This window comes from Blautia sp. AM28-27 (assembly GCF_003480905.1).
Lineage (GTDB): Bacteria > Bacillota > Clostridia > Lachnospirales > Lachnospiraceae > Fusicatenibacter > Fusicatenibacter saccharivorans.
The window spans coordinates 112651-875372 of record NZ_QUJK01000001.1; the positions used below are offsets into that span (position 1 = coordinate 112651).

At 48.5% G+C, this 762722-nt stretch carries 703 protein-coding genes, 15 tRNA genes, 1 rRNA gene, 2 other RNA genes, 16 pseudogenes, 4 riboswitches and 4 other annotated features; of the genes and pseudogenes, 648 read left to right on the forward strand and 89 right to left on the reverse strand.

What is annotated here, in order from left to right:
* The first annotated feature begins 453 nt into the window (after positions 1-453).
* From DW743_RS00495 to DW743_RS00550, 12 genes are all read left to right on the forward strand, one after another.
* Positions 454-3342: ribosomal RNA gene (locus DW743_RS00495) — 23S ribosomal RNA — on the forward strand.
* Between the two features lie 100 nt (positions 3343-3442).
* Positions 3443-3513, forward strand: a tRNA-Trp gene (locus DW743_RS00500).
* A 203-nt stretch (positions 3514-3716) separates the two neighbouring features.
* The gene (locus tag DW743_RS00505) at positions 3717-5414 is read left to right on the forward strand and encodes a sensor histidine kinase (RefSeq protein ID WP_158565041.1); all 1698 of its coding nucleotides are present in this window, start codon (positions 3717-3719) and stop codon (positions 5412-5414) included.
* Positions 5411-6697, forward strand: a complete 1287-nt coding sequence (locus DW743_RS00510) for a response regulator transcription factor (protein ID WP_117760577.1) — start codon at positions 5411-5413, stop codon at positions 6695-6697. The genes DW743_RS00505 and DW743_RS00510 overlap by 4 nt, the downstream gene beginning before the upstream one ends.
* Before the next feature lie 156 nt (positions 6698-6853).
* Positions 6854-8386 carry an ABC transporter substrate-binding protein gene (locus DW743_RS00515; RefSeq protein WP_117760576.1) on the forward strand — a complete coding sequence of 511 codons (1533 nt, stop codon included), beginning with the start codon at positions 6854-6856 and terminating at the stop codon, positions 8384-8386.
* A 79-nt stretch (positions 8387-8465) separates the two neighbouring features.
* On the forward strand, positions 8466-9386 hold the full coding sequence (locus DW743_RS00520; protein ID WP_117760575.1) for an ABC transporter permease: 921 nt from the start codon (positions 8466-8468) through the stop codon (positions 9384-9386).
* A gap of 12 nt (positions 9387-9398) precedes the next feature.
* Entirely contained in the window at positions 9399-10283 is an 885-nt protein-coding gene (locus DW743_RS00525) for a carbohydrate ABC transporter permease (RefSeq protein ID WP_117760574.1), read from the forward strand.
* Positions 10284-10313: 30 nt separating this feature from the next.
* Positions 10314-11111, forward strand: coding sequence for an MBL fold metallo-hydrolase (locus tag DW743_RS00530; protein WP_117760573.1), 798 nt, complete (start codon positions 10314-10316; stop codon positions 11109-11111).
* Between the two features lie 311 nt (positions 11112-11422).
* Entirely contained in the window at positions 11423-12022 is a 600-nt protein-coding gene (locus DW743_RS00535; protein WP_117760572.1) for a DUF4230 domain-containing protein, read from the forward strand.
* Between the two features lie 509 nt (positions 12023-12531).
* Positions 12532-13293 (forward strand): threonine/serine exporter family protein, encoded by a 762-nt coding sequence (locus DW743_RS00540; RefSeq protein WP_117760571.1) that lies wholly within the window; start codon positions 12532-12534, stop codon positions 13291-13293.
* A 37-nt stretch (positions 13294-13330) separates the two neighbouring features.
* On the forward strand, positions 13331-13777 hold the full coding sequence (locus tag DW743_RS00545; RefSeq protein WP_117760570.1) for a threonine/serine exporter family protein: 447 nt from the start codon (positions 13331-13333) through the stop codon (positions 13775-13777).
* A 358-nt stretch (positions 13778-14135) separates the two neighbouring features.
* The gene (locus tag DW743_RS00550) at positions 14136-16640 is read left to right on the forward strand and encodes a L,D-transpeptidase family protein (RefSeq protein ID WP_117760569.1); all 2505 of its coding nucleotides are present in this window, start codon (positions 14136-14138) and stop codon (positions 16638-16640) included.
* A gap of 86 nt (positions 16641-16726) precedes the next feature.
* Here DW743_RS00550 and DW743_RS00555 read toward each other — a convergent pair whose 3' ends face one another.
* Entirely contained in the window at positions 16727-17359 is a 633-nt protein-coding gene (locus tag DW743_RS00555) for an HAD family hydrolase (protein WP_226906388.1), read from the reverse strand.
* Positions 17360-17507: 148 nt separating this feature from the next.
* Here DW743_RS00555 and mutY point away from each other — a divergent pair, with 148 nt between their 5' ends.
* The 15 genes from mutY (at position 17508) to DW743_RS00640 (ending at position 31976) form a co-directional block, all read left to right on the forward strand.
* On the forward strand, positions 17508-18575 hold the full coding sequence (gene mutY, locus DW743_RS00560) for an A/G-specific adenine glycosylase (RefSeq protein WP_055267466.1): 1068 nt from the start codon (positions 17508-17510) through the stop codon (positions 18573-18575).
* A 37-nt stretch (positions 18576-18612) separates the two neighbouring features.
* A complete protein-coding gene (locus DW743_RS00565; RefSeq protein WP_117760568.1) occupies positions 18613-19629 on the forward strand; it encodes a glycosyltransferase family 2 protein in 1017 nt (338 codons plus the stop codon).
* Positions 19630-19655: 26 nt separating this feature from the next.
* Positions 19656-20204, forward strand: a complete 549-nt coding sequence (gene ispF, locus DW743_RS00570) for a 2-C-methyl-D-erythritol 2,4-cyclodiphosphate synthase (protein WP_022463066.1) — start codon at positions 19656-19658, stop codon at positions 20202-20204.
* 262 nt (positions 20205-20466) lie between these two features.
* Complete coding sequence (locus tag DW743_RS00575) at positions 20467-23094, forward strand: cation-translocating P-type ATPase (protein ID WP_117760604.1); 2628 nt, start codon at positions 20467-20469, stop codon at positions 23092-23094.
* 42 nt (positions 23095-23136) lie between these two features.
* Positions 23137-23371, forward strand: a binding site (T-box leader).
* A 102-nt stretch (positions 23372-23473) separates the two neighbouring features.
* Positions 23474-24157: a serine O-acetyltransferase EpsC gene (epsC, locus tag DW743_RS00585; RefSeq protein WP_055227154.1), complete on the forward strand. Its 684-nt coding sequence runs from the start codon at positions 23474-23476 to the stop codon at positions 24155-24157.
* 107 nt (positions 24158-24264) lie between these two features.
* Positions 24265-24624, forward strand: a complete 360-nt coding sequence (locus tag DW743_RS00590; RefSeq protein ID WP_055221333.1) for a Mini-ribonuclease 3 — start codon at positions 24265-24267, stop codon at positions 24622-24624.
* 243 nt (positions 24625-24867) lie between these two features.
* The gene (gene rlmB, locus DW743_RS00595) at positions 24868-25590 is read left to right on the forward strand and encodes a 23S rRNA (guanosine(2251)-2'-O)-methyltransferase RlmB (protein ID WP_055221331.1); all 723 of its coding nucleotides are present in this window, start codon (positions 24868-24870) and stop codon (positions 25588-25590) included.
* Between the two features lie 39 nt (positions 25591-25629).
* Positions 25630-26235 carry an RNA polymerase sporulation sigma factor SigH gene (sigH, locus tag DW743_RS00600; protein WP_226906387.1) on the forward strand — a complete coding sequence of 202 codons (606 nt, stop codon included), beginning with the start codon at positions 25630-25632 and terminating at the stop codon, positions 26233-26235.
* 171 nt (positions 26236-26406) lie between these two features.
* A tRNA-Thr gene (locus tag DW743_RS00605) sits at positions 26407-26479 on the forward strand.
* Between the two features lie 133 nt (positions 26480-26612).
* Complete coding sequence (locus DW743_RS00610) at positions 26613-27251, forward strand: hypothetical protein (RefSeq protein ID WP_117760567.1); 639 nt, start codon at positions 26613-26615, stop codon at positions 27249-27251.
* A 36-nt stretch (positions 27252-27287) separates the two neighbouring features.
* The gene (locus DW743_RS00615; RefSeq protein WP_022463073.1) at positions 27288-27854 is read left to right on the forward strand and encodes a chromate transporter; all 567 of its coding nucleotides are present in this window, start codon (positions 27288-27290) and stop codon (positions 27852-27854) included.
* Positions 27851-28447 carry a chromate transporter gene (locus DW743_RS00620; RefSeq protein WP_117760566.1) on the forward strand — a complete coding sequence of 199 codons (597 nt, stop codon included), beginning with the start codon at positions 27851-27853 and terminating at the stop codon, positions 28445-28447. Before DW743_RS00615 ends, DW743_RS00620 begins: the two co-directional genes overlap by 4 nt.
* Positions 28426-28719 (forward strand): AAA family ATPase, encoded by a 294-nt coding sequence (locus DW743_RS00625; protein WP_117760565.1) that lies wholly within the window; start codon positions 28426-28428, stop codon positions 28717-28719. Before DW743_RS00620 ends, DW743_RS00625 begins: the two co-directional genes overlap by 22 nt.
* A gap of 347 nt (positions 28720-29066) precedes the next feature.
* A complete protein-coding gene (locus DW743_RS00635; RefSeq protein WP_117760563.1) occupies positions 29067-30455 on the forward strand; it encodes an MATE family efflux transporter in 1389 nt (462 codons plus the stop codon).
* Between the two features lie 348 nt (positions 30456-30803).
* Positions 30804-31976, forward strand: a complete 1173-nt coding sequence (locus DW743_RS00640; protein ID WP_117760562.1) for an NAD(P)-dependent malic enzyme — start codon at positions 30804-30806, stop codon at positions 31974-31976.
* A gap of 113 nt (positions 31977-32089) precedes the next feature.
* Here DW743_RS00640 and DW743_RS00645 read toward each other — a convergent pair whose 3' ends face one another.
* Positions 32090-33502 carry an aspartate ammonia-lyase gene (locus DW743_RS00645; protein WP_117760561.1) on the reverse strand — a complete coding sequence of 471 codons (1413 nt, stop codon included), beginning with the start codon at positions 33500-33502 and terminating at the stop codon, positions 32090-32092.
* A gap of 289 nt (positions 33503-33791) precedes the next feature.
* Between DW743_RS00645 and DW743_RS00650 the strand changes: the two genes are divergently transcribed.
* From DW743_RS00650 to pdxR, 3 genes are all read left to right on the forward strand, one after another.
* Positions 33792-34280 carry an Lrp/AsnC family transcriptional regulator gene (locus tag DW743_RS00650; RefSeq protein ID WP_243004535.1) on the forward strand — a complete coding sequence of 163 codons (489 nt, stop codon included), beginning with the start codon at positions 33792-33794 and terminating at the stop codon, positions 34278-34280.
* Between the two features lie 151 nt (positions 34281-34431).
* On the forward strand, positions 34432-36105 hold the full coding sequence (locus tag DW743_RS00655; protein WP_022463080.1) for a glutamine--tRNA ligase/YqeY domain fusion protein: 1674 nt from the start codon (positions 34432-34434) through the stop codon (positions 36103-36105).
* An 87-nt stretch (positions 36106-36192) separates the two neighbouring features.
* Complete coding sequence (gene pdxR / locus DW743_RS00660) at positions 36193-37599, forward strand: MocR-like pyridoxine biosynthesis transcription factor PdxR (RefSeq protein ID WP_117760560.1); 1407 nt, start codon at positions 36193-36195, stop codon at positions 37597-37599.
* 97 nt (positions 37600-37696) lie between these two features.
* Here pdxR and pepF read toward each other — a convergent pair whose 3' ends face one another.
* The 3 genes from pepF to DW743_RS00675 form a co-directional block, all read right to left on the reverse strand.
* Positions 37697-39499, reverse strand: coding sequence for an oligoendopeptidase F (pepF, locus tag DW743_RS00665; protein ID WP_191892599.1), 1803 nt, complete (start codon positions 39497-39499; stop codon positions 37697-37699).
* Between the two features lie 82 nt (positions 39500-39581).
* Positions 39582-39953 (reverse strand): hypothetical protein, encoded by a 372-nt coding sequence (locus DW743_RS00670; RefSeq protein ID WP_055267483.1) that lies wholly within the window; start codon positions 39951-39953, stop codon positions 39582-39584.
* 143 nt (positions 39954-40096) lie between these two features.
* A complete protein-coding gene (locus DW743_RS00675) occupies positions 40097-40918 on the reverse strand; it encodes a Cof-type HAD-IIB family hydrolase (RefSeq protein ID WP_117760558.1) in 822 nt (273 codons plus the stop codon).
* A 174-nt stretch (positions 40919-41092) separates the two neighbouring features.
* Between DW743_RS00675 and DW743_RS00680 the strand changes: the two genes are divergently transcribed.
* From DW743_RS00680 to DW743_RS00690, 3 genes are read left to right on the forward strand one after another with little or no spacing between them, the layout of a single operon-like run.
* Complete coding sequence (locus DW743_RS00680; RefSeq protein WP_055221324.1) at positions 41093-41761, forward strand: HAD family hydrolase; 669 nt, start codon at positions 41093-41095, stop codon at positions 41759-41761.
* 23 nt (positions 41762-41784) lie between these two features.
* Complete coding sequence (locus tag DW743_RS00685) at positions 41785-42048, forward strand: hypothetical protein (protein ID WP_055221292.1); 264 nt, start codon at positions 41785-41787, stop codon at positions 42046-42048.
* 24 nt (positions 42049-42072) lie between these two features.
* A complete protein-coding gene (locus DW743_RS00690) occupies positions 42073-43467 on the forward strand; it encodes an NAD(P)/FAD-dependent oxidoreductase (RefSeq protein ID WP_022463087.1) in 1395 nt (464 codons plus the stop codon).
* A 79-nt stretch (positions 43468-43546) separates the two neighbouring features.
* Here the strand turns inward: DW743_RS00690 and DW743_RS00695 are convergent, their stop codons facing one another.
* Entirely contained in the window at positions 43547-44368 is an 822-nt protein-coding gene (locus DW743_RS00695) for a helix-turn-helix transcriptional regulator (RefSeq protein WP_117760557.1), read from the reverse strand.
* Positions 44369-44529: 161 nt separating this feature from the next.
* Between DW743_RS00695 and DW743_RS00700 the strand changes: the two genes are divergently transcribed.
* Positions 44530-46545 carry a beta-galactosidase gene (locus tag DW743_RS00700; RefSeq protein WP_117760556.1) on the forward strand — a complete coding sequence of 672 codons (2016 nt, stop codon included), beginning with the start codon at positions 44530-44532 and terminating at the stop codon, positions 46543-46545.
* A 104-nt stretch (positions 46546-46649) separates the two neighbouring features.
* On the opposite strand, the gene DW743_RS00705 is transcribed toward DW743_RS00700, so the two are convergent.
* Complete coding sequence (locus DW743_RS00705) at positions 46650-47771, reverse strand: phosphotransferase enzyme family protein (protein ID WP_117509740.1); 1122 nt, start codon at positions 47769-47771, stop codon at positions 46650-46652.
* A 144-nt stretch (positions 47772-47915) separates the two neighbouring features.
* Positions 47916-48191 (forward strand) — a binding site (T-box leader).
* A 71-nt stretch (positions 48192-48262) separates the two neighbouring features.
* Between DW743_RS00705 and ilvB the strand changes: the two genes are divergently transcribed.
* The 3 genes from ilvB to DW743_RS18035 are packed head-to-tail and all read left to right on the forward strand — an operon-like array spanning position 48263 to position 50725.
* Complete coding sequence (gene ilvB / locus DW743_RS00710) at positions 48263-49981, forward strand: biosynthetic-type acetolactate synthase large subunit (RefSeq protein WP_117760555.1); 1719 nt, start codon at positions 48263-48265, stop codon at positions 49979-49981.
* Positions 49982-49993: 12 nt separating this feature from the next.
* Positions 49994-50503 (forward strand): acetolactate synthase small subunit, encoded by a 510-nt coding sequence (gene ilvN, locus DW743_RS00715; protein ID WP_117509738.1) that lies wholly within the window; start codon positions 49994-49996, stop codon positions 50501-50503.
* Between the two features lie 18 nt (positions 50504-50521).
* Positions 50522-50725 (forward strand): hypothetical protein, encoded by a 204-nt coding sequence (locus tag DW743_RS18035; protein WP_055227113.1) that lies wholly within the window; start codon positions 50522-50524, stop codon positions 50723-50725.
* Between the two features lie 125 nt (positions 50726-50850).
* On the opposite strand, the gene DW743_RS00725 is transcribed toward DW743_RS18035, so the two are convergent.
* The 4 genes from DW743_RS00725 to htpG form a co-directional block, all read right to left on the reverse strand.
* The gene (locus DW743_RS00725; RefSeq protein WP_117760554.1) at positions 50851-51543 is read right to left on the reverse strand and encodes an LrgB family protein; all 693 of its coding nucleotides are present in this window, start codon (positions 51541-51543) and stop codon (positions 50851-50853) included.
* Complete coding sequence (locus DW743_RS00730; protein ID WP_055221279.1) at positions 51540-51911, reverse strand: CidA/LrgA family protein; 372 nt, start codon at positions 51909-51911, stop codon at positions 51540-51542. The genes DW743_RS00725 and DW743_RS00730 overlap by 4 nt, the downstream gene beginning before the upstream one ends.
* Positions 51912-52134: 223 nt before the next feature.
* The gene (locus DW743_RS00735) at positions 52135-53460 is read right to left on the reverse strand and encodes a Na+/H+ antiporter NhaC family protein (RefSeq protein ID WP_117760553.1); all 1326 of its coding nucleotides are present in this window, start codon (positions 53458-53460) and stop codon (positions 52135-52137) included.
* A 184-nt stretch (positions 53461-53644) separates the two neighbouring features.
* Positions 53645-55720, reverse strand: a complete 2076-nt coding sequence (gene htpG, locus DW743_RS00740) for a molecular chaperone HtpG (protein WP_117509737.1) — start codon at positions 55718-55720, stop codon at positions 53645-53647.
* A gap of 343 nt (positions 55721-56063) precedes the next feature.
* On the opposite strand from htpG, the gene DW743_RS00745 reads away from it, so the two are divergent.
* Both DW743_RS00745 and DW743_RS00750 read left to right on the forward strand, forming a co-directional pair.
* On the forward strand, positions 56064-56630 hold the full coding sequence (locus tag DW743_RS00745) for a TetR-like C-terminal domain-containing protein (protein ID WP_022461989.1): 567 nt from the start codon (positions 56064-56066) through the stop codon (positions 56628-56630).
* A 219-nt stretch (positions 56631-56849) separates the two neighbouring features.
* Positions 56850-58829, forward strand: coding sequence for an oleate hydratase (locus tag DW743_RS00750; RefSeq protein WP_117760552.1), 1980 nt, complete (start codon positions 56850-56852; stop codon positions 58827-58829).
* Positions 58830-58917: 88 nt separating this feature from the next.
* On the opposite strand, the gene DW743_RS00755 is transcribed toward DW743_RS00750, so the two are convergent.
* From DW743_RS00755 to DW743_RS00765, 3 genes are read right to left on the reverse strand one after another with little or no spacing between them, the layout of a single operon-like run.
* Complete coding sequence (locus DW743_RS00755) at positions 58918-59985, reverse strand: ethanolamine utilization protein EutH (protein WP_117509735.1); 1068 nt, start codon at positions 59983-59985, stop codon at positions 58918-58920.
* 34 nt (positions 59986-60019) lie between these two features.
* Entirely contained in the window at positions 60020-60526 is a 507-nt protein-coding gene (locus DW743_RS00760; RefSeq protein WP_117760551.1) for a DUF5721 family protein, read from the reverse strand.
* Between the two features lie 6 nt (positions 60527-60532).
* Entirely contained in the window at positions 60533-61414 is an 882-nt protein-coding gene (locus DW743_RS00765) for a magnesium transporter CorA family protein (RefSeq protein ID WP_117760550.1), read from the reverse strand.
* A gap of 326 nt (positions 61415-61740) precedes the next feature.
* Between DW743_RS00765 and DW743_RS00770 the strand changes: the two genes are divergently transcribed.
* The gene (locus tag DW743_RS00770) at positions 61741-62580 is read left to right on the forward strand and encodes a DegV family protein (protein WP_117760602.1); all 840 of its coding nucleotides are present in this window, start codon (positions 61741-61743) and stop codon (positions 62578-62580) included.
* 97 nt (positions 62581-62677) lie between these two features.
* The gene (locus tag DW743_RS00775; RefSeq protein WP_117509733.1) at positions 62678-63049 is read left to right on the forward strand and encodes a hypothetical protein; all 372 of its coding nucleotides are present in this window, start codon (positions 62678-62680) and stop codon (positions 63047-63049) included.
* 388 nt (positions 63050-63437) lie between these two features.
* On the opposite strand, the gene DW743_RS00780 is transcribed toward DW743_RS00775, so the two are convergent.
* Positions 63438-63638 carry a cold-shock protein gene (locus DW743_RS00780; protein WP_022461996.1) on the reverse strand — a complete coding sequence of 67 codons (201 nt, stop codon included), beginning with the start codon at positions 63636-63638 and terminating at the stop codon, positions 63438-63440.
* A gap of 314 nt (positions 63639-63952) precedes the next feature.
* Here DW743_RS00780 and DW743_RS00785 point away from each other — a divergent pair, with 314 nt between their 5' ends.
* From DW743_RS00785 to DW743_RS00895, 25 genes are all read left to right on the forward strand, one after another.
* On the forward strand, positions 63953-65233 hold the full coding sequence (locus tag DW743_RS00785; RefSeq protein ID WP_117760549.1) for a dihydroorotase: 1281 nt from the start codon (positions 63953-63955) through the stop codon (positions 65231-65233).
* A gap of 37 nt (positions 65234-65270) precedes the next feature.
* A complete protein-coding gene (gene pyrF / locus DW743_RS00790; RefSeq protein WP_022461998.1) occupies positions 65271-66200 on the forward strand; it encodes an orotidine-5'-phosphate decarboxylase in 930 nt (309 codons plus the stop codon).
* 107 nt (positions 66201-66307) lie between these two features.
* Positions 66308-67078: a dihydroorotate dehydrogenase electron transfer subunit gene (locus DW743_RS00795; RefSeq protein ID WP_022461999.1), complete on the forward strand. Its 771-nt coding sequence runs from the start codon at positions 66308-66310 to the stop codon at positions 67076-67078.
* Positions 67079-67102: 24 nt separating this feature from the next.
* A complete protein-coding gene (locus tag DW743_RS00800) occupies positions 67103-68005 on the forward strand; it encodes a dihydroorotate dehydrogenase (protein WP_022462000.1) in 903 nt (300 codons plus the stop codon).
* 247 nt (positions 68006-68252) lie between these two features.
* A complete protein-coding gene (locus tag DW743_RS00805; RefSeq protein WP_117760548.1) occupies positions 68253-69149 on the forward strand; it encodes a C40 family peptidase in 897 nt (298 codons plus the stop codon).
* 35 nt (positions 69150-69184) lie between these two features.
* Positions 69185-69319, forward strand: coding sequence for a hypothetical protein (locus DW743_RS18600; protein ID WP_278309100.1), 135 nt, complete (start codon positions 69185-69187; stop codon positions 69317-69319).
* A gap of 197 nt (positions 69320-69516) precedes the next feature.
* A complete protein-coding gene (locus tag DW743_RS00810) occupies positions 69517-70734 on the forward strand; it encodes an iron-containing alcohol dehydrogenase (protein WP_117760547.1) in 1218 nt (405 codons plus the stop codon).
* A gap of 217 nt (positions 70735-70951) precedes the next feature.
* Positions 70952-71629 (forward strand): orotate phosphoribosyltransferase, encoded by a 678-nt coding sequence (gene pyrE / locus DW743_RS00815; RefSeq protein ID WP_117760546.1) that lies wholly within the window; start codon positions 70952-70954, stop codon positions 71627-71629.
* Positions 71630-71662: 33 nt separating this feature from the next.
* Positions 71663-71815, forward strand: coding sequence for a hypothetical protein (locus DW743_RS18040; protein ID WP_055221261.1), 153 nt, complete (start codon positions 71663-71665; stop codon positions 71813-71815).
* 114 nt (positions 71816-71929) lie between these two features.
* Positions 71930-72406 (forward strand): VanZ family protein, encoded by a 477-nt coding sequence (locus DW743_RS00820; RefSeq protein ID WP_055221318.1) that lies wholly within the window; start codon positions 71930-71932, stop codon positions 72404-72406.
* Positions 72387-72704: a hypothetical protein gene (locus DW743_RS00825; protein ID WP_022462010.1), complete on the forward strand. Its 318-nt coding sequence runs from the start codon at positions 72387-72389 to the stop codon at positions 72702-72704. Before DW743_RS00820 ends, DW743_RS00825 begins: the two co-directional genes overlap by 20 nt.
* A 66-nt stretch (positions 72705-72770) precedes the next feature.
* Positions 72771-73382 (forward strand): HD domain-containing protein, encoded by a 612-nt coding sequence (locus tag DW743_RS00830; protein ID WP_117760545.1) that lies wholly within the window; start codon positions 72771-72773, stop codon positions 73380-73382.
* Positions 73383-73448: 66 nt separating this feature from the next.
* Positions 73449-75470, forward strand: coding sequence for an aminopeptidase (locus tag DW743_RS00835; RefSeq protein ID WP_117760544.1), 2022 nt, complete (start codon positions 73449-73451; stop codon positions 75468-75470).
* 122 nt (positions 75471-75592) lie between these two features.
* Positions 75593-76099: a 5-(carboxyamino)imidazole ribonucleotide mutase gene (purE, locus tag DW743_RS00840; RefSeq protein WP_022462013.1), complete on the forward strand. Its 507-nt coding sequence runs from the start codon at positions 75593-75595 to the stop codon at positions 76097-76099.
* 25 nt (positions 76100-76124) lie between these two features.
* On the forward strand, positions 76125-77150 hold the full coding sequence (purM, locus tag DW743_RS00845; protein ID WP_055221253.1) for a phosphoribosylformylglycinamidine cyclo-ligase: 1026 nt from the start codon (positions 76125-76127) through the stop codon (positions 77148-77150).
* Entirely contained in the window at positions 77144-77770 is a 627-nt protein-coding gene (gene purN / locus DW743_RS00850; RefSeq protein ID WP_055221251.1) for a phosphoribosylglycinamide formyltransferase, read from the forward strand. Before purM ends, purN begins: the two co-directional genes overlap by 7 nt.
* Positions 77771-77775: 5 nt before the next feature.
* Complete coding sequence (gene purD / locus DW743_RS00855; protein WP_055227099.1) at positions 77776-79047, forward strand: phosphoribosylamine--glycine ligase; 1272 nt, start codon at positions 77776-77778, stop codon at positions 79045-79047.
* Between the two features lie 179 nt (positions 79048-79226).
* Entirely contained in the window at positions 79227-79388 is a 162-nt protein-coding gene (locus DW743_RS17910; RefSeq protein ID WP_022462017.1) for a hypothetical protein, read from the forward strand.
* Between the two features lie 91 nt (positions 79389-79479).
* Positions 79480-79552, forward strand: a tRNA-Val gene (locus DW743_RS00865).
* Positions 79553-79585: 33 nt separating this feature from the next.
* Positions 79586-79659 (forward strand) — tRNA-Met (locus DW743_RS00870).
* 189 nt (positions 79660-79848) lie between these two features.
* Complete coding sequence (gene rffA / locus DW743_RS00875; protein ID WP_117760542.1) at positions 79849-80982, forward strand: dTDP-4-amino-4,6-dideoxygalactose transaminase; 1134 nt, start codon at positions 79849-79851, stop codon at positions 80980-80982.
* Positions 80983-80988: 6 nt separating this feature from the next.
* Positions 80989-81597: a YdcF family protein gene (locus DW743_RS00880; protein WP_055221246.1), complete on the forward strand. Its 609-nt coding sequence runs from the start codon at positions 80989-80991 to the stop codon at positions 81595-81597.
* A gap of 280 nt (positions 81598-81877) precedes the next feature.
* Positions 81878-82108 carry a hypothetical protein gene (locus DW743_RS00885; RefSeq protein WP_055227097.1) on the forward strand — a complete coding sequence of 77 codons (231 nt, stop codon included), beginning with the start codon at positions 81878-81880 and terminating at the stop codon, positions 82106-82108.
* An 84-nt stretch (positions 82109-82192) separates the two neighbouring features.
* Positions 82193-83863 (forward strand): 23S rRNA (uracil(1939)-C(5))-methyltransferase RlmD, encoded by a 1671-nt coding sequence (rlmD, locus tag DW743_RS00890; protein WP_117760541.1) that lies wholly within the window; start codon positions 82193-82195, stop codon positions 83861-83863.
* Positions 83864-83887: 24 nt separating this feature from the next.
* The gene (locus DW743_RS00895) at positions 83888-84133 is read left to right on the forward strand and encodes a DUF6061 family protein (protein WP_117598365.1); all 246 of its coding nucleotides are present in this window, start codon (positions 83888-83890) and stop codon (positions 84131-84133) included.
* A 51-nt stretch (positions 84134-84184) separates the two neighbouring features.
* Here DW743_RS00895 and DW743_RS00900 read toward each other — a convergent pair whose 3' ends face one another.
* From DW743_RS00900 to DW743_RS00930, 7 genes are all read right to left on the reverse strand, one after another.
* Complete coding sequence (locus tag DW743_RS00900; protein WP_117760540.1) at positions 84185-86830, reverse strand: ABC transporter permease; 2646 nt, start codon at positions 86828-86830, stop codon at positions 84185-84187.
* Positions 86831-86845: 15 nt separating this feature from the next.
* On the reverse strand, positions 86846-87517 hold the full coding sequence (locus DW743_RS00905) for an ABC transporter ATP-binding protein (protein ID WP_117760539.1): 672 nt from the start codon (positions 87515-87517) through the stop codon (positions 86846-86848).
* Positions 87518-87652: 135 nt separating this feature from the next.
* Complete coding sequence (locus tag DW743_RS00910; RefSeq protein WP_117760538.1) at positions 87653-88552, reverse strand: sensor histidine kinase; 900 nt, start codon at positions 88550-88552, stop codon at positions 87653-87655.
* The gene (locus DW743_RS00915; protein WP_117760537.1) at positions 88545-89222 is read right to left on the reverse strand and encodes a response regulator transcription factor; all 678 of its coding nucleotides are present in this window, start codon (positions 89220-89222) and stop codon (positions 88545-88547) included. Before DW743_RS00915 ends, DW743_RS00910 begins: the two co-directional genes overlap by 8 nt.
* A gap of 16 nt (positions 89223-89238) precedes the next feature.
* Complete coding sequence (locus DW743_RS00920) at positions 89239-90411, reverse strand: hypothetical protein (protein WP_117760536.1); 1173 nt, start codon at positions 90409-90411, stop codon at positions 89239-89241.
* A 33-nt stretch (positions 90412-90444) separates the two neighbouring features.
* Positions 90445-90888, reverse strand: coding sequence for a GNAT family N-acetyltransferase (locus DW743_RS00925; RefSeq protein WP_117526580.1), 444 nt, complete (start codon positions 90886-90888; stop codon positions 90445-90447).
* Positions 90885-92003, reverse strand: coding sequence for a DUF6076 domain-containing protein (locus DW743_RS00930; protein WP_117760535.1), 1119 nt, complete (start codon positions 92001-92003; stop codon positions 90885-90887). The genes DW743_RS00925 and DW743_RS00930 overlap by 4 nt, the downstream gene beginning before the upstream one ends.
* Before the next feature lie 222 nt (positions 92004-92225).
* Between DW743_RS00930 and DW743_RS00935 the strand changes: the two genes are divergently transcribed.
* From DW743_RS00935 to DW743_RS01110, 34 genes and pseudogenes are all read left to right on the forward strand, one after another.
* Positions 92226-92846 (forward strand): CHC2 zinc finger domain-containing protein, encoded by a 621-nt coding sequence (locus DW743_RS00935; RefSeq protein WP_117760534.1) that lies wholly within the window; start codon positions 92226-92228, stop codon positions 92844-92846.
* Entirely contained in the window at positions 92821-94212 is a 1392-nt protein-coding gene (locus tag DW743_RS00940) for a DNA primase family protein (RefSeq protein ID WP_117760533.1), read from the forward strand. Before DW743_RS00935 ends, DW743_RS00940 begins: the two co-directional genes overlap by 26 nt.
* Before the next feature lie 372 nt (positions 94213-94584).
* Complete coding sequence (locus DW743_RS00945; protein ID WP_117760532.1) at positions 94585-95874, forward strand: plasmid recombination protein; 1290 nt, start codon at positions 94585-94587, stop codon at positions 95872-95874.
* A 15-nt stretch (positions 95875-95889) separates the two neighbouring features.
* The gene (locus DW743_RS00950; protein WP_117760531.1) at positions 95890-96075 is read left to right on the forward strand and encodes a hypothetical protein; all 186 of its coding nucleotides are present in this window, start codon (positions 95890-95892) and stop codon (positions 96073-96075) included.
* A gap of 88 nt (positions 96076-96163) precedes the next feature.
* Positions 96164-96394: a helix-turn-helix domain-containing protein gene (locus tag DW743_RS00955; RefSeq protein ID WP_015540908.1), complete on the forward strand. Its 231-nt coding sequence runs from the start codon at positions 96164-96166 to the stop codon at positions 96392-96394.
* Complete coding sequence (locus tag DW743_RS00960; protein WP_278309101.1) at positions 96375-98051, forward strand: recombinase family protein; 1677 nt, start codon at positions 96375-96377, stop codon at positions 98049-98051. The genes DW743_RS00955 and DW743_RS00960 overlap by 20 nt, the downstream gene beginning before the upstream one ends.
* A gap of 182 nt (positions 98052-98233) precedes the next feature.
* Positions 98234-98776, forward strand: a complete 543-nt coding sequence (locus tag DW743_RS00965; protein ID WP_117760529.1) for a hypothetical protein — start codon at positions 98234-98236, stop codon at positions 98774-98776.
* 2 nt (positions 98777-98778) lie between these two features.
* Positions 98779-100218, forward strand: coding sequence for an RNA-binding domain-containing protein (locus tag DW743_RS00970; protein ID WP_117760528.1), 1440 nt, complete (start codon positions 98779-98781; stop codon positions 100216-100218).
* 25 nt (positions 100219-100243) lie between these two features.
* Positions 100244-100648: a Fic family protein gene (locus DW743_RS00975; RefSeq protein ID WP_158568535.1), complete on the forward strand. Its 405-nt coding sequence runs from the start codon at positions 100244-100246 to the stop codon at positions 100646-100648.
* Positions 100649-100690: 42 nt separating this feature from the next.
* On the forward strand, positions 100691-105277 hold the full coding sequence (locus tag DW743_RS00980) for a sacsin N-terminal ATP-binding-like domain-containing protein (RefSeq protein ID WP_117760526.1): 4587 nt from the start codon (positions 100691-100693) through the stop codon (positions 105275-105277).
* A gap of 611 nt (positions 105278-105888) precedes the next feature.
* Positions 105889-106299: an IS66 family insertion sequence element accessory protein TnpA gene (gene tnpA / locus DW743_RS00985; protein ID WP_243004534.1), complete on the forward strand. Its 411-nt coding sequence runs from the start codon at positions 105889-105891 to the stop codon at positions 106297-106299.
* Positions 106293-106634 (forward strand): IS66 family insertion sequence element accessory protein TnpB, encoded by a 342-nt coding sequence (gene tnpB / locus DW743_RS00990; protein ID WP_055228707.1) that lies wholly within the window; start codon positions 106293-106295, stop codon positions 106632-106634. The genes tnpA (DW743_RS00985) and tnpB (DW743_RS00990) overlap by 7 nt, the downstream gene beginning before the upstream one ends.
* A gap of 142 nt (positions 106635-106776) precedes the next feature.
* Positions 106777-108393, forward strand: a complete 1617-nt coding sequence (gene tnpC / locus DW743_RS00995; protein WP_117760525.1) for an IS66 family transposase — start codon at positions 106777-106779, stop codon at positions 108391-108393.
* Between the two features lie 64 nt (positions 108394-108457).
* Positions 108458-109354, forward strand: coding sequence for a DUF3991 domain-containing protein (locus tag DW743_RS01000; protein ID WP_243004533.1), 897 nt, complete (start codon positions 108458-108460; stop codon positions 109352-109354).
* Between the two features lie 13 nt (positions 109355-109367).
* Positions 109368-109661, forward strand: a pseudogene (locus DW743_RS18855) (DUF6075 family protein); the annotation flags it as partial.
* A 204-nt stretch (positions 109662-109865) separates the two neighbouring features.
* Positions 109866-110036, forward strand: coding sequence for a hypothetical protein (locus DW743_RS18240; RefSeq protein WP_243004532.1), 171 nt, complete (start codon positions 109866-109868; stop codon positions 110034-110036).
* A 4-nt stretch (positions 110037-110040) separates the two neighbouring features.
* Positions 110041-110517: a hypothetical protein gene (locus DW743_RS18245; protein WP_243004531.1), complete on the forward strand. Its 477-nt coding sequence runs from the start codon at positions 110041-110043 to the stop codon at positions 110515-110517.
* Between the two features lie 134 nt (positions 110518-110651).
* Positions 110652-112301 (forward strand): SMEK domain-containing protein, encoded by a 1650-nt coding sequence (locus tag DW743_RS01020; RefSeq protein WP_117760524.1) that lies wholly within the window; start codon positions 110652-110654, stop codon positions 112299-112301.
* A gap of 285 nt (positions 112302-112586) precedes the next feature.
* The gene (locus DW743_RS01030; RefSeq protein WP_117760523.1) at positions 112587-113633 is read left to right on the forward strand and encodes a virulence RhuM family protein; all 1047 of its coding nucleotides are present in this window, start codon (positions 112587-112589) and stop codon (positions 113631-113633) included.
* 323 nt (positions 113634-113956) lie between these two features.
* Positions 113957-114406, forward strand: a pseudogene (locus tag DW743_RS01035) (hypothetical protein); the annotation flags it as partial.
* A 20-nt stretch (positions 114407-114426) separates the two neighbouring features.
* A complete protein-coding gene (locus DW743_RS01040) occupies positions 114427-115116 on the forward strand; it encodes a response regulator transcription factor (RefSeq protein WP_055181289.1) in 690 nt (229 codons plus the stop codon).
* Positions 115092-116357, forward strand: a complete 1266-nt coding sequence (locus DW743_RS01045) for a sensor histidine kinase (RefSeq protein WP_117760522.1) — start codon at positions 115092-115094, stop codon at positions 116355-116357. The genes DW743_RS01040 and DW743_RS01045 overlap by 25 nt, the downstream gene beginning before the upstream one ends.
* 177 nt (positions 116358-116534) lie before the next feature.
* Complete coding sequence (locus DW743_RS01050) at positions 116535-117209, forward strand: ABC transporter ATP-binding protein (RefSeq protein ID WP_006426335.1); 675 nt, start codon at positions 116535-116537, stop codon at positions 117207-117209.
* Positions 117206-119650 (forward strand): ABC transporter permease, encoded by a 2445-nt coding sequence (locus tag DW743_RS01055; RefSeq protein ID WP_117760521.1) that lies wholly within the window; start codon positions 117206-117208, stop codon positions 119648-119650. The genes DW743_RS01050 and DW743_RS01055 overlap by 4 nt, the downstream gene beginning before the upstream one ends.
* Positions 119651-119998: 348 nt before the next feature.
* Positions 119999-120097: pseudogene (locus tag DW743_RS18690) on the forward strand (TnpV protein); the annotation flags it as partial.
* A 129-nt stretch (positions 120098-120226) separates the two neighbouring features.
* Positions 120227-121348, forward strand: coding sequence for an ROK family transcriptional regulator (locus tag DW743_RS01065; protein ID WP_330423520.1), 1122 nt, complete (start codon positions 120227-120229; stop codon positions 121346-121348).
* Positions 121349-121745: 397 nt separating this feature from the next.
* Positions 121746-122774 carry a zinc-dependent alcohol dehydrogenase gene (locus tag DW743_RS01070; RefSeq protein WP_055268459.1) on the forward strand — a complete coding sequence of 343 codons (1029 nt, stop codon included), beginning with the start codon at positions 121746-121748 and terminating at the stop codon, positions 122772-122774.
* A 9-nt stretch (positions 122775-122783) separates the two neighbouring features.
* Complete coding sequence (locus tag DW743_RS01075; RefSeq protein WP_117760520.1) at positions 122784-123176, forward strand: VOC family protein; 393 nt, start codon at positions 122784-122786, stop codon at positions 123174-123176.
* Positions 123177-123194: 18 nt separating this feature from the next.
* Positions 123195-124559: an MFS transporter gene (locus DW743_RS01080; RefSeq protein ID WP_117760519.1), complete on the forward strand. Its 1365-nt coding sequence runs from the start codon at positions 123195-123197 to the stop codon at positions 124557-124559.
* Between the two features lie 568 nt (positions 124560-125127).
* Positions 125128-125982 carry a YitT family protein gene (locus DW743_RS01090; RefSeq protein ID WP_022461234.1) on the forward strand — a complete coding sequence of 285 codons (855 nt, stop codon included), beginning with the start codon at positions 125128-125130 and terminating at the stop codon, positions 125980-125982.
* Between the two features lie 256 nt (positions 125983-126238).
* Positions 126239-127639 carry a rhamnulokinase gene (gene rhaB / locus DW743_RS01095; RefSeq protein WP_117760518.1) on the forward strand — a complete coding sequence of 467 codons (1401 nt, stop codon included), beginning with the start codon at positions 126239-126241 and terminating at the stop codon, positions 127637-127639.
* Positions 127640-127673: 34 nt separating this feature from the next.
* On the forward strand, positions 127674-129095 hold the full coding sequence (locus DW743_RS01100) for an arabinose isomerase (RefSeq protein ID WP_117760517.1): 1422 nt from the start codon (positions 127674-127676) through the stop codon (positions 129093-129095).
* Positions 129096-129141: 46 nt separating this feature from the next.
* Complete coding sequence (gene rhaD, locus DW743_RS01105; RefSeq protein WP_117760516.1) at positions 129142-129963, forward strand: rhamnulose-1-phosphate aldolase; 822 nt, start codon at positions 129142-129144, stop codon at positions 129961-129963.
* 210 nt (positions 129964-130173) lie between these two features.
* Positions 130174-131856 carry an AAA family ATPase gene (locus tag DW743_RS01110; RefSeq protein WP_117760515.1) on the forward strand — a complete coding sequence of 561 codons (1683 nt, stop codon included), beginning with the start codon at positions 130174-130176 and terminating at the stop codon, positions 131854-131856.
* Positions 131857-131920: 64 nt separating this feature from the next.
* Here the strand turns inward: DW743_RS01110 and DW743_RS01115 are convergent, their stop codons facing one another.
* Entirely contained in the window at positions 131921-132853 is a 933-nt protein-coding gene (locus tag DW743_RS01115; RefSeq protein ID WP_117760514.1) for an AEC family transporter, read from the reverse strand.
* A gap of 586 nt (positions 132854-133439) precedes the next feature.
* Between DW743_RS01115 and DW743_RS01120 the strand changes: the two genes are divergently transcribed.
* On the forward strand, positions 133440-134084 hold the full coding sequence (locus tag DW743_RS01120) for an L-2-amino-thiazoline-4-carboxylic acid hydrolase (RefSeq protein WP_117760513.1): 645 nt from the start codon (positions 133440-133442) through the stop codon (positions 134082-134084).
* 68 nt (positions 134085-134152) lie between these two features.
* A complete protein-coding gene (locus DW743_RS01125; RefSeq protein WP_117760512.1) occupies positions 134153-134959 on the forward strand; it encodes a class I SAM-dependent methyltransferase in 807 nt (268 codons plus the stop codon).
* A 106-nt stretch (positions 134960-135065) separates the two neighbouring features.
* Here DW743_RS01125 and DW743_RS01130 read toward each other — a convergent pair whose 3' ends face one another.
* Positions 135066-135722: an SDR family NAD(P)-dependent oxidoreductase gene (locus DW743_RS01130; protein WP_117760511.1), complete on the reverse strand. Its 657-nt coding sequence runs from the start codon at positions 135720-135722 to the stop codon at positions 135066-135068.
* Positions 135723-135952: 230 nt separating this feature from the next.
* Between DW743_RS01130 and DW743_RS01135 the strand changes: the two genes are divergently transcribed.
* From DW743_RS01135 to DW743_RS01160, 8 genes are all read left to right on the forward strand, one after another.
* Entirely contained in the window at positions 135953-136684 is a 732-nt protein-coding gene (locus DW743_RS01135) for an ABC transporter ATP-binding protein (protein WP_055227049.1), read from the forward strand.
* Positions 136684-137607 carry a SufB/SufD family protein gene (locus DW743_RS01140; RefSeq protein WP_117760600.1) on the forward strand — a complete coding sequence of 308 codons (924 nt, stop codon included), beginning with the start codon at positions 136684-136686 and terminating at the stop codon, positions 137605-137607. The genes DW743_RS01135 and DW743_RS01140 overlap by 1 nt, the downstream gene beginning before the upstream one ends.
* 186 nt (positions 137608-137793) lie before the next feature.
* The gene (locus DW743_RS18605; RefSeq protein WP_256372640.1) at positions 137794-137925 is read left to right on the forward strand and encodes a hypothetical protein; all 132 of its coding nucleotides are present in this window, start codon (positions 137794-137796) and stop codon (positions 137923-137925) included.
* A gap of 1 nt (position 137926) precedes the next feature.
* Positions 137927-138055: a hypothetical protein gene (locus tag DW743_RS18610; RefSeq protein WP_256372840.1), complete on the forward strand. Its 129-nt coding sequence runs from the start codon at positions 137927-137929 to the stop codon at positions 138053-138055.
* Positions 138056-138057: 2 nt separating this feature from the next.
* Positions 138058-138468, forward strand: a complete 411-nt coding sequence (locus DW743_RS01145) for a hypothetical protein (RefSeq protein ID WP_117760510.1) — start codon at positions 138058-138060, stop codon at positions 138466-138468.
* Positions 138469-138655: 187 nt separating this feature from the next.
* Positions 138656-139492 (forward strand): pyridoxamine kinase, encoded by an 837-nt coding sequence (locus tag DW743_RS01150; protein WP_117760509.1) that lies wholly within the window; start codon positions 138656-138658, stop codon positions 139490-139492.
* Positions 139492-140151 carry a TatD family nuclease-associated radical SAM protein gene (locus DW743_RS01155; RefSeq protein ID WP_117760508.1) on the forward strand — a complete coding sequence of 220 codons (660 nt, stop codon included), beginning with the start codon at positions 139492-139494 and terminating at the stop codon, positions 140149-140151. Before DW743_RS01150 ends, DW743_RS01155 begins: the two co-directional genes overlap by 1 nt.
* Positions 140152-140236: 85 nt before the next feature.
* Positions 140237-141619 carry a uracil-xanthine permease family protein gene (locus tag DW743_RS01160; protein ID WP_117760507.1) on the forward strand — a complete coding sequence of 461 codons (1383 nt, stop codon included), beginning with the start codon at positions 140237-140239 and terminating at the stop codon, positions 141617-141619.
* Between the two features lie 282 nt (positions 141620-141901).
* On the opposite strand, the gene DW743_RS01165 is transcribed toward DW743_RS01160, so the two are convergent.
* Positions 141902-142384 (reverse strand): hypothetical protein, encoded by a 483-nt coding sequence (locus DW743_RS01165; RefSeq protein WP_022462640.1) that lies wholly within the window; start codon positions 142382-142384, stop codon positions 141902-141904.
* A 216-nt stretch (positions 142385-142600) separates the two neighbouring features.
* Between DW743_RS01165 and DW743_RS01170 the strand changes: the two genes are divergently transcribed.
* Positions 142601-143842, forward strand: coding sequence for an Nramp family divalent metal transporter (locus tag DW743_RS01170; RefSeq protein WP_117760506.1), 1242 nt, complete (start codon positions 142601-142603; stop codon positions 143840-143842).
* Between the two features lie 76 nt (positions 143843-143918).
* Here the strand turns inward: DW743_RS01170 and DW743_RS01175 are convergent, their stop codons facing one another.
* On the reverse strand, positions 143919-144776 hold the full coding sequence (locus DW743_RS01175; protein WP_055219702.1) for a LysR family transcriptional regulator: 858 nt from the start codon (positions 144774-144776) through the stop codon (positions 143919-143921).
* Positions 144777-144913: 137 nt separating this feature from the next.
* On the opposite strand from DW743_RS01175, the gene DW743_RS01180 reads away from it, so the two are divergent.
* The 39 genes from DW743_RS01180 (at position 144914) to DW743_RS01375 (ending at position 180770) form a co-directional block, all read left to right on the forward strand.
* Positions 144914-146674: an ABC transporter ATP-binding protein gene (locus tag DW743_RS01180; RefSeq protein ID WP_055219704.1), complete on the forward strand. Its 1761-nt coding sequence runs from the start codon at positions 144914-144916 to the stop codon at positions 146672-146674.
* Between the two features lie 41 nt (positions 146675-146715).
* On the forward strand, positions 146716-148425 hold the full coding sequence (locus DW743_RS01185) for an ABC transporter ATP-binding protein (RefSeq protein ID WP_117760599.1): 1710 nt from the start codon (positions 146716-146718) through the stop codon (positions 148423-148425).
* Between the two features lie 311 nt (positions 148426-148736).
* A riboswitch (glycine riboswitch) is annotated at positions 148737-148827 on the forward strand.
* 208 nt (positions 148828-149035) lie between these two features.
* Complete coding sequence (locus tag DW743_RS01190) at positions 149036-150400, forward strand: alanine/glycine:cation symporter family protein (protein WP_117760598.1); 1365 nt, start codon at positions 149036-149038, stop codon at positions 150398-150400.
* 549 nt (positions 150401-150949) lie between these two features.
* Positions 150950-151135 carry a hypothetical protein gene (locus tag DW743_RS01200; protein ID WP_022462634.1) on the forward strand — a complete coding sequence of 62 codons (186 nt, stop codon included), beginning with the start codon at positions 150950-150952 and terminating at the stop codon, positions 151133-151135.
* A 119-nt stretch (positions 151136-151254) separates the two neighbouring features.
* On the forward strand, positions 151255-151572 hold the full coding sequence (locus tag DW743_RS01205) for a rhodanese-like domain-containing protein (protein ID WP_243001874.1): 318 nt from the start codon (positions 151255-151257) through the stop codon (positions 151570-151572).
* Positions 151573-151678: 106 nt separating this feature from the next.
* Entirely contained in the window at positions 151679-152221 is a 543-nt protein-coding gene (gene yfcE, locus DW743_RS01210) for a phosphodiesterase (RefSeq protein ID WP_022462632.1), read from the forward strand.
* Between the two features lie 16 nt (positions 152222-152237).
* Positions 152238-153395: a THUMP domain-containing class I SAM-dependent RNA methyltransferase gene (locus DW743_RS01215; RefSeq protein WP_022462631.1), complete on the forward strand. Its 1158-nt coding sequence runs from the start codon at positions 152238-152240 to the stop codon at positions 153393-153395.
* 161 nt (positions 153396-153556) lie between these two features.
* Positions 153557-154081: a hypothetical protein gene (locus tag DW743_RS01220; protein ID WP_055219714.1), complete on the forward strand. Its 525-nt coding sequence runs from the start codon at positions 153557-153559 to the stop codon at positions 154079-154081.
* Positions 154082-154125: 44 nt separating this feature from the next.
* Positions 154126-155856, forward strand: a complete 1731-nt coding sequence (locus tag DW743_RS01225; RefSeq protein WP_117760505.1) for a carbon starvation CstA family protein — start codon at positions 154126-154128, stop codon at positions 155854-155856.
* Between the two features lie 128 nt (positions 155857-155984).
* Positions 155985-156587, forward strand: coding sequence for an XTP/dITP diphosphatase (locus DW743_RS01230; protein WP_117760504.1), 603 nt, complete (start codon positions 155985-155987; stop codon positions 156585-156587).
* Between the two features lie 14 nt (positions 156588-156601).
* Positions 156602-157087: a metallophosphoesterase family protein gene (locus DW743_RS01235; RefSeq protein ID WP_022462627.1), complete on the forward strand. Its 486-nt coding sequence runs from the start codon at positions 156602-156604 to the stop codon at positions 157085-157087.
* A gap of 320 nt (positions 157088-157407) precedes the next feature.
* Positions 157408-157482 (forward strand) — tRNA-Pro (locus DW743_RS01240).
* Between the two features lie 6 nt (positions 157483-157488).
* Positions 157489-157559, forward strand: a tRNA-Gly gene (locus DW743_RS01245).
* A 26-nt stretch (positions 157560-157585) separates the two neighbouring features.
* Positions 157586-157659: transfer RNA gene (locus DW743_RS01250), tRNA-Arg, on the forward strand.
* A 46-nt stretch (positions 157660-157705) separates the two neighbouring features.
* A tRNA-His gene (locus DW743_RS01255) sits at positions 157706-157779 on the forward strand.
* Between the two features lie 20 nt (positions 157780-157799).
* A tRNA-Gln gene (locus tag DW743_RS01260) sits at positions 157800-157871 on the forward strand.
* A gap of 18 nt (positions 157872-157889) precedes the next feature.
* Positions 157890-157962, forward strand: a tRNA-Lys gene (locus tag DW743_RS01265).
* Between the two features lie 69 nt (positions 157963-158031).
* Positions 158032-158113 (forward strand) — tRNA-Leu (locus DW743_RS01270).
* Between the two features lie 133 nt (positions 158114-158246).
* Positions 158247-159911 (forward strand): transcription termination factor Rho, encoded by a 1665-nt coding sequence (rho, locus tag DW743_RS01275; RefSeq protein ID WP_117760503.1) that lies wholly within the window; start codon positions 158247-158249, stop codon positions 159909-159911.
* 131 nt (positions 159912-160042) lie between these two features.
* Positions 160043-160243, forward strand: coding sequence for a 50S ribosomal protein L31 (rpmE, locus tag DW743_RS01280; RefSeq protein WP_022462139.1), 201 nt, complete (start codon positions 160043-160045; stop codon positions 160241-160243).
* A 104-nt stretch (positions 160244-160347) separates the two neighbouring features.
* Positions 160348-161328 (forward strand): DUF1385 domain-containing protein, encoded by a 981-nt coding sequence (locus DW743_RS01285; protein WP_117760502.1) that lies wholly within the window; start codon positions 160348-160350, stop codon positions 161326-161328.
* Between the two features lie 3 nt (positions 161329-161331).
* Positions 161332-162189, forward strand: coding sequence for a peptide chain release factor N(5)-glutamine methyltransferase (gene prmC / locus DW743_RS01290; RefSeq protein ID WP_117760501.1), 858 nt, complete (start codon positions 161332-161334; stop codon positions 162187-162189).
* Positions 162190-162264: 75 nt separating this feature from the next.
* Positions 162265-163341: a peptide chain release factor 1 gene (prfA, locus tag DW743_RS01295; protein WP_022462136.1), complete on the forward strand. Its 1077-nt coding sequence runs from the start codon at positions 162265-162267 to the stop codon at positions 163339-163341.
* A 92-nt stretch (positions 163342-163433) separates the two neighbouring features.
* Positions 163434-164354, forward strand: a complete 921-nt coding sequence (locus DW743_RS01300) for a nucleotidyltransferase family protein (protein ID WP_117760500.1) — start codon at positions 163434-163436, stop codon at positions 164352-164354.
* A gap of 104 nt (positions 164355-164458) precedes the next feature.
* On the forward strand, positions 164459-165805 hold the full coding sequence (glmM, locus tag DW743_RS01305) for a phosphoglucosamine mutase (RefSeq protein ID WP_022462134.1): 1347 nt from the start codon (positions 164459-164461) through the stop codon (positions 165803-165805).
* On the forward strand, positions 165802-166836 hold the full coding sequence (locus tag DW743_RS01310; protein ID WP_055219726.1) for a tetratricopeptide repeat protein: 1035 nt from the start codon (positions 165802-165804) through the stop codon (positions 166834-166836). The genes glmM and DW743_RS01310 overlap by 4 nt, the downstream gene beginning before the upstream one ends.
* An 18-nt stretch (positions 166837-166854) precedes the next feature.
* Positions 166855-168090 carry a GTPase HflX gene (gene hflX / locus DW743_RS01315; protein WP_055227015.1) on the forward strand — a complete coding sequence of 412 codons (1236 nt, stop codon included), beginning with the start codon at positions 166855-166857 and terminating at the stop codon, positions 168088-168090.
* Between the two features lie 247 nt (positions 168091-168337).
* A complete protein-coding gene (locus tag DW743_RS01320; RefSeq protein ID WP_055227013.1) occupies positions 168338-170749 on the forward strand; it encodes a ribonucleoside triphosphate reductase in 2412 nt (803 codons plus the stop codon).
* Between the two features lie 158 nt (positions 170750-170907).
* Positions 170908-172185, forward strand: coding sequence for an O-acetylhomoserine aminocarboxypropyltransferase/cysteine synthase family protein (locus DW743_RS01325; RefSeq protein ID WP_022463108.1), 1278 nt, complete (start codon positions 170908-170910; stop codon positions 172183-172185).
* Between the two features lie 41 nt (positions 172186-172226).
* On the forward strand, positions 172227-172709 hold the full coding sequence (locus DW743_RS01330) for an acyl-CoA thioesterase (RefSeq protein ID WP_022463109.1): 483 nt from the start codon (positions 172227-172229) through the stop codon (positions 172707-172709).
* 121 nt (positions 172710-172830) lie between these two features.
* A riboswitch (ZMP/ZTP riboswitch) is annotated at positions 172831-172911 on the forward strand.
* 78 nt (positions 172912-172989) lie between these two features.
* Positions 172990-173703: an IMP cyclohydrolase gene (locus DW743_RS01335; protein ID WP_022463110.1), complete on the forward strand. Its 714-nt coding sequence runs from the start codon at positions 172990-172992 to the stop codon at positions 173701-173703.
* Between the two features lie 31 nt (positions 173704-173734).
* Entirely contained in the window at positions 173735-174913 is a 1179-nt protein-coding gene (locus tag DW743_RS01340) for a phosphoribosylaminoimidazolecarboxamide formyltransferase (RefSeq protein WP_117760499.1), read from the forward strand.
* A 243-nt stretch (positions 174914-175156) separates the two neighbouring features.
* Positions 175157-175399: a hypothetical protein gene (locus tag DW743_RS01345; RefSeq protein WP_022463113.1), complete on the forward strand. Its 243-nt coding sequence runs from the start codon at positions 175157-175159 to the stop codon at positions 175397-175399.
* Positions 175386-175913 carry a DNA-deoxyinosine glycosylase gene (locus tag DW743_RS01350; protein ID WP_022463114.1) on the forward strand — a complete coding sequence of 176 codons (528 nt, stop codon included), beginning with the start codon at positions 175386-175388 and terminating at the stop codon, positions 175911-175913. Before DW743_RS01345 ends, DW743_RS01350 begins: the two co-directional genes overlap by 14 nt.
* Positions 175914-175917: 4 nt before the next feature.
* Complete coding sequence (locus DW743_RS01355) at positions 175918-176148, forward strand: hypothetical protein (protein ID WP_022463115.1); 231 nt, start codon at positions 175918-175920, stop codon at positions 176146-176148.
* Positions 176149-176186: 38 nt separating this feature from the next.
* Positions 176187-176531 carry a metal-sensing transcriptional repressor gene (locus DW743_RS01360; protein WP_055219739.1) on the forward strand — a complete coding sequence of 115 codons (345 nt, stop codon included), beginning with the start codon at positions 176187-176189 and terminating at the stop codon, positions 176529-176531.
* Positions 176532-176561: 30 nt separating this feature from the next.
* Positions 176562-177386 (forward strand): Mrp/NBP35 family ATP-binding protein, encoded by an 825-nt coding sequence (locus DW743_RS01365; protein WP_055219741.1) that lies wholly within the window; start codon positions 176562-176564, stop codon positions 177384-177386.
* A gap of 335 nt (positions 177387-177721) precedes the next feature.
* Positions 177722-177949, forward strand: coding sequence for an HPr family phosphocarrier protein (locus DW743_RS01370; protein WP_022463118.1), 228 nt, complete (start codon positions 177722-177724; stop codon positions 177947-177949).
* A 328-nt stretch (positions 177950-178277) separates the two neighbouring features.
* Positions 178278-180770 carry an ATP-dependent DNA helicase gene (locus DW743_RS01375; RefSeq protein ID WP_117760498.1) on the forward strand — a complete coding sequence of 831 codons (2493 nt, stop codon included), beginning with the start codon at positions 178278-178280 and terminating at the stop codon, positions 180768-180770.
* Here DW743_RS01375 and DW743_RS01380 read toward each other — a convergent pair.
* Positions 180761-181654: an AraC family transcriptional regulator gene (locus tag DW743_RS01380; RefSeq protein ID WP_055219743.1), complete on the reverse strand. Its 894-nt coding sequence runs from the start codon at positions 181652-181654 to the stop codon at positions 180761-180763. The genes DW743_RS01375 and DW743_RS01380 overlap by 10 nt on opposite strands.
* Positions 181655-181908: 254 nt before the next feature.
* On the opposite strand from DW743_RS01380, the gene DW743_RS01385 reads away from it, so the two are divergent.
* From DW743_RS01385 to DW743_RS01415, 7 genes are all read left to right on the forward strand, one after another.
* Positions 181909-183078, forward strand: coding sequence for a galactokinase (locus DW743_RS01385; protein WP_022463121.1), 1170 nt, complete (start codon positions 181909-181911; stop codon positions 183076-183078).
* A gap of 40 nt (positions 183079-183118) precedes the next feature.
* Positions 183119-184612 (forward strand): UDP-glucose--hexose-1-phosphate uridylyltransferase, encoded by a 1494-nt coding sequence (gene galT / locus DW743_RS01390; RefSeq protein ID WP_055219747.1) that lies wholly within the window; start codon positions 183119-183121, stop codon positions 184610-184612.
* Between the two features lie 73 nt (positions 184613-184685).
* Positions 184686-185702 carry a UDP-glucose 4-epimerase GalE gene (gene galE / locus DW743_RS01395; protein WP_022463123.1) on the forward strand — a complete coding sequence of 339 codons (1017 nt, stop codon included), beginning with the start codon at positions 184686-184688 and terminating at the stop codon, positions 185700-185702.
* A gap of 187 nt (positions 185703-185889) precedes the next feature.
* Complete coding sequence (gene ftsH, locus DW743_RS01400; protein WP_055219748.1) at positions 185890-187791, forward strand: ATP-dependent zinc metalloprotease FtsH; 1902 nt, start codon at positions 185890-185892, stop codon at positions 187789-187791.
* A gap of 92 nt (positions 187792-187883) precedes the next feature.
* A complete protein-coding gene (gene uvrC / locus DW743_RS01405) occupies positions 187884-189743 on the forward strand; it encodes an excinuclease ABC subunit UvrC (RefSeq protein ID WP_117509664.1) in 1860 nt (619 codons plus the stop codon).
* A 94-nt stretch (positions 189744-189837) separates the two neighbouring features.
* Complete coding sequence (gene hprK, locus DW743_RS01410; RefSeq protein ID WP_022463126.1) at positions 189838-190773, forward strand: HPr(Ser) kinase/phosphatase; 936 nt, start codon at positions 189838-189840, stop codon at positions 190771-190773.
* Between the two features lie 4 nt (positions 190774-190777).
* Positions 190778-191722, forward strand: coding sequence for an ROK family glucokinase (locus tag DW743_RS01415; protein WP_117760497.1), 945 nt, complete (start codon positions 190778-190780; stop codon positions 191720-191722).
* A gap of 91 nt (positions 191723-191813) precedes the next feature.
* Here the strand turns inward: DW743_RS01415 and DW743_RS01420 are convergent, their stop codons facing one another.
* Positions 191814-194411, reverse strand: a complete 2598-nt coding sequence (locus tag DW743_RS01420) for a transglycosylase domain-containing protein (protein ID WP_117760496.1) — start codon at positions 194409-194411, stop codon at positions 191814-191816.
* Positions 194412-194616: 205 nt separating this feature from the next.
* Between DW743_RS01420 and DW743_RS01425 the strand changes: the two genes are divergently transcribed.
* On the forward strand, positions 194617-195312 hold the full coding sequence (locus DW743_RS01425; protein ID WP_117760495.1) for a YigZ family protein: 696 nt from the start codon (positions 194617-194619) through the stop codon (positions 195310-195312).
* Positions 195313-195325: 13 nt separating this feature from the next.
* A complete protein-coding gene (locus DW743_RS01430; protein ID WP_117509660.1) occupies positions 195326-196354 on the forward strand; it encodes a S66 family peptidase in 1029 nt (342 codons plus the stop codon).
* A gap of 72 nt (positions 196355-196426) precedes the next feature.
* Here the strand turns inward: DW743_RS01430 and DW743_RS01435 are convergent, their stop codons facing one another.
* The 5 genes from DW743_RS01435 to DW743_RS01455 form a co-directional block, all read right to left on the reverse strand.
* Positions 196427-197110 (reverse strand): Crp/Fnr family transcriptional regulator, encoded by a 684-nt coding sequence (locus DW743_RS01435; protein ID WP_117509659.1) that lies wholly within the window; start codon positions 197108-197110, stop codon positions 196427-196429.
* A gap of 153 nt (positions 197111-197263) precedes the next feature.
* Positions 197264-197581: a thioredoxin gene (gene trxA, locus DW743_RS01440; RefSeq protein WP_117509658.1), complete on the reverse strand. Its 318-nt coding sequence runs from the start codon at positions 197579-197581 to the stop codon at positions 197264-197266.
* A gap of 127 nt (positions 197582-197708) precedes the next feature.
* On the reverse strand, positions 197709-198557 hold the full coding sequence (gene nudC / locus DW743_RS01445; protein WP_117509657.1) for an NAD(+) diphosphatase: 849 nt from the start codon (positions 198555-198557) through the stop codon (positions 197709-197711).
* Positions 198558-198638: 81 nt separating this feature from the next.
* A tRNA-Gly gene (locus DW743_RS01450) sits at positions 198639-198710 on the reverse strand.
* Positions 198711-198730: 20 nt separating this feature from the next.
* Positions 198731-198801: transfer RNA gene (locus DW743_RS01455), tRNA-Gly, on the reverse strand.
* A gap of 252 nt (positions 198802-199053) precedes the next feature.
* Here DW743_RS01455 and DW743_RS01460 point away from each other — a divergent pair.
* From DW743_RS01460 to DW743_RS01505, 10 genes are all read left to right on the forward strand, one after another.
* Positions 199054-199320 carry a 4Fe-4S dicluster domain-containing protein gene (locus tag DW743_RS01460; protein WP_158554987.1) on the forward strand — a complete coding sequence of 89 codons (267 nt, stop codon included), beginning with the start codon at positions 199054-199056 and terminating at the stop codon, positions 199318-199320.
* Positions 199321-199494: 174 nt separating this feature from the next.
* The gene (locus DW743_RS01465; RefSeq protein ID WP_022463135.1) at positions 199495-199950 is read left to right on the forward strand and encodes an Lrp/AsnC family transcriptional regulator; all 456 of its coding nucleotides are present in this window, start codon (positions 199495-199497) and stop codon (positions 199948-199950) included.
* A gap of 111 nt (positions 199951-200061) precedes the next feature.
* Positions 200062-201186 (forward strand): alanine racemase, encoded by a 1125-nt coding sequence (gene alr / locus DW743_RS01470; RefSeq protein WP_117509656.1) that lies wholly within the window; start codon positions 200062-200064, stop codon positions 201184-201186.
* Positions 201187-201392: 206 nt separating this feature from the next.
* Positions 201393-202247 (forward strand): amino acid ABC transporter substrate-binding protein, encoded by an 855-nt coding sequence (locus tag DW743_RS01475; RefSeq protein WP_117509655.1) that lies wholly within the window; start codon positions 201393-201395, stop codon positions 202245-202247.
* Positions 202248-202253: 6 nt separating this feature from the next.
* Positions 202254-202901 (forward strand): amino acid ABC transporter permease, encoded by a 648-nt coding sequence (locus DW743_RS01480; RefSeq protein WP_022463138.1) that lies wholly within the window; start codon positions 202254-202256, stop codon positions 202899-202901.
* Positions 202902-202925: 24 nt separating this feature from the next.
* Complete coding sequence (locus tag DW743_RS01485) at positions 202926-203684, forward strand: amino acid ABC transporter ATP-binding protein (RefSeq protein WP_117760494.1); 759 nt, start codon at positions 202926-202928, stop codon at positions 203682-203684.
* 167 nt (positions 203685-203851) lie between these two features.
* Entirely contained in the window at positions 203852-205288 is a 1437-nt protein-coding gene (gene purB, locus DW743_RS01490) for an adenylosuccinate lyase (protein ID WP_117760493.1), read from the forward strand.
* A gap of 141 nt (positions 205289-205429) precedes the next feature.
* Complete coding sequence (locus DW743_RS01495) at positions 205430-206710, forward strand: adenylosuccinate synthase (protein ID WP_055265795.1); 1281 nt, start codon at positions 205430-205432, stop codon at positions 206708-206710.
* Between the two features lie 25 nt (positions 206711-206735).
* Positions 206736-207428: a hypothetical protein gene (locus tag DW743_RS01500; RefSeq protein WP_117509654.1), complete on the forward strand. Its 693-nt coding sequence runs from the start codon at positions 206736-206738 to the stop codon at positions 207426-207428.
* A 27-nt stretch (positions 207429-207455) separates the two neighbouring features.
* Positions 207456-208853, forward strand: a complete 1398-nt coding sequence (locus DW743_RS01505) for a glycine--tRNA ligase (protein WP_055265793.1) — start codon at positions 207456-207458, stop codon at positions 208851-208853.
* A gap of 76 nt (positions 208854-208929) precedes the next feature.
* Here DW743_RS01505 and arcC read toward each other — a convergent pair whose 3' ends face one another.
* Complete coding sequence (gene arcC, locus DW743_RS01510; protein WP_022463144.1) at positions 208930-209859, reverse strand: carbamate kinase; 930 nt, start codon at positions 209857-209859, stop codon at positions 208930-208932.
* 197 nt (positions 209860-210056) lie between these two features.
* On the opposite strand from arcC, the gene DW743_RS01515 reads away from it, so the two are divergent.
* From DW743_RS01515 to DW743_RS01655, 29 genes are all read left to right on the forward strand, one after another.
* Positions 210057-211532, forward strand: coding sequence for a UDP-N-acetylmuramoyl-L-alanyl-D-glutamate--2,6-diaminopimelate ligase (locus tag DW743_RS01515; protein WP_117760492.1), 1476 nt, complete (start codon positions 210057-210059; stop codon positions 211530-211532).
* On the forward strand, positions 211529-213757 hold the full coding sequence (gene priA, locus DW743_RS01520; protein WP_117760491.1) for a replication restart helicase PriA: 2229 nt from the start codon (positions 211529-211531) through the stop codon (positions 213755-213757). Before DW743_RS01515 ends, priA begins: the two co-directional genes overlap by 4 nt.
* A 63-nt stretch (positions 213758-213820) precedes the next feature.
* Positions 213821-214312, forward strand: coding sequence for a peptide deformylase (gene def, locus DW743_RS01525; protein ID WP_055219778.1), 492 nt, complete (start codon positions 213821-213823; stop codon positions 214310-214312).
* A 27-nt stretch (positions 214313-214339) separates the two neighbouring features.
* Positions 214340-215311 (forward strand): methionyl-tRNA formyltransferase, encoded by a 972-nt coding sequence (gene fmt / locus DW743_RS01530; RefSeq protein WP_055219781.1) that lies wholly within the window; start codon positions 214340-214342, stop codon positions 215309-215311.
* Positions 215312-215397: 86 nt separating this feature from the next.
* Complete coding sequence (locus tag DW743_RS01535; protein ID WP_117760490.1) at positions 215398-216093, forward strand: zinc metallopeptidase; 696 nt, start codon at positions 215398-215400, stop codon at positions 216091-216093.
* Positions 216086-217450, forward strand: a complete 1365-nt coding sequence (rsmB, locus tag DW743_RS01540; RefSeq protein ID WP_117760489.1) for a 16S rRNA (cytosine(967)-C(5))-methyltransferase RsmB — start codon at positions 216086-216088, stop codon at positions 217448-217450. Before DW743_RS01535 ends, rsmB begins: the two co-directional genes overlap by 8 nt.
* 3 nt (positions 217451-217453) lie before the next feature.
* Positions 217454-218494 (forward strand): 23S rRNA (adenine(2503)-C(2))-methyltransferase RlmN, encoded by a 1041-nt coding sequence (gene rlmN, locus DW743_RS01545; protein ID WP_055226967.1) that lies wholly within the window; start codon positions 217454-217456, stop codon positions 218492-218494.
* 30 nt (positions 218495-218524) lie between these two features.
* The gene (locus DW743_RS01550) at positions 218525-219268 is read left to right on the forward strand and encodes a Stp1/IreP family PP2C-type Ser/Thr phosphatase (RefSeq protein WP_022463152.1); all 744 of its coding nucleotides are present in this window, start codon (positions 218525-218527) and stop codon (positions 219266-219268) included.
* Positions 219262-221529: a Stk1 family PASTA domain-containing Ser/Thr kinase gene (gene pknB / locus DW743_RS01555; RefSeq protein ID WP_117760488.1), complete on the forward strand. Its 2268-nt coding sequence runs from the start codon at positions 219262-219264 to the stop codon at positions 221527-221529. Before DW743_RS01550 ends, pknB begins: the two co-directional genes overlap by 7 nt.
* Before the next feature lie 2 nt (positions 221530-221531).
* Positions 221532-222416, forward strand: coding sequence for a ribosome small subunit-dependent GTPase A (gene rsgA / locus DW743_RS01560; RefSeq protein WP_055219788.1), 885 nt, complete (start codon positions 221532-221534; stop codon positions 222414-222416).
* A 1-nt stretch (position 222417) separates the two neighbouring features.
* Positions 222418-223101 carry a ribulose-phosphate 3-epimerase gene (rpe, locus tag DW743_RS01565; RefSeq protein WP_022463156.1) on the forward strand — a complete coding sequence of 228 codons (684 nt, stop codon included), beginning with the start codon at positions 222418-222420 and terminating at the stop codon, positions 223099-223101.
* A gap of 34 nt (positions 223102-223135) precedes the next feature.
* Positions 223136-223789 (forward strand): thiamine diphosphokinase, encoded by a 654-nt coding sequence (locus DW743_RS01570; protein WP_147345090.1) that lies wholly within the window; start codon positions 223136-223138, stop codon positions 223787-223789.
* Positions 223790-223913: 124 nt separating this feature from the next.
* Complete coding sequence (gene ychF / locus DW743_RS01575; RefSeq protein ID WP_022461456.1) at positions 223914-225011, forward strand: redox-regulated ATPase YchF; 1098 nt, start codon at positions 223914-223916, stop codon at positions 225009-225011.
* Between the two features lie 28 nt (positions 225012-225039).
* A complete protein-coding gene (gene lgt / locus DW743_RS01580; RefSeq protein WP_022461071.1) occupies positions 225040-225915 on the forward strand; it encodes a prolipoprotein diacylglyceryl transferase in 876 nt (291 codons plus the stop codon).
* A 323-nt stretch (positions 225916-226238) separates the two neighbouring features.
* Entirely contained in the window at positions 226239-226670 is a 432-nt protein-coding gene (mraZ, locus tag DW743_RS01585; protein ID WP_022461070.1) for a division/cell wall cluster transcriptional repressor MraZ, read from the forward strand.
* 29 nt (positions 226671-226699) lie between these two features.
* Positions 226700-227638 (forward strand): 16S rRNA (cytosine(1402)-N(4))-methyltransferase RsmH, encoded by a 939-nt coding sequence (gene rsmH, locus DW743_RS01590; RefSeq protein ID WP_117760487.1) that lies wholly within the window; start codon positions 226700-226702, stop codon positions 227636-227638.
* Between the two features lie 29 nt (positions 227639-227667).
* Positions 227668-228177, forward strand: coding sequence for a hypothetical protein (locus tag DW743_RS01595; RefSeq protein ID WP_022461068.1), 510 nt, complete (start codon positions 227668-227670; stop codon positions 228175-228177).
* A 74-nt stretch (positions 228178-228251) separates the two neighbouring features.
* Positions 228252-230306 carry a peptidoglycan D,D-transpeptidase FtsI family protein gene (locus DW743_RS01600; protein ID WP_117760486.1) on the forward strand — a complete coding sequence of 685 codons (2055 nt, stop codon included), beginning with the start codon at positions 228252-228254 and terminating at the stop codon, positions 230304-230306.
* Between the two features lie 82 nt (positions 230307-230388).
* Positions 230389-232113 (forward strand): peptidoglycan D,D-transpeptidase FtsI family protein, encoded by a 1725-nt coding sequence (locus DW743_RS01605; protein ID WP_117760485.1) that lies wholly within the window; start codon positions 230389-230391, stop codon positions 232111-232113.
* Between the two features lie 249 nt (positions 232114-232362).
* Positions 232363-233319 carry a phospho-N-acetylmuramoyl-pentapeptide-transferase gene (gene mraY, locus DW743_RS01610; RefSeq protein WP_055226954.1) on the forward strand — a complete coding sequence of 319 codons (957 nt, stop codon included), beginning with the start codon at positions 232363-232365 and terminating at the stop codon, positions 233317-233319.
* Positions 233320-233338: 19 nt separating this feature from the next.
* Positions 233339-234706 carry a UDP-N-acetylmuramoyl-L-alanine--D-glutamate ligase gene (gene murD, locus DW743_RS01615; protein WP_055226952.1) on the forward strand — a complete coding sequence of 456 codons (1368 nt, stop codon included), beginning with the start codon at positions 233339-233341 and terminating at the stop codon, positions 234704-234706.
* A 63-nt stretch (positions 234707-234769) separates the two neighbouring features.
* Positions 234770-235852: an FtsW/RodA/SpoVE family cell cycle protein gene (locus DW743_RS01620; protein ID WP_117509641.1), complete on the forward strand. Its 1083-nt coding sequence runs from the start codon at positions 234770-234772 to the stop codon at positions 235850-235852.
* A gap of 84 nt (positions 235853-235936) precedes the next feature.
* Positions 235937-237202, forward strand: coding sequence for a UDP-N-acetylglucosamine 1-carboxyvinyltransferase (gene murA / locus DW743_RS01625; RefSeq protein WP_117760484.1), 1266 nt, complete (start codon positions 235937-235939; stop codon positions 237200-237202).
* Positions 237199-238146 carry a cell division protein FtsQ/DivIB gene (locus DW743_RS01630; protein ID WP_117760483.1) on the forward strand — a complete coding sequence of 316 codons (948 nt, stop codon included), beginning with the start codon at positions 237199-237201 and terminating at the stop codon, positions 238144-238146. The genes murA and DW743_RS01630 overlap by 4 nt, the downstream gene beginning before the upstream one ends.
* Before the next feature lie 185 nt (positions 238147-238331).
* On the forward strand, positions 238332-239513 hold the full coding sequence (ftsZ, locus tag DW743_RS01635; protein WP_055219889.1) for a cell division protein FtsZ: 1182 nt from the start codon (positions 238332-238334) through the stop codon (positions 239511-239513).
* A gap of 189 nt (positions 239514-239702) precedes the next feature.
* Entirely contained in the window at positions 239703-240566 is an 864-nt protein-coding gene (locus tag DW743_RS01640; RefSeq protein ID WP_158554986.1) for a sigma-E processing peptidase SpoIIGA, read from the forward strand.
* Between the two features lie 42 nt (positions 240567-240608).
* Positions 240609-241307 (forward strand): RNA polymerase sporulation sigma factor SigE, encoded by a 699-nt coding sequence (sigE, locus tag DW743_RS01645; protein ID WP_330377007.1) that lies wholly within the window; start codon positions 240609-240611, stop codon positions 241305-241307.
* Between the two features lie 202 nt (positions 241308-241509).
* Positions 241510-242868 (forward strand): sodium-dependent transporter, encoded by a 1359-nt coding sequence (locus tag DW743_RS01650; RefSeq protein WP_055265757.1) that lies wholly within the window; start codon positions 241510-241512, stop codon positions 242866-242868.
* A 182-nt stretch (positions 242869-243050) separates the two neighbouring features.
* On the forward strand, positions 243051-245852 hold the full coding sequence (locus DW743_RS01655) for a glycoside hydrolase family 3 protein (RefSeq protein WP_117760482.1): 2802 nt from the start codon (positions 243051-243053) through the stop codon (positions 245850-245852).
* A 110-nt stretch (positions 245853-245962) separates the two neighbouring features.
* Here DW743_RS01655 and DW743_RS01660 read toward each other — a convergent pair whose 3' ends face one another.
* Entirely contained in the window at positions 245963-246592 is a 630-nt protein-coding gene (locus DW743_RS01660) for an HdeD family acid-resistance protein (protein WP_022462612.1), read from the reverse strand.
* Between the two features lie 140 nt (positions 246593-246732).
* On the opposite strand from DW743_RS01660, the gene DW743_RS01665 reads away from it, so the two are divergent.
* On the forward strand, positions 246733-247479 hold the full coding sequence (locus DW743_RS01665; protein WP_147342020.1) for an RNA polymerase sigma factor region1.1 domain-containing protein: 747 nt from the start codon (positions 246733-246735) through the stop codon (positions 247477-247479).
* Positions 247480-247548: 69 nt separating this feature from the next.
* A complete protein-coding gene (locus DW743_RS01670; protein ID WP_022462610.1) occupies positions 247549-247851 on the forward strand; it encodes a Dabb family protein in 303 nt (100 codons plus the stop codon).
* Between the two features lie 123 nt (positions 247852-247974).
* Here DW743_RS01670 and DW743_RS01675 read toward each other — a convergent pair whose 3' ends face one another.
* On the reverse strand, positions 247975-249615 hold the full coding sequence (locus DW743_RS01675) for an InlB B-repeat-containing protein (protein WP_117760480.1): 1641 nt from the start codon (positions 249613-249615) through the stop codon (positions 247975-247977).
* Between the two features lie 241 nt (positions 249616-249856).
* On the opposite strand from DW743_RS01675, the gene DW743_RS01680 reads away from it, so the two are divergent.
* The 4 genes from DW743_RS01680 (at position 249857) to glpK (ending at position 256813) form a co-directional block, all read left to right on the forward strand.
* Positions 249857-250873 carry a LacI family DNA-binding transcriptional regulator gene (locus DW743_RS01680; protein ID WP_022462608.1) on the forward strand — a complete coding sequence of 339 codons (1017 nt, stop codon included), beginning with the start codon at positions 249857-249859 and terminating at the stop codon, positions 250871-250873.
* A gap of 154 nt (positions 250874-251027) precedes the next feature.
* Positions 251028-252698 (forward strand): glycoside hydrolase family 13 protein, encoded by a 1671-nt coding sequence (locus DW743_RS01685; RefSeq protein ID WP_117760479.1) that lies wholly within the window; start codon positions 251028-251030, stop codon positions 252696-252698.
* A 99-nt stretch (positions 252699-252797) separates the two neighbouring features.
* The gene (locus DW743_RS01690; protein ID WP_117760478.1) at positions 252798-255185 is read left to right on the forward strand and encodes a glycoside hydrolase family 31 protein; all 2388 of its coding nucleotides are present in this window, start codon (positions 252798-252800) and stop codon (positions 255183-255185) included.
* A 137-nt stretch (positions 255186-255322) separates the two neighbouring features.
* On the forward strand, positions 255323-256813 hold the full coding sequence (glpK, locus tag DW743_RS01695; RefSeq protein WP_055219824.1) for a glycerol kinase GlpK: 1491 nt from the start codon (positions 255323-255325) through the stop codon (positions 256811-256813).
* An 86-nt stretch (positions 256814-256899) separates the two neighbouring features.
* Here glpK and thiC read toward each other — a convergent pair whose 3' ends face one another.
* From thiC to thiM, 4 genes are all read right to left on the reverse strand, one after another.
* Complete coding sequence (gene thiC / locus DW743_RS01700) at positions 256900-258207, reverse strand: phosphomethylpyrimidine synthase ThiC (RefSeq protein ID WP_117760477.1); 1308 nt, start codon at positions 258205-258207, stop codon at positions 256900-256902.
* Positions 258208-258232: 25 nt separating this feature from the next.
* The gene (thiD, locus tag DW743_RS01705; RefSeq protein ID WP_117760596.1) at positions 258233-259012 is read right to left on the reverse strand and encodes a bifunctional hydroxymethylpyrimidine kinase/phosphomethylpyrimidine kinase; all 780 of its coding nucleotides are present in this window, start codon (positions 259010-259012) and stop codon (positions 258233-258235) included.
* Between the two features lie 115 nt (positions 259013-259127).
* Positions 259128-259772 (reverse strand): thiamine phosphate synthase, encoded by a 645-nt coding sequence (gene thiE, locus DW743_RS01710; protein WP_055226936.1) that lies wholly within the window; start codon positions 259770-259772, stop codon positions 259128-259130.
* On the reverse strand, positions 259759-260580 hold the full coding sequence (gene thiM / locus DW743_RS01715; protein WP_117760476.1) for a hydroxyethylthiazole kinase: 822 nt from the start codon (positions 260578-260580) through the stop codon (positions 259759-259761). The genes thiE and thiM overlap by 14 nt, the downstream gene beginning before the upstream one ends.
* A gap of 126 nt (positions 260581-260706) precedes the next feature.
* A riboswitch (TPP riboswitch) is annotated at positions 260707-260818 on the reverse strand.
* Positions 260819-260974: 156 nt separating this feature from the next.
* Between thiM and DW743_RS01720 the strand changes: the two genes are divergently transcribed.
* On the forward strand, positions 260975-261148 hold the full coding sequence (locus DW743_RS01720; protein WP_117760475.1) for a response regulator: 174 nt from the start codon (positions 260975-260977) through the stop codon (positions 261146-261148).
* Positions 261149-261209: 61 nt separating this feature from the next.
* On the opposite strand, the gene DW743_RS01725 is transcribed toward DW743_RS01720, so the two are convergent.
* Complete coding sequence (locus DW743_RS01725) at positions 261210-262187, reverse strand: Gfo/Idh/MocA family protein (RefSeq protein WP_055219831.1); 978 nt, start codon at positions 262185-262187, stop codon at positions 261210-261212.
* A gap of 21 nt (positions 262188-262208) precedes the next feature.
* On the reverse strand, positions 262209-263165 hold the full coding sequence (locus DW743_RS01730; RefSeq protein WP_117760474.1) for a ketopantoate reductase family protein: 957 nt from the start codon (positions 263163-263165) through the stop codon (positions 262209-262211).
* A 152-nt stretch (positions 263166-263317) separates the two neighbouring features.
* Here DW743_RS01730 and DW743_RS18195 point away from each other — a divergent pair, with 152 nt between their 5' ends.
* From DW743_RS18195 to proC, 3 genes are all read left to right on the forward strand, one after another.
* Positions 263318-263467 (forward strand): hypothetical protein, encoded by a 150-nt coding sequence (locus DW743_RS18195; protein WP_158568534.1) that lies wholly within the window; start codon positions 263318-263320, stop codon positions 263465-263467.
* A 108-nt stretch (positions 263468-263575) separates the two neighbouring features.
* Positions 263576-264583 carry an ABC transporter substrate-binding protein gene (locus DW743_RS01735; RefSeq protein ID WP_117760473.1) on the forward strand — a complete coding sequence of 336 codons (1008 nt, stop codon included), beginning with the start codon at positions 263576-263578 and terminating at the stop codon, positions 264581-264583.
* A gap of 211 nt (positions 264584-264794) precedes the next feature.
* A complete protein-coding gene (gene proC / locus DW743_RS01740; protein ID WP_117760472.1) occupies positions 264795-265592 on the forward strand; it encodes a pyrroline-5-carboxylate reductase in 798 nt (265 codons plus the stop codon).
* A 180-nt stretch (positions 265593-265772) separates the two neighbouring features.
* On the opposite strand, the gene DW743_RS01745 is transcribed toward proC, so the two are convergent.
* Entirely contained in the window at positions 265773-266228 is a 456-nt protein-coding gene (locus DW743_RS01745) for a CYTH domain-containing protein (RefSeq protein ID WP_022461346.1), read from the reverse strand.
* A gap of 236 nt (positions 266229-266464) precedes the next feature.
* On the opposite strand from DW743_RS01745, the gene DW743_RS01750 reads away from it, so the two are divergent.
* The 12 genes from DW743_RS01750 (at position 266465) to rpsI (ending at position 277794) form a co-directional block, all read left to right on the forward strand.
* A complete protein-coding gene (locus DW743_RS01750) occupies positions 266465-267016 on the forward strand; it encodes a DJ-1 family glyoxalase III (protein WP_117760595.1) in 552 nt (183 codons plus the stop codon).
* Positions 267017-267160: 144 nt separating this feature from the next.
* Positions 267161-268447 carry a trigger factor gene (tig, locus tag DW743_RS01755; protein ID WP_022461348.1) on the forward strand — a complete coding sequence of 429 codons (1287 nt, stop codon included), beginning with the start codon at positions 267161-267163 and terminating at the stop codon, positions 268445-268447.
* Positions 268448-268471: 24 nt separating this feature from the next.
* Positions 268472-269053: an ATP-dependent Clp endopeptidase proteolytic subunit ClpP gene (clpP, locus tag DW743_RS01760; protein WP_022461349.1), complete on the forward strand. Its 582-nt coding sequence runs from the start codon at positions 268472-268474 to the stop codon at positions 269051-269053.
* A 108-nt stretch (positions 269054-269161) separates the two neighbouring features.
* Positions 269162-270457 (forward strand): ATP-dependent Clp protease ATP-binding subunit ClpX, encoded by a 1296-nt coding sequence (clpX, locus tag DW743_RS01765; protein ID WP_117509624.1) that lies wholly within the window; start codon positions 269162-269164, stop codon positions 270455-270457.
* 21 nt (positions 270458-270478) lie between these two features.
* Positions 270479-272806 (forward strand): endopeptidase La, encoded by a 2328-nt coding sequence (gene lon / locus DW743_RS01770; protein WP_117760471.1) that lies wholly within the window; start codon positions 270479-270481, stop codon positions 272804-272806.
* 34 nt (positions 272807-272840) lie between these two features.
* On the forward strand, positions 272841-273446 hold the full coding sequence (gene yihA, locus DW743_RS01775; RefSeq protein WP_055219842.1) for a ribosome biogenesis GTP-binding protein YihA/YsxC: 606 nt from the start codon (positions 272841-272843) through the stop codon (positions 273444-273446).
* 4 nt (positions 273447-273450) lie between these two features.
* On the forward strand, positions 273451-274296 hold the full coding sequence (locus DW743_RS01780; RefSeq protein ID WP_117760594.1) for an energy-coupling factor transporter ATPase: 846 nt from the start codon (positions 273451-273453) through the stop codon (positions 274294-274296).
* Positions 274287-275171 (forward strand): energy-coupling factor transporter ATPase, encoded by an 885-nt coding sequence (locus DW743_RS01785; protein WP_117760470.1) that lies wholly within the window; start codon positions 274287-274289, stop codon positions 275169-275171. The genes DW743_RS01780 and DW743_RS01785 overlap by 10 nt, the downstream gene beginning before the upstream one ends.
* Positions 275165-275965, forward strand: coding sequence for an energy-coupling factor transporter transmembrane component T family protein (locus DW743_RS01790; RefSeq protein ID WP_117760469.1), 801 nt, complete (start codon positions 275165-275167; stop codon positions 275963-275965). Before DW743_RS01785 ends, DW743_RS01790 begins: the two co-directional genes overlap by 7 nt.
* 24 nt (positions 275966-275989) lie before the next feature.
* Positions 275990-276742 carry a tRNA pseudouridine(38-40) synthase TruA gene (truA, locus tag DW743_RS01795; RefSeq protein ID WP_117760468.1) on the forward strand — a complete coding sequence of 251 codons (753 nt, stop codon included), beginning with the start codon at positions 275990-275992 and terminating at the stop codon, positions 276740-276742.
* Between the two features lie 213 nt (positions 276743-276955).
* Positions 276956-277384, forward strand: a complete 429-nt coding sequence (rplM, locus tag DW743_RS01800; RefSeq protein ID WP_055219851.1) for a 50S ribosomal protein L13 — start codon at positions 276956-276958, stop codon at positions 277382-277384.
* Positions 277385-277401: 17 nt separating this feature from the next.
* Positions 277402-277794: a 30S ribosomal protein S9 gene (gene rpsI / locus DW743_RS01805; RefSeq protein ID WP_055219853.1), complete on the forward strand. Its 393-nt coding sequence runs from the start codon at positions 277402-277404 to the stop codon at positions 277792-277794.
* A 103-nt stretch (positions 277795-277897) separates the two neighbouring features.
* Here rpsI and DW743_RS01810 read toward each other — a convergent pair whose 3' ends face one another.
* The 7 genes from DW743_RS01810 to DW743_RS01845 all read right to left on the reverse strand — a co-directional run bounded on the left by DW743_RS01810 (position 277898) and on the right by DW743_RS01845 (position 284145).
* Complete coding sequence (locus DW743_RS01810; RefSeq protein ID WP_202976589.1) at positions 277898-279544, reverse strand: recombinase family protein; 1647 nt, start codon at positions 279542-279544, stop codon at positions 277898-277900.
* 80 nt (positions 279545-279624) lie between these two features.
* Complete coding sequence (locus DW743_RS01815; protein WP_117504225.1) at positions 279625-279927, reverse strand: hypothetical protein; 303 nt, start codon at positions 279925-279927, stop codon at positions 279625-279627.
* An 18-nt stretch (positions 279928-279945) separates the two neighbouring features.
* Positions 279946-281235, reverse strand: coding sequence for a plasmid recombination protein (locus DW743_RS01820; RefSeq protein WP_117760466.1), 1290 nt, complete (start codon positions 281233-281235; stop codon positions 279946-279948).
* Positions 281236-281312: 77 nt separating this feature from the next.
* Positions 281313-281498 (reverse strand): hypothetical protein, encoded by a 186-nt coding sequence (locus DW743_RS01825; protein ID WP_109258816.1) that lies wholly within the window; start codon positions 281496-281498, stop codon positions 281313-281315.
* Between the two features lie 63 nt (positions 281499-281561).
* Complete coding sequence (locus tag DW743_RS01830) at positions 281562-281777, reverse strand: phosphoribosylglycinamide formyltransferase (RefSeq protein ID WP_109258817.1); 216 nt, start codon at positions 281775-281777, stop codon at positions 281562-281564.
* A gap of 399 nt (positions 281778-282176) precedes the next feature.
* Positions 282177-283523 carry a DNA primase family protein gene (locus DW743_RS01840; RefSeq protein ID WP_117760465.1) on the reverse strand — a complete coding sequence of 449 codons (1347 nt, stop codon included), beginning with the start codon at positions 283521-283523 and terminating at the stop codon, positions 282177-282179.
* A 1-nt stretch (position 283524) separates the two neighbouring features.
* On the reverse strand, positions 283525-284145 hold the full coding sequence (locus DW743_RS01845; protein WP_117504233.1) for a CHC2 zinc finger domain-containing protein: 621 nt from the start codon (positions 284143-284145) through the stop codon (positions 283525-283527).
* A 221-nt stretch (positions 284146-284366) separates the two neighbouring features.
* On the opposite strand from DW743_RS01845, the gene DW743_RS01850 reads away from it, so the two are divergent.
* From DW743_RS01850 to DW743_RS01880, 7 genes are all read left to right on the forward strand, one after another.
* On the forward strand, positions 284367-285470 hold the full coding sequence (locus DW743_RS01850) for a DUF6076 domain-containing protein (RefSeq protein ID WP_117760464.1): 1104 nt from the start codon (positions 284367-284369) through the stop codon (positions 285468-285470).
* A gap of 25 nt (positions 285471-285495) precedes the next feature.
* Entirely contained in the window at positions 285496-286440 is a 945-nt protein-coding gene (locus DW743_RS01855; protein ID WP_117760463.1) for a DUF3658 domain-containing protein, read from the forward strand.
* Between the two features lie 64 nt (positions 286441-286504).
* Positions 286505-287692, forward strand: coding sequence for a hypothetical protein (locus DW743_RS01860; protein WP_117760462.1), 1188 nt, complete (start codon positions 286505-286507; stop codon positions 287690-287692).
* A gap of 77 nt (positions 287693-287769) precedes the next feature.
* Entirely contained in the window at positions 287770-288537 is a 768-nt protein-coding gene (locus DW743_RS01865) for an ABC transporter ATP-binding protein (protein ID WP_110442442.1), read from the forward strand.
* Positions 288527-290599, forward strand: a complete 2073-nt coding sequence (locus tag DW743_RS01870; RefSeq protein ID WP_110442441.1) for an FtsX-like permease family protein — start codon at positions 288527-288529, stop codon at positions 290597-290599. The genes DW743_RS01865 and DW743_RS01870 overlap by 11 nt, the downstream gene beginning before the upstream one ends.
* A gap of 19 nt (positions 290600-290618) precedes the next feature.
* On the forward strand, positions 290619-291296 hold the full coding sequence (locus DW743_RS01875) for a response regulator transcription factor (protein ID WP_033121503.1): 678 nt from the start codon (positions 290619-290621) through the stop codon (positions 291294-291296).
* A complete protein-coding gene (locus DW743_RS01880; protein WP_033121502.1) occupies positions 291293-292318 on the forward strand; it encodes a sensor histidine kinase in 1026 nt (341 codons plus the stop codon). Before DW743_RS01875 ends, DW743_RS01880 begins: the two co-directional genes overlap by 4 nt.
* Positions 292319-292367: 49 nt before the next feature.
* Here the strand turns inward: DW743_RS01880 and DW743_RS01885 are convergent, their stop codons facing one another.
* Entirely contained in the window at positions 292368-292616 is a 249-nt protein-coding gene (locus DW743_RS01885) for a DUF6061 family protein (protein WP_110442440.1), read from the reverse strand.
* Positions 292617-293178: 562 nt separating this feature from the next.
* Here DW743_RS01885 and DW743_RS01890 point away from each other — a divergent pair.
* The 48 genes and pseudogenes from DW743_RS01890 to DW743_RS18275 all read left to right on the forward strand — a co-directional run bounded on the left by DW743_RS01890 (position 293179) and on the right by DW743_RS18275 (position 329648).
* On the forward strand, positions 293179-294000 hold the full coding sequence (locus tag DW743_RS01890) for a ParA family protein (protein WP_055228680.1): 822 nt from the start codon (positions 293179-293181) through the stop codon (positions 293998-294000).
* Positions 293957-294883: a ParB/RepB/Spo0J family partition protein gene (locus DW743_RS01895; protein WP_055290218.1), complete on the forward strand. Its 927-nt coding sequence runs from the start codon at positions 293957-293959 to the stop codon at positions 294881-294883. The genes DW743_RS01890 and DW743_RS01895 overlap by 44 nt, the downstream gene beginning before the upstream one ends.
* A 12-nt stretch (positions 294884-294895) precedes the next feature.
* Positions 294896-295171 carry a DUF5720 family protein gene (locus tag DW743_RS01900; RefSeq protein WP_005335947.1) on the forward strand — a complete coding sequence of 92 codons (276 nt, stop codon included), beginning with the start codon at positions 294896-294898 and terminating at the stop codon, positions 295169-295171.
* A 23-nt stretch (positions 295172-295194) separates the two neighbouring features.
* Positions 295195-295386 carry a hypothetical protein gene (locus DW743_RS01905; protein ID WP_007886609.1) on the forward strand — a complete coding sequence of 64 codons (192 nt, stop codon included), beginning with the start codon at positions 295195-295197 and terminating at the stop codon, positions 295384-295386.
* 67 nt (positions 295387-295453) lie between these two features.
* A complete protein-coding gene (locus DW743_RS01910) occupies positions 295454-296314 on the forward strand; it encodes a DUF6017 domain-containing protein (RefSeq protein ID WP_007886611.1) in 861 nt (286 codons plus the stop codon).
* A 50-nt stretch (positions 296315-296364) separates the two neighbouring features.
* On the forward strand, positions 296365-296676 hold the full coding sequence (locus DW743_RS01915) for a DUF5720 family protein (RefSeq protein WP_044024580.1): 312 nt from the start codon (positions 296365-296367) through the stop codon (positions 296674-296676).
* Between the two features lie 98 nt (positions 296677-296774).
* The gene (locus tag DW743_RS01920) at positions 296775-297275 is read left to right on the forward strand and encodes a PcfB family protein (RefSeq protein WP_117760461.1); all 501 of its coding nucleotides are present in this window, start codon (positions 296775-296777) and stop codon (positions 297273-297275) included.
* Positions 297272-297574: pseudogene (locus DW743_RS01925) on the forward strand (recombinase); the annotation flags it as partial. The gene DW743_RS01920 and the pseudogene DW743_RS01925, both read left to right, overlap by 4 nt.
* Before the next feature lie 56 nt (positions 297575-297630).
* Positions 297631-299481: pseudogene (locus DW743_RS01930) on the forward strand (recombinase family protein).
* Positions 299482-299560: 79 nt separating this feature from the next.
* The gene (locus tag DW743_RS01935) at positions 299561-299752 is read left to right on the forward strand and encodes a transposon-encoded TnpW family protein (protein WP_006060444.1); all 192 of its coding nucleotides are present in this window, start codon (positions 299561-299563) and stop codon (positions 299750-299752) included.
* 133 nt (positions 299753-299885) lie between these two features.
* A complete protein-coding gene (locus tag DW743_RS01940) occupies positions 299886-300182 on the forward strand; it encodes a hypothetical protein (protein ID WP_055228716.1) in 297 nt (98 codons plus the stop codon).
* Between the two features lie 105 nt (positions 300183-300287).
* On the forward strand, positions 300288-301118 hold the full coding sequence (locus tag DW743_RS18255; protein WP_070103256.1) for a hypothetical protein: 831 nt from the start codon (positions 300288-300290) through the stop codon (positions 301116-301118).
* An 82-nt stretch (positions 301119-301200) separates the two neighbouring features.
* Positions 301201-301494 (forward strand): DUF3847 domain-containing protein, encoded by a 294-nt coding sequence (locus tag DW743_RS01950; protein WP_055228717.1) that lies wholly within the window; start codon positions 301201-301203, stop codon positions 301492-301494.
* Positions 301495-301727: 233 nt separating this feature from the next.
* Positions 301728-303239, forward strand: a complete 1512-nt coding sequence (gene mobQ, locus DW743_RS01955; protein WP_117760459.1) for a MobQ family relaxase — start codon at positions 301728-301730, stop codon at positions 303237-303239.
* Between the two features lie 16 nt (positions 303240-303255).
* Positions 303256-305157 (forward strand): annotated as a pseudogene (locus tag DW743_RS01960) (AAA family ATPase).
* Between the two features lie 85 nt (positions 305158-305242).
* Positions 305243-305482 (forward strand): annotated as a pseudogene (locus DW743_RS01965) (type IV secretory system conjugative DNA transfer family protein); the annotation flags it as partial.
* 104 nt (positions 305483-305586) lie between these two features.
* Positions 305587-307389 carry a recombinase family protein gene (locus tag DW743_RS01970; RefSeq protein ID WP_117760458.1) on the forward strand — a complete coding sequence of 601 codons (1803 nt, stop codon included), beginning with the start codon at positions 305587-305589 and terminating at the stop codon, positions 307387-307389.
* 33 nt (positions 307390-307422) lie between these two features.
* Positions 307423-307770, forward strand: a complete 348-nt coding sequence (locus tag DW743_RS01975; RefSeq protein ID WP_117515787.1) for a TnpV protein — start codon at positions 307423-307425, stop codon at positions 307768-307770.
* Between the two features lie 17 nt (positions 307771-307787).
* Positions 307788-308069, forward strand: coding sequence for a DUF6809 family protein (locus DW743_RS01980; protein ID WP_117515786.1), 282 nt, complete (start codon positions 307788-307790; stop codon positions 308067-308069).
* A 125-nt stretch (positions 308070-308194) separates the two neighbouring features.
* Positions 308195-308473: a ferredoxin gene (locus DW743_RS01985; RefSeq protein WP_243004528.1), complete on the forward strand. Its 279-nt coding sequence runs from the start codon at positions 308195-308197 to the stop codon at positions 308471-308473.
* The gene (locus DW743_RS01990) at positions 308466-308756 is read left to right on the forward strand and encodes a molecular chaperone (protein ID WP_117515785.1); all 291 of its coding nucleotides are present in this window, start codon (positions 308466-308468) and stop codon (positions 308754-308756) included. Before DW743_RS01985 ends, DW743_RS01990 begins: the two co-directional genes overlap by 8 nt.
* 226 nt (positions 308757-308982) lie before the next feature.
* Positions 308983-309342: a PadR family transcriptional regulator gene (locus tag DW743_RS01995; RefSeq protein WP_069989223.1), complete on the forward strand. Its 360-nt coding sequence runs from the start codon at positions 308983-308985 to the stop codon at positions 309340-309342.
* The gene (locus DW743_RS02000; protein WP_069989222.1) at positions 309339-309797 is read left to right on the forward strand and encodes a DUF1700 domain-containing protein; all 459 of its coding nucleotides are present in this window, start codon (positions 309339-309341) and stop codon (positions 309795-309797) included. The genes DW743_RS01995 and DW743_RS02000 overlap by 4 nt, the downstream gene beginning before the upstream one ends.
* A gap of 2 nt (positions 309798-309799) precedes the next feature.
* Complete coding sequence (locus DW743_RS02005) at positions 309800-310237, forward strand: DUF6591 domain-containing protein (RefSeq protein ID WP_069989221.1); 438 nt, start codon at positions 309800-309802, stop codon at positions 310235-310237.
* A gap of 77 nt (positions 310238-310314) precedes the next feature.
* A complete protein-coding gene (locus DW743_RS02010) occupies positions 310315-310620 on the forward strand; it encodes a DUF3847 domain-containing protein (RefSeq protein WP_069989220.1) in 306 nt (101 codons plus the stop codon).
* A 298-nt stretch (positions 310621-310918) separates the two neighbouring features.
* Positions 310919-312514 (forward strand): MobQ family relaxase, encoded by a 1596-nt coding sequence (mobQ, locus tag DW743_RS02015; RefSeq protein ID WP_117515784.1) that lies wholly within the window; start codon positions 310919-310921, stop codon positions 312512-312514.
* A gap of 66 nt (positions 312515-312580) precedes the next feature.
* A complete protein-coding gene (locus DW743_RS02020; RefSeq protein WP_117515783.1) occupies positions 312581-313207 on the forward strand; it encodes a CHC2 zinc finger domain-containing protein in 627 nt (208 codons plus the stop codon).
* The gene (locus tag DW743_RS02025; protein WP_117760457.1) at positions 313164-314495 is read left to right on the forward strand and encodes a virulence-associated E family protein; all 1332 of its coding nucleotides are present in this window, start codon (positions 313164-313166) and stop codon (positions 314493-314495) included. Before DW743_RS02020 ends, DW743_RS02025 begins: the two co-directional genes overlap by 44 nt.
* 252 nt (positions 314496-314747) lie before the next feature.
* A complete protein-coding gene (locus DW743_RS02030) occupies positions 314748-314933 on the forward strand; it encodes a transposon-encoded TnpW family protein (protein ID WP_069989216.1) in 186 nt (61 codons plus the stop codon).
* Between the two features lie 73 nt (positions 314934-315006).
* Positions 315007-315204: pseudogene (locus tag DW743_RS02035) on the forward strand (VirD4-like conjugal transfer protein, CD1115 family); the annotation flags it as partial.
* Positions 315205-315888: 684 nt separating this feature from the next.
* Positions 315889-316723, forward strand: a pseudogene (locus tag DW743_RS18695) (reverse transcriptase domain-containing protein); the annotation flags it as partial.
* 126 nt (positions 316724-316849) lie between these two features.
* Positions 316850-317461, forward strand: coding sequence for a group II intron maturase-specific domain-containing protein (locus DW743_RS18700; RefSeq protein ID WP_243034500.1), 612 nt, complete (start codon positions 316850-316852; stop codon positions 317459-317461).
* A 113-nt stretch (positions 317462-317574) separates the two neighbouring features.
* A pseudogene (locus tag DW743_RS02045) lies at positions 317575-317919 on the forward strand (type IV secretory system conjugative DNA transfer family protein); the annotation flags it as partial.
* 417 nt (positions 317920-318336) lie between these two features.
* Positions 318337-320220, forward strand: a complete 1884-nt coding sequence (locus DW743_RS02050; protein WP_117682912.1) for a recombinase family protein — start codon at positions 318337-318339, stop codon at positions 320218-320220.
* On the forward strand, positions 320217-320600 hold the full coding sequence (locus tag DW743_RS02055; protein WP_117682911.1) for a TnpV protein: 384 nt from the start codon (positions 320217-320219) through the stop codon (positions 320598-320600). The genes DW743_RS02050 and DW743_RS02055 overlap by 4 nt, the downstream gene beginning before the upstream one ends.
* Positions 320601-320609: 9 nt before the next feature.
* A complete protein-coding gene (locus DW743_RS02060) occupies positions 320610-320789 on the forward strand; it encodes a hypothetical protein (protein ID WP_055261479.1) in 180 nt (59 codons plus the stop codon).
* A 161-nt stretch (positions 320790-320950) separates the two neighbouring features.
* Positions 320951-321106 carry a hypothetical protein gene (locus DW743_RS17915; RefSeq protein WP_158568533.1) on the forward strand — a complete coding sequence of 52 codons (156 nt, stop codon included), beginning with the start codon at positions 320951-320953 and terminating at the stop codon, positions 321104-321106.
* Between the two features lie 269 nt (positions 321107-321375).
* Entirely contained in the window at positions 321376-322641 is a 1266-nt protein-coding gene (locus DW743_RS02070) for a serine/arginine repetitive matrix protein 2 (protein ID WP_147345089.1), read from the forward strand.
* Positions 322642-322747: 106 nt separating this feature from the next.
* Positions 322748-323401 carry a CHC2 zinc finger domain-containing protein gene (locus DW743_RS02075; protein ID WP_158568532.1) on the forward strand — a complete coding sequence of 218 codons (654 nt, stop codon included), beginning with the start codon at positions 322748-322750 and terminating at the stop codon, positions 323399-323401.
* Positions 323316-324752: a virulence-associated E family protein gene (locus DW743_RS02080; RefSeq protein ID WP_242995464.1), complete on the forward strand. Its 1437-nt coding sequence runs from the start codon at positions 323316-323318 to the stop codon at positions 324750-324752. Before DW743_RS02075 ends, DW743_RS02080 begins: the two co-directional genes overlap by 86 nt.
* A 284-nt stretch (positions 324753-325036) precedes the next feature.
* The gene (locus DW743_RS02085; protein WP_080786840.1) at positions 325037-325204 is read left to right on the forward strand and encodes a transposon-encoded TnpW family protein; all 168 of its coding nucleotides are present in this window, start codon (positions 325037-325039) and stop codon (positions 325202-325204) included.
* 81 nt (positions 325205-325285) lie between these two features.
* Entirely contained in the window at positions 325286-325771 is a 486-nt protein-coding gene (locus DW743_RS02090; RefSeq protein WP_117682908.1) for a hypothetical protein, read from the forward strand.
* 80 nt (positions 325772-325851) lie between these two features.
* Complete coding sequence (locus tag DW743_RS02095) at positions 325852-326532, forward strand: hypothetical protein (protein WP_004612634.1); 681 nt, start codon at positions 325852-325854, stop codon at positions 326530-326532.
* 343 nt (positions 326533-326875) lie between these two features.
* Positions 326876-327943, forward strand: a complete 1068-nt coding sequence (locus DW743_RS02100) for a M28 family metallopeptidase (protein WP_117760455.1) — start codon at positions 326876-326878, stop codon at positions 327941-327943.
* A 139-nt stretch (positions 327944-328082) separates the two neighbouring features.
* Positions 328083-328661 (forward strand): annotated as a pseudogene (locus tag DW743_RS02105) (VirD4-like conjugal transfer protein, CD1115 family); the annotation flags it as partial.
* A gap of 97 nt (positions 328662-328758) precedes the next feature.
* The gene (locus tag DW743_RS02110) at positions 328759-329136 is read left to right on the forward strand and encodes a TnpV protein (protein WP_055219871.1); all 378 of its coding nucleotides are present in this window, start codon (positions 328759-328761) and stop codon (positions 329134-329136) included.
* Between the two features lie 14 nt (positions 329137-329150).
* Entirely contained in the window at positions 329151-329333 is a 183-nt protein-coding gene (locus tag DW743_RS02115) for a hypothetical protein (protein ID WP_055219873.1), read from the forward strand.
* Between the two features lie 12 nt (positions 329334-329345).
* Positions 329346-329648 (forward strand): hypothetical protein, encoded by a 303-nt coding sequence (locus tag DW743_RS18275; protein WP_055219875.1) that lies wholly within the window; start codon positions 329346-329348, stop codon positions 329646-329648.
* Positions 329649-329728: 80 nt separating this feature from the next.
* Here the strand turns inward: DW743_RS18275 and DW743_RS02125 are convergent, their stop codons facing one another.
* Complete coding sequence (locus tag DW743_RS02125; RefSeq protein ID WP_055266762.1) at positions 329729-330577, reverse strand: helix-turn-helix domain-containing protein; 849 nt, start codon at positions 330575-330577, stop codon at positions 329729-329731.
* A gap of 175 nt (positions 330578-330752) precedes the next feature.
* Here DW743_RS02125 and DW743_RS18280 point away from each other — a divergent pair, with 175 nt between their 5' ends.
* From DW743_RS18280 to DW743_RS02160, 7 genes are all read left to right on the forward strand, one after another.
* The gene (locus tag DW743_RS18280; protein WP_226906287.1) at positions 330753-331232 is read left to right on the forward strand and encodes a hypothetical protein; all 480 of its coding nucleotides are present in this window, start codon (positions 330753-330755) and stop codon (positions 331230-331232) included.
* Entirely contained in the window at positions 331216-331521 is a 306-nt protein-coding gene (locus DW743_RS02135) for a hypothetical protein (RefSeq protein ID WP_055222220.1), read from the forward strand. The genes DW743_RS18280 and DW743_RS02135 overlap by 17 nt, the downstream gene beginning before the upstream one ends.
* A 474-nt stretch (positions 331522-331995) precedes the next feature.
* A complete protein-coding gene (locus tag DW743_RS02140; protein ID WP_117760454.1) occupies positions 331996-333240 on the forward strand; it encodes a serine/arginine repetitive matrix protein 2 in 1245 nt (414 codons plus the stop codon).
* A complete protein-coding gene (locus DW743_RS02145; RefSeq protein ID WP_055266766.1) occupies positions 333237-333941 on the forward strand; it encodes a CHC2 zinc finger domain-containing protein in 705 nt (234 codons plus the stop codon). Before DW743_RS02140 ends, DW743_RS02145 begins: the two co-directional genes overlap by 4 nt.
* Entirely contained in the window at positions 333901-335259 is a 1359-nt protein-coding gene (locus DW743_RS02150; protein ID WP_055221981.1) for a virulence-associated E family protein, read from the forward strand. Before DW743_RS02145 ends, DW743_RS02150 begins: the two co-directional genes overlap by 41 nt.
* 267 nt (positions 335260-335526) lie before the next feature.
* Positions 335527-335694: a hypothetical protein gene (locus DW743_RS18055; protein WP_171027916.1), complete on the forward strand. Its 168-nt coding sequence runs from the start codon at positions 335527-335529 to the stop codon at positions 335692-335694.
* 72 nt (positions 335695-335766) lie between these two features.
* A complete protein-coding gene (locus tag DW743_RS02160) occupies positions 335767-337407 on the forward strand; it encodes a recombinase family protein (protein WP_055221983.1) in 1641 nt (546 codons plus the stop codon).
* Positions 337408-337605: 198 nt separating this feature from the next.
* Here the strand turns inward: DW743_RS02160 and DW743_RS02165 are convergent, their stop codons facing one another.
* Both DW743_RS02165 and DW743_RS18860 read right to left on the reverse strand, forming a co-directional pair.
* Entirely contained in the window at positions 337606-338628 is a 1023-nt protein-coding gene (locus tag DW743_RS02165) for a hypothetical protein (RefSeq protein WP_055221986.1), read from the reverse strand.
* A gap of 17 nt (positions 338629-338645) precedes the next feature.
* Entirely contained in the window at positions 338646-338852 is a 207-nt protein-coding gene (locus tag DW743_RS18860; RefSeq protein ID WP_334291862.1) for a DUF6199 family natural product biosynthesis protein, read from the reverse strand.
* A gap of 735 nt (positions 338853-339587) precedes the next feature.
* Here DW743_RS18860 and DW743_RS02175 point away from each other — a divergent pair.
* From DW743_RS02175 to DW743_RS02355, 34 genes and pseudogenes are all read left to right on the forward strand, one after another.
* Positions 339588-339833: pseudogene (locus DW743_RS02175) on the forward strand (VirD4-like conjugal transfer protein, CD1115 family); the annotation flags it as partial.
* Between the two features lie 216 nt (positions 339834-340049).
* Complete coding sequence (locus DW743_RS02180; protein WP_007037419.1) at positions 340050-340190, forward strand: Maff2 family mobile element protein; 141 nt, start codon at positions 340050-340052, stop codon at positions 340188-340190.
* Between the two features lie 113 nt (positions 340191-340303).
* Complete coding sequence (locus DW743_RS02185) at positions 340304-340972, forward strand: response regulator transcription factor (RefSeq protein WP_117760452.1); 669 nt, start codon at positions 340304-340306, stop codon at positions 340970-340972.
* Positions 340969-341982 carry a sensor histidine kinase gene (locus tag DW743_RS02190; protein WP_117760451.1) on the forward strand — a complete coding sequence of 338 codons (1014 nt, stop codon included), beginning with the start codon at positions 340969-340971 and terminating at the stop codon, positions 341980-341982. Before DW743_RS02185 ends, DW743_RS02190 begins: the two co-directional genes overlap by 4 nt.
* Positions 341983-342093: 111 nt before the next feature.
* Positions 342094-342861, forward strand: a complete 768-nt coding sequence (locus DW743_RS02195) for an ABC transporter ATP-binding protein (protein ID WP_117760450.1) — start codon at positions 342094-342096, stop codon at positions 342859-342861.
* Positions 342851-345058 carry an FtsX-like permease family protein gene (locus DW743_RS02200; protein WP_117760449.1) on the forward strand — a complete coding sequence of 736 codons (2208 nt, stop codon included), beginning with the start codon at positions 342851-342853 and terminating at the stop codon, positions 345056-345058. Before DW743_RS02195 ends, DW743_RS02200 begins: the two co-directional genes overlap by 11 nt.
* Positions 345059-345304: 246 nt before the next feature.
* Positions 345305-345553: pseudogene (locus tag DW743_RS02210) on the forward strand (CHAP domain-containing protein); the annotation flags it as partial.
* Positions 345554-345690: 137 nt separating this feature from the next.
* A complete protein-coding gene (locus DW743_RS02215; RefSeq protein ID WP_173815393.1) occupies positions 345691-345885 on the forward strand; it encodes a helix-turn-helix domain-containing protein in 195 nt (64 codons plus the stop codon).
* Positions 345878-346777 carry a LysR family transcriptional regulator gene (locus tag DW743_RS02220; RefSeq protein ID WP_022462153.1) on the forward strand — a complete coding sequence of 300 codons (900 nt, stop codon included), beginning with the start codon at positions 345878-345880 and terminating at the stop codon, positions 346775-346777. Before DW743_RS02215 ends, DW743_RS02220 begins: the two co-directional genes overlap by 8 nt.
* Before the next feature lie 348 nt (positions 346778-347125).
* Positions 347126-347446 (forward strand): alpha/beta hydrolase, encoded by a 321-nt coding sequence (locus tag DW743_RS02230; protein ID WP_330418064.1) that lies wholly within the window; start codon positions 347126-347128, stop codon positions 347444-347446.
* 38 nt (positions 347447-347484) lie between these two features.
* Positions 347485-348651, forward strand: a complete 1167-nt coding sequence (locus DW743_RS02235; RefSeq protein ID WP_055267970.1) for an iron-containing alcohol dehydrogenase — start codon at positions 347485-347487, stop codon at positions 348649-348651.
* Between the two features lie 34 nt (positions 348652-348685).
* Positions 348686-349369, forward strand: coding sequence for a flavodoxin (locus DW743_RS02240; protein WP_022462156.1), 684 nt, complete (start codon positions 348686-348688; stop codon positions 349367-349369).
* Positions 349370-349390: 21 nt separating this feature from the next.
* On the forward strand, positions 349391-349639 hold the full coding sequence (locus tag DW743_RS02245) for a hypothetical protein (RefSeq protein ID WP_117760445.1): 249 nt from the start codon (positions 349391-349393) through the stop codon (positions 349637-349639).
* A gap of 198 nt (positions 349640-349837) precedes the next feature.
* Positions 349838-350836, forward strand: coding sequence for an aldo/keto reductase (locus DW743_RS02255; RefSeq protein ID WP_330418063.1), 999 nt, complete (start codon positions 349838-349840; stop codon positions 350834-350836).
* A 17-nt stretch (positions 350837-350853) separates the two neighbouring features.
* Positions 350854-351216, forward strand: a complete 363-nt coding sequence (locus tag DW743_RS02260; RefSeq protein ID WP_055267979.1) for a nuclear transport factor 2 family protein — start codon at positions 350854-350856, stop codon at positions 351214-351216.
* Between the two features lie 76 nt (positions 351217-351292).
* The gene (locus DW743_RS02265) at positions 351293-352138 is read left to right on the forward strand and encodes an aldo/keto reductase (protein ID WP_117760442.1); all 846 of its coding nucleotides are present in this window, start codon (positions 351293-351295) and stop codon (positions 352136-352138) included.
* Between the two features lie 13 nt (positions 352139-352151).
* Positions 352152-352709 carry a flavin reductase family protein gene (locus DW743_RS02270; protein WP_117760441.1) on the forward strand — a complete coding sequence of 186 codons (558 nt, stop codon included), beginning with the start codon at positions 352152-352154 and terminating at the stop codon, positions 352707-352709.
* A 13-nt stretch (positions 352710-352722) separates the two neighbouring features.
* Entirely contained in the window at positions 352723-353118 is a 396-nt protein-coding gene (locus DW743_RS02275; RefSeq protein ID WP_117760440.1) for a cupin domain-containing protein, read from the forward strand.
* Between the two features lie 25 nt (positions 353119-353143).
* Positions 353144-353467, forward strand: a complete 324-nt coding sequence (locus DW743_RS02280; protein WP_008397039.1) for a carboxymuconolactone decarboxylase family protein — start codon at positions 353144-353146, stop codon at positions 353465-353467.
* 1 nt (position 353468) lies between these two features.
* Positions 353469-354182: a RibD family protein gene (locus DW743_RS02285; RefSeq protein WP_243004527.1), complete on the forward strand. Its 714-nt coding sequence runs from the start codon at positions 353469-353471 to the stop codon at positions 354180-354182.
* 223 nt (positions 354183-354405) lie between these two features.
* Positions 354406-355260: an aldo/keto reductase gene (locus DW743_RS02290; RefSeq protein WP_055267130.1), complete on the forward strand. Its 855-nt coding sequence runs from the start codon at positions 354406-354408 to the stop codon at positions 355258-355260.
* 14 nt (positions 355261-355274) lie between these two features.
* On the forward strand, positions 355275-355379 hold the full coding sequence (locus DW743_RS18060) for a flavodoxin family protein (protein WP_117760438.1): 105 nt from the start codon (positions 355275-355277) through the stop codon (positions 355377-355379).
* 134 nt (positions 355380-355513) lie between these two features.
* Entirely contained in the window at positions 355514-356242 is a 729-nt protein-coding gene (locus DW743_RS02300; RefSeq protein ID WP_117760437.1) for a prolyl oligopeptidase family serine peptidase, read from the forward strand.
* The gene (locus DW743_RS02305) at positions 356239-356868 is read left to right on the forward strand and encodes a flavodoxin family protein (protein ID WP_117760436.1); all 630 of its coding nucleotides are present in this window, start codon (positions 356239-356241) and stop codon (positions 356866-356868) included. Before DW743_RS02300 ends, DW743_RS02305 begins: the two co-directional genes overlap by 4 nt.
* Before the next feature lie 361 nt (positions 356869-357229).
* Positions 357230-357844 (forward strand): class I SAM-dependent methyltransferase, encoded by a 615-nt coding sequence (locus DW743_RS02310; RefSeq protein WP_117760435.1) that lies wholly within the window; start codon positions 357230-357232, stop codon positions 357842-357844.
* 1 nt (position 357845) lies between these two features.
* Positions 357846-358454: a class I SAM-dependent methyltransferase gene (locus DW743_RS02315; RefSeq protein ID WP_117760434.1), complete on the forward strand. Its 609-nt coding sequence runs from the start codon at positions 357846-357848 to the stop codon at positions 358452-358454.
* Between the two features lie 9 nt (positions 358455-358463).
* On the forward strand, positions 358464-359327 hold the full coding sequence (locus DW743_RS02320) for an MBL fold metallo-hydrolase (protein WP_117760433.1): 864 nt from the start codon (positions 358464-358466) through the stop codon (positions 359325-359327).
* Entirely contained in the window at positions 359324-360025 is a 702-nt protein-coding gene (locus tag DW743_RS02325) for an L-2-amino-thiazoline-4-carboxylic acid hydrolase (protein WP_055267104.1), read from the forward strand. Before DW743_RS02320 ends, DW743_RS02325 begins: the two co-directional genes overlap by 4 nt.
* Entirely contained in the window at positions 360025-360519 is a 495-nt protein-coding gene (locus DW743_RS02330) for a hypothetical protein (RefSeq protein WP_117760432.1), read from the forward strand. Before DW743_RS02325 ends, DW743_RS02330 begins: the two co-directional genes overlap by 1 nt.
* A gap of 10 nt (positions 360520-360529) precedes the next feature.
* Positions 360530-361303, forward strand: coding sequence for an alpha/beta fold hydrolase (locus DW743_RS02335; protein ID WP_055267099.1), 774 nt, complete (start codon positions 360530-360532; stop codon positions 361301-361303).
* An 11-nt stretch (positions 361304-361314) separates the two neighbouring features.
* Positions 361315-362157: a class I SAM-dependent methyltransferase gene (locus DW743_RS02340; RefSeq protein ID WP_117760431.1), complete on the forward strand. Its 843-nt coding sequence runs from the start codon at positions 361315-361317 to the stop codon at positions 362155-362157.
* Entirely contained in the window at positions 362154-363080 is a 927-nt protein-coding gene (locus DW743_RS02345; RefSeq protein ID WP_117760430.1) for a ketopantoate reductase family protein, read from the forward strand. The genes DW743_RS02340 and DW743_RS02345 overlap by 4 nt, the downstream gene beginning before the upstream one ends.
* A gap of 174 nt (positions 363081-363254) precedes the next feature.
* A pseudogene (locus tag DW743_RS19000) lies at positions 363255-363458 on the forward strand (TIGR04076 family protein); the annotation flags it as partial.
* A gap of 3 nt (positions 363459-363461) precedes the next feature.
* Positions 363462-364025 (forward strand): DNA-3-methyladenine glycosylase I, encoded by a 564-nt coding sequence (locus tag DW743_RS02355; protein WP_055218321.1) that lies wholly within the window; start codon positions 363462-363464, stop codon positions 364023-364025.
* Between the two features lie 82 nt (positions 364026-364107).
* Here DW743_RS02355 and DW743_RS02360 read toward each other — a convergent pair whose 3' ends face one another.
* Complete coding sequence (locus tag DW743_RS02360) at positions 364108-364461, reverse strand: winged helix-turn-helix transcriptional regulator (RefSeq protein WP_055218319.1); 354 nt, start codon at positions 364459-364461, stop codon at positions 364108-364110.
* Between the two features lie 154 nt (positions 364462-364615).
* Here DW743_RS02360 and DW743_RS02365 point away from each other — a divergent pair, with 154 nt between their 5' ends.
* The 10 genes from DW743_RS02365 (at position 364616) to DW743_RS18200 (ending at position 373156) form a co-directional block, all read left to right on the forward strand.
* Positions 364616-365119 (forward strand): flavin reductase family protein, encoded by a 504-nt coding sequence (locus tag DW743_RS02365; RefSeq protein WP_055218318.1) that lies wholly within the window; start codon positions 364616-364618, stop codon positions 365117-365119.
* A 254-nt stretch (positions 365120-365373) separates the two neighbouring features.
* Positions 365374-366291, forward strand: coding sequence for a radical SAM mobile pair protein B (locus DW743_RS02375; protein WP_117760429.1), 918 nt, complete (start codon positions 365374-365376; stop codon positions 366289-366291).
* A 302-nt stretch (positions 366292-366593) separates the two neighbouring features.
* Positions 366594-367484: a LysR family transcriptional regulator gene (locus tag DW743_RS02380; protein ID WP_022462480.1), complete on the forward strand. Its 891-nt coding sequence runs from the start codon at positions 366594-366596 to the stop codon at positions 367482-367484.
* 113 nt (positions 367485-367597) lie between these two features.
* Positions 367598-367792, forward strand: a complete 195-nt coding sequence (locus DW743_RS02385) for a DUF4224 domain-containing protein (protein ID WP_022462481.1) — start codon at positions 367598-367600, stop codon at positions 367790-367792.
* A gap of 20 nt (positions 367793-367812) precedes the next feature.
* On the forward strand, positions 367813-369156 hold the full coding sequence (locus tag DW743_RS02390) for an MATE family efflux transporter (protein ID WP_117760428.1): 1344 nt from the start codon (positions 367813-367815) through the stop codon (positions 369154-369156).
* Positions 369157-369294: 138 nt separating this feature from the next.
* On the forward strand, positions 369295-369459 hold the full coding sequence (locus tag DW743_RS18705) for an oxidoreductase Fe-dependent alcohol dehydrogenase family (RefSeq protein WP_022462483.1): 165 nt from the start codon (positions 369295-369297) through the stop codon (positions 369457-369459).
* 467 nt (positions 369460-369926) lie between these two features.
* On the forward strand, positions 369927-370943 hold the full coding sequence (locus tag DW743_RS02400) for an O-acetyl-ADP-ribose deacetylase (protein WP_117760427.1): 1017 nt from the start codon (positions 369927-369929) through the stop codon (positions 370941-370943).
* Between the two features lie 189 nt (positions 370944-371132).
* Positions 371133-371783, forward strand: a complete 651-nt coding sequence (locus tag DW743_RS02405; protein WP_117760426.1) for a vWA domain-containing protein — start codon at positions 371133-371135, stop codon at positions 371781-371783.
* 4 nt (positions 371784-371787) lie between these two features.
* Positions 371788-372822 (forward strand): alcohol dehydrogenase, encoded by a 1035-nt coding sequence (locus DW743_RS02410; protein WP_117760425.1) that lies wholly within the window; start codon positions 371788-371790, stop codon positions 372820-372822.
* A 172-nt stretch (positions 372823-372994) separates the two neighbouring features.
* Complete coding sequence (locus tag DW743_RS18200) at positions 372995-373156, forward strand: hypothetical protein (RefSeq protein WP_158568531.1); 162 nt, start codon at positions 372995-372997, stop codon at positions 373154-373156.
* Positions 373157-373205: 49 nt separating this feature from the next.
* Here the strand turns inward: DW743_RS18200 and DW743_RS02415 are convergent, their stop codons facing one another.
* The gene (locus DW743_RS02415; protein ID WP_416388102.1) at positions 373206-374042 is read right to left on the reverse strand and encodes a 4Fe-4S binding protein; all 837 of its coding nucleotides are present in this window, start codon (positions 374040-374042) and stop codon (positions 373206-373208) included.
* Between the two features lie 630 nt (positions 374043-374672).
* Between DW743_RS02415 and DW743_RS02420 the strand changes: the two genes are divergently transcribed.
* The 15 genes from DW743_RS02420 to DW743_RS02500 all read left to right on the forward strand — a co-directional run bounded on the left by DW743_RS02420 (position 374673) and on the right by DW743_RS02500 (position 390178).
* Positions 374673-375974 carry an MFS transporter gene (locus DW743_RS02420; RefSeq protein WP_117760423.1) on the forward strand — a complete coding sequence of 434 codons (1302 nt, stop codon included), beginning with the start codon at positions 374673-374675 and terminating at the stop codon, positions 375972-375974.
* 133 nt (positions 375975-376107) lie between these two features.
* The gene (locus DW743_RS18295; RefSeq protein ID WP_226906283.1) at positions 376108-376476 is read left to right on the forward strand and encodes a hypothetical protein; all 369 of its coding nucleotides are present in this window, start codon (positions 376108-376110) and stop codon (positions 376474-376476) included.
* Between the two features lie 270 nt (positions 376477-376746).
* On the forward strand, positions 376747-376962 hold the full coding sequence (locus tag DW743_RS02435) for a hypothetical protein (protein WP_022462490.1): 216 nt from the start codon (positions 376747-376749) through the stop codon (positions 376960-376962).
* 416 nt (positions 376963-377378) lie between these two features.
* Positions 377379-378374 carry an asparaginase gene (locus DW743_RS02445; protein WP_117509129.1) on the forward strand — a complete coding sequence of 332 codons (996 nt, stop codon included), beginning with the start codon at positions 377379-377381 and terminating at the stop codon, positions 378372-378374.
* A 333-nt stretch (positions 378375-378707) separates the two neighbouring features.
* Entirely contained in the window at positions 378708-378980 is a 273-nt protein-coding gene (locus DW743_RS02450) for a hypothetical protein (RefSeq protein WP_191892600.1), read from the forward strand.
* A 48-nt stretch (positions 378981-379028) separates the two neighbouring features.
* Positions 379029-379673 carry a pyroglutamyl-peptidase I gene (pcp, locus tag DW743_RS02455; RefSeq protein ID WP_117509128.1) on the forward strand — a complete coding sequence of 215 codons (645 nt, stop codon included), beginning with the start codon at positions 379029-379031 and terminating at the stop codon, positions 379671-379673.
* A gap of 139 nt (positions 379674-379812) precedes the next feature.
* Complete coding sequence (locus tag DW743_RS02460; protein WP_055218301.1) at positions 379813-380295, forward strand: LeuD/DmdB family oxidoreductase small subunit; 483 nt, start codon at positions 379813-379815, stop codon at positions 380293-380295.
* 5 nt (positions 380296-380300) lie between these two features.
* Entirely contained in the window at positions 380301-381551 is a 1251-nt protein-coding gene (locus tag DW743_RS02465) for a 3-isopropylmalate dehydratase large subunit (RefSeq protein ID WP_117509127.1), read from the forward strand.
* Between the two features lie 45 nt (positions 381552-381596).
* Positions 381597-382088, forward strand: a complete 492-nt coding sequence (locus tag DW743_RS02470) for a LeuD/DmdB family oxidoreductase small subunit (RefSeq protein WP_022462500.1) — start codon at positions 381597-381599, stop codon at positions 382086-382088.
* A gap of 18 nt (positions 382089-382106) precedes the next feature.
* Positions 382107-383354, forward strand: a complete 1248-nt coding sequence (locus tag DW743_RS02475) for a 3-isopropylmalate dehydratase large subunit (protein ID WP_117509126.1) — start codon at positions 382107-382109, stop codon at positions 383352-383354.
* Between the two features lie 34 nt (positions 383355-383388).
* Positions 383389-384915: a Na+/H+ antiporter NhaC family protein gene (locus DW743_RS02480; protein WP_055267079.1), complete on the forward strand. Its 1527-nt coding sequence runs from the start codon at positions 383389-383391 to the stop codon at positions 384913-384915.
* 330 nt (positions 384916-385245) lie between these two features.
* Positions 385246-387018 (forward strand): ABC transporter ATP-binding protein, encoded by a 1773-nt coding sequence (locus DW743_RS02485; protein WP_158568301.1) that lies wholly within the window; start codon positions 385246-385248, stop codon positions 387016-387018.
* A gap of 2 nt (positions 387019-387020) precedes the next feature.
* Positions 387021-388919 (forward strand): ABC transporter ATP-binding protein, encoded by a 1899-nt coding sequence (locus DW743_RS02490; RefSeq protein ID WP_022462504.1) that lies wholly within the window; start codon positions 387021-387023, stop codon positions 388917-388919.
* 249 nt (positions 388920-389168) lie between these two features.
* Positions 389169-389861, forward strand: coding sequence for a YoaK family protein (locus tag DW743_RS02495; protein WP_242991102.1), 693 nt, complete (start codon positions 389169-389171; stop codon positions 389859-389861).
* Between the two features lie 35 nt (positions 389862-389896).
* On the forward strand, positions 389897-390178 hold the full coding sequence (locus DW743_RS02500) for a hypothetical protein (RefSeq protein WP_117760421.1): 282 nt from the start codon (positions 389897-389899) through the stop codon (positions 390176-390178).
* 100 nt (positions 390179-390278) lie between these two features.
* Here the strand turns inward: DW743_RS02500 and DW743_RS02505 are convergent, their stop codons facing one another.
* A complete protein-coding gene (locus tag DW743_RS02505; protein ID WP_117760420.1) occupies positions 390279-391166 on the reverse strand; it encodes a LysR family transcriptional regulator in 888 nt (295 codons plus the stop codon).
* 253 nt (positions 391167-391419) lie between these two features.
* Between DW743_RS02505 and DW743_RS02510 the strand changes: the two genes are divergently transcribed.
* From DW743_RS02510 to DW743_RS02520, 3 genes are all read left to right on the forward strand, one after another.
* Entirely contained in the window at positions 391420-393960 is a 2541-nt protein-coding gene (locus tag DW743_RS02510; protein WP_117760419.1) for a heavy metal translocating P-type ATPase, read from the forward strand.
* A 194-nt stretch (positions 393961-394154) separates the two neighbouring features.
* On the forward strand, positions 394155-395321 hold the full coding sequence (locus tag DW743_RS02515) for a GNAT family N-acetyltransferase (protein ID WP_117760418.1): 1167 nt from the start codon (positions 394155-394157) through the stop codon (positions 395319-395321).
* Positions 395322-395348: 27 nt separating this feature from the next.
* On the forward strand, positions 395349-395654 hold the full coding sequence (locus tag DW743_RS02520; RefSeq protein WP_055218278.1) for an acylphosphatase: 306 nt from the start codon (positions 395349-395351) through the stop codon (positions 395652-395654).
* Here the strand turns inward: DW743_RS02520 and DW743_RS02525 are convergent, their stop codons facing one another.
* Entirely contained in the window at positions 395655-395906 is a 252-nt protein-coding gene (locus DW743_RS02525; protein ID WP_117760417.1) for a YlmC/YmxH family sporulation protein, read from the reverse strand. It lies immediately after the preceding gene.
* Between the two features lie 142 nt (positions 395907-396048).
* Between DW743_RS02525 and nrdR the strand changes: the two genes are divergently transcribed.
* The 12 genes from nrdR (at position 396049) to metA (ending at position 407089) form a co-directional block, all read left to right on the forward strand.
* Positions 396049-396501: a transcriptional regulator NrdR gene (gene nrdR / locus DW743_RS02530; protein ID WP_022462512.1), complete on the forward strand. Its 453-nt coding sequence runs from the start codon at positions 396049-396051 to the stop codon at positions 396499-396501.
* Positions 396502-396515: 14 nt separating this feature from the next.
* The gene (locus DW743_RS02535) at positions 396516-397151 is read left to right on the forward strand and encodes a DUF3786 domain-containing protein (protein ID WP_117760416.1); all 636 of its coding nucleotides are present in this window, start codon (positions 396516-396518) and stop codon (positions 397149-397151) included.
* A gap of 130 nt (positions 397152-397281) precedes the next feature.
* Positions 397282-398640, forward strand: a complete 1359-nt coding sequence (locus DW743_RS02540) for a citrate/2-methylcitrate synthase (protein ID WP_055218390.1) — start codon at positions 397282-397284, stop codon at positions 398638-398640.
* A 104-nt stretch (positions 398641-398744) separates the two neighbouring features.
* A complete protein-coding gene (locus DW743_RS02545) occupies positions 398745-399632 on the forward strand; it encodes a patatin-like phospholipase family protein (protein ID WP_117760415.1) in 888 nt (295 codons plus the stop codon).
* Positions 399633-399706: 74 nt separating this feature from the next.
* Positions 399707-400231: a YqeG family HAD IIIA-type phosphatase gene (locus tag DW743_RS02550; protein ID WP_117509173.1), complete on the forward strand. Its 525-nt coding sequence runs from the start codon at positions 399707-399709 to the stop codon at positions 400229-400231.
* Positions 400232-400315: 84 nt separating this feature from the next.
* Positions 400316-400873: an elongation factor P gene (gene efp / locus DW743_RS02555; protein WP_022462517.1), complete on the forward strand. Its 558-nt coding sequence runs from the start codon at positions 400316-400318 to the stop codon at positions 400871-400873.
* Positions 400874-401141: 268 nt separating this feature from the next.
* Complete coding sequence (locus DW743_RS02560) at positions 401142-402053, forward strand: DUF5688 family protein (RefSeq protein WP_147345088.1); 912 nt, start codon at positions 401142-401144, stop codon at positions 402051-402053.
* Between the two features lie 127 nt (positions 402054-402180).
* Positions 402181-402253 (forward strand) — tRNA-Arg (locus DW743_RS02565).
* 144 nt (positions 402254-402397) lie between these two features.
* Entirely contained in the window at positions 402398-403276 is an 879-nt protein-coding gene (locus tag DW743_RS02570) for a hypothetical protein (protein ID WP_117760413.1), read from the forward strand.
* 75 nt (positions 403277-403351) lie between these two features.
* The gene (locus DW743_RS02575; RefSeq protein WP_117760412.1) at positions 403352-404053 is read left to right on the forward strand and encodes a pseudouridine synthase; all 702 of its coding nucleotides are present in this window, start codon (positions 403352-403354) and stop codon (positions 404051-404053) included.
* A complete protein-coding gene (gene ligA / locus DW743_RS02580; protein ID WP_117760411.1) occupies positions 404050-406005 on the forward strand; it encodes an NAD-dependent DNA ligase LigA in 1956 nt (651 codons plus the stop codon). Before DW743_RS02575 ends, ligA begins: the two co-directional genes overlap by 4 nt.
* 151 nt (positions 406006-406156) lie before the next feature.
* Positions 406157-407089, forward strand: a complete 933-nt coding sequence (gene metA, locus DW743_RS02585; protein WP_055228462.1) for a homoserine O-acetyltransferase MetA — start codon at positions 406157-406159, stop codon at positions 407087-407089.
* An 89-nt stretch (positions 407090-407178) separates the two neighbouring features.
* Here the strand turns inward: metA and DW743_RS02590 are convergent, their stop codons facing one another.
* Positions 407179-407412 carry a helix-turn-helix domain-containing protein gene (locus tag DW743_RS02590; RefSeq protein WP_022462523.1) on the reverse strand — a complete coding sequence of 78 codons (234 nt, stop codon included), beginning with the start codon at positions 407410-407412 and terminating at the stop codon, positions 407179-407181.
* 237 nt (positions 407413-407649) lie between these two features.
* On the opposite strand from DW743_RS02590, the gene DW743_RS02595 reads away from it, so the two are divergent.
* From DW743_RS02595 to rny, 27 genes are all read left to right on the forward strand, one after another.
* Positions 407650-408423, forward strand: coding sequence for a DUF6062 family protein (locus DW743_RS02595; RefSeq protein WP_117760410.1), 774 nt, complete (start codon positions 407650-407652; stop codon positions 408421-408423).
* A 31-nt stretch (positions 408424-408454) separates the two neighbouring features.
* A complete protein-coding gene (locus tag DW743_RS02600) occupies positions 408455-410524 on the forward strand; it encodes an LTA synthase family protein (RefSeq protein WP_117760409.1) in 2070 nt (689 codons plus the stop codon).
* A 121-nt stretch (positions 410525-410645) separates the two neighbouring features.
* Positions 410646-412277 (forward strand): ABC-F family ATP-binding cassette domain-containing protein, encoded by a 1632-nt coding sequence (locus DW743_RS02605; RefSeq protein ID WP_117760408.1) that lies wholly within the window; start codon positions 410646-410648, stop codon positions 412275-412277.
* A 2-nt stretch (positions 412278-412279) separates the two neighbouring features.
* Positions 412280-414643 (forward strand): DUF2298 domain-containing protein, encoded by a 2364-nt coding sequence (locus DW743_RS02610; protein WP_117760407.1) that lies wholly within the window; start codon positions 412280-412282, stop codon positions 414641-414643.
* Between the two features lie 98 nt (positions 414644-414741).
* Entirely contained in the window at positions 414742-415434 is a 693-nt protein-coding gene (locus DW743_RS02615) for a polysaccharide deacetylase family protein (RefSeq protein ID WP_117760406.1), read from the forward strand.
* Between the two features lie 113 nt (positions 415435-415547).
* Positions 415548-416870 carry a replication-associated recombination protein A gene (locus DW743_RS02620; protein WP_022462529.1) on the forward strand — a complete coding sequence of 441 codons (1323 nt, stop codon included), beginning with the start codon at positions 415548-415550 and terminating at the stop codon, positions 416868-416870.
* A 14-nt stretch (positions 416871-416884) separates the two neighbouring features.
* On the forward strand, positions 416885-417832 hold the full coding sequence (locus tag DW743_RS02625; RefSeq protein ID WP_022462530.1) for a TIGR01212 family radical SAM protein: 948 nt from the start codon (positions 416885-416887) through the stop codon (positions 417830-417832).
* Positions 417829-418347, forward strand: coding sequence for a DUF4364 family protein (locus DW743_RS02630; protein ID WP_022462531.1), 519 nt, complete (start codon positions 417829-417831; stop codon positions 418345-418347). Before DW743_RS02625 ends, DW743_RS02630 begins: the two co-directional genes overlap by 4 nt.
* A gap of 107 nt (positions 418348-418454) precedes the next feature.
* Entirely contained in the window at positions 418455-420047 is a 1593-nt protein-coding gene (locus tag DW743_RS02635; protein ID WP_022462532.1) for a peptide chain release factor 3, read from the forward strand.
* Between the two features lie 38 nt (positions 420048-420085).
* Positions 420086-420769, forward strand: a complete 684-nt coding sequence (gene sdaAB / locus DW743_RS02640) for an L-serine ammonia-lyase, iron-sulfur-dependent subunit beta (RefSeq protein ID WP_117760405.1) — start codon at positions 420086-420088, stop codon at positions 420767-420769.
* Positions 420759-421631 (forward strand): L-serine ammonia-lyase, iron-sulfur-dependent, subunit alpha, encoded by an 873-nt coding sequence (gene sdaAA / locus DW743_RS02645; protein ID WP_117760404.1) that lies wholly within the window; start codon positions 420759-420761, stop codon positions 421629-421631. The genes sdaAB and sdaAA overlap by 11 nt, the downstream gene beginning before the upstream one ends.
* Before the next feature lie 70 nt (positions 421632-421701).
* Positions 421702-422094 (forward strand): Asp23/Gls24 family envelope stress response protein, encoded by a 393-nt coding sequence (locus DW743_RS02650; RefSeq protein WP_022463352.1) that lies wholly within the window; start codon positions 421702-421704, stop codon positions 422092-422094.
* Between the two features lie 127 nt (positions 422095-422221).
* Positions 422222-422659 carry a transcription antitermination factor NusB gene (gene nusB, locus DW743_RS02655; protein WP_022463351.1) on the forward strand — a complete coding sequence of 146 codons (438 nt, stop codon included), beginning with the start codon at positions 422222-422224 and terminating at the stop codon, positions 422657-422659.
* Positions 422649-423875 carry an exodeoxyribonuclease VII large subunit gene (xseA, locus tag DW743_RS02660; protein WP_022463350.1) on the forward strand — a complete coding sequence of 409 codons (1227 nt, stop codon included), beginning with the start codon at positions 422649-422651 and terminating at the stop codon, positions 423873-423875. The genes nusB and xseA overlap by 11 nt, the downstream gene beginning before the upstream one ends.
* Before the next feature lie 22 nt (positions 423876-423897).
* A complete protein-coding gene (xseB, locus tag DW743_RS02665; RefSeq protein ID WP_226906307.1) occupies positions 423898-424143 on the forward strand; it encodes an exodeoxyribonuclease VII small subunit in 246 nt (81 codons plus the stop codon).
* Positions 424121-425035 (forward strand): polyprenyl synthetase family protein, encoded by a 915-nt coding sequence (locus DW743_RS02670; protein ID WP_330415388.1) that lies wholly within the window; start codon positions 424121-424123, stop codon positions 425033-425035. The genes xseB and DW743_RS02670 overlap by 23 nt, the downstream gene beginning before the upstream one ends.
* An 11-nt stretch (positions 425036-425046) precedes the next feature.
* Positions 425047-426924 (forward strand): 1-deoxy-D-xylulose-5-phosphate synthase, encoded by a 1878-nt coding sequence (dxs, locus tag DW743_RS02675; protein ID WP_117760402.1) that lies wholly within the window; start codon positions 425047-425049, stop codon positions 426922-426924.
* Entirely contained in the window at positions 426921-427730 is an 810-nt protein-coding gene (locus DW743_RS02680; RefSeq protein ID WP_022463346.1) for a TlyA family RNA methyltransferase, read from the forward strand. Before dxs ends, DW743_RS02680 begins: the two co-directional genes overlap by 4 nt.
* A gap of 19 nt (positions 427731-427749) precedes the next feature.
* Entirely contained in the window at positions 427750-428607 is an 858-nt protein-coding gene (locus tag DW743_RS02685) for an NAD(+)/NADH kinase (protein ID WP_022463345.1), read from the forward strand.
* A gap of 29 nt (positions 428608-428636) precedes the next feature.
* Positions 428637-429113, forward strand: coding sequence for an arginine repressor (gene argR, locus DW743_RS02690; RefSeq protein ID WP_055267041.1), 477 nt, complete (start codon positions 428637-428639; stop codon positions 429111-429113).
* A 63-nt stretch (positions 429114-429176) separates the two neighbouring features.
* The gene (gene recN, locus DW743_RS02695; RefSeq protein WP_117509106.1) at positions 429177-430868 is read left to right on the forward strand and encodes a DNA repair protein RecN; all 1692 of its coding nucleotides are present in this window, start codon (positions 429177-429179) and stop codon (positions 430866-430868) included.
* Between the two features lie 165 nt (positions 430869-431033).
* Positions 431034-432254, forward strand: a complete 1221-nt coding sequence (gene spoIVB, locus DW743_RS02700; protein ID WP_158568530.1) for a SpoIVB peptidase — start codon at positions 431034-431036, stop codon at positions 432252-432254.
* Positions 432255-432460: 206 nt separating this feature from the next.
* Positions 432461-433261 (forward strand): sporulation transcription factor Spo0A, encoded by an 801-nt coding sequence (gene spo0A, locus DW743_RS02705; protein ID WP_055218233.1) that lies wholly within the window; start codon positions 432461-432463, stop codon positions 433259-433261.
* Between the two features lie 192 nt (positions 433262-433453).
* On the forward strand, positions 433454-434896 hold the full coding sequence (gene glgA / locus DW743_RS02710; protein WP_117760400.1) for a glycogen synthase GlgA: 1443 nt from the start codon (positions 433454-433456) through the stop codon (positions 434894-434896).
* A 273-nt stretch (positions 434897-435169) separates the two neighbouring features.
* Positions 435170-436237: a recombinase RecA gene (gene recA / locus DW743_RS02715; RefSeq protein ID WP_022463338.1), complete on the forward strand. Its 1068-nt coding sequence runs from the start codon at positions 435170-435172 to the stop codon at positions 436235-436237.
* Positions 436238-436864 carry a regulatory protein RecX gene (locus DW743_RS02720; RefSeq protein ID WP_117760399.1) on the forward strand — a complete coding sequence of 209 codons (627 nt, stop codon included), beginning with the start codon at positions 436238-436240 and terminating at the stop codon, positions 436862-436864. It abuts the gene before it with no gap.
* Positions 436865-437012: 148 nt separating this feature from the next.
* Positions 437013-438578: a ribonuclease Y gene (gene rny / locus DW743_RS02725; protein ID WP_022463336.1), complete on the forward strand. Its 1566-nt coding sequence runs from the start codon at positions 437013-437015 to the stop codon at positions 438576-438578.
* 112 nt (positions 438579-438690) lie between these two features.
* Here the strand turns inward: rny and DW743_RS02730 are convergent, their stop codons facing one another.
* Positions 438691-439521: a helix-turn-helix transcriptional regulator gene (locus DW743_RS02730; RefSeq protein ID WP_117760398.1), complete on the reverse strand. Its 831-nt coding sequence runs from the start codon at positions 439519-439521 to the stop codon at positions 438691-438693.
* 187 nt (positions 439522-439708) lie between these two features.
* Here DW743_RS02730 and DW743_RS02735 point away from each other — a divergent pair, with 187 nt between their 5' ends.
* From DW743_RS02735 to DW743_RS02780, 10 genes are all read left to right on the forward strand, one after another.
* On the forward strand, positions 439709-442291 hold the full coding sequence (locus DW743_RS02735) for a glycoside hydrolase family 3 protein (protein ID WP_055218222.1): 2583 nt from the start codon (positions 439709-439711) through the stop codon (positions 442289-442291).
* Positions 442292-442505: 214 nt separating this feature from the next.
* Positions 442506-443081, forward strand: a complete 576-nt coding sequence (locus DW743_RS02740) for a stage II sporulation protein M (protein WP_055267028.1) — start codon at positions 442506-442508, stop codon at positions 443079-443081.
* A 111-nt stretch (positions 443082-443192) separates the two neighbouring features.
* Positions 443193-444074 (forward strand): site-specific tyrosine recombinase XerD, encoded by an 882-nt coding sequence (xerD, locus tag DW743_RS02745; protein ID WP_117509101.1) that lies wholly within the window; start codon positions 443193-443195, stop codon positions 444072-444074.
* Between the two features lie 206 nt (positions 444075-444280).
* On the forward strand, positions 444281-445798 hold the full coding sequence (locus tag DW743_RS02750; RefSeq protein WP_117509100.1) for a response regulator transcription factor: 1518 nt from the start codon (positions 444281-444283) through the stop codon (positions 445796-445798).
* Positions 445795-447597: a sensor histidine kinase gene (locus tag DW743_RS02755; RefSeq protein WP_117760396.1), complete on the forward strand. Its 1803-nt coding sequence runs from the start codon at positions 445795-445797 to the stop codon at positions 447595-447597. Before DW743_RS02750 ends, DW743_RS02755 begins: the two co-directional genes overlap by 4 nt.
* Positions 447598-447922: 325 nt before the next feature.
* On the forward strand, positions 447923-448855 hold the full coding sequence (locus DW743_RS02760) for an ABC transporter permease (RefSeq protein WP_117509098.1): 933 nt from the start codon (positions 447923-447925) through the stop codon (positions 448853-448855).
* Positions 448856-448879: 24 nt separating this feature from the next.
* Positions 448880-449788 carry a carbohydrate ABC transporter permease gene (locus tag DW743_RS02765; RefSeq protein ID WP_117509097.1) on the forward strand — a complete coding sequence of 303 codons (909 nt, stop codon included), beginning with the start codon at positions 448880-448882 and terminating at the stop codon, positions 449786-449788.
* 42 nt (positions 449789-449830) lie between these two features.
* Positions 449831-451366 (forward strand): ABC transporter substrate-binding protein, encoded by a 1536-nt coding sequence (locus DW743_RS02770; protein ID WP_117509096.1) that lies wholly within the window; start codon positions 449831-449833, stop codon positions 451364-451366.
* Between the two features lie 160 nt (positions 451367-451526).
* On the forward strand, positions 451527-452348 hold the full coding sequence (locus DW743_RS02775; RefSeq protein ID WP_158554955.1) for an MBL fold metallo-hydrolase: 822 nt from the start codon (positions 451527-451529) through the stop codon (positions 452346-452348).
* A 39-nt stretch (positions 452349-452387) separates the two neighbouring features.
* Complete coding sequence (locus DW743_RS02780) at positions 452388-453734, forward strand: glycoside hydrolase family 30 protein (protein WP_117509094.1); 1347 nt, start codon at positions 452388-452390, stop codon at positions 453732-453734.
* A gap of 98 nt (positions 453735-453832) precedes the next feature.
* Here DW743_RS02780 and DW743_RS02785 read toward each other — a convergent pair whose 3' ends face one another.
* Together DW743_RS02785 and DW743_RS02790 are read right to left on the reverse strand one after the other, a co-directional pair.
* Positions 453833-454867, reverse strand: coding sequence for a 3-deoxy-7-phosphoheptulonate synthase (locus tag DW743_RS02785; RefSeq protein ID WP_117509093.1), 1035 nt, complete (start codon positions 454865-454867; stop codon positions 453833-453835).
* A 167-nt stretch (positions 454868-455034) separates the two neighbouring features.
* Positions 455035-456396 carry a polysaccharide biosynthesis protein gene (locus DW743_RS02790; protein ID WP_055218215.1) on the reverse strand — a complete coding sequence of 454 codons (1362 nt, stop codon included), beginning with the start codon at positions 456394-456396 and terminating at the stop codon, positions 455035-455037.
* Positions 456397-456554: 158 nt separating this feature from the next.
* Here DW743_RS02790 and DW743_RS02795 point away from each other — a divergent pair, with 158 nt between their 5' ends.
* The 35 genes and pseudogenes from DW743_RS02795 (at position 456555) to DW743_RS02970 (ending at position 491738) form a co-directional block, all read left to right on the forward strand.
* Positions 456555-457010, forward strand: a complete 456-nt coding sequence (locus tag DW743_RS02795) for an RrF2 family transcriptional regulator (protein WP_022463329.1) — start codon at positions 456555-456557, stop codon at positions 457008-457010.
* Positions 457011-457016: 6 nt separating this feature from the next.
* Entirely contained in the window at positions 457017-458198 is a 1182-nt protein-coding gene (nifS, locus tag DW743_RS02800) for a cysteine desulfurase NifS (protein ID WP_022463328.1), read from the forward strand.
* A gap of 107 nt (positions 458199-458305) precedes the next feature.
* Positions 458306-458743 (forward strand): Fe-S cluster assembly scaffold protein NifU, encoded by a 438-nt coding sequence (gene nifU, locus DW743_RS02805; RefSeq protein WP_022463327.1) that lies wholly within the window; start codon positions 458306-458308, stop codon positions 458741-458743.
* A gap of 2 nt (positions 458744-458745) precedes the next feature.
* Positions 458746-459840, forward strand: coding sequence for a tRNA 2-thiouridine(34) synthase MnmA (gene mnmA, locus DW743_RS02810; protein WP_055218213.1), 1095 nt, complete (start codon positions 458746-458748; stop codon positions 459838-459840).
* A complete protein-coding gene (locus tag DW743_RS02815) occupies positions 459837-460637 on the forward strand; it encodes a histidinol-phosphatase HisJ family protein (RefSeq protein ID WP_117760395.1) in 801 nt (266 codons plus the stop codon). The genes mnmA and DW743_RS02815 overlap by 4 nt, the downstream gene beginning before the upstream one ends.
* 264 nt (positions 460638-460901) lie before the next feature.
* On the forward strand, positions 460902-461915 hold the full coding sequence (gene gap, locus DW743_RS02820; protein WP_022463324.1) for a type I glyceraldehyde-3-phosphate dehydrogenase: 1014 nt from the start codon (positions 460902-460904) through the stop codon (positions 461913-461915).
* A gap of 214 nt (positions 461916-462129) precedes the next feature.
* A complete protein-coding gene (locus tag DW743_RS02825) occupies positions 462130-463323 on the forward strand; it encodes a phosphoglycerate kinase (protein WP_022463323.1) in 1194 nt (397 codons plus the stop codon).
* Positions 463324-463415: 92 nt separating this feature from the next.
* On the forward strand, positions 463416-464168 hold the full coding sequence (tpiA, locus tag DW743_RS02830; RefSeq protein WP_022463322.1) for a triose-phosphate isomerase: 753 nt from the start codon (positions 463416-463418) through the stop codon (positions 464166-464168).
* 298 nt (positions 464169-464466) lie between these two features.
* A complete protein-coding gene (locus DW743_RS02835) occupies positions 464467-464850 on the forward strand; it encodes a RidA family protein (RefSeq protein WP_022463321.1) in 384 nt (127 codons plus the stop codon).
* Positions 464851-464865: 15 nt separating this feature from the next.
* Positions 464866-466155 carry a homoserine dehydrogenase gene (locus DW743_RS02840; protein ID WP_055267016.1) on the forward strand — a complete coding sequence of 430 codons (1290 nt, stop codon included), beginning with the start codon at positions 464866-464868 and terminating at the stop codon, positions 466153-466155.
* A 180-nt stretch (positions 466156-466335) separates the two neighbouring features.
* Entirely contained in the window at positions 466336-467877 is a 1542-nt protein-coding gene (gpmI, locus tag DW743_RS02845; protein ID WP_117760394.1) for a 2,3-bisphosphoglycerate-independent phosphoglycerate mutase, read from the forward strand.
* 561 nt (positions 467878-468438) lie between these two features.
* The gene (gene eno / locus DW743_RS02850; RefSeq protein WP_117760393.1) at positions 468439-469782 is read left to right on the forward strand and encodes a phosphopyruvate hydratase; all 1344 of its coding nucleotides are present in this window, start codon (positions 468439-468441) and stop codon (positions 469780-469782) included.
* Between the two features lie 86 nt (positions 469783-469868).
* Complete coding sequence (gene secG, locus DW743_RS02855; RefSeq protein WP_117760392.1) at positions 469869-470105, forward strand: preprotein translocase subunit SecG; 237 nt, start codon at positions 469869-469871, stop codon at positions 470103-470105.
* A 70-nt stretch (positions 470106-470175) separates the two neighbouring features.
* Positions 470176-472158, forward strand: coding sequence for a ribonuclease R (gene rnr / locus DW743_RS02860; protein WP_226906308.1), 1983 nt, complete (start codon positions 470176-470178; stop codon positions 472156-472158).
* Between the two features lie 19 nt (positions 472159-472177).
* Positions 472178-472648 carry an SsrA-binding protein SmpB gene (smpB, locus tag DW743_RS02865; protein WP_022463315.1) on the forward strand — a complete coding sequence of 157 codons (471 nt, stop codon included), beginning with the start codon at positions 472178-472180 and terminating at the stop codon, positions 472646-472648.
* A 128-nt stretch (positions 472649-472776) separates the two neighbouring features.
* Positions 472777-473134, forward strand: a transfer-messenger RNA (tmRNA) gene (gene ssrA, locus DW743_RS02870).
* 745 nt (positions 473135-473879) lie between these two features.
* Positions 473880-475340, forward strand: a complete 1461-nt coding sequence (locus DW743_RS02875; protein WP_117760391.1) for an RNA-binding domain-containing protein — start codon at positions 473880-473882, stop codon at positions 475338-475340.
* Between the two features lie 13 nt (positions 475341-475353).
* Positions 475354-475791, forward strand: a pseudogene (locus tag DW743_RS18865) (DUF188 domain-containing protein).
* Positions 475792-476011: 220 nt separating this feature from the next.
* Positions 476012-477364, forward strand: a complete 1353-nt coding sequence (locus DW743_RS02885; RefSeq protein WP_117760390.1) for an ABC transporter substrate-binding protein — start codon at positions 476012-476014, stop codon at positions 477362-477364.
* Between the two features lie 35 nt (positions 477365-477399).
* On the forward strand, positions 477400-478248 hold the full coding sequence (locus tag DW743_RS02890) for a carbohydrate ABC transporter permease (RefSeq protein WP_055266562.1): 849 nt from the start codon (positions 477400-477402) through the stop codon (positions 478246-478248).
* A gap of 21 nt (positions 478249-478269) precedes the next feature.
* The gene (locus DW743_RS02895) at positions 478270-479034 is read left to right on the forward strand and encodes a carbohydrate ABC transporter permease (protein WP_147345087.1); all 765 of its coding nucleotides are present in this window, start codon (positions 478270-478272) and stop codon (positions 479032-479034) included.
* 16 nt (positions 479035-479050) lie between these two features.
* Positions 479051-479671 (forward strand): hypothetical protein, encoded by a 621-nt coding sequence (locus DW743_RS02900; protein ID WP_117509085.1) that lies wholly within the window; start codon positions 479051-479053, stop codon positions 479669-479671.
* Positions 479672-480278: 607 nt separating this feature from the next.
* Entirely contained in the window at positions 480279-480872 is a 594-nt protein-coding gene (locus DW743_RS02905; RefSeq protein WP_022463308.1) for a type IV toxin-antitoxin system AbiEi family antitoxin domain-containing protein, read from the forward strand.
* Between the two features lie 116 nt (positions 480873-480988).
* On the forward strand, positions 480989-481465 hold the full coding sequence (locus DW743_RS02910; protein ID WP_117509084.1) for an LURP-one-related/scramblase family protein: 477 nt from the start codon (positions 480989-480991) through the stop codon (positions 481463-481465).
* A 38-nt stretch (positions 481466-481503) separates the two neighbouring features.
* Complete coding sequence (locus DW743_RS02915) at positions 481504-481680, forward strand: YccF domain-containing protein (protein ID WP_082424435.1); 177 nt, start codon at positions 481504-481506, stop codon at positions 481678-481680.
* Positions 481681-481881: 201 nt separating this feature from the next.
* The gene (locus DW743_RS02920; RefSeq protein WP_117509083.1) at positions 481882-482427 is read left to right on the forward strand and encodes a hypothetical protein; all 546 of its coding nucleotides are present in this window, start codon (positions 481882-481884) and stop codon (positions 482425-482427) included.
* A gap of 153 nt (positions 482428-482580) precedes the next feature.
* Positions 482581-482847 carry a hypothetical protein gene (locus DW743_RS02925; RefSeq protein ID WP_117760388.1) on the forward strand — a complete coding sequence of 89 codons (267 nt, stop codon included), beginning with the start codon at positions 482581-482583 and terminating at the stop codon, positions 482845-482847.
* A gap of 42 nt (positions 482848-482889) precedes the next feature.
* Positions 482890-483501, forward strand: coding sequence for a phosphotransferase (locus tag DW743_RS02930; protein WP_158568529.1), 612 nt, complete (start codon positions 482890-482892; stop codon positions 483499-483501).
* A 313-nt stretch (positions 483502-483814) separates the two neighbouring features.
* The gene (locus DW743_RS02935; protein WP_117760386.1) at positions 483815-485365 is read left to right on the forward strand and encodes an ATP-binding cassette domain-containing protein; all 1551 of its coding nucleotides are present in this window, start codon (positions 483815-483817) and stop codon (positions 485363-485365) included.
* A gap of 223 nt (positions 485366-485588) precedes the next feature.
* Entirely contained in the window at positions 485589-486878 is a 1290-nt protein-coding gene (locus DW743_RS02940) for an ATP-binding protein (protein WP_117760385.1), read from the forward strand.
* Positions 486879-487002: 124 nt separating this feature from the next.
* Positions 487003-487395, forward strand: a complete 393-nt coding sequence (locus tag DW743_RS02950; RefSeq protein ID WP_117760384.1) for a hypothetical protein — start codon at positions 487003-487005, stop codon at positions 487393-487395.
* A 32-nt stretch (positions 487396-487427) separates the two neighbouring features.
* Complete coding sequence (locus DW743_RS02955; protein ID WP_117760383.1) at positions 487428-488531, forward strand: glycerol dehydrogenase; 1104 nt, start codon at positions 487428-487430, stop codon at positions 488529-488531.
* A 259-nt stretch (positions 488532-488790) separates the two neighbouring features.
* Complete coding sequence (locus tag DW743_RS02960) at positions 488791-489474, forward strand: response regulator transcription factor (RefSeq protein WP_055218183.1); 684 nt, start codon at positions 488791-488793, stop codon at positions 489472-489474.
* Complete coding sequence (locus tag DW743_RS02965; RefSeq protein ID WP_242856672.1) at positions 489471-491069, forward strand: sensor histidine kinase; 1599 nt, start codon at positions 489471-489473, stop codon at positions 491067-491069. The genes DW743_RS02960 and DW743_RS02965 overlap by 4 nt, the downstream gene beginning before the upstream one ends.
* A gap of 120 nt (positions 491070-491189) precedes the next feature.
* A complete protein-coding gene (locus tag DW743_RS02970; protein ID WP_055226495.1) occupies positions 491190-491738 on the forward strand; it encodes a TetR/AcrR family transcriptional regulator C-terminal domain-containing protein in 549 nt (182 codons plus the stop codon).
* 21 nt (positions 491739-491759) lie between these two features.
* Here the strand turns inward: DW743_RS02970 and DW743_RS02975 are convergent, their stop codons facing one another.
* Positions 491760-492782 carry a hypothetical protein gene (locus DW743_RS02975; RefSeq protein WP_117760382.1) on the reverse strand — a complete coding sequence of 341 codons (1023 nt, stop codon included), beginning with the start codon at positions 492780-492782 and terminating at the stop codon, positions 491760-491762.
* A gap of 296 nt (positions 492783-493078) precedes the next feature.
* Here DW743_RS02975 and DW743_RS02980 point away from each other — a divergent pair, with 296 nt between their 5' ends.
* The 11 genes from DW743_RS02980 to DW743_RS03030 all read left to right on the forward strand — a co-directional run bounded on the left by DW743_RS02980 (position 493079) and on the right by DW743_RS03030 (position 508236).
* Complete coding sequence (locus DW743_RS02980; RefSeq protein WP_055218178.1) at positions 493079-493879, forward strand: PHP-associated domain-containing protein; 801 nt, start codon at positions 493079-493081, stop codon at positions 493877-493879.
* Between the two features lie 92 nt (positions 493880-493971).
* Positions 493972-495144 (forward strand): metallophosphoesterase, encoded by a 1173-nt coding sequence (locus tag DW743_RS02985; RefSeq protein ID WP_117760381.1) that lies wholly within the window; start codon positions 493972-493974, stop codon positions 495142-495144.
* 387 nt (positions 495145-495531) lie between these two features.
* Positions 495532-496866, forward strand: coding sequence for an aspartate--tRNA(Asn) ligase (gene aspS, locus DW743_RS02990; RefSeq protein WP_330418062.1), 1335 nt, complete (start codon positions 495532-495534; stop codon positions 496864-496866).
* A 323-nt stretch (positions 496867-497189) separates the two neighbouring features.
* Positions 497190-497648 (forward strand): cyclase, encoded by a 459-nt coding sequence (locus DW743_RS02995; RefSeq protein WP_022463293.1) that lies wholly within the window; start codon positions 497190-497192, stop codon positions 497646-497648.
* A 230-nt stretch (positions 497649-497878) separates the two neighbouring features.
* Positions 497879-499336 (forward strand): radical SAM protein, encoded by a 1458-nt coding sequence (locus DW743_RS03000; protein WP_055226489.1) that lies wholly within the window; start codon positions 497879-497881, stop codon positions 499334-499336.
* Between the two features lie 269 nt (positions 499337-499605).
* Positions 499606-500517 carry an AAA family ATPase gene (locus tag DW743_RS03005; protein ID WP_117760380.1) on the forward strand — a complete coding sequence of 304 codons (912 nt, stop codon included), beginning with the start codon at positions 499606-499608 and terminating at the stop codon, positions 500515-500517.
* A gap of 11 nt (positions 500518-500528) precedes the next feature.
* Positions 500529-502316 (forward strand): cobaltochelatase CobT-related protein, encoded by a 1788-nt coding sequence (locus DW743_RS03010; RefSeq protein WP_117760379.1) that lies wholly within the window; start codon positions 500529-500531, stop codon positions 502314-502316.
* Positions 502317-502552: 236 nt separating this feature from the next.
* Entirely contained in the window at positions 502553-503014 is a 462-nt protein-coding gene (locus DW743_RS03015) for a MarR family winged helix-turn-helix transcriptional regulator (RefSeq protein ID WP_226906310.1), read from the forward strand.
* Positions 503008-504756, forward strand: a complete 1749-nt coding sequence (locus DW743_RS03020) for an ABC transporter ATP-binding protein (protein WP_117760378.1) — start codon at positions 503008-503010, stop codon at positions 504754-504756. Before DW743_RS03015 ends, DW743_RS03020 begins: the two co-directional genes overlap by 7 nt.
* 3 nt (positions 504757-504759) lie before the next feature.
* The gene (locus DW743_RS03025) at positions 504760-506685 is read left to right on the forward strand and encodes an ABC transporter ATP-binding protein (RefSeq protein ID WP_117760377.1); all 1926 of its coding nucleotides are present in this window, start codon (positions 504760-504762) and stop codon (positions 506683-506685) included.
* A gap of 240 nt (positions 506686-506925) precedes the next feature.
* A complete protein-coding gene (locus DW743_RS03030; protein WP_117760376.1) occupies positions 506926-508236 on the forward strand; it encodes a M18 family aminopeptidase in 1311 nt (436 codons plus the stop codon).
* A gap of 94 nt (positions 508237-508330) precedes the next feature.
* Here the strand turns inward: DW743_RS03030 and DW743_RS03035 are convergent, their stop codons facing one another.
* The 3 genes from DW743_RS03035 to DW743_RS03045 form a co-directional block, all read right to left on the reverse strand.
* Positions 508331-511924 carry an ABC transporter ATP-binding protein/permease gene (locus DW743_RS03035; RefSeq protein WP_117760375.1) on the reverse strand — a complete coding sequence of 1198 codons (3594 nt, stop codon included), beginning with the start codon at positions 511922-511924 and terminating at the stop codon, positions 508331-508333.
* 189 nt (positions 511925-512113) lie between these two features.
* Complete coding sequence (locus tag DW743_RS03040) at positions 512114-512437, reverse strand: helix-turn-helix domain-containing protein (RefSeq protein WP_055218165.1); 324 nt, start codon at positions 512435-512437, stop codon at positions 512114-512116.
* 218 nt (positions 512438-512655) lie between these two features.
* The gene (locus DW743_RS03045; RefSeq protein ID WP_117509071.1) at positions 512656-513024 is read right to left on the reverse strand and encodes a DUF1292 domain-containing protein; all 369 of its coding nucleotides are present in this window, start codon (positions 513022-513024) and stop codon (positions 512656-512658) included.
* A 278-nt stretch (positions 513025-513302) separates the two neighbouring features.
* Between DW743_RS03045 and DW743_RS03050 the strand changes: the two genes are divergently transcribed.
* The 8 genes from DW743_RS03050 to DW743_RS03085 all read left to right on the forward strand — a co-directional run bounded on the left by DW743_RS03050 (position 513303) and on the right by DW743_RS03085 (position 522963).
* On the forward strand, positions 513303-514367 hold the full coding sequence (locus DW743_RS03050) for a branched-chain amino acid aminotransferase (protein ID WP_117509070.1): 1065 nt from the start codon (positions 513303-513305) through the stop codon (positions 514365-514367).
* Positions 514368-514481: 114 nt separating this feature from the next.
* Positions 514482-515942 (forward strand): aminotransferase class I/II-fold pyridoxal phosphate-dependent enzyme, encoded by a 1461-nt coding sequence (locus DW743_RS03055; protein WP_158568528.1) that lies wholly within the window; start codon positions 514482-514484, stop codon positions 515940-515942.
* An 81-nt stretch (positions 515943-516023) separates the two neighbouring features.
* Entirely contained in the window at positions 516024-516779 is a 756-nt protein-coding gene (locus DW743_RS03060; RefSeq protein WP_117760373.1) for an exodeoxyribonuclease III, read from the forward strand.
* 96 nt (positions 516780-516875) lie between these two features.
* Complete coding sequence (locus DW743_RS03065; RefSeq protein ID WP_055218161.1) at positions 516876-518771, forward strand: alpha-amylase family glycosyl hydrolase; 1896 nt, start codon at positions 516876-516878, stop codon at positions 518769-518771.
* Positions 518749-519366: a DUF5662 family protein gene (locus DW743_RS03070; RefSeq protein ID WP_226906316.1), complete on the forward strand. Its 618-nt coding sequence runs from the start codon at positions 518749-518751 to the stop codon at positions 519364-519366. The genes DW743_RS03065 and DW743_RS03070 overlap by 23 nt, the downstream gene beginning before the upstream one ends.
* A gap of 123 nt (positions 519367-519489) precedes the next feature.
* Positions 519490-520608: a GntR family transcriptional regulator gene (locus DW743_RS03075; RefSeq protein WP_117760372.1), complete on the forward strand. Its 1119-nt coding sequence runs from the start codon at positions 519490-519492 to the stop codon at positions 520606-520608.
* Positions 520609-520640: 32 nt separating this feature from the next.
* Entirely contained in the window at positions 520641-522233 is a 1593-nt protein-coding gene (locus DW743_RS03080) for a xylulokinase (protein ID WP_334291837.1), read from the forward strand.
* Positions 522234-522267: 34 nt separating this feature from the next.
* Positions 522268-522963, forward strand: coding sequence for an L-ribulose-5-phosphate 4-epimerase (locus tag DW743_RS03085; RefSeq protein WP_022461490.1), 696 nt, complete (start codon positions 522268-522270; stop codon positions 522961-522963).
* Between the two features lie 114 nt (positions 522964-523077).
* On the opposite strand, the gene DW743_RS03090 is transcribed toward DW743_RS03085, so the two are convergent.
* Positions 523078-524106 (reverse strand): LacI family DNA-binding transcriptional regulator, encoded by a 1029-nt coding sequence (locus DW743_RS03090; protein ID WP_055266684.1) that lies wholly within the window; start codon positions 524104-524106, stop codon positions 523078-523080.
* 312 nt (positions 524107-524418) lie between these two features.
* Between DW743_RS03090 and DW743_RS03095 the strand changes: the two genes are divergently transcribed.
* The 25 genes from DW743_RS03095 (at position 524419) to pgeF (ending at position 546057) form a co-directional block, all read left to right on the forward strand.
* The gene (locus DW743_RS03095) at positions 524419-525792 is read left to right on the forward strand and encodes an ABC transporter substrate-binding protein (protein WP_117760371.1); all 1374 of its coding nucleotides are present in this window, start codon (positions 524419-524421) and stop codon (positions 525790-525792) included.
* A 27-nt stretch (positions 525793-525819) separates the two neighbouring features.
* Positions 525820-526692 (forward strand): carbohydrate ABC transporter permease, encoded by an 873-nt coding sequence (locus DW743_RS03100; protein WP_022461493.1) that lies wholly within the window; start codon positions 525820-525822, stop codon positions 526690-526692.
* Positions 526692-527552 carry a carbohydrate ABC transporter permease gene (locus DW743_RS03105; protein WP_022461494.1) on the forward strand — a complete coding sequence of 287 codons (861 nt, stop codon included), beginning with the start codon at positions 526692-526694 and terminating at the stop codon, positions 527550-527552. Before DW743_RS03100 ends, DW743_RS03105 begins: the two co-directional genes overlap by 1 nt.
* Positions 527553-527669: 117 nt before the next feature.
* On the forward strand, positions 527670-528989 hold the full coding sequence (locus tag DW743_RS03110) for a glycoside hydrolase family 32 protein (RefSeq protein WP_117760588.1): 1320 nt from the start codon (positions 527670-527672) through the stop codon (positions 528987-528989).
* A 134-nt stretch (positions 528990-529123) separates the two neighbouring features.
* Complete coding sequence (locus tag DW743_RS03115) at positions 529124-530443, forward strand: aspartate kinase (protein WP_117509063.1); 1320 nt, start codon at positions 529124-529126, stop codon at positions 530441-530443.
* A 209-nt stretch (positions 530444-530652) separates the two neighbouring features.
* Positions 530653-530889, forward strand: coding sequence for a helix-turn-helix domain-containing protein (locus DW743_RS03120; RefSeq protein WP_117760370.1), 237 nt, complete (start codon positions 530653-530655; stop codon positions 530887-530889).
* Between the two features lie 58 nt (positions 530890-530947).
* Positions 530948-531646, forward strand: a complete 699-nt coding sequence (pyrH, locus tag DW743_RS03125; protein ID WP_022461497.1) for a UMP kinase — start codon at positions 530948-530950, stop codon at positions 531644-531646.
* Positions 531647-531856: 210 nt separating this feature from the next.
* Positions 531857-532375, forward strand: coding sequence for a ribosome recycling factor (frr, locus tag DW743_RS03130; protein ID WP_373141022.1), 519 nt, complete (start codon positions 531857-531859; stop codon positions 532373-532375).
* Positions 532376-532442: 67 nt separating this feature from the next.
* Positions 532443-533180: a polyprenyl diphosphate synthase gene (uppS, locus tag DW743_RS03135; protein ID WP_022461499.1), complete on the forward strand. Its 738-nt coding sequence runs from the start codon at positions 532443-532445 to the stop codon at positions 533178-533180.
* A gap of 5 nt (positions 533181-533185) precedes the next feature.
* Positions 533186-533977, forward strand: coding sequence for a phosphatidate cytidylyltransferase (locus DW743_RS03140; protein WP_022461500.1), 792 nt, complete (start codon positions 533186-533188; stop codon positions 533975-533977).
* Between the two features lie 50 nt (positions 533978-534027).
* The gene (locus tag DW743_RS03145; protein ID WP_117760369.1) at positions 534028-535182 is read left to right on the forward strand and encodes a 1-deoxy-D-xylulose-5-phosphate reductoisomerase; all 1155 of its coding nucleotides are present in this window, start codon (positions 534028-534030) and stop codon (positions 535180-535182) included.
* 6 nt (positions 535183-535188) lie between these two features.
* Entirely contained in the window at positions 535189-536481 is a 1293-nt protein-coding gene (rseP, locus tag DW743_RS03150; protein ID WP_022461502.1) for an RIP metalloprotease RseP, read from the forward strand.
* Positions 536482-536554: 73 nt separating this feature from the next.
* Positions 536555-537808, forward strand: a complete 1254-nt coding sequence (locus DW743_RS03155; RefSeq protein WP_117509058.1) for a peptidoglycan-binding protein — start codon at positions 536555-536557, stop codon at positions 537806-537808.
* A gap of 160 nt (positions 537809-537968) precedes the next feature.
* A complete protein-coding gene (gene ylxM, locus DW743_RS03160; RefSeq protein WP_330377042.1) occupies positions 537969-538313 on the forward strand; it encodes a YlxM family DNA-binding protein in 345 nt (114 codons plus the stop codon).
* Positions 538314-538315: 2 nt separating this feature from the next.
* Positions 538316-539665: a signal recognition particle protein gene (gene ffh, locus DW743_RS03165; protein ID WP_117509057.1), complete on the forward strand. Its 1350-nt coding sequence runs from the start codon at positions 538316-538318 to the stop codon at positions 539663-539665.
* Positions 539666-539719: 54 nt separating this feature from the next.
* Entirely contained in the window at positions 539720-539965 is a 246-nt protein-coding gene (rpsP, locus tag DW743_RS03170) for a 30S ribosomal protein S16 (RefSeq protein WP_022461506.1), read from the forward strand.
* A gap of 21 nt (positions 539966-539986) precedes the next feature.
* Complete coding sequence (locus tag DW743_RS03175; protein WP_022461507.1) at positions 539987-540217, forward strand: KH domain-containing protein; 231 nt, start codon at positions 539987-539989, stop codon at positions 540215-540217.
* Between the two features lie 176 nt (positions 540218-540393).
* Positions 540394-540900, forward strand: a complete 507-nt coding sequence (gene rimM / locus DW743_RS03180) for a ribosome maturation factor RimM (RefSeq protein WP_022461508.1) — start codon at positions 540394-540396, stop codon at positions 540898-540900.
* An 18-nt stretch (positions 540901-540918) separates the two neighbouring features.
* The gene (gene trmD, locus DW743_RS03185) at positions 540919-542043 is read left to right on the forward strand and encodes a tRNA (guanosine(37)-N1)-methyltransferase TrmD (RefSeq protein WP_117760368.1); all 1125 of its coding nucleotides are present in this window, start codon (positions 540919-540921) and stop codon (positions 542041-542043) included.
* Between the two features lie 88 nt (positions 542044-542131).
* On the forward strand, positions 542132-542479 hold the full coding sequence (gene rplS, locus DW743_RS03190; RefSeq protein ID WP_022461510.1) for a 50S ribosomal protein L19: 348 nt from the start codon (positions 542132-542134) through the stop codon (positions 542477-542479).
* A gap of 75 nt (positions 542480-542554) precedes the next feature.
* Complete coding sequence (gene lepB / locus DW743_RS03195; protein WP_117760367.1) at positions 542555-543121, forward strand: signal peptidase I; 567 nt, start codon at positions 542555-542557, stop codon at positions 543119-543121.
* Positions 543122-543145: 24 nt separating this feature from the next.
* Positions 543146-543988 carry a ribosome biogenesis GTPase YlqF gene (gene ylqF, locus DW743_RS03200; RefSeq protein ID WP_055226467.1) on the forward strand — a complete coding sequence of 281 codons (843 nt, stop codon included), beginning with the start codon at positions 543146-543148 and terminating at the stop codon, positions 543986-543988.
* A gap of 36 nt (positions 543989-544024) precedes the next feature.
* A complete protein-coding gene (locus tag DW743_RS03205) occupies positions 544025-544792 on the forward strand; it encodes a ribonuclease HII (protein WP_055266587.1) in 768 nt (255 codons plus the stop codon).
* Between the two features lie 34 nt (positions 544793-544826).
* Positions 544827-545189, forward strand: coding sequence for a YraN family protein (locus DW743_RS03210; protein ID WP_022461514.1), 363 nt, complete (start codon positions 544827-544829; stop codon positions 545187-545189).
* A gap of 13 nt (positions 545190-545202) precedes the next feature.
* Complete coding sequence (gene pgeF, locus DW743_RS03215; protein WP_226906311.1) at positions 545203-546057, forward strand: peptidoglycan editing factor PgeF; 855 nt, start codon at positions 545203-545205, stop codon at positions 546055-546057.
* 97 nt (positions 546058-546154) lie between these two features.
* Here the strand turns inward: pgeF and DW743_RS03220 are convergent, their stop codons facing one another.
* Entirely contained in the window at positions 546155-547318 is a 1164-nt protein-coding gene (locus tag DW743_RS03220; protein ID WP_022461516.1) for a ribose-phosphate pyrophosphokinase, read from the reverse strand.
* A gap of 211 nt (positions 547319-547529) precedes the next feature.
* On the opposite strand from DW743_RS03220, the gene DW743_RS03225 reads away from it, so the two are divergent.
* The 8 genes from DW743_RS03225 to DW743_RS03260 all read left to right on the forward strand — a co-directional run bounded on the left by DW743_RS03225 (position 547530) and on the right by DW743_RS03260 (position 556111).
* Positions 547530-548924, forward strand: coding sequence for a DUF512 domain-containing protein (locus tag DW743_RS03225; protein ID WP_117760366.1), 1395 nt, complete (start codon positions 547530-547532; stop codon positions 548922-548924).
* Positions 548878-550206: a ribosome biogenesis GTPase Der gene (gene der / locus DW743_RS03230; RefSeq protein WP_117760365.1), complete on the forward strand. Its 1329-nt coding sequence runs from the start codon at positions 548878-548880 to the stop codon at positions 550204-550206. Before DW743_RS03225 ends, der begins: the two co-directional genes overlap by 47 nt.
* A 6-nt stretch (positions 550207-550212) precedes the next feature.
* Positions 550213-550860, forward strand: a complete 648-nt coding sequence (gene plsY, locus DW743_RS03235) for a glycerol-3-phosphate 1-O-acyltransferase PlsY (protein ID WP_117760364.1) — start codon at positions 550213-550215, stop codon at positions 550858-550860.
* Positions 550861-550863: 3 nt separating this feature from the next.
* On the forward strand, positions 550864-551877 hold the full coding sequence (locus tag DW743_RS03240) for an NAD(P)H-dependent glycerol-3-phosphate dehydrogenase (RefSeq protein WP_117760363.1): 1014 nt from the start codon (positions 550864-550866) through the stop codon (positions 551875-551877).
* Between the two features lie 189 nt (positions 551878-552066).
* Complete coding sequence (locus DW743_RS03245) at positions 552067-553590, forward strand: 4Fe-4S dicluster domain-containing protein (RefSeq protein WP_022461521.1); 1524 nt, start codon at positions 552067-552069, stop codon at positions 553588-553590.
* Between the two features lie 25 nt (positions 553591-553615).
* Positions 553616-554698 (forward strand): ABC transporter substrate-binding protein, encoded by a 1083-nt coding sequence (locus tag DW743_RS03250; RefSeq protein WP_226906312.1) that lies wholly within the window; start codon positions 553616-553618, stop codon positions 554696-554698.
* Positions 554676-555458: an ABC transporter permease gene (locus DW743_RS03255; RefSeq protein ID WP_117760362.1), complete on the forward strand. Its 783-nt coding sequence runs from the start codon at positions 554676-554678 to the stop codon at positions 555456-555458. The genes DW743_RS03250 and DW743_RS03255 overlap by 23 nt, the downstream gene beginning before the upstream one ends.
* On the forward strand, positions 555455-556111 hold the full coding sequence (locus DW743_RS03260) for an ATP-binding cassette domain-containing protein (protein WP_117760361.1): 657 nt from the start codon (positions 555455-555457) through the stop codon (positions 556109-556111). The genes DW743_RS03255 and DW743_RS03260 overlap by 4 nt, the downstream gene beginning before the upstream one ends.
* A gap of 48 nt (positions 556112-556159) precedes the next feature.
* Here DW743_RS03260 and DW743_RS03265 read toward each other — a convergent pair whose 3' ends face one another.
* Positions 556160-556981, reverse strand: a complete 822-nt coding sequence (locus DW743_RS03265; protein WP_055218124.1) for an aldo/keto reductase — start codon at positions 556979-556981, stop codon at positions 556160-556162.
* Between the two features lie 362 nt (positions 556982-557343).
* On the opposite strand from DW743_RS03265, the gene DW743_RS03270 reads away from it, so the two are divergent.
* The 29 genes from DW743_RS03270 to ilvC all read left to right on the forward strand — a co-directional run bounded on the left by DW743_RS03270 (position 557344) and on the right by ilvC (position 592878).
* On the forward strand, positions 557344-557694 hold the full coding sequence (locus DW743_RS03270; protein ID WP_055218122.1) for a hypothetical protein: 351 nt from the start codon (positions 557344-557346) through the stop codon (positions 557692-557694).
* Positions 557695-557708: 14 nt separating this feature from the next.
* Entirely contained in the window at positions 557709-557891 is a 183-nt protein-coding gene (locus DW743_RS03275) for a CooT family nickel-binding protein (protein ID WP_117509049.1), read from the forward strand.
* A 135-nt stretch (positions 557892-558026) separates the two neighbouring features.
* Positions 558027-558959: a methylenetetrahydrofolate reductase gene (locus tag DW743_RS03280; protein WP_022462431.1), complete on the forward strand. Its 933-nt coding sequence runs from the start codon at positions 558027-558029 to the stop codon at positions 558957-558959.
* Between the two features lie 38 nt (positions 558960-558997).
* Positions 558998-559768, forward strand: a complete 771-nt coding sequence (locus DW743_RS03285) for an ATP-binding protein (protein WP_022462430.1) — start codon at positions 558998-559000, stop codon at positions 559766-559768.
* 126 nt (positions 559769-559894) lie between these two features.
* Positions 559895-561787 (forward strand): anaerobic carbon-monoxide dehydrogenase catalytic subunit, encoded by a 1893-nt coding sequence (gene cooS, locus DW743_RS03290; RefSeq protein WP_117760360.1) that lies wholly within the window; start codon positions 559895-559897, stop codon positions 561785-561787.
* Between the two features lie 62 nt (positions 561788-561849).
* A complete protein-coding gene (locus DW743_RS03295) occupies positions 561850-562638 on the forward strand; it encodes an ATP-binding protein (RefSeq protein ID WP_022462428.1) in 789 nt (262 codons plus the stop codon).
* Positions 562639-562653: 15 nt separating this feature from the next.
* Positions 562654-564783, forward strand: coding sequence for an acetyl-CoA decarbonylase/synthase complex subunit alpha/beta (gene acsB, locus DW743_RS03300; RefSeq protein WP_117509046.1), 2130 nt, complete (start codon positions 562654-562656; stop codon positions 564781-564783).
* A 297-nt stretch (positions 564784-565080) separates the two neighbouring features.
* Positions 565081-566022 (forward strand): acetyl-CoA decarbonylase/synthase complex subunit delta, encoded by a 942-nt coding sequence (gene acsD, locus DW743_RS03305; RefSeq protein ID WP_022462426.1) that lies wholly within the window; start codon positions 565081-565083, stop codon positions 566020-566022.
* A gap of 37 nt (positions 566023-566059) precedes the next feature.
* A complete protein-coding gene (gene acsC / locus DW743_RS03310; protein WP_022462425.1) occupies positions 566060-567415 on the forward strand; it encodes an acetyl-CoA decarbonylase/synthase complex subunit gamma in 1356 nt (451 codons plus the stop codon).
* 93 nt (positions 567416-567508) lie between these two features.
* Positions 567509-568294: a carbon monoxide dehydrogenase/acetyl-CoA synthase methytransferase subunit gene (gene acsE, locus DW743_RS03315; RefSeq protein ID WP_022462424.1), complete on the forward strand. Its 786-nt coding sequence runs from the start codon at positions 567509-567511 to the stop codon at positions 568292-568294.
* Positions 568295-568428: 134 nt separating this feature from the next.
* Positions 568429-570354 (forward strand): corrinoid activation/regeneration protein AcsV, encoded by a 1926-nt coding sequence (gene acsV, locus DW743_RS03320; protein WP_117760359.1) that lies wholly within the window; start codon positions 568429-568431, stop codon positions 570352-570354.
* A gap of 42 nt (positions 570355-570396) precedes the next feature.
* Positions 570397-571068, forward strand: a complete 672-nt coding sequence (locus DW743_RS03325) for a DUF3786 domain-containing protein (protein WP_117760358.1) — start codon at positions 570397-570399, stop codon at positions 571066-571068.
* Positions 571069-571129: 61 nt separating this feature from the next.
* The gene (locus DW743_RS03330) at positions 571130-571762 is read left to right on the forward strand and encodes a cyclodeaminase/cyclohydrolase family protein (protein ID WP_117509042.1); all 633 of its coding nucleotides are present in this window, start codon (positions 571130-571132) and stop codon (positions 571760-571762) included.
* An 87-nt stretch (positions 571763-571849) separates the two neighbouring features.
* Positions 571850-572701 (forward strand): bifunctional 5,10-methylenetetrahydrofolate dehydrogenase/5,10-methenyltetrahydrofolate cyclohydrolase, encoded by an 852-nt coding sequence (locus DW743_RS03335; protein WP_022461835.1) that lies wholly within the window; start codon positions 571850-571852, stop codon positions 572699-572701.
* A 171-nt stretch (positions 572702-572872) separates the two neighbouring features.
* Positions 572873-574342, forward strand: a complete 1470-nt coding sequence (gene spoIVA, locus DW743_RS03340; RefSeq protein ID WP_022461834.1) for a stage IV sporulation protein A — start codon at positions 572873-572875, stop codon at positions 574340-574342.
* A gap of 104 nt (positions 574343-574446) precedes the next feature.
* A non-coding RNA gene (gene ssrS, locus DW743_RS03345) (6S RNA) lies at positions 574447-574641 on the forward strand.
* A 70-nt stretch (positions 574642-574711) separates the two neighbouring features.
* Positions 574712-575755 (forward strand): aldose epimerase family protein, encoded by a 1044-nt coding sequence (locus DW743_RS03350; protein WP_117760357.1) that lies wholly within the window; start codon positions 574712-574714, stop codon positions 575753-575755.
* 575 nt (positions 575756-576330) lie between these two features.
* Positions 576331-576531, reverse strand: a riboswitch (cobalamin riboswitch).
* A gap of 101 nt (positions 576532-576632) precedes the next feature.
* Positions 576633-578072 carry a SpoIID/LytB domain-containing protein gene (locus tag DW743_RS03355; RefSeq protein ID WP_117760356.1) on the forward strand — a complete coding sequence of 480 codons (1440 nt, stop codon included), beginning with the start codon at positions 576633-576635 and terminating at the stop codon, positions 578070-578072.
* A gap of 78 nt (positions 578073-578150) precedes the next feature.
* Positions 578151-579128: a LacI family DNA-binding transcriptional regulator gene (locus DW743_RS03360; protein ID WP_117760355.1), complete on the forward strand. Its 978-nt coding sequence runs from the start codon at positions 578151-578153 to the stop codon at positions 579126-579128.
* Positions 579129-579384: 256 nt separating this feature from the next.
* Positions 579385-581229, forward strand: coding sequence for an alpha-amylase family protein (locus tag DW743_RS03365; protein WP_117760354.1), 1845 nt, complete (start codon positions 579385-579387; stop codon positions 581227-581229).
* A gap of 113 nt (positions 581230-581342) precedes the next feature.
* Entirely contained in the window at positions 581343-582212 is an 870-nt protein-coding gene (locus DW743_RS03370) for a YihY/virulence factor BrkB family protein (protein ID WP_055218106.1), read from the forward strand.
* Between the two features lie 72 nt (positions 582213-582284).
* Positions 582285-582537, forward strand: a binding site (T-box leader).
* 165 nt (positions 582538-582702) lie between these two features.
* The gene (gene pheS / locus DW743_RS03375) at positions 582703-583749 is read left to right on the forward strand and encodes a phenylalanine--tRNA ligase subunit alpha (RefSeq protein WP_022461828.1); all 1047 of its coding nucleotides are present in this window, start codon (positions 582703-582705) and stop codon (positions 583747-583749) included.
* Positions 583750-583780: 31 nt separating this feature from the next.
* Positions 583781-586225: a phenylalanine--tRNA ligase subunit beta gene (gene pheT, locus DW743_RS03380; protein ID WP_117760353.1), complete on the forward strand. Its 2445-nt coding sequence runs from the start codon at positions 583781-583783 to the stop codon at positions 586223-586225.
* Between the two features lie 5 nt (positions 586226-586230).
* Positions 586231-586878, forward strand: coding sequence for a histidine phosphatase family protein (locus DW743_RS03385; protein WP_117509036.1), 648 nt, complete (start codon positions 586231-586233; stop codon positions 586876-586878).
* A 318-nt stretch (positions 586879-587196) separates the two neighbouring features.
* Entirely contained in the window at positions 587197-588222 is a 1026-nt protein-coding gene (locus tag DW743_RS03390; protein WP_117760352.1) for an aldo/keto reductase, read from the forward strand.
* The gene (locus DW743_RS03395) at positions 588219-589163 is read left to right on the forward strand and encodes an AEC family transporter (protein WP_117760351.1); all 945 of its coding nucleotides are present in this window, start codon (positions 588219-588221) and stop codon (positions 589161-589163) included. Before DW743_RS03390 ends, DW743_RS03395 begins: the two co-directional genes overlap by 4 nt.
* 107 nt (positions 589164-589270) lie before the next feature.
* The gene (locus tag DW743_RS03400; protein WP_117760350.1) at positions 589271-591073 is read left to right on the forward strand and encodes a glycoside hydrolase family 2 protein; all 1803 of its coding nucleotides are present in this window, start codon (positions 589271-589273) and stop codon (positions 591071-591073) included.
* A gap of 121 nt (positions 591074-591194) precedes the next feature.
* Positions 591195-591701, forward strand: a complete 507-nt coding sequence (ilvN, locus tag DW743_RS03405; protein ID WP_055226439.1) for an acetolactate synthase small subunit — start codon at positions 591195-591197, stop codon at positions 591699-591701.
* A gap of 157 nt (positions 591702-591858) precedes the next feature.
* Entirely contained in the window at positions 591859-592878 is a 1020-nt protein-coding gene (ilvC, locus tag DW743_RS03410; RefSeq protein WP_055266617.1) for a ketol-acid reductoisomerase, read from the forward strand.
* A gap of 147 nt (positions 592879-593025) precedes the next feature.
* Here the strand turns inward: ilvC and DW743_RS03415 are convergent, their stop codons facing one another.
* The gene (locus DW743_RS03415; RefSeq protein ID WP_055266619.1) at positions 593026-593382 is read right to left on the reverse strand and encodes a sporulation initiation factor Spo0A C-terminal domain-containing protein; all 357 of its coding nucleotides are present in this window, start codon (positions 593380-593382) and stop codon (positions 593026-593028) included.
* Between the two features lie 265 nt (positions 593383-593647).
* On the opposite strand from DW743_RS03415, the gene DW743_RS03420 reads away from it, so the two are divergent.
* The 43 genes from DW743_RS03420 (at position 593648) to DW743_RS03630 (ending at position 642065) form a co-directional block, all read left to right on the forward strand.
* Positions 593648-593721: transfer RNA gene (locus DW743_RS03420), tRNA-Pro, on the forward strand.
* 95 nt (positions 593722-593816) lie between these two features.
* Positions 593817-594845 (forward strand): LacI family DNA-binding transcriptional regulator, encoded by a 1029-nt coding sequence (locus DW743_RS03425; protein WP_117760349.1) that lies wholly within the window; start codon positions 593817-593819, stop codon positions 594843-594845.
* Between the two features lie 398 nt (positions 594846-595243).
* Positions 595244-596197: an ABC transporter permease gene (locus DW743_RS03430; protein WP_070100779.1), complete on the forward strand. Its 954-nt coding sequence runs from the start codon at positions 595244-595246 to the stop codon at positions 596195-596197.
* Positions 596198-596218: 21 nt separating this feature from the next.
* On the forward strand, positions 596219-597124 hold the full coding sequence (locus tag DW743_RS03435) for a carbohydrate ABC transporter permease (protein WP_055218098.1): 906 nt from the start codon (positions 596219-596221) through the stop codon (positions 597122-597124).
* Positions 597125-597154: 30 nt separating this feature from the next.
* On the forward strand, positions 597155-598759 hold the full coding sequence (locus tag DW743_RS03440) for an extracellular solute-binding protein (protein ID WP_055218096.1): 1605 nt from the start codon (positions 597155-597157) through the stop codon (positions 598757-598759).
* Between the two features lie 125 nt (positions 598760-598884).
* Positions 598885-599148 (forward strand) — a binding site (T-box leader).
* Positions 599149-599248: 100 nt separating this feature from the next.
* Positions 599249-600910: a 2-isopropylmalate synthase gene (locus DW743_RS03445; protein WP_191892601.1), complete on the forward strand. Its 1662-nt coding sequence runs from the start codon at positions 599249-599251 to the stop codon at positions 600908-600910.
* Positions 600911-600925: 15 nt separating this feature from the next.
* Positions 600926-601531 (forward strand): hypothetical protein, encoded by a 606-nt coding sequence (locus DW743_RS03450; protein WP_055218094.1) that lies wholly within the window; start codon positions 600926-600928, stop codon positions 601529-601531.
* Positions 601532-601740: 209 nt separating this feature from the next.
* Positions 601741-603225 (forward strand): threonine synthase, encoded by a 1485-nt coding sequence (gene thrC / locus DW743_RS03455; protein WP_117760348.1) that lies wholly within the window; start codon positions 601741-601743, stop codon positions 603223-603225.
* A gap of 81 nt (positions 603226-603306) precedes the next feature.
* Positions 603307-605538, forward strand: a complete 2232-nt coding sequence (locus DW743_RS03460) for a cell wall hydrolase (RefSeq protein WP_117760347.1) — start codon at positions 603307-603309, stop codon at positions 605536-605538.
* Positions 605539-605573: 35 nt separating this feature from the next.
* Entirely contained in the window at positions 605574-606623 is a 1050-nt protein-coding gene (gene cobT, locus DW743_RS03465) for a nicotinate-nucleotide--dimethylbenzimidazole phosphoribosyltransferase (protein WP_117760346.1), read from the forward strand.
* 17 nt (positions 606624-606640) lie between these two features.
* Entirely contained in the window at positions 606641-607162 is a 522-nt protein-coding gene (locus tag DW743_RS03470; protein ID WP_117509027.1) for a bifunctional adenosylcobinamide kinase/adenosylcobinamide-phosphate guanylyltransferase, read from the forward strand.
* Between the two features lies 1 nt (position 607163).
* Complete coding sequence (locus tag DW743_RS03475; RefSeq protein WP_055226435.1) at positions 607164-607940, forward strand: adenosylcobinamide-GDP ribazoletransferase; 777 nt, start codon at positions 607164-607166, stop codon at positions 607938-607940.
* On the forward strand, positions 607937-608344 hold the full coding sequence (locus DW743_RS03480) for a bifunctional adenosylcobinamide kinase/adenosylcobinamide-phosphate guanylyltransferase (RefSeq protein ID WP_022462293.1): 408 nt from the start codon (positions 607937-607939) through the stop codon (positions 608342-608344). Before DW743_RS03475 ends, DW743_RS03480 begins: the two co-directional genes overlap by 4 nt.
* Entirely contained in the window at positions 608337-608933 is a 597-nt protein-coding gene (locus tag DW743_RS03485) for a histidine phosphatase family protein (RefSeq protein ID WP_022462294.1), read from the forward strand. The genes DW743_RS03480 and DW743_RS03485 overlap by 8 nt, the downstream gene beginning before the upstream one ends.
* A 6-nt stretch (positions 608934-608939) precedes the next feature.
* Positions 608940-609809, forward strand: coding sequence for an amidohydrolase family protein (locus DW743_RS03490; RefSeq protein ID WP_207741833.1), 870 nt, complete (start codon positions 608940-608942; stop codon positions 609807-609809).
* Between the two features lie 116 nt (positions 609810-609925).
* Entirely contained in the window at positions 609926-610495 is a 570-nt protein-coding gene (locus tag DW743_RS03495) for a signal peptidase I (RefSeq protein WP_117760345.1), read from the forward strand.
* A gap of 44 nt (positions 610496-610539) precedes the next feature.
* A complete protein-coding gene (locus DW743_RS03500; RefSeq protein ID WP_117760344.1) occupies positions 610540-611244 on the forward strand; it encodes a SipW-dependent-type signal peptide-containing protein in 705 nt (234 codons plus the stop codon).
* 22 nt (positions 611245-611266) lie between these two features.
* Positions 611267-611800, forward strand: a complete 534-nt coding sequence (locus tag DW743_RS03505) for a hypothetical protein (RefSeq protein ID WP_022462298.1) — start codon at positions 611267-611269, stop codon at positions 611798-611800.
* Complete coding sequence (locus DW743_RS03510) at positions 611797-612969, forward strand: hypothetical protein (protein WP_117760343.1); 1173 nt, start codon at positions 611797-611799, stop codon at positions 612967-612969. The genes DW743_RS03505 and DW743_RS03510 overlap by 4 nt, the downstream gene beginning before the upstream one ends.
* Complete coding sequence (locus DW743_RS03515) at positions 612966-615608, forward strand: SpaA isopeptide-forming pilin-related protein (RefSeq protein ID WP_117760342.1); 2643 nt, start codon at positions 612966-612968, stop codon at positions 615606-615608. The genes DW743_RS03510 and DW743_RS03515 overlap by 4 nt, the downstream gene beginning before the upstream one ends.
* A gap of 51 nt (positions 615609-615659) precedes the next feature.
* Positions 615660-616493 carry a class B sortase gene (locus DW743_RS03520; protein ID WP_117760341.1) on the forward strand — a complete coding sequence of 278 codons (834 nt, stop codon included), beginning with the start codon at positions 615660-615662 and terminating at the stop codon, positions 616491-616493.
* A gap of 53 nt (positions 616494-616546) precedes the next feature.
* Positions 616547-618247, forward strand: coding sequence for a MutS-related protein (locus tag DW743_RS03525; RefSeq protein WP_117760340.1), 1701 nt, complete (start codon positions 616547-616549; stop codon positions 618245-618247).
* Positions 618248-618381: 134 nt separating this feature from the next.
* Positions 618382-619554: a cobalt-precorrin-5B (C(1))-methyltransferase CbiD gene (gene cbiD, locus DW743_RS03530; RefSeq protein WP_191892602.1), complete on the forward strand. Its 1173-nt coding sequence runs from the start codon at positions 618382-618384 to the stop codon at positions 619552-619554.
* 7 nt (positions 619555-619561) lie between these two features.
* Positions 619562-620254, forward strand: coding sequence for a precorrin-2 C(20)-methyltransferase (gene cobI / locus DW743_RS03535; protein WP_117760339.1), 693 nt, complete (start codon positions 619562-619564; stop codon positions 620252-620254).
* Positions 620255-621013: a precorrin-4 C(11)-methyltransferase gene (gene cobM / locus DW743_RS03540; RefSeq protein ID WP_117760338.1), complete on the forward strand. Its 759-nt coding sequence runs from the start codon at positions 620255-620257 to the stop codon at positions 621011-621013.
* A gap of 1 nt (position 621014) precedes the next feature.
* Positions 621015-622046, forward strand: a complete 1032-nt coding sequence (locus DW743_RS03545) for a cobalt-precorrin 5A hydrolase (protein ID WP_117760337.1) — start codon at positions 621015-621017, stop codon at positions 622044-622046.
* Complete coding sequence (gene cobJ, locus DW743_RS03550) at positions 622043-622774, forward strand: precorrin-3B C(17)-methyltransferase (protein WP_022462307.1); 732 nt, start codon at positions 622043-622045, stop codon at positions 622772-622774. The genes DW743_RS03545 and cobJ overlap by 4 nt, the downstream gene beginning before the upstream one ends.
* On the forward strand, positions 622767-624746 hold the full coding sequence (gene cobK / locus DW743_RS03555; RefSeq protein WP_117760336.1) for a precorrin-6A reductase: 1980 nt from the start codon (positions 622767-622769) through the stop codon (positions 624744-624746). Before cobJ ends, cobK begins: the two co-directional genes overlap by 8 nt.
* A complete protein-coding gene (locus DW743_RS03560; RefSeq protein ID WP_117760335.1) occupies positions 624743-626152 on the forward strand; it encodes a cobyrinate a,c-diamide synthase in 1410 nt (469 codons plus the stop codon). The genes cobK and DW743_RS03560 overlap by 4 nt, the downstream gene beginning before the upstream one ends.
* A complete protein-coding gene (gene cbiB, locus DW743_RS03565; RefSeq protein WP_117760334.1) occupies positions 626149-627114 on the forward strand; it encodes an adenosylcobinamide-phosphate synthase CbiB in 966 nt (321 codons plus the stop codon). The genes DW743_RS03560 and cbiB overlap by 4 nt, the downstream gene beginning before the upstream one ends.
* A gap of 48 nt (positions 627115-627162) precedes the next feature.
* Positions 627163-628209, forward strand: coding sequence for a threonine-phosphate decarboxylase CobD (gene cobD / locus DW743_RS03570; protein ID WP_117760333.1), 1047 nt, complete (start codon positions 627163-627165; stop codon positions 628207-628209).
* Between the two features lie 11 nt (positions 628210-628220).
* Complete coding sequence (locus DW743_RS03575) at positions 628221-629732, forward strand: cobyric acid synthase (protein WP_117760332.1); 1512 nt, start codon at positions 628221-628223, stop codon at positions 629730-629732.
* 2 nt (positions 629733-629734) lie between these two features.
* On the forward strand, positions 629735-630379 hold the full coding sequence (locus tag DW743_RS03580) for a precorrin-8X methylmutase (protein WP_055218068.1): 645 nt from the start codon (positions 629735-629737) through the stop codon (positions 630377-630379).
* 453 nt (positions 630380-630832) lie between these two features.
* A complete protein-coding gene (tyrS, locus tag DW743_RS03585) occupies positions 630833-632056 on the forward strand; it encodes a tyrosine--tRNA ligase (RefSeq protein ID WP_055218066.1) in 1224 nt (407 codons plus the stop codon).
* Between the two features lie 78 nt (positions 632057-632134).
* Complete coding sequence (gene alaS, locus DW743_RS03590; RefSeq protein ID WP_117760331.1) at positions 632135-634774, forward strand: alanine--tRNA ligase; 2640 nt, start codon at positions 632135-632137, stop codon at positions 634772-634774.
* 205 nt (positions 634775-634979) lie between these two features.
* Complete coding sequence (rpsU, locus tag DW743_RS03595; protein ID WP_004222305.1) at positions 634980-635156, forward strand: 30S ribosomal protein S21; 177 nt, start codon at positions 634980-634982, stop codon at positions 635154-635156.
* 94 nt (positions 635157-635250) lie between these two features.
* Entirely contained in the window at positions 635251-636831 is a 1581-nt protein-coding gene (gene cls, locus DW743_RS03600; protein ID WP_117760330.1) for a cardiolipin synthase, read from the forward strand.
* 74 nt (positions 636832-636905) lie between these two features.
* Positions 636906-638183 (forward strand): D-alanyl-D-alanine carboxypeptidase family protein, encoded by a 1278-nt coding sequence (locus tag DW743_RS03605; RefSeq protein WP_243004526.1) that lies wholly within the window; start codon positions 636906-636908, stop codon positions 638181-638183.
* A gap of 33 nt (positions 638184-638216) precedes the next feature.
* Entirely contained in the window at positions 638217-638951 is a 735-nt protein-coding gene (locus tag DW743_RS03610; protein ID WP_022462318.1) for a ribonuclease H1 domain-containing protein, read from the forward strand.
* 53 nt (positions 638952-639004) lie between these two features.
* Positions 639005-639805: a metallophosphoesterase gene (locus DW743_RS03615; protein ID WP_070103705.1), complete on the forward strand. Its 801-nt coding sequence runs from the start codon at positions 639005-639007 to the stop codon at positions 639803-639805.
* A 15-nt stretch (positions 639806-639820) separates the two neighbouring features.
* Entirely contained in the window at positions 639821-640642 is an 822-nt protein-coding gene (locus DW743_RS03620) for a segregation and condensation protein A (protein ID WP_022462320.1), read from the forward strand.
* The gene (scpB, locus tag DW743_RS03625; RefSeq protein WP_055226398.1) at positions 640620-641243 is read left to right on the forward strand and encodes an SMC-Scp complex subunit ScpB; all 624 of its coding nucleotides are present in this window, start codon (positions 640620-640622) and stop codon (positions 641241-641243) included. Before DW743_RS03620 ends, scpB begins: the two co-directional genes overlap by 23 nt.
* A gap of 33 nt (positions 641244-641276) precedes the next feature.
* Positions 641277-642065: a zinc dependent phospholipase C family protein gene (locus DW743_RS03630; RefSeq protein WP_117760329.1), complete on the forward strand. Its 789-nt coding sequence runs from the start codon at positions 641277-641279 to the stop codon at positions 642063-642065.
* 99 nt (positions 642066-642164) lie between these two features.
* Here the strand turns inward: DW743_RS03630 and DW743_RS03635 are convergent, their stop codons facing one another.
* From DW743_RS03635 to DW743_RS03650, 4 genes are all read right to left on the reverse strand, one after another.
* Positions 642165-644039, reverse strand: a complete 1875-nt coding sequence (locus tag DW743_RS03635) for an extracellular solute-binding protein (protein WP_416388103.1) — start codon at positions 644037-644039, stop codon at positions 642165-642167.
* A gap of 23 nt (positions 644040-644062) precedes the next feature.
* On the reverse strand, positions 644063-644905 hold the full coding sequence (locus DW743_RS03640; protein ID WP_055218051.1) for an ABC transporter permease: 843 nt from the start codon (positions 644903-644905) through the stop codon (positions 644063-644065).
* Positions 644877-645950, reverse strand: a complete 1074-nt coding sequence (locus DW743_RS03645) for an ABC transporter ATP-binding protein (RefSeq protein WP_117509007.1) — start codon at positions 645948-645950, stop codon at positions 644877-644879. The genes DW743_RS03640 and DW743_RS03645 overlap by 29 nt, the downstream gene beginning before the upstream one ends.
* 72 nt (positions 645951-646022) lie before the next feature.
* A complete protein-coding gene (locus DW743_RS03650; protein ID WP_055226534.1) occupies positions 646023-646562 on the reverse strand; it encodes a cupin domain-containing protein in 540 nt (179 codons plus the stop codon).
* Between the two features lie 278 nt (positions 646563-646840).
* Between DW743_RS03650 and DW743_RS03655 the strand changes: the two genes are divergently transcribed.
* Positions 646841-648076 (forward strand): D-alanyl-D-alanine carboxypeptidase family protein, encoded by a 1236-nt coding sequence (locus tag DW743_RS03655; RefSeq protein ID WP_226906314.1) that lies wholly within the window; start codon positions 646841-646843, stop codon positions 648074-648076.
* On the opposite strand, the gene DW743_RS03660 is transcribed toward DW743_RS03655, so the two are convergent.
* Positions 648061-649443, reverse strand: a complete 1383-nt coding sequence (locus tag DW743_RS03660; protein WP_055226390.1) for an MATE family efflux transporter — start codon at positions 649441-649443, stop codon at positions 648061-648063. The two genes, DW743_RS03655 and DW743_RS03660, sit on opposite strands and share 16 nt — an antisense overlap.
* A 268-nt stretch (positions 649444-649711) precedes the next feature.
* On the opposite strand from DW743_RS03660, the gene DW743_RS03665 reads away from it, so the two are divergent.
* From DW743_RS03665 to DW743_RS03715, 11 genes are all read left to right on the forward strand, one after another.
* A complete protein-coding gene (locus tag DW743_RS03665) occupies positions 649712-650935 on the forward strand; it encodes a 6-phosphofructokinase (RefSeq protein ID WP_055226388.1) in 1224 nt (407 codons plus the stop codon).
* A 270-nt stretch (positions 650936-651205) separates the two neighbouring features.
* A complete protein-coding gene (locus DW743_RS03670) occupies positions 651206-652639 on the forward strand; it encodes an acyl-CoA carboxylase subunit beta (RefSeq protein WP_022462330.1) in 1434 nt (477 codons plus the stop codon).
* A 15-nt stretch (positions 652640-652654) separates the two neighbouring features.
* Positions 652655-653428 carry an OadG family protein gene (locus tag DW743_RS03675; protein WP_117509005.1) on the forward strand — a complete coding sequence of 258 codons (774 nt, stop codon included), beginning with the start codon at positions 652655-652657 and terminating at the stop codon, positions 653426-653428.
* A gap of 14 nt (positions 653429-653442) precedes the next feature.
* Positions 653443-653820, forward strand: coding sequence for a biotin/lipoyl-containing protein (locus DW743_RS03680; RefSeq protein WP_117760327.1), 378 nt, complete (start codon positions 653443-653445; stop codon positions 653818-653820).
* Between the two features lie 33 nt (positions 653821-653853).
* Positions 653854-655005: a sodium ion-translocating decarboxylase subunit beta gene (locus DW743_RS03685; RefSeq protein WP_055226382.1), complete on the forward strand. Its 1152-nt coding sequence runs from the start codon at positions 653854-653856 to the stop codon at positions 655003-655005.
* A gap of 49 nt (positions 655006-655054) precedes the next feature.
* Entirely contained in the window at positions 655055-656464 is a 1410-nt protein-coding gene (locus tag DW743_RS03690; protein WP_022462334.1) for an oxaloacetate decarboxylase subunit alpha, read from the forward strand.
* Between the two features lie 231 nt (positions 656465-656695).
* The gene (locus DW743_RS03695; RefSeq protein ID WP_022462335.1) at positions 656696-657670 is read left to right on the forward strand and encodes a MurR/RpiR family transcriptional regulator; all 975 of its coding nucleotides are present in this window, start codon (positions 656696-656698) and stop codon (positions 657668-657670) included.
* Positions 657667-658914 (forward strand): NAD(P)/FAD-dependent oxidoreductase, encoded by a 1248-nt coding sequence (locus tag DW743_RS03700; protein WP_022462336.1) that lies wholly within the window; start codon positions 657667-657669, stop codon positions 658912-658914. The genes DW743_RS03695 and DW743_RS03700 overlap by 4 nt, the downstream gene beginning before the upstream one ends.
* A gap of 44 nt (positions 658915-658958) precedes the next feature.
* A complete protein-coding gene (cmk, locus tag DW743_RS03705; RefSeq protein WP_022462337.1) occupies positions 658959-659624 on the forward strand; it encodes a (d)CMP kinase in 666 nt (221 codons plus the stop codon).
* Positions 659625-659656: 32 nt separating this feature from the next.
* Entirely contained in the window at positions 659657-661558 is a 1902-nt protein-coding gene (locus DW743_RS03710; protein ID WP_055226380.1) for a bifunctional 4-hydroxy-3-methylbut-2-enyl diphosphate reductase/30S ribosomal protein S1, read from the forward strand.
* A gap of 147 nt (positions 661559-661705) precedes the next feature.
* Positions 661706-662782, forward strand: a complete 1077-nt coding sequence (locus DW743_RS03715) for a putative ABC transporter permease (RefSeq protein WP_055226378.1) — start codon at positions 661706-661708, stop codon at positions 662780-662782.
* Positions 662783-662846: 64 nt separating this feature from the next.
* Here the strand turns inward: DW743_RS03715 and DW743_RS03720 are convergent, their stop codons facing one another.
* Positions 662847-663935, reverse strand: a complete 1089-nt coding sequence (locus tag DW743_RS03720) for a ribonuclease H-like domain-containing protein (RefSeq protein WP_117760326.1) — start codon at positions 663933-663935, stop codon at positions 662847-662849.
* Positions 663936-664107: 172 nt separating this feature from the next.
* Between DW743_RS03720 and ruvA the strand changes: the two genes are divergently transcribed.
* The 11 genes from ruvA to DW743_RS18070 all read left to right on the forward strand — a co-directional run bounded on the left by ruvA (position 664108) and on the right by DW743_RS18070 (position 674096).
* Positions 664108-664722: a Holliday junction branch migration protein RuvA gene (gene ruvA, locus DW743_RS03725; RefSeq protein WP_022461906.1), complete on the forward strand. Its 615-nt coding sequence runs from the start codon at positions 664108-664110 to the stop codon at positions 664720-664722.
* A gap of 40 nt (positions 664723-664762) precedes the next feature.
* Positions 664763-665773, forward strand: coding sequence for a Holliday junction branch migration DNA helicase RuvB (gene ruvB, locus DW743_RS03730; protein WP_117760325.1), 1011 nt, complete (start codon positions 664763-664765; stop codon positions 665771-665773).
* Between the two features lie 130 nt (positions 665774-665903).
* The gene (locus DW743_RS03735; protein WP_022461904.1) at positions 665904-666335 is read left to right on the forward strand and encodes a cell division protein ZapA; all 432 of its coding nucleotides are present in this window, start codon (positions 665904-665906) and stop codon (positions 666333-666335) included.
* A gap of 57 nt (positions 666336-666392) precedes the next feature.
* Entirely contained in the window at positions 666393-668606 is a 2214-nt protein-coding gene (locus DW743_RS03740; RefSeq protein ID WP_117760324.1) for a U32 family peptidase, read from the forward strand.
* Positions 668607-668633: 27 nt separating this feature from the next.
* Positions 668634-670148: an FtsW/RodA/SpoVE family cell cycle protein gene (locus DW743_RS03745; RefSeq protein ID WP_117760323.1), complete on the forward strand. Its 1515-nt coding sequence runs from the start codon at positions 668634-668636 to the stop codon at positions 670146-670148.
* 55 nt (positions 670149-670203) lie between these two features.
* Positions 670204-671562, forward strand: a complete 1359-nt coding sequence (locus tag DW743_RS03750; RefSeq protein ID WP_243034501.1) for a peptidoglycan D,D-transpeptidase FtsI family protein — start codon at positions 670204-670206, stop codon at positions 671560-671562.
* 203 nt (positions 671563-671765) lie between these two features.
* A complete protein-coding gene (locus DW743_RS03755; protein ID WP_117508996.1) occupies positions 671766-672242 on the forward strand; it encodes an NUDIX hydrolase in 477 nt (158 codons plus the stop codon).
* Positions 672226-672555 (forward strand): hypothetical protein, encoded by a 330-nt coding sequence (locus DW743_RS03760; protein ID WP_022461899.1) that lies wholly within the window; start codon positions 672226-672228, stop codon positions 672553-672555. The genes DW743_RS03755 and DW743_RS03760 overlap by 17 nt, the downstream gene beginning before the upstream one ends.
* Positions 672552-673535: a DUF2953 domain-containing protein gene (locus tag DW743_RS03765; protein ID WP_117760322.1), complete on the forward strand. Its 984-nt coding sequence runs from the start codon at positions 672552-672554 to the stop codon at positions 673533-673535. The genes DW743_RS03760 and DW743_RS03765 overlap by 4 nt, the downstream gene beginning before the upstream one ends.
* Positions 673536-673538: 3 nt before the next feature.
* On the forward strand, positions 673539-673943 hold the full coding sequence (locus DW743_RS03770; protein ID WP_117760321.1) for a GerW family sporulation protein: 405 nt from the start codon (positions 673539-673541) through the stop codon (positions 673941-673943).
* A gap of 6 nt (positions 673944-673949) precedes the next feature.
* Positions 673950-674096, forward strand: a complete 147-nt coding sequence (locus DW743_RS18070) for a hypothetical protein (protein WP_167622772.1) — start codon at positions 673950-673952, stop codon at positions 674094-674096.
* A gap of 393 nt (positions 674097-674489) precedes the next feature.
* Here DW743_RS18070 and rpmB read toward each other — a convergent pair whose 3' ends face one another.
* Positions 674490-674675 carry a 50S ribosomal protein L28 gene (gene rpmB / locus DW743_RS03775; protein ID WP_022461896.1) on the reverse strand — a complete coding sequence of 62 codons (186 nt, stop codon included), beginning with the start codon at positions 674673-674675 and terminating at the stop codon, positions 674490-674492.
* 244 nt (positions 674676-674919) lie between these two features.
* Here rpmB and DW743_RS03780 point away from each other — a divergent pair, with 244 nt between their 5' ends.
* The 4 genes from DW743_RS03780 to DW743_RS03795 all read left to right on the forward strand — a co-directional run bounded on the left by DW743_RS03780 (position 674920) and on the right by DW743_RS03795 (position 679836).
* Positions 674920-675276, forward strand: coding sequence for an Asp23/Gls24 family envelope stress response protein (locus DW743_RS03780; protein ID WP_022461895.1), 357 nt, complete (start codon positions 674920-674922; stop codon positions 675274-675276).
* A 24-nt stretch (positions 675277-675300) separates the two neighbouring features.
* On the forward strand, positions 675301-676980 hold the full coding sequence (locus tag DW743_RS03785; protein WP_022461894.1) for a DAK2 domain-containing protein: 1680 nt from the start codon (positions 675301-675303) through the stop codon (positions 676978-676980).
* An 18-nt stretch (positions 676981-676998) separates the two neighbouring features.
* Positions 676999-679053 (forward strand): ATP-dependent DNA helicase RecG, encoded by a 2055-nt coding sequence (gene recG / locus DW743_RS03790; RefSeq protein WP_117760320.1) that lies wholly within the window; start codon positions 676999-677001, stop codon positions 679051-679053.
* A 264-nt stretch (positions 679054-679317) separates the two neighbouring features.
* Complete coding sequence (locus DW743_RS03795; protein WP_055265199.1) at positions 679318-679836, forward strand: DUF6465 family protein; 519 nt, start codon at positions 679318-679320, stop codon at positions 679834-679836.
* 112 nt (positions 679837-679948) lie between these two features.
* Here DW743_RS03795 and DW743_RS03800 read toward each other — a convergent pair whose 3' ends face one another.
* Positions 679949-680170: an alpha/beta-type small acid-soluble spore protein gene (locus DW743_RS03800; protein WP_022461891.1), complete on the reverse strand. Its 222-nt coding sequence runs from the start codon at positions 680168-680170 to the stop codon at positions 679949-679951.
* A 296-nt stretch (positions 680171-680466) separates the two neighbouring features.
* On the opposite strand from DW743_RS03800, the gene DW743_RS03810 reads away from it, so the two are divergent.
* Genes DW743_RS03810 through DW743_RS03825 form a run of 4 tightly spaced genes read left to right on the forward strand, consistent with a single transcriptional unit; the run spans position 680467 to position 682631 of the window.
* Positions 680467-680868 carry a methylglyoxal synthase gene (locus DW743_RS03810; RefSeq protein WP_022461890.1) on the forward strand — a complete coding sequence of 134 codons (402 nt, stop codon included), beginning with the start codon at positions 680467-680469 and terminating at the stop codon, positions 680866-680868.
* A 40-nt stretch (positions 680869-680908) separates the two neighbouring features.
* Positions 680909-681487, forward strand: coding sequence for a 16S rRNA (guanine(966)-N(2))-methyltransferase RsmD (gene rsmD, locus DW743_RS03815; protein ID WP_022461889.1), 579 nt, complete (start codon positions 680909-680911; stop codon positions 681485-681487).
* The gene (coaD, locus tag DW743_RS03820) at positions 681484-681996 is read left to right on the forward strand and encodes a pantetheine-phosphate adenylyltransferase (protein ID WP_055265195.1); all 513 of its coding nucleotides are present in this window, start codon (positions 681484-681486) and stop codon (positions 681994-681996) included. Before rsmD ends, coaD begins: the two co-directional genes overlap by 4 nt.
* Before the next feature lie 11 nt (positions 681997-682007).
* Positions 682008-682631: a hypothetical protein gene (locus tag DW743_RS03825; RefSeq protein WP_055265193.1), complete on the forward strand. Its 624-nt coding sequence runs from the start codon at positions 682008-682010 to the stop codon at positions 682629-682631.
* Here the strand turns inward: DW743_RS03825 and DW743_RS03830 are convergent.
* Entirely contained in the window at positions 682605-683555 is a 951-nt protein-coding gene (locus DW743_RS03830; protein WP_055265191.1) for a nucleoside recognition domain-containing protein, read from the reverse strand. The genes DW743_RS03825 and DW743_RS03830 overlap by 27 nt on opposite strands.
* 76 nt (positions 683556-683631) lie before the next feature.
* On the opposite strand from DW743_RS03830, the gene DW743_RS03835 reads away from it, so the two are divergent.
* The 14 genes and pseudogenes from DW743_RS03835 to hisI form a co-directional block, all read left to right on the forward strand.
* On the forward strand, positions 683632-685092 hold the full coding sequence (locus tag DW743_RS03835; protein WP_117760318.1) for an aminoacyl-histidine dipeptidase: 1461 nt from the start codon (positions 683632-683634) through the stop codon (positions 685090-685092).
* Positions 685093-685250: 158 nt separating this feature from the next.
* The gene (locus DW743_RS03840; protein ID WP_055218019.1) at positions 685251-686063 is read left to right on the forward strand and encodes a GTP pyrophosphokinase; all 813 of its coding nucleotides are present in this window, start codon (positions 685251-685253) and stop codon (positions 686061-686063) included.
* A gap of 24 nt (positions 686064-686087) precedes the next feature.
* A complete protein-coding gene (locus tag DW743_RS03845; RefSeq protein ID WP_117760580.1) occupies positions 686088-687461 on the forward strand; it encodes an RsmB/NOP family class I SAM-dependent RNA methyltransferase in 1374 nt (457 codons plus the stop codon).
* Positions 687458-688216, forward strand: coding sequence for a pseudouridine synthase (locus tag DW743_RS03850; RefSeq protein WP_117760317.1), 759 nt, complete (start codon positions 687458-687460; stop codon positions 688214-688216). Before DW743_RS03845 ends, DW743_RS03850 begins: the two co-directional genes overlap by 4 nt.
* Positions 688217-688219: 3 nt before the next feature.
* Positions 688220-690163 carry a YgiQ family radical SAM protein gene (locus tag DW743_RS03855; protein ID WP_055226360.1) on the forward strand — a complete coding sequence of 648 codons (1944 nt, stop codon included), beginning with the start codon at positions 688220-688222 and terminating at the stop codon, positions 690161-690163.
* A 51-nt stretch (positions 690164-690214) separates the two neighbouring features.
* Positions 690215-690832: a DUF4191 family protein gene (locus DW743_RS03860; RefSeq protein ID WP_022461880.1), complete on the forward strand. Its 618-nt coding sequence runs from the start codon at positions 690215-690217 to the stop codon at positions 690830-690832.
* Positions 690833-690844: 12 nt separating this feature from the next.
* Positions 690845-691831: an RluA family pseudouridine synthase gene (locus DW743_RS03865; protein WP_055226359.1), complete on the forward strand. Its 987-nt coding sequence runs from the start codon at positions 690845-690847 to the stop codon at positions 691829-691831.
* On the forward strand, positions 691828-692406 hold the full coding sequence (lepB, locus tag DW743_RS03870) for a signal peptidase I (protein WP_055265187.1): 579 nt from the start codon (positions 691828-691830) through the stop codon (positions 692404-692406). The genes DW743_RS03865 and lepB (DW743_RS03870) overlap by 4 nt, the downstream gene beginning before the upstream one ends.
* Positions 692407-692431: 25 nt before the next feature.
* Positions 692432-692980, forward strand: a complete 549-nt coding sequence (locus tag DW743_RS03875) for a Holliday junction resolvase RecU (RefSeq protein WP_117509155.1) — start codon at positions 692432-692434, stop codon at positions 692978-692980.
* Between the two features lie 107 nt (positions 692981-693087).
* Positions 693088-694329, forward strand: coding sequence for an ATP phosphoribosyltransferase regulatory subunit (gene hisZ, locus DW743_RS03880; protein ID WP_117508989.1), 1242 nt, complete (start codon positions 693088-693090; stop codon positions 694327-694329).
* Positions 694330-694350: 21 nt separating this feature from the next.
* On the forward strand, positions 694351-694989 hold the full coding sequence (gene hisG, locus DW743_RS03885; protein WP_022461875.1) for an ATP phosphoribosyltransferase: 639 nt from the start codon (positions 694351-694353) through the stop codon (positions 694987-694989).
* The gene (gene hisD / locus DW743_RS03890) at positions 694986-696284 is read left to right on the forward strand and encodes a histidinol dehydrogenase (protein WP_055226357.1); all 1299 of its coding nucleotides are present in this window, start codon (positions 694986-694988) and stop codon (positions 696282-696284) included. Before hisG ends, hisD begins: the two co-directional genes overlap by 4 nt.
* Positions 696285-696338: 54 nt before the next feature.
* Positions 696339-696875 carry an imidazoleglycerol-phosphate dehydratase HisB gene (gene hisB, locus DW743_RS03895; protein ID WP_242991106.1) on the forward strand — a complete coding sequence of 179 codons (537 nt, stop codon included), beginning with the start codon at positions 696339-696341 and terminating at the stop codon, positions 696873-696875.
* Positions 696876-696930: 55 nt separating this feature from the next.
* Positions 696931-697242: pseudogene (gene hisI / locus DW743_RS03900) on the forward strand (phosphoribosyl-AMP cyclohydrolase); the annotation flags it as partial.
* Between the two features lie 101 nt (positions 697243-697343).
* Here hisI and DW743_RS03905 read toward each other — a convergent pair.
* The gene (locus tag DW743_RS03905) at positions 697344-698759 is read right to left on the reverse strand and encodes an NCS2 family permease (protein ID WP_117509154.1); all 1416 of its coding nucleotides are present in this window, start codon (positions 698757-698759) and stop codon (positions 697344-697346) included.
* A gap of 312 nt (positions 698760-699071) precedes the next feature.
* On the opposite strand from DW743_RS03905, the gene DW743_RS03910 reads away from it, so the two are divergent.
* Positions 699072-700733 carry a Na/Pi cotransporter family protein gene (locus DW743_RS03910; protein ID WP_117508987.1) on the forward strand — a complete coding sequence of 554 codons (1662 nt, stop codon included), beginning with the start codon at positions 699072-699074 and terminating at the stop codon, positions 700731-700733.
* Between the two features lie 118 nt (positions 700734-700851).
* Here DW743_RS03910 and DW743_RS03915 read toward each other — a convergent pair whose 3' ends face one another.
* The gene (locus DW743_RS03915; RefSeq protein ID WP_117508986.1) at positions 700852-702330 is read right to left on the reverse strand and encodes a S1C family serine protease; all 1479 of its coding nucleotides are present in this window, start codon (positions 702328-702330) and stop codon (positions 700852-700854) included.
* A gap of 213 nt (positions 702331-702543) precedes the next feature.
* Here DW743_RS03915 and DW743_RS03920 point away from each other — a divergent pair, with 213 nt between their 5' ends.
* Positions 702544-704073 (forward strand): ASKHA domain-containing protein, encoded by a 1530-nt coding sequence (locus DW743_RS03920; RefSeq protein ID WP_117508985.1) that lies wholly within the window; start codon positions 702544-702546, stop codon positions 704071-704073.
* Positions 704074-704149: 76 nt separating this feature from the next.
* On the forward strand, positions 704150-706495 hold the full coding sequence (gene feoB / locus DW743_RS03925; RefSeq protein WP_055265179.1) for a ferrous iron transport protein B: 2346 nt from the start codon (positions 704150-704152) through the stop codon (positions 706493-706495).
* Between the two features lie 96 nt (positions 706496-706591).
* Here the strand turns inward: feoB and DW743_RS03930 are convergent, their stop codons facing one another.
* The gene (locus DW743_RS03930) at positions 706592-707383 is read right to left on the reverse strand and encodes a hypothetical protein (protein ID WP_117508984.1); all 792 of its coding nucleotides are present in this window, start codon (positions 707381-707383) and stop codon (positions 706592-706594) included.
* A 354-nt stretch (positions 707384-707737) separates the two neighbouring features.
* Between DW743_RS03930 and pfkB the strand changes: the two genes are divergently transcribed.
* The 5 genes from pfkB (at position 707738) to DW743_RS03955 (ending at position 713563) form a co-directional block, all read left to right on the forward strand.
* Complete coding sequence (gene pfkB, locus DW743_RS03935) at positions 707738-708646, forward strand: 1-phosphofructokinase (RefSeq protein ID WP_055265175.1); 909 nt, start codon at positions 707738-707740, stop codon at positions 708644-708646.
* A 15-nt stretch (positions 708647-708661) separates the two neighbouring features.
* A complete protein-coding gene (locus tag DW743_RS03940) occupies positions 708662-710575 on the forward strand; it encodes a PTS fructose transporter subunit IIABC (protein WP_055265173.1) in 1914 nt (637 codons plus the stop codon).
* Between the two features lie 68 nt (positions 710576-710643).
* Complete coding sequence (locus tag DW743_RS03945; protein WP_022463097.1) at positions 710644-710901, forward strand: HPr family phosphocarrier protein; 258 nt, start codon at positions 710644-710646, stop codon at positions 710899-710901.
* 263 nt (positions 710902-711164) lie between these two features.
* Positions 711165-712814, forward strand: a complete 1650-nt coding sequence (ptsP, locus tag DW743_RS03950; RefSeq protein ID WP_055265171.1) for a phosphoenolpyruvate--protein phosphotransferase — start codon at positions 711165-711167, stop codon at positions 712812-712814.
* On the forward strand, positions 712808-713563 hold the full coding sequence (locus DW743_RS03955) for a DeoR/GlpR family DNA-binding transcription regulator (RefSeq protein ID WP_055265168.1): 756 nt from the start codon (positions 712808-712810) through the stop codon (positions 713561-713563). Before ptsP ends, DW743_RS03955 begins: the two co-directional genes overlap by 7 nt.
* 88 nt (positions 713564-713651) lie before the next feature.
* On the opposite strand, the gene DW743_RS03960 is transcribed toward DW743_RS03955, so the two are convergent.
* Both DW743_RS03960 and DW743_RS18620 read right to left on the reverse strand, forming a co-directional pair.
* Positions 713652-714098 carry a hypothetical protein gene (locus DW743_RS03960; protein ID WP_117760316.1) on the reverse strand — a complete coding sequence of 149 codons (447 nt, stop codon included), beginning with the start codon at positions 714096-714098 and terminating at the stop codon, positions 713652-713654.
* 59 nt (positions 714099-714157) lie between these two features.
* Positions 714158-714283 (reverse strand): hypothetical protein, encoded by a 126-nt coding sequence (locus tag DW743_RS18620; protein WP_256359687.1) that lies wholly within the window; start codon positions 714281-714283, stop codon positions 714158-714160.
* Positions 714284-714486: 203 nt separating this feature from the next.
* Between DW743_RS18620 and DW743_RS03965 the strand changes: the two genes are divergently transcribed.
* From DW743_RS03965 to DW743_RS18315, 11 genes are all read left to right on the forward strand, one after another.
* The gene (locus tag DW743_RS03965) at positions 714487-715776 is read left to right on the forward strand and encodes a transposase (protein ID WP_243004525.1); all 1290 of its coding nucleotides are present in this window, start codon (positions 714487-714489) and stop codon (positions 715774-715776) included.
* Between the two features lie 463 nt (positions 715777-716239).
* The gene (locus DW743_RS03970) at positions 716240-716515 is read left to right on the forward strand and encodes a DUF6017 domain-containing protein (protein ID WP_055265164.1); all 276 of its coding nucleotides are present in this window, start codon (positions 716240-716242) and stop codon (positions 716513-716515) included.
* Between the two features lie 113 nt (positions 716516-716628).
* Entirely contained in the window at positions 716629-717795 is a 1167-nt protein-coding gene (locus DW743_RS03975; protein WP_158568527.1) for a leucine-rich repeat protein, read from the forward strand.
* Positions 717796-717995: 200 nt separating this feature from the next.
* Complete coding sequence (locus DW743_RS03980; protein ID WP_117760314.1) at positions 717996-718325, forward strand: hypothetical protein; 330 nt, start codon at positions 717996-717998, stop codon at positions 718323-718325.
* Positions 718326-718424: 99 nt separating this feature from the next.
* Entirely contained in the window at positions 718425-720620 is a 2196-nt protein-coding gene (locus tag DW743_RS03985; RefSeq protein ID WP_158568526.1) for an Ig-like domain-containing protein, read from the forward strand.
* 339 nt (positions 720621-720959) lie between these two features.
* Positions 720960-721382: an IS200/IS605 family transposase gene (gene tnpA, locus DW743_RS03990; RefSeq protein WP_055266992.1), complete on the forward strand. Its 423-nt coding sequence runs from the start codon at positions 720960-720962 to the stop codon at positions 721380-721382.
* Positions 721382-722479, forward strand: a complete 1098-nt coding sequence (gene tnpB, locus DW743_RS03995; protein ID WP_117760312.1) for an IS200/IS605 family element RNA-guided endonuclease TnpB — start codon at positions 721382-721384, stop codon at positions 722477-722479. Before tnpA (DW743_RS03990) ends, tnpB (DW743_RS03995) begins: the two co-directional genes overlap by 1 nt.
* Positions 722480-723467: 988 nt before the next feature.
* Positions 723468-724139 carry a DUF1638 domain-containing protein gene (locus DW743_RS04005; protein ID WP_055227877.1) on the forward strand — a complete coding sequence of 224 codons (672 nt, stop codon included), beginning with the start codon at positions 723468-723470 and terminating at the stop codon, positions 724137-724139.
* A gap of 475 nt (positions 724140-724614) precedes the next feature.
* Positions 724615-726195: an ATP-binding cassette domain-containing protein gene (locus DW743_RS04010; RefSeq protein WP_055227878.1), complete on the forward strand. Its 1581-nt coding sequence runs from the start codon at positions 724615-724617 to the stop codon at positions 726193-726195.
* Positions 726196-726300: 105 nt separating this feature from the next.
* Complete coding sequence (locus DW743_RS18310; RefSeq protein WP_227093459.1) at positions 726301-726834, forward strand: hypothetical protein; 534 nt, start codon at positions 726301-726303, stop codon at positions 726832-726834.
* A 155-nt stretch (positions 726835-726989) separates the two neighbouring features.
* Positions 726990-727253: a hypothetical protein gene (locus tag DW743_RS18315; RefSeq protein ID WP_227093461.1), complete on the forward strand. Its 264-nt coding sequence runs from the start codon at positions 726990-726992 to the stop codon at positions 727251-727253.
* 38 nt (positions 727254-727291) lie between these two features.
* Here DW743_RS18315 and DW743_RS19005 read toward each other — a convergent pair whose 3' ends face one another.
* Positions 727292-727366, reverse strand: coding sequence for a DUF6783 domain-containing protein (locus DW743_RS19005; protein WP_373141018.1), 75 nt, complete (start codon positions 727364-727366; stop codon positions 727292-727294).
* Between the two features lie 51 nt (positions 727367-727417).
* On the opposite strand from DW743_RS19005, the gene DW743_RS04020 reads away from it, so the two are divergent.
* The 3 genes from DW743_RS04020 (at position 727418) to DW743_RS04030 (ending at position 730966) form a co-directional block, all read left to right on the forward strand.
* Positions 727418-729025 carry a spermidine synthase gene (locus tag DW743_RS04020; RefSeq protein ID WP_055227879.1) on the forward strand — a complete coding sequence of 536 codons (1608 nt, stop codon included), beginning with the start codon at positions 727418-727420 and terminating at the stop codon, positions 729023-729025.
* 144 nt (positions 729026-729169) lie between these two features.
* Positions 729170-730393 (forward strand): M28 family metallopeptidase, encoded by a 1224-nt coding sequence (locus DW743_RS04025; RefSeq protein WP_055227880.1) that lies wholly within the window; start codon positions 729170-729172, stop codon positions 730391-730393.
* Positions 730394-730471: 78 nt separating this feature from the next.
* Positions 730472-730966, forward strand: a complete 495-nt coding sequence (locus tag DW743_RS04030; RefSeq protein ID WP_055227881.1) for a GNAT family N-acetyltransferase — start codon at positions 730472-730474, stop codon at positions 730964-730966.
* Here DW743_RS04030 and DW743_RS04035 read toward each other — a convergent pair.
* The gene (locus tag DW743_RS04035; protein ID WP_055227882.1) at positions 730935-731822 is read right to left on the reverse strand and encodes a LysR family transcriptional regulator; all 888 of its coding nucleotides are present in this window, start codon (positions 731820-731822) and stop codon (positions 730935-730937) included. The two genes, DW743_RS04030 and DW743_RS04035, sit on opposite strands and share 32 nt — an antisense overlap.
* 123 nt (positions 731823-731945) lie before the next feature.
* Here DW743_RS04035 and DW743_RS04040 point away from each other — a divergent pair, with 123 nt between their 5' ends.
* The 4 genes from DW743_RS04040 to DW743_RS04055 all read left to right on the forward strand — a co-directional run bounded on the left by DW743_RS04040 (position 731946) and on the right by DW743_RS04055 (position 736014).
* On the forward strand, positions 731946-733313 hold the full coding sequence (locus DW743_RS04040) for an MATE family efflux transporter (protein WP_055227883.1): 1368 nt from the start codon (positions 731946-731948) through the stop codon (positions 733311-733313).
* A gap of 114 nt (positions 733314-733427) precedes the next feature.
* Complete coding sequence (locus tag DW743_RS04045) at positions 733428-733712, forward strand: hypothetical protein (RefSeq protein WP_117508977.1); 285 nt, start codon at positions 733428-733430, stop codon at positions 733710-733712.
* Between the two features lie 88 nt (positions 733713-733800).
* Complete coding sequence (locus DW743_RS04050; RefSeq protein ID WP_055227885.1) at positions 733801-734646, forward strand: S8 family peptidase; 846 nt, start codon at positions 733801-733803, stop codon at positions 734644-734646.
* Between the two features lie 165 nt (positions 734647-734811).
* Positions 734812-736014 carry an NADP-dependent isocitrate dehydrogenase gene (locus DW743_RS04055; protein ID WP_055217983.1) on the forward strand — a complete coding sequence of 401 codons (1203 nt, stop codon included), beginning with the start codon at positions 734812-734814 and terminating at the stop codon, positions 736012-736014.
* A gap of 98 nt (positions 736015-736112) precedes the next feature.
* On the opposite strand, the gene abc-f is transcribed toward DW743_RS04055, so the two are convergent.
* A complete protein-coding gene (abc-f, locus tag DW743_RS04060) occupies positions 736113-738038 on the reverse strand; it encodes a ribosomal protection-like ABC-F family protein (RefSeq protein ID WP_055227886.1) in 1926 nt (641 codons plus the stop codon).
* Between the two features lie 154 nt (positions 738039-738192).
* Between abc-f and DW743_RS04065 the strand changes: the two genes are divergently transcribed.
* The 12 genes from DW743_RS04065 (at position 738193) to DW743_RS04120 (ending at position 750662) form a co-directional block, all read left to right on the forward strand.
* Entirely contained in the window at positions 738193-738849 is a 657-nt protein-coding gene (locus DW743_RS04065; protein ID WP_022462574.1) for a redox-sensing transcriptional repressor Rex, read from the forward strand.
* Positions 738850-738938: 89 nt separating this feature from the next.
* A complete protein-coding gene (locus tag DW743_RS04070) occupies positions 738939-740447 on the forward strand; it encodes an NAD(P)H-hydrate dehydratase (RefSeq protein WP_117760311.1) in 1509 nt (502 codons plus the stop codon).
* A gap of 192 nt (positions 740448-740639) precedes the next feature.
* Positions 740640-740987, forward strand: coding sequence for a type II toxin-antitoxin system PemK/MazF family toxin (locus tag DW743_RS04075; RefSeq protein ID WP_022462572.1), 348 nt, complete (start codon positions 740640-740642; stop codon positions 740985-740987).
* Between the two features lie 137 nt (positions 740988-741124).
* A complete protein-coding gene (locus DW743_RS04080) occupies positions 741125-741853 on the forward strand; it encodes a YebC/PmpR family DNA-binding transcriptional regulator (protein WP_022462571.1) in 729 nt (242 codons plus the stop codon).
* 83 nt (positions 741854-741936) lie between these two features.
* The gene (locus DW743_RS04085; protein ID WP_022462570.1) at positions 741937-742596 is read left to right on the forward strand and encodes a ClpP family protease; all 660 of its coding nucleotides are present in this window, start codon (positions 741937-741939) and stop codon (positions 742594-742596) included.
* A 121-nt stretch (positions 742597-742717) separates the two neighbouring features.
* Positions 742718-743584: an undecaprenyl-diphosphate phosphatase gene (locus tag DW743_RS04090; protein WP_022462569.1), complete on the forward strand. Its 867-nt coding sequence runs from the start codon at positions 742718-742720 to the stop codon at positions 743582-743584.
* Between the two features lie 24 nt (positions 743585-743608).
* Positions 743609-746149, forward strand: coding sequence for an FtsK/SpoIIIE family DNA translocase (locus DW743_RS04095; protein WP_022462568.1), 2541 nt, complete (start codon positions 743609-743611; stop codon positions 746147-746149).
* A 123-nt stretch (positions 746150-746272) separates the two neighbouring features.
* The gene (locus tag DW743_RS04100; protein WP_055217977.1) at positions 746273-747160 is read left to right on the forward strand and encodes a sulfide/dihydroorotate dehydrogenase-like FAD/NAD-binding protein; all 888 of its coding nucleotides are present in this window, start codon (positions 746273-746275) and stop codon (positions 747158-747160) included.
* On the forward strand, positions 747160-748554 hold the full coding sequence (gene gltA, locus DW743_RS04105; RefSeq protein WP_117760310.1) for an NADPH-dependent glutamate synthase: 1395 nt from the start codon (positions 747160-747162) through the stop codon (positions 748552-748554). The genes DW743_RS04100 and gltA overlap by 1 nt, the downstream gene beginning before the upstream one ends.
* Positions 748555-748659: 105 nt before the next feature.
* Positions 748660-749139 (forward strand): 23S rRNA (pseudouridine(1915)-N(3))-methyltransferase RlmH, encoded by a 480-nt coding sequence (gene rlmH, locus DW743_RS04110; RefSeq protein WP_117760309.1) that lies wholly within the window; start codon positions 748660-748662, stop codon positions 749137-749139.
* A gap of 26 nt (positions 749140-749165) precedes the next feature.
* The gene (locus DW743_RS04115) at positions 749166-749663 is read left to right on the forward strand and encodes a pyridoxamine 5'-phosphate oxidase family protein (RefSeq protein ID WP_117760308.1); all 498 of its coding nucleotides are present in this window, start codon (positions 749166-749168) and stop codon (positions 749661-749663) included.
* A gap of 57 nt (positions 749664-749720) precedes the next feature.
* Positions 749721-750662 carry a GTP-binding protein gene (locus DW743_RS04120; protein ID WP_117760307.1) on the forward strand — a complete coding sequence of 314 codons (942 nt, stop codon included), beginning with the start codon at positions 749721-749723 and terminating at the stop codon, positions 750660-750662.
* Positions 750663-750726: 64 nt separating this feature from the next.
* Here the strand turns inward: DW743_RS04120 and DW743_RS04125 are convergent, their stop codons facing one another.
* Positions 750727-751188: a hypothetical protein gene (locus DW743_RS04125; protein ID WP_117760306.1), complete on the reverse strand. Its 462-nt coding sequence runs from the start codon at positions 751186-751188 to the stop codon at positions 750727-750729.
* 160 nt (positions 751189-751348) lie between these two features.
* On the opposite strand from DW743_RS04125, the gene DW743_RS04130 reads away from it, so the two are divergent.
* Positions 751349-752044, forward strand: a complete 696-nt coding sequence (locus DW743_RS04130; RefSeq protein ID WP_117760305.1) for a DNA alkylation repair protein — start codon at positions 751349-751351, stop codon at positions 752042-752044.
* 65 nt (positions 752045-752109) lie between these two features.
* Here DW743_RS04130 and DW743_RS04135 read toward each other — a convergent pair whose 3' ends face one another.
* The gene (locus DW743_RS04135; RefSeq protein WP_055228190.1) at positions 752110-752388 is read right to left on the reverse strand and encodes a type II toxin-antitoxin system HicB family antitoxin; all 279 of its coding nucleotides are present in this window, start codon (positions 752386-752388) and stop codon (positions 752110-752112) included.
* Positions 752389-752556: 168 nt separating this feature from the next.
* On the opposite strand from DW743_RS04135, the gene DW743_RS04140 reads away from it, so the two are divergent.
* The 12 genes from DW743_RS04140 (at position 752557) to DW743_RS04190 (ending at position 762410) form a co-directional block, all read left to right on the forward strand.
* Entirely contained in the window at positions 752557-753252 is a 696-nt protein-coding gene (locus DW743_RS04140; protein WP_158568525.1) for a YjjG family noncanonical pyrimidine nucleotidase, read from the forward strand.
* Positions 753253-753259: 7 nt separating this feature from the next.
* A complete protein-coding gene (locus DW743_RS04145; protein WP_022462559.1) occupies positions 753260-754240 on the forward strand; it encodes an alpha/beta fold hydrolase in 981 nt (326 codons plus the stop codon).
* 21 nt (positions 754241-754261) lie between these two features.
* A complete protein-coding gene (locus DW743_RS04150; protein WP_055217961.1) occupies positions 754262-754801 on the forward strand; it encodes a DUF2284 domain-containing protein in 540 nt (179 codons plus the stop codon).
* Between the two features lie 93 nt (positions 754802-754894).
* The gene (locus tag DW743_RS18720; protein WP_055217959.1) at positions 754895-755611 is read left to right on the forward strand and encodes a hypothetical protein; all 717 of its coding nucleotides are present in this window, start codon (positions 754895-754897) and stop codon (positions 755609-755611) included.
* A 130-nt stretch (positions 755612-755741) separates the two neighbouring features.
* Positions 755742-756035 (forward strand): YabP/YqfC family sporulation protein, encoded by a 294-nt coding sequence (locus DW743_RS04160; protein ID WP_055267857.1) that lies wholly within the window; start codon positions 755742-755744, stop codon positions 756033-756035.
* A 45-nt stretch (positions 756036-756080) separates the two neighbouring features.
* Complete coding sequence (locus DW743_RS04165; protein WP_055267859.1) at positions 756081-757379, forward strand: sporulation protein YqfD; 1299 nt, start codon at positions 756081-756083, stop codon at positions 757377-757379.
* A complete protein-coding gene (locus tag DW743_RS04170) occupies positions 757366-758397 on the forward strand; it encodes a PhoH family protein (RefSeq protein ID WP_055267861.1) in 1032 nt (343 codons plus the stop codon). The genes DW743_RS04165 and DW743_RS04170 overlap by 14 nt, the downstream gene beginning before the upstream one ends.
* The gene (ybeY, locus tag DW743_RS04175) at positions 758394-758897 is read left to right on the forward strand and encodes an rRNA maturation RNase YbeY (RefSeq protein WP_055228185.1); all 504 of its coding nucleotides are present in this window, start codon (positions 758394-758396) and stop codon (positions 758895-758897) included. The genes DW743_RS04170 and ybeY overlap by 4 nt, the downstream gene beginning before the upstream one ends.
* A gap of 50 nt (positions 758898-758947) precedes the next feature.
* Positions 758948-760102, forward strand: a complete 1155-nt coding sequence (locus DW743_RS04180; RefSeq protein WP_117760303.1) for a DUF3048 domain-containing protein — start codon at positions 758948-758950, stop codon at positions 760100-760102.
* A 278-nt stretch (positions 760103-760380) separates the two neighbouring features.
* On the forward strand, positions 760381-760599 hold the full coding sequence (locus tag DW743_RS18080; protein ID WP_055267865.1) for a DUF896 domain-containing protein: 219 nt from the start codon (positions 760381-760383) through the stop codon (positions 760597-760599).
* Positions 760577-761125: a 5-formyltetrahydrofolate cyclo-ligase gene (locus DW743_RS04185; RefSeq protein WP_055228183.1), complete on the forward strand. Its 549-nt coding sequence runs from the start codon at positions 760577-760579 to the stop codon at positions 761123-761125. The genes DW743_RS18080 and DW743_RS04185 overlap by 23 nt, the downstream gene beginning before the upstream one ends.
* A 40-nt stretch (positions 761126-761165) precedes the next feature.
* Positions 761166-762410: a glutamate-5-semialdehyde dehydrogenase gene (locus DW743_RS04190; protein ID WP_117760579.1), complete on the forward strand. Its 1245-nt coding sequence runs from the start codon at positions 761166-761168 to the stop codon at positions 762408-762410.
* Positions 762411-762722 lie beyond the last annotated feature (312 nt).

A 762722-nucleotide genomic window follows, 5' to 3' on the forward strand; every position in this document is an offset into this window, starting at 1 on the left:
CGGCCGATGGTACTGCACTGGAGACGGTGTGGGAGAGCAGGTGGCTGCCAGCTCCCTAATAAAAAGACAGGGGAAAATGTCTATGAAATAAAACGGCTGCCCACAGAAGCGCAGTAACCCATAACAGCAGGGAAGTGCTGATGAGAGCTGGTTTTACCAGTGATTAGAGTTTAAAAGAATTGTGTTTCACAGAAAGCATCAAAAAGATCTTTTAAGTTCTAATGACTGATGAAACAAATCAGTCAGCAAGATGTACCTTGAAAACCGCATATACAATCTATATTGAAAACGTTAAAACGTTAGAGATAGGAAAAGACATCCGAGGCATCATGTGTGAGAGCATGTGATGTTATCAAACCAGAGATAATCGAAAGATTATTGAATCAATTGCTTTTAAAGCAGAGAACACAAAAGCCTGTCATCAACGCTATGATGGCAGCGGACCAAGAATACAGGTCAAGCATTAAGAGCGCAGGGTGGATGCCTTGGCACTGAGAGCCGATGAAGGACGTGATAAGCTGCGAAAAGCTTCGGGGAGGAGCAAATATCCATTGATCCGGAGATATCCGAATGGGGAAACCCACTTGAGCAAACCTCAAGTATCCATACGCCAATCCATAACGTATGGAAGGGAACCGGGGGAACTGAAACATCTAAGTACCCCGAGGAGAAGAAAGAAACCTCGATTTCCAAAGTAGCGGCGAGCGAAATGGAAAGAGCCCAAACCGTGGTGCGTGCACCGCGGGGTTGTGGACTGCATAAGGTACTCGAATCAATAGCCGAACAGTTTTGGGAAATCTGATCAGAGAGGGTGAAAATCCCGTAGGCGAAATTGATGAGAGGCTGGCAGGATCCAGAGTACCACGAGACACGGGAAACCTTGTGGGAAGCAGGAGGGACCACCCTCCAAGGCTAAATACTCCTCAGTGACCGATAGCGCATAGTACTGTGAAGGAAAGGTGAAAAGGACCCCGGGAGGGGAGTGAAAGAGAACCTGAAACCCTGTGTTTACAAGCTGTGGAAGTGCCTTATGTGCACAACCGCGTACTTTTTGTAGAACGGTCCGGCGAGTTACGTTTACTGGCAAGGTTAAGTACTATAGGTACGGAGCCGAAGGGAAACCAAGTCTTAAGAGGGCGTGAAGTCAGTAAGAGTAGACCCGAAACCGGGTGATCTACCCATGTCCAGGCTGAAGCTGCCGTAAGAGGTAGTGGAGGGCCGAACGCACATCCGTTGAAAAGGGTGGCGATGAGGTGTGGGTAGGGGAGAAATTCCAATCGAACCCGGAGATAGCTGGTTCTCCTCGAAATAGCTTTAGGGCTAGCCTCGATGGAGTCTTACGGAGGTAGAGCACTGAATTTCTAAGGGGGCGTCAAAGCTTACCAAGGGATATCAAACTCCGAATGCCGTAAAGATGCTCATCGGGAGTCAGACTGCACGAGATAAGTTGGGCAGTCAAAAGGGAAAGAGCCCAGACCTGCTGCTAAGGTCCCAAAGTACGTGTTAAGTGGAAAAGGATGTGGGATTTCGAAGACAACTAGGATGTTGGCTCAGAAGCAGCCACACATTCAAAGAGTGCGTAATAGCTCACTAGTCGAGAGGTCCTGCGCCGAAAATGTCCGGGGCTGAAACACGACACCGAAGCACAGGATACCGCAAGGTATGGTAGAGGAGCATTGCTGGCGCGATGAAGCAGTACCGGAAGGAGCTGTGGAGTGCCAGGAAGAGAGAATGCCGGAATGAGTAGCGAGAGAGAGGTGGGAATCCTCTCGGCCGAATATCCAAGGTTTCCAGGGTAAAGCTGATCTGCCCTGGGTAAGTCGGGGCCTAAGGAGAGGCAGAAATGCGTATCCGATGGACAGCAGGTTGAGATTCCTGCACTATCTTAAAACAGAACTGTGGGGACATTTGTGGAAAGCACAGGCGCGGAACGGAAAGCCGCGTGCAAGCGAAGGAGGAGTCACATAGGAAAAACCGTGTGGCAATCCAAAGGCGTGATGCGGACCGAATTAAAGTAGGGAAGTGTGTGAGCCATGAATCAAGAAAAGCCGCTATTGTTTTTAAGATACCCGTACCGTAAACCGACACAGGTGGATGAGGAGAGAATCCTAAGGCCGGCGGAAGAAGCATTGTTAAGGAACTCGGCAAAATGACCCCGTAACTTCGGGAGAAGGGGTGCCAACGAGAGTTGGCCGCAGAGAATAGGCTCAAGCAACTGTTTAGCAAAAACACAGGTCTATGCAAAACCGTAAGGTGAGGTATATGGGCTGACGCCTGCCCGGTGCTGGAAGGTTAAGAGGAGAGGTTAGCGGTAACGCGAAGCTTTGAATTTAAGCCCCAGTAAACGGCGGCCGTAACTATAACGGTCCTAAGGTAGCGAAATTCCTTGTCGGGTAAGTTCCGACCCGCACGAAAGGCGTAATGATTTGAGCGCTGTCTCGACAATGCATCCGGTGAAATTGAAGTACCAGTGAAGATGCTGGTTACCCGCGCCAGGACGGAAAGACCCCATGGAGCTTTACTCCAGTTTGGTACTGGGGTCCGGCAGTGCATGTACAGGATAGGTGGGAGGCTGTGAACCTGGAACGCCAGTTTCAGGGGAGCCATTGTTGGGATACCACCCTTGTGCTGCTGGGCTTCTAACCAGCGGCCTTTATCAGGCCGGGGGACAATGCCAGACGGGGAGTTTGACTGGGGCGGTCGCCTCCGAAAGGGTATCGGAGGCGCTCAAAGGTTCCCTCAGAATGGTCGGAAACCATTCGAAGAGTGCAAAGGCAGAAGGGAGCTTGACTGCGACACCGACGGGTGGAGCAGGTACGAAAGTAGGACTTAGTGATCCGGTGGTATTAAGTGGGAATGCCATCGCTCAACGGATAAAAGCTACCCTGGGGATAACAGGCTTATCACTCCCAAGAGTTCACATCGACGGAGTGGTTTGGCACCTCGATGTCGGCTCATCGCATCCTGGGGCTGTAGTAGGTCCCAAGGGTTGGGCTGTTCGCCCATTAAAGCGGTACGCGAGCTGGGTTCAGAACGTCGTGAGACAGTTCGGTCCCTATCCGGCGTGGGCGTAGGATATTTGAGAGGAGCTGTCCTTAGTACGAGAGGACCGGGATGGACTGACCTCTGGTGTACCGGTTGAACCGCCAGGTTCACGGCCGGGTAGCCAAGTCGGGAAGGGATAAACGCTGAAGGCATCTAAGCGTGAAGCCCCCCTCAAGATGAGATATCCCATTCGAAAGAAGTAAGACCCCTTGAAGACGACGAGGTAGATAGGGCAGAGGTGGAAGTGCCGTAAGGCATGGAGCTGACTGTTACTAATCGGTCGAGGGCTTGACCTGAAATACTGAGAAAGTCAGTAAAAAATGGTTGTGTTCGGAAAGAAAGTATGGTATGATGTATAGGTGTTAAGTGTATGCGGTTTTGAAGGTATATCTAGCGTAGGGGATTGGTCAAATGGTATGATAGGGGTCTCCAAAACCTTTGGTGGGAGTTCGATTCTCTCATCCCCTGTTTTTAAAGCCCGGAAAGCCTTTAAAATGTAAAGTTACGCGGGCGTGTTTTTGCCAATTAAACAAGGTAATCAAAAAGGTAATCAACAATGTGTTGATTGCCTTTTTAACATATAGAAAGACATAAGTTATGATTCATTGAACCTGTAAAACGATCTTTTTTCTGGAGGGAAAATGAGAAGACAAAAGAAAAGAGCAAAATATATGAATCGGAAGATGCTGGTTCTTTCTTTGGTCGGATATGTGGCAATGCTGGTTTTACTGTTGGTAATGGATATCGTAATTATCAACCGCGACAGGGAAGAACAGATACGATCTGTGGAATTGACATTAACGAGTTCAACAGAAAAGCTTGTCGCCGATATAGACACGATGACCAAGTACTTGTTTAATATTTATGAAAGTGATCCGCAGTTTCAGATATTGGCCGAGAATCCAGAATCAGAAAAAGGAGATTATAGTTCTGCCTATGATTTGAACAGCAGAATGAAAATGAATCGAGAGATGAGTACGTGGCTGGACGGATATTATCTTGCATATGGAGATGGAAATAATCTTCAGTGGCTCTTCAATGTAAATAAGAATCGTATCCCATTTGAAGAAGGGCAGCGCATTCGAAATATTTTATTGTCGTATGTAGAGGGAAGCGATACACACAATGGATTTTTCTTGCAGACAGAGGGGGGAAATGGTTACTGGCTTGTATTTTATAAAAGAGGCAATGCAGTAGTAGCCGGAGTAAACCAGATCAATCATTATTTTTCAAATACGATCAGAAATGTTTCGATAGAAGAGAACCTTTTGTGGGATTCTAAAATCAGCGACAAAAATTTTGACCTATATCGGAAAAGTTTTTCGTTGCAGGATATGGAATGGGAACAGAAAGAAATTTTATGGAAACATGCCGGAAAAGAGTATCTTTTTGGACAGAAAATAGATGCTTGTGATATCTGGTATTTTTGCCAGATCAGTGAATCTTATTTGCATCAAATGTCTGTAACTGAAATGGTTCTTCTGATATTTACTGCGGTGTCGATTGTTGTTATGTTTTTTATTTATCGAAATATGGTAAAAAGTTATCTGCATCCCATGTATCAGCTTGTAACGGTTATGGAAGAAATTCGAAACGGAAAGATTCAGGAAATTCCGGATCTGCACCTGCAATATTATGAGCAGCAGCTGATTAACTGGGTATTGCAGAAAATGGTACAGGAAATAAAAGAACAGAAGATGCAGGTATACGAAGAAAAACTGAACCGGCGTGACGCGGAGTTGCAGCTGATGCGGACGCAACTAAATCCTCATTTTTATTTAAATGGATTGAAAACATTAAATGCTATGGCAGCAGACGCAGGTATGACGTCGATGCAGGAGTTAATTCTTCGTATTTCAGATTTCCTTCGCACGATGCTTTATATGAAAGAAAGTGTTGTGGATGCAGAACAGGAGATTAAGATTACAGAAAATTATTTGGAATTACAGAAGATCCTTTCTGACCGGGAAATTACATATAAAATTGAAATGGCTGATGATGTGCAAAGGTGGTTGGTTCCGGTGCTGGCTGTTCAGACTTTTGTAGAGAACAGTATCAAGTATGCAAAGATGGAAATGGGAAAGACCCGACTGAAGATTACCATTACATTGCATAAATTGCAGATGGAAGAGGGAGAAAAACTCGACATTATGGTATCGGACAGTGGACAGGGATATCCAGAGGAACTTCTGGAGGAACTGAATACGAGAGGTTCTTATCGTGCGGAAGGAGTTGGAGTTAATAATCTGAAAAAACGTTGCGATATTTTGTATGGGGAAAAAGCGGAATATAGTTTTTACAATATGGGCGGAGCAGTCAGTGAACTGATTTTGCCCTTCGGACGCAAGGATACAGGAGATACGGTATGAAAATTTTATTGGTGGACGATCAGCGGGCAATTGTAGAAAGTATCCAGAAAGGAATCAATTGGGAGAAAGTTGGAATTGATGAAACATATATTGCCTGCAGTGCTGCAGAAGCAAAACTGATTTTGGTGAATTTTCCGGTTGATATTATGCTGTGTGATATTGAAATGCCAGGGGAAGATGGTCTTTCACTGCTGCAGTGGGCGAAGGAGCAGCAGATTGATGTCTGCTGCATTTTTCTGACGGCACATGCAGAATTTGCATATGCCAAAAAAGCGATTCAGCTTGGTGGATTTGACTATGTTTTGCAGCCGGCGAAATATGCAGAGATAGAAAAAGTAGTAAAAAAAGCCTGTGAACATGTAAAAAAAGAAAAGAATGTACAGTGGATGCAAAAAACGCAAACAGAATTGCGGCAGAATCGGGATATTTTTCTGTCGGCACTTTTGTACCGGATCGGGCAGAAAGAGTATGAAGAAGCGGATAAGGCATTTGGACAACTGCTGCAATTACAGAAATTCAACGGAAATCAGACAGTTTTGTATGTGATAAGATGTTATTATCGAAAACAAAATTCAAAAATTGACAAGTGGAATACAGAATTGAAACTTTTTGTTACGAGAAATGTTCTGGAGGAGCTGCTGGATAATAAAGTACAGGTCTTTATTGCAGAAGAAAGTCAAAAAAGTTTTTTTGCAATGGCAGTAGATGATCAACAGATACTTGATAATGAAAAGTGGAAACAGGTGATCGAACGGTTTTACCATTTTATGCAGAAGCAGATGGCAACAGAAGCAGCGATTTATACAGGCTGTGGAAAAGGTGTACGGGATGGAAGACTGCCAAAAGAATTAATGAAAGGCCTGCAGGAATTGCCGGATAACATAGAAGGAAAACTGGATGGGATTCACTGGGAAGAAGAAAGTGCGGCAGAAGATACAGGAAAAAAAGATGAGCGAATTGAAACGGTGATGCAGTATGTGAAATCGCATGTATATGAGAATATTTCACGCGCGGATGCAGCTGGGATGGTATTTCTGAATGAAGAGTACTTTTCCAAATTATTTAAAGCAGAAACAGGAATGACATTCAAGGATTATGTGTTGATTGAAAAAATGAAAATGGCAGGTACACTTTTGAAAAATACAAATTTTTCTGTCGGCGTCATTGCATCTAAGGTTGGATTTGACAACTTTTCCCATTTTTCACGGACTTTCAAAAAAGTGACTGATTATACTCCACAGGAATATCGTTTACACTGTAAAAATAAAAAAGAAAAGTCATGAAAAGAACAATAAATCATAAAAAGAATAAGAAAATGAAAAAAAGTGCGGTGCCATGTCACGAAAGTGACAAAGGACGGCACTTTTTTGGTGGAGAGAAAAAGAGAGAAAAGATACAATAAGAACATCAAAACGAGAGAAACAAAGGAGGTTTCCAAAATGAAAAAGGGTTCCAAAAGATTTTTGAGCGGTATGGCAGCTGCCATGATGGTGATGTCCTTGCTGGCAGGCTGCGGAAGCAGTAATGCGGCACAGGATACATCTTCAAAGAGCGGAAGTAGCGAGACAGCAGCATCTTCAGACAAAGGAACAACCGATGTACCGGTTGTCAACATGTGTGTGCCAAACATCTATGATACGACAGATCTTCAGATGGTAGAAGATGCGATTAATGAAATCACGGCAGAAAAGTATGGTGTAAAAATTAAACTTACTTTTGTAGAGTTCGGAAACTGGACAAACCAGTCCAACATGCTTCTGACAGGCGATGAGGCAGATCTGATTATGATTTACGGAACACCGCTTCTGACCTATGTAAAGAACGGACAGCTTGCCAATATGGATGACTATTATAATAATGCAAGTGAAGAATTCAAAACGGCAGCAGCAGAAGTATTTACAGATAAAGACTTAAAATGTACCAGCGTAAATGGTCATATCTATGCACTTCCGAATTACCGAAATCATGGAGATGTTATTGTACTCGATATTGACCGTGCAATTGCCGATGAAATGGGAGTAAAAGGCGGCGAGCAGATGTCCCTGGATCAGGTAGATGAACTGCTTGGAAAAATCCATGAAGCATATCCGGACCGGTACGCGATTGTTCCACAGGGAAACACAACCATGTCAAATGGTGGATGGACCTGGGATGGTCTTGGCGACATCAAGATGATCGGTGTTATGGAGGCTGGTGGTGATACTACCATTAAGAATCTGTTAGAAACTGAGGACTTTATTGATCTTACAAAACATACCCACAGCTGGTATACCAATGGCTATATGATGCCGGATTGCCTGAGCAACACAGAGACAGGCGACAGCATGATTTTAAATAAAAAAGCAGTGACATGCTTTAATAACGGTGCTTATTTTGATGAAACTGACTATATTAAAGAAGATCTTGTAAGAGTTCCGCTCACCCCTGCAAAAGCAGACACGACGACCATTTCCGGTATGTGCTGGGGCATCAGTGCAAACAGTAAAAATAAGGACGCATCCTGGAAAATGCTGGAAGTTCTTTACTCCGATGCAGACGTTGTAACGTTACTGACAGATGGTATTAAAGATCGTAACTACGTAGTAGATGCAGATGGCAATGCCGTATATCCGGATGGAAAAGATTATACGAACAATGGCTATGGTGCAATGCAGCAGTGGTGGCTGTATCCAAACTCTTCTCTTACTCCGGAACAGCCGACAAACGGATTAACAGAGAGCTTGAAGAAATTTAACGAGTCCGTACAGCAGACCCCGGCTTATGGTTTCTGCTTCGATACGACAGAAGTAACCGATGAGTACAGTGCATGCTGCAATGTTATGGATAAATATTATTCCGCATTGATGCTCGGTGCCGTAGATCCGGATGAGTATCTGGCAAAAGCAACCGAAGAGCTGAAGGCAGCAGGAATGGACAAAGTTATCGAGGCAAAACAGAAACAGTTTGATGCATGGCATGCAGAAAACAAATAGGACTAAAAAATCTTATCACACCAAATAAAAGGGCAAAAGAGAGGCACAGGATGTCTCTCTTTTCCAAAGGGAGGATCTTATGCCTGCGCGTAAACGGAAAAAAGTATCGAGAAAAATTATAGCATTGTATATCATGCTTCTGCCGGGACTCATTTATCTGCTGATCAACAATTACATGCCGATGGCAGGTCTTGTGATTGCATTTAAACGATATGATTTCAGCAAAGGAATTCTGGCTAGTGACTGGTGCGGATTCAGCAACTTTACGTATCTGTTTAAAACGAAAGATGCATTTAACATGATACGAAATACAATTTTGTACAATCTTGTATTTATTTTCCTTGGAACGGTAGTTGCTGTTGCCGTTGCGATTATGCTGAATTTCCTTCGTGGAAAGCTGAGCAAAAAAATTTATCAGACCGTGATCCTGGTACCATATCTGGTATCCATGGTTATTGTTTCCTATATTGTGTATGGATTCTTAAGTACAGAATCCGGTTTTCTTAATAATCTTCTGGTGCATTTGGGCGGTCATACCATTAACTGGTATACGGAATCAAAGTACTGGCCCTATATTTTGACAATTGTAAACCTGTGGAAAGGCTTTGGATATACCAGTATTCTTTACTATGCAACCGTTATTGGAATTGATTCCTCTCTGTATGAGGCAGCATCCACCGATGGAGCAGGAAGATGGAGTCAGATCTGGAACGTAACATTACCGGGTCTGAAGACTACCATTATTACGATGGTTCTGTTACAGATCGGAAGAATGTTCTTCTCCGATTTTGGTCTGTTCTATCAGGTGCCGATGCATTCCGGACTGATTTCCGAAGTAACGGATACAATTGATGTTTATGTTTATAAAGGACTGACACAGCTGAATGATATCGGACGATCTTCGGCAGCAGGATTTTTACAGTCGGTACTTGGCTTTATCCTGATTATGACAGTAAACCAGATTGTACGAAAAATAGACAAGGACAGCGCACTGTTCTAAGGAGGCAAAAATATGGTATCGAATAATAAAGTAGAGCAGGTAGTTTTACATACTATTTTTATCCTGCTTTGTATCATTGCAGCAGCGCCGTTTCTTCTGCTGATTTCTTCTTCCATTACCGAAGAGTCAACTCTTTTGCAGTATGGATATAGTTTCTTCCCGAAAAAAGTCAGTTTCTATGCATATGAATATCTGTTCCAGAGCGGCGGAAAAATTATCCGTGGTCTTGGTCTTTCTGTTCTTGTTACGATCGTCGGAACGGCCTGCTCTATTCTGATGACGGTTATGTTTGCATACCCGATTTCAAGAAAAGAACTTCCACACCGGAATCTGTTTTCTTTCCTGGTATTCTTTACCATGCTGTTTAATGGTGGACTGGTACCAACGTATATGATGTATACACAGATTTTTCATATTAAAAATACGATCTGGGCATTGATTATACCGAGCCTGCTGATGAATGCATTTTACATCATCATGATGCGATCATTCTTTGTAAGTAATATTCCGGATTCCCTGATTGAGGCGGCAAGAATTGATGGAGCCGGTGAGTTCCGCATTCTGTTCCGCATTGTACTTCCACTTTCGAAACCGATGCTGGCAACATTAGCCCTGATGGTTGGTCTTGGATACTGGAATGACTGGATGAATAGTTTATACTATATTACAGATGACAGTCTGTATACCTTACAGGCAATTTTGAACAACATCATTACCAGTATCACATTCCTGCAGAGTTCTACCATGGGTAGTGTAGCATCCGCGGTTGCAGCCATGCCAAGCACAGGTATCCGTATGGCAATTGCCGTTGTTGGTGTTATTCCGGTTCTGGTTATTTATCCGTTTTTCCAGAAATATTTCGTAAAAGGAATTGTCGTAGGCGGCGTAAAGGGTTAAACTGTAGAAAACGAAAAGGGGGTTTTTACAATGAAATTTAAAACAGAAAGAATATCGGAGCATATCACCAGAATCTATGGCTTCTGTACAGAGATGATGTACCTGGTAGAGGGGGAAAAAGATGCAGTGCTGATTGACACCGGAAGCGGTTATTTTAGTCTGAAACAGTGCGTCGATCAGTTGACGGACAAACCGGTGAAAGTGCTCATGACGCATGGCCATGTAGATCATGCAATGGGAGCCGGAGAGTTTGAAGAAATCTACCTGAATCATAAGGATGAAGCTGTTTATCGTGAACACGCAAAGAAAGAGTTTCGTCTGGAAGGACTTGCAGGTATGAATGCAGAAGGTAATGCAATTACGGAAAAGGATATGATTCCGGCAGCACCGTTTGAGCGTTTTCGAGATTTGAAAGAAGGAGACCGTTTTGAACTGGGAGACGTTCAGATTGTAATTTATGAGCTTCCTGGACATACACAGGGCAGTGTGGTCATGCTGATTCCGGAAGAGCGTACGCTTCTTCTGGGAGATGCATGCAATCCTTTCCTTTTCCTGTTTGAAGAATTTTCTACGGGACTTGCCACCTATGAAAAGAACTTAAGAGAATTTCAGAAAAAGATCGAGGGAACTTATGACAAGATTTTGATGTCCCACGGAGATGGAACAGGAAAGATCAGCACCATTGAGGATGTGCTGAAAACCTGTGAGGATATCCGAAAAGGAAATATTAAGGACGGTTACTTTGATTTTATGGGCGAAAAACACTATTTTGCTGACAATGGAACCGATACCCATATTTGTTATAATAAGCAAAGAATCGAAGAATAATAGCATACGGATCTGCAAAAGACACCTTTTTTCGCAAATGTTGTAAGGACTTGTTTCATTACATTCAGAATGCAGCACAAACGAAAGCGAGGTGTCTTTCTTTTGGGGATTTTTACAAATATATACATCTATGAAAAGAAGACAACTCTGTTTTACAGATTTTTAAGAATTATCTGTAAAACAAAGCTGTTTTTTGCGTGAATGATACGGTATAATAAGCGCGGGAGAGTGTTTGAAAACTATTTTCCAATACAAAATAGAAGTTATTTTTCGTCAAAGGGAACAGAAGAAAAAGGAAGGAGACTTTCCAAATGAGTAAAGGAAAAAAAGAAGGTCGTGGGACCATAAAGGCAGTGGTATATCTTTTGATTGTGATAATTCTTGCCGGAATGGTGGTTTATCTGACGCAGTCCCTGCGGCGTGAGAGGCAGCCGGAGATTACGGGAACGTTTATTGACAGCAAACTGGAGGCGGCAGGGGAGCTGACGTCGGCAAAGATGATTTACAATGGGCTGATTCATTATTCCGATGGAACAATTCCGCTTCTGACACAGAAGGCATTTAATATGACGTACCGCGCAGAAGTCCATGCGGGAGTAGATCTTTCCCAAGCGAAGACAGAGGTTACGGATACGGAGGTGATTGTGACACTTCCGGCAGTGGAAATCCTGGATATCTCGATTGATGATGATTCGATCCAGTATTACGATGAGAAGGCAGCACTTCTGAACTGGGAGCGGAAAGAAGATGCTCTGGATGCCATTGCGAGTGCAAAAGAGGATGTGGAGCAGCAGACGCAGGAGATGGAAGATCTGGAAACGATGGCCAGGGAGCAGGCGAAAACGCTGATTACCGGAATGCTGTCTGAGACGATCGGGGACAAAACCCTGGTTATAAAATTTGAAAAATAGTACATAAAGAGGATACCGGCACTTCTAAAAATGTGCGTTCGGAAAGTTCATAAGAGCTCCGGGCGCGTATTCTGTAAAAAAGGAGGGCCGGTATTTCTTATGGCAGAAATACCGGCATTATGAAAAAGAAAATCTATCTGAATTGGAAAAATTTTTAAGTTGGGACAACGAAGGAAAGATAGAGGAAGATGATTTGTTGTCCCTTTGTTTTGATACATTCAGTATAGTTGTCATATGTGAGAAAAGTGTGAATAGATTTTGAAGAAAAATTGAAAAATTATGTGAATGAGCAGCGGAAAGCATTTTATCCTCTTTTGGCAAGAATACTCCGGCATCTAAAGTGGAGATGAATTTTGTCCGTTATTTTGTGAAGAAAACAGGGAACATGAGATCAGCAGGGAACTGCTGAAATTTGCATAGAATTTGCTTGAAAGACCATACTTTTTTATGCTACAATCGTTTCATATGTTTGAAATAGAAGTTACGTTACTTTTGTGAGGATAGAAATTATGGACTATAAACTGCTGCTGGATACTGCAGTCATGGCAGGAGAAATCCTGCTGGAGAGCGGGGCAGAGACGTGGCGCGTGGAGGATACTATGCTGCGTATGCTGCGTATGTCCGGCCTGAAAACGGCGGATGTGCTGGCACTGACGACCGGTTTTATGGTAACATTGGATGACCCGTCGATGGATTCCATGACCGTCATGCGCAGTGTGGAAAGTCGTGCAACCGATCTCAACCGGATTCATGCGGTAAACCAGCTCTCACGTGATTTCTGTGAAGGTACGATCGATCTGGATACGCTGTTCCACCGGGTGCGTGATATCTACCGTGCCAAACCGGAAATTAAAAAAAATTTACTTGCGATGATAGCGACGACTGCGGGCTTTGCCATCATGTTCGGAGCCGGTTTTTATGAAATTCTGGCATCTGCGATTGCCGGATTCATGTCCGGTGTCGGTGTGTATGGAGGAAAAAGAGCAGGGGTGCAGTCATTTTTGGTGAATTGCATTGGAGCATTTTTCCTTGCAGTTACTGCAATCCTTTGTATTCATTATTTCCCGGGAACTTTGAATCTAAACGTTGTTATTATCGCATCCGTCATGCCCCTTGTCCCTGGCGTTGCAATTACAAATGCGGTATATGACACGCTGCATGGAGACTATATTTCCGGTGCGGCGCGGATGCTCGAGGCATTTGTAACGGCTGCTGCAATTGCGATCGGAGTAGGACTCGGCATGTTGCTGCTTCGGCCGCTGGTACGGTGAGAGGACACATACAGAAAAAAAAGAGGTCTAAGACAAGATGAGTATAGCAGGTGAAATTATACTGAAATCTCTGGGAGCCTGGGTCGCAATCTGGGGTTTTTCAAGACTGTTGAATGCACCGAAAAAGCTTGAATGTTACACTGCCGGTGTCGGTATGATCGGCTGGGCGGTCTATCTGATTGTGGAAGTGCTGAACGATGGCATTTTAATGAAAAATTTTCTTGCCGCCGTTGCCGTCGCCCTGGTTTCCCAGGCAATGGCGCGTCATTTCAAAGCGCCGGTGATCCTTTTCGTGATCCCGGGCATTCTCCCGATGGTGCCGGGAGCCGGTATGTACCGCATCGTCTACTCGATCGTTATGGGGCCGGAAAACATGGTTGGAACGTATCTTTTAGAGACAGCGACCGCGGCAGGCGCAATTGCCCTTGGAATTTTCCTCGGAGAAGCGCTGCAGAAGGTATTTTTTTACGAATTCCATAGGTGATTTACGAAAAAAGTGAGAAATTTGCCAAAACCAAATTTTTTGCTTTTTTTTGTCGAATTTTATGATATACTTAACAGTGTATGTGCCCTTGGACAAAAGAAGAAATCTATAGGGGCATTTTTAACATCAGTAGACAAGAAGTCCCCCGCTTCTAAAGCGGTGGGATGAATTGTTAAAAGAAACATAACGGTAGTGGCGGGCGGAGAGAAATCGGTATCCTCCACTGACATGAGGTAAGTCACAGTCGAACTATTTTCGATATGTCAGACTCCGTGAAAATACCGACTGTGAGTTGAAACAAGGAAAAAAGAAGAGAAGTAAGTAAAGTGCAGACACAGAACTATGAGGAGCAAAAAATATGAAGTTTGAAGATGATGATTTAAAGGACGGTAAACTTTGGGCTGCCCTGCAAAAAGAGATTGACCGTGACCTGGCGGAAAAGGAGAGCGGTGAAACATTCCAGGAAGAACTGGCAGACATCGAAGACTCCATTGAATTTGAAAGCAAAGAAACAAAAAGCGAAGATCACATCCCGGATGAGACTGCAAATTTAAGTAATCTGCGAAGTGTCCTTGAGGCAACTGAGCGTGCAAAAGACGAAGAAGCGAAGCAGAAAATGAAGCAGACCAAAGTGGAGCCTGTGACGCAGGACATCGAGATTCCGGAATTTACAGAAGAGGAAGAAGAAATCGAAGAGACGCCGGCTGAGACACCGAAGAAAGTCTCACGTGTAAGCCAGACAACCGAAAAACTGGAAGGTCTCGTTGATTTTGATGATGATCCGGCGGAGACAAAAACAGAATCGGAACCGGAAGAAGTGATGGTGGATGATGATCTGATCATCAACGATCCATTCGCAGATGAGGATGATCTGCTGGGAGAAGAGAAGACAGAGACCAAGGGTTCGGAGAAAGAAGTGCTTGGTGATCAGGTGGAAGCCGCAATGGAGCGCCTCGTCAGCGACACGGTAGGCCATATCCCAATGCCGGAAATAGACGATGAGGATGATGACTACGACGATTATGAGGATGACGACGAAGAGTACATTCCGCATGGCGCAAAACCGCAGAAGAAAAAGGGAAAAGGCGGTGCGGTTATCGCCGTTGCAGCCGTTGCTGTTATTGCTGTGGGAGGCTTTTTCTATGGAAGCAAAATGTTCCATTACCAGAATTATTTTTTCAACGGAACAACCATCAACGGAGTAGACTGCTCGGATATGACGGCCAAAGAGGCAGAAACGAAAATCAAAGAGCAGGCTGCAAACTATACCTTAAATGTAAAATTCAAAGACAATGATACGAAGAGTGTCAGCGGAAAAGACATCGACTACACCTACGCCGGAGACGGCAGCGTGGAGAGCGTGTTAAAGAAACAGAACAGTTTCCTCTGGTTCCTGGGAAATGGCGGAAAAGAGAAAGATTCCCAGGTCACCATGCAGTACAGTCAGGAAAAACTGGATGCGGTGATTGATGGATTTGACGAATTCCAGTCCGCAGACGGTGAGAATGCACCGGCCAGCGCCTACATCACCTTCCAGAACAATGAGTTTGAGATTGTGGATGCTGTTATGGGTGAGGGAATGGATCTTACCCTTGCAAAACAGTGCATCGAAAACGCGCTGATCAATGCGGATACCGAAGTGGATCTTGAAAAAGCAGGCGTTTACGACGGAACCTTGGTAACAGCAGATGACGAAACACTGAATGCACAGAAGGATCAGTTAAATGAACTGGTACGCGCAAGCATCACATACAGTATGCCGGATGGAACAACACAGATTCTTGACGGAAATACCATGAAAGACTGGCTGGCAGTCGATGCGGATGGAAATTATTCCAAAGATGAAAACCAGTGGAATGAAAGAGTAAAAGAATATGTGGCAAATCTTGCGGCAGCGATTGATACCGATGGCAAGGATCACACCTTCCCGGCAACCGGTATCGAAGGCGGCGTGACCATCAGCCAGGAAGGCTACGGATGGAAAGTGGATCAGGAGCAGGAGATAGCAAAGATCGCAGAAGAAGTAGATGCTCACGCAGCAGACGCAAGAGAGCCGCAGTATGCGCAGAGAGAGTTTGCTGCTTCCACAGAGAACAACGGATTCGGCAAGACGTATGTTGAGGTTGATGCCAGCCGTCAGCATATCTGGCTCTACAAAGATGGAAATCTGGTTGTCGACGGTGACTGTGTAACCGGTCTGATGGAGCAGAGCAGCTACACGAAGCCGGGTATCTACACAACCGCAGCAAAAGAAAGCCAGAAAAAACTGCACGGAGAGCTTCAGGCAGACGGCAGCTATTCCTGGGAAAGAGATGTGGATTCCTGGATTCCGTTCAACGGAGAGATTGGTTTCTACGATGCTTCCTGGAGAAGTAGTTTCGGCGGAAACCTGTATCTGACTGCAGGATCGACGACAGGATCTGTTGCACTTCCGACTGCAGTGGCACAGGCATTATATGACAATGTCGATGACGGAACACCGGTTATCATTTATTATTCCGAAGCTTATGAGGTAAGTGAAGACACGCTTACTGTGACACAGGCACCGGAAGCAGATGACGAAAATGTCGATGATACGACGAATACCACGACAGTAACGCCGACGAGAACGCCATCCTACACGTACGATGATTACACGCCGTCAACTCCGTCAACCCCATCAACTCCATCAACCCCATCAACTCCATCGACCCCGTCTACGCCGGAACCGACCACAGCACCGACCGAGATCCCGTCTACGCCGGAGCCGACCGTAGCACCGACGGAGACCCCGTCCACACCGGAACCGACCCAGGAGCCGAGCGCACCGGATCAGGGAGACCATACGGGTGACGATGATTACCCAGGTAAGGGCGAGAGCTGAGAAAAGAAGAAATAGAACATAAAAAATACGCATTCCGTTATCAAAACAGGAATGCGTATTTTTTATGAGAAAGAAACTGTTAAAAATTAATTTTCCGGTACGAACAGTGTGACAAGATCCATCGGGGAAGTGATGGTGTAGTCCGGGTTTTCGGTCTGACCAAAACCGTATGCGGCATGGACAAACGGGATTCCGGCCTCGCGTGTCGCCTTGTAGTCGCCGTCGGTATCGCCGACATAGACCGCGTGCTGCAGATGGTTCTGTTCGATGATTGTACGGATGTTGTCTGCCTTTGCCTTTCCGGTATCGCCAGGACAGAGATGGCCTTTGAAATAGTGACCGAGGCCTGTGGCTTCCAGAAAAACTTCGATATAGCCCGCCTGGCAGTTGCTTACGATATAAAGCGGGTAATGTCTGGAAAGAATAGAAAGTGCATCGACAAGTCCCGGATAAACAGGAGCCGGTGTCGCAAGAAGTGCCTCATGCTCTTTGGCACAGCATGCCTCGATCAGTTCTAACTGGCGCTCCTTTGGATATTCGTGGAAAATGACGGCGGCGATATCCGGGAGCAGGCGGCCGAACAGGCCTTTTAACACGGTTCCGGTGAGGTTTGGTGTCATATCAGTTTCTTTTTCCATAATCTGATTCCATGCGTCGGCAACAACGTCTGTGGAGTCCCACAGGGTGCCGTCCACATCAAAAATAATACTGTCGATCAAGAGTTTTTCCTCCATATCTTAAGGGTTTTGGTTATTCTTTTAAAGTATTTATTAATTTTAATCAAAAACACGTGAGAGCGCAATGTTTATTTTGCATTTTGGAGGAAAATGTGGCAAAATAAGAATGATATATTAACAGGAGATTACTATGCAGGACACAATCACAAAGCCATTATTGAAATGGTATGGCGAAAATAAAAGAGTGCTGCCGTGGAGAGAAAAAAAGAACCCGTATGAAATCTGGGTTTCCGAGATTATGCTCCAGCAGACGAGGGTGGAGGCGGTCAAGCCGTTTTATGAGCGGTTTATGCGTGAACTGCCCAATGTCGCAGCACTTGCGGTCTGTCCCGAGGAAAAGCTTTTGAAGCTCTGGGAAGGCCTTGGTTACTATAACCGTGTGCGGAATATGCAGAAGGCCGCACAGAAAATTATGGAAGTGTATGACGGTGTATTTCCGGCAGATTACGAAGCCTTAAAAGGACTTCCGGGAATTGGAAATTACACAGCGGGAGCCGTTGCATCGATCGCGTTTTGCATTCCGGTGCCGGCGGTGGACGGAAATGTGCTTCGTGTGATGGCACGCCTCCGGGAGGACGGTGAGGACATTTTAAAGCAGTCCGTGAAAAACCGCGTGGAAGCGGAATTGACCGAAATCATGCCGGCAGAAGATCCGGGAGCCTTCAACCAGGCGATGATGGATCTCGGCGCAATGGTCTGTCTGCCGAACGGCGCACCAAAATGTGAAGTCTGTCCGCTTTTTGACCAGTGTCTGGCGGGACAGCATCAGACCTGGACGGAATATCCGTTTAAAAAGAGCGCAAAGCCGCGCAGAATCGAAGACAGAACCGTTCTGTTATTTCTGGACGGTACGCACACAGCAGTGCGGAAACGGCCGAAAAAAGGACTTCTGGCGGGACTTTACGAGTTCCCGAACTTCGATGGCGTGCTCTCCGAACAGGAAGCACTTGAAGAGGCAGAAAAATTCGGCGTGACGCCGCTTCATATTCAGGCATTGCCGCCGTACAAGCACATTTTTTCCCATGTCGAGTGGCATATCACAGGATACGCTATTAAAATTGCAGGAAACGATGTGGAGCAGGAAGGGGAAGAAAAAGCCGGATTGATTTTTGCGGATGCGAAAACCGCGGCTGAAAGATATGCCATTCCGTCTGCGTTTGCGGAATACGCAAAATATACAGATCTGGAACGTGCCTGAAACGGCAGAAGAGCAAAAAAGAGCAGGGAGAAAAAAGATGAAGATTTTATCAATTGCAGTACCATGCTATAATTCAGAAGCATATATGGAGAAATGTATCGATTCGCTGCTGGTCGGCGGAGAAGAAGTAGAAATTCTGATCGTGGACGATGGTTCCAAGGACGGAACCACAGAGATTGCAGACCGCTATCAGGAAAAATATCCGACGATTGTAAAAGCGATTCATCAGGAAAACAAGGGCCACGGCGGAGCAGTCAACACGGGTGTGGAAAATGCGACGGGTCTGTACTTTAAGGTTGTGGACAGTGATGACTGGGTAAACCCAGAGGCATACCAGAAGATTTTAAATGTTCTGGCAGAAGTCGTACGCGGACCGAAAACACTCGACCTTCTGATCAGTAACTATGTGTATGAAAAAGAGGGCACCAAGAGAAAACGTGTGATGCGCTATGCGAAATCGCTGCCGGAAGGCCGCTTTTTCGGATGGGATGAGGCGAAAGCTCTCGGCAAAACACATTATCTGCTGATGCATTCGCTGATTTACCGGACTTCTCTTTTAAGAGAGTGCGGCATGAAGCTGCCGGAGCACACCTTCTATGTGGATAATCTGGTTGCGTTTATTCCGCTTCCGTACGTCAAAACGATGTATTATCTCGATGTCAATTTCTACCGCTACTTTATCGGGAGAGCCGACCAGTCGGTTAACGAGAAAGTCATGATCGGCAGAATTGACCAGCAGATCCGTGTCAACAAGCTGATGATCGATTACCTTGGTGAACAGAAAGGGCTGTCGAAGCACCTGCGGAAATATATGATCAGCTATCTGACCATTATTATGACGGTTTCTTCCGTGATGATGATGCGCTCTGGAACGGAAGAAAATCTCGAGAAAAAGAACGATCTTTGGAGATACCTGAAACAGGAGGATGCAGCCGATTACTTCCGCATCCGCCACGGCATTTTCGGAACTGTTATGAGCAGCAAATCAAAACCGGGACAGAAAATTGCAGTCTATGCCTACAAGGTAGCGCAGAAGCTGTATGGATTTAACTAGAAAGTAACGAAGCGGAGGAACGAACAATGCGAGTAGGAATGGGTTACGATGTGCATAAACTGGTGGAAAACCGGAAACTGATTCTGGGCGGTGTGGAAATCCCGTATGAATATGGCCTTCTGGGACATTCCGATGCAGATGTGCTGGTCCATGCCATTATGGATGCGCTTCTCGGCGCTGCAGCACTGCGGGACATCGGACGCCATTTTCCGGACAATGATCCGGCGTATGAGGGCGCAGACAGCATCGAACTGCTGAAAAAAGTGGGTGAGATGCTCGAGGAGCGGATGTATCTGATTGAAAATATCGATGCAACCGTTATTGCACAAAAGCCGAAGCTCCTGCCATACATCGACACGATGGTGAAAAATGTGGCGGAGGCGCTTCATCTCGAAGAGGATCAGGTCAATATCAAGGCAACGACCGAGGAAGGACTTGGCTTTACCGGAAAGAAAGAGGGAATTTCCGCACAGGCGATCTGCTGCATTTCCAAGGCACTCGACCTGATGCCGGACGACCGGATCGCAGGCGGATGCAGCGGCTGCCCAGGATGCGCAAAGAACGCAGAAGAATAAAAGAGAAATGCGATTGCACAAGGCCGGAAGATGTGGTAGACTGGAAGAAGAATAAGGGAGTAGTCGGCGGCATACGTGACGCTATAAGGCCAACAACCGAAGAAAAAGCATTTCTTCTGGCTTTGTATGAAATGACAAGACTTATCTGTATCAACAAATATGGTGCGGATAGGTCTTTTTCTATATAGAAAGAGACCAGTGTACCAGTGGGAACTTATCACAGGAACGCAAAAAGCGTTTTCAGAAGAAAGGACGGATGGAAATGAAAGAGTATCTGGAAAAAAGTTCGAAGATTCTTGATGAGTTACAGACAACGGAGCAGGGACTTTCCGAGGCGGAAGCTGCGCGGCGGCTTTCCGAACACGGACCTAACCGGCTGGCGGCGGGAAAAAAGAAGAGCAATCTGCAGCGGTTTTTCGAAGAGCTGAAAGACCCGATGATCCTGATCCTGCTCGCCGCAGCGCTGATTTCCGGCATCACATCGGCGTATGAAGGCGAATCGTACGCTGATGTGGTCATTATTCTCGCCGTTGTCATCATTAATGCGGTGCTCGGTGTTCTGCAGGAGAGCAAGGCAGAGAAAGCGATTGAAGCTCTGCAGGAGATCGCGGCAGCCACGTCGAAGGTGATGCGCGGCGGGAAAATGGAAGTGAAAAAGAGCGAGGAGCTCGTACCCGGTGATATTGTAATTCTCGAAGCGGGCGATGCTGTTCCGGCGGATGGCCGTATTTTAGAGAGCGCCAGCATGAAAATCGAGGAAGCAGCGCTGACCGGAGAATCTGTCCCGGTCAATAAAACAGCGGATGTTCTGAACGCCGGCGCAGCCAGCGAGGTTCCGCTCGGGGACCGGAAAAACATGGTCTATATGGGAAGCACCGTTGTCTATGGCCGCGGCCGCGCTGTTATCACCGGAACGGGTATGAAAACCGAGATGGGAAAAATCGCCCATGTTCTGACGCAGTCGGCGGATGAGAGCACACCGCTGCAGAAGCGGCTGAACCAGCTCAGCAAAATCTTAAGCGTGATGGTGCTCGCCATCTGTGCCGTGATTTTCGTTGTCGGCATTTTAAAAGAGGGCGTGACGCCGCAGAACATCTTAAATACCTTTATGGTAGCCGTCAGCCTTGCCGTAGCGGCAATTCCGGAAGGACTTGCAGCAGTTGTCACAATCGTGCTTTCCATCGGTGTGACCAAAATGTCAAAGCGGAATGCGGTGATCCGGAAACTGACGGCTGTCGAGACGCTCGGCTGTACGCAGGTGATCTGCTCGGATAAGACAGGAACGCTGACCCAGAATAAGATGACCGTGGTAAAACATGAGGGAAGTGATATAAAACGTCTCGTATCCGTCATGGCACTCTGCTCCGATGCGGAGCCGGACGAAAACGGCGAGGCAGTCGGAGAACCGACGGAATGTGCGTTGGTCAACGATGCGCAGAAAGAGGGATGCCCGAAGAAGAGCCTGTCCGTCCAGTATCCGCGTGTCGGGGAAGCGCCGTTTGATTCGATGCGGAAACGCATGACAACGATCCACCGCGCAAACGACGGAACGTATTTTTCCTGCACAAAAGGCGCACCGGATGAGATTCTGAAGCGGTGTACCTCCGTTTGGCGTGACGGCAGAAAACAGCCGATGACAGAAGCATTCCGGCAGGAAATCCTGTCGCAGAACAAGGCGATGGCAGACCAGGCACTCCGCGTGCTGGCGGCAGCAGGAAGAGCGTGGAACCAGATGCCGTCCTCCCAGGAGCCGGACTTTCTGGAGCAGGATCTCTGCTTTTTAGGACTTTGCGGTATGATTGATCCGGTGCGGCCGGAAGTAGTCGATGCGATCCGGGAATGCCGCGGGGCAGGCATCCGTCCGGTGATGATTACGGGTGACCACAAAGACACAGCGGTTGCTATTGCAAAAGAGCTGGGTATTCTGGAGGCGGGCTGGAAAGCGGTAACGGGAGCCGAGATTGACCAGTTAAGCGATGAGGAGCTTGACCGGAGAATCGAGGAATATGCTGTTTACGCACGCGTTCAGCCGGAGCATAAAGTGCGGATTGTCGATGCGTGGAAGCGGAAAGGCAGAATCACCGCGATGACAGGAGACGGAGTCAACGATGCGCCGTCGATCAAGCGTGCGGATATCGGCATCGGAATGGGCATCACGGGAACGGATGTGACGAAAAACGTGGCAGATATGGTGCTCGCGGACGACAACTTTGCGACGATCATCGTAGCGGTTGAGGAAGGAAGACGAATCTACGATAATATCCGTAAGGCAATTCAGTTCCTTCTGGCATCGAACCTTGCCGAGGTGCTGTCGATTTTCTGCGCGACGCTGATGGGCTTTACGATTTTAAATCCGGTGCATCTGCTCTGGATCAACCTGATTACGGACTGCTTCCCGGCGCTGGCGCTCGGTATGGAGGACGGTGAGGCAGACATCATGAAACGCCCGCCGAGAAATGCGGATGACGGTATTTTTGCGGACGGCCTCGGCTTTGATGTTGCGTTTCAGGGCATCGTGATTACGGTGCTGACGCTGGCGTCCTACTTCATCGGCCACTATCTGGAAGCCGGCCGCTGGGAAATCGTCAACAGCCCGGACGGCATGTCGATGGCGTTTCTGACACTCTCTATGGTGGAAATTTTCCATTCCTTCAATATGAGATCACGGAAAGGTTCTATTTTCCATATGAAGCATCAGAACAAGTATCTGTGGGGCGCGATGGCACTCTCATTTGTCCTCACATCCGCCGTCATTTACATCCCGGCACTGTCGAGTGCGTTCGGTTTTGAGCGGATCAGCGCGTTGGAATATGATGTGGCGATCGGCCTTGGACTGCTTGTCATTCCGGCGGTCGAAATCAGCAAGTGGATCCGGCGGAAATTTGCTTGACAAACGAGAAAAATTTGCATAAACTAGAACAAACGGAAACAGAAAAAGGCTTGGAACGGAAAAAGTAGAAAATCAGAATTGTTTCACAGAGAATGGCAGACAAATGGGGCTGGAAGCTGCCTGAAACGAGGGTTTTTGAAGTGCGTCCGGAAGCTGGCCGGGTGAAGCGGAAAAAGTGGGTAGTCCGGCACGGGTCCTGCACGTTATGCAGAAGAAAAGAAGAGGGCATGCATGCCCTTAAAGTAAAGTGGAACCACGGAGCTATTTCGTCTTTATCGGAGATGAAACAGCTCCGTTTTTGAATATTGCCCTTCGGGCAAAAAAGGTGGTAAGAAATAAAAATCTGAAAAAGTCCTGGCAGGAGGCAAGGAGAGGAAAGATGAGTTTTTTCGCGTATTTTAAAGAGGAATTTCAGGTGATTCAGGAGCGGGATCCGGCGATACATTCTCCCATGGAAGTCTTGCTGTATCCTTCATTTCGTGTTATGCTGAAGTACAGACGGGCGCACAAGCTATATCTGAAAGGCCATTACTTTCTGGCCAGGTGGATTTCACAGCGGGCAGCGAGAAAAACCGGTATCGAAATCCATCCGGGTGCGACGATCGGAAAGGGATTGTTTATTGATCATGGTTCTGGTGTGATTATCGGAGAAACAGCCATTATCGGAGACAACGTGACGCTGTATCAGGGCGTGACGCTTGGCGGTAATGGTAAGGAGACCGGGAAACGTCATCCGACGCTGAAGGACAATGTTATGGTCAGCGCCGGTGCGAAGATCATCGGATCGTTTACGATCGGGGAAAACTCCAAAATCGGAGCCGGATCGGTTGTGATCGAGGAGGTTCCGCCGAACTGTACCGTCGTCGGCGTGCCGGGGCACATTGTGAAGCAGAATGATGTGCGGATTCCGAGAAAAAGCATGGATCACATTCATCTGCCGGACCCGATTTTCGAGGATATCAAAGTACTGCAGCAGGAGAATACGGAGCTTACGAACCGTGTGCTCGAGCTGGAGGGCGAGCTGCGTCAGATGAGGAAAAAAGAAAGGACAGAACAGAAGTGACGGAAGTGGGCAAAGAGACAGAAAACGAGGAGCTTTTTCCAGAGGCGGTTTTCGGGGAGAAGGATTATCTTTCGGAGGTATTCGGACTGGAACAGCATGACATCCGCATGTATTCGCCGCTTACGCTGGCCTACATCGGGGATGCTGCGTATGAGATCGTCATCCGCACGATTCTGGTGCGGAAAGCAAATATGCAGGTCAACAAGCTGCACCGCCATGCGGCAGGGCTTGTAAAGGCGGAGAAACAGTCGGCGATGATTGAAATTCTGGAGCCGCTGTTTACCGAAGAGGAAAAACAGATTTATAAAAGAGGCAGAAATGCGAAATCCTATACCAAGGCAAAAAATGCGTCCACGATCGACTACCGCCGGGCAACCGGGTTTGAGGCCGTGATGGGGTATCTGTACCTGAAAGGGGATTACAAGCGGATGATCGACCTGATCCGGGCAGGACTTGGCGAAGTGTGAGAGCAGATAAGATTCAGAAAATAAAAAAGAAGCGGCAGGGCAGTGGGGCTTTTGAAAAAGCAAAAGTTCCCACTGCTTTTGGGACCGCGGAACAGGAATGATATGAGAGAAAACAACAGAAACGACAAGAGAAACTTTGAGAGAAGAGACGGAAAAAAACGTGACTTTAAGGGGAAACGAGATTACCGTGACAGAGACAGAAAACAGGAAGTACAGCAGGCGGATGAGGAGTTTACAGGCGGCATGGTAGAGGGAAGAAACGCTGTCATCGAGGCGTTCCGCTCCGGCAAGACCGTGGACAAGCTGTTCGTCCTTGCAAGCAGCCAGGACGGCCCGATCCGCACGATCATCCGTGAGGCGAAAAAACACGATACCATCATCAATTATGTAGAAAAAGAACGTCTTGACGAGCTGTCCACCACCGGAAAGCATCAGGGTGTCATTGCACAGGTGGCTTCCTACAGTTATGCAACCGTTGAGGACATCCTCGCGCGCGCAGAGGAGAAAGGGGAGCCGCCATTTATCCTTCTGTTGGACGGCATTGAGGATCCGCATAATCTCGGTGCGATCATCCGTACCGCAAACCTGGCAGGTGCACATGGTGTCATCGTGCCGAAGCACCGCGCAGTCGGCCTGACAGCAACCGTTGCCAAAACGTCGGCAGGTGCATTAAATTACACACCGGTGGCAAAGGTGACGAATCTGGTGCAGACCATGGAAATGCTGAAGGAAAAGGGCATCTGGTTTGTCTGCGCGGACATGAACGGACAGAGAATGTATGATCTCGACCTCAAAGGACCGATCGGCCTTGTAATCGGAAATGAGGGAGAGGGTGTCAGCCGTCTGGTGAGAGAAAACTGCGACTTCACAGCCACAATTCCGATGAAAGGCGATATCGACTCTCTGAACGCTTCCGTGGCAGCCGGCGTGCTCGCTTATGAGATTGTAAGACAGAGAAGCTGCTAGAAATTGCGGAAAATCACATTACGCTCCGGCGGAAGAAAGATGAAGGATACAAGAGATATGATGGTGAAAGATTACGATACCTGTACGGATGAGGAGCTGATTGCGCGTCTGCGGGCAGGAGAACGCGAGATTACCGATTATCTGATCGACAAATACAAATCGCTGGTGCGGACCAGGGCGAGGGCGCTGTACCTGGTGGGCGGAGATCACGAGGATCTGATCCAGGAGGGCATGCTCGGACTTTTTAAGGCAGTGCGTGACTACAAACCGGGGAAGGAGGCATCGTTTGCCACCTTCGCCGGCCTGTGCATCGACCGTCAGATGTATTCTGCAGTGGCATCGTCCCAGCGCCAGAAGCATCAGCCGCTGAACAGCTTCGTCTCGTTAAGCGAACCGGTTTCCGAGCAAGAGCTGCGCCTGGTGGACGAGGAGACACCGGAGGAGATTATGATCAGCCGGGAAAACGTAATCGGCATGCATGAGCGGATCAAAGAACGGCTCAGCAAATTTGAGTACCAGGTGCTGGAATTGTATCTGAAAGGGTACGATTATACGCAGATTGCAGAAAAACTTGGAAAGCAGCCGAAGGCAATCGACAATGCACTGCAGAGAATCCGCAGTAAAGTGCGGGAGGTCTGTTCGTGAGATGGGAAAACGACCGAAAAAATTACGGCGAATTGTCAAAAGTGCAGAAAAATCTGTGAACAAATAAAAATTTTCAAATTTGTAGAAAAAACTGTTGACAATTCACTATAGTTTTGATAGAATACCAAATGTAGCAAGGAGCTAACAAAAAAAACAAAACAACTTGCGAGTGCTGATGTGGCTCAGTCGGTAGAGCGTCGCCTTGGTAAGGCGGAGGTCACGGGTTCGATTCCCGTCATCAGCTTACTAAGAAAGATCCCGGGAAACCGGGATCTTTTCGTTATATAAAAAACAGCAGGAGATGGGCAGGAAGAAAAAGACACTATTACAAAAGGTACAGTTATGATTGTGAGGGAAAAAGAAGATGCGTCATTCGCTTGGGGGAAAGAAAGCTCGAATATAAGGATTCCAAAGGACAGGACTGTTATTTCTATTATTCGAACATTGCCGGAACAGATCTGGATATGCTGGGCTATGTGCCCGTTGCAGATATTGAGTCTGAGGTAACGGACTGGAGCATTGTTCTGCTGGTCAGCGGCATGAAAAAGAGAGAATCCAAATCGGAGACATTCAGCGCAAATCCGTTTGAATACGAATTCTTATACGCACCGCTCGGGGACAAGGGCGCTTACGCGTACCAGCAGCCGTGGTATGGATTTTCGGTCAACAAAGACAGCGAAGAGAAAGAGATCGCGGTTGAGTTTCTGCGCTTTATGATGCAGGAAAAAGAGATCGACGAGATGGCCAGTATTAAAGGCCTGCCGTCGGTGGCAGAAAATGGAACCGGCGAGTGGTATGCGGGGTTTCGGGATGCAAAAAGTATTGAGGCAAGTTTCATCAACGACGGCAGCGTGCCGGATTCCATCCGCGCGGCATTGGAGCAGGCGTGTACGGCAATGCAAACGAGGCAGTGCAGGTGTTTGTGGAGCTGTGTGCAGAGAAATAAGATAGGAAAACGAGAAGAGCGACTTATTTGTGAAAACAAGTGGGTCGCTTTTTGGTGCCAAAGATGGTAGAATAGGTACAACAGAAAAAATGAGGTGAAGAAAACAATGGAGTCAAAAAGTAAGGTACTGCAAAAACTGTTCCTTTCCACGCTGTATCTGAGTGCATTTACGTTCGGCGGCGGTTATGTGATTGTGACGCTGATGAAGAAGAAATTTGTGGATGAGTACCACTGGATAGAGGAGAATGAGATGCTCGATCTGGTGGCGATTGCGCAGTCATCGCCGGGGCCGATTGCGGTGAATGGGGCGATTGTTGTCGGGTATAAACTGGCGGGGATGATTGGTGTGCTGGTTTCGATTATTGGAACGATTATTCCGCCGTTTCTGATTATCTCTGTGATTTCGGTCTGCTATCAGGCGTTCCGGGATAATTTTTTCGTGAGCCAGATGCTCGAAGGAATGCAGGCAGGCGTCGGAGCCGTGATTGCATCCGTGACGTATGAGATGGGAGCCGGGGTTGTGAAAGAAAAAGATCCGCTGTCGCTGGTGATTCTTGTCTGTGCGTTTGCAGCAGCCTGTTTTTTCAAGGTCAACGTGATTTATATTGTACTGGTCTGCGGTGCCATCGGTGCGGTGCGGACGATTCTGGCGAAACGGAGGGGTGCGAAATGATTTATTTTCAGCTATTTTTAAGCTTTTTCCAGATCGGCCTGCTCAGCTTCGGCGGAGGCTATGCGGCCATGCCGCTGATTCAGGGACAGGTGGTGCAGGGACACGGCTGGCTTTCGATGTCGGAGTTTACGGATCTTATCACCATCTCTCAGATGACACCGGGGCCGATCGCAGTCAATTCGGCAACCTTCGTCGGAATTAAAATCGCAGGCATCCCAGGAGCGCTCGTGGCAACGTTTGGATGTATTCTGCCGTCGTGTATTCTCGTCACACTGCTTGCGAAGCTATATTTAAAATACCGCGAAATGGCAATGCTCCAGGGAATCCTCCGCTCCCTCCGCCCGGCGGTTGTGGCGATGATCGGTTCCGCAGGGATTTCAATTCTGGTCACGGCGTTTTGGAGCAGTGAAGGAGATACCGTGATCCGGCTGGCGCAGACGAACTGGAGTCTTGTCGTGATCTTTATCATCAGCCTCATCCTGCTGCAGAAAGGCAAAAAGAACCCAATCTTTGTGATGGTACTGGCCGGGGTGATGAAGGTGGCAGTGGCGCTGGTGGAAAAATTTGCGGCATGCTGTGGGACGATTTTTTAAATTCAAAGGTGAATGCTTTTCAGGACGTATTAAACTCAAAAATATATATCGATAAAACAGGATTGCTGGAATACACCAACAGTGTGATTGACACAACATCGAAGTTTATCTGCAACAGCCGCCCCAGAAGATTTGGAAAATCGATCACAGCGGATATGATGACTGCGTACTACAGCAGAAGTCTGGATACAGAAGAAATGTTTGAAAAGCTTAATATTGGTCAGGCGGCAAATCAGAAAATACAGGATGAATATCAAACAGCAGATTCTTAATAGGGAAGGTAAACATAGTGTTATACATTATTTTTGATTTTATAATGGCAGTAATTATGTTTATGTCACTTCCTTTTATTATTGGAATAATGGTAGATATCCGCCATCAGGGAATTGGGTGCTTTGCGGCATGGGTAATATGGGGAGTTATGTTTATCTTATCGTTGAGGCTGTTTAATACTCTGAAATTAAAATGTCAAAAAAAGCCAGAAAAAAGATAAAAAGGATCTTTCTTTCTAAACATGAATCGTGTATAATAAGCATTACTGTTCGGGGCCTGCCTGGAGAAATCCAGAAAGGCTCCGATTTATGTCATTTATTTTACACAGCAAGAAAAGGGGGAAACCATGCAGAAACACAGAAAATTTATTGGGGACAAACGGTTTTACCTGATGGTGCTTGGCGTTGCGATGCCGATTATGATTCAGAACGGTATCACCAACTTTGTCAGCCTTCTCGACAACATCATGGTAGGACAGGTCGGCACCGAGCAGATGTCCGGTGTTGCGATCGTCAATCAGCTTCTTTTTATCTATAACCTCTGTATCTTTGGAGGCGTGTCTGGCGCAGGAATCTTCACTGCGCAGTATTTCGGACAGGGCAACGACGAGGGTGTGCGAAACACCTTCCGCTTCAAGCTCTGGATCGGCGTGATCCTGACGGCAGCGGCAATCACTATTTTCCTTGGTGCGCACGAGCCTCTGATTCGTCTCTACCTGACAGGAGATCAGGGAAGCCAGGACATGAATGCGACATTAGCCTATGGCATTTCTTATATGAAGGTCATGCTGGTAGGACTTCCGCCGTTCCTGTTTGTGCAGCTTTATGCCAGCACGCTGCGCGAATGCGGCGAGACGATGCTTCCGATGAAGGCCGGTATCACAGCCGTATTTGTCAATCTGATTTTTAATTATATTTTAATCTACGGAAAATTCGGCGCACCGCAGCTCGGAGTTGTCGGCGCGGCAGTTGCAACGGTGCTGTCCCGTTACGTGGAGATGGCGATCGTGCTGATCCGCACGCACGGAAACAAAGAAAAATATCGTTTTACGAAGCATCTGTACCGCACGATCCGTGTTCCGGCGGCTTTGACGAAACAGATCCTTATCAAAGGAACACCGCTGATGCTGAACGAAACGTTCTGGGCAGGCGGCGTTGCGATCCTGATGCAGTGTTACTCCGTGCGTGGACTGAATGTCGTAGCCGCGATGAATATCTCCAACACGATCTCGAACCTGTTCAACGTCGTTTTCATCGCACTCGGCGATTCCGTTGCCATCATCGTCGGACAGCTCCTCGGAGCCGGAAGGATGGAAGAGGCAAAGGATACCGATACGAAGCTGATCACGTTTTCCGTATTACTCTGCATTGTGATCGGCGCGCTGATGGCGCTCGTGGCTCCAATCTTCCCACGCCTCTACAACACGACGGACGAAGTACGCCACATGGCGGCAATCTTCATCGTGGAAGTGGCCATGTTCATGCCGGTCAATGCATTCCTGCATGCAAGCTACTTTACCCTGCGCTCCGGTGGAAAAACGATCATCACGTTCCTGTTCGACAGCGTCTTCATCTGGGTTGTCAGTGTGCCGGTGGCTTTCTGCCTGAGCCGTTTTACCGGACTTTCGATCTACGCAATCTACTTTATGGTTATGTCGGTTGACCTGATCAAGTGCGTGATTGGATTTGTCCTTGTCAAGAAAGGAGTCTGGCTGCAGAATATTGTGGCGGAGTAAAGAAAAAAAATCTGTCTGTTTTCCAGTCTGAAAAGGATGGGAGGCGGGCAGATTTTTTGCTTTATAAAAAACTTTGTTGAATTTTACTGTAAAGCAAAAAAAGCCCTCCGGGCAGGATCGGACTGCGGCTGAGAGAAAGAAAAAGAGTATTTTTGATAAAATTTCGCAAATGAAGCAGCTGTTTTTGGTGGAAAAGTGGAAATTTTTTCATTAATCAAAACACCGGTTGAAATTTAGAGAACGCTTGTTATAATAGGGGTGCAGCGAACAGACATCCCGTGTGACGCGTGAATCTCTCTTCCTATTATTAATGAGACGCAGTCACACATGAAATGGAGGAAAAAAGCGATGGATTACGCAAAAGAATCATTAAAGATGCACTATGAATTACGCGGAAAGCTTGAGGTCACTTCCCGGGCGGCCGTAGATACAAAAGATGCCTTGAGTCTTGCCTATACACCGGGTGTGGCGGCGCCGTGCCTGGAAATTCAGAAAGATGTCAACAAGAGCTACGAGCTGACCAGAAGATGGAACACGGTAGCTGTTGTTACAGATGGAACCGCAGTTCTCGGACTTGGAGATATCGGCCCGGAGGCCGGCATGCCGGTCATGGAAGGAAAATGCGTGCTGTTTAAAGAATTCGGTGGTGTCGATGCAATCCCGCTCTGCGTGCGCAGCAAGGATGTGGATGATATTGTCAATACCGTGCGTCTTTTCGCAGGAAGCTTCGGCGGTGTCAACCTGGAGGACATCTCCGCACCGAGATGTTTTGAGATCGAGAAGAAATTAAAGGAATGCTGTGATATTCCGATTTTCCACGATGATCAGCATGGAACAGCCGTGATCACACTGGCCGGTGTCATCAATGCGCTGAAACTGGTTGGAAAGAAACTGGATGAAGTCAAAATTGTTACCTCAGGAGCCGGTGCAGCCGGAATCGCCATTATCCGCCTGCTGATTTCGATGGGTCTCAAAAACGTCATCATGACAGACCGCAAAGGTGCGATTTACGAGGGACGCGACGGCCTCAACCCGATCAAAGAGGAGATGGCGAAGATCACAAACTACAACCATGAGAAGGGCACGCTTGCAGAGGTAATCAAAGGAGCCGATATTTTTATTGGCGTTTCTGCGCCGGGTACGCTCACTCCCGATATGGTACGTACGATGGCAAAAGATCCGATCATCTTTGCCTGCGCAAATCCGACGCCGGAGATTTTCCCGGACGAGGCGAAAGCAGCAGGAGCAGCCGTTGTCAGCACCGGAAGAAGCGATTATCCGAACCAGGTGAACAACGTACTGTGCTTCCCTGGTATCTTCCGCGGAGCGCTCGACGTGCGCGCATCCGACATCAACGATGAGATGAAGGTCGCAGCAGCTTACGCAATCGCAGGCCTGGTAAGCGATGAAGAGCTGAACGCAGACTACATCCTCCCGGCAGCCTTTGATCCGCGTGTCAAAGATGCGGTGGCAGCAGCCGTTGCAGAGGCAGCAAGAAAGAGCGGCGTAGCGAGAATTTAAACAGAGTTTGATACAAAAGAAAACGACAGAAAAAGGCTTCCCGGACAGCAAGGAAATCCGGGAAGCCTTTTTGCGTATCGTTAAGAAATTATGAAGGAAAGCAGCAGTTACATTCAGCCAGCCAGATCGTCTTCAGCCGGCAGTTCCGGTCCGGTCAGAGCGTACGGATCGAGAATGTCGTCGAGCTGTTTCTGTGTCAGCAGTTCGTCTTTCAGAACCAGAGAAGTAACACTCTCGCCCGTCTTCAGCGATTTCTTTGCAATCGAGGCCGCTTTCTGGTATCCGATATACGGGCAGAGCGCCGTTGTGATGCCGACACTCTTCGAAACGAGATCCTCGCACCGTTTCTCATTTGCGGTAATGCCGAGAATACAGTTCTTCACAAGCGTATTCACAGCGCCTGTCATCGAGGTGATGGAAGAGAACAGGGAGTAGAAGACAACCGGCTCAAACGCGTTCAACTCCATCTGGCCAGCCTCAGCCGCCATCGTGATTGTGGTGTCGTTTCCGATGACATGGAAGGCAACCTGTGTCACAACCTCCGGGATCACCGGGTTGATCTTGCCCGGCATAATCGAGGATCCGTTCTGCATCGGCGGCAGGTTGATCTCGCCGAATCCGGTTCGCGGTCCGCTGGACAGCAGGCGCAGGTCGTTGCACATCTTGGAGAGGTTGACGGCGCAGGTCTTTAACGTGTTGGAGATCGTCACAAATCCGTCGAGGTTCTCCGTCGCGTCAAACAGATCGTCCGCCTGCATCAGCGGATAGCCTGTCACAGCAGCGAGGGTCGGCACGATGTGGTGGAGATAGTAATCGGAAGCATTGATCGTCGTACCGATGGCTGTTCCGCCGAGGTTCAGGGTGAACAGCTCTTTTCTGGCGCGTTCGATCCGGCGGATATCACGCTCGATCATCGTTGCGTAAGCGTGGAAGCTCTGGCCGAGACGCATCGGAACAGCGTCCTCAAGCTGGGTTCTTCCCATCTTTAAAATGTGGTCAAATTCCTGGGACTTATCGAGCAGTGCTGCGTGGAGTGACTCGAGCGCATGCAGAAGATCCGGGAGCAGATCGAGCACGGTCAGTTTTCCTGCACTTGGGATAACGTCGTTTGTGGACTGTGCCATGTTGACGTGGTCATTCGGGTGGACAATGGTATAATCACCCTTGGCGCCGCCCAGGATTTCGATGGCGCGGTTTGCGATGACTTCGTTTGCGTTCATATTAGCACTCGTTCCGGCGCCGCCCTGGATGCCGTCAACGATGAACTGGTCTTTTAATTTGCCGGCAATGATTTCATCACAGGCATAGATAATGGCAGCCGCTTTTTCCTCCGGCAGTCTCTGTGCTTCGCGGTTGGAGATGGCAGCTGCCTTTTTAATTTTCGCCAGATTCTGGATCATGACCGGGTGGATCGGCGTTCCCGTGATGGGGAAATTCCGTTTTGCCCGCAGGGACTGTACCCCGTAGTAGGCGTCGGAGGGGACTTCAAGGGAACCAATGGAATCTGCTTCAATTCTTGTTTTCATAATAATCTCCTTCTTTCTGCACGCATTGAGTTGTGTATATTGTCTGAAACAATTCTTGCTTTGCCTTTCGATACCGGAAGAATAACACCAGGGCAGAAATTTGTAAATACCGCCGCCGAAGAACTGTGGAATTTTATTTATTTTTGCATTTGATTTTAAATACCAAGGGAAAGAGGCACTTTTACTTATTTTTCGAAAGCAGTTTCCGCGAGGACACGTTTTCGTAGACAAAAAACGGCGAACGTGATATGCTGAACAGTATAAAAGTGAAAAAACAGGAGAGCAGCGTATGAAACATGAAAAAAGCAAGAACGATGCGATGCGCCATGAGCTCGATCACATCGATGCAAAAATCCTGAATCTTCTTCGGGAAAACGCCAGGATGCCGCTGAAAGAAATCGCGGAACACGTATTTTTATCCTCCCCGGCAGTTTCCGCCAGAATTGAGCGGCTGGAGAAGGAAGGCTACATTACAGGATATCAGGTCAAATTAAATCCGGCGCTTTTGGGATATCCGATCAAAGCGTTCATCAACCTCGAGGTTGAGCCGGTTCAGAAAAAAGAATTTTATCCCTATATTGAAAAGGTCCACAATGTCGTGGAATGTAATTGCGTTACCGGTGATTACTCCATGCTCATTGAGGGCCTTTTTGTTAGTACCATTGAGCTCGACCAGTTTATCGGCGAGCTGCAGCATTTTGGACGGACGCGGACGCAGATCGTGTTCTCGACCTCCGTGGAGCACCGCCAGGTGACCGCACACGAGGCAAAAGAATAGGCACCGGTCCGCTCCGGCGGCTTTGTGTACCGAAAAAAATGCTTTGCAGGAGAATGCTTTTGTGTTATAGTGATAGAATACACAGAGCATTTTGCGCCCTTTTCGGGGCAGTGCTCCAAACGAAAAGATTCGAGGGAGGCCTGACCTTATTATGGAAGAAAAAGAAGTTGTTTCCAAAAATTTTATCGAGCTTGCGATTGACAAAGATCTGGCAGAGGGCGTTTACGACCATGTCTGCACACGATTCCCGCCGGAGCCAAACGGCTATCTTCATATCGGACATGCAAAATCCATCCTGTTAAACTACGGTTTATCACAGGAGTACAACGGAGAGTTCCACATGCGTTTCGATGATACAAACCCGACGAAAGAGAAAACCGAGTTTGTTGATTCCATCAAAGCCGATATCCAGTGGCTTGGTGCAGACTGGAAAGATCATCTGTACTACGCATCCGATTATTTCCCACAGATGTATGAGGCAGCCGTAAAACTGATCAAAAAAGGAAAAGCATTCGTCTGCGATCTGTCCGCAGAGGAGATCCGTGAGTACCGCGGAACCTTAACCGAGCCTGGAAAAGAGAGCCCGTACCGCAATCGTTCCGTAGAGGAAAACCTGGACCTGTTCGAGCGCATGAAAAACGGCGAATTCGAGGACGGAAGCAAAGTACTCCGTGCGAAAATCGATATGGCATCACCGAACATCAACATGAGAGACCCGGTTATCTACCGTGTAGCCCATATGCATCACCACAGAACCGGCGATACTTGGTGCATCTACCCGATGTACGACTTCGCGCATCCGATCGAGGACGCCATCGAAGGCATTACCCATTCTATCTGTACGCTGGAGTTTGAGGACCACCGTCCGCTGTACGACTGGGTTGTACGCGAGCTGGAATATCCGATGCCGCCGCGCCAGATTGAGTTTGCAAAGCTGTATCTGACTAACGTGGTTACCGGAAAACGTTACATCAAAAAGCTGGTAGAGGACGGCGTGGTAGACGGCTGGGATGACCCGCGTCTCGTATCCATCGCAGCACTCCGCCGCAGAGGCTTTACACCGGAGTCCATCAAGAAATTCGTAGATCTGTGCGGTGTATCAAAAGCAAACAGCTCCGTTGACTATGCGATGCTGGAGTACTGCATCCGCGAGGATCTGAAGCTGAAAAAAGCCCGTACCATGGCAGTCTTAAATCCGGTGAAACTTGTCATCGACAACTATCCGGAAGACCAGATTGAGATGCTGGAAGTACAGAATAACCTCGAGAATCCGGAGCTTGGCAGCCGTCAGGTACCGTTCGGAAGAGAACTGTACATCGAGCGCGAAGACTTCATGGAGGAGCCGGTCCGCAAATACTTCCGTATGTTCCCGGGCAATGAAGTCCGCCTGATGAACGCATACTTCGTCACCTGCACCGGATGCGAGAAAGACGAGAACGGAAATATTACCGTAATCCATGGAACGTACGATCCGGAGTCCAAGGGAGGAAATTCCCCGGACGGAAGAAAAGTAAAAGGAACAATCCACTGGGTAGCAGCAAAGACCGCCGTCAAAGCAGAGTGCCGTCTGTACGAAAACCTGATCGACGAGGAGAAGGGCGTTTACAACGAGGATGGTTCCATGAACCTGAATCCGAATTCCCTGACCGTATTAAAAGAGTGCTATCTGGAGCCGTCTTTAAAAGATGCGAAAGCATATGACAGCTTCCAGTTTGTCAGAAACGGATTCTTCTGTGTAGACGCAAAAGATTCCAAAGAGGATGCGCTGGTGTTCAACCGTATCGTATCCCTGAAGAGCTCTTTCAAGCTACCGGCAGCGAAATAAATAAGAATTTTGAAATGGAACAGAGCAGCCGCCTGGATGAAACCGACATCCCAAGCGGCTGTTCTTTTTGTCAGGGGAGATGGGAAGATGAATGAATTGACGATTTCGCTGGATCCGCATCGGAAGACACCGCTCTATGAGCAGATCTACGGTTTTATCCGCGAGGAAATCCGCGGCGGACGGATCCGTGCAGGGGAGCGGCTGCCGTCGGCGCGGGCGCTTTCGGGCTATCTGTCGGTGAGCCGGAGTACCGTGGATCTGGCGTATGAGCAGCTGGTATCCGAAGGGTATCTGGAGAGTGTGCCGTGCAAAGGCTACTTTGTCTGTGAGATTGAGGGGCTGTACCGCCTCGATGAAAAGAAAGAGGAGACAAAAGAGGATGATACCGCGGAACAGATGCCGTTCCGCTACGATTTTGCCGTGACCGGTACGGCGCCGGGCGGATTTCCGCAGAACAGCTGGAAGAAGATCTCGAAAGAAGTCCTGCTGGACGCAGATGACAGCCTGTTCCAGCTCGGGGATGCGAAGGGCGAGCACGGTCTTCGGGAGGCAATCCGCGACTATCTGCACCACGCACGCGGCGTGAACTGCCGCACGGAGCAGATCATCGTCGGAGCGGGAAATGATTATCTGCTGATGCTGCTTTCGGTGATCTTAGGGCGTGGCCATAAAGTGGCGATGGAAAATCCGACCTACATCAGTGCCTACCGCTGTTTTGCGAAGCTCGGCTATGCGATGTGTACGATTTCGATGGACGAAGCGGGCATGCGGCCGGCGGAGCTGGAAAAAAGCGGGGCGGATCTGGCGTACATCATGCCGTCGCACCAGTTCCCGATGGGCATGGTCATGCCGATGAAGCGGCGGATGCAGCTCCTTGTGTGGGCATCGAGGGAAAATGGGCGGTATCTGATTGAGGATGATTACGACAGTGAATTCCGCTACAAGGGCCGCCCGATCCCGGCACTGCAGGGCAATGACACAGAGGGAAAAGTGATCTATCTTGGAACGTTTTCGCGGGCGATTGCGCCGTCCATCCGCATCAGCTACATGGTGCTGCCGGAGACGCTGCTGCCTGCCTACGAGGAGAACGGAAGATGCTTTTCCGCGACAGTTTCGAAGACGGACCAGAAGATTCTGGAAGGGTTTATGCGGAGCGGCGCGTTCGAGCGCCATCTGAACCGGATGCGTGCACAGTATAAAGGGAAACACGACCTGCTGATCCGGCTTCTGAAGGAGTTTGGGCGGGAGTACACGGTGTCCGGCGAGAATGCGGGCGTCCATGTGCTGGTCCACCTGCCGAGAGGACTCTCCGAAGCGGAGGCGGTGCAGCGGGCAAAAGAGGATGGCGTGCGCGTGTACGGGCTGGAACGGTACTGCATCGGCGCTGCCGCAGATCCCGCACAGGGCGGCACAGTGCTGCTTGGGTACGCCGGGCTTTCTGAGGAGGAGATTGCAGAGGCAGCTGCGATTCTGAAAAAGTGCTGGAATGCGTGAAAAAAGATATGAAAAAAACGGATTGCTTCGTCAGTAACAAAAACTGACGGAACAATCCGTTTTTACTGTTTGATAGAGAGTTACAATGCGGACAGGATCAGCAGCCCAGCTCTTCGGTCAGCTCGCAGATCTCATCGATGATCGATCCAATCGTCTCGATCGTATCGAGAAGCGGTGCATCCGTCGAGATATCAACGCCGGCCATTTTTGCCAGCTCTTCCGGTGTCTTCGTGCTTCCGGCGGTCAGTACCTTTTTCCAGTCATCGACAGCGGTCTGGCCTTCGGTTTCGATGCGCCTGCAGACCTGTGTGGCAACGGTCAGTCCGGCGCTGTAGGTGTAGGAGTAAAGTCCCATATAGTAATGCGGCTGGCGCATCCAGGTGAGCGCTGCGTCATCGGAAATTTCCACATCATCGCCCCAGAACTTCTGCAGGGTCTCTTTCATAATGCTGCTTAACGTCTCAGCCTGTACGCTGTCGCCGGCATCGATGGGCTTGTAAACCTCGCGCTGGTAAGCAGCCTCCATCAGATGGGTGACGAAGTTATGATAATATGTGTTGCTGATCATACAGCTTAAAACCCAGCGGCGGAACCGTTTGTCCGGGGTCGTTTTCAGCAGATAATGAGCCATAAGAAGCTCGTTCATGGTAGACGGCGCCTCGACAAAATAAGAGGAAACCTCGGTATCGAGAATCGCCTGTGCGCCGTTGCAGAGACGGAAATGGCCGGCGTGGCCGAGTTCATGCGCCAGCGTGAAAACATCTGCCATGCGGTTATTCCAGCTTAAGAGAATAAAGGAACCTTTTCCGTACGGGCTGGCACAGAAGCCGCCGGTGGATTTTCCCTGGTTCTGTGCAAAGTCAACCCAGCGTTTTTTGTAGGCCTCCTGAATCATGGAAACGTAATCATCACCGAGAATGGCAAGACCTTTTTCGATGTACTGTTTTGATTCCTCGATCGTGACAGACGGATCGTACTCCGGGTCGACGGCGATTTTCAGATCGGCGAAGGTCATGCGGTCAAGGTTGTGGACCTTTTTCAGCAGGCGGGCATATTTGCGCATATGCGGAGCCAGGCGGGTGGTGATGAGATCGATCTGGCGGTTGTACAGCTCACGGCTGACCTGCTGCGGGAACAGCAGAGAATCGATGACGGAATCGAAGCCGCGCAGCGTGGCCATGGTCTTTTCTGTCTGCAGCTGGGCATTGTAAGCAGCTGCCGTTACATTTTCGTACTGTCTGATTTTTGCAGAAAAGGCGGAGAATGCACTGCGGCGGATATCGGTGTCTTTTTCGTACTCGTAATTATCCTCAAACAGGGAGTAGCCGAGCGGATATTCTTTTCCGTTTACGGTGAAAGAATCAAATTTCATATCGGCAAGCTTTGCCATGTTGTAGATCTGGTACGGAGCCGAGAAGGTCTGGGACAGAGCGGAAATGGCACGCTCGGTTTCCGGGCTCAGGCGGTGTGCCTTGTTGCGGAGAATCTCGGCGAGATAGCAGCGGTTCGTATCTGACTGCTGCATGGCCTCGTTCAAAACATCCTCGGACTGTTCGGAAAGCTCGCTATCGATAAAGGTGAGACGGCTGAAAATCTCAGAGATCAGGCTGTTGATGCGGTCGTTGCGCGTCTGGTTTGCACTGTTGTAATAGTCGACAGAGACGGCGAGATCGCAGTAGTTGGCGGTCAGTGTGATCAGACGGTAGACCTCCTGGTAATCGTCGAGGCAGTGGTTGATCGTGGCTGCATCGGTGAGGTTTCCTTTGTAGGATGCTTCCATAGAAAGACTTAATTCTTTCATTTTCTGCGCATCAGCCAGCATGGCCTCCTCGGTTGGATAAATTAAAGACAGGTCCCAGGTAAGTTCTACAGGAACGTCATCGCGTTTTGCAAGTTCCATAACAATCTCCTTTCCATAAAAAAGGGGAGGTTTCCCTCCCCAGGAATTACTTCCTTATGTTTCTATATTCTGTTTTTGGGTTTTATTCTGTGGTTACTTCGCTTTCTTCCTGTGGAGAAACTTCACGATCCGCACAGCTTTCTTTTTCAGCGTCTTCTTCTTCGGACTCTGCGGTTTCGCTTTCAGCTTCTGTATCAGCTGTTTCGGAACCTTTATTGCAAGCTGCAGATTCCGGATCCGGTGCAGCATCCTCCGCACCTTTCGTTTTCGGAAGGGTCGTATAAGTACGTTCAGCAGGAGCAGGCTCTTCCTCTTCAAATTCGTCTTTAAAATCGTCAAAATCTGTTTCAAGATCTGCTTTTCCTTTCCGGATAAAATAGACTGCCGCACCGCAGGCTGCGCCGACAGCGGCAGAAGCCAGAGTAAGCAGAATACGTTTTGATTTTCGTGACATCTCGATTCAAGTCTCCTTTCAAATGCCGTCCTTTGAAACTATTGTAATACAGTTTCAACAAAAAAGAAAGTAAAATCTTACAGAATTCGGAAAAAGTGCCAAAGAAAACAAGAAAAAGAAGGTTTCCTGACACAGAAACAGAATCAGGCAAGGATAAACTTACGAAGAATCTCCGCCACGCCGCTGTGATTGCAGTCGTTTTCCGTGATATAATCGGCACTCGCCTTTACGGCATCGGTCGCATTTTTCATGGCGGCACCGACGGCAGCGGCCTCGATCATCGAAATATCATTTTCCTGATCTCCGGCAGCCACGGTGTTGGCAAGCGGAATCTGAAGAAGCTCGCAGAGTTTTTTCACGGCATGGCCCTTGGAAACGTGTTCCGGGACATGCTCGAGGTAATGCGGGCTGGAGTAGAACATCGAAATTTTTCCTTTTGACCACGGCTCCATGGCAGCGCGGTAAGCGTCCATTTTTGCACGGTCGTGGAGATCAATCACGATCATCTTGCATGGTTCCTCGGCGAGGTGCTCCGGCAGAAGCGGATCTTCCACGACGGGAATGTGGATTGCCTGTGTGTAAACGCGCGTTTCCTCGCCTGCATGGCGGCAGAGAAGGGAGGTGTCGGAGTAGGTGTGGCAGTAGAGGCCTGCCTCCTGCGTTTTTTCAAAGATCACGCGTGCATATTCGAGCGGAATCGTGCGGCGGTACAGCGTTTTCTTTGCCGCGCAGTCGTAAATCAGTCCGCCGTTGAATGCGATGGCATAGCAGCCTTCGCGGTCGAGTCCGAGCTCTTTTAAGATCGGCAGAAAGCCGGAGAGCGGGCGGCCGGTGTTGAACACAATTTTGTGGCCGGCAGCAAGTGCCTCTGAAATGGCATCCATGTTTTCTTTTGTCACCTGCTTTTCGGAATTCAGCAGGGTATCATCCATATCGGTAAAAAATATTTTCACAGTCTGATTCATATTCTCTTTTTTTCCTTTCCAAGAATCTGAAAAACAGTTTCATTTTAGCATAAAGTGCCGGAAAAGAAAATATGGTTGCGCAGGGAAAAAATACAGGATATAATGATTGCGGACAAGAAGAGAGAGAAGAAAGAAAATCGAAGAACAAAAGAGACAAAGAAGGGAAGTCAGAATATGATAAAAGCTTGTATCTTTGACCTGGACGGCACCATCGCAGACACTGTAGAGTCGATTGCGCACGCAGTCAACCGCGTTCTGGAACATTTTGGACTTGTGCCGCGCCCGGTAGAAGCCTTCAACTTTTACGCCGGAGACGGTTTCGATCTGGCAGTGGAGCGCGCTTTAAAAGACGCCGGAGATGCAGAGCTCAACTATCTGCAGGAGGGCATCCGCCTTGGCCGCGCGTGGTTCAACGAGGACCCGCTGTATCACGTAAAACCGTATCCTAATATGCGGGAAACCCTGACCGCGCTGCGGGAAGAAGTTCCGATTGCCGTATGTTCCAACAAGCCGCACGAGGCGGCCATCCACGTCGTGGAGAGCGTGTACGGACCGGGCTTTTTCAACCGGATTCAGGGGCAGACCGCAGAAATCCCGAGAAAGCCGTCTCCGATCGGTGCGCTCGCGATTGCAGACGCACTCGGCGCCAGACCGGAAGAGTGCCTGTACTTTGGCGATACCAATACGGATATGCAGACCGGAAACGCCGCAGGCATGTTTACCGTTGGTGTGACGTGGGGATTCCGCCCGCGCCAGGAGCTGATCGACAACCATGCGATGGAGCTGCTCGACCGGCCGGAGGAAATCTTAACGCTTTTTCACAGAAAGAATCAGGAAAAATAAAACGAACAGAGGAGAAAACCAGAATGGGAGAATATACTGAAGAATGCATCAACACATTTTTAATGAATCAGGGCCAGTTATTCGACGAGCCGGTGGCTGAAAATTACGATGAGGCAGAGGCCTTTCTGGAGGACTGCCTTGCAGTCGTTGCCGACAATCTGGACGACGTGCGCGCCTACATGGAAGAAGAGGGCATGGACGTGGAAGAAATGTCGGATGCAGAATTAGAAGAGCAGAGCGAAGTCTTTGCCCTGCCGGACGGCCAGTATCTGATCGTGATGGGATAAAAAACGAGAGGAAATTAAAAAAGAATGAAATATGATGTCATTATTATCGGCGCAGGCCCGTCAGGTATTTTCTGTGCCTATGAACTGCTGAAAGAAAAACCGGATCTGAAGGTGCTGATGATCGAAAAAGGACGTTCGATCGAGAGCCGTCAGTGTCCAAAGAGAAAAACGAAAAAATGCGTGAACTGCAAACCGTGCTCGATCACAACGGGATTTGCCGGAGCAGGCGCATTCTCCGACGGAAAGCTTTCTCTTTCCCCGGATGTCGGTGGAAATCTGCCGGAGATTTTAGGATATGAAAAGACGGTTGAGCTGATCCATGAGTCCGACCAGATCTATCTGGATTTCGGCGCAGACAAGAATGTTTACGGTGTCGATAAAGAAAAAGAGATCCGTGAGATCCGCCGCAGAGCGATCAACGCCAACCTGAAGCTGATCGAATGTCCAATCCGCCATCTCGGAACCGAGGAGGGATACAAGATTTACAGCCGCCTCGAGGATCACTTAAAAGAGATCGGCGTGGAGATGAAATTCAACACGATGGTCAATGATATTACGATCGAGGACGGCCGTGCGACAGCTGTAACACTTGAGGACGGAACGGTTTACGAGGCAGATGAGATTGTCTCCGCAGTAGGCCGCGAGGGAGCCGACTGGTTCTCACATATCTGCAACGGCCACGGCATCGAGACCGAGGTCGGAACCGTCGATATCGGTGTCCGCGTGGAAGTCCGCGACGAGGTCATGGAGTTCCTGAACAAGAACCTGTACGAGGCAAAACTCGTTTACTATACCCCGACTTTTGACGACAAAGTGCGTACCTTCTGTACGAACCCGTCCGGTGAGGTGGCAACTGAGTATTATGAAAACGGTCTGGCAGTTGTAAACGGTCACGCCTACAAATCCCAGGAGTTCAAGACAAACAACACGAACTTTGCCCTCCTGGTATCCAAGAACTTTACGAAACCATTTAAAACCCCGATCGAGTACGGCAAACAGATCGCACAGCTTTCCAACATGCTCTGCGACGGCAAGATCCTCGTTCAGACGTACGGCGATTTCAAACGCGGAAGAAGAACGACAGAAGAGCGTCTCTGCCGCAATAACCTGATCCCGACCTTAAAAGATGCCGTTCCGGGCGACCTTTCCCTGGTCTTCCCGCACCGTATCATGGTCGACATTGCCGAGATGATCGAAGCCCTCGACAAAGTAACACCGGGTATCGCCAGCGATGAGACACTGCTGTACGGCGTAGAAGTCAAATTCTATTCCAACAAAGTTGTCGTAGACAAAGACTTCTGCACCAGCGTCAAAGGTCTCCGCGCCATCGGCGACGGCGCATCCGTAACCCGCGGCCTCCAGCAGGCAAGCGCAAACGGACTGTCGGTTGCGAGAAGCATTCTGAAAAGCATGAAATAAGAGAGAACGAAAAAAGATCCTTCGTCTGTGAAATGAGACGGAGGATCTTTTTTGGCGCCGGAAAGAGGGGTGTTTCAGATTATATGCCGTACAGCTTCCGGAACTGCTTCGGCGTTGTCCCGGTCTGCTGGCGGAAAACCGAGATAAAGTAGCTGACATCGCGGTAGCCGCAGAGGGCGGCGATGCCGTCGAGCGTAGTGTAGGGACGGCTGATGAGAAGCTCCTTGGCGCGGCTGATGCGCAGAACGCTGATGTACGAGCGGACAGAGCTGCCGACAAAACGCTGGAACAGGCGTGTCAGATACTGCGGCGTGATATGGAGCTGTTCCGCGAGATCATCCACATTGATCGGGTCGGAAAGATGACTTTCGATTTCCTGCATTGCCGGGCGGACATACTGGAGATACAGCGGATGCTCCGTCCGGGAAAGGCCGGTGCGGAGCTGGGAAAGGCGTGTCAGGAACTCAAAGCATCCGACGGAGAGCGCAGCATCGTCGATGTCATTTTTCAGAAAGTGTGAGTCGATTATGCGGTCAATCCATTCCTGAAACCACGCGCCCTCTGAGGCCGGAACGAAAAGATACGGCGAGACGGCACAGATTTTATAGAGATCATCGGAGAGCTTTCCGTCAAAGGTCAGAAAGGATGTAAACCACATCTCCCTGCCGTCGTTTTCGCGGTATTCATGCGGCACATGCGGAGCAATCAGAACACCGTCACCTGGTTTCAGCAAAAGTTCCTGACCTTCGAGGGTCAGCAGCCCTTCGCCGCGTTCCGTCTGAATCCAGTGATATAAGGGGAATCCGTTCGGGCGCACAACGGGCTCCTGCAGCCAGCGGTTGCCGATGCTGTCAGCGGAGAGGGAAAAATCAGAGGCGGATGGTTTAAAGAAAATAGGCATAACAGTCAGTTCCTTTCTGAAAGAAAAGTCTAAAATAAGATTCCGGAATGAGTTTCGAAAATTCATACTTTTTAGACAAGCATATCATACTTTTCTCACAAAGACCAGTATATAATAGAGCCATCAAAACGAGATATCCAAACACAGGAGGAATCAAAAAAATGCAGCCAAAATTCAAAAAAATGTTATACGGAGGAGACTACAACCCAAACCAGTGGCCAAAAGAGATCTGGGATGAGGATATGAAACTTTTCCATCAGGCCGGCATCAACAGCACCACGATCAACGTATTTTCCTGGGCAAAAATCCAGCCGTCCGAGAATGAGTACGACTTTACAGAGCTCGATGAGATCGTAGACACCCTGACAAAAGAGGACGTCCAGATCGTCATGGCAACATCCACCGGCGCACTCCCGGCATGGATGGTACACCGTTATCCGGAAGTGGCAAGAACCGATTTCGAAGGACGCCATCACAAATTCGGTCATCGCCACAATGCCTGCCCGAACAGCCCGGTTTTCCAGAAATATGCAAAGCGCCTGGCAGAAAAACTGGCAGAGCGTTACGGCGACAACAAAAACATCGTCTGCTGGCACATCAGCAATGAGTACGGCGGCGAGTGCTACTGCGAGAACTGTGCAAAAGCGTTCCGCGTATGGCTGAAAGACAAATACAAAACACTCGATGAAGTCAACAAGGCATGGAACATGGAGTTCTGGGGCCACACCATCTACGACTGGGACGAGATTGTACCGCCGAACGATCTGGGAGACGGAATGCCATGGGGAAGCGGCACTGCATTTGCAGGAATGTCCCTCGACTACATGCGTTTCAACTCCGACGGCATGCTGAACAACTACAAAATGGAGCGTGACGCGATCCGCAAATACGACAAAGAAACACCGATCACCACAAACCTGATGGGAACGTACAAAGGTCTCGACTACTTCAAGTGGGCAAAAGAAATGGATATCGTATCCTGGGACAACTACCCGAGCTACAATACACCATGGAGCCACGTAGCTATGACCCACGACCTGATGCGCGGCCTCAAAGACGCACCGTTCATGCTGATGGAGCAGACTCCGAGCCAGCAGAACTGGCAGCCGTACAACTCCTTAAAGAAACCGGGCCAGATGCGCGCACAGAGCTATCAGACCGTTGCACACGGCGCAGACACGATTCAGTTCTTCCAGCTGAGAAGAAGCGTCGGCGGATGCGAGAAATTCCATGGTGCTGTTATCGCACACGCAGGAACCGCAGATACCCGTGTCTTCCGTGAGGTAACCCAGCTCGGAAAAGAACTGGAGAAAATCGGAAGCCGTGTGATGGGCTCCGAGAACCACGCAAAAGTCGGCATCATCTTCGACTGGGAAAACTACTGGGCACTGGAGTACACCAGCGGACCGAACCGCGATTTACGTTACGTAGACCAGATCGAGCAGATGTACAATTACTTCTATAACAAGAACATCGCTGTCGATATGATCCCGATCGACGCGGACTTCTCCAAATATGACCTCGTTGCAGCACCGGTTCTCTACATGGTAAAAGACGGTGTGGCAGAGAGCCTGGAGGCTTATGTACAGGCAGGCGGAACCCTCATCACCACCTACATGAGCGGTATTGTCGGACAGTCGGACAACGTTCATCTCGGCGGATACCCGGGACCGCTCAGAAAAATGGCAGGCGTATGGGTAGAAGAGATCGACGCTCTTGCACCGGAGCAGAGAAACAAGATCCGTTTCGCAGACGGAACCGAGGAAGAGTGCCGTCTCGTATGCGACCTGATGCACCTCGAAGGAGCTGAAGAAATCGCACAGTATGAGAGCGATTTCTATGCAGGCATGACTGCTGTTGCAAAAAATCAGTTCGGAAAAGGAACCGTATATTATGTCGGAACCGAACTTTCTGAGAGCGGCCTTGCAAAAGTTCTTGCTATGGCAGCAGACGGCGCAGCCATCCAGCCGGTGATTGGAGAAGCAACAGCACTTGAGATCACAAAACGCCAGGCAGACGGCGAGGATCTGTACTTTATCATCAACTTCAAAGATGAGGAGATTCCGCTTCCGGCAGTCTTCGACGGAAAAGAAGATATCCTGACCGGCGAGAAAGTACAGGGCGGCGAGATGCTGAAGAAATACGATCTGCAGATTGTCAGCGTTCCGAGAGCATAATATAAAACATATTATATAGCAGAAAGATAACAAAAAAGACACAGCAGAAGGCAGAAAGATACTTCCAGCTGTGTCTTTTTGATGCTGTGAATTTATGCGGGTGCTTAGTGGGAAAACGAAGCCCGTGCGACGATGTTCTCCATCTCGCCCCATTTCTCCTCCATATCCGCTACAAGCGCGATCTGTGTCCGCGCCCGTACGAGGTTGTGCTCCGGGTAAGCGGTTTTGAAGTAGGTATCGCCCATCAGGTAATCGGCGAGAAAACGGATGCCGCATTCGAGGGTCATTAATTTTGCACCCATCGGCAGCATTTCGACTTCCGCGCGGGTCAAAGAGCCTGCGCAGCCTGCGAGAAAGCCTTTTGTATAGCTCTCAAAGAGAGGAAGGGAAAGAGACACCTTCGAGACATCCTGTTCGTCCTCAGCAGCCGTATTCGCGCCGAAGCGGATGGAATCGCCGAAGTCAAAGATCGACAGTCCCGGCATAATGGTGTCCAGGTCGATGACGCAGATGCCCTCGCCGGTTTTGTCATCAATCATAATGTTGTTCAGCTTCGTATCGTTGTGCGTTACGCGGAGCGGCAGCTCGCCCGAGGCCTTCATGCGCTCGGCTACGCCGTAATCGTCTGCGTGGTCGAGGAAAAACGCCATCTCATCCGAAACGTTTTTCAGCCGTCCTTTCGGATCCGCCTGCGCCGCCTGTAAAAGCGCCTGGTAGCGGAGCGGTGTGTTGTGGAAATCCGGGATCGTCTCGAAAAGAGAGGCGGACGGAAAATCGGAGAGCATCTGCTGGAAGCGGCCGAAAGCATTACCGGTCTCGTAAAACAGCTTTGGATCTGTCACGGCATCATAGCAGGACGCATCGGAAATAAAGAGAAATGCGCGCCAGAATTCTCCGCGCTCATCGACGAAAAAACAGGCATCGTCTGTCGTCGGAATCAGGTTCAGCGTCTCGCGGAATGGATCTCCTCCTGCGGCTGTGATTTTTTTCCGCAGAAATGATGTTACCTGTGCAATATTCTGCATCAGCTCCGTTGGATTGTGGAAAACGGTGCGGTTCATGCGCTGCAGAATCGATTTGCGGAGGACGCCGTTTTCGGTGGAGCGCACCAGAAACGTATCGTTGATATGGCCGTTCCCGTGCGGCGTCCAGTCTGTAATCGTTCCCGGGAAAGCAAATGCGTGGACAATGGAAGAGAGTTCTTCCTGTGTGTATGTAATCATCATGGGTATAAACTCCTTATTTTAATTAGACAAACCTGATTAAGTAAAGCACACGCAGGGCGAAAAGTCAAGAAAAGGGCGCGAAACGATTGACAACGAGCGGCATTTCTGACTATAATAGACAGTAATTTAAGAAAAAACAAAACCTAAAATGCAGTGACAGGGAGGAGTACCTGGCGGCGCAAAGCAAAGAGAGGAGATGGCTGGTGAGAATCTCCGTGAGCGTGCCTGCGGAAGTAGCCCTCGAGCAGTGGACTGAACAGAAAAAGCGGACAGCAATGTTTTCCAAGTAGGCTCCAACGTAGTTCCCACGTTACCGGGATGCCGTATCGGATGAAAAAAGTTAAATCCTGTACGGAATGAGCAGAAGTGTATTCTTCTGGAATTCAGGTGGTACCGTGGATGGAAACATTCTCCCTGAACGTAAGGCACAGAAAAGGTGTTTTATGTTCGGGGATTTTTTATGCAGCAAATTTAGAACAGGAGGTTTTCATATGAAACAGATTACAGGAAACAAACTTCTGGTAAAGGCTCTGAAGGAGGAGGGTGTTGAGTATCTCTTCGGTTATCCGGGAGCCTGCACCATTGATATCAGCGATGAGCTTTACAAACAGGATGAAATCAAAATCGTTCTGCCGCGCCACGAGCAGGCGCTGGTGCATGAGGCGGATGCCTATGCGAGAACGACAGGAAAAGTCGGCGTATGCCTCGTTACCAGCGGCCCTGGCGCAACCAACCTGGTCACCGGTCTTGCAACGGCAAACTACGACAGCGTTCCGCTTGTCTGCTTCACCGGACAGGTAGCCCGCCACCTCATCGGAAACGATGCATTCCAGGAGGTTGATATCGTCGGCATCACCCGCAGCATCACGAAATACGGCGTGACGGTAAGAAACCGTGAAGATCTCGGACGCATCATCAAAGAGGCATTCTACATCGCACGCACCGGAAAACCGGGCCCGGTTCTCATTGACCTTCCAAAAGATGTCATGGCAGAGTTCGGCAGCGCAGAGTATCCGAAAAACGTCAACATCCGCGGCTACAAACCGAACACCAGCGTTCACATCGGTCAGTTAAAACGTGCGTTAAAGATGCTTTCGAAAGCAAAACGCCCGCTGTTCCTTGCCGGCGGCGGCGTCAACATCGCACATGCGCAGGAAGTGTTCCGCGAAGTGGTCGAGAAAACACAGGTGCCGGTTGTCACAACCGTTATGGGACGCGGCGCGATCTCCACGAAACACCCGCTGTTCATCGGAAATCTTGGCATGCACGGCGCGTATGCGGCGAATATGGCAGTCAGCGAGTGCGATCTGCTGTTCTCGATCGGAACACGTTTCAATGACCGTATCACCGGAAAGCTGCATGAATTTGCCCCGCACGCGCAGATCGTCCACATCGACATAGACACCGCTTCGATCTCTCGAAACATCCATGTCGATATCCCGATCGTAGCCGATGCAAAAGAGGCGATCACGAAGATGGCAGAGTACGTAGAGCCATGCTCCACATCGAAATGGCTTGCCCAGATTGATGCCTGGAAGAACGAGCATCCGTTGACGATGCGCCCGAACGGCGTGATGGGACCGCTCGATATTTTCAACGCGATCAACGAGCAGTTTGACGATGCGATTATCGTCACCGACGTCGGACAGCACCAGATGCTGACAAGTCAGTACGTCGACATTACCGAAAACCGCCAGATCATCATGTCCGGCGGCCTTGGAACGATGGGATACGGCCTTCCGGGCGCGATCGGAGCAAAAATCGGCAACCCGGACAAACCGGTCATCGCGATTTCCGGTGACGGCGGTATGCAGATGAATATTCAGGAGCTGGCAACTGCCGTTCTCGAGGAGCTGCCGGTCATCCTGTGTATCTTCAATAATGAATACCTCGGCATGGTACGCCAGTGGCAGAAGCTGTTTTACGGCAAACGGTACAGCATGACAAACCTGCGCGCCGGTGCACTTTCCCGCAGAACAGACGGAGAAGAGTACCCGGAATACACGCCGAATTTTATCAAATTGGCTGAGAGTTACGGCGCAAAAGGCATCCGCGTCATGAAGAAAGAGGATATCGCCGCAGCGTTTGAAGAGGCGAAGAAAAACACCAAGACTCCGACGATCATCGAATTTATCATCGATCCGGAGGAGATGGTTTACCCGATGATCAAGCCGGGCGGAACGCTCGAAGATATGATTATGGACTGTTAGGAGGAGAGCGCGATGAATAAGGGAATGAAAAAAAGATGGATTTCACTGTACGTAGAAAACCAGGTTGGTGTCCTTTCCAAGATTTCCGGGCTTTTTTCCGCAAAAAGCTATAACCTGGACAGCCTGACCGTCGGAACGACCGAGGACCCGACCGTATCGCGTATGACGATCGCCACGGTCAGTGACGATGAGACGTTTGAGCAGATCAAAAAACAGCTGAACCGCATGGTCGAGGTCATCAAAGTCATCGACTTCACCGACGTGTTTGTGCGCATGAAAGAGATTCTGTATATCAAGGTATTCAACTGCAGCGCAGCTGACAAAGTCGAGCTGTTCCAGATCGCTGAGACGTTCAAGGCGAAGGTCATCGACTACGGAAAAGACAGCCTGCTGCTCGAGTTTGTCCAGACGGCGACGAAAAACGATGCAGTTGTGAAGCTGATGAAAGAGGAATTCAGCAAGATCGAAGTCGTGCGCGGCGGAAGCGTCGGTATCGAGTCGATCAATGTGATGGAGCGGTAAAAGAGAGGACGTTTTTGCGTGAACGAAAAGAGTATTACCACAATTACGTTAAAAAAGATTAATAAGAAAAGTGTGTATCAGTACATCTATGAGCACCGCCAGACGGCGAAGCAGCAGATTGTGCAGGATCTGACGATGGGGCTTTCGATGCACAGCGGAACGCTCGAGCATATCTGCATCGACCCGGAAGGGCCGGAGTGCTACTGCGCTTCTTTTTATTGAAGAGTTTCTGCAGTCGGAATTTTAATTTTTAGTTATAGAATTTCAGGGATAGAAAATCCGGGAACGGAAAGTTTTACATTGCTTTCCATTCCCGGATTTTTTCTGCTTTTTATCAGTGTTCGTTTTTAGATAAACATCGCATAAATCGACGCTCCGACCACAGTCAGAATACCTGCAACTGCAATCGAAAGGCTGCTCATCGCGCCCTCGACATCGCCCATCTCCATGGCCTTCGCCGTACCGATCGCATGGGAGGCCGATCCGATACTGATGCCCTTTGCAATCGGCTCCTCAATGTGAAACAGCTTGCAGAGCGTCTCCGCCAGCATATTTCCCAGCACACCCGTGATGATGATAACGGCAACCGTGATCGTCACCGCACCGCCGAGCTCTTCCGAAACACCCATGCCGATGGCCGTTGTGATGGATTTCGGCAGCAGTGTTACATACATTTTATGATTCAGATTGAAGATCAGCGCCAGCGCGAGAACCACGGTAAGGCTCGTCAGCACGCCGGAGAGAATACCGGCGAGGATGGCTTTGATATTCTTTTTCAATGCCTCCATCTGCTCATACAGCGGAATCGCAAGGCAGACCGTTGCAGGAGTCAGCAGATAGCTCAAGTATTTTGCACCGTCATTATAATTCTGATAATCGATATCGAAAACAGCAAGGAATACAATGACGACTGCAATGGAAATCAGCAGCGGATTGAAAATCGGAAGCCCAAATTTTTTCTTTAACAGCATGCCGAGCTCATACGCCAGAAGGCTGATGACAACGCCGAAAAATGCAGATTCACAGAACATATTTGTCATTTTGCGTCCCCTCCTTTGTGTTTCTTTTCCAGCCGGATGACCGCCTGTGTCACGCGTCCGGACACAACCATAACGACGATGGTGCTGACGAGCGTAATCACGAGAACCGGAACGAGAACGGCTTTTAATTCACCCCAGGATTCCATCAGGCCGACGCCCGCCGGAATGAACATGACCGGCATGATCTCAATCATAAACTTGCCTGCGTCCTCGACGGCATCAAGTTTTAATGCCCCCGTCATCAGAAGCGCCAGCATCAGCACAAGACCGTAGATACTTGCCGGAATCGGAAGCGGCAGCACGGCGTGCAGGATTTCTCCGACGAACGAAACCGCCATAATTACAAGGAACTGTCTTAATAATTTCACTTTTTCTGTTGTCCTTTCTCCCCATAACCCACATAACATCACTCCTTCTCAATGTCACGACCCCGATTATACTACCCGCATAAAAGAATTTCAACCGTAAATGTTACTGCAATTTTGGCGATTTTTGCCAAAAAAAGCAAAAAAATGCCCGCCGATCAAACGAAAAAGTGAAATCGGTGGGCATTTTAACATAATTTTTTGAGTTGATCCGATACGGAACTTTTTAAGCATTGCTTTCGGCATTTTTCCGATCCGGCAGAACGAAGATAAAGATCAGCGAACTGACAAGCAGCATGCCCGGATAGAAGAGGTTTGCCATGATTTCAAAGGCGGAGAGCTCATATCCCAGTTCATGCACCGCGGAAATCGCCACGAGCATCTGTGCGCCGTACGGCAGGATGCCCTGTGAGATGCAGGAGAAGGTATCGAGGAGCGATGCCGTTTTCCGTGGGGTGATGCCGTAGTCCTCGGACATCTGCTTTGCGATCGGGTTTGCCATGACGATCGCGACGGTGTTGTTTGCGGTCGCAATGTCGAGCAGCACGACGAGAATGCCGACACCGAGCTGGCCGCCCTTTTTTCCGCGGAAGATTTTGTGAATGGCACGAAGCAGGACAGTAAAGCCGCCGTTTTCCCGAATCAGCGCGCACATCGCAGCGACAAGAATCGCAACCATACATGTCTCAAACATACCCGAAGTGCCGCTTCCCATGCTGGAGAGCATATCCCAGAGCGTCGTCTGTCCCGTACCGAGCATGATAACGGCACCGGAAGCAATACCGATAAGGAGTACGACAAACACCTGAATGCCCGCGATGCCGCCGATCAGCACGAGCAGGTACGGAACCATCTGCAGCAGATGGTATTCGTGGACGATCGGTGTGCCCGGCGCCTGTCGGAAGGAGATTACAAGGATCAGCGCCAGCGCGGCAAGAGCAGCCGGGAGAGCGATCCAGAAGTTTTCGCGGAACTTGTCTTTCATCTCGCAGCCCTGTCCGTTGCAGGCGGCGATTGTCGTGTCGGAGATGAAGGAGAGGTTGTCGCCGAACATGGATCCGCCCATGACGGAGGCGACGCAGAGCGCCAGCGAAAAGCCGGAGGTCTCGGCAACAGCAGCGGCGATCGGCACGAGAAGCGTGATCGTTCCGACGGAGGTTCCCATGGCCGTGGAGACGAAGCAGGCAACGACAAAGAGCACAGCGACGGCATACTTTGCCGGAATCCAGGAGAGCATGAAATAGGCAACGCTCTCTGCACTGCTCCTTCCGACAACGCCGACAAACGTGCCTGCGGCGAGGAAGATCAGCAGCATTGTGATGATGTTTTTGTCCCCGATGCCCTGTCCCATGAGGGCGAGCTTTTCTTCAAACGGGACACTGCGGTTCTGCAGACAGGCGACGAGGATCGCTGCCAGAAACGCGACGACGATGGGGATGTTGTAGAAGCCCATCGGAATTTTTAAAATATACTCGGAATAAATGCCGAGCCCCAGATAAAACACCAGAAAAACGGCGATCGGGAGCAGGGCGGATGGCTTTCCTTTTTTCATAGAAATAAATACCAGACCTTTCGTGTGATTTTCCTTATTTTTCAATAGGGCGAATAGAATTATTCTATCATCTGGATCAGAAATCGTAAAGTAAAAAAGCAGGAAAAAACACGCCGGACATCTGGTAAATTCCAGAAATCCGGCGTGTTTTATAAGAGGTGCGTTTTGCTGTGCCTGTGCTTTATCATTTTGCAAGGAGCATCATAATCTGATTGCTTCTGCTTACGAACTTTGTCATCTCGTCCGGAGAGAGCGGTTTGTGGCTGATCATTGCCAGATCATACAGCTGCTCGCAGAACAGGGATGTGTTGTCGTTCTCGCCATTCTTCAGAATGTACTGAACGAGCGGATGTTTTGCATTCAGGATCAGGGTTTCCTGTCCGCCGAACATGGACGGATCCATGCCGGTCATGCCGTACATCTTCATCATATCCTGCATCCGGCGGCTCTCCTCGGAAAGCGTTACCATGGAGGATACATTTTCGTCTTTCAGGTTCTCAACTTTGACGGTCAGATCTTTCTTGTCGAGGACTTTGCGGAAGAGATCGGTCAGAGTATTTGTAGCGTCGGTCAGATCCTCACCGGACTCGTCTTTCATATCGTTGGTCAGATCTGCATCGATGCGCTGGAAAGTTACATGCTCGTTGCAACGCTCTGCATGGGTGATGAAAGCGGAGTCGATGTTGTGTTTCAGGATGACAGCATCCATGCCCTGACTGCGGAACATGTTGATGTACTGGCTCTGCTGAACTTCGTCGGTGACGTAGTAAACAGTCGTTTTTTCCGGCTCTTTCTTCTCGTCAGCGTTTTCCGTATTTTCGGTATTCTCCGTAGTTTCAGCCTTCTCTTCGGTGTTCTCTGCAGGAGCTTCTTCTTTCTTATTCTCGTTGATGCAGTCCTCAAGAGTCAGATATTTTCCGTCGATGTTCTTGAACAGAATATAGTCCATCATCTTCTTGGAGAATTTCTCGTCCTTGATGCATCCGTATTTGATGAATGGGTTGATATCATCCCAGTATTTCTCGTAATTCTCACGGTCGGTTTTGCACATGCCGGAGAGCTTGTCAGCGAATTTCTTGGAGATGTACTCGGAGATCTTCTTGACAAATCCGTCGTTCTGCAGTGCGCTTCGGGATACGTTCAGCGGCAGATCCGGGCAGTCGATGACGCCTTTTAAGAGCATCAGGTATTCCGGAATGACTTCTTTGATGTTGTCGGCAATAAATACCTGGTTGTTGTACAGCTTGATGGTTCCCTCGATGGAATCGTACTCGGTGTTGATACGCGGGAAGTAGAGGATACCTTTGAGGTTGAACGGATAGTCCATGTTCAGGTGGATCCAGAACAGCGGCTCGCGGTAGTCGTTGAAGACTTTGCGGTAGAATTCTTTATAATCCTCATCGCTGCACTCGTTTGGATGTTTGGTCCACAGCGGGTGGATATCACTGATGGAAACCGGGCGTTTGTTGATTTTTACTTTCTCTTTGGCCGGGGAAACTTCAACCTGCTCTTTCGTTCCGTCTTCTTTTTCTTTCTCTTCGTATTTTGCGTCCTCGTGGATGTGCTCTACGACAACGTCGTCATCTTTTAATTCGCTTTCATCGATGGTCTCGTATTCCTGCGGCGCATTTGCTTTGGACAGGAAAATTTCAACCGGCATGAAGGAGCAGTATTTTTCCAGAACTTCGCGGACACGGTATTCGTTTGCGAATTCCAGGCAGTCCTCGTTCAGGAACAGAGTGATTTCGGTACCAACAGTTGTCTTGCTGCCCTCGGACATATCGTACTCGGTGCTTCCGTCACAGGTCCAGTGTACCGGGGTGGATCCTTCTTTATAGGAAAGAGAATCGATGTGAACTTCATCTGCTACCATGAAAGCAGAGTAGAAACCAAGACCGAAGTGGCCGATCATCTGATCTGAATTCGTTTTGTCTTTGTATTTCTCCAGGAATTCGGTAGCGCCGGAGAAGGCGATCTGGGTAATATATTCTTCGACTTCGTCTGCGGTCATACCGATACCGTTATCGATGAATTTTAAGGTTTTCTCATCCGGGTTTACAATCACCTGAATGGCTGCTTTGTAGTCATCCGGCAGAGTATATTCGCCCATGCCGTCGAGTTTTTTCAGTTTGGTGATGGCATCGCAGCCGTTGGAAACGAGCTCGCGGACGAAGATATCGTGGTCGGAATACATCCATTTTTTGATAATCGGGAAAATATTGTCGCTGTTGATTGAAAGATTTCCATGTTTCGCACTCATGAGAAACACACTCCTTTTCTTATAAAAATATTTTGATCCAGCAAAGCGGGGATATCATGCTTTTTTAGATGTCTGCAGCTTTTTTACTGCTCTGATAGTTATAGTAATACTGGCACAGGGAAAAGTCAAGGGAAAATTAGCACTCGAGAAAAAAGAGTGCTAACAGAACGACGGAAAGTATTGAATTTACTGGTATTACGGTACTTTCTAAACTTTTTGTAAAGTCTGATCAGAAGGGCTGCGCAGTTGTTTCTGGAGAATGGATATGCTACAATGAAAAAGCATAGAAGCGTTTCGAACAGAAAGATTCCGAGGGTACATAAAAGAAAAATGGAGGAAATACATGACAAATGCGACAAAGGCGGCGCTGGAAGCGTCATTAAAAAAGCTGCTTTTGAAAAAGCCGCTGGACAAAATTACGATCAACGATCTGACGACAGACTGCGGCATCAGCCGGATGGCGTTTTATTATCATTTTAAGGATATCTATGATCTTGTCGAATGGTCGTGCCTGGAGGATGCGACGCAGGCGCTGCAGGGGAAGAAAACGTATGAGACATGGCAGGAAGGCCTGCAGCAGATTTTTGAGGCAGTGCTCGAGAATAAACCATTTATTATGAATGTCTATCACTCTGTAAGCCGGGAGCAGATCGAAACATATCTCTTTCATCTGACGCACGATCTGCTGTACGGTGTCGTACAGGAAAAAGCAAAGGGAACCGGCATCTCCGAGGCGGATCAGAGTTTTATCGCAGATTTCTATAAGTATAGCTTTACCGGTGTCATGCTCGACTGGATCAAAGACGGAATGAAAGTGGATTACCATATGATTGCGGAAAAAATGCACCGCACGATGGAAGGAAATGTCGTCAATTCCATCCGAAATTTTGAAAAAAGAAATAAAATATAGTTACACTTTACAAAACAGGGCGGATGATAAAAATTTAATCATCCGCCCTGTTTTGTAAATGGAAAAGCGGGGAAAAATGAAGTAAGATTCAAATTGTCAACAGACAATGGCAACACAAATAGAAACTTGTAAAACAAAGAAAGCAGCATAACCTATACGAACCGGAAATTCGAAAAAACATTCCGGCAGTCGTATTTAGAAAAGAAAGGATGAACGTCTATGTCAAAAAAAGGATTAAAATTCGGAATCGCATCAGCAGCAGTCATCGGAGCTGGAGCAGCAGTGCTGCAGGCAAAAAACAAGAGTGAAGCAAAAAAAGCAGCGGAGAAAACCACTGTAACATCAGAACCAAAGAATGATTACCGCAACACCGAGCGCGGAAAAGATAAGAAAAACAGCAAAGGCATTTATTACACCAACGGAAACTACGAAGCCTTCGCAAGACCGGAAAAACCGGAAGGCGTCGATGAGAAGAGCGCATACCTCGTAGGAAGCGGCCTCGCAGCCCTCGCAGCAGCGTGCTTCCTTGTAAGAGACGGCCAGATGAAAGGCGATCACATCCACATTCTGGAAGCCATGGACATCGCCGGCGGTGCCTGCGACGGTATCTACGATCCGACCCGCGGCTACATCATGAGAGGCGGCCGTGAGATGGAAAACCACTTCGAGTGCCTGTGGGATCTGTTCCACAGCATCCCGTCAATTGAGACACCTGGTGTATCCGTTCTTGATGAGTATTACTGGCTGAACAAAAAAGACCCGAACTACTCCCTGTGCCGTGCAACGAAGAACCGCGGCGAGGATGCCCATACCGACGGCAAGTTCAACCTGAGCCAGAAAGGCTGCATGGAGATCATGAAACTCTTCATGACAAGAGACGAGGATCTGTACGACAAGACGATCGAGGATGTTTTCGATGATGAAGTCTTCAATTCCACCTTCTGGCTGTACTGGAGAACGATGTTCGCATTCGAAAACTGGCACAGTGCACTGGAGATGAAGCTGTACTTCCAGCGGTTTATTCACCACATCGGCGGACTGCCGGACTTCTCCGCACTGAAATTCACGAAGTACAACCAGTATGAATCCCTGATTCTTCCGATGAAGAAATACCTCGAGGATGCCGGCGTAGACTTCCAGTTCAATACCGAAGTAACCAACGTTATCTTTGAAATCAACGATGGAAAGAAAGTAGCAAAAGCCATCGAGTGCAAAGTAAACGGCGTCGAGAAAGGCATCGTTCTCACCGAGAATGACCTCGTCTTCGTTACCAACGGAAGCTGCACCGAAGGCACGATCTACGGCGATCAGAACCATGCACCGAACGGTGATGCAGAGGTCCGCACGAGCGGCTGCTGGAGCCTGTGGAAAAACATTGCAAAACAGGATCCGTCCTTTGGACATCCGGAGAAATTCTGTTCCGATATTGCAAAGACAAACTGGGAATCCGCAACAATTACCACTCTCGACAATAAGATCATTCCGTATATCACCAATATCTGCAAACGTGATCCGAGAACCGGAAAGGTTGTTACCGGCGGTATCGTAAGCTGCCAGGATTCCAAGTGGCTTTTAAGCTGGACCATCAACCGTCAGGGACAGTTCAAAGAGCAGGATAAAGATAAGGTATGCGTATGGGTTTACAGCCTGTTCACCGATGTACCTGGCGACTATGTGAAGAAACCGATGAAAGAGTGCACTGGTAAAGAGATCACCGAAGAGTGGCTGTACCACCTCGGCGTGCCGGTTGACCAGATTCCGGAGCTGGCAGAGAACAGCGCTGTCTGCGTACCGACCATGATGCCGTACATCACCGCATTCTTTATGCCAAGAAGAAAGGGCGACCGCCCGGATGTCATCCCGGATGGCTGCGTCAACTTCGCATTCCTCGGACAGTTCGCTGAGACACCAAGAGATACCATCTTCACGACAGAGTATTCCGTTCGTACCGCAATGGAAGCTGTTTACGGACTCCTCGGCGTAGACCGCGGCGTGCCGGAAGTATGGGGCAGCGTTTACGATATCCGCGACCTGCTGGACAGCTCCGTGAAACTGATGGATGGAAAATCCCCGCTGGAAATCGAGCTTCCTGGACCGCTCAACCTGCTGAAAAAACCTCTGCTGAAACTGGTAGATGGAAATGTAGTTGGAGATCTCTTAAAAGAGCATGGAATTATCAAAGAGGATATGGTGAAATAAGAAATAGAAAATAAGTAAGAAATGCAATAAGACCTGCGCTTTCAAACGGCGCAGGTCTTATTGCGTTGCTATGTATGTTCTCAAACAATTAAGCAGATTTCTTCGTGAAAAACAGCGCGGCACAGACGGCGGCGATGCCTCCAGCGAGCTTTGCAACGAGAAGCGGCACGACAAAATCAGGATCGGTGCCGAACGTAAATCCCATATGTGCGGCGATGGTCGATGCGGCGGAGACGAGGAAAGCTGCGTTTACAATCTTTCCGCGCTCGTCCATTTTTTCCATCATTGTGATCGCCGGAACAGGGCTGACAATGCCCATCAGAAGACCGGCGGCACTGCTGTCGTTCATGCCGGTTTTTCTTCCAATAAAAGAGAGCGGCTTTTTGAGCACCCGCTGTAAAAGCTCCGCCGTCGGAAGGCTGCCGAGCAGTACAATGCCGATGGACGAGACGACCGCCATCGCGTCCTCCAGCGGCGCAAGGTCCGGGAGCAGCGAAAAGCCGGTCATATAGCAGAACGCGCCCGCGATGAGGCCGATCGTCGTCAGAAGCCGGATCACATCTGCAAATACCGTGAACGCGCGCACGGTCTGCTCCGGAAAACGCCAGATGCCGAACATCAGCAGAAAGCAGAAGAGGAGCACCGGGAGCGACTGAAGTACGATCTGCAGAAAAGAGAGTCCTGAGAGCAGTCCGCCGACGATCATCGTGACGGGAAGTGTGCCCGTGCCGATCAGCATGCCGCGGGAGAAAAGGAGGCGGTCGCCGCTTTTCAGCATTCCCATGCCGACCGGAATCGTAAAGGTGATGGTACAGCCAAGCGTCGCCGCAATCACAAGTCCTGCGTAGCGCACCATCTCCTGCGATGCCGAAAGCTCTCCGGCGAGCTGGTAGCCGCCCATGTCAATGGCGAGAATGCCGGCGAGAAGTCCCGCATCCAGACCAAAAAAGTTCCAGATGGGAACGAGGGCGAAACGGAGAAAGCGGGAGAGCAGCGGGGTGAGGCAGATGATGCCCGACATGGAAAGTGCCGTCGGTCCAAGCAGCATAAAGCCCTCCTCAAACCGTTTTCCAAATCCGAAGCGATTGCCAGCGATCCGGTCGACACCGCCGAGTACCGCGCCGACTGCCATGATCCACATAATAATCTGATTCATAAAAAGAGAACCTTTCTAAATAAGTATTTTGTCTTTATATCTGTTCTTCAAATGCAATTTCATTTTTCAGCAGAAACTGGCGGACTTCCTCATCGAAGACGCGGTCGAGCGACTTGTCCATCGTAAAGATTTTGAGGGAAGTTCCGGTGGTAAGTAAGAGTTTTCCGTCCTTATACTGAAAATTTAGAAAGCATCCAAACACGTTCTCTATTTCCAGCGGCAGCGCATGGTCCGCGATCATTTTTTCGCACGCCGCCTGCGGAAGCTGAAACACAAATTTGAACTGCAGAGGTGTCCGTTTTCCTTTGATGACGGAATAGCAGAACGATTTCACATCTTTCCAGAGAAGCCGCGTCCGCCCTTTTTCTTTTAAGAGCTGCGCGTCATCGGGATCGAAAAAGTCCGTGTGAAGACTGCCGTCGAGGGAGAACGTCGTAAACGTTGTGATCGACGCCTCGGAGACGGGAAAGCGGTCAAATGTCTCGAGACGGAGCAGGGTGTTCATAAAATTCTTTAACTGTGTAATCTGCAGGATAATCATCCGTAGTTAAAACCAGCCTTTCTTTTTAAAATACCAAATTTCAACAGCAACAATGAGAATACAGACGCCGATCAGGATGAAGTACGCATACGGGGCAGAAAGCTCAGGCATATGCGTAAAATTCATGCCGTACCAGCCGGCGATCAGGGAAAGCGGGAAAAAGATCGTCGAGACGACCGTCAGAATCCGCATCGTATCGTTCTGACGCAGGTCGATCTGCGCCTGCTGCATCTCGCGGATCTGCAGGGCGTACTCCCGCAGCATCTGGGTGTGGTCGTACAAACGGTCCACGCGGTTTCCAAGGCGCGAAAACTGACGGGCGCATTCCTGGGGAAGAAAGTGATTTTCGTCCTCGGAGAGTATTTCGCACATGTCGAGAAGCTGCTGGTAATAGGCATGGAACACGAGCAGCTCCCGACGGATCGTGATCAGGGTCCGCTGCAGCTCTTTTGGCAGAGTGTCGAGAAGAGACTCCTCGATTGTCGCAAGGCGCTTCTCAAAATTCTGCAGATAGAGCATATCCTCCTGGATCAGCGATTCCAGAAACGAGAAAAACAGGTGGAAGACATCGGAAGTATCGAGCGGTTCTTCCGGGAAGAGGAGGCTCTGCAAAGCCGGAAGTGTCTGTTCGTCGGCTGCCAGAATAAGCTGCCCCCGGTCGAGATAAAACGCAAGCGAGAATGCAAGGTGAAGCGGATGCGTCTTGTCCGGGACGGCAAGCGATCCGACCAGGCAGTCAGGCAGCAGCTCTGCGCGGCAGTATTCGATGCGCTCCGGCTGCAGACTGCGCCGGAAAAGAGAAAATCCGGGCAGCGCCGCGCAGGCTTTGGAAGCTTCCGAAAACGAAAGCAGGGAAAGCCGGACCGAATCCGAAAAAGTCCATTCCATACGTACCACCTCCTGAAAATAAGCAATGGAAAAATATCCATAAACAAAAAAGCCGTATGACCGTAGTATACCGCAAAAAGGGGAGTGCGACAAGAAAAGGAAAAAACTTTTAACGGAAAAACTTTTATTGGGAAAAAACTTTTTGCAATGGAGCACTAAGTGTGTTATGATAAAATGTAGTTATCAAAACTACATGACAAAATATCAAAAAATTCACTGTGTCGAATTCGTCCCTAGTTTAGGAAGGTTTGAAAAAGAGCGGTGATTGGAAATACGAAACGTCCGCAGTGAGAAAAAGCGGAATCAAGTTTGGAGGGACAAAATATATGAGTTTTCACATTGTTGCAGACAGCTGCTGTGAACTGACAGCAGATATGAAAAAAAGAGGAAATATTGAAATTGCACCGCTGACCCTGGAAGTCGGCGGAGAATCCATTCTGGATGACGAGACATTTGACCAGAAATATTTTTTAAAGAGAGTAGCGGAATGCCCGGAGTGCCCGAAATCCGCCTGCCCGTCGCCGGATTATTTCCGGAAATCTTTTCTGAACGGAGCAGAACGGTGCTACGCGGTCACACTTTCCGCACAGCTCAGCGGTTCCTATAACAGCGCAGTGCTCGGTGCAAACCTGGCGCAGGAGGAGAACGAGGATCTGAAGATTCACGTATTCAATTCCAGAAGCGCATCGATAGGAGAGACCCTGATCGTGAAAAAAATCGTGGAGTGCGAGGAAGCCGGCATGAGCTTTGAGCGCGTCGTAGAGACAGTAGAACTCTATATCAGCACACAGCACACCTATTTCGTGCTGGAAAATCTCGAAACTCTGCGGAAAAACGGCCGCCTTTCCAAAACAAAAGCACTTGTTGCATCCGCGCTTAAGATCAAACCGGTTATGGGAGCCACACCGGAGGGCGATATCGTACAGCTCGATCAGGCGCGCGGCATCAACAAAGCACTGATGAAAATGGTCGATGCCATTGTAAATGACGCACAGCATGTAGAAAACAAAACGCTTGCCATCTCTCATTGCAACTGCCCGGAGCGCGCCGAGATGGTAAAAGAAGCCCTTCTGGAGCGCCTTGCGGTACAGGATGTCTTCGTACTCGATACCCAGGGCGTCAGCAGTATGTATGCAAATGACGGCGGAATTATCATTGCATTATAACTTTTCTCTTCCCTTTTTGTTGAAAATGTAGTATAATTTTCAACATGTTTGAAAGTGCCGCCGAGCACTTTTTAGAAATCAAAGGAGAAGTAGAACCATGAGTCAGGAAAAAGTTGACCGCTATAAAAAGGAAAAAGCGAACCGTGAGAAAATCATGAGACGTGAAAGATGGATCACGAGACTGGAAGTTACCGCTTTCGTCGTTGTTCTGGCTACCCTGATCGGCTGGTTCTCCGTTGCTGTTTACCAGAACTCGGTAGCAGAGAAAAAGGCGAACCGCACGACAGAAACCACAACGATGAACGTGACGGATATTCAGAATTATCTGAGCGAGACCAACACATCCAGCGACAGCAGTGCAGATGACACCAGCGACAGCTCTGATGCTTCCGATACATCTTCGGACAGCACAGCAGATACGGCAAGTGACAGCACAGCAGATTCCATCAGCGAAAGTACAGCGGAATAAGCAGAATTGTTAAAGAAAGTAAAAGCGCTTACCACAGACGGGAAAATCCCGGAGTGATAAGCGCTTTTGTTATAGAGATTTATAGCAATCCCGGAAAATAATGCAAAAAATTCAGCACCGCAGAGCGTGAATTACTGCGTCACAGATTTTCGTCGTACCCCGGTACGCTTTCAAATCTGTTCCTGGCAATTCGCGCTCTGCAGCCCTGCCTTTTTTGCATTATTTTCGGGTCTTGCTATAGAAAAAACTATGAGAAACACGCTCCGCGAGTTTCTCAAGTTATCGCGGCAGTCGCCAAGGTCTCGTGCAGGCACGGACTTTGGCTCGTTGCCCGCGTAAATTAAAAAACCGGAGGACATACATCCCCCGGCCTTTCGCTTATGGTTAATTAGCATTTAACAACGTTGGAAGCCTGCATTCCGCGAGCACCCTCGGTAAGATCGTAAGTAACCGCCTGACCTTCGTCAAGAGTTTTGAATCCTTCACCCTGGATAGCGGAGAAATGTACGAATACATCGTTTCCGTCTTCGCCTGTGATGAAGCCATAGCCCTTCTCTGCGTTAAACCATTTCACTGTTCCCTTGTTCATTGTGAGTTACCTCCATAAAATTAAAAAATAAGCATGATGTGGGAATGCATATGTTCCCCCATAAGCGAGTGAACTTTTGGTAAAAAAATTCACTAGCTATTACAGATTATATTGAAGGTGAATGCTAATATAATCTCTAATAGCTAGTGACCACGTATTACATCTCAACATCTTCTCGATTGAGACTATTATAATCTTGCAAATCAAAAAAGTCAAGAAAAAACTCTTTATTTCAGGAAAGATTTCGTGTATTATAAAAAGGAATAAATGGTCGGACGACGGCCAGAAGAAAAGAAAGGATCAGAGAACGTAAGATGAGTATCTTAATCAAAAATGGACAGGTCATCGATCCGGCCACCCAAAAAGACGAAATCAGTGATGTTCTGATCGAAAACGGCGTTATTACACGGGTTGAAAAAGGAATCCGCGTAAAAGATGCGCAGGTAATAGATGCAAAAGGCTGCTATGTAATGCCTGGCATCATCGATATGCATGTACATCTCCGCGACCCGGGGCAGACATATAAAGAAGATATTGAAAGCGGTTCGAAAGCAGCAGCAAAAGGAGGCGTGACAACGCTGGTAGCGATGCCGAATACAAAACCGGTCATCGACAGCCCGGACCGCGTCAACTATGTAACGATCAAAGCAGACCGTTTTTCTCCGATTAATGTACTGCAGGCAGGCGCCATCACAGTAGGACAGAAGGGTGAAGAGCTCGCCGATATCGAGGGCATGGTAAAAGCCGGCATCCCGGCGATCAGCGAGGACGGAAAATCCGTTATGAACGCGCTGCTCTACAAAGAGGCCATGGAGATTGCCGCAGAGAAAAACATTCCGGTGCTGGCTCACTGCGAGGACAAGAACCTCGTAAACGGCGGCTGCATGAATGAGGATGCAAACTCGAGAGAGTGGCATCTGCCGGGCATCACAAACTCCGTAGAGAACACGATTGTTGCAAGAGATATCGTACTTGCCGCAGAGACAGGTGCACACCTGCATCTGTGCCACTGCTCGACCAAAGAGAGCGTGGATATGGTGCGTGAGGCGAGAAAGGCCGGCGTTTCGATTTCCGCCGAGGTCTGCCCGCATCACTTTACCCTCTGCAGCGACGACATCGTAAAGGGCGACACCAACTACAAGATGAATCCGCCGCTCCGTACGAAAGAGGATCTCGAGGCACTGCGCCAGGGTCTGAAAGACGATGTCTTCGATGTCATCAGCACCGATCATGCACCGCATGCGCTGACCGAGAAACAGGAGTCCTTCAAGAAAGCTCCGTTCGGCATCGTCGGACTGGAGACGAGCGTGGCTCTTACCATCACCGAACTTGTGGATACCGAGGTCATCACCCCGATGCAGATGGCGGAGAAGATGAGCTACAATCCGGCAAAAATCCTGCACCTGGACAAGAAAGGTTCTCTTGCACCTGGCATGGACGCCGATGTGGTTGTCATCGATCCGGAAGCAGAGTATGTGATCGATCCGAAGGAGTTTGTTTCCAAGGGCAAAAACACTCCGTTCGGCGGCAAGAAAGTCAAAGGAAAAGTTATGGCTACCGTATGCGGCGGCAAGATTGTATACGAAGCTGAGTAATTTCTATAAGAAAAGACAGAAGAGGGAGAGTAAGCAGATGATTAACAAACTGATTGCAAACATTAAAAAAACAAATGCACCGATCGTCGTAGGTCTGGACCCGATGCTGAACTATGTGCCGGAGCACGTACAGAAAAAGGCATTTGCCGAGTACGGAGAGACACTCGAAGGAGCTGCAGAGGCCGTTTGGCAGTTCAATAAAGCGATTGTCGACGCAACATACGATCTGATTCCGGCTGTAAAACCGCAGGTTGCCATGTATGAGCAGTTCGGCGTTCCGGGAATGGCAGCGTATGAGAAGACCGTTTCCTACTGCCAGGAAAAGGGTCTCGTTGTCATCGGCGATATCAAACGAGGCGATATCGGTTCTACTTCTGAGGCGTATGCAGTCGGCCACCTCGGCCACGTGCAGGTGGGAAGCAAATCCTACGCCGGATTCCATGAGGATTTTGCAACTGTCAATCCGTATCTTGGATCTGACGGCGTAAAACCGTTCATCAAGGTCTGCAAAGAGGAGAAAAAAGGTATCTTTGTTCTGGTAAAAACCTCGAACCCGTCCAGCGGCGAGTTCCAGGACCGCATCATCGACGGACGTCCGCTGTATGAGTGGGTCGGCGAGCAGGTTGCCGCGTGGGGCGAGGAGCACATGGGCGATGATTACAGCTATGTGGGAGCTGTTGTCGGCGCTACGTACCCGGAGATGGGCAAGGTGCTGCGTAAGGTAATGCCGAAATCCTACATCCTGGTACCGGGCTACGGTGCACAGGGTGGAAAAGGAAAAGACCTCGTTCACTTCTTCAATGAGGACGGACTGGGTGCAATCGTAAACTCTTCGAGAGGTATTATCGCTGCTTACAAACAGGAAAAATATGCCGAGTTTGGCACTGAGAACTTTGCGGATGCTTCGAGAGCAGCTGTAAAGGATATGGTTGAGGATATCAGCGGGGCGCTTGCTGCTGCAAAATAAGAATACAGGGTGAAAAGCTCAGAAGGTCTGCCGGGTAGATGTTATGTCCGCCGGAGGATATTTTGGGCTTTTCGCCGATTCAAGAAAATAAAAGGAGTGTTCAGCTTATGAAAATCAAGGAATGCTGTACTGTGGAAAGTCAGGAGTGCATTGCAAAAGGAATTTACAGCATGTGGATTTCCACGAAAGTGATTGCGAAAGAGGCGAAGGCCGGCCAGTTTATTTCTCTGTTTTCGAAGGACGGCAGCCGTCTTCTGCCGCGTCCGATTTCTCTTTGTGAGATCGACCGAGAGGGAGGAAGACTTCGGATTGTCTACCGTGTGGCAGGTGCAGGAACGGAGGAGTTTTCGCATCTGAAAGCGGGGGATGAGGTTGATATTTTAGGGCCGCTTGGAAATGGATTCCCGATCGAGGAAGGTAAGGGAAAACGTGTGATGCTGATGGGCGGCGGTATCGGTGTTCCGCCGATGCTGCAGACGGCGAAGGATCTTGGAACGGACACGATCATCTGCTGTGGTTACCGCGATGAGTTGTTCTTAAATGAGGAGTTTGCTGCGGCAGGCGATCTTCATATTGCAACGGAGGACGGAAGTGCCGGTGTGAAGGGCAATGTGATGGATGCGGTGCGCGAGGATCATCTGGAAGCAGATGTAATTTTTGCCTGCGGTCCGGCTCCGATGCTGCGTGCGATTAAGGCGTACGGTCTGGAAAAGGGAATTCCATGCTGGATTTCGATGGAAGAGAAGATGGCGTGCGGCGTTGGCGCATGTCTTGCGTGTGTCTGCCAGTCGACTGAGGTGGATGGTCATTCACATGTGCACAACAAGCGGATCTGCAAGGACGGACCTGTCTTTTTAAGTACGGAAATTGAGCTGTAAGTGACGCGAGGAGGAGAAAAAGCGATGAAGACAAGTGTGAATCTGGCGGGTGTGGAACTGAAGAATCCGGTTATGACGGCATCTGGTACGTTTGGCTCCGGCGCGGAGTACAGTGAGTTTGTGGATTTGAAGGAGCTTGGCGCGGTTGTGACGAAGGGTGTTGCGAATGTGCCGTGGCCGGGGAATCCGACGCCGCGTATTGCGGAGGTTTACGGCGGAATGCTGAATGCGATCGGGCTGCAGAATCCTGGTATTGATGTGTTCTGTGAGAGGGATATTCCGTTTTTGAAACAGTTTGACACGAAGATTGTGGTGAATGTGTGTGGACGGACGACGGAGGATTACTGTGAGGTTGTGGAGCGATTGACTTCGGAGCCGGTGGATCTGCTGGAGATTAATATTTCGTGCCCGAATGTGAAGGAGGGCGGTATTGCGTTTGGACAGGATCCGAAGGCGGTGGAGGCGATCACCAGAGAAGTTAAAAAATATGCGAAGCAGCCGATTATTATGAAATTGAGCCCGAATGTGACGGATATTACGGAGATGGCGCGGGCTGCGGAAGCCGGCGGGGCGGATGTGCTGTCGCTGATCAATACGCTTACTGGGATGAAGATTGATATTGAACGGCAGAAGTTTGCGATTGCGAATAAGACTGGCGGTATGTCGGGGCCGGCGGTGAAGCCGATTGCGGTGCGGATGGTGTATCAGGTGGCGCAGGCAGTGAAAGTGCCGATTATTGGTATGGGCGGTATTGCGTCGGCGGAGGATGCGCTGGAGTTTATTCTGGCGGGGGCTACGGCGGTTTCGATTGGGACGGCGAATTTCTTTAATCCGTATGCGACTGTTGAAACGGTTCGCGGTATCGAAGAGTATATGAGAAGGCATAAGGTTGACGATATTAATTCGCTGATCGGGGCGGTGAGATAAGACGGACGGCCTCGAGCGGCTTCGCATCTGCGGTGCGGCGGGCGAGAAAAAGAGGGCGGAACTGTGGCTCAGAATGGGCACAGTTCCGCCCTCTTTTTCTATGCCCGCCACACCGCAGGCGCAAATTCCAGTGAGATCTGGTTGTGTGGAGCTGAAACGAAGTAGGTCTGGATCCGCCGGGGGCGGATCGGCGTGAGAGTGTTGTGGTGGGTGCATAGTATATAGAAAATGGAAGGTGGTATGTGAGATGAAGTATGGGATCATTAAAGTGAAGCGGGCGTTTTTGTATGAGGAGAATGGGGTGGATGTGGTGGATGAGGTGTTTTTTGGATGGAGCGTGATGTGGGAAGATGAGGGGGAGTGGATTGAGGTTTGGACGCATTATGGGTATCGGGGGTGGATGGAGAGGAATTTGATTGAAGAGAAAAGCCGGGAGTGGATGGAGGAGAGGGAAAAGGCAGGGAATACGTATGTGGTGACACGCGGGTTTGCGGATGTGATGAGGGGAGCGCGGGTGCAGTCGCGGATGTTGGAGACGCTGGGACGGGGGTGTTTTGTGGAGAAAATGGAGGAGACGGAGAATGGGTATTGCAGGGTGAAACTGGCGAATGGGATCAGTGGGTTTGTGCCGGAGGTGGCATTAAGAAAAAGACTGGATTCGGATCGGTTTTTGTGGGGAAAATCGGAAGAGAGGTTTTTTGTGGAGCAGGGGATTCCGGAGGGGTGGTCGGAAGAGAAGTTTCGGAGGAAGGTTGTGGAGTGTGCGAAGGGGTATCTTGGATGCCAGTACCGGTGGGGCGGGAAGGCGGCGGATGGGATTGACTGTTCGGGTGTGGTGTTTATGGTGTATTTGATGAATGGGGTTTTGATTTGGCGGGATGCGGATATCAGGGAAGGGTATCCGATGAAAGCGATCTGGAGAGAAGGGGAGGAGATGTGTCTGGTGGAGGAACGGGCGAAGGCCGGGGATCTGCTGTTCTGGAGGGGGCATGTGGGGATGTATCTGGGGGACGGCAGGTATCTGCACTGTACGGGGCATGAGAGGGTGTTTGGGTGCAGGGTGAATAGTCTGCGGAGAGGGGATGAGGATTTTCGGGAGGATCTGGCGGAGGCGCTGAAAGTGGTTGGGAGTGTTTTTTCGTGAAATGTAAAATTAAATGTGATTGTGTGCGGTGAAATTTGACAGATTTTTCTGAGTGGGAGTATAAAGATAAACTGACGGGGCTTTACAACTGGAATTATCTGGAAGTGGAAAGCTGGAGGAAAAGAGCGATGTACCGTGAAAAACAGGCATCGCGGGCGGCACGGGAGTAAATAAGACATATATAATTGACATCAGGAAATATCATTTTTGTATTGGAAATCCCTGAAAAAGTTTGTTATAATAATAACAAAGTCGAAAACAAAAGACAAAAGGCGGCCCAAACAGAGAGCAGGAAAAACAGAAATTCTGCTGATCTGATCTGCCGGAGCTGTCCATCAGAAGCAAAACAAGAAAGGGGTTCTGAACAATGGCAAGATTTACATTACCAAGAGATTTATACCACGGAAAAGGTGCTTTAGAGGCACTGAAAACATTTGAAGGAAAACGTGCAATCGTCTGTGTAGGCGGCGGCTCCATGAAACGTTTCGGTTTCCTGGATCGCGCAGTAGACTACCTGAAAGAAGCCGGCATGGAAGTACAGCTTTTTGAGGGAATCGAGTCTGACCCGTCAGTCGAGACTGTTATGCGCGGAGCAAAAGCGATGGAAGAGTTCCAGCCGGACTGGATCGTAGCAATGGGCGGCGGATCTCCGATCGACGCAGCAAAAGCAATGTGGATCAAATACGAGTATCCAGACATCACCTTCGAAGAAATGTGCAAGGTATTCGGAATGCCGAAACTCCGCAGAAAAGCTCATTTCTGTGCAATTTCTTCTACATCCGGAACAGCAACCGAGGTAACCGCGTTCGCAGTTATCACAGACTATGAAAAAGGTATCAAATACCCGCTGGCAGACTTCGAAATCACGCCGGACGTTGCAATCGTAGATCCGGATCTGGCAGAGACGATGCCGCAAAAGTTAGTTGCTCACACCGGTATGGACGCTATGACCCATGCAATCGAGGCATACGTTTCCACAGCGAACTGTGACTTCACCGATCCGCTGGCACTGTATGCAATCAAGATGATTCAGGCAGACTTGGTAGATTCCTACAACGGAGATATGGCAAAACGTGACAGCATGCACAACGCACAGTGCCTCGCTGGTATGGCATTCTCCAATGCACTTCTTGGTATTGTTCACTCCATGGCACATAAAACAGGCGCAGCATTCGCTGATTACGGCGCTCACCTGATCCACGGCGCAGCAAACGCTATGTACCTGCCGAAGGTTATCGCGTTCAACGCAAAAGACGAGACTGCAGCAAAACGTTATGCAGTGATCGCTGACGAGATGAAACTTGGCGGCGAGACAACGGAAGAGAAAGTAAAACTCCTCATTGACTATCTGCGCGGCATGAACGACAAACTGAACATTCCGCACTGCATCAAGAACTACGGAAAAGACAGCTATCCGACCGAGCAGGGCTTCGTTCCGGAAGACGTATTCCTGGATAGACTGCACGACATCGCTGTAAATGCCATCGCCGATGCCTGCACCGGATCCAACCCGAGACAGCCATCTGTTGAAGAGATGGAAAAACTGCTGAAATGCTGCTACTATGATACAGAAGTAGATTTCTAAAAAGAAAACATATCAAAATCCCTCCGTTCTCTGGGCGGAGGGATTTTTTGCGTCAGAGAATGAAATTTATTTGTGTGGATTTTATGTTTTTTATGCGAAATCCTGTGTCTGGACTGGAAAAACAGAGGCGTTTATGGTAGTATAGAACAGAATAGAAGTAAAAACGGGTGGCATGCGAGAACCGATGCCTTCCCCTGAAAATATGGAGGAAAATAAGATGGAACAGTATAAGAAAGAGTTCATTGAATTCATGGTCGAGAGCCAGGTATTAAAATTTGGAGAGTTCACCCTGAAAAGCGGAAGAAAATCCCCGTTCTTTATGAATGCAGGCGCTTACGTAACCGGCAGCCAGTTAAAACGTCTCGGCGAGTATTACGCAAAAGCAATCCATGACAACTACGGGCTGGATTTTGACGTTCTGTTCGGACCGGCATACAAAGGAATTCCGCTCAGTGTTGTAACAGCAATTGCGATTCATGATCTCTACGGTGTAGAAGTACGCTACTGCTCCAACCGGAAGGAAGCCAAAGACCACGGTGGAGATGCAGGACTGCTGCTTGGAAGCAAGCTCAAAGACGGTGACCGCGTTGTCATTATTGAGGATGTAACCACTTCCGGAAAATCCATCGAGGAGACCTTCCCGATCATCCAGGCACAGGGCAATGTGGAGATCAAAGGACTGATGGTATCCTTAAATCGCATGGAGCGCGGAAAAGGCGATAAGAGCGCACTCGAGGAAATCCAGGAAACCTATGGCTTCCCGGCAAATGCCATTGTAACCATGGAGGACGTTATCACGTATCTGTACAACCGTCCATGCCAGGGCAAAATTCAGATCGATGACAAGATGAAGGCTGCCATTGATGCATATTATGAGGAGTACGGCGTGAAATAAGATGCGGTACACCGGGAAAGGGAGTTTTGCGCTATGAATGAAAAGATTTATAAAACCATGGGACGTGTCGGCGGCGGAAATATCGCTATGGGCGCCGTACTGGTTGTTGTTGGCGTGGCAACCGGTGTTCTGATGATCGTAAGCGGGGCAGGCCTGCTGAAACGACGCGGGGAAATCATGTTCTAAAAGCGCCTTTCAAAAAGAAAAAATGCCGGGATATTTCGGAAGCGCGTGCGCCGATGAGGTATGCCGGCGTTTCTGATAGCAGAGGGGAGAACAACGCAGAAAGGGGAAACGAAGATGAAGCAGGAGACGAAAGCCAGAATCCGCGTTGTGGGACGGATTTTATTTCTGGTGTATCTTCTTGCGCTCGTTTATTTTCTGTTTTTTGCAGAAGAATACGGGAGAAGAAACTTTTTTGAACTGGATTACCGTTACAATCTGGTGCCGTTTCAGGAAATCAGACGGTTCTGGATTTACCGCGAAAAGGTGGGATTCCTTGCCGCATTTTTAAATCTGGCGGGCAATGTGATCGGTTTTCTGCCGTTCGGCTTTATCGTTCCGGTGATGCACAAAAAAATGGAGAGTTTCTGGAAAGTATCGCTTCTTGGTTTTATGTTCAGCCTCTGCGTGGAGACGATTCAGCTCATCACGAAGGTGGGCTGCTTTGATGTAGATGATCTGATGCTGAATACGCTTGGAGCCATGATCGGCTGCGGCGCATTCCTGATCTGCAATAAATTCAGGAGATGGAAATATGGCGAGGAAGAAGTATAATTACAATTTTGTCCGGAAGCCGTCGGAAGGCGGAAAGGAAGCTCTCTATATGGCAGGTGCTTCGGTCTTTCTGTTTCTGCTGGCTTCGGTCGTATCGTTTGCATTCCGCGGAAACGGAGGCATTTTTCTCGGAGCAGCGGGACTGTTCTCATTCCTTCTGTCGGGATACGGCTTCTATGTGGGAATGAAGAGCTTTAAAGAAGAACAGGTCAGCCACAGAATGTCGGTTCTCGGCTCGATTACGAGCGGCGGCATGCTGGTCGCATGGCTGGCACTGTTTCTGATCGGTGTGAGATAAATGTACTCTCGTAAAATCAAGCACAGAAAGACTCCGGGAGTACATATAAAAGAAAAGGGGAAAAAGATGGATCGCGAACGTTTTGAAAAACAGCTGAATTTTATTCTGGAGATTGATAAAGAAAAACAGATCCTGCGCCAGACGCACATCCGCGGCTATTCGCGCCAGGAGGACGACGCGGAGCACGCATGGCACATGGCGGTGATGGCATTTCTGCTGCAGGAATATTCGAATGAGAAAATCGACATCGGCAGAACGATGCTCATGCTGCTGATCCACGACCTCGTGGAGATTGATGCAGGCGACACGTATGCGTACGACGCGGAGGCAAACAAAACAAAAGACGAGAGAGAACACAAAGCGGCCGAGCGCATCTACGGCCTGCTGCCGGAGGATCAGGGAAAAATGCTGATGGATCTCTGGCTCGAGTTCGAAGCGTATGAGACACCGGAAGCGCGCTTTGCTCATGTGATGGACAATTTCCAGCCGCTGCTTTTAAATCATGAGAACGATGGAAAAGACTGGACCAGCCACAATGTGCGGATTTCCCAGCCGTTAAAACGAAACGAGAAGACGGCGACCGGCTCCGAGGAGATCTGGAGTTATATGGAAGAGATTCTCGAACAGAGTATCCGGGATGGAAAAATTATTGACGACCGGGAAGAAAAACAGGAATAAGTTAAGAAGAATGAGGGGCAGATCTGCCCCTCGTAACAGTTAAAGAGAAACAGAAAGGGATTTTTTATGACGGATGAATTATTAAACGAGCGGTATGCGCTTGCAATTGAGCGGATCCGCCAGATTCCGGCGGAAAAAAGCGTTCCGCAGCCGTACCGCGATTTTTTTGCACAGATGGCACAGTACCTCTGCAAAATGGACCAGATCCGGAGCAGAATCGCAGAAGGATATCTAAAAACAGCATCCGAGGAAGAGCTGGCTGTTTTTAACCGCGAGCCGTATGAAGATGTGATCGGGGAGCGGTATGAGACCTCCTACGGAAACCCGGCGTTTGCCGTGCGGGCACTTGGTGAAACGCATGGAAGGAGCCTCTGCTGCCTGTACCGGGAGCTGGGAAATGCTGTTGTCTGGGTCTATGAGGACCGCCTGCTGGAGCTGACTGCGGCGATGGAGCTGTATCTCGAGTTGTATGCGATGTTCGAGGAGGAGACGCTGCCGTCCGCGCAGTATGTAAAAGAGAGCATTTACTGGTATGTGAGCGATTACGCCGAGGAGCGCCAGGAATACCAGGTGCGCGAAATCGTCGACCCGTCGCTGCACTTTGTGAAGGATATTGTGATGGAATCTGATCTGACGGATCTGCGGTATCTGTACCAGTACGGCGAATATATCACCGAAAATGAGAAGGGTACAGCCCGCTTTTTAAATACGTTCAGCCAGGAAGAAATCGACGCGATGGCACGCACCTACACAGAAGGCTTCCGCAAGTGCTTTCTCGTGGCGCGAAAAGATCTGTCGAAAAAGAAGACAGTCAGCATCCGCTTCCACATCGGTTTTGAGCGCATGATCCGTGCGGCAATATTACAGTTCCGCGAGATGGGACTCGAGCCGGTGATTTCCCGCGGCGCGCGGAGAACGTGGGTTGCCGGTGCGTCTGCGAATAAGCAGTATGACTACGATCACCGGAACGATGAGGCGCTGTATCTCAACGAGGATCTCGTGAAGAGACGGCTCCGCGCGATGCAGGTGAAATACGACGAGTACAAAGAACTGGCGGACGGCTATGCCGGCCCTGCCGTGGTGGAAACCTTCGGCGAAGTTCCGTTTGAGCCAGTAAATAAAAAACAGGCACTGCACTTAAACGAGCGCCAGCAAAAGCTCCGTGTCGGTTTCCAGAACGAGGCGGGCCAGATTGTAAACCGCTATATCAAGGATGACGAGTACGGCTACACGATCATCGCCTACCCGATGCCGGAGATCGATCCGCGCTACGAAAAAATTTTTTGTGAGATCGTAAAGATCAACACGCTCGATTACGAAAAATACCAGCGCATCCAGCAGTACCTGATCGATGCGCTCGACGAGGGTGTTTCCGTGCATGTGCTTGGAAAAGGAGAGAACAGAACGGATCTGCGCGTGATGCTGCATCATCTGAACGATCCTGCGAAAGAGACGAATTTCGAGAACTGTGTTGCCGACTGCAATATTCCGGTCGGAGAGGTCTTTACTTCCCCGAGCCTTACCGGCACGACAGGCGTGCTCCATGTGACGGGAGTCTACCTGAACGAGCTGTATTACCGCGATCTCTGCCTGACGCTGACCGACGGCATGATCACCGCGTATGACTGCGCAAACTTCGAAAAAGAAGAGGACAATCGTACTTATATAGAAGAAAACCTGCTGTATCACCACAGGACGCTGCCGATCGGTGAGTTTGCCATCGGAACGAACACGATGGCGTACGTGATGGCAGAGCAGTACGGCATCGCCGGAAAACTGCCGATCCTGATCGCAGAGAAGATGGGCCCGCATTTTGCGATGGGCGACACCTGCTACGCCTGGGCGGAGGACAGCCCGATGTACAACCCGGACGGAAAAGAAGTAATCGCGCGCGAGAACGAGGTTTCGGCAAAACGGAAAGAAGATCCGTCGAAAGCATACTTCGGATGCCACACGGACATCACGATTCCGTACCGCGAACTGCAGTCGGTTGCGGTCGAAAAAGCAGACGGAACGACGATCCCTCTCATTGAGGACGGACGCTTCGTCCTGCCGGGAACGGAAGAATTAAATGAACCTTTTGGCTGATTATGGGTTGACATTTCTGCGCCTGCTTAGTATATTATAAGCAGAACTGAATGATTAAAACATAAATATAAGCATAACTAATGAATAACGCTTAGAACAGTTAATCAGAAAAGGAGAACAACATGGCTAAAGTAGGAATTGTGATGGGCAGCGACTCTGATATGCCGGTAATGAGCAAAGCAGCCGACATGCTGGAAAAATTTGGAATTGAGTACGAGATGAAAATCATCTCCGCACACCGCGAGCCGGATGTATTTTTCGAATATGCAAAAACCGCAGAGGAGAAAGGCTTCAAGGTTATCATTGCAGGCGCAGGTATGGCAGCTCATCTGCCGGGTATGTGCGCAGCTATTTTCCCAATGCCGGTCATCGGAATTCCGATGCATACCACATCGCTTGGAGGTCGTGATTCCCTGTACTCCATCGTACAGATGCCGAGCGGCATTCCGGTAGCAACCGTTGCCATCAATGGCGGTGCCAATGCCGGAATCCTGGCAGCAAAGATTCTTGCAACTTCCGATCCGGAACTGCTTGCAAAACTGAAAGCATATACACAGGAAATGAAAGAGCAGGTTGAGGCAAAAGACGCAAAACTGCAGGAAACAGGATACCGTAACTACAGTAAATAAAAACAAAGGACAAGGGAGGTTCACCATGGATTACAAGAACGCAGGAGTAGATATTGAAGCTGGATACAAATCAGTAGAATTAATGAAAGAGCATGTAAAGAAAACCATGCGCCCGGAGGTATTAGGCGGCCTTGGCGGTTTTTCCGGCGCTTTTTCCCTGGCAAAAATCAAAGAAATGGAAGAGCCGGTGCTGCTTTCCGGTACAGACGGATGCGGAACCAAGGTGAAGCTCGCCATGATTCTTGATAAACACGACACCATCGGCATTGATGCCGTTGCCATGTGTGTGAACGATATCGCATGCGCCGGCGGAGAACCGCTGTTCTTCCTCGACTACATCGCATGCGGAAAGAACTATCCGGAGAAGATCGCTTCGATCGTAAAAGGCGTTGCAGAAGGCTGTCTGCAGTCCGATGCAGCACTGATCGGTGGTGAGACCGCAGAGCATCCGGGCCTGATGCCGGAGGATGAGTACGATCTGGCAGGTTTTGCTGTCGGCGTATGTGACAAGAAAGACATGATTACCGGTGAAAATCTGGCAGCCGGAGACGTACTGATCGGCATGGCTTCCACCGGCGTTCACAGCAACGGATTTTCTCTTGTCCGTAAAGTTTTCGATATGACAAAAGATTCTTTAAATACATACTATGATGAGCTCGGCGCAACCCTCGGCGAGACCCTGCTTGCACCGACCCGTATCTACGTAAAAGCACTCCGTGCCATCAAAGATGCCGGTGTAACCGTAAAAGCATGCAGCCACATCACCGGAGGCGGCTTCTACGAGAACATTCCGCGTATGCTCAAAGACAACACCGTAGCCGTTGTACAGAAAGACAGCTACACCGTACCGCCGATCTTTGATCTGATGGCAAAGAAAGGCAATATCGACGAGCAGATGATGTACAACACCTTCAACATGGGTATCGGTATGGTACTGGCTGTTGATCCGGAAGATGTAGACGCAGCGATGAAAGCCATCCGTTCCACAGGAGATACGCCATATGTGATCGGCCACATTGAAAACGGAGAAAAAGGAGTACAGTTATGCTAAGATTAGCAGTTCTCGTCTCCGGCGGCGGCACGAACCTGCAGGCGATTCTGGATGCGATTGACGAGGGAATCATCACAAACGCGGAGGTTTCTGTTGTCATCAGCAACAATGCAGGAGCGTATGCGCTGGAGCGTGCGAAAAAGAAGGAGATTGATGCGGTATGCCTTTCCCCGAAGACCTTTGCATCGAGAGAAGCATTCAACGAGGCACTGCTGGCGAAACTGCAGTCGTACAACGTCGATCTCGTTGTGCTCGCAGGATGCCTGGTTGTGATCCCGCAGAGCATTGTGGATGCTTATCCGAATAAGATCATCAACATTCATCCGTCCCTCATTCCGTCGTTCTGCGGAACGGGCTATTACGGACTGAAAGTGCACGAGGGCGTATTATCCCGCGGCGTCAAAGTGACGGGAGCGACGGTTCATTTTGTGGACGGCGGAACAGACACCGGCCCGATTATTCTGCAGAAGGCAGTCGAAGTGCACGAGGGCGATACACCGAAGGCACTGCAGCAGCGCGTCATGGAAGAGGCCGAGTGGGTCATCATGCCGCGTGCGATTGATCTGATTGCAAACGGAAAAGTAACGGTAGAAGACGGACACGTAAAGATAAAGGAGTAAGAGCGATGAAAGTACTGATTGTAGGAAGCGGCGGAAGAGAGCATGCGATTGCCTGGAAGGTGGCGCAGAGCCCGAAGGTAGACAAGATTTACTGCGCTCCTGGAAACGCAGGAATTGCGGAGTACGCAGAGTGTGTCGATATTGCAGCGATGGAGTTTGACAAGCTTGTTGCTTTTGCGAAAGAAAAAGAGATTGACCTGACCGTCATCGGCATGGATGATCCGCTGGTCGGCGGTGTTGTCGATGCGTTTGAGGCAGAGGGACTGCGCGTATTCGGACCAAGAAAGAATGCGGCAATCCTGGAAGGATCGAAAGCGTTCTCCAAAGACCTGATGAAAAAATACCATATCCCGACGGCGGCATACGAGACATTCTCCGATCCAGAAGCGGCAGAGAAATATCTCGAGACTGCAAAATTCCCGATCGTGCTGAAAGCCGACGGTCTGGCTCTTGGAAAAGGCGTTCTGATCTGCAATACCTTAGAGGAAGCAAAAGAGGGCGTCAAGACGATCATGCTCGACAAGAAATTCGGCAGTGCCGGAAACGAGATGGTCATCGAGGAGTTTATGACGGGGCGTGAGGTTTCCGTTCTCTCCTTTGTGGATGGAAAGACGATCAAGACGATGAGTTCTGCACAGGATCACAAGAGAGCAGGAGACGGCGACACCGGCCTGAACACCGGCGGTATGGGCAACTTCTCCCCGAGTCCGTTTTATACCGAAGAAGTGGATAAGTTCTGTAAGAAATATATCTATCAGCCGACCGTAGATGCGATGGCAGCCGAGGGAAGACCGTTTAAGGGAGTTATCTTCTTCGGACTGATGCTGACACCGGACGGACCGAAGGTGCTCGAGTACAATGCCCGCTTCGGCGATCCGGAGGCACAGGTTGTGCTTCCTCGTATGAAGACAGACATCATTGATGTATTTGAAGCCTGCATCGACGGAACTCTCGACCAGATCGACCTGCAGTTTGCAGATAATGCGTGTGTCTGCATCGTACTGGCTTCGAACGGTTATCCGGTTTCCTACGAAAAAGGATTCCCGATCCGCGGACTCGAGACGTTCAAAGAGCATGAGGGCTATTACTGCTTCCATGCAGGAACGAAGTTCAAAGATGGCGAGATCGTGACAAACGGAGGCCGTGTCCTCGGCGTGACAGCACTTGGCGATACCCTGAAAGAGGCACGTGCGAATGCATATAAGGCTGTTGACTGGGTTGACTTTGACAATAAATATTACCGCCATGATATTGGAAAAGCGATTGACGAAGCGTAACGTGAATGTGAATTTTAATTTTGAGTAAAATGGAGCCGCCAGAATCCCGGTGAAAGGGAAATCTGGCGGCTTTGTCTTTTTATTCTGAAAAGGGAATAAAGCGCCGCCGTTCCGGATACAATAGTAAGGAGATCCTTTGGTTTTTAGCAGAATCAGAACAGGAAAGGCGGTCGGAAAAGATGGGAATCGTTTGTCTGGCGGGGATTTTTGCCGTATTTCTTCTGCTTGCATGGACGCTCTGCCGGGCGGCAGGATGGGAGAAAGAACGGGAAGATCTGGAACAGGAGCAGTACCTGAAAGAGTGGCGGGAGAAAAAGTTGAAAAAAATCGAAAAAATTTGAAAATTAGTGTTGACATTTGGCGGGTGGGATGCTATACTAACAAAGTCGGTTGGTGATACAGATAAAAAGTCGACAGACAAAACACTGATGTGGGGTCTTAGCTCAGCTGGGAGAGCATCTGCCTTACAAGCAGAGGGTCATAGGTTCGAGCCCTATAGGCCCCATGTTTTATGAAAAACGGTGTTGAAAATGAATATGGCGAGATAGCTCAGTTGGCTAGAGCACGCGGTTCATACCCGCGGTGTCGAGGGTTCGAATCCCCCTCTCGCTACTTATGGAACCCTTGAGAAATCAAGGGTTCTTTTGGCTTTATGGACAGTATGATGATATGGCTGTCATGTCAAAATCGTGTCTTGAAATCCACAGGGATTTGTGAGAAAATAAGACTACCTAAGAGCTTGTTTTGGGCTCTGAAAGTAAATAAAACAGTAATGGATAGAAGAAAGATAAGGAAAAAACAATGATAGAGTTTAATAAACCACCTTTTATTGGAACAGAACTGGAATACATCCGCCAGGCGGCAGAGGAAAACAACAAGCTGTGCGGCGACGGTCCTTTTACGAAGAAATGTTCTGCCTGGATGCAGGACAATTTCAACGTAAAACATGCGATGCTTACGACATCCTGCACCCATGCACTGGAAATGGCAGCTTACCTGTCTGAGATTCGGCCGGGCGACGAAGTGATCATGCCGTCCTACACGTTTGTTTCCACTGCAGATGCCTTTGTTCTGCGCGGAGCAAAAATCGTCTACGTGGATATCCGTCCGGATACGATGAACATCGACGAGACCAAGATTGAGGATGCCATCACCGAAAAAACAAAAGCGATTGTTCCGGTTCACTATGCGGGCGTTGCCTGTGAAATGGATACCATCATGGATATTGCAAAACGCCATAACCTGAAGGTTGTAGAGGATGCGGCACAGGGTGTGAGCGCGTACTACAAGGGAAAAGCCCTTGGAACGATCGGCGATTTTGGCTGCTACAGCTTCCATGAGACGAAAAACTATACGATGGGAGAGGGCGGCGCGCTGCTGTTCCAGGATGAGAATTATCTGGAAAAAGCAGAGATCCTTCGTGAAAAGGGAACGAACCGCAGCAAGTTTTTCCGCGGACAGATCGACAAATATACCTGGATCGACTACGGTTCCTCCTATCTGCCGAGCGATATGAATGCGGCTTACCTGCTTGCAGAACTCGAGGAACATGAGAAAATCGATAGAAAGCGGATGGCCATCTACAACTATTACCATGAGCAGCTCCGTCCGCTGGCTGAGGCCGGAAAGATCGAGCAGCCGGTTGTGCCGGAAGGCTGTGTACATAATGCGCATATGTACTTCATCAAGGCAAGAAATCTGGAAGTGCGTACAAAACTGATCAACTATATGAAAGAGCGCGGTGTGATGTGTGTCTTCCATTACGTTCCGCTCCATACCTCCCCGGCCGGACAGAAGTTCGGTGTTTTCCACGGAGAGGACAAATACACAACAAAAGAGAGCGAGCGCCTGATGCGTCTGCCAATGTTCTACAGCCTGTCTGAACAGGATATGGCATATGTCGTAGAGTGCCTCATGGACTTTAAAGAGTGGTAACATTTCATGTATGAGAAGTTTTTAAACTACTTTACGGACTATATTTTCGTGAAGGATGAGCCGCAGAAAGCCGATGTGATTTTTGTGCCGGGAAACGGATATCCGCAGATGGCGGCGCACGCGGCAGAACTCTGGAAAGAAGGATTTGCGCCGTATGTGCTTCCGTCGGGAAGATACAGTACTGTGCTCGGGCATTTCGCCGGTGTACAGGATCTTGCGGAGCAGTACGGCGGGAACTATGAAACCGAGTGGGAGTTTCTGCGGACGGTACTGCAGAAAAACAGCGTGCCGGAGAAAGCGATTCTGCGCGAAGACCAGGCGACGTATACGTATGAAAATGCACTGCGGTCACGGGAAGTGACAGATGCGGCGGGCATCGAGGTAAAAAAAGCGATCCTCTGCTGCCGGAATCTCCATGCGAGACGGTGTATTCTGTATTACCAGCTTGTCTACCCGGAGACAGAGTTTTTTGTCTGTCCTTCGGATATTGAGTTCACCAGAGAAAACTGGCATACAAAGGGTGAATGGATCGACCAGGTGTTAGGAGAAATGGAGCGCTGCGGCGGTCAGTTCCACAAGATTCTGCGGGAACTGCCGGCGGATTCTGAATTTTAACACCAGTAGACAAGAAGTCCCCCGCTTTTAAAGCGGTGAGATGAATTGTTAAAAGAAACATAACGGCAGTGGTAGGCGGAGAGAAATCGGTATCCTCCACTGACATGAGGAAAGTCACAGTCGAACTATTCTCGACATGTCAGACTCCGTGAAAATACCGACTGTAAGTTGAAACGAAAAGATTTATAAAAAAGAGCGGAAATTGTGGTAAAATTGCGGCTCGTATGGTATACTATCGTTAAGTTAAGTTTCTAATCTAAAGCAAAGGTTGGTGGACAGTATGAATAAGATTGATGAAGTATTAGAGCTTTTAAAACAGAGAGAACGTGAGAGCGAAAAACCGAAAAACGTGATTTTATGGGTCCTTGCCATTGTCGGAGCGGTAGCGGCAGTTGCAGGAATCGCATACGCAGTATACCGGTTTGTAACTCCGGATTATCTGGAAGACTTCGAAGATGATTTCGATGACGATTTCGACGATTACTTCGAGGATGAAGACGAAGATAAGTAGGATGGAAAAAAGAAACTCCGGTGCCGGAACGTGGTACCGGAGTTTTTCTGTCCGGAAATCAGTTTGACATAGAAGGAGAAGAGAATGAAAAAAGGAGAAATTTACGAGGGAGTCGTGGAAAGAATTGATTTCCCGAATAAAGGACGTGTACATGTGGAGGGCGAGACGGTTACCGTGAAAAATGCAATTCCGGGACAGAAGATCCGCTTTCAGATCAACAAAAAAAGAAAGAACCGCATGGAGGGCCGCCTGCTCGAAGTAACAGAAAAATCCCCGATGGAAAAGCGCGATCCGGTCTGCAGTATTTTCCCGTCCTGCGGCGGATGCATGTACCAGACGATGAGTTATGAGGATCAGCTTGCAATGAAGGTCGGTCAGGTGAAAAAACTGCTCGACGATGCCCTCGTGGAGGCCGGCCAGGTCAATGAGGCGGGGGAGGCCGATTATCCGTTCCTTGGAATCAAGGGAAGTCCGAAGGAGTTTGCATACCGGAATAAAATGGAGTTTTCCTTCGGCGATGAATACAAGGACGGCCCGTTGTCTCTCGGACTTCATAAAAAGGGAAGCACCTACGATGTCCTGACCGCGTGCGACTGCAAAATCGTGCATGATGATTTCACAAAGATTCTGACCTGCGTGCTGGCGTATTTTAAAGAGCGGAACGCAAGTTACTACCACAAGATAAGCCACGAGGGTTACCTGCGCCACCTGCTGGTGCGAAGAGCCGAGAATACCGGAGAAATCCTGGTAAATCTCGTCACCACAAGTCAGGAGGAGTGGGATCTGATGCCGCTCGTGCAGGAAGTGCTTGGTCTGCCGCTGGAAGGAAAGGTTGTCGGATTCCTCCATATCATAAATGATTCCCTGGCAGATGTTGTAAAGAGCGATGAGACAAAAGTGCTCTACGGACAGGACTACTTCTATGAAGAACTCCTCGGACTGAAATTCAAGATCACCCCGTTCTCCTTCTTCCAGACCAATTCCCTTGGCGCGGAAGTTCTCTACAGCACCGCCCGCGAGTTCGTCGGCGAGACGAAAGACCGCACGATCTTCGACCTCTACAGCGGAACCGGAACCATCGCCCAGATCCTTGCACCGGTCGCAAAAGAAGTGATCGGCGTGGAAATCGTGGAAGAAGCTGTTACAGCTGCAAAAGAGAACGCAGAGGCAAACGGCCTTACCAACTGCAGTTTCCTCGCCGGAGACGTGCTGAAGGTGATCGATGAAATCGAAGAAAAACCGGACTTCATCGTTCTTGATCCACCGCGCGAAGGAATCCATCCGAAGGCTCTGCCGAAGATAGTTGATTTATATAGGTGTGAAAAAATGCTTTATATCTCCTGCAAGCCGACTTCTCTTGCGCGGGATCTGGTAGAGTTTGCAAAATATGGATACCGTGTAGAAAAAGTCTGCTGTGTTGATATGTTTCCGGGAACGGTGCATGTGGAAACGGTTGTCTTGCTTTCCAAGGGCGAGGTCGACTCGAAAAAGATTCGGGTTGAGTTCTCTTTGGAAGATATGGATATGTCCGAATTTCAGGATGGGGCAACCTACACCCAGATCAAAGACTATGTGCTGGAGCATAGCGGGTTAAAGGTATCCAATCTTTATATCTCACAGATTAAGAGGAAATGTGGGATTGAAGTTGGCAAGAATTACAATTTGCCGAAGTCCGAGGATTCCAGACAGCCCATGTGTCCGCCGGAAAAAGAGAAAGCAATCCGAGAAGCATTCAAATATTTTGGGATGATCTAACATCCCGCAAAATGGAGGTTTCTTATGGATAGATTGATTTCTTGTGAGTTTAACATGGATACCGCTTGTGTAGAACTGAAATTCTTAGATGGCAGCATGATTGCCATTGATACCATCGCCGTGGAGAATGAGGTTGCCGATAATATGTATCAGCGGTCAGAACTGGATTATCTGATTTACAATGACCCGGTTGGATATGCAGACTTGATATTGAACGGAAACCCCGAAATTTATCTAAAAACTGTAACTGAATGTAAACCCTTAGATTAAAACTCAGCCCTCTGCCTTTTCATTGGCAGAGGGCCGTTTTTTGCTTAACAGTTATTGAGCATCCCTTAATTGCTCTACAACGCTGCATTTCGCTGCGTTGTCATACATCATGCAAGGAATCAGCCACCCCAGCAGAAGAAATACCGGAATTGTCAGCAGGACAGGCAGAATGGTGAATCGATACTCAAAGAACCAGAACATACTGCCCAGCATTTTTCCCGCAAGAGGTCCCATCACCAGCGACAGCATAAAGGCCGCCGCTACGGAAGACATTGCGTAAAACAACCCCTCATAGATCAGCATGGTTTTGAGCTGCCGGTTCGTCATTCCTACAGCCTGAAGCACAGCAAATTCACGGCGGCGGGAAAGAATACCGGTCATCATGGCGTTGAAGAAATTCAAGAGTCCCACCAGCCCGATGATAGCACAGAGGATACCACCGATCAGAAGGAACATCTGCCGGAACTGAGCAAACTCGGAGCGAGCCGTGGCCTTGCTTTCATACATCAAGGGCGAAAACTCACCGGCAGTGAGCTTCGATAGATATTGCTCTGCTTCGGTCTCGTCAGCTTCGTCTGCTGTGTCGAACAGGTAGAGCATCGGAATGGCCGCACCACCGCTGTCCCTCTGTGCGGTATCCACAGACAAAACTGTCTCATATCCAATACCACCATAACGATAACTCATGGAATACGGAAGCTCTACCAAGGCGCAGACCGTGTACGCTACATCTCTGGCTCCATACAGTTTTTCCTGAAAGTACTCCTCCGGTGTATCTTCGGTGCGGAGTTCCCCGGTGCGGCTGTCGATATATTTCACATCGTCCGCATAGGTGGCGGTGATCGTGTCTCCCACCTTGGGGTAGTATTCAGGATTGGGCAGATTACCGTAGTCATCTAAGGAAACCGCAATGGCAATGGCGTTATTGTCCGGCTCCAGCATAGGAGAAATATCTCCGTCGAACACTTGCAGCTTGTCAAACAGGCTGTTATCCAGAGCCTCGATTCTGGTATCTCCCATCACCATATTGCCCCGGTGCTCCAGACGGCTCATATGGCTGTCCAACTGCTCGGCGCTTTCGTACCTTGCATAGTCCTGCCGCAGAGCATCCTCCGTCATCCACAGATATGCGGGTTTTCGCACAGCATATCCCGTGCCGGAAAGACTGGCCTTTGTGTTTGCTGCGATCTCTTCGATCTGTTCCGGCGTGATGAATTCATCTGCCGGGTTGTAACGGAAATAGTCGGGCGTGCTGACGATAAAATCGGCGCAGGTCATGAAGGATACATACTTCTCCATGCTGAAGCCGCCCACAAAGGCACACAGCGCATTGAACAGTGTCACCGACAGTGCCAGAGACAACACCACCAGTACCGTCTTTTTCTTGTTTCGTCCCAGATTGGCAAAGGCCATCTGATGGAGCTTTGCTCCCCGGGTGCTGCGCCGTTTTTTCTTGGTCTGCATTGCATCCGTATATTTGGTAGCCTCCACCGGAGAAACCTTGGCTGCCATTTTTCCGGGCTTGGAGCAGGACAAGAGCACTGTCAGCAGAGCAAACAGCACGGAGCCAACAAAGATCACAGGCGAGGTGCTGATGGTAGTGATGCCCACCTCCAACTGGGTGGAGCGCAAGACAACAGGTACCAGAACAGCGCCGATGCCGTAGCCCAGCAGCAGCCCCGCCGGAATGCCGATCAGACAAAGCAGAAGTGCCTGCTGGCGAATGATGCGTTTGAGCTGCCGGGGCGTTGTGCCAATGGTTTTCAGAAGCCCGTAAAACCGGATATCCCCCGCAACAGAGATCTGGAAAATGTTATAGATGATAAGATACCCGGTGAAAATCACCAGCAGCAAAAAAGCTGCTATGGCGATCACAAGTTCCGGATCGAGCTGCGACTCCAGCTGGGATGAGGTATATCCCCAGTTGACGCCGATCCGGACGCTGTTGGGATCGGTATAGCTGTCCCATGTGTAACCAAGATCGGTATCCACCTGCTCCATCTGCCCTTGAATGTTTGTGCCGGAGGCCAGCATGATATTCAAATCGGTGCGGAAAGGCTGTAAACCTGTTTTCACTGCCTGCGCTTCGATGTCATCTGCGTAATCACGGCTGATGTTGATGTAATGAACAGGCATTAGTTCATCATAGTCCCAATAGCCCACCAGCGTAAAGGTATCTGTTACAGTAAAGGCGGTTTGGTCCTTGTCCGTAATGGAATAGGAAACCGTGACCTCGGCGCCCAGCTCCGGCGTTACGCCAAGCAGCTGCAACGCTGCCGTATCCATGGCTACCTCTTTGCCGCTTTCGGGCATCCGTCCGGTAGTAGGGGTTGCATAGCTCCATTTAGTGCAGTTGGCATCCATGTAGCTGATCTCTGCCGGTATTTTGGCAAAGACCCCCTCCGCAGTGATACCGATTACCTTCCGTGCCCCCGCAGCCTTCACCTTTGGGTGGGCAGCGATGCGTTCCGCCTGCTCGGGGGAAACATCCTTAAAGGTGCCATGCGCATAGCCGCCTACCTGCCGAAACTGGTAGGTTTCATAGCTGGCGTTCAACGACAAGACAATGGTGAACATGGACGTAAATAGCAGCGTTGTCAGCGCAATGGCAAAAATGGCGATCAGATTGCGACGACGGTTCGCATAAAGAGATTTTAAGCTGAGTTTCCGAATACATTTTCTGTTTTTGACATTCATCGTAACCACCTCCCGTTAGTTTTGGGAGACGATCCGACCATCTTCGATACGGATAATGCGGTCTGCCATCTGTGCAATTTCTTCGTTGTGAGTGATCATTACGATTGTCTGGGCGAACTTTTGACTGGTGACTTTCAAAAGGCTCAATACATCCTGACTGGTTTTGGAATCCAGATTACCTGTCGGTTCATCTGCCAGAATGATAGCGGGTGCTGCCGCCAGCGCACGGGCGATTGCCACACGCTGCTGCTGACCGCCGGAGAGCTGATTGGGCAGGGCATCCAGACGCTCATCCAGCCCAAGGGTCTGCACGATCTGCTGTACGAAATCCTTGTTGACCTTGCCACCGTCCAGCTCAATGGGTAGAACGATATTTTCATACACATTCAGCACCGGAACAAGATTATATGCTTGGAACACAAAGCCGATTTTCCTGCGGCGGAAGATGGTCAGCGCTTCCTCCTTCAGGGAGAAAATATCCTGTCCGTCCACCATGACCGTGCCACTTGTAGGGCGATCCAGCCCGCCCAGCATGTGCAGCAGCGTGGATTTGCCGGAGCCGGATGTGCCGACAATTGCAACAAATTCGCCCTTCTTTACACTTAAATCAACTCCATCCAACGCATGAACTGCGTTATTGCCGGAGCCATAAATCTTTTTCAGGTCTTTTGCCTGTAAAACATCCATAAATGAGTACCTCCATGAAAAAATCTGTATGTATGAAAGGAAATCATCCTTTGATACATACAGATTATCGCATAGGAATCTTTCCACATTCTTTCCGGCGGAAAATGAAATCTAACAGTTTTGATAGAATTGTTGTTATTTCGGCAGAAATATGGAAAACGTACTTCCTTTTTCCGGAACGGAAGCAATCTTGATATAACCTCCCTCGCCGGATATGATCTGTCGGGCAAGGTATAAGCCGATGCCGACCCCTTCCTGCTCCTGAACCGCCTTTGAGCGGTAAAAGCGAGCAAATATCTTCGCTTGCTCAGTTTCCGGTATGCCTGAACCGGTATCCGATATATCGATCCTTGCAAACATTTCGTAACTTACGGCAGAAATCCTGATTGTGCCATGCTCTGTATATTTGATGGCATTGTCTACGATATTCGCCAGCGCTTCCGCTGTCCATTTGAAGTCGAATACAGCAAAAGCATCTGTATCCTGCATTTGCAAAGACAATCCTTTTTCAGAAGCCTTGGCAGTATATTGTTCTACCACACTTTCAAGTAGCGGCTGCAGCGTTGCTTGCTGAGGGGAGAGTGAAATGATCCCGTTTTCCAGTCTGGAAAGCTTTACGAGAGAATCGATCAGAAATCGCAGCTTTTCCGATTGTTTGTACAGCGCCTCCACATTTGCCTTCGCCGATGCAGGCAGAGTTTCCTCCATCAACAGCTCGCTGTATAACAGCAGATTTGCAATCGGCGTTTTCGTCTGGTGTGAAATGTCCGCAATCAAGGTTTTGATTTTGTCTTTTTCCTGCGCTACATTTCGAGAAGATGCTTCTGCGGCAGAAAGATAGTGTGCAAACTTTGTTTCCAATGCAGACAGCTGGCTTTCATCAAAATTGGTTTCAGAAAAGGAGCCGGTCATGGCAGCGTCCAGCATCCTTTCGATTTCTTCCATCGTTTTTCTGGTCTTTCTCCGCTCCCATAACACAACAGCTGCCGCCGCCAGAAAACACAGCAGTATGATCACAATACCGGTTTTATTCATCTTTTGTCACCCAGCTATAACCGATTCCATAGACAGTTTTAATGTATTTCTGTGCACCAAGCTTATCCCTCAGACGCTTGATCGTAACAGACAAAGCGTTTTCATCCACATATTCTGCGCCATCTGTCCAGATCCGGTCGACAAGGTCTCCACGGGTCATGGTTCGACCACGATTTTCAACAAGCAGACGCAGTAATTTTTGTTCTGTTTTGCTCAATTCCACTTTTGAATCTCCCACATAAAAGGTCATAGTCTCAAAGTCAAAGTGAAATAGATCCATATGGAACGGCGCATTTTTATGGTTTGACGCTTGCTTTCGCAGTTGGGTATTCACCCTTGCCCGCAAAACCGAAAGAGAAAAGGGTTTGGTAATATAATCATCAGCGCCCCTCTCCAGTCCGTCTACGATGTCCAGATCGGTGTCGTTGGCAGTCAGCAGAATAACAGGAACTCCGGGCAGGTTTTCCTTGACCTCCCGAAGCAGCTCAAGCCCACTGCCATCCGGCAGATTGATATCCAACAGGATCAGGGATACACCGCTGCAAAGCAGCTGTTCCTTCGCCGTTTTTAGGTCTTGGCAGGATATAATCTGACGGTCATCTGCTTTCAGTGCTTTACTTAAACCCTGATTCAACCCTATATCATCTTCAATAATCAATAATTGTTCCATGTATCTCACTCCCTCGTTATTCAAAGGCCACCATTATTTCCTTGGGCAATTTTTCGTTCTCACAGTTCAGAAGATAGGCGATTGCTCTGCTTGCAAATTTGTTTGTTTTCACTGTATCCCAATCGGCAAGCAAAATAACCTCTGCTGTACCGTTCTCGAAATCCAATGATATTTCGCCCCATTCTCCGTCGCAGTCTACCTGATATTCGTAGATTGCGGCGGCGATTTTCTTTTTGCGTTTGGTTTTGGATTTTTGTTTCAGCCGGACAGCATGGATTGCGCCCTCGGCAACCAAAAACTCGGTCAGCCTGTCCACTGCTCTGCGGTAGGCTCGTTCTGCACCACTGGCTGTGCTTCCCTCAAACATAACCGCCAGTTCTTCAAAGGTGGGGCGGTCTTTCCATGAGCTGACACGCCCACAGGTCATGCAAATTGCTAACCGTTTTTCGAGCAAGGTCTGTTCCCGGTAATTCAGTTTCTCAAATGCCCGCTGCACCTTTTCTGCCTGTATGCTGTTCCAGAGGATGTCGGTATAGTTCCAAGTATCATCCAAGGCAACATCTTCGCCGGTTTCCTCGCCGTCTTCGTCTGTCACATAGAAAGGCTGCTGATTGCGGATGCCACGGACAACTTTCAGATATTCTTCCGCAAGGGCAAGATCACAGTTGTATTTCTTGGAAAACTCGCTGACCGCATCCTTGGTGTTATGGTACAGCCATGCCATTGACCGCACCATTTTATAATTGGTCAGAGAAGATACCGACCATTTTTCTTCGCCCATGCGAAAACGGAGCATAGCATCCCGGATGAACGGATAGATGTATGTAGCATACTCTGCGCCCTTGGCAAGGTCATAGTCCATCAGTTTTTGGAGCATTTGTTCCCGGCAGGAGAGCTTTATATCTATAAATCGGTCTGTGTCGTACAAATCGCCGCCATCCACACCGAGAAAGTCTTTGATGCGCTTGTTAAGCTGCGGCTCGTAGTGGTGTAGGAAGAATGAGAAATATATCAAATTCTTTTCCTGCAAGGCAGACAGGATATATTCGTTCAGATTGCCCACCGCTGGAGGCTCCGGTGCCAGTTGGAAGATGCGCTCTGCCACATAGGGGATGATGCCGTTAACAGACGGATTGACAGGGTGTTTCAGTATGTATCCGGTCATATTCCATGTAAAATCATTCAGCATAGCGCACCTCCTTCCGGTTTACCATATCAGTATTTAGAACTTTCTTTGCAAATACACCATATCCACCAACTGTACACCACCTTCATATATTGGGTGGTCATAATTGTCTGTAAAGAAATTTGGTATTATGTGAGAACGGACAAAACCACATTTTTCATAGAATGGTATTGTCAGTGGACTATCGCCCGTTCCAACTTGCAGAACAGCATATTGTCCGCTGTATTTCTCGATGATAAAGTCAATCAAAGCTTTTGCATAGCCTTTGCCTTGATGTTCTGGAACTGTTGCAATGTTCTTAATTTCAAGCACACCATTTCTTTCGCCGGTTATGACACATTCGCTTTTAACTCCATTATCATCGAGGATATACATCCTGCCATTATCAAGATAGCAATCTACCATGTTTTCCTGCTCATCAGCCAATAACAGCAAATCCAGATATTCCTTTTTGTTTTCTGTAACCTCAATAATTTTCATTGTTTATACCTATAAGTTACTTTCAATGCTTCTTTTTTCAAAGCAGCCTGTCCCATTTCCTTTTCGTAATCGCCCTTGGCATAGGCTACATTGCTCAATGCCCGGAGCATCTTATCTTTTGCCAGCTTCTTCATAACCTCCGCAAGATCAGCGTCCAGAGTACCACGCTTCACATAGCGGTTTATGGTATTCAGCCGTTTCTCATAAATCTGCTTCAGCGGATGATCGTCCGCAAGTTCTCGCTGTTCTCTACCTTTCAAGTTGCCGATCTGTCGGCAAGTGCGGTGCAGCTTGTCCCCCGGTGCATAGCCGCCGCAGTATTTGGTGTGCCTTGCGTTGGTGGTGAGGAACCATTTGCCGCAGATTTTGCATTTCTTCGGGGCATGGCCGACACATAAACCCTCAAAGAGATCAGAACGGAACATCCCCACAAAGGAGACATAGTGCATCCGCTTGACGAGCTTTGCAACTTTTTCGCCGGGAAGGATGACCGATACATACTGAACGGAATTGTTCAGGGTAGACATCCAAGCATTGCACTCTGTGATAGAAAACTCCGGCGGGAAATAGCTGCCGAACATTTTTGCAAAGCCCTCTGCGGTGCGGTCTGCTTCGTTGCCGTCTGATTTTTCTGCAAAATCAAGCATGGCCGTTTGGTATTCCCCAAGGGAGTATGCCAGATGCCCGAAAACTGCGGTATAGCGTTGGAGCATCATCGCATCGGTAAAGTTCTGAATTTCTTCAAACTGCAAGGAATTTGTTGCGGCTTTTGTGGCAAACTCCACATATTTCAGCGCATTGTCTACAGTAAAGACTTTTTCAATCCGTTCTCTGTGCTTTGGTATATCCATATAGGAGAACGGCGGCGTTTTGCTGAGAATCTCTAACATTGTCAATGCAGCTTCCTTTGCCATAGGAAAGAGTGCAGAAGTATCCTGTCCGGCGTTTAATATTCCAAGCAGCAGATTGATTTTCTCGCATTGCTCGTTTATTTTTGCAATGGTATTCACAGGAACATTCAGTGCATCACAGGCAAGCGTACCGACAGGAAATGTTTTGCTCTCATATATGACCGTATCCTGCCAGAAATCCAATGTCATCAATTCTTGATTCATGCTTGCCCTCCTGTCCTGTTTTTTCATTTTTTTAATTATATCATGTAAATGTGAAGAAATCTACGTCCTCAGATAAGTTGTCCTGTTTTTTGAAACAGGATTGTCCTGTCATTAGCCTGTTTTTTGAAAAATCCGTCATAACCATAATAGAAGGAGCGAAGCACCTGCCAATCACGGCGGGTGCTTCGTGCTTTCCAGAATATTATGAACGGAGGGTTTTTTATGACGATCTATGGAACCATCAAAGCGGCAATCAGTGTCAAGCAAGCCGCCGAACACTACGGGCTGAAAGTCAACCGAAACGGTATGGCTTGCTGCCCGTTCCACAATGACAGGCATCCGAGCTTGAAGCTGAATGAGGACTATTTCTTCTGCTTCGGCTGTGGAGCAAAGGGAGATGTGATCGACCTTGTGGCAAGGCTGTTCAATATGAGCAGCTATGAAGCAACGCAAAAGCTGGCTTCGGACTTCGGACTTGACCCGAAACCGCCCACTGCCGCAGCTATGGCCAAGCCAAAGCGTCCTTATATCCGTCAGTTCCGGGAGGATGAAATGCTGTGTTTCCGGGTGCTGACGGATTATCTGCATCTGCTGGAAGATTGGAAAGTGCGGTATGCACCCAAAACACCGGAGGAGGCTCTGGATGATCGTTTTGTGGAAGCCTGCCAGATGCACTGTCCTATCGAATATATGGCAGATGTGCTGACCGTGGGTGATCTGGAAGAGCGGGTGGCATTGGTGGACGAGCTGATGAAGGAGGGAAAAATTACTTTTCTGCAAGAGTACATCACACGAAAGAAAAAGGAGGTGGCGCACCATGGCGAAGAACCGGAAAACGCCTGATATGAATTTGCCTGTCTGGTTTGACGGGCAGAACATCAACGAAGCTCTGTTTTGTGAAGAATTTCTGCAGGAGCGCAGAATCATCTTCGCAAACGGAGCTTTTTTCACGCCCAATGGTCGAGTGACGGACGATCTCCCTCTGCGTGGGGAGATTTACGACAAGCTGAAATTCTGTGCCGTAAACAATATCCCCCGGAAGATCACCAACATTCTGGAAGTGCTGAAACTGGAAGCGCAAGTGCCGGACTTTCCACCGGAGCAGGATCGGATTCATTTGTCCAACGGTACGCTGCTATTGAACGGCACATTTACCGAGGGCAGACCGGCTATCGTGCGGAGCCGTTTGCCGGTTGCTTACAATCCCGATGCTACTGCGCCGGTGATCTGGCTGAACTTTCTGGATGGGTTGCTTTACGCCGAGGACATTCCAACTTTGCAGGAGTTTATCGGCTATTGCCTGATTCCCTCCAACAAGGGGCAGCGCATGATGGTGATTAAAGGCAACGGCGGCGAGGGTAAATCTCAAATCGGTGCGGTACTGTCTACCATCTTCGGCACGAATATGAAAGACGGCAGCATCGGCAAGATTTCTGAAAACCGCTTCGCCCGTGCCGATTTGGAACACATTCTCCTGTGCGTGGATGATGATATGCGGATGGAAGCTCTGCGCCAGACCAACTATGTAAAATCCATTGTCACCGCACAGGGCAAGATGGATTTGGAACGCAAAGGCAAGCAGAGTTATCAGGGTTGGATGTTCGCCCGATTGCTGGCATTCAGCAACGGTGATCTGCAAGCCTTGTATGACCGCAGTGACGGATTTTATCGCAGACAGCTTGTGCTGACCACCAAGGAAAAGCCAGTGGACAGAGCTGACGATCCCGACCTTGCGGAGAAGATGAAAGCTGAAGCCGAGGGTATCTTCCTGTGGGCATTTGAAGGCTTACAGCGGCTTGTTGCCAACAACTTTAAGTTTACGGAGAGTGAGCGTATCCGGGAAAACCGGGAAGCGGTCAAGCGTGACAACAACAATGTCTTTGATTTCATGGATTCCGAGGGATACATCCAGCGTAAAGCGGATGCGTCCATCAGTTCCAAGGATTTCTATGAAATCTACCGGATGTGGTGCGAAGAAAATTCCCTTGCACCGCTGAAAGCCCGCAGCTTCAGCGACGCCATGATTGCCAATGCCAAGAAATTTAATCTGGAACATTGCAACAATATCACCAACTCTGCCGGACGGCGGGTTTGGGGATTCATGGGAGTGGAAGCCATTGCACGACCTCATATAAATGGGTTTTACGGAGATTCGCCGTGTACGTACGTACCGGAGGACATTCCGGAGGAATGGCGGCAGGTCGAGTAAATCCCATTGGCTGGTACGTATGTACGCAGCAAAAGAGCGTGAAACGCTTGTGATAGAAACAGCTCATTCCCTTTATTTGGGCTGTTTCTATTGCAGTGAAAGATTTGATTTTCACTGCCGCCGGGATGGGTGGTGTTTCGCAAAACAGCAGCTATCCGGGCTGAACAACAGAAAACGATGCAGACAGTTTTCGGGCAGTTCAGCAGAGGTCACCGCAGTGACCGCATTCCCCCTCGGGAGAGCCCTCGGAGAGCCCACGGCACTTTGCAGCCAGTATGGATGAAAGTGTCATAGTGGGTTATTACACTTTGAAAAAGTGCCTCTCCGTAGTTCTCCGCTGTCTGCAAATCTCAAAGAAAGGACAAAAATTCTATGGCAAGAAATGATGGAATAGACCGTACCGTAGCCAGAAATCAGGACTTGGAAACCCCGGCAGATGTGGCTAAGGTACAGGAACACAATGAGCGTGAAAAGGACAGCTACAGCAATCAGGACATCGTGCCGGAACGCACTTCTCTGAACGTTCATTTCAAAGCACCCACGGACGATTATGTAAAAACGTTTGAGCAGATGGAACAGGACGGCGTAATTTCCACCAGAGGTCTGAAACCGGATGCCGTCAAATACGGCGAGTTAGTATTTGATGTGAACTCTGCTTATTTCTACAATCATGGCGGCTATGAATTTGCAAAACAGTTTTATGCTGATGCTTACAAAGCCGCCGTGGAGATTGTAGGCGGTGAGCAGTATATCCTCTCCGCTGTGATGCACGCCGATGAGCGCAACCGGGCAATGTCCGAAGCTCTGGGCGAGGAGGTGTACCACTACCACCTTCATGTGGTTTATATCCCGGTGGTGGAAAAGCAGATCCTTTGGTCGAAGCGATGCAAGGATGAAGCCCTCCGGGGAACCGTTAAGGAGGTCATCACACAGGTCAGCCGCAGTAAGAAATGGGAGTCCAAGCCGGTGCTTGACGAGGACGGTAATCCAATGTTGAACGCAAAAGGAAAAAAGATTTTGAGGTCATCCTACAGTATGTTGCAGGATGACTTTTTTCATTTCATGCGAGTTGCCGGATATACCGATCTGGAGCGTGGAGAACGTGGAAGCACCGAGGAACATCTGACTGTGACCCAGTTCAAGGTGCAGGCAGAACAGCAGCGGCTGGAAGCTGTGACCGGGCAGGTGGCACAGGCAGAACAGAATTTGGAGGATGCCAAAGCTGCCACAGCAAAACAGAAAAAGAAACTGGAATCTTTGCAAAAGGAAACCAAGGCGGCAAAGACCATTGCGCTGACAGTGCAGGACATTGAAGCAATGGGCAAAAAAGCCACATTCGGAAACAATATTACGCTGACACCGGATGAATGCGACACACTCAAACGCTATGCGGTCAATGGCATTATCGCCAATGCTGACAACAAGCGTCTGAAAGAAAAACTGGCTTCCGCAGAAAAGACGGTTTCCATCTGGAAGCAGCGGTATGAAGCGGTAAACGAAAAATATATGGAACTCAAACAGAAAGCCCAACCCTTTCTGGATGCACTGGAAATCGCATCCGAAAAGGTTTGGGCTTTTATCAATTCTATCCTCATCAGAGGAAAGGAAACACAGGAACACGAACACCCTGCCCGGAAGCGTGGACAGGATATGGAACTTTGATGGAGGAATCGCCTATTGAAGAAATATTATGAGGAAGCGAAATATAATGCGGCATTTGACCGCTGTGTGGATGTTATGAGCCAGATGCTCCAGAAATATGGACATCAGGTTTTGGATAAATTGGAGCAGGACGCACCGCAGGAAGTGGAGCATTCCGAGGAAAGTAATCAAGCGCAGCTTTTGACGGATAAGGCTGCGTAAAATTTGCAATTTACACGTTGCGTATTCACTATGGCTATGCTATAATGATTACGCAACGTGTATTTTTGCTTTTGTGGAGAAAAGACGGATGGATTGTAAAAACAGAATTATAAAGTTACGTGAAAGCACAGGACTGAATCGGAAAGATTTTTGCAAGCTCGTCCATATTCCTTACCGGACTATGACTGAATGGGAATTGGACAACCGCCATGCACCGGATTATGTGCTGTGGCTTTTGGAGTATTATATCCGCAACGAGGGACTTATGGTAAAAGGAAGGAATGAGGGAGGTGGAGATTCTGAAAAAGAAACAACTTAAATGCTATCTTTATACAAGAGTGTCCACCTCGATGCAGGTTGACGGATACAGTTTGGATGCCCAGCGTGACAAGCTGCGGAAGTATGCGGCATACGAGGATATGATCGTTGCCGGGGAGTATTCTGACGAGGGCTTTTCCGGAAAGAACATTCAAGGGCGGCAGGAGTTTCAACGGATGCTGAATGACATCCAGGACGGCAAAGATGATGTTTCTTATGTGTTGGTCTTTAAGCTGTCCCGATTTGGCAGAAATGCAGCGGACGTTCTGAACTCTTTGCAACTCATGCAGGATTTCGGTGTCAATCTGATCTGCGTGGAGGATGGCATTGACAGCTCCAAGGATGCAGGAAAGCTGATGATCTCTGTGCTGTCTGCGGTGGCAGAGATTGAGCGAGAAAATATCCGCACACAGACAATGGCAGGACGGGAGCAAAAGGCTCGTGAAGGCAAATGGAACGGCGGTTTCGCTCCATATGGATACAAACTGGAAAATGGAAACCTTGTCATTGCAGAGGATGAAGTGGAAGTAATTCGGGTCATTTATGACCGTTACATTCACACTAATGAGGGTGTTGCAGGAGTTGCAAAATATCTGAACCGCAATGGTTATACTAAGAAACTAAGACAGAATAATACCATTCCGGGATTTTCAAGGGATTTTGTGAAAAATGTATTGTACAATCCTGTTTATATGGGAAAGATTGCTTACGGCAGACGAAGAACAGAAAAGAAACAGGGTACAAGAAACGAGATGCACGTGGTTGAGCAGTCGGAGTTCCCGGTTTATGAAGGGCAGCACGAAGCTATCATTTCCGAAGAAGATTGGTATCTGGCACAGGAAAAGCGCAAGATCAATTCCTTTAAGCGGGAAAAGGTCAATAATCCAGACCATGCACACATCCTGTCCGGTATCTTGAAATGCCCATGCTGCGGCAAGAGTATGTACGGCAATATCGCCAAGGCGCACAGCAAGGACAAGAAAACACGGTATTATTACTACTGCAAAAATACGGTTACACCGACAGGGCATGAGTGCAGTTTCCGTCTGAATATCGAGCAGATGGAAATCAACAAATTTGTGGCGAAGGTTATCTCCGCTATGGTCAACAATCCACGATTTGTAGAAGCAATTCAGGCGAAAATCGGAACAGCAGTTGATACAGAAGATATGGAAAAGCAGATTGCTGTCCTACAAGGGCGGCTAAAGCAAGCCTTTGGAACGAAAAGCCGCTTGGAGCGTCAGATGGATACCTTGGACATCAATGATGTCCACTATGACAGAAAGATTTTGGACTTGCAGCGCCGCTATGATGAGCAGTATGATACGATAGAGGAAATCGAAGCTCAGATTGGCGAATTGCAAAGTCAGATCCGCAGCATCCAGCAGGAGAAGATTTCCGGTGACAATATCTATCGCTTGTTGCTGGCATTTGATGAAGTCTACCATTCCGCAACAGAAGCGGAGCAGAAAGAGTTTATGAAAGCCTTTATTGAGCGAATTGAGATGTTCCCGGAAAAGAGAAAAGACGGTAGTTGGATAAAGAAGATCGTATTCAATTTTCCTGTGCCTGTTGATGGTGAGGAAGTGAAAGAACTTCCCTTGGAAACTGAAACAACTGTTGAGACGGTTGTTTTGATGTCTAAAAAAGATAAATAAGTGCCATAAAATGGTGAATTTCCGGGCTTTTCGGAAGTTGGGACAAGAAGACTGACTACTGAAAAGCCTTGGTTATTTTGTGGGGAAATGTATCAATGATATAGGATGTGATAGGTTGTGGCTTTGGATTAGATAACAGAAATTGAGTTAGTGAATTAGTTGTTATAGAAAGGATGAATGCAATGGGGATAAAAGCTATTGAAACAAAGTACAATGGTTTCAACTTCAGAAGTCGCTTAGAAGCAAGATGGGCCATTTTCTTTGATATGATTGGACTTAAGTATGAATATGAAGTTGAAGGTTATGAGATGAATGGGGTACGATATTTGCCGGACTTTTATATTCCGAGTCTTGATAGATGGTTTGAAATTAAAGCAAAGCCACTAAGCGAATATGAAATGAAAAAATGTGAAGAATTTTGTTTTAATAAAGATAATGAGAATATAAAGTTTTCAGTGCTAATTGGTTCCCCAGAAGCTGTAAAAATTGATAATTTTGCTGGTGTATTTGAATATGTATGGGAGTGGCCATCTGAGAAGTACCCATCAAATTATAGATTTCTTGCACCTGCTGAATTGTCAGAAAAAGAATTCTATTCTCGTTTTATGCAAGGGCTTTGGGTTGTTCCAGGTGTAACAGAAGAAGAACTTACGCTAGCAGCTTCTGCAGCTAGAGAAGTAAGGTTTGAGTTTGGAGAAGTACCGAAATATAGAAAGGAAGATTAAAGATGGCTGATGATTTATTGAAGAAGGATTTGATTACACATAAAATATATTCGTCATGGCAGTTTGTAGAGTATACTGAAAAAAATATAGCCACAGTACACTACTGTGCCGATACGATAAATAATATTATTAGCAAGATGACAATGAAAACTGTACGATGGCAACAGGATATAGCCTCTGATTTTATTGACGATGTAACTGAGAATGGAAAGAAAGTAAAACGTTTATCGGTAACAACAGAAAATGCACCTACTTACGAAGTAAGGGTTGCAGGAGAAAAAGTAGACCCTTGGTTCCTGTTTGATAAATTGTTGCGTGATTTCTTTCAGTATACGATGAATGCGTTTGATTCTATTAGTCAGATAATAAATGCAGGCTTATTAGAAATTAAATTGATATATTGTCGAAAATGTTTTATGTGTATAGAGGAAAGGAGGCAGCAGATGAAACTTACAGATATGACAATTGAAGAAATGTGTACGACTACAGAAAAGCAGTCATTTGACCGTAAGAGTGCAAAGATAGAAGCGACAGCAATTGCTACTCCGATGATTGCATTTGCAAATGCAGATGGCGGACTCTTAGCTGTAGGTATTGAAGATAATGGAGAGATTACCGGAATTGATGATTACACTAAGAATATCAATGAAATACTTCGTGCCGGATATGATTTTTGTCAGCCATTTATTTTCATTGAAAAAGAAACTATAGATTGCATTGATAAAAATGGTAATGCAAATCATATTTTACTTATTAAGGTTCCGCAAAGTGCAGACATGCATGTAAATCATAGAGATGAAGCGTTCTTGCGCGTTGGCGACAGGTCAAAGAAACTAACCTTTGATGAGCGTATGGAACTTATGTATTCAAAGGGAATGCGTTTCTATGAGGACGAGCCTGTATATCGTAGTACTTTGGATGATATTGATATGGAGTTTGTTGCAAAGTACTGTGAGAAAATTGGCTACGGAAAGACTCCGGAAGAGTATATTAGGCAAAATAAGGATTATATCGTAAGTGTAGCTGGTCGACAGGAAATGAGCGGTGCCGCTATTATGATGTTTGGAAAAGATCCACAGAGATTTTTCCCAAGGTCACGAGTTCGTTTTATACGATATGAAGGAACTGAGGCAAAAGTCGGCGCAGAGATGAATGTTATCAAGGATAAGATGTTCCAAGGCCGTATTCTTGATTTGGTAGAACAGACTATTGAGTATGTGAGAACACAGATTAAGGAGCATACCTATCTTGGACCAGATGCTCGTTTTGTGACAGAACCAGAATATCCGGAATTTGCATGGAAAGAGATTATTGTAAATGCAATTGCACACCGTGATTACAGCATAAAGGGTACGGACATTCAAATTAAGATGTTTGATGACCATATTACAGTGGAGAGTCCGGGAACACTACCGGGAACGGTGCGCCTCAAATATGCGTGAGATACATTTTTCAAGAAATCCGAAGATGGCACAGCTTCTTCATGAGTATGAATATGTGCGTGAGTTTGGTGAAGGCGTAGACCGTATGTATCGTGAGATGGAAGAAGCAGGTCTTCCGGAACCAGAATATAAGACAGTTGCATTTATGGTGCATGCTACGATTAAGAATAAGAAGTATCTTGTGGGTTCTGAATCGACAACTCCACAAGTTAACCCACAAGATAAAACACAAGCTACTCCACAAGATAAAATATTGGAATTTTGTAAAATTCCACGAAGTAAGAATGAAATCGTTGCTTATATGGGCTATAAAGATCCAAGATATTTTACGAAAGAGTATATGAAGCCGTTACTTAAAAATGGGGAATTGGTAATGACGATACCAGATAAACCTAATAGCAAAAATCAAAAGTATGTGACTAAGAAGTAGCATTGTATCTAAGAAACATTTGCAAAAAGGTGTGATTAAAAGATGAAACTTGATGAAGAAATACTTAAAGGAAAGCAATATATCGATAAATTGAGACTAGAATATATTGAGAATCATACTCGCTTTCAGGAACGTGATGAACTTATTGCTGAAAACAATATAGAAAAAAGAGATATAAAGGGATATCATGGACGCGAAATACTTGAATTATTACAAAATGCAGATGATGCTTACCAAAAGAGTATTGATAAAGGGGAGAAGCCTCAATGTGAGCTTAAAGTAACTATTTGCTATAAGGGGAATGTTTTAACTGTTACAAATACAGGAACTTGCTTTGATGAAGCAGGAATTAAGGCAATTGTACAAGGAAATAATAGTCCTAAATCAGGAAAATACATTGGAAACAAGGGGACAGGATTTAGATCTGTCTTAAATTGGGCAGAAAAGGTTAGAATATTTTCGGGGAACTATAATGTTGAATTTTCTAAAGAAATAGCCGAGAAAATTCTTGAAGAACACAAGGAGAATCCTCAGATAAAAAAGCAAATACAGAAGAACAAGAACCTCTATATTCCCATGTTGGCAGTTCCGGTTTATATTGAGAATGGTAGATATAATGACACCACAACTATAGAGGTTGTTATTGATTCGATGAAATTAAATGATGATTTTTCTGTGTCTAGGCAAATTGAGAATATAGACCTTAGGATACTGTTGTTTCTCCCTAATATTAGCCAGATTGAAATTATTACGGATGATAATTGTATAGTTTATAGAAGAAATAATAATCAAGGTGTTGCAGAGAGTATTACCTTGGAAAAAATTGTTGATGAAAACGTGGAAATGCAAGAGGAGTTTTACCTTTATAGAAAAGTAATTACTAATGCAATTGAGGAAGATGAAGTCTTGAAAGATATTCAGCTTTCTATTGCAGTACCTCTTGACATGGATACATTTATGAGCAGATATATTTATTCGTATTTTCCTTTGTTGGATACGGAATCACCTTTTAATTGCGTTTTGCATGCATCATATGCACTTGGAGATCACAGGAACACGGTTAATGTTAGCAAAGAGAATAAAAAAATAATAGAAGAGCAGTTATTGTTTTTAGTTGAGGTTGCTAATCAATTTGTAGATAAAGAACAGTATGATATTGCATATAATCTTTTAATTCCTACTAATTTTTCAAGTAACAAGTGGAGATTTACTTCTCCATTTGCAAAGTTTGAACTAGAGGATTACTATTTGGAAATATTATCAGAACAGAAAATTTTCCGAACTGTAAATGATGAAAATATTTCAGTTAAAGATAAACCTAAGATGATAAGTGGAAATTATCCAGAGTTTTTCAGAGATAAAGGATTTGAAGGTTTATTGAACTCCTTGTTAGACAATAGGATGATATCGTTGATTGAAATACTAGCAAAGAGAAAAGAAATTGATTTATATTTTGAAGAGAGAGAATTGTTACAGATTATTAATTCGCTTTCCAATGATTGGGATATAAAAAAACAAGTTGAAACATTTGTGTGGTGGAATACGAGATATAGAAAGTCAATTCCGAATTTGTTAAAAACACAAGAGGATAAATGGCTAAAATATCAAGAAGAATGTTATTTTCTAATCGGTGATTTTGATGAAAAAGGGTTGCCGTCTTGGGTTAAAATACCGGCACTACATAAAGAGTATCAACAAGAATTATTCAACATGGCTGAGGGAGTACAAGAAGTAATAAATGTAAGAGAGCGAGATAAGGAACCACAAATCTCACGTATTATTTGTCAAAATAATATATTTCCTACAATTAATTTTAAATACAGAGATCGTAGCAATATCATATCAACAGTAAATTCATCTGTGGACACATACAATAAGGCGATTGATTTTGTCAAATGGTTATGGGGGAATTATAGAAAAGAAATTGATTGGAATCCGCCGGGGCGTACAGAAGGAACAAGATTTAAATATAATTTTCCTAATGCGAGAGATAAGAGTACCCAAGATGGTGAAAAATTATTTTGGGGATTACAATACAACAATTTTTTAGCGGAAAAATTGTTTGATAATAGCTTTGGTCAGTTTCCACAAATAGAGGTTTTCAATATTAGTGTAGAGGAGAGTGCTGCGTTTCAAGAATTTATAAGTAAGTTTGGTGTTAGGAAGTATCCTGTAATAGAAGTACAAAATGTATACCCGTTGGATTCGTATTCAAATGAATATGAAAATGAAATAAAATTACATGGGGATATAGGTTGTTCAACAACTGTTACTTGTAGGTATCGATTACCATACATTAAGAATCTTGTAGATTTATTAAGGAAATTATCAACTCGAGAAATTGTTGAATGGATAATTAAAGATTCAGAACTTTATGTTTGTTTGAGTAGTCCATTCTATTTTCAAAATGCAAAAATATCTTATTATGGTAGCCGACAACAAGTAGAACGTTATTATTGGGATAAAATAAAAAATTACATTTTGGAAGTGTTTAATGAGGTAAGATGGATTGAAATCGATGGCAAAAGGTATTCGCCAAGACAAATTTTGCAGAATTTTAGGTCTAGAAACAATCAAAGATTTGTTGGCATTGTTCCTGTTATTGGCATAGAGATGCTGGAAAAGATAGCAGAAGAATTGCATGTAGACATAGGTGTAGTGCAAGAGATTTTTAATAAATTTAGTTTTGGAGATAAGATTACAGATTTGAGTTCGGAAGACTTTTATGGTTTAATGCTGCGACTTCCGGAGTTAGATTTTTCACGTAGTGCCGAATTATCAAAAGCTATATATAGAATTATTGAGCAACCAGCGTTTTCGAGAAAATTTGAAAACTCTGATAGCAAAAACAGGTTTTTTGTTGAAGGCAAGATATTAGTCAAATATAAAGGGCAGTTGCAGTATGTTTTAGCAAAAAATGCTTACCTTCCAAGTTCAAAAATAATAAGTAAAAAGAATGTTCCAATAGTTGAAAAGGGACAAAGAACCAATAACAGAAATTTTGTCACATTATTTGGATGTCAGGAGTATACTAAGGAGTATACTGTTGACCCTGGTAGTGTTTCTATTAGTGATGCAAACAGTAGTTTTCAACAATATTATCAAGATTTTAAGAAGTATGCTCGTGCTTATGCAGAGAATAATGATAATATAGAAAAGTATGGTAAGAATCTGAATATTAATCTAGTGAATCGAATTACAATATTAGAAGTTGGGAATCGAATCACAATTGATGAAGAATATATGTGCATTCGTGATACTATGACTAATTGGTACATAACTGTGTTTGATAAAGAATTTGATGTCAATACTGTTTCTGAAATAATAGAAAATATTTATACAAACATAGCGAATACACCCGGCTTTGAGGCGAGTAAGCTAGGTGAATTATTTAGAACAAAAGATAATAGTAACAGGGAGTTTTTGATAAGAAAAGATTTTGGTTCATTAAGTGTTATAGAAGATGCATTCTATCAGAATGAAATTAGAAATAACTTCATAAAAGTACTTAAAATTATTGCACCAACATATGAGATTGATAAAATCTTGATTGATTTTGAAAATTTTTTTAGTATTAAAAATGGAGCTTGTATTATTAGTTTGTTCAGAGAAATAGGGACAGATGTTGAAGAGTTTAGAAATAAGGGGTTTGTGTACAATTTGGATTTGCTTCCTTATTATTGCGAAGTGCTTAAGAATTTTCTGCAAACTGAAAAAAGAAGGTTTAAGGATTATTTGTTTACACGAGCAAAGTCGGATGACAAGTTACAAAAGGACTTTGTTAGTACAGTTTATAGATTTGAGCAATTTTCAATTACTAAGTATATAAATTCTGTTATGTTTAGTGTTGAAGATAAAGTTGTTGAGACTTTTGGTGAATGGAAAACTTCGGAAGATGTATTTTCTGCGGATGATGAGTATGTAAAGAATTATGAAAAAATGAATCCTCAAAAGCTGTATGAAGATGAAATCTCTAATGATGTGAACGCACAACAAATGATTTACTTTGGGAAAGAAAAAGCGTTCAATGAATGGCTAGATTTACATAAAAGATTAGAGGAAAGAAATAATATGCCGGAGAATCCTTATTCAAGATATATAGGGGTGATACCTAAGGTTAATGAGGTTTCATATCACCAAGGTGCAAGTACTACAGGAGGGGCTAATACTGGTAACAGGAATAATAAATCAACAGGAACTTATACTCAAAGTCATGATGAAAAACGTAATAGAAACAAAAAAATACTTGGTAATAAAGGCGAGTTGTTAGTTTATAATTTGCTTTGTAAACGGGTTGGAAAAGAAAAGGTGTTTCCTAGATCAGAAGCTTTTATTGAATTAGGAATCATAAAACCAGGTCAAGCTGTATCTGGAGGATATGATATTTCATATTATGGTGAAGATGGAATAGAGTATTTTGTAGAAGTAAAAACTGGCGACGGGAAAAGTTTTATTATTTCACCTGGAGAACTTCAATATGCGAAAGATAATGCAGAAAAGTATAAGCTGATTATTGTTTATGATGTAGATGCGGAGGAACCTAAGTGTATGGAGTTACCAATGAGGTTTTGGGAAGATTCAAAATTTAGAAAGAGAGAAATTGTAGAAAGAATTGAATTTGAATTTTAGGTTTCTCAAAAGCGTAATGATTCTAAGAAATAGAGTGATGTTGAGGCGTATGTTCCCGACATTGATATCGGGAACATACCTTGAGTGCATGGCTCACCCATCTCGAGTGTATGGGAGAAATCAAGGAAATACGGAACATACATAACTATAGAAAGAACTACTTTCTTCGATATGTTCCCTTTAACAGTAAAACCCCTTGATTTATTCCCGTATACTTCGGTACAATAAATCAAGGCAGACATCAAATCGGAACAATCGAGCCATGTAGAAACAATCTGTAAACTTTGCCGTAAATAAGCGGTTTACGACATGATGTTCACGCAAATTTGGCGGCAATGCCGCCATAATTAAAAAAACATACTAAAAAAGAATAAGAGCACTGAACATCCGTGAATTATGTTCACAGGTTCAGTGCTCTTATTGCAAATTCCGGCTCATCTGACCACGCATTCCGCTAAGAGCTGATCAGTCTTTCCGGATGTAACTGAACGCGTTTCCGCTTCAGCTGTAAGCGCCAAGTATTCCTGCGGATTTTCAAATCCTTAGATTTCCCCTATAATTGCAGCTGATAGATACTTAGATTATTTCACTACAATTATGGAGGATAGGTTATGGCAGGTACTCGCAAGACCCGCGTTCCGATGGTGGAACAGATCAGACTTATCAATGAATGCCGTCAGAGCGGCATGACAGATGCTGACTGGTGTCGTGAAAACGACATTGCAGTAAGCACCTTTTACAACTGGGTCAGCCGTTGTCGGAAAACAGCAGCGGATCAGATCCAAGCGGCGAATTATGGTCATCTTGAGGTTCCACGCCCCAAACAGGACGTGGTTCCCATTGACATTGTTCCGGATCACATTCCGGAACAGCATACCGCATCGCAGATGCTAAATTCGAACCTTGACAATCCACATACGATTGAAGTTTCTATGAAGGATATCACAGTCCGCATCAGCAATGATGCGGATCCTGTTCTGCTCACCAGGACTTTTCGCATGCTTCAGGAATTTTCATGTTAGGTGATGTTTCCGGACTTGAGAAGATCTACATTGTCTGTGGCTACACGGATATGAGGAAATCTATTGACGGACTCTGCACCGTTATCGAAGACCAGCTTAAGATGGATCCGTCGTCCAGTGCTCTCTTCCTTTTCTGTGGAAGAAGACGGGACAGGATCAAAGCCTTGTTCCGCGAACCGGATGGCTTCGTTCTGATCTATAAGCGATTGTCTGTCCGCGGCGGTTATCAATGGCCCAGAAAGCAGTCAGAGGTCCGGAATCTTTCCTGGCGGGAGTTTGACTGGCTGATGTCCGGGATTGATATTGACCAGCCAAAAGCCCTCAAAGCAGAATAAAAAGCGCGTGGATCCTGGCAGAAATCCTGCATAGAAAAATCCGGAAATCCCTTGTAAATCCGGCATTTTTCAGGCGTTGTTTTCCTTTAGTAAAAGCCCCCTTTCTGGTATAATAAAGGAATCAAATCCGAGGAGAGAAACGATGGCTTCCAGTGCAAAAGATATCCAGCTTCGAGAGCTGAAAGATACCGTATCACAACGGAAAACAATGATAGCGGAGCAGACGGAACTGATCAAAGCTCTCCGTCTTATTATTGACGAAAAAACCAGTCATGAGAAAGCTCTTCAGGAACAGGTAGATTATCTGACAAAAAAACTCTTTGGTCCCTCCAGCGAGAGAAGATCTGATGATATTCCGGGACAGCAGAATCTCTTCGATGAAGCAGAAGTGGAACAGGATCCATCCCTGTTGGAAGGCGAAACGGTAATCCGGGAGCATACCCGTAAAAAGAAGGCAGCACATGAGGAACTCTTCAAAGGCCTGAAAGTTGAAAAAGTAGTGGTCCCACTTCCGGAAGAGGATCAGATCTGTCCGGTATGTGGTACGCAGATGGTCCTGATCGGCGAGGAATATGTCCGCCGGGAACTGGAATTCATTCCTGCCACCTGTAAAGTGATCGAATACTACAGCCAGAGCTATGGATGCCCCTCCTGCAAGGAAGGACTCGGCGATACAGAAAAGCCTGTGATCGTAAAGTCTCAGGTTCCGCCAGCTCTGCTTGGAAAAGGACCTGCATCAGCATCTGCAGCTGCATGGACTATGTACCAGAAGTATGCCAACGGGCTTCCACTTTACCGGCAGGAAAAGGACTGGAAGCAGTATGGGGTGCAGATCAGCCGGACGACCCTTGCAAACTGGATCATCTACTGTTCAAAGAACTATTTTCAGCCAATGTACGATTACTTTCATCGGGAGCTGCTGAAACGTAGTTTTGCGATGGCAGATGAGACGCGGGTCCAGGTATTGAAAGAGGAAGGACGCAGGGCACAGACCCAGTCATTCATGTGGCTGTTCCGAAGCGGTGAGGACGGACTTGCGGAGATCATCCTGTATGGCTATTCCCCGACCAGGAGCGGCAGCCATGCAAAGGAGTTTCTGGAAGGCTACAGCGGATATCTGGAAACGGACGGCTATCAGGGTTATAACAGTCTGCCTGGGATCAGGCGCTGCTCCTGTTGGGCACATATCCGCCGATACTTTATCGACGCTGTTCCCAAAGGGAAGCAGTATGACTACAGCCAGCCTGCAGTACAGGGAGTCCAGTACTGCAATCGGTTGTTTGCCATGGAAGACTCCATTAACAAAAAGTATCCCGGTAATTATGAAAAGCGGAAACAACTGCGTCTCGAGAAGGAAAAACCTGTTCTGGAGGCTTTCTGGTCGTGGCTTGACCAGCAAAAGCCCGTCCGGAATACCCGGCTGGATAAAGCCGTGAATTATGTTCTCAACCGGCGTGATATAGCGGAAACCTATCTGGAAGACGGGCGGTGCAGCTTTACCAATAATCTCAGTGAGAATGCGATCCGTCCGTTCGCAGTGGGGCGAAAAAACTGGCTGTTCAGCAGTTCCGTGGACGGAGCGAATGCCAGCGCAGTAGTCTACACAATGGTTGAGATGGCCAAAGCACATGGGCTGAACATCTACGGATATCTTAAATTTCTGCTGGAGAACCGACCGAGTAAAAATATGACCGATGAACAGCTGGCGGAACTGGCACCTTGGAGTGAAAAACTCCAATCTATCAAAAATCGCATGTGAATTATAGTGAATTACTCCAACTCGTAAAGGGCTGGAGTAATCTTGTATCTAACCGCATTATTATTTGGCGCTTACTAAGCAACCCTATGTGCAGATTGACCTGTTATCCTATCTGCGGGAGTTTGAGCCGAGCAATCTTGTTAAGGTCAAAGGCACAAGCAATGTGTACTGTACCGCAGAACACGACAGCTTAAAGATTTCCAACGGTAAATGGTATTGGTGGTCGAGAGGTTTCGGCGGCTATTCTGCCCTCGATTATCTTATCAAAGTCAAGGAATATGACTTTGTGGAAGCCGTGGAAATTCTCACGGGACAGACGATGGCGGACTGGAAGCCACCCCCTGCTCCCAAGAAAGATAAACCGAAAGTTCTGCTCCTGCCGCCAAAAAATAAGGATTGTAACAGAGTGATACAGTATCTTTTCGGGCGTGGTATTGACTATCAGCTCATACAGGAGTGTATCTCAGACGGTACGCTTTATGAGAGTGCCGATTATCACAATGCTGTTTTTATCGGCAAAGATGAAAGTGGAACACCGAAATATGCTGCCCTGCGAAGCACTCTCGGTAGCACTTTTAAGCAGGACGCATCGGGCAGCGATAAGCGGTATTCGTTCCGACTTCTGGCGAGAGAGCCGACGGATACCGTGCATTTATTTGAAGCCGCCATTGATTTACTGTCCTATGCCACTTATGAAGGAATTATCAGCGAGGAATTGTGGCAAAAGGTTCACGCAAAGCGTATGGCAACAGGAATTAAACAGCCATCCAAAATCGGTAAGGATAGGTCACACCTTTTGACGGGGATATTAAAGTGTCCCCTTTGTGGAAGTTCAATGTATACGAACAAACACGCTTGGACAAATAAAGACGGCACATACAAAGAGGTTTACTTCAAAAGAGTGTCCCTATTTTTTATATTAGGGCATTCCATTAGGAGTGCCTTTTTCAATTCAATTTAAAAGGGGGTTCACTATGAACAACACAGCGTTAGGAGCAGAAAACAAAAAGGAACAGACAATCAATTTTATCAGCGAAGCACATGAAAAATTCTACTATGAAAAATTAAAAGAGGTACGCTATCAGGATGTGTACCACAAGGCACTTTGCTATTGCCTTGGTATCAGCGATGATACGAGAAGAAATGTTGATAGCATCTATGATTTTAAGACGTGATGTGTAAAAACTGAGTGTCTGCATGAAGGCTGGCAGACCAGTGGCAGTATGAAGGTGGTGCGAATGGCATTAAACCTGTATTGCAACGGCACATGCCATTATAGGCGGAGTCGTTGGTGTGGTTGTCCTTGCCATAAAAATAGCTGCGATCATCAAAGAAATAATAAATATTATACTGGAATATGCAAGGAGATAGTTCATTTGCTGAAATGCAGGGCAGATATGAGATTGTGGATTTTGTATCTGCCCTCTTTATAACTTCTGGTCACAACGTCCAGAAGTGGAAAGGAAAAAAAGATGGAATCAATGCGTGATACGAAACGGATTATGGAGCGGGAAATTAAGAAAGGCAGTACACCGCTTCAATTTGAACGGATTGAACTGGATGCAGACTGTTATCAGGAGATCGCATCAAAAGAGAAATTGACAGAGGTATTGCAGTATCTCCATAGAGTGGGGGGGATATAAGGCATTGGCGGGCAAGACCGTAATCAATAATGTCTATACGTTTATGAGAGGGAAAACATCGGATTTTACAAGGGCAAGAAGTGTTTTTGACAGGGAGAAAATCTATCAGCAGATGCTGTGGCAGGAGAAAAAGTTACAGCCGACTTATCAAGGGGATTGCTATGTCGAGACGGCAAGATGTTACTTTTCTTTGCCAGAGGATGAATGGGATAAACATAAAATGACGTATCAGAAGAATGAAGCGTTTGGATTTATCATGTCAAACAAGTATATTTTGGGATTATATAAGTATTGCAGGGAAGCTAGGCGGGATTTTGCTGTATGTTCAGCCAAAGCACCGAACAAAGGGGATGAGGTGGTTAATCGGCTTATAGATATGGAGAATGTAAAGGTATTGGCACATTGTCTGTTGCTGGATGATGTATGGGTAGAAAATGAACAGGTTGAGGTAAAATTATACACAATATATGTATTGCGATAATTTTTAAGCCTTGAGAATTCAAAAAATCAAAAATATATTAAAAATATCTTTTTATTTTGGTATAATTGTTTTGGTGTTTAATGGCACTTTCTACTATACTATTGAAAATAGATTCGCATTGGAGGGATGGATAAATGATTAAAAAAAAGGATATTTATGATAAAATCGTTCATGCATTGTCAATTTTTATTGATGAAATAGAAACAAAGGCAAAGAATAATTTATTAGATGATAATGTATTTTCAGAAGACTTTATTAAAGATTTATTGAATGTGTGTATGGGGTGGAATTTAGTAAACCTAAATGAAGATGTAAATGGTTTTCCTGGAATTGATTTGGGAGATAAAAAAAGACATATTGGTGTTCAGATAACATCTACTAAAACGAGTAAGAAAATAATAGATTCATTAGATACAATAGTTGACAATAAAGTCGATAATGAGTTTAACGAAATATATTTTTTGATTTTAGGAAGAAAGCAAAAAAGTTATGCCGTTGATTTTTCAAAATATAGCACATTAGATTGCTCAGAGAATAATATTTGGGATATTTTAGACATAGGTGAGTGGTGTGCTCATTATGATGCAGTTCATATGGAGCAGGTTTGGAATGTAATCCAAAGAGAAATTGCTGTGGGAGATTCAAAACCAATAATTTCGCTTGAAGTTAAAAAGAATATTTTTGAACTAAAAACTGTTGTACACATGATTTTAGAAATGGCTAGTCAATTAAAGCAAACTCATTATACAGTAGATAATCATGTGGATGAAATAGAAAATATATTAGGCAAATTAGATGAAGTGTTTTCTTATTTGGATGAAAATACATATTTAGTATGTAAAGAAATTCTTGAAGAAGGTTTAGAACTAGGGAATATAGTAAAGAGATACCAAAAATGGGAATGGAAAATTGAAGCAAGATGTATTCGAATATTAGATAGAAGCTTAATAGAAAAAAATTTACAGGAAGTTTCAGAACTGGTTTCTAATAATATTTTAGGAATGAAAAATGGAGTAGATATTATAATTGATGGAGATAGTTTGTTTGATAGACTTATTGCCTTACAGATTGATCAGGATATCTTGTATAAACAATTTTCTGTTACTAAATTTCAGAAAATTGTTGAGCGTAGCATTATGAGGAATAGTAAAAAATGCATAATTGCGTTTTCGAAAGACATAGGTCAGTATAATGATGAATTGATAAGTAGATTAGAGTCTGAAGGTACGAAGGTAAGAAGTTTTGAAAATAGAACCCAGACGATAGAATTTTTGAGCGAACAATTAAGGGGAAAAATTGAACTTACGTTAATAAGCTCAAGGGGAGATATACTGAGAAAGGTATCTTCTGATAGGGATCAGTGTTATTTATATACGGTTTCGTTTAAAAATGACTTACCATCACATTTTATGCCTGTTTTTTTCTCAAAAGGAGATATATCAGAAATAGAATTGAATAATTGTTTTAATTATAAGGAATGTAAAATAGTAAATATTAAGGATATCACAGAATCAATATATAAAGATATGATTGCTAATGCAAATGATTGTATATCACATCAATTAAGAGTTGGCTGGTCTGGAGATGTATATATTTCAACAATAACAGGAGCAGAAGAGATTGAGGATGTAAAATTTAGATGGGAAAGTTGGGACGCAGGAAATGGATACACTGGACCTCGTGCAGCTTCTGATCATGAATATATTAAACAGTCAGTAAAATCATTAAAACAATGTTGGGAAGATGGAGTTCGTGGGTATTGCGATTATTATGCGATAATTTAATCATACAAGTGGTTTATAGGGAAGTAACAGCGTTAAGGCAGGTATGAGTTGTATGTTCAAAGAAGGGAATTATTAAAACAGATAGGCATAGTAGTATCTTTTGAACAATTAGTGAGTTATTATTGAATGATAAGACATTAAAATGAAATTTTATTTTGAGAAAAACTTGATGAAAAATCTTTTTTGAGCATTTTAATGTATTAAAGATTATGATTCAATCGATATAACTGTTATAGTAAAGACGTTTTAATATGGATGAGAAATAACCAGAAGGAGGCCTCTTATTTGAAAAAGAAAAAAGATGAAATATCCATTCGTTCCAGCGCAGCGGAATATCTGACTTATGTTGCATCTATCGGTGATCAGCAAGACAGTATTGAAATGCGCTATGAGGATGAGAATATATGGCTGGCACAGAGGATGATGGCCACACTGTATGATGTGGATGTTCGTACAATCAATGAGCATATTAAGAAGATTTATTCCGACTCAGAACTTGAGGAAGAAGCAACTATCCGGAAATTCCGGATAGTTCAAACCGAAGGTTCACGCCAGGTCACTCGTGATACGAAACATTATAATCTTCAAATGATTATTGCTGTTGGATTCAAGGTAAACAATGAGCGAGCGGTGCAATTTCGTAAGTGGGCAAATGGCATCGTAAAGGACTACACCATCAAAGGCTGGGTTATTGATGACGAGCGTCTGAAAAATGGTGGTTCAGTTCTCACAACAGAATATTTTGACCGCCTGCTTGAGCAGATTCGTGAGATTCGTTTGTCTGAGCGTAGATTCTATCAAAAGATAACGGACATTTATGCAACAGCTCTTGATTATGACCGCACAGCAAAAACGACAAAGCAGTTCTTTGCAAAAGTGCAGAACAAGATGCATTATGCAGTTCACGGTCATACGGCAGCAGAGTTGATTTACGAGCGAGCAGATGCTGATAAGCCACATATGGGGCTGACCACGTGGGCAGCAACGCTGGAAGGTAAGATAGTAAAAAGTGATGTGAGCGTTGCGAAGAATTATTTGAGTGAGCAGGAAATGCGTTCACTGGAGCGTATTGTATCTGCTTATCTGGATTTAGCAGAGGACCGTGCAGAACGTCATATTCCAATGACGATGGAGGATTGGTCAAAGCGACTGGATCTATTCCTGATGGCTGATGACAGAGAGGTTCTTCAGGATGCAGGAAAAATTACGGAAGAGATCGCCAAGGCTAAAGCCGAGACTGAATTTGAAAAATATCGTGTTATTCAGGACAGATTATTTATATCTGATTTTGATAAGTACATGCTGGAATTGGAAGAGAATGCGAAGAAGTAGCAGCATCGCCATTAAAATTTCAACTTGCCAAGATCGAGTGCATGGGAGTTGGGGTATTAGTCGTGGCGAAAAATAGCTGTTGACCTGTTCTTTGTAGGAAGAACGGACAAGGTTGAGGCGATGGCGGTTTCACGCAAAATTTGACTTTTATGTTGGAATCACTATAATAGTAGAAACGAATAAAAAAGTTGAACTTTTTCCGTGAACAGGCGAGGTTCAGACTGTGATATGGATAGCGAGTTGTATTAATACTTTTTTTCTACAGAATTTGTTGATATGTTTCCGCAAACAAACGGAGATATTTTGTAACACTCTATATTAGTCTGGATCGGTTCCCGAAAACTGACATCAATCTGGACGTATCGTGCCATGTCGAGACGGTTGTTCTTTTGTCCCAACTGAAACAAAAGCCGGATGATTACATTAATGTCACGATTGAACTTGATAATGTGGATATAACATCTGCAGAGACTAAGGCTACATATGATGAGATAAAGAAGTATGTGGCTGAACATAATGCCGGCATGAAGGTTTCCAATCTGTATATCTCACAGGTAAAGAGAAAATGCGGAATTGAGGTTGGAAAGAATTTGCGCGTTGCAACGAGGAGAATGGACTGCTTGCAGGGCAATTCGACGACTGCCGCGACAGACTTGGAACTTGTTCCAAGTCCTAATTTACCTAAAAATGAAGATAGCAGGCAACCGCAGTGTCCAGAAGATAAAGAGAGTGCAATTGTGGAGGCATTGAAGCATTTTAAGATGAATAGTTAATAAAGAGAGGTGCAGATGCTATGCCAGGTATACTCGTGGTTGAAGATGATGAAAATTTAAATCGTGGAATTACATTTTCACTGAAAAAATCCGGATATGAGGTTTTTTCAGCAGAATCAGTGAAAAAAGCGAAAAGAATTGCAAGTGATCATAATGTGGATGTTACCATTTGTGATGTGAATCTTCCGGATGGGAATGGACTGGAATTTGTAAGGTGGATGAGATGCAATTATAATACATACATTATTTGTCTTACAGCACTAGATCAGGAGATGGATCAGGTCATGGGATATGAAGCAGGGGCAGATGATTATATTACAAAGCCGTTTAGTCTTTCGGTACTTCTTTTGAAAATAGAAGCACATTTCCGCCGCAGACAGGAGAAAACGGAAGCCGGAAAGATGATTTCGGGAGATATCGTATTTATCGCAGGAGAAATGAAAGTCCTGATAAAGAGTCGTGAAATCAGTCTGACAAAAACGGAGTTGAAAATGCTGACTTTTTTTCTTCAGAATCCGAAACAGATTCTTTCAAAAACACAAATATTGGAAAATGTGTTTGATCTGGAAGGGGATTTTGTGGATGAAAATACAATCGCTGTCAATATCAGAAGACTCCGTGAGAAAATCGAAGACAATCCGGCTGCACCGGTCTATATCAAGAATATCAGAGGTCTTGGGTATATATGGAATCAGGAGGTAAGGCAGTGACAAAGAGATATCGCAAGAAGATTACAGTAGTGCTCTCCTTGGTATTACCTGTCATAGTATTGTTTGCAATATTAAATTGCTTTACCACGTATGTGTTTTATGAAGATTACAAATATAAAATGAATCTTATGACAGAGATTGCTGCAAAGGAAGAATTTTCCGGGCTGGATGCTGTTTCGGAATTGCTTAAGGATAAGGATATTGAAACTAACGAACAGGGAAGGCGATTATTGGAGCAATATGGATACTGGGGAAATAAAGGGAATGTGTTTTATTCGCAATTCCGGCATCAGGTTATGGTGACCGGTGCTGTAAGCACTGTGATATGCGTGCTTCTTTTGATTATTTTATTTTATTGGAAGAAGACAGAAGATGCGTGTCATCAGAAAATTTTAGACCAGTTAGAAGAAATTCTGATCAGATTCCGTGAAAATAAATTTAATGATTTACTGAAAACGGAAAATCACGCTGAACTGGAAAAATTGAATGACCAGCTTGAAGCAATCGGACATCATATTCAGTTGCTAAAGGAAGAAGCACGGGAAGAAAAAGAGAGCACGAAAGAAATGGTTTCTGATATCTCTCACCAGTTAAAGACACCGGTTGCAGCTTTGGATATATGTTTTAGTGTGCTGATGCAGAATGACTTAAGTGTCACAGAACAGGAGGAGTTTCGTATTCGTTGTCGGAGTGCTCTGGATGGACTGGAGACATTATTGCAGTCGCTTCTTGAAATATCCAAGATGGAAACTGGACTGATTCAGATGAATAAGAAAAAACTTCCACTTATAGATACTGTCATATCTGCTGTGAATCGTACATATCCAAAAGCGGATGAGAAAGAAATTGAATTCGTTTTTGACTATGAAAAAGAGCTGGAAACATGCACGATTATGCAGGATAAAAGGTGGCTTGGCGAAGCTGTGATCAACGTTCTGGATAATGCGGTCAAGTACAGTCCGGGTGGTTCAAAAATATTTATCCGGTTACAAAAAAGAAACGATCTTGTAAGAATGGAAATTGAGGATCAGGGAATTGGTATTCCGCAGAATGAGTATCACAAAATTTTTCAACGATTTTACAGAGGAAGTTCCAGGGAGGTCATGGAAAAGAGTGGTACAGGAATCGGACTTTTTCTATCGAGAGAAATTATCGAAAAGCACGCAGGTATGATTACGGTAACCTCCGGTAAAAAGAAAAAAGGAAGCACGTTTGTGATTCAATTACCATATGTTAGTTAAATTTTAAATGAGCAGAAATCTTACAATTCTGTAAGACTTCTGCTCGTTTTTGAAAGTGAAATGAAAGATTATCCTGATACAATTTGGATGTAGGTTGAAAAATGACCAAATATATAAACAGGCAAAGAAAGCGTGTTGAAAAGGTACGTTTTACAGAATTGAAAAGGAGGTAGCACATTGAGTGTGATATTAGAAACCAAGCAGCTTTGTAAGTTTTATGGCGCAGGTGAGAATCAGGTCAAAGCGGTCAATCAGGTGGACATTCAGATTGAGCAGGGAGAATTTGTCGCAATTGTTGGAAAGTCAGGTTCCGGTAAAAGTACATTACTTCATATGCTTGGAGGGCTAGACACCCCTACAAAAGGCAGTGTTACTTTAGCAGGGAAAGATTTATACAGGATGAAGGAAGATGCCCTTGCTGTTTTCCGCAGAAGAAAAATCGGATTTGTTTTTCAGGCATTTAATCTGGTTTCATCTGTTAATGTCTGGGAAAATATTGTACTGCCACTGGGGCTGGATGGAAGAAAAGTGGATGAAGCGTATGTAAATGATATTATTGCAACTCTGGGGATTGAAAACCGGATTTATAATCTGCCAAATCAGTTATCCGGAGGACAGCAGCAGAGAGTAGCAATTGCAAGAGCACTGGTGAATCGTCCGGAAATTATATTTGCAGATGAGCCGACAGGAAATCTTGATTCTAAGACCAGTGATGAGGTAATCGCTCTGCTTAAGATGACAGCAAAAAAATATGGACAGACAATTGTAATGATTACCCATGATGACGAAATTGCACAGGTCGCTGACCGTATTCTGGTGATTGAGGACGGACAGGTGGTGGATTTCAGATGAAGACAATAAGCAGGATTGCATATAGCAATGACAAAAAGAACAAGACAAGAAGTATACTGATTATGATGTCCATATGTCTGACTACGATGCTGCTTGTGATTATCAGTACTGTGGGAAATGGAATGATACGTTTGCAGAAAAGTCAGGCGGCAGGCTCATATGGAAGCAATTATGGTCTGTTTGTCGCAGCAGATGGTACGCAATTAAAAGAAGTGGAACGCAGAGCTGAGATATCTGATATCGGCATCATGTGTACGGAGGGCATCCTGAAAGGAAATGAAAATGGCGGGTTTGTCTGCATGGATGAGACTGCAAGAAAAATGCTTCCCTATAATAAGGAATATGAGTTAAAGGAAGGAAAGTATCCGGAAAAAATGCAGGAAATTGCCGCCGGAAGAGCTTTTTTTCGTGCAATGGGATATGATGATGTAAAGGTCGGAGATACGGTTACACTGGATTACCGTGTAGGGATGCGGTCAGAATATAAGCCGGAAGAGTTTGTTGTCAGCGGAATCCTATATGATCGGGATGAGTATACCATCGAGGCATCTTATGTTGCTTTCGGGTCACAGGAGTTTTATGATGAGCACGTCGCAGAGAATGACAGACAGTATAATATCTATTTTACGTTAAACGATTCTGCAAATGTATCTATGAATAATATTGAACCGGTTATAAAGCAGATTGCAGCAACTTGTGGAATCGAAGAAAAAAACGTTATAGTCAATGATCTCTATTTGCAATGGGTCTTGCAGCCGAGTTATGAAACGATTGCGGTATGTGGAATTCTGATTCTTGCAATTGTACTTTTCTCTGTTGTGGTCATTTATAATATTTTTCAGGTCGGTATTGTCAACAAGATACAGGAGTATGGAAAAATCAAGGCTCTGGGAGCGACAAAAAAGCAGATGAAACAACTGATCTTCAGAGAGGGCATTTTTTTGACCATTTTTTCCATACCAGTTGGATTGATTCTTGGTTTTCTGATTGCAAAATGCGGTTTTAACTGGCTGGTAGAACAGGGAAACCTTGTATCAACCGGAACTGGCTCTATGGGAGTTCAAAATCAGCAGGTGCCTCTGTTTTCCCTGCCTGTTATGCTTCTCTGTATTTTCGTATCATTTCTTACCGTTGCTTTGGCACTGCGTAAACCAATGAAAATTGTTTCACGGATTTCACCTATCGAAGCAACACGGTATTTAGAAAATGCAGAAACACACAAAAAAGGAAAACGAAATGGCAGAAAAAATGTCACCGTGTTTTCTATGGCAATGGCAAATGTAACGGGTAATCCCAAAAGAACTATTGGTACTATCCTCACAATGGGTTTTTCTTGCGTATTGTTTGTGATTATCTCTAATTATGTGGGAAATATTGACACGGAGCATGAAGCACGTCTTTCCGTTAATCATGGACAATTTGAACTGCAGCTTGACTATTCTGCTGAGTATGATGAAAGATATCCGGAGAATAACCTGGATACGATTCTGACGGATGATCCATTGAATGATTCGCTGATTGAAGAAATCAAAAGCATTCCGGGAGTAACAGATGTCATGACGAGAGAGATTGTCTCTGTAAATCTGAACGGAACAAGATTTCCGGCTGATATTGTGAGTAAAAATGATTTTGATTTTATGCGCCAAGACGGGGACATTGGCTCTATGGACTATGATCAGGCGGTAAAGAATGGTGAAATTTTCTTTGGCTGGTCAACGTGGATGGAACAAGATGGATATGCTCCGGGTGAATCCATTGCATTTGACTTTGAGAATGGAAGTGAAACCTATACCTATCAGGGAAAGATTGCAGGATCCTTTGTAAGCGCGGACACTTATCTTGTCATTCCGGAAGGTGTATACCGTTCCATGAATCCGAGAGGAACAGCCTATGGCTATCTGTGGGTGGACTGTGATAAAAAAGATGTGGCATCTGTAGAACAAAGTCTGAATACTTTGATTTCTAATACTTCGCATATAAAAATGGATACTTATCATGCGCAGTTACAATCTGCCGAATTTGCAAGCAGCATGATGAAGCTTGGCTGTTATCTGTTTATGGCTATTGTAGGACTCATCGGGTTTATGAATATGGCGAATACCATGATCATGAATATTACGACAAAAAAGCAGGAATATGGTATATTACAGGCTGTGGGTATGACAAATAAACAATTAAATTTATGCCTGCAGTTACAGGGACTGATGTTTACGGTTGGGACCATATGCGTAGCTTTGATCATTGGTCTGCCGCTCGGCTATGCACTTTTTTTCTATGCAAAACATAATGGAATATTTGGAATGAATATCTATCATGTTCCAATCGTACCAATTTTTATTATGATTTTTTTGGTCGGTCTGTTGCAGATTGTACTTTCCTGCGTTTTAAGCAGTAATCTGAAAAAGGAAACGCTGGTAGAAAGAATAAGGTATCAGGGATAGCAAGTAATATGTAATGAACTAGGTCTTAACGAAGAGGAGAAATAGATAACTTCCATTTTGTATGTATGATAAATCTAAACAGTATTTTAGCAACATTTCCTGAGTGGGGGCAGAAAGTGCCCCCACTTTCACTATTTGGGGGCGAAAAGCGCCACCATATATCATAAATGATGGGTTCAAGGGGAAAATCCCTTATAAGTTTTTTTGAAAACTGTCGTTTGGTAAAATCTATTCCATTTTTAAAAGCCTTGCGATAAAATATGTTCTGTGAGACGGTAGTTCTTTTGTCCCAACAAAAGCCAGATGACACGATAGAGATCGACTTAGATTTAGAAGTTGGATGCAACCAGTGCTGAGTTGAAAGCTCGTGATCAGATGGAATGGGTCAGATTGGTAAATGGTATTCGTAATATGGCAGAAGAACTTGTGCTAAAAGAATTGGTGTAGATCTAAAGCGTGGAAAACTCCTTCGGGAGCTTTTGGCTGTTTATAAGATAAATTCTGTCGGAGATTTATTATAAAACATTACTTTACAAGAAGAATAAAAAAGCATATAATTCTTTTATAATATATTTAATAAAAGAGGGTAAGAAAACGGAAAATAAAGATAAAAAAAATACAACAAGAAAAAAAATAATTAATTATGTGCTAAACAAGCATGTTACATCCAAGGCGGAAATCGCAAAAGAGTTAAACTTGAGTATGCCGACTGTGTTAGCAAATGTGAATGACTTATTAGAAAAAATGGTGTTGGAAGAAACTGGGGAATATGCTTCGACCGGTGGACGAAAGGCAAAAAGTATAGGGATTAATAAGTCATACTGTCATGCAATGGGAATTTTGATTACAGCGAATCATATAGAAATGGTATTAGTAAATCTTGGAGATGAGATTATAAAAAAAGATCGCATCCGTTTAAAATTTACGGCAGAATTATTCTATTGTACAGAGGTGGCACAAAAGGTCAAAAATTTTCTTGAAGGCGAATTAGCGAAGGACACGCTACTTGGGATTGGAGTGGCGATTCCAGGAATTATTGATCAGAAAGAACGGATCGTTTTAAAATCCCATGCTTTAGGTATAGAGAATTATAGTCTGCGCTTTTTAGAGCAGGCGTTGGAAATTCCAGTATATTTTGAAAACGATGCTAATGCTGCAATGCTTGCAGAAAAAAAGCAAAAGTATCCAAATGCGATATATCTGTCTTTGAACCACACCTTAGGAGGTGCATTCTGCATAGATGGAAAGCTGTTTCGAGGGCAGAACCAGAAAGCAGGGGAGTTTGGTCACATGATACTCGTTCCCGGTGGAAGAAAGTGTTATTGTGGTAAATCAGGATGTGCAGATGCATATTGTGCAGCAAGTGTACTGACACAAGATAACAGGCAGTCACTGGATGCATTTATGGAAAAAATTGAAAGTGGTGATGAAAAAAATTTGCAGACATGGAATGAGTATTTGGATCATCTTGCTGTTTTGATATCAAATCTGCGGATGGCATATGATATGGACATCATACTAGGAGGTGATGTGGGAGGCGTATTGTCAGATTATATGATACCACTGGGAGAAAAAGTGATGGCATATAATGGCTTTGAGCATGATGTTTCATACTTGAAAAATTGTTCGTATAAGAAAGAAGCGTCGGCTGTTGGAGCCGCGAAATACTTTTTTACAAAACATATGGTAGAATTGTAATTTTTTTGAATGCAGATAAGCAGTCCACCGCATCTGGTGCGTAGGGAATTAAGCGTTGGGTAAGGGGATGTTTAGTCTGTTGGAGTTAAAAACTCCCACTGACAAGTTGCAAAGCGAATGCGATGTCCGATTTATATGTGTGAAAAACGAGAAGTTGTGTAAAATTAGAAAAAGATATTATAGTAAAAAAACGGAAAGAAAACAGTAACTACGGTTTCCTTTCCGTTTTTTTGCATATTAATTGTGAAAAATATACAAAAAATATATTTTGAAATTATGAAATATATAAAAATATGAAAAAACATATTGACAAATTGTGTTTATAGGACAATAATATAATTACTTTAATAAAACGTTTTATAAAACGCATAACAATATAAAAAAGGAGGAAACAACTATGTTACAGCAGGTAATGACAAATCCAGGAGAAATTATTTTCAGAGAGATTCCGGTTCCGGAGGTAAAGGAAAATCAGGTGTTGGTAAAGATTATGAATATTGGTGTTTGTGGATCAGATATTCATGTTTATCATGGAAAACATCCGTTTACAAAATATCCGGTAACACAGGGACATGAGGTTTCTGGTGAGATTACAGAACTTGGAAAAAATATCACCGAGTTTCATGTGGGACAGAAGGTGACGATAGAGCCGCAGGTATATTGTGGACATTGCTATCCATGTCGTCATGGAAAGTATAATCTCTGTGAGGAATTAAAAGTAATGGGATTTCAGACGACAGGAACAGCATCTGAGTATTTTGCAGTGGATGCATCTAAAGTAACACCTATTCCGGAAGATATGTCCTATGAAGAAGGAGCTATGATCGAACCTCTTGCTGTGGCAGTTCATGGTGTAAAACAGATGGGCGATGTGGCTGGCATGAATATTGCAGTCCTTGGAGCAGGACCGATCGGAAATCTCGTGGCACAGACAGCAAAAGGAATGGGAGCAGCGAAAGTGATGATCACAGATATCAGTGATCTTAGACTTGCGAAGGCAAAAGAATGTGGAATTGATGTGTGTGTGAATACCAAAAATAAAGACTTCGGTGAGGCGATGATCGAAGCATTTGGACCGGACAAGGCGGATGTGATCTACGACTGTGCCGGAAACAATATCACAATGGGACAGGCAATTAAATATGCAAGAAAAGGAAGCACGATCGTACTGGTGGCTGTTTTTGCAGGAATGGCAGAAGTAGATCTTGCAGTGGCAAATGACCACGAACTTGACATTAAGAGCACGATGATGTACCGCCATGATGATTACATAGATGGAATCAGACTGGTAAATGAGGGCAAAGTTCATTTGAAACCGCTCATCTCAAAGACATTTGCTTTTAAAGATTATCTGAAGGCATACCAGTATATTGATGATAACCGCGAGACAACGATGAAAGTAATTATCAACGTCAGTGAAAAGTAAGGAGTTCGTATGGAAAATAAATATGGAATTGTCGGAGTTGCCCATGTCGGGCTTCCGACAAACGATTTACAGAAAACAGTTGAGTTTTATAAGAGTCTTGGATTTGAAGTGATTATGCAGTCTTATAATGAAAAAGCAGGGGAAAAAGTGGCATTTTTACAGATAAAAAATTATTGTATAGAGACTTTTGAAAATGGGCAGGCGGCAATGTCAGACGGTGCATACCAACATGTTGCACTTGATGTGGAAGACATTGAAAGTATGTATCAGAAAATCTGCAATGAAAAATACACAATTATTACAGACGGAATCGAAGAACTACCATTTTGGGAAAATGGTGTGAAGTATTTTATGATTAAGGGACCAAATGAGGAAAGAATAGAGTTCTGTCAGAAACTCTGATAAAAATAGGAGAGACATATGGGAAGCGAAAACAAAAATGGAAAAGTACCGCTGATCAGTAAGATTGCATATGGGTTTGGTGATGTTGGATGTAATTTCAGCTGGATGTTCGTCAGTAATTTTCTGATGATATTTTATACAGACGTGTTCGGAATCAGTATGGCGGCTGTGTCAGCACTTATGCTTTTTTCAAGATTCTGGGATGCAATCAATGATCCAATCGTCGGGGGATTTACAGATAAAACAAAATCGAGATGGGGACGGTACCGTCCATGGCTGTTAGTAGCGGCACCAATCACAGCGATTCTTCTTGTTATGACATTCTGGGCAAGACCCGACTGGCCGCAGAATGGAAAGATCATTTATATGGTAATTACATATTGTCTGCTGGTTTTGGGGTATACCTGTGTGAATATTCCATATGGAACCTTGTGTGGTGCTATGACACAGGATATTGATGAACGTGCAAAAATAAATACATCCCGTTCGGTTGCAGCGATGATTGCAATTGGTGTGTTAAATATTATCACAGTTCCACTGCTCAGCAAATTCGGCAGTCACAGTGCAAAGACAGGATATCTGACGGTTGCGGTCATATATGGATGTATTTTTACAGCCTGTCATTTCTTCTGCTTTGCGAAGACGAAAGAGGCAGTGATTACTCCGGAAAAAGAAAAAATTTCTGTAAAGATACAGTTGAAAGCAGTTATGCAGAACAGACCATATCTTCTTGCATTGGCAGGACAGATATTATTTGGATTTACATTGTATGGTAGAAACGCAGATATTCTGTACTACTTTACATATGTGGAAGGAAATGCCTCCTACTACACAACTTATTCGATGTGCATCATTATTCCTTCTATCATCGGGGCAGCCTGTTTTCAACCATTATTCCGCAAGCTGAATAATAAAGGAAGAACAGCATCTCTCTTTGCTTTGTTTACAGGAATTTCCATGTTGTCTATGTTTTTCTTCAATGCCAAAGAATCATCAGCTATTTTTTATGCATTATCTGGTCTCACACAGTTTTTTTTCTCTGGATTTAATACCGCAATCTATGCAATTATTCCAGACTGTGTGGAATATGGTGAGTGGAAAACCGGACTTAGAAATGATGGTTTTCAGTATGCATTTATTTCACTTGGAAATAAAATCGGAATGGCAGTTGGAACAGCACTTTTAGCAGGATTACTTGGAAAATATGGTTATATTGCAAATCAGACACAAAATGCAATTGTACTTTCAATTATGAAACATGCATTTACGACGATTCCAGGTGTACTGTGGATTGTGACTGCGGTTGTATTATTTTTCTACCGGTTAAATAAAAAACGTTATAACGAGATTGTGGAAGAACTGAAAAATGGAAGAAAAAGTTGACATCGTGGCATTGGAAGAATTGCTGATTGATTTTACGGAAGCAGGACACAGCCAGGATGGGAGGAAATTAAAATACCGATACCAATAGAAATTTTAAAATCGGATACAATCTGAATGGCGTTTGCTTTTCTTCCGCCGGTGGATGCAAAAAGCCGTTTTTTTTTCTATCAGACCTTCCTGCTCCAGAAGGTTGAGGTTCTGGCTGACTGTGGATAAACCCATCTGCAGTTCCTGAACGATCTGCTGCTTGGAGGTCTTTTTCTTTCTGTAAATATATTGGTAAACCTTTGAGTTATTTATTTTTTGAGACTAATGTTGGTCAGTCCCTTTTCATTCATGATGTTCTCCTGATTGTGTTACAAGATAATATTAAGTATCAAAATTATTGTAGCATAGAACGAAAAAAAGCAATAAAAAGGATATGCATTACAGAAAGCTGACGGAAAAGCAACAACGATACACAAATATGTTGGAATGATTTCTGGAAAGGGTTTACATATCTTCAAAATGCCATTAATATAAAGAAGGGATCTTCCCATCCATAAAAAATAAGATACGGAGAATTAACATGAAAAAACAATTGAAGGATACTCAGATTCTGTTGGAAATCCTGATCCTGACAGCAGCTGTTGCTATTATTGCAGCGGCAGTCTATTTTTTTCTGGTACCAAGCCATACTTCTGTCAGCAGTATTTCGGGTCTTGGTATCGTACTTTCCAACTTTGTACCGTTGCCCCTTTCCGCCATCACCATGATTCTGAACGTAGTACTTCTGATCATCGGCTTTTTTACCTGCGGAAGAGAATTTGGTGTAAAAACCGTCTACACCAGTATCATGCTTCCTGTTTTTCTTGGACTTTTTGAAAAAATCTTCCCGGATTTTGGTTCGATGACAAACAGTCAGGAGCTGGATGTTCTGTGCTATACACTTGTAGTCAGTGTGGGACTCAGTATTCTTTTTAACAGAAATGCTTCTTCCGGCGGACTTGATATTGTAGCAAAGATCATGAATAAATATCTTCATATGGAGCTTGGAAAAGCCATGTCTCTGTCTGGTATGTGTGTTGCTCTGTCTGCAGCACTCGTTTACGACAAGAAAACGGTAGTTTTGAGTATTCTTGGAACGTATTTTAACGGAATTGTTCTGGATCATTTTATTTTTGACCATAATATCAAACGCCGGGTATGTATCATCACTCCAAAGGAAGAAGAACTTCGGGAATTTATTCTTCATGAGCTGCACAGCGGTGCTACGATCTATGAAGCCTATGGTGCCTATAACATGCAGAAGCGCAAAGAAATCATCACGATCGTAGACAAGACCGAATACCAGAAGCTGATGAATTTTATCAACAAACTTGATCCGAAAGCGTTTATCACAGTTTATAATGTATCCAACATGAGATATCAGCCTAAAATGTAAAAAAGTTCCGCAGCACCTCAATCACAGAAGTGCTGCGGAATTTTTTTACCGTAATTTCCTGTGAAAACGTTTCTTGAATTACCCCATGGAGCAAAAACTCCGGCGCGGCTGAAGGAGAAGAAGAGCGAACGGATGCAGATGGATACGATCAATGACATCGTTATAGTGCAAATAAGGACACTTTTTTAGACAAAGCGTGTTCTTTTTTTACCACATAAAGTTATCTATAATTAGAGACAGAAAATGGAGGAAGGGTATGAAAAGATATTATTTAGCAATTGATATAGGAGCATCCAGCGGAAGGCATATTCTCGGGCATATGGAAGATGGGAAAATGGTTCTCGAGGAAGTTTACCGTTTCCCGAATGGAATGCAGAAACGGGACGGTGAGAAGGTGTGGGATATCGAGGCACTCTTCGAAGCTGTGTTGGCCGGAATGAAAAAATGCAGAGAACTTGGAAAGATCCCGGTGAGTGTCGGAATTGATACATGGGCAGTTGATTTTGTCCTTCTGGACAAGGATGATCAGCGGATCGGAAATGCCGTTGCTTATCGCGATGACCGCACGAAAGGAATGGATGATGAGGTTTATCGCACAGTGCCGGAGGAAGAACTCTATGCATCGACCGGTATTCAGAAACAAATTTTTAACAGTATTTATCAGCTCATGGCGTGGAAGAAGAAAAAGCCGGAACAGCTGGAAAAAGCAGAGACGTTGCTGATGATTCCGGATTACCTGAATTTCCTGCTTTCCGGCGTGAAAGCGCAGGAATACACAAATGCAACAACGACCCAGCTCGTCAATCCGGAAACCGGGGACTGGAACAGGGAGATGATTCAAAAACTGGGATACCCGGAGAAAATCTTCCTGCCGATCCGTGAACCGGGGACTGTGATTGGTCGTCTGAAAAAAGAAATTCAGGAGCAGGTCGGCTTCGACTGTGAGATTGTTCTTCCCGCAACACACGACACAGGCTCCGCAGTAGTCGCTGTGCCAAGCAATGAGGAACATGTACTCTACATCAGCTCCGGAACCTGGTCTCTGATGGGAACAGAATTAAAAGAGGCCGATTGCGGAACAGAAGCTATGCAGCACAATTTTACCAATGAGGGCGGCTACAACAGAAAATACCGTTTCCTGAAAAATATCATGGGTCTGTGGATGGTCCAGTCTGTGAAAAAAGAAATCGCAGAAGATTTAAGCTTTGGAACGATCTGCGAAATGGCATCGAAATGCACCATCCCATCTATCGTGGATGCAAACGACGATCGTTTCCTTGCACCGGAACATATGACAGCCGAGGTACAGAAGGCATGTGAAGAAAGTGGCCAGCAGATACCGCAGGGAATTGCAGAGGTTGCAGCAGTGATCTATAACAGCCTGGCAGTATGCTATGCAAAGACATTAAAAGAACTGGAAGAAAAAACAGGCTGCCGGTACCGAACTATTCATGTCGTAGGCGGCGGCGCCAATGCCGGTTATCTGAACCGGCTGACAGCAGAAAAGACCGGAAGAACCGTGCTGGCGGGACCGACCGAGGCAACTGCCATCGGAAATCTGGCGGTACAGATGATCACCGGAAAAGAATGCAGCAATTTGAAAGATGCGAGAAACTGTATTTTCCATTCCTTCGAAATCAAACAATATGAGCCATAAAAAATGAGACGAAAGGTTAAAAGAGGCAAAGAACATGTTAGTTGAAACAAAAGCAAAAGTAGGTGTATTTGCAATCGCACTGGGTGCATATCTGCCGCAGTTCCCGACGCTGGTTCCGGAATTTGAGACACAGTATGATGCGTTCAAAAAGACGATTCCGGATACCGTTGAAATGATCGATGGTGGAATCGTTACAACGAAAGAATTATCGATGGAAGCAGGAGATAAGTTTCGTGCAGCGGATGTAGATCTTGTTATTTTACAGCTTCTGACCTACGCGACCAGCTACAATATGCTCCCGGCAGTCCGTGACCTGAATGTGCCGGTTGTGCTTGTGAATGTGCAGAAACGGAAAGCACCGGATTATGCCAATACCGATACACCAAAATGGCTCGGTGAGCTGTATGCCTGTGGTGCAGTCGGCGAGATGGTAGCCGATCTGGAGCGTGCGGGCAAACGTCATGCCGTCATCACCGGTGTTGTAGAAGGCGGAGATGCTTACGTGGCAAAGGAAATCGATGAGTGGTGCCGGGCAGCCCAGGTACGCAGAAGATTCCGCTACACCAATATTGCCCAGATCGGAAGACCATATCCGGGAATGATGGATCTGTATATCGATGAAACCAATCTTTACAACCGGATGGGACTTTACACGAAACAGTTCGACTGGGAGAAAATGTGGGCGATCGCGGATCCTGTCACAGATGAGGCCGCAATCCGCGCCAAGGCAGAGGAGATTCTGGATACCTTTGACATCGAGGGCGGTGCAACGGTAGAGACCGTATGGGATATGGCAAAATATGTCGTTGCTTTTGAAGAATGGGTAAAAAAAGAAGATCTTGGCATGGTGGCATCCCATTATGACGGCTTTGCCAAAGGGGTTGCCGGAAAACTGGACAGCATGCTGATTCCGGCATTTTCCATGCTGATCAAACAGGGTACAGCCTGTGCCGTAGAGGGTGATATGAAAGTTGCAATGGCAATGAGCATTCTGAAAACAATCGCCGGAACCGGTCAGCTTTCTGAGATGTATTCGATCGATTTCAATGAGGATATCTGTATTATCGGCCACTCTGGATCGGGAGATGCTGATATTTCGCAGGCGAAAAAACCGTCCATGAAAATCGTTGATGTTTTTCATGGCAAGACGGGCGGCGGATATCTGACGCAGTTTTATCCGCCGGTTGGAGATGTTACATATCTTGGAATTACGCAGGATAAAGACGGTCATTTTAAATTTGTTGCTGCAGAGGGTGTCAATGAGGATGGTCCGATCTTTACCTTTGGCGATACAAACATGAGAACACGTTTCTCCATTGGGGCAAGAGAGTTCTGCAACAGATGGAGTGAGGCGGGACCAACACATCATATGGCAGCTGCTGTCGGACATCATATTGATACGATTCTGAAAGTTGCAAAAATCCTGGATGTGCCGGTAGAGGTTGTGTGCCGGTAAATATCGATAAAAGAAGAGGAAAAGAGAGAAAGAAGAGGGAAAAAACATGAAATTTTTAGATGCAGAATTTGTAAAAGGCTTTATCCGTATGGCAAATGATGGCTGGGAGCAGGGATGGCATGAGAGAAACGGCGGAAACCTTTCTTACCGTGTGAAACCGGAAGAGGTTGAAGAGGTAAAAGAAAATTTTGAGGCCAGAGAGTGGAATTCGATCGGAACCGCCGTTCCAAATCTTGCGGGAGAGTATTTCCTGGTAACCGGAAGCGGAAAATATTTCCGAAATGTCACAATCAAACCGGAAGACAGCATCTGTATGATTGAGCTGGATGAAAAAGGTGAAAATTACCGCATCGTCTGGGGTCTCGTCAACGGAGGACGTCCGACCTCAGAGCTTCCGAGCCATCTGATGAACCTGGAGGTAAAAAAACTTCAGGACGAAAGATACCGCGTTGTGTACCATGCACATACCACCAACGTGATCGCGCTTACCTTTGTTCTGCCGCTGGAAGATAAAGTATTTACCCGCGAACTCTGGGAGATGGCAACCGAGTGTCCTGTTGTATTCCCGTCCGGAATAGGTGTCGTTCCGTGGATGGTTCCGGGAGGCAGAGAGATCGCCGTTGCCACGAGCGAGCTGATGAAGAAATATGATCTTGCTATCTGGGCACACCACGGCATGTTCGCCGCCGGCTTTGATTTTGACCTGACCTTCGGTCTGATGCATACCGCAGAAAAATCTGCAGAAATCCTGGTAAAAACACTTTCTATGCAGCCAACGAAACGCCAGACGATCACACCGGATGAATTCCGCCATCTGGCAAAGGATTTCGGTGTAACACTGCCAGAAGAGTTTTTGTATGAGAAATAAAACTGGAAACTGATAGTGAAAAATGGCCGTCTGATCCTTGCACTGAGGAATGGGACGGCCATTTTTTTGCTGTGCAGAAGAAAAAGTCTATTAATTTCTTTCGGAATTTGATAAACTATAAGATAAGATTATCGATTAGAAAACAGTGGAACATTTCATTATCAGACAGAAAATGCTGGTGTGTCTGCGCTCAGAAAGGAAAGATGAAATATGACTTCAGCGATTAGTATAGGAAAGCAGGATTTTGCTTCCCTTCGAGAAAATCATTATTTTTATGTTGATAAAACCGATTTTATCAGACAATGGTGGGAAAGTGGAGATGACATTACGCTGATCACACGTCCGAGAAGATTTGGCAAAACATTGAATATGAGCATGCTGAATTGTTTCTTTTCCAGACAGTATGCAGAAAAAGGTACCATCTTTGAAGGGCTTTCTATCTGGAAACAGGAAAAATACCGCAGACTGCAGGGAACTTATCCGGTGATTTTTCTGAGCTTTGCGGACGTAAAACAGAATAACTATCAAGATGCAGTGCAGAAGATAAAAAATATTATTGTAGATGCTTATCGCCGACATCGGTATTTGGAGCAGGAAGAATGCTTTACGCAAAATGAGAAACAGCAGATGCTGGAAATTACAGAAAAAATGAGTGATGTGACAGCACAGGATGCATTAAAAAATCTTTCCAGTTATTTGAATCTTTTATATGGAAAAAAAGTTTTGATCTTTCTGGATGAATATGACACGCCCATGCAGGAAGCCTATATTCATGGATACTGGGATGAATTTGTAGGATTTATGAGAAGCCTTTTCAATGCGACATTCAAAACAAATCCATATCTGGAACGCGCTGTGATGACTGGAATTACCCGTATTTCCAAAGAATCTGTTTTTTCGGACCTTAATAATCTGACGGTTATTACAACAACATCGGATGCCTATGCAGACTGTTTTGGTTTTACAGAAGAAGAGGTATTTCAATCATTAGATCAATTTGGAATGCCGGAAAAGAAAGATCTGGTAAAGCAATGGTATGACGGATTTTGCTTTGGCACGCATCGTGATATTTACAATCCGTGGTCTATTACAAATTATCTGAAAGAGAAAAAACTGCGGCCCTACTGGGCAGCTACAAGTTCCAATGGATTGATCAGCAAACTCCTGCAGTCAGCATCGGTAAATATGAAGGAAGAACTGGAAAAACTGATCAACAGACAACAAATTGTAGTTAATTTTGATGAGCAGATTATATTTGGACAATTAGAACAGGATGAAAGTGCGGTATGGAGTCTGTTGGTGGCAAGCGGTTATCTGAAAGTGGAGGAGATTGAATACAGAGGACTGACGCTGGAGCCGTGGTATTCTCTTTCCATCACAAATCTGGAGACTGTGAGCATGTTTTCGAATATGTTCAAAAGCTGGTTTGCAGCGGCATCTGCCAATTATAATGAATTTATCAAAGCATTGCTGAATGGGGATGTAAAAGCGATGAACCTCTATATGAATGATATTGCACTTGCTACATTTAGTAATTTTGATGCTGGAAAACATGCGTCCGAGCGGAGCCAGCCAGAGCGGTTTTATCATGGATTTGTACTTGGGCTGCTGGTGGAAGTGCGAGATCTTTATGAGGTGCGTTCCAATCGGGAAAGTGGGTATGGAAGATACGATGTGATTCTAATTCCCAGAAATTTGGATCGAGATGCTATGATTCTGGAATTTAAAGTAAAAGAAACGGAAGAAAAAACGCTGCAGGAAACGGTACAAAAAGCACTGGCGCAGATTGAAATAAAGAAATACGACGCGGAACTGAAAGAACGGGGAATCCCAAAAGAAAGAATCCGGCATTATGGATTTGCGTTTGAAGGGAAAAAGGTACTAATTGGGTAATAGAAAACGCTGTCAATGCTTCTCTGGAAGGGGAAGCGGGACAGCGTTTTTCTGTTAATTGTGATTAGAGTACCATCTGAAGCAGCATTACCATAAGCGGCATCGTCACAATAGAAGCCAGCGTAGTAACAACATTGATGGCACTGGCATAGCGCGAATCGTTGCCGTATACCTGGCACATCTGGGTAACCGTGGAAGCAGATGGCGTGATGATGGCGAGAAAAACGATCAGAATCAGTGTCGGTCCGTCAGCGGAAAGGTCGGCGAGATGGCTGAGTTTTAAGAGAACAAGCGCCATCAGCGGAACGGCGATCAGGCGGAGAAAGGTCACGAAGTAAATCCGTTTATTCGCAAAAATCTGACGGAAGTCCATGCCGGCAAAAAGCATACCCGTAACAATCATACTGGCAGGGCCAACCATGCTTCCGACAGAATGAAGCGTATTGTTGACCAGCGCAGGAAGCCGGATGCCCGTGAAAAAAAGAAGAATTTCGACGAAAATAGAAATAATATTGAGGTTCAGAACAATCTTCTTCCAGTCATAGGAAGCCTCACGGCTGATCACCTTTTTGCAGTGCGTCCAGAAAAAGACAAGCTGTACGCTCATATAAACACAGCTGTAAAGCACCCATTCCGCTCCTAAAACAGCCGTCACAAGCGGCACAATCAGATTGCCGGAATTGGAGTAGTAAACAGAAGTTATCTCAACCGCATCCAAATGAAACACCCGTCCAAGAGCTGAAACCGCAAAAAGAAGCACAACCTGCATCAGAAGCGAAGCCGCAAACGCAACCAGCAGCCCCCGCACCGTTTCCGGCGTGTAATCGACCTGAAACGCATTCAGAATCACGCAGGGAATGATCAGGTACAGCACAATTTTCGACAGAACTTTGCTGTCCTCATCCTTTAAAAGTCCGGCTTTTACGATTAAAAAGCCCATAAAAATCATAAGAAAAAGCTGCGCGATCTGCTGCGCAAGAAGAATACTGATCGTCATAAAAATCTCCCCATATGTGTGCCTTATAGAAAATATTATAAGGTGGAGAAGAGGGGATTTCAATTTCTTTTTGAGAGATTTGGGTCGAAATAATGGTGAAAATATAAGAAAAATGGCTGTTGACCAAAAGAAAATGCTGTCATATAATATATTCGACAAGAGAGCCGTTGGTCAGTGTACACCTGACCGCCGGATAAAGCTTCTAACTAAAAATAGCGCCTAACTTTACCAGAGCAGGGGCGCTATTTTGATTTGACAAAATTACACGATTGCAATATAATATACTTAACAAGACAGCCGGAAGGTGAGCGCAATCACCCGATCTGGCGAAAATATTAAATAGCTATAAGAAGTGGCCATCCATGCTTACCAGAGAGCAGGATGGCCATTTCTTAATTTCTATAATAAAGGAAGGCTGAATTATAGTCAAGAAATTTTTGCGATTTTAAAACAAAGTAATAAAAAGTGTGATATAATAACCTCATAATGAAAAGTAAAATTCCGCCTATTTTTCAACATTGTAGGCGGCAATTTTACACCTGCCAGTTAGTGAATCCTAATAAAAGTAAGATGGAGGTACCCGCCCATGATGGAATACACCAGCAAATATTGGAACATGCTGACTCCTTTAATAAAGAAAAGTCTGCTAAAACGCTACGGAAAAGAGGAGACCGCAGAGCTTCTCCGCAAGACCAACCAGATCTACCGCGACATGCTTCGCCGCGCCGATGATATCGGAAAGGACAACCCGATGGTGTCGAATCTCTATGAAGGCCTCATTTTTCTTGCGCTCTGGGATGCGTCGGACAGACAGATTTCTGTGGATGAACTGCGTACAATCTCAGAGGAGATGATGTCCTTCCCGCTTCTGAAAGCCATGGGCCTGATGATTAATGCGAATAAGAAGAGCGGCATGGCGCGGATTGCGAAGATGATGCATAAGGATGCCGCCTGGCTGGAAGCACATCCGCAGTATAAGGCGTATTCGTGGGATTTTCATTTTGATGAGACGAAGCATCAGGACGGTTTTTATTACCACTTCACCCAATGTCCCCTGAATACCTTCGCCCGAAAAGAGGGCTATCTGGAAGTGCTGCCGATTATGTGCGACATTGATTACAAGACAGCAGCCCTGATGCACGCGAAGCTCTACCGTGACCATACGCTGGCAGGCAGCGGTGAGGTCTGTGATTACTGGTTCGTGGGGGACAAGGTGGAAAATCCGAAATAAAATAAGACCGGGACGGAACCGGTGAAATGGATCGAAGAATATAAAACACAGAAGGGAGATCACCCAGAATGAGCAATGAAAAAATAAAACCAAAACTGAACGGAACTGCCGAGACGATGCTGCAGTGCTTCTACGCCCGCGCCATGCACAGCAGAAATCCGAAAAACAAGTTCCGCGACACCAAAGCAGAAGAGCTGATTGACCGCATCGACTATGATTTCAGCAATGCGAAAAAGGACACAGCAATGAGCGGCGGAATCGTAGCGCGGAGTGTTGTGTTTGATGAGCTGATCAGCGACTTTATCCGAAAGAACCCGGATTGTACCGTCGTCAACATCGCCTGTGGTCTGGACACTCGTTTTTACCGCATGGATAATGGAAAAATTACCTGGTACAATCTCGATCTGCCGGAGACGATTGAGGTACGCGATTCGATCTATCAGGAATCCGGCCGCGTTTCCACGATTGCGTGTTCCGTGCTCGATCCGGCATGGGCCGATCAGGTAAAAGTGCGGGGCAAAATACTTTTCATCATCGAAGGTCTGACCATGTACATGAAAGCGGATGAGGTCAGAACGATGCTCGCCATCATCCGCGATCACTTCGACAATGCCTACGTCTGCATGGAAACGCTGTGCCCGCACTTTGTAAAGAAAGAAAACATCGAAAAATCCATCCAGGCGACAGGCGCGACATTTACCTGGGGTGCGAACAGCTTTGCCGACCTGGGCAACATTGCCGCCGGTTTCCGAAAAGTAAAAGACGACAACATCGCCCGCGGTATGGAAACACTGAATCCCATCTACAAGCTGGTGATGTGGATGCCGATCGTCCACAAATTCGCAGAGAAAATTCTGGTGTTTGAGAAAGCGTAAGAAAAAACGAAAAAAATAAAAAGAAACAGGCAGCCCGGCAGCGGAAAAGCTTAAAAAACTTCCGTGCAGGGAACCTGTTTTTTTGTTTGTGCAGGCAATCAACAAATCATTCATCCGGCCACACAAAATGTGCATTCCCCGCTTCAAGGCCGTCAATCAGAATATTCTGTCCCGTGCAGAACCGGTTCGTCACGGTCATAAAATACGCCCAGTCCGCTGCTTCCTCGACGGTCATCCACCGTTTCAGCGGCGTCAGCTCCATGATCTGATCCCAGAGCTTTTGGTCTTCTGTGACAGGCAGATTCAACTCGGTCAGTACGCCGCCGAAATCAAGGCTGTTGCACGTTCCGCCATACGGTGCAATGCGGAGTGCCACATTTTTTGTGTAGGCGAGAACGCCGCCCTTGCTTGCGGTGTATTCCGGAAATTCAGCTCCGGTATGGCCGCTGGCCGAGCCGATCATGAGGATGGCGCGGATGTTGTCATGAATTCCGTACGCCTCCGTGATTGCGATGGTTCCCTTTAAATTGATATCAATATCATCCTCGTTCTGCACACCGGCGTTGTTGATGACAATATCAAAAGGCGCAAGTGCCGGATACTGTTCTCTGGCGCGGATATCAAGGCAGAAATGAGTATACGACTCCTGTCTGATCGAAGCTTCCTTCCGGTCAAATCCGGTAACGTCAAAGCCTTCTTTTAAAAATTTCTCCGCAATCGCCTTCCCGATTCCAGAACTGGTTCCTGTAATAAGTACACGCATACGATAACCTCCCGATGAAATATTACCCTCATTATACCGCAAACACAGCATGCGATCCAGAAGAAACGAAAAAGAATGCAGGAAAAGAAAATGTTACGGGAAAAATCACTGCATAAAACAAAAGAGTCTCTCAAAACCACAACAAATAATTGACAGATTTTAGGAGAAGGAGTAGAGTTTTTGAAAGGGGGATTATCCCTGCAAAGAGTGAAAACAAAAGAGGTGCAAATATGCTGAAAGTAGACAATCTTACCTTTGAAGTAAACGAAGAGGGAAGAAAACGCTGCCTCGTCAACCACATCAGTTTTGAGGTAAAGGACGGGGAAATGCTGGTGATTACCGGACCGAACGGTGGCGGAAAATCAACGCTGGCCAAAGTGCTTGCAGGAATTGAGGACGCCAATGGCGGAGAAATCTTCCTGGATGAGGAAAATATTACCGGTTATGATATTGACCACCGTGCAAACGCCGGCATCGGCTATGCATTCCAGCAGCCGCCGCGTTTTAAAGGAATGACGGTGAAAAAAATGCTGTCGCTGGCAGCCGGAAAAGAACTGACGGAAGCCGAGAGCTGTAAACTCCTCTCCGCCGTCGGACTCTGCTCTGCAGATTACCTGAACCGCCAGATGGACGGTACGCTCTCGGGAGGAGAGATGAAGCGTCTGGAGATCGCAACGGTTCTTGCAAAACCGCATAAGGTCAGCATTTTCGATGAGCCGGAGGCTGGCATTGACCTGTGGAGCTTTTCCATGCTGATCAAACGGTTTGAAGAAATCCACAAAGAGAAGAAAGAATGTCTGATCCTCATTTCCCATCAGGAACGCATTATCCAGATGGCAGACAAGATCATGGTGATCGAGGACGGACAGGTGAAAGAATACGGTACAAAAGAAGATGTACTGCCGACTCTGTTCCAGCAGAAAACAGGCCGGATGTGCGGTCAGGAAGGAGGCACATGCTGATGGTACAGGTAGATGAGACAACCCAGGGCGTATTAAATCAGATCAGCGAAGGATTTGCGCAGAAAGGGGCGTATAATCTCCGTCAGAACGGCATTCCGCTCTGCCACGGTGACAGTGAACATATCAAAATCCGCAAAAAAGAGGATAAGCCGGGCATTGATATTTTGATCGACGGCGAGACGAAGGGCGAAAAAGTATTTATCCCGGTTGTCGTCAGCGTTTCCGGTATGACGGATCTTGTTTACAATGATTTCTACGTTGCGGACGGCGCCGATGTTACGATTGTAGCGGGCTGCGGTATTCACAACGGCGGCTGCAACGACAGCCGGCACGACGGTATCCATACGTTCCATGTAGGAAAAAATGCCAACGTGCGCTACGAGGAAAAGCATTATGGCGAGGGAAATGGAACGGGACAGCGGATTCTGAACCCGGTGACAAATATTGAAATCGGAGAAAATTCCGTTTTTACGCTGGATACCGTACAGATTAAGGGCGTTGACTCAACAATTCGTACGACGAATGTTGTGATGGATGCAAACTCCAAACTGTTCGTGCTCGAACGTCTGATGACAGACGGTGACCAGAAGGCAGAGTCGGATATTGAAGTATGTATGAACGGAAGCGGTTCTTCCGCACAGATTATTTCACGTTCTGTCGGAAAGGGCAATTCCTCACAGGTCTTCCATCCGAAGGCAGTCGGCAAAAACAAATGCCACGCCCATATCCAGTGCGATTCTATCATCATGGATCACGCCCAGGTCGGATCTATTCCGGAGATCCAGGCAAAGCATGTGGATGCGGCAATCATCCACGAGGCGGCGATCGGACGGATCAATGATGAGCAGCTATTGAAACTCAGAACGCTCGGCATGACGGAAGCGGAGGCGGAAAACGTCATTATTGAAAACTTCCTGAGCTGAAGAAAAAAAGGAAACAAGAGAACAAAAAAGAGGCATTTCCAGTCTGCATAGATGGAGATTCCTCTTTTTGTGCATTTTTCACAAAAACAGGTAGTAAATTTTACTAAAATAAAAAGTAAAATATTTTGACTTTTAACATATGATAAATTTGTACTGTTGAAAAAAGGAAAGATACAAGATAGAGAAATGGGGAAAGCGAAAATGGGTATTGTGATCAATCATTCCGAAAATATTTTCCTGCTGCAGACCAGATCCAACAGCTATGCGTTCGGCATTGACGATCAGGGACTGGTAAGACATACAGAGTTTCTTCCGTGATATGAAAAAATACGAAGAGGCGATGGAGGCTCCGGTGAAGAACGAGGTGGCGATCGTGTACGATTACGATTCCCTGGCATCGTTCCGTATCCAGCGCCAGAGCATTCTGCTCGATCCGGCGGAACCGTAATCGTGACGTACCGCCACGCCGTGAAAGATGCGGACAACAACGTTCCGTTCGGCGAGACACTGCCGGTGCACTACAATGCGCTTGCGGGGCTGACCGTAGAAGAGACGGAGAGACTGCAGGACTATGATGCATTCCCGGTTGTGGGAAGCGGCGTGTTCGAGGGCGTGGAAGGCACAGGCGGAATTTTCTGTGATATAGGCCTTGTGGAGCTCGAGCTCATCCCGGGAACGCGGAACAAAAAGAGGATTCTGCTGACGGATGCCGGACGGGAACTGGAGAAAAATACGACGGACCGGCTGCGTGGGGCGGAGATCCGTGCATATGGAAAACTCTCGGCAGAAGAGCTGAACAGCTATCTTGAGATGACAAGAAAGCTGACGGCAGCGCTGCGCGAGGAGACGGAAAAACTTTAAAGAGAGAGCAGAAATGAATCAGAAAAAAGACAAAATTCAGTTATCCGATCATTTTACATACGGGGCGGTCTATTTCCCGACAGTCCCTTTTCTTTTTGTCTGGAAAAAACTTGTAAATAAGACGCGAGTGTGCAAAAATAGACATAAAACAGATGCGGAGGCATCCTGAAAAAAAGAGGAGAACAACATGGAAAAACAGAAAAAGATAGCACTGATTAACGATCTGACAGGCTTTGGCCGGTGCTCGACGGCTGTGATGGCGCCAATCGTGTCGGCGATGAAGATTCAGGCGGTGGCAGTTCCGACCGCAATTCTCTCAGCACACACGCAGTTTCCGACGTATTACTTTGATGATTATACTGACCGGATGAAGGATTACATTCAGACCTATAAGGAGCTGAAGCTCGATTTCGATGCGATCTCGACCGGCTTCTTAGGATCGGAACAGCAGGTGGATATCGTGCTTGATTTTATCCGCCATTTTAAGACGGACCGCAACTTTGTCATCGTCGATCCGGTCATGGGAGACTATGGGAAGCTGTATCGGACGTACACGAAAGAGATGTGCGAAAAGATGAAAGAACTGGTTCACTACGCGGATATCATCACGCCGAACCTGACAGAACTCTGTACACTGCTCGATGCGCCGTATCCGAAGAACGGGGCTTCGATTGAGGAGCTGAAAGAGATGTGCGGAAAACTGGCGGAGCGGGGACCGAAACATATTGTTGTGACGGGCATCCACTTTAACCAGACGCAGATTGCCAACTTTATCTATAACAAAGGCGAAGACTTCCAGATTGTCATGGTAGACCGCATCGGCGGCGACCGGAGCGGTACGGGAGATGTCATTGCGGCAATTATCGCAGGCATGTATCTGAACGGCCACAGCCTGTACGAGTCGGTGAAAAAGGCGGCGGATTACGTATCGAAATGCATCCGCTACTGCGAAGAAAACGAAGTGCCAAGCTACTGGGGACTCTGCTTTGAAATGTTTATGAAGGACTTAACGGAGGAAGCGTAATGTATTTATATACTGTAACCGGAGCCGTCGGCGAGGAAGGGTATCTCGACCTTGCAAAGAGCGGCGATCTTACCGGAAAAAATGTCTATGTCAACATGACAAATAAATGCCCGTGCAGCTGTGTGTTCTGTCTGCGCCAGACGAAACAGCAGCAGGAGGGAAATACACTGTGGTTAAAAGAGGGCGAGCCATCCGTTGAGACGATGCTGGAGCTGTTCGCACAGTACGATCTGAACGTGATCAATGAACTGGTCTTCTGCGGCTTCGGAGAACCGCTTGAGCGGCTTGAGGATGTCTGTCGGGTGATCGATTCCTTAAAAGAAACGTATCCGAACCTGAAAGTGCGTCTGAATACGATCGGTCTTGCCAACCTGATCTATGGAAGAGATGTCACCCCGGAATTAAAGGGAAGATTCGATACCGTCTCGATTTCCTTAAACGCGCCGGATGAAAAGGAATTTCTGGAGCTCACGCGGTCGAAATTCGGCATCCAGTCGTACGAGGCGATCAAGGAGTTTGCAGTACTTGCAAAACAGTATGTGCCGAATGTTGTGATGACCGTTGTCGAGAAAGTTATGCCGGAAGAAAAGATTCAGAAATGCCGGGAAATCTGCGATGAATTAGGTGTTACCCTTCGTGTCCGCCCGTTTGAAAATTAAAGTGTGCGGAACGGAATCTTTCGCTTGTGTTTCCAGAATATAACGCCTATAATGGGAAGGAAAAACAAAAGAGAGGGAGAGACGTATGAACGAGTCTAATGGAGTCATCCGCGATGCGAGAAAGCTCGGTATTCCTAAAATGCTGATTCTCGGATTGCAGCACATGTTTGCCATGTTCGGTGCAACCATTCTGGTGCCGATTCTGGTAAACAGCTACTTTGTAGACGCATGCGGCGAGGGGCCGTCCCGCGGTCTTACCGTATCCGTCACACTGTTCTGCGCCGGCTTTGGAACCATGCTGTTTCATCTGTGCGCGAAATTTAAAGTACCGGCATTTCTTGGTTCTTCGTTTGCATTCTTAAGCGGTTTCGCCGCTGTTGCAAACCTGAATACCGGAAAATATGCCAGCATGAGTGTCAACGACAAGGCAGCCTATGCCTGCGGAGGTATTGTGGTAGCAGGTCTTCTGTACCTGATTTTTGCCTTGATCATCCGCATGGTCGGCGTCAAACGCGTGATGCGCTACCTGCCGCCGGTTGTCACAGGTCCGGTTATCATCTGCATTGGCCTCAGCCTTGCTGGTTCCGCCATTAATAATGCTTCGACGAACTGGTTCCTGGCACTGGTTGCGCTGGCAGTCATCATCATTTTCAACATCTGGGGAAAAGGAATGCTCAAAATCATTCCGATTCTGATGGGCGTTGTGATTGCCTACGCTGTGGCAGTTGTCCTGAATGCACTCGGCATCAAAAATCCGGACGGATCCGTGATCATCAACTTTGCGCCGGTTGCACAGGCAGGCATCGTCGGACTTCCGCCGCTGCAGCTCTGCAAATTCGATCTGACCAGCATTATGATTATGGCACCGATCGCGATCGCGACTATGATGGAGCATGTCGGCGATATGTCGGCGATCTCTGCAACCGTAGGAGAGAACTTCCTTTCTGATCCGGGCCTGCATAGAACCCTGCTCGGTGATGGTCTTGCAACCGCAATGGCAGGTTTCATCGGCGGACCGGCCAACACGACGTACGGCGAGAACACCGGCGTTCTGGAATTGAGCCGCGTACATGACCCGAGAGTCATCCGTATTGCCGCAGTCTTTGCGATTATCGTCAGCTTCATTCCGAAGGTATCGGCACTCATCAGCACCATGCCGTCCTCCATCATCGGAGGCGTCAGCTTCATGCTGTACGGTATGATTTCTGCCATCGGTGTGCGCAACGTGGTTGAGAACAAGGTAGACCTGACGAAATCAAGAAACCTGATTATTGCGGGCGTCATCTTTGTCTGTGGACTGGGCTTCAGCAACGGTCTCTCCTTTACGATCGGCGGAACGACCGTCACCCTGACTGCACTTGCCATTGCAGCCATCGCAGGAATCCTGCTGAACATGATTCTGCCGGGCAACGATTACGAATTCGGCGTAAACGAGACCGGAGACGAGAACAGAGGAATCCACGCATAAAGAAAAATGCAAAAGAAAATCCGTTTTTTCTGCATCTGTATTCTGCACAAAGGAATGTGCAGAAACAGAGGGGAAAAAGCGGATTTTCTTTGCATTTCGGTACGGGCAAGTGTATATTGGATGGTAAGAAGATATAAGGTTGGTAAAAAAATGACACACGAAAGATCGAAAAAGGGGATGATGGGACAGGTCGTCGGATCCTTATATTACCTGGATCCAACGGTGATTCCGCGGCTGAAAAGTCTGCGAAGCGGTGACGATCCGGTGTTTTCGTTTGGTGTTTTATTTTACGCGCTCAAATGCAATCCGCGGAGAGTGGTTCAGTACGTAGATGATGCCGCGCCGTTCAAATCCGTTTTTCTGGATCAGATGCTGCATGATTTGATTGTCCGTATGCGTATCGACGCGCAGGTGCGGGATCTGTGTCCAGCAGTAATCGACGATCTGGGAGAAAAATCCGTGGATTGTTCCGTCTGAGGCAACCTGGTGGATCGTGCCATACGGCGCATCGGAGAGCCAGGAGCCGTCGTCGATCTGCAGATACGTCGGATCCTCACCGATGATGAAGGCAAACGCGCCGTGCAGCGTGCCGTTTTCTTCCAGGACAAAAAGCTGTTTGTCACGGATTCTGTTGTGAATCAGCTCCTCCGGCGGAAAATGGTTTCCCCACTGATTCGGATTTCCGGTTTCCTGCATAAAAGAGCGGGCGTACGCATAGATTGACATGAGCGAAGTAAAATCCTCCGGGACGGCAAGTCGTATCATGATAAAAATTCTCCTTTTAGTTCAAAATAAGCAGTTTTATTGTAGCACAGCGGACGATGAAGCACAAGAAAGAGAAAACAGGATTTGACTTTTTGAAAAATCCCATGTACAATGCAGTTAGTTACAACTAACTAAAGCAACCAAAACCACAACAAAATGATTTCTGCCGATCCTGGATGGGCCGGTTCCGTATCAAATTGTCAGAAAGGAAAGAATATGAAACAAAATCGAAAACGAAAAGAGACGGCGGGCATGAATTTTCTCCGCTATCTCGGTCCGGGACTTTTTGTCACGGTCGGTTTTATCGACCCGGGAAACTGGGCATCCAACATTGCCGCCGGATCGGGTTACGGCTACGAGCTTCTGTGGATGGTTACCCTGTCCACGATCATGCTGATTTTTCTGCAGCACAATGCGGCGCATCTCGGCATTGCCACGGGAAAGTGCCTCTCGGAGGCGGCGAGCCTCTATCTGCCTGCGTGGCTGAAAAACACGATTCTTGCGACGGCGATGATGGCAGCGGTGGCGACCGCAATGGCGGAGATCCTCGGCGGTGCGATTGCGCTCCAGATGCTGTTCGGCATTCCGATTAAGCTCGGCAGCATGATGATTCTCGTGCTGGTTCTGATCTGTGAGTTTACAAGTGCTTACAAACGGATTGAAAAACTGATCATTGTGTTTGTCTCGCTGATCGGCTTTTCGTTCCTCTTTGAAGTCTGGATCGCCGATATCGACTGGGCGCAGGCGGCTGTCGGCTGGGTAAAACCGTCGTTTCCAGAGCACTCAATGCCGGTCATCTTAAGCGTCCTCGGTGCGGTCGTCATGCCGCACAACCTGTTTCTCCACTCGGAAATTATTCAGAGCCGCCAGTGGAATCTTGAGGATGATGAGGTGATTGTGCGCCAGTTAAAGTATGAGTTCAAAGACACCCTGTTTTCCATGATCATCGGATGGGCCATCAACAGTGCAATGATCCTGATGGCGGCCGCAACGTTTTTCCAGCCACAGAATGCAAAGCAGGTGGATGATCTCGCAACGGCGGGAAAGATGCTGACACCGCTCCTTGGAAATGCCGCATCGGTGATTTTTGCAGCAGCGCTTCTGCTCGCCGGAATTTCATCGAGCATCACCGCGGGAATGGCGGGCGGAACGATTTTTTCGGGGATTTTTAACAAGCCGTATGAGATCAAGAGTAAGGAGACACGCTGGGGAATCCTTCTTACCATGATCCCGGCCGCAGCGGTCATTCTTCTGATTGATTCCCCGTTCCAGGGCCTTCTCTATTCACAGATGTTTCTTGGAATGCAGCTCCCGATTACGGTATTTACGCAGATTTATCTGACGTCCTCGAAAAAAGTCATGGGAAAATACGCGAACAGTCTGCGGCTGAAAATTGCCCTGTTTGCGATTGCGGTGATTGTGACACTGCTGAATATCGCGCTGCTGTTTGTGCAGTAAAAAGAATGAGAAATAAAAAAAGGAAGTCCGCTGCGCTGATCCCTGAAAAAGAGACTGGCGCAGCGGACTTCTTCTATTATAATATGCTCTCCATGCAGGCATCGACAAAGTCCTGCAGAAGCGGAGAGAGTTTCCGCCCCTTTTTCCAGATCACGGCGATCTGCGTTTCCAGGTCGCTTTCTGCGAGCGGCTGGATGCGGAGTCCCTGGCAGAGAGAGCTCATGGACTGCGGGAAAATGGCAGTGGCAAGGCCTTCCTTTGCCCAGAGCATCGCGCCGCGGGGATCGTCGCAGACGCAGAAAAGATCGGGCTCCATGCCGCGCGAGTGGAACGCATCCATGATGAGCGCCTCATACCGGCGGTAGATGATGAGCGGAATATTCAAAAGATCCGAGAGCTTTAGCGATCCGTTCTTCTCGGGAAGCATATCTTTTGAAGAAACGGCAATCATAGGTTCAGAGCTTAAAATTTTATAGTCGACATCGTCGAGCCGCAGCGGCGTGCGGGCGATGGAAATGTCGATGATGCCGTCCATCAGATAGCGGTACAGCGTGTAGGTGATGCCGTCGTGCACCTCGAAGTTGACATCGGGATTGCGGCGGGAAAAAAGCGAGACGCACGGCATGATCGTCGCAACGGTGGTCGGTGTGATGCCGAGGCGCAGAACCCGCTTTTTGCCGACCTTTGCGACCTCAAGCTCCGTCGATTTCACGTACTCGAGCAGGTTGGCGGAGCGGTCGTACAGCAGTTTTCCGGCTTCGGTCAGGCGGACGCCTTGGCGGGTGCGTTCAAATAAAGTGACATTCAGTTCGGCTTCCAGCTGCTTTAACTGATAACTGAGCGGCGGCTGGGACATATTGAGGCGGCGGGCGGCCTCGTGAATGCTTTCGGTTTCGGCGATGACGCGGAAATATTCAAGCTGGCGCAGTTCCATAAGAGACTTCCTTTCGTGAAATTATCTATGATATTAAAATTGTATCACTAAGCCATAAAAACAATACTATTCGTATTAATCATATGAGATTATACTGTCAATGTCAAGAAACAAAGAAATGGAGAGTGAAAAAGAAGATGAAAAGTCTTGGAGTCTACTTGAAGCACTACAAAAAAGAGAGCATCATCGCTCCTTTGTTCAAGCTTCTGGAAGTCGTATTCGACCTTCTTGTGCCGATGGTTGTTGCCCAGATCATCGATGTGGGTATCGCAGGCAATAACCGTCCGTACATCGTCAGCCGTTTTGGAATCCTCGTTCTGATGGCGGCAGTCGGACTTTGCTGCAGCTTCACCGCGCAGTATTTCGCGGCAAAAGCGAGCGTCGGCTGTGCAACCGAGCTTCGCCAGGCGGTCTTTGACCACATTCAGGCTCTGTCCTTTACGGAGCTGGATACCATTGGAACCGATACGCTGATCACCCGTCTGATCAACGATATCAATCAGGTGCAGAACGGAATCAACATGGGTCTGCGTCTGCTGCTGCGGAGTCCGTTTATCGTATTCGGTTCCGTTGTGATGGCATTTACCGTCAACGTAAAATGTGCCATCGTATTCCTGGTTACTATTCCGATCCTATTCGTTGCCGTATTCGGCATTATGCTGGTCAGCATCCCGCTGTTCAAAAAGGTACAGGCGGCACTCGACCGCGTCACCGGAATGACAAGAGAAAATCTGAACGGTGTCCGTGTCATCCGTGCGTTCTGCCGTGAGGAGCAGTCTGTTGCCGATTTCGAAAAGAGCAACGATGAGCTGACTTGTCTGAACGAGTTTGTCGGAAAAATTTCCGCACTGTTAAATCCGCTGACCTATGTCCTCATCAACATCGCAGCCGTTGTCCTGATCTGGCAGGCAGGCCTTCAGGTTAACATCGGCAGTATGCAGCAGGGACAGGTTGTCGCACTTTACAACTACATGCTGCAGATCATCGTGGAGCTGATCAAACTGGCATCGCTCATCATCACCTTAAACAAATCCGTTGCCTGTGCAGAGCGTGTCTCCGGCGTACTGGCGGTTCCGACAACCATGAACTACCCGGCAAAAGGCGGCGCTGCAAAGAAAGTAACTGGCGATGCAGCTGTTACATTTAAAAATGTCAGCTTCACCTATGCAGGAGCCGGCGCAGAGAGCTTATCGGATATCAGCTTTACCGCAAAACGCGGACAGACCATCGGAATCATCGGCGGTACCGGAAGCGGAAAATCGACGCTGGTCAGCCTGATTTCCCGTTTCTACGATGCGACCAGCGGTGACGTCATGGTAGACGGCGAGAATGTAAAGAATTACACGAAAGAAGAGCTCTGCAATAAAGTCGGTGTTGTTCAGCAGAGAGCAGTGCTCTTTAAAGGCAGCATCCGCGACAATATGAAGTGGGGCAAAGAGGACGCCACCGATGCAGAAATCTGGGAGGCGCTCACCACAGCCCAGGCGAAAGAAGTCGTAGAAGGCAAACAGGATCAGCTCGATTTTATGCTGGAGCAGAACGGAAAGAACCTCTCCGGCGGACAGAAACAGCGTCTTTCTATTGCGCGTGCGCTGGTAAAAAAACCGGAAATCCTGATTCTGGACGACAGCTCGAGTGCGCTTGACTTTGCAACGGATGCAAAACTCCGCAAAGCCGTCCACAATCTCGAAGGAAACACGACAACCTTCCTCGTATCCCAGCGAATCGCCGGCATCCGTCAGGCAGACCAGATCCTCGTTCTTGGAAATGGTACGCTCGAAGGAAACGGCACACACGACGAGCTGATGAAAACCTGCGAGGTTTACCGCGAGATTTACTTCTCCCAGTTCCCGGAAGAGCGTGCAGCTTATAACAACGAAAGCGGGGTGATCGCATGAAAAAGACAGAAAACAAGTCCGGAAAAAGCGGCATGCAGGTCATGAAAAAGCTGATGGCGTTTATCGGAAATTATAAAATTTTCTTAGGCCTTAGTATTGTCCTGGCTGCGGTTACCGTTATTTTACAGCTTTATATTCCGATCCTGTTCGGCGATGCGATCGATGAGGTCGTTGCAGCCCACCAGGTCAATTTCCCGGAGATGTGGTTCTATCTGAAACGAATCGTATTCTTTACCCTCGTTTCCGCACTTTCCGCATGGATCATGAACCTGATCAACAACCGTATGACGTACCGCATCGTGCGCGACCTTCGTTCCCAGGCGATCCGTCATATCCAGGTGCTGCCGCTGTCCTATCTGGATCAGCACAGCTCCGGAGACATCGTAAGCCGTGTTATCGCAGATACCGATATCTTATCGGACGGTCTTCTGCTTGGCTTTACACAGCTGTTCTCCGGCATCGTAACCATTATTGTGACACTGTTTTTCATGTTCTCGAAGAACGTATGGATCACCCTTCTTGTGATCTGCCTGACACCTCTCAGCTTCTTCGTGGCAAAATTTATTTCCGGCCGCTCGTTCAAAATGTTCCAGAAACAGAGTGAGACGAGAGGAAAACAGACCGCACTCATCGATGAGATGATCGGAAACCAGAAAGTAGTCAAAGCGTTCGGCTATGAGGAAAAAGCTTCCGAGCGTTTTGCAGAGATCAACAAAGATCTGCAGAAATACAGCCAGCAGGCCGTGTTCTACAGTTCCTTAACGAACCCGTCCACCCGTTTTGTCAACAACGTGATCTATGCCGGTGTTGCCCTTGTGGGAGCTTTCATGATCCCGGGCGGCGCGCTGACCGTCGGCGGACTTTCCGTTCTGCTGTCGTACGCAAACCAGTATATGAAACCGTTCAATGATATCAGTTCCGTTATCACTGAGATGCAGAACGCGCTTGCCTGCGCAGGCCGTATCTTTGCTCTTCTGGAAGAGAAAGAGGAGAGTGCAGACCCGGCCGGAACGATCGATACCGTGACGGGAAATGTGACGATCGATGATGTAGCATTTAGTTATGACAAAGAGAAAAAACTGATCGAGAACTTTAATCTTGACGTACAGCCGGGCATGCGTGTTGCCATTGTCGGCCCGACCGGATGCGGAAAGACGACGTTTATCAACCTGCTGATGCGCTTCTATGATGTCGATGCCGGAAAGGTCTGCATCGACGGAAAGCCGATCGACGAACTGTCCCGCCATGCGCTCCGCAGCTGCTTTGGTATGGTGCTGCAGGATACCTGGATCAAACAGGGAACCGTGCGCGACAACATCAGCTTCGGAAAGCCGGATGCGACGGAAGAGGAGATCATCAATGCGGCCAAAGAGGCACACAGCTGGGAGTTTATCAAGCGTCTGCCGAAGGGACTTGACACGGTTCTCAGCGAAGACAGCATCAGCCAGGGGCAGAAACAGCTTCTCTGTATCACCCGTGTCATGCTCTGCCTGCCGCCGATGCTGATCCTCGACGAGGCGACCTCCAGCATCGATACCCGTACCGAACTGCAGGTTCAGGAGGCGTTTGACAAGCTGATGCAGGGCAGAACGAGTTTCGTCGTTGCCCACCGTCTGTCCACGATCCGCAATGCTTCGCTGATCCTCGTCATGAAAGACGGAAAGATTATCGAGCAGGGACGCCATGAGGAGCTTCTTGAGAAGAAAGGCTTCTACTACAATCTGTACAACAGCCAGTTCCAGGCGTCATAAAAGATATTTGGAAAAGAGAACAGCAGATCTGTGCCGCGCATGCGATTTTGAGGCGTGCGCGCTCAGATCTGCTGATTTTTTATATGTTTTTGCAATATTCTGAAAAAAATACGGCATGGGGTATTGACGAATCCTATCACAGGTGCTATAGTTTTACAAAAATAAAAAAAGACGTAGAAGTTTTTAGAAAATGTGCGGAGAGCTTTTGGAAATTTAATTTTCGAAAGGTGCACGACCGAAGAAGTAAAACTTTCAGGTGCTGGTTCTCTTCTTAAAACAAGAACGGACGGGAGACGGCGAGGACTAAAAACGGAGTGGTCTCTGGAGAAGCTCTTGAAAAGAGTGCCGAAGGTGCAATGCAGCGATGCAGAATCTCTCAGGCAAAAGGACAGAGTCAAAAAAGATACAGAAGAAAAACAGCCGCGGAACAAAAAAGCGGTGCGCAGAAACGAAAAAATTCCGGAAGCGTGGTTTTTTGCTGTATTTTTCAATCAGAGCCATGTTCTGCAGGAAAAATTCCGCAGGAGATGGTATTTTTTTTCTCAAAACGGTGCGGATGTGTGATCCACATCGTTCAGACCATACGTCGAATGGAAAGGGAGAAAAGAAAATGGATGCATTGAATCAGGCAATTGCGCAGATCAGTGATGTGCTCTGGAACAGCGTACTGCTGTTTCTGCTGGTAGGTACGGGAGTTTATTTCTCTGTTCGGACCCGCTTTGTACAGGTAAGAAAGTTTAAGACCGCGTGGAACCGCGTCTTCGGCGGTTTCTCGTTAAAGGGTAAGAAGGCCGGAAAAGACGGCATGACTTCCTTCCAGGCGCTTGCAACAGCGATCGCCGCACAGGTCGGAACCGGAAACATCGCAGGATGTGCGACCGCACTCGTATCCGGCGGCCCGGGAGCCATCTTCTGGATGTGGCTTGCTGCGTTCTTCGGCATGGCAACGATCTACGGCGAGGCGTATCTCGCGCAGATCTCCAAACGCCGCGATGAGAGCGGAGAAATCATCGGAGGACCGGTTTACTACATTACCCACGCATTCAAGGGAACGTTTGGAAAAGCACTGGCAGGCTTCTTTGCCGTAGCCGTTATTCTGGCGCTTGGCTTTATGGGAAATATGGTACAGTCGAACTCCATCAGTGATGCGTTCTACACCGCATTTTCCGTACCGAAATGGGTGATGGGTGTGATTGTAGCCGTTCTCGCCGCATTCATTTTCATCGGAGGTATCTCCCGTATCGCATCCTTCACCGAAAAAGTTGTTCCGGTGATGGCAGCACTGTATCTCGTCGGAGCCCTTGTTGTTATTCTGATCAACATCCAGCATGTGCCGTCAGCGATTGCTTCGATCTTTATCTGTGCATTCCGTCCGGACGCCGTATTTGGTGCAGCAGCCGGTATTACCGTGCGGAAAGCCATGCGTTACGGTGTTGCCCGAGGCCTCTTCTCTAATGAAGCCGGTATGGGTTCCACCCCGCATGCCCATGCGATTGCCGATGTCGAGAACCCGGAGGATCAGGGTGAAGTAGCGATGATCGGTGTCTTTATTGATACCTTCGTTGTCCTGACCATGACCGCTCTCGTTATTCTTTCTTCCGGCGTTCTGGAAGAGATGATGAGTACCGGTGTTGTAGGAACCCCGGTCGCACAGGCGGCATTCCGAACCGGCCTCAAAGGCTTCGGACCGGCGTTCGTAGCGATCTGTCTTCTGTTCTTTGCATTCTCGACCATCGTCGGATGGTACTTCTTCGCAAGACAGAACGTACAGTATCTGTTCGGAAAGAAAGCAGTCGTTCCGTTCTCGCTGATCGTCGTTGTGTTCGTTTTCCTCGGCTCTCTGCTGAAAGTAGATCTCGTATGGAACCTGTCAGACCTCTTTAACGGCCTGATGGTAATTCCAAACCTCATGGCGTTGATCGTCCTCGCAGGAACCGTAGCAAAAGCGGCAAAAGGTGAAAAAGTAGAATTCTAATCATATATACAGAACGGGAAAAAGGAGGAAAGTCTGCTGATGCAGACTTTCCTTTTGCAATTATTCAGAGCCACATCTCGATTCCGCTGCGCTGCATCTCGATGTGGCTTCTCGCCATATAAAATTTCAAGAAGAACTGTTCGTTCATGCGAGCATGACTCACAGTTCTTCTTGAAATTTTGCATGGCTCTGAATAATTGCAAAAAGAAAGACCGGCAGGGGAGCTACCGGTCTTTCAAGGGGAGTATAAATAATTAATAAGGGGTTATTAATTGTAAAAAAATTTATGAAGGGTAAATTCTTTTACAAAATTGATTATAATACAGATAACGGGAAAAAGCAACATCGAAATTCAAAAGTTGGAAAAAATTACCACAATTTGGAAAGCAGTGGTCCGAAAGCAGGAAAAACACTGTATTTTTGGGCTTGCATTCCCCACTTTGGAACAGATACCGTGGAAAAACAGGGTTCTGGATGCATAATCTGCGCGGAAAAAGCGATACTAAAGGATGTCGCAGGACAAAAAAACATTCAGGAGGAAACAAGATTATGACCAGAAACAGCAAAAATGAATACAGCAAAAACGAGTACAGCAAAAACGGATACGAGAAAAGCGAATACAGCAAAAACCAGAAGAACAGCAGAGACTGCAATCATGTGAAAGACCGTGAGATGTCATCCTACGGTCAGCAGAACCGGGAGCAGGACGAGAAGGATGAGTATGAAAAATACTAAGTAAACCTTGGGATTCCGGCAGAAAAAGCCGGCGGAGGGTCCCATACGGACTCTGCCGCCGGTTTCTGCATACATATAAAACAGGAGAGAAAGTCAGATCCGGAGAGGGGGACCAGGATATGGCAGGCATGACACTGCTGGCGGCAGACCAGCTGGACTGGTACGTGGGAAAACCGTGGGCGATGATCATCGATGTGCGGAGCCGGCGGGAATACGAAAAAGGGCATGTGAAAGGAGCGGTGAATCTTCCCTATGACCATCTGCTCGAACGGGTCTGTCTGCCGCGGGACAAAATTCTTGTGATCTGCTGTGAGCGGGGTGCCGCGAGCATGGCGGAGGGAAAGCGGCTGGCGGAGAACGGATACGAGGTCAAAACGGTCATCGGCGGAATGCATGCATACCGCGGACGATATCTGGTGGCGGGAGAAGAGCTGTAATGGGGCGGCAATCCAACATTTCTTCTTGTCAAGCGGGAAAAGATACGGTAAGATGAAACAGAAAACAATACAAAACCAAACCACAAAACGAAAGAGAGATCACGATATGAAATACATGTTTGCATCTGATATTCACGGTTCTGCCTATTACTGCAGAAAAATGCTGGAAGCCTTCGAGGCAGAGGGCGCAAGCCGCCTGTTTCTGTTAGGCGACCTTCTCTATCACGGCCCGAGAAACGATCTTCCAAAAGAATACGCACCGAAACAGGTCATCGCCATGCTGAATGAGAAAAAACAGTACCTCACCAACGTGCGCGGAAACTGCGACGCAGAAGTAGATCAGATGGTACTGGAGTTCCCGGTGCTGGCAGATTACGGCATCCTGATCGAGGGAGGCCATACCTTCTATATGAGCCATGGCCACATCTACAATGAGCAGAATCTGCCGCCGCTGATGGATGGAGATATCTTCCTGTACGGCCATACCCACGTCCTGCGTGCCGAGAAAAAAGGCGCACACACCTTCCTGAACCCGGGTTCTGTATCTCTGCCGAAAGAGGGCAATATCCCGACCTATGCAATCCTCGAGGACGGCGTATTTACGATCAAAGGCTTTGACGGCACCGTCGTAAAACAGCTCACATTATAAGAGGGGACGGGAGAGTATGGAATTATATGAACTGATCGCCCCGTGCCACTTCGGCCTGGAGGCGGTGATGAAACGTGAAATCCTCGACCTCGGCTACGAAATCGAGCGCGTGGAGGATGGAAAAGTAACGTTTCTTGCAGATGCAGAGGGAATCGCCTACGCCAACCTGTTCCTTCGCACGACCGAGCGTATCCTGCTCAAAGTAGGACAGGTCCACGCCGAAACGTACGATGAACTCTTTGAAGCGACAAAAGCGCTCCCGTGGGAGAAATTTATCCCGAAAAACGGAAAGTTCTGGGTAACGAAGGCAAACTCCATCAAGAGTAAGCTCTTCAGCCCGTCCGATATCCAGTCGATTATGAAAAAAGCGATTGTCGAGCGATTGAAACAGGTCTACCACATGGAGTGGTTCCCGGAGGACGGTGCACAGTACCCGATCCGTGTTTCGATTTTAAAAGACGAGGTTACGATCGGACTCGATACCTCCGGCGTTTCCCTTCATAAGAGAGGCTACCGCAAGCTGACCGCGAAAGCGCCGATCACCGAGACCCTTGCCGCAGCACTTATCATGCTGACTCCGTGGAAGGGTGACCGGATTCTTGTCGATCCGTTCTGCGGAAGCGGTACGTTCCCGATCGAGGCGGCCATGATGGCGGCCGATATTGCACCGGGTCTCAACCGTTCTTTCCTTGCGGAGCAGTGGACGCACCTCGTGCCGAAAAAATGCTGGATGGATGCGGCGGAGGATGCACGCTACCGGATCCGGAACGATATTGAGACAGATATTCAGGGCTTTGATATCGACGGAGATGTCATCAAGAGTGCCAGAGAGAACGCAAAGCTGGCCGGTGTGGATCACCTGATCCATTTCCAGCAGCGTCCGGTTGCCGAGCTGTCGCACCCGAAAAAATACGGTTTTCTGATTACCAACCCGCCGTACGGTGAGCGCCTGGAGGACAAAAAAGATCTTCCGGCCCTGTATCAGACATTAGGAGAGCGGTACCGCGCTCTCGATTCCTGGTCGATGTATCTGATCACGAGCTACGAGGATGCCGAGCGGTATCTCGGCAAAAAGGCGGATAAAAACCGTAAAATTTACAATGGAATGCTGAAAACCTACTTTTACCAGTACGCGGGACCGAAGCCGCCGCGCCGGGAAAAAGAACAGAAATAATACAAATGGAGGAGCAATGCCGAATGATTTTTGGCGTTGCTCCTTTTTGATAACAAAAATTAAAAGAAAAATTTTAGAAAGGTTTAATATTTCCTTGAAATCACTGCACTACTGTGCTAAACTGTCCTTATGCGAAATTTTTTCATCAAGCGGAGGAAACCATGAACGGACAGGAGATCAGAGACAGGCTGCTGCATTCCTACGAGAGGAGCTACGATATCGTAAAGCCGTCCGAAGTAAACGGCCATACATACGATGCCTGTGCAAGCTACCACGAGAGCGGCGCAAAATACGTGCTCTCAAAGAAAGCAGAGCTGTGGAGGATCAGCTGTCATGAGCATGCGTATTTTAAAGCGGTGGAAGAACTGAACGACCAGGACGTCGAAACATTTCTGACGGACCTGACAGAATGGATAGAGCCAAAGGTGGTTCGCGAGGGGAAGGAAGTACCGGATACCGACCACATGTACACGCTGGTCACCGGTATTTTTTTTGCGGACAAACCGGTTGCGGACAGCGTAAAGAAGAAAATCCGAAAATATAAGTATTATAAAAATTACCGGTTTTCTTTGAGAGGCTACTGTCAGGTGCGGCTGCTCGTCTTTGATACGGCAGAACAGAAAGTGTTTGGAAACCGGGCGGCTTGGGAATTGGTAAAGGGATATGCTAAGATGTTCCGGTCTTAGTTATCTATAAATTTATTCTATCAAAAAGAGGGAGGAAAAAACAAATGAATAGTATTCTTGTACTGGTTGTCGGAATCGGCATTCTGATCGCCGGATACGTATTCTACGGAAAATGGCTTGCCGAGCAGTGGGGCGTTGATCCGAAACGGAAAACCCCTGCATTCACCGAGGAGGACGGTGTGGACTACGTTCCTGCCAAAGCTCCTGTCTTAATGGGACATCACTTCTCATCCATCGCAGGCGCAGGCCCGATCAACGGACCGATTCAGGCCGCTGTCTTTGGATGGGTTCCGGTTCTTTTATGGGTACTCATCGGCGGTATCTTCTTTGGAGGCGTTCATGATTACGGCGCACTGTTTGCATCCCTGCGCCACAAAGGACAGTCCATCGGCGAGGTTATCGCAGACACCATGGGAAGTAAAGCGAAAAAACTCTTTATCGTCTTCGCTTACCTGACCCTGATTCTTGTTGTTGCAGCCTTCGGTTCCATCGTTGCCAATACCTTCAAGGCAGCCTATACCGAGAGCGGCGCTGTCGATGTGGCAGCAAGTTCTGCAAATGCAACAACCGCTATGATTTCCATTCTGTTCATCGTACTCGCCGTTGTGTTCGGTTTCATGGTATACAGAAGAAATGTATCTCTTGGCGTTTCCACCATCGCAGGCGTTGCAGCCATTGTTGTCTGCGTTGTTGTTGGATTAAACTTCCATCCGATCTATCTCTCCGAGACAGTATGGATGGTAATCGTTGGTATCTATATCACCGTAGCTTCTGTTGCACCGGTCTGGATTCTGCTTCAGCCGCGTGACTACTTAAGCTCCTTCCTTCTGTACTTCATGATGATCGTAGCCGCTGTCGGTGTCATCGGAAGTGCTCTGATGGGCCATGCATCCCTGGATATCCCGGCATTCACCGGATTCAAAGATACGCTGGCTCCGACCGGAAGTTCTCTTGGATTTATGTTCCCGGCCCTGTTCGTAACCATCGCCTGCGGAGCAATTTCCGGATTCCATTCACTCGTTGGTTCAGGAACTACATCGAAACAGCTTGACAATGAGAAAAATGCCCGCCCGATCGCATACGGCGGTATGCTGATTGAGTGTGCACTTGCAATCGTATCTCTGTGTGCAGTCGGCTACATCTGGTCCAGATACGCAGACGGAACCACCGTTGTTCCGACCGCTGTATTTGCAACCGGTATCTCCGAGATGGTAGCAACCATTCCGGGACTTGGCGGATCGACCCATGTACTGTACTCTCTGCTGGTTCTGACTGTATCGGTATTCTGCCTGACTTCTCTGGATACCGCAACCCGTCTGGCAAGATACATGTTCCAGGAGTTCTGGCTTGAGCCGGGACAGACTTACAAAGAGGCAACCGGCTACAAAGCCGTTCTGACCAATCCGGTTGTATCAACCGTTATCACCGTAGTACTCGGCATCGGCCTTGGCCTGACCGGTTATTCCAAAATCTGGCCGCTGTTCGGTGCATCCAACCAGCTGCTGGCAGCCATCGGACTTCTTGCTGTTGCCACCTGGCTTGGAAAAGTCGGCAAAAACAACAAAATGTTCCTGTTCCCGATGGTATTCATGCTGATCGTAACCATCACATCCCTTGTACAGACGCTGCTCGCAAACTTCAAGGGCCTTGGCGCAGGCGTTGGCATCGGCTGGTGCGTAGCACGTATCGTGCTGGCAGGCCTGCTTGTCATCCTGGCGCTGATCCTGGCTGTCGATGGATTCAAGACTCTGGCAAATCAGAAAAAAGCAAAATAATGTGTGATTACAAAAAAGGCTCCCGGATAAAAACGGGGGTCTTTTTTTGTGACAGGGTTCTTGTGTTTGCGTCACACATACGGTATAATGATCGCAAGTTATTTCAGCGTGAAAGAAGGAAAACGGTTATGAAAAAAATTGTATTTGCAACAGGAAACGCCGGCAAAATGAAAGAAATCCGTGAAATCCTTGCGGATCTGCCGGTGGAAATTTATTCGATGAAAGAAGCCGGCATTTCGGTCGAGATCGATGAGAACGGCAAAACCTTTGAGGAGAATGCAAAAATCAAAGCACAGACCGTTGCCGGATGCACAGACGGCGACATGATCGTGCTGGCGGATGACTCCGGTCTGGAAGTGGATGCCTTAAACGGCGAGCCTGGTGTCTATTCGGCAAGATATATGGGAGAGGATACGTCCTACCGCATCAAAAATCAGAGCCTCGTTGACCGCCTGGAGGGCGTGCCGGTGGAAAAAAGAACGGCACGATTCGTCTGTGTGATTGCAGCCGCCTTCCCGGATGGAACAGTCTGTACCACCAAAGGAACGATCGAGGGAAAAATCGGTTACGAGGAACGCGGGGAGAACGGTTTTGGCTATGACCCGATTTTCTATCTGCCGGATATGAGCCGCACGACCGCAGAACTTTCTCCGGAAGAGAAAAACGCAGTCAGCCACAGAGGAAAAGCACTGGCGGCGATGAAAGAACAGATTGCATCATATTTGAAATAAGAAGAGGGAAGAGAATGAGTATGAAATTTCTGATAGTGAGCGATACCCATGGACGGATGTATAACCTTGAGGAGGCCATGGAACGTGAGGAGTTCGACGGCATGATCCACTGCGGTGACGTGGAAGGGATGGATGACCTGATCAAATCCAAGGTAAACGGCCCGTGCTATATGGTCATGGGAAATAATGACTGGTTTTCAAACCTCCCGGCGGAGATTCAGGTGAACATTGATGATTACCGTGCCTTTATCACACACGGTCATAACTACGGCGTATCGCTCGGCCTGGAGGGAATCTATGCGGAGGCGCTTTCCAGGGGTGTGGATATCGTACTGTTCGGCCATACGCACCGGCCGGTCGCAGAAAAGCGTGGAAATCTCTGGATTGTCAATCCGGGCAGCCTCACGTATCCGCGTCAGATGGGAAGAAAACCAAGCTATGCCATGCTGACGATCAATGAAGAGCATGAGCTTTCGGTGGAAATCAAGTATTTGGATTAAAAAACGGGTCGAAAAAGGGCGGAAAACAGCCCAAAATCGAATGAATTATCGCAACTAACATGACTATTCCAAAGAAAACAGGGTAGTACCGGAGCAGGTTCTGACTAATCCTTAAAAAGTTTGTCAAAAAAATACAATTTAGGTGTTGACAGATGAGAAAAGATATGATAAGATCTCTTTGTTGTCCGGTGAGAGCAAAACAACACAAAAAACATTTTGAAAAAAATGAAAAAAAGTGTTGACAAACCGAAAACAATGTAATATAATAAATCTTGCGTCGAGCGCGAAAGGGTTAAACGCAAATCGGGAAACCTTGTTTACGGGGTGTGGCTCAGCTTGGCTAGAGCGCCTGGTTTGGGACCAGGAGGTCGCAGGTTCGAATCCTGTCACCCCGATGTCGTGCGGGTGTAGTTCAATGGTAGAACACCAGCCTTCCAAGCTGGATACGTGGGTTCGATTCCCATCACCCGCTTGCTGCTACAATTTTGTAGAAGCTGTGTGCTTGTAGCTCAGTTGGATAGAGCAACGGCCTTCTAAGCCGTGGGTCGGGGGTTCGAATCCCTCCAAGCACGCTTCACTAAAATTAAATAGTGAAAAAGACTGTAAGTCGTAATTATGGTGGGTATAGCGCAGTTGGTTAGCGCGCCAGATTGTGGCTCTGGAGGCCAAGGGTTCGAATCCCTTTATCCACCCTGCCAGCAAGGCGAAACATTGGGCTATCGCCAAGCGGTAAGGCACAGCACTTTGACTGCTGCATTCGCTGGTTCGAATCCAGCTAGCCCAGTTGGATGCAAAAGTATACGGAGCATTAGCTCAGTCGGTAGAGCACTTGACTTTTAATCAAGTTGTCCGGGGTTCGAATCCCCGATGCTTCACTAAATAACCCATAGAAAACGCCCATGGAGGTTTTCTATGGGGTTTTTCTTTTCTTGAAAAAATAATATGCGGTTATGACGGAATTGGCAGACGTGCAGGATTTAGGTTCCTGTGCCTTTCGGCGTGTGGGTTCGAGTCCCACTAACCGCAGAAAAATCCACAGCAGTAAAATGACAAAAATCAGATTCTAAATAATTGCAGCAAAAATATTCGCGCATCAAATATCTTAAAAACTCCAAACAGAACCGAAAATCAAATAGAGAATAGATAGAGGAAAAATGGTATGACAAGAGAAAAGTATGAGTCATTGCCTTTGAGCACGCTGAAAGCGCTGGCAAAATCCAGAAACATGAAGGGGATTTCCACCCTGCGGAAAGAAGCGCTGATTGAGCGGATGCTGGAAGAAGATCAGAAAGAAAACCAGAAAAACATGGAAGAGCCGACGGTTCTAAAAGAGGAAAAAAAGACGGAAACTGTACAGGATCAGAATCAGGAACCGCAGGAAAAGCGGGAGGACGGTATGGAGCGCCAGAATCGGGAAACCTCGGAAAACGGCACCGCACGCCCGTACCAGAGACCGCGGTATGTCCGCCGGGAAGAGCACAGTGAAAACGGAGAGCGCCAGGAGTACCGTCCAAGAGCGCCGCGTTTCAATGAGCGTAGATTTCAGGAACCACGGAATTATAATCAGAATAACCGTGAGGAAGAGCAAAGACAGGAGCCGCATCAGGAAGCAGGGCAGGAAATGAGACAGGAGCCGCTGCGTCAGGAAGCAAGACCAGAGACGAGACAGGAACCGCGTCAGGAAACCAGCACGCTCGACAGCGGCCAGGAGGCCTGCGGCATCCTCGAGGTCATGCCGGACGGATTTGGATTTATCCGCTCCGACAACTATATGCCGGGCGACAGCGATGTCTACGTTTCCCCGTCCCAAATCCGCCGTTTCGGACTGAAAACGGGAGATATCATCCGCGGAAACACGAGAGTAAAGTCCGCAACCGAAAAATTCAGCGCCCTTTTATACTTAAAGAGCGTCAACAATCTGCCGCTCGACCAGATCATGCGCCGCGGCAATTTCGAAGATATGACACCGGTCTTCCCGGATGAGCGGCTGCGCCTTGAGCGCCCGGGCGGAAGCATGGCGATGCGGATCGTGGATCTTGTAAGTCCGATCGGAAAAGGTCAGCGAGGCATGATCGTTTCCCCGCCGAAAGCCGGAAAAACGACGCTTTTGAAGGATGCGGCAAAATCCATCCTGCGGAACAACCCGGAGATGTATCTGATCATCCTTCTGATCGACGAGCGGCCGGAGGAGGTCACCGACATCAAAGAAGCGATCCAGGGCTCCAATGTGGAGGTTATTTATTCCACGTTTGATGAGCAGCCGGAGCACCACAAACGCGTGTCCGAGATGGTCATTGAGCGCGCGAAACGTCTTGTGGAGAGTAAAAAAGACGTTACGATCTTCATCGACAGCATCACACGTCTCGCCAGAGCTTACAACCTGACCGTTCCGCCGAGCGGCCGTACCCTTTCCGGCGGTCTCGATCCGGCAGCACTCTACATGCCGAAACGGTTCTTCGGCGCGGCCAGAAACATGCGTGAGGGCGGAAGTCTGACGATTCTTGCAACGGCGCTTGTGGACACCGGAAGCAAGATGGACGATGTCGTTTACGAGGAATTCAAAGGCACCGGAAACATGGAACTCGTGCTCGACCGGAAACTGCAGGAACGCCGCGTCTTCCCGGCCATCGACATAGCCAAATCGGGAACAAGAAGAGAAGATCTGCTTCTGACACCGGATGAGCAGGAGGCCGTTTACAATATGCGGAAGGCATTAAACGGCATGAAATCCGAGGAAGCCGTGGAAAATATTCTGAATATGTTTGCCCGCACCAGAAACAACGGCGAACTGATTCAAATTTTAAAGAAACAAAAAATAGTATAAGGCTTGCAATTTTCAAAATTGTGTGATACAATGAGAAAGCTGTGCAAGGTTGATGAGATTTTGTCAGCCTGAAATACGAAATCATCAGAGTAAATCTGAGAAGATAACAATATTAAGAAGAGGTGAATAAAATGAGAGAAGGAATCCATCCAGAATACCATCAGGCAACTGTTACCTGCAACTGCGGAAATACTTTCGTAACAGGTTCTACCAAGAAAGAGATCCACGTTGAGATCTGTTCTAAATGCCATCCGTTCTACACTGGCCAGCAGAAAGCTGCTGCAGCTCGTGGACGTATCGAGAAGTTCAACAAGAAATACGGCATGAAATAAGAATTGAATCAAGCAAGATGAAAAACGGGCTGAGGTTGGAAGATCTCAGCCCGTTCTTGCGTTACGGATGCAGAAAATCCCCTTTGAGGAGGTAAACGTAAATTATGAAATCATCCAATATTGGCGGCCAGGCCGTGATGGAAGGCGTCATGATGATGAACAAGGACCGCTATTCCGTCGCAGTACGCCGGCCGGACGGGGAGATTGAGGTTAAAGTAGAGCAGCACAAGCCGCTGACGAAGCACAAGGAGCTCTTAAAAGTTCCGATTCTGCGCGGTGTCTTCAGCTTTGCCGATTCGATGATCGTCGGCATGAGTTCCCTTATGTACTCCGCTTCGTTCTATGAGGACGAGGAGGAAAAGAAAAAGCCGGCGACGAAAGAGGAAGAGGAGCAGCAGAAAGCGAAAAAAGAAAAGACAGACAGGCTGATGATGTACGGAACCGTCACATTTTCCGTTGTCATCGCCGTCGTTCTCTTTCTGATGGTGCCGTACTTCCTGTCCGAACTGCTGCACAAAGCGGGAGCCGGAACGACACTGACCGCGGTGGCAGAGGCCTTTGTGCGTGTGGCACTGTTCCTCGGCTATCTGGCAGCCATTTCCCGTATGGAAGACATTCAGCGCGTGTTCATGTACCACGGCGCCGAGCATAAATGCATCAACTGCGTTGAGCACGGTCTGGAACTGAACGTGGAAAACGTCTTAAAGAGTTCCCGGGAGCACAAGCGCTGCGGAACGAGCTTTCTGATGTACGTCATCGTCATCAGCATCATCTTTTTCATGTTCATCCGGGTCGATTCCCCGCTGCTGAAAATTGTGATCCGCCTGCTTCTCATTCCGGTGATCGCGGGCGTTTCGTATGAAATTATCCGCCTGGCGGGAAAAAGTGACAATAAACTGGTCAACCTGATCAGTAAACCGGGCCTGATGCTGCAGCGCCTGACGACGCGCGAGCCGGATGCCGAGATGGCAGAGGTTGCGATCGCCGCTGTGGAGGCTGTGTTTGACTGGAGAGCGTATCTGAACGAAAACTTTGGTTATACGTACCCGGCCAAAACCGAAAAGAAAGAACATGAGGAGCCGTGACCGATGAGTGTGCACGATAGAAAAAACTTGAAATCTGCACTGGAATCCGCTATTCTGTACTTACAAAAGCAGGGGGTGGAGGAAGCCCGGCAGGACGCATGGCTTTTACTGGAGTATGTCTGCGGGATCAGCCACAGCACCTACTTTGTACACAGTGAAGATGAAATGCCAAAAGAACAGCAGGAGCAGTACGAAGCGCTGGTCAGAAAGCGCGGCGAACACATTCCGCTGCAGCAGCTGACCGGAGAGGCGTGGTTCTACGGAATTCCGTTTTTTGTGAATGAGCATGTACTGATTCCGCGGCAGGACACCGAGATTCTTGTGGAGGAAGCGCTCCGCGGCCTTCCAAAAGATGCACGGATTCTCGATCTCTGCACCGGTTCGGGATGCATTCTCATATCGCTTCTTGTAACGAGAGAGGACTGCACGGGAATCGGCGCGGATCTCTCCGAGAAAGCCTTACAGGTTGCGGAAAAGAACGGCGCACAGGTGGGCGGACGGGCATCGTTCGTAAAGAGCAACTTATTTGAAAACATCGAGGGAACCTTCGATGTGATCGCAAGCAATCCGCCGTATATCCGCACGGATGTGATTGAAACGCTGATGCCGGAGGTGCGCGACCATGAGCCGCGGATGGCACTCGACGGCAGTGCGGACGGTCTTGTCTTTTACCGGAAGATTACAGAGCAGGCAGGAAGCTATTTAAAAGAGGGCGGAAAGCTCTGTTTTGAAATTGGATATGATCAGGGAGATGAAGTGCGGGAGCTGATGGAAACCCACGGCTTTGCCGATGTACAGGTTCTGAAAGATCTGGCAGGCCTGGACCGCGTGGTGACCGGTATCTGGCACAAAAAACCCTGACAGAAATGAATTTTAATTTTGACACCATAATGACATCATAAACAGACGAAAACAGCAAAAAGGAGCAGTCATTTTATGTTTGATAAACTTGATGATATCCTCATGCGTCTCGAGGAGGTACTGAATCAGTTAAGCGAGCCGGACGTCGCTGCCGATGCGGCGAAGTTCCAGAAGCTGATGAAGGAGCAGGCAGAACTCCAGCCGATCGCAGACGCATATAAGGACTATAAAACACAGAAACAGACCATTGAAGAGAGCCTGATGCTTCTCGAGGAGGAATCCGACGAAGAGATGCGCGAAATGCTGAAAGAAGAGCTCTCCGATGCGAAAAAACGCGTAGAGGAGCTGGAGCAGGAACTCAAAGTCCTGCTTCTGCCGAAAGACCCGAACGATGACAAGAACGTTATCGTAGAGTTCCGCGCAGGTGCCGGCGGAGACGAGGCGGCACTCTTTACCGCAGAAATCTGCCGTATGTACATCAAATACGCAGAGAGCCGCGGCTGGAAAACAGAGCTGACCAGCGCCGATGAAAACGGAATCGGCGGCTTTAAAGACGCAACACTTCTGATCAACGGAGCAGGCGCGTACTCCCGGATGAAGTACGAGAGCGGCACACACCGCGTACAGCGTGTGCCGGAAACCGAGTCCGGCGGAAGAATCCATACCTCAACCATGACCGTAGCGATCATGCCGGAGGTGGACGACGTCGAAGTACAGATCGACCCGAAAGATTACAAATTCGATGTATTCCGTGCTTCCGGAAACGGCGGCCAGTGTGTCAATACGACCGACTCAGCAGTCCGTCTGACCCACTTCCCGAGCGGCATCGTCATTTCCTGCCAGGATGAGAAATCACAGTTAAAGAATAAGGACAAGGCACTGAAGATTCTGCGTGCCCGTCTGTACGACTTAGAGCAGCAGAAACAGCACGATGAGATGGCCGAGCTTCGAAAGAGCCAGGTCGGAACGGGAGACCGCTCCGAGAAGATCCGTACGTACAACTTCCCGCAGGGACGTGTGACGGATCACAGAATCAAACTGACCTTATACAAACTGGACGCCATCATGAACGGCGATCTGGATGAAATCATCGACAGTCTGATTGCAGCCGATCAGGCCGCAAAGCTGAGCAGCATGCAGGAAGAAGCATAATAATAAACGCTGCGAATCACGATTGGTCTACAGGATCGATTGTTGATAGAATAAACAGGAGAAAAAAGGGGAAAAGAGAAAGGGAAAACGCTATGAAGAAAACAGCACTTGTGATCATGGCAGCCGGAATCGGCAGCAGATTTGGAAAGGGAATCAAACAGCTTGAGCCAGTAGGACCAAACGGGGAGATCATCATGGATTATTCCATCCACGATGCACTGGAAGCCGGCTTCAACAAAGTAGTCTTCATCATCCGCAAGGATCTGGAGAAAGATTTCAAGGAAGTCATCGGCAACCGCATCAGCAAAATCACAGAGGTGGAATATGCATTCCAGGAGCTCGATGATCTGCCGGCAGGCTTTGCAAAACCGGAAGGCCGTACCAAACCGTGGGGAACCGGCCAGGCCGTTCTTGCCTGCAAAGGTCTTGTAAAAGAGCCGTTTGCTGTTATCAATGCTGATGACTATTACGGAAAAGATCCGTTCGTAAAACTGCACGACTACCTCGTACAGGAGCATGATGTGGATGAAGTTATGCCGATCTCCATGGCAGGATTCGTGCTTGGAAACACCTTAAGTGACAACGGCGGTGTTACAAGAGGTGTCTGCGTCGTTGATGAAAACGGAAACCTGACCGGTGTCAACGAGACGAAAAACATCGTAAAGACCGCAGAGGGCGCAGGCGTTGAAAAAGAAGACGGAATGGTTGATCCGATCGACAAAAACTCCCTTGTTTCCATGAACATGTGGGGACTGCAGCCGGAGTTCATTGATCTTCTGGAGAAAGGCTTTGTTGAATTCCTTTCTGCACAGAAAGAGGGAGATGTAAAAGGCGAGTACCTCCTTCCGATCTACATCGACGAGCTGCTGCACGCAGGAAAAGCAGAAGTAAAAGTTCTTCCGACCGACGCAGAGTGGTTCGGCGTAACGTATCAGGAAGACAAAGCTTCCGTAACAGAAGCATTCCGCAAACTGATTGCGGACGGCGTATACAGCGAGAAGCTGTACGACTAATTACGATATTTTGTTATTTGAGTGAATAACCAGAAAAAGCGTGTTTGAATGATTGCAAAAAATTTCAGACACGCTTTCTGCCCGAAAGGGGAAAGGAGCATACCATGGGTAAATATTTTGGAACAGATGGATTTCGCGGAGAAGCAAACATTGATCTGACGGTTGAGCATGCATATAAAGTGGGAAGATTCCTCGGATGGTATTTCGGAAAAGACCACAAAGCACAGATCGTCATTGGAAAAGACACCAGACGCTCCAGCTACATGTTCGAATATTCGCTGGTAGCAGGACTGACCGCATCGGGAGCAGACGCTTATCTGCTGCACGTAACGACCACACCGAGCGTTTCCTATGTTGTCCGTACCGAAAACTTTGACTGCGGAATTATGATCTCCGCCAGCCACAACCCGTTCTATGACAATGGAATCAAAGTCATCAACGGCCTGGGACAGAAACTGGAAGCCGACATCGAAGCGCAGATCGAAGCCTACATCGACGACGGAACACCGAAGATCCCGTTCGCAACGAGAGAAGACATCGGACGCACCGTGGATTTTGCAGCCGGAAGAAACCGCTACATCGGACACCTGATCTCGATTCCGACAAAATCCTTTAAAAACATGAGAGTCGGACTCGACTGCTCCAACGGAAGTGCCTCTTCCGTAGCCAAGAGCGTGTTTGATGCCATCGGCGCCAAGACATATGTGATCCACAACGAGCCGGACGGAACAAACATCAACTGCGGCTGTGGTTCCACCCACATCGAAGAGCTTCAGAAATATGTAAGAGAGAAACACCTCGATGTCGGATTTGCCTACGACGGAGACGCAGACCGCTGCATCGCTGTCGATGAGCTGGGAAATGTGGTAGACGGAGACCTGATCATGTATGTCTGCGGTAAATACTTAAAAGAAAAAGGCCAGTTAAACGGAGATACGATTGTGACCACGATCATGTCAAACCTCGGTCTTTACAAAGCGTGTGACCGCGCCGGTATCCGGTATGAGAAGACGGCAGTCGGCGACAAATACGTGTGCGAGAACATGATGGCAAACGGCTATTCTCTCGGCGGAGAGCAGTCCGGCCACATTATTTTCAGCAAGCACGCGACGACCGGTGACGGAATCCTGACCTCCCTGATGGTGATGGAAGTGCTGATAGATAAGAAACTCCCGCTCAGCACCCTGACAGCCGAGGTAGTGATTTACCCGCAGCTCTTAAAGAATGTCCGCGTGGCAAACAAAGCAGCTGCAAAGGCCAACCCGGCAGTACAGAAAGCAGTAGAAGACGTAGCAGAGGCCCTGGGCGATGACGGACGCATCCTCGTAAGAGAGAGCGGCACCGAGCCGGTGATCCGTGTCATGGTGGAAGCACCGGACGACGCAACGTGTGCAAAATACGTAGACCAGGTTGTTTCTGTGATGCATAAAGAAGGACTTGTGACAGAATGAAAAAAAGACTGGTAATCTTTTTTCTGGCGGCGGCAATGGTGCTTGGCGGCTGTGAAAATAAAAATTCAAAGCTTTATAAAAAGGGCATCGAGGCGCTCGAACAGAAGGACTACGTAACGTCGATTGCGATGCTGGAGGGAGCCGTAAAGGCAGGCGACCGACTGGCGGAGAGCTACCGGTCGCTCGGCATCGCTTATCTGAAAAGCCAGGAGTATGACAAGGCAAAAGAGGCTTTCAAGAGCAGTCTTTCGAGCATGAAGCACAAAGACGCGGAGTTTTCGCGCGATGTCATGTATTACGAGGCGGAAACCTGCGTACAGGCCGGAGATCTGGATGGAGCCATTGAGATCTGCACCAATATTCAGGAAGAAAAGGCCGATGCCGATGCGCTGTTCCTTAGGGGACGCGCGTACTTCCTGCAGAAGAATTACGAGCAGGCGAAGGTGGATTTTGATGCGGCAGTGGAGACGAAGGAGAGCTATCAGCTCTGCCTTGACATTTACGAGCTGTATCAGGAGAGCAGCATGAAGGCGGACGGAGACCGTTACCTCGAAGCGGCAGTGAAGATTGAGCCGAAAACGACCGAGGATTATTATAACATCGGCTGCGCATACTACTATCTGGAGGAGCAGGACGAGGCGGTCAAAGCGTTCTCGAAGGCAATGAAGGACGGCAGCAGCGCGGCGATGGAAATGCTCGGCGAGGTTTACCTTTCCAATGGTCAGAACGACGAGGCGAAAGCACTGTTTTCTTCGTATCTTTCGACAGATGGCTTTGCGGCGGCAGCAAACAACGGGCTGGCGCTCTGCGCACTTGCGGAAAACGACACGGACAGTGCACTCTCGTATATCGAGGAAGGACTCAAAACGGCAGAGGATTCCGACCGGGAAAATCTGCTGTTCAACCAGATTGTATCCTATGAAAAACGGGCGGATTTTGATACCGCGAAGTCGCTGATGGCGGATTTTCTGGCAGCATACCCGGAAAACACCGCGGCGCAGCGGGAAAATACGTTTCTCCAGAACCGATAACAGACGGAGGAAGTTGGATTGTTTGATTTAAGAGAAGAACAGGAGCGCGTGATTCTGGTCGGCGTACAGGAAAACGGCGGCGCAAACGCAGAAGAATCGCTCGACGAGCTGGCGGAACTGGCCAGCACCGCCGGTGCGAAGGTGGAGGGCCGCCTGGTGCAGGTGCGAGAGGCCATTCATCCGGGAACGTACATCGGAAAAGGAAAATTAGAGGAATTGAAAATTCTGGTGCGCGCCTGCGATGCGACGGGCATCATCTGCGACGATGAGCTCTCCTCGATCCAGTTAAAAGGGCTGGAGGAAGCACTGGAATGCAAGATCATGGACCGTACGCTTTTGATCCTGGATATCTTTGCGGCGCGCGCCGTGAGCAGCGAGGGTAAAATCCAGGTTGAGCTGGCCCAGTTAAAGTACCGTGCGTCCCGACTTTCCGGCCTTGGCACATCGCTTTCCCGTCTCGGCGGCGGAATCGGTACGAGAGGACCGGGAGAGAAAAAGCTGGAAACCGACCGGCGCCTGATCCGCACGCGTATTACGCAGTTAAAACGTGAGCTTGAGGAAGTACGCCAGCACAGAGAGCTCCTTCGTGAAGGCAGAAAACGTTCCAAAATCCCGGTAGCGGCGCTCGTAGGCTATACGTCAGCGGGAAAGAGCAGTCTTTTAAATGCACTGACAGGATCGGAAATTCTGGCAGATGCAATGCTGTTTTCCACGCTGGATACGACGACGCGGTCACTGACCCTTCCGGATGGACAGGAAATCCTGCTGACCGATACGGTTGGATTTATCAATAAGCTGCCACATCATCTGATCGATGCATTCCGCAGTACGCTGGAGGAAGCACGGTATGCCGACTATATTCTCCACGTTGTGGATACGTCAAATCCGCAGATGGAGCTGCAGATGCAGGTCGTGTACGATACGCTGCGGGAACTGAAAGTTGAGGACAAAAAGATCGTCACCCTGCTGAACAAGCAGGATAAGCTTCTCGCCCCGATGGTTGTAAAAGATTTCCGGGCAGACGCGAGCCTTGCGGTCTCTGCCAAAACAGGACAGGGACTCGAAGACCTCAAAAATTTACTCTCCTCGTGGATGATGGAGGGAAAAATCTATATCGAGCGCCTCTATCCGTACGATAAGGCGGGAACGATTTCACTGATCCGCGGATACGGAATTCTGCTCGAAGAAGAATATCTGCCGGAAGGCATCCGCGTAAAAGCCTATGTACCGAAGGATATCTATCCGAGGGTATAGAGGTATGGCAAGCGGGCTTAAAAACGGCAGTACATCCCTTTAAGCGCCGTACAGCGCCGAAAAATGGAAGGGACAGAATACAAGTAAAAGTACCATATCTAGTGATGTTAGAAAATTTCACACTAGATATGGTACTTTTTACTATTGACGGGAGGAACATGCTCTGCTATCATATGGTTCAGACACTGCAAAGAGTGGAACCTTAAAAAGGCCTTGCAGAAACGGTTGAATTAACAGGAGGGATTCCATGTTTCAGGTAGAAAAGAGAGACGGAACGATTGCAGAGTTCCAGATGAAAAAGATTACCGATGCGATTGGAAAAGCATTCGGCGCAAAAGATATGCAGTTCAGCGATGACATGCTTCAGATGCTGGCACTGCGCGTAACAGCGGACTTTCAGTCCAAGATCAAAGACGGAAAAATTTCAGTGGAGGCAATTCAGGACAGCGTGGAGAACGTGCTGATCCAGTGCGGCTACGCAGAAGTGGCAAAAGCTTACATTCTGTACCGCAAGCAGAGGGAAAAAATCCGCAACATGAAATCGACGATCGTAGACTACAAAGAGATCGTGGACAGCTACGTAAAAGTAGAGGACTGGCGTGTCAAAGAGAATTCGACCGTAACGTATTCTGTCGGCGGTCTGATCTTAAGCAATTCCGGCGCGATCACAGCCAACTACTGGTTATCAGAGATTTATGATGACGAGATCGCCGAGGCACACCGCAACGCGGATATTCACATCCACGACCTGTCGATGCTGACCGGCTACTGTGCAGGATGGTCGTTAAAACAGCTCATCAAAGAAGGACTTGGCGGCATCAACGGAAAGATTACTTCTTCTCCGGCAAGACATCTTTCGGTTCTGTGCAACCAGATGGTCAACTTCCTCGGCATTATGCAGAACGAGTGGGCAGGTGCGCAGGCATTTTCTTCATTTGATACGTATCTGGCGCCGTTCGTCAAAGTGGACAACTTAAGCTACGGCGAAGTGAAGAAGTGCATCGAGGCGTTTATCTACGGCGTCAACACACCGAGCCGCTGGGGAAGCCAGGCACCGTTCTCCAACATCACACTCGACTGGACCGTACCGGATGACCTCGCGGAGCTTCCGGCGATCGTCGGCGGCAAGGAGATGGACTTCAAGTACAAAGACTGTAAAAAAGAGATGGATATGGTCAACAAAGCGTTCATCGAGACGATGATCGAGGGAGATGCCAACGGAAGAGGCTTCCAGTACCCGATCCCGACCTACTCCATCACATCCGATTTTGACTGGTCCGATACGGAGAATAACCGTCTGCTGTTCGAAATGACTGCAAAATACGGTACCCCGTACTTCTCCAACTACATCAACAGCGATATGAAACCAAGCGACGTGCGCTCCATGTGCTGCCGTCTCCGCCTGGATCTGCGTGAGCTTCGAAAGAAAACCGGCGGATTCTTCGGTTCCGGCGAGAGCACCGGATCGGTCGGCGTTGTCACTATCAATATGCCGCGTATCGCATATCAGTCCAAAGATGAGAAAGAGTTCTACCGCCGTCTCGATCATATGATGGATATTGCCGCACGTTCGTTAAAGACGAAACGTGAGGTCATTACCCGCCTCCTGGACGAGGGACTGTATCCATATACGAAACGGTACCTTGGAACGTTTGAGAACCACTTCTCAACCATCGGTCTGATCGGTATGAACGAGGCCGGCTTAAATGCCGCATGGCTCGGAAAGGGTCTGGAGGATCCGAAGACACAGCAGTTTACGAAAGAAGTTCTGAACCATATGAGAGAGCGTCTTTCTGATTACCAGGAGGAGTACGGCGATCTGTACAACCTTGAGGCAACTCCGGCGGAGTCGACCGCATACCGTCTGGCAAAACACGACCGTGCAAAATGGCCGGATATCAAGACCGCAGGCCATGAGGGAGATACCCCGTACTACACCAACAGCTCCCATCTGCCGGTGGACTATACCGAGGATATTTTCTCTGCGCTTGATATTCAGGATGATCTGCAGACGCTGTACACCTCGGGAACTGTCTTCCATGCGTTCCTTGGCGAAAAACTGCCGGATTGGAAAGCAGCAGCTTCCCTTGTGCGGAAGATTGCAGAGAACTACAAACTGCCGTACTACACGCTGTCCCCGACGTATTCTGTTTGTGCGAACGACGGCTATCTCGCCGGCGAGCACTTTACATGTCCGATCTGCGGAAAAGAGGCAGAGGTTTACAGCCGTATCACGGGATATTACCGTCCGGTCAAGAACTGGAACGACGGAAAACGCCAGGAGTACAAGAACAGAACTGTATATGATATCATCCACTCCAAATCGCCGGAGCAGAAAATGAAATCGTACGGTGCAGCAGAGAAACTGGCAGAGCAGGCCGCTGGAAAAGAAGAGCCGAAAGCCGCTGCAGCAGCAGATAAAATCGAGGAAGACGGCATGTACCTGTTCACGACAAGCACCTGCCCGAACTGCAAAATGGCAAAAGAAATGCTCGCCGAGGAGCAGTATGAGGTGATCGACGCAGAGCGTCACCCGGATCTTGCCGCACAGTACGGCATCATGCAGGCACCGACTCTTCTCGTTGTGGAGGACGGCCAGGCGCAGAAGATTGTGAATGCTTCCAATATCCAGAAATATGTGGATGAATATCTCTCCTAAATCTGTGCGCATATAGTTGCAGGAAAGAACAAACAGAGTTATAATAGGAAAAAGCGATACCCTCGCCCGGGCATCCCGGGTGGGGGTATTATTATGGCGCTGAGCACAGCAGAAATCGGCCCGGTGGACCGGTTTCACTTACAGAAGGGAGAAAAATTATGGGATACAGCCAGGACACAATCTGTGTACAGGGAGGATGGCAGCCGAAAAACGGTGAGCCGCGTGTACTTCCGATTTACCAGAGCACAACATTCAAATATGCAACCAGCGAGGAAATGGGAAAACTGTTCGATCTGGAGGAGGAGGGATATTTCTATTCCCGTCTGCAGAACCCGACGAACGACGTCGTAGCACAGAAAATCTGCGATCTGGAGGGCGGCGTGGCAGCCATGCTCACATCTTCCGGCCAGGCGGCAACGATGCTTGCTGTTACCAACATCTGTGAGGCAGGCGACCACGTTGTCTGCGCGGCAAAGGTTTACGGAGGAACCTCCAACCTGCTCGCCGTTACCTTAAAACGATTCGGCATCGAGACTACCCTCGTGGACCAGGATGCGCCGGCAGAGGAGCTGGAAAAAGCATTCCAGCCGAACACCAAAGCTGTCTTTGCCGAGACGATTTCCAACCCGGCAGGTGTTGTACTTGACATTGACAAGTTTGTTAAACTTGCACATGAGCACGGCGTTCCGATGATCTGCGACAACACCTTTGCAACCCCGATCAACTGCCGTCCGTTCGAGTTCGGTGTAGATATTGTCACCCATTCCACCACAAAATACATGGACGGCCATGCAATGGCGCTCGGCGGAGCGATTGTCGATTCCGGAAACTTCGACTGGGATGCGCATGCAGACAAATTCCCGGGCCTTACCACACCGGACGAATCGTACCACGGCGTGATTTATACGCAGAAATTCGGTAAAAAAGCGTATATCACAAAAGCAACCGCACAGCTGATGCGTGATATGGGAGCGTGCCAGTCCCCGCAGAATGCATTCCTGACGAATGTCGGTCTGGAGACCCTGCACCTGCGCGTGGAGCGTCACTGCAGAAATGCCGAGAAAGTGGCAGAGTTCCTGAAAAACCACCCGAAGGTAGCATGGGTTGAGTACGCAGGCCTTGCAGACAGCAAATACCATGCGCTGGCAGAAAAATACATGCCGAACGGAACCTGCGGCGTTCTCTGCTTCGGACCAAAGGGCGGAAGAGACGGCGCGATGCGCTTCACGAACGGCCTGAAAATGGTAGCAATTGTAACACACGTTGCCGATGCAAGAAGCTGCGTTCTGCACCCGGCAAGCCATACCCATCGCCAGCTGAACGATCAGCAGCTCATCGAAGCCGGTGTTCTGCCGGATCTGATCCGTCTGTCAGTCGGCATCGAGGATGTGAACGATATCATTGCAGACCTTGATCAGGCGCTTGCGAACGTATAAAGATACAAAAAACAGGATGTGAAAAGGAGCGTATTGGTAAAATGGAAGAAATGGCAAAGAAACGCGTAAAAGATTCTGAGACAGAGCAGTCGTATCTTCTGATGCACCGCCATATCAACGGCTATGGCCGTCTGTTCGGCGGCCAGCTGGTCGCGTGGATCGATGAGCTTGCCGGTCTGGTGGGACGCCGCCACTGCGGCCACGAAATCACCACCGCGTGCATCGACAATCTGAACTTCAAGCATCCTGCTTTTCTGAACGACACCGTCGTACTGGTCGGAAGAGTGACGTATGTCGGACGCACCTCAATGGAGGTGCGCGTCGACACGTACGTGGAAGAGCTTGCGACCGGCATTCGGAAAATGATCAACCGTGCCTACGTGGTGATGGTGGCCATCGACGAGAACGGCCGCGCACTTCCCGTCCCGGGCCTGATTCTGGAATCCCCGGAGCAGGAGGCCGAGTGGGAGGGCGGAAAACGCCGCTATGAACTGCGAAAAGAGCGTCACAGAGAGGGGTTCTAAGTTGACGTTCACCCGCACATTTGCAGAATCCACCGGAGCTGTCTTCGTGCATTCTGAAAATTTTATTTTAAGAAAATCCCGCCGTGTCCCTTGACAGGCGGGATTTTCCATGTTAAGGTAAAGGCAGTTATACGACTGACGGAAGTGGAAATGACCACAGGGAGTATAGCGTGAGAAGAGGCCGACCGTCTGGGCAGAAGAATGCTTGGGGGAGTGGGTCTGTTTTTTTATCCAAAAACAGAAAATCCCATTCCAGCCACCTTGAAAAGGAGATCAGAAGATGAAAAAAGTATCACTGGAACAGGAATTAAAAGGAAATGCATATCCAGGAAGAGGAATTGTGATCGGCAGATCCAAAGACGGCACAAAAGCCGTTGCCGGATACTTTATTATGGGCAGAAGCCAGAACAGCCGCAACCGTGTCTTTGTTGAGGAGGGTGAGGGAATCCGCACACAGGCGTTTGATCCGTCGAAGCTGGAAGATCCGAGCCTGATCATCTACGCACCAGTACGCGTTCTGGGAAATGATACGATCGTAACAAACGGAGACCAGACCGATACCGTATACGAAGGACTGGAGCAGGGAAAAACGTTTGAGGTATCCCTTCGAAGCAGAGAGTTTGAGCCGGATGCACCGAACTACACTCCTCGTATTTCCGGTGTGATGCACGTAGAGAACGGAACGTACGGCTACCAGATGTCGATCTTAAAGAGCAATAACGGCGATCCGTCCCAGTGCAACCGCTACACCTTCTCCTATGATAACTGTGTAGCAGGGGAAGGCCATTTCATCCACACCTACATGCACGACGGCAATCCGCTGCCAAGCTTTGAGGGTGAGCCAAAACTGGTCGAGATTCCGGATGACATCGATGCCTTCACCGAACTGCTCTGGAGCAGCTTAAACGAGGACAACAAGGTGTCCCTCTTCACACGCTATATCGACATTGCAACCGGCAAGTATGAGACAAGAATCGTGAATAAAAATAAATAAGAAATCGAGTGTTTTGCGAAAGGAGAAAATCATGAAAGAATTAGCGTTAAAATACGGATGCAACCCGAACCAGAAACCTTCCAGAATTTACATGGATGATGACAGGGATCTTCCGATCGAAGTATTAAGCGGCCGTCCGGGCTATATCAATTTTCTGGATGCCTTCAATGGCTGGCAGCTGGTACGTGAGCTGAAAGCAGCCACCGGTCTTCCGGCAGCAACTTCCTTCAAGCACGTTTCCCCGGCAGGTGCAGCCGTAGGTCTTCCGCTGGACGAGACCCTGCGTAAAATTTACTGGGTAGACGATATGGGAGAGCTTTCTCCGTTAGCATGCGCTTATGCAAGAGCCAGAGGCGCAGACCGTATGTCTTCTTTCGGCGACTTTATCGCACTTTCTGATGTCTGCGACAAAGACACCGCATCTCTGATCAAACGTGAGGTTTCTGACGGTGTCATCGCTCCGGGATTTACCGATGAAGCACTGGAAATCTTGAAAGCAAAGAAAAAAGGTAACTACTGCGTCATCAAAATCGACGAGAATTACCGTCCGGCTCCGCTCGAGCACAAACAGGTCTTCGGCATTACCTTTGAGCAGGGCCGCCAGGAGCTGCCGATCGACGATGAGCTGCTCTCCAACGTGGTAACCGAGAACAAAGAGATTCCGGAAGCAGCAAAACGCGATCTGAAGATTGCACTGATTACCTTAAAATATACCCAGTCCAACTCCGTATGCTTCGTCAAAGACGGTCAGGCCATCGGTGTCGGCGCAGGCCAGCAGTCCCGTGTGCACTGCACCCGTCTTGCCGGACAGAAAGCCGACAACTGGTTCCTGCGTCAGTGCCCGAAGGTGCTGGATCTGCAGTTCGTAGACGGCATCCGCCGCGCAGACCGTGACAATGCGATCGACGTTTACATCGGCGAGGAGTACATGGATGTTCTCGCAGACGGCGCATGGGAGAAGATCTTCAAAGTAAAACCGGAAGTCTTCACAAGAGAAGAGAAACGTGCATGGCTCGACCAGATGAAGGGCGTAACCTTAGGTTCCGATGCCTTCTTCCCGTTCAGCGACAACATCGAGCGCGCACACAAGAGCGGCGTCCAGTACATCGCAGAGCCGGGCGGATCGGTTCGTGATGACGCTGTCATCGAGTGCTGCAACAAGTACAACATGGCGATGGCATTTACAGGAATCCGTCTGTTCCATCACTAAAAAGAAATGCGTTTTATATTTATATAAGAAGAAAGAATCCGGTCTCTGGGCGGCCGGATTCTTTCTTTTTTTCGCACATGTATCATCAAAGAGAGAGTAGCACTTTCTGAAGAATAAAAAATAAGCAGGAAGAGGGCGGTACCGCCCTTTTTCTGTCGAAAACCCCTGTTCTTTTTCGGAAAAGTGTGATAAAATACCCCATGGGCGTATCTTTTGCCCGCTGCAAAAAGGAGGATGAGAAATATGCGGCAGATGGAATTTAAAATGGAGCGACAGGGACTTCTCGAGGAAGGCCAGGAAGTCAACGTGACAGAAAGCGCACTGCCTACCTCCTATTATTATACGATTACCCCGGCAGTGGCCATGAGCAGGAATTATCAGGCGTATGAGAGGCTGCAGTCCCGGAAGGGAATCGTAAAAGAAGTAAAAGAGACACCGAGAGGATTCTATACGGTAGTGGAGTTTGATGAAGATGAGCCGACCTGACGAGAACAAAAATGAGCACCCGGTGGTGCATCCGATTCCGCCGGTTTACCGCGCCGATTCCCGGATTCTGATTCTCGGCAGTTTTCCGTCCGTAAAATCCAGGGAGACCGGATTTTTTTACGGCCATCCGCAGAACCGTTTCTGGAAAGTGACGGCAGCCGTGTGCGGGGAAGAGGTGCCGCAGACCGTGGAAGAGAAGAAGGCGTTTCTGCTCCGGAATCATATCGCTGTCTGGGATGTGATCGCGTCCTGCGTCATCACAGGCTCGAGCGATGCGAGCATCCGCGATGTTGTGCCGAATCCGCTGCAGGACATTCTGGAATGCGCCGATATTCGGCAGATTTACTGCAACGGGGCGACCGCGTGGAAGTATTACCGGAAGTACCAGGAGAAGCAGCTGGGACGGGAAGCGGTTCGCCTTCCGTCGACGAGTCCCGCGAACGCCGCATGGTCTGTGGAGCGGCTGCTTGGCGAGTGGAGCCAGTGCGGAGAAGTCTTACGAAACGGAGAGTGACAGGATGAAAAAAGAGTACGAGACCGTCTGGGAGATTTTTAATGAGTGTGCCAATAATCAGATGCGGGACGTCTTTTTCGACGAGATCGAGACGGATGACCCGGAGGCGTATATCCGTCAGAAATTTCCGGACAAAAACTTAAAATATGAAAAAACGGTGGAAGCGGACGGATCTCTGGTCTTTGACATTGAGACCTCCGGCATCCGCCAGCGGTTTACGTTTACAGAAATCTGAATCGCGCAGAAAATACCAGAAAAGCGGAGAAAAAAACGATGAGTGAAGAAAAACACACGCATGTGCATGTGCTGGAAGACGGCACCGTGATCGAGCATTCCCACGATCACGCCCACGGGCACCATCATACAAATACAAAAGCAGTCTTAAACCGCCTCTCCCGCGCGATCGGACACATGGAGTCGATCAAGCGGATGGTAGAGGAAGGCCGGGACTGCACTGAGGTTCTGATCCAGCTGTCTGCCGTGAAGGCGGCCATTAACAATACAGGAAAAATTATCCTGGAGGATCACATTGAACATTGCATCGTCGATGCAGTCGAGCATGGGGACACAAAAGCGATTCAGGAGCTGAATAAGGCGATCGACCGCTTTGTCAAATAAGCAAGAAAAACAAGAAAAGAGGAAAGAAACATGGCAAAAGAATGCAGCAATTCGAGCTGTTCCAAAGAAAGCTGCGAAGGATGTCCAAGCAAAGCAGGACAGGGCAAACCGGATTTTCATATTGATCTGAATGCCGATTCTTCGATCAAACATGTCATTGGCGTTGTCAGCGGCAAGGGCGGTGTTGGTAAATCCATGGTAACCGCATCTCTGGCAAACCAGAAAGCAAAAGAGGGCTACAAGGTTGGTATCCTCGATGCCGATATCACAGGACCGTCCATCCCGAAAATGTATGGCCTGAAAGGACCTGCAAACGTAGATGACAAGGGCGTTTACCCGGCAGTTGCAGCAAACGGCGTAAAGGTAATGTCCATCAACCTCCTGCTTCCGGGCGAGGAAGAGCCGGTCATCTGGAGAGGACCTGTCATCGCAGGAACCGTAAAACAGTTCTGGACCGACGTCATCTGGGGCGACCTGGACTATCTCTTCGTCGATATGCCGCCAGGAACCGGTGATGTTCCGCTGACCGTTTTCCAGTCTCTTCCGGTAGACGGCGTAGTGATCGTATCTTCCCCGCAGGATCTGGTGCGCATGATCGTCATGAAAGCCTACAAGATGGCACAGATGATGAGCGTTCCGGTGCTCGGTATCGTAGAGAACTACAGCTACCTCGTATGTCCGGACTGCGGCAAAAAGCTGTCCATTTTCGGCGAAAGCCACATCGATGAGATCGCAGCCGAGATCGGCGTGCCGGTTCTCGGCAAAATGCCGATTCATCCGGAGTTTGCCGAGCTGGTGGACGAAGGAAGATTTGCAGAAGTGGATAACACCGATATTGCAAAGATCAACATCTAATCATTAAATATAGAAGCAAGTAATGGCATGAAAAACTCGTTTTTCCTTGATTTTACAAGGAAAAGCGGGTTTTTTTGACAAGATTTTTACGTTTCTTTTGGCAAAAACTATTTTATTTTAAACGGATTTTGTGTAACCGGTTACACACGACTGCGCAAATGAGACAAAAAGCGACAAATATGAAGGGTTAATGAGAAAAACTTGCATAAAAAACATGCATAATATGGCAAAAACAAGGAAATAAATTCAATATTGACATTTAAAGAGAAAAAGTGCATAATCTACCTCAACGATAGGAAAACAAACAGCTATTGATTAAGAAAGAGGTGAATCGTATGTCACACTGCGTAGTAAGACTCAATGGAACTGAGGAAGTAGAGGAGTTTGTAAAAGCAGCTTCCAAATGTGATTTTGATATTGACATTTTTTACAACCGCGTTATTATTGATGCAAAATCCATTCTTGGCATCCTCAGCATGGATCTGAACCGTGATCTCACCGTACACTGCTATGGTGACAGTCCGGCATTCAATAAAACCCTGCAGAAATTTGCTGTAGCATAAATTTTATTAAGGGAAACGAAAAAAATTCAGCCTGCGCCGCCAGCGAGAGTAGAGACAGAATTTGCGCAGGGGACTTTCTGAAGAAAAACTAATCACACGAGACACATAACTTCAGAGAGAAAAAAGGAGACTGTTGCGGCAGTCTCCTTTTTTCTGTATAATGATAACTATTCAGAGCCATGCGAAATTCCAGAAAAGGACACGAATCATGCTTGCATGAATGAGCGTTCTTTTCTGGAATTTCATATGGCGAGAAGCCACATCGAGATGCAGCGCAGCGGAATCGAGATGGGGCTCTGAATAGTCTGGTTAGAAAAGGAGCGGGCTAGTGGAAGAGAAGAAGAAAGAGATCCGGATTTCCGTGCGGAATCTGGTGGAGTTTATTCTGCGCAGCGGGGATCTGGACAACTCGTCGGGAGGTTTTGGCGAGCGCGATGCCATGCAGGCGGGAACGCGGGTGCATCAGCAGATTCAGAAAAAACGGGGCGCCGATTACCGTGCGGAGGTTCCGCTGGTTCACGAAAAAGAATATGAGCATTTCATTCTGCGCGTCGAGGGAAGAGCAGACGGCATGTACGAGGACGGAACCACGACCGTGATCGAGGAGATCAAGGGAACGTACCGTGACCTCGAAACGATGGAAGAGCCGGTTCCGGTACATCTGGCACAGGCGAAGTGCTACGCTTACATCTACGGCCTTCAGAACCGCAAAGAGGAGATGGGCGTGCTGATGACGTACACCCTGCTCTCCTCCGAGGAGGAAGGCCTTCTGCGCCCGCTCACCAAAGAAGAGGTAAAGCCGGAGCACTCCAACTGGCGCATCCGCCATTTTCTGCAGACGTACAAGCTCCCGGAACTGGAGCAGTGGTTCGATGAGCTACTCGACGCCTGGTTTATCTGGGCGGAATTCCAGTACCAGTGGCAGAAAGCGCGAGATGCCTCAATGCAGCACCTCGAATTCCCCTTCCCGTACCGGAAAGGCCAGCGGGAACTGGTGAGCGGCGTCTACCGTACCATTCTGCGGAAAAAAGAACTCTTCGTCCAGGCGCCGACCGGCATCGGAAAAACAATGTCCACGGTCTTTCCGGCCATCCGCGCAATCGGAGAGGGCTGCGGCGACCGTCTTTTTTATCTGACTGCGAAAACCATCACCCGTACCGTGGCAGAGGAGGCGGTCTCCATTCTAAAAGAGAAGGGACTGCAGTTCAAAGCAATCACGCTGACCGCAAAAGAAAAAATGTGCATCCTCGATGAGCCCGAATGCGATCCGATCCACTGCCCGCGCGCGAAAGGTCATTTTGACCGGATCAACGCGGCGGTGTACGAGATGCTGACGGAATGTGATTCCTACACAAGAGAGGAAGTCCTGCGCCAGGCGGAAAAATGGAACGTCTGCCCGCACGAGTTCCAGTTTGATGTGGCTTCGTGGGTGGACGGCGTGATCTGCGATTACAACTATGCGTTTGATCCGACCTCGAAATTAAAACGCTTTTTCGCAGAAGGAACGAAGGGTGACTACATCTTTCTGATCGACGAGGCGCACAACCTGGTCGAGCGGGGCCGCGATATGTTCAGTGCCACGCTCGTCAAAGAGGAGATTTTAAAGGTCCGCCAGCTCCTCCGCCCGTATGCACCGGGCAAAAAGCTCGAGAAGGCGCTGAATCGCTGCAATCACCAGATGCTCGTCTACAAAAGAGAGTGCGATTCCTGCACGGAGCTGGAAAGCGTATCGACGTTTCTTATGATGGTCAATCAGCTGCTGGAAGAACTGGCGGGCTGGCTGGAAGCGCATAAGACAAGCGAAATCCGGAAGCAGGTTCTGGAATTTTACTTTAACTTGCGAAATTTTTCCGAGATTTACAATCTAGTGGATGAAAATTATCTGATCTACACGAGTTATCTCGATAACGGCGATTTTGCACTGCGCCTGTTCTGCGTCAACCCGGCGGAGAATCTGCAGCAGTGTATCAACCAGGGGCGGTCGGCCGTCTTCTTTTCCGCGACGCTGCTGCCGGTGCAGTATTATAAGAAGATGTTCAGCACGAATACGGACGATTACGCGATTTACGTGGAGTCCCCGTTTGATCCCGCGAAGCGGTGTCTGGCGATCGGAAGCGAGGTCAGCACGAAGTATCAGCGGAGAAACCGCGCAGAGTTTGAGAAGATCGCTGCCTATCTGAACGAGATGATCCAGAGCCGGAAGGGCAACTATATGGCGTTCTTCCCGTCATACCGCCTGATGCAGGATGTCTATGCGGTCTATGAGGAACTGTATGCAGATGAAAACGTGACCTGCCTGATCCAGGAGTCGGCGATGCGGGAGCAGGAGAGAGAAGCGTTTCTGGAAGCGTTTGCGAAAGACAACGAGAAAACGCTGGTGGGATTCTGTATCATGGGAGGCATTTTCTCGGAGGGAATTGATCTGGACGGGGAAAAGCTGATCGGCGCGGCCGTTGTGGGAGCCGGAATCCCGCAGGTGGGGCCGGAGAGAGAACTTTTAAAGCAATATTTTGACCGCAGCGGAGAGAACGGTTTCGACTACGCGTACCGCTATCCCGGCATGAATAAAGTATTGCAGGCGGCAGGGCGCGTGATCCGTACGACGGAGGACACGGGTGTGATTCTGTTGCTCGACGAGCGGTTCCGAAACCGGGAGTACCGCGAGCTGTTCCCAAGAGAATGGGAGGACTGCCGGATTGTGCAGCGCAGCAGCCTCCCGGAGGTAATCCATTCGTTTTGGGAGAGGGTGGATTGTGAGAGCGGATCAAAAGCCGGGCAGCAGGAAATGAAATCTCGGTGCAGCGCTGAACGTTACGTGTGATCCGCGCGGTTCCGGTATTCGCTCGGCGAGCAGCCCATCTGCTGCCGGAAAATTTTAGAAAAATAGGCAGGACTGGAAAATCCTGTCTGTTCCGCTACGGAAGTGATACTGGCCTGGCGCTCGAGAAGGAGCGGCAGGCTTTTTTCAATACGGTAATCGAGAAGATAGTCAAACAGGGATTCGTTCATGCATTTCTTGAAAAAACGGCAGCATTCACTGCGGCAGATGTGGATCTGTGCGGCGAGATCCTCGAGCGTCAGATGCTCCATATAATGGCGGTGGATGTAGTCGAGCAGAATGCGGAGCCGCTCAACATCACGCGCTGCCGCCGTGTTCTGGGATTCACCGGAAAACGATGCGTGGCGGTAAATCTCAATCCAGATCGACAGCAGAAGCTCCTGGATTTCCATCTCAAACGCGGACGGCTGTGAAAGCGAGAGGTCGTAGATGCGGTGCATACAGGCAAGTACCTGGTTCTGCCAGTCGATCTCCGGCGAAAAGACGATGGAGGCGAGCTGCATATCCGTCAGCACCGGTTCGACGTAGCGCGTCTGGATCACACTGTTTGAAAAACCATAGAGAAAGCGCGGGGCGAACGTGGTTGAAATATAGACGCAGTCCATCCCGTCGATCATGTGGCCGCTGTGAAGCGCATTCGTGTTGCAGAAAATGCCGTCCCCTTCTTTTAAGACATACGATTTGCCGTTGACCTGATATCCGATCTGCCCCGAGAGGACAAACGTCAGCTCAATTTCCGGGTGCCAGTGCCAGGAAAAGGAGCCGCGCTCGTAGCGGGAGAGCTGTTCGTAACTGATGTTGACAGGAAATTCATAGCTGCCGTGGGCCTTCAGTTCACGGTTTTCTTTATCCATGCGGATCTGCATGAAACGTACCTCCAATCCATAAAATCCGTTAAAAATCATACGATAAGTAAAGTATGCGGCAAAAAGGGAAAAAAAACAAGAAAAAATCGAAGATCATCTCAATATAATTATCGTTTGCCCAAATATTGTTGTTGCAGATGGGCGTATGGCTCACTATAATGATACTTAAGAAGATAAGAAAAAACACACAACACACACAACACACAAAACGAAACCACGAAAACAACACACCAAAAAGAAAAGGAGACAACAAAATGAAACAGCAGGTACTGGATTGTTTTGCAAAACTGTTCGGGGGAGAGGGCGACATCCGCACCTACTTCGCACCTGGACGTGTGAACCTGATCGGTGAGCACACGGATTACAACGGAGGCCACGTGTTTCCATGCGCACTGACCATCGGAACCTACATGGCAGCAAGAAAACGTGACGACAGAAAGCTTCGTTTTTACTCTATGAACTTTGAAAAACTCGGCGTGGTAGAATCTTCTCTCGATGAATTCCTGATGGGAAAAGAAGGCAACTGGACCGCATATCCGAAGGGAATGATGTGGGCATTTTGCCAGAAGGGCTTCCCGGTAGAGCAGGGCTTCGATATCGTGCTCTACGGAAACATTCCGAACGGCTCCGGCCTTTCCTCTTCCGCATCCGTTGAGACCGTAACCGGCGTAATGCTGCGTGACATGTTCGGCTACGACACCATCTCCATGATCGACATCGCTCTGTACGGCCAGTTCTCCGAGAACAACTACAACGGCGTCAACTGCGGTATCATGGATCAGTTCGCCATCGCCATGGGCAAAAAGGACTGTGCGATCTTCCTTGACACCAGCGATCTGAAATATGAGTACGCACCGGTTAAACTGGAAGGCGCAAGAATTGTCATCTCCTGCAGCAACAAGAAACGCGGCCTTGGCGACTCCAAATACAACGAGCGCCGCAGCGAGTGCGAGACTGCTCTGGCTGAGATTCAGAAAGTCAAAGACATCAAGAGCCTTGGCGAGCTGACCGAGGAAGAGTTTGAGGCAGTGAAAGATGCCATCAAAGATCCGGTCCGCCAGAAACGTGCAAAACATGCTGTTTACGAGAACCAGAGAACCGTTCAGGCCGTTGCAGCTTTAAAGGCAAACGACATCGCAAAATTCGGCGAGCTGATGAACGCATCCCACGTTTCCCTGCGTGATGACTATGAGGTAACCGGCATCGAGCTGGATACTCTTGTGGAAGAAGCATGGAACTGCCCGGGTGTCATCGGATCCCGTATGACAGGCGCAGGCTTCGGCGGATGCACCGTCAGCATCGTAAAAACAGAAGATATTGACAACTTCATCGCAAAAGTAGGCGCAGCTTACAAAGAAAAAATCGGCTATGCCGCAGACTTCTATGTCGTAGACATCGGAGACGGCGCAGGCGTATTAAAATAAGAAATAAAAAAGCTGGATCGGCAGCAGGGAGGAAGCTACAGTGATTAACGAGAGTATTGCAAAACTGGTAAAATATGGAGAAAATGCCGGTCTTGTTTCGGGACTGGATAAAATCTATGCGACAAACCGGATTCTGGAAGTCATGCAGATTTCCGATTACGAAGAGCCGGAGCAGATTCCGGAGACCCCGGATCTGGAAGAGACTTTAAATGAACTGCTTGATGATGCAGCTAAGCGCGGTCTTCTCGAACACAACAGCGTCGTTTACCGCGATCTGTTCGATACGAAACTGATGGACTGCCTGATGCCGCGCCCGGGAGAGGTGGTAAAGAAGTTTGAGGAACTCTATGCGAAGAGCCCGCAGGAGGCAACCGATTACTTCTACAAACTGAGCCAGGATTCCAACTACATCCGCAGATACCGCATCGCAAAGGATATCCGCTGGAGCGTACCGAGTGCCTACGGCGATATCGATATCTCGATCAACCTCTCCAAACCGGAGAAGGACCCGAAGGCGATCGCGGCTGCAAAACTGGCAAAACAGAGCGGTTATCCGAAATGCCTGCTCTGCAAGGAGAATGTGGGCTATGCGGGACGCGTCAACCACCCGGCGCGCCAGAACCACCGCATCATTCCGCTGACGATCAATCAGACGGAGTGGGGATTCCAGTACTCGCCATATGTGTATTACAATGAGCACTGCATCGTGTTCAATTTCCAGCATAACCCGATGAAGATCGAGCGCGCGACCTTTGTGAAGCTGTTTGACTTTATCAAGCTGTTTCCGCACTACTTCATCGGTTCCAATGCGGATCTGCCGATCGTGGGAGGCTCCATTTTAAGCCACGATCATTATCAGGGCGGTCACTATACCTTCGCAATGGCGAAAGCGCCGATCGAGCGCCATTTTACCATCAAAGGATACGAGGATGTGGAAACCGGCATCGTCAAATGGCCGCTGTCCGTCATCCGGATCCGCCACAAAGATGAGAAACGGCTGATCGATCTGGCAGAGCATATCCTGAACTGCTGGAGAGGTTACACGGATGAGGATGCGTTTGTATTCGCCGAGACTGACGGAGAGCCGCACAACACGATCACGCCGATCGCAAGAAAAGTGGGCGATACGTTCGAACTCGATCTGGCACTGCGCAACAACATCACGACGGACGAATGCCCGCTCGGTGTTTACCATCCGCATGCACAGTATCATCACATCAAAAAAGAGAACATCGGCCTTATTGAGGTTATGGGACTTGCGATTCTGCCGGCGCGCTTAAAAGATGAGCTGGAAGAGCTTTCCAAATGCCTTGTAGAGGGAAAAGATGTCCGCGCTGTCGCAGAGCTGGAGAAACATGCCGACTGGGTAGACGAATTCCTGCCGCGCCATCCGGAGCTGAACAGCGAAAATGTGATGGATATCCTGAAAGAGGAAGTCGGAAAAGTCTTTGTCGGCGTACTCGAGGATGCCGGCGTTTACAAGTGCACCGAGGAAGGCAGAAGTGCATTTGCAAAATTCATGGAAACGTTGTAGAATAAACTAAATGCTTCAATTAACCCGCTGCGGCAAAAAAGCAGCAGCGAAGGAAAACATGGAGGATACCAAAATGAAAATCTTAGTTACTGGCGGTGCAGGCTATATTGGAAGCCACACCTGTGTGGAACTGCTGAACGCAGGCTATGACGTTGTTGTCATGGACAACCTTTACAATGCAAGCGAGAAAGCCATCGAGCGTGTAGAACAGATTACCGGAAAGAAAGTAACCTTCTACAAAACCGATATGCTGGACCGCGAAGGCGTAAAGAAAATTTTCGACAACGAGAAAATTGACGCTGTCATCCATTTCGCAGGCTTAAAAGCAGTCGGCGAGTCCGTACATAAACCGATTGAATATTATCACAACAACATGACCGGAACCCTGATTCTCTGCGATGAGATGAGAAACCATGGCGTAAAGAACATCATCTTCAGTTCTTCTGCAACCGTATACGGCAATCCGGCACAGATTCCGATCACCGAGGAGTGCCCGAAGGGAACCCCGACCAACCCATACGGCTGGACAAAAAGCATGCTCGAGCAGGTTCTGACCGACATCCACACCGCAGATCCGGAATGGAATGTTATCCTGCTTCGTTACTTCAACCCGATCGGAGCGCATAAGAGCGGCCTTATCGGAGAGGATCCGAAGGGCATCCCGAACAACCTGCTTCCGTATGTCGCACAGGTTGCCATCGGAAAACTCGAGTGCATCGGCGTTTTCGGTGATGACTACGATACTCCGGACGGAACTGGTGTCCGCGATTACATCCATGTTGTTGACCTGGCACGCGGCCATGTAAAAGCCATCCAGAAACTGGCTGACAACGAGGGCGTTTCCATTTACAACCTCGGAACCGGCAAAGGCTACAGCGTACTCGATGTGATCCACGCATTCGAGAAAGCATGCGGCCATCCGCTGAAATACGAAATCAAACCGCGCCGTGATGGTGATATCGCAACCTGCTACTCCAAATGCGACAAAGCAAAAGAGGAGCTTGGCTGGGAGGCTGAGTACGGCATCGAGGAGATGTGTGCCGATTCCTGGAACTGGCAGCAGAAGAATCCGAACGGATATAACGACTAATGTAATGTGAGCGTTATCTGGCGGTCCGCCGATACTTGAAAGAGTGTCGGCGGGCCGTTTTTGTATAGATAAATTCAGTCTTTTTTCACAAAGTCCGGCTTGCTAATTAAGAGGGAATCCGATATAATGTAAGAGTTAAAGTGTCCGTAAAAAAAGAGGGGCGGTTTGACATACAAGGAGGAAAAGCATGGACGATAGAAAAAATCAGAACCGGGAACCAGAAAAAGGCTCCGGGGGAGGACCGAAAAACAGACAGACGATACTCATTATCCTGATCTGCCTCCTCGTCAGCCTGATGGTGATGGGACTTCTGAACAATGCCCTTGGGGGAATTACTTCCGAGGATCTTGACTATAGCAAATTCCTGGACATGGTAAACAACGATGAAGTGCAGGAAGTTGTCTTGAAATCGGGAACACTGACCGTAACGCCGAAAGACCAGAAATCGGAGGGAATCACCTATCAGGTAACGATGATGGGAGATGAGCAGGAGCTGGTCGATCTGTTACAGGAGAAAGGCATTACGTACCACAAAGATCCGCCGGATTCTACCGGAACGATCATTTACACATTGCTGACCGTCATTCTGCCGGTTGTGATGCTTGTCGCTGTCATGGTATGGGTGATGCGCAGCATGAACAAAGGCGGCGGAGTCATGGGCGTAGGAAAGAGCAGAGCAAAGGCCTACGTACAGAAAGAAACCGGCGTGACATTCCGCGATGTTGCGGGACAGGACGAGGCAAAAGAATCGCTCCAGGAGGTTGTGGATTTCCTGCATAACCCTGGAAAATACACGACAATCGGTGCAAAACTTCCGAAAGGAGCGCTTCTTGTAGGCCCTCCTGGAACCGGAAAAACACTGCTTGCCAAAGCCGTAGCCGGTGAGGCGCACGTACCGTTTTTCTCGATGTCCGCTTCGGAATTTGTCGAGATGTTCGTCGGTGTCGGTGCATCGCGTGTGCGTGACCTGTTTGAGGAAGCAAAGAAAAACGCACCGTGCATCATCTTTATCGATGAGATCGATGCGATCGGAAAGAGCCGTGACAACAGCTACAACAGCAACGACGAGCGGGAGCAGACGTTAAACCAGCTCCTCGCCGAGATGGACGGATTCGACAGCTCCAAGGGTATTCTGATCCTTGCGGCCACAAACCGCCCGGAGGTTCTTGACCCGGCGCTGCTGCGTCCAGGCCGTTTTGACCGCCGGATTATCGTAGAAAGACCGGACCTGAAAGGCCGTGTGGAAATCCTGAAAGTACACGCCAAGAACGTATCGCTCGATGAGACGGTTGATCTCGACGGCATCGCACTTGCGACATCGGGAGCCGTTGGTTCTGATCTTGCAAATATGATCAACGAGGCAGCGATTCTTGCGGTCAAGAACGGAAGAAAAGCCGTTTCCCAGAAGGATCTTCTCGAGGCAGTCGAGGTTGTCCTCGTCGGAAAAGAGAAGAAGGACCGCATCTTAAGCCAGGAAGAGCGAAAGATCGTTTCCTACCACGAGGTAGGCCACGCACTTGTTACTGCACTGCAGAAGGATTCCGAGCCGGTACAGAAAATCACGATTGTGCCGCGTACGATGGGTGCGCTCGGCTACGTCATGCAGGTGCCGGAGGAGGAGAAATACCTCAACACGAAGAGCGAACTCGAGGCGATGATCGTCGAATGCCTCGGTGGAAGAGCGGCAGAGGAGATCGTATTCGGCAACGTGACAACGGGAGCTTCGAATGATATCGAGAAAGCGACGAAGATTGTCCGCGCGATGATCACGCAGTACGGTATGTCGGAGAAATTCGGTTTGATCGGTCTTGCGACCCAGCAGAATCAGTACCTCGACGGAAGAATGGTCTTAAACTGCGGCGATGCCACAGCAACCGAAATCGACCACGAGGTCATGAAGATCCTGAAAGAGTCGTATGAGCAGGCAAAAGAACTTCTGGCAGCTAACCGCGATGCGATGGATGAAATCGCAGCTTACCTGATCCAGAAAGAGACGATCACCGGAAAAGAATTTATGGAGATTTTTCATCAGGTGATTGCAAAACGGAATGGAAACGCGGAAGAAGCGGTTGAAAATCCAGAAGTATAAAAAGAAAGCGAAAAGGCCCGGCGGGAGCAGAGAAAACGATCTCTGCACGCTGGGCATTTTCAACATTACAGTCCCAAAAAGAGGAGGGTCATATGGCGTTTGATATCCAGGAAGAACTGAAAAAACTGCCGGGGAAACCCGGCGTCTATCTGATGCACGACGCGGACGATACAATTATCTACGTAGGAAAGGCGATTTCGCTGAAAAACCGTGTCCGCCAGTATTTCCAGACGAGCCGCAACAAAGGGCCGAAGATTGAGCGGATGGTCACGCATATCGCCCGTTTTGAGTATATTGTGACGGATTCCGAACTGGAGGCGCTCGTGCTGGAGTGCAACCTTATCAAAGAGCACCGTCCGAAATACAATACGATGCTGAAAGATGACAAGGCGTACCCGTACATTAAGGTGACCGTGAACGAGGATTTTCCACGCATTCTGTTTTCCCATCAGATGAAGAAGGACAAGGCGAAATATTTCGGCCCGTACACGAGCGCCGGAGCTGTGAAAGATACGATCGAACTGTTGCGGAAGCTGTACGATATCCGTTCCTGCAATAAGAGCCTGCCAAAGGAGATCGGCAAGGACCGCCCGTGTCTTTACTATCACATCCACCAGTGTAAGGCGCCGTGCCAGGGATACATTTCCAAAGAAGAGTACGGCGAGCAGATCAAAAAGGCGATCAGTTTTCTGAATGGAAATTACAATGACATGATCAAAGAGCTGACTGGAAAAATGACGGAGGCGGCTGAGGAGATGCGGTTCGAGCAGGCGGCGGAGTACCGTGATCTGATCGACAGCGTGCGCAGGATCGGCGAGCGGCAGAAGATTACGAACAGTGACGGCGAGGACAAGGATGTCATTGCGCTTGCGATGGACAAAGAGGATGCGGTGGCGCAGGTCTTCTTTATCCGGAACGGAAAGCTGATCGGGCGGGAGCATTATTATCTGCGGATTGGCGAGGAGGAGCAGAAAAGCGAGGTGCTGCTCACGTTTATGAAACAGTTCTATTCCGGCACGCCGTTCATCCCGCGGGAAATCATGATTTCCGAGGAGATTGCCGAGCAGGAGCTGATGGAAGAGTATTTAAGCAGCAAACGGGGCCAGAAGGTCCGCATCCGCGTGCCGAAAAAGGGCAGCAAGGAAAAAATGGTGGAACTGGCAGAGCGGAACGCACAGATCGTTCTCGACCAGGACCGCGAGCGGATCAAGCGGGAAGAGGGTCGGACGGTCGGTGCCGTAAAAGAGATCGCCAGATGGCTGAACCTACCGTCGATCGACCGCATCGAGGCGTACGATATCTCCAATATCAGCGGTTTCCAGTCGGTCGGCTCAATGATCGTCTACGAGAAAGGAAAGCCAAAGCGCGCCGATTACCGAAAATTCAAGATCAAATCCGTCGAGGGACCGAACGATTACGCCAGTATGAAAGAGGTCTTAAGCCGCCGTTTTCTGCGCGGCATCCAGGAGGACAGCGGTTTCGAGCGGCTGCCGGACCTGATCATGATGGACGGCGGACGCGGCCAGGTTAACATTGCGCTTGAGGTGCTTGAAGAAATGGATCTTGCGATTCCGGTCTGCGGTATGGTAAAGGACGACAAGCACCGCACGAGGGGGCTGTATTTCCGAAACGTGGAAATCCCGATCGACCGGAACAGCGAGGGCTTCAAACTGATCACACGCGTGCAGGACGAGGCGCACCGCTTTGCAATCGAATACCACCGCCTGCTGCGGAGCAAGGGTCAGGTCCACTCGATTCTCGACGACATCCCGGGCATCGGGCCGACAAGAAGGAAAGAACTGATGCGCCACTTTCAGGGAATTGATGATATCAAGGCGGCAACCGTGGAAGAACTTTCCGGACTTCCGGGCATGAATAAAAAGGCGGCGGAGCAGGTCTACACATTCTTTCACGCACCTGCACAGGAGGAAAATGAGGATTCGTCAAAATAGTTAAATTTCTAGGTTGCCCGTGATGCTTTATTGTGCTAAAATCATAGAAGAGACGGATTTAAAAAGACGTCGAATGAAGTCGGAGGACAGGAAAATGAAAGAAATTGAAATGACCAAAATGGTGGAGGAAATGGATCTCCGCAACCTGACACCAGAGGTTGATATGACAGATCTTGTCATTGCCACACCGGATATCAACCGTCCTGCACTGCAGCTGACCGGTTACTATGAGCATTTTGCCAATGAGCGTGTGCAGATCATAGGTTATGTAGAGTTCACGTATCTGCAGCATCTTGAAGAGAGCGAGCGCGTCCGCGCGTTTGAAGAGTTTGTAAGCCGCAAGATCCCATGTGTCATTTTCACCACGAAGATGATTCCGGGACCGGAAATTCTGGAGCTGTGCAATCGTTATCAGGTACCGGCCTTTGCGGTAGACAAATCGACTTCCGTTTTCATGGCTGAAATCATCCGCTGGCTGAATGTCCAGCTTGCCCCGATGATCTCCATCCACGGCGTGCTGGTCGATGTATTCGGCGAGGGCGTTCTGATCATGGGCGAGAGCGGAATCGGAAAGAGCGAGGCTGCACTGGAGCTGATCAAACGAGGCCATCGTCTCGTCAGCGATGATGTGGTTGAAATCAGCCGTGTCAGCGACATTACGCTGGTCGGAACGGCACCGGATATCACGCGTCACTTTATCGAGCTGCGCGGTATCGGTATCATCGACGTCAAGACGCTGTTTGGTGTCGAGAGCGTAAAGGATACCCAGTCTATCGACCTTGTTATCAAGCTTGAAGAGTGGGACAAAGAGAAAGAATACGACCGTCTGGGCCTGGAAGAAGAGTATATTGAGTTCCTTGGAAACAAGGTTGTCTGCCATTCCCTTCCGATCCGTCCGGGCCGTAACCTGGCGATCATCGTAGAAACCGCTGCTGTCAACCACAGACAGAAGAAGATGGGCTACAATGCCGCACAGGAGCTGTACCGCCGTGTACAGGCTAACTTAGTGAAAAAAAGAGAGGAGAAGTAAGAAAATGGCAAACTATGTATTTGGAATCGATGTTGGGGGTACTTCAGTGAAATGCGGAATGTTCCAGACAGACGGAACTCTGTTGGAAAAATGGGAAATCCCGACCCGCACCGAAAACGGCGGAAGCGAAATTCTGCCGGATATCGCAAAAAGCGTAAAAGCAAAAATGGCTGAGAAGGGTATCGCAGCAGATGATGTTGCCGGTGTCGGCATTGACGTACCTGGCCCGGTTAATGACAAAGGTGAGCTTTCCATCGCAGTCAACCTGAACTGGGGATATAAAAATATCGTAAAAGAGCTTTCCGACGAACTCGGCGGAATGGCAGTAAAAGCAGCAAACGACGCAAACGCAGCAGCTCTCGGTGAGATGTGGGCAGGCGGCGGAAAGGGAAGCAAGAACCTGGTTATGGTTACCCTTGGAACCGGTGTCGGCGGCGGAATCATCGTGGACGGCAAGATCGTAGCAGGTGCTCACGGCGCAGGCGGCGAGGTTGGTCATGCATGTGTTGAGCCGGAAGAAGAAGCGGTCTGCAACTGCGGAAACCACGGATGCCTCGAGCAGATGACATCTGCAACCGGTATCGTTCGTCTGGCAAAGAAATATCTGGCATCCCATGATACTCCGTCTTCTTTAAGAGAAAGAGGAGAGTCCATCAGTGCAAAAGCTGTCTTTGATGCATTAAAAGAAGGCGATGCAGCAGCAGAAGCAATCGTTCAGGAGTTCTCCGAGTACCTCGGAAGAGCACTTGCAGTATTCGCATGCGTTGTTGACCCGGAAGTTATCGTAGTCGGCGGCGGTGTATCCAAAGCAGGCCAGATCCTGATCGACGGCGTAGCTAAATACTACCGTGAAGCAGCATTCATCGCATGCAAAGATACCCCGATCGTACTCGCTTCCCTTGGAAACGATGCTGGTATCTACGGCGCAGCAAAAATGCTGATTGACTAATTGATTCAGATGGAAAAAGAAGTATAGAAAAACCGGTCCTGCTGGCATATGCCAGAGGGCCGGTTTTTTGTGTATAGACTGACTGAAAAAGTTATTCGGAAGAGCCGCTCTCTTCGGACTGCGGCTGTACTTCCGATATCTCCGCCGGGGTATCCGGTTCTGACGGTGCATCAGGGGTCTCCGGTGTGTCAGGAGTCTCCGGTGTGTCAGGAGTCTCCGGTGTATTAGAAGGCGGATCGGCAGGTGTTTCGGGCGGAGCCGGAGTTTCCTGCGGTGCCTCCGTCGGTGTCGGGGTTGCCTGCGGAGTTGATGCTGCAGAAGGGGTTCTGGTCGGCGTCGGTGTTGAGGCCGGCGCGGTGTAGTGGCCCTTGCAACGCTCGGTCGGCAGATCGGATACCGCAAAGTATTCGGTGATGGACGGGCAGCTTGAGCGGGCGAGCAGGCCGGTCTTCGTACAGATCGTTGCCTCCTGTACTGTTGCGGAAGTTTCGAAATCCATATCGGCAAGGCCTTCGTGGATTTCATTCATGACCTTTGCCCAGAGACGTTTGTGGAATTCACGGTCGCTCTCCGGAAACTCCGCGTGTGTATCATACGTTGCCCAGATGGCAGCGGTATAATATGGTGTAAAGCCTGCAAAGACGAGATCCTTGGCCTCATTCGTCGTACCGGTTTTTCCGGCTGCGTGCATATTGTCGAGGCGGGCGGCAACACCGGTACCTTTTTCCAGAACATCCTCCATGACATTGGTGAGGAGGGAGGCAGTGCTTGCCTTGAAGACCTGCGTTGCCTTGTTTTCTGTGTTGTCAATTAAAACATTTCCCTTGCTGTCGGTAACCTTTGTGTAGAACACCGGCTTGCGGTACTGGCCGCCGTCTGCGATTGCCGCGTAGGCTGCCGTCAGTTCGAGATCACTGACACCGTAGGTGATACCGCCGAGAGCCAGCGGCTGGATCACATCGTATTCCTCGGAGAGTTTGGAAAAACCAAGCTTCTTCAGATAATCAAAGCCGACCTTCGGCGTAAGCTCGGTCAGTACCTTGACGGCCGGGATATTGATGGAATTGATGATCGCCTGGCGGACGGTAACATCACCATGGTAAGTAAGATCCGAGTTCTGCAGCGGTGTGCCGTCACTGTAGTTGAACGGCTCATCCTTAATTACCGTAGCGAGTGTAATCTTTCCAAGGTCGAGCGCCGGTCCGTACGCGGAAAGAATCTTGAACGTGGAACCCGGCTGGGAATAATTATCGGTTGCGCGGTTGAAGGTAAGACTTGCTGTTTTTTCGCCGCGTCCGCCGACGATGGCTTTCACGTAACCGGTGCGCTGGTCCATAACGGTCATGCACGCCTGCGGCTGCGGGGTGAAGCTGCTGCGCTCGGCAACAATCGTATCGCCCTCCTGCATGATAGCGGCTTTGTACTGGTCGATATAGCTCTGTGCCTCCTCCTGGGAGTCAAAGAGCAGATCGAAATTCGGATCGCTGTTGCGGAAGTAGAGCTGCAGCATCTCTTTGCTGTAGTTCTGTACCTCGCCGTCTGCCTGCTCTACGGTGAGCGCCCAGTCGAGACCGATCTGCGTGTTCGCCGGGAAGTTCTCCGGATTCTGGAATTCCGTATCGAGAATCGACTGCATGTAGGAATCCTGTGTGGTATAGATTTTGAGGCCGCCGCTGTAGACAACGTTCTTTGCCTGCACTTCGGTGTAGCCTTTCTGTACCATCAGATCGTTGATCAGGTTGGTGATGACTTCATCGATAAAGTAGGAGTACGGCGCGCTCTCCGCCTGGGACTGCGTGTGCATGGCGATGCGGTCGTAAACATTGTCGTTCATGGCAATGGTGTATTCTTCTTCGGTGATGTAGCCCTGCTCTTTCATGTTGTTCAGGATCTTGTCGCGGCGCTGCTGGTTTTTCTCCGGGTGGTTTTTCGGATTATATGCCGTCGGCGCCTTTGGAATTGCGGCAAGAACGGCGCATTCAGAGAGCGTCAGATCTTTTGCATCCTTTCCGAAATACGTCTGCGCTGCCGTCTGGACACCGTAGCAGCCGGAACCTAAGTTGATCGTATTCAGATAATTTTCCAGAATAACGTCTTTGGCGTTTTCACCCTCTGCGGTCAGTGTTTTTTCCAGCTTCAGCGCCAGGTACTGTTCCTGGATCTTCCGCTTGAAGCTCTGCATCCGCGTCTCTTCCATCCAGTCAGTGAAAACATTGTTTTTTAAGAGCTGCTGTGTGATCGTGCTGGCGCCCTCGGTAAAATGAAAGCCGTGGCTGACGCCGACAACGAAAGCACGGATGATACCGCTCGGATCGATGCCGTTGTGCTCATAAAAACGGGCATCCTCAACCGCGACGATCGCGTGCTGCATATCGAGCGGAATCTCCTCAATCGAAATCGAGACACGGTTTCCCTGAGCCCCGGTCAGCTTCTGTACCTGGTTGCCGTCAGCATCGTAGATAAACGACGCGTTGCCGAGCGGCATGATATTTGCCTCCGAGATATCAGGGGCACTGTCAATCACGCCGCGGACAGCGCCGATCACAAGCCCGGCACCGCAGACGAGAACGACAAGAAGAAGACAGAACGCGATGCGCAGCGCCGTCACGCCGGCCGTCTTTTCAATCTTTCCGTAATGGGACCGCAGATCTTCACGTTTGTCTTCCAGATGACTTTTTCCAAAGTGCATATAGAAAATCCTCCTTATGTCATGTTCCTGCAAAACTGATTCAGTTCAGTAATCAATGGTGTTCCTGCCCTGCAAAAAGCAGGGTATACTTATTTTTATTATACCAAACAAAGGGCTGGAATAAAAGTATTTCTGAAAAGAATGCTGATTTTTCAGAAATGATATGGTAAGATAGGTACATATTTGGGTGAAGGAGTAAGGACATATGATCGATCAGTTTCGGACGGTTTACCGGGGTGGAACCGGGGAAATCGTGGAGAAGAAATCACGTTTTATTGCGACGGTGCGTCTGGTGGAATCTGAGGAGGAGGCACTTTCCTGCCTGGAAGCTCTGCGGAAAAAATACTGGGATGCGCGGCATAACTGTTTTGTGTATATTATTGGAGAAAATCAGGAGACGGTGCGCTGCAGCGACGACGGGGAGCCTTCCGGCACGGCAGGGCGGCCGATGCTCGATGTGGTACAGGGAGCAGGCCTCCGCAATGTGCTTGTTGTGGTGACGCGGTATTTCGGCGGTACGCTGCTGGGAACGGGCGGCCTGGTGCGCGCGTACTCGCAGGCGGTGCAGGAGGGGCTGGCAAACAGTGTTCTGATTGACGAGATCTGCGGCGTGCGGCTGTTGATTGAGACGGATTACAACGGCATCGGTAAAATCCAGTATCTGCTCGGCCAGCGGGGGATTCCGATTCTGGAATCCGAGTACACCGATCAGGTGAAAATCCGCGTTCTCGTTCCGAAAACGGAGGTGGACCGTCTCTGCGCGGAGATTACCGAGGGGACGAACGGAAAGGCAAAACTGGAAAAAGAAGAGGAGCTGTACTTTGCGCAGAACGACGGAGAGCTGATCTTCGGGGATGAGCTGACGCAGTATAAGAATCTGGAGGCAGAAGAATTAGGATAAAGGAGGATGCGACATGAGGTTTCCGGAAAATCTGAAAAAGGGCGGAACGATCGGCTTTGTGGCACCATCGTTTGGATGCACAACAGAGCCATACAAGTCCGCGTTTGCAAATGCACAGAAAAAATGGAAAGAGATGGGATATCAGCTGGATCTTGGGCCAAACTGCTATGCAGAGCACGGCATCGGAATCAGCGCGGCACCGGAGGAGTGCGGAAAAGAGCTGACGGAATATTATGTCAGTGAGAAGAATGACTGTCTGATTTCCTGCGGCGGCGGAGAGCTGATGTGCGAGGATCTCGATTACGTGGATTTTGAAAAGATCAGAAAGGCACCGGCGAAATGGTATCTCGGCTATTCTGACAATACGCATTTTACGTATCTTCTGCCGACCATCTGCGATACGGCGGCTGTTTACGGTCCGTGTGCGAGTGATTTCGGCATGGAGCCGTGGCATAAATCCGTAGCGGATGCGTTTGGCGTACTGACGGGAGAAGTGCGTACCGTCCGCGGCTATGAGGGATGGGAAAGAGACGATGCGAAGGGCAGAAGCGAGGAAAATCCGTATCTGCCGTACCAGATTACAGAACCGCGCGTTCTGCGCCGCTTCCCGGATGCGGACAGTGCATTTGAGGGACGGCTCATCGGCGGCTGTCTCGACTGTCTCGTCAATATTCTTGGAACGAAGTACGACGGAACGGTTGATTTTGTGGAAAAATATAAAGAGGACGGTTTTGTCTGGTTTCTGGAAGCGTGCGATCTGAACGTCTTTGCGATCCGCCGCGCAATCTGGCAGATGGAGCACGCCGGCTGGTTCCAATATGTGAAAGGCTTTTTGATTGGCCGCCCGCTGCAGTTCGGACAGAAATTCGGGGAACTCGACCAGTACCGCGCCGTGACGGATCTGCTTGGAAAATACAACGTGCCGATCGTGATGGATCTCGACATCGGACACCTTCATCCGGCGATGCCGCTGATCGTCGGAAGTTATGCGAAGGTGGCCGTGGAAGGAAATGAGATTGAAATTAAGATGGAGTGCCGTTAGAACGCTTTTGAAAAATATTTTCTCGAGCGGCAGGGCAGAGCCTGTGGGAAAATGTCTGCGCGCGTAGAAGAACTATCGGCGCATCCGGCAGATGCCGCGGAGCTTTTTGACATCGAGAATCGTGACCGTGCCGCGGGAGAGTGCGACGATGCCGTCTTTCTCGAACGACTTTAAGGTGCGGGAAACGACCTCTCTGGCACTGCCGAGGTTCCGCGCGATCTGTTCGTGCGTGGTGGAGAGCACCGGGGAACCGGTGCGGATGCGTTCATCCTCGAGATATCCGGCAAGGCGCTGGTCAAGCCGCGTAAAGAGGAGCTGGCCCATCGCCCACATGACTTCGGAAAAATGCTCCGTTGTTTCCCGGTAAATGTAGTTTTCAACGTAAATATTCTGATTCAACAGTCTGCGGAACGTGCTGGCCGGAGTGATGAGAACTTTCGTCTCCTCCTCGGCCTCAATCAGAATATCAAAGCTGATTTCCTGCATCGCACAGGAGGCAGACAGCGTGCAGACTTCGCCGGGACCGGTGGTAAACAGGGTAATTTCCCGCTGCTCGCCGGACTGGATAAAGATGCGGAGCTTGCCGGAGAGGACAAGCAGAACGCCGAGACAGTCATCGTCACAGCTGTAGAGAAAATCGCCGCGCTGATACGTCGTCAGGACGGAAGAGAGCACGAGTGTCTGCTGTTCATCGGCGGTAAGCTTTGAATAAAATGGATAATGCTCCTGAAAACAGGATTCCAGAAAAGATGACATAAATAAAACTCCTTTCGGAAGAAGAACGTTCTTTTGTAAACTACGGCAGCAGCCGTTTCTTCCATGATAGAAAAGAACGGAAAGAAATGCAAGAAAAAACGTATCGGTTTTTGTGCCGATACGTTTTTTCTTGCATTTCCAATATTACGCTGTTTATTTTACAGAGTTAATCAGTTCTTCCAGCTCCTCATAGGAAACGGCGCCGACGTTTTTCTTTACGAGTTCGCCGTTTTTGAAGAAAGCGAGGGTCGGAACGCTCATGACTTTAAAGGATCTTGCCAGCTCCGGTGCTTCGTCAACGTCTACTTTGTAGAACTGGATCTCCGGCATATCCTCAGCTGCCTCTTCGATGACCGGGGCGAGCATTTTGCACGGTCCGCACCAGGTAGCAAAGAAATCAACAACGGCAACGCCAGGTGCTGCCTGCAGAGCTTTTTCAAAGTTTTCGGATGTAACATGAATTAATGACATAATAGAAGTCCTCCTTTTTTAAAACGGGATTTTTTATTTCCCGGTAAGTGTTTTTCTGTTGTGACTGTAGAATACCACAGCAGAACGGGAAGTTCTGTGACTAAGTCACAAAATGATTTCTTATTTTTTATTTCGGTTCTTTTCCCTGGCGGAAGCATTCGATCATTTCACCGGTCAGACTGATGAGGTTCGGCGTCTCCGGAAGAGAATCGCGGTCAAACCATTCGGCAACGGAGAGTTCCTCGCGGTCGAGGGTAATGGACGGATCGCCGTCCACATCGCAGTAAAATCCGGCGAGCAGCGAGCCGCTGAAGGACCACGGCTGACTCTTATAGTATCTCAGATTTTTGACCTTTAATCCGACTTCTTCCATGACTTCACGGTGCACCGTCTGTTCCAGCGTCTCACCGACCTCGGTATAGCCGGCCACGAGGGCGTACTGGCGGTGGCTGCTGTGGGAAGGTGCGTACTTCGTGAGCAGCAGGCGGTCACCGTCGGTGATGGCAACGATGACGCTCGGGCAGATGACCGGATAGGAGAGCGCGCCGCAGGAAGGGCACTGCATCGCGCGTTCATTTCCAGGCGCATGCATCTTCGTTCCGCAGCGGCCGCAGTAGGTGTGGTCGGTGTACCAGGTGTGGATCTGGTAACCGGTGATACCGGCAAACCCGAGCCATCCCGGAACGGCGCTGCGAAGAATTAGTGTATTTTCGTATTTCCAGATGCCAAATTCCGGAAGCTGCGGACTGCGCAGTTCATAATAGTCCGTCTCATCAATGCGGAACAGAAATTTTGCCTTTTCTTTAATCTCCGGAAAAACAGCTGCAATTTCCGCAATGGAAGGGTAGCAGATCTCGGGATCTTCGAAATTGCACAGAATTGTATGATGACCGTAAATTAAAACAAGATCCGTATCGTTCGGAACAGAAGGCTGGTAATCTACATAATATTTATGCGGAGCAATGTCCTGAATCATAAGAATTCCTTTCTTTGGTAAAAAAGTTTTTGGAAAAACAAAAAACCGAAATTCCTGTGAAGAAATTTCGGTAATAAAAAGAGCGCGAGACGGGATTCGAACCCGCGACCCCAACCTTGGCAAGGTTGTACTCCACCCCTGAGCCACTCGCGCATATACATCCTTTTGGATGAAGCGGGTGATGGGAATCGAACCCACGTATCCAGCTTGGAAGGCTGGTGTTCTACCATTGAACTACACCCGCAGATGATGGGCACTGATTTTTTTTCTCTGTCTTGTTGACTGCCGTGCCTCACTGACAAAACGTATTCTACAGGAAAGCTGAGAAAAAGTCAACCCCTTTTTTGAAAAAAATTAAAAAATTTTCAAAACACTGAAAAAGGAGAAAATTCAGGGTGAAAGGGGCGTGAAAATGTCCGCAAAGATCAGCCTTGTTCCAGAACGGGAAATGTACTATAATAGAAAAACGGAAAAGCAAAAAAGGGGGAATTTCCCTATGCAGGAAAATGGAACAGAACTTCTGGTTTGCTGCACCGGTTGTCAGAGCTGTATGCCGTGCATGGTAAAAATCAACATCCCGGGTTTGTTTGCGCTTTACAACCGGACAGCGACGGAAGGCGTCGAAGCGGTTCGTGCAGAGTATGAGCGTCAGGACAAACGTGCCGATGACTGCATCAACTGTTATCGCTGTGAAAAGCAGTGCCCGCAGCACCTCGGGATCGGCATTCTGATGCAGGATATTGCGGAAACCTTCGGAGAATAGGAAAAAAGGAGCATCTGTGCAATTTAAAGAAGCATTCTAATCTTTCTATAAAATATTTTGGGAAAAACTGGACTTATCTGAAAAATTTGATATAATAGAAAGGTAGTGACAGGGAAATTTTATGCTAAAATCTGGAAAGAAGAGCCCTGTCAATTCTTATGGGAGGAAAAATACATGGATGCCATTGATTATAAGATTCTGAAGATATTGCAGAAAAATGCCCGCGAGACGGCTTCCAATATCAGCAAAGAGATTCATTTATCGGTTTCTGCAGTCATCGAGAGAATCCGTAAAATGGAAGAAACCGGAGTGATTAAAGAATACACCATTATTGTAGACGAAAAGAAAACGGGAAATGAGATGACCGCGCTGATGGAAGTCAGCCTGGAGCATCCGAAGTTCTTTGACAGTTTTGCAGATGCGATCCAGAAACTGGAGTACATCGTATCCTGCTATTATCAGACCGGAGATTTTGATTTGATTATCCGCATTTCCTGTCACTCATCCGACGAACTCGAAGAAATCCACCGCCAGGTGATGAGCCTTCCGGGCGTCGATGCGACAAGAACGCATGTAGTGCTGAAAAATGTAAAAAATATCTATTCCGCCATCCGCAGACCGGACAAATAAAAACCGGCACAGCCGGAATCTGATACGAGAGCGTGTCTGAAAATAATCCGAAAGAGTTTTCAGGCACGTTTTGGCGTCTCAGAAAAAGTACGGAAAGAAAGAAGGAAAAAAGTGAACAGATACTTACGCTGTTATGCAGAGATTTCACTCGAAGCGATCGGGCATAACATCAGAGAAGTGAAAAAAAGACTACCGGAGGGCGTGAAACTCCTTGGCGTTGTAAAAGCGAACGCCTACGGCCACGGTGCCGTTCCGGTAGCATCCTATCTGGAAAACCAGGTTGATTATTTTGCAACCGCAACCATCGAGGAGGCTGTCGAGCTCAGAGAAAACGGCATTTCCGCGCCGATCCTGATTCTCGGCTACGTGTCCCCGTCCCAGTACGGCGACCTTGTGGAATACGACATCACTCAGACGATCGACAGCTACGCACAGGCACTTGCCCTCGAAAAAGAGGCAGCACGCCAGAACCGGAAAGCAAAAGCACACCTCGCGGTCGATACCGGCATGACGCGGATCGGCTTCCAGGTGACAGAGCACGATGCGGATGAGGCGGCAAAAATCGCGGATCTTCCGCACATCGAGCTGGAAGGTATGTTTACGCATTTCTCCTGCGCCGATCAGGAAGACAAGACGTACTGTTCGATGCAGATGGAAAAATATGATAAGATGACGGCACTTTTAGCAGAGCGCGGCGTGACGATTCCGCTTCGCCATATCTGCAACTCCGCCGGAATCATGGAATTTGACGATCACCGCTTTGAGATGGTGCGTTCCGGTATCATCACCTACGGCATTTACCCATCCGAGAAGGTAAAAAAAGAGCGTCTCGATCTGATCCCGGCGCTTTCCTGGAAGAGCCATGTCATCCATGTGAAGGAAGTCGGCCCGGGCATCGGCGTCAGCTACGGTGCCACGTATGTGACCGAGAAACCGATGACACGGATCGCAACTGTTTCAGCCGGCTATGCAGACGGCTATCCGAGAGCTCTCTCGAACCAGGGCTGTGTGCTGATCCACGGGAAAAAAGCACCGATCATCGGAAGAATCTGTATGGATCAGATGATGGTGGACGTGACCGACATCCCGGATGTGCAGGTGGAGGACGTTGTAACGCTTGTCGGAACCGACGGGGATGAGACCATCACGATCGAAGAGATCGCCAACCCGGCGGCACGTTTCGATTACGAGATGCTCTGCGATATCAGCAGCCGTGTAACAAGGGTTTATAAATAGTTATCCAAAATAGAAAAATCAAAGTCTCCGAAGACGGAAAAAAGCAGAATCTGCTGACCGTTTCGGAGACTTTTTTGTGTTGGAACAGGTTTTCTGGATTATTTAACCGGTGCGGGTTGACAGGCGGTGCCGGAGTATGGTAGGATACCAATTAGTTTAGCGTAGTACAGTGATAACATGATCACGTAAAAAAGGAGAAGATTATTATGAAAAAGAAAATGGTTAGCATTTTGACAGCAGCCTTTTGTGTATCTGCCCTGCTGGCTGGCTGCGGCTTTGCAGACACAGCAAAAACATCTGCCTCATCAGCAGGAGCAGCATCCTCTTCCGCAGACGGAACGACAACCTTTACCGTGGGCTTCGATGCAGAATACCCGCCGTACGGCTACATGGACGATGAGACCGGCGATTACACCGGATTTGACCTGGAGCTCGCCGAGGCAGTCTGCGAGATTTACGGCTGGAAGCTGGTAAAAACCCCGATCAACTGGGATGCGAAAGATACCGAGCTGAATTCTGGTGCGATTGACTGCATCTGGAACGGCTTTACCATGAACGGCAGAGAGGACGATTACACCTGGTCCGATCCGTACGTGGACAACAGCCAGGTGATGGTCGTATCTGAGAATTCCGGCATCAACAGCCTGTCCGATCTGGCAGGAAAGACGGTTGGTGTGCAGGCAGCATCCGCAGCACTCGATCTTTTACAGAGTGAGGAAGAAGGCGGTCAGAAAGAACTCGCCGATACTTTCGCCGCTCTGCAGCAGTTCCCGGATTATAACAATGCGTTTGTAGAGCTTCAGGCAGGTTCCATCGATGCGGTTGCCATGGATATCGGCGTTGCCAAATATCAGCTGGAAAGCCGCGGAGAAGGATACAAAATCCTCGACGAGCACCTGAACTCTGAGAAATATGCGATCGGATTCAAAAAAGGAAATACCGAGCTCTGCGATAAAGTAAACGAAGGCCTGCAGCAGGTTCTGGCCGACGGAACATTCGACAAGCTCGCAGAAAAATACGGAATCGCAGACATGGTGTGTCTGGAGAAAAAAGGAGAGTAAAGCAGCATGAAGTTGTCCATGATTCTATCACAGCTTAGTACCGGAATGGCGGGAACGATCTCGATATTTGTCCTGACGCTCGTATTTTCCCTGCCGCTCGGTCTGCTGATCGCCTTCGGGCGTATGTCGAAAAACCGGATTGTGAGCGGAATTTTCCGGCTCTATATCTCCCTGATGCGCGGCACGCCTCTGATGCTGCAGCTCATGGTGGTTTACTTCGGACCGTTCTATCTGTTCGGTATGAACATCGGAAAATGGCGCTTTCCGGCGATTATCACCGGATTTGCCTTAAACTACGGCGCCTATTTTGCAGAAATCTACCGCTCCGGCATCGTTTCGATGGATCGTGGACAGTACGAGGCAGCAAAGCTTCTTGGTTATTCGAAGGGACAGACGTTTGTCCGCATTATTCTGCCGCAGGTTGTGAAACGGATTCTGCCGGCGATCACCAATGAGGTGATTACGCTGGTCAAGGATACGTCGCTGGCCTTTTCCATTTCCTATGTGGAAATGTTCACGATCGCAAAACAGATCGCGGCGGCCAAGACCACGATGGTTCCGTTCGTCGCCGCCGGTATTTTCTACTACATCTTCAACTTTGTCGTGGCGTGGGTGATGGAACTTTTGGAAAAGAAATTTTCTTATTATCATTAACTATAGAAGAGAGCGGAAAACGATATGATTTATCTGGAAATGAACCATGTAAGAAAGAGCTTTGGGGATCTCGAAGTGTTAAAAGATATTTCCCTCAAAGTAGAAGAGGGCGAGGTGCTCTCGATCATCGGCCCGTCGGGATCGGGAAAATCGACGCTGCTGCGGTGTGCGGCGATGCTGGAGACGATGGATGGCGGTGACCTGACGTATCTTGGCGAGCAGGCAGTCACCATGCAAAATGGAAAATCCGTTTATGCAAAGCCGGCCGTGCTGCGGAAAATTCAGGAAAACTTTGGAATGGTATTCCAGAGCTTCCACCTGTTTCCACATTATGATGTGATGAAAAACCTCTGCGATGCGCCGATTCATGTGCAGAAACGCAACCGTGCGGAGGTGGAAGCACAGGCAGAAGAGCTGCTGCAGAAAATGGGGCTCACAGGAAAAGAAAAGGCGTATCCGTGTCAGCTTTCCGGCGGTCAGTGTCAGAGGGTTGCGATTGCGCGCGCGCTGATGCTGAATCCGAAGGTGCTCTTTTTTGATGAGCCGACTTCGGCGCTCGACCCGGAGCTGACAGGCGAGGTGCTGAAGGTCATCAAATCTCTTGCGGAGATGAATATGACCATGGTGATCGTTACCCACGAGATGAATTTTGCCCGGGAGATTTCCAACCGCGTCATCTTTATGGAACAGGGCGTGATCGCCGTGGAAGGAACGCCGGACGAAGTCTTCGATTCCGAAAATGCCAGAATGCAGGGCTTTTTGGGAAAATTTCGTGAGAAGTAACGACGTTGCACTTGCCTAAAAAAACAACATGCGTTATACTAGAGCGTGGTTGAAACGTATTTCAAACACGCTCTTTATACGTCCCATTCTGTTTTTGGGAATGAAAAAGAGCGGGGATAAAAGAGAAACCGAATACACATTTTGACAAGAAAAGGAGAATCGTGTCTATGAGCGGAACTGACAGATATGTAAGCCCTCTTTCCGAACGTTATGCAAGCAAGGAGATGCAGTACATCTTCTCCCCGGATATGAAATTCCGTACCTGGAGAAAGTTATGGATTGCGCTGGCTGAGACAGAAAAAGAACTGGGACTTTCTATTACAGATGAGCAGATCGAAGAACTGAAAGCAAATGCCGAGAACATCAACTACGATGTGGCAAAAGAAAGAGAGAAAGTCTGCCGTCATGACGTAATGTCCCATGTGTATGCCTACGGCGTACAGTGTCCGAAAGCAAAAGGAATCATCCATCTGGGAGCAACCAGCTGCTACGTAGGCGACAATACCGATATCATTGTCATGAACGAAGCCTTAAAGCTGGTGAAGAAAAAACTGGTGAACGTTATCGCTGAGCTGGCAAAATTTGCGGATACCTACAAAGACCAGCCGACCCTTGCCTTCACCCACTTCCAGCCGGCACAGCCGACCACCGTCGGAAAACGTGCAACCCTGTGGATGCAGGAGTTCTTAATGGACCTTGAAGATCTCGAGTATGTACAGAGCACCTTAAAGCTGCTCGGCTCCAAAGGAACAACAGGCACACAGGCAAGCTTTTTAGAGCTGTTCGAAGGAGATCAGGAGACCATCGACAAGATCGATCCGATGATCGCTGAGAAAATGGGCTTCAAGAACTGCTATCCTGTTTCCGGACAGACGTATTCCAGAAAAGTCGATACGAGAGTATTAAACGTTCTGGCAGGCATTGCGGCAAGCGCAACGAAATTCTCCAACGATATCCGTCTTCTGCAGCACTTAAAAGAAGTCGAGGAACCGTTCGAGAAAGGACAGATCGGATCTTCCGCCATGGCATATAAGAGAAATCCGATGAGAAGCGAGCGTATCGCATCCCTGTCCCGTTATGTGATCACCGATGCATTAAATCCGGCCATCACCTCTTCTGTACAGTGGTTTGAGAGAACCCTCGATGACTCTGCAAACAAGAGACTTTCCATTCCGGAAGGCTTCCTTGCCATCGACGGTATCCTGGATCTGTGCATGAACGTCGTAGACGGACTTGTGGTTTATCCAAAGGTTATCTTAAAACACATGATGGCAGAGCTTCCGTTTATGGCAACTGAGAATATCATGATGGATGCGGTAAAAGCAGGCGGCGACCGTCAGGAGCTGCATGAGAGAATCCGCGAGCTGTCCATGATCGCCGGAAAACATGTCAAAGAGGAAGGCCGCGATAATGATCTTCTGGATCTGATCGCAGCGGATGAGATGTTCCATCTGACCAAAGAAGAGCTGGAAAAGACGATGGATCCGTCCAAATACACAGGCCGCGCATCCGTACAGGTTGACGCATTCCTGAAGAACGTAGTTAATCCGGTGCTTGAGGCAAACAAAGAGGCACTTGGCATGACTGCGGAAATCAACGTCTGATGCGTTTGATAAACAGAAATAATAAAAAAACAAATTTTATAAGTAATAATAAGTTTTACTTATGAAGAAAACATGGTATACTATGCATGAACGGCCGAAACAAAGAGGCCGCAAGTATACGTTGAATTAGGAGGATGTCACATGATTAAGGCAGTAGTAGGAGCAAACTGGGGAGACGAGGGAAAAGGTAAGATTACCGATATGCTCGCAAAAGAGGCAGACATTATTGTCCGTTTCCAGGGTGGTGCGAATGCAGGCCATACCATTGTAAACAACTATGGAAAGTTTGCACTTCATACCCTTCCATCCGGCGTATTTTACAGCCACACAACAAGCGTAATCGGAAACGGTGTTGCACTCAATATTCCGGTTCTGATCAAAGAGTTAAATGAGATCGTTTCGAAGGGAGTGCCGGCACCGAAGATCAAAATTTCCGACCGTGCACAGATGGTAATGCCGTACCACATCCTGTTCGATCAGTATGAGGAAGAGCGTCTGGGCGGAAAATCCTTTGGTTCCACCAAATCCGGTATCGCTCCGTTCTACTCAGATAAATATGCAAAAATCGGTTTCCAGGTAAACGAGTTGTTCGACGATGAGCACCTGAAAGAGAAACTGAAATCCGTATGCGAAACCAAGAACATTCTGCTCGAGCATCTGTATCACAAACCGCAGTTAAATCCGGATGAGATCTATGCAGAGCTGATGGAATACAAAAAAATGGTTGAGCCATACGTATGCGATACTTCCGCATTCCTGTGGAACGCGATTCAGGAAGGCAAGGAGATCCTGCTTGAGGGTCAGCTTGGTTCCTTAAAAGACCCGGATCACGGAATTTACCCGATGGTAACTTCTTCTTCCACACTGGCCGGCTACGGCGCAGTAGGAGCAGGTGTTCCGCCATATGAAATCAAGAAAATCGTAACCGTATGCAAAGCTTACTCCAGCGCAGTAGGAGCAGGTGCTTTCGTTTCCGAGATCTTCGGCGATGAGGCAGATGAGCTCAGAAGACGCGGCGGAGACGGCGGAGAGTTCGGTGCAACCACAGGCCGCCCGAGACGTATGGGATGGTTCGACTGTGTTGCTTCCCGTTACGGCTGCAGAATGCAGGGTACCACCGATGTAGCGTTCACCGTACTTGACGTACTTGGCTATCTGGATGAGATTCCGGTCTGCACAGCATACGAAGTAGACGGAAAAGAAATCCACGATTTCCCGAACACCAGCATTCTTGAGAAAGCAAAACCGGTGCTGAAAACGCTTCCGGGCTGGAAATGCGATATCCGCGGCATCAAGAAATATGAGGATCTGCCGGAAAACTGCAGAAACTACATCGAGTTTGTAGAGAAAGAAATCGGATTCCCGATCACCATGATCTCCAACGGGCCGGGAAGAGACGATATCATTTACCGCAACAAATAATTCAGGCGGTTTTTAGAGGATTTTTATGAAAAAAGCAGGACAGCTTCTCGCAGTTCTGACAGCGGCTTCCGTGCTGCTGTCGGGCTGTGAGAAGTTAAAAGATGTGACAACGACATCTGTCTATGTGAGCAAAAATGGTGTTGTGACAGAAGCTATTGTGGAAGATTACAGCAAAGACGATGATTACACGGAAGACGAACTGAAGGTCTTTGTGGAGGATGACATCAAAAAATTCACAGAGGAGCGCGGCGATGCGGATTCCGTGAAGCTGGAAAAATGCCAGATCAAAGAGGACAAGGTGGAGATCCGGATGGAATACGGAGATTACCAGTCTTACGCGGATTATCACGGAGCAGAATTTTTCGCAGGCACGCTGGATGAGGCAGAAGAAGCGGGATATGATTTTTCCGCTTCCTTTGTCGATTCTAAAGGCAATGAGGTTTCAGTCGAAGATGCGGTCAAAGGCGTTAAGCATGTACGCGTGATTGTCTGCGAGGAGCCGCTGGAAATCGTAACGGAAGATCCGGTGCTCTGCGTTTCCGGTACAGCCGTGATCAAAGGAAAAAACACGGTGGATACGGCCGGCGAGTGGACCACAAAGTCCACAGAGAGTGATTCTGCGTCATCATCAGAGCAGACTAAGACAGAAGAAACAGAGCAGGAATATGAGCAGGACGTTCTTCTTGCCAGTCCTGTTATTGTTGTTTATGGTAAGTAAACAAATAAAATAGAGGAGTAACTAACTATGGAAAAGACAATGGACAAAATTGTGGCAGTAGCAAAATCCAGAGGTTTTGTATATCCGGGTTCCGAAATTTACGGCGGCCTGGCAAATACCTGGGATTACGGCCCGCTCGGTGTTGAGCTGAAAAACAACGTGAAAAAAGCATGGTGGCAGAAATTCGTGATGGAGAGCCCGCACAACGTAGGTGTTGACTGCGCGATCCTGATGAACCCGCAGACATGGGTAGCTTCCGGTCATCTCGGCGGATTTTCCGATCCTCTGATGGACTGTAAAGAGTGCCACGAGCGTTTCCGTGCAGACAAGCTGATCGAAGACTTCTGCGAGGAAAAAGGCATTGAAATCGAAGGCGGCAGTGTAGACGCATGGTCCCAGGAAGAGATGAAGAACTTCATCGAGGAGCATCAGATTCCGTGTCCGTCCTGCGGAAAACATAATTTTACCGATATCCGTCAGTTCAACCTGATGTTCAAAACCTTCCAGGGTGTTACAGAGGATGCGAAGAACACCGTATATCTTCGTCCGGAGACTGCACAGGGTATCTTCGTAAACTTCAAAAACGTACAGCGTACTTCCAGAAAGAAAATTCCGTTCGGAATCGGTCAGATCGGTAAATCTTTCCGTAACGAGATTACACCGGGTAACTTCACCTTCCGTACCCGTGAGTTCGAGCAGATGGAGCTGGAGTTCTTCTGCGAGCCTGGCACCGATCTTGACTGGTTCCAGTACTGGAGAGGCTTCTGCATCAACTGGCTGAAGAGCCTCGGCATGAAAGACGAAGAGATGCGTGCAAGAGACCATTCTCCGGAAGAGCTGTGCTTCTACAGCAAGGGAACAACCGATATCGAGTTCCTGTTCCCGTTCGGATGGGGCGAGCTGTGGGGAATCGCAGACCGTACCGATTACGACCTGACTCAGCATCAGAATGTATCCGGACAGGATATGACCTATTTCGATCCAGAGAAGAACGAGAAATACATCCCGTATGTTATCGAGCCGTCTCTTGGTGCTGACCGTGTCGTTCTGGCATTCCTGTGCAGCGCTTATGACGAGGAAGTTCTCGACGCAGAGAAGAATGATGTTCGTACCGTGATGCATTTCCATCCGGCACTGGCACCGGTAAAAATCGGTGTGCTTCCGCTTTCCAAGAAGCTGAACGAGGGCGCTGAGAAAGTCTTTGCAGAGCTGTCCAAGAAATACAACTGCGAGTTTGATGACCGTGGAAATATCGGAAAACGGTATCGCCGTCAGGATGAGATCGGTACTCCGTACTGCATCACCTACGACTTCGATTCCGAGACCGATGGTGCTGTTACCGTCCGTGACCGTGACACCATGGAGCAGGAGAGAATTAAAATTGAGGATCTCGATGCTTACTTTGCAGATAAATTTACTTTCTAATCTGGCTTTTTAGTCCGGAAAAAGAGTAGAAAAAAAGGATTCCCACTCGAGGGAATCCTTTTTTGTATACTTTGTATTACTCAATAATCGTACCTGTTTTTCCCTGGAATCCGGCGAGTGCGGAATCAATGGAAGTGATGACTGCGGTACGGCCGATGCCTTTCTCGAGGAAAGAAACAGCTGCTTCCATCTTCGGCAGCATGGAGTTTTCTCCGAACTGGCCTTCTGCGATGTATTTCTTCGCGTCAGCAACGGTGATGTGCTCCAGCGGTTTTTCGTCCGGGGTACCGTAGTTGATGGAAACGTTTTCCACGCTGGTCAGGATCATCAGCATGTCTGCGTTCAGCATTTCTGCCATCAGGCCGCTGGTGAGGTCTTTTTCGATGACTGCGGATGCACCCTTTAACTCTTCATTCTGTGGGAGAACCGGGATTCCGCCGCCGCCTGCTGCGATGACAACCTGTCCGGCATCGAGAAGAAGACGGATGGAGTCGATCTCTACGATATCCTGCGGCTTCGGAGCAGCAACGATTCGGCGGTAGCCGTCCTCGGTTTTCGTTACGTAGTTTCCTTTTTCTTCCTCTGCGTCAGCCTCCTCTTTGGTAAGCGTACGGCCGATCAGTTTGACCGGATTGTTGAAGGCATCGTCGTACGGATCTACTTCAACCTGTGTAAGAATCGTGGATGTGGTTTTGAAGATTCCCCTGCGGAGAAGCTCAGCACGGATGGCGTTCTGCAGGTCGTAGCCGATGTAGCCTTCGCTCATAGCGGAGCAGACAGACATCGGGGCTGCGCTGTAGTCGGTGTGCATTTTGCCGAATTCATTCATCGCCATGTGGATCATGCCGACCTGCGGCGCATTGCTGTGGGTGATGACAACATCAGCGCCGGCAGCAACGAGATCTGCGATTACTTTTGCGGAACGTTTTACGGCTGCTTTCTGTTCCGGCAGCGTCGTTCCAAGAGCTTTGTGTCCCAGTGCAACAACTATTTTTTTTCTTTTCATTGGAAGATACCTCTCTTTGCAGTTCATAGATTTTGATACGAAAAAACCAGGCATCAATATAGAACTATTATAAAGTTTATGGAGGCAAAAATCAAGAAGAAACCGACATTGCGCACATTGAAATGTTTTTCGGACTATGGTATTCTATAAAAGTATCTGAGTCGTAGGGATTTGAAACGTGAAAGGGAGGTCCCGGCATGAAAAACATGCGCACGTTACAAAAACGGATCGCATATCAGCTCCAGCAGGGCAGTCTGGATGCGGAAGTTACAGGAATCACATGCGACAGCAGAAAAGTACAGCCGCAGAACGTGTTTGTCTGCATCCGCGGAAACAGGATGGACGGGCACGTATATGCAGAAGAAGCAGTCGAGAGGGGCGCTGCTGTTCTGGTTGCGGAGCGGGAACTGGAAGGGATTCCGGAAAAGGTAACCGTACTCGTAGTAAAGGACAGCAGAGAAGCACTCGCACAGCTTTCCTGTGCCTGGGAGGACGATCCGGCGCAGCACCTTGTGACAATCGGAGTGACCGGCACGAAGGGAAAGACGACGACTGCATATATGATTTACGAAATCCTGCGAAAAGCAGGGATACGCGCAGGACTCATCGGAACGATCGAGACGAGGATCGGGGAAAAAAGCATTCCGTCAGAAAATACAACGCCGGAGCCTGTTGTGCTGCAGAAGCTGTTTTCTGAAATGATGCGGGAGGGCTGCACCCATGTTGTGATGGAGGTTTCCTCGCAGGCGGAAAAACAGCACCGGTGTGATGGAATTACGTTTGATTACGGTGTGTTCACCAACATTGGAAACGACCACATCGGCGCCGGGGAGCATGCATCGTTTGCAGAATATCTGTCCTGCAAAAAGAAGCTGCTTCGCACCTGCAGAACCGGAATTGTAAACCGGGATGACAAAAGGTTTCCGGAGATCATAAGGCAGAGCACCTGCCGTCTGGTGACATTCGGATGCAGGGAAAAAGCTGATTTTATGGCAGCAGATGCAGCACTCGATCAGGCGCCCGGCGTGCTCGGTGTCTCATACCGGGTGCAGGGCGCAGCGGATTTTCCGGTACGGGTAGATCTGCCGGGTCTGTTTTCCGTTTCCAACTCGCTTGCCGCCATTGCGGTCTGCGCGCAGATGGGAATCCCGGAAAAGGCGATGCAGGAGGCACTTTCCGCAGTCCGCGTCCGTGGGCGGTGTGAGGCAGTTCCGGTGTATCCGGAAATGACGCTTCTCATTGACTACGCACACAATGCGATGAGCCTCGAAAGCCTGTTAAAGACACTGCGGAAGTACCATCCGAAGCGCCTGATCTGTCTCTTCGGCTGCGGCGGAAACCGCGCGCGGGACCGGAGATTCCAGATGGGAGAGGTGTCGGGGCGTCTGGCGGATCTGACCGTCATCACCTCGGACAATCCGCGGGATGAGGAACCACAGGCGATTCTGGACGATATCCGGACGGGAATCGGGAAAACAGAAGGCGCTTTCGTTGAGATTGCAGACCGTAAGGAGGCGATCCGGTATGTGATCGAAAACCGGCAGCCGGGCGATCTCGTGGTGCTCGCGGGAAAAGGCCACGAAACGTATCAGATCCGGAAGGGGAAACGGTACGAGATGGATGAGCGCGTGCTGATCCGGGAAATACTGGAAGAAAGTAAGGGGAATGTATGAGCAGCGTTTACGCTGATGTAATCGTAGACATCACAAATGAAAAACTGGACCGGACCTTTCAGTACAAGGTTCCGCCGGAACTGACAGGGGAGATCAGTCCGGGAACGGCGGTACAGATTCCGTTTGGAAACGGAAACCGCACGATCACCGGCTATGTGCTTTCCGTCGGAAACGAGCCGAAATATCCGCAGGACCGGATGAAGGCCATCCTCGCGGTACAAAAGGATGCGGCGACCGTAGAGACGAAGCTCATCGCGCTCGCCGCGTGGATGCGTCATACGTACGGATCGACGATGATCCAGGCGTTAAAGACGGTGCTTCCAGTCAAAGTAAAGGCGCGCGGGAAAGAAACCCGCGAAATTGCGCTTCTTGCAGATCCTGCGAGATGTGAGGAGCTGCTGGAAAACTACAGAAAGAAAAATTATAAAGCGAGAATCCGTCTCTTAAACGCGCTGCTGGCCCAGCCGGTTCTTCCAGGGCCGGTTGTGAGCAAGAAACTGAAAATCACGGCAGATACGCTGCACGTGATGGAAGAGCAGGGCGTGTTGGAAATCCGCCGTACGAGCACCTGGAGAAATCCGGTATCTGATGCGGCAGGAAGAACAACTGCGGGAAAACCAAACGAACAGCAGCAGGCCGTGGTGGACGGCATTCGAAAGGAATGGGAAGGACAGAACCGCCCCTGCCTGATCCGCGGTGTGACGGGAAGCGGCAAAACGCTCGTCTATATGGAGCTGATGGAGCGAGTGCTCTCAGAAGGAAAACAGGTGATCGTGTTGATCCCGGAGATTGCGCTGACGTATCAGAACGTGGAGCGGTTCTGCGCACGGTTTGGAACAAGGGTCACGGTGGTCAACTCGCGGATGACACCGTCCGAGCGCGCCGACCAGATGGAGCGCGCGCGGCGCGGGGAGGTCAGTATTATGATCGGTCCGCGTTCCGCACTCTTTGCACCGTTTCCGGATCTGGGGCTGATCGTAATCGATGAGGAGCATGAAACCTCCTATAAAAGTGAAGTGACGCCGCGCTACCATGCAAGGGAGACCGCCGTGCGCCGCGCCGGGCTGGAGCATGCCCATGTGGTGATGGGTTCGGCAACGCCGTCGGTGGATGCTTCTTACGCCTGCGAGACGGGAGCGTACGCGCTGTTCCGGATGGATGCGCGGTACGGAAATGCAGCACTTCCGTCCGTATGGATCGCGGATATGCGGGAAGAATTACAGATGGGAAACCGTTCGATTCTGTCCGGAAAACTGCGGGAAGAGATCGAAAAACGGCTTGAAAAAAAGGAACAGGTTGTACTGTTTCTGAACCGCAGAGGCTATGCGGGCTTCGTCTCGTGCCGTGCATGCGGCCATGTGATGAAATGCCCGCACTGCGATGTATCACTGACAGCACACAATAACGGAAAGCTCGTCTGCCATTACTGCGGTTATGAAACACCGCAGGTACATGCGTGCCCGTCGTGCGGTTCCCCGTACATCGGCGGCTTCCGTGCCGGCACACAGCAGATCGAGCAAAACGTGAAAAAGCTGTTTCCAAAGGCACGCGTTCTTAGGATGGACGGCGACACGACAAAAACGAAAAACAGTTATGAAGAAATCCTGTCCTCATTTGCGGCGGGGAAGGCCGATATCCTGATTGGAACCCAGATGATCGTAAAAGGCCACGATTTCCCGAATGTCACGCTGGTGGGAGCGCTGGCGGCGGATCTCTCCCTGAATGCAGTCGATTACCGTGCCGGGGAGCGTACGTTCCAGCTGCTGACGCAGGCAGTCGGCCGCGCCGGAAGAGGCGAAAAGCCGGGAATGGCAGTCATTCAGACGTACCATCCCGAACATTACAGCATTCAGACGGCGGCAGAGCAGGATTACGGGACATTTTACGAGAAAGAAATGGACTACCGCCGTCTGATGGGATATCCCCCGGCGGCGGAGCTTCTGGCGATCCACGGAGCCGGGGAGGATGAAGCGCATCTGACGCAGGCGATGGAATACATTCGCAGATATCTCATCCGCATCCGGGGAAACCGCGAAGTCCAGATCATCGGCCCGGCAAGTGAGGCAGTGTCGAAAATCAATGACCTGTACCGCATGGCCGTGTATGTACGCGCGCCGCAGGAAGAGGTGCTGGCAGGGCTGCGGGAAAAACTGGAGCGGTATATCGAGATTAACAAAGGCTTCCGTACCGTTTATTTACAGTTTGACTTCAGCAGAAAGTATTAGTTTTTTCATACTGTTTACACATAGATTATTTATAATAGAAGAGCAAAAGAAAGGAAAAGAATTATGGCAATCAGAGAAATCAGAGTCGTAGGCGACCGCGTATTAACGAAAAAATGCAGACCGGTGGAGAAGATGACACCAAGAATCAGCGAGCTGATCGACGACATGTTTGACACCATGTATGAGGCAAACGGTGTCGGCCTTGCCGCACCGCAGGTCGGCATCTTAAAGAGAATCGTAGTCATGGATGTGGATGGAACCCCACATCTTCTGATCAATCCGGAAATCCTGGAGACTTCTGGAAGCCAGACAGGAGCAGAAGGATGCTTAAGCCTTCCGGGAAAATCCGGTACAGTAACCCGTCCGAATTACGTAAAGGTAAGAGCACTGGACCGCGACATGCAGCCGTTTGAACTGGAGGGAACAGAACTTCTTGCCCGCTGCATCTGCCACGAGTGTGATCACCTCGACGGACATATGTATACAGAAAAAGTAGAAGGCGAACTCTGGGACAACACGTACGATGAGTATGAGGAGTACGAGGACGAAGAGTAAGTCTTAAAATAAAGGAGATGACTTCAGATGAAAGTGGTATTTATGGGAACCCCGGATTTCTCCGTGGGAACACTTGAGGCACTCGTGGAGGCCGGTTATGAGATCACAGGCGTTGTGACCCAGCCGGACAAACCGAAGGGCCGCGGAAAACAGATGATGCCGACACCGGTGAAAGAGGCAGCCGAAAAACACGGCCTTCCGGTCTATCAGCCGCGCCGCGTGCGGGATGCAGAGGCGATCGAGGAGATCCGGAAAATGGAGCCGGATGTGATCGTTGTCGTTGCATTCGGCCAGATTATTCCAAAAGAGATTTTGGACATGCCGAAATACGGATGCATCAACGTTCATGCCTCCCTGCTTCCGGCTTACCGCGGAGCAGCGCCGATCCAGTGGGCTGTCATGAACGGCGATGAAGTGAGCGGCGTAACCATTATGAAGATGGATGAAGGCCTCGACACAGGCGATATGCTGACGAAAGTGGAAGTTCCGCTTGCAGCAGATGAGACCGGCGGCAGTCTCTTTGACAAGCTCGCCGCAGCCGGAGCAAAACTTCTGGTGGAGACACTTCCAAAACTTGAAAAAGGCGAAGTGACACCGGAAAAACAGCCGGAGATAAGCACTACAGAGTATGCGCGGATGATCAAAAAAGAAGACGGAAAGATCGACTGGACGAAGAGTGCCGTTGAGATCGAACGTCAGATCCGTGCGATGAGCCCGTGGCCGAGTGCTTTTACAAAAGTAAACGGAAAGAACCTGAAAATCTGGGATGCCAAAGTCATTGCCATGTTCGGCGGCGATCTGTTTTCGAAAATTCCGGGACAGAATCCGACGAAGAGTGCCGGAAAAGTCTGGGTGGCAGATGAGACAGGTCTCCATGTAAAGACGGGAGACGGCATTCTGGTGATCGAGGAGCTGCAGCTCGAAGGAAAGAAACGGATGAAAACCGCCGATTTCCTGCGCGGCTATGCGATCGAGCCGGGTACCAGACTTGGCGAATAAAAGAGAAAAAGCAACCTGAAGTTAAGGCGGGGAACTGCACAGCGGTGTGATGGCTGCTGTGCCTGAGAAAAAAGGAGAAAAACGATATGGGACTTTTTTATGACAGTACGTATCTGCTGGTGATTCTTGCCGCACTGATTTCCATGGCGGTATCCGCCCGCATGAACACGATTTTCAGCAAATATCAGACCGTCCGCTCGTACAGCGGCATGACGGGACGCGAGGCGGCGATGCGCATTCTGCATCAGGCCGGCATCTACGATGTGACCGTCCGCCACGTATCCGGTAAACTGACCGACCACTATGATCCGCGGACAAAAACCGTGAATTTATCGGATGCGGTTTACGATTCAACCTCGGTCGCAGCGATCGGCGTCGCAGCGCATGAGTGCGGCCATGCCGTACAGCACAATACGGATTACGTGCCGCTGAAAGTAAGAAGCGCCATTGTTCCGGCAGCGAACCTTGGATCCCAGCTTTTCTGGCCGCTGTTCCTGATCGGACTGATTTTCAGCCTTCCGATGCTGGTGAAAGCCGGTATCTGGCTGTTTGTGCTGGCACTGGCATTCCAGGTGGTAACACTTCCGGTCGAGTTCGATGCGTCGAGAAGAGCATTAAAAATGCTCAGTGAGGGCGGTATGGTGACAGAGACGGAACACGACGGGGTCAAGAAAGTACTCTGGGCTGCAGCCATGACATACGTGGCAGCCGTAATCGGTTCCTTGCTGCAGCTGCTCCGGCTGCTGGTTTTATCCGGAGCATTTAGGAGAAACGATGACTGATACAATCAATACAAGAGAGCTGATTATGAACATTCTGCTTGAGATGGACAGGGAGAAAACGCCCTGCCATCTTGCTGTAAGGGACGCCCTCGATAAATACCAGTTCCTGCCGCGGCAGGACCGTGCGTTTATCAAGCGGGTCTGCGAGGGAACCGTGGAATACGGTATCCAGAATGACTACATCATCAATCAGTATTCCAAAATCAAGATCAACAAATGCAAGCCGGTGATTCGTGCGATCTTACGGATGTCGGTGTACCAGATCCGTTTTCTTGACGCAGTACCGGATTCGGCAGTCGTCAATGAGGCGGTGAAACTGGCGGAAAAGAAGCATTTTTACAACTTAAAGGGCTTTGTCAACGGTGTTCTGCGCACGATTGTGCGGGAGAAGGATCATCTGCCGATACCGAAGGAGAACAATACTACGCAGTATCTTTCCGTGAAATACTCCATGCCGGAATTTCTGGTTGAGGAGTTCGTATCCCAGTACGGAAAAGAAACGGCAGAAACGATGATGGCGGATTTCCTGAAAGAAAAACAGGTGACGATCCGTATCAACCGCTGGAACAATACGATCGAGGAGACGAAGAAAAGCCTGGAAAGCCAGGGGGCAGAGCTGGAAAAAGCGCCGTATCTTGGCGAGGCGTTCTATTTGAAAAACTTTGAGACGATCGCATCACTGAATGCCTTCCAGGAAGGCCGGTTCCAGATTCAGGATGTGAGCTCCATGATGGCGGCGCATCTGGCGGATCCAAAGCCGGGTGACCAGGTGCTGGATCTCTGCGCGGCACCGGGCGGAAAGAGCCTCCATGCAGCAGATAAAATGAGAAATCAGGGATGCGTGGAAGCGCGTGATCTCACCGAATACAAGGTCGATCTGATCCGGGAAAATGTGCAGAGAGCAGGTGTTTCCTGCGTCGTGCCGAAGGTAAAAGATGCGGAACAGCTCGATGCGGAATGGATCGGAAAAGCGGACGTTGTGATTGCAGACCTGCCGTGCACCGGATACGGCGTCATCGGCAGAAAGCCGGATATCAAATATTACGCTTCAAAAGAAAAAGAAGAGGAGCTGGTACGGATTCAGCGGGCAATCCTTGCAAATGCCGCATCGTACGTAAAGCCGGGCGGCACACTGCTGTACAGCACATGTACCGTCAACAGAAAAGAAAACAGCGAGAATGCCGCATGGTTTCTGGAACAGTTCCCGTTTGAAGCAGTCAGTCTGGATGAACTGCTGCCGGATGAGCTGAAAAGCGGAGAAACGGCCAAAGGACAGCTGCAGCTGATCCCGGGGGTACACAAGACAGACGGATTTTTCCTTGCAAAATTCCGGAAAACAGAGGAAGGACGGGCGTAACAGATGGATATTAAATCAATGACCTTAGACGAATTAAAGGACGCCTGCCAGCAGATGGGAGAAAAGCCGTTCCGTGCCAAACAGTTATACGACTGGATGCATCATCGTCTGGCGGGCAGCTACGATGAGATGACGAATCTCTCGCTTGCCTTCCGGGAAAAATTAAAGGAACAGTATCCGCTTACCTGTCTCGAAAAAGTGCAGGTGCAGGAGTCCAAAATCGACGGAACGAGAAAATACCTGTTCCGCCTTAGCGACGGCAACGTGATCGAGAGTGTCTGGATGAAGTACCACCACGGAAATTCCGTCTGCATCTCATCCCAGGTCGGCTGCCGGATGGGCTGCCGCTTCTGCGCGTCCACAATCGGCGGACTCGTGCGGTGCCTGACTCCGTCGGAGATGCTCGACCAGATTTACCGGATTTGGGAGGACACCGGGGAGCGGGTCTCCAATCTGGTTGTCATGGGAACGGGTGAGCCGATGGACAACTACGACAATCTGGTGCGCTTCGTGCGGCTGCTTTCGAGCCAGGAAGGACTCAACATCAGCCAGAGAAACATCACCGTTTCCACCTGCGGAATCGTGCCGAATATGTACAAATTGGCAGATGAGGGACTCCAGATCACCCTGGCACTTTCCCTTCATGCGCCGAACGATGAAAAGCGCCGCGAGCTGATGCCGATTGCCAATAAATATTCCATTGATGAAATTCTCGATGCATGCCGCAATTACTTTGCAAAAACAGGCCGTCGGATTACATTTGAGTACTCTCTCGTTGGCGGGAAAAATGACAGCGAAGCCGATGCAAAAGAGCTTTCCGCGCGGATTTCGGATATCAACTGTCATGTAAATCTGATCCCGGTCAACCCGATCAAAGAGCGCGATTACGTGAAATCAACGAAAAAAGTCGTAGAGAATTTCAAAAATAAACTTGAAAAATACGGAATTAATGTTACTATTAGAAGGGAAATGGGCGCCGATATTGACGGAGCCTGTGGACAGTTAAGAAAAAGTTTTATCGATAAATCAAACGAACAGCCGTAAAAAGCGGCTGTCAATACAGGAGAAAAAAGCATGAAGGTATTTTCTGCAACCGATATCGGACAGAAACGGACGATGAACCAGGATTTTGTGTTTGCCTCCGCCTCTCCGGTCGGAAACCTTCCGAACCTCTTTGTCGTTGCAGACGGCATGGGAGGCCATAACGCGGGCGATTTTGCTTCGCGTTACGGTGTTTCTGTACTGGTGGAATCTGTAAAAAGAGATACGAATTTCAACCCGGTGCGGATCATTCGGCATGGAATTGAAGCAGCAAACAGCCAGATTTTTGAGCAGGCAAAACGAGATATATCCATGGAAGGCATGGGTACGACGATGGTAGTAGCTACGGTTGTCGGCAACTATGCCTACGTTGCAAACGTAGGAGACAGCAGGCTGTATCTGGCAGCAGATGGCACGTTTGACCAGGTGACGCAGGACCATTCCCTGATCGCAGAGATGGTGCGCCTTGGAGAACTCACTCCCGAGCAGGCGCGGAATCACCCGGACAAAAACATTATTACCAGAGCAGTAGGCACACAGGATACCGTAAAGATTGATTTCTTTGACATTCAGCTTGAAGAGGGCAATCAATTGGTGATGTGCTCGGACGGCCTTTCCAACATGGTAACGGATGAGGAGATTTTCGAACTCATCTGCCGAGAAGACGGTGAGGACAAGGCGAAACGTTTAATTGATAAAGCAAATGCAAATGGCGGCAGAGACAATATCGCAGTCATTGTCGTTGAACCATTTACAAACGAGGTGAAAGAATGTTAAAAGAGGGCGTTATTTTAGGAGAACGATATGAGATCATAAGCCGGATCGGTTCCGGCGGTATGGCTGATGTCTACAAAGCAAAAGACCACAAGCTGAACCGCATGGTGGCCGTCAAGGTTTTAAAACCGGAATTCCGGGAGGATAAAACCTTTATCCGCAAGTTCCGCACGGAGGCACAGGCCGCAGCAGGACTGTCCCATCCGAATATTGTAAACGTGTACGATGTCGGGGAGGACCGCGGCGTTTACTATATCGTCATGGAGCTTGTCGAGGGAATTACTCTGAAGGATTACATTGACCGCAAAGGAAAACTGAGCGTAAAAGAGGCAACCAGCATCGCCATTCAGGTTTCCCTTGGTCTTGAAGCAGCACACAACCGCAATATTGTACACCGCGATGTCAAACCGCAGAATATCATCATTTCCACAGACGGAAAAGTAAAACTTTCCGACTTTGGTATTGCAAAGGCAACTTCTTCCAATACGATCAGTTCGAACGTTATGGGAAGCGTACATTACAGCTCTCCGGAGCAGGTGCGCGGCGGATATTCGGACTATAAGAGTGATATCTATTCCCTTGGTATCACCATGTACGAGATGGTAACCGGAAGAGTGCCGTTTGACGGCGACACCACCGTTGCCATCGCAATCAAGCATCTGCAGGAGGAGATTGAATCTCCATCCAAATATACCCCGAACCTTCCGTTCGCACTGGAGCAGATTATCTTAAAATGTACCCAGAAGAGCCCGGACCGCCGTTACAATAACATGGCGGAGCTGATCGACGACTTGAAGCATTCGCTGATGGAGCCGCAGGGCAATTTCGTAAAAGTAACTCCGTTAAGTTCTCACGCCGAGACTGTTATGGTATCCGCAGAGGAGTTAAGCCAGATCCGTTCCGGCGCAGCAGCAAAGGCAAATGCGCAGACGGCAGAGGAGCCGGCCCGCAAGCGCTACAGCAAGATCGAGGATGAGGAAGAGGACGAAGATTACAGCTACGAGGACGAAGAAGACGAGGATGAGGACGAAGAAGAGGATGACCGCGATTCCTACGATGAGGATGACGACGATTCCTACTACGACGATGACGACGACGATGACAAAGCCGGAAACAAACTCGAAAAGATCATCACAATCGGCGGTTTTGCGATTGCAGCCATCATCATCTGCATGCTGATCTACTTTATTGCACAGGCAGCCGGCATTGTCGGCGGAAAAGGACCGACCGCAGCTTCTTCCAGTTCCGCATCATCTTCGAGCAGCACGGAAGTTGTTTCTTCCAGCAGCAAAGAAGAGGAAAAAGTAACCGTTCCGGATCTGACCAACAAAACCGAGGCAGATGCCGTCGATCTGGCAAACAGCCTGAACCTTGGTGTAGTCAACGGCGGAACCGAGGCATCGGATGTCATTGAGGCAGGAAAGATCTGCCGCCAGGATCTGAAACCGGGAACGAAAGTCGATAAAAATGCAACGATTACGTATTATGTAAGCTCCGGAAAAGAAACCGTAACCATTCCGACCGGCATTGTTGGAACACAGAAAGACGCTGCAAGTGCTGCACTGACTCAGCTGGGACTGCAGGTTTCCACAACAGAGGATTTCAGCGATACCGTTGCAGAAGGCTTGGTTATTTCCGTTGACCCGTCAGAGGGAAGTCAGGTTGCGCCGGAATCTACCGTTACGCTGGTGATCAGCAAGGGATCCAAGGACGCGGAAGAAATTGCAATCCGTGATGTAATCGGCCTGGATGAGGAGACAGCAAAATCAATCCTGAGCGATTTCAATATTATTGTAAAAACAGGAACCAGCAGCAAGGTGGCCGAGGGCGAAGTCATGGAGGTTGACCCGGCAATCGGAACCAAAGTAAAGAAAGGTTCTGACGTTACGATTTATGTCAATAGCCCGAGTGCACAGCCAACGACGCCGGATGAGAATACACCGACCCCGACACCGGCAGAGCCGGGCGCAAATACCGCTACGGATGTTACCTGGTCCTGCAGCCAGACCTTAAGTGCGCCGGATCAGTATCAGGGTGGTATTGCAAAAATTGAGCTGATCCAGGATGATGGGAACGGAAACGAGACCTCCATCACCATCATGGACGGACAGGCCATTACGAGCTGGCCGTATTCTGTCAACACCAACTGGAGTGCTTCATCGTCTGCTTCTTCTACCGGAAGAATCGTCTTCTATGAGATGGATTCGAGCGGAAGTTATCAGGCAATTGCACAGTACCAATCGGTTCCGTTGAGTGAAGGGTGAGTATGACAGGAAAGATTATGAAAGGAATTGCCGGATTCTACTACGTAGACGTAGAAGAATCCGGCATTTATGAGTGCAAAGCAAAAGGAATTTTCCGAAAGGAAGGCCAGAAACCGCTCGTCGGAGATCTTGTGGAAATCGAGATTCTGGATGAAGCGGAAAAAACAGGAAATATGACCCGGATTCTGCCGCGAAAAAATGAACTGATCCGTCCGGCAGTGGCCAATATCGATCAGGCGCTTGTGATTTTTGCGCTGGAAAATCCGACCCCGAACCTGACGCTTCTGGACCGTTTTCTTGTGATGATGGAACAGCAGAACGTTCCGACGGCAATCTGTTTCAATAAAAGAGATCTTGCGGGGGAAGATTACACAGACCATCTGCGAAGCGTCTATGAGAACTGCGGTTACCGTGTCTTTACGGTGAGTGCAGCGAAAGAGCAGGGCATGCAGGAAGTGGAAGCATACCTGAAAGGGAAAACAACGGTGGTAGCCGGTCCGTCCGGCGTCGGAAAATCTTCGATCACAAACCGGATGCAGAAAGAAATCCAGATGGAGACCGGAGAGATCAGCAAAAAGCTGAAAAAAGGAAAACACACGACGCGCCATTCCCAGATGATCCCGATCGACCATGAGACGTATCTGTGCGATACGCCGGGGTTCAGCTCGCTTTATACAACCGATATGGAAAAAGAGGAGCTGAAAAACTTTTTCCCGGAATTTCATCCGTACGAAGGAAAATGCCGTTTCCTCGGCTGTATCCACGGAAAAGAGCCGGGCTGTGCCGTCAAAGAGGCACTGGAACAGGGAAATATCAGCAAAGAAAGATTTGAAAACTATACCATGTTCTATGAAGAACTGAAAGAACAGGAAAAGAGGAGATACTAGCATGAGCCGAGTATATCAGTTGGCACCTTCTATTTTATCCGCAGACTTCAACCGTCTCGGAGAACAGATCCAAAGGGTAGAGAAAGCAGAGTGCCGGTGGCTTCATATCGATATTATGGATGGAATGTTTGTACCATCCATTTCGTTTGGAATGCCGGTGGTAAAGTCGATCCGAAAAGAAAGCAGTCTGTATTTTGATGTTCATATGATGGTAAAGGACCCGGAGCGGTACGTAGAAGAATTTCAAAGCTGCGGGGCGGATATGATCACGGTTCACGCGGAGGCATGCCGCGATCTGGCAGAAACCGTGAAAAAGATTCATGAAACAGGCGCAGATGCCGGAGTTGCCGTAAATCCGGATACGCCGCTTTCTGCGGTTACGGACGTGATGGATCAGGTAGAAATGATTCTGATTATGAGCGTTTATCCTGGCTTCGGCGGCCAGAAGTATATCCCGGAGTCGACGGAGAGGATCCGTACGCTCCGCAGAATGCTGGATGAAAAGGGACTGGAGCATGTGCACATTCAGGTCGATGGCGGCATCAACCGCGCGACCATCGATGAAGTCCTTGCGGCAGGTGCCAACATCATCGTGGCAGGCTCTGCTGTATTTGGCAGCAACATCGAGCAGAACGTGCGCGAGCTGCAGGAAAAAATTTCTTCATACAGCAAAAAGGCAGAATAAGATACAAAAAGACAGAAAAAAGAGGCAGGGAAACGTGAGAACATGTATTATTTCGGGAGGGATGATCGAACCGGATTTTGCCTTCCCATATCTTCAGAAACAGCAGTTTGATATTATCCTGGCAGCAGACCGGGGACTGGAGTTCTGCTACCATTACCAGATTATGCCGACGTATATTCTGGGAGATTTTGACAGTTTATCTCCGAAGATTTTAAATTATTACAAGGAGAACCATGTCGCACCGATCCGGGAATTTAATCCCATGAAGGACAATACGGACACGGACATCGCATTTCAGCAGGCGATTGTTCTGGGAAGCAGTGAAATCACGATCCTCGGAGCAACAGGAGGAAGACTTGACCATTTCTTAAGTATTGTGCAGAACCTGAAAACGGCATGGGAGAAGAAAATTCCGGCTTACATCGTGGACAGCCGCAATCTGATTACGATTCCGGTGGAAACTTCGTTTGAAATCCGGAAAGAAGAGCAGTTCGGAAAGTACGTTTCGTTCTTCCCGCTGGAAAAGGAAGTCGCATCCATCACCCTGGAGGGCTTCGCCTACCCGCTCGACCATCACTATCTGCCGAATACTTCGGGTGGTCTGTGCGTGAGCAATGAGATCGTCGAGGAGACCGCGCATGTATCGTACGAGGGCGGCATTCTTCTGATGGTACAGTCAAGAGATTAAAATCCATTGAAATCAAAGAGCCCGTGTGCTATAATTTATAGTTGCATTGGGCTCTTTTTGTGCATAAAAAAAACCCGAACAGAAAAAGAAGCGAAAAATAAAAACAAAGGAGATATAGATTACTATGAAATTAGGTATCGTGGGCCTTCCGAACGTCGGAAAAAGTACACTTTTCAATTCCCTGACCAAAGCAGGAGCAGAGAGCGCAAACTATCCGTTCTGTACCATTGACCCGAATGTCGGCATCGTGCCGGTTCCGGACAAGCGTCTGCAGCAGCTCGGAGATTTCTATCAGTCCAAGAAAGTAACACCGGCTGTCATCGAGTTCGTTGACATCGCAGGTCTTGTAAAAGGTGCATCCAAAGGAGAGGGACTTGGAAACCAGTTCCTTGCCAATATCCGTGAGGTAGACGCTATCGTTCACGTTGTCAGATGTTTCGAGGATCCGAACGTTATCCACGTAGACGGCAGCATTGATCCGCTCCGTGATATCGAGACCATCGACCTTGAGCTGATCTTCGCCGACCTTGAGGTACTCGAGCGCCGTATTTCCAAAACTGCAAAATCTGCAAGAATGGACAAAGAGGCAGCAAAAGAGCTCGAATTCCAGGAGCGTCTGAAAAAACTGCTCGAGGACGGAAAAGATGCCATCCTGATGGAGCTGCAGAACGAGGACGAGGAGAAATGGATCGCAGAGTACAACCTGCTGACCAGTAAACCGGTCATCTACGCAGCAAACGTAGCAGAGGATGATCTCGCTGACGACGGTGCAAACAACTCCTATGTACAGTCCGTCCGCGAATATGCAAAAGAGCACAACAGCGAAGTATTCGTCATCTGCGCCGAGATCGAGGCAGAAATCTCCGAACTCGAAGAGGATGAGAAAAAAATGTTCCTCGAGGATCTTGGTCTTACCGAGTCCGGTCTGGAAAAACTGATCGCAGCAAGCTACCGTCTGCTCGGCCTCATGAGCTTCCTTACAGCAGGAGAGGATGAGACCCGTGCATGGACCATCAAAGTCGGAACAAAAGCACCGCAGGCAGCCGGAAAAATCCACACCGATTTCGAGCGCGGATTCATCAAAGCCGAGGTTGTCAATTATCAGGATCTGCTCGACTGCGGTTCCTACGCAGGAGCAAGAGAGAAAGGCCTTGTGCGTATGGAAGGAAAAGATTACATTGTCCGCGACGGCGATGTCATCCTGTTCCGTTTCAACGTTTGATAAGTAATAATAAGAGAGAATATAAGTTATGGATATGGAAATTAATTTTCCCAATCTCGGGATCTATCTCGACCATGTGGGAAAAAACATCAGTATTTTCGGATTTTCCATTGCCTATTACGGCATCGTGATCGTAACCGGTATGATGATTGCGATCTGGATTGCCCAAAGAGAGGCAAAGCGGACAGGGCAGAACCCGGAGCAGTACCTCGATCTTGCGATGATCGGCATCGCAGCCGGTATTCTCGGGGCACGGATTTACTACGTTATATTTGCCTGGGACTATTATAAGGATGATCTTTTGAGTATTTTCAACATCCGCCAGGGCGGACTTGCCATCTACGGCGGCATCATCGGTGCCTGCATTGCGGTGGTGATTTACAGCAGAAAGAAGAAACAGAACTTCAGCCTTCTGATGGATACCGCGAGCATGAGCATCGTGTTCGGTCAGATTATGGGACGGTGGGGAAACTTCTTTAACCGTGAGGCATTCGGTGACTACACTAACAACCTGTTTGCGATGCAGCTTCCGGTTTCCGCGGTCCGTGCCAATGAAATCACACAGAAAATGTGGGATCATGTGGTGACGGTAAACGGCGTCGAGTATATTCAGGTGCATCCCACCTTTTTATATGAAAGTTTATGGAATGTGGGTGTCCTGCTTTTTCTTTTCTGGTTTCGGAAAAGAAAAAAATTTAACGGCGAAGTGTTCCTGATGTATCTGATAGGATATGGCCTTGGAAGAATCTGGATCGAGGGACTCCGCACCGACCAGCTTCTGCTTCCGGTGGTGGGACTTCCGGTTTCCCAGCTCCTTTCGGGGTGCCTTGTGGTGGGATGTACCATCCTGGTGGTATGGAAACGAAAAAAATTATCATCCGGTGGGGAGACAGCCCATTCTTAAGGATAAAACCAGTGAAAAAAACAGAATAAAAATACAGAAAAGGGGAAAACCGGCAAAAAAGGTTTTCTCTTTTTTGATACAAAATTGGTATAAAAAAGGCGGAAAATGCGCATAAAAATGTTGCATTTTGGGAAAAATCTTAAAAATGAAATAGAAAAAAGACCTTGCTATTTTCCCTGAGTTGATATAGAATAAAAATATAAGTGGTAGAAAGTGGTGAAAAGTGGTGCGTTGTGGAGCGGATGTGGCAGTCTGGCTGCGGCGCGATACATGAAGTGGTGCGTGGGGAGACCGCCATTTCAGGTGATAAGAGGGTTTTCATTATGTTCATGGGAGAGTACAGTCATACGATTGACGCGAAGGGAAGATTGATCATACCGTCCAAGTTCAGAGAACAGCTGGGAGAAGAGTTTGTACTGACGAAGGGATTGGACGGATGCCTTTCCATTTACCCAAACGACGAATGGGCTGCCTTTGAAGAGAAGCTGAGAGCCTTACCACTTACAAACAAAAACGCCAGAACTTTTTCCCGTTTCTTTGTAGCAGGTGCTACGTCATGTGAACTGGACAAGCAGGGGAGGATTCTCGTACCGGCAACGCTGCGGGAATTTGCTGGTCTGGAAAAAGATGTAGTCCTTACCGGAAATATCAACCGGATTGAAATCTGGAGCAAGGAAAAATGGAACGAAAACAGCAATTATGATGATATGGATGCCATCGCCGAATCAATGGAAGAGATGGGCATTGTGATCTGATCTGTTTCGTTGGGATACAGGAGATGACCATGGAATTTTCGCATACATCAGTATTACTGAAGGAAACCATTGAAAACCTTAAGATAAAACCGGACGGAATCTACGTGGACGGGACGTTGGGAGGCGCTGGACATTCCAGTCATATATGTGAGCGCTTATCTGCCACGGGGAGATTAATAGGCATAGATCAGGACGAAGCTGCGATAGCTGTTGCGGGTAAACGCCTGGAACCATATCAGAACCAGGTCACGATTATCCGCAGCAATTATTGCGATATGGTTCCGCGTCTTGCCGAAATCGGAGTCACCGGGGTAGACGGAATCCTGCTGGATCTTGGAGTTTCATCCTATCAGCTGGATAATGCAGAGCGTGGATTCACATACCGTGAGGATGTTCCGCTGGATATGCGGATGGATCAGAGAAATGCTCTTTCCGCGTACGAAGTCGTGAACGATTACAGTGAAGAGAATCTTTCGCGTATTCTCCATGAATATGGAGAAGAGCGTTTTGCAAGAAAAATTGCACACAATATATGCGTAAGCCGGCAGCAGGCGCCGATTCGAACAACTGGGGAGTTAATCGAAATCATCAAGCGCTCGATTCCGGCAAAAATAAGGGCGACGGGCGGCCATCCGGCCAAGAGAACCTTTCAGGCAATCCGTATCGAAGTGAACCAGGAACTTACCGTTCTGTCGGAGTCACTGGACGGCATGATTGATCTCTTAAATGACGGTGGAAGACTTTGTGTCATCACCTTTCATTCTCTGGAAGACCGTATCGTAAAAAACATTTTCAGAAAAAACGAGCATCCATGTACGTGTCCGCCGGAATTTCCGGTCTGTGTATGCGGAAAGAAGTCCAAGGGAACCGTAGTAACTCGGAAACCGATCTTGCCGGGAGAAGAGGAAATGGAAACAAATCCCCGTTCCAAGAGCGCAAAACTGCGCGTCTTTGAACGAAAAGTGTGACGGCTCGGCACGAAGGAGACAGAGAAGTTATGGCCAGACGGGCAGATGGAAGGGTAAATTCGACAGATAGAACGAAACGTTATACGCCAGATACGTTTGAGGACGGAAGTGCGGTACGGCGTCTTGCAGCACAGCCGCAGGAAGCACCAAAAGAAGCACGGCCTCTGAAATCGGGTGTGAGCAGCCAGACAAGAAGAAACCGGGCACGGGCGACACAGATCAGCGCGGGCTACGCTGTTTTTCTTGCCATTGTCTGCACACTGTGTATCGCGGCGTGTGTTGCGTATGTCAAGTTGCAGACCGTGGTTACCACGCAGGCGGAAGACATTACCAGCAAAGAAAAAGAATTGAGCGATCTGAAGGCGGACAATGACGCCTATTACAATACAACGGTTGCCTCCGAAGATCTTGAGGCAGTCAAAGAAGCAGCACAGAACCGGCTCGGCATGAAATATGCAGATGAGTCCCAGGTAATTTATTTCGATGATTCAGAAAACAGCTATGTGAGACAGTATCAGGATGTTCCGGATGCGAAATAGGTGAAAACGTGAGTAAACAGAAAAAAAATAAAAAACGAAGCGGGGCATTCCGGAGACGGAAGACAAGTGGGCGTATGAGCAGAAAACTGGTAGCACTCTTTTTGGGAGTGATGCTGGTTTTTGTTGCTTTAGCGATTGACATTACGTATGTGAATGCCACAAAGGGAGAAAAATACGAAAGACAGGTTTTAAGCCAGACGCAGCAGTCCTACGACAGCAGGACAATTCCATTCCAGCGGGGAAGTATCACCGACCGGAACGGAACGATTCTGGCAACGAGTGAGAAGGTTTACAACGTTATTCTCGACTGTAAACTTGCCAATACGACGGTAAAAGATGAAGAAAAGAACGATACCCATCCGTACGTCGATCCGACCGTAGCAGCACTGGTTGAATACTTCGGACTCGACGAGACGGATATCCGGGATCGTCTGACCGGCGAAACGACAAAAGAAAGCCAGTACCAGGTTCTCGCCAGAGAGGTCTCGATGGACGCGAAAAAAGCGTTTGAGGCCTATGTGGACGAGTACGCGGACAAAAAGAACAAGGAGCTCGATGAGAACGAGCAGGCGGAAAAAGCATACCGTGCCAACATCCGCGGCGTCTGGTTCGAGGAATCCTACCACAGAACGTATCCGTTAAATTCACTTGCCTGCGATCTGATCGGCTTTACGTATTCAGGAGACACGGCAGACTGGGGAATCGAAGGGTATTATTCCAGTATCTTAAATGGCGTGAATGGCCGCCAGTTCGGCTATTACAACGAAGATGCGGATATGGAACAGACGATCATCGAGGCGCAGCCGGGCAAAAACGTGGTTACGACGATTGATGTAAATATTCAGAAGATCATCCGCACGGCGATCGAGAATTACAATGAGCGGATTCATGTCCAGAACGGCGCGGACGAATCGGACACTGAGACGAACCGTCAGACAAAAGCGGCAAAGAATATCGGCGTTGTCGTGATGGATCCGAACAATGGAGAGATTCTTGGTATGGATTCTTCCGACTGGTATGACCTGAACAATCCAAGAGATCTGACACCGTTCTATTCGAAGGAAGAAATTGATGCGATGAACGATAACGAGACAATGGAGGCTTTGAGTGCCATCTGGAAAAACTACTGTATTTCCGATGCATATGAGCCAGGTTCCACGGCAAAACCGATGAACGTGGCGGCGGCATATTCCCTCGATGTAATCGATGATGATACCCTGTTTGACTGTGAGGGGTTTGAGACGATTGCAGGGCAGATGATCCGCTGCGGAGCTTATCCGGGAACACATGGCGTACAGACACCGGCCGATGTACTGAAAAACTCCTGCAACGCTGGTATGATGCAGATCGGACAGAAGATGGGAGCAGCGGAATTTCTCCGCTATCAGGATATTTTCGGTTTCGGCAGTCTGACAGGAATTGACCTGCCGGGTGAGGCGTACGGCCTGGTTCACACGGAGGATACCATGGGACCGACCGAGCTTGCAACGAGTACATTCGGACAGGGCTATACCGTGACGATGGTACAGCAGGCAGCTGCGTTTTCCTCTCTGATCAACGGAGGCAATTATTACCAGCCGCATGTGATGAAGACGATCACGGACAGCACAGGAGCTGTTGTTGAGAGCAATGAGCCGAATCTGGTGCGTCAGACGGTTTCCGCGGAAATCAGCGATAAAATGAGAAGTTTCCTCCAGGGAGTCGTGACCGATGGAAGCGGCCAGAGTGCAAAGGTTGCCGGTTACACGATGGGAGGAAAAACAGGTACTGCACAGAAGTATCCGCGAGGCAATGGAAAATATCTCGTTTCCTTTATCGGATTTGCACCGGTAGAAAACCCGAAAGCTGTTGTTTACGCGATTGTGGACGAGCCGGATGTAGAAAATCAGGCGAACAGTGTGCTGGCACAGGAGATCGTAAAAGAGATCTACACAGAACTGCTGCCGTATTTGAACGTATTCCCGGATGATACGGACGGTGTGACGGGCGAAGGCTCCGAGACCGGAACGGATGATCCAAACGTAGCGGCACCGGTACAGGAAGACGATACGGAAAACAGTGCTGAAAACAGCAATATCGAGAACGGCGGTCTGACAAACGCCGAGCTGGATCTCATCAATGAAGAGTAAAAAAACATAAAAAACAAAAGACATAACCCCATAGCAGTTTCCATATAGTGTTATCATAATGGATTCGGCTATGGGGTATTCTATGCGTAAAAACAAAACGTATCACCGGAAAAAGACGGTTCTTCTGTGGGTACTCTGCATGGGAATGATGGTCGGACTTGCCGGGCGGCTGGTGTATCTGTGTGTGTTCCGGTCCGTCTATTATTCCGAGAAGGCGGATGATCTGCACGAGCGGGAGCGCGGGATCAAGGCGGCGCGCGGCCGGATTCTTGATGCAAACGGGGAAGTTCTCGCGGCAAACCGCACGGTCTGTACGATTTCCGTGATCCACAGCCAGATTGAGGAGCCGGAGGCGGTGATTGCGATGCTGGTAAAAGAGCTTGGAATTTCGGAGGAGACGGCGCGGAAACGCGTGGAGAAGCGGTCTTCAATCGAGCGTGTCAAGACGAATGTGGACAAGGAGACGGGTGATACCATCCGGTCGTACGGATACGCGGGGGTAAAAGTGGATGAGGATTTCAAGCGGTATTACCCCAAAGGGAAGCTGGCGTCGCGCGTTATCGGCTTCACCGGAGGCGATAATCAGGGCATCATCGGACTGGAGGTGGAATATGAGGAAATTTTAAAAGGAATCAACGGAAAAATCCTGACGACAACGGATGCGCGCGGGATTGAGCAGAACGGCATCGGGGAGAGCCGCCAGGAGCCGGTGGCGGGAAGGGACTTAAAGGTCAGCCTGGATGTCAATATCCAGGCGTACTGCCAGCAGGCAGCGGAAAAGGCGATGGCAGAAAAACAGGCGGACAGCGTCTCGATTCTTCTTATGAATCCGCAGAACGGAGAAATCTATGCCTGTGTCAATGTGCCGGAGTTCGACCTCAACGATCCGTTCACGCTGCAGCAGGATACAACGGGACTTTCGGAAAAAGAAATTCAGGATCTGCTGAACCAGATGTGGCGGAATGCCTGCATCAACGATACGTACGAGCCGGGATCTACCTTTAAGATCATCACGATGTCGGCGGGACTTTCGGAGGGCGTTGTGTCGCCGAACGATTCGTTTTTCTGTCCCGGCTACAAAATCGTGGAGGACCGCCGGATCCACTGCCACAAGCGGACGGGACACGGAGCCGAAAACTTCGTGCAGGGCGCGCAGAACTCGTGCAACCCGGTGTTCATTGAAGTGGGGCTGCGGCTCGGTGTGGAAAAGTTCTGTGATTACTTCCGGAATTTCGGTCTGATGGAAAAGACGGGGATCGATCTGCCGGGCGAGGCATCGACGATTATGCACAAGGAGGAAAACATCGGAGAGGTTGAGCTTGCGACGATGGCATTCGGCCAGTCCTTCCAGATCACGCCGATCCGCCTGGCGGCGACGGTCTCTGCGCTCGTCAACGGTGGAAAAATGGTGACGCCGCATGTCGCAACGGATGTGCTTGATGAAGAAGGAAATGTCGTAAAGCATCTGAAATTTCCGGAAAAAGAAGGGGTTCTTTCGGAAGAAACTTCCAGGACGGTGCGCGAAATTCTGGAAAGCGTCGTTTCAGAAGGGTCTGGAAAGAATGCGTACCTCGAGGGATATTCCATCGGCGGAAAGACGGCAACCTCGCAGACACTTCCGCGGAGCGCCAACCGCTATATTTCCTCATTCCTCGGCTTCACCCCGGCGGAGCATCCGACGGTGCTGGGGCTTTGCATTATCCGCAATCCGCAGGGCGTCTACTACGGCGGAACGATCTGCGCGCCGGTGATCCGCGATATCTTTTCCAATGTACTTCCGTATCTCGGTATTGGACACAATTCTTAGGAAACCTGAGAATTGTGTCCTTCGCAGCCCTCATTTAAAGTTTTGCTTCGCAAAAGGAGGGCTGCTCACACCTGAATCACTTTCTTACGCAGCGAAACAGCAAGTGTTTCACTGCTGAGCGAACCGTAACTTGGATTATAAAAGAAGGTTGCGAAACAGAACAAAAAGCTATATACTGAATAGGCTGGAGAAAATATTTTGACATGCCTGTTCCGTACACAATCCGTACAAAAAGGAAGAGGTGCGTCTATGAAAAGAGAAATGATCCTGCCGGTTCTTCTTTCCTTTGGCATCAGCCTGGCGCTGGGGCCGGTTCTGATCCCGTTTCTGCGAAAAGTCAAAGCGGGGCAGAAGGAGCGGGAAGAGGGTGTGCCGAGCCACCAGAAAAAAGCGGGAACCCCGACGATGGGCGGCGTGATGTTTCTGGCGGCGTTTACCGCAGTTTCCCTCCTTTTCCGGAAAGAGGGAGCGGAAGTGGTTCCGGTGCTGTTTCTGACGCTTGGTTTTGGCCTGATCGGCTTTCTCGATGACTATCTGAAAGTCGTGCTGCACCGCAGCGACGGGCTGTACCCGAAGCAGAAAATGGCACTGCAGGCAGTGATTACAGCAGTCTTTCTGTGGTATTTGGCGCGTTTTTCCGGAATTTCCCTCCGGATGCGCATTCCGTTCCTTCCAGGCAAAGAGCTGGACGCAGGGATTTTTACGATTCCGTTTCTCGCCTTTGTGATTCTTGGAACGGTCAACGGTGTCAACTTTACCGACGGCCTTGACGGACTGGCGGCGAGTGTGACGATTTTAAATGCTGTTTTCTTTTCCGTGGCATCGATCGGCCTCGGAAACGGTGTTTCCCCGTCTCCGCTTGCGGTTATCGGGAGTCTGCTGGGGTTTCTGGTATTCAATGTATTTCCTGCCCGCGTCTTTATGGGCGATACAGGAAGTCTGGCACTCGGCGGTTTCGTCTCGGGAATGGCGTGTTTCTTACGTCTCCCCTTATTTCTGCCGCTTGTGGGATTCATTTATATGATGGAGATTCTCTCTGTGATCCTGCAGGTGTCATTCTTCAAACTGACGAAGGGAAAACGGATCTTCAAGATGACGCCGATCCATCACCATTTCGAGCTGATGGGCTGGTCGGAGACACAGATTGTGACGGTGTTTGCTACAATCACAGCGATACTATGCCTGATCGCATTGATGGGGCTTTAAAATATGGAGGTAATCAAACATGATTTTCGCAGGAAAAAAAGTACTGGTTTTCGGAACCGGAAAGAGTGGAATTGCAGCGGAGGAGCTGCTGCACAAGAAAGGTGCTTCTGTCGTTCTTTACGATGGAAATGACAAACTCGAAAAAGAAGAAATCTTAAAAAAATTAGAGAGCCGTGACAGCGTGGAAGTTGTCTTAGGCGAGCTCCCGGAGGAGATGCTCGACAGCCTTGATCTTGTCGTTTTAAGCCCGGGCGTTCCGACGGATCTGCCGGTTGTCCTTAAAATGAAAGAAAAAGAGATTCCGGTCATCGGTGAAGTGGAGCTGGCGTATCAGGTAAGCCGCGGAAAAGTGCTTGCGATTACCGGTACTAACGGAAAGACCACCACAACATCGCTGCTCGGCGAGATCATGAAAGCATATCAGCCGGAAGTAAAAGTGGTCGGAAACATCGGAACCCCGTACACATCCGCGGCACTCGACACGACAGATGATACCGTAACGGTTGCCGAGATCAGCAGCTTCCAGCTGGAAACCATCAAAGAGTTCCATCCGGCGGCAAGTGCGATCACAAACATTACCGAGGATCATCTGAACCGCCATCACACGATGGAAGAGTATATCCGCGTGAAAGAGTGTATCACCGAAAATCAGACGATGGATGATCTCTGTGTGCTGAATTATGAGGACGAAATCCTGCGCCCGTTCGGCGAGAAACTGATGGCAGAGAAGAAAGTACAGGTGATGTACTTCTCGAGTCTGCGTGCGTTAAAGGACGGCATCTATTATCAGGACGGCGAAATCCGCATTGCAAAGAACGGCGAGACGGAGCTTCTGACCAGAACCGACGACTTAAAACTGCTCGGCCTACATAATTTTGAAAACGTCATGGTTGCTTCTGCGATGGCACTTCATGCAGGCGTGCCGATGGAAACTGTCCGCAAAGTCATTCAGGAGTTTGCAGGGGTAGAGCACCGCATCGAGTATGTCTGCGAGAAGGACGGCGTGGCATATTACAACGATTCCAAGGGAACGAATCCGGATGCGGCCATCAAAGGCATCCAGGCGATGAACCGCCCGACTCTGCTGATCGGCGGCGGCTACGACAAGCAGTCCACCTACGAAGAGTGGATTCAGGCATTCGATGGAAAGGTACGTTTCCTGGTTTTGATCGGAGATACGAAAGAGAAGATCGCAAAAGCGGCAAGAAACGTCGGATTCAACGACATTATCATGGCAGACAACTTAAAAGAAGCCGTACAGATCTGCCACGACAAGGCAAATGCAGGGGATGCGGTTCTTCTTTCCCCGGCCTGCGCAAGCTGGGATCAGTTTAAGAGCTATGAGCAGCGCGGTGAGCTGTTTAAGGAGTACGTAAGAGCACTGTAAAAAGTCATATCAGGAAACTATCCCGCATAAGCTGAAAAAGAGCGAACGGCGGGTGTGGCGCGGATGCGGAAGGAAAAAGAGAAAAAAATAGATGGGACGCTGCTGGTGACGGTATGGATTCTGCTTGGCCTTGGCCTTGTGATTCTGTACAGCGCCAGCGCGTATAACGGCCGGGTCAGATTCCATGACCCGGCTTATTATTTCAAGAAGCAGCTCTTTGCAAGTGCGCTCGGTGTAATCGGTATGTATGCGGTTGCAAAAATAGATTACCGGCGGCTGTTTGCACTGGCACCGTGGTTTTATGCGGCTTCCCTTGCGCTCTCGACGGCGGTGCTCTTTTTCGGAAGTGAGTACAACGGCTCGAAGCGGTGGTTAAAGCTTGGCCCCTTATCGTTCCAGCCCTCGGAATTTGCCAAGATGGCGGTGATTCTCTTCCTGCCCTGGGTGATGGAGCACACGAAAGGCCGGTCCGACAGTCTCTGGTTTATGACAAAGGCGGTGCTGTGCACCCTGCCGATTGCAGCGCTTGTCGGAAGCAATAACTTAAGTACGGCGATTATTTTGCTCGGAATCTGTGCATTTCTGATCTTTATTTCACATCCGGGCTACCTGCCGTTTCTCGGAATCGGAGGCGCCGGCATCGGGTTTATTGCCGTTTTTCTGATGATGGAGAGCTACCGCCTCGAACGCCTTGCCATCTGGCGCAACCCGGAGGCGTACGAGAAGGGGTTCCAGACCATTCAGGGACTCTATGCGATCGGCAGCGGGAGAATCTTTGGCTGCGGGCTTGGAAAAGGCCTGCAGAAGCTTGGCTTTGTGCCGGAAGCGCAGAATGATATGATCTTTTCGATTATCTGTGAGGAGGGCGGACTGTTCGGCGCCTGCCTGGTGATCGCCGTGTTTGCGGTGCTGATCTGGCGCTTGATGGTTATTTCGATCCATGCGCGGGATCTTGGCGGAGCACTGATTGCGGGCGGAATTATGGGGCATATTGCGCTTCAGGTGATTCTGAACATCGCGGTTGTGACAAATACGATTCCGAATACCGGCATTACGCTGCCTTTTATCAGTTACGGCGGCACCTCCGTGTTGTTTCTGCTCGGCGAGATGGGGCTTGCCCTGTCGGTCTCGAGGGACACCGATTAAAAAGGCGGAAAAGCGCTGCAGAACGGGAACAAAACGGGAGTGTAATGCATACCGTAAAAAGAGAGGCCGGATGGGAGAGAACAGGTGGGAGTATATCAGATTCTCGGCGGAAGGCGGCTTTGCGGAACGGTAACAGTCCAGGGTTCCAAAAATGCCGTTCTTCCCATGATCGCGGCGGCGGTTCTGACAAAAGAGGAGGTCGTGCTGGAAGGCTGCCCGAAGATTTCCGATGTGGAGGATATGGCGGAGATTGTAAGAAGCCTTGGCGGAACAGTCTGGTGGGAGAGGAATGCGCTCCACCTGAACTGTGAAAAGATCGAAAAAAGCCGTGTGGAGGGAGCGCTTTCGAAGAGACTGCGCGCCTCTCTTTTGTTTCTGGGAAGTCTTCTTGCAAGGACAGGGGAGGCATACCTTGCAGGGGCCGGCGGCTGCCGGATCGGAAAGCGGCCGACGGACCTGCATCAGAGGGCAATGGAGCTTCTGGGAGCCGAGGTCTTCGAGGAGGACGGCACCATTCGGGCAAAGGCAGATCATCCGAAAGGAGCCGTGCTCTGCTTTCCGAAAAAGAGTGTCGGGGCGACGGAAAATGCGGTTCTTTTTGCTGTCGGAGCGGAAGGTGCAACAAGGCTGGAGCATTGTGCGCGGGAGCCGGAAGTGGTTCATCTCTGCCGGTTTCTTAAGGCCATGGGAGCGGAGATTACCGGCGAGGGGACGGAGCAGATTACCGTTTACGGAAGGCGGGGAAAGAGACTGCTGTCCGGCTGCCGGTATCGTGTTCCGGGTGACCGGATCGCGGCAGGGACGTATCTTCTGATGGGCGCGGCGACGCGGGGGCACCTGACGCTTTCCGGCGCGCCGCTGGACGAAATGGGGGCGGTTCTGTCCCTCTATCAGAAAATAGGTGGACAATATACAAGGAAGAGTGGTACACTGGTAGCAGACAGCAAAAACGTGCAGCATGCTGTTCCGTACGTGGAGACAGAGGAATATCCCGGTTTTCCGACGGATCTGCAGTCGCTGTATCTGGCGGCAGCGATGACGCTGGAAGGAAAGAGCTGTATCTGTGAAAATGTATTTGAGGACCGCCTCCGGACGGCAGAGGAGCTGCAGAAAATGGGCGGTACGCTGCAGATCTGCGGAAAATGGCTGACGGCCGAAAAAAGCCGTCTGCACGGTGCAGAAGTTGTTTCCCAGGATCTTCGGGGCGGCGCGGCACTCGTATCGGCGGCGCTTGCCGCAGAAGGATTTTCCACAATCCGGCAGACAGAACTGATTGAGCGGGGGTATGAACGGTTTCCAGAAACGCTCCGGGAACTCGGAGCCAAGATTATCGTAGAAAAAGAAATATGAGACAGAAAAAAAACAGAAAAAAGAAGAAAAACAGAAAAATACGGATTCTGACCGGGGTGGTGCTTGGCGTCGGCCTTGCAGGTGCCTTGTTTTTTAATGTGTTCAAAATCCGCAATATCCAGGTGGCGGGGAACACCCGGTATACAAAAGATGAAATCAAAGAGATGGTCGCGGACGACAAGTGGATGAAAAACACGGTGCTTCTTACGACGTTTCATTCGAAGGTTGATATGAGCGATATTCCTTTTATGAACTCCGTGGAGTTTACGTTTGTAAGCTATGACACCATCTGCATCCAGGTAAATGAGAAAAAAGTGGTCGGTTATGTCGAGTACGAAGGCCAGAAGGTCTATTTTGACAAGAACGGCATCGTGCTGGAGTGCGTGGACGAGGAGCAGGAAACACCTGCGGAGGGTGAGCCTTCCGACGGAACCGCCTCCGATGGAACGAGTGCGGATGGATCTCTTACGAGTGAGTCGCTTGCATCCGAAAGCGTATCATCCGATGGCACAGCATCCGAAAGCAGTACGTCCGACGGTGCGCTCTCGGCGGATACGATTAAAAGTGCACGTGTGACAACGACAGACTTTCAGCCGACCCTTTCCGATGTTCCGCTTGTAACAGGACTTACGTTTGACTATGTGACCGTGAACAAGCAGCTCCCGGTTGAAAAACCGGCAGTTTTCCGCACCATGCTCGCACTTACGAGAATGACGGAGAAATACAATATCACGCCGGACAGTGTGGAATTTAATGAGAACAGCGAAATTATTCTGCATTACTATGATACCGTGCGGATTCTGCTTGGAACCGATACGGCGTTAGAAGAAAAGATGACGCGCGTAGCAGCAATCCTGCCGAGCCTTTCCGGTCTTTCCGGAGAACTCCATATGGAGGATTACAAGGACGGCGACAGCAGCTTTGTCTTCTCGAAAGATGTATAAGAGGAAAGGAAAGCCGTCAAAAAAACGCAATAATCCTGAATTTTTTATGAAATACGAAAAAAACAGTTGATTATTTTCCGAAGAAATTATATTATATCTTTATGTATGACCATCAGAATATCAGACTATTTTGAGATAGACAGCAGTTCATAATCAAAAGGAGGAAGTTGAAATTGTTAGAGATCATGACAAATGAGGCAGAATCATCTGCAAAGATTATCGTAATCGGTGTAGGTGGTGCAGGAAATAATGCTGTAAATAGAATGGTGGAGGAATCCATCGGCGGCGTTGAATTCGTTGGAATCAACACCGATAAACAGGCGCTGACCCTCTGTAAGGCACCTACCATTCTCCAGATCGGCGAGAAGCTGACCAAGGGACTGGGCGCAGGAGCAAAACCTGAGGTTGGAGAGAAAGCAGCCGAGGAGAGCATCGAAGAGCTCAAACAGATCATGGAAGGCGCTGATATGGTATTCGTCACCTGCGGTATGGGCGGCGGAACCGGAACAGGTGCAGCACCGGTTGTAGCAGGCGTTGCAAAAGAAATGGGCATTCTGACTGTCGGCGTTGTAACAAAACCGTTCAAATTCGAGGCAAGAACCCGTATGAGCAATGCGCTGATGGGAATCGAAAAACTCGAGGAAAACGTAGATACCCTGATCGTGATCCCGAACGACAAACTTCTTGAAATCGTAGACCGCCGGACAACCATGCCGGAGGCATTAAAGAAAGCAGACGAGGTTCTGCAGCAGGCCGTACAGGGCATCACAGACCTGATCAACCTGCCGGCACTCATCAACCTCGACTTCGCAGATGTTCAGACCGTTATGACCGACAAGGGTATCGCCCACATCGGTATCGGCGAGGCAAAGGGCGACGACAAAGCGCTCGAGGCTGTACAGCAGGCTGTTTCCAGTCCGCTGCTTGAGACCACCATCGAGGGTGCAAGCCACGTTATCATCAACATTTCCGGAGATATCTCCCTTATGGATGCAAACGATGCTGCAAGTTACGTACAGAATCTGGCTGGAGAGGATGCAAACATCATCTTCGGTGCTATGTATGATGATTCTGTTACCGATACAGCGAAGATCACCGTTATCGCAACAGGTCTCAACGATGCAACGGCGAAACAGGCAAGCGTATCCCGCAAAGAGCCGGCAGATGCAAGAAAGAGCGCATTTTCCAGCAGCAGCTTCTCTGCACAGGCAGCCGCTCCGGTACACACTGCTCCGAAAGCTTCCGCTCCGGTACAGCCGCAGCCACAGGTTCAGGTGCAGCCGCAGGTACAGGCTCAGCAGACCATGACAAGCAATGTTCCGAAAAAGGACATCCAGATCCCGGATTTCTTAAGAAACCGCAGATAAGCAAAGAATAATAAGCAAATAACGAATTTACCTCGACACGCCGCAGACCGAAAATGTTGCGGCGTGTCGAAGTTTGTTGATCAAAAAAGAAGGTCATTCTTCCGAAAACGACAAAAAATTCACCCCCTTCCGTCTATAATAGGGTCTGTTAGAAATTCAGACCATGCAAAAGGCGCAGGGGGTGTTTTTTTGCACTATGAGATCTTTCTGGATCTTCTCTTTGCAGAGAATCTTCTGCTGAATTATACTATTCTGCGCCTTTCCTCCTTTCTTCTGAAACGATCTGCCACGCGAAGAAGGAGTTTTGCGGCAGCCGCGCTCGGCGCCGGTTATGCGGTGCTGTATGCCGTGTTTGCACGGTATCTGCCGGGTGCGCTGCTCGCCCTGGTCGGAATCGGAATTACAACAGGGATGGTGAAATCTGGCTGCAGAATCACGACAGTACGGGATCTTGTGGTGGGAATGGCAGGCTATATACTGTCCGGTTTTCTGATCGGCAGTGCATACCGCCTGTTCCGGGAGCTGATGCCGGGAAGGGGAATTTTTCTTTTTCTTCTTTCCGGGAGTGCCGCATATGCGGGAACACTCCTCCTGCTGAAGATCCGAAAGGAGATGCTCCTGGAACACGCCAGGCAGGTTACGGTACAGCTTGTGCAGAATGGGAAATGGAAAAAAGTAAAAGGACTGTACGACACGGGCAATACTTTGCGGGATGCCACAACCAAAAAGCCGGTCTCGGTCGTACCGTACACTGTGATACTCGAATTGTTCCCGGACGAAATGCGGACAGGGATTGCGGCGCTTGCAAGGCACGAGACGGTGCCGGAGCCGGAACGGCTTCTTGCGCTGCAGCCCCGTTACATACCGTTTCGCGGACTGGAAGGCCGGGGCTTTCTGCCGGTGATCCGGATCTCGGAAATGATTCTTGTGACAGAACATACAGCCAGGCACATAAGCGGACCGCTGATTGCGCTTGGCGGAGAAAATAGTTCATCTCCCAGGGGCTATGAAATAATTTTGCATCCAGATCTCATGGAAGGACAGGAGGAATGAAGTATGCTGCAGGCTGCACTGCCAAACGGATTCCGGCTTCGTATGCTGCCGCGGTCCGTGCCGGCTGTATTTCGTCAGACAGGAGAAATTTTTTATATCGGGGGCACAGATGTTCTCCCGGCGCCTTTGGAAGGACAGGAGGAGGCCGATGCGATTGCGGGGCTTTCCGATCCGGAAAACGAGACGGCAAGGAGCGAGCTGATCGAACACAACCTGCGTCTCGTCGTCTACATTGCACAGAAATTTGATAATACAGGAGTTGGTGTGGAGGATCTGATTTCGATTGGAACCATCGGCCTCATCAAGGCAATTAACACGTTCAATCCGGAAAAAAAGATCAAGCTTGCCACGTACGCGTCCCGGTGCATTGAGAACGAGATTCTGATGTATCTGCGGAGAAATAACAAGACACGGATGGAGGTCTCGATCGATGAGCCGCTCAATGTAGACTGGGATGGAAATGAGCTTCTTTTGTCGGATATCCTCGGAACGGAGGAGGATGTGATCTATCAGGGGCTCGAGCAGGAGGCGGAACATCGCGTGCTGGGAAGCGCAATCAGCAAGCTCTCTGAGCGGGAGCAGGTGATCGTGAAACTCCGGTTTGGCATCAATATGCCAGAGGGGCGGGAGAAAACGCAGAAAGAAGTCGCGGATCTTCTTGGAATTTCACAGTCGTATATTTCGCGGCTGGAAAAACGGATTATGAAACGGCTGCGGAAAGAGATTGCGCGGTATGAATAAAGAATAGAAAAATTTCCTTTCTCAGGGCGTGTTTAAAAAAATTTTTCAAACACGCCCTAAGCAATTGCTTGTCTTTTTCTGATAAGAAAAGTATAATAGAAAGCATAGTGCAAAACAGGAAGACAAACCGGACAGAACGGCAGAACGGTGCCGTTCTGAAATCTGAGTTTTGTACGAAGAAAAAAGGGAGGAAATAAAAGAAATGGAACGAGAGACATTCCAATCGCGCCTTGGCTTTCTTCTGCTTTCGGCAGGCTGTGCCATCGGCATCGGAAATGTATGGAAATTCCCGTACATGGTAGGAAACAACGGAGGCGGCATTTTCGTGCTGTTTTATCTGTTGTTCCTTGCCATTATGGGAGTTCCGATTCTGTCGATGGAGCTTGCCATCGGAAGAGGAAGCAAAAAGAGTACCGTGCGCGCGTATGGGGAACTGGAGAAGAAAGGGCAGAAGTGGCATATCCATGGATACGTTGCCCTCATCGGAAACTATCTGCTGATGATGTTCTATACGGTTGTTGCAGGCTGGATGCTGTATTATTTTTACAGCTTTTTAACCGGAAAATTCAGTGGCCTTAAGGGGGACGCTGTAACTGGAAAATTCAATGAGATGCTTTCATCTCCGTCTATTCTTGTCATCACGATGCTGCTGATCACGATTGCAGGCTTTCTGATCTGCTCTGTTGGTCTGCAGAATGGTGTGGAGCGTGTCACAAAAGTGATGATGATTGTACTGATGGTCGTTATGATTTTCCTTGCGGTTTACAGCTTTACAATGCCAGGCGCAAAAGAGGGTCTGAAATTTTATCTGGTGCCGGACAAGCAGCAGATTGAACAGGTGGGACTGTTCCACATTATCACAAGCGCGATGAGCCAGGCATTCTTTACGTTAAGTCTTGGTATCGGCGCAATGCTGATTTTCGGAAGCTACTTAAACGGAGGAAAATCGCTGCTCGGAGAGGCGATCAATATTGCGGTGCTCGATACGTTTGTAGCCATCACCGCAGGTCTTATTATTTTCCCGGCGTGCTTTTCCTATCACGTACAGCCGGACAGCGGCCCGAAGCTGATCTTTATGACACTGCCGCACATCTTCACCTCGATGAAGGGCGGACGGATTTTCGGAAGCTTTTTCTTCCTGTTTCTGTTCTTTGCGGCACTGTCCACTATCATCGCTGTATTCGAGAACATCATGTGCTGCTTTTCCGAGATTTTCGGTGTTTCCAGAAAACAGTCAGCAGTCATCAACTGCATTCTGATCATTTTAGGATCCCTGCCGTGTGCACTCGGCTACAATGTGTGGTCCGGATTCCAGCCGCTCGGCGCAGGAAGCACAGTTCTCGATCTTGAGGACTTTATCGTCAGCAACCTTCTGCTGCCGGTCGGTTCACTGATCTATCTTTTATTCTGTACATCAAAGTGGGGATGGGGATTTAAAAATTACCAGGCAGAGGCAAGTAAGGGCGATGGTCTGAAAGTGCCGGACTGGATGCGATTATACCTTACGTATATCCTTCCGCTGCTGCTTCTTGTATTAATTGTCCAGGGACTGATTGGATAAGCAAAAAGAGAAGAAAAAAGGTCAATATCAGATAGAAAAAAGATAAGAAAAGAACTGGAAAAAAAGCAGAAAATACGAGATAATAAAAGACAAGAAGCCAGTCATGTGCCGGAACCCGGGATTTCCTTTGGGTGTTCCGGCACATGTTGGATAGAAAAGTATGCAGGAGAAAGGGGAACAATATGGGAAAATTTACACCATTGGATTTCGAAGAATACGTAGCGCTTGCCCGTCAGGCAGCAGCAGAGGGATGTGTCCTTCTGAAAAATGACAACGAGGCGCTTCCGCTTCGCAAGGGGGATAAAGTAGCCGTTTTCGGAAGAATTGCATTCCATTATTATAAGAGCGGACTGGGCTCCGGCGGACTCGTCAACACCAAATATGTGGTTGGCATTCTGGATGCCTTAAAAGAAGAAAAAGACATCACGCTCGATGAGAATCTTCTTGGAACATATGAGAAATGGATCGAGGAAAATCCATACGACGAAGGCCAGGGCTGGGGAAAAGTGCCGTGGTCCCAGAAAGAGATGGAGCTCACCGACGAGATTGTGGAGAGCGCAAAAGGCGCCGATGCAGCTATTGTTGTTGTAGGCCGTACCGCAGGTGAGGACCAGGACAACAAAAACGAGGCGGGCAGTTATCTCTTGACAGATACCGAGCGTGAGATGGTAGAGAAAGTCAGCAAAGCGTTTGCAAGAACGATCGTTGTGCTGAATGTCGGAAATATCATCGACATGAAATGGGTGAAAGAGTGCAATCCTGCAGCTGTTCTCTACGTATGGCAGGGCGGTCAGGAAGGTGGAAACGGCGTTGCCGATGTGCTGATGGGAAGAGTCAGCCCGTGCGGTAAACTGACGGATACCATCGCAGAAAATATTGAGGATTATCCGTCGACCAGCTGCTTTGGCGATCTAGTAAGAAACGAATACAAAGAGGATATCTATGTAGGATACCGCTACTTTGAGACTTTTGCAAAAGACAAAGTATTATATCCGTTCGGATTTGGTCTTTCCTACACAACCTTTGCAGTAACCGCAGAGGCGAAAGAGAAAGACGTCGATCAGGTAACCGTAACGGCAACCGTAGAGAATACAGGAAAAACGGCCGGTAAAGAAGTTGTTCAGGTATACGTAAAAGCTCCACAGGGCGTTCTTGGAAAACCAGCCCGCGCACTCGTCGGCTTTGCAAAGACCGGTATTTTAGCTCCTGGAGCAAAAGAGACCGTGACCATCAATGTGGCAAAAGAAAGCTTCGCATCCTATGATGACAGCGGTGCAACGGGACACAAATCCTGCTACGTACTCGAAGAGGGCAGCTATGAGTTTTATGTCGGAAGCGATGTCAGAAGTGCAGCTTTCGCAGGCGCTTACGAGCAGCCGTTTAAAGTGGTTGAGACGCTGACCGAGGCAATGGCGCCGGTCGAAGCGTTTGAGCGTATGAAAGCCGTTGCAGGTGAGGACGGCACATTAAAACCGGGATACGAGGCAGCCCCGCTGCGCACCGTAGATCCGGCAAAACGCATGAAAGAGAACCGTATGGAGCCGATTCCGTACACCGGAGACAAAGGCTATAAGCTGGGCGATGTGCTGGATAAGAAAGTAACCATGGAAGAATTCGTGGCACAGCTTTCCGATGATGATCTGATCTGCATGTTCCGCGGCGAGGGTATGTGCAGCCCGAAAGTAACGCCTGGAACCGCAGCTGCTTTTGGCGGTCTGACACCGGAATTACAGGAGTTTGGCATTCCGGCATCCTGCTGTACCGACGGTCCTTCCGGACTTCGTTTTGACTGCGGAACAAAAGCCTTCTCCATGCCAAACGGTACGCTGCTTGGCTGTACGTTCGATCTTCCGCTGGTAGAAGACCTGTACGAGATGGCAGGACGCGAAATGAGACAGAACCGTGTCGATGCGCTTCTTGGACCTGGTATGAATATTCACAGAAATCCGTTAAACGGACGTAACTTTGAGTATATTTCCGAGGATCCGTACCTGACCGGATGGATCAGTGCTGTACAGATTCTTGGTATGGAAAAATCCGATGTAACCGGAACCATCAAACACTTCTGCGGTAATAACCAGGAGTCGAAGCGCCACACCGTAAATGCGGTTGTTTCCGAGCGTGCACTGCGCGAGATCTATCTGAAAGGATATGAAATTGCAGTCAAAGAAGGCGGCGCAAGATCCATTATGAGTACATATGGACCGGTCAACGGTATCTGGACCGCAGGAAACTACGATCTGTTAACCACCATTCTCCGTGGTGAGTGGAACTACGATGGATTTGTTATGACCGACTGGTGGGCAATGTCGAACCGTGAAGGATACGAGGCAACAAGAACGACACATGCACCGATGGTATCCGCCGGAAATGATGTCTTCATGGTATGCAATGACTGCACCGATATGAGCCAGGATGATGTGAAAGAAGCACTGGAAAAAGGTGAAATCACAAGAGGTGATCTGCAGAGAAATGCCATGAATGTCCTTCACTTCATTCTTGGAACACCATGTATTTTACGTTTCCTTGACCGCATCAGCGAGGAAGAAAAAGAAGCACAGGAGCAGCAGGGAGATAACGATTTTGTTGCAGCAGACCTGGTAACGTATGAGGCAGATCCGGAAACAGGTGATGTTGTCATTGACGCTTCCGCATGGGAAAATAAAAAAGGAACAAGCGAAGTCTGCGGTGTTTCCATTCTGGCAGATAAAATGGGAACTTATGATATCGAGATGGAAATGAAAGCAGACCTCGAAGACCTGGCACAGCTTTCCGTTACAGTATATATCGACAATATTGTAAAAACCGTTATCAGCATCCGTGGAACAAAAGGCGAGTGGATCAAAGAGACCAGAGATCTTGGCTTCTTCTTTGGATCTAATCACTATCTGAAACTGTATTTCGGTGCAAACGGCATGCAGCTTGGCAAGATTCGTCTGAAATTAAGAGAAGGCATGGAAGCGCTGAGCAAACACGAGGAATAAATAAAAAAAGAAATACAGAGAAAAACCGGAACCCGGGAGCCGCTGCTTAGAAGCGGTGCCGGGTTCCGGTTTTTCGTATGAAAGAAGATTTTTATGGAAGAAGCTGTTTTTTAGTGAAGCTCGTCCTCATCCACATCAATCACATTGTCATCGTGCAGGATTTTCTGCTGGTTGATCTCGGTCTGGATGACGTTTTTGATCCGGCGTTTTGCGCGGCCCATGTAGTAGGTGGTGACAAGATCGGAAATGCCGCTGTAGACAAGGCAGATACCGATGAAAATGTTTGTGGTTGCAACGGCATCAAACGGATTGGTACAGATGATGATGCCGAGAACGCTGGTTAAAAGAGCCAGCAGGAACTCAAGCCACCATTTTTCCAGCCCTGTTTTTTTGAGGTTGAACGCCTTCTGAATGCTGAGCAGTCCGTTTGCCAGAAGGATGATACCGATGACAACCGGGATGAATGCGATTACAAGGTCACTTTCAAAGATAACGAAGCAGCCGAACAGAATCAGTACCAGGGCAACGAACAGATCGTAGCGGAAGAAAAACGGCTCGCCGCGGCTTGCAATGTAGCGGATCAACGCAACAACGCCGCCAAACAGGAGCAGTGCTCCGGCGATATAACAGATCAGCAAACTCGTTTTTACGGGGTAGACGATCAGCACGATACCTAGTATAATAGAGACAGCGGCTGAAAGCAGGAAACTGTTTTTCACATCCTGAAAAAATTGTTTCATAAGGATTCTCCTTTCCACTTGAATGTGGTTTTTCGTTTGCTTTTATAGTAGCTTTTCAAAGCAGAAAAAGCAATGGACAAATTGAAAAAAATGTACGAAGAAATGGAATCGTGAAACGGAAGAAAGAGAGGGTAAAAAAGATGCAGGACGAACAGAAAAAGTTCCAGGAGAAGCTCTCCGAATTGCTGTCATACGCCAGAGACCATGAAAATAAAGTAACGATGAAAGAAGTCAGAGACTTTTTTGAAGACTTTGCACTGGATGAGCAGAAAGTCACCTTTGTCTGCGAATATCTGACGATGGAGCAGGTCGATGTGGCAGATTATGAGCCGGGCGTCGTGCCGGAGGAGACCGAAAAAGAAAAGAAAAAACCGGAGTTTTCCGAGGAGGAGCTGCGTGCCTTACAGCAGTATCTTGACGAACTGCCGGAGACAGAAACACCGTCGGAGGAAGAAACGGCAGAGCTTTACCGGAAAGCGGCAGAGGGCGATTCCCTTGCAAAGAGCATGCTCGTGCAGCTCTGGCTTCCGAAAGTTATTGAGACCGCAAAAGAAATGCACACCCGCGATTTCTTCCTGATGGATCTGGTGCAGGAGGGAAATGTCGGACTTTTAGTAGCGCTGGAGTCCGTTGTAAAAGCTGAGACGGCGGAGCAGGCGATTGATGCGGCTGTGCGTGAGACGATCAGCGATTTCATGGAAGAACACAGAGTTCAGAAACACAAGGACAATACTGTAGTCAATAAAGTAAACCGCTTAAAAGACGCCATCGAGGAACTCTCCGACGGCGATGACATGGATTTCAGTGTGGCAGAGCTTTCCGCGTATCTTGACATGTCCGTGGAAGAGATTGAGGATATTCTGCGGATTGCAGGCGAAGAGCCGTAACAAAAGGCTGGTATTTGCACAGAAACTGTGTGAATTGGCAATAAAACAAAAGCAAAGGAGAAAAATACAATGGTACATCATATTGTTATGTGGAAATTCAAACCGGAAGTAGAGGATGCAAAGAAACCGGAGCTGAAAAAAGCGATGGCAGAGAACCTGAAAAGCCTGGTCGGCAAAGTGCCGGGACTGTTGACGGTTGACTTTGTAGAAGCACCGCTTGCATCTTCCACCCATGATATGGCACTTGTCACAACACTGGAAAAAGCAGAGGATGTAGCTGTATATGCAAAACATCCGGAGCACGTAAAAGTAGCAGACACCTATGTACGTCCGTACACAACGGAGCGTGCAGCACTCGATTACGAAGAGTAAAAACAAGCACGGACTTTAGCTCGTTGCCCGTTTAAATAAAAAAGTATCCCGCTTCCCCAAAAGGAACGGGATACTTTTTTTGTGCCGAGAAGATCAATTCCTGATCTGGTGAATACGTTTCATTTAAGTGTTTTTCTGTTCTTCCTTCTGCAGTTCGTCAATTGTAAGCAGCAGCTCATCGATGGAAACCTTTTCGTCCTTCGGATTTTCCGTAAATTCTCTGACCAGTTCTTCGTACGTTCTTCTTCTGTGTTCCAGCGCTTTCCGCGACCGCTCCCGCCGGATGCGGCGGACATACCGCAGGCGGAGGACAAAGAGCAGAATCAGAACGAGAAGGACAAACGGCATCGCCAGAAAAACAGGATCTGCCTTCCGGATACGGGCAAAAAGGGATGCACCGGCCGAGGCAAGATGGCGGAACCAGGAAGCGGCATGCACAGTGCCTTTCCAGAACGCTGCGAAATGGGAAGCCACAGATGAGAAGGAAACCGTGGATGATGCCGGTGCTTTGGAAATGGCCGGTTCCGGTGTCTGGGTTATGGCCGGTGTTTCGGTCGGCGTCGCAGTGGCAGTCGGCGTCGGTGTCGCCGTCGGAACCGGTTCAAACGTTACGGCAAGGGTATGATCCTTCTGGATATCGGAAAATGTGTAGCTGTCCGGATATTCCGTCACCGGCAGATACAAGCCGTCCACCGAGAGCTTCGCGAGCCGGAAGCCTTCGTCTGCCGTGTAGGAAACGGTTTTTTCCTCTCCGCTGGAAACTTCCCCGCCCTCGGACACCGAGCCATGCTCCGCCGCGGAAGTGGAAACCGTGAACAGATACGGCACCCGGGTGCGGTAGAACTGCACGTACCGTCCACCATCTGCCTTTGTTACGTTTACAATCGCAATAAATTCCCCAGGATTTGTCTCACAGAGGCCCTCTGGTTCATTGATGGTGATATCGTCGGAAAAGCCAAAATCAACCGTGTCGTCCGCAAGCAGTGTTTTCTGCGAGAGCGAGTATGTCTGGATAAAGTTTCCGATTCCGAGATGCATCGTCAGCGGAAAAAGAAAAAAGAGATCGCCGGAAACACAGAGATCCTGAAAGTTTTCCATGTAAAAATCGAAGGGATACGTGCCCCAGTCATCCATCACCTGAAGTGAGGCATCGAGGAGTTTAAAGCCGTAGCCGCCGTCCGCATCGGTCTGGATCAGATAGCCGCCGGTGGAGGGAAGATAATCAATACCGAGAATATTGTAGCTTGTCGAGAGCTGGATCCGCTCTTTCTGCTCGAGAGTATCCGGGTCGAGGCGGAAGATACATCCGTAATTGGAAGCATCCGGGCTGCTGTAGCCGCTCACGAGGATTTCATGTGTGACGGGATTGTATGCCATACCGTTTGCGTGAGCAAAGTCTGCGTCCCTTACCTGATGCGCGAGGGAATACTGCGTAACGGGATTTCCGTCTGCGTCTGTATCATTTTTATAGTAGGCAGAGACTACGTCCGGCTCTGTCGTCAGATCATTAAAATTTTCGATGCAGATGATATAATCTTCCGTCGCACAGACGGACTGCACCGCGCCGTTGCTGCCGAGAATCGGATATTCCCCGACCAGTTCCCAGGAGGCACCGGTAAACGGCGTACTGGAGGCAAAACCAGCCTGACAGAGTATGGGATGAGCGAGGAAGAGAAAAATACCCAGAAAAAGGGCAAGAAAAAAACGGCCGGATTTCTTGCCAGTGGGAGATTTTATCGAAAAATTTGTAAATGCAAGCCGCATATGATGTGTAGGTCCTTTCTTACAGAAAAAAGGTGAACTTTTTCTGTCATCCTATCTTACCACGGAACCGGCGGAAAGTAAATGAAGGAGGGATGGAGATTTTCTTACATATCGTTTAAGAAAATGTAATAATTTTGTAGTGTTTGCCGATGCAAAGTAGTTGTAAACATTTTGCCGTCTTGGTAAAATAAACATAACAGAATTCAGAAAATTGTGAAGAAAAAGGAAAGGCAGAGAACCGATGATTAGAATCAAAGATATTGCAGACCGCGCAGGGGTCAGCCCGACGACGGTTTCGAATGTAATACACGGAAAGACAGGGCGCGTCTCAAAGGCGACGGTCGAGAAAATCAACCGGATTTTAAAGGAGATGGAGTACGTGCCGAGTATCAGCGCGCGCATGCTGGCGAACAACAGCTCCGGTCTCATTGGTGTGGCGCTTGGTTTCATGAAGAAAGGAAATGCATCTTCCTTTGAGGATCCCTTTGTGTCGGCAATGCTCGGAAATCTGGAGTATCAGATCCGGGAACACGGCTACTATATGATGCTGGTTGCGCGCCATGAGCAGGACGATATTATGCAGCAGGCGCTCGGCTGGAATTTTGACGGCATGATTGCGATGGCTCTGAAGGAAAAGGAGATTGCAGAGCTCTCGGAACGTCTCGGAAAACCGCTGGTAACCATTGATCAGTATCTCCCGCCGGAACTTGGAGTCCGCTCCATTACGATGGATGACCGCGGCGGTGCGTACCAGATGAGTCAGTACCTGATTGGAAAGGGACATAAAAAATTTCTCTTTTTATCCGACTGCGATCTCGGGGTTGACCACTATCGGTGGCTCGGTGTGCGTCAGGCAATGGAGGAGGCGGGAATTGAGGACTTTGAAAGTCGCCATATTGTGATCCCGTGGAATCCAGAGCAGAGGGAGAAGGCATATGAGGAGATGCTTCCGTTCTTCAAAAAACAGACAGCGCTCTTTTTTTCATCGGATTACTATGCACTTGAAGCATCCAACTTTCTGCAGAACAGGGGAATAAAGGTTCCGGAGGAAATTTCAATTGCGGGCTTTGATGATGTTACCTATGCGACACTTGCGCGGCCGAAGCTGACTACCGTGCATCAGATGGTGGATGGAAAAGCACGCCGTGCCGTAGAAGTCCTGATGCACTTGATCCAGGATGAGCCGGTACAAAAAGATATTCCGCCATTGCCGACAACGCTGGTGGAGAGGGAGTCGGTAAGAGATCTGACGAAGTAAATAGTTACCAAATTTACAGAAAAACTCTTGTAGAAACTGCTGGTTTTGCGCAAAACTATTGAAAAATCACCGTGAGGTATGGTAAAATGTGCTTGCAAACGACAGAATTAAAGAACCAGACACGTTCTGGGGATGAAATAAAGGAGGTAAAAAAATGGACAAAAAATGGTGGAAAGAAGCCGTAGTGTATCAGATTTATCCGCGCAGCTTCATGGACAGCAACGGAGACGGTATCGGAGATTTAAATGGTATCACATCCCGTCTGGATTATCTGAAGGATCTTGGCGTGGATGTTATCTGGCTGTCTCCGGTGTACCAGTCACCAAACGATGACAATGGATATGATATCAGCGATTACCGGGCAATCATGCAGGAGTTCGGAACAATGGAGGATTTTGACCGCATGCTTTCGGAGATGCATAAAAGAGGCATCAGGCTGGTCATGGACCTTGTTGTCAATCATACTTCAGATGAACACAAATGGTTCGTGGAGAGCCGCAAATCGAAAGACAATCCATACCGCGATTATTATATCTGGCGTGATGCAAAAGAGGGAAAAGAGCCAAACAACTGGGGAAGCTGCTTCTCCGGTTCCGCATGGAAATACGATCCGCAGACAGAGATGTATTACCTGCATCTGTTCTCAACAAAACAGCCTGATCTGAACTGGGAGAACCCGGCGGTTCGAAAAGAAGTTTTCGATATGATGAACTGGTGGTGTGAAAAAGGCATTGACGGTTTCCGGATGGACGTTATCAGCATGATCTCCAAACCGGAAGGGCTGCCGGACGGAAAAATTCCGGAGGGCGGACTCTACGGTGATTCCGGCTGCGTAAACGGACCGCACGTTCATGAGTATCTGCAGGAGATGAACAGGGAAGTCCTCTCCAAATACGATCTGATGACGGTTGGTGAGTGTGCCGGTGTCACGATCGAGGAGGCAGAAAAATATGCATCCGCAGACGGCAAAGAGCTCAGTATGGTATTCCAGTTCGAGCTGGTAGATCTGGCAAGCGGAACATACGGCAAATGGACGGACAAACGCGTACCGCTCAAAGATTTCAAACGCGTCATGACAGCATGGCAGACGGAGCTTGAGGGCAAGGCATGGAACAGCCTCTTCCTTGGAAACCACGACCAGCCGCGCTGCCTGTCCCGTTTCGGCGATGATTCACCGGAATACCGTGTGGTAAGTGCCAAAATGCTGGCAACCTGCCTTCATATGATGCAGGGTACCCCGTATGTATACCAGGGCGATGAGCTTGGCATGAAGAATGTTCCGTTCCACGATCTGTCCGAGTTCCGCGATATTGAGAGCATCAACGCGTTCCACGAGCTGACCGGTGCCGGAAAAGTAGCGCCGGACGACATGATGCGCTACCTGAACCTGCGCGGAAGAGACAATGCAAGAACTCCGATGCAGTGGGATGATACCGCTTCGGCAGGATTTACCACAGGAACACCGTGGATCAAGGTCGGACCGGATTACGAGACCGTCAATGCCAAGAATGAGATGGCGGATCCGGATTCTGTATACAATTATTACAAGAAACTGATTCATCTCCGGAAAGAGAAGGATATCATGGTTTACGGAACGTACGAGCTGCTCGATCCGGAGGACGAGGCACTGTATGTATATACCAGAACCTTAGGCGACCAGAAACTCCTCGTGATGTGCAATTTTACAAAAGAGGAGCAGGAATACACGGTTCCGGAAACCTTTGCGGGAGCAGAGGTACTGATCAGCAACTATCCGCAGGACGGCGCGGCAGCGGGGGTACGAAAACTGCGCGCGTATGAGGCGGTTGTTCTGGAGACAAAATAAAAAATGCAGAGGAATCTGAGGCAGAACGGACTTTTGTCACAGATTCCCGTTCTCAAAATAGGGCAAGAACTGGTAAGATAAGAAAGGGAAAAACAAAATATGAAACCATATCTGAAATTGGAGACACATCCACTTGCAAATCCCGAGAATGTGATAAAAGGCGATAAATACCGTATCACAGTACTGACAGAGCATCTTCTTCGGCTGGAATACAGTGAGGACGGTGAATTTATCGATGCAGCATCCCAGACGGTTGTAAACCGTGATTTTCCAGCAGTGGAATTTTCCGTCAAAGACACAGGCGATGAGCTGGAGCTGCGCACAAAGTATCTGCAGCTGAATTACAACAAAAAGGCATTCTCTGCAAACGGACTTTCCTGCAAAACAACGGCAGTCGGCATCAGTTCTGTACCGGCATGGCATTACGGAGATCCGACACAGGATCTTGGAGGAACGGCCCGTACGCTTGATCAGGTCAACGGAGCATGCGAACTGGAACCTGGTATCATGTCCTGGTTTGGTTCCGCTGTTCTGGATGATTCGAAGTCGCTTCTGATGACAGAGGACGGTTGGGTGACCCCGAGAAAGAAAGGAGTGCAGGATCTGTACTTCTTCGGCTATGGCTGGAATTTCCGCCTGGCATTAAAGGATTTTTATCACCTTTGCGGCAAAACTCCGATGCTTCCGAGATTTGCACTCGGAAACTGGTGGAGCCGTTACTGGCGTTACAGTGAAGCATCTTATATGAAACTGATGGAAGACTTCGACAAAGAGAACGTTCCATTCTCGGTTGCTGTTATCGATATGGACTGGCACCGTGTAGACGATGTGGATCCGAAATACGGCAGCGGCTGGACCGGCTATAGCTGGAATAAAAAACTCTTCCCGGATCCGGAGCGTTTTCTTGGAAAACTCCATGCACGCGGCATGAAGACAACACTGAATGTCCATCCGGCAGACGGAATTCGTGCGTATGAGGACTGCTATCCGGAAGTAGCAGAAGCTATGGGAGTGGATGCAAAAAAAGAAGAGCCGGTCAATTTTGACATTGCCGATCCGAAATTTGTCGATGTATATTTCGAAAAAGTCCATCATCCGATGGAAAAAGAGGGCGTCGATTTCTGGTGGATTGACTGGCAGCAGGGACAGAGTACCAAGATCGAGGGTCTTGATCCGCTGTGGATGCTGAATCACTATCATTTTCTTGACAGTGGAAGAGACGGAAAACGTCCGATGACCTTCTCCCGCTATGCAGGACCGGGCTCCCACCGCTATCCGGTCGGATTTTCCGGAGACACCCACATCACCTGGGAATCCCTGGATTTCCAGCCATACTTTACCAGCACAGCCTCCAACATCGGCTACGGATGGTGGAGTCATGATATCGGCGGCCATATGCTTGGCTACCGTGACGATGAGCTTGAAGCAAGATGGTATCAGTACGGAGTCTTTTCTCCGATCAACCGTCTGCACAGCTCTAACAGTGCCTTCAGTGGAAAAGAGCCTTGGAACTTCAGTATGGAAGTGCGCAGCACAATGGATGATTTCCTTCGTCTGCGTCATAAACTCGTACCGTATCTGTACACGATGAACTACCGTGCATGGAAAGAAGATACACCGATCGTTGTTCCGATGTATTATGATTACCCGGAGACGGTTTTCTGGGGCAAAAATCAGGCACCGAATCAGTACTTCTTCGGAAGTGAGCTGATGGTAACACCGGTGACAACGAAATGCATTCCGGAGCTGAAGCGTGCCAAGACGAAGGTATGGCTGCCGGAGGGAACCTGGTTTGATTTCTTCAACGGAATGATTTATGAGGGCGGCAGAAGTATGGATCTGTACCGTACGCTGGAGGAAATCCCGGTTCTTGCGAAAGCAGGTGCGATCATCCCGATGACAGAGAAGATCAGTGCGCTGGATGTAGAATCTAACCCGGATGAGCTGACGGTACGCGTTTATGCGGGTGCAGATAATACATTTATTCTGTACGAGGATGACAATACTTCCATGGCGTATGAGAAGAATGACTGTGCAAAAACGCCGATGACGCTCGAATGGGGTGCACGAAAATTTACAATTGCACCGGTTGAGGGCAATCAGAGCCTTGTTCCGGAAAGCAGAACATATTGCGTAGAATTCGGTGGAAGTAGTGCAAAAGAGGCAAAGGTCTTTGTAAACGGCGTGGAAGCGGATGCAGAAGTCAAAGAGAAAGACGGACTTCTTGCTATCGCAGTGGCAGATGTAAAACCACAGGATACCGTGACAATCTGTCTGCCGGAAGATACGGAGATTGCAAAGAACGATGTCATGACACGTGCGATGGATCTGCTGCTGCACGCCGAAATCAGCTACATCACCAAAGAGCAGATCGCAAATCTTCTTCACAAAGCGGACGGAAAGGTAGCAATTCTGGCTGCAGAGTTGCAGAGCATGGAACTTTCAAACGATCTGCGCGGTGCGCTGCTGGAGATCATTACGGCATAAATTGCTGCAGAAAAACACGATTTGATTTACAGAAAAAGAATTCTGTGATACGATACATACAAAGAAAAGGAAGAGAGCGTGGCAGTGGATTCTGTCAGGCTCTCTTCTTGAAATGTGAGACAGGAGGATTTTTAAACGTGGGAAAATACATCATGGCACTTGATGCCGGCACAACGAGCAACCGCTGTATTCTGTTTGATCAGAAAGGACAGATCGTAAGCCTTGCGCAGAAGGAGTTTACCCAGCGTTTCCCGAAACCGGGCTGGGTGGAGCACGATGCCAATGAAATCTGGTCCACGATGCTCGGTGTAGCCGTGGAGGCAATGCAGAAAGCGGGCGCGTCCTACGAGGATATCGCGGCAATCGGCATCACAAACCAGAGAGAGACGACGATCGTCTGGGACAAAAAGACGGGAGAGCCGGTCTACAATGCAATTGTATGGCAGTGCCGCAGAACATCGGAATACTGCGATTCCCTGATGGAGCGCGGACTGGTTGACCGTTTCCGGGAGAAAACAGGTCTTGTGATTGATGCGTATTTTTCAGCCACGAAGCTGAAATGGATTCTAGATGAAGTTCCGGGCGTGCGCGAGCGGGCGGAGCGAGGCGATCTCTATTTCGGAACAGTGGAGACGTGGCTGATCTGGAAGATGACAAAGGGAAAGGTACATGTCACCGATTACACCAACGCGTCCCGTACAATGCTGTTCAATATCCATACACTGAAATGGGATGAGGATATCTTAAAAGAGCTGAACATTCCGCTCTGTATGCTGCCGGAAGTCCGCCCGTCGAGCTGTGTCTACGGGGAGACGGCATCCACATATTTCGGCGGCCCGATTCCGATTGCGGGAGCAGCGGGAGACCAGCAGGCGGCGCTGTTCGGCCAGACCTGCTATGCGCCGGGCGAAGCGAAAAATACATACGGAACAGGCTGCTTCCTGCTGATGAACACGGGAGAAAAGCCGGTTTCTTCGACACACGGTCTTGTTACCACGATTGCATGGGGCATCGGGGACAAGATTACGTATGCGCTCGAGGGATCCATTTTCGTCGGCGGAGCCGCAATCCAGTGGCTGCGCGATGAGATGAAGCTGATCGAGTCCTCGGCGGATTCCGAGTACATGGCGCAGAAGGTGAACGACACGAACGGCTGCTACGTCGTGCCGGCGTTTACCGGCCTTGGCGCACCGTACTGGGATCAGTATGCGAGAGGAACCATTCTCGGCCTGACCCGCGGCGTCAACAAATACCATGTGATCCGCGCAACGCTGGAGTCGATCACGTATCAGGTGGATGATGTCTTAAAAGCGATGGAGGCAGATTCCGGCATGAAGCTCTCTGCGCTGCGTGTGGACGGCGGAGCAAGCGCCAACAACTTCCTGATGCAGTGCCAGGCGGACATCAGCCAGGCGCCGGTGGAGCGGCCGTGCTGCATCGAGACGACCGCAATGGGAGCAGCTTATCTTGCGGGACTCGCCGTCGGCTACTGGCCGGATCAGGAGACGGTAAAACAGAACGGAGCCATTGACCGTACGTTTGAGCCGGAGCTCTCGAAAGAGGAGCGCGATGAGAAGATGAACGGATGGCACAAAGCAGTCCGTTACGCCGAAGGATGGGCAAAATAGAAAAAGATTTTGGAAATGCAGAAAAGGAACGGTTTCGTAATGAAAACCGTTCCTTTTCGCGTACTGTGACTTCTTGTCTACTGACGTTAAAGAATGTCGATATGTTCGCCGTTTAAAGCTTTGTTCATGCTTCGCACGGCACAGAATTTACCGCACATCGAGCAGGTATCTTCCTGTTCCGGCGAGCGGTCGGCGCGGATGGCTTTTGCGGTCTCCGGGTCCAGTGCACAGTCCCACTGTGCTTCCCAGTCGAGCACGCGGCGGGCATCGCCCATCTTGTCGTCAATATCACGCGCATGCGGAACACCTTTGGCGATGTCGGCAGCGTGTGCGGCGATTTTGCTTGCGATGATGCCCTGTTTTACATCATCCAGGTTCGGAAGAGCCAGATGCTCTGCCGGCGTTACGTAGCACAGGAAAGCAGCGCCGTTCATGGCCGCAATCGCGCCTCCGATGGCAGCGGTGATGTGGTCATAGCCCGGTGCAATATCGGTCACAAGAGGGCCGAGGACATAGAACGGAGCGCCCATGCAGATGGTCTGCTGTACTTTCATGTTGGCCGCAATCTGATCCATCGGAACGTGGCCCGGTCCCTCAACCATAACCTGAACGTCTTTTTCCCAGGCACGTTTGGTGAGTTCGCCGAGGCGCACCAGCTCCTCAATTTGGCAGACATCCGTTGCGTCGGCAAGGCAGCCAGGACGGCAGGCGTCGCCGAGAGAAATGGTCACATCGTATTCACGGCAGATATCGAGAATCTCATCGTAATACTCGTAGAACGGATTCTCCTCGCCGGTCATGCACATCCAGGCGAACACGAGGGAGCCGCCGCGGGAAACGATATTCATTTTCCGTTTGTGTTTGCGGATCTGATCGATGGTTTTTCTGGTGATGCCGCAGTGCAGGGTGACGAAATCGACACCGTCCTCGGCATGGAGGCGGATGACGTCAATAAAATCTTTGGCGGTCAGCGTATCCAGGTCTCTCTGGTAATGGATCACACTGTCATATACCGGCACGGTGCCGATCATGGCCGGACATTCGGAGGTCAGTTTCCGCCGGAACGGCTGCGTATTGCCGTGGCTCGACAGGTCCATGATGGCTTCTGCGCCCATATTGACCGCGGAGAGTACCTTCTGCATCTCCACATCGTAATCTTTACAGTCTTTCGAAACACCGAGATTTACATTGATTTTCGTGCGCAGCATCGAGCCGATGCCCTCCGGGTCGATGCAGGTGTGCAGCTTATTGGCCGGAATGGCAACCTTTCCGCTGGCAACGAGCGGCATCAGGTCTTTCACGGCCATATACTCTTTTTCTGCGACTTTTTTCAGCTCCGGTGTTACAATGCCGCGGCGTGCGGCGTCCATCTGTGTTGCGTAATTGCGTTCCATCTGTTGTTCTCCTTTATTTTCAAAATCAGATCCGGTAAGCGTGGTTCAGCGGTCCCGAGCCGTGGCCGAGATCCATCATGCTCGCGAGTGCGCCCGAAATATACTCTTTTGCGGCGGAAATGGCATCCGGAAGGGAAAGCCCCTTTGCGAGCCCCGATGCGATGGCGCTGGAGAGTGTACAGCCGGTGCCGTGTGTGTTCGGATTGTCGATGCGTTTTCCGGTGAACCAGGTAAATGTGCCGTCGTGATATAAAAGATCGTTGGCATCATTGATACTGTGGCCGCCCTTTAACAGAACGGCACAGCCGCAGGAATCCCCGATCTCTTTTGCGGCGCGTTCCATATCGCTTTCCGACTGGATTTTGATGCCGGAGAGAACTTCTCCCTCTGGGATATTCGGTGTGATGACTTCGGCCAGAGGAAAGAGCAGTTTTTTCATCAGGTCAGGCACGCCGCCCGAAGCGAGCGCGGAGCCGCTTGTAGCGACGAGGACCGGGTCCACAACGATGTGTTTGGCCTGGTAGAAGCGAAGCCGTTCGGAGATGACTTCGATCAGTGCCGGGGAGGATACCATACCGATTTTGACGGCGTCCGGGAAGATGTCCGTAAAGACGGCGTCAAGCTGTGCGGCCAGAAACTCCGGTGTTACATCGAAAATACCGGAAACGCCGGTGGTGTTCTGGGCGGTGAGTGCGGTAATTGCCGACATGGCGTAAACTCCGTTTGTGATCATGGTTTTGATGTCTGCCTGAATGCCGGCGCCTCCGCTGGAATCACTTCCCGCGATTGTTAATGCTGTTTTCATGTTTTTCGCGTCCATGAGAATTACTCCTTTGCATTACTTTTCTTTTTGGACAGGCGACAAAGAAAGTGGTGCCCCCAGTCTGCCGCCTGGTGTGAGGATGAATGGTTACGTAAAATTATTTGTTTTCCAGCATGCGCAGAGTCTGTTCTTTCAGATCCTTCGTTGCGGAAACAATGTCTTTCTGTGCAAAAATGGCACTGATGACGGCAATGCCGCAGATGCCGCTGCCGGAAAGCTCCGTCACGTTATCGCGTGTGATGCCGCCGATGGCGATGACAGGGATTTTAACGGCATTGCAGATAGCAGTCAGCGTTTCGTGGCTGACATCCTCCGCATCCGCCTTGGAACCGGTGTGGAAGACTGCGCCGACGCCGAGGTAATCTGCCCCGCGCTGCTCGGCGAGAATGGCCTGTTCCACGGTCTGTGCCGAAACGCCGATGATCTTGTCCGGGCCAAGCTTTGCACGGACATCGCCGGCCTCCATATCGCTCTGGCCGACATGAACGCCGTCCGCATCCATCTTAGCTGCGATTTCCACGTTATCGTTGATGACGAAAGGAACATGGTATGCGGCACAGAGTTTTTTCAGTTCCAGTGCCTCTTCCATAAAGTGATCCTGGTCAAGATTTTTTTCGCGGAGCTGGATAAACGTTGCGCCGCCCTGCAGAGCCTTTTCCACCTGGCTGTACAGTGTCTCGCCGTTCAGCCAGCTGCGGTCTGTCACAGCATATAAAAGCAGGCCTTTTTTATCGCACTTCATACTTTGCACCTTTCTCTAGCATCTCGCCGTCCATGTGGTAGATGGCGTCGATGATGCGGTTCCGGTAGGTGGAGTTGCCGTCTTCCGGTTTCATATGGCTCCAGCCGATCTCGCCGGCAAGTCCCATTGCGCAGACAGCGGCAGCAGCGGCTTTTAACGGCTCGTCCGGGTTGGCAACGAGGTAAGCGGTCATCATGCCGGAGAGCTGGCAGCCTGTTCCGGTGATGCTTCCCATCTCGGCGCGTCCGTTGCGGATCACGTAGCAGGTGTCAGCATCGGCAACGAGGTCGATCGCTCCTGTGATGGCGACAACACAGTTGTGGTCTTTCGCAAAGTTTTTTGCAAAAGCAACGGCGCTGTCGAGGTTTTCGTCTGTTACTTTATCGGCAACGTCTGCGTCAACACCCTTTGTCGTTCCGCTTCCGAGTGCCAGTGTTTTGATTTCGGAAATATTTCCGCGGATGACGGTGAACGGGATTTTTTCCATCAGTCCGACTGCGGTCGAAGTACGTAAGTGGCTTGCGCCTGCGCCGACTGGATCGAGCAGGATTTTGTGGCCGAGCGAAGCTGCTTTTGCACCGGCACGGTACATGCCGTCGATGCTCGTTCTGTGCAGCGTTCCGATGTTGATGTTCAGACCGCCGCAGATGGAGGTGATATCCTCGACATCCTCCGGTTCATCGGACATGATCGGGCTTGCGCCGCATGCCAGCAGAATATTGGCGACATCGTTTACTGTAACGTAATTTGTGATGTTGTGTACGAGAGGGGTTGTTTTTCTGACATTGTCAAGACAAGTGCCTAACATAATTTTTTGTTCCTCCTGTGTGAGTATTTTTGCAGAAGCAAATTCCCTTGTGGTACTGGAAGAACCTGTTGATGATGTGTTCATAGAGATTAAAAAAGCAGATATACGTGGAGGTATATCTGCAGAAAATGTGCATATCGTATCTCCCTACGTTGGCATTACCCAAATCAGGTTCAGGGTCTAGGAGATGCATCCTACTCTCAGCCCGCTTCGCACGCGAGCTCCCCTTTGCTTTCTGCAGACAATTATATACGCATAAAAACAATTGTGCAAGAGAAAAACGGAAGATTTAAAAAAATTTCAGAAAAATAAAAAAGACATGCAAAATATTGGAAATGTAATGTTATTTGGGTTGACAGAGAAAATAATATCAGCGTAAAATGAAGTATAAAATATGCGTGGAAGTCATGGACGTGATGATGCCGCCTCCATTCCGATTTTCGCCATGAGCGCCAACGCCTTTGTTGAAGACCGGCAGGCCGCAAAAGAGGCCGGCATGGACGTGCATATCGCAAAGCCGATTGATGCGGAATTACTGAAAAAGAAAATTGCAGAGTATTGCAGGTGAAAAGAAGTGCCCCTGCCCGGCATCTGATGTGTGCCGGGCAGGGGCTTTTGATGTGCGAATCTTATTTTTCTTCCTCAGGGTACGTATAGCCCCAGGTTCTGCGGAAGGAGGTCATCAGATCCATGACGTCCTTCGTGTAGTCGAGGTGCATGGCAGATGCATCTCCATTGATGGCGCGTTCCATGTCGGCGAGCTCATAGGCGAGTGCATCGGCGTTGTCACCGGCTTTGATGATTTCGGATTCGCCGGTGGAAGCGTCTGTGATTTTTGCTTCCCAGGCACGCGGGTACTCCATGATCTCGATAAATCCGTTCTCACAGGAAACCATGCCGCGTTTCGGCTGTTTGGAGTGGAGAGAGAGCATCACACTTGCCATCTGTCCTTCCTGATTGGTGAGAAGGAGGCCGGCCTGCTCGTCCACACCGGTCGGAGCGGGCTTTACCTGGGAAAGGAGCTGATCCGGCTTAGAGTCGAAGAACCAGCGGAGGAAGGAGAGTGCGTATACGCCGATATCAAGCATCGCGCCGCCTGCGAGATTCCGGTTGAAGAAGCGGTTCTTCATGTTGTACTCTTTGAAACTGCCGAAGTTCATCGTGATCAGATTGACTCTGCCGAGACGGCCGGAGTCGAGAATTTTTTTCAGCTCTTTGTAGATCGGCATATGGTAAATCGTCATTGCCTCTCCGATGATGACACCTTTTTCTTTTGCAAGCGCTATGGCCTCGTCGAGCTCGTCGCTGTTCAGCGTAATCGATTTCTCAACGAGAATGTGTTTTCCATTGGCAATCGCCTCTTTCATAAAGCCAAGATGCGTGTTGTGCGGCGTCGTGATATAAATGACATCGACCTCCGGATCGGTAAACATCTCATGGAAATCATCGTAAACTTTTCCAATTCCATATTTCTCCGCAAAAGCAGCCGCCTTCTCATGGGTCCGGTTGCCGACCGCGTAAATATTCTTTCCGTTTTTCTGCAGTGCGACCGCCATTTCATTTGCAATCACACCGCATCCGAGTACAGCCCATTTGATTTCTTTCATCGTGAGATTCTCCTATCGTATCTATTTTGCCCAGAGCGGTTCTTCGCTTCCGCTGTAGTCAAACCGTCTGTCGTTTTTCTCTTCCAGTGCTTTGATCATATGGTACGTAAATTCATTGTAAGGCGTTGGAATTCCAAGCTCTTTTCCCATGCGGATCAGCGCACCCGAGAACATATCAATTTCCGTATGGCGTCCCGCATCGAGATCCTGGAGCGTCGAGTAGCGCGCCGTCGGCGGAACCGCACTTCCGCGTCCCGAGGAGACATCCGCCTTGCTGATATCAATTCCCTTTGCCTCCGCAATCGCCATCAGTTCTGCGCGGAGTCCGTCGCTGATCGCCTTCATATGCACACTGTCGCGGTAGCAGCCGACCCCGGCACCGAGAATAGCCTGCGGCAGGTTATTGCAGACATTCAGCCGGAATTTGCTCCATATTTCCTCTAAAATACAATCGGTTGCCCGGTAATGCAGCCCTGTGCCGGAGAACAGATCCAGAACAGCCTGCACACGCTCACTGTCGTACGGCGCCGAAACTTCGCCGAAAATGATGCCGAGCGTCGCCTCAGGGTTGAAAACGTAGCCGTCATTCTCTTTATGAGAAGCTACTTTGATAACAGCATGAAGCAGATGCTCCGCACCGACTTTTTCCGCGATGATCTCCTCACTGTCCACGCCGTTCATCAGACTCATGATCACAGTATTCTCGCCGGTAACGGCAGTAATATTGTCAAGAGCCCCCGGCAGTGCGCCGTATTTGAGCGAGACGATCAGAAAATCCACGCCGTGTGCCTCTTCCGGTGTCCATACCTCCGGGTGATAAACCGTATCGTTAATTTTGCATCCTTTGTTTTTCAGACGCTTCGCCCGTTCCCCGGACGCGATAACGCCAAGCCGGATGTCCTTTTTCTCCGAAAGCCCCCAGATTACATAAGACCCAACCGCTCCGGCGCCCAGAACAGCAACTGATTTTATTATCATAATAGCCTCCTTTGTAACTGTTTGAATTACCCTTACTATAACAAATTTTGCGGAGATCCTCAATTTGTTGTTCAAAATAGAAAATTTCGGAAAAGGAAGCCTAAATGTGTTAAGGTACATTGTAGAATGAAAAATATAAAAGAAACGCGCAGATGCGGCAAGAGGAGATGACAGAAACACATTACCACATTTCCAAACCGACGGCCTGCTTCATGCTGGATCTGAATGATCTGAAAATGTACGAAGACAAAATCCGGACGAAAGAAGAACAGAAGGCAAAAGAAAAACAAGAGAAGAAATAAGAAACGAAGGAGAAACGAAATTCGAACATTTCTCCTTCGTTTTTTGCACGCATTTTTACCGGGAAATCATATTCTAAGGTTAGAATGAAAAAACAGGAGAATCTGTTGATGAAAGGAAAATGGCTGACAGGTGCGCTTGTACTGGCAATGGCGGCAGTGACGCTGGCGGGATGCGGGGCAAAAGATGAGACAAAAGAAAAAGTGGAGCAGGTGACATTAAATGAGGTTGCCCACTCCATTTTTTACGCCCCGCAGTACGTGGCAATTGAGGAGGGGTATTTTGCGGACGAGGGCATTGATCTGACGCTGATAACAGGATTTGGTGCAGATAAAGTGCTGACGGCGATGATTTCCGGCGAAGCGGATATCGGGTTTATGGGGGCGGAGGCAACCGTCTACGCGTACCTCGAGGGAACCGCAGACCCAGTTGTGAACTTCGCGCAGCTGACGCAGCGGGCGGGAAACTTTGTTGTGGGAAGAGAGAAAGACAATTCGTTTACCTGGGAGAAATTGAAAAACAAAGAGGTATTAGGGGGAAGAAAAGGCGGTATGCCGGAAATGGTCTTTGAGTATGTTCTGGCGCAGAAAGGGATTGATAAAAAAGACGTAAACATCAACCAGAGCATCGATTTTGGTTCCACAGCTGCCGCGTTCTCCGGCGGGCAGGGGGATTATACGATTGAATTTGAACCGTCCGCGACACTGCTCGAGCAGAAGGGCGACGGCTATGTCGTGGCATCGGTCGGAACGGAATCCGGGTATGTGCCGTATACGTCGTACAGCGTCAAACAGAGTTATCTGAAAACGCACGGCGCAACCGTAGAAAAATTCACGAAGGCACTGCAGAAGGGAATGGACTTCGTGCAGACGCACACACCGGAGGAGATTGCAGAAGTGATTGCGCCGCAGTTTGCAGAAACCGAGCTGGAAACCATCACCGCGATCGTGCGCCGCTACTATGAGCAGGATACGTGGAAAGAAAATCTGATCTTTGAGGAAGAAAGTTTTGATCTTCTGCAGGAGATTCTGGAGCAGGCGGGAGAGCTGGAGAAAAAGGCACCGTACAAGACACTCGTGACAACAAAATACGCCGAAGAGGCCGCCGCCAAAGGCTGATTCCGGCGGAATAGAAAAGCGAAAAAAGACAGAAAAAGACACTTTTCGACATTCGTCGACAAACAGCGACATTTCATTCGAAAAAAATAAAGAAAATTGCAAAAGAAAAGAAGAAAAATAGAGAAAAAGTATTGCAAAAAAGTAAATTTTGTTGCATACTATGGATGTCGCATATATTTTTTACAACACAGGCATACGGAGGCGAACAGACATGAAAGTAGGTTTTATCGGCGGCGGCAACATGGCGAGTGCCATGATTGGCGGAATGATCCAAAAAGGAGTTGTATCTGCAGATGACATTCTGGTATCGGTCCGCACGGAGAAAAGTGTGGAACGCTTGACCAACCAGTTTGGAGTCCAGGCGACTACGGAGAACGAAGCGGTCGTAGCCGGATCCGATCTTGTATTCCTGGCAGTAAAGCCAAACCAAATAAAAAATATAATAAACCTCGTCAAAAACTTCATCTCACCCGAGAAGATTATCGTATCGATTCTTCCCGGTAAGTCTTTACAATGGCTGGGTACAGAAATCGGAAAACCAACAAAGTTAATTCGCACCATGCCAAACACACCAGCACTCGTCGGAGAAGGAATGACCGGCGTCTGTGCCAATGATCTCGTGACGGAGGAAGAGCTGCAGCTCGTTTTAACCCTCCTGAAAAGCTTTGGCCGCGCAGAAGTTGTTCCGGAGTATCTGATGGATACCGTCACAGGTGTCAGCGGAAGCTCGCCGGCGTACGTATTTCTTTTCCTGGAGGCTCTTGCAGATGCGGCAGTAGCCGAAGGAATGCCGAGAAAACAGGCATATGAATTTGCTGCACAGTCTGTCCTTGGAAGCGCCAAAATGCTTCTCGAGACAGGAATGCACCCGGGAGAATTAAAAGACATGGTCTGCTCGCCAGGCGGAACCACCATCGAAGCGGTTGCCGTACTGGAGCGGGAGAAGCTGAGAAGTGCTGTTATTGATGCAACACGAGCCTGCATCCGGAAATCAAAGGGAGTGGATTAGAAGGAGCAGCACCGCCGCTTTGACAGAATGACGCTAATGTGAAAGCAGCAAAAATAAAGAATGTATGCACAAAAAACAAACCAAAACAAGCAAAAAGCAAGCACAAAAAAGAGTAAAAAAACAAACGAGCGGAAAAATCCCGGCAGCCGTGGAAAAGGCACCGGGATTTTTTCTGGTAATTTATAGTTTTTTTCCTTTACTGAGCGTACTGTTGTGATAATCGGAAGAATAGGTTACATCCTTTCCAAACCATACCGGAGGAACAAAGGCGTTTGCGGATGCTTCGTCCGGAAACTCCACCTCTGCGAGGTAAAGGCCTTCATACGGCGCATCAAAGACATCGAGCTCGATCGTCAGATCCGTTCCGGTAAGCGGCAGCAGATAGCGTGTTTTTGAGATAAGAACGCCGTCTGCCTTTTCCCGCAGATGCAGGTAGGATTCCTTTGTGAGCGGAAGATTATACTCTTCACGCACCATCAGCCCTTTTGACTTGTAGGTCAGATAATATTCGTCGTCAGAGCGGCGGATGCGGACAACCGGTTCGGTGGAAAGATAGCCCTGCTCGATTTTTTTACATGGATAGCTTGTAAGATTTTCCGGAAGCTGATCCAGAAGGTATTTGCGTTCGATTTCCATAAAAGAGACTCCTTCTCGTGATTGCATCACTGCTTTTTTCAAGAGTTTACCATGCTTTTCCCGTGATGTTAAGCGAAATCCGGCTTTTTGCGAAAAAAAGTCCTGAAATTTTTATGAAATGCAAGCATTCTGCGGAAAAATGTGGTATAATAGCGGCGGTTTGTTACAAAGAAAAGCAGAGAATATCACGTGACAAAACACACGAGACTGATCATACAACACAGGAGGACAAAACCATGGCAAAGATTTATGTATTTCTGGCAGACGGATGTGAAGAGATTGAGGCACTGACCCCGGTGGATCTGCTGCGCAGAGCCGGAGAAGACGTATGCACCGTTTCTATTATGGGAAGAAAAGAAGTAACAGGATCCCACAAAATCACCATTCTTGCAGATGAAACCATCGAAGAGGGAGAGTTTGATGACGGAGACATGCTGGTACTTCCGGGCGGAATGCCGGGTACATTAAATCTGGCCGGAAACGAGACGCTCGCAGCGCTGATCCGTTCCTATGACGATCAGGAAAAGAAACTGGCAGCCATCTGCGCAGCGCCGAGCATCCTTGGTGTGATGGGCATCTTAAAAGATAAAAACGCTGTCTGCTTCCCGGGATTTGAAGAAAAGCTGGCAGGCGCAAACGTACTCGATGTACCGGCAGTCACCGACAAAAATGTGACCACCGGCCGCGGCATGGGAGCAGCCACTGACTTCGCACTGGAGCTGATCCGTGTTCTGCAGGGAGAGGACAAAGCAAAAGAAATGGCGGAAAAAATCGTATTTCATTGCTAAAAAAAAGCCTAAAAACCACAGAAATATAAAAAAATCACTGGCGTTTTTGAAAAGAGTATGCTATACTCGATAAATGACTGTAGAATGGAGAGGTGTGCAGGTTTTCTGCCGCTTTTCAGATAAATCAAGGAGGAAATTGATAAAATGAGTGTACAGGTCGAAAATTTAGAAAAGAATATGGCCAAACTTACCATTGAGGTTCCGGCTGAAGAATTAGAGAAAGCACTGGAGAAAGCTTACCAGAAACAGAAAAAGAACATCAGCGTTCCGGGCTTCCGTAAAGGAAAAGTTCCGAGAGCTATGGTAGAAAAAATGTATGGCCCGGCAGTATTCTATGAGGATGCTGTAAACAGCCTTGTTCCGGAAGAGTATTCCAAAGCAGCAGAAGAGAGCAAACTGGACATCGTATCCCGTCCGGAGATCAACGTAGAGCAGATCGAAAAAGGCAAAGCTTTCATCTTTACCGCAACTGTAGCAGTAAAACCGGAAGTTACCCTTGGCGAGTACAAAGGTCTGGAAGTAGCAAAAGCTGACACAACCGTTACAGATGAAGAAGTAGAAGCTGAGCTGAAAAAAGAGCAGGAGAAAAATGCAAGAACCATCAATGTAGAGGATCGTCCGGCAGCAGACGGAGATACCGTTACACTTGACTTCGAAGGTTCTGTAGACGGCGTTCCGTTCGACGGCGGCGCTGGAAAAGATTATCCGCTGACCCTTGGCTCCCATTCCTTCATTCCGGGATTCGAAGAGCAGCTCGTTGGCGCAGCTCTGGAAGAGGAGAAGGAAGTAAACGTTACTTTCCCAGAGGATTATCAGGCAGAAGAGCTTGCTGGAAAAGCAGCAGTATTCAAATGCACCATCCACAAAATCGAAGCAAAAGAGCTTCCGGCACTTGATGACGACTTCGCAAAAGACGTTTCCGAGTTCGATACTCTGGATGAGTACAAAAAAGAAATCAAAGACAACCTGACCAAGAAAAAAGAAGAGCAGGCTAAGACAGAAAAAGAGAACGCTGTCGTAGATAAAGCAGTAGAGAACGCAACAATGGAGATTCCGGAAGCTATGATCGATACGCAGGTAGAGAACATGGTTGACGATTTCGCAAGAAGAATCCAGTCCCAGGGTCTGTCCATGGAGCAGTACATGCAGTTTACAGGCGCTACCGTTGATTCCTTAAAAGAGCAGATGAAACCGCAGGCTGTTAAGAGAATCGAGAGCAGACTGGTACTTGAGAAAGTTGCAGAAGCAGAGAACATCCAGATCAGCGATGAGAAGCTGGACGAAGAGCTGGCTAAAATGGCTGAAATGTACAAAATGGAGCTGGATAAATTCAAAGAGCTCGTTGGCGAATATGAGAAAGAGCAGATGAAGAAAGATCTCGCTGTTCAGGAAGCAGTAACTCTCATGGCCGACAGCGCAAAAGAGGCGTAAGACCTCGGAAAGAGAGGCAATTGAATGAGTTTTGTACCTTATGTCATCGAGCAGACAAGCAGGGGAGAGAGAAGTTACGATATTTATTCAAGACTGCTGAACGACCGTATTATTTTTCTGGGAGAGGAAGTCACTGACGTATCGGCAAACCTGATCGTTGCACAGCTTCTGTTCCTGGAGTCTGAAGATCCGGGAAAAGATATCCACATGTATATCAACAGCCCGGGAGGTTCTGTAAGCGCAGGACTTGCTATCTATGATACGATGCAGTACATCAAATGTGATGTATCCACGATCTGTATCGGTATGGCTGCCAGCATGGGAGCATTCCTTCTTGCCGGCGGTACCAAAGGAAAGAGAATGGCTCTGCCAAACTCTGAAATCATGATTCATCAGCCATCCGGTGGTGCACAGGGTCAGGCAACCGAGATCAAAATCGTTGCAGAACAGATTCTGAAAACCAAACGGAAATTAAATGAAATTCTGGCGGCAAATACAGGAAAACCGCTGGAACAGATTGAGATCGATACCGAGCGTGACAACTACATGTCCGCAGAGGAAGCAAAAGCATACGGTCTGATTGATAATGTAATTACGAACCGATAAGAGAGGAAAGGTGTCCAAAAGCGTAGTTCCGGCAATGAGGCTTTTGTGGCACCTTTTGCCTTATCCGGCGATAAGGTTTAGTTGTAATATGTTGAAAGGAAGAAAACGATGGCTATAAAAGGGAATGATACCAAGATCCGCTGCTCTTTCTGCGGAAAGACAGAAGACCAGGTACGCAAGCTGATCGCAGGCCCGGACGGGGCATACATCTGTGATGACTGCGTGGCAATCTGCTCGGAGATCATTCAGGAAGAATTTGAGGATCTGTACGGCGAGCAGGATACCGACGAGATCAACCTGATCAAACCAAAGGAAATCAAAGCATTTCTGGATGACTACGTAATCGGACAGGATGAGGCGAAAAAAGTGCTCTCCGTTGCTGTTTACAACCATTACAAACGAGTGCTTTCCGGTGCATCCTCCGACATCGAACTGCAGAAGAGCAACATTCTGATGCTCGGACCGACCGGTTCCGGAAAAACGTATCTGGCACAGACACTGGCCAAACTGATCAACGTTCCGTTTGCAATTGCAGACGCAACGGCGCTCACCGAGGCAGGTTATGTCGGCGAGGACGTAGAAAACATTCTGCTCCGCCTCATTCAGGCAGCAGACTATGATATCGAGCGCGCTGAGCACGGCATCATCTACATCGATGAGATCGATAAAATCACAAGAAAATCCGAAAACGCTTCGATCACACGAGATGTTTCCGGCGAGGGTGTACAGCAGGCACTGCTGAAAATCCTGGAGGGAACTGTAGCTTCCGTTCCGCCGCAGGGCGGAAGAAAGCATCCGCATCAGGAGTTTATTCAGATTGATACGACGAATATCCTCTTTATCTGCGGCGGTGCATTCGAAGGACTCGAGAAGATCATCGAGACGAGACAGGATACGAAATCCATCGGATTCAACAATCCGATCGGCCATGCAAAAGATGAGAATGTCGGAGATCTGCTCCGTCAGGTCATGCCGCAGGATCTGACCAAGTTCGGCCTGATTCCGGAGTTTGTCGGACGTGTGCCGATTGTCGTTACGTTAAATTCTCTGGATGAGACGGCCCTGATGAAGATTCTGGTTGAGCCGAAGAATTCTCTGGTCAAACAGTACAAGAAGCTGTTTGAGCTGGACGGCGTACAGCTTGACTTCAAAGAAGATGCACTCGAAGCGATTGCAAAGAAATCCCTGGAGCGGAAAACAGGCGCCAGAGGTCTCCGCGCAATCATGGAAGATACGATGATGGATCTGATGTATGAGATCCCGTCGGACAATACGACAAAAGAATGCGTCATCACCAAGGACGCTGTAGAAAAGAAGGCGGAGCCGGAGATTATTCACGGCGAACCGGCCCCTGTTCCACGGCGGAATATGGGAAGAAGATCCGGAAGACCGGAAACCGCCTGAAAAACGCAGGAGGAAACTTAAATGGAAGAAGTGACAAAAGTATTACCGGCGATTGCGCTGCGTGGAACAACGATTTTGCCGGATATGATTGTACATTTTGATATCAGCAGACCTAAATCGGTTCGTGCGGTCGAGGAGGCGATGCTGGGAGACCAGAAAATTTTCCTGATTACACAGAAAGACCCGGATACGGAAGTACCGGGTCTGCTTGATGTGTATAAAATTGGAACAATTGCGGTCATCAAACAGGTTGTGAGAATGCCAAAGGATGTTCTTCGGATTCTCGTAGAAGCAGAAAGACGCGCAGAACTGCTGAACTTCGAGGAAGAGGAGAGCGAGTATCTCCGCGCCGAGGTGGCGCTGTTTACCGGCTCGGACGAAATGCAGTTTTCCGATATCGAGCAGGAGGCAATGCTGCGCAACTTAAAAGAGCTGTTTGCCGTCTACTGCGAGCAGACGCAGAAAGTCAGCAAGGAACTGGCAGGCCAGATCCTCGGAACCGAAGAAGTTGGAAAGCTGGTGGACCAGATCTGCATGAATCTGCCCCTCGACTACGTAAACCGCCAGAAACTGCTGGAGGCTGTGGAGCTTTCCGAGCGGTATGATACGCTCTGCGTCATGATCGCCAACGAGATTCAGATTCAGGAGATCCGTTCGGAGATTCAGGGAAAAATCAAAGAGCGGATCGATAAGAACCAGCGTGATTATATTCTGCGCGAGCAGCTTAAAGTCATCCGCGAGGAACTCGGCGAGGACAATTCCCGGACCGAGATTGAAAATTATAAGAAGCAGCTTGAGAAGCTCAAAGCCTCCAAAGAGGTAAAAGAGCGGATTTCCGAGGAGATTCACCGTCTGGAAAATTCGGCCAACAATCCGTCCGAGGCAGGCGTGATCCGCGGCTATATCGAGACACTGCTGGGGCTTCCGTGGGATAAGGCATCCCGTGACAATCAAGATCTGGCAAGAGCACGCGAGATTCTGGAGGAAGATCACTACGGTCTTTCGAAAGTAAAAGAGAGAATCCTCGAATTCCTGGCCGTACGCACCCTGACGAAGAAAGGCGAGAGCCCGATTCTCTGCCTGGCAGGCCCTCCGGGAACCGGTAAGACCTCGATTGCGAGAAGCGTGGCGCGAGCCCTGAATAAAAAATACGTCCGCATCTGTCTCGGCGGTGTGCGGGATGAGGCGGAGATCCGCGGCCACAGAAGAACCTACATCGGCGCGATGCCGGGACGCATTGCGGCGGGACTCCATCAGGCGAAGGTGAAAAATCCGTTGATGCTGCTCGACGAGATCGACAAAGTAAGTGCAGATTACAAGGGAGATACCTCTTCCGCGCTTCTTGAGGTCCTCGATTCCGAGCAGAATAATAAATTTGCCGATCATTACGTAGAGCTTCCGATCGACCTTTCGGAGGTGCTCTTTATTGCAACCGCAAATGATATTCAGAACATTCCGCGTCCGTTGCTGGACCGTATGGAAGTGATTGAAATTTCAAGCTATACGGAAAACGAGAAGTTCCATATCGCAAAAGAACATCTCGTTCCGAAGCAGAAGAAGGCGAACGGTCTGAAAGAAGCACAGCTTGTGATCGAGGATGAGGCGCTGATGGAAGTGATCAGCGGCTACACCAGAGAGGCCGGTGTCCGCTCCCTGGAGCGCCAGATCGGCAGAATCTGCAGAAAGAGCGCGAGAAAGATTCTCGAGGAACAGGTAAAAGAGGTTGTTGTGACGAAAAAAAACCTGGAAGAGTTCCTCGGAAAAGAGAGGTATGAGTTCCAGCCGGCCAACGAAAAACCGGAGATTGGTATTGTGCGCGGTCTTGCCTGGACGGCAGTCGGCGGCGATACGCTGCAGATCGAGGTCAATGTGATGCCGGGAAAAGGAGAGTTTCTGCTGACCGGCCAGCTCGGCGATGTGATGAAGGAGTCTGCGCAGGCGGGCATCAGCTTTATTCGTTCCGTGGCAGAGCAGTATGAGATTCCGAAAGAATTTTTCGAGAAACACGACATCCACATTCACATTCCGGAGGGAGCCGTTCCAAAAGATGGCCCGTCTGCCGGTATTACGATGGCGACGGCGATGGTTTCCGCGATCACAAAGGTTCCGGTAAAAGCAGACGTTGCGATGACCGGAGAGATTACGCTCCGCGGCCGTGTGCTTCCGATCGGTGGCTTAAAAGAGAAGCTGCTGGCGGCAAAGAAAGCCGGTATCCATATGGTTCTCGTTCCGGAGAAAAATGAGCCGGATGTAAGAGAACTGGATGCGGAGATCACAGACGGACTGCAGATCGAATTTGTCGGCAGCATGGAACAGGTATTAAAACTGGCACTTGTGGAAAAGAAGTAAGGCCAGAAGATGCAAAAAACAGGAGAAGAAAAGTATGGTAATTAAACAGGTAGAGCTGCAGCATGTCTGCGGAATCACCAGTAAACTGCCGGATACCGGTCAGGTGGAAGTGGCATTTGCGGGAAAATCCAATGTTGGAAAATCTTCTCTCATCAATGCCCTGATGAATCGGAAATCACTGGCGCGTACCAGTGCGCAGCCGGGAAAAACACAGACGATCAACTACTACCACATCAATGAGGAAATGTATCTGGTGGATTTGCCGGGATACGGTTTTGCGAGAGCCTCCGAGGAGGTTAAAGCAAAATGGGGCAAGCTGATCGAGGATTATCTGCATCAGTCAAAAATGCTGCACGCAGTATTTCTTCTGATTGATATCCGTCATGCACCGTCCAACAACGATCGCATCATGTACAACTGGATTCTTCGAAACGGCTATCAGCCGATCATCATTGCGACGAAGCTGGACAAGATCAAGCGCAGCCAGCTTCAGAAACAGATCAAGCTGATCCGCGAGACGCTGGAGGTTGAGAAAGATACGATTGTGATTCCGTTTTCTGCAGAGACAAAACAGGGACGCGAGGAGATCTGGAATCTGATTGATGAAATCCGCTCGGATGCAGAAGAAAGCGGGGAATAATGTCATGGGTATGATACGTGCTGCAGGCCTTGGGTATGAATACCTCCGTTACGAGGAGGAAGGACAGGAGCCGGAAGTAACAAAAGCGATCGAGGACGTCAGTCTGGAAATCCAGAAAGGTCAGTTTATCGCGGTGCTCGGGCATAACGGAAGCGGAAAATCAACGCTTGCGAAACATATCAACGCTCTGCTGGTGCCTACAGAAGGCACCATGTGGGTGGATGATATGAAGACGACAGATGAGGAGGATGTCTGGAAGATCCGCCAGAAAGCCGGTATGGTATTCCAGAACCCGGATAACCAGATCATCGGAAATGTGGTGGAAGAGGATGTCGGCTTTGGACCGGAAAATCTGGGTGTCCCGACCGATGAAATCTGGAAACGGGTGGAGGAGAGCCTTACGGCGACCGGGATGATTTCATACCGGGCCCACTCTCCGAATAAGCTCTCGGGAGGTCAGAAACAGAGGGTTGCAATTGCAGGAGTGATGGCTATGCAGCCGGAATGTATTGTTCTTGATGAACCAACCGCGATGCTGGATCCGAACGGACGAAAAGAGGTTCTTCGCGCTGTGCGTAAGCTGAATGAAGAAAAGGGCGTTACGGTTATTCTGATTACGCATTACATGGAAGAGGTTGTTTTTGCGGACCGTGTGTTCGTTATGGACAGCGGCAGACTGGTAATGCAGGGGACACCACGGGAGATTTTCTCCGAGGTGGAAAAATTAAAAGAGCTCCGTCTCGATGTACCCCAAGTGACACTGTTGGCTTATGAATTGAGAAAAAGTGGTGTAGATCTCCCGGAGGGAATTCTGACCATTGAAGAACTGGTGAATGCATTATGTCATTGAAACTTGAAGATGTAACGTACACATACAGCCCGGGAACGGCATATGAAATGCACGCCCTGGAGCATATCAATCTTGAAATTCCGAATGGCCAGTTTGTTGGGATTATCGGCCATACGGGAAGCGGAAAATCGACGCTTGTGCAGCATTTGAACGGTCTGATCCGACCGACTGCCGGACGGGTGCTGTATAACGGAGAGGATATCTGGAAAGAAGGATATTCGCTAAGAGAGCTTCGAAGCCATGTGGGACTGGTTTTTCAGTACCCGGAGCATCAGCTTTTTGAGACGGATGTGATCACAGATGTCTGCTTCGGACCGAAAAATCAGGGACTTTCACCGGAGGAATGCAGAAAACGGGCGGAAGAGGCGCTGGATCATGTCGGATTTCCAAAGGAAATGTATGAAAAATCGCCGTTTGAACTCTCCGGAGGTCAGAAACGTCGTGTTGCGATTGCCGGTGTGCTTGCCATGAACCCGGATTTTCTGGTGCTTGACGAGCCGACTGCAGGCCTTGATCCGAAGGGACGCGATGAAATCCTCGATCAGCTTGCATTGCTGCATAAGACGCGCGGCATTTCGGTCGTGCTCGTATCGCACAGCATGGAGGATATTGCAAAATATGTAGAGCGGATTATTGTCATGAACCACGGTCATGTGGCGTTTGACGATACACCGAAGAAAGTCTTCGCTCACTATAAAGAGCTCGAGAAAATCGGTCTTGCGGCGCCGCAGATGACGTATATTATGCATGCGCTAAAGGAACACGGCATGGACGTGGACGTAACGGCGACGACGGTTGAGGAGGCACGCGATACGATTCTTGCGGCACTGGAAAGTCAGAAGAAAAACGGGAAAAAAGGAGCAGAAGTATGTTAAGAGATATTACTCTGGGACAGTATTACCCGGCAGATTCTATTCTGCACCGGCTTGACCCGCGTGTGAAATTTGTAGGAACGATCGTTTATGTCGTTTCCCTCTTTTTGTTCCACAATTGGGGCTATCTGCTTGGAACCGTATTCCTTGCGGTGATGATTAAACTGTCGAAGGTACCGTTCAAATTTATCACGAAGGGTCTGAAATCAATTTTTGTGCTGCTTGCGATTACGATGGTGTTTAACATCTTATTTACGCCGGGTGAGGTGCTCGTCCGTATCTGGAAAATTACGATCACCCACGAGGGTGTGGCCATGGCATGCCGTATGTCGGTGCGTCTGATTTTCCTGATGATCGGCTCTTCGCTGATGACGCTGACGACAACACCGAACCAGCTGACGGATGCACTCGAAAGCCTGCTCGGACCATTGAAAAAAATCCATGTGCCGGTGCATGAGATTTCCATGATGATGTCAATCGCACTCCGTTTTATCCCGATTCTCCTGGAAGAGACAGACAAGATTATGAAAGCGCAGATGGCGCGCGGCGCGGATTTTGAGAGCGGAAATATTATCCAGAGAGTAAAGAACATGGTGCCGCTTCTGGTGCCGCTGTTTATTTCAGCCTTCCGCCGTGCAAATGATCTGGCGCTGGCGATGGAAGCACGCTGCTACCATGGAGGAGAGGGAAGAACACAGATGAAACCGCTTCGGTATCAGACGCGCGATTATGCAGCGTATGGCGTTCTTATGGCATACCTTGTGTGCAGTATCGGCCTTCGCGTGTGCGGACTCTGACTTTGACGAAAACGGAGGAGAAGAATGCGCAGAATTAAGCTGATTGTAGCGTATGACGGCACAAATTACTGTGGATGGCAGGTACAGCCAAACGGCATTACAGTACAGGAAGTATTAAACCAGGTTCTTTCCGATCTTTTTGCGAAGAAAACGGCCTGCATCGGCGCAAGCCGGACCGACGCAGGGGTACATGCCCTTGGCAATGTGGCGGTGTTTGACACGGATGCGAGAATGCCGGCAGACCGCATCGCATTTGCGCTGAACACACGGCTTCCGGCGGATATCCGTATTCAGGGATCATCCGAAGTGCCGCCGGACTTTCACCCGCGTTTTACCGCAACAGTTAAAACGTATGAATATCGGATTTTGAACCGCACCTTTGCAGATCCGACGCGGAGACTGAATTCCTATTTCTGGTACGGCCCGCTGGATGTGGATGCGATGCGGCAGGCAGCATCGTATCTGGTTGGCATGCATGATTTTAAAAGCTTTGCAACAGCAAAACCGGAGGTGACCGACACGGTCCGTACCATCTATGAAACGAGTTTGGAAAAAGAAGACGATCTGATCCGCTTCCGGATTACCGGAAACGGTTTTCTCTACAATATGGTGCGGATTATCACCGGAACACTGCTTGAGGTTGGAAAGGGCGATTATCCGCCGGAGAAAGTAAAAGAAATCCTTGCGGCGAAGGATCGAAAAATGGCGGGAGCAACGGCAAGGCCGGAGGGGCTGACCCTGGTGCAGATCCGGTATCCCGAATGGGATTTCGAGTAAAGACATAAGTGGTCTGTATTTCCCGAAAAACAGACTCGCAGTTTACGAAAAAATGCAAAATATGGGTAAAAAACAGTTGACATTCCAAAATCCGTATAATATAATTACTAAATGTGTGACGTAGTTTGAAAACGCCGATGCCATAAGCCCCGGTAAGGCGGTTTCCTATATACATGAAACAGTAAATTGAATTTTTCACAGGAGGTTATATCCATGAACACCTTTATGGCAAATCCAGATAAGATTGAAAGAAAATGGTATGTTGTTGATGCAGAAGGATGTACATTAGGACGTCTGGCATCTGAAGTAGCAAAAGTATTACGTGGAAAAAACAAACCGGAGTACACTCCGCACGTAGATACTGGTGATTACGTAATCGTAATCAACGCTGATAAAGTAGCAGTAACCGGTAAAAAACTGGATCAGAAGATCTATTACAGCCACTCCGATTATGTTGGTGGAATGAAAGAAGCTACTCTTCGTGAGATGATGGCTAAGAAACCGGAGAAGGTTGTTGAACTTGCAGTGAAAGGCATGCTTCCAAAAGGACCTCTTGGAAGACAGATGTTCACAAAACTTCACGTATACGCTGGTGCAGAGCACGCTCATGCAGCTCAGAAACCAGAAGTATTAACATTTTAATAGGGAGGTAAAGAACATTGGCTAGCGCAAAATATTACGGAACCGGAAGAAGAAAAAAATCTATCGCAAGAGTATATCTTGTACCGGGAACTGGTAAAGTTACCATCAATAAAAGAGACATCGATGAGTATTTTGGTCTGGAGACCCTGAAAGTTATCGTTCGTCAGCCTCTGGCAGCTACAGAGACCGCTGATAAATTTGACGTGATCGTAAACGTTCACGGCGGCGGATACACAGGACAGGCAGGAGCAATCCGTCACGGTGTTGCACGTGCCCTTCTGACTGTAGATAACGACTACAGACCAGTTCTGAAAAAAGCAGGATTCCTGACTCGTGATCCTAGAATGAAAGAGCGTAAGAAATACGGTCTCAAAGCAGCTCGTCGCGCTCCGCAGTTCAGCAAGCGATAATCGACTGCTCAGGCTATATCAAAATGGTTCAAAAAGCCCGGAAAATCAAGGCTTAATAGTGACAAGTAACTATTTTGTCGCAGAGAACGGTGTGACCCGAAGGTCACGCCGTTTTTCTGTGTTCATAGGTTGTTTGCGTGATGATAGGCTCGGAAATAACGGGAATATCTACATCGTCCACGAAGTTGAAGAAAATCTTCACTTTCTGCTTGCGCTTGCCGCTGGATTTGTCCGGGGCATAGACGATGATTTTCTTGATATACTCGTTCACGATGGTCTGTGTCAGCTCCTCCACATCCACATATTTCTGTGTCAGGGCGATAAAGGCATCCAGACCGTCGTTCATTTCTTCCCGCTGTTCCACCCATTCTTCGATAACTTCAATTTCGAGCTTTAACCGTTCCTGCTCCGCTTCATAGTCCGCAGACATCTTTCTGTATCTGTCCTGATTGAGATTTCCAAGAACATAGTCCTCGTACAGCCGGGCGATGATGACATCCAGATCGGCAAGGCGTTTCTTTGCCTGTTCCAGCTTCTTTTTGTCATCCCGGATGCTGCGCTCCTGGTCAGTCCTGCGGCATTGCAGCCATTCCTCCTGAAAACCGTCCACATCGCTTCGGATATACTCATTGACTGCCCGGATGCGTTCCAGAACGATTTCACGAAGCACATCTTCCCGGATATAGTGGGCAGTACAAGTACCACGGTTGCTCTTGTAGTTGTTGCAGACGTAGTGATCCTGCTTGCCCTCAAAGTTTTTGCTTGTGGCAAAGTGGAGCTTGCCGCCGCAATCGGCACAAAACAGAAGCCCGGAGAACAATCCCTGCCGTTCCGCTTTTGCAGGGCGGCGTTTGTTTTTCCTCAGTTCCTGCACCCTGTCAAACTGTGCCTGAGATACAATCGCTTCCTGTGTGTCCGGCAGATAAAACATATTCTCCGGCTCATTGGGAATCCGCTTTTTCAGCTTGTAGGACTTGGAATAAGTCTTGAAGTTGCAGGTACAGCCTGTGTACTCCTGCCGTTCCAAAATCCCTACAATGGACTGGTTGCCCCAGTGGTACGGTCTTTCCGGCATCGGCTTTTTCTTTCGCTTGGCATAGAGTGCCTTTGCAGTCAGAATCTGCTTTTCTTCCAGAATCCTTGCAATCTGCTCCGGGCCTTTGCCGTCAATGCAAAGGTCGAAGATGAGCTTGACTACCGGAGCCGCTTCTTCATCCAGAATCCAGTGATCCTTGTCCTCCGGGTCACAGCGGTATCCGTAGGGCGGTTTGCCCATGTGCTTCCCACTGGTTCCTCTCTGCCGCAAACTGACACGGACTTTCTTGCTGGTATCACGGGGATACCACTCGTTGAACAGATTACGGATTGCGGCGAAGCCCTCGCTGTCTCCCCGGTTGCTGTCTACGCCATCATTTATAGCGATAAAGCGGACATCATAACTCGGAAAGATAATATCCGTATATTGTCCAACAGTCAGATAGTCACGACCAAAGCGGCTGAGGTCTTTGACCAGCCAGCAGCCCACAAGCCCCTGCTTGACAAGCTCAAAGCCTTCCTGCACACCGGGACGATTGAAGTTCGTCCCCGTATAACCGTCATCCACCAGAATTTTCAGGTTTGTATACCCGTGGTCACGGGCATATCGGGTTAAATACTCTCTCTGATTTGCGATACTGTTACTCTCGCCTTCCTGGGCATCCTCGTTGCTCAGACGGCAATAGAGAATGGTAATTTTCTGCTGATCCAACATAATATCCTCCTTCGGTGGTTGGTCAGCCGACAGTACCGTTGTGCATATTGGAATTATATCATGTTTTTGTGTCGCAGTCATTAACAAATCACCCCCTTGTCAGAAAAAATGAGCCGTTTTACCTTGTCGGTAAGTGGCTCATTTCCGTCACACTCCGTTTCAATCACATACCATGTGTTTCCGATCTTGCACTCAATGGTTTTGCAGAAAGAGGACTGTGCCGCTTCCCAACGCTTGCGGCATTCTTCCAGAAAATCAATAGGCGGCTCAAAAATCGGATCGAAGCAGGAGCAAATATCAATATAGCCGATGGCATCGTTGATTTCTTCCATCGGGGCATCTTCCATAATCATCTTGTTAATTTCCTCTACGGTTTTCTTCATAGGCAAATAGTTCCTTTCTTAAATTTCCATGTCCTGTCCACGATTGCGGGCAGGGTGTTTGTGTTCATACAGTTCCTTTCCCCTGGCGAGGATGGCATTGATAAAAGCCCAGACCTTTTCAGATGCAATCTCAATCGCATCCAGGAAAGGCTGGGCTTTCTGTTTCAGCTCCTCATAGTCTTTGTTCAGTTTTTCAAAACGGTCTTTCCATATCTTTGCGTTTTTATCTGCCTGCTCGAATTTCTGCTTGTATTTCAGCTTCTCAGACTTTTCCGCAAAGCTGCTGACCGCATAATCCTTTAGCGTGCGGCACTCATCCGCCGTCATGGTAACATTTCCCGTAATGGGTTTTTTCTTGCCCATCGACTCAATCTCATGTGCAGTCATAGCAACAGACTTAGCAGCCTGAGTTTCCTTTTTCAGAGCTTCCAGTTTCTTTTTCTGCTTCTCCGTGGCAGCTTTGGCATCCTCCAAACTCTGTTCTGCCTGTGTCACCTGTCCGGTCACAGCTTCCAAACGCTGCTGTTCGGCCTGTACCTTGAACTGTGTCACCGTCAGATGTTCCTCGGTACTGCCACGCTCTCCACGCTCCACATCGGTATATCCGGCGGCTCGCATGAAATTAAAAAAGTCATCCTGCAGCACACTGTAGGACGACTTCAAAATCTTTTTCCCTTTTGCGTTCAACATCGGATTTCCGTTTTCATCAAGAACGGGTTTGGATTCCCACTTCTTACTGCGGCTGACCTGTGTGATCGTTTCCTTTACCGTTCCCCGGAGGGATTCATCCTTGCATCGCTTCGACCACAGGATTTGTTTCTCCACCACCGGGATATAAACCACATGAAGGTGATAGTGGTACACATCCTCACCCAGAGCTTCCGACATTGCCCGGTTGCGCTCGTCGGCATGCATTACAGCGGAGAGGATATACTGCTCACCGCCCACAATCTCCACGGCGGCTTTGTAGGCATCGGCATAGAACTGTTTGGCATATTCATAGCCGCCGTGGTTGTGGAAGTAGGCAGAGTTTACATCAAACAGCAGCTCCCCATATTTCACCGCATCGGCTTTCAGACCACGGGTGGAGATAACACCATCTGCAATCATCTGATCGAACATGGCGGCATAGCTGTCGGTAGGTTTCTTGAAGTGGACATTGCGGTGGGTCTGGGTGGTATCAATATCTTGATTGGAGTAGCTGTCTTTTTCTCGCTCGTTATGCTCCTGAACTTTCGCCACATCGTCGAGGGTGGGCAAGTCCTGGTTACGGGCAAAGGTACGGTCAATTCCATCGTTTCTTGCCATAGGTTTTTTCCTTTCTTTCGAGAGTAGCAGACGGGCGGGGCTGCGGGGATGCACTTCTGCGGAAGTGTAATAACCCACTATAACACTTTCATCCATTCTGGCTGCAAAGTGCCGTGGGCTCTCCCGAGGGGGTGTGCGGTCACTGCGGTGACCTCTGCTGACCAAGGCAAAATGTCTGCAACTTTTCCCATGGTCAGCCCGTCTGCATGAAGCTGTTCTGCGGAACGTTTCTTGCAGACGTTGGCAGCGTCTTTCACTGCCATCCATAGGCAGCACTGCGGTGTGCCTATGGGGACGGGAGATGCGAGGGGCTGTTGCCGGGGGCATCACTTCTCCCGTCTTTGCTGCCATACAATGTCGCATCCCAGCACATCGGCAAGCTCCAATACTTCCTTGTATCGGATGCTTTCCCGCTGTAATTTTGCGGACAGGTTGGAAACGCTGTCGCTCCATCCGTACTCGTCCGAGAGCAGGTCAACAACTTCCTGCATGGTCATCCCAGCACGGATGATCTGTGCCTTGATTTCATTGCGTACATTCATATTGAAAAATCCTCCATAATTCTGTTTGTGGTTCGGTACAATCTCTGCACCCCAAAACGGAGCAGATACACCGAACAGTGAAAAATCTGCAATCTCTGAAATCCGTTCAGAATTTTGCTTGTGATGTCCTGTCCATATATGACCATATCCCGCTTTACTGTTTCGTGTGATTTGGTCTGGAAAAATGAAAACATCTATTGTTCCGTGAACAGGGTACACGGTTCAGAGAAGCACGATTTCGTGAAATAGCTTCGTCCTGCGGTCAAAAACTTTGCTGTTTCCATTGCCATTGATTTTCAATACCCGAAAACAGGTTGTCTCTGAAAGTCGTTGTTTCCTATAATGGGAGAAAACAGGGGTAAATGCTGCGTACATACGTACAGAGCATGACTGGCAAAATCAATCCCGCCATTCCTCCGGTACGTACGTACATGACGAAACATCGTAAAACCCATTTATATGAGGCCTTGCCACAGCTTCCACACCCATAAATCCCCACACCCGCCGTCCGGCAGAGTTGGTGATGTTGTTGCAATGTTCCAGATTGAATCTCCCGGCATTGGCAATCATGGCGTCGCTGAAGCTGCGGGCTTTCAGCGGTGCAAGGGAATTTTCTTCGCACCACATCCGGTAGATTTCATAGAAATCCTTGGAGCTGATGGACGCATCCGCTTTGCACCGGATGTATCCCTCCGATTCCATGAAATCAAAGATATTATTATTGTCACGCTTGACCGCTTCCCGATTTTCACGGATGCGGTCACTCTCCGAAAACTTAAAGTTGTTGGCAACGAGCCGCTGCAATCCTTCGAACGCCCACAGGAAGATGCCCTCAGCTTCGGCTTTCATCTTCTCAGCAAGGTCGGGATCATCGGCTCTGCCCACGGGCTTTTCCTTGGTAGTCAGTACAAGCTGTCTGCGGTAAAAGCCGTCGCTGCGGTCATACAGGGCTTGCAGATCACCATTGCTGAATGCCAGCAACCGGGCAAACATCCAGCCCTGATAACTCTGCTTGCCCTTGCGTTCCAAGTCCATTTTGCCCTGTGCAGTCACGATGGATTTTACATAGTTGGTCTGACGCAGAGCTTCCATCCGCATATCATCATCCACGCACAGCAGGATGTGTTCCAGATCGGCACGGGCAAAACGGTTTTCAGAAATCTTCCCGATGCTGCCGTCTTTCATATTCGTGCCGAAGATGGTGGACAGCACCGCACCGATTTGGGATTTGCCCTCACCGCCGTTGCCCTTAATCACCATCATGCGCTGACCTTTGTTGGATGGAATCAGGCAGTAGCCAATGAACTCCTGCAAGGTGGGGATGTCCTCTGCATAGAGTAGTCCATCCAGAAAGTTCAGCCAGATCACCGGTGCAGGAGCATCGGGATTATAGCCGACAGGCAGACGGCTTCGCACGATAGCCGGTCTGCCTTCGGTGAAAGTGCCGTTCAAGAGCAGCGTACCGTTGGCAACATGGATGCGATCCTGCTCCGGAGGGAAGTCAGACACCTGCGCTTCCAGTTTCAGCACTTCCAGAATGTTGGTGATCTTCCGTGGGATGTTGTTCACGGCACAAAATTTCAGCTTGTCGTAAATCTCCCCACGCAGAGGAAGGTCATCCGTCACTCGACCATCGGGCGTGAAAAAAGCTCCGTTTGCGAAGATGATTCTGCGCTCATGCAGAAATTCTTCACAAAACAGAGCTTCGTTGATGTTCTGCCCGTCAAACCAGACAGGCAAATTCATATTAGGCGTTTTCCGGTTCTTCGCCACGGTGCGCCACCTCCTTTTTCTTTCGTGCGGTATACTCTTGCAGAAAAGCAATTTTGTCGTCCTGCATCAGCTTGTCCACCAATGCCACCCGTTCTTCCAGATCACCCACCGTCAGCACATCTGCCATATATTCGATATAGCAGTGCATCTGGCAGGCTTCCACAAAACGGTCATCCAGAGCATCTTCCGGTGTCTTGGGTGCGTATCGTACTTTCCAATCTTCCAGCAGATGCAGATAATCCGTCAGCACCCGGAAACACAGCATTTCATCCTCCCGGAACTGACGGATATAAGGACGCTTTGGCTTGGCCATAGCTGCGGCAGTGGGCGGTTTCGGGTCAAGTCCGAAGTCCGAAGCCAGCTTTTGCGCTGCTTCATAGCTGCTCAGATCGAACGACCTTGCCACGAAGTCGATCACATCCCCCTTGACTCCGCAGCCAAAGCAGAAGAAATAATCCTCATTCAGCTTCATGCTCGGATGCCTGTCATTGTGGAACGGGCAGCAAGCCATGCCGTTTCGGTTGACTTTCAGCCCGTAGTGTTCGGCGGCTTGCTTTACGCTGATTGCCACCTTGATGGTTTCATAGATTGTCATAGAAAACCTCCGTTCATAGTATTCAGAAAGCACGAAACACCCGCCGTGATTGGCAGGTGCTTCGCTCCGTCTACTATTGTTATGCCGGATTTTTCAAAAAACAGGCTAATCGGAGGACAACCCCGTTTCAAAAAACAGGACAACTTATGGATAGATGTAGATTTCTTTACATTAGCATGATAGAATTAAGAAAATGAAAAAACAGGACAGGAGGGGCAAGCATGAACCAAGAACTGATGACATTGGATTTTTGGCAGGATACGGTCATATATGAGGGAAAAACACTTCCTGTCGGCGCTCTTGCCTGTGATGCGCTGAATGTCCCTGCGGATACCATCGCAAAGATGAACGAGCAATGCGAGAAAATCAATCTGCTGCTTGGAATATTAAACGCCGGACAGGATGCTTCTGCACTCTGTCCTATTGCAACGGAAGCTGCTCTGACGATGCTTGATATTCTCAGTCAAACACCGCCGTTCTCCTATATGAATATCTCAAAGCACAGAGAACGGATTGAAAAAGTCTTTACTGTGGACAATGCGCTGAAATATGTGGAGTTTGCCATAAAGGCCGCAACCAATTCTTTGCAATTTGAAGAAATCCAGAACTTTGCCGATGCGATGATGCTCCAACGCTATACCGCAGTTTTCGGGCATCTGGCATACTCCCTTGGGGAATACCAAACGACCATGCTTGATTTTGCAGAAAAATCAGACGGCAACGAAGCTGACCGCACCGCAGAGGGCTTTGCCAGAATGTTCGGCAATTATTTCCCGCCGGAGTTTTCCATCACGGAGGGCAATGCCTGGATGTCTACCCTGAACAATTCCGTTCAGTATGTATCCGTCATCCGTCCCGGCGAAAAAGTTGCGAAGCTGGTCAAGCGGATGCACTATGTATCCTTTGTGGGGATGTTCCGGTCTGATCTCTTTGAGGGCCTGTGTGTTGGCCATGCACCGAAAAAATGCAAAATCTGCGGCAAATGGTTTCTGACCACCAATGCAAGGCACACCAAATACTGCGGCGGCTACGCTCCGGGGGACAAGCTGCACCGCACCTGCCGGCAGATCGGTAACCTGAAAGGCAGAGAACAGCGGGAACTTGCGGACGATCATCCGCTGAAACAGATTTATGAGAAGCGACTGAATACCATAAACCGCTATGTGAAGCGTGGCGCTCTGGACGCTGATCTTGCAGAGGTTATGAAAAAACTGGCGAAAGATAAGATGCTTCGGGCGCTGAGCAATGTCGCTTACGCCAAGGGTGATTATGAAAAAGAAATGGGACAGGCTGCGTTGAAGAAAGAAGCAATAAAAAGAATTTGAATTTAGCTAAGAGGTGAGCAACGTTATGTTAGAAGTAGTATTTAGCGACAGTGCCGCAGGGACTATGGCGGTTGCGATTGGACATAAGGGTTTTTTAGGCAGAGCAACCAGTGTAATTATCTCTGATGGGACAGTTTCAAAAGAAGAAATAGAAAAGTTCCAGCATCAAGCAGAAGAACGGGAGCGTTCTGGTTGGGAGAATGCTATACCGTTGGAAGGAAATCGTAAGGACATAGTTAATCTTCCGCTGGCATTGTCTGTGGGCAACATCTCCGAAGCAGGAATTTGTTTGGAGCGTGAGTCGGCATTATCTTTGCTACTAAGCATACTGCCCGATATGGCATCTGAAATCGTAACTGAACTTCTCAATACATCCCGAAAGAACTATGCTACACTACTGGAAAAAGCACAAAACGGAGAGCCGATTCGTGTTTGGGTCGGACGAGACCCAGATGATGTGTGCGGATTGTATTGGCTTCTGGAACAACTACGACCAATCGGCTTTGAAAAATTGGATATTACCATTGTGGAGCTTCCAATGTGGGAAACAAGACCAGATGGATGCATTGTCCAGTATAACGGTTGGGGAGAAGTTGAACCTTATCACTTGGGACGGATGGCATCTCTTGGGAAGAAGTTGCCAACAAATTACCTTCGTAGTTTGGCTAACCGCTGGAGAGAACTCCAACAGGAAAATTCTCCTCTTCGTGCTGTTATAAACGGCAAACTGGTCAGCGTATCAGAAACTCTGTATGATACATTAATTCTTCGAGAATTGGATACACTGGACGACGAGTTTAGGGAAAGCGTGCTTGTTGGACAGGTTCTTGGAAAGAATCAATTAGGGATCGGTGATGGGTGGATTGCTTTGCGTGTGGAACAATTTATCAAAGAGGGACTTCTGCTCCCAATCACAACTCCTGCACCAAATGCACCTATTTATCACCGTATGTTAAAGAAAATAAAGTAATAAATAACCCATTAGTTGATCACGGGATATTTATGAGTATTACTAAACTGGAAGGAGGTGCGCTATGCTGAATGATTTTTCATGGAATATGACCGGATACATACCGAAACACGCTGTCAATCCATCCGATGATGGCATCCCACCCTATGTTGCAGAGCGCATCTTCCAGCTGGAACCGGAACCGCCTACAGTAGACAATCCGAACGAATATATCCTGTCTGCCCTACGGGAAAAAGACTTGAAATATTTCTCATTCTTTCTCCACCACTACGAGCTGCAACTTAACAAGCGCATCAAAACCTTTCTCGGTGTGGATGGCGGCAATCGATACGACACAGACCGTTTTCTGGATATAAAACTGTCCTGCCGGGAGCAAATGCTCCAAAAGCTGATGGACTATGCTCCTGCCAAAGGTGCGGAGTATGCAACATACATTTTTCCGTTCATTCGGGATGCTATGCTCCGTTTCCGCATGGGCGAAGAAAAATGGTCGGTATCCTCTCTGACCAATTACAAAATGGTGCGGTCAATGGCGTGGCTGTACCATAACACCAAGGATGCGGTCAGTGAATTTGCAAAGAAATACAACTGCGACCTTGCCCTTGCGGAAGGATACCTGAAAGTAGTCCGTGGCATCCGCAATCAGCAGCCATTCTATGTAACGGACGAGGATGGCGAGGAAACAGGTGAAGATGTTGCCCTTGATGATACATGGAACTATACCGACATCCTCTGGAACGGCATACAGGCTGAAAAGGTGCAGCGGGCATTTGAGAAACTGAATTACCGGGAGCAAACCTTGCTTGAAAAGCGGCTGGCGATTTGTATGACCTGTGGGCGTGTCGGCTCATGGAAGAACCGCCCCACCTTTGAAGAACTGGCGGTTATGTTTGAGGGCAGCACAGCCAGCGGTGCAGAGCGAGCCTACCGGAAAGCAGTGGACAAGCTGACGGAGTTTTTGGTTGCCGAGGGTGCTATCCATGCAGTCCGGCTGAAACAGAAATCCAAAACCAAGCGCAAAAAGAAAATCACCGCCGCAATCTACGAATACCAGGCAGACTGCGACGGCGAATGGGGCGAAATATCAGTTGATTTTGAGAACGGCACAGCAGAAATCATTCGGCTTGCTGATTGGGATACAATTAAAACGAACTGGTTTGCCAATGAGGCGATCCGGTATATTTTATCATTGTCGCCTGATGCTCTTAAAAAATATATGCTCGTCCCCCTTGAGCCGCCACTTATATCCTGAATCCTTACAACAACTGTAAGTGGTATTTGCTGTGTTCCCATGCTATCATTTTATTACAAATGATAGGAGGTATTCACATGAAACCCATTTTGAATATTGAAAATTTAACAAAAATCTATGGCAATGTGCCAAGTCAAACAAATGCACTGAATGGGATCACCCTCCAGGTGATGCCGGGAGAGTTTCTCGGCATTATGGGAAGCAGTGGTTCCGGTAAATCCACGCTTCTCAACTGTATTGCAACTGTGATTCAGCCCACCGGTGGAAGCATTCAGGTGGAGGGCGATACTCTGCAATCCCTCAGGGGAAAGGCTCTTGCAGAGTACCGTGGCAAAAAAGTTGGTTATCTATTCCAGAACTTTGAATTGCTGGACAACCTGACTGGCAGGGAAAACATCCTGCTCCCGACTTCCTTGCATGGGGTATCCGAAGCAGAAAGCAGCCAGCGGCTGAAGCAGTTGGCTGACTATCTGGAAATCACTGATGTTCTGGATAAGTTTCCGTCCAAGATGTCCGGCGGCCAGCGTCAGCGTGTTGCGGCAGCAAGGGCTCTGATCTTACATCCCCAAATGATCCTTGCCGATGAACCGACGGGTGCGCTGGATTCTAAGAACGCAAGAAGTCTTATGGAGAAGCTGTCCGGCCTGAATCGTGACGAACAAGCTACGATCCTGATGGTAACCCATGATTCCAATGCCGCCAGCTTCTGTAAGCGCATCCTGTTCATCCAGGACGGCGTGATCTTTCATGAGCTTCGGCGTGGAGACGAAAGCCAGCAGGAGTTCTACGGGCGCATCCTGAAGGTGATGGCGCAACTGGGAGGGGGCAGCGCAAATGTTCTCTAATCTCATTCTTCGGAACAGCCGCCGCAGCCGAAAGGAAAACGGTCTGTTTTTCAGCTCCCTGGTGATTTCTATTGTTGCCTTTTACATGATTCTTTCCATCTCCACTCAAGATGTGATGCTCTTTTTGCAGAAAATGGAGAGTGACGCAGTTGACAAACTCCTGCTTCTGATTCCTGCGTTTTATGGAATGACCCTCGGTATTCTGTTCTTTTTGATCTATTTTGCCTGCAAGTATCAGTTCGAGCGCAGACGGCATGAGCTTGGTGTTTATCTAATGTTGGGGATGCGTAGAAGTAAACTGTTTGGTATGCTTCTGGCGGAAGATTGCCTGACCAGTATTCTTGCCATGCTCATAGGCTTACCTGTGGCTGTGGTGCTTTCAGAAATTGTCAGTCTTGTCACCGCCAAGCTGGTAGGCATGGGGATCATCGGTCATCAGTTTTCTTTATCCTGGTCTGCGATTGAATGGACGCTGGCAGGATTTCTGGCAATTAAGCTGACGGCACTTCTGATTTTGAGTGGACGAATCAGCCGCCAGGAGATCGGTACTTTGCTATCCCAGCCAACGAACCGCCCCAAAAAGCAAATGCCATCTGTTATCTATGGACTGGCTGCTATATGCGGAAGTGTGATGTTGGCAGTGGCTTACTACATGGCGATTCAGGGAATTGCATGGACAAAGGTAAGTATGATGGGACTGACTTTGCTGTTGGGCATAGTTGGTACGATGCTGCTTTTCTATGGGATGCGTGCGCTGATTGCTTTGATTGTTAAGAAAGGAAAAGGAAATAAGCAGCTTCATGTATTTACCTTCCGGCAGATTCAGGAGAATGTCATTCATCAGTCAAACTCCATGGCCATCAGCTCCCTGCTGATTCTGGCGGCGCTGTGTTGTTTTGGTGCGGGCGTAGGAATTGCAGGAACGAATAGCCTGTCTTCTGGCCATGTAATCGACTATACTTTTGAAGATCATACTGCAGAAGATTCATCGCAGGTTCTTCCGAATATAAAGGCAGTCCTGAAAGAAAACAGTTTGGAAAATCAATTTTCAGAGCTTTTTGAAATGAGGGTTGGGCGTATTCGCACCACAGAAGATTATGATAATGCCTACAGCATGGACGCTGTTATGGACTCTCTTCGGAGCCTGCCCCAGTCGGAAGACCGGGATGTCCTTCTGAACAATCTTGGTTATGCCACATACCCATATTTGATTTGTTTATCGGACTATAATCGTTTGTTGGAATTGTCCGGCAATCCGGCTCTCCAATTAGGCGAAAAGGAGGCCACTGTCTATATTGATACAGAGTTTACTACGGCAAGCCGTACCGCAATGCTGAACCAAGTATTGGCCGGGCAGCCCAAGGTGGAACTGGATGGTAGTCCGATTCATCTTACAGGAGAGGTTCAGTCTGTGAATTTGGTCACGGACCGTTCTATAACCTTGTCCTTTGCATTGATTCTTCCGGATGAAGCATTCCTATATTATAGTCAGGGAATGTATGATACCTATGTCAATGCGGTGCTCAGTGAGCAAGCTCTGAATGGAAATAGCCTTATGACTGCCTATTCCGATCTGAACGAGAAGCTGGACAAAATAGGTATCGAATATGAAAGCTATCTTCAGAATATGGGCCGCCAGCTTTTCTACACCGTAGCATCCATCTATATTACCCTCTATCTGGCGATTGTGTTCTTGGTGGTTGCCAACACCATTGTGGGTGTTCAGTTCCTGATGAGCCAGCAGAAAACCGGGCGTAGATACCAGACCCTGATCCGCCTGGGAGCCACTTACGAAAGCCTTTGCCAGTCTGCCGGAAAGCAGATTGCGTGGTTTATGGGACTTCCTGTATTGGTTGCAGCTGTCAGCAGTCTGTTTGGAGTCAGAGCGTTGTTTACAGGGATACTCTCGTCCCGAACCCGTGGGACAGTGCCTGAAATGCTGCTTGTATCTGCTACTATGATTTTGCTGCTTTGCGTGATAGAATATATTTATATGAGAGTGGTCAAGCACTCCAGTGATCGGTATTTGCTGACACTGATGCAGCCGCAGAGAGAAGAATAATTTGGAAGGAGGTGCTGTCGTGAAAAGAATTGCTGTTGTGGAAGATGAAGTCTATATGCGGGAAGAACTCTGCAATATGCTCCAAAAGGACGGGTATCTTGCGGAGGCAATCACCGAGTTTGAAGATGCCGCTCGGCTCCTGGCAGCCCTCCGTCCTGACCTTGTGATCTTAGACCTGAATTTGCCGGAGATCAGTGGCTTTCAAATCTGCCAGGAACTAAAGAATAAAACCGCTATCCCCGTCCTGGTACTAACTTCCAGAGATCAGGTAAAGGATGAACTGCAAGCGTTCCACTTGGGTGCCGATGAATATTTGACGAAGCCGTGCAGAAAAGACCGGCTTCTTGCCAGGGTATCCAATATTCTCAAAAGGTATGAAGGCCGTACCAATCTCATAGAGGGACCAGATTTCCTGTTAGACCAGCAGACCTACACGCTTTATATTCATAATACCTCTGTCGTGCTTCCAAAAAATCAGGGAAAACTGTTGGTTGCTCTTTTGTCCGGCGGCGATGCTCTGGTCACGACGGAGCAACTTTGCATAGCACTATGGGGAACCACGGAATACATAGACGAAAATGCCTTGCAGGTTAATCTGACCAGGCTGAAAAAGACGATGTCCGGTCTTGAGATGAAGCAGCGAATCGTTGCGGTTCGTGGGATGGGCTATCGTCTGGAAACGGGGGTGGCTCCATGAAGCAGCTTTGGCGCATAACAGAGCGATACTACCCCTGGCTATTGTTGCTGTTGGGCGTGGATTGCTTTTGTGCTATCATTCTTTGGATTTCTGACATTCAGGCATTTCAACCCTTGATTGGGTTAGTAGTTCTGACAAGCCTCCTTTTGTTTTCAGCGATTCTGTTTGTACTAAACAAGCGGGAGACTACCCGCCGAGAACTGTTCCGGGATTTCCTCAGTGATCCTACCATCTGCAACGAGGAACGGCTGCTCAGTGCCATCAGCCGGGAAGAAGGAGAATCTATCCGGCTTCTGGCATCAGTTTTACAGGAACACAAAACTGAGAGTAACAGTATGGCAGATGCCCTACAGGACTATGAAGAATATGTGGAGGGCTGGGCACATGAAGCGAAAACGCCCCTATCGTTGCTGACCATGCTCTTGGATAACCGGAACGATGAAATCTCTCCTTCCCTGCAAGCAAAGCTGGATTATGTCCGCAGTCAGCTTCAGGAGGATGTCACGCAGATGCTGTACTATGCCCGGTTGAAGAGCAGTACAAAGGATTACCGATTTGAGGATGTCAATTTGAATGACTGCTTGGGTGAAGTTCTGGAGGACTATGCCCCACTTCTTGAAGAGAAGCAGTTTGTCATTCTCAACAAACTGCAATCTGAAACAGTCTATACAGACCGTAGAGGACTTCAGTTTATGTTGGGACAAATCGTTAGCAATGCCATCAAATATAGCAGCGATAGTCCCATGCTTACAATTTCCGTGATACATTCGGAGACCGCAGATATCCTTTCTGTTGAAGATAACGGCATTGGCGTAAAAAAATATAATCTGCCGTACATTTTTCAAAAGGGCTTTACCGGGGATTCTACTGACAGCAGAAAGAAGGCTACCGGTATGGGACTTTACCTGGTTAAGAAGATGGCCGACGATCTAAATCTTCATCTGGAAGCAGCTTCCCAGTGGGGAAAGGGCTTCAAGATTGTCATCTTCTTTCCTAAATTGAGATCCAACGGAGGGAAATAATATAAACAGAAAAACGCCCGCAGGATTTTCTCCTGCGGGCAGCGTGTTGTCAGCTATCCCAAGGCTTGTATTCTGTTACAGTTTTCAAATAGGTTTCGGGATCGCCGTTCAAGATAAGGTCTGCATACTCCAAAGGAGCGTTGTAGATCAAATAATCCAGCTCTGACCGCTGATACATATTGTCAGCAATCTCGTTCTCAACGGCGATAGTGTCAATCGCAATCATACTGCCGTCGCTGAATTTCACTTCCACACAGCAATTATCCATATTGTAGGCACAAGATATTAAGGTTTTCATGGTATGTCCTCCATAATTCGTAATATAAAGCGAAAATCCCGTCTGACTTCCTGTTGGAAATCAGACGGGATTTGTCCGTATGCACCCCGGAAACCGTCAGCTAACAGTTGATAAGTAAATTAGTTCCTTATCACTGTTAAGCCAAGGTTTTCCGGGCTTTTGCTATATCTAAACGGGCTGATATGGTTTGACCAAATTTGGCAAAACGAGAGCGGATTTCACCCAATTTTTAGTGGTTAAATATAGGACAACCGGCAAAAATGGGGTCAAAAAACGGCCTTAGTGGTTAAAAAATAGGACAACCAGAGAGCAATTTCGGGGGTATTTTTGAGGGTGATTTGGCACTCTCAGACACCGGATTTTTCGCTGGAGGGTTTGGCATAATCTGACCAAATCTGAACAATTAAATACGATTCTAATGCAGGCACTCAGTAACAAATAACTGGGTGCTTTTTTGTTTCAGAGATTCCGGCATTAGAAAGGGCCGTCACTTTATGATTTTGAAGTGGCGGCTTTTTCTATTTCCAGAAACAACAGCAACAATTAGAAATGAGGTGAAGTCATGAACACACAAATCATCGCCATCGCCAACCAGAAAGGCGGCGTTGGCAAAACAACAACCTGTGCGAACTTGGGAATAGGTCTGGCACAGGCCGGAAAGAAAGTGCTTCTAATCGACGGGGACCCACAAGGAAGTCTGACAATCAGCTTGGGAAATCCGCAACCGGACAAGCTGCCATTTACACTGTCGGATGCAATGGGCAAAATTCTGATGGATCAGCCTATACGCCCCGGAGAAGGTATTCTGCATCATGCAGAAGGCGTTGACCTGATGCCTGCGGATATTCAGCTTTCCGGTATGGAGGTTTCTCTGGTAAACGCCATGAGCCGTGAAACGGTTTTACGGCAATATCTGGACACACTGAAGGGACAATATTCCCATATCCTGATTGACTGTCAGCCCTCGTTGGGGATGCTTACAGTCAATGCGCTGGCTGCTGCGAACAGGATCATAATTCCCGTTCAGGCAGAGTATCTGCCCGCCAAAGGACTGGAACAGCTTTTATCTACGGTCAGCAAGGTAAAACGGCAGATCAATCCAAAGCTCCAGATTGACGGTATCCTGCTGACGATGGTGGATAACCGCACCAACTTTGCCAAAGAGATTGCTGCTTTGCTGCGGGACACCTATGGAAGTAAAATCAAAGTCTTTGGAACGGAGATTCCACACTCTGTCCGTGCAAAGGAAATTAGCGCAGAGGGAAAAAGCATTTTCGTCCATGACCCTGGCGGTAAGGTGGCAGAGGGGTATCGAAATCTGACGAAGGAGGTGTTGAAACTTGAAAAGCAGCGCGAAAAAAGTAGAACTGGCATCGGTAGATGATCTGTTTTCTACGGAGGAGAGCCGTGCCGATGCTCAGAGAGAAAAAGTAGTAGAAATCCCGCTGTCGGAACTGCACCCGTTCAAAGGGCATCCATTCAAAGTCAAGGATGACGAAGCCATGATGGAGACCGCAGACAGTATCAAGCAGTATGGCGTTCTGGTTCCGGCGATTGCTCGACCGGACCCGGAGGGCGGTTATGAGCTGGTAGCCGGACACAGGCGGCACAGAGCCAGTGAGCTGGCAGAAAAGGAGACCATGCCGGTCATTGTTCGGGATTTGGATGATGATGCCGCCACGATCATTATGGTTGACAGCAACCTGCAACGAGAAAGTCTGCTCCCCAGTGAAAGAGCATTTGCCTACAAGATGAAGCTGGATGCCATGAAACATCAGGGAGAGCGAGTTGATTTAACTTCGTCCCAAGTTGGGACGAAGTTGAGAGCCGATGAAATATTGGCTCAGCAGGCTGGTTCAAGCAGAAATCAAGTTCAGCGCTATATCCGTCTGACAGAGCTGATTCCTGAATTGATGGATATGGTGGATGAAAAGAAGATTGCCCTGAACCCTGCCTATGAGCTGTCCTTTCTCAAAAAGGAGGAACAGGTAGACCTGTTGGACGCGATGGACAGCGAACAGGCTACCCCTTCTCTTTCTCAAGCCCAGCGGCTCAAGAAATACAGTCAGGAGGGGCATCTGACCCTCGATATGATGCGTGTCATCATGGGTGAGGAAAAGAAAAGCGATCTGGACCGAGTGACATTTACCTCTGACACCTTGCGGAAGTATTTCCCTAAAAGCTATACGCCCCAGCGGATGCAGGAAACCATCATCAAGTTGCTGGAGGCATGGCAGAAAAAGCGTCAGAGAGACCAGGAACGATGAAAGGAGCCGCCTATGATGGATATTTCAGCCCGTGAGCTGAAAGGACATAACATTCTCGCCGTAGAGAGGTTTTGGGATAACACCCGCTGGATGATTGAGTTTTCCGTCCTGCGTCCCAGCACAGCTTACGGCAGCCCCGGAGAGGAAATGCGGCTGTTTTTGACCGAGGACGGGTATCAGGCTGCTCTGCAAAGCCAGCAGCGTCGGGAGATTAAGATCAAGCGTTACGCTCGTGTGATTGAGGGACATATCCTCGATTTCAAACCGGGAAAACGCCGCCGCTCATAAACCCATACAACGAAAGGAAAGGAATGACTATGTGTACGGTAAAGGAAATTCAAGAAGCAATCCGGGAAGATTGCAAATCTCAGCATGACATGGAATCAACGGATATTGACCGAGTGATGCAAACACTTCCTTTCGCCCAGGAGGAGCCATTTACAGAGGCGCGTCCTCGAAAGCCGCTGTTTTGGTTCTATGCAAGAAAATTTGAAAAGTGTTGAACACCGCAATTCTTTGGAATGAGGATTGCGGTTTTTTTGTACCCAAAATTCGGAAGGAGTGAGGTCGATGGCCGTTTTTCGCATTGAACGGACCCGTGATTATACCGTGATGAGCAATCATCATTTACGAAATGCAAACCTGTCGTTAAAAGCCAAGGGACTGCTTTCCATGATGTTATCTTTGCCAGAGGACTGGAATTACACCACCCGTGGTCTTGCAAAGATCTGTAAGGAGGGCGTGGATGCCATAGGCGCTGCGTTGCGGGAATTGGAGGCTGCCGGTTACATTGTGCGGCACAAGCTGCGTGACCGGCAGGGACGCATCAGCGATACAGAGTATGTTATATACGAGCAGCCACAGCTTAGAAAACCGGATACGGATTCACCAGATACGGAAAACCCGTATATGGATAAACCGGATACGGAAAAGCCCGCAGAATTAAATATAGAGAAATCAAATACTCAAAAACAAAATATTTATGGATCAAGTACCGATTCCATTCCCTTCCGGGATTGCGCGGCAGATTGTCTGCCGGAACGGAAAGGAAGGGATGCGATGTCACTCACAGAGATAGAGAGTTATCGGGAATTGATTCAGGAGAATATCGGGTATGAATACCTGTGTCAGCAGTATGAAACTTATCGGGAGGATTTGGATGAGATTGTGGAGCTAATCGTGGAAACGGTCTGTGCAAAGCGAAAGACCACCCGTATTGCAGGAAGTGATTTTCCGCATGAAATCGTTCGTTCCAGATTCTTGAAGCTGGATAACTCGCACATTGAGTTTGTCATGGACTGTTTACAGAAGAACACCACGGAAATTCGTAACATGAAGCAGTATCTTCTGACCGTTCTGTTCAATGCACCGACCACGATAAGCAATCATTACACCTCACAAGTAAATCACGATCTGTATGGCGGCTGGTAAATGGTCGCTTTTTTATTGCCCGGAACTGCCGGGAGAAAGGAGCAAGCATGATGTCTGAGGGAAAGACCATAGGGCAGCTGATGGAAGAAATGCGGGCAAAGGCAGGAGCGCAGAATTATCATGGTCATGGATATATGGACCTCCAGCGTTTTGCGGAGGACACCCGGCACATGATTATTTTTGATGTGCTGACGAACGATTCTCCTGTTGGCTGGAAAGGCGAACGAACCCGCCTGTTCCTGTCGGATACCGGTTATGAAAAAGCACTGGATAGTCAGGAAAAGGGGCAGATTAAGATTTTGAGCCACGCAAAGGTACGCCAGGGCAATCTGCACTATGACCATTCTGACCAGTTACGCTAAGGAGGGCGGTATGAAGCGTTATCTTCTGCGGCGGCTGGTGGTTCCGCCTTAGCAAAAAAAGAGATTCCCTGCAAACTTCGTGGAAAGGAGGCGAGAAAATGCAGGAAGAAGTGGAAAACAGAACTTTGACGCTGGTTGTCAGTGGAACAAAGTTTACCGGCAGAATGTTTAAGGCTGCCATAAGCAAGTACATGGCACATCGAAAGGAAAAGAAGCTGGAAAAACAGAGAAGCCGTGATGCGCCGGTTGTTCCGCATGGAAAACAGACTGTGAAGCAGCTTGTCGGGCAGAATCAGGGAATATCCAACATTGAGATCACAGACCCCTCTATCAAGGAGTTTGAGAAAATCGCCCGGAAATATGGTGTGGATTATGCGGTGAAAAAGGACCGCAGCAGTTCTCCGCCAAAGTACCTAATTTTTTTCAAAGGCCGTGATGCAGATACTCTGACAGCAGCTTTTACAGAGTACACCAACAAAAAGGTCAAAAAGGCAACGAAAACAGAGCGCTCGTCCGTACTGGCAAAACTTAACCAGTTCAAAGAGATGGTTAAAAATGCTGTGGTGGATCGCACCAAGCGAAAGGAGCTGGAACGATGAAAAAGACATTGGACATCAAAAAGCTCATTTTGCTGAATATGCCGTATATCCTGATGGGACTGTTTGCTACCAATTTTGGAGAGGCATGGCGAATGGCAAAAGGGGCGGATGCTTCAGAAAAGTTTCTTTCGCTGATTGCGGTTCTGCCTGGGGCGCTGGAAAGTTTCTGGCCAAGCCTGCATCCATTGGACTTGTTGGTAGGGCTGTGTTGTGGAGGCAGTCTGAGGCTGGCGGTGTATCTTAAAAGCAAGAACGCCAAGAAATATCGACATGGTTTGGAATATGGTTCGGCCCGCTGGAGTGCATAATTTTAAGTGTAAATGACACATACATGGACGCACAGGAGGTTATGCACATGACTGATTATAGCAAAATTACAGCCCTTTACTCCCGCCTTTCCGTGGGCGACGAGGACAGGGACGGCGGCGAGAGCAACAGCATACAGAATTAGAAGAAATTTCTGGAAAGCTACGCCAGACAGTTAAAGCTGACGAATATCCGGCACTACATCGACGATGACGAAAGCGGCAGGTTTTTTGACCGTTCCGCATACTCCCGCATGATGGACGATGTGGAAAACGGGAAAATCGGTGTCTGCATTATGAAAGACCTTACCCGCTGGGGGCGTGACTATCTCCAAGTCGGAAACGCTATGGAGATATTCAGACGGAACAATGTGCGCTTTATCGCGGTCAACAACGGCATTGACAGCGAGAAGCCCGACACATTGGAGTTTGCGCCCTTTATCAATATCATGTCGGAGTGGTACGCAAAGGACATCAGCAAGAAAGTGAAAACGGGCATTAAGACCAAAGGCATGAGTGGAAAGCCGATTGTCACCGAAGCCCCTTACGGCTATGTCAAAGACCCGGACGACAAGGATTTTTGGATAATCGACGAAGAAGCCGCCGAGGTTGTCCGTTTGATTTTCCGTCTGTTTATCGGTGGGAAGAACCGCAATCAAATCGCCATATATCTGACACAGGAGCAAATCCCAACCCCCACTTTCTACATGAAAGACCGCGGGTGGGGAACCTGTAAAAATAAGACGCTCAACGAGGATAACCGCTGCAAGTGGAACAAAGTCACCTTGACCAATATCCTCACACGGCAGGAGTATTGCGGCGATGTGGTCAACTTCAAGACCACAAAGCATTTCCGAGATAAACATAACCACTATGTAGACCAGAGTCAGTGGCACATCACAGAAAATGTGCATGAGCCGATTATCAGCCGCAGCGATTTTGAAACCGTACAGCGGATTTTGGAAAACGCACCCGTCAAACGCCCCAACGGGGACGGGGAAATCCACCCTCTGTCCGGCTTGCTTTTCTGTAAGGACTGCGGCGCAAAAATGCACATTCGTATAGATTACCGAAACGGCGGCAAGCGGCATGTTGCCTATTGCAGCGAGTACCACAAGGGGAAAGCCAGAAATCCGAAATGCAATTCCCCGCACATCATGGACGCGGACTTGCTCATGCAGACCATCGCAGAAGTGCTGAAGAAAATCGAGGACTATTCTATCAGCAATCGGGCGGAGTTTGAAGCCTTAGTGAAAAAGAACCTTGCCATGCAGCAGACCGACCAGACCAAAAAGCAGCAGAAGCGTATTCCGCAAATCACGACGCGCCTTGAACAGATTGACAAGGTGCTGAATAAGCTCTATGAGGACAACGCCCTCGGCACTATCCCGCAAGACCGTTATGAGCAAATGTCGCAGAAGTATTCGGAAGAATACTATGCGCTGAAAGCGGAGCTTGCCACGCTCCAAGAGCAGCTATCCGCTTATGAGAACGCGGGAGGACGGGCGCAGAAGTTTTTGAAGCTGACAGAACGCCATGCCGCCTTTACCGACCTGACCCCCGCCATTCTCAACGAGTTTATCAGCCGGATTGAAGTGCATGAGCGCGACCAGAAAAGGGCGAGATACGCAATCCAGCACATCAGCATATATTTCAATTATATCGGCAAGTTTGAGAATGAAGTGACACAGCTTGCAGAGCCGACCGAGCAGGAAATCCGGCAAATGCGGGAGGAAATCGAAGAAGCCAAAAAGGAAAAGAGCCGCGCATACCACCGGCAGTATTCAAGGGAGTACCGGGCGCGAAACCTTGAAAAGCAGCGGGAGTATGACCGCATGAAAGCGCGGGAATACCGGGCAAGGCGAAAGGCACAGGCTGCCGCCGCACAGCCCACACAGTAAAACAGAATAACCGTCAACCAAGAGGGATTTTCCGAACTACGGGAAATCCCTCTTTTGCGCCCAAAGAAAGGAGCCGCCTATGGCAGAACAGACCCCCGACAGTATCATCACAACCCAGAGGAACGGGCAGACCATTGTTGCGGAGTTGTTTTTCAATCACAGCAGCACAGAAACGTTCCGCGACAAGCTGCTCAAACTGGTACTTGCCGACAGTTCGCGTTTATCTGCGTCTGACGGTCAAGAGCCGGAAAAAACGGAAATCTTGCGATAACAGCCGCCCCGACGAACCATTCCCTGTCTGGACGGTTTCTATTTGAAAATCCTCATTTCCCCCAAGTCAAGAGCCGGAAAAAACACCCGAAAAATGCCCCTATTGCGTAACAGGGGCGCAGAAAGGAGCTTACATGAGAACAGGGCTTACGAAGCAGGAAAAGACCACCGATATTTGGTTTGACGAGAAAGACCCCCTTATCCATATCCGCACCCACAACACCGACTTAAAGAAGCGGCTTGCCGCCTACACCAGACAGCACCCCGACCAGTGCCGCCAGACCGACGCAGACCCCGAAACGGGCTGCATGGAGTTTGAGATTGCAAAGGGGCGCTTCTCTTTCCGTCTGACCGCCCCATACAACGAGGAACGGCGGGAAGCTGCGCGGCGGTCTGCCAGAGAAAACAAGGCCACTGACAGGCTGAAATGAGGTGGATTTATTCATAACCATGTGCTATGATATTTATAGATAGTGAAACTTCCTTTCAATTTTTTCATCTATACAAGTAACAGAGAAGAACAGGAGGCTTGTTCCATGAGAAAAAAGAGATTGATGATTGCAATAGCTTGTATCATTTTAGTAGGTATCGCGGTAATCGTATTTTTTTCACAACAGGGGAAAAAACCGTATAAGGATTTGGACGCAGCGCAGATTGTTTCCGCTAAAGTGTTATTAACACCGCCAGACAAAACGATTGAGATTGAAAATATCCAAGAATTAGTTGAATATTTGAATGATGTTGTTGTCTATAATGAGGATAATTCTTACACAGAGTATGCTGGACAAGGCGTTGTTTTTACCTTGACTATGGTAGACGGTACACAAACAGATATTATGGCGTATAACCCATTTATTGTCATTGACGGTATCGGTTATAAGACAAAATATGAGCCATGTGAAGCACTCAACAACTATGCAAATGAATTACTAAACTCTGGGACTGCCAATATAATTTTGGAAGAACCGCCCACATTAAGCGTTGTGAGTGACGAAACCGCTATCGGTGCAGTATTAGGAACTTATTCGTGGCAAAAAACAAATATTGACGGAACTGCTGAAAGCACAATAGCTGATAGCCCACACCCGTTAGAGTGCAAGGATCTGTTGTCCCCGCCATTTGAAACAACAGAAACAACAGCTACATTAAGATTTACAGAAGACCCAGATACAATTTTAAGTGTGCAGTGCTGGAGTGACGAACATTGGGGAGAGCCTGCTGCAAACAGCGAAGATGTAACTATTGTTGGAAACGTACTCACTCTTAAACTGGGCGGATATATTTATGAAGTAACAGCTGAATGGAATACTGAAAATGGCTATGGCGGAACAGCAAGCTATTTTATATATTTGAAAACAGCAGACTAAAATTGAATAGCCACCCACAAGGGCAGCCGAGAAAATCGACTGTCCTTTTTCTATGCTTATGAGCAGAAAGGAGCGACCAACCATGACAAAGCCAAGAGAGAAAACCCGCGAGGAGCTGCAAGCCGAGATTGAGGACGGAAAGAAGAAAATCCGGCAGCTTGAGAACCGGGAGAAAATCATCAAGCAGAAGCTATCCGTCGAGGAACGCAAGGCGAGAAACCACAGGCTTTGCAAGCGCGGCGGCTTCATGGAAAGCCTTGTGCCGGAGCTTATTGCCATGCCGGACGAGGATGCGCAGACCTTTTTCCGGCTTGCCCTGACGAGCGAGCCAGCACAGGAGTTTTTGAAAAAACGAGCCGAGGAAACGACAAGCTGAAAATCCCTTAGGAACTAAGGGCGCACTTATACACCCTTACGGGCGTGTGCGCTCTGCCGAGGGCTTATCTCCGCACAGGGAGATTTCCCCGCGCTCCGATATGGCGGCTTTGCCGCAACAAGGGGCTGCACCCCTTGCGCCGCTTCGCGGCTATCCCTGCACACCCACAAAAACAGTACACCCGCCTTTGGCGTCTGTACCATTTTTGAGGGTTTTATCATCCTATCCGGGAGGTGATACCCATAGCCATTTACCATTGGAACATCGGCATTGTGAGCCGAGGAAAAGGCAAATCAGCCGTTGCCGCCGCCTACCGAAGCGGCGAAAAGCTGACAAACGAATGGGACGGAATGACCCATGACTACACTCGCAAAGGCGGCGTTGTCCATACAGAAATCATGCTGCCGCCCCTCGCGCCGCCCTCATTCTCTGACCGTTCAACCTTGTGGAACAGCGTGGAGCTTTACGAGAAAGCCGGGAACGCCCAGCTTGCGCGTGAGATTGACGCAGCACTCCCCATAGAATTATCCAGAGAGGAACAGATCCGGCTTGTCCGGAAATACTGTTCCTCTCAATTTGTTTCCAGAGGAATGTGTGTGGATTTTGCCATTCACGACACCGACAGCGGCAATCCCCATTGTCATATCATGCTGACTATGCGCCCCCTTGACGAGCGCGGCGCGTGGGCGGCAAAGTCCAAAAAGGAATATGACCTTGATGAAAACGGTGAGCGTATCCGCTTGCCAAGCGGCAGATATAAGACGCACAAGGTTGACCTCACGGGCTGGAACAGCCAAGAGAATGCGCTTGTTTGGCGCAAGGCATGGGCTGATATTTCAAACGACTATCTTGAGCGTGCCGGAAGCCCGGAGCGTATCGACCACCGCAGTAACGCCGAGCGCGGCATTGACGAAATACCGACCGTCCATATGGGCGTAGCCGCCTGTCAAATGGAGAAGAAAGGTGTAGCCACCGAGAAAGGCGAACTGAACCGAAATATCCAAAAAGCAAACCGCCTTATACGGGAAATCCGGGCGCAGGTTAGCAAGCTCAAAGAATGGATTGCCGACCTGTTCAAAGTGTGGGAAACCGCCCCGAAGCAGCCGCCGCAATCTCCCAACCTTGCAAATCTGTTGATGAAGTATTTGAGCGTTCAGAGAGAAAAGAGCCGGAAGTATTCGCAGCGTTGGCAACAACAGCACACAGCCGATGAACTGAAAACCATAGCGGCAGCGGTCAACTATCTCTCCGAGCATGGCATCTCTAATCTTGACGAGCTGGACGCTTCTCTTTCCTCTGTCAGTGATAGAGCCTATTCAATCCGGGCAGGAATGAAAACCGCCGAGGAACGCATGAAGAAGCTACAAAAGCTAATTGAATACGGGAAGAACTACACAGAGTACAAGCCCATTCACGATGAACTGAAAAAGCTGCAAAACGGCTGGACAAACAAGCGCGACAAGTACGAGGAAGCCCACCGCGCCGAGCTGACCCTATGGAACGCAGCAAGTCGCTATCTCCATGCAAATCTGCCGAAAGGAACAAAGACCTTGCCTATTGCGGAATGGGAACAGGAATATGCTGACCTCAAAACACAGAGGGACAGCGATTATACTAAACTGAAAGATACCCGCACAAATGTTTCAGAGCTTCAAAAAATCCGCAAATGCGTGGATATTGCACTCCGCGCCGACCAGCCGGAGCAGACGCAGAGCCGCACCAAACGGCATGATATAGACCGCTGAAAGGAGTTGAACTTTTATGTACTACACCCAAGAACAGATAGACCGCGCCAACCAAGCCGACCTTGTTTCTTTCCTGCAATCACAGGGCGAGCAGCTTACCCGTGCCGGAAATGAATACCGCTGGAAGCGGCACGACAGCCTGACCGTCCGGGGAAACAAATGGTACAGGCACAGCCAGAGCAAAGGCGGCGGCCCCGTTGATTTTGTCATGGAGTTTTTCAGCAAGAGCTTTACCGAAGCTGTTGAACTTCTCACAGGCGAGAAAGGAGCCGCCCTACCGCCGGACAGACCAAGCCCCGCGCCCCTCTCCAACTTCCGGCTACCACCCCGGAACACCGACAACCGAACAGCGAGGAATTACCTCACAGCAGCCCGCCGCATTGATGAAGATGTGACGGGCTTTTTCTTTGCCCGCGGCGATATTTACGAGGACACAGCCCACCACAACGCCGTATTTGTGGGGCGGGACGAGGACGGAATACCGCGCTACGCCCACAGCAAGGGAACGGCGGGAAAACTTCCGGCTTGATGTAAAAGGCAGCGACAAAGCCTTTAATTTCTGCTACCGGGGCGAGGGCGACAGGCTTTTTGTCTTTGAAGCCCCGGTTGACCTGTTATCTTTTCTCTGCCTGTTCAAAAAGGCATGGCAGAAACAGAGCTATTTGTCATTGGGCGGCGTGGGAGAAAAAGCCCTGTTGCGTTTCCTCTCTGACCGTTCGAACATCAAGACCGTTTACCTCTGCCTTGACAGCGACCAAGCCGGAAGCGACGCTTGCAGCCGCCTTGCGGAGTTTGTGCCGGAGGGCTTGACCGTTCACCGCCTTGTGCCGCTTTACAAGGACTGGAACGAGGTATTGCAGCACCGGGCAGAAATCGCGGACGGGAAGTATATCCGGGAAGCGATTTACGGCTTGAAAGAGCCGCCGCAGGAAGAAACCGTTGAGATTATCCGCATGAGCGAGGTTGACACACAGACCGTTGAATGGCTATGGGAGCCGTATATCCCCTTTGGGAAAGTAACCATTGTGCAAGGCAATCCCGGCGAGGGCAAGACCACTTTTGCCCTACGCCTTGCCGCCGCCTGCACCACCGGCGGGAGCTTCCGAACATGAAGCCCCTGCCGCCGTTCCAAGTGATTTACCAGACTGCCGAGGACGGTTTGGGAGATACCGTCAAGCCCCGCTTGATAGAAGCCGCCGCAGACCTTGACCGGGTGCTTGTGATTGATGAAGCAAAACGGGAGCTTACCCTATCTGACGAGCGCATAGAGAAAGCAATCGTACAGAACGGGGCGCGTCTGATTATCCTTGACCCCATACAAGCGTATATGGGCGAAAAAACCGACATGAACCGGGCGAACGAAGTGCGCCCCATGTTCCGCCGCCTTGCCGATGTTGCCGAGCGTACCGGGTGTGCCGTTATCCTTATCGGGCATTTGAACAAAGCAGCCGGAGGACAGAGCGCGTACCGGGGATTAGGTTCTATCGACTTCCGAGCCGCCGCCCGGAGCGTGCTTTTAATCGGGCGCGTGAAGCGTGAGCCGAATGTGCGCGTTATCGTCCATGACAAATCTTCCCTTGCGCCGGAGGGCAAGCCCGTTGCCTTTTGCCTTGACCCGGAAACGGGCTTTTCGTGGGTAGGCGAATACGACATCACCGCCGACGAGCTGCTGTCCGGCGCGGGCGGCAACAACGCCACCAAAACCGAACAGGCTGAAAGGCTGATACTTGACCTACTTGCAGACGGGAAAGAGCTTGCCAGCGAGGACATTGTAAAAGCCGCAGCCGAAGCCGGAATATCCGAAAGGACGGTACAGAACGCCAAGCGCAACATGGGCGGCATTTTAGGCGCAAGGCGTGTCGGCGGTCAATGGTACAACTTCATCAAGAAGAAGCAGCCGCCCGAACCCGCAAGCTGAAAGCGCAAAACGCAGACCCTTTGCACTTTGCACTTTCGCACTTTCACGATAATTTGCGTCAATAACTCAAAAAAGCACTTGACAAAACGCTTCATGGGGAACCCGTGAGGATATTGCACCTTACGTTGATCCTGTATTTCAGAACAATGTGATTCTGACGAAAACGGAGAGCCTGACCATGAACAGCCGCCCCAAGGACCCCAAGACTGCCAGAAACAAAAATGTACTGGTGATTGGCGGCTCCGGTTCCGGTAAGACCCGCTTCTGGCTCAAACCGAATCTGATGCAGATGCACAGCAGCTACGTCGTGACTGACCCGAAGGGTTACAATAATATAGGACAGAGAAAAAGTCACACGGTAAGACGAAAATCTTCTGCCATGTGGCTTTTTCTGTACCCTATATGAATTTTCCAGAAAGGAGGAAGCCAATGGAAACCAAGAAAACTAAGTACACAGCCCTCTATGAGCGATTGAGCCGTGACGATGAAATGCAGGGCGAATCCAACAGTATCACCAACCAGAAGAAATATCTGGAGGAGTATGCCAAGGCACAGGGATTTAAGAATATCCGCCATTTCACGGACGATGGTTATAGTGGCGTTGACTTCAACCGCCCCGGATTTCAGTCTCTGATTGCCGCAGTCGAAGCAGGAGAAGTCGATATTGTCTGCGTAAAGGATATGTCGAGGTTTGGGCGTAACTATCTAAAAGTCGGCTTTTATACGGAAATCATGTTTCCCGAAAAAGGTGTCCGATTTATCGCAATCAACAACGGCGTGGATAGTGCCAATCCAAGCGAAAATGACTTCACTCCGTTTTTGAACATTATGAACGAGTGGTACGCAAAGGACACAAGCAACAAAATCCGTGCTATCTTCCGTTCAAGGATGCAGGACGGAAAACGATGCAGCGGTGCTATCCCTTATGGTTATAAGCGTGACCCGGAGGACAAGAACCATCTGCTGATTGACGAGGAAGCCGCAAAGGTAGTCCGCAGAATATTCCAGATGATTATTGACGGTATGGGGACAAAGGCGATTGCAAATAAGCTGTCCGAGGAAAAGGTGCTGATACCGTCTGCATATCTGGAACAGTCCGAGCATGGAGAGAGCCGAAACCACAGCTACCATGACCCATATCGTTGGAACTGTACCGCAGTTGCCTATATTCTTGAAAAGCAGGAATACATGGGGCATACCGTGTTGGGAAAGACCATCTGCGAGAACTTCAAGACCAAGAAGCGAAGAAAAGCCAGACCCGATGAACTTATCATCTTTGAGAATACCCATGAAGCCATTGTCGATGAAGAAACATGGCATCTGGCACAGAAGCTCCGCAGGAAAACAAAGCGTACTCTGGCTAACGGGACTTACTCCCACCGCTTGTCTGGACTGCTTTACTGTTCGGATTGTGGAAAACGCCTGTCTTATGCAAGCCCACATTCACAGCACAGAGCAGACGGAAAAACCTACGATGCAGACAGCAACTTCCGCTGTCCAACCTACAAATCCATGTACGGCGAGTGTACGATGCACTTTATCAAGGCATCCACTCTGGACAGTCTGGTGGATGAAGCTATCCGCAAGGTTGCCGCCTATGTGCTGAAAGATGAACAGGCATTTTTACAGCAAGTCAAAGAGCTTACAAGTGCCAGTCAAGCAGTTGTGCAGACCGACAGCAAAAAGGAGCTTGTAACCGCAAAAAAGCGTATTGCAGAACTGGATAATTTCATCAAAAAACTCTATGAGGGCAACGCATCCGGCAAGATACCCGACAGACAGTTTGAAAAGCTCATGGCTCAGTATGACACCGAGCAACAGGAGCTTGAAGCAAGGGTCGCTGAAATCGAAGCGAAGATCAGCGAACTCCGGCAAGAGGAAGAAAGCGGAGAAATGTTTGTCCGACTGGTAAAGCGATACCGTGACTTTACGGAAATCACACAGACCATGCTCAATGAGTTTATTGACAAAATCGTTGTCTATGAAGCGACTGGCGGCAGAACCGCCAACCGCACCCAGCGCATTGACCTCTACTTCAATTTCATCGGTCAGTTTGTGGTGGAAGATACCGAAGATGAAGTCCTGTCAAGGCAAGAGGAAGAAAAGCGACTGGCAGAACTCAAAGAGCAGGAACGCAAAGACCGCAGAAATGAAACTGTCCGCAGATACAGACAGCGTAAAAAGGAAAAAGAAGCTGCCGAAGCAGAAGCCGAAAAATCCCGATGTGCGTAATAAACAAAATATATTTTCAAGGAGGAAAACACTATGGAACTCAATTTTATCAAGTGCGGAGACTACTATGTACCCGACATCAAACTGGCAAAGCCGAATATCCGTCTCGGAAAATGGGGGCGAATGAGAAAGGAGTATCTGCGACTGGCACACCCCATCCTCTTTTCCGACATGGTACTGTCCGAAACGCTCTATGAGCATTGTGCGGAGATTGAGGAAGCCGCCAAGAAGCGACTGGAAATCATCATTCCGCAGCTTGCAAAAGCATACGGCGTGACGGAGCAGTTGAAAGCAGAAAACCAAATCGAATGGGTTCGCCAGATGAACGCTTGCGTTGCACAGGCAGAGGAAACCATCAAGGGCGAACTGATTTACTGCTGAGAAAGGAGTTAAATTTTATGATTTTAGAAGCGTTGTTCAATGGCGAGATTTACGCAAGCGAGAATGTCGTACCAAAGTCCGACAAGTTCCGTGAAGCCACCGGGGAGATTGCAAGGATTATGTCTTTCTTCGAGGACAAGCTAAGCAAAGAGGACTACGCCTTGCTTGAAAAGCTCTGCGACAGTCACGCAGACGAGGGCAACATAACCAATGAAGTCCAATTCAAGTATGGCTTTACAATGGGCGTTCTGATGATGTGCGAAATCTTCCACAGCCCATTCTTCCCACCTACTAAGTAGAGGTAAAAGACTGGACAATTCAGCAAGTTCAGACCCCACAATTTCATACCGTAAGCAAAGCGACAGGTATTTCCTTGTGAAGTCTCTGTCGCTTTTAATTTCACAATTTCAAGGAGGATTTATCTATGAGAATGTCTATGAACGAAAAGAAAGCCCTTTATGCCTTTGGCTGTCCGAACCGTGAAGCCACCGTTGAACGCTTGCGTTTTGCGGCTGCACTTGCTCCCGATCCTGCGGCAAAGAAGCTGTTCTTCACTCTGGCAGTCAAGCTGAGTGACGAGAGCTGCGACAGATGGTATCGCTGTTTCTTCTACAACATGAGACTGGAAGTAGAACACTTCGCCCACCACAAGTACCATTCCGATAATCAGCCGATTTCCATTAGGGAGAGATTATATGAGTAAGCTGACGAAGTACGAAAAGGAAACTATCGTCCTGTTCAACGAGGGCGAGGACACAGCACACATCCAGACCTACAATGCCGGACTGAGGAACAGACTGGCGGCGTTCTCCAAGAAGTACCCCGACCTTTGCCGACTGGAAAAGACCTACGAGCAAGGCGGCGTGTCCTATGTTCTGGACAAGTCCCGACTGTCCATCCGTCTGCAGCCGCCGTACAGCGAGGAACGCAGACGAAAAGCAAGCGAGAACGCCAAGCAAAACGGTTTCGTCAGTCAGACGGAATAATGTAGCGTTTAGGGTTGATATGCGGTCAAAATGTCGGGTCTGTATCCGATGTTTTGACCGCAAGTACATAGGGATGTATAAGGTATCGAATATGACGAAAATGTAAAATTTACCGCTATAGATGTGAATTTCTTTCAAACTATATTGACTGAACTTGCAGACCGTAGTATAATTAGTTTTGCTATTTAGGTATGCTAAGTAGCAAAACTAAAGTGAGGTAGAGAGTATGGATAATAAGTATGTGCAACAATTCAAAAAAGGCTCTCTTGAAATGATACTCTTATCCTTAATCGGACGCAAAGAAACCTATGGCTATGAAATTATCACAGAGTTAAATAACAGTGCGTCTGTTTTGGGATATGCGAAAGAGGGGACGATTTACCCTATTCTGTATCGCTTGCAGGAGGCAGAGCTAATTCAATGTCGTTTAGCACCAGCGGCAGCTAATGGTGGCTCTAAGAAATATTACTCCCTTACTCCCAAAGGAAAGGAAGTTTTACAGGAATTGATTATGTTTTGGGCAAGCTACACAGATTGCGTAAATGGCTTTATCGCCAGCTATCAACAAACGGAGGTGTCAGAATGAAAGAACAATATATTAAGCAGGTTGAAAAGGAATTGAATTTATCACGCAAAGCCAAAACTGAGGTTGTGCGTGATCTGAATGAAATCTTTGCTTCTGCTGCAGAGCATGGAGAAACTGAACAACAGGTAATCGAAAGGTTGGGGACACCAAAAGAATTTGCTGACAATACAGCAGAACAGTTTGGAATTGATAATTCTGCTCCCCAGAAACGAAAAGGGATTATTTCAAGCGTTACTTCCCTTGTGGTAGCTGTTGTTGCTTTTGTAATTTATGCTACTGCAAAATCTGATAAAGTGCCAGATGGAGCTATCGGGCAAGCAGACGCAATGACAAACATTCAAGTTGAGGGGACTTTCGGTTTTGATGCATCACAAGTCATTTTAGTGGTCGGCATAATCGCTGTTACATTTGCTGTCATTCAGATTATCCGAACAGTCCGCAACAACAGGAGGTAACTATGAAAAAATATATTTCAATACTTGCGGTTTTACTTATGCTGTCATTGACAGCGTGTTCCAACCTGGGAACAACACCAACTGGCACAGGAAACACAAGCAATACACAATCTGAAAGTATTACGATGCTTGATGAGGGTGTATGGCCTGTGAATGAATACACAGAGGGACTTCCTGTTCCGTCCGGTACAGTTGCGTGGGCTATGCTCGATACAGAACACGAGAATTGCAGTATCAGCATTGTAGATATAGACGAAAGTGCTTATAACGAATATATGGAGCTGTTGAAACAAGAAGGCTTCTCCGTGATTGAGGATGTATCAGAAGAAATCAAGGGACAGGACTATGTTTCTATTGGTACGCTTCTATCTAATGACGAAAAAGGATTGAGTATCAGCTACATACCCGATAATTTAACTATTTACATTTCATTTGAATAATGACTAAGCCAAAGGCGATCAACCGTAAAAAGTTGGTCGCTTTTGTTTTATCCATTATTGCGAAAGGAGTTGACCCGATGTCCAATGAGAAGTTGGAAAAGCTGAAACGAGAACAGTATGTTGCGGAGAAAAAGCTGACCGCAGCCAAGCACAAGGAAAAGCGACTGGAAAGCGAAATCAAGCGACTGACCCGAAGCGAGAGAACCCACCGCCTTTGTACTCGTGCCGGAATGTTGGAAACCTTTTTGAGAGAACCGACCATTCTGACGGACGATGATGTGATGGAGCTTCTGACTTTCATCTTCCACAGCGAAGCGGTTCAAAAGAAGCTGAATATGCTGATTGCGAACCGAAAGGAAAATGAGCAACCGAACGGGAGCTAAAAACCCTGTTGAGAAACAGGGCGCAATTATACACCACCTAAAGATGGTGATTGCGTTCTGCCGAAAGCCCCTTGCAGGGAGCTTGATGATTTCCGCAAAAGTCTTTTGCTCCAATCATCCAGAGGAAGCTACACTTCCCCTGCGCTGTCTTGTGACAGCTACCCCTTTGTGGACTTGCCGCCGATGAATGATTGCAAGCAATCATTCACCGTCAGCAAGTTTTATACTTTCCCCATCTGACCGCTGCTGAAAAGTATCGGTCATTTTTTATTGCACCGAGAAAGGAGGTTCAAACAAAATGCCAGTACCCCATCTGAACATACGAATTGTTCAGAGAAGCAAAGGCAACTCTGCCGTTGCCGGAGCCGCCTACCAAGCCGGAGAAAAATTGTTTTCCGAGTATGACCAGAAGCACAAAGACCACCGCAGAAAACAGCATGAGGTTGTTTACACGGAAATCATGCTCCCAACCAATGCACCACCCGAATACGCAGACCGAGCTACACTCTGGAACTCTGCCGAGGAAGTGGAGAAGCAATGGAACTCACAGCTTGCAAGGCGTTTCGTTGTTGCCCTGCCGAGAGAAATGCCACTTGAAATGTGTCCGCAGATGATGCAGGAATACTGCAATGAGCATTTCGTGTCCAAAGGAATGTGTTGTGATTTTGCAATCCATGACCCAGATCCTCCGGGACACAATCCCCATTGCCACATCATGCTGACCATGCGAGCCATTGATGAAAACGGAAAGTGGATGCCCAAGAGCCGAAAGGTTTATGACCTTGACGAGAACGGCGAGCGTATCAAGCTCCCGTCCGGCAGATGGAAAAGCCATAAGGAAGATACCGTTGACTGGAACGAACAGTATCACGCCGAGGAATGGCGACACGGATGGGAAGTCATTCAGAATAAATATCTGGAGCTTGCCGGAAGTGCCGAGCGTGTGGATATGCGTTCCTATGAAAGACAAGGGCTTGACATTATCCCGACTGTCCACATGGGAGCCGCCGTTTCTGCTCTGGAGCGCAAGGGCATTGAAACCAATATCGGCAATCTGAACCGAGATATTAAAGCCGCCAACCGCATGATGAACGCTATCCGCAGTACCATCAAAAATCTGCGAGACTGGATTGCGGATATTGTGTCTGCCACAAAAGAAGCGTTTGCAGAAATGGAAGCCGAAAAGAAAAATGCTTCGCCCGACCTCTCCACTCTGCTCCGTGACTATATGAATCTGCGAAAGGCAGAACGCAGCGACTGGTCGAGATACGGACAGCAGAAAGGCACAGCCGATGATTTGAAAGCTGTCTCCAAAGCTCTGATCTATTTAAAAGAACATGAGCTTTTCACTCTGGAAGATTTGGACACCGCCCTGCAAGGCGTGAATGAGAAAGCCCAGACAATCAATGCCGAAATGAAAAAAGCATCTGCCCGAATGAAAGTCATTACCGGCATACAGAACGCCGTGGCAGACTGCAAGACCCACAAGGCAGTCCATGACAAGTATCTGAAAATTGGTTGGAAAGCAAGGCAAGCCGCTTTTGCAGAAAGCCATAAGGACGAACTGGACAGCTTCAATAAGGCGTTCCGTTATTTGAAAAAACAGGGCGTTGATTTGAATGTAAATCTGGATGCTCTGCAAACCGAGTATGACAAGCTGAAAGCAACCCACAGCCAACTTGCCGGACAGCTTGCAACCGTCAAAGAGGAATTACAGCCGATGAAAGATATTCGCTACTGGGTCGGCAAAGTCCTCACGCCGGAACAGGCAGTCGAGAAGAAGCCCGAACCGAAGCACTCCGTAACGGAGAAAGTGAAGTTCCTGCAGGAGCAGGGCAAGAAACAGCCGGAGCAGAAAGCTCCGCAGCACAAAAAACAGAATATGGAACTCTAACAGGCACTTGCCGTTTTCTTTGCGAAAATGTCGAGTGCCTTTTTTGTTTCCCGAAAGGATGATGCAATGAATGTATTTGAAGCAATAAAAGACAATGTTACCACCCGACAGGCGGCAGAGATGTACGGCATCCGTGTCAATCGTCACGGCATGGCAGTCTGCCCATTTCACAATGACAGAAATCCGAGCATGAAAGTGGATATGCGTTTCCATTGTTTCGCTTGCCAAGCAGACGGAGATGCAGTTGATTTTGTTTCTCGACTGTTCGGACTGCCAAGCAAAGAAGCCGCCATGAAGTTAGCTGATGATTTTGGTATCTGCTATGACAGCAGACAGAAGCCATCCGTCAGACCAAAGATTAGAGAACCTACCCCCGAACAGAGATACCAACAGGAAGAAAACCGATGCTACAAGGTGCTGACCGATTACTTCCACTCTCTCCGAGCATGGAAACAGCAGTACGCACCGATACAGCCGGAGGATGAATGGCATCCCCTGTTCGTGGAAGCCCTGCAAAGAGAAAGCTATATCGAATATCTGCTTGATATTCTCTTGTACGGCACTCCCGAAGAAAAGAAAGCTCTGGTTGCCGAGCAAAGAAAAGAGGTGATGAAACTTGAACAGCGATTTGCAGAACCCACAGCCGAGCATGACCGTGGAAGAAGTCAGAGGAAGTCTGGACTTGACCGATAGCGGAGCTATCAAGAACAGCATAAGGAACTGTCTGACAGTATTTCAGAATGACCCATATCTGCAAGGTGCTGTCAGGTACAACATTCTCACGGAGCGTATCGACATTGTAAAGCCCCTTTGGTGGAGCAAGCAGACAGCGACACTCAACGATACGGACTTGAATTATCTGATGCTCTATCTGGAAGATAAATACGCATTGACGAGCGAGAAGAAAATCCAGAAAGCTATCTCCATTGTCGCTGACTGCAATAAGTACCACCCCATCCGTGACTATCTGAACAGTCTGGAATGGGATGGCACAGAACGCATCCGCTACGCTCTGACCCGTTTCCTCGGTGCAGAGGACAGCGAGTACACCTATCAATGCTTGCGACTGTTCATGTTGGGAGCTATCAGCAGAGTATTCAAGCCCGGATGCAAATTTGAAGTCATGCTCTGCCTTGTTGGTGGGCAAGGTGCAGGAAAGTCCACTTTCTTCCGACTGTTGGCAGTCAAGGACGAATGGTTTTCCGATGACCTAAAGAAGATTGACGATGACAATGTTTACCGCAAGATGCAGGGGCATTGGATAATCGAAATGTCGGAAATGATTGCCACAGCCAACGCCAAGAGCATTGAGGATATTAAGTCCTTTATCAGCAGGGCGAAAGAAACCTATAAAGTGCCGTATGAAACCCATCCGGCAGACCGACTTAGGCAATGCGTGTTCGGCGGTTCTTCCAATACAATGGACTTTCTGCCCCTTGACCGAAGCGGCAACCGTAGGTTCTTGCCCATCATGGTACACCCCGAAAATGCCGTGGTTCACATTCTGGAAGATGAAGCTGCATCCAGAGCGTTCATTGACCTTATGTGGGCAGAAGCCATGTTCATCTATCATAATTTCCCTGTAAGGCTGACCTTATCCAAGGATATGGACAAGGAACTGAAAGAACTGCAAAAGCAATTCATGCCGGAGGACACCAAGGCAGGACTGATACAGTCTTTCCTTGATAATTACAACGGCACACAGGTCTGCTCCAAGCTGATCTATGCAGAAGCTCTGAACCATCCCTTTGACGAGCCGAAGCAATGGGAAATCCGAGAAATCAACGAGATTATGAACAACAGCATCGAGGGATGGACACCATTTTCAAATCCCCGTATCTTTGCTAAGTACGGCAGACAGCGAGGATGGGAACGCACCCCACCGTCCGGCAACGAGCTATCGGCAACAGGCTCAAATTTGCTTGACGGTTTTCGGGAACTGACCGAGGAAGAAGCCCGACAGATGGAACTTCCATTCTGAAAAACTGACCGTGTTGCCGAGCCAGTTGCTATCCCGTTGCCGACCCCGTTGCAGGGCTAATCCCTTAAAACCCCTTTATTTACAAGGAGTTTTCTTCTCCGGCAACGAAAGCAACGGAGAAATCAAAGAAAAAAGTAAAAATAGTAAAAGAGCCAGATAGGACTATGTTTGAGGTTTTTTGAAGCCCGTTGCCGGACTTCGTTGCCGCCCCTCACACCCTGTCTGGCTTTTTCCATTTCAAGGAGGTATTCAATGGCAAAAACAAAGAACACAGCACCCACAACCACCGAGCAGACCGCACCCGTCCTTGTCAGAAAGATTGGAAAGACCACCTACATGGTGGGCATCCATTTCAGTCAGACGAGCAAGGAAACAATGGACGATAAGGTGCTACGCCTTATCAAAAACGACATTCGCAACGCCGCCATGTGCGGATAAAACCATCGTCAAGGCAGGATGTGAGTTGTTCATAAAATGTTTGCAAATAAAATGCACATTCTGTCTTGACGAAACGCTTCCGAAGGGAACCATTTTGGTGGAGTGCGGAAAAATGCTCCAAAGGGGTGCGCCCAAGCTGGGGAAGGACGGAAAGCCCATGAAGGATAAGCATGGCAAGGTCATTTATGAGCCTTACCGCATCAAGGTTCTAAATACCATCAACTTCAAGAAGTCCATGCACTATAACCCCTTTGCATACGCGCGACACGAGGTCGCGTAATTAAACTGTTCGGCGCTGACCGAACCTGTTATTCCATTAGCAGTAGCCTATCGTCACCGAAGCGGCTGGCAACGGCCGTGAGGCAGCATGACGAGAAAAGGTAGCCCTCCCGAAAGGGTTAAGCCGAAACCTCGAGGCAGAGGCGAAAAGCTGGAAGCAACGTCCGGCTGGGGAGCTTGGCTTGTGTAGTATGGTGAATGTAAGTAAATCGCTGTTAAACGTCGTTAGCGGGAACCAGGCTAAAGTTGCTGATAGGCCTGAACCAAAAGGTGTGCAGTCGGATGTTCTCCTGTAAGCTGGGAACACATGGACAAACATGACTGCCGGCGGATAGGCGGCACCTAACCTACACGGTTGATTACGTGAAACGTGTTAAGCCCGCGCTCTCTCCGTATATTCGGAAAGCTGACCGCAAGGAAAGCCGATAGAAACGCGGGTAAGGAACGCTGGAAAAAGCGAACGCCGACCTTGTAATGAGGACGGATAGGGATTGAAACAGCATCCCACGCGAAAGCGGGCTGACTTCCAGCAGGTCTATCTTTACGAGAGAATTTACAGAACTTTTGAGAGGAGGAATTGCAAATGAACAGGAAACTGTGTGCGCCTGCTGACAGGGCACGAAGCTGGGAATCCATTGATTGGAAGAAAGCGGAGGCCTATGTTAAAAAGCTGCAAATGCGTATCGTAAAGGCTCAAAAAGACGGTCATTACAGCAAAGTGAAAACTCTGCAATGGCTGTTGACGCACTCTTTCTATGCCAAGGCATTGGCAGTGAAACGTGTGACAAGTAATAAAGGCAAAAATACCGCTGGTGTAGACCATGAATTATGGAAAACGCCAAAAGGCAAATTCGAGGCGATTGACAAACTCAAACGCCGGGGCTATAAGCCCCAACCTCTCAGACGGGTGTATATCCCGAAGAAAAACGGAAAATTACGCCCGCTGAGTATTCCAACGATGACAGACCGCGCCATGCAGACATTATATAAGTTTGCACTGGAACCATTGGCAGAAACTCTGGCAGACCCGAACTCCTACGGCTTTAGAATTGGAAGAAGCACACACGATGCCATCGGGCAATGCTTTAACGATTTGTGCAGAGCCGATTCGCCTCAATGGATTTTGGAGGGAGATATTAAATGGTGCTTTGACCATATCAGTCATAGCTGGTTAATGAAAAAATATCCCAATGGACAAGGAAATGCTCGAAAAATGGCTGAAATGTGGCTTTGTGGAAACCAGAAAAATCTTTCCGACAGAGGAAGGGACCCCACAGGGCGGCACAATATCGCCAGTTTTGATGAACATGACCTTGGACGGTCTGGAGCGGATTCTAAAAGAAAGATTCCCGATGAGACGGACGGTGGCAGGTAAAACCATCTACGACCAGATTAATTTCGTGCGATATGCCGACGACTTTATCGTCACCGGGAAAAGCCCGGAAACTTTGCGTAACGAGGTTATGCCGCTTATCAAGGACTTTCTGGCGGAACGCGGCCTGCAACTTTCAGAGGAAAAAACGGTGATTACACATATCAGCGACGGCTTTGATTTTCTTGGGCAGAACATTCGGAAATACAACGGAAAATTGCTTATAAAGCCGTCAAAGAATGCAGTAAAAGCTTTCCTCAAAAAAGTGCGGACTATTGTTAAGGAGAACAAAACCGCCACGCAGGACTTGCTCATTCGCAAACTAAATCCTGTGATTCGCGGTTGGGTCAACTACCACCGCTATGTAGTTTCTGCGGATATTTTTGGATTAGTTGACCACAGGATTTTCGAGTGCCTATGGAAGTGGGCTTGCCGCAGACACAAACGAAAAGGTAGGAAATGGATTGCCAACAAATATTGGCACCATATTGATAACCGGACGTGGACGTTTGCAGCAGAGCCTGCTTTCCGCGGTAAAGATTTCGATGAAAAATACCTCAAGCTGGAATACGCGGCAAATACTAAAATCATCCGATTCAAGAAAATCACCGCCGAAGCCAACCCATTCGATAAAAAATGGACGGGATATTATGAGGAACGTGACGGGGAAAGAATGCTGAACAGCACCAAAGGACGAGAAAAACTCGTTAAAATTTGGAACAACCAAAAACGGTGCTGCCCTGTATGCGGAGAAAGAATTACATCTGAAACAGGATTTAAGACGCATTTTATCACCGAAAACAACAGGAAGTGGCCTGCTATTATGGTACATCCCTGGTGTCATCGAAATCTGCATGAGCCGGACTACTTGATTTGAGCCGGGTTTCGTTTTACACGAGGCCTTACGATAGGCTTGAGCCGTATGACGGGAAACTGTCACGTACGGTTCTTAGGGGAGGGGCTGGCAGCAATGCCAGTCTCTTACCCGACATCCACTCGGAAAAGGATATTCTGAAGCTGGTGACAACGCTAATCGCTAATACCAAAGGCGAGGGCAAGGCCGGAGACGATTTCTGGGTCAAGGCGGAAACATTGCTGTATTGCGCATTGATCGGATATATCCACTATGAAGCTCCGGTGGAGGAGCAAAACTTCTCCACCCTCATCGAGTTCATCAACGCCATGGAAGTCCGGGAGGATGACGAGGAGTTCAAAAATCCCGTAGACCTGATGTTTGATGCACTGGAATCGGAAAAGCCAAACCACTTCGCAGTGCGGCAGTATAAGAAATATAAGCTGGCAGCCGGTGTAGTAAGTTTGAAGAGACTTCTTAATCAATCAATTTTAAAGAGTTGGAGCTCCAAAATGATTAAAAAGTCTCTTGAGGCTTATTTTTTTACCTTAAAGAACAAAATTGTATTTTGTAAAAAACAATTTTAAAACATGTCCGTATTTTGTTTCGTCAGTACAGAGATTGTGTAAGGAACTTTAAAAAGATGACACGAAATCAAAAAAATGTAGTAAGGGGGCTGTAAAAAGACCTCTGAGCATTTCGTTTAGTGTAAAGAACTTTTTTACTTCTTACACGAACTTTGAAAACGAAACAGCCTGCCCATAGTGATACCAGAACTGAATAGGCATTCAGCGTGTCTTTTCTGGTTAATACGTCCCGGAAACATCAGCACCCGGTACAGGAACGGATATGGGATGAGAACAGGAATTTAATAAACAAAGGAAGGAGGGCATCTGACTATGACAGAGAAACAAGGATTCATGACAGCGTTGTATGAACGTCTTAGTCGTGATGATGAATTAAACGGAGAATCCAACAGTATTTCGAATCAGAAGAAACTGCTGGAACAATATGCAAAAGAACATGGATTTACCAATCTTGTTCATTTTACTGATGATGGTATCTCCGGTACAAGATTTGATCGTCCAGGCTTTCTTGCCATGATGAAAGAAGTTGAGTCAGGGAAAGTCGGAACGATCCTGATTAAAGATATGAGCCGAATGGGAAGAGATTATCTGAAAGTCGGACAATATATGGAGTTGCTGCGACAGAAAAATGTCCGCCTGATTGCAGTCAACGAGAATGTAGACAGCTTCCGGGAGGACGATGATTTTACTCCATTCCGAAATATCATGAATGAATGGTATGCAAGGGATACCAGTAAAAAGATAAAATCCACTTTCAAGGCGAAAGGGAAATCCGGCAAGCATGTGGCAAGTACAACACCGTATGGGTATCTGAAAGACAAGGATGATCCGAATGTATGGATCGTTGATGAAGAAGCAGCTGTAGTTGTACGGAGAATCTTTCACATGACAATGGATGGATACGGACCATATCAGATTGCCAGGGCACTGAAAGAGGATAAGGTTGAGATACCAGCGGTTCATATGGCAAAGAAAGATGCCGGATTATGGAAAGGCAGAGTAGAAGAAATCAAAGATCCTTATGGCTGGGGCTCTTCTACTGTTGCCGGTATTCTAAAGAAAAGAGAGTATCTTGGTCATACAGTGAACTTCAAGACCAGAAAGCATTTCAAGGATAAGAAAAGCCATTATGTATCTGAGGATAACTGGACGGTGTTTGAGAACACGCAGGAAGCAATCATAGATCAGGAAACTTTTGACAATGTGCAGAGAATCCGAAGCAATGTGAGAAGGTATCCAGATGGATGGGGAGAAGCCCACCCACTGACAGGTCTGATGTATTGTGCAGACTGTGGTTCCAAAATGTATGTTCATCGGGTAAATAATGGCAAGCGAGTTCCACAATATACCTGTTCTGCATATTCTAAAGTTCCGGTTGGAACACTCTGCCAGACACAGCACAGAATTAATGCCGATGTGGTTATGGAGCTGATTAAGGAACTTTTAAAGGCTGTTGCGGAGTATTCACAGTTGAATCGTGAAGAATTTTTGGAGACAGTAAAAAAAGCACAGACTTCACAGCAGTCCAGTGAGATCATAAGATTGAAAAGCAGATTAGCAGAAGCAAAAAAGCGTGTGCAGGAACTGGAAAAACTGATCTGCAGAATCTATGAGGACAATATTCTTGGCAAGCTGCCAGATGAACGTTATGCGATTCTTGACGGACAATATTCTAAAGAACAGAAAGATTTGTCGGCAGAAATTGCAGATATGGAAGCTGAATTATCAGGTTATGAAGAAGGTCGCAGATCAGCGGAGAAGTTTATTGCTCTGGTTGATAAATACCAAAACTTTGATGAATTGACCACTTACATGCTGAACGAATTTGTTGAAAAGATTGTGGTTCATGAGCGTGACCGAAAAGGAAGCATTGAGACAACTCAGGAAGTGGAAATCTATTTTAATTTCATTGGAAAATATTTACCGCCACATTTCGGTGAGGTGGAAATGACGTCAGAGGAAATTGAAGAAATGAAGAAGCGGGAAGCCAGAAAAGACAGGCTTCATCAGAATTACCTGAAAAGAAAAGCAAGTGGCAAGCAGCAAGAATACTATGAACGGACAAAAGCAAAAAAGAAAGCTGAAATGGATGCAAAAAAAGAGAAAATCCGTCAGGAAGATATTGCAAAGGGTGTGTTCGTTCCGGTATCACTGCTTCCACCTGCAGAACCGAAGAAAGGAGTTGCATCAGCATGAGTAAATTAGAAAGAATCGTTCACGATGACAGCAATGGTCTGGATTATATCCTTGTCGGGGAAATCTATCTGCCACTGATCGCTGTGTCGGAAGAAAAGTGTGATATTGGCTTTTATGGAAGCCTTCACAGAAACTATCTGAAAGACTACAAAGGTGGCTTATATTCCTATCTGACATTGACTGGGGAACTCTGGACTTACCTTGCAGACTTAAATGAGCAGTGCGTAGAATACAGAGATTTTCTCATGAATCAGATCATGGAACAGGAAGGTATTACAGAGGAATTGAAAAGCAGAGATCAAATGGAATGGGTTCGCCGGGCAAACAATGTGAGAAGCCGGGTAGATGAAATCATTTTAAATGAATTGGTGTATGTGTAGGAGGGGCTTATGAGATACCGGATTGAATATGCAGACGGAAGATGCTGTAATTTTGTAAACAGCAGAAAAGATTTGTTGGATTGGCTGAAAGCACTGAAAGATGAAAAAATTGTTGATATCCGAAAAGTGTACAAAAACGGTGTTACAGATTCTGTGATAGACAGCTATCGCAGTTATCTGAAACAGTGAAAGGAATGGGACTCTCAAATACACAGGAAGCATTTGAAAATGTGAATGAGTAAAGGAAATGGCATTAACCGTAAAAAGTTAGTGCCTTTTATTTTGTCTATTATTATATTTCCACAAAATCCGATGCAGAGGATTTTTGAAAAACAGACGGAACGGAGATCATGCCGAAGGGACAGCGGCAGGAATTACGTTTTGTCTGCCGGGAGTACAGAGGACTGGAAGTCCTTTGTGCCTGGATTGCAAAGGGAGGCAGCACCTTGCTGGGGTTAAGGGGCGAAGCCCTTAGCAGGTTAAGGGCGGCAGCCATTGCCCAGTGATATGGCGTTTCGCCATATGGTACTGGGTACTATCTGTAACGGCGACAGAGCCTTTAAGCAGCTTCGCTGCAATCCCTTCGGGGAAACAACTTGAAAGAAAGGAGAAATGTGAAATGAAAGGAACAAGGCATAATGGCAGATCTGGGAAAAATGGAGTTTACAATCCGCTTCATAATGATCGGAGATTTAATCCGGAACACAGTGAGCATATCGACAATGAAAGAGTCCGGCAAAATATTTACTGGGATTGCTATCAGGGATATACCACAATGGAAGATCAGGGAAAAGAGAATAATTTTTCTTTTGAACAAATTGAGCTGGCATTCTATGAAGAGCATTATGGAAATTACGTTATGAAGCAAAATGAGAGACATGTGAAAGCCAGACACCCAGACAGATGCAAAGAAGTGGAAGATGTTTGGAAAAACAAAAAGACCTGTCCGGAAGAAAGTATCTATCAGCTTGGAACAATAGATGAACATGCTTCTGTGGAAACCCTGATTTTAGTATTTGACGAGTTTAAGAAAGAGTTCGATAAGCGGTTTGGCTCTAACGTGCATATTATTGATTGGTCGCTACACATGGACGAAGCAACACCTCATATTCATGAGCGTCATGTTTTCGATGCTACAAACCGATATGGAGAAATTGAGCCGAAACAGGAAACAGCATTGGAAGAACTTGGATTTGAACTTCCAGATCCAGAAAAGAAGAGATCAAAGACAAATAACCGCAAGGTTGTTTTTGATTCTGCCTGCCGGACAATGTTTTTAGATATCTGTAAACGTCACGGACTGGAACTTGATGAAGAACCATCGTATGGTGGAAGAAAGTATTTGGAAAAACAAGATTATATCCGTATGAAGCAGAAAGAAGAAATTGCGAATCAACAGGAAACAATTCTTATGCAGATTGATAAGGTGAACGAGAATCGTCTGGAGCTTGCAAAACAGTCAAGGTATGTGCGTGCAAATGAAGAAATTATTCAGTCACAGGAAGAAAAAATAAAACAGCAGGATACAGAATTTGCAAATAATTCAGACCGTATATTCAAGCAGGGTGATCTAATTGAAGAACAGAGAGAGGAACTGAAACAGCTTACCATCCGTATTGAAGATGTGGAAACCTTGCTTGATGAAGTATCCAGTGAAGCTTATGACAAGGCAGTGGAGAAAGTAGCAAAAGAAGCAATGCTGGCTACCAGAAGAGATGATATCCGTTTGGCAGAAGATTCTAAAAAGTGGATTCAGGATCCGAAACACAAGGCTTCCAAAAGAGAAAAGGATTATGCAATAAAAAGACTGGACGGGCTGATAAGAAAAATAGAAACTGCAATGGAAAAAGTGGTCATACGGATTACTAAACAGTTAAAACAGCCAGAGAAGAAAAAAGCTGTTGTAGAAGAAATCAAAAAAGAAGTGAAGCCATCTATCAGGGAAAGACTTGCACAGAATGTAGCAAAGATTCAAAGAGAAGAGGCAGAGAGAAAACAACTGAATAAAGGAAAATCATGTTCTAGTGATCTGGAACTATAAGGGCATTTTGTTGATTCCGTAAGGACAGGACAAAGTGCCTTTTTGTTTTTGAGTAAAAAGTGATTCCCGGATTTGGGAAGCAGTTATAAGAAAGCGAGGAAATGAATTGGGATTATTTGATGAAGTAAAACAGAACGTGACTGTCCGGCAGGCTGTTGAATTGTATGGATTGAAGCCCAACAGGAGCGGACTGATCCGTTGTATTTTTCATAATGACAAATCACCCAGTATGAAAGTTGACCGGAGGTATTACTGCTTCGGGTGTGGCTGTACGGGAGATGCGATTGATTTTACAGCACAACTGTTTGGCATTGGACTGAAAGATGCTGCTATGAAGCTGGCAGATGATTTTAGGATTCTTTATTCCGGCAAGGACAGGGAATCACTGCAGAACAAGAGACGTGTTCCAATAAAAAAGCCGAAGCCGACACCGGAAGAACTCTGGCAGAAAAAATATCTAAGATGCCTGAGAGCATATCTGAATTACCGTAGCCTACTTCTGGAATGGAAAGAGCAGTATGCACCAAAAACATGGACAGAAGAATGGAATGAAAAGTTTATGATTTCTCTCAGTGAACTGACGGTTGTTGAGTATTATCTGGATATTTTGCTCTTCGGGGATAGGGCAGATAAGGAAGTCCTTGTCAAAGAAAAATGGAAGGAGATGGAGAAGATTGAGCAATGCGAAAGAGAAGATAAAGGAGATTGCTACAAAAGAACAGAAAGATGCCATGAAAGAAATGCTCCGGATGGCAGATAAAAGTAAAGTCGATGAAGTGAAACAGATGCTGGAATATACACAAAAGGGAACTGCGAAAGCAACGGTAGGAAATTATATGGTCGTGCTGAGAAATGATCCGCTTGTGCGTGAGAGCATGAAGTACAACAAGCTGACAGGCAGGATTGATATTGTGAAAAAACTCTGGTGGAATGAGGAAATCTGCAAACTGGACGATGATGGCAGGACTTATTTTTATTATTTCTTTGAACGGTATTACAAGCTCACAAGTGAAAAATGTATGGATAAGGCACTCCGCATAGAAGCCAACAGCCGGGCATACCACCCAATCTGTGAGTATCTGGAACAACTGGAATGGGACGGACAGGAGAGAATCCGTTATGTACTGCAACGGTATATGGGAGCTGATGCTTCGGATTTTGTCTATGAGGTTGTGAAACATTTCCTGATGGAAGCGTTGAGCAGAATCTACCGTCCGGGTTGTAAGGCAGATGAAATGCTCTGTTTGGTAGGTCAGCAGGGAGCCGGGAAATCCACATTCTTCCGTTTCCTTGCACTGAATGATGACTGGTTTTCTGATGACCTGAAACAGTTGAACGACAGTAAGATATATGAGCATCTCCGGGGACACTGGATCATGGAAATGTCAGAGATGATTGCAGCAATCAGTGCGAAAAGCAATGAAGAGATCAAATCATTCCTGACCAGGCAGAAAGACACTTACCGGAATCCCTATGATAAATATGAGGAAGATCGGAAGCGTCAGTGTATCTTTGCCGGGTCAACGAACACAAGGCAGTTTATTCCCTTTGACCGTACCGGGGCAAGACGGTTCCTGCCGATTGCCATAGACAGCAGCAAGGCAGAGAAGCATATCCTTGATGATGAAAAAGAAGCCAGAGCCTATTTTGACCAGCTATGGGCAGAAGCAATGGAAATCTACTGGTCAACGGAGAATAAGAGCAGTCTGTTGAAATTCTCAAAAGAAATGGAACAGAAGATCAGTGAATACCGGAAACAGTTCACACAGGAAGATACGATGGCAGGAATGATTCAGGGCTGGCTAGATGCCTACAAGGGAACTCATGTATGCTCCGTCCAGATTTGGAAAGAAGCCTTTGACCATTTTGAACGGGAGCCGAAAAAATTCGAGACAAATGAGATCTGTTCCATTATGGATACACAGATCACCGGCTGGAAGAGGGATGGAATCCACAGATTTTCAAAGGAAGGATATGGCAGACAGAGAAGCTGGGTCAGGGAAGGAACAGAAGAGGGTGGCAACGAACCGGACGAAGACGGATTTACGAAGCTGACGAAGGCAGAACAGTTGGAGCTGCCATTTGACCTGCCCGACAGAGAGAAAGGCTGATTTTGATATCGGAAGGCTACAAATCTTCTGTAAATTTATCGCTTGTTGACAGATTTGTTGACACCTAAAACCCTTATATTTACTGGCGTTTCAGCTTTTTTTACAGGTGTCAACAAGAACATTCAAAAAACTTTCCAGTAGTATTTTGGAAAATAAAAAAACAACCAGTAAAAAGTTTCAAACCCCATGTTGACACTTATGTTGTCAGTGTACAGATAAACTTCCGGCAGGGACAAAGACAATCCTCTCTCTGTCGGGCACAGGAAAGAAAGGAAAAAATGATTATGGAAAAAATGATGAATACAAAAACAGAGGGGAACACATTTACAAAGAAAATCGGGCAGACAGTCTATGTTGTCCGTTATCATTTCAATGAAGATGCAAAGGAAACAATGCAGGAGAAGATTAACCGGATGCTGGTTACAGAAGCAAGCCGAATGGCAGTTTATTAAAATTAGGTGGATGTAAATGAAGAAAAAATATGATATCATGTGAGTAATAAATCTGAAATTATAAAGGAGGTTTAATCGAATATGCTGAATGTTTCTATGGCTGTTTTTGTTCTCTATATAGTTCTAGGGTTGGTTATTTGTTTACAACCCAAAATTTTCTTAAAGTCCATGCTCGGATATGGGGAAATAATATTAGAAAATAGCGTTCTTAATTTTTACCAAATTGGAGAATTTATTGTAATCGGAATTGTATTTATCTTATTGTGGTTTCTTTCAAAGAAGAAGATATTTGAACATTCAAGCAAGTCTACTATTTTAGGTGTCTTGAATACGATTATGGCAGTTTCAGTATGTGTTGTAATACCATTTATTATTACACTTTTATCACATTCATATGGTTATGCTGTCATTTTCCCACAGTCTGAAACAGAATATGCGTTTTTTACGGGCATATCAGAGCTTGTAAATTATGTTGAACCGTTATCTTTTATTCCAGTTGCAATATTTTTATGTGCTTATGTAGTATATTGGATAGAAGTGACTTGTAACAAAAAAACAGGAGAATAATATTGCTTTACAATTTATCAAAAAGTATGAAGCAATATGTCACTAAGCAATTATCAAAATAAGTAAAGAAGGTTTGGCAAATGGTAAATAGTAAAAATTTAACAATCGTAACCATATCAACCATTTTATTTGGACTGCTTTCAAAGTGGTTGGTAGGTGTGCCTTATATGGCGTGGGGGTATTTTGATAAATTATTTATAGCATCTTTTATTTTGTGGATGCTTTATAGCACTATGTTGTATTTAGCTATTAAAATAGAAAATGAAAATTATTTAAAACTTGGATTTACTGGAGTTGTGTTCGGTTTAATTTCAGCATGTTTAAAAATGGGGCTGGACGCTATTATAGAACACTTTACGAAATTTTCAGGAAATTTGATTGTTACAGCATTTATGATGGAAATGGGAATCCTTATTTTTGGAAGTGCTATTATTTTTGTTTTATATGTCTGTGTTGCGAAGAAAAAAATTTTGTGGAATAAATCTATGAAAAATTGTACTTTGGGATTAGGAGGAATTGCGGGTATATATTTTGCTGTAATCATTTATTACCTATGGCAGTTAAGACATTGGATGGAGAAGTTTGCAGATTTTGATATTATAAAAGAGATTGGAGAAGAACAAGGACTGCTAAATTTGTCAACAAAATATGCTCAGGAATCAACTGTGGTGGGAATGATTGTATATGTCCTCTTTTTTATAGTTTTATGGATCGCTTTAAAAAAGAATACAGAAAACAAAGAGTTTGATGATAACTTTTAAAAGTTGTAAATTCTATATCATATAATAAAATGCTATTTTGTTAGTATATGAGTAGGCGTTCTTTGATTTGGGATGATGAAGTATAATGTTAGCAAAAAATTCCAGTTTGACAACTTCATATCCATTATACAAAGCAGTTGGTCTTAGGATTGACTGCTTTTTTAAAAGACACCATTTAGGTATAATGATGTCTTTTGAGTGTTATTTTATAGGTCATATCAAGGCTTATTCAATCGTGGTAAATTCGTGGTAAAATGAATGTTTTCCTATACGTCAAAATGCTTGAAAGTATTGTATTTATGCGGATAATCAAAAATCAGATATAAAATTTAATCGAAATACTATGAAGAAAAAAATATGCATTATTATTTTATCTATCGTTATTGTATGTTCTTTGTTATCAGGATGTGGTGATAAGCATACAGCAATAATAATGAAAAATGCAAAAGATTTTACTCTTACACAAGAAATATCAGAGAGTTTCAAGCTAGAAAACTATGGAATACAATCATACGCATTTTTAAAATATATTCAAGAGAACTTGCCAGGACGAATTGCGGGTACAGAAAAGGAAAAGGAAATGGCTTCGTTTATATCTGCTATTTTGTTAAATGGTGGATATTCAGAAAAGGATATAAAATTAAATTCTTTTGATATTGAGGAAGGTGTTCCTATGATGGACACATCTGGAGAAAATATTTTTGATGGTGGTGAAGATAGCCAATCAAGTCAAAATATTGAAGTAATCAAAGAAGGGCAATCGAAAAAAACTATTATTGTTGGAGCTCATTATGATAGTGCAGGAACACATGGCGTAGATGATAACGGCTCAGGTGTAGCTGTTGCATTAGAAAGTGCATTGCGAATGATAGATGTCGAAACACCATATACGATTAAATATGTATTTTTTGGTGCAGAAGAGACAGGAATGCATGGTTCAAAAGAATATGTTAATTCTCTTACAAAGAAAGAAAAAGACAATATTGTGCTAATGATAAACATAGATAGTATTCTTGCAGGAGATAATCTTTATTTGTATGGAGGACGCATAAATGATAAAGGTGTTGTTAAAGATGTAGAAGCTGTAAATAAGGCATTTGAAATTGCAAAAAAGGCAAATTTACCAATGCAATTAACACCAAAAGGAAATGTTGATTATCCATATCCAACAGGGCAAAAGAGAAGTGACCATGCTCCATTTAGTGATATAGGAATTCCTTATATTTATTTTGAAGCAAATAATTGGCTCAATGGTTTACCAGTAGAAACAGAAAATCATGGATTGATTATGCATTCCGATAAGGATGATTTGTCTTTTATAGAAAACGAATATGGAAACCGTGCAAAAGATACAATGGCTAATTATTCTCACTTACTTCATTTAGTATTACAAGAAAACAATTGGGAATAAGAAAGGAAGAGAATTACAGCTTGTAGCATTCAAAATTTAATATGAAATGTGAGATAGAGCGTATGGAAATAATCTATACGTTCTATTTTTTTTGCCTTTTTGAAAAAAGTGATTAAAAAACTATTGACATTTTGTTACTGGCAAGACCTTAAAATCCATCCTCATTTCCTGCGGTGCCCGGCTTGCTCCCTTCGATATCAAGGAGCTGCGGGACCTGATGGAGTATGACGAACTGGAACTGGATACCCTGGGCGACCAAAAGACGGCGCTGTTTGTGATCCTGTCAGATACAGACAGCACTTTCAATTTCGTGGCCGCCCTCATGTATAGTCAGCTTTTCAATCTGCTCTGCGACAAGGCGGATGACTTCTACGGCGGACGGCTGCCTGTCCATGTCCGTCTGATCCTGGACGAGTTTGCCAACATCGGCCAGATACCGAACTTCGATAAGCTGATTGCCACCATCCGAAGCCGTGAAATATCGGCTTCTATTATTTTGCAGTCGCAGAGTCAGCTAAAGACCATCTACAAGGACGCGGCAGATACCATCGTCGGTAACTGTGACAGCACCTTGTTTTTGGGAGGCAAAGAGAAATCCACGCTCAAGGAAATTTCGGAGCTGCTGGGGAAAGAGACCATTGATCTCTATAACCAGTCCGAAAACCGGGGCAGCCAGGTTTCCCACGGCCTCAGTTATCAGAAATTAGGAAAGGATATGCCATACTTGTTCGTGAAGAGTTCAGTTGCCTTGAATTTATCATGAACAGGGACACGATCAACTGGATTCTGAAATAACTGAATACAGGAGGTCGAACATGGAGCATTTACCAAAGAAAATCCATCAAAACGGAATCAGCTACACGCTGGTGGGAGACTACTACATCCCCGATCTGGAGCTACCGGAGGAAAGCCGCCCCATTGGGCGGTGGGGCCGGATGCACAAAGCGTTTCTGCAAGAACACCGGCCCGGCCAGTACAATGCCCTGCTTCTGTCGGGAAAACTCTGGACATATCTTGCTGACCTGAACGAACAGGCCGCTGACCGGCTGGCGTGTATCGTCTCGCAGATGCAGGAGGCGGAGGGTGTCACCGAGGAACTGAAAGCCCGTGACCAGCTTGCGTGGGTCGGGGGCATGAACAGCATTCGCAGCCGAGCAGAGGAAATCATCCTCTCTGAGATGATTTTTGTTTAAGGAGGTGCCTGTCTATGAGATACCGTATCGAATACGCCGATGGGCGTTATTGTAACTTTGCCAACGGCAGGGCTGAGCTGCTGAAATGGCTGAAACTGCTGAAGCAAGAGGAAATCTCCGACATCCGCAAAGTATATAAAAGCGGTGTGTCAGATTCCGTCCTGGAAACATACCGGAATTATATCCGCCCAGCATAAGGAGGGGCGCTTATGGGTACAGATATAGAAAAATTGGTTGATTTGATGATTCAGGAGCGGATGCAGAGCCAGTTTGCTAAGTGGCGGGAGGCAGAAACCGGCACGGAGAAAAAAGAGGACTGCCTTCGCTTGGAAAACGAGTATGAAAAAGCAATCAGCGCATTGTCTGAGGAACAGAAGGACGCTGTAAGACACTACTGTGATTCTATTTTCGATTCTGGTGCAGAAAGCGAGTGCTTCTTTTACCGGCTGGGCCTCAAAGATGGCATCCGTCTCTGGAAGTTTATGAAAAAGCTGATGAAAACGGTCAGCTAACGGATGTATAACCACATATTTTATTCCGCCCACAAACGGGTCGAAAGCCGTCCAACGGTACAGATTGGGCGGCTTTCCTGTTATCTGCGTTTCTTCCGCTTGGGCGCATAGTACGGCTGCGGCTTGGCCTTTCCTCTCATGTTGTTGGGATTTTTGAGCATTTTGGACAGGCTCAGTATCCGCAAAAATGCAGAGAAGTCCTCTGAGGAAATCTTCTCGAAGGGTATCTGCATTCTGTCGCAAAATTCGTGGATTACCACTTCCTCTTGGCTGCCCTGTTCGAGCGCCTGTTCAAACTTTTCCTTGACGTCATCCAGCGTGGGCTGCGGGTCGGCGGTGGTCTTGTCCTTGCGGTGTGCTTCCCGGATGTCCCGGACGATGCTGTCCAGATCATCGTGCATGACATGGCTGTAAAAATCGCTTTCCTGCACCTGCCCCAGTTCCAGCGTCCGCATATAGAGGTCATCTTCTCCGGGCGCATACTTGCTCATGACGGTCTGCCGGGTGGCCTCCAACACCAGATTCATCTGCTCCACCCGCATATTGGCGATCTGGTCGATGCAGATTTCCATATCTATCATCAGCCGCCGGAAATTCGGGTGGGCAGCCAGTTCGCAGAGAAGCCGGTTGTTGATTTTGCCGCTGCTCAAAAGTTCCACCATATCATCACTCAGATGCAGAGATTGAAGTTCTGTGTTTGGGTGATTTTTATTTTCCGTCAGCCCCATCAGATAGTCGGTGGACACGCCGTAAAAGTCCGCCAGCGTTGCAATCGCAAACGGGCTGATGTCCTTGTAGTCATCGGTTTCGTATTTTCCCAGCGCGGATTTAGACAGGCCGGTCTGCTCCGCCAGTTGTTCCAGCGTCAGGTGCTTGTCCACCACCCGCAGGTCTTTGAGCCGCTCCGGGATTGTCAGCTTTGCGTACATCCAAAGCCCCCTCTCTCGTTATCTTTTTCAGTGATTACACCCATTATAGCACGATTCCATAAGCGTGGAAATATGCGGATTTCGAGCGTTTTTCCGACGTTTTGGATATACGGGAAAGGGCCTCTTTTTTCGGTAAACTGGTTCTTGCAGACAGGCACAGAACCTTGAAAATCGAATGACCGGCTGCAAGGGGTATGGCCTCCGGGGAAGTGACGCCAGGACAGAAATCGAGCACACCAAAGAGGCCGATACGCCGGGAGAAATTCCGGGCAGGAGCGGCTTGCAGGCAGACCGGCGGACAGGAAACAAGTTTATCATGCGGGGCGCATGGCTCCGCAGCAAAGAAATGGAGGAAATCATTATGACACTGAGTATGAAAGAAAAGAAGATTCTCTACGCTTACGGCTGTCTCAGCCACCACAATACGGTGACACGGCTGAAATGGCTGACGGCTCTGACGGTTGACCCGGAGGCCAAACGCCGGATGCTGGGGCTGGCCCGGAAGGTGGAGACGGAGATGAACGAAAGCTGGTACGAGGATTTTTATCACCATCTGCGCATGGAGATGGACGAGTACCGCCGTCTCAAGCGCAACCTGCGTGTGCTGAAATCTTACACCGATTATGAGGAGGATCTGTATGAAGAAGCTGTCTAAGTATGAGAAAGAAACCATCATCAACTGGAACGAGGCGGAGAACCTTGCCAGCGTCTACACCTTCAACGCCAGCTTGAAGCGCAGGCTGGCTGATTTCAGCCGGAAGTACCCACTGTTGTGCCGGTTGGAGCGCAGCACGCCGGAGGGCAGCGTGACCTATGTGCTGGACAAGTCCCGGCTGTCGATCCGGCTGGTGCCTCCGTACAGCGAAGAACGGAAAGCCGCCGCAAGGGAGTACGCAAAGGAGCATGGCTTTCAGGTGGTGGTAACGGAAGAAAAAATCGCCTAAAATCGGGGTGTTTACGGGAAAAATGACGGGTCTGCACCCGATGTTTTGACCGGCAATCCCCGCAGGCGTATTCCGTATCCACTCCCCGCCTATGGGCGCAAATGTGTGGATACGGAGCCGGTGAAACTGGCAAACACCGTTCCTGCGGTGGAAGCCAGCTTCGCCGGTGCGGAAGTACAGAGGGCGGCCAGCCCTTTGTGGCGGGGTGCAGGGGCGGCAGCGCACTGCTGGGGTCAAGGGGCAACGCCCATTGGCAGGTTAAGGGCGGCAGCCATTATCGGGTCAAGGACGAAGTGCCTTGGCAGGTTGAGGGCAGCCGCCCCATCGGGTCAAGGGTGAAACGCCTTGCCCAGGGAAAGTTGATGCCTGCGTCAACTTGTATTGGGTATTACCTGACGCAAAATTCGCAGGATTTGCGGCTTCGCCGCCCCTTCCCCGGCCCCAGAACATCTTCGCAGGAAGGAGGAAATCTGTTTGAAACTGACACGACACAATGGACGCTCCGGCAAGCATGGCACCTATAATCCCCGCCACAATGACCGCCGGTTCGATGTGGAGAACAGCGAACACATTGACGCAGAACGGGCAAGGCAAAATGTCTACTGGGACTGCTACCGGGGCTTTACCACCCATGAGTTCCGGGAGAACCCGGAGCAGCCGGATTTCAGCTTTGAGGAAATCGAGCGGATGTATTACTACGAGCATTACGGCGGCTATGTGGAAGCTCAGAACGCCCGGAATGAGAAAACCCGGCACACCGAGCGCAACCGCACTGTGGAGGACTTGCTGAAAAACAACAAGACCTGCCCGGAGGAAAGTATCTACCAGATCGGCACGATGGGAGAATCCGTCTCGCCGGATACGCTCTTTTCCATCGTCAATGAGTTTTATCAGGAATTTGAGCGCCGCTTCGGTTCCCATATCCACATCCTGGACTGGGCGCTCCATCTGGACGAGGGGACGCCCCACATCCATGAGCGGCACGTCTTTGACTGTGAGAACCGCTATGGGGAACTGTGCCCCCAGCAGGAAAAGGCGCTGGAAGAACTTGGCATCCCTCTCCCCAACCCGGAGAAGCCCAAAGGCCGGAACAACAACCGCAAGCAGACCTTTGATGCGGTCTGCCGGACGATCCTGTTTGACATCGCCAGACGGCATGGGCTGCATCTGGATCAGGAGCCGTCCTACGGCGGGCGGGACTATCTGGAAAAACAGGATTATATCCTGATGAAGCAGAAGGAGCAGCTTGCGGCGCAGGAGCAGAAGCTGGAAGAACTGACGCTCAAAATCGAGGACGTGGAGACGCTGTTAGATGATGTTTCCGATGCGGCCTATGACAAGGCGGTGGAGGTGGTGACCGATACCGTCCGGCAGGAGACACACAAGGAAGATATTCGTCTGGTGGAAGAATCGAAAAAATGGGTGCTTTCGCCGGAGCGCAAGGCCCCGAAGAAGGAGCGTGACTACGCTGCCGCCCGTCTGGATGGAGTGATTACCAAAATCAAACGGGTCATGCAGAACGCCCTGGCAAAAATCCAGAAAACTCTCATGCAGCCGGAGGTCAAGAAGGCCGGTAAGGAGCAGATTAAGGAGAAGGCCAGAGAATCCATCCGGGAGAAGCTGGCGAAAGGCAGGCTGAACGCTGACCGAGATAACCGGGAACGCTGGGAACGTGAGGGGCGGATTGCTCCGAAAAAGAAACACGATATGGAGTTATGAGGCACCTGATTTTCTGCGGAAACGGGTGCTTTTTTCTCTGCCTGGAGGTGAGAAAATCGAATATATTTGAAGCGGTGAAGGAGTCTGTCACCACAAGGCAGGCTGCGGAATATTACGGGGTGCAGGTTGGCAGGAATGGCATGGCCTGCTGTCCCTTCCATGATGACAAACATCCCAGTATGAAGATTGACCATCGGTTCCACTGCTTTGGCTGTCAGGCAGATGGGGATGTGATTGATTTTACCGCCCGTCTGTTTAGTCTGAGCAGTAAGGAGGCGGCGCTGAAGCTGGCGGAGGATTTCTCTGTCCACTATGACGCCAAAGGCCATGACCCGCCCCGCAGGAGGCCGGTCAAGCGAAAAATCAGCGAGGAACTGCGTTACCGGCAGGCGGAGCAGAAATGTTTCCGGGTGCTGTGCAATTACCTGCATCTGCTGGAACGCTGGGAGAAGGAATACGCCCCGCAGACGCCGGATGAAGCGTGGAATCCGCTGTTCGTGGAGGCCCTGCAAAAGAAACCGTACACGGAATATCTGCTGGATATTCTCTTGTCCGGCAGCATGGAGGAACGTGCTTCCGTGGTCGCTGAGTATGGAAAAGAGGTGAGGAAGATTGAGCAGCGAATATCAGAGTTTACCGCTAGCCACCCGGCAGGCCGCCATGAGCGCAGCCGAAGCCTTAGCGCCGGAGCGGAGCGTTGATGAGGTGCGGGAAAGCCTGTCCGTCACCGAGAAGGGCCAGCCCGCCAACACCATCGGCAACTGCCGGACGGTGTTCTGCCATGACCCTCTCCTGCGTGGGGCGATCCGCCTGAACCTTTTGACTGACCGGGTGGACATTGTACAGGATTTAGGCTGGCGCAGGAATACCAGTGCCCTGACGGATACGGACGTGAAATATCTGCTTCTCTATTTTGAGCAGACCTATGGCCTGACCAGTGAGAAAAAGATGACGGCGGCGCTCTCCATCGTGGCGAATGAGAACTGCTACCATCCCATACAGGACGTGCTAAACGGCCTTGTCTGGGACGGGACGCCCCGCATCCGCTCCTGTCTCCATCATTTCTTAGGTGCGGACGAGAGCGACTATGTGGAGGAAATGCTGAAACACTTTTTGCTGGGGGCTATCCGGCGGGTATTCCGCCCCGGCTCCAAATATGAGGAAATGCTCTGTCTGGTGGGCGGTCAGGGGGCTGGCAAGTCCAGCTTCTTCCGCTTGCTGGCGATCCGGGACGAGTGGTTCAGTGACGACCTGAAAAAACTGGACGATGACAGGGTGTATCTGAAGCTGCAAGGACACTGGATTATCGAAATGTCGGAGATGCTGGCTACCAGCAGCGCCAAAAGCATTGAAGAAATCCGCTCCTTTATCAGCCGCCAGAAGGAAACCTACCGGACGCCCTACGAGGCCCAGCCCAAAGACCGGCTGCGGCAGTGTGTGTTCGGCGGTTCGTCCAACACACTGGACTTCCTGCCCCTTGACCGGGCCGGAAATCGGCGCTTTTTGCCGATCATGATTTACCCGGAGAATGCAGAGGTTCACATTTTGGAGGACGAGGACGCCTCCAGAGCCTATCTTTTACAGGTCTGGGCGGAGGCCATGACGATTTACCGCAGCGGCCACTACTCTATGAAGTTCAGCAAGTCCATCCAGCGCCAGCTGGTGGAGGTGCAGAAGGATTTCATGCCGGAGGACACCGAGGCCGGACAGATACAGGGCTTTCTGGAACACTACACCGGCAGCATGGTCTGCTCCAAACAGCTGTTCAAGGAGGCGCTGGGCCACACCTACGATGAGCCGAAGCGGTGGCAGCTGCACAATATCAACGAGATCATGAACACGGTGGTGACGGGCTGGAAACCATTCTCCAATCCCCGGATGTTCACCGGATATGGCAGGCAGAGGGGCTGGGAACGGGACGTTTCCGGCAACGAACTGCCCGGCAACGAAGATGGATTTGTGGAGCTGACCGAGGAAGAATGCTGCCAGCTGGAACTGCCGAAGGAGTGGATCGCATAAAATTAGCGGTCTGTTGCCGGGATGGTTGCCACTTGGTTGCCGGGTTTGTTGCCGGGGATTCTCCGGTCTGGATACGGAAAAAGCCTGTAAATAAGGTATTTTCTAATATCTATCTCTATCTCCGGCAACGAAAACAACGAGATTTTTCAAGAAAATTGATAAAGTAAGATTTGCAGGTCAGACGGTAGTTTACAGGTTTTCAGAGGTTCGTTGCCGGACTTCGTTGCCAGTGCTGCCGTCTGGCCTGCTACTCTATGGAGGTAGCCTATGGAAAAAAGCAAACAGCAGAAAAATAAAGTCCGTTTTGTGGTGGTGCGGGAGTTCTCCGGGGAGAAGTCCATGCGGGAAGCCTTTGAGCAGCTGATTGAGCGTCAGACCTGCGAACACTTCGAGGAATGGCGTCAGCAGCGGGAAATGGCCGAAAACGCTGCGTAAAAACGGTTGATTCAGGGGCAGGGACATGGTACTATAATGGTATCGTGTCCCTGTTCATAGAAGGAGAACGCTATGAGCAGGAAAAAACAAGTCTATGAGAAAATCACCGCTCTCTACTGCCGCATCTCTCTGGATGACGGCGGCGACAACGAGAGTATGAGCATCAGCAACCAGAAAATCATGCTTCGGGACTTTGCTGAAAAGCATGGAATGTTCCAGTATGAATATTATGTGGATGACGGCTATACGGGCCGCAATTTCAACCGCCCTGCCTTCCAGCGCATGATCGCTGACATTGAGGCGGGGAAGATCGGCTGCGTCATCACCAAAGACCTATCCAGGCTTGGTAGGAACTATATTGAAGCTGGCAGCTATATCGAAATCTTTTTCCCCAAACACAATGTACGCTATATCGCCATCACGGACGGCGTGGACAGCCTGACCCGTCAGGAGATGGACATTACGCCCTTTAAGAATATCCTGAACGATATGTACAGCCGGGATATTTCTAAAAAGGTGCTGGCAGGCATCACCACCCGCTCCCGGCAGGGGAAGTTCTGCGGAGGGACGCCGCCCTTCGGCCTGATGCGTGACCCGGAGGACAAGGGGCATCTCATCATTGACCCTGAGACAGCGCCAATCATCCGCAAAATCTATGACTATGCCCTTGACGGGCTGGGCTGCATGAGGATTTCCAAACGTCTGATGGAAGAAAAAATCCCAATCACCCATGTCAAAGCCAACACGGAGTTTGACGCCAACTATTATTTCTGGGGCGGAGCCAGAATCAGTCACATCCTGAGAAATCCATTCTATAAGGGCGCACATTTGGTCTTTCGGACGCATCAGAAAGGCATCCGCTCCAACACCTATGACATTATTCCCCGTGACCAGTGGGAAGTGATCGAGGGCTGCCATGAGGCCATTGTGACGCCGGAGGAATGGGAACAGGTGCAGGAACTCATTGACCGCAGGCCGACCATTCAGGGGAATTCCTGCCCCTTTTATAATCTGTTCCACGGTCTGGTCTACTGCGCCACCTGCGGGAAGTCCATGCAGGTGCGGTATGAGAAAGTGGGCCGAACCGGGAAGAACCGCTTCACCGGCGAAATGCGGGAGCCGATTGACAAGGCGTACTATATCTGCCAGACCTACAACCGCATGGGCTGCAAGGTCTGTTCCAGCCACAAGATCGAGGCCAGGGATTTATACAATCTGGTGCTGAAAGACATTCAGGAACTGGCGGCGCAGGCTATGAAGGATGCCGATGCGTTCTACCAGCGGCTCAGCCGCCGGATGGAGCACCGGTATCTGGTGGACGCCTCCCAGACAGAAAAGGAACGCCTGCGGCTGGAAGCCCGAAATCAGGAAATTGACGGGATGTTCCTGAGCCTGTACACCGATAAGGCCAAAGGCATCCTGACCGAGCAGCGGTTTGTGAAGCTGACGGCGGCGCTGGAACAGGAGCAGGAATCCAACCAGAAACGCCTGCATGACCTGGCAATGATGCAAGGTCGTGCCGATGCGCAAGAAAGCGAAGTCCGCACTTTTATCAAGGAAATCCGGCGCTATGCCGCCATCGAGGAACTGGACGAGGCGGTGCTGAACCGGCTCATTAGCCGGATTCTGATTGGAGAAATCAAGAAGATTGATGGTCAGAGGACACAGGAGGTTAAGATTATTTACAATTTTGTTGGGGAAATGTCAAGGTAGAATTTAGACGCTAAATACTTTTAATTTATATCAAAAGTGATACAACAATTTTCTTTTAATGCTATCAGGCAATAAAGTTATTCCTTTGGCCAGAGTAAAAGGGATAACTTTATTTTGCTAAAGCATACTAAAAAGGGCGCGTTGCAGAAAATTATCCGCAACACGCCCTCTTCTATAAGTCCTTATGTCAAAATCAAATTATTGGTAATCTTGAATATTGGGATAAGCGGCACCGTTATTATGCGCGTAAGCTGCTTCAAAGTAGTCGAGGCTTTCAAAAGTAATGCCCTGATAGTTTCCGACATTCAACACATCAAAAGTTAGATTCAGAACATCACCAGCGGAATATTGGTCAAGAAGATTTCCTGCAAATTTCCATCCTATGTTTTCCTCATAAGTATCCTCGGTAAAATAAAATGTAGTCGCATCCTCAGTCGCATCATAACTAATGTCAATAATTATATCAGAGAAATGAACTTGATCTCCAGCATTAAAGTCTTTGAGATAATCTACAGTTTTTCCATCAGCAGGATTAATAAATTGAGCATTAAGTTGTGTCATATCAACAACCTCTGGAGGAAGAGAATTAAGTCTGTAAGATTCTGCAACAGAGAATTGATAAACTCTGTTATTATCCCCAAAGTAAAATCCATCTTCCGTCATAGGAACACTTGAACGAGCATTGGCATTGTAATAATGGGCATAATACAACTGCCATTTGTATGTCTCAGTTGAAACAAACTGTGCTTTCCATGTACCAGAACTGTCTCCTGCTTTCTTTGTATAAAACATATACTGATTTGTACCAGTAGTTGCTTGACTTACCGTATCACCAGAGGCATCTGACAAGATGAGTGCAATCTGTGTAAAAATATCGACAAAGATAATCCTATGTCCATGCATACGGATAGAACCAACGCTGTTATCTACTTCTGGACGAAAATAAACCTCAGGCCCCATATCACCCGTGTTATATTCTATGCTAGGTGAAACAAGATAGGCCCAACTACTATCCTTTTCACTCTGTCCATCGAGATCGATAAGCTTTTCCACATAATCTGAAAGGATAATCCAGCCAATCTTCCACCAATTCACTTTGCTTGCTTCAGCAGAAGAACTGATATTCTCGTTGTCGGCATAAGCAAAAGTAGTGTTAGAAAAACTTATGCACATAACCAAGGAAAGAGTAAGTGCAACAATCTTACGTGTTAGCTTTTTCATTAAAAGCCCCCCTTCTCTTATAAAACCAAAACAATAATGCAAATGATGGATGCAATAAAAAAGAATACTCCAGCAACCCGCATCAAACCAAGATATAAATCTGTAGGTTCACCGCCTTTTACAGAAAAGAAGTGTTCAATTTTCCATAAAAGTTCCGGCTTAAAAATCATAAAAAAACTTAATAGAAGCAAAAGGATAAGCCATATGTTATCTATGTATAACACTTCCTTTCTGCTAATACTGAAAATTCAAATAAAAAAGCGCATAAGTAGACAAATAATCATGCCTAACTTATGCGCAAATAGAAACAATTTTAATTCTAAGCCTCCAAAGCTGGCAGCGTCGGTAAAAATGCTCCATTATTAAGTTAGGCAACTTAACCTTAAAACAAATCATCGGTCTTACCTCCCAACAATATAAATTTCGACTTTTCACTTTTATTTTATCACCTAAAGCAGAACTTGTCAATGAATTTGTCTAAAATAAGTCGATTTTCTTTTTTGATTATGTGCATTTTTAACTAATAGAAAGAAAGTTGTATTGAGGGCGATTGGTGTTCCTTATTCCATATGTCGGAACTGTATGAAGTGAAAATAGTTTATCCGTTGAAGAGTCACTCCACAGGTTATGCTTGATTCTTTCAAAGTTATGTTTCTATAATATGCATCCGTACTGTCATATTATAATTCACATTATTGGATAATATAAATTGACAAGTATAAGATAAACAGACAAGGAGTCGCTGCCACCCGTAAAACGGGTGGCTCGGGACGCAGGCTTTAAGCCCACTCTACTTGGCCGCGCCTCAAGGCGCTAGCTTTCTCTTTTAGGCTATACTAAAGTTTTTATTTCCCTGGTACAACCGGGGATTTTTTTGCTTCAAGCCGCCAATTAGAACGGCAGCCACAAAGATTTTTCTTTGCGGCTGCCGTTTTCTTGAATTCATCACTTGACAATGTGGCAAAGAGCTGATGAGCCAGGACGAGCTGGCAGTTATGGATGGCGGCAAGTGCATCTTGCAGTTGCGCGGTGTGCGTCCGTTTCTTTCAGACAAGTATGACATTACCAGACACCCTAATTTCAAATACACAGCTGATGCAGACAAGCGAAATACCTTTGATATTGAAGCATTTTTGTCTGCCAGACTAAAACTCAAGCCTGATGAGGTCTGCGATGTATATGAAGTAGACACGGAGGGCGTGTAATACGGTTCCGCTGAGAAAGGAGTGATCGTATCTATTTGCCGCAACTGCCTCTGTTGAGGCCATTGGCGTACAAAGCGGGCAATCATCAACAAAATAATGAAAAAGGAGGACAGCCGGGATCAGGCTCTCATATATCGAGGGCAGATTGTTCCGGCTTTTGTGCGCTTATGAAACAAACCTAACTAATCATTCAAATGATTCCGGCTAATATTATTTATGGCATTTTTTGAACAGGCAATTACCGTTCTTCAGACTCTCGTTATCGCTCTGGGTGCTGGGCTTGGTATCTGGGGTGTCATCAACCTGTTGGAAGGTTATGGAAATGACAACCCTGGCGCCAATGCTCATGTGCGATAAAGTAACACACAAAAATTTGATAGACAACCGCCCATTATTCCGTTACTATTCTTCAATATGGATTGAGAAAACCGCTCTGATACAGTATAATAAAGTGTCAGGGAGGTATCTTTATGAAGGAAAAAATACTAATCATTGAAGATGATTTTACGATACAAACACAGCTTAAAACTCTTTTGTCTGGGAATGGATATGAAGTATTTGCAGTTACGGATTTTTCCCAAACAATAGAGCAGTTAAAAGAAGCTGCGCCACATCTGGTTATTCTGGATATAAAACTTCCGGGGAATAACGGTTTTGAAATATGCTCTCAAATTCGCACCTTTTCAGATATTCCGATTGTATTTGTAACAAGCAGCAATACAGATATGGACGAACTGAACAGCATTATGCTGGGTGGAGATGCGTTTATCACAAAGCCTTATAATCCCGCTATTCTTCTTGCTAAAATTGCTGCATTGTTAAAGAAAGCCTACCGTTCCCCTCAAACAGAAATTTATATGTGGAGAGAAGCTACCCTGCATTTGGAGAGTAGCATGATAGAGTACAAAGGACAGAAAGCAGAATTGACAAAGAATGAATTGAAAATCCTCTACTACCTTTTTAAGAACTCTGGAAAAATCTGTTCCAGAAATGATATTGTGGATTTTCTTTGGGACAATCAGCTTTATGTTGATGATAACGCCCTAAGTGTCAATATTACCCGTATTCGCGACAAACTGGCAGCAATCGGACTTGTAGATTTCATTAAAACAAAACACAGGCAAGGATATACATTATGAGTGGAAAACAATATTTGAAAAATCAACTCCCCGTTATTTTAGTCAATTTGCTGGGTATGCTTGCCCTTGCTTTGTTCCTGATTGCAAGCGATAATCCTATCCAAACAGTCCTGTTTATTCTTGCAGTCTGGTCGATTGTCCTTGTTTTATCTTTGCTGGCATTTTATTTCTCACGAAAAAAATATCTGAATAAATTGCTCAATATGACGGAGCAATTAGAAGAACGATATTTATTGCCGGAAATCATGCAAGTGCCGGAAAGGGCTGATGAACAGGTTTTTTACCAGATTATGAAAATGGCTGAAAAATCTATGTTGGAACGGATTGGCGAAGTACAGAGGGAACGCAGGGAATATAAAGAATACATTGAACAATGGATACACGAAGTAAAAACACCAATTACAGCCATGAAGCTGCTGTGTGAGAATAACCGTTCTCCCTTTTCCAGAGAGGTATTGGCAGAGTTAGAGAATATCAATCAATATACAGAACAGGCGCTTTACTACGCCAGAAGTGAACACACTGAAAAAGACTATTCTGTCCGTGAAGTCAATTTATGCGATGTTGTGCATAGTGCAATCGCAGATAATAAGTATCTTTTGCGTCAAAGCAATATGTCAATTCAGATAGACGATATAGAAACAAAAGTTTACACCGATGAAAAATGGGTGCGGTTCATCTTAAATCAGATTATCGGTAATGCAATCAAATACCATGCAGAGCAGCCTATTTTGCACTTTGGGGCGACAAAAACGAATGACAAGATTGTGCTATCTATCAGCGATAATGGGATAGGTATTCCTAAAAGTGATTTACCCCGTATTTTTGAAAAAGGATTTACAGGTCAGAATGGGCGAACCGGGAAAAATTCTACTGGAATTGGCTTATATCTTTGCAAGCGTCTATGTGATAAACTGGGAATAGGACTTACTGCTTATTCCGAAAACAGAGGAACAACGATTTCACTTATCTTTCAAATGAATGATTTTATTATCGGAGTGCAGGGCTGATAGGTTCTGCACTTCTTACATTTTTGTAAGAACTGTGTAAGAAAACTTGATACAAAAAATGATATACTCCATTTACAATATAGGTATGGAACAGTTAAGGAGGTTTATCCGATGAATACAATTTTGAAGCTGGAGCATATCCAGAAATATTATGGCAATGAGGGGAATATTACCAAAGCCATTAAAGACATTAGTTTTTCTGTGGAAGCCGGAGAATTTCTCGGAATTATGGGTGCGTCCGGTTCTGGAAAGACAACGCTGCTAAACTGTATTTCTACGATTGATACCGTAAGTGCAGGGCATATTTTTTTAGAGGGAACAGATATAACGGAAATCAACCCAAAATCCCTTGCCCGCTTTCGCAGAGAGAATTTAGGTTTTGTATTTCAAGACTTCAATCTGCTGGATACATTGACAATTTCAGAAAACATTGCACTGGCATTAGCAATCAATAAAGTCCCTGCCGGGAGTGTAGAACCCAGCATTTTGGATATAGCCGGAAAGCTGAATATCAGCGATATGCTAAACAAATATCCTTATCAGGTATCGGGCGGTCAAAAACAGCGTTGTGCCTGTGCAAGAGCAATTATCAACAATCCGAAACTCTTATTGGCAGATGAGCCAACAGGAGCATTAGACAGCCATTCCTCACAAATGCTGCTGTCTACCATTCAAAGTATCAATGAACAGCTTAGGGCGACAATTCTTATGGTAACCCATGACGCTTTTACCGCCAGCTATGCCAGCCGTATTCTTTTTTTGAAAGACGGAGAAATCTTTATGGAACTGCGCAAGGGCAACGACAGCAGAAGTGATTTTTTTGATAAAATTCTGAATGTCCTTACCATGATCGGAGGGGGACAGAGCCATGTATGCTAAACTTGTTTTCAGAAATGCAAAACGGTCTGTAAAAGACTATCTGGTCTACATTGTAACAATGACAATCTGTGTTACCGTGTTTTATGCGTTCTTGTCTATTTCCAGTAGTTATTATAGCCCGGATATAGGCAGCGAGTATGATTTTACGCTGTTAAGTGACGGAATGAAAATTGCAATCTGCATGATAACATTGCTGTTGTTATTTTTGATACGGTTCGTCAATCATTATATGCTAAGACGGAAGCAAAAAGAGTTTGCTGTCCAGTCCATTATGGGAATGGAACAAAAAACCATTGGCAGGATTTTCTTTGCAGAAACACTGATTATGGGTATGTTTTCCATTTTGATTGGTATTTTTTGCGGTGTATTTTGCTCTCAATTCATTACCGCAATGCTCCTTACTGCTTATGGAAAGCCTTATGAAATCTCATGGACATTATTCCCGGATACCGTTTTGTTGACAGTGGTATTTTTTGTGGCAAGTTTTTTTGTGGTAGGAATTTTCAATACCCGTACCATTCAGAAAACAAAAATTATTGATATGCTTTCCGCAGAGAAAGAGAACGAACCAGAGCTAAAAAAGAGCCGCTTCATTTCTGTTGTAGTAGTCCTCTTTGAAGTATTTACCGTATGGGGATTGATTACAGGAATACAAAAGGTCTGGTTTTATTATGACACCCGCTTTGCGTTTCCGGTGCAGCTTATGTTTTGGGGAAATATTCTTTTTCCGCTGCTTACTTTGCTGTGGTCGATATTTTGCATAATTAGAAAGAAAAAAAGAGAATGTTTCATTGCCGGTTTGCTGATATGTTCTGTATTGAATGCTTTTACAGCAGCCAGCGTTGCAGCATTAACAAATAAATATTATCTGACTTTAGGTGGTGGAACGCTCAAACAATATCTGCTTTTTGTTGTGATTGACTTACTTTTCTTCATTTGTGCCTTCATTTATCTTACCAGTGGTTTGATTGTAGCATGGAAAGTAAAATCGCCGGAACATAGATACAAGGGAGAAAACCTGTTCTTTTTCGGGCAAATTATATCAAAACTAAATACAACCAGCAAAACAATGACGCTGATTTGTATAACCCTTGTCCTTGCAATCTTCATGTTTATTGCCGCCCCTATTTTGACGGGCTGGGCTTCAGGTTATTTGGATATGCGCTCTATGTATGATGTGCAGGTATATTCAAGATATAATGACGTATATGAAGAAGAAAATCTGCCGCAAGACAGTTATGAAATTATTACTGAGTTTCTGACAGAACACAAAATAGATACAGTTTATGATTGCACGTTCAATCTATATCTGCCAGAGAAAGATGATTTTCACAACAGACAGAAATATGATTTTCCGATTGTAGCAATTTCTTTGAGTGATTATAACACTATACGGGAAATGCTGGGTTACGAACAGATTTCTCTGGAGGAAGATGAATTTACAACACAATGGAAAGCAATCGCCACCGAGGAAGAGCGGGATAGCTTTTTGAAAGAACACACCAGCATTATGACAGACGCAGGAGAATTGACTCTTTCCGGGCAGTCCTATTATGAGGATCCGATTGGAGAAACAGCGTACAATTCCTATACAAATGTATTGTATGTACTTCCAGACAATATTTGTGAAAAGCTGTTGCCAGTGATAAAAAACCGATATATTACAACAACGGAAAATATCTCCTATGAAAATGCAAGGAAACTGGAAAAACTTTTTACAGAGAAGTATCCCGAGCAGGCAGAAACCGGGGCTATTTATGGCGTGCGTTTTAGCACACTGCAAATCAATAGTTCCATAGCAAATAACTTTATTTTACAGACTGCAATGATTTATGGTGCTGTCGTACTGATGGTTATATGTCTTACGGTACTTTCCCTGCAACAGCTTTTAGACGCAGGACAATATAAGTATCGTTTCTCTGTACTCCGAAAATTGGGGGTGGAAGAAAAGCATATCGGAAAACTTATCTTGCAACAATTAAGTGTTTGGTTTGGGCTTCCAATTATCACAGCAATCATTGTAGCTGCTGTTGTAATAGCTTACTTTATCCAAACCATATCAGCAGAAATTTCAGCCTATATTGGGTTTAGTACATTGATGTTACAAATAGGGGCAACAATGGGGATTTTGGCAATTTTATTGATTTGTTACTTCATAAGTACATGGATTATTTTTAGGCGTTCTGTTAATCCATAGTGAGTGCAATTTATAGCCTGCTGGTCATTACCGACACCATTCTCAACCGCGTTACCCTCAACTGGAAACGAGGCAAGCGCACCCATGTGTTCCTTGACGAGTTCCATGTGGTGTTTGAGAACGAGCAAAGCGGTGTGTTCTTCAACTCCGCATGGCGTCAGTTCCGTAAGCGCGGCGCATATCCCACCGCCATCACTCAGAACGTGGAGTACCTGTTGGACTCCGTGCAGGCCAACACCATCTCAGGGTGTGCCGTGGTTCCAGGAGCGCGGACTGTGGCAGGACAACAGCTATGAGCCGCGCCCTGGCGACATTATCTTTTTCGATTGGGATGATGGCGGCCAGGATGGTTCTTCCGACCATGTTGGTATCGTGGAGAAGGTGGAGAATGGCCGCATCTACACTATCGAGGGTAACTCCGGCGATAGCTGCCGTCAAAACAGTTACCCGGTTGGTTACTATGAAATCTATGGGTACGGAACCCCGGCGCATTAACTGACCAAAAGAAAAACCCAGCCGTTTCTGGCTGGGTACATAAAAGGTTCACAAAAAACAAGTTGAAAGACTTCGTTTATCCGGATATAATAATATCATAGATGTTTCAACGGAATAAGAAAACCGTGGAGGAAACAATGGATATTATGTCGGTAAAAGAAGCGTCTGAGCGGTGGAATATATCAGAACGCTGGATTCAGAAGCTCTGTGAAGAAGGGCGGATCGAAGGCGTGCAGAGATTTGGCCGGTTCTGGATGATTCCCAAGGAGGCGCAAAAGCCTGCTGATTTAAGAAAAAACAGAAAAGGAAGGAGTGATATTTCCCATGTATAACCCTCAATTGGAAACCTTCCTGTGTGTAGCGGAATGCGGTAGCTTCAACAAAGCTGCGGAGAAATTGTTTATTTCCCCCCCGGCAGTCATCAAACAGATCAATCTGCTGGAGGAAAATCTGGATCTGCAGCTTTTTGTGCGCACCCATCGTGGCCTTCAGCTGACGGAGGCTGGTAAATCTTTGGCACAGGACGCAAAATACATCATCCAATATTGCAAAGATTCGGTGACCAGGGCAAAAAATGTCATGAAAAAGAGCGAAGACATCATCCGTATCGGTACATCATCCATGACACCAGCTCAGGTTTTGGTGGATCTGTGGCCAAAACTGCAGGAGGAGTGTCCAGGAGTTAAATTCCAACTGGTGCCATTCGACAATACACCTGAGAACGCCCGGGAGATTCTGGCCAATTTGGGACAGAACATTGATGTAATAGCGGGTATCTTTGATGAAACAATGTTGAACCTGCGCCGCTGTGCCGGGTTGGAAATTTCAAAGGAACCTATCTGCGCGGCGGTGTCCATTCATCACCGGCTGGCGGGAAAAGACAGGCTCACCGTTCAGGATCTGTATGGCGAAAAATTCATGATGATGCGTCGGGAATGGAGCCACTATGTAGATTTGCTACGAGATGATCTTTGGAAAAACCATCCGAAGATCCAAATTGTGGATTTTGACTTTTACGATGTGAATGCCTTTAACCAGTGCGAAAACAACGATTGTGTGCTGATGGCGGTGCCCAAGTGGCAGTACGTCCATCCGCTTTTGAAAATCTTACCCGTGGATTGGAGTTACACAATTCCCTATGGCCTGCTCCATTCACCAGATCCTTCCCCTGTAGTCAAGCAGTTTCTAAGGGCGGTGCAAAAAGAAACTGGACGGGACAAGTGATAACCAAAAGGTAAATACTACATAACGAAACGAGACTTCTGTGGAAGTCTCGTTTTTTTTATAATGAAATCAGAAAAGGAAGAGAGGCAGGTGACAAAATGAAGGTGCAAGGAATTCTGGTAGCTACGGTTTGTCTGTTGCTGTGCTTCACAGGATGTGCGGTTCCTGGACAAACAGAGACAACTTCTTCCGGTGAATCTCACTCGGCAGAGAGCACCGCATCTTTGGATGATGCAGATTTTCAGCAGGAATCAGCCGGCTTTGCGCCTAAGGATCAAATGACAGAGCCATTTACTGGAAGTTGATACGAAAGGATACTCTCTCTGGGGCGGTTCAGCCGGAGCCCGTATGGCAGCGTGGCTTGGGTCCTATGGCCCGGCGGCATTTGGAGGGGATGATCTTCCACAGCCGAGTGCAGTAATTATGCAGTACACGGGCCACAGTGATTATACGGAAAACGATCCACCAACTTTCGCCTGTGTGGGAGAAGGCGATGGCATTGCAAACTGGCGAATCATGGAACGTCGCCTAACCGCCATGAGTACCCTTGGTATTCCAACGGAGTTTCATCATTATCCAGGACTGCCCCACGGATTCGGATTGGGAACCGGTACTGTGGCGGAAGGATGGCTTGATGAGGCTGTTGCTTTTTGGAAAGCTCAAATGTAACCGATGATTCATGAAATTTTAAGAAAGGAAGTATGGATATGAACAACTTTATTTTTCAAAACAGCACGAAGGTCTATTTCGGCAAGGGCTGTGTGAAGGAATATCTGACCTGTCTGACAAAAAATGCGCAGACCATCCTGCTGGCCTATGGCGGCGGCAGCATCAAGCGCAATGGTGTCTACGATGAAATCACAGGCATTCTGAAAGGCGCTGGAAAGACCATCGTGGAGTTCTCCGGCATTATGTCCAACCCCACCTACGACAAAGTGCAGGAGGGTGCGAGGCTGGCACGGGACAATCAAGCGGATATGATTCTGGCCGTAGGCGGAGGCAGCACCATGGACTGCTGCAAAGCTGTCTCTCTGGCTGCCCGGTATGACGGGGACATCTGGGAGGATTTCTGGGCTCACCCCGGCGTCATCGACTTTGATCCGTTGCCTCTGGGTGTAGTAGTTACTGTGGCTGGTACTGGCAGCGAGTGCAACGGCGGCGCGGTAATCACCAATGAAGAGAGAAAGATAAAAACAGGGCGGGATTATCCAGCTCTCAATCCCCGATTTGCTCTGATGGACCCCACCTATACCTTTTCTGTACCCAAAAAACAGATGGCATCTGGTAGCTTTGACATCCTCAGCCACATCATGGAGACCTATTTCAGCCAGCCCAATGAGGACAATGTTTCCGATGACATCATGGAGGCACTGATGCGTAGTGTGATCCGAAATCTGCGTGTTGCCATGGACAGCCCGGAGGATTACACGGCTCGGTCCAATCTGATGTGGGATTCCACCATGGCGGAAAACCGACTCATCAAGATGGGAAAAAAGTGCGACTTTGAATGTCACAACATGGAGCACCAGCTGGGCGCTTATACCAACTGCAACCACGGCTGTGGTCTGGCGGTGATCCATCCGGTGTATTACCGTCATGTGTATAAGGAAGGCTTAAGCAAGTTTGTCCGTTTTGCCGAAAATGTATGGGGAATTGAGCGGGATGGAAAATCCGATGAAGCGTTGGCTCTGGCCGGTATCGATGCCCTTTCCAGCTTCATTCAAGAGATTGGCTTGCCAACTACCCTCAAGGAGCTGGGCGCACAAAAGGAGCAACTAAAAGAAATCGCTGATTCCTGTGGTATTTCTCAGGGCAGCTATAAGCCTATGACCCATGAAGAGATTCTGGAAATTTTCCATGAATGCTATGAATAAGAGCCCCGATTAATACAGGAAAGGAAGGATCCTTATGAAAAAACTGACTGCAATTTTCTTGTGCTTTGCAATGGCGTTGAGCCTCGCTGCCTGTGGAAACACCACATCTTCCACAAATGAATCCAGTACGCCGGAATCTTCCGTTCCCCCTGCATCCAGTGAAGCAAGCGACACATCGTCCACCGCCGCCAGTCAGGAACCGGCTTCCCAGGAGGAAACCGAAGTGGAGGCTGGTAACACATTGGTAGTCTACTTCTCTGCTACTGGCAATACCGAACAGGCAGCTACTTACATTGCAGATATTACCGGCGGCGACCTGTTTGAACTGGAACCTGCTGATCCTTATACGGACGAAGATTTGAACTACAACAATGAGGACAGCCGGGTTTCTCAGGAATATGCGGATGAGTCTTTGCGGGATGTGGAACTGGTGAGCGACACGGTGGAGAACTGGGACAGCTATGATACTGTGTTTATCGGTTATCCCATCTGGTGGGGAATTGCTGCATGGCCGGTAGATACGTTTGTGGAAGCGAATGACTTTACCGGCAAAACAGTGATTCCATTTGCCACTTCGGCAAGCTCCGGTTTGGGTGAAAGCGGACAACTGCTGGCAGAACTGGCCGGAACCGGAGACTGGCAGGAAGGAATGCGTTTCCGTTCCAGCGTTAGTGAGGGCGATGTGCAGGAATGGCTGGATAGCCTGAGCCTGTCATAACAATCAGAAAGGAGGACCCCCATGAAGCGTATTTTTTCCTTTTTTCTTGCAGGAATACTTCTTTTAAGCTTTTCCGCTTGCAGCAGCGAGACTTCGGGGTCCGACCAGGTTTCAAGTACAGAATCTTCCACAGTCCAGCCCACGGAAACAGATTCGGATGCAACACAGTCCTCTTCCAATACCATGGAGCAGGAAACGGTCAGTCCCAACTCAGATAGCAATATTCTGATCGCCTATTTCACTATGCCGGAAGATGTAGATGATAACTAACAACACGGGTTGCCTCATGACTATCCGTATAGCAGCGGGTTCTTCCGCTTTCGGGGAGAGCCTGCTCTTTTCTGAAAATCTCAAGGAAATATACCGGAATCCGAAGAAGTTAAAACCTTTGACTTATCACTCCATAACCAATGGAGACTTCTGTTTTTTTTCGCAATGGATTACAATAGAATCACAAAGGAGAGAAAGATGATGCAGATGAGAACACTTGGCACTGATTTGAACGTATCTGCTGTAGGCCTGGGGTGCATGGGCTTTTCTCATGCCTACGGTGCGCCTACGGAGGAAGCAGAGGCTGTCCGTCTAATCCGTCGCGCCTTTGACTTGGGCTATACTTTTTTTGATACCGCTGAGGTGTACGGTACCGCCGACGACCCCCATGTAAATGAAACGCTGGTGGGCAAGGCACTGGCAGATGTAAAGAATCATACGGTAATCGCCACGAAATTTGGCCTGCGGTTTGACCAGGAGAGCGGAAAGGTTCCATTGCCTCTGGTGGCGGATTCCCGCCCGGAGACCATCCGCAAATCTGTGGAAGGATCTTTGAAACGGCTCGGAACCGATCACATTGACCTGTATTTCCAGCACAGAATCGACCCCAACGTAGAACCGGAAACTGTGGCGGAGGTGATGGCTGATCTGATCCAGGAAGGCAAAATTACTCACTGGGGCATCTCGGAGGCAAATGAAGACTACCTGCGGAGGACTCATGCCGTGTGCCCGGTGACGGCGGTACAGAACCGATACTCTATGATGGCACGGCATTATGAACCGTTATTCCCCATTTTGGAAGAATTGGACGTGGGCCTGGTGGCTTTTTCCCCTATGGCCAATGGTTTCCTCACCGGGCAATATGACAAGGGGCAGCGCTTTGATGCCGCCACCGACTACCGTGCTGCTATGCCCCAGTTCACTGACAAAGCTGTGGACCAAAATGCCGCACTTTTGAAACTGCTCGCAGATATGGCTGCGGAAAAAGGAGCAACCTCGGCCCAGATCTCCATGGCCTGGATGTTGTGTAAGCACCCGTGGATTGTACCCATCCCTGGCACTCGCAAGGAAGATCGCATAAAAGAAAATGCTGGGGCCGCATCTGTTTTTCTGACGCCCAGTGAGGTGCGCGCTCTGGACGACGCACTGGATCATATGGATATGTCTGCGGTATTCGGTGGAACGCCTTTAAAATAAACGGAAGGAGTATGCTCATGAACGAAACGCTACTTGATATATCTCGGCAGTTTTGGGAAGCTATGGAACACGCCGACGAAGTGGGGATGCGAGCCTGTGCTCATCCTGACTGCAACTTTGTCCATATTGGCATCACCTGCAAACTGGACAAGGAAATCGAATTTTACACCAGTGGGGCCTTTCAACCTACGAATATTACCTTCCACAGTCAGAAGGCTGAGTTGTTTGGAGATACCGGAGTGGTGCTTACTGACTGCGATTACAGCCTACTGCTGGACGGGAAGGAAACCACTCACCACTTTATGGTGACGGAAGTGTACACCCAGGATGAAAAACGGTGGAAGTTGGTCACTTTTTCCTTTACGGCATTGGTGTATTGAACCGCCAGCCACAAATTTTGGTAAACACGGTTTGTATCGGTACAAATAAGCAATCACTTTTTAGGAGGATTTATTTATGGAATACGCAACTTTGAACAACGGAATCAAAATGCCCATGGCAGGCATTGGCACCTTTTTGCTTACCCCGGATGAAGCGGAGACATCCGTCCTCTCCGCTCTTCAGTGCGGATACCGCCTGATTGACACGGCCAATGCCTATGTGAACGAAAAAGCCGTTGGCCGGGCTATGAGGAAATCTGGGATTCCGAGAGATGAGATTTTTCTGGAAACCAAACTGTGGCCCAGTTTTTATGAGCAGGAAGATGCGGTAGAAAAAACGCTCCAGCGCCTGGGAACCGACTACATTGACCTGCTGCTGATCCACCAGCCCGCAGGCAACTATGTCGCAGGTTACCGGCTTATGGAGAAAGCCTACAAAGAGGGCAAGGTGCGCGCCATTGGCCTTTCCAACTTTACCCCGGAGCAGGTGCAGGAGATTCTGGACATCTGCGAGGTAAAGCCTGCCGTGCTCCAAACAGAGGTGCACCCCTACTCGCAGGAGAAAGAACTGAAGGCATTTCTGGATAAAGAAGGCATCGTCATCCAGGCATGGTATCCTCTGGGTCATGGAGACAAGGCGCTGATCCAGGAACCGTTGTTCACGGAATTTGGCAAAAAGTATGGCAAGAGCAATGCCCAGATCATCCTGCGCTGGCACATTCAGGCCGGCAATATCGTGATCCCTGGCTCCAAGAACCCGGCCCATATCAAAGACAATTTCAACCTGTTTGACTTTGCGTTGACAGATGATGAAATGGCTAAAATCACTGCTTTGGACAAGCAGAAGCGATATTACACCAGTACACCGGAAATGCTGAAGAAGTATGCGGAAATGGTTCCGCCTGTAGACGAGCAGAAATAAGGAGGGATTCGCAATGCGTAAGAATTTTGGAACAAAATCCTGGTTTTATCCGCTGCCGGTGCTTGTGATCGGCACCTATGATGAAAACGGCAATCCTGATGCCATGAATGCCGCATGGGGCGGCCTGTACGATGCAGACAAGGTAGTACTGTGTCTGAGCGCTGATCATAAGACCACCAAGAATATCCAGGCAAAGGGAGCGTTTACCGTCAGTTTTGCTGACGCTGCCCATGCGGTTTCTGCGGACTATGTTGGCATGGTGTCCGCAAATAATGAGCCGAAAAAGATGGAGAAGTCTGGCTTCCATTGCACCAAGAGCGAATCGGTGGATGCGCCCCTCATCGATGAGCTGCCGGTAGCTCTGGAGTGCAAACTCCTGAAAGTGAGCGAGGACGGCAACATCATCGGTCAGATTGTGAATGTGAGCATTGACGAAAGCGTACTGGACAGCGATGGGAAGCTGGATATGAGCAAATTCCAGCCCATCTCTTTTGAGCCAGCCAACAATGGGTACCATGTGCTGGGTGAGCGTGTGGGCAATGCGTTCAGCGATGGCGGCAAGTTGAAATAAGGGGGCGAATGATATGAATAAGGAATTTCACAATCTGTTCCCGCAGGGCAGTCCCAACACGGTGGCCGGGCAGTATTTCAGCGGGGCCAGTTATCTGTGCCCCCTGAGTGATATGGGCGTGTCTGTTTCCAACGTGACCTTTGAGCCCAGTTGCCGGAACAACTGGCACATCCACCATAACGGCGGTCAGAGCCTTCTTTGTACGGCGGGTCGGGGTTATTATCAGGAGTGGGGCAAATCCGCTCAGGAATTGAACCCTGGAGATGTGGTTAACATTCCGCCCGAGGTAAAGCACTGGCATGGGGCGGCTCCTGACAGTTGGTTTGCCCATATAGCGATTTCCGTTCCAGGTTCCAAAGCCGAGTGGCTGGAGCCGGTAGATGAAGCAGAATATACTAAATTAAAATAAATCCGATAGAAAGGATGGGATTATCATGGATAAAGTAACAGCAGGCAGAGATGCCATGAGCAAATTTGCCCCTAAATTTGCGGAATTAAACGATGATGTCCTCTTTGGAGAGGTTTGGTCGCGAGAGGATAAGCTCTCGCCCCGTGACCGTAGCCTGATTACCGTCTCCGCCTTGATGGCCAGCGGAATTCTGGATACATCCCTTCTTCATCATATTGAGCGGGCCAAGGCCAACGGTGTAACCGCCACCGAGATGAGCGAGGCATTGACCCAGCTTGCTTTCTATGCTGGCTGGCCAAAGGCGTGGGCGGCTCTGCGGATGGCAAAAGATGTCTATGGAGAGGAATAAGATGGAACGCCCTTTTGTTGTGTGCCATATGCTCACTTCTCTGGACGGAAAGATTGACGGTACGTTTTTCGGTGTGCCTGAAACAGTTCCGGCGATAAAAGCCTATGGGGAACTGCGAAGTTTTTACGGATGTCAGGCCACCTTATACGGCACAACTACCATGCTGGGGGGATATGCCGAGGGAAAGGTGGGGCAGCTACCCACTGTGATGTCCACTCCGCCCCGAGCGGATTGGGTAAACCCGACAGGCAAGGCCATGGGCAATTTCATTGTTGCAGTGGACCCACAGGGTCAGCTGGCCTATTCCGGATTGTCCATCGAAAAAAAGGGCCGCCCCGCCGCCCATGTGATCGAGGCGCTGACGGAGCAGGTGGCTCCAGAATACCTGTCTTATTTACAGAATCAAGGGGTTTCCTATCTGTTTGCCGGCGAGAAACGACTGAACTGCACTCTGCTTTTGGAGAAACTGCATCGACTGTTTGGCATCAACAAACTGATGCTGGCGGGCGGCGGGATCGTCAATGGATCGTTTTTGGCTGAAAATTTGGTGGACGAGTTGAGTCTAGTCATTGCCCCGGTAGCCGACGGCGGCAACGGTGTCAGTTCCTTTACCCAAGTTGATTTTCTGCCATCCTGGCCACCGACTGCATTTCATCTTAAAGAGGTGCAGACAGTTGTACCGAATGTGTTATGGGTGCGCTACACCCGGCCATAAACGGGCATATTCGTCTAATCAATAGAATGATTTTACAAGGCAAGGTATCTGTTTCAACAGGTACCTTGTTTTCGTATTAGTGGAAAGCTAAAGGTTAATACTTTATAACGAATCGAGACTTCTGTAACCTTACAGAAACCTTTACAATAAAATCAGAAACAAAAGATTATCCAGGCAATGCCTGGAGAGGTGTTGTGAAACCACAGAAAGGAAGTTATCCATGATGGAATATGTATTATTGAATAACAACGTTAAAATGCCAAAACTGGGATACGGCGTTTTCCAAGTCTCGAACGAAGAATGCGAGCGCTGTGTACTGGATGCAATCTCAGTGGGGTATCGCGCGATTGATACCGCTCAGTCCTACGGAAACGAGGAAGCGGTAGGCAATGCTATCCAGAAATGTGGCGTACCCAGAGAGGAATTGTTCCTCACCAGCAAGATCTGGATGTCCAATGCCAGTTATGAAAAGGCAAAGGCATCCATCGACAAATCCCTGCACAAGCTGAAAACCGACTACCTTGACCTGATGCTGATCCATCAGCCCTTTGGAGATTATTACGGCGCATACCGAGCCATGGAGGAAGCATACAAAGAGGGAAAGCTGCGGGCTATTGGCGTGTCCAACTTCTACCCGGACCGACTGATCGATCTGTGTCAGTTCGCAGAAATTGCACCCATGGTCAATCAGGTGGAAACCCATGTGTTTCAGCAACAGCGAACTGCGCACGAATACATGAAAAAGTACGGTGTGCAGCACGAGGCATGGGGCCCCTTTGCCGAAGGGAAGAAAAACTGTTTTACCAACCCTGTACTAGTTGAAATTGGCGAAAAGTACGGAAAAACGGCTGCACAGACTGCCCTGCGGTTTCTGATCCAGTCCGATGTAGTCGTGATCCCAAAATCCACTCACAAAGAGCGGATGGAACAGAACCTGGATGTATTTGACTTCTCCCTGAGTGAAGCAGATATGGAGGCCATCCGCACTCTGGATGAAGGAAAGAGTCTGTTCTTTGACCATTACGATCCTTCCACAGTGGAAATGCTCACCAATATGGGCAAAACGCGAATCGTATAAAGGGGGAAAGCCCAATGAGCAGGATACTGGTTGTTTACTACTCTGTCTCCAATGGGAATACCAGAGAAATCGCACACCAGATGGCGGAGTACATAAAGGCAGATTTGGCTGAAATTTAGACAGTACCGGATGTACGGCTTTCCCTTCAGCTGAAGTGCATCTGGAAGAAACAGTATCCTCTGAGCTATCGGAAACAATAAAACCGGAGACTGATGCAGCCAGTGCCATCTCCTCTGGCGAGGAAAAATCGTCCATGAAAACAGGGATTATTGCAGAACAGATTCTGGAGGGCGAAACGGGGACGATCCATTATAGCTATTATCTTCCGGAGGATTACGATACGCAAAAGAAATACCCGCTGATGATGGTCATGCCGGGCTATGACATGATGTGGTTTGGAGGAGAATCTTCCGGTTCGAACCTGGACTGGGATGGGTTCCTATGCTGGACGCAGCTTCAGGAGGATATGATCGTTGTGTCTGCTCAGCTGACGGATTGGCATGATACGTCGGCTCGGCAGGCCATTGAGCTGACGGAATATTTCCTTGCTAACTTTTCTGTGGATGTGTCTCGGGTGTATGCTGCGGGCTATTCCGCTGGCGGGGAAACCATGTCTCAGGCAGTATCTATGTGCCCGGACCTCTATGCAGCCTATCTCCACGGAGCATCTCAGTGGGATGGGGACTATGCGCCCATTGCGGAAAATGGCACGGCTGTCTATATTTTTATGGCAGAACATGATGAGTATTATGGTTCCCAGCGGGCATGGAGTGCTTACAACAGTCTCCATGATGCCTATGAGGAAGCTGGATGGAGCGAGGAGCAGATCAGCAATGTTCTTCAGATCCAGACACCAAATGACGAATGGTTCGCTCAGCGGGGCGTTACCAGCAATTATCATGGCGGCGGCAATGTGGTTTTTGGGGAAGATAATGTTTTAAACTGGGTCTTGTCTCACACCAAGGAGGAGAATGAATCATGAAGGTATTGCTTGTAAATGGCAGCCCTCACCGGGAAGGCTGCACCTATACAGCACTGTGTGCGGTGTCGGAGGCGCTCAATCAGAACGGGATTGATACCGATACGTTCTGGATTGGCAATAAGCCGATTTCCGGCTGTATCGCCTGTCACAAGTGCAATGACCGCAATCGCTGCGTGTTTGAGGATACGATAAACGATTTTTTGTCATTGGCAGAGGATTATGATGGCTTTGTGTTCGGAACGCCGGTCCACTGGGCAGGAGCTGCCGGTGCAATCACTTCTTTTCTGGACCGTGCTTTTTATGCTGATTTGAACGGAGGCGGCAGACGATTCTATTTGAAACCTGCAGCGGCGATTATGTCGGCTAGACGAGCCGGAACGACGGCTACATGGGATCAGCTGAACAAGTATTTTGGTCTGATGCAGATGCCTATTATTACGTCTCGTTATTGGAACATGGTGCATGGAACAACACCGCAGGAAGTAATGCAGGACCATGAGGGCCTTGCGACTCTTCGAACACTGGGCCATAATATGGCTTATTTTCTCAAGTGCAAAGAGGTAGGCAGCAAGCTGGTGCCTCTGCCCCCGGAAGAACCGTGGGAAATGACAAATTTCATTCGATAAGGAACCAATAAAGGATAGGAGGTCAACCCCAATGCAAAGCAAAACGATTGGAAAAATCATCGTGGATCTTGGCATGACCGTCCTTGCAAAAAAGAAGTGAGCATGATATAATATGGATAAGAAGGCAAAAGTCACCGCAATGGTGTGAAAATAGATTTTGGCTGTTTCCATAAGGAGTAGATCGAGAGGCGTTATCCTCAGTGGCTGAAAATACAGATGTGTGATGCTTGCAGCAAGCTATTTGTATAAGCCGAAAGGCCGCAGAAATGCGGCTTTTCCTAAATACATGAGTTAGCAGAACCTAACTTGTCAATGTGCACGTACTGGTTAGATAAATCTAACCATAAAAGGAGAGACAGCAATGCGAGAACACAAGAATTTCTGGGACAGAAATGCAGGTCTGTATGACTGCTTTATGCGAAAAGACAGGGCAGTATACGAGAAAATGTATGAGCTGATCCGTCCGGTCGTGAAAGACAAAACAGTGCTGGAGGTGGCTACCGGAACGGGACTGATCGCCAAGCACATCGTAAAAGCAGCGGCACACATCGAGGCGACGGATGCCTCTCCGGAAATGATTACAGAGGCCAAACGGGGGAATTACTCTGCGAAGCTGCGTTTTTCCGTGCAGGATATGTTTTCTCTGCCATACGCGAGCAAATCATTCGATGTGGTAATCGTATCAAACGCACTGCACATTGTGCCTCAGCCAGAAAAATCACTGCGAGAGATCAAACGGGTGCTGAAGGATGACGGTGTGCTGATCGCGCCTACCTTTACGCACGCAGAAAACTCATTTCCCGGCAAGGTCAAAGCCTTTTTCATGAATCTGGCAGGCTTTCCTCTCCACAGCAAGTGGACGAGTGAAGAATACCTAAAATTTCTGCAACAGAATGATTGGACAGTGCGAAAAAGTGTTGTTCTAAAGGCCTCTTTTCCGCTGACCTATACGGAATGTGTGAAATCGGAGGTGTGATATGTCCTTCTTTGAAAACACCCGCAAGCCCGTAGGCTTTAGCGGAAAGATCATGGTTGCTATGATGAACTTTGGGCACAGCGCAATGGCAGCGTGGGGATTGCATTTTTTGCAGCCTGCCCCGGATGCCATGGTGCTGGACTGCGGCTGCGGCGGTGGAGCGAACATCAAAACGCTGCTGAAGCTGTGTCCCAAGGGCAAGGTGCAGGGCATCGACTATTCAGCAGTCAGTGTAGAAAAAGCGCGAAAGGTCAATGCAGGTGCCATTGCAGCAGGGCAGTGTACTGTGCAGCAGGCAAGTGTAGCAGAGTTGCCGTTTGAAGCGGAGCAGTTTGATGTAGTGACCGCATTTGAAACGGTCTATTTCTGGCCGGAACTTGCGCAGAATTTCAGAGAGGTCTATCGGGTGCTGAAGCCCGGCGGGACTTTTTTCATCTGTAACGAAGCAAACGGTGAAACAGCAAAAGACGACAAATGGACGCAAATCATTAACGGTATGACCATCTATACGGATGCTGATCTGAAAGTGTATCTGGAGCAAGCAGGCTTTGGCAGGGTTCAGAGTCACAAAAATAAAAAGGGCTGGCTGTGTGTCACAGCACAGAAATGAGGTGCGATCATGTCGAAAAAGGCAACGGAATTTCAAAGAAAAGCAATGAGCTGGATGTACCGGGGCAAGGAAATCTTCAAGCCTTTGAACACCGGCTGGATCGACGAGAATGTTGCCTGCGTGCGCGAATGGGTGGCGAACATCTTCTTCTACCACAAAGGCGATACGACCATTATGGTCGATGCGGGATATAACTACGACCGCCTTGCCGAAAAAATGAGCTGGCTTGGGATTGATCCGAAGTCGATACACCATATCCTTATCACCCATCAGGACACCGACCATGTGGGTGCGGTGGAAGCAGACAGTCCGGGGCTGTTCCGGAATGCGAATCTGTACATCGGCGAGATCGAGAACCGGTATCTGATCGGAGAAACACGCCGCAAGGTTATTTATCATCTCTATAAGCTGCCGCAAGTGACCATCTACAACGAAAAGCAGCTGCTTCACGATGGAGAGGTCTTTGATATTGACGGCGTCAGGATCGAGTGTTTTCTGGTTCCTGGTCATACATGGGGACATATGGTCTGCCTCATTGACGATAAGTACCTTTTTACCGGCGACACGCTGTGGTTTGGCGCGGACGGCGGCTACAGCTTCATTTCCTCGCTGGCGGAGGACAATAAGCTGGCTGTGCAGTCACTGGCGGAGCTGGAGCGGAAACTGCGCGCACGTGGGCTGCATCCATATTTCATCACCGGTCACACGGGATGGACGGACAATTTTGCCTTTGCGTTTGCCCACAAAGACAAGCACTGTTCACCATTCAAAAAACGAGTACATGACCCATCGGCACCCTATGATGCCTACGACGAATCGGACGACACCGAAGAAAATGCAAAGAGCGGTTTTCTGAAAGGCGTGGGAAGATGAGGGACAGCGAATTACAAATTGACCGTAGCTGCCATGTGCTATATTCCAAACCCTGCAAAAAGGAAATTCTGGCGAAAATCACTCTGCACTATCCGGAGGTGGAGCGCGAGGCGGTCTGGGAGCAGGTGCAGCTGAGATACGCAGAGCTTCTTTCCAAGTGGCGCACCGACCTCGGCGGTAAAAAGAATTTTCACAACGGCGTAGGCGGCACCTACGACTGCATCGCCATCATGAGCTATTATGTGGTCTGCAAAGCAATTACTTCGTTCCGTGAAATTGAAGAGATGGAGGAAAATCTGATCCTGCCGACCTTCCGCAAGCTGAAATTCGTGGACTGCAACAAGCCGTTCTGGAGGAAGCTGATGTACAGGGCGTTTGTTCGTGCGAAAAGCGGCTGCGACAAATGGCACGATTACGAGATGTCGGTTGCGCCTTACGAAAACGGCAAGCCTATTTATTATGAGTTTACGTCGTGTCCGGCGGCGGAGTTCGCCATCCGGCACGGTCTTACGGACATCATGCCCGCCCTGTGCAATGTGGACTATGCGTCCATGGAACTGCTCCATGCCAAGCTGGTGCGAACGACCACCTGCGTGGACGGCTGCCGATGCGACTACACCATCTGCGGCGATAAAGACCCGTACTTGAAGGGACATCCCGAATACCGGGATGAGGCGGGATTCAGGAGGAATCGGTAATGCTTTTACAGGTGATTTTGGAAGGCATCGGGCTGGGCGTTCTGCTCATTTTGGTTTGCGCCATCGGTATCTGCAAGGGCGCGGTGGGCATGGTGCATCTTTACAGCCAGGAGGTGCAGGAGCGGTGCGTAACGCTGGGACTTACAACACACGCGAAAATCAAGCGAAATGCTTTGGTTTTCAAAGCTGTCTGCGTCCCCGGATACATCGCCTATGTGCTGGTCTGCGTCTATGCGCTCAACGGCGCAAAGGGCTTCGTTCAGGGCTTCTGGCAGCTGCTGGTCATACTGTCCGTTATGAATCTCATAGACCGATTTTGGGTTGACGGCTATTGGGTAGGACATACGAACGCATGGGAAATTCCGGGAACGGAAGACCTGAAACCCTACATTACAGCCAAGGATAAGGGCAAAAAGTGGCTGTTCGGCACAATTGGTATGGCGGTCATTTCGGCAGCACTGGCGGCGATTATGATGCTTTTTATGAAAATATGAGGTGATAGAAATGCTGCTTCAAACATATGGCGACAGGAGGAATCCTGCCGTGCTGTTCTTTCATGCAATGGGTGTGACAGGAGCGAGCAGCGAACCGATTGCGAGGTATTTGCAGGATCGATATTTCTGCATCTTGCCCACCTCCACCGTTTACTGCGAGGGGCAGAAATATGTCAGCAAGCAGGACGAAATACGGCAGGTGGAGGACTTTCTGCATCGACAGGGCGTGGAGCGGCTGGCGATGGTGGTCGCTTCTTCCATCGGTGCAGACCTTGCCATGGCGTTTCTGACGCAGACGAAGCTGCCTGTGGAGCACGCTTTCTTTGACGGCGGGCAGTTCGCCCAAATCGGAAAGGGCACGCGCCGTATCATGACGCCGTTTCTGTATTTTGCCATCAAGAGCCTATATTGGTCGAAGGGCGGTACGCTGAAAAAGATACTGTGGTGTGACGACGATTCCATAAAGTCGTATTTTATAGACGCTGGGAAAAATCTGACCTACACAAATTTGCGGCGACAGATTCTGGACAGCCTGGAGGATAAACCCTTTCCAGCACTTTCCGAAGAACTGCAAAAGCATCTCTATTTCGAGTTTGGCAGCATAGAAGATCATTTCAAATACCGTCAAGCGGTGATAGAAGCCTATCCCTGCGGCAATTATCCCGTATTTGAGGGATACGATCACATGCAATATCAGATTCGTGATCCGAAGGGCTTTGCTGAGATGCTGGCATTTATCGCTGAACAGGACGGTATGCCGAAGCTGCCGTTTATCAGAAAGTGAGAGGACCCGATATGAAATACAAAATCGAGAAAAACACCGTGCAGGAGACGTTGATCCTCCCGCTGTATTCACGGAAGCTGTGTACGGAGTTGTATCCGAACCTTTACCGGGACGAAACGGCGGTGCGTCTGATCGACCAGATCGACTACGACTTTTCAGAGGCAGAGAAAAATTCCCGCAGCCTGATGCAGCGTTTCGGTGCGCTGGAGGTCGCCATGCGGCAGAATGACCTTGCCTTTGAAGTGCAGGCGTACCTGAAAAATCACCCCTGCGCGGCAGTGGTCAATCTGGGCTGCGGGCTGGATAACACCGGTAGAGCCTGCGACAATGGCAGATACAAGATCTACAATCTGGATTTCCCGGATGTGATTGCCCTGCGGCAGCAGCTGCTGCCCGCTGGGGAGCGGGAGCAAAACATCCCCTGTGACCTGAAAGATCCCGCATGGTTTGACAAGATCGATGTCTCCGGCGGGGCGATGTTCTTTGCCTCCGGGGTGTTCTATTACTTCCTGACGGAGCAGGTTCGGGAACTGGTGCAGGGGATGGCGGACGCTTTCCCCGGCGGAGTGCTGGTCTTTGATGCTGCCAACCGTACGGCGGTGAAGATGATCGCAAAAACATGGCTCAGAACGGCAAAAATCAAGGATGTAGGGGCATATTTCGCGGTTTCGGATGCTCCCAAGGAGATTGGCGAGTGGGACAGCCGGTTACGGGTATCCAGCAGGGGCTATATGATGGGCTACAACGACCTGAAAGACTCTTCCGTCAGCGGCTTTTTCCGATTTCTCGCCAAGGTCGGGGACAACGGGATGAAAATGCAGATCGTGAAGATCGGATTTGGAGGCAAGCTATGAAAATTCTGGTATATGGTGCAGGCGTTCTGGGGTGCAATCTGGCAAGAAATCTGCTGCGCACCGGAAAGGATGTCACTCTGTTTGCGCGGGGAAACTGGGCTGCGGAGATCAAGCAGAACGGCCTGCGGATCAAGGACAAATTTTCGCTCCGCACCTCGGTCAGCCGCATTCCGGTGGTGACTGAACTTGCACCGGATGCAATGTACGATGTGATCTTTGTGGTCCTGCGCTATACACAGCTGGATTCCGCTCTGGACACGCTGCGGGCGAATCGGACGAAGAACATCGTTTTTGTGGGGAACAATGTGCAGGCGAGGGCGCTGGCGGCGGCACTGCCGGAAAAGAACGTCCTGTTTGCCTTTGCGCTTTCTGCCGGGCATCGGGAGGCTGACCGAGTGGTCTCCATCGACCTGAAGAAGATCACCATCGGGCAGCTGACGGGTGCAACCTCCAATAAACAGTTGATCGGGCGCATCTTCCACGGCACAAAATATAAGGTTGTTTACGAGCCGAACATGGAGGACTATCTGCTCTGCCATGCCGCGTTTGTGATGCCTGCGGCCTTCGCCTGCTATAAGACAGACGGCGACCTGAAAAAGCTCAGGGGAGATACCGCGTACCTGAACCGTGTGCTGGATGCCAACATCGAGGGATACCGCGCCATCCGAGATGCCGGGCACACCATTCTGCCCAAGGAGGATGCAGACTTTGAAGGGGAGAAATACCGCAAGACCTGCCTGCGCTTTTTCAAGCTGATGTGTGTCACCTCGCTGGGCAAGCTCTGCGCCTCCGACCACGCAATGAACGCCATCGATGAAATGAGTGCGCTGAACCGGGATCTCAAGAAATTTTTCGATGCGAACGGCGCAGCCTACCCAGTATGGCAGGCACTGGAAGCGGAAGCCGGGAGGTATCTGCAATGAAATACGCTGGAATGCCCTTTGGAATGTGGGCGTTGTTTGCCGGTTCCTTTCAAAAGCAGCTGATCGCGGTGCTGTGCTATGATGCAGACACTGCAAAAGCCATACAAAGATTTAAAACTGCGTGTGGGATGTCCGGCGATTTATCTTGCTCACTAACGTCCTTTTCATCAGAAAGGTCAAGTGCTGTACAGCGATGGCATCAATCCGCCGGATGGGATGTGTGGCGTTGCTTGGCAGGTGATTGCTCCCATGGTGCGTCAGTTATCCTTGGGGGAACTGGTTCAGCCGTCTGGCACTTGGCTCAATGATGATACGATTGGTGTGTTTGCATGTCCAGACGGCATCCGACCTGTTATTTTTCTCTTGGAGGCGGAGTAAGAAATGCAATGGGCAGACGGAAAGATTCGATGCCATTGGGTGAGCCCAACTAATACCACTTATCTGCGATACCATGACGAGGAATGGGGCAGACCGGTCCACGATGACCATATGCTGTTTGAAATGTTGATTTTGGAGAATTTTCAGGCAGGTCTCACCTGGGAATGTGTCTTAAATAAACGGGAAGCGTTTCGCCGTGCTTTTGACGGGTTTGATTTACGGAAAGTGGCATCTTATAGCGAAGAAAAATTGACGGCTCTGCAAGCTGACTCTGGAATCATCCGTAACCGGCTGAAAATACGAGCTGCAGTGGTCAACGCACAAGTGTTTCAAAAGATACAGCAAGAGTGGGGCAGTTTTGACCGATACTTATGGCATTGGACAGAGAAAAAAATCATCCAAGAAGTAGACAAGGTTAGCTCACCATTATCTGATGCCGTCTCAAAAGATTTGAAAAAGCGGGGCATGAAGTTTGTTGGGACCATAATCATCTATGCCTATTTGCAGGCGGTGGGAGTTATCAACTCTCATGAATCAGGTTGCTTCCTGAATCCTTTGCAGCAGTAGAGAATGCATAAAAAGCCGGGAAGTTGACTCAAATTGTCAATGCCTCCCGGCTATTATCATACAGATATTAATATAGTTAGAATCATGGTATATATTTCATTCCCCATTGGGAAATGGCGTAAAAGACCGGCAGCAGGTCACGACCTTTCTCAGTAAGGAAATATTCCACCCGCAAGGGCATCTCGTTGTATTGGATTCGCTGTATCAAATCATCGGCTTCCAACTCTTTGAGGGCATTTGTCAGCGCCGTATTTGTAATTGGCTTTAGCATCTTTTTCAGTTCCCCAAACCGCATAGGACACTTGATGCACAGTTCATAGAGAATTTGGAGTTTCCATTTGCCCTGCAGCATTTGAACCACCGGCGTGACCGGGCAGTTTCCCTCGCCGGTTAGAATGACACTGCCAACCTTTTCTTTGAATTCTTCATAAGTCATAATTGGATCGTTCCTCGTCTTTTGCAGTATATTTTTTGATACCAGGTATAAATAATTTGCGTACTTGAACAAAAATTACTATCAGATATAATAAATATATCACTGGTTGGCCATACAGTCAACGACTGAAATCTCTTAGAAAGGTCTGAATTTTATGAAAGAACTGAACATTATGGAGGCTACTGTTCTGACCTCCCCCAATCCGCTGACACTGATCTGCTCTAAAAAGGAGGATGGTTCTACGAACCTGGCTCCCATTTGCTTTGTGTCTTACCTCTCCTTCAATCCGCCTATGGTGGGCTTCGCCACTGGCAAACAGTCCCACACCGGCAAGCGTGTGCGTGAGACCGGCAAAGTCATTGTCACTGTTCCCGGTGAGAGTCTGGCAGGCGCAGTAATGGCCTGCGGAGCATCTACCGGTGCCGAGACCGACAAGGTGGCCGCCAACAACATCGAGATGATGGCTGTGGAGGGTAGCGATATCCAGATTCCGGCGGACACCCGGCTGGCGATGGTGGCTATCTTGCAGCAGTCGGTGGAGGTGGGCGACCATATCCTGCACATCTGTCAGGTGGACAAGTTCCTGGGCGATGAGGACAAGAAGGGCCTGTATGCCTGGAACGGCTTCGGGAAAGTTGCACCTGCGGCAGAAGGCTAAATCTTAAAACGGTAAGGAGGCATCAGCGGTGGCTGTTTGTATTAAATTGAGTGGATCGTCATTGGGACTGAGACCGGACATAGGAAGGGCAAAGCCGTATCGAAACCGGAATGGGTGTGGAACATGACACATCAGGCCCATTCGCTTGGCATCCCTGTATTTATGAAGGAAGATCTGCTTCCTATCATGGGCGAGGCACAGATGGTACAAGAATTTCCCCTGGCTTTTTACCGGGTATTGGAGGAACAGAAGACATGACAGAAGTAAAAGAGAGCAGCATTCTGATTCAGGATGTAGAAACCAAAAATATTATGACAAAATCCGCCCTGCCGGTGGGAGGCTATTCCGTCAATCCTTATGTGGGCTGTACCCATGGCTGCAAATACTGCTACGCCTCGTTTATGAAGCGATTTACCGGGCACACCGAACCGTGGGGGACATTCCTGGATGTGAAACATTGGCCAGCAATCAAAAATCCGCAAAAATACAAAGGGCAGCGCGTAGTCATCGGTTCAGTGACCGATGGATATCTGCCCCAGGAGGCTCAGTTTCAGAACACCCGAAAGCTTCTTGAACAGCTCCGGGGCAGTGAGGCAGAAATTCTCATCTGTACCAAGTCGGATTTGGTAATCCGTGACATCGACCTTCTGAAAAAATTGGGAAAGGTCACGGTCTCTTGGTCGATCAATACATTGGACGAAGGCTTTAAAAATGATATGGACAATGCCGTCAGCATCAAGCGACGGCTGGATGCCATGAAGCAGATCTATGATGCGGGCATTCGCACCGTCTGCTTTATTGCCCCTGTCTTTCCGGGTATCACGGATTTTGAGGCTATCTTCCATCAGGTCAGAAATCAATGCGACCTGATATGGTTAGAAAATCTAAACCTGCGAGGCGGATTCAAAAAAGACATCCTTGACTATATACGTAAAAAACATCCTGACTTGGTTCCGCTGTACGACGCTATCTACAACAAGAGAGACAGAAGCTACTTCCGTGGTTTGGAGGATCAAGCGGAACGGCTGGCGAAAGAAAACAGCTGTCCCTTCGTGGACAACGAGCTGCCCTACGGCCGGGCAGAGCCTGGGCACCCGGTCATTGTGGATTACTTTTACCATGAGGAAGTGCGTGGCTCGGAAAACAGCGGACGACGCAACCCCAAAAAATAATTTGTGAAATAAATGGGTTCTGACATGGAGCTGTGCTTCAATGTCAGAACCTTTTTTAGCACTGTTTACCCATTCAGAAGTTTTCTTATCCCTCTTGGAAGGACTTGTACTCCGTCCATTGTTTTTCGATTTTCCCCGCTCTACAATGTAGACAGAACGATTAAATGATAGGTGTTTATCAAGTTTTACATAAAATTATATTACCGGTAAGCATACGATGAGCAGATGTTTTTTATTGCCTTTCGAGTATAGATACGTTAAAATATACTTATTAAGCATGATGAATTTGGGAGGTATTTTTCGTGGAAATTAGAGTTCTTCGATATTTTCTGACTGTAGTAAGGGAAGAAAGTATCACAAAAGCCTCAGAAGTTTTACATATCACGCAGCCGACACTTTCACGTCAGCTTGCACAGATGGAGGAAGATATTGGTGTAAAGCTGTTTGATAGAGGGACACGGAAAATCAAATTGACAAATGAAGGAATACTTCTTCGCCGTCGTGCGGAAGAAATTTTGCAGCTTGTAGATAAGACAGAAAAAGAATTAGTGGAGCAAGAGGAACAGGTGGAAGGTAAAATTTCCATTGGGTGTGGAGAAATTGCTGCTGTACAACTTCTTCCTAAAATAATTGAGTCCTTTCGTCGGAAATATCCCCGTGTTACTTTTGACATTTTTACAGCCACAGCAGATTTGGTAAAGGAACAAATGGAGAAGGGACTACTGGATATTGGTTTGCTTCTTGAGCCGGTTGATATGGAAAAATATGAATTTATTCGCTTGAATATAAGGGAAAAATGGGTGGTTCTGATGAAATCGGATGATCCACTCTCCAAGAAAGAAACGGTAAGCGCAAAAGATTTGTCTGTACTGCCTTTGATTCTTCCTAGGCGTATGAATGTGCAGAGTGAGTTGGCAAGTTGGTTTGGCAACTACTATGAGAAACTGGATATTGTTTTTACCAGCAATTTAAGTACGAACAGCGCAATTATGGTGAATGGAGGCTTGGCATATTCATTGGTGATTGAAGGGGCTGTACCGTTCTGGAATCAATCAAAGGTTACATTCAGACCGCTTGATCCGCCACTTACAGCAACAAGTGTATTAGCATGGAAACGTGGTCAGCCGTTTAGCTTAGCAACCACAAAATTCATCAAACATATTCAATGCTTTTTAGGCATGGACAAACCATAAAAACTAAGTATTTGATATAATTCAATTAGAAAATTATAATATAGGTGTAGAGATAAAGCAAACAGCTTTAATTTCTGTACCTATATTTTTTATTGAGGAGGGAGTGCCATTTCATGAAACCGGATTATGATTCCCGTATAAACGCCGGATTAAGCAAAGAAGAAATCGCAAAAATTTCAGGATGCGAAGATCAAGAAATGCAGATAAGGATGTTGCGAAAATATCGGTACAAATTGCTTGATGAGGTACATGAAAAGCAGCAGTCACTTGATGCAATCGATTATATGATCTGTAAAACAAAAAAATAACAATAAGAGGAGGAAAAGGCGTGAATCAGCAAACAACTCTGTTTTCAAACGAGAAGTTGATGGCTATGATTATTCCCCTGTTTTTAGAGCAGCTGCTGATAATGCTTGTAGGGATGGCGGACACACTGGTGGTCAGCTACGCAGGAGAAGCGGCAGTATCCGGTGTTTCACTGGTAAATCAGTTCAATACTATTTTTATTTATCTGTTTACAGCATTGGCATCTGGAGGGGCGGTTGTGATCAGCCAGTATATTGGTAGAAAGAAAAATGATGACGCTGGAGAATCCGCCAGTCAGCTTCTTTCATTTTCTGCGATTTTTTCCATACTGATCGTAGTGATGGTTCTAATTGGAAATGAAGGGATGCTTCGTCTGATGTTCGGTAAAGTGGAAGATTCTGTGATGCACTCTTGTATTACATACCTTAGGATTTCTGCATATTCCTATCCGGCATTGGCGGTTTACAATGCTGGCGCTGCCCTTTTTCGCAGTATTGGAAAAACCAGTGTGACCATGTATTTGTCGGTAATTTCCAATATCATCAATGTTATTGGAAATTTCATTGGTGTACTTGTTTTGCGTGCAGGTGTTGCAGGTGTTGCATACCCTTCACTGATCGCTCGGACATTTTCAGCCGTGATGATTACAGTACTTTGTTTTCAGAGAAAAAATGAAGTGTTCTATCGCTGCAAGTGGATTTTCCGGTGGAATGTGGATTTCATGAAACAAATTCTAAAAATCGCTATTCCAAATGGGATGGAAAACGGTATATTCCAGTTAGTCAAAGTAGCATTAAGCGGTATCGTTGCACTTTTTGGAACATATCAGATTGCTGCAAATGGTGTTGCACAAAGTATCTGGTCATTGGCTGCGCTGGCGGGAGTCGCTATGGGTCCCGTATTTATAACGGTCATTGGACAGTGTATGGGAAATGGGGATGCAGATGCTGCGGAGCATTATTTTAAGAGATTGACAAGAATCACATTGCTGATTTCATCGGCATGGAATCTTTTGATTTTTCTTCTGACTCCATTCTTTATGAAATTTTATGCTTTGCAGCCGGAGACCAAACGGCTTGTAATCTGGCTGGTTTTAATCCATAACGTGTTTAATGCAGCAGCATATCCCTTTTCCGGTGCGCTTAGTAATGGGCTGCGGGCAGCGGGTGATGTGAAATTTACCATGTATGTTTCGGTTATCTCCACGATAGCGGTGCGTCTGCTTTTATCATGGCTCTTGGGAATTGTTTTGAAAATGGGCGTGATCGGGATTGCTATTGCAATGGTTTGTGACTGGAGCATTCGGGCGGTCATTTTCTTCTGGAGGCAGAAGTCCGGAAAATGGAAAACATTTCAGGTGATATAGATTCATTTATAATAAGTTCAATATCGGTATATTATGCCTTATGGTCTTAGCAAGTTTTGCCGTTTTGCTGTGAATGTGTGGGAGGTCAATCCTGCTGGAAAAGCTGATGAACAGGTTGCCAGAGAAGGGCTTTCCTGTATGGAAGTTTGGATGAAAGAACTGGGACTTACAATGAATCTCCATGAGTTGGGGGCAACAGAAGAAATGTTGCATGGTATTGCAAATGGAACCATCATCATGGAAGGTGGATATAAGGTGTTGAATCATGATGAGGTATTGGAGATTTTGAAGAACAGTTTGTAAGCATTCAAGTAGGAGCTTTTATAACGATAATATAATAGAAAAAGGCAAGTGCTGTGAAAGAAATTTTTCTTTGATGTTGCTTGTCTTTTTTTAATTCATCACTTGACATTGTGGCAAAGAAATCCTGAAAGGGGACGAGTAGAAAAAAGAGCAGCTGCATGAGCAGGAAGAAGAAAATAGACAGAGCAGTTGATGATGTGGAATGTCCGGTGCAGTGTGGGTGTAATGCTCATGCTACATCGGACTTTTTTCGAAAATGATTTTTAATAATGTTGATTTTCAACTACTTTTAACTCAAATATTGCATCTTAACTTAAAAAGAGTTAAGATTGCAAGTAATGACATGGAATATCTCGATAAAGTTCCTGGAGTCAAGAATCAAAGTGTTTTTAAAGAAGCTTATGTTATGGGATATTCTATTTACTAATGTTGATTTTCAACTGCTGGACGAATGGGAGGTATGCTTCATGCCGTTGCAGCTTATCAGAAACGATATTACAAAAATGAGTGTTGATGCGATTGTCAATGCGGCCAACACGTCCCTTTTGGGTGGCGGCGGTGTGGACGGCTGCATTCATCGTGCGGCCGGACCGGAACTGCTTGCAGAATGCCGTACGCTGCATGGCTGCGAAACCGGCAGTGCAAAAATTACAAAGGGATACCGTCTGCCCTGCAAATATGTGATCCATGCAGTCGGTCCGCGCTGGAGGGATGGCAGGCATCGGGAGCAGGAGCTTCTGGAATCCTGTTATCGGACATCTTTGAATCTGGCGAAAGAAAATGGCTGTCAGTCTGTAGCCTTTCCGCTGATTTCCTCCGGTGTTTACGGCTATCCAAAAGACCAGGCTCTGAAGGTTGCAGTCGATACCATCAGCGAATTTCTGCTGGAAAACGAGATGATGGTCTATATCGTTATTTTTGACCGAAAGACATATCAGATTAGCGGAAAGCTGTTTGATGACATCGCAGTGTACATAGATGACCGGTATGTGGAAGAACATACCGACAGGCGGGCAGAACAGAGTCGGTGTTCCGAAGCATGGCAAGAGGAATCCTGCTTTGAAGCTGCATCTGTCCCGCTGCCGCCCGAAGCAATCTGTAAATCCTGCAGCAGTCAGTCTCTGGAAGAGGCGCTGGGACAGATGGATGAGAGCTTTTCAGAAATGCTGCTTCGAAAGATTGAGGAAAGCGGTATGACGGATGCACAGTGCTACAAGAAAGCAAATATTGACAGAAAGCTCTTCTCAAAAATCCGTTCGGATAGATTCTATAAGCCATCCAAACCTACGGTGCTGGCATTTGCCCTCGCTTTGGAGCTGCCGCTTGCCCAGATGCAGGAGATGCTCGGCAAGGCAGGATTCACATTGTCCCATTCAAGTAAATTTGACATCATTGTAGAATATTTTGTCGAACGGGGAAACTATAATGTGTATGAAATTAACGAGGCACTGTTTGCCTTTGACCAGAGTCTGATCGGAGCATAAGAACAAAGAAATGTCGCTTTCCATGCGACCACTCCACAAAAGAAAATCGCTATACTATGACTGTAAGGTACAAAACCGAGCAGCCATATGCGCGTGTAATGAGCCAAAGTTCGAGCTTGCTCGAAACCTTGGCGAATACCGCGACAGCGAGCCCGCAAGGGCGAGATCTTTTTGGAGGAGGACAAGCATATGAGAAAGAATTTAACAGAGATCGTTTTTATCTTAGACCGCAGCGGTTCTATGAACGGACTGGAACGGGATACCATCGGCGGATTCAATTCTATGATTGAGCAGCAGAAAAAAACAGAGGGCGAAGCACTGATTTCAACGGTACTGTTTGACAATGTGAGTGAAGTCCTGCACGACCGTGTAGATGTAAAGAAAATCCGACCGATGACCGACCGGGATTATACAGTTCGCGGATGCACAGCGCTCTTAGATGCCATCGGCGGTGCGATTCATCACATTGGAAATGTTCATAAGTATGCAAGACCGGAGGATATACCGGAACACACCATGTTCGTAATCACTACGGACGGAATGGAAAATGCCAGCCGCAGGTACAACAGCGAAAAAGTGAGGCAGATGATCGAGCGGCAGAAAGCGAAATACGGTTGGGAGTTTTTGTTCCTCGGTGCTAATATTGACGCGGTAGAGACCGCAAGCCAGTTCGGAATCGGTGCAGACCGTGCAGTCAACTATCAGTGCGACAGCGAAGGAACTGCGTTGAATTATGAGGTGGTCAGCGAAGCAATCAGCTCTGTCCGGTGCAGTGCCCCGTTGAACGCAGACTGGAAAAAACGTATAGATGAGGATTATAAAAAACGTGGAGGAAAATAGAAATATGCAGGCGTATACCTACGTTTCAAAAGGAAAATTCGAATTAAGAGAGAAGCCAAAACCGACCCTGATGCAGGAGCGGGATGCTATTGTCAAAGTGACACTCGCCAGCATTTGCTCCAGCGATCTGCATATCAAGCATGGCAGCGTTCCGCGGGCAGTACCCGGGATCACGGTTGGCCATGAGATGGTGGGGATTGTGGAAGAGGTTGGAAAGGCAGTTACCAAGGTAAAACCAGGAGACCGGGTGACAGTAAACGTGGAGACCTTCTGCGGTGAATGCTTTTTCTGCAAGAAAGGGTATGTGAATAACTGTACAGATGAAAATGGCGGTTGGGCGCTGGGCTGCCGGATCGATGGCGGCCAGGCGGAATATGTGCGTGTACCCTTTGCAGATCAGGGACTGAATAAGATTCCGGATGGCGTTACGGATCGACAGGCATTGCTGGTGGGCGATGTTCTGGCTACCGGTTACTGGGCAGCGCGTATTTCAGAGATCTCAGAGCAGGACACGGTGCTGATCATCGGAGCCGGCCCCACCGGTATCTGTACCCTGCTTTCGGTAATGCTGAAAAAACCAAGACGGATTATTGTGTGTGAAAAGGATAAAAATCGTCTGCAGTTTATCCGACAGCATTATCCGGAGATTTTGTTGGTTTCTCCGGAGAAGTGTGAAGCGTTTGTACGGGCAAACAGCGATCATGGGGGAGCTGACGTTGTGCTGGAGGTTGCGGGGGCGGAAGCTACCTTCCGTCTGGCCTGGGAATGCGCGAGACCCAATGGTCTGGTGACGGTGGTTGCTCTTTATGATCAGGCACAGATCCTGCCGCTTCCGGATATGTATGGAAAAAATCTTACCTTTAAAACCGGAGGAGTGGATGGCTGTGACTGTGAAGAAACATTACGGTTGATTGCAGAGGGAAAACTGAACACAGAGCCGCTTATCACCCATACCTATTCCTTAGAAAGGATAGAGGAAGCCTATGAACTCTTTGAAGGTAAGCGGGACGGTGTAATTAAGGTAGCAGTAGAATGCTAAAAGAAGATATAGATAATTCCAATCATTAATGTACTATATATGGTATGATAATGATTGGAATTTTGTTATAACAGGGGGATTTCCAACCATTAGTATATACGATTCATGAAAAATCAGGTAAAATTATGTATAGGTAATTAAGGGATCGGTTTTATGAATCCGCTGGGTCCGGATGTGGCGACAATCCGTACTTCTGGCTGTATCGTCTTTTCGCATGGAGGCAATGGCTGCCGGAGGATTTGCCGGAGAATATGAACGATGGATGGATATGGCAGATCTGCCGACCGAAGAGGAAGAGAAGGAATTAATTGCCACGCTGTTTTCTCTGAACTAAATGATCTGACGGCTGAAGCGAGGAATAAATTTACGGAAGAGGAAAACGGTTAATGCAGTGCTTTTGAGGGACAAACTTTCGTGCATTCATAGCAGAGAATACACTCTGTTCCGTTTTTCCGCTTACGGGTTTCCTTATTAACCTCCACGTTCATGGGGCAGACCTGCAGACACTTCCCGCAATGGACGCACTTATCCTCATCGCAGTGGACGCGCAGAAGAGAGAAATAGCTCATAGGTTTGAGAAAAACCGTAATGGGACACAGGTACTTGCAGAATGCCCGGTTATCTTGAAACAGGAAGGCGAACACAATACCGACAAGGTAATAAAGCGCATTTCCGGCCAGGAAAAGCCAGAACATGATTTGCTCCAGATGTGCCACCTGCATCAGAAACAGCCCGGACACCAACGCCAGAGACAGAAGAAACATCACATAGCGAAGGAAGCCCAGCTTTTCTTTTCGTGGCTTCTGCGGCTGATTGTAGGGCAGAAAGTCCAGCACCATAGCTGTCCAGCAGGCGTAACCGCACCAGCCACGCCCAAAAAGCAACGGTCCGAAAATTTTTGCAACCGCGTAGTGGATAGTTGCTGCTTCGAAAACGCCGAGAAACAGGTAGTACCAGAACCCTTCAATCTGCATATTTTCACGGGAAATCACGCCAAGGTACAGCAACATATAGCTGCCCACCGCCAACTGGACGAAATGCCGAGCATACCGTTTTCCGGCGGTAAATAGTGCTGTTCCAAGCCCAAGGCAGGCTCCGATGTAGCTGAAATTCAGCAGATAGAAAAAATTGTCCTTTGTGAGCCACAGCGTAACTGCCACTGCTTCAAACAGCAGAAACAGCAGCATAGATGGCACGTATTTGTGAAGTCTGTTTGGAATTTTCGTCATCTCTTTGATCCTCTGCTTTCTTATTTTTTCTCAATGCACGGACTGCCAGGCAGGTGCAAGAGCGTGTCTGGTATCTTAGCATAAGTATAGCAGAGAAATAAAAAAATAGGAATCAGATTCTTATAAAACATCTGCAAAAAAAAGTGAAACGATTACAGGCGCAGACGGTTATGACCGCCTGCGCCTGTAATCGTTTGGAGTCATGCCAGACTGTTTTTAAAAGCTGTCTGGAAATGGCCTGGACTGGAAAAGTTTGATGTATTCCTATGCATAGGGTATAATGTCTTTAGGAAAAAAGATATGATTACGAAAACAAAATATTCCGCAAACATGATAGAGAAAGCAGGTATGCTATGAAAAGAAAAATTATGATTGCTGCAGTGGCAGCTGCTGTGATTTTTGCGGTGATTGCGATTCTTTCCGTTTTGGCGCAGACACCGGCATTAATCTGAGAAATCGAAATGATCTGCTGTGAAATTTCCGGCGGATCATGGAAGGATTGGAAAACTGGCGTTTCGCAAATGATTTTGCCTACTTTCATACAAAAAATACTTTGAATATCAAGAAATCTATGCTACACTGATACTGCATGACAAAATAAAAGAAAGTGGGGATTGTAGTATGAGTGGTCTGTTTCGGGCTCTTCATCGGACAAAAGTGTTTCGAAATCTGACGGAGCAGGAGTTTGCATGGGTTTTATATGATGTGGGAAATTCGGCATTTATTATGCTTGCCTGTTCGCTGATTCCGATCTGGTTTAAGAGTCTGGCAATCGGTACAGGGCCGGGAAAAATCAGTTCGGATCAGGCGACGGCGTATTATTCGATTGCCATTTCAATTGTTACGGTGGTGGTGGCACTGATCGGTCCTGTCTGCGGTGTGCTGGCGGATCGTAAGGATAAGAAAAAGATCTTTTTTACCACAACGGCAGGTCTTGGCATCACAGGATGTGTGCTGAATGGCGTTGCGACGAGCTGGGTGCTGTTTCTGGTCATTTATATTGTGACAAGAGTCTGCTATAATGCATCGCTGACGATTTACGATTCCATGCTGAATGACGTGACGACGGAGGAACGTATGGATGAGGTATCCTCCTATGGCTATGCGTGGGGATACCTGGGATCCTGCATTCCGTTTCTTGTAGCACTGATTGCTTACGTGTTGGGGCCGGATATGGTCGGGGTGCTGCCGGATTTTGTCTCTAAGATGATTGGCTTTTGCGTGACGGCTCTCTGGTGGCTGGTGGTGACGCTGCCGTTGCTGAAGGAGTATCGGCAGAAGAATTACGTGGAAATGAGAACGGTTACCGTCGGTCAGACATTTGGAAAAATATTCAGAACCCTGAAAAAAATCGCAGTTTCGGACCGGAAAGTATTTTTCTTTCTGATTGGATTCTTTCTCTATATTGATGGGGTTGGAACTATCATTGACAACTGCATCAACATCGGAACCGATCTGAATCTGAATACGGTCGGACAGGTTGTTTTCCTGCTTGCCACGCAGGTTGTCGCTTTTGGAGGATCTCTGTTTTTTGCAAAATTGTCGCGGAAAAAAGACACGGTATCCCTGATTCTGATCTGTATCGCAGGCTATTTTGTCATCTGCCTCTATGCGCTGACACTGCGGACGCTGGTGCACTTTGCGATTCTGGCATTTGGAGTGGGATGCTTTCAGGGATCAATTCAGTCGTTGTCGCGGTCGTATTATTCCAAAATTATTCCGGCGGAGAATTCGGGAGAATATTTTGGCATCTACGATATTTTTGCCAAGGGCGCTTCCTTCCTTGGATCTGTAGTCATTGCAGTTGTAAAGCTGGCGGGAGGAACGATCAACGTAGCGGTTGCATGTCTGGCGGTTTTCTTTGCGCTTGGATTTGTTTTTCTGAAAATTGCAGACCATCAGCCGATGGCGGGTGAAAAATAAAAGATACACAGCATAAAAAATCTCAAAACCAGGAGAACAAGAGCAACTGGTTTTGAGATTTTTTGTTTTTGACTCCGGGGTTTCACAAAGAGAGGTTACGTGTTACGATAATCAGTGAGTCGGGCTGCCGGGAATGTGGCTGCCTGAAAAAAGCACAGACAGGCCAGATCCGGAAAGCCGGAAGAGTCGATCACAAGGATGCGTTTCTGGACACCGAGGAGCTGCACATTGGTACCAGACCCCATTACACTTCTATCTGCAGACCCCGATTGCACAGATTCATGATTACAGCATGGCGCAGTTTGAGCATTGGACGAAAGAAACATTCTCTGCCAATTTTCGCAAAATGCTGACGCTGGAACAATACCGCGATTCAAAACTTGCGCAGCTTCATCATGATTATCTGGCGGGCGGACCATTGAAATATATGGCGGTGATTTTTCGTAAGCTGGCGGATTCTGATGAAACGGCCATGCAGCTGGCGTTGGAGTTTTATCTGTGACAAGAACCCGGAAGCTTTTGAAAAATTTGAAGCCGCATTCCCCAAAAAGGAAAAGCTGAAACTGCTGGGGCAGCTGTTCTGATTCGAGCGATAAAGTTTGGCAGCAGAACGATGCTGAGGGGTAAGCAGGTGTGTGATAAAAGGAGAACAGGACAATGGGGGAATCCCGTGTCCTGTTTTTTTGCCCCTGAAAAGTGGAAATTTCCTATCCCCTCTGCATACAATACAGGTAGAGTATCTTTTCAAACCCGTTCAGAAAGGATGATCATTATGACGAAAGGCATTGTAAAAATAAAGAAAAACCGTGCATTTGTAGAGCAGCAGAACGGCGAGGTGGAAGTGGCTTCCGGGCAGTATGTGTATCTGAAAGTGGAAAATTGCTGGATTCCGGTGGTGGTGCGGTATTCGGCGCGGAGGAAGAAGTGGTATTTTAAGTATCTCGAGGAAATCCCGGTCTGCGGGCAGAAGGTGTTGCTGAAGGCGTAGCCGGTAAAGGGCGTTTCACGTATGTTTAACATGTGTTTAATCTTTCTGAGTCAGAAATTCATTATGCAGCTCCTGGATTCTGCGCTGTTCGGCAGCTTCCTGTTTTTCACGCTCCGATCAATACGAAGATCCCGCAAGCAGAGCGCAGATCAGCGTCAGACCGAAAACAAGAAGAAAAGAATAAAGATATGGATGACCGGGATGATTTTCATGATTCATAGGAAGCCTGGCTTTCTGAATGTAAAATTCGTAGATAAGGATTTTCTGTGTCTAAAATTCAGTATAGCAAACGGAATTTTTCGCGTCAATGGAAAGGATTGGTTTCTCGATTTCCAAATTCATCATTTACGCCGTCCCCAAAGTCTGCTAAGATAAAGAAAACTTGTTACCAAACGAGAAAACAGGAGTGATTTACATTGAAAAAGATTTTATTTATCGCAACCGGCGGCACAATCGCTTCGAAGAAGACGGAAAATGGTCTGACTCCGCAGATTACGCCGGAGGAGTTATTGTCTTATATTCCGGAGGTGGAAGGCCTCTGTGAGATTACGGCGGTGAATCCGTTTAATCTGGACAGCTCGAATGTGGTTCCGGAGAACTGGAGCACGCTGGTGAAAGTGGCGAAGGAGCATTACGAGGATTACGACGGTTTCGTCATCGCGCACGGAACTGATACGATGGCGTACACCGCGGCGGCGCTTTCCTATATGATTCAGAATTCGGAAAAGCCGATCGTCATCACCGGAGCACAGCGGCCGATCAATTTGGATATCACGGATGCAAAGACAAACCTGTCCGATAGCTTTTATTACGCCTGTGATGATGCATCCCAGGGTGTACAGATTGTGTTCGACGGAAAAGTCATCGCGGGAACGCGCGCGAAGAAGGTGCGGACGAAGAGCTACAATGCCTTTTCCAGCATCGATTTCCCGTACCTTGCGGTAATACAGGACCGCAGGATTCTGCGGTATCTGCCGATGCTGCCGTATGAAAAGCCGGTTCGTTTTTATGAAAACTTAAGCGATAACGTTTTTCTCTTGAAACTGATCCCGGGAATCAGCCCGGTATTGCTTCCGGCGATTTTTGAGCACTACGATGCGATCATTGTGGAGAGCTTCGGTGTCGGCGGTATTCCGGCGAGCATCAAGGAGCCGTTTTACGAGCTCTGCCAGAAGTACCCGGAAAAACTCATCATCATGTGTACCCAGGTTTCTCACGAGGGAAGCGATATGACCGTCTATGAAGTCGGCCATGAGATGAAAACCCTGTGCAACATTCTCGAGTCATACGATATGACCCCGGAGGCAGTCGCAACTAAAACCATGTGGCTTCTCGGCAACCGTCCGGATGATCATGAGAGCCGGGAAAAAGCATTCTATAAACCGATCAACTACGATACGGTCTGGAAATAAGAAAAAGAAAGACGGCAAAAAGGCTGTCACGGTCCGCAGGAAAGAAATGTTTCTGCTGGCTGTGAACGCCTCTTTTTCTTTTTGAGGAAAAAGAAATTTTCTGCAAAATTTTCAGACAGTACGGACGCAAAATTGATTTTTATTGGAAGAATTGTGCAAATTTCATAGAAAAATCAGAAACAGGTTGATATCTTTTGAACATTTTAGTAGAATTGAATTCATGATGCAGTGCGGAAAACGGCGGATTTTGGATGACGAATCCAACCGCTGGTTACAGTTACAACATATGTCGATATCGAGGAGACACCGACCGGCATCCGCTTAAAGAAGTATATGGAGAAATATTTCGATCCACGGATTTATATCGCAGGAGAGCTTGGCATCGGACTGAATTCGTGCTCGAACTGCCTCGGCAACTGCTACATTGAGGATGAATCCGCGTATGGAACTTTCCACGTAGGGCTTGGACGCAATATCGCGCTCGGCGGCGTGCAGAATGCGAAAGGCCACTTCGACCTGGTCTGCCGGGAACCCGATATTTTTACCGATAACCGTCAGATTATGGACCGGGGAAAGATTATTGCACCCGAGCCTGTGTTATACTAAAGGACAGAACCAGGAGACAAAAATTAAGAGACAAAAGGAGAAAAGACGATGAAAGTTTTATTAACAGGATTTGACCCATTTGGAGGAGAGAGCGTGAACCCGGCATTCGAGGCCATCAAACTTCTGCCGGATACCATCGCCGGAGCAGAGATCGTAAAAGTTGAGATCCCGACCGAGTTTACCAGAAGTATTTCCTGCGTGGAAGCAGCCATCAAAGAGCACAATCCGGACGTTGTCATCGATGTCGGACAGGCAGGCGGACGCGCATGCGTAACCGTAGAGAAAGTCGGCATCAACCTTGCAGACGCAAGAATCCCGGACAACGCCGGAGAGCAGCCGTCCGATGAACCGCTGCAGGCAGACGGCCCGACCGCATACTTTGCAACGATTCCGGTCAAAGCAATGGTTCAGAACGTCCGCGAACACGGCCTTCCGTGCCACGTATCCTTCACCGCAGGCACCTACGTATGCAACTGCGTCATGTACAATGTGCTTCACCTGTGCGCAACGAAATATCCGAACATCCGCGCAGGCTTCATCCACGTACCGTTCGCATGCGAGCAGGTAGTCGGAAAAGCAAGCACCATGGCAAGCATGCCGCTGGAAACGATTGCAAAATCTCTGGAATACTGCATCGAGGCAGTCGTAACCAACAAAGAAGAAGTAGAAGAAGCAATGGGAACTACCCACTAAAACAGACTTTCAGACCGTCGTACCGGAATTTTGGTGCGGCGGTCTGCTTTTTTTGCTATTTTCTCTTTTGCAAACTATATCTTTTGTGATACAATAAGATTCGTCAGAATTTTTATGCGAAAGGAACGAAAGAAAGAAAATGGAACAGGGTAAAATTTTTAAATTTCATAATGACCTTGATACAGACCAGATCATCGCATCCCAGTATCTGCTTCTGCCGAATCTGGATGAGATGAAAGGTCATGCGTTTGAATCGTTAGATCCGGACTTTGCAAAAAAAGTAAAACCGGGAGATTTTGTCGTAGGAGGAGAAAACTTTGGCTGTGGTTCCTCAAGAGAGCAGGCACCGGGCGTTTTAAAGGCACTTGGTGTACAGGCTGTTATCGCAAAATCCTTTGCCAGAATCTTTTTCCGCAACGCCATCAACATCGGTCTGCCGGCGATTGTCTGTAAAGACCTGCCGGATGCCGTAGAAGACGGGGACACCATGGTCCTCCATATGTCCGAGGGAACCGCAGAGGTGAACGGCAAAACGTACACCTGCACCAAACTGCCGGAATATATGCAGAACATACTGAATCAGGGAGGCTTGATTGCCTCTTTGAACCGCGAGGAGGAGTAAGAACCATGGGAATGACAATTGCAGAGAAAATTATCGCCGCTGCAGCCGGCGTTCCGGAAGTAAAACCGGGAGATATCCACACCGTAACACTGGATCGTCTGATGAGCAACGACGGAACAACTCATCTGACGGTTGATATGTACCGCAACAAATTAAACCACCCGCACATTGCGGATCCGAAAAAGCTCGTTTTCATCGTCGACCACAACGTGCCGTCCGACAGCCCGAAAACAGCAGCATCCCAGAAAAAGATGCGTGATTTTGCAAGAGAGAACAACATTGACTTCTGGGAAGGAAAAGGCGTATGCCATCAGGTGATGATCGAGAACTATGTCCGCCCGGGCGAGCTGATCTTCGGCGCTGACAGCCATACCTGCTCTTACGGAGCACTCGGCGCATTCGGCACCGGTGTCGGCTGTACCGATTTCCTGTACGGCATGGTAACGGGAACTTCCTGGGTACTCGTACCGGAAAGCGTAAAATTCAATCTTGTAGGAAAACTGCCGGAGGGCGTTTATGCGAGAGACCTGATCCTCACCATCATCGGCGAGGTCGGCGCAAACGGATGCAACTACCAGGTGATGGAGTTTACCGGTGAGGGTGCAAAAACGCTGAGCATCAGTGACCGTATGGCACTTTGTAATATGGCAGTCGAAGCCGGCGCCAAGACCGGTATCTTTGAGGCAGATGAGAAAGCCATGGAATACCTGAAAGAGCACGGAAGAGAGCCAAAAGAAGTCTTCCACAGCGACCCGGATGCAAAATACGTCCGAGAGTATACCTTTGACCTCTCCAAAGTCCGCCCGGTTGTTGCAAAGCCAGACTTTGTGGACCGCGTTGTTCCGGCAGAGGAAACGTGCGGAACGCCAATCAATGAGGCATTCCTTGGTTCCTGCAACAACGGAAGAATCGAAGACCTCCGTGTCGGCGCAGAGATCATCCGCGGAAAGAAGGTCGCAGAGGGTGTCCGTTTCCTCGTTGTTCCGGCAAGCCAGACGATCTACCGTCAGGCATTAAAAGAAGGCATCATCGACACCTTCATGGAGGCCGGAGCCATCGTCATGAACCCGAACTGCAGCGTCTGCTGGGGAAGCTGCCAGGGTGTCATCGGCGAGAACGAAGTGCTGATCAGCACCGGAACCCGTAACTTCAAGGGCCGTGCCGGTCATCCAAGCTCCAAAGTATACCTGGGATCCGCTGCTACGGTAACCGCATCCGCGATTGCCGGAAAGATTGCGACGGCAGATCAGATCTGACCATTTTCTTTGAGGGATACATAATATTTTTGGGAGAATAAACATATGGAAGCATTTACAGGAAAAGTATGGGTGCTTGGAGACGATATTGATACCGATATCATTATCCCGACCGAGTATCTTGCTTTAAAGACAATTGACGATATGAAACAGTACGGCTTTTCCCCGCTCCGCCCGGAACTGGCCGGACAGATCGAAAAGGGCGACATCATCGTGGCAGGAAAGAACTTCGGCTGCGGCTCCTCGAGAGAGCAGGCACCGGAGATCATCAAGGCGCTCGGCATTTCCTGCGTTATCGCGAAATCCTTTGCTCGGATCTTTTTCCGCAACTCCATCAATAACGGCCTTCTTCTGATCGAGCAGCCGGATCTGCACGATGATATCAAAGAGGGCGACACCATCACCGTCAAGATGAATGAGCATGTTGATTACAACGGAAAAACATACCCGATCGCAGCTCTGCCGGAGAACCTGATGGATATCATTCAGGCAGGCGGCCTGGTAAAGGCAATGCGCAAGCGCAACGGATTGGATTAAGAGCGGGAGGAAGAAACGATGGGCAATACAGTAATTGAAAAAATCATCCGCCACAACACCGGAAAAGACGTAAAACCGGGCGACATTGTGACGGTCAACGTGGACAGAGTCATGATTCATGATATCTTCATCCCGTTTGTCGGCGATAAATTCGAGGAGATGGGCTTTACCAAACTGTGGGACCCGGATAAAGTCGTTCTGATCTACGACCACCTCGTTCCGACAAGCCAGGTGGACGATACGAGACATTTCCACAAAGGCGATGAATTTGCAAAGAAATATGGCATGAAAAACGTACACAGAAGCGACGGAATCTGCCATCAGTTAATGACAGAGGCAGGTTACGTAAAACCGGGCGACGTTGTTTTCGGAACCGACAGCCACACGACGACATACGGCTGTGTCGGTGCATTCTCTTCCGGAATCGGCTACACAGAGATGGCGAGCATCCTTGGAACGGGTACGATGTGGATCAAAGTGCCGGAGACGATCAAAGTTGTCATCGAAGGCGAGCTGCCGAAAAATGTGATGTCAAAAGACATTATCCTGCGTCTGATCGGTGACCTCGGTGCAGACGGCGCAACGTACCGCGCACTGGAGTTCTCAGGAAGCACCGTAGAAAATATGACCGTGGCAAGCCGTATGACGATTGCCAACATGGCGATCGAGGCAGGTGCCAAATGTGCACTTTTTACCCCGGATGAGAAGACCGCAGAATACTGCGAGATCGAACTCAATGACTATCAGAAGAGCTTAAAAGGCGATGAGGATGCAAAATATCTGTGCACCATCACCTACCGCGCCGAGGATTTTGTGCCGGTTATGGCATGCCCGTCCCAGGTAGACAAGATCCGTGATACCAGCGTTCTCGAGGGAACCCCGATCGATCAGGTCTTCATCGGTTCCTGTACGAACGGCCGTCTCGAGGATCTGCAGGCGGCAGCCGAGGTTTTAAAAGGCAAAAAAGTAGCCGACTACGTAAAACTGATCGTAACACCGGCAAGCCGCAAGATTTATCTGCAGGCAAGCAAAATGGGCATTCTCGATACACTGGCAGAGGCAGGCGCCATGATTACACATCCGGGATGCGGCCTGTGCTGCGGAAGAGCGGGCGGAATCCTCTCTGACGGCGAGCGTGTTGTAGCAACGAACAACCGAAACTTTCTTGGAAGAATGGGTACTTCTAAAGTTGAAATTTATCTGGCATCTCCAAAGACAGCGGCAGCATGTGCAGTAGCTGGAAAAATTGTGACGCCGGAAGTGTAAACGAACTTAACAGCAGAAAGGGAAAACAGACGACATGAATGGTTCAATGTTTATCGGAACCTGGTGGGCACTCGTCCCGCCGCTGCTTGCAATTCTGCTTGCATTTGTCACAAAAGAAGTTTACAGTTCCCTGTTCATCGGATCGGCAGTCGGTGTCCTTTTGTACACCGGCTTCCATCCGTGGGATGCGTTCACAAGCTTCTTTGAAATTTTACGGAACAGCATGAACATCAACATTCTGATCTTCGATATCCTGCTTGGCATGGTTGTCGTGCTGATGGCGAAATCCGGCGGCTCAGCGGCGTATGGAAAATGGGCGGGGACGAAGATCAAAACGAAGCGGAGTGCGCTTCTGGCAACGATGGGGCTTGGTGTTCTGATTTTTGTGGATGACTATTTCAACTGTCTGACAGTCGGCTCTGTCATGCGCCCGGTCACGGACAGCCACAAGGTTTCCCGCGCGAAACTCGCATACATCATCGACTCCACCGCAGCGCCGATCTGTATTATCGCGCCGATCTCAAGCTGGGCGGCAGCCGTCAACTCGTATGTGCCGGCGGATGCGGGAATCAGTGGATTCCAGCTGTTTCTGCGGACAATTCCGTATAACCTGTATGCGATCCTTACAATTGCGATGGTCTTTTACATCTGCTACACCGGCTTTGATTTTGGTCAGATGAAGCTCCACGAGGATAATGCCGCCAAAGGTGATCTTTTCACGACCGGAGGCGAGGAGTTTGAGCAGGTTTCCGAGCAGGAGGTCAATCCGAATGGAAAAGTCATCGACCTCGTGCTCCCGGTTGCCGTACTGATTGTATCAGCGATTGGAGCGATGGTTTACACTGGCTTCCTCGGCGGCGCGGACAATGTGATTTCCGCGTTCGCAGGATGTGATGCAGAGACGAGTCTGATTTTTGCCTCCGTCGTGACGATCCTGTTTATGATGGCGCTGTATCTGCCGCGGAAGGTCATCACCTTCAAGAGCTTTATGGACAGCCTGTCCGAGGGCTTCAAGCTGATGGTTCCGGCGGTTACGATTCTCGTCTTTGCGTGGACCTTAAAAGGCGTCGGTGATGCGATGGGCCTGGCCCAGTTTGTCGGAAGCGTCGTGGGAGACCATGCATCCGCAAGTATTTTTATCCCGGTGGTGCTGTTCGCCGTGGCGGTGTTCCTTTCCTTTTCGACGGGAACCTCTTGGGGAACGTTCGCGATTCTTGTGCCGATTGCAACGGGCATGTTCGCCGCCGGAACAAATCTGGAGATGATGATTATCTCGGTATCCGCCGTCCTGGCAGGGGCGGTCTGCGGTGACCATATTTCGCCGATCTCGGATACGACGGTTATGTCAAGTGCGGGTGCGCAGAGCAACCATCTGAACCACGTATCGACGCAGATGCAGTATGCGGCCGTTACGGCGTGTGTCTGCCTGGTGGGATATCTGATTGCAGCCGTGACCAGAACGTGGTGGATCACACTTGGCGTCAGCCTTCTTCTTCTTTTGGCTGTTTTAACCGGAATGCGCAGATTTTGCGCAAAAAAAGCGGAAAACGGCAAAAAATAAAAAAGAAAACAGAAAAACGCGTGAAATGCTTGACGGGAGAGAAAAAGAACCGTATACTAAAAAATAGAACAAATATTCACAGGACAACGGTGTCCTGCAAAGAAGAAGCGGAACGCTTTTGGAGCAGGAATGTGAATTGGAACAGAAGGAATTGGATTTTTCAAAGTCCAGTTCCTTCTGTTTATCTCTGTTAAAATTGCATCGGAGCTGTGAAATGCAGGAGAAGAAAGGAGGCATTCCGGGGCGAAAACGCTTTGGAAAAGGGAAGGACTGTTAGGGTCAGAAAGATCATAGCAGACAATGGCAAAAACAAAAAGAGGGAGAAAATATATGATATTTGGAAAGTACATTAACAAATACTACCTGAAGAATGCGCCCATTCTGATTCTCGGTCTTGCAGCGCTGATTCTCGTAGATTATTTCCAGCTTTTCATACCGGAGCTGTACCGCATGGTCATCAACGGCATGAACGGCGACCCTGTTCTGGTCAACGGCCAGGCGGCGGTGTTTGATATGGAATTTCTGCTGGATCAGGTCTGCCGGCCCATGATTATTACCATTATCGTCATGGTAGTCGGCCGTTTCCTGTGGCGAGTCTGCTTTTTCGGCTCCGCGATCCGCGTGGTGACCGATCTTCGTACCTGCATGTTCGCGCACAGCAAGGAGCTGTCCCAGGAGTATTATCAGGTCAACAAAGTCGGAAACCTGATGAGTCTTTACACGAACGATCTCGATACCGTGCAGGAGTGCTTCGGCGACGGTATTCTGATGTTCTGCGATGCGCTGTTTTTAGGCCTGCTTGCCGTGATCAAAATGTGGCGCATGAACCACTTCCTGACCGGCCTTTCCATGATCCCGATGGCATTTCTGATGGCCGCCGGCACAACGCTCGGCAAATACCTGATGAAAAAGTGGGAAGAGCGCCAGGCGGCCTTTTCCGAGCTGTCCGATTTCGCGCAGGAAAACTATTCCGGTCTTGCTGTCATCAAAGCATTCGTCAAAGAGACGAAAGAGCTGATGATGTTCCGTAGACTGAACCGCGAGAACGAGGACATCAACGTAGAATATACCAAAATTTCCACACTGCTGAACATTATGGTAACGCTGTTCGTCGAGTCCGTCATCTGTGTAATCTTAGGCTACGGCGGCTATCTCGTTTACTGCGGAAGCTTCGACGCCGGCCAGCTTGTCGAGTATATCGGCTATTTCTCGGCCGTTGTATGGCCGATCATGGCGGTCTCCATGCTGATCGAGAAAACATCCCGTGGAAAAGCGTCCTTAAACCGTATTACGGAACTGCTTGACGCAAAAGTCGATGTGAAGGACCGCGGCGGTGTGCAGGATCTGCCGTCCATCCATGGAAAAATCGAGTTCCGCAATCTGACCTTCCGCTATCCGGACGGGGAGTACGATGTGCTGAAAAACGTATCGTTTACCATTGAGCCGGGCGAGAGTGTCGGCATCGTCGGAAAGACCGGTTCCGGAAAAACGACCATCGTCGATCTGCTGCTCCGCACCTACAACGTGCCGGACGGAACGCTGTTCATTGATGACCACGATGTCAACACCGTTTCCATCCACACCGTGCGTGAGGGCTGTGCCTACGTGCCGCAGGACAACTTCCTGTTCTCCGACACGATTTCCGGCAATATTTCCTTCGCCTTTGATGACGAAAACCAGGAGGCCATTGAGGATGCGGCGATGATGTCCGATGTCCATGACAATATCGCAGAGTTCAAAGAGGGCTACCGCACCGTTCTTGGCGAGCGCGGTGTGACGGTTTCCGGCGGACAGAAGCAGCGAATCTCGATTGCGCGTGCGCTGATGAAACACGCACCGATTCTGATTCTCGACGATTCCGTCTCTGCGGTCGATACCAAGACAGAGCGCACGATTCTCGACAATCTCAAAAAACGTGAGGGACTGACGACAATTCTGATCGCACACCGGATTTCAACGGTGGAGCAGATGGACAAGATCGTGTTCGTCGAGGACGGAGAAGTCCATGCAGTCGGAAAACACGAGGATCTGTACCGGACCTGCACGGCGTACCGCAAGATGGTCGATCTGCAGAAACTTGAAGAGGAAGCGGGGGAGGAGTAGAAATGCACAATTATTATCCGATTCTCTGGGTCGGCGCGATCATCGGCGTGATTTCCACCCTGCTGATTGTGGCCGCGTTTGTAGTGAAAGATGGAGAAAAAGAAACCGGCTTTGAGCGGAACATGAAAGACAGTGAAATCATGCAGCGTCTGATGGATTACGCAAAGCCGTTTTACCGCCAGTTTATCGTTGTTGGTTTTCTGATGCTGTTTTCGATCGCGTACGATATCATTTCGCCGCTGATCGTCGGCAAAATTGAGGAGCTCGTCGTTGGAAAATTCGCGCTGAATACCCTGTTTCTGTGGGTAGCGGGCTATGCGGCAATCCTTCTTGTCTCGATGGCGTGCACGTATTTCCAGGCCGTGATTCTGCAGAAGACGGGTCAGAAAATCATTTCCAATATGAGGGAGGATCTGTTCGTCCACATCGAGCGCCTTTCCCACGAGCAGTTAAATGAGATTCCGGTCGGAAAGCTTGTCACGAGAACGACAAACGATACGAACGCGATTTCGCTGATGTTCACCAACCTTCTGGTCAATCTTCTGAAGAACTTCTTCGTGATCATCGGTATTCTGATTGCGATGCTGTTTCTGAACTATGAGCTGACGCTGATGGTGCTCTGCTTCGTGCCGTTTATCGTGCTGTTCTCGATTATTTTCCGCAAATTCTCGCGAAGAGCACACCGGAAAGTAAAAGACTGTACTACGGACATCAACACGTATCTGTCGGAGAACCTTTCCGGTATGAAAATCACACAGATCTTCAACCGCGAGGATGCCAAGATGCGCGAGTTTACCGACAAGAGCAACGCACTCGGCCGCGCACAGCAGGAGCAGATTTTCGTGTTTGGTATTTTCCGTCCGCTCGTCTACATGCTGTATATCAGCTCCGTGCTCTGCCTTTTGTATTTAGGCGGCAAGGGCTATCTGGAGGGAACGTCGTTCCTCGGCCAGACGCTTACCAGCGGTATGATCGTCAGCTTTTACATGTATATTTCAAAATTCTTCAACCCGATCCAGAACCTGGCGGAGCAGTTCAACTGGCTGCAGTCTGCATTTGCATCCGCCGAGAAAGTATTCTCGATTCTGGATCTTGAGCCAAAAATGCAGGATGCGCCGGATGCGATCGAGCTTACCGGCATCAGGGGTGAAATTGAGTTCCGCGACGTATGGTTTTCCTATATCCCGGGCGAGTGGGTGTTAAAAGGCGTTTCGTTCCACGTCAATCCGAAAGAGACAATCGCATTTGTGGGTTCCACCGGTTCCGGAAAATCGACGATTCTTTCCCTGATCTGCCGGAACTACGAGTTCCAGAAGGGTGAGATTCTGATCGACGGCATCGACATCCGAAAGATCAAGATCGATTCCCTGCGGAAAAAATTCGGCCAGATGCTGCAGGATGTCTTTCTGTTCTCGGGAACGATCCGTAGCAACATTATTCTCCGCGAGGAGGGGATTTCCGATGAAGAGATCATGGACGTCTGCCATTACGTGAATGCTGACCAGTTTATCAACAAGCTGGATCACGGCCTCGACGAGCCGGTGCGGGAGAGAGGAAACAACTTCTCCGCCGGACAGCGCCAGCTTCTCTCGTTTGCGCGTACCATCATCCATAAGCCTTCGGTCATGATCCTTGACGAGGCGACGGCGAACATCGACACCGAAACCGAGCTTCTGATCCAGGATTCCATGGAAAAGATGAAGAACATCGGAACGATGCTGATCGTAGCGCACCGTCTTTCGACGATCCAGCATGCGGATGAGATTATCGTACTGTCCCACGGAAAAATCGTGGAGCATGGAACGCATCAGGAGCTTTTAGCAGCGCAGGGAAGATATTACCAGCTCTACACGCTGCAGTACCACCGCGAGCAGAGTGAGAAACAGAGAGGAAGAAAGTAAGAAAATTTTAGAACAATAAAGACAATTTACAAAAAGGGAGAAATTTTGTTTGTGCAAAGTGACAAAATTTCTCCTTTTTTTACGGTGTATCATATTAAAATGATTTTAAATCAATATAGTCATATGAAAAATATATGAGCATAATACGATATCCGTTTTTCCATCTCAAAAAGCGGGCGGTTATAATAAGGGAAGCAAAACGGCAGGCACCAAAAAGCCGGGCCGTCTGTTGAAAGAAAGGGAAAATTTATGGAAAAGAAAGCAAGCCTTGTAGGACGCCTGCTCTCGGAAAATCAGATGTCGGAAGCATTTATCAACAGTATGTTTCTGGCGCTGTCCGGCGGTTTTCAGGATGCCTACACGTACAATTGCAGAGATGAAGTATTCTCAAATGCCCAGACGGGAAACGTTGTGCTGATGAGCCAGAACTTTCTGGAAGGAAACTTTACGGCAGGTCTTCGGTATCTCTTCCCGATCCTCTTTTTTGCGATGGGTGTATTTCTGGCAGAAAATTTCCAGGAGCATTACCGGTATGCAAAGAGGCTGCACTGGCGGCAGGTACTTCTCGCGGCGGAAATTGTGATCCTTGCGATCGTCGGATTTATTCCGTCTTCTTATAATATGCTCGCGGCGATGCTTGTATCGTTTGCGTGCGCGATTCAGGTACAGACCTTCCGCAAGGTCGGCGGTTATTCGTATGCAAGCACCATGTGCATCGGAAACCTGCGAAGCGGAACCGCAGCGCTGTCTATGTATATGCGGGATAAGAAAAAAGAACAGCTCCGTCAGGCCGGATACTATTTCGGCGTGATTCTGGCTTTCGCCATCGGCGCCGGAATCGGAGGCGTGTTCTCCATGCTGTATGGAATCCATGTAATCTGGATTTCCTGCGGACTTCTTCTGGTGAGCTTCCTTCTGATGTCACTGGAAAAGTACCGCTGAGAAATAAGAGAGAGTGAAGAAAGAAGGCTGAAAAAATGGAAGTATTTCTGGAGTGCTGTATGACACTATTCTTTTCAGCGGCCATGCTGCTGATGATCGTCCGCCTGGCAAAGGGTGAGGAGAAAAACATGATGTTTGCGCGTGTGTTCTCCCTGGCGTCCAACGTCGGTTTCTGGATTGGAATCGTCCGCATCGCTGTGCTGAACCGGAGCGGATTTCTGATGTTCTTCTACATCACAGGCGCAATGCTTTCCTATACGGCGATGGTCTTTGCCATGCCGCATAAAAAAGAGCAGATTGCCGGACAGCAGGCATAAACGAAAAAGAAGACCCTGTGTACGGGAAGGATGGGGCAGCGATGTTCCGTCCGCCGGTACGCAGGGTCTTTTTCTGTTTCAAACAAAAGTCCATAAAATCTTATACGCGTTCCAGAAGCTCTCCGATCAGCTCTTTTGCCGCCGCGTTCTGGTGCTGCCGCGGGTTGATGATAAGACAGATTTCACGTTTGAGGGCCTCCTCGATGAGCGGAATCCGACAGACGGTACGGCTCTTTAAGGCATCGCGTGCCAGCTCCTTCGGATAAAATCCGATGCCGAGGTTATACTCGACCATAGGAAGAATCTGATCCGTCGTCGCCGCCTCCATATCGGGGTGGAAGGCGAGGTTGTGATTCAGAAAGTACTCGGCGTACAGCTCCCGCGTGCCGGTGTCTTTGGCAAGCGAGATAAAAGGATATTCTGACAATTCGCCGAGATGATGCGGCTCTGCGGAAAGGGATGCATATTTCGATCCGCCGATCAGAATTTCCTGGAATGGGAAAATCGGGATTTTGTGCAGCGGTTTGCGGATTTCCACCGGGCTTGTGACGACTGCGAAGTCGACCAGACCGTTTTCGAGCGCCTGGATGGCCTGCGGTGTCGAGTGGTTGGAGATGCGCAGGCGGACGTGCGGATAGCGGGTGTGGAAGTGCTCCAGGCGGGAGAGCAGCATCAGACGAAGTGCCGTCTCGCTCGCACCGATTGTGATAAGGCCGCTCTCAAGAGACCGCTCAAGAGCCAGCTCCTCCTCAACCGTGCGGAGCTGTTCGTAGGCAACGGCCACACGCTCATACACCTTTTCGCCCTCCGCTGTCAGTGTGACACCCTGGTGGGAACGGATAAAAAGTTTGCAGCCAAGCTCACTTTCCAGATTGTTCATGCACCGTGTGATGTTGGGCTGGTTGTTTTTCAGAATTTCCGCGGCTTTTGTAAAGCTGTGATATTGTGCTACGAAGTAAAAAATGCGATAATAATCATATGTAATCATAAAAACCTCCGAAGGATGAAGAAGAAAAAATCATCCATGATTGCTTCAATATAAAATACATGCGCCGGGTTGTCAAGGGATTTCTGAGGATGGTCCGGCCGGATTGTGCGGGGGATGGCAGAAGAGAAGTGGAAATTTTTTGAAAAAACACTTGCAAAATACCCGGACAGGGTATATAGTGTAGAAGAAAATAAGATACCCCATTAGGGTATATGAAATAGAAAATCCAGAACTACAGAAAGGAAGACATACGATGGAACAGTACAATGTAACCGGCATGAGCTGCGCCGCCTGCCAGAGCCGTGTCGAAAAAGCCGTGTCAAAGGTACCCGGTGTCACATCCTGCGCAGTCAGCCTTCTGACAAATTCCATGGGCGTGGAGGGAACGGCCTCCCCGGCAGAGATTATTGCCGCCGTGGAAAATGCAGGCTACGGTGCGTCGAAAAAAGGCGAGAAGGGAAGCACATCACAGTCGGCTTCCACAGCAGAATACGAAGAGATGCTGAAAGACAAGGAAACACCGGTCATGAAACGCCGTCTGTTGAGCTCCGTTCTTCTTTTGATTCCGCTCATGTATTTCTCCATGGGCCATATGATGTGGGGATGGCCGCTGCCGAAATTCTTTGAAGGAAACCACATCGCAATGGGACTGGTACAGCTCCTGCTTACCATTGCGGTCATGGTCATCAACCAGAAATTCTTTATCAGCGGTTTCAAGAGTCTCTGGCATAAAGCACCGAACATGGACACGCTGGTAGCGCTTGGTTCTACCGCATCGTTTGTATACAGCGTCTACGCCCTGTTTGCCATGACGGGAGCGCAGGTACAGGGGGACATGGATGCAGTCATGAGCTATATGCATGAATTTTACTTCGAGTCCGCAGCCATGATTCTGACCCTGATTACCGTCGGAAAAATGCTGGAGTCGATTTCCAAAGGAAAAACGACCGATGCGTTAAAGAGTCTGATGAAGCTGGCTCCGAAGACTGCCGTTCTCTTAAGAGACGGAAAAGAAGTGGAAGTCGGCATTGATCAGGTGAAAAAGGGCGATCATTTCATCGTCCGCCCGGGCGAAAATATTCCGGTGGACGGCGTTGTCCTGGAGGGAACGAGTGCCGTCAACGAATCCGCGCTGACTGGCGAGAGTATTCCGGTGGATAAAGAGGCCGGCGACCGCGTATCGGCGGCGACCTTAAACCAGTCCGGTTTCCTGACCTGTGAGGCGACGAGAGTCGGAGAAGACACAACACTCTCCCAGATCATTCAGATGGTCAGCGATGCGGCAGCGACAAAAGCGCCGATCGCCAAAGTGGCCGATAAAGTTTCCGGTATTTTTGTGCCGGCCGTTATCTGCATTGCACTTGCTACGATTGTGATCTGGCTGTTTGCAGGAGAGAGCGTCGGCTTTGCTCTTGCAAGAGGTATTTCCGTTCTCGTTATCAGCTGCCCGTGTGCGCTCGGCCTTGCAACACCGGTTGCGATCATGGTCGGAAACGGAATGGGAGCAAAACACGGAACGATGTTCAAAACCGCAGTTTCTCTCGAGGAGACAGGAAAAACACAGATCGTTGCACTCGATAAGACTGGAACCATCACAAGCGGAGAGCCGCAGGTAACCGATCTTGTCCCGGCGGACGGTGTAAGTGAGGAGGAGCTTTTAAAAGGTGCCTTTGCACTGGAGCAGAAAAGTGAGCATCCGCTGGCCCGTGCGATTCTTGCACTTGCAGAGGAAAAAGGCCTGGCCCGCGAAGAAGTCAGTGATTTCTCTGCGCTTCCTGGAAACGGCCTTGTGGCAAAACGGAACGGAAAAGAGCTCTGCGGAGGCAACCGCGCACTGATTACGAAAAAAGCGGTTCTCGCGAAACAGATGGAAGAGCAGGCAGCAAAACTTTCCGAAGAAGGAAAGACACCGCTGTTCTTCAGTGAAGATGGAAAGATGCTCGGTATGATCGCGGTTGCGGATGTCATCAAAGAGGACAGCCCGCGTGCGGTGAAAGAGCTGCAGAATATGGGAATCCGTGTCGTGATGCTGACCGGAGACAATGAGCGCACCGCGCGTGCCATCGGCGCACAGGCAGGTGTGGACGAAGTCATCGCAGGCGTTCTGCCGGATGGAAAAGAAGCGGTCATCAGCCGCCTGAAAGAAAAAGGAAAAGTAGCGATGGTAGGAGACGGCATCAACGATGCACCGGCTCTGACCAGTGCGGATATCGGTATTGCCATCGGAGCAGGAACCGATATCGCGATCGATGCGGCAGACGTTGTCCTGATGAAGAGCCGCCTTTCCGATGTACCGGCAGCGATCCGCTTAAGCCGTGCGACCCTCAGGAACATTCACGAGAATTTGTTCTGGGCCTTCATTTACAATATCATCGGTATTCCGCTGGCTGCGGGCGTATGGATCCCGCTGTTCGGCTGGAAGCTGAACCCGATGTTCGGTGCGGCGGCGATGAGCCTTTCGAGCTTTTGCGTTGTGACAAACGCCCTGCGTCTGAATCTGTTTCGGATGCACGACGCGTCAAAAGATAAAAGAATCAAAAACGAAATTCCAAAGGAGGATCTGAACATGACAACAGAACAGGGAATGGTAAAAACCATGACAATCGAGGGCATGATGTGCGGCCACTGCGAGGCAAGAGTGAAGAAAACACTTGAGGCAATCGAGGGTGTTGCATCCGCAGAAGTAAGCCATGAAAAAGGAACAGCCGTTGTAACACTGACAGCCCCGGTATCAGACGATGTGCTGAAAACAGCCGTAGAGGCACAGGATTACACCGTAAAAGGAATCCAGTAAAACAGGAAACATTGAGAAAAGGGAAACGCGCCTGGAATGAAAATTTCCGGGCGCGTTTCCTTTTTTTTACCAGATATAGCAAAAATATTGCAATTTGTTCGGAATTTTCGTGACAAAAGGACAAAAATCCGTTAGGATAGAGAAAAAGAAGAGCAAAAACAAAAGGGTCTTTAGGATCAGGAGGTTTTTACATTATGACAGAGTACAGACTTGCAAAGCCGGAAGAGTGGGAGGACTGCATCGAACTTGCAAACTACGTGTTCAGCACGGCACACCGTCCGCACGACTTTGAGCAGTTAATTCCAAAGGTTTATCAGGCAGGACCGGAAATGGCACGGATCCACCGCGTCGCTGTTGCGGAAAACGGCAGACTCCGGGCCGAGATTGCGGTGCTTCCGCAGCAAATGGCAGCAGGGGGTAAGCTGCTCCGCGCAGGATATGTGGGAAGCGTTTCCGTGCATCCAAAGGCAAGGGGCGAAGGCCACATGAAGCGTCTTCTTGGCGACTGGATTACGGATCTGGAAGGAACGTGTGATCTTCTGGTACTGGACGGCCAGAGACAGCGGTATGCCTACTTTGGCTTTACGCCGGGAAGTGAAAAATACACGTTTTACCTGGATGTGGCAAATGTGCGCCATACCTGGAAAAACGGGGAACTCTCCGCTTACACCTTTGCGCCGCTGTTTCCGGAAAACGGCGAAGCGGACGAAGAGGCGGCAGCCTTTGCAAAGAAGCTGAATGAGGAAAAACCGCTTTACGTGGTAAGAGAGGATGTGAAAGCCTGCCTGAAAACATTCGGCGAGCAGGCAATTGCAATCTGGAAAAACGGTGAGCGGATCGGATATCTGGCACTTTGCGGCGGAAACCAGGTTGTGGAAGCAGAAGTGTTGGAGGAACAGGATTTCGTTCCTGCACTTGCCGCTTATTTAAAAGAAAATGCGCTTGACTCTCTTTTCATTTCCATTCCGGTGTATGAGACCGGAAAAGCAGCAGCGTTATCGGAAGTCTGCGAGAGTTTCACAAAAGAGCGCTGCGGTTCCGCGATGTACCGCATTTTTGAGTTTGCGGACGTTATCGAGGCAATGCTGACCATGAAAGCAGAGACGATGGGCATCAGCGATGGAACGTGGTCTGCTGTACTGGAGGGGCAGCCGGTGACCGTGACGGTAAAAGATGGAACTGTGACCGTGACAGGGGAAGCCCATCCGGGGGCAGATGTACTCAACCGGGAGCAGGCGCAGGAACTGCTTCTTTCACCGCTGGCAAGTAAGGGAAGCAAGGTTCCATCTGAAATCTGGAAGAACATTCCATCCGACTGGTTCCCGCTTCCGCTGTACTGTGCGACGGCAGACGAATTTTAGGCAATGACTGTTGGGAGGCAGAGAAATATGAACGAGACAGAGAAACGAGACAGAAGAGACGAAAAAGAAGAAATCCGGTACCATGTGATTTTCTACGGCCAGGTGCAGGGCGTGGGGTTCCGTTACCGGGCGTATTATGCTGCCTACCAGCTCGGACTGACCGGCTGGGTGAGAAACTGCTGGGATGAGACGGTGGAGATGGAGGTGCAGGGTGATGAGGAGACGATCACGGAGATGATCAAAAGGATCCGCACCTCCAGCTACATCGAAATCACGGATGCAAAATGGACGAAGATTCCGCTGGAATCGGAATTCGGTTTTCATATCCGTTGATCAGGGCTGCCTTTTCTCTTTTTCCGGAATTTCGACGAGAATGATATCGTTGCCGATCTGGCAGATGCGGTCCCATGGGATCACAAAATCCTCGCCGTGGCAGAAAAAGCCGCAGAATTTCACAGGACCCGGAAGAACGAGTCCGGTAAGATGTCCCGTTTTTGGATTGAATTCCACATCAATCGGACAGCCGAGCGTTTTGCAGGTGCAGATATTGATAACTTCTTTCTGGCGGAGATCTACAACGCGCATGCGGTGCTCCTTTTTACAGATTCCTATGGAAAAACATATGCGAAAATGTTGCTGCAGTTGACTTGAATTTCACGGAAAAATGCGTATACTGTAAAAGTAGAAAACTTTCCGAAATACTTATTTAGAAACGAGGACGAAAGATATGAGATGTCCATTTTGTAATCAGGATAATACCCGGGTTGTGGATTCACGCCCGATTGAAGACAGCAATGCGATCCGCCGCCGCCGGATGTGCGATGTCTGCGGCAGACGCTTTACGACATACGAAAAAGTGGAGACGATCCCTTTGATCGTCATCAAAAAAGATATGAACCGCGAGCAGTATGACCGCTCGAAAATCGAGACCGGTATCCTGCGCGCCTGCCACAAACGGCCGGTGTCCGCCGAGAAGATCAACGAGATGGTCAACAAGGTGGAGACGGAGCTTTTCAACGGCGAGGAACGCGAGATTCCAAGCTCTGTGATCGGAGAGAAGGTCATGCATTACTTAAAAGACCTGGATCAGGTGGCGTACGTCCGCTTTGCGTCGATTTACCGTGAGTTCAAGGACGTCAACACGTTCATGGACGAGCTGAAAAAGATGCTCGACAAATAGCGGGAGGCAAAAAAATGGAAGTGTCGAACTATATTAAAATGCGTGATCAGATGCAGGAACGTTTTCTGACATACGATCAGAAGGAGATCGAAGGAAAGTATGGCTTTGCGTTTGATGACGATTATTTCTATGTGCCGTATCTTTTTGAAGAATGGAGAGTGAACCGCCATACCGGCGTTGTAGAGGGATCAAAAGACCATTTTCTTCATGTACATCAGGGCAGTTTCAATGAGACGCTGACGATTTTCGACCTGCTCTGCTGCGGAAAGAAGGAGATTGTGCTCGCCGGCACGTATGCGCGTACCAATTCCTTAAAGGGAACGATCAAAGGCCGCACGATTGCGTCCGGCGTTCACGACAGCCGCGCCGCACGGTATGACGGGCATGTGGAACAGCTGAAAAAAGCATGCGTTTCCCTTGGCGGAAAACCATATTTCCCGGGAGACGCTGCTTTTGTTTTTCATGTCTTTCCGTTTCTGCCGCTCGTCTTCCAGTTCTGGGAGTCCGATGAGGAATTCCCGCCGGTGCTGAAGTTTATGTGGGATGAAAACGTCCTCGATTATCTGCGGTTTGAGACGCTGTATTACGTGATGGGAGATTTCCTGGACGCACTGGATCAAGCCTTCGATGCATGTAAAACAGAAGCCTGATACCTTTTGTGAGACAAAATCTTACGAAAATTTTTCGAATGTTTATAAAAATTTCAGTATACGAATCCCCTGGTTTAATGCTATAATGAGCGAAAGTGAGTAAAAAAAGAGAAGAGAAAGGGGAATGCATATGGCTTTTAGCATGAAAGTAACACCGGAAATAGAGGAACTGACAAACATCTGTCTGGATAACTCCAAAATGGATGTTTCGCTGTATGGGCAATACGATGTAAAACGCGGACTGCGCGATATCAACGGCGTTGGCGTCCTTGCGGGACTGACACAGATTTCAAACGTTGTGTCTTCGGATATCATTGACGGCGTCAAAACGCCGTGTGACGGACGTCTGTACTACCGCGGCATCAACGTGGAAAAACTGACCCAGGGCTTTTTAAGTGAAAACCGTATGGGATTCGAAGAAGTTGCGTATCTGCTCTTATTTGGAAATCTGCCGAATGAAGAGCAGCTCAATCATTTTAAGACAATCTTAAAACAGCAGCAGTCCCTGCCGAAGAACTTTGTGCGTGACGTTGTTATGAAAGCGCCGACCAAGGACATGATGAACACTCTGTCCCGAAGCGTTCTGACCCTGTACGCGTACGACAACCACGCAGATGATACCTCCCTTCCGAATGTGCTTCGCCAGTGCATTAACCTGATTTCTGTTTTCCCGATGCTGTCCGTCTATGGCTATCAGGCGTACAACCATTATATCAAGGGAAAAAGTTTATATATCCACAACCCGTCGAAGAAGCTTTCGACTGCAGAAAATATTCTTCTGATGCTCCGACCGGATCAGAAGTACACTCCGCTGGAGGCGAAGATCCTCGATCTTGCCCTCGTTCTCCACATGGAGCACGGCGGCGGTAACAACTCGACCTTTACAACACATGTTGTTTCTTCTTCCGGAACCGATACGTACTCCGCAATTGCAGCGGCGCTCGGCTCCTTAAAGGGACCGAAGCACGGCGGTGCAAACATCAAGGTTGTGCGGATGTTCGACGATATGAAGTCACACGTCAAAGACTGGACGGATGAGGAAGAAGTATCGAATTACTTAAGAAAGCTGCTGCACAAAGAGGCGTTCGACCAGAAAGGTCTGATTTACGGTATGGGCCATGCGGTTTACTCCATTTCCGACCCGCGTGCGCGCATCTTTAAGAGCTTCGTTGAGCAGCTGGCAAAAGAAAAACACAGAGAGAAAGATTACCGGCTGTACGCTATGGTCGAGGAACTGGCTCCGAAGATCATCGGCGAGGAGCGCCATATTTACAAAGGTGTATCCGCAAACGTCGACTTCTACAGCGGCTTCGTTTACAGCATGCTGGATCTTCCGCTGGAGCTCTACACCCCGATGTTCGCCTGCGCGCGTATCGTCGGCTGGAGTGCACACCGGATGGAGGAACTGATCAACACCGACAAGATCATCCGCCCGGCGTACAAGAGTGTCAAAGATGAAGTGGACTATGTTCCGCTGGAAAACAGATAAAACAGGCAGAAGGGCCGGAGCGTGTCGGGATTTTCCGATCTGCTCCGGCATTGCTCTGTGCAGGAAGTAATGTGTCATTGTGAAAAATAGGAGAGTGCAGGAGAATGAATGAGACAAAAAATTACAGCATAACAAAATCCGGAGCAGTCATACTGGAAGGAGGGGCCAATCGCGGCGTCTTTACAGCAGGAGCGCTGGACTTTCTGATGGAGCAGGAGTATTATATCCCTCATGTGATTGGCGTTTCCGCCGGAGCCTGCAATGCGCTGGACTATGTATCGCGCCAGATTGGCAGAACGAGGGACTGTATGATTGTCACGGATGAGAAAAACCGCTACGTCAATAAGAATATCAAGACAATCGTTGAGAAAAAAGCACTGCTCGACATGGATATGGTGTTCGAACGGTATCCGTATGAGGTTTTTCCATTTGATTTTGATACGTATTTTGCATCGACGCAGACGTGTGAGCTGGTTGTGACAAACTGTGAGACGGGACGCGCGGAATATCTGGATGACCGTGAAAATAAAGAACGTCTGCTTGCAATTGGCCGTGCATCATCGAGCATGCCGATCGCCTGCCCGATGGTGGAGATCGACGGAAACGAGTACGTCGACGGCGGTGTTGCCGATTCGATCCCGATTATCCGTTCCTTAAAGACGGGACACCGAAAAAATGTCATTATTCTGACACGGAATTTCGGTTACCGCAAAAAAGAGGGAACGAGAGGCTGGGAGCTGTATGTGGCGGCATTCCGCAAATACCCGAATCTCGTGCGTGCGCTTGTAAACCGCGCGAAACATTATAACCAGGTGCTCGAATGCATCGAAAAATGGGAAGAAGAAGGCTCCGTCTTTGTGATCCGCCCGGAGATACCGGCGGTATCGCGTCTCGAAAAGGACGAGGAGAAGCTGCGGGAATTTTACCAGCACGGCTATGACCAGATGAAAGCAAATTTTGAGGCTCTGCAGGAGTTTCTGAAAGAAGAATAAAGTTACTGTATAAACGAAAAGAGGATTGGAGAAAGAAGATGAGTGGAAAAAACCAGAAGAACCGGGGAACTATACTGATGCGGATGTTTTACCCGGACCGGAGAGAAAAAAGTGCCTATACGATCGATTACGCGGATCTGTACCGGAAAGGATACCGGGGCGTGATTTTTGATATCGATAATACGCTTGTTCCGCACGGTGCGCCGGCGACGAAGGAGGCGGCTGCGTTCTTTGCGTCTCTTCGGGAGACTGGTTTTTCCACCTGTCTGCTTTCCAACAATCAGAAACCGCGTGTGGCTCCGTTTGCCGATGCGGTCGGTTCTATCTATATCGAAAATGCGCACAAGCCATCGGTGAAAAACTACCAGGAGGCATGCCGGAGAATGGGGATTAAAGAGGAGCAGGCGGTCTTTGTCGGGGATCAGCTTTTCACCGATGTGTACGGTGCAAAACGGACCGGACTTTACAATATTCTGACCGAGCCGATCAATCCGAAAGAGGAAATTCAGATCGTTCTGAAACGGTATCTGGAGCACATTGTACTGTTCTTTTATGAGCGTGATCTGGCCCGCGGCAGGATTACGAAAAAAAACAGTTGAAAAATCGGGAAAAATATTATATTATAAGATAAGCCTATGGTGCGCATTTGGCGCATCGTACTATGTTAAGGAGGAAAAATCAGAATGATTTCAGCAGGAGATTTTAGAAACGGCGTTACCCTCGAGATCGATGGTCAGGTCGTTCAGATTCTTGAATTTCAGCATGTAAAACCTGGTAAAGGAGCTGCATTCGTAAGAACAAAATTAAAAAATGTCATCAACGGTGGTGTGGTAGAGCGTACCTTCCGTCCGACTGAGAAATTCCCGCAGGCTCGTATCGAGCGTGTAGACATGCAGTATCTGTACAGCGATGGTGATTTATTCTACTTCATGAACGTAGAAAACTATGAGCAGATCGCTCTGAACGAAGAGACCATCGGAGATGCTCTGAAATTTGTAAAAGAAAACGAAATGGTTAAAGTATGTTCCTACAACGGAAATGTATTCGCAATCGAACCGCCTCTGTTTGTAGAGCTTGAGATCACCGAGACTGAGCCAGGCTTCAAGGGAGATACCGCACAGGGTGCTTCCAAACCGGCTACCGTTGAGACTGGTGCTACCGTAAGCGTTCCGCTGTTCGTAAACCAGGGAGACAAAATCAAAATTGATACCAGAACAGGTGAATATCTGTCCCGTGTATAAGTAAGACTGTTCCCGCCGTTGTCCGTCACAACTTTCTTTGTGGCGGACACGGTTTTCTAAATAAATAGAATATTCGTCTGAAAAATGGCTGATAAAGGCTGTCGGAAGCAGCCCGGGCCCGTTTTTCTCATCGTTCGAAGTTCCGCGAACCAACGAATCTCTGGCATATACAGATCTGTACAGAGGTTTTTAAGTTGTGTTTTCCGGAGCTTTTTTGTTCCGTAAAGCAAAAATACAAAAGGCAATCAAACAGGAAAGGTGGGAAAAAATGGACTATCAGATGTTCAAAGAGCAGCTTGCCGCGCTGCTGAAAAGAAAAGCCGGCGATGATTTTGAGGTGAAGGTAGAATCGGTGCAGAAGCTGAACGGTATCGAAAAAGAGGCGTTTGTCATCAGCAGAAAGAAGGACTGGATTGCACCGACGATCTACGTGGAGCTTCTGTATGAATGCTGTCTGCAGGGCGTGCCGCTTTCTCAGATTGCAGAAAAGGTACTGGAGCAGTACCGGAAAGTGGAAGCGGAGGCGAGAAGACCGGAGAAAGCTGCCTTTTTTACCAACTGGAAAAATGCTGCGCCGCAGATCTACTGCGAGCTCATTCATGCGGAGAAAAACCGTACGCTGCTCTCCGAAGTTCCACACAGAAAATTTCTCGATCTCGCGGTCGTGTACTATTACCAGATGCGGGGAAACCGCGTGCCGGATGCGACAATTCTGATCCACGAGACGCACCGGGAGCTGTGGGGAATTTCGGCGGAGGAGCTGGATGCCCGTGCCTGGGAGAACACCCTGCGGGATCTGCCGGTGCGCACAGACAGCCTTATGATGTATTTGAAAGAGGAGTACGGAGTAACGTTTCCCATGTTCGAGCTTGGTCCGCTGGCGGAACAGTTTTACCTGGTCAGCAACCGCAGAGGAAAGCTGGGTGCAATCTGCATGTGCTATCCCGGCGTGCTGGAGAGTCTTTCGCAGCGCTTTGAGGCAAGTCTTTATGTGATTCCGAGCAGTATCCACGAGTGCATGGTGATTCCGGATTATGATGTGTTCCCGGAGGAGTGTCTTTCCGACATGGTACGGGACGTGAATGAAAAGACGGTCAAGCCGCAGGAGATTCTGTCGGATCACGTTTATTATTACCACCGGGAAAGCGGGGAACTGACGCTGTGTGAGGAAGAAACGTAAGCTGTGTGGCAGAATAGTCTGCGAATAATTTAAGAAAAAAATGGGCGGCTGGGTGGGAAAAATACTTTACAATTGCAGGAGTCTGTGGTAAACTATCATAGTGTGGTTGAGAAAACAGATCACATCAGCGTCTGTAGCTCAGGGGATAGAGCAACGGTTTCCGGTACCGTGTGTCGGGGGTTCGAATCCCTCCAGACGCGTTTTTGCTACATGGCATGCTGCGGCGGGCAGGACCGGCGCAGGAAAAGGAAAGCCCCTGCTTCGGTGTGAAGTAGAGGTTTTTTTGCTTACTGAGCATATCAATAACTGATCCGGCGGATCAGTTTTGATGAAGGAGGAAAAATATGGCAAAACCAATGACAACAAAAGATAAAATCCGGGAATGGATTTCCGATAATCTGCGCTACATGCTTCTGATCGGAGCAATTCTCCTGATTGTGGCAGCGGTTCTTCTCATCGTTCATCTGGTATCACCAAAAAACGATGGAAAATCGAGCGGCGGAACCGTAACAAGCAGCAGCACCGGAAACAATGTGCCGGATAAAAAGACACAGGTAAAAGCAGACAGCAAAGCAGATTCTGAGGACAGCACAGGCATTTCATCGGACGTTTCGGATTCCGCGAATGATTCCAGTGCAGATGCTTCCAGTACCGATACCGCCAGCGCGCCGGATGCAGAGGCTGAGCCGACAAGTGAGCCGGAAGCGGCAGACGATACCGGTAATACAGAGAATACCGATAATACGGCTGTCTCCTTTGCCGCGGACAATGTCCCGGAAGTAAGCACCGTGCTGGAGCAGTATTACACCGCGCTCGGTGCAAGGGATATCAACGGTCTTTTTGCAGTAACAGATAATCTGACCGCGGAGGAGCAGGCGCAGATTGAGGCAGAAAGCGACGTGGAGTCATACGGAGATGTAAAGGCTTACACGATCAGCGGTCCAAGCGACGGAACGTACATCACGTTTGTCAGCAGCAGATGCAAATATCTGGGAATCAACCAGACCCTGCCGATGCTTTCGGAGTATTATCTCTACACGAAAGAAGACGGCAGCCTGAAAATCATGGATGATACCGACAGCGATGCGGCCGTAACCGAGGCTATGAAAGCGGCGCTCGAAAACGAAGAAGTCAAAAATCTGATCGAACAGGTTCAGAACGATTATCAGAATGCACTCGATGCAGATGCTTCCCTGAGAGCATATGTAGAGAGCATTCAGTAGGAACAATAGAATAATACAAAACAAAAAAAGCAGTTTCTGGTTTTTATGAAACTGCTTTTTTGGAAGGATAAAACCATGCGCTTAAACAAATACTTAAGTGATGCGGGCGTCTGCTCGCGGCGGGAGGCGGACCGTCTGACAGAAGCGGGCGAGATTACGGTAAACGGAAAACGCGCGGAAACCGGCATGCAGGTGGAGTCTGGCGACGTTGTTGTCGTGAAAGGCAAAACCGTTGTTCCGGAGGAGAAAAAAGTCTATCTCGCCTTCAACAAACCGCGCGGCATCGTCTGTACTGCGGAAAAACGGGAGAAAAACAACGTCATCGATTATCTGTCCTACCCGGTGCGGATTTACCCGGTGGGAAGACTCGATAAAGATTCCGAAGGCCTCCTTCTGATGACGAACGACGGTGCGATCGTAAATGGTATCATGCGTGCCAGAAACCGCCATGAAAAAGAATACCAGGTCGAGGTAAACAAAGAGATTACACCGGAATTTCTGAAAAAAATGGCATCCGGCGTGCCGATTCTCGATACCGTGACGCGCCCGTGCCGGATCCGGAAAACGGGAGAGCGCAGCTTTACGATTATTCTGACGCAAGGGCTGAACCGTCAGATCCGGCGGATGTGCGAAGCATTAGGATATCGTGTCACAAAGCTGAAACGTGTGCGGATCATGAATGTTCACTTGAAAGACCTGAAAACAGGGGAGTACCGCCCTTTAACGGAAAAAGAATTAGCAGAACTGAAAAAGCAGATCGGGGAGGAAAAGCGATGAACGAGACAGAACGGATGAAGGAACTGGTCAAAAAGCTGAACGAAGCGGCAAAAGCCTATTACCAGGAAGACCGGGAGATCATGAGCAACCTGGAGTACGACACGCTGTATGACGAACTGCAGGTATTAGAGGAAAAAACAGGCGTAACACTCGCCGGAAGCCCGACCACAAAAGTCGGCTACGAGGCGATGAACGAACTGCCGAAAGAAGCGCACGAGTCGCCGATGCTTTCCCTTGATAAAACGAAAGATGTGGAAGTGCTCCGCAGCTTCATCGGGGATCACAAAACGCTGCTGTCCTGGAAGATGGACGGTCTGACCGTCGTTCTGACGTACCGCGGCGGTACCCTCGCAAAGGCCGTCACCCGTGGAAACGGCGTGATCGGAGAGGTTGTCACGAACAATGCAAAAGTGTTTGAAAATATTCCCTTAAAAATCCCGTACCAGGGAGAGCTGGTTCTGCGTGGCGAGGCGATCATCCGCTATTCCGATTTTGAGAAGATCAACGAGGAGATTGAGGATGTCGATGCGAAATACAAGAATCCGAGGAACCTCTGCAGCGGTTCTGTGCGCCAGCTGAACAATGAGATTACGGCAAAACGCCACGTTCATTTTATGGCATTTGCGCTTGTGAGCGCTCCGGAACAGGATTTCGAAAATTCCAGAATCCGTCAGATGGAGTGGCTGAAAGAGCAGGGCTTCGAGGTGGTGGAATACAAGGTTGTCACCAAAGATAACCTCGACGAGGCGATGCAATATTTCTCCACGAAAATCGAGACAAACGATTTTCCGTCCGATGGCCTTGTCGCGTTGTATGACGATATCGCCTACGGAGAATCACTTGGCACAACCGCGAAATTCCCGCGGAACGCTTTCGCCTTCAAATGGGCGGATGAACAGAAGGAGACCACTCTGCTTGAAATTGAGTGGAGCCCGTCGAGAACCGGTCTCATCAATCCGGTTGCGGTTTTTGAGCCGGTCGAGCTGGAAGGAACTTCGGTTTCCCGCGCAAGCGTCCACAACATTAGTATCATGCGTTCGCTGGATCTCGGTGTGGGTGATAAAATCCTTGTCTACAAAGCAAATATGATCATTCCACAGATCTCAGAGAATCTGACGAGAAGCGGTGTGCGCGATATTCCGGAAACGTGTCCTGCCTGCGGCGGTGCCACCCGGATTCAGATGATGAACAATGTCGAGACCCTCTACTGTACGAATCCGGAGTGCCCGGCAAAATTCATGAAGGCATTCACCCTGTTTGTAAGCCGCGACGCGATGAACATCGACGGCATGTCGGAGGCAACGCTCGAAAAATTCGTGGGCCACGGCTTCATCCGTGAGTTTGCCGATATTTTCCGTCTCGACCGCTACCGCGACGAGATTGTGGAGATGGACGGTTTCGGTGAAAAATCATACCAGAATCTGATCGACAGCATCGAGCGCGCGAAAAACACAACGCTGCCCCGTCTGATTTTCGGACTTGGCATCTTAAATATCGGTCTTGCAAACGCGAGAATGATCTGCAAAGCCTTCGATTTCGATCTCGACCGGATCCGGAATGCATCGGCGGAGGATTTCGCGCAGATCGACGGTGTCGGAGAAGTGATTGCAAAAAGCATCGTGGATTACTTTGCGGATGAGGAAAATAAAGAACGCCTTGAGCGCCTTCTGCCGTATCTGACGATTGAGAAGCCGCAGGCAAGCCAGGAAGAACAGAAATTAGCCGGTCTTACCTTCGTTATCACCGGAAGTGTGGAACATTTCCCGAACCGGAATGCATTAAAGGCAAGAATCGAGGAGCTCGGCGGAAAAGCCACCGGAAGTGTAACGGGAAAGACGAGCTATTTGATCAACAACGACACGACATCCAGTTCCTCCAAAAACCGGAAAGCGCGCGAACTCGGCGTGCCGGTGATCTCAGAAGAGGAATTTCTGAAGATGACAGAAGAATAACGAAATATCTGCAAAGGCGGTTTGCATCCCGCGCGGGAATCTGCTATAATCGGAAGCAGACGGCAGAAATTCCTGCCGGAAAAAGCAAACCGCCTGTCTGCGCAGAGAAAAGCGCGGCAGATCAAGAAGAATAGAAACGAGGAAAAAGAATATGCCGGTTAAAGTTCAGGCAGATTTACCTGTAAAAGAAATACTCGAAAGCGAAAATATATTCGTCATGGACGAGACAAGAGCGGTTCATCAGGACATCCGTCCGCTGAAGATTATGATCCTGAATCTGATGCCGCTCAAAGAAGATACCGAGCTGCAGCTTCTGCGCTCCCTTTCCAACACCTCCCTGCAGGTTGATGTCACCTTTCTGATGGTGGCAAGCCACGAGGCGAAAAATACATCGACCAGCCATCTGAACACGTTCTATGTGAAATTTGAGGATGTGCGGAAAAATTATTACGACGGTATGATCATCACCGGTGCGCCGGTCGAGCAGATGGAATTTGAAGAAGTTGACTACTGGGATGAACTGACAAAGATCATGGACTGGACGAACACACACGTTACCTCCACGATGTTCCTCTGCTGGGGAGCCCAGGCGAGTCTGTATCATTTCTACGGGCTGAAGAAACGGATGCTTCCGGAGAAGAAATTCGGGCTGTTCTGGCACAAAGTCAACAACCGCAAGATCCCGCTTGTGCGAGGCTTCGATGACGAATTTCTGGCACCGCATTCCCGCCACACAGAAGTACCGATCGACGATATCCGTGCCTGCAAAGATGTCACGATTCTCGCAGAGTCCGACGAAGCCGGATTCTATCTTGGCATGGCGGAAGAGGGAAGAAAGATTTTCGTGATGGGTCATCCGGAGTACGACCGTATGACGCTCGACGGCGAGTACCACCGCGATAAAGACAAAGGACTTCCGATTGAGATTCCGAAGAACTATTATAAAAACGACGATCCAAATACAAAACCAGTGCTTTTATGGCGGTCACATGCGAACAATCTGTACACGAACTGGCTGAACTACTATGTATACCAGGTGACCCCGTATAATCTTGACGGAACTCCGGATTTTTCGGGAAAATAAGAGAGAAAAAGCCCCCCTGCACCGGGCGCACACCGGCTGCGGGGGGTTGCTGTAAAAATCTGCTATAAAAAACGGAAAGCTTTCCGGGCTTACCGTTTGAAATCAAATAATGTTTTCAGCGGAATTTCGAGTGCTTCCGCAATATCCATCAGCTTGTTTAGAGACAGAGAGGTATGACTGTTTGGCGCTTCGATGTTGCTCATATGTGTACGGCTGATCTGGACAGCTTCGGCAAGCTCACTTTGCGTTAATCCGCGTGCTCTGCGATAAAAAGCGATGGTAAGACCGAGGAGGCGCATCTCCTCCGTATGACGTTCTCCCATTGCTGCGGCTCCTTTCTGAACAGAGTGATACAAAGACTTATATAATATTTATCTTAAACGATTAAATACCAAAAAGAAACAACTTTAAATTTTTATAATGCACATGTAAATTGTGCAAAATATAGAAATTATCCATCAGAATAATAGGAAAACAGGAAAAAGAGTTCTTTTGACAAATGAGAGGTTTTTGTGTATGCTGTAGAAAGCACCAACAAATAAAATCGGAGGTTTTTGCATATGAAAGAGTCGATCCATACCATTCCGCTGATGGATGCATTCAAGGCGGAAGATGAGTGCCCGTTCTGCTATCTGGAGCGGGAAGCAGAGCAGCATGCGATTTCGTTTGCGCTCGGTTCCGGCGCATCCTATATGGAGGATGATGTGCGTGCGGAAACAGACGCGATGGGATTCTGCCGCCACCACTATAAAATGATGTACGATTACGGAAACCGTCTCGGAAGCGGTCTGATTTTATCCACCCATCTGAAAAAACTGAACCAGGAGCTTGCCGCACAGATGAATCTGTTTGCACCGGGAAAATCCTCGGTGTTCAAGCGGATGCAGAAGACATCCCTCGACAAACAGGGCCGTGAGACTGCGATCGGCCAGTGGATTGATGAGAAGACGCATTCGTGCTACGTCTGCGATCACTTCAAGGCAAACTATAACCGCTATCTTGATACGTTCTTTGATCTCTACAAAAAAGATGAGGAGTTTGCAAGACTGTTCCGCGAGGGAAAAGGCTTCTGTCTGCCGCATTTTGCGGATCTGGTAGAAACGGCGGAGAAAAAGCTGAATGATAAACAGAAAGCGGAATTTTACCCGACTCTGTTCAAAATCATGAAAGAAAATTACCAGCGGCTGCAGGAAGAGGTAACATGGTTTACTGATAAATTCGATTACCGCAACAAGGATAAGGACTGGGGAAATTCAAAAGATTCCATCCAGCGCTGTATGCAAAAATTAGGCGGCGGCTATCCGGCGGACGAGCCGTTTATGGAAGGATTATAATTCTTGTTTATAAAAGGAGCATAAAGTTTCGATGCAGAAGTTTTATCAGAGATTAAAAGAGAATCAAAAGGAGCGCGCCCGGTGCGCGTTTCTTGTTTTGTATTTCGGCGTGCTGGCGGTGCTGCTGTTTCTGGCGCGCCCGCTGCTGGATACGACGGCGGCAGACCGGGAGTGGAGTATTCACTTTCTGTTCCCGTGCCTGCTGGCGTGTATCATACTGACGACAGTCGTCAGTTTCTGCTGGTTTGCTGCAAAGCCGGACCAGAAACCAAAACCGCGCTATGTAGGATGGAAACAGCCGATTCTGATGCTGGCAAACGCAGCCTATCTGTTTGCCACACTGGAATTTGTCACAAACAGCCAGTTCCGGGAGATGAAATGGTATTATGCGTTGTTGAATATCGGTGTCATTTTCGTACTTTCCATTCTCGTTTCCCTCTTTCTGAACTCCATCCGCCGCGCGATGATTTTCATGAACATCTTTTATTTCTGCATGAGTCTGGTATTCTACTATGTTTATCTGTTCCGCGGAGAAGCGTTCCAGCTCATCGACCTGTACAGCATTGCGACGGCGGCGGACGTAGTCGGCGGCTACAAATTCGAGATCACAGGTGAAATCGTGACTTCGTTTATCACGATGATGCTCGTTGTGCGCCTCTGGCTGCAGAGCCGGGAATACCGTTTTGCACGGAAAACGAGGAATAAAATTCTGCTCCGCGTGGCTGCTGCTGCGCTGACGCTCGGAACATACCTGGCGTACATGAATCTGAACTGGAACGCCGAGTTCGGTGTCATCAGTGACCTCTGGAATCCGGCGAAGACATACCGCCAGTACGGAACGACGGTCGGTTTTACCGCGGTCGCCAAATACATGCGCCTGACACCGCCGGACGGCTATTCGAAAGACGAAGTGACAGCGATTGCCGATACGAGCGAGAAAGAGACGAAAACAGAAGATCTTCGAAAAGATAATGCGGATAGCGTGACACCCGTCAACATCATCGCGATCATGAACGAGTCGTGGTTTGACTACCGCTCCGTCGGCGATCCGCAGACGAGCGAGAGCTACATGCCGTTCCTCGACTCGCTGACCGAAAATATCATCAAAGGGCACACGCTGACGTGTACCAAGGGCGGCGGAACAGCAAAAACGGAGTATGAGTTCCTGACCGGAAACTCCTGCAAGCGGTTCCCGGGTATGGTGCCGTACGTCAGCTACTTTACGCACAGCCAGTATTCCCTTGTCACGACGTTAAAAGACCAGGGTTATCAGGCAATCGCGATGCATCCGAACAAGGCGACAAACTGGAAGCGGAGCACGGCGTACCGTTTCCTTGATTTTGATGATTTCATCTCGATTGATCAGTTCTCCGATACGGCCAAGCGGTACCGCGGTATGATCAGCGATCAGGCGAACTATGAGAAGATCGTGGAAACCTACGAGAACAAGGAGCCGGGCAGCCCGTTCTTCCTCTTTGATGTGACGATGCAGAACCACAGCGGCTACACGAACCGTTATTTCCAGGCGGATATCAACTGCAACGGCTACGACAGTGATGAGGCCGATCAGTATTTCTCCCTGTTAAAGCTTTCCGATGAGGCAATTTCCTATCTGATCCGGTATTTCCAGCAGGTGGACGAGCCGACGATGATCATTATGTTCGGAGATCATTCCCCGAAACTGCCGGATGCGTTTGAAACATGGATTGCCGGAGACGCCTATCAGAATCTTTCGGTCGAGGATCAGGAGAAGTTCTATGGAACCCCGTTCTTCATCTGGACCAACTACAGCATGAAATCCGAGAGCAATGTCTGGATCAGCACAAACTATCTCTCAAGCTATGCGTTAAGCCTTACCGGCCTGGAACTGACGCCGTACAACGAGTATCTGCTTGACCTGCGCGAGAAGATGCCGGCGCTCAATCACCTCGGCTTTTTAGCAAGTGACGGAACCTGGTACCGCTGGAACGACAGCGATGCGCCGGAGGAGGATCTCGAGTACGAACGGCAGTATGAATGCCTGCAGTACAATGAACTGATCGACAAAAAAGACCGGGATGACAGCTTTTTTACAATTTCCGGTGAAAAAGACGAAGAATAAGGGCTTTCCCTACTTGCCAGAAAACGGAAATCTATGGTAGACTATACTCCGTATGACCGGGAAACCCCGGCGGTAACTTCACGTTTACAATTAAGAATAAGAAAATGAGGTTTTAAAAAGTATGATTGCAGCAAATAATGTGACACTTCGTGTCGGAAAAAAAGCGTTGTTTGAAGATGTCAATATCAAATTCACCGAGGGAAACTGCTACGGCATGATCGGTGCCAACGGAGCGGGAAAATCAACCTTCCTGAAAATCCTGTCCGGCCAGCTTGAACCGACAAACGGAGACGTAACCATCACACCGGGCCAGCGTCTTTCCTTCCTCGAGCAGGACCACTTCAAATACGACAGCTATCCGGTACTCGACACTGTTATCATGGGAAATGCCCGTCTCTATGAGATCATGAAAGAGAAAGAGGCGCTGTACGCAAAAGAAGACTTCACCGATGAGGACGGTATCAAAGCGAGCGAGCTCGAGGGTGAGTTTGCAGAGATGAACGGCTGGGAGGCAGAGACCGATGCAGAGCAGCTCTTAAACGGCCTTGGCATTGAGCCGGAACTGCACTACGCACAGATGGCAGACCTGACCGGCAGCCAGAAGGTCAAGGTTCTTCTTGCAAGAGCCCTGTTCGGAAACCCGGACATCCTTCTTCTCGACGAGCCGACCAACCACTTGGACCTCGATGCGATCGAGTGGCTTGAGGAGTTCCTGATCAACTTCGAGAATACCGTTATCGTTGTATCCCACGACCGTTACTTCCTGAATAAAGTCTGCACCCAGATCGCAGATATAGATTACGGAAAAATCCAGCTCTATGCCGGAAACTACGACTTCTGGTTTGAGTCCAGTCAGCTGCTGGTAAAACAGATGAAAGAGGCGAACAAGAAGAAAGAGGAGAAGATCAAAGAGTTACAGGACTTCATCTCTAGATTCAGCGCCAACGCATCGAAGAGTAAACAGGCTACTTCCCGTAAGAAAGCCCTGGAGAAAATCCAGCTCGACGATATCAAACCGTCCAGCCGGAAATATCCTTACATCGATTTCCGTCCGAACCGTGGGATCGGAAACGACGTTCTGCAGGTAGAGGGACTGACCAAAACCGTAGACGGCGTGAAAATCCTGGATAATTTAAGCTTCACCCTCGGAAGAGAAGATAAAGTTGCTTTCGTCGGAAGCAACGAGCAGGCGATCACCATGCTGTTCAAGATTCTGACCGGAGAAGAAGAGCCGGATTCCGGTTACTACAAATGGGGCGTAACGACGACACAGGCGTACTTCCCGAAAGACAATACCGCAGAGTTCGACTGCGACCTGACTATCGCAGACTGGCTGACCCAGTATTCAGAGATCAAGGACGTGACGTATGTCCGCGGATTCCTCGGAAGAATGCTTTTTGCCGGTGAGGACGGCGTGAAACGTGTCAGAGTCCTTTCCGGAGGAGAGAAAGTGCGCTGCCTGCTCTCCAAGATGATGATTTCCGGTGCAAACGTTCTTGTTCTCGACGAGCCGACCAACCATCTGGATATGGAGTCCATCACTGCACTGAACAACGGTCTGATCAAATTCCCGGGCGTGCTCTTGTTCACCTGCCACGACCATCAGTTTGTACAGACTACAGCAAACCGTATCATGGAGATCCTTCCGAACGGCGCGCTGATCGATAAGATGACCACCTACGACGAGTATCTTGCAAGCGATGAGATGGCAAGAAAACGTCATGTCTACACAATGACAGAGGAAGATAATTAAAGATGAGCAAAAAGACGACAGTTTCCGGCATTCTGCTGGTGTTGCTTGTGCTGGCAACAACGCCGCTTCTTGGAACGGACAACGTTCCGTTCCTGAAGTGGTGGCTTATGACCCTGGTGCTCGGTATTGGATTTTATCCGGCTGCCGCAGCGCTGTTTCCGCGGTTTCATGACCGGGGATGGATGTTTTCTAAAGTGCTTGGCATCGTTGTTTCCGGTTTTGCTGTATTTGCTCTTGGAAGCTTCGGACTGGTTCCGTTTACCGCACCGGTCTGCCTGATCACAGTCGGTGTACTGATCCTGGCTTCTTGGATTTTCGGATGCTTTAAGGTACGCGTCCATGCGCCGGAAATCGACTTCCTGATGATGGAAGAAGTGTTGTTTTTCGCCTTTTTCCTTCTCTGGACCTACTTTGCGGGCTTTCACCCGGAGGCACACGGAACCGAAAAATTCATGGATTATGGTTTTATGAAGGCCATGATGCGCAGCACCGCCGTTCCGGCAGAGGATCTCTGGTACAGCGGAAGCGGTATTAACTACTATTACGGCGGCCAGTTCTATGCCGTATTTCTGACGAAGATTACCTTCACGGATGTAAAGCAGACGTACCATCTGATGCGTACGATGGTGGCATCGTTCGCGTTTGTTCTGCCGTTTTCGATCACCTACCATCTGGCAGAGTCGCGTGCGTGCCACCGCATCCGGAAAGAGGGCGGCAATAAAAGCCAGATTGCACCGGTGATTGGCGGTCTTCTTTCGGGAGGCGCCGTTTCCCTTGCCGGAAATATGCACTATGTGATTTACGGCTGCATCCGCCAGTGGCTGGGACTGAACGAATCGGCTTACTGGTTCCCGAGTTCGACCCGCTATATCGGGTATGACCCGCTTGTGGAAAATGACCGCACGATTCATGAGTTTCCATCGTATTCCTTTGTGCTCGGCGACCTGCATGCCCATGTGGTGAATGTCATGTTCGTCCTGCTGGTGCTGGGCCTTTTATATTCCTACGTGAAAAATACCTGCCGTGATCCGGAAAAAGAGTGGAAATGGTCGTTAAAAGACGTTCTGCTTCAGCCGCAGATCATCGCGGCGGGCTTTCTGATCGGTGTGTTCCACTGGTCCAACTACTGGGATTTTGTTATCTATTTCGTCGTGATTGCAGGCTTCTCTCTGTACGGTGCGCTGTACCGGTATCATGCGCGGGCGAAAGAGACGATCGGAACGGTTCTCCTGCAGGCTGCAGAAGTTTTTGCAATTGGAACGATTGTCGCCCTTCCGTTTACAATGAAGTTTGAGACGATGGTTTCCGGTGTCGGCATTGCCAAGCACCATTCGATGCTGTATCAGCTGGCGATTCTCTGGGGCCTTCCGACGGTGCTCGTTGTGTTGTTTATCGCAGCCGTTCTGCTAGCATGGCGGAAAAACCGTCATCTTCCGGGCATGGAGCGGCAGGGACAGATTGTACTTGCCGATGGAAAGACGCAGGAAGAGGTGGAAGAGCAGGCCGTTGCCCTGATTCTGGGAGAGAAAAAACCGGAGCCGGGCGAAAAAGAAACGGCAGAAAAGCCAAAAAAAGTTTCTGCCTTCTGTAATTTCTGGAGAGAGATTGCGGTGAGCGATATGGTGATCGGTATTTTAGGCCTCTGTGCCATCGGCCTTATCATCATTCCGGAGCTCGTCTATGTGCGCGATATCTACGAAGAATCGTATGCGCGCTCCAACACGATGTTCAAGCTGACCTATCAGGCATTTATCCTGTTCGGTATCTGCATGAGCTACATCATCACGCGGTTCCTGCTCTGGAAAAAAGAGCGGATTCTGCAGGTGTTCGGCGGAATCGGGCTGGTACTGCTTTTATGGACGTTCGGCTATTTTGGAACGAGCGTGTACTCCTGGTTCGGAAATGTTTTCGATCTGTCCGAGTACCGCGGACTCGATGCGACAGCATATCTGGAAAATGTCTTTTCCGAGGACGCAGGTGCCATCCGCTGGCTGGATGAAACAATAGAAGGACAGCCGGTTGTGCTTGAGGCGAACGGCGACAGCTACAGCGATTACGAGCGTGTTTCCGCAATGACCGGCCTTCCGACCGTGCTTGGATGGTATGTCCATGAATGGCTCTGGAGAGGGGATCCCGCAGACTTAAATGTCCGCGCCGAGGACGTGAAACAGATGTACACCTCGACCGATACGAATGAAGTGCTGCGCCTGCTGGAGCAGTATCATGTGACCTACATTTTTGTGGGAAGCAAAGAAAAGGAGAAATACGGCGATGCACTGAACGAATCGCTGCTGCAGTCCATCGGAGATATCGTTTACCAGGATACTGCGTCCGGTACGTATATTCTTCAGGTGCAGGATACATAAAGAACAAAAACAGGAGAAAAGAACCGCCGGGTGCGGCATCTTTTCTCCTGTTTTTCATATAATACAGGGAATGCAGAAGAAAGTGCGAAGGGCAGACCATGCGGAGATTCCGAAAAGTGCGGCACGTTCCTCTGCCGCTTCTGGCTGTGATAATGGCGGCTATTCTGTTTGCAGAGCTGGCACGGTGTGAAAGAGAAGGCGCGAAAGAGACAGCGGCGGAAGCAGAAAAAAGTGTGCCCCGCCGTGCGGCGCTGACATTTGATGACGGGCCGAATGCGTGCTATACGCCGGAGGTGCTTGAAATTTTAAAAGAAAATGAAATTCCGGCAACGTTTTTTCTGCAGGGGCAGTGTCTTGCCGGAAACGAAGAAATCGTCCGCCGGATGCATGCGGAAGGCCATCTGATCGGAAATCATACGTTTCATCATGTTCAGCTTACGAAAGTATCAGAAGAGGAAGCGAGGGAGGAGGTCGTGAAAACAAGCAATGCAATCTACGAGATCACAGGGGAATATCCCGTCTATATCCGTCCGCCGTTCGGGGAATGGAGAGAGGGGCTGGACCTTGCAGTGACGATGATCCCGGTACTCTGGGATGTGGATTCCCGCGACTGGGAGAGCCAGAACACCGCGTCGATCTGCAGCGCGGTGCTTCCGAATGTGAAGGATGGCAGCATTATTCTCATGCATGACGGCTACCGCGCGACGGTGGAAGCGCTGCGGCGGATCTTAAAAGAATTAAAAGAAGAGGGATACACGTTTGTGACGGTGCGTGAGCTGATTGAAGAATAGCTTCCGCGGATTCCATCGAACATAGTTGCGGAGAATCCGAGATTAAGGGGTTGAGGATACCCGCCAAAATGTGATAAGATAAAAGGCAGGAAGAAAAATGGGGTGAAAAATACATGGATTTGTTTGATTATATGAAAGAAACCACAATGGAAAAAGAGTCCCCCCTCGCATCGCGCATGCGCCCGACAACGCTGGACGAGGTGGTTGGACAGGAGCACATCATCGGCCCTGGAAAGCTGTTGTACCGTGCGATCAAGGCGGATAAACTCGGCTCCGTCATTTTCTACGGCCCTCCGGGAACGGGAAAAACGACGCTTGCCCGCGTCATCGCCAACACGACAAGCGCAGAGTTTACCCAGCTGAATGCCACGACAGCCGGCAAAAAGGATATGGAAGAAGTCGTAAAAGAAGCGCAGCAGCGGATCGGCATGTACGGCAAAAAGACGATTCTTTTTGTCGACGAGATCCACCGCTTCAACAAGGGACAACAGGATTATCTGCTTCCGTTTGTGGAGGACGGCACACTCGTTCTGATTGGCGCGACGACGGAAAACCCGTATTTCGAGGTCAACGGGGCGCTGATTTCGCGTTCCATTATCTTTGAATTAAAGCCGCTCGAAAAAGAGGACATCGAAAAACTGCTGGAGCGCGCGGTGACGGACCCGGTAAAGGGGCTCGGGACGTACAACGTTGTGCTCGATGCGGATGCAAAAGAGTTCCTCGCCGACATCGCAGGCGGTGACGCGAGAGCGGCCTTAAATGCAATCGAGCTGGGCGTCCTCTCGACGGAACGTCAGGCGGACGGAAAAATCCATATCGATCTCGAAACGGCATCGGAGTGCATCCAGAAGCGCGTCGTGCGGTACGACAAGACGGGCGATCAGCATTACGATACGATCTCTGCATTTATCAAGAGCATGCGTGGTTCTGACCCGGATGCGGCGGTCTTTTATCTGGCCAAAATGCTGTATGCCGGGGAGGATATCAAGTTTATCGCCCGCCGCATCATGATCTGCGCGGCGGAGGATGTCGGCCTTGCCGATCCGAATGCCTTAAATGTAGCAGTTTCCGCGTCCCTTGCCGTGGAACGCGTCGGCATGCCGGAGGCGCAGATTATTCTGGCGGAGGCAGCCACGTATGTTGCCTGTGCACCGAAGAGTAATTCTTCGTGCGAGGCAGTCTTTGCGGCGATGAAGACGGTCGGAAGTGTGCGGACGTCGGTTCCGCCGCATCTGCAGGACGCCCATTACAAAGGTTCTGCCAAACTCGGCCACGGTCAAGGCTATCAGTATGCACATGATTACCCGAATCACTACGTCGAGCAGCAGTATCTGCCGGACGAGATCTTAGGAAGCCGTTTCCTTCATCTTGGAACGAACGGCTATGAGCAGAAGATCCGGGAAAACTTCAAAAAAATTGGAAAAGACATCGAATAAAAGGGGAAGAAATCATGACAGACTGGCTTGGAAAGCCGTATTATTCGCTGGACGCCTATCTGAAAAAGACGTTCGGGGAAAAAGTGTACAAGCTCTCGCTCGACGGCGGGATGACGTGTCCGAACCGGGACGGCACCTGCGGTGACCGGGGCTGCATTTTCTGCAGTGCGGGCGGCTCCGGTGATTTTGCCGGGGACAGAAACAAATCCATCCCGGAACAGATCCGGGAGCAGAAATCCCTCCTGCAGCAAAAGCGGCCGGTGCATAAGTTCATCGCCTATTTCCAGGCGTATACGAACACGTACGCGCCGGTGGAATATCTGGAAAAAATTTTCCGGGAGGCAATTTCGGACGAGGAGGTCGTGGTCCTTTCGATCGGAACGAGACCGGACTGCTTAGGGGAAGAGGTTCTTTCTCTGTTAGAAGAGCTGAACCGGATCAAACCGGTCTGGTTGGAGCTGGGACTGCAGACGATGCATGAAAAAACGGCACAGTATATCCGAAGGGGCTATCCGCTTTCCTGTTTTGAACAGGCAGTAAACGAGCTGCACAGGCGGGGGATTCCCGTGATTGTCCACACGATCCTCGGTCTGCCGGGGGAGGGACAGGAAGAAGTCTTTGCAACAATGGATTACCTGAATGGACTTTCCATTTCCGGCATCAAGCTTCAGCTGCTTCATGTGCTGAAAAACACGGATCTTGCGGCGGACTACGCGGCCGGAAAATTTGAGGTGCTGGAGCAGGAGGCGTATCTTACCCTTGTCATCGACTGTCTGCGGCGCCTCCGTCCCGATCTTGTGATCCACCGTGTGACGGGAGACGGCCCCGGGGATCTTCTGATTGCACCAACATGGAGCCAGGCAAAACGCGCCGTCTTAAATGAGCTGCATCATCGCATGAAAGAAGAACATGCGTATCAGGGACAGCTTCTGGACGAAGAAAAAGGAGGAAACACACCGTGATTGAATCATCCTTTACGTTATACAAACTGATTATTCTCTACATGCTGCAGAATGTGAATTTTCCGCTGTCAAATACACAGATTTCGGATTTTATCCTGGAAAAAGAGTACACGAACTACTTTCATCTCCAGGAGGCGTTAAGCGAGCTGCAGGATACAAAGCTGATCGAGATCGAGAAGGTGCGCAACACCTCGTACTACCACATGACTGAGGAGGGCAGCAAGACGCTTTCCTTCTTCGAAAACGAGATCTCTCCGGAAATCCGGGAGGAAATCGACCGCTATATGAAGGAGCACTCCTATGAACTGCGAAAAAAAGCGTCCGTTGTGGCCGATTACTACAAGACCGCGGGAGATGACTACGAGGTCCGCTGTCAGGCAAGAGAGCGGAAGACGACTATTTTTGAGATTGTCGTGACGGTTCCGTCCGAGGAGGCGGCCAAAAAGATCTGCAGCAACTGGGAAAACCGGAGTCAGAAGATTTATGCTTCGATTATGAATGAACTGTCAAGATAACGATTGACAGGAATGGTGGCATATAATAGAATAAATTAGTATGTCTAAAAAGCATAAACATGGAAAACATAGTAAATAAGATTTTATATTCCAAAGGAGATAAAACTGTGCCTGATTATACAAAAGAAATTGAAAGACGGCGTACCTTTGCCATCATTTCCCACCCGGATGCCGGTAAAACCACACTGACTGAGAAATTCCTGCTGTACGGAGGAGCGATCAATCTCGCCGGTTCCGTAAAAGGAAAAGCGACTGCGCGCCATGCCGTATCCGACTGGATGGAGATCGAGAAAGAGCGTGGTATTTCCGTTACCTCTTCCGTTCTGCAGTTCAATTACGACGGCTACTGCATCAACATTCTGGATACCCCGGGACACCAGGACTTCTCGGAGGATACGTACCGTACCCTGATGGCAGCCGATTCCGCCGTTATGGTGATCGATGCCTCAAAGGGTGTCGAGGCACAGACCAGAAAGCTGTTTAAAGTCTGTGTCATGCGCCACATCCCGATCTTTACCTTCATCAACAAGATGGACCGCGATGCGAACGATACCTTCGAGCTGCTCGACGAGATCGAAAAAGAGCTCGGCATTGCAACCTGCCCGATCAACTGGCCGATCGGTTCCGGAAAGAAATTCCGCGGTGTTTACGACCGTGACAAAAAGAAAGTCCTTACCTTCTCCGATACAATGAAGGGAACGAAGGAAGGTATCGAGGAAGAAATTGATATCGACGATCCGCATCTTCTCGATGTGGTCGATGAGGACCAGAAAGAACAGCTTATGGATGAGATCGAGCTGCTCGACGGCGCAAGTGCAGAGTTTGACCAGGAGCTTGTCAGCAAGGGAGAGCTCTCCCCGGTATTCTTCGGATCTGCGCTCACCAACTTTGGTGTGGAGACTTTTCTGCAGCACTTCCTCACGATGACGATGCCGCCGCTTCCGCGTACGGCAGACTGCGGCGTGATCGATCCGGTCAAAGAGGATTTCTCTGCGTTTGTCTTTAAAATCCAGGCAAACATGAACAAAGCACACCGTGACCGTATCGCATTCATGCGCATCTGCTCCGGCAAATTCGACGCCGGAATGGAAGTCTTCCATGTGCAGGGAGGAAAGAAAATGCGTCTTTCCCAGCCGCAGCAGATGATGGCGAGTGACCGTCATATTGTTGATGAAGCATACGCCGGCGATATCATCGGTGTATTTGACCCGGGCATCTTCTCTATCGGAGATACGATCTGTATGCCGGGCAAAAAATTCGCATACGAGGGAATTCCGACCTTCGCGCCGGAGCATTTTGCAAGAGTGCGCCAGCTCGATACGATGAAGAGAAAACAGTTCGTCAAGGGAATTTCCCAGATTGCACAGGAAGGTGCGATCCAGATTTTCCAGGAGTACAAAGGCGGCATGGAGGAGATCATCGTCGGCGTTGTCGGCGTCCTGCAGTTTGACGTTTTAAAATACCGTCTGGAGAACGAGTACAACGTGGATATCCGTCTGGAGAACCTGCCGTATGAGCACATCCGCTGGATCGCAAACAAAGAGGAGATCAACCTGGACCGTATTCAGGGTACATCCGATATGAAGAAGGTCATGGACCTCAAGGGAAATCCGCTGCTTCTCTTTGTCAATCCGTGGAGTGTCGGCATGGTACAGGATCGAAACAAAGACCTTGTGCTGACCGAATTCAGCAAAAACTAAGAACAAAAGAGCGGGATGCCGCTTAAAAAGGAGAAGGAATGAACTTATTCGATATTCTGGGCCCTGTGATGGTCGGTCCGTCGAGTTCGCACACAGCGGGGGCAGTGCGGATTGGATGGATGACGCAGAAACTTCTCGGGGAACAGCCGGTGGAAGCAAAAATACTGATGTACGGTTCCTTTGCCGCAACGGGAAAGGGTCATGGAACGGACCGCGGTCTCGTCGCGGGTCTTCTCGGCATGCGGCCGGATGACGAGCGGATTCCGGACAGCTTTGAAATTGCCCGGAAGATGGGTCTTTCCTATTCATTCGGCATCGCCAATCTGACGAGTGCCCATCCGAACAGCGTCGTTCTGGAAGTAAAGGGAAAGAGCGGCCGGACGCTCGAGGTGCAGGCGTGCTCCCTTGGCGGCGGCCGTATCATGATCAACCGCCTCGACGGGCTGGATGTCAACTGCAGCTGCGAGATTCCGACCCTGATCGTCCACAATCTGGACCAGCCGGGCCACGTAGCCGAGGTTACGTCGATGCTGGCACATAAGTCAGTCAACATTGCGAATATGTCCCTCTACCGCGACAAGAGAGGCGGATCGGCCGTCATGGTCGTGGAGATGGATCAGCCGCTTCCCAAAGAGTCGCTGGAATGGCTGGAGCATCGTGAGGGCATTGTAAAGGTAACATACATCAACGTAACGGAAGGAGAAGAGGACGATGTTTTATAATTCACTGGAAGAAATTGTCCGGGAGTGCCAGGAAAAAGACCTGCCGTTTGATGAAGTTATCCTTCTGGACGATATGAATGAGAGAAATGTAAGCCGCGAAGAGTCCATTGAGACGATGCGCGGCATGTGGGAAGCCATGAAAGGCGCTGAACGGAATTACGACGGTTCGCTGCAGTCGAGAAGCGGTCTTGTGGGCGGCGCCGGAAAGACGATGCGTGCGTATGTCGAGAGCGGGAACACGCTCTGCGGACCGTTTGTCGGAAAAGTTATGGCATCTGCACTTGCGATGGGTGAGTCAAACGCCTGCATGAAGCGGATCGTTGCAGCACCGACCGCAGGAGCGTGCGGTGTGCTTCCGGCTGTGCTCGTGAATTACCAGAAAGAGAAGGGGACAGCGGATGAGCAGATCGTGCGTGCGCTCTACACGGCAGCCGGTATCGGCCAGGTCGTTGCGGCGCGGGCCTACATTGCGGGCGCTTCCGGCGGCTGCCAGGCCGAAATCGGAACAGCAAGCGCGATGGCGGCAGGCGCACTGACCGCACTTGGCGGCGGCACTCCGTCCCAGATCACGCATGCGGCAGCGATGGCATTAAAGAACCTGCTCGGTCTCGTGTGTGACCCGGTCGGCGGTCTTGTCGAGGTCCCGTGCGTCAAGCGGAATGTGATCGGTTCCGTGAATGCACTTTCTGCGGCGGACATGGCACTTGCGGGAATCATAAGCCGCATTCCGCCGGATCAGGTGATCGATGCGATGCGGGAAGTCGGCGACCAGATGCATCCGAGTCTGCGCGAAACCGGCCAGGGCGGCCTTGCCAACACGCCGGCAGCACGCGAGTGGTGCGCGGCACAGGAAGAAGAATAAAAAAAACTTTTATTTTCGGAAAACTTTTGGTATAATAAAGGAAAGTCAGCCAAGGAGGAGGTTCTTTAAGATGGCAGAGGCAAAAATTCAGAAAAGAAACACTTATACGATATATGATGACGAAGGAATCGGAACCGTGCAGATTGCAGACGAGGTGGTAGCTATTATCGCAGGACTTGCGGCAACGGAAGTGGACGGGGTAGCCTCCATGGCCGGAAATATTACCAACGAATTAGTCAGCAAGCTTGGCATGAAAAATCTTTCCAAGGGTGTCAAAGTTGATGTACTCGACGGCGTTGTCTGCGTGGATCTTGCCCTCAATCTCAAATATGGATACGAGATTCCGGCAACCTGCAAAAACGTACAGGAAAAAGTAAAAACAGCGATCGAGAATATGACAGGCCTGGAAGTTTCCGATGTCAATGTAGCCATTGCAGGCGTGAATATGGAACAGACGAAATAAAAAACAACGAACCGCGAGGGAATAAGGCGACCCCTTACAACCCCGCGGTTCTTGTTAACTATTCAGAGCCAGATGAAATGGAAGAAAAATAGTTAATTAACTATACAGGAAGGAATTAAAACAGACAATGAACAGAAGCAAACTTCGCGAAAATATTTTTAAACTTCTCTATACCGCAGAGTTCCAGGAGAAAGAGGAGATGCCGCAGCAGATGTCTCTTTACTTTACGTACTCTGACGACAACGACGAGGATGAAGAAGTAACCGTAAGCGAAAAAGATCAGACCTATATGGAAGAGAAATACCATCATGTGACCGAGCACATCCCGGAAATCGACGAGATGCTGAACCGTACTTCCGAGGGCTGGAAAACGACCCGTATGGGAAAAGTAGACCTGGCGATCCTACGTCTTGCCGTTTACGAGATGAAATTCGACGAGGACGTTCCGGTCGGTGTAGCCATCAACGAGGCCGTTGAGCTGGCAAAACGCTTCGGCAGAGACCAGTCTCCGTCCTTTATCAACGGTATTCTTGGAAAACTGGCAAGAGAAGAAGATGAGAAATAAAAATCAGAATGTTTACACCGTAGGCCAGGTCAATTCATACATCAAAAACATCTTTGACCAGGACTATATGCTCCGCCGGATTTACGTCAGCGGAGAAGTAAGCAACTGTAAATACCATCCGTCCGGCCACATCTATTTTTCCTTAAAAGATGCGGAAGGAACCATTTCCTGTGTCATGTTCGCCGGTTCGCGGCGCGGCCTTGCCTTCCCGATGCGGGACGGCGATAATGTGATTGTCGGCGGCAGCATCAGCGTCTATGAGCGGGACGGAAAGTATCAGATCTATGCAAAAGAGATCACAAAAGAGGGCGCCGGCCTTTTATACGAAAAGTATCTGGCCCTAAAAGCAGAACTGGAAGAGATGGGCATGTTTGCCCCGGAGTACAAACAGCCGATTCCTGCGTATGTAAAGAAAATCGGTGTTGTCACAGCACCGACGGGAGCTGCTGTGCAGGATATCAAAAACATTGCACTCCGCCGGAATCCCTTTGTCCAGATCATCCTCTACCCGGCCCTGGTGCAGGGAGAGGGAGCGGCGGACAGCATCGTGGAGGGCATCCGCCGTCTGGACGCACTGAATCTGGATGTGCTGATCGTGGGCCGCGGAGGTGGTTCGATCGAGGATCTTTGGGCGTTCAATGAGGAAAAAGTAGCGCGTGCCGTTTTTTCCTGCCATACCCCGGTGATCTCCGCCGTCGGCCATGAGACCGACACAACGATCATCGATTTCGTGGCAGATCTGCGCGCCCCGACCCCGTCCGCAGCGGCGGAGCTGGCGGTCGCTGATGTCCGCGCGGTACTCAACACACTGGAAAATTATAAAAGCCGCATGAACCATGCGATGGCAAACCAGACGCAGAGAGCGAGAAGCCGCCTTCTGCAGTACGAGACAAAGTGGAAGTATCTCGGACCGGAAAATAAGATCCGTGACCAGAGAGCACGCCACGCCGAGCTGGAGCGTCGGTATACAGATGCGATGGAAGAAAAGCTCAAAGAAGCGCGCCACCGCCTTGCCCTTTACATTCAGGCGATGAAGGGTCTGTCCCCGCTGGACAAGCTGAACCAGGGCTATTCCTACGTGGAAAAAGAAGGAAAAGCCATCACTTCGGTGCAGGATGTCAAAGAAGGTGATCTGCTCGAAATCTGTGTATCAGACGGAAAGATCACAGCGCGCGCAGAGAAGACATCGGCCGTATCCTGGATGGAACAATCGTGAAAAAGCAGAGAATCGAGAAAACATGGGAAATATGGAAGCAGAAGAGAGAAAAGAAGAAGGAACCCCTTCCGGTGAGACACTGGAAGCAGCATTTGGAAAACTGGATCAGATGCTCGAAACGCTGGAGAGCAGCGATGTCAGCCTGGAAGACTCCTTTCGTTTATACAAGGAGGGAATGGAGCTTTTGAACGAATGCAGTCAGAAAATTGACCGCGTCGAGAAAAAAATGCTCCAGATGAATGAGGATGGAACATTCAGAGAATTTTAAAGCGGTACTCGAAGAAAAAACGCGGGAAGCGGAAAGTATCATTGCCGCTTACCTGCCGAAAGAGGAAGGCTTTGCAAAGGAACTGGCAAAAGCCATGAATTACAGTATGACAGCGGGCGGAAAGAGGCTTCGTCCGCTGCTTTTGCAGGAGAGTTTCCGTCTGTTCGGCGGAACCGGGGAGGCTGTAAAACCATTTATGGCAGCCATGGAGATGATTCACACCCATTCCCTGATCCACGATGATCTCCCTGCGATCGACAACGATGATTACCGCCGCGGCAGAAAAACGACCCATGTCGTCTTCGGGGAGGCCGTCGGCGTGCTGGCAGGAGACGCCCTTTTAAACTATGCATACGAGACAGCCTGGAAAGCCTTTCCACTGGAGGAGCACACCGACCGCGTAGTGCGGGCTTTTGGTATTCTCTGTCAGAAAACCGGAATTTCCGGCATGTTGGGCGGTCAGAGTGTTGACGTGATGAATGAAAAAGCCGGCCATTTCGCCATCGACCGTGAGATGCTGGACTACATTTACGAGAACAAGACTTCGGCGCTTTTAGAGGCTGCCATGATGGCAGGTGCGGCACTTGCAGGAGCAAACGACGATGATCTTGACGCGCTCTGCCGGATTGCCTCCAAAGTCGGAATCGCGTTCCAGATCCGGGACGACATCCTGGATGTCACATCCACGATGGAGGAGCTTGGAAAGCCGGTTTTCAGTGATGAAAAGAATGAAAAAACAACGTATGTGACGATGTTTGGCACAGACGGGGCGGAGCAGGAGGTAAAACGGCTTACGAAAGAGGCCGTAGACGAACTGAAAAATCTGTCCTGTCCGGGAGATAAAATATTTCTGGAAGAGCTGTTTGAATCTCTGACTTCCAGAAAAAAGTAAGGGATGATTTCATGTTAGAAAAAATACAGAAACCAAACGATATTAAGAAGATTCCGGCGGACCAGCTTCCGGCGCTTGCAGAGGAAATCCGGGAATTTATTATCGAGTCTTTGAGTAAAACCGGCGGCCATCTGGCGTCCAATCTTGGTGTCGTGGAACTGACGATTGCGATGCACCGCGTCTTCGATCTTCCAAAAGACAAGCTGATCTGGGATGTGGGACACCAGTCCTACACGCACAAGATTCTGACCGGGCGGAAAGACGGGTTTGAAACGCTGCGCCGGGAAGGCGGCATCAGCGGATTCCCGAAGCGGAGCGAGAGTGACTGCGATGTATTCGACACCGGCCACAGCTCGACCTCGATTTCCGCAGGCGTCGGCTATGTGCGTGCACGGGAACTGAAAAAAGAAAATTATTCCGTTGTTTCGATCATCGGAGATGGTGCGCTGACCGGCGGCATGGCGTACGAGGCGCTGAACAATGCGGCCAGCCTGAAATCGAATTTTATTATCGTTTTAAATGACAACGAAATGTCGATCACCGAGAATGTCGGCGGTATGTCATCGTACCTGTCCGGCCTTCGGACGGCATCGGCGTACACGGATTTCAAGATGGACGTCACAAAGGCATTGAACCGCATTCCGGGCATCGGACCTGGCATGGTGGATGCGATGCGGAAGACGAAAAGCAGCATCAAACAGATCATCATTCCGGGCATGCTGTTTGAGGATATGGGACTTACGTATTTAGGTCCTGTGGACGGCCACAACATTCCGCAGCTGATCAAGACCTTCCAGGAAGCAAAACGGTTTGAAGGACCGATTCTGGTGCATGTCCTGACACAGAAGGGCCGCGGCTATGAGCCGGCGATGCGCCACCCGGCAAGATTCCACGGTGCGGGTCCGTTCGATGTGAAAACAGGATTGCCGGTTGGAAAATCCAATCCGACGTACACGGATGTCTTTTCCACGGTCATGCGGAAAATGGGAGATCGAAGAAAGGATGTTGCGGCAGTCACGGCGGCGATGATGACCGGTGTCGGACTGAAACGCTTCTCCAACATGTTCCCGGACCGCTGTTTCGATGTGGGAATCGCAGAAGAGCACGCGGTGACATTTGCAGCGGCACTGTCACTCGGCGGCATTACGCCTGTCGTTGCGATTTATTCTTCATTCCTGCAGCGGGCGTACGATCAGATCATGCATGACGTCTGTATGCAGAATCTCCATGTCGTCTTTGCGATTGACCGCGCCGGTCTTGTGGGCTACGACGGGGAGACACACCACGGCATTTTCGACCTTTCCTATCTGGGTTCGATGCCGAATATGACAATTCTTGCACCGAAGAACCTCTGGGAGCTTTCGGATATGATCAAATTTGCGGTTGATTACGACGGCCCGATCGCGGTGCGCTACCCGAGAGGGGAAACGTATACGGGATTAAAAGAGTTCCGTGCGCCCATCTGCCTCGGAAAATCAGAAGTGATCCATGAGGGAAGCCGTGTTGCACTTCTTGCCGTCGGCAGTATGGTAAAAATGGCAGAAGAAGTGCAGAAACAGTTAAAAGAGCGGATGGATATGGATGCGGCGCTTGTGAATGCGCGGTTCGTCAAACCAATCGATGAAGAACTTCTTCGAAGCTTTGCCGATACGTATGAGCTTGTCGTAACACTCGAGGAAAATGTAAAAGACGGCGGCTTTGGAGAGCGCGTCCTTGCTTTTGCCGAGGAAGAAGACCTTCCGTTCGGCGTGGAGATTATTGCACTGCCGGACCGCTTTATTCCGCACGGAAGTGTATCATACCAGATGAAACAGGTCGGCTTTACGCCGGAAGATATCTGCGGCAGAATTGAGGAATACTACAGAAAACGGGGGCAGGAAGAAAGATGAAAAAACGATTAGATGTATTACTGGTAGAACGGGGCCTTGCCACATCGCGGGAAAAAGCGAAAGCCATGATTATGGCAGGAGAAGTTCTGGTGGACAATGAGCGGGAGGACAAAGCCGGTTCCATGTTCCCGGAAGAAGTGGAGATTGTCTTAAAAGGAAAACCACTGCCGTATGTGAGCCGCGGCGGCTTAAAATTAGAGAAAGCAATGAAAAACTTTAACCTTACCCTGGATGGAAAGGTCTGCATGGATGTCGGAGCATCCACCGGCGGCTTTACTGACTGTATGCTGCAGAACGGCGCCGTCAAGGTATATTCCGTGGATGTCGGCCACGGCCAGCTCGACTGGAAGCTGCGGAACGATCCGCGCGTTGTCTGTATGGAGCGCACGAACATCCGTTACGTCGTGACGGAGGATATCGAGGAGAGACCGTCCTTCGTATCGATCGACGTATCGTTTATCTCCCTGACCAAGGTGCTGCTTCCGGTCCGAAATCTGATGGAAGAGAACGGCGAAATTGCAGCTCTGATCAAGCCGCAGTTTGAGGCAGGACGCGAAAAAGTCGGCAAAAAAGGTGTTGTCCGTGATCCGGCTGTACACAAAGAAGTCATTGAGATGGTCATTTCCTATGCGAAAAGCATTTCCTTCGGCGTGCGCCATCTGGAATTTTCTCCGATCAAAGGACCGGAGGGAAATATCGAGTATCTCGTTCACCTTGTCCGGCTGCCGGACGGCGTGACAGAGGAAGAGACCAATGTCGATGTAGACGCCGTTGTAAAGAGCGCACACGATACACTGGATAAATAAAAGGGTTAAGGAGCATGATATGGAGCGATTTTACCTGATCACAAACAGAGCAAAAGACCCGGACCTTACCGTGACAGACCAGATCAGGCAATATCTGGAGGAGCGCGGAAAAACGTGTCTTCTCTGCGATAACAGCGAAAAAGGGGAAAAATACCATTATACGGATCCGGCGAAGGTTCCGTCAGATATCGACGGCATTCTGGTGCTCGGTGGTGACGGCACGCTTCTGCAGGCAGCAGGCGACGTGGTGGATTTACAGATTCCACTGCTCGGCATCAATCTGGGAACGCTCGGCTATCTTGCGGAAATCGACCGTGACACGCTTTATCCGGCGCTGGATCATCTGATGGCAGATGAGTATACGATTGAGCACCGCATGATGCTCTGCGGATCGATTTACCGGGACGGAAAGCTGATTGCGGAGGACGCGGCACTCAACGACATTACGATCACCCGTGAGGGAAACCTGCGTGTCGTCCGGTTCGACAATTACGTCAACGGGGAGTTTTTAAATTCCTACAGCGCCGATGGCATCATCATCGCAACGCCGACCGGTTCGACCGGCTACAGCCTCTCCGCGGGCGGCCCGATCATCTCACCGTCAGCCAGCCTGATGCTGATGACACCGCTTGCCCCGCACACCCTGAATACGAGAAGCATTGTCTTTCCGGCAGAGGATGTGATCGAGGTGGAGCTCGGGCCTTCGAGAGACGGCGGCATTGAACAGGGCATGGCATATTTTGACGGCGACACCCGCGTTCCGATGAAAACCGGCGACCGGATCGTGATCAAAAAGGCCAGACGGGATACTCTGATTGTGAAGATCAGCAACATCAGTTTTCTGGAGACATTAAGAAAGAAAATGGCAAACATTTAAGATATAGTTACTGGGGAAGGATGCTTGAAATGAAAATCGCGAGACATGCACAGATTATCAAATTAATTAACCAATATGACATTGAAACACAGGAGGAGCTGGCAAAGAAGCTGGAGGAGAGCGGCTTTGCCGTAACGCAGGCGACGATTTCGAGGGATATCCGCCAGCTGAAGCTCACAAAAGTACCAAAAGAGAACGGCGGAAGCCGTTATGCTGTTTTGCAGAATGCACCGTCTGAGGTGGGAAGCCGCTATGCGCGCGTTCTGAAAGATGCGTTTATTTCTGTTGATCTTGCCAAAAATATTCTGGTCATCAAAACCGTATCCGGCATGGCAATGGCGGCAGCAGCGGCTTTCGATGAGATGAACTGGAGCGAGATCGTCGGCTGCATCGGCGGAGACGATACGATTTTCTGCGTGGCAAGAGATGACGACGCGGCGCTTGTGGCAGCAGAACGCCTGAAACGGATGGTGGACGGCATGGAGGAGACGGGCGAGGAGTTCTAAAAAACGCCCGTCTCTGCAAAAAGAGAAAAAAGATGACAGCAGGTGTGACACCGGAGGAAAAGAATGCTCACAAACTTACACGTAAAAAATCTGGCCCTGATCGACGAAGCGGAAGTGGAGTTCGGTCCGGGCCTGAATATACTGACCGGAGAAACCGGAGCCGGAAAATCCATCCTGATCGGTTCGATCAACGCGGCGCTTGGAAAGAAGATATCCCGCGAGATGATCCGGACGGGAGAGACAAGCGCGCTGGTGGAACTGGTCTTTGAAACCGAAAATCCGCATGTGCTGGAGCTGTTAAAAGAGATGGATCTCGAGGCGGAGGAGGGTCAGGTGATTATTTCCAGAAAGATCACCGGATCCCGCAGCGTCTGCCGCATCAACGGCGAGGCATGCAATATCTCACAGGTAAAAGCTCTTGCGTCCCTGCTGCTCGACATCCACGGCCAGCATGAGCACCAGTCGCTGCTCTATCCGGACCGGCAGATCGCGATTCTTGACGCGTTTGCGGGAACCGAGGCGGCCACGGCAAAAGGAGAGGTCCGGGCGCTGTACCAGGAGTGGAAGAATGTCCGAAAGGAGCTCTCGGCGTACGAACTCGACGAGGAGGCAAGAAAGCGGGAGGCAGCATTTCTTACGTTTGAAATCAACGAGATTGATCAGGCAGAGCTAAAAGAGGGCGAGGACGAAGCGTTGGAAACTGCGTACCGGAAAATGGGCCATGCGAAAAAGATCGCGGAATCTCTGCAGACGGTATATGCGATCACCGGCTACGGTGCAGAGAACAGCGCCGGGGAGCAGGTCGGCCGCGCAATCCGGGAGCTGCAGCAGGCCGCAGTGTACGACGATGCACTTTCCGGTCCGTCGCAGACCCTTTCCGATATTGACGGACTGCTGAATGATTTCAACCGCGAAATTTCCGCATATCTTTCCGAACTGACCTTTTCCGAAGAAGAGTATTACGAGACGGAAAAACGGCTCGATGAGATCAACCGCCTGAAAGCAAAGTATGGAAAGACGATGGAAGAGATCGCCGCATACCGCGAAGAACAGCAGAAAAAACTGGAAAAACTGGAAAATTTTGAGAGCTGCCGCGCCGCACTGCAGGAGCAGTTACAGAAAACGGAGCAGAAACTGGATGCGGCCGCACATAATCTGTCCAAAATCCGCAGAAACTATGCAAAACGGCTCGAAACACAGATTATCGAAGGTCTGCGCGACCTGAATTTCCTGCATGTCGCATTTGAAATTTCATTTGAAAAGACAAAAAGCTACACCGAAAACGGAACCGATGCTGTGGAGTTCTTAATCTCCACAAACCCGGGCGAAGCGATCCGTCCGCTGGCGAAAGTTGTTTCCGGCGGTGAACTGTCGCGAATCATGCTTGCAATCAAGACGATTCTTGCCGACCGCGACGAGACAGAAACCCTGATTTTCGATGAAATCGACACCGGAATCAGCGGAAGGACGGCGCAGAAGGTTTCCGAAAAAATGGCACAGATCGGGCAGCGCCATCAGGTCATCTGCATCACCCATCTGCCGCAGATCGCGGCGATGGCAGATTCTCATTTTGAAATCGAAAAAAACGTCGAAGAAAACGAGACCGTCACATCGATCCATCCATTATCCGAGGAAGATTCTGTCAGAGAACTGGCAAGAATGCTCGGCGGCGCGAAAATTACGGATTCTGTTCTGGCAAATGCCAGCGAGATGAAGGAATTGGCACAGGTACAAAAATCTGCAAGACTCAAATAAAGAGAAGTCCGCATACTAAGAGGGAAATCACGAAACAAAGCGTGGTTTCCCTCTTTTTCGCGGGCGGCGAGTCAAAGTCCGTGCCTGCACGAGAACTTGACGACCGCCGCGAAAACAAAAGAAATGCCGCAGTTCTGCCCTGCGGCGGAAAGGATGGGAATGCAAATGACGAGAAAACAAAAATACCGAAGAGTCCTGCTTGCGCTGGCGGCGCTGTTTCTGATCCTCGCCGTTCTTCTTGGCTACGATGCCATGCGCGAATCCCTGCCGGATACGATGTATGTGGATGAGAACAGCGAAAGCCCGTTTCAGCCGCTCACGAAACATCCACTTCTGACGATTTCGGAAGATACGAAGGAAGCAGAAAAAACCGAATTCGGAGAAACGGGTGAAACGGTTGTAGAATGTTCCGCCGCCGGGATCCCGCTGAAAAAGATCCGTGTGATCCAGGAAGAACGGCCGAAAGTTGCCGTCTGCGGAGCGCCGGTCGGTATCTATATGGAGACCGACGGTGTGATGGTGATCCGTACAGCCGAAATCCGTTCGTCCGACGGAACCGTCAGCCGTCCGTCAGAAAATATTCTTCGGGAAGGCGACTATATCACAAAAGTAAACGGACAGAGCATCCGCAGCAAGCAGGATCTGATTGATGCAGTAAAAGTATCAAACGGTTCCCCGGTGTATCTTTCCCTGCTTCGGGACGGGGAAACGATCGAAGTGCAGGTGACACCGCAGAAAAGCCAGGACGGCACCTGCCGCCTCGGGGCCTGGGTCCGCGACAATATGCAGGGAATCGGAACACTGACTTTCGTGGAACCGGACGGAACCTTTGCAGCGCTCGGCCATGGAATCAGTGATATCGATACCGGAAAAATGCTCCAATTGAACGGCGGAGAACTGTATCTGACACAGATTCTGTCTGTGATCCCGGGAAAAGCGGGTGTACCGGGTGAACTGCAGGGCGTGATCCATTACGAAGAAAAGAACCGTATCGGGTCAGTGGCGGAGAATACCATCTACGGTATCCACGGCGTTCTGGACAGGGAAAAAAGCAGTGCACTGCCGCTTACCGTGACGGAAATTGCCTATCGGCAGGAGATCGAGACGGGCCCGGCCACCGTGCGGATGTGCGTGGACAATACGGTAGAAGAGTATGAGGCGGAGATTACAGAAATCGATCTTGGAAGCGAGAATACGAACAAAAATTTTGTGCTCGAAATTACCGATCAACGGCTGCTACAGAAAACCGGCGGCATCGTACAGGGAAATTCCGGCTCGCCGGTGCTCCAGAACGGAAGGCTGATCGGCGCCATTACCCATGTTTTCGTAAACCATCCAGAAAAAGGCTACGGTGTCTTTGCGGAAAACATGCTTGCACGGAACTGAAAAAATATGCGTTAATTTGGTTGGAATTGTTACAAACTTCCGAATTTTTACGGAAAATGTCGATCGAATTTTCAAAAAATTACGGGAAATATATTGAAAATGCGAAAAAATAAAATTATAATGTCTGTGTGATTGGAAAAAGTTCAGAAGAAAACGGATGCAGTGAAATTCCGGAAAGACTATGAGTTTTTGCAAAGGAGAGCTTTATGGAAAAGATCAACATTGCCATCGCGGATGATAACGAACGCATGCAGGAAATGCTTGGGAACGTCATAAAACAGGATGACACGCTTGAACTGATCGGGCAGACCGGAAACGGAAATGATATCTACAGTATCATCCGCGACAAAGAACCGGACGTCGTACTGCTTGACATTTTCATGCCGAAGATGGATGGTCTGACTGTAATGGAGAAAGTCAATGAGGATAAAAATCTGAAAAAAAGACCTGCCTTTATCGTTGTCTCCGCCGTAGGAGAGGAGAGGATCACCGAAGATGCGTTCCGGCTCGGCGCTTACTATTACGTCTTAAAACCGTTCGACAACGAAACTCTTCTGAACCGGATCAAAGCAACAAAAGGAATGACAGCAGTAAGAAGATACCATCCAAGAAATTTTACAAACCCCGGAAAAGAGCCGATCTGTCCGCCGGAAAACAGTCTGGAAATCGATGTGACAAATATGATCCACGAGATCGGCGTTCCTGCCCATATCAAAGGATACCAGTACCTGCGCGATGCGATTCTGCTTTCCGTAGAGGACACGGAAATGCTCAATTCCATTACCAAGATTCTCTATCCGACCATCGCGAAACGCCACCAGACAACGTCAAGTCGTGTCGAGCGTGCCATCCGCCATGCGATTGAAGTGGCCTGGAGCCGCGGCAAAATGGACACAATCGACGAGCTGTTCGGCTATACCGTGAACAACCGCAAGGGTAAACCGACAAATTCTGAATTTATTGCATTAATTGCAGATAAAATACGTCTTGAACTGAAAAATCAGTAAAAAGTAACAAAAAAATCCGAACAAACGGAGAAATTACAGAAGTTTAGACTTTTTTTTCTGGACAAAGTACGGTATAATACAGACAGGACGTTGATTATCCTTTCGCGTTTCATAGGATCGTGACAAAAAGGAAGGAATTACAGAAAAACAAAGATGCGATAATCAGCATGAAATTACAGGAGGATTCTTTTCATGAAAAATATTTTGTTCGTGGCTTCAGAGTGTGTACCGTTCATCAAAACAGGCGGTCTGGCGGATGTAGTAGGTTCTCTGCCGAAGTACTTCCCGAAAGAGTATTTTGATGTGCGCGTGGTGATTCCAAAATACGCAGGAATCAAAGAACAGTTTAAAAATCAGATGCGGTATGTGACAAACTTCTACATGGATCTGAACTGGAGACAGCAGTATGTCGGCATTTTCGAGATGGAATATGAAGGCATCAAATTCTACTTTATCGACAACGAGGAGCATTTCGGAGGAAGCACTCCATATGCGGGCATGCCGTGGGATCTGGAAAAATTTGCTTACTTCAGCAAAGCAGCGCTTTCCATTTTACCGACCATCGGCTTCCGCCCGGACCTCATCCACTGCCACGACTGGCAGACCGGTCTCGTTCCGGTTTACCTGCACGAGCGTTTCCAGGCAGATGAATTCTATCGGGGAATCAAAACCGTCATGACGATCCACAACCTGAAATTCCAGGGCATCTGGGACCGCAAGACGATTCAGAGCATTACCGGCCTTTCCGACTACTACTTCACACCGGATAAGCTGGAGTTCAAACACGATGCCAGCTACTTGAAGGGCGGTCTGGTTTACGCAGATGCGATCACCACCGTCAGCAATACATACGCGCAGGAGATTCAGACCCCGTTCTATGGCGAAGGACTCGACGGTCTGATGTGTGCAAGAGCAAACGATCTGCGCGGTATTGTAAACGGACTCGACTACAATGAGTGGAACCCGGAGACAGACGCTCAGATTGCAAAGAATTTCAATGTAAAGAACTTCCGTAAAGAGAAAGTGAAAAATAAACTGGCACTGCAGGAGGAGTTAGGACTCGAGGTCAATCCGAAGACGATGATGATCGGTATCGTATCCCGGCTGACCGATCAGAAGGGCTTCGACCTCATCAGCTATATGATGGATGAGATGTGCCAGGATGCCGTACAGTTTGTGATCCTTGGAACCGGCGAGGAGCGCTACGAGAACATGTTCCGCCACTTCGCATGGAAATACGACAAGAAGGTTTCGGCAAACATCTACTATTCCGATGCAATGTCACACAAGATCTATGCATCCTGCGATGCCTTCCTGATGCCGTCCCTGTTTGAGCCATGCGGACTCTCCCAGCTCATGAGCCTCCGCTACGGAACCCTTCCGATCGTCCGCGAGACCGGCGGCCTCAAAGACACCGTAGAGCCGTACAATGAGTACGAGGGAACAGGAACTGGATTCAGCTTCACAAACTACAATGCGCATGAGATGATGGGTACCGTGCGGTACGCAGAGCGCATCTATTACGACAAAAAACGCGAGTGGAACAAGATGATCGACCGCGCAATGGCACAGGATTTCTCCTGGGCGAATTCCGCAAAACAGTACGAGGAAATGTACAACTGGCTGATCGGATAAGCTGGTCTGCATTCTGAAAAATAAGAAAAAAATCCCGAAATGGCAGAAGAGGAAAGAAAAGCCGTTTCGGGATTTTTTTGCAGTATTTTTGGGTTGCGGCAGGAGAGTGGAATATGCTACACTTGTGCATAAGGATATATTCGAAGCAGCTCCGGTGCAGAGGATTTGGGGGCTGAAAAAAGACACAAGAAAAACAGTTGACAACAAAGCAGATTTGTAATAGTATGTATACAGAAGCGAACGAACGTTCGCATGGTAAGGAGAATATTCAGTATGGGAAATAATAACGAAGATAAACTGCGTGCACTCGATGCCGCACTTGGACAGATTGAAAAACAGTACGGAAAAGGAGCTGTCATGAAGCTCGGAGATTCCGCAGCAAACATGAACGTGGAAACCATCCCGACCGGCTCTTTAAGCCTGGATATCGCACTCGGCCTTGGCGGTGTGCCGAAGGGAAGAATCATCGAGGTATATGGACCGGAGTCTTCCGGTAAAACAACCGTAGCGCTCCACATGGTAGCCGAAGTACAGAAACGCGGCGGAATCGCCGGCTTCATCGATGCAGAGCATGCGCTCGATCCGGCCTATGCCAAAAACATCGGTGTTGATATTGAAAACCTTTATATCTCACAGCCGGACAACGGCGAGCAGGCACTTGAGATCACCGAGACGATGGTTCGTTCCGGTGCGGTAGACATCATCATCGTGGACTCTGTTGCAGCCCTCGTTCCAAAAGCCGAGATCGACGGCGACATGGGAGATTCCCACGTCGGACTGCAGGCGCGTCTGATGTCTCAGGCACTCCGGAAACTGACTGCAGCGATCAGCAAATCCAATTGTATTGTTATCTTTATCAACCAGCTGCGTGAAAAAGTCGGTGTCATGTTCGGAAATCCGGAGACTACAACCGGCGGCCGTGCACTGAAATTCTATTCTTCCATCCGTCTTGATGTCAGAAGAATTGAAGCCTTAAAGCAGGGCGGAGAGATGGTCGGAAACCGTACCAGAATCAAAGTCGTGAAAAACAAAGTAGCTCCGCCGTTCCGCGAGGCAGAATTTGATATCATGTTCGGAAAAGGAATCTCCAAAGAAGGAGACGTTCTGGATCTGGCAGCTTCCGTCGGCATCGTACAGAAGAGCGGCGCATGGTTCGCATACGGCGGCGACAAGATCGGCCAGGGACGCGAAAATGCGAAAGCATACCTGCGCGAGCATCCGGAAATCATGGATGAGATCGAGCACAAAGTGCGCGTGGCTTACGGCCTGATCAAGGAAGAAGCGCCGGAAGGCACAGAAGAAACAGCAGCAGTTCCGGAAACCGAAGGAGACGACGAATAAATGTTTGTGACAGAGATTCGTCCTCTGAATAAAAAGAAATCACGGATCCTCTTCGATGACGGAGAGGATCTGGTTCTTTATAACGGGGAAATCCGCGCTTCCCGCATCAAAGAGCAGGAGGAGCTTCCCGATGAGGTTTACGAAAAGCTGGCAGGGGAAGTGCTGACTAAAAGGGCCAAACACCGCGCGATGTATCTGCTGCTCAGACAGATGCGGACGAAAAAAGAGCTGGAAGATAAGTTACGAAAAGACGGCTATCCCGAGAGAGCCATTGAAGAGGCTGTCTCGTACGTGGAGAGCTTTCACTATATCGACGACCGCGCATACGTGGAGCAGTATCTTGCGGGCAGCGGTGCGAAAAAAGGGAAAAAGGCAGTCCTCTATGCGCTGGCACAGAAAGGCGTGGACCGGGAACTGGTGGAATCCGTCCTGGAAGAGCAGGAGGATGCCCGCGATGAGTATGAACTTGCAAAAAGTGCCGCCTTCGCAAAGCTCGGCACGCCGCACCGGCTGGATGAAAAAGAGTACCGCCGTGCCGCCGGTTTTCTGACGCGGAAGGGATTCGGCAGTTCCGAAATCCGTCGGGCACTGGAAGAATACCAAGATTCCGCTGACGAAGAATCCTGAATATTCCCGGCGATTCCGCCACATGCCGCGAAATTATGTGCAATAAATTACATGAATATTTTTAAAACATTGACAAATTTGTGAAAACAGTATAAAATTGTAGTGTTGTAAATGTGCAATGAAAACTAAATAAGGAGGTGCTCCGGTAATGGGTACAGGTATTACAATTCTGCTGGTATTCATTGCTGTAGTAGTCACGCTGCTTATTGCGGTTCCTGTTACCAGGAAAATTGCTGTGGACAATAAAATCAAGCAGGATGCTGAGAAAATTGGCACAGCGGAAGAAAAGGCGAGAAACATCATAGATGAAGCACTGAAAACTGCCGAAACTAAGAAACGGGAAGCCCTGCTGGAGGCGAAGGAGGAGTCTCTTCGTACGAAGAATGAAGTAGAAAAAGAGACCCGAGAGCGCAGAGCGGAACTGCAGAAATATGAGAAGCGCGTTTTATCGAAAGAAGAATCTGTAGATAAAAAAGCGGACGTATTGGAGCGTCGTGAAAACGAAATTGCAGCAAAAGAGGCAAGCGTCAGAAAGAAAGAAAAGGAAGTAGACGGTCTACACGAAAAAGGAGTACAGGAACTGGAAAGAATTTCCGGTTTTACCTCCGAGGAAGCAAAAGAGTATCTGTTAAAATCTGTGGAAGACGAAGTAAAAATCGACACAGCAAAGCTCTACAAAGAGCTGGAGAGCAGAGCAAAAGAGGAAGCAGGCCGTAAGGCAAAAGAGTATGTGGTAACAGCTATTCAGAAATGTGCTGTCGATCACGTATCCGAGAGTACCATCTCCGTGGTACAGCTTCCGAGCGATGAAATGAAAGGCCGCATCATCGGCCGTGAAGGACGAAACATCCGTACACTCGAAACCATGACAGGCGTTGACCTGATCATCGACGATACACCGGAAGCAGTCGTTCTTTCCTCATTCGATCCGATTCGCCGTGAGGTGGCAAGAATTGCTCTGGAAAAACTGATCGTAGACGGAAGAATCCATCCGGCCCGCATCGAAGAGATGGTAGAAAAGGCCCGCAAAGAAGTAGAACAGAATATTCGCGAGGAAGGCGAGGCAGCCGCACTGGAAGTCGGTGTACACGGACTTCATCCGGAGCTGATCCGTCTCCTTGGAAGAATGAAATTCCGTTCCAGCTACGGACAGAATGCATTAAAGCATTCGATCGAGGTAGCACAGCTTTCCGGTCTCCTCGCAGGAGAGGTAGGATGCGATGTCCGCATGGCAAAACGTGCCGGACTGCTTCATGATATCGGTAAATCCATCGACCATGAGGTAGAAGGATCTCACATTCAGATCGGTGCAGATCTCTGCAAAAAGTACAAAGAATCTCAGATTGTGATCAACACAGTAGAATCACATCACGGGGATGTAGAGCCCCAGTCTCTGATTGCATGTATCGTTCAGGCAGCGGATGCAATTTCCGCAGCAAGACCGGGTGCAAGAAGAGAAACACTCGAAACATATACCAACAGATTAAAACAGTTGGAAGACATCACGAATTCGTTCAAGGGTGTCGAAAAATCTTTTGCTATTCAGGCTGGTAGAGAAGTCCGCATCATGGTTGTTCCTGAGCAGGTATCCGATTCTGAAATGGTACTGCTCGCAAGGGATATCTCGAAACAGATCGAAGCTGAACTGGAATACCCGGGACAGATCAAGGTCAATGTTATCCGCGAGAGCCGTGTAACGGATTACGCGAAATAAAAGACTTTCTACGAAACAATTTAATAACGAAATCAAAAAGAGGCTGTGGACATGAGCAATCATGTTCCACAGCCTTTTCAGTGTGTATAAGAACAGTAAGTTTCAAAAGAATTTATACGTGCCGTATCCGGTTCGAGCGCATTTTCTGAGGTGTAGAGCCATACAGCTTTTTGAAGGTCCGCATAAAAATTTTGTAATTCGACAGCCCGTTTTTCTCCATCAGTACCGTGATCGTTTCGTCGGAATTCTGTAAATCTTCGTACAGGTGCATCGTGCGCACATCGTTCAGATATTCGAGAAAGGTCTGTCCGGTATACTTTTTAAAGAGCCGGCAGAAATACTCCTTCGAGAGCGCCAGGGAATCCGCGGCTGTTTCGAGGCTTAACGGTTCCGGGTAATGCACTTTCACCCAGTTCATAACGTGTGTCACGCGCTGCAGATCGCGCTGTGAACCCGTGAGGGATGCCGAAGGGATCTGGTGGGAATACGACCGGCAGAGATGGTACAGAAATTCGTACAGTCGTGAGGTAAAGAGAAGCTGGTATGAATCGGAAGGATTCTGCCGGATCTCGTTCATCTCCGAGAGCAGTGCGCGGAGCGGAGCCGGCTGTTCCGAGTAGGGAATGATCGTGTCGAAACGCATCGTATCAAAGTCCGGCAGATATTGGCGCATCTGGCTTGCGGAAATCTGCAGCAGAAGATATGTACAGGTGTTGGAGCGCGTCATATGGAGGTCGCCGGAGTTGATGATAATCAGATCGCCCTCGTTTAACCGATACTCCGTTGCCTGGACAATCGCGGAAAACTGTCCCCTGATCAGATAGAGAATTTCCACATATTCGTGCCAGTGCGCCGGAAAAACAAAAGCGGGCGCATCCTGCAGCTCAAAACGGACGTGCAGCAGATCGGTTTCGTGTATTGTTTCGTAAAAGCAGGATTCCATAAGTACCTCCAGGATGTGATAGAAATATACGTCAATTATAATCAAAAAAGATAAGAATATTGTACCAGAAATTGGGCGAAATATCAATATCAACCAGAGAAAGGACAAGAAAGGAACTAGAAGTTACACGAAAAAGGGAAGATAATGGAGACATTAGCACGAAACAAAGTTTGGGAGGAACAAAGACATGAAAGCAAAGGTAAGAACCTTTAACGGAACTACATCTCCGGAAGTAACCCAGCGTGAAACAGATCACCGCAAACTTGCCCGCGAGGCAGCAGCAGAGGGATTCGTTCTTCTGGAAAACAAAGATCATTTCCTGCCGCTGGCAAAGGGCAGCAAGGTAGGTCTTTACGGAGCAGGTGCGATCCGCACCATCAAAGGAGGCACCGGTTCCGGCGATGTCAATGAGCGTGACAGCGTTAATATTTTCCAGGGCATGAAAAATGCAGGCTACGACGTAACAAGCAGTGAATGGCTGGAGGATTACGATAAACTCTACGTACAGGCAAGACTGGACTGGAAAAATGAGATTTTCACAAAATTGAACGGAGACGACACAAAATTCTTTGATGCGTACTCTGCAACCCCGTTCTTTATGCCATCCGGAAACCCAATCGATGAAGAGAAAGCAGCAGCCGACGGTGCAGACACCGCATTCTTCGTTCTGGCACGTATCGCAGGAGAGAACAAAGACCGTTTTGATACGGAGGGTGACTACTTCATCTCCAAAGAAGAGAAAGCTATTCTGGCACAGGTTTCCAGATGCTATAAAAACGTTGTTCTTGTTATCAACACCGGCGGCCTGATGGATCTGGCATTCGTAGAAGAATTTGACAATATCCGCTCTATTTTACAGTACGTACAGGCAGGCCAGGAAGGCGGAAATGCATTTGCTGATGTTGTAAGCGGCGATGTAACCCCATCCGGAAAAATGACAGATACCTGGGCAAAAGATTACTATGATTATCCGGGTGCAGAGGTTTACAGCTACAAGAGCGGCGACCTCATGAAAGAAAAATACGAAGAGGGTATCTTCGTTGGATACCGTTACTTCGATACCTTTGAAGTACCAGTCCGTTACTCCTTCGGTTACGGTATGTCCTACACCGATTTCGAGATCAGAACCGATGACATCAAAGTAAGCGGCCGCGGTATGATGAATCCGAAAGTAAGCGTGACTGTTACCGTCACCAACACCGGCGATACTTATGCAGGAAAAGAAGTTGTACAGATCTACGCTTCCTGCCCGCAGGGCAGACTGGTGAAAGAGTTCCGCCGTCTGGCAGGCTTTGGAAAAACAAAACTGCTGGCTCCGAAGGAATCCCAGACCATGACCATCACCTTCCCGCTGTATCAGCTGACTTCCTATGAGGAGGAAAGCGCATCCTGGATTCTGGAGCCGGGCATGTATGGTATCTGGATTGGAAATGATCTGAATACATCTGTTCTCTCCGGCGCGCTGGAGCTGGACGAGAAAGCAGTCATGACAGCGTGTGAAAATATCTGCCCGCTGAAAGAGGAATTGAATGAGATTGTTCCTGATGCAGAAAAAGTTCAGGCAAGAGAGGCTGCATGGCAGAAGGAAGTAAAAGAAAAGAGAATGAGCGTGATCGAGCTTAAAGCATCTGAGATCCCAACTGAGAAAGTAGATTACCAGCCGGTACCGGAAGAGCTTCCTGGAAAAGCAGGAAAGATTGTGGAATCCCTTTCTGTGGATCAGCTGGCACTCCTTGCAACCGGTGATCCGGGAAGAGCACAGGGCAACGCGCTTGGCTCCGCAGGAATTTCTGTTCCGGGAGCAGCAGCGGAGACATCCCCGTGTGCTTCGGAGGAGCCGTGGAATGTAACCACGATTGCTCTGGTCGACGGACCTGCAGGTCTTCGTCTGAAGAGAGAATACCAGGTAGACAACGGAGAGATCGTAGCGAGCGATTTCCTGGCGGCACTGGAAGGCGGATTCTTCAGCAAACCGCAGGAAAAACGCGGAACAACCTATTATCAGTTCTGTACCGCAATTCCGGTTGGAACACTTCTGGCACAGAGCTGGGATGTAGAACTGATCAAGAGAGTCGGCGAGATGATCGGCCATGAGATGGAGCTGTTCAACGTAACACTGTGGCTGGCACCTGGCATGAACATCCACAGAAATCCGCTCTGCGGAAGAAACTTTGAATATTATTCCGAGGATCCGCTGCTTGCCGGTATGATGGCGGCTGCTATGACGCTCGGTGTACAGAAGGTACCGGGCTGCGGAACCACGATCAAACACTTCGCATGCAACAATCAGGAGGATAACCGTATGGGCTCCGATTCCATCCTGTCCGAGCGTGCACTGCGTGAGATCTATCTGAAAGGCTTTGAAATCGCAGTCAAAGATGCACAGCCGATGTCCATTATGACATCTTACAACCTGATCAATGGTGTGCACGCTGCAAACTGCTACGATACCTGCACGAAAGCAGCGAGAGATGAGTGGGGATTTGCAGGAGCTATCATGACCGACTGGACAACCACCAACGTACAGATCCAGGGCGAGTGTACGGCAGCGGGCTGCATGAGAGCCGGAAATGACATGGTAATGCCGGGTCTGCCGGAGGATCACGAGAACATCAAAAAAGAACTTGCAGATGGAACTCTGACGATGGCAGAACTGAAACGCTGCATCTATAACACGGTAAATATCGTACTGCAGTCCAATATGTACGAGGGCGCAGTCAGCTACCTTGATCAGTTCGATGATCTGGATACCTATCTTGTCGTGAAATAAAAGAAGTGAAAAATATCTTATGGGGATATACAAAAAGCAGGGTTTGAAATGAACGGACATTTCGGTGCGTGAGACATTGGGGGACCCTGAAAAGAGGAAAGAAGTGCCATTCGCAGATGGGGGTCTGCGGAGCAGGCACTTCTTTTACGTATATTGTCTATGAACCGTGAATACATTGACAGTAAGGCAGAAAATAAGGAGGCGCAAAAAGCAAATGAGAGAACGGGATGAGAATGCATATATTCGTTTTTTTGCCCTCTGGTTTGCGGCCGGTATGACTCTCGGTGTACTGCTGCTGCTTGCGGCATCCCACACGGGAATGAAGGAGGGAAATAGCGTCCGCCTCTTTCAGGCGGAGGCGTTTTTTGGAAGAAAAATTTCCGCAAAGGCCTGCTTTTCCTATCTTCTAAAGGTACGGTTAGCACCGGCATTTGCGGGACTTCTCTTTGGATTGACGGCAATCGGTGCGTATTTTGCCACTGCTGCCGTTTGGGCATATGGTTTTCTGTGTGGCGTCTTTCTCTCGGCTGCCTATCTGCAGAACGGAATGGCAGGTCTTTTATTCTTTTTTCTGGCTCTTTTTCCGCAGATTTTCCTCTACCTTGCCGCGTTATTTCTGATGGCTGCTGCGTGCAGCCGGATGGCAGAGACGAATCACCTTGCCGGCGGCATACAGAAAAAGGAATATTTTTGCTTCGGCGTGCGCTACTTCTTTGCAATGATCCTGCTTCTGTGGGGTATTCTGCTTGAGAGTTATGTCAATCCGTGGTTTCTTGCGAAAATCCTGTAAAAACGGTCTGAAAAGGGAATTGCATTTTTGAAAAAACGTGTATATAATTAAAAGCATTGTTACCCTTTATCGGGCAGTGAGAGGGAGAAAAAAGCAAAAAGGAAAAAAGCTATGCAGGAAACGATACAGTCATTTACGGACTATCTACAGACGGAAAAGAAAGCGTCAAAAAATACAGAAGTCTCCTATCAGCGCGATCTTCGAAAGCTGGCAGTTTTTTTGAAGGAGCACGGAATAGAAAAACCGGAGCAGATGAATGCAACGGTTTTAAATTCTTATTTATTATATCTGGAGCGGGAACACTTCTCCCCGGCAACGATCTCGCGCAGCATTGCGGCGATTCATATGTTTTGCCAATATGCATGTCAGGAGGGAAAAATGGTATCTGACCCGTCGAAAGCACTGCAGCCACCGAGGGTTGAGCGGAAAATGCCGGAGATCCTTTCCATCGCAGAGGTCGATCTGCTGCTTCGCCAGCCCAAAACCGACACGCCAAAGGGGATCCGCGACAAAGCAATGCTGGAAATGCTGTATGCGACCGGTATCCGCGTCAGTGAGCTGATCCATTTGAAGATACAGGATGTCAACCTTATGATGGGCTACATCACCTGCCGCGATGAAAAGGAGCGGATCGTTCCGTTCGGCGGACCGGCGAAAAAGGCGTTGGAGCAGTATCTGGGGAGTGCGCGCGCAGCCCTGATGCATGGACGGGATGATGATGTATTGTTTGTCAACTGCTCCGGAGGTCCGATGAGTCGTCAGGGATTCTGGAAAATTCTGAAATCCTATGCGAAATCCGCAGGCATTACGGCGGATATTACGCCGCATACCCTGCGTCATTCGTTTGCAACCCATCTGCTGCAAAACGGTGCGGACTTAAAGAGTGTCCAGGAGATGATGGGACACGCCGATATTTCGACGACGCAGATGTATCTCCACCTTGGTGTGAATAAGATCCGGGATGTGTACCGGAAGGCACATCCGAGAAAGTAGCAGATTGAACAAAAAAAAGAAATGGAAAAAGCGTATTTGGCAAAACTTGAATGAAAAGATTTGCCAAATACGCTTAATTTTTTGAGATTATGCAGATTAGAATGTGCCAGGAAACAGCAGTTTTGATTCACAAGCTACAAAATCTGTGTTATACTGAAAAACAGGTTTTACATTTAAGTATGATATAAGCAAAGGGGTATCACAACATGAAACTGATTGTGGTAGAAGATGAAAAGATTATTCGAACTGGCCTTTTAAAGCACGTTCCGTGGCAGCGCCTTGGTGTTTCGGAAGTTGAAGCGGCCGCGAACGGAGAGGAAGCATTGGCGAAAACGGAAAATTTCCGGCCGGATATCGTTCTTTCGGATATTCGCATGCCGGGCATGAGCGGTGTGGATCTGTGCCGAAAATTAAGAGAAAAATTCCCGGAGATCGAGATTATCTTTTCGACGGGCTATGCAGATAAAGAATATCTGAAAGCAGCAATCGATTTGCATGCAGTCGGATACGTGGAAAAACCGGTTAATGTGAAGCTGCTCTCGGAAAACGTCGAGGAAGCAGTGCAGCGTGTGAGAGAGCGCAGAAAAAGCGAACGCGCGAAACTTCGAAACTATCTTTTGGAGGTGGATACCGATGTTTCACTGGAACAGGCGGAGGGAGCCTATTTTCGCATTGTCATGATCCATTTTGACAGTGAAGGCTGTGGAGCCGGATTCTTACCGGAATTTGAAAAAATGGCCAAGGAAGCACTGCGACCATATCAGATTTCGATAACAATGACACTTTTTGATCCATTCTGTCTGATTTTGCTCCTTGGAAGTGAAAAAGAAAAACGTTGGAAAGAAATGGAACCGATTTTAGTTGAGACGTTGAAGAGCTGTACACAGGACGGTTCGATTTCGGGCTGCTTTTTATCGCATGGAAGAAGAGGCAGCTGTCAGAAAGACATCTTATTGTCTTATCGTCAGGCAAAGGAAGCGGGAAAAGCTCTTTCGTGGCTTGGATGGGGAAAAAGTGTCTGCTACGATGACATTCCGCCAGAGAAGCCGTGGATGGATGACGCCAAGAAACAGAGGGATGAATTTTATCAACTCCTTATAGACAACAATGAAAAAGGTGCCTGCCTTTTTCAGGAAGAATTGTATGAAAAACTGGTTAGCCATCATCTGTGTATGAGTTCTGACATACGGTACCATTATTGTGTGATGCGTGATATGCTGGAAAAAGCAGCAGAATATCGATATCCCGGTATGCTGGAAAAGCCGTGGGAACAGAGAGGAACCGATTTCTTTATGCAGGCAGAAACGTTTGCGGAAATGAAAGAGGAGATGATACGCAGAATCGAGCAGCTTTTTGAAAAACAGAATGGAAAAACGAATACGCATAAAACGGAGAACCGTTATAATGTGAGCCGTATCACGGAATATATTCAGGAACATTATGCAGATCAGGATCTTTCTATTGGAACACTCGCTGAGCTTGTTTATCTGACACCGACGTATCTTTCTACCGTGTTTAAAAAACAAACGGGGCTTACAATTGGACAGTACCTGCTGGAAGTGCGTGTAGAGAATGCGAAACAGAAAATGCGTGATCCGCAGCTGAAATTCTATCAGGTATCTGAAATGGTGGGTTATGAGGATGCCAATTATTTTGCGAAAATCTTTAAAAAGAAGACGGGGGTTACCCCGACAGAGTATAAGGAGAGCCTGCAGATGCGATGAAAAATCCATTACAGAAATTGTCAATGCATAAGAGAATGATGTTGTATTTCTCCGTTCCGCTGATTCTGGTGCAGATTTTACTCTGCTTTTTATGTTATCCGCAGGTGGTGCGCCATTATCGTGAAAAAACAGATTACTCAATGGAACAGTCGGTAAGCCAGGCGATTTCTTTTACGGAGAGTTATCTGCGGAATATGACGTATCTGGCGAATATGGTGGAGGACAATGGGGTAATTCAGAATACACTGTCAGCGGATGGCTTTGGAGAAGAAAGACCATACATGGAGCAGTGGCTGGAATACTATGAGCTGAATAAAGAATTTAATTCCTACGAGATTTCGAACTCGATCTATCGTTTCTGCCTGTACGTGCCGGATGAGGTGATGTATGCGGGAAATCAATATTATTTCGATGGAGTATCAAGGCTTAAGGAACGCAGCGATTACGTTGATCTGCGGTATGCTCTGAACACGGGAGAAGATTACGTTGCAATCAGTCGTGAGAGAGACGGTGTGGATCAGCAGGATACCTCGCAGATGGTTACCCTGTATCACCGGATTGCATCCAAAAAAGAAAAAGAAGAGGAACTTGGTATCTGCAGCATCAGTGTTTCTGCGAAATATTTCCAGGATATTATGAAAAATGCCAATATCACATCAGAAGGTCTTGTTTATCTGATGAGTGAAAACGGCAGGATGATTACCAGCTCTAACAGCAGTATTCTTCAAAAAATGCAGAAAAAAGGAATACTTTTAAACTATGGCGCGGAGCTTTTTATGGAAAAAAAGAAGGAGGGACAGAAGGAATATTACATTACCCGGCAAAATGTGGATGGTGCATCCTGGCAGATGATCTTGATAATTCCCGAAAATGAATATGAGGATCAGTACAGGTTTCTGTGGCTCTCAGCGGCTCTGATGCTTGGAAGTATGATTGCCGTTATTGTATTGATGTCATATCTTCTTTCCGGTTACTACGTTGGAAGACTGAAAAAGCTGAATGTGGAAATGACGGGTCTGGAAAGCGGAAATCTGAACGCAAATCTGCCAATCACAACCGAGGAAGATGAAATTGAGGAAATTTATCACAATTTTAACGGTATGGTGCAGGAAGTCCAGCGGCTGATGCAGGAGCATTATCAACTTGGTAAGGAAGTTAAAATGGCAGAGGTACGGGCACTGCAGGCGCAGATCAACCCACATTTTCTCTACAATACGCTGGATCTGATTAACTGGATTTCCATGGACTACGGTGCAGAGGAGATCGGAACGCTGACGTGGAATCTGGCCCGGTTCTATCGGTTGAGTCTGAATCATGGAAAGAGCCTGATTTCCATCGGGGAAGAAGTCGAGCATGTTGAGGTTTATGTCAATATCGAAAATTATCACTTTGATAACGCCATTTCTCTCGAGGTAGATGTACCGGAAGAACTGAAGAGCTATGCATGTCTCAATATTATTCTCCAGCCATTTGTGGAAAATGCGATCGTCCATGGGATTGCGGAGAAACCGGATATTGAAAGCTGTGAGATCCGGATCTGCGCGAGAAGAGAGGAACAGGATATTGTTTTTTCTGTGCAGGATGACGGACCCGGTGTCGATGTGAAAGAGATGCAGAAAGAGACACAGCAGGACATCCGGACAGCACAGCATGGCTATGGTGTGCGGAACATCAACTTTCGCCTGAAGCTCTGCTTCGGTGAAAAGTATGGTGTTACGTATCTGGAAAGTGAAAAAGGAACGCATGTTGAGATCAAAATTCCGGTTATGACAATGGCAGAAGCGGAAGAGAAGATCTGAAAAGAAAGAGAGAGGAAAAACTCTCTTTCTTTTTGTATAAAAATTGTGAAAATGAGCGGAGAGATGTGGAAAGTACGCTGACAAATTGACAAGAAACAGGAAGAAAAACAAGATTTTTCCTGTGCAAGATCACAAAAATCATAAGAAATTACTAGAAATCGAAGTTTTGTTGGGTACAAAATAGCTAAATCCTTCGGTATAATAGGGTCATCAGTTGAGAACAAGCCCAAGACAAAGCGATGCGTGGAGGGTCTTGGGAGCACTCTTGTACAGGCCGGCAGTTGCATACAGTGCAGGAACGATGAAAAAGAAAGGAAGTCAACAAATGGGAAAGCATGTGAAAAGTTTTGTAGCAGAAGTAAAGAAAAACAGAGCCCTTTTTGTTATGGCGATGCCTGCATTTTTGCTGGTATTGATTATGCAGTACCTTCCGATGTCCGGACTGGTGCTTGCATTTAAGAACTATCGATATGATCTTGGCGTATTCGGAAGTGAATGGAATGGATTTGCAAACTTCGAATACCTGTTCTCATCCGGAACCGGATGGCTGATTACGAGAAACACAGTTGTGTACAACCTGTTAAACCTGGTTACTTCACAGCTTCTTGCGGTATTGATCGCAATTTTTATTTCTGAGATCAACAAAAAAATCTTTAAAAAAGTGACACAGTCAATCATTTTCTTACCGTACTTCATCTCCTGGGTTATCGTTGGAGTTTTTGTTTACAATATCTTCAACTATGAAACCGGTATCCTGAACAGTATCGTAACCTTCTTTGGAGGGGAGAAGATCAATATGTACGATGCATCCAAAGCCGGTATATGGCCATGGATCATCTGTCTGTTCAACTCATGGAAATGGTGTGGATATAACTCCGTTATTTACATCGCAGCAATTACCGGTGTCGATGCTGAGATTCACGAAGCAGCTTCCATCGACGGTGCAAATATTTTTGAGAGAATCCGTTTCATCACTCTTCCGAGCATTCTTCCGACCATTATCACCATGCTTCTTCTGCAGGTTGGCCGAATTCTCCGTGGTGATTTCGAGATGTTCTATCAGATCGTTGGAAACAACGGACAGCTCTTCAACAAGACCGATGTTATTGATACCTATGTATTCCGTTCCCTGATTCAGAACTCCAACCTCGGTATGACAGCGGCAGCATCTTTCTATCAGTCCGTCATCTGCTTTGCGACTATTCTGATCGTAAACGCAATCGTAAAACATGTAGAAGAAGATCTTGCACTGTTCTAAGACAGAAAAAAGGAGGAATTAGTTATGCAAGCTGTTGCAAAATCACAGAAAATCAAGAAAAGTACTTCTACAAAAGTATTTTATGTCATCTGTTACACCTTTGTTGCGCTGATGGCTCTGGTATGTTTACTGCCGTTTATTATGGTGGTTTCCGGTTCGTTTTCATCTGAGCAGGCGATTCGGTTTCAGGGTTATGGCATTCTCCCAAGAGAATTTACCACAGCCGCTTACGCACTGATCTTCAAGAGCCCGATGACCGTTGTCCGTGCTTACGGGGTATCTATTTTTATCACCCTCGCCGGAACTGCAGTAGGACTTCTGCTTACGACAATGACCGCTTACGTGATCAGCCGTAAAGATTTCAAGTACAGAAATGCTCTGTCCTTCTTCTTCTACTTTACGACCCTGTTTAACGGCGGTATGGTTTGCTCCTATATTTTCTACATCCAGTATCTGCACTTAAAAGACAGCTACCTTGCCCTGATCTTACCGGGTGTGTTCAATGTCTTCTACCTGTTGATCATGAGAACCTTCGTATCCGCAATTCCGACCGCACTGATCGAATCTGCGAAGATTGACGGCGCAGGCGAGTTTAAAACATTTTTCAGCATCATCCTTCCGCTTCTGAAATCCGGAATGGCAACCATCGGTCTGTTCCTTGCGCTTGGTTACTGGAATGACTGGTACAATGCAATGCTGTATATGAATACAGAAACAAAATATCCGCTGCAGTACATGCTGTATGCCCTGATGCAGAAAACGCAGGCAATGTCCCAGATGGCAAGCTCTGCAAACATTCCGCTGCAGGATATGCCATCCAACTCCCTGAAGCTGGCCATGGCAGTTGTGGCAACCGGCCCGATCATTCTGGTTTACCCGTTTATACAGAAATATTTTGTAAAAGGTGTTACAATCGGTTCCGTCAAAGGCTGATGGAACGATTAGATAAAGGCAACGAAAAAGGAGGAAAAAGAAATGCAAAACAAAAAATTAAGAAAAGCACTTGCTGTATCCATGGCAATCGCCATGACCGGAGGCCTGCTTGCAGGCTGCGGAAGCAACAATTCCAGCTCTTCCAATGGTGGAGCTGCAAAGAGCGGATCTACATCATCCGCAAGCGGTGAGCTTGACACATCCGAGTTTGTGGAGCTTTCCATGTATGTCATCAGTGACCGTCCGGCAGGACAGGATGCAATCGACGAGAATCTGAACAAACTCTTAAAAGAGAAACTGAACTGCTCTTTGAAAATCAACTGGATCGGCTGGGCGGAGTACGCAAACAAATATCCGTTGCTGTTCTCTTCGGGAGAAGAGTTTGATATGGCATACAGTGCATCCTGGCTGAACTTTGCATCTCTGGCGCAGAAGGGTGCCTTCAAGAGCCTTGATGAGCTCTGGCCAACCTACGCACCGAAGAACTTTGCAGCACAGTCTGAGGAAGCAAAACAGCAGGCAACAGTAAATGGAAGCTATTATTGTGTTCCTTCCCTGCTGTCTACCTACAATTCATATGGTCCTATCTATCGTGGTGACCTGGTAGAGGGAACCGAATGGGACGGAAAGATGGAGACCTTTGAAGATATTGAAGAGTACTGCGATATCATCAAAGAAACGCATCCGGAAATGGAGTGCATCGATCTGTACTCTACAGCACCGGAAATCTTCTTCATGTATATGGAAAATCAGGGACTGGCAGCCTTCAACGGAATCCGTTATCTGTGGTATGATCCAAATGCAGAAAATCCAACTGTTATGACTTCCTATGAGCTGGAGAAAACACCGGAATTCCTGGAAATGATGGCAAGATGGAATGAGAAAGGATTTTATTCAAAATCTGCTCTGTCAGACACGGACAGCACGAAATTTCAGAATGGTAAAGCAGCTCTGAAGATCCATAACATTGATTCCTATGTGGGACAGGCAATTCTTCATCCGGAATACGATATTCACTATTCTAACATGGTAAAAGATGTTGCACATCTTCCATATACGCAGGACTGTATGGTAATCTCCAATACTTCCAAGAATCCGGAGAGAGCAATGGCACTGTGGGATCTGATCACCAATGATCAGGAAGTATACGATGCATTCTACTACGGCATTGAAGGAACTTCTTATGAGCTGAACGATGAAGGACAGTTCAAGGTTCTGGATACGGACAACTATGGAACGAGCGCAATGTGGTCTGCAAGAAGTGATGCTCTGAACCGTCAGGCGATCGGTACTCCGGACGATTATAAGACTAACATTGATGAGTTTGAGTCCCACATCGTTTCTGGACAGGGAAATGAGAAATTCACAGGATTTGTACTGGATACCTCTTCCTTCGAGACCCAGCTTGCTGCATGCAACAATGTACAGCAGCAGTACTGGTGGCCGCTTGAGCTCGGATACACAGATGCAGAATCTGGTTTGGCTGATTATCAGTCCCAGATGGAAGCAGCAGGAATCGAGACCATGAAAGAGGCAGCTCAGAAACAGCTTGACGCTTACGTAGCAGGCCTGAAATAAAACGAATTTCCGAAAGGGAAACGCAAAGACTATATAACTTCTGCCGCAGGCAGAACAGACGGACAAAAAGCAGGTACTGGAGCAGAACATATCGTGGGGGTATGCGTGCGGTGCCTGCTTTTTCCGAAAACAGCCATCATGTATGGGAGGGAACAAAACTATGATAAAAGAACCAATGGTAATGGAAATTGCGAAAAACACCTACGCCATCAACGAATTCGGTCTGTCCGCGTGTTATTTTCTGGTCGGAGAGGAGCGTGCGCTTTTGATTGACACCGCATGCGGCCTTTCTGATCTGAAAGGCATCGCGGCAAGCTTGACGGACAAGCCGTACGACGTTGTCCTGACGCACGGCCATCTCGATCATGTCGGCGGAATCGGTGCGTTTACGGATGTCTATCTTGGCGAGGCAGATTTTGCTATGACACGGAACCTGAACGCAGAACAGCTGCGCGGCTTTGCTGATGAAATTGGAAGAAACGGCGGCTATCAGGCATATGAGTATGATCTCAACAAAATTCAGCCGTTCGAAATGCCGACATTCCATGCCCTGCACGAGGGCGATGTTTTCGAACTGGGAAACCGCCGCGTCGAGTGCATCGAGGTGGCCGGCCACACGCCGGGCGGCATCTGTTTTCTTGATGAAGCGACGAAAATCCTGTTCTCCGGCGATGCCTGCAACCAGAATCTTCTTGTCCTCGGCTGCAGCGTGAGAAAAACGCTGGAAGGGCTGTATCACCTGAAAACATACGAAACCCGCTATGAGAGATCCTACAGCGGGCACATCGGTTTCGGCGGCATGCAGGGCTATTTCAGCCAGCCAGAGACGATTCTCGATGACTGCATCAAAACCGCCGAGCAGATTCTGTCCGGCGAAGCAGAAGGAAAAACCGCACCGCGGGAAGGCATGCTCTATGCCGAACACGGAACCGCAAGACTCAGTTATTACCCGGACTGCCTGGAAAAGGATCCGGAGCGATAAAATGATCTGCAAAAAGCAGAGAAAAGGAGAAGAAAACTTATGGCAAAAGTAACATTACACGCAACCATCTTTGGGGAAGATGGCATCAAAACAAGAGACTATGAAACTGCACTGATCCCGGACGCGAAAAATCAGGAAATGCAGGTCATCAACCTGTACCCGGACAAGACGTATCAGAAAATTGAGGGATTTGGCGCCGCACTCACCGAGTCCGCAGGCTATGCACTGTCCCGCATGAGTGAGGAAAACCGTAAGAAAGTAGTAGAAGCGTATTATGGAAAAGACGGCATTGGCTATACGATCGGCCGGATTCACATGGACAGCTGTGACTTCTCCATCGGCAATTACTGCGCAGTCGAAAACCCGGACGATCCGGAATTCAGGGATTTTAGCCTGGAAAGAGATGCAAAATACGTGCAGCCGCTCGTAAAAGCTGTTTCCAAAACTCTTGGCAAACCGGTCTCACTGCTGCTTTCCCCGTGGTCCCCGCCAGCCTTCCTGAAAGAGACCGGCGTGAGAAACGGCGGCGGCCACCTGAAAAAAGAAAGCTATCCGGATTACGCAAATTATATTGCAAAATACATCACCGAGTACGAAAAACTCGGCCTGCCGATTTCCTGGATGACGGTACAGAATGAGCCGCTGGCTGTTCAGACCTGGGATTCCTGCGAATATACGGCAGAAGAGGAAAAAGAATTCCTGCGTGACTATCTGTACCCGACCTTAAAAGAAAAAGGCCTTGATCACGTAAAACTGTACATCTGGGACCACAACAAAGAGAGAACGTACGAGAGAACCCGCGACATTGTGGATGAGACAACGAAAGATATGATTGCTGGTGTTGCATACCACTGGTATTCAGGCGATCATTTTGACACCCTCTCGATGGTAAGAGAAGATTACCCGGATCTGATGCTGATGCACAGTGAGGGCTGCGTAGAGCTGGCACGGTACGGTGCGGCTGCCGGAAACTCTCTGCGCCATGCAAAACAGTATGCGCACGACATCATCGGCGATCTGAACCATGGCATGAATTACTGGATTGACTGGAACCTCGTGCTTGATGAGATCGGCGGCCCGAACCACGTGGACAACTTCTGCGGCGCACCGATCATTTGCGACGGAACGACCGACACAATCGAAGTAAAACCGATGTTCCACGCGATCGCCCACTTCTCAAAATACATCAAACCGGGCGCCGTCCGCATCGCAAGCTCCACGTATTCGCCGGATCTTGAGGTTACAGCAGCGAAAAACCCGGATGGAACGATTGCACTCGTTGTATTAAATACGTCAGAAGAGACGAAAGTAGTCAATCTCCGCATGAACGGAACCACAACCCGCCTGACCTTCTGGGGCAATAGCATTGCAACGGTATTGATTTAACAACCTTATCATAACAAAAGAAAGAAACCTCTGTGCAGACCGGTAAAATCTGCGACAGAGGTTTCTTTCATATGTGTTTTTGCAACGAAGGAGAAAATTTAGCACTCCTCAGCAATATCGTAAATCAGTCGTTCGGTCTGATCCCATCCAAGACACGGGTCGGTAATGGATTTTCCGTAAACATGGGTTCCGCATCCGATTTTCTGATTGCCAGGCTCCAGATAGCTTTCGATCATAACACCTTTTACGAGACTTTCGATATCCTTGCTGCATCGTCTTGTGTGCAGAACGTCTTTGACGATACGGATCTGCTGCTCGTATTTCTTTCCGGAGTTGGAATGGTTGGCATCGATGATGGTAGCCGGGTTTACGAGATGTGTTTCGTTGTATTTCTCCAGCAGAAGCTGAATGTCCTCGTAGTGATAGTTCGGCACGGAGTTGCCGTGCTTGTTGGTCGCACCGCGGAGAATGGTGTGCGCCAGCGGATTTCCGCTTGTCTTTACCTCCCAGGTACGGTAAATAAAGGAGTGGGAGCCCTGTGCGGCAATGACGGAGTTGATCATAACAGAAAGATCACCGCTGGTCGGGTTTTTCATGCCGGCCGGAATGTCGATGCCGGAAACAGTCAGACGGTGCTCCTGGTTTTCTACGGAACGTGCGCCGACCGCAACATAGGAGAGAATATCGGACAGATAGCTCCAGTTGGACGGATACAGCATTTCGTCTGCAGAAGTCAGATCAGTCTCTTCTACTACACGCATATGCATTTTACGCATGGCGATCAGGCCGTGCAGCAGGTCCGGCTTTCCTTCCGGGTCCGGCTGATGAACGATACCTTTGTAGCCTTCACCTGTGGTACGCGGTTTGTTGGTATAGACACGCGGGATGATGATCAGTTTGTCGGATACTTTGTCGGCAACCTTTGCCAGACGGTGATTGTACTCCAGAACAGCGTCTTCGTTGTCTGCGGAGCAAGGTCCTACGATAACAAGAAATTTATCGGAATCCCCGGTAAAGACTTTTGCGATTTCAGCGTCACGCTGTTTTTTGATTTCGGTTGCGCGGGCGCTTAAGGGATATTGTTCCCGGATCTCTGTTGGGGTGGGAAGTTTTCTTACAAATTCAAGGCTCATTTTCGTTCTCCTTTATCTTAGATGCACTTCTTTTCTAGCTGCGGACAGAGGAGCGTTCTTGTGTGCCCCGTCGCAAACTATCTATAAATTATAATACATAACGCGAAGATTGTCGATATTTTTTCGGCGAAAATTCTGTTTCTCTTAAAAAAGATAGAAAAAAGGTATCAATGAACAGCAAATCCGTTTGCAGATTCCCGATGCAGGAACAAAAGTGCCATTGTCATAATGGTAAGTTCACTTGCAAGAATACCATAGAGATAGCCACGGATGCCGAAAACCGGGACGAGAAAAAGAATTGCAAGAATACGAATTACATCTCCGGCAAGGTTCTGGAAAAAAACGAGAGAAGTTTTTCCAAGGCCGTTTAAAATGCTTCCAAGTGTCGTTTCCAGATAGAGAAAAGGACTTAAAAATGAAAGGATACGCAGAAAAACGCCGACTTCTTCGTTTTGAAAAAGGAAACGTCCAAGCCACGGACCGAAAAAGAAAAAGGCAAAAACAGCGGAAGTGCCAAGCAGCACACAGAAAGAAATTGTATAACGGATCGTGTCTGATATTTGCTCCGGCGTACCGTCGGCCTGCTGTTTTGCTACGCCGGGCAGAAGCATGACGGACACCGCGTGGGTGATGGCAGATGGAAAAAAGATCATAGGAAGTGCCATACCGGTGAGAATGCCATACTGCGAGAGCGCTGCTTTCCGGGAAAGACCGAAGGTGACCAGACAGCCGGGGAGCAGAGCACTTTCAATGCTGTGGAGGACATTCAGAAGAATACGGTTCAGCGTAAGCGGAAGATTCAAAACGGCAAGCTCTCGGAAGGTATCGTACCAGAGGGTCTTTTCTTTGAAAAAAACAGAAATCGGGCGGTGTTTCTGAGGGGACCTGCTGTGCGAGACGGACAGGCAGGCCATCAGAAAGAGACACGAAAAGAGTTCGCCGGCGGCAGTACCGAATGCAGCGACAGCGGCAGAGGGGAGGCTTGTGGAAAGACAGAAAAGCCAGGCAAGGTAGGAAGCGCCCATGCGCACGAACTGTTCCAAAAGCTGGCAAAAAGAAGGCAGTGCCGTCTGATTCTGGCCAAGATACCATGCCGAGAGACAGTTGTGGATCCCGGAGGGGAGAATGCCGAGTGATAAAATCCGGAGGAGCAGAATCGTCCGCGGCTCAAAAAGAAGCCGTGTTCCGATAAAATCCGCGCTGAAAAAGAGAAAGATGGAGGCGGAGAAGGAAAGTATCACTACAATGCCGCATCCGGCCGCCAGACAGATCTTTGCCCGTCTGGAATCCTTTTTGGCAAGGTACGATGCGACAAAGCGCGAGAGCACCGTCTGCATGCCGCCTGCGCCAAGGGAGAGCATCAGTGCGTAGAGTGGTGTGGCGAGCTGGTAGATACCAAAGGCTTCCGCACCGATCCGGCGCGACAGGAATATTCTATAGAGAAATCCAAGAATTCTGCAGATGATCCCGGACGCGGTCAGGATCAGTGTGCCAAGAAGAAGCGTGTTCTTTCTTGTGATTTTCAGCATGGGATAGACTCCTTTCACGGCATTGCGCAGATAGTCTAAAATATGCGAAAAAACTCCTTGACAGAACCCCGTGATAGGTGCTATTCTGAGTGAGAAATAAATCCGATTAAAACTGTCGGAATTGGAAAACGACAGCACAGGAAAAAGGAGAACCAGGAATGAAATTATCGACCAAAGGAAGATATGGTCTGCGTGCCATGATCGATCTGGCGAGTCACGAAGAAGAGGGTGCAGTGTCCATTGCCAGCATTTCAGAACGCCAGAATATCTCAGAGAGCTATCTGGAGCAGCTGGTGCGTCCGCTTCGAAAAGCCGGATTCATTGAGAGTGTGCGGGGAGCAGGCGGTGGATATGTACTTGCAAAACCGGCAGATTCCATTTCGGTAGGAGATGTTCTCCGTGTGCTGGAGGGCGGACTCGAGGCAGTCACGTGCTCGGTCAATGAAGGCCTGGGCGGCTGCGATGCGGCCGATTTCTGCGTCACGCGTTTTGTGTGGCAGAGGATCAATGAGGGAATTACGAACGCTGTGGATTCCATCAGCCTCGGAGAGCTGGTTCAGCAGAGCCGGCAATTAGAGAAAAACAGAAACAGCGATAGAAATGACAAGGAGTGAACAACAATGATTTATCTGGACAATGCGGCAACAACAAAAACAGCCCCGGAAGTTGTCGAGGCTATGCTTCCTTATTTCAGCGAATACTACGGAAATCCATCCAGTATTTATGCAATTGCAGGAAAAAGCAAAGAAGCCATCACCAAAGGAAGAGAGCAGATCGCAAACGTGCTCGGCGCAAAACCGGAGGAAATTTATTTCACAGCCGGCGGCAGCGAGTCCGATAACTGGGCGTTAAAAGCTACCTTTGAAGCATATAAAAATAAAGGAAACCACATCATCACCACAAAAATCGAGCATCATGCGATTCTTCATACCTGTGAGTATCTGGAAAAAGAGCGCGGTGCGAAAATCACCTATATCGGCGTCGATGAGAACGGCGTTGTCAATCTGGATGAACTCGAAGCAGCCATCACACCTGAGACCATTCTGATTTCCGTTATGGCGGCAAACAACGAAATCGGAACGATTCAGCCGATCAAGGAAATCGGAAGAATTGCAAAAGAACACAATATTTTATTCCACACAGATGCTGTACAGGCATTTGGCCAGATCCCGATCAATGTGGATGAGTGCAATATTGATATGCTCAGTTCCAGCGGTCATAAGATTAACGGACCGAAAGGAATCGGCTTCCTTTACATCCGAAAGGGTGTGAAAATCCGCTCCTTCGTACACGGCGGTGCGCAGGAAAGAAAACGCCGTGCCGGAACAGAAAATGTACCGGGCATCGTAGGATATGGAGTTGCGGCAGAGCGTGCGGCAAGAACTATGGCGGAGCGTACCGCAAAAGAAATCGAAGTACGTGATTATCTGATCAACCGTATTTTAACCGAGATTCCGAACTGCCGTCTCAACGGCGATCCGGTAAAACGTCTGCCGAACAACTGCAACATCAGCTTTGAATTCATCGAGGGAGAGTCCCTTCTGATCATGCTGGATATGAAAGGTATCTGCGCATCCAGCGGTTCTGCATGTACTTCCGGATCCCTGGATCCGTCCCATGTACTGCTGGCCATCGGACTGCCGCACGAGAAAGCACACGGTTCCTTACGTCTGACTTTAAGTGAGGAGATCACAAAAGAGGACGTTGATTTTGTTGTAGAGCAGATTAAAGCGATCGTAGACCGTCTGCGCAGCATGTCCCCGCTGTATGAGGATTACATCAAAAAACAGCAGGGTAAATAAGTTTAAAAAAATAAGACAGTCCATCCAGAAAGCCGGTACAGAAAAATTCAGGTAAAAGCTGTGCCGGAGGAGGACTGCTTTGAAATAGTTCAGGAGGAAGAATAACAATGTACAGTGAAAAAGTAATGGATCATTTCCAGCATCCGAGAAATGTAGGAGAAATTGAGAACGCAAGCGGTGTAGGTACCGTTGGAAATGCAAAATGCGGCGATATCATGAGAATGTATCTTGACATCGACGATAACGGAATCATTCAGGACTGCAAATTCAAAACCTTCGGCTGCGGCGCCGCAGTTGCAACCAGCAGTATGGCAACCGAGCTGGTAAAAGGAAAAACCATCCAGGAAGCTCTGGAAGTAACCAACAAAGCTGTTATGGAAGCACTCGACGGACTTCCGCCGGTCAAAGTTCACTGTTCTCTGCTTGCAGAAGAAGCAATTCACGCTGCACTCTGGGATTACGCAGAGAAACACCACATCAAGATCGAAGGTCTTGCAAAACCGAAGTCTGATATCAGCGAGGGCGAGGAAGAGGAAGAATACTAAGTATGGGAAAAAAGAAAGTAGTCGTTGGAATGTCCGGCGGCGTAGATTCCTCGGTGGCAGCGTATCTCCTGAAAAAAGCAGGATACGATGTCATCGGGGTGACCATGCAGATCTGGCAGGATGAGGCCGAGACAGTCCAGGAGGAAAACGGGGGCTGTTGCGGCCTCTCTGCTGTTGATGATGCAAGGCGCGTGGCACAGGTGCTGGACATTCCGTATTATGTCATGAACTTCAAAAAAGAGTTCCGTGAGAACGTCATGGACTATTTCACGAACGAATATCTCTGCGGCAGAACACCGAACCCGTGTATCGCCTGCAACCGCTATGTGAAATGGGAAGCGTTGCTTCAGCGCAGTCTTTCCATTGGAGCGGACTACATTGCGACCGGACATTATGCAAGAATCGAACAGCTTGCCAATGGACGGTATGCGATTGCAAATTCGGTAACAGCGGCAAAAGACCAGACGTATGCACTGTATAATCTGACCCAGGAGCAGCTTTCGCATACGCTGATGCCGGTCGGAGACTACACAAAAGATCAGATTCGTGAGATTGCAGCAAAAATCGGTCTTCCGGTAGCAAAAAAGAAGGATTCCCAGGAAATCTGCTTCGTGCCGGATCAGGATTACGCTTCCTTTATCCAGAACGAGACAGGAATCGTGGCACCGAAAGGCAATTTCGTGAATACAAAGGGTGAAATCCTCGGTACCCATGAGGGGATTACCCATTACACCGTAGGACAGCGCCGCGGACTCGGCCTTCCGATGGGACACCGCGTGTTCGTACTGGAAATCCGTCCGGAGACGAACGAGGTTGTGGTCGGCGAAAATGAAGAGGTTTTCGCAAAAGTAGTAAAAGCAAACAAAGTAAACTATATGGCAATTCCGCCGCTGGAACTTGGAGAAGAGCTCTCCTGCACCGCAAAAATCCGGTACGGGCACAAAGGCTCCCCGTGCGTGATCAAACGGACCGGGGAAGATGAGATTACCTGTACCTTCCCGGACGGCGTGCGTGCTCCGACACCGGGACAGGCTGTTGTCTTCTACGTGGACGGCTGTGTCGGCGGAGGCGGAACGATTACGGAGGCCGAAAGATGAAAATAGCGGACTGTCATATGCACAGTTTCTTTTCAAGTGACAGCGAAGCACCAACAGAAGAGATGGTAAAACGGGCAGTCGAGCTGGGACTTCCGGCAATCTGCCTGACGGATCACTACGATATGGATTACAGTACCGGCGAGTTCCAGCTCGATACACCGGCATATGCGGCAAAAATCCGGGAACTGCAGGAAAAATACTACGACAGAATCGATATCCGATTCGGCGTGGAACTGGGACTGCAGCTCCACTTAAAAGAACGGATGGAAGAGTATGTAAATGCGTGGCCGTTCGACTATGTGATCGGATCCATGCATGTCATTGACGGAAAAGACCCCTATTATGAGGATGCTTTCCCGGACTGGACAGCAGAAGAGCTGTACCGGGCGTATTTTCGGGCTACAGCAGAAAATATCCGGTTCTTCCACAATTTCCAGACGCTTGGTCATCTGGATTATGTGGTACGCTACTGCAGAGAAAAGGGAAAAGATTACAGCTACCGCGCATTTGCGGACGAGATCGATACCATTTTAAAAGAGCTGATTCAGTACGATATCGCGCTGGAAATCAACACCGGCGGCTACAAGGCAGGCCTTGGCGTGCCGAATCCGACGCCGGATGTTATCAGAAGATACTGGGAACTGGGCGGCGAAAAGATCACCTTCGGTGCCGATGCCCACAAACCGGAACATATAGCGTTTCATTTCGCGGACGCGGCAGCCATCGCGCAGGAAGCCGGATTCCGGTACTACGTGCGGTTTAAAGAGAAGAAGCCGGAATATCTGCCGATCCAATAGAAAACGCGCAGGAAAAGCCGGAAAAAAGCCCCAGAAAGGCTGGATTCCGGCTTTTTCTGCAATAGACGGATCTTTCGAAATTTTGCAGAAATACGGATCGGCATCCGGCCTCTTCACAAATTTTAGAAATAATTTCGTATTTTCTTGAAAATAGAACTTGAATTTTCCGACGAAATTAGGTATTATACAGATAAGGTTGATGTTTCTTTAACAAAGTACAGAGACTCAAAATTAAAATTCACTTTTTAGGAGGAATTGAAAATCATGGCAGTAAAAGTAGCAATCAATGGTTTTGGCCGTATCGGACGTCTTGCATTCAGACAGATGTTTGGAGCAGAAGGTTATGAAGTAGTAGCAATCAACGATTTAACATCCCCGAAGATGTTAGCTCATCTGTTAAAATATGACTCTTCTCAGGGAAAATATGCTCTGGCTGATACCGTAACATCCGATGAAGATTCCATCACAGTAGATGGCAAAAACATCAAAATCTATGCTTTCCCGGATGCTAACAACTGCCCATGGGGAGAGCTTGGCGTAGACGTAGTTCTGGAGTGCTCCGGATTCTACACCTCCAAAGCAAAAGCTCAGGCACACATCAATGCAGGTGCTCGTAAAGTAGTTATCTCCGCTCCGGCTGGTAACGACCTTCCGACCATCGTTTACAATGTAAACCATGAGACCCTGACAGCAGACGATAACATCATCTCCGCTGCATCCTGCACCACAAACTGCCTTGCACCTATGGCAAAAGCTCTGAACGAACTGGCTCCGATTAAATCCGGTATCATGGTTACTATCCATGCTTACACTGGAGATCAGATGACTCTGGACGGACCGCAGAGAAAAGGCGATCTGAGAAGATCCCGTGCAGCTGCAGTTAACATCGTTCCAAACAGCACAGGTGCTGCAAAAGCAATCGGCCTTGTTATTCCGGAACTGAACGGCAAACTGATCGGTTCTGCACAGCGTGTTCCAACCCCAACCGGTTCTACCACAATCCTTACAGCAGTTGTAGAAGGAACTGTAACTGTTGACGAGATCAACGCAAAAATGAAAGCATCTGCAACCGAGTCCTTCGGATACAACACAGATGAAATCGTATCCAGCGACATCGTTGGTATGAGATATGGTTCTCTGTTCGATGCAACTCAGACCATGGTTCTTCCGCTGGACAACGGAACAACAGAGGTACAGGTTGTTTCTTGGTATGATAACGAGAACTCCTACACAAGCCAGATGGTTCGTACCATCAAATACTTCAGCGAGTTAGCATAATTTAACAAACTGAACGGCAAAATTTCAGAGCCCAAAGGGTCCGGTCTGTTAAGGACCGGACCCTTTTTGCGAATGCGGCGGAAAAATACGGCACAAAAACAGCCCTTTTCCGTGTGCAAAAATTATAAACTGCATTTTTAAATAAGGACCGCGATGCCGCAAAAACAAAGAAACGGCGCGGCAGATGCAGTTGGATATATGGAGGGAAACGCCCATGTTAAACAAAAAAACCGTAGATGATATCAACGTAAAAGGAAAAAGAGTCCTTGTAAGATGCGACTTCAACGTTCCGCTGATCGATGGAAAAATCACAGATGAGAACCGTCTGGTAGCTGCTCTTCCGACGATCAAAAAACTGATCGCTGACGGCGGAAAAGTAATTCTCTGCTCTCATCTTGGAAAACCGAAAGGAGAACCAAAACCAGAGCTTTCTCTTGCACCGGTTGCAGTTCGCCTTTCCGAGCTTCTCGGACAGGAAGTTAAATTTGCAGCAGATCCTGAGGTTGTAGGACCGAACGCAAAAGCAGCTGTTGAGGCTATGAAAGACGGAGATGTAATCCTTCTGGAGAACACCCGTTATCGTGCGGAAGAGACCAAAAACGGTGAGGAGTTCAGCAAAGAACTGGCTTCCCTGTGCGACGTATTCGTAAACGATGCATTCGGAACCGCACATCGTGCTCATTGCTCCAATGTTGGTGTTACTAAATATGTTGACACTGCAGTTGTTGGTTATCTGATGGAGAAAGAGATCGCATTCCTTGGAAATGCTGTCAACAATCCGGAGCGTCCGTTTGTTGCCATCCTTGGTGGATCCAAAGTATCCAGCAAGATTTCTGTTATCGACAACCTGATCGATAAAGTTGATGTCCTGATCATCGGCGGTGGTATGGCTTATACCTTCGCAAAAGCAGCAGGCGGCACCGTTGGTGATTCTCTGCTTGAGATGGATTATCTGGATTATGCAAACAAAATGAAAGAAAAAGCAGCAGCAAAAGGCGTGAAACTGCTTCTTCCGGTAGACAACGTTGTTGCAGATGCATTCTCAAACGACGCAAATACACAGGTTGTTCCGGCCGGACAGATTCCGGATGGCTGGGAAGGTCTGGATATCGGACCGGAAACTGCAAAACTGTTCGCTGACGCTGTTAAAACTGCTAAAACCGTTGTATGGAACGGACCGATGGGATGCTTCGAGATGCCGAATTTTGCAGCAGGAACCAAAGCAGTTGCAGCAGCACTGGCTGAAACAGATGCAGTTACGATCATCGGCGGCGGAGATTCCGCAGCAGCTGTAAACCAGCTTGGATATGGCGATAAGATGACTCATATCTCCACTGGCGGCGGCGCTTCCCTGGAGTTCCTGGAAGGAAAAGAACTGCCGGGCGTTGCAGCAGCAAACGACAAATAAAACAACGATTCAGAGCGCAAGCGGAATCGAGAGGTGGCTCTGAACCGGCTCTGAACCGTTTCAATAAGTAAAACTAAGGAGATCAAACGATCATGGCAAGAAAGAAAATTATCGCCGGAAACTGGAAAATGAACATGACTCCGAGCGAGGCAGTAGAGTTAGTTAATACATTAAAACCACTGGTGGCAAATGACGACGTTGACGTTGTTTTCTGCGTACCGGCCATCGATATCATCCCGGTTGTAGAGGCTGCAAAAGGCTCCAACATCCAGATTGGTGCTGAAAATATGTATTTCGAGGAGAAAGGTGCTTTCACAGGCGAAATCTCCCCGGCTATGCTGACAGACGCTGGTGTGAAATACGTTGTACTTGGCCACTCTGAGAGAAGAGAATACTTCGCAGAGACCAGCGAGACCGTAAACAAAAAAATGCTGAAAGCTTTCGAGCACGGCATCACCCCGATCATGTGCTGCGGAGAAACTCTGGAGCAGAGAGAGCAGGGTGTAACGATGGATTTCATCCGTCAGCAGGTAAAGGTTGGATTCCTGAATGTAACAGCAGATCAGGCAAAAACAGCCGTTATCGCTTACGAGCCAATCTGGGCAATCGGAACCGGCAAAACTGCTACAACAGAGCAGGCTGAGGAAGTTTGCAAAGGCATCCGCGAGTGCATCGCTGAAATCTATGATGATGCAACAGCAGCAGCTATCCGTATCCAGTACGGCGGCTCTGTAAACGCAAAAACCGCACCGGAACTGTTCGCACAGGAGAACATCGACGGCGGTCTGGTAGGCGGAGCATCCCTGAAACCAGATTTCGGAGCTATCGTAAACTACAATAAATAATTAGATTTTGTACGAAATCAATCAATAAAACAGGCTAAAACGCCACCAAACACGGTGAAATTTGGCAGAAATGTCAAAGGGAAAGTGTTTGGTGGCGTTTGCTGTTTTACGACGTGATGGCAATACCGCTCTTTAGGATCTGGCGTAATAAACTTCTGCAATGCTTTTTCGCACTTGCGGACATCTTCCACATGTGATATGATGGGAACGACAAAAAGTGTCGGAAAAACCGCATGATAGAGGGAAAAAACGCGGCAAATCAGACGACGCGAAAGAAAGCATAAAGGAGAATATGATTATGGCAAGAGAAATCATTAATACAGAAAAAGCACCGGCAGCAATCGGACCTTATGTACAGGCGGTCGCAGACAACGGCCTTTTATTTATTTCCGGACAGCTTGGCTTTGATGTAGAGCATGACAGCGTGATCCCGGAAACCGTAGAAGAGCAGGCAACCCTCTCTTTAAAGAATCTGGACGCAATCATGACAGCAGCAGGAACTGACCGCACGAAAGTGATGAAAACAACCATTTTCCTGACCGATATGAACGATTTTGCCAAGGTAAATGAAGTATACGGTGCTTTCTTTGGCGAGTCCAAACCGGCTCGTTCCTGTGTAGCAGTTGCCGCTCTTCCGAAAGCAGCAAAAGTGGAAATTGAATGCATCGTATCCCTGAAATAAGAGAGAGAGATGAGTATGGCAGAGGAAAGAGTAATTAAAATCGGAATGCTGGGTCTTGGTACTGTCGGTACCGGTGTGTATAAAGTGCTGAAAAGCCAGCAGGAGGAAATGCTTCCGAAGCTGGGAGCACGTGTAGAGCTGAAAAAAATTCTTGTGCGCAATGTGGAAAAAGCAGCTGCAAAGGTTGACGATCCCTCCATCATTACCACCAGCTTCGAGGAGATTGCCAATGACCCGGAAATCGAGATTGTTGTTGAGGTTATGGGTGGAAAACAGCCGGCCATGAATTACATTCTTGCCTGCCTGGATGCTGGAAAGAATGTTGTAACGGCAAATAAAGATCTGGTGGCATCCGAGGGCAAAAAAATCCTTGCGACAGCAAAGAGAAACGGAAAAGATTTTCTCTATGAGGCATCCGTGGCGGGAGGAATTCCGATCATCCGTCCGGTGAAACAGTGCCTTGCCGCCAATCATATCACAGAGCTGATGGGTATTTTCAACGGTACCACAAATTTCATTCTCACAAAAATGTCGCAGGAAGGCATGGAGTTTGGTGATGCGCTCCGTCTGGCGCAGGACATGGGCTATGCAGAAGCAGACCCGACCGCAGATGTGGAAGGTCTTGATGCCGGCCGCAAGGTAGCAATCCTAGCTTCGGCAGCGTTCAACTCCAGAGTGACATTTGAAGATGTTTACACCGAAGGCATTACCAAAATCACGGCGACTGATATCGAGTATGCAAAAGAGATGGGATGCACGATCAAGCTGCTTGGCGTGGCAAAAGATACCCCGGAAGGAATCGAAGCCCGCGTTCATCCGATGCTGATCGACAGCAATCATCCGCTCGCGACTGTCAATGATTCCTACAATGCCGTATTCCTGACAGGCGATGCCGTACAGGATACGATGTTTTACGGACGAGGTGCCGGAGAGCTTCCGACTGCGAGTGCCGTTGTGGGCGATATTTTCGATGTTGTGCGCAATATTTTATGGAACTGCTGCGGCAGAATCGGCTGCACATGCTACCGGGAATGCCCGATCAAGCGTGTCGGCGAAATTAAGTCGAAATATTTTGTACGCATGCAGATTGAAAATCGGTATGGAACGCTGGCATCGGTAGCTTCTGTCTTTGGAAACAACAAGGTTTCGATTGCACAGATGCTTCAGAAACGTGTCAATGGAAAATACGCCGAGATCGTCGTCATTACGGACGAGGTCAAAGAGCGCCATTTTGAGGATGCCATGCAGATTTTAGGCGGAATGTCGATGATCCAGGAGATTTCTTCGACAATCCGGGTATACTAACAAAATGTAACAATTCAGAGCCATGCGAAATGGAAGAAAAATCGCGAATCCTGCTTGCATGAAGGAGCGCTTTTTCTGGAGTTTCATATGGCGAAAAGCAACATCGAGATGCAGCGTAAGCGGAATCGAGACGGGGCTCTGGATTGTTACCCAAAATTTAAGTAAAGAAGGGAATTCACAATGAGTAAAAAACCAACCGTATTAATGATTCTTGACGGATATGGACTGAATGACAAATGCGAGCATAACGCTGTCTGCGAAGCGAAAACTCCGATTATGGACCAGCTGATGAGCCAGTGCCCGTACGTAAAAGGACAGGCCAGCGGACTTGCTGTAGGTCTTCCGGACGGACAGATGGGTAACTCTGAGGTAGGCCATCTGAACATGGGTGCAGGCCGTGTTGTATACCAGGAGCTGACCAGAATCACAAAAGCAATCCAGGACGGTGATTTCTTCGAGAATGAAGAGCTGGTAAAGGCTGTTGAAAATGCAAAAGCAAACAATTCCGCACTGCACCTGTTCGGACTTCTCTCTGACGGCGGTGTTCACAGCCACATCACCCACGTATTCGGACTTCTGGAGCTGGCAAAACGCAAAGGTCTCGAGAAAGTTTATGTACACTGCTTCCTGGATGGCCGTGACACTCCTCCGGCATCCGGAAAATCTTATGTAGAGCAGCTGCAGGCAAAAATGGATGAGATCGGTGTCGGCGAAATCGGCGTAATCTCCGGCCGTTACTATGCAATGGACCGTGATAACCGCTGGGATCGTGTCGAGCTGGCTTACAAAGCTCTGACAAAAGGGGAAGGCGTAGAAGGAACCGATGCAGCAGAGGCTGTTCAGGCTTCTTATGATGCTGAAAAAACCGATGAGTTCGTTCTGCCGACCGTTCTGAAAAAAGACGGAAAACCGGTTGCAACGATTCAGGATAAAGATTCTGTGATTTTCTTCAACTTCCGCCCGGACCGTGCAAGAGAGCTGACAAGAGCATTCTGCGCAGATGAGTTCACCGGATTCGAGAGAGAAAAACGTCTGGATCTGACCTACGTATGCTTCACGGAATACGATGAGACTATCCCGAACAAATCCGTTGCGTTCAAAAAAGAAGAGATCACCAACACCTTCGGTGAGTATCTGGCAGCACATAACATGACTCAGGCACGTATTGCTGAGACCGAGAAATATGCACATGTAACCTTCTTCTTCAATGGCGGCGTTGAGGAGCCAAATAAAGGTGAGGATAGAATCCTTGTAAAATCCCCGAAGGTTGCTACTTATGACCTGAAGCCGGAGATGAGTGCTTACGAAGTATGCGACAAGCTGACGGATGCTATTCGTTCCCAGAAATATGATGTTATCATCATCAACTTTGCAAATCCGGATATGGTTGGCCATACCGGTGTTGAGAGCGCAGCAATCCAGGCAGTTGAGGCTGTTGATGAGTGCGTAGGCAAGGCAGTGGAGGCATTAAAAGAGGTTGACGGCCAGATGTTCATCTGTGCGGACCACGGAAATGCAGAGCAGCTTGTAGATTACGAGACCGGCGAGCCATACACCGCTCATACCACCAATCCGGTTCCGTTCATTCTGGTTAATGCAGACCCATCCTACACGTTAAGAGAGGGCGGATGCCTGGCAGACATCGCACCGACCCTGATCGAGCTGATGGGAATGGAGCAGCCAAAAGAAATGACAGGAAAATCCCTGCTGATTAAGAAATAAAGAGAAATCGTGAAAATGTCCCTGCCGGATTCGTTTTGAAACGGGTGCGGCAGGGATATTTTATCATAATAATCTGAAAATAAAAATAATTACGCAATAAGAGACAGAATAAAAATGAAAAACAGATAAAAAATCAAAATAAAGTGTTGACAAACGGTGAGAAAACTGATATAGTAAAGTCAACAAAAGAAAACGGAAGAAAAAAACAGAAAGAGAGGACGGACCACCGAGAACATAACGAATTACCCCATAAACTAAGAAAGCGAAGGTATGGACCCAAGAAAACGTAACGAAGTACCACAAAGCGAAACAAAAGAACAAAAGAACAAAAAAAGAAAGGATTCAGTCCAATGCACAGTTCTAACTTATGAAAGCCATCCGAAAATGGAAAAATCGGATGGCTTTCATATTGCGTTTTTTTATGTTTGAAAAGAATAAGGACTGGAAAAAAGAGGTTTCGACAGAGAGAGTAACATATTTTTCCCATAGCACGGTCATACTGTGAACGCAGAGAAGAAACTTGGTTACTGTTCACTTTGCAGCAAAACAGGAGGGAAAACTATGTTTCGATATTTACCAATTCGAAGCGTGACAGGAAGAGAAATTCTGGATTCGCGCGGAAATCCGACCGTAGAGGTGGAAGTGGCCGTCGGGGAGGGGATTCTCGGGCTGGAAGGCCATATGGGGCGTGCCCAGGTGCCGTCCGGGGCATCGACAGGAAAATTTGAGGCACTGGAAAAAAGAGATCAGGAAGTGCGCTATCTGGGGCAGGGCGTGAGAAAGGCTGTAGAAGCGGTCAATACCGTGCTGGCCGATGCCGTTGTCGGCGAGAATGCGCTCGAGCAGGAGCGGATTGACCATATCCTGTGCCAGGCAGACGGAACCGAAACGAAAGAAAACCTCGGGGCAAACGCCATTCTCGGTGTCTCACTTGCTGTGGCGCGCGCGGCGGCAAATGCGCTTCATCTACCGCTGTACCAGTACCTGGGCGGCTGCCACACAAGCCGTATGCCCGTGCCGATGATGAATATTTTAAACGGCGGCCGTCATGCCGACAACACCGTCGATCTGCAGGAATTTATGATTATGCCGTGCGGCGCTCCCTCATTCCGGGAGGGTCTTTCCATGTGCGCGGAGATTTACCATACGCTGAAGCAGCTCCTGAAGGAGAAGGGATACTCGACTTCTGTCGGCGATGAGGGCGGCTTTGCGCCGGATTTAAAGGATTCCGATGAAGCACTGCATCTCATTGTCAATGCGGTCCAGAAAGCCGGCTATGCGCCCGGAAACGACGTGATGATCGCGATCGATGCGGCGGCAAGCGAGCTCTACGAGGAGAGCAGGAACGTCTACTACTTTCCCGGGGAATCCCGTCAGTGCGGAAAGACAGTATTTCGGGATACCGCAGAAATGGTTGCCTACTATGAGGAACTGATCGAAAAATACCCGATCGTATCCATCGAAGACGGGCTGTGCGAGGACGATTTCGAAGGCTGGAAACAGATGACGGAAGCGCTCGGGAACAGAGTACAGCTGGTCGGGGATGATCTGTTTGTGACGAATGTAAGAAGGCTTTCCTGCGGCATTGCACTTGGCACGGCAAATGCGGTTCTGATCAAGGTAAACCAGATCGGAACGCTCTCTGAGGCGCTGGATGCGGTGGAGATGGCGCAGAGAGCAGGGTACCGCGCCGTCATTTCCCACCGGTCCGGAGAGACAGAGGATGATTTTCTGGCAGACCTTGCCGTCGCGACAGGCGCCGGCCAGATCAAAACCGGAGCACCGTGCCGGTCGGAGCGGAATGCGAAATACAATGAGCTTCTCCGCATCGAGGAACGCCTCGGTGAGGAAGCGAAATACCGGAATCCGTTCCCGCAAAAGGGAACCTGCGTAAGAGAATGGTGAAAAACGGCGTAAAATAGGCAAATAACAGTTGAAATCGAACTCCTGCTATGGTAAAATAATATAAGTTGGCCGTAGGAGGTGTAATTGTGGAAATTTTAAGAACGATTTTGACAGTCATTTATGTCATTGATTGTATTGCTTTAACCGTTGTTGTATTGATGCAGGAAGGAAAACAGCAGGGTCTCGGTGCTATCGCAGGTATCTCAGACACTTACTGGGGAAGAAACAAAAGCCGTTCTGCAGAAGGAACTCTGATCCGTGCAACAAAAATCATGGCAGTTCTGTTTGTTGTACTGTCGGTTGTATTAAACATGAATTTTTAGCAAAGTAAAGACATCCTTATTCCCACGAGAAGGCGTAAGGGTGTCTTTTTCTACAAAGAGGAGATAATAGATGAAAGATAATAAGAAGAAAAAAGATCGGAGGAAATATCCGCAGGGCAGCGCGGTGTCCCATGCAGGACAGAACAGCGGGAACCATGGCGGTCATGCGGGCCATCCGCGTTCCAGAAGTTCGAAACTGCTGAAAAACCGCAAGACGCTGCTCATTGATCTCGTAAGTTCGAAAAACTATGAGCCGATGCGTCTGAAAGACATTGCCATGCTGCTGCAGGTGCCGAAAGCAAAACGGTCGGAGCTTGCGGAGGTTATGGAAATCCTGGTAAAAGAAGGAAAAATCGATGTGATCTCCGACGGCCGTTACCAGAAGAGCCGCGGTGCATCCACAACGACGGAAAAACGGGAAAAAAGAGACCGCCGCGCCGGAGAGCAGGGCAGAAGAGGACGCGATGACCGATTCCGCAGAAAGAATGGAAAGGACGGCGACACAGAGAAGAAGCCGCGTATCCAGACTGTCGATATCCAGGCAGTCGTGGACGCTTACCAGATCCCGGAGGAGTTCCCGGCACGCGTGATCACACAGGCAGAAAAATGCCCGGAGGAAGTAATTCCAAACGATTACAACGGCCGCCTCGATCTGAAAAGCTGGCAGATGGTGACAATCGACGGCGAGGATGCCAAAGACCTCGATGACGCCGTATCCGTCACAAAAGCGGGCGATACGTGGACGCTTGGCGTTCATATCGCTGATGTCAGCAACTATGTGCAGGAAAATTCCGCCCTCGACCGTGAGGCGTTAAAGCGCGGCACCAGTGTCTATCTGCCGGACCGCGTCATTCCGATGCTGCCGAAGCGTCTGTCAAACGGCATCTGTTCCTTGAATGAAGGGCAGGAGCGCCTGGCACTCTCCTGTATTATGACGATCAACGAGAAAGGCCGCATGATCGGCCATCAGATCGCTGAGACGGTGATCCGCGTGGACCGCCGCATGACCTACACCGCCGTCAATGCAATCCTGACCGAGCCGGAAGCACATCCGGAGCTGCTGGAGGAATATCATGAGCTGGTTCCGATGTTCCGCCAGATGCAGGAACTGTCTGCACTGATCCGGAGCTGTCGGAAAGAACGCGGAGCAATTGATTTTGAATTCCCGGAGAGCAAAGTAATTCTTGATGCAGAAGGGACGCCGGTGGAGATCCGCCCGTATCCGTCGAACGTGGCAACACGGATGATCGAGGACTTCATGCTGATGGCGAACGAGACCGTGGCAGAGGAATACTGCACACGCGAAATCCCGTTCTTATACCGGACGCATGACAAGCCGGACGGAGACCGCATGGAGGCAACGCTGACGCTGATCCGTGAACAGGGCATCAAAGTCGAAAAGCGTTCCCATGAGATTACGCCGGGTGAGGTGCAGAAGATTCTCACCAGCATCGAGGGAACCCCGGAAGAGCCGCTGATCAGCCGCCTGCTGCTCCGGTCGATGGCAAGAGCCATTTATACCCCTGAATGCAGCGGCCACTTCGGACTGGCAGCGTCATATTACTGCCATTTTACCTCACCAATCCGCCGTTACCCGGATCTGCAGATCCACCGCATTATCAAGGACGATCTGCGGGGACGTCTCGACAAGGGCGGCAGAATCGGCAAATATTCGTCCATTTTGCAGCATGTGGCGGAGCAGTCGAGTGCGATGGAGCAGCGTGCTGCAGAGGCAGAAAGAGAGGCTGTGAAGCTGAAGAAAGCCGAATATATGCTGGAGCATGTCGGCGAAGAGTACGACGGCGTCATTTCCGGTGTGACCGGCTGGGGCTTCTATGTGGAGCTGCCCAATACCGTAGAGGGACTCGTTCACATTATGACGCTCAAAGATGATTATTATAATTTTGATGAAGAAAATTACCGTCTGGTCGGAGAGCAGCACGGAAGAGTATTCCGCCTTGGTGAGCCGGTGCGTGTCCGTGTACGAAACGCCGAGCCTGCCAACCGGACAATCAATTTTACGTATGTAGAAAAAGAAACCGAGACAGAATAAATCCCTGGAGGAAAAAGCTATGGCAAAACAAAAAGGAAATCGAATGATTGCCAACAATAAAAAGGCATATCATGACTATTTTATCGAGGATAAATACGAGGCCGGCATCTCCCTTGCCGGTACCGAGGTAAAATCCCTCCGCATGGGAAAATGCAGCATCAAGGAGTCCTTCATCCGCATTGAGCGTGATGAGGTATTCATCTACGGCATGCACATCAGTCCGTACGAGAAGGGCAACATATTCAATAAAGACCCGCTGCGCATCCGGAAACTGCTGCTGCACGACTATGAGATCCGCAAACTTGAGGCGCAGATCAAGGAAAAAGGCTACACGCTCGTTCCGCTGCAGGTGTATTTTAAAGGCAGCCTCGTAAAAGTCGAGATCGGTCTGGCGCGCGGTAAAAAACTGTATGATAAACGGCAGGATATCGCAAAGAAGGATCAGAGACGTGAGGCGGAGAGAGATTTCAAAGTTAAAAATCTGTATTAAAAATCCTTGACAAAAAGTATGGGGAAAGACTATAATACAATATACGGCAGTTGAAAGAGAGTTTTCACTGCACCGGGACGATCTGTTTGCGTCCCCGTATCAAAGAAAAGCGTCTGTAGAACCAGCACGGGCTTGTACTGGTTTCGACGGGGGTTTTGAAGTTTGGGAAGCCATTCGTGGACTCCGGGACCGCGTCATCAACCTGGAACCTAAATTTAAACGCAGACGATAATTACGTAGCGTACGCTGCCTAAGTGCGGCGTTGTCAGCTGAATAGTTTTCCGCGGCTATTCTCCTGGCATCAAACAGATGCGGAGCACTTCGTTTCCAAAGCTTTGCGGAGATGGAAGATTTTATGAAGCTACCGAAGCGGCAAGCCTGTCATCCGGCGTGCCGACGGGGGAACCTTTAATAGAATGACTGTAATGGGAGATGCCTGAATGAATAGGCTTTCGGACAGGGGTTCGATTCCCCTCAGGTCCATACCTGAAAAACCGCTAAAATCCAGTGTTTTAGCGGTTTTTTTGTACATTTTTGATGGAAAAAACAGGGCAAAAATGCCGCTTTAGACCGTTTCAGACCGTTTAAAACCGCATGAATTTTGGTCAAAAAAGAAAGGAAAAATTCGAAATTTTGTCAAACTTTATCTTTATTCGCACTGTTAAGAACGTAAAAGAGACCGTTTCAAAGTGCTGCAGGCACATGAAGTAGAGATACTTGATGTGCCTGCTTTTTTGTACAATAGGAAAGTTCGACTTCCGTCGAACTCTTGATAAAAAGAGCCCGCACAAAGGCGGGCATGGCAAACAGACGATAGATTAAAAGAAGTCAATGTAAAAGCCTTCTTCAAATTCATCCTCATCAAGATCGTCATCTTCGGTAAGAAAATAGTGCATATGCACTATTTAAAAACGGTGGCTCCTTATAACAAAGATTTCTGTTCACAATATAAAAAAATATCCAGCAGGTTAACTTTTGAAGCGGTAAAACAAATGCTTAAGGATGTTTTGAGTTGGTAAGGGACTAATAGATTCTGTACTTTTCGCCCTATGATTGAATCTGATCATGCGCGAGAAAAGGAAAATAATAGAATTGACAGACTTGAAAAAATGAATTACGATTTTTAAAAGTACTGCATTGCTTGAATGAGAATTATATGTTAAGGTAACAGATATAAAGAGAACTTTAAGCATTGATTTATTAAAATAAACACGGATAGCGAGGTGTATTTATGACCATAGAAGAAATTCTTGCAGGAGAATCCAAAAACGTAGAATTCAAAGAGAACCTGCCGGAAAAGAGCATCAAATATATGAAGTCTGTGGTTGCCTTTGCAAATGGAACCGGAGGAAAAATTATTTTTGGAATTGCGGACAAAACCCGAGAAGTGGTTGGCTTTGACAAGGAAGATGTATTCAAAAAGATGGATGCGATTGCCAATGCCGTCTCGGATAGCTGTGAACCGGCAATTATTCCAGATATTACGCTGCAGACAGTTGATGGCAAGACGGTTATTGTGGCAGAAATTTCTGAAGGCAGACAGCGGCCATATTACATTAAAGCGCTTGGACGAGAGAGAGGCGTATATGTCCGTGTTGCTGGAACAACCCGGCTTGCTGACGAGTATATGATCAAAGAGCTGATGCTTGAGGGAAGCAATCGTTATTTTGATCAGGCGTTATGTACTGGACTGAGTGTTACAGAAGAAGAAATTGATACGCTTTGTAAAGCGATGAAGGAGCAGGCAGTCAAAAATGCCCATAATGAGGAGCAGAAAGCATCGGTAAAAGACGTTGGAAAGCAGCAGCTTCGGTCCTGGGGTATTTTGATTGAACGTGATGGAAAAGACTACCCTTCTAACGCTTATGCTATCTTAACGGGCTGTGGAGGGCTTCATGTTGCCATTCAGTGCGGTGTGTTTAAGGGAACAACGAAAGCGGTTTTTGTTGATCGAAGGGAATATACGGGTCCTTTGTGGGAACAAATAGAGGAAGCATTTCAGTTTGTTCTGCGAAATATTCATCTGGGAGCTACGCTTGTCGGCATTTACCGTCAGGATATTTATGAAATCCCGCCGGATGCAATTCGTGAGCTGATTATCAACGCGGTGGTGCATCGCAGCTATCTGGATCATGGTACAATACAGGTTGCGGTGTATGACAACCGACTGGAAATCACATCGCCGGGGAAATTGCCGATGGGACAAACGTTGGAGCGTATGAAAGAAGGCTATTCCAAAATCAGGAATGAAGCCCTTGCACATGCCTTTTCGTATATGAATCTGATTGAACATTGGGGAAGCGGGATTCCGAGAATTATAGACAAGGTAAAATCTGCTGGACTACAGGAACCGGAGTTTATTGGTGGAGAAGTTGACTTGCGTATCAATATCTATCGAGGACAAAACGATACAAATAACGCCAGAATCAACGCCAAGAAAACAAAAAATGGCGTTAATGATATAAAAAATGGCATTGATGGCGTTAAAATATCACGAACGAAGGAACAGGTTCAGATAGAAAAACTGTTACAGGCTATAGAAAAGAACCCATTTGCAACCCAGGCGTATTATGCGGAACAGATCGGTGTGTCCAAAAGAACTGTTTCACGAATATTTGTTTCTTTACAGCAAAATGGTGTGTTGGTACAAAATGGAACAAACAGAAAATCGAATTGGGTAATCATAAAGTAGGAGAAACAGAAGAATGCAAATATTGGTCGATGCAGATGCCTGTCCGGTAATTGAGACGGTTGAGAAAATTGCAAAAGAGCATTGTGTTCCGGTAACACTGTTGTGCGATACCAATCATGATTTGATATTTGATATCGGATTATAGCGAAATAGTCGTGGTTGGTGATGGAGCAGATGCTGTGGATTATGAACTGATCCGTGTCTGTCATAAAGGCGATATTGTCGTATCGCAGGATTATGGTGTGACGGCGATAGCGTTGGGAAGAGGTTCTTATGCGATTCATCATTCTCATGGAGCGTTATTTAAACAACGAAGTGAAAAAATACCCGCATCATCGTGTCAGAAGGACAAAGAAGCGAAAAAAAGGCGGATACTGAGGGATTTGAACAGTCTTTTGAAAAAATGTTAGGGATGATACAGGAGAAAGAAGGAAAAGAGTTTAGAAGATAAAATTATCAGAGAGTGAAATAAAGTGATTTGATAATATTAGGAGATATGCCCGGATGCTATTTTTCAAAAAGGAAAAAGTGTCAGGGCATTTTTAGGTGCAAAACCAATAAAAATAATTCTGAAAATATAGTAAAAATAAGCATATTGTCAAATGAAACGGAGGGTATATAATAAAATATAGAAATATAAGCGGTGAGAAAAATTGAAAGGAAAAGTGCCTATGAAAAAACTCGGAAAATATGGTAAAAAGGTATCCTGCGTGGTAATTGGAATGCTATGTGCAGCAGCGATTGGCGCCTGTGGAAGCACACAAAGTGGGTCCCAAGATGAAAAAGATGTGAGAAATGATATTTCTGTCTATGAAGAGGGAGCTGATTTGGAAGGAACGCTTACATATGGAACCTTATTTATTGAGCCGCAGACCCAGCATATGATTGATTTATTTATGAAGGAGCATCCAGGCGTAAAAATTGAAACAAAGGTTGTTTTTGACAATGATGTTACGGATGAACAGTATAATGAAGGCTTAAATACCTTGCTTACAGAACTTGCATCGGATCAACGGGCGGATATTTATGATGCAACGTATTTACCATCGGAAATTAAGACGAAAGGCAGCGGCTATTTCGAGGACTTAAATCAGTATATTGATGCAGATCCTAATTTTAACAGAGATGATTATTACGATAATATCCTGCGAGCAGCAGAAGTCGATGGAAAACTGTATCAAATTCCGGAAGGTTTTTATTATGTTATGCTTCGGTTGAATAGAAACATAACGGATGAACTGAATTATGAAGTCCCGGACGAAATGGATATCAATGATTTATATGAGTTATATCAGCAGGCCAAGCCAATTGCAGATGATGATTTTACGATTGATGTACAAAACAATATTTACGTGTTTCTGCCGATGACAGAGGACAGAGCTTATTTGAAGAAGGAAGAAGTAAATTTTGATTCAGAAAATTATGTGGATTTTCTGAGAAAAATGCAGGAACTGTATCAATATCAACCATCCTATGCGACCCATGCATTCATGGATATTAAAAGCTTTTCCGGAAAGAGTGTCCTGCTGAATACATTTACAAATTTACTCGAAGGTTCTCCGAGCGGAATGTTTGAAGAAACCGATACGGCAACAAAACCGATCCTGTTGAAATCAACGGATGGAAAAATTCCTTTCTGGAGAATTGGTGAGGACTTTTCCATGAGTTCAGGCTGCAAAGATAAAGCGCTTGCATGGGAATTTATCAAATTCTGCATTGGTCAGAAACAATTTGAGTTCGAAGATGCAAACAGTGATTCTTACTACAGAAATTTCTTTACCTATGGCAGTATGCTGAACAAAGAAAACACACGGCAGCTTGTTGCGTATCAATTGGAAAATGATGACGACACAGCAGAAAAATGGGAAGCATACAATGAAAAAGTTTCTGCAAAAGCTTTTCGGGATTTACAGTTAGACAGTATTTTGACTGAAATTCGAAACGAATGTATGGAGCAGAAAATCACCCCAGAGGAATGTGCGAAGCTTTTTCAGCAAAGAGCAGAGCTTTATGTTAATGAGTAGAAGCTGTCCTTAATCCATGGAATCAGGTATATGAAATGAAAAAACGAAATTTTATTTATATGTGTTTTATCCTTCCAAGTTTTATCGGGATCATGGCTTTTTACATCGTGCCGTTTCTTCTGTCCTTGTATTTTGCAGTGATTGACAACATGATGAACAAGGAATGGGTGGGTCTTAAAAACTTTAAACTGTTATTCGAAAATGAGTTATTCCTTTCAGCACTCCGTAATACCGGAATTTTTTGCGGGATTGCAATACCGCTGGGAATGGCGATTGCTTTGCTTCTGGTACTGGTTTTGAAAAAGCAGAGGAGAGGTCGAATTCTTCTTATCCTGCTCCTGATCCCATTAATCGTTCCATCTGGAACGGTGATTGCTTTCTGGAAATATTTGTTTGAGAGAAATGGTTTTCTGGATGGGTTTTTACAGCTTTTTGGAAAAAACATGTTCGATATTGAGAATTCCAGATGGGCCATTTTGATTATTATCCTGATGTATCTGTGGAAAAATATCAGTTTTTCGATTGTCCTTTTCTGGTCCGGGATAAACTGGATTCCGCAGATCTATCATGAGCAGTGCCAGCTGGATGGAGCTACAGGGCGGCAGGAATTCCAATATATTACATGGATCTTATTAAAACCAACGACGTTAGTTGTGCTGTTGATGTCGATCGTGAATTCTTTTAAGGTTTTTAAAGAGATCTATATGCTGTATGGGGCCTATCCATCACCGTATGTTTATATGCTGCAGCACTATATGAATAACCAGTTTTTGTCACTTAATATGCAGAAATTGTCTGCTGCAGCATGGTGTATGTTTCTCATACTGGGAATCTTTCTGGGCATCATTTATCGGGTCCAGAGGAAGAATCTGGATTATTTGTAAAGATCTTTTGTGGGTGATTTTATGAAAAAGAGATATTCGAATTTTTTCGAAAAGCTGATCTGCATGGGAGCTGTCATTTTGGCAGTCATTCCGTTGTTGTTTGTGGCTGGAAAGTCGGTACAAGTTCCAGAAGAGTATCTTATATTGCTCTTTAAGAGACCTTTGTATTTGCGGATGATGTGGAATTCCCTGATTATTACTATTCCGGTTTTGATTGGACAGCTTTTGCTTGCACCGCTTGCCGCATACGGCTTTTGGCAATGCAGGTGGAAATACAAGGAGATTTTGTTCTATCTTTACATGATTGTCATGCTTATGCCGCTGCCGCTGACTTTAGTGCCAAATTATTTAGTGGCGAATTGGCTGGGCATTCAAAATTCGTCCTTGGCAATTATTCTTCCGGCAATGTTTCAGCCATTGGGGGTATTTCTGATTCGTCAGCAGATACAGGATTTTCCGCAGGAAACGTTAGAAGCAGCCAGACTGGACGGAGCCAGCGAATACAGAATTTATCGTTCCATTGTAAAGCCTAATTTGAGTTCAGCCATTGCTGCTGCATTAATCCTGATTTTTATTGACAATTGGAATATTGTAGACCAGGCGGTCATTTTTTTGAGAGAGCCATATCAGCAGCCGTTATCCGTGTATCTTTGCCAGATTTTAGAGGAACAGCCGGATATCTTTTATGCAGCGTCCGTTTTTTACGCAGTACCAGTTTTATTGATATTCTTAATGGGACAGGACTATTTGATACAGGGAATCAGTATGTCCGGTGTGAAAGCGTAGAGGGGAAGAAAGTACGATGAAGTTCAAAAAAATAAGTATAGGGTTAATCGCTCTGTGGTTTCTGTTTTTAACTGCCGCAACGTTTTGGTCGGTCAAAGAAGAGAACAAAACGCTTCCTTCCGTCTGGACAGAGGAGGCACAGGAAGGCAGCATTGAGTATGAATTTCCAGTTGATTTGGAAGTAAGCGCAGCTGATCAGGCAATTGGCTATATCAGCATGTATGATAACGTTCCGGAATCTTTGCTGCAGGAGGGCAGAGATCTTCTGGTTGGAAAAGTGTGTTCTGTCATTCGAAAGGATGATTTGTATGAGCTTACGGTAGATCTGTATGAAAAACATTCGATTGGTGAAAACGTTGAGGGAAAAATCGAAATCACTTCTGAAGATGTTTTTCCAAAAGTGATCACACGGCAGGCGATTCATGAAGGAGACTTTGGAAAAACGTGTGTCTATTATATTAAGCGTCAGAAGGGAGCCTGGGGGTATGAAAATATTCTGGAAGAAAAAGCTGTGACATGTTTTCCAAATAGAAATTCAGATTTCGTGGTACTTTTATCAGAAGTAGACGAACCGATGGTCGTAAGCACATCAGAACTGACAAATGGAGAACGGGTGAAATTAACAGAAAAAGATTAAGGAAAAGAATACAGCCTCACTACCGGGACTTTCAGGGGTGAGGCTGTTTCATTATGTTCTATGCATGTGCCGATTTATACAGGCTTTAAAACACATTGTCATCCGAATAATGCGTCATGATACCTTTCGCATTGTAGCCCAATATATTCCGTAACTTATCAATTGCATTTGCTTCTATATATTGATTATGCCATAACCGCTTCATAAGAACTACGGTCCTAATCGTAAGAACTGGAAACATTGTGAATGACAATGAAAAATGTACGACTATCACCAAAGCCGGAAGCCTAGAAACAGGAGATGCGACCTTGACCGGCATTTTAATGGCGCTGGTGGCAGGATTTTTCGGTGTGCTGGAAGAAACCGTCCGCAGAAAAAACGCCAGTAATGCGGTGGTAATTTAAAAAATATGGAAACAAGGAACGATATAGCTTAACGGCTATGCCGTTCTTTGTTTTTTACTTAAGTACATGTTAGAAATTCCCTGGTATCTGACAATCACACATTATTTTTGCGTAATTTAATGTGTGTTCGTCGCTTTACAGTTGACAATCACACATTATTTCAATATAATATAATGTGTGATTGTCAAAGAGGGGTGAGAAACATGAATGTTAAGGAGAAAATCGAAGAACTGCGAGAAGCGTCAGAGGACGGTACGATTACCGCAGCGCAAGTAACAGAAGCCGGACTGCACCGCAGCGTTTTACAGAAGTTTGTCAAGAGCGGCGAGATATACCGCTTCGGGCGTGGCCTGTATGTGTGGAGCGACGTATGGGAGGATGATTTCTACCTTTTACAGCGAAAGTATGGGCGCGGAATTTATTCGCACGATACTGCTTTGTATCTGCGGGGCTATTCGGATCGTACCCCGGCAAAATATACGATGACCTTTCCCAAAGGCTACAATGCTTCATCCTTGAAACGGGAAAATCTAATTGTCAAGCGCGTTGTGCCGGAGAACTATGAACTTGGCAGAATTGAAATGAAATCCCCATCCGGCAATCCAATTCGTGTTTACAATTTGGAACGGACGCTGTGTGACATCCTGCGCGGCAGCGGCAGTGATATACAGATTGTCGGAGAAGCTATGAAACGCTATGCAGCATCCAAGGATAAGAACATTCACAGACTGATGCAGTACGCAGATCAGCTTCGTGTGAAGCCAAAGGTGCTGCGATATATGGAGGTTTTGCTATAGACTGTTTCAGACCGAAAAAAATGGGGTCAAAATCGCGGTCGAAAATTAAGGGGAAAAGGAAAAATTTTCCATAAAAAAGTTGATTATCTGATAGAAAAATGAAAAGGGGAGCAGATATGCAGTTACTAATCAAACAACGTGTATTTTCCTGGTCAGACACGTATGATATCTATGACGAGCAGGGGAACCAAAAGTATTTTGTGAAAAATGAATTTATCTCGCTGGGACACCGTCTGCATGTGTACGATGCGGCGCATAATGAAATTGGGTTTATCAAACAGAAATTATTTTGCTTTCTTCCGACTTTCGAAATTGAATGGAACGGGCAGTTAATGGGACATATCGAAAAACGTTTTGCACTGTTCCGCCCCAAATACGATGTAGATTTCATGGGATGGCGTGCAGAAGGTGACTTCATGGGATGGGATTACGATGTATATGAAGCCTGCAGTGCAGTCGTCCACGTACATAAAAAACTTCTGAGCTGGGGTGACATGTATGTCATCGAATATGATAATCCGAGCAATGAAATTCCGGCATTATTACTGGTGCTGGCGATCGATGCGGCAAACTGTTCACAAAATAATGGATAGCTGGCAGTGTCTGGAATGGCGTCAGGGGAGATGCGGATATGAGAACTTTGGGAAATATTCTGTGGTTTATATTTGGAGGCATGTTCGGCGGACTTGCATGGATTTTTGCAGGATGCATCTGGTGTATTACGATTGTTGGAATTCCGTTTGGACGGCAGTTTTTCAAGATGGCAAGGCTTTCGTTTATGCCATTTGGCACGAGTGTAATTGGATAAAAGGTGTATGGAAAAAGATCGGGTTACCGGTCTTTTTCTATGCATATCATGAGGCGGCCATTCCTTTGATGCAAATAGAAACATGATAAAAGTATTGCGCAGCAGAATAAAGTATGATACAATAAATTTACAGAAAAAATAAAGAAACGATAGAATATTCAGTATTAATTAAAAAATCAGGAAACAGAAGGGGGGAAGTTTATGAAGATAAGACAGACAATCTTTTTATTACCTTTGTTTTTGCTGGCGGGCTGCGCATCTGCAGGAGGATCACAGAGCAGAGATCTGGATTTAAAGGAACTCTGTACAGAGGAGCAGGTTTTCCAGTATGCGGATTTTGAATGGGGAACGGATTCGGAACAGCTTTTCAAACAGAGCTTCCTGAAGTTTGATGAAAAAGATCTGGGACAGGGTGATGAGAGCAGCACAAAGACATACGAGAGCAAAGAAAAATTTTCCCTGGAAAATGCAGAATCTAACATGGATCTGGAATTTTCGGACGGTCAGCTGAGTCAGGTTTCCTTTACTTTTGACATCGAACAGGATGCCAATACATGGATTCAGAAAGAAGTAGACGAACTGAATTCTTTATACGGCGGAGGAATTGCAACTGGACTCGGAAATCAGATTTATCAGTGGCAGGGGGAGCAGGATACGGTTCTGCAGCTGACGGCTTTTACGGAAGGGGATGAAAGCGCAACCGTTATCTTAAGCGTGGCATCGATGGAATACTCGATTGGATCATAAAATTGACAGATACGGGCGCATCAGACGGCAATGTCTGGTGCGCCTGCTTTTTTGTGAAAAAACTTTCCAAAGCTTTTAAAAGCCAGAAAGATAGAATGACAAAAGTGTCACAGATGTGATATAGTAGTAGAATAATGTGAAAAAGAGAAGGATTTGACAAAAGAGATGGAGTTAGGAAATTTTCAGAAATCAGTAGATTCAGATGAAATCAAAACAATGGCATTTGAAATCATCGGAGAACCGGTAAAAGCAGTTTCCCGCATCTGCGAGCAGTGGGGCGAGGCGGAAGATGAAGTGCGGGAGTACGATGTGTATGTGATCGAGACAGATGCAGGAAAATATACACTGAAGAAAACCGGCAGCAAAGAAGCGCAGATTTATGTGCAGTATCTGTCAAAAGGAGAGTTTCACGTACCGTAGTATGTCGGCATGCGGCAGGCAGAGGATGCGGACTGGATCTGCATGAAGTATGTAGAAGGAAACGACATGCGGGATATGACGGACGAGACAACAGAAAAAGCGGCAGAAACCTTAAGTAAAATTCAGTCGTATTTCTGGACACCGTCGATGGACAAAGCGCCGGAAAATGAAGTGGAGCAGAGATTTGTCGAATACTGGAAACGCGTTCTGCGCCGAGCATCGTCCGTAGTGGATGATCCAATTCTGCGGAAAGCGTATCAGATGTTCCTGGACCGCCAGCTGATCTGTCCATGTACGATGTCAAACGGTGATTTCCTGCAGTGGAATGTGATCTATGACGGCGAAAATGTTGTCATGATTGACTGGGGATTTGGTGGAATGATGCCGTATTCTCTGGACATTGCAAGATTCCTGGCACATGCGACCGAGACACGGAGTACTTTCCCGTTCTACATGAACGATGCACAGAAAGAGCTGTTTCTGGATCGGATGTATGAAGCGTTAAAGACAAAGATTTCACGCGAACAGTTCAATCTGGATGTGAAGCTGGCCACGCTGAATGAGTATATCGAGTTTGTGGAAGCAGAAGAGGACGAAGACGGCTGGTATCTGGAACATGCACAGGCGCTGGCAGAGGAACTTCTCAATTTGTAAAAAAACGGATTGCATTTATCTGTAAGTTGTCCTATAATAGGGAACAGAAAATAAAAAGAAAGAGCACCATTGGTGTAAAGGTGAGGGAATGTTTCTGCGATAATCGACTTTAAGAAAAACACAAAGAACGGGCAGCCTGGAAAACAGGCCTGTTTTTCGTGTACGCTTAAAGACGAGAATCGCTGAATCATCTCCCTTTTTTATGAGAATAGAACAGGGATATTTTTTTGCGGGTCTGTTTTGCGTACGCAGGGCAGGCTCGTTTTGCGTAAAAAAGCAGAAAAGAGGCTGCCGGAGCAAAGGGGACTTCTGTATGATGCAGATAAAAAAATTAACACTGACACATAAAAAAGATCTGCGGGTGATTCTCGAAGATTTTCAGCTTGTACTGAATGACGGTGATAAGGCCGTTATCATTGGAGAGGAGGGAAACGGAAAATCGACGCTGCTGAAGTGGATGTACGATCCCGCACTGACGGAAGATTACATCGAATCCACAGGCGAGCGCATCATCGGAAAGGAGCGGCTTGGATATCTGCCGCAGGAACTTCCGGAGGCGGAGAAAACGAAGACGGTGTATGAGTATTTCTATGAAAAAGAAAAGTTCTGGGATCAGACACCGAAGGATCTGGCGGTGCTGGCAAGAAAATTTGGTCTGACGGAAGAATTTTTCTACCGGGATCAGCAGATGAGTGAGCTTTCCGGCGGCGAGAAGGTGAAAGCGCAGATGATGCGTCTTCTCATGGAGGATGCCACGGTCCTTCTGCTGGATGAGCCGTCAAATGATATTGATCTTGCGACACTGGAACTTCTGGAGAAACTGATCCGCGAATGGGAGCATATTGTTGTTTTCATTTCGCACGATGAAACGCTGATTGAAAACACGGCAAATATGGTCATTCATATTGAACAGATTGTGCGGAAGACAAAATCGAGATACACGGTTGCGAAACTTCCCTATCGGACGTATGTAGAGGAGCGCCTGCAGAATTTCGAGCGCCAGGAACAGAAGGCGCAGAGTGACAGGAGAGAGAAAGCGCTGCGCGATGAGAAATACCGAAAGGTATACCAGAGCGTGCAGAACGCCTTGAGCAACTGTTCCCGTCAGGCACCGTCCGTGGCGAAAAATCTGAAGGACAAAATGCATACCGTAAAGGCGATGAACCGCAGATTTGAAAAAGAAGATGCCCGCATGACAGAAATGCCGGAGCAGGAGGAAGCGATTTACTTCCAGCTTGGAGGAGCAGAGGCAGCCATGCCCGCCGGGAAAACGGTCATCGAATATCAGCTTCCGAAACTGGAAACGCCGGATGGGGAGCGGGTTCTGGCGGAAAATATCACCTTAAAGATAAGAGGACCGGAAAAAATATGCATTGTCGGCCCGAACGGGGCAGGCAAGACAACACTGCTGAAAAAGATTGCGGCAGAGCTGAAAGAACGGGAGGATCTCCGCGTAGATTACATGCCGCAGAACTACGAGGATCAGCTGGATTTTTCCATGACGCCGGTCGATTTTCTGGATTCCACCGGGGAGAAGAGTGAGAGGACGAAGATACGAACGTATCTTGGGTCGCTGAAGTACACGGCAGACGAGATGGATCACCCCATCCGCGAACTGTCCGGCGGCCAGAAGGCAAAAGTATTGCTTCTGAAAATGAGCCTTGGCAATGCCAATGTGCTGATTCTGGATGAACCAACCCGAAACTTTTCACCCTTATCGGGACCGGTCATAAGAAAAATGCTCCGCGAATTTCCAGGCGCCATCATCAGCATTTCGCATGACAGGAAGTATATCGGAGAGGTGTGCGGGAAGGAGTATCTGCTGGAAAAAGACGGACTCAGACTGATCAGAGAAGAAAAATAAAAATATTCGATAACGAAAAATACGACGGTGGCTGGCCGTCGTATTTTTCCGTAGAGAGATTATGTTTGTCTTAAGAGAAGGTTTCGCAGCAGATTCTGTTCCGGTGAAGTCGGGAAAAATGTTGATTTTATATTGAATTAAGTCGGGAAAAATGTTAAATTAGGGTAAGAATAACACAGGAAAAATGTGAAATAATAAAAAAGAGAAATGGAGGAAGATCAGCATGCGTCGATTTGCAATGGATAAACTATTAGACTGGAAGAAAAAAAGTAACAGAAAACCACTGATTTTAATGGGAGCCCGGCAGGTTGGTAAAACGTGGTTAATGAAAGAATTTGGTAAGACATATTATGAAAAAACCGCCTACATTTCTTTTTACAATAATCAGAGAATGCAGGCGGTTTTCGATACGGATTTCGATATAAAACGTATTATTATGAACCTCAATATTGAATCAGGTGTAGCGATTACCCCAGAGAATACATTGATTGTTCTGGATGAAATTCAAAATGCACCGAAAGCGTTGGAATCTTTGAAATATTTTTGCGAAGAAGCACCGGAATATCATGTAATAGCAGCAGGTTCACTTCTTGGCGTGGCGCTTCATGAGGGAATATCCTATCCGGTGGGAAAAGTAGATTTACTGGATTTATATCCATTCAATTTTAGAGAATTCCTGTGCGCTATGGACGAAGAAGGGCTGGAAAGTGCATTGGAAACAAAGGATTACAATTTAATTGACAATTTTGCGGATAAATATTTGTTCTGGCTGAAAAATTATTATTATACAGGCGGCATGCCAGCAGTTGTAGATGCATTTCGCTTGAATAAAGATTATGCAGAAGTACGACAGATACAGAGTGATATTGTACGGCAGTATGAGGGTGATTTTGGAAAGCATATTGAAGCAAAAGTTCTCCCAAGAATACGAATGGTATGGGATTCTATTCCGATGCAGCTGGCGAAGGAGAATAAAAAATTTTTCTTTGGACAGATAAAGAAAGGAGCCAGAAGCAGCGAATTTGAAATAGCAATTCAGTGGCTTCTGGATTGTGGATTAGTATATAAAGTCAACCGGGTAAATGAGCCTCATATGCCGCTGAAGGCGTATAAAAATATGAATGCATATAAATTATTCGTACTGGATGTAGGACTGCTCGGAGCAATGAGTGAACTGCCAGCAGAATCCATATTGGAGGGGAACGATATTTTTGTTGAATTTAAAGGCGCGCTTACAGAACAGTACGTTCTGCAGCAGTTGATTTCAGATACCCCTTATACGCCATATTATTATGGAAATGAAAAAGCAACTTTCGAGCAGGATTTTCTGATTCAGAAGGCAAAGAGTATTGTGCCGATTGAAGTAAAGGCGGAACAGAACATTCGATCCCATAGTCTTAAAACATATTGCGAAAAGTTCCAGCCGGAAGAAGCAGTTCGATTTTCAACATTGAAGTATAAAGAGCAGGAGCGGATGGTAAATATACCATTATACGCTGTTTGCAACTTATAAATTAAAACAGCTATAAATCCCACGAAAGAAGGTGATCCCCATGCCATTTAAAATCATCCGAAACGACATCACAAAAGTTCATGCCGATGCGATCGTCAACACAGCCAACCCTTAGCCAATTTATGTGAAAACGTATCAGAGGGGCGGTTACTTTAATCAAAGCCAGACATTCCACCCGTTTTACCAGCCGGAGCAGATCAAAAAGGAAGAACTGGACAAAATTCTCGAAGCCGACAGCATCGCTGATGACAGCACAATCCAGAATGCTTTTTACGATGCCCCGACAGTTGTCTATCTGTTTGCACCGTATACCTACCCAAACGACGCACAGGACTGCTGCGTTGCAAAATCATTTACGATCAGGCAGAATAAACCGAAAAATCCCGGGAAATATGTGAACTTCCTGGGTGCTTTTTGGATGGAAATATTCTTGCAATTTTACAGCACAGTTATTATAATAAAGACAAGTTCTGCAGTAAACTCGTTTTTCGCAGAAAACGCCAGAAGCGGAGGATGACGTTCAAAAAACAAAAAAGGAGCGTAAGAGAAATGGCAAAAATTTTAATCAGCCCTTCCAAATATTTACAGGGCGCAGGGGAAATGAAAAACATCGGAACATATGCTGCAAAATGCGGAAAGAAAGCACTGGTTCTGATCAGCCAGGGAGGCTACAGACGGATCGGAACAATGATCGAAGAAAGCTTTGCGGGAAGCGACTGCAACGTTGTTTTTGATTATTTCAACGGCGAGTGCTGTGAGAGTGAGATCAACCGTCTGGTTGCTATCGTGAAAGAAAAAGGCTGTGATCTGGTCATCGGTGTCGGCGGAGGCAAAATTTTTGATACCGCAAAAGCAGTTGCCTACTACGCAGAAAAACCAGTATTCATCTGCCCGACCATCGCATCGACCGATGCACCGTGCAGCGCACTGTCTGTTGTATACACAGAAGAGGGTGTATTCGAGAAATACCTCTTCCTTCCGGCAAACCCGAACCTGGTTCTGATGGACACCGACATCATCGTAAAATCTCCAGTCCGCCTGACCGTAGCCGGAATGGGTGATGCACTTGCCACCTATTTTGAAGCAAGAGCCTGCCAGAGAAGCGGAGCTACTTCCTGCGCCGGTGGAAAAACAACCGAGGCAGCGATGGCACTCGCGAAACTCTGCTTTGACACTCTGATGGAAGAAGGTGTAAAAGCCAAAATCGCTCTTGAAGCCGGCGTATGCACCCCGGCAGTCGAGAAAGTCATCGAGGCCAACACCCTCCTTTCCGGAATCGGTTTTGAAAGCGCAGGCCTCGCAGGAGCCCACGCCATCCACAACGGCTTCACCGTACTCGAAGAGTGCCATCACATGTACCACGGTGAAAAAGTAGCCTTCGGAACCCTGACTCAGCTCGTCCTGGAAAACGTACCGCTCGATGAACTCGAAGACATCATCTTATGGTGCATCGAAGTCGGTCTCCCAGTCACCTTGGCTGAACTCGGTGCCGGAAACGTAACCGACGACCAGCTCATGGAAGTAGCCAAAACCGCATGCGCAGAGACCGACACCCTCCACAACATGCCATTCGAAGTAACCCCGGAGACCGTCTTCGCCGCCATTAAAGCAGCCGACGCCTACGGTAGATACTATCTCGACGAAGAAGAATAACCCGTATGAAAAAAGATCTCCTGCCAACCCCAGGAGATCTTTTTTCATACCCAAATTTAATCAATACAAAAAATAGAAGTTTCCAACTCCCTTTCTATATGTTAAAATAAACTCACCCCATTTCACAGAAAAAACATAAACCCATGTTAAAGTAAAATGGTAAAAATATCAAACATAAAAACATAACGAGATCAGGAAAAAGCACGAGCGGGCAGGCAGCCGGGCGTTTTCCGTCCGTCATATAAAGGAGACAAAACTCATGGAAAAATTAAAAATCCTAGTAGTAGACGACGAAAGCCGCATGCGCAAACTCGTCAAAGATTTCTTAGTAAAAGCCGGATACGACGTCATCGAAGCCGGTGACGGCGAACAGGCCGTAGACACCTTCTACGCCCAGAAAGACATCGCCCTCATCATCCTCGACGTTATGATGCCCAAAATGGACGGCTGGCAGGTCTGCCGCGAAATCCGCCAGAACTCCAAAGTCCCGATCATCATGCTCACCGCCAAAAGCGAAGAACGCGATGAACTCCTCGGCTTTGACCTCGGCGTAGACGAATACATCTCAAAACCATTCTCCCCGAAAATCCTCGTCGCCCGCGTCGAAGCCATCCTGCGCCGCAGCGGCAAAACCGGCGAAGACGACGTATTAGAAGCCGGCGGCATCCGCATCGACAAAGCCGCCCACATGGCATCCATCGACGGAAAACCGATGGAGTTAAGCTATAAAGAATTCGAACTCCTCACCTACTTCCTCGAAAACCAGGGAATCGCCCTCTCCAGAGAAAAAATCCTGAACAACGTCTGGAACTACGACTACTACGGCGACGCCCGCACCATCGACACCCACGTCAAAAAACTTCGCAGCAAAATGGGAGACAAAGGCGATTTAATCAAGACCATCTGGGGCATGGGCTATAAATTCGAGGCGGACGAATCATGAACGGAACAGAAAAACAAAATGAGACTTCCATGGAGATGCCTGCAGAAGATTCCCGTGTGACAATGGGAAACCAGACGGAGAAAAAGCACCGGTTTCACTTGAAAATGCCACAAAAGGGAAGAAAACACTCCGTCAAAAAACGAATTGCCTACACTTTTATTGCGACCATGGCAGCTACCCTGCTTATCATCGGCCTGATCAATTACTTCTTTCTCGGGTCCTTTTATATCCGGGATAAAGAACACATTCTGGCAGAGAGCTTTCAGAAACTGAATGCGACAGGCGGAGACAGCGACAATATCCCTGATACCTTCGAGCAGTTCTGCGCTACCAACAACCTGAAAGTCATTATTACCGGACCGGAGCTCAGCAGCTTCGTCTATTCCAACGCAACCGACCGCCAGAGCCTCCAGACCCTGATCTTCGGCCTGATCAGCGGAAATGAGCAGGCAAATACCAAAGTCGTTGACAGCAAAGACAACTATCAGATCCAGAAATTCTACGACAGCCACGCCGATGCCGAGTATCTGCAGATCATCGGCTGGTTTGACAATGGAAATTGCTACTTTGCAAGATGCCCGCTGGAGAGCATCACGGATGCGGTCGGCCTTTCCAACCAGTTTTACCTCTTTATCGGCATTCCGATCATCATCATCGGTGCCATTGTGATCTGGATCATCACCCGCCAGATCGTCCGTCCGGTGCAGGAGCTGACTGAAATTTCGAAAAAAATGGCAGCCCTTGACTTCGATGCCCGCTACGTGAGCGGCGGAAAAGACGAGATCGGCGAGCTTGGAAACAACTTCAATGTCATGTCCGAACAGCTTGAGCAGGCGATTTCCGAGCTGAAAAGTGCGAACGTTGAGCTGCAGAAAGATATTGACAAAAAAACGCAGATTGATGAAATGCGCCGCGAGTTCCTCTCAAATGTCACACATGAGCTGAAAACCCCGATCGCTCTGATTCAGGGTTATGCGGAAGGCCTGAAAGACAACATCAACGACGATGAGGAAAGCCGCGAGTTCTACTGTGATGTCATCATCGACGAGGCGGCAAAGATGAACGAGATGGTCAAAAAACTCCTGAACCTGAACCAACTCGAGTTCGGTGAGGATCAGGTCAATATGGAACGGTTCGATCTGAACGCCGTGATCATAGGTGTGCTGCAGTCCTCCGACATCCTGATCCGCCAGAAAGAGGCAAAAGTGCTCTTTACCGGCGGCGACCCGCTCTATGTCTGGGGCGATGAATTCAAAGTCGAGGAGGTTATCACCAACTATCTGACGAATGCCCTCAACCATCTGGACTACGACCACACGATTGAGATCACCTGCAAAAAAGAAGGGAATGTCGTAAAGACAACCGTTTTCAATACCGGGGACCCGATCCCGGAGGAGGATCTCGACAAGGTATGGGTGAAATTCTTCAAGGTGGACAAAGCGAGAACAAGGGAATACGGCGGAAGCGGCATCGGCCTTTCCATCGTAAAAGCCATTATGGATTCCTTCCAGCAGCAGTGCGGCTGCCAGAATTACGACAACGGTGTGGCATTCTGGTTCACACTGGAGGCAGATGGAAAAACGGAAGAAGCATGATTGCAAAAAGCGTGCCAGAAAAAGGAAATACAGCCTTTTCCTGGTGCGCTTTTCTTGCATAAAGGAAAAAGATGGTGTAGAATAATAGCACAAACGGTCGAAAAGAGAGGGAGAGAAGAGATGGCGGATTCCAACAGTACAAAGAGTGCGCTTGCAGATGCGATGAAAAAATTGATGGTACGCAAGTCTTTTGCGAAAATCAGTATTTCAGATCTCTGCGAGGAATGCGGTCTGAACCGGAAAAGCTTTTATTATCATTTTAAAGATAAATACGATCTGGTAAACTGGATCTTTTATGTGGACTTTCTGACAAACATGGGCGGAAAGAACTTTGAGAATGAATGGGATGTGCTGGTGGCGGTCTGCAATATTTTCTATCAGAATAAAGCATTTTACCAGAGTGCCCTGAGGATCGAAGGGCAGAACAGTTTTAAGGATTACTTTTACGAGATGCTCGAGCCGGTCATGGCGTTTTTTGTACAGGATCTCTTTCAGGTACAGAATCAGAAACTGTTTGTAACGTTCTTCTGTGATGCCTTCCTGACCGCGGTTCTGCGCTGGTTTTCCATGGAAAGCGAGCTGGAACCGGAAACGTTTGTCGAAGAACTGAAAGAAGTGATATACAGATCATCAGAAAAAATAGCAGCCAAAGCGGAACCAAAGAAATAAAATTCCGCTTTGGCTGTACTTTTATGCATCTGCGAGCAGTTCACGGTAAAATATATTCCGAAGAGACAACTCTTCAAAGGAAACGGTGGGCGTATCGAGTGTGCGGGCCATGTGATCCGGCAGAAGCAGCAGATACGCCGGATTGGCGGTGATAATCTGCTCAATTTTGCGGGAGTCTTCCTGCACTTCGATCGGGAAGAATGGCTGTATGGGGGTGAAACGGTACTGTTGAACAACATCGGAAACAGCCCGGATACTTTCTTTTGAGCACGAATCATCTGCGACCAGAAAGAAAAAGACACTCTGTTCCATCTGGGAATACAGGTGGTCAAAAGAGAGCAGATAAGCGGCAGCATCTGCATCCTGATAGACTTTGTGCATACCGAACAGCGTTTTCTGACGGCGCAGGGCTTTTGCCATGGAAACCGTTGAGGGGGCATCAATTGGAAGAGAAACCATCAGGTTCGGGCAGGATAAAAGCAGTTTCTGCTGTTTTTCGGTAAGCGGCGTATCGGAAAGAAACCAAAGAAACGCGCATTCCGGATGCGACTGGATGACGGCAAGGTAGGATTCCATATCCTCATGATGATCCATGGAGCGGAGCTGATAAGAGTAGATGCCGTATGTCAGACCGGTTCTGACCACGGATGCAAAAAACGAGGAATCGTAAGTGTCCGGGATGCGGCTGTCGAGACGGAGCTTGACAACCCAGGGAACAGCAAAGGAAAGTTCTTTCTGCTTCTGGCGCAGAATCTGCGCACCGTAGGTAAAACTGTTGTAGCCGATGTTGATGCCGAACTGACGAAGCGCTTCCGGATCGTTGCTGCGCAGCAGAAAGTCGATCGCCTGATAATACGGGCTTTCATCGTTGCGCAGAAGATCCTGAAAAATGGCAAAAATCTGATTCTGAAAGCGGCCGCGGGAAAACTGGCGGCCAAGATCGCAGAGCTTGCGGACGCTGCGTTTCGGATCTGCGTCCATCTCCACCATCGCGCGTGCAACTGTTGTGTCGATCAGTGCGCGGGTGATGTCCTGTGAATTCATAATGTGTTCCTCCGATCAAGTAAAATAAGCTGTTTTTATCATAGCAAAAAGAACACGGTAAAAACAGGGACAAAGAACAGGAATTGTCTAAAAACTGCATTCCTTAAGGAAAATTTACCAGATCTTCAGAAGAAATTTCTTTTTCTTTTGTGGAAAAAGTGGTAAAATAAAGTTAGATGGTACAAACTATCGATTCTGCCGCGCCAAAAACGCGGCGGAACCATCCGAAACGATTCCAGAAAAATAGGAAAAACGAAATGGTTTTCGAACATGGAAGATAAAAGGAGGCGTTTTGCATGAAATTTGATATGCACTGCCACACAAAAGAGGGTTCGATGGATGGAAAAGTCATGATTGAGGAGTACATCCGAACACTGAAACGAAAAGGATTTGGAGGAATGTTGGTATCCGACCACGATTCCTATGACGGATACCGCGAGTGGAAGAATGCCATCAAGGGAAGAGCACACCAGGATTTTGTGGTATTAAAAGGTGTTGAGTACGATACGTGCGACTGCGGCCACATTCTTGTGATTATGCCGTTCGGCGTAAAATTAAAAATTCTGGAGCTGCGCGGCCTGCCGGGATCGATCCTTGTCAAGATCGTCCATGCGTACGGCGGAATTTTAGGACCGGCGCATCCGTACGGCGAAAAATTTATGAGCATGATCAGCACGAATGAACGGAAGAAAAAGTATCAGCAGCGGATTGCCCAGCTTCTCCCGCAGTTCGATTTTGTTGAAATTTTCAATGCGTGTGAAAGCGCGGAGACGAACGCAAAAGCGAAACGGCTGGCGGAGAAATTCAATAAGCCCGGCTTTGGTGGAAGCGATGCGCACCGGCTGGACTGCATCGGAAAAGCGTACACCGAGCTGCCGGATACTATCAGAAGTGAGGATGATCTGATCGCCTACGTAAAAACGTGCCCGCAGATCGAATGCGGCGGCGAACATTACAACGGAACGACGAAAGACCGGATCGGCCGCCTGAACATGGTGCTTGTGGATTCGTTCTATTTCTACAACAAACTTGCAAATGGCTGGCGCTGGCGGAAGCGGAGACGTGAGCTGTTTGATATCATAGAGAAAAAACTCTGATGAATGCCTGGCAAAAAGCGTGCCGGAAACGTTTCGTTCGGCACGCTTTTTCCTGCCCTGTATTTGAATCGAAAAAGAGAGGAAACATACGTATGCTTGCAATATTTCTTGCGCCGGTCTACATACTGGCAAATGTATTTACCGCCTACTGGCTGCTGCGGTGGATGAAGGAGGTGCATCCTCTGTTCCGCCATCCGGCCGTGCTGGGTGTCATTTTGGTGCTGTATGCATTTTTTGCACTTTCCCTGCTGACGAGCTTTCTGATCAAAAGAGATCCCGTTCACCGGATTTTAAAGGTCATCAGCAACTGCTGGCTCGGCATGTATCTGTATTTTCTTGGCTTCACCGCGATTCTGGTGCTGCTGCGCTTCATTTTTGCGCATACGGTACTGACGAAAACTTGGCTGTATTCTCCGATGGGATTGAAAGCGGTCGGCCTTGGCGCGATCCTTTTTGTGACGGGAATGTGCATCTATGGAATGGTGCATGCAGTCCATATTTACACGACACGATATGAGGTTCCATCGAAAAAGGATGCACATCTGAAAATTGCGCTCGTCGCAGATCTTCATCTGGGGTACAGCATCGGCAGTCATCAGATGGAAGAGATGGTGGAAAAAATCAACGCTGAGGAGCCGGATGTCGTTGTGATTGCCGGGGATATTTTTGATAATGAGTACGATGCCATCTATGAGCCGGACCGCGTGGCGGATCTTCTGGCGGGCTTAAAGAGCCGGTACGGCACGTACGCCTGCTACGGCAACCACGATCTCGATGAGAAGATTCTCGCGGGCTTTACGTTTGAGACGAAGGAGGAGCGCGTCGCCGACCGCCGGTTCGGTGAGTTCCTGGACCGCGCGAAGATTCATCTGCTGGAGGATGATGTGGTTTGTATCGATGATGCCTTTTATCTGGCGGGCCGAAAAGATCCCGACCGGATCCGCAAAACGCAGGAGACACGCGACACGCCGTCCGAACTGCTTACCGGACTGGACCAGTCGCTTCCAGTTTTTGTGATTGACCACCAGCCGTCGGAGCTGACCGAGCTGGCAGAGGCAGGCGCAGACCTTGATCTTGGCGGCCATACGCATGACGGACAGCTCTTCCCAGGAAATATCCTTACCGGCCTGATGTGGGAGAATGCCTGCGGGATGAAGAAAGTCGGAGACATGTACAGCATCGTCACATCCGGCGTGGGTCTCTGGGGACCGCCGATGCGGATCGGGACGAAAGCGGAAGTGGTGATCATCAATTACGGAAAATAAGGGTTGACAAAACCGGAACGCAGAATTATAATACAACAAAACTACGAAACAGAGGTTATCAACGATGAACGAGATGCACAGCGTACAGATGCACAGGGACGACGATTGATAGCGCTTGTATCAAAGTGAAGACTACTATACTTCACAGGTACAGGCGCTGATTGTGTTGTACCTGTGTGGAAGATAAGGCAAAGGGAAACCACACTGGGAGAAAAAGAAATACCCCGTGTGGTTTTTCTTTGCCATTTTTTATCCATGCGGGAATGACTTGAAATTTACATCAGAGAAGGGTTGTGATCGTATGGGACATACAGATTATGTCCATATGGATTTTCTGCTGATTTTGCGGCGATAAAGAAAAATCAGAACAGAAAGGCAGAAAAGACTATGAAGACAGAAATGAATACCGTAAAAGTAAGAAAAACAGAGGAACTCGAAGCAGAGCAGTTAGGAGCACACATCGGCGAAATCGTGCGGCTGCATGGAAGCATTTACAAAATCCGAAAAATGAGCTCATTTGCATTTGTGCTGCTTCGGACGAAACGGCAGATGGTACAGTGCGTGTACGAGCCGGCGTATGCCCGGTTTGCATTGGAGGAATTAAAAGAAGAGGCGTGTGTCCGGTTTACCGCGGAGGTGATCCGTGAAGAGCGTTCCAGAAGCGGGTATGACCTGCATCTGTTAGACGTGGAAATCCTCTCCGAGCCGGAAGAAGTACCGCCGGTTGTCATCAACCAGAAGCGGGTCAACACTTCCATCGAGAACCTGCTGGACTATCGCCCAATTACGCTGCGCAACGAAAAAGAGCGCGCGATTTTCCAGATCCAGGCAAAGATCTGTCAGGCGTTCCGCGAATTTCTGGATGGACAGCACTTCACCGAAATCCACACACCGAAGCTCGTAGCGGCGGGAGCCGAGGGCGGAGCTAATATCTTCTCTTTGTCGTATTTCGGCGAACAGGCATATCTGGCGCAGAGCCCGCAGTTTTACAAGCAGATGATGGTCGGCGTCTTCGAGCGTGTCTACGAGATCGCACCGGTCTTCCGGGCGGAGAAGCACGACACGGCGCGTCATCTGAACGAATATACAAGCGTGGACTTTGAGATGGGCTATATCGAGAATTTTGAGGACATCATGGCGATGGAGCAGGAAATGCTGCGGTACACATTTGGACGGCTGCAGGAGACATGCGGAGCGGAGCTTTCGCTTTTAAAAGCAGAGGTGCCGGTGATCACGGAGATTCCGAGAATCCGTTTTTCCGAGGCGAAAGAGCTGGTGAGCCGCGTATACAAAAGAGCCTTTTCGGAGAAACTGGACTTTGAACCGGAGGAGGAAAAACTGCTGTGCGAATACGTGAAGAAAACGACAGGCAGTGACTTCGTATTTGTGACACATTATCCAAGCGCCAAGCGCCCGTTCTACGCGATGGACAGCAGAGAAAACCCGGCAGAGACGGAAAGCTTTGACCTTCTGTTCCGCGGCCTTGAAGTGACGACCGGCGGCCAGCGCATCCACAATTACCGGGAGCAGGTGGAAAAGATCGAAAGCCGCGGCATGCATGTGGAAGCGTTTGAGAGCTATCTAATGATGCACCGCTGCGGCATGCCTCCGCACGGCGGTCTCGGTCTTGGGCTGGAGCGGTTTACGGCACGGCTTCTCGGATTTGAAAATGTGCGGAACGCATCCCTGTTTCCAAGAGACATTCACCGTCTGATTCCGTAAACCAGAAGAGTGTAAAAAACTCCGGCGAAGCTGTGGCGCAGATCCACGGGCTTAGCCGGAGTTTCATAAGATTTCCCTCCCTTTTGAAAGATAGCGTAACCGTTTGGATATTTCTATTATACACCAGGGGAGTGAAAATGACAAATTGTTTATTGCAGATAGGATTGCTGTATAAAAGTCAGAATTTTTGCAGAAATGAGCCTTGTAAAGCGTCCGAAAATAGGCTATACTAAACAAGGTTTGGCTGCCGGCAGAATCTGGCAGTATCGGCAAATATTGGAAAAAAGAAAGACGGGAGTTTCCCGGTTTGAGGATAGGAAAATATGAAATTATATGACATTTCCGGAGAGCAGTTTTCCGCAATGGACGCGCCGCGTCATCTGATGACGGAGGAAGGAACGGCGCAGACGACGCTCGATCGGTCACTTGGCATCTGTCAGGTGGCGGAGCTTGAGGGAAAAGTGACAAGAGAAGTGCTCGAGGAGGTCATGGAAGAGGACTGTGAACGTCTTCTGATCCGCGGCGATGCGCAGATTACACGCGATGGGGCAGATTACCTGGCAGAGAAAAAATTGGTGCTGCTCGGTGTGGAGCAGGAAACTGTCGGAAATGAGACATCGGGGAATGATGTTCATCAGCAGCTGCTGAAAAAAGGTACGGTGATTGTCGAAAATCTGAATCTGGAGAAAGTGACCTCGGGTCATTATTTTCTTGTGGCTGCTCCGGTCAAAAAGAAACACCAGTACGGCGGACCGATCCGCGCGGTTCTGATCGAAAATTAGAAAATGCTTTGTGTGAATCTGAAAATGCAATGTAAAATATAACGGAAAGAGAAAAACAGGAAAAAGTGTTCCCTTGTGGGACACTTTTTTTGATGTGTCCAAAACGAGGGAATTTTGGGTTGTATTTTCCAAATATGGAGAATATAATGGGAAAAAGCCAGGATGTGGTATTCAAAACCAGATCAATTCCGGGCGAAAATATTAAACTATTACAAAGGAGATCGTGAACAATGGATGCAAAAATGAAAGTAGAAAGAGCCGCTGCAGGCGCTGCGATCGATGGTGTTTTAAAATATGTGAATCACGGAGACGACAGAACAAAAGCGCTGTTGAATCTGACGGATTTTGTACAGAAATTTACCGGAAATATGTTTGCGGAGAAAACCTTCGACAACATCCGCACCATGCTGCAGAATCCGGACAACAAATGGGTACAGTATGTCAACCGCGGACTGGACGAGCTGGATCCGCAGGTGATCAAAATGACTGCTTTGAACCTGGGATTCCAGGCAGCTTTCGTCGGAACGAAACAGATCCGTATGAACCGTGAAAAATACAACTGCAACATCCCATGGACGATGCTGATGGACCCGACAAGTGCCTGTAACCTGCACTGCACCGGATGCTGGGCAGCAGAATACGGCCACAAGCTGAATCTTTCCTATGAGAAACTTTCTGATATCATAAGCCAGGGAAAAGAGCTGGGAACCTACTTCTACATGTTCACCGGCGGCGAACCGCTTGTGCGCAAAAAAGACATCCTGCGTCTGGCAGAAGAGCATCATGACTGTGAATTCCACTGCTTCACCAATGGAACCCTGATCGACGAGGAGTTCTGTGAGGCGGTTCAGAAGCTCGGCAATATCTCCTTCTCCCTGTCTCTGGAAGGCTTCGAGGAGGTCAACGACGGACGCCGCGGCGAGGGTATTTTCGATAAAGTTCTGGCAGCCATGGATCTGATGAAAAAACACGGTCTGCTTTTTGGTACTTCCATCTGCTACACAAGAGCAAACCTCGAGACCGTTACAAGTGACGAGTTCCTGGATCTTTTGATCGAGCACGGATGCCGTTACAGCTGGTATTTCCACTTCATGCCGGTCGGCATGGACGCTGCACCGGAGCTGATGCCGACGGTTGAGCAGAGAAAATATATCTATCACAGACTGCGTGAGATCCGTTCCGATAAGAGCGACAAACAGATCTTTGTTATGGACTTCCAGAACGACGGTGAGTTCGTCGGAGGCTGTATCGCAGGAGGAAGAAACTACTGCCATATCAATGCAAACGGCGATGTGGAGCCGTGTGTTTTCATCCATTACTCCGGCGCCAACATCAACGAAGTTTCCCTGATCGAAGCACTGCAGCAGCCGCTGTTCCAGGCATACCGCGATGGACAGCCGTTCAACCGCAACCACCTGCGCCCATGTCCGATGCTCGAAAATCCGGAACTGCTGCGTGAGATGGTAGAGAAGACCGGCGCGAAGTCAACCGACCTGCAGTCTCCGGAGAGCGCAGAGCATCTGTGCGGAAAATGTGACCTGTATGCTGCTGAGTGGAAAAAAGCCGCAGACGAGCTGTGGGCAGAGAATCCGCATCACAAACAGAGATATGAGAACTATAAGAAAGAGAACCTGGACGAGGAGGCAAAAGCTTCCACAGAGGAAATTCTTTCCGGAATCCGCGGATAATGCGATGCATGAACTGAATCAATGACAGAAATAAGACGCCGGGAAACGGGATAAAGCCTGTTTTCCGGTGTCTTTATGTTTCAATTCAATTCAATCTATAGCAAGACCCGAAAATAATGCAAAAAAGGCAGTGCTGCAGAGCGCGAATTTTTTGCATTATTTTCGGGGATTACTATAAGTCCGACAGGTCTTGCAGAAAAAAGGCAGATCCCGTATACTGGTAGAAGCAAAAAGATATTTTAACGACAGAGAGGATTAAAAAATAGAAGATGAACGATTCATTTTTACAGGAACAGGGCGTGAGCGGGGCGTTAATTGAGAGTGTGCGGAAATTCCGCGAGAGCTATCCGGTGGCGGAGGGCTTAGAGAACCGCATGAGCACGCCGGAAATCCCGTTTTTCGGAAAAGAGATTCTGGAGATGGCAATTGCCGCGCTGCTGCAGGGCGAAAATCTGCTGCTGACCGGCGAGAAGGCAACGGGAAAAAACGTGCTGGCAGAGACACTGGCGTATGTTTTCGGAAGACCGACGTACAACGTTTCCTTCCATGTAAACACAGGAAGCGCCGAGCTGATCGGAACCGATACGTTCCAGAACCAGGAGGTCACACTCCGGAAAGGCAGCATTTACCGCTGTGCAGAGGAAGGCGGTTTTGGCATTCTCGATGAGATCAACATGGCGAAAAACGATGCGGTCAGTGTTCTTCACGCCGCGCTCGACTACCGCCGCATCATCGATGTGCCGGGCTACGATAAAATTCTGCTTCACCCGGCGGCGCGGATGATCGGAACGATGAATTACGGCTATGCGGGAACGAGGGAGCTGAATGAAGCGCTGGTGTCCCGCTTTCTGGTGATTGACATGCCGCCGCTTACAGAAGAGACACTGTTTTATTTGATGCAGTCAAAATTCCCGGATCTGAAACCGGCGGCACGCGAAGCGCTGGCCGGCCTTTACCTCGATCTGCAGAAAAAGGCAAAACAGGCGGAAATCACCACGCGCGCGCTCGACCTCCGCGGTCTGTTCGGAGCGATCGGCACGATGCGCCAGGGGCTGTCCCCGTATCTTGCGGTGCAGATCGGCATTGTCAATAAATGCTTTGACCTGTTTGAAAAAGAGATCGTGCGGGATGTCGTGCGCACGCGGATTCCGGAAGAGTGGACGCCGCAGGATATTTTTTAGAGGAAATACGTATGGTGACAGAGGAAACATTAAAAACGCATGAGATGGAGCTGGAAAGCCGGATCCGCAATCTCGTCTGGACTGTCAGCGGCGACTACACGCTGAAGCTGAGACCGGATGTGGAGCGGTATGCGAAGGAGCCGGATACGGTACTGTACGACACAATCCGCCAGGGCGCCTTTTCGTGTTACTTTGATCGGGAAGCCTACAGCCTGTATCTGGTGAAGAAGGTTTACAGCGGCGCAGCGGAGGGAGAACTGATGATGCTCGCCCAGCTGGTGACGGAGGAGGCCGTATCGAAGCGGCTCGAAAGCGAGCGCCCCGGTGTCAAGGGCTTTCGAAGGAGAGCAGCGGAGGAAATACTGGACCACTCGTTTGAATCTTTATCCAAAAATGAGACAGGCCGCCTGAAACTGGAGTATCTGCGCGGAAGAAGAGAGGAGGACGAGGGGAAAAGCCCTTCATACTCGGGAAAAACGCGGGAGTGGATGAAACTGCTGAAGCACGCATCCGAAACAGCGGATACAATGGAACTGATCCGGGTGACGGACGAGCTGTACAATAAGGTCGTCGATCCCGCATTTGTGAAAAAGCACGGTGATCTTGCCTCGGTTCTTGCGGTAACGATCGAGGAGCTCACCGAGTATTCCTGGAAGGATTTCCTTTCGGAAGAGCTGTATGAGGACGGGCTCGAGACATATCTGGAGCGAGTTTCGCTTGATATGACAAATTTCACATCAAAAGAGGCGGAAGAGAAGAAAGAAAAAACAGCGGGAAGCGATACCAAAAAGGTCGTTGTCGTCGATGAGAAAGCGCTGGCACGGATGTATCAGTACATTCAGCGCAATTACGGAAAAACGTGGCTCTCGGAGAGTGAGGAGAAAAGCCGGAATTACCAGCTCTGCCGCGGCATCCACAGCGACTGCAGCCTCTATTACACGGAGGGTGTGCTGAAAAATCCGGTCGGAAAGTATTATCAGCTCTCCTACGCGCAGAAGCAGAAGGATAAAAACCTTCATGCCTATTACGACCAGCACCGCGCGGTGCGGCAGAACATTTCGCTGCTGTATCAGGAACTGAAAAAAGCGATGCTGCTGCAGGAGGATCAGTCGTTTGCGGATGCAGACCACGGAATTTTACAGCCCGCGCGGATGTGGAAGGTGGGACGGAGCCAGAATGCGGATCTGTTCCGGCTGGAGCAGCGGCGGAATTCGCTGGATTTTGTCGTGGATATTCTCGTAGATGCGAGCGGTTCCCAGCGGCCGCGCCAGGAGAATGTGACACTGCAGACGTACATTCTGGCGGAGACCTTAAGCCGCCTGCACATCCCGTTCCGCGTGATGAGCTTCTGTACGTTCTGGGATTACACGATCCTGCACCGGATGCGCGATTACGACGATCCGCGGGAGAAGAACAGCAATATTTTTGAGTATATCACATCCTCAAACAACCGCGACGGGCTTGCTGTCAAGGCGGCGGGGATGGATCTTTTAAAACGCCAGGAGGACCGGAAGCTGCTGATCCTCTTAAGCGACGGAAAGCCGTACGATGTGCTGGTGAACCGGCCGAATGCGAGAAATCCAAAGCCGTACCGGGATGACTATGCACTGCATGACACGGCAACTGAGGTGCGGCGCCTCAGGCAGCAGGGTGTCTCGGTGCTTGGGGTCTTTGTAGGCGAGGAGACGGAGCTTATGGCGGAGCAGAAGATTTTCGGCAAGGATTTCGCGTATGCGCGCGATATCCGCAACTTTTCCCATATGGTGGGAAGCTATTTAAGAAGAAAAATCGAAGAATAAACGAGCGGAATGCTCCGGGCGGAAAGTGAAAAACTTTTATCCGGAGCATTTTTTTCGATTTTTTTACGCAAACAGGTTGACATTTCCCACAAAATCTCCTAGAATGTTCTATAGCGAACTGTTTAATATGAAACAGTCATCTATAGAACAGTTGCTTATGGAACAGTCCTTATTCAAACAGTTTTATAACGAACAGATGGGGACGGCAGCAAAGGGGAAAGGAGGAAAAAAGCAGCGTGTGTTGTAAAAAAAGAAAAATCGGCCACGAACTGCGGACGCTGGACAATATGATGTCACGGAACCTGATGGCAGCCGCCAGAGAGCGGGGCGTCGATGAACTGACGGCCATGCACGGGTGGATTTTGGACTATCTGTGCAGGAACGAGCACAAAGATATTTTCCAGAAAGATATTGAAGCGGAATTTAAGATCTGCCGCTCTACCGTGACCAACATTTTAAAGCTCATGGAGAAAAAGGGCTACATCAAACGGGAGTCCGTTCCCTATGACGCGCGGCTGAAAAAACTGGTGCTGACCGATACCGGAAGAGAGCTTCACGAGAAGACGAAAGATATGATCGATATGCTGGAAGAACAGACGGTTGCGGGAATTTCAAAAGAAGATCTTGACACTTTCTACCGTGTCATCGATCAGGTCAAAAACAACGTAAAAAATATGTTAGGAGAGACATCATGTTAAAAACACTTGGAGCACAGGTAAAAGAGTTTAAAAAAGCCTCCATTGCCACTCCGATTTTCATGATTCTGGAGGTTATCATGGAGATGATCATTCCTCTTATGATGGCATCCATTATCGATAACGGTGTAGAAAAAGGCGATCTCCATCACATTTACGTGGTGGGAGCATTCATGGTAGTGGCAGCAGCCATCGGTCTGTTTGCAGGTATCATGGGCGGAAAATATGGAGCAAAGGCATCTGCCGGATTTGCAAAAAATCTGCGTCAGGCCATGTTTGAAAATATCCAGGAATATTCTTTTTCCAATATTGACAAATTCAGTACAGCAGGTCTTGTCACCCGTCTGACCACAGATGTGACGAATCTGCAGAATGCATATCAGATGATCCTTCGTATGTGCATGCGTGCACCGGCGAGTATGATCATTGCAATGATTATGTCGTTTTACATCAATGCACGCCTTGCGAGCATTTATCTGGTGGCCGTTATTCTTCTTGGAACGTGTCTGTTTCTGATCATGCGGTCTGCAACCAAATATTTCGAGCAGGCATTTCCAAAATATGATGAATTAAATGCGAGTGTGCAGGAAAACGTATCCGCAATCCGTGTGGTAAAAGCGTATGTGCGCGAAGATTATGAGACAGGAAAATTTCACAAAGCGTCCGAAAATATTTATAAAATTTTCTGTAAAGCAGAAGAAAATCTTTCCTTTAATGCACCGCTGATGCAGCTGACCGTGTACAGCTGTATTCTTCTGATCAGCTGGCTCGGCGCCAAAATGATTGTCGGAAGCAGTCTTTCGACCGGAGAACTGATGAGCCTTCTGACCTATTGCATGAACATTCTGATGAGCCTTATGATGCTTTCCATGGTATTCGTTATGATCACAATGAGCCTTGCAAGTGCGCGCCGTATTTCAGAAGTCCTGAATGAGAAGAGTGATCTCGATAATCCGGAGAATCCGGACTTTTCGATTCCGGATGGAAGCATTACCTTCGATCATGTCTATTTCAACTACAAAAAAGGAGCCGGCGAGCCGGTTCTTTCGGATATCAATCTTTCCATCCAATCGGGTGAGACAATCGGTATTATTGGCGGAACCGGAAGTGCGAAGACAAGTCTTGTCAACCTGATCAGCCGTCTGTATGATGTAACAGATGGATCCGTTAAGGTCGGCGGAAAGGATGTCCGCTCCTACGATATGGAAACGCTGCGAAATGAAGTAGCCGTTGTTTTACAGAAAAATGTGCTGTTTTCCGGTACTATTCTCGACAACCTCCGATGGGGTGATAAAAATGCTTCGGAAGAAGAGTGCAAGCGTGTCTGCCGTCTTGCCTGCGCCGATGAATTTATCGATCGGATGCCGGAGGGCTATAACACCTACATCGAGCAGGGCGGATCCAACGTATCCGGCGGTCAGAAACAGCGCCTCTGTATCGCAAGAGCACTGCTGAAGAAACCAAAGGTGCTGATTCTGGATGACAGTACAAGTGCTGTCGATACCGCAACCGACGCGAAAATCCGGAAGGCATTCCTGACTGAGATTCCTGAAACGACAAAGCTGATCATTGCACAGCGTATTTCCAGTGTGCAGGACGCAGACCGCATCATTGTCATGGAGAACGGAAAAGTAAATGGTTTTGGAAGCCATGAGGAATTACTGAAAACCAATGAAATTTACCGCGAAGTATATGAGTCTCAGACCGGTGGCGGCGGAGACTTTGACGAAAAGAGAGGTGAGTAAGGAATGGCAGAGAGAGTACAGCAGGTAAAGGGGCCGGGAGCAAGACCTCCAAGAGGGGTGAAACCGCAGGTCAAGAATCCGATGAAGATCTTTACCAGAATTATGAAATATGCATTAAAGGATTATACCGTACATTGCATCGCTGTTGTCATTGCGATTTTTGTCAACGTCCTGGCAAATGTACAGGGAACGATGTTTATGAAAACGCTGATTGACGGCTATATCACGCCGATGCTGACCCAGCCGGATCCGGATTTTGGCCCGCTGCTCCACGCAATTTTGCGGGTGGCCGGATTTTACGGAATCGGTATTGTGGCTGCGTTCGTTCAGAACCGTACCATGATTTATGTATCCCAGGGAACCCTGCGGAATCTGAGAAATGATCTGTTCGGCAATATGGAAAAGCTGCCGATCAAATATTTTGATACCCATGCGCACGGCGACATCATGTCGATTTATACAAATGATATTGATACCCTGCGTCAGATGATCAGTCAGAGTATCCCGCAGATCATCAACAGTGCAATCACGATTGTCAGTGTCTTTGTCAGTATGCTGATTCTGAACATCCCGCTGACGATTACAACGCTGGTTATGGTATCTATCATGCTGGGAGTGACAAAAAAGGTGGCCGGATTTTCCGGAAATTTCTTTGTAAAACAGCAGAGGGATCTTGGTAAAGTCAACGGCTTTATCGAAGAGATGATGGATGGCCAGAAGGTTGTCAAGGTATTCTGTCATGAAGAGGAGAATATCGAAAAATTCAAAGAAATTAATAACAATCTGTATGAGAGTGCTTACAATGCCAATGCGTTTGCAAATGTTATCGGACCGATCAATGCACAGCTTGGAAATATGAGCTATGTTGTCTGTGCAATTGTAGGCGGTGCACTTGCCCTTGGCAGCGTCGGTGGCTTTACGCTCGGTGGTCTGGCAAGCTTTCTGACCTTCAACAAGAGTTTTAACATGCCGATCAACCAGGTCAGCCAGCAGCTGAACGCAATTGTTATGGCACTTGCAGGAGCGGAACGTATTTTCCGACTGATGGATGAAGAGCCGGAGCTGGACGAGGGGTATGTAACGCTTGTCAATGCGAAGGAAGAAAACGGAAAACTCACCGAGACGAAAGAGCGTACCGGAAAATGGGCATGGAAGCATACGCACCAGGCAGATGGATCTGTGGATTACCGCGAGCTGCAGGGCCGTGTGGTATTCGAACATGTTGATTTCGGCTACAACCCGGATAAAATTGTTTTGCACGATGTATCGCTGTTTGCAGAGCCGGGTCAGAAGATCGCGTTTGTCGGTTCTACCGGAGCCGGAAAGACAACCATTACCAATCTGATCAACCGCTTCTATGATATTCAGAAAGGTAAGATCCGTTACGATGAGATCAACATTGGAAAGATCAAAAAAGATGACCTGAGAAGATCGCTTGGCATTGTTTTGCAGGATACACATCTGTTTACGGGAACGGTAAGAGAAAATATTGCCTTCGGAAAGCTCGATGCGACGGAGGATGAGGTTGTAGCAGCAGCAAAACTGGCGAATGCGCACGGATTCATTATGCGTCTGCCGCAGGGCTATGACACAATGCTGACCGGAGACGGTGCGAATCTGTCCCAGGGTCAGCGGCAGCTTCTTGCGATCGCGCGTGCAGCCATTGCAGATCCGCCGGTACTGATTCTCGATGAGGCGACAAGCTCCATCGATACCCGTACCGAGCGCATTGTTCAGGATGGTATGGATAAGCTGATGAGCGGAAGAACAACCTTTGTTATCGCACATCGTCTGTCTACCGTACGAAACGCCGATTGTATCATGGTTCTTGAGCAGGGACAAATTATTGAACGCGGTACCCATGATCAGCTGATGGAACAGAAAGGAAAATATTACCAGCTGTATACCGGAAATCAGGTTTCCGCATAGCAGAAAAAACGGAAAAAGTAAGTCCCGCACGACAGAAAATAAAAATCTGTCTGTGCGGGATTTTTTTGCGAAGCAGCGGCTGGTTTTATGTGCGAGTAGCGAAGCGGATTGCGAATATCCGCTTCGAAATGATGATTGCGAGTGATACAGTAAGTTCCCACAGGTTTTTGGGTCTTGAAAAAGACAGCGGGATTTTATAAAATAGAAGAAGCGTTTGAATATATGCAAAGGAGAAAAACTATGGAATACCTGAATACAGCGCAGGAGCTGCTCGATTTTATCATGCGGTGCAAAAGCCCGTTTCATGTGGTAAAAGAAGCCGGCGATCTGCTGAACGAAAATGGATATACAAAACTGGAGGAGACAAAAGAATGGAGTCTCGTTCCGGGCGGAAAATATTATGTGACGAGAAATGAATCCTCGGTGATTGCGTTCCAGATCCCTGAGAGCGCATTTTCCAGCTACCAGATCATCGCAAGCCACAGCGACTGTCCGACGTTTAAAGTAAAGGGAGAGGACCCATTCGTGACGGATGGTCATTACACCCGCCTGAACGTGGAGGGCTACGGCGGAATGATCCGTTCCCCATGGTTTGACCGTCCGCTTTCCCTGGCGGGCCGCATGGTGGTACGTGACGGAAACAGCGTGAAATCCGTGCTGGTTGATGCCGGACGAGATCTGGTGACGATCCCGAATCTGCCGATTCATCTGAATCGTGACATCAACAACGGAATCAAATACAGTGTGCAGACCGACATGCTCCCGATTCTCGGTGATGAGACAGCGAAAGATCATTTTTATGAGCTGTTTCTGCCGGATACCGCAAAAGAGGATATTCTCTCCATGGAGCTTTATCTGTATAACCGAGTGGAAGGATCCATCTGGGGTGCCGGCAGGGAGTTTTTATCCAGTGGGCGTCTGGATGACCTGCAGAGCGCGTTTGGCTCCTTAAAGGGCTTTCTTGCTGCAAAGGCAACAGGCCAGGTCAATGTCTGCGCAATCTTTGACAATGAGGAGGTAGGAAGCCTCACAAAGCAGGGTGCGGATTCTTCGTTCCTGACAGAGACACTGCAGCATATCAATGCAGCCTGTGGAAAAGACACGATTGCATATCACAGAGATCTTGCGGGAAGCTTCCTTGTTTCTGCTGACAATGCACATGCCTTCCACCCGGCACATGCGGAGAAATACGATCCGAAGAGCCGCGTATACATGAATGGGGGCGTTGTCATTAAACAGAGCGCAAACCAGAAATATACAACGGATGCCGTTTCCGAGGCAGTAACAAAGATGCTCTGCGAGAAGGCCGGCGTACCGTGCCAGGTATTCGCAAACCACGCCGACATTCCGGGCGGAAGCACGCTTGGCGCAATTCTGAACTCTCTTGTCTCGGTGACAAGCGTGGATATCGGAATGGCTCAGCTTGCGATGCATTCCCCGTATGAGACGGCAGGCGCCAAAGATACTGCTTATCTGGTGCAGTTCGCAAAGACCTTCTATGAGACGACACTGGTGCGGACAGAGCATGGATTTTCTCTGGAAGAAAAATAAAAGTTTAAGATAGAAAAAAGCGGCCGGCGGGACTTTTGAAAAGCCTCTGCCGGCCGCTTTTTGCGTACTTGCAAAGTGTGTTTTAAGGATCAGATTATTCTGTCCGGAGTGCCGTAACCGGATCGCTTTTTGCCGCTTTCTTCGACGGAATCAGACCGCCGATCAGGGTCAGAACGACGCTGAGTGCAATCAGAACAAGCGCCGGGACGAGTGGAAGAGAAGCACTGACCTTCGTCGTATCCGCCAGATGGTGGATCAGAAGGTTGCCCGGAATCATCAGAAGCAGCGAGAGCCCGATGCCGATCAGTCCTGCACAGAGTCCGATGATGAAGGTTTCGGCATTGAAGACCTGCGAAATATTGCGTTTCGAAGCACCGATCGCGCGCAGGATACCGATCTCTTTCTTACGTTCCAGAACACTGATATAGGTGATGACGCCGATCATAATCGAGGAAACCACAAGGGAAATGCCGACAAAAGCGATCAGCACGTAGCTGATGATGTTGACGATATCCGTGACGGAGGACATCAGAGTGCCGACCACATCGGTGTACGAGATTACCTGCTCGTTTTTGCCTTCTTTTTCCATCGTGTCATTGTAGCCGTCGAGGATGGAGACAACGTGTTCCTTGCTCTCAAAGTTTTTCGGGTAAATGCTGATCGAAGAGGGTTCGTCAAAATCAGCGTAGCCCAGTTTCTGCAGATTGCCCTCATAGGTGGAAGAGCCGGAAGAACTAAGAGAAGCGAAGAGCTCCTTCATATCATCCTCAGTCATATTCATCTGGAAGGCACTTGCAAAGGCATCGGTGTCAATCTTCATGGCATCGCCCATCGAATCCTGCAGAGAATTACCGACCTGCGTCATGGCGCGCTCCATCTCGGACTGAATTGCAGAGGCCATCTGCGTCATCATCTGTTCCATCGCGGAAGTGATCTGTGTCTGCAGAACCGAGGCGACAGAAGCGGAGTAGCTTCCCATAACGCCTGCCATGTAGTTTGTGAGCGCAGAAGAAACCTGGGACTGCAGTCCGTCGAGATCGACGATTTTTGTGATACCGCTGTTCAGCCGCTGCTGGCCGTCCGCCGTGTTCAGGTAGGCGATAAAGTGCTGGCCCATCTCCGTCGGATCCGGCAGGCCGTTCTCCTTCACGTAAGCGAGATAACCGTTAGAAAGCTCCGTCGCAAGCGCAGTGAGCTGGTCGGATGTAATTTCGATATTGCCGTTGTTCTGCATCACCTCGGAAATCCAGTCGTTGATGATCTGAACAGCTTCTTCGGTCTGCAGATACTCCGCAAGATAAGCATCAAACTGTTCCGGATCGGTGTAGCCCATCTTGATCAGGTATGCCTGATACCCTTTGAAGATCCGCTGAATGAGTTCCTGGATCTGTTCCTGTGTAATGGAAACACCGCCGCCGTCTGCAATGATGGTCTGGATGTGGCGCCGCAGGATTTCCTGTGCTTCCGTGGAATTGATGTAGGAGACGAAATCCTCCTGTAAATGGGAATAATCCGCCTCCGGGTGCTCCGAGGCGTAGCCCTGATAGCCCTCCATGAGGCTGGAAGCCAGTTCCTGCATGCCGTCTTCACTGACATTGAGAGTAAGCCCGGATAAAATCTGGCCAAGATCAAGCTGCGGCAGTCCGTCGAAATTAAGAGAGATCTGACTGAGGTCAATCGCACCCGCGAGATCCATGCTGCTTCCGGCGTCCGCAAAGGCGCTGGAAAAATCAAGGTTCATGGAATCACCGGAAAAAGCACCGGAGAGTGCGGAATCGTCGAACTGGAAAGCGTTCTGCAGCTTGTCCTCATCGACAGTGATAAAGGAATCCATATCAAGACCGCTGTTCTGATCCACGGTGCCGAATTCCTGATTCGTAAAGACATCGATGGAGGAGTCCGCCATCTGCTGTTTCACAATCTCGGATTTCTTTGCTTCCTCCACAACGTGGCGGGTCAGCGATGCCGGGTAATTGATGCCGGCGGTCAGGGCAGAGGCGGCAGAGTCAGGGGACGGCTGGACAATACCGGTGATTGTGAGCTTTTCGCCGTTGGCAACGAGTTTTTTCATATAGTCTTCATTGTCGCTTTTATCTTTCCAGACCTGATACTGACTGTCGTATTCGTAGCAGTCTGCGCTGTTCACAAGACGGAACGTGGTGCCGAGAATATCATCGTAGGAATACGTGCCGATGGAGGAAGGGGTCTCGACGGTTTCTTCATTTAAAAACTGGCGGACCATCTCATCCAGCTCGAGTGCATCGCGGAGCCCCAGGGTGTAGAGCAGAAAATCACTCATTCCGCCGTCGGAAGTGAGGACAAGCACACATTCGTTATAGTTTTCCGGCCAGTGTCCGGCTTTTAAGTCGTACTGGTTCTCGTACAGGGAAGCGGTGTCCGGCATCTCGTAAAAGACGTTGGTGCTCATCATGGATGACATGATGCTGTTGGAGCTTGCGCCAAGGCCGAGCGAGCGGAACGACTGGTCCGGGTGCACCTGGCGGATGGAATCGCCGTCTTCGCGGTAGATCTGCGGCGTGACGGAGTAGGAATATTCGATGGCATTTGTGTAGTCGGAAATGCCGTCCGCACCGCCGTCAAGGTACTTTTTCAGGGAAGCGAGATCGTTGGAGTTCATGGTGGAGAACATGTTGGTCACGACTTCCTGGACTTTGATTTCATTCTTTTTGCCGGAATCTTTTGAGTCTTTGCCGGCATTCTGTGAGCCGACCATCATCGAAGTGAGGTCAAAGCCGGTGCGCTGGATCTGAAGCGGATATTCGGAGAGAGTTTCCTCTTCCATATTCTGAATATACTCGTTGACACCAGAGGAGAGTGCCAGAATCAGTGCAATGCCGATGATGCCGATCGAGCCGGCAAACGAGGTGAGCAAGGTCCGCGCTTTCTTGGTGCGCAGGTTATTAAAACTTAAGGAGAGCGCCGTCAGAAAGGACATCGACGATTTGCCCATGTTTTTGTGCTTGGGAGGAAGCAGGGTTTCGGAATCCGGCTCAAACGGGTTCGTGTCGGAGCAGATCACACCGTCGCGCAGGGTGACGATCCGGTTGGCGTAAAGCTCGGCGAGCTCTGGATTGTGTGTGACCATGACGACAAGGCGTTCTTTGGCAACTTCCTGCAGCAGGTCCATGACCTGAATACTGGTGTCGGAATCGAGCGCGCCGGTCGGCTCATCGGCAAGCAGAATTTCCGGGTCATTGACAAGAGCGCGGGCGATGGCGACACGCTGCATCTGACCGCCGGACATCTGGCTCGGCCGCTTGTGGAGCTGTTTTCCAAGACCGACCTTTTCAAGTGCCGCGATTGCTTTTTTGCGCCGCACTTCTTTGGAAACACCGGAAATGGTAAGCGCCAGCTCTACGTTTGCAAGGACGGTCTGGTGCGGGATCAGGTTGTAGCTCTGGAAGACAAAGCCGATCGTGTGGTTCCGGTAGGAATCCCAGTCGCGGTCCTTATACTTTTTCGTGGAAATGCCGTTGATGATCAGATCGCCGCTGTCGTAGCGGTCGAGGCCGCCGATGATATTCAGAAGCGTCGTCTTTCCGGAACCGCTCGGCCCTAAAATAGCGACAAACTCGTTGTCGCGCAAATTTAAGGACACATCGTCGAGCGCTTTCTGTACCAGCGTCCCGGTCCGGTATTCTTTTTTGATATGCTGAATCTGTAGCATAAAAGGGTAACTCCTTCTGTGATTAATATGTGAACAGTTGTCCTTTATTCTACAACGAAATACGGGAAAAGTCCCGGGCTTTAGAAAAATTTAAGAAAAGTTTATCGACAGAAAAAAAGTTCCGCCTCTGTTTCAGAAAAACAAAAAACGGAACTTTCTTTATCTGTGATACTTATGATGCCGGAAAAGTCAGACTTCCATCAGAAGACCTTTCATATAAGCCTTTAAGATTTTCTTTTTCTCCAGCGAAAGATTATTGTAAAGCGTAATGATTTCCTGTTGTCCTTCGGTAAGCTGCAGGGCATCCGGCTCGTCGAGAAAGAAATCGGCAAGTGTGATGCCGAAAGCGTCGCAGAGCTTCTGCAGGGTAGGGATGGTTGGAATATTGGTGCGGTTTACCATATTATTTAAGGTAGAATAGGGAATGTCCGCCTCTTTTGCAAGACGGTAATAAGTCCAGGAACGCTCTTTGCATAAATCCTGAATGTGCTGTATCACATCTTTATCTCTCATAAAAAGATACCTCGTATTCCTATGTAATGTAGCGGCATGAAAATTGCTACTCACATATATTATACGTCTGTAAAAGAATAGAAACAGATCTTAAAGAGAGATGCAGAAAAGCTGTACAAATAAGAAATAATGGGAATTTGAGAGAAAAAGAGAGAAAAACCCGGCAGGAAAATAAGGTCTCCCGCCGGGTTCTGCAATCGTTTCAAAGTCTGTGATTCTTACTCTTCGGTGGAATTTTCTTCCATCTCGTTGAACTGCTCGGTATCCATCAGCTCGTCGAATGCGTCTGCTGCAATTTCGTACTCTTCATCGGAATCGATGTTGTCGAGGTTCGGCTGGCCGTTCTCTTCGTAGTAACGATACAGATAAACTTCGCCGTCTTCGTTCTCGCCGTTTTCATCGAGCGGCAGAAGAGCGATGTACTCTTTCTGGTTCGGAGCTGGGAAAATGGTCAGTACGGCACATTTTACTTCGGTATCGTCGTCCAGTGTCAGGGTAACAGTCGGCTGATCCAGATCCTGGCAGTCGCTGCCGCAGTCTGCGCAGTCTCCGCTGCAGGATGCGCTGTTGAATAATTCTTCACTCATTTGTATTACCTTCCTTTTTCGTGTTCAAGTCTTATCAGGTTCTTGTCTGCCATTCTAACAGATAATAGAAAAAAACACAATGGCTGTGCCGGGAAAGCAGAAAAAATGCGGCTGATACAGGAAAATACGGAAAAGATACAATAAATAAGAACGAAAAAATGAAAAATTAGTCGTATTTTCTATTGACTGTTTTCGGGTACAGTTTTATACTATCACTATTGAATCTAAATATACAGGCAGCTGAACAAACTTATCCTCAACTGCCGGGGAGGCAAAAAATGGATATCAGATTTGAAAAAAGAGAACATTTACAGGAAAAACCGGATCAGAAAAATCTTGGATTCGGAAAACACTTTACAGACTATATGTTTGTCATGGACTGGGACAAAGAGCAGGGATGGCATGATGCAGCAATCGTACCGTACGGCGGAATCCCGATGGATCCTGCAACCATGGTACTTCACTATGCACAGGAAACGTTCGAGGGACTGAAAGCCTACAGAACAGCAGAAGGAAAGATCCAGCTGTTCCGTCCGGAAATGAACGCACGCCGTATGATTAAATCCAACGAGAGACTCTGCATGCCGGGCGTACCGGAGGAGATGTTTGTAGAGGCTGTCAAAGCACTGGTTAAAGCACAGGAAGACTGGGTACCGTCTGAGCCAGGTACATCTCTTTACATCCGTCCGTTCATGTTCGCTACTGAGGCAAGCCTTGGCGTACATATGGCAAAATCCTACAAATTCGTTATCATCACCACTCCGGTTGGAGCATACTATGCAGAGGGCATCAACCCGGTTAAGATCCTGGTTGAGGATGAATATGTTCGTGCAGTCAAAGGTGGCACAGGATTTACAAAATGCGGCGGTAACTATGCAAGTTCCATCGCAGGCCAGGTAAAAGCAGAGAAGATGGGATGCACCCAGGTTCTGTGGCTGGACGGCGTACATCGTAAATATGTAGAGGAAGTTGGAACCATGAACATCATGTTCAAGATTGCCGGCGAAATCTACACCGCACCGCTGGAAGGAACTGTTCTTCCGGGCGTAACCCGTGATTCCCTGATCCATATCTTAAGAGACTGGGGATATAAAGTAAACGAAACACATCTGTCGGTTGACGATCTGATGAAAGCAGGTCATGACGGCACACTGGAAGAAGCATTTGGTACTGGTACAGCAGCAGTTGTATCTCCGGTTGGTGAATTTGTATACAAGGACGATTCTGTTGTTGTAAATGACTTCAAGATCGGTGAGCTGACCCAGAAACTGTACGATACCCTGACCGGTATCCAGTGGGGTAAACTGGAAGATAAATATGGCTGGACTACTCCGGTAGAATAAACCATATAAAACAGAAAAATGCAGATAAGGGGGTCCTTCCCGCACAGCGGTGCGGGGAGGATTCTTTCGCTTCAGAAAAAGATTCAGAAATCGTTTGAAAGGAAACAAAGCAGAATGGATCAGAATCGAATGCCTCTTGTGGAGGCGTTACAACAGTTCCGGGAGGAAGCACCGGCCTATTTCCGTATTCCGGGACACCGGTTTGAGCGCGGGCTGGATGAGACGTTAAACGGAGCGTCGCTTGCGGCGTATGACCTCTCGGAGGCAGAAGGGCTTGACGATCTGCATCACGCGGAGGGCGTGATTGCAGAGGCGCAGAAACTGGCGGCGGAAACGTGGAAGGCAAAAAAAACTTTTTTTCTTGTCAACGGCACAACATGCGGCAACGAGGCGATGGTGCTTTCGTCTGTGAAAGAGGGCGAAAAAATCATTGTTCCGCGAAACGTGCACAAATCGGTGCTGATGGGCCTGATTTTAAGCGGAGCCACACCGGTTTATGTGATGCCGGAGTACAGCACGAAATGGCAGATGTGGGGCGGCGTAACGCCGGAGACGATCGAAAAAGCCTTCGCGGAAACGCCGGATGCGAAAGCCGTACTGCTGGTCAGCCCGACGTACTACGGTCTTTGCAGTGATCTGCAGGCGATCGCAGAAATCTGTCACTGCCACAACGCAGCGCTTCTTGTCGATGAAGCACATGGATCGCACCTCTATTTTTCCGAACAGCTTCCTCTCGGCGCACTGGAAAGTGGTGCGGATGCCTGCGCGCAGAGTATCCACAAAACGGCGGGTTCCTTTACACAGAGCTCCTTCTTATCACTCGGTTCTGGCCGTCTCGATGAGGCAAGAGTGGCCGCCAATCTGCAGATGGTACAGAGTACATCACCGTCCTACCTTCTGATGGCATCCCTCGATGCGGCGCGGCGCGGGATGGCGCTGCACGGAAAAGAGCGAATGGAACGCGCGCTGGAACTCGGCCAGAGGGCGCGGCAGGAGCTTGCAAAGATCAAAGGAATTGAAGTTCTTGGGACCGAGATGGAAGGAACGTGCGGCGTATGGAAGATCGACCCGACGCGTCTTGTATTCTCGGCAAGAGAACTTGGTATTTCCGGCTACGATCTGCAGGTGCGTCTGTACGAGGAATACCGCGTCAGTACAGAGCTTGCCGACGAGGAGAACGTGGTCTGCGTTATTACCTGGGCAAACAGCGAGGAAGATATCACACGGCTGATCGATGCGCTGGCAGGAATTTCGGCAGCAGAGAGCGGGAAAACGACGGGGCGGACGAAGTTTACAGAAAAGCAGTGGCTGTTCCGCAGCCTGCCGGAGATGGTAAAGACACCGCGCGAGGCATATTTTGCAGAGAAGGAAGCCGTTCCGTTTGCAGAAGCGGAAGGACGAATTGCAGCCGAGATGGCAGCCCCATATCCGCCGGGAATCCCGCTCATCTGCCCGGGCGAGCGGTACAGCAGAGAAATGTTGGAACTGATGCGCCAGTATAAAGCAGACGGCTGCGAATTTCACGGACCGTCGGATGCGTCGCTGGAAGTGCTGTATGTTCTGAAAGAGGAATAAAAGAAAACGGAAGTCGGTTCCCGGCGTTTTGCAACAGAAACCGCAGAGAACAGACTGTCAGGAAAAGGAGATGAATTGCGTATGAAAAAAATGATATCCTGGAACGTAAATGGACTGAGAGCCTGCATGAAGAAAGGCTTTCAGGAATACTTTGAGTCGGCAGATGCCGATATTTTCTGCCTGCAGGAGACGAAGCTGCAGGAAGGACAGATCGACCTTGAGCTGCCCGGCTATCATCAGTATTGGAATTATGCGGAAAAGAAAGGATATTCCGGTACGGCCCTGTTTACCAAAGAGGAGCCGATTTCTGTTCGCTATGGTATCGGAATCGAAGAACATGATACGGAAGGCCGTGTGATTACGGCAGAGTTTCCGGAATACTTTGTTGTAACCGTCTACACACCGAATTCGCAGGATGAATTAAAACGCCTTGCCTACCGGATGGAGTGGGAGGATGCGTTTCTTTCTTACTTAAAAGGACTGGAGCAGGAAAAACCGGTGATTTTCTGCGGAGATCTGAACGTCGCAGCGACCGAGATGGATATCAAAAATGCAAAGGCAAATGAGAAAAACGCCGGCTTTACGAAAGAGGAGCGCGAAAAATTTGCTGTGATCAAAGAAAAAGGCTTTGTTGATTCCTTCCGTATGCTGTATCCGGACACCGTGACGTATTCCTGGTGGTCATACCGCTTTCAGGCACGCCAGCGGAATGCAGGATGGCGGCTTGATTACTTTATGGTATCAGAGTCCTTAAAAGATGCAGTTGCAGATGCCAAAATCCATACCGAAATTCTCGGTTCCGACCATTGCCCGGTGGAACTGGATTTAGAGGTATAACAATTGGTAACATTGGTCAATTGACAATTTTATTCAAATGATTTACATTAATAGTATGACAATTGCAACAAATTATAAAAAATAAGGGCGGGAATTATGATACAGACAAAAAACAGAGGAAAATATCGAATTTTACCGGGAAATCCGGAGAAAATGGGCGCATCGGCGACGAAAGACGGATACAATTTTGCCGTAGAAGTATCAGATGGAAAAAAAGCAGAGCTTCTGCTGTACCGGAAAGGTCACCAGAAACCGTTTCTTACCGTGCCGCTTCCGGAAGAGGAGCGCACTGGCGTGATCAGTTCCGTGGAAATCACAGGCCTGACGGTAGGAAAGTTTTCGTATGCCTACCGGATGGACGAAGCTTTCTGCTTGGATCCGTATGCGGGAGCAGTAGAAGGAAGAGAAACCTTCGGTGCACCGATGGAAAAAGAAGAGGGCGCCTGCTGCTGCCTTCTCCCGGAGTACCCGGTAATGCGCACCACCTCACTGCACCGGCCGTATGAGGAGACAATTCTGTATAAGCTCCATGTGCGCGGCTTCACCAAAGACGGAAGCTCCCGTGTAAAGAACAAGGGAACGTTCCGCGGCGTGATCGAAAAAATTCCATACTTAAAAGAACTCGGTATCAATGCAGTAGAGCTGATGCCGTCCTACGAGTTTTTTGAGTGGACCTCCCTTACGGAGCCGGCCTATGTATATCCGGCGCCGGCGGAAGAGAAGCGCGTGAATTATTGGGGATATGGCACAAAGGCCCTGTATTTTGCTCCGAAAGCTTCGTATGCTGCATCCGCAGATGCCGTCGCAGAGTTCGCAGAGATGGTCGATGCCCTGCATGAGAATGGTATCGAATGTCTGATGGAATTCTGTTTTGCCCCGGGAACGCCTTCTGGTTTTGCCCTGCAGGTTCTGCACCACTGGCAGCTCCGCTATCAGATCGACGGTTTCCATCTGGTCGGCGATGCATCGCTGGCAGAAGAAGCGTCCAAAGATGCACTCCTTCGGAAGACGAAACTGATTTTCCTCGGTTTTGACGGCGCACGGATCTATCAGGGAAAACGCCCGTGGTTCCGGAATTTAGGGGAACACAATCAGGGCTACCAGTACCATATCCGCCGCTTCTTAAAAGGCGATGAGGGCAGCCTTTCCGACTTCACCTATTATCTGAGAAGAAGCCCGGAGACACACGGTGTGATCAATTATCTTGCGGATCACGACGGTTTTACCCTGTATGACAGCGTTTCCTACGAACAGAAACACAATCTGGACAACGGCGAAGACAATATGGATGGTTCCAACGAAAACCTGACCTGGAACTGCGGCGCAGAAGGCGTGACCCGGAAACCGGCTGTGCGCGCGCTGCGTCTCCGCCAGCTGAAAAATGCCGTTCTCATGCTGATGACAAGCCAGGGAACACCGCTGATTTACGGCGGCGATGAATTCGGCAACAGCCAGAAGGGCAACAACAACGCCTGGTGCCAGGACAACAAAACCGGCTGGATCGACTGGAAAGCAGCCGCTCGGAATCCGGAGTTTGCCGCCTTTGTAAAAGCAGCAATCGCCTTCCGAAAGGCGCATCCGGCGCTGCACGGCGAACGCGAGCCGCGCCTCATCGACTACAAATCCTACGGCTGCCCGGATATGTCCTTCCACAGCCAGAGAGCCTGGTTCTCCCAGATGGAAAACACATGCCGTTTTATCGGCGTCATGTACTGCGGAAGCTATTTCCAGGATAAAGACGGCAACAAGGACGACGACCTCTATATTGCCTACAACATGCACTGGAATCCGCATGAGCTGGCACTGCCGTCCCTCCCGGAGCAGAAGGTCTGGTATCTGACGGCCGACACCAACACACCGGAAGTCTTCCTGACAGAAGAAAATCAGAAAAAAGTCAGCGCAAAAACGGTCATCGTGCCGCCGCGCAGTATCATAATTTTAACAGGAAAGCAGGAGAAGAGGCAGAATGATGAAAGCATGGCAGCACTTTAAAACCATTACCACACACAAAATGTGGGTCATGCGGTACTGCTTCAAAATAGGACTGTACTGGCAGGGACTGACCCACGACCTCTCGAAATATTCGCCGACGGAATTTCTGGTCGGCATGAAATACTATCAGGGCGACCGGAGTCCCAATAACGCCGAGCGCGAAGACACCGGCATGTCAAAATCCTGGATGCACCATAAAGGGCGCAACAAACATCATTTTGAATACTGGATTGATTACGGTATCAATTGTGACACCATCATCAAAGGCGTCCCAATGCCGCGCCGTTACGTCGCCGAGATGATTATGGACCGCATCAGCGCGTCCCGCGTCTACCTCGGAGACGCTTATACCGATCAGGCGCCGTACCAGTATCTCAAAAAAGGAATCGGCCACCTCTGGTTCGTCCATCCCGAGACACTCTCGCAGCTCGAATTTCTGCTGCGCATGCTCTCGGAACGCGGCGAAGACGATACCCTCTATTACATCCGCTACCATTTCCTAAAAGGTGACCCCGTCCCGCGAATGCACTGTCCTCAAGAATGCACCGTCTACGAAGAGGCCATCCGCAAGAAAGTGTCCCCGTCCACTCATTAAGGTATTGGACCCACCCGCCCTCCCGATACTCCTGAGCGTCCCTTTCCCACAACAAAAATACAACTTGTTACAACAACCGTACAAGTTGTATTATAAATTCCAGAAAGGGGAATCACCAATCACATGGAACCAACCACCGGCAAAGCCAAATACTACACCCTGATGGAAGCCCTAAAAGAGCAGATTCTCTCCGGAACCATAAAACCCGGCCAGAAGCTTCCCTCCGAAAACGAACTGACCCGGGAATACGCCCTCTCACGCCACACTGTCCGAAAGGCCCTCGCTCTTCTCGAAAATGAAGGCTATATCACCGCCCAGCACGGCAAAGGAACCTTCTGCTCCGAGCGCGTAATCCAGCGTCATAATTCAAAAAACATCGCCGTTACCACCACCTACCTGTCCGACTACATCTTCCCCCGCCTCATCCAGGGAATGGATCGAGTGCTGAGCGAAAACGGCTACAGCATTATCTTAAAGAACACCTGCAACAGCCGCTCCAAAGAAGAAAAAGTCTTAAAAGAACTCCTCGACAAGCCCATCGACGGCCTCATCATCGAGCCGAGCAAAAGCCAGATCCTCTGCCGCCACATCAACTTGTACGAAATGCTGGACAAGTACCAGATCCCGTATGTCTTCATCCAGGGCTGCTACCCCCAGATGGCAGACAAGCCCTGCATTCTGATGGATGACTGCAAAGGCGGCTATCTGCTGACCCGGCACCTTTTAGAGACCGGCCGACGAAACATCATCGGCATCTTCAAGGCCGACGACAGCCAGGGCGCCCAGCGCCATAAAGGCTACGTGCAGGCGCTGCAGGAAAGCGGAATCCCATATGATCCCGAAAACGTCATCTGGTTTCACACCGAGGACCGGAAAACCAAACCGTCCCTGATGCTTTCCATGCTGCTCGACAGCAAAAAGTCCGTCGATGCCGCCGTCTGCTACAACGACCAGATCGCGCTCGCCGTCATCTCCATGCTGGAAGAAAAGGGAATCTCCGTGCCGGAAGACATCGCCGTCACCGGATACGACAACTCGCTGATCGGCCAGAGCAGTCCGATCGGGATCACGACCATTGCCCATCCGCAGGAAAAACTCGGTGAGATGGCAGCAGAGCTCATTCTCGAAAAAATCAGAAAAGTCCCGGAAGAAGAAAGCAGCGTCAAACGCCTGATTTCCCCGGAACTCATCGTAAGAGAATCCACTGCAGGAAAAAATCTGTCAACAGAGACGAAAAAATAGAAAAGAACCCAAGGGAGGAAAAAACAATGGGAATGGATGCAAAAACAGCAATCCTCGAACAGAAAACAGCACTTGGTATTGAGTTCGGCTCAACCAGAATCAAAGCCGTCCTGATCGGCGCAGACAACGCCCCGATCGCATCTGGAGATCACGAGTGGGAAAACCGCTACGACAACGGCGTGTGGACCTACACCCTCGAGGACATCTGGACGGGCCTGCAGGATGCATATACCAAAATGGCAGCTGATGTCAAAGAAAAATACGACATCACCCTGACCCGCGTCGGAGCCATCGGCTTCAGTGCCATGATGCACGGCTATATGGCATTTGACAAAGCAGGAAACCTCCTCGTGCCGTTCCGCACCTGGAGAAATAATATCACAGAAGAAGCAAGCGAGAAGCTGACCGATCTTTTCGGATTCCACATCCCGCAGAGATGGACTATCGCCCATCTGTATCAGGCAATCTTAAACGGTGAGCCGCATGTGGCAGATATCGACTATGTGACAACCCTTGCCGGATACATTCAGTGGAAAATGACCGGCGAGCGTGTCGTTGGTGTCGGCGAGGCATCTGGAATCTTTCCAATCGATTCTGAAACCAACACTTACTTTGCCGACATGATTGCCAAATTTGACGAGGCAGTCGCAGATAAAGCATATTCATGGAAAGCACTCGATGTTCTGCCGCACGTTCTGACCGCAGGTGACAATGCCGGTGTTCTGACAAAAGAAGGTGCCGCACTTCTCGACATGTCCGGAAATCTGGAAGCAGGCATTCCGCTCTGCCCGCCGGAGGGAGATGCCGGAACAGGTATGGCAGCAACAAACAGCGTCCGCGTCAGAACCGGAAACGTGTCTGCCGGAACTTCCGTTTTTGCTATGATCGTTCTGGAGAAGAACCTCTCCAAAGTATACCCGGAGATCGATATGGTAACAACCCCGTCCGGTCATCCGGTTGCCATGGTGCACTGCCAGAACTGTACTTCTGATCTGAATGCATGGGTCAATCTCTTCCGTGAATTTGCGCAGACCTTCGGCATGGAAATCAGCACGAATGATCTGTTCGGCAAGCTGTACAACAAAGCCCTGGAGGGCGACGCAGACTGCGGCGGACTCCTTGCCTACAACTACTTCTCCGGCGAGCACGTAACCGGCTTCAACGAGGGCCGTCCTGTCTTCGCACGTACTCCGGATGCGAAATTCAATCTGGCAAACTTTATGAGAGTCAACCTGTTTACTTCCCTTGGCGCCCTGAAAGTCGGCCTTGATATCCTGATGAAAGAGGAGCATGTGCAGGTCGACCAGATTCTCGGCCACGGCGGTCTCTTCAAGACAAAAGGTGTCGGCCAGAAGATCCTCGCAGGTGCCATCGACGCACCGGTTTCCGTTATGGAGACAGCAGGAGAGGGCGGAGCCTGGGGCATCGCACTGCTGGCTTCTTATATGATCAACAAAGAAGAGAATGAAACACTCGAGGATTACCTCGATGCAAAAGTCTTCGCAGGAAATGCCGGAACCAAGATGGATCCGGACCCGGCAGACGTCGCTGGATTTGAAGTATTCACCGAGCGCTACAAAAAAGGCCTGCCGATTGAGCGTGCAGCAGTAGAGAGCTTAAAATGAACCATCGTTTGGGAAAGACAGAAAGGACAACACAATGTTAGAAGAACTGAAAAAAAGAGTATACGAAGCCAACATGCTTCTTCCAAAATACGGACTGGTTACCTTTACCTGGGGGAATGTCAGCGAGATTGACCGGGAAAGCGGTCTGTTCGTCATCAAACCAAGCGGCGTGGATTACGACCTGCTGACACCGGACGATATGGTTGTCATGGATCTGAACGGAAACAAAGTAGAAGGACGCTACCGTCCGTCTTCTGACACCCCGACCCATCTGGAGCTGTACAAAGCATTTCCGGAGATCGGCGGCATTGTTCACACCCATTCCTCCTATGCGACAAGCTGGGCACAGGCGGGAAGAAGCATTCCGTGCTACGGAACAACCCATGCAGACTACATCTACGGTGAAGTACCGTGCCTGCGCTGCCTGACAAAAGAAGAGATTGACGAGGCATACGAGGAAAACACCGGCCATCTGATCGTCAATGAGTTCAAACGGATGGGAAAAGATGTAAAAGCCGTTCCGGCCGTTCTTTGCAAGAACCACGGACCGTTCACCTGGGGCAAAGATGCGCATGAGGCTGTTCACAATGCTGTTGTCCTCGAAGAGGTTGCCAAAATGGCATACCGTGCCGAGACCATCAACCCGAGAATCCAGCCGGCACCGCAGGAGCTGCAGGATAAACACTATTACCGTAAGCATGGTGCAAATGCTTATTACGGACAGAACTAAAAAAGAGTAAGAAGATAAGAAAAGTGTCATCCACAAGCTGCAGGGCACACAGCCCGCAGGTGGATGACACTTTTTTGATAAAAACATTTTTATGATAGAAATCTGCTTTTAAAATCAAGTGGTCGTCTGACGCCGGATCAGAAGCGGCGGAACGGTCTTGTGAACCGGCTCGGCAAGCGGCACCGGGTGGCGTTTTTTCCGTTCCTGCATCTGGGAGACCAGAAGGGAAACAGCCTCGTCTGCAATCTGGTCAATCTGCTGGCCGACAGTGCTGATCGGATAGATAGCCTGCTCGGAAATCGGCGCACCGTCGAAGCCGATGAGTTCGTAATCGTCCGGCAGGGTATGGTACTTGCGGATCAGAAGATTTAAAAGAATATTGGCATGATCATCGTTGGAGAGGAAGATGCCCTTTTTCTGACCGGCATATTTTTGTTCGATGTTGTCAAAGATTTCCTGCAGCGGTGCTGCGGCTTCCTGATAGGAGAGTCCAAAATCCCGAATGATAACCTTGTGCGGTACACCGGCCTTTACACAGGCATCCTGGAAACCGGCGAGACGGCGGTAGGCAGGAACATTTTCTTTGGTCGGTGAGTTCAGATGAATCAGGACATCACAGTGGTTATGAATCAGAAGCGAAGTCGCTTCGTACGCGCCGAGGTAGTTGTCTGTATTGACACTGCTGACGAACTGGTCTTCGCGCTCAATTGCAACGACCGGGATTTGCAGATCGGAGAGTTCGCGGGAGGAGAGTGTATGGGAGAGGACGATGAGGCCCTCGATTTTGTACGACATCAGCTCCTGAATGTAGCGGTGCTCCGTCTCATCGTGGCCGTTTCCGGCGAAGACGAGGAATTTATAGCCATATTTCTCATAAGAAGCAAGAATCTGATTCAGCATCTCGGAATAGTAGTTCATGGAGAGACTCGGGATCAGGACGCCGACAAATTCGGTCTGTCCGTTCGCGAGAATTTTTGCCACTTTGTTTTCTTTATAGTTCAGTTTATCCAGTGCATCGGAAATGATCTGCTGATTTTCCGGTGTCAGGGAATCCGGGTTGTTGAAATACCGGGAAATGGTTGTTTTGGAAAAATGCGTGTACTGTGCAATATCATTAAAGGTTACATTTTTTTTTCGTGCCATAAGTTCAAGTGTCCTTCCCTTCAAAAGTGTTGCGTGAATCATGTAAGCTTTCAGAAAAAAACAAATAATATATGAATATAGTATAACATTTCTCGCCCGCCGGAACAAGCGGGAATCGGTTAAGTAACCGGTTTTGTAAAAGTTCCACAAAAGCCAAAAACAAAATTATGGAAAATCACGAAAAGTAAAGAAAATATTGACGAAACCCACTGTCAATGCTATGATAAAGACAACGAAAGTAACCGGTTACTTGACCGGTTACACAAAACGAAGGACAGGACCAGCTGTCCAGAGATAACAGGAGGAATTGTGATGAGAAAGAAATTTAGTGCCAGGGCGGCAGCTCTTGGAATGTCCGGCGTGCTTCTTACTTCTGCACTGACCGGATGCACCTTCGGCTTCGCAAGCGATCCGGATGACCCGAACGCAGTAAAAGAAGAAGTGCCGATCGACATGACCACCGATACCTTCCAGTACGATACGTCGCTTTCCGGAACGAGTATCGTCATCATGAACACAAAAGCAGAAATCCAGACAGCACTGGAAGAGATTGCAAAAGTGTTCGAGGAGAAAGCAGGCGTACATATTGAGATCATGCCGGTAACGGACGGCGATTCTCCTTATACCAAAGTAGTCAGCCTCTACAACTCCGGAAACCCGCCGACACTTTCCATTCTGGATACGACCGATGTCATTGCACTGGCAGAAGAAAAAGCAGCCGACTTAAGCAATGAAGCATGGACCGGTGAGGCAGAAGAGTACCTGACCAAAATCAACGGAAAGGTTTACAGCTTCCCGCTCTGTATCGAGGGCCGCGGTATTATCTACAACAAGAGCGTGATTGAAGATACCTTAGGTACCGAGTTCGATCCATCCGATATCAAAACCCAGGACGATTTCGCAGCACTTCTCCAGAGCCTGCGGGACAACGGAATGAAGAATCCGATCTCCATGGCAAAAGAAGACTGGTCCCTTGGAGCACACCAGCTGCAGTACATCTACGAGACATACAACGGAACCTCCGACGGTGCAGCAGAAGTCATCAACGAGCTGAAGGACGGAACCTTATATCTGCCGGACTACACCCGCATGAACGAGTTCCTGAATACCTTTGACCTGTTAAAAGAGTACAACGTAGCAAAGGGCGATCCACTCGGCGCAGATTACGATGAGATGGCAATTGACCTGGCAGACGGAAAAACCGCTTTCTGGTTCAACGGAAACTGGGCATGGCCGAACCTTGAGGAGGCAGGAGCCGAGACGACCGACGAGTACGGTTTCCTTCCATACTTCCTGAACAATGATCCGGACGACTTCGTCAACAGCAAAATCCAGGCATCCCCGTCCAAACAGATCATGCTGGATGATATCGTGGCTACCGACGAGCAGAAAGCAGCAGCAAAAGAGTTCCTGAACTGGCTGGTTTACAGTGAGATCGGACAGCAGATGGTTGTAAAGACCTGCAGCCTGATCCCTCCGTTTAAAAACAACCCGAACGAGCCAAGCGATCCGTTAAGCCGCGACATTTACGAAAAAGTACAGAACGGCGGAGCATTCAACGCATCTGCGATCGTGCCGAACGATCACTGGTCTGTCCTTGGTGCGGCAATGCAGAAATATCTGGCCGGAAGAAGTGACCGCGAGGAACTGATAGATTCCATCCAGGCATACTGGGATGAGCAGTAAGCCGGAGGATATGAAGGAGGAACGAAAATGAAATCAAGCAACAAGGGAAAAGATTTCTGTGTATTTGCGCTGCCGGGCCTGTTCTGCTTCCTGGCAGTCGTCATGGTACCGTTTATCTACGGTATTTACCTGACCTTAACCGACTGGAACGGTGTTTCCAGCGTGAAAAACTTTGTAGGACTTTCCAACTTCGCAGCCGTTATGCGCGACGCGCAGTTCTGGAAATCCCTGCTGTTAACCTTTAAATATGTCATTGCGGTTGTTGTTCTCGTCAATGTGATCGCCTTTTTACTGGCTTATATCCTGACCCGCGGCATCAAAGGTCAGAACTTCTTCCGCGCCGGATTTTTCACCCCGAACCTGATCGGCGGTATCGTACTTGGATACATCTGGCAGTTCGTATTCTCCCGTGTTTTCGTCAGCATCGGTGAGACCACAGGATGGAGCCTGTTTGAAATTTCCTGGCTTTCTACCCCGAACAAAGCATTTGCAGCGCTGGTGCTCGTTTCAGTATGGCAGCTGGCAGGCTATATGATCCTGATCTACGTTGCCGGCTTTATGGGACTTTCCGAGGACGTGCTCGAGGCGGCAAGCATCGACGGTGCATCCGGCTGGGTAAAAATGAAAAACATTATCCTTCCGCTGATGATGTCCTCCGTTACTATCTGCCTCTTCCTGACCCTGTCCCGTGCGTTCATGGTATACGATGTCAATCTGTCCTTAACCGGCGGTGCTCCGTACGGAACCACCGAGATGGCGGCCATGCACGTATATGAGAAAGCATTCACATCGAGACAGTTCGGTGTCGGCCAGGCAGAAGCCTTTATCCTGTTTATCATTGTAGCCTGCATCAGCGGTATTCAGGTATACACCACCAAGAAGAGGGAGGTTGAAGCATAATGAATCAGAAGAAAATTGGCGGAACAAAGAAAAAAGTAACGGACGCGCTGGCTATGCTCCTTATGATCATCGTTTTCTGTGCGTTCATGTTCCCGTTTGTCATGGTTATCATCAACTCCTTAAAACAGAAACGTGATATCATCAAGAGCCCGTTCTCCTGGCTGTTTACGATCAAAGGTCTTTCGTTTGACAACTTTGTAAAAGCATTCAATCAGATGAACTTCCTGAATGCCTTCAAGAACTCTCTGGTTGTAACCGTAACAGCAACCGTGCTGGTTACGGTACTCGCAGCCATGCTGGCTTACTACATCGTGCGTAATGTCAACGTATTTTCCAATATCATCTTTGCACTGATGGTTGCATCCATGATCATTCCATTCCAGGCAATCATGATCCCGCTTGTCAGTGTATACGGCGGAACCTTAAACATTCTGAACCACAGACTGACCCTGATCTTCATGCACACCGGATTTTCCATGGCGATGTCCGTGTTCATGTTCCACGGATTCATCCGCGGAAGTATCCCGCTGGCGCTGGAGGAGGCCGCTTACATCGACGGCTGTACCCACACCCAGACCTTCTTCCGCATCGTGTTCCCGCTGTTAAAGCCGATCATTTCCACCATGGTAATCATGAATGCGATGGCATTCTGGAATGACTTCCTGCTGCCGTCCCTGGTGCTGACCGACAAAAAGCTGCTGACTCTGCCGCTTTCCACCTACAGCTTCTACGGAACTTACTCCGCAGATTACGGAACCATCATGGCAGGTCTTCTGCTCTGCGTCATCCCGATCCTGATTCTGTACGTGGCACTGCAGAAACAGATCATCAACGGTGTCGTAGCCGGAGCAGTCAAATAAGTAAATCATAGAAATCAAGAACAAGCCGGGCAAAGGAGGGCGGAATTAAAAATGCTTTCTTTTTCCGGCTTTTCTTATCGGAGACAACAAGAAAGAGACAGAAAGGAAATCAAACACATGAAAAACAGATTACACGTAAAAGCGCCGGGCAACTGGGTGAATGACCCGAACGGCATGATTTATTATAAGGGACAGTATCATCTTTTTTATCAGCATTTTCCGTACGCGCCGCGCTGGGGTACCATGCACTGGGGCCATGCGGTGAGTCCGGATCTGATTCACTGGGAGCATGTCGGCGTTGCCCTGTTCCCGAGTCTTTCCGAGGACCAGAACGGCTGCTTTTCCGGAAGCGCAGTAGAAGAGAACGGCGTGATGCATCTCTTTTACACGGGTGTTCACTATAATCAGGTAAATCCGAAGGATATTCATCAGTGCCTTGATCAGGATTTTACCTCGGCGCAGCTTCACCTTACTTCGAAGGACGGTATGCATTTTGATGTCTTCGGGGATAAGGAGGTTGTTATCCCGGCACTCACCGATCCGGAAATCGGCGACAATACGCACACGCGTGACCCGAAAGTCTGGAAGGAAAGCGACGCATGGTATATGGTGCTTGGAAGCACGACGAAGGATCACAAGGGCGAGGCATTATTCTATAAGAGTGAGGATCTTTCCCACTGGCATCTGGCCGGACAGGCGACGACGAAACAGAAGCTCGGCTGGATGTGGGAGTGCCCGGATCTCTTTAACGTAAACGGACGCAGCGTCTTTGTATTCTCCCCGATGGAACTGATCGAGGACACCGACGGCTATGCGGATCGGGCGATCTGTATGCTGCCTGAGTTTGATGAAAAAACCTGCACAATGAAATTTCCGGAGAACTGGCAGCTTCTGGACTGCGGCGGTGACCTCTATGCACCGCAGACCATGACGGATGCGGACGGAAACCGGATTTCCATCGCATGGCTTCGGATGCCGGAACCGGTAGATGGTATATGGCAAGGCATGTTCTGCCTGCCGCGTGTGGTGGATGTACAGAACGATCATATTTACTTCCGTGTTCTGCCTGCCATCCGCGACGGATTCTGCAAAAAGACGGATTCCCTCGTTTCGGCATGCGGAGAGTGTGCCATGATCCGCGCCGAATTAAAAGAGGGTGAAAGCCTGGAAATCGGCGGCTATAAGATCTGGCGGCAGAGCGGAAAAGTCTGCGCAGACCGCACGGATGTCTATCCATCCGGTGCAAAAGGATGGCTTCATGCCGAGACGCCGCAGTTAAAAGAGGGCGATCTTCTTGAGATTTTCGTGGATCCGAATATGATCGAAATTTATGCAAACAACGGCGAGTACGTATTAAGCCAGGCGGTTTACGGGCTTGGAGAGACATTCTCCTATAAAATGGAGAAAAAACCGGAAATTTATCTGTGGAATGAATGAATCAGCCAAAAAAGTTCTTGACGCATACGGGATTTTGTTCTAATCTAGTACGTAACAGCTTTCTAACGTTAAAGTGACGGGCTGAAAAACGAGATTTCGAAAGATATCCGAAAAGAACGCAAGGAGAGATTATTATGAAGAAAGTAGTAAAATTCGGCGGCAGCTCCCTCGCGAGCGCAGAGCAGTTTAAGAAGGTCGGAGACATCATCCGCGCAGATGAGGGAAGAAGATACGTGGTACCTTCCGCTCCTGGAAAACGAAATTCTGCTGATACGAAAGTAACCGATATGCTGTATGACTGCTATCGCACTGCAGTTGCCGGAAGAGATTTCAAGAAGAAACTGCAGAACATCAAAGCGAGATATCAGGAGATCATCGACGGTCTGAACCTCAGCCTGGATCTTTCCCCGGAATTTGAAAAAATCGCAGAAAACTTTGCCGCAGCAGCCGGAGAGGACTACGCCGCATCCCGCGGAGAGTACCTGAACGGTATCGTGATGGCAAATTATCTGGGATATACGTATATTGATTCTGCAGAAGTGATCTGCTTCGACGAGAACGGAAACTTCCTTGCAGACAAGACTGACGAAGTGCTCTCCGAGCGTTTAAAAGATCTGGATAACGCAGTCGTTCCTGGATTCTACGGCGCAAAACCGGACGGAAGCGTAAAAACCTTCTCCCGCGGCGGATCCGATATCACTGGTTCCATCGTGGCAAAGGCCGTACACGCTGACATCTACGAGAACTGGACCGATGTTTCCGGTTTCCTGGTAACCGATCCGCGTATCGTCAAGGATCCGGAAGTCATTTCCACCATTACCTATCGTGAGCTGCGTGAGCTTTCCTACATGGGAGCTACCGTCCTTCATGAGGACTCCATCTTCCCACTCCGTCAGGAGGGAATCCCGATCCACGTGCTGAACACCAACGCACCACAGGATCCGGGAACCATGATCGTGGAGAATACCTGCAGTAAACCGAAATTTACAATCACCGGTATCGCAGGAAAGAAAGGCTTCGCATCCATCACGATTGAGAAGAGCATGATGAATACCGAGATTGGCTTTGGCAGAAAAGTACTTGGCGTCTTTGAGGATAACAATCTTTCCTTTGAGCATATGCCGTCCGGCATCGATACCATGACGGTATTTGTTCATCAGAGTGAGTTTGCAGCAAAAGAACAGCAGGTTATCGCAGGACTGCATCGTGCCGTACAGCCGGATTCTATTGATCTTGAATCCGATCTGGCGCTGATCGCTGTTGTAGGCCGCGGCATGAGAAGAACGAGAGGCACTGCCGGAAGAATCTTCTCCGCACTGGCACACGCACACGTCAACGTTAAGATGATCGATCAGGGTTCCAGTGAGCTTAACATCATCATCGGCGTGGAGAATCGCGATTTTGAGACGGCAATCAAAGCAATCTATGATATCTTTGTCGTAGCACAGATCTAAAATGAATCTATAAAAAATCTCTGTCAGGAGTCTGAACTTCCGACAGAGATTTTTTTATGGTTTTTATGCCGCCGTATCGCGGGATTCTTTTCGAATGGTGAATGTAAAAATACAGATTACCACACAGCAGATGATCCAGGTCGTCGGTTCGCAGAAGCAGACGGCGCGGTATCCGATCGACGGGACGAGAAACAGGGCGAAGAGTATAAATGCACATCAAAGAGATGATGTCCTGGGTGGAAAGCCATCTGACGGAGCCGCTCACTTTAAAAGAAATCGCCGCAAGCGTTCACCTCTCTCCACGGGAATGTCAGCGGATTTTCAAAGCGTATCTGCACCGGACGCCGATGGAATATCTGCAGTGGAGACGGATTCTCGCAGCGGCAGACAATCTGCGGAACACAAACGAATTTTGCCCTTGTCGTTTTTGGGAACAGATGGTATAATCATTTCATAAATGCAAGACATTTGTGAAAAAATATCATAAAGGAACGAGGATGCAAGATGAAACGACGAGTATTACTGAAATTGAGCGGAGAAGCTCTTGCAGGAGAGAAACACACCGGTTTTGACGAGCCGACCGTCACAAAAGTGGCAAAACAGGTAAAAACTCTGGTAGACCAGGGGATTGAAGTCGGCATCGTAATCGGAGGAGGAAACTTCTGGAGAGGACGCAGTTCCGAAAATATCGACCGTACCAAAGCAGACCAGATCGGTATGCTGGCAACCGTTATGAACTGTATCTATGTATCAGAAATCTTCCGTTCCCAGGGAATGATGACCGCAGTTCTGACTCCATTCCCATGCGGAGAGTTCACAAAAGGATTTTCCAAAGACCGTGCAAACAAATATTTCCAGCACAACATGGTTGTATTCTTTGCCGGCGGTACAGGCCATCCATATTTCTCAACCGATACGGCAACCGTACTTCGCGCGATTGAGATCGAGGCAGACGAGATTCTGCTTGCAAAAGCAGTAGACGGTGTCTACGACAGCGATCCGAAAACAAACCCGGATGCAAAGAAATTTGACGAGATTTCCATTCAGGAAGTCATTGAAAAGGATCTGAAAGTGGTAGATATGACCGCATCCATCCTTTGCAAGGAAAACAAAATGCCGATGCTGGTATTTGGTTTAAATGAAGAGAACAGCATTGTAAATGCTGCAAACGGAAAAATTAACGGCACAAGAGTAACGGTATAATTAATAAAAATTCAGCAGTAAAACACTTGCTGTTTTACTGCGTAAGAAAATGATTCAGGTGTGAGCAGCTCTCCTTTTGCGAAGCAAAACTTTAAATGAGAGCTGCGAATGTCACAGTTCGCAGAACTGTGACCGTATAAGAGATAGCAGGAGGACAAATTTAATATGGCAAATCAGATTGACGAGAGAGTAAAACCGTTTGAGGTAAAAATGGGCAAATCCATTGCAAGCCTCGATTCCGAATTCGGAACCATCCGCGCAGGCCGTGCAAACCCGCACGTACTGGACCGCATTACTGTAGATTACTATGGAACACCGACTCCGCTGCAGCAGGTGGCAAACATCTCTGTTCCGGAAGCACGTATGATCCAGATCCAGCCGTGGGAAGCATCCCTGGTAAAAGAGATCGAGAAAGCGATCATGATGTCTGACCTTGGCATCAACCCGTCCGATGACGGAAGAGTCATCCGTCTGGTATTCCCGGAGCTTACCGAGGACCGTCGTAAAGAGCTGGTAAAAGAGGTAAAGAAAAAAGCAGAGGGCGCAAAGGTAGCCATCCGCAACATCCGCCGCGATGCCAATGATGCGTTCAAGAAACTTGCCAAAGAGGACGTTTCCGAGGACGAAATCAAAGAGCTCGAGGAGCAGACCCAGAAATTAACAGACAAATATATCAAAGAAGTAGATCAGATGGTGGACGTAAAATCCAAAGAAATTATGACCGTGTAATACAAAGAAAACGAGGGGCTGCCTGTCATTTGCAGGCAGCCTGTTATCGTTTACGGAGGAAAAAAGTATGGATAATGAATTAAAAGTGCCGAATCACATCGCCATCATCCTGGACGGAAACGGCAGATGGGCGAAAAAACGCAATATGCCGCGCGGCTACGGCCATATCGTCGGATGCGACAATCTGGAAAAAATGTGTGACGTGATTAAAGACATGGGTGTCAAATATCTGACCGTCTATGCGTTCTCAACCGAGAACTGGAAACGCTCCCGCGCCGAGGTGGAGGGCCTCTTAAAGCTGTTCCGCCAGTATCTGAAACGATGCATCAAAAAAGCACATAAAAATCAGATGCGCGTCAAAATCATCGGAGATCCGAGCGCATTCCCGCAGGATATTCAGGACAGCATTCATGAACTGGAGGAGTGCTCCAAAGATTACGATCACATGTACTTCCAGATCGCAATGAACTACGGTTCCCGCGATGAGATTCTGCGCGGCATGACCCGCATGATCGAGGATGTGAAAAACGGAACTCTCGCAGAGAATGCGTTTGATGAGAACGGAAAACTGACGGAGCAGTGTTTTGAGAGCTACCTCGACACCGCCGGAATCCCGGATCCAGATCTTCTGATCCGTACAAGCGGCGAGCAGCGCCTTTCCAACTACCTGATGTGGCAGCTGGCCTACACGGAATTTTACTTTACCGAGGTTCCGTGGCCGGATTTCCACGAAGAGGAATTGAGAAAAGCCATCGAACAATATAATAACAGAGACCGGCGTTACGGCGGCGTGAAGGAGGAATAAAAAAGATGTTTAAGACAAGACTGTTAAGCGGCATCGTGCTCGTCCTTGTGGCGCTGCTTACGATCTGCAGCGGCGGAACTGTGCTCTATATGACGGTTCTGTGCCTGTCGCTGATCGGTGCAGGAGAGCTGTTCCGCGTGATGAAGGTAAGAGAAGATAAATGGAATCTGTTGGAAATTACGGGCTATGCGGGCGTTGTGATTTTCTATCTGTCCCTGCTGCTTCATGACCCGATGTACCAGATGCTCGCGCTGATCCTGGATCTCGTGCTTCTGATGGCAGTATACGTATTTACTTATCCGAAATACAACGCCAATCAGGTGATGCCGGCGTTCTTTGCGATTGTCTATGTCGGCGTAATGCTTTCCTATGTATATCAGACCCGTATGCTGGACGGCGGAAAATTCCATGTATGGCTGATTTTCCTGTGCTCCTGGGGCTGCGATACGTGTGCATACTGTGTCGGCGTACTCTTTGGAAAACATAAAATGGCGCCGGTTTTAAGCCCGAAAAAATCCGTAGAAGGAGCTGTCGGCGGTGTCGTCGGAGCGATTCTGCTCGGCATCATCTATGCGGCTGCGACAAAGGGCGGCATGGTGGAATACGCCATCATCTGCGGTGTCGGCGCGCTGATCTCCATGGTCGGAGACCTTGCGGCATCCGCAATCAAACGAAATCAGGGCATCAAGGATTACGGAAAGCTGATTCCGGGCCACGGCGGTATTCTTGACCGCTTCGACAGCGTGATCTTTACCGCACCGATCATCTATTTCCTGTCGGTGCTTCTGATTCATTAAAAAAGCTTCCCCTACAGCATAAACGGGAAGCAGATGGGAGAAACTGGAATATGAAGAAAATAGCAATTCTTGGTTCAACCGGTTCGATCGGAACCCAGACCCTCGATGTCGTGCGTGCCAACGGCGATCTTGAGGTGGTCGGCATCAGCGCCGGAAGTAATATTACACTGCTCGAGCAGCAGATCCGGGAATTTCATCCGAAGTTTGCGGCAGTCGGCGATGAGGCGAAAGCGGCAGAACTCCGTGACAGAGTGAAGGATCTTCCTGTAAAAATCGGCAGCGGCATGGACGGCATGATCGAGCTTGCCACGATGCCGGAGAGCGAAATCCTTGTGACAGCGATCGTCGGCATGATCGGCATTCGCCCGACGGTTGCGGCGATGAAGGCAGGAAAAGACATTGCACTGGCAAACAAAGAGACACTGGTAACGGCGGGACACATTATTATGCCGCTGGCAGAGGAATGCGGTGTGCAGATCCTTCCGGTGGACAGTGAGCACTCGGCGATTTTTCAGTGCCTGCACGGGGAAAACAGAAAAGAAATTGAAAAACTTCTGATTACTGCATCCGGCGGTCCGTTCCGCGGAAAAACAAGAGCGGAGCTCGAAAACGTAACGGTAGAGCAGGCGCTCCGTCATCCGAACTGGTCGATGGGGCACAAGATCACGATTGATTCCGCGACACTCGTTAACAAAGGACTGGAAGTCATGGAAGCAAAATGGCTGTTCGGTGTTGATCTCGACCACATCCAGGTTGTGGTACAGCCAAAGAGCATTATCCATTCCATGGTAGAATTTAAAGACGGCGCTGTCATGGCACAGCTTGGCACACCGGATATGAAACTGCCGATCCAGTACGCACTGTATTACCCGGAGCGCCGCTTCCTTGCAGGCGACCGCCTCGACTTTGCGGCGCTGACACAGATCACGTTTGAAGAACCGAATATGGATACCTTCCTCGGCCTTCCGATGGCAATGCAGGCGTCCCGGACGGGTGGCTCCATGCCGACGGTCTTCAATGCGGCAAATGAACGCGCCGTTGCACTGTTCCTCGCGAAGAAGATCCGTTTCCTCGAGATTTACGACGTGATCGCCGGTGCAATGGAAGCACACAAAACGATTGCCGATCCGACGCTGGAGCAGATTCTCGCGGCGGAGCAGGAGACGTATGAATGGATTGCGAACAGATATAAGATGGGAGAATAAGACAGCATGATTGTAAAAATCCTGATAGCCGTACTCATTTTCGGAATCACCGTCATTATCCATGAGCTGGGGCATTTTCTTTTGGCGAAAGCGAATGGTATTACCGTGACGGAATTTTCGATCGGCTTTGGCCCGACGGTGGTAAAGACAGAAAAAGGAGGAACGGTCTATTCCTTAAAACTTCTGCCTTTCGGCGGTGCGTGCCAGATGCTCGGCGAGGACGGTGAAGAGGAGGGGGAAGGAACCTTTAACAGCAAATCCGTGTGGGCAAGAATTTCCGTCGTTGCGGCGGGACCGGTGTTCAACATGATTCTGGCATTTTTCTGCGCAATCTTTGTGATCAGTTACGCGGGAAGTTCCCCGGCGCGCGTCACAGAAGTGGCAGACGGTTCGCCGGAGGCAGAGGCAGGCCTGGAAGCGGGAGATATCATCACTTCCTATGAAGGAAGACATATTTCCATCGGAAAAGAGCTGAACTCTGTGATGACGGTACGGGGTGTGCCGACGGATGAGATTACGCTGGAGGTTAAAAAGGCCGACGGGGAAAAGAAAACGATCACATATGAACCGACGGTGACAACGCGGTATATGATGGGCTTTAACTACGATGACTGTGACCGCGGCATGGAATTCACGTATGTGCAGCAGAATATGCCGCTTGCCGCTGCGGGTGTTGTCGCGGGCGACCTGCTCGTATCGATCAACGGAGCGCCGATCACCTGTGTGGCAGATTTTACTGCTTACCAGACAGAGCATCCTTTCGATGGAAGCGCTGTGACGCTGGAGTATGAGCACAGCGGAAAGACGAAAGAGATTACGGTGACACCGGTTGAAAATACGTATGCGAATGTACAGTTTTCGTATCAGCTCCGGGAGAAACAGTCCCCGATCGGCGTGCTGAAATACAGCGTGCTGGAGATCAAATACTGGGTGCGCACCGTCATTGACAGCGTCAGTATGCTGATCACCGGACAGTATTCTGTGAACGATCTTTCCGGCCCGGTCGGCGTGGTGGATGCGATCGGAACCGCCTATGATGATGTAAAATCGCAGGGCGTTCTGGTTACGGTGATGACGATGCTGAACATGGTGATTCTGCTGTCATCAAACCTTGGCGTCATGAACCTGCTGCCGCTCCCGGCACTCGACGGCGGACGGCTTGTCTTTCTGATCATAGAAGCCATCCGCAGAAAACCAATCCGGCGAGACCTGGAGGGTATGGTTCACTTCGCGGGCCTGGTGCTTCTGATGGCGTTGATGGTCTACGTCATGATCCACGACGTCCAGCGGATCCTGTAAATCGAAAAATGAAAAGCAACAAAGCCTCATATTCTGCATACCATAAAAGGAGTGCAGGATATGGGGCTTTTTTATGAAAAATTTGCGTATGCAGCAGGAAATGACTGACCGCGGGCGGCTGGAAATCCGGGTAAATACAAGAATCCAGGCGCGGCCTGTTTCCGGGGCGCGGGTGACGGTTTCGTATACGGGAGATCCGCAGAATGTGATCGAGGAGCTGATTACCGACGGGGACGGCAGAACGGAGACGCTGGATCTGGCGACGCCGCCGCTCGAGTACAGTCTGGAACCGAATGTGAATCAGCCGTATTCCGAATATACGGTGAAAGTGGAGGCGGAAGGGTATGAACTGGTTGAAGTGACGGGCTCCGAGCTTCTTTCAGGAGAACAGTCCGTCCAGCAGGTGGACCTCAAACTGGCAGAGGGCGCAGCGTTTGCGGATGTGACGATCCCGGACCATACGTTGTTCGGCGAATATCCGGCGAAAATTCCGGAAAGTGAGATCAAGCCGACGAGGGAGAGCGGTGAGATTGTGCTGTCCCGTGTCGTGATCCCGGAGTATATCATCGTCCACGACGGAGCGCCGACCGACAGCACGGCACGCGACTATTATGTGCGGTACCGCGACTACATCAAAAACGTGGCGTGCTCGGAAATCTATGCAACATGGCCGGATGCGGCGATCCGGGCGAATATCCTCGCAATCATGTCATTTACGCTGAACCGTGTCTATACAGAATGGTACCGCAACAAGGGATACGATTTTACGATCACTTCGTCGACGGCCTACGATCACAAATGGATTTACGGCAGGAATATTTTCGACAGCATTTCCCTTGTGGTCGATGAGATTTTTGCTGATTACCTGTCGCGCCCGAATGTGAAACAGCCGATTCTGACGCAGTACTGTGACGGAAACCGTGTGAGCTGCCCGAACTGGATGAGCCAGTGGGGGTCCAAAAACCTGGCGGACCAAGGGTATTCAACGATTCAGATTCTCCGCAATTATTATGGAGACAATATGTATATCAACACGGCGGAGGAGATTTCCGGCATCCCGTCCTCCTGGCCGGGGTATGACCTCACCATCGGCTCGTCCGGGAACAAGGTACTGCAGATGCAGGAGCAGCTGAACGTGATTGCGGAGGTGTATTCATCGATTCCGACGGTCTATGAAAATGGCTATTTCGATGAAGAGACGCAGGACGCCGTCGAAGCGTTCCAGCGGCTGTTCGGCCTGCCGGTTTCCGGCATTGTGGATTATCCGACATGGTACAAAATTCAGTCGATTTATGTGGCTGTGACGAGGATTGCGGAGCTGCAGTAGGTATACAAAAGTCTTTATAAGGGGCGTGTTTTCTGCGAAAAAACGCGGAAAATGCGCCCTTTCTGCGGCTTTTGAAACGGATCAGAAAAATTTTAAAACTGTCAAGAAAAAATACTTGACACCCTGCGCCTTTTCGTGTATGATAACCAAGGTGATCGCAATGGAAAAAATATTGGAACAGACATTACTGTATGATTTTTACGGCGAACTTCTGACTGAACATCAGCGTCAGGTATATGAGGACGTGGTGCTCAACGATTTTTCCCTGAGCGAGGTTGCGGCAGCGCGGGGCATTTCCCGCCAGGGAGTTCACGATCTGGTCAGACGCTGCAACAAGACACTGGAAGAGTATGAAGAAAAGCTTCATCTGGTACAACGCTTTGTGCAGATCCGGGAGAATGTAAACGAGATCCGAAAGCTGACAGACCCATCCGGTGATACCCCGAAAGAAGATGTGATGCAGCGGATTGCAGCAATTGCATCGGATATATTAGAGGAGCTTTGAGCATGGCATTTGAAAGTTTAACCGAGAAACTCCAGAATGTTTTCAAAAATCTCAGAAGCAAGGGCCGCCTGACCGAGGCGGATGTAAAGACTGCGCTGAAGGAAGTAAAAATGGCACTTCTCGAGGCGGATGTCAGCTTCAAAGTAGTAAAACAGTTTATCAAATCCGTACAGGAGCAGGCAGTCGGACAGGACGTCATGAACGGACTGAATCCGGGTCAGATGGTCATTAAAATCGTAAATGACGAGCTGGTCAAGCTGATGGGTTCCGAGACAACGGAAATCGCACTGCGCCCGGCGAGTGAAGTTACCATTATTATGATGGCAGGTCTTCAGGGAGCCGGTAAAACAACCACAACCGCAAAGATTGCAGGAAAGTTAAAAGCCAAGGGAAGAAAACCTCTCCTTGCAGCCTGCGACGTATACCGCCCGGCAGCGATCAAACAGCTGCAGGTCAACGGAGAAAAGCAGGGCGTGGAAGTGTTCGCTATGGGAGATAAAAACCGTCCGGTGGATATCGCAAAGGCAGCGCTGGTGCATGCAAAGACAAACGGCTTTAACGTATTGATTCTGGATACGGCAGGCCGTCTGCACATCGACGAAGAGATGATGCAGGAATTACAGGATATCAAAGCGGCTGTTCCTGTGGATCAGACCCTTTTGGTAGTAGATGCTATGACCGGACAGGACGCAGTCAATGTGGCCGAGATGTTCAGCAATAAAGTCGGCATCGACGGTGTAGTACTTACAAAATTAGATGGTGACACCAGAGGCGGTGCGGCACTTTCAATCCGTGCAGTTTCCGGCAAACCAATTCTCTATGTCGGCATGGGCGAAAAGCTTTCGGATCTGGAGCAGTTTTATCCGGACCGTATGGCGTCCCGTATCCTCGGCATGGGCGATGTGATGAGCCTGATTGAAAAAGCGCAGGCAAACATCGACGAAGAAAAAGCAAAAGCCATGGAACAGAAGATGAAGAAGGCGCAGTTCGACTTCAACGATTATCTGGATTCCATGGAGCAGATGCGCAATATGGGCGGCATCTCCAGCATCCTGAATATGCTTCCGGGCGTCGGCGCGAAAATGAAGGGCCAGGATCTTGAGAGCATGGTGGATGAAAAAGACATGGCAAGAAAGGAAGCTATTGTACTTTCTATGACGCCAAAGGAAAGAGAAAACCCGGATCTCATCAATCCGTCGAGAAAGCAGAGAATTGCAAAAGGCGCCGGTGTTGACATCGCGGAGGTAAACCGTTTCATCAAACAGTTTGAACAGTCAAGAAAAATGATGAAACAGATGACCGGAATGGTCGGTAAGGGTGGTAAAAGAGGAGGATTCAAACTTCCCTTTTAGCATAAAAGAAAAAATATAAATAAATACATGAATTTACAATGGAGGTAAAGAAAAATGGCAGTAAAAATGAGATTAAGAAGAATGGGACAGAAGAAAGCTCCTTTTTATAGAATCGTTGTAGCAGATTCCAGATCCCCAAGAGACGGACGTTTCATCGAGGAGATCGGAACTTACGATCCGAACCGCGAGCCGAGCGCAATCAGCTTCAACGAGGAGGCTGCTAAAAAATGGCTGGCTAACGGCGCACAGCCGACCGAAATCGTTGCCAAACTCTTAAAACAGGCTGGTATCGAGAAATAATTCATACGGGGGTATCTTGTAATGAAAGAACTTATCGAAGTAATTGCAAAATCTCTGGTTGATCATCCATCTGAGGTAGTTGTGACAGAAACCGTCAGCGGTGATGACCTTCTGCTGGAACTCAAAGTAGATCCGTCAGATATGGGAAAAGTCATCGGACGTCAGGGACGCATTGCGAAAGCAATCCGTACGGTTGTAAAAGCAGCTTCCTCAAAGAGCGACAGAAAAGTTGTCGTAGAAATTTTACAGTAAGTAAAAGATAGGAAAAGGAACCGACAGTTGTTGCCGGTTCCTTTCTTTACGCGGGCAACGAGACAAAGTCCGTGCTTGCACGGGACCTTGGCGACTGCCGCGATAACTTGAGAAACTCGCAAAGCGTGTTTCTCGAGTCGCAATACACAGTAGAACTGGTTGGAAAGGGTTTTTGAATGGAAGAATATTTGCAGATTGGCGTAATTACCACAACCCACGGCGTACGCGGTGAGGTAAAGGTATACCCGACGACAGATCCGGAGCGTTTTCTTTCTCTGGACCGCGTTTTTCTCGATACAGGAAAAGAAAAAAAAGAACTCCATGTAACTGGCGTGCGTTTTTTCAAACAGCTTGCCATTGTAAAATTCAAAGGAATTGACAACATCAACGATATCGAACGGTATAAAGGCTGCAGCCTCTATGTGACGAGAGAGGATGCCATTCCGCTGGAAGAGGACGAATACTATATCGCAGACCTGCAGGGAATGCAGATGTACACCGAGGACGGCGAACTGTTCGGCACGCTCCGCGATGTGATGGAGACCGGTGCGAACGACGTCTATATTGTAGATTCGAAAGAGCACGGAGAGGTTCTGATTCCGGCGATCCATGACTGCATTCTGGATGTGGACCTGGATGAACAGAAGATGACGATTCACCTTCTTCCGGGCCTGATTGACTGATAAAGAGAGTAAAGAACGATGAAATATCATATTCTGACGCTGTTTCCGGAGATGATCGAGCAGGGGCTGCACACCAGCATCCTCGGAAGAGCCATCAACAACGGCTATATTTCCCTCGAGACGACGAATATCCGGGATTTTTCAGCAAATAAATTCAACCGCGTGGACGATTACCCGTACGGCGGCGGTGCGGGCATGGTCATGGAGGCGGAGCCGGTGTTCCGCGCCTACCAGTCGGTAGCCGAAAAGATCGGGAAAAAGCCGCGCACGGTCTATCTGACACCGCAGGGAAAAGTACTGAACCAGACGATGGTGGAAGAGCTGGCGCTTGAGGACGATCTTGTGCTGCTCTGTGGCCACTATGAGGGCATCGATGACCGCGTACTGCAGGAAGTGGTAACGGACTATATCTCGATCGGGGATTATGTTTTAACAGGCGGAGAACTCGGTGCAATGGTGCTGGTGGATGCGGTATCGCGGTTTGTGCCGGGTGTCTTAAGCAACGAGGAATCTTCGCAGTTTGAGTCGCTGCAGGACAATCTGCTTGAGTATCCGCATTACACAAGACCGGAGACATGGCACGAGAAAAAAGTTCCGGAGGTGCTTCTTTCCGGTGACCACAAAAAGATCGAAGCGTGGCGTCATGAGGCATCCCTGGTGCGGACAGCCGAGCGGCGGCCGGACCTTCTGGAAAATGCATTCCAGATTTCCTGCGCATGCAATGAAAAAGAGGAATCGTCTGCCTGGGCGCACGATCTTTTGGCAGGCATGACACGCTATGGTGTAAGCCTTGATCTCGGACGAAAGAAGATCCGGAAACAGAAAAATCTGTTTGATGACCATGATCTGCTGATTCTGCAGCTTCCGGGAACGCTTGAGGAGGGTATGAAAGCAAAGAGCGAGTATATCCGCAGCTTTGCCGGAAAAGAAACACCGCTGGTGTTTTTGTGCCCGGACGGATTCTCAGAAGAGGAAGAAAAACTCGAAGAGCAGCTGGAAAAAAACGGTTTCCGTCTGGTCGCACGGCTTACCGGCATACCGTCCGCGGACGGCCTGCAGCGGTTTTCTTTCGCGCTTCGCAGTCTGCTGTACAGCGGCGAATGGAAAGTGAAAAAAATACTTGCATCTGCGGATGCATTATAGTATAATATATCTTGTTGTGAGTAAAGAGATGGTCCGCTGTTGCAAAAAGGCATTAAGAACATCCAGGGTAAAAAAAGGAGATAAAGAAATGAACGACATTATTAAGAAAATCGAAGATGCACAGTTAAAAGCAGAAGCACCGGAGTTCCGCGTTGGTGATACCGTTAAAGTTTACGGTAAAATCAAAGAGGGTAACCGCGAGCGTATCCAGGTATTCGAAGGCGTTGTCCTGAAAAGACAGGGCGGCGGAAGCAAAGAGACCTTCACTGTTCGTAAGAGCTCTAACGGCGTAGGCGTTGAGAAAACATGGCCGGTACACTCTCCGAACGTTGAAAAAGTAGAAGTTATCAGACGTGGTAAAGTAAGACGTGCGAAACTGAACTACTTAAGAGACCGTGTTGGTAAAGCAGCGAAAGTGAAAGAGCTGGTAAAATAATAAGTCGTTAAAAGGATGGCCGGAGGAACATGAGCAATTGTGTTTCTCCGGTTTTGTCTTACGGAGAATTACACTATGGGTATGAATACCAGATATGTAAAAGAATATTTCTACAAGAAAAAGATCCGTTCCATGTTTGTATGGAATCTGGAAATCATCGCAGTGATTCTTCTTGCGGCGGCATTTTCCTGGTTTTTCTGCAGAAGTGTCGTGGTGCAGGAGGGCTCGATGGAGCCGACTCTCGTGCCGGGGGAGCGTGTGCTGATGGACTCCGCCTGGTACCGCTTAAGTTCTCCGAAACGCGGGGATATCATCGCGTTCCGGACGAGTGAGGACAAGAAGGCGAGCATCCACATCAAGCGTGTGATTGCGTTGCCGGGCGAGACGGTACAGATCAAAGACGGACAGATCCTCATCAACGGGGAAGTCTATAATGAAAAAGATGAATTTCCGGCCATCACAAACGCGGGACTTGCCTCCGAGCCGATCACGGTCGGGAAGGGACAGTACTTTGTGCTCGGCGACAACCGGAACAACAGCGAGGACAGCCGCCACAACGGCATGGGACTCGTGGATTCGGACCGCATTGTCGGAAAGCTCTGGTTTACGATTTCGCCGTGGAAGAAAATCGGTTTCGTGTAAACGCAGCATAGAAGGAGAAGAAACATGAATTATCAGTGGTACCCGGGTCATATGACGAAGGCCCGCAGACAGATGCAGGAAGACTTAAAGCTCATCGACCTGATGATTGAGCTGGTCGATGCGAGAGTTCCTGCAGCGAGCCGCAACCCGGATATAGATGAACTTGGAAAGAACAAAGCACGGCTGATCCTGCTGAACAAATCGGACCTTGCCGATGAGCGCGGAAACGATGCCTGGATGGAATATTTCAAGGGAAAGGGATATTCTGTTGTGAAGGTCAATTCCCGTTCCGGAGCCGGCATGAAAGCGATTAACAGCGCCGTACAGGAGGCCTGCAAAGAGAAAATCGAGCGCGACCGCAAACGCGGCATCCTGAACCGTCCGGTCCGCGCGATGGTTGTCGGTATTCCGAACGTCGGAAAATCGACATTTATCAATGCGTATGCGGGCAGAGCCTGTGCGAAAACCGGAAACAAACCGGGCGTCACGAAGGGAAAACAATGGATCCGTCTGAGCAAACAGCTGGAGCTTCTGGACACACCTGGTATCCTGTGGCCGAAGTTTGAGGACCAGCAGGTGGGACTGCATCTTGCGATGATCGGTTCCATCAACGATGAGATCCTGAACGTGGAGGAGCTGGCGCTGTCCGTCATCGATTATCTGACGGCAGAGTATCCGGGAACGCTGGAGAAACGCTTTGGCTTTGAAGGCATGACGGATCGTGTGGAAATCCTGGGTGAGATTGCGCGTGTGCGCGGCTGCCTGAAAAAGGGAAATGAGCTCGATTACGAAAAAGCAGCACGGCTTCTGATGGATGATTTCCGGAGCGGAAAGCTCGGCAGAATCACGCTGGAAAAACCGGAATAAATGGATTTATCAAAATAAAAAATGCGGAGAACAACGATGACAGAGAAAAAACAATCGATATCCGCCATACGGGAAATTTTTGCGGCAGCTTCGGAGACGGAGCTGCCCGCCCTTTATCTGGAATATGAAGAGGATTCCCGTGCCGGCGTACAAAATCTGATTCAAAAATACCAGAAACAGGAAGAGGCCTTAAAAAAAGAGCGCGAGCGCACGGAACAGATGAAGATCTACGAGCACAAATATGAGGATCTTGGCTGGATCTGCGGCATCGACGAGGTCGGAAGAGGCCCTCTGGCGGGCCCTGTGGTCGCAGGTGCGGTCATTCTGCCGCGCGACAGTAAAATCCTGTATCTGAACGATTCCAAGCAGCTGACGGCCAAAAAACGCGACGAGCTGTACGATGTGATCATGCGCGAGGCAGTGGCCGTCGGCATCGGCTATGCCTCCCCGGCGCGGATCGACGAGATCAATATTTTACAGGCAACGTACGAGGCGATGCGGGAGGCGATCAGCAAGCTTTCCGTGAAGCCGGATGTGCTCTTAAACGATGCGGTGAAAATCCCGCAGGTGGACATCCGCCAGGTGCCGATCATCAAGGGAGATGCCAAGAGTGTTTCGATTGCGGCGGCAAGTATTGTTGCGAAGGTGACAAGGGACCGCCTGATGGAAGAGTACGACAAGGTGCTTCCGGGCTACGGTTTTGCATCGAACAAGGGCTACGGTTCGGCAGAGCATATCGCTGCTTTAAAAGAAATCGGCCCGTCACCGATCCACCGGCAGTCGTTTATCGGCCATTTCGTGTAAAGGCACCGCATCAAAAAAGGAGAGGGTATCGCATTTGAATCAGCGGGAAGTAGGAACGAGACAGGAGAGCCGTGCGGCAGAATATCTGGAAAGCCTGGGATATCACATCCTGGTGCGGAATTTCCGGTGCCGCTTCGGTGAGATCGACCTGATCGCAAAACAGGACGACACATACATTTTTATCGAAGTAAAATACCGCACCGGCCGGACAGCCGGAGACCCGACAAGCGCCGTGGATGGAAAGAAACAGAAGAAAATTTCAAAAACAGCAGATTACTACCGCATGCTCCACCAGATCCCGATGGATGTGCCCTGCCGCTTCGACGTCGTGGCAGAGACACCGGAGGAGATCCGCGTCTATGCGAACGCGTTTTATTATCAGGGGAGCGGCTGGTAGGAAAGGAGTTTTTATGATACCAATTCAATGGAAACAAAACGATAAAAAAACGATGCATGTCAACGAGGCGGAAAACGGCGTGGTCTATCTGACCTGGCCGGCGATTGAGAAAATTGAGGGCATCCGCCATGCATTTTCCACACGGATCGGCGGGGTGAGTAAGGAACATCTTTCCAGCATGAATCTCAGCTTTTCGCGCGGCGACGATCCGGCGAATGTGCGGGAGAATTACAGAAGATTCTGTGAGGCGGCGGGGTTTGAAGTGGAAAACATTGTTACCTCCGATCAGGCACACACAACGAAGGTCCGTTATGTGACGAAAGCAGACTGCGGCAGCGGCGTGACAAGAGACCGCGATTTTCATGATATTGACGGTATGATCACTGACGAGCCGGGCGTCGTACTTGCGACATTCTATGCGGACTGCGTGCCGCTCTACTTTGTCGACCCGGTGCACCGTGCAATTGGACTTTCACATTCCGGCTGGCGTGGAACGGTCCACAAGATGGGACAGGCAACGCTCGATGCGATGCACGAACGGTTTGGAACAGAAGCAAAAGATGTGATCGCAGCCGTCGGCCCGTCGATCTGCCAGGAATGCTACGAGGTGAGCGGTGACGTGATCGAAGAGTTCCGGGCAGCATTCCCGGAAACACTGCATGAGAAACTGTTCTGCGGAAAACCAGATGGAAAATACCAGTTAAATCTTTGGGAGGCGAATCATCAGATCCTTCTTGCGGCAGGAGTGCCGGAGAAGCAGATTCATCTGCCGAACCTCTGCACCTGCTGCAACCCGGATTTCCTGTATTCCCACCGTGCATCGAAGGGAAAAAGAGGAAACCTCGCGGCATTCCTTTCCCTGGTCTGAAAACAGGATCGAAAACAGAATAGAAAGCATCAAAAAACGGACCTGGAAAAAACAGATCCGTTTTTTTGCTGTATGCATCCGGCGGACACAAAATCGATTATCTGTGTTTTGCCAGCAGCTTATTGATTTTCTCTGTCGTAGACTGTACTTTTGCAACGGATACGTCGTGGTTAAGCGTATCGATAATGCTTGCCATATATTTGCTCATCTCAGCCGGCTCATACCAAGGACGGGAAACGAGTTCCGGTGTACGGTAGGTCAGGTCGGTGGTGATGACTTTGCTGATATAGCCTTTCTCATAGTAAGCATCGAATTTCTCCAGACCATCGGTGAAGAGGCCGAAGGTGGTGCAGACAAAGACGTGGTCAGCGCCGCGCTCTTTGACCTGTTTTGCAACGTCAAGCATACTCTCACCGGAGGAGATCATATCGTCGATGATGACAACATCTTTTCCTGCTACGGAATCGCCGAGGAACTCATGTGCCACGATCGGGTTTTTTCCGTTTACGATGGTGGAGTAATCTCTTCTCTTATAGAACATACCCATATCGACGCCGAGCACGTTGGAGAAGTATACGGCACGCGCCATCGCTCCCTCGTCCGGGCTGATGATCATCAGATGATCGTTGTCGATCGTCAGATCCGGAACGGAACGAAGAAGGGCTTTTAAAAACTGGTAGGTTGGCATGAAGTTGTCAAAGCCGCCGAGCGGAATTGCGTTCATGACACGAGGATCGTGTGCGTCGAAGGTGATAAAGTTGGAAACACCCATGTTCATCAGCTCCTGCAGAGCAAGTGCGCAGTCGAGAGACTCACGTTTGGTGCGCTTATGCTGTCTTCCTTCATAAATGAAAGGCATGATTACGTTGATCCGGTGTGCTTTTCCCGTTGCAGCAGCGATGATACGTTTCAGATCCTGATAATGGTCATCCGGTGACATGTGGTTCTCGTAGCCGCAGACCTTGTAGGTGATGCTGTAGTTGCAGACATCAACCAGGATGTAAAGATCGGCACCGCGGACGGATTCGTTGATCTTTCCTTTTGCTTCGCCGGAACCGAAACGCGGGCACTCGCAGTCAATCAGAAAAGAATCCTCGGAATATCCGGAAAAGGAAACCCCGTTGCGGCGCTCGGCGAGCTCTTTACGGAACTGAACCAGATACGAATCGACTTTTTTTGCCATTTCCATACTGCCCGGCAGAGCTGCGAGCTTTAACGGGGCGACCGGAATGGAATTTTCAAGTAAATCTAAATTAGCCATACAAACCTCCAGTAATCGACATATTTTACAAAGCTTTTTCTTCCTATTTATATCATCGAAACAAAGGGCGCGTCAAGCAAAAAACGAAAGAATCCTTGCTTTTTGTGCAGGTTGTTGTTATTATAATGAATGAATGTCCGCTGGCTATGCAGAGTTCTGCTGCCTTTCGGACAGAAAATGAAGGAAAAGGAAAGGCCATAACATAATATCTGTGAAAAACAAAACGAAACACATCATAAAGAAAATAGAACCGGGCAGTATTGCCGAAGAGCTTGAACTGGAACCGGGAGACGAACTGCTTCGTGTCAACGGGGAAGAAATCGAGGACGTTTTTGATTACCATTTCCAGACCAACGACTCCTATCTGGAACTCACGATCCGGAAGAAAAACGGGGAAGAATGGGATCTGGAGATTGAAAAAGAGTATGACGAGGAAATCGGCATCACATTCGAGAACGAGTTCATGGATCAGTACCGTTCCTGCAGCAACAACTGCATTTTCTGCTTCATCGATCAGATGCCGCCGGGAATGCGTCCCACCTTGTATTTTAAGGATGACGATTCGCGTCTGTCCTTCCTGCAGGGAAACTATATTACACTGACCAACATGAGCGACCACGATATCGACCGGATTATCCGCTACCATCTGGCACCGATCAATATTTCGTTCCAGACAACGAACCCGGAGCTCCGCTGCAAAATGCTGCACAACCGTTTTGCGGGCAATATCTTTCCGAAGGTCCAGCGCCTTTACGAGGCGGGAATCGAGATGAATGGACAGATTGTGCTCTGCAAGGGATACAACGACGGCGCAGAGCTGGAGCGCAGTATTTCGGATCTGTCAAAATATCTGCCGCATCTGAAAAGTGTTTCGGTTGTCCCGGTCGGACTTTCGAAATACCGCGACGGACTGGCGCCTCTGGAACCGTTTACCAGGGAGGATGCAAAAGAAGTTCTTGCCACGATTCACAAATGGCAGAAAAAGCTGTATGAACAGTGGGGACTTCACTTTATCCATGCTGGTGATGAATGGTATCTGCTGGCGGGAGAGCCGATCCCGGAGGAGGAAAATTACGATGGCTATATCCAGCTGGAAAACGGAGTGGGAATGCTCCGGCTTCTGGAGGACGAGGTTGCGGAAGAACTTTCGAAACGAGAAGGGGACGACCGTCACCGCCATGTAACGATTGCGACCGGAAAAGCTGCGGCGCCGTCGTTGGAAAAACACATGCAGAAAATTCGTGAAAAATATCCGAATGTACAGGCGGAGGTTATCACGATTATCAACTATTTCTTTGGAGAATCCATTACCGTATCCGGTCTGATTACCGGAAAGGATCTGATGGAGCAGTTAGAGGGAAGAGATCTTGGCGACTGCCTGCTGCTTCCGTGCAACATGCTCCGTTCGGGAAAAAACGTCTTTCTCGACGATGTGACGGTGGAAGAGGTGGAAGAGCGCCTGAAAACACCGGTACAGATTATCGATGAGCCGGGCAGCGACCTGGTGAAAGCCGTTGTGGAGGAAAACCAGGAGACGATACACAGAAGGAGAACAATGTATGAGCAAGCCGATTGTAGCAATTGTGGGCCGGCCGAACGTGGGTAAATCCACCCTGTTTAATGTATTAGCCGGAGACAATATTTCGATTGTAAAAGACACACCGGGTGTAACCCGTGACCGTATTTATGCCGACGTGGAGTGGCTGAACCACAAATTTACGCTGGTAGACACCGGCGGTATTGAGCCGGAATCCAAAGATATCATTCTCTCCCAGATGAGAGACCAGGCGCAGATCGCCATTGATACCGCAAATGTCATCATCTTCATCACTGACGTCCGTCAGGGCCTTGTAGATGCCGATGCAAAAGTAGCTGATATGCTCAGAAGAAGCCGCAAGCCGGTTGTGCTGGTGGTCAACAAAGTCGACAACTTCGACCGTCAGATGATGGATGTTTATGAATTCTATAACCTCGGCATCGGAGAGCCGCACGCCATTTCCGCATCCGGAAAGCTCGGCATCGGCGATATGCTCGATGAGGTGACAGGATACTTTGATCCGGAGATGGAAAACGAGGAGGAGAGCGAGATTCCGCGCATCGCCATTGTCGGAAAACCGAACGTCGGAAAATCCTCCCTGGTCAACAAACTGCTGGGCTCGAACCGTGTCATCGTATCCGATATCGCCGGAACGACGCGCGATGCGATCGATACCACGATCATGCACAATGGAAATGAATATATTTTCATCGATACCGCAGGTCTTCGAAAGAAAAACAAGATCAAAGAGGAGCTGGAGCGGTACAGCATCATCCGTACAGTATCTGCCGTAGAGCGCGCAGATGTCGTCGTTCTTCTGATCAATGCAACCGAGGGTGTCACCGAGCAGGATGCCAAAATTGCCGGTATCGCCCATGAGCGTGGAAAAGGTATGATCATTGCGGTAAATAAATGGGATGCCTTGGAAAAAGATGACAAGACGATCTACCGCTTTACCGAAAAAGTAAGAAATACATTGGCTTACATGCCGTATGCAGAGCTTCTTTTCATCTCTGCGAAGACAGGACAGCGTCTTCCGAAGCTGTTCGAGACGATCGACATGGTTCTGCAGTACCAGAACCTGCGCGTACAGACCGGTGTCCTGAACGAGATTCTGACCGAGGCAATGGCAATGCAGCAGCCGCCGTCAGACCGTGGAAAACGACTGAAAATCTACTACATGACACAGGTTTCGGTCAAACCGCCGACATTTGTTATTTTCGTCAACGACAAAGAACTGATGCATTTCTCCTATGTTCGATATCTGGAGAATAAAATCAGAGAGTCGTTCGGCTTCCGCGGCACACCGCTGAAATTCATCATCAGAGAACGAAAAGAGAAGGAGCAGTAAAGAGTTATGGTACGGATCATATGCCTTTTGATCGGATACGCATTTGGCCTTTTTCAGACCTCATATATTTATGGAAGGACGAAGGGAATTGATATCCGGGAACACGGCAGCGGAAACGCAGGAACGACCAACGCGCTCCGGACTTTAGGGAAAAAAGCAGGCGCCATCACGCTTGCCGGCGACTGCATCAAATGCATTCTGGCGGTCCTGACGGTACGGCTGATCTTCGGTGCATCGCACCCGGAAATACTGAAACTGCTGACGGTGTATGCTGCGGCCGGAACGATTCTCGGCCACAACTTCCCGTTTTACTTAGGCTTCCGCGGCGGAAAAGGAATCGCTGCGACCGCGGGTCTGATTATCTCATTTGACTGGAGAATCACGCTGGTCTGTGCAGCGCTGTTTTTCCTGAATCTTGCAGTAACACACTATGTTTCCCTCGGTTCCATGATGGTTTACGTTGTCTTTTTTGCAATGGCCGTTATCATGGGACAGGCGGGCTGCTTTGCGCTGGAACCGCCGTATCTTTATGAGATGTACGTGGTGATCGCACTTCTTGCCGTGCTTGCCTTCTGGGAGCACCGTGCAAACATCAAGCGTCTCATCGCGGGAACAGAGCGGAAAACGTATTTATCCAAAAAGTCGGAGAAATAAAATATGGCAAAGATTAGCATCATCGGAGCAGGAAGCTGGGGAACCGCCCTCGGCCTCCTGCTCTGCAACAACGGGCATGACGTGACGATCTGCTCGGAAAATGAAAAGGAAATTGAGAGCTTAAAGGAACACAGAGAGCATCTGACGAAGCTTCCGGGCGTAAGACTGCCGGATGAAATGAAGTTCACCTGCGATGTGCGCGGCTCCCTTTCCGGACAGGACATCCTTGTGATGGCAAAAGCATCCCCGTACGTGCGAACCACATGTAAAAAGTATGCGGCGGATATTCCGGACGGCCAGCTCATCGTCAATGTGGCAAAAGGCGTGGAAGCCGATACCCTGATGACGATGTCTCAGATCATCGAGGAGGAAGTGCCGGGAGCGAATGTCGTTGTTCTCTCCGGACCGAGCCACGCAGAGGAAGTCGGCCGCGGCCTGCCGACCACGATCGTTGTCGGCGCGCATGACCGCGAGAGCGCACTGTATGTGCAGAATGTGTTCATGAGTCCGGTCTTCCGCGTTTACACAAGCCCGGACATCACGGGAATTGAACTTGGCGGAGCTCTGAAAAATGTCATCGCACTGGCAGCCGGAACGGCGGATGGTCTTGGCTACGGCGACAATACGAAAGCGGCTCTGATTACCCGCGGGATCGCGGAAATTGCACGGCTCGGCACGGCGATGGGTGCCCATGCGGAAACCTTCTATGGCCTTTCCGGCATCGGTGACCTGATTGTAACGTGTGCGTCCGTACACAGCCGGAACAGGAAAGCAGGATATCTGATCGGCCAGGGAAGAACAATGCAGCAGGCGATGGATGAGGTTCAAATGATTGTTGAAGGTGTCTATTCCGCAAAAGCGGGGCTTACCTTGTCAGAAAAATTCGGAATCGAAACGCCGATCATTCAGGCAGTCAATCAGGTTCTGTTTGAAAACAAAAACCCGAAACAGGCTGTGGATGAACTGATGCAGCGTATGAAAAAAGACGAACTCGCCCCGGATCTCTGGGAGCGGTAAAAATAAGAAACCTGTCACTTCTGTGAAATGATACAGAGACGGCAGGTTCTTTTTTTTGTGCAGACCGAAATTTTTCAGCAAAAATACGGGAAAAAGATGACAATACTTTCGAAATCAAGTATAGTAATAGAAAGCGGAATAATTTTAACTGAAAAGATGCGGAGGAAAATACAGCAGGAGGAAGAAAGAATGAGAGGAGTAGAAACAAGAATTCAGGAAATCCGCCATGCCATTTTTACGGAAGTTGCAAAAATGGCGTATGACGTGGACTCCCCGGTGGAAAAGACGATCGAGGAAATTCCTTACCGTGTAATTCCCGGTGAGGTCGGAAATTTTAGAAATGATGTGTTTCTGGAGCGGGCGATTGTAGGAGAGCGGCTTCGCCTTGCAATGGGACTTCCGTGCAGAAGCGCGGCAGAGCACGCCCCGATCTCGGACAATATCAAACTGGCGGACCAGGCGGAGACGTATTATACACCGCCGCTCATTAATGTCATCAAATTTGCATGCAACGCCTGTCATGAAAAACGGGTTCTGATCACGGAGGGATGTCAGGGATGTCTTGCACATCCGTGCGTGGAAGTCTGTCCGAAAAAGGCCATTACGCTGGACCGCACCAATGGACGATCCTATATTGATCAGGATAAATGCGTCAAATGTGGTCAGTGTGCCAAGGTATGCGGATACCAGGCTATTATCATTCAGGAGCGTCCGTGTGCGAGAGCCTGCGGAATGGATGCCATCGGTTCAGATGAGAACGGAAAAGCGGATATCGATTACGAGAAATGTGTATCCTGCGGCCAGTGTCTCGTCAACTGCCCGTTCGGCGCTATTTCGGACAAATCCCAGATCTTCCAGGTAATCCGTGCGATCCAGTCGGGAGAGCGCGTCTATGCAGCGCTGGCACCGGCGTTTGTCGGCCAGTTCGGACCGAAAGTAACGCCTGGAAAACTGCGTGCGGCGATGAAAAAGCTCGGCTTTGCGGATGTCTTTGAAGTTGCGATCGGAGCGGATCTCTGTGCGGCACAGGAGGCAGAGGATTTTGTGAACGAAGTTCCGGAGAAACTGCCGTTTATGGCGACATCCTGCTGTCCGGCCTGGTCTGTAATGGCGAAGAAACTGTTCCCGGATTACGCTAACTGTATCTCGATGGCACTGACCCCGATGACGCTGACGGCGCGTCTGATCAAGAAACACAATCCGAATGCGAAGGTTGTCTTTGTCGGACCGTGTGCGGCGAAAAAACTGGAGGCCATGCGCCGGTCTGTCCGCAGTGAGGTGGACTTCGTTCTGACGTTTGAAGAGATGTCGGGCATTTTCGATGCGCGCCAGGTAGATGTGAGTGCACTTGAGGAAGATCCGGACGGCGTCAGCGATGCATCGGTGGACGGAAGAAACTTTGCTGTCTCCGGCGGCGTTGCAAAATCTGTGGAAAATGTAATCCGTGAAAAATACCCGGACCGCGAAATCAAGATGGCAAATGCAGAAGGTCTGAAGGAATGCCGGAAACTGCTGACAATGGCAAAGGCCGGAAAGTACAACGGTTATCTTCTCGAAGGCATGGCCTGTCCGGGCGGATGCGTGGCAGGAGCCGGCACGATGCAGTCAATCAAAAAGTCGCAGGCGGCAGTCAACAAATATGCGGCGCAGGCAAAACACAAGATTTCCAGCCAGACAGAATATGTAAAAGAACTGGACAAGCTGGTAGACTAAAAAGAACAGCAAGGTGGAGAAAAAAGTGAAAAAGAAAAGAAAGATGGGCTTTGCGGCAGCGATTCTTGCAATGGTACTTCTGTTTGCAGGATGCGGCCAGACAGAGACAAAGTCGGAGAGCAGCGGGACAAAAAGCACAGGATCAGAAAGTACAGTATCAGAAAGTACGCAGACAGAGAGCAGCACAGTGGCATCGGAAACAGAAGATGAGACACTGGTCCATGTGCTTGCATTAAAAGGACCGACCAGCATGGGAATGGTAAAAATGATGAGCGATAACGACAGCAAAGAGTCACCTGCGGACACGTTTGAACTTGCCGCTGCCCCGGATGAGGTCAGCGCAAAACTGGTACAGGGAGAGGTGGATATCGCCGCGGTTCCTGCGAACCTTGCAAGCGTACTCTACAACAAGACAAACGGCGGCGTGCAGGTGCTCGCAGTCAATACGCTCGGTGTCCTTTATATCGTCGAGGACGGCGATACCGTACATTCCATTGCGGATCTGAAAGGCAGAACCATTTATGCGGGCGGCAAAGGTGCAACTCCGGAGTATGCTTTGAATTATATCCTCGAAAAGAACGGCCTCGTACCGGGTGAGGACGTAACGATCGAGTGGAAGAGCGAACACGCCGAGTGCGTGGCAGCACTTGCAGAAGATGCCGATGGAATCGCCATGCTGCCGCAGCCGTTTGTAACGACGGCACAGACGAAAAAAGAAACGCTGCGCACCGCACTTGACCTGACCGAAGAATGGAACAAAATCCAGGAGTCCGAAGGAACAGTGAGCACACTGGTGACAGGTGTTACCGTTGTGCGCACTGCCTTTGCCAAGGAGCATCCGGAAGCAGTTGCAGACTTCATGGAAGCTTACCAGGCATCCGTATCCTACGTAACCGAAAACACGGATGAGGCGGCAAAACTGATCGGGGATTATGACATTGTTCCGGAGGCAGTCGCAAAGAAAGCGCTTCCGGCGTGCAACATTGTCTGCATCACCGGTGATGAGATGAAAGAGAAGCTTTCCGGTTATCTCGGTGTACTCAAAGACCAGAACCCGGAGGCAGTCGGAGGAGAACTTCCAGGAGATGACTTCTATTATTCCGAATAAAGACAAAAAAGAGAAACAGAGAAAAACGAAGCGCTGGCCGATCGTGTTCTGGCTTATGATCTGGCAGGCGGCAAGTGTTTTTGTCGGGCAGGAGATCCTTCTGGCATCTCCTGCCGCTGTTTTGAAACGCCTTTTTACGCTTGTAACAGAACCGTTCTTCTGGCAGTCCCTGCTGTTTTCCGGAGCACGCATCGGAGCCGGATTCCTTCTTGGTGCGGCGGCGGGAATTGCAGGAGCTGCACTTGCCGGTCGGTTTTCCATTGCAGAAGAACTCCTGACGCCGCTGGTTGCAGCAGTGAAAGCAGTGCCGGTCGCTTCTTTTGTGATTCTGATCCTGATATGGGTTTCGTCGAAGAATCTTTCGGTTGTGATTTCGTTTCTGATGGTATTTCCGATCCTGTATACAAACACGCGGAACGGCCTGCGGGAACTGGACACAGCGCTTTTGGAGATGACAGACGTTTTTCAGGTTCCGCGGCCGGTGCGGCTGCGCTGGGTGATCCTGCCGCAGCTGTACCCATATATCCGGACGGGATGTTCACTTTCCCTCGGCCTTTGCTGGAAGGCCGGAACGGCAGCAGAAGTAATCGGCATTCCGAACCGATCCATCGGAGAGCATCTGTATCAGGCAAAAATATATCTCGACACACCGGGACTCTTTGCCTGGACGGCAGCGATCGTGTACGTCAGCTTCTGTCTCGAAAAAGCTGTTTTAAAAGGAATGGATCTTGCGGAAAAAAGAATGCTGGTGATGAAATGAGAGAAGATACGATTGAAATCTGCCATCTGAAAAAAGCGTATGGAGAACACGTTATTTTTTCGAATCTTACGATGGAACTGAAAAAAGGAGCAGTGACCTGTCTGATGGCTCCTTCCGGGGCGGGAAAGACAACCCTGCTGCGGATTCTGGCAGGCCTGGAGCAGGCGGACGGCGGAAAAATCGGGGGACTGGAAGCCTTAAGAAAAAGTATGGTTTTTCAGGAACCGCGGCTGGCAGAAGAACTGACAGCTGCAGCCAATATCCAGCTCTCGGTAAGGCGCCGCATGTTTGGAAAAGAAAAAAGAAGCTTCCGTCATCTTGTGGAGGAGATGGAGGAACTCGGCCTTTCGGGCTGTGAAAACCAGGCTGTATCGGAACTGTCGGGCGGCATGCGCCAGCGGGTGGCGGTTCTGCGGGCCATGCGCATGGACGCAGATTTCCTCCTTTTGGATGAGCCGTTCCGGGGACTGGATGCGGGGACGAAAAAGAAAACGATGAACTATATCCGCAGAAAAGGAAAAGAAAAAACGATACTTCTGGTCACGCATGATTTAGAAGAAGCCGAAGCAATGGGGGACTGGATCTGCACCTGCAGCAGACTGGATGGTATCCTCGAAATAAAGAGAAACAGAAAAAGCAGCACAGAAATCTGAAACGGAAAGAAACAGATTTTCTGTGCTGCTTTTTCTGTGAATCCGCAGTTACAGCAGGTCATCCGGTATGGAAGCGGAGCGGAGCTGTTCGTCCATCGTGTCGATGAGCGCCATGTCGGCTTCAGAAAGTTCGAAGTCGAAGACATCCGCGTTGGCAAAAATGCGGTCCGGCTGTGTCGATTTCGGGATGACACTGATGCCCTGCTGGACGAGGTAGCGGAGGCCGATCTGCGCTTCAGTGCGTACATACTTTTCTGCCAGCTGCTGCATAATCTCACGGTTCAGATAAAGACCTCTTGCGAGCGGCGCATACGCTTGAACGGCGATTCCATGTGAACGGCAGAAAGCGATGAGCGGTTTCCGGTTCCAGAGCGGATGGCATTCGATCTGGTTGACGGCCGGGATGATGCCGGAAAATTCAAAGAGGGCGGTAAGGTGCGGCTCCTCGAAGTTGCTGACGCCGATCGATTTTGCACGCCCGGATTCGCGGATTTTTTCGAGTGCGCGCCATGTCTCCGGGTAGCAGCCCGGCACCGGCCAGTGAATCAGGTAAAGATCAACGTAGTCGAGACGGAGACGGTCGAGGCTGCGGTTGAAGGCACCTTCGATATCACCGACCCGCTGCGCGGTATTCCATACCTTTGTGGTAATAAAAAAGTTTTCCCGCGGAATCCCGCTTGCGCGGATCCCGCGGCCGATGCTGTCCTCATTTTTATAGGAGGAGGCGGTATCGATCAGACGGTAGCCGTATTTTGCCGCGGTGACAATTGCTTTTTCTGCCTCTTTTTCTGTCGATTTGTAAGTGCCAAGCCCCAGAAGCGGCATCGCTCTGCCGTCGTTCAATGTGATGGTTGGAATAGAAAGTGCCATAAAAACCCTCCGTATCTTGAATCAAAAAAAGATTCTGCCGTATTTCTCTCATAATTATGTTTAGTATAACATGAAAATTTAAAGAAATCAGACCAAATATATTAAAAAAGTTTAACACAATCGGGAAATGAAAAAAATAACAAGCCACGCAAGAAAAAAGAAGGATGCCAGGACGGCCTGTACGGCGAATTGTACAGAAATTTTGTGGAGGCCGTATTGATTTTGTGCATGAAATAGAGTATAATAAGTTTGAATTGATATTTATTTATCATTCCCTGTACAATCTGCAGGACGTTTCAGGAAAACAAAAGCGGACGAAACGGACGGCAGAGCAGAAAAACGGGGACAGAGGAGGCCATATTATGCATTTATTATATGACGAGAATGGAAATCCCATTCCGCACGGAGCTCACGACGAGCACCATCATCACCATGACCATCATCACGAGGGAGAAGACTGCGGACATGCCTGCAATGCATGCGGTTCCGAAGAAAAATGCAAGGACGAGAATCTTGCCCTTTTAACCTATATGCTGCAGCACAATGAACATCACGCAGCAGAACTCGACGAGATGGCCGACAAACTGGAAAAAGCCGGAATGGCGGACGCCGCAAAACAGATCAGGGAGGGAGTATCCGATTTCCAGAAAGGCAATATGCGCCTGTCCCTTGCACTGACGCTTGTAAAAGAGCATTTGAAAGAAGTTAAGTAGAGGAGGCGTAAGCTATGTGCCTTGCAACGGTATACAAAAATCCGGAGAACACAGTTGTCTGTAAAAATGTAAGCCGCATCGATGTCGATGGAGAATACGTTCTGATCCGCGACATCCTGGGCGAAGAGATCAGACTGCAGGGTAAGATCAAAATGGTAGATCTTGCAAACAGCATCGTAGAGCTGGACTGTGAATGATAATTGGTTGACGGAACCAGTTATTCTATAAAAGCGGTTTTAAGACCCCGGGGTCTGCGAATCGGAACAAACAGAACAGGCGAACCGGGACTTAGAATAGGAATATATTATATTAAAGCGGAGGTAAATTGAATTATGAAACTTTCAGAAGAGATGAAAAACAAGACCCTTCTGTCTTTTGAGCTGTTCCCGCCAAAGACAGAGAAGGGACTGCAGAATCTGCCGGGTACCATCGACCACCTGATGAAGTACAACCCGTCTTACATTTCCTGTACATACGGAGCAGGCGGCGGAAACGTCGGAGCAAACCGTGAAGTATGTCAGATGATCAAAAATGCCGGAACCACACCGGTTACTCATTTCACCGTTATCAAAAACACAAAAGAAGGAATTAAAGAACAGCTGGATCAGTATCTGGCTGACGGCGTAGACCACATGCTGGCACTGCGCGGTGATATTCCGCTTGGCGAGACCACAACCTGCGGTGACTTTGACTACGCTACGGATCTTGTAAAATTCGTACGTGATACCTACGGCGACAAATTTGAAATCGCTGTTGCAGGTTCACCGGAAGGCCACATCTCCTGCAGAAGTCTGGAGTCTGATATCGCAGTTCTGAAACAGAAACAGGACAACGGAGCTGACTACATCATGACACAGCTCTGCTGGGATATGGAGCAGTTCAAATACTGGCTCGATGCAATCCGTAAAGCAGGAATCACCATGCCGGTAGACGTTGGAGTTATGCCGATCCTGGATCAGGCAGCTACCATCAACATGGCACTTTCCAGAAACGGCTGTGTTATGGACAGAGAGCTTTCCAGAATGATCTCCAGACACTGGCTGTTCCCGAACCCATTTGCAGCAAAAGATGCAGAGGGCAAACCGTTCGACGTATTCTACGACAAGAAAGTTGCAGAGTTCAAAGAAGAGGGTATCGAATATACCGTAAAACAGATTGATGCATACCGTGCACTTGGTGTCAATGGAATTCATCTGTATGCACTGAATAAATGGAAAGACGTATCTGAAATCATCGACAGATCCGGCCTTTGCACACTGGTTTAATGAATTAATTACTTGAATTTGGGAGGCATCCGATTTTTATGGCACACGTAATAGCTGTCGCCGGAAAAGGCGGCGTTGGAAAAACAACATTATGCGGCTTGCTGATCCAGTATCTCTGCGAGTCAGGAAAAGGTCCTGTTCTTGCAGTTGATGCGGACGCAAACTCAAACCTGAATGAGGTACTCGGTGTAGAAGTAGAAGCTACCCTTGGAGATATCCGGGAGGAGATTGCCCGTGCAGAGATGGCATCCAAAAACCCGATTCCGGCAGGTATGAGCAAGGCAGATTATGCGGAATTTAAATTTGCAGGCGCTCTGACTGAGGAAGATGATTTTGACCTGCTTGTGATGGGAAGAACACAGGGAAAAGGCTGCTACTGCTTCGTCAATGGACTTCTGCAGAATCAGCTTGCAAAGCTGTATCCGAATTACCCCTTCATGGTTGTGGATAACGAGGCAGGCATGGAGCATATCAGCCGTGGTATACTTCCGGGAATGGATACAGCTATTTTGGTCAGTGACTGCTCAAGAAGAGGAGTACAGGCCGCTGCGAGAATCGCGGAGCTGATCAAAGAATGCGATATGAAGCCGAAGCAGGTAGGACTGATCGTAAACCGTGCGCCGAATGGCGTGTTAAATGAGGGAACCCGTGAGGAAATTGAAAAACAGGGATTAACTCTCCTTGGCGTTGTTCCGCACGATGATCAGGTTTATGAATATGACTGTGACGGAAAACCAACCGTACGTCTGCCGGAAGACTCTCCGGTACGCGCGGCATTAAAGAAAATCGTAGAAAACCTTGATTTATAAAAACAGAGAATCTGCCCTCCGCTTTGTACACGCTGCAGACGGAGGGATATTTCAAAAGTAAAATATCCCCCATGGGAGGATGTTTTTACCATAAAAATATTAAAATACAATCTTGAGGAGGACAAGATGAGCGAATTCAAATTAACAAGCGTAGAAGAATTCGAACAGGCCACGAATGAGCTCCTGGAAAATGGTGCAAAGGTTGGCGCTGACGCATGGCAGTTTCGTGTAAAAAACCAGACCCCGCACTGTAAATTCGGTGAGCAGGGAACCTGCTGTCGTATCTGTACGATGGGACCTTGCCGTATTACACCAAAGGCACCGAGAGGAATCTGCGGATGCGATGTACACGGTATTGTAGGACGTAACTTCCTGCGCTTTACAGCAGGCGGTTCCGCAACACATTCCGATCATGGCCGTGAGATCTGCCACACACTGCATGAGGCTGATCCAAACGGAAACTACAAAGTAAAAGATCCGGAGAAACTGATCCGTATCGCAAAAGAGTGGGGCGTAGAGACAGAAGGAAAAGATATTTACGATCTGGCACATGAGATGTCCGAGCTGGCTCTTTTAGAGTATGGTAAACCGTTTGGAACACAGAGATTCCTGAAACGTGCTCCGCAGCACACACAGGAAATCTGGGAGAGAGAAGAAATCGCACCGCGTGCGATTGACCGTGAGGTTGCATGTTCTCTTCATATGACTCATATGGGATGTTCTTCCCTTCCGGAAGCACTCGTTCGCCAGTCCCTTCGTTCCGGACTTTCCGATGGATGGGGCGGCTCCATGATGGGTACCGAGTTCTCTGACGTACTGTTCGGAACTCCAAAGCCGATCGAAACCGAGGCAAACCTTGGTGTTATGAAAGAAGATGAAGTAAATATCATCGTTCATGGCCATGATCCGTCACTTTCCGAGATGATCTGCGAATACGCAGACGATCCGGAGATGATCGCATATGCAAAAGAAATGGGAGCAAAGGGAATCAACGTGGCAGGTGTCTGCTGTACTTCCAATGAAGTAGCAATGCGCCGCGGCGTGCCGATGGCAGGTAACTTCCTGCAGCAGGAAAACGTGGTACTGACCGGTGCCTGCGAGGCCATCGTTGTTGACGTACAGTGTATTTTCCCGGCCCTTGGACCTTTAAGCAAATGTTTCCATACTAAATTCGTTACCACCAGCCCGATTGCGCAGATGCCGGATGCAGAATACATTCGTTTCAACGCAAAAACAGCAGGTGAGAATGCAAAAGCCATCGTAAAAATGGCAATTGAAAACTTTAAAAACCGGAAACCGGAGCTGGTACATATCCCGCATATGAAGCAGAAAGCAACCGTTGGATACTCTTTTGAGTCCATCATCAAGACTCTGGATAAAGTAACCAATTCCCAGGTTGACCAGACCGGAACTCTGATGCCGCTGTGGCAGTGTGTGGCATCCGGCGTTATCCGCGGTGCAGTTGCCATGGTAGGATGCAACAACCCGAAAGTCCGTCCGGACACCGCTCACATCGAGCTGATGAAGAAGCTGATCGCGCACGACGTTATCATCGTTGCTTCCGGATGCTCTGCACAGGCAGCAGCAAGAGCAGGTCTGATGGACAAACGTGCTAAAGATCTCTGCGGTGCAGGTCTGAAACGTGTCTGCGAGCTGGCTGATATCCCGCCGGTACTCCACATGGGATCCTGCGTTGATATCTCCCGTATGATGGTTCTTGTAGCAGAACTTGCTAAAATCGGTAATGTCAATATTTCCCAGCTTCCGGTTGTCGGATGTGCTCCGGAGTGGATGTCTGAGAAAGCAGTTTCCATCGGAAACTATGTTGTAGCAACCGGTATCGATACTTACCTTGGCGTAGAGCCGTATGTATCCGGATCCACTGAGGTAACAGGACTTCTGACCAACGGTGTCCGCGACTGGGTTGAGGCAGCTTACACAGTAGAAAAAGACATCGACAAGCTGGGCGATGCAATGCTCGCACGAATCGAAGAGAAACGTGCCGCACTCGGCGTATAAAAAGGACAGGGCGGTCCCTGACGTAAAAAGAGACCGCCCTTTTTGAAGTGAAAAGGTGTAAAATGAAAATAGCAGTAACTGGAAAGGGTGGCGTAGGAAAAACAACCATCGCAGCGACCCTTGCAAGACTTTATGCAGAAGAAGGCCATCCGGTTCTGGCTGCAGATGTCGATCCGGATGCCAATCTGGGCCTTGCGCTTGGATTTCCGGAAGAAATCCTCGATTCGATCGTTCCGATTACCAAAATGAGAAAACTGATCGAAGAGCGCACCGAGGCAAGTGCAGACAACCGGTTTTACAAGATAAATCCGAGAGTAAGTGATATCCCCGATAAATACAGCAAAGAGTACAATGGAGTCAAACTCCTGACGCTTGGCACCGTGGAGACGGCCGGAAGCGGCTGTGTCTGCCCGGAGCATGTGATGCTGCGGAGAATCATCAACAGCCTGGTCCTTCACAGAGGGGATGTTGTCATCCTCGACATGGAAGCAGGCCTTGAGCATCTGGGAAGAGGAACGACGGAGGGCATGGATATGTTCATCGTAGTCATCGAGCCGGGTGCAAGAAGTATTCAGACCTATAAGAATGTCAAACGTCTGGCCGAAGAGCTTGGCGTTCATCAGGTTCATGTCGTGGCAAACAAAGTACGCGACGAAAAAGATGAGGCATTCATACAGGACCGTATCCCCCCGGAGGATCTTCTGGGCATGGTCCACTACAACCCGGAAATTATGGAAGCGGACAGGGAAGGTTCGTCTCCATATGATTACAGCGCGGCTGCAGTAGAAGAGATACGGAAAATAAAAACAAAAATCGATAAGTCAAACATGCCTGGCATGGAAAAAGTGTGATAGGAGGAAAAACACATGACATTATTCGAGAGAGTATTTGGCGGAAATGATGCAGTATACGGTCTTACCGAAGCTGCCATTGATGCCGCAATCGCAGCAAACGGAGAGGAAAAAGCAGTCAGCTTCCCGGACACTGCTTACGCACTTCCGTGTTACTATGCTGTAACAGGAGTAAAGGTTACCAACTTAAAAGAGATGAAAGAGGCTCTTGGCGTGGTAAAATCTCTGATGACAAGAGAAAATCAGCTGAATGATGTATTTATGTCCGGTGTTGCAACTGCACTCTGCGCAGAGTTCATCGAGGCAATTAAATACATCGACGGTGCAAAACCATATGATGAGCCGTGCTACGGCCATTTAAGCGATGCCATCATCCGTGAGCTTGGTGTGCCGCTTGTAACAGGCGATATCCCGGGCGTAGCTGTTATCCTTGGAAGCGCTCCGACCGCACAGGAAGGCGTGGATCTGGTTAAGAGCTATCAGGCACAGGGTATTCTTGTAACACTGGTTGGCGGAATCATTGATCAGTGTCAGGAATTAGGATACAAGACCGGCGCAAACGTACGTGTCATCCCGCTTGGAAAAGACGTAACATCTGTAATCCACGTTGTATCCGTAGCAATCCGTGCAGCCCTGATCTTCGGTAACGTAACTGCAGGCGATGCAGGCGCACTGATGACCTACACCAAAGACCGTGTACCGGCATTCGTAAATGCTTTTGCTCCTCTGGATGATGTGATCGTTGCATGCGGCGCTGGTGCGATTGCACTTGGTTTCCCGGTTATCACAAACGATGACAAAGACGTTCCGGCTATTCCGAAGAGTCTCATTATCCAGAAGGACGTTTCCAAATTCAACGCAACTTCTCTGGAAGCCCGCGACATCAAGATTAAAATTACAAACATCGATATCCCGGTTGCATTCGCATCTGCATTTGAGGGCGAAATCATCCGCCGCGGTGATATGCAGGTTGAGTTTGACGGTTCCCGTGTAGACTGCTGCGAGCTGGTTCAGACAAAAGATGCTTCCGAAGTAGAAGATCACAAGATCGAGCTGATCGGACCGGACATCGACGAGTTCGAGGTAGGTTCCAAGCACAGCATTGCATACGTGGTTGAGGTTGCCGGAAAGAGCATGCAGCCGGATTTCGAGCCTGTATTTGAGCGTAAATTCCACAGCTACCTGAACTGCATCGAAGGTGTGATGCATACCGGACAGCGTGATATGATCCGTATCCGTGTCAGCAAAGAAGCTTTCAACGCTGGTTTCCGTGCAAAACACTTCGGAGAAGTTCTGTACGCACAGGTGAAGAACGAGTTCGAGGCTGTTGTTGACAAATGCCAGGTTAAGATCTACACCAATCCGGAAGACTGTACCAAGATCCGTCACGAAATTGCAATTCCAGTATTCGACAAACGTGATGAGCGTCTGTCTACCATGACAGATGAATCTGTACCGGTATACTACAGCTGTATCATGTGCCAGGCATTCTCCCCGAGCCATGTATGTGTTGTTACACCAGAGCGTCTCGGACTTTGCGGTGCTGTTTCATGGCTGGATGCAAAAGCTACCAACGAGCTGGATCCGAACGGACCTTGCCAGGTTATCACAAAAGAAAAAGTAATCGATGAGAGAATCGGTGAGTATGAGGATGTTAACGAGGCTGTTCGTAAGCTTTCCCAGGGTGCTCTTGATGACGTATCCCTGTACTCCATCATGGAAAAACCAATGACATCCTGCGGATGCTTCGAGTGTATCTGTGGTATCGAACCATTCTCCAACGGTGTCTGCATCGCAAACCGTGAGTACGCAGGCATGACTCCTTTGGGAATGACCTTCTCCGAGCTGGCTTCCATGACAGGCGGCGGTGTTCAGACTCCTGGATTCATGGGACACGGCAAACACTTCATCGCTTCCAAGAAGTTTATGAAAGCAGAAGGCGGTGTTGCCCGTATCGTATGGATGCCGAAAGAGCTGAAAGAGCAGGTTGCAGAGAAACTGAATGAAACAGCAAAAGAGCTGTACGGTATCGACAACTTTACCGATATGATCGGTGATGAGACCATCGCAGAAGATCCGGAGACACTGGTTGCATTCCTGACCGAGAAAGGTCATCCGGCACTTGGCATGGATCCAATGATGTAATTCGTATTTTACAGGCTTATCCTGTGAAAGAATAAGCAGACCGGCATGGCTTGGGAGGGGATTCCAAAGCGGAGGAGGAAGCCCTTTCCGGCACATGCCGGCAGCTGTAAAGTGATTTTCTGGAAAAAAACGGCTGACGAAGAGAAAACGGATACTTTTTGTCAGAAAATCTTGGAAAATATCCTGGTAAATCTTGCATTCTCTGGGAAAAAACGTTAAAATGATAACAGGTGTGTCCATGAAGCGGAATCATGGAGATATGCCTGTATGGAATTTATTTTTAAGGAGGCTTTTTTTATGCCGTTTAATCGCAAACCACAAAAGTTTAATGCAGCAATTAAATCCGTTGTAATCGGCAGCGGAGACAAAACCGTAACTCTTGGCGGAGAAAACGTATTACCATTCTATGCTTTCGATGGTGAAATCAAAAACGGACCGAAGGTCGGCGTTGAAATCACAGATCTTGGTATGGAAGGAGAACCGGAAAGCGTAAAAGCATACTATGAAGGTGCAGCTACCATGGGCGAGATTGCAAAAAAAGCAGCAGCTATGGAAGGTGCAGATTTCCTCTGCCTTCGTCTGGCAGGCGGAGACCCGAACGGTCTGAACAAATCGGTAGAAGAACTCATTGAGACAGTCAAAGAGGTTGCTGATGCCGTTGACGTGCCGCTTGTTGTAGAAGGATGTAAAAACGTTGAGAAGGATTCCGAACTGCTCACAAAAGTAGCAGAGGTCCTTCAGGGAAGAAACGTTCTTGTTATGTCCGCAAGAGAAGAAGATTACAAGGCAGTTGGTGCTGCCGCAGGTCTGGCATACAGCCAGAAAGTCGGCGCTGAGTCCGCTGTAGATATCAACCTTGCAAAACAGCTGAATGTTGTTATGACCCAGCTTGGTGTCAGCGCAGACAGCATTGTTATGAACGTAGGTTCTGCAGCAGTCGGATACGGATATGAGTACGTAGTATCTACACTGGACCGTATCAAAGCAGCAGCATTATCCCAGGACGATAAAATGCTGCAGATGCCAATTATTACTCCAATCGCTTCTGAGACATGGAATGTAAAAGAGGCAATGGCAACAGAAGAGGAATCTCCGGAATGGGGAAATCAGGAAGTACGAGGAGTCTCTATGGAGATTCAGACAGCAGCCGCATCTCTGGCTTCTGGTTCTGATGCAGTTATCCTCAAACATCCACAGTCTGTTGCAACCATTTCCAAAATGATTCAGGAACTGATGTAATCAGTACGTAAGGAAGAGATTAGGAGGATAAAGAATTATGGCATTATCAGGTATTCAGATTTTTAAAATGACCCCAAAGAAAAACTGTAAGGAGTGCGGATGTCCGACCTGTATGGCATTCTCCATGAAGGTTGCACAGGGCGCTATGGATATTTCAGCGTGCCCATATATGTCTGACGACGCTATGGCACAGCTTTCCGAAGCTACCGCACCGCCAATGAAGACGATCAAAGTCGGAACCGGCGACAGTGAGTACACTCTTGGCGGAGAGACGGTCCTCTATCGTCATGAGAAAACATTTGTAAGCAAAACCCGTTATGCGGTATCTCTCTGCAGCTGCATGTCTGACGAAGAGATCGATGCAAAACTGGAAGAAGACAAAAAAGTTGATTACGACCGTATCGGTGAGCGTATGTGCGCAGAGATGCTGTATGTAAACTATGCCGGAAATGGCGTAGACAAATACGTATCTCTTGTAACGAAAGCAGCAGCAACCGGAAAAGTTCTGGTACTTGGCTGTGAGGACGCAGACGCTGCAAAAGCTGCTCTGGAAGTATGCAAAGCAGGCAAACCGATCCTGAATGGTGCAAATGCATCCAACTATGAAGAGATGAGCAAACTTGCCACAGAGGCAGGCGTTGTTCTCGGCGTTAGTGGCGCAAACATTGATGAGCTTCACGACACCGTAGAAGCAATCGAGAAACTCGGCAACAAGAATCTTGTTCTTGATACCACAGAAGCGACCATCAAAGAGACCTTTGCTACTACCGTACAGGTAAGACGTGCATCCTTAAAGGATACAGACCGTACCTTCGGTTATCCGTCTATTGTAAATCTGGCAAAAATCGCACAGGGCGACAGATATATGCAGCAGGCACTGCTTTCCCTGTTCACCATGAAATACGGTTCCATCATCGTTCTTGAGGAGATGGGATACGCAGAGGCACTTCCGGTATTCGGACTTCGCCAGAACGTATTTACCGATCCGCAGAAACCGATGAAAGTAGAGCCGGGCATCTACCCGCTGAACGGCGCAGATGAAAATTCGATCTGCCTGACCACAGTAGACTTTGCTCTGACCTATTTTCTGGTATCCGGAGAGCTCGAGAGATCCGGAGTTCCGGTTAACCTTGTAATCAACGACGCCGGCGGACTTTCTGTACTGACATCTTGGGCAGCAGGTAAATTCTCCGGTAACTCTATCTCCAAATTCTTTAAAGAGAATGTAGAAGATAAAGTAAAATCCAGAAAAGTTATTATTCCTGGTAAAGTAGCCGTATTAAAGGGCGACATTGAGTCCAAACTTCCTGGATGGGAAGTAATCGTTGCTCCGCTTGAGGCAGTTCAGCTTGTGAAATTCATGAAAGATCTGCAGGCAAACGGAGAACTGTAATACATAAAAAATCCGGGAGGAACTCCGGTATCCGGAAGTTTCTCCCGTGAAAAAATAATTATGGGGGATTCCCAAAAGAAAAGGAGAAGAGATATGGCAAAATTTGTAACCATCGGCGAAAGACTTTCTGTTACAGCTCCTACTGTAAACAAAGCATTCGCAGCAAGAGATGAAGAGCCAATTTTAAAGAGAGCAAAACAGCAGCTGGATGCTGGTGCCGTTTACCTTGATGTAAACATCGGACCGGCTGAGAATGATGGAGAGGACATCATGAAGTGGGCTGTTGAGCTGCTGCAGAGCAATTTTGACAATGTTCCGCTGGCTCTGGATACATCCAACAAAAAAGCAATTGAGGCTGGTATCTCTGTATACAACCGTTCCAAAGGAAAACCGATCGTAAACTCTGCAGATGCTGCAGGAAGAATCGAGTACGTTGACCTTGCAGCTGCAAACGATGCAATCGTTATTGCACTTTGCAACGGTGAAGGAATTGCAAAAGATAACGACGAGCGTATGATGTACTGCCAGACCCTTCTGGAAAGAGGTATGGAGCATGGCATGGAGCCGACAGATCTGTGGTTTGACCCGCTGTTCCTGGTTGTAAAAGGAATGCAGGACAAACAGATGGAAGTTCTTGAGTGCATCAAGATGTTCAGCGATATGGGACTGAATTCTACCGGCGGACTTTCCAACAACTCCAACGGTATGCCGAAAAACATCCGTCCGATCATGGATTCCGCACTTGTAGCTATGGCTATGATGCAGGGTCTGACCAGTGCCATCGTTAACCCGAATGACCTGAGACTGATGGAGACCATTAAATCCTGTGACGTATTCAAAGGCAACACTCTGTATGCAGATTCTTATCTGGAGCTTTAATCTTTAAATCTCGCAGGTTTTCCCCTGATGGTGCCGCAGCGTTTGCGAAAACCTGAGGCACCATCAGGGGTTTTTCTATCTAAAAGCGGAAAAAAAACAGCGGAGAATATATACGACTGGGGGATTTACAGATTATGGCAAAAGTAACCTTTCGATTTGAAGAAGGAGAACCGGTAGTCACCTACGCAACCGAGGGCGAGCGCCTTCTTGAAGTAGCGCAGAAGAGCAATGTGCCGATCGATGCACCGTGTTCCGGAAACGCATCGTGCGGTAAATGCCGCGTTCGTCTTGTGAGCGGTGAGCTGGATTCCAAAATAACCCGCCATATTTCTGAGGAAGAATATCAGAATGGCTGGAGACTGGCGTGCGTCAGCACCGTCAAAGGCGATGTTGAAGTGGAAGTGCCGGACATTGCATCCGCTTACCGGAGCCGCATGAAAGTGGCAGACCTTAGTTCACCGAGTGAAATTGCAATTTTTGAAGATACGAAAAAGAAAATTACAGACGCCGGTCTGGAATTGAAAAACAGCATGCAGGTGATTACAATCTCAATGGAAGAGCCTACTCTGGATGATACGATGCCGGATAACGAGAGAGTAACCTGGGCTGTACAGGCAGCGACGGGGCTTGACCGGGTACGGATTCCGTACTCTGTACTGAAAAAAATGCCGGATGTCCTTCGGGAATCCCATTTTCAGGCACAGTGTGTCGTCCGGGTTACGCCAAATGACGTCTTTTTATACGATATGCTTCCAATGGAAGCAAAAGCAGTTGTCGGCGGTCTCGTTGTCGACATTGGAACAACGACAGTTTCTGCACTGATCGTGGATATGCTGAGCGGAGAAATCCTGGCAAAAGCCTCTTCCGGAAACGGACAGATCCGGTATGGTGCGGATGTTATCAACCGTATCATTGAATCCCAGAAACCGGGAGGCCATGAAAGACTGCAGAATGCAATCATCAAAGAAACCTTAAACCCGATGATCTCCAACATGTGCCGTGCAGCGAAAATCAGCAGTCAGCAGATTTACCGTGCGGCGATTGCCGGAAACACTACCATGGAGCATCTGATGATGGGCATCAATGCAGATCCGCTTCGGATGGAGCCGTATATTCCGGCCTTCTTTAAGACAAACTCACTGTTTGCATCGGATGTCAATCTTGCGATTCATCCGGACGCCCATATCATTCTGGCACCGAACATCGGAAGCTATGTGGGCGGAGATATTACTGCCGGCGCGTTGGTCAGCATGATCTGGAACCGGCCGGAGATGAGTCTCTTTATTGACCTTGGTACCAATGGCGAGCTTGCATTTGGAAACTCTGACTTTATGGTAAGCTGTGCCTGCTCGGCCGGACCGGCCTTTGAGGGCGGCGATATCAGCTGTGGCATGCGTGCGACCGACGGTGCGATTGAAAAATGTACGATTGATCCGGAGACGATGGAACCTTCGTACCATGTTATCGGAGATGAGGGTACGAAACCGATCGGCCTTTGCGGTTCCGGTATCATCGATGTGATTGCGGCGCTGTTCCGCGCGAAGATGGTCAATCCGAAGGGTAAATTTATCCGTGAGGGAAAACGGATCCGCCACGACAAATATGGCATGGGAAGCTATGTCATTGCGTTCGAGGAGGAGGCTGGAAGTGTCCGCGATGTTGAGATTACCGAGGTCGATATCGACAACTTTATCCGCGCCAAGGGCGCGATTTTCTCAGCGATCCGTACGATGCTGAACTATCTGGATATGGATGTTTCCATGATCGAGGAGGTTTACGTAGCGGGCGGTATCGGAAGCGGCATCAACATGAAAAATGCCGTTACCATCGGTATGTTCCCGGACATCCCGCTGGAAAAATTCCATTACATCGGCAACTCTTCCCTGACTGGCGCGTATTCGATGCTCTTATCGACAGCGGCAGAGAAGAAGACGTACGAGGTTGCCCGGAACATGACGTATCTGGAGCTCTCGACCGTACCGACGTATATGGATGAATTTGTAGCGGCCTGCTTCCTGCCGCACACGGACACAGCGATGTTCCCGTCTGTAGAAGTATAAAAACGGAAGTGAGAACCTTTTTTTGAGAGGAATTGGATTCACATGGCAGTAGACTTGAATTACGAAAAAGACAGCAAAGAACGGATTCCCTATGAACATTACCTGGAAGTATACCAGAACGCGGATCCGGCGGAGATTTCCAGCCGGTGTAATGTACCATATGACGCCGAAAAACACGAGTTTACGGTATCCCTGATGGGTGTTTCCTACCGGATTTCCTGGCCGGAGTACCGCGTGCAGCATCTTGGAGATGACGGCACAGACGGTCCGGTGATCGGCTGGTATCCGCTCGAGGAGAAGCCGAATGCAAAAATTCTGGTGCTGCGCTATCTGACCGAGGGCGGAGCTGCCCCATCCACCGGAAAATTTCTGACATACCGGGAGATTCCGTGGGGAGAAGTTTATTTTAAACAGTTCCAGGGAAGATGCCTGTTCCGTCTTGCGTTTGGCTTTGGCGGAAAGCTGGATGCATTCCGTGAGATCATGGAACGTGTCGGCGCTCAGGCGATTTCATCCGGTGATGTCGGATATGAGCTGGAGTTTATGAAAGGGCTTTTTGTACGACTGATTTTATGGGCAGGAGATGATGAGTTTCCGCCGTCCGCGCAGATCCTCTTTTCGGACAATTTCCCGGCTGCATTTACGCAGGGAGAGGATATGGCGGTTGTGGGAGATGTCACAATTGATATGCTGAAGGCTCTGGCTGCAAAATAGTTATGGTTTGAGGCCATCAGGATGGCTTCTGGATCGAAAAAAATAAGCGGAGGAAAATAACATGGGATTTTCAACAGTACCTTGCAATGAGTTTGTAGACGTGCTCGGTTCCAAAGCACCGGTTCCGGGCGGCGGCGGAGCTTCTGCACTGGTTGGCGCTGTCGGCACAGCGCTTGGCAACATGGTTGGTGCGCTGACAGTAGGTAAAAAGAAATATGCGGATGTCGAAGAGGAAATGAAAGAGCTGATGGCGAAAGCAACCACGCTTCAGGACGAACTGCTTCACCTGATCGAGCGCGATGCAGAAGTGTTCGAACCGCTCTCCAAAGCATACGGCATGCCGCGCGAGACAGAGGAGGAGAAGGCAGAAAAAGCAAGAGTCATGGAGATTGTGCTGAAGGATGCCTGCTCTGTTCCAATGGAAATTATGGAAAAATGCTGCGAAGCAATCGACCTGATCGTAGAATTTGCAGCAAAAGGTTCTGCACTTGCGATCAGTGACGCAGGTGTTGGCGCAGCATTCTGCAAAGCAGCCTTAGAGGGTGCTTCCCTGAATGTATATATCAACACGAAATCTATGAAAAACCGGGAATATGCAGAAGAACTAAATCGAAAATGTGATGAAATGCTTGCGGTCTATACCGTAAAAGCAGACGAGATTTTCCGGAACGTACTGGGAAGACTGAAAGCCTGAAAACAAACGGCCAGAGAAACTTCCCGGCAGCAAGCGGGTTGCAAAAGGAGTTCTCTTTGACCGAAAAGAAAAGCGGAGGATAAAAAAATGGCAAAACAGTTATTAGGAAAAGAAGTAACAGCAGCATTAAATGAGAAGATCAAAGCAAATGTAGCAGAGCTGGAAGCAAAAGGAGTAAAACCGACTCTCGGAATCATCCGTGTCGGAGAGAGAGAGGATGACCTTTCCTACGAAAGAGGAGCAACCAAACGCTGTGAGACCTTAGGCGTTGCATACGAGAAATTCCTTCTCCCGGCAGACGTTACCCAGGAAGAGCTGATGGCTACCATCGATAAAGTAAACAAAGACGATTCCATCCACGGCGTTCTGATTTTCCGTCCGCTTCCGAAACATCTCGATGAGGCAGCAGTCATCAAAGCACTCTCCCCGGAGAAGGACGTAGACGGTATCACAGACGGTTCCATGGTAGGCGTATTCGCCGGAACAAAACAGGGCTTCCCGCCATGTACTCCGCAGGCCTGCATGGAGATCCTCGACCACTACGGTATCGACTGCACCGGCAAAAAAGCTGTTGTCGTAGGCCGCAGCCTCGTTGTAGGAAAACCGGCAGCCATGATGCTGTTAAAGAAAAACGCAACCGTAACCATCTGCCATACCAGAACGAAAGACATGCCGTCTGTAGTCAAAGAGGCAGATATCGTGATCGTAGCAGCAGGCCGTGCAGGTGTTGTGGATGATACCTACCTGCGTGCAGGCCAGACCGTTATTGATGTCGGAATCAACGTAAACGAAGAAGGAAAACTCTGCGGAGACGTTGCATACGCAAAAGCTGAGCCGATCGTTGAGGCAATCACACCGGTTCCAGGCGGTGTAGGATCCGTTACCACATCTGTTCTGGTCGGCCATGTGGTAGAGGCTGCCATGAGAAAAAACAGCTGATCATAGGCTGAAGATAAGAATGTGACAGAAAAAAGGCACTGTGCGTCCGAAAAAAGGGCGGCGGTGCCTTTTTTGCGTGCGCGGCAGTGCAGTTTTGGTGATAGGAGAGGGGACCGGCTCATAGAATATAACAGTACATAGCAACAAAGATCAAAAGGGGGACAACAGCGCATGGATGCATATTCAGTATACCGCGATATTCAGAAACGAACGAAGGGCCAGTTCCTGATCGGAGTGGTGGGGCCTGTACGGACGGGAAAGTCCACCCTGATCCGCCGTTTCCTGGAGGTGCTGGCACTGCCGTATCTTTCGGAAAAGGAACAGGCGGAGGTACGGGATGCCCTGCCTTTAAGCGGGGAGGGAAAGACGATCACAACGGTGGAGCCGAAATTTGTGCCGAAAGACGCCGTGGAGCTGCAGCTTGGGGAGGGCGATCCGATCCGGCTGCGACTGATCGACTGCGTCGGTTTTCTGGTGCCGGACGCGGCGGGAAATCTGGAAAATGAGAAGGAGCGGATGGTGAAAACACCGTGGTCCGAGCAGGCGATTCCGTTCCGGGAGGCGGCGGAGATCGGTACGAAGAAGGTGATCGCAGAACATTCCACGATCGGTCTTATGGTGACGTGCGACGGATCGTTCGGCGAGCTGCCGCGGGAGAATTTTCTGCAGGCGGAGGAACGAACCGTTGCGGAGCTCAAAAAGCAGGGAAAGCCCTTCCTGATTCTTGTGAATGCGAAAAAACCGTACCGGGAGGAGACACAGCGGCAGGTAAAGGAGCTTGAAACAAAATTCGGCGTGGCAGCGATGGCGGTGAACTGCGACCAGCTCCGCAAAGAAGATATTCTGCATATGCTCGAAAAGGTGCTGTATGAGTTCCCGCTTCAGCAGATGGAATTTTATATTCCCAAATGGGTGGAGCTTCTTGCCGATGACCATCCGCTGAAGGCAGAGCTGCTGCAGAAGATCCGTGAGATGTGCAGGGAAAAGACGCGCCTGAAGGATGCAGTGGGCGGAAAAACAGCGATTGCCAGTCAGTATGTCAGCCAGACACTGCTGCAGTCGATGGATCTTGCGAGCGGTACGGTGAAGGTGCGGATTGAGGTAAAAGAGCAGTATTATTATGAAATGCTGAGTGTACTTGCCGGCGTGGAGATCAAAGGCGAGTATGATCTGGTGCAGACGATCCGCGAGCTGTCGGCACAGCGGGAAGAGTACCGCAAGGTAGAGGACGCGATTCATGCGGTGCGCGGATGCGGCTACGGCGTTGTGATTCCGGGGAGGGAGGAGATTCAGCTGGAGGAGCCAGCCGTGATCCATCAGGGAAACAAATACGGCGTGAAAATTAAATCGGTGAGCCCGTCGATTCATATGATCAAGGCCAACATCGAGACGGAGATTGCGCCGATCGTCGGAAGTGAGCAGCAGGCGGAGGATCTGATCGCCTATATCAAAGAGAGCGCAAAGAGCCCGGAGGGAATCTGGAATACCAACATTTTCGGCAAATCCGTCGAGCAGCTCGTTGACGACGGCATCCGCAGCAAAATCGCCCAGATCACCGAGGACGGCCAGGCAAAACTCCAGGATTCCATGCAGAAAATTGTCAACGACAGCCGGGGCGGAATGGTGTGTATTATCATTTAATACAAAAGCTGTTCGAATATTTTTGAGTAATTGTGCAATAATACTTGAAAAGCGAACCAAAATAGCGTATAATCCGAATTGTGAAAAGAAAAGAAGAAAAATGTAACTTCCTGGAATGTTCGATGATCTCATTATTTTGAACCTACATTTACTTTAAACGGGAGGCTTATTATTGTCATGTGGATGTCAGGCCACCCTGGAAACAGACGTCAGTGGAAGGCAGAAATGATGACTGCGGCTACCCACCTAGCTTGCGTTGCTAGGAGTCAAAGTATGGGAAACGGCATTCCGGGGTTACAAAAGAGAAAAAAGAGAATCATGAAAATGGTTCTCTTTTATACGTTACATACAACCAAAAGGAGAAGGAACATGAAAAAACAGGGTTTTGGAACAACAAAAGACGGAAAAGAAGCATTGCTCTACACGCTCTCCAATAAAAACGGAATGGAAATCAGTGTAACCGATTACGGCGCACATCTGGTATCGGTTCTCGTTCCGGATAAGGATGGAAAGAAGAGAGACGTTGTCCTTGGATTTGACTCCGTAACCGGCTATGAGACCGACGGAAGCCATTTTGGAGCCACCATCGGAAGAAACGGAAACCGTATTGCGGGAGCAGCATTTGAACTGCACGGAAAAACATACCAGCTGGCAAAAAATGAGAACAACAACAACCTGCACAGCGGCCCGGACGGATACGATTACCGCCTCTGGAACGTAGAAGAGGCGGATGACAGCGCCGTTACCTTCGTTCTGATGAGCCCGGACGGAGACCAGGGATTCCCGGGAAACTTTGAAGTGTCCGTTACGTATACCCTGACCGATGAGAACGCCGTAGAAATCCACTATGAGGGAAGCTGCGATCAGGATACCGTTGTCAACATGACAAACCACAGCTACTTCAACCTGGCAGGCCACGATGCCGGATCTATTGAGAACCAGACACTTGTCTTAAAAGCGGAGCAGTTCAGCCCGGTGATCGATTCTGCATCCATCCCGACCGGCGAGCATGCACCGGTACAGGGAACCCCGATGGATTTCACCAGCGAGAAAGCAATCGGAGCAGAGATCGAAGCAGATTTCGAACAGCTCAAACTGACCGGCGGCTACGACCACAACTTTATCCTGGACAAGGCTGTCGAGGGAAGCATTGAGCTGATGGCAGTCGCATCCTGCAAAGAGAGCGGCATCACCATGGAAGCCTTCACGGATCTGCCATGCGTTCAGTTCTACGCCGGAAATTTCATTGCTCCGGTTACCGGAAAGAATGGGGTATTCTATGACAAACGCAACGGCTTCTGCCTGGAATCTCAGTATGTGCCGAATGCCGTCAACCAGGAGGGTGAGGAGAAACCGATCCTCGAGGCAGGCGATACTTACGACACCACAACCGTATACAAATTCATTTTCTAAGATCCTATTTTATAGCAATCCTCGAAAATAATGCAAAAAATTCAGCACCGCAGAGCGTGAATTACTGCGTCACAGATTTTCGTCGTACCTCGGTACGCCTTCAAATCTGTTCCTTGCAATTCGCGCTCTGCAGCACTGCCTTTTTTGCATTATTTTCGGGTCTTGCTATAGAAACAGCATAAAAAAGCTCCCTTCCTGCAGCGTCCTGTGAAAACAGGAGCGCAGGCGGGGAGCCTTTTTATGGGAAAATATGCAGAAAACGAATTCTGAAAAAACAGAAAAAGAAAAGACCCTGTTTTCGAATCCAACAGAATCTTACCAGTTATGTCATATTCTTTTCAGAGGTGGGTAACCGCTTCGCCATCTGAATCAACCTGCAAGCGGAATAGCAGACACCTTTAAGCGGAGGATGGCGCCTGACTAAGAACAGGCGAAACCAGAATCTGAAACGGTTTACCCGGCCGTTTAATGCAATGCATAAATCTCGCTCGAAGGTTTCTAAAAATCTAATCGAAAATTTTCAGACATTCCATATCCCATAATAGTCTTTGAATGGAAGCTTTCATCGGAAGCATCAACCCTATGCATACAGAGCAGGTTTCCTGACTTACAGATCATCGTTCCACATTCCTTCTCATATGTTGCGGACATACAATGGATTTGTTATGCTTCACTCCCTGATTACAGTGACCGGATCGCCCAGGAATCTCACCTGAATTCCCTCTCTCACCAAAAGACGGATCTTCTTTTGATGCACTCTGGATGTTGATATGAAATTTATACACAACCATACTATATACCATAGGGCGGTATTTGTCAAGGAAAAATCGCAAAAAGAAAAGGAATCAGACAAAAAGCCGTGTGCATAGAATGAGATATGAAGAGAAAAAATGATAAATTGGAACTGATACTGTTAGGAGTGGGGATTCTCCTGCTGCTGTTATTGTTTGTTGTGAAGCGCCGTCTGGATGCGCCGGAAGAGACAGCGACAGCAGAAAGCAGGACGGAGACGATGGAAGGCAAAAAGCAGGAGGAGACGATACAGAACATGGAACAGGAAAACGCGGCTTTTCTGAACAGTAAAAAGGAAGAACAAAAAGAAACAACGGCAGCCGGACCGGTGCAGATCCGTGTCCTTCTGACAGACTGCGGAAAGCTGGGATACGCACAGAAACAGGTGTCCCTGCGTGGAAACGCAAGCCTTTCCATGAACGACGGCGCATACATAGCTTCCCCGCAGGAGACGATCTGTGTGACGGAACAGGAATGCGGGGAAGTTGTGCATGTGGTGCCGGCCGATGAGACGGCGGGAACGGCGGTTTCCCTTACGGGAAAGCCGGAGGACGAGACGGTTTATCCGGGAAGTTTTGTCATCTATAAAAGCGAAGAGGGACTTCTCGTTGTAAATGAACTTGATCTGGAAATGTATCTTCGGTATGTCGTGCCGAGTGAGATGCCGTCCTCCTATGAAAAGGAGGCATTAAAAGCACAGGCGGTCTGTGCGAGAACGTATGCGTGTGCCAGGATTCGTGAAAAAACGTGGGAGAACTACCACGCGGATGTAGACGACAGCGTGGAAAGCCAGGTCTACCACAATATGGAAGCGCAGCCGGAGACAGACGCTGCGGTGGCGGAGACAGAAGGAAAAATCATCACCTGCGGCGGGGAACCAATTCAGGCGTATTTTTTCTCAACCTCCTGCGGGAAGACGAGTACGGATGAAGTGTGGAATACGGCGGAGACGGCAGAATATCTGAAGAGCGTGACGGTAGGCGGGGAGAAGCAGGAACCGGAGACGGAGGAGGCGTTTGCATCGTTTATCACCAAAAGGGACAGCACAAGTCTGGAAGTGGAGGACGGCTGGTACCGCTGGCAGGTGACGATTCCGGCGGATGTGCTGTCAGAACGGGCAGCGGATCAGAAAATCGGGGAGATCACGGGGATTGAGGTGCGGCGGCGGTCAGAGGGAGGTGCGGCAGAAACCGTCCTTATCGAGGGGGAAAAAGGATCCATGGAAATCGAGGGAGAGTATCAGATCCGAAAGTTCCTCTCGGCGAAAGGCTGGCCGATTCAGAAAAATGACGGAACTGTAAGCTGTGAGATGGAGCTGCTTCCGAGTGCCTGCTTTATCGTGGTTCCGGAAAAAGAAGGGGAAACGGTTGTCTCCTTTACATTTTACGGCGGCGGCTACGGCCACGGCGTCGGCATGTCACAGAACGGTGCGAAACATCTGGCGGAGCAGGGAAAATCGTATGAGGAGATTCTCCGCTATTTTTACCAGAACATCGAAATCGGCGACTGCCGTTCCCTTTTTTAAAAAAATCACCGAAAACAGATTTTTTGTGCTATAATGGGCGAAAGTGAAAAACAGTTAGAAAATGACGAGGAGAGAAACATGGCGACAATCAAGGACATAGCGGCACGCGCCGGCGTTACGGCGACGACGGTTTCCCGTGTGATCAACAACCGCGGATACATCAGTGAAGAGACAAGAAAAAAAGTAACGCAGGCGATGCAGGAGATGAATTACCAGCCGAATGAGCTGGCGCGTTCCCTGGCAAAAGCGCATTCCAATACGATCGGGGTTATCGTTCCGCACATCTCGCACCCGTTTTTCAGTAAAATGATCAGTGCACTCGAGAGCGCGGCGGCAAAGCGGGGCTACAAGATTCTGCTCTGCAACTCGAAAGATCAGCCGGAGAAAGAAACCGAATATCTCGATATGTTCATCTCCAACCGTGTAACCGGCGTTGTGATGGCAAGCCGCGATGTGCAGATTGAAAAGTTTCATGATCTGAAAATTCCGATCGTCAATTTCGAGCGAGAGGAAAATACGGAGGCCATTACAATCCAGTGTGACAACGAGCAGGGAGGAGCGCTTGCAGCATCGCATCTTGCGGACTGCGGCTGCCGCCATCTGCTTCATTTCGGCGGAATCGTCGGAAGAGATATGCCGGCGGACCGGCGTGCGGATGGATTCCTGCGCGTCTGCCGGGAGCGGGGGATTGAAGGGGAAGTTCTTTTGAGTGACCGCTTAAGCTACGGCTCCATGCACTATGAATCCTATATTGAAAAGGGCCTTCTGGAGCACCCGGAGACGGACGGCATTTTTGCAAGCAGTGACCTGATTGCCGCACAGGTACTCCAGCGCCTTTACGCCATGGGAAAACGGGTGCCGGAGGATATTAAAGTTGTCGGGTTTGATGACACTGTGATCGCCGGGATTACCACGCCTTCCATCACGACGATCCATCAGCCGATTGAGGAAATGTCGGAGCTTTCCATTGCGTATATCGACCGGAGAAGAAAGGGAGAGATGGTGCCGAATGTGACGACCATGCCGGTGAGCCTTGTGGTGCGTGGTTCGGCGTGAAACAGAAAAAAAGAGAGAGACTCCGCGGAAAAAATAAGCTGCGGAGTCTTTTTCTGTTCCAGAAAGTAAACGATAGACAGAAAATGGTAAAAAAAGACAAAGAAAAAGGCTGAAATTTGTTGAAAAATACAGTATGTAAACGGTTGACATATAATTGCGGCAACGGTATACTGCAAGTGAAAGAAACGTAACACAGATTTTCCGTTGCCGGAACGCTGTGACAGGATAAAGAATAAGATAAAGGAGAACGAACAACATGACAGTGGAATATCAGAGAAGACTCGAGAAACACTATGATGAGCTGAAATGGCTCTACTGCGAGCTGTATCCAAACGGACAGGGAAGATTTGAAGAGCTCTGTGCGAGCATGGAGCAGTGGTACAAAGAGCGGAATAAAAAATGGAAAGCACTCGACCGTAAGAGAGAAAAACAGAAGAACTGGTATAAGAGCCAGAAAATGCTCGGCATGATGCTGTACATCGATGCATTCGCAGACAACATCAGCGGCCTTGAGGAGAAGCTGGATTACTTAAAAGCGTGCAACGTGAATTATCTGCACCTGATGCCGTTCCTTGCCACTCCGAAAGGAAAGAGTGACGGCGGCTATGCCGTTGCCGATTACCGTACCGTACAGCCGTCCCTTGGAACGATGGAGGATCTGGCTGCACTCTCTGAAAAATGCCACGACCAGGGCATGAGTCTCTGCATGGATTTCGTTATGAACCACACTTCCGAGGATCATGAGTGGGCCAGACGTGCACTTGCCGGAGAAAAAGAGTATCAGGACCGCTACTTCTTTTTCGATAACTACGACATTCCGTCCGAATATGAGAAAACCTGCCCGCAGGTATTCCCGACAACGGCACCGGGCAACTTTACATGGAGAGAGGACTGTCACAAATTTGTCATGACAACATTCTACCCGTACCAGTGGGATCTGAACTATGCGAACCCGGTTGTCTTCAATGAGATGGTCAACAACATGCTCTATCTCGTCAACCAGGGAATCGATATCGTCCGCATCGATGCCGTTCCATACATCTGGAAACAGCTCGGCACCACCTGCCGTAACCTGCCGCAGGTACATACCATTGTCCGCATGATGCGTATGATCACCGAGATCGTCTGCCCGGGCGTTCTGCTGCTCGGCGAGGTTGTCATGGAGCCGGAAAAGGTTGTTCCGTACTTCGGAACTCTGGAAAAACCGGAGTGCCATATGCTGTACAACGTAACGACGATGGCATCCACCTGGCACACCATTGCAACGGCAGATACCCGCCTGCTGAAACATCAGATGGATATTGTGACGAGACTGCCGAAGGATTATGTCTTCCTGAACTATCTGAGATGCCACGATGATATCGGCTGGGGCCTCGATTACGAATGGCTGAAACAGTTCGGCATCGCCGAGGCACCGCATAAAAAATATCTGAATGATTACTTCCGCGGCTATGTGGAGGGAAGCGATGCAAGAGGAGAACTCTACAACGACGATCCTGTTCTGCAGGATGCGCGTCTCTGCGGAACGACGGCTTCTCTCTGCGGTCTTGAGGCGGCAGGCTTTGAGCAGAATGAGGCGAAGACCGAACAGGCGATCCAGAGAATTGAGATGCTGAACGCATACCTTTTCATCCAGTCTGGTATTCCGGTTATCTACAGCGGCGATGAGATCGGCCAGGTCAACGATTATTCCTACAAAGAGAGTGAAGATTCTGACCGCGCAGCCGACAGCCGTTATCTGCACCGCGGCCACTTCCGCTGGGATCTGGAGCCCCAGAAGGAGAAAAAAGGAACGGTTCAGAATCAGATTTTTGCTTCGATGAAAAAGATGGAGGAGCTGAAATTCAAATACCGTCCGTTTGAGGGTGAGGCGGATGTCTGGACTGAGGAAACGTATGATACGGCGCTTCTCTGTGTCTGCAGAAAATCCGGCAATGAGATGGTAACAGGTCTCTTTAACTTCAGCAATGAAGACCGCACGGCCTGGATCAATATGGGTGAGTTCACCTGGAAGGATCTGTTTACCGGCGAGAAACGTGTTCTGCGCGGCGTTCCGGTTCCGGCACGCGGTTACGCATGGTATTACCGGAAATGGAATTAAATCCCTTGCGAAGGAAAGAAAAGTATGATATGCTTTGTAGGCTATCCTGAAGTACGATATATGTGCAAGAATGGGACAGATTCACGAAAACAAAGAAAAGGCGGTTTTGCCAGATGATAAAAACAATCCGCGGTTTTATGAAGCGCCTGAATGAGGACCATGTCGGTGCTTATGCAGCGCAGAGTGCGTATTTCATTCTTCTTTCCTTTATTCCGTTTGTTCTTCTGGTCGTTACGCTTGTAAAATATACGCCGCTGACACGCGACGATGTTTACAGCGTTCTGATCAATATGCTGCCCACGGAGTTCCAGAGCTACGTGGGCGGTATTGTAAATGAGATCTTTTATCAGTCCGTTGCCTATATGCCGATTACGATCATCACAACGCTGTGGTCGGCGGGAAAGGGCATTGCGGCGCTGACAAACGGGCTGAACAGCATTTATCACGTAACAGAGACACGTAATTACATCATCAACCGGCTGCGGGGCATGGCATATACCTTGATATTTGCCGCTGCATTCCTCACCAGTCTGGTGCTTCTGGTCTTCGGAACCCGCATTCAGAATAAGCTGACGGAACATCTGCCGATGGTGGCGCGCGTGACATCCTCTATCATGGGCATGCGTACCCTGATTACGACAGGCGTGCTGGCGGTTCTGTTCCTGGTGCTGTATAAATGCATTCCGAACCGGAAGGCGAGCTTTAAGAGCCAGTGCCCGGGCGCACTGATCTCATCCCTTGCCTGGTCTATTTTTTCCCTTGCATTTTCCATGTACCTCGACATCGCGCTTGCAGCGTCCAATATGTACGGCAGTCTGACGATGATCGTGTTTATCATGATCTGGATGTATTTCTGCATGTGGATCCTTCTGATCGGCGCGGAGATCAACGCGTATTTTGAGGATAAACTGCGGAAACTGCAGAACGCGGCGATCGAGCATTTTATGGAAAATAAAGAGACAAATAAAGAAGCGGGAAAATAATGGCTTGACATCCGGGGGTCAAGACGGTACAATAAACATTGTTTATGAAAGTTTTATAGATAATCTAACAGGAAAAATGCTGTGAAGATGTTCAGAGAAATATTTTTTCCGCCAGAGAGAGGGAGTCATCGGCTGCAAGCTCCTTCAGGTTCAGGAATATTTCAAATTTCGCATTGGAGCAGATGTCCGGAACGCATAGCAGGATACTGGAAATGCAAGTAGGGACAGACGTTTGGTGTACGTTACAGCACCGGCTATGAGTGTCTGCAGGAAGTATCTGCAGAAATCAGGGTGGTACCGCGAAATTTCAGATCTCGTCCCTTTGTGGGGCGGGGTCTTTTTTTCGTGAGCAACGAGCCAGGCAGCCATGCTTGCATGGATATCTGGCGACTGCCACGAAAATCAGATGCTCCGCTGTTTGCAGCGGGGTATCTGATTGTTTTTCACATTTACCATCAAACAAGCAAGAAAAAGAAAGTAGGAGAGTCAAATGCAGGAAAAAAGTGTATTAACCGGCCATCTGTCTGAATTAAAACAGAAGATTGAAAATGGACTGGAAGAGCTGAAAAGCTCCAAAGAACTGTATGAATTTAAGAGCGAGTATCTGGAAGGAAAGAAAAGTAAGATCAGCGGGCTGATGAAAGAAATGAAAAACATTGCCCCGGAAGAGCGCGCAAACTACGGTAAATCCGTCAATGAGTTAAAAGAGTGGGCGCTTGGCCGTTTCCAGAAAGTGGAAGAGGAGATGAAAGAGCGCGAGCTGCAGAAGAAATATGAGTCCGAGAAAATCGACCTGACCCTTCCGGCAGAAGAGACAGCGATCGGAAACCTTCATCCGGTTACCCTGATCCGCAAACAGCTCATCGACATCTTTGCAGGCATGGGCTTTGAGGTATACGAGGGAAGAGAAATCGAGACCGATTACTACAACTTTACTGCACTGAATACACCACAGGATCACCCGGCAAGAGATATGCAGGATACCTTCTATCTCTCCCCGGAATTCCTGCTTCGTACCCAGACATCGGCAGGCCAGATTCATGTCATGGAAAACAAAAAGCCGCCGATCAAGATCCTTTCCCCGGGACGTGTTTTTCGGTCTGATGACGACGCAACCCATTCTCCGATGTTCCATCAGATGGAGGGACTCGTTGTCGACAAAAACATCACCCTCTGCGACCTGAAAGGAATGCTCGACGTACTCGTACAGAAGATCTACGGCGAGGGAACCACAACCCGTCTCCGTCCGTCTTACTTCCCGTTCACGGAGCCGTCCGTTGAGGTAGACTGCAGCTGCTTCGCCTGCGGCGGAAAAGGATGCAGCCTCTGCAAGGGAACCGGCTGGATCGAGGTCCTTGGAGCAGGTATCGTAAACAAACGCGTGCTGGAGAACTGCGGCATTGATTCAGAAGAGTACAGCGGCTTCGCTTTTGGCATCGGCCTGGAGCGTATCGCCATGCTGAAATACGGAATCAACAACATCAAACTGTTATTCGGTTCCGATCTGCGGGTTTTAAATCAGATTAACGAGAAATAAAGACGAAACAGTTTGAATTTGGAGGTTTAATATGTTAGTACCGTTAAGTTGGCTGAAAGAATATGTAGATATTGATGTTACCCCGGAAGAACTGGAGAAAAAACTGTTCGACGGCGGTTTTGAAGTAGAAGAGCGTTATCAGGTGGGAAAAGACATCAGCAATGTTGTTGTCGGGCTGGTGGAGAGCTGCGAGCCGATCCCGGAGACCCATCTTCATGTGTGCCAGGTAAATGCAGGAGAACACGGCACCATGCAGATCTGCTGCGGCGCCGACAACGTGCGCACCGGCGGAAAATTCCCGGTTGCCCTTCCTGGCGCTTCTGTTTATGCAACAGCAAAAGATCATAAGACCATCGAGGGTGTTATGACCATCAAAAAAGGAAAATTAAGAGGATATGAGTCCTGCGGAATGCTCTGCTCCGGCGTGGAGCTCGGCCTTACCGAGGATCTGTACCCGGGCGCAGGCTACAACGGACTGCTTGTTCTGCCGGAAGATGCCGAGCTTGGCGCAGATGTCAAAGAGCTGACAGGTCTTGACGACTGGATCTTTGATATCTCCCTGACTGCAAACAGACCGGACTGCCAGAGTATCCTCGGTATCGCAAGAGAAGTATCGGCGATGCTGGAAAAACCTTTAAAAATGCCGGCAACCGATTACAACGAGACGGATGTGGAAAAAGAAGGCTTCTCTGTCCGCGTGGAAGCTCCGGAACTCTGCCCGCGTTACAGCGCTCATTACGTATATGACGTAAAAATCGGAGAGTCCCCGGCATGGATGAAACGCCGTCTGGCACTCGTCGGCATGTCCGCGATCTCCAACGTGGTTGATATCACAAACTACGTCTTAAAAGAGATCGGTCAGCCGATGCATGCTTTTGACTGCTCTTATCTGGAAGGCAATGAAATCTGTGTCAGAAGAGCAAAAGAAAATGAAAAGATTGTGACCCTCGATGAGCAGGAATACACAATGAATGAGAACAACCTCGTGATCTGCGACGGCGTAAAACCGGTTGCACTTGCCGGTGTCATGGGAGGCTTAAACTCCGAGATCCGCGACACGACAGAGGCTGTTATGTTTGAGTCCGCAAAATTCGCACGCGACAACGTCAGAAAGACAGCCCGTGCGCTTGGAAAAGCGACGGATGCCAGTGCAAGATATGAGAAAGGCGTAGACGAGTATTCAACCGTACTTGGTATGAAACGTGCCCTGCATCTGATGGAAGAGCTTGGCTGCGGTAAAGTTTCCCGTACCCATTTCGATGTGAACACCGGAAACTCCATTGATCCGACTCCGATGACCGTCAGTGTCAGCAAAGTAAACGGCGTACTCGGTATCGAAGTTCCGGAAGCAGAGATTCTCCGCATTATGAAAAACCTGAACTTTGCACCGGAAATCAACGGCGATGAGCTGACCATCCAGGTTCCGGCTTATCGTGAGGATATGCTGCCGGAGGGAGAGAACGATGTCGAGCGCTATCCGGACGTGGCAGAGGAAGTCATCCGTATGTACGGCTACGATCACGTAACCGATACCTTCCTTTCCGCTGCACAGGTAACGATGGGCGGCTACAATGAAGAGCAGAAAGGCGAGCTGGCACTGAAGAATACCTTATGCACCATGGGTATCTACGAGTGCATGCATTACTCCTTCTTCTCCCCTGCAGATCTGGATCTTTTGAAACTGCCGGCAGATGCAAAAGAGAGAAATGCCATCGAGATCATCAACCCGATCAACCAGGATCTGTCCCTGATGCGTACCACACTGGCAGCTTCCATGCTGAATGCCATTTCCAGAAATGAGAAACAGGGCACCCTTGAAGGAAGACTGTTCGAGGTAGCAAGCATCTACATTCCGGAGTCCCTGCCGCTGACATCCTACCCGGATGAGAGAAAAGTTCTCTGCGTCGGAACCTTCGGAAACAACGAGAGCTTCTTCACTATGAAGGGCATCGCCAACACCATCGCCGAGAGCATGGACATTGAGTTCACCTACGAGCCGGTTCAGAAATCCTTCCTGCATCCGTATCAGGCAGTGAAAGTACTCTGCGAGGGTACAGAAATCGGATACTTCGGAAAAGCAGCATATGATATCCAGAACGAGCTGAGCATGCGTGCTTCCGCTTACATCATGGAGCTTGACTTAAAAGAGCTCTCCAGATGGTACGGCAAAAAACGCACCTTCCAGCCGATCTCCAAATTCCAGGAGGAGAAACGTGACCTGGCATTTGTCATGGACAAAAACATCAGCTGCGGCGATGTAGAGAACTGTATCCGCGAGGCAAACAAATACGTAAAAGAGATCCGTCTGTTCGATGTTTACGAGGGCGGCCAGATTCCGGAAGGCAAGAAGAGCATGGCGTTCACCGTCACCTTTGCACCGAAGGAAGAAGCATTTGACTTCGAAAAAGTACAGAAATTTGTCGAGAAGATCTGCAAGAAACTGCAGAATGAGTTCAACATCGAACTGAGAGGCTGATTTTTATGAAACTTTATATCATGCGCCACGGTGAAACCGCGTGGAACGTAGAAGGCAGACTGCAGGGCCAGACGGACACCGAGCTGAATGAGAACGGTGTCCGTCTGGCGAAAGTGACGGCGGAAGGACTGAAAAATATCCCGTTTGACCTTGGAATTTCCAGTCCACTGCGCCGCGCAAAGCACACGGCAGAGCTCGTCCTTGCGGGCAGAAATGTGCCGCTTACGACCGACGACCGCCTGATGGAGCTTTCCTTTGGCTCCTGGGAAGGGCTTGGATGCCGGGCAAACAATTTTGAGATTCCGTCTGAACACTTCGACGATTTTTACAGAGATCCGTTCCACTTCCGCCCGGCGGGAGACGGAGAGACAATCCAGGAGGTCTGCGACCGGGCAGAAGCGTTCTATCATGAGCTGACTGCGAAACCGGAGTTCCAGGACAAGACGATCCTGATCGCCACCCACGGCTGCTGCATGCGCGCGCTGCTGCGCAATGTCTATGAAGACAAGAACGACTTCTGGCACGGCGGCGTGCCGTACAACTGTGCGGTCAGCATCATCGAAGTACAGAACGGTGTTTCCACGCTGCTTGCGGATAATAAAATCTATTATGATCCGTCGGACTGCGTAAACTTTTATAAAGAAGTAAAATAAAAAATGATATTCAGAGGCAGACATAAAAGGAAAGTATTTCCCTTTGTGCCTGCCTCTTTAAATCGCGTTTGCCGTCTGACAGAAAGTGTGATACTATAGAAATAACGGATTTTAACACCAGTAGACAAGAAGTCCCCCGTTTCTGAAGCGGTGGGATGAATTGCTAAAAGAAACATAACGGCATTGGCGGGCGGAGAGAAATCGGTATCCTCCACTGACATGAGGCAAGTCACAGTCGAACTATTTTCGACATGTCAGACTCCGTGAAATACCGACTGTGAGTTGAAACAATGAAAGCGAAAAAGGAGGAACATAAGTATGTCCATGGTAACACTGGGAAGTACAGGAATCTGTGTAAACAAGAACGGCTTCGGCGCGCTGCCGGTACAGCGTGTCACGAAAGAAGACGCTGTTTATCTGCTGCGCAAAGCGTATGACGGAGGCATCCGCTTTTTTGATACCGCGCGTGCATACAGCGACAGCGAGGAAAAATTAGGCGCAGCGTTTGAGAAAATGCGTGAGAAGGTCTTTATCTCTACGAAGACGATGGCAAAGGATGTGGAGGGGTTCTGGAAGGATCTGGAGACAAGCCTTTCCCTTTTGAAGACGGATTACATCGATATCTATCAGTTCCACAATCCGTCCTTCTGTCCTAAGCCGGGAGATGGAACCGGCCTGTATGAGGCGATGCTGGAAGCAAAAGCACAGGGAAAAATCCGCCACATCGGTATCACGAACCACCGCATGAGCGTGGCAGAGGAGATCATCGAGTCCGGTCTTTACGAGACGCTGCAGTTCCCGTTCTGCTATCTGGCAACGGACCGTGAGAAAGCACTGGTACAGGGATGCAAAGAGAAAAATATCGGCTTTATCGCAATGAAAGCGCTCTCGGGCGGGCTGATCACAAACTCCGCGGCTGCATATGCTTTTGAAGACCAGTACGACAACGTGCTTCCGATCTGGGGCGTCCAGAGAGAAAAAGAGCTGGACGAGTTCTTAAGCTACATTGCCTGTCCGCCTGCCATGACGGATGAAATCAAGGCGATCATCGAGAAAGACCAGAAAGAGCTCTCCGGCAACTTCTGCCGCGGCTGCGGTTACTGTATGCCATGTCCGGCAGGCATTGAGATTAACACCTGCGCGCGCATGAGCCTGCTTCTGCGCCGTTCCCCGTCCGCCAACCAGCTCACCGAGCGCGGCCAGGCGATGATGAAGAAAATCGAAGGTTGTCTCCACTGCGGCGCCTGCATGAAGAAATGTCCCTACGGTCTGAATACGCCGAAGCTTCTCGAAGAGAACTACGAAGATTATAAAAATGTACTGGCAGGAAAAACGCTGGTATGAGTAATCTGATCTTCAGCCTGAACGCGACGATGCCGATCTTCCTGACAATGATTTTGGGACTTTTCTTTCGAAAGGTTGGTATTCTGGACGAATCGTTCACAAGCAAAATGAACAAATTTGTGTTTAAAATCGCACTCCCGGTGCTGCTGTTCCAGGACCTGTCGGATTCTGATTTCTCCGCTGTGTGGGATATCAAATTCGTTCTGTTCTGCTTCTTTGCAACACTGCTCTCAATTCTTGCGGTATGGGGACTTTCCCATCTCTTAAAAGAGAGAAGTGCAAGAGGCGAATTTATCCAGGCGGCGTACCGGAGCAGTGCGGCGATCCTTGGTATTGCCTTTATCCAGAATATCTACGGAAATTCCGGCATGGCGCCGCTGATGATCATCAGCAGTGTGCCGCTGTATAATATCATGGCGGTTGTCGTTCTTGCAGTATTCCGTCCGGAACGGGAGGAGATCACGGCAGATTTTGTGAAAAAGACGGCGAAAAATATCGTGACAAACCCGATTATCCTCGGGATCGCTGCAGGACTTCTCTGGTCGGTGCTTCGCATTCCAAAGCCGGTGATTCTGCAGAAAACGGTGCAGAATATTGCGGTACTTGCAACGCCGCTCGGCCTGATTGCGATGGGTGCGTCGTTTGAGGCAAAGAGCGCGGCAAAGAATATCCGGCCGTCGATTGCTGCAGCTGCGATTAAGCTGGTCGGTCTTGCAGCTGCCTTTCTGCCGATCGCCGTGATACTTGGCTTCCGTCAGGAAAAATTGGTGGCAATCCTTGTGATGCTGGGTTCCGCAACGACGGTGAGCAGTTTTATCATGGCGAAAAATATGGGTCATGAGGGAAGTCTGACGGCAAACACCGTTATGCTCACAACGTGCGGCAGTGCCTTTACGCTGACGTTCTGGCTGTATCTGATGAAAACGCTGGCGTTTATCTAACCGGATTGCGAATATCCGCTTTGATTTTCAGTACACCAAAAGCGTGTCCGGGATTTTGTCCGGGCACGCTTTTATCAATCATAAAAATCAGAAAAAGAGGGAAAAGAATGGACTTCAAAAATGCGGTCAAAGCATTACAGATTGGAAAAAAGGAAGGAAAAAAATTCCGCCTTTCTACGGAATTTGGGAAAAATCCGGAAGAAGAGCTCCCGTTTCCGGAATATCCGCGTCCGCAGATGCGCCGGGAAAACTGGACAAATCTGAACGGATGGTGGGAGTATGCGTTCACGGAAACGCAGAAAATGCCAGAACAGCGGGACGGAAAAATTCTCGTTCCGTTTTCCCCGGAGTGCGATGCGTCCGGCGTGAAGCGGCAGCTGCTTCCAAAAGAATATCTGTGGTACTTCCGTACGATTCAGCTTCCCAAAATTCCTGCCGGAAAACGGCTGCTGCTGCAGTTCGGCGCCGTGGATCAGGATGCGGTAATTTACTGCAACGGAAAGCGTGCCGGAGGCCATCTTGGCGGGTATCTTTCTTTTTCAGTGGATCTTACGCCGTATCTCAAAACGGGAGAGAACGAGCTTGCCGTCAAGGTGCGCGATGAGACGGACACGGACTGGAAGGGCCGCGGAAAGCAGAGCCTTACCCCGGGCGGCATGTTTTACACCGCGCAGAGCGGCATCTGGCAGAGCGTCTGGATGGAATGGGTGCCGGAGACGTATCTGGAACGCATCGTGATCACGCCGGAATATGATACGGCGAGCGTAAAAGTACGGGTTTTCCTCAACGGACCGGATGCGGGAATGACGAAAAAAATTACGGTGCGGGAGAGCGAAGCGCCGGATGCGAAGGTGATCTGCATCCGGGAGACGAGAGAAAACGAGGCGGAGCTGATTCTCGGTAATTTTGCAGGCTGGAGCCCGGAACATCCGCATCTCTATGGGGTTTCCATTGAAGCGGGAGAAGACTGCGTCGAGAGTTATTTCGGCATGCGCAAATTCGGCATTGGAAAAGATGAGAAAGGAATCACGCGTCTTCTCTTAAACGGAAAGCCGTATTTCCAGAACGGTGTCCTCGACCAGGGTTATTGGCCGGAAAGCCTCTACACGCCGCCGTCCGATGAGGCGATGGTTTATGACATTAAGACGGCCAAACGCCTCGGTTTCAATATGATCCGGAAACACCTGAAAGTTGAGTGCGCAAGATGGTATTCCCACTGCGACCATATCGGTATGCTGGTGTGGCAGGATATGATCAACGGCGGCGGCCGGTCGATCCAGACGTTCCTTTTGTACCTTCCGACCGTACTGCCGTTTGTGACAACGGAATTCAGGGATAACTGTTATCCGCTCTTTTCGCGGACCTCAAAAACGGGAAGAGAGTGGTGGAAGCGGGAGTGCCGCGAGACGGTTCATCAGCTTTACAATGCACCGTGCGTGTCGCTCTGGGTTCTGTTCAACGAGGGATGGGGACAGTTTGATGCCAGGGAGATGACAGAAATGGTGCGCGCTCTCGATCCGACGCGGCAGATCGACCACGCGAGCGGCTGGTACGATCAGGGAGCGGGGGACATCAAGAGCCTTCACAATTACTTTCGTCCGTTAAAAGTAAAACCGGAGGAGCGCGCGTTTGCTTTTTCTGAATACGGCGGCTATACGTATCCGGTACAGGAGCATCTCTACTCCGAAAAATCGTTCGGCTACCGCACATACCAGAACCAGGCACAGTACCAGAAAGCGATGGATGCACTGGCAGAAAAGATAAGAGAACTCACAGAACAGGGACTTGCCGCAGCAGTCTACACACAACTTACCGATGTCGAGGAGGAGTCGAACGGCATCCTTACGTATGACCGGAAGGTGCGCAAATGGGAACCACAGGAGGCAAAAGATTTTTGCCCAAAAGAATAATTTGGTAAAATTTTTGTTGACAAAGCGAGGATAAGTTGCTAATATATTGGATAAGGCGTTGGAAGTTGTAAGAAATTGCTGAAAATCCGCGGCGCCTGCGGATGGAGGAAAGTTGGTGTTTATGGAACAGAAAAGAACATTATCCCTGCTGGTGGATAATACGCCGGGACTTTTAAGCAGAGTAGCTGGTCTTTTCAGCCGACGCGGATACAATATCGAGACGATCACCGCCGGTGTGACAGCAGACCCGCGATACACAAGAATGACTGTTGTTCTGTACTGCAGTGATGAAATGATTCTGGAGCAGATCAAAAAACAGCTGGCAAAACTTGTCGATGTGCGGGACATCAAAGAGCTGAAGCCGGACGAGAGTGTCAGACGAGAGCTGATGCTGGTCAAAATCCGTGTGAATGAAAATGAACGCCGCAATGTCATCGCCATCTCCGATGTCTTCCGTGGAAGAATCGTGGATGTGGGACAGGAAAGCCTGATTGTAGAGCTGACCGGAAACCAGTCAAAGCTCGAAGGGTTCCTGAATCTGGTACAGGGATACGAAATCCTGGAACTGGCCAGAACAGGAGTGACAGGACTCTCCAGAGGAGTCCACGATGTGCGTTACCTCGATTAACGCAGATCACATTACATACGTTTGCTAGAGGAATGAAATTTTTGTATAGAAAAGTTCATTTCCCTGACAAACAGCAAAAGGCAGAAATGCTTTTCGCTGTATAAATTGACCGACCTGCCGCCGGTCAAGACATTCTATATATATGGAGGAAAATAAAATGGCAGCAAGACTTTTTTATCAGGAAGATTGTAATCTCTCTTTACTGGAAGGCAAAAAAATCGCAATTATCGGCTACGGAAGCCAGGGACATGCTCATGCACTGAACCTGAAAGATTCCGGCTGTGATGTTATTATTGGACTTTATGAAGGCAGCAAATCCTGGGCAAAAGCAGAGGCACAGGGATTCAAAGTATATACCGCTGCTGAGGCTGCAAAACAGGCTGATATCATCATGATCCTGATCAACGATGAGAAACAGGCTGCAATGTACAAAAAAGATATCGAGCCAAACCTGGAAGAGGGCAACATGCTGATGTTCGCTCATGGTTTCGCTATCCACTTCGGACAGATCGTACCTCCGAAGAACGTAGATGTAGCCATGATCGCTCCGAAAGCACCTGGCCACACAGTAAGAAGCGAGTATCAGGCTGGCAAAGGAACTCCTTGCCTGGTTGCTGTTGAGCAGGATTACACTGGAAAAGCTCTGGACAGAGCACTGGCTTACGGTCTTGGAATCGGCGGAGCAAGAGCTGGTCTTCTGGAGACAACCTTCAGAACTGAGACCGAAACAGACCTGTTCGGTGAGCAGGCAGTTCTCTGCGGCGGTGTATGCGCCCTGATGCAGGCTGGATTTGAGACTCTGTGCGAAGCCGGATACGACCCGAGAAATGCATATTTTGAGTGTATCCATGAGATGAAACTGATCGTAGATCTGATCTACCAGTCCGGATTCGCAGGAATGAGATACTCTATCTCCAATACAGCAGAGTATGGCGATTACATCACCGGACCGAAGCTGATTACAGAAGAGACGAAGAAGACCATGAAGAAAATCCTCTCCGATATTCAGGATGGTACTTTTGCAAAAGATTTCCTTCTGGATATGTCCCCAGCAGGCGGACAGGCTCACTTCCGTGCTATGAGAAGAAAAGCTGCAGAGCATCCGTCAGAGAAAGTCGGAGAAGAAATCAGAAAACTGTACAGCTGGAGCAACGAGGACAAACTGATCAACAACTAATCGGTTTGCTGTCAAATGATCCATATCGGGAGGCTGCCTTTGTGGGCAGTCTCCTTTTTGCTCTATCATGAAAAAAACACTTCCGCGCCATGCATATCCCCCAATATGATACGGCGCGGAAGTGTTTTTCTTTTGCATATTTGTTTTTTATGCCTCCTGACGACAGGCAGGAAAAGCGCGATAGTACTTGATATAAGAACTTAAAATATCAAAAAATTCGGAATTGGTCGGTTTTGTCAGAACCGGATGCACAGAAAGCGAAAAGAGCAGATCACGGTTTCCGCGGGTCCAGCAGACGGAAATAGCGGTGCGGATGTCTCGTTCGACGCAGGAGGACGATACCTGAAACGTTTGTGCGATCTTTGGGTACAGCGTTTTGCTGACCCGAAGGAGATAATCTTCGTCTTCCATGCATAAAGCGATACCATAGGCGAGATAGCGAAATCCGCGGTATTTTGCACCAATTCCTAAAGAGTGTAGTAGAAAGTAAATTTTAGTTTCCATTACGATGTCTCCTTTTATTCAGTTTTTACATAGTCTTTGCAGACGGGCATGCCAGAGGTGAAAGCTTGTATGGCATACGATTTTCCCCTTTCACTTATGATACGTGGAAAACGTCGAAAAATTACATATTTAGAAAGAAAAAGTGACGATACGGTAAAACAGAGGAAAACATGACACAAAATAAAGAAGTGAATGTAATGAAATGGACAAGGGAAAAATAGCATTGATTTTTCAGAAGTTCGCTGGTATAATAAAAGTGTGATTACGGGGTATGGCGTAGCTTGGTAGCGCGTACGGCTGGGGGCCGTGAGGTCGCAGGTTCAAATCCTGTTGCCCCGATCGGTAAGAGTGTCGTTTTACGGCACTTTTTTTCTTACGGACAAAGACGTGTGCGAGAGAAAAATGAATTGCGCAGAAAAAACAGGGAGGAAGTTATGGGGAAAGTAACGATACAGAGTATGGCAAAGGAGCTGGGACTGTCCCGGAATACGGTTGCCATGGCATTAAAGGATGATCCGAAGGTGGCTCCGGTGACACGGGAGAGAGTTCTTCGGATGGCGAAAAGGAATGGGTATCTGGGCGAAAATGTATACGTGGAAGAGGTTCGGGCACCACAGGAGAAGCATTACAATATTATGGTTCTGCGTACGCGGGATGCCGCTGTTTATTGGGACCGCGTCGTGAGCGGCATCTCTGAGGAGGCGAGCCTCAACAACTGTCAGACGCGCGTTGCGGTCGTGACGGAGCGTGAGGAAGAGAACGGTATTCTGCCGCTCGGACTGGATGAAAATATCGATGCAATCTTCTGCATTAAGATGCTGCCGCCGGAATATATGCAGAAACTGGTAAATCTGGGGTATCGCATTTTTCAGCTTGACCATTACTGCGGTATCGAACAGCGGCCGATGGGCGATATCGTGCGTGTGGACGGTGTGCAGCCGGTGAGTCTTCTGACGTCCCATCTGATCGAGCAGGGCATGATGCGGATCGGTTTCCTAAGTGAGCACAGCAGCACGTATGAGTCGATGCATGACCGGTATGTCGGTTTCCTTGCAGCGATGGAACAGGCGGGCATTCCGCTCGAGGAGGAGCTTGTGCGCCCCAATATGGAGAGCGATCATTTTTATTACCCGGAAAATTTTGACAAGATTGTGGCGAGCTATGATACCCTGCCGGAAGCGATTGTCTGCGGCAACGATATGATCGCCAAAAGATTGACAGAGTCCTTCCGGAAAATCGGTGTGCGCGTGCCGGAAGATGTGGCGCTGACCGGGTTTGATGATGACGAGGACCGGATGCTGTATCCGTTTTTCTCGACCGTTCACGTTGATACAAAGTGGCTTGGCCGCCGTATGGTACATGAATTTTTATGGCGGGAGGAGCACCCGGAAGCGCCGAAAGAGAGGATTCTCGTATCGGGTGAGGTTGTGGTACGCCGTTCCTCGTGCAAGCGCCAGGGATAGAAAGAAATAGAAAAAACAGGAAAAAATGAAAAAAGAAAGAGAGCCGGAAACGCCCCGGCGGACGAGAAGAAAAACCGTCTGCCGGGGCGTTTCCGGCTCCCTTTTTGCGATGATTCAAATTCGTGCATAAATGCCATGTAGAAAAACACTAATTAATAATGCAAAATAGTGCAATTAAGGAAAGCTAAACTGAACAAAAATGACAAAAACGCAAGAAATGCACAAAAAAATCTTGACTTTAGTCCGAAAACATTGTTTAATATGATTAACGGATGGCGAAAAAATGCAATATTAAAAAGTAACAAAACGCACGAATAAAAACCTCGTTAATATCACATATTAAAAATTAATAGTGCAAAATAATGCATTGTATCGCCGGAAGGAAAGGAGAGAGCGAAATGGCACAAGTAAAGACAGTTTCAGGCAAAAAAGAAACCTGGAAAGAAAGATGTGCGAGAACCGCACGCGAAGTTGTAAAAAGACGCTGGTTATTTTTCCTGTTGATTCCGGGAATCATTTTCTTCGCGGTTTTCAAGTATATCCCGATGTACGGCTTGAAAATTGCATTTCAGGATTACAACCAGTACGATCCGTCCAAAAGCCAGTGGGTCGGATTTCAGCAGTTTATGGATCTGTTTTCTAAAAACTCATTCTTACCGGTTCTACGGAACACGATTGTCATCAGTCTTTTAAAACTGATCCTGGGATTCCCGATTCCGGTTATCCTGGCACTGATGATGAATGAGATGAAAAATATGGCATTTAAGAAAGTTTCTCAGACACTGCTTTATCTGCCGCACTTTATCTCCTGGGTTATCCTCTCCGGTATCATCATGACATTACTTGATCCGGATAACGGTATGATCACCAACCTGATCCAGACGCTCACCAGACAGCATATCATGGTACTGACGGATTCAAGATACTTCGTTCCGATGCTGATCATCACGGATATTTACAAGGGTCTTGGATGGGGAACGATTATCTACTTTGCAGCAATCAGCGGTATTGACCCATCGCTTTATGAGGCGGCTGCGATCGACGGAGCCGGAAAATGGAAACAGGCCATCAACATTACACTGCCGTGTATTGTACCGACCATTATCATCCAGTTCATCCTGAGCAGCAGCAACATTCTGAACGCCGGTTTCGACCAGATCTTCATGCTGTACACTTCACACGTTTACGACGTAGCGGATATCATTGATACCTATGTATACCGTATGGGTATTATCAACAATGATTATTCCTTCTCGACAGCAGCCGGCATGTTCAAATCTGTTGTCGCACTGATCATGATTCTGTTCGTCAACCAGGTTGCCAAGAGAACCGGCAACGAAGGTCTGTTCTAAGAGAGAAAGGAAGGAATGAAAATGAAAGCATCCAAAAGCGGTGGTACCGTAATCAAACGTGGAAAAGCAGAGAAAGCTTTTACCGTATTCAACTACATCTTTTTTATTCTTTTGAGTATCGTGATGGTTTACCCGTTCTGGCATGTCATCATGATGTCCTTCAGCTCAGTGGAAGCAACGGCAAAAGGAGGCGTATTCCTCTATCCGCAGGGATTCAACCTGGACACCTACGCAAAAGTATTTAAAGATCCGTCCATCTGGACCGGATACGCTACAACAATCGGCGTTACCGTACTTGGAACCGTATTTGGAACCCTGTTTACCGCAACGACCGCATATCCGCTTTCCAAGGCAAACCTGCCGTTCCAGAAAACACTGAACTTTCTGATCCTGTTCACCATGCTGTTTTCCGGCGGTATGATCCCTGGATACCTGCTGATCAAAAACATGCATCTGATCGACAACCGCTGGTCTCTGATTCTGCCGGGACTCATCAGTGCATACAACGTAATCATTATGCGAAGCTTCTTCTCCACAATTCCGGAGAGCCTTGAGGAGTCCGCAAGACTGGACGGTGCGAACGATGTTACGATCTTTGCAAAAATCGTTCTTCCGCTTTCCAAGGCCAGCATCGCGACCATCGCGCTGTTCACCGCAGTCGGTTACTGGAATGATTACTTCTCCAGCGTTCTGTATATCAACACCAAGAGCAGATGGTCTCTGCAGGCGGTTCTCCGCTACATGCTGACCAACACCAACCAGGCAATGCAGTCTGCCGGTGTTACCGTAACAGCAACGACCAACGTAACGGCAGCTACGATCAAAGCAGCATCCGTTGTCGTTGCAACCGTACCGATTCTGTGCGTATATCCTTTCGTGCAGAAGTACTTTGTAAAAGGAGTTATGATCGGCGGCGTTAAGGGCTGATTTTAACGATAAAAAAGAGGAGGAAGAGAAATGAAGAGAAGAATGATGGCACTGCTCCTTGCAGGAGTAATGGGAGTGGGAATGATGTCGGGCTGCGGAAGCAGCAAATCCGCAGACAGCGGAAAAGTCGTAAGAGAAGAGTCGGATGAACCGATCGACGTGCTGAATCAGGATGAGAAAATGAAACTTTCCATCGTGTGCCTGCAGGGTTATACCCAGCCGGACAGCGAAATGCAGAAATGGATGGAGGACCGCTACAACCTGGATATCGATATCATCGCACTGCCGGGCTGGTCGGATGCAACATCCAAAATTTCCCTTCTGATGGGCGATGAGACACAGCGACCGGACATCATCTGGTGGTGGAACATGGAAGCTGACTATACGAAATGGGTAGACGCAGGCCTTCTGGTGGATATTTCTCCGTATATGAAGAAATATACCAACATGGTTGACTACTACAACAGCGTAGATCCTGGCGTTATGTTCTACGCATCCGGAGACAACGGAATTTACCGTATCCCGGGCGACGTTGCAGAGCCGGCATGTGAGACTCTGTGGATCCGGAAAGACTGGCTGGACAACTTAGGACTGGCTGTTCCGACTACACTGGATGAGCTGGAAGACTGCCTGTACAAATTTACCTTCGACGATCCGGACGGAAACGGTGTGGATGACACCTACGGATGGAATGGTGATGGATACGATTACCGTACTTTCTGGCCATGGATCCAGGGAAGCGGCGATGGAAACGGACGTATGGACTTCCTTCGTCTGGAAGACGGTTCCTACATCTACGGACCGACCACCGATGACTGCAAAGAGTGGCTGGGACGCGTAGCAAAACTGTACGCAGACGGCGTCATCGATCCGAGCATCATCACCGATACTGACCGTGATGAGGAGATGGCAAACGGCGGATTCGGCGCAACCTACAGCTGGGTATCCTGGAACAACCCGTCCAGCGGTACGATGCAGTCCTTCTATGCTTCCAACCCGGATGCAGAGTGGATTCCGATCGATATGGTAAGCGGCGACAACGGCAACCCGCAGGACGAGCCGGCAACCATCGCAGCATGGTGCTACTTCGGTATCACAAACGTTTGCTCCGATCCGGAAAGAGCGTATGCGATCTTTGATGACATGGCAACACCGGAGAACTGGATTCACAAGAAATTCGGCGTTGAGGGAAGAGACTACAAAGACAACGGCGACGGAACCTACGAAATCATCAACCCGGGCGATGGTGCAGTCAACACCGAGCAGAACCTTGGTATCAACCTGTTCCAGGATCTCTTCGCAAGAAAAGATGCTGCCAACATTGCCAATACAGAAGAGACGACCGAACTCTTTGAAAAAGTAAAAGAGAACAGCCGTGATGCTTATGCAAAGACCATCGAGAAGAAGAACCCGGATGCATATACCGTAAACAATGATCTCGGAACCGATATCGGTGACGCGATGAAAGAATACACCTGGGGTGTCATCGGCGGCGGAAAATCTCTGGATGACTGGGATTCTTACGTTGATAAAATCAATGGACTCGGTCTGCAGGATGTGCTGGATGAGCTCAAGGAAATCCACGGAAAACAGGTAGAGGATTACCAGAAATACCTGGAAGAGTACAACAAATAAAACAACGAAATCATGCGTTAGAGCACTCGCCGGAGCCTCCTTTCCGGCGGGTGTATTTTTACGGAATCCTGCGTTTTCCGCTTGACAGAGATGGAGAAAAATGGTAACATAAGAGCCAAGTTAGGAAAAAGGCAAAGAAGAGGAATACTACATGGAGCTTCCGAATCCAGAAAGCTGTTGGGTGATGTGAAACAGCAGACGAATTCCGTGGAACTGACCTCAGAGCCGCTGCTCCCAAATTTAGAATAAAAAGAGTAGGTGCAGACGGAAACCCACCGTTAGAAGGGCAGGATATGCAGATGTTTCATCCGTATCCGCAGAGTGTACAGAGAAAATCTCTGTAAAACAGGAGTGGTACCGCGTAAGATAGCAAGTCTTTCGTCTCTTGTGTCAGAAGCCGACACAGAAGATGAGAGATTTTTTTATGCTTTCATCCCGAATTTATGTCGGCAGAATAAATTGTATTTCACTTTCTGGGAGGAAAAAATCATGATGAATGTAAAGAAGTATCAGAAACAGTATTATATGCCGCCGGTTCCGTGCATGGACTGGGCAGAAAAAGACAGCATTGACAAAGCACCGGTATGGTGCAGCGTTGACCTTCGTGACGGAAACCAGGCACTTATAATTCCGATGAGCCTGGAGCAGAAGGTAGAATTCTTCAAACTCCTCGTCGAGGTTGGTTTCAAAGAGATCGAGGTCGGCTTCCCGGCAGCATCTGAGACCGAGTACGAATTCCTTCGCACCCTGATCGAGCAGGATCTGATCCCGGATGACGTAACCGTTCAGGTTCTGACCCAGGCGAGAGAGCATATCATCCGCAAGACCTTCGAGGCATTAAAGGGCTGCAAGAATGCCATCGTTCACGTTTACAATTCCACTTCCTATGCACAGCGTCAGCAGGTCTTCAAAAAATCGAAAGAAGACATCCTGAAAATCGCCGTTGAGGGAGCAAAGCTCTTAAAAGAGCTGACAGAAGAGGCCGGCGAGAAATACCGCTTCGAGTACAGCCCGGAGAGCTTTACCGGAACCGAGCCGGAATATGCGCTTGAGGTGTGCAACGCCGTTCTCGACGTATGGCAGCCGACTGCAGACCGCAAAGCCATCATCAACCTGCCGAGCACCGTGGAGCTTTCCATGCCGCACGTTTATGCAAGCCAGGTGGAATATATGAGCAAAAACCTGAAATACCGCGATAATGTCGTTCTTTCCCTTCATCCGCACAATGACCGCGGCTGCGGCGTTTCCGATGCAGAGATGGGTATCCTTGCCGGAGCAGACCGTATCGAGGGAACGCTGTTCGGAAACGGCGAGAGAACCGGAAACGTGGATATTATCACGGTCGGCATGAACATGTACATGCAGGGCGTCGATCCGGAGCTTGACTTCTCCGATATGCCGAAACTCTGCCATGCATTTGAATCCTTCACCGGTATGAGCATCAACCCGAGAAGCCCGTACTGCGGATCTCTCGTATTTGCAGCCTTCTCCGGTTCCCATCAGGATGCGATCGCAAAAGGCATGCACTGGATCGAGGAGAAAGCACCGGATACCTGGACCGTTCCGTATCTGCCGATCGATCCGACCGATATCGGAAGAAACTACGATGCAGACGTCATCCGCATCAACAGCCAGTCTGGAAAGGGCGGTGTCGGCTATATTCTGGAGACGAAATACGGCCTGAATCTGCCGGCGAAGATGCGCGAGGCTATGAGCTATACCGCAAAATCCGTTTCCGATCATCTGCATAAAGAGCTGCGTCCGGATGAGATCTTTGAACTCTTTAAAGATACCTTCGAGAACGTAACGACACCGTACAACATCAACGGCGTTCACTTTAAACAGCTCGATGAGGGCAGAATTGAAGCACAGGTTACCTCCAATTACGAGGGCGGTGAGTATGCAACTGTATATGCAGAAGGAAACGGCCGTCTGAATGCTGTCAGCAACGCGCTGAAACAGCAGTACAATCTGCAGTATGATCTGGTCAGCTATACGGAGCACGCGCTGGAGCAGAGCTCAAGTGCACAGGCAATTGCCTACGTCGGCATCAAAAAGCCGGACGGAATCCTTTCCTGGGGCGCAGGCGTAGATCCGGATATCATCCGCGCTTCCATCGACGCGCTGGTAACTGCAATCAACAACCGATAAGAAAAGAGAGAGCATATGCTGTTTAAAAACAAAATTGAATACACCAAAGGAATGTTTGTGGAGATTTACGGCACCGAGATAAAAAAAGTACGTCTGGTACTGCGGATCATTACAGGGATTGCTGTTGTGGCTGCGATCGCTTTTATGATCTACGGTGCAGCAGCGCGGGGATTTATCATGCCGGGAGACTTCTTCAATCTTGGAATCTCCATTCTGATGGCACTTCTGTGTACGTTTCTGCCGAATCTGATGGCACGTTCACAGATGAAAAAATGCAAAAAGAGAGGACTCCTTGGAGAACGTACCCTTCGTTTTACTGAGCAGGTGCTCACAATGACATACGAAAAAGAGGGCAGAAGCACTGATATTCCGCTCGAAGAGCTGACAAAGGTGACGGAGTTTGACAACTTTATCCGCATCACCATCGGAGGCAGAAGCACCTTTCTCGATAAGAAACGCTTTGAAATCGGAGACGCGGCAGCGTTTGTGACCTGGGCGGAAGATAAAATCGCAGAGAATGCGGAAAAAGAGGAAGAGGCACTCGCACTCGAGGAGACAGAAAGGGAAGCTCCGGCGTTAGAAGACGGCGAAGCAAAAACGGAGGAGTCCGACGAAAATTAAATCATACATTCTGACAAAAAATATTTTGGCAGAATGGTGGAAAATGGCTGTGCATTTTTGTGCACAGTCATTTTTTGTATATTTTTGTTGTTTTTTCATACTTCATCCATTATAATAAGAGGAAGCGTACAGGTAAAACTAATCTGAAACGTATCCGGCCGGGAGTTAGAGAGGCTCTGCCGGGAGTCAAAGTGAAGGAGAGAAAGAGCATGGAAGTATTATACAAAAGTACCAGAGGCAATGGAGAAACCGTAACTGCATCCCAGGCAATCTTAAAGGGTCTGTCCGACGACGGCGGATTATTTGTACCGACCTCCATTCCAGCACTGGATGTTCCCATGGAAAAACTTGCGGCTATGAGCTATCAGGAAGTGGCATACGAGGTAATGAGCCGTTTTCTTACCGACTTTACAGAAGATGAACTGAAAAACTGTATTGCAAACGCATACGATGCAAAATTTGACACAGAGGAAATTGCACCGCTGACAAAAGCAGACGGTGTTTACTATCTGGAGTTGTTCCACGGCGCAACGATCGCGTTCAAGGACATGGCACTTTCCATTCTGCCGCATCTGATGACGACCGCCGCAAAGAAAAACGGCGTGAAAAATGAGATCGTTATCTTAACTGCTACATCGGGAGATACCGGAAAAGCAGCAATGGCAGGCTTTGCAGATGTGCCGGGCACCAGAATTATTGTATTTTACCCGAAGAACGGCGTAAGCCCGATTCAGGAAAAACAGATGGTAACACAGAAGGGCAAAAATACCCACGTTGTTGCCATCCACGGAAACTTCGACGACGCACAGACCGGCGTGAAGAAAATGTTTAACGACAAAGAGCTTGGAAAAGAGCTGGCAGATAAAGGCTTCCAGTTCAGCTCTGCAAACTCGATCAACATCGGAAGACTCGTTCCGCAGGTCGTCTACTACGTATATGCTTACGCAAACCTGGTGAAAAACGGAGAGATTGCAGACGGAGAAAAGATCAATGTAACCGTTCCGACCGGAAACTTCGGAAATATTCTCGCTGCATTCTATGCAAAACAGATGGGACTGCCGATCGCAAAACTGATCTGCGCTTCCAATGAGAACAAAGTTCTGTTTGACTTCTTCCGCACCGGCGTTTACGACAGAAACAGAGACTTTATTCTGACAACATCACCGTCCATGGATATCCTGATCTCGAGCAATCTGGAGCGTCTGATCTACCGCATCGCCGGAAACAGCGAAGCAGCAGACCGCGAGCTGATGCAGGATCTTGCAAAGGACGGAAAATATGAGATCACCGATGCGATGAAAAAAGAGCTGGCAGACTTCTACGGCAATTATGCATCCGAACAGGAGACAGCAGACGCGATTGCAAAACTGTACAGCGATACCGGATATGTGATTGATACCCATACCGCGGTTGCAGCGGCTGTATACGGAAAATACCGCGAGGAAACCTATGACGAAACTAAGACCGTCATCGCATCTACCGCAAGCCCGTATAAATTTACAAGCAGCGTTCTTGCAGCGATTGCACCGGAGTATGACACCCTTCCAGTACTGGAGCAGGTAGACAAGCTGTCTGCACTTGCCAATACCGAGATTCCGCGTGCGATCGAAGAAATCCGTACTGCACCGGTGCTTCATACGACAGAGTGTGATGTAGATCAGATGCCGGAGACTGTTCGGGCGTTTTTGAAATAAGATAAAGCAGGAGCAGAATTTTAAAACAGGCAGAGCACACAGCAGGCTTTGCCTGTTTTTGCAGGGAGAGAAGAATAAATAATGAAAAATAAAGTAATCAGGGGAGTACTGGCGGCAGCCTGCGTGACAACCGCTGTCAGTGCTGCGAACGTATTTGGAGCAGGCACAGAGCAGAGTCTGGTAAATGAGGCTTCTGCTGTTACACAGGAAGAAACAGAAGAAACATCGGAGGCGGAAACCACAGACGAAAATACGCCGGAGATGACAGAAACGGAGACGCCGGATTCGACAGCGGAAAATGCCGCCTCGGATCTTCCGGCGGCAGAAGTACAGAGCGGAAAGCCCGAAGAGACGGCGGTATCCGTGCAGGCTGGAAGCTATTACCCATGGGTGAATGAGAACGGGATCTGGTATTTTAAGGATCCGGATGGTACCATTGTCAAAGGAGCCTGGAGAGAGTACGACAAGAACCGTTACTACCTGAATAATGACGGAAAAATGGCGGTCGGCTGGAAAAAACTTGATGGAGCCTGGTATTATTTCCAAAGCTGGGGCGGTGTTTACCGGGATGCCTTTTACACCGTGAAAAATGTACCGTATTATTCTGATGCGGACGGAAAAATGGCGACCGGCTGGAAACTGATCGATGATGTGTATTATTATTTTGATGATCAGGGCGCGATGTACCGGAATCGTTTTTTTGAGTATGACAAGAATACGTATTATGTTGATGCGGATGGAAAAATGGCATCCGGGTTCGAACAGATTGACGGGATCTGGTATTACTTCCGAAGCTGGGGCGGCATGGCACAAAACACCTTTCTGACGCATAAAAATAATATTTATCATGTTGATACGGATGGAAAGATGACGACCGGCTGGCTGCTGCAGGATGGAACCTGGTATTATTTCCGAAGCTGGGGCGGCATGTACCGCAGCACCTTTTTCAAAGCACCGACAGGAAGTGCACTTTACTATGCCGATGAGAACGGAAAGATGGCTGTCGGAAAAAAACAGATCGACGGTGACTGGTACTATTTCAAGGACTGGGGCGGCATGTATCAGAATGCATTCATCAAAAACGGAACGAGTGTCTGCCATGCGGCTGCAGATGGAAAACTGACCATCGGCTGGCTGCAGCAGGGCAGTACATATTACTATTTTGATGAAACCGGAGAGCAGTATTTTGACCGCTTTTTTGAATATGACAACAATACATATCGTGTGAATGCAGATGGAAAGATGGTAACCGGCTGGCAGAAAATCAATGGTACGTATTATTATTTCCGGGGCTGGGGCGGCATGTACCGTAGTACCTTTTTCCAGCTTGGCGGTGAAACGTATTATGCCGATGCGGATGGAAAGATGGTGACGGGCTGGCTTTCGAAAGAGAACCAGTGGTATTACTTCCGGGAAAATGGTGCGATGTACCGCAATACTTTCTTTACGCATTTAAACAACAGTTACTATGCCGATGCCAACGGCGTGATGGTGACGGGAGAGCGGACTATCAACGGCGCTTCCTATTACTTTAAAGACTGGGGAGGCATGGCAAAGAACCAGTGGCTCAATGCACAGAAACGGATGGTAAGCGGTGATCCGCAGACGGGCTGGTATTACTTTGGAAGCGACGGAAAGATGGTAAAATCGTATTACGCTCTGCTGAAAAAGAACAGCAGCAACTGGTACTACAGCTTTGACGAAAACGGAGTGTGCATTCTCGGCTCGAGCCAGTATGTGCGTGCAAAGGACAGCGTAAGCGGAAAATATTATACGATGGAGCATCAGTATTACACGGATCCGTCTGTGAGTGACCGTGATTTCTTTGCGGCTATCTGCAGTGCGGAGGCGGGTGTCCAGAGAAAAACCGGTATGACGGCAGTTGCGATGGTCATCCGGAACCGGATGGCGGCACAGAATATTTCGCTCCGCACCGCGATTTATAAACAGCAGCAGTTTGAACCGGCGCGGAACGGAAGTCTGACAAACTATCTGACGGGAATTGCGGAGCAGAGCAGTTCGATTATCAATCAGCTGAAAAATAATGGAGCCTACGGTGCAGTGGATGAATCCCAGTCGATCATGGATGCATATCTGAAGAACGGCACAAAGCGTGTGATCCCGGGCTTTGGCGATACGAGAGATGATTTTGATTATCTATATTTCATGACTCCGAAAGCATTTAAAAATCTGAATATGGATAAAGAAAAATGTGTGACATATACATACACCTATAAATGGACAACTTCCAGCGGAACAGCGCGGGAAGATTCCCATATTTTCTTTGTGAACTGGGTGAAAAAACAGAGCTGATCGGACGTCATATCGAAAGAAGGGGCGAACAAAAGATGACATTACAGGAAACAATCGAACAGATCCATCCGCTTTCGAAAGAGGCGATGGATCGTGCCAAGGCTCACTGGGACGGCATTGCAAAGCCGCTCCACAGCCTCGGAAAGCTGGAGGACGTGCTCATCCAGATTGCCGGAATCACCGGAAAAGAGGAGATTTCGATTGAAAAAAGAGCACTTCTGACGTTCTGTGCGGACAATGGCGTTGTGGAAGAAAACGTGACGCAGAGCGGTCAGGAAGTGACAGCGACAGTTGCGGAAAATTTTCTGCAGGAGAAGGCGACAGCAGCCATTCTCTGCCGCAGTGCGCATGCGGATCTGTTTCCGATTGATATCGGAATGGCGCGCGATACGAAGGTTCCGCGGTATAAAGTTGCGTATGGAACAAAAAATATGGCAAAAGGTCCGGCGATGACAAGGGAAGAGGCCGTTCGTGCGCTTGAAACAGGAATCGCCGTGGCGGAAGAAAAAATTGCGGCGGGCTATCAGCTGATGGCAACCGGTGAGATGGGCATTGGAAATACGACGACGAGCAGTGCAATGGCAGCCGTTTTCCTGAATCAGCCGGTTCCGGAACTGACGGGACGGGGCGCCGGGCTTTCGAGTGAAGGTCTTGCGCGGAAAATTGCAGCGATTGAAAAAGCAATTGCCATCAATCAGCCGGATCCGTCCGATCCCATCGATGTGCTGGCAAAGGTCGGCGGTTTTGACATTGCCGGCATGGCGGGTGTCTTTCTTGCAGGGGCTGCACATGGCGTTCCGGTTGTGATGGACGGCTTTATTTCCTGTGTGGCAGCGCTTCTTGCTGCACGGATTGCACCGTTTGCAAAGGACTATATGATCGCTTCGCACGTATCGAAGGAGCCGGCGGCGCATCTGCTGCTTGCAGAGCTTGGAAAAGAAGCCTTCCTGCACTGCGATATGTGTCTGGGCGAGGGAACGGGCGCCATCATGCTTTTCCCGATTCTGGATCAGGCAAATGCCGTATACCGCGGCATGGCGACATTTGACGAGGCACAGATCGAAACGTATGTGCCGCTGACTTAAAAAAGGCAGGTGAAACGATGATACATCTGGTTACAGGCGGCAGCGGCAGCGGAAAATCGGCGTATGCGGAGCAGTGTATTCTGGATTTTGGCGGAACACGGAGGGTTTATATCGCAACGATGCAGCCGTTCGGTGCGGAAGGGCAGGCGCGTATTGCACGCCACCGGAAGATGCGCGCGGCAAAGAAGTTTTCGACGATTGAGTGTTATACGAATTTAAAAGAAGTGGAGCTGGAACCGGGAAGCGATGTGCTGCTCGAATGTATGTCGAATCTCACGGCAAATGAAATATTTGATCCATCCGGGGCGGGAAAAGCGCGGACGGAGGAGGAAATTCTTGCGGGCGTTTCCCGTCTGGCCAATCAGGCGCGGAATCTGGTTCTGGTGACGAATGAAATTTTTTCGGACGGATACCGATATGAGGAGGAGACGATGGAATACCAGCGGATCCTGGGAAACATTAATGTACGTCTGGCAGAGATGGCGGACTGTGTGACCGAGGTTGTGTATGGGATTCCCGTCAGAATAAAAAAAGAATAAGATGAAAACGATATGGAATAATTTTAAAGTGGCGTTTGCCATGTACTCGAAAATCCCGATGCCGCCGGCAGACTGGGAAAAAGAGAACATGAAATATGCGTTGTGTTTCTTTCCGTGGGTCGGACTGGCTGTCGGTGCAGTTTCGGCGGTGCTTTTCTGGCTGCTGCAGCAGATTGGCGCGGGAAGCATGCTGCGGGCTGCAGTGCTGACGGCAGTTCCGGTTCTGGTGACGGGCGGCATTCACCTCGACGGCTATCTGGATACGATGGATGCGTTAAGTTCCTGGAGAGAAAAACAGCGCCGACTGGAAATCTTAAAAGACCCGCACGCCGGAGCATTTGCGATTATTATGGGATGTCTGTATTTTGTACTGTACGCGGGCGCAGCCGGAGAACTTGTCTGGAAGATTTTTCCGGCGTATGCATTTGGCTTCGCAGTTTCGAGATCGTTCAGCGGTCTTTCGATCGCGTTTTTTCCAAATGCCAATCCGAAAGGAACAGCGGCAGCGTTTGGCATGAGCGCAGAGAAAAAAAGAACGGCGGCGGTGCTTGTTGTGACGATTTTTGCCGTGACGGCGCTCTCAGCTTCGTTCTGCGTCTGGGCGGCACTGGATGTACTGGTTGTATCGGCACTGGTATTCTGTTATTATAAATGGAAAAGCAGTAAGTATTTTGGAGGAATTACAGGAGATCTCGCAGGCTATTTCCTTTCGCTCTGTGAGCTGGCACAGCTCCTGTCTCTTGTGGTACTTTCTCTTGGAATGGAGAACTGGAAATGAAATTAGTAATTGGAGGGGCTTTTCAGGGAAAGCTTGACTTTGCAAAGAAGATGACCGGAAAAGAAACAGGATGGGCCGATGGGGCAGCAGTTTCGAAAGAGGAGCTGTCGGCATGTTCCGGCGTATATGATTTTCAGGAACTGGTCCGCAGATGGCTCCTTCTGGAAGAGGAGACCGGGACTGCACCGGAAGCAGAACTGGAAGAACTGCTGCAGAAAAATCCGGAAATCTGCATTGTTACGAATGAACTCGGTTACGGAGTGGTTCCGATCGAACCCTTCGACCGGAAATGGCGGGAAAAGACGGGGCGCATCTGTACGGAGCTGGCAGCAAAGGCTGATTCGGTAACCCGTGTGGTGTGCGGAATCGGAATCCTGCTGAAAGGTGAGGAAAAACATGATTAAAATTGCAATGATCCGCCATGGAAAAACCTATGGCAATACATTAGGACGGTATATCGGCGTGACGGATGAACCACTGTGTGAGGAAGGGAAAAAAGAGCTGGAACAGCGGACGATGGATACCGTTGAGCTTCTGTTCGTCAGCCCGCTGAAACGGTGTCTGGAAACGGCAGACATTCTGTATCCGTATGCCAAACAGGTCAAAATCCCGGAATTTGCAGAGTGCAATTTTGGTGAGTTTGAGAACAAAAATTATCAGGAATTAAAAGATAATCCGAAATACCAGGAGTGGATTGATTCCATGGCGACGCTTGCCTTTCCGGGCGGTGAGAGCCCGCAGCAGTTCAAGGACCGCTGCATCGCCGGCTTTGACAAGATGGTGGATACGTGTATCCGCCGCCATTACCGTAACGTGGCGATGGTGGTGCACGGAGGCACGATCATGAGTATCCTTGAGCAGTACGGCGTGCCACAGAAGAGTTACTATGACTGGCGAGTAGAAAACGGCTGTGGATATCATCTGTATCTCTCGGAGCAGAACTGGAAAATGGGCCGCAGAGAAGCTGTGGTGGAATCGGAGATAAGGCGGTAAACAAAAATGGTGACAGCAGAATGCCATGCCCATATTTTTATGGACGGTGTGGATTACAAAAAGGCGGCGGCAGCGCATGAAAACGGCCCGCGGGAGGATCTGATCCGGGAACATCTGGCGGCGTATCAGAAGGCAGGGATTTCCTATGTGCGTGACGGCGGAGATCCGTACGGGGCGGGTGTTCTTGCACGGAGCCTTGCGCCGGAGTACGGGATCACATACCGCACACCGGTTTTTGCGATTCACAGGGCGGGCCGTTATGGAAAAATTGTCGGACGCGCATTTTCAGACGGGAAAGAGTATTGCGCGCTTGTGCGTGAAGTACGCCGTGCGGGCGGAGATTTTATCAAGATCATGACGACGGGAATCCTGGATTTCGCGACAAAGGGGCATGTGACCAGTGAGCCGCTTTCCAGGGAAGAGGTTTTTGCAATGACAGCTGCGGCGCATGATGCGGGGCTTTCTGTGATGGCGCATGTGAACGGCGCACAGGCTGTGATGGATGCGGCAGAGGCAGGCGTGGACTCGGTTGAGCACGGGAACTTTCAGAATGAAGAGAGCATCTGCTGTATGGCAGAGCATGCAACAATCTGGGTGCCGACAATTGTGACGGTTTCGAATCTTCTGGAGAACGGCAGATATCCGGCTGAAACGCTGGCGTGGATTTTTGAGACGCAGAAAAAAGGTCTGCAGCTCGCATTTGAAAAGGACGTTGTGCTTGCGGCGGGAAGTGATGCCGGCGCATACGGCGTACTTCACGGAAAAGGAATCCGGGAAGAAGAGAGTGTAATGCGAAAAATCCTTGGGGCAGAAAATGGGCAGGAGCTGGAAAAGCGGCTTGCGTTTGGAGAAAAAAAGATCCGGGAAAAGTTCTGAAAATTTTCTGCGTTTCAGGCTTTAGAAAAAATTTAGAATTAAACGGGCAGACAATGCTTGCGCTTTCGCCCGGACTATGGTAAGTTTAAATCACTTTTACAAGAACTTTAGAGAAAATGAAACAGGGATATTCTGAGACAGAGGGTAAATGCTATCCTCTGTTTTTTGCGTGCAAAAATGACAGTCTGGATGTCCGCATCGACGGAAGGGAGCAAATGAAAGCAAAAGGAAAACTGGGGCTGCAGGGCTTTCTTTCCTTCCTTTTTCTGGCGGCGGGATGGTATCTGATGCAGTATTTCTGCGCCTATGTCGTACTGTCCGGGTCCATGGAACCGGAGATCCCGACGGGATCTGTTGTGGTTGTGGATGGACGGAAGAAGGAATGGAATCCGGGGGATGTGATTACCTACCGGAGAGGAAATATGGTGGTGACACACCGGATCGTGGAAAAGAGCGAGGAAGGATACTGTACTAAGGGGGATGCCAACGCGGAGGAAGATGCAGGCATCGTTTTGGAAAAACAGGTGATCGGGAATGTGATCGTAGCTCTTCCCTGGCTTGGCTTTGGTATCGTCTGGCTCCGGCAGAGAGGAACACTCTTTTTTCTGGCCGTGGGAGCGGTGATGCTTTTTACAATCCGGCAGCTTTGGCACGGTAGAAAAATCATGCAGGAAAACAAGTTATAAAAAGAATTAGCAAAATTATTTAGGAAAACAGGAGGAATTGATCTATGAAAAAACAGCGGAAAATCGTATTCTGGGCAGCATCACTGCTTCTGACAGGAGCCCTGGCAGCGGGCGGAACACTGGCGTATCTGACGGATAAGGATTCTGTGACGAACCAGTTTGTTGTGGGAAAAGTAGATATCGAAGGAAATGAACCATCGTACGCACCAGATCCGGACGGAAAGACCAATCATATCGTGCCGACCCAGGTGATTCCGAAGGACCCGCGTATCAAAAATAAAGGTAAAAATGATTCTTACGTTTATATGGATGTTTCCATACCAATCGCAAAAGTGATCGTTGCAGATACATCCGGAAACCGTTTAAACGGCGGGGCAGCCGTCGATACGGAACTGTTTTCGATGAATCAGCTTTCGAAAAAATGGGTGCTGATGTACAAGAAAAAACAGAACAATTCGATGGTATATACATATCTCTACAATGAAGTGCTCGCAGCTGGCAAAGCGACGGATCCTTTATTTACGAGCGTGACAGCAGCTAATATCGTGGAAGGGCAGCTGGATGAAAAAGAGGTCGATATTCCGATCAATTATTATGCAATCCAGGCGCTGAATACCGGTGAGGGAAGTACGGCTGCCGAGCGGGCAGCAAAGGCCTGGGAGAAGTATGTAAATCAGAATAATGGGCAGAAGGGGCAGGTAACGGCACCGCAGTCGGAGCCGGAACAGACAGAAGCACCTGGAATTTAAGCAGTTTTCTGGGGGACAAAAGATGAAGAAAAAGACGAAACGGCTGTTTTTCCTTGCGGGTGCGGCCGGGTGTACGATGGCGGCAGCCATTTGGCTGCTGCCGGGAACTTCGGCGTATTTTACAGATCACGAGAGTGTCTGGAATCGTATGGTGTTCGGACATAATACAAGTACTATCGATGAAGAATTTCCGACACCGACGCCCGTACCGCCAGGGAAAAGTGTGGTAAAGAGAGTAAAAATCAGAAATGAAGGTTCCGTTGCCTGCTATATTCGAGCGGCACTTATATTCAGTGAACCAATTGAAGCGATTGAGGGACTTGATACGGAAAACTGGGTAAAAGGAGAAGATGACTACTATTATTACAAAAAACCGGTTTCAGAAGGCGAAAGCACGACGGAATTGTTTACCGGAATCCGCGTTGCAAAAGAAATGGAACAGAAAGAACTTGAGGTTTCGGTCTATGAGGAATCGGTGCAGATCCAGAAGGGGAATATGGTATTTCACGGCTATCGGGAGGCATGGGATGCTTATGAGAGAGGTGGTCAGACATGAAAGGAAAACGCGTCAGGATCGGATGTGCGGCGGCAAGTCTTCTGATGGGAATCAGCGGAACGTATGCATATTACCGGAGCAGTGTTGAGACCATTAACAAAATAGCTGTCGGAGATGTAAATATTGGAATCTGGGAATATGAGGAAGACGGGGATGGAGAAAAGAAGTATGAGGGACCGGAAAACGGCATTGTACTGCCTTCCCAGGTGATTTCAAAAATTCCGCGGATCACCAATTATGCTGAACCATGCTATGTCCGCGTAAAGCCTGTGTTTGATGAGGAAGAAACGCAGGATTACCGTCTGGGGGAAGAGGACCTTGGGGGAATCGAGGACGTCTGGCTGAAAGCAGGAGAGTATTATTATTATCCAAAAGTGCTGGGAAAGCAGGAATCTGTCGATTTTTTCCGTACAATCACCATTCCATCTGCGTGGACCAGTGAGGCGGAGGGACAGGTGCTGTCCGTTGAAATCCAGGCGGAGGCCGTACAGGCAGCGAATGTGACGCCGGATTTTACGGCAGAAGCTCCGTGGGGAGAAGAACTGGAAATAGAACAGTGTGTCCACGAGGCGGATAATACCGTTTCGGAGGTTTCGCAGCAGAGCTTCCTCACCGTTTCGTACGAAGGAGCAGCGCGGAATCTGATCTTGGCACCCGACAATTTCTTTCGGAACTTTCCAGTGCTGATGCCGGGAGATGAATGGGAAGATACGTTCACACTGGTGAACACGACAGCAAGCCGTGCAGAATTTTTTCTGCGGACGGAACTTCCGGAAGAACTCAGTGAAACAGAAAAAGAACTGCTTTCCAAGGTGAAACTGGAAATACGAGAGGGAGACAGCGTGATTTATGAAGGTGATTTAGAGAGTGAGGGACTATGGGCAGCAAAAAGTCTTGGAATATGCAGTCCAGATGAACGGAAAGAAATCTGTTTTTCAATCCGTGTGCCGTCAGAACTTGGAAATGAATGGGCACTTCGGAAAAGCGGGGTAAAATGGATTTTTTCTGTCGAAGGAGAAGATCTGCCGCAGGAAGAAGGCCCCTCTATCTGGCACAGCGCGCCAAAAACAGGTCTGCGCGATCCGTCAGCAGCGGTCCCCATTGGAATTGCCGTGACAGGAGCCTTCCTGTTTCTTACCGCGGGCCGGTCTGAAAGGAGGAAAGAATGAAAAGAGCAAAGAAAAGCTTCTGGTTTCTCGCAGGAATTCTGCTGTTGTTGGGATTTTGTTTTCGGGAAGATGTTCTGGCTTCGAGTCTTACGAGTCTTCCTTCTCTTTCGAAAGCCGGAATCGGAGAAGTTGTATCATCGGACTCTGTTATTGACGGCCGATATGATTTTACCCCGCTGATCGGAAGTGAGACAAAAATCCGTTTTGGAAGTACAGATGGAAGTACCTGGGACAATCTGTTCTGCAAAAACGGAGAGAGCCATTCGAAATGCTGTTCTACATGGTGGCCGGCGGCCGATGTAAAGGGATGGAGTAATCTCCGTTCCTTCACGCCGCTGGAGTCGAAAAAAGGAAAAATGTATGCGGAATATACGAATGTTGGAGAGTGCCACGGGGAAAATGTAACGATGCGGATCTGGCTGGAAGACTGGCAGAACACGGTTGTACCATCAGGGTATGAGGACGTGGATGCGGTAGTCGTGGCGATTGACCACAATAAGCCGGTCATTGATATTAAAGGTCTGCTCTGGATCAAGGTACGGTTTGCTTATTACGACAGTAAAGGAAATCCGCTGAATGTGAAAGGGTATTTTACACTTTCAGATCTGGACTTTAAGCAGGGCTTTTATCTGGCTGATGAGACAGAACATATCTATCTGACGAAGGAGGCAGATGCCAGAATCGTCTACGATGCCAGAACAAAAGCGATCTGGTCGGCAAGACGCGGCTCTGAGCCGGACGGTGGAACAACTCCGGAAAATTCGGAAGGCTGGGTTACATTTACCTTTGAAGGAAATTCCCAGACGATGATTTTCTATGATGGAGGCACTAACGACGCGGTAACTGGTCCCGGCGGCGGAGTGAAAGCACCGAAAAAATGGCCGGATAATTTTGTAAACGATACTTCCAGTACGTACAACAACTGGCATGGAGCATCCCGGGAAACGGGAATAACTGTTGTGCCGTGGAATACTTCGGAATTTGGTTACACAGCGAACGTTCCCTGTCATCTGTCGAAAGTAGGAGATCTTGTAGTGAAAAAAATGGATGCAGAGACAAAAGAAGCTCTTTCGGGTGCAGAATTTACCGTGTACCGCTGGAAAAACAACACCTGGAGTGAATTCAAAAAGATGAACTGGGTGAAAAAAACGGGTTCTTATCTGCTGGAGGGAATTCGGGATACAGACAGTGAAAATGGAAAATTCCGTGTTGTGGAGACAAAGAATCCAGCTGGTTATGCAGGAAGCTGGGAGCAGGAATTTTCCATTGACAAGGAAGGCATGCAGACGATCCATCTGGAGGCAGAAAACACAAGAAAAACAGGCTCACTGAAGATAAAAAAGACGGAAGAAAACTCAGGGAAAGCACTTTCTGGTGCAACATATCAGGTGATTGCGAGCGGAGCAATTACAACGGTAAACGGAACAGTGCTGTTTCCGGATCAGGCGGTAGCAGCTGTGCTGAAAACGGATGAAAATGGAGAGGCGTTCAAAAACGGGCTGGAGTACGGAACGTATCTTGTGCGGGAAACGGCGGCTCCAAATGGATATGTGCTGGATCCGACGGAAAAGAAAATAACGATCGGGGAACAAAACGCACAGATCACACTGACGTTTACAAACTGGAAGAACCGTTTTGTTCTGCAGAAAGTAAGTCAGGGAGACGGAAAAGTGCTTCAGGGAGCAGCCTTTCATATCTGGACGAAAGATGGAAGTTTTGATGAGACAAAAAAGACGGATGCAAATGGAAAAATTGAGCTGACGGGACTTTTGGACGGTGTCTGGTACTATCAGGAGACAGCATCTCCGGAGGGCTTTCTGCTGGACAGCACATGCCGGGAATTTGTGGTAGAAAACGGAAAAATTGACGGTAAATCGGAACTGTCGGTGACGGTCGAAAATGATGGAACACATCTGACAATTGAAAAAATAGATGCAGAGAGCGGAAAACGAATTTCCGGCGCAAAGCTGGTATTAAAAGATATGGATGGAAACCGTGTGGACAGCTGGATTTCAGGAGGAAGCGGCCCGCATGAACTGGAAAAATTAAAGCCGGGTTCTTATGTCCTTGTGGAGGAGGCCGCGCCGGATGGATACCTTGCGGCAGAACCGGTTTCGTTTGTGCTGGAGGCAAAACAGGAAGTGCAGACCGTGACGATGAAGGATCTTGCATGTGAAACCTTGACGATTACAAAGAAGATCAAGGCGGATGAGATTACATGGGCGCATGGAAATCCAACGTTTCTGTTTTCCGTGAAGGGAAAGGATCTGTATGGAAAAGAACATACATACCAATGCTATCTTACGTTTACAAAAACACAGGTGGAGAAAACGACAGATCAGGACGGCTACACGGAACAGTCGGTACAGATCCGGGGAATTCCGGCAGGAAACGATTACCGGGTACAGGAGAAGAAGGTGCTGCGGTATTCGCTTATGCAGGTGACAGGTACGAAGAATGTTACCGTGAAAAAACTAGAAGAGCCGGCATATGGAAAAGATCCTGCGCGCGTCTTTTCGGTATCGGTAAATCTTTGCGGACATCCCAAAGAAAGTGAGGTTGTATTTGAAAATCAGAAATACCGCTGGGATGATTATGGACACAACAGTATTGTAAAAAACCGGATTCCGGTTGAATAACAAAACGGAAAAACATTCCACCATCGGTTCGGGTGGTGGAATGAAAACAAAATGGAGAGAGAAAAAATCAGCAGAAAAAGAAGAGGGATTGCAGTTCTAACATTGGCGGCACTTTTTTTCTGGTATCTGCCGCAGATTCAGGTAAGCCGGCAGATTCGAAAAGAACAGGAAGAAGCGGTGGAGAGGTATGTCAGAGAAGAAAAAGAAGAGAACAAAGAGGAAAACGAAAAAAGCGAAGAAGTGCAGGAGCAGGAACCGGGCAGTACAGATCAAAATCTGTTTCGGACAATTGATTTTGCAGGACTTCGATCAAAAAATAGAGAAATCTGCGCGTGGCTCTGGATTCCGGGCTGCGCCTTAGATGTTCCGGTTGCGCACGGGCAGGATAACGCATATTATCTGACACACGATGCGTTTTGCAGGGAGCGGATTTACGGCAGTATTTTTGCACCGTGTGATACACCGGAGGATTTTTCTGAACGTCACACGATTTTATATGGGCATAATATGCGGGATGGAACGATGTTCGGAGGATTGAAAAAGTATCGTGAAGCGTCGTGGAAACAGGAATTTCCGTATCTGTACCTGTATTTGCCGGGTGAAGCATGGCAGTGCCGTATTTGGAGTGTGGAGGAGACGGATGCCAAAAGTGATGTTTACCGGCTGGGAGCATGGAGCGATGCGGACTGGAATGCATGGGTACAGGAAAGAAAAGAAAACAGCATGATCTTTGGCAGCGGTGAGGAAAAGGAAGTTCAAAAGATACTTACCCTTTCCACCTGCATTGGTGACGGCAGCAGTTCACAGAGACTGGCTGTACATGCGGCGGTGGAGATGATTTTTGCAACAAAATCTGGAAGGGAAGAGGGTTCTGTGCTAGAATAAGACAGAATCAAAAGACTTATGATACAGAGCAGGAAAAAGGATGGCGATAAGACATGAAAGAACTGTACACGGCAGCAGGAATTTTTGTGGTTCTGATACTGCTGGGAGTTTGGATGGTACAGAATAACAGAAATGAACAGGAAAAGAAGCTGGTACAACTGCGGAAGAAATGGGGAAAAAAGCAGGAGAAACGGACGGCACGGGAAAAGAAAGAAAAACTGGAAGCGTGTCTGAGACGAAAAGCAGGGGAAAACTTCTGCGTGGACGCGATTACCTGGAATGACCTGGATCTCGATGCGGTTTTTGACACAGTCGACCACACAGTGTCGGTGTGCGGGGAAGAATATCTGTACACGGCGCTTCGGATGCCGGTCACAACAACAGAAATCAGGGAAGAGCGGGAACGGCTGATGAAGCTTTTTGCAGAGAACCAAAAAGCCAGAGAAGCAGTGCAGAAAGCACTTCTTTTGATGGGAAAAGAAAAGATGAATCCGCCGACAGAAGAAATAGCCGTACTGATAGAGGCGGAGCCGGGAGAGAAGGGGAAATATCTTCTGATGGCCGGTATTGCTGTGCTTGGAATTGGACTGTTGTTTGTACTGCCTCCGCTGGGTGTGGCTGTTCTGTTTGCTTCTATGGTCGGCAACGGACTGATGCATGGAAGGGAGAGCAAAAAGCTGGAGAGTGCATTAAAAGCGTTTGGCTGTATCCTGCGGCTGCAGCGGACAGCCAGGGAACTTGGAAAAGAAAAAATTTCCGGACTGGAAATGTATCAGAAGCGTCTGGAAGAACAGGAAAAACAACTCCGTCCGATTACAAGAAAATGCAGAACACTTGTGAATACGAAAGAATCGCAGGGCGGTGCAGCAAACATGATTTTTGCATACTTTCACACGTTCTTTCTGCTGGATCTGATCGAGTATTCTTCGGTTGTTTCCGGAGTGAAATCGTATGAAAAAGCGATTCTGCAGATGGCAGAGGATCTTGGACTCCTGGACTTTGCACTGTCTGCAGCATCGTACCGGGAGAGCCTTTCGTATTACTGCCGGCCGGAATTCCTGGATGAGAAAAAGGCGGGCTGTCGGATCGATGTGGAGGAGCTTTATCATCCGCTTCTGACACATCCGGTGGCAAACAGTCTGTATGCGGAGGGCGGAATTCTGCTGACCGGCTCGAATGCGTCGGGAAAATCCACATTTATGAAAAACATGGCAGTGAATGCGATTCTGGCACAGACACTGAACACGAGTCTTTCGAAGCGGTACCGCGGTGTTGTGTGCCGGATCATGACATCCATGGCACTCCGCGATAATCTGGCACAGGGAGAGAGTTACTTTGTTGTGGAAGTAAAATCTTTAAAACGGATTCTGGAGGCAAGCCGTGAAAAAACACCGCTTCTGTGCGTCATTGATGAGGTGCTGCGGGGAACAAACACGACGGAGCGGATTGCAGCGTCAGAGAGTGTGCTTGCTGCCCTGCGCCGTGCAAATGTGCTCTGTCTTGCAGCAACACATGATACTGAACTGACGTATCTGCTGGAAGATCTCTACACCAATTATCATTTTGAAGAGCAGATTACCGCGCAGAGTATTTCCTTCCCGTATCGCTTGGAACAGGGGCCGGCAAGAGGAAAGAATGCGATTGCGCTGCTTGGAAATATGGGAATTGATGAAAAAATTGTAAAACAGGCAGAAAGAAGAGCTGCGGAGTTTGAAACAACAGGAAGCTGGGAAAAGAATAAGTTTCTGAGATAGAAAAACAGCCGGGAAAAATTGATCTTTTTTGAAAAAATATGCGAAAATGGTTCAGCATTTTTTCATTGTGTGTTATGATAAAATAGATCGCGTGGTCCGGCAGAAAAACCGCCGGATCTGTTAAGGAGAAAAACATGAGCAGGACAGGCTTGGAAGATGCATATATTATGCGCGGCAGCAAGAAACTCCGCATGGGATATACGACGGGTTCCTGCGCTGCAGCGGCAGCGCGGGGAGCGGCGTTTATGCTGCTTTCCGGGAAAGAAATACAGGAAGTGAAAATCCATACGCCAAAGGGCATTGTTCTGAATCTGGAATTGCTGGATATCCGGAGAAGTGCCGAAAAAGTAAGCTGTGCCGTCCGAAAAGACGGCGGGGATGATCCGGATGTGACAGATAAAGCATTGATTTACGCGGAAGTGACGTTTGGAACAGAAGAGGGAATTGTAATCGATGGAGGATTCGGCGTCGGGCGTGTGACAAAGCCGGGGCTGGATCAGCCGGTCGGAAACGCGGCGATCAACCATGTACCGCGCCAGATGATCCGCGAGAATGTGGAGGAGATTCAGAAAAAACTCGATGATTTCCGTGCACTGCAGGTTATCATCTCCGTACCGGAAGGGGAAGAACTGGCAAAGCATACATTCAATCCGAGACTTGGCATCACCGGCGGCATTTCAATCCTTGGAACGAGCGGGATTGTAGTGCCGATGAGCGAGGAGGCGCTGATTTCCACGATCCGCGTCGAGATGGAAATGCGGAAAGCACAGGGTGACCGCGTCCTTCTGGTGACACCGGGAAATTACGGACAGGACTTCTTAAAAACGTATCCGTGGGTCCGTGCAGACCATTCCGTTAAGTGCAGTAATTACGTCGGAAAAACACTGGAATTTGTAGCTGAGCTCGGCTTTGACGCCATCCTTTTTGTGGCACATCTTGGAAAATTTGTCAAGGTGTCCGGCGGAATTATGAATACCCATTCCCACGAGGCAGACTGCCGTGCGGAGCTTCTTACGGCGCAGGCGGTGCGTGCAGGGGCGGATCTTGCACTGGCAAAAAAACTGCTGGAGACCGGAACGACGGAAGAAGCGGTGCAGATTTTAAAGGAAGCAGGATGCCTGAAAGAGACCATGGAAAAAGTGACAGAAAAAATTGCTTTTTACATGAATTACCATATTGAGGGCAGAGTGCAGACGGAGGCGATTGTTTTTTCAAGCAATGAGGGCCTGCTCGGGGAAACCCCGGGAGCGGGAGAACTTCTGGAGCGCCTGCGGGAGCAGGAAGAAAAAGAAAACAGAAAAGAGTAAAAACAAAATGACAGGAATTTTATTTGGAACAGGAATCGGACCGGGAGACCCGGAGCTTATGACGTTAAAGGCCGTCCGTCTGATCCGGGAAAATGATACGATTGCAGTACCAGGAGAGAAACCGGAAGAGAGCATTGCCTACCAGATTGCTGTTCAGGCAGTGCCGGAACTGGCAGAAAAAGAGCTCGTTGCTATTCCAATGCCGATGACAAAGAATGCCAAAGAACTGGAGGAAAATCACCGGCGCGGTGCAGAAAAAATAGAGGAGCTGCTGGATGCAGGAAAAAACGTAGTATTTCTGACACTCGGAGATCCAACCGTGTATTCTACCTACCTTTATGTACACAGACGGGTACTGGAAGACGGTTACGATGCGAGAATTGTAAGCGGTGTTACATCGTTCTGCGCGGCAGCAGCATCTCTTTCCGAGGGACTGGTGGAAAATTCCGAAGAACTGCATGTGATTCCGGCGTCTTACCAGATTGAAGATGCACTGGAACTTTCAGGAACAAAGGTTCTGATGAAAGCGGGTAAAAAGATGCCGGCTGTGAAACAGTTCCTGAAGGAAAAGAACTGCCGGGCGGTGATGATAGAAAACTGCGGCATGGATACGGAACAGAAGTATTTCAGCGCGGAAGAAATCCCGGACCAGGCAAGTTACTATTCACTGATTATTGTAAAAGAAAAGAGGAAAAAATAGATGGTACATTTTATTGGAGCGGGCCCTGGAGCCCCGGATCTGATTACGGTAAGAGGACAGAAGCTGCTTGGTGAGGCGGATATTATCATTTATGCAGGTTCTCTTGTCAATCCGGCACTGCTGGATCTGAAAAAAGAGGGCTGTGTGGTATATAACAGTGCAACCATGACGCTGGAGCAGGTGATTGATGTTATGAAAGAGGCCGAAAGCAAAGGTCAGACTGTGGCAAGACTCCACACGGGAGATCCGTGCCTGTATGGTGCAATCCGCGAACAGATTGATGCGCTCGATGCCCTTGGAATCGCTCACGATGACTGTCCGGGTGTCAGCTCTTTCTGCGGAGCGGCTGCTGCCCTTGAAATGGAATATACGCTGCCGGATATCTCCCAGAGTGTTGTCATCACCAGAATGGCCGGAAGAACATCGGTTCCGGAGCGGGAGAGCATTGCGTCTTTTGCGGCACATCAGGCAACGATGGTTGTATTCTTAAGCACGGGACTCTTAGAGGAACTTTCCCGTGAGCTGATTGCAGGCGGCTATACGGCAGATACTCCGGCAGCGATCGTTTACAAAGCAACCTGGCCGGAGGAGAAGACGTTCGTCTGCACCGTTGGAACACTTGCCGAGACGGCGAAAAAGAACCAGATCACCAAGACAGCGCTGATGATCATCGGAAATGCCGTTTCCCAGGGAAATTACCGCAGAAGTGATCTGTACAATCCGGCGTTTACCACCGAATTCCGAGAGGCAGAAAAATAAGATGAAAATAGCCATAGCAAGTTTTACAAGAAACGGATGCGCCTGGAATCGAAAACTCTGTGCGGCACTGAAAAAACACAGCTGTGAAGGATATGCACTGGAAAAGTACGGGAAAGAAGCGGGAATTCCTGCGATTGCACCGTCGCTTCCTGCATGGACAGAGCGCATGTTTCAGAAAATGGATGCGATTTTGTTTATCGGGGCGTGCGGGATTGCGGTGCGCAGTATTGCACCGTACGTGAAAAGTAAAAAGACAGATCCGGCGGTTCTGTGTATGGATGAACAGGGAAAGTTTGTGATTTCATTACTTTCCGGCCATATCGGCGGAGCAAACGAGCTGACGGAAGAAGTTGCAGCTGTAACGGGTGCGGTTCCGGTCATTACAACGGCAACGGATGTCAATCACAAGTTTGCGGTCGATGTCTTTGCTGTAAAAAATCATTGTGAAATTTGTGAGATGGAGCTGGCAAAAGAGGCAGCGGCGCTTCTGGTGGACGGAAAAACGGTTGGATTCTGCAGCCGTTTTCCGGTGGATGGAACAAAACCGGAGGAACTGATCCCGGAAGAGGCGGCAAAACCGTCGATGGGAATCTGCATTACCACATCGGAAGAGGATTCGCCATATGAGAGAACACTTCACCTGATCCCGAAGGTGATCACCGTCGGCATCGGCTGTAAGAAGAATACACCGGCCGGCCGGATTGAAGAAAAGGTTCTTGCGGCACTTGCGGCGGCCGGGATTTCTCCAAAAGCAGTTCGACAGGCGGCAAGTATTGATCTGAAAGCGCAGGAGCCGGGAATTCTGCAGCTGGTGGAAAAGTATGGCTGGCAGTACCGGACCTTTTCTGCAGAAGAACTGGAAACGGCGGAGGGGGAATTTACGCCGTCTCCGTTTGTGAAGAAGATTACAGGAATTGACAATGTCTGTGAGCGCAGCGCAGTTCTCGCCGGCGGCAGACTGATAAAGAAAAAAAAGGCAGCGGACGGTGTAACAGTTGCACTGGCTGCGGCGGACTGGAGGGCAGTATTTTGAGTACAATTTTTGTCGTGGGCATCGGCCCCGGAGCATATGAAAAAATGACGATCGAGGCGGCGGATGCGCTGCGGAACTGCGATGTGATCATCGGCTATACCGTCTATGTGGATCTGGTAAAAGAACATTTTGCAGGAAAAGAATTTCTGACGACGCCGATGCGGAAAGAGGTGGAGCGCTGCCGTCTGGCATTTGAAACTGCGGCAGAGGGAAAACAGGTTGCTATGATCTGCAGCGGAGATGCCGGCGTTTACGGTATGGCAGGTCTGATGTATGAGCTTTCGGAAGAATGGCCTGATATTGAAATTAAGGTAATTCCAGGCGTGACCGCCGCAACGGGAGGCGCTGCCGTTCTTGGTGCACCGTTGATCCACGACTTCGCCCTGATCAGCCTGAGCGATCTTCTGACACCGTGGGAGAAAATTGAAAAACGTCTTCTGCTGGCATCGGAAGCGGATTTTGTCATCTGTCTTTATAACCCGGGAAGCCATAAGAGAGCGGATTATCTGGAAAAAGCGTGTGATCTGATGCTTCGTTACAAAGCGCCGGAAACCGTCTGCGGAATCGTAAGCCAGATCGGAAGAGACGGGGAGACGAGCCGGACCATGACGCTTGCAGAACTTCGCAATACAAAAGTGGATATGTTTACGACGGTATTTATCGGAAACAGTCAGACAAAGGAAATCCGGGATCACATGGTAACGCCGAGGGGATATCGCTATGAATAAAGTAATCGTCTTTGCCGGAACGACGGAAGGCCGGGAGATCTGCAGTTTTCTGAAAAAATATGAGATTGCATCCCTTGCCTGTACGGCGACAGAATACGGCAAGTGCCGGATCGAGGAGGGCGGTGCCCTGACGGTTCGAAGCGGAAGACTGACAGAAGAAGAGATGGAACAGCTTTTTGGCGAAGAACAGCCGGAAATGGTTATTGATGCAACCCATCCGTATGCCGATCTTGTGTCGGAAAATATCCGGTCTGCATGTGAAAAAGCAGGAAAAACGTATCTTCGGCTGCTGCGGCCGTCGCTTGCGGCAGATCCATCCTGCGTCATGGTCGATACGACAGAAGAAGCGGTATCGTATCTGGCGGGCACAGAGGGAAAGATTTTGGTGACAACAGGAAGCAAGGAACTCGCAAAATTTGCAGAGCTTCCGGATTATAAAAACCGTGTGTATGCCCGGGTGCTGCCGTTGCCAGGCGTAATTGCATCCTGCGCGGAACTTGGATTTGATGCCGCACATACCATAGGCATGCAGGGACCGTTTTCTATGGACATGAACGTTGCAATGCTGCAGTCGTTCCATGCCGAATGGATGGTAACGAAGGAATCCGGAAGAAACGGCGGCTTTGAAGAAAAAATTGAGGCAGCCAAAAAGGCCGGTGTCCGTGTCGTTCTGATCGGCCGTCCGAAAGAGGAAGAAGGACTCTCGGAGGACGAGGTCAAGCGGTATCTCGTTGAAAAATTTGATCTGTCCGTGAAACGGGACGTCGTGATCGCCGGAATCGGACCTGGTGCAGAAGCACAGATGACGCTGGCGCTCGTAGACGCGTGTGAGCAGGCGGATGTGCTGATCGGTGCGGGACGCATGACAAAAGCAGTAGAAAAATATCAGAAGCCAATGCTTGCAGAATACAGCCCGGAAAAGATTTACGAGTATCTGAAGGCGCACCCGGAATATGAAAAGATTGTTCTTCTGCAGTCGGGTGATGTCGGCTTTTACAGCGGAGCAAAGAAACTTCAGGCCGTCCTTGCGGAAGATGCGGATTTTTCTGTCCGTGTAGAGCCGGGAATTTCTTCGCTGGTTTATTTCTGTGCCAAAATCGGAGTGTCCTGGGAGGATGCAGCATTTGTGAGCCTGCACGGGCAGCACTGCAACTTTCTGGAGACGGTCCGCCGAAACCGGAAAACTCTGGCGATCGCCGGCGGAAAGGGCAGTGTCAGGGAAATCTGCCAGACGTTAAGTTCGTACGGCTGGGAGCAGATTGTGCTGCATGTGGGAACGGATCTGTCGTATCCGGAAGAACAGATTGTGACAGGAACCCCATTCGAACTTGCTAAAATGGAGTTTGCCCCGCTTGCGGTTCTTCTGTTTGAAAACCCGAATCCGGAACCAGAGTTTACAGCCGGCATGGCAGATGAAGTATTTCTGCGTGACAAAGTACCGATGACCAAGCGGGAAGTGCGCAATGCGTCTCTTTCTCATCTGCAGCTTTCTTTGAATTCTGTTGTCTATGATATTGGATCGGGCACAGGTTCTGTTTCGATTGAGATGGCGCTTCGTGCAGCACAGGGAAAGGTATATGCGATAGAAAAAAATCCGGCAGCCGTTGCACTTCTGCAGGAAAATAAAAAGAAATTTGCAGTGGATCATCTGGAAATTATTGAGGGAACTGCACCGGAAGCACTCGAAGCACTCCCGGTTCCGACGCATGCATTTATCGGCGGGTCTGCCGGAAACTTAAAAGAGATTCTGGAACTGCTCCTGCGGAAGAATCCGAACATCCGCGTGGTATTAAATACAGTAACCGTGGAAACATTAGCGGAGGCAGCATCGTGTTTCAAAAAACTTGCGTTTGAAGAGCCGGAAATCGTCTGCCTGCAGGCTTCCAATGCGAAAAAGGCCGGAAGAAGCCATCTGATGATTGCCCAGAATCCGGTTTATATCTTTACAGCCCAGGGAGGTGCCAAAGAATGAAAGCACCAAGAATCATGCTGGCAGCAGGAAGGAGCGGAAGCGGGAAAACGATGATCACCTGCGGACTGCTCCGTGCACTGCAGCAGATGGGAAAGCAGCCCGCAGCGTTTAAATGCGGCCCGGATTATATCGATCCGATGTTTCACGAACAGGTAATCGGCGCCCCGTCGTGTAATCTGGATCCGTTTTTCACAGAGGAAGAAACAACACAGTATCTGTTCTGCAAACATGCAGCGGGTCATGACATTTCCGTATTGGAAGGCGTTATGGGGTATTACGACGGTCTTGGCGGAATTTCTACCAAAGGCAGCGCCTACGATCTCGCCGGTATGACAAAAACGCCGGTTCTTCTGGTTGTCGATGCCAAAGGCATGAGCGTTTCAGCGCTTGCCTTTATCAAGGGATACCTGCAGTACAAAGAGGACAGCCGGATCGCCGGTGTAATCTTTAACCGGATGTCAGAGATGCTGTACCGGGAGATCGCGCCGATGGCGGAAAAAGAACTTGGCATTTTCTGTGTCGGCTTTGTGCCGGAACTGAAGGAATGCCACTTAGAAAGCCGCCACCTCGGCCTTGTGATGCCGGATGAGGTGGAAAATCTGCAGGAGCAGGTCAATCTGCTTGCAGAAACACTGCAGAAGACACTGGATTTTGAAAAAATTCTTGCGATTGCAGAAGGGGCAGAAGAGCTCTCGGGAAAAATGCCGGAAGTCCTGCGTAAGGTGACAGAAAGCGAAGCAGCCGCCAAGGTGCGTGCTGCGAAGCCGATTCTTGCCGTTGCAAAGGATGAAGCATTTTGTTTCTTTTATCGGGATAATCTGGAGCTTCTCGCGTCACTTGGAGCCAAAATCGAATATTTTTCGCCGCTTTCCGATGCGGAGCCGCCAAAGAATACAGACGGATTTCTGTTCTGCGGCGGCTACCCGGAGCTGCACGCAGAAGAGCTTTCGGAAAACCAGACCATGAGAACGAAGATCCGCGATAACATCCGTCAGGGAATGCCGGTTCTTGCAGAATGCGGCGGTTATATGTACCTGTCAGAATCCATGGAGGATATGGATGGAAATGTGTATCCTATGGTACAGGCTGTTCCGGGAAATGTTTACCGGACAAAAAAGCTGGGAAGATTCGGCTATATCACCCTCACGCCAAACACGAAAGATACCTTTCGGAACGGCGGAAATCCGGTGCGCGGCCATGAGTTCCATTACTTTGACAGCACAGACTGCGGAAGTGCATGGCATGCGGCAAAACCGCTGCGGAAGCGGAACTGGGAATGCATTCATGCGACAAAACGGATGATGGCGGGATTCCCGCATCTTTACTATATGGCAAGTCCGCACCTCGCACTGGAATTTCTGGAGCAGTGTGTCTCTTACCGGAAAGAACAGGAGAAAACAAGATGAAAACAGCATTAGCAGCCCTGATTGTGGGCTATGGATTGGACCTGCTGCTTGGAGATCCCTCCTTTTTGTACCATCCGATCCGTGTGATCGGAAATCTCATTGCCCTGCTGGAAAAATGGCTGCGGAAGGTATTTCCGAAAACGCCAAAGGGAGAGCTTGCCGGAGGAGTTTTTCTCGTGATCCTCGTCTGTCTGGCGGGATACGGTGTTCCGGCACTGCTGCTCTTTGCGGCATTTAAAATTCATCCGGTCATCGGCTTCCTTCTGGAGGTTCTCTGGTGCTGGCAGATTCCGGCAACGAAATGCCTGAAGGATGAGAGCATGAAGGTCTATCAGAAATTAAAAGAAAACGATCTTCCGGGGGCGCGCTATGCGGTTTCCATGATCGTAGGACGTGATACGAAAAATCTTTCGGAAACAGGAGTGACGAAAGCTGCCGTGGAAACGATCGCGGAGAATACGTCGGACGGTGTCATTGCACCGCTCCTCTTTCTTGCCCTCGGCGGACCGGCATTGGGCTTTCTGTATAAGTCCATCAATACCATGGATTCCATGGTGGGATACAAAAATGACAAATATCTGTATTTTGGACGGTGTGCGGCAAAGCTGGACGATGTCGTCAATTACATACCGGCGAGAATCAGCGCATGGCTGATGATTCTTGCGTCTGCATGCGAGCGCATGAACTGGAAAAATGCAGAAAAAATTTACAAACGCGACCGTTACTGCCACGCCAGCCCAAATTCTGCGCAGACAGAAGCAGTTATGGCAGGGGCGCTGGAAGTACAGCTTGCCGGAGATGCCGTGTATTTCGGCAAAGTCGTAAAGAAACCAACGATCGGCGATGATATCCGCCCGGTCGAGGCGGAAGATATCAAAAGAGCAAATCATCTGATGTATCTGACCTCGTTCCTCGGACTGGTGTTCTTTGCGGGAATCCGCGCGCTCTTTTTATTTCTGTAAAAAGAGAAGATAGAAACACAACGGAAAAGAGAAAGGAAGGCATATGGTATGAGACAAAATCCACATGGAGGAGACATTTACACGAAAAAATGCAGAGTCGATTTTTCTGTGAATGTCAATCCTCTTGGAGCTCCGGAAAGTGTGAAAGAGGCGGTGAGAAAGAGCGCGGAATCGGTGGAACAGTATCCTGACGCACTGTGCCGGGACCTGACCCGGGCACTGTCGGAAAAGGAGCAGCTTCCAGAAGAAAATATCCTGTTTGCAAACGGCGCCGCGGAGCTTATTTTTGCCCTGACACAGGCTCTCCGCCCGAAAAAAGCGCTGATTGCAGCGCCGGGATTTGCAGAGTATGAAGCAGCGCTTTCAGCGGCAGGGTGTTTTATCCGTATGTATCTGCTGCAAAAGGAAAAAGGCTTTCTTTTACAGGACGATTTCTGCGATGATCTGACCGACGATCTGGATCTTGTTTTTTTATGTAATCCAAATAATCCAACCGGCCTTACGATTCCGCAGGAACTTCTTTTAAAGATCCTGGATAACTGCCGGGAGCGTAACATCTATCTGGTGCTGGATGAGTGTTTCATAGAATTTCTGCCGGAGCCGGAAAAAGTGACGATGCAGGGAAAACTGGACGAATATCCGAATCTGCTGATTCTGCGTGCGTTCACAAAGATTTACGCAATGCCGGGCCTGCGTCTTGGCTATCTGCTCTGCAGCGACGAGGATCTGCTGGATCGGATCAGCCGCAGCATGCAGTCGTGGAATGTTTCGATTCCGGCGCAGATGGCAGGCCTTGCCGCCCTGAACGAGGATGCTTACGTCAAAGAAGCACGGGAACTGATCGGAAAAGAACGCGCCTGGATGAAAGCAGAACTGGAAAAAGCAGGTCTTACCGTATGGGATTCCTGTGCAAATTATTTGTTCTTTGAGGGACCGAAAGGACTTGCCGCACGGCTGGAAAAAGGCGGCATTCTGATCCGCGACTGTTCCAACTACTCGGGCCTTGCCGACGGATATTACCGTGCAGCCGTACGCACACATGAAGAAAACCAGATTCTGACAGAAGCCGTTTCACAGATTCTGCAGTGGTTTTAGGAGGAAAAACGATGGCGAAAGTAATTATGATACAGGGAACGATGTCAAATGCGGGAAAGAGTCTGCTTGCGGCGGGCTTATGCCGGATTTTCCATCAGGACGGATACCGTGTGGCGCCGTTCAAATCACAGAATATGGCGCTGAATTCGTTTATTACGAGAGAAGGCCTTGAGATGGGACGTGCACAGGTCATGCAGGCGGAAGCGGCCGGGATCGAACCGTCCGTTTTGATGAACCCGATTCTGTTAAAGCCGACGAATGACACCGGTTCGCAGGTGATTGTAAACGGTGAGGTACTGGGAAACATGAGTGCGCGGGAATATTTTTCCCACAAAAAAGAGCTGATCCCGGACATCATGAAAGCGTACCATGCACTGGAAGAACAGTATGATATCATTGTGATCGAGGGAGCCGGAAGTCCGGCGGAGATCAACCTGAAAGCCGATGATATCGTCAATATGGGAATGGCAAAGCTTGTGGATGCACCGGTGCTCCTCGTCGGAGATATTGACCGCGGCGGCGTTTTTGCTCAGCTTTACGGTACCGTAGAGCTTTTAGAGCCGGATGAGCGCGACCGCATCAAGGGTCTGATTATCAACAAATTCCGCGGGGACAAAACCATCCTGGACCCGGGCGTTGTGATGCTGGAAGAAAAAACACACATCCCGGTGGTCGGCGTGGCGCCGTATCTCCACATCGAAGTGGAAGACGAGGACAGTCTGACCGAGCGATTCACCAGAAAAGAGGAGATCGGTCTCATTGACCTTGCGGTCATCCGTCTCCCGCGTATTTCAAACTTCACCGATTTCAACCCGTTCGAGCGGATCGAAGGCGTATCACTCCGCTACGTAAGCTCTGTCTCCGAACTGAAAAATCCGGATATGATTCTGCTTCCGGGAACGAAAAACACGATGGAGGATCTGCTCTGGATGCGTCAGAATGGTCTGGAAGCGGCCGTACTGAAGGCGGCTGCGGCCGGAAAAGTAATTTTCGGTGTCTGCGGCGGCTTCCAGATGCTCGGAGATACGCTGAGCGATCCGCTGCATGTCGAAGCCGGCGGAACGATCAAAGGAATGGGACTCCTGCCGATGGATACCGTATTTGCCGGTGAGAAGACGAGAACCCGCGCGGAGGGCGCTTTTGGAAAAACAGAAGGCGTTCTTGCCGGGATCGAGGGAACCCGGATTGAGGGCTATGAAATCCATATGGGAGAAACGGTGCGGAAAGAAGAAACAGAAGCATTCACGTTCATCGATGATCAGAACCGTGCTGATTCGGATAAGCTGGACGGTGCACAGAAAGGAAATGTGTACGGTACGTATGTGCACGGCATTTTCGACAAAGAAGAAGTTGCCGAACGGATCGTGGAAGCACTTGCAAAGAATAAGGGAATTGCCATGGAGCAGATTCACGGTGTCGATTACCAGACATTCAAAGAGACACAGTACGATATTCTCGCAGATGCGCTGCGCGAGCATCTCGACATGAAGAAGATTTATCAAATTCTGGAAGAAGGGGCATAAAGATGAAGATAGAACTGGAGCAGGTAAGCCCGCACGAGATTGAAAAGAGAAGCTTTGAAATTATCACGGAAGAATTAAACGGAAGAACGTTTCCAGAGGATCAGGAACTGGTTGTAAAGCGGTGTATCCACACAAGTGCGGATTTTGATTATGCGGATAATCTCTGCTTTTCGGAGCATGCGGTGGCAAAAGGCATCGAGGCGATCCGGGAGGGAGCCTGCATTGTGACGGATACGCAGATGGCAAGATCCGGCATCAACAAAAAGGTGCTTGCGCGCCACGGCGGTGAAGCGCTCTGCTTTATGTCAGACGAAGATGTTGCGGCAAGAGCAAAAGAAACCGGAAGCACCCGCGCGGCAGCCTGCATGGAAAAAGCAGCGGAGCTGGATAAAAAGCTGATTATTGCGGTTGGAAATGCGCCGACGGCACTGGTCCGCCTCTATGAACTGATCGGGGAAGGAAAAATAAAACCGGCGCTGATCATCGGAGTTCCGGTCGGCTTTGTCAATGTGGTACAGTCCAAAGAACTGATTATGCAGACCAATATCCCGTATATCGTGGCACGCGGACGAAAAGGCGGCAGCAATATCGCGGCGTGCATCTGCAACGCACTCCTGTATATGATGGATCAGGACCGCGGATATTAAAAATAGATGAAAAAACGGAAAGCAGAAGTCTTGACAGATTTCGAATCACCGTTTATACTATGGAACATGGAAAAAGGCTTGGAAGGGAACAAGTAGACGTACAAAAACGCGGACAGAAAGCAGCCGGCAGATGAGAGGCGCATGCAGGTTCTGTACGATTCGAATACATCCCGGAGTTGCGCACCGAATAAAACGGGCGGCAGAAGAACTATGATGCACGTTTTTAGTAGGCTGCGACGTAAGAGACGAACGTTACAGCGTCAGGGTATTCAGAGGTTTTGGATACCGACAAAGGCAGCTGCCGTGAGACAGCTGTGAAGTAAGGTGGTAACACGGGAGATACGGGCTCTCGTCCTTTGAATCGGAAAGGACGGGAGTCTTTTTGTATAAAAAACTTTGGTCCCAGACGGTAACACATACCCGAAAGTCAACCGAAAAAAGGAGAAAAACAAAATGCAGATTTATGACGAACTGATCGCCAGAGGCCTTCTGGCACAGGTAACCGACGAAGATGAAATCAGAGACCTGGTAAACAATGGAAAAGCAACGTTCTATATCGGATTCGACTGCACCGCAGACAGTCTGACCGCAGGTCACTTCATGGCACTGACCCTGATGAAACGGATGCAGATGGCAGGAAACAAACCGATCGCCCTGATCGGCGGCGGCACCACCATGATCGGTGACCCGTCCGGAAGAACCGATATGAGAAAAATGCTGACCCGCGAGGAGATCGACCACAACGCAGAGTGCTTCAAACGTCAGATGGAGCGTTTCATCGAGTTCGGCGAGGGAAAAGCTATGATGCTCAACAACGCAGACTGGCTGCTGAACCTGAACTATGTAGAACTGCTCCGTGAGGTAGGTGCATGCTTCAGCGTCAACAACATGCTCCGTGCAGAGTGCTACAAACAGCGTATGGAAAAAGGTCTTTCCTTCCTGGAGTTCAACTATATGATTATGCAGAGCTACGACTTCTATCACATGTTCCAGAAATACGGCTGCAATATGCAGTTCGGCGGCGATGACCAGTGGTCCAACATGCTGGGAGGAACCGAACTGATCCGCCGTAAACTTGGAAAAGATGCCTATGCAATGACCATCACCCTTCTGACCGACTCTCAGGGCAAGAAGATGGGTAAAACCGCAGGAAACGCTGTATGGCTTGACCCGAACAAGACCAGCCCGTTCGATTTCTACCAGTACTGGAGAAACGTGGACGATGCCGATGTCTTAAAATGTATCCGTATGCTGACCTTCCTGCCGCTGGAGCAGATCGACGAGATGGATTCCTGGGAAGGAAGCAAGCTGAACGAGGCAAAAGAGATCCTGGCCTATGAGCTGACCTCCATGGTACACGGCGAGGAAGAAGCAAAGAAAGCGCAGGAAGGCGCACGTGCCGTATTCTCTACCGGAAGCTCCGAGCATATGCCGACCAGTGAAATTTCTGCAGAGGATTTCACGGACGATAAAATCGATATCGTAACCCTTCTTGTCAAAGCAGAGCTTGCAAAGACCAGAAACGAAGGACGCCGTGCCGTAGAGCAGGGCGGTGTATCCGTAGACGGTGAGAAAATCACAGATCCGAAATATGCCGTAGAAAAAGCAGCCTTCGGCGAGGACGGTATCGTTCTGAAAAAAGGAAAGAAGAATTTCAAAAAAATTTGCGTTAAATAATTAAGTGTGCTATTATAAAAGAATGGATTCCCGGAAGAAATTCCGGGACACACTGAATTATTTGGAGGACAAACAGTCATGGAAAAATATGGCGTAAACGAATTACGAAAGATGTTTCTTGAGTTCTTCGAGAGCAAAGGACATCTTGCTATGAAGAGTTTTTCGTTGATTCCACACAACGATAAAAGTCTTTTACTGATCAACTCCGGTATGGCTCCGCTGAAACCTTACTTCACAGGCGCAGAGATTCCGCCGAGAAGAAGAGTAACAACATGCCAGAAATGTATCCGTACCGGCGATATTGAAAATGTAGGAAAAACAGCCCGTCACGGCACCTTCTTTGAGATGCTCGGAAACTTTTCCTTCGGTGATTATTTCAAACACGAAGCAATCGCATGGTCCTGGGAGTTTTTAACACAGGTAGTAGGGCTCGATCCGAATCGTCTGTACCCATCCATCTATCAGGACGATGATGAAGCATTTGATATCTGGAACAAAGAGATCGGCATCCCGGCAGACCGTATTTTCCGTTTTGGAAAAGAGGACAACTTCTGGGAGCATGGTGCAGGTCCGTGCGGTCCGTGTTCTGAGATTTATTATGACCGCGGAGAAAAATACGGCTGCGGCAAACCGGGATGTACCGTTGGCTGCGAGTGTGACCGTTACATGGAAGTATGGAACAACGTATTCAGCCAGTTCAACAACGACGGCGAGGGCCACTACACCGACCTGATCCAGAAGAACATTGATACCGGTATGGGACTTGAGCGTCTGGCCGTTGTCGTACAGGATGTAGATTCCATCTTCGATGTCGACACCATTCAGGCACTCCGCAACAAAGTATGCGAAATCTCCGGAAAAGAGTATGATAAAGATCATGAGACCGATGTTTCCATCCGCCTTATCACAGACCATATCCGTTCCGCAACATTCATGATTTCCGATGGAATCATGCCAACCAACGAAGGAAGAGGCTACGTACTGCGCCGTCTGATCCGCCGTGCAGCACGTCATGGCCGTCTGCTTGGCATTGACGGACTGTTCCTTGCCCGCCTTTCCGCAAGCGTAATCGAAGGCTCTAAAGACGGATATCCGGAACTTGAAGAGAAAAAAGATTTCATCTTCAACGTTCTGAACAACGAGGAGACCCAGTTCAACAAAACCATCGACCAGGGACTTCGTATCCTCTCCGAGCTCGAAGAAAAAATGCAGAGCGAAGGCAAAAAAGTTCTGGACGGACAGGATGCATTCAAACTGTACGATACCTACGGATTCCCGCTGGATCTGACCAAAGAGATCCTCGAGGAGAAGGGCTACGGCATCGACGAGGACGGTTTCCATGCAGCAATGGAAGAGCAGAGAGAGCGTGCAAGATCGAGCCGTGAAGTAACAAACTACATGGGTGCTGATGCAACCGTTTACGATGAGATCGACCCGTCCGTAACAACTGAGTTTACCGGATACGATCATCTGGAGGATACCTCCAAAGTAACCGTTCTGACGACAGAGACTGAGATTGCAGAATCTCTGATGGAAGGCCAGAAGGGAACCATTTTCGTAGAGAAAACTCCGTTCTACGCTACCATGGGCGGTCAGGAAGGCGACTGCGGTATCATCAAAGGAGCAAATGGTGTATTCGAAGTAGAAGATACCATCAAACTCCGCGGCGGAAAATACGGCCACGTCGGTGTCATGAAATCCGGTATGATTTCAAACGGCGAGGAAGTTACACTTCAGGTCAACGAAGAGGCAAGAAAAAATATCGAGAAGAACCACAGCGCAACACACCTTCTGCAGAAGGCATTAAAGACTGTTCTCGGTGCACATGTAGAGCAGAAAGGTTCTCTCGTAACCCCGACCAGACTCCGTTTCGACTTTGCCCACTTCCAGGCTATGACACCGGAAGAACTGGAAAAAGTTGAGAATCTGGTAAATGAAAAGATTCAGGAGCAGATCCCGGTTGTAACCGACATCATGGATACTGAGGAAGCAAAGAAATCCGGCGCGATGGCTCTGTTCGGTGAGAAATACGGCGACAAAGTACGTGTCGTTTCCATGGGAGACTTCTCCAAAGAGCTCTGCGGCGGTACCCATGTAAAGAATACCGCTGAAATCGGACTGTTCAAACTTGTTTCTGAGGCAGGCGTCGCAGCAGGTGTCCGCAGAATCGAAGCTCTGACCGGACCGTCTGTTACTGCATACTATAAAGCACAGGAAGAGAAAATGCATGAGGCAGCAGCTCTCTTAAAGACAACACCGGCGGATCTCCTCGAGAAGATCGCTCATCTGCAGGCAGAGGCAAAAGCACTCCAGGCAGAGAATGAGTCCTTAAAGAGCAAACTGGCAAAAGAAGCGCTCGGCGATGTTATGGATAAAGTCACCGAAGTCAAAGGTGTAAAACTTCTCGCTGCATCCGTACCGGATGTCGATATGAACGGACTGCGTGACCTTGGCGACCAGCTGAAAGAAAAACTGGGAAGCGGCGTTGTTGTTCTGGCATCTGCAAAGGACGGCAAAGTAAGCCTTCTTGCCATGGTAACCGATGATGCGATGAAGAAAGGTGCACATGCCGGAAAACTGATCAAAGAAGTGGCAGCCGTTGTCGGCGGCGGCGGCGGTGGACGTCCGAACATGGCACAGGCCGGCGGAAAGAATCCGGAGAAGATCGACGAAGCAGTTGCAAAAGCTGCCGAGGTACTGGAAGGCCAGATCGCATAACAATAAGCAGGAAAAACAGCACAAAATCCTGCCGCCTGCAGGGCAGAAAAAGGAGCCAGGCAGGCGGCAGGGAAAAATTTTGCAAAAAAATGAAAAAACTTGTTGACGTACGAGATTTTTCTGGTATAATAAGAACAGTGCAAAAAATACCCATACAGTTGTATTATGCACAATCTACAACTGGAGGGAGGTTAGGTGTGAGACTATGTCAAATGTAATCGTTAAAGAAAACGAAACGTTGGACAGCGCTTTACGCAGATTTAAGCGTAGCTGTGCAAAAGCTGGCATTCAGCAGGAGATTCGTAAAAGAGAGCATTACGAGAAACCAAGTGTTCGTCGTAAAAAGAAATCTGAAGCTGCCAGAAAACGTAAGTATAATTAATGTGCAAAAAATCCCCGGCGATCTGTTTTGCCGGGGATTTTTATACTTGTAACTTAAAGTCGCAGGTTTTGACAAAACAGCAAGGCGGTGACAAATGAGAATTTTGTACAAAATAGCAAACAAGCTGTTTCGTATCGTGAAAAAGATTCTGAAGCTGCTTACCAGCCGTATGGTCATTATCGGTGTTGCACTTCTTCTGGAATTTTGCTGGCTGGCCGGAATTGTGATGCAGCTAAATGAAAAATCTGTCTACATCAACTATGCGGTCACGATTCTTTCCCTGATTGCAGTGCTTTCGATTATCAATAATCCGAAAATGAATCCCGGCTACAAACTGATGTGGGCAGTCTGTATCCTGGCGCTTCCGGTAACCGGAATCTGCCTGTACGGCATTCTCGGCCATTCCAGTGTGGCAAGAAAATTCCGTACACATTACGATACAGTTCTGCTTTCGCAGGGAGGCGTTCTTGGAGAGGAAGAAGAGACGCGTAAAAAGCTCGAGGAAGAAAATATCCTGGCAGCGGGGCAGTCTTCCTATCTGACCAATTATGCGCATTATCCTGTTTATGAAAATACAGAAACAGAGTATTACCCGCTGGGAGATGTATGGTTTGAGCACTTTATTGAGGAACTCAAAAAGGCAGAACACTACATTTTTATGGAATATTTCATCATCAGCGAGGGGTATCTGTGGGATACGGTGCTGGAGATTCTGAAGGAAAAAGCGGCCGCCGGTGTGGATGTGCGGCTGATTTACGATGATTTCGGCTGCGTGACGACACTGCCGTATCAGTATTATAAATCGCTGCAGCAGATGGGCATCAAGTGTGCGGCGTTCAATCAGTTCCGACCGGTGCTGAATGTCATTTTAAATAACCGTGACCACCGGAAAATTGCCGTGATCGACGGTCATACGGCTTTCACGGGCGGCATTAATCTTGCGGACGAATACATTAACCGCAAGGAGCGGTTCGGCCACTGGAAGGATTCCGGAATCTGTCTGCATGGTGAGGCGGTATGGAGTTTTACGGTGATGTTTCTGCAGATGTGGAGCACAATCACCGGTATGGAATGCGATTTCGAATCATACCGGCCGGAAATCTATCACGAGGAAGCGTTTAAAAAAGACGGTTTTGTGCAGCCGTACGGCGATTCCCCGCTGGATGGAGAGACAGTAGGCGAGCATGTTTATCTGAACATTATTTCACAGGCGAAAAAATATCTTTATATTTTTACCCCGTATCTGATTCCGGACAACGAGACGCTGACCGCTCTCTGCATGGCGGCAAAGCGCGGAGTCGATGTGCGGATTGTAACGCCGGGCATCCCGGATAAGAAGATTGTCTATATTCTGACGCAGGCCAATTACGAGATCCTGCTGGAATCCGGCGTTCAGATTTACCAGTATACGCCAGGCTTTATCCATTCCAAGAGCTTTGTCTGTGATGATGAAGTTGCGACGGTCGGAACGATCAACATGGATTACCGGAGCATGTACCTGCATTTTGAGTGCGGTGTCTGGATGTACGGCAGCAGTGCGGTTGCCCAGGTAAAAGAGGATGCGCTGATCACGTTTGAACAGTGTGAGCAGATCAATATGGACTACTGCCGAAAGAAAAATTTTGCAGTCCGTGCACTCCGCGGTGCGCTGAAGTTTCTGGCACCGCTGCTGTAAACGGAACAGACAGCATAGTTCTGCGGTCGTCTGCATAGCCTGTAGGGAAGAAAGAGCAGATGTTTCGGGGGAATATGAAGAGAAGAACACGAAATATCGTCTGGAGCCTGCTGATGATCCTGGCGCTTCTTGCAGCGCCCTTGAAAGTGACTGCGGCAGAGCAGAATGGAGAATCTTCCGACAAGCAGCAGAACGAAACAACGGAACAGAAAACAGAAGAGACGGAGGAGACGGAGGAGACAGCACCGGAGATGACAACGGACCTTGGGCTGGCTTCGCCGTCTGTTCTTTTGATGGAGGCACAGACCGGAACTGTTCTGTACGAGAAAAATGCGTCGGAACAGCGAAGCCCGGCGAGCATCACAAAAATCATGACGCTGCTGCTGATTTTTGAAGAGCTCGAAAAAGGGACGCTCCAGCTGACCGACGAAGTGACGACGAGTGCGCACGCCAGAAGTATGGGCGGGTCCCAGGTTTTTCTGGAAGAGGGCGAAAAGCAGACCGTTGAGACGATGATCAAGTGTATTGTCGTTGCTTCGGGAAACGATGCATCTGTAGCGATGGCAGAGCATATTGCGGGGACAGAAAGCGAGTTTGTCAGCCGGATGAACCAGAAAGCAAAAGAACTCGGCATGAACGACACGAAGTTTGAGGACTGCTGCGGCCTCACGGATTCCGACGGCCATTACACGACAGCGGCAGATGTGGCGAAAATGTCTCGGGAGCTGATCGAGCGCTTTCCGCAGATCCTGAACTATTCCTCTATCTGGATGGAAGAGATTACGCATGTCACACAGAAGGGAAGCAAACCATTCACCCTCACCAATACAAATAAGCTGATCCGCGGCTATGAGGGCTGTGTGGGACTGAAAACAGGAAGCACCTCGAAGGCGAAGTACTGCGTCTCGGCAGTGGCGAAGAAAAATGATCTGACGATGCTGGCAGTCGTGATGGGAGCACCGGACTACAAGGTGCGGTTTGCAGATGCAGCGTCACTGTTCCAGTATGGGTTTTCGTCCTGCAGCATCTACATAGACCGGGAACGCGATCCCCTGCCGGAACTTTCGGTTGTTTACGGAAAGCAGGATACGGCAGAACTGGAATATGCGGAAGAATTCCGCTATCTTACGACGGGCGGGACGGTGATTGGTGAAGTGGAAAAAACGATGGAACTGCCGGAAGAGGTGCAGGCCCCTATCCAGAAAGGCGAGTGTGCCGGAAGAGTTGTTTACAAAGCAGACGGTGAGGAACTTGGTTCCGTTGCGATTTTATATGGAGCAGACGTGGCAAGAGCCGGCATGTGGGAACTGTTCGGATGTACGATGAAACAATATTTTCTTGGGACGGCATAAAGCCGGAGTATCATGCGCGAAAAGGAGAAAAACATGGCAAAGAAAAATTACTATGCGGTAAAACAGGGAAAGGTTCCGGGCATCTACCGGACATGGGATGCGTGCAAAGCGCAGGTACACGGTTATCCTGGCGCAATTTACAAGGGATTTGAGCGTCTGGAGGAGGCAGAGGCCTTTCTGGGCGGCGGTAAAATGCCGGAACCATTGCTGCGGGAAACAAAAGGAACGTATTTCGCTGCCCCGGAACGAAAGGCAGTACAGAGCACGGCAGCACCCGATCCTTCTTCTTGGGACTGGGAACACCTGATTCTGGCGGAAAAACCATGCGAAGACCCGGAATACGCCGGTGTCGGCAGGAGCGCCGTCGCATACGTGGATGGAAGCTATCAGCATGCGCTCGGAAAGTTCTCCTGCGGTGTGGTCCTCTTCCTGGACGGAAAAGAGTTGAATCTTGCAGAAGAATACAGCGACCCGGATCTCGTCTCCATGCGGAATGTAGCAGGCGAGATCAAGGGCGCAGAGCTGGCCATGGCTTACTGCCTGACACATGATATTCCGGAGCTGGCCATCTATCACGATTACCAGGGAATCGCAAGCTGGTGTACGAGAGAATGGCAGGCGAAAAAACAGGGAACCATCGATTACCGGAATTTTTACGATCTGGCATCGGCCAAAGTTGCGATCCGTTTCTGCAAAGTAAAGGGCCACACCGGCGTCACCTACAACGAAAAAGCCGATCAGCTGGCAAAACAGGCACTGGGCTTATAAACAGCAGGGAAAACGGGTTGTCATACACCGAAAAATCAAGTATAATGAACGGTATGAGAAAATTTACAACGACCTATTACAAACTTTCGTCAAATGGAAAATTTCTGGAAGGAAACGGTTTTCGTCTGGCGTTTATCAGTGATCTTCACAATATGGAGTTTGGCCCGGATAACACGGTGTTAAAGGCAGTCATCGATGAGGCGGCTCCGGATCTTGTCATCATCGGCGGGGACCAGATTGTGGCAAAGCCGGGGGAGAACCTCGACCCGGGTCTGAGTTTCGCGGAACGTCTTGCGGAGGAATACCAGGTAATCTATGGCTGCGGAAACCACGAATACCGTCTGAAGCTGTATCCGGAACAGTACGGCGATCTGTATGAAAAGCTCCGGGAGCGCCTGAAAAAGGCAGGAATCTGCTATCTGGAAAATGAGACGGCGGATCTTACCATCAGCGGCTGTCCGGTCCGGATCTACGGCTATGCCATGGACCGCACCTATTACAACCGCTTTTACCGCGGACCGCTGCCGGTTTCGGAACTGACGGACCATCTTGGAAAACCGGATCCGGCGCGCTACGGCATTCTGCTGGCGCATCACCCTGCCTACCGCAGCTCCTATGCATCATATGGAGCCGATCTGACGCTTTCCGGCCATTATCACGGCGGCGTGGTGGGCCTTGGCGCGCACCGGGGGCTTGTGACGCCGGATTTCCGCCTTTTTTCGAAAAACTGCCGCGGGCTGTTCCTGACGGGCGGCACCTGCCAGATCATCAGTGCAGGAACGGGCGAACACACCATTCCGGTCCGCATCTGGAACAGAAGAGAATTGATTATTACAGATATCGGGAAAACGTAAGGGAGAACAGAGCACATGGCGATACCAGTAAAGCTTCCGGTGTTTGAAGGACCGCTGGACCTTCTTCTTCACCTGATCGATAAAAACAAAATAGATATTTACGATATCCCCATTGTAGAGATTACGGACCAGTATCTGGAATACATTCATCAGATGGAGCGGGAAGACCTCGACATCATGAGCGAGTTCATGGTCATGGCGGCGACGCTTCTGGATATCAAATGCCGCATGCTGCTTCCGAAAGAAGTGAATGAGGAAGGCGAGGAAGAGGACCCGAGAGCCGAGCTGGTGCAGCAGCTTTTAGAGTACAAAATGTACAAGTACATGTCGTACGAGCTGCGTGACCGCATGAACGAGGCGAGCCGTTCCGTGTACAAGGAGCCGACGCTTCCAAGAGAAGTGCTGGAGTACAGGACGCCGGTCGACACCTCCGAGCTTCTCTCGCAGATTTCTCTCGCGAAGCTCCATACGATCTATAAAATGATTTTAAAGCGCCAGGAGGACAAGATCGACCCGATCCGAAGCAAGTTCGGAAAGATCGAAAAAGAAGAGGTCAGCCTGCCGGACAAGATGACGTATGTCGAGCAGTTTGCTGTTAAAAAACGCCGCTTCAGCTTCCGCGACCTTTTGGAATCCCAGCCGGGCAAGGTGCATGTGATTGTCACCTTCCTTGCAATCCTGGAGCTGATGAAAACCGGCAAAATCCGGATCAGCCAGGAGGAGCTTTTCGGGGATATCCTGATTGAATCCCTGGAGGATGAAGACACCGTAGTTGTGCCGTATACAGACGAGACAGACAGTGAGGACAAGACAGATGGAAGAACAGAACAGGAATAAAGAAACTGCCCTGGGTGAGGCAAGACGCCCCTCTTCGGTCGAGGAGGCGGAAGCAGCCATCGAGGCAGTCCTTTTTGCGATGGGAGATTCCGTGGAGCTGGGAAGGATTGCAAAAGCGATCGGCCATGACACGGAGACGACCCGCAGGATTCTGAACCATATGATGGAAAAATATAATACGAAAGACCGCGGCATCCACATCGTGGAGCTTGAAAATGCGTATCAGATGTGCACGAAACAGGAATATTATGATTATCTTGTCAACATCGCCATGCAGCCGAAGAAGGCGGTTCTGACCGACGTCATGATGGAGACCCTCTCGATCATTGCCTACAAGCAGCCGGTCACGAAGCAGGAGATCGACAAGATCCGCGGCGTCAAGAGCGATCACGCGGTCAACAAACTGGTGGAGTACAATCTGGTGCAGGAGCTTGGCCGTCTCGACGCGCCGGGCCGCCCGATTGTGTTCGGCACGACCGAAGAATTCCTGCGGAACTTCGGCGTCGATTCCACCGACAATCTGCCGGAGATCAGTCCGGTCAAGATGGAGGACTTCCGCGCAGAAGTGGAAGAGGAAATGCAGATCAAGCTGGATGTCTGATCCGGCAGGAGAAAAAAGAAGGGAGATACCGATATGCCTACTACGTACGCACACGACAGGTTCGGAAGAGAAGTCTATGAACAGCTTCCGGCAAATTTGAAAAAGATCATTCGAGAAAACAAAAAATTGTATCTGATCGGACTGCACGGGCCGGATATCTTCTTTTATTACCATCCGTTCTCGAAAAACCGTGTGTCTGATTACGGAACGTTTCTGCATGAGCAGACGGCTTCCGTTCTGTTCGAGGATGAGGTGAAAAAGTATCAGCAGAGCCCGTCAGAGGCGATGGAAGCGTATCTGTTAGGCTTTGCCTGCCATTACCTTCTCGATTCGACGTGTCATCCGTATATCGGGAAATTTGTGGATCACACTGGAATTTCCCATGCAAAGATTGAGACGAGCCTTGACCAGTACTTCATGCTGGAGGACGGTCTCGATCCGCTCGTATACCGTCCGGCATCGCCGATCTGCCCGCACACCGACGGCAACAAGGTCATCCACCGCTGTTTTCCGGAAATCGGGGAAACAGAAATTGTCGAATGCCTGAAGGGCATGAAGCTCTGGACGAGAATCACGATCTGCCGCAGCAGTGCGGTAAGAAGCCTTCTTCTTGGAGCGATGAAACTGGTCGGCTGCTATGATTCGATGGGCGGCCGTGTGATGCCTGGAAGGCCTCAGAAGGAATGCGAAGCGGGCACACGGAATCTTGTCCACCTGTACGAAAGAGCGCTTGCAGAGGCGCCGCAGGAGCTTGTAAAGCTGGATGAAGTGCTCCATGGAAACGGAACGCTTTCCCCGCGCTTTGACCACAATTTTGATTAAAACAGACTTTTGAGAGCAACAGTAAGAATAGAAAAATCCCGGCAGGAATCTTTCCTAAGAATTCCTGACCGGGATCTTTTTTTGTCCGAAAGCAGATCTTTAATTTGATTTTACTTCACGCCACAGCTGGTTGTAAACCTCATCGGCATCATCGCCAAGATACGTAAAGGTTTCGCACCGTGCAAGCGTTTCCTCATCCGGGAAGGCGATTTCACTGTTTCGGATATCGTCATCCTCAATCAGTTCACGCGCCGCATCATTCGGCGTAGAGTAGGTAATATACTCAAAGTTTTTCAGTGCGATGTCCGGCCGGCAGAGGAAATTCAGGAATTTCTCTGCGTTCTCGACATGCTGCGCATCTTTTGGAATGCACCAGGAATCGATCCAGACGTTGGAGCCTTCTTTTGGAACAACGTATTCCAGATCCGGGTTTTCACGCTTCGTGTAGATAGCTTCACCGGAGTAAATAACGCCGATAGCCGCCTCATTTCCGATCATCTTGTCACGCACCTGATCCACAACGTACGCCTGCACGAGAGGTTTCTGTGTCACAAGCAGATCCTTCGCCTCCGTCAGCTCCTTGATATTGGTGGAGTTTAAGGAGTATCCCAGATCCTTTAAAGCAACAGCAAACGCATCGCGCACGCTGTCCTGCATCAGAATGCTGTCGCGGTAATTGGTATCCCACAGAACAGACCAGGAGTCGATCGGCTCGCTTACCATTTTTTTGTTGTACAGAATACCAACTGTTCCCCAGCAGTACGGGATCGAGTAGAGATTGCCCGGGTCGAACTGCTCGGAAGTCTCGTAGTACATATCTCCAATGTTGGAAGCGTTCGGAATATGGTCAAAGTTGATCGGCTGCAGCAGATCGTTCTGGATCATCTTCTGAATCATATAGTCGGACGGGCAGACAAGATCGTAGGAAATCGCACCGGATTTGATCTTCGGATACATGATTTCGTTCGTCTCATACTCCTCGTAAACAACGTGGATACCGGTTTCTTCCTCAAAGATATCGATGACATCAGAATCCATATATTCGCCCCAGTTGTACACAATCAGCTGCTGGGAGCCGCCGGCTGAAGCATTCTGGCTTCCGTAGTAAATACCGCCGCCGCCGATGACAAGCACCATGGCGATCGGAAGAATCCGGCGGAAGACCACCCGTTTCGTGATGCGGAAACGGATGCCCTTCTTCGCCATAGCCTCGCGCTCTTTTGCCTCCTCTTTTTCTTCCTTCGGAGAAGGATTCACATTCACAAGGAGCAGCAGAAGCAGTACGGTGACAAAAAGAATCGTGGAGAGCGAGTACATCTCCGGCTTGATTCCCTTGCGGACTTCGGCATAAATCTTTGTGGAGAGCGTATCAACGCCCGGTCCCTTGGTGAAGTAGGTGATAACGAAATCATCGAGGGACATCGTAAAGGAGAGCAGAAAGCCCGAAACAACGCCCGGCATGATGTCCGGGAAGATAACTTTCCAGAATGCATGCAGCGGAGAGGCACCAAGATCGAGAGCTGCCTCGTACGTCGATTTGTTCGTCTGCTTTAATTTCGGCATAACGCTCAAGATAACGTAAGGAACATTGAACGTAATATGTGCCATCAGAATGGTACCGAATCCAAGCTGAATGCGGCAGATGATAAAGAGCAGCATCAGCGAGATACCCATGACGATCTCACCGTTCAGCATCGGAATATTGGTGATGCCCATGAAAACCGTCCGGCTCTTTTTCGACATGCTGTTGATGCCGATGCACGCAAGCGTTCCAAGCACAGTCGCAATCGCAGAGGCAAGAAGCGCGATGATCAGTGTCGTATACAGCGCATTCATGATCTCTGTATTGGCAAACAGTGAGCGGTACCAGTGCAGGGTGAAGCCGCCCCATTTGGCACGCGTTTTTGAAGCGTTAAAGGAGAGCACCACAAGGGTGACAATCGGCGCATACAGAAGAATAAAAATGAGCGCCATGTAAATTTTTTCCAGTTTCTTTCTCAAAATGCCGTTCCCTCCCCGTCTTTATCGTATTTGTTCATCAGAACCATCGACAGGATGATGAAGATCATCAGGACTGTGGAGAGTGCACTTCCGGCATTCCAGTTGTTGGTCTGTTTGAACTCCTGCTCGATGACGTTTCCGATCAGAAGGATCTTGCTTCCGCCGAGCAGGTCGGAAATAACAAAGGTTGTAAGCGCCGGGATGAATACCATGGTAATACCGCTTACGATACCCGGCGTGGTGAGCGGCAGCGTTACTTTCAGAAACGTCTGCACACTGTTTGCTCCGAGGTCCCTTGCTGCGTTGATGACATCACGGTCGATCTTAATCAGAACATTGTAGATCGGCAGAACCATAAACGGCAGGAAGTTATACACCATACCGAGAATGATCGCTCCCGGCGTATTGATGATGGAAATGCCGGGCAGATGGAAAAACGCGAGGATGCTGTTGATGACGCCGTTTTTCTCAAGCAGTGTCTGCCATGCAAGCGTACGGAGCAGAAAATTCATCCACATCGGGAGAATGAAGATCAGCACAATAAAGCTGGTCTGATTGACATTCCGGTTTGCCAGAATCATGGCAAGCGGATAGGCAAGCAAAAGACAGAGCGCGGTGCTAAGAAGCGACAGCCACAGCGCCAGGCCGAGTGCCTTGATGTTTTCCTTCGTCGCAACGTAGGCGAAATTCGAAAGGGTAAAGCCGCCTTCTTCCCCGGTGAACGCATAGTAGAGAATCAGGATCAGCGGGATGATGATGAAACCGGCAGCCCAGACGGCATACGGTGCTGCCAGCCATTTCTTTAATTTATTACTCTTCAATGGCTGCCGCCTCCTCATCTTCGGATTCCGGTTTGTTCATAATCTGGATATCGAACGGATCGACGTGAATGCCGACTTCCTGTCCGACCGGGAACAGATCGGTAGAGTGAACGAGAAGCTCAAAGCCGTTCACCGTAACCTCCATCTCATAGTGAACACCTTTGAAAATCAGATGGGTGACACGTCCGCGGATGGTACCTTCCTCCGGCTTCACAAGATCAATATCCTCCGGGCGGATCACAACGTCGATCGGTTTGTTTTTGCCGAATCCGACATCAACGCACTCGAACTTCGCACCGAGAATCTCGACGAGACGGTCCTCAATCATGATGCCGTCGAGAATGTTGCTGTCACCGATGAAGTCTGCAACGAATGCGTTCTGCGGCTCATTGTAGATGTCTTCCGGTGTGCCGATCTGCTGGATATAACCCTGGTTCATGACAACAATCGTGTCCGACATAGTAAGCGCCTCTTCCTGATCATGGGTGACATAGACAAAGGTGATACCAAGCTCGTTTTTCAGACGGATCAACTCGTACTGCATATCCTGACGGAGCTTTAAGTCAAGTGCGCCGAGCGGCTCATCCAGAAGCAGAACTTTTGGTTCGTTGACAATCGCGCGCGCAATGGCGATTCGCTGCTGCTGGCCGCCGGAGAGAAGCGCCGGGGAGCGGTTTTCGTAACCCTCAAGGTTAACAAGTTTTAATGCGTATTTGATTTTGTCATCGATATATGCTTTGGATTTTCCTTTGATTTTCAGCCCGAAAGCAATGTTTTCCGCAATTGTCATATGCGTGAAAAGAGCATATTTCTGGAACACCGTATTTAACTGGCGTTTGTTCGGCGGAAGCTGGGTGATATCCTGTCCGTTAAATAAAACCTTTCCGGCATCCGGTGTCTCAAAACCGCCGAGGATACGTAATGTGGTTGTTTTTCCGCAGCCGCTCGGGCCAAGGAGGGTAAGAAATTCGTTTTCACGGATATAAAGATTCAGATCATCCAGAATGGTAACTCCGTCGTACGATTTTGTGATGTTGACCAGATCAAGTAATTTGGTACTCATGTGTAATATGCTCCTTTCGGGTTGTGAAATTTGGAACACCGTTTCTCGTGAAAATCACGCGGTGTAAAAAATCTAAAAATAAGGCGGTGAACTGACCCAGAGAATGATGGCCGGTGTTTTACCCGGATTTTCCAGATAGTGATTACAGGAAGCGGGATAGTAGAAGCTTTCCCCTTTCTTCACTTTGTGGCATTCATCTCCAAGATGAAGGAGAATACGGCCGGAAAGTACATAGCCGAATTCCTCGCCTTCATGCGGTGAATCAATCTCGGTGCACGCGCCGCTTTGCAGCGTCAGCCGGATTGGCTCCATCCTGTTTTTCTGTGCATTCGGAACGATCCATGCGATCTCGTTGCCCTGCGCTTCAGCGGTCTTTACAAAGTAATCTTCTTCGCAAAAGACAACCTGATTGTCCTGCTCTTCGCCGAAAAACGTTTTTAGATCCGTTCCAAGGCAGGTAAGAACATCAACCAGCGTGGCGATCGAGGGAGAGGTCACATCGTTTTCAAGCTGGGAAATAAATCCCTTTGACAGCTCGCTCCGATCTGCCAGTTCCTCCTGCGTCAGCCCTTTCCACATCCGCAGTTCCCTGATTTTTTTTCCGATTTCCATAAAAAATCCTTTCTGCATCCAAAGTCTTTCCCGGGATCCTTTTGCTGAATACGGATTCTCAGGAAATCTCAGTAAAAATAAACAAAAAGTTTAGTAATTCTATACAAACACGGGGAATTATACATGATATGGATCGCAGTGTCAATAACTTTGTGAAATTTTACCATGATTTTGCAGGAAACCTCATATAATGAAGAAGAAGCAGACAAAAAGCCGGTCCCAAAAGAGCGTCCGGCTTTTCCATTTTTAAAGAGAAAAAACACAAGGGGGATCTGATTTTGAACAGAAAAAGAAGAAACAAGACAGGTTTTTTCCTGGGAATCCTGCTTCTGTTTTTGGGAAGTGTGTCCGTGACTGCGACAGAGCAGGAGAGCGAGCCGAATCAGCTGTTTGCAACGGCGGCATGCCTGATGGATGGCGATACCGGCCGTGTGCTGTTCGGAAAACGCGAGACAGATCCTATGGCAATGGCGAGCACAACGAAAATCATGACATGCATTCTGGCACTGGAAAACGGACAAGAGCAGACGGTCGCAACTGCATCGGCTAAAGCAGCCGCAGCGCCGAAAGTACATCTCGGTGTGCGGGAGGGAGAACAGTTTCTGCTTGGCGATCTTCTGTATTCCCTGATGCTGGAATCGCATAACGACGCGGCGGTAATGATTGCAGAGACCATCGGCGGAAGTGTAGAGGAATTTGCATCGCTTATGAATGAAAAAGCCGCAGCAATCGGCTGTACGGATACGCATTTTGTGACGCCGAACGGTCTCGATGCTTCTGACGCAGGCGGAGATCACCACACGACAGCAGCTGATCTGGCACGGATCATGCGATACTGTGTCTGGATTTCACCGAAAGCCGCCCAGTTTCTCGCAGTGACGCAGACGCGGTCCTATACCTTCTGGGATCTGGAAAAGAAAAACATGTTCAACTGCTATAATCACAACGCACTGCTGGATCAGATGGATGGAGCTGTTTCGGGAAAAACCGGCTTCACGGCAAAAGCCGGTTACTGTTATACCGGTGCGCTGGAGCGGGATGGAAAGCGTCTGATTGTGTCGTTGCTTGCATGCGGATGGCCCAGCCATAAAAACTATAAATGGGCGGATGCCGCAAAGCTTTTAAACTACGGGCTGGAATCGTATATGTATCGTGACGTGCTGGACCATAGCTGGAACCCAGGGCAGATTGAAGTAGCAGACGGTGTTTACGACGGGATGCTGCAGGTAAAAAGCAGCGCCCGCCTTACCCTTACAAGTCCGGCGCTTGATCCGGCGCGCTCGCTTCCCGCTCTTCTGAAAGAGACAGAAATACCGGAAAAAGACATTTTTTTACCGGAGCTTTTGAAAGCCCCGGTAAAGAAAGGAGAAAAGGTCGGTTCGGTTACGTATTCGATCGACGGGATTCTTCTCGCGGAATATCCCGTCTATGCAGCCGAAACGATCGAGAAAATTGATTATGGGTGGTGCATGGAAAAGGTCGCAGAGCGCCTCTTTTGTCACTCTTCGGTATGAGTTACTTTTGCAAGTGTTTCCGTTGAAAGAATTTTCCGGATATTGCAGAGAAACAGCGTAACGGCAGTGATAACAGAACATACATCAGCGATCGGTTCTGCATAGTAAACGCCCATGACACCGAAGAAATGCGGCAGAATGAGTGCAAGCGGAATCAGAAGGATGACTTTTCGAAGCAGTGCAATAAAAAGAGAAATCTTCGCCTGGCCAAGACCGAGGAAGGAACTCTGTACGCCGCTCTGCAGTCCGAAAATTGCCATGCCGGCAATGTAAACCGGAAGTACCTTCTCTACGATGACAATCAGTTCCGGGTCAGTCGTGAAAAGACCGGCAAAAAGAGCCGGACGAAGCATTGCGAATACAACGTAGACGAAAGCGGCAGTAAAAGTAATGGCGATCATGCGCCGGATTGTCTGGCGGACACGGTCAAACTGGCCTGCACCAAAGTTGTAGCTGATGATCGGCTGTACACCGTTCGTAAAGCCGTTGACCGGTACGAAAATCAGCTGCAGCACCGACTGGAGAATTGTCATCGAGCCGACATAGAGGTCGCCGCCGTACGTCTGCAGCCCGTGGTTCATGACGATTGTGATGGCACTTTCCGTTGCAGACATGATAAATGGTGAGATGCCGAGTGCCATGACAGAGCCTAAAATGGAAAAATCCGGTTTCATGGTGCGAAGAGAAAGGCGGACACCTGATTTTTTTGAGGTAAGAAACCGAAGAACCCATGCAGCACTTAAAGCCTGGGAGAGAATGGTAGCAAGTGCGGCCCCGGAAACACCCATATGAAGAACGAAGATGAAAACCGGGTCAAGACCAATGTTGATAACAGCGCCAATGAGAACGGAGCACATGGCCGTGCGTGCGTGTCCCTGACAGCTGATAAAAGTATTCAATCCGACAGCCAGCTCGACAAATACGGTTCCGACAAGATAAATGGAAATATACGTGGAAGCGTATCGGATTGTGTTGCTGCTTGCACCAAAGAGGTACAGAAGCGGTGTCTGAAAGAAAAAGAAAAACGCCATCAGACACACGGAGAAAAAGAGCAGCAGGGAAGTGGAGCTTCCAAGAATTTTTTCTGCGCGGTCCCGGTTTTTCTGTCCGAGTGCGATGGCGGCAAGAGGAGCACCGCCTCCACTTGCGAATCCGGCAAAGGCGGAGATGATTGTGATAATCGGAAACGTGACGCCGACACCGGTCAGTGCCAGGGAACCAACATCAGGAATCCGGCCGATATAAATGCGGTCTACAATGTTATATAGTACATTTACAATCTGTGCGAGGACAGAGGGAAGGGCCAGTTCGAGCATCAGTTTCCCGATTTTTTCGGTGCCGAGACGGCCATCTTGCTTGGTCTGCATGAAAAAAACCTCCAGTTTTTTTGTTGATGAAACGTATATTTTTCTGCGTCCTTTTCGTGGACATTGCTTCTATTATAGCTTTTTAAGGGCAATCCTGCAAGAAAAAAACGAAAAACTTTGCAATCCGTTGTGAAAGTCTACAGGCTTTTCCCGGAAACGCAAAACAGGGTGTACGGAAGAAAAAAAATATGGTACGCTATAGGACGAAGCGAAAGTGATTTCGTGAAAAACTTTTAGAAAGTAGTGGGAATAGATGGAGGAAAATCATATGCGAAATCTGTTAGTAGCGCAGTCTGGCGGACCGACCGCGGCGATCAATGCAACGGTGGCAGGAGTTGTTTCCTGTGCTGTACTGTCCGGAAAAGTAGATCATATTTATGGTGCGGTAAATGGAATTGAAGGCGTGCTTGCAGAAAAATTTCTTGATCTTGGAAAAAAACTGGATTCAGCAGAAAAAATCTCTCTTCTGATGCAGACCCCGGCAGCAGCGCTTGGCTCCTGTCGTTATAAACTGGGCGATCCGGAAGAAAACAAGGAGGATTTTGAAGAAATACTTCAAATTTTTCGCAGACATGAGATCCGTTATTTTATTTATATCGGCGGAAATGATTCGATGGATACCGTAGACAAGATGTCAAAGTACTGCAAAGAAAACGGTGTGGACGATGTGTTTGTTGTCGGGGCGCCAAAGACGATTGACAATGATCTTGTCGAAACGGATCACTGCCCGGGCTTTGGATCTGCGGCAAAATATCTGGCAGCAACCTTTGCAGAGCTGGAGAGAGACTGCCATGTATATGAAAAGAAGGCTGTGACCATCGTGGAGGTCATGGGAAGAAACGCAGGATGGCTGACGGCAGCGTCTGCACTGTCCCGTGTCAACGGCGGAGAAGGGCCGAGCCTGATCTATCTTTGCGAGCCGGTCTTTGACACCGAACAGTTTTTAAAGGATGTGCAGGAAAAACTGGAACAGAAGGACAGTGTTCTGGTTGCAATCAGCGAGGGCATCCATGACAGCGAGGGCCGCTATGTTTCTGAGCAGGTGCAGAGCGATGCACAGGATCAGTTTGGGCACAGCTACATTGCAGGTTCTGCAAAAGTACTCGAAGAGCTGGTGCGTGACCGTATCGGCTGTAAGGTAAGATCGATTGAACTGAACCTGATGCAGCGGTGCGCGGCTCATCTTGCGAGTGCGACCGATCTTGAGGAGTCCCGTATGCTCGGCATGAAAGCCTGCCAGTGTGCACTGGAAAAACAGGGAGGACAGATGGCATCGATCCGAAGAATCTCCGCGGATCCTTACCGCGTGGAGTATACCTCCGTTCCGGTATCGGAAGTGGCAAATAAAGAAAAGAAAGTGCCGCTTTCCTGGATTACAGAAGATGGTCATGATGTGACCGAGGAGATGATGGCGTATCTTCGTCCGCTGATTCTTGGCGAACCGGCGATGCAGTATGAGAATGGAATTCCGGTTCACATTGAACTATATTAAACCGAAGGAAAAACGTGTAAGAAAAGCCGCCGCCGGGCGGCTTTTTTGTACGATGCGGAAAGAAAACAGGACTTTTTGAAAAAGGAAAGGCCGGGAAAAATCAAGTTTGACCTTCCATTTATAATAGGAAAAATCTGAAATTTTTCTGTCTATTTTCTGTCAAAAAGGTGAGAAAAAGTATTGAAAAAAAACGAAAAAACAGATATGATAGACTTGTATAAAATTTGTTTAAAATTTTATAATGAAAATAGAAAGATGGAGGTTTGAAGAATGAGTAACACAGCACAAAGTTTAGCGAGCACAAGAATCGCCTCTTTGCTGGATGAAAACAGCTTTGTGGAAATCGGCGGACAGGTTACTGCCAGAAGCACAGATTTCAACATGGCCGGCATGGAGACACCATCCGATGGTGTAATTACTGGTTACGGTGTGATCAACGGCAGCCTGGTATACGTATACAGCCAGGATGCGTCTGTGATGGGCGGTACCATCGGCGAAATGCATGCAAAAAAAATCGCGAGACTGTATGAGTTTGCACAGAAAACAGGTGCTCCGGTCATCGGACTGGTAGACTGTGCCGGTATGCGTCTGCAGGAGGCAACTGATGCTCTGAACGGTTTCGGCGAAATCTATATGGCGCAGGCAATGGCATCCGGCGTGATTCCACAGATCACAGCAGTATTTGGTACCTGCGGCGGCGGTATGGCACTCATCCCGGCTATGACAGACTTCACGTTCATGGAGTCTAAAAACGGAAAACTTTTCGTAAACTCCCCGAACGCACTGGACGGAAACCACGTATCCAAATGTGATACCGCATCCGCAGATTTCCAGGGCGAAGAAGCAGGTCTTGTTGACTTTGCTGGAACCGAGGAAGAAATCCTCGGACAGATCAGAAACCTGGTATCTATGCTTCCGGCAAACAACGAGGACGAAGCATACACCGAGTGCGAGGATGATCTGAACCGTGCATGTGCAGACCTTGCAAACTGCGCAGGCGATACCGGAATCCTTCTTTCCCAGCTCAGCGACAACGGCATCTATTTTGAGACCAAAGCCGCTTACGGAAAAGATGTTGTAACCGCATTCATCCAGTTAAACGGAGCAACCGTAGGAGCAGTTGCAAACCGCTCTGAAATCTACGGCGAGGACGGAACTGTAAAAGAGAAAATGGATGGAACCTTAAGCGCAAGAGGAGCCAAAAAAGCAGCAGATTTCGTAAACTTCTGCGATGCTTTCTGCATCCCGGTACTTACCATCACAAACGTAACCGGATTCAAGGCAACCAAATGCTCTGAGAGAACCATGGCTAAGAACGCAGCAGCCCTGACCGCAGCTTTCGCAAACGCAACCGTTCCGAAAGTAAACGTTGTTGTCGGCAAAGCATACGGAAGCGCATACGTTGTCATGAACAGCAAATCCATCGGAGCAGACATGGTATTTGCATGGCCGAACGCAGAAATCGGAATGATGGATGCAAAATCTGCAGCAAAGATCATGTACGAAGGATCTGACGCTGCTACCATCAACGAGAAAGCAGCTGAATATGCAACCCTTCAGAACAATGTAACTTCCGCAGCCAGAAGAGGCTATGTGGACACCATCATCGAGCCGGAAGACACCAGAAAATATGTTATCGGCGCATTCGAGATGCTGTATACCAAGAGAGAAGACAGACCGGACAGAAAACACGGAACAGTCTAAGGAAGGTGGCATACGATGAGAAAGAACTGGAAAAAATTAGTAAGTCTCGTCCTTACCGCAGCCTGCACCATGGTTGTGACCGTAGCTCCTGTTTTTGCGGATGCGGCATCTACACCGGCTTATTCACCGGTTGAGGCATCTACGGTAGATTCTCTGCTCTCCTCCAGTGTTCAGTGGGTAGGACAGAGCCTGATGACCTACAGCGATGACGATCTTGCCAATATGGAAGCTTCCGACCAGCAGTTCTATGCAAGAGCAGCTGAGGCATGGGAAGAGGCAAAGGCTGACCTCGGAGAGGTAAAAAGCCTGGAAGACGGTACTCTCGAAGTAGACGGAGATTTTGTAACCTGCACAATTCCGGGTGAATTTGAAAAAAATCCTGGTATTGTCCGCGTATTCTGGAACATCAGCACCGGAACACCAGTTCCGACCGACCTCACCATCACCGTTGAGGAGTCAAAGGGCGTTCTGATCGGCCAGGCCGGCATGAACACCATCATCGGAATCGGTACCGTATTTGTTATGCTGATTTTCCTGATTTTCGTTATTTCTTCGTTTGATTACATTTTGGGAGACAAGAAGAAGAAAAAAGCACCGGCAGCACCTGTACAGGAAGCACCGAAGGCTGTCGCAGCACCGGTTGTTGAAGAGACAGCACCGCAAGCAGACGATATGGAGCTGCAGGCTGTTATTACAGCTGCAATCGCCATGTATGAAGAAGATATGGCTTCTGCATCCGGAGATGCTTATGTTGCACGTCCGATCCGCAGAAAAGGCAAAAGAGCTTAAGGAGGAAATTTTCAATGAAAAACTACACCATTACCGTAAACGGAAATGTATATAACGTAACTGTAGAAGAAGGAACCACAGCAGGCGCAGCTCCAGTTGTCAGCGCAGCAAAAGCAGCTCCGGCACCAAAAGCAGCACCGGCAGCACCGAAAGCAGCAGCTCCGGCAGGCGCAGCAGGCAGCGTAGAGGTTACTGCTTCTGTACCTGGTAAAATCTGCAAAATCGAAGCAAACGTAGGCGCAGCTGTAAAAGCAGGCGATACGGTTCTTGTACTGGAAGCCATGAAGATGGAAATCCCGGTTGTAGCACCGCAGGATGGCACAGTAGCAACCATCAATGTAGCAGTAGGCGATGCAGTAGAATCCGGTGACGTTCTTGCAACCATGAACTAATGCCCGTTGTAAGAAAAAACCGGAGGTGAAAAAATGATTACTGAAACTTTAAACAACCTGCTTCACCAGACGGCGTTTTTTAATCTGGACTGGGGCAATTACGTTATGATCGCAGTGGCTTGCTTCTTTTTGTATCTTGCGATTAAGCATGAATTTGAGCCGTTGCTTCTTGTACCGATCGCATTCGGTATGCTGCTTGTAAACATTTACCCGGACATCATGGCTGAGCCTTATACCGACGTACAGGGTCTTGAGCATGCGGGCGGTCTGTTCTACTATTTCTTTACTCTGGACGAGTGGAGTATCCTCCCATCCCTGATCTTCATGGGTGTAGGTGCGATGACAGACTTCGGTCCGCTGATTGCAAACCCGATCAGCTTCATCATGGGAGCTGCAGCACAGCTTGGTATCTATCTGGCATACTTCTTCGCTATTTTCATGGGATTCAACGGAAGAGAGGCAGCAGCTATCTCCATCATCGGCGGTGCCGACGGCCCGACTTCTATCTTCCTTCTGAATAAGCTCGGACAGCAGCACCTGATGGGACCGATTGCCGTAGCAGCATATTCCTATATGTCACTGGTGCCGATCATCCAGCCGCCGGTCATGAAGCTTCTGACTACAGAGAAAGAGCGTAAAATCAAAATGGAGCAGCTTCGTTCCGTATCCAAACTCGAGAAGATCCTGTTCCCGATTGTTATCACCATCGTTGTCTGCATGATCCTTCCATCTACCGCTCCGCTGGTAGGTATGCTGATGCTTGGTAACCTGTTCCGTGAGTGCGGCGTTGTAAAACAGCTCCAGGAGACAGCTTCCAATGCCATGATGTACATCGTAGTTATCCTTCTTGGTACTTCCGTTGGTGCATCCACAAGTGCTGAGGCATTCTTAAATGTCAGCACCTTAAAGATCGTTGCCCTGGGTCTGATCGCATTCGTATTCGGCACCGCAGGCGGTGTCCTGTTAGGAAAAATACTGTGCAAGGCAACACATGGAAGAATCAACCCGTTGATCGGTTCTGCAGGTGTATCTGCGGTTCCGATGGCAGCCCGTGTATCCCAGAAGGTTGGCGCTGAGGCAGATCCGACGAACTTCCTGCTGATGCATGCGATGGGACCGAACGTAGCCGGTGTTATCGGTACAGCAGTAGCGGCCGGTACCTTCATGGCGATCTTTGGTGTATAACTTCTTAAGACAAACAAAAGTGAAAAACACTTCATTTAGGAGGATAGAAATGGCAGTAGAAAAGAAACCTGTCAAGATTATGGAAACTGTTCTGCGTGATGCACATCAGTCCCTGATCGCGACGAGAATGACAACAGAACAGATGCTTCCGATCATCGATAAAATGGATAAAGTCGGATATCACGCAGTAGAGTGCTGGGGAGGTGCAACTTTCGATGCTTCCTTACGTTTTCTGCATGAAGATCCATGGATGAGACTGAGAAAACTCCGTGACGGATTCAAAAATACAAAACTGCAGATGCTGTTCCGTGGACAGAATATCCTGGGATATCGTCCGTACGCAGACGACGTAGTAGAGTATTTCGTACAGAAATCCATTGCAAACGGAATCGACATCATCCGTATTTTTGACTGTATGAACGATCTGCGCAACCTGCAGACCGCTGTCAGCGCAGCAAACAAAGAAAAAGGCCACGCACAGGTAGCACTTTCCTATACTTTAGGAGATGCTTACACCCTGGATTACTGGACCACCATGGCAAAGAGAATCGAAGAGATGGGTGCAGATTCCATCTGTATTAAAGATATGGCAGGCCTGCTCGTTCCGTACAAGGCAACTGAGCTGGTAACCGCGCTGAAAGAAGCAACCGATCTTCCGATTCAGCTGCACACCCACTATACTTCCGGTGTTGCATCCATGACGTACCTGAAAGCAGTAGAGGCTGGTGTTGATATCATCGATACCGCAATGTCTCCATTCGCTATGGGTACTTCACAGCCGGCAACTGAGGTTATGGTTGAAACCTTCAAAGGCACTCCATACGATACTGGTCTGGATCAGAACAAACTGGCTGAGATCGCAGATTACTTCCGTCCGATGAGAGACGAAGCGCTCGATACAGGCCTCTTAAATCCGAAGAACCTTGGCGTAAATATCAAGACTCTTCTGTATCAGGTACCGGGCGGTATGCTCTCCAACCTGACAAGCCAGTTAAAAGAGCAGCACGCAGAGGACAAATACTACGATGTACTCGAAGAAGTACCGCGCGTAAGAAAAGACCTCGGCGAGTGCCCGCTGGTTACTCCGTCTTCCCAGATCGTTGGTACCCAGGCTGTATTCAATGTCCTGATGGGCGAGCGTTACAAGATGGTAACGAAAGAGACAAAAGACGTTCTTGCCGGAAAATACGGTGCAACTGTAAAACCGTTCAATCCGGAAGTACAGAAGAAATGCATCGGCGATACCGAGCCGATCACCTGCCGCTACGCAGACCTGCTTGAGCCGGAGCTTCCAAAACTGGAGAAAGAGATCGAGCAGTGGAAACAGCAGGATGAGGATGTATTAACCTATGCTCTGTTCCCGCAGGTAGCTGTAGACTTCTTCAAATATCGTGAAGCACAGCAGACAAAAGTAGATCCGGCAGCCGCTGACAAAAAAGACGGCGCATATCCGGTCTAAATAAAATCTGAGTAAAAAAAATCAGCCGGTGTTCTGTGTTCCCCGTAAAAAGGGAATGCAGAACACCGGCTTTCCTTTTCAGCTTTTCAGCCATTGCGCCAGTAATTTATTCGTGTTATAATTCAAAAGATTGAGGTGTGTCCGAAAAAGAATCAGGATGCCCCCAAAAGAAGAAATGTGGATGCCGAACGGCATTTGCAGATCGGAAAAACAAATCAGGAAGAAAATAACATGAAAAAAGAAAAAGAACAGTCTTCTTCAGAAGAGCAGAAGGCAGCGAACGAGAATCTCCTCATTCGTCTGAATCAAAATTACGGAAAGTTGAGCAAAGGACAGAAGAGGCTGGCAGATTTTATTACGGCACATTATGACCAGGCCGTATCGATGACGGCAGCGCGCCTGGGACAGCAGGTCGGCGTCAGCGAATCGACAACGGTTCGCTTTGCGATGCAGCTTGGCTACGCGGGATATCCGGAGTTCCAGCGCGCACTGGAGGAGATGGTGATGAATCGTCTGAATTCAGTGCAGCGGATGCAGTTTACGTATGGCCGCGTGCCGCAGGGAGAAATTCTGGAGACCGTCCTGCAGTCGGATATTGAAAAAATCAAGATGACGCTGGAAGAAGTGGACCGGAGCGCCTTTGAGCGCGCTGCGGATACGATTCTTTCTGCGCGGACAATCTACATTGTCGGCATTCGGAGCTGCGCGCCGCTTGCGAGCTTTCTGGCGTTCTATCTCCATATGATTTTCCCGGATGTGCGCCAGGTACAGACAAACAGTTCCAGCGAGATTTTCGAGCAGATGATCCGCATCACGGAGGATGATGTGGTGATCGGCATCAGCTTCCCGCGGTATTCGATGCGTACGATGAAGGCACTGGAATTTGCGAACAGCCGCAAAGCGAAGGTAATTACGATCACAGACAGTGTGCATTCACCGATGAATGTTTATGCAGCCTGTACGCTGATTGCCAAGAGCGATATGGCATCGATCGTCGATTCTCTGGTGGCCCCTTTGAGTGTAATCAATGCGCTTGTCGTGGCGCTCTGCATGAAACGCCAGGCGGATGTGAAAAAGACACTTGAGAGCATGGAAAAACTGTGGGATGAGTACCAGGTTTACAGCAACGATGAAATCAACGGGCTGGACGATGCACGTCCCATGGGCGGAAAAAAGGCAGCTCTGCCGGTAAAGGAGAAAGCATGAGAAAAGCAGCAGTAATCGGCGGAGGCGCCGCCGGAATGATGACCGCCGTGCTTGCCGCCGGCGAAAAGACAGAGATTCATCTCTATGAAAAAAATGAAAAGCTGGGAAAGAAGCTGTTTATCACAGGAAAGGGCCGCTGCAATGTGACAAACGACTGCCCGACAGAAGAGTTCTTCACGAATGTGGTGACAAACCCGAAATTTCTGTACAGCTCCGCCTACAGCTTTGACAGCGCCCAGGTGCAGGAGTTTTTCGAAGCGGCAGGTGTCCGCTTAAAAGTGGAGCGCGGAAACCGTGTATTCCCGGAGTCAGATCACTCCTCGGATATTATCCGCGCGCTGGAGACGGAACTGAAACGGAAAAATGTGCAGGTGCATAAGAATACAAAAGTAAAAGAGCTTCTTTTCGAAGGAGACCGCGTGAAAGGAATCCGCCTGGAAAACGGGAAAGAGCTTTTTTACGATGATGTCGTTGTCGCAACCGGCGGTATGTCGTACCAGACGACGGGGTCGGATGGAGACGGCTACCGTTTCGCAGAAGAGGCAGGACTTGCCGTCACTCCGCTCCGCCCGGCGCTGGTGCCGCTGGAAACAGAGGAAGCGTACATCCGTGAGCTGCAGGGACTCTCCCTGAAAAATGTGACGATGACGATTAAAAACGGCAAAAAGACGCTGTTCGATGGATTCGGCGAGATGCTGTTTACACATTTTGGAATTTCCGGCCCGCTGGGGCTTTCTGCGAGCTCCTACATCGGAAAAGCACTGGAACAGCAGCCGCTGAAAGGATATCTGAACCTGAAGCCGGCACTCACGGAAGAACAGCTGGATGCGCGGATCCTGCGTGAATTTGAAGAAAACCGAAACAAACAGTTCCGCAACGTGATCAACAGTCTGTTCCCGGCGAAACTGCTTCCGGTGATGCTCTCTCTTGGCGGGATCGACCCGTACAAACAGGTCAATGCCGTATCGAAAGCGGAGCGTCAGCACTTTGAAGAGCTGATCACGCATTTCCCGTTTACAGTAACCGGAACACGGGGCTTCCGTGAAGCAATTATCACACAGGGTGGTGTTTCCGTGAAAGAGATCCGTCCGGGCACGATGGAGGCAAAGAAAAAAGAAGGTCTGTACTTCGTAGGAGAAGTGCTCGATCTCGATGCACTGACCGGCGGCTTCAATCTGCAGATTGCCTGGGCAAGTGCCCACGCTGCAGCCGAAGAGATCCGGGCAAAGGAAGAACAGGAATAAAATATGGATCACAGATTTTAGAATTTTCAGGAGGAAGAGAGAAGATGAGATTTAATCTTGCAATTGACGGACCGGCAGGCGCTGGCAAAAGTACAATCGCAAAACGTGTGGCAAAGGAGCTTTCGTTTGTCTACGTTGATACAGGAGCAATGTACCGTGCCATGGGCATCTATTTTTCGGATCTTGGCATTGCACCGGAAGAGCAGGAAAAAATTGAGGCAGCCTGCAAAGATGTGAAAATTTCCATTTCCTACGAAAACGGAGAGCAGCAGGTTTATTTAAACGGCGTCAATGTCACCGGAAGACTGCGCACCGAGGAGGCTGGAAAGATGGCATCCGCGACAAGCGCCTATCTGGAAGTACGAAAAAAACTCGTGGAGCTGCAGCAGGAGATGGCGGAGAATACGGATCTTGTGATGGACGGCCGCGATATCGGAACTGCCGTTCTGCCGAACGCACCGTTGAAAGTCTATCTGACAGCAAGTGCCCATGTCCGCGCACTGCGCCGCTGGAAAGAGCTGACCGAAAAGGGACAGACAGCCGATCTTGCGAAAATCGAGGAAGATATCAATGAGCGTGATTATCAGGACATGCACAGAGAGCATTCCCCGCTGGTACAGGCAGAAGACGCCGTACTCGTTGACAGCTCTGAAATGACGATCGATGAGGTTGTGGAAAAGATCTTAAGCCTTGCCCGCGAGCGCATGTAAACGCGGCAGAGAAAAGAGGAGAAGAAAAACAGATGGAAGTAACTGTTGCAAAAAGTGCAGGCTTCTGCTTCGGCGTCAAACGGGCGGTCGATACGGTATACCGTGAAATTGAGAGCGGTGAAAAGCCGGTCTACACCTTCGGGCCGATTATTCACAACGAACAGGTTGTGGAGGATCTCGAAAACCGCGGTGTGCAGGTGATCCTTTCGGAAGATGAACTAGAGGGGCTTTCTGGCGGAACCGTTGTGATCCGTTCCCATGGCGTATCGCGTGATGTCTGCGAAAAGATCGAAGCGCGCGGCATGAAAATTGTAGATGCGACATGTCCGTTCGTCAAGAAGATCCACCGGATTGTGGATGAAGAGGGAAGAAAAGGCCGCCATGTTGTTATCATCGGAAGCGCGGATCATCCGGAGGTGCAGGGCATCATGGGATGGGCGAGCGGCCCGGTTACCGTGATCCATACCTCCGAAGAAGCAGAGCAGTTTGTGCCGGAAAACGGAAAACCAATATCTATTGTGGCACAGACGACATTTAATTACAACAAATTTAAAGATTTAGTTGAAATTTTTTTGAAAAAGAGTTATGATAGTACTGTTTTAAAGACTATCTGCAACGCTACCGAGGAAAGACAGACGGAAGCGAGAGCAATTGCCAGGAAGGTTGATGCCATGTTTGTCGTGGGAGGCAGACATAGTTCAAACACGCAAAAGCTGTATGAGATATGTAAAGAAGAATGTAAAAATACTTACTTTATAGAGACACTCGTTGATTTGGAATCTAAGCCTTTTCAATCATTTGGTCGCGTAGGTATTACAGCTGGGGCATCCACCCCGAATAAAATAATTGAGGAGGTTCAAAAAATGTCAGAAATGAGTTTTGAACAAATGCTGGATGAATCATTTAAAACAATCAGAAACGGAGAAGTCGTTGAGGGTACTGTAATCGATGTCAAAGACGATCAGATTATCCTGAATATCGGATACAAAGCCGATGGTATTCTTACCAAAAACGAATATTCCAACGATTCTTCCATCGATCTTCACACCGTTGCACAGCCAGGTGACAAAATGGAAGTCAAAGTTCTGAAAGTAAATGATGGAGAGGGACAGGTCCTTCTTACTTACAAGAGACTTGCTGCTGAAAAAGGCAACAAGAGACTCGAGGAAGCATTCGAGAATCATGAAGTTCTGAAAGCAAAAGTAACACAGGTACTGAACGGAGGATTATCCGTAGTTGTTGAGGAGACCAGAGTATTCATTCCGGCCAGCCTTGTATCTGATGTATATGAAAAAGATCTGTCTAAATATGCAGATCAGGAAATTGAATTCGTTATTACCGAGTTCAACCCGAGAAGAAGACGCATCATCGGTGACCGCAAACAGCTCATCGTTGCTGAGAAGAAGAAACTGCAGGAAGAACTGTTCGCACGCATCGCAGTTGGCGATGTTGTAGAGGGAACTGTTAAGAATGTTACCGATTTCGGCGCATTCATCGATCTGGGCGGAGCTGACGGACTGCTTCACATCTCTGAGATGTCCTGGGGCCGCGTAGAGAACCCGAAAAAAGTATTCAAAGTTGGTGAGACTGTAAAAGTTCTGATCAAAGACATCAACGGCGACAAGATTGCTCTTTCCTTAAAATTCCCGGAAGAGAATCCGTGGCTGAACGCTGCTGACAAATACGCTGTAGGCAACGTAGTAGAAGGCTGTGTTGCCCGTATGACTGACTTTGGTGCATTCGTTGAGCTTGAGCCGGGCGTAGATGCTCTGCTTCATGTTTCCCAGATTTCCAGAGAGCATGTTGAGAAACCGTCTGATGCACTGAAAATCGGACAGGAAATCACTGCAAAAGTAGTTGATTTCAACGAGGAAGACAAAAAAATCTCTCTGAGCATGAAAGCTCTGGAAAACGAAGAGCCAGTAGAAGAGTAAGAATAATTTAACTTGCAGGTGCTGCAGTTGGATGATTAGAATGCCGTAGACAACCGGGTTTCCTGAACAGACAGGAAACCTGTTGCCTGCGGTATTTTCTTATCATCCTGTTTTTGGCACCAGAAAAGAAAAAGGGGATGAAAGTTTATGTGGGAGACGAAGATTCTGGGTGTGGATCTGTACCACGTTCTAGCATGGTTCTGGCTGTACAGCTTCTGCGGATGGATCTGGGAGAGTTCCTATGTATCGATCCGGCAGAAAAAACTGGTCAACCGCGGTTTTGTCAATGGTCCGCTGCTGACACTGTACGGCACCGGCGCTGTTATGGTATACTTGATCCTGCGCCCGTTTGAAGCGAACGTCTGGGCACTGTATTTCGGAGGTGTCATTGTAGCGACGGTTCTGGAATATGTAACCGGCGTGCTGATGGAGACCATTTTTCATGCGCACTGGTGGGACTACAGCAATCAGAAGTTTAATTTTCAGGGAAAGATCTGCCTCAGCAGTTCGATTGCCTGGGGATTCTTTACACTGGGGCTGTTCTATATTCTGCAGCCGATTGCCGTGAAAGTAGTGAATCTTGTTTCGGATACTACAGGAGAGATCATTGTTTCCGTTGTTACCGTCTGCTATCTGGTAGATTTTGGATTTTCCGCAGCCGCAGCATTCCAGCTGGGACAGAAGATGCGCAGTCTGGAGAAAACGTGGGGAGAATTTCTGAAATATCTGCAGAAATCCCGCTTTAACCAGCTTGCCGAGGAGATGAATGCGAAAGTACAGCAGTATCGTGCAGAGTATTCCAGAGATAAGATGAAAGAATATCTGGCCGAGAAGCGCCAGACACTGTCTGAGGCAATGGAGCAGATGCAGAAGCTGGAGAAGGAGCGGAAAGAAGCCGAGGGAAGAAGAAATCCGCTTTTCGAGTCGAAGAACCGCCTGATGGAGTTCGGAGCAGAGCAGAAGGAACGCCTGACCGAGTTCGGAGCAGAGCAGAAAGAACGGTTTGCGGCACTTGGATTTGATGTGCGCAGTGATAAGATGCCGGATCTTAAAGAGCTGCTGGAGCGCTTTGACCAGATGACAAAACCGCAGCTTCCGACCAACTGGCTGATGCGCCTGACAACGAAACGTTATCTGCGCGCCTATCCGCATCTGCAGGGAACGCATCATGCTTCTCTGAAAAAGGAAGAAAAAAAGGTAGAAGAGAAAGAAGAGAAAAAATAAAGGACTGCTTGGAAAGGACAGTCCCGGAAAAACGGCCGTGCATGCAAAAACGTGTACGGCTGTTTTATTTTCTGGTTTTGCTATCGCCTTTGAAAAAGAGCTGAAGCTCGGAGCAGAGATACTCTTTCAGGAGATCTTCCTGCGAAAGAAAGGCATCGGACCACTCAAAATAGTAAGGGCGGCTTTTGAAATCCTCGCGGAAGGCCGGGGTGAAAAACGCTTCCTGCTGCGGAAGAAATGTACCGGTCCGCCGCTGATAGCAGTTGGCAGCCTTTGCTTTCTGACGGTGTTCCGGATCGACAAACGCGCCAACGCTCTTGTGAACAGCCTGATCCTCCAGCGGAAGATAATAGTAATTCTTATAGTCCGGGAAGAAATATTTCAGCTCCGCCGTATGCGTCTGCAGGGAGAGAGAAACCCGTGAACCAAAGGCTGTAAGAGAACCATCCGCGCAGACACGGGAGAGGAAAACTGGAACTTCCCGCTCGGGCTGCAGTGAAACTTCCAGTGTCTGTCCGGTAAAACGACACGACTGGACAGAAAAATCGCCGTGAAACAGGGCAGGAAGCGCGAGCAGTTCCAGAACAGAACCCATGCCGAGGACATCCTCATAATTGTGAAGGAAAAGCAGTTCCAGTTTCTTTTCATCCAGTGTCTGAAGATAGTCGTGGTAAACCGAAATCAACTGTTTTCCGTTAAGCTGATCCTTCCGTGGGAATGAGAGATACTGTTCCACATTTTTCTGTTTCATTGAAGAAAGTCCCAGGATTGACTGAAACGGGCGGAGTGCCTGATAAAGATCCAGGGATGCGATTGACGAAAGCGGATCTTCCATCTGATAAAACAGTGCTTTGTGTGTGAGGTAAGGAAGATCAAATGCCGTTCCATTAAAATGCACCAGCCGCTTCACGTCGGAAAGAAACGTGAAAAAAGAGACAAGCATCTCTTTTTCTTCGGTCGGTCGATCAAGAAACCACTGGCGCAGTGTGAAAGTATCCGCGGCCGGGTCAAAGAACAGCGCACCAATCAGATAGAGATGCGAGGTACGCCAGGAAAGGCCGGTCGTCTCAATATCGAAAAAGACATCGCCGTTTCTCAGATACATCTGAAGAGCGGCAGAGAGAGCAGCGGGGGTAGAATCTATGATCTGCATAAGGTTTTTTGTCTCCTTTGAAAAACTTTTTTGAATCTAAAGATATTATAAGACGAAAAAATCTGACATGCAAGAAAGACAGCGACTAATCGTTGCGTGATGAGAAAAGTTCTGCTATAATAGAATGTGCGTTCGCTTTCGAAAAAAGAAAACGGCGCTTTGGAGGAAAAACATGATTGCATTTATCAAAGGAACTGTAGATTCTCTTTCGGAAGGAAAAATGATTCTCGAAAGCCATGGAATCGGCTACGAGCTGAATATTCCAGCGAGTATGTTCGACGCAGGCATCCGGGAGGGAGAAGAGTTAAAGATATATACTCATATGAGTGTGCGGGAAGACGGAATTTCCCTATTCGGCTTTCTGTCCCGCGAAGATCTTGAAATATACCGTATGCTGATCGGCGTAAGCGGCATCGGACCAAAAGCGGCGCTTGCGGTGCTGTCCACGCTTACTGCAGACAATCTGCGCTTTGCCGTCCTCTCGGAAGATGTCCAGGCAATTGCCAAAACACCGGGCATCGGAAAGAAGACCGCGCAGAAGCTGATTCTGGAATTAAAAGACAAATTCGACCTGCAGGAAGCGTTCGAGCAGAAGCTGGCAGGAAATCAGGCGGCTGCGGCGGTACGGCAGGCAGGCGAACCGGATGCCTTCCAGGATGCGGTACAGGCGCTGACTGCGCTTGGCTACTCCGGAACGGAAGCACTGCAGGCAGTAAAGAAAGTCGAAATCACCGAAGGCATGGACAGCGAGGCTGTGCTGAAAGCGGCATTGAAGCATATGTTTTAGCAGATGGTCCTAAATTGTGGAAGAAGGAAACCTTATAACGATGGAAAGAAGAATTATCACAACTGACGTTCTCGAGGAGGACGTGAAAATCGAAGGTTCGCTCCGTCCCCAGCGCCTGGACGACTACATCGGACAGGAAAAGACGAAAAAGAACCTGAAAGTATATATTGAAGCAGCAAAACAGCGAAGTGATGTTCTCGATCATGTGCTGTTTTACGGCCCTCCGGGACTTGGAAAAACAACGCTGGCGGGCATCATTGCAAATGAGATGGGAACCCATATGAAGGTAACGAGCGGCCCGGCGATCGAAAAACCGGGTGAGATGGCAGCGATCCTCAACAATCTGCAGGAGGGCGACGTCCTGTTTGTTGATGAGATCCACCGCCTGAACCGCCAGGTCGAGGAGGTTCTTTATCCAGCGATGGAGGATTTTGCGATTGATATCATGATCGGAAAAGGCTCTTCGGCGCGCTCGATCCGCCTGGATCTGCCGAAATTTACGCTGGTCGGCGCAACAACGCGTGCAGGTCTTTTGACTGCCCCGCTCCGCGACCGGTTCGGTGTCATCCACCATCTGGAATTTTACACGGAGGAAGAATTGGCCAATATTATCCTGCACTCCTCAAAAGTACTGAATGTGGAGGTGGACCCGCAGGGAGCGCTTGAGATGGCGCGCCGTTCCAGGGGAACACCGCGTCTGGCAAACCGGATTTTAAAGCGTGTCCGCGACTTTGCCCAGGTGAAATACGATGGAAGAATCACAAAAGAGGTCGCATCGTTTGCCCTCGATCTGCTGGAAGTAGACCGTTACGGACTGGATCAGACTGACCGGCTGCTTCTTACCACCATTATGGAAAAGTTCCAGGGCGGTCCGGTGGGACTCGATACCCTGGCAGCATCGATTGGAGAAGATGCCGGCACCATCGAGGATGTCTACGAGCCGTTCCTGATCAAATCCGGATTTATCAACCGCACTCCGCGCGGAAGAGTGGCAACGGAATTTGCCTGGCACCACCTGGGGCTGGAGGCACCGCGTAAGATCGAAGAGTAAAAGCCCTGAATCTTTCATTTTCTGTTGCTTTTTGCAGAAAAAGGTTGTTTTTCTTCCATTTTCGGTATATGATAGGTTATATTAGCCGGGAGTTTGGTCCGGTTAAATTCAGTGGAGGAAAAGCAAAAGAATGGCTGTAAAAAATACAACACAGGTTTTAATAGATGGAAAAATTATCACACTGGGAGGTTATGAGAGCCCGGAATATCTGCAGAAAGTAGCTGCTTATCTGAATCAGAAGATCAGCGAACTTTCCCAGTCAGCCGGATACAACCGCCTGTCGGTGGATACGAAGCACACACTGCTTGCACTGAACATTGCAGACGACTATTTCAAAGCAAAAAGCCAGGTCGATACCCTCGAAGAGGATATGGAAGCCAAAGACCGGGAAACCTATGATATGAAGCACGATCTGATCGCAGCGGAAATCCAGGCCGGCGATCTGAAAAAAGAACTGGAAGAGAAACGAATCGAGCTGGAACATGTGCGCGGCGAGAGGGAAGAACTGCAGCGGCAGCTTGATAAGGCAAATAAGGATCTGGAAGATTTATTAAAAGCGTAAAAGAAGGAAAAACGGGGGATTGCGGAACAGGTAATCGCCCGTTTTTAGGAGATAAAGATGAAGACAGAATTATTAGCACCAGCCGGTTCGATGGAAGCGTTAAAAGCAGCAGTTTCCGCCGGTGCGGATGCCGTCTATCTCGGCGGAGCCGCATTCGGCGCAAGAGCGTATGCAAAAAATCTGGATGAGCAGGAGATTCTCTCAGCCATCGATTACGTCCATCTGCGGAACCGGAAACTGTATCTGACGGTCAACACCCTCTTAAAAGAGGAGGAACTGGAAGAGAAACTGTATCCGTATCTGCGTCTGTACTATGAGCAGGGACTGGATGCCGTGATTGTCCAGGATATGGGCGTTTTAAAGGCGGTCCGCTCCTGGTTCCCGGATCTCGACATTCATGCGAGCACACAGATGACAGTGACAGGATCTGCGGGAGCGCGTTTCCTGGAGAGCCTTGGCGCAACGCGTGTGGTACCGGCCCGTGAGCTTTCGTTTGCGGAGATCCAGAAAATCCACCGGACGACCAACCTTGAAATTGAATGCTTCGTCCACGGGGCGCTCTGCTACTGCTATTCGGGACAGTGCCTTTTTTCCAGCCTGATCGGCGGAAGAAGCGGAAACCGCGGAAGATGCGCGCAGCCGTGCCGTCTGCCGTACGAAGCGTACGATAAAGACAACCACCGCATGGGGGAGCCGGGCGACCGCTATCCGTTAAGCCCGAAGGATATGTGTACGGTAGAACTGCTGCCGGAGATTGTAAAATCCGGAATTATGTCCCTCAAAATCGAAGGCAGAATGAAAAAGCCGGAGTATACAGCGGGCGTTGTCAGCATTTACCGCAAATACCTCGATCTGTACGAAAAAAAGCCGTCTCGTTTCCACGTTCTGCCGGAGGACATGAAAAAGCTGTATGAGCTGTATAACCGTGACGGTTTCAACAAAAGCTATTATACCGTAAGAAACGGACGCGATATGATGGCGCTGAAGAACGAAAAAGAGCAGGAAAATAAAAAGAAACAGCGCAGAAATGAGCAGCTCTTTTATGAGATCCAGAGAGATTATATCGAGACTGAGGCAAAAGAGCCGATTTCCGGCTTTCTGACCCTGTATCCGGGCCAGCCGGCGTTCTTAAGTGCAGAAAGCGGAAAATACAGCGTAACAGCAGAGGCGGGCATGGTAGAACCGGCAAAGAAGCAGCCGCTGACCGAGGAACGCGTAAAAACACAGCTGGAAAAGACAGGCGAGACACCATTCTATTTCAAAGAACTCGATGTCTGTATGGATGACAACTGTTTCGTGCCGATGCAGACGTTAAACGAGCTGCGGAGAGGCGTTTCAGACCAGCTGGTGAAAGAGATGACAGAGCCATACCGCAGAAAAGCAGCGGAAAAGCCGGAACAGGAAGCAAAAGCATCTGGAAAACCGGACCAGGAGAGCAGGGCAGAAAAGAAAATGGAGCTGACCGCATCTGCCGAGACGAGAGCCCAGTGGAATGCACTGCTCGAGATTCCGGAGATCACGACGATCTACGCCGGCATGGGATGCTTCAAACGGGAAATCTTCGAAGAGCAGGCGGAAAAAGGCATCCTGCAGGCGAAAGAACTGGGAAAACAGGTTTATCTGATGCTGCCGCACGTTGTGCGTGAAGGCGATCTGAAGGAATACCGCGACACGTTCCGCTGTCTGAAGGAGATCGGTCTTGGCGGTTTCCTGATCCGCAATCTCGAAAGCTTTTCGTTTTTGAAAGAGATGGGAATGGAAAAGGATATCCGGCTCGATTACAGCGTTTACACGTACAACAGCCGTGCGCAGGCATTCTGGCAGGAGCAGGGCGTGCAGCGTGATACCGTTCCGTATGAGCTGAACGAGCGGGAAATCGGAAAACGTGACAATACGAACAGCGAAATGGTGGTCTACGGCTACCTTCCGATGATGGTTTCCGCCCAGTGTGTCCAGAAGAACCTGAACGGCTGCAATCACAGTTATTCTCTGGTACGCTTAAAAGACCGGATGGGAAAATACTTCCCGGTGAAGAGTTACTGCACCTCGTGCTACAGTGTGATCTACAACAGCCTTCCGCTCGGCCTGGTAAAAGAAGCCGATGAGATCCGGTCCATGCATCCGGCTGCGGTGCGGCTGAATTTTACCATCGAGACACTGGAGGAGACAAAAGAAATCGCCGCTGCGTTTGCTGGAACGTACTGTAAAGGAATCGCAGTTCCGGCCGAACAGGAATATACCAAAGGCCATTTCCGCCGGAAAGTAGAGTAAACGGTGAGAAAAAAATAAGGGGAATTTATGGAAAATACCATTGTTCAGTTATCAAAATATGTGATTACCTTCCTCATGATCTGTTTTACCGTGCAGTCGTTTGCTGCACTCAAAGAGCGGGATGAGGATGAGCGCCATTACATTCTGATGCGGCAGATCATCATGATCATTCTGATGAATTTCATCTGTTTCTTCGTGATGTTCCTGCAGGAGGGCGAAGTATCAACGATTCAGATGTTTCTGCTCACGATGGCGTATATCCTGGGCGTACAGATCCTGTACCGCCTGATTTACCGGAAGGCATCGATGATCCTGGTAAACAACATGTGTATGCTGCTCTCGATCAGCATGATTATTCTGACGAGACTGAGCGTGTCAAAGGCGATGTCCCAGTACAAAATTCTGGCGGCATCCACACTGCTCTGCTTCATCATTCCGGTCATTGTCCGAAAGGGCAAGTTCCTGAAAAATCTGACCTGGATTTACGCTGTGCTCGGAATTGCCATGCTTTCCGTCGTTATGGTGCTTGGCTTTACTTCCGGCGGTGCGAAGCTGTCGATCGAAATCCACGGCATTACGTTCCAGCTCTCCGAGATTGCCAAGATCACACTCGTGTTCTTTATGGCAGGCATGCTGCGCGAGGATAATTCCTTTGGAAACGTTGTGAAAGCAACGGTCATTGCGGCAGTTCATGTGCTGATCCTTGTTGCATCCACCGACCTTGGAACTGCGTTTGTCTTCTTTATGGCGTACGTGGTTGTAATCTATGTGGCAACGAGAAAAGCCAGATATCCGCTTTTGGGACTTGCGGGAATGAGTGCCGCCTGCGTTGTGGCGTATTTCCTGTTTTCCCATGTACGGAACCGTGTGGCACTCTGGCAGGATCCGATCGGAAACTGGGATATCAGCAGCCAGTTAGCACAGGGCCTCTTCGGCATGTGCTCCGGCGGATGGTTCGGAACCGGCCTTTTCGAGGGACGGCCTGACATTATCCCGGTTGCAACGAAAGACTTTATTTTCTGTGCGATCTGTGAGGAGATGGGCATTATCTTCGGAATCTGCCTGATTCTGCTGTGCATGTCCACATTCCTTCTGATTATCAATATTTCCATGAAGATGAGCAAACGGTTCTACAAACTGATTGCCATGGGTCTTGGAACGGAATATGCGACACAGGTGTTCCTCACCATCGGAGGAACCATTAAATTTATTCCTATGACAGGTATCACGCTGCCGCTGGTCAGCTATGGAGGAAGCTCTATGTTCTCCACGGTGCTGATGCTGTCGATCATTCAGGGATTGTACATCTTAAGGGAAGACGAAGGTGAGGAGCTTGAGAAAAGACAAAACAAGAAGAAACGAAACCAGCAGAAAAACGACCCAGGCGCCAAGAAAAAACGACGCCCGGACGAAGAGACCGAAAGACGAAAGAAGAGCGGCAGCCGGAACGACGGACAGGGAACCCGCCAGAAGTACCGCGAGCAGCCGGATGAATTCGAACGGCGGATCGAAGAGCAGACCGAGAACAGCCTCCACTGGTAAGGCGGCAAACAACGGCGCAGGGCCGTATCTGATCGTTTCGTTCCTGTTCGTGGCAATGTTTCTTGGGCTGATCGCGTATCTCGTTTACTTTAATGTCGTGCGGAAAGAAGAATTTCTGAATAGTTCTTACAATACGAGACAGAATAACTATGCAGAGCGCGTGATCCGCGGAACAATCTATTCTGCGGACGGCCAGGAACTGGCAAAGACGACGACAGATGAAAACGGGGATGAGGTAAGAACGTATCCGTTCGGCAGCCTGTTTGCGCAGGTGGTTGGCTACACGGGAAAAGGAAACAGCGGCCTCGAATCTTCCTACAACTATATGCTGATGGAGTCCCATACAAGTAAGTTAAAGCAGGTAAAGAATGAATTCAGCGATGCGAAGAACCCGGGAGACAGTCTCTATACAACGCTGAATACAACACTCCAGCAGGCCGCGGCCGATGCACTGGACGGATACCGCGGTGCAGTTGTCGTGCTGGAGGCAAAAACGGGCCGTGTACTTGCCAATGTGAGCAATCCGGTTTTTAATCCTAATACGATTGATGAGGACTGGGAGGCACTGAACGCAGACGATGAGAGCGGCGTGTTTCTGAACCGCGGTCTGCAGGGAAGATATCCGCCGGGATCTACGTTCAAGATTGTTACTTCGCTTGCGTATCTCCGTCAGAACGGCACACTGGACGGTTTTTCGTTCGACTGTGACGGTGAGCTGACAGCAGGAAACTATACGATTCACTGCTCCGGTGGTGAAGTGCATGGACCGGAAGATTTTGCAGGTGCGTTTGCACATTCGTGCAACTCTGCCTTTGCACAGATTGGCCTTGGGCTGGATAAAGATGCCTTCCGCTCGCTGGCGGATTCCCTGTATCTGAACAGCCGTCTGGATCTGGAGCTTCCGACCAGCAAAAGTTCTTTCGATCTTGATTCGACAACGGCGGATGCTCTTGTGATGCAGACCTCCATTGGCCAGGGCGATACGCTGGTAACACCGATGGAGATGGCACTGATCGCCTCCGCGGTTGCAAATGACGGAGAAATGATCAAACCGCGTTATGTGGATAACATTGTGTCTGCGGACGGACAGGCAGTCAAAACCTTTTACAAAGAGTCTCTTGGCACGGTAATGTCCGAGAGCGAAGCCAATACGCTGACAGAGCTGATGAAAGGCGTTGTCCAGAACGGAACTGCAGTTTCACTTTCGGATCTGCCGTACAATATCGCCGGTAAAACAGGAACCGCAGAACACGGAAGCGACGGAGAGACACCGCATTCCTGGTTTGTCGGATTCTCCAATGCGGATGATCCTGATATTGTCATTGCTGTTGTGGCAGAAAACGGCGGATATTCGAGTGAAGTCGCTGTACCGATTGCAAGACAGGTAATTGAAGCATATTATGCACAGCAGTAAACGATGAAAAAAACGCGTTCGAACCGGAAAGGATGGGTTCGGGCGCGTTTTCTGAATTTTTAGAAAAATGTTAGAAAAAGGATGCGGTTTTAAGGTTGCGCGGGGGCGGGAAAAGAGGTATACTTTTTAACAGAAGATCTGGCGGCAAGCGGGAAGAAAAGAGCTGTCAGAGAATGGAAAAAGCCAGAAGGAGCTTAAAACGTATGATCGAAGCAGTAAGCTGCGGAGGTATCGTAATCTACCGTGGAAAAATATTGACGCTTTACAAAAGCTACCGCAACAAATATGAAGGCTGGGTTCTGCCGAAAGGAACCGTTGAGCCGGGAGAAACCCATGAACAGACTGCTGTCCGCGAGGTATATGAGGAGTCCGGCGTGCACGGCACCATCATCAAGTACGTGGGAAAAAGCCAGTACAGCTTCAGCATTCCGGAGGACACCGTGGAAAAAGAGGTGCACTGGTATCTGATGGTCTCATCCGGCTACTACAGCCGTCCACAGAGAGAAGAATACTTTGTGGATTCGGGCTATTACAAGTATCACGAAGCATATCATCTGCTGAAGTTTTCCAATGAACGGCAGATTCTGGAAAAGGCCTATCAGGAGTATCTGGAACTGAAGAGAGCAAATTTATGGAAGGTTCAGCCACAAGCTCAGGGAAAATATGGTAAACTGGTATAAAAATCTGTACGTCGGGGATACTGCAAAAAAGAAACAGAAAAAATGGATGCGCCGGATTGAGAACAAAAAAGCAGTTCCGGGAGTCTGGCTCCTCACACTGCCTTCCAATCAGCAGAACAATCTGGATGTAATTCCGGCGGATCTGCTTTTACAGCCGGCCGTGCGGAGAAACTGTCCGATGATTGTCGGACTTGCCGTGTCGCGCGAGGAAGCTTTTGAGCTTGTGGAGGCGATCGCATTGGAAACTTATCGGGAAACCGGAGAAGTAAAAATCCGGGAATGGCTGCTGAACCGGATTGAGGGATGTGAATGATACATATACTATTCATGATTTTGAAGGCACTGGGGATTTTACTCCTTGTTTTACTGTTTCTCGTGCTTCTTATCGTCTGCACCGTCCTGTTTCTTCCTTTTTGCTACCGGGCGCAGGTTCTGAAAGAAGAAGAGGGATTTGCCTGCGTAAAAGCGAGCGGAAGAGTATCGTGGCTTTTCGGAGCTGTCGCGCTGACGGCCTCGTATGAGGAACAGAAGTCGGAGGCGCAGATTCTGCTTTTCGGGGCATCACTGGAAACATGGAAACGGCGGCTGAAAAAGATCCGCCGGGGAGAAGCGTCCGTGCCCCGGACGGAGGAAAATGAGACAGAAAATGCGCTGGAAGCAGAAAAAACAGCAGAGCAGAAAGCACCGGACCAGAAAGAAAAGCAGCAGAAGGTGACAGCACAGAAGGAGCAGCCAGAGCAAGAGCAGGAACCGGATGCGCCGAAAAAAAGCATTCTGGAACGGTTTTTCGGAAGGATCGAATATCTTCCGGAAAAACTGCTGAATCTTGCCAGCCGTCTGCTGCAGACAGCTTTCCGGCTGTTGGAACTTCCGTTCCGTCTGCTTGAAAAACTGGAGCAGAAAATCCAGGCAGGCAGACGGTTAAAAAGAAAGTGGGAGAGTGTGAAAAAATTCTTCCGTTCGAAGATGTTCCGTGAGGCGCTGCTCCATGCAAAGAAAGAAGTGCTTTATTTCCTGAAGAAAGCAGCACCGAAAAAAGTAACCGGCACAGTCCGGTTCGGATTTAACGATCCGGCACTGACCGGAGAGACACTCGGCATTCTGGGTATGATTTATGGAAAACTGCCGAAAGACCTTTCCATCCAGCCGGATTTCGAACAGGAAATTCTCCAGGGCGATGTCCGGATGAAAGGAAGTTTTCAGGCTGTGACAGCAGCCGGCATTGCACTTCGATTATTCCGGGATCAGAATCTTCGGAAAACCATACGACATTTCAAACACAAGGAGGCCTAAAAGATGGCAGAAAAGGACAACACATTTCAGAATACCGTAGAAGCACTGTTCCGCGGAATGGACAGTTTTATCACAACAAAGACGGTCGTAGGTGAGGCGATCCACATTGAGGATACGATTCTTCTGCCGCTGGTAGACGTTTCCTTCGGCGTGGGAGCGGGCGCATTCGCAGAAAATGCAAAGAACAATGCAGGAGGCGGTATGGGCGGAAAAATTTCTCCGAGCGCCGTTCTTGTCATCAGCAAAAACGGAACGCGTCTGGTCAACATCAAAAACCAGGATGCTGTGACCAAAATCATTGACATGGCTCCGGATCTGATCAGCCGCTTTACCGGCAAAAAGGAAGAGGACGGGTATACCGCAGAGAAAGTAGAGCATATAATAAACCAAGAGGCGGATAAGGAGTAAGCTCGTTTGTGCAGAATTTTAGGTTTTCTGCTGTTTTGGATGGGGGTCGGGCTTCTCATCAGCCTGATGATCCGCAGCTCATTTCTTACGGTTCTTGCGGCCGCTCTGCTGCTGTGCGTGGGATATCATCTGTTCTGCAATACAGGGGAATAGTGAAAGATGCACAAAAAGATCGGAAATGAACTGGCTGATTTGTACAGAGAAATACTTGCAAAATGAAGAAAGCTGCGCTATAATAAGTCCATCTTAAATGAATCAGCCAACTATACTAATATCATAGATCAAGACGAGGGCGTCTTACCAGAATGAAAGTTTCGGTAGGATGCTCTTTTTCTTTTGCTAAGCATATGGATCGTTGGCAGGTTCAGCTTAAGAGACCACGCTATTTTTTTCTCCCTTTTAAAATATAAAAAATAGAGCACAACAGGGCATAAGCGAAAACTTATGTCCTGTTTGCTCTTCCCAGAACTTTTTTTAAAATCTTAATTCTATTTTTAAACAGCAAAAAAGCCTTCCCGGACTGGAAAGGCCTTTTAACCATTCAACTTATGCACGCTCTACTTTTCCGGATCTTAAGCAGGAAGTACATACGTACATTTTCTGCGGTACACCGTCAACTTTAACTTTGACAGATTTTACGTTAGATTTCCACATTTTATTGCTTCTTCTATGTGAATGACTTACGTTGTTTCCGAAATGAGCACCCTTCTCACAAATTGCACACTTTGCCATGATTGCACCTCCTTGACATACGTACTTGAGTCAAAACGCATTTTAGACTCACAACATAAGTCATTCTAACAGATCTATACCGGTTTTGCAAGTAAAAAATGAAAAAATTATATGAATTTTGAAGGTTTTTCATTTTAAACTTTCTTTTTTGCGGAAAAGCGGTTATAATGTATCGTAGAGTGGAGTCAGTTATTCCTGTCTCCATGTGTTTTGAATAGTATGATGGAATTGGAGGATACAAGGCATGAAAGGTCGTATGAATACAGGCTTGGGAGAAATCGTAATCAATCCGGATGTAATCGCCCTGTATGCGGGCAGCGTTGCTGTGGAGTGCTTCGGCATTGTCGGAATGGCAGCGGTAAACATGAAAGATGGACTGGTCAAACTTCTGAAAAAAGAGAGTCTGACACACGGAATCAATGTATCGATTTCGGAAAATAAAATTTCCCTGGATTTCCACGTGATTGTTTCTTACGGAGTCAGTATTTCTGCCGTAACAGATAACCTGATCAATAATGTGAAATACAAGGTGGAAGAGTTCACCGGAATGGAAATTGAAAAAATCAACATCCTGGTTGAAGGCGTTCGCGTCATCGACTGATGGTAATAGGAGGAAATGAAGAAAGTGGCTACAAATACAATTGATGCCGGCTTACTGGCAAAAATGTTTCTGGCTGGTGCAAAAAATCTGGAAGTAAAGAAAGAGTGGATCAATGAGCTGAACGTGTTCCCGGTACCGGACGGCGACACAGGTACCAACATGACGCTGACGATCATGTCCGCAGTCAAGGAAGTAAACTCGCTCACAGAAGTGAACATGTACAACCTTTCCAAGGCAATCTCTTCCGGTTCTCTGCGCGGTGCCAGAGGTAACTCTGGCGTTATTCTTTCCCAGCTCCTTCGTGGCTTTACCAAGAAGATCCGCGACTATCAAGAGCTGAATGCAGAGATTCTTGCAGAGGCAATGGAAAAAGCAGTCGAGACTGCATACAAAGCCGTTATGAAGCCAAAAGAAGGTACCATCCTGACCGTGGCAAAGGGAGCAGCAGAGAAAGCAGCAGAGCTTGCACCGGAAAGCGAAGATCTGAACGCATTCATCGAGGACGTTCTCGCGCATGCAGAGTACGTGCTCTCCCAGACACCAGAGATGCTTCCGGTATTAAAAGAGGCAGGCGTTGTGGATTCCGGCGGACAGGGTCTCTTAACCGTACTGCAGGGCGCATATGACGCGTTCCTCGGGAAAGAGATTGATCTGAATTTCGAGATGCCGGAAGCAAAGACAGAATTTGTCAGACCGTCCAAAGAGACAGAAAAAGAAATCAAATTCGGCTACTGCACCGAGTTTATCATTATGCTGGAAAACCCGCTTCCGGATGAAGAGGTTTATGCATTCAAAGATTTCCTGAATGGAATCGGAGATTCGATCGTTCTCGTTGCAGACGATGAGCTGGTTAAGGTACACGTACATACCAACGATCCTGGAAAAGCAATTTCCAAGGCGCTGACGTACGGACAGCTGACCAGAATGAAGATCGACAACATGCGTGAGGAGCATCAGGAGCGCCTGATCAAGAACGCAGAAAAGATCGCAGCACAGCAGGCAGAGGAAGATAAGAAGAGAAAAGAAGCAGCAAAACAGCCGCCGAAGGAGAACGGATTCATCGCCGTGTCCATCGGAGAGGGAATCAAAGAGATCTTCCAGGGACTCGGTGTTGATTACCTGATCGAGGGCGGTCAGACCATGAACCCGAGCACCGAGGATATGCTGACTGCAATTGAGAAGGTCAATGCAAAGAATATCTTTATTCTGCCGAACAACAAAAATATCATCCTCGCAGCAAATCAGGCAAAAGCCATGACTGAGGACAAAAATATCATCGTTGTTCCGACCAAAACCGTTCCGCAGGGCATCACAGCCATGATCAGCTATGTGCCGGAGAAATCTGCAGAAGAGAACGAGGAGGCCATGACAGAGGGCATCCAGATGGTAAAAACCGGTCAGGTAACGTACGCGGTACGTGATACCCACATCGATGAGAAAGAGATCCATCAGGGCGACATCATGGGACTTGGCGATCATGGACTTCTCGCTGTCGGACAGGATATTCTTACCGTTGCAGAAGAAACCATCCGCGCCATGGTCGATGAGGACAGCGAGCTGATCAGCATCTACTACGGTGAAGATATGAGTGAGGAAGATGCCGAAAGCCTTGGCGAAAAAATCGAGCAGGCATATCCGGACTGCGATGTGGAAGTAAACTATGGCGGACAGCCGATTTACTACTGTGTCGTTTCGGTTGAATAAGAGTAAGGAAAGAAAAATATGAATACGGAACCCCTGACAACACTGAAGGGGATCGGTGAAAAAACGGAGAAGCTGTTTGCAAAAGTAGGAATCTACAATTTGCAGCAGCTTCTGCATTATTATCCAAGAGATTATGACTGCTATGCAGAGCCGGTTCCCCTTCGCGAATGCAGACAAGAGGAAAAGAATGCGGTATACGGAAGAATTGTCCACAGTCCGTCGGTAAAAGGAAACCAGAGAAAGAGCGTCGTTGTCCTGGAACTCTACGAGGAGCCGGTGCGGCTGCAGCTTACCTGGTTTAATATGCCGTTTCTGCGGAGCACGCTGAAGAAAGGCAGTGTTTTTATCTTCCGCGGAAAGATACAGGAAAAATCAGGCCGTCTCGTGATGGAGCAGCCGGAAATCTTCACTCCTGCCGCATACCATGAGCTTCTGGCAAGTCTTCAGCCGGTTTATGGGCTGACAGCCGGTCTCACGAACAAGATGGTGAGCAAGGCCGTTGCACAGGTGCTGGAACGATGCGCACCTGCGCAGGACTATCTGCCGGAAAAAATCCGTGCCCGGTATGAACTCTGTGAAATCAATTATGCCCTCCATGAGGTTCATTTTCCAAAAGACCAGGAGCATCTGGAAACGGCGCGGCGCAGAATTGTGTTCGAAGAGTTTTTTCTCTTCATCCTGTCCCTGCGGCAGTTAAAAGAGCAGACGGAGGGAATTACCAATGTGTTCCCGATCCGCGCCGTCTGGAAGACGGAGGAAGTCATCGAAAATATGCCGTACCGTCTCACGAATGCACAGATGCGCGTGTGGGGCGAACTGGAGCGGGACTTAAAAGGCCATACCCGCATGGCGCGGCTGGTACAGGGAGATGTCGGAAGCGGAAAGACGATTCTGGCATTCCTTGCAATGATTATGACAGCTGAGAACGGCTACCAATCGGCGCTGATGGTTCCGACGGAGGTTCTGGCGCGGCAGCATTATGAATCGCTCTGCACTCTGTTGAAAGAAAACAATCTGACGGGATACAATCCCCGCCTTCTGACTGGATCCACGAAAGCAAAAGAACGCCGGGAATTCTATGCCAGTCTGGAAGACGGAAGCTGCAAAATGGTGATCGGCACACATGCACTGATTCAGGAAAAGGTACAGTACAAAAATCTGGCGCTTGTCATCACAGACGAACAGCACCGCTTCGGTGTCCGGCAGAGAACGGCACTTGCTGAAAAAGGGGAACCGCCGAATGTTCTCGTTATGAGTGCAACGCCGATTCCAAGAACCCTGGCTATCATTCTGTACGGAGATCTTTCGATTTCTGTGATTGATGAACTTCCGGCGAAGCGTCTGCCGATCAAAAACTGTGTGGTGGATACGTCTTACCGTCCAAAAGCTTACCGCTTTATCACGCGTCAGGTCGAACTGGGCCGTCAGGCGTATGTGATCTGCCCGATGGTGGAGGAGAGCGAGGGTCTGGAAGCGGAAAACGTCACCGACTATACACAGCTCCTGAAAAAAGAGCTGCTGGGCATCACAGTAGAGATGCTGCACGGACAGATGAAGGCGGCGCAGAAAAACGAGATCATGGAGCGGTTCGCCAGCGGAGAAATCCAGGTACTCGTCTCGACGACAGTCGTGGAGGTCGGTGTCAACGTGCCGAATGCGACGGTGATGATGGTGGAAAATGCCGAACGGTTCGGCCTTGCACAGCTCCATCAGCTCCGCGGACGTGTCGGAAGAGGAGAGCATCAGTCCTACTGTATTTTCATCCGCGGAAACAAAGATCAGGAGACCGCCAAACGTCTGGAAATCCTGAACCATTCGAACGACGGGTTTTATATTGCTTCGGAAGATTTGAAACTGCGCGGCAGCGGCGATCTGCTGGGAACGCGCCAGAGCGGGGATATGGAATTCCAGATGGCAGATATTTTCCGGGATGCCGATATCCTGCAGAAAGCGAGTGAGGCGGCTTCAGAACTGCTTGCCGACGATCCTTATTTTGAAAAACCGGAGCATGAACTGCTGAAAAAGGTAATGAAATCGTATCTTGATCTGGAAAACCACGACATTGGATTGTGAAAAATTACAAAAAAAATCCGGCTTTAAAATGCAAAATCGGATAAAAGTAACAGCCTGATTGGATAGTATGGAAAATGACTGTACAATTTCGTGGAAAATTCGTGCGAAATCAGATATTACTTGAAATGACAAAAAAATTCATGTATCATAAACAAGGAATCAAAAAATGTGCGGACCGTGAGTGTCAAGCGTTCGCCTGAATAATAGTTCGCAGGATGGCTCTTCCAAAATATACAGGGCCGGTCCAAATGGGAGGAAACAGATATGGTAAAGAAAAAACCAGCTGCCCAGGCTAAGACAGCAGAGAACGAGACAGTAAAAGTAGAGACCAAAGCAGCAGAAAAAACAACCGCAGCAGAGAAAGAAGCTGTAAAAGAAGTTGCAAAAGAAGTTGTAAAGGAAACTGCAGCAGCAGAGGAAGCACCTGCAAAAGCAGAAGAAAAACCGGCAGCAAAAGCTGCAAAAACAACCCGCACAACAGCAAAGAAAACAACGACAAAGAAAGCGGCTGCACCGAAAAAACCAGCAGCAGTGAAAAAGCCGGCAGAGAAAAAATCACCTGCAAAAGCAGCAAAGAAAGAAGCGGAGCAGGAGATGATTCTGCAGTTCGGCGGAAGAGAAATCAAGGAGAAAGATCTGTACGAGAGAATCCAGCAGATCTGGATCGAAGGATATGGCAAGAAAGCAGAGGAATTAAAGAGCCTGAAGGTTTATGTAAAACCGGAGGAATTTACTGCTTACTACGTAATCAATGATGATGTAACCGGAAGCATTGATCTGTAAGTATTATGTACCAGCTCTGCAGGAGCAAGAAAAAAGCGTGAGCTTTTCCGAAAAGAAAAGAGCTCACGCTTTTTGATGCCTGTTCCGGCATCAGGATGTTATACCGGGATGATTAGTACTGGCCAGAAGAACCGCCGGACATCTGGCGTTCCTGCTGCTCAATCATCTTTTTGACCATATAACCTCCGACAGAACCATTCTGTTTGGAAGTCAGGTTACCGTTGTAGCCATCACTGAGCGGCACGCCGAGTTCGCTTGCCACCTCAAATTTGAATTTGTCCAGAGCGCCTTTTGCTTCTGGTACTGCTGCGGTATTCGATGAACGATTCGCCATGTTCATTCCCTCCTTTATCTTTGTGCTTGTTAAAAGCTGCTGTGAAGCAGATCCGGATGTGTTTTTCATCTGTTCTGCTACGGTCATAGTATGTGGAAAGAAAACAAAAATAAACTTCCAGATTCTGTATTTTTTCCGGAAAAGCGGAGAAAGTAAAAGAAGAAGGAAAAATGGAACGTCAGAAAAAAATATAAAAACTGTGTAAAAAATTCACAAAAAGAATTGCGTATTGAAAATAAATTTGTTATAATTGCTGTACATGGTAGTAAAAACAGGAGAAGGGGCGGTTTGCAGTAATGAATATTGGAATCATAGCACACAACAGCAAGAAGAGTTTGATCGAGGATTTCTGTATTGCATACAAGGGAATCCTCATGAAACATGAGGTGTACGCCACCGGAACCACCGGACGGCGGATTGAAGAGGTGACGAACCTTCATGTACACAAGTTTCTGCCTGGAAGCGTAGGCGGAGACAAACAGTTTACCGAGATGATTGAACGCGGCGATATGGATATGGTAATTTTCTTTTACAATCCGACGATGATCAATCCGAAAGAGCCGGATGTCTACAAAATTATCCGTACCTGCGACCAGTACAATATCCCGATTGCAACAAATATCGGAACCGCGGAGTCTCTGATTTTGGGACTTGCAAGAGGAGATCTGGACTGGAGAGAGCAGTTGAAAGCCGACTGATCCATCAAACAAAAACAGTAAGGACGAAAATAAGACCAACATGAGAGTAATAGCAGGAAAATGCCGGAGTCTTCCATTAAAGACGGTTCCCGGCAGACAGACCCGGCCGACGACGGACCGGATCAAAGAAACCTTATTTAACATGCTTCAGCCGTATCTGCCGGATGCGCGTTTTCTCGATCTGTTCGCCGGAAGCGGGGCGATCGGAATCGAGGCGTTGAGCCGCGGCGCCGAGCGCGCGTGGTTCGTAGAGCAGAACAAAGCTGCAGCAGACTGTATCCGGCAGAATTTAAAATTTACGAAGCTGGAACAGCAGGCAGTGCTCCTGCCCATGGAAGCGCATGCAGCTCTGCAGTCGCTTCAGGGACAGGAGCCTTTTGACTGCATTTTTATGGACCCGCCATACGATAAGGGACTGGAAAAGGACGTGCTGTATGCGTTCCGCGACGCCTCTTTTATCGGTGAGGATACCTTAATTATTGTAGAAGCATCGCTGAATACTGATTTCGACTGGGCGGAGGATGCCGGATACGAAATTCTGAAGAAAAAAATCTATAAGACAAATGTCCATGTATTCCTTACCCCGAAAAGCAAACACGAAGGAGTAAAAGAATCATGAAGACAGCCGTATACCCGGGAACTTTTGACCCTGTAACGTATGGTCATCTGGATGTTATCTTGCGTGCATCCAAGCTTTTTGACCGCGTAATCGTGGGAGTTTTACATAATTCCTCAAAATCTCCGTTGTTTTCTGTGGAAGAACGTGTTAATATACTAAAGAAAGCGACCCAGGACATTCCAAATGTCGAAGTCCGTTCTTTCAGCGGGCTCGCTGTTGATTTTGCGAAGGAATGCCAGGCGCATACGATCGTCCGCGGACTCCGCGCGATCACAGACTTTGAATATGAACTGCAGATGGCACAGACGAACCGCGTTCTGGAACCGGAAGTAGATACCACGTTTCTGATTACCTCGCTGGAGTATGCGTACCTCAGCTCCACGGTAGTAAAAGAAGTAGCTGCTTTTGGCGGCGACATTCACAAATTTGTTCCGGATTTTGTGGAAAAAGAAATCCGCGCAAAGTATGCCGCCCGAAATTCAGAAGGAATGCCGCAGGATAAAAGATAAGGAGAATTAAAATGAGCAGCAGAATTGAACAGATCATCGAAGAAATTGAGGAGTATGTAGAGAGCTGTAAATATCAGCCGCTGTCTACCACCAAAATCGTTGTAAATAAAGAAGAATTAGAAGAGCTTCTCCGTGAGCTCCGTCTGAAAACACCGGACGAGATCAAACGGTACCAGAAGATCATCAGCAACAAAGATGCGATTCTGGCAGATGCACAGAACAAGGCAGATGCCATCATTGCAGAGGCACAGGCAAAGGCAAGAGAGATGGTAGAGCAGAGTGAAGTGATGCAGTCAGCATACGCACAGGCAAATGAGACCGTCAACAATGCAAACCAGCAGGCACAGGAAATCCTGGATGCTGCAACCAACGATGCCAACAGCATCCGTCTCGGTGCCATCGGATATACCGATGATATGCTTGCCAACTTAAGCAATATTATGACGACTGCATTAAACGATGCAGGAGAGAAATACAACAGCTTTGTAGAATCCCTGACAAGCTGCTACAATACCGTTGTTCAGAACAGAAGTGAGCTCTCCCCGCAGGGTGCTCCGGAAGAAGAGCAGCCAGAGGAAGAAGTTGTCGTACCGGAATATGATCCGGCATCAGAAGAGGAAAGCGAAGAGGAATAAACCAAGCGTTCCTGCGAAAGCAGCACAGCAGAGCTTCCCGGCAAGATAAGGCCAGAGGGGCAGACCGCTGTTATGGATCATACAGTTTGTCTGGGCAGCGACAGAGAGACCGCCGAAGGCGGCGCAGGTAAGGATAGCAGAGACTTTTCCGGCGTAAGGAAGAGAGGACGCGGCAAGCTGTGCGATTCCCGTCGTGATTTCCAGCACGCCGCAGAGCAGGGGCGAGGCGGAACCAAACGGATGCAGATCCATCAGAAGTCCGGACAGAATGGAAAACAGGATGATGTATCCGCCAAGCTGTGTAATGATTTCAAATCCGTTCATGATAGAGGTGTCCAGCAGGTTTCCTTTGGAAGTCTGTTTTGACATCTCTTTTTTTTCCACGGAATGTGTCCGATGGGCGGTGTGCCGGTGCAGGCGGAAGCGGCGGAAAACAAGCCGGAACAGAAAACCAGTTAGAAAATTGGAACCGTAGAGCACGCCGAAGACGAACCCGGGATGGATCTGTCCGGAAAACGCAGTTAAGATAACATAGGAAGACAGAAAAGCAGGACTCGGACTGCTGCAGAAGGTTAAAAGATAGCACGCTTCGTTCCGGTCAATTTCTTCTGCCTCATAGAGCTGGGCAGTGATGCGCGCTCCCATGGGAAAACCGCAGAAAAGACCGAGAAAAAGTGCATAAAACCCAGCCGGGGAAAGACCGAAAACCGTTTGAAAAAAAACTTCTGCACGGGCAGAGATCCGCCGCGCGGCTCCTGTTTCCAGAAGAAGAGATGTCAGAATCAGAAACGGCAGAAGTGACGGAAGAATGGTATGAAACCAGAGATTGACACCCTCGCAGGCATAGAAAAAAGTCCGCGCGGGAAAGATAAGAAGACAGAAAAAAAGAAGCAGGGAAGAGAGAAATAAAAGTGATTTTTTCATGACGTTCGAACCTCCTCCCGCTTTCTAAAATAGAGTATGACGAAGCTTTGAAAAAAAGAAGATGGGAGAAGAAAAAATGAGCGTATTAGCAGGATTAAAACCGGAACGTGTATTTTATTATTTTGAAGAGCTCTGCCGCATTCCGCACGGCTCCGGAAACACAAAAGAAGTGAGCGACTATCTGGTTCAGTTTGCAAGGGACCATGAATTATCCTGGTATCAGGATGCGTCCAACAACGTGATCATCCGCCGCCCGGCATCGAAGGGATGTGAATTGGCTCCGACCGTGATTCTGCAGGGCCACTGCGATATGGTCTGCGAGAAGAAGCCGGGCAGCAGCCACGATTTTACGAAGGACGGCCTTGAGCTTCACATCGACGGCGATGAGATTTATGCCAGGGACACGACGCTTGGCGGAGACGACGGAATTGCCGTTGCCTATATGCTGGCTGTGCTGGAATCGGATGATCTGCAGCTTCCGGCCATCGAGGCACTGATTACGACGGATGAAGAGATCGGACTGCTCGGCGCAGCAGCATTAAACGGGAATGAATTAAAGGGAAGAACACTGTTAAATATGGATTCTGAAGAGGAAGGCATTCTCACCGTATCGTGCGCAGGCGGTATGACAGCCATGATGGATCTGCCGGTGCGCAGAAGCGAAGTGATGGGTGAGCAGATGGAAGTGACGATTTCCGGTCTTGCCGGTGGCCATTCCGGTACGGAAATCCACAAAAACCGTGCCAACTCCAACATTCTGGCGGGCCGTTTCCTGTACGAACTGGCAGGAAAGATGGATTATGCCCTGATCGAGCTGGAGGGCGGTTTAAAAGACAACGCCATTCCGCGGACAACCCGCATGCTTCTTGCCATCGACGGCGGAGAGAAAGAGATCTTAAAAGAGGAAGCATCACGCTTCACCGAAAATCTTTGCAGAGAGTACAGCGGAACAGATGACGGTATTACCGTTACGGTAGAGAAAACAGGCGAGGGCGCTGCACCGGCGCTTCATCCGGTCAGCCTGCAGAAAACCGTCTTTTTCCTGATGAATCTTCCGAACGGGGTACAGAAGATGAGCGGCCAGATCCCGGGACTGGTGGAAACATCCCTGAACCTCGGTATTCTGAAATTAGAGCCGGATCACCTGCATGCGTGTGCAAGTGTGCGGAGCTCCGTGGGAAGTGCAAAGGAAGCCCTTTCCGACAAGCTGGAGTATCTGATCGGTTTCCTGGGCGGTGAGTTCCACGTAGAGGGCGCGTACCCGGCATGGGAGTATAAAGAGGATTCTGCCCTCCGCGATCTGATGGTGGCGGAATATGAAGCCATGTATGGACAGAAACCGGCAGTGGAAGCGATTCATGCCGGACTGGAATGCGGTCTGTTCTATGAAAAGCTTTCCGGTCTTGACTGTGTATCTTTCGGCCCGAACATGAAAGCAATCCACACGACCGAGGAGCGGCTTTCGATTTCCTCCGTGGAGAGAACGTATCAGTACCTGTGCCGCGTTCTGGAGCAGCTTTCGAAACGGCAGGCATAAAAAACTGCCCGTGTCTATTTCAAAAAAGTTTCTGAAAAACAGTCATAAAACAGAAAAGACAGGCATAAAGTAACAGGGTGGGGATTGAATTTCCAAAGCGTTTACCATCCGATAAGAAAAATGGCTGAAAGCAGGAGCAAAAAAGGAGATTAGGGGACATGGATATACTGTTATGGCATGAGATTCTGGAACCATACGAGCTGGCTGTCAAGGAATTACAGGTGAAATTCCGGCATCTGATCAAGGAGCACCACGGAAAAGGGCTGTACTCACCGATCGAGAGCGTGAGCGGCCGTGTGAAGAGTGTTTCCAGTATTCTGGAAAAAATGCAGAGAAAGGGCATTGTGCCCGAAGAGATGGAGGAGCAGGTGGAGGATATCGCGGGCATCCGCATCATCTGCCAGTTCGTTGAAGATATCGAAAAGGTTGCCGACCTGATCCAGAAGCGGTCGGATATTGAGATTAAGAGCGAGAAAGACTACATCCGCCACATGAAGGACAGCGGTTACCGGAGTTATCACCTCATTGTTTACTATACCGTGGAGACGATGAACGGCCCGAAGCGCATCCAGGTGGAAATCCAGATCCGCACGATGGCGATGGATTTCTGGGCGACGATTGAGCACTCGCTGCAGTACAAATATAAGGCAAACATTCCGGATCACATCCGGGAGCGCTTAAGCGCAGCTGCAAAGGCGATTATTGTGCTGGATAATGAGATGTCCTCTGTGCGGAGTGAGATTATGGATGCACAGAATTCCTCCCAGATACAGCGGAATCTGATCACGGATATCCTGAATAATATCGAGAATCTTTACAAGGTGACGAACAAACGCGAAGTAGAAAAAATTCAGGATGAGTTTTATCACATCTATGCGCAGAACGATCTGCAGGAGTTAAAACGGTTCCACAAAGAACTGGATCTGATTGCAGAGGGATACCGCGCACAGGCAATTACAGACGAACTTTAGAACAAAAGGGGATAAACGGATATGATCACACTGCCGGAAGCCTTTGAGCAGGAGATGAAACAGCTGCTCGGTGAGGAAGAATATGAGGCATACCGCAAGACATTTGACGAGGCGGTACATAGAGGACTGCGGGTAAACAACGGAAAAATTTCGACAGAAGAGTTTCTTAGGCGGACCGATATTCCGCTTAAGAAGGTTCCGTGGATCCCAAATGGATTTTATTACGATGAAGAGAGCTGCAATCCGGCAAAGGATGCCGATTACTATGCGGGCCTGTATTATCTGCAGGAGCCGAGTGCGATGACACCGGCATCCCGCCTTCCAATTGAGCCGGATGACCGTGTGCTCGATCTCTGTGCGGCACCGGGCGGAAAGGCAACGGAGCTGGGAAGCCGGATCGGTGAGGGCGGCATGCTGCTGGCAAACGATATCAGCAATTCGCGGGCGAAGGCGTTGCTGCGCAACCTGGAAATCCAGGGAGTGGGACGTCTTCTCGTGACGAGCGAGGATCCGGAAAAATTAGTAACCTTGTATCCGGCCTTTTTTGACAAGATCCTTCTTGACGCGCCGTGCTCTGGGGAGGGCATGTTCCGAAAAGAGAGCTCAATGCTGCGCTACTACAGTGAAAATGGGCCGGAGCATTATGTGCCGATCCAGAAAAAACTGATCGAGCAGGCGTATCAGATGCTTGCAGAGGGCGGAGAGCTGCTGTACTCTACCTGTACGTTTTCTGTAAAGGAGAACGAAGAGGTCATCGCAGGGCTGCTGGATGCGCATCCGGATATGGAAGTACAGGAGATTACCCCGGGTTACGAAGAGTTTGCGCCGGGAGTATCCGTGAATGGCCGCGATCTTTCCCGGTGCGTTCATATTTTCCCGCAGCGGATGGAGGGAGAAGGCCATTTCGTGGCGCTCCTGAAAAAGCAGGGAGAGAGCCGGAAACGGCAGCCGTCCCGCCTTTTGGAAACGACAAAGAAGCTGCCGAAAGAGGCGGAAGAGTTTCTTGCTGGCGTGCGCATGGACTGGAAGAATGGTTCGTTTGCCCTTGTGAAAGACCAGCTCTATTTTCTGCCGGAAGGTGTCTGTGCGGCAAAGGGTCTGCGCTATCTGCGGACCGGACTTTCGCTTGGCACCGTAAAGAAAAACCGCTTCGAGCCGTCCCAGGCGCTGGCGGCGTATCTGAAAAAAGAAGAATACGTTTCGTGTTTGACCATTCCCAAGGGAGATGACCGTGTCATGCGCTACTTAAAGGGTGAGACACTCTCGTTTTCCGAGGAAGAGTGTCAGGGGAAAAAGGGCTGGGTGCTTGTGTGCCTGGATGATTTCCCACTTGGCTGGGGAAAAATAAACAACGGAACGTTAAAGAATAAATATTATGCAGGATGGCGGATGGTATGAGTAAATTACGACTCGATAAATATCTGGCGGACATGGGTGTGGGAACACGCCAGGAAGTAAAGGCCCTGGTCCGGAAGGGACGGGTGGCCGTAGACGGAATTACGGCAAAAGCCCCGGAACTGAAAGTCGACCCGGATGAAGCGCAGGTGACTGTGGACGGAAACAGCATTTCCTATGTGAAAATGGAATACTGGATGCTCCACAAACCGGCGGGTGTCGTCTCTGCGACGGAGGACCGCCGTGACCGGACCGTACTCGATCTTTTAAGTGGTGCGGCAAGAAAAGACCTCTTTCCGGTCGGACGGCTCGACAAGGACACCGAAGGGCTGCTGCTGATTACGAACGACGGAGCCCTTTCCCACCGGCTGCTCTCTCCGAAATCGCATGTCTCGAAAGTGTATGAGGCCGTGATTGACGGAAAAGTGACAGAAGAAGATCGGCAGGCATTTGCCGAAGGGCTCGACATTGGGGACGACAAACCGACACTTCCGGCCGAGCTTACCATTCTGGAAACGACAGAAAAAGAGCCTGGCATTTTTGAAAGCCGGATCCGCATTACCATCTGTGAGGGCCGCTTCCACCAGATCAAGCGCATGTTTGAGAAGGTCGGAAAAACGGTCGTCTATTTGAAACGGCTGTCGATGGGGAGCCTGGAACTTGATCCGGCGCTGCCAAAGGGCAGTGCCCGTCTCCTGACGCAGGAAGAAAAAGCGGCGCTTGGCATAGCGGACGCCGAAACACAGAAAGGAAAGTAAAGCATGCCTTTTTTACCAATTACAAGAGAAGAGATGAAGGAACGGGGAATCGAACAGTTTGACTTTGTCTATGTCATCGGAGATGCCTACGTGGACCATTCCTCGTTCGGCCCGGCAATCATCAGCCGTGTGCTCGAGGCGAACGGCTATTCCGTCGGCATCATCTCACAGCCGGACTGGAAGGACGAGAACAGCATTTCGATTTTCGGTGAACCGCGTCTTGGCTTTCTTGTCTCTTCCGGAAATATGGATTCCATGGTCAACCATTATACCGTGGCGAAAAAGCACCGAAAAACAGATGCCTTTACGCCGGGCGGTGTCATGGGAAAACGGCCGGACCGCGCGGTTACCGTGTACGGCAATCTGATCCGGAGAACGTATAAACATACACCGATGATCCTCGGCGGCATCGAGGCATCGCTCCGGCGCCTTTCGCATTACGATTACTGGTCTGACCAGGTGCGCCGCTCCGTCCTTCTCGATTCCGGTGCGGATCTGATTTCGTACGGAATGGGAGAACTTTCGATCGTAGCGATTGCAGATGCACTTGCGGCTGGCATTGACGTTCATGATGTCACCTTTATTCCGGGAACCGTTTATCGGAGCAAAACGCTGGATCACCTGATTGACCCGGTGGTGCTGCCGTCATTCGAGGAGGTGCGGGAGAGCAAGCGGACGTATGCGGAGAGCTTTGCGATTCAGTATAAAAATACCGATGCCATCAATGCGAAGCCGATGGCAGAGCCGTATGAGGGCCAGGGCTACATTGTACAGAATCCGCCTTCCCGTCCTTTGACAGAGCAGGAGATGGATGATGTCTATGCGCTTCCATACATGCGCGCCTATCACCCAAGCTATGAAAAAGACGGCGGTGTGCCGGCGCTTGGGGAAATCAAATACAGTCTGACGAGCAACCGCGGCTGCTTTGGGTCCTGCAGTTTCTGCGCGCTGACGTTCCACGAGGGACGCGTTGTGCAGACGAGAAGCCACGAATCCATTCTGGCGGAAGCGCGGCAGATGGTTCAGGAAAAAGAATTTAAAGGCTATATTCACGATGTCGGCGGCCCGACGGCGGATTTCCGCGGTCCGGCATGCAAAAAGCAGCTCACCAAAGGCGCCTGCCCGAACCGGAACTGTCTCTTCCCGGAGCCGTGTAAAAATATGGTGGCAGATCACAGAGATTATGTGAAGCTGCTGCGGGAATTAAAAGACATTCCGGGCGTGAAGAAAGTCTTTATCCGCTCCGGCATCCGTTTTGACTATGTCCTGGCCGATAAAGACCAGACGTTCCTTTCCGAGCTGGTAAAGGATCACGTCAGCGGTCAGCTCCGCGTTGCGCCGGAGCACGTTTCGAACCGTGTGCTTTCCTATATGGGAAAACCGCGCCACGAAGTATATCAGGAATTTATCCGCCGCTTCGATGCGTGCAACAAAAAGACGGGGAAGCAGCAGTACGCACTTCCGTATTTTATGTCGTCCCATCCGGGGTGTGACTTGGAGGATGCGGTGGAGCTTGCCGAGTACATCCGCGATATGGGATTTATCCCGGAGCAGGCACAGGACTTCTATCCGACGCCTTCCACACTTTCCACCTGTATGTACTATACCGGTCTTGACCCGCGGACGATGGATCCGGTTTACGTGCCGAAATCGCCGCATGAGAAGGCGATGCAGCGTGCGCTGATTCAGTACCGGAATCCGGAGAACTATGAGCTCGTCTGCGAGGCACTGCGCCGGACACACCGGGAGGATCTGATCGGATTCGGACCGAAATGTCTCGTACGGCCGAGAAAGATGGCCGGGGAGGCAGGAAAACCGTCAAGAGGAAAAGGGTCCAACGGAAAAGGCTTTGGCCAGAAGACGGCGAATGACCGTTCCGGACAGGGAAAAGCCAAAACAGGCGGACGGCCGAAAAAGACGCTCCGCAACGTGCACAAAAAGAAATAAACACGCAGAAGATGAGCGGGGATCTTATCGAAGAAGGGAAATGACAGAAGAATGAAGATCAGAAAAGGGGATTACGGCTATATCCGCCGGGAAAAGAAAAAAAGACTGCTTGTGACACTGGGACTGTTCGTCCTTCCGGCCATCGTTTTTATTGTCGGGCTTGTGCTTGCAGACGGAAACAAGAGCAACATTTTTACGGTTGTCGCCGTAGTAGGCTGTCTGCCGGGCTGCCGCGCCGCCGTCGGTTTTATCATGATGGTTATGCAAAAGCCAGTGGACAAAGCAGTGTACGATGCCATTGAGGCAAAAAAAGGAAAACTGCTGATGGGATATGAAATGTATATCACACAGGAAAAATCGAGTCTGATGATCGAAGCAGCGGCGTTCTGCGGTGAGGAGATCGCCTGCTACACCACGCGCGCCAAAGACCAGAAACAGATCGAGGACTGCACTACGTATCTGAACAAGATCATCCGTGCCAACGGCTACAAATGCCATGTGAAGATTTTTGATCGGGAAAAAGCATTTCTGGAGCGCCTCGATTCCCTGAACCGCAACTACGATGAGCTGGAAAAGAGCGCCAGTGAAAACTTCAAACCGGATGAGCGGTACCCGGATCTGTCCCGCACGGAACTGGTGAAACACACGATGCTGGCGCTGGCACTGTAGGAGACCATTGCTATGAGAGAACTGACCGTGACAGAAAAAGACTGCGCGCAGCAGCTCATCAAATATCTGTCCAAATATATGGAGGAGGCGCCAAAGAGTTTCTTCTATAAAATGCTGCGAAAGAAAAACATTGTGCTGAACCAGAAAAAGGCGGACGGCAGTGAAAAGCTGAAAACAGGCGATACGATCCGGCTGTATCTGGCGGAAGAGACCATCGAAAAATTTCGGAAAACACCGGAAAAACCGGCGGCTGGAAAACAGGTAAAGTATCCGAAGCTGGATATCGTCTATGAAGACGAAAAAGTAATTTTCCTGAACAAGCCGGCAGGTGTCCTCTCACAGAAGGCGAAAGAGACGGATGTGAGCCTTACCGAAGCGCTCGGCGCCTATCTTTCGGAAAAAAATGCCGGGGAGGAGACCATGTTCCGCGCCGGACTCTGCAATCGTCTGGACCGGAACACCAGCGGTCTGATTCTTGCCGGAAAAACCGTTGCGGCGACGCAGCAGCTTTCAGAACTGATCGCAGAGCGGGCTGTTGGAAAATACTATCTGACGGTTGTAAAAGGAACCGTGACAGAGACAGAGCGGATACGCGGATATCTCACAAAAAATGAGAGGACAAACCGTGTTTCGATTCAGAGAGAGCAGCAGGGAGATGCTGTTTACATAGAAACCGCATACCGGCCGCTCTGTGCCGGAAGAGGCTGTACGCTGCTGGAGGTTGAGCTGGTGACCGGAAAGAGCCATCAGATCCGCAGCCATCTCGCGAGCATCGGTCATCCGCTTGCGGGAGATACGAAATACGGGGATGCGGAGTTTAACCGCCGCTTCCGGGAAAAATACGGACTGAAATACCAACTTCTCCATTCGTGGAAGGCGGTATTTCCAGAGCTTACGGGCACCTTATCGGATCTGTCCGGAAAAACCTTTACAGCGCCCCTGCCATCATCCGTGCGCCGGATTTTACAGGGAGAACATTTGACGGGAGAAGGATTATGAGCCGAAAAGACAACGAAAAGAAAGAAACAAAACCAAGAAAAACGGAGGAGACGAGCATCGGACGGGAAATCTGGGAATATGTAAAAATGATCGCTATTGTCGTGGCAGTCGTTGTTTTTGTGGAGCAGGTCATTGTCATCAACGCAAGAATCCCATCTCCTTCCATGGAAAACACGATTATGACCGGAGACCAGATCTTCGGTAACCGCCTTGCTTATGTAAAGAGCGATCCGCAGCGGTATGACATCGTTATTTTCTATTATCCGGACGACGAGAAGCAGAAGTTTATCAAGCGCGTCATCGGACTGCCGGGAGAGACGGTTACGATCCGCGACGGAAAGGTGTATATCAACGATTCCACCGATCCGCTGCGCGATGATTTCTGCCCGGAAACACCGGTCGGCGATTTCGGACCGTATGAGGTGCCGGAGGGCTGCTACTTTATGCTCGGCGACAACCGGAACGTATCAAAGGATTCCCGCTACTGGCTGAATCCGTACGTAGAGAAAGACAAGATCATCGGCAAGGCCTTTCTGCGCTACTGGCCGCTGAACAAAATTTCTCTGATTGAATAAGAACAGAACAAAGACGAGGACAGGAATTATGGCATGGACATCGAGGGGACTCCGCGGATCAACGCTGGAGGAAATGATCAACCGCACAAACGAGCAGTACCGTGACAAGCATCTGGCACTGATCCAGAAGGTGCCGACGCCGATCACCCCGATCAAAATAGATAAGGAGAGCAGACACATCACGCTGGCTTATTTTGAAAAGAAGAGTACCGTTGATTACATCGGCGCTGTACAGGGCATTCCCGTCTGCTTCGATGCCAAAGAGTGCAAAACGGATTCCTTTCCGCTCGCAAACATCCACGAGCACCAGGTCACGTTTATGAAAGATTTCGAGCAGCAGGGGGGGATTTCCTTCCTGCTGCTGTATTTTACGGCGCGGGACGAATATTATTACCTGCGGTATGAGACGATGAAAACCTTCTGGGACCGCGGACAGAACGGCGGAAAGAAGCATTTTTCCTACACCGAGCTTGAAACGTCATTCTTCCTTCCCAGAACGGGAAGCAGCGTTCTCGTCCCGTACCTGAACGGAATCCAGAAGGATCTGGAGATACGGGATTCGAAAGCGGATTAAAATTTTGAGTTGACAGGGAAAATGTTTTCCGATATACTAACCATAGTTTTAAATTCAATATGGTAATATGGTAGTGGACTAAAGCGAAAAAGTGAGGACAACAAAACATGGATCGATTAATTCATACCCCGGAAGGCGTCCGGGATGTCTACAATCAGGAATGTACGAAAAAATTATACATGGAGAATCAGATTGAGCAGGTATTTCATGCGTTTGGATATCAGGATATTGAAACACCGACGTTCGAGTTTTTTGATGTATTCGGAAGAGAAGTGGGAACAACACCGTCCCGCGAGCTCTACAAATTCTTTGACCGCGACGGCAACACCCTTGTGCTCCGTCCGGACTTTACCCCGTCGATTGCACGCGCAGCCTCCATGTATTTCATGGAAGAGACGATGCCGATCCGCCTTTGCTACAGAGGAAGCAGCTTCGTCAACAGCAGCAGCTATCAGGGCCGCTTAAAAGAGTCCACCCAGATGGGCGTCGAGCTCTTAAACGATGATTCCGCAATGGCAGACGCAGAGATCATTGCGATGACCGTAAAAGTTATGCTGGATGCCGGTCTTACCGATTTCCAGATCAGCATCGGCCACGTAGGTTTCTTCCAGGCGCTCGCCGAGGAAGCTGCGCTCGCCGAGGATGTTCTGAACGAATTAAAAGAACTGATTTCCATTAAAAATCATTTTGGCGCCGAGGAGCTGCTGGCAAAACAGAACCTTCGAAGTGATCTGTTTGAAGCACTCCGTGATGTTCCGCAACTGTTCGGAAATGCAGAGATTCTCGAAAAGGCAAAAGGCCTTACAAGAAATCCGGCGGCAAGAGAGGCACTCGATCGTCTGGCTACGATCTATGAGATCGTTAAAGATTACGGCTATGAAAAATACGTCTTCTTCGATCTCGGCCTTTTAAGCAAATTCCATTACTACACCGGTATTATTTTCCAGGCCTACACCTACGGCACCGGCGAGCCGATCGTAAAAGGCGGCCGCTACGATGCACTGCTGCAGCACTTCGGAAAGAAAGCGCCGGCGATCGGATTCTGTACTGTCATGGAATCTCTGATGAATGCACTGGAGCGCCAGAAAATTTCTCTTCCGATTGCCAATACGAAAACGATGCTACTCTACCCGGATTTTCTTCAGCCGCTGGCCGTAAAACTTGCTAACGAGCACAGAAGCAAGGGCATGGATGTCGCGCTGGTCTGCTTTGCAAGGGACAAGGTTCTTGCAGATTATGAAGAATACGGCAGAAAGAACCAGTTCGGCGGCATTGTCTATATTCAGAAGAGCGATTCGGTGCTTGCTATCGATTTGTCGACAGGAGAAGTACAGCCGGTGGAGCTGTAGGAGAGGAAGGGTACGAAAAAGATGAGATATTTGACCATTGCACTGACAAAAGGACGCCTGGCGTACCAGACGCTGGAGCTGCTGGAAAAAGTCGGCATCACCTGCGATGAAATGAAAAATAAAGATACGAGAAAGCTGATTTTCACGGACGAAGAGCATAAGCTCCGTTTCTTCCTCGCCAAAGGTCCGGATGTGCCGACCTATGTGGAGTACGGCGCAGCGGATATCGGAATCGTCGGAAAGGACACGATTCTGGAGGAAGGAAGACGCCTCTACGAGGTATTGGACCTTGGCTACGGCAAGTGCCGCATGTGTGTCTGCGGACCGGAATCCGCGCGTGAGCTGCTGCAGCACAACCAGCAGATCCGTGTGGCAACGAAGTACCCAAACATTGCCAAGGATTACTTCTACAACCGCAAGCACCAGACCGTTGAGATGATCAAGCTGAACGGCTCGATCGAGCTGGCACCGATTGTCGGACTTTCCGAAGTGATTGTGGATATTGTAGAGACAGGAAGCACTTTACGGGAAAACGGCCTGACCGTTCTCGAGGAGGTCTGCCCGCTGTCTGCGCGCATGGTTGTCAACCAGGTGAGCATGCGGATGGAAAATGAGAGAATTACCAAATTAATTCAGGATCTGAAAGGAGCACTGGTATGAGAATCGTAAAACTGACAAAAGAGACCACAGAAAATATTCTGGAGAATATGCTGAAACGAAGCCCGACACAGTACGGAACGTACGAGGCTTCCGTGCAGGAGATCATTGAGAATGTAAAAACAAGAAAAGACGCAGCCGTTTTCGAATATACCGAGAAATTCGACCACGCGGTACTCGATGCTTCTACCGTAGAAGTAACACAGGAAGAGATTGATGAGGCGTACAACATCGTAGATCCAGAGCTGATCGGTGTCATCCGCAGATCCATGAAAAATATCCGTGAGTTCCACGAAAAACAGAAACAGAACAGCTGGTTCACCTCTACCGAGAACGGAACGATGCTTGGCCAGAAGCTGACCGCCCTGAACCGTGTCGGCGTATACGTTCCGGGAGGAAAGGCAGCGTATCCGTCCTCTGTTCTGATGAACATTCTTCCGGCAAAAGTGGCAGGAGTCAAAGAAATCTGCATGACAACGCCGTGCGGCAGAGACGGAAAAGTCAACCCGGTTGTCCTTGCAGCAGCAAAAGAAGCCGGTGCGGACCGCGTCTTTAAAATCGGCGGTGCACAGGCAATTGCAGCCCTTGCTTACGGAACCGAGAGCATTCCAAAAGTCGATAAAATCGTAGGACCTGGAAACATCTACGTTGCCCTTGCAAAGAAAGCCGTATACGGAAATGTCAGCATCGACTCCATCGCAGGCCCAAGTGAGATTCTTGTCCTTGCTGATGAGACTGCAAATCCGCGGTTCGTGGCAGCCGATCTCTTAAGCCAGGCTGAGCATGATGAGCTTGCAAGTGCGATCCTCATTACCACCTCCCAGGAACTGGCAGAGAAGGTAAGTGAAGAGGTAGACGGTTTCTTAAAAGTCCTCTCCAGAAGCGACATCATCTCCAAATCACTGGACAACTTCGGCTACATCCTTGTCACCGATTCGCATCAGGAAGCGATCGACACCGTAGATGCCATCGCACCGGAGCACCTCGAGATCGTGACGAAGAACCCGTTTGAGGATATGATGAAGGTACATAACGCCGGTGCTATTTTCCTCGGCGAGAACTCCAGCGAGCCTCTCGGTGACTATTTTGCCGGCCCGAACCATATCCTGCCGACGAACGGAACCGCAAAATTCTTCTCCCCGCTGTCCGTAGACGATTTCGTGAAGAAATCCAGCATCATCTATTATTCCAGAGAAGCCCTTTCCGAGATCCACGAGGATATCGAGAGCTTTGCAAAATCAGAGAGCCTGACGGCACACGCCAATTCGATTGCCGTCCGTTTTGAGGGGGAAGAGTAAGTGGAGAACAGAACAGCCAGCGTAGAACGCGTGACAAAAGAAACAAAGATCCGCATGACATTAAATCTGGATGGAACGGGAAAGAGCGACATCCACACCGGCATCGGCTTTTTTGACCATATGCTCGACGGCTTTGCCCGCCACGGTCTTTTCGACCTTTCCGTTTCTGTAGATGGAGACCTTGATATAGACGGCCACCACACGATCGAGGACACCGGTATCGTGCTCGGAACTGCAATCCGCGAGGCAGTCGGCGACAAACAGGGCATCCGCCGCTACGGCGACAAAATCCTTCCGATGGACGAGACACTGGTGCTCTCGGCCGTTGACCTCTGCGGCAGACCGTATCTCTCTTTCCAGGCAGAATTTACGCGGGAGAAAGTAGGAGAGATGGAGACCGAGATGGTAAAAGAATTCTTCTACGCCGTTTCCTATGCGGCGCAGATGAATCTGCATATCAAAGTGCTTGACGGCGGAAATAACCACCACATCATCGAGGCGATGTTCAAAGCATTTGCGAAGGCACTCGATGAGGCAACTTCCTTCGATCCGAGAATTGCCGGCGTGCTCTCGACCAAGGGCAGCCTGTAAGAGCAGAAAAAGAGGAGAACAAGAGATGAAACAAGCATTAAAATGTGATTTTACCTGGGCGGATTTTAAGACAAACAGCGACGGCATGGTTCCGGTTGTTGTACAGGATGCGGAAAATGACGAAGTGCTGATGCTCGCCTACATGAATGAAGAAGCGTTTGAGACGACACTGCGCCTTGGAAAAATGACGTACTGGAGCAGAAGCCGCAATGAGCTCTGGACGAAAGGACTGAGCTCCGGCCATGTGCAGTATGTAAAACAGCTTCTGATCGACTGCGACAACGATACAATTCTTGCCAAAGTAGAACAGGTCGGCGCAGCGTGCCACACCGGAAACCGCACCTGCTTTTACCGGACCCTGGCAGAATAAAAATTTTTGATTCAGAGCATAAAAAGAGCTCCTGTTTCACAGAATAAAATCTGTGGGACAGGAGCCTTTTTATGCAGTTCTGTATCGTTAAAAAGCCATTACAGAAGAAGGTATTTTAAGATAAACAGAACAGCCAGGATGTACATGATCACGCTGATCTTTTTTTCTTTTGCTTTTCCGCTCAGGATCTGGATTGCAACGTAGGAGATAACTCCCATGGCAATACCTTCGGAAATGCTGTAGAAGAATGGCATTGCTCCGATGCAGATGTAGCACGGAATCGCCTCGGAAAGATCGCTGAAATCAATGTTGACTACGTTGGTCAGCATGTAGAAGCCTACCACGATCAGTGCCGGAGCCGTTGCAAAGGACGGGATGGCAAGGAAGATCGGGGAGAGGAACAGAGCGAGGCCGAAGAGGATTGCAGTGGTAACAGCGGTAAGACCGGTACGGCCGCCTTCGGAAACGCCGGAAGCACTCTCAACGAAAGTCGTTGTGGTAGAAGTACCAAGAACAGCACCTGCGCAGGTAGCAACAGCATCTGCCATCAGCGCGCCCTTGATGCGCGGAAGTTTTCCGTTTTTGTCGAGCATGTTTGCCTTGGAAGATACACCGATCAGAGTTCCGATGGTATCAAACATATCGACAAACAGGAATGCAAACATGATCACGAAGAACTCGCCTGTTTTCAGAATGGAGAAATCCAGTTTTCCGAAAATCGGGGCAAGGCTTGGAATGGAAAGTCCGTTGGAAAAATCCGGGAACAGGCTGTAGAAGCCGTTTGCCGGGTTCGGAACGTAGAGACCGCATGCCTGGCAGATCATGCCGAGGATCCAGGTTGCAAGAATTCCCCAGAGGATGTTTCCTTTTACATTGCGTACGACAAGAACAGCGGTGAGGATAACACCGATGACTGCGAGCAGAACGGTGATTCCGACATCGTTAAACGTTCCTGCCACATACTCCGTTCCGTTTAATGTGGCTGCAGACTGCAGGTTGGCATTGTAGGAAGACAGGGAATAGAGGCCTGCCACGGTTGAAGAGTTCGGCAGTACAATTTTTGCATTCTGAAGTCCGATGAATGCGATGAACAGACCGATGCCGACGCTGACTGCAGATTTCAGGCTGACCGGAATGGAGTTGAAGATCGCCTCACGGACGTTGGTCAGAGAAAGTACAATAAAGATGATACCTTCTGCAAAAACGGCGGTCAGGGCTGCCTGCCAGCTATATCCGTATCCGAGAACAACGGTGTAGGCGAAATAGGCGTTGAGGCCCATTCCAGGTGCCAGAGCGAATGGATAATTGGCAAAAAGTGCCATGAGCAGGGTGCCAAGGAAGGCTGCCAGAGCCGTTGCGGTAAAGACAGCGCCGTGGTCCATGCCGGTGGAGGAAAGGATGTTCGGGTTGACGGCAAGAATGTACGCCATCGTCATGAACGTGGTGACACCGGCGATGATCTCGGTTTTGACCGTTGTTCCATTTTCCCGCAGCTTGAATGTGTTTTCCATCAGCTTGCTAAACTTTTCCATAGTTTTCTCTCCTTTTGAATTTTGTAGGCGGAAATGTCGCCTCATAATATGGAAACATCCTAAATGTTACAATATTATCAAGTAGAATGCAAGAAAGAAACGAAAAGAATCTGAAAATTTCTTGTCGAAATTTTTAATTTTTCTATAGACAAATGTCATGATTTCTTTTATGATAAAAAAGGTGTCTTGTAAAATCTGCGTTAAGGAAATGTAAAATATTGAGACCAAAACATGAAAATGCTTTGACAGGGATTTTGAAAAGACATCAGAAAAAGACAAGGAAGAAAAAAGAATATGAGTGTAATAGTGTCTTTGATGGGCGGTCTGGGCTTCTTCTTATATGGAATGAAGCTGATGAGTGAAGGACTGCAGAAGGTTGCCGGATCCAAGATGAGAAGCATTCTGGAGGTATTTACGAAGAACCGTGTGATCGGTCTTCTGGTCGGTATTTTCTTTACCGCGCTGATTCAGTCCTCCAACGCTACAACCGTTATGGTGGTCAGCTTCGTAAACTCCGGTCTGATGAAACTGGCACAGGCTCCTGGAATTATCCTCGGAGCAAACATCGGTACGACAGTTACCGGACAGCTGATTGCGTTTGACCTTGCGGATATCGCGCCGCTGTTTGTCATCATCGGTGTTCTGATGGTTATGTTCGTAAAGAACAATCTGACGATCAGCCGTCTCGGCGAGGTTATCTTGGGATTTGGTATTCTGTTTATGGGTATCTCCGGTATCTCAGGAGCCCTGAACGAAGCAAAAGAGATCCCGGCAGTCGTTAACGCCCTCGGATCCCTGACGAATCCGTTTCTTGCGTTCTTAGTCGGCTGGGTGGCTACCGCGATTCTGCAGAGTAACTCTGCAACGGTCGGAATCATCATGCTTCTTGCAAGAGAGGGCTTGATGGGACTTCCGATCTGTCTGTTTATGATGCTTGGATGCAACATCGGATGTACGATGTCCGCTATTCTTGCCAGCTTCGGCTGCAAAAAAGATGCAAAACGTGCGGCATGTGTCCACCTGCTGTTCAACATCTCCGGAACGATTGTCTGCTCCATTATTTTCCTGCTGTTTGGAAATCAGGTAGTTGACTTCTTTATGGGTATTTCCGGAAACGAAGCAGGCCGTATGATCGCAAATGCAAACTCGATCATCAAAGTATGCCAGGTACTCCTGATGCTGCCGTTTACCCCGCTTCTGGTGAAGGCAACGTACTTTATCATCCGCGGAAATGACGAGGAAGACAAAAAGTTCGAGCTTGCCTACATCAGCTCGAAACACGCGATGTCCCCGACGACTGCAGTTCTGCAGGCTGTCCGTGAGATGGAGCGTATGGCACAGATGGCAGAGACCAACCTGATTCGCGCGATGAATACGCTGGTGACCCGCGATCAGAAAGAAATCGATGAGGTCTACCGTGTCGAGGAAAATATTAATTTCCTGAACAAAGAGATTACGAACTATCTGGTTCACTTAAATCAGGCATCGCTGCCGACATCAGACGTTATGCGCATCGGAGCGCTGTTCCATGTGGTCAATGATATCGAGCGGATTGGTGATCATGCCGAGAATGTCGCAGATTCTGCTGTGCAGATGACGAATGACAATGTGACCTTCAGCAAACAGGGCGAACTGGATCTTTCCGAGATGCTGGATATGGTATTAAAAATTCTCGATGAGTCGATCGAAATGTTTGCAAAGAATGATCTGCAGCACCTGCAGGAGATCATTGATATTGAAAATTCCATTGATCAGGAGGAGCGGGATCTGCAGCAGAAGCATGTAGAGCGTCTGACCCGCAACGAATGTACGCCGGAAGCCGGCATGATCTTCTCCGATCTTGTATCCGGACTCGAGCGTGTCGCGGACCATGCAACCAATATTGCATTCTCCATTCTGGATGAAGATCCGGAAGAGAAAGCAGCCCGCGAGGCAGTTGCAGGAGCAGAAAAATAAGAAATGGATTAAGAGAATAGGAGAAAGGCCCCGAAACATTGGAGTTATGTTTCGGGGCCTTTCTTTCATGCTTATGATGTTTTTTATTTATGGATTTCTTTCACGGGAGAGCGGGCAGTCAGATCGAAGGAGTAGCGGAGGTCAGGGTATTTCCACCCTCTGCAGAGCGGGATGAACCCGCATTCTGCTGGGAATCGCTCTGCTGATCATCTGAAGAGCTGGTGCTCGTTCCGAGGGTCAGTGAGAAGGTCTTTGTCTCATAGGATCCGTTGTCTGGAACCTGTACTTCCACCTCAACGGTTTCGCCGGCAGAGTAATACTGCAGCAGGGATTTCAGCTCGCTGGTGGAGGTGATGGAATGTCCGTCAAAGCTGGTCAGAACGTATCCGGATTTCAGACCTGCATTTTCAGCGGCACCGCCGGAGGTTACTTCGGAGATATAGATGCCGGCCGGCATATTGTATGCCTGCTGGATCTGGCTGCTGACATCGAGGCATTTGATGCCGATCGTTCCCTGATCTTCTGCGGCAACCTTTGTTCTGGTCTGCTCATTCATCAGATTTTCAATGATATCGGAAACACGGGAGACCGGGATTGCATAGCCCATGCCCTCTACCTCTGTAGAAGCAAGTTTTGCGGAGTTGATACCGATGACCTCTCCGTTCATGTTCAGAAGAGCGCCGCCGCTGTTGCCAGGGTTGATGGCTGCATCGGTCTGTAAGTAGGTCTTTCCGGTTGTATCAGTGGAAGAAGTATCTGCCGTTGTTCCATCGGAGCTTCCGTCAGAAGAGGAATCGCTGTCGATCACACGGTTTGCAGCACTGATGATACCGGTCGTAACGGACTGGCCGTAGCCGAGTGCGTTGCCGATCGCAACGACCTGCTCGCCGACCTCAACGGAATCAGAATCGCCCATCGTGGCAACAGCGATGCTGCTCATCGTGTCATCCGGGATCTCGGAGAGCGGAACGGCGATGACGGCAAGATCGTTATCGGCATCGGTACCTTTGATATTTGCCTTGCAGACCTGATTGTTTACAAAACTAACAGAAAGAGTATCGGCATCTTCTACTACATGGTTATTGGTGACGATCAGAAGCTCGGTGTCATTCTTTCCGATGATGATACCGGAACCGCAGCTTGTGGTCTCCTCGGTCTGCGGAGTCTGGGCACCGTAACCGAACATGCTGAAGTAGTTCTGTACTTCCTGTACGGACTGGTTTGTGATGGAGACGATCGACGGCATTGCGTTTTTCGCAATCGTGGAAACATCCATCGTTCCGGTGGAAGTGGAGCTTGAGGATGTGGCAGCGGCTTTTAAGAGGCTGCTGTTGGAAGTCGTCTGCTGTGCAGTGGTTGTTGTTGCAGTGGCTGTCGTGCTTCCGGCAAAGTGGTTGACTGCCTGGAAGGTACCGCCGGCAACACCGCCGAACAGAACTGCGCTTAAGGCGATGGCTCCGATTTTTTTTGCAAGCTTAGCAGCTTTTTTGTTTTTGGAAGAAGGTTTCTTTCCGTTGAAGCTGTTCTGCTCTGCTGCCATCATGTTCTCATTATTGGTTTCGTTTTCGTTATTGTAGTTGTTTCTGTAGTCCATCATAATAAATGCTTCCTTTCTGGTATCTGTATTTTAAACTGTGTTCCGGAATCGGCTTCCGGTTTTGTTTGCTTCCTTTTTTGTTTCTATGCTTTGCAGTATAATGGGAATCTGTGATGGAAATGTAGTAAAAATGTGAAAAAAATAAGTTCTCTGGAAAAGAGAAAAGTGCTACAATAAGAAACAGAAAAATGATCAGGAAATGAGGAAGTAATAATGAATAGAGGAATAACACAGAAACAGTATCTGGGGTTGGTCCCGCCGACGGAGGAGGACGCCCGCTCCAGCCAGATGCGGATACTGGATGCATTAAAAGAGAAAGGAATCACCGCATCATTTACCCTTCCAGCGCTGCAGAAACTGTATCCCATCTGCGATGAGGCAGACTATAACATAACGGTTTCCCTCGCATGGAATGGAAGCATCTGGCAGGTGGTTGATCTGGAAGCGGGCGATACAGCAGCAGAGCATTACGGCTATGCCGCTGATCTTGGAAGTACGACCGTCGTTGTGCGCCTGGTAAACTGCAGCGACGGTACTGTGCTTGCCGAGGAGAGCGAATACAACCGCCAGACTGCCTATGGAACCGATATTCTGACGAGAATCTTTGCCTGTAAGGATAAACCGGAGGTACTGCAGGACATCCGTGCGTGTACGATGGAGACATTTACACTGCTCTTTGAAAAACTTCGCCAAAAGACAGGAATTGCGCCGTCGGATGTTCTCTCAATGGTCGTATCCGGCAACACAACGATGATCCATTTCCTGCTGGGACTGGATCCGTTCTGCGTCTTTTCATCCCCGTACGCCGTGCGCGCAGACCGCGTCGGATTCCTTCCGGCGAAAGAGATGGGATTTCCCATGAAGGGATGTGTCTACTGCGTGCCGGGAAAATCCAATTACCTGGGCGGTGATATATTAAGCGGTATGATCGCAACGGAACTCTATAAAAAAGAAACGATCAGCGTTTTTTTTGATATCGGAACGAACGGCGAGCTTGTCGTCGGAAACCGGGAATTTCTGCTCTGCGGCGCAGGCGCTGCCGGTCCGGCGCTCGAGGGCGGCGTGGTCAAAACCGGCATGCGAGCTGCAGAAGGCGCTGTTGATACGGTAAAAATAGAAGACGGGAAAATCCAGTGCCATGTAATCGGAGAGGGTAAGCCAAAGGGCATCTGCGGTTCCGGCATTATCGATCTGCTCGCGGAATTATTCCTAAATGGCTGGATCAACCTGTTCGGTACCCTGCAGCCGGAGCGGTCCGAAAAGATCAAGGAAGACCCGGAGACGGGAGAGTGGTGCGTTGAATATAGTGAAGGGCTGTGCTTCTATCAGAGTGATATCGCCGAATTCCTTCGTACAAAGTCAGCGGCCTACACGATGGTTGAGTACATGATGCGTGAATCCGGCATTTCCATGGAAGAAATTGACCGGTTTTACGCGGCTGGTGCATTTGGAAAGCACGTTTCAAAGGAATCCGCCATCACGATCGGCATGTACCCGGATATGGACCGCAGCCGCCTGATCTGCGCCGGAAATACGTCGCTTGCGGGAGCAGAAAAAATCCTGCTGGATCGGACCTGCATCGACGATATTGACCGCATTCTGGACGAGATGGTCTACATCCAGTTCGGCCAGGTCGCCGCTTTCATCTCTATGATGAAAGCGGCCCAGGCAATCCCACACACGGATCTGGAGCTGTTTCCGAGTGTACAGAAGAAGCTCGAAGAAAAACAAAAAGAGAAATAATGGCAATTGCTTGACCGCAGTCGAATTGTGTCATATACTTACTATTGATAATGAGAATCAATAAGGAGTGAAATATATGACACTGAAAGAACTGCCGATCGGCAAAACAGCGACCGTCCGCACGGTAGGAGGAGAGGGCGCGCTGCGGCAGCACTTCCTAGATATGGGAATCATTCCGGGGGCGGAAGTGACGATGGTAAAGTATGCACCGATGGGAGACCCTGTGGAAGTGCGGATTCACAGCTATGAACTGACACTCCGCCTCGCCGATGCCGGACGGATTGCCATTGATGAGATGCGGGACGCTGTAAAAGAAAAAGAGCAGCCGGATGCGAAAGCAATTCCGCATCCCGGCTTTGGAGAGGGCGGAAAGTACCACAATAAGGCAGAGGAGCATCCGCTGCCGGAAGGAGAGCTGTTGTCCTTTGCGCTGGCCGGAAACCAGAACTGCGGCAAGACCACCCTGTTCAACCAATTAACGGGATCCAACCAGCACGTCGGAAACTTCCCCGGCGTGACCGTAGACCGGAAGGACGGTGAAATCCGCGGCCAGAAAAACACGCTGGTCACCGATCTTCCCGGCATTTATTCGATGTCGCCGTATTCAAGCGAAGAGATCGTCACCCGGAATTTCGTTCTGAACGAGCATCCGCGCGGCATCATCAATATTGTAGATGCGACAAATATCGAACGAAACCTGTATCTGACGATGCAGCTGATGGAACTCGACGTTCCGATGGTACTGGCCCTCAACATGATGGATGAGGTACGCGAAAACGGCGGTTCTGTGCTCGTGAACCAGATGGAAGAGAGACTTGGCATCCCGGTTATCCCGATTTCCGCTGCAAAAAACGAGGGAATCGATGAACTGGTTGCCCATGCTGTCCATGTGGCCAAATACCAGGAAAAACCGGGCAGAAAGGACTTCTGTGAGGCGAATGACCACGGCGGTGCCGTCCACCGTGCGTTGCATGCGATCATGCATCTGATCGAGGATCACGCCGCAAGGGCGGATATTCCGGTGCGGTTTGCGGCGAGCAAGCTGGCAGAGGGCGATGCGCTGATCCTGGAGCAGCTGGCCCTCGATGAAAACGAGAAAGAGATGCTCGAGCATATCGTCTGTCAGATGGAGACGGAGCGCGGCCTGGACCGCGCGGCGGCGATTGCGGATATGCGTTTTAATTTTATTGAAAAAGTCTGCCGTGAGACCGTGGTAAAACCAAAAGAGAGCCGCGAGCATGTGCGGAGCACAAAAATTGACCGTGTGCTGACCGGAAAATATACGGCTCTGCCATGTTTTGCCGGGATTATGGCGGCTGTCTTTTTCCTGACCTTCCATGTGATCGGAGCATCGCTGCAGAGTGTGCTGGAGGTTCTGATCGGAAAACTGACCGAGCTCGTGGACAGCGCCATGACAGCATGGGGCGTCAATCCGGTGCTTCATTCCCTTGTGATTGACGGTATTTTTAACGGCGTCGGAAGTGTCTTAAGCTTCCTTCCGATCATCGTCACCCTGTTTTTCTTCCTGTCCATTCTGGAAGACAGCGGCTATATGGCGCGCGTGGCATTTGTGATGGATAAGCTGCTCCGGAAAATCGGCCTCTCCGGCCGCAGTATCGTGCCGATGCTGGTCGGTTTTGGCTGTACCGTGCCGGGCGTCATGGCGAGCCGCACCCTGCCTTCCGAGCGTGACCGGAAAATGACGATCCTATTAACTCCGTTTATGAGCTGTTCGGCAAAACTTCCGATTTACGCGTTCTTTACCGCCGCATTCTTCCCGAAATACAGTGCCCTTGTGATGGTTCTTCTGTATTTCGGTGGTATCTTCATGGCTGTCCTGATGGCGATGCTGATGCAGGGAACTTTATTCCAGGGGGAAGCCGTTCCGTTTGTCATGGAGCTTCCAAACTACCGCATGCCGGGGGCAAAAAATGTCGGACAGCTTTTGTGGGATAAGGCAAAAGACTTCCTGCAGCGGGCATTCACCGTCATTTTTGTTGCCACGATTGTGATCTGGTTTTTACAGACCTTTGGAACGCATCTCAATGTCGTGGAGGACTCCAAGGACAGCATTCTCGCCGTTGTCTCCGGCCGTCTCGCCCCGGTTTTTCGGCCGCTTGGATTTGGAGACTGGAGAGTATCGACCGCCCTTCTAACCGGATTTATGGCAAAGGAGAGTGTCGTCTCCACACTTTCCGTACTGTTCGGCACGACCGCGCAGCTGACCGAAATTCTGACACCGGTTTCCGCATTAAGCCTTCTGGTTTTCTGCCTCCTCTATACGCCGTGTGTGGCGGCAGTCGCTTCCATCAAGCGGGAGCTTGGCGGCAGATGGGCAGCCGGTGTTGTCGTTTCCCAGTGTGTGATCGCCTGGCTGGCAGCTTTTGTCGTACATGGCTTTGCACTGCTGTTTGGCATGTAAAAAAGAACATTAAATAAGAAAAGCTCTGCAGAACAGAAAATGCAAAATTCTGATCTGCAGAGCTTTTGATATATGGCTGGTAAAAAAATGCCGGTTTTAAATTTTTCGTATCACATGCTTTAAAATTCCTGTCTTGTGGAGCAGAAAGATCGAGCAGTCCATAAACAGATGGGCAAGAAAGGTGCTCAAAATGACGCCATTTGATTTCAGCAGAAAGCCAACATGGAACCCATACCAGCACACGAAACCGGAGTAGGCGCTCATGATGACAAGAAGCGGTAGATTTTCCAACACGCCCCGCATCGTTTCAAGAAAACTCTTGACCGTAAAGTCGAAATACAGGAAGCGGCCGACCGTCAGCGTCAGGAAATAGAGAATCAGCCCGTCATAATTCGTGTCCTCGTAGATAAAGCGGATGTACAGGAGAATCAGTACAATATAGAAGACCGAAATCAGCCGCACCGATGCTTTCTGCTCCGGCTCAAGATGCGTGAGCTTTACGAGAACCACATCGAGCCAGCTTGTCAGAAAGACGGAGAGCACGATAAAGACAAGAAGCACCACATCCTGATACTTCTCCCAGTACATCGAAATCTGCGGCAGACGCTCGTCGATAATGTAGTAGAGGGAGAGGAAGAGAAGAATCGAAGTGCCGGAGAAAACCAGCTCATAAAAGCTTTCCACAATCTGATACTGCCTGCGCTGGTGTTTCTTCCGGCGTATTTTTTTCGCTTTTTCCTCTGTCTCCTCTTTTAGCTGCCGCTGAATCTGCAATTTTGCAATCAGAAGCACAAGGGCAAGCACCAGAATCAGGCCGAGCAGTGAGACAAGCAGAAAACTGCCCACATTGGCGGGATCAAAATAGTGAAGAATATAGTATCGTTTCAAATAAAATCACCTCTTCTGGAAATTCTTTTTTTGATTTCTCTTCACTTTAGTACCAAATCCGGAAAAAGTAAAGTACAAAAATGAGAACAGAAAGAAAGTGTCTGATAAAAAATGACCGAAATGGAGAGAATAAAGTGATCAATGCGTGACAGGGAAGAAAAGATGACGATCAGTCAAAGTCGGTCAAAACAGGGCGATAAACCGGGAAAATCCGTCACAAAACTCTAAACTTATGCAAATGTGATAAAAAGAGAAGGGAAAATTCATGAAATATTAATGATTGATTTTGAATGAATATGACGATATGATAATCTTATCAAAGCAAACACGATCAAAATAAAGCAGGAGGGAAATATGATTTACACAGTGACATTCAATCCGTCTCTGGACTACATTGTATCGGTGGAAGACTTCAAGCTCGGCCTTACCAACCGCACAAGCTCCGAGCTGATGCTTCCGGGCGGAAAAGGAATCAACGTATCGACCGTACTTGGAAACCTTGGAATTGAGAGCACAGCGCTCGGATTTCTGGCAGGCTTTACCGGAAAAGAAATCGCGGGACGGCTCGACCAGATGGGAATTAAAAACGGCTGCATCTGGCTGGAAGAAGGATATTCCCGCATCAACGTCAAATTAAAGAGCATTGACGGAACTGAGATCAACGGACAGGGACCCGAAATCCCGGAGAAAAAAGTGGAAGAGCTGATGAAACAGCTTTCCGCACTCGGCGAGGGCGACGTTCTCTTCCTCGCAGGCAGCATCCCGTCATCCATGGCAGATGATGCCTATCAGAAAATTATGGAAATGCTCGACAGCAAGGGCATCCGCATCGTCGTAGACGCGACCCGTGATCTGCTGATGAAGGTTCTGCCGTACCACCCGTTCCTCATCAAACCGAACAATCACGAACTCGGCGAGATTTTCGGTGTGGAATTAAAGACAAGAGAGTCGGTTGTTCCGTATGCAAAACAGCTGCAGAAAAAGGGCGCACAGAACGTTCTGGTTTCCATGGCAGGCGAAGGAGCCGTTCTCGTTGCCGCATCCGGTGAGGTCTTTGAAGCTCCGGCCCCGAAAGGAAAGCTTATCAACGGCGTCGGCGCAGGAGACTCGATGGTAGCCGGATTCATGGCAGGCTACATGGAAAAAGAAGATTACCTCCATGCGTTCCATATGGGAATCGCAGCGGGAAGTGCAAGTGCTTTTTCTGAAAACCTTGCAACCCGGGAGGAAATTGCATCTGTCTACGAACAGATTACAAAATAAAAGGGAGGACGTCTCATGAGAATCACAGAGTTGCTGGACATCCGCAGTATTGCGCTGGATGCCGCACCGAAAAGCAAACAGGAAACGCTTGATGCAGCCGTAGCGCTGATGGTCAAAAGCGGAAAGATCACAGACGAAGATGCGTACCGTGCACAGGTTTACGCAAGAGAAGAAGAGAGCACCACAGGAATCGGAGAGGGAATTGCGATTCCGCACGGAAAATGTGATGCAGTAAACAAACCGGGCCTTGCAGCCATGGTGATCCCGAACGGCGTTGATTTTGATTCTCTCGATGGAGAGCCGGTCACCCTGCTGTTCCTCATCGCAGCGCCGAACACAAAAGACAACGTTCACCTCGATGTCTTAAGTAAACTTTCCATGATGCTGATGGATGAAGAGTTCACCAAGAGCCTTCGAAACGCAAGGACACCGGAAGAGTTCCTTGCCATTATCGACCGCGCCGATGAAGAGAAAAAGAGCGTAGATGAGCGTCTTGCAGAGCCGGTGGAAGCAAAAGAAAATCAGGTGAAGATTCTCGCCGTTACTTCCTGCCCGACCGGTATTGCCCACACTTACATGGCAGCCGAGGGAATCGAGAAAGCAGCGAAAGCAAAAGGATGCTTCGTAAAAGTCGAGACACGAGGCTCCGGCGGAGCGAAAAACGTGCTGACTGCACAGGAAATCGCCGATGCGGACTGCATCATCGTTGCAGCCGACGCACAGGTTCCGATGGATCGTTTCGACGGAAAGAAAGTCATTCAGCGCCAGGTATCCGACGGTATCAGCAAAGCAGATGAGCTGATCGAGCTTGCGATGTCCGGAAACGCACCGGTTTACAAGAGCGGCAATGCGCAGACAGCCGCAGCAAGCACGAAGAAGAACAGCGGCGGTATCGGCCACCAGCTGTACACCCAGCTGATGAATGGTGTTTCCCATATGCTTCCGTTCGTTGTCGGCGGCGGTATTCTGATCGCAATCGCATTCCTGATCGACGGACTTCTTGTTGATATGAACTCCCTTGATGCCGCAGCCAGATCAAACTTCGGTACGATTACCCCGGCTGCAGCGATGTTCAAACAGATCGGCGGCGTGGCATTCGGCTTCATGCTCCCGGTTCTTGCAGGCTACATCGCCATGGCAATCGGCGACCGGCCGGCACTTGCCCTTGGTTTTGTCGGCGGTATGATGGCATCGAGCGGAACCTCCGGTTTCCTTGGAGCACTCGTTGCCGGTTTTGCAGCAGGCTACATTATCCTTGGCCTCCGCAAAGCATGTGAGAAACTTCCGGAAGCACTCGAAAAGATTGCGCCGGTTCTGATTTACCCGGTAGTCGGCATCCTTGCGATGGGACTTCTGATGCTCTTCATTGTAGAGCCGATCATGGGAACCGTCAACACGGTACTGAACAATGGTCTTGCTTCCATGGGCGGATCCAGCAAGCTGATCCTTGGCATGATCCTCGGCGGCATGATGGCCATCGACATGGGCGGCCCGTTCAACAAAGCAGCTTACGTATTCGGAACAGCAGCCATCGCAGCAGGAAACTACGACATTATGGCATCCGTTATGATCGGCGGTATGGTTCCTCCGTGTGCGATTGCACTTGCAACCCTGCTGTTCAAAGATAAATTTACAAAAGAAGAAAGAGAATCCGGTCCGACCAACTTCATCATGGGACTCGCCTTCATCACTGAGGGTGCGATTCCATTCGCAGCAGCAGACCCGATCCACGTTCTTCCGGCCTGCATCATCGGCTCTGGCCTCGCAGGTGCGCTCTCCATGGCATTTGGCTGTACCTTAATGGCACCGCACGGCGGCATCTTCGTTGTACCGGTTATGGGAAATGCGCTGCTTTATCTGGTGGCAGTTGTCATCGGAACAGTGGTATCCGCAGTTCTGCTTGGAGTTTTAAAGAAAAAAGTTGCATAAAAGAGTAGAAAAAAGGCAGAAAACAAAGTAAAATAAAAATATCAAAGATCCTATGGGAGGAAAAAATCATGAAAGAATTTAAGTATGTTGTAACAGATCCAGAAGGAATCCACGCTCGTCCGGCAGGAATGCTGGTAAAAGCAGTCAAAGAATTTTCCTGTGATATCAAGATCGCAAAAGACGGAAAAGCCATGAACTGCAAAGCCATCTTCGGCATCATGGGACTGGCTGTAAAACAGGGCGAAGAAGTTACCCTGACCTTCGATGGAGCAGATGAAGATGCTGCATACGAAGCAATCAGCAATTTCATGAAAGAGAACTTGTAATTCTACAGAGCCATGCGGAATGGAAGAAAAAAGTGCGAATCATGCTTGCATGAATGAGTGCTTTTTTCTGGAATTCCATATGGCGAGAAGCCACATCGAAATGGAGCGTAAGCGGAATTGAGATGGGGCTCTGGAGAATTACAATATAGTAATCGGCAGGAGCGTGTTTGAAAAACTTTCTGAAACTAAGAAATCCTTTTTAAACACGCTCCGGCTGTCTGGACAGAAAATTCGGATATCGAGAACAAAGGTGGAGAAAACTTATGCAGATTTATCAGGGAAAAAGCGTATTTTCCGGCATTGCGATCGGAAAGATCCGCGTATACAAAAAGAATGAGCGTCAGGTAAAACGTGTGAAAGTAGAAAATCCGGATGCGGAGATGGCACGGTTTGAGGAAGCAAAGGCAAAAGGAATCGCACAGCTTGGCGTTCTGTATGAAAAAGCATGCAAAGAGGTTGGCGAGGCCAATGCAGCGATCTTCGAGGTACATCAGATGATGATGGAGGACGACGGCTACAACGAGTCCGTCGAGAATATTATCAAGAGCCAGGGCGTCAACGCTGAGTATGCCGTTGCAACGACAGGCGACAACTTTGCGCAGATGTTTTCTGCCATGGACGATGATTACATGAGAGAGCGCGCGGCAGACGTAAAGGATATTTCCGAGCGTCTGATCTCCATCTTAAACGGAGACGACACCGACGCATCCTTAAACGACGAACCGGCGATCATCGTGGCAGATGACCTTGCGCCGTCTGAGACGGTACAGATGGATAAGGACAAAGTTCTTTCTTTTGTTACCGTACACGGTTCTTTAAATTCCCACACCGCTATCCTTGCAAGAACCATGGCGATTCCGGCACTGGTCGGAACACCGCTTCCGCTGGATGAGAGCGTAGACGGAAAGCTCGGCATCGTGGACGGATCCGATGGAACCATCTATGTTGATCCGGACGAGGAGACTCTTGCTGCCATGCAGAAGCGTCGCACCGAGGAGGAGGAAAAGAAAAAACTGCTCCTCACCTTAAAGGGAAAAGAAAATATTACACTGGACGGACAGAAAATTCTGCTGTATGCTAATATTGGAAACATCAAAGACCTTGCGGCTGTCATGCAGAACGACGCGGGCGGCATCGGCCTGTTCCGAAGCGAGTTTATCTATCTTGAGCAGGATCACTATCCAACAGAGGAGGAGCAGTTCCGTATCTACAAACAGGCAGCAGAGACGATGGCGGGAAAACGCGTCATCATCCGTACCCTCGATATCGGTGCCGATAAACAGTGCGATTATTTCGAGATGGAAAAAGAGGAGAACCCGGCACTTGGCTGCCGTGCGATCCGCATCTGCCTGACGCGGCCGGAGATCTTCAAGACACAGCTTCGCGCGCTGTTCCGCGCAAGCGCATATGGAAAAATTGCCATTATGTATCCAATGATCACAAGTGTCGGCGAGGTTCGCCAGATCAAAGCGATTGTGGAGGAAGTAAAAGCTTCTCTCGCTGAGCAGGGCATTGAGTACGGAAATCCAGAGCAGGGTATCATGATCGAGACCCCGGCGGCTGCCATCATCAGCGATGAGCTGGCAAAAGAGGTTGATTTCTTCAGTATCGGAACGAACGACCTCAGTCAGTACACCCTCGCGATCGACCGCCAGAACACAAAGCTGGATCCGTTCTTTGATCCGCATCACCCGGCGATCCTGCGCATGATTCAGATGGTTGTGGAGAATGCACACAAAGCCGGCATCTGGGCCGGTATCTGCGGCGAACTCGGCGCTGACCAGGAGCTGACAAAAGAGTTCCTTGCGATGGGCGTAGATGAACTTTCCGTTTCTCCGGGAAGCATCCTTCCGCTCCGCAAGATCATTCTGGAAACAAACGTGGCAGAATATAAGGCAGGAAAGAAATGTTAACACAGCAGAGACATGAGATAATTTTGAAACTGTTAAAAGAAAAGGGAAGCATCACCGTGACGGAAGTCCGGGATCTTCTCGATACATCGGAGTCCACGGTACGCCGCGATATCACAGCGCTCGACAAGGAGGGCAAGCTGGAAAAGGTATTCGGCGGCGCCGTGGAAGCCGGCCAGAAGGTGACGGCACACGAGTACACCGTTGCACAGAAAAATGAGCTGAACTGCGATGCCAAACGGAAAATCGCAGAATATGCGGCATCCCTCATCGAGCCGGACGATTTCGTCTTTCTCGACGCGGGAACGACAACGGCGCATATGATCGATTTCATCCGGGCAACCTCCGCCGTTTTCGTGACAAACGCCGTTGACCACGCACGGCGGCTGGCATCACGCGGGTTTAAGGTCATTCTGGTAGGCGGCGAGCTCAAAAGCTCCACAGAAGCCGTCGTCGGAAACCAGGCAATCCGCACGATTCAGGAATACCACTTCACCAAAGGCTTTTTCGGCACCAACGGTGTCACAAGAAGAAGCGGCTGCACAACGCCGGATGTCAATGAAGCAGTAATCAAAAAGACCGCCATGGAGCAGTGCCGCCAGTGCTACGTCCTCTGTGACGCAAGCAAATTTAACAGCATCAGTTCCGTTACCTTCGCAGACTTTGAAAAACCGATTTTTATCACGGACCGGAAAGTTCCCGGGTATGAGAAGAGCAAACATATCATCGTATGCGAGACGGAGCGAAAATAAAAAGCCAACATCTTACACGCACATAAATTGCAAAGCGCCCCGGCCCTGCAGATCATTTGGATGCAGGACCGGGGCGCCGTTTACAGACTTATTCTTTGATTTCCGCCAGCGTTACATCTGGATGATGATACTGCGGACGATGTTTCAAAAATGGAACTTTAAGCAGGGTAGCATTCTTGGGACACCAGTGAAGACAGGCATAACAGGCTGCACAGGAATGTCCTCCATAAAAATACGATGCAGTAACAAAATCTTCTTTTGGCAGACTTCCGTCAGATGTAAAGTTTGTTTTTTGTTCTTTTATAAAAGATATGATAGATTTTAACCGTTCCGGTGCTTTTTTCAGTCGTTCCAGATTTTCCTGCTCTGAGCTGATTAAACAGTTGCCTGGCATCTGCAGATCAAAGACAGCCGACAGGTTTGCACCGCTGCGGGAAAGTGCCTGACTTAGGCTGACAAAAGAATTTCCGCTTTTTCCATTGTTAGAAGTCATGACGACAAAAGTATAGCAGTCAGGATTGACCGTTAACTTCAATAAAAATTCTTTTACAATCCATGGCAGATCGCTCATGTAGGTAGGAAAGACAAAACCGATTATATCGTTTTTGCAGAAAAAATTGCTTTCTGTTTTATAATATTCTCAACAGGCTGATTCAGCTCTTTTCCAATTTCTTTTGCAGCCCAAAGCGAATTACCAGTTCCGGTAAAATAAAAAATCATAAGTTTTTCCCTCTCTTTTTGAAGTTTATGACGGAGAAAATATTTTTATCCGTTTGCTTTATATTATTTTAAAACTATGATGTTGGGGTCAAAAGCCCCTCTATAGTACCTTGAAAAGTTCATATATTTTGTAGTAAATACAAGCCTAAATGGTTTACTTGCTGTATAATAGAGATATCTTAGTAGGAAAGAAGGCAATCTCTATGTCATTCAAAGAAAATACTTACCAGCAAATGTCATTTACAGATAGTTTTTCTGGATTAACTGCCAGAGAACAAAAAGCATTGGAAAAATCCTGGGCAAAAGTCTTTGCCGATGAAATATTTCCTGCCATTGATGAAAAGCGTTTTTCTGTCTTATACAGCGATAAGGCATCCAGACCGAATACTCCGGTCAACGTGATTGTTGGTGCGCTCATTATCAAAGAGCTTTTTGATTATTCCGATGACGAGATGGTCGAAAATCTTATGCTGGATTTTCGAATTCAGTACGCACTGCACACAACAAGTTTTGAAGAACAGTCTTTGAGTGACAAGACCTTAAGCCGTTTCCCCAAGAGGTGCTATGATTATGAAACACTTCACAACAAGGATCTTTATCATGATTGTGTGAAAGATTTAAGTGCTTCCATTGCAAAACTGGTGGGAATCAGCGGTAAAGTCAGGCGTATGGATTCCATGATGATCGAATCCAACGTCCGCAGGCTCAGCCGAATGGAACTGATATACACCTGCATTGCAAAGCTGGTGATGTATGTGAATAAAATCAATGGTTCCGCTCTGTCTGACGATTTAAAACATTATATCGATCCTAACGATTTTAACAGAGTGATTTATCATCAGCGCAGTACCGATGCAGATGAGCGCATGAAGCAGCTCTTAACGGATGCGGATAAACTTCTTGCCCTGTGTGAGTCTGATTACAATGATTCAACAGAGTATGATCTGTTTGTCAGATGCCTGTCAGAACAGACCATTGTTGAAAATGAAAACCGAAGACTCCGCACGAAAGAAGACGGCGGCATGAAATCAACCATGCTGCAGAATCCTTCTGACCCTGAAGCGACATTCCGGAATAAAGCAGGAAAAGAGCATCGAGGATATGCTGCTAATCTTGAAGAATCCGTTGGAGCCAATGGTTCTGTTGTAACAGAGTACCAGTATGAGCAAAACAACCATAGTGACAGTCAGTTTATCCAGGAGCACCTTGCGCAGATGGATAACCAGGAAGAACGGACTGTTATAGTCACGGATGGAGCATATAGTGGAACAGAAAACACACAACTTGCAGCTCATAAAAACGTAGAACTGATTACCACAAGTCTGACGGAGAAACCGGCTCCGGATATCCTTGCTGATTTTGAATTCAACGAAGAGGGAACAAAAGTCCTCCGATGTCCAGCCGGCCATGCACCGAAAAGCTGTTCTTATATGAAACCAAGCAATCAGTGTGCCGTTTCCTCTCTGCATGAGCAGTGTGCCAACTGTCCGTAGCAGGATCAATGCAAGCCGAAGATCTTTAAGAAGGTTGTAAAAATAGTAACATCCAAAGCAGCGCATGAACGTGCGAAAATCCAACGGAACATGAATAGCAAAGAATTCAAAAATTATGCAAGGCTGCGTAATGGAGTGGAAACTGTTCCATCGAATATACGCAAGAATTACCACTTGGAAAAGATACCTCGTGGGAAACAGCGGGGCAAGTTCTTTTTCGGTTCCAAGATAGCAGCATTGAATTTCAGAAAACTCTTCAACTATGTGAAGGGTTTAGGACATTACGCTCAAAATCCGGTACTTGTATAAAATCAAGGAAGGGAATACCAGCGTATATCCGAAGAAATCCGGTATTACACTACAAAATATGAATTTTTCAAGGTGCTATAGAAATAGAGGACAAAGTTATTTATGGTTTTGACCCTAACATCATAATATAAAGCGGGGAACAAAAAGAGGTGGGATGGATATGATGGATCGGATATCTGCCTACCGGGAACTGATTCGGAAAAATATTGATTACGAGAACTACCCGCCGATCTATAACAAGCAGGAAGTGGATGAACTGATCGAGCTGATTGTAGAAACCCTAATGCTGCCGCCGGATGCAGGAACAATTCGGATTGGAGGAAAGGAACGTCCTGTTCCGATTGTAAAAAGCATGTTCCTGAAGCTGGATAAAGATCATATCTGTTATATCCTGAAGTGCCTGCACAATACGGAAAAGAAAAAAGAGTAAAAATGGCCGTATCAAAAAAACAGCCAGCGAAAAAAAGGCAGAAAAAGAAAAGCAGCTTGTGGATCATAGCGTTGATTGCTGTTATTTTGCTGATTCTTGTTGGAGTCGTATTTTTGGTACTGCCAAAATTTCGAAAAGAAGCTGCACCGGAAAAACCGGAAACGATCAAGGTGGAAGCTGCAGAGAAAAGCTATGCTGCCGGAAGTCGGCTTTCAGAAAAAAATTTCCGCGTATACGGAATATCCGGGAAACAGAAACAGCTTCTGGATGCAGATACATACAGCGTGTCACCGGCTAAAGTGCCGGCACATGGTCACAGTGTTACCGTAGAGGTTTCCTCCAAGGCATATCCGGATATCAAGGCAGAGATAACAGTGCTTATTGACCGTGATGAAAGTGTTAGGTATAAAATCGGCAGAGAAAATCCAGATGATGTGGAGGCTATCCTGTATTCCAACGGGGATCTAGAAATATCCGGAAAAGGAAGCGTCCGGAATTTCAAATCAGATTCTGCGCCATGGAAGAAAGATTCTGTTAAACGGCTGACCTGGATTGATCCGGAGGCAGAAGTGGAAAGCATGGACTACTGGTTTACAGGAAATGACGAATACCTGGAAACATTGTGCCGCATTCCGGACACAGTGAGAAGCATGGTGGAAACATTCAAAAATGCCACAGCGATGACCAGTATGCCGGATATGTCTGGTGCGGTCCGGCTGGAAGATATTACATCCTGCGCAGAAGGGTGTATTGCACTGGAAAAGGCCATGGAACTTCCAGGGAATATAAAACAGGCAAAAAAAGCATTTTACGGTGATACGGCGCTGATCGATGGAGCCGATACAACAGCCTGTATGCAGTTGGAGAACATGGATTCCATGTATTACGGCTGTATGGCTCTGGCATCTGTCCAGATTCCGGACAGTGCGAAAGAACTTTCGAATATCTGCAATGGCTGCGTCAACCTGAAAGAAGTACATATCCCATCGTCTGCACAGAAAATGAACAGCAGTTTTTTCGGATGTACCGCACTGGAATCCATAACCGGTGAAATCCCATCTTCCTGTACGGATAGCGGGAACCTGTTTTCCGGCTGTAAGTTCCTGAGTGGAACACTTACCGTTTCCTGTACATCCAAGACAACCCTTTCAAGCTCGTTTTCGGACGCTGCAACGGCTGGAACAGGACTTACGATCATTTACGGTACGATGCAGAAAAATCGCAGGAAACGGCCAATACGGGCTTCTACGGGGGAACAAAAAGTGCAGATGAAATCCTGAACGCATTAAAGGCATCTATGGAAGCCGCATTCAGCAGCGGAAGCCATATTACAATAACAACAAATGCAAATAAAACAGAGGGGTGATTAGAATGTAATAAAAATGCAATATGAAAAATAGCAAAAGACTCTTGTAATTACGGAATTGGAAAGGTAATATGATAATATGATCCAAAGAAATAAAAAAGGGGGAGAAACCATATGGACATGAAAGAGCTTCGAAAAAATGCAGAAAAAGTAATAGCAGAACGTTTTCCGAATTTCAATTTTTCCACACTGGACTGGGGAGAGCTTGATCCATTCTATCTGGAGCATCCGGAAGAAATACCGATTGAGCATGAGTTTGTTGGCTACCGGCAGGATGGTGATGTAGCGGAAGATTACCAGGGAAATCTGTATCTGGTTCTTTGTGATCCAGGAATCCACCCGATCGGAAGTGTATGCATGGAACAGTCCGAACTGGACGATGCCGTAAAACTTGGAAAACGGGAAGATTATACCGGGGAACTTCTGGAAGAAATTCCGGAGTAAAAAGTGAAATAACAAAACAAGGAATCCCGTGTCAAACGTTGACATGGAATTCAAACAGAAAAATCGGTGTCAATGTTTGACACGGACGGAGGAAAAAGTATGAGAAAAAGAATCGCAATGGTACTTCTTGGCCTGAGCCTGGCAGTAGGTACACCGGCCGCAACAAATATGTTCCCAACAGTTTCTGCCCAGACAGTACAGGCAGCTGGAAAAACCGGATGGACGCAGGAGTCCGGAACCTGGTATTTTTATAAAGACGGTGTAAAACAGACCGGCTGGCAGACCTGGGACGGAAAAAAATATTATCTGAATGCAGACGGAACCATGAAAGCAAATGAGTGGATGATTGATACGGATGGATCGGTTTACTACTTCCGCAGCTGGGGTGGAGCTTACCTGAACTGCAAGGCAAGAATCAACGGCAGAAGTTATACATTCGGTGCAGACAGTAAGGTACAGGGTTCCCAGTGGGTTGTAAAAGGTGGAAAATGGTATCTGGTGAAAGACGGAAAAATTGCAACGGGCTGGCAGACCTGGGATGGAAATAAATACTACATGAATAGTGATGGAAGTATGCGCTCCAATGAGTGGAGACTGGATGATACAGGGAAAATCCGCTATCTGTGCAGCTGGGGCGGCGCATATAAGAACAGATCTGCCAAAATCAACGGACGCTCCTACACTTTTGATGGTAATGCTAATGTAACCAACATGCAGTGGATCGTGATGGATGGACAGTGGAAACTGGCAAAAGATGGAAAAATTGCAACGGGCTGGCAGACCTGGGACAATAACCGTTACTATCTGAACGCAGACGGAACCATGAAAGCAAATGAATCTTTCACGGACGGGGGAAAAACCTATTTCTTCTGCAGCTGGGGCGGAGCTTATAAAAACTGCTGGCAGACCTGGAACGGAAAAAAATATTACCTGCATGATAACGGTGCAGCATATCAGAATGAGTGGCTGAAAACCGGCGGAAAATGGTACTGGTTCCAGGCAGACAGCACCATGGCAGTGAACACAAGCTTTACATACAAAGATAACCTGTATTTTGTAGACGGAAATGGAATTATGCTTTCCGGATGCTGGAAAGAGGAGAACGGAGCAAAATACTATATCCGGAGCTGGGGCGGAGCCTGCAAGGATATGCAGATGAAGATTTCCGGAAAGACCTATTATTTTGGATCAAATTGCAAGATGGTAACGGATCAGACGGTAAATGGGAACTATTATGGAAAAGATGGTGTGTTGACCACAAAGCCGGACCCGAAACCAACAGAGACACCGAAACCGACGGAGACACCGAAACCAACGGAGACATCGAAACCAACAGAGACACCGAAACCAACGGAGACACCAAAACCAACGGAGACACCAAAACCGACGGAGACACCAAAACCGACGGAAACGCCAAAGCCGACAGAGACACCGAAGCCAACAGAGACACCAGCAGAAACCGTTTATGCAACAAGCGTAACAATTACACCGAACAGTAATCTGGAATTAACTGAAGTTGGACAGACACTGCAGCTGGCCGCAACCGTATATCCGGAAAATGCAACCAACAAAGCGGTAAAATGGACTTCGGATGATCCAGAAGTAGCAAGCGTAGATGAAAATGGACTTGTAACCGTTCATAAAAAAAATGGTATGCGAAAAGTTATTATCTCAGCTGATGCAATGGGATCTAAGCCAGACGGAGGTGTTGTTGGAAGATACGTAGAAGTAAAAATTAATATCCCATATACCAATGAAGAGGCTCTTGGAATGACTGTTTACGATCAGGAAGTTTCCAGAAAGATTTTCGACCTGGTAAATGAAGAACGTGTAAAAGAAGGACATGCAGCCATGATCTGGGATGATATGGTACCGCGTTCAAGGAGTATTGCAGTGGCGGGTTATCATATGATGAAGTCTATTACTGAACCTGGATATGGTACACCGGATAATATGGCATTACATTCTGGTGGTCAGAATGGTTGTGGTGGAGATTTACTTTTTACAGACACAGATGATCTCGCACAGCAGATTTTCAATCTTTGGATGTCTTCACCAGGGCATAAGGCAAACCAAATGGATGATTATAATTCGCATGGTTTTATAGCGGTTATGTACAGCCAACCAAAAGCCTACGCAGGTAAAAATTATATTAACTTTTCGGCTATCTTTTCATTTGGAAATCATAAAACCGATCAACTGGGAACGTGGGAAACAGATAATGTTGGAATGGACTCGGTTCTTGGCATGACAGAAGATGATTACAACTTGATCACAAACTACTTTATCCGATAAAAAAGAATCCCCTCTCGTAGACGAATTACGAGAGGGGATTTGTATGTCGAAGAGGTAGTAAAATAGTCGATGATATGCTATACTGAATCTAATCAGATCAGAACGTGATAGGGATAGTCTGATGGTTGTCCTTTCTGGAAACAGAAAGGGGGTAATGCCAATGAATACAATGGAAGTGTTGACACTTTTACTTGTTGTTTTTGCGGCGTTATCCAATGCGTCGTAAAACTTCTTGCTTTAGCTATGGGGATATAAGACGCGTCCATCGAATTTACGCAAGTAATTGAGATGGACAAAATAGTGGTTGTATTAAATGGGAAAATATAGTATAATACAAACATGAATACAACATATAAATCAAACAACAATGTCGTCTATTCGTGCAAATACCATGTAGTATGGTGTCCTAAATATAGACGAAAAGTATTAACCAATGGTGTAGATACCAGGTTGAAGGAACTGCTCACAGAGTATGCTGCAAATCTTTCTGTAGAGATTCTGGAAATGGAAATCATGCCGGATCATGTTCATATGCTGCTGGAAGTAGAACCTCAGTTTGGTATTCACAAAGCCGTAAAATCTTTCAAAGGCTATACTTCCAGAATTTTAAGACAGGAATTTCCATATCTTAAAACTAAGATGCCGACGCTTTGGACAAACAGCTATTTTGTATCGACGGTGGGTGGTGCTCCGCTGGAAGCAGTAAAACAGTATATCGAAAACCAGAAAACATCGCAGAGACAAAAGGATAAGATGGGATAATGCAAAAAGGGATCAAATTCAGAATCTACCCGAATAAAGGACAGAAAGCCTTCATTCACCAGACGCTGGGATGCTGCAGGTTCATCTATAACCGGGGACTTGCCATGCGTAAGGAAGGCTATGAAAAAGGGGAAAAAATCGGCTATGGCCAGACTTCTGCCATGCTGACGGAACTGAAAAAGCAGGAAGAGTTTGCTTTTCTGAAAGAAGTCGATTCCATCGCATTACAGCAGTCATTGCGGGATCTTGACCGGGGATTTGTAAACTTTTTTCAAAAAAGAGCGTCCCATCCAACTTTCAAAAGCAAACATAACCATTTTCAGTCGTACAGAACGGTAAATCAAAAAGACAACATTCGTATCGTGGGAAGATATATCAAACTTCCGAAGCTCGGATATGTGAAAGTGCGTCAGTCAATGGAAGTGGGAAACATTCATCACGTAACCATTGAGCATACGCCATCCGGAAAATATTTTGCGGTTCTGAATGTTGAATCTGAACCGGAACCGCGACCTAATCAGGGTGGAACGATTGGGATTGATGTTGGAATCAAAACATTCTATTCTGACAGCAACGGAAATACAGTAGCGAATCCCAAATATCTGGAACGCTCGATGCGAAAACTTGTAAGGGAACAGCGCAGACTTTCCCGAAGAGAGAAAGGATCCCATAACCGGGATAAGCAGCGAATTCGAGTTGCCAAAGTACATGAAAAAGTAACGAATCAAAGAAATGATTTCCTGCAGAAACAGTCAACGATGCTGGTGTGTGAAAACCAAACCATCTGCATCGAAGACCTGCATGTAAAAGGAATGATCCGGAACCATAAACTGGCAAAGTCGATAGCCAGTGTTTCGTGGGCAAAGTTTTTCGAGATGCTGGAATATAAAGCTGTGTGGTATGGAAATGAAATCCGCAAAGTACCAACGATGTATCCGAGCAGCCAGACCTGCAGTTCCTGTGGCTATCGGAATCCGCTGGTGAAAAATCTGCGCATTCGTATCTGGGAGTGCCCCGGCTGTCACGCAGTTCATGACCGGGATACGAATGCAGGCATCAATATTTTGAAAAAAGGACTGCAGCTGCAGTCGGCATAAAGATAAGAAAACTGTACCGCAGGGCATGCGGGAACAGTATAAATATAGCCTGTGGACACCGTGTAAGACATTGCAGTACCGTAAGGTATTTGCCAATGCAATGGTGGAAGAAACAGGAATCCCCCTGCTTTAGCTGTGGGGAGTGTCAACTTACATAGACAACCACCGCAAATAGCAAGAGGGCTATTCCCTATTGGCAGTAGGGGATAGCCTTTGTCTCTTGTTGCTTTTTTGTAATAATTTAAATTATTTCAGAAAGTACAACCACTGACACGGAAATATCCTTGATTGCTTCTGATTTGATTATAAGCTGCCAGACGGAAAAAGTCAAGCAGCATGGGGGATGCGCAGAGTTTTGTGTATTCCTTTTTGTTGAAAAAATAGAATATTCTGTCTGGACTTGTTGTTTTTGCTAAGAAGTCAAGGTAACGTTTATGAAGCGATATTTCAGAGACGTTACCTTTTTTATAAAAAAATCTGTGGTTTTAGACGATAAAAATGTCATCTTTTTTGAGAAAATGTCATGTTCTTATATGAAACCAAGCAATCAGTGTGCCGTTTCCTTTCTGCATGAGCAGTGTGCCAACTGTCCGTAGCAGGATCAATGCAAGCCGAAGATCTTTAAGAAGGTTGTAAAAATAGTAACATCCAAAGCAGCGCATGAACGTGCGAAAATCCAACGGAACATGAATAGCAAAGAATTCAAAAATTATGCAAGGCTGCGTAATGGAGTGGAAACTGTTCCATCGAATATACGCAAGAATTACCACTTGGAAAAGATACCTCGTGGGAAACAGCGGGGCAAGTTCTTTTTCGGTTCCAAGATAGCAGCATTGAATTTCAGAAAACTCTTTATAGAAATAGAGGACAAAGTTATTTATGGTTTTGACCCCAACATCAAAACTATTGTAGTATAACATAGAAAGAAAAACTTACGGTAAACGACGCAGATAAATCAATTTTTATATATTGTACGAGGAGCACGAATATGGAAAAAGAAACCGTCATTTTGACTTGCAGTTCGCTGGAACGTTATGTGAAACGGGCACAGGAGAAGATGCATACCAATTATCCGATTATAGTCATTGACCGGATCTATCACGTAGAGCCGGCGACTATGAAAACGGTGATCTGGCAGGAACTGGAAAAAAGAAAAAGGAAGCCGGATACGATTCTGGCTGCCATGGGATTTTGCGGAGGAGTTTGGGACCAGGTGCGGGCACAGGTAAGGACTGTGATTCCAAGAGTAGATGATTGTGTGTCCCTGCTTTTAGCCACAGATGACCGGTACATCCCCAACCGCAAGGAGAGCGGGCATCTGTATCTTTATGAGGATGAGCCCGAAAAATTTTCTGTGTTATCACTATTGAAAGATTATCGGAAAGCATCCAAGGAATTTCAGGGACTAGATGAAGAAACGTTGTTCCACATGTGGTTTGACCAGTATTATTTTCTGGATATCATTGATACCGGGTATAATGATTGTTATGAACTTGCGTATGCGGAGCAGGCGCAGAAAAATGCAGATATGATTCATGCAGCGTTGGACTATGTGCAGGGAAGTAACCGAATCCTGGAAAAACTGGTGTCGGGAGAATGGGATGAGCAGTTTCTGGTAGCTGAACCCGGGCATTTGATCCGGCATGGGGATTTTTTCTGAGTGGAAAAGGATGTTCCAGCCCAGAGATCTGGCATTTTTGGAAGGTCTTGTACTATTTTTATGTAAAATGGAAAGATGCTGAGAAATTAGTTTGGCATTGACAGATCAGCAAATCTGTGATATTGTCCAACTATGCATAGAGCATATTTGAAAAATGCTTTTCGAAGACGCTTTAAAGCATGAATAGAAAAAAGAAAGAACATGAACGTGTAAAGGTGAGGGAATGTATCTGAAATAATTTAAGCTGGAAAACACAATTGTATTTTGGTAAGACCTGTTTGAAACGGGTTATTTTGTGTACGCTTAAATTAGATACTTAGACGATTCGTTATGTTCCGACACCAGTGCCATGCACGCTGTGTCTGTTTAGGATGCGGGTCTGTTTTGCGTACGCAAAGCGGGCTCGCTTTTTAAATACTCTAGGCAGAATTTTTTATGCCGTGAGAAAAAGAAAAACAGGCAGAAGGGAGTTTTTATGGCACAGATCAATGTCAGTAATCTAACCTTTGGGTATGAAGGAAGTTATGATACAATCTTTGAAAATGTATCGTTTTCAATCGACACTAGCTGGAAGCTTGGTTTTGTGGGAAGAAACGGAAAGGGAAAGACAACGTTTCTTCAGTTACTCCTGGGAAAATACGAATACCAGGGAGCGATCACCCGATCGGTTGTCTTCGATTATTTTCCGTATCCGGTGAAACAAAAAGATCTGGAACGGACAGCAGCGGAGCTGATGGAAGACTGGAAAGCGGGAGTAGAGAGCTGGAGAGTTCTTTGTGAATTGGAAAAAGTGGATATGGACGCAGAACTTTTGTACAGACCATTTGGTACGTTAAGCTTTGGGGAGCGGACCAGGGTTATGCTTGCAGTCCTTTTTTCCGGTGAAAATGATTTTCTGCTGATCGATGAACCCACCAACCATTTGGATCAGGACGCCAGAGAGATTATCAAAAAATATCTGGCGTCAAAAAAAGGATTTATTCTGGTATCCCACGACAGGGATCTGCTGGATGCCTGCATCGATCATGTGCTGGTTTTAAACCGGGCCTCGATCGAAGTACAGAGCGGCAATTTTTCCAGCTGGTGGGAAAACAAGGAAAAAGCAGATCATTTTGCCAGAATGGAACATGAAAAACGTGTAAAAGAAATTGGAAAACTAAAGGCAGCCGCCGACTGTTCTTCGCGCTGGGCAGAAAAAAATGAAAATACCAAGATTGGATATGATCCAGCCAAAGAACATGACAGATCGATATCGACACGATCGTATATCGGAGCAAAGACGAAGAAAATGCAGTCGCGCGTCAAAGCGTACGAGGAGAGAATGGACCGGGAGATCGAGAAAAAGGAAGGGCTGTTAAAAGATATCGAAACGGTAAAAGATTTAAAGATTATGCCGCTTTCCCATTACAAAGAACGGCTGATCGAATGCAGGGATTTTTCCTTAAAATATCGGGATGGAAAAGAACATGTGATCACCGGATTGAATTTTGAACTGAAACAAGGAGACCGTGTTTTTCTGAAAGGAAAAAATGGCTGTGGAAAATCCAGCCTGATCAAGTATATTCTGACGCAGAACCTGCAAAATTCTTCCAATGGCGGAATCGAAAAGCGGAAAATTACGATGTCCGGATGCGAAAATCTTTCCGGCGAAAATATAATGGCAACGGGTACCTGTTCGATTGCCTCAAATCTCGTCATTTCCTATATCAACCAGGATACCTCGCATCTGTCCGGAACACTGAAAGAATTTGCCAAAAAGCAGGAAATTGATGAGCCAATGCTCCTTTCCATGTTGCGCAGCCTGGATCTGGACAGAGAACAGTTTGTAAAAAACATGGAGGAATTTTCCGAGGGACAGAAGAAAAAAGTATTGATTGCTGCCAGCCTTTTAACACCTGCGTATCTCTATCTGTGGGATGAACCGCTGAATTATATTGATGTATTTTCACGGATGCAGATTGAGAAACTGATTGCGCAGTTCCAGCCAACGATGCTGATCGTGGAGCATGATGCAAGGTTTGCCAAAAAGCTGGCAACGAAAGTGGTAGAGCTTTGACCAGAAGAATAAACGGAAAGGTTATGACTGAAAAAAAACGAGACTTCTTATGGAGGTCTCGTTTTGCTATGATTAAAAATAGTAAAAAAAGGAGGAATTCACATTATGACAAAAAGAAAAATAATGCTGATTACGGTTTGCTTTGCTATTTTTGCTATATCGCTTCTGCTATCCAGACAGTTTTTTAAAAGCGCTGGAAAAAGGAATATGGATGTTCCGGCAGCGGGATCTGAACAGATAGAGGATTCAAAGGATACAGAAGAAATGACAGAGCTGGAAGAAACAGAAAGAACAGCAGCATCAGAAGGGGCAGCAGAACCGGAAAAAGTGGAAAATGTTACCATAGGAAGTGAGAAATACCGGGGATTTATCCTGGATTGTGTCCTGCATTCGGAGCAGGAGGGGGATATTCATTATAATGTATATATTCCGGATTCTTATGACGGAACAAAAGAATATGCATTATATGTAACACTGCCCGGCTATCAGGGACTGTACTTTCAAGGTGTGGGGGAAAATATCAGGACAGAGGATTTTGGTTTTGAGGCACAAAAATACAATTCGGAGATAATTATCGTAGCACCGCAGTTAAATGACTGGGGTGAGACATCCGCGGATCAGGCAATCGAGCTGACGTAGTATCTTCTTGAGAATTATAAGATCAATCCGGAAAAGTATATAGTAACGGCTATTCCGGCGGAGGAGAAACGCTGGCGCTGATCCTGGGAAAAAAGCCGGAACTGTTTACTGCAGCGCTCATGTGCAGCTCCAAATGGGATGGAGTATATGAACCGGTGACAGAGGCAAAAACACCGGTCTATTTTGTGATTGGCGAAAGTGATGAATATTATGGATCAGAACCGTTTAAAGAAGCGTATCAGATTTTATATGAGCTGTATGCAGAGCAGGGTTTAGCAAAATCCGAAATAGACAATTTGCTGGTACTGGATATAAAAGAGAAAAATTACTTTGCAGGAACGAAAGTGACTTATCAGCACGGAGGCGGTTATCTGTTCTGTCGGGATGAAAAAATTATGGGATGGCTGTTTGGACATTAAGAGTCATGGAAAAATATATTGCAAAATTCCAAAGAAGTCTATAGTATGATAGTAGAGCGCGTTTGAAAAATCATTTCCGCATTCTGTGCGTTCCATTTTGCGGTATGTTTCACTCTTTTGCCGGCATGATGGCAGCAAAAAGATAAAATAAAAAAGGAGTCGACATGGAAAGAAAAAATCGTGGCATCTTAAAAAACAAGTTATTTTTGTATCTGACAGAATTTTTTTCCGGAATGTCTGTGATGGCGGTAGAACTTGGTGCGAGCAGGCTGCTTGCCCCGTATTTTAGTTCTTCACAGATTGTATGGACGATCATCATCGGAACCATCATGATTGCTATGGCACTGGGAAATATCTATGGAGGCAGAACGGCGGACAAGTCGCCCAATCCGGACAAGCTCTATGGACGTATCATCGTAGCTGCTTTATGGATTGCGTTAATTCCCGTGGTCGGAAAATATATCATTGTTGGCATTTCTGCGGTTCTGATTTTTTCCGTAAATAACAATTTTCTGATCCTGGCTGCGTTTGTGGCCTGTATGGTAATTTTTGTGTTCCCGTTATTTTTACTGGGTACGGTAACTCCGTCGCTGGTCAAATATTCGGTGAGCAATCTGGATGATAACGGAAAAACGGTGGGAACACTGGGAGCATTCAATACGATCGGCAGCATTATTGGTACCTTTGTGCCGACGTTTGTTACGATCCCTGCGGTTGGAACATCGATCACTTTTCTGATCTTTGCGGGAATTTTACTTGCGTTATCCATCGTGTATTTTGTGATGGAAAAAGCAGGGAAAAAGAAAGTGATTGCATCGGTACTTATTTTCGCGTTCTGCTGTGGAACAGGTTATTCCGATTCCTTCGCATTCTGGGAAAACAACCTGACATATGAGGGAGAGTCTGTATACAACTATCTTCAGGTGTACGAAAATGATGAGAGAGTAGCATTGTCTACCAATGTTCTGTTTGGCGTACAGTCTGTCTATATGAAGCAGGATGAACTGACCGGAATGTACTATGATTATGCGATGGCGGCGCCGCTTATGCTCAAAGACAAGCCGACAGATCAGATGGATGTGCTGATCCTTGGCATGGGTACGGGAACCTACGCCACACAGTGCAGGAAATATTTTGGGGACATGAATATCGAAGGCGTAGAAATTGATGAGAAGATCACGGATCTCTCTCGGAAATATTTCTCACTCTCAGAGGATGTTCCGGTGACTACTTACGATGGAAGAGCGTTTTTAAACGCCTCGCAGAAAGCATATGATGTGATTATGGTTGATGCATATCAGGACATCACAATTCCATTCCAGATGTCCTCGAAAGAGTTCTTTGCGCTGGTGAAATCGCATCTGAAGGACGATGGCGTCATGGTGGTAAATATGAATATGCGAGGAACGAAAGAGGGAAACATCAATCAGTACCTTTCAGATACGATTGGAAGTGTCTTTACTACCGAGGTTATCGTCGATGTGGCGGGATCATCCAACCGGGAACTCTTTGCGTCGGACGATCCGGACATCGGAAAGAATCTGACGAAGCATACAGGCGAACTTACAAATGCAAATCTGAAAAATATGATGCAGGAAGTTGCTTCAAATCTTACAGAATATCAAAAAGGAAATTATATCCTCACAGATGACCAGGCGCCGGTGGAACTGCTTGGCATGCAGGTGATCGATGAATTGATTAAAGATGAGGTCCAATACTATAAAGATATCTATAAAGAACGGGGAATCAAAGGGTTGATGGAGTCTCTCTGATATTTGGGCGCAACATGGAAAAGCGTAAATCATGAAAATCTGGCTTGCGCTTACAAATGGGATTTCGATTTTGGTTATGAGCAAGTAGCGAAAGCGGATTGCGAATATCCGCTTGACTAAAGGAAGAAAGGGAAGGTAAATATAATGAAATTACAATCTATTTTTGACCAGACAGATTTTGTGCATGCAAGCGGCACAAAAGAAGAATTGCAGGTTGCAAATTATTTAAAGGAGCAGTGCGAGACATTAGGAGTCCCGGCAGAACTGGAAAGTTTCCGCGTTGCAATGGGCGAAATCGAAGAGGCACATTTGTATGCAGACGGGATGGGAATTCCATGCAAAGCGCTCACATGCTGCGGAAGCGGAAGCGTGGAAGGCGAACTCTACTATATGCCGGGAACCGATCCGGTTTCCGTTGCCGGTGCAAAAGATAAAATTGTGCTGATGGATACGCAGGGAATCGGATTTTTTGCGTACCAGGATTTGATGAAAGCAGGCGCGAAAGCGATTCTGTTCCAATATGGAAACAGCTATTACCCACATACAGACATTGATCAGAGAGATCTTCGGGAAGCCGTTGTCGGAGAGGAAAAGAAAGTGCTCTGCGCTATGATTCACTCCGCACAGGCAGTAGAACTTGTGAAAAATAAAGTAAAACAGATCCGTCTGGAAATCCGGCAGAAGGAATACGATGGAGAATCCCATAATGTGATTGCAGAATTGCCGGGAAAAAGAGAAGAATGGATCGTTTTAAGCGCGCATTATGATACGACATCGCTTTCGCATGGTGCATATGACAACATGAGCGGATGCGCAGGGCTTCTTGGAATCATGGAGCAGATGAAAGGGAAAGAGCTGAATTATGGTCTTCGGTTTGTATTCTGCGGAAGCGAAGAAAGAGGACTTTTAGGATCAAAAGCGTATGTCAGAGATCATGAAAAAGAACTGAGACAAACAGTACTGAACATCAATCTGGACATGATCGGAACGTATATGGGAAAATTTATCGCCTGTGTATCGGCAGAAGAAAAGCTTACCCATTACATCAGCTATATGGCTGCAGAAGTTGGATTTCCAATTGCGGCAGAAAACGGCGTCTATTCCAGTGATTCCACACCATTTGCCGATCATGGGGTTCCGGCTGTTTCGTTTGCGCGTATTGCCAACGGAAATGTCGCCCCGATTCACTGCCGCTACGATGTCAAAGATGTGATGTCGATGGAGCAGCTGCAAAAAGATATTGATTTCCTGACAGTATTTACCGGAAGATTCGCAAACGCAGCGGTCTGCCCGGTGGCAAGAGAAATACCGGAAACGATTCGGAAACAATTGGATGAATATTTGTTTCGCAAGAGAAAAGAAGCCTGATATACTTCGATCACGGATATGAGCAGCGAGACGAATTGCAAATAGGAAAAAGAACGACAGTGGCAGGAGAGAGAAACCATGAAAAAAATAGAACTGGTAGAAATCAGGCAGGTAAACGATGCCCTTGCAGAAATGGTTGCGCTGTTTCGAGTAGAACTGCGTTCCTATAAAGGAATTGCATCAAAACCGAACGTGGAAGACGGACGGGAAGAAATGAAGGAATACCTTTTAGCAGGATTTCCAGTGTTTGCCGCTACGGTGCATGGCGAATACGCAGGTTATGTTGTCTGTCGTATTGAGAGCGAGGTGGTGTGGGTGGAATCCATCTTTGTCAGAGAAGAGTACCGCCGGCAGGGAGTCGCTGCCGCACTGCATGGCAAGGCAGAAGAAATTGCAGCTTCTTATGGAAACGATACGGTTTACAACTATGTCCATCCCAATAACCACAGGATGATTGAATTTTTGAGAAAGCGTGGTTACACCGTTCTGAATCTAATTGAGATCCGTAAACCGTATCAGAATGAAAAACTGACGCAGACGATTACGGTTGGGGAACATGAATTTGATTATTGAGGGAGTCATTTTCATCCCACAATTCCAGAAAAGCCCGAAGTTCAGACGGAAGGCGCCCCTTGCGCCAGGCAAGCAGGATTTCGGTTGTAAGGTCTGCATCTGTGATGGTGCAGGCCTTTAATTTATGGGAAAGATTCAGCATGGAGGCCGGCAGAAGAGCGATGCCAAGGCCTTTTTCTGCCATTGTCATTGCCGTGCGGGCGTCCTCGCAGGTGAGATAGATATCGCAGAACAGACCTGCCTGCTCGAAAGCGGAGAGCATGTATTTCCGGTAGCGGTTCGACAGAATCAGCGGCTGCTCGGCAAGTTCTGTAAGCGAAAGGGTTTCACGCCCGGCAAAAAGCGGGTGAGAAGGGAGTGCCATGGCGGTGATGCTCTCTTTTAAAAGGGTCTTCGTCTCGCAGCCATTTAAAACGATTGGCGTGCGGAGCGTGGTGAGATCCACCATGTGATTTTCGAGCTGGTCTTTTAAAGCAAAGGTAGAACCTTCGTGGACATCGAAATGGATGTGCGGGTATTTCCAGGAAAATCGCAGGAGATAGTCGGCGAGCAGTGAAACGGTGGATGGCGTCATGCCGATGTGGAGTGTCGCAGACTGACTGGATTTTACGACTTCGCGCCTGGTGAGATCCGCAAACATCAGAAGCGTTCCTGCCTGTTCATACAGTGTTTTTCCTGCCTCGGTCAGAGTGATTTTCTTCGTGCCGCGGATGAGAAGAGGAACCTGAAGCTCTTCCTCCAGCATTTTGATCTGATAACTTAACGGCGGCTGTGTCATATGCAGCACCCGTGCCGCCCCGCTGATGGTTCCCGCATCCACGATGGCGCGGAAGTATTCGAGTTGTCGAAGTTCCATAAAAATCCTCCTGAAAAAAATATATAAAAATTATTTAATTTCAATATAAAAACAATAATTTACATATAGAATACGCCATGCTATACTGAAAAGCAAGTGAAAAAGAAGGGAATGAGGGAACAAATGAAACGAATTGATTTCGAACATGGAACCGTAACCGGAAACATCCTCGGGGCAGCGCTCCCGATGCTGGTTGCTCAGATTTTGAGTCTGCTGTACAATATTGTAGACCGCGTCTACATCGCGCGGATCCCGGAGGTAGGAACGGCGGCACTCGGTGCAGTCGGTCTGTGTTTTCCGCTGATCGTTATCATCACAGCATTCAGCAACTTGTTTGGAAGCGGCGGCGCTCCGCTGTTTTCGATTGAGCGTGGAAAGAATGATCAAAAAAAGGCGGAACGTATTATGAATACGTCGTATTCCATGGTATGTGTCTGTGCTGTCATACTGATGGTGATCGGCTTTTTGTTTGCCCGTCCACTGCTGTCGCTGTTCGGTGCATCGGCAGATGCGATGGTATACGCGTATCCTTATATGATGATTTATCTGATCGGAACTTTGCCGTCGATGGTGGCAACCGGCATGAACCCGTTCATCAACGCGCAGGGCTACTCGACCGTTGGCATGCTTTCCGTCACGATCGGAGCGGTCGCAAACCTGCTGCTTGACCCGCTGTTTATCTTTGTATTTGGCTTTGGTGTGCAGGGGGCTGCGATTGCAACTGTGATTTCCCAGACACTTTCCGCCGTGTTCGTTCTGTATTTCCTGACCCGAAAATCGGAACTGAAAGTGCGCTTTGTGCGGAAAGATGAAATTTCTGAGTGTGCAGGCTATGCGAAAAATATTGTCAGCCTCGGTACCGCGGGATTTATCATGCAGCTGACCAACAGCCTTGTCACGATCTGCTGCAACAACGTACTCTCTGTGACCGGCGGTGATATTTACATCTCTGTTATGACGATTGTATCGAGCGTGCGTCAGCTCGTCGAGACACCGATCTATGCAATGAATGAGGGAACTTCTCCGATTTTGAGCTATAATTACGGTGCACGCCGTCCGGCCCGCGTGCGCAAGGCGATGTGTGTCATGAGTGCGATGATCCTCGGCTATACCGCAGTGATGTGGAGCGTGATTGTTCTGGCGCCGCATGCGCTGATCGGTATTTTCAGTTCGGATGCGGTACTGACAGCAGATGCGGTTCCGGCTCTGAAGCAGTACTTTGCAGCATTCATTTTCATGGATCTGCAGTACATTGGACAGACCGTATTCAAATCTCTGAATAAAAAGAAACAGGCGATCTTTTTCTCTCTGCTCCGAAAAGTATTCATTGTTGTACCGCTCACCTATCTGATGCCGTACGTACTCCACATGGGAACGGACGGTGTCTTCCTTGCCGAACCGGTATCAAACGTAATCGGCGGAAGTCTCTGCTTTATCACCATGCTGATTCTGGTTCTGCCGGAATTGAAGCGAATGGAGCAGCAGAAGTAATGTTTTTGAAAAGTTTCTGAAAAAAGGACAGGAAGATCTTTACCGAAACGGTTTTGGCAGATATCTTCCTGTTTTTTATTGCCATACATACAATATGATGCCTCGGACAATCTGATGCGCATTGGAGTCCCGGCGCTCCGCATTCTGGCAGTGGCCTATCTGCTTTCGATTCCAGGCCTGATCTATCAGGCGGCGTTGCAGGGACTTTCCCTTGGAAAAGAAAGTATGTACATATCCATGACACGCCAGGCGATTCTGCCGCTGGTGTTTGCATTTCTTCTCAAAGGATTTGGAAACCTGAATCTGATATGGGGCGCCTTTGTCCTGGCTGAGCTCTGCGGCATCCCGCTTGCAGCAGCTCTCTGGAAACGGAAAGGGGAAAAGCAGATTCAGTTTTAAGTATAGAAAAGAAAAACAAAAAGGCTGTTCTTTGCGAAAGGCAGCCTTTTTTGCATACCATAAGATAAGAATACACAGGGGCTTATGGATGAAAGAGCAGGAAAATCTGACAGGAAAAGGAATTACAGCCGCCGTGCTGGATACAGGGATTTTTCCCCATATGGATTTTGACGGCCGGATTGTAGCCTTCCGGGATCTTGTGTACGGGCGGGAGACGCCTTACGATGACAATGGACACGGAACGCATGTCTGTGGTATCCTTGGCGGAAGTGGAAGAGCGTCCGGCGGAAAATACCAGGGTGCGGCACCGGGATGCCGGTTTGTCGTAGTGAAGATTCTGGACCGAAGGGGAAATGGAAGAAAGCAGGATATCCTCGCGGCGATTGACTGGGTGTGCAAAGAGCGAATAAGACTTAATATCCGCATTTTAAATATTTCAGTGGGAACAACAGAGCAGGAAAAAACGGTGGATGATCTGCTAGTACAGGCGGTGGAGCGCGCCTGGGATGACGGGATCACTGTTGTGACAGCGGCCGGAAATCTGGGGCCCGCTCCGGGCAGTATTACGGCGCCGGGGAGCAGCAGAAAAGTGATCACCGTGGGAGCGGGCGATCTGCTGGAGCCAAGAAGAGGAATCTCCGGATGCGGCCCGACACGGGACTGCGTCTGCAAACCGGATCTTGTCGCGCCTGGAAAACGTCTCATTTCCTGCGCGCCTGGAAGAAGCAGGAAGGAATATGTGGTGAAGAGCGGCACCTCGATGGCGGCACCGCGGGTGTCCGGAGCCGTGGCTTTGGCACTTGAACGGGTTCCGGATCTTACAAATGTCCAGGCGAAAATGCTGCTTTGCGAATCGGCGAGAGACCTTGGCCTTCCGCGCAACCGTCAGGGGCATGGGATGCTTCAAACAGACCGTTTTCTGTCTCTTCTGTGAGACACTGTGCGGCAGCATAAAAAAAGAAAAATGAAGGAAAACACCTCTCATCCTGCAAAAATTGTGTGAATTTATGGGAAAATGCCAAAAAATCAGGCGAATTTTGACTTGACAAGCTATAGGATACTTTATACAATAAACGGGAATAGAAAAAGGAGGCCTACTATGGAAAAAATTCAGATGACCACTCCTCTGGTAGAGATGGATGGAGATGAGATGACCAGAATTCTCTGGAAAATGATCAAAGATGAGCTGCTTCTCCCGTTTATTGACCTGAAAACGGAATATTACGATCTGGGACTGGAACACAGAAACGAGACGAACGATCAGGTAACCGTAGATTCCGCAAACGCTACCAAGAAATACGGTGTAGCAGTCAAATGTGCCACCATTACGCCGAATGCAGCGCGTATGACCGAGTACAATCTGAAAGAAATGTGGAAGAGCCCGAACGGAACGATCCGTGCCATGCTCGACGGAACCGTTTTCCGTACCCCGATTGTCGTAAAAGGCATCGAGCCGTGCGTGCGCAACTGGAAAAAACCGATCACGATTGCCCGTCATGCATACGGAGATGTCTATAAAAATGCAGAAATGCGCATTCCGGGACCGGGAAAAGCAGAGCTGGTTTATACGGCTGAGGACGGCACCGAGACAAGAGAGCTGATCCACAACTTCACCGGCGCCGGTGTCATTCAGGGCATGCACAATCTGGATAACTCCATAGAAAGCTTTGCGAGAAGCTGTTTCGAGTACGCACTGTCCACGAAACAGGATCTGTGGTTTGCAAGCAAGGATACGATTTCCAAGAAGTATGATCACCGCTTCAAGGATATCTTCCAGGAGATCTTCGATGCAGAGTACAAAGAGAAATTTGCAGAAGCAGGCATTACCTACTTCTACACTCTGATCGACGACGCCGTTGCCCGCATCATGAAAGCAGAGGGCGGCTTTATCTGGGCCTGCAAGAACTACGACGGCGATGTCATGAGCGACATGGTATCCTCCGCCTTCGGTTCCCTTGCGATGATGACTTCTGTTCTCGTATCCCCGCACGGATATTACGAGTACGAGGCTGCGCACGGAACCGTACAGCGCCACTATTACCGTCACTTAAAAGGTGAGGAGACATCCACCAACTCCGTGGCCACCATTTTTGCATGGACCGGCGCACTCAGAAAACGCGGGGAAATGGATGGAAACGCAGAACTTTCCGCATTTGCAGACCGTCTGGAAAAAGCAACGATCGCAACGATCGAGAGCGGAAAAATGACAAAAGACCTTGCGCTGATCACCACCATGGAAAATCCGACCGTATTAAACAGCCGTGATTTCATCCTGGCCATCCGCGAGGAGCTGGAGAAATAATTAAACGAAGCAAAAAAGAAAGCCGATCCGGCATTCCCGCAAAAAGGGATGCGCCGGACCGGCTTTTTCTGTTTTGAATTTTCCGGGGAAAACCAGGCCTATTCGGCAAGCTCTTCCCATTTTTCATACAGCTCTTCGAGTTCCGCGGCAATCTCTGCTTTCTCTTTGCTTAATTTCACACACTCTGCCACATTCGTTGCGACTTCCGGTTTCGACATTTCCTCATCAATTTCCGAATCGCGTGTCTCAAGCTCTTCAATTCGTTTCTCCGTCTTTTTCAGCTCGTTTTCTTTCTTGCGGAGACGTGCCTGTTCTTCTTTCTGCGCTTTCCAGTCCAGCTTTGTGGAGGAGGCTTCGGAAGGAGCCGCTGCTTCTTCCGGAGCGGCGGCATCGGCAGCAGGAGCATAGATGCGGGTCAGCTCTTCTTTTTTCTCCAGATAGTAATCGTAATTTCCGATATAGTTGACGAGTGTCTGTCCCGTCAGCTCCAGAATCCGGGTTGCGGTCTGGTTAATAAAATAACGATCGTGGGAGACATATAGCACCGTTCCGGTGTAGTCCTTCAGTGCATTTTCCAGAATCTCTTTAGAGACGATATCGAGGTGGTTGGTCGGCTCGTCGAGGATCAGGAAGTTGGCGTTCGAGAGCATCAGCTTGGCAAGGGAAATTCGTCCGCGCTCACCGCCGCTCAAGGTATGAATCGGTTGGAAGACATCGTCGTTTGTAAACAGGAAGGCGGCCAGCACATTTCGGATTTCGGTGTTTGTCAGATATGGATACGCGTCGGAAATCTCCTGGAAAATGGTCTTTTCCATGTGGAGCACCTGATGCTCCTGATCGTAGTAACCGATTTGTACACGGCTTCCAAGTGTAAAAGAGCCGACATCCGGGCGGATGACTTCGTTTAAGATCTTTAAGATCGTCGTTTTTCCCGTTCCGTTGTTTCCGATGATTGCGACGCGCTCCCCGCGCTTGATTTCGAAATTCAGATCCTGGAAAAGCGTCTGTCCCGGGAAGGCTTTGGAGAGGTGCTCGACGGTCAGCACATCGTTTCCGCTTGTGATGCGCGGTTCCAGACGGATCCGCATATCGGAGCGTACTTCGGTCGGCTTTTCCAGCACATCCATTTTGTCCAGCATTTTTTCACGGCTCTCGGCGCGTTTGATGGATTTCTCGCGGTTGAAAGATTTCAGCTTTGCAATGACTTCTTCCTGATGGTGGATTTCCTGCTGCTGGTTGACCCAGGCATGGTAAGCGGCTTCACGGAGCATTGCTTTTTTTTGACTGTAGGCGGTATAGTTTCCCTCAAAAGTTGTTACTTTTTTATTGTCCACTTCAACGACTTTTGTGACAACGCGGTCGAGAAAGTAACGGTCATGGGAGACGATCAGGACGGCTCCGCTGTAATTTAAAAGATACGTTTCGAGCCAGGAGATCGAGTCCATATCGAGGTGGTTGGTCGGCTCGTCGAGCAGAATGATGTCCGGTTTGGTGAGCAGCAGTTTACCAAGTGCCACGCGGGTCTTCTGACCGCCGGAGAGGGAGTCCACCTGTTTTTCAAAATCGCTCTCGGAAAAGCCAAGACCTTTTAAAACACCGACGACTTCACTGCGGTACGCGTATCCGTTTTCCAGTTCAAAGGTATGGGAGAGGCGGGTGTAGGTGGAAAGAAGTTCATCCAGCTCTGCACCGGATTTTGTATTCATATCACTTTCCATCTGACGGAGGCGTTCCTCCATATCAATCAGATTCTGTTTCGCGGTCAGCACTTCCTGGTAAATGGAAAGGTGTCCGGTCAGATCCTGATGCTGGGCGAGATAGCCCATCGTCTTTCCTTTGGAGAGGATGACCTCTCCCTCATCGGCCCTCATTTCGCCGATGATGATTTTTAACAGCGTCGATTTTCCGGCGCCGTTGATGCCGACCAGTGCGGCTTTTTCGCGTTCTTCTATATGAAAAGATGCATTTTTGATAATTTCCGTTGTCCCGAATGCTTTCGAGATATTCTGACATGCAAGAATCATGTGGTTCCTCCAGATAACATATTTCTGTATTTTGACATAATACACCATCCTTATTATAGAGAGTAATACACAAAATTTCAAGAAATCTTTGACAATTTTCTATCAACCATATATAATATGAATATATGCAGGTGTAAATAAGGAGGAATTTATCTTGGAAGAAAAAGGAATTTCGCGGGCAGTTATCAAAAGACTTCCTAGATATTATCGTTACCTGGGCGAATTGCTGGAGGACGGAGTAGAACGGATCTCTTCCGGTGAGCTGAGCGAGCGGATGAAAGTGACAGCTTCCCAGATTCGCCAGGATTTAAATAATTTCGGCGGCTTCGGCCAGCAGGGGTATGGTTATAACGTGCGGTATCTGTACAGCGAGATTGGAAAAATCTTAGGTCTGGACAGAGTCCACAATATGATTTTTGTCGGAGCCGGAAATCTGGGACAGGCACTTGCCAATTATGCGGCCTTTGAAAGAAGCGGATTCAAAACGGTCGGTATTTTTGACGTCAACCCGGTATTAAAAGGAATCTCCGTGCGCGGAATTGAAATCCGCATGGCGGACGAGCTTCCGGAATTTATCAAGGAACACCATGTAGAGATTGCGGCTTTGACACTGCCAAAAGCAAAAGCGGTAGAGATGGCAGAGATTCTCGTGGACAACGGTGTAAAAGCAATCTGGAATTTTGCACATACCGATCTAAACTTAAAACTTCCGAAAGATGTGATCGTCGAGAACGTCCATCTTTCCGAAAGTCTGATGCGTCTCTCCTACAATCTGACCAGATATGAGGCGGAGCATCCAAAGAACAATTAAGAAACCAAAACAAAAGCAGGAGAGTCTTCGGGAAACCGGAGACTTTTTCTGTTCACTTTCCGGATAAGGCAGGAAAAGGAGGAAAAGCGATGAAACGGATTCTTACAGCAGCACAGATGAAGCAGGCAGACCGCAATACGATCGAAACCATGGGGGTACCGTCCCTGGTACTGATGGAGCGCGCGGCGCTGTCCTGCGTGGAGGAGCTTCAAAATGGAACATGGGATACAGGAAAAGTCCTTGCTGTGTGCGGTCCCGGAAATAATGGAGGGGACGGTGCGGCAATTGCACGGATTTTAAAGACGAAAGGGGTGGATGCGGAACTGTTCTGTCTTGGAAATCCGGAAAAATACAGTGAAGGCATGAGAGCACAGAAGAAAATTGCGGAAAATTATGGGGTCCGTGAGGTTAAGAATCCGGATTTCCGGGAATATACTGTTATCATAGATGCCATCTTTGGAATTGGCGTATCCCGTCCGCTGGCAGGGGAGTACCGGAGGGCAGTGGAAGCAATCTGCGCAAGCGGTGTTCCTGTTCTTGCCGTGGACATCCCTTCGGGGATCCACACGGATACCGGAGAGGTCCTTGATGCGGCGGTGAAAGCCAGAGCCACGGTGACATTTGCCTGTGCAAAGCCAGGGCTTCTTTTTGATCCCGGAAAACGATATGCCGGAGAGGTCCTGGTCCGTGATATCGGAATCGGCTTTGATGCAGGAGAAGAGGAGACGCCCTGGTACGGTTCAGTGGAAAAAGAAGATCTGGACCGGTTTCTTACCCGCACGCCGATGGGAAATAAGGGAACCTTCGGAAAGGTGCTGGTACTTGCCGGTTCCGGTGCCATGTGCGGAGCCGCTGTTTTGTGTGCCAGGGCAGTCCTTGCATCCGGTGCCGGCATGGTAAAGGTTGTGACAGAGGAAAGAAACCGTACGCCGCTTTTCTGTGCCCTGCCGGAAGCAATGGCGGATTTCTGGAAGGAGGATGAGCCGCTTCCGGAAGAAGCCCTGCTGCAGGATCTCGCCTGGGCGGACGCTGTTGTTGCGGGACCGGGGCTTTCCAAAAGCCGGACGGCAAAAGAACTGCTCGTTTTTACGGTGCAGCACACAGAAGTTCCTCTTGTTCTGGATGCAGATGCGCTGAACCTGATTGCAGAAGATGCAGAGATTCTTTCGGGCTGCCGGGCAGAAAAAATTTTAACGCCTCATGTAGGAGAGCTTGCACGGCTGCTGCACACGACCATTGCAGAATGCCAGCGTGAGCCGGCAGGAAGCGCCGGAAGGGCAGCCGAAAAATACCAGGCCTGCTGTGTACGAAAGGATTCCGTAACCGTGACAGCAGAGGAAGGGCGTGAGCAGTATTACATAAACACAAGCGGAAGCAGTGCGCTTGCGACGGCGGGAAGCGGCGATGTGCTCGCGGGAATCACAGGCGCCTTTGCAGCAAAACGTCAGTGTGAAAAAAATGAGAAAAAAATCAGCCTTGCCAAAACAGCGGCACTGGCGGCATATGCGCATGGAAAGGCGGGAGAGGCTGCGGAAGAAAAAAGCAGTGCTTCCTATGTAACAGCATCCGAGATTATCAGAGGATTGCAGTCAATCTGAGCAAAGCAGATCAGAATCACGGGTTCCCAAAAGGACTCCGGGCGGACTTTTTTGAAGTGCCGGATGAAATTTGTGAATACCTCCGGAAAAACAGGCAATATTAAATACATGGAAACGATTTTAAAAGGCGTAAAACGCCGGATCGTTATCGTATGGGAAAGCAAAACGGAAAGAATCGGAGAGTGAGCACAAGTGGTAATCAAGCGTGGCGATGTATATTATGCCGACCTGCGGCCCGTTGTGGGAAGTGAGCAGGGCGGTGTCCGTCCGGTGCTGATCATTCAGAATGACATCGGCAACCGGCACAGTCCGACGGTGATCTGTGCGGCGATTACATCGAGGATGAATAAGGCGAAGCTGCCGACACACATTGAGATCGAAGCGTCCGCCTATGGGATTGTACGGGATTCTGTTATTTTACTGGAACAGCTTCGGACGATCGATAAGAGAAGGCTGAAAGATAAAATCTGTCATCTGACGCCGGAACAGCTGGCCCTTGTGAACGAAGCACTGAAAATCAGCCTGGATCTGCCTACATAAGGGGTATTTTTGGCGCGGTTCACGGTTGACGAATGAGAAAGATCGTGCTATATTCTATATTATATGGGCTTCTGCCGTTTTTCGGGGAAACCTTTTTACAGAAAAGCAATACTTTAAATAAAGGAGACAAAAGAGGTATGTCAGGACATTCAAAATTTGCCAATATTAAGCATAAGAAAGAAAAAAACGACGCAAAAAAAGGTAAAATCTTTACCATCATCGGCCGTGAGATCGTAATCGCTGTCAAAGAGGGCGGACCGGATCCGGCAAACAACAGCAAGCTGCGTGACGTTATCGCAAAAGCAAAAGCAAACAACATGCCGAACGATACCATCGACCGCGGTATTAAAAAAGCTGCCGGAGATGCAAACGCAGACAACTACGAGCGTATCACCTACGAAGGTTATGGCCCGAATGGTATCGCGATCATCGTAGAGACTCTGACCGACAACAAGAACCGTACCGCAGCAAACGTAAGAAGCGCTTTCACCAAAGGAAACGGAAGCGTTGGAACACCGGGATGCGTATCCTACATGTTCGACAAAAAAGGCCAGATCATCATCGACAAAGAAGAGTGCGAAATGGATGCTGACGATCTGATGATGCTTGCTCTGGATGCAGGCGCAGAAGACTTCGCAGACGAAGAGGACAGCTACGAAATCATTACCGATCCGGATGACTTCTCCGCAGTACGTGAGGCTCTGGAGAAAGACGGTATCGCCATGGCAGAGGCAGACGTTACCATGATCCCACAGACCTACGTAGAGCTGACCGATCCGCAGGCATTAAAAGATCTGAACCGTACCCTGGATCTGCTGGATGACGACGACGACGTACAGTACGTATACACCAATCTGGACGAGTAATTTCGCTGGAAATTACATAGAATCATAAGAATCTGCGCATACTGATGAAGCTATTTTGGAATAGCAGAAAAGAGGAAATCCGTATGGCAGAATCACAGAAAAACCAGACAGAAAAAGAAAATATTGTAGAACTGAAGACCAACATTTATCTGCTGTCCATCATCGGCGAGGTGGAGGGGCATGAATCACTCGGCGAGCGCACGAAAGCGACGCGCTATGAGCACATTCTCCCTGCTCTTGCCCGTGCCGAGGAGGACAAAAGTATTGATGGTCTTCTGATTCTCCTGAATACCGTAGGCGGAGATGTGGAGGCCGGTCTTGCAATTGCAGAGATGATTGCGTCCATGCGAAAGCCTGCGGTATCGCTCGTTTTAGGGGGTGGTCATTCGATCGGTGTCCCGCTCGCCGTTGCAGCAGACTATTCGCTGATCGTGCCGAGTGCCACCATGGTCATTCACCCGGTGCGTACAAACGGCATGTTCATCGGTGTTGCACAGACGTACCGTAATATGGAAAAGACGCAGGATCGGATCACAGGTTTTGTATCGGCCCATTCTAAAATCACCAAGGAACGGCTCGAGGAGCTGATGCTCGATACGAAAATGCTGGTCAAGGATGTCGGAACAATGCTGGACGGCCCGCAGGCAGTGGAAGAAGGCCTGATCGACGAGGTCGGCGGCATTGCCCGCGCGCTCGAAAAGCTGAATGAGCTGATGAAAAAGGCAGCAGGGACAGAAAATTGACTTCACGGCGCGGCTTGTGTTTCAGGGGATTTTGTGTTAGAATGAGTTCGCTGTGAAAATTCGAACGGAAGTTTTGTCCGGACTTTCACAAAAGAGAAAAATAAGGGAACAGGATAAAAAAATGACAGTAATAGAAGCTTTATTTCTGGGCCTGATCCAGGGAATCACGGAATTCCTGCCGATCAGCAGCTCCGCACATCTGATTATCTTCCGTCACTTTATGAAGATCGAAGATACGCAGACGGTGTTTTTCAATGTGCTTTTGCACTTTGGCTCCATGATTGCAATTCTGCTCACATTTTCGAAGGAATGGAAACGTCTCTTCCTCGCGCTGTGCGGAATCATAATCGATCTGTTTCATAATTTAAAGGAACACTTTTCCAGTCAGCATCAGGAGAGAAAGCAGTACCGGAAGGTACTCGGCAGCAACTACCGTATGCTTGCTTTCCTGCTGATTCTGACCACCATCCCGACTGCTGTAATCGGCGGCATGATTCAGAGCCTTGTCACACTGACCTCCTCGAATCTGCTGGCACCTGGCGTTGGTCTGTATCTGACGGCGATTCTGCTTGTGGTGGCAGATATGCTTCCGGAGGGAGAAAAAACGCAGAAAAATTTGAAGCCGAAAGATGCACTGATTGCCGGATTCTTCCAAGGCTTTTCCACGATTCCGGGTCTTTCCCGTCTTGGTTCGACTATTTCTGCGTGTGTGATCGGCGGCATGACCCGTTCGTACGCTGTGAAATACTCTCTGATTGTGAGTGTTCCGGCGATTATCGGGGCAACGATCGTTGAAATTGCGACCATGGGAAAAAATAAAATTGTTTTTCATCCGGTATATCTGGTCGGCGTTTTCATGGCGGCACTTGCCGGTTACTTTACGATCCGCATTCTGATGCGTGTGGTGAAAAAACGGAAACTGAAATATTTTGCTTTGTACTGTCTTCTTGTCGGGACATTCTCCATTGCAGGATATTTTCTGCTGTAATACGAGAAAGGGGAGAAGTTCTGCATGGCAAATACAACAAAGGGAAGCGGGAAGACAAAGAAAAAAACTTCTGCTTCCGGAACAGCAAAAAAGAAACAGACCCAAACAACGGCCAGAAAAACAACGGCGAAAAAGAGCAGTACCGCAAAACGTACCTCCGGCACAAGGAAAAACACAGTCCGTGAGCCGATGGACGAGGGAGTGCGCGCAGAAATTATTCTGCTTTCCGTGCTTGCTGTTTCGATTCTGCTGATGCTCAGTAATTTCGGTATGGGCGGCGTGATCGGACAGGCTGTCTGCGACTTCTTTTTCGGCCTTTTCGGCGTGACAGAGTGGGCAGCACCGGTTCTGATCTTCTTTGGAACAGCATTTTACATAGCAAACAGACAGAACTTTTTAATTGTGCGGAAAACCGGGGGAGCGATCAGCTGCTTCGTCTTTTTCTGCGCTTTTATGCAGCTTCTGGCGTCCGGCTATACGAGAGATACGACATTTCTGGATTACTATTTTGACAGCGCCTACGATCATCTCGGCGGAGGAATCTTAGGAGGGTCTGTCGTGAAAATTCTCGGCATGGGATTCGGCCAGATCGGTGCGTGGGTGATTATTGTGATCGCCATCGTGATTTCCGTGATCGTGATGACGCAGAAGCCGATTCTCGCGCCGATCCATGAAAAGACGAATGACCACCGCCGGATGGCGGAGGAGCGCCGCCAGGAGCGTCTGGCGCGCCAAGCTGCGATGGAGGAAGAGGAAGGAAAAGAGCTGATTCTTGAGCCAGTGGAGGAACCGAAAAAAGCCGGGAAGAAAAAGAAATCCCGCCTTCTTTCTCATGTGGAATCGAAGGCTGATTTAAACGAAAACGACGATACCCATCAGATGGAGATGCCGGAGCTTTCGATTCACCGTGGTTCTGTGCCGGCTGAAGAGCCGGAAAAGACAGGACCGGAGATGACACGGCAAGCTGCAGAAGAGGCGAAAAAAGAGAAAACGTCTGCGGATCATACGAGAAATCCGCGGTCTTCCTGTGAAGAGATCGAGGCGGATATAGACGGCATTCGTCAGGAAATCGGGAAAAAAGCAGAGGAAAAGCGGCCGGAGTACAAAACACCGCCGATGAATCTTCTGAAAAAAGGGATGCGCGGTGCCATGGGCGATTCCGATGCGCATTTGCGGGAAGTAGCGCGGAAACTGGAGGAGACGCTGGACAGCTTCGGTGTCAAAGTTACAGTCAATAACGTAAGCTGCGGACCGACCGTCACACGGTATGAGCTGATGCCGGAACAGGGCGTGAAAGTAAGCCGGATTGTCGGATTGACCGACGATATCAAGCTGAGTCTTGCAGCAGCAGATGTCCGCATTGAGGCACCGATCCCGGGAAAATCCGCAGTCGGAATCGAGGTTCCAAATAAGACGAACACGGCCGTGATGCTGCGTGATCTTCTTGAAACACCGGAGTTTAAGAACTTTTCTTCGAATCTGGCCTTTGCTGTCGGAAAAGACATCGCCGGTCAGCCGGTCATCGCAGATATCGCGAAAATGCCTCATCTTCTGATCGCCGGTGCGACCGGTTCCGGTAAATCGGTCTGCATCAACACACTGATTATGAGTATTATTTATAAGGCAAAACCGGAAGACGTCAAACTGATCATGATCGACCCGAAGGTCGTTGAGCTTTCTGTTTATAACGGCATTCCGCACCTTTTTATTCCTGTTGTCACAGACCCGAAAAAGGCTTCCGGAGCTCTGAACTGGGCGGTTGCGGAGATGACAGACCGTTATAACAAATTTGCGGAATTCAACGTGCGCGATATGAAAGGCTACAATGCAAAAGTTGCCGAGCTGCCGCCGGATGAAAACGGCAAAAAACCGGAAAAACTGCCGCAGATCGTCATTATCGTGGATGAGCTTGCCGACCTGATGATGGTTGCGCCGGGAGAAGTGGAGGATGCGATCTGCCGTCTGGCACAGCTTGCCCGTGCGGCCGGCATCCATCTGATTATTGCAACACAGAGACCTTCCGTCAATGTCATCACTGGTCTTATCAAGGCAAATATGCCGTCCCGTATTGCATTCTCGGTTTCTTCCAGCGTAGATTCCCGTACGATCCTCGACATGGGAGGTGCGGAAAAACTGCTTGGAAAAGGCGATATGCTCTACAAGCCGCAGGATTACCAGAAACCGGCCCGTCTGCAGGGATCCTTTGTTTCGGATAAAGAGGTCAGCGATGTCGTTGCCTACTTAAAAGATCACTACGGCGAGAACGCTTATGATCCGGATATCGAAAAACGGATTCACACCGTAAGCCTGGATGGCGGTTCTGCCGCAGGCGGCGGAGATAACCGCGATAATTACTTCGTGGAAGCCGGAAAATTTATCATCGAAAAAGATAAGGCATCGATCGGCATGCTCCAGAGAGTGCTGAAAATCGGTTTCAACCGCGCGGCCAGAATCATGGACCAGCTCGCGGATGCCGGTGTCGTAGGACCGGAGGAAGGAACCAAGCCGAGAAAAGTTCTGATGTCCATGGAACAGTTCGAAAATTATCTGGAGGAACACGGATGATGGGAAAAGATGTTGTCCGTTGTTTACAAATAACCGGAAACGTGATAAAGTATTAACATAAAATGCGCGAAAATCCAAGTCGTGCTTTTGTTAAAATATTTCTAACAAGATTAGGAGGATATTATGTACAAGATTCAAGAAGCGGAAATGCTCGCGAATAATATCTACCGTATGGTAGTAGAAGCACCGCGAGTAGCACAGCACTGCCTCCCTGGACAGTTTGTTATTGTCAAGGCAGATGAAGAAGGAGAAAGAATTCCTCTGACCATTTGTGATTACGATAGAGAAGCAGGAACTATCACCATCGTATTCATGCCGATCGGAGAATCTACCAAAAAAATGAAAGATCTCAAAGCGGGAGATGCTTTCATGGATTTCGTAGGACCTCTGGGGCAGCCGTCCGAGTTCTGCAGCGAAGATATCGAAGAACTGAAGAAAAAACGGATCGTATTCGTAGCCGGCGGTGTTGGAACTGCACCGGTTTACCCGCAGTTAAAATGGCTGCATGAGCATGGAATCACTGCTGACGCCATTGTCGGAGCAAAGACAAAAGATCTCGTTATTCTCGAGAAAGAAATGTCAGCTGTCAGCAATCTGTACATAACCACAGACGATGGTTCTTACGTAAGAAAAGGTATGGGTACCGATGTACTCCGCGACCTTGTACAGAACCAGGGCAAACAGTATGATGTCTGTGTTGCCATCGGACCGATGATCATGATGAAATTCGTATGTCTTCTGACAAAAGAACTGAACATCCCGACCGTTGTCAGCATGAACCCGATCATGGTAGACGGAACCGGTATGTGCGGTGCCTGTCGTCTAATGGTAGGCAATGAAGTAAAATTTGCCTGCGTAGACGGACCGGAGTTTGACGGTCATCTGGTAGACTTCGACCTGGCTATGAAACGTCAGCAGATGTACAAGACAGAAGAGGGAAGAGCTCTCTTAAGATACCAGGAAGGCGCAACCCATCACGGTGGATGCGGCCAGTGCGGAGGTGACAAATAATGGCAAAGGGATTAAATAGAGTACCGGTACGTGAGCAGGAGCCGAAGGTACGTGCCACAAATTTCGATGAGGTATGTCTTGGATACAACAAAGACGAAGCAGTAGAAGAAGCACAGCGCTGCCTGGGCTGCAAAAATGCAAAATGTATCACAGGATGCCCAGTTAATATCAACATTCCGGCATTCGTTGCACAGGTAAAAGAAGGAAATTTCGAGGAAGCATACAAGATTATCGGTGAGTCCAGTGCGCTCCCAGCAGTCTGCGGCCGTGTATGTCCACAGGAGAGCCAGTGCGAGGGCAAATGTGTCCGCGGAATCAAAGGCGACGCTGTTTCCATCGGTAAACTGGAGCGTTTCGTTGCTGACTGGGCAAAAGAAAACGGTATCAAACCGGTTCCGGCAGCAGAGAAAAACGGCCACAAGATCGCAGTCATCGGTTCCGGCCCGGCAGGACTTACCTGCGCAGGAGACCTTGCAAAACTTGGTTACGATGTAACCATTTTCGAGGCACTTCACAAAGCTGGCGGTGTATTAAGCTACGGTATTCCGGAGTTCCGTCTTCCGAAAGACAAAGTAGTTGCTGCTGAGATCGAGAACGTAAAATCTCTCGGTGTTAAAATTGAGACCAACGTTATCATCGGAAAATCCGTTACCATCGACGAGCTGTTAAAAGACGAAGGATTTGAAGCAGTCTTCATCGGTTCCGGTGCTGGCCTTCCGATGTTCATGGGAATCCCGGGTGAGAACGCAAACGGCGTATTCTCTGCAAACGAGTTCCTGACCAGAAACAACCTGATGAAAGCATTCCGCGATGATTACGATACCCCGATCGCACACGGCAAGAAAGTTGCTGTAGTCGGCGGCGGCAACGTAGCTATGGACGCTGCAAGAACCGCACTTCGTCTCGGCGCAGAGGTACACGTTATTTACCGTCGTTCTGAGGCGGAGCTTCCAGCCCGTGCAGAGGAAGTTCATCATGCAAAAGAGGAAGGTATCATCTTCGACCTTCTGACCAACCCGGTAGAAATTCTGACCGACGACAAAGACTGGGTAACCGGTATCCGCTGCATCCGTATGGAACTTGGCGAGCCGGACGCTTCCGGAAGAAGAAGACCGGTTGAGATTCCAGGATCTGAGTTCGAAATCGAAGTAGACGAAGTTATCATGTCTCTTGGTACTTCCCCGAACCCGTTGATTTCTTCCACCACCTACGGTCTGGATGTCAACAGAAGAAAATGTATCGTAGCTGAGGAAGAAACCGGAAAGACCAGCAAAGAGGGCGTTTACGCCGGCGGTGACGCTGTAACAGGTGCAGCAACCGTTATCCTTGCTATGGGTGCCGGAAAAGCCGGAGCTAAAGGAATTGATGAGTATATCAAAAGCAAAAATGCATAAGGCATTGCTTTTCTAAACTAAAAGCCATATAGACGCGGACAAAAAGTGATCTATATGGCTTTTGGTGTTTTTGACAGATATCCGAAAGGGTTTTAAGATTACAGAATGAAAATTACAGTATTGACAGTAGGAAAAATCAAAGAAAAATATCTACGGGATGCGATTGCCGAGTATTCCAAGCGCCTCAGCCGCTATGCAAAGCTGGAAATTATCGAGGTGGCGGATGAAAAGACACCGGACAACGCGAGTGAAACCGTAGAGACAAATATCAAAAACAAAGAAGCAGAGCGCCTTCTCAAATATATCCGGGATGACGCTTATCTGATTACATTGGAAATTAAGGGAAAACAGCTCACATCCGAGGAGCTGGCCCAGAAAATAGATACGCTCGGCGTGCAGGGAACGAGCCATATTATTTTTGCGATCGGCGGTTCCTTAGGGCTTGGCGAGGAAGTTCTGAAGCGTTCGAACTATGCGCTCAGTTTTTCAAAAATGACATTTCCGCATCAGATGATGCGGGTTATTCTGCTGGAACAGATTTACCGGAGCTACCGCATTAACTGCGGGGAGCCATATCATAAATAGCTGCGAATAAGAGAGGTGTGATTGCGATGCGTGAAATGCGTTTAAAAAAGCGGGAGATTACAGATCCTGAAATTTTAAGAGAAATTCTGGAAAGCTGCGAGGTTGTGCGGATCGGGGCGATGGATGAGGAAGGCATGTTTATCGTGCCGATGAATTATGGATATGATGTCCGGGAAGAAGATGGAACTCTTCACGTCTGTCTGTACCTGCATGGGACAAAAGAAGGGCGGAAGGCGGCTGCATTTGCAGCGGATCCGCGCGTGGCAGTGGAGATGGATTACAACCATGAAGTGATTACAGGTGACTATACGTGTGCGTATTCCTATGCGTACCGCAGTATCATGGGAAACGGAACCATCACGGAGGTGACAGATCCGGAGGCAAAGAAGAAAGGCCTGGAAAAAATCATGGCGCATATCGCACCGGAGGCGAAGATCGCTTTTCTGCCGGAGATGGTGGAGCGCGTTGCCGTATGGCGCATAGACATCGATACATTTACCGGCAAAGAGCGCAGACGAAAATAGAGTGTTCGAAGCTTCGCAGGCTGCAGACGGAAAAAGACAGCAGAAAGGACAGCAGAAATGATTAAAATTGATCTGATTACAGGCTTCCTTGGCTCAGGGAAGACGACTTTTTTGAAACAGTACGCAAAGTATCTGATGGCGCAGGGAAAGAACATCGGCATCCTGGAGAATGATTTTGGGGCAGTCAATGTGGATATGCTGCTTCTGCAGGAACTGCGCGGCGATCAGTGCGAGCTGGAGATGATTTCCGGCGGATGCGACAAAGAGACACACCGCAGACGGTTCCGCACGAAACTGATCTCGATGGGCATGAGCGGCTACGACCGCATTCTCGTGGAACCGTCGGGGATTTACGATGTGGATGAGTTCTTTGACACGCTGTACGACGAGCCGCTGAACCGCTGGTATGAGGCGGGAAGCGTCATCACGATTCTGGATGCCGGGCTCGATGAGAAGCTGTCGGAGGAAGAAGAGTATCTGCTGGCTTCCGAGGCGGCGAACGCTGGTAAAATCGTGCTGAGCAAAGTACAGAATGTTTCGGAGGAAAAGAAAGAAGAAACGATTGCCCATCTGAACCGCACGCTCGAGCAGGCAGGCTGCAGAAGACAGTTTTCTGATGCAGAAATTTTACAGAAAAACTGGGATGATCTGACAGAGGATGATTTCAAAATGCTCTCCGAATGCAGTTACCGTTCGGAGGGTTACCGGAAGCTGGATTTCGGCGAGCAGCAGACATTTGATTCGCTCTGCTTTCTGGAGCCGAAGATTACGGAAGAAGCGCTGAAAAAGGCAGCAGAAGCAATCTTTGCGGATCCATCATGCGGCAATGTATTTCGGATCAAAGGAATTGTAAAGACGGGCGAAACTGTGTGGAGCGAAATCAATGCGACGCGGGAACAGATGACATTCCAGGCAGTGCCGGAGAGCCAGGAAGTGCTGATTGTAATCGGCGCGGGGCTTTCAAAAGAGCGGATTAGTGGAATTCTCGGAATTAAGTAAAAAATGGAGCATGACGGAAAGGGGTATTTTCCATCATACTCCTGCTGGTTTGGCTAAATAGCAGTTACTGTGAAATGCGCTGCCGTTCTGACAGTGTGGGGAACGGAATGATTTTGGAATCCCGTGCATCATCCGGTGTACAAAGAGCAGTCAACGGCTGCGGCTGATTTTCCATGGTCTGGAAGGAGAGAATGCCATCTTTCCATAAAATGATATCATCCGGTGAATGGACGGCAAAATAGCGGTGCAGCACATCGAAAAGAGAGGATGGAACTGCCGCAAGATCGTGCTCGGGATCGCTGGAATATAGAAAGATCCGGCTTCCCGGAAAACGACGGGAATAGATACCGGCAGAGGGAGCGGTAAAATCCGGGTTTTCGGTAAAATATAAGGATCTTTCTGCGGGTCCGGAAAACGGAATAGACAGCGTTGTGGAAACAACTGGCGCTTCTTCTGCAAGGGCTGGCTGCTTCTGAAATTTGCACAGGAATGGTATATTTTGAAAAAATGTATATTTCTTTTTCATAAGACTCACCTTTCAGCCGGAAAAGATCTGGCATTTGGCAGGGTGGATGTTATCGTTTACTTTAATTTTATCTTATCAGAAGTGCAGAAATAACAGGGTTAAACATTTGTAAAAAGCGTGTAAAACATCTTAAAGAGAAAGAAAAGAGAGGGGGAATCATATGGAACAGGAAGTAATGCAGGCCATTCGGGCAGAACTGGAAAGCAATATAGATGCAAAATACCGGGAATTTCACAGCTCTCTTGTTCCGGGACAGAACTGTCGGATTCTTGGTGTCCGCATTCTGGTTTCGCGACGGATTGCAAAAGCGACAGCAAGAGACCACTATGAAGTTTATACCGAACAGTTTAATCCGGAAGTCTACGAGGAGCTTCTGATCCGCGGAATGATGATCGGCTACGGAAAGCTGACCCGTGAAGAACAGACGGCAGAACTGGACCGCTTCGTGCCGATGATCAACAGCTGGGGAATCTGTGACAGCTCCTGTGCAACGTGCCATTTTATGAAGAAAGACCAGGAGTATTGGTATGGATATCTGCAGAAATGGCTGAAAAGCAGCCGGGAATATGAAATCCGGTTTGGTGTTGTGTGTCTGCTGGACTTTTTTATCAACGAAGCGTATATCGATGCTGTGCTGGAGGAGATGAAAAAGATTCATCACGATGGCTATTACGTAAAAATGGCCGTCGCCTGGGCAGTATCGATCTGTTATATTCATTTTCCGGAAAAGACACAGAAACTGCTGAAAGAAAACAGTCTCGATGACTGGACACATAACAAAACAATTCAGAAAATCAGAGAGTCGCTGCGGATCAGCAAAGAAGAAAAAGAGATGCTGAAAACCTGGAAGAGATAAAAAGAAAACCGTATCGCCGCGTTTCGAATATCGCAGCAATACGGTTTTCTTTCTCTTTTTTGAACTTATTCGTCCCATCCCTCAAAAAGCCGGATGTTGACGGCAATATTTCTTGCAATTTCACCTTCGCTTTTCCCGAGATCTGCCACATCCGATACCGGCGGAAAATCAGGTTCTTCTTCCGTCAGTTCCAGAGAGATCCAGTCATAGGCGGAGTGAATGGCATCTTCCAGCGCCTCGTCGAGGGTATCCCCTTTTGCATAGCAGCAGGCGAGATCTGGAAAATAACCTTCGTAGGTTCCCTGTTCGGTTTTATGAAAAACGGCTGGATAAGTAAATTTCATAGTGTTTCTTCCTTCTTCCTTTTCTTTTTCACGGAAATTCTTTTTTATCGTAGCACTTTTTCTCAAAAGATACAATGCCTAAAATACAATTGATCGTATTTGTAATCTATGCTAGAATGAAAAACAGATAATTGGAAAATACAAATGAAACCAAGGGAGGATTTCTCTTTGATAAAAGTAATTTTGTGGGACATCGACGGAACACTTCTGAATTTTAAGATGTCGGAACGATATGCAATTGATTACTGTTTCAACAAGTTTCATATGGGAACCTGCACGGACGAAATGCTGCAGCGCTACAGCGTGATCAACCGCGGTTACTGGGAGCGGCTGGAGACGGGAGAGCTTACGAGAGAACAGGTGATGCTTGGACGGTTCCATGAATTTTTTGAATCGGAAGGACTGCCGACGGATCAGGTAAAGGTATTCAATGATGAATATCAGATCCGCCTCGGCGATAAGGCTTTCTTCTGCGATCACGGAGATGAACTGGTAAAACAGCTGAAAGCTACCGTAAAACAGTATGCAGTAACAAATGGAACCACTGTTGCACAGGAGCGTAAACTCCGCTTTTCCGGGCTTGATCAGCTTCTGGACGGCGTTTTTATCTCGGAACAGGTCGGTGTGGACAAGCCGCAGAAGGCTTTTTTTGATGCGGTATGGAACGAAATCGGAAGTTATGCACCGGATGAGGTTGTGATCGTCGGCGACTCCCTCACAAGTGATATCCGCGGCGGAAAAAATGCAGGAATCCTGACCTGCTGGTACAACCCGGATCATCTTCCGAACAAAATTGAAGTTACACCGGACTGTACCATCGACAATCTTCAGGATATCCTTTCGTATCTGGATGAAAGCAGGTGATTTGCTAATGAGAACACGCGTATTACAGGAAAAAAATTATGCGGAGCGGATGCAGAATGGTGTGGAGCCGTACCTCGCCGCTCATGCAGAAGAATTTTACTGGGAAAGGGAGAGCGGTCATCCGATTCATGTTCTTCGTTACCGCGCATTCCGCCCGAGAGGTGTTGTTGTAATCTCACACGGTTTTACGGAAAATGCAGAGAAATATAAAGAGATCGTGTATTATTTTATCAAAGAGCATTTTCATGTTTATCTGCCGGAACACTGCGGCCACGGAAAGAGCTACCGTCTGGTGGAGGATCCGTCGCTTGTTTATGTCGATTCCTACCATCGTTATGTAGAAGATCTGCTCTTTGTTGCACGAAAAGCAAAAGCAGAGGCATGCGGTCTTCCGCTCGTTCTCTATTCTCACTCGATGGGCGGCGGAATCGCAGCAGCAGCGGCCGCCAAAGCGCCGCATCTGTTCCGGAAAGTGGTCTTGAGTTCGCCGATGATCCGTCCGCTGACCGGAAAAGTGCCGTTCGCCGATGCAAAACGGATCGCAGCTTTTGCCTGTGCCACAGAACGAGGCACACAGTATGTGGTAGGACAGAAACCATACCAGGGAATCGAAAGCTTTAAACAAAGTTCGTCCCTCTCCCGTCCGCGCTTTCTCTATTACCAGCAGAAGCGGGAAAAAGAGCCGCTGTATCACCTAAATGCCGCTTCTTACGGATGGCTCCATGCCGCCGCACATCTGTACCGCGATCTGATGCGGAGCGGATGGAAACGGATCGAGGCTCCTGTCCTTTTATTTCAGGCGGAGAACGATCATCTTGTGTCCAACCGTGCCCAGGAGCGGATGATCCGGAAAATGGCAGAACGCCGTCCCGGCATGGCAAAAATGGTAAAAGTACCGGGCGCAAAGCATGAATTGTTTGGAACCAGAGGGCGCATGCTCCAGACGTACTGGAATATGGTATTTGCTTTTTTGGAAAAAGATCTGTAACAAAAGAGAAGGGATGACAAAATGACACAGACAGAAATCGAAGAATATATTACCCAGTTTCCTATCTATCAGTATGCATTTGTAAAACCGGAGGACATCGAATTCAATGACCGGGTCCGCCAGATCTGCAAAAAGGAGTGCTCCCGCTACGGAGCCTCCTGGTCCTGCCCGCCGGCGGTAGGCACTGTTGAAGTCTGTAAGGAGCGTTGCATGAACTACGATCACGTTCTGTTCTTCTCCAGCATCGCAGAAGTGGACAACATCATGGATATGGATGAGACATTAAAAACAAAATCGGAGCACGAAAAAATCACACGCGAAATCGAGCAGCATTTAAAAGACAAAACCCTGCTCACCTTCGCCCTTTCCTCCGATTCCTGCCAGCTCTGCGATAAATGTACCTACCCGAGAGGCGGCTGCCGCCATCTTGAACTGATGCATCCATGCATCGAGAGCCACGGCATCGTTGTTGCAAACCTGATTGAAAAAAACATGATGGATTATTACCTCGGCGAGCATATGGTCATATGGTTCAGCATGATTTTCTATAAAGAATCGTAATCTGTGATGTAATTTTCCATTCTTTCAAACGTATTTACAGTAGAGGATTTCGCTGTAAGAAATTCAGAAAATACACAAGAGGGGGAATGAAATATGCTGAGAAAGGCAGGAAATTTTCTCAGGTATCTGTTCGGTATTCTGATGATGCTGGCGGGAGCCGGTTACTGGAAAGAGGAGAAGGCATATGCATTGTCACTGCTGCTGCTTGGAATCTTTTTGCTTCCGGTTACCTGGAATACGATAAAGAAACGGTTTCATGTGGCGAAAGCACTTCCTGTGCTGCTTCCTGTGCTGCTGCTGGTTTCCGCCTGTGCGCTGACACCTGTGACGTACAGCAGTAAGGAAACACAGAAGGCATCTGCAGAGTCTGTTTCCGTCAGCGTTACGGCAGCGCCGACGAAAAAAGCGACGCCGACCCCGACTGAAACATCAACACCAACGCCGACAGCAACACCGACCGAAACACCAACGCTGACCGCTACCCCGACTCCGACTGCTACCCCAACTCCAACGGCTGACCCGACCGAGACGCCGACACCTGAGCCAACCATAGAAGCTGCGGCGGAAGAAACCGTCGAAACGCAGGCAGCGGAAGAATCACAGCCGGCAGTGACTGCCGAAGAACCGCAGGTAACGGAAGCACCGCAGGAATCGGATCCGTATGGAGGACAGCTCGTGTGGATTTCAGAGACCGGATCGAAGTACCATAACAAAAATAACTGCGGCAGAATGAATCCGGATCGGGCATATCAGATGACGAGAGAAAATGCAGAAGCCCAGGGGTATGAACCCTGCAAAAAATGTTTTTAAAAAAGAGAAATGAAACCCCGCAGCCTGATCGGGCAGGAAACCCCAGCGGCTGTGGGGTATTTTTGTGCTTTTTTCTGCATAAAATAGCGATAGAACAAAAAGCAGACCCGCAAAGCGGAGGAGGTTTTGGATGCGAAAAAAGAAAAAGCAGAAAAAATCACTCCATCCGCCGGGCGGGGAGCTGCTTTCGGCGATGCAGGTTCCGTCAGATCTTGCTTTTGGCGAGCCGGTTGTGACGTTTTACGGCGGGAGAGAAGTGCAGATTGAAAATTTCCGCAGGATTCTGGAATATAATGCGTGCCGCCTCTGCGTGCTTACACAATATGGCAGGCTGCTCCTTGTGGGAGAGGGAATCCGGATTGTTTCGTATTCCGGGGAGGAGATGCGGGTGGAAGGGAGAATCGATCAGGCGACGTTTCAATAAGTGTAATGATTCCAATCATTCCAATGCTGAAAAGGGGGTGTGCGTTTGCAGAGGGGAAAGGTTTTCTGGAAAGGCAGTGTGCGGATTCGTGTGACGGGCCGTGAACCGGAGCGTTTTTTCAATCTGTGCGGGCACCATAACATCACACTGTGGGACGTGACAGAACATCAGGGCTGCTTTGAGATGAGCCTTCTGCCGGAAGATTTTTTCCGCCTCCTGCCGATCCGCCGCAAGAGCGGTGTGCGCATCCGAATACAGAAAAAACAGGGACTGCCTTTCTTTTACCGGCGAAGTTTAAAAAGAAAGGCATTTTTTATTGGTATTTTTCTCTGCCTGGCGGGACTTTACACGCTGTCGCAGTTCATCTGGAATATTCATGTGGAAGGAAATTACGCGAACAGTACGCAGACGATCTTAAACAGCCTTGACGCGGCCGGGATTCATCATGGAAGCTGGAAAAAACGTGTGGACTGCAGCCAGACCGCATCGTATTTGCGGGAGCAGTTTCCGAATCTGACCTGGGTGTCCGCAAAAATAGAAGGGACGCAGCTTGTCCTTGCGGTAAAAGAAAACGTAGACGGCTATGTGATCGAAGAAAAAGCAGATGATCCGCAGAATCTTGTGGCGAAAAAAGAAGGGACGGTCGTGCGTATTATCACACGGAACGGCATTCCGCAGGTGCTCCCCGGTGATACATGTCAAGCGGGAGACATTCTTGTAAAGGGCGAGATTCCGCTTGTGAATGACAGTGGGGAAACGTATGATTATTCTTATGTTCACGCAGACGCGGATATTGACCTTGAGACGACGTGGTACTATTATGATACCTTTCCGCTTTCCCATACGGTACGGACATATCAGAAAGCAGAGAAAAAAACGCCGGTATTCCAGATTTCTGCTTACCGATTTTTCCTTGGAAATCTGCTGCCGGAGAATTTTGTGGAGAGTTTGCGGAGCATGACCGGAACGGCGGATCAGAAAACAGAGAAAAGGGAAAATGGAGCAGACGAGGAAGTATCCCTTCAGCAGCTTTATCTGACAGAAAACTTTGCCCTTCCGTTTTATTTCGGCTACCGTCAGAAATTTCCTTTTGAAGTTCAGAAAGAAACTTACTCAGAACACGAGGCAAAAGAAAAAGCCTCGCAGAATTATCAGAAATTCCACAGAAATTTATCAGAAAAAGGACTTCAAATATCGGAGAATCATGTTACAATAGAACTTAACGATACGTCATGTATCACAAAAGGGACACTTCGCGTGATAGAACGGGCCGTAGAAGCACAGCCCTGCGAAATGCAGAAGATGTCGGATGGAAAGGAAACAATGGTAGATGAACAGCAATAACAACATGATAGAACTGCAGATGGAACTGCCCATCGAACATGAAAAGAAAGTATTCGGCCAGTTTGATGAACACATCAAAATCCTGGAGAGATCCCTGGCGGTTACGCTGATCTCCCGGGACGGCGTTTTAAAAATTGTGGGCCCGGCATCGAATGCAGCGCGCGCAAAGGAATGTCTGACACAGCTTCTGGAGCTCTCACGCCGCGGAAATGATATCAACACACAGAACGTCAATTATGCAATCTCACTTGTTATGGAGGACAGCGGAAGCAGCCTTGCTGAAATCGACAGTGACTGCATCTGCCACACGGTCGCAGGCCGTCCGGTCAAACCGAAAACACTCGGTCAGAAAGCGTACGTGGATGCGATCCGGGAAAAGATGATCGTCTTCGGCGTCGGCCCTGCCGGAACCGGAAAAACGTACCTTGCGATGGCGATGGCGATCACGGCATTCCGAAACGATGAGGTAGGCCGTATTATCCTGACGCGTCCGGCGATTGAGGCGGGTGAAAAACTCGGTTTCCTGCCTGGCGACCTGCAGAGTAAAATTGACCCGTATCTGCGGCCGCTCTACGACGCGCTGTATCAGATCATGGGAGCAGAGAGCTTCCAGAAAAACATGGAAAAAGGCCTGATTGAGGTTGCGCCGCTCGCGTACATGCGAGGCCGTACGCTCGACAATGCGTTTATTATCCTTGATGAGGCACAGAATACGACACCGGCGCAGATGAAGATGTTCCTGACCCGTATCGGTTTCGGTTCCAAAGTCATTGTAACCGGAGATGCCTCTCAGAAGGACCTTCCTTCCGGTACACGCTCCGGCCTTGATGTGGCAATGCAGGTACTGAAAAAAGTAGACGGAATTTCCTTCTGCGAGCTGACAAGCAAGGACGTTGTCCGTCATCCGCTGGTGCAGAAGATTGTACAGGCTTACGATGAATATGAAAAGAAAGCAAAGCCGGAAAATCACAGCGGCAGAGCAAAAAGTACGACGAGAAAACGGAGGGAAAATAAATGACACTGACGTTTGAAAATGAACAGGATTTTGACCTTGGATTTGATCCGGAAGAGGTTGCAGCAGCGGTAATCAATGGTGTGCTGGATCAGGAAGCGTGCCCGTATGAGGCAGAAGTAGAACTGATTCTGACTGATCCGGAAAATATCCGCACCATGAACCGGGAACACAGAAACATTGACCGGGAGACAGACGTGCTTTCTTTCCCGATGGTAGATTATCCTTCTCCGGCTTCGTTCGATTTTCTGGAGACGGAAGAGGGAGATGACTGTTTTAACCCGGACAGCGGTGAGCTGATGCTGGGTGATATTGTGATTTCTGTTGCGCGCGCAAGAGCGCAGGCGGAGGAATACGGTCATTCTTTAAGACGCGAATTTGCTTTTCTTGTTGCACACAGTATGCTGCATCTTCTGGGTTATGATCATATGACACCGGAGGAAGCAGCCGTGATGGAGGCAAAGCAGGAAGAGGTGCTGCAGCGTCTCGGTATCACAAGAGACTGATTGAAAGAAGAAAAGGAGGGGTCTTTATCAAAAAGAGAGGGTTTTACACATTGGGGATTGCTCTGCTGGGAAGCATGATGCTGTTCGGATGCCGGAAAATTGGGGAAACGGCACCGGAAACTGCATCGGCAGGAACTTCTTATGTCTCAGAAGAGACAGCAGGGGAAAGCAAGACAGAAACGAAAGCTACGGAACCACCGGCCCCGACCGAAGATCCGGCACCGGAACCGCTGGTTCCGGAAGCGATTGAGCCGACACCCGCGGAGGATGCGCTGCCGGAAGGTATGGTGAAAAGTTATCTGACAGGAGAACCTGTCGCCGAAGTACAGGGAAGAAGGCGCCCGGTGGCGGTTATGCTGAGCAATATCATCAGCGCCTGCCCGCAGAGCGGTATCAGCCGTGCGGGAGTGATCTATGAAGCGCCGGTCGAAGGCGGCATTACGCGCCTGATGGGGCTGTTTGAAAACTATGATGATCTCGAAAAGATCGGATCGGTGCGGAGTTGCCGCGAATATTATGTGTATCTGGCAGCGGGATTTGACGCTCTGTATTACCACTATGGACAGGCGGCGTATGCGATTCCGCTGCTCGAATCGGATCACATAGACAATGTGAATGGCATGGAGTATTCGGAACAGGTGTATTACCGGACGTCGGATCGTCCGTCGCCGCACAATGCGTATTTGGACGCGGCCGGGATTGCAGCGGGAATCGATCTCTGCGGCTACCGGACATCTTACAAAGACGGTTATGACGGATTTTTCCAGTTTGCATCCGAGACAGAACCGGAAACGCTGGAACAGGGACGAAATGCCGCCTATGTGGCACCGGGCGGATATTTCCACAATAATCCATGGTTTTCGTACGATGAGGCGAGCGGCACGTATTTGCGTTATCAGTTCGGGGAACCGCAGATCGATGAGATGACACAGGAACAGCTTGCGGTGAAGAACATTATCGTGCAGTACTGTTCCTGGAAAAAGTATGATGACAATGCGGAATATCTCGATATTGATGTGGTAAACGGCGGAATGGGAACGTATATCACAAGCGGAAAGGCCATCGACGTGACATGGAGCAAGGATGATCCGTGGGGTGTCACAAAGTACCGGGACAGCAATGGAGAGAAGATTAAACTGAATCTTGGAAAAACATGGGTTCTGATTGTTTTAGATAATTATGCAGATGAGACTGAAATCCGGTGATAAAGCTGGATTTCAGGATTTTTCTCAGATCGGCTGGACAGATCCTGTGTTTTGCGGTAAGATAAAAAGAAAATCCGGTCATTTAACCGAATCAAGCAAGTCCCTCGCTTCTAAAGCGGTGGGATGAATTGTTAAAAGAAACATAACGGTAGTGGCAGGCGGAGAGAAATCGGTATCCTCCACTGACATGAGGCGAGTCACAGTCGAACTATTTTCGACATGTCAGACTCTGTGAAAATACCGACTGTGAGTTGAAACAAAGGAGAAAAATACAGAAAATGGAAATTAATATACAGAGAATCAACGAACTTGCCCGCAAGGCGAAAGCAGAGGGGCTGACACCGGCGGAGAAAGAAGAGCAGCAGAAGCTGCGGAGAGAATATATTGCAGCCGTGAAAATGAACCTCCGTACCCAGCTCGACAATATTGATGTGCAGGAGAAAGACGGAACAATCGTAAATCTGGGGGAGCGCTATGGAAGCAAAAGGAAACATTAGAAAAGAAGTTTTTGCCCGAAGAAGAGCAGCCACACAGGAAGAAATTCAGGAAAAGAGCCGTATGATTTATGAAAAAATCACGGCTCTGCCGGAGTTTCTGGATGCGGACTGCTTTTTTGCGTATATGGACTTCAAAAAAGAAGTCATGACACGGGATCTGATCGAGAAGGCCCTGCAAATGGGAAAGACGGTCGCTGTGCCGCGCGTGGAAGGCGATGATATGGTTTATTATGAGATCAAAGATTTCTCCACGCTGAAATCCGGCTATTTTGGCATTATGGAGCCGGACGGCGGAAAGGTCTGCACGCGGGAAGAGGGCTTTCTGCTGGTACCCGGTGTGGCCTTTGATCCGGCGCGCCACAGAGTAGGATATGGAAAAGGATTTTATGACCGCTTTCTTGCCGCACATCCAGGGTTTACAACGGTTGCAGCGGCGTTTGAGTTTCAGCTGTTTGATGCGGTGCCGTTTGAAGAGACGGATGTTCTGCCGCAGATGCTGGTGACAGAGCAGAAGATTTACCGTTAAGCCAATTACGATAAGACAACACGAGGAGGAGACGAGTATGATGAAGCTGGAAGAAATCGGAACGAGAGCCCGCCAGGCGGAGCCTGTGCTTCGAATCATGGAGACGGAGAAGAAAAACCGTGTGCTGAAAAAAGCAGCGGAAAACCTTGTGGCAGACGCCGAAACGATTATCGCGGCCAATGCGCTGGATATGGAGCATGGAAAAGAAAAAGGCATGTCTCAGGGACTTCTGGACCGGCTCTTTCTGGACAAAAGCCGGATTGAAGCAATGGCAGAAGGCATGTGTCAGGTATCCGAACTGGACGACCCAATCGGGGAAGTGCTGGGAATGAAAAAACGCCCGAACGGTCTTCTGATCGGACAGAAACGTGTTCCGCTCGGTGTTGTCGGCATCATCTACGAGGCACGCCCAAATGTGACGGCGGATGCATTTGCACTCTGCTTCAAAACGGGAAATGTCGTGATTTTAAAAGGCGGAAGCGATGCAATCCACTCGAATACGGCGATTGTTGCCTCTCTTCGGAAAACACTGAAAGAGGAGCAGGTGCCGGAAGACGCCCTGCTTCTGATCGAAGATACCTCCCGCGAGACGACGGCGCAGTTTATGAAGATGAACCGCTATGTCGATGTTCTGATTCCGCGCGGCGGTGCCGGACTGATCCGCGCTGTCGTGGAAAACAGCACGATTCCTGTCATTGAGACAGGAACCGGAAACTGTCATATCTACGTGGATGAGACAGCCGATCTTTCCATGGCAGTGGATATTATTCTGAACGCAAAAACACAGCGCGTCGGCGTATGTAATGCGTGTGAATCGATTGTGGTACACGAAAATGTACGTGAAAAACTGCTCCCGGTTCTGGAGGAACGATTAAAAGAAAAACATGTGGAAATGCGCGCAGACGAAAAGGCAAGAGAATACATGCCGGAAGCAGAAGAAGCGACAGAAGAGGACTGGGGAAAAGAGTATCTCGACTATATCGTATCCATTAAAACGGTTTCCTCTATCGACGAAGCGATCGCGCACATCAACCGCTACAACACAAAACACTCCGAAGCAATCATCACCAACAACTACACCCACGCCCAGAAATTCCTGGACGAAATCGATGCAGCTGTAGTCTACGTCAACGCCTCCACCCGCTTCACCGACGGCTTCGAATTCGGCTACGGCGCCGAAATCGGAATCAGCACCCAAAAACTTCACGCCAGAGGCCCAATGGGACTGCTGGCGCTGACGTCGATTAAAAATATCGTATACGGAACGGGACAGATCCGAAAATAAAAGAAGAAAGATCTTGTGTCAAAGGGCAACCCAATTGATCCTCAAAAGGGCAAAACAGTTGATCCAGTGACCGAGTGCTAATCACCCATCACCCGATCACTGACCAACTCCCAACTGTCCCTTTTCCGGATCAACAGCCCAGACACAAGCCGAATCATTCATAAAACACAAAATGAAGACCTTGTAATCATAAAAATGTGGTTATGAGGTCTTTTTTTACGTTAATATCAAATTATACATAGATAAAAAGGCTTAAATACTCAATGTCATTAACTTAAAAGCAGAAGATATTTATTCCGAAATGGATTAGAT

Bases quoted from the DNA above. Each gene is read 5' to 3' on its own strand.
- DW743_RS02085 (WP_080786840.1), top strand. From the start codon at position 325,037: ATGGAAAAAATGATGAATACAAAAACAGAGGGGAACACATTTACAAAG.
- DW743_RS03670 (WP_022462330.1), top strand. From the start codon at position 651,206: ATGAGTAACACAGCACAAAGTTTAGCGAGCACAAGAATCGCCTCTTTG.
- DW743_RS01815 (WP_117504225.1), bottom strand. From the start codon at position 279,927: ATGAAGAAAACCGTAGAGGAAATTAACAAGATGATTATGGAAGATGCC.
- DW743_RS01495 (WP_055265795.1), top strand. From the start codon at position 205,430: ATGATTAAGGCAGTAGTAGGAGCAAACTGGGGAGACGAGGGAAAAGGT.
- DW743_RS01045 (WP_117760522.1), top strand. From the start codon at position 115,092: ATGGAATCAGGAGGTAAGGCAGTGACAAAGAGATATCGCAAGAAGATT.
- ilvC (WP_055266617.1), top strand. From the start codon at position 591,859: ATGGCAGCAAGACTTTTTTATCAGGAAGATTGTAATCTCTCTTTACTG.
- DW743_RS04035 (WP_055227882.1), bottom strand. From the start codon at position 731,822: ATGGAACTTCGACAACTCGAATACTTCCGCGCCATCGTGGATGCGGGA.
- DW743_RS02740 (WP_055267028.1), top strand. From the start codon at position 442,506: ATGAGAGAACGGGATGAGAATGCATATATTCGTTTTTTTGCCCTCTGG.
- DW743_RS01340 (WP_117760499.1), top strand. From the start codon at position 173,735: ATGAAAGAATTAGCGTTAAAATACGGATGCAACCCGAACCAGAAACCT.
- DW743_RS00675 (WP_117760558.1), bottom strand. From the start codon at position 40,918: ATGAATCAGACTGTGAAAATATTTTTTACCGATATGGATGATACCCTG.
- DW743_RS01505 (WP_055265793.1), top strand. From the start codon at position 207,456: ATGGAAAAGACAATGGACAAAATTGTGGCAGTAGCAAAATCCAGAGGT.
- DW743_RS03065 (WP_055218161.1), top strand. From the start codon at position 516,876: ATGATACAGACAAAAAACAGAGGAAAATATCGAATTTTACCGGGAAAT.
- DW743_RS01175 (WP_055219702.1), bottom strand. From the start codon at position 144,776: ATGGAACTGCGCCAGCTTGAATATTTCCGCGTCATCGCCGAAACCGAA.
- cobM (WP_117760338.1), top strand. From the start codon at position 620,255: ATGGTACATTTTATTGGAGCGGGCCCTGGAGCCCCGGATCTGATTACG.
- pfkB (WP_055265175.1), top strand. From the start codon at position 707,738: ATGATTTACACAGTGACATTCAATCCGTCTCTGGACTACATTGTATCG.
- rplS (WP_022461510.1), top strand. From the start codon at position 542,132: ATGAACGACATTATTAAGAAAATCGAAGATGCACAGTTAAAAGCAGAA.
- DW743_RS02420 (WP_117760423.1), top strand. From the start codon at position 374,673: ATGAGTGGTCTGTTTCGGGCTCTTCATCGGACAAAAGTGTTTCGAAAT.
- DW743_RS02760 (WP_117509098.1), top strand. From the start codon at position 447,923: ATGGGAAAGCATGTGAAAAGTTTTGTAGCAGAAGTAAAGAAAAACAGA.
- DW743_RS02840 (WP_055267016.1), top strand. From the start codon at position 464,866: ATGGCAGAGGAAAGAGTAATTAAAATCGGAATGCTGGGTCTTGGTACT.
- DW743_RS02615 (WP_117760406.1), top strand. From the start codon at position 414,742: ATGCGGAGATTCCGAAAAGTGCGGCACGTTCCTCTGCCGCTTCTGGCT.
- DW743_RS01720 (WP_117760475.1), top strand. From the start codon at position 260,975: ATGCGTGGAAGTCATGGACGTGATGATGCCGCCTCCATTCCGATTTTC.
- DW743_RS02570 (WP_117760413.1), top strand. From the start codon at position 402,398: ATGGCAAAACCAATGACAACAAAAGATAAAATCCGGGAATGGATTTCC.
- DW743_RS03020 (WP_117760378.1), top strand. From the start codon at position 503,008: ATGTTAAAAACACTTGGAGCACAGGTAAAAGAGTTTAAAAAAGCCTCC.
- DW743_RS03710 (WP_055226380.1), top strand. From the start codon at position 659,657: ATGGAAGTAACTGTTGCAAAAAGTGCAGGCTTCTGCTTCGGCGTCAAA.
- DW743_RS03335 (WP_022461835.1), top strand. From the start codon at position 571,850: ATGGCAAAACAGTTATTAGGAAAAGAAGTAACAGCAGCATTAAATGAG.
- DW743_RS03440 (WP_055218096.1), top strand. From the start codon at position 597,155: ATGAAGAGAAGAATGATGGCACTGCTCCTTGCAGGAGTAATGGGAGTG.
- DW743_RS02325 (WP_055267104.1), top strand. From the start codon at position 359,324: ATGAGGGACAGCGAATTACAAATTGACCGTAGCTGCCATGTGCTATAT.
- DW743_RS02195 (WP_117760450.1), top strand. From the start codon at position 342,094: ATGAATACAATTTTGAAGCTGGAGCATATCCAGAAATATTATGGCAAT.
- DW743_RS01675 (WP_117760480.1), bottom strand. From the start codon at position 249,615: ATGCGGCTTGCATTTACAAATTTTTCGATAAAATCTCCCACTGGCAAG.
- ftsZ (WP_055219889.1), top strand. From the start codon at position 238,332: ATGACAAATGAGGCAGAATCATCTGCAAAGATTATCGTAATCGGTGTA.
- DW743_RS02490 (WP_022462504.1), top strand. From the start codon at position 387,021: ATGCACAATTATTATCCGATTCTCTGGGTCGGCGCGATCATCGGCGTG.
- ftsH (WP_055219748.1), top strand. From the start codon at position 185,890: ATGGACGATAGAAAAAATCAGAACCGGGAACCAGAAAAAGGCTCCGGG.
- DW743_RS00620 (WP_117760566.1), top strand. From the start codon at position 27,851: ATGATTTATTTTCAGCTATTTTTAAGCTTTTTCCAGATCGGCCTGCTC.
- DW743_RS02270 (WP_117760441.1), top strand. From the start codon at position 352,152: ATGCGTAAGAATTTTGGAACAAAATCCTGGTTTTATCCGCTGCCGGTG.
- DW743_RS03515 (WP_117760342.1), top strand. From the start codon at position 612,966: ATGAAAAGAGCAAAGAAAAGCTTCTGGTTTCTCGCAGGAATTCTGCTG.
- DW743_RS01335 (WP_022463110.1), top strand. From the start codon at position 172,990: ATGAAAAAAGTATCACTGGAACAGGAATTAAAAGGAAATGCATATCCA.
- ruvB (WP_117760325.1), top strand. From the start codon at position 664,763: ATGGAAAGAAGAATTATCACAACTGACGTTCTCGAGGAGGACGTGAAA.
- DW743_RS02750 (WP_117509100.1), top strand. From the start codon at position 444,281: ATGAAACTGATTGTGGTAGAAGATGAAAAGATTATTCGAACTGGCCTT.
- uppS (WP_022461499.1), top strand. From the start codon at position 532,443: ATGGATAATGAATTAAAAGTGCCGAATCACATCGCCATCATCCTGGAC.
- DW743_RS02895 (WP_147345087.1), top strand. From the start codon at position 478,270: ATGAAAAAGAGATATTCGAATTTTTTCGAAAAGCTGATCTGCATGGGA.
- DW743_RS00965 (WP_117760529.1), top strand. From the start codon at position 98,234: ATGGGGATAAAAGCTATTGAAACAAAGTACAATGGTTTCAACTTCAGA.
- epsC (WP_055227154.1), top strand. From the start codon at position 23,474: ATGAGTTTTTTCGCGTATTTTAAAGAGGAATTTCAGGTGATTCAGGAG.
- DW743_RS01285 (WP_117760502.1), top strand. From the start codon at position 160,348: ATGAAATCATCCAATATTGGCGGCCAGGCCGTGATGGAAGGCGTCATG.
- DW743_RS02765 (WP_117509097.1), top strand. From the start codon at position 448,880: ATGCAAGCTGTTGCAAAATCACAGAAAATCAAGAAAAGTACTTCTACA.
- rpsU (WP_004222305.1), top strand. From the start codon at position 634,980: ATGTCAAATGTAATCGTTAAAGAAAACGAAACGTTGGACAGCGCTTTA.
- DW743_RS03260 (WP_117760361.1), top strand. From the start codon at position 555,455: ATGAGAGAAGATACGATTGAAATCTGCCATCTGAAAAAAGCGTATGGA.
- DW743_RS03810 (WP_022461890.1), top strand. From the start codon at position 680,467: ATGAATATTGGAATCATAGCACACAACAGCAAGAAGAGTTTGATCGAG.
- DW743_RS02625 (WP_022462530.1), top strand. From the start codon at position 416,885: ATGACAGACTGGCTTGGAAAGCCGTATTATTCGCTGGACGCCTATCTG.
- DW743_RS02235 (WP_055267970.1), top strand. From the start codon at position 347,485: ATGAACAACTTTATTTTTCAAAACAGCACGAAGGTCTATTTCGGCAAG.
- DW743_RS03865 (WP_055226359.1), top strand. From the start codon at position 690,845: ATGAGAGAACTGACCGTGACAGAAAAAGACTGCGCGCAGCAGCTCATC.
- hisB (WP_242991106.1), top strand. From the start codon at position 696,339: ATGACATTAAATCTGGATGGAACGGGAAAGAGCGACATCCACACCGGC.
- DW743_RS18295 (WP_226906283.1), top strand. From the start codon at position 376,108: ATGTGGCTGCCTGAAAAAAGCACAGACAGGCCAGATCCGGAAAGCCGG.
- DW743_RS02125 (WP_055266762.1), bottom strand. From the start codon at position 330,577: ATGTACGCAAAGCTGACAATCCCGGAGCGGCTCAAAGACCTGCGGGTG.
- DW743_RS03055 (WP_158568528.1), top strand. From the start codon at position 514,482: ATGGATCAGAATCGAATGCCTCTTGTGGAGGCGTTACAACAGTTCCGG.
- DW743_RS00975 (WP_158568535.1), top strand. From the start codon at position 100,244: ATGGCACAGCTTCTTCATGAGTATGAATATGTGCGTGAGTTTGGTGAA.
- DW743_RS01160 (WP_117760507.1), top strand. From the start codon at position 140,237: ATGAACGAGTCTAATGGAGTCATCCGCGATGCGAGAAAGCTCGGTATT.
- DW743_RS02460 (WP_055218301.1), top strand. From the start codon at position 379,813: ATGGAACAGGGTAAAATTTTTAAATTTCATAATGACCTTGATACAGAC.
- DW743_RS02560 (WP_147345088.1), top strand. From the start codon at position 401,142: ATGGACTATCAGATGTTCAAAGAGCAGCTTGCCGCGCTGCTGAAAAGA.
- DW743_RS02465 (WP_117509127.1), top strand. From the start codon at position 380,301: ATGGGAATGACAATTGCAGAGAAAATTATCGCCGCTGCAGCCGGCGTT.
- DW743_RS01370 (WP_022463118.1), top strand. From the start codon at position 177,722: ATGTCACACTGCGTAGTAAGACTCAATGGAACTGAGGAAGTAGAGGAG.
- thiE (WP_055226936.1), bottom strand. From the start codon at position 259,772: ATGAAGTGCGATAAAAAAGGCCTGCTTTTATATGCTGTGACAGACCGC.
- DW743_RS01355 (WP_022463115.1), top strand. From the start codon at position 175,918: ATGAAAAAAGAGTACGAGACCGTCTGGGAGATTTTTAATGAGTGTGCC.
- DW743_RS03330 (WP_117509042.1), top strand. From the start codon at position 571,130: ATGGGATTTTCAACAGTACCTTGCAATGAGTTTGTAGACGTGCTCGGT.
- uvrC (WP_117509664.1), top strand. From the start codon at position 187,884: ATGGCGTTTGATATCCAGGAAGAACTGAAAAAACTGCCGGGGAAACCC.
- ispF (WP_022463066.1), top strand. From the start codon at position 19,656: ATGCGAGTAGGAATGGGTTACGATGTGCATAAACTGGTGGAAAACCGG.
- DW743_RS00910 (WP_117760538.1), bottom strand. From the start codon at position 88,552: ATGAATAAAACCGGTATTGTGATCATACTGCTGTGTTTTCTGGCGGCG.
- DW743_RS01630 (WP_117760483.1), top strand. From the start codon at position 237,199: ATGAGACAGAAAAAAAACAGAAAAAAGAAGAAAAACAGAAAAATACGG.
- DW743_RS01860 (WP_117760462.1), top strand. From the start codon at position 286,505: ATGCTGAATGATTTTTCATGGAATATGACCGGATACATACCGAAACAC.
- DW743_RS00775 (WP_117509733.1), top strand. From the start codon at position 62,678: ATGAGTCAGGAAAAAGTTGACCGCTATAAAAAGGAAAAAGCGAACCGT.
- cobT (WP_117760346.1), top strand. From the start codon at position 605,574: ATGACATTACAGGAAACAATCGAACAGATCCATCCGCTTTCGAAAGAG.
- DW743_RS02835 (WP_022463321.1), top strand. From the start codon at position 464,467: ATGGCAAGAGAAATCATTAATACAGAAAAAGCACCGGCAGCAATCGGA.
- DW743_RS03850 (WP_117760317.1), top strand. From the start codon at position 687,458: ATGAGTAAATTACGACTCGATAAATATCTGGCGGACATGGGTGTGGGA.
- trxA (WP_117509658.1), bottom strand. From the start codon at position 197,581: ATGTCATTAATTCATGTTACATCCGAAAACTTTGAAAAAGCTCTGCAG.
- DW743_RS03435 (WP_055218098.1), top strand. From the start codon at position 596,219: ATGAAAGCATCCAAAAGCGGTGGTACCGTAATCAAACGTGGAAAAGCA.
- DW743_RS02355 (WP_055218321.1), top strand. From the start codon at position 363,462: ATGCAATGGGCAGACGGAAAGATTCGATGCCATTGGGTGAGCCCAACT.
- DW743_RS01880 (WP_033121502.1), top strand. From the start codon at position 291,293: ATGAAGCAGCTTTGGCGCATAACAGAGCGATACTACCCCTGGCTATTG.
- rho (WP_117760503.1), top strand. From the start codon at position 158,247: ATGACAAGAGAAAAGTATGAGTCATTGCCTTTGAGCACGCTGAAAGCG.
- DW743_RS03285 (WP_022462430.1), top strand. From the start codon at position 558,998: ATGGCACACGTAATAGCTGTCGCCGGAAAAGGCGGCGTTGGAAAAACA.
- DW743_RS01975 (WP_117515787.1), top strand. From the start codon at position 307,423: ATGGAACTCAATTTTATCAAGTGCGGAGACTACTATGTACCCGACATC.
- DW743_RS01665 (WP_147342020.1), top strand. From the start codon at position 246,733: ATGCAGGACGAACAGAAAAAGTTCCAGGAGAAGCTCTCCGAATTGCTG.
- DW743_RS01840 (WP_117760465.1), bottom strand. From the start codon at position 283,523: ATGAATTTGCCTGTCTGGTTTGACGGGCAGAACATCAACGAAGCTCTG.
- clpP (WP_022461349.1), top strand. From the start codon at position 268,472: ATGAGTTTTGTACCTTATGTCATCGAGCAGACAAGCAGGGGAGAGAGA.
- DW743_RS03110 (WP_117760588.1), top strand. From the start codon at position 527,670: ATGAAAAACAGATTACACGTAAAAGCGCCGGGCAACTGGGTGAATGAC.
- DW743_RS03830 (WP_055265191.1), bottom strand. From the start codon at position 683,555: ATGAAAAAATCACTTTTATTTCTCTCTTCCCTGCTTCTTTTTTTCTGT.
- arcC (WP_022463144.1), bottom strand. From the start codon at position 209,859: ATGAAAAGAAAAAAAATAGTTGTTGCACTGGGACACAAAGCTCTTGGA.
- DW743_RS18195 (WP_158568534.1), top strand. From the start codon at position 263,318: ATGCGGCAAGAGGAGATGACAGAAACACATTACCACATTTCCAAACCG.
- DW743_RS03415 (WP_055266619.1), bottom strand. From the start codon at position 593,382: ATGGAAACTAAAATTTACTTTCTACTACACTCTTTAGGAATTGGTGCA.
- hisD (WP_055226357.1), top strand. From the start codon at position 694,986: ATGAGAATCGTAAAACTGACAAAAGAGACCACAGAAAATATTCTGGAG.
- DW743_RS02245 (WP_117760445.1), top strand. From the start codon at position 349,391: ATGAAGCGTATTTTTTCCTTTTTTCTTGCAGGAATACTTCTTTTAAGC.
- DW743_RS01125 (WP_117760512.1), top strand. From the start codon at position 134,153: ATGAGCAATGAAAAAATAAAACCAAAACTGAACGGAACTGCCGAGACG.
- DW743_RS02470 (WP_022462500.1), top strand. From the start codon at position 381,597: ATGGAAGCATTTACAGGAAAAGTATGGGTGCTTGGAGACGATATTGAT.
- htpG (WP_117509737.1), bottom strand. From the start codon at position 55,720: ATGAGTGCGAAACATGGAAATCTTTCAATCAACAGCGACAATATTTTC.
- recG (WP_117760320.1), top strand. From the start codon at position 676,999: ATGAATACGGAACCCCTGACAACACTGAAGGGGATCGGTGAAAAAACG.
- DW743_RS01690 (WP_117760478.1), top strand. From the start codon at position 252,798: ATGAAACCATATCTGAAATTGGAGACACATCCACTTGCAAATCCCGAG.
- dxs (WP_117760402.1), top strand. From the start codon at position 425,047: ATGTTAGAAAAAATACAGAAACCAAACGATATTAAGAAGATTCCGGCG.
- DW743_RS03205 (WP_055266587.1), top strand. From the start codon at position 544,025: ATGACAGAGAAAAAACAATCGATATCCGCCATACGGGAAATTTTTGCG.
- DW743_RS01135 (WP_055227049.1), top strand. From the start codon at position 135,953: ATGCTGAAAGTAGACAATCTTACCTTTGAAGTAAACGAAGAGGGAAGA.
- DW743_RS03695 (WP_022462335.1), top strand. From the start codon at position 656,696: ATGAAAAAAGAAAAAGAACAGTCTTCTTCAGAAGAGCAGAAGGCAGCG.
- DW743_RS02285 (WP_243004527.1), top strand. From the start codon at position 353,469: ATGGAACGCCCTTTTGTTGTGTGCCATATGCTCACTTCTCTGGACGGA.
- DW743_RS02180 (WP_007037419.1), top strand. From the start codon at position 340,050: ATGGCATTTTTTGAACAGGCAATTACCGTTCTTCAGACTCTCGTTATC.
- DW743_RS02685 (WP_022463345.1), top strand. From the start codon at position 427,750: ATGGAGCGATTTTACCTGATCACAAACAGAGCAAAAGACCCGGACCTT.
- DW743_RS02005 (WP_069989221.1), top strand. From the start codon at position 309,800: ATGAAAAAATATATTTCAATACTTGCGGTTTTACTTATGCTGTCATTG.
- DW743_RS02300 (WP_117760437.1), top strand. From the start codon at position 355,514: ATGAAAACAGGGATTATTGCAGAACAGATTCTGGAGGGCGAAACGGGG.
- DW743_RS00680 (WP_055221324.1), top strand. From the start codon at position 41,093: ATGATAAAAGCTTGTATCTTTGACCTGGACGGCACCATCGCAGACACT.
- DW743_RS03715 (WP_055226378.1), top strand. From the start codon at position 661,706: ATGTGGGAGACGAAGATTCTGGGTGTGGATCTGTACCACGTTCTAGCA.
- DW743_RS00935 (WP_117760534.1), top strand. From the start codon at position 92,226: ATGACGATCTATGGAACCATCAAAGCGGCAATCAGTGTCAAGCAAGCC.
- cbiD (WP_191892602.1), top strand. From the start codon at position 618,382: ATGAGCAGGACAGGCTTGGAAGATGCATATATTATGCGCGGCAGCAAG.
- rsmH (WP_117760487.1), top strand. From the start codon at position 226,700: ATGGAATTTTCGCATACATCAGTATTACTGAAGGAAACCATTGAAAAC.
- DW743_RS03030 (WP_117760376.1), top strand. From the start codon at position 506,926: ATGGAATACCTGAATACAGCGCAGGAGCTGCTCGATTTTATCATGCGG.
- DW743_RS03025 (WP_117760377.1), top strand. From the start codon at position 504,760: ATGGCAGAGAGAGTACAGCAGGTAAAGGGGCCGGGAGCAAGACCTCCA.
- DW743_RS17915 (WP_158568533.1), top strand. From the start codon at position 320,951: ATGCCGAAGGGACAGCGGCAGGAATTACGTTTTGTCTGCCGGGAGTAC.
- proC (WP_117760472.1), top strand. From the start codon at position 264,795: ATGAAAGTAGGTTTTATCGGCGGCGGCAACATGGCGAGTGCCATGATT.
- DW743_RS03120 (WP_117760370.1), top strand. From the start codon at position 530,653: ATGCACATCAAAGAGATGATGTCCTGGGTGGAAAGCCATCTGACGGAG.
- DW743_RS03645 (WP_117509007.1), bottom strand. From the start codon at position 645,950: ATGAGTACCAAATTACTTGATCTGGTCAACATCACAAAATCGTACGAC.
- ffh (WP_117509057.1), top strand. From the start codon at position 538,316: ATGGCATTTGAAAGTTTAACCGAGAAACTCCAGAATGTTTTCAAAAAT.
- lepB (WP_055265187.1), top strand. From the start codon at position 691,828: ATGAGCCGAAAAGACAACGAAAAGAAAGAAACAAAACCAAGAAAAACG.
- DW743_RS03240 (WP_117760363.1), top strand. From the start codon at position 550,864: ATGGCAAAGATTAGCATCATCGGAGCAGGAAGCTGGGGAACCGCCCTC.
- yihA (WP_055219842.1), top strand. From the start codon at position 272,841: ATGGTAATTAAACAGGTAGAGCTGCAGCATGTCTGCGGAATCACCAGT.
- DW743_RS01735 (WP_117760473.1), top strand. From the start codon at position 263,576: ATGAAAGGAAAATGGCTGACAGGTGCGCTTGTACTGGCAATGGCGGCA.
- DW743_RS01070 (WP_055268459.1), top strand. From the start codon at position 121,746: ATGTTACAGCAGGTAATGACAAATCCAGGAGAAATTATTTTCAGAGAG.
- DW743_RS01190 (WP_117760598.1), top strand. From the start codon at position 149,036: ATGGATGCATTGAATCAGGCAATTGCGCAGATCAGTGATGTGCTCTGG.
- DW743_RS03665 (WP_055226388.1), top strand. From the start codon at position 649,712: ATGCGAAATCTGTTAGTAGCGCAGTCTGGCGGACCGACCGCGGCGATC.
- DW743_RS04040 (WP_055227883.1), top strand. From the start codon at position 731,946: ATGAAACGAATTGATTTCGAACATGGAACCGTAACCGGAAACATCCTC.
- DW743_RS03470 (WP_117509027.1), top strand. From the start codon at position 606,641: ATGATACATCTGGTTACAGGCGGCAGCGGCAGCGGAAAATCGGCGTAT.
- DW743_RS03620 (WP_022462320.1), top strand. From the start codon at position 639,821: ATGGCGATACCAGTAAAGCTTCCGGTGTTTGAAGGACCGCTGGACCTT.
- DW743_RS03910 (WP_117508987.1), top strand. From the start codon at position 699,072: ATGAGTGTAATAGTGTCTTTGATGGGCGGTCTGGGCTTCTTCTTATAT.
- DW743_RS00795 (WP_022461999.1), top strand. From the start codon at position 66,308: ATGAAAATCAAGGAATGCTGTACTGTGGAAAGTCAGGAGTGCATTGCA.
- DW743_RS00800 (WP_022462000.1), top strand. From the start codon at position 67,103: ATGAAGACAAGTGTGAATCTGGCGGGTGTGGAACTGAAGAATCCGGTT.
- acsE (WP_022462424.1), top strand. From the start codon at position 567,509: ATGGCAAAATTTGTAACCATCGGCGAAAGACTTTCTGTTACAGCTCCT.
- DW743_RS01475 (WP_117509655.1), top strand. From the start codon at position 201,393: ATGAAAAAGAAAATGGTTAGCATTTTGACAGCAGCCTTTTGTGTATCT.
- DW743_RS02890 (WP_055266562.1), top strand. From the start codon at position 477,400: ATGAAAAAACGAAATTTTATTTATATGTGTTTTATCCTTCCAAGTTTT.
- DW743_RS03760 (WP_022461899.1), top strand. From the start codon at position 672,226: ATGGTAAACTGGTATAAAAATCTGTACGTCGGGGATACTGCAAAAAAG.
- DW743_RS03080 (WP_334291837.1), top strand. From the start codon at position 520,641: ATGGATGCAAAAACAGCAATCCTCGAACAGAAAACAGCACTTGGTATT.
- ptsP (WP_055265171.1), top strand. From the start codon at position 711,165: ATGCAGATTTATCAGGGAAAAAGCGTATTTTCCGGCATTGCGATCGGA.
- DW743_RS01425 (WP_117760495.1), top strand. From the start codon at position 194,617: ATGATCGATCAGTTTCGGACGGTTTACCGGGGTGGAACCGGGGAAATC.
- DW743_RS03495 (WP_117760345.1), top strand. From the start codon at position 609,926: ATGAAACAGGGATATTCTGAGACAGAGGGTAAATGCTATCCTCTGTTT.
- DW743_RS03350 (WP_117760357.1), top strand. From the start codon at position 574,712: ATGAAAAAACAGGGTTTTGGAACAACAAAAGACGGAAAAGAAGCATTG.
- pdxR (WP_117760560.1), top strand. From the start codon at position 36,193: ATGAATGAATTGACGATTTCGCTGGATCCGCATCGGAAGACACCGCTC.
- DW743_RS00590 (WP_055221333.1), top strand. From the start codon at position 24,265: ATGTATTCGCCGCTTACGCTGGCCTACATCGGGGATGCTGCGTATGAG.
- ychF (WP_022461456.1), top strand. From the start codon at position 223,914: ATGAAATTAGGTATCGTGGGCCTTCCGAACGTCGGAAAAAGTACACTT.
- DW743_RS01040 (WP_055181289.1), top strand. From the start codon at position 114,427: ATGCCAGGTATACTCGTGGTTGAAGATGATGAAAATTTAAATCGTGGA.
- DW743_RS18310 (WP_227093459.1), top strand. From the start codon at position 726,301: ATGACAAAAAGAAAAATAATGCTGATTACGGTTTGCTTTGCTATTTTT.
- DW743_RS01680 (WP_022462608.1), top strand. From the start codon at position 249,857: ATGATTAGAATCAAAGATATTGCAGACCGCGCAGGGGTCAGCCCGACG.
- DW743_RS01730 (WP_117760474.1), bottom strand. From the start codon at position 263,165: ATGATAATAAAATCAGTTGCTGTTCTGGGCGCCGGAGCGGTTGGGTCT.
- nifU (WP_022463327.1), top strand. From the start codon at position 458,306: ATGTACAGTGAAAAAGTAATGGATCATTTCCAGCATCCGAGAAATGTA.
- DW743_RS00925 (WP_117526580.1), bottom strand. From the start codon at position 90,888: ATGAAAATTATTGAGGTTACAGAAAACAAAAAGGAATATCTGGATTTG.
- DW743_RS02785 (WP_117509093.1), bottom strand. From the start codon at position 454,867: ATGAGCCTTGAATTTGTAAGAAAACTTCCCACCCCAACAGAGATCCGG.
- DW743_RS03615 (WP_070103705.1), top strand. From the start codon at position 639,005: ATGAGAAAATTTACAACGACCTATTACAAACTTTCGTCAAATGGAAAA.
- DW743_RS01905 (WP_007886609.1), top strand. From the start codon at position 295,195: ATGACTATGTGTACGGTAAAGGAAATTCAAGAAGCAATCCGGGAAGAT.
- DW743_RS03685 (WP_055226382.1), top strand. From the start codon at position 653,854: ATGATTACTGAAACTTTAAACAACCTGCTTCACCAGACGGCGTTTTTT.
- DW743_RS00745 (WP_022461989.1), top strand. From the start codon at position 56,064: ATGACAAATGCGACAAAGGCGGCGCTGGAAGCGTCATTAAAAAAGCTG.
- DW743_RS00685 (WP_055221292.1), top strand. From the start codon at position 41,785: ATGGGAGAATATACTGAAGAATGCATCAACACATTTTTAATGAATCAG.
- DW743_RS01020 (WP_117760524.1), top strand. From the start codon at position 110,652: ATGATTAAAAAAAAGGATATTTATGATAAAATCGTTCATGCATTGTCA.
- hisZ (WP_117508989.1), top strand. From the start codon at position 693,088: ATGGATCGATTAATTCATACCCCGGAAGGCGTCCGGGATGTCTACAAT.
- DW743_RS03510 (WP_117760343.1), top strand. From the start codon at position 611,797: ATGAAAGGAAAACGCGTCAGGATCGGATGTGCGGCGGCAAGTCTTCTG.
- ylxM (WP_330377042.1), top strand. From the start codon at position 537,969: ATGGAAAAAATATTGGAACAGACATTACTGTATGATTTTTACGGCGAA.
- DW743_RS01600 (WP_117760486.1), top strand. From the start codon at position 228,252: ATGAGCAGAAAACTGGTAGCACTCTTTTTGGGAGTGATGCTGGTTTTT.
- DW743_RS02450 (WP_191892600.1), top strand. From the start codon at position 378,708: ATGGAGAAATATTTCGATCCACGGATTTATATCGCAGGAGAGCTTGGC.
- DW743_RS03475 (WP_055226435.1), top strand. From the start codon at position 607,164: ATGAAAACGATATGGAATAATTTTAAAGTGGCGTTTGCCATGTACTCG.
- DW743_RS01075 (WP_117760520.1), top strand. From the start codon at position 122,784: ATGGAAAATAAATATGGAATTGTCGGAGTTGCCCATGTCGGGCTTCCG.
- DW743_RS04005 (WP_055227877.1), top strand. From the start codon at position 723,468: ATGGAAAAAGAAACCGTCATTTTGACTTGCAGTTCGCTGGAACGTTAT.
- rpe (WP_022463156.1), top strand. From the start codon at position 222,418: ATGAGCCGAGTATATCAGTTGGCACCTTCTATTTTATCCGCAGACTTC.
- DW743_RS01915 (WP_044024580.1), top strand. From the start codon at position 296,365: ATGTCTGAGGGAAAGACCATAGGGCAGCTGATGGAAGAAATGCGGGCA.
- DW743_RS02330 (WP_117760432.1), top strand. From the start codon at position 360,025: ATGCTTTTACAGGTGATTTTGGAAGGCATCGGGCTGGGCGTTCTGCTC.
- DW743_RS03735 (WP_022461904.1), top strand. From the start codon at position 665,904: ATGGCTGTAAAAAATACAACACAGGTTTTAATAGATGGAAAAATTATC.
- cls (WP_117760330.1), top strand. From the start codon at position 635,251: ATGAGAATTTTGTACAAAATAGCAAACAAGCTGTTTCGTATCGTGAAA.
- DW743_RS03155 (WP_117509058.1), top strand. From the start codon at position 536,555: ATGAAAAATTTGCGTATGCAGCAGGAAATGACTGACCGCGGGCGGCTG.
- DW743_RS00575 (WP_117760604.1), top strand. From the start codon at position 20,467: ATGAAAGAGTATCTGGAAAAAAGTTCGAAGATTCTTGATGAGTTACAG.
- DW743_RS02030 (WP_069989216.1), top strand. From the start codon at position 314,748: ATGGCAAAAACAAAGAACACAGCACCCACAACCACCGAGCAGACCGCA.
- DW743_RS03920 (WP_117508985.1), top strand. From the start codon at position 702,544: ATGAATAGAGGAATAACACAGAAACAGTATCTGGGGTTGGTCCCGCCG.
- plsY (WP_117760364.1), top strand. From the start codon at position 550,213: ATGGTACGGATCATATGCCTTTTGATCGGATACGCATTTGGCCTTTTT.
- pheT (WP_117760353.1), top strand. From the start codon at position 583,781: ATGTTAGTACCGTTAAGTTGGCTGAAAGAATATGTAGATATTGATGTT.
- DW743_RS02770 (WP_117509096.1), top strand. From the start codon at position 449,831: ATGCAAAACAAAAAATTAAGAAAAGCACTTGCTGTATCCATGGCAATC.
- DW743_RS18255 (WP_070103256.1), top strand. From the start codon at position 300,288: ATGAGAAAAAAGAGATTGATGATTGCAATAGCTTGTATCATTTTAGTA.
- purN (WP_055221251.1), top strand. From the start codon at position 77,144: ATGCTAAGATTAGCAGTTCTCGTCTCCGGCGGCGGCACGAACCTGCAG.
- DW743_RS03450 (WP_055218094.1), top strand. From the start codon at position 600,926: ATGCTGTTTAAAAACAAAATTGAATACACCAAAGGAATGTTTGTGGAG.
- tyrS (WP_055218066.1), top strand. From the start codon at position 630,833: ATGCAGATTTATGACGAACTGATCGCCAGAGGCCTTCTGGCACAGGTA.
- galE (WP_022463123.1), top strand. From the start codon at position 184,686: ATGAAAATCTTAGTTACTGGCGGTGCAGGCTATATTGGAAGCCACACC.
- DW743_RS02985 (WP_117760381.1), top strand. From the start codon at position 493,972: ATGCTTGCAATATTTCTTGCGCCGGTCTACATACTGGCAAATGTATTT.
- DW743_RS02515 (WP_117760418.1), top strand. From the start codon at position 394,155: ATGACAGAGTACAGACTTGCAAAGCCGGAAGAGTGGGAGGACTGCATC.
- DW743_RS02255 (WP_330418063.1), top strand. From the start codon at position 349,838: ATGATGCAGATGAGAACACTTGGCACTGATTTGAACGTATCTGCTGTA.
- DW743_RS03835 (WP_117760318.1), top strand. From the start codon at position 683,632: ATGAGCGTATTAGCAGGATTAAAACCGGAACGTGTATTTTATTATTTT.
- DW743_RS03460 (WP_117760347.1), top strand. From the start codon at position 603,307: ATGAAAAATAAAGTAATCAGGGGAGTACTGGCGGCAGCCTGCGTGACA.
- DW743_RS03100 (WP_022461493.1), top strand. From the start codon at position 525,820: ATGAAATCAAGCAACAAGGGAAAAGATTTCTGTGTATTTGCGCTGCCG.
- rhaB (WP_117760518.1), top strand. From the start codon at position 126,239: ATGAAAAGATATTATTTAGCAATTGATATAGGAGCATCCAGCGGAAGG.
- hisG (WP_022461875.1), top strand. From the start codon at position 694,351: ATGAGATATTTGACCATTGCACTGACAAAAGGACGCCTGGCGTACCAG.
- rpmE (WP_022462139.1), top strand. From the start codon at position 160,043: ATGAGAGAAGGAATCCATCCAGAATACCATCAGGCAACTGTTACCTGC.
- DW743_RS03525 (WP_117760340.1), top strand. From the start codon at position 616,547: ATGAAAGAACTGTACACGGCAGCAGGAATTTTTGTGGTTCTGATACTG.
- DW743_RS03755 (WP_117508996.1), top strand. From the start codon at position 671,766: ATGATCGAAGCAGTAAGCTGCGGAGGTATCGTAATCTACCGTGGAAAA.
- DW743_RS02360 (WP_055218319.1), bottom strand. From the start codon at position 364,461: ATGACTTATGAAGAATTCAAAGAAAAGGTTGGCAGTGTCATTCTAACC.
- DW743_RS03795 (WP_055265199.1), top strand. From the start codon at position 679,318: ATGGTAAAGAAAAAACCAGCTGCCCAGGCTAAGACAGCAGAGAACGAG.
- spoIVB (WP_158568530.1), top strand. From the start codon at position 431,034: ATGACGAGAAAACAAAAATACCGAAGAGTCCTGCTTGCGCTGGCGGCG.
- DW743_RS03720 (WP_117760326.1), bottom strand. From the start codon at position 663,935: ATGCAGATCATAGATTCTACCCCCGCTGCTCTCTCTGCCGCTCTTCAG.
- DW743_RS00625 (WP_117760565.1), top strand. From the start codon at position 28,426: ATGCTGTGGGACGATTTTTTAAATTCAAAGGTGAATGCTTTTCAGGAC.
- DW743_RS01780 (WP_117760594.1), top strand. From the start codon at position 273,451: ATGGGTATGATACGTGCTGCAGGCCTTGGGTATGAATACCTCCGTTAC.
- DW743_RS01845 (WP_117504233.1), bottom strand. From the start codon at position 284,145: ATGACAATCTATGAAACCATCAAGGTGGCAATCAGCGTAAAGCAAGCC.
- DW743_RS01850 (WP_117760464.1), top strand. From the start codon at position 284,367: ATGAACCAAGAACTGATGACATTGGATTTTTGGCAGGATACGGTCATA.
- nudC (WP_117509657.1), bottom strand. From the start codon at position 198,557: ATGATTCAGGACATTGCTCCGCATAAATATTATGTAGATTACCAGCCT.
- DW743_RS02915 (WP_082424435.1), top strand. From the start codon at position 481,504: ATGAGAACTTTGGGAAATATTCTGTGGTTTATATTTGGAGGCATGTTC.
- DW743_RS02320 (WP_117760433.1), top strand. From the start codon at position 358,464: ATGTCGAAAAAGGCAACGGAATTTCAAAGAAAAGCAATGAGCTGGATG.
- DW743_RS03175 (WP_022461507.1), top strand. From the start codon at position 539,987: ATGAAAGAACTTATCGAAGTAATTGCAAAATCTCTGGTTGATCATCCA.
- DW743_RS01200 (WP_022462634.1), top strand. From the start codon at position 150,950: ATGACCAGAAACAGCAAAAATGAATACAGCAAAAACGAGTACAGCAAA.
- DW743_RS00755 (WP_117509735.1), bottom strand. From the start codon at position 59,985: ATGAATCAGATTATTATGTGGATCATGGCAGTCGGCGCGGTACTCGGC.
- rsmD (WP_022461889.1), top strand. From the start codon at position 680,909: ATGAGAGTAATAGCAGGAAAATGCCGGAGTCTTCCATTAAAGACGGTT.
- nifS (WP_022463328.1), top strand. From the start codon at position 457,017: ATGATTTATCTGGACAATGCGGCAACAACAAAAACAGCCCCGGAAGTT.
- DW743_RS00515 (WP_117760576.1), top strand. From the start codon at position 6,854: ATGAAAAAGGGTTCCAAAAGATTTTTGAGCGGTATGGCAGCTGCCATG.
- DW743_RS01480 (WP_022463138.1), top strand. From the start codon at position 202,254: ATGAAGTTGTCCATGATTCTATCACAGCTTAGTACCGGAATGGCGGGA.
- DW743_RS03545 (WP_117760337.1), top strand. From the start codon at position 621,015: ATGAAAATAGCCATAGCAAGTTTTACAAGAAACGGATGCGCCTGGAAT.
- DW743_RS18060 (WP_117760438.1), top strand. From the start codon at position 355,275: ATGAGCAGGATACTGGTTGTTTACTACTCTGTCTCCAATGGGAATACC.
- DW743_RS02025 (WP_117760457.1), top strand. From the start codon at position 313,164: ATGACCGTGGAAGAAGTCAGAGGAAGTCTGGACTTGACCGATAGCGGA.
- DW743_RS01325 (WP_022463108.1), top strand. From the start codon at position 170,908: ATGGGATACAGCCAGGACACAATCTGTGTACAGGGAGGATGGCAGCCG.
- DW743_RS00650 (WP_243004535.1), top strand. From the start codon at position 33,792: ATGAAACATGAAAAAAGCAAGAACGATGCGATGCGCCATGAGCTCGAT.
- DW743_RS04185 (WP_055228183.1), top strand. From the start codon at position 760,577: ATGGAAGCAAAAGGAAACATTAGAAAAGAAGTTTTTGCCCGAAGAAGA.
- DW743_RS03635 (WP_416388103.1), bottom strand. From the start codon at position 644,039: ATGGCGCTCATTTTTATTCTTCTGTATGCGCCGATTGTCACCCTTGTG.
- DW743_RS01420 (WP_117760496.1), bottom strand. From the start codon at position 194,411: ATGCACTTTGGAAAAAGTCATCTGGAAGACAAACGTGAAGATCTGCGG.
- DW743_RS04115 (WP_117760308.1), top strand. From the start codon at position 749,166: ATGCGTGAAATGCGTTTAAAAAAGCGGGAGATTACAGATCCTGAAATT.
- DW743_RS02010 (WP_069989220.1), top strand. From the start codon at position 310,315: ATGTCCAATGAGAAGTTGGAAAAGCTGAAACGAGAACAGTATGTTGCG.
- DW743_RS03500 (WP_117760344.1), top strand. From the start codon at position 610,540: ATGAAAAAACAGCGGAAAATCGTATTCTGGGCAGCATCACTGCTTCTG.
- gap (WP_022463324.1), top strand. From the start codon at position 460,902: ATGGCAGTAAAAGTAGCAATCAATGGTTTTGGCCGTATCGGACGTCTT.
- DW743_RS01745 (WP_022461346.1), bottom strand. From the start codon at position 266,228: ATGGAAATCGAACGCAAATACCTTCTGGATCAGCTTCCGGAAAATCTT.
- DW743_RS01500 (WP_117509654.1), top strand. From the start codon at position 206,736: ATGAAAAAAGCAGGACAGCTTCTCGCAGTTCTGACAGCGGCTTCCGTG.
- DW743_RS02965 (WP_242856672.1), top strand. From the start codon at position 489,471: ATGAACGGAACAGAAAAACAAAATGAGACTTCCATGGAGATGCCTGCA.
- DW743_RS02680 (WP_022463346.1), top strand. From the start codon at position 426,921: ATGAAAAAACGATTAGATGTATTACTGGTAGAACGGGGCCTTGCCACA.
- DW743_RS01110 (WP_117760515.1), top strand. From the start codon at position 130,174: ATGACTTCAGCGATTAGTATAGGAAAGCAGGATTTTGCTTCCCTTCGA.
- coaD (WP_055265195.1), top strand. From the start codon at position 681,484: ATGAAGACAGCCGTATACCCGGGAACTTTTGACCCTGTAACGTATGGT.
- DW743_RS02220 (WP_022462153.1), top strand. From the start codon at position 345,878: ATGTATAACCCTCAATTGGAAACCTTCCTGTGTGTAGCGGAATGCGGT.
- priA (WP_117760491.1), top strand. From the start codon at position 211,529: ATGAGCAGCGTTTACGCTGATGTAATCGTAGACATCACAAATGAAAAA.
- DW743_RS02825 (WP_022463323.1), top strand. From the start codon at position 462,130: ATGTTAAACAAAAAAACCGTAGATGATATCAACGTAAAAGGAAAAAGA.
- DW743_RS02775 (WP_158554955.1), top strand. From the start codon at position 451,527: ATGATAAAAGAACCAATGGTAATGGAAATTGCGAAAAACACCTACGCC.
- DW743_RS01130 (WP_117760511.1), bottom strand. From the start codon at position 135,722: ATGCGTGTACTTATTACAGGAACCAGTTCTGGAATCGGGAAGGCGATT.
- pepF (WP_191892599.1), bottom strand. From the start codon at position 39,499: ATGGAACTTGCAAAACGCGATGACGTTCCTGTAGAACTTACCTGGGAC.
- DW743_RS17910 (WP_022462017.1), top strand. From the start codon at position 79,227: ATGGGAATCGTTTGTCTGGCGGGGATTTTTGCCGTATTTCTTCTGCTT.
- DW743_RS00805 (WP_117760548.1), top strand. From the start codon at position 68,253: ATGAAGTATGGGATCATTAAAGTGAAGCGGGCGTTTTTGTATGAGGAG.
- tnpA (WP_243004534.1), top strand. From the start codon at position 105,889: ATGGCAGGTACTCGCAAGACCCGCGTTCCGATGGTGGAACAGATCAGA.
- DW743_RS18275 (WP_055219875.1), top strand. From the start codon at position 329,346: ATGGGTACAGATATAGAAAAATTGGTTGATTTGATGATTCAGGAGCGG.
- DW743_RS18705 (WP_022462483.1), top strand. From the start codon at position 369,295: ATGGAAGTTTGGATGAAAGAACTGGGACTTACAATGAATCTCCATGAG.
- DW743_RS01725 (WP_055219831.1), bottom strand. From the start codon at position 262,187: ATGAAAGAAATCAAATGGGCTGTACTCGGATGCGGTGTGATTGCAAAT.
- DW743_RS02280 (WP_008397039.1), top strand. From the start codon at position 353,144: ATGGATAAAGTAACAGCAGGCAGAGATGCCATGAGCAAATTTGCCCCT.
- sigE (WP_330377007.1), top strand. From the start codon at position 240,609: ATGCTGCCGCGGTCCGTGCCGGCTGTATTTCGTCAGACAGGAGAAATT.
- rnr (WP_226906308.1), top strand. From the start codon at position 470,176: ATGAAAGATAATAAGAAGAAAAAAGATCGGAGGAAATATCCGCAGGGC.
- DW743_RS03040 (WP_055218165.1), bottom strand. From the start codon at position 512,437: ATGAGAGATAAAGATGTGATACAGCACATTCAGGATTTATGCAAAGAG.
- DW743_RS18200 (WP_158568531.1), top strand. From the start codon at position 372,995: ATGTGGCGACAATCCGTACTTCTGGCTGTATCGTCTTTTCGCATGGAG.
- DW743_RS02600 (WP_117760409.1), top strand. From the start codon at position 408,455: ATGCAGAAGTTTTATCAGAGATTAAAAGAGAATCAAAAGGAGCGCGCC.
- DW743_RS02100 (WP_117760455.1), top strand. From the start codon at position 326,876: ATGAAGAAAAAAATATGCATTATTATTTTATCTATCGTTATTGTATGT.
- frr (WP_373141022.1), top strand. From the start codon at position 531,857: ATGGGCAAATCCATTGCAAGCCTCGATTCCGAATTCGGAACCATCCGC.
- DW743_RS01080 (WP_117760519.1), top strand. From the start codon at position 123,195: ATGGGAAGCGAAAACAAAAATGGAAAAGTACCGCTGATCAGTAAGATT.
- lgt (WP_022461071.1), top strand. From the start codon at position 225,040: ATGGATATGGAAATTAATTTTCCCAATCTCGGGATCTATCTCGACCAT.
- DW743_RS02090 (WP_117682908.1), top strand. From the start codon at position 325,286: ATGCTGAATGTTTCTATGGCTGTTTTTGTTCTCTATATAGTTCTAGGG.
- mnmA (WP_055218213.1), top strand. From the start codon at position 458,746: ATGGGAAAAAAGAAAGTAGTCGTTGGAATGTCCGGCGGCGTAGATTCC.
- DW743_RS02610 (WP_117760407.1), top strand. From the start codon at position 412,280: ATGAGCAAAAAGACGACAGTTTCCGGCATTCTGCTGGTGTTGCTTGTG.
- rseP (WP_022461502.1), top strand. From the start codon at position 535,189: ATGATTGTAAAAATCCTGATAGCCGTACTCATTTTCGGAATCACCGTC.
- DW743_RS04095 (WP_022462568.1), top strand. From the start codon at position 743,609: ATGGCAAATACAACAAAGGGAAGCGGGAAGACAAAGAAAAAAACTTCT.
- DW743_RS01620 (WP_117509641.1), top strand. From the start codon at position 234,770: ATGCGGAAGGAAAAAGAGAAAAAAATAGATGGGACGCTGCTGGTGACG.
- argR (WP_055267041.1), top strand. From the start codon at position 428,637: ATGAAAATCGCGAGACATGCACAGATTATCAAATTAATTAACCAATAT.
- cobK (WP_117760336.1), top strand. From the start codon at position 622,767: ATGAATAAAGTAATCGTCTTTGCCGGAACGACGGAAGGCCGGGAGATC.
- DW743_RS01155 (WP_117760508.1), top strand. From the start codon at position 139,492: ATGTATTTATATACTGTAACCGGAGCCGTCGGCGAGGAAGGGTATCTC.
- DW743_RS01205 (WP_243001874.1), top strand. From the start codon at position 151,255: ATGGCAGGCATGACACTGCTGGCGGCAGACCAGCTGGACTGGTACGTG.
- DW743_RS02150 (WP_055221981.1), top strand. From the start codon at position 333,901: ATGAGCGCAGCCGAAGCCTTAGCGCCGGAGCGGAGCGTTGATGAGGTG.
- DW743_RS18080 (WP_055267865.1), top strand. From the start codon at position 760,381: ATGGAAATTAATATACAGAGAATCAACGAACTTGCCCGCAAGGCGAAA.
- DW743_RS02480 (WP_055267079.1), top strand. From the start codon at position 383,389: ATGAATGGTTCAATGTTTATCGGAACCTGGTGGGCACTCGTCCCGCCG.
- DW743_RS01150 (WP_117760509.1), top strand. From the start codon at position 138,656: ATGGAAAAACAGAAAAAGATAGCACTGATTAACGATCTGACAGGCTTT.
- DW743_RS01825 (WP_109258816.1), bottom strand. From the start codon at position 281,498: ATGGCAGTGAAAGACGCTGCCAACGTCTGCAAGAAACGTTCCGCAGAA.
- DW743_RS03840 (WP_055218019.1), top strand. From the start codon at position 685,251: ATGGATATACTGTTATGGCATGAGATTCTGGAACCATACGAGCTGGCT.
- ruvA (WP_022461906.1), top strand. From the start codon at position 664,108: ATGATTGCATTTATCAAAGGAACTGTAGATTCTCTTTCGGAAGGAAAA.
- DW743_RS03800 (WP_022461891.1), bottom strand. From the start codon at position 680,170: ATGGCGAATCGTTCATCGAATACCGCAGCAGTACCAGAAGCAAAAGGC.
- DW743_RS02940 (WP_117760385.1), top strand. From the start codon at position 485,589: ATGCGTCGATTTGCAATGGATAAACTATTAGACTGGAAGAAAAAAAGT.
- DW743_RS00540 (WP_117760571.1), top strand. From the start codon at position 12,532: ATGGACTATAAACTGCTGCTGGATACTGCAGTCATGGCAGGAGAAATC.
- DW743_RS03825 (WP_055265193.1), top strand. From the start codon at position 682,008: ATGAGCAGCAGAATTGAACAGATCATCGAAGAAATTGAGGAGTATGTA.
- efp (WP_022462517.1), top strand. From the start codon at position 400,316: ATGATTTCAGCAGGAGATTTTAGAAACGGCGTTACCCTCGAGATCGAT.
- DW743_RS02905 (WP_022463308.1), top strand. From the start codon at position 480,279: ATGAATGTTAAGGAGAAAATCGAAGAACTGCGAGAAGCGTCAGAGGAC.
- DW743_RS02995 (WP_022463293.1), top strand. From the start codon at position 497,190: ATGAAATTATATGACATTTCCGGAGAGCAGTTTTCCGCAATGGACGCG.
- DW743_RS01820 (WP_117760466.1), bottom strand. From the start codon at position 281,235: ATGGCAAGAAACGATGGAATTGACCGTACCTTTGCCCGTAACCAGGAC.
- DW743_RS00770 (WP_117760602.1), top strand. From the start codon at position 61,741: ATGAGTTTTCACATTGTTGCAGACAGCTGCTGTGAACTGACAGCAGAT.
- glmM (WP_022462134.1), top strand. From the start codon at position 164,459: ATGGGTAAATATTTTGGAACAGATGGATTTCGCGGAGAAGCAAACATT.
- DW743_RS02190 (WP_117760451.1), top strand. From the start codon at position 340,969: ATGAGTGGAAAACAATATTTGAAAAATCAACTCCCCGTTATTTTAGTC.
- DW743_RS03010 (WP_117760379.1), top strand. From the start codon at position 500,529: ATGGTGACAGAGGAAACATTAAAAACGCATGAGATGGAGCTGGAAAGC.
- cbiB (WP_117760334.1), top strand. From the start codon at position 626,149: ATGAAAACAGCATTAGCAGCCCTGATTGTGGGCTATGGATTGGACCTG.
- DW743_RS03750 (WP_243034501.1), top strand. From the start codon at position 670,204: ATGTTTCTTGGGCTGATCGCGTATCTCGTTTACTTTAATGTCGTGCGG.
- purE (WP_022462013.1), top strand. From the start codon at position 75,593: ATGGCTAAAGTAGGAATTGTGATGGGCAGCGACTCTGATATGCCGGTA.
- DW743_RS03035 (WP_117760375.1), bottom strand. From the start codon at position 511,924: ATGCTACAGATTCAGCATATCAAAAAAGAATACCGGACCGGGACGCTG.
- DW743_RS01830 (WP_109258817.1), bottom strand. From the start codon at position 281,777: ATGAATGTACGCAATGAAATCAAGGCACAGATCATCCGTGCTGGGATG.
- DW743_RS01885 (WP_110442440.1), bottom strand. From the start codon at position 292,616: ATGAAAACCTTAATATCTTGTGCCTACAATATGGATAATTGCTGTGTG.
- DW743_RS04070 (WP_117760311.1), top strand. From the start codon at position 738,939: ATGAAACGGATTCTTACAGCAGCACAGATGAAGCAGGCAGACCGCAAT.
- DW743_RS03485 (WP_022462294.1), top strand. From the start codon at position 608,337: ATGATTAAAATTGCAATGATCCGCCATGGAAAAACCTATGGCAATACA.
- rffA (WP_117760542.1), top strand. From the start codon at position 79,849: ATGATAGAGTTTAATAAACCACCTTTTATTGGAACAGAACTGGAATAC.
- DW743_RS00980 (WP_117760526.1), top strand. From the start codon at position 100,691: ATGAAACTTGATGAAGAAATACTTAAAGGAAAGCAATATATCGATAAA.
- DW743_RS04085 (WP_022462570.1), top strand. From the start codon at position 741,937: ATGGCAGAATCACAGAAAAACCAGACAGAAAAAGAAAATATTGTAGAA.
- rpsP (WP_022461506.1), top strand. From the start codon at position 539,720: ATGGCAGTAAAAATGAGATTAAGAAGAATGGGACAGAAGAAAGCTCCT.
- DW743_RS00690 (WP_022463087.1), top strand. From the start codon at position 42,073: ATGAAATATGATGTCATTATTATCGGCGCAGGCCCGTCAGGTATTTTC.
- DW743_RS04090 (WP_022462569.1), top strand. From the start codon at position 742,718: ATGACAGTAATAGAAGCTTTATTTCTGGGCCTGATCCAGGGAATCACG.
- DW743_RS03090 (WP_055266684.1), bottom strand. From the start codon at position 524,106: ATGGCACGAAAAAAAAATGTAACCTTTAATGATATTGCACAGTACACG.
- DW743_RS01385 (WP_022463121.1), top strand. From the start codon at position 181,909: ATGAAACAGCAGGTACTGGATTGTTTTGCAAAACTGTTCGGGGGAGAG.
- purB (WP_117760493.1), top strand. From the start codon at position 203,852: ATGAGCGGAACTGACAGATATGTAAGCCCTCTTTCCGAACGTTATGCA.
- cmk (WP_022462337.1), top strand. From the start codon at position 658,959: ATGAGATTTAATCTTGCAATTGACGGACCGGCAGGCGCTGGCAAAAGT.
- DW743_RS00645 (WP_117760561.1), bottom strand. From the start codon at position 33,502: ATGAAAACAAGAATTGAAGCAGATTCCATTGGTTCCCTTGAAGTCCCC.
- tnpB (WP_055228707.1), top strand. From the start codon at position 106,293: ATGTTAGGTGATGTTTCCGGACTTGAGAAGATCTACATTGTCTGTGGC.
- DW743_RS03780 (WP_022461895.1), top strand. From the start codon at position 674,920: ATGAAAGGTCGTATGAATACAGGCTTGGGAGAAATCGTAATCAATCCG.
- DW743_RS00955 (WP_015540908.1), top strand. From the start codon at position 96,164: ATGGATTGTAAAAACAGAATTATAAAGTTACGTGAAAGCACAGGACTG.
- DW743_RS03605 (WP_243004526.1), top strand. From the start codon at position 636,906: ATGAAGAGAAGAACACGAAATATCGTCTGGAGCCTGCTGATGATCCTG.
- DW743_RS03575 (WP_117760332.1), top strand. From the start codon at position 628,221: ATGGCGAAAGTAATTATGATACAGGGAACGATGTCAAATGCGGGAAAG.
- DW743_RS04190 (WP_117760579.1), top strand. From the start codon at position 761,166: ATGAAGCTGGAAGAAATCGGAACGAGAGCCCGCCAGGCGGAGCCTGTG.
- DW743_RS02815 (WP_117760395.1), top strand. From the start codon at position 459,837: ATGAAAATAGCGGACTGTCATATGCACAGTTTCTTTTCAAGTGACAGC.
- DW743_RS18240 (WP_243004532.1), top strand. From the start codon at position 109,866: ATGGAATCAATGCGTGATACGAAACGGATTATGGAGCGGGAAATTAAG.
- pgeF (WP_226906311.1), top strand. From the start codon at position 545,203: ATGATACCAATTCAATGGAAACAAAACGATAAAAAAACGATGCATGTC.
- DW743_RS00735 (WP_117760553.1), bottom strand. From the start codon at position 53,460: ATGAAAAAAGGAAAGCCATCCGCCCTGCTCCCGATCGCCGTTTTTCTG.
- DW743_RS02110 (WP_055219871.1), top strand. From the start codon at position 328,759: ATGGAGCATTTACCAAAGAAAATCCATCAAAACGGAATCAGCTACACG.
- tnpA (WP_055266992.1), top strand. From the start codon at position 720,960: ATGAATACAACATATAAATCAAACAACAATGTCGTCTATTCGTGCAAA.
- DW743_RS01465 (WP_022463135.1), top strand. From the start codon at position 199,495: ATGGATGCCATTGATTATAAGATTCTGAAGATATTGCAGAAAAATGCC.
- feoB (WP_055265179.1), top strand. From the start codon at position 704,150: ATGACACTGAAAGAACTGCCGATCGGCAAAACAGCGACCGTCCGCACG.
- mraZ (WP_022461070.1), top strand. From the start codon at position 226,239: ATGTTCATGGGAGAGTACAGTCATACGATTGACGCGAAGGGAAGATTG.
- DW743_RS00835 (WP_117760544.1), top strand. From the start codon at position 73,449: ATGACGGATGAATTATTAAACGAGCGGTATGCGCTTGCAATTGAGCGG.
- prfA (WP_022462136.1), top strand. From the start codon at position 162,265: ATGTTTGATAAACTTGATGATATCCTCATGCGTCTCGAGGAGGTACTG.
- DW743_RS01230 (WP_117760504.1), top strand. From the start codon at position 155,985: ATGAAAAAAATTGTATTTGCAACAGGAAACGCCGGCAAAATGAAAGAA.
- DW743_RS02935 (WP_117760386.1), top strand. From the start codon at position 483,815: ATGATGCAGATAAAAAAATTAACACTGACACATAAAAAAGATCTGCGG.
- DW743_RS03085 (WP_022461490.1), top strand. From the start codon at position 522,268: ATGTTAGAAGAACTGAAAAAAAGAGTATACGAAGCCAACATGCTTCTT.
- DW743_RS01605 (WP_117760485.1), top strand. From the start codon at position 230,389: ATGCGTAAAAACAAAACGTATCACCGGAAAAAGACGGTTCTTCTGTGG.
- trmD (WP_117760368.1), top strand. From the start codon at position 540,919: ATGAAATATCATATTCTGACGCTGTTTCCGGAGATGATCGAGCAGGGG.
- abc-f (WP_055227886.1), bottom strand. From the start codon at position 738,038: ATGATTCTTGCATGTCAGAATATCTCGAAAGCATTCGGGACAACGGAA.
- DW743_RS04150 (WP_055217961.1), top strand. From the start codon at position 754,262: ATGACACAGACAGAAATCGAAGAATATATTACCCAGTTTCCTATCTAT.
- DW743_RS02435 (WP_022462490.1), top strand. From the start codon at position 376,747: ATGACGAAAGGCATTGTAAAAATAAAGAAAAACCGTGCATTTGTAGAG.
- DW743_RS00885 (WP_055227097.1), top strand. From the start codon at position 81,878: ATGAATAAGATTGATGAAGTATTAGAGCTTTTAAAACAGAGAGAACGT.
- pyrH (WP_022461497.1), top strand. From the start codon at position 530,948: ATGAAACGACGAGTATTACTGAAATTGAGCGGAGAAGCTCTTGCAGGA.
- DW743_RS00880 (WP_055221246.1), top strand. From the start codon at position 80,989: ATGTATGAGAAGTTTTTAAACTACTTTACGGACTATATTTTCGTGAAG.
- DW743_RS01980 (WP_117515786.1), top strand. From the start codon at position 307,788: ATGATTTTAGAAGCGTTGTTCAATGGCGAGATTTACGCAAGCGAGAAT.
- DW743_RS03425 (WP_117760349.1), top strand. From the start codon at position 593,817: ATGGGGAAAGTAACGATACAGAGTATGGCAAAGGAGCTGGGACTGTCC.
- DW743_RS00785 (WP_117760549.1), top strand. From the start codon at position 63,953: ATGAGTATCTTAATCAAAAATGGACAGGTCATCGATCCGGCCACCCAA.
- DW743_RS18055 (WP_171027916.1), top strand. From the start codon at position 335,527: ATGGAAAAAAGCAAACAGCAGAAAAATAAAGTCCGTTTTGTGGTGGTG.
- DW743_RS01950 (WP_055228717.1), top strand. From the start codon at position 301,201: ATGACAAAGCCAAGAGAGAAAACCCGCGAGGAGCTGCAAGCCGAGATT.
- tig (WP_022461348.1), top strand. From the start codon at position 267,161: ATGAGTGTACAGGTCGAAAATTTAGAAAAGAATATGGCCAAACTTACC.
- rlmB (WP_055221331.1), top strand. From the start codon at position 24,868: ATGGTAGAGGGAAGAAACGCTGTCATCGAGGCGTTCCGCTCCGGCAAG.
- DW743_RS01810 (WP_202976589.1), bottom strand. From the start codon at position 279,544: ATGTTGGATCAGCAGAAAATTACCATTCTCTATTGCCGTCTGAGCAAC.
- DW743_RS00945 (WP_117760532.1), top strand. From the start codon at position 94,585: ATGGCAAGAAATGATGGAATAGACCGTACCGTAGCCAGAAATCAGGAC.
- DW743_RS02730 (WP_117760398.1), bottom strand. From the start codon at position 439,521: ATGGAATCCTGCTTTTACGAAACAATACACGAAACCGATCTGCTGCAC.
- DW743_RS02535 (WP_117760416.1), top strand. From the start codon at position 396,516: ATGGAAGTGTCGAACTATATTAAAATGCGTGATCAGATGCAGGAACGT.
- DW743_RS02265 (WP_117760442.1), top strand. From the start codon at position 351,293: ATGGAATACGCAACTTTGAACAACGGAATCAAAATGCCCATGGCAGGC.
- DW743_RS04010 (WP_055227878.1), top strand. From the start codon at position 724,615: ATGGCACAGATCAATGTCAGTAATCTAACCTTTGGGTATGAAGGAAGT.
- DW743_RS01215 (WP_022462631.1), top strand. From the start codon at position 152,238: ATGGAATTATATGAACTGATCGCCCCGTGCCACTTCGGCCTGGAGGCG.
- thiD (WP_117760596.1), bottom strand. From the start codon at position 259,012: ATGAAAACAGCATTAACAATCGCGGGAAGTGATTCCAGCGGAGGCGCC.
- DW743_RS03675 (WP_117509005.1), top strand. From the start codon at position 652,655: ATGAGAAAGAACTGGAAAAAATTAGTAAGTCTCGTCCTTACCGCAGCC.
- DW743_RS02875 (WP_117760391.1), top strand. From the start codon at position 473,880: ATGACCATAGAAGAAATTCTTGCAGGAGAATCCAAAAACGTAGAATTC.
- DW743_RS01435 (WP_117509659.1), bottom strand. From the start codon at position 197,110: ATGTCATCTTTTCTGGAATCCTGTTTTCAGGAGCATTATCCATTTTAT.
- DW743_RS00550 (WP_117760569.1), top strand. From the start codon at position 14,136: ATGAAGTTTGAAGATGATGATTTAAAGGACGGTAAACTTTGGGCTGCC.
- rhaD (WP_117760516.1), top strand. From the start codon at position 129,142: ATGAAATTTTTAGATGCAGAATTTGTAAAAGGCTTTATCCGTATGGCA.
- DW743_RS03385 (WP_117509036.1), top strand. From the start codon at position 586,231: ATGAAACTTTATATCATGCGCCACGGTGAAACCGCGTGGAACGTAGAA.
- DW743_RS02595 (WP_117760410.1), top strand. From the start codon at position 407,650: ATGAAAGAGTCGATCCATACCATTCCGCTGATGGATGCATTCAAGGCG.
- eno (WP_117760393.1), top strand. From the start codon at position 468,439: ATGTTTCGATATTTACCAATTCGAAGCGTGACAGGAAGAGAAATTCTG.
- DW743_RS02200 (WP_117760449.1), top strand. From the start codon at position 342,851: ATGTATGCTAAACTTGTTTTCAGAAATGCAAAACGGTCTGTAAAAGAC.
- DW743_RS01785 (WP_117760470.1), top strand. From the start codon at position 274,287: ATGTCATTGAAACTTGAAGATGTAACGTACACATACAGCCCGGGAACG.
- DW743_RS02920 (WP_117509083.1), top strand. From the start codon at position 481,882: ATGAAGATAAGACAGACAATCTTTTTATTACCTTTGTTTTTGCTGGCG.
- DW743_RS03265 (WP_055218124.1), bottom strand. From the start codon at position 556,981: ATGGCACTTTCTATTCCAACCATCACATTGAACGACGGCAGAGCGATG.
- cobD (WP_117760333.1), top strand. From the start codon at position 627,163: ATGAGACAAAATCCACATGGAGGAGACATTTACACGAAAAAATGCAGA.
- DW743_RS00615 (WP_022463073.1), top strand. From the start codon at position 27,288: ATGGAGTCAAAAAGTAAGGTACTGCAAAAACTGTTCCTTTCCACGCTG.
- DW743_RS03140 (WP_022461500.1), top strand. From the start codon at position 533,186: ATGTTTAAGACAAGACTGTTAAGCGGCATCGTGCTCGTCCTTGTGGCG.
- DW743_RS00520 (WP_117760575.1), top strand. From the start codon at position 8,466: ATGCCTGCGCGTAAACGGAAAAAAGTATCGAGAAAAATTATAGCATTG.
- DW743_RS02525 (WP_117760417.1), bottom strand. From the start codon at position 395,906: ATGCGCGTTGTAGATCTCCGCCAGAAAGAAGTTATCAATATCTGCACC.
- DW743_RS03115 (WP_117509063.1), top strand. From the start codon at position 529,124: ATGAAGAAAGTAGTAAAATTCGGCGGCAGCTCCCTCGCGAGCGCAGAG.
- DW743_RS03000 (WP_055226489.1), top strand. From the start codon at position 497,879: ATGGATGCAAAAATGAAAGTAGAAAGAGCCGCTGCAGGCGCTGCGATC.
- DW743_RS00810 (WP_117760547.1), top strand. From the start codon at position 69,517: ATGGCAAGATTTACATTACCAAGAGATTTATACCACGGAAAAGGTGCT.
- rimM (WP_022461508.1), top strand. From the start codon at position 540,394: ATGGAAGAATATTTGCAGATTGGCGTAATTACCACAACCCACGGCGTA.
- DW743_RS01870 (WP_110442441.1), top strand. From the start codon at position 288,527: ATGTTCTCTAATCTCATTCTTCGGAACAGCCGCCGCAGCCGAAAGGAA.
- DW743_RS00525 (WP_117760574.1), top strand. From the start codon at position 9,399: ATGGTATCGAATAATAAAGTAGAGCAGGTAGTTTTACATACTATTTTT.
- DW743_RS00765 (WP_117760550.1), bottom strand. From the start codon at position 61,414: ATGGAATGGACTTTTTCGGATTCGGTCCGGCTTTCCCTGCTTTCGTTT.
- DW743_RS02345 (WP_117760430.1), top strand. From the start codon at position 362,154: ATGAAAATTCTGGTATATGGTGCAGGCGTTCTGGGGTGCAATCTGGCA.
- DW743_RS01055 (WP_117760521.1), top strand. From the start codon at position 117,206: ATGAAGACAATAAGCAGGATTGCATATAGCAATGACAAAAAGAACAAG.
- DW743_RS02400 (WP_117760427.1), top strand. From the start codon at position 369,927: ATGCCGTTGCAGCTTATCAGAAACGATATTACAAAAATGAGTGTTGAT.
- DW743_RS03940 (WP_055265173.1), top strand. From the start codon at position 708,662: ATGAGAATCACAGAGTTGCTGGACATCCGCAGTATTGCGCTGGATGCC.
- DW743_RS03005 (WP_117760380.1), top strand. From the start codon at position 499,606: ATGAACGATTCATTTTTACAGGAACAGGGCGTGAGCGGGGCGTTAATT.
- mobQ (WP_117515784.1), top strand. From the start codon at position 310,919: ATGCCAGTACCCCATCTGAACATACGAATTGTTCAGAGAAGCAAAGGC.
- fmt (WP_055219781.1), top strand. From the start codon at position 214,340: ATGAAAGTGGTATTTATGGGAACCCCGGATTTCTCCGTGGGAACACTT.
- DW743_RS02980 (WP_055218178.1), top strand. From the start codon at position 493,079: ATGAAATTTGATATGCACTGCCACACAAAAGAGGGTTCGATGGATGGA.
- DW743_RS00695 (WP_117760557.1), bottom strand. From the start codon at position 44,368: ATGCCTATTTTCTTTAAACCATCCGCCTCTGATTTTTCCCTCTCCGCT.
- DW743_RS03430 (WP_070100779.1), top strand. From the start codon at position 595,244: ATGGCACAAGTAAAGACAGTTTCAGGCAAAAAAGAAACCTGGAAAGAA.
- rsgA (WP_055219788.1), top strand. From the start codon at position 221,532: ATGACAGGAAAGATTATGAAAGGAATTGCCGGATTCTACTACGTAGAC.
- DW743_RS03280 (WP_022462431.1), top strand. From the start codon at position 558,027: ATGAAACTTTCAGAAGAGATGAAAAACAAGACCCTTCTGTCTTTTGAG.
- DW743_RS03400 (WP_117760350.1), top strand. From the start codon at position 589,271: ATGGACTTCAAAAATGCGGTCAAAGCATTACAGATTGGAAAAAAGGAA.
- DW743_RS00640 (WP_117760562.1), top strand. From the start codon at position 30,804: ATGGATTACGCAAAAGAATCATTAAAGATGCACTATGAATTACGCGGA.
- DW743_RS18280 (WP_226906287.1), top strand. From the start codon at position 330,753: ATGACCGGCTGCAAGGGGTATGGCCTCCGGGGAAGTGACGCCAGGACA.
- DW743_RS04055 (WP_055217983.1), top strand. From the start codon at position 734,812: ATGGAAAAAATTCAGATGACCACTCCTCTGGTAGAGATGGATGGAGAT.
- DW743_RS00725 (WP_117760554.1), bottom strand. From the start codon at position 51,543: ATGACAAATATGTTCTGTGAATCTGCATTTTTCGGCGTTGTCATCAGC.
- ilvN (WP_055226439.1), top strand. From the start codon at position 591,195: ATGGAACAGAAAAGAACATTATCCCTGCTGGTGGATAATACGCCGGGA.
- def (WP_055219778.1), top strand. From the start codon at position 213,821: ATGGCAATCAGAGAAATCAGAGTCGTAGGCGACCGCGTATTAACGAAA.
- DW743_RS03915 (WP_117508986.1), bottom strand. From the start codon at position 702,330: ATGATGGACTACAGAAACAACTACAATAACGAAAACGAAACCAATAAT.
- DW743_RS01185 (WP_117760599.1), top strand. From the start codon at position 146,716: ATGAAAAAGCTGATGGCGTTTATCGGAAATTATAAAATTTTCTTAGGC.
- DW743_RS01970 (WP_117760458.1), top strand. From the start codon at position 305,587: ATGGAAACCAAGAAAACTAAGTACACAGCCCTCTATGAGCGATTGAGC.
- DW743_RS02070 (WP_147345089.1), top strand. From the start codon at position 321,376: ATGGAAGATCAGGGAAAAGAGAATAATTTTTCTTTTGAACAAATTGAG.
- DW743_RS02060 (WP_055261479.1), top strand. From the start codon at position 320,610: ATGAGATACCGGATTGAATATGCAGACGGAAGATGCTGTAATTTTGTA.
- tnpB (WP_117760312.1), top strand. From the start codon at position 721,382: ATGCAAAAAGGGATCAAATTCAGAATCTACCCGAATAAAGGACAGAAA.
- recN (WP_117509106.1), top strand. From the start codon at position 429,177: ATGCTCACAAACTTACACGTAAAAAATCTGGCCCTGATCGACGAAGCG.
- ilvB (WP_117760555.1), top strand. From the start codon at position 48,263: ATGAAACAGATTACAGGAAACAAACTTCTGGTAAAGGCTCTGAAGGAG.
- DW743_RS03325 (WP_117760358.1), top strand. From the start codon at position 570,397: ATGGCAGTAGACTTGAATTACGAAAAAGACAGCAAAGAACGGATTCCC.
- DW743_RS02335 (WP_055267099.1), top strand. From the start codon at position 360,530: ATGCTGCTTCAAACATATGGCGACAGGAGGAATCCTGCCGTGCTGTTC.
- DW743_RS00750 (WP_117760552.1), top strand. From the start codon at position 56,850: ATGTCAAAAAAAGGATTAAAATTCGGAATCGCATCAGCAGCAGTCATC.
- DW743_RS03700 (WP_022462336.1), top strand. From the start codon at position 657,667: ATGAGAAAAGCAGCAGTAATCGGCGGAGGCGCCGCCGGAATGATGACC.
- DW743_RS02605 (WP_117760408.1), top strand. From the start codon at position 410,646: ATGATTGCAGCAAATAATGTGACACTTCGTGTCGGAAAAAAAGCGTTG.
- DW743_RS01990 (WP_117515785.1), top strand. From the start codon at position 308,466: ATGAGTAAGCTGACGAAGTACGAAAAGGAAACTATCGTCCTGTTCAAC.
- pheS (WP_022461828.1), top strand. From the start codon at position 582,703: ATGCAGGAAAAAAGTGTATTAACCGGCCATCTGTCTGAATTAAAACAG.
- DW743_RS00535 (WP_117760572.1), top strand. From the start codon at position 11,423: ATGAGTAAAGGAAAAAAAGAAGGTCGTGGGACCATAAAGGCAGTGGTA.
- DW743_RS03395 (WP_117760351.1), top strand. From the start codon at position 588,219: ATGAGTAATCTGATCTTCAGCCTGAACGCGACGATGCCGATCTTCCTG.
- DW743_RS01320 (WP_055227013.1), top strand. From the start codon at position 168,338: ATGTTTCAGGTAGAAAAGAGAGACGGAACGATTGCAGAGTTCCAGATG.
- DW743_RS03255 (WP_117760362.1), top strand. From the start codon at position 554,676: ATGACTTCTATTATTCCGAATAAAGACAAAAAAGAGAAACAGAGAAAA.
- DW743_RS03745 (WP_117760323.1), top strand. From the start codon at position 668,634: ATGGAAAATACCATTGTTCAGTTATCAAAATATGTGATTACCTTCCTC.
- DW743_RS01180 (WP_055219704.1), top strand. From the start codon at position 144,914: ATGAAAAGTCTTGGAGTCTACTTGAAGCACTACAAAAAAGAGAGCATC.
- DW743_RS03390 (WP_117760352.1), top strand. From the start codon at position 587,197: ATGTCCATGGTAACACTGGGAAGTACAGGAATCTGTGTAAACAAGAAC.
- prmC (WP_117760501.1), top strand. From the start codon at position 161,332: ATGAGTGTGCACGATAGAAAAAACTTGAAATCTGCACTGGAATCCGCT.
- DW743_RS02115 (WP_055219873.1), top strand. From the start codon at position 329,151: ATGAGATACCGTATCGAATACGCCGATGGGCGTTATTGTAACTTTGCC.
- DW743_RS04100 (WP_055217977.1), top strand. From the start codon at position 746,273: ATGTACAAGATTCAAGAAGCGGAAATGCTCGCGAATAATATCTACCGT.
- DW743_RS01090 (WP_022461234.1), top strand. From the start codon at position 125,128: ATGAAAAAACAATTGAAGGATACTCAGATTCTGTTGGAAATCCTGATC.
- purD (WP_055227099.1), top strand. From the start codon at position 77,776: ATGAAAGTACTGATTGTAGGAAGCGGCGGAAGAGAGCATGCGATTGCC.
- scpB (WP_055226398.1), top strand. From the start codon at position 640,620: ATGGAAGAACAGAACAGGAATAAAGAAACTGCCCTGGGTGAGGCAAGA.
- DW743_RS04135 (WP_055228190.1), bottom strand. From the start codon at position 752,388: ATGAAATTTACTTATCCAGCCGTTTTTCATAAAACCGAACAGGGAACC.
- DW743_RS03050 (WP_117509070.1), top strand. From the start codon at position 513,303: ATGGATATCAGATTTGAAAAAAGAGAACATTTACAGGAAAAACCGGAT.
- DW743_RS02590 (WP_022462523.1), bottom strand. From the start codon at position 407,412: ATGGGAGAACGTCATACGGAGGAGATGCGCCTCCTCGGTCTTACCATC.
- rlmD (WP_117760541.1), top strand. From the start codon at position 82,193: ATGAAAAAAGGAGAAATTTACGAGGGAGTCGTGGAAAGAATTGATTTC.
- DW743_RS00905 (WP_117760539.1), bottom strand. From the start codon at position 87,517: ATGGATGTTTTACAGGCAAAAGACCTGAAAAAGATTTATGGCTCCGGC.
- DW743_RS00920 (WP_117760536.1), bottom strand. From the start codon at position 90,411: ATGCTGAATGATTTTACATGGAATATGACCGGATACATACTGAAACAC.
- glgA (WP_117760400.1), top strand. From the start codon at position 433,454: ATGAAAAATATTTTGTTCGTGGCTTCAGAGTGTGTACCGTTCATCAAA.
- DW743_RS00940 (WP_117760533.1), top strand. From the start codon at position 92,821: ATGGCGAAGAACCGGAAAACGCCTGATATGAATTTGCCTGTCTGGTTT.
- DW743_RS02275 (WP_117760440.1), top strand. From the start codon at position 352,723: ATGAATAAGGAATTTCACAATCTGTTCCCGCAGGGCAGTCCCAACACG.
- DW743_RS01415 (WP_117760497.1), top strand. From the start codon at position 190,778: ATGGCAAACTATGTATTTGGAATCGATGTTGGGGGTACTTCAGTGAAA.
- DW743_RS01485 (WP_117760494.1), top strand. From the start codon at position 202,926: ATGATTTATCTGGAAATGAACCATGTAAGAAAGAGCTTTGGGGATCTC.
- recA (WP_022463338.1), top strand. From the start codon at position 435,170: ATGGGAAATAATAACGAAGATAAACTGCGTGCACTCGATGCCGCACTT.
- DW743_RS01550 (WP_022463152.1), top strand. From the start codon at position 218,525: ATGAAGGTATTTTCTGCAACCGATATCGGACAGAAACGGACGATGAAC.
- DW743_RS00565 (WP_117760568.1), top strand. From the start codon at position 18,613: ATGAAGATTTTATCAATTGCAGTACCATGCTATAATTCAGAAGCATAT.
- DW743_RS01165 (WP_022462640.1), bottom strand. From the start codon at position 142,384: ATGATACGACTTGCCGTCCCGGAGGATTTTACTTCGCTCATGTCAATC.
- DW743_RS03660 (WP_055226390.1), bottom strand. From the start codon at position 649,443: ATGCAGACCAAGCAAGATGGCCGTCTCGGCACCGAAAAAATCGGGAAA.
- DW743_RS01430 (WP_117509660.1), top strand. From the start codon at position 195,326: ATGAGGTTTCCGGAAAATCTGAAAAAGGGCGGAACGATCGGCTTTGTG.
- sdaAA (WP_117760404.1), top strand. From the start codon at position 420,759: ATGTTTTATAATTCACTGGAAGAAATTGTCCGGGAGTGCCAGGAAAAA.
- DW743_RS03220 (WP_022461516.1), bottom strand. From the start codon at position 547,318: ATGGCTAATTTAGATTTACTTGAAAATTCCATTCCGGTCGCCCCGTTA.
- DW743_RS00900 (WP_117760540.1), bottom strand. From the start codon at position 86,830: ATGAATGTCAAAAACAGAAAATGTATTCGGAAACTCAGCTTAAAATCT.
- DW743_RS03765 (WP_117760322.1), top strand. From the start codon at position 672,552: ATGATACATATACTATTCATGATTTTGAAGGCACTGGGGATTTTACTC.
- DW743_RS01685 (WP_117760479.1), top strand. From the start codon at position 251,028: ATGGACAAAAAATGGTGGAAAGAAGCCGTAGTGTATCAGATTTATCCG.
- DW743_RS04045 (WP_117508977.1), top strand. From the start codon at position 733,428: ATGCGCATTGGAGTCCCGGCGCTCCGCATTCTGGCAGTGGCCTATCTG.
- DW743_RS03245 (WP_022461521.1), top strand. From the start codon at position 552,067: ATGAGAGGAGTAGAAACAAGAATTCAGGAAATCCGCCATGCCATTTTT.
- DW743_RS00895 (WP_117598365.1), top strand. From the start codon at position 83,888: ATGGATAGATTGATTTCTTGTGAGTTTAACATGGATACCGCTTGTGTA.
- DW743_RS02340 (WP_117760431.1), top strand. From the start codon at position 361,315: ATGAAATACAAAATCGAGAAAAACACCGTGCAGGAGACGTTGATCCTC.
- DW743_RS01345 (WP_022463113.1), top strand. From the start codon at position 175,157: ATGCGGCAGATGGAATTTAAAATGGAGCGACAGGGACTTCTCGAGGAA.
- DW743_RS02365 (WP_055218318.1), top strand. From the start codon at position 364,616: ATGAAAGAACTGAACATTATGGAGGCTACTGTTCTGACCTCCCCCAAT.
- DW743_RS02510 (WP_117760419.1), top strand. From the start codon at position 391,420: ATGGAACAGTACAATGTAACCGGCATGAGCTGCGCCGCCTGCCAGAGC.
- DW743_RS02790 (WP_055218215.1), bottom strand. From the start codon at position 456,396: ATGCTGAAAATCACAAGAAAGAACACGCTTCTTCTTGGCACACTGATC.
- DW743_RS01865 (WP_110442442.1), top strand. From the start codon at position 287,770: ATGAAACCCATTTTGAATATTGAAAATTTAACAAAAATCTATGGCAAT.
- DW743_RS03445 (WP_191892601.1), top strand. From the start codon at position 599,249: ATGATGAATGTAAAGAAGTATCAGAAACAGTATTATATGCCGCCGGTT.
- DW743_RS00635 (WP_117760563.1), top strand. From the start codon at position 29,067: ATGCAGAAACACAGAAAATTTATTGGGGACAAACGGTTTTACCTGATG.
- DW743_RS02650 (WP_022463352.1), top strand. From the start codon at position 421,702: ATGGCAGAGGCAAAAATTCAGAAAAGAAACACTTATACGATATATGAT.
- DW743_RS02540 (WP_055218390.1), top strand. From the start codon at position 397,282: ATGGCTTTTAGCATGAAAGTAACACCGGAAATAGAGGAACTGACAAAC.
- DW743_RS04080 (WP_022462571.1), top strand. From the start codon at position 741,125: ATGTCAGGACATTCAAAATTTGCCAATATTAAGCATAAGAAAGAAAAA.
- DW743_RS01910 (WP_007886611.1), top strand. From the start codon at position 295,454: ATGGCCGTTTTTCGCATTGAACGGACCCGTGATTATACCGTGATGAGC.
- DW743_RS03295 (WP_022462428.1), top strand. From the start codon at position 561,850: ATGAAAATAGCAGTAACTGGAAAGGGTGGCGTAGGAAAAACAACCATC.
- DW743_RS02375 (WP_117760429.1), top strand. From the start codon at position 365,374: ATGACAGAAGTAAAAGAGAGCAGCATTCTGATTCAGGATGTAGAAACC.
- DW743_RS03690 (WP_022462334.1), top strand. From the start codon at position 655,055: ATGGCAGTAGAAAAGAAACCTGTCAAGATTATGGAAACTGTTCTGCGT.
- DW743_RS03580 (WP_055218068.1), top strand. From the start codon at position 629,735: ATGAAGATAGAACTGGAGCAGGTAAGCCCGCACGAGATTGAAAAGAGA.
- DW743_RS02000 (WP_069989222.1), top strand. From the start codon at position 309,339: ATGAAAGAACAATATATTAAGCAGGTTGAAAAGGAATTGAATTTATCA.
- ylqF (WP_055226467.1), top strand. From the start codon at position 543,146: ATGAATTATCAGTGGTACCCGGGTCATATGACGAAGGCCCGCAGACAG.
- DW743_RS02230 (WP_330418064.1), top strand. From the start codon at position 347,126: ATGGCAGCGTGGCTTGGGTCCTATGGCCCGGCGGCATTTGGAGGGGAT.
- mutY (WP_055267466.1), top strand. From the start codon at position 17,508: ATGCAGGACACAATCACAAAGCCATTATTGAAATGGTATGGCGAAAAT.
- DW743_RS18610 (WP_256372840.1), top strand. From the start codon at position 137,927: ATGAAAAAATACGAAGAGGCGATGGAGGCTCCGGTGAAGAACGAGGTG.
- DW743_RS03270 (WP_055218122.1), top strand. From the start codon at position 557,344: ATGCATTTATTATATGACGAGAATGGAAATCCCATTCCGCACGGAGCT.
- DW743_RS03105 (WP_022461494.1), top strand. From the start codon at position 526,692: ATGAATCAGAAGAAAATTGGCGGAACAAAGAAAAAAGTAACGGACGCG.
- DW743_RS01515 (WP_117760492.1), top strand. From the start codon at position 210,057: ATGAAAAACATGCGCACGTTACAAAAACGGATCGCATATCAGCTCCAG.
- DW743_RS02795 (WP_022463329.1), top strand. From the start codon at position 456,555: ATGAAATTATCGACCAAAGGAAGATATGGTCTGCGTGCCATGATCGAT.
- DW743_RS02475 (WP_117509126.1), top strand. From the start codon at position 382,107: ATGGGCAATACAGTAATTGAAAAAATCATCCGCCACAACACCGGAAAA.
- DW743_RS03145 (WP_117760369.1), top strand. From the start codon at position 534,028: ATGAAGAAAATAGCAATTCTTGGTTCAACCGGTTCGATCGGAACCCAG.
- DW743_RS00530 (WP_117760573.1), top strand. From the start codon at position 10,314: ATGAAATTTAAAACAGAAAGAATATCGGAGCATATCACCAGAATCTAT.
- DW743_RS02145 (WP_055266766.1), top strand. From the start codon at position 333,237: ATGAGGCACCTGATTTTCTGCGGAAACGGGTGCTTTTTTCTCTGCCTG.
- DW743_RS02900 (WP_117509085.1), top strand. From the start codon at position 479,051: ATGAAGTTCAAAAAAATAAGTATAGGGTTAATCGCTCTGTGGTTTCTG.
- nrdR (WP_022462512.1), top strand. From the start codon at position 396,049: ATGAGATGTCCATTTTGTAATCAGGATAATACCCGGGTTGTGGATTCA.
- DW743_RS03770 (WP_117760321.1), top strand. From the start codon at position 673,539: ATGGCAGAAAAGGACAACACATTTCAGAATACCGTAGAAGCACTGTTC.
- DW743_RS03095 (WP_117760371.1), top strand. From the start codon at position 524,419: ATGAGAAAGAAATTTAGTGCCAGGGCGGCAGCTCTTGGAATGTCCGGC.
- DW743_RS00545 (WP_117760570.1), top strand. From the start codon at position 13,331: ATGAGTATAGCAGGTGAAATTATACTGAAATCTCTGGGAGCCTGGGTC.
- DW743_RS02185 (WP_117760452.1), top strand. From the start codon at position 340,304: ATGAAGGAAAAAATACTAATCATTGAAGATGATTTTACGATACAAACA.
- DW743_RS00655 (WP_022463080.1), top strand. From the start codon at position 34,432: ATGGAAGAAAAAGAAGTTGTTTCCAAAAATTTTATCGAGCTTGCGATT.
- DW743_RS02545 (WP_117760415.1), top strand. From the start codon at position 398,745: ATGAATGAGACAAAAAATTACAGCATAACAAAATCCGGAGCAGTCATA.
- xseB (WP_226906307.1), top strand. From the start codon at position 423,898: ATGGGAAATATGGAAGCAGAAGAGAGAAAAGAAGAAGGAACCCCTTCC.
- DW743_RS01535 (WP_117760490.1), top strand. From the start codon at position 215,398: ATGGGACTTTTTTATGACAGTACGTATCTGCTGGTGATTCTTGCCGCA.
- DW743_RS03860 (WP_022461880.1), top strand. From the start codon at position 690,215: ATGAAGATCAGAAAAGGGGATTACGGCTATATCCGCCGGGAAAAGAAA.
- DW743_RS02960 (WP_055218183.1), top strand. From the start codon at position 488,791: ATGGAAAAATTAAAAATCCTAGTAGTAGACGACGAAAGCCGCATGCGC.
- rplM (WP_055219851.1), top strand. From the start codon at position 276,956: ATGAACACCTTTATGGCAAATCCAGATAAGATTGAAAGAAAATGGTAT.
- DW743_RS02215 (WP_173815393.1), top strand. From the start codon at position 345,691: ATGGATATTATGTCGGTAAAAGAAGCGTCTGAGCGGTGGAATATATCA.
- DW743_RS03985 (WP_158568526.1), top strand. From the start codon at position 718,425: ATGAGAAAAAGAATCGCAATGGTACTTCTTGGCCTGAGCCTGGCAGTA.
- DW743_RS01330 (WP_022463109.1), top strand. From the start codon at position 172,227: ATGGAAGAAATGGCAAAGAAACGCGTAAAAGATTCTGAGACAGAGCAG.
- murD (WP_055226952.1), top strand. From the start codon at position 233,339: ATGATTTTCGCAGGAAAAAAAGTACTGGTTTTCGGAACCGGAAAGAGT.
- spoIVA (WP_022461834.1), top strand. From the start codon at position 572,873: ATGGATGCATATTCAGTATACCGCGATATTCAGAAACGAACGAAGGGC.
- DW743_RS04030 (WP_055227881.1), top strand. From the start codon at position 730,472: ATGAAAAAAATAGAACTGGTAGAAATCAGGCAGGTAAACGATGCCCTT.
- DW743_RS02910 (WP_117509084.1), top strand. From the start codon at position 480,989: ATGCAGTTACTAATCAAACAACGTGTATTTTCCTGGTCAGACACGTAT.
- der (WP_117760365.1), top strand. From the start codon at position 548,878: ATGAGCAAGCCGATTGTAGCAATTGTGGGCCGGCCGAACGTGGGTAAA.
- tnpC (WP_117760525.1), top strand. From the start codon at position 106,777: ATGGCTTCCAGTGCAAAAGATATCCAGCTTCGAGAGCTGAAAGATACC.
- DW743_RS02240 (WP_022462156.1), top strand. From the start codon at position 348,686: ATGAAAAAACTGACTGCAATTTTCTTGTGCTTTGCAATGGCGTTGAGC.
- DW743_RS01890 (WP_055228680.1), top strand. From the start codon at position 293,179: ATGAACACACAAATCATCGCCATCGCCAACCAGAAAGGCGGCGTTGGC.
- metA (WP_055228462.1), top strand. From the start codon at position 406,157: ATGCCGGTTAAAGTTCAGGCAGATTTACCTGTAAAAGAAATACTCGAA.
- gpmI (WP_117760394.1), top strand. From the start codon at position 466,336: ATGAGTAAAAAACCAACCGTATTAATGATTCTTGACGGATATGGACTG.
- DW743_RS01670 (WP_022462610.1), top strand. From the start codon at position 247,549: ATGGTACATCATATTGTTATGTGGAAATTCAAACCGGAAGTAGAGGAT.
- DW743_RS02955 (WP_117760383.1), top strand. From the start codon at position 487,428: ATGGCAAAAATTTTAATCAGCCCTTCCAAATATTTACAGGGCGCAGGG.
- DW743_RS02165 (WP_055221986.1), bottom strand. From the start codon at position 338,628: ATGAAAAAGCTAACACGTAAGATTGTTGCACTTACTCTTTCCTTGGTT.
- DW743_RS04145 (WP_022462559.1), top strand. From the start codon at position 753,260: ATGAGAACACGCGTATTACAGGAAAAAAATTATGCGGAGCGGATGCAG.
- DW743_RS02315 (WP_117760434.1), top strand. From the start codon at position 357,846: ATGTCCTTCTTTGAAAACACCCGCAAGCCCGTAGGCTTTAGCGGAAAG.
- yfcE (WP_022462632.1), top strand. From the start codon at position 151,679: ATGAAATACATGTTTGCATCTGATATTCACGGTTCTGCCTATTACTGC.
- smpB (WP_022463315.1), top strand. From the start codon at position 472,178: ATGGCAAAACAAAAAGGAAATCGAATGATTGCCAACAATAAAAAGGCA.
- pknB (WP_117760488.1), top strand. From the start codon at position 219,262: ATGTTAAAAGAGGGCGTTATTTTAGGAGAACGATATGAGATCATAAGC.
- aspS (WP_330418062.1), top strand. From the start codon at position 495,532: ATGAAGACAGAAATGAATACCGTAAAAGTAAGAAAAACAGAGGAACTC.
- DW743_RS03370 (WP_055218106.1), top strand. From the start codon at position 581,343: ATGATAAAAACAATCCGCGGTTTTATGAAGCGCCTGAATGAGGACCAT.
- DW743_RS00830 (WP_117760545.1), top strand. From the start codon at position 72,771: ATGGATCGCGAACGTTTTGAAAAACAGCTGAATTTTATTCTGGAGATT.
- DW743_RS18620 (WP_256359687.1), bottom strand. From the start codon at position 714,283: ATGATTTTTTATTTTACCGGAACTGGTAATTCGCTTTGGGCTGCAAAA.
- DW743_RS02885 (WP_117760390.1), top strand. From the start codon at position 476,012: ATGAAAAAACTCGGAAAATATGGTAAAAAGGTATCCTGCGTGGTAATT.
- DW743_RS01115 (WP_117760514.1), bottom strand. From the start codon at position 132,853: ATGACGATCAGTATTCTTCTTGCGCAGCAGATCGCGCAGCTTTTTCTT.
- DW743_RS01650 (WP_055265757.1), top strand. From the start codon at position 241,510: ATGGAACGAGAGACATTCCAATCGCGCCTTGGCTTTCTTCTGCTTTCG.
- DW743_RS03365 (WP_117760354.1), top strand. From the start codon at position 579,385: ATGACAGTGGAATATCAGAGAAGACTCGAGAAACACTATGATGAGCTG.
- DW743_RS02780 (WP_117509094.1), top strand. From the start codon at position 452,388: ATGGCAAAAGTAACATTACACGCAACCATCTTTGGGGAAGATGGCATC.
- DW743_RS00930 (WP_117760535.1), bottom strand. From the start codon at position 92,003: ATGAATCAAGAATTGATGACATTGGATTTCTGGCAGGATACGGTCATA.
- DW743_RS02055 (WP_117682911.1), top strand. From the start codon at position 320,217: ATGAGTAAATTAGAAAGAATCGTTCACGATGACAGCAATGGTCTGGAT.
- DW743_RS04160 (WP_055267857.1), top strand. From the start codon at position 755,742: ATGCGAAAAAAGAAAAAGCAGAAAAAATCACTCCATCCGCCGGGCGGG.
- DW743_RS03060 (WP_117760373.1), top strand. From the start codon at position 516,024: ATGAAAAAAATGATATCCTGGAACGTAAATGGACTGAGAGCCTGCATG.
- DW743_RS02720 (WP_117760399.1), top strand. From the start codon at position 436,238: ATGTTTGTGACAGAGATTCGTCCTCTGAATAAAAAGAAATCACGGATC.
- DW743_RS02755 (WP_117760396.1), top strand. From the start codon at position 445,795: ATGAAAAATCCATTACAGAAATTGTCAATGCATAAGAGAATGATGTTG.
- lepB (WP_117760367.1), top strand. From the start codon at position 542,555: ATGGGTATGAATACCAGATATGTAAAAGAATATTTCTACAAGAAAAAG.
- DW743_RS02095 (WP_004612634.1), top strand. From the start codon at position 325,852: ATGGTAAATAGTAAAAATTTAACAATCGTAACCATATCAACCATTTTA.
- DW743_RS04025 (WP_055227880.1), top strand. From the start codon at position 729,170: ATGAAATTACAATCTATTTTTGACCAGACAGATTTTGTGCATGCAAGC.
- DW743_RS01350 (WP_022463114.1), top strand. From the start codon at position 175,386: ATGAGCCGACCTGACGAGAACAAAAATGAGCACCCGGTGGTGCATCCG.
- DW743_RS01920 (WP_117760461.1), top strand. From the start codon at position 296,775: ATGCAGGAAGAAGTGGAAAACAGAACTTTGACGCTGGTTGTCAGTGGA.
- DW743_RS00760 (WP_117760551.1), bottom strand. From the start codon at position 60,526: ATGATTATCCTGCAGATTACACAGTTAAAGAATTTTATGAACACCCTG.
- thiM (WP_117760476.1), bottom strand. From the start codon at position 260,580: ATGTTAGGCACTTGTCTTGACAATGTCAGAAAAACAACCCCTCTCGTA.
- pyrE (WP_117760546.1), top strand. From the start codon at position 70,952: ATGGAACAGTATAAGAAAGAGTTCATTGAATTCATGGTCGAGAGCCAG.
- ybeY (WP_055228185.1), top strand. From the start codon at position 758,394: ATGACACTGACGTTTGAAAATGAACAGGATTTTGACCTTGGATTTGAT.
- DW743_RS02310 (WP_117760435.1), top strand. From the start codon at position 357,230: ATGCGAGAACACAAGAATTTCTGGGACAGAAATGCAGGTCTGTATGAC.
- cobI (WP_117760339.1), top strand. From the start codon at position 619,562: ATGACAGGAATTTTATTTGGAACAGGAATCGGACCGGGAGACCCGGAG.
- DW743_RS02975 (WP_117760382.1), bottom strand. From the start codon at position 492,782: ATGAATTCACAGGACATCACCCGCGCACTGATCGACACAACAGTTGCA.
- DW743_RS03855 (WP_055226360.1), top strand. From the start codon at position 688,220: ATGCCTTTTTTACCAATTACAAGAGAAGAGATGAAGGAACGGGGAATC.
- DW743_RS02575 (WP_117760412.1), top strand. From the start codon at position 403,352: ATGCGCTTAAACAAATACTTAAGTGATGCGGGCGTCTGCTCGCGGCGG.
- DW743_RS01220 (WP_055219714.1), top strand. From the start codon at position 153,557: ATGAACGGACAGGAGATCAGAGACAGGCTGCTGCATTCCTACGAGAGG.
- DW743_RS04130 (WP_117760305.1), top strand. From the start codon at position 751,349: ATGGAACAGGAAGTAATGCAGGCCATTCGGGCAGAACTGGAAAGCAAT.
- acsD (WP_022462426.1), top strand. From the start codon at position 565,081: ATGCCGTTTAATCGCAAACCACAAAAGTTTAATGCAGCAATTAAATCC.
- DW743_RS01225 (WP_117760505.1), top strand. From the start codon at position 154,126: ATGAATAGTATTCTTGTACTGGTTGTCGGAATCGGCATTCTGATCGCC.
- DW743_RS02260 (WP_055267979.1), top strand. From the start codon at position 350,854: ATGAACGAAACGCTACTTGATATATCTCGGCAGTTTTGGGAAGCTATG.
- DW743_RS01995 (WP_069989223.1), top strand. From the start codon at position 308,983: ATGGATAATAAGTATGTGCAACAATTCAAAAAAGGCTCTCTTGAAATG.
- DW743_RS01460 (WP_158554987.1), top strand. From the start codon at position 199,054: ATGCAGGAAAATGGAACAGAACTTCTGGTTTGCTGCACCGGTTGTCAG.
- DW743_RS03360 (WP_117760355.1), top strand. From the start codon at position 578,151: ATGGCGACAATCAAGGACATAGCGGCACGCGCCGGCGTTACGGCGACG.
- cooS (WP_117760360.1), top strand. From the start codon at position 559,895: ATGAGCGAATTCAAATTAACAAGCGTAGAAGAATTCGAACAGGCCACG.
- rpmB (WP_022461896.1), bottom strand. From the start codon at position 674,675: ATGGCAAAGTGTGCAATTTGTGAGAAGGGTGCTCATTTCGGAAACAAC.
- xerD (WP_117509101.1), top strand. From the start codon at position 443,193: ATGCAGGAAACGATACAGTCATTTACGGACTATCTACAGACGGAAAAG.
- DW743_RS01790 (WP_117760469.1), top strand. From the start codon at position 275,165: ATGTTAAGAGATATTACTCTGGGACAGTATTACCCGGCAGATTCTATT.
- DW743_RS02290 (WP_055267130.1), top strand. From the start codon at position 354,406: ATGGAATATGTATTATTGAATAACAACGTTAAAATGCCAAAACTGGGA.
- DW743_RS03070 (WP_226906316.1), top strand. From the start codon at position 518,749: ATGAAAGCATGGCAGCACTTTAAAACCATTACCACACACAAAATGTGG.
- DW743_RS01310 (WP_055219726.1), top strand. From the start codon at position 165,802: ATGAAAAAAAGACTGGTAATCTTTTTTCTGGCGGCGGCAATGGTGCTT.
- DW743_RS04120 (WP_117760307.1), top strand. From the start codon at position 749,721: ATGATTAAAATTGATCTGATTACAGGCTTCCTTGGCTCAGGGAAGACG.
- rlmN (WP_055226967.1), top strand. From the start codon at position 217,454: ATGGATATTAAATCAATGACCTTAGACGAATTAAAGGACGCCTGCCAG.
- alaS (WP_117760331.1), top strand. From the start codon at position 632,135: ATGGAAAAATATGGCGTAAACGAATTACGAAAGATGTTTCTTGAGTTC.
- DW743_RS02305 (WP_117760436.1), top strand. From the start codon at position 356,239: ATGAAGGTATTGCTTGTAAATGGCAGCCCTCACCGGGAAGGCTGCACC.
- DW743_RS01985 (WP_243004528.1), top strand. From the start codon at position 308,195: ATGAGAATGTCTATGAACGAAAAGAAAGCCCTTTATGCCTTTGGCTGT.
- thrC (WP_117760348.1), top strand. From the start codon at position 601,741: ATGGAAGTATTATACAAAAGTACCAGAGGCAATGGAGAAACCGTAACT.
- DW743_RS01660 (WP_022462612.1), bottom strand. From the start codon at position 246,592: ATGAAACAATTTTTTCAGGATGTGAAAAACAGTTTCCTGCTTTCAGCC.
- tpiA (WP_022463322.1), top strand. From the start codon at position 463,416: ATGGCAAGAAAGAAAATTATCGCCGGAAACTGGAAAATGAACATGACT.
- DW743_RS00700 (WP_117760556.1), top strand. From the start codon at position 44,530: ATGCAGCCAAAATTCAAAAAAATGTTATACGGAGGAGACTACAACCCA.
- DW743_RS02735 (WP_055218222.1), top strand. From the start codon at position 439,709: ATGAAAGCAAAGGTAAGAACCTTTAACGGAACTACATCTCCGGAAGTA.
- DW743_RS03520 (WP_117760341.1), top strand. From the start codon at position 615,660: ATGGAGAGAGAAAAAATCAGCAGAAAAAGAAGAGGGATTGCAGTTCTA.
- DW743_RS02050 (WP_117682912.1), top strand. From the start codon at position 318,337: ATGACAGAGAAACAAGGATTCATGACAGCGTTGTATGAACGTCTTAGT.
- DW743_RS03075 (WP_117760372.1), top strand. From the start codon at position 519,490: ATGGAACCAACCACCGGCAAAGCCAAATACTACACCCTGATGGAAGCC.
- DW743_RS03560 (WP_117760335.1), top strand. From the start codon at position 624,743: ATGAAAGCACCAAGAATCATGCTGGCAGCAGGAAGGAGCGGAAGCGGG.
- ilvN (WP_117509738.1), top strand. From the start codon at position 49,994: ATGAATAAGGGAATGAAAAAAAGATGGATTTCACTGTACGTAGAAAAC.
- DW743_RS02020 (WP_117515783.1), top strand. From the start codon at position 312,581: ATGAATGTATTTGAAGCAATAAAAGACAATGTTACCACCCGACAGGCG.
- nusB (WP_022463351.1), top strand. From the start codon at position 422,222: ATGAACAGAAGCAAACTTCGCGAAAATATTTTTAAACTTCTCTATACC.
- DW743_RS03980 (WP_117760314.1), top strand. From the start codon at position 717,996: ATGGACATGAAAGAGCTTCGAAAAAATGCAGAAAAAGTAATAGCAGAA.
- DW743_RS02485 (WP_158568301.1), top strand. From the start codon at position 385,246: ATGATATTTGGAAAGTACATTAACAAATACTACCTGAAGAATGCGCCC.
- DW743_RS01235 (WP_022462627.1), top strand. From the start codon at position 156,602: ATGAGTATGAAATTTCTGATAGTGAGCGATACCCATGGACGGATGTAT.
- DW743_RS03945 (WP_022463097.1), top strand. From the start codon at position 710,644: ATGAAAGAATTTAAGTATGTTGTAACAGATCCAGAAGGAATCCACGCT.
- DW743_RS01595 (WP_022461068.1), top strand. From the start codon at position 227,668: ATGGCCAGACGGGCAGATGGAAGGGTAAATTCGACAGATAGAACGAAA.
- DW743_RS04050 (WP_055227885.1), top strand. From the start codon at position 733,801: ATGAAAGAGCAGGAAAATCTGACAGGAAAAGGAATTACAGCCGCCGTG.
- DW743_RS01940 (WP_055228716.1), top strand. From the start codon at position 299,886: ATGAGAACAGGGCTTACGAAGCAGGAAAAGACCACCGATATTTGGTTT.
- DW743_RS00705 (WP_117509740.1), bottom strand. From the start codon at position 47,771: ATGATGATTACATACACACAGGAAGAACTCTCTTCCATTGTCCACGCA.
- DW743_RS01170 (WP_117760506.1), top strand. From the start codon at position 142,601: ATGAAACAAAATCGAAAACGAAAAGAGACGGCGGGCATGAATTTTCTC.
- DW743_RS00825 (WP_022462010.1), top strand. From the start codon at position 72,387: ATGGCGAGGAAGAAGTATAATTACAATTTTGTCCGGAAGCCGTCGGAA.
- DW743_RS04170 (WP_055267861.1), top strand. From the start codon at position 757,366: ATGAACAGCAATAACAACATGATAGAACTGCAGATGGAACTGCCCATC.
- DW743_RS02500 (WP_117760421.1), top strand. From the start codon at position 389,897: ATGGAAGTATTTCTGGAGTGCTGTATGACACTATTCTTTTCAGCGGCC.
- DW743_RS01655 (WP_117760482.1), top strand. From the start codon at position 243,051: ATGGGAAAATTTACACCATTGGATTTCGAAGAATACGTAGCGCTTGCC.
- DW743_RS01360 (WP_055219739.1), top strand. From the start codon at position 176,187: ATGAGTGAAGAAAAACACACGCATGTGCATGTGCTGGAAGACGGCACC.
- spo0A (WP_055218233.1), top strand. From the start codon at position 432,461: ATGGAAAAGATCAACATTGCCATCGCGGATGATAACGAACGCATGCAG.
- DW743_RS03490 (WP_207741833.1), top strand. From the start codon at position 608,940: ATGGTGACAGCAGAATGCCATGCCCATATTTTTATGGACGGTGTGGAT.
- DW743_RS04125 (WP_117760306.1), bottom strand. From the start codon at position 751,188: ATGAAAAAGAAATATACATTTTTTCAAAATATACCATTCCTGTGCAAA.
- DW743_RS03355 (WP_117760356.1), top strand. From the start codon at position 576,633: ATGAAGAGAAAAAATGATAAATTGGAACTGATACTGTTAGGAGTGGGG.
- DW743_RS00505 (WP_158565041.1), top strand. From the start codon at position 3,717: ATGAATCGGAAGATGCTGGTTCTTTCTTTGGTCGGATATGTGGCAATG.
- DW743_RS00670 (WP_055267483.1), bottom strand. From the start codon at position 39,953: ATGTCACGAAAATCAAAACGTATTCTGCTTACTCTGGCTTCTGCCGCT.
- DW743_RS02385 (WP_022462481.1), top strand. From the start codon at position 367,598: ATGAAACCGGATTATGATTCCCGTATAAACGCCGGATTAAGCAAAGAA.
- sigH (WP_226906387.1), top strand. From the start codon at position 25,630: ATGAAGGATACAAGAGATATGATGGTGAAAGATTACGATACCTGTACG.
- DW743_RS01855 (WP_117760463.1), top strand. From the start codon at position 285,496: ATGTTAGAAGTAGTATTTAGCGACAGTGCCGCAGGGACTATGGCGGTT.
- pyrF (WP_022461998.1), top strand. From the start codon at position 65,271: ATGATTAACAAACTGATTGCAAACATTAAAAAAACAAATGCACCGATC.
- DW743_RS01900 (WP_005335947.1), top strand. From the start codon at position 294,896: ATGATGGATATTTCAGCCCGTGAGCTGAAAGGACATAACATTCTCGCC.
- DW743_RS04020 (WP_055227879.1), top strand. From the start codon at position 727,418: ATGGAAAGAAAAAATCGTGGCATCTTAAAAAACAAGTTATTTTTGTAT.
- rny (WP_022463336.1), top strand. From the start codon at position 437,013: ATGGGTACAGGTATTACAATTCTGCTGGTATTCATTGCTGTAGTAGTC.
- DW743_RS03630 (WP_117760329.1), top strand. From the start codon at position 641,277: ATGCCTACTACGTACGCACACGACAGGTTCGGAAGAGAAGTCTATGAA.
- DW743_RS01140 (WP_117760600.1), top strand. From the start codon at position 136,684: ATGGTACAGGTAGATGAGACAACCCAGGGCGTATTAAATCAGATCAGC.
- clpX (WP_117509624.1), top strand. From the start codon at position 269,162: ATGGCTATAAAAGGGAATGATACCAAGATCCGCTGCTCTTTCTGCGGA.
- DW743_RS03045 (WP_117509071.1), bottom strand. From the start codon at position 513,024: ATGAGTGAAGAATTATTCAACAGCGCATCCTGCAGCGGAGACTGCGCA.
- xseA (WP_022463350.1), top strand. From the start codon at position 422,649: ATGAGAAATAAAAATCAGAATGTTTACACCGTAGGCCAGGTCAATTCA.
- DW743_RS01935 (WP_006060444.1), top strand. From the start codon at position 299,561: ATGGCAGAACAGACCCCCGACAGTATCATCACAACCCAGAGGAACGGG.
- sdaAB (WP_117760405.1), top strand. From the start codon at position 420,086: ATGAACTTATTCGATATTCTGGGCCCTGTGATGGTCGGTCCGTCGAGT.
- DW743_RS02410 (WP_117760425.1), top strand. From the start codon at position 371,788: ATGCAGGCGTATACCTACGTTTCAAAAGGAAAATTCGAATTAAGAGAG.
- DW743_RS02495 (WP_242991102.1), top strand. From the start codon at position 389,169: ATGGAAAAGAAAGCAAGCCTTGTAGGACGCCTGCTCTCGGAAAATCAG.
- DW743_RS00780 (WP_022461996.1), bottom strand. From the start codon at position 63,638: ATGAACAAGGGAACAGTGAAATGGTTTAACGCAGAGAAGGGCTATGGC.
- DW743_RS02930 (WP_158568529.1), top strand. From the start codon at position 482,890: ATGAAGTATGTAGAAGGAAACGACATGCGGGATATGACGGACGAGACA.
- pcp (WP_117509128.1), top strand. From the start codon at position 379,029: ATGAAAGTTTTATTAACAGGATTTGACCCATTTGGAGGAGAGAGCGTG.
- DW743_RS03610 (WP_022462318.1), top strand. From the start codon at position 638,217: ATGGCAAAGAAAAATTACTATGCGGTAAAACAGGGAAAGGTTCCGGGC.
- DW743_RS01120 (WP_117760513.1), top strand. From the start codon at position 133,440: ATGATGGAATACACCAGCAAATATTGGAACATGCTGACTCCTTTAATA.
- thiC (WP_117760477.1), bottom strand. From the start codon at position 258,207: ATGGAACGCAATTACGCAACACAGATGGACGCCGCACGCCGCGGCATT.
- acsB (WP_117509046.1), top strand. From the start codon at position 562,654: ATGACATTATTCGAGAGAGTATTTGGCGGAAATGATGCAGTATACGGT.
- acsC (WP_022462425.1), top strand. From the start codon at position 566,060: ATGGCATTATCAGGTATTCAGATTTTTAAAATGACCCCAAAGAAAAAC.
- mraY (WP_055226954.1), top strand. From the start codon at position 232,363: ATGAAAAGAGAAATGATCCTGCCGGTTCTTCTTTCCTTTGGCATCAGC.
- DW743_RS03740 (WP_117760324.1), top strand. From the start codon at position 666,393: ATGAAGACAGAATTATTAGCACCAGCCGGTTCGATGGAAGCGTTAAAA.
- DW743_RS02135 (WP_055222220.1), top strand. From the start codon at position 331,216: ATGAAGAAGCTGTCTAAGTATGAGAAAGAAACCATCATCAACTGGAAC.
- DW743_RS02505 (WP_117760420.1), bottom strand. From the start codon at position 391,166: ATGATTACATATGATTATTATCGCATTTTTTACTTCGTAGCACAATAT.
- rlmH (WP_117760309.1), top strand. From the start codon at position 748,660: ATGAAAATTACAGTATTGACAGTAGGAAAAATCAAAGAAAAATATCTA.
- DW743_RS02670 (WP_330415388.1), top strand. From the start codon at position 424,121: ATGGAACATTCAGAGAATTTTAAAGCGGTACTCGAAGAAAAAACGCGG.
- DW743_RS03680 (WP_117760327.1), top strand. From the start codon at position 653,443: ATGAAAAACTACACCATTACCGTAAACGGAAATGTATATAACGTAACT.
- DW743_RS01750 (WP_117760595.1), top strand. From the start codon at position 266,465: ATGGCAAAGATTTATGTATTTCTGGCAGACGGATGTGAAGAGATTGAG.
- DW743_RS18720 (WP_055217959.1), top strand. From the start codon at position 754,895: ATGCTGAGAAAGGCAGGAAATTTTCTCAGGTATCTGTTCGGTATTCTG.
- DW743_RS02405 (WP_117760426.1), top strand. From the start codon at position 371,133: ATGAGAAAGAATTTAACAGAGATCGTTTTTATCTTAGACCGCAGCGGT.
- gltA (WP_117760310.1), top strand. From the start codon at position 747,160: ATGGCAAAGGGATTAAATAGAGTACCGGTACGTGAGCAGGAGCCGAAG.
- DW743_RS02160 (WP_055221983.1), top strand. From the start codon at position 335,767: ATGAGCAGGAAAAAACAAGTCTATGAGAAAATCACCGCTCTCTACTGC.
- acsV (WP_117760359.1), top strand. From the start codon at position 568,429: ATGGCAAAAGTAACCTTTCGATTTGAAGAAGGAGAACCGGTAGTCACC.
- ligA (WP_117760411.1), top strand. From the start codon at position 404,050: ATGAACGAGACAGAACGGATGAAGGAACTGGTCAAAAAGCTGAACGAA.
- lon (WP_117760471.1), top strand. From the start codon at position 270,479: ATGGAAGAAGTGACAAAAGTATTACCGGCGATTGCGCTGCGTGGAACA.
- DW743_RS02620 (WP_022462529.1), top strand. From the start codon at position 415,548: ATGGATTTGTTTGATTATATGAAAGAAACCACAATGGAAAAAGAGTCC.
- DW743_RS00915 (WP_117760537.1), bottom strand. From the start codon at position 89,222: ATGGAACAATTATTGATTATTGAAGATGATATAGGGTTGAATCAGGGT.
- DW743_RS02520 (WP_055218278.1), top strand. From the start codon at position 395,349: ATGAACGAGACAGAGAAACGAGACAGAAGAGACGAAAAAGAAGAAATC.
- DW743_RS00820 (WP_055221318.1), top strand. From the start codon at position 71,930: ATGAAGCAGGAGACGAAAGCCAGAATCCGCGTTGTGGGACGGATTTTA.
- DW743_RS02970 (WP_055226495.1), top strand. From the start codon at position 491,190: ATGGCGGATTCCAACAGTACAAAGAGTGCGCTTGCAGATGCGATGAAA.
- DW743_RS18605 (WP_256372640.1), top strand. From the start codon at position 137,794: ATGGGGAAAGCGAAAATGGGTATTGTGATCAATCATTCCGAAAATATT.
- DW743_RS03955 (WP_055265168.1), top strand. From the start codon at position 712,808: ATGTTAACACAGCAGAGACATGAGATAATTTTGAAACTGTTAAAAGAA.
- hprK (WP_022463126.1), top strand. From the start codon at position 189,838: ATGAAAGAAATTGAAATGACCAAAATGGTGGAGGAAATGGATCTCCGC.
- DW743_RS03970 (WP_055265164.1), top strand. From the start codon at position 716,240: ATGGATATGATGGATCGGATATCTGCCTACCGGGAACTGATTCGGAAA.
- truA (WP_117760468.1), top strand. From the start codon at position 275,990: ATGCGCAGAATTAAGCTGATTGTAGCGTATGACGGCACAAATTACTGT.
- DW743_RS03505 (WP_022462298.1), top strand. From the start codon at position 611,267: ATGAAGAAAAAGACGAAACGGCTGTTTTTCCTTGCGGGTGCGGCCGGG.
- DW743_RS03480 (WP_022462293.1), top strand. From the start codon at position 607,937: ATGAAATTAGTAATTGGAGGGGCTTTTCAGGGAAAGCTTGACTTTGCA.
- DW743_RS03275 (WP_117509049.1), top strand. From the start codon at position 557,709: ATGTGCCTTGCAACGGTATACAAAAATCCGGAGAACACAGTTGTCTGT.
- rsmB (WP_117760489.1), top strand. From the start codon at position 216,086: ATGACTGATACAATCAATACAAGAGAGCTGATTATGAACATTCTGCTT.
- DW743_RS01100 (WP_117760517.1), top strand. From the start codon at position 127,674: ATGTTAGTTGAAACAAAAGCAAAAGTAGGTGTATTTGCAATCGCACTG.
- DW743_RS03650 (WP_055226534.1), bottom strand. From the start codon at position 646,562: ATGGAAATCGGAAAAAAAATCAGGGAACTGCGGATGTGGAAAGGGCTG.
- DW743_RS03640 (WP_055218051.1), bottom strand. From the start codon at position 644,905: ATGAGGAGGCGGCAGCCATTGAAGAGTAATAAATTAAAGAAATGGCTG.
- DW743_RS01380 (WP_055219743.1), bottom strand. From the start codon at position 181,654: ATGCAGATCCGCATGGATAAAGAAAACCGTGAACTGAAGGCCCACGGC.
- purM (WP_055221253.1), top strand. From the start codon at position 76,125: ATGGATTACAAGAACGCAGGAGTAGATATTGAAGCTGGATACAAATCA.
- DW743_RS01365 (WP_055219741.1), top strand. From the start codon at position 176,562: ATGGCAAAAGAATGCAGCAATTCGAGCTGTTCCAAAGAAAGCTGCGAA.
- DW743_RS03965 (WP_243004525.1), top strand. From the start codon at position 714,487: ATGTCATTCAAAGAAAATACTTACCAGCAAATGTCATTTACAGATAGT.
- DW743_RS00970 (WP_117760528.1), top strand. From the start codon at position 98,779: ATGGCTGATGATTTATTGAAGAAGGATTTGATTACACATAAAATATAT.
- DW743_RS18040 (WP_055221261.1), top strand. From the start codon at position 71,663: ATGAATGAAAAGATTTATAAAACCATGGGACGTGTCGGCGGCGGAAAT.
- DW743_RS00510 (WP_117760577.1), top strand. From the start codon at position 5,411: ATGAAAATTTTATTGGTGGACGATCAGCGGGCAATTGTAGAAAGTATC.
- DW743_RS01300 (WP_117760500.1), top strand. From the start codon at position 163,434: ATGAAGAAAACAGCACTTGTGATCATGGCAGCCGGAATCGGCAGCAGA.